This window comes from Rhodococcus sp. NPDC060176 (assembly GCF_042728675.1).
In the GTDB taxonomy this organism is placed as follows: Bacteria; Actinomycetota; Actinomycetes; order Mycobacteriales; family Mycobacteriaceae; genus Rhodococcus_F.
The window spans coordinates 1-920,466 of record NZ_JBHWYS010000001.1 but is presented as its reverse complement, the minus strand read 5'-3'; the positions used below and the strand labels follow the sequence as shown (position 1 = coordinate 920,466).

The 920,466-nt window shown below is 62.2% G+C and carries 868 protein-coding genes, 1 tRNA gene and 11 pseudogenes (1 of these 880 only partly in view); 434 read left to right on the top strand and 446 right to left on the bottom strand.

Annotated elements, in window-relative coordinates; all coding sequences use genetic code 11:
• The 6 genes from ACFWEM_RS04400 to hutG form a co-directional block, all read left to right on the top strand.
• Window positions 1-816, top strand: the 3' portion of a protein-coding gene (locus ACFWEM_RS04400) for a histidinol-phosphate transaminase (protein ID WP_378531472.1). The gene continues 258 nt to the left of window position 1, outside the view; 816 of the gene's 1,074 nt are visible here — the last part of the coding sequence; its start codon lies off the left edge, out of view; the stop codon is at window positions 814-816.
• A 16-nt stretch (window positions 817-832) separates the two neighbouring features.
• Window positions 833-2,197: an FAD-binding oxidoreductase gene (locus ACFWEM_RS04395; protein ID WP_378531470.1), complete on the top strand. Its 1,365-nt coding sequence runs from the start codon at window positions 833-835 to the stop codon at window positions 2,195-2,197.
• A 202-nt stretch (window positions 2,198-2,399) separates the two neighbouring features.
• On the top strand, window positions 2,400-3,836 hold the full coding sequence (locus ACFWEM_RS04390) for a purine-cytosine permease family protein (RefSeq protein ID WP_378446819.1): 1,437 nt from the start codon (window positions 2,400-2,402) through the stop codon (window positions 3,834-3,836).
• Window positions 3,837-3,887: 51 nt separating this feature from the next.
• A complete protein-coding gene (gene hutU / locus ACFWEM_RS04385) occupies window positions 3,888-5,561 on the top strand; it encodes a urocanate hydratase (RefSeq protein WP_317552059.1) in 1,674 nt (557 codons plus the stop codon).
• 37 nt (window positions 5,562-5,598) lie between these two features.
• Window positions 5,599-6,789 carry an imidazolonepropionase gene (hutI, locus tag ACFWEM_RS04380; RefSeq protein WP_378531468.1) on the top strand — a complete coding sequence of 397 codons (1,191 nt, stop codon included), beginning with the start codon at window positions 5,599-5,601 and terminating at the stop codon, window positions 6,787-6,789.
• A gap of 23 nt (window positions 6,790-6,812) precedes the next feature.
• Window positions 6,813-7,781, top strand: coding sequence for a formimidoylglutamase (hutG, locus tag ACFWEM_RS04375; RefSeq protein ID WP_378531466.1), 969 nt, complete (start codon window positions 6,813-6,815; stop codon window positions 7,779-7,781).
• 667 nt (window positions 7,782-8,448) lie between these two features.
• Here the strand turns inward: hutG and ACFWEM_RS04370 are convergent.
• The 6 genes from ACFWEM_RS04370 to ACFWEM_RS04345 all read right to left on the bottom strand — a co-directional run bounded on the left by ACFWEM_RS04370 (window position 8,449) and on the right by ACFWEM_RS04345 (window position 14,310).
• On the bottom strand, window positions 8,449-9,357 hold the full coding sequence (locus tag ACFWEM_RS04370) for an ABC transporter substrate-binding protein (protein ID WP_378531464.1): 909 nt from the start codon (window positions 9,355-9,357) through the stop codon (window positions 8,449-8,451).
• Between the two features lie 11 nt (window positions 9,358-9,368).
• Window positions 9,369-10,109 carry an ABC transporter permease gene (locus ACFWEM_RS04365; RefSeq protein WP_378531462.1) on the bottom strand — a complete coding sequence of 247 codons (741 nt, stop codon included), beginning with the start codon at window positions 10,107-10,109 and terminating at the stop codon, window positions 9,369-9,371.
• The gene (locus tag ACFWEM_RS04360) at window positions 10,106-10,756 is read right to left on the bottom strand and encodes an ABC transporter permease (RefSeq protein ID WP_378446824.1); all 651 of its coding nucleotides are present in this window, start codon (window positions 10,754-10,756) and stop codon (window positions 10,106-10,108) included. The genes ACFWEM_RS04365 and ACFWEM_RS04360 overlap by 4 nt, the downstream gene beginning before the upstream one ends.
• Window positions 10,753-11,868, bottom strand: a complete 1,116-nt coding sequence (locus tag ACFWEM_RS04355) for an ABC transporter ATP-binding protein (protein WP_378531460.1) — start codon at window positions 11,866-11,868, stop codon at window positions 10,753-10,755. Before ACFWEM_RS04355 ends, ACFWEM_RS04360 begins: the two co-directional genes overlap by 4 nt.
• Before the next feature lie 99 nt (window positions 11,869-11,967).
• Window positions 11,968-13,440: an aromatic amino acid ammonia-lyase gene (locus tag ACFWEM_RS04350; RefSeq protein WP_378531458.1), complete on the bottom strand. Its 1,473-nt coding sequence runs from the start codon at window positions 13,438-13,440 to the stop codon at window positions 11,968-11,970.
• Window positions 13,441-13,635: 195 nt separating this feature from the next.
• Window positions 13,636-14,310, bottom strand: coding sequence for a TetR/AcrR family transcriptional regulator (locus ACFWEM_RS04345; protein WP_378531455.1), 675 nt, complete (start codon window positions 14,308-14,310; stop codon window positions 13,636-13,638).
• Window positions 14,311-14,419: 109 nt separating this feature from the next.
• Here ACFWEM_RS04345 and ACFWEM_RS04340 point away from each other — a divergent pair, with 109 nt between their 5' ends.
• Entirely contained in the window at window positions 14,420-14,794 is a 375-nt protein-coding gene (locus tag ACFWEM_RS04340; RefSeq protein WP_378531452.1) for a nitroreductase family deazaflavin-dependent oxidoreductase, read from the top strand.
• A 5-nt stretch (window positions 14,795-14,799) separates the two neighbouring features.
• Here ACFWEM_RS04340 and ACFWEM_RS04335 read toward each other — a convergent pair.
• From ACFWEM_RS04335 to ACFWEM_RS04320, 4 genes and pseudogenes are all read right to left on the bottom strand, one after another.
• Window positions 14,800-15,350: pseudogene (locus ACFWEM_RS04335) on the bottom strand (TetR/AcrR family transcriptional regulator).
• 27 nt (window positions 15,351-15,377) lie between these two features.
• Window positions 15,378-16,064, bottom strand: a complete 687-nt coding sequence (locus ACFWEM_RS04330; RefSeq protein ID WP_230815256.1) for an ABC transporter ATP-binding protein — start codon at window positions 16,062-16,064, stop codon at window positions 15,378-15,380.
• On the bottom strand, window positions 16,061-17,191 hold the full coding sequence (locus ACFWEM_RS04325; protein ID WP_378532730.1) for an ABC transporter permease: 1,131 nt from the start codon (window positions 17,189-17,191) through the stop codon (window positions 16,061-16,063). The genes ACFWEM_RS04330 and ACFWEM_RS04325 overlap by 4 nt, the downstream gene beginning before the upstream one ends.
• 130 nt (window positions 17,192-17,321) lie before the next feature.
• Entirely contained in the window at window positions 17,322-18,272 is a 951-nt protein-coding gene (locus ACFWEM_RS04320; RefSeq protein WP_378531447.1) for a TauD/TfdA dioxygenase family protein, read from the bottom strand.
• A 174-nt stretch (window positions 18,273-18,446) separates the two neighbouring features.
• Between ACFWEM_RS04320 and ACFWEM_RS04315 the strand changes: the two genes are divergently transcribed.
• Both ACFWEM_RS04315 and ACFWEM_RS04310 read left to right on the top strand, forming a co-directional pair.
• The gene (locus ACFWEM_RS04315; RefSeq protein WP_378446830.1) at window positions 18,447-19,214 is read left to right on the top strand and encodes a MerR family transcriptional regulator; all 768 of its coding nucleotides are present in this window, start codon (window positions 18,447-18,449) and stop codon (window positions 19,212-19,214) included.
• Window positions 19,215-19,290: 76 nt separating this feature from the next.
• Complete coding sequence (locus ACFWEM_RS04310; protein ID WP_378531445.1) at window positions 19,291-20,847, top strand: alpha/beta hydrolase; 1,557 nt, start codon at window positions 19,291-19,293, stop codon at window positions 20,845-20,847.
• Window positions 20,848-20,849: 2 nt separating this feature from the next.
• On the opposite strand, the gene ACFWEM_RS04305 is transcribed toward ACFWEM_RS04310, so the two are convergent.
• From ACFWEM_RS04305 to ACFWEM_RS04295, 3 genes are all read right to left on the bottom strand, one after another.
• Window positions 20,850-22,370 (bottom strand): AMP-binding protein, encoded by a 1,521-nt coding sequence (locus ACFWEM_RS04305; RefSeq protein WP_378531442.1) that lies wholly within the window; start codon window positions 22,368-22,370, stop codon window positions 20,850-20,852.
• 72 nt (window positions 22,371-22,442) lie between these two features.
• A complete protein-coding gene (locus ACFWEM_RS04300; RefSeq protein WP_378531440.1) occupies window positions 22,443-23,564 on the bottom strand; it encodes a DUF5938 domain-containing protein in 1,122 nt (373 codons plus the stop codon).
• Between the two features lie 70 nt (window positions 23,565-23,634).
• Window positions 23,635-24,438, bottom strand: coding sequence for an SDR family NAD(P)-dependent oxidoreductase (locus ACFWEM_RS04295; protein WP_019745372.1), 804 nt, complete (start codon window positions 24,436-24,438; stop codon window positions 23,635-23,637).
• 268 nt (window positions 24,439-24,706) lie between these two features.
• Between ACFWEM_RS04295 and ACFWEM_RS04290 the strand changes: the two genes are divergently transcribed.
• The gene (locus tag ACFWEM_RS04290) at window positions 24,707-25,366 is read left to right on the top strand and encodes a TetR/AcrR family transcriptional regulator (protein WP_378532728.1); all 660 of its coding nucleotides are present in this window, start codon (window positions 24,707-24,709) and stop codon (window positions 25,364-25,366) included.
• A 6-nt stretch (window positions 25,367-25,372) separates the two neighbouring features.
• Here ACFWEM_RS04290 and ACFWEM_RS04285 read toward each other — a convergent pair whose 3' ends face one another.
• Window positions 25,373-25,966 (bottom strand): TetR/AcrR family transcriptional regulator, encoded by a 594-nt coding sequence (locus ACFWEM_RS04285; RefSeq protein WP_378531438.1) that lies wholly within the window; start codon window positions 25,964-25,966, stop codon window positions 25,373-25,375.
• 117 nt (window positions 25,967-26,083) lie between these two features.
• Between ACFWEM_RS04285 and ACFWEM_RS04280 the strand changes: the two genes are divergently transcribed.
• The 3 genes from ACFWEM_RS04280 (at window position 26,084) to ACFWEM_RS04270 (ending at window position 28,954) form a co-directional block, all read left to right on the top strand.
• Window positions 26,084-26,845, top strand: a complete 762-nt coding sequence (locus tag ACFWEM_RS04280; protein WP_378531436.1) for an enoyl-CoA hydratase-related protein — start codon at window positions 26,084-26,086, stop codon at window positions 26,843-26,845.
• A gap of 241 nt (window positions 26,846-27,086) precedes the next feature.
• The gene (locus ACFWEM_RS04275) at window positions 27,087-27,602 is read left to right on the top strand and encodes an OsmC family protein (RefSeq protein ID WP_378531433.1); all 516 of its coding nucleotides are present in this window, start codon (window positions 27,087-27,089) and stop codon (window positions 27,600-27,602) included.
• A gap of 38 nt (window positions 27,603-27,640) precedes the next feature.
• On the top strand, window positions 27,641-28,954 hold the full coding sequence (locus tag ACFWEM_RS04270; RefSeq protein ID WP_378531431.1) for a bifunctional o-acetylhomoserine/o-acetylserine sulfhydrylase: 1,314 nt from the start codon (window positions 27,641-27,643) through the stop codon (window positions 28,952-28,954).
• 63 nt (window positions 28,955-29,017) lie between these two features.
• On the opposite strand, the gene bphC is transcribed toward ACFWEM_RS04270, so the two are convergent.
• The 4 genes from bphC to ACFWEM_RS04250 form a co-directional block, all read right to left on the bottom strand.
• The gene (gene bphC / locus ACFWEM_RS04265) at window positions 29,018-29,938 is read right to left on the bottom strand and encodes a biphenyl-2,3-diol 1,2-dioxygenase (protein WP_095968411.1); all 921 of its coding nucleotides are present in this window, start codon (window positions 29,936-29,938) and stop codon (window positions 29,018-29,020) included.
• A gap of 35 nt (window positions 29,939-29,973) precedes the next feature.
• On the bottom strand, window positions 29,974-31,152 hold the full coding sequence (locus tag ACFWEM_RS04260) for an acyl-CoA dehydrogenase family protein (protein WP_378531429.1): 1,179 nt from the start codon (window positions 31,150-31,152) through the stop codon (window positions 29,974-29,976).
• A gap of 137 nt (window positions 31,153-31,289) precedes the next feature.
• Entirely contained in the window at window positions 31,290-32,159 is an 870-nt protein-coding gene (locus tag ACFWEM_RS04255; RefSeq protein ID WP_019745379.1) for an alpha/beta fold hydrolase, read from the bottom strand.
• Between the two features lie 76 nt (window positions 32,160-32,235).
• Window positions 32,236-33,144, bottom strand: a complete 909-nt coding sequence (locus ACFWEM_RS04250; protein ID WP_378446850.1) for an IclR family transcriptional regulator — start codon at window positions 33,142-33,144, stop codon at window positions 32,236-32,238.
• A gap of 138 nt (window positions 33,145-33,282) precedes the next feature.
• On the opposite strand from ACFWEM_RS04250, the gene ACFWEM_RS04245 reads away from it, so the two are divergent.
• The 3 genes from ACFWEM_RS04245 (at window position 33,283) to ACFWEM_RS04235 (ending at window position 36,057) form a co-directional block, all read left to right on the top strand.
• Window positions 33,283-34,158, top strand: a complete 876-nt coding sequence (locus tag ACFWEM_RS04245) for a TIGR03619 family F420-dependent LLM class oxidoreductase (protein ID WP_378531427.1) — start codon at window positions 33,283-33,285, stop codon at window positions 34,156-34,158.
• A gap of 32 nt (window positions 34,159-34,190) precedes the next feature.
• On the top strand, window positions 34,191-34,682 hold the full coding sequence (locus ACFWEM_RS04240) for a nuclear transport factor 2 family protein (protein WP_378531425.1): 492 nt from the start codon (window positions 34,191-34,193) through the stop codon (window positions 34,680-34,682).
• 127 nt (window positions 34,683-34,809) lie between these two features.
• On the top strand, window positions 34,810-36,057 hold the full coding sequence (locus tag ACFWEM_RS04235) for an Nramp family divalent metal transporter (protein WP_378531423.1): 1,248 nt from the start codon (window positions 34,810-34,812) through the stop codon (window positions 36,055-36,057).
• A gap of 56 nt (window positions 36,058-36,113) precedes the next feature.
• Here the strand turns inward: ACFWEM_RS04235 and ACFWEM_RS04230 are convergent, their stop codons facing one another.
• Both ACFWEM_RS04230 and ACFWEM_RS04225 read right to left on the bottom strand, forming a co-directional pair.
• Complete coding sequence (locus ACFWEM_RS04230; protein WP_378531421.1) at window positions 36,114-37,709, bottom strand: acyl-CoA synthetase; 1,596 nt, start codon at window positions 37,707-37,709, stop codon at window positions 36,114-36,116.
• Between the two features lie 67 nt (window positions 37,710-37,776).
• Window positions 37,777-37,920, bottom strand: a complete 144-nt coding sequence (locus ACFWEM_RS04225) for a hypothetical protein (RefSeq protein WP_378531419.1) — start codon at window positions 37,918-37,920, stop codon at window positions 37,777-37,779.
• A 273-nt stretch (window positions 37,921-38,193) separates the two neighbouring features.
• On the opposite strand from ACFWEM_RS04225, the gene ACFWEM_RS04220 reads away from it, so the two are divergent.
• Complete coding sequence (locus tag ACFWEM_RS04220; RefSeq protein WP_378531417.1) at window positions 38,194-39,132, top strand: 3-oxoacyl-ACP reductase; 939 nt, start codon at window positions 38,194-38,196, stop codon at window positions 39,130-39,132.
• A gap of 27 nt (window positions 39,133-39,159) precedes the next feature.
• The gene (locus tag ACFWEM_RS04215; RefSeq protein ID WP_378531415.1) at window positions 39,160-39,903 is read left to right on the top strand and encodes an SDR family NAD(P)-dependent oxidoreductase; all 744 of its coding nucleotides are present in this window, start codon (window positions 39,160-39,162) and stop codon (window positions 39,901-39,903) included.
• 43 nt (window positions 39,904-39,946) lie between these two features.
• Here ACFWEM_RS04215 and ACFWEM_RS04210 read toward each other — a convergent pair whose 3' ends face one another.
• Window positions 39,947-40,852 (bottom strand): amidohydrolase family protein, encoded by a 906-nt coding sequence (locus ACFWEM_RS04210; RefSeq protein WP_378531412.1) that lies wholly within the window; start codon window positions 40,850-40,852, stop codon window positions 39,947-39,949.
• A gap of 125 nt (window positions 40,853-40,977) precedes the next feature.
• Here ACFWEM_RS04210 and ACFWEM_RS04205 point away from each other — a divergent pair, with 125 nt between their 5' ends.
• The 3 genes from ACFWEM_RS04205 to ACFWEM_RS04195 all read left to right on the top strand — a co-directional run bounded on the left by ACFWEM_RS04205 (window position 40,978) and on the right by ACFWEM_RS04195 (window position 43,720).
• Window positions 40,978-41,505: a nuclear transport factor 2 family protein gene (locus ACFWEM_RS04205; RefSeq protein ID WP_378446857.1), complete on the top strand. Its 528-nt coding sequence runs from the start codon at window positions 40,978-40,980 to the stop codon at window positions 41,503-41,505.
• A gap of 4 nt (window positions 41,506-41,509) precedes the next feature.
• Window positions 41,510-42,643 (top strand): 12-oxophytodienoate reductase, encoded by a 1,134-nt coding sequence (locus ACFWEM_RS04200; RefSeq protein ID WP_208690221.1) that lies wholly within the window; start codon window positions 41,510-41,512, stop codon window positions 42,641-42,643.
• Between the two features lie 78 nt (window positions 42,644-42,721).
• Complete coding sequence (locus ACFWEM_RS04195; protein WP_378531410.1) at window positions 42,722-43,720, top strand: acryloyl-CoA reductase; 999 nt, start codon at window positions 42,722-42,724, stop codon at window positions 43,718-43,720.
• A 5-nt stretch (window positions 43,721-43,725) separates the two neighbouring features.
• Here the strand turns inward: ACFWEM_RS04195 and ACFWEM_RS04190 are convergent, their stop codons facing one another.
• Complete coding sequence (locus ACFWEM_RS04190; protein WP_317552080.1) at window positions 43,726-44,277, bottom strand: ribonuclease H; 552 nt, start codon at window positions 44,275-44,277, stop codon at window positions 43,726-43,728.
• 45 nt (window positions 44,278-44,322) lie between these two features.
• Here ACFWEM_RS04190 and ACFWEM_RS04185 point away from each other — a divergent pair, with 45 nt between their 5' ends.
• The 3 genes from ACFWEM_RS04185 to ACFWEM_RS04175 all read left to right on the top strand — a co-directional run bounded on the left by ACFWEM_RS04185 (window position 44,323) and on the right by ACFWEM_RS04175 (window position 46,553).
• Entirely contained in the window at window positions 44,323-45,276 is a 954-nt protein-coding gene (locus ACFWEM_RS04185) for a DNA-3-methyladenine glycosylase family protein (protein ID WP_378531408.1), read from the top strand.
• A gap of 17 nt (window positions 45,277-45,293) precedes the next feature.
• The gene (locus tag ACFWEM_RS04180) at window positions 45,294-45,944 is read left to right on the top strand and encodes a pyridoxamine 5'-phosphate oxidase family protein (protein ID WP_378531406.1); all 651 of its coding nucleotides are present in this window, start codon (window positions 45,294-45,296) and stop codon (window positions 45,942-45,944) included.
• A gap of 111 nt (window positions 45,945-46,055) precedes the next feature.
• Complete coding sequence (locus ACFWEM_RS04175; protein ID WP_378531404.1) at window positions 46,056-46,553, top strand: hypothetical protein; 498 nt, start codon at window positions 46,056-46,058, stop codon at window positions 46,551-46,553.
• Between the two features lie 7 nt (window positions 46,554-46,560).
• Here the strand turns inward: ACFWEM_RS04175 and ACFWEM_RS04170 are convergent, their stop codons facing one another.
• From ACFWEM_RS04170 to ACFWEM_RS04150, 5 genes are all read right to left on the bottom strand, one after another.
• Window positions 46,561-46,950, bottom strand: a complete 390-nt coding sequence (locus tag ACFWEM_RS04170; protein ID WP_317552083.1) for a metalloregulator ArsR/SmtB family transcription factor — start codon at window positions 46,948-46,950, stop codon at window positions 46,561-46,563.
• A gap of 61 nt (window positions 46,951-47,011) precedes the next feature.
• Window positions 47,012-48,208 (bottom strand): acetyl-CoA C-acetyltransferase, encoded by a 1,197-nt coding sequence (locus ACFWEM_RS04165; RefSeq protein ID WP_378531401.1) that lies wholly within the window; start codon window positions 48,206-48,208, stop codon window positions 47,012-47,014.
• A 40-nt stretch (window positions 48,209-48,248) separates the two neighbouring features.
• Window positions 48,249-48,701, bottom strand: coding sequence for a MaoC family dehydratase (locus ACFWEM_RS04160; RefSeq protein WP_378531399.1), 453 nt, complete (start codon window positions 48,699-48,701; stop codon window positions 48,249-48,251).
• Window positions 48,702-48,781: 80 nt separating this feature from the next.
• Window positions 48,782-49,528 carry a GntR family transcriptional regulator gene (locus tag ACFWEM_RS04155; RefSeq protein WP_003940169.1) on the bottom strand — a complete coding sequence of 249 codons (747 nt, stop codon included), beginning with the start codon at window positions 49,526-49,528 and terminating at the stop codon, window positions 48,782-48,784.
• Window positions 49,529-49,559: 31 nt separating this feature from the next.
• The gene (locus ACFWEM_RS04150) at window positions 49,560-50,711 is read right to left on the bottom strand and encodes an acyl-CoA dehydrogenase family protein (protein WP_378531397.1); all 1,152 of its coding nucleotides are present in this window, start codon (window positions 50,709-50,711) and stop codon (window positions 49,560-49,562) included.
• Between the two features lie 199 nt (window positions 50,712-50,910).
• Here ACFWEM_RS04150 and ACFWEM_RS04145 point away from each other — a divergent pair, with 199 nt between their 5' ends.
• From ACFWEM_RS04145 to ACFWEM_RS04135, 3 genes are read left to right on the top strand one after another with little or no spacing between them, the layout of a single operon-like run.
• Entirely contained in the window at window positions 50,911-51,786 is an 876-nt protein-coding gene (locus ACFWEM_RS04145; RefSeq protein ID WP_378531394.1) for an HpcH/HpaI aldolase/citrate lyase family protein, read from the top strand.
• Window positions 51,783-52,781, top strand: a complete 999-nt coding sequence (locus ACFWEM_RS04140) for a MaoC family dehydratase (RefSeq protein WP_378531392.1) — start codon at window positions 51,783-51,785, stop codon at window positions 52,779-52,781. The genes ACFWEM_RS04145 and ACFWEM_RS04140 overlap by 4 nt, the downstream gene beginning before the upstream one ends.
• A 31-nt stretch (window positions 52,782-52,812) precedes the next feature.
• On the top strand, window positions 52,813-54,033 hold the full coding sequence (locus ACFWEM_RS04135) for a CoA transferase (protein ID WP_378446868.1): 1,221 nt from the start codon (window positions 52,813-52,815) through the stop codon (window positions 54,031-54,033).
• A 66-nt stretch (window positions 54,034-54,099) separates the two neighbouring features.
• Here the strand turns inward: ACFWEM_RS04135 and ACFWEM_RS04130 are convergent, their stop codons facing one another.
• Window positions 54,100-55,257 carry an acyl-CoA dehydrogenase family protein gene (locus ACFWEM_RS04130; protein WP_378531390.1) on the bottom strand — a complete coding sequence of 386 codons (1,158 nt, stop codon included), beginning with the start codon at window positions 55,255-55,257 and terminating at the stop codon, window positions 54,100-54,102.
• A 196-nt stretch (window positions 55,258-55,453) separates the two neighbouring features.
• On the opposite strand from ACFWEM_RS04130, the gene ACFWEM_RS04125 reads away from it, so the two are divergent.
• From ACFWEM_RS04125 to ACFWEM_RS04105, 5 genes are all read left to right on the top strand, one after another.
• Window positions 55,454-56,917 carry an MFS transporter gene (locus tag ACFWEM_RS04125; RefSeq protein WP_378531388.1) on the top strand — a complete coding sequence of 488 codons (1,464 nt, stop codon included), beginning with the start codon at window positions 55,454-55,456 and terminating at the stop codon, window positions 56,915-56,917.
• A 134-nt stretch (window positions 56,918-57,051) separates the two neighbouring features.
• Entirely contained in the window at window positions 57,052-58,182 is a 1,131-nt protein-coding gene (locus tag ACFWEM_RS04120; RefSeq protein WP_378531386.1) for a thiolase family protein, read from the top strand.
• Window positions 58,183-58,235: 53 nt separating this feature from the next.
• Window positions 58,236-59,000, top strand: a complete 765-nt coding sequence (locus ACFWEM_RS04115) for an SDR family NAD(P)-dependent oxidoreductase (protein WP_378531384.1) — start codon at window positions 58,236-58,238, stop codon at window positions 58,998-59,000.
• Window positions 58,997-60,694 (top strand): class I adenylate-forming enzyme family protein, encoded by a 1,698-nt coding sequence (locus ACFWEM_RS04110; RefSeq protein WP_378531382.1) that lies wholly within the window; start codon window positions 58,997-58,999, stop codon window positions 60,692-60,694. Before ACFWEM_RS04115 ends, ACFWEM_RS04110 begins: the two co-directional genes overlap by 4 nt.
• Window positions 60,691-61,653: an NAD(P)H-dependent flavin oxidoreductase gene (locus tag ACFWEM_RS04105; RefSeq protein ID WP_378531380.1), complete on the top strand. Its 963-nt coding sequence runs from the start codon at window positions 60,691-60,693 to the stop codon at window positions 61,651-61,653. The genes ACFWEM_RS04110 and ACFWEM_RS04105 overlap by 4 nt, the downstream gene beginning before the upstream one ends.
• On the opposite strand, the gene ACFWEM_RS04100 is transcribed toward ACFWEM_RS04105, so the two are convergent.
• From ACFWEM_RS04100 to ACFWEM_RS04075, 6 genes are read right to left on the bottom strand one after another with little or no spacing between them, the layout of a single operon-like run.
• Window positions 61,650-62,546: a LysR family transcriptional regulator gene (locus ACFWEM_RS04100; RefSeq protein WP_378531378.1), complete on the bottom strand. Its 897-nt coding sequence runs from the start codon at window positions 62,544-62,546 to the stop codon at window positions 61,650-61,652. The genes ACFWEM_RS04105 and ACFWEM_RS04100 overlap by 4 nt on opposite strands.
• A gap of 3 nt (window positions 62,547-62,549) precedes the next feature.
• Window positions 62,550-63,452 carry a LysR family transcriptional regulator gene (locus tag ACFWEM_RS04095; RefSeq protein ID WP_378531376.1) on the bottom strand — a complete coding sequence of 301 codons (903 nt, stop codon included), beginning with the start codon at window positions 63,450-63,452 and terminating at the stop codon, window positions 62,550-62,552.
• 30 nt (window positions 63,453-63,482) lie between these two features.
• Window positions 63,483-64,295, bottom strand: coding sequence for an enoyl-CoA hydratase/isomerase family protein (locus tag ACFWEM_RS04090; RefSeq protein WP_378531373.1), 813 nt, complete (start codon window positions 64,293-64,295; stop codon window positions 63,483-63,485).
• On the bottom strand, window positions 64,292-65,053 hold the full coding sequence (locus ACFWEM_RS04085) for a crotonase/enoyl-CoA hydratase family protein (RefSeq protein WP_283302961.1): 762 nt from the start codon (window positions 65,051-65,053) through the stop codon (window positions 64,292-64,294). Before ACFWEM_RS04085 ends, ACFWEM_RS04090 begins: the two co-directional genes overlap by 4 nt.
• Before the next feature lie 38 nt (window positions 65,054-65,091).
• Window positions 65,092-66,138: an MBL fold metallo-hydrolase gene (locus tag ACFWEM_RS04080; RefSeq protein WP_378531371.1), complete on the bottom strand. Its 1,047-nt coding sequence runs from the start codon at window positions 66,136-66,138 to the stop codon at window positions 65,092-65,094.
• On the bottom strand, window positions 66,135-67,694 hold the full coding sequence (locus tag ACFWEM_RS04075) for an AMP-binding protein (RefSeq protein WP_378531369.1): 1,560 nt from the start codon (window positions 67,692-67,694) through the stop codon (window positions 66,135-66,137). The genes ACFWEM_RS04080 and ACFWEM_RS04075 overlap by 4 nt, the downstream gene beginning before the upstream one ends.
• A gap of 187 nt (window positions 67,695-67,881) precedes the next feature.
• Here ACFWEM_RS04075 and ACFWEM_RS04070 point away from each other — a divergent pair, with 187 nt between their 5' ends.
• The gene (locus ACFWEM_RS04070) at window positions 67,882-68,826 is read left to right on the top strand and encodes a LysR family transcriptional regulator (protein ID WP_378531366.1); all 945 of its coding nucleotides are present in this window, start codon (window positions 67,882-67,884) and stop codon (window positions 68,824-68,826) included.
• Here ACFWEM_RS04070 and ACFWEM_RS04065 read toward each other — a convergent pair.
• Window positions 68,760-69,650 carry a LysR substrate-binding domain-containing protein gene (locus tag ACFWEM_RS04065; RefSeq protein WP_378531364.1) on the bottom strand — a complete coding sequence of 297 codons (891 nt, stop codon included), beginning with the start codon at window positions 69,648-69,650 and terminating at the stop codon, window positions 68,760-68,762. The genes ACFWEM_RS04070 and ACFWEM_RS04065 overlap by 67 nt on opposite strands.
• A gap of 182 nt (window positions 69,651-69,832) precedes the next feature.
• Between ACFWEM_RS04065 and ACFWEM_RS04060 the strand changes: the two genes are divergently transcribed.
• Complete coding sequence (locus ACFWEM_RS04060) at window positions 69,833-71,503, top strand: chitobiase/beta-hexosaminidase C-terminal domain-containing protein (RefSeq protein ID WP_378531362.1); 1,671 nt, start codon at window positions 69,833-69,835, stop codon at window positions 71,501-71,503.
• A gap of 77 nt (window positions 71,504-71,580) precedes the next feature.
• On the opposite strand, the gene ACFWEM_RS04055 is transcribed toward ACFWEM_RS04060, so the two are convergent.
• A complete protein-coding gene (locus tag ACFWEM_RS04055; protein WP_378531360.1) occupies window positions 71,581-72,771 on the bottom strand; it encodes an acyl-CoA dehydrogenase family protein in 1,191 nt (396 codons plus the stop codon).
• A 308-nt stretch (window positions 72,772-73,079) separates the two neighbouring features.
• Here ACFWEM_RS04055 and ACFWEM_RS04050 point away from each other — a divergent pair, with 308 nt between their 5' ends.
• Entirely contained in the window at window positions 73,080-74,300 is a 1,221-nt protein-coding gene (locus ACFWEM_RS04050) for an acetyl-CoA C-acetyltransferase (protein ID WP_378531358.1), read from the top strand.
• 6 nt (window positions 74,301-74,306) lie between these two features.
• On the opposite strand, the gene ACFWEM_RS04045 is transcribed toward ACFWEM_RS04050, so the two are convergent.
• The 5 genes from ACFWEM_RS04045 to ACFWEM_RS04025 all read right to left on the bottom strand — a co-directional run bounded on the left by ACFWEM_RS04045 (window position 74,307) and on the right by ACFWEM_RS04025 (window position 80,011).
• Window positions 74,307-75,503 carry a CaiB/BaiF CoA transferase family protein gene (locus ACFWEM_RS04045; RefSeq protein ID WP_378532726.1) on the bottom strand — a complete coding sequence of 399 codons (1,197 nt, stop codon included), beginning with the start codon at window positions 75,501-75,503 and terminating at the stop codon, window positions 74,307-74,309.
• 72 nt (window positions 75,504-75,575) lie between these two features.
• On the bottom strand, window positions 75,576-76,316 hold the full coding sequence (gene fabG, locus ACFWEM_RS04040) for a 3-oxoacyl-ACP reductase FabG (RefSeq protein WP_214880049.1): 741 nt from the start codon (window positions 76,314-76,316) through the stop codon (window positions 75,576-75,578).
• Between the two features lie 44 nt (window positions 76,317-76,360).
• Window positions 76,361-77,527 carry an acyl-CoA dehydrogenase family protein gene (locus ACFWEM_RS04035; RefSeq protein ID WP_007729538.1) on the bottom strand — a complete coding sequence of 389 codons (1,167 nt, stop codon included), beginning with the start codon at window positions 77,525-77,527 and terminating at the stop codon, window positions 76,361-76,363.
• A 120-nt stretch (window positions 77,528-77,647) separates the two neighbouring features.
• A complete protein-coding gene (locus tag ACFWEM_RS04030) occupies window positions 77,648-79,168 on the bottom strand; it encodes an acyl-CoA synthetase (RefSeq protein WP_378531356.1) in 1,521 nt (506 codons plus the stop codon).
• Window positions 79,169-79,213: 45 nt separating this feature from the next.
• Window positions 79,214-80,011, bottom strand: coding sequence for an enoyl-CoA hydratase (locus ACFWEM_RS04025; protein ID WP_378531354.1), 798 nt, complete (start codon window positions 80,009-80,011; stop codon window positions 79,214-79,216).
• Window positions 80,012-80,120: 109 nt separating this feature from the next.
• On the opposite strand from ACFWEM_RS04025, the gene ACFWEM_RS04020 reads away from it, so the two are divergent.
• A complete protein-coding gene (locus tag ACFWEM_RS04020; protein WP_378446886.1) occupies window positions 80,121-81,551 on the top strand; it encodes a coniferyl aldehyde dehydrogenase in 1,431 nt (476 codons plus the stop codon).
• 36 nt (window positions 81,552-81,587) lie between these two features.
• On the opposite strand, the gene ACFWEM_RS04015 is transcribed toward ACFWEM_RS04020, so the two are convergent.
• The 6 genes from ACFWEM_RS04015 to ACFWEM_RS03990 are packed head-to-tail and all read right to left on the bottom strand — an operon-like array spanning window position 81,588 to window position 89,432.
• The gene (locus ACFWEM_RS04015; protein ID WP_378531351.1) at window positions 81,588-83,510 is read right to left on the bottom strand and encodes an SEC-C metal-binding domain-containing protein; all 1,923 of its coding nucleotides are present in this window, start codon (window positions 83,508-83,510) and stop codon (window positions 81,588-81,590) included.
• A 35-nt stretch (window positions 83,511-83,545) separates the two neighbouring features.
• Entirely contained in the window at window positions 83,546-85,441 is a 1,896-nt protein-coding gene (locus tag ACFWEM_RS04010) for an SEC-C metal-binding domain-containing protein (RefSeq protein WP_378531348.1), read from the bottom strand.
• A gap of 18 nt (window positions 85,442-85,459) precedes the next feature.
• Window positions 85,460-86,137 carry a GAP family protein gene (locus ACFWEM_RS04005; RefSeq protein ID WP_378531346.1) on the bottom strand — a complete coding sequence of 226 codons (678 nt, stop codon included), beginning with the start codon at window positions 86,135-86,137 and terminating at the stop codon, window positions 85,460-85,462.
• 43 nt (window positions 86,138-86,180) lie between these two features.
• The gene (locus ACFWEM_RS04000) at window positions 86,181-87,743 is read right to left on the bottom strand and encodes an acetolactate synthase large subunit (RefSeq protein WP_378531344.1); all 1,563 of its coding nucleotides are present in this window, start codon (window positions 87,741-87,743) and stop codon (window positions 86,181-86,183) included.
• Window positions 87,740-88,480: an enoyl-CoA hydratase/isomerase family protein gene (locus ACFWEM_RS03995; RefSeq protein ID WP_378531342.1), complete on the bottom strand. Its 741-nt coding sequence runs from the start codon at window positions 88,478-88,480 to the stop codon at window positions 87,740-87,742. The genes ACFWEM_RS04000 and ACFWEM_RS03995 overlap by 4 nt, the downstream gene beginning before the upstream one ends.
• Before the next feature lie 49 nt (window positions 88,481-88,529).
• Window positions 88,530-89,432, bottom strand: coding sequence for an NADP-dependent oxidoreductase (locus tag ACFWEM_RS03990; RefSeq protein WP_378531340.1), 903 nt, complete (start codon window positions 89,430-89,432; stop codon window positions 88,530-88,532).
• Window positions 89,433-89,749: 317 nt separating this feature from the next.
• On the opposite strand from ACFWEM_RS03990, the gene ACFWEM_RS03985 reads away from it, so the two are divergent.
• Together ACFWEM_RS03985 and ACFWEM_RS03980 are read left to right on the top strand one after the other, a co-directional pair.
• Window positions 89,750-91,063, top strand: a complete 1,314-nt coding sequence (locus ACFWEM_RS03985; RefSeq protein ID WP_378531338.1) for a YhgE/Pip domain-containing protein — start codon at window positions 89,750-89,752, stop codon at window positions 91,061-91,063.
• 99 nt (window positions 91,064-91,162) lie between these two features.
• Complete coding sequence (locus tag ACFWEM_RS03980) at window positions 91,163-92,539, top strand: NAD-dependent succinate-semialdehyde dehydrogenase (protein ID WP_378531336.1); 1,377 nt, start codon at window positions 91,163-91,165, stop codon at window positions 92,537-92,539.
• A 118-nt stretch (window positions 92,540-92,657) separates the two neighbouring features.
• On the opposite strand, the gene ACFWEM_RS03975 is transcribed toward ACFWEM_RS03980, so the two are convergent.
• Entirely contained in the window at window positions 92,658-92,936 is a 279-nt protein-coding gene (locus tag ACFWEM_RS03975) for a hypothetical protein (protein WP_378531334.1), read from the bottom strand.
• 49 nt (window positions 92,937-92,985) lie between these two features.
• On the opposite strand from ACFWEM_RS03975, the gene ACFWEM_RS03970 reads away from it, so the two are divergent.
• Entirely contained in the window at window positions 92,986-93,429 is a 444-nt protein-coding gene (locus ACFWEM_RS03970) for a hypothetical protein (protein ID WP_378531332.1), read from the top strand.
• A gap of 11 nt (window positions 93,430-93,440) precedes the next feature.
• Here the strand turns inward: ACFWEM_RS03970 and ACFWEM_RS03965 are convergent, their stop codons facing one another.
• A complete protein-coding gene (locus ACFWEM_RS03965; protein ID WP_378531330.1) occupies window positions 93,441-94,274 on the bottom strand; it encodes an alpha/beta fold hydrolase in 834 nt (277 codons plus the stop codon).
• A 74-nt stretch (window positions 94,275-94,348) separates the two neighbouring features.
• On the opposite strand from ACFWEM_RS03965, the gene ACFWEM_RS03960 reads away from it, so the two are divergent.
• From ACFWEM_RS03960 to ACFWEM_RS03940, 5 genes are all read left to right on the top strand, one after another.
• Window positions 94,349-94,828: a MarR family winged helix-turn-helix transcriptional regulator gene (locus tag ACFWEM_RS03960; protein WP_378531328.1), complete on the top strand. Its 480-nt coding sequence runs from the start codon at window positions 94,349-94,351 to the stop codon at window positions 94,826-94,828.
• On the top strand, window positions 94,825-95,457 hold the full coding sequence (locus tag ACFWEM_RS03955; protein WP_378531326.1) for an allophanate hydrolase subunit 1: 633 nt from the start codon (window positions 94,825-94,827) through the stop codon (window positions 95,455-95,457). Before ACFWEM_RS03960 ends, ACFWEM_RS03955 begins: the two co-directional genes overlap by 4 nt.
• Window positions 95,454-96,317, top strand: coding sequence for a biotin-dependent carboxyltransferase family protein (locus ACFWEM_RS03950; RefSeq protein ID WP_378531324.1), 864 nt, complete (start codon window positions 95,454-95,456; stop codon window positions 96,315-96,317). The genes ACFWEM_RS03955 and ACFWEM_RS03950 overlap by 4 nt, the downstream gene beginning before the upstream one ends.
• A gap of 47 nt (window positions 96,318-96,364) precedes the next feature.
• Window positions 96,365-97,915 (top strand): bifunctional 3'-5' exonuclease/DNA polymerase, encoded by a 1,551-nt coding sequence (locus ACFWEM_RS03945; protein WP_378531322.1) that lies wholly within the window; start codon window positions 96,365-96,367, stop codon window positions 97,913-97,915.
• Window positions 97,916-98,016: 101 nt separating this feature from the next.
• Entirely contained in the window at window positions 98,017-100,242 is a 2,226-nt protein-coding gene (locus ACFWEM_RS03940) for an MMPL family transporter (protein ID WP_378531320.1), read from the top strand.
• A gap of 4 nt (window positions 100,243-100,246) precedes the next feature.
• Here ACFWEM_RS03940 and ACFWEM_RS03935 read toward each other — a convergent pair whose 3' ends face one another.
• The 4 genes from ACFWEM_RS03935 to ACFWEM_RS03920 are packed head-to-tail and all read right to left on the bottom strand — an operon-like array spanning window position 100,247 to window position 102,732.
• Complete coding sequence (locus ACFWEM_RS03935) at window positions 100,247-101,092, bottom strand: DNA-3-methyladenine glycosylase family protein (RefSeq protein ID WP_378531318.1); 846 nt, start codon at window positions 101,090-101,092, stop codon at window positions 100,247-100,249.
• A complete protein-coding gene (locus ACFWEM_RS03930; RefSeq protein ID WP_378531316.1) occupies window positions 101,089-101,694 on the bottom strand; it encodes a methylated-DNA--[protein]-cysteine S-methyltransferase in 606 nt (201 codons plus the stop codon). The genes ACFWEM_RS03935 and ACFWEM_RS03930 overlap by 4 nt, the downstream gene beginning before the upstream one ends.
• Window positions 101,691-102,245: an RNA polymerase sigma factor gene (locus tag ACFWEM_RS03925; RefSeq protein ID WP_378531314.1), complete on the bottom strand. Its 555-nt coding sequence runs from the start codon at window positions 102,243-102,245 to the stop codon at window positions 101,691-101,693. Before ACFWEM_RS03925 ends, ACFWEM_RS03930 begins: the two co-directional genes overlap by 4 nt.
• Window positions 102,232-102,732 (bottom strand): methylated-DNA--[protein]-cysteine S-methyltransferase, encoded by a 501-nt coding sequence (locus tag ACFWEM_RS03920; protein ID WP_378446906.1) that lies wholly within the window; start codon window positions 102,730-102,732, stop codon window positions 102,232-102,234. The genes ACFWEM_RS03925 and ACFWEM_RS03920 overlap by 14 nt, the downstream gene beginning before the upstream one ends.
• A 144-nt stretch (window positions 102,733-102,876) precedes the next feature.
• Between ACFWEM_RS03920 and ACFWEM_RS03915 the strand changes: the two genes are divergently transcribed.
• Window positions 102,877-103,422: a hypothetical protein gene (locus tag ACFWEM_RS03915; RefSeq protein WP_019745442.1), complete on the top strand. Its 546-nt coding sequence runs from the start codon at window positions 102,877-102,879 to the stop codon at window positions 103,420-103,422.
• Between the two features lie 34 nt (window positions 103,423-103,456).
• Here the strand turns inward: ACFWEM_RS03915 and ACFWEM_RS03910 are convergent, their stop codons facing one another.
• The 4 genes from ACFWEM_RS03910 to ACFWEM_RS03895 form a co-directional block, all read right to left on the bottom strand.
• The gene (locus tag ACFWEM_RS03910) at window positions 103,457-104,194 is read right to left on the bottom strand and encodes an SDR family NAD(P)-dependent oxidoreductase (RefSeq protein WP_378531312.1); all 738 of its coding nucleotides are present in this window, start codon (window positions 104,192-104,194) and stop codon (window positions 103,457-103,459) included.
• Window positions 104,191-105,216 carry a phosphotransferase family protein gene (locus tag ACFWEM_RS03905; protein ID WP_378531310.1) on the bottom strand — a complete coding sequence of 342 codons (1,026 nt, stop codon included), beginning with the start codon at window positions 105,214-105,216 and terminating at the stop codon, window positions 104,191-104,193. The genes ACFWEM_RS03910 and ACFWEM_RS03905 overlap by 4 nt, the downstream gene beginning before the upstream one ends.
• Complete coding sequence (locus ACFWEM_RS03900) at window positions 105,213-106,424, bottom strand: acyl-CoA dehydrogenase family protein (RefSeq protein WP_378531309.1); 1,212 nt, start codon at window positions 106,422-106,424, stop codon at window positions 105,213-105,215. The genes ACFWEM_RS03905 and ACFWEM_RS03900 overlap by 4 nt, the downstream gene beginning before the upstream one ends.
• A 75-nt stretch (window positions 106,425-106,499) precedes the next feature.
• Window positions 106,500-108,278, bottom strand: a complete 1,779-nt coding sequence (locus ACFWEM_RS03895; RefSeq protein WP_378531307.1) for an ABC transporter ATP-binding protein — start codon at window positions 108,276-108,278, stop codon at window positions 106,500-106,502.
• Between the two features lie 95 nt (window positions 108,279-108,373).
• Between ACFWEM_RS03895 and ACFWEM_RS03890 the strand changes: the two genes are divergently transcribed.
• Entirely contained in the window at window positions 108,374-108,961 is a 588-nt protein-coding gene (locus tag ACFWEM_RS03890) for a TetR/AcrR family transcriptional regulator (RefSeq protein WP_378446911.1), read from the top strand.
• Here the strand turns inward: ACFWEM_RS03890 and ACFWEM_RS03885 are convergent.
• On the bottom strand, window positions 108,896-110,431 hold the full coding sequence (locus ACFWEM_RS03885) for a LuxR C-terminal-related transcriptional regulator (protein WP_378531305.1): 1,536 nt from the start codon (window positions 110,429-110,431) through the stop codon (window positions 108,896-108,898). The genes ACFWEM_RS03890 and ACFWEM_RS03885 overlap by 66 nt on opposite strands.
• A 170-nt stretch (window positions 110,432-110,601) precedes the next feature.
• On the opposite strand from ACFWEM_RS03885, the gene ACFWEM_RS03880 reads away from it, so the two are divergent.
• The 6 genes from ACFWEM_RS03880 (at window position 110,602) to ACFWEM_RS03855 (ending at window position 114,066) form a co-directional block, all read left to right on the top strand.
• Window positions 110,602-110,976 (top strand): PLDc N-terminal domain-containing protein, encoded by a 375-nt coding sequence (locus ACFWEM_RS03880; protein ID WP_030537228.1) that lies wholly within the window; start codon window positions 110,602-110,604, stop codon window positions 110,974-110,976.
• Window positions 110,973-111,410: a DUF6325 family protein gene (locus ACFWEM_RS03875; RefSeq protein ID WP_378531303.1), complete on the top strand. Its 438-nt coding sequence runs from the start codon at window positions 110,973-110,975 to the stop codon at window positions 111,408-111,410. Before ACFWEM_RS03880 ends, ACFWEM_RS03875 begins: the two co-directional genes overlap by 4 nt.
• Before the next feature lies 1 nt (window position 111,411).
• Window positions 111,412-111,720: an SHOCT domain-containing protein gene (locus ACFWEM_RS03870; RefSeq protein WP_378531301.1), complete on the top strand. Its 309-nt coding sequence runs from the start codon at window positions 111,412-111,414 to the stop codon at window positions 111,718-111,720.
• A 66-nt stretch (window positions 111,721-111,786) separates the two neighbouring features.
• Entirely contained in the window at window positions 111,787-112,728 is a 942-nt protein-coding gene (locus ACFWEM_RS03865) for a DUF1214 domain-containing protein (protein ID WP_378531299.1), read from the top strand.
• A 67-nt stretch (window positions 112,729-112,795) separates the two neighbouring features.
• Window positions 112,796-113,209: a phage holin family protein gene (locus ACFWEM_RS03860; RefSeq protein WP_020970904.1), complete on the top strand. Its 414-nt coding sequence runs from the start codon at window positions 112,796-112,798 to the stop codon at window positions 113,207-113,209.
• Between the two features lie 35 nt (window positions 113,210-113,244).
• The gene (locus tag ACFWEM_RS03855; protein WP_378531297.1) at window positions 113,245-114,066 is read left to right on the top strand and encodes a tyrosine-protein phosphatase; all 822 of its coding nucleotides are present in this window, start codon (window positions 113,245-113,247) and stop codon (window positions 114,064-114,066) included.
• Here ACFWEM_RS03855 and ACFWEM_RS03850 read toward each other — a convergent pair.
• Complete coding sequence (locus ACFWEM_RS03850) at window positions 114,053-114,982, bottom strand: DMT family transporter (RefSeq protein WP_378531295.1); 930 nt, start codon at window positions 114,980-114,982, stop codon at window positions 114,053-114,055. The genes ACFWEM_RS03855 and ACFWEM_RS03850 overlap by 14 nt on opposite strands.
• Window positions 114,983-115,064: 82 nt before the next feature.
• Between ACFWEM_RS03850 and ACFWEM_RS03845 the strand changes: the two genes are divergently transcribed.
• Both ACFWEM_RS03845 and ACFWEM_RS03840 read left to right on the top strand, forming a co-directional pair.
• On the top strand, window positions 115,065-115,643 hold the full coding sequence (locus ACFWEM_RS03845; RefSeq protein ID WP_378531293.1) for a TetR/AcrR family transcriptional regulator: 579 nt from the start codon (window positions 115,065-115,067) through the stop codon (window positions 115,641-115,643).
• A 288-nt stretch (window positions 115,644-115,931) separates the two neighbouring features.
• Window positions 115,932-116,519: an HAD-IA family hydrolase gene (locus tag ACFWEM_RS03840; protein WP_378531291.1), complete on the top strand. Its 588-nt coding sequence runs from the start codon at window positions 115,932-115,934 to the stop codon at window positions 116,517-116,519.
• A gap of 85 nt (window positions 116,520-116,604) precedes the next feature.
• Here ACFWEM_RS03840 and ACFWEM_RS03835 read toward each other — a convergent pair whose 3' ends face one another.
• The 3 genes and pseudogenes from ACFWEM_RS03835 to ACFWEM_RS03825 form a co-directional block, all read right to left on the bottom strand.
• Window positions 116,605-116,868 (bottom strand): hypothetical protein, encoded by a 264-nt coding sequence (locus ACFWEM_RS03835; protein ID WP_378531289.1) that lies wholly within the window; start codon window positions 116,866-116,868, stop codon window positions 116,605-116,607.
• 118 nt (window positions 116,869-116,986) lie between these two features.
• Complete coding sequence (locus ACFWEM_RS03830; RefSeq protein ID WP_378531287.1) at window positions 116,987-117,745, bottom strand: DeoR/GlpR family DNA-binding transcription regulator; 759 nt, start codon at window positions 117,743-117,745, stop codon at window positions 116,987-116,989.
• A 100-nt stretch (window positions 117,746-117,845) separates the two neighbouring features.
• Window positions 117,846-118,010: pseudogene (locus ACFWEM_RS03825) on the bottom strand (LysR family transcriptional regulator); the annotation flags it as partial.
• A 162-nt stretch (window positions 118,011-118,172) separates the two neighbouring features.
• Between ACFWEM_RS03825 and ACFWEM_RS03820 the strand changes: the two are divergent.
• Window positions 118,173-119,216 (top strand): glycoside hydrolase family 3 N-terminal domain-containing protein, encoded by a 1,044-nt coding sequence (locus tag ACFWEM_RS03820; protein ID WP_378531285.1) that lies wholly within the window; start codon window positions 118,173-118,175, stop codon window positions 119,214-119,216.
• A 529-nt stretch (window positions 119,217-119,745) separates the two neighbouring features.
• Here the strand turns inward: ACFWEM_RS03820 and menC are convergent.
• The 5 genes from menC to ACFWEM_RS03795 form a co-directional block, all read right to left on the bottom strand.
• Window positions 119,746-120,852: an o-succinylbenzoate synthase gene (gene menC, locus ACFWEM_RS03815; RefSeq protein WP_378531283.1), complete on the bottom strand. Its 1,107-nt coding sequence runs from the start codon at window positions 120,850-120,852 to the stop codon at window positions 119,746-119,748.
• Window positions 120,849-121,733, bottom strand: coding sequence for a GNAT family N-acetyltransferase (locus tag ACFWEM_RS03810; RefSeq protein WP_378531281.1), 885 nt, complete (start codon window positions 121,731-121,733; stop codon window positions 120,849-120,851). Before ACFWEM_RS03810 ends, menC begins: the two co-directional genes overlap by 4 nt.
• Before the next feature lie 47 nt (window positions 121,734-121,780).
• Window positions 121,781-122,932, bottom strand: a complete 1,152-nt coding sequence (locus ACFWEM_RS03805; RefSeq protein ID WP_378531279.1) for a M20 family metallopeptidase — start codon at window positions 122,930-122,932, stop codon at window positions 121,781-121,783.
• A 110-nt stretch (window positions 122,933-123,042) separates the two neighbouring features.
• The gene (locus ACFWEM_RS03800; RefSeq protein WP_378531277.1) at window positions 123,043-124,755 is read right to left on the bottom strand and encodes a PucR family transcriptional regulator; all 1,713 of its coding nucleotides are present in this window, start codon (window positions 124,753-124,755) and stop codon (window positions 123,043-123,045) included.
• A gap of 104 nt (window positions 124,756-124,859) precedes the next feature.
• On the bottom strand, window positions 124,860-126,071 hold the full coding sequence (locus ACFWEM_RS03795; protein WP_378531275.1) for a serine hydrolase domain-containing protein: 1,212 nt from the start codon (window positions 126,069-126,071) through the stop codon (window positions 124,860-124,862).
• 493 nt (window positions 126,072-126,564) lie between these two features.
• Here ACFWEM_RS03795 and ACFWEM_RS03790 point away from each other — a divergent pair, with 493 nt between their 5' ends.
• Window positions 126,565-127,956 carry a serine hydrolase domain-containing protein gene (locus tag ACFWEM_RS03790; protein ID WP_378531273.1) on the top strand — a complete coding sequence of 464 codons (1,392 nt, stop codon included), beginning with the start codon at window positions 126,565-126,567 and terminating at the stop codon, window positions 127,954-127,956.
• 574 nt (window positions 127,957-128,530) lie between these two features.
• Window positions 128,531-128,668 (top strand): hypothetical protein, encoded by a 138-nt coding sequence (locus tag ACFWEM_RS03785; RefSeq protein WP_378531271.1) that lies wholly within the window; start codon window positions 128,531-128,533, stop codon window positions 128,666-128,668.
• A gap of 338 nt (window positions 128,669-129,006) precedes the next feature.
• Here the strand turns inward: ACFWEM_RS03785 and ACFWEM_RS03780 are convergent, their stop codons facing one another.
• From ACFWEM_RS03780 to ACFWEM_RS03755, 6 genes are all read right to left on the bottom strand, one after another.
• Entirely contained in the window at window positions 129,007-130,608 is a 1,602-nt protein-coding gene (locus ACFWEM_RS03780; protein ID WP_378531269.1) for an amidohydrolase family protein, read from the bottom strand.
• Window positions 130,609-130,710: 102 nt separating this feature from the next.
• Window positions 130,711-131,562: an ABC transporter permease gene (locus ACFWEM_RS03775; protein WP_378531267.1), complete on the bottom strand. Its 852-nt coding sequence runs from the start codon at window positions 131,560-131,562 to the stop codon at window positions 130,711-130,713.
• A gap of 53 nt (window positions 131,563-131,615) precedes the next feature.
• The gene (locus tag ACFWEM_RS03770; RefSeq protein ID WP_378531265.1) at window positions 131,616-132,566 is read right to left on the bottom strand and encodes an ABC transporter permease; all 951 of its coding nucleotides are present in this window, start codon (window positions 132,564-132,566) and stop codon (window positions 131,616-131,618) included.
• 51 nt (window positions 132,567-132,617) lie between these two features.
• On the bottom strand, window positions 132,618-134,498 hold the full coding sequence (locus ACFWEM_RS03765) for an ABC transporter substrate-binding protein (RefSeq protein ID WP_378531263.1): 1,881 nt from the start codon (window positions 134,496-134,498) through the stop codon (window positions 132,618-132,620).
• Window positions 134,499-134,676: 178 nt separating this feature from the next.
• Window positions 134,677-136,779: a dipeptide ABC transporter ATP-binding protein gene (locus tag ACFWEM_RS03760; protein WP_378531261.1), complete on the bottom strand. Its 2,103-nt coding sequence runs from the start codon at window positions 136,777-136,779 to the stop codon at window positions 134,677-134,679.
• A gap of 402 nt (window positions 136,780-137,181) precedes the next feature.
• Complete coding sequence (locus tag ACFWEM_RS03755) at window positions 137,182-137,808, bottom strand: TetR/AcrR family transcriptional regulator (RefSeq protein ID WP_019745479.1); 627 nt, start codon at window positions 137,806-137,808, stop codon at window positions 137,182-137,184.
• 89 nt (window positions 137,809-137,897) lie between these two features.
• Between ACFWEM_RS03755 and ACFWEM_RS03750 the strand changes: the two genes are divergently transcribed.
• Window positions 137,898-138,359, top strand: coding sequence for an SRPBCC family protein (locus ACFWEM_RS03750; protein ID WP_378531259.1), 462 nt, complete (start codon window positions 137,898-137,900; stop codon window positions 138,357-138,359).
• A 2-nt stretch (window positions 138,360-138,361) separates the two neighbouring features.
• On the opposite strand, the gene ACFWEM_RS03745 is transcribed toward ACFWEM_RS03750, so the two are convergent.
• From ACFWEM_RS03745 to ACFWEM_RS03735, 3 genes are all read right to left on the bottom strand, one after another.
• The gene (locus ACFWEM_RS03745; RefSeq protein ID WP_378532724.1) at window positions 138,362-139,009 is read right to left on the bottom strand and encodes a TetR/AcrR family transcriptional regulator; all 648 of its coding nucleotides are present in this window, start codon (window positions 139,007-139,009) and stop codon (window positions 138,362-138,364) included.
• Window positions 139,010-139,106: 97 nt separating this feature from the next.
• Complete coding sequence (locus ACFWEM_RS03740; protein WP_378531256.1) at window positions 139,107-139,868, bottom strand: SDR family NAD(P)-dependent oxidoreductase; 762 nt, start codon at window positions 139,866-139,868, stop codon at window positions 139,107-139,109.
• Between the two features lie 77 nt (window positions 139,869-139,945).
• Complete coding sequence (locus ACFWEM_RS03735) at window positions 139,946-141,091, bottom strand: acyl-CoA dehydrogenase family protein (RefSeq protein WP_007730036.1); 1,146 nt, start codon at window positions 141,089-141,091, stop codon at window positions 139,946-139,948.
• A gap of 140 nt (window positions 141,092-141,231) precedes the next feature.
• Here ACFWEM_RS03735 and ACFWEM_RS03730 point away from each other — a divergent pair, with 140 nt between their 5' ends.
• Both ACFWEM_RS03730 and ACFWEM_RS03725 read left to right on the top strand, forming a co-directional pair.
• Window positions 141,232-141,831, top strand: a complete 600-nt coding sequence (locus ACFWEM_RS03730; RefSeq protein ID WP_317552139.1) for a TetR/AcrR family transcriptional regulator — start codon at window positions 141,232-141,234, stop codon at window positions 141,829-141,831.
• Window positions 141,832-141,866: 35 nt separating this feature from the next.
• Window positions 141,867-142,445, top strand: coding sequence for a hypothetical protein (locus ACFWEM_RS03725; protein ID WP_378531253.1), 579 nt, complete (start codon window positions 141,867-141,869; stop codon window positions 142,443-142,445).
• A gap of 8 nt (window positions 142,446-142,453) precedes the next feature.
• Here ACFWEM_RS03725 and ACFWEM_RS03720 read toward each other — a convergent pair whose 3' ends face one another.
• Window positions 142,454-143,695 carry an RNA polymerase sigma factor gene (locus tag ACFWEM_RS03720; protein WP_378531251.1) on the bottom strand — a complete coding sequence of 414 codons (1,242 nt, stop codon included), beginning with the start codon at window positions 143,693-143,695 and terminating at the stop codon, window positions 142,454-142,456.
• 6 nt (window positions 143,696-143,701) lie between these two features.
• Window positions 143,702-144,046: a YciI family protein gene (locus tag ACFWEM_RS03715; protein WP_003939718.1), complete on the bottom strand. Its 345-nt coding sequence runs from the start codon at window positions 144,044-144,046 to the stop codon at window positions 143,702-143,704.
• Between the two features lie 140 nt (window positions 144,047-144,186).
• On the opposite strand from ACFWEM_RS03715, the gene ACFWEM_RS03710 reads away from it, so the two are divergent.
• On the top strand, window positions 144,187-144,663 hold the full coding sequence (locus ACFWEM_RS03710; protein ID WP_378446925.1) for a DUF309 domain-containing protein: 477 nt from the start codon (window positions 144,187-144,189) through the stop codon (window positions 144,661-144,663).
• Window positions 144,663-145,301 (top strand): LON peptidase substrate-binding domain-containing protein, encoded by a 639-nt coding sequence (locus ACFWEM_RS03705; RefSeq protein WP_020909266.1) that lies wholly within the window; start codon window positions 144,663-144,665, stop codon window positions 145,299-145,301. Before ACFWEM_RS03710 ends, ACFWEM_RS03705 begins: the two co-directional genes overlap by 1 nt.
• A 6-nt stretch (window positions 145,302-145,307) precedes the next feature.
• On the opposite strand, the gene ACFWEM_RS03700 is transcribed toward ACFWEM_RS03705, so the two are convergent.
• Genes ACFWEM_RS03700 through ACFWEM_RS03685 form a run of 4 tightly spaced genes read right to left on the bottom strand, consistent with a single transcriptional unit; the run spans window position 145,308 to window position 149,071 of the window.
• Window positions 145,308-146,123, bottom strand: a complete 816-nt coding sequence (locus tag ACFWEM_RS03700; protein ID WP_378531248.1) for a mycofactocin-coupled SDR family oxidoreductase — start codon at window positions 146,121-146,123, stop codon at window positions 145,308-145,310.
• Window positions 146,124-146,181: 58 nt separating this feature from the next.
• The gene (locus ACFWEM_RS03695) at window positions 146,182-146,808 is read right to left on the bottom strand and encodes a lactate utilization protein C (protein ID WP_378531246.1); all 627 of its coding nucleotides are present in this window, start codon (window positions 146,806-146,808) and stop codon (window positions 146,182-146,184) included.
• The gene (locus ACFWEM_RS03690; RefSeq protein WP_378531244.1) at window positions 146,805-148,325 is read right to left on the bottom strand and encodes a LutB/LldF family L-lactate oxidation iron-sulfur protein; all 1,521 of its coding nucleotides are present in this window, start codon (window positions 148,323-148,325) and stop codon (window positions 146,805-146,807) included. The genes ACFWEM_RS03695 and ACFWEM_RS03690 overlap by 4 nt, the downstream gene beginning before the upstream one ends.
• Window positions 148,322-149,071: a (Fe-S)-binding protein gene (locus ACFWEM_RS03685; protein ID WP_378531242.1), complete on the bottom strand. Its 750-nt coding sequence runs from the start codon at window positions 149,069-149,071 to the stop codon at window positions 148,322-148,324. The genes ACFWEM_RS03690 and ACFWEM_RS03685 overlap by 4 nt, the downstream gene beginning before the upstream one ends.
• 181 nt (window positions 149,072-149,252) lie before the next feature.
• Between ACFWEM_RS03685 and ACFWEM_RS03680 the strand changes: the two genes are divergently transcribed.
• The 3 genes from ACFWEM_RS03680 to ACFWEM_RS03670 all read left to right on the top strand — a co-directional run bounded on the left by ACFWEM_RS03680 (window position 149,253) and on the right by ACFWEM_RS03670 (window position 151,781).
• Window positions 149,253-150,920: an L-lactate permease gene (locus ACFWEM_RS03680; RefSeq protein WP_378531240.1), complete on the top strand. Its 1,668-nt coding sequence runs from the start codon at window positions 149,253-149,255 to the stop codon at window positions 150,918-150,920.
• Window positions 150,921-150,942: 22 nt separating this feature from the next.
• A complete protein-coding gene (locus ACFWEM_RS03675; protein WP_378531239.1) occupies window positions 150,943-151,653 on the top strand; it encodes a FadR/GntR family transcriptional regulator in 711 nt (236 codons plus the stop codon).
• Between the two features lie 54 nt (window positions 151,654-151,707).
• Window positions 151,708-151,781: transfer RNA gene (locus tag ACFWEM_RS03670), tRNA-Met, on the top strand.
• 97 nt (window positions 151,782-151,878) lie between these two features.
• Here ACFWEM_RS03670 and ACFWEM_RS03665 read toward each other — a convergent pair.
• The 8 genes from ACFWEM_RS03665 to ACFWEM_RS03630 are packed head-to-tail and all read right to left on the bottom strand — an operon-like array spanning window position 151,879 to window position 158,854.
• The gene (locus ACFWEM_RS03665) at window positions 151,879-152,505 is read right to left on the bottom strand and encodes a TenA family protein (protein WP_378531238.1); all 627 of its coding nucleotides are present in this window, start codon (window positions 152,503-152,505) and stop codon (window positions 151,879-151,881) included.
• Window positions 152,502-153,254 carry a glutamine amidotransferase gene (locus ACFWEM_RS03660; RefSeq protein WP_317825854.1) on the bottom strand — a complete coding sequence of 251 codons (753 nt, stop codon included), beginning with the start codon at window positions 153,252-153,254 and terminating at the stop codon, window positions 152,502-152,504. The genes ACFWEM_RS03665 and ACFWEM_RS03660 overlap by 4 nt, the downstream gene beginning before the upstream one ends.
• A complete protein-coding gene (locus ACFWEM_RS03655) occupies window positions 153,247-154,338 on the bottom strand; it encodes a phosphotriesterase (RefSeq protein ID WP_378531237.1) in 1,092 nt (363 codons plus the stop codon). The genes ACFWEM_RS03660 and ACFWEM_RS03655 overlap by 8 nt, the downstream gene beginning before the upstream one ends.
• Window positions 154,293-155,336, bottom strand: coding sequence for an ABC transporter permease (locus ACFWEM_RS03650; protein ID WP_372025252.1), 1,044 nt, complete (start codon window positions 155,334-155,336; stop codon window positions 154,293-154,295). The genes ACFWEM_RS03655 and ACFWEM_RS03650 overlap by 46 nt, the downstream gene beginning before the upstream one ends.
• Window positions 155,333-156,103 carry an ATP-binding cassette domain-containing protein gene (locus ACFWEM_RS03645; protein WP_372025254.1) on the bottom strand — a complete coding sequence of 257 codons (771 nt, stop codon included), beginning with the start codon at window positions 156,101-156,103 and terminating at the stop codon, window positions 155,333-155,335. The genes ACFWEM_RS03650 and ACFWEM_RS03645 overlap by 4 nt, the downstream gene beginning before the upstream one ends.
• Window positions 156,104-156,105: 2 nt before the next feature.
• Window positions 156,106-157,113 (bottom strand): substrate-binding domain-containing protein, encoded by a 1,008-nt coding sequence (locus ACFWEM_RS03640; RefSeq protein ID WP_019745494.1) that lies wholly within the window; start codon window positions 157,111-157,113, stop codon window positions 156,106-156,108.
• Window positions 157,110-158,009 (bottom strand): carbohydrate kinase family protein, encoded by a 900-nt coding sequence (locus ACFWEM_RS03635; RefSeq protein ID WP_378531236.1) that lies wholly within the window; start codon window positions 158,007-158,009, stop codon window positions 157,110-157,112. The genes ACFWEM_RS03640 and ACFWEM_RS03635 overlap by 4 nt, the downstream gene beginning before the upstream one ends.
• Window positions 158,010-158,011: 2 nt before the next feature.
• The gene (locus ACFWEM_RS03630; RefSeq protein WP_003940276.1) at window positions 158,012-158,854 is read right to left on the bottom strand and encodes a BtpA/SgcQ family protein; all 843 of its coding nucleotides are present in this window, start codon (window positions 158,852-158,854) and stop codon (window positions 158,012-158,014) included.
• Window positions 158,855-159,088: 234 nt separating this feature from the next.
• On the opposite strand from ACFWEM_RS03630, the gene ACFWEM_RS03625 reads away from it, so the two are divergent.
• Window positions 159,089-160,114 (top strand): LacI family DNA-binding transcriptional regulator, encoded by a 1,026-nt coding sequence (locus ACFWEM_RS03625; RefSeq protein WP_285182146.1) that lies wholly within the window; start codon window positions 159,089-159,091, stop codon window positions 160,112-160,114.
• 348 nt (window positions 160,115-160,462) lie between these two features.
• Here the strand turns inward: ACFWEM_RS03625 and ACFWEM_RS03620 are convergent.
• The 4 genes and pseudogenes from ACFWEM_RS03620 to ACFWEM_RS03605 all read right to left on the bottom strand — a co-directional run.
• Window positions 160,463-161,080: pseudogene (locus tag ACFWEM_RS03620) on the bottom strand (M20/M25/M40 family metallo-hydrolase); the annotation flags it as partial.
• Between the two features lie 104 nt (window positions 161,081-161,184).
• The gene (locus tag ACFWEM_RS03615; protein WP_378531235.1) at window positions 161,185-161,802 is read right to left on the bottom strand and encodes a sortase domain-bontaining protein; all 618 of its coding nucleotides are present in this window, start codon (window positions 161,800-161,802) and stop codon (window positions 161,185-161,187) included.
• Window positions 161,774-163,468, bottom strand: coding sequence for a hypothetical protein (locus tag ACFWEM_RS03610; RefSeq protein ID WP_378531234.1), 1,695 nt, complete (start codon window positions 163,466-163,468; stop codon window positions 161,774-161,776). Before ACFWEM_RS03610 ends, ACFWEM_RS03615 begins: the two co-directional genes overlap by 29 nt.
• Window positions 163,469-163,602: 134 nt before the next feature.
• Entirely contained in the window at window positions 163,603-164,175 is a 573-nt protein-coding gene (locus ACFWEM_RS03605; protein ID WP_378531233.1) for a peroxidase-related enzyme, read from the bottom strand.
• A 153-nt stretch (window positions 164,176-164,328) separates the two neighbouring features.
• Here ACFWEM_RS03605 and ACFWEM_RS03600 point away from each other — a divergent pair, with 153 nt between their 5' ends.
• Together ACFWEM_RS03600 and ACFWEM_RS03595 are read left to right on the top strand one after the other, a co-directional pair.
• Window positions 164,329-164,901 (top strand): helix-turn-helix domain-containing protein, encoded by a 573-nt coding sequence (locus tag ACFWEM_RS03600; protein WP_378531232.1) that lies wholly within the window; start codon window positions 164,329-164,331, stop codon window positions 164,899-164,901.
• Between the two features lie 18 nt (window positions 164,902-164,919).
• Window positions 164,920-165,207 (top strand): annotated as a pseudogene (locus tag ACFWEM_RS03595) (GyrI-like domain-containing protein); the annotation flags it as partial.
• Between the two features lie 62 nt (window positions 165,208-165,269).
• Here the strand turns inward: ACFWEM_RS03595 and ACFWEM_RS03590 are convergent.
• Entirely contained in the window at window positions 165,270-165,917 is a 648-nt protein-coding gene (locus tag ACFWEM_RS03590) for a CoA transferase subunit B (RefSeq protein WP_378531231.1), read from the bottom strand.
• Window positions 165,914-166,660: a CoA transferase subunit A gene (locus tag ACFWEM_RS03585; RefSeq protein WP_030536554.1), complete on the bottom strand. Its 747-nt coding sequence runs from the start codon at window positions 166,658-166,660 to the stop codon at window positions 165,914-165,916. Before ACFWEM_RS03585 ends, ACFWEM_RS03590 begins: the two co-directional genes overlap by 4 nt.
• Before the next feature lie 171 nt (window positions 166,661-166,831).
• Here ACFWEM_RS03585 and pcaH point away from each other — a divergent pair, with 171 nt between their 5' ends.
• The 6 genes from pcaH to ACFWEM_RS03555 are packed head-to-tail and all read left to right on the top strand — an operon-like array spanning window position 166,832 to window position 172,760.
• The gene (gene pcaH, locus ACFWEM_RS03580; RefSeq protein ID WP_095972088.1) at window positions 166,832-167,551 is read left to right on the top strand and encodes a protocatechuate 3,4-dioxygenase subunit beta; all 720 of its coding nucleotides are present in this window, start codon (window positions 166,832-166,834) and stop codon (window positions 167,549-167,551) included.
• Window positions 167,544-168,185 carry a protocatechuate 3,4-dioxygenase subunit alpha gene (pcaG, locus tag ACFWEM_RS03575; protein ID WP_378531228.1) on the top strand — a complete coding sequence of 214 codons (642 nt, stop codon included), beginning with the start codon at window positions 167,544-167,546 and terminating at the stop codon, window positions 168,183-168,185. The genes pcaH and pcaG overlap by 8 nt, the downstream gene beginning before the upstream one ends.
• An 11-nt stretch (window positions 168,186-168,196) precedes the next feature.
• A complete protein-coding gene (gene pcaB, locus ACFWEM_RS03570) occupies window positions 168,197-169,525 on the top strand; it encodes a 3-carboxy-cis,cis-muconate cycloisomerase (RefSeq protein ID WP_378531226.1) in 1,329 nt (442 codons plus the stop codon).
• The gene (gene pcaD, locus ACFWEM_RS03565) at window positions 169,522-170,703 is read left to right on the top strand and encodes a 3-oxoadipate enol-lactonase (protein ID WP_378531224.1); all 1,182 of its coding nucleotides are present in this window, start codon (window positions 169,522-169,524) and stop codon (window positions 170,701-170,703) included. The genes pcaB and pcaD overlap by 4 nt, the downstream gene beginning before the upstream one ends.
• Window positions 170,700-171,524 carry an IclR family transcriptional regulator C-terminal domain-containing protein gene (locus ACFWEM_RS03560; RefSeq protein ID WP_378531222.1) on the top strand — a complete coding sequence of 275 codons (825 nt, stop codon included), beginning with the start codon at window positions 170,700-170,702 and terminating at the stop codon, window positions 171,522-171,524. The genes pcaD and ACFWEM_RS03560 overlap by 4 nt, the downstream gene beginning before the upstream one ends.
• Window positions 171,525-171,548: 24 nt before the next feature.
• Window positions 171,549-172,760, top strand: coding sequence for an acetyl-CoA C-acetyltransferase (locus ACFWEM_RS03555; protein WP_378531220.1), 1,212 nt, complete (start codon window positions 171,549-171,551; stop codon window positions 172,758-172,760).
• Here ACFWEM_RS03555 and ACFWEM_RS03550 read toward each other — a convergent pair whose 3' ends face one another.
• Window positions 172,761-173,300: a MarR family winged helix-turn-helix transcriptional regulator gene (locus ACFWEM_RS03550; protein ID WP_378531218.1), complete on the bottom strand. Its 540-nt coding sequence runs from the start codon at window positions 173,298-173,300 to the stop codon at window positions 172,761-172,763.
• A gap of 72 nt (window positions 173,301-173,372) precedes the next feature.
• Here ACFWEM_RS03550 and ACFWEM_RS03545 point away from each other — a divergent pair, with 72 nt between their 5' ends.
• Complete coding sequence (locus tag ACFWEM_RS03545; protein ID WP_378531216.1) at window positions 173,373-174,098, top strand: SDR family NAD(P)-dependent oxidoreductase; 726 nt, start codon at window positions 173,373-173,375, stop codon at window positions 174,096-174,098.
• Here the strand turns inward: ACFWEM_RS03545 and ACFWEM_RS03540 are convergent, their stop codons facing one another.
• Window positions 174,099-174,827, bottom strand: a complete 729-nt coding sequence (locus ACFWEM_RS03540; RefSeq protein ID WP_378531214.1) for a dienelactone hydrolase family protein — start codon at window positions 174,825-174,827, stop codon at window positions 174,099-174,101. It lies immediately after the preceding gene.
• 46 nt (window positions 174,828-174,873) lie between these two features.
• On the bottom strand, window positions 174,874-175,881 hold the full coding sequence (locus ACFWEM_RS03535) for an ABC transporter substrate-binding protein (protein WP_378531212.1): 1,008 nt from the start codon (window positions 175,879-175,881) through the stop codon (window positions 174,874-174,876).
• 365 nt (window positions 175,882-176,246) lie between these two features.
• Here ACFWEM_RS03535 and ACFWEM_RS03530 point away from each other — a divergent pair, with 365 nt between their 5' ends.
• Window positions 176,247-176,450 carry a cold-shock protein gene (locus ACFWEM_RS03530; protein WP_003939930.1) on the top strand — a complete coding sequence of 68 codons (204 nt, stop codon included), beginning with the start codon at window positions 176,247-176,249 and terminating at the stop codon, window positions 176,448-176,450.
• A gap of 69 nt (window positions 176,451-176,519) precedes the next feature.
• On the opposite strand, the gene ACFWEM_RS03525 is transcribed toward ACFWEM_RS03530, so the two are convergent.
• The 4 genes from ACFWEM_RS03525 to ACFWEM_RS03510 form a co-directional block, all read right to left on the bottom strand.
• Entirely contained in the window at window positions 176,520-177,248 is a 729-nt protein-coding gene (locus ACFWEM_RS03525) for a Clp protease N-terminal domain-containing protein (RefSeq protein WP_378531210.1), read from the bottom strand.
• 74 nt (window positions 177,249-177,322) lie between these two features.
• Window positions 177,323-178,105, bottom strand: a complete 783-nt coding sequence (locus ACFWEM_RS03520; RefSeq protein ID WP_378531208.1) for an alpha/beta fold hydrolase — start codon at window positions 178,103-178,105, stop codon at window positions 177,323-177,325.
• An 83-nt stretch (window positions 178,106-178,188) separates the two neighbouring features.
• Window positions 178,189-179,181 (bottom strand): ABC transporter substrate-binding protein, encoded by a 993-nt coding sequence (locus tag ACFWEM_RS03515; protein ID WP_378531205.1) that lies wholly within the window; start codon window positions 179,179-179,181, stop codon window positions 178,189-178,191.
• 428 nt (window positions 179,182-179,609) lie between these two features.
• On the bottom strand, window positions 179,610-180,248 hold the full coding sequence (locus ACFWEM_RS03510; protein ID WP_378531203.1) for a DUF2461 domain-containing protein: 639 nt from the start codon (window positions 180,246-180,248) through the stop codon (window positions 179,610-179,612).
• A gap of 122 nt (window positions 180,249-180,370) precedes the next feature.
• Between ACFWEM_RS03510 and ACFWEM_RS03505 the strand changes: the two genes are divergently transcribed.
• Both ACFWEM_RS03505 and ACFWEM_RS03500 read left to right on the top strand, forming a co-directional pair.
• Window positions 180,371-180,643: a hypothetical protein gene (locus tag ACFWEM_RS03505; protein WP_378531201.1), complete on the top strand. Its 273-nt coding sequence runs from the start codon at window positions 180,371-180,373 to the stop codon at window positions 180,641-180,643.
• A 93-nt stretch (window positions 180,644-180,736) separates the two neighbouring features.
• Window positions 180,737-181,582 carry a mechanosensitive ion channel family protein gene (locus ACFWEM_RS03500; RefSeq protein WP_003939801.1) on the top strand — a complete coding sequence of 282 codons (846 nt, stop codon included), beginning with the start codon at window positions 180,737-180,739 and terminating at the stop codon, window positions 181,580-181,582.
• A gap of 94 nt (window positions 181,583-181,676) precedes the next feature.
• On the opposite strand, the gene codB is transcribed toward ACFWEM_RS03500, so the two are convergent.
• Both codB and ACFWEM_RS03490 read right to left on the bottom strand, forming a co-directional pair.
• Window positions 181,677-183,008, bottom strand: coding sequence for a cytosine permease (gene codB / locus ACFWEM_RS03495; RefSeq protein WP_378531199.1), 1,332 nt, complete (start codon window positions 183,006-183,008; stop codon window positions 181,677-181,679).
• Window positions 183,005-183,469, bottom strand: coding sequence for a nucleoside deaminase (locus tag ACFWEM_RS03490; protein ID WP_378531197.1), 465 nt, complete (start codon window positions 183,467-183,469; stop codon window positions 183,005-183,007). The genes codB and ACFWEM_RS03490 overlap by 4 nt, the downstream gene beginning before the upstream one ends.
• 175 nt (window positions 183,470-183,644) lie before the next feature.
• On the opposite strand from ACFWEM_RS03490, the gene ACFWEM_RS03485 reads away from it, so the two are divergent.
• Window positions 183,645-185,165, top strand: a complete 1,521-nt coding sequence (locus ACFWEM_RS03485; protein WP_378531195.1) for a PucR family transcriptional regulator — start codon at window positions 183,645-183,647, stop codon at window positions 185,163-185,165.
• A gap of 28 nt (window positions 185,166-185,193) precedes the next feature.
• A complete protein-coding gene (locus ACFWEM_RS03480) occupies window positions 185,194-185,838 on the top strand; it encodes a formylglycine-generating enzyme family protein (RefSeq protein ID WP_378531193.1) in 645 nt (214 codons plus the stop codon).
• Here ACFWEM_RS03480 and ACFWEM_RS03475 read toward each other — a convergent pair.
• Together ACFWEM_RS03475 and ACFWEM_RS03470 are read right to left on the bottom strand one after the other, a co-directional pair.
• Entirely contained in the window at window positions 185,821-186,396 is a 576-nt protein-coding gene (locus tag ACFWEM_RS03475) for an AAA family ATPase (protein WP_378531191.1), read from the bottom strand. The genes ACFWEM_RS03480 and ACFWEM_RS03475 overlap by 18 nt on opposite strands.
• 18 nt (window positions 186,397-186,414) lie before the next feature.
• Entirely contained in the window at window positions 186,415-187,524 is a 1,110-nt protein-coding gene (locus ACFWEM_RS03470) for a DUF6670 family protein (protein ID WP_378531189.1), read from the bottom strand.
• Between the two features lie 146 nt (window positions 187,525-187,670).
• On the opposite strand from ACFWEM_RS03470, the gene ACFWEM_RS03465 reads away from it, so the two are divergent.
• Genes ACFWEM_RS03465 through ACFWEM_RS03455 form a run of 3 tightly spaced genes read left to right on the top strand, consistent with a single transcriptional unit; the run spans window position 187,671 to window position 189,944 of the window.
• Window positions 187,671-188,513 (top strand): alpha/beta hydrolase, encoded by an 843-nt coding sequence (locus ACFWEM_RS03465; protein WP_019745522.1) that lies wholly within the window; start codon window positions 187,671-187,673, stop codon window positions 188,511-188,513.
• Window positions 188,514-188,515: 2 nt separating this feature from the next.
• Complete coding sequence (locus ACFWEM_RS03460) at window positions 188,516-189,082, top strand: NTP transferase domain-containing protein (RefSeq protein ID WP_378531187.1); 567 nt, start codon at window positions 188,516-188,518, stop codon at window positions 189,080-189,082.
• A gap of 58 nt (window positions 189,083-189,140) precedes the next feature.
• Window positions 189,141-189,944: a transglutaminase family protein gene (locus tag ACFWEM_RS03455; RefSeq protein ID WP_378531185.1), complete on the top strand. Its 804-nt coding sequence runs from the start codon at window positions 189,141-189,143 to the stop codon at window positions 189,942-189,944.
• A gap of 7 nt (window positions 189,945-189,951) precedes the next feature.
• Here the strand turns inward: ACFWEM_RS03455 and ACFWEM_RS03450 are convergent, their stop codons facing one another.
• From ACFWEM_RS03450 to ACFWEM_RS03430, 5 genes are all read right to left on the bottom strand, one after another.
• Window positions 189,952-190,923 (bottom strand): alpha/beta hydrolase, encoded by a 972-nt coding sequence (locus ACFWEM_RS03450; protein WP_378531183.1) that lies wholly within the window; start codon window positions 190,921-190,923, stop codon window positions 189,952-189,954.
• Between the two features lie 143 nt (window positions 190,924-191,066).
• Window positions 191,067-191,504: an SRPBCC family protein gene (locus tag ACFWEM_RS03445; RefSeq protein WP_378531181.1), complete on the bottom strand. Its 438-nt coding sequence runs from the start codon at window positions 191,502-191,504 to the stop codon at window positions 191,067-191,069.
• 10 nt (window positions 191,505-191,514) lie between these two features.
• Complete coding sequence (locus tag ACFWEM_RS03440) at window positions 191,515-192,054, bottom strand: LiaF domain-containing protein (RefSeq protein ID WP_378531179.1); 540 nt, start codon at window positions 192,052-192,054, stop codon at window positions 191,515-191,517.
• Between the two features lie 46 nt (window positions 192,055-192,100).
• Entirely contained in the window at window positions 192,101-192,631 is a 531-nt protein-coding gene (locus ACFWEM_RS03435) for a gluconokinase (protein ID WP_020909302.1), read from the bottom strand.
• A 12-nt stretch (window positions 192,632-192,643) separates the two neighbouring features.
• Entirely contained in the window at window positions 192,644-194,032 is a 1,389-nt protein-coding gene (locus ACFWEM_RS03430; protein ID WP_003939838.1) for a GntP family permease, read from the bottom strand.
• A 133-nt stretch (window positions 194,033-194,165) separates the two neighbouring features.
• Here ACFWEM_RS03430 and ACFWEM_RS03425 point away from each other — a divergent pair, with 133 nt between their 5' ends.
• Together ACFWEM_RS03425 and ACFWEM_RS03420 are read left to right on the top strand one after the other, a co-directional pair.
• Window positions 194,166-194,894, top strand: a complete 729-nt coding sequence (locus tag ACFWEM_RS03425; protein ID WP_378531177.1) for a FadR/GntR family transcriptional regulator — start codon at window positions 194,166-194,168, stop codon at window positions 194,892-194,894.
• 97 nt (window positions 194,895-194,991) lie between these two features.
• On the top strand, window positions 194,992-195,999 hold the full coding sequence (locus tag ACFWEM_RS03420) for an NAD(P)H-dependent glycerol-3-phosphate dehydrogenase (RefSeq protein ID WP_003940093.1): 1,008 nt from the start codon (window positions 194,992-194,994) through the stop codon (window positions 195,997-195,999).
• A gap of 54 nt (window positions 196,000-196,053) precedes the next feature.
• Here ACFWEM_RS03420 and ACFWEM_RS03415 read toward each other — a convergent pair whose 3' ends face one another.
• The 8 genes from ACFWEM_RS03415 to ACFWEM_RS03380 all read right to left on the bottom strand — a co-directional run bounded on the left by ACFWEM_RS03415 (window position 196,054) and on the right by ACFWEM_RS03380 (window position 202,227).
• Window positions 196,054-196,890, bottom strand: a complete 837-nt coding sequence (locus tag ACFWEM_RS03415) for an SDR family oxidoreductase (protein ID WP_378532722.1) — start codon at window positions 196,888-196,890, stop codon at window positions 196,054-196,056.
• Between the two features lie 173 nt (window positions 196,891-197,063).
• A complete protein-coding gene (locus ACFWEM_RS03410; RefSeq protein ID WP_378447295.1) occupies window positions 197,064-197,783 on the bottom strand; it encodes a M50 family metallopeptidase in 720 nt (239 codons plus the stop codon).
• On the bottom strand, window positions 197,780-198,967 hold the full coding sequence (locus ACFWEM_RS03405) for an ATP-binding protein (RefSeq protein WP_007729973.1): 1,188 nt from the start codon (window positions 198,965-198,967) through the stop codon (window positions 197,780-197,782). The genes ACFWEM_RS03410 and ACFWEM_RS03405 overlap by 4 nt, the downstream gene beginning before the upstream one ends.
• A gap of 120 nt (window positions 198,968-199,087) precedes the next feature.
• Window positions 199,088-200,149 carry an NAD(P)/FAD-dependent oxidoreductase gene (locus ACFWEM_RS03400; RefSeq protein WP_378531175.1) on the bottom strand — a complete coding sequence of 354 codons (1,062 nt, stop codon included), beginning with the start codon at window positions 200,147-200,149 and terminating at the stop codon, window positions 199,088-199,090.
• Between the two features lie 75 nt (window positions 200,150-200,224).
• Entirely contained in the window at window positions 200,225-200,524 is a 300-nt protein-coding gene (locus tag ACFWEM_RS03395) for a DUF4259 domain-containing protein (RefSeq protein ID WP_378531173.1), read from the bottom strand.
• A 162-nt stretch (window positions 200,525-200,686) separates the two neighbouring features.
• Window positions 200,687-201,127 carry a MaoC/PaaZ C-terminal domain-containing protein gene (locus tag ACFWEM_RS03390; RefSeq protein ID WP_378531171.1) on the bottom strand — a complete coding sequence of 147 codons (441 nt, stop codon included), beginning with the start codon at window positions 201,125-201,127 and terminating at the stop codon, window positions 200,687-200,689.
• Entirely contained in the window at window positions 201,124-201,573 is a 450-nt protein-coding gene (locus tag ACFWEM_RS03385; protein WP_378531169.1) for a MaoC family dehydratase N-terminal domain-containing protein, read from the bottom strand. The genes ACFWEM_RS03390 and ACFWEM_RS03385 overlap by 4 nt, the downstream gene beginning before the upstream one ends.
• Window positions 201,574-201,582: 9 nt before the next feature.
• A complete protein-coding gene (locus tag ACFWEM_RS03380) occupies window positions 201,583-202,227 on the bottom strand; it encodes a TetR/AcrR family transcriptional regulator (RefSeq protein WP_378531167.1) in 645 nt (214 codons plus the stop codon).
• A 113-nt stretch (window positions 202,228-202,340) separates the two neighbouring features.
• Between ACFWEM_RS03380 and ACFWEM_RS03375 the strand changes: the two genes are divergently transcribed.
• Together ACFWEM_RS03375 and ACFWEM_RS03370 are read left to right on the top strand one after the other, a co-directional pair.
• Entirely contained in the window at window positions 202,341-203,222 is an 882-nt protein-coding gene (locus ACFWEM_RS03375; protein WP_378531165.1) for an alpha/beta fold hydrolase, read from the top strand.
• Between the two features lie 161 nt (window positions 203,223-203,383).
• The gene (locus tag ACFWEM_RS03370) at window positions 203,384-204,358 is read left to right on the top strand and encodes a CehA/McbA family metallohydrolase (RefSeq protein ID WP_378531162.1); all 975 of its coding nucleotides are present in this window, start codon (window positions 203,384-203,386) and stop codon (window positions 204,356-204,358) included.
• 120 nt (window positions 204,359-204,478) lie between these two features.
• Here ACFWEM_RS03370 and ACFWEM_RS03365 read toward each other — a convergent pair whose 3' ends face one another.
• Together ACFWEM_RS03365 and ACFWEM_RS03360 are read right to left on the bottom strand one after the other, a co-directional pair.
• Complete coding sequence (locus ACFWEM_RS03365; protein ID WP_378531161.1) at window positions 204,479-205,504, bottom strand: hypothetical protein; 1,026 nt, start codon at window positions 205,502-205,504, stop codon at window positions 204,479-204,481.
• A 106-nt stretch (window positions 205,505-205,610) separates the two neighbouring features.
• Window positions 205,611-206,939, bottom strand: a complete 1,329-nt coding sequence (locus ACFWEM_RS03360) for a hypothetical protein (RefSeq protein ID WP_378531159.1) — start codon at window positions 206,937-206,939, stop codon at window positions 205,611-205,613.
• 351 nt (window positions 206,940-207,290) lie between these two features.
• On the opposite strand from ACFWEM_RS03360, the gene ACFWEM_RS03355 reads away from it, so the two are divergent.
• Window positions 207,291-209,246, top strand: a complete 1,956-nt coding sequence (locus ACFWEM_RS03355; protein ID WP_378531157.1) for an ABC1 kinase family protein — start codon at window positions 207,291-207,293, stop codon at window positions 209,244-209,246.
• A gap of 18 nt (window positions 209,247-209,264) precedes the next feature.
• Here the strand turns inward: ACFWEM_RS03355 and ACFWEM_RS03350 are convergent, their stop codons facing one another.
• The 4 genes from ACFWEM_RS03350 to ACFWEM_RS03335 form a co-directional block, all read right to left on the bottom strand.
• A complete protein-coding gene (locus ACFWEM_RS03350; protein WP_378531155.1) occupies window positions 209,265-209,996 on the bottom strand; it encodes a hypothetical protein in 732 nt (243 codons plus the stop codon).
• Window positions 209,997-210,033: 37 nt separating this feature from the next.
• A complete protein-coding gene (locus ACFWEM_RS03345; RefSeq protein WP_378531153.1) occupies window positions 210,034-210,318 on the bottom strand; it encodes a hypothetical protein in 285 nt (94 codons plus the stop codon).
• 127 nt (window positions 210,319-210,445) lie between these two features.
• Window positions 210,446-212,053, bottom strand: coding sequence for an AMP-binding protein (locus ACFWEM_RS03340; RefSeq protein WP_378531151.1), 1,608 nt, complete (start codon window positions 212,051-212,053; stop codon window positions 210,446-210,448).
• Window positions 212,054-212,156: 103 nt separating this feature from the next.
• A complete protein-coding gene (locus ACFWEM_RS03335; RefSeq protein ID WP_378531149.1) occupies window positions 212,157-212,348 on the bottom strand; it encodes a hypothetical protein in 192 nt (63 codons plus the stop codon).
• Between the two features lie 25 nt (window positions 212,349-212,373).
• On the opposite strand from ACFWEM_RS03335, the gene ACFWEM_RS03330 reads away from it, so the two are divergent.
• A complete protein-coding gene (locus ACFWEM_RS03330) occupies window positions 212,374-212,889 on the top strand; it encodes a CGNR zinc finger domain-containing protein (RefSeq protein WP_378531147.1) in 516 nt (171 codons plus the stop codon).
• 10 nt (window positions 212,890-212,899) lie between these two features.
• Here ACFWEM_RS03330 and ACFWEM_RS03325 read toward each other — a convergent pair whose 3' ends face one another.
• From ACFWEM_RS03325 to ACFWEM_RS03315, 3 genes are all read right to left on the bottom strand, one after another.
• Window positions 212,900-213,532, bottom strand: a complete 633-nt coding sequence (locus ACFWEM_RS03325; RefSeq protein WP_378531145.1) for a hypothetical protein — start codon at window positions 213,530-213,532, stop codon at window positions 212,900-212,902.
• 87 nt (window positions 213,533-213,619) lie between these two features.
• Entirely contained in the window at window positions 213,620-214,156 is a 537-nt protein-coding gene (locus tag ACFWEM_RS03320; RefSeq protein ID WP_378531143.1) for a hypothetical protein, read from the bottom strand.
• 150 nt (window positions 214,157-214,306) lie between these two features.
• A complete protein-coding gene (locus ACFWEM_RS03315; RefSeq protein ID WP_378531142.1) occupies window positions 214,307-215,470 on the bottom strand; it encodes an LLM class flavin-dependent oxidoreductase in 1,164 nt (387 codons plus the stop codon).
• A 157-nt stretch (window positions 215,471-215,627) separates the two neighbouring features.
• Between ACFWEM_RS03315 and ACFWEM_RS03310 the strand changes: the two genes are divergently transcribed.
• From ACFWEM_RS03310 to ACFWEM_RS03300, 3 genes are all read left to right on the top strand, one after another.
• Window positions 215,628-216,959: an MFS transporter gene (locus ACFWEM_RS03310; RefSeq protein ID WP_378531140.1), complete on the top strand. Its 1,332-nt coding sequence runs from the start codon at window positions 215,628-215,630 to the stop codon at window positions 216,957-216,959.
• 142 nt (window positions 216,960-217,101) lie between these two features.
• Entirely contained in the window at window positions 217,102-217,767 is a 666-nt protein-coding gene (locus ACFWEM_RS03305) for a TetR/AcrR family transcriptional regulator (RefSeq protein ID WP_378531138.1), read from the top strand.
• Window positions 217,764-219,419, top strand: coding sequence for an FAD-binding dehydrogenase (locus tag ACFWEM_RS03300; protein ID WP_378531136.1), 1,656 nt, complete (start codon window positions 217,764-217,766; stop codon window positions 219,417-219,419). The genes ACFWEM_RS03305 and ACFWEM_RS03300 overlap by 4 nt, the downstream gene beginning before the upstream one ends.
• Window positions 219,420-219,426: 7 nt before the next feature.
• Here ACFWEM_RS03300 and ACFWEM_RS03295 read toward each other — a convergent pair whose 3' ends face one another.
• Entirely contained in the window at window positions 219,427-219,564 is a 138-nt protein-coding gene (locus tag ACFWEM_RS03295; protein WP_153211511.1) for a hypothetical protein, read from the bottom strand.
• A gap of 47 nt (window positions 219,565-219,611) precedes the next feature.
• Window positions 219,612-221,978 (bottom strand): arylsulfatase, encoded by a 2,367-nt coding sequence (locus ACFWEM_RS03290; protein ID WP_378531134.1) that lies wholly within the window; start codon window positions 221,976-221,978, stop codon window positions 219,612-219,614.
• A 117-nt stretch (window positions 221,979-222,095) separates the two neighbouring features.
• On the opposite strand from ACFWEM_RS03290, the gene ACFWEM_RS03285 reads away from it, so the two are divergent.
• Together ACFWEM_RS03285 and ACFWEM_RS03280 are read left to right on the top strand one after the other, a co-directional pair.
• Window positions 222,096-223,307 carry a DUF2254 family protein gene (locus ACFWEM_RS03285; protein WP_378531132.1) on the top strand — a complete coding sequence of 404 codons (1,212 nt, stop codon included), beginning with the start codon at window positions 222,096-222,098 and terminating at the stop codon, window positions 223,305-223,307.
• Window positions 223,308-223,401: 94 nt separating this feature from the next.
• The gene (locus ACFWEM_RS03280; protein ID WP_378532720.1) at window positions 223,402-225,234 is read left to right on the top strand and encodes an APC family permease; all 1,833 of its coding nucleotides are present in this window, start codon (window positions 223,402-223,404) and stop codon (window positions 225,232-225,234) included.
• A gap of 8 nt (window positions 225,235-225,242) precedes the next feature.
• Here ACFWEM_RS03280 and ACFWEM_RS03275 read toward each other — a convergent pair whose 3' ends face one another.
• Both ACFWEM_RS03275 and ACFWEM_RS03270 read right to left on the bottom strand, forming a co-directional pair.
• Window positions 225,243-226,316, bottom strand: coding sequence for a VIT1/CCC1 family protein (locus ACFWEM_RS03275; RefSeq protein WP_378531130.1), 1,074 nt, complete (start codon window positions 226,314-226,316; stop codon window positions 225,243-225,245).
• A 25-nt stretch (window positions 226,317-226,341) separates the two neighbouring features.
• Complete coding sequence (locus ACFWEM_RS03270) at window positions 226,342-227,187, bottom strand: alpha/beta hydrolase (protein WP_378531128.1); 846 nt, start codon at window positions 227,185-227,187, stop codon at window positions 226,342-226,344.
• Window positions 227,188-227,377: 190 nt separating this feature from the next.
• Here ACFWEM_RS03270 and ACFWEM_RS03265 point away from each other — a divergent pair, with 190 nt between their 5' ends.
• Window positions 227,378-228,019, top strand: a complete 642-nt coding sequence (locus tag ACFWEM_RS03265) for a DUF4232 domain-containing protein (RefSeq protein WP_378531126.1) — start codon at window positions 227,378-227,380, stop codon at window positions 228,017-228,019.
• Between the two features lies 1 nt (window position 228,020).
• Here ACFWEM_RS03265 and ACFWEM_RS03260 read toward each other — a convergent pair whose 3' ends face one another.
• From ACFWEM_RS03260 to ACFWEM_RS03250, 3 genes are read right to left on the bottom strand one after another with little or no spacing between them, the layout of a single operon-like run.
• Window positions 228,021-229,037: an ABC transporter permease gene (locus ACFWEM_RS03260; RefSeq protein ID WP_378531124.1), complete on the bottom strand. Its 1,017-nt coding sequence runs from the start codon at window positions 229,035-229,037 to the stop codon at window positions 228,021-228,023.
• A 38-nt stretch (window positions 229,038-229,075) separates the two neighbouring features.
• On the bottom strand, window positions 229,076-229,945 hold the full coding sequence (locus ACFWEM_RS03255; RefSeq protein ID WP_378531122.1) for an ABC transporter ATP-binding protein: 870 nt from the start codon (window positions 229,943-229,945) through the stop codon (window positions 229,076-229,078).
• Window positions 229,942-230,358, bottom strand: a complete 417-nt coding sequence (locus tag ACFWEM_RS03250) for a GntR family transcriptional regulator (protein WP_007729675.1) — start codon at window positions 230,356-230,358, stop codon at window positions 229,942-229,944. Before ACFWEM_RS03250 ends, ACFWEM_RS03255 begins: the two co-directional genes overlap by 4 nt.
• 308 nt (window positions 230,359-230,666) lie before the next feature.
• Between ACFWEM_RS03250 and ACFWEM_RS03245 the strand changes: the two genes are divergently transcribed.
• Genes ACFWEM_RS03245 through cobU form a run of 4 tightly spaced genes read left to right on the top strand, consistent with a single transcriptional unit; the run spans window position 230,667 to window position 234,775 of the window.
• The gene (locus ACFWEM_RS03245) at window positions 230,667-231,626 is read left to right on the top strand and encodes an ABC transporter substrate-binding protein (protein ID WP_378531120.1); all 960 of its coding nucleotides are present in this window, start codon (window positions 230,667-230,669) and stop codon (window positions 231,624-231,626) included.
• A gap of 7 nt (window positions 231,627-231,633) precedes the next feature.
• Window positions 231,634-232,668 carry a FecCD family ABC transporter permease gene (locus ACFWEM_RS03240; protein WP_378531118.1) on the top strand — a complete coding sequence of 345 codons (1,035 nt, stop codon included), beginning with the start codon at window positions 231,634-231,636 and terminating at the stop codon, window positions 232,666-232,668.
• Entirely contained in the window at window positions 232,665-233,453 is a 789-nt protein-coding gene (locus ACFWEM_RS03235; protein ID WP_378531115.1) for an ABC transporter ATP-binding protein, read from the top strand. The genes ACFWEM_RS03240 and ACFWEM_RS03235 overlap by 4 nt, the downstream gene beginning before the upstream one ends.
• Window positions 233,453-234,775, top strand: coding sequence for a bifunctional adenosylcobinamide kinase/adenosylcobinamide-phosphate guanylyltransferase (gene cobU, locus ACFWEM_RS03230; protein ID WP_378531113.1), 1,323 nt, complete (start codon window positions 233,453-233,455; stop codon window positions 234,773-234,775). Before ACFWEM_RS03235 ends, cobU begins: the two co-directional genes overlap by 1 nt.
• Window positions 234,776-234,777: 2 nt before the next feature.
• Here cobU and ACFWEM_RS03225 read toward each other — a convergent pair whose 3' ends face one another.
• A complete protein-coding gene (locus tag ACFWEM_RS03225; RefSeq protein ID WP_378531111.1) occupies window positions 234,778-235,563 on the bottom strand; it encodes an IclR family transcriptional regulator in 786 nt (261 codons plus the stop codon).
• Window positions 235,560-237,098 carry an APC family permease gene (locus ACFWEM_RS03220; RefSeq protein WP_378531109.1) on the bottom strand — a complete coding sequence of 513 codons (1,539 nt, stop codon included), beginning with the start codon at window positions 237,096-237,098 and terminating at the stop codon, window positions 235,560-235,562. The genes ACFWEM_RS03225 and ACFWEM_RS03220 overlap by 4 nt, the downstream gene beginning before the upstream one ends.
• Window positions 237,099-237,446: 348 nt before the next feature.
• Here ACFWEM_RS03220 and ACFWEM_RS03215 point away from each other — a divergent pair, with 348 nt between their 5' ends.
• From ACFWEM_RS03215 to ACFWEM_RS03180, 8 genes are all read left to right on the top strand, one after another.
• Window positions 237,447-238,037, top strand: coding sequence for a MauE/DoxX family redox-associated membrane protein (locus ACFWEM_RS03215; protein WP_378531107.1), 591 nt, complete (start codon window positions 237,447-237,449; stop codon window positions 238,035-238,037).
• A gap of 43 nt (window positions 238,038-238,080) precedes the next feature.
• The gene (locus tag ACFWEM_RS03210; protein WP_378531105.1) at window positions 238,081-238,689 is read left to right on the top strand and encodes a redoxin domain-containing protein; all 609 of its coding nucleotides are present in this window, start codon (window positions 238,081-238,083) and stop codon (window positions 238,687-238,689) included.
• 75 nt (window positions 238,690-238,764) lie between these two features.
• Window positions 238,765-239,436, top strand: coding sequence for a methylamine dehydrogenase light chain (locus tag ACFWEM_RS03205; RefSeq protein WP_029256402.1), 672 nt, complete (start codon window positions 238,765-238,767; stop codon window positions 239,434-239,436).
• Window positions 239,433-240,752, top strand: a complete 1,320-nt coding sequence (locus tag ACFWEM_RS03200) for a hypothetical protein (RefSeq protein ID WP_378531103.1) — start codon at window positions 239,433-239,435, stop codon at window positions 240,750-240,752. Before ACFWEM_RS03205 ends, ACFWEM_RS03200 begins: the two co-directional genes overlap by 4 nt.
• Complete coding sequence (locus ACFWEM_RS03195; protein WP_378531101.1) at window positions 240,749-242,338, top strand: multicopper oxidase family protein; 1,590 nt, start codon at window positions 240,749-240,751, stop codon at window positions 242,336-242,338. The genes ACFWEM_RS03200 and ACFWEM_RS03195 overlap by 4 nt, the downstream gene beginning before the upstream one ends.
• Before the next feature lie 27 nt (window positions 242,339-242,365).
• Window positions 242,366-242,713 carry a plastocyanin/azurin family copper-binding protein gene (locus ACFWEM_RS03190; RefSeq protein WP_378531099.1) on the top strand — a complete coding sequence of 116 codons (348 nt, stop codon included), beginning with the start codon at window positions 242,366-242,368 and terminating at the stop codon, window positions 242,711-242,713.
• On the top strand, window positions 242,713-243,036 hold the full coding sequence (locus ACFWEM_RS03185) for a biphenyl 2,3-dioxygenase (RefSeq protein WP_378531097.1): 324 nt from the start codon (window positions 242,713-242,715) through the stop codon (window positions 243,034-243,036). Before ACFWEM_RS03190 ends, ACFWEM_RS03185 begins: the two co-directional genes overlap by 1 nt.
• A gap of 73 nt (window positions 243,037-243,109) precedes the next feature.
• Window positions 243,110-243,946, top strand: coding sequence for a methylamine utilization protein (locus tag ACFWEM_RS03180; protein WP_378531095.1), 837 nt, complete (start codon window positions 243,110-243,112; stop codon window positions 243,944-243,946).
• Window positions 243,947-244,041: 95 nt separating this feature from the next.
• Here ACFWEM_RS03180 and ACFWEM_RS03175 read toward each other — a convergent pair whose 3' ends face one another.
• The 6 genes from ACFWEM_RS03175 to ACFWEM_RS03150 form a co-directional block, all read right to left on the bottom strand.
• Complete coding sequence (locus tag ACFWEM_RS03175; RefSeq protein WP_378531093.1) at window positions 244,042-244,731, bottom strand: vancomycin high temperature exclusion protein; 690 nt, start codon at window positions 244,729-244,731, stop codon at window positions 244,042-244,044.
• 25 nt (window positions 244,732-244,756) lie between these two features.
• Window positions 244,757-246,490, bottom strand: coding sequence for an ABC transporter ATP-binding protein (locus tag ACFWEM_RS03170; protein WP_378531091.1), 1,734 nt, complete (start codon window positions 246,488-246,490; stop codon window positions 244,757-244,759).
• Window positions 246,487-248,208, bottom strand: coding sequence for an ABC transporter ATP-binding protein (locus ACFWEM_RS03165; RefSeq protein ID WP_378531088.1), 1,722 nt, complete (start codon window positions 248,206-248,208; stop codon window positions 246,487-246,489). Before ACFWEM_RS03165 ends, ACFWEM_RS03170 begins: the two co-directional genes overlap by 4 nt.
• A gap of 89 nt (window positions 248,209-248,297) precedes the next feature.
• On the bottom strand, window positions 248,298-248,645 hold the full coding sequence (locus tag ACFWEM_RS03160; RefSeq protein ID WP_378531085.1) for a plastocyanin/azurin family copper-binding protein: 348 nt from the start codon (window positions 248,643-248,645) through the stop codon (window positions 248,298-248,300).
• 10 nt (window positions 248,646-248,655) lie between these two features.
• Window positions 248,656-250,203: a multicopper oxidase family protein gene (locus tag ACFWEM_RS03155; protein WP_378531083.1), complete on the bottom strand. Its 1,548-nt coding sequence runs from the start codon at window positions 250,201-250,203 to the stop codon at window positions 248,656-248,658.
• Window positions 250,200-251,222, bottom strand: a complete 1,023-nt coding sequence (locus ACFWEM_RS03150; RefSeq protein ID WP_378531076.1) for an ABC transporter substrate-binding protein — start codon at window positions 251,220-251,222, stop codon at window positions 250,200-250,202. Before ACFWEM_RS03150 ends, ACFWEM_RS03155 begins: the two co-directional genes overlap by 4 nt.
• A 145-nt stretch (window positions 251,223-251,367) precedes the next feature.
• Between ACFWEM_RS03150 and ACFWEM_RS03145 the strand changes: the two genes are divergently transcribed.
• The gene (locus ACFWEM_RS03145; protein ID WP_378531074.1) at window positions 251,368-252,099 is read left to right on the top strand and encodes a TetR/AcrR family transcriptional regulator; all 732 of its coding nucleotides are present in this window, start codon (window positions 251,368-251,370) and stop codon (window positions 252,097-252,099) included.
• A 64-nt stretch (window positions 252,100-252,163) separates the two neighbouring features.
• Here the strand turns inward: ACFWEM_RS03145 and ACFWEM_RS03140 are convergent, their stop codons facing one another.
• Entirely contained in the window at window positions 252,164-253,327 is a 1,164-nt protein-coding gene (locus ACFWEM_RS03140) for an alpha/beta hydrolase family protein (RefSeq protein WP_378531072.1), read from the bottom strand.
• Between the two features lie 172 nt (window positions 253,328-253,499).
• On the opposite strand from ACFWEM_RS03140, the gene ACFWEM_RS03135 reads away from it, so the two are divergent.
• The gene (locus ACFWEM_RS03135) at window positions 253,500-253,940 is read left to right on the top strand and encodes a VOC family protein (RefSeq protein WP_378531070.1); all 441 of its coding nucleotides are present in this window, start codon (window positions 253,500-253,502) and stop codon (window positions 253,938-253,940) included.
• A gap of 21 nt (window positions 253,941-253,961) precedes the next feature.
• Here the strand turns inward: ACFWEM_RS03135 and ACFWEM_RS03130 are convergent, their stop codons facing one another.
• Both ACFWEM_RS03130 and ACFWEM_RS03125 read right to left on the bottom strand, forming a co-directional pair.
• On the bottom strand, window positions 253,962-254,561 hold the full coding sequence (locus ACFWEM_RS03130) for a TetR/AcrR family transcriptional regulator (protein ID WP_378531068.1): 600 nt from the start codon (window positions 254,559-254,561) through the stop codon (window positions 253,962-253,964).
• Window positions 254,562-254,619: 58 nt separating this feature from the next.
• Window positions 254,620-256,053: an FUSC family protein gene (locus ACFWEM_RS03125; RefSeq protein WP_378531066.1), complete on the bottom strand. Its 1,434-nt coding sequence runs from the start codon at window positions 256,051-256,053 to the stop codon at window positions 254,620-254,622.
• A gap of 58 nt (window positions 256,054-256,111) precedes the next feature.
• Between ACFWEM_RS03125 and ACFWEM_RS03120 the strand changes: the two genes are divergently transcribed.
• A complete protein-coding gene (locus ACFWEM_RS03120) occupies window positions 256,112-256,627 on the top strand; it encodes a MarR family winged helix-turn-helix transcriptional regulator (protein ID WP_230817536.1) in 516 nt (171 codons plus the stop codon).
• Window position 256,628: 1 nt separating this feature from the next.
• Here ACFWEM_RS03120 and ACFWEM_RS03115 read toward each other — a convergent pair whose 3' ends face one another.
• Window positions 256,629-257,033, bottom strand: a complete 405-nt coding sequence (locus ACFWEM_RS03115; RefSeq protein ID WP_069145498.1) for a PaaI family thioesterase — start codon at window positions 257,031-257,033, stop codon at window positions 256,629-256,631.
• Between the two features lie 120 nt (window positions 257,034-257,153).
• Between ACFWEM_RS03115 and ACFWEM_RS03110 the strand changes: the two genes are divergently transcribed.
• Window positions 257,154-257,594 (top strand): winged helix-turn-helix transcriptional regulator, encoded by a 441-nt coding sequence (locus tag ACFWEM_RS03110; protein ID WP_378531064.1) that lies wholly within the window; start codon window positions 257,154-257,156, stop codon window positions 257,592-257,594.
• Window positions 257,595-257,596: 2 nt separating this feature from the next.
• Here the strand turns inward: ACFWEM_RS03110 and ACFWEM_RS03105 are convergent, their stop codons facing one another.
• The 4 genes from ACFWEM_RS03105 to ACFWEM_RS03090 form a co-directional block, all read right to left on the bottom strand.
• On the bottom strand, window positions 257,597-258,052 hold the full coding sequence (locus tag ACFWEM_RS03105; protein WP_030536493.1) for a PPOX class F420-dependent oxidoreductase: 456 nt from the start codon (window positions 258,050-258,052) through the stop codon (window positions 257,597-257,599).
• Window positions 258,053-258,085: 33 nt separating this feature from the next.
• Entirely contained in the window at window positions 258,086-258,595 is a 510-nt protein-coding gene (locus ACFWEM_RS03100) for a hypothetical protein (RefSeq protein WP_378531062.1), read from the bottom strand.
• A gap of 70 nt (window positions 258,596-258,665) precedes the next feature.
• Window positions 258,666-259,481, bottom strand: a complete 816-nt coding sequence (locus ACFWEM_RS03095; protein ID WP_378531060.1) for a DUF72 domain-containing protein — start codon at window positions 259,479-259,481, stop codon at window positions 258,666-258,668.
• 44 nt (window positions 259,482-259,525) lie between these two features.
• Complete coding sequence (locus tag ACFWEM_RS03090; RefSeq protein ID WP_095972013.1) at window positions 259,526-259,708, bottom strand: hypothetical protein; 183 nt, start codon at window positions 259,706-259,708, stop codon at window positions 259,526-259,528.
• Window positions 259,709-259,789: 81 nt separating this feature from the next.
• On the opposite strand from ACFWEM_RS03090, the gene ACFWEM_RS03085 reads away from it, so the two are divergent.
• The 5 genes from ACFWEM_RS03085 to ACFWEM_RS03065 all read left to right on the top strand — a co-directional run bounded on the left by ACFWEM_RS03085 (window position 259,790) and on the right by ACFWEM_RS03065 (window position 263,630).
• Window positions 259,790-260,110: a GYD domain-containing protein gene (locus ACFWEM_RS03085; RefSeq protein WP_007729728.1), complete on the top strand. Its 321-nt coding sequence runs from the start codon at window positions 259,790-259,792 to the stop codon at window positions 260,108-260,110.
• Window positions 260,107-261,003, top strand: coding sequence for an LLM class F420-dependent oxidoreductase (locus ACFWEM_RS03080; protein ID WP_378531058.1), 897 nt, complete (start codon window positions 260,107-260,109; stop codon window positions 261,001-261,003). Before ACFWEM_RS03085 ends, ACFWEM_RS03080 begins: the two co-directional genes overlap by 4 nt.
• A 75-nt stretch (window positions 261,004-261,078) precedes the next feature.
• Window positions 261,079-261,843 carry an SDR family oxidoreductase gene (locus ACFWEM_RS03075; protein WP_378531056.1) on the top strand — a complete coding sequence of 255 codons (765 nt, stop codon included), beginning with the start codon at window positions 261,079-261,081 and terminating at the stop codon, window positions 261,841-261,843.
• A gap of 61 nt (window positions 261,844-261,904) precedes the next feature.
• Window positions 261,905-262,369 (top strand): RrF2 family transcriptional regulator, encoded by a 465-nt coding sequence (locus tag ACFWEM_RS03070; RefSeq protein ID WP_378447348.1) that lies wholly within the window; start codon window positions 261,905-261,907, stop codon window positions 262,367-262,369.
• 118 nt (window positions 262,370-262,487) lie between these two features.
• On the top strand, window positions 262,488-263,630 hold the full coding sequence (locus ACFWEM_RS03065; protein WP_378531053.1) for a diguanylate cyclase: 1,143 nt from the start codon (window positions 262,488-262,490) through the stop codon (window positions 263,628-263,630).
• A gap of 27 nt (window positions 263,631-263,657) precedes the next feature.
• Here the strand turns inward: ACFWEM_RS03065 and ACFWEM_RS03060 are convergent, their stop codons facing one another.
• Window positions 263,658-264,542 (bottom strand): helix-turn-helix transcriptional regulator, encoded by an 885-nt coding sequence (locus tag ACFWEM_RS03060; protein ID WP_378531051.1) that lies wholly within the window; start codon window positions 264,540-264,542, stop codon window positions 263,658-263,660.
• 167 nt (window positions 264,543-264,709) lie between these two features.
• On the opposite strand from ACFWEM_RS03060, the gene ACFWEM_RS03055 reads away from it, so the two are divergent.
• From ACFWEM_RS03055 to ACFWEM_RS03040, 4 genes are read left to right on the top strand one after another with little or no spacing between them, the layout of a single operon-like run.
• Window positions 264,710-265,747 carry a zinc-dependent alcohol dehydrogenase family protein gene (locus ACFWEM_RS03055; RefSeq protein WP_378531049.1) on the top strand — a complete coding sequence of 346 codons (1,038 nt, stop codon included), beginning with the start codon at window positions 264,710-264,712 and terminating at the stop codon, window positions 265,745-265,747.
• A 25-nt stretch (window positions 265,748-265,772) separates the two neighbouring features.
• On the top strand, window positions 265,773-267,245 hold the full coding sequence (locus ACFWEM_RS03050; RefSeq protein WP_378531047.1) for an MFS transporter: 1,473 nt from the start codon (window positions 265,773-265,775) through the stop codon (window positions 267,243-267,245).
• Window positions 267,220-267,606, top strand: a complete 387-nt coding sequence (locus ACFWEM_RS03045) for a DUF2255 family protein (protein ID WP_378531045.1) — start codon at window positions 267,220-267,222, stop codon at window positions 267,604-267,606. The genes ACFWEM_RS03050 and ACFWEM_RS03045 overlap by 26 nt, the downstream gene beginning before the upstream one ends.
• Before the next feature lie 29 nt (window positions 267,607-267,635).
• Window positions 267,636-268,049, top strand: a complete 414-nt coding sequence (locus tag ACFWEM_RS03040; RefSeq protein WP_378531043.1) for a cupin domain-containing protein — start codon at window positions 267,636-267,638, stop codon at window positions 268,047-268,049.
• Window positions 268,050-268,062: 13 nt separating this feature from the next.
• On the opposite strand, the gene lexA is transcribed toward ACFWEM_RS03040, so the two are convergent.
• Entirely contained in the window at window positions 268,063-268,752 is a 690-nt protein-coding gene (lexA, locus tag ACFWEM_RS03035) for a transcriptional repressor LexA (RefSeq protein ID WP_317552332.1), read from the bottom strand.
• A 77-nt stretch (window positions 268,753-268,829) separates the two neighbouring features.
• Here lexA and ACFWEM_RS03030 point away from each other — a divergent pair, with 77 nt between their 5' ends.
• Complete coding sequence (locus tag ACFWEM_RS03030; RefSeq protein WP_378531041.1) at window positions 268,830-269,300, top strand: hypothetical protein; 471 nt, start codon at window positions 268,830-268,832, stop codon at window positions 269,298-269,300.
• An 85-nt stretch (window positions 269,301-269,385) separates the two neighbouring features.
• Here ACFWEM_RS03030 and ACFWEM_RS03025 read toward each other — a convergent pair whose 3' ends face one another.
• Entirely contained in the window at window positions 269,386-270,885 is a 1,500-nt protein-coding gene (locus tag ACFWEM_RS03025) for a flavin-containing monooxygenase (RefSeq protein ID WP_378531039.1), read from the bottom strand.
• Between the two features lie 238 nt (window positions 270,886-271,123).
• Between ACFWEM_RS03025 and ACFWEM_RS03020 the strand changes: the two genes are divergently transcribed.
• Window positions 271,124-271,270, top strand: coding sequence for a hypothetical protein (locus ACFWEM_RS03020; protein ID WP_378531037.1), 147 nt, complete (start codon window positions 271,124-271,126; stop codon window positions 271,268-271,270).
• Window positions 271,271-271,275: 5 nt separating this feature from the next.
• On the opposite strand, the gene ACFWEM_RS03015 is transcribed toward ACFWEM_RS03020, so the two are convergent.
• Window positions 271,276-271,932: an alpha-ketoglutarate-dependent dioxygenase AlkB family protein gene (locus ACFWEM_RS03015; protein WP_378531035.1), complete on the bottom strand. Its 657-nt coding sequence runs from the start codon at window positions 271,930-271,932 to the stop codon at window positions 271,276-271,278.
• A gap of 94 nt (window positions 271,933-272,026) precedes the next feature.
• On the opposite strand from ACFWEM_RS03015, the gene ACFWEM_RS03010 reads away from it, so the two are divergent.
• From ACFWEM_RS03010 to ACFWEM_RS03000, 3 genes are read left to right on the top strand one after another with little or no spacing between them, the layout of a single operon-like run.
• Window positions 272,027-272,371, top strand: coding sequence for an ArsR/SmtB family transcription factor (locus ACFWEM_RS03010; protein WP_378531033.1), 345 nt, complete (start codon window positions 272,027-272,029; stop codon window positions 272,369-272,371).
• Window positions 272,372-272,373: 2 nt separating this feature from the next.
• On the top strand, window positions 272,374-272,856 hold the full coding sequence (locus tag ACFWEM_RS03005; RefSeq protein WP_378531031.1) for an SRPBCC family protein: 483 nt from the start codon (window positions 272,374-272,376) through the stop codon (window positions 272,854-272,856).
• Between the two features lie 40 nt (window positions 272,857-272,896).
• Window positions 272,897-273,325: a VOC family protein gene (locus ACFWEM_RS03000; protein WP_378531029.1), complete on the top strand. Its 429-nt coding sequence runs from the start codon at window positions 272,897-272,899 to the stop codon at window positions 273,323-273,325.
• Here the strand turns inward: ACFWEM_RS03000 and ACFWEM_RS02995 are convergent.
• The 5 genes from ACFWEM_RS02995 to ACFWEM_RS02975 are packed head-to-tail and all read right to left on the bottom strand — an operon-like array spanning window position 273,288 to window position 277,170.
• Window positions 273,288-273,581 carry an Ada metal-binding domain-containing protein gene (locus ACFWEM_RS02995; protein WP_378531027.1) on the bottom strand — a complete coding sequence of 98 codons (294 nt, stop codon included), beginning with the start codon at window positions 273,579-273,581 and terminating at the stop codon, window positions 273,288-273,290. The genes ACFWEM_RS03000 and ACFWEM_RS02995 overlap by 38 nt on opposite strands.
• Window positions 273,571-274,290 carry a 2OG-Fe(II) oxygenase gene (locus tag ACFWEM_RS02990; protein ID WP_378531024.1) on the bottom strand — a complete coding sequence of 240 codons (720 nt, stop codon included), beginning with the start codon at window positions 274,288-274,290 and terminating at the stop codon, window positions 273,571-273,573. Before ACFWEM_RS02990 ends, ACFWEM_RS02995 begins: the two co-directional genes overlap by 11 nt.
• Window positions 274,291-274,311: 21 nt before the next feature.
• Window positions 274,312-275,331: an ABC transporter substrate-binding protein gene (locus ACFWEM_RS02985; protein WP_378531022.1), complete on the bottom strand. Its 1,020-nt coding sequence runs from the start codon at window positions 275,329-275,331 to the stop codon at window positions 274,312-274,314.
• Window positions 275,328-276,704: an MFS transporter gene (locus tag ACFWEM_RS02980; RefSeq protein ID WP_378531020.1), complete on the bottom strand. Its 1,377-nt coding sequence runs from the start codon at window positions 276,702-276,704 to the stop codon at window positions 275,328-275,330. Before ACFWEM_RS02980 ends, ACFWEM_RS02985 begins: the two co-directional genes overlap by 4 nt.
• Before the next feature lie 46 nt (window positions 276,705-276,750).
• Window positions 276,751-277,170, bottom strand: coding sequence for a MerR family transcriptional regulator (locus tag ACFWEM_RS02975; RefSeq protein WP_378531018.1), 420 nt, complete (start codon window positions 277,168-277,170; stop codon window positions 276,751-276,753).
• A gap of 132 nt (window positions 277,171-277,302) precedes the next feature.
• Here ACFWEM_RS02975 and ACFWEM_RS02970 point away from each other — a divergent pair, with 132 nt between their 5' ends.
• The 3 genes from ACFWEM_RS02970 to ACFWEM_RS02960 all read left to right on the top strand — a co-directional run bounded on the left by ACFWEM_RS02970 (window position 277,303) and on the right by ACFWEM_RS02960 (window position 281,712).
• Window positions 277,303-278,712 carry an ABC1 kinase family protein gene (locus tag ACFWEM_RS02970; protein ID WP_378531016.1) on the top strand — a complete coding sequence of 470 codons (1,410 nt, stop codon included), beginning with the start codon at window positions 277,303-277,305 and terminating at the stop codon, window positions 278,710-278,712.
• Between the two features lie 77 nt (window positions 278,713-278,789).
• Window positions 278,790-280,517 carry a PucR family transcriptional regulator gene (locus tag ACFWEM_RS02965; protein WP_378531014.1) on the top strand — a complete coding sequence of 576 codons (1,728 nt, stop codon included), beginning with the start codon at window positions 278,790-278,792 and terminating at the stop codon, window positions 280,515-280,517.
• 79 nt (window positions 280,518-280,596) lie between these two features.
• Window positions 280,597-281,712, top strand: coding sequence for an NDMA-dependent alcohol dehydrogenase (locus tag ACFWEM_RS02960; protein WP_378531012.1), 1,116 nt, complete (start codon window positions 280,597-280,599; stop codon window positions 281,710-281,712).
• A gap of 58 nt (window positions 281,713-281,770) precedes the next feature.
• Here ACFWEM_RS02960 and ACFWEM_RS02955 read toward each other — a convergent pair whose 3' ends face one another.
• Both ACFWEM_RS02955 and ACFWEM_RS02950 read right to left on the bottom strand, forming a co-directional pair.
• Window positions 281,771-282,757: an alpha/beta hydrolase gene (locus ACFWEM_RS02955; protein ID WP_378532718.1), complete on the bottom strand. Its 987-nt coding sequence runs from the start codon at window positions 282,755-282,757 to the stop codon at window positions 281,771-281,773.
• Window positions 282,758-282,966: 209 nt separating this feature from the next.
• On the bottom strand, window positions 282,967-283,557 hold the full coding sequence (locus ACFWEM_RS02950) for a heme-binding protein (RefSeq protein WP_378531010.1): 591 nt from the start codon (window positions 283,555-283,557) through the stop codon (window positions 282,967-282,969).
• Window positions 283,558-283,726: 169 nt separating this feature from the next.
• Here ACFWEM_RS02950 and ACFWEM_RS02945 point away from each other — a divergent pair, with 169 nt between their 5' ends.
• Window positions 283,727-284,914: a sensor histidine kinase gene (locus ACFWEM_RS02945; RefSeq protein ID WP_378531008.1), complete on the top strand. Its 1,188-nt coding sequence runs from the start codon at window positions 283,727-283,729 to the stop codon at window positions 284,912-284,914.
• Complete coding sequence (locus ACFWEM_RS02940; RefSeq protein WP_378531006.1) at window positions 284,911-285,540, top strand: response regulator; 630 nt, start codon at window positions 284,911-284,913, stop codon at window positions 285,538-285,540. Before ACFWEM_RS02945 ends, ACFWEM_RS02940 begins: the two co-directional genes overlap by 4 nt.
• 19 nt (window positions 285,541-285,559) lie before the next feature.
• Here ACFWEM_RS02940 and ACFWEM_RS02935 read toward each other — a convergent pair whose 3' ends face one another.
• From ACFWEM_RS02935 to catA, 5 genes are all read right to left on the bottom strand, one after another.
• A complete protein-coding gene (locus tag ACFWEM_RS02935) occupies window positions 285,560-287,023 on the bottom strand; it encodes a benzaldehyde dehydrogenase (protein ID WP_378531004.1) in 1,464 nt (487 codons plus the stop codon).
• A 153-nt stretch (window positions 287,024-287,176) separates the two neighbouring features.
• Window positions 287,177-288,094 (bottom strand): helix-turn-helix domain-containing protein, encoded by a 918-nt coding sequence (locus tag ACFWEM_RS02930; protein WP_378531002.1) that lies wholly within the window; start codon window positions 288,092-288,094, stop codon window positions 287,177-287,179.
• A gap of 6 nt (window positions 288,095-288,100) precedes the next feature.
• Window positions 288,101-288,382 (bottom strand): muconolactone Delta-isomerase, encoded by a 282-nt coding sequence (catC, locus tag ACFWEM_RS02925; RefSeq protein WP_138870757.1) that lies wholly within the window; start codon window positions 288,380-288,382, stop codon window positions 288,101-288,103.
• Between the two features lie 13 nt (window positions 288,383-288,395).
• Window positions 288,396-289,517, bottom strand: coding sequence for a muconate/chloromuconate family cycloisomerase (locus ACFWEM_RS02920; protein WP_378531000.1), 1,122 nt, complete (start codon window positions 289,515-289,517; stop codon window positions 288,396-288,398).
• Between the two features lie 29 nt (window positions 289,518-289,546).
• Complete coding sequence (catA, locus tag ACFWEM_RS02915) at window positions 289,547-290,386, bottom strand: catechol 1,2-dioxygenase (protein ID WP_378530997.1); 840 nt, start codon at window positions 290,384-290,386, stop codon at window positions 289,547-289,549.
• A 199-nt stretch (window positions 290,387-290,585) separates the two neighbouring features.
• On the opposite strand from catA, the gene ACFWEM_RS02910 reads away from it, so the two are divergent.
• Entirely contained in the window at window positions 290,586-291,356 is a 771-nt protein-coding gene (locus ACFWEM_RS02910; RefSeq protein ID WP_378447374.1) for an IclR family transcriptional regulator, read from the top strand.
• Here the strand turns inward: ACFWEM_RS02910 and ACFWEM_RS02905 are convergent.
• Entirely contained in the window at window positions 291,353-292,291 is a 939-nt protein-coding gene (locus ACFWEM_RS02905) for an AraC family transcriptional regulator (RefSeq protein ID WP_378530995.1), read from the bottom strand. The genes ACFWEM_RS02910 and ACFWEM_RS02905 overlap by 4 nt on opposite strands.
• A gap of 273 nt (window positions 292,292-292,564) precedes the next feature.
• Between ACFWEM_RS02905 and ACFWEM_RS02900 the strand changes: the two genes are divergently transcribed.
• The 12 genes from ACFWEM_RS02900 to ACFWEM_RS02845 all read left to right on the top strand — a co-directional run bounded on the left by ACFWEM_RS02900 (window position 292,565) and on the right by ACFWEM_RS02845 (window position 307,436).
• Window positions 292,565-293,134, top strand: coding sequence for a flavin reductase family protein (locus ACFWEM_RS02900; RefSeq protein ID WP_007729773.1), 570 nt, complete (start codon window positions 292,565-292,567; stop codon window positions 293,132-293,134).
• An 11-nt stretch (window positions 293,135-293,145) separates the two neighbouring features.
• Window positions 293,146-294,774 carry a 4-hydroxyphenylacetate 3-hydroxylase family protein gene (locus ACFWEM_RS02895; protein ID WP_003939685.1) on the top strand — a complete coding sequence of 543 codons (1,629 nt, stop codon included), beginning with the start codon at window positions 293,146-293,148 and terminating at the stop codon, window positions 294,772-294,774.
• Window positions 294,775-295,033: 259 nt separating this feature from the next.
• Window positions 295,034-296,431: a benzoate 1,2-dioxygenase large subunit gene (gene benA, locus ACFWEM_RS02890; RefSeq protein WP_378530993.1), complete on the top strand. Its 1,398-nt coding sequence runs from the start codon at window positions 295,034-295,036 to the stop codon at window positions 296,429-296,431.
• A 14-nt stretch (window positions 296,432-296,445) separates the two neighbouring features.
• Window positions 296,446-296,955 (top strand): benzoate 1,2-dioxygenase small subunit, encoded by a 510-nt coding sequence (gene benB / locus ACFWEM_RS02885; protein ID WP_378530991.1) that lies wholly within the window; start codon window positions 296,446-296,448, stop codon window positions 296,953-296,955.
• A 31-nt stretch (window positions 296,956-296,986) separates the two neighbouring features.
• The gene (benC, locus tag ACFWEM_RS02880) at window positions 296,987-298,540 is read left to right on the top strand and encodes a benzoate 1,2-dioxygenase electron transfer component BenC (RefSeq protein WP_378530989.1); all 1,554 of its coding nucleotides are present in this window, start codon (window positions 296,987-296,989) and stop codon (window positions 298,538-298,540) included.
• On the top strand, window positions 298,537-299,319 hold the full coding sequence (locus ACFWEM_RS02875) for a 1,6-dihydroxycyclohexa-2,4-diene-1-carboxylate dehydrogenase (protein ID WP_378530987.1): 783 nt from the start codon (window positions 298,537-298,539) through the stop codon (window positions 299,317-299,319). Before benC ends, ACFWEM_RS02875 begins: the two co-directional genes overlap by 4 nt.
• Before the next feature lie 44 nt (window positions 299,320-299,363).
• A complete protein-coding gene (locus ACFWEM_RS02870) occupies window positions 299,364-300,749 on the top strand; it encodes an MFS transporter (RefSeq protein ID WP_378530985.1) in 1,386 nt (461 codons plus the stop codon).
• A complete protein-coding gene (locus ACFWEM_RS02865; RefSeq protein ID WP_378530983.1) occupies window positions 300,746-303,448 on the top strand; it encodes a LuxR C-terminal-related transcriptional regulator in 2,703 nt (900 codons plus the stop codon). Before ACFWEM_RS02870 ends, ACFWEM_RS02865 begins: the two co-directional genes overlap by 4 nt.
• A gap of 4 nt (window positions 303,449-303,452) precedes the next feature.
• A complete protein-coding gene (locus tag ACFWEM_RS02860) occupies window positions 303,453-304,697 on the top strand; it encodes a benzoate/H(+) symporter BenE family transporter (protein WP_378530981.1) in 1,245 nt (414 codons plus the stop codon).
• Window positions 304,698-304,759: 62 nt separating this feature from the next.
• Window positions 304,760-306,007: a zinc metallochaperone AztD gene (gene aztD / locus ACFWEM_RS02855; RefSeq protein WP_378530979.1), complete on the top strand. Its 1,248-nt coding sequence runs from the start codon at window positions 304,760-304,762 to the stop codon at window positions 306,005-306,007.
• 86 nt (window positions 306,008-306,093) lie between these two features.
• On the top strand, window positions 306,094-306,459 hold the full coding sequence (locus tag ACFWEM_RS02850) for a VOC family protein (RefSeq protein ID WP_378530977.1): 366 nt from the start codon (window positions 306,094-306,096) through the stop codon (window positions 306,457-306,459).
• 443 nt (window positions 306,460-306,902) lie between these two features.
• Window positions 306,903-307,436 (top strand): GNAT family N-acetyltransferase, encoded by a 534-nt coding sequence (locus tag ACFWEM_RS02845; protein WP_378530975.1) that lies wholly within the window; start codon window positions 306,903-306,905, stop codon window positions 307,434-307,436.
• A gap of 88 nt (window positions 307,437-307,524) precedes the next feature.
• Here the strand turns inward: ACFWEM_RS02845 and ACFWEM_RS02840 are convergent, their stop codons facing one another.
• On the bottom strand, window positions 307,525-307,992 hold the full coding sequence (locus ACFWEM_RS02840) for a VOC family protein (RefSeq protein ID WP_378530973.1): 468 nt from the start codon (window positions 307,990-307,992) through the stop codon (window positions 307,525-307,527).
• A 102-nt stretch (window positions 307,993-308,094) separates the two neighbouring features.
• On the opposite strand from ACFWEM_RS02840, the gene ACFWEM_RS02835 reads away from it, so the two are divergent.
• The 6 genes from ACFWEM_RS02835 to ACFWEM_RS02810 all read left to right on the top strand — a co-directional run bounded on the left by ACFWEM_RS02835 (window position 308,095) and on the right by ACFWEM_RS02810 (window position 313,799).
• Window positions 308,095-309,069, top strand: coding sequence for a helix-turn-helix transcriptional regulator (locus ACFWEM_RS02835; RefSeq protein WP_378530971.1), 975 nt, complete (start codon window positions 308,095-308,097; stop codon window positions 309,067-309,069).
• A gap of 110 nt (window positions 309,070-309,179) precedes the next feature.
• A complete protein-coding gene (locus ACFWEM_RS02830) occupies window positions 309,180-310,397 on the top strand; it encodes an MFS transporter (RefSeq protein ID WP_378530969.1) in 1,218 nt (405 codons plus the stop codon).
• A gap of 102 nt (window positions 310,398-310,499) precedes the next feature.
• Window positions 310,500-311,168, top strand: a complete 669-nt coding sequence (locus ACFWEM_RS02825; protein ID WP_020909393.1) for a FadR/GntR family transcriptional regulator — start codon at window positions 310,500-310,502, stop codon at window positions 311,166-311,168.
• A gap of 21 nt (window positions 311,169-311,189) precedes the next feature.
• Window positions 311,190-311,621 (top strand): hypothetical protein, encoded by a 432-nt coding sequence (locus ACFWEM_RS02820; RefSeq protein ID WP_378530966.1) that lies wholly within the window; start codon window positions 311,190-311,192, stop codon window positions 311,619-311,621.
• 115 nt (window positions 311,622-311,736) lie between these two features.
• Window positions 311,737-313,152: a DUF222 domain-containing protein gene (locus tag ACFWEM_RS02815; RefSeq protein WP_378530964.1), complete on the top strand. Its 1,416-nt coding sequence runs from the start codon at window positions 311,737-311,739 to the stop codon at window positions 313,150-313,152.
• Between the two features lie 170 nt (window positions 313,153-313,322).
• Window positions 313,323-313,799, top strand: coding sequence for a hypothetical protein (locus ACFWEM_RS02810; RefSeq protein WP_378530962.1), 477 nt, complete (start codon window positions 313,323-313,325; stop codon window positions 313,797-313,799).
• 13 nt (window positions 313,800-313,812) lie between these two features.
• Here ACFWEM_RS02810 and ACFWEM_RS02805 read toward each other — a convergent pair whose 3' ends face one another.
• Window positions 313,813-314,988, bottom strand: a complete 1,176-nt coding sequence (locus ACFWEM_RS02805; RefSeq protein ID WP_378530960.1) for a hypothetical protein — start codon at window positions 314,986-314,988, stop codon at window positions 313,813-313,815.
• A 747-nt stretch (window positions 314,989-315,735) separates the two neighbouring features.
• Between ACFWEM_RS02805 and ACFWEM_RS02800 the strand changes: the two genes are divergently transcribed.
• The 3 genes from ACFWEM_RS02800 to ACFWEM_RS02790 all read left to right on the top strand — a co-directional run bounded on the left by ACFWEM_RS02800 (window position 315,736) and on the right by ACFWEM_RS02790 (window position 318,564).
• Entirely contained in the window at window positions 315,736-316,440 is a 705-nt protein-coding gene (locus tag ACFWEM_RS02800) for a TetR/AcrR family transcriptional regulator (RefSeq protein ID WP_378530958.1), read from the top strand.
• Window positions 316,437-317,174 carry an SDR family oxidoreductase gene (locus tag ACFWEM_RS02795; RefSeq protein WP_378530956.1) on the top strand — a complete coding sequence of 246 codons (738 nt, stop codon included), beginning with the start codon at window positions 316,437-316,439 and terminating at the stop codon, window positions 317,172-317,174. Before ACFWEM_RS02800 ends, ACFWEM_RS02795 begins: the two co-directional genes overlap by 4 nt.
• An 82-nt stretch (window positions 317,175-317,256) precedes the next feature.
• Window positions 317,257-318,564 (top strand): serine hydrolase domain-containing protein, encoded by a 1,308-nt coding sequence (locus ACFWEM_RS02790; protein ID WP_378530954.1) that lies wholly within the window; start codon window positions 317,257-317,259, stop codon window positions 318,562-318,564.
• A gap of 19 nt (window positions 318,565-318,583) precedes the next feature.
• On the opposite strand, the gene ACFWEM_RS02785 is transcribed toward ACFWEM_RS02790, so the two are convergent.
• The 3 genes from ACFWEM_RS02785 to ACFWEM_RS02775 all read right to left on the bottom strand — a co-directional run bounded on the left by ACFWEM_RS02785 (window position 318,584) and on the right by ACFWEM_RS02775 (window position 320,927).
• Complete coding sequence (locus ACFWEM_RS02785) at window positions 318,584-319,420, bottom strand: DUF1206 domain-containing protein (RefSeq protein ID WP_378530952.1); 837 nt, start codon at window positions 319,418-319,420, stop codon at window positions 318,584-318,586.
• Window positions 319,421-319,481: 61 nt separating this feature from the next.
• The gene (locus ACFWEM_RS02780; protein ID WP_378447400.1) at window positions 319,482-319,898 is read right to left on the bottom strand and encodes a hypothetical protein; all 417 of its coding nucleotides are present in this window, start codon (window positions 319,896-319,898) and stop codon (window positions 319,482-319,484) included.
• Window positions 319,899-319,955: 57 nt separating this feature from the next.
• Window positions 319,956-320,927, bottom strand: coding sequence for a serine/threonine dehydratase (locus ACFWEM_RS02775; RefSeq protein ID WP_378530950.1), 972 nt, complete (start codon window positions 320,925-320,927; stop codon window positions 319,956-319,958).
• 167 nt (window positions 320,928-321,094) lie between these two features.
• Between ACFWEM_RS02775 and ACFWEM_RS02770 the strand changes: the two genes are divergently transcribed.
• From ACFWEM_RS02770 to ACFWEM_RS02760, 3 genes are all read left to right on the top strand, one after another.
• Complete coding sequence (locus ACFWEM_RS02770; protein ID WP_378530948.1) at window positions 321,095-321,733, top strand: NAD(P)-dependent oxidoreductase; 639 nt, start codon at window positions 321,095-321,097, stop codon at window positions 321,731-321,733.
• Between the two features lie 2 nt (window positions 321,734-321,735).
• Entirely contained in the window at window positions 321,736-322,683 is a 948-nt protein-coding gene (locus ACFWEM_RS02765) for a nuclear transport factor 2 family protein (RefSeq protein ID WP_378530946.1), read from the top strand.
• A gap of 100 nt (window positions 322,684-322,783) precedes the next feature.
• Window positions 322,784-323,710: a hypothetical protein gene (locus tag ACFWEM_RS02760; protein WP_378530944.1), complete on the top strand. Its 927-nt coding sequence runs from the start codon at window positions 322,784-322,786 to the stop codon at window positions 323,708-323,710.
• Window positions 323,711-323,727: 17 nt separating this feature from the next.
• Here ACFWEM_RS02760 and ACFWEM_RS02755 read toward each other — a convergent pair whose 3' ends face one another.
• The 4 genes from ACFWEM_RS02755 to ACFWEM_RS02740 all read right to left on the bottom strand — a co-directional run bounded on the left by ACFWEM_RS02755 (window position 323,728) and on the right by ACFWEM_RS02740 (window position 328,191).
• On the bottom strand, window positions 323,728-324,894 hold the full coding sequence (locus tag ACFWEM_RS02755) for an alkane 1-monooxygenase (RefSeq protein ID WP_378530942.1): 1,167 nt from the start codon (window positions 324,892-324,894) through the stop codon (window positions 323,728-323,730).
• 420 nt (window positions 324,895-325,314) lie between these two features.
• Window positions 325,315-326,298 carry an ABC transporter substrate-binding protein gene (locus ACFWEM_RS02750; RefSeq protein WP_378530940.1) on the bottom strand — a complete coding sequence of 328 codons (984 nt, stop codon included), beginning with the start codon at window positions 326,296-326,298 and terminating at the stop codon, window positions 325,315-325,317.
• Between the two features lie 94 nt (window positions 326,299-326,392).
• Window positions 326,393-327,250, bottom strand: coding sequence for an AraC family transcriptional regulator (locus tag ACFWEM_RS02745; RefSeq protein WP_378530938.1), 858 nt, complete (start codon window positions 327,248-327,250; stop codon window positions 326,393-326,395).
• On the bottom strand, window positions 327,247-328,191 hold the full coding sequence (locus tag ACFWEM_RS02740) for a D-cysteine desulfhydrase family protein (RefSeq protein ID WP_378530936.1): 945 nt from the start codon (window positions 328,189-328,191) through the stop codon (window positions 327,247-327,249). Before ACFWEM_RS02740 ends, ACFWEM_RS02745 begins: the two co-directional genes overlap by 4 nt.
• A 56-nt stretch (window positions 328,192-328,247) precedes the next feature.
• On the opposite strand from ACFWEM_RS02740, the gene ACFWEM_RS02735 reads away from it, so the two are divergent.
• A complete protein-coding gene (locus tag ACFWEM_RS02735; protein ID WP_378530934.1) occupies window positions 328,248-328,934 on the top strand; it encodes a dienelactone hydrolase family protein in 687 nt (228 codons plus the stop codon).
• A 12-nt stretch (window positions 328,935-328,946) separates the two neighbouring features.
• On the opposite strand, the gene ACFWEM_RS02730 is transcribed toward ACFWEM_RS02735, so the two are convergent.
• From ACFWEM_RS02730 to kynB, 3 genes are read right to left on the bottom strand one after another with little or no spacing between them, the layout of a single operon-like run.
• The gene (locus ACFWEM_RS02730) at window positions 328,947-330,380 is read right to left on the bottom strand and encodes an amino acid permease (protein ID WP_378530932.1); all 1,434 of its coding nucleotides are present in this window, start codon (window positions 330,378-330,380) and stop codon (window positions 328,947-328,949) included.
• 52 nt (window positions 330,381-330,432) lie between these two features.
• Window positions 330,433-331,698, bottom strand: a complete 1,266-nt coding sequence (gene kynU / locus ACFWEM_RS02725; RefSeq protein ID WP_378530930.1) for a kynureninase — start codon at window positions 331,696-331,698, stop codon at window positions 330,433-330,435.
• The gene (gene kynB, locus ACFWEM_RS02720; protein WP_378530927.1) at window positions 331,695-332,471 is read right to left on the bottom strand and encodes an arylformamidase; all 777 of its coding nucleotides are present in this window, start codon (window positions 332,469-332,471) and stop codon (window positions 331,695-331,697) included. Before kynB ends, kynU begins: the two co-directional genes overlap by 4 nt.
• Before the next feature lie 92 nt (window positions 332,472-332,563).
• Between kynB and ACFWEM_RS02715 the strand changes: the two genes are divergently transcribed.
• Window positions 332,564-333,055: an Lrp/AsnC family transcriptional regulator gene (locus ACFWEM_RS02715; protein ID WP_378530925.1), complete on the top strand. Its 492-nt coding sequence runs from the start codon at window positions 332,564-332,566 to the stop codon at window positions 333,053-333,055.
• A 79-nt stretch (window positions 333,056-333,134) separates the two neighbouring features.
• On the opposite strand, the gene ACFWEM_RS02710 is transcribed toward ACFWEM_RS02715, so the two are convergent.
• A complete protein-coding gene (locus tag ACFWEM_RS02710) occupies window positions 333,135-333,731 on the bottom strand; it encodes a TetR/AcrR family transcriptional regulator (protein ID WP_378530923.1) in 597 nt (198 codons plus the stop codon).
• Between the two features lie 145 nt (window positions 333,732-333,876).
• Here ACFWEM_RS02710 and ACFWEM_RS02705 point away from each other — a divergent pair, with 145 nt between their 5' ends.
• The 5 genes from ACFWEM_RS02705 to ACFWEM_RS02685 are packed head-to-tail and all read left to right on the top strand — an operon-like array spanning window position 333,877 to window position 338,745.
• Entirely contained in the window at window positions 333,877-334,830 is a 954-nt protein-coding gene (locus ACFWEM_RS02705) for an alpha/beta fold hydrolase (RefSeq protein WP_378530921.1), read from the top strand.
• Window positions 334,827-335,711 (top strand): metal-dependent hydrolase, encoded by an 885-nt coding sequence (locus tag ACFWEM_RS02700; protein ID WP_378530919.1) that lies wholly within the window; start codon window positions 334,827-334,829, stop codon window positions 335,709-335,711. Before ACFWEM_RS02705 ends, ACFWEM_RS02700 begins: the two co-directional genes overlap by 4 nt.
• Before the next feature lie 32 nt (window positions 335,712-335,743).
• Window positions 335,744-336,826 (top strand): PDR/VanB family oxidoreductase, encoded by a 1,083-nt coding sequence (locus tag ACFWEM_RS02695; protein ID WP_378530917.1) that lies wholly within the window; start codon window positions 335,744-335,746, stop codon window positions 336,824-336,826.
• A 44-nt stretch (window positions 336,827-336,870) separates the two neighbouring features.
• Window positions 336,871-337,725, top strand: coding sequence for a GNAT family N-acetyltransferase (locus ACFWEM_RS02690; RefSeq protein ID WP_378530915.1), 855 nt, complete (start codon window positions 336,871-336,873; stop codon window positions 337,723-337,725).
• 45 nt (window positions 337,726-337,770) lie between these two features.
• Complete coding sequence (locus ACFWEM_RS02685) at window positions 337,771-338,745, top strand: phosphotransferase enzyme family protein (RefSeq protein ID WP_378530913.1); 975 nt, start codon at window positions 337,771-337,773, stop codon at window positions 338,743-338,745.
• A 49-nt stretch (window positions 338,746-338,794) separates the two neighbouring features.
• On the opposite strand, the gene ACFWEM_RS02680 is transcribed toward ACFWEM_RS02685, so the two are convergent.
• The 5 genes from ACFWEM_RS02680 to ACFWEM_RS02660 all read right to left on the bottom strand — a co-directional run bounded on the left by ACFWEM_RS02680 (window position 338,795) and on the right by ACFWEM_RS02660 (window position 343,932).
• A complete protein-coding gene (locus ACFWEM_RS02680; protein WP_378530911.1) occupies window positions 338,795-339,421 on the bottom strand; it encodes an MBL fold metallo-hydrolase in 627 nt (208 codons plus the stop codon).
• Window positions 339,418-340,506 carry an S-(hydroxymethyl)mycothiol dehydrogenase gene (locus ACFWEM_RS02675; RefSeq protein ID WP_378530909.1) on the bottom strand — a complete coding sequence of 363 codons (1,089 nt, stop codon included), beginning with the start codon at window positions 340,504-340,506 and terminating at the stop codon, window positions 339,418-339,420. Before ACFWEM_RS02675 ends, ACFWEM_RS02680 begins: the two co-directional genes overlap by 4 nt.
• A 149-nt stretch (window positions 340,507-340,655) precedes the next feature.
• The gene (locus tag ACFWEM_RS02670; protein ID WP_378530907.1) at window positions 340,656-341,918 is read right to left on the bottom strand and encodes a LuxR C-terminal-related transcriptional regulator; all 1,263 of its coding nucleotides are present in this window, start codon (window positions 341,916-341,918) and stop codon (window positions 340,656-340,658) included.
• A 22-nt stretch (window positions 341,919-341,940) separates the two neighbouring features.
• Complete coding sequence (locus tag ACFWEM_RS02665) at window positions 341,941-343,110, bottom strand: DUF4185 domain-containing protein (protein ID WP_378447416.1); 1,170 nt, start codon at window positions 343,108-343,110, stop codon at window positions 341,941-341,943.
• 117 nt (window positions 343,111-343,227) lie between these two features.
• On the bottom strand, window positions 343,228-343,932 hold the full coding sequence (locus ACFWEM_RS02660; protein WP_378530905.1) for a type 1 glutamine amidotransferase: 705 nt from the start codon (window positions 343,930-343,932) through the stop codon (window positions 343,228-343,230).
• A 132-nt stretch (window positions 343,933-344,064) separates the two neighbouring features.
• Between ACFWEM_RS02660 and ACFWEM_RS02655 the strand changes: the two genes are divergently transcribed.
• The 6 genes from ACFWEM_RS02655 to ACFWEM_RS02630 all read left to right on the top strand — a co-directional run bounded on the left by ACFWEM_RS02655 (window position 344,065) and on the right by ACFWEM_RS02630 (window position 349,405).
• A complete protein-coding gene (locus tag ACFWEM_RS02655; RefSeq protein WP_378530903.1) occupies window positions 344,065-344,568 on the top strand; it encodes a PASTA domain-containing protein in 504 nt (167 codons plus the stop codon).
• A gap of 129 nt (window positions 344,569-344,697) precedes the next feature.
• Window positions 344,698-345,474 carry an aspartate/glutamate racemase family protein gene (locus ACFWEM_RS02650; protein ID WP_378530901.1) on the top strand — a complete coding sequence of 259 codons (777 nt, stop codon included), beginning with the start codon at window positions 344,698-344,700 and terminating at the stop codon, window positions 345,472-345,474.
• 36 nt (window positions 345,475-345,510) lie between these two features.
• Window positions 345,511-346,194, top strand: coding sequence for a GntR family transcriptional regulator (locus ACFWEM_RS02645; RefSeq protein WP_378530899.1), 684 nt, complete (start codon window positions 345,511-345,513; stop codon window positions 346,192-346,194).
• A 61-nt stretch (window positions 346,195-346,255) separates the two neighbouring features.
• On the top strand, window positions 346,256-346,633 hold the full coding sequence (locus tag ACFWEM_RS02640) for an ArsR/SmtB family transcription factor (RefSeq protein ID WP_378530897.1): 378 nt from the start codon (window positions 346,256-346,258) through the stop codon (window positions 346,631-346,633).
• On the top strand, window positions 346,630-347,226 hold the full coding sequence (locus tag ACFWEM_RS02635; protein ID WP_378530894.1) for an SRPBCC domain-containing protein: 597 nt from the start codon (window positions 346,630-346,632) through the stop codon (window positions 347,224-347,226). The genes ACFWEM_RS02640 and ACFWEM_RS02635 overlap by 4 nt, the downstream gene beginning before the upstream one ends.
• A 133-nt stretch (window positions 347,227-347,359) precedes the next feature.
• Window positions 347,360-349,405: a YhgE/Pip family protein gene (locus ACFWEM_RS02630; protein ID WP_378530892.1), complete on the top strand. Its 2,046-nt coding sequence runs from the start codon at window positions 347,360-347,362 to the stop codon at window positions 349,403-349,405.
• Window positions 349,406-349,427: 22 nt separating this feature from the next.
• Here the strand turns inward: ACFWEM_RS02630 and ACFWEM_RS02625 are convergent, their stop codons facing one another.
• The 12 genes from ACFWEM_RS02625 to ACFWEM_RS02570 form a co-directional block, all read right to left on the bottom strand.
• Window positions 349,428-350,627 carry a DUF4185 domain-containing protein gene (locus ACFWEM_RS02625; RefSeq protein ID WP_378530890.1) on the bottom strand — a complete coding sequence of 400 codons (1,200 nt, stop codon included), beginning with the start codon at window positions 350,625-350,627 and terminating at the stop codon, window positions 349,428-349,430.
• Between the two features lie 173 nt (window positions 350,628-350,800).
• Window positions 350,801-351,586: a RhlG family 3-oxoacyl-ACP reductase gene (locus ACFWEM_RS02620; RefSeq protein ID WP_378530888.1), complete on the bottom strand. Its 786-nt coding sequence runs from the start codon at window positions 351,584-351,586 to the stop codon at window positions 350,801-350,803.
• The gene (locus ACFWEM_RS02615; RefSeq protein WP_378530886.1) at window positions 351,583-352,782 is read right to left on the bottom strand and encodes an acetyl-CoA C-acyltransferase; all 1,200 of its coding nucleotides are present in this window, start codon (window positions 352,780-352,782) and stop codon (window positions 351,583-351,585) included. The genes ACFWEM_RS02620 and ACFWEM_RS02615 overlap by 4 nt, the downstream gene beginning before the upstream one ends.
• Before the next feature lie 80 nt (window positions 352,783-352,862).
• Window positions 352,863-353,846: an NADPH:quinone oxidoreductase family protein gene (locus ACFWEM_RS02610; RefSeq protein ID WP_003943088.1), complete on the bottom strand. Its 984-nt coding sequence runs from the start codon at window positions 353,844-353,846 to the stop codon at window positions 352,863-352,865.
• Window positions 353,847-353,877: 31 nt separating this feature from the next.
• Entirely contained in the window at window positions 353,878-354,975 is a 1,098-nt protein-coding gene (locus tag ACFWEM_RS02605) for an acyl-CoA dehydrogenase family protein (protein ID WP_378530884.1), read from the bottom strand.
• A complete protein-coding gene (locus tag ACFWEM_RS02600) occupies window positions 354,972-356,165 on the bottom strand; it encodes an acyl-CoA dehydrogenase family protein (protein WP_378530882.1) in 1,194 nt (397 codons plus the stop codon). Before ACFWEM_RS02600 ends, ACFWEM_RS02605 begins: the two co-directional genes overlap by 4 nt.
• A gap of 34 nt (window positions 356,166-356,199) precedes the next feature.
• Complete coding sequence (fabG, locus tag ACFWEM_RS02595; RefSeq protein WP_378530880.1) at window positions 356,200-356,958, bottom strand: 3-oxoacyl-ACP reductase FabG; 759 nt, start codon at window positions 356,956-356,958, stop codon at window positions 356,200-356,202.
• A gap of 45 nt (window positions 356,959-357,003) precedes the next feature.
• Entirely contained in the window at window positions 357,004-358,038 is a 1,035-nt protein-coding gene (locus tag ACFWEM_RS02590) for a phosphotransferase family protein (protein WP_378530878.1), read from the bottom strand.
• A complete protein-coding gene (locus tag ACFWEM_RS02585) occupies window positions 358,031-358,813 on the bottom strand; it encodes an SDR family oxidoreductase (protein ID WP_019745700.1) in 783 nt (260 codons plus the stop codon). Before ACFWEM_RS02585 ends, ACFWEM_RS02590 begins: the two co-directional genes overlap by 8 nt.
• A gap of 1 nt (window position 358,814) precedes the next feature.
• Complete coding sequence (locus ACFWEM_RS02580; protein WP_019745701.1) at window positions 358,815-360,035, bottom strand: acyl-CoA dehydrogenase family protein; 1,221 nt, start codon at window positions 360,033-360,035, stop codon at window positions 358,815-358,817.
• Complete coding sequence (locus ACFWEM_RS02575; protein ID WP_378530875.1) at window positions 360,022-360,825, bottom strand: enoyl-CoA hydratase-related protein; 804 nt, start codon at window positions 360,823-360,825, stop codon at window positions 360,022-360,024. The genes ACFWEM_RS02580 and ACFWEM_RS02575 overlap by 14 nt, the downstream gene beginning before the upstream one ends.
• A complete protein-coding gene (locus ACFWEM_RS02570) occupies window positions 360,822-361,643 on the bottom strand; it encodes an SDR family oxidoreductase (RefSeq protein WP_378530873.1) in 822 nt (273 codons plus the stop codon). Before ACFWEM_RS02570 ends, ACFWEM_RS02575 begins: the two co-directional genes overlap by 4 nt.
• Before the next feature lie 158 nt (window positions 361,644-361,801).
• Here ACFWEM_RS02570 and ACFWEM_RS02565 point away from each other — a divergent pair, with 158 nt between their 5' ends.
• Window positions 361,802-362,278 (top strand): MaoC family dehydratase, encoded by a 477-nt coding sequence (locus tag ACFWEM_RS02565; protein ID WP_003942878.1) that lies wholly within the window; start codon window positions 361,802-361,804, stop codon window positions 362,276-362,278.
• A 74-nt stretch (window positions 362,279-362,352) separates the two neighbouring features.
• On the opposite strand, the gene ACFWEM_RS02560 is transcribed toward ACFWEM_RS02565, so the two are convergent.
• Window positions 362,353-363,060 (bottom strand): TetR/AcrR family transcriptional regulator, encoded by a 708-nt coding sequence (locus tag ACFWEM_RS02560; protein ID WP_378530871.1) that lies wholly within the window; start codon window positions 363,058-363,060, stop codon window positions 362,353-362,355.
• A gap of 143 nt (window positions 363,061-363,203) precedes the next feature.
• Here ACFWEM_RS02560 and ACFWEM_RS02555 point away from each other — a divergent pair, with 143 nt between their 5' ends.
• Window positions 363,204-364,706 carry a class I adenylate-forming enzyme family protein gene (locus ACFWEM_RS02555; RefSeq protein ID WP_378530869.1) on the top strand — a complete coding sequence of 501 codons (1,503 nt, stop codon included), beginning with the start codon at window positions 363,204-363,206 and terminating at the stop codon, window positions 364,704-364,706.
• A 75-nt stretch (window positions 364,707-364,781) separates the two neighbouring features.
• On the opposite strand, the gene ACFWEM_RS02550 is transcribed toward ACFWEM_RS02555, so the two are convergent.
• From ACFWEM_RS02550 to ACFWEM_RS02525, 6 genes are all read right to left on the bottom strand, one after another.
• Window positions 364,782-365,069 carry a putative quinol monooxygenase gene (locus ACFWEM_RS02550; RefSeq protein ID WP_230817338.1) on the bottom strand — a complete coding sequence of 96 codons (288 nt, stop codon included), beginning with the start codon at window positions 365,067-365,069 and terminating at the stop codon, window positions 364,782-364,784.
• 56 nt (window positions 365,070-365,125) lie between these two features.
• Complete coding sequence (locus ACFWEM_RS02545; RefSeq protein WP_378530867.1) at window positions 365,126-365,758, bottom strand: HAD family hydrolase; 633 nt, start codon at window positions 365,756-365,758, stop codon at window positions 365,126-365,128.
• 38 nt (window positions 365,759-365,796) lie between these two features.
• Entirely contained in the window at window positions 365,797-366,471 is a 675-nt protein-coding gene (locus ACFWEM_RS02540; RefSeq protein WP_378530865.1) for a TetR/AcrR family transcriptional regulator, read from the bottom strand.
• Between the two features lie 68 nt (window positions 366,472-366,539).
• Complete coding sequence (locus tag ACFWEM_RS02535; RefSeq protein ID WP_378530863.1) at window positions 366,540-367,931, bottom strand: MFS transporter; 1,392 nt, start codon at window positions 367,929-367,931, stop codon at window positions 366,540-366,542.
• Window positions 367,932-368,182: 251 nt separating this feature from the next.
• Window positions 368,183-369,838, bottom strand: a complete 1,656-nt coding sequence (locus ACFWEM_RS02530) for an AMP-binding protein (RefSeq protein WP_378530861.1) — start codon at window positions 369,836-369,838, stop codon at window positions 368,183-368,185.
• A 3-nt stretch (window positions 369,839-369,841) separates the two neighbouring features.
• Window positions 369,842-370,813, bottom strand: coding sequence for a phosphotriesterase (locus ACFWEM_RS02525; RefSeq protein WP_378530859.1), 972 nt, complete (start codon window positions 370,811-370,813; stop codon window positions 369,842-369,844).
• Window positions 370,814-370,970: 157 nt separating this feature from the next.
• Here ACFWEM_RS02525 and ACFWEM_RS02520 point away from each other — a divergent pair, with 157 nt between their 5' ends.
• The 3 genes from ACFWEM_RS02520 to ACFWEM_RS02510 all read left to right on the top strand — a co-directional run bounded on the left by ACFWEM_RS02520 (window position 370,971) and on the right by ACFWEM_RS02510 (window position 373,160).
• Complete coding sequence (locus ACFWEM_RS02520) at window positions 370,971-371,531, top strand: QsdR family transcriptional regulator (RefSeq protein WP_003943195.1); 561 nt, start codon at window positions 370,971-370,973, stop codon at window positions 371,529-371,531.
• Between the two features lie 102 nt (window positions 371,532-371,633).
• On the top strand, window positions 371,634-372,338 hold the full coding sequence (locus ACFWEM_RS02515) for a FadR/GntR family transcriptional regulator (protein ID WP_003943086.1): 705 nt from the start codon (window positions 371,634-371,636) through the stop codon (window positions 372,336-372,338).
• Window positions 372,339-372,353: 15 nt separating this feature from the next.
• Window positions 372,354-373,160: an ABC transporter ATP-binding protein gene (locus tag ACFWEM_RS02510; protein WP_378530857.1), complete on the top strand. Its 807-nt coding sequence runs from the start codon at window positions 372,354-372,356 to the stop codon at window positions 373,158-373,160.
• A gap of 12 nt (window positions 373,161-373,172) precedes the next feature.
• Here ACFWEM_RS02510 and soxR read toward each other — a convergent pair whose 3' ends face one another.
• Window positions 373,173-373,613: a redox-sensitive transcriptional activator SoxR gene (gene soxR / locus ACFWEM_RS02505; RefSeq protein WP_378530855.1), complete on the bottom strand. Its 441-nt coding sequence runs from the start codon at window positions 373,611-373,613 to the stop codon at window positions 373,173-373,175.
• A gap of 63 nt (window positions 373,614-373,676) precedes the next feature.
• Here soxR and ACFWEM_RS02500 point away from each other — a divergent pair, with 63 nt between their 5' ends.
• Complete coding sequence (locus ACFWEM_RS02500; protein WP_378530853.1) at window positions 373,677-375,107, top strand: MFS transporter; 1,431 nt, start codon at window positions 373,677-373,679, stop codon at window positions 375,105-375,107.
• A 32-nt stretch (window positions 375,108-375,139) separates the two neighbouring features.
• Complete coding sequence (locus ACFWEM_RS02495) at window positions 375,140-375,352, top strand: DNA-binding protein (protein WP_378530851.1); 213 nt, start codon at window positions 375,140-375,142, stop codon at window positions 375,350-375,352.
• A gap of 23 nt (window positions 375,353-375,375) precedes the next feature.
• Here ACFWEM_RS02495 and ACFWEM_RS02490 read toward each other — a convergent pair whose 3' ends face one another.
• From ACFWEM_RS02490 to ACFWEM_RS02480, 3 genes are all read right to left on the bottom strand, one after another.
• A complete protein-coding gene (locus ACFWEM_RS02490) occupies window positions 375,376-376,470 on the bottom strand; it encodes a GGDEF domain-containing protein (RefSeq protein ID WP_378530849.1) in 1,095 nt (364 codons plus the stop codon).
• Between the two features lie 147 nt (window positions 376,471-376,617).
• Window positions 376,618-377,757, bottom strand: coding sequence for a serine hydrolase domain-containing protein (locus ACFWEM_RS02485; RefSeq protein ID WP_378530847.1), 1,140 nt, complete (start codon window positions 377,755-377,757; stop codon window positions 376,618-376,620).
• Between the two features lie 104 nt (window positions 377,758-377,861).
• Window positions 377,862-378,644 (bottom strand): oxygenase MpaB family protein, encoded by a 783-nt coding sequence (locus tag ACFWEM_RS02480; RefSeq protein ID WP_378532716.1) that lies wholly within the window; start codon window positions 378,642-378,644, stop codon window positions 377,862-377,864.
• Window positions 378,645-378,783: 139 nt separating this feature from the next.
• Here ACFWEM_RS02480 and ACFWEM_RS02475 point away from each other — a divergent pair, with 139 nt between their 5' ends.
• Window positions 378,784-379,473: a TetR/AcrR family transcriptional regulator gene (locus ACFWEM_RS02475; RefSeq protein ID WP_378530845.1), complete on the top strand. Its 690-nt coding sequence runs from the start codon at window positions 378,784-378,786 to the stop codon at window positions 379,471-379,473.
• Between the two features lie 27 nt (window positions 379,474-379,500).
• On the opposite strand, the gene ACFWEM_RS02470 is transcribed toward ACFWEM_RS02475, so the two are convergent.
• Together ACFWEM_RS02470 and ACFWEM_RS02465 are read right to left on the bottom strand one after the other, a co-directional pair.
• On the bottom strand, window positions 379,501-380,193 hold the full coding sequence (locus tag ACFWEM_RS02470) for a GntR family transcriptional regulator (RefSeq protein ID WP_378447447.1): 693 nt from the start codon (window positions 380,191-380,193) through the stop codon (window positions 379,501-379,503).
• 9 nt (window positions 380,194-380,202) lie between these two features.
• Window positions 380,203-381,345 (bottom strand): acyl-CoA dehydrogenase family protein, encoded by a 1,143-nt coding sequence (locus ACFWEM_RS02465; RefSeq protein ID WP_283305417.1) that lies wholly within the window; start codon window positions 381,343-381,345, stop codon window positions 380,203-380,205.
• Window positions 381,346-381,472: 127 nt separating this feature from the next.
• Here ACFWEM_RS02465 and ACFWEM_RS02460 point away from each other — a divergent pair, with 127 nt between their 5' ends.
• On the top strand, window positions 381,473-382,993 hold the full coding sequence (locus tag ACFWEM_RS02460) for an aldehyde dehydrogenase family protein (RefSeq protein WP_378530843.1): 1,521 nt from the start codon (window positions 381,473-381,475) through the stop codon (window positions 382,991-382,993).
• 12 nt (window positions 382,994-383,005) lie between these two features.
• Here the strand turns inward: ACFWEM_RS02460 and sfnG are convergent, their stop codons facing one another.
• On the bottom strand, window positions 383,006-384,130 hold the full coding sequence (gene sfnG / locus ACFWEM_RS02455; RefSeq protein ID WP_283305421.1) for a dimethylsulfone monooxygenase SfnG: 1,125 nt from the start codon (window positions 384,128-384,130) through the stop codon (window positions 383,006-383,008).
• A 98-nt stretch (window positions 384,131-384,228) separates the two neighbouring features.
• On the opposite strand from sfnG, the gene ACFWEM_RS02450 reads away from it, so the two are divergent.
• Window positions 384,229-385,449 (top strand): SfnB family sulfur acquisition oxidoreductase, encoded by a 1,221-nt coding sequence (locus ACFWEM_RS02450; RefSeq protein WP_378530841.1) that lies wholly within the window; start codon window positions 384,229-384,231, stop codon window positions 385,447-385,449.
• A 7-nt stretch (window positions 385,450-385,456) separates the two neighbouring features.
• Here ACFWEM_RS02450 and ACFWEM_RS02445 read toward each other — a convergent pair whose 3' ends face one another.
• Window positions 385,457-386,119, bottom strand: coding sequence for a TetR/AcrR family transcriptional regulator (locus tag ACFWEM_RS02445; protein ID WP_378530839.1), 663 nt, complete (start codon window positions 386,117-386,119; stop codon window positions 385,457-385,459).
• Between the two features lie 119 nt (window positions 386,120-386,238).
• Between ACFWEM_RS02445 and ACFWEM_RS02440 the strand changes: the two genes are divergently transcribed.
• Window positions 386,239-387,633 carry an MFS transporter gene (locus tag ACFWEM_RS02440; RefSeq protein WP_378530837.1) on the top strand — a complete coding sequence of 465 codons (1,395 nt, stop codon included), beginning with the start codon at window positions 386,239-386,241 and terminating at the stop codon, window positions 387,631-387,633.
• 6 nt (window positions 387,634-387,639) lie between these two features.
• A complete protein-coding gene (locus ACFWEM_RS02435) occupies window positions 387,640-388,635 on the top strand; it encodes an ABC transporter substrate-binding protein (protein WP_378530835.1) in 996 nt (331 codons plus the stop codon).
• Here ACFWEM_RS02435 and ACFWEM_RS02430 read toward each other — a convergent pair.
• Entirely contained in the window at window positions 388,622-389,497 is an 876-nt protein-coding gene (locus tag ACFWEM_RS02430) for a helix-turn-helix domain-containing protein (protein ID WP_378530833.1), read from the bottom strand. The genes ACFWEM_RS02435 and ACFWEM_RS02430 overlap by 14 nt on opposite strands.
• A 91-nt stretch (window positions 389,498-389,588) precedes the next feature.
• On the opposite strand from ACFWEM_RS02430, the gene ACFWEM_RS02425 reads away from it, so the two are divergent.
• Window positions 389,589-390,257 (top strand): DsbA family protein, encoded by a 669-nt coding sequence (locus tag ACFWEM_RS02425; RefSeq protein ID WP_378530831.1) that lies wholly within the window; start codon window positions 389,589-389,591, stop codon window positions 390,255-390,257.
• A 275-nt stretch (window positions 390,258-390,532) separates the two neighbouring features.
• Window positions 390,533-390,964, top strand: coding sequence for a MarR family winged helix-turn-helix transcriptional regulator (locus ACFWEM_RS02420; RefSeq protein ID WP_378530829.1), 432 nt, complete (start codon window positions 390,533-390,535; stop codon window positions 390,962-390,964).
• 55 nt (window positions 390,965-391,019) lie between these two features.
• Here ACFWEM_RS02420 and ACFWEM_RS02415 read toward each other — a convergent pair whose 3' ends face one another.
• Complete coding sequence (locus ACFWEM_RS02415) at window positions 391,020-391,712, bottom strand: alpha/beta hydrolase (protein ID WP_378530827.1); 693 nt, start codon at window positions 391,710-391,712, stop codon at window positions 391,020-391,022.
• Between the two features lie 175 nt (window positions 391,713-391,887).
• Here ACFWEM_RS02415 and ACFWEM_RS02410 point away from each other — a divergent pair, with 175 nt between their 5' ends.
• Window positions 391,888-392,796, top strand: a complete 909-nt coding sequence (locus ACFWEM_RS02410; RefSeq protein WP_378530825.1) for an AraC family transcriptional regulator — start codon at window positions 391,888-391,890, stop codon at window positions 392,794-392,796.
• 2 nt (window positions 392,797-392,798) lie between these two features.
• On the opposite strand, the gene ACFWEM_RS02405 is transcribed toward ACFWEM_RS02410, so the two are convergent.
• The 3 genes from ACFWEM_RS02405 to ACFWEM_RS02395 all read right to left on the bottom strand — a co-directional run bounded on the left by ACFWEM_RS02405 (window position 392,799) and on the right by ACFWEM_RS02395 (window position 396,292).
• Complete coding sequence (locus ACFWEM_RS02405) at window positions 392,799-393,437, bottom strand: YdcF family protein (RefSeq protein WP_378530823.1); 639 nt, start codon at window positions 393,435-393,437, stop codon at window positions 392,799-392,801.
• Between the two features lie 147 nt (window positions 393,438-393,584).
• Window positions 393,585-394,985 (bottom strand): serine hydrolase domain-containing protein, encoded by a 1,401-nt coding sequence (locus tag ACFWEM_RS02400; RefSeq protein ID WP_378530821.1) that lies wholly within the window; start codon window positions 394,983-394,985, stop codon window positions 393,585-393,587.
• A gap of 23 nt (window positions 394,986-395,008) precedes the next feature.
• Window positions 395,009-396,292, bottom strand: coding sequence for a PucR family transcriptional regulator (locus ACFWEM_RS02395; RefSeq protein WP_378530819.1), 1,284 nt, complete (start codon window positions 396,290-396,292; stop codon window positions 395,009-395,011).
• Between the two features lie 136 nt (window positions 396,293-396,428).
• On the opposite strand from ACFWEM_RS02395, the gene ACFWEM_RS02390 reads away from it, so the two are divergent.
• On the top strand, window positions 396,429-397,304 hold the full coding sequence (locus tag ACFWEM_RS02390; protein ID WP_378530816.1) for an SGNH/GDSL hydrolase family protein: 876 nt from the start codon (window positions 396,429-396,431) through the stop codon (window positions 397,302-397,304).
• Window positions 397,305-397,356: 52 nt separating this feature from the next.
• Complete coding sequence (locus tag ACFWEM_RS02385) at window positions 397,357-398,733, top strand: spinster family MFS transporter (RefSeq protein WP_378530813.1); 1,377 nt, start codon at window positions 397,357-397,359, stop codon at window positions 398,731-398,733.
• 51 nt (window positions 398,734-398,784) lie between these two features.
• Here ACFWEM_RS02385 and ACFWEM_RS02380 read toward each other — a convergent pair whose 3' ends face one another.
• Together ACFWEM_RS02380 and ACFWEM_RS02375 are read right to left on the bottom strand one after the other, a co-directional pair.
• On the bottom strand, window positions 398,785-400,041 hold the full coding sequence (locus tag ACFWEM_RS02380) for a Tat pathway signal protein (RefSeq protein WP_378530811.1): 1,257 nt from the start codon (window positions 400,039-400,041) through the stop codon (window positions 398,785-398,787).
• Window positions 400,038-401,366, bottom strand: coding sequence for a lipase family protein (locus ACFWEM_RS02375; protein ID WP_378530809.1), 1,329 nt, complete (start codon window positions 401,364-401,366; stop codon window positions 400,038-400,040). Before ACFWEM_RS02375 ends, ACFWEM_RS02380 begins: the two co-directional genes overlap by 4 nt.
• 156 nt (window positions 401,367-401,522) lie before the next feature.
• Between ACFWEM_RS02375 and ACFWEM_RS02370 the strand changes: the two genes are divergently transcribed.
• The 3 genes from ACFWEM_RS02370 to ACFWEM_RS02360 are packed head-to-tail and all read left to right on the top strand — an operon-like array spanning window position 401,523 to window position 404,971.
• Window positions 401,523-402,272: a succinate dehydrogenase cytochrome b subunit gene (locus tag ACFWEM_RS02370; RefSeq protein ID WP_378530807.1), complete on the top strand. Its 750-nt coding sequence runs from the start codon at window positions 401,523-401,525 to the stop codon at window positions 402,270-402,272.
• Window positions 402,273-404,225: a fumarate reductase/succinate dehydrogenase flavoprotein subunit gene (locus tag ACFWEM_RS02365; RefSeq protein ID WP_378530805.1), complete on the top strand. Its 1,953-nt coding sequence runs from the start codon at window positions 402,273-402,275 to the stop codon at window positions 404,223-404,225. It abuts the gene before it with no gap.
• Window positions 404,222-404,971: a succinate dehydrogenase/fumarate reductase iron-sulfur subunit gene (locus ACFWEM_RS02360; RefSeq protein WP_378530803.1), complete on the top strand. Its 750-nt coding sequence runs from the start codon at window positions 404,222-404,224 to the stop codon at window positions 404,969-404,971. Before ACFWEM_RS02365 ends, ACFWEM_RS02360 begins: the two co-directional genes overlap by 4 nt.
• A gap of 3 nt (window positions 404,972-404,974) precedes the next feature.
• Here ACFWEM_RS02360 and ACFWEM_RS02355 read toward each other — a convergent pair whose 3' ends face one another.
• Window positions 404,975-406,471 (bottom strand): anion permease, encoded by a 1,497-nt coding sequence (locus ACFWEM_RS02355; protein ID WP_378530801.1) that lies wholly within the window; start codon window positions 406,469-406,471, stop codon window positions 404,975-404,977.
• A gap of 588 nt (window positions 406,472-407,059) precedes the next feature.
• On the opposite strand from ACFWEM_RS02355, the gene ACFWEM_RS02350 reads away from it, so the two are divergent.
• From ACFWEM_RS02350 to ACFWEM_RS02305, 10 genes are all read left to right on the top strand, one after another.
• On the top strand, window positions 407,060-407,611 hold the full coding sequence (locus ACFWEM_RS02350) for a transglycosylase family protein (RefSeq protein WP_378530799.1): 552 nt from the start codon (window positions 407,060-407,062) through the stop codon (window positions 407,609-407,611).
• Between the two features lie 84 nt (window positions 407,612-407,695).
• Entirely contained in the window at window positions 407,696-408,439 is a 744-nt protein-coding gene (gene lepB / locus ACFWEM_RS02345; protein ID WP_378530797.1) for a signal peptidase I, read from the top strand.
• 106 nt (window positions 408,440-408,545) lie between these two features.
• Window positions 408,546-408,899, top strand: a complete 354-nt coding sequence (locus ACFWEM_RS02340; RefSeq protein ID WP_378530795.1) for a VOC family protein — start codon at window positions 408,546-408,548, stop codon at window positions 408,897-408,899.
• Window positions 408,900-408,987: 88 nt separating this feature from the next.
• Window positions 408,988-410,037 carry a saccharopine dehydrogenase gene (locus tag ACFWEM_RS02335; protein WP_378530793.1) on the top strand — a complete coding sequence of 350 codons (1,050 nt, stop codon included), beginning with the start codon at window positions 408,988-408,990 and terminating at the stop codon, window positions 410,035-410,037.
• The gene (locus tag ACFWEM_RS02330; protein ID WP_378530791.1) at window positions 410,034-410,618 is read left to right on the top strand and encodes a TetR family transcriptional regulator; all 585 of its coding nucleotides are present in this window, start codon (window positions 410,034-410,036) and stop codon (window positions 410,616-410,618) included. The genes ACFWEM_RS02335 and ACFWEM_RS02330 overlap by 4 nt, the downstream gene beginning before the upstream one ends.
• A 21-nt stretch (window positions 410,619-410,639) precedes the next feature.
• A complete protein-coding gene (locus ACFWEM_RS02325; protein ID WP_378530789.1) occupies window positions 410,640-411,266 on the top strand; it encodes an SMI1/KNR4 family protein in 627 nt (208 codons plus the stop codon).
• Window positions 411,263-412,363: a galactose-1-phosphate uridylyltransferase gene (gene galT / locus ACFWEM_RS02320; protein WP_378530787.1), complete on the top strand. Its 1,101-nt coding sequence runs from the start codon at window positions 411,263-411,265 to the stop codon at window positions 412,361-412,363. The genes ACFWEM_RS02325 and galT overlap by 4 nt, the downstream gene beginning before the upstream one ends.
• Window positions 412,363-413,493 carry a galactokinase gene (gene galK / locus ACFWEM_RS02315; RefSeq protein WP_378530785.1) on the top strand — a complete coding sequence of 377 codons (1,131 nt, stop codon included), beginning with the start codon at window positions 412,363-412,365 and terminating at the stop codon, window positions 413,491-413,493. Before galT ends, galK begins: the two co-directional genes overlap by 1 nt.
• Window positions 413,494-413,612: 119 nt before the next feature.
• Window positions 413,613-414,062: an Rrf2 family transcriptional regulator gene (locus ACFWEM_RS02310; RefSeq protein WP_042446409.1), complete on the top strand. Its 450-nt coding sequence runs from the start codon at window positions 413,613-413,615 to the stop codon at window positions 414,060-414,062.
• Between the two features lie 31 nt (window positions 414,063-414,093).
• Window positions 414,094-415,287, top strand: coding sequence for a globin domain-containing protein (locus ACFWEM_RS02305; protein WP_378530783.1), 1,194 nt, complete (start codon window positions 414,094-414,096; stop codon window positions 415,285-415,287).
• A 29-nt stretch (window positions 415,288-415,316) separates the two neighbouring features.
• Here the strand turns inward: ACFWEM_RS02305 and ACFWEM_RS02300 are convergent, their stop codons facing one another.
• On the bottom strand, window positions 415,317-416,849 hold the full coding sequence (locus tag ACFWEM_RS02300; RefSeq protein WP_378530780.1) for an amidohydrolase family protein: 1,533 nt from the start codon (window positions 416,847-416,849) through the stop codon (window positions 415,317-415,319).
• A gap of 286 nt (window positions 416,850-417,135) precedes the next feature.
• Here ACFWEM_RS02300 and ACFWEM_RS02295 point away from each other — a divergent pair, with 286 nt between their 5' ends.
• From ACFWEM_RS02295 to ACFWEM_RS02285, 3 genes are all read left to right on the top strand, one after another.
• The gene (locus ACFWEM_RS02295; protein WP_378530778.1) at window positions 417,136-417,441 is read left to right on the top strand and encodes a putative quinol monooxygenase; all 306 of its coding nucleotides are present in this window, start codon (window positions 417,136-417,138) and stop codon (window positions 417,439-417,441) included.
• A gap of 37 nt (window positions 417,442-417,478) precedes the next feature.
• Entirely contained in the window at window positions 417,479-418,312 is an 834-nt protein-coding gene (locus tag ACFWEM_RS02290; protein ID WP_378530776.1) for a MurR/RpiR family transcriptional regulator, read from the top strand.
• Window positions 418,313-418,532: 220 nt separating this feature from the next.
• On the top strand, window positions 418,533-419,156 hold the full coding sequence (locus ACFWEM_RS02285) for a LysE family translocator (protein ID WP_378530774.1): 624 nt from the start codon (window positions 418,533-418,535) through the stop codon (window positions 419,154-419,156).
• Between the two features lie 3 nt (window positions 419,157-419,159).
• Here the strand turns inward: ACFWEM_RS02285 and paaK are convergent, their stop codons facing one another.
• From paaK to ACFWEM_RS02240, 9 genes are all read right to left on the bottom strand, one after another.
• A complete protein-coding gene (gene paaK, locus ACFWEM_RS02280; RefSeq protein WP_378530771.1) occupies window positions 419,160-420,461 on the bottom strand; it encodes a phenylacetate--CoA ligase PaaK in 1,302 nt (433 codons plus the stop codon).
• A gap of 41 nt (window positions 420,462-420,502) precedes the next feature.
• On the bottom strand, window positions 420,503-421,582 hold the full coding sequence (gene paaE / locus ACFWEM_RS02275) for a 1,2-phenylacetyl-CoA epoxidase subunit PaaE (RefSeq protein ID WP_378530769.1): 1,080 nt from the start codon (window positions 421,580-421,582) through the stop codon (window positions 420,503-420,505).
• Window positions 421,583-421,586: 4 nt separating this feature from the next.
• A complete protein-coding gene (gene paaD / locus ACFWEM_RS02270; protein WP_378532715.1) occupies window positions 421,587-422,045 on the bottom strand; it encodes a 1,2-phenylacetyl-CoA epoxidase subunit PaaD in 459 nt (152 codons plus the stop codon).
• 65 nt (window positions 422,046-422,110) lie between these two features.
• Window positions 422,111-423,028, bottom strand: coding sequence for a 1,2-phenylacetyl-CoA epoxidase subunit PaaC (paaC, locus tag ACFWEM_RS02265; protein WP_378530767.1), 918 nt, complete (start codon window positions 423,026-423,028; stop codon window positions 422,111-422,113).
• A gap of 30 nt (window positions 423,029-423,058) precedes the next feature.
• On the bottom strand, window positions 423,059-423,361 hold the full coding sequence (paaB, locus tag ACFWEM_RS02260) for a 1,2-phenylacetyl-CoA epoxidase subunit PaaB (protein ID WP_378530765.1): 303 nt from the start codon (window positions 423,359-423,361) through the stop codon (window positions 423,059-423,061).
• Window positions 423,358-424,326, bottom strand: coding sequence for a 1,2-phenylacetyl-CoA epoxidase subunit PaaA (gene paaA / locus ACFWEM_RS02255; RefSeq protein WP_378530763.1), 969 nt, complete (start codon window positions 424,324-424,326; stop codon window positions 423,358-423,360). The genes paaB and paaA overlap by 4 nt, the downstream gene beginning before the upstream one ends.
• Window positions 424,327-424,417: 91 nt before the next feature.
• The gene (locus ACFWEM_RS02250) at window positions 424,418-425,203 is read right to left on the bottom strand and encodes an enoyl-CoA hydratase/isomerase family protein (RefSeq protein WP_378530761.1); all 786 of its coding nucleotides are present in this window, start codon (window positions 425,201-425,203) and stop codon (window positions 424,418-424,420) included.
• Between the two features lie 27 nt (window positions 425,204-425,230).
• Window positions 425,231-426,088, bottom strand: coding sequence for a 3-hydroxyacyl-CoA dehydrogenase family protein (locus ACFWEM_RS02245; protein ID WP_378530759.1), 858 nt, complete (start codon window positions 426,086-426,088; stop codon window positions 425,231-425,233).
• Entirely contained in the window at window positions 426,085-426,813 is a 729-nt protein-coding gene (locus ACFWEM_RS02240) for an enoyl-CoA hydratase/isomerase family protein (protein ID WP_378530757.1), read from the bottom strand. Before ACFWEM_RS02240 ends, ACFWEM_RS02245 begins: the two co-directional genes overlap by 4 nt.
• Before the next feature lie 107 nt (window positions 426,814-426,920).
• On the opposite strand from ACFWEM_RS02240, the gene ACFWEM_RS02235 reads away from it, so the two are divergent.
• The 4 genes from ACFWEM_RS02235 to paaI all read left to right on the top strand — a co-directional run bounded on the left by ACFWEM_RS02235 (window position 426,921) and on the right by paaI (window position 430,416).
• Window positions 426,921-427,532, top strand: coding sequence for a TetR/AcrR family transcriptional regulator (locus ACFWEM_RS02235; protein WP_007730612.1), 612 nt, complete (start codon window positions 426,921-426,923; stop codon window positions 427,530-427,532).
• 88 nt (window positions 427,533-427,620) lie between these two features.
• Window positions 427,621-429,663, top strand: coding sequence for a phenylacetic acid degradation bifunctional protein PaaZ (gene paaZ / locus ACFWEM_RS02230; RefSeq protein ID WP_378530755.1), 2,043 nt, complete (start codon window positions 427,621-427,623; stop codon window positions 429,661-429,663).
• A 6-nt stretch (window positions 429,664-429,669) separates the two neighbouring features.
• A complete protein-coding gene (locus tag ACFWEM_RS02225) occupies window positions 429,670-429,981 on the top strand; it encodes an EthD family reductase (RefSeq protein WP_378530753.1) in 312 nt (103 codons plus the stop codon).
• Window positions 429,982-430,047: 66 nt separating this feature from the next.
• Window positions 430,048-430,416 (top strand): hydroxyphenylacetyl-CoA thioesterase PaaI, encoded by a 369-nt coding sequence (gene paaI / locus ACFWEM_RS02220; RefSeq protein WP_378532713.1) that lies wholly within the window; start codon window positions 430,048-430,050, stop codon window positions 430,414-430,416.
• 33 nt (window positions 430,417-430,449) lie between these two features.
• Here paaI and ACFWEM_RS02215 read toward each other — a convergent pair whose 3' ends face one another.
• Window positions 430,450-432,240: a CocE/NonD family hydrolase gene (locus ACFWEM_RS02215; protein ID WP_378530750.1), complete on the bottom strand. Its 1,791-nt coding sequence runs from the start codon at window positions 432,238-432,240 to the stop codon at window positions 430,450-430,452.
• Window positions 432,241-432,322: 82 nt separating this feature from the next.
• Window positions 432,323-432,769, bottom strand: coding sequence for a cupredoxin domain-containing protein (locus ACFWEM_RS02210; protein ID WP_378530748.1), 447 nt, complete (start codon window positions 432,767-432,769; stop codon window positions 432,323-432,325).
• Window positions 432,770-432,918: 149 nt separating this feature from the next.
• Here ACFWEM_RS02210 and ACFWEM_RS02205 point away from each other — a divergent pair, with 149 nt between their 5' ends.
• Together ACFWEM_RS02205 and ACFWEM_RS02200 are read left to right on the top strand one after the other, a co-directional pair.
• Entirely contained in the window at window positions 432,919-433,377 is a 459-nt protein-coding gene (locus tag ACFWEM_RS02205; protein ID WP_378530746.1) for a hypothetical protein, read from the top strand.
• Window positions 433,378-433,384: 7 nt separating this feature from the next.
• On the top strand, window positions 433,385-434,524 hold the full coding sequence (locus tag ACFWEM_RS02200; RefSeq protein ID WP_378530744.1) for a cation:proton antiporter: 1,140 nt from the start codon (window positions 433,385-433,387) through the stop codon (window positions 434,522-434,524).
• Here the strand turns inward: ACFWEM_RS02200 and ACFWEM_RS02195 are convergent.
• The gene (locus tag ACFWEM_RS02195) at window positions 434,508-435,269 is read right to left on the bottom strand and encodes a DUF2127 domain-containing protein (protein ID WP_378530742.1); all 762 of its coding nucleotides are present in this window, start codon (window positions 435,267-435,269) and stop codon (window positions 434,508-434,510) included. The two genes, ACFWEM_RS02200 and ACFWEM_RS02195, sit on opposite strands and share 17 nt — an antisense overlap.
• Before the next feature lie 75 nt (window positions 435,270-435,344).
• On the opposite strand from ACFWEM_RS02195, the gene ACFWEM_RS02190 reads away from it, so the two are divergent.
• From ACFWEM_RS02190 to ACFWEM_RS02180, 3 genes are all read left to right on the top strand, one after another.
• A complete protein-coding gene (locus ACFWEM_RS02190; RefSeq protein WP_378530740.1) occupies window positions 435,345-436,151 on the top strand; it encodes an alpha/beta fold hydrolase in 807 nt (268 codons plus the stop codon).
• A 106-nt stretch (window positions 436,152-436,257) separates the two neighbouring features.
• Window positions 436,258-437,631, top strand: coding sequence for a 4-aminobutyrate--2-oxoglutarate transaminase (gabT, locus tag ACFWEM_RS02185; protein ID WP_378530738.1), 1,374 nt, complete (start codon window positions 436,258-436,260; stop codon window positions 437,629-437,631).
• Window positions 437,628-439,064 (top strand): aldehyde dehydrogenase family protein, encoded by a 1,437-nt coding sequence (locus ACFWEM_RS02180; RefSeq protein WP_378530736.1) that lies wholly within the window; start codon window positions 437,628-437,630, stop codon window positions 439,062-439,064. Before gabT ends, ACFWEM_RS02180 begins: the two co-directional genes overlap by 4 nt.
• Here the strand turns inward: ACFWEM_RS02180 and ACFWEM_RS02175 are convergent.
• Window positions 439,040-440,578, bottom strand: coding sequence for a PucR family transcriptional regulator (locus ACFWEM_RS02175; RefSeq protein ID WP_378530734.1), 1,539 nt, complete (start codon window positions 440,576-440,578; stop codon window positions 439,040-439,042). The two genes, ACFWEM_RS02180 and ACFWEM_RS02175, sit on opposite strands and share 25 nt — an antisense overlap.
• Before the next feature lie 157 nt (window positions 440,579-440,735).
• Here ACFWEM_RS02175 and ACFWEM_RS02170 point away from each other — a divergent pair, with 157 nt between their 5' ends.
• Together ACFWEM_RS02170 and ACFWEM_RS02165 are read left to right on the top strand one after the other, a co-directional pair.
• Window positions 440,736-442,175, top strand: a complete 1,440-nt coding sequence (locus ACFWEM_RS02170; protein ID WP_378530732.1) for an amino acid permease — start codon at window positions 440,736-440,738, stop codon at window positions 442,173-442,175.
• 121 nt (window positions 442,176-442,296) lie between these two features.
• Complete coding sequence (locus tag ACFWEM_RS02165) at window positions 442,297-443,421, top strand: GGDEF domain-containing protein (protein WP_378530730.1); 1,125 nt, start codon at window positions 442,297-442,299, stop codon at window positions 443,419-443,421.
• Window position 443,422: 1 nt separating this feature from the next.
• Here the strand turns inward: ACFWEM_RS02165 and ACFWEM_RS02160 are convergent, their stop codons facing one another.
• From ACFWEM_RS02160 to ACFWEM_RS02130, 7 genes are all read right to left on the bottom strand, one after another.
• Entirely contained in the window at window positions 443,423-445,750 is a 2,328-nt protein-coding gene (locus ACFWEM_RS02160; RefSeq protein WP_378530728.1) for a putative bifunctional diguanylate cyclase/phosphodiesterase, read from the bottom strand.
• A 181-nt stretch (window positions 445,751-445,931) separates the two neighbouring features.
• Window positions 445,932-446,153 carry a hypothetical protein gene (locus ACFWEM_RS02155; protein ID WP_378530726.1) on the bottom strand — a complete coding sequence of 74 codons (222 nt, stop codon included), beginning with the start codon at window positions 446,151-446,153 and terminating at the stop codon, window positions 445,932-445,934.
• 105 nt (window positions 446,154-446,258) lie between these two features.
• On the bottom strand, window positions 446,259-447,422 hold the full coding sequence (locus ACFWEM_RS02150; RefSeq protein WP_378530724.1) for a VWA domain-containing protein: 1,164 nt from the start codon (window positions 447,420-447,422) through the stop codon (window positions 446,259-446,261).
• Window positions 447,419-449,623, bottom strand: a complete 2,205-nt coding sequence (locus ACFWEM_RS02145) for a DUF5682 family protein (protein WP_378530722.1) — start codon at window positions 449,621-449,623, stop codon at window positions 447,419-447,421. Before ACFWEM_RS02145 ends, ACFWEM_RS02150 begins: the two co-directional genes overlap by 4 nt.
• The gene (locus ACFWEM_RS02140; RefSeq protein WP_378532711.1) at window positions 449,602-450,672 is read right to left on the bottom strand and encodes an AAA family ATPase; all 1,071 of its coding nucleotides are present in this window, start codon (window positions 450,670-450,672) and stop codon (window positions 449,602-449,604) included. Before ACFWEM_RS02140 ends, ACFWEM_RS02145 begins: the two co-directional genes overlap by 22 nt.
• A 59-nt stretch (window positions 450,673-450,731) precedes the next feature.
• The gene (locus ACFWEM_RS02135) at window positions 450,732-452,216 is read right to left on the bottom strand and encodes a DUF5691 domain-containing protein (RefSeq protein WP_378530720.1); all 1,485 of its coding nucleotides are present in this window, start codon (window positions 452,214-452,216) and stop codon (window positions 450,732-450,734) included.
• Entirely contained in the window at window positions 452,213-453,529 is a 1,317-nt protein-coding gene (locus ACFWEM_RS02130; protein WP_378530718.1) for an SWIM zinc finger family protein, read from the bottom strand. Before ACFWEM_RS02130 ends, ACFWEM_RS02135 begins: the two co-directional genes overlap by 4 nt.
• A 116-nt stretch (window positions 453,530-453,645) precedes the next feature.
• On the opposite strand from ACFWEM_RS02130, the gene ACFWEM_RS02125 reads away from it, so the two are divergent.
• Window positions 453,646-454,944 carry a DUF222 domain-containing protein gene (locus ACFWEM_RS02125; protein WP_378530716.1) on the top strand — a complete coding sequence of 433 codons (1,299 nt, stop codon included), beginning with the start codon at window positions 453,646-453,648 and terminating at the stop codon, window positions 454,942-454,944.
• 100 nt (window positions 454,945-455,044) lie between these two features.
• Here ACFWEM_RS02125 and ACFWEM_RS02120 read toward each other — a convergent pair whose 3' ends face one another.
• Complete coding sequence (locus tag ACFWEM_RS02120; RefSeq protein ID WP_378530714.1) at window positions 455,045-455,560, bottom strand: MarR family winged helix-turn-helix transcriptional regulator; 516 nt, start codon at window positions 455,558-455,560, stop codon at window positions 455,045-455,047.
• A 116-nt stretch (window positions 455,561-455,676) separates the two neighbouring features.
• On the opposite strand from ACFWEM_RS02120, the gene ACFWEM_RS02115 reads away from it, so the two are divergent.
• The gene (locus ACFWEM_RS02115) at window positions 455,677-456,057 is read left to right on the top strand and encodes a DoxX family protein (protein ID WP_378530712.1); all 381 of its coding nucleotides are present in this window, start codon (window positions 455,677-455,679) and stop codon (window positions 456,055-456,057) included.
• A 25-nt stretch (window positions 456,058-456,082) separates the two neighbouring features.
• Here ACFWEM_RS02115 and ACFWEM_RS02110 read toward each other — a convergent pair whose 3' ends face one another.
• From ACFWEM_RS02110 to ACFWEM_RS02090, 5 genes are all read right to left on the bottom strand, one after another.
• Window positions 456,083-457,366, bottom strand: coding sequence for a PucR family transcriptional regulator (locus tag ACFWEM_RS02110; protein WP_378532709.1), 1,284 nt, complete (start codon window positions 457,364-457,366; stop codon window positions 456,083-456,085).
• A gap of 35 nt (window positions 457,367-457,401) precedes the next feature.
• A complete protein-coding gene (locus ACFWEM_RS02105) occupies window positions 457,402-458,835 on the bottom strand; it encodes a phytoene desaturase family protein (RefSeq protein ID WP_378530710.1) in 1,434 nt (477 codons plus the stop codon).
• The gene (locus tag ACFWEM_RS02100) at window positions 458,832-460,679 is read right to left on the bottom strand and encodes a DUF3556 domain-containing protein (RefSeq protein WP_378530708.1); all 1,848 of its coding nucleotides are present in this window, start codon (window positions 460,677-460,679) and stop codon (window positions 458,832-458,834) included. Before ACFWEM_RS02100 ends, ACFWEM_RS02105 begins: the two co-directional genes overlap by 4 nt.
• An 85-nt stretch (window positions 460,680-460,764) precedes the next feature.
• Entirely contained in the window at window positions 460,765-462,237 is a 1,473-nt protein-coding gene (locus ACFWEM_RS02095) for a class I adenylate-forming enzyme family protein (RefSeq protein ID WP_378532707.1), read from the bottom strand.
• A 132-nt stretch (window positions 462,238-462,369) separates the two neighbouring features.
• The gene (locus tag ACFWEM_RS02090; protein ID WP_378530706.1) at window positions 462,370-463,263 is read right to left on the bottom strand and encodes a LysR family transcriptional regulator ArgP; all 894 of its coding nucleotides are present in this window, start codon (window positions 463,261-463,263) and stop codon (window positions 462,370-462,372) included.
• A 75-nt stretch (window positions 463,264-463,338) separates the two neighbouring features.
• Between ACFWEM_RS02090 and ACFWEM_RS02085 the strand changes: the two genes are divergently transcribed.
• The 3 genes from ACFWEM_RS02085 to ACFWEM_RS02075 all read left to right on the top strand — a co-directional run bounded on the left by ACFWEM_RS02085 (window position 463,339) and on the right by ACFWEM_RS02075 (window position 465,790).
• Window positions 463,339-463,959, top strand: coding sequence for a LysE/ArgO family amino acid transporter (locus tag ACFWEM_RS02085; RefSeq protein ID WP_378530704.1), 621 nt, complete (start codon window positions 463,339-463,341; stop codon window positions 463,957-463,959).
• A gap of 106 nt (window positions 463,960-464,065) precedes the next feature.
• On the top strand, window positions 464,066-465,385 hold the full coding sequence (locus ACFWEM_RS02080) for a ClC family H(+)/Cl(-) exchange transporter (protein WP_378530702.1): 1,320 nt from the start codon (window positions 464,066-464,068) through the stop codon (window positions 465,383-465,385).
• A 48-nt stretch (window positions 465,386-465,433) separates the two neighbouring features.
• On the top strand, window positions 465,434-465,790 hold the full coding sequence (locus ACFWEM_RS02075; RefSeq protein WP_378530699.1) for a DUF4440 domain-containing protein: 357 nt from the start codon (window positions 465,434-465,436) through the stop codon (window positions 465,788-465,790).
• Between the two features lie 30 nt (window positions 465,791-465,820).
• Here ACFWEM_RS02075 and ACFWEM_RS02070 read toward each other — a convergent pair whose 3' ends face one another.
• The 3 genes from ACFWEM_RS02070 to ACFWEM_RS02060 form a co-directional block, all read right to left on the bottom strand.
• On the bottom strand, window positions 465,821-467,008 hold the full coding sequence (locus ACFWEM_RS02070) for a 4-hydroxybenzoate 3-monooxygenase (protein ID WP_378530697.1): 1,188 nt from the start codon (window positions 467,006-467,008) through the stop codon (window positions 465,821-465,823).
• 99 nt (window positions 467,009-467,107) lie between these two features.
• Entirely contained in the window at window positions 467,108-467,860 is a 753-nt protein-coding gene (locus tag ACFWEM_RS02065) for an IclR family transcriptional regulator (RefSeq protein WP_378530695.1), read from the bottom strand.
• A 66-nt stretch (window positions 467,861-467,926) separates the two neighbouring features.
• Window positions 467,927-469,294, bottom strand: coding sequence for an NAD(P)/FAD-dependent oxidoreductase (locus ACFWEM_RS02060; protein ID WP_317826081.1), 1,368 nt, complete (start codon window positions 469,292-469,294; stop codon window positions 467,927-467,929).
• A 124-nt stretch (window positions 469,295-469,418) separates the two neighbouring features.
• Here ACFWEM_RS02060 and ACFWEM_RS02055 point away from each other — a divergent pair, with 124 nt between their 5' ends.
• The 5 genes from ACFWEM_RS02055 (at window position 469,419) to ACFWEM_RS02035 (ending at window position 474,582) form a co-directional block, all read left to right on the top strand.
• Complete coding sequence (locus ACFWEM_RS02055) at window positions 469,419-470,309, top strand: LysR substrate-binding domain-containing protein (RefSeq protein WP_378447514.1); 891 nt, start codon at window positions 469,419-469,421, stop codon at window positions 470,307-470,309.
• Window positions 470,310-470,401: 92 nt separating this feature from the next.
• On the top strand, window positions 470,402-471,865 hold the full coding sequence (locus tag ACFWEM_RS02050) for a benzaldehyde dehydrogenase (protein WP_378530693.1): 1,464 nt from the start codon (window positions 470,402-470,404) through the stop codon (window positions 471,863-471,865).
• 154 nt (window positions 471,866-472,019) lie between these two features.
• A complete protein-coding gene (locus tag ACFWEM_RS02045; RefSeq protein ID WP_378447516.1) occupies window positions 472,020-473,510 on the top strand; it encodes an MFS transporter in 1,491 nt (496 codons plus the stop codon).
• A 60-nt stretch (window positions 473,511-473,570) separates the two neighbouring features.
• A complete protein-coding gene (locus tag ACFWEM_RS02040; RefSeq protein WP_378530691.1) occupies window positions 473,571-473,918 on the top strand; it encodes a hypothetical protein in 348 nt (115 codons plus the stop codon).
• 10 nt (window positions 473,919-473,928) lie between these two features.
• Window positions 473,929-474,582: a Dabb family protein gene (locus ACFWEM_RS02035; RefSeq protein WP_378530689.1), complete on the top strand. Its 654-nt coding sequence runs from the start codon at window positions 473,929-473,931 to the stop codon at window positions 474,580-474,582.
• On the opposite strand, the gene ACFWEM_RS02030 is transcribed toward ACFWEM_RS02035, so the two are convergent.
• Window positions 474,565-475,494: an alpha/beta hydrolase gene (locus tag ACFWEM_RS02030; RefSeq protein WP_378530687.1), complete on the bottom strand. Its 930-nt coding sequence runs from the start codon at window positions 475,492-475,494 to the stop codon at window positions 474,565-474,567. The genes ACFWEM_RS02035 and ACFWEM_RS02030 overlap by 18 nt on opposite strands.
• A 175-nt stretch (window positions 475,495-475,669) precedes the next feature.
• Window positions 475,670-476,755: a TerC family protein gene (locus ACFWEM_RS02025; RefSeq protein ID WP_378530685.1), complete on the bottom strand. Its 1,086-nt coding sequence runs from the start codon at window positions 476,753-476,755 to the stop codon at window positions 475,670-475,672.
• A gap of 225 nt (window positions 476,756-476,980) precedes the next feature.
• Here ACFWEM_RS02025 and ACFWEM_RS02020 point away from each other — a divergent pair, with 225 nt between their 5' ends.
• Window positions 476,981-477,328, top strand: a complete 348-nt coding sequence (locus ACFWEM_RS02020) for a hypothetical protein (RefSeq protein WP_182261544.1) — start codon at window positions 476,981-476,983, stop codon at window positions 477,326-477,328.
• A 4-nt stretch (window positions 477,329-477,332) separates the two neighbouring features.
• Here the strand turns inward: ACFWEM_RS02020 and ACFWEM_RS02015 are convergent, their stop codons facing one another.
• Entirely contained in the window at window positions 477,333-477,992 is a 660-nt protein-coding gene (locus ACFWEM_RS02015; RefSeq protein WP_378530683.1) for a PucR family transcriptional regulator, read from the bottom strand.
• 755 nt (window positions 477,993-478,747) lie between these two features.
• Here ACFWEM_RS02015 and ACFWEM_RS02010 point away from each other — a divergent pair.
• Window positions 478,748-479,575, top strand: a complete 828-nt coding sequence (locus tag ACFWEM_RS02010; RefSeq protein WP_378530681.1) for an SDR family oxidoreductase — start codon at window positions 478,748-478,750, stop codon at window positions 479,573-479,575.
• Here ACFWEM_RS02010 and ACFWEM_RS02005 read toward each other — a convergent pair whose 3' ends face one another.
• The 5 genes from ACFWEM_RS02005 to ACFWEM_RS01985 form a co-directional block, all read right to left on the bottom strand.
• Window positions 479,576-480,799 (bottom strand): PucR family transcriptional regulator, encoded by a 1,224-nt coding sequence (locus ACFWEM_RS02005; protein ID WP_378530679.1) that lies wholly within the window; start codon window positions 480,797-480,799, stop codon window positions 479,576-479,578.
• A 37-nt stretch (window positions 480,800-480,836) separates the two neighbouring features.
• Window positions 480,837-482,390, bottom strand: coding sequence for an acetyl-CoA hydrolase/transferase family protein (locus ACFWEM_RS02000; protein WP_378530677.1), 1,554 nt, complete (start codon window positions 482,388-482,390; stop codon window positions 480,837-480,839).
• A gap of 99 nt (window positions 482,391-482,489) precedes the next feature.
• Window positions 482,490-484,133 (bottom strand): AMP-binding protein, encoded by a 1,644-nt coding sequence (locus tag ACFWEM_RS01995; RefSeq protein WP_378530675.1) that lies wholly within the window; start codon window positions 484,131-484,133, stop codon window positions 482,490-482,492.
• A gap of 14 nt (window positions 484,134-484,147) precedes the next feature.
• A complete protein-coding gene (locus ACFWEM_RS01990) occupies window positions 484,148-485,026 on the bottom strand; it encodes a crotonase/enoyl-CoA hydratase family protein (RefSeq protein ID WP_378530673.1) in 879 nt (292 codons plus the stop codon).
• 45 nt (window positions 485,027-485,071) lie between these two features.
• Window positions 485,072-485,665 carry a TetR/AcrR family transcriptional regulator gene (locus ACFWEM_RS01985; protein WP_378530671.1) on the bottom strand — a complete coding sequence of 198 codons (594 nt, stop codon included), beginning with the start codon at window positions 485,663-485,665 and terminating at the stop codon, window positions 485,072-485,074.
• A 124-nt stretch (window positions 485,666-485,789) separates the two neighbouring features.
• Here ACFWEM_RS01985 and ACFWEM_RS01980 point away from each other — a divergent pair, with 124 nt between their 5' ends.
• On the top strand, window positions 485,790-486,476 hold the full coding sequence (locus ACFWEM_RS01980; protein WP_378530669.1) for a nucleoside/nucleotide kinase family protein: 687 nt from the start codon (window positions 485,790-485,792) through the stop codon (window positions 486,474-486,476).
• An 87-nt stretch (window positions 486,477-486,563) separates the two neighbouring features.
• Here ACFWEM_RS01980 and ACFWEM_RS01975 read toward each other — a convergent pair whose 3' ends face one another.
• The 5 genes from ACFWEM_RS01975 to ACFWEM_RS01955 all read right to left on the bottom strand — a co-directional run bounded on the left by ACFWEM_RS01975 (window position 486,564) and on the right by ACFWEM_RS01955 (window position 493,560).
• On the bottom strand, window positions 486,564-488,165 hold the full coding sequence (locus ACFWEM_RS01975) for a N,N-dimethylformamidase beta subunit family domain-containing protein (RefSeq protein ID WP_378530667.1): 1,602 nt from the start codon (window positions 488,163-488,165) through the stop codon (window positions 486,564-486,566).
• A gap of 533 nt (window positions 488,166-488,698) precedes the next feature.
• Window positions 488,699-490,126 carry an aminobutyraldehyde dehydrogenase gene (locus ACFWEM_RS01970; protein WP_378532706.1) on the bottom strand — a complete coding sequence of 476 codons (1,428 nt, stop codon included), beginning with the start codon at window positions 490,124-490,126 and terminating at the stop codon, window positions 488,699-488,701.
• Window positions 490,127-490,140: 14 nt separating this feature from the next.
• Window positions 490,141-490,545 carry a cupin domain-containing protein gene (locus ACFWEM_RS01965; protein WP_378530665.1) on the bottom strand — a complete coding sequence of 135 codons (405 nt, stop codon included), beginning with the start codon at window positions 490,543-490,545 and terminating at the stop codon, window positions 490,141-490,143.
• Window positions 490,505-492,109: a N,N-dimethylformamidase beta subunit family domain-containing protein gene (locus ACFWEM_RS01960; protein WP_378530662.1), complete on the bottom strand. Its 1,605-nt coding sequence runs from the start codon at window positions 492,107-492,109 to the stop codon at window positions 490,505-490,507. Before ACFWEM_RS01960 ends, ACFWEM_RS01965 begins: the two co-directional genes overlap by 41 nt.
• Window positions 492,106-493,560, bottom strand: a complete 1,455-nt coding sequence (locus tag ACFWEM_RS01955) for an APC family permease (protein WP_378530660.1) — start codon at window positions 493,558-493,560, stop codon at window positions 492,106-492,108. The genes ACFWEM_RS01960 and ACFWEM_RS01955 overlap by 4 nt, the downstream gene beginning before the upstream one ends.
• Window positions 493,561-493,809: 249 nt before the next feature.
• Here ACFWEM_RS01955 and ACFWEM_RS01950 point away from each other — a divergent pair, with 249 nt between their 5' ends.
• The 3 genes from ACFWEM_RS01950 to ACFWEM_RS01940 all read left to right on the top strand — a co-directional run bounded on the left by ACFWEM_RS01950 (window position 493,810) and on the right by ACFWEM_RS01940 (window position 496,514).
• Window positions 493,810-494,856 (top strand): LacI family DNA-binding transcriptional regulator, encoded by a 1,047-nt coding sequence (locus ACFWEM_RS01950; RefSeq protein WP_378530658.1) that lies wholly within the window; start codon window positions 493,810-493,812, stop codon window positions 494,854-494,856.
• 90 nt (window positions 494,857-494,946) lie between these two features.
• Window positions 494,947-495,813: an alpha/beta hydrolase family protein gene (locus ACFWEM_RS01945; RefSeq protein WP_378530656.1), complete on the top strand. Its 867-nt coding sequence runs from the start codon at window positions 494,947-494,949 to the stop codon at window positions 495,811-495,813.
• A 62-nt stretch (window positions 495,814-495,875) separates the two neighbouring features.
• On the top strand, window positions 495,876-496,514 hold the full coding sequence (locus ACFWEM_RS01940; protein ID WP_378530654.1) for a hypothetical protein: 639 nt from the start codon (window positions 495,876-495,878) through the stop codon (window positions 496,512-496,514).
• Between the two features lie 126 nt (window positions 496,515-496,640).
• Here ACFWEM_RS01940 and ACFWEM_RS01935 read toward each other — a convergent pair whose 3' ends face one another.
• Together ACFWEM_RS01935 and ACFWEM_RS01930 are read right to left on the bottom strand one after the other, a co-directional pair.
• Window positions 496,641-497,975 (bottom strand): MFS transporter, encoded by a 1,335-nt coding sequence (locus tag ACFWEM_RS01935; protein ID WP_378530652.1) that lies wholly within the window; start codon window positions 497,973-497,975, stop codon window positions 496,641-496,643.
• Window positions 497,975-499,690 (bottom strand): amidohydrolase, encoded by a 1,716-nt coding sequence (locus ACFWEM_RS01930; protein WP_378530651.1) that lies wholly within the window; start codon window positions 499,688-499,690, stop codon window positions 497,975-497,977. Before ACFWEM_RS01930 ends, ACFWEM_RS01935 begins: the two co-directional genes overlap by 1 nt.
• A 224-nt stretch (window positions 499,691-499,914) precedes the next feature.
• Between ACFWEM_RS01930 and ACFWEM_RS01925 the strand changes: the two genes are divergently transcribed.
• The 7 genes from ACFWEM_RS01925 to ACFWEM_RS01895 all read left to right on the top strand — a co-directional run bounded on the left by ACFWEM_RS01925 (window position 499,915) and on the right by ACFWEM_RS01895 (window position 506,186).
• A complete protein-coding gene (locus ACFWEM_RS01925) occupies window positions 499,915-500,817 on the top strand; it encodes an Lrp/AsnC family transcriptional regulator (RefSeq protein WP_378530649.1) in 903 nt (300 codons plus the stop codon).
• A gap of 78 nt (window positions 500,818-500,895) precedes the next feature.
• Window positions 500,896-501,555 carry a FadR/GntR family transcriptional regulator gene (locus tag ACFWEM_RS01920; protein ID WP_378530647.1) on the top strand — a complete coding sequence of 220 codons (660 nt, stop codon included), beginning with the start codon at window positions 500,896-500,898 and terminating at the stop codon, window positions 501,553-501,555.
• Window positions 501,552-502,355 (top strand): class I SAM-dependent methyltransferase, encoded by an 804-nt coding sequence (locus ACFWEM_RS01915; RefSeq protein ID WP_378530645.1) that lies wholly within the window; start codon window positions 501,552-501,554, stop codon window positions 502,353-502,355. The genes ACFWEM_RS01920 and ACFWEM_RS01915 overlap by 4 nt, the downstream gene beginning before the upstream one ends.
• Window positions 502,356-502,480: 125 nt before the next feature.
• Window positions 502,481-502,963 (top strand): acyl-CoA thioesterase, encoded by a 483-nt coding sequence (locus ACFWEM_RS01910; protein ID WP_378532704.1) that lies wholly within the window; start codon window positions 502,481-502,483, stop codon window positions 502,961-502,963.
• Window positions 502,964-503,010: 47 nt separating this feature from the next.
• Entirely contained in the window at window positions 503,011-504,291 is a 1,281-nt protein-coding gene (locus ACFWEM_RS01905) for an NAD(P)/FAD-dependent oxidoreductase (protein WP_378530643.1), read from the top strand.
• Between the two features lie 69 nt (window positions 504,292-504,360).
• A complete protein-coding gene (locus ACFWEM_RS01900) occupies window positions 504,361-504,684 on the top strand; it encodes a DUF6292 family protein (protein ID WP_283306201.1) in 324 nt (107 codons plus the stop codon).
• A gap of 80 nt (window positions 504,685-504,764) precedes the next feature.
• Window positions 504,765-506,186 carry a DUF2252 domain-containing protein gene (locus tag ACFWEM_RS01895; RefSeq protein ID WP_378530642.1) on the top strand — a complete coding sequence of 474 codons (1,422 nt, stop codon included), beginning with the start codon at window positions 504,765-504,767 and terminating at the stop codon, window positions 506,184-506,186.
• A gap of 4 nt (window positions 506,187-506,190) precedes the next feature.
• Here ACFWEM_RS01895 and ACFWEM_RS01890 read toward each other — a convergent pair whose 3' ends face one another.
• Entirely contained in the window at window positions 506,191-506,448 is a 258-nt protein-coding gene (locus ACFWEM_RS01890) for a WhiB family transcriptional regulator (protein ID WP_378530640.1), read from the bottom strand.
• A 19-nt stretch (window positions 506,449-506,467) separates the two neighbouring features.
• The gene (locus ACFWEM_RS01885; RefSeq protein WP_378530638.1) at window positions 506,468-507,007 is read right to left on the bottom strand and encodes an HNH endonuclease; all 540 of its coding nucleotides are present in this window, start codon (window positions 507,005-507,007) and stop codon (window positions 506,468-506,470) included.
• 335 nt (window positions 507,008-507,342) lie between these two features.
• Here ACFWEM_RS01885 and ACFWEM_RS01880 point away from each other — a divergent pair, with 335 nt between their 5' ends.
• Window positions 507,343-508,353 (top strand): threonine aldolase family protein, encoded by a 1,011-nt coding sequence (locus tag ACFWEM_RS01880; RefSeq protein ID WP_378530636.1) that lies wholly within the window; start codon window positions 507,343-507,345, stop codon window positions 508,351-508,353.
• Between the two features lies 1 nt (window position 508,354).
• Here ACFWEM_RS01880 and ACFWEM_RS01875 read toward each other — a convergent pair whose 3' ends face one another.
• Entirely contained in the window at window positions 508,355-509,209 is an 855-nt protein-coding gene (locus ACFWEM_RS01875) for an LLM class flavin-dependent oxidoreductase (protein ID WP_378530634.1), read from the bottom strand.
• Entirely contained in the window at window positions 509,206-510,069 is an 864-nt protein-coding gene (locus tag ACFWEM_RS01870; protein WP_378530632.1) for a patatin-like phospholipase family protein, read from the bottom strand. The genes ACFWEM_RS01875 and ACFWEM_RS01870 overlap by 4 nt, the downstream gene beginning before the upstream one ends.
• 54 nt (window positions 510,070-510,123) lie before the next feature.
• Here ACFWEM_RS01870 and ACFWEM_RS01865 point away from each other — a divergent pair.
• Together ACFWEM_RS01865 and ACFWEM_RS01860 are read left to right on the top strand one after the other, a co-directional pair.
• A pseudogene (locus ACFWEM_RS01865) lies at window positions 510,124-511,808 on the top strand (dihydroxyacetone kinase family protein).
• A gap of 101 nt (window positions 511,809-511,909) precedes the next feature.
• Window positions 511,910-513,532 carry a long-chain fatty acid--CoA ligase gene (locus tag ACFWEM_RS01860; RefSeq protein WP_378530630.1) on the top strand — a complete coding sequence of 541 codons (1,623 nt, stop codon included), beginning with the start codon at window positions 511,910-511,912 and terminating at the stop codon, window positions 513,530-513,532.
• A gap of 72 nt (window positions 513,533-513,604) precedes the next feature.
• Here the strand turns inward: ACFWEM_RS01860 and ACFWEM_RS01855 are convergent, their stop codons facing one another.
• From ACFWEM_RS01855 to ACFWEM_RS01845, 3 genes are read right to left on the bottom strand one after another with little or no spacing between them, the layout of a single operon-like run.
• Window positions 513,605-514,231 carry a TetR/AcrR family transcriptional regulator gene (locus ACFWEM_RS01855; RefSeq protein ID WP_378530628.1) on the bottom strand — a complete coding sequence of 209 codons (627 nt, stop codon included), beginning with the start codon at window positions 514,229-514,231 and terminating at the stop codon, window positions 513,605-513,607.
• Window positions 514,232-514,244: 13 nt separating this feature from the next.
• Complete coding sequence (locus ACFWEM_RS01850; protein WP_378530626.1) at window positions 514,245-515,006, bottom strand: 3-hydroxyacyl-CoA dehydrogenase; 762 nt, start codon at window positions 515,004-515,006, stop codon at window positions 514,245-514,247.
• Window positions 515,007-515,034: 28 nt separating this feature from the next.
• Window positions 515,035-516,228, bottom strand: coding sequence for a thiolase family protein (locus ACFWEM_RS01845; protein WP_378530624.1), 1,194 nt, complete (start codon window positions 516,226-516,228; stop codon window positions 515,035-515,037).
• 371 nt (window positions 516,229-516,599) lie between these two features.
• On the opposite strand from ACFWEM_RS01845, the gene lanKC reads away from it, so the two are divergent.
• From lanKC to ACFWEM_RS01830, 3 genes are all read left to right on the top strand, one after another.
• The gene (gene lanKC, locus ACFWEM_RS01840; protein WP_378530622.1) at window positions 516,600-519,182 is read left to right on the top strand and encodes a class III lanthionine synthetase LanKC; all 2,583 of its coding nucleotides are present in this window, start codon (window positions 516,600-516,602) and stop codon (window positions 519,180-519,182) included.
• Window positions 519,183-519,603: 421 nt separating this feature from the next.
• The gene (locus ACFWEM_RS01835; RefSeq protein ID WP_378530620.1) at window positions 519,604-520,596 is read left to right on the top strand and encodes a hypothetical protein; all 993 of its coding nucleotides are present in this window, start codon (window positions 519,604-519,606) and stop codon (window positions 520,594-520,596) included.
• 62 nt (window positions 520,597-520,658) lie between these two features.
• The gene (locus tag ACFWEM_RS01830) at window positions 520,659-521,897 is read left to right on the top strand and encodes a DUF222 domain-containing protein (protein WP_378530618.1); all 1,239 of its coding nucleotides are present in this window, start codon (window positions 520,659-520,661) and stop codon (window positions 521,895-521,897) included.
• Window positions 521,898-521,963: 66 nt separating this feature from the next.
• On the opposite strand, the gene ACFWEM_RS01825 is transcribed toward ACFWEM_RS01830, so the two are convergent.
• Window positions 521,964-522,806: an SDR family oxidoreductase gene (locus ACFWEM_RS01825; RefSeq protein ID WP_378447553.1), complete on the bottom strand. Its 843-nt coding sequence runs from the start codon at window positions 522,804-522,806 to the stop codon at window positions 521,964-521,966.
• Window positions 522,807-523,083: 277 nt separating this feature from the next.
• On the opposite strand from ACFWEM_RS01825, the gene ACFWEM_RS01820 reads away from it, so the two are divergent.
• From ACFWEM_RS01820 to ACFWEM_RS01805, 4 genes are all read left to right on the top strand, one after another.
• Window positions 523,084-524,091: a diiron oxygenase gene (locus ACFWEM_RS01820; RefSeq protein ID WP_214880718.1), complete on the top strand. Its 1,008-nt coding sequence runs from the start codon at window positions 523,084-523,086 to the stop codon at window positions 524,089-524,091.
• A gap of 33 nt (window positions 524,092-524,124) precedes the next feature.
• On the top strand, window positions 524,125-525,852 hold the full coding sequence (locus ACFWEM_RS01815) for an FAD-dependent oxidoreductase (RefSeq protein ID WP_378530616.1): 1,728 nt from the start codon (window positions 524,125-524,127) through the stop codon (window positions 525,850-525,852).
• A gap of 211 nt (window positions 525,853-526,063) precedes the next feature.
• Window positions 526,064-526,537: a Zn-ribbon domain-containing OB-fold protein gene (locus tag ACFWEM_RS01810; RefSeq protein WP_378530614.1), complete on the top strand. Its 474-nt coding sequence runs from the start codon at window positions 526,064-526,066 to the stop codon at window positions 526,535-526,537.
• Window positions 526,534-527,724 (top strand): lipid-transfer protein, encoded by a 1,191-nt coding sequence (locus tag ACFWEM_RS01805; protein ID WP_378530612.1) that lies wholly within the window; start codon window positions 526,534-526,536, stop codon window positions 527,722-527,724. Before ACFWEM_RS01810 ends, ACFWEM_RS01805 begins: the two co-directional genes overlap by 4 nt.
• A gap of 30 nt (window positions 527,725-527,754) precedes the next feature.
• Here the strand turns inward: ACFWEM_RS01805 and ACFWEM_RS01800 are convergent, their stop codons facing one another.
• Window positions 527,755-528,561, bottom strand: a complete 807-nt coding sequence (locus ACFWEM_RS01800) for an alpha/beta fold hydrolase (protein ID WP_378530610.1) — start codon at window positions 528,559-528,561, stop codon at window positions 527,755-527,757.
• 99 nt (window positions 528,562-528,660) lie between these two features.
• Between ACFWEM_RS01800 and ACFWEM_RS01795 the strand changes: the two genes are divergently transcribed.
• The gene (locus tag ACFWEM_RS01795) at window positions 528,661-529,677 is read left to right on the top strand and encodes a helix-turn-helix domain-containing protein (RefSeq protein WP_378530608.1); all 1,017 of its coding nucleotides are present in this window, start codon (window positions 528,661-528,663) and stop codon (window positions 529,675-529,677) included.
• Here ACFWEM_RS01795 and ACFWEM_RS01790 read toward each other — a convergent pair.
• The 4 genes from ACFWEM_RS01790 to ACFWEM_RS01775 are packed head-to-tail and all read right to left on the bottom strand — an operon-like array spanning window position 529,662 to window position 533,281.
• A complete protein-coding gene (locus ACFWEM_RS01790) occupies window positions 529,662-530,411 on the bottom strand; it encodes an ankyrin repeat domain-containing protein (protein WP_378530606.1) in 750 nt (249 codons plus the stop codon). The two genes, ACFWEM_RS01795 and ACFWEM_RS01790, sit on opposite strands and share 16 nt — an antisense overlap.
• A 38-nt stretch (window positions 530,412-530,449) precedes the next feature.
• Window positions 530,450-531,385: an NAD-dependent epimerase/dehydratase family protein gene (locus ACFWEM_RS01785; RefSeq protein ID WP_378530604.1), complete on the bottom strand. Its 936-nt coding sequence runs from the start codon at window positions 531,383-531,385 to the stop codon at window positions 530,450-530,452.
• Window positions 531,382-532,449 (bottom strand): dihydrodipicolinate reductase, encoded by a 1,068-nt coding sequence (locus ACFWEM_RS01780; protein ID WP_378530602.1) that lies wholly within the window; start codon window positions 532,447-532,449, stop codon window positions 531,382-531,384. Before ACFWEM_RS01780 ends, ACFWEM_RS01785 begins: the two co-directional genes overlap by 4 nt.
• A gap of 49 nt (window positions 532,450-532,498) precedes the next feature.
• Window positions 532,499-533,281: an SDR family oxidoreductase gene (locus tag ACFWEM_RS01775; protein ID WP_378530600.1), complete on the bottom strand. Its 783-nt coding sequence runs from the start codon at window positions 533,279-533,281 to the stop codon at window positions 532,499-532,501.
• An 88-nt stretch (window positions 533,282-533,369) separates the two neighbouring features.
• Here ACFWEM_RS01775 and ACFWEM_RS01770 point away from each other — a divergent pair, with 88 nt between their 5' ends.
• From ACFWEM_RS01770 to ACFWEM_RS01760, 3 genes are all read left to right on the top strand, one after another.
• Window positions 533,370-534,008, top strand: a complete 639-nt coding sequence (locus ACFWEM_RS01770; protein ID WP_378530598.1) for a TetR/AcrR family transcriptional regulator — start codon at window positions 533,370-533,372, stop codon at window positions 534,006-534,008.
• Window positions 534,009-534,195: 187 nt separating this feature from the next.
• Window positions 534,196-536,895, top strand: coding sequence for a LuxR C-terminal-related transcriptional regulator (locus ACFWEM_RS01765; RefSeq protein ID WP_378530596.1), 2,700 nt, complete (start codon window positions 534,196-534,198; stop codon window positions 536,893-536,895).
• 14 nt (window positions 536,896-536,909) lie between these two features.
• Entirely contained in the window at window positions 536,910-537,731 is an 822-nt protein-coding gene (locus ACFWEM_RS01760; protein WP_378530594.1) for a hypothetical protein, read from the top strand.
• Here ACFWEM_RS01760 and ACFWEM_RS01755 read toward each other — a convergent pair.
• The 3 genes from ACFWEM_RS01755 to ACFWEM_RS01745 are packed head-to-tail and all read right to left on the bottom strand — an operon-like array spanning window position 537,723 to window position 540,808.
• Window positions 537,723-539,423: a SulP family inorganic anion transporter gene (locus ACFWEM_RS01755; RefSeq protein ID WP_378530592.1), complete on the bottom strand. Its 1,701-nt coding sequence runs from the start codon at window positions 539,421-539,423 to the stop codon at window positions 537,723-537,725. The genes ACFWEM_RS01760 and ACFWEM_RS01755 overlap by 9 nt on opposite strands.
• Window positions 539,420-540,133 (bottom strand): GAP family protein, encoded by a 714-nt coding sequence (locus ACFWEM_RS01750; protein ID WP_378530590.1) that lies wholly within the window; start codon window positions 540,131-540,133, stop codon window positions 539,420-539,422. Before ACFWEM_RS01750 ends, ACFWEM_RS01755 begins: the two co-directional genes overlap by 4 nt.
• 15 nt (window positions 540,134-540,148) lie before the next feature.
• Window positions 540,149-540,808: a GAP family protein gene (locus tag ACFWEM_RS01745; RefSeq protein ID WP_378530588.1), complete on the bottom strand. Its 660-nt coding sequence runs from the start codon at window positions 540,806-540,808 to the stop codon at window positions 540,149-540,151.
• Window positions 540,809-541,066: 258 nt separating this feature from the next.
• Between ACFWEM_RS01745 and ACFWEM_RS01740 the strand changes: the two genes are divergently transcribed.
• Complete coding sequence (locus ACFWEM_RS01740) at window positions 541,067-541,279, top strand: hypothetical protein (RefSeq protein ID WP_003943015.1); 213 nt, start codon at window positions 541,067-541,069, stop codon at window positions 541,277-541,279.
• A gap of 94 nt (window positions 541,280-541,373) precedes the next feature.
• Here the strand turns inward: ACFWEM_RS01740 and ACFWEM_RS01735 are convergent, their stop codons facing one another.
• From ACFWEM_RS01735 to ACFWEM_RS01725, 3 genes are all read right to left on the bottom strand, one after another.
• Entirely contained in the window at window positions 541,374-541,790 is a 417-nt protein-coding gene (locus ACFWEM_RS01735; RefSeq protein ID WP_378530586.1) for a hypothetical protein, read from the bottom strand.
• A gap of 373 nt (window positions 541,791-542,163) precedes the next feature.
• Window positions 542,164-542,835: a cation transporter gene (locus tag ACFWEM_RS01730; RefSeq protein WP_378530584.1), complete on the bottom strand. Its 672-nt coding sequence runs from the start codon at window positions 542,833-542,835 to the stop codon at window positions 542,164-542,166.
• A complete protein-coding gene (locus ACFWEM_RS01725; protein WP_378530582.1) occupies window positions 542,835-543,179 on the bottom strand; it encodes an ArsR/SmtB family transcription factor in 345 nt (114 codons plus the stop codon). The genes ACFWEM_RS01730 and ACFWEM_RS01725 overlap by 1 nt, the downstream gene beginning before the upstream one ends.
• A gap of 126 nt (window positions 543,180-543,305) precedes the next feature.
• Here ACFWEM_RS01725 and ACFWEM_RS01720 point away from each other — a divergent pair, with 126 nt between their 5' ends.
• Complete coding sequence (locus ACFWEM_RS01720) at window positions 543,306-544,076, top strand: acyl-[acyl-carrier-protein] thioesterase (protein ID WP_378530580.1); 771 nt, start codon at window positions 543,306-543,308, stop codon at window positions 544,074-544,076.
• On the opposite strand, the gene ACFWEM_RS01715 is transcribed toward ACFWEM_RS01720, so the two are convergent.
• Window positions 544,067-544,663, bottom strand: a complete 597-nt coding sequence (locus ACFWEM_RS01715) for a CHAP domain-containing protein (RefSeq protein WP_378530578.1) — start codon at window positions 544,661-544,663, stop codon at window positions 544,067-544,069. The two genes, ACFWEM_RS01720 and ACFWEM_RS01715, sit on opposite strands and share 10 nt — an antisense overlap.
• A gap of 131 nt (window positions 544,664-544,794) precedes the next feature.
• Here ACFWEM_RS01715 and ACFWEM_RS01710 point away from each other — a divergent pair, with 131 nt between their 5' ends.
• The 4 genes from ACFWEM_RS01710 (at window position 544,795) to ACFWEM_RS01695 (ending at window position 547,995) form a co-directional block, all read left to right on the top strand.
• Entirely contained in the window at window positions 544,795-545,310 is a 516-nt protein-coding gene (locus tag ACFWEM_RS01710) for a toxin-antitoxin system HicB family antitoxin (protein WP_378530576.1), read from the top strand.
• Between the two features lie 65 nt (window positions 545,311-545,375).
• Window positions 545,376-546,251: a DUF4097 domain-containing protein gene (locus ACFWEM_RS01705; RefSeq protein WP_378530574.1), complete on the top strand. Its 876-nt coding sequence runs from the start codon at window positions 545,376-545,378 to the stop codon at window positions 546,249-546,251.
• Between the two features lie 14 nt (window positions 546,252-546,265).
• Window positions 546,266-547,207, top strand: a complete 942-nt coding sequence (locus tag ACFWEM_RS01700) for an ATP-binding cassette domain-containing protein (RefSeq protein ID WP_378447577.1) — start codon at window positions 546,266-546,268, stop codon at window positions 547,205-547,207.
• Entirely contained in the window at window positions 547,204-547,995 is a 792-nt protein-coding gene (locus tag ACFWEM_RS01695) for an ABC transporter permease (protein WP_378530572.1), read from the top strand. Before ACFWEM_RS01700 ends, ACFWEM_RS01695 begins: the two co-directional genes overlap by 4 nt.
• Here ACFWEM_RS01695 and ACFWEM_RS01690 read toward each other — a convergent pair.
• Window positions 547,950-548,744 (bottom strand): 2-phosphosulfolactate phosphatase, encoded by a 795-nt coding sequence (locus ACFWEM_RS01690; protein WP_378530570.1) that lies wholly within the window; start codon window positions 548,742-548,744, stop codon window positions 547,950-547,952. The two genes, ACFWEM_RS01695 and ACFWEM_RS01690, sit on opposite strands and share 46 nt — an antisense overlap.
• 13 nt (window positions 548,745-548,757) lie before the next feature.
• Window positions 548,758-549,585: a transglutaminase domain-containing protein gene (locus tag ACFWEM_RS01685; RefSeq protein ID WP_378530568.1), complete on the bottom strand. Its 828-nt coding sequence runs from the start codon at window positions 549,583-549,585 to the stop codon at window positions 548,758-548,760.
• A gap of 88 nt (window positions 549,586-549,673) precedes the next feature.
• On the opposite strand from ACFWEM_RS01685, the gene ACFWEM_RS01680 reads away from it, so the two are divergent.
• On the top strand, window positions 549,674-550,687 hold the full coding sequence (locus ACFWEM_RS01680; protein ID WP_232508959.1) for an ABC transporter substrate-binding protein: 1,014 nt from the start codon (window positions 549,674-549,676) through the stop codon (window positions 550,685-550,687).
• On the opposite strand, the gene ACFWEM_RS01675 is transcribed toward ACFWEM_RS01680, so the two are convergent.
• Window positions 550,662-551,954: an MFS transporter gene (locus tag ACFWEM_RS01675; RefSeq protein WP_378530566.1), complete on the bottom strand. Its 1,293-nt coding sequence runs from the start codon at window positions 551,952-551,954 to the stop codon at window positions 550,662-550,664. The two genes, ACFWEM_RS01680 and ACFWEM_RS01675, sit on opposite strands and share 26 nt — an antisense overlap.
• 132 nt (window positions 551,955-552,086) lie before the next feature.
• Between ACFWEM_RS01675 and ACFWEM_RS01670 the strand changes: the two genes are divergently transcribed.
• The gene (locus ACFWEM_RS01670) at window positions 552,087-553,208 is read left to right on the top strand and encodes an endonuclease/exonuclease/phosphatase family protein (protein WP_378530564.1); all 1,122 of its coding nucleotides are present in this window, start codon (window positions 552,087-552,089) and stop codon (window positions 553,206-553,208) included.
• On the opposite strand, the gene ACFWEM_RS01665 is transcribed toward ACFWEM_RS01670, so the two are convergent.
• On the bottom strand, window positions 553,179-554,258 hold the full coding sequence (locus tag ACFWEM_RS01665; RefSeq protein ID WP_378530562.1) for an alpha/beta fold hydrolase: 1,080 nt from the start codon (window positions 554,256-554,258) through the stop codon (window positions 553,179-553,181). The two genes, ACFWEM_RS01670 and ACFWEM_RS01665, sit on opposite strands and share 30 nt — an antisense overlap.
• A 106-nt stretch (window positions 554,259-554,364) precedes the next feature.
• On the opposite strand from ACFWEM_RS01665, the gene ACFWEM_RS01660 reads away from it, so the two are divergent.
• Entirely contained in the window at window positions 554,365-554,967 is a 603-nt protein-coding gene (locus ACFWEM_RS01660; protein WP_378530560.1) for a TetR/AcrR family transcriptional regulator, read from the top strand.
• Here ACFWEM_RS01660 and pip read toward each other — a convergent pair.
• Window positions 554,955-555,914 carry a prolyl aminopeptidase gene (pip, locus tag ACFWEM_RS01655; protein ID WP_378530558.1) on the bottom strand — a complete coding sequence of 320 codons (960 nt, stop codon included), beginning with the start codon at window positions 555,912-555,914 and terminating at the stop codon, window positions 554,955-554,957. The genes ACFWEM_RS01660 and pip overlap by 13 nt on opposite strands.
• Window positions 555,915-556,015: 101 nt before the next feature.
• Here pip and ACFWEM_RS01650 point away from each other — a divergent pair, with 101 nt between their 5' ends.
• The 10 genes from ACFWEM_RS01650 to ACFWEM_RS01605 all read left to right on the top strand — a co-directional run bounded on the left by ACFWEM_RS01650 (window position 556,016) and on the right by ACFWEM_RS01605 (window position 571,568).
• Entirely contained in the window at window positions 556,016-556,474 is a 459-nt protein-coding gene (locus ACFWEM_RS01650; RefSeq protein WP_058038394.1) for a hypothetical protein, read from the top strand.
• 4 nt (window positions 556,475-556,478) lie between these two features.
• The gene (locus ACFWEM_RS01645) at window positions 556,479-557,075 is read left to right on the top strand and encodes a hypothetical protein (RefSeq protein ID WP_378530556.1); all 597 of its coding nucleotides are present in this window, start codon (window positions 556,479-556,481) and stop codon (window positions 557,073-557,075) included.
• Window positions 557,076-557,159: 84 nt separating this feature from the next.
• Window positions 557,160-557,771, top strand: coding sequence for a TetR/AcrR family transcriptional regulator (locus ACFWEM_RS01640; protein WP_378530554.1), 612 nt, complete (start codon window positions 557,160-557,162; stop codon window positions 557,769-557,771).
• Window positions 557,772-557,789: 18 nt separating this feature from the next.
• A complete protein-coding gene (locus tag ACFWEM_RS01635) occupies window positions 557,790-558,650 on the top strand; it encodes a 3-hydroxyacyl-CoA dehydrogenase (RefSeq protein ID WP_378530552.1) in 861 nt (286 codons plus the stop codon).
• Window positions 558,651-558,818: 168 nt separating this feature from the next.
• Window positions 558,819-559,862, top strand: coding sequence for a ParB/Srx family N-terminal domain-containing protein (locus tag ACFWEM_RS01630; protein WP_378530550.1), 1,044 nt, complete (start codon window positions 558,819-558,821; stop codon window positions 559,860-559,862).
• Between the two features lie 182 nt (window positions 559,863-560,044).
• The gene (locus tag ACFWEM_RS01625) at window positions 560,045-565,513 is read left to right on the top strand and encodes a glutamate synthase-related protein (protein WP_378530548.1); all 5,469 of its coding nucleotides are present in this window, start codon (window positions 560,045-560,047) and stop codon (window positions 565,511-565,513) included.
• A gap of 34 nt (window positions 565,514-565,547) precedes the next feature.
• On the top strand, window positions 565,548-567,320 hold the full coding sequence (locus ACFWEM_RS01620; protein ID WP_378530546.1) for a sulfite reductase subunit alpha: 1,773 nt from the start codon (window positions 565,548-565,550) through the stop codon (window positions 567,318-567,320).
• 46 nt (window positions 567,321-567,366) lie between these two features.
• Window positions 567,367-568,260 (top strand): hypothetical protein, encoded by an 894-nt coding sequence (locus tag ACFWEM_RS01615; RefSeq protein WP_378530544.1) that lies wholly within the window; start codon window positions 567,367-567,369, stop codon window positions 568,258-568,260.
• Window positions 568,261-568,389: 129 nt separating this feature from the next.
• Window positions 568,390-570,021, top strand: a complete 1,632-nt coding sequence (locus tag ACFWEM_RS01610) for an ATP-binding cassette domain-containing protein (RefSeq protein ID WP_378530542.1) — start codon at window positions 568,390-568,392, stop codon at window positions 570,019-570,021.
• Window positions 570,021-571,568, top strand: a complete 1,548-nt coding sequence (locus ACFWEM_RS01605) for an ATP-binding cassette domain-containing protein (protein ID WP_378530539.1) — start codon at window positions 570,021-570,023, stop codon at window positions 571,566-571,568. The genes ACFWEM_RS01610 and ACFWEM_RS01605 overlap by 1 nt, the downstream gene beginning before the upstream one ends.
• 11 nt (window positions 571,569-571,579) lie before the next feature.
• Here ACFWEM_RS01605 and ACFWEM_RS01600 read toward each other — a convergent pair whose 3' ends face one another.
• The 3 genes from ACFWEM_RS01600 to ACFWEM_RS01590 form a co-directional block, all read right to left on the bottom strand.
• Window positions 571,580-572,167 carry a sugar O-acetyltransferase gene (locus ACFWEM_RS01600; RefSeq protein ID WP_378530537.1) on the bottom strand — a complete coding sequence of 196 codons (588 nt, stop codon included), beginning with the start codon at window positions 572,165-572,167 and terminating at the stop codon, window positions 571,580-571,582.
• Window positions 572,168-572,269: 102 nt separating this feature from the next.
• Window positions 572,270-573,427 (bottom strand): acetyl-CoA C-acetyltransferase, encoded by a 1,158-nt coding sequence (locus ACFWEM_RS01595; protein WP_378530535.1) that lies wholly within the window; start codon window positions 573,425-573,427, stop codon window positions 572,270-572,272.
• A 55-nt stretch (window positions 573,428-573,482) separates the two neighbouring features.
• The gene (locus ACFWEM_RS01590) at window positions 573,483-573,713 is read right to left on the bottom strand and encodes a hypothetical protein (protein ID WP_378530533.1); all 231 of its coding nucleotides are present in this window, start codon (window positions 573,711-573,713) and stop codon (window positions 573,483-573,485) included.
• A 326-nt stretch (window positions 573,714-574,039) separates the two neighbouring features.
• On the opposite strand from ACFWEM_RS01590, the gene ACFWEM_RS01585 reads away from it, so the two are divergent.
• The gene (locus tag ACFWEM_RS01585; protein ID WP_378532702.1) at window positions 574,040-574,420 is read left to right on the top strand and encodes a hypothetical protein; all 381 of its coding nucleotides are present in this window, start codon (window positions 574,040-574,042) and stop codon (window positions 574,418-574,420) included.
• A gap of 98 nt (window positions 574,421-574,518) precedes the next feature.
• Here the strand turns inward: ACFWEM_RS01585 and ACFWEM_RS01580 are convergent, their stop codons facing one another.
• Window positions 574,519-575,604: an ABC transporter substrate-binding protein gene (locus ACFWEM_RS01580; RefSeq protein WP_378530531.1), complete on the bottom strand. Its 1,086-nt coding sequence runs from the start codon at window positions 575,602-575,604 to the stop codon at window positions 574,519-574,521.
• 74 nt (window positions 575,605-575,678) lie between these two features.
• Window positions 575,679-576,509, bottom strand: a complete 831-nt coding sequence (locus ACFWEM_RS01575) for a siderophore-interacting protein (protein ID WP_378530529.1) — start codon at window positions 576,507-576,509, stop codon at window positions 575,679-575,681.
• A 171-nt stretch (window positions 576,510-576,680) separates the two neighbouring features.
• On the opposite strand from ACFWEM_RS01575, the gene ACFWEM_RS01570 reads away from it, so the two are divergent.
• Window positions 576,681-578,267: a helix-turn-helix domain-containing protein gene (locus tag ACFWEM_RS01570; protein WP_378530527.1), complete on the top strand. Its 1,587-nt coding sequence runs from the start codon at window positions 576,681-576,683 to the stop codon at window positions 578,265-578,267.
• A gap of 30 nt (window positions 578,268-578,297) precedes the next feature.
• Here ACFWEM_RS01570 and ACFWEM_RS01565 read toward each other — a convergent pair whose 3' ends face one another.
• Complete coding sequence (locus ACFWEM_RS01565; protein ID WP_378448288.1) at window positions 578,298-578,612, bottom strand: hypothetical protein; 315 nt, start codon at window positions 578,610-578,612, stop codon at window positions 578,298-578,300.
• Between the two features lie 174 nt (window positions 578,613-578,786).
• Between ACFWEM_RS01565 and ACFWEM_RS01560 the strand changes: the two genes are divergently transcribed.
• Together ACFWEM_RS01560 and ACFWEM_RS01555 are read left to right on the top strand one after the other, a co-directional pair.
• Complete coding sequence (locus ACFWEM_RS01560) at window positions 578,787-579,902, top strand: agmatine/peptidylarginine deiminase (RefSeq protein WP_378530525.1); 1,116 nt, start codon at window positions 578,787-578,789, stop codon at window positions 579,900-579,902.
• 36 nt (window positions 579,903-579,938) lie between these two features.
• Window positions 579,939-580,511, top strand: coding sequence for a TetR/AcrR family transcriptional regulator (locus ACFWEM_RS01555; RefSeq protein ID WP_378530523.1), 573 nt, complete (start codon window positions 579,939-579,941; stop codon window positions 580,509-580,511).
• A 3-nt stretch (window positions 580,512-580,514) separates the two neighbouring features.
• Here ACFWEM_RS01555 and ACFWEM_RS01550 read toward each other — a convergent pair whose 3' ends face one another.
• On the bottom strand, window positions 580,515-581,171 hold the full coding sequence (locus ACFWEM_RS01550) for a TetR/AcrR family transcriptional regulator (protein ID WP_378530521.1): 657 nt from the start codon (window positions 581,169-581,171) through the stop codon (window positions 580,515-580,517).
• Between the two features lie 167 nt (window positions 581,172-581,338).
• On the opposite strand from ACFWEM_RS01550, the gene ACFWEM_RS01545 reads away from it, so the two are divergent.
• The 6 genes from ACFWEM_RS01545 to ACFWEM_RS01520 are packed head-to-tail and all read left to right on the top strand — an operon-like array spanning window position 581,339 to window position 589,116.
• Complete coding sequence (locus ACFWEM_RS01545) at window positions 581,339-582,727, top strand: flavin-containing monooxygenase (RefSeq protein WP_378530519.1); 1,389 nt, start codon at window positions 581,339-581,341, stop codon at window positions 582,725-582,727.
• Window positions 582,724-583,878 (top strand): serine hydrolase domain-containing protein, encoded by a 1,155-nt coding sequence (locus tag ACFWEM_RS01540; RefSeq protein ID WP_378530517.1) that lies wholly within the window; start codon window positions 582,724-582,726, stop codon window positions 583,876-583,878. The genes ACFWEM_RS01545 and ACFWEM_RS01540 overlap by 4 nt, the downstream gene beginning before the upstream one ends.
• Window positions 583,875-584,915, top strand: a complete 1,041-nt coding sequence (locus tag ACFWEM_RS01535) for an NAD(P)-dependent alcohol dehydrogenase (protein WP_378530515.1) — start codon at window positions 583,875-583,877, stop codon at window positions 584,913-584,915. The genes ACFWEM_RS01540 and ACFWEM_RS01535 overlap by 4 nt, the downstream gene beginning before the upstream one ends.
• Window positions 584,916-584,934: 19 nt before the next feature.
• The gene (locus tag ACFWEM_RS01530; RefSeq protein WP_378530513.1) at window positions 584,935-586,596 is read left to right on the top strand and encodes a class I adenylate-forming enzyme family protein; all 1,662 of its coding nucleotides are present in this window, start codon (window positions 584,935-584,937) and stop codon (window positions 586,594-586,596) included.
• The gene (locus tag ACFWEM_RS01525; RefSeq protein WP_378530511.1) at window positions 586,593-588,338 is read left to right on the top strand and encodes an amidohydrolase family protein; all 1,746 of its coding nucleotides are present in this window, start codon (window positions 586,593-586,595) and stop codon (window positions 588,336-588,338) included. The genes ACFWEM_RS01530 and ACFWEM_RS01525 overlap by 4 nt, the downstream gene beginning before the upstream one ends.
• A complete protein-coding gene (locus tag ACFWEM_RS01520) occupies window positions 588,328-589,116 on the top strand; it encodes an SDR family NAD(P)-dependent oxidoreductase (protein WP_378530509.1) in 789 nt (262 codons plus the stop codon). Before ACFWEM_RS01525 ends, ACFWEM_RS01520 begins: the two co-directional genes overlap by 11 nt.
• Before the next feature lie 2 nt (window positions 589,117-589,118).
• Here ACFWEM_RS01520 and ACFWEM_RS01515 read toward each other — a convergent pair whose 3' ends face one another.
• The 3 genes from ACFWEM_RS01515 to ACFWEM_RS01505 all read right to left on the bottom strand — a co-directional run bounded on the left by ACFWEM_RS01515 (window position 589,119) and on the right by ACFWEM_RS01505 (window position 591,461).
• On the bottom strand, window positions 589,119-589,598 hold the full coding sequence (locus ACFWEM_RS01515) for a carboxymuconolactone decarboxylase family protein (protein WP_378530507.1): 480 nt from the start codon (window positions 589,596-589,598) through the stop codon (window positions 589,119-589,121).
• The gene (locus ACFWEM_RS01510) at window positions 589,595-590,719 is read right to left on the bottom strand and encodes a dihydrodipicolinate reductase (RefSeq protein WP_378530505.1); all 1,125 of its coding nucleotides are present in this window, start codon (window positions 590,717-590,719) and stop codon (window positions 589,595-589,597) included. Before ACFWEM_RS01510 ends, ACFWEM_RS01515 begins: the two co-directional genes overlap by 4 nt.
• A gap of 61 nt (window positions 590,720-590,780) precedes the next feature.
• On the bottom strand, window positions 590,781-591,461 hold the full coding sequence (locus tag ACFWEM_RS01505) for an NUDIX hydrolase (RefSeq protein WP_378530503.1): 681 nt from the start codon (window positions 591,459-591,461) through the stop codon (window positions 590,781-590,783).
• A gap of 27 nt (window positions 591,462-591,488) precedes the next feature.
• On the opposite strand from ACFWEM_RS01505, the pseudogene ACFWEM_RS01500 reads away from it, so the two are divergent.
• The 7 genes and pseudogenes from ACFWEM_RS01500 to ACFWEM_RS01470 form a co-directional block, all read left to right on the top strand.
• Window positions 591,489-592,382 (top strand): annotated as a pseudogene (locus ACFWEM_RS01500) (ADP-ribosylglycohydrolase family protein); the annotation flags it as partial.
• A gap of 585 nt (window positions 592,383-592,967) precedes the next feature.
• Complete coding sequence (locus tag ACFWEM_RS01495) at window positions 592,968-593,477, top strand: O-acetyl-ADP-ribose deacetylase (protein WP_378532700.1); 510 nt, start codon at window positions 592,968-592,970, stop codon at window positions 593,475-593,477.
• Window positions 593,478-593,780: 303 nt separating this feature from the next.
• The gene (locus ACFWEM_RS01490; protein WP_378530501.1) at window positions 593,781-594,890 is read left to right on the top strand and encodes an Ig-like domain-containing protein; all 1,110 of its coding nucleotides are present in this window, start codon (window positions 593,781-593,783) and stop codon (window positions 594,888-594,890) included.
• A gap of 29 nt (window positions 594,891-594,919) precedes the next feature.
• Window positions 594,920-596,665, top strand: coding sequence for an Ig-like domain-containing protein (locus ACFWEM_RS01485; protein WP_378530499.1), 1,746 nt, complete (start codon window positions 594,920-594,922; stop codon window positions 596,663-596,665).
• Window positions 596,666-596,769: 104 nt separating this feature from the next.
• Window positions 596,770-598,893: a phosphocholine-specific phospholipase C gene (locus ACFWEM_RS01480; protein ID WP_378530497.1), complete on the top strand. Its 2,124-nt coding sequence runs from the start codon at window positions 596,770-596,772 to the stop codon at window positions 598,891-598,893.
• An 80-nt stretch (window positions 598,894-598,973) separates the two neighbouring features.
• On the top strand, window positions 598,974-600,443 hold the full coding sequence (locus ACFWEM_RS01475; protein ID WP_378530495.1) for a cellulase family glycosylhydrolase: 1,470 nt from the start codon (window positions 598,974-598,976) through the stop codon (window positions 600,441-600,443).
• Between the two features lie 83 nt (window positions 600,444-600,526).
• Window positions 600,527-601,588 carry an alpha/beta hydrolase gene (locus ACFWEM_RS01470; protein ID WP_378530493.1) on the top strand — a complete coding sequence of 354 codons (1,062 nt, stop codon included), beginning with the start codon at window positions 600,527-600,529 and terminating at the stop codon, window positions 601,586-601,588.
• Window positions 601,589-602,728: 1,140 nt separating this feature from the next.
• On the opposite strand, the gene ACFWEM_RS01465 is transcribed toward ACFWEM_RS01470, so the two are convergent.
• Complete coding sequence (locus ACFWEM_RS01465) at window positions 602,729-603,055, bottom strand: helix-turn-helix domain-containing protein (RefSeq protein ID WP_019745900.1); 327 nt, start codon at window positions 603,053-603,055, stop codon at window positions 602,729-602,731.
• A 56-nt stretch (window positions 603,056-603,111) separates the two neighbouring features.
• Between ACFWEM_RS01465 and ACFWEM_RS01460 the strand changes: the two genes are divergently transcribed.
• The gene (locus ACFWEM_RS01460) at window positions 603,112-603,996 is read left to right on the top strand and encodes an NAD(P)H-binding protein (RefSeq protein WP_378530491.1); all 885 of its coding nucleotides are present in this window, start codon (window positions 603,112-603,114) and stop codon (window positions 603,994-603,996) included.
• 60 nt (window positions 603,997-604,056) lie between these two features.
• Here the strand turns inward: ACFWEM_RS01460 and ACFWEM_RS01455 are convergent, their stop codons facing one another.
• Both ACFWEM_RS01455 and ACFWEM_RS01450 read right to left on the bottom strand, forming a co-directional pair.
• Window positions 604,057-604,185 (bottom strand): hypothetical protein, encoded by a 129-nt coding sequence (locus ACFWEM_RS01455; RefSeq protein WP_003943237.1) that lies wholly within the window; start codon window positions 604,183-604,185, stop codon window positions 604,057-604,059.
• A 179-nt stretch (window positions 604,186-604,364) separates the two neighbouring features.
• Window positions 604,365-604,937 (bottom strand): TetR/AcrR family transcriptional regulator, encoded by a 573-nt coding sequence (locus ACFWEM_RS01450; protein WP_378530489.1) that lies wholly within the window; start codon window positions 604,935-604,937, stop codon window positions 604,365-604,367.
• 53 nt (window positions 604,938-604,990) lie between these two features.
• Here ACFWEM_RS01450 and ACFWEM_RS01445 point away from each other — a divergent pair, with 53 nt between their 5' ends.
• Window positions 604,991-605,428: a DUF2867 domain-containing protein gene (locus ACFWEM_RS01445; protein ID WP_378530487.1), complete on the top strand. Its 438-nt coding sequence runs from the start codon at window positions 604,991-604,993 to the stop codon at window positions 605,426-605,428.
• Here ACFWEM_RS01445 and ACFWEM_RS01440 read toward each other — a convergent pair whose 3' ends face one another.
• The 3 genes from ACFWEM_RS01440 to ACFWEM_RS01430 are packed head-to-tail and all read right to left on the bottom strand — an operon-like array spanning window position 605,429 to window position 609,331.
• Complete coding sequence (locus ACFWEM_RS01440; protein WP_378530485.1) at window positions 605,429-607,057, bottom strand: cation:proton antiporter; 1,629 nt, start codon at window positions 607,055-607,057, stop codon at window positions 605,429-605,431.
• 40 nt (window positions 607,058-607,097) lie between these two features.
• A complete protein-coding gene (locus ACFWEM_RS01435; RefSeq protein ID WP_378530483.1) occupies window positions 607,098-607,763 on the bottom strand; it encodes a YoaK family protein in 666 nt (221 codons plus the stop codon).
• 14 nt (window positions 607,764-607,777) lie between these two features.
• The gene (locus tag ACFWEM_RS01430) at window positions 607,778-609,331 is read right to left on the bottom strand and encodes a Rieske 2Fe-2S domain-containing protein (RefSeq protein ID WP_378530481.1); all 1,554 of its coding nucleotides are present in this window, start codon (window positions 609,329-609,331) and stop codon (window positions 607,778-607,780) included.
• Window positions 609,332-609,575: 244 nt separating this feature from the next.
• On the opposite strand from ACFWEM_RS01430, the gene ACFWEM_RS01425 reads away from it, so the two are divergent.
• Entirely contained in the window at window positions 609,576-610,553 is a 978-nt protein-coding gene (locus ACFWEM_RS01425; protein ID WP_378530478.1) for an ABC transporter substrate-binding protein, read from the top strand.
• 3 nt (window positions 610,554-610,556) lie between these two features.
• Here ACFWEM_RS01425 and ACFWEM_RS01420 read toward each other — a convergent pair whose 3' ends face one another.
• A complete protein-coding gene (locus ACFWEM_RS01420) occupies window positions 610,557-611,435 on the bottom strand; it encodes an alpha/beta fold hydrolase (RefSeq protein WP_378530476.1) in 879 nt (292 codons plus the stop codon).
• Window positions 611,436-611,533: 98 nt separating this feature from the next.
• Between ACFWEM_RS01420 and ACFWEM_RS01415 the strand changes: the two genes are divergently transcribed.
• On the top strand, window positions 611,534-613,504 hold the full coding sequence (locus tag ACFWEM_RS01415; RefSeq protein ID WP_378530474.1) for a BTAD domain-containing putative transcriptional regulator: 1,971 nt from the start codon (window positions 611,534-611,536) through the stop codon (window positions 613,502-613,504).
• Here the strand turns inward: ACFWEM_RS01415 and ACFWEM_RS01410 are convergent.
• The 4 genes from ACFWEM_RS01410 to ACFWEM_RS01395 all read right to left on the bottom strand — a co-directional run bounded on the left by ACFWEM_RS01410 (window position 613,497) and on the right by ACFWEM_RS01395 (window position 618,217).
• Window positions 613,497-615,071 carry a carboxylesterase/lipase family protein gene (locus tag ACFWEM_RS01410; RefSeq protein WP_378530472.1) on the bottom strand — a complete coding sequence of 525 codons (1,575 nt, stop codon included), beginning with the start codon at window positions 615,069-615,071 and terminating at the stop codon, window positions 613,497-613,499. The two genes, ACFWEM_RS01415 and ACFWEM_RS01410, sit on opposite strands and share 8 nt — an antisense overlap.
• A gap of 25 nt (window positions 615,072-615,096) precedes the next feature.
• Window positions 615,097-615,774, bottom strand: coding sequence for a GAP family protein (locus ACFWEM_RS01405; protein WP_378530470.1), 678 nt, complete (start codon window positions 615,772-615,774; stop codon window positions 615,097-615,099).
• A gap of 74 nt (window positions 615,775-615,848) precedes the next feature.
• Window positions 615,849-617,543 (bottom strand): two-component system, sensor protein, encoded by a 1,695-nt coding sequence (locus ACFWEM_RS01400; protein ID WP_378530468.1) that lies wholly within the window; start codon window positions 617,541-617,543, stop codon window positions 615,849-615,851.
• Entirely contained in the window at window positions 617,540-618,217 is a 678-nt protein-coding gene (locus ACFWEM_RS01395) for a response regulator (protein ID WP_378530466.1), read from the bottom strand. Before ACFWEM_RS01395 ends, ACFWEM_RS01400 begins: the two co-directional genes overlap by 4 nt.
• A gap of 174 nt (window positions 618,218-618,391) precedes the next feature.
• Between ACFWEM_RS01395 and ACFWEM_RS01390 the strand changes: the two genes are divergently transcribed.
• The 3 genes from ACFWEM_RS01390 (at window position 618,392) to ACFWEM_RS01380 (ending at window position 624,813) form a co-directional block, all read left to right on the top strand.
• Window positions 618,392-619,837: an MFS transporter gene (locus ACFWEM_RS01390; protein WP_378530463.1), complete on the top strand. Its 1,446-nt coding sequence runs from the start codon at window positions 618,392-618,394 to the stop codon at window positions 619,835-619,837.
• A 76-nt stretch (window positions 619,838-619,913) separates the two neighbouring features.
• A complete protein-coding gene (locus ACFWEM_RS01385) occupies window positions 619,914-623,309 on the top strand; it encodes a BTAD domain-containing putative transcriptional regulator (RefSeq protein ID WP_378530461.1) in 3,396 nt (1,131 codons plus the stop codon).
• Between the two features lie 118 nt (window positions 623,310-623,427).
• On the top strand, window positions 623,428-624,813 hold the full coding sequence (locus tag ACFWEM_RS01380) for an FAD-binding oxidoreductase (protein WP_378530459.1): 1,386 nt from the start codon (window positions 623,428-623,430) through the stop codon (window positions 624,811-624,813).
• On the opposite strand, the gene ACFWEM_RS01375 is transcribed toward ACFWEM_RS01380, so the two are convergent.
• Entirely contained in the window at window positions 624,794-626,122 is a 1,329-nt protein-coding gene (locus ACFWEM_RS01375; protein ID WP_378530457.1) for a diacylglycerol/lipid kinase family protein, read from the bottom strand. The two genes, ACFWEM_RS01380 and ACFWEM_RS01375, sit on opposite strands and share 20 nt — an antisense overlap.
• A gap of 154 nt (window positions 626,123-626,276) precedes the next feature.
• On the opposite strand from ACFWEM_RS01375, the gene ACFWEM_RS01370 reads away from it, so the two are divergent.
• From ACFWEM_RS01370 to ACFWEM_RS01355, 4 genes are read left to right on the top strand one after another with little or no spacing between them, the layout of a single operon-like run.
• Entirely contained in the window at window positions 626,277-626,711 is a 435-nt protein-coding gene (locus ACFWEM_RS01370) for a hypothetical protein (protein ID WP_378530455.1), read from the top strand.
• Window positions 626,708-626,971: a hypothetical protein gene (locus ACFWEM_RS01365; RefSeq protein ID WP_378530453.1), complete on the top strand. Its 264-nt coding sequence runs from the start codon at window positions 626,708-626,710 to the stop codon at window positions 626,969-626,971. Before ACFWEM_RS01370 ends, ACFWEM_RS01365 begins: the two co-directional genes overlap by 4 nt.
• Window positions 626,959-627,603, top strand: coding sequence for a TetR/AcrR family transcriptional regulator (locus ACFWEM_RS01360; protein ID WP_378530451.1), 645 nt, complete (start codon window positions 626,959-626,961; stop codon window positions 627,601-627,603). The genes ACFWEM_RS01365 and ACFWEM_RS01360 overlap by 13 nt, the downstream gene beginning before the upstream one ends.
• A 10-nt stretch (window positions 627,604-627,613) precedes the next feature.
• Window positions 627,614-628,252: a DUF5701 family protein gene (locus ACFWEM_RS01355; protein ID WP_378530449.1), complete on the top strand. Its 639-nt coding sequence runs from the start codon at window positions 627,614-627,616 to the stop codon at window positions 628,250-628,252.
• On the opposite strand, the gene ACFWEM_RS01350 is transcribed toward ACFWEM_RS01355, so the two are convergent.
• Window positions 628,249-629,682 (bottom strand): amidase, encoded by a 1,434-nt coding sequence (locus tag ACFWEM_RS01350; protein WP_378530447.1) that lies wholly within the window; start codon window positions 629,680-629,682, stop codon window positions 628,249-628,251. The genes ACFWEM_RS01355 and ACFWEM_RS01350 overlap by 4 nt on opposite strands.
• A 68-nt stretch (window positions 629,683-629,750) precedes the next feature.
• On the opposite strand from ACFWEM_RS01350, the gene ACFWEM_RS01345 reads away from it, so the two are divergent.
• Genes ACFWEM_RS01345 through ACFWEM_RS01335 form a run of 3 tightly spaced genes read left to right on the top strand, consistent with a single transcriptional unit; the run spans window position 629,751 to window position 632,592 of the window.
• Window positions 629,751-630,383 (top strand): TetR/AcrR family transcriptional regulator, encoded by a 633-nt coding sequence (locus ACFWEM_RS01345; protein WP_378530445.1) that lies wholly within the window; start codon window positions 629,751-629,753, stop codon window positions 630,381-630,383.
• Window positions 630,380-631,234, top strand: coding sequence for an alpha/beta fold hydrolase (locus tag ACFWEM_RS01340; protein ID WP_378530443.1), 855 nt, complete (start codon window positions 630,380-630,382; stop codon window positions 631,232-631,234). The genes ACFWEM_RS01345 and ACFWEM_RS01340 overlap by 4 nt, the downstream gene beginning before the upstream one ends.
• Before the next feature lie 59 nt (window positions 631,235-631,293).
• Entirely contained in the window at window positions 631,294-632,592 is a 1,299-nt protein-coding gene (locus ACFWEM_RS01335) for a DUF222 domain-containing protein (RefSeq protein ID WP_378530441.1), read from the top strand.
• Between the two features lie 77 nt (window positions 632,593-632,669).
• On the opposite strand, the gene ACFWEM_RS01330 is transcribed toward ACFWEM_RS01335, so the two are convergent.
• Together ACFWEM_RS01330 and ACFWEM_RS01325 are read right to left on the bottom strand one after the other, a co-directional pair.
• Window positions 632,670-633,368, bottom strand: a complete 699-nt coding sequence (locus ACFWEM_RS01330) for a type 1 glutamine amidotransferase domain-containing protein (RefSeq protein ID WP_378530439.1) — start codon at window positions 633,366-633,368, stop codon at window positions 632,670-632,672.
• A 215-nt stretch (window positions 633,369-633,583) separates the two neighbouring features.
• Window positions 633,584-633,754 carry a hypothetical protein gene (locus ACFWEM_RS01325; RefSeq protein ID WP_378530437.1) on the bottom strand — a complete coding sequence of 57 codons (171 nt, stop codon included), beginning with the start codon at window positions 633,752-633,754 and terminating at the stop codon, window positions 633,584-633,586.
• A gap of 154 nt (window positions 633,755-633,908) precedes the next feature.
• Between ACFWEM_RS01325 and ACFWEM_RS01320 the strand changes: the two genes are divergently transcribed.
• Entirely contained in the window at window positions 633,909-634,322 is a 414-nt protein-coding gene (locus ACFWEM_RS01320; RefSeq protein WP_378530435.1) for a hypothetical protein, read from the top strand.
• Between the two features lie 15 nt (window positions 634,323-634,337).
• Here the strand turns inward: ACFWEM_RS01320 and ACFWEM_RS01315 are convergent, their stop codons facing one another.
• The 3 genes from ACFWEM_RS01315 to ACFWEM_RS01305 all read right to left on the bottom strand — a co-directional run bounded on the left by ACFWEM_RS01315 (window position 634,338) and on the right by ACFWEM_RS01305 (window position 636,799).
• Complete coding sequence (locus ACFWEM_RS01315; protein ID WP_378530433.1) at window positions 634,338-635,612, bottom strand: RNA polymerase sigma factor; 1,275 nt, start codon at window positions 635,610-635,612, stop codon at window positions 634,338-634,340.
• 3 nt (window positions 635,613-635,615) lie between these two features.
• Complete coding sequence (locus ACFWEM_RS01310; RefSeq protein WP_007735729.1) at window positions 635,616-636,044, bottom strand: YciI family protein; 429 nt, start codon at window positions 636,042-636,044, stop codon at window positions 635,616-635,618.
• A 161-nt stretch (window positions 636,045-636,205) separates the two neighbouring features.
• Window positions 636,206-636,799, bottom strand: a complete 594-nt coding sequence (locus ACFWEM_RS01305; protein WP_378530431.1) for a hypothetical protein — start codon at window positions 636,797-636,799, stop codon at window positions 636,206-636,208.
• A 93-nt stretch (window positions 636,800-636,892) separates the two neighbouring features.
• Here ACFWEM_RS01305 and ACFWEM_RS01300 point away from each other — a divergent pair, with 93 nt between their 5' ends.
• Both ACFWEM_RS01300 and ACFWEM_RS01295 read left to right on the top strand, forming a co-directional pair.
• Window positions 636,893-637,864 carry an alpha/beta hydrolase gene (locus ACFWEM_RS01300; RefSeq protein ID WP_378530429.1) on the top strand — a complete coding sequence of 324 codons (972 nt, stop codon included), beginning with the start codon at window positions 636,893-636,895 and terminating at the stop codon, window positions 637,862-637,864.
• 9 nt (window positions 637,865-637,873) lie between these two features.
• The gene (locus ACFWEM_RS01295; RefSeq protein WP_378530427.1) at window positions 637,874-638,950 is read left to right on the top strand and encodes a helix-turn-helix domain-containing protein; all 1,077 of its coding nucleotides are present in this window, start codon (window positions 637,874-637,876) and stop codon (window positions 638,948-638,950) included.
• Between the two features lie 17 nt (window positions 638,951-638,967).
• Here the strand turns inward: ACFWEM_RS01295 and ACFWEM_RS01290 are convergent, their stop codons facing one another.
• A complete protein-coding gene (locus ACFWEM_RS01290) occupies window positions 638,968-639,870 on the bottom strand; it encodes a LysR family transcriptional regulator (protein WP_378530425.1) in 903 nt (300 codons plus the stop codon).
• Window positions 639,871-640,011: 141 nt separating this feature from the next.
• Between ACFWEM_RS01290 and ACFWEM_RS01285 the strand changes: the two genes are divergently transcribed.
• The 3 genes from ACFWEM_RS01285 to ACFWEM_RS01275 are packed head-to-tail and all read left to right on the top strand — an operon-like array spanning window position 640,012 to window position 643,308.
• Window positions 640,012-641,427, top strand: coding sequence for an FAD-binding oxidoreductase (locus tag ACFWEM_RS01285; protein ID WP_378530423.1), 1,416 nt, complete (start codon window positions 640,012-640,014; stop codon window positions 641,425-641,427).
• A gap of 16 nt (window positions 641,428-641,443) precedes the next feature.
• Entirely contained in the window at window positions 641,444-642,085 is a 642-nt protein-coding gene (locus tag ACFWEM_RS01280) for a histidine phosphatase family protein (RefSeq protein ID WP_378530421.1), read from the top strand.
• Window positions 642,085-643,308 carry a winged helix DNA-binding domain-containing protein gene (locus ACFWEM_RS01275; RefSeq protein WP_378530419.1) on the top strand — a complete coding sequence of 408 codons (1,224 nt, stop codon included), beginning with the start codon at window positions 642,085-642,087 and terminating at the stop codon, window positions 643,306-643,308. The genes ACFWEM_RS01280 and ACFWEM_RS01275 overlap by 1 nt, the downstream gene beginning before the upstream one ends.
• Before the next feature lie 5 nt (window positions 643,309-643,313).
• Here ACFWEM_RS01275 and ACFWEM_RS01270 read toward each other — a convergent pair whose 3' ends face one another.
• Genes ACFWEM_RS01270 through fepB form a run of 5 tightly spaced genes read right to left on the bottom strand, consistent with a single transcriptional unit; the run spans window position 643,314 to window position 648,153 of the window.
• Window positions 643,314-644,171: a siderophore-interacting protein gene (locus ACFWEM_RS01270; RefSeq protein WP_378530417.1), complete on the bottom strand. Its 858-nt coding sequence runs from the start codon at window positions 644,169-644,171 to the stop codon at window positions 643,314-643,316.
• A gap of 21 nt (window positions 644,172-644,192) precedes the next feature.
• The gene (locus ACFWEM_RS01265; RefSeq protein WP_378530415.1) at window positions 644,193-645,011 is read right to left on the bottom strand and encodes an ABC transporter ATP-binding protein; all 819 of its coding nucleotides are present in this window, start codon (window positions 645,009-645,011) and stop codon (window positions 644,193-644,195) included.
• 25 nt (window positions 645,012-645,036) lie between these two features.
• Window positions 645,037-646,086, bottom strand: coding sequence for a FecCD family ABC transporter permease (locus ACFWEM_RS01260; protein WP_378532698.1), 1,050 nt, complete (start codon window positions 646,084-646,086; stop codon window positions 645,037-645,039).
• Between the two features lie 2 nt (window positions 646,087-646,088).
• Window positions 646,089-647,147, bottom strand: a complete 1,059-nt coding sequence (locus ACFWEM_RS01255; RefSeq protein ID WP_378530413.1) for a FecCD family ABC transporter permease — start codon at window positions 647,145-647,147, stop codon at window positions 646,089-646,091.
• On the bottom strand, window positions 647,140-648,153 hold the full coding sequence (gene fepB / locus ACFWEM_RS01250) for a Fe2+-enterobactin ABC transporter substrate-binding protein (RefSeq protein ID WP_378530411.1): 1,014 nt from the start codon (window positions 648,151-648,153) through the stop codon (window positions 647,140-647,142). Before fepB ends, ACFWEM_RS01255 begins: the two co-directional genes overlap by 8 nt.
• A gap of 107 nt (window positions 648,154-648,260) precedes the next feature.
• Here fepB and ACFWEM_RS01245 point away from each other — a divergent pair, with 107 nt between their 5' ends.
• Window positions 648,261-649,874, top strand: coding sequence for a helix-turn-helix domain-containing protein (locus tag ACFWEM_RS01245; protein ID WP_378530409.1), 1,614 nt, complete (start codon window positions 648,261-648,263; stop codon window positions 649,872-649,874).
• Here the strand turns inward: ACFWEM_RS01245 and ACFWEM_RS01240 are convergent.
• Window positions 649,862-650,239: a VOC family protein gene (locus ACFWEM_RS01240; RefSeq protein WP_378530407.1), complete on the bottom strand. Its 378-nt coding sequence runs from the start codon at window positions 650,237-650,239 to the stop codon at window positions 649,862-649,864. The genes ACFWEM_RS01245 and ACFWEM_RS01240 overlap by 13 nt on opposite strands.
• A 97-nt stretch (window positions 650,240-650,336) precedes the next feature.
• Here ACFWEM_RS01240 and ACFWEM_RS01235 point away from each other — a divergent pair, with 97 nt between their 5' ends.
• The 3 genes from ACFWEM_RS01235 to ACFWEM_RS01225 all read left to right on the top strand — a co-directional run bounded on the left by ACFWEM_RS01235 (window position 650,337) and on the right by ACFWEM_RS01225 (window position 651,960).
• Window positions 650,337-651,062: a TetR/AcrR family transcriptional regulator gene (locus ACFWEM_RS01235; protein WP_378530405.1), complete on the top strand. Its 726-nt coding sequence runs from the start codon at window positions 650,337-650,339 to the stop codon at window positions 651,060-651,062.
• The gene (locus ACFWEM_RS01230; protein WP_378530402.1) at window positions 651,059-651,496 is read left to right on the top strand and encodes a hypothetical protein; all 438 of its coding nucleotides are present in this window, start codon (window positions 651,059-651,061) and stop codon (window positions 651,494-651,496) included. Before ACFWEM_RS01235 ends, ACFWEM_RS01230 begins: the two co-directional genes overlap by 4 nt.
• Before the next feature lie 101 nt (window positions 651,497-651,597).
• Window positions 651,598-651,960 (top strand): hypothetical protein, encoded by a 363-nt coding sequence (locus tag ACFWEM_RS01225; RefSeq protein WP_378530401.1) that lies wholly within the window; start codon window positions 651,598-651,600, stop codon window positions 651,958-651,960.
• Between the two features lie 7 nt (window positions 651,961-651,967).
• On the opposite strand, the gene ACFWEM_RS01220 is transcribed toward ACFWEM_RS01225, so the two are convergent.
• The 3 genes from ACFWEM_RS01220 to ACFWEM_RS01210 are packed head-to-tail and all read right to left on the bottom strand — an operon-like array spanning window position 651,968 to window position 655,469.
• A complete protein-coding gene (locus ACFWEM_RS01220; protein ID WP_378532697.1) occupies window positions 651,968-653,605 on the bottom strand; it encodes an AMP-binding protein in 1,638 nt (545 codons plus the stop codon).
• A 14-nt stretch (window positions 653,606-653,619) separates the two neighbouring features.
• The gene (locus tag ACFWEM_RS01215; RefSeq protein ID WP_378530399.1) at window positions 653,620-654,084 is read right to left on the bottom strand and encodes a MaoC family dehydratase; all 465 of its coding nucleotides are present in this window, start codon (window positions 654,082-654,084) and stop codon (window positions 653,620-653,622) included.
• Window positions 654,085-654,098: 14 nt separating this feature from the next.
• Window positions 654,099-655,469 carry an MFS transporter gene (locus ACFWEM_RS01210; protein ID WP_378530395.1) on the bottom strand — a complete coding sequence of 457 codons (1,371 nt, stop codon included), beginning with the start codon at window positions 655,467-655,469 and terminating at the stop codon, window positions 654,099-654,101.
• A 219-nt stretch (window positions 655,470-655,688) separates the two neighbouring features.
• Between ACFWEM_RS01210 and ACFWEM_RS01205 the strand changes: the two genes are divergently transcribed.
• Together ACFWEM_RS01205 and ACFWEM_RS01200 are read left to right on the top strand one after the other, a co-directional pair.
• Entirely contained in the window at window positions 655,689-656,387 is a 699-nt protein-coding gene (locus ACFWEM_RS01205; protein ID WP_378530393.1) for a TetR/AcrR family transcriptional regulator, read from the top strand.
• Window positions 656,388-656,424: 37 nt separating this feature from the next.
• The gene (locus ACFWEM_RS01200) at window positions 656,425-657,276 is read left to right on the top strand and encodes a PHP domain-containing protein (RefSeq protein WP_378530391.1); all 852 of its coding nucleotides are present in this window, start codon (window positions 656,425-656,427) and stop codon (window positions 657,274-657,276) included.
• A 299-nt stretch (window positions 657,277-657,575) separates the two neighbouring features.
• On the opposite strand, the gene ACFWEM_RS01195 is transcribed toward ACFWEM_RS01200, so the two are convergent.
• The 3 genes from ACFWEM_RS01195 to ACFWEM_RS01185 all read right to left on the bottom strand — a co-directional run bounded on the left by ACFWEM_RS01195 (window position 657,576) and on the right by ACFWEM_RS01185 (window position 659,871).
• Complete coding sequence (locus ACFWEM_RS01195) at window positions 657,576-658,103, bottom strand: CinA family protein (protein ID WP_378530389.1); 528 nt, start codon at window positions 658,101-658,103, stop codon at window positions 657,576-657,578.
• On the bottom strand, window positions 658,100-658,477 hold the full coding sequence (locus tag ACFWEM_RS01190) for a hypothetical protein (protein ID WP_378530387.1): 378 nt from the start codon (window positions 658,475-658,477) through the stop codon (window positions 658,100-658,102). Before ACFWEM_RS01190 ends, ACFWEM_RS01195 begins: the two co-directional genes overlap by 4 nt.
• A gap of 245 nt (window positions 658,478-658,722) precedes the next feature.
• Window positions 658,723-659,871, bottom strand: coding sequence for a glutamate--cysteine ligase (locus ACFWEM_RS01185; RefSeq protein ID WP_378530385.1), 1,149 nt, complete (start codon window positions 659,869-659,871; stop codon window positions 658,723-658,725).
• A 171-nt stretch (window positions 659,872-660,042) separates the two neighbouring features.
• Between ACFWEM_RS01185 and ACFWEM_RS01180 the strand changes: the two genes are divergently transcribed.
• The gene (locus tag ACFWEM_RS01180) at window positions 660,043-660,336 is read left to right on the top strand and encodes a hypothetical protein (RefSeq protein ID WP_378530383.1); all 294 of its coding nucleotides are present in this window, start codon (window positions 660,043-660,045) and stop codon (window positions 660,334-660,336) included.
• Between the two features lie 57 nt (window positions 660,337-660,393).
• Here ACFWEM_RS01180 and ACFWEM_RS01175 read toward each other — a convergent pair whose 3' ends face one another.
• From ACFWEM_RS01175 to ACFWEM_RS01165, 3 genes are all read right to left on the bottom strand, one after another.
• Window positions 660,394-660,663 (bottom strand): Rho termination factor N-terminal domain-containing protein, encoded by a 270-nt coding sequence (locus tag ACFWEM_RS01175; protein ID WP_378530381.1) that lies wholly within the window; start codon window positions 660,661-660,663, stop codon window positions 660,394-660,396.
• Window positions 660,664-660,750: 87 nt separating this feature from the next.
• Entirely contained in the window at window positions 660,751-662,919 is a 2,169-nt protein-coding gene (locus ACFWEM_RS01170; RefSeq protein ID WP_378530379.1) for a catalase, read from the bottom strand.
• Between the two features lie 141 nt (window positions 662,920-663,060).
• A complete protein-coding gene (locus tag ACFWEM_RS01165; RefSeq protein ID WP_378530377.1) occupies window positions 663,061-663,297 on the bottom strand; it encodes a CsbD family protein in 237 nt (78 codons plus the stop codon).
• A 177-nt stretch (window positions 663,298-663,474) separates the two neighbouring features.
• Between ACFWEM_RS01165 and ACFWEM_RS01160 the strand changes: the two genes are divergently transcribed.
• From ACFWEM_RS01160 to ACFWEM_RS01130, 7 genes are all read left to right on the top strand, one after another.
• Window positions 663,475-664,353 carry a MurR/RpiR family transcriptional regulator gene (locus ACFWEM_RS01160; protein ID WP_378530375.1) on the top strand — a complete coding sequence of 293 codons (879 nt, stop codon included), beginning with the start codon at window positions 663,475-663,477 and terminating at the stop codon, window positions 664,351-664,353.
• A 163-nt stretch (window positions 664,354-664,516) separates the two neighbouring features.
• Window positions 664,517-665,647, top strand: coding sequence for an ABC transporter ATP-binding protein (locus ACFWEM_RS01155; protein ID WP_378530373.1), 1,131 nt, complete (start codon window positions 664,517-664,519; stop codon window positions 665,645-665,647).
• Between the two features lie 50 nt (window positions 665,648-665,697).
• Window positions 665,698-667,056, top strand: coding sequence for an extracellular solute-binding protein (locus ACFWEM_RS01150; protein ID WP_378530371.1), 1,359 nt, complete (start codon window positions 665,698-665,700; stop codon window positions 667,054-667,056).
• Window positions 667,057-667,106: 50 nt separating this feature from the next.
• Entirely contained in the window at window positions 667,107-667,859 is a 753-nt protein-coding gene (locus tag ACFWEM_RS01145) for a tyrosine-protein phosphatase (protein WP_378530369.1), read from the top strand.
• 25 nt (window positions 667,860-667,884) lie between these two features.
• Window positions 667,885-668,778, top strand: coding sequence for a phosphodiesterase (locus tag ACFWEM_RS01140; RefSeq protein ID WP_378530366.1), 894 nt, complete (start codon window positions 667,885-667,887; stop codon window positions 668,776-668,778).
• A gap of 9 nt (window positions 668,779-668,787) precedes the next feature.
• Window positions 668,788-669,738 carry a carbohydrate ABC transporter permease gene (locus tag ACFWEM_RS01135; protein WP_378530362.1) on the top strand — a complete coding sequence of 317 codons (951 nt, stop codon included), beginning with the start codon at window positions 668,788-668,790 and terminating at the stop codon, window positions 669,736-669,738.
• Between the two features lie 8 nt (window positions 669,739-669,746).
• Window positions 669,747-670,664 (top strand): carbohydrate ABC transporter permease, encoded by a 918-nt coding sequence (locus ACFWEM_RS01130; RefSeq protein WP_378530360.1) that lies wholly within the window; start codon window positions 669,747-669,749, stop codon window positions 670,662-670,664.
• 12 nt (window positions 670,665-670,676) lie between these two features.
• On the opposite strand, the gene ACFWEM_RS01125 is transcribed toward ACFWEM_RS01130, so the two are convergent.
• Window positions 670,677-671,126, bottom strand: a complete 450-nt coding sequence (locus tag ACFWEM_RS01125; protein ID WP_378530358.1) for a hypothetical protein — start codon at window positions 671,124-671,126, stop codon at window positions 670,677-670,679.
• Between the two features lie 293 nt (window positions 671,127-671,419).
• Here ACFWEM_RS01125 and helR point away from each other — a divergent pair, with 293 nt between their 5' ends.
• On the top strand, window positions 671,420-673,642 hold the full coding sequence (gene helR, locus ACFWEM_RS01120) for an RNA polymerase recycling motor ATPase HelR (RefSeq protein ID WP_378530356.1): 2,223 nt from the start codon (window positions 671,420-671,422) through the stop codon (window positions 673,640-673,642).
• On the opposite strand, the gene ACFWEM_RS01115 is transcribed toward helR, so the two are convergent.
• Window positions 673,604-674,365, bottom strand: coding sequence for an IclR family transcriptional regulator (locus ACFWEM_RS01115; RefSeq protein WP_378530354.1), 762 nt, complete (start codon window positions 674,363-674,365; stop codon window positions 673,604-673,606). The genes helR and ACFWEM_RS01115 overlap by 39 nt on opposite strands.
• A 69-nt stretch (window positions 674,366-674,434) precedes the next feature.
• Between ACFWEM_RS01115 and ACFWEM_RS01110 the strand changes: the two genes are divergently transcribed.
• The 5 genes from ACFWEM_RS01110 (at window position 674,435) to ACFWEM_RS01090 (ending at window position 678,587) form a co-directional block, all read left to right on the top strand.
• The gene (locus ACFWEM_RS01110) at window positions 674,435-675,262 is read left to right on the top strand and encodes a 2-keto-4-pentenoate hydratase (protein WP_378448370.1); all 828 of its coding nucleotides are present in this window, start codon (window positions 674,435-674,437) and stop codon (window positions 675,260-675,262) included.
• Complete coding sequence (locus ACFWEM_RS01105; RefSeq protein WP_003943168.1) at window positions 675,259-676,203, top strand: acetaldehyde dehydrogenase (acetylating); 945 nt, start codon at window positions 675,259-675,261, stop codon at window positions 676,201-676,203. Before ACFWEM_RS01110 ends, ACFWEM_RS01105 begins: the two co-directional genes overlap by 4 nt.
• Window positions 676,200-677,228 (top strand): 4-hydroxy-2-oxovalerate aldolase, encoded by a 1,029-nt coding sequence (gene dmpG, locus ACFWEM_RS01100; protein WP_378530352.1) that lies wholly within the window; start codon window positions 676,200-676,202, stop codon window positions 677,226-677,228. The genes ACFWEM_RS01105 and dmpG overlap by 4 nt, the downstream gene beginning before the upstream one ends.
• A 161-nt stretch (window positions 677,229-677,389) precedes the next feature.
• Complete coding sequence (locus tag ACFWEM_RS01095) at window positions 677,390-678,106, top strand: NUDIX domain-containing protein (RefSeq protein WP_378530350.1); 717 nt, start codon at window positions 677,390-677,392, stop codon at window positions 678,104-678,106.
• Between the two features lie 19 nt (window positions 678,107-678,125).
• Window positions 678,126-678,587, top strand: a complete 462-nt coding sequence (locus tag ACFWEM_RS01090; RefSeq protein WP_378530349.1) for a DUF6389 family protein — start codon at window positions 678,126-678,128, stop codon at window positions 678,585-678,587.
• A gap of 62 nt (window positions 678,588-678,649) precedes the next feature.
• On the opposite strand, the pseudogene ACFWEM_RS01085 reads toward ACFWEM_RS01090, so the two are convergent.
• The 3 genes and pseudogenes from ACFWEM_RS01085 to ACFWEM_RS01075 form a co-directional block, all read right to left on the bottom strand.
• Window positions 678,650-678,697, bottom strand: a pseudogene (locus tag ACFWEM_RS01085) (hypothetical protein); the annotation flags it as partial.
• Window positions 678,690-678,980, bottom strand: a complete 291-nt coding sequence (locus ACFWEM_RS01080) for a DUF664 domain-containing protein (RefSeq protein WP_378530347.1) — start codon at window positions 678,978-678,980, stop codon at window positions 678,690-678,692. The pseudogene ACFWEM_RS01085 and the gene ACFWEM_RS01080, both read right to left, overlap by 8 nt.
• Before the next feature lie 133 nt (window positions 678,981-679,113).
• Entirely contained in the window at window positions 679,114-679,590 is a 477-nt protein-coding gene (locus ACFWEM_RS01075; RefSeq protein WP_378530345.1) for a hypothetical protein, read from the bottom strand.
• A 124-nt stretch (window positions 679,591-679,714) separates the two neighbouring features.
• Between ACFWEM_RS01075 and ACFWEM_RS01070 the strand changes: the two genes are divergently transcribed.
• Both ACFWEM_RS01070 and ACFWEM_RS01065 read left to right on the top strand, forming a co-directional pair.
• Complete coding sequence (locus tag ACFWEM_RS01070) at window positions 679,715-680,071, top strand: VOC family protein (RefSeq protein WP_378530343.1); 357 nt, start codon at window positions 679,715-679,717, stop codon at window positions 680,069-680,071.
• Between the two features lie 173 nt (window positions 680,072-680,244).
• Window positions 680,245-680,616: an SdpI family protein gene (locus ACFWEM_RS01065; protein WP_378530341.1), complete on the top strand. Its 372-nt coding sequence runs from the start codon at window positions 680,245-680,247 to the stop codon at window positions 680,614-680,616.
• A 43-nt stretch (window positions 680,617-680,659) separates the two neighbouring features.
• On the opposite strand, the gene ACFWEM_RS01060 is transcribed toward ACFWEM_RS01065, so the two are convergent.
• From ACFWEM_RS01060 to panD, 10 genes are all read right to left on the bottom strand, one after another.
• Complete coding sequence (locus ACFWEM_RS01060) at window positions 680,660-681,694, bottom strand: MerR family transcriptional regulator (protein WP_378530339.1); 1,035 nt, start codon at window positions 681,692-681,694, stop codon at window positions 680,660-680,662.
• Between the two features lie 13 nt (window positions 681,695-681,707).
• Complete coding sequence (locus tag ACFWEM_RS01055; protein ID WP_378530337.1) at window positions 681,708-682,373, bottom strand: HEAT repeat domain-containing protein; 666 nt, start codon at window positions 682,371-682,373, stop codon at window positions 681,708-681,710.
• Window positions 682,374-682,441: 68 nt separating this feature from the next.
• Window positions 682,442-684,307 (bottom strand): SIP domain-containing protein, encoded by a 1,866-nt coding sequence (locus tag ACFWEM_RS01050; protein WP_378530335.1) that lies wholly within the window; start codon window positions 684,305-684,307, stop codon window positions 682,442-682,444.
• A 9-nt stretch (window positions 684,308-684,316) separates the two neighbouring features.
• Window positions 684,317-685,759: a salicylate synthase gene (locus ACFWEM_RS01045; RefSeq protein WP_378530333.1), complete on the bottom strand. Its 1,443-nt coding sequence runs from the start codon at window positions 685,757-685,759 to the stop codon at window positions 684,317-684,319.
• Complete coding sequence (locus ACFWEM_RS01040) at window positions 685,756-687,375, bottom strand: (2,3-dihydroxybenzoyl)adenylate synthase (RefSeq protein WP_378530331.1); 1,620 nt, start codon at window positions 687,373-687,375, stop codon at window positions 685,756-685,758. The genes ACFWEM_RS01045 and ACFWEM_RS01040 overlap by 4 nt, the downstream gene beginning before the upstream one ends.
• Window positions 687,372-688,709, bottom strand: coding sequence for an enterobactin transporter EntS (entS, locus tag ACFWEM_RS01035; RefSeq protein WP_378530329.1), 1,338 nt, complete (start codon window positions 688,707-688,709; stop codon window positions 687,372-687,374). The genes ACFWEM_RS01040 and entS overlap by 4 nt, the downstream gene beginning before the upstream one ends.
• A 41-nt stretch (window positions 688,710-688,750) precedes the next feature.
• Window positions 688,751-689,746 carry an iron-siderophore ABC transporter substrate-binding protein gene (locus ACFWEM_RS01030; protein WP_378530326.1) on the bottom strand — a complete coding sequence of 332 codons (996 nt, stop codon included), beginning with the start codon at window positions 689,744-689,746 and terminating at the stop codon, window positions 688,751-688,753.
• A gap of 200 nt (window positions 689,747-689,946) precedes the next feature.
• A complete protein-coding gene (locus ACFWEM_RS01025; protein ID WP_378530324.1) occupies window positions 689,947-697,725 on the bottom strand; it encodes an amino acid adenylation domain-containing protein in 7,779 nt (2,592 codons plus the stop codon).
• The gene (locus ACFWEM_RS01020; RefSeq protein ID WP_378530321.1) at window positions 697,722-704,357 is read right to left on the bottom strand and encodes an amino acid adenylation domain-containing protein; all 6,636 of its coding nucleotides are present in this window, start codon (window positions 704,355-704,357) and stop codon (window positions 697,722-697,724) included. The genes ACFWEM_RS01025 and ACFWEM_RS01020 overlap by 4 nt, the downstream gene beginning before the upstream one ends.
• Window positions 704,358-704,471: 114 nt before the next feature.
• Window positions 704,472-704,867 carry an aspartate 1-decarboxylase gene (panD, locus tag ACFWEM_RS01015; RefSeq protein ID WP_378532694.1) on the bottom strand — a complete coding sequence of 132 codons (396 nt, stop codon included), beginning with the start codon at window positions 704,865-704,867 and terminating at the stop codon, window positions 704,472-704,474.
• 312 nt (window positions 704,868-705,179) lie between these two features.
• Between panD and ACFWEM_RS01010 the strand changes: the two genes are divergently transcribed.
• Complete coding sequence (locus ACFWEM_RS01010; protein ID WP_378530319.1) at window positions 705,180-706,550, top strand: lysine N(6)-hydroxylase/L-ornithine N(5)-oxygenase family protein; 1,371 nt, start codon at window positions 705,180-705,182, stop codon at window positions 706,548-706,550.
• Between the two features lie 69 nt (window positions 706,551-706,619).
• On the opposite strand, the gene ACFWEM_RS01005 is transcribed toward ACFWEM_RS01010, so the two are convergent.
• Window positions 706,620-707,291: a DNA alkylation repair protein gene (locus tag ACFWEM_RS01005; protein ID WP_378530317.1), complete on the bottom strand. Its 672-nt coding sequence runs from the start codon at window positions 707,289-707,291 to the stop codon at window positions 706,620-706,622.
• A 147-nt stretch (window positions 707,292-707,438) separates the two neighbouring features.
• Here ACFWEM_RS01005 and ACFWEM_RS01000 point away from each other — a divergent pair, with 147 nt between their 5' ends.
• Both ACFWEM_RS01000 and ACFWEM_RS00995 read left to right on the top strand, forming a co-directional pair.
• Window positions 707,439-708,785: an APC family permease gene (locus ACFWEM_RS01000; protein WP_378530315.1), complete on the top strand. Its 1,347-nt coding sequence runs from the start codon at window positions 707,439-707,441 to the stop codon at window positions 708,783-708,785.
• A gap of 25 nt (window positions 708,786-708,810) precedes the next feature.
• Window positions 708,811-709,179, top strand: coding sequence for a hypothetical protein (locus ACFWEM_RS00995; protein WP_378530313.1), 369 nt, complete (start codon window positions 708,811-708,813; stop codon window positions 709,177-709,179).
• Between the two features lie 58 nt (window positions 709,180-709,237).
• Here ACFWEM_RS00995 and ACFWEM_RS00990 read toward each other — a convergent pair whose 3' ends face one another.
• Entirely contained in the window at window positions 709,238-709,942 is a 705-nt protein-coding gene (locus tag ACFWEM_RS00990; RefSeq protein WP_378530311.1) for an SDR family NAD(P)-dependent oxidoreductase, read from the bottom strand.
• A gap of 318 nt (window positions 709,943-710,260) precedes the next feature.
• On the opposite strand from ACFWEM_RS00990, the pseudogene ACFWEM_RS00985 reads away from it, so the two are divergent.
• The 3 genes and pseudogenes from ACFWEM_RS00985 to ACFWEM_RS00975 all read left to right on the top strand — a co-directional run.
• A pseudogene (locus tag ACFWEM_RS00985) lies at window positions 710,261-710,515 on the top strand (DUF1214 domain-containing protein); the annotation flags it as partial.
• Between the two features lie 193 nt (window positions 710,516-710,708).
• The gene (locus tag ACFWEM_RS00980; RefSeq protein WP_378530309.1) at window positions 710,709-711,365 is read left to right on the top strand and encodes a TetR/AcrR family transcriptional regulator; all 657 of its coding nucleotides are present in this window, start codon (window positions 710,709-710,711) and stop codon (window positions 711,363-711,365) included.
• 319 nt (window positions 711,366-711,684) lie between these two features.
• The gene (locus ACFWEM_RS00975; protein WP_378530307.1) at window positions 711,685-712,908 is read left to right on the top strand and encodes a lipase family protein; all 1,224 of its coding nucleotides are present in this window, start codon (window positions 711,685-711,687) and stop codon (window positions 712,906-712,908) included.
• A gap of 80 nt (window positions 712,909-712,988) precedes the next feature.
• On the opposite strand, the gene ACFWEM_RS00970 is transcribed toward ACFWEM_RS00975, so the two are convergent.
• On the bottom strand, window positions 712,989-714,218 hold the full coding sequence (locus tag ACFWEM_RS00970; RefSeq protein ID WP_378530305.1) for a TetR/AcrR family transcriptional regulator: 1,230 nt from the start codon (window positions 714,216-714,218) through the stop codon (window positions 712,989-712,991).
• Between the two features lie 148 nt (window positions 714,219-714,366).
• Window positions 714,367-715,719 (bottom strand): MFS transporter, encoded by a 1,353-nt coding sequence (locus ACFWEM_RS00965; RefSeq protein ID WP_378530303.1) that lies wholly within the window; start codon window positions 715,717-715,719, stop codon window positions 714,367-714,369.
• A gap of 747 nt (window positions 715,720-716,466) precedes the next feature.
• On the opposite strand from ACFWEM_RS00965, the gene ACFWEM_RS00960 reads away from it, so the two are divergent.
• The 11 genes from ACFWEM_RS00960 (at window position 716,467) to ACFWEM_RS00910 (ending at window position 728,090) form a co-directional block, all read left to right on the top strand.
• Complete coding sequence (locus tag ACFWEM_RS00960) at window positions 716,467-717,270, top strand: SDR family NAD(P)-dependent oxidoreductase (RefSeq protein WP_378530301.1); 804 nt, start codon at window positions 716,467-716,469, stop codon at window positions 717,268-717,270.
• 40 nt (window positions 717,271-717,310) lie between these two features.
• Window positions 717,311-718,468, top strand: coding sequence for an acyl-CoA dehydrogenase family protein (locus ACFWEM_RS00955; protein ID WP_378530298.1), 1,158 nt, complete (start codon window positions 717,311-717,313; stop codon window positions 718,466-718,468).
• A gap of 30 nt (window positions 718,469-718,498) precedes the next feature.
• A complete protein-coding gene (locus ACFWEM_RS00950; protein ID WP_378530296.1) occupies window positions 718,499-719,662 on the top strand; it encodes an acetyl-CoA C-acyltransferase in 1,164 nt (387 codons plus the stop codon).
• A gap of 65 nt (window positions 719,663-719,727) precedes the next feature.
• Entirely contained in the window at window positions 719,728-720,918 is a 1,191-nt protein-coding gene (locus tag ACFWEM_RS00945) for a lipid-transfer protein (RefSeq protein WP_378530294.1), read from the top strand.
• Between the two features lie 64 nt (window positions 720,919-720,982).
• Window positions 720,983-721,885, top strand: coding sequence for an SDR family NAD(P)-dependent oxidoreductase (locus ACFWEM_RS00940; RefSeq protein WP_378530292.1), 903 nt, complete (start codon window positions 720,983-720,985; stop codon window positions 721,883-721,885).
• Complete coding sequence (locus tag ACFWEM_RS00935) at window positions 721,882-722,304, top strand: MaoC family dehydratase N-terminal domain-containing protein (protein WP_007735631.1); 423 nt, start codon at window positions 721,882-721,884, stop codon at window positions 722,302-722,304. Before ACFWEM_RS00940 ends, ACFWEM_RS00935 begins: the two co-directional genes overlap by 4 nt.
• Complete coding sequence (locus ACFWEM_RS00930; RefSeq protein WP_378530285.1) at window positions 722,301-722,717, top strand: MaoC/PaaZ C-terminal domain-containing protein; 417 nt, start codon at window positions 722,301-722,303, stop codon at window positions 722,715-722,717. The genes ACFWEM_RS00935 and ACFWEM_RS00930 overlap by 4 nt, the downstream gene beginning before the upstream one ends.
• A gap of 79 nt (window positions 722,718-722,796) precedes the next feature.
• The gene (locus tag ACFWEM_RS00925; protein ID WP_378530283.1) at window positions 722,797-724,308 is read left to right on the top strand and encodes a long-chain-fatty-acid--CoA ligase; all 1,512 of its coding nucleotides are present in this window, start codon (window positions 722,797-722,799) and stop codon (window positions 724,306-724,308) included.
• A 37-nt stretch (window positions 724,309-724,345) separates the two neighbouring features.
• On the top strand, window positions 724,346-725,500 hold the full coding sequence (locus tag ACFWEM_RS00920; RefSeq protein WP_378530281.1) for an acyl-CoA dehydrogenase family protein: 1,155 nt from the start codon (window positions 724,346-724,348) through the stop codon (window positions 725,498-725,500).
• An 8-nt stretch (window positions 725,501-725,508) separates the two neighbouring features.
• Window positions 725,509-726,420, top strand: a complete 912-nt coding sequence (locus tag ACFWEM_RS00915; RefSeq protein ID WP_378530279.1) for an acyl-CoA thioesterase — start codon at window positions 725,509-725,511, stop codon at window positions 726,418-726,420.
• A gap of 35 nt (window positions 726,421-726,455) precedes the next feature.
• Window positions 726,456-728,090: a class I adenylate-forming enzyme family protein gene (locus ACFWEM_RS00910; RefSeq protein ID WP_378530277.1), complete on the top strand. Its 1,635-nt coding sequence runs from the start codon at window positions 726,456-726,458 to the stop codon at window positions 728,088-728,090.
• A gap of 24 nt (window positions 728,091-728,114) precedes the next feature.
• Here ACFWEM_RS00910 and ACFWEM_RS00905 read toward each other — a convergent pair whose 3' ends face one another.
• Window positions 728,115-729,011: an SDR family oxidoreductase gene (locus ACFWEM_RS00905; RefSeq protein ID WP_378532692.1), complete on the bottom strand. Its 897-nt coding sequence runs from the start codon at window positions 729,009-729,011 to the stop codon at window positions 728,115-728,117.
• A gap of 269 nt (window positions 729,012-729,280) precedes the next feature.
• On the opposite strand from ACFWEM_RS00905, the gene ACFWEM_RS00900 reads away from it, so the two are divergent.
• Both ACFWEM_RS00900 and ACFWEM_RS00895 read left to right on the top strand, forming a co-directional pair.
• Window positions 729,281-730,246 (top strand): ferritin-like domain-containing protein, encoded by a 966-nt coding sequence (locus ACFWEM_RS00900; protein ID WP_378530275.1) that lies wholly within the window; start codon window positions 729,281-729,283, stop codon window positions 730,244-730,246.
• Between the two features lie 88 nt (window positions 730,247-730,334).
• On the top strand, window positions 730,335-730,772 hold the full coding sequence (locus ACFWEM_RS00895; protein WP_378530273.1) for an SRPBCC family protein: 438 nt from the start codon (window positions 730,335-730,337) through the stop codon (window positions 730,770-730,772).
• Here the strand turns inward: ACFWEM_RS00895 and ACFWEM_RS00890 are convergent.
• Complete coding sequence (locus tag ACFWEM_RS00890) at window positions 730,738-731,343, bottom strand: TetR/AcrR family transcriptional regulator (RefSeq protein ID WP_378530271.1); 606 nt, start codon at window positions 731,341-731,343, stop codon at window positions 730,738-730,740. The two genes, ACFWEM_RS00895 and ACFWEM_RS00890, sit on opposite strands and share 35 nt — an antisense overlap.
• Window positions 731,344-731,456: 113 nt before the next feature.
• Here ACFWEM_RS00890 and ACFWEM_RS00885 point away from each other — a divergent pair, with 113 nt between their 5' ends.
• Window positions 731,457-732,140: an SDR family oxidoreductase gene (locus ACFWEM_RS00885; RefSeq protein ID WP_378530269.1), complete on the top strand. Its 684-nt coding sequence runs from the start codon at window positions 731,457-731,459 to the stop codon at window positions 732,138-732,140.
• A gap of 25 nt (window positions 732,141-732,165) precedes the next feature.
• Here ACFWEM_RS00885 and ACFWEM_RS00880 read toward each other — a convergent pair whose 3' ends face one another.
• Entirely contained in the window at window positions 732,166-732,570 is a 405-nt protein-coding gene (locus ACFWEM_RS00880; RefSeq protein WP_378530267.1) for a DUF4259 domain-containing protein, read from the bottom strand.
• 107 nt (window positions 732,571-732,677) lie between these two features.
• A complete protein-coding gene (locus ACFWEM_RS00875) occupies window positions 732,678-733,763 on the bottom strand; it encodes a PQQ-dependent sugar dehydrogenase (protein ID WP_378530265.1) in 1,086 nt (361 codons plus the stop codon).
• 462 nt (window positions 733,764-734,225) lie between these two features.
• On the opposite strand from ACFWEM_RS00875, the gene ACFWEM_RS00870 reads away from it, so the two are divergent.
• Both ACFWEM_RS00870 and ACFWEM_RS00865 read left to right on the top strand, forming a co-directional pair.
• Window positions 734,226-736,061 carry an acyl-CoA dehydrogenase gene (locus tag ACFWEM_RS00870; RefSeq protein ID WP_378530263.1) on the top strand — a complete coding sequence of 612 codons (1,836 nt, stop codon included), beginning with the start codon at window positions 734,226-734,228 and terminating at the stop codon, window positions 736,059-736,061.
• A gap of 26 nt (window positions 736,062-736,087) precedes the next feature.
• On the top strand, window positions 736,088-736,567 hold the full coding sequence (locus ACFWEM_RS00865; protein ID WP_378530261.1) for a hypothetical protein: 480 nt from the start codon (window positions 736,088-736,090) through the stop codon (window positions 736,565-736,567).
• A gap of 18 nt (window positions 736,568-736,585) precedes the next feature.
• Here the strand turns inward: ACFWEM_RS00865 and ACFWEM_RS00860 are convergent, their stop codons facing one another.
• The 3 genes from ACFWEM_RS00860 to ACFWEM_RS00850 are packed head-to-tail and all read right to left on the bottom strand — an operon-like array spanning window position 736,586 to window position 739,578.
• Complete coding sequence (locus tag ACFWEM_RS00860; protein WP_378530259.1) at window positions 736,586-737,296, bottom strand: hypothetical protein; 711 nt, start codon at window positions 737,294-737,296, stop codon at window positions 736,586-736,588.
• Window positions 737,293-738,321 (bottom strand): NAD(P)H-dependent flavin oxidoreductase, encoded by a 1,029-nt coding sequence (locus tag ACFWEM_RS00855; protein WP_378530257.1) that lies wholly within the window; start codon window positions 738,319-738,321, stop codon window positions 737,293-737,295. Before ACFWEM_RS00855 ends, ACFWEM_RS00860 begins: the two co-directional genes overlap by 4 nt.
• 45 nt (window positions 738,322-738,366) lie before the next feature.
• Window positions 738,367-739,578: a YbfB/YjiJ family MFS transporter gene (locus tag ACFWEM_RS00850; RefSeq protein ID WP_378530255.1), complete on the bottom strand. Its 1,212-nt coding sequence runs from the start codon at window positions 739,576-739,578 to the stop codon at window positions 738,367-738,369.
• Between the two features lie 94 nt (window positions 739,579-739,672).
• Between ACFWEM_RS00850 and ACFWEM_RS00845 the strand changes: the two genes are divergently transcribed.
• On the top strand, window positions 739,673-740,584 hold the full coding sequence (locus ACFWEM_RS00845) for a LysR family transcriptional regulator (protein ID WP_378530253.1): 912 nt from the start codon (window positions 739,673-739,675) through the stop codon (window positions 740,582-740,584).
• 37 nt (window positions 740,585-740,621) lie between these two features.
• Here the strand turns inward: ACFWEM_RS00845 and ACFWEM_RS00840 are convergent, their stop codons facing one another.
• The 4 genes from ACFWEM_RS00840 to ACFWEM_RS00825 all read right to left on the bottom strand — a co-directional run bounded on the left by ACFWEM_RS00840 (window position 740,622) and on the right by ACFWEM_RS00825 (window position 744,635).
• Window positions 740,622-741,578, bottom strand: a complete 957-nt coding sequence (locus ACFWEM_RS00840) for an ABC transporter substrate-binding protein (protein ID WP_378530251.1) — start codon at window positions 741,576-741,578, stop codon at window positions 740,622-740,624.
• Window positions 741,579-741,644: 66 nt separating this feature from the next.
• Window positions 741,645-742,403: an ABC transporter ATP-binding protein gene (locus tag ACFWEM_RS00835; protein ID WP_378530249.1), complete on the bottom strand. Its 759-nt coding sequence runs from the start codon at window positions 742,401-742,403 to the stop codon at window positions 741,645-741,647.
• Window position 742,404: 1 nt separating this feature from the next.
• Window positions 742,405-743,271: an ABC transporter permease gene (locus ACFWEM_RS00830; RefSeq protein ID WP_378530247.1), complete on the bottom strand. Its 867-nt coding sequence runs from the start codon at window positions 743,269-743,271 to the stop codon at window positions 742,405-742,407.
• Between the two features lie 44 nt (window positions 743,272-743,315).
• Entirely contained in the window at window positions 743,316-744,635 is a 1,320-nt protein-coding gene (locus ACFWEM_RS00825; protein ID WP_378530245.1) for an aryl-sulfate sulfotransferase, read from the bottom strand.
• Between the two features lie 186 nt (window positions 744,636-744,821).
• Here ACFWEM_RS00825 and ACFWEM_RS00820 point away from each other — a divergent pair, with 186 nt between their 5' ends.
• Window positions 744,822-745,847, top strand: coding sequence for a LacI family DNA-binding transcriptional regulator (locus ACFWEM_RS00820; RefSeq protein WP_378530243.1), 1,026 nt, complete (start codon window positions 744,822-744,824; stop codon window positions 745,845-745,847).
• Between the two features lie 104 nt (window positions 745,848-745,951).
• Here the strand turns inward: ACFWEM_RS00820 and ACFWEM_RS00815 are convergent, their stop codons facing one another.
• Window positions 745,952-746,422: a hypothetical protein gene (locus ACFWEM_RS00815; RefSeq protein WP_378530241.1), complete on the bottom strand. Its 471-nt coding sequence runs from the start codon at window positions 746,420-746,422 to the stop codon at window positions 745,952-745,954.
• Between the two features lie 113 nt (window positions 746,423-746,535).
• Entirely contained in the window at window positions 746,536-747,162 is a 627-nt protein-coding gene (locus tag ACFWEM_RS00810) for a class I SAM-dependent methyltransferase (protein ID WP_378530239.1), read from the bottom strand.
• A 103-nt stretch (window positions 747,163-747,265) separates the two neighbouring features.
• Between ACFWEM_RS00810 and ACFWEM_RS00805 the strand changes: the two genes are divergently transcribed.
• Window positions 747,266-747,514, top strand: coding sequence for a DUF3253 domain-containing protein (locus ACFWEM_RS00805; RefSeq protein WP_378530237.1), 249 nt, complete (start codon window positions 747,266-747,268; stop codon window positions 747,512-747,514).
• A gap of 44 nt (window positions 747,515-747,558) precedes the next feature.
• Here the strand turns inward: ACFWEM_RS00805 and ACFWEM_RS00800 are convergent, their stop codons facing one another.
• The 5 genes from ACFWEM_RS00800 to ACFWEM_RS00780 form a co-directional block, all read right to left on the bottom strand.
• Window positions 747,559-748,425: an NmrA family NAD(P)-binding protein gene (locus ACFWEM_RS00800; RefSeq protein WP_378530235.1), complete on the bottom strand. Its 867-nt coding sequence runs from the start codon at window positions 748,423-748,425 to the stop codon at window positions 747,559-747,561.
• A 56-nt stretch (window positions 748,426-748,481) separates the two neighbouring features.
• Complete coding sequence (locus ACFWEM_RS00795; RefSeq protein ID WP_378530233.1) at window positions 748,482-748,982, bottom strand: hypothetical protein; 501 nt, start codon at window positions 748,980-748,982, stop codon at window positions 748,482-748,484.
• Between the two features lie 120 nt (window positions 748,983-749,102).
• On the bottom strand, window positions 749,103-749,621 hold the full coding sequence (locus tag ACFWEM_RS00790; RefSeq protein ID WP_378530230.1) for a MarR family winged helix-turn-helix transcriptional regulator: 519 nt from the start codon (window positions 749,619-749,621) through the stop codon (window positions 749,103-749,105).
• 20 nt (window positions 749,622-749,641) lie between these two features.
• Window positions 749,642-751,135 carry an amidase gene (locus tag ACFWEM_RS00785; RefSeq protein ID WP_378530228.1) on the bottom strand — a complete coding sequence of 498 codons (1,494 nt, stop codon included), beginning with the start codon at window positions 751,133-751,135 and terminating at the stop codon, window positions 749,642-749,644.
• Window positions 751,136-751,182: 47 nt separating this feature from the next.
• Complete coding sequence (locus ACFWEM_RS00780) at window positions 751,183-752,400, bottom strand: MFS transporter (RefSeq protein ID WP_378530226.1); 1,218 nt, start codon at window positions 752,398-752,400, stop codon at window positions 751,183-751,185.
• A gap of 120 nt (window positions 752,401-752,520) precedes the next feature.
• Between ACFWEM_RS00780 and ACFWEM_RS00775 the strand changes: the two genes are divergently transcribed.
• Both ACFWEM_RS00775 and ACFWEM_RS00770 read left to right on the top strand, forming a co-directional pair.
• Window positions 752,521-753,420, top strand: coding sequence for a LysR family transcriptional regulator (locus ACFWEM_RS00775; protein WP_378530224.1), 900 nt, complete (start codon window positions 752,521-752,523; stop codon window positions 753,418-753,420).
• Window positions 753,421-753,488: 68 nt separating this feature from the next.
• Window positions 753,489-754,004, top strand: a complete 516-nt coding sequence (locus ACFWEM_RS00770; protein ID WP_378530222.1) for a hypothetical protein — start codon at window positions 753,489-753,491, stop codon at window positions 754,002-754,004.
• A 45-nt stretch (window positions 754,005-754,049) separates the two neighbouring features.
• Here the strand turns inward: ACFWEM_RS00770 and ACFWEM_RS00765 are convergent, their stop codons facing one another.
• From ACFWEM_RS00765 to ACFWEM_RS00745, 5 genes are all read right to left on the bottom strand, one after another.
• Window positions 754,050-755,594 (bottom strand): AMP-binding protein, encoded by a 1,545-nt coding sequence (locus tag ACFWEM_RS00765; RefSeq protein ID WP_378530220.1) that lies wholly within the window; start codon window positions 755,592-755,594, stop codon window positions 754,050-754,052.
• A gap of 191 nt (window positions 755,595-755,785) precedes the next feature.
• Complete coding sequence (locus ACFWEM_RS00760; protein WP_378530218.1) at window positions 755,786-756,616, bottom strand: LuxR C-terminal-related transcriptional regulator; 831 nt, start codon at window positions 756,614-756,616, stop codon at window positions 755,786-755,788.
• A 95-nt stretch (window positions 756,617-756,711) separates the two neighbouring features.
• The gene (locus ACFWEM_RS00755; protein ID WP_378530216.1) at window positions 756,712-757,572 is read right to left on the bottom strand and encodes an alpha/beta hydrolase family protein; all 861 of its coding nucleotides are present in this window, start codon (window positions 757,570-757,572) and stop codon (window positions 756,712-756,714) included.
• Window positions 757,573-757,920: 348 nt separating this feature from the next.
• The gene (locus tag ACFWEM_RS00750; RefSeq protein ID WP_378530214.1) at window positions 757,921-758,841 is read right to left on the bottom strand and encodes a LysR family transcriptional regulator; all 921 of its coding nucleotides are present in this window, start codon (window positions 758,839-758,841) and stop codon (window positions 757,921-757,923) included.
• On the bottom strand, window positions 758,838-759,728 hold the full coding sequence (locus tag ACFWEM_RS00745; protein ID WP_378530212.1) for a LysR family transcriptional regulator: 891 nt from the start codon (window positions 759,726-759,728) through the stop codon (window positions 758,838-758,840). Before ACFWEM_RS00745 ends, ACFWEM_RS00750 begins: the two co-directional genes overlap by 4 nt.
• Before the next feature lie 235 nt (window positions 759,729-759,963).
• Between ACFWEM_RS00745 and ACFWEM_RS00740 the strand changes: the two genes are divergently transcribed.
• From ACFWEM_RS00740 to ACFWEM_RS00710, 7 genes are all read left to right on the top strand, one after another.
• On the top strand, window positions 759,964-760,836 hold the full coding sequence (locus ACFWEM_RS00740) for an ABC transporter permease (RefSeq protein ID WP_378530210.1): 873 nt from the start codon (window positions 759,964-759,966) through the stop codon (window positions 760,834-760,836).
• 11 nt (window positions 760,837-760,847) lie between these two features.
• Window positions 760,848-761,621 carry an ABC transporter ATP-binding protein gene (locus ACFWEM_RS00735; RefSeq protein ID WP_378530208.1) on the top strand — a complete coding sequence of 258 codons (774 nt, stop codon included), beginning with the start codon at window positions 760,848-760,850 and terminating at the stop codon, window positions 761,619-761,621.
• Window positions 761,622-761,711: 90 nt separating this feature from the next.
• Complete coding sequence (locus tag ACFWEM_RS00730) at window positions 761,712-762,668, top strand: ABC transporter substrate-binding protein (protein ID WP_378530206.1); 957 nt, start codon at window positions 761,712-761,714, stop codon at window positions 762,666-762,668.
• A gap of 48 nt (window positions 762,669-762,716) precedes the next feature.
• Window positions 762,717-763,814: a hypothetical protein gene (locus ACFWEM_RS00725; RefSeq protein ID WP_378530204.1), complete on the top strand. Its 1,098-nt coding sequence runs from the start codon at window positions 762,717-762,719 to the stop codon at window positions 763,812-763,814.
• Window positions 763,811-764,947 carry a CaiB/BaiF CoA transferase family protein gene (locus ACFWEM_RS00720; protein ID WP_378530202.1) on the top strand — a complete coding sequence of 379 codons (1,137 nt, stop codon included), beginning with the start codon at window positions 763,811-763,813 and terminating at the stop codon, window positions 764,945-764,947. The genes ACFWEM_RS00725 and ACFWEM_RS00720 overlap by 4 nt, the downstream gene beginning before the upstream one ends.
• Window positions 764,948-765,027: 80 nt before the next feature.
• Window positions 765,028-766,011 carry an NAD(P)H-dependent flavin oxidoreductase gene (locus tag ACFWEM_RS00715; RefSeq protein WP_378530200.1) on the top strand — a complete coding sequence of 328 codons (984 nt, stop codon included), beginning with the start codon at window positions 765,028-765,030 and terminating at the stop codon, window positions 766,009-766,011.
• A gap of 853 nt (window positions 766,012-766,864) precedes the next feature.
• Window positions 766,865-767,302, top strand: coding sequence for a hypothetical protein (locus ACFWEM_RS00710; RefSeq protein ID WP_378530198.1), 438 nt, complete (start codon window positions 766,865-766,867; stop codon window positions 767,300-767,302).
• A gap of 320 nt (window positions 767,303-767,622) precedes the next feature.
• Here ACFWEM_RS00710 and ACFWEM_RS00705 read toward each other — a convergent pair whose 3' ends face one another.
• Window positions 767,623-768,483, bottom strand: a complete 861-nt coding sequence (locus ACFWEM_RS00705; RefSeq protein WP_378530196.1) for a haloalkane dehalogenase — start codon at window positions 768,481-768,483, stop codon at window positions 767,623-767,625.
• 134 nt (window positions 768,484-768,617) lie between these two features.
• Here ACFWEM_RS00705 and ACFWEM_RS00700 point away from each other — a divergent pair, with 134 nt between their 5' ends.
• On the top strand, window positions 768,618-769,238 hold the full coding sequence (locus ACFWEM_RS00700; RefSeq protein ID WP_378530194.1) for a TetR/AcrR family transcriptional regulator: 621 nt from the start codon (window positions 768,618-768,620) through the stop codon (window positions 769,236-769,238).
• A gap of 496 nt (window positions 769,239-769,734) precedes the next feature.
• Here ACFWEM_RS00700 and ACFWEM_RS00695 read toward each other — a convergent pair whose 3' ends face one another.
• The 4 genes from ACFWEM_RS00695 to ACFWEM_RS00680 form a co-directional block, all read right to left on the bottom strand.
• Window positions 769,735-770,145, bottom strand: a complete 411-nt coding sequence (locus tag ACFWEM_RS00695) for a low molecular weight phosphatase family protein (protein ID WP_378530193.1) — start codon at window positions 770,143-770,145, stop codon at window positions 769,735-769,737.
• 69 nt (window positions 770,146-770,214) lie between these two features.
• Window positions 770,215-771,312 carry an ACR3 family arsenite efflux transporter gene (gene arsB, locus ACFWEM_RS00690; protein ID WP_378530191.1) on the bottom strand — a complete coding sequence of 366 codons (1,098 nt, stop codon included), beginning with the start codon at window positions 771,310-771,312 and terminating at the stop codon, window positions 770,215-770,217.
• Window positions 771,309-771,695 (bottom strand): ArsR/SmtB family transcription factor, encoded by a 387-nt coding sequence (locus tag ACFWEM_RS00685; protein ID WP_378530189.1) that lies wholly within the window; start codon window positions 771,693-771,695, stop codon window positions 771,309-771,311. The genes arsB and ACFWEM_RS00685 overlap by 4 nt, the downstream gene beginning before the upstream one ends.
• Window positions 771,696-771,805: 110 nt before the next feature.
• Entirely contained in the window at window positions 771,806-772,690 is an 885-nt protein-coding gene (locus ACFWEM_RS00680; protein WP_378530187.1) for a helix-turn-helix domain-containing GNAT family N-acetyltransferase, read from the bottom strand.
• Between the two features lie 97 nt (window positions 772,691-772,787).
• On the opposite strand from ACFWEM_RS00680, the gene ACFWEM_RS00675 reads away from it, so the two are divergent.
• Both ACFWEM_RS00675 and ACFWEM_RS00670 read left to right on the top strand, forming a co-directional pair.
• The gene (locus ACFWEM_RS00675) at window positions 772,788-774,137 is read left to right on the top strand and encodes an NAD(P)-binding domain-containing protein (protein WP_378530185.1); all 1,350 of its coding nucleotides are present in this window, start codon (window positions 772,788-772,790) and stop codon (window positions 774,135-774,137) included.
• A gap of 12 nt (window positions 774,138-774,149) precedes the next feature.
• Entirely contained in the window at window positions 774,150-775,400 is a 1,251-nt protein-coding gene (locus tag ACFWEM_RS00670; RefSeq protein ID WP_378530183.1) for an MFS transporter, read from the top strand.
• A gap of 200 nt (window positions 775,401-775,600) precedes the next feature.
• Here ACFWEM_RS00670 and ACFWEM_RS00665 read toward each other — a convergent pair whose 3' ends face one another.
• Window positions 775,601-775,744: a hypothetical protein gene (locus tag ACFWEM_RS00665; RefSeq protein WP_378530181.1), complete on the bottom strand. Its 144-nt coding sequence runs from the start codon at window positions 775,742-775,744 to the stop codon at window positions 775,601-775,603.
• A gap of 209 nt (window positions 775,745-775,953) precedes the next feature.
• On the opposite strand from ACFWEM_RS00665, the gene ACFWEM_RS00660 reads away from it, so the two are divergent.
• A complete protein-coding gene (locus ACFWEM_RS00660) occupies window positions 775,954-777,072 on the top strand; it encodes a lipase family protein (protein ID WP_378530179.1) in 1,119 nt (372 codons plus the stop codon).
• A gap of 807 nt (window positions 777,073-777,879) precedes the next feature.
• Window positions 777,880-778,032 (top strand): hypothetical protein, encoded by a 153-nt coding sequence (locus tag ACFWEM_RS00655; RefSeq protein WP_378530177.1) that lies wholly within the window; start codon window positions 777,880-777,882, stop codon window positions 778,030-778,032.
• A 164-nt stretch (window positions 778,033-778,196) separates the two neighbouring features.
• Here the strand turns inward: ACFWEM_RS00655 and ACFWEM_RS00650 are convergent, their stop codons facing one another.
• The gene (locus ACFWEM_RS00650) at window positions 778,197-778,493 is read right to left on the bottom strand and encodes a putative quinol monooxygenase (RefSeq protein ID WP_020971354.1); all 297 of its coding nucleotides are present in this window, start codon (window positions 778,491-778,493) and stop codon (window positions 778,197-778,199) included.
• Window positions 778,494-778,843: 350 nt separating this feature from the next.
• Between ACFWEM_RS00650 and ACFWEM_RS00645 the strand changes: the two genes are divergently transcribed.
• The 15 genes from ACFWEM_RS00645 (at window position 778,844) to ACFWEM_RS00575 (ending at window position 792,874) form a co-directional block, all read left to right on the top strand.
• Window positions 778,844-779,983 (top strand): glutathione-independent formaldehyde dehydrogenase, encoded by a 1,140-nt coding sequence (locus tag ACFWEM_RS00645; RefSeq protein ID WP_378530175.1) that lies wholly within the window; start codon window positions 778,844-778,846, stop codon window positions 779,981-779,983.
• A gap of 28 nt (window positions 779,984-780,011) precedes the next feature.
• The gene (locus ACFWEM_RS00640; protein WP_378530173.1) at window positions 780,012-780,200 is read left to right on the top strand and encodes a DJ-1/PfpI family protein; all 189 of its coding nucleotides are present in this window, start codon (window positions 780,012-780,014) and stop codon (window positions 780,198-780,200) included.
• Window positions 780,197-780,610 (top strand): heme-binding protein, encoded by a 414-nt coding sequence (locus ACFWEM_RS00635; protein WP_378530171.1) that lies wholly within the window; start codon window positions 780,197-780,199, stop codon window positions 780,608-780,610. The genes ACFWEM_RS00640 and ACFWEM_RS00635 overlap by 4 nt, the downstream gene beginning before the upstream one ends.
• A gap of 824 nt (window positions 780,611-781,434) precedes the next feature.
• Window positions 781,435-781,662 carry a hypothetical protein gene (locus tag ACFWEM_RS00630; RefSeq protein WP_378530169.1) on the top strand — a complete coding sequence of 76 codons (228 nt, stop codon included), beginning with the start codon at window positions 781,435-781,437 and terminating at the stop codon, window positions 781,660-781,662.
• Between the two features lie 3 nt (window positions 781,663-781,665).
• On the top strand, window positions 781,666-783,540 hold the full coding sequence (gene dnaK, locus ACFWEM_RS00625) for a molecular chaperone DnaK (RefSeq protein ID WP_378530167.1): 1,875 nt from the start codon (window positions 781,666-781,668) through the stop codon (window positions 783,538-783,540).
• A gap of 8 nt (window positions 783,541-783,548) precedes the next feature.
• The gene (locus ACFWEM_RS00620; RefSeq protein ID WP_378530165.1) at window positions 783,549-784,073 is read left to right on the top strand and encodes a nucleotide exchange factor GrpE; all 525 of its coding nucleotides are present in this window, start codon (window positions 783,549-783,551) and stop codon (window positions 784,071-784,073) included.
• Between the two features lie 6 nt (window positions 784,074-784,079).
• A complete protein-coding gene (locus ACFWEM_RS00615) occupies window positions 784,080-785,000 on the top strand; it encodes a DnaJ C-terminal domain-containing protein (protein ID WP_378530163.1) in 921 nt (306 codons plus the stop codon).
• The gene (locus tag ACFWEM_RS00610) at window positions 784,997-785,326 is read left to right on the top strand and encodes a chaperone modulator CbpM (protein WP_378530161.1); all 330 of its coding nucleotides are present in this window, start codon (window positions 784,997-784,999) and stop codon (window positions 785,324-785,326) included. Before ACFWEM_RS00615 ends, ACFWEM_RS00610 begins: the two co-directional genes overlap by 4 nt.
• On the top strand, window positions 785,308-787,941 hold the full coding sequence (clpB, locus tag ACFWEM_RS00605; protein ID WP_378530159.1) for an ATP-dependent chaperone ClpB: 2,634 nt from the start codon (window positions 785,308-785,310) through the stop codon (window positions 787,939-787,941). The genes ACFWEM_RS00610 and clpB overlap by 19 nt, the downstream gene beginning before the upstream one ends.
• A gap of 16 nt (window positions 787,942-787,957) precedes the next feature.
• Window positions 787,958-788,410, top strand: coding sequence for a thioredoxin (gene trxA / locus ACFWEM_RS00600; RefSeq protein ID WP_378530157.1), 453 nt, complete (start codon window positions 787,958-787,960; stop codon window positions 788,408-788,410).
• A complete protein-coding gene (locus ACFWEM_RS00595) occupies window positions 788,407-788,673 on the top strand; it encodes a UBP-type zinc finger domain-containing protein (RefSeq protein WP_378530155.1) in 267 nt (88 codons plus the stop codon). Before trxA ends, ACFWEM_RS00595 begins: the two co-directional genes overlap by 4 nt.
• The gene (locus tag ACFWEM_RS00590) at window positions 788,651-790,378 is read left to right on the top strand and encodes an FAD-dependent oxidoreductase (RefSeq protein ID WP_378530153.1); all 1,728 of its coding nucleotides are present in this window, start codon (window positions 788,651-788,653) and stop codon (window positions 790,376-790,378) included. The genes ACFWEM_RS00595 and ACFWEM_RS00590 overlap by 23 nt, the downstream gene beginning before the upstream one ends.
• A 13-nt stretch (window positions 790,379-790,391) precedes the next feature.
• Complete coding sequence (locus ACFWEM_RS00585) at window positions 790,392-790,832, top strand: DUF1931 family protein (protein WP_024487875.1); 441 nt, start codon at window positions 790,392-790,394, stop codon at window positions 790,830-790,832.
• Window positions 790,833-791,898: 1,066 nt separating this feature from the next.
• Window positions 791,899-792,360, top strand: a complete 462-nt coding sequence (locus tag ACFWEM_RS00580) for an Hsp20/alpha crystallin family protein (RefSeq protein ID WP_378530151.1) — start codon at window positions 791,899-791,901, stop codon at window positions 792,358-792,360.
• Window positions 792,361-792,523: 163 nt separating this feature from the next.
• On the top strand, window positions 792,524-792,874 hold the full coding sequence (locus ACFWEM_RS00575; protein WP_378530149.1) for a hypothetical protein: 351 nt from the start codon (window positions 792,524-792,526) through the stop codon (window positions 792,872-792,874).
• Between the two features lie 251 nt (window positions 792,875-793,125).
• Here ACFWEM_RS00575 and ACFWEM_RS00570 read toward each other — a convergent pair whose 3' ends face one another.
• Window positions 793,126-794,226, bottom strand: coding sequence for a hypothetical protein (locus ACFWEM_RS00570; protein ID WP_378530147.1), 1,101 nt, complete (start codon window positions 794,224-794,226; stop codon window positions 793,126-793,128).
• Between the two features lie 146 nt (window positions 794,227-794,372).
• On the opposite strand from ACFWEM_RS00570, the gene ACFWEM_RS00565 reads away from it, so the two are divergent.
• On the top strand, window positions 794,373-795,020 hold the full coding sequence (locus ACFWEM_RS00565) for a nitroreductase family deazaflavin-dependent oxidoreductase (RefSeq protein WP_378530145.1): 648 nt from the start codon (window positions 794,373-794,375) through the stop codon (window positions 795,018-795,020).
• Window positions 795,021-795,135: 115 nt separating this feature from the next.
• On the opposite strand, the gene ACFWEM_RS00560 is transcribed toward ACFWEM_RS00565, so the two are convergent.
• The 3 genes and pseudogenes from ACFWEM_RS00560 to ACFWEM_RS00550 form a co-directional block, all read right to left on the bottom strand.
• The gene (locus tag ACFWEM_RS00560; protein ID WP_378530143.1) at window positions 795,136-795,294 is read right to left on the bottom strand and encodes an IS3 family transposase; all 159 of its coding nucleotides are present in this window, start codon (window positions 795,292-795,294) and stop codon (window positions 795,136-795,138) included.
• A 1,241-nt stretch (window positions 795,295-796,535) separates the two neighbouring features.
• A pseudogene (locus ACFWEM_RS00555) lies at window positions 796,536-796,746 on the bottom strand (toxin).
• Window positions 796,747-796,778: 32 nt separating this feature from the next.
• Window positions 796,779-796,905: pseudogene (locus tag ACFWEM_RS00550) on the bottom strand (ribbon-helix-helix protein, CopG family); the annotation flags it as partial.
• Window positions 796,906-797,042: 137 nt separating this feature from the next.
• On the opposite strand from ACFWEM_RS00550, the gene ACFWEM_RS00545 reads away from it, so the two are divergent.
• Entirely contained in the window at window positions 797,043-797,669 is a 627-nt protein-coding gene (locus tag ACFWEM_RS00545; RefSeq protein ID WP_378530141.1) for an AAA family ATPase, read from the top strand.
• Between the two features lie 516 nt (window positions 797,670-798,185).
• Here ACFWEM_RS00545 and dnaB read toward each other — a convergent pair.
• From dnaB to rpsF, 5 genes are all read right to left on the bottom strand, one after another.
• Window positions 798,186-800,843 carry a replicative DNA helicase gene (gene dnaB / locus ACFWEM_RS00540; protein WP_378530139.1) on the bottom strand — a complete coding sequence of 886 codons (2,658 nt, stop codon included), beginning with the start codon at window positions 800,841-800,843 and terminating at the stop codon, window positions 798,186-798,188.
• 518 nt (window positions 800,844-801,361) lie between these two features.
• Window positions 801,362-801,817, bottom strand: a complete 456-nt coding sequence (rplI, locus tag ACFWEM_RS00535; protein WP_007735531.1) for a 50S ribosomal protein L9 — start codon at window positions 801,815-801,817, stop codon at window positions 801,362-801,364.
• Between the two features lie 18 nt (window positions 801,818-801,835).
• Entirely contained in the window at window positions 801,836-802,078 is a 243-nt protein-coding gene (rpsR, locus tag ACFWEM_RS00530) for a 30S ribosomal protein S18 (RefSeq protein ID WP_003941245.1), read from the bottom strand.
• A 39-nt stretch (window positions 802,079-802,117) separates the two neighbouring features.
• On the bottom strand, window positions 802,118-802,642 hold the full coding sequence (locus ACFWEM_RS00525; RefSeq protein WP_003941248.1) for a single-stranded DNA-binding protein: 525 nt from the start codon (window positions 802,640-802,642) through the stop codon (window positions 802,118-802,120).
• Between the two features lie 64 nt (window positions 802,643-802,706).
• Complete coding sequence (rpsF, locus tag ACFWEM_RS00520; RefSeq protein WP_003941237.1) at window positions 802,707-802,994, bottom strand: 30S ribosomal protein S6; 288 nt, start codon at window positions 802,992-802,994, stop codon at window positions 802,707-802,709.
• Between the two features lie 210 nt (window positions 802,995-803,204).
• On the opposite strand from rpsF, the gene ACFWEM_RS00515 reads away from it, so the two are divergent.
• Genes ACFWEM_RS00515 through ACFWEM_RS00505 form a run of 3 tightly spaced genes read left to right on the top strand, consistent with a single transcriptional unit; the run spans window position 803,205 to window position 805,969 of the window.
• A complete protein-coding gene (locus ACFWEM_RS00515; protein WP_378530137.1) occupies window positions 803,205-804,560 on the top strand; it encodes a glycosyltransferase family 87 protein in 1,356 nt (451 codons plus the stop codon).
• The gene (locus ACFWEM_RS00510; protein WP_378530134.1) at window positions 804,560-805,144 is read left to right on the top strand and encodes a GNAT family N-acetyltransferase; all 585 of its coding nucleotides are present in this window, start codon (window positions 804,560-804,562) and stop codon (window positions 805,142-805,144) included. Before ACFWEM_RS00515 ends, ACFWEM_RS00510 begins: the two co-directional genes overlap by 1 nt.
• Before the next feature lie 45 nt (window positions 805,145-805,189).
• Window positions 805,190-805,969: a DUF4190 domain-containing protein gene (locus ACFWEM_RS00505; RefSeq protein ID WP_378530132.1), complete on the top strand. Its 780-nt coding sequence runs from the start codon at window positions 805,190-805,192 to the stop codon at window positions 805,967-805,969.
• A gap of 6 nt (window positions 805,970-805,975) precedes the next feature.
• Here ACFWEM_RS00505 and ACFWEM_RS00500 read toward each other — a convergent pair whose 3' ends face one another.
• Window positions 805,976-809,815, bottom strand: coding sequence for a helix-turn-helix domain-containing protein (locus ACFWEM_RS00500; protein WP_378530129.1), 3,840 nt, complete (start codon window positions 809,813-809,815; stop codon window positions 805,976-805,978).
• A 187-nt stretch (window positions 809,816-810,002) separates the two neighbouring features.
• Between ACFWEM_RS00500 and ACFWEM_RS00495 the strand changes: the two genes are divergently transcribed.
• Window positions 810,003-810,302 (top strand): helix-turn-helix transcriptional regulator, encoded by a 300-nt coding sequence (locus ACFWEM_RS00495; protein WP_378448469.1) that lies wholly within the window; start codon window positions 810,003-810,005, stop codon window positions 810,300-810,302.
• A gap of 2 nt (window positions 810,303-810,304) precedes the next feature.
• Here ACFWEM_RS00495 and ACFWEM_RS00490 read toward each other — a convergent pair whose 3' ends face one another.
• The 3 genes from ACFWEM_RS00490 to ACFWEM_RS00480 all read right to left on the bottom strand — a co-directional run bounded on the left by ACFWEM_RS00490 (window position 810,305) and on the right by ACFWEM_RS00480 (window position 815,081).
• Entirely contained in the window at window positions 810,305-811,882 is a 1,578-nt protein-coding gene (locus tag ACFWEM_RS00490; protein ID WP_378530127.1) for a glycosyltransferase family 87 protein, read from the bottom strand.
• A gap of 39 nt (window positions 811,883-811,921) precedes the next feature.
• Window positions 811,922-814,069, bottom strand: coding sequence for a transglycosylase domain-containing protein (locus ACFWEM_RS00485; protein WP_378532690.1), 2,148 nt, complete (start codon window positions 814,067-814,069; stop codon window positions 811,922-811,924).
• A 592-nt stretch (window positions 814,070-814,661) separates the two neighbouring features.
• The gene (locus tag ACFWEM_RS00480; RefSeq protein WP_042448217.1) at window positions 814,662-815,081 is read right to left on the bottom strand and encodes a DUF5318 family protein; all 420 of its coding nucleotides are present in this window, start codon (window positions 815,079-815,081) and stop codon (window positions 814,662-814,664) included.
• A 128-nt stretch (window positions 815,082-815,209) separates the two neighbouring features.
• On the opposite strand from ACFWEM_RS00480, the gene ACFWEM_RS00475 reads away from it, so the two are divergent.
• From ACFWEM_RS00475 to ACFWEM_RS00450, 6 genes are all read left to right on the top strand, one after another.
• On the top strand, window positions 815,210-816,049 hold the full coding sequence (locus ACFWEM_RS00475; protein WP_378530125.1) for a DUF1707 domain-containing protein: 840 nt from the start codon (window positions 815,210-815,212) through the stop codon (window positions 816,047-816,049).
• A 9-nt stretch (window positions 816,050-816,058) separates the two neighbouring features.
• Window positions 816,059-816,880: a DUF1707 domain-containing protein gene (locus ACFWEM_RS00470; protein ID WP_378530123.1), complete on the top strand. Its 822-nt coding sequence runs from the start codon at window positions 816,059-816,061 to the stop codon at window positions 816,878-816,880.
• 9 nt (window positions 816,881-816,889) lie between these two features.
• A complete protein-coding gene (locus ACFWEM_RS00465; protein ID WP_378530121.1) occupies window positions 816,890-817,660 on the top strand; it encodes a DUF1707 domain-containing protein in 771 nt (256 codons plus the stop codon).
• Between the two features lie 116 nt (window positions 817,661-817,776).
• A complete protein-coding gene (locus ACFWEM_RS00460; RefSeq protein ID WP_003946014.1) occupies window positions 817,777-818,340 on the top strand; it encodes a PadR family transcriptional regulator in 564 nt (187 codons plus the stop codon).
• Window positions 818,333-819,436 (top strand): inositol-3-phosphate synthase, encoded by a 1,104-nt coding sequence (locus ACFWEM_RS00455; protein ID WP_003945979.1) that lies wholly within the window; start codon window positions 818,333-818,335, stop codon window positions 819,434-819,436. Before ACFWEM_RS00460 ends, ACFWEM_RS00455 begins: the two co-directional genes overlap by 8 nt.
• Window positions 819,437-819,605: 169 nt before the next feature.
• A complete protein-coding gene (locus ACFWEM_RS00450) occupies window positions 819,606-820,664 on the top strand; it encodes an isopenicillin N synthase family dioxygenase (protein ID WP_378530119.1) in 1,059 nt (352 codons plus the stop codon).
• 7 nt (window positions 820,665-820,671) lie between these two features.
• Here the strand turns inward: ACFWEM_RS00450 and ACFWEM_RS00445 are convergent, their stop codons facing one another.
• Together ACFWEM_RS00445 and ACFWEM_RS00440 are read right to left on the bottom strand one after the other, a co-directional pair.
• Window positions 820,672-822,789 carry an FAD-dependent oxidoreductase gene (locus ACFWEM_RS00445; RefSeq protein WP_378530118.1) on the bottom strand — a complete coding sequence of 706 codons (2,118 nt, stop codon included), beginning with the start codon at window positions 822,787-822,789 and terminating at the stop codon, window positions 820,672-820,674.
• 59 nt (window positions 822,790-822,848) lie between these two features.
• Window positions 822,849-824,234 (bottom strand): PLP-dependent aminotransferase family protein, encoded by a 1,386-nt coding sequence (locus ACFWEM_RS00440; protein WP_378530116.1) that lies wholly within the window; start codon window positions 824,232-824,234, stop codon window positions 822,849-822,851.
• A gap of 82 nt (window positions 824,235-824,316) precedes the next feature.
• On the opposite strand from ACFWEM_RS00440, the gene ACFWEM_RS00435 reads away from it, so the two are divergent.
• Window positions 824,317-825,012: a pyridoxamine 5'-phosphate oxidase family protein gene (locus ACFWEM_RS00435; RefSeq protein WP_378530114.1), complete on the top strand. Its 696-nt coding sequence runs from the start codon at window positions 824,317-824,319 to the stop codon at window positions 825,010-825,012.
• An 82-nt stretch (window positions 825,013-825,094) separates the two neighbouring features.
• Here the strand turns inward: ACFWEM_RS00435 and ACFWEM_RS00430 are convergent, their stop codons facing one another.
• The 4 genes from ACFWEM_RS00430 to ACFWEM_RS00415 all read right to left on the bottom strand — a co-directional run bounded on the left by ACFWEM_RS00430 (window position 825,095) and on the right by ACFWEM_RS00415 (window position 828,543).
• Window positions 825,095-826,333 carry a DUF222 domain-containing protein gene (locus ACFWEM_RS00430; RefSeq protein WP_378530112.1) on the bottom strand — a complete coding sequence of 413 codons (1,239 nt, stop codon included), beginning with the start codon at window positions 826,331-826,333 and terminating at the stop codon, window positions 825,095-825,097.
• 59 nt (window positions 826,334-826,392) lie between these two features.
• On the bottom strand, window positions 826,393-827,208 hold the full coding sequence (locus tag ACFWEM_RS00425; RefSeq protein ID WP_378530110.1) for a slipin family protein: 816 nt from the start codon (window positions 827,206-827,208) through the stop codon (window positions 826,393-826,395).
• On the bottom strand, window positions 827,205-827,675 hold the full coding sequence (locus ACFWEM_RS00420; protein ID WP_378532689.1) for an NfeD family protein: 471 nt from the start codon (window positions 827,673-827,675) through the stop codon (window positions 827,205-827,207). Before ACFWEM_RS00420 ends, ACFWEM_RS00425 begins: the two co-directional genes overlap by 4 nt.
• 118 nt (window positions 827,676-827,793) lie before the next feature.
• The gene (locus tag ACFWEM_RS00415; RefSeq protein ID WP_378448482.1) at window positions 827,794-828,543 is read right to left on the bottom strand and encodes an IclR family transcriptional regulator; all 750 of its coding nucleotides are present in this window, start codon (window positions 828,541-828,543) and stop codon (window positions 827,794-827,796) included.
• A gap of 247 nt (window positions 828,544-828,790) precedes the next feature.
• Here ACFWEM_RS00415 and ACFWEM_RS00410 point away from each other — a divergent pair, with 247 nt between their 5' ends.
• From ACFWEM_RS00410 to ACFWEM_RS00370, 9 genes are all read left to right on the top strand, one after another.
• On the top strand, window positions 828,791-829,843 hold the full coding sequence (locus tag ACFWEM_RS00410; RefSeq protein ID WP_378530108.1) for an NrtA/SsuA/CpmA family ABC transporter substrate-binding protein: 1,053 nt from the start codon (window positions 828,791-828,793) through the stop codon (window positions 829,841-829,843).
• A 4-nt stretch (window positions 829,844-829,847) separates the two neighbouring features.
• On the top strand, window positions 829,848-830,705 hold the full coding sequence (locus ACFWEM_RS00405; RefSeq protein ID WP_378530106.1) for an ABC transporter permease: 858 nt from the start codon (window positions 829,848-829,850) through the stop codon (window positions 830,703-830,705).
• Window positions 830,702-831,544 carry an ABC transporter ATP-binding protein gene (locus ACFWEM_RS00400; RefSeq protein ID WP_378530104.1) on the top strand — a complete coding sequence of 281 codons (843 nt, stop codon included), beginning with the start codon at window positions 830,702-830,704 and terminating at the stop codon, window positions 831,542-831,544. The genes ACFWEM_RS00405 and ACFWEM_RS00400 overlap by 4 nt, the downstream gene beginning before the upstream one ends.
• Complete coding sequence (locus ACFWEM_RS00395; RefSeq protein ID WP_378530102.1) at window positions 831,528-832,568, top strand: ABC transporter substrate-binding protein; 1,041 nt, start codon at window positions 831,528-831,530, stop codon at window positions 832,566-832,568. The genes ACFWEM_RS00400 and ACFWEM_RS00395 overlap by 17 nt, the downstream gene beginning before the upstream one ends.
• On the top strand, window positions 832,565-833,674 hold the full coding sequence (locus ACFWEM_RS00390) for an LLM class flavin-dependent oxidoreductase (RefSeq protein ID WP_378530100.1): 1,110 nt from the start codon (window positions 832,565-832,567) through the stop codon (window positions 833,672-833,674). Before ACFWEM_RS00395 ends, ACFWEM_RS00390 begins: the two co-directional genes overlap by 4 nt.
• A complete protein-coding gene (locus tag ACFWEM_RS00385) occupies window positions 833,671-834,825 on the top strand; it encodes an LLM class flavin-dependent oxidoreductase (protein ID WP_378530098.1) in 1,155 nt (384 codons plus the stop codon). The genes ACFWEM_RS00390 and ACFWEM_RS00385 overlap by 4 nt, the downstream gene beginning before the upstream one ends.
• Complete coding sequence (locus ACFWEM_RS00380; protein WP_378530096.1) at window positions 834,822-835,529, top strand: class II aldolase/adducin family protein; 708 nt, start codon at window positions 834,822-834,824, stop codon at window positions 835,527-835,529. The genes ACFWEM_RS00385 and ACFWEM_RS00380 overlap by 4 nt, the downstream gene beginning before the upstream one ends.
• 41 nt (window positions 835,530-835,570) lie before the next feature.
• On the top strand, window positions 835,571-836,512 hold the full coding sequence (locus ACFWEM_RS00375; RefSeq protein WP_378530094.1) for an ABC transporter substrate-binding protein: 942 nt from the start codon (window positions 835,571-835,573) through the stop codon (window positions 836,510-836,512).
• A 227-nt stretch (window positions 836,513-836,739) separates the two neighbouring features.
• Window positions 836,740-837,990 (top strand): reverse transcriptase family protein, encoded by a 1,251-nt coding sequence (locus ACFWEM_RS00370; RefSeq protein WP_378530092.1) that lies wholly within the window; start codon window positions 836,740-836,742, stop codon window positions 837,988-837,990.
• A 13-nt stretch (window positions 837,991-838,003) separates the two neighbouring features.
• Here the strand turns inward: ACFWEM_RS00370 and ACFWEM_RS00365 are convergent, their stop codons facing one another.
• Genes ACFWEM_RS00365 through ACFWEM_RS00355 form a run of 3 tightly spaced genes read right to left on the bottom strand, consistent with a single transcriptional unit; the run spans window position 838,004 to window position 840,025 of the window.
• Window positions 838,004-838,390, bottom strand: a complete 387-nt coding sequence (locus ACFWEM_RS00365; protein ID WP_003946047.1) for a RidA family protein — start codon at window positions 838,388-838,390, stop codon at window positions 838,004-838,006.
• Between the two features lie 43 nt (window positions 838,391-838,433).
• The gene (locus ACFWEM_RS00360) at window positions 838,434-839,246 is read right to left on the bottom strand and encodes an alpha/beta fold hydrolase (protein WP_378530090.1); all 813 of its coding nucleotides are present in this window, start codon (window positions 839,244-839,246) and stop codon (window positions 838,434-838,436) included.
• Complete coding sequence (locus ACFWEM_RS00355; protein ID WP_283306427.1) at window positions 839,243-840,025, bottom strand: IclR family transcriptional regulator; 783 nt, start codon at window positions 840,023-840,025, stop codon at window positions 839,243-839,245. Before ACFWEM_RS00355 ends, ACFWEM_RS00360 begins: the two co-directional genes overlap by 4 nt.
• A 195-nt stretch (window positions 840,026-840,220) precedes the next feature.
• Here ACFWEM_RS00355 and ACFWEM_RS00350 point away from each other — a divergent pair, with 195 nt between their 5' ends.
• Genes ACFWEM_RS00350 through ACFWEM_RS00330 form a run of 5 tightly spaced genes read left to right on the top strand, consistent with a single transcriptional unit; the run spans window position 840,221 to window position 844,645 of the window.
• The gene (locus ACFWEM_RS00350) at window positions 840,221-841,225 is read left to right on the top strand and encodes an ABC transporter substrate-binding protein (protein WP_378530088.1); all 1,005 of its coding nucleotides are present in this window, start codon (window positions 840,221-840,223) and stop codon (window positions 841,223-841,225) included.
• 10 nt (window positions 841,226-841,235) lie between these two features.
• On the top strand, window positions 841,236-842,018 hold the full coding sequence (locus ACFWEM_RS00345) for an ABC transporter permease (RefSeq protein ID WP_378530086.1): 783 nt from the start codon (window positions 841,236-841,238) through the stop codon (window positions 842,016-842,018).
• Window positions 842,019-842,020: 2 nt separating this feature from the next.
• Complete coding sequence (locus ACFWEM_RS00340) at window positions 842,021-842,803, top strand: ABC transporter permease (RefSeq protein ID WP_378532687.1); 783 nt, start codon at window positions 842,021-842,023, stop codon at window positions 842,801-842,803.
• Complete coding sequence (locus tag ACFWEM_RS00335; protein WP_378530084.1) at window positions 842,803-843,609, top strand: ABC transporter ATP-binding protein; 807 nt, start codon at window positions 842,803-842,805, stop codon at window positions 843,607-843,609. The genes ACFWEM_RS00340 and ACFWEM_RS00335 overlap by 1 nt, the downstream gene beginning before the upstream one ends.
• A gap of 25 nt (window positions 843,610-843,634) precedes the next feature.
• Entirely contained in the window at window positions 843,635-844,645 is a 1,011-nt protein-coding gene (locus ACFWEM_RS00330) for a YdcF family protein (RefSeq protein ID WP_378530082.1), read from the top strand.
• A gap of 6 nt (window positions 844,646-844,651) precedes the next feature.
• Here the strand turns inward: ACFWEM_RS00330 and ACFWEM_RS00325 are convergent, their stop codons facing one another.
• The 11 genes and pseudogenes from ACFWEM_RS00325 to ACFWEM_RS00275 all read right to left on the bottom strand — a co-directional run bounded on the left by ACFWEM_RS00325 (window position 844,652) and on the right by ACFWEM_RS00275 (window position 860,376).
• Window positions 844,652-845,485 carry an NmrA family NAD(P)-binding protein gene (locus ACFWEM_RS00325; RefSeq protein WP_378530080.1) on the bottom strand — a complete coding sequence of 278 codons (834 nt, stop codon included), beginning with the start codon at window positions 845,483-845,485 and terminating at the stop codon, window positions 844,652-844,654.
• A 14-nt stretch (window positions 845,486-845,499) separates the two neighbouring features.
• The gene (locus ACFWEM_RS00320) at window positions 845,500-847,440 is read right to left on the bottom strand and encodes a hydantoinase B/oxoprolinase family protein (protein WP_378530078.1); all 1,941 of its coding nucleotides are present in this window, start codon (window positions 847,438-847,440) and stop codon (window positions 845,500-845,502) included.
• Window positions 847,440-849,539, bottom strand: coding sequence for a hydantoinase/oxoprolinase family protein (locus ACFWEM_RS00315; protein WP_378530076.1), 2,100 nt, complete (start codon window positions 849,537-849,539; stop codon window positions 847,440-847,442). Before ACFWEM_RS00315 ends, ACFWEM_RS00320 begins: the two co-directional genes overlap by 1 nt.
• Window positions 849,540-849,830: 291 nt before the next feature.
• Window positions 849,831-850,502, bottom strand: coding sequence for a carbon monoxide dehydrogenase subunit G (locus tag ACFWEM_RS00310; RefSeq protein ID WP_113682843.1), 672 nt, complete (start codon window positions 850,500-850,502; stop codon window positions 849,831-849,833).
• A complete protein-coding gene (cutA, locus tag ACFWEM_RS00305) occupies window positions 850,499-853,021 on the bottom strand; it encodes an aerobic carbon-monoxide dehydrogenase large subunit (protein ID WP_378530074.1) in 2,523 nt (840 codons plus the stop codon). Before cutA ends, ACFWEM_RS00310 begins: the two co-directional genes overlap by 4 nt.
• Window positions 853,018-853,662, bottom strand: coding sequence for a (2Fe-2S)-binding protein (locus ACFWEM_RS00300; RefSeq protein ID WP_029256750.1), 645 nt, complete (start codon window positions 853,660-853,662; stop codon window positions 853,018-853,020). Before ACFWEM_RS00300 ends, cutA begins: the two co-directional genes overlap by 4 nt.
• 2 nt (window positions 853,663-853,664) lie before the next feature.
• Complete coding sequence (locus tag ACFWEM_RS00295; RefSeq protein WP_378530072.1) at window positions 853,665-854,567, bottom strand: FAD binding domain-containing protein; 903 nt, start codon at window positions 854,565-854,567, stop codon at window positions 853,665-853,667.
• An 89-nt stretch (window positions 854,568-854,656) separates the two neighbouring features.
• A pseudogene (locus ACFWEM_RS00290) lies at window positions 854,657-856,095 on the bottom strand (uracil-xanthine permease family protein).
• Window positions 856,096-856,387: 292 nt separating this feature from the next.
• The gene (locus tag ACFWEM_RS00285) at window positions 856,388-857,611 is read right to left on the bottom strand and encodes an aspartate aminotransferase family protein (RefSeq protein ID WP_378530070.1); all 1,224 of its coding nucleotides are present in this window, start codon (window positions 857,609-857,611) and stop codon (window positions 856,388-856,390) included.
• Between the two features lie 40 nt (window positions 857,612-857,651).
• Window positions 857,652-859,130 carry an amidase gene (locus tag ACFWEM_RS00280; RefSeq protein ID WP_378530068.1) on the bottom strand — a complete coding sequence of 493 codons (1,479 nt, stop codon included), beginning with the start codon at window positions 859,128-859,130 and terminating at the stop codon, window positions 857,652-857,654.
• A gap of 136 nt (window positions 859,131-859,266) precedes the next feature.
• Entirely contained in the window at window positions 859,267-860,376 is a 1,110-nt protein-coding gene (locus ACFWEM_RS00275) for a ring-opening amidohydrolase (RefSeq protein ID WP_378530066.1), read from the bottom strand.
• A 223-nt stretch (window positions 860,377-860,599) separates the two neighbouring features.
• Here ACFWEM_RS00275 and upp point away from each other — a divergent pair, with 223 nt between their 5' ends.
• The 4 genes from upp to ACFWEM_RS00255 all read left to right on the top strand — a co-directional run bounded on the left by upp (window position 860,600) and on the right by ACFWEM_RS00255 (window position 866,036).
• The gene (upp, locus tag ACFWEM_RS00270) at window positions 860,600-861,223 is read left to right on the top strand and encodes a uracil phosphoribosyltransferase (protein WP_378530064.1); all 624 of its coding nucleotides are present in this window, start codon (window positions 860,600-860,602) and stop codon (window positions 861,221-861,223) included.
• A gap of 91 nt (window positions 861,224-861,314) precedes the next feature.
• Window positions 861,315-863,012, top strand: a complete 1,698-nt coding sequence (locus tag ACFWEM_RS00265; RefSeq protein WP_378448506.1) for a PucR family transcriptional regulator — start codon at window positions 861,315-861,317, stop codon at window positions 863,010-863,012.
• A gap of 289 nt (window positions 863,013-863,301) precedes the next feature.
• On the top strand, window positions 863,302-864,528 hold the full coding sequence (locus tag ACFWEM_RS00260) for a CaiB/BaiF CoA transferase family protein (protein WP_378530062.1): 1,227 nt from the start codon (window positions 863,302-863,304) through the stop codon (window positions 864,526-864,528).
• A complete protein-coding gene (locus ACFWEM_RS00255) occupies window positions 864,525-866,036 on the top strand; it encodes a carboxyl transferase domain-containing protein (RefSeq protein ID WP_378530060.1) in 1,512 nt (503 codons plus the stop codon). The genes ACFWEM_RS00260 and ACFWEM_RS00255 overlap by 4 nt, the downstream gene beginning before the upstream one ends.
• 87 nt (window positions 866,037-866,123) lie before the next feature.
• Here the strand turns inward: ACFWEM_RS00255 and ACFWEM_RS00250 are convergent, their stop codons facing one another.
• The 3 genes from ACFWEM_RS00250 to ACFWEM_RS00240 all read right to left on the bottom strand — a co-directional run bounded on the left by ACFWEM_RS00250 (window position 866,124) and on the right by ACFWEM_RS00240 (window position 870,567).
• A complete protein-coding gene (locus ACFWEM_RS00250) occupies window positions 866,124-867,557 on the bottom strand; it encodes a uracil-xanthine permease family protein (protein ID WP_003946008.1) in 1,434 nt (477 codons plus the stop codon).
• A 148-nt stretch (window positions 867,558-867,705) separates the two neighbouring features.
• A complete protein-coding gene (locus ACFWEM_RS00245; RefSeq protein WP_378530058.1) occupies window positions 867,706-869,349 on the bottom strand; it encodes a PucR family transcriptional regulator in 1,644 nt (547 codons plus the stop codon).
• 102 nt (window positions 869,350-869,451) lie between these two features.
• Complete coding sequence (locus ACFWEM_RS00240; RefSeq protein ID WP_378530056.1) at window positions 869,452-870,567, bottom strand: XdhC family protein; 1,116 nt, start codon at window positions 870,565-870,567, stop codon at window positions 869,452-869,454.
• Window positions 870,568-870,866: 299 nt separating this feature from the next.
• Between ACFWEM_RS00240 and ACFWEM_RS00235 the strand changes: the two genes are divergently transcribed.
• The 3 genes from ACFWEM_RS00235 to ACFWEM_RS00225 are packed head-to-tail and all read left to right on the top strand — an operon-like array spanning window position 870,867 to window position 873,413.
• A complete protein-coding gene (locus ACFWEM_RS00235; protein ID WP_378530055.1) occupies window positions 870,867-872,054 on the top strand; it encodes a CaiB/BaiF CoA transferase family protein in 1,188 nt (395 codons plus the stop codon).
• Between the two features lie 43 nt (window positions 872,055-872,097).
• Window positions 872,098-872,757, top strand: coding sequence for a TetR/AcrR family transcriptional regulator (locus ACFWEM_RS00230; protein ID WP_378530053.1), 660 nt, complete (start codon window positions 872,098-872,100; stop codon window positions 872,755-872,757).
• Entirely contained in the window at window positions 872,754-873,413 is a 660-nt protein-coding gene (locus ACFWEM_RS00225) for an enoyl-CoA hydratase-related protein (protein WP_378530051.1), read from the top strand. Before ACFWEM_RS00230 ends, ACFWEM_RS00225 begins: the two co-directional genes overlap by 4 nt.
• Here ACFWEM_RS00225 and ACFWEM_RS00220 read toward each other — a convergent pair.
• Complete coding sequence (locus ACFWEM_RS00220) at window positions 873,381-873,926, bottom strand: hypothetical protein (protein WP_378530049.1); 546 nt, start codon at window positions 873,924-873,926, stop codon at window positions 873,381-873,383. The two genes, ACFWEM_RS00225 and ACFWEM_RS00220, sit on opposite strands and share 33 nt — an antisense overlap.
• Window positions 873,927-874,041: 115 nt before the next feature.
• Between ACFWEM_RS00220 and ACFWEM_RS00215 the strand changes: the two genes are divergently transcribed.
• A complete protein-coding gene (locus ACFWEM_RS00215) occupies window positions 874,042-874,773 on the top strand; it encodes an MBL fold metallo-hydrolase (RefSeq protein WP_378530047.1) in 732 nt (243 codons plus the stop codon).
• Here the strand turns inward: ACFWEM_RS00215 and ACFWEM_RS00210 are convergent.
• Window positions 874,765-876,156, bottom strand: coding sequence for an amidase (locus ACFWEM_RS00210; protein ID WP_378530045.1), 1,392 nt, complete (start codon window positions 876,154-876,156; stop codon window positions 874,765-874,767). The two genes, ACFWEM_RS00215 and ACFWEM_RS00210, sit on opposite strands and share 9 nt — an antisense overlap.
• Window positions 876,157-876,306: 150 nt before the next feature.
• Window positions 876,307-876,618: a helix-turn-helix transcriptional regulator gene (locus ACFWEM_RS00205; RefSeq protein ID WP_007735219.1), complete on the bottom strand. Its 312-nt coding sequence runs from the start codon at window positions 876,616-876,618 to the stop codon at window positions 876,307-876,309.
• Window positions 876,619-876,709: 91 nt separating this feature from the next.
• On the opposite strand from ACFWEM_RS00205, the gene ACFWEM_RS00200 reads away from it, so the two are divergent.
• Both ACFWEM_RS00200 and ACFWEM_RS00195 read left to right on the top strand, forming a co-directional pair.
• Window positions 876,710-877,768, top strand: coding sequence for an SDR family oxidoreductase (locus ACFWEM_RS00200; protein ID WP_378530042.1), 1,059 nt, complete (start codon window positions 876,710-876,712; stop codon window positions 877,766-877,768).
• A 141-nt stretch (window positions 877,769-877,909) separates the two neighbouring features.
• The gene (locus ACFWEM_RS00195) at window positions 877,910-879,208 is read left to right on the top strand and encodes a hypothetical protein (protein WP_317553928.1); all 1,299 of its coding nucleotides are present in this window, start codon (window positions 877,910-877,912) and stop codon (window positions 879,206-879,208) included.
• A 25-nt stretch (window positions 879,209-879,233) separates the two neighbouring features.
• Here the strand turns inward: ACFWEM_RS00195 and ACFWEM_RS00190 are convergent, their stop codons facing one another.
• The 6 genes from ACFWEM_RS00190 to ACFWEM_RS00165 form a co-directional block, all read right to left on the bottom strand.
• On the bottom strand, window positions 879,234-881,423 hold the full coding sequence (locus tag ACFWEM_RS00190; RefSeq protein ID WP_378530041.1) for a transglycosylase domain-containing protein: 2,190 nt from the start codon (window positions 881,421-881,423) through the stop codon (window positions 879,234-879,236).
• Between the two features lie 112 nt (window positions 881,424-881,535).
• The gene (locus tag ACFWEM_RS00185; protein ID WP_378530039.1) at window positions 881,536-881,745 is read right to left on the bottom strand and encodes a hypothetical protein; all 210 of its coding nucleotides are present in this window, start codon (window positions 881,743-881,745) and stop codon (window positions 881,536-881,538) included.
• 22 nt (window positions 881,746-881,767) lie between these two features.
• Window positions 881,768-882,604, bottom strand: a complete 837-nt coding sequence (locus ACFWEM_RS00180; RefSeq protein ID WP_378374740.1) for a carbohydrate ABC transporter permease — start codon at window positions 882,602-882,604, stop codon at window positions 881,768-881,770.
• On the bottom strand, window positions 882,601-883,776 hold the full coding sequence (locus ACFWEM_RS00175) for a carbohydrate ABC transporter permease (protein WP_378530037.1): 1,176 nt from the start codon (window positions 883,774-883,776) through the stop codon (window positions 882,601-882,603). Before ACFWEM_RS00175 ends, ACFWEM_RS00180 begins: the two co-directional genes overlap by 4 nt.
• A 20-nt stretch (window positions 883,777-883,796) precedes the next feature.
• Window positions 883,797-885,086: an ABC transporter substrate-binding protein gene (locus tag ACFWEM_RS00170; RefSeq protein ID WP_003946022.1), complete on the bottom strand. Its 1,290-nt coding sequence runs from the start codon at window positions 885,084-885,086 to the stop codon at window positions 883,797-883,799.
• A 170-nt stretch (window positions 885,087-885,256) separates the two neighbouring features.
• On the bottom strand, window positions 885,257-886,330 hold the full coding sequence (locus ACFWEM_RS00165) for an ABC transporter ATP-binding protein (protein WP_003946073.1): 1,074 nt from the start codon (window positions 886,328-886,330) through the stop codon (window positions 885,257-885,259).
• Window positions 886,331-886,444: 114 nt separating this feature from the next.
• Here ACFWEM_RS00165 and ACFWEM_RS00160 point away from each other — a divergent pair, with 114 nt between their 5' ends.
• From ACFWEM_RS00160 to ACFWEM_RS00150, 3 genes are read left to right on the top strand one after another with little or no spacing between them, the layout of a single operon-like run.
• Window positions 886,445-887,269 carry a DUF2786 domain-containing protein gene (locus tag ACFWEM_RS00160; protein ID WP_378530035.1) on the top strand — a complete coding sequence of 275 codons (825 nt, stop codon included), beginning with the start codon at window positions 886,445-886,447 and terminating at the stop codon, window positions 887,267-887,269.
• Entirely contained in the window at window positions 887,266-887,763 is a 498-nt protein-coding gene (locus ACFWEM_RS00155; RefSeq protein WP_378530033.1) for a TIGR04338 family metallohydrolase, read from the top strand. The genes ACFWEM_RS00160 and ACFWEM_RS00155 overlap by 4 nt, the downstream gene beginning before the upstream one ends.
• 58 nt (window positions 887,764-887,821) lie before the next feature.
• Window positions 887,822-888,190 (top strand): helix-turn-helix domain-containing protein, encoded by a 369-nt coding sequence (locus tag ACFWEM_RS00150; RefSeq protein WP_378530031.1) that lies wholly within the window; start codon window positions 887,822-887,824, stop codon window positions 888,188-888,190.
• A gap of 17 nt (window positions 888,191-888,207) precedes the next feature.
• On the opposite strand, the gene ACFWEM_RS00145 is transcribed toward ACFWEM_RS00150, so the two are convergent.
• Both ACFWEM_RS00145 and ACFWEM_RS00140 read right to left on the bottom strand, forming a co-directional pair.
• Window positions 888,208-888,795, bottom strand: a complete 588-nt coding sequence (locus ACFWEM_RS00145; RefSeq protein WP_003945993.1) for an ATP-dependent Clp protease proteolytic subunit — start codon at window positions 888,793-888,795, stop codon at window positions 888,208-888,210.
• A gap of 4 nt (window positions 888,796-888,799) precedes the next feature.
• On the bottom strand, window positions 888,800-889,408 hold the full coding sequence (locus tag ACFWEM_RS00140) for a ClpP family protease (RefSeq protein ID WP_020909763.1): 609 nt from the start codon (window positions 889,406-889,408) through the stop codon (window positions 888,800-888,802).
• A 293-nt stretch (window positions 889,409-889,701) separates the two neighbouring features.
• Here ACFWEM_RS00140 and ACFWEM_RS00135 point away from each other — a divergent pair, with 293 nt between their 5' ends.
• A complete protein-coding gene (locus ACFWEM_RS00135) occupies window positions 889,702-890,496 on the top strand; it encodes an LLM class F420-dependent oxidoreductase (RefSeq protein WP_378530029.1) in 795 nt (264 codons plus the stop codon).
• On the opposite strand, the gene ACFWEM_RS00130 is transcribed toward ACFWEM_RS00135, so the two are convergent.
• The 3 genes from ACFWEM_RS00130 to ACFWEM_RS00120 are packed head-to-tail and all read right to left on the bottom strand — an operon-like array spanning window position 890,418 to window position 894,735.
• Entirely contained in the window at window positions 890,418-891,647 is a 1,230-nt protein-coding gene (locus ACFWEM_RS00130) for a CaiB/BaiF CoA transferase family protein (RefSeq protein WP_378530027.1), read from the bottom strand. The genes ACFWEM_RS00135 and ACFWEM_RS00130 overlap by 79 nt on opposite strands.
• Window positions 891,644-893,359, bottom strand: coding sequence for an acyl-CoA dehydrogenase family protein (locus ACFWEM_RS00125; RefSeq protein WP_378530024.1), 1,716 nt, complete (start codon window positions 893,357-893,359; stop codon window positions 891,644-891,646). Before ACFWEM_RS00125 ends, ACFWEM_RS00130 begins: the two co-directional genes overlap by 4 nt.
• Window positions 893,359-894,735, bottom strand: coding sequence for an MFS transporter (locus ACFWEM_RS00120; protein ID WP_378530022.1), 1,377 nt, complete (start codon window positions 894,733-894,735; stop codon window positions 893,359-893,361). The genes ACFWEM_RS00125 and ACFWEM_RS00120 overlap by 1 nt, the downstream gene beginning before the upstream one ends.
• A 146-nt stretch (window positions 894,736-894,881) precedes the next feature.
• Between ACFWEM_RS00120 and ACFWEM_RS00115 the strand changes: the two genes are divergently transcribed.
• Window positions 894,882-895,760, top strand: a complete 879-nt coding sequence (locus ACFWEM_RS00115; RefSeq protein ID WP_378530020.1) for a LysR family transcriptional regulator — start codon at window positions 894,882-894,884, stop codon at window positions 895,758-895,760.
• Here the strand turns inward: ACFWEM_RS00115 and ACFWEM_RS00110 are convergent.
• From ACFWEM_RS00110 to ACFWEM_RS00100, 3 genes are read right to left on the bottom strand one after another with little or no spacing between them, the layout of a single operon-like run.
• Window positions 895,757-897,448 (bottom strand): acyl-CoA dehydrogenase family protein, encoded by a 1,692-nt coding sequence (locus ACFWEM_RS00110; RefSeq protein ID WP_378530017.1) that lies wholly within the window; start codon window positions 897,446-897,448, stop codon window positions 895,757-895,759. The genes ACFWEM_RS00115 and ACFWEM_RS00110 overlap by 4 nt on opposite strands.
• Before the next feature lie 10 nt (window positions 897,449-897,458).
• A complete protein-coding gene (locus ACFWEM_RS00105; RefSeq protein WP_378530015.1) occupies window positions 897,459-898,964 on the bottom strand; it encodes a class I adenylate-forming enzyme family protein in 1,506 nt (501 codons plus the stop codon).
• A 36-nt stretch (window positions 898,965-899,000) separates the two neighbouring features.
• On the bottom strand, window positions 899,001-899,636 hold the full coding sequence (locus ACFWEM_RS00100) for a TetR/AcrR family transcriptional regulator C-terminal domain-containing protein (RefSeq protein ID WP_161120451.1): 636 nt from the start codon (window positions 899,634-899,636) through the stop codon (window positions 899,001-899,003).
• 176 nt (window positions 899,637-899,812) lie between these two features.
• Between ACFWEM_RS00100 and ACFWEM_RS00095 the strand changes: the two genes are divergently transcribed.
• The 10 genes from ACFWEM_RS00095 to ACFWEM_RS00050 all read left to right on the top strand — a co-directional run bounded on the left by ACFWEM_RS00095 (window position 899,813) and on the right by ACFWEM_RS00050 (window position 911,054).
• The gene (locus tag ACFWEM_RS00095) at window positions 899,813-900,793 is read left to right on the top strand and encodes a helix-turn-helix domain-containing protein (protein ID WP_378530012.1); all 981 of its coding nucleotides are present in this window, start codon (window positions 899,813-899,815) and stop codon (window positions 900,791-900,793) included.
• A 204-nt stretch (window positions 900,794-900,997) separates the two neighbouring features.
• Window positions 900,998-902,059 (top strand): phenylacetaldoxime dehydratase family protein, encoded by a 1,062-nt coding sequence (locus ACFWEM_RS00090; RefSeq protein ID WP_378530010.1) that lies wholly within the window; start codon window positions 900,998-901,000, stop codon window positions 902,057-902,059.
• Window positions 902,060-902,174: 115 nt separating this feature from the next.
• Window positions 902,175-902,543 carry a helix-turn-helix transcriptional regulator gene (locus ACFWEM_RS00085; RefSeq protein ID WP_020909773.1) on the top strand — a complete coding sequence of 123 codons (369 nt, stop codon included), beginning with the start codon at window positions 902,175-902,177 and terminating at the stop codon, window positions 902,541-902,543.
• A 44-nt stretch (window positions 902,544-902,587) separates the two neighbouring features.
• A complete protein-coding gene (locus ACFWEM_RS00080) occupies window positions 902,588-903,994 on the top strand; it encodes a substrate-binding protein (protein WP_378530008.1) in 1,407 nt (468 codons plus the stop codon).
• Between the two features lie 114 nt (window positions 903,995-904,108).
• Complete coding sequence (locus tag ACFWEM_RS00075) at window positions 904,109-905,674, top strand: amidase (protein ID WP_378530006.1); 1,566 nt, start codon at window positions 904,109-904,111, stop codon at window positions 905,672-905,674.
• Between the two features lie 73 nt (window positions 905,675-905,747).
• Window positions 905,748-906,371, top strand: a complete 624-nt coding sequence (gene nthA / locus ACFWEM_RS00070) for a nitrile hydratase subunit alpha (protein WP_042450854.1) — start codon at window positions 905,748-905,750, stop codon at window positions 906,369-906,371.
• Between the two features lie 26 nt (window positions 906,372-906,397).
• Window positions 906,398-907,036, top strand: coding sequence for a nitrile hydratase subunit beta (gene nthB / locus ACFWEM_RS00065; protein ID WP_378530003.1), 639 nt, complete (start codon window positions 906,398-906,400; stop codon window positions 907,034-907,036).
• A gap of 98 nt (window positions 907,037-907,134) precedes the next feature.
• Window positions 907,135-908,334, top strand: a complete 1,200-nt coding sequence (gene zigA, locus ACFWEM_RS00060) for a zinc metallochaperone GTPase ZigA (protein WP_378530000.1) — start codon at window positions 907,135-907,137, stop codon at window positions 908,332-908,334.
• A gap of 151 nt (window positions 908,335-908,485) precedes the next feature.
• A complete protein-coding gene (locus ACFWEM_RS00055; protein WP_378529998.1) occupies window positions 908,486-910,303 on the top strand; it encodes an ABC transporter substrate-binding protein/permease in 1,818 nt (605 codons plus the stop codon).
• 4 nt (window positions 910,304-910,307) lie between these two features.
• Window positions 910,308-911,054: an amino acid ABC transporter ATP-binding protein gene (locus ACFWEM_RS00050; protein ID WP_020909781.1), complete on the top strand. Its 747-nt coding sequence runs from the start codon at window positions 910,308-910,310 to the stop codon at window positions 911,052-911,054.
• Here the strand turns inward: ACFWEM_RS00050 and ACFWEM_RS00045 are convergent.
• The 7 genes from ACFWEM_RS00045 to ACFWEM_RS00015 form a co-directional block, all read right to left on the bottom strand.
• A complete protein-coding gene (locus ACFWEM_RS00045) occupies window positions 911,040-912,224 on the bottom strand; it encodes an RNA polymerase sigma factor (protein WP_378529996.1) in 1,185 nt (394 codons plus the stop codon). The two genes, ACFWEM_RS00050 and ACFWEM_RS00045, sit on opposite strands and share 15 nt — an antisense overlap.
• Before the next feature lie 8 nt (window positions 912,225-912,232).
• A complete protein-coding gene (locus tag ACFWEM_RS00040; protein ID WP_378529994.1) occupies window positions 912,233-912,640 on the bottom strand; it encodes a YciI family protein in 408 nt (135 codons plus the stop codon).
• 118 nt (window positions 912,641-912,758) lie between these two features.
• Complete coding sequence (locus tag ACFWEM_RS00035; protein ID WP_308371631.1) at window positions 912,759-913,373, bottom strand: response regulator transcription factor; 615 nt, start codon at window positions 913,371-913,373, stop codon at window positions 912,759-912,761.
• The gene (locus ACFWEM_RS00030; protein ID WP_378529991.1) at window positions 913,370-914,512 is read right to left on the bottom strand and encodes a sensor histidine kinase; all 1,143 of its coding nucleotides are present in this window, start codon (window positions 914,510-914,512) and stop codon (window positions 913,370-913,372) included. The genes ACFWEM_RS00035 and ACFWEM_RS00030 overlap by 4 nt, the downstream gene beginning before the upstream one ends.
• A 21-nt stretch (window positions 914,513-914,533) precedes the next feature.
• Complete coding sequence (locus tag ACFWEM_RS00025) at window positions 914,534-915,325, bottom strand: ABC transporter permease (RefSeq protein WP_378529989.1); 792 nt, start codon at window positions 915,323-915,325, stop codon at window positions 914,534-914,536.
• A complete protein-coding gene (locus ACFWEM_RS00020; RefSeq protein WP_378529987.1) occupies window positions 915,322-916,260 on the bottom strand; it encodes an ABC transporter ATP-binding protein in 939 nt (312 codons plus the stop codon). Before ACFWEM_RS00020 ends, ACFWEM_RS00025 begins: the two co-directional genes overlap by 4 nt.
• Window positions 916,257-916,493 carry a hypothetical protein gene (locus ACFWEM_RS00015; RefSeq protein ID WP_283305558.1) on the bottom strand — a complete coding sequence of 79 codons (237 nt, stop codon included), beginning with the start codon at window positions 916,491-916,493 and terminating at the stop codon, window positions 916,257-916,259. The genes ACFWEM_RS00020 and ACFWEM_RS00015 overlap by 4 nt, the downstream gene beginning before the upstream one ends.
• 234 nt (window positions 916,494-916,727) lie before the next feature.
• Here ACFWEM_RS00015 and ACFWEM_RS00010 point away from each other — a divergent pair, with 234 nt between their 5' ends.
• Window positions 916,728-918,809, top strand: coding sequence for a PhoX family protein (locus ACFWEM_RS00010; RefSeq protein ID WP_378529985.1), 2,082 nt, complete (start codon window positions 916,728-916,730; stop codon window positions 918,807-918,809).
• Between the two features lie 79 nt (window positions 918,810-918,888).
• Here the strand turns inward: ACFWEM_RS00010 and ACFWEM_RS00005 are convergent.
• On the bottom strand, window positions 918,889-920,466 hold a 1,578-nt coding region (locus ACFWEM_RS00005; protein ID WP_378529982.1), incomplete at its 5' end, for an isopeptide-forming domain-containing fimbrial protein.

The window sequence follows — 920,466 nt, the reverse complement described above, 5'->3', positions numbered from 1 at the left end:
GGCGCCGGGTCGTTGGCACTGCTCCAGCAGGTATTGACTGCGTACACGGGTCCGGGCACCGAGGTCGTCTACCCGTGGCGCAGCTACGAGGCGTACCCGATACTGATCGGAATCGCCGGGGCGAGCGGTGTACCCGTCGCACTCGATTCCGAACATCGGCACGATCTGAGTGCAATGGCGGCAGCCGTGACCTCGCAGACCCGCGCGGTACTCGTCTGCAACCCCAATAATCCGACCGGTAGCGAGTTCTCGACCGCCGAGTTCGTTGCGTTCGCCCGCGCAATCCCGAGCGATGTCCTCATCCTCCTGGACGAGGCCTACCGGGAGTTCGCGACCAGCGACGTCGACGGCGTCGACCTGCTTCGAACCTTTCCCAACATCGTCGTCTTCCGAACCTTCTCCAAGGCTTACGGATTGGCCGGACTCCGTGCCGGCTATGCCGTCACCAAATCGGCGATCGCAGCCGATCTTCGCAGCGCTGCACCGCCCTTCGGACTCAGCGCAGTTGCCGAGGCCGCGGCCTGCGCGGCCTTGACCGATCCGGCGCACACCGATTCGATAGTCGAAACGGTGACTGCGGGTCGCGCTCACCTACGTGAGCAATTGACTCTGCGCGGCGTCGAGACCGTCCCGAGCGGCGCCAACTTCGTGTGGATCCCCCTCGGCGAGAGAGCGTCTGCACTCGAAGCGGCCTGCGTCGCGCAAGGTGTCTCGGTCCGGATGTTCCCCGGCGAGGGAGTGCGGGTCACCGTCGGCGAGCGGGCAGCAGAAGACGCCGTGATCGCCGCTGTGGACACACTCGCACACACCCTTTGACCGACTGGAGAAAAGAATGTCCGTCCACGAACTCGCTCGGTCGATCGGTTCGAGTCGCCTGATCACCGACCCGTCGGTAATGGACTCGTACCGTCGCGACGAGGCCCATCTCGCCGAACCCGGCCAGCCGGCGGCCGTCATGCTCGCCGAAACTGCGGCCGACATCTCCGAGGCTCTGAAATGGGCTACTGCTCAACGGGTCCCGGTGGTAACCCGCGGCGCGGGAACCGGTTTGGCGGGCGGTTCGACAGCCGTCGAGGGCTGTCTGGTCATCTCGACCACTCGCATGCGCTCGATTCTCGAGATCAATCCGGACGATCAGCTCGCGGTCGTGGAAGCCGGGGTGATCAACGCCGACATCAGTCGAGCGGTAGACGAGTACGGGCTGATGTACGCCCCCGATCCGAGCAGTTTCGAGATCTCCACGATCGGTGGAAACATCGCCACCAACGCCGGCGGACTTCGATGTGTGAAGTACGGCGTCACCCGCGATTCTGTCTTGGGTCTCGAGGTGGTGTTAGCCGACGGTCGGATCGTACGGACGGGCCGAAGGACTGTCAAAGGTGTTGCGGGATACGACTTGACCAGTCTTCTCGTCGGCTCGGAAGGAACTCTCGGAGTCGTCACGAGCGCCACCCTCAAGTTGCAGCCCAAGCCCAAGAGAGCACCGGTCACCGTCGTCGGCAGTTTCGATTCTCTCCGCTCCGCAGCGGACGCCGTTGCCGCTGTCGTTCGTGACGGGATCGGGCCGAGTCTGCTGGAGCTGATCGATCGCGCGACTCTGCGCGCAGTCGACGACTGGAAACGAATCGGATTGGAAGACAACACTGCCGCGATGCTGATCGCACAGGCCGACGGGGTCGACGCCGACGCAGCAGCGGCAGCGATGGAGAACCACTTCGAGCAGGCCGGCGCAGATTTTGTCGCCGTCTCCCAGGACGCAGCGGAAGCCGCGCAGCTACTCGAGATCCGCCGGCTCGCCTACCCCGCGTCCGAACGACTCGGGCAATGCCTCGTGGAAGACGTCGGGGTTCCGCGGTCGAAACTGCCCGACATGCTCGAAAGTATCGACCGGGCGGCGGCCGAGCACTCGGTGAAGATCATGACGGTCGCGCACGCCGGTGACGGCAACGTCCATCCGACCTTCGTCTTCGACCGCACTGCCGACGGCTCGGTCCCCGACGCCGTGTGGACCGCCGCGGACGAGGTCTTCCGGCGCGCTCTCGAACTCGGCGGAACCCTGACGGGCGAGCACGGCGTCGGCGTTCTGAAGCGCCGGTGGCTCTCTCTCGAGATCGGCGAGGACAGCATGCAACTGCACCGATCGATCAAGGCCGCGTTCGATCCGCTCGGAATCCTCAACCCGGGTAAGGGTTTCTGATTCCCGAGTGGTGTTACACAGCATTTACGTGAAAACGGGCCGCGGGTATTGACGCCTGTATATACAGGCATATACATTTATCCGCAGTGACAGTGACCCAGCGCACAGAGCGCCGAGCAACAGGCACAAAGCACGAAGAAGGTGGGCAATACCCCGACGTCGATTCCGTCGCTCGACGGGCTCGCAGCAGAAAGACAGGCCTATGACCCACGATGGACCGGCCGAGGTCATCCTCACTCCGGAACGACGCACTATCGACGTCGTCCCGGATGCAGAACGACACGGCACCCCGCGCAGCCAGTTCACTCTCTGGTTCGGCGCCAACATGCAGATCACTGCAATAGTCGACGGTGCCCTCGCCGTCGTATTCGGCGCCGACGCCATCTGGGCGATCGTCGGACTTCTGATCGGCAATATCTTCGGTGGCGCTGTCATGGCGCTGCACTCGGCACAGGGTCCACGCATGGGCCTCCCCCAGATGATCTCGAGTCGCGCACAGTTCGGTGTCAAGGGAGCCGTCGTCCCGCTCGTTCTCGTCATTTTGATGTACCTCGGCTTCGCTGCCACGGGCACCGTGTTGGCCGGACAAGCCGTCAACAAGATCCTGCACATCGACAGCCCCACCGTCGGCATCGTCGTCTTCGGTCTCCTCACCGCATTCGTCGCGGTCACCGGCTACAAGCTCATCCACATCGTCGGCAAGGTCGCGACCGTCGTCGGCATCGTCGGATTCTCCTACCTGGCCGTTCGACTGTTCCTCGAGTACGACGTCGCCTCGTACGTCGGCATCAAGGGCTTCGACATCGTCACCTTCCTGCTCGCGATCTCGTTGGGTGCCGGTTGGCAGCTCACCTTCGGCCCGTACGTCGCCGATTACTCGCGTTACCTGCCGCGCAGCACCTCCGAGAGCACTACCTTCTGGTCGACGTTCCTCGGCAGCGTCATCGGATCGCAGTGGTCCATGACCTTCGGCGTCCTCGTCGCGGCCTGCGCCGGCGATGCGTTCCTGGGTAACCAGGTCGGCTTCATGGGAGACCTGGCAGGGCCGGCCGCCATCGCCTTCCTGATCTACTTCGTCATCCTGGTCGGCAAGCTGACGGTGAACGTGCTCAACGCCTACGGCGGATTCATGTCGATTCTGACCACCGTCACAGCCTTCAACGGACAGTCACGAATCTCGAGCACCGCGCGCACCCTCTACATCCTCGGTTTCACCGCGATCTCGGTACTGATCGCGATCGCCGCCAGCGCCGACTTCCTGGACAACTTCAAGAACTTCGTCCTGGTGCTGCTCATGGTGTTCACGCCGTGGAGTGCGATCAACCTGATCGACTACTACCTGATCTCCAAGGAGCGCATCGACATTCCGGCGCTGTACGACGTCAACGGTCGATACGGCGCATGGAACTTCACCGCGCTGGCCTGCTACGCCGCCGGCGTTCTCGCCCAGATCCCGTTCCTCGCACAGAAGCTGTACACCGGCCCCGTCACGGACATGCTCGGCGGCGCCGACATCTCCTGGATCGTCGGAATCGTATTCACCGGCCTGATCTACTACCCACTCGCCAAGCGCACGAGCAATCCGCCTGCGTCGATGATCTACCCCGATCACACCGCGATGACCGACTCTCGCGTCTGATCCCCCACCACTTTTCGAACAGCTCGAACTTCAGCAAGCTAGGAGAACACAATGGAAATCAGCACCCCCGGCCACGAGCCGCGCCCCGTCCGTGCTCCCCGCGGCCCCGAGCTCACGACGCTCGGTTGGCAGCAAGAGGGCGCCCTGCGCATGCTCATGAACAACCTCGACCCCGATGTTGCCGAGCACCCGGACAGCCTCGTCGTCTACGGCGGAACCGGTCGCGCAGCACGTAGTTGGGCTGCCTTCGACGCCATGGTCGCCACGCTGAAGACGCTGAAGAACGACGAGACCATGCTGGTGCAGTCCGGCAAGCCGGTCGGTGTTTTCCGCACCAACGAGTGGGCACCGCGAGTGCTGATCGCCAACTCCAACCTGGTCGGCGACTGGGCGAACTGGGAAGAGTTCCGCCGTCTCGAAGACCTCGGCCTGACCATGTACGGCCAGATGACCGCAGGCTCTTGGATTTACATCGGCACCCAGGGAATCCTGCAGGGTACGTACGAGACCTTCGGCGCCATCGCGAAGAAGCGCTACAACGGATCGCTCGCCGGAACGATCACCCTCACTGCGGGTCTCGGCGGCATGGGCGGCGCTCAGCCTCTCGCCGTCACGATGAACGACGGCGTCGCGATCTGCGTCGACTGCGACATCACCCGCATCGACCGTCGTATCGCCCACAAGTATCTCGACACCAAGGCCGACAGCATCGAGCACGCGCTCGAATTGGCGACCGCGGCACGCGATGCGAAGAAGCCACTCTCCATCGGCCTCGAAGGCAATGCGGCAGAGATCTTCCCGGCGCTGCTGGAGATGAAGGCCCCCATCGACATCGTGACCGACCAGACCTCGGCGCACGATCCCCTCGCCTACCTGCCGATCGGCATCGACTTCTCCGACATGAAGACCATGTCGGAGAAGGATCCGCAGAAGTTCACCGAAGATTCCCGCAACGCGATGGCCGCACACGTCAAGGCCATGGTCGGATTCATGGATGCGGGCGCCGAGGTGTTCGACTACGGCAACTCCATCCGCGACGAGGCTCGCAAGGCCGGCTACGACCGCGCTTTCGACTTCCCCGGATTCGTTCCCGCCTACATCCGCCCGCTCTTCGAAGAAGGCCTCGGCCCCTTCCGCTGGGCAGCACTCTCCGGTGATCCCAAGGACATCGAGGCCACCGACAAGGCCATCCTCGAACTCTTCCCCGAGAACGAGCACCTGCGCCGCTGGATCACCATGGCAGGCGAAAAGGTTGCCTTCGAGGGCCTTCCGGCTCGCATCTGCTGGCTCGGATACGGTGAGCGTCACCTCGCCGGTCTCAAGTTCAACGAGATGGTCGCCTCGGGCGAGCTGTCCGCACCGATCGCCATCGGCCGTGATCACCTCGACTCCGGATCGGTCGCCTCGCCGTACCGCGAAACCGAATCGATGATCGACGGGTCCGACGCGATCGCCGACTGGCCGCTGCTCAACGCCCTGGTCAACACCGCATCCGGCGCTTCATGGGTTTCACTTCACCAGGGTGGCGGCGTCGGTATGGGACGCTCCATCCATGCAGGACAGGTGTGCATCGCCGACGGCACCGAACTCGCAGCCAAGAAGCTCGAAGCAGTTCTCACCAACGACCCCGGTATGGGCGTCATCCGGCATGCCGATGCAGGATACGACCACGCCATCGACACCGCAGCCACCCGCGGCGTCCGTATCCCGATGACCGAGAACTGAACCAGCTCCACCACCTCACCCTGAGTTAGGAATTACATTGACCACGAATGGTTCTCGAACCACAGTTCTGACCAACATCGGAACCCTCGTCACCAATGACCCGACTCTGGGTGAGGGCAAGCTCGGTGTACGACACGACGCGGCAATCGTCTTCGACGACGGCGTTGTTGCTTGGGTCGGCGATTCCGCCGACGCCCCGGCTGCCGATATCGGTCAGGATATCGGCGGCCGGGCACTCCTGCCCGGCTTCGTGGAGAGCCACTCGCACTTGGTGTTCGGTGGCGAGAGGGCCGAGGAATTCGCAGCTCGGATGGCGGGCGAAAAGTACGCTGCCGGTGGCATCCGCAACACCATCGAAGCGACACGCTCGGCCACCGACGAACAATTACAGGCCAATGTTCGACGCCTACTCGACGAATCCCTGCGCTCGGGCAGCACAACCGTCGAATGCAAGACCGGGTACGGGCAGAACACCGAGAGCGAACTACGCAGCGCGATGATCGCCGGGCAGTTCACCGACGAGGTCACACTGCTGGCGGCCCACGTTCCACCACCCGAATATGCCGGCCGCGCCGATGATTACGTTGCCATGGCGTGCGACGAGATGATCCCTGCCTGTGCGCCACACGCGAAATGGATCGACGTCTTCTGCGAGCGCGGTGCGTTCAATCGCGAACAGGCACACGCAGTTCTGAGCGCAGGCGTCGCCGCCGGACTGGTCCCCCGCGTCCACGGAAACCAACTCGGCGAAGGACCAGGAGTCCAGCTCGCCGTCGAAATGGGTGCCGCATCCGTCGATCACGTCACGTACGTCACCGCCGAGGACATCGACGCCCTGGCTCAGAGCTCCACCGTCGCAACACTGTTGCCAGGTGCCGACTTCTCCACCCGCAACAAGTACCCCGACGCCCGCGCACTGCTGGACGCCGGAGTCACCGTAGCTCTCGGCGCCGACTGCAACCCCGGCACCTGCTACACCACCAGCCTCCCGTTCTGCATCGCAATTGCGGTGCGAGACATGCACATGACGCCCGCTGAAGCAGTCTGGGCCGCCACTGCAGGCGGCGCCCGGGCGTTGCAGCGCTCCGACGTCGGAACCCTTTCTCTCGGAACACGTGCCGACGCCATCGCGCTCGATGCACCGTCGTACCTCCACCTCGCCTACCGCCCGGGCGTGCCACTGGTGCGCGAGGTCTGGAGAAACGGCGCACTCGCCACCAGCTACTGAAATACACTCACCGGGAGGCCGTCGTGGCACATCAGATCGCAGTCGACATCGAACCCACGCCGTGGACAGGGCGCTCCGACGGCACCACCGCCGAGCATTTGCGTTGGCACCATGCCGTGCAACCGTATTCGGTAGACCAGACGCCCGGCGACTGCGTCCTGATCGGTTTCTCCAGCGACGAAGGCGTCCGGCGCAACAAGGGACGGCGCGGTGCTGCTGACGGCCCGGACGCTTTGCGAGCGGGGTTGGCCTCCATGGCGCTGGCCGAACCGCTGCAGATTCAGGACGCCGGAACCGTTGCCGTGTCGGGTGAAGAACTCGAGGCCGGTCAAGCCGCACTCGGGAACGCCGTCAGCGCTGCGCTTGATTCGGGACACTTCCCCGTCGTTCTCGGGGGAGGACACGAAATCGCCTACGGCACGTATCTCGGCGTCGCGGGCTCCGAGTTGCGGATCGCCGGAGCCAAACTCGGAATTCTCAATCTGGACGCGCACTTCGACCTGCGGGGCGACCCGATACCCAGCTCCGGCACACCCTTTCGTCAGATCGCCGAGGACGAAGCCGCGGCAGGCACCTCGCATCAGTACAGCGTGATCGGAATCAGCCAGCCGAGCAACACCACTGCCCTGTTCGACACGGCTCACCGCCTTGGCGTTCGCTATCTGCTCGACGAAGAATGCGGAGCGATCGGCCGAGCCGTCGTGGATCAGTTCCTCGCAGACTTCCTCGACGACGTCGATCTGGTCTACCTGACCATCGACCTCGACGTCCTGCCTGCAGCTGTGGCGCCGGGCGTCAGCGCACCTGCGGCCTACGGAGTCAGCCTCGAAACCATCCAATACGTCTGTGACCGAGTCACGTCCAGTGGCAAGCTCGCGGTTCTCGATGTCGCCGAACTGAACCCGAGCCTCGACGTCGACAATCGCACTGCCCGAACGGCTGCTCGCCTGATCCACCGGATAGTCACGAAGCACGTGCCGGTTCAGCGCTGAACTTGCCGGTTCAGCGCTGAACTCGGCGGGCCCCAGCAGATCTACGGGACCGCCTGAAAACTGGTTCCACGAGTTCTGTCCGAGCACTTCAAACTGAGCCCTTCGACCTCGCTGGCGGTTGCAGTCAAGACACTGCACAGCCAACCGTCGAACTCCGCTGACCAGGTGTTTTCGCCATGGCTGAGCGACGTGACATTCAGGTACCTTTGGGCGACATCCATTGCCCCCTCACAAGTGATACCGCCTTCCAGATTGTCGATGGAGGCGATGACGCCTGTCTGGGGGTACGTGATCGTTCCGCACCCCTCGGATGTGGACGCCGTCGGCAATTGTGAAGGGGACCACGGTGCAACTCGAGAATTGAGCAACCGTTCCGGCTTGACTTCCCAAGGACGACAAAGCTTCTGCTTGTTTCATACCGAGCGTGAGCGGACCGAAATGAGCGAAAACACCAGACACACGCCGGCTACTACAACCCTGGTTGCAGTGGCTGCGTCGTTCCGAACTCGTCCAACGGGTGTGCGCGGTCGGCTTCTCGGCATGTGGAAATCCTTGGTCTGAACGGGTCCCCGTGAGGCCGAGGCACGCCTGACTTCGCGACGTTACCCCGGCCCGCGTCCTATCGATATCGTCGGTTCGACCGACAAGAACAGCACCGGGCCTTCGATCATGGCACCAGGGAGTTCTTCTGCAACCAGTCCTGAGCGATGTCACTCATGTCGTCGAGATCAGCGACGCGCTGGTTCATCTCGATGAGGTCCTCGGTAGTCAGCGCCGCCGAAACGCCCGCGAGCACTGAGCGGACGTCATCGCGAGCCTTCAATTCGTTGATGATCGGCGTGATGTTCTCGGCGAGAAAGAGGTGCTTCGTGTCCTCGAGCGCGACCAAGTTCTCCGAGCGCATCGCAGGATCGGTGCTGAAGACATCGGCTACCTGTATCTGCCCGCTCAGAAGCGCGTTGAGCGTCAGGGGCCCACCTGCATCGAGGGCCAGGAACTCCCGGAAAGTCAGGCCGTATTTGGTCTTCAGCCCCGCAACGCCGTTCTCACGCGTCTTCCATTCCGGGGGTCCGCCGAGCGTCAACTCGTCGGCATACTGCACCAAATCCTCGATGGTCTCCAGCGAATATTTTTCCGCTGTCTCCTGTTTGACGGCAAGTACGTCCTTGTCCTCTGCGGGTGATGGCTCGAGAGCCACCAGGCCCTTGGGCAGTTTCGCATCGATTTCAGCGGACACTTCATCTGACGCCGTCGCCGTTGTCTTACTGTCCAGATATTGCAACAAGGCGCCGGAATACTCGGGAATCAGATCGATGGAACCGTCGCGCAATGCCGGTACGTAGAGTTCTCGACTACCGATGTTCAACTTCTCGGTAACGTCGATACCGTTGGCACGAAGCGCTTCGGCGTAAATGGTCGCAATCAGTTGACTCTCGGGAAAGTCGGCGGATCCGATCACTATGGCGCCCTCGGCACTACCACCACCATCGGTAGCCAAGGGGTCCTTGCCGATTCCGCAACTGGACAACGCAACAGCTGTCACACCGACCAACGCGGCGATCAATACCTTTTTCATCTCGAATGTCCTCAGATCGGTGCGGGCGCAGGCACAGCAGTGCGCGGTAATGGGGCGGCGGTCTTCTCTGTCTTCTTCTTCCGATCGCGCCTGGTGATACCGGGCGAAACGACCCGCGCGGTCAGTGCGCCGATTCCGAGATCGAAGACCAGGGCGATCAGCGATACCAGCACGGCTCCAGCCGCCATCTGGCCGTAGTCGCTCTGGGCCTTTCCGTCGATCAGCAACCGGCCGAGTCCACCCAACGAAATGTACGCGGCGACAGTCGCCGTGGAGACGATCTGAAGAACAGCACTTCTGATGCCGGACAACATGAGTGGCAGGGCGCACGGAATTTCGACCTCGGTCAAGATCCGCATCGACCGAAATCCCATTCCCCGCGCGGCGTCGACCGCAGCCTGATCGACCGCTCGGACGCCGGCATACGTATTGGTGAGGATGGGAGGGATCGCGAGAAGTACCAGGACGATGAGACTGGGAATCAGGTACGCGAGTTTGTTCGGAAAAGAGGGCGCGATGATGAGAACCAGCAGGATCAGCAGACCGATGGTCGGCAGCGCTCGCAGCGAGTTCGCCAGTCCAGCAACCACAACGGATCCCCGTCCGGTGTGTCCGATGTAGAGACCGAGCGGGATCGCGATGACCGCAGCCACCGCCAGCGCAGCGAATGTATACATCAGATGTTGCACGAGAAGGGTGGGGATGCCGTCCGGCCCGGTCCAGTGGGATCCGTCGAGAAGGTAGTTGATCATGATGTAGTCACTTTCGGGGTCCACGGTGTCAGCAACCGATTCGCCAACATGATGAGGAGATCAAGGATCAACGCCAGCACCAGGCACAGAGCGATACCCGCGATGATGGGAGTGTAGAAGCGCAACTGAAATCCCTGAGTGAACAACGAACCAATCTGCGGGATCCCCAGAAGTGCGCCGAGTGAGACAAGACTTACGTTCGAGACGACTGCTACGCGCAAACCCGCGCAGATCACCGGAACTCCAACCGGCAACTGCACTTTCAACAGCGTCTGGTATGGCCGGTAGCCCATCGCCGTTGCCGCCAGAACCGTTTCCGGCGGAACCGAATCGAGCGCATCGGCCACTACCCGTACGAGCAGGGCAACGGTGTACACAGTGAGCGCCACGATGATGTTCATCGGATCGAGAATCTTGGTACCGAGAATCGGAGGCAGGAGGACGAACAGCGCGAGCGAGGGGATCGTGTAGAGCAATCCGGCCGTGCCCACCACGTAGGGATGCAATCGGCGACTGCGATAGGCGACCCAGCCGATCGGCAACGCGACCACCAAGCCGATCACCAAGGGAATCAACGACAGAAGAATGTGCCAACCCACCAGGTCCATGATCCGATCGGACTGGCGTCCGAGCCATTCGAAGTTCATCGGAGTGCTCTCCCTGCGTCGGCCAGGTCGGCGGCCTCGATGGCTTCCACCGCAGCGTGGGCGGTGACGGTTCCCACCAGGTGTCCGGCATCATCGACGACAACGCCACGCTTACTCGGCGCTGACAGCGCCGCATCCAACAGAGCTCGCATCGTGCCTTTGGAATCAGCAAGTGTTCCACTGAGATTCAAGTCGTCCGGGCGAATACGATCCATAAGTGCGTCCGGCTTCACCCACCCGAGCGGCTTGTTCGCGGGGTCCACTACCAAGAGCCACGTATCGCCTGTGAGTGCGCGGGCCGCCGCAGCGGAATCGCCCAGATGTGCGACGGGTTCTGAAACTGTCGGCAGCTCGCCGTCCAAAGTCGTGAATCCCAACGATCGGTACCCACGGTCACGCCCGACAAAATCGGCAACAAATTCGTCGGCGGGTTGAGTGAGCAACTCGAGGGGCGTCGCCGCCTGCGCAAGAATGCCTCCGGTACGCAGAACCACCACTTGATCCCCGAGTTTCAGTGCTTCGTCGATGTCGTGGGTGACGATGATGATCGTTTTTCCGATTTCCTTTTGCAGGCGGAGAAACTCGTCTTGCAGTTGGCCACGGACGACCGGATCCACGGCGCTGAACGGTTCGTCCATCAGCATGAATGACGGATCCGCGGCCAACGCTCGCGCGACACCGACTCGCTGTTGTTGTCCACCGGAGAGCTGCCACGGATAGCGGTCGGCAAAGTTAGTTGTCAGACCAACCGTTTCGAGCAGTTCCATAGCGCGAGTTCGTGATTCCTTCTTGCTCGCCCCGAGCAAGCGGGGCATCGTCGCAATGTTGTCGACGATGGTGCGATGGGGAAAGAGACCGGCGTGCTGGATCACGTACCCGATGCGTCGACGCAGAAGTGCCGGATCCATTCCCGCCGTGGACTCACCGTCGAGCGAAATCGCGCCTGACGTAGGTTCGATCAACCTGTTGATCATGCGAAGTGAGGTTGTCTTGCCGCAGCCGGAAGGACCCACCAACGCGGTGATCTTTCCCGTCGGGCACTCCAGATCGAGAGCATCGACGGCAATCGTTCCGTCTGGATACGCCTTGGTGACTTTGTCGAATTTGATCATCTACGAACTACTTTCGTGTCGACCTGAGTCCGGACGCACCCAGGAGAATTGGTCGAGTTCTGTTCGAGCACACACCTACTTGTGATTCAGTCCACCTGCTTACGGGCCGATCGGCTGAGAAAGAAAGTTCACACCGGCACTCAGATCGGCACTGAGCGAACGATCTTCGGTCCTCGCATCCAGCACCATGCGCGCACGCGCAAGGTACGCGCCGAGCTCGGTCGCCGGATCCAACTCACGTTGCTGTTGCGAAAGTGCGCGAACGGCGGAGATCAGTTCGCACGCCAGCACCAATCGAGATTGGCCGAGGATGTCCGCCAATTGAGTTGCAGCTTGGGATGCGAAACTTGCATGGTCCTCGGTACCGCGCGAAATTACCGTGTGGCCCAACGACCCCGGAGCTGCCGACGAGCGGATCTCGGCGATGGCAGCAGAAGTCGTGTATTCGAGAAGCATGGTGCCGCTGCTGCCGTCCGGACCGTCCGCGAGGAACGCACGAAGGCCGGTGACTGCAGGATCGGAGAGGTTGGCGAGCCGACATTGCGAGAGCAGGGCAGCACTGGCGATCGCCAACTTCGCCTCGTCGACTGCAAGCGCGATCGGCATCGCATGGAAATTCCCATTGTGGAACACCATGTCGTCTTCGACCGACACCAGCGGATTCTCCGAAGACGAATTCATCTCGATACTCAGCGTGTTCTGCAGTCGATGCACCGCTTGCCAGGTGGCACCCAAGATTTGAGGTAGGGCGCGAAACCCGAACGAGTCCTGAACCCTCACTGGTGCGATGTCGTGTGGTGCCAGCAGATCGCGAACCCTCTCTGCGACTTCCGCTTGACCGAAGTGCATTCTTGCCGATTGCACCTGTGCAGCAAACGGTTCGACAGAACTTCGCGACGCGAGCACGGAAAGGACGCTGACAACCAAGCAGTGCTGAAGCCACCCCGCAACTTCGATGCTGGTGTCGCCGGCGATCGCCACCGTCATCGCGTTGGTGGAGATGAAGGGAAGTGCATCACCGTGGTGTGGAGTCCAACTGACCCCTGTGCGTCCGTCACGAAGCGGGCTCTCGCCGATCAGCCCCAAGGCAATTTCGGAGAACGCACTCAGGTCACCCGTTCCGATCGCGCCGCGTGCGTGCACTGTCGGCAGGTTCTGTGAAGCAACAGCAGCAACCAGACCGTCGATGATGTCGGGATGCATACCGGAGCCGCCGTTGAGGATCTGGTTGGTGCGGATGACGATCGCGGCGCGCACCAACCGGTCAGGGAGCCTGGGGCCCGATCCCGTTGCGTGACTTCTCAGAAGCCTCAGATCCTGCTGCACACCGTCGGAGACGGATGTTTCGCGATTCCCGCCTACCCCGGTAGTGCGCCCGTACACCGCCTGACGGGAGGAAACCCGAACCGCGGTCTCCCATGACCGCCGAGTCAGGTCGAGCGCCGCATCGGCAGGTCGAATCAACGCCGGCTCTCGAGCAACTTCGTTCACTCGGTGAACCGAGAGCCCCCTCCCGTCGAGCAGGACACTGTTGTCTTCCGTCTGGTCTTCCGCAGGAAGACGTTCAGTCATCAGAACTCCATCGATCGAAGGACTCGGCCACCGCGGGCGTGCATCACATCATCTACGCAATGTGCCTTGGGTCACTTTTGATGAATGTATAGTCCTGTATATACAGCCACCTGTCAATAGGGACACTGCAGCTCATCCGCGTGCACACACCTTGCGTCACCCCAGTAAGAGTGAGCAACTGGACACGAATCGTCGCTATTCGAGGGCCGGTGTCGCCGATGCCCGACGCGCCTCCAGCGCATCGAGGATGAGATCGAGACCGTAGGCGAACTCACTCGTGTGATCGTAAGCCGGACTCAGACCGTGATCGACGATCATCTCGTGAAGGAAGGGCAACTCTTCAGCCGGAAGGCGCTCGAGGATGTCACTCGCAACTTCTTCGACGCCGCCGGGCCCGCTGATCGGTAGATTCGCCTCCTGGAGAACATATCCGCCGATGTAACTGTCGATCAGCGAGACCCCGTGAGCGGCCATCGGCACCGTGAACCCGGCCTTCCGGAGAACTCCGAGCACAGCGTCGAGGTGACGCAGCGTCGCCGGGCCAGGGTTGCGCCGCGAATCCAGCAGACCGAGAGCCCAACGGTGCTGCGACAGGACTCTGCGAGCGGAAGACGCGCGTCCACGAATTGCATCTCGCCAATCCGCACACTCGCTGTCGGGTAGGTCGATCGCCTCGAACACTGCGTCGACGACGCCGTCCAGAATCGCGTCCTTGTTCGGCACGTGGTGATAGAGCGACATCGCCTCGATGCCCAATTCCTGGGCCACCCGTCGCATCGTGATGGCCTCGACGCCACCCGCGTCGGCAACGCGGATCGCACCCTCGAGCACGCGAGCTCTGTTCAGCGGCTGCCGCTGCTGTCGTGACACACAGACCCCCTCCGAGGAACGAATACGTTGACAACCTTACAGGTGTAAGTCATCCTTACAGCTGTAAGCCTGCCTTACACCCGTAAGGCTCTCGCGAAGGGAGATCACAATGCCGATGCCGAGATGGTGGGGACACGTCAACAAGCGAGTGTTCAATCCTCGTGCAATCTCGAGCGGGAAGTGGCCGGTGCTGACGCACGTCGGGCGCACGTCCGGTGCAACGTATCGGACGCCTCTCGACGCCTATCCGGTCGACGGTGGCTACGTCTTCATTCTGGTGTACGGATCAGGCTCGGACTGGGTGCAGAACGTCTTGAAAGCGGGAAGCGCTCGACTGTCGGTCGACGAGACGGAGGTGAGCCTTGGCGCCCCGCGTCTCGTCGCGAAAGACGAAGCATTTCAGGCACTTTCCTCAGACGTATCCCAACCCCCGAGACTGCTCCGCATCACCGAGTATCTTCGGATGGATCTCATTGCTGCCTGAGCCCGTCACGCGAGGACCTCACGCACTGCGGACCTGACTTCCTCCATGCTGCAACCGGATTCGATCAGTTCAGTACCCGTATGCACCAGCGAGTTGATCAGCTTGGCGGTGAGCTTCGGGTCCGAGACACCACGGAGACGGAGGGCCTCGACCAGAGGAAGCACAGACTGTCGTGCATTTCCATGATCCGCGAATCTCGAAATGTTTGCGGGGTCAGCGTCGCCAACGCTCCGACTATCGCGTGCTCCCCGTCGGCAACCAATTGGAGGTTTGCTTCGACGTACGCCCATACCGGATCGTCGGCGCCTGCCATCGCCTCGACGATTTTGTCGTTCCAGCGCGGGAACATGTCTTCGACGACGGCGCTGAGGAGATCTTCCCGGGACCGGAAGTAGTGGTAGGCACTCGACCTGGCGAGCCCGGCCTTCGCCGCCACCTCACCGAGCCCCGGCGGGCGGTCCGGGGTCTCGGACAGAAGAGCGTGTGCAGCGTCGAGGAGGGCTCGGCGCTGAGCAGCACGATGCTCGACCACAGTGGGCGCATCGATCCTCGGCACCGAATCTCCTCCAGTCCCCTTGTGGGCTTACTCGCTCTGACGCAATCGGCCGTCAACCATTTCGAGGATGCGGTCGCAGTGCCCGAGCACGTCGTGATCGTGGGTCACCATGATCGTAGCGACGCCGGCCTCGTGGGTTTCGCGCGAGAGCAGTTCGACCACCTCATGGCTGCGCTTGCGGTCGAGAGCAGCCGTCGGCTCGTCGACGAGCAGTAGCGAGGGATTGCTCATCAAAGCCCGAGCGATACCGACGCGCTGGCGTTCACCGCCGGAGAGTTGACCAGGTCGACGATCTGCACGGTGACTCATACCGACCGAGTCGAGCAATTCCTCGGGATCGCGACCCGGCCTCCCCGTGAGCTTGGGAATGAGCCGAAGCTGATCGCGCGCCGTCAGTGCTGGAATCAGATTGCCGGATTGAAAGACGAAGCCGACCTTGTCTCGTCGAAGTTTGGCCAGGGCACGGGCAGGCATCGCCGACACGTCGACGCCGTCGATGACAATCGTTCCACTCGACGGCCGACCGAGTCCGCCGGCCACAGCGAGCAAGCTCGACTTTCCAGCGCCTGACGGTCCGACGATCGCGACAAGTTCGCCGCCCGAGACCTCGAGGTTCACGTTGTCGAGGGCGAGCACGGTGGAGTCACCGTCACCGAATCGAAGACTGACAGCGGTCAATACCAATCCGGTTGTGGTCTTTTCGACTGTGGTCATCGGTTTTCTCCCAAAGCGGTGAGCGGGTTGACACGGGTAACGCGGACGATGGCAACGGCTGCGCCGACCAGCCCGAGTACCGCCAAGAGCACTGCGCCGTTGACGACAGGGCCGGACTCGAGGGCGAACGGCATCCCCCCGCCTTCGAGTCCCGAACCGAGCCCCAAGCCCAGCAACACACCGATGCCGATGGAACCAAGCAGCACTACCAGTGCCTGCGCCATGCCGTCACGAAGCAGGAAGCCGGTGGAGGCTCCCATTGCGCGCAACACTGCGAGTTCACGACCACGCTGAACCGTCCAGATACTGAAGAATGCACCGACCACCAGCGCCGAGATCGCGTACAGAAACGCCTTGATCATCGACATTGTCATCATTTCCGCGGAGAAGCCTGGTGAGGAGTCGAAAGATTCCTCGAGCGTCTTTGCGGACGTTCCCGCCGCCGCATCGCCCGACACGAGGTCCGGCAACGCGCCACCAATACCCCGAATCGCAACAACACTTGCTTCGGAATAGGCACTGGCATTGGCGGTTTCGCCGATCTTGGCACCGGCGTGAACCTCCTGCCAAGTACGCAGTGGCAGGTAGGCGACGTCGACGTGACCGAAAGTGCGCTTGTCTTCGGTGAATCCGACAACTGTCAGCTCCGTACCGAGTCGATCGAGTATCACGGTGTCACCGATCGCAACACCGTCATCGCGGAAGGTAGAGCTGACGATGATGTCCGTGTCGGCTTGCAGTCCCCTCCCGTCGGCGGAGACCGGCTCGAGGAAGGAGCCAGGTTCGATGCCGAAGAGCGTGAGGTCGACAGGAGTGCCACTGCGAGTTTTTGCATTGACGATCATGTTGCCGAAGAGCTCGGCGTCTTGGACATCAGGTTGCGTGCGCCATGCTTGCGCCTGCTCCTCGGTGACGACCGAGCGTGAGAACGCCGAGTCGGCTTTGGTGTCCGGCGCGAAGGCAAACGCCTGAATCGGCGTCCGCTGCAAAGCGGAGACACCGTCATTGACCAGGCCGGACGAGAGTCCGGACAGGATCACCATCAGGATCGAGATGAGGGCAACCACGGCACCCATCAAGAGGAAACGGTTTCGCGCAAACCACAGTTCACGCAGGGCGAGGAACATTCGGGAAGCTCCAAAGTCGTCGGTCCGAGTCACGCCGACTTTTATCGACGCCTTGTCGAAATCATATCGACAAGGCGTCGAAAAACTATGTGAGCTGCATTACTACTACCCGTAGTAGAGGTTGGGCTCGTCAGTCCGCAACACCCATCGGTCGATCTCCGACTATCGAGATTCGGTCCATCACGCGTCGCGCCGGGAAATAGTCACTGGCGGCATAGTGCTGACACGTCCGATTGTCCCAGAAGGCAACGGTATTCGGCTCCCACTTGAGACGGACCTGAAACTCCGGACGGTTGACGTGTCGATACAACATCGTGAGGAGTTCGTTCGACTCTTCTTCTGACACACCGAGGATCCGTTGCGTGAAGGTCATGTTGACGAACAACACCCGCCTGCCGCTTTCGGGAATGACCCGAACCACCGGATGTTGCACAGCGGGGAACTTCGGACGCAACATCTCGACCGCATCCGCCGGCATCGACCTACCGAAAGAATTGATCCAATCATGTTCTGCAACAAGCGGGTCGATACGCTTCTTGATGTCTTCCGGAAGTAGGTCGTAGGCGGCTGCGGTATCCGCCCACAACGTGTCACCACCTACCTCTGGCACCTCGACTGCACGAAGCACCGCTGCGAACGACGGAAACTCGTGCCACGTGACGTCGTTGTGCCAGTTGTTCTCGACTCCGCCGACCATTGCATCCTTGGCAAGTGTCGTGACATCGACGTCCGTCTGCCCGGGTTGCGTGTACTTGAAGAACGGATGCTGCTCGAGATCGCCCCAACGCTCGGCAAAAGCTCGATGATCCGCTCGGCCGAGGTCCTGATCCCGAAAGAAGAGGACTTTCCATTCGAGGAGGGCTCGGCGGAGTTCCGCAATCACGGAATCCGACAGGTCCCCACGGAGTCGAATACCGGAGATTTCCGCTCCGATCGTCGGAGTGACCGCCTTGACCACAAAGTGTTCGTACGGCGCCGGGGTAACCGACTCGGGATTCCGGCGAGCAACGAGTGGACCGTAGGCCGCAAGCGGATCGGTGGGAATCGGAAAGATCGTTGCCGCAGGAAAAAGGGTAGCCATCAGGGCACTTCCTCGAAATCGACGATGTCGTAACGGACAGAATCCAGGTTAAGGTCACGTCCTTAACGTGTCAACGGTCACGTTCTTCATTCGAACCTTGACCCTGACGCCGCGTCAGGGTTGGAGAATGGTTTCCAGAGACGGAATCCGCTTCGATCACGGGAGGGCAGAACGATGATGACCATCGGCGAGCTGGCCAATTTGGCCGGCACCACAGTCAGATCCGTGCGCTACTACCACTCGAACGGGCTTCTCGAGGAACCACAACGCCAACCCAACGGCTACCGCATGTACCGGGCGGTGGACCTGGCACGACTGAGCCGGATCCGTCGTCTGCGCGATCTGGGGATCCCCGTCGCCAAGATCGCCGAACTCCTGGACGGCGATGCTCACGACACTCGGTCCGCGCTGGACGCCCTCGACAAGGAATTGGCAACCAAGGCCGAACAGATCGCTGTTCAACGTGCCCACATCGAGTCACTACGCCGCAACGCCGATCCCGAACTACCCGATGCATTTTCCGAAGTGCTCGCACAGTACGTCGTGGCCGGTGCGCCGACAGCATGGATCGACAACGAGCGCGAACTTCTGATCCTCGCGCTCACGGTCTCCGGGGGCGATCCCGAGGTCTGCGATTCACTCCTGAGCGCACATCACCGAGCGTTGGCCGAGCCGAACCGCGAGCAGGCAATCGAATTGATCACTCGCATGGACGCCCTCGCCGACGCCCCGGCGGACGCGGACACGATTGCGGCCCTTGCCATTCAGTTCTGCGACTTCACCGAGAGCGTGCTACCTGAACAGGCTGCACCGGAGAGTGCTTCACCCACTCGTCTGGTAGCGGTACTGCGCGAACACCAAGCGGATCGACGAACCGCCACCCAGGAAAGATTCGCGAAGGCAGTGGCGGCCGAGTTCGCCGCCCGCCAATCTCGACCCTGAACCCCCTCATAAGCCCCCACATTCGAAGTGGGGTGATCAACGCTGCCCGAATCGGGCTCGACACAAGGACACGACAATGACTGGATCCATCATGCCCAGATCACGCATGCCTCGACCGCGAAAATGGCTGGCTTTCACAGTCGCCGCTGCCGCACTCGCCGTACCCGCCTTGGCTGCATGTTCGGAACCTACTGCCCCGCAGACAGATCCACAACCAAATCTCAGCGCGTTCTACGACCAGGATGTCGAATGGGGACCATGCGCCACAGACACCGGAACGTCAACGGCAAGCGACTGCGCCATGGTCACAGTGCCTTTGGACTATTCTGCCCCTGACGGGAAGACAATCGAAGTGGCGATCTCGCGGGTCGCGTCCACCGACCCAGCGCAGCGACGTGGAATCCTGCTCACCAACCCCGGCGGCCCGGGTGGCCGTGGTCTGGGCTTGCCCGAGATCTTGAATGCGGGCATGACACCGGAAGTCGCTGCGGCATACGACGTCATCGGCATGGACACTCGGGGACTCGGCAAGAGCACGCCGATCGACTGCGGCGTCGAGCAGATGTCATGGATGCGTTCACCGGGTACCACGGACGAAGGGTGGAACGAGAGTGTCGCGCTCTCACGTGAGGCCGCTGACAAATGCTGGGACAAGTATCCGGACTATCTGCCGCACATCAATACTCAGAATATCGCCCGCGATCTCGACGTGATTCGCGGCGCCCTCGACCAGGAGAAGGCGTCGTACTTCGGGTGGTCGTACGGCACCTATCTTGGTGCGACCTACGCTCAAATGTTCCCCGACAGGATCGATCGTGTGGTTCTCGACAGTGCACCGGACCCGAAGAAGTACGGATACGAGATGTTCCAGGACATGGGCCCGGCCAACGAGAAGGCGATCGACGGATTCTCACAGTGGGCAGCGGAACGCAACTCCACCTATGCGCTCGGATCGACGCCCGCCGAAGTTCGCGCCCTCATCGAGAAGCTGATCTCGGACGCAGCCACCACTCCGATTCGGATCGGCGACTACGCCGTCGACGATCACGTCCTTCCATTCCTGATGTACGTCAACGGAACCGGGGACACCGAGAAGGAAAGTGAGGCATTCGCACAGGTATTGGTCCAGTTGCGCGATCTCGCGTCCGGCAAGACCGTCGAGAACATCCACCCCCAGCTGACGGGTCTGATGCAGGCGTGGTTCCAGACCGAACTGGGTACCGGCCCCGACTATGCCGGAACAATCGCCATCGTCTGCGGCGACGTATCGATGCCGAGTGATCCCCAGTGGTATCGCAACAAGTTGGAAGAGCACCGGGATGATCAGCCGATCTTTGCCGGCACCCACAACACGATCATGCCGTGCGCGTTCTGGCGCAGCGAGGCCCCGACGCGGATCGAGATCGACAACACCGTTCCGACATTGCAGATCCAGGCAACCGGAGACACCCGCACGACGTACGAGGAAGGACTTGGTATGCATGAAGCCATGAAAGGCTCACGGCTGGTGACAGTTCCGGGTCGTACCCATGCGGTGTTCCCCAGCTACGCGAATACTTGTGCTAACGCCGCCGTCAACTCGTATCTGCTCGACGGCTCACTGCCGGCAGAAGACGTGGTCTGCGAGTCGTGATCTCAGCCAGCCAGCTCGCTCTTGATCTCGTTCTTGAGAACTTTGCCGACCTTGGAGCGAGGTAGATCGTCCCAGACGATGACTTGCTTCGGAGTCTTCACACTTCCGATGCGAGCCTTCACGAAAGCCATTACCTCGGCGCCGTCGATTTCGGCGCCGAGGTGTGGCTGCACCACTGCCACAACACGTTCGCCCCACTTGTCGTCCGGCAACCCGATCACTCCGCAGTCCTGAATCCCCGGGTACGCCATGAGCGCCTGCTCGACCTCGACCGAGTAGACGTTGAAACCGCCCGTGATGATCATGTCCTTGGCGCGATCGACGATGAACAGGAAATTGTCCTCGTCCAGGTACCCGATGTCGCCGGTGTGATGCCAGCCGTGGGCTGACGCTTCCGCGGTTGCGTCAGGGTTCTTGTAATAGCCCGCCATCACCAACGAACTGCGAATCACCACCTCGCCACGCTCGCCACGTCCGAGCAGCGCGCCTTTGTCATCCATGATCCCCACGGTCACCAGCGGCGACGGTCGACCCGCCGACGAAAGTCGTGACGTTGCGACAGTGCCGTCCGAGCCGAAGTGCTCCTTCGGTGACATCGTCGAGATCATCATCGGAGCTTCACTTTGCCCGAACAGCTGAGCCATGACCGGGCCGATCTTGTCGATCGCCTCCTCTAGCCGGGTCGGGGAGATCGGCGCCGCTCCGTACCAGAAGCATTGCAGCGAGCTGAGATCCGTGGCCGACAGGGCCTCGTGCTCGAGCAGCATGTAGATGAGCGTCGGCGGCAGGAAGGTGTGAGTTACCTTGTGCTTCTGAACGTTCGCGAGGAAGTATCCGAGATCGGGCTTCGGCATGATCACCACTTCGCCGCCGAGGGCCATGATCGGGAAGCACAGAACACCGGCGGCATGAGTCAACGGCGCGAGCGCCAGATACACCGGTCGTCCTTCGAACGGATAGCTCATCAACGTGATGGCCGTCATCGTCTCGATGTTGTGCCCAGTCAGCATCACTCCCTTTGGCCTTCCAGTTGTACCACCGGTGCCGACCAGCATGGTGACGTCGTCGGGCGCCGCGGCGTCGAGTTCTTCTTCCCCGAGCCAGCTTTCGAGGGACTGTGCCGAATCCCATTCGCCGTCGATACAGACGAGCGTCACCAACTGGGGAAGCGCATCCTTGATCTGGTCGACCAGCGGGGCGTACGACTTCTGGAAGAAGAGAGCGCGACAATCGAACAGATCCAACAGATCTCGGTTTTCCGCAGCTTCATTGCGAGGATTGATCGGACACCAGACACCGCCGGCCCGGCTTATTCCGAATACGCACGAGAACGAGATCGGATCATTGCCGGACAGAATCGCGACCTTCTCGCCCGGCGCGATGCCCGATGCCGCGAGCGAAGCTGCGAAGCGACGGCTGAACTGTTGCACCTCGCCGTAGGAGAGCGTGCGCTCCCCCATCGTCAAACACGGTGCGGTGGAACCAAGAGAGGCTCCCTTGTCGAGATAGTCGGTCAAACGCATGGGGAGCCTCCAGGGCGGGGCTCCCGGCGCGATGTACGCCGGGAGCCGTGAACGTGATGACGAGGGCGTGGACTAGGTGTTGATGGTTACTTCCGGTTCCAGTGCCAGCCCGAAACTGCGTAGCGCGCCGAGCAGTTCGCGATGCCCGAATGCCTGGCAGGCCGAGGCGAGTCCGGTGCGCTTGGGTGCCTGCTGAATTAGAGAATGCGCTGCGTATGCGTGCAGGAGTCCGGTCTGCTTGTAGTTGCAGTTGCCGTGGATCACGACGTGTGAGCGACCGAGCGGGCCCGACGCGTAGACGGAGTCCATCGAGGTGTTGATACGTGGGTTCTCACGCGGTGGCATGCCGGCCTGCACCGAACCTGCGATCTCGGCCAAGGCGGCTTCCTGCTCGTCGGCGGGCAGGGTCTTGATCTGCTCCTCCACGATCTTCTGTGTCGCGACAACACCTTCCATCACGGTGCGGTCGAACACTCCGCCCGCAGCCTTGACGTTGGAAACTCGCGGATCGTTCTTGAACCACACCGGGTGGCATGTTCCGCCCCACGGCAATGCAAGCGCAGTTTCGTGCTGGCCGGGAACGACGACGTCGAAAGTCTGGCCGGGCGCCCACTGCACGTACTTGTTCTGCTCGAGGTAGTACCAGTTCGCCTTGAGGATGGTGAAGATCGTCTGAGTGGACGCGTAAGTGGGAAATCCCTTCCACAGCACCAGAATGTCGAGTGTGTCGAGGCCCGGCGTTTCCAATGCGATGTTGGCCGCGATCTCACCGGTGGTGTACATCTGAGCGATGCCGGGCGAGAGGAGCAGGCCCTTCTCCTGGTACTTGTCGCTGAACTTCTCCTGGACGTCGAGTACCCAGTCCTGCTCACCGGTGGTGTCCATGTAGTGGCAACCGGCATTCAAGGCGGCCTCGACGACGGTGCCGCCGAGCTTGATGAACGGGCCGACCATGTTGCTGACAACCTGAGCTCCGGTGAACAGTTCGGTGAGCGCCTCGACCGTGTGCTCGACCTCGACGACCTCGTGATCGACGGTGTCCAAACCGGGGATCTTGTCGAGAACCTCTTGAATGCGAGCGGCGTCGCGGCCGGCCGCGATGAACGGGATGTTGAACTCGCGCAGGTATTCACACACCAGACGGCCGGTATACCCGGAGACGCCGTAGACGATGACTGGCTTCTTTTCGGACATGTTCGTGGAACCTTTCGGAGACGTGAGAAGGGGGACGAGAGAAGGGCGTACGTGCGAATTGGGGGGCGAGTTACATGCCCATGCCACCGTCGACGGGAAGGCCGATACCGGTGATGAATCGTGCGGCGTCGGAGGACAAGAACACCACGGCGTCCGCCATGTCGTTCACTTCGCCGAGACGGCCGAGCGGGGTGAGACCGATGACGTCGCCGACGGCTGCTTCGGCACTGGGCCAGAGGCCGAGCTTCTCCATGTCCGCTGCGAGTCCGAGACCCATCTCCGTGGCAACAAGACCCGGGTAGATGCAGTTGACGCGGACTCCGTAGCCGAGCTTGCCCGACTCGGCTGCAGCAACCCTGGTGAAGCGGTCGACCGCGGACTTGGTCGCGGAGTAACCACTGATGCCGGGAAATGGAATGGTTGCGGCGACCGACGAAATGTTGATGATGGATCCGCCGGTTCCGGCGACGCCACCCGGACGCATGCTGCGCAGTCCGTGTTTGGTTCCGAGCGCCGTTCCGAGGATGTTGACCTCACACATGCGGCGGATGTCGCCCGGATCGAGGTCCACCACCAGCGAGGAAATCTCGATGCCGGCGTTGTTGACGAGGATGTCGAAGCCGCCGAGAGTCTCCGCGGTCGCAGCAACTGCTTCTTCCCAGTTGGCGTCGTCGGTGACGTCCAGCTTCACGAAGCCGGTCTTGACTCCGCCCGAACCGACGGCTTCCGCGGTGGCGCGACCCTCGTCTTCGAGAACGTCGCCGATCATCACCGACGCTCCCGCCTTCGCCAACGCCTCAGCCATTCCGGCTCCGAGCCCCTTGGCACCACCTGTGACCAGTGCTTTTCGTCCCTCGAGATCAAACACGCTCATTTTCGACTGCCTCCATGACTGAAACGACTCTCGCGATGCCACCGTTCACAGCGACGCTGCCAAGTGGTGTGAGTCACAGAGTATTCAAATTTGGACGAGTGTCAAGAGAAATCTTGACGACTGTCAAGATTTTGTTACACGCTCGTCAAAGACCAGGGGTTACACTGATTCGGACGCGGCGATCGTGCCGCTGTGGAAATCGCAGGGAACAGGACGTGCCATCGTGACCACGACAGTCGAGAAGTCAAGTGGGGCAGTGAAAAATGCTGTGCCCACCTCGTCGGATAAGCGGTCCAACACAGACAAGCGCACCAACGCCGACAAGGTGTCACGTCGTCAGGTCGACAAATTCTCCGAGCGGCGCGATCAACTGGCCGAGGCCGCGCTGCAAACGCTGGCCGAACTGGGCTACGCACGCACCAGTCTGCGCGAAATCGCCCAGAATTCGGAGTTCTCACACGGCGTCCTGCACTACTATTTCAGCGACAAGGTCGACCTGATCACCCACTGCGTCCGCCACTACAAGGCGCGCTGCGTCACCCGCTACGACGGCATCGTCGCCACCGCTCAGACGCCGGAGGAACTGAAAACCGGTTTCGGGGCACTGCTGGCCGAGACCATGATCGACGAACCGACGATGCACCGTCTCTGGTACGACCTGCGCGCGCAGTCGATGTTCGAGGAGTCCTTCCGAGCCGACGTCGCCGCGATCGACGAGAGTCTCGAAAACATGATCTGGCGCATCGTTTCTCGTTATGCCGGGCTTCTCGACGTGGAACCCTCGGTCACCTCGCCGGCGATGTACGCGATTTTCGACGGCCTGTTCCAGCAGAGTCTGCTGCGTCATCTGTCCGGCGATCAGACTGCTGCGAACTATCTTTCGGAGAGCGTCCAGCAGATGCTGCCCCTGGTAGTGCCCACTCCCTGAGTCAGTTCAGCGAGCGGCAATGCCCTCGGCCACGTACTTCGCTCCGCGATCGAATTCGCCGACCACGTCGTAGTCGGCGTCTTGCCGCCAGAAGCGAACCAACGCGCCGTACGTACCGCCGATCATCTGCGCGAGAAACAGCGGCGGATAGTCCGATCGCACTTCGCCGGCTTCGATCCCGGCAGTGACGATCCGTAGAAGTTCCACGTGGAACCGATGATCGTGGGCCGCCCCCGCTCCGGAGGAGGCGAAGTCACGCTCGAGTTCCGCAGTCACCATGCGCAGATAGCGCGGATGCATGATCGCTTGCTGCGCAAAGTCCTGAAAAATCCGGGAGATCCGATCAGAAGTCGACATCGGCGATTCCATGAGCTGATCCACCAGTGTCGCAAGCTGATCGAGATGATCACTGTGCAGCGCCTCGAGAACCGAGTCCTTGCCCTGGAAGTAATTGAAGAAGGTGGCTCGCGACACCTCGGCTCGCTCGGCGATGTCGTCGACGGTCGTGCTGGCGAAACCCTGCGCCGAGAACAGAATTCGTGCAGCCGAGAGCAACCTGTCGTTGGTGTCGCGCTTGTTCTGTTCTCGTTTGGAAATCACGTCGACCTGCCCTTCTCCGCCTCAGAACACAGTCTTCGCCACCGTCCGGAATGTGTCCAATGTCCGTCCCGTGAGGTGACGCACCTCCGCCTCCGATAGGTGGACTACAGTCCAATTATGTCGACTGTTTCCACCGAACGCCATGACCGCGTTCTCATCGTCAGGATCGAACGCGAAGAACGCCGTAACGCGATCAACCGTGAGACTGCCGAGGGAATCGAAGCCGCGCTGAATCTTCTCGACGACGACCCTGATCTGTGGGTCGGCATCATCACCGGAACCCCCAACATCTTTTGCGCCGGAACCGATATCCGAGAGCGGGCCGACCTTCGCATGCCTCGCGGCGGTGAGTACGGCGTCATTCGGCGCCGGCGGAACAAGCCCCTGATCGCTGCAGTCGAGGGATACGCACTGGGTGGAGGTTTCGAAATCGCTTTGGCCTGTGATCTCATCGTCGCCTCTGCCACAGCACAATTCGGCCTTCCCGAAACCAAGCGTGGTTTGGTTGCGACGTCCGGTGCACTCTTTCGGGCACCTCGGGCACTTCCGATCAACATCGCCCGCGAACTGCTGATCACCGGCCGCACACTCGATCCCGAACGGGCCAGGGACCTGGGCGTCGTCAACGTGGTCACTGCGCCAGGCAAGGCACTCGACGAGGCGTTGGTGATGGCGGCCGAGATCTGCGAGTCCTCCCCCACCTCGGTGAGCTTGAGCTTGAAGGCGATCGACGCTCTCTACGCCGAAGCCGATGCCGTCGGATGGAACGTCACCGACGATGCCAAGGAAGCAGTGCTGCGTTCCCCGGACATCGCCGAAGGACTCGACGCTTTTGCGGGTCGTCGGACACCCCGGTGGAGCGGACTGTCGCCTACATGACGGACCACGATCCGAGACAGATTTCCTATACATCTGGTCGGAAAGGGTGTGAACCGGTTACAGTCTCTCCTGTGACGGGAACTGGCGCATACGAGACGGGCACGCTGCTGACGCGGCGACGCCACGTCGACTTTGCGCATGTCTGTACCTCCGGGTGTCCGATCTTCTGATCGGACCTACGACGTGAGCGCCGCTCGCGTCGATACTCGTATGTACGCCCAGATCAGGGGACATTTCTGTCATGACCACCGCTTCCATCTCCCACCTGAGTTCCGTCGTAGCAGCCAACGCCGACGCCATCGACAAGGACGCGAGCAAAGCGCACGTCGTCTTCAAGGCTTCCGCCCGGGCGCACGACGCCGTTGCCAGCACCATTTCTCTCGGTAAGTACAGCGTCGAGGTCGACGAGCCACCGGCCCTCGGCGGCGAGAACACCGCAGCCAATCCAGTCGAGTACTACCTCGCTTCTCTTCTGTCCTGCCAGGTGGTCACCTACCGCGTCTGGGCCGACAAACTCGGTATCGCGCTCGACGACATCTCGGCCAGAGCCGAAGGCGATCTCGACGTCCGTGGATTCTTCGGCTTCGACGACGCGGTCCGTCCGGGATTCTCCGAGGTCCGCGTGGTCGTCACCCTGACCGGTCCGGAAACTCGCGAGCGCTACCTGGAGCTGCAGGAGACCGTCGACGCCCACTGCCCCGTACTCGATCTCACCCGCAATCCCGTCCCAGTGCATACAGTCGTCGAAACCGCCTGACCCGCATCAACCCACCCTTCACCACGGAGTATGAATTCATGAGCGAGAACACCCCCGTCGAAGCCGATCCGACTGCCGATTGGTCGTTCGAAACCAAGCAGGTCCACGCCGGGCAGGGCCCGGACAGCGCCACCAACGCTCGGGCACTGCCGATCTACCAGACCACCAGCTACGTCTTCGACAACACCGACCACGCTGCCGCGCTCTTCGGCCTCGCCGAGCCGGGCAACATCTACACCCGCATCATGAACCCGACGCAGGATGCCGTCGAGCAGCGCATCGCCGCCCTCGAAGGTGGAGTCGCAGCTCTGCTGGTTGCGTCCGGTCAGGCCGCCGAGACCTTCGCGATCCTCAACATTGCCGAGGCCGGCGACCACATCGTCTCCAGCCCCCGTCTGTACGGCGGCACGTACAACCTCTTCCACTACACGCTGCCCAAGCTGGGTATCACCGTCGACTTCGTCGAAGACCCGGACAATCTCGAGCACTGGCGTGCGGCCATCCGTCCGAACACCAAGGCGTTCTACGGTGAAACCATCTCCAACCCCAAGAACGACGTGTTCGACATTCCCGGTATCAGTGCGGTCGCCCACGAGAACGGCATCCCGCTGATCGTGGACAACACCGTCGCAACGCCCTACCTCATTCAACCGCTGAAGCACGGCGCCGACATCGTCGTCCACTCCGCCACCAAATACCTTGGCGGACACGGCACCGCGATCGCCGGCGTCATCATCGACGGTGGCACCTTCGACTGGACCCAGGGACGCCACACCAACTTCACCACCCCGGATCCCAGCTACCACGGCGTCACCTTCGCCGACCTGGGCGCGCCCGCCTACGCACTCAAGGCACGCGTTCAGCTTCTGCGCGACCTCGGCTCGGCCATCGCGCCGTTCAACGCCTTCCTCATCTCGCAGGGCATCGAAACCTTGAGCCTGCGCATCGAGCGCCACGTATCCAACGCACAGAAGGTCGCCGAATTCCTCGACGGCCGCGCCGAGGTCACCTCGGTCGCCTACGCCGGACTGCCCTCCTCACCGTGGCACGAGCGCGGAAAGCAGCTGGCACCCAAGGGCACCGGCGCAATCGTCGCATTCGAGCTTGCCGGTGGTGTCGACGCGGGCAAGAAGTTCGTCAACGCCCTGACACTGCACAGCCACGTCGCCAACATCGGTGACGTTCGCTCACTCGTCATCCACCCCGCGTCGACGACGCACTCGCAGCTCACCCCCGAAGAGCAGCTCGCTTCGGGCGTCACCCCGGGGCTCGTCCGCCTCGCGGTTGGCATCGAAGGGATCGACGACATTCTCGCCGACCTCGAAACCGGTTTGGCAGCAGCAGCTTCCTGATCGAACACACGAAAAAGCTCGGCCCCGACATGCATTGGGGCCGAGCTTTTTCGTTGCGAAGAGCTAGCTCTTGGGAGTGAACGCAGCCAGCGGTTCACTGTCGGACCAGTCGTGGCCCCAGTAGCTGTCCGCTGTGATTTCCTCAGCGGTGTAGAAGGTTTCGTCGACGAGCATGCCCTCGCACCCGAACTCCAGATCCCAGCCACCCGGTGCACGCACGTAGAACGACACCATCTTGTCGTTCGTATGGCGACCCAACGTCGAGGAGATCGAGAAGCCCAGCTTGGCAACACGATCGAGAGCTTGACCCACAGCGTCGAGAGTCTCGGCTTCCATCATCAAGTGCACGAGACCGGGCTCGTCCACGGGCGGCGCCGGGCACAGCGCGAGGCTGTGGTGACGCTGATTGACACCCATGAAACGGACTCGGCGGGCCGGCGGCGGCGCGTCGATTCCGCCGAGACGGATGGAACCGCGCGGGAGGAATCCGAGCACCTCGGTGTAGAACGTGTACGCCTCGTCGAAACGCGTAACCGGAAGCACCACATGGCCGAGGCCCTGATCGCCGGTGACAAAACGGCCGCCGTGCGGGGTGACCAACGGGCTGTGGTCGAGCACCGGCCCGAAGAACACCTCGACGCGATTGCCGTTGGGATCGTCGAAGGCGATGACCTGCTCGGCATCGCGGTAGCTGGCGTCGACCTCGGAAAGAACCTCGACCTCGACTCCGGCTTTCTCGACCGCTTCACGAACACGCTGGAGCGCGAACTGATCTCGCACTTCCCAGCCCACTGCGAGAGCCTTGTCCGTCTCGCCGGGCAGGACGATCAGTCGCGCACGACGCTCGTCCAGGCGCAAGTAGAGGCCGTCGGCTTCCGGGCCACTACCGACCGCGAGGCCGAGTCCGTCGACCACGAGCTCGCGCCAGCGAGCCACGTCCTGCGTTTGGATCCTGAGATATCCCAGACCCCGAATTTCAGTCATGCCTAACCGTCCTTGCTTCGAGAATGTTTGTGGGACTAGATCATCGAGCGGTGGATGCCCTGCGGCTCGCCACCGAGCTGCGAGAGCGTCGACGCATGGAAAATGGAACCGGGCACGTGAATCGCATGCGCCAGACCGGCATGAGCATCACGCCAGAACCGCTGCATCGGCGTGTTCAACTGCAAAGCCCCACCACCGGAACGAGCAAAGATCTCGTCCACCGCCCGCACCGCACGCCACGCCGCAGCAGTCTGCGTACGCCGACCGATCGCACGAAGCTCGAACGAAACCTCCTGCCCCTTCTCGGTCATGTCCCAGAAACGATCCACCGTCTCCAAAATCGCAGCCCGAGAAGCAGCGATCTCGGCAGCCGCCTCACCGATCGCGAAGAGCACATACGGATCTTCCTTGATCGGAACACCACTGACCGTCACCCGCTCACGCTGCGCAGCCATGTTGCACGCCAACGCACCCTCGGCGATACCGATCAACGACGAGGTGATACCGAGCGGGAAGATGCACGAGAACGGGAACTTGTACAACGTCTCCGTACGACCCGCTTCCTTCCATGCCGTTCCGTCGTACACCTTTCCGGCGTCGATCGTGCGGTAGGTGGGCAGGAACGCGTCCTTGACGATCAGATCCTTCGAACCGGTTCCGCGCAGCCCCACGACGTTCCAGCTGTCCTGGTCGATGTCGTAATCGGAGCGCGGCAACAGCACGTGCAGGTGCTTCGGCGGCATCAGCGGCTTACCGGTCTCGTCACCGACCATCGCACCGATCATGATCCAGTCACAGTGATCGGTTCCCGAGGAGAACGACCAGCGGCCGTTGAGGATGTACCCACCCTCGACCGGCCTCGCGACACCCATCGGCGCATACGGCGACGCCATCCACGTATCGGGATCGGTTCCCCAGACCTCTTCCTGAGCCTTCTTGTCGAAGAACGCGAGCTCCCACGGGTGGACGCCGACGATGCCGCTGACCCAGCCGGTGGCACCGTCCATCGCGCCGATAGCCATTGCGGTCTCGGCGAATTCACGCGGATGTGCCTCGAGGCCGCCGAACTCCTTCGGCTGGAACATCCGGATGACACCGGAGTCGCGCAGTCGCTTCGCGCTGCCGTCCGTCAAGCGCATCAGCTTGTCGCCCTCGACTCCGTCGGCGCGGATCTCGTCGGCGAACTGTGAAATGTTGTCTAGAACCTGACCCATGATCTTCCGGCTTTCTGGTTTCGGTACCCGGCGAGCGCCTAGGCAGAATGAAAATCTGTTGATGAAACGGTGGCAGGGAGCCTGCCGAAGTGCAGAAACGCTTCCCGGTGAGTGGGAGCACCCCCTGTGCGCCGCCCCTACTTGCCTTCGGGCCGGGTAAGGAATGCCAAAACGGACGCAACCCAAGCGTCGCGGGCCTCGATCATCGTCCAGTGTCCGCAGTTGGGGAAGATGTGAACTTCGCCGTTGGGGATGTCGCGCATCGGCAGAATCGCCATGTCCACGGGGCTGACGCGGTCGTCGCGTCCCCAGGTCAACAGCGTCGGCGCCTTGATCTTGTTCAACTGCGCCCAGTACGGCACGGCGGTCGACGCAGCAGCAGCCGCGCCCATAGCCGCCATGGCCTTGCTGCTGTACATACGGCGGGCGATCTCGAGCGTCGTCGGCTCGGTGGCGAGGGCCCAACGCTCTTCGATGAGCTGCTCGGTGACAACGGCACGGTCGAAGACCATCGAATGCAACCAACGGACCAGAGCTTCGCGGGTGGGATTGTCGGTGAACTCCATGAGGAGTTTGATGCCTTCACCGGGGCCGGGAGAGAAGGTGTTCTTGCCCATGCCGCCGATGGTGACGAGCTTGCTGACCCGATGTGGCTCGTCGATCGCAACCTTGGTGGCGACGATGCCGCCCATGGAGTTACCGATCATGTGGACCGGTCCGAGGCCCAGGCCGTCGAGGAACATGCCGACCGATGCCTGCGCCATCATCATCGGATGGTCGGGGCCGGGATCGCTGACGCCGAATCCGGGAAACTCGAGAACGTAGCAGTGGAAGTGCTCCGCGAAGTCCGCGAGAACGCCGCGGTAGTTACGCCAACCGGTGACTCCGGGGCCCGATCCGTGCAGCAGCAGTAGCGGCGGGCCGTCGCCGGCTTCGTGGTACCGGAGCACACCGAGATCGGTCTGCAGTTCCTTCAGGGTTCCCTCGTAGCTCAGTTCAGTCGTCATGGTCCGAACGGTGCCATCAGTACCGCTGAGCTGCTATGACTCGTCCCGATCAGCGAGACAAGTCGATCAAAATACGTCAGATCCAGTGGTCGGACGACGCTGCCAGCAGGCGATCCATCGTCTCCGCGGAGAACGTATTGGTCGGAACAGGAGGGGTTTTGCGGCCACGGCGGGGAGCGCCCAGTTCGGGGTACAGCGTGCGCGAGACCTCGCGAGCCGCGTCGACGACCAGCGGAGCAACTCGCTCGAGCTGAGCGGTCCGCATGTCCCCACACAACGCGATGCTGCCGACAGGACCCTCGTGTCCGCGAATTGCCGACGCCACACAAGCGACCCCACGCGCCGACTCACCGCGCTCGAAGGCCAGTCCCCGACGCTGACGGATCCGGTTCAGTTCCTGATGGAGCACCGCGACGTCGGTGATCGTGTTCTCGGTGCAGCGGGGAAGCGCCGACCCGAACAGAGCGTCGACACGCTCAGGGTCGATCCACGCCAGCATCGCCTTGCCTCCGGCCGTCGAATGGGCGAGTACTCGGCCGCCGACGCGGGACGGCAGCGCCGCGGCGAACCGCCCGCCGACCTTGTCGAGGTAGACACTCTCGCGCCCGTCGAGCACCGACAGATGAACAACCATGCCGGTCTGCAGGTGCAACTCGTGCAGAAGCGGCGCCGCGGCTTCGCGGATCTGGCTGTGGCCGCCGTCGCCACCACCGAGGCCGAGTGCACGGCGCCCGAGACAGTAGCCGAACGATGCGTGATCAACCCAGTCCAGTTTGACGAGCTGATCGAGAATGCGGTGGACGGTGGACCGCGGCAACTGAGTGCGGCACGCGACCTCTTCCAGCGTCAGCCGTGCGGCGCGGCCGTCGAAGGCGTCGAGAATCAGTGTCATCCGCTCGACCATCGACGGCGGCAGATCCTTCTTGGGTAGCCCGGCGGCGGTCTGGACGGTGGACAGTGTGTCGTTCATGTCAACGATGGTCATGGACGCCTCCCGAAAACTGGAATTGATTCTACCGACTATAACCCAGGTCACAGTTTCTGGAAAGTGAATCAACCTTTTCGATCCCGATCAGCGGTAATTCACCTGCCGCCGCGCGTGCGGGAGGGCTATAAACGCCCGATGCACCTGGGAATCGTCACGCCGGTCCTGATTCAGCACCCGAGCACACGTTCGGAGTGGGAGGCGAGTGCTGACATCGGTGAGATTGCCACAATTGCTGCCGCGGCGGATCAACTCGGTTTCCACCATCTGACCTGCAGTGAACACGTCGCGGTTCCAGAAGAGATCGCCACCGAACGTGGCGGAACCTACTGGGATCCGCTCGCCACCCTCGGTTTTCTCGCCGCACGTACGTCACGAATCCTGCTGGCGACGCAGGTGCTGGTGCTGGGCTATCACCATCCCCTCGAGATCGCCAAGCGCTACGGAACGCTGGATCGTGTCAGCAACGGACGCCTGATACTCGGACTCGGAGTGGGAACTCTGAAACAAGAATTCGATCTCGTAAATGCTCCGTTCACCGATCGAGGAGCGCGTGCCGACGACGCTTTGGCCGCCCTTCGGGTTTCGCTGTCGACGCCGACTCCGGAGTATCACGGCGAGTTCTACGACTACTCCGGATTTGTCGTCGAACCTCATGCCGTCCAGAAACGTGTGCCACTGTGGATCGGCGGCCGGACCAAGAGATCGTTGCGCCGAGCCACCACACACGGCGACGGGTGGGTCCCGTTCGGGCTGAGATTCTCCGAACTGAAGGAAATGCTGGGCGCCACGACGCTCCCCGACGGATTCGACGTCGTCCTCCCCGCCGGCGCTCCGCTCGATCCCCTCGGCGATCCCGAGTCCACGCTTCGCGCCTTGACTCGCGTCCGCGACGCCGGGGCGACCATAGTCAGTTGCTCGGTCGGCGCTCGAAGCGCCGAACACTACTGCGAACAACTCGAAGAACTTCACCGAATCGCCCTCGCCGAGGGCTTCTCTTTCACCACTTCCTGATTCGCCGATAATCCAATGCAAAGGACGTACCGATGACTGACTCGACCGCCCTGATCGAATCCCTGCTCGCCCGAGTGGAATTGCTCGAGGACAAGCTCGCGATCACCGAACTGCTGACCACGTACAGCCCCGCCGTCGACAGCGGATCGGCCGACGAAGTCGCGAACCTGTGGCTCGAGGACGGTGTCTACGACGTCGACACCGGCGCGATGCACGGCCGCGCCGAACTGCGGGCCATGGTTCACAGCGCCTCTCACCAGAACTGGATCATGAACGGCGCGGCGCACATGATGACGCCCGCGCACATCCGCATCGACGGCAACAAGGCCGTCGCTACCTGCCATTCACAGTTGGTCATCAAGGATCCCGAGAACCCGACGGGATTCAAGGTCCTCCGCATCACCGCAAACCGTTGGGAGCTGATCAAGACAGACGGCGAGTGGAAGGTCGAGTTGCGCACCAACGCTCTCCTCGACGGCCGACCCGAGGCCCGCGCCCTGCTGGCAGCCGGGGTGACGGCCTAACCCCTGTGCGCGGTTAGAGAGTCTCTGCGGTCACTAACCGCGCACAGCGGTTGAAAGTTCGGCCCCCCGAACTCTATAGTTCACATATTCGAACCGGCAGGTCCGAGTACGTGCGACCAGGAGACCGATGAGCACCAGTACGCAAGAGCCGACGACTCCGCGCCGACGACCTACGGGGAGATCCATCGCCCTGCTCGGTCCGGCGTTCGTCGCGGCCATCGCGTACGTCGATCCGGGCAACGTCGCCGCCAACCTGACTGCCGGCGCGAAGTACGGCTACCTGCTCATCTGGGTGCTGGTACTCGCCAACGCGATGGCCGTCCTGGTGCAGTATCTGTCCGCGAAACTCGGGCTGGTCTCCGGCAGATCCCTGCCCGAAATGCTGGGTCAGCGCCTGCGTAAGAACAACCGTCGCGCGTTCTGGCTCCAGGCCGAGATGATGGCGATCGCAACCGACGTGGCCGAGGTCATCGGCGGCGCCATCGCACTCAACCTGCTCTTCAACGTCCCGCTCTTCGTCGGTGGGTTGATCACCGGTTGCGTGTCGATGGTGATCCTGACGATCCAAAGTCGGCGCGGGCAGCGCACTTTCGAGTTCGTGGTCATGGGATTGCTGGCAATCATCACGATCGGCTTCCTGACCGGACTCGCCTTCACCGACGTCTCCGGAAGCGAAGCCGTCGCCGGACTGGTCCCCCGCTTCGAAGGAACCGAGACCGTACTGCTCGCCGCCAGCATGCTCGGCGCCACGGTCATGCCGCACGCGATCTACCTGCACTCCGCATTGGCCCGAGATCGCCACGGCCACATCAAACCTGGGCCACGATTGCAGCGACTACTCAAGGTCACGCGTTGGGATGTCGTCGTCGCGTTGATCATCGCCGGCGGCGTGAACATCGGCATGCTGCTCCTGGCCGCGTCGGCACTGCGCGGAGTACCCGGCACCGACACCATCGACGGCGCGCATGCCGCGATCGAGAATTCACTCGGCCCTGGCGTGGCCGTAGTATTCGCGATCGGACTCCTCGCCTCCGGACTCGCGTCGACCTCCGTGGGGTGCGCGGCCGGCGCCGAGATCATGCATGGCCTTCTGGCCATTCGCATTCCGGTGATCACACGCCGAATCGTCACTCTCATCCCGGCGCTGATCGTGCTCGGACTCGGCGTCGACCCGACTCTCGCACTCGTACTCAGCCAGGTGGTCTTGAGCCTGTGCATCCCCTTCGCGATCATCCCACTGGTGCGTATGACCTCGGACCCCGAACTCATGGGCGACGCGCGCAATGCCCCGCTCACGACCGTCGCGGCATGGGTTGCAGCGGGCTTGATCGTTGCGCTCAACGTCGCGCTGCTGGTTCTGACGGTGACAGGCTAGAGCACCGGAGCCACCCAACGCGTCCCTCACAAACGCGCTGGATGACTCCGGCCGGATCAGGAGGCTTGCTCGGCGAGAGTGGCCTTGGCCCAGCGATAGTCGGCCTTTCCGCTGGGAGAGCGCCTGATCGACGGCACACTGACAACAGTGCGCGGCACCTTGTACCGAGCAACGTGCGACGCGCAATGCTCACCGATCTCGGCAGCGTCCGGGACGTCGAAGCCCTCGCGGGTCGTGATGACCGCAGCGACGCGCTCACCGAACTTCGCATCCGGAATTCCCGCGACCAGAGCGTCGAGCACTGCCGGGTGACTCTTGAGTGCCTGTTCGACCTCTTCCGGGTACACCTTCTCCCCGCCGGTGTTGATGCACTGAGAACCACGTCCCAGCAGGACGATCGAGCCGTCGGCTTCCACGCGTCCGACGTCGCCGAGTACCGACATCCGCACTCCGTCGATCACCGGGAACGTAGCCGCGGTCTTGACCGGATCATTGAAGTAACCGACCGGCACGTGACCACTGCGAGCGATGTATCCGGTCTCGGGGGATCCCGGCTCCAGCGGCCGCATCCTTTCGTCCACGACGCGGGTCTCGTCGCGAGCGGCAATGCGCATCAGGCCGTCTTCGCCGATTTCGAGATTGCCGTCGACTCCCGACTCGGAGGAGCCGAATCCGTCGCGAATCACCAGGTTCGGAAGCATCGACTTGAGCTGCTCGCGCAGTGAGAGCGAGAACAACGCTCCGCCCGACGAAATCATTCCGACTGTACTGAGGTCGTAATCTGCTGCGTTCGACGCCAATTCGTCTGCGAGCGGACGAGCCATCGCATCTCCGACGACGGTGATGGAGACGGCCTTCTCACTCCCGGCGAGCTGCAGCGTCGACTTCGCGTCGAACCGCGCCATGAGGATTGCGTTGGCACCCATGAAGAATCCGGTGAACAGCGAGTAGGACGCCGCGCCGTGCATCAGGGGTGCGGTGCTGAGCATGTTCATCGCGGGAACGTTCGGCACCGCGGCATACAGAGCTTCGGCAGTGGTATGCGGCGGACCGAACGGGTTTCCGCCGGTGAGCGCCGCGAAGTAGAAGTCTTCATGACGCCACATGACGCCCTTGGGCATTCCCGTCGTGCCGCCGGTGTAGATGACAAACAGGTCGTCGTTGCTGCGAGGCGCGAAGTCACGAGTAGCGGGTTGCTCCGCTGCAGCGTCGGCATATCGAACGACGTCGACACCTTCGATGTCGCGGACCGCCGACTCGCCGACAACGACGACGTGTTGGATGCCCGGCACGGCCGGGAGAACCGTCTCCACGACGGGAACGAACTCCTCGTCCACGATCAGCGCTACCGACTGCGAATCGTTGTACAGGTAGGTCAGTTCGGCGTCGACGTAGCGATAGTTGACGTTGATCGGGACCGCGCGGATTTTGAGGCACCCGAGCAAACTTTCGACGAACTCGATGCTGTTGCGCATGTGCAGAGCAACGTGGTCGCCCGGCCCGACACCGACACTCGCCAGGTGGCGGGCGATGCGATTCGAGCCCTCGTCCAGCTCGACGTAGGTACGACGACGCCCATCGCACACGAGTGCCGTGCGGTCCGGAATCAAATCCGAAATACCCTCGTACAGATCTGCCAAATTCAATGACACTGCTGGTGCCTTCCTTGATGTCCGGCCCGGCGATTCGGGGCCGACCGTACTGCGTTTGCGGTGAGAACTATCCGATCCTGGCGCCGACGAATGCGGCCAGGAACTGAGCGGATTCACCCGTCGCACCACCAGAGGTCGCGAAAGCCGATCCCGCCGTGAGGATTTCCGACGGAGGTGTGGGGTGGGGACGTTTCGGGGTGTCGACAACCATGATGGCTCCGGGACAGGATCGGTGGTGACGCAAGCGCGTACGCGGTGGGATCGCCGCGTCGCCCCAAGGTGGCATGCACGGCTCGTGACCCAGATCACCGCTCCCGCTGAGTGGGACTGCCCCTCAGATGGCCAGACTTGTGTTCAAAACTAGAACTAATTCTGATTTTGTTCGAATGGTTTTTTCGGAACGGCAACCGAACTCTCGACTTCAAATTAGAATGAATACTAATTTCACCGAACTTACCGCCAGACCGGATCGAAGGAGCACGACATGACGCAAACACTGAGCTTGGAAGGCAAAGTTGCCGCCGTCACCGGCGCCGGCGCCGGCCTGGGTCGCGCCGAGGCACTCGGACTCGCCGCTGCCGGCGCAGCCGTCATCGTCAACGACATGGGTGCAGCGGCCAACGACGTGGTCGACGAGATCAAGGCCGCAGGTGGACAGGCACTCGCCATCACCGGCGACGTCTCCGACTGGTCGCTCGGCGGGCGCATCATCGAAGAAGCTGTCAAGAACTTCGGATCCTTCGACATCCTCGTCAACAACGCAGGCATCCTGCGCGACAAGATGATCTTCAACCTGACCGAATCCGATTGGGACGACGTCATCCGCGTCCACCTCAAGGGTCACGCCGCCACCTCGCACGCAGCCGCAGTCCACTGGCGCGCAGCCAGCAAGGCAGCCGACGCACCGGTATACGGCCGCATCATCAACACCTCTTCCGAGGCCTTCCTCTTCGGCAGCGCCGGACAGCCCAACTACTCGGCAGCCAAGGCCGGTATCACCGCTCTGACGCTCTCGAGCGCATCAGGTCTCTCCCGCTACGGCGTCCGCACCAACGCGATCTGCCCCCGCGCCCGCACCGCCATGACAGCAGAAGCCTTCGGCGAGAACAACACCGGCGTAAGCGGTCTCGATCCGCTGGCACCCGAGCGCGTCGCGACCCTTGTCAGCTACCTCGCATCCCCCGATTCCGACGAGATCAACGGACAGGTCTTTGTCGTCTACGGCAAGATGGTGGCGTTGATGGAAGCACCCAAGGTCGAAAATCGTTTCGACGCAGCCGGATCCGCGTTCACGGTCGAAGAGCTCGGTGGCCAGCTCTCGTCCTACTTCTCAGGCCGCGGACCGTACGAGACCTACGCTGCCTACAGCATCGCCGGCCTCGAAAAGATTGCCCTTGCAGTCGACGAGACCGCAACAGTTTAAGAAGCACCTACGAAGAGGAGCGTTTTCATGAGGTTGAACGGCAAGGTAGCGATCGTCACCGGCGGCGCCGGCGGAATCGGTCGTGCCATCACCCGAGTCTTCGCTCGTGAAGGCGCGAAGGTCCTGTTCGTCGACATCAACGACGAGCAGGGCCAGGCACTCGAGGAGGAACTGGCCGGGGCCGGCAAATTCCTGAACGTCGACCTCGCTGCCACAGGTTCTGCCGAGCAGATCCGTGACGCCGCGCTCGAGGCTTTCGGCAAGCTCGACATCCTGGTGAACAACGCTCACGCGTCCCGTCAGGCTCCGTTGCTCGAAACCACGCAGGACATGTTCGACCTGTCCTTCAACACCGGCTTCTACCCTGTCGTCCACCTGATGCAGGCATGCCACGACGAACTCGCGAAGACCAAGGGTTCGGTCGTCAACTTCGCGTCGGGCTCCGGCCTGGACGGCATGCCCACCCAGACGTCCTACGCGGCAGCCAAGGAAGCTGTGCGAGGCCTGACTCGCGTAGTCGCCAACGAGTGGGCGCCAGAGGGCATTCGGGTCAACGTTGTCTGCCCGTTCGCCGCCACCGAAGGCGTCGTCAAGTGGCAGGAAGCCTTCCCCGAGCGCGCAGCCGCATCCGTCGCCAAGGTACCTCTCGGACGCATCGGTGATCCCGAAACCGACATCGCTCCCGTCGTGGTGTTCCTGGCGAGCGAGGACTCCAAGTACATGACAGGTCAGACGCTGATGGCCGACGGCGGCAGCATCAAACTGCGCTGAGCGAAGCTCCTCACCGGCTGAGTCGAAGGTCTTCTCGGTGGGCTCAGCTCACCGAGAAGAGCTTGGCAGCGTTGTCGTGCACAACGGCTCGCAGCCACTCGTCACCGAGATCGAAGCGCGTAACCGCCTGCAAGGCGGTGAGATACGGGTACGGAATGTTCGGGAAGTCGCTACCGAACAGAATCCGGTCCTGCATGTCGACGAGCCGAGAGACATCGGCCTTCGGGAAGGCGCACTGCTCTTCCGTGAAGTCGGTGAACGCCATGGTCGTATCCAGGCGGACGTTGCCGTAAGCCTCTGCAAGATCGAGGAATTCGCTGTACTCGGGCATCCCCATGTGCGCGACGATCAACGGCAGGCGCGGGTACCGTGCCAGCAGCGAAGCGATGCGATCGGGCCCCGTGTACTCCCCCGGAGCCGGTCCCGAACCACAGTGAATCACGATGGGCGTCTGGGAGTCCTCGAGCTGACCCCAGACCTTGTCGAGCAGAGGATCGTTCGGATCGTAGTTGCCGACCTGGATGTGGGACTTGAAGATTCGCGCCCCGGACTCCAACGCCTTCCCTACGTACGACGCCGCCGACTCCTCGGGATAGAACGTGGCCGTGTGCAGGCAATCAGGTGTTTGCGCGGCAAATTCGACGGCCCACTGGTTGAGCCATTCGGCCATCGCGTGCTTGTGGGGGTAGATCATCGACGTGAAAGCCCGGACGCCGAACTCGCGGAGACGGTGTACCCGTTCTTCCTCGGCAAGTCGGTAGGCGATGGGCCACGGTCGACCGATCATCGGTCCCGCGGAATCGAAGTAGCCCCACACCTTGTCCATGACGCTCTTCGGCATGAAATGGGTATGGACGTCGATCACACCCGGAACACCCAAATCGCGCCAGAAAGCCCGAACCTCGGCAATCTCTTCCGGTCCGGTCGATGGGACCTCTTCGGTACACACGTCTGACACCCCTTTCGTTCGCTCGACCATACCGAGTGCCGTCGCGCTCACCGGGACAGGTCGTTGACGGCCTGACCCGAGCACCCGAATGTGAACCCATATTGCCGATCACTGTTGGAGGTTGAATGTCTCAGACCGAGTCCGAAGTGGAGTCGATCAGTGCCGTCGAGGAACTGCTCGCCATCGAGGAAATCAAGCGTGTCTTCGCCGCGCGCCTACGCTGTATGGACACCAAGCAGTGGCACGTCTACCCAACCCTGCACACCTCAGACGTCGTCAGCGAGACGTGGGGCGGACTCCCGACAGACAAGCAACCCAAGACCGGTGACACCTCGAACCAGGTAGTGGGAATCGACAAGCTCACCGCAGCAATTCGGAACATGCTCGACGGCGACATCCCCCTCACCACAGCGCACCACGCACACACCCCCGAAATCGTGCTCACCTCGCCCACCACCGCAACCGGTATCTGGGCAATGGAGGACATGTTGTGGTGGAACGACGGCGAGAAAGAGCTGCATCTGCACGGCTACGGCCACTACCACGAGGAATACCGCAAAGAAGACGGTAAGTGGCTGATCAGCTACCGAACTCTGACGCGACTCCGAGTCGACCAGGACCCCGGATTCTTCCGATTCATGAAAGCGCTGTGACGAAGTGACCAACCCGCTGTTCCAACCGCTCCGCATCCGTTCGCTCGAACTGTCCAATCGAATAGTCATGTCGCCGATGACGCGCACGTACTCCATCGAGGGTGTGCCCGGCCGCGACGTTGCCGACTACTACCGCCGACGCGCTGAGGGCGGCACCGGGTTGATCGTCACCGAAGGCGTCGCGATCGATCACGAGACTGCTGTCGATCACGCCAACGTCCCCAACCTCCACACCCCCGCTGCGCAGGCTGGATGGCGCAAGGTCGTCGACGACGTGCACGCTGCGGGCGGCAAGATCGTGCCTCAGCTCTGGCACGTCGGACCGCTGTGGGGCGCGATGACGCAGATGGACCCGTCACTCAAGCCGATGCGCCCCTCCGGTGAATGGGGCCCGCTCGGCGTCACCTCGTACTCCGCTGCCTACGTCGAGCGCGCGCAGGCTAGCACCGAGGCGATGACCGAGCAGGACATCCAGGACGTCATCGACGCCTATGTCCGCAGCGCGAAGCACGCTGTCGAACTCGGCTTCGACGGTATCGCGATCCACGGCGGTCACGGCTACCTCCTCGATTCCTTCTTCTGGGAGGGCACCAACCAGCGCGACGACGCGTGGGGCGGCGACCTGGAGCGTCGTACCAAGTTCCCGGCCGCCGTCGTCGCTGCAATCCGCGCGGCAATCGGCCCGGATCTGCCGATCATCTACCGTTTCTCGCAGCACAAGCAGCAGGATTTCACCGCGAAGATCGCGGAAACTCCCGAGGAGTTGGGTGTCATCCTGGGTGCGCTGGTCGACGCCGGAGTGGACGTCCTCGACGCCAGCATCAGGCGTTTCGACGTCCCGGCCTTCGAAGGCAGCGACCTCTCACTGGCCGGTTGGGCAAAGAAGCTGACCGGTGCCGTCACGATGGCCGTCGGTAGCGTCGGGATCGGAAAGTCACTGCGCGACAGTCGCATCGAAGGCGTCGCACCTGTCGTGGACAACATCCCGCAACTCGAGGAGCGCATCGGCAGTGGTGAGTTCGATCTGATCGCGATCGGCCGTCTCCATCTCGCCGATCCTGCGTTGGCGACGACCCTGCGCGCGGGCGGTCCGCTGCCGGCTTTCGATCGAGCGGTGCATGAGGGCAGCTTGATCTAGGGGCTCCGCCCCTGTGCGCCTTTTGGTAGTGCGGACTACCAAAAGGCGCACAGGGCCGAAGGCCTTTATGTTCGACTTATGACTACTTTCAACGCCTGGGTCGCCCGCGACAGCGACGGCTCCATCGACTTCGCCCCCGAAACCGTCGACGAATCCTTCCTCCCTGCAGGTGAGGTCACCATTCGTGTCGAATATTCGAGCGTCAACTACAAAGACGCCCTCGCGGTCACCCCGAAGGGCGGGGTGGTTCGCGACTACCCGATCGTCCCCGGTATCGACGTTGCCGGCGAGGTCATTGCCTCCGAGTCCGACGCGTTCGCCCCCGGCGACAAGGTGATGGCCCACGGATACGAGATCGGGACCGCCCGCAACGGCGGCTACGCGGAGATCGCCAGGCTGCCTGCCGAGTGGGTGGTGAAGCTCGACGGCATCTCCACTGCCGACGCTGCTGCAATCGGCACGGCTGGATTCACCGCCGCCATGAGTGTCCAAGCGATTCTGGCCAGCGGAGTGAAGCCCGCCGACGGTCCCGTCCTGGTGACGGGCGCGAGCGGCGGCGTCGGCACCGTCAGCGTCGACCTTCTGGCAAGCGCAGGCTTCGACGTGGTCGCCTCCAGTGGCAAGCCCGGTGCGGCAGACCTTCTAACGTCTCTCGGTGCGTCTTCGGTGATCGGCCGGCTCCCCGAGGATCCCGACGTCAAGCCCCGTCCGCTCGGAAAATCCCAGTGGGCTGCGGCCGTCGACTGCGTCGGCGGAAAGACCCTCGCCCACGTGCTGAGCACGATCAACTACGGCGGTGTTGTCGCTGCCAGCGGATTGACCGGTGGCGCCGCGCTGCCTACGACCGTGCTGCCGTTCATTCTCCGCGGAGTCTCACTGCTGGGCATGGACTCGGTACTGATGCCGATCGAACCCCGTCGTGCACTGTGGGCACGTCTGGGCTCCGACCTTGCGCCACGTCATCTGAAGGAAATCACGAACCTCGTTGCCGTCCGCGACGTCGTCTCGGTGATCGATCAGGTACGCGAGGGCAAGTACACGGGCCGGGCGCTGGTTCAGGTTGCCGACGGTTTCTGAACCGCTCAGAACAGTGTGAACAAATCTGCCGGTTCTTCGGCCGTCGTGGACTTCTCTTTGTACGAGGAGTTCACGACGGTCGGTTCCTTCTTCACCGGCGCCGCAAGCGGGACCGACGCGATGTCCCCCGAGACGATGGCGCGTGCGGCTTCGCCGGCCAACTTGTCGGCCATCTCGTTGTAGTGGTTGCCGACGTGCCCGCGCACCCAGCGAAAGCGCACCGGTCCGACACGGTCGGTGATGGCTCGGTCGATGCTCTGCACCAGTTCCAGATTCTTGACCGCCCCGCCGCTCGCGGTCTTCCATCCCTTGCGCTTCCAACTCGGCAGCCATTCCGACGCGCACTTGATGGCGTACTGCGAGTCGGATTCGATGAGCAGTGGATCCCCACCCGGATGCGCGACGACAGCCTCGAAGAGGGCACGCAACTCGGCAATCTGGTTGGTGCCGGACGCTTCTCCGCCGGACATGCTCGGACCCTCGTGATTGACCCACGCCCAGCCGATAGCCCCACCGGGGTTTCGCAGACAGGATCCGTCGGTGCTCACGATGATCATGGCTCGGACAATACGTTGCGCCACCGACACACGCCTTAACGGAGGATGGACGGTGGCGATACGCTGACCTCGATGACGCCGCTATCTCCGGCCGACGAAGTCACGGTGACTTCTCAGCGACCACTCGATGCCGCGCTGACGCTCAGCCCGCATCAGCGCGGACCCGGCGACCCCGCACATCGGCGGTCCGCCGACGGAGCGATCTGGCGAGTTTCCCGCCAACTTTCGGGTCCTGTGACATACCGCATCACGCAGTCGGATCGGCACACGGTCCGCGTGCAGGCGTGGGGTCCCGGTGCCACGGAATTACTGGAAGGCGCCGACGCGCTGCTCGGCCTCGACGACGAAGCCGAAGATTTTGCTCCCGAACATCCCAAGCTCGCCGAAGCCCATCGACGCTTCCCTCATCTGCGCATCGGCCGCACCGGACGCGTCATGGAGGCTCTCGTACCAGCGATCCTCGAGCAACGAGTTCACGGCATCGACGCGTTTGCCGCGTGGCGCCGCCTGTTGACCAAGTTCGGTGAGCGCCCACCCGGCCCCGCGCCCGACGGAATGCGAGTTCCACTCACCACGGACCAATGGCGTCGAATGCCGTCGTGGGAGTTCCATCGTGCGAACGTCGATCCCGCGAGGTCCAAGACGATCGTTCAGTGCGCTCGCGTCGCCGACCGCCTCGAGCAGGCATCCACGTTCTCCAGGGCGGAAGCGACCAAACGATTGCGAGCGGTCCCCGGCGTCGGGATCTGGACTGCCGCCGAAGTGGCGCAGCGTGCCTTCGGCGATTCCGACGCACTCTCGGTCGGTGACTATCACCTCGCCGCGGTCGTCGGGTGGTCGCTGCTGGGTGAACCGATCGACGACGCCCAGATGGTGCAGTACCTCGCGCCCCTCCAACCGCATCGATACCGCGCTGTGCGACTGCTGCAGGTCAGCGGTCAAGCAGTCAAACCCAAGTTCGGTCCGCGAACAGCCGTTGCCGACCACCGCTGGCACTGAGCACCAGGAGATAAAAAATGTCGACCCGATACGCACACATCGCCTTCTCACCCGCTGCGGTGGAGCGTCAGCGGTCGACCGGTAGCTTCACCGTCTACGGTTCGAAACTCGATCAGCCCGACGAAGGCCCGATGGAATTCGATTTCCGCGCTCAGGGATTCGTGAAATCCGTGGATTCCTTCTTCATGTCCACGGTGACGCCCGACGGTTGGCCGTACGTCCAACATCGCGGCGGCCCGCGCGGATTCCTGCATGTGTTGGGTCCGAATCGAATCGGATTCGCCGATCTGCCCGGCAATCAGCAATTCGTGACACTCGGCAATCTGGAAGAGAACAATCGCATCTCGCTGTTCGTCATCGACTACCCGACGCGGACCAGATTGAAGATCTACGGGCGCGCGCAGGTGATCGAAGCGGATCAGGACCCCGAACTGCTGCAACAACTCTTGCAGGTTCCCGGCGGCTCGATGACGGCAAAAGCTCAGCGCTCCATCGTCATCGACGTCGAAGCGTTCGACTGGAACTGCAGTCGAAACATCACGCCTCGCTTCGACAAGGAACGTATGGACGAATCACTCGCTCTGGCACGCCAACCCTTGCAAGCCGAGGTCGATCGCCTTACTGCCGAGGTCGAAGAACTGCGCGCTCGCTTGTCGAAAAACGAATGAGACTAGGCGGTTTCAGGGCACCCGGAGTCGGGTAGCCACCAAACACGGCCCGTCGCGCGAAGACGACGGGTCCCGTTGTGCCCGAGGAGGTCCGCACGATCGATCCTGACGGTGGAGTTCAGGCTGACGAACTGCACCGCCACCATTCACGACCGGTTCCACACAGACAGATTGGCCGTCCCCATGAAACTGTCCCGAACTCTCACGATGTCCGTTCTCGTTGTCGCCGCTGTCGGCGCCGGAGCCGGCACTGCCGTCGCAGCGCCCCCGAATGCGGGCTTCGATCCGTCCCAACCCCTGTTCACCCCGACCGCCGAGTCGAACAGCCAGGCGGCGTTGATGCTCTTCCCCGGAAACGATCCGAAGCAGGCCGCGTTCGACACCATGGCCAACGAGGTCAATACCGGCTGGAACAACGGTGGCCTGCAGTCGACGCTGATCGGGGCCAACCTAGGCGTCGGAATCGGCTGCCTGTCGATCTTCCCGAACTTCATCGCCGGCTGCATTGTCGGTGGAGTCATCGGCACGGTTGCCGGAGTCGGCGCAGGAATCACCAACGGAAACCCGAACGCTGCACCGGCCGTCGAGAAGTTCTTCGCGACTCCTTGAGAGCCGCTCAGCTGTGCGTGTGCCCGGGGGTGTGTGACTCCTCGTGAAAATGCGTGGCGCCGATCGAATGCAGTAACTGGTGAACGGTGTCGTCTGCCAGTTGGTATCGCATCGATCGGCCGTCGCGCGTCGCGCTCACCCATCCCTGGCTACGCAGCAGTCGCAGCGCATGTGAGACGGCTGTGCCGCTCATCCCCAGCGCCACGGACAGATCCGTGACGCAGATACCCGGTGCGTGGTGAAGGCAGAGCAGCAGACGCAGACGGTTGGCGTCGGAGAGCAGTTCGAAGCGACCGGACCAACTGGTGACGTCCAAACCCTCGAGTGCAGCCCTGGCGCGACGAACATCCTCGATGCTCAGCGCGCCGCTGGTGTCTGCTGCACCTGCATTCGTCAACCGACTGCCTCCGTAGAACTTCCGATCCCCCGCCGCAAGTGTACCCAGAAGCGCGACCTGGTCAGGCAGACTCCACCACGGCCGCCATGCCCTGGCCACCGCCGATGCACATGGTCAACAGCGCTTTTCCGCCGCCGCGACGGCTGAGTTCGTGAAGGGCCGTCGTCGCCATGCGCGCACCCGTCGCTCCCACGGGGTGCCCGAGCGAGATGCCGGAACCGTTGACGTTCAGGCGATCGACGTCCTCGAAACCCCATTCCTTCACGACACCGAGAACCTGGCACGCAAACGCTTCGTTGAGTTCGACCAGCTCGAAGTCGGCGAAGCCTGCACCCGTCCTGGCAAACAGTTTCGAGACGGCGGCGACCGGCCCGAGACCCATCAGCGCCGGTTCACAACCGGCTGCGGCCCAGCTGTCGAGGAACCCGATGGGCTCCAGCCCCAGCTCGTCCAGACGATCCTCGGCGACCACCAACATCGCTGCGGCAGCGTCATTCTGTTGGCTGGCGTTACCGGCGGTCACGACGCCACCCTCGGTTACCGTACGCAGCCGTGCCAGAGTTTCGAGTGAGGTGTCCGAACGGATCCCTTCGTCAGCACGGAACTGTGTGACGTTCCCTTTTCGATCCTTCAGTTCGACGGTGACGATTTCGGCGTCGAACCGGCCGGAATCTCTTGCCAGTGTTGCTTTTCGGTGACTGTCGACGGCAAACGCGTCCGACTCTTCCCGACTGATCCCGCAGCGTGTCGCGACGTTCTCGGCCGTTTCGATCATTCCGCTGATCCGGCCGAAACGCCACTCGGGTTGCGAGCGCTCGCGACCACGATCGAGGCGGTCGAACAGTTGCAGCCCACCGGCTTTGGTGCCCCACCGCGCTCCGGTGGTGTAGTGCTCGATCCCGCTCATCGATTCGACACCGCCCGCCAGAACCACGTCGGCAGCACCCGTCTGGACCATCATGGCCGCAGTGACGATGGCTTGCAGGCCCGTTCCGCATCGGCGATCCGTTTGGAAGCCGGCCACCGAAATGGGCAACCCGGCCTCGAGCGCCGCCCACCTACCGATGCACGGCGCCTCCGAATTGGCATACGACTGCCCCATCGCGACGTCGTCGATGCGAGACGGATCGATTCCGCTACGACGCACAGTCTCCTTGACCACGGTGGCAGCCAAACTTTCCGCCGGCACGTCTCGAAGTGCCCCTCCGAAGCGGCCCACCGCGGTTCGGACCGGCGCGACCAATGCTGCTCGTTTCACAACTGACCTCGAATCTCGTTCTGGAATAATGGAAAAGGGCTCAGGCAACCAGCAGGCGCACGGTGTCTGCCACCAGCGCAGGTTTGCCCGCTCCTTCGATGTCGATCGTGTACCGCACGACAATCGTCGCGCCCTTCGCCGTGCGCTCGAAGGAAAGAATCTCCGCGCCCGCTCGCACCGACGAACCGACCTTGACCGGTTCGGGGAATCGCACCTTGTTGCTGCCGTAGTTCACGGTCATGGAAATTCCGTCGACGCGCATCACCTGAGCGCCCAGCACCGGCAATAACGACAGGGTCAGATAGCCGTGGGCAATGGTGCCGCCGTAAGGGCCCTGCGCTGCGCGCTCGGGATCCACGTGAATCCACTGATGATCCTCGGTGGCGTCGGCGAACTTGTCGATCCGATCCTGTGTGACCGGGAACCACGCGCTGTAGCCCAAGTGCTCACCGACAGCCGTCTCTACTTCGTCGATTCCGTTGAAAATTCGCATAGTTCTCTCCTGAAAAGTGTTGAACAGCAAAGGAAAGCAACAGCGCCCGGCGCAGCTCTAATGTGCGCCCCGGCGCAGCGTTAATGTGCGCCCCGGCGCAGTGTCACCCGATACGTGTACTGCTCCGGCAAGAAGTAACTCACCGACAGCTCGTTGGCGACGCCCTGCGCGTTGGAGTACAACCGATCCACTCGCAACATGGCGTGCCCGATCTCGCAATCGACGTCCCTGGCCACGTCTGCCGTCGCCGGGGACACCGTGATCGATTGTGCTGCTTCGACAATCGGACTGTCGATCAGCGGTTCCAGCAAGCCGATCACGGTATTTGCGCTCACCGCACCGGCGGCCATTGCGGGTAGGTCGATGATCTGACGAGCTATCGCCTCCGGCAGATGCGCCGTCGTCTGAACGAACGGAACCCCTTCGTGTATCCGCCGAAAGACCACGGTGTACACGACGTCGGTGTCGAGCCGAAGCCGACTGGCAGCCTCGATGTCCACGCGCCGTTGCAGCGGTGAGACTACTTCCATCGTCGTGTCCCGCGAAAGGTTCATGAGATCTTCGATGGACCCGAGATGACGGAGATAGCGGCCACTGTTCTCGGTCACGAACGTTCCGCGCCCGGGTACCCGGTACACGATGCCCTCGGCAACGAGGTCGTGAAAGGCTCGGCGGACCGTCTGCCGGCTCACGCCATGATGCTGCGCCAGTTCGGATTCGGTGGGCAGTTGAATGCCGTCGCGGTAGGTACCGGCAGAGATCTGCTGACGAAGCTCACGAGAGAGGCGTTGGTACGCCGGCTCCGTCTCTCTTTCCTTACCGCTCATAGCGACATGATCCTACTTGCTCACCGGGCCGTCACAGACCGCCGCGGGCAACCAACTGCGAAACGATCACGTTGCGCTGAATTTCGTTGGTTCCCTCACCGACGATCATCAGCGGCGCATCACGGAAATACCGTTCGACGTCGTACTCCGTCGAGTAGCCGTAACCACCGTGGATGCGGACGGCGGACAACGCGATTTCCATTGCCACCTCGGAGGCGTACAGCTTGGCCATGCCTGCCTCCATGTCGCACCGCTCGCCGCTGTCGTACATTTGCGCCGCGTGCCAGGTCAGCTGCCGTGCCGCAGTCAACTTGGTTGCCATGTCGGCGAGATAGTTCCCGATCGACTGGTGCTTCCAGATCGGCTGCCCGAAGCTCTCGCGCTGCTGCGCGTAGGCAAGAGAATCCTCGAGTGCAGCCGTGGCGACGCCCAGCGCACGGCATGCCACCTGGATACGGCCGGTCTCGAGCCCCTTCATCATCTGCCCGAATCCCTTGCCAGGAGTGCCACCGAGAATGGCCGACTCGGAGATTCGGTAGTTGTCGAAGGACAATTCACAACTCTCGACGCCCTTGTACCCGAGCTTCGGGAGATCGCGGGAGACCGTCAGTCCTTCGCCGTGCTCGACGAGAACGATCGAGATGCCCGCATGCCGAGGGCTTGCACTCGGATCGGTCTTGCACAGCAAGGCGATCACGCCGGACCGGCGGGCATTGGTGATCCACGTCTTGGCCCCGTTGACGACCAGATCTGTGCCGTCGCTCTTGGCGTTGGTCGTCATGGCCTGCAGATCGGAGCCACCGCCAGGCTCGGTGAGTGCCATGGTTGCCCGGATCTCACCGGTTGCCATTTGCGGCAGGTATTTCACCTTCTGCTCTTCGGTACCGAACAGTGCGATGAGCTTCGCGACCACCGTATGACCGCCCATCGCTCCCGCCAGGGACATCCACCCTCGCGACAGTTCCTGCGTCACCTGCGCATAACAGGGCATGGACACCGGCGATCCGCCGTACTCCTCGGGAATCGCGAGACCGTAGATCCCGATCTGCTTCATCTGATCGATCCACTTCTCGGGATACTCGTTCGCGTGCTCCACCTCCTGAACTGTGGGCTTGACCTCTCGGTCGACGAACCGGCGCACGGTTTCGATCAGAAATGTCTCTTCGTCGTTGAGCTTGAGCATGAATCCGCCTCGACTTGAAAAAAGTTTGTACGGCCATATTTCGATATTGTTCGCGCAATGTCAATACCGCTCCTTGACATGGATACGCAGCAACTGCCAGCATCGAGGCAGTTCGGTGCACATCAACGCCGTTCACGGCAGCTCATCACTTTCACAACTGGCCGTACATTTGAACCCCAGATCGAGGTAATCGACACACATGGACGAGAACCACTACCGCTCGACCAGACGCCGCGCGTCTCTGGTCGCACCGGGTTCGGACGAGCGCAAGGCGCGCAAAGCCATCGCATCGAGCGCAGACGAGGTGATTCTCGACCTCGAGGATGCCGTCACTTCGGCAAACAAGGACCTGGCGCGAGCCCTCGTCACCGCGCTGGTGCAGGAGTTCGGTGCGACGCGCACCATTTCGGTGAGGATCAACGGCCTGGCAACGCCGTGGGCCCGCGACGACCTGATCGCCTGCGGCGCCCTCGGAGAATCGCTGACCAGCGTGATCGTCCCGAAGGTCGAGTCGTCCGACGAACTGCTCGAGGCCGAACAGATCCTCGCGACTGCAGGCGGGCACCACACCACCTTGCAAGCGCTGATCGAAACTCCGCTAGGCGTCCAGAATGCCGACTCCATCGCCCGCGCGACTCCTCGCCTCCAGGGCGCGATCATCGGATACGCCGATCTCGGTGCAGCACTGGGTCGCTCGCGCTCGGCGCTGCCGGAACACTGGCTTGCCGTCCAGGACAGAATCCTGATCGCCTGCCGTGCGGCCGGCATCGCCGCAATCGACGGGCCCTTTCTCGGCATCGCCGACGACGACGCCTTCCGGCGCGCTGCGCACTGGACCAGCGCTCTCGGATTCGACGGCAAATGGGTCATCCATCCGGCGCAGATCGACTCGGCCACTGGCGCATTCACCCCTTCGGAGGACACAGTCAGTGAGGCCCGGCGGGTATTGACCGCACTCGAAGAAGCCGAGACCCTGGGTTCGGGCGCCGCCCAACTCGACGGTCAGATGCTCGACGAAGCTGTGGCCGTGGCAGCGCGTCGTACGCTTGCCCGAGCTGAAGGAGTCTCCGTATGAGCGAGCACTACGTAGGAGGACCGTACTTCGACGAGCTGACCCACGGACAGATCTTCGACGAAGCCCCCGCGGTGACGTTGACCAGTGGACTCGCCGCCGCACATCAGGCAATTCTCGGCGACCGCATGCGCCTGCCCCTCGACGCACACTTGTCGTCGAGCGTCACGGGTTCTGCTGCACCAGTGGCCAATCCAGGACTGGTCACCGACATTGCCATCGGTCAGTCCACCGTGGTCACTCACCACGTCAAGGCGAACCTCTTCTACCGTGGACTGCGATTCCATCGCTTCCCCGTGCTCGGCGACACCCTGTACACACGGACCGAAGTGGTCGGTCTACGAGAGAACTCGGCCAAGCCGGGACGCGCCGCCACCGGACTTGCGGCGCTACGGATGACGTCCGCTGACCAGAACGGCAACACGGTCCTCGACTTCTACCGCTGCGCCATGCTCCCGCTGAGCCCCGACCCGATCGAGACGAGAACCCGCCACGCCGACGACCTCGGTGCGATCGGTCCGCTCGAACCGGCTCCGTACGTCTCACCAAGTGGCTGGGACCTCGACACATATCGAGAGCGGGTGCCCGGCAAGCACTTCGAATCAGGTTTGGTGGGCTCCGTGTTCCGTAGCAGCGGCGACGTCGTCTCGAGCGCCCCCGAACTTGCCCGCCTGAGCTTGAACATCGCAGCAACGCACCACGACGAGCGCGTCGGCACTCACGGTCGCCTCGTCTACGGCGGCCACACCATCGGGATTGCTCTCGCCCAGGCAACTCGCGCACTGCCGAACGTGGTGACAGTGCTGGGGTGGCACTCGTGCGATCACGCCGGACCCGTTCACGAGGGCGATACCCTCTCGAGCGAACTGCACGTCGAAGGTTCGTCGCCCCTCGAACACGGAACCGCAGTGCAGCTGCGTTCACTCGTGTTCTCCCACAATGCTTCTGCAACACAAACTCCGGTCCTCGACTGGCGTTTCACCGTGTTGATGGCATGACCGCACACTCTTCTACCCCGGAGGAACACAGATGACTCAGACCCCCGGCCCGCTGTCCGGGCTTCGCATCGTCGAGGTCTCGAGCTTTGTCGCCGCACCCCTGTGCGGGCTGACTCTCTCACAACTCGGTGCCGACGTGATCCGGATCGATCCGATCGGAGGAGCCTCCGACTACAACCGATGGCCGGTGACGGCCGAGGGTGAAAGCATCTACTGGACCGGGCTCAACAAGGGCAAACGCTCACTCTCGGTGGACATGCGTGCCGAGCGCGGCCAGGAACTGATTCGCCAACTGGTCACGGCTCCGGGACCTGGCGGCGGAATCCTGGTCACCAATGCCGGCGGCCGCAACTGGATGAGCCACGACTCCCTGGCCCAGTTGCGCAGCGACGTCATCACTCTCGAGATCCTCGGGCGCCGCGACGGCAGCCCCGGAGTCGACTACACGGTCAACGCCGCGTTGGGATTTCCACAGATCACCGGCCCCGCGGACTACGCCGGTGTTGTCAATCACGCCTTACCCGCTTGGGACGTCGCATGCGGGCTCTACGCCGCCCTGTCGATCACTGCCGCAGTGCGCCAACGTGACTCGACCGGACATGGATCTCGGATCACGCTCCCGCTCGAAGACGTCGCGTTGGCCACCGCAGGAACTCTCGGCTACCTCACCGAAGTGCAGGTGAACGGCCGCAGTCGTGAGTCCGGTGGCAACGCCGTCTACGGCACGTACGGAATCGATTTCGTCTCCAGTGACGACGAACGGTTCATGATCGTCGCCCTCACTACTCGCCATTTCCGCGACCTTGCGTCGGTCACCGGCACCACGGCGGCTGTCGACGCCGTCGAAACCGCACTCGGAGCGGACTTCTCCACCGAAGCGGACCGCTACCGTCATCGAGAGGTGCTGACTGCCCTGTTCTCACACTGGTTCCGGGAACACAGCGGCGCCGAGATCGCTGCAGCGCTGGACACATCGTCAGTTCTGTTCGAGAGGTACCGCAGTTTCGAAGAGGTTGTGAAATCGGGTGAACTCGAGAACAACCCGATGTTCTCCGCACTCGATCAACCTCGAATCGGACGCTATCTGGCTGCCGCCAACCCCGCCTCGTTCGACGGCGCGCACCTGGGCACCGGACCCGCCTCCGAGGTCGGCGGCGACTCGATCGCGGTTCTCGCCGACATCCTCGGAACCAACGCCGATCACGCCTCGACGCTGATCGCGGACGGCGTCGTCGGGGTTCCGGCGAACTGACCCACCCACGAAAATACTTTCGGCCTCGGAACATCGTTCCGAGGCCGAAAGTTTGTAGCTTGCAATTCAGAGACCAAGATCTTTCGCGATGATGGTCTTCATGACTTCGCTTGTGCCACCGTAGATTCGCGTGACACGTGTGTCTGCGTACAGACGTGCGATGGGGTACTCGGTGATGTAGCCGTATCCGCCGTGCAACTGGAGGCACTTGTCGATCACTCGACCTGCTGCCTCGGTGCAGAACAGTTTCGCCTTCGCTGCGTCGGGAATCGTCAGCGTGCCGCGGTCATGGCATTCGAGTGCGTTGTCGGACACCAGCTGGATGGCATCGACCTCGGTAGCACATTCGGCCAGAACGAATTTGGTGTTCTGGAATGCCGCGACGGGTTTACCGAACACCTTGCGGTCCTTGACGTAGTCGATCGCAAAGCGAAGCGCGGCGCTCGCGGTGGCGGCCGCGCCGAACGCGATGGTCAACCGCTCCTGAGCCAGGTTGTGAGTCAGATAGCTGAACCCGTCACCTTCTTCTCCGAGTCGGTCCTCGACGGGCACCTGTACGTCGACAAACGAAAGCTCCGCAGTGTCGGAGGTCTTGAGACCGATCTTGTTGATCTTGCGCCCCACCGAGTATCCGGGTGACGACGTATCGATCACCAGAATCGACAAACCAGTGCGTCGGTTCTCCGCAGTGCTGGGCGCGGTGCGGCACACAACCAGGACGCGATCGGCAAGTACCCCGCCGGTGATGAACGTCTTCGAACCATTGACAACGTAATGCGTACCGTCCTCGGACAGCTTGGCCGTCGTCGCGATGTTCGCCAGATCCGAACCCGTCCCCGGTTCGGTCATCGCAATCGCGAACATCAGATCTCCCGAAGCGAAGCCCGGCAACCAGCGGCTCTTCTGCTCGTCGTTCGCGTACTCGAGCAGGTAGGGCAGGATCAGGTTGGTATGCACCGACTGCGAGCCGAAGGACGCCCCGGCGGCAGAAACTTCCTCGGCGACGACGACGTTGAACTTGAGCGACTTCTCGCCGCCTCCGCCGTATTCCTCCGGCACCTGAATTCCGAGTACGCCCAGCTCTCCCAGCCGCCGGTAGAAGTCACGGGGCGGGTAACCGTCCTCTTCCCACTTCTCGTGGACGGGGGTGACTTCCTTCGCGATGAAATCGCGGACGGTAGCCCGGAATGCCTCGTGATCCTCGTTGAACACGGTGCGCTGCATGTATGAACTCCAGTCGGTCAAGGGAACAGGGTGATCCTTTTTCTCACCTTGCCTCACTGTTCCGCATCCGATCCAACACTCATCGGCTATGGCTCCGATAGGGCGTACCAATATGGCCTGACCTGCGATACATAGGCAACCGCTATCGTTCCGATCATCGACGCGACATTGCTCAAAGTGATCCAGAACACGTTGAATGGGTCAGCCGGCAAATACAACACCATCGATCGCTTCGAGGCTGCGCTTCGAGCACGATCGCATCCGCCCACCAGTCTCGAAGGGACGCCACGTGACCCCCATCGCGCCACAGCGTAACGACGTCCAACCCGAAGCAACAGCAACGCCAGATTCGTCAGCAGTCCCCGTCTTCGGTACCCGCAAGCGTGCGTGGACGATGACCGGGCTCGTCGTCTTCCTCTACATCGTCAACTACGCGGACAAGGCAGTCCTCGGAATCATCGCTCAGCCCCTCGCTCGTGAGCTCGGACTGAAGTCGTCGCAAATCGGCATGGTCGGCTCGCTCTTCTTCCTGATGTTCTGCATCGGTGGATTCCTTGCCGGACCGCTCAACAAGTATCTGACCCTGCGTTGGGCGCTGTTGATCCTGGCCGCCATCTGGTCCGTGGTCATGCTTCCCCTCGTTCTCGGCGCCAGCCTCGCGATGTTGATCGTCTCGCGCATGCTCCTCGGATTCGCCGAGGGTCCCAGCTCGGCACTGATGCACACCGCCGCGTACTCGTGGCACCCGCCGGCCAAGCGCGGCCTTCCCGGCGCAATGCTCGCCGGATCCGCCTCTGTCGCAAAGATCGCCCTCGCACCGGTACTGACCTTCATCGCCGTTCATTACGGCTGGCGTGCAGCGGTTCTCTCGCTCTCCGTCCTCGGACTCGTGTGGATGGGTTGCTGGCTGGCCGGTTGGTCCGAGGGCCCGTACACGAGCAAGGCCGTCAAGGCGACCAAGAATGCAGATACAGAAGCAAGCGAGGCAGCCGGGACAGCAACGAAGGCAGTCACCGAGCCCAATGTTCCTTGGCGCAAGATCCTGCTCTCCCGCACCTTCGTCAGCTGCTGCTTCCTCATCGCCACCATCTACGCGCTGACCACCGTCGTTCTCACCTGGCTGCCGTCGTACTTCGAGGTCGGCCTCGGATACAGTGCGATGCAAGCCGGTTCGATGTTCGCGCTGCCCTCGATCGTCGGTCTGGTTCTCATGATCACCTCCGGTTCGGTCACGGACAAGTTGATCGGCCGCGGTTACACCTCTCGCACGGTTCGTGTCATCGTCCCCTGTGTCGGCGTTCTGATCTGCGGATCGATCCTCCTGTTCCTGCCTCAGATCTCCACTCCCATCGTCGCCGTCGCCATGGTCTCGATCGGCTACGGATTCTCGGCAATCACCTTCCCGCTCATCAACGCTGCGATCTCCGAACTGTGCCCGCCGCAGCAGACTGCCGGAACGATGGGATTCTTCCTCGCCATCATGTCGATCGGCGGCCTGATTGCTCCCTACGCAACAGGAGTCATCGTGGACAACGCGGCAACACCGGCCGACGGCTACGCCCAGTCCTTCCAGGCAATCGGCATCATCGGAGTCGTCGCCGCGGCTCTGGTCCTCGTCTTCGCCAACCCCGAACGCGACCGCAAGCTCATCCGCGGCTGAGTACTCCACGTATAGCCGTTCGCTAACACAGCCATTCACCGAAAGACATTGCCGGGTCGTCCCACTCGTGATCGACTCGAGTAACGCCCCAACCGCACCGTCGCAACACCGGGCACGAACAGCAGGAGAGATACATGCGAGATGCCGTCATCGTCGACGCAGTACGTACACCGATCGGCCGTCGCGGCCGCGCCCTCTCGGAGATCCATCCGGCCGAGCTGTCCGCACATGTACTGCGTGCGCTCGCTGAACGGACCGGACTCGACGCGGCGACGGTCGACGACGTGATCTGGGGATGCGTCAGTCAGGTCGGCGAGCAGGCCGGAAGCATCGCCCGCACAGCGGCACTCGCCGCCGGCTGGCCCGACAGCGTTCCCGGTGTCACGCTGACCCGAGCCTGTGGATCGAGCCAGCAGGCAGTGTCCTTCGCTGCGGCCACCGTCATATCCGGCCAGAACGACGTGGTCGTAGCGGGAGGCGTCGAATCGATGTCGCGAGTACCGATGGGGACCGCCAGCAAAAACGGTGAGCACTTCCCCGCTTCGGTACTCGAACGCTTCGGGGTGGACAGTTTCAGCCAGGGAACCGGCGCCGAGATGATGGCCCGGAAATGGGCGCTCACACGAACGGCTCTGGACGAATACGCACTTCGCTCACACGAACTCGCGGCCACCGCCACCGATGCAGGTGCGTTCACCGGGCAGATCGCTCCGATCGCCGGCTTGTCCCAAGACGAGGGCATTCGGCGAGGCGGAAGTCTGGAGTCGCTCGCGAAGCTGCCCCCGGCCTTCGACGCCGACGGAGTCATCCACGCCGGCAACTCTTCTCAGATTTCCGACGGAGCGGGCGCCACACTCGTCACGACCAGTGAGTACGCCCGGGCACGCGGGTGGAAGCCTCTCGTCCGTATCCACACCGCAGTGGTCGCGGCCGATGACCCGGTCATCATGCTCACCGGTCCGATTGCCGCCACCGCAAAGGCATTGGATCGCTCCGGCTTGTCTATCGACGACATCGGCGCCTTCGAAATCAACGAGGCATTCGCGCCCGTCCCGCTTGCCTGGCAGGCCGAAACCGGCGCGGCCGTAGATCGTGTGAATCCGCTCGGCGGCGCGATCGCGGTCGGGCACCCACTCGGCGGATCGGGCGCGATCTTGATGACTCGCCTGGCACATCACATGCGCGATCAGGGAATTCGCTACGGACTCCAGTCGATGTGTGAGGCCGGCGGCATGGCCAATGCGACCATTCTCGAATTGATCTGACCCGACAACGCTTTCGGGCCACACGTCATCCAGCAGGAAAGAAGAATTGATTCATGAAACTCAAGGGACTTTCCACCGCGATCACCGGCGGCGCTTCAGGTCTCGGCCTGGCCACCGCTCGACGACTGCTCGACGCCGGGGCGCAGGTCACGTTGATCGATCTGCCTTCTTCCGACGGTAAGCAGGTGGCGGCCGATCTCGGAGCTGCCGCACAATTCGCCCCGGCCGACGTCACTGACAGCGAACAATTCGCGGAAGCACTCGACGCGGCGCACGAGCGCGGCGGACTGCGTGGCGTCGTCCACTGCGCGGGCGCCGGGCGTCGCATGCGCATTCTCGACAAGGACGGAAAAGCCGGATCGGTCGAGGATTTCGAGTTCGTCGTCAAACTGAATCTGGTCGGTTCGTTCAACGCACTCCGACTCGGCGCCGAGCGGATGGCCGAACTCGACGCCGTGGACGGTGAGCGAGGTGCCATCGTCATGACGGCGTCGGTCGCGGCATTCGAAGGTCAGATCGGTCAGATCAACTACACGGCATCCAAGGCCGGCATCGTCGGTATGACGGTCACCGCTGCTCGCGATCTCGCCAGCCGCGGAATCCGGGTCAACACCATTGCTCCTGGCATCATGGACACTCCCTTGCTGGCGCGCCTGCGCGAAGACGTGCGCACCGCCCTCGAAGCCTCGGTTCCCAACCCTTCACGGTTGGGTCGCCCCGACGAGTTCGGTCAGCTGGCCGTCTCCATGCTCGAGAACGGCTATCTCAACGGCGAAACCATCAGGCTCGACGGCGCTATCCGGATGGCTCCCCGGTGACGGGCGCCAGCGTGATCGCCAATCCACAACTGCGCCACAACATGCACTACCCGGATACCACAATGGCGTACTGGGCACCCAGCATGGCGTCACTGTACGGTGATCGCCTCGCCGTCGTGGACGGAGAGCGCGCGTGCACCTTCCGCGAACTCGGCCAGCGCAGTGCACAATTCGCCGGTGCATTGCGGCAAGCCGGAGTGGGCGTCGGTGACGTGGTGTTGATGCACCTCGGGAACTGCGTCGAGTTCCTCCAGGCCTACTACGGCTGCCTGCAGGCCGGAGCGACCGTTACGTTGGTCAATCCGCTGCAGCCAGAACTCGGCCTACGCAAGCAGATCGAAGAGACGTCCGCCGTTGCTGCGGTCACTCAAAGTTCGCAGCTGCACGTCCTTCTGGCGGCTTCTGCGGGAACCACCATACGTACGATCGTGATGGTCCAGGACACCGAGGGCGCGCTCGACGCTCCGGAGTCGGTCGTCGCGTTCGACGCCTTCATCGCGGACCTACCCACCGAATTCACCCCTGCCACCGTCCGTAGCGACGACATCGCGCACATCGCGTTCACGGGCGGAACCACCGGGGTGTCAAAAGGTGTTCGCGTTCTTCACCGCAACGTCGTCGGCAACATCACGCAGATGTGTGGTTGGCGGACCGGGCACGAATTGGAGGCAGGTGCCGACGGTCTGGTCACGCCACGACGCATCGACGGCCTCGACGTGCTCGGTCCGACGCCGGGAACCGGTGCGACCATCGTGGTCTCACCTCTCTTCCACGCACATTCGTTGCTCAACACGTCGTTCCTGTTGATTTCCGGGCTCACTCAGGTATTTGCCGGCCGGTTCGAACCCGGCCGGATGCTCGAGCTGATCGAAAAGCACGGCGCCACCTACCTCACCGGGTCTCCCGCCATGTGGCACGCACTGTCGGTTCATCCCGACGCTACGGTGCGTAACACCGACAGCGTGTGTGTCGTGTCCTCCGGCGCTGCCCCGATCGACAGCGTCACGCTCGCTGCGCTCCGCCGCGCATTTCCCAAAGCGCTGGTCGTCGAGGGATACGGACTGACGGAGGCCACTTGTGTGGTCACGGCCGCACCGCTGATCAACGGCTCGCAATACCGTCAGAGCAGCGTCGGCCTCCCGATCTTCGACACCGAGATACAGATTCGCGATCAACTCGACCGGAAGACTGTTCTGGGCGAGAACGAACGCGGCGAACTGTGGGTACGTGGACCTCAGGTCACCGACGGCTATCTCGGACATCCGGAAACCACCGCAGAACAGTTCGTCGACGGCTGGTTGGACACGGGCGACATCGCGTACGTGGACTCGGACGGATACCTCTTCATCTGTGACCGGGCCAAGGACATGCTCATCTACAAGGGGTACAACGTCTATCCGCGTGAACTCGAAGAGATTCTGGTCTCGCATCCGGCAATCTCGACTGCCGCGGTCGTCGGCCGCGAAGTGGGGAGCAACGGTCAAGAACCCGTCGCCTTCGTGGTGATGATTCCGGGCGCCGAGTTCGACGCCGAGCAGATCAAGGCGTTTGTCGCCGAGCAAGTGCTGCCGTACAAGAAGATTCGCGATGTCGTCGAGGTAGAGCTACTCCCGACGTCCGCCGCCGGCAAGGTGCTCAAAACCGATCTCCGGTCGAGGCTTCTCGAGTCGGTCGACAAGGCAGGTTCCAAATGACAACCTTCGCAGATCTGACGTCGCAACTGCGGGTACCAGTTCTCGCGTCACCGATGTTCATCATCTCGACGCCTGACCTCGTCATCGCGCAGTGCACGTCCGGGATTATCGGGTCTTTCCCGGCCCTGAATGCCCGTCCGCAGTCAGCACTTCGGGATTGGCTCAAGCTGATCACGGTGGCGCGCGAGGAGCATGATCGTGAACACCCGGAGAAGCCCTCCGCACCATTTGCGGTCAACCTCATCGTCCATCGGTCCAACAACCGCCTGGAAGAGGACCTTGCCACCATCGCCGAGTTCGAGGTCCCGATCGTCATCACCTCGCTCGGTGCACGCACGGACATCAACGATGCGGTACATGCGTACGGCGGAATCGTTCTCCATGACGTCATCGACAACCGCTTTGCACGCAAGGCGATCGAGAAGGGCGCGGACGGGCTGATCGCGGTCGCCGCCGGGGCAGGCGGACATGCCGGTAGACAGTCGCCGTTCGCCCTGATTCGGGAGATTCGTGAGTGGTTCGCCGGTCCGCTACTGCTGTCGGGTGCCATCGCTCACGGTGATTCGATTCTTGCTGCACTCGCGGCCGGTGCCGACCTGGCTTATGTCGGTTCGGCTTTCATCGCTACGGAAGAGGCCAACGCCGATCCGGCGTACAAGGAGATGATCGTCGACTCCGGCGCTTCGGACATCGTGTACTCCAATCTGTTCACCGGCGTACACGGGAACTACCTGCGTGGCAGCATCGTTGCCGCCGGTTTGGACCCGGAAAACTTGGCCGAATCCGATCCTTCCGCAATGAGTTTCGCGACCACCGATACCGACACCAAGGCCTGGCGCGACATCTGGGGCGCGGGCCAGGGAATCGGTTCGGTCGACGCAGTTCTTCCGACGCATGCAGTGGTCGAGCGTCTCGCATCCGAGTACGAGGCGGCCCGCGAGCGTATCTGCCGACGCTAGGGCTGCGACAGATAGTCGTCGGACAGGTATTCGTGGACCAAGCTCACGAATGCCTGTCCCACCGGCGACAAAGTCGAGGGGTCGAAGGCGAGACCGTACGCACGAAGGAATCTCGGCTCGCAGGCTCGCTCCACCACCTGACCTGGCATCGATTTCGCCACCGAGCGCTCGACCAACGAACCGCCGAGCCCAGCGATGACCATCGGTAGCCGCGACTCCCGCTGCTCCGTGACCACTGCGAGTTCCGTTCTCGTACCGGCCTTTCGGATCGAATCTTCGATCGCGTCACCCATCGCCGCCCCGCGAGGAACGAACACCATGGGAATGTCCGGCATTTCCGAAAGGCGTACCGGCCCCTCGGGTAGGTCAGTTCCCGCCGGATAGACCAGGCGGTACTCCTGCTCCCCCAATTCTACGATCTCGAGCCCTTCGCCGGCCTCGAGCGGCAGATGTGCCACCGCGAATTCGCAGTGACCGTCCCGGATGAGACTTTCCAGATTGTCCTCCCGCTCGAGTTCCGAAAATCTGACTCGCGCTTGCGGATACCGTCGACAGAACTCCGCGATCAGATCGACGATCGTCCCGGAGGTCAGAGCAGGAAAAGCCATGATGTCGAGTCGACCGACAATCGCACCGTCGGATGCCGTCAATTGTTCCGCCGCGGCTGCAACGTCTCGCAGAACCTGTCGACTCGGGCCGACCAAGCTGCGACCGGCTGCACTGAGCACCATTCCGCGCCCGATCCGGTGGAAAAGCCTCACTCCCAGTTCACGTTCCAACCCGCGCAACGCCTGGGACACCGTCGGCTGAGCAACACCCAAAGCCGCTGCAGCGCCGTTGATTCCCTTGTTCTCGACGACCGCGAGGAAGTACTCCATCTGTCGAAATTCCACCGCTCAGTCCTTCCCAGAGGATGAAGAGTACGTCGCGGCCATCTCGGCAGCCGTCGCGATGAGCGCTGCAGCGGCCGGCGATTGCTCGCCCGAGCGGTAGACGATGCCGACGTCGCGCCGAAGCGGCGGATCGAACGAGAAGGCACACACATCGGACATCTGCTGTTGTGCAACCTTTCTCGGAACAACGGTGGCGCCGATTCCGCGACGGACCAGGTCCCACGTCGTGACCGGATGGACACAATCCACGACGACGTTCTCGGCGCCTTCGCTGAGCAAACCACGAAACTGGTTCGATTGGTCACCGAGGTCGACGACGAGAGGCAAAGTGTGCAGTAGCGCTCGAGGAACCGGATCGATCAACGGCGCCACCAAGCGGCCGGACAACGACGCGTGCGTGGCGAGCACCAACTCCTGAGTGACGATCGGAGCCGTGACCAATCCTTCGTACCCGATACTCAGATCGGTGACACCGACCTCGGCCGATCCGCGCCGCAACGCGTTGTCCACCCCGGCCGGGCCGTACGTGTCGAGAACGCGCACGACGATCTTCGGGAAGTTGGCCCGGAATCGACGGACCAACTCGACCATCGGATCGATCGAGAACGCCGAGTACGAGACGACGTCCACACGGCCGAACTCGAGTTCGCGAACGGCGGTCACCTTGGCCTTCGCGCGCTCGACGTCGGCAAGTATTCGCCTGGCCGCGAGATCGAAAGTTCGTCCGGCATCGGTGAGAACCAACCGTCTACCCGTCCGGTCGAACAGCGTGGCGCCGAGTCGACGCTCGAGCGTACGAATTGCCTGTGAAAGTGACGGCTGCGAAATGTAGAGAGCCTGAGCGGCCTTCGTTATCCCACCGTGGTCGACAACAGCGACGAAGTAGGTGACAAAGTGCAGGTCCACTCACTCATCATACGACCAGCGATCTGTCGCTCACTCCACGCGAGTTACCCCTGGTACCGCCCACTCTCCGGTGAAGATCGGATCCCGCTTTTCCACGAAGGCACGAACCGCGTCGGTAGCGTCCGTCGCGAAATTGACGGCTTGTGCCCTTGCCTCGTTGTCGAGTGCTTCCCGCAACGAGAGCGAAGTGTGATGTTCGAGCATGGCCGCAGACTGACTCAATGCAGCGGGCGGACCGTCGGCGAGCCGTAGCGCCAGCGTCGACGTGTGTTCGTCCAGTTCGGCCGGTTCGACCAGATAGGTCACCAAGCCGAGTTCGTAGGCTTCCTGAGCGTCAATCGTCTCGGCGAGCATCACCAGTCGCTTGGCTTGCTGGAGTCCGACCAGTCTCGGCAGGATCCACGAACCCCCGAAGTCGACCGACAACCCGCGTTTGGCAAAGATCTGGCTGAACTTCGCGCCTTTGGCTGCCACGACGAAGTCGCAGAGTAACGCCATGTTCCATCCGGCTCCGACGGCAAACCCGTCGACCTTTGCCACCAGGGGCTTGGGAAACTCACCCAGGGCGGCTGCCGTTGCGTTGATGACGCGCATCCGATCGAGCGGATGCGACGAGCCGCGTTTGTCCAGATCGGAACCCGCGCAGAAGGTGCCACCCGCGCCGGTCAGGATCACCGAGCGAATCTGCGAGTCCTCCTGAAGTTCGAGGACCGCTTCACGGAGCGCGATCCAGGCGTCAAGATCGAGCGCGTTGCGGCGATGCGGTCGATCGAGAACGATCGTTGCGACAGCGCCCGTGCGTTCGATGCTTACGGCCGCGCGCTCGACGGTTTCGGCACTCATGAACCACTCCACACGGGAGAGCGCTTCTCGGCGAATGCGGTGGCACCTTCCTTGGCATCCCGAGATGCGAAGACCGGATCGATGAATTCGCGTTGCGCGACAAAGGCATCCGGATCGGTGTACTTGGCGGACATTGCCAGCACCTGCTTCGTCGCGCGCACAGCCAGCGGACCGTTTGCCGCTACTCGTGCCGCCAGCTCGCGTGCGACAGCCAGAGCCTGTCCCGGTTCGGCGAGTCGATTGACCAGGCCGTGATGATGTGCCACGGCGGCACTGAGTGGGTCACCCGTGATAGCGATCTCCATGGCGAGCTGATACGGGAGAATCTTGGGCAGACGCAGAAGGCCACCGGCGGCCGCGGCAAGCCCCCGCTTCACTTCGGGTAAGCCGAATTTCGCGTCGGAGGATGCCACGATCAGATCCGCTGCCAACGCCAGTTCACAACCGCCGGCGAGTGCCCAACCCTCGACGGCTGCGATCAGCGGCTTCGACGGCGGAGCTTCGGTCAAACCGGCGAACCCACGACCGGGCAGCGATGGTCGTTCGCCGCGTGCGAATCCCTTGAGATCCATACCTGCGCAGAAGGTTCCACCAGCCCCGGTCAGAATTCCGATGGTGAGATCGGACCGTTCCTCGAACTCGTCGATCGCGGCCGCCAAGGCCTTCGCGAGTTCCAGGTTGACCGCGTTCTTGGCCTCGGGACGATTGAGTGTGATGACGGCAATGCCGTCGGCGAAGTCGGTGAGCACGACGCTCATGTTCGGTTCCTACTTCCGTGATGAGATTCTTTGAAAGGTCACTGAGCGCGGAGGCTCCATCGCACGGGCGTGCCGCCGGACGGTGTCACGATCTCCCGCTTGGCCAAAACAACAAGATGAGCATGTGTTTCGCGGACTGCCAGGCGAAGTAGCCGCGGCGACATCTGATCGAACGGGCGAGACCAGGAAATCGTGCGCGAGAGGTCCCAGGCCGTGGACTCGGGCTCGGCCTGCACCGCCTCCACAATTTCCGCCAATCTTTCCTCGTGGTGCCCCATCAATTGACGTGCACGATCAGCGATCCCCCGGAATCGATATTCGTGTGCCGGAAGGACTTCGCATTCACCCAGGGTTGTCGTCGCCTCGAGCGAGAGCAGATAACGATGGAGCGGGTTCTCGAGTTCACCGGGAATCGTGGAGATGTTCGGGCTGATCCTCGGCAACATGTGATCGCCGCTGAACAACAACCCCCGGTCCTCTTCCACGAAGCAGAGATGTCCGGGGGTGTGCCCGGGCGTCCACTGGGCGCGAAGATTCCATCCGGGTAGGTCGAGTAAATCCCCATCGCCCAGAACAACGTCGATGGATTCGTGCTCAGCGAACCGCACCAGGTCGACCCGAGAGGCGTCGAGCACTTCCGCCGGCGCGCCGAGTTCGGACAACTGCAAGTTCCAACCACTGATGTCGTTGCGAGTCTGCTCGGGGCCGTGGTATCCGAGAAGCGTCGCGTCGGCCACGTGCATCGCCAGCGTTGCACCGCTGACCTGCCGAAGGCGCGGCGCCAGGCCGAAGTGATCGGGATGCAGGTGTGTGATTGCCGCATACCGCACTTCGGAAACGTGGTATCCGATCGACGCTATGCCGTCGACCAGAGCCTGCCACGACTGTTCGTGATCCCAACCGACGTCGATGAGGGCTAGTCCGTCGTCGAGGGCGAGTGCGTAGACGAGCACGTAGCGCAAAGGGTTGTCCGGCATGGGAACAGGGATCGACCACAATCCGTCCCGTACCTGCTCCACCGGTGGAAGGACTTTGTTCGCCCACGCCTCACGTTGTGCGACGCCGACGTCTTCGGTCACGATCATGATGCTTCTCCGCTCGCGTTCAGCATGGTCCGCAGGCTCGACTTGAGCAGTTTTCCGCTCGCATTGCGAGGTAGAGAGTCCACGAAATGGATCTGGCGAGGCTTCTTGTACGACGCCAACTTCGCTGTGCTGAAAGCAATCAACTCCTCGACGCTGGGCACCGCGGCACCGTCGACGAGTTTGACGACTGCGGTCACGGATTCACCCCAGCGCGTGTCGGGAACCCCGACCACCGCGACCTCGGCAACCGAAGGGTGCTCGGCCAGAATGGATTCCACCTCGATCGGATAAACGTTCTCGCCGCCGGTGATGATCATGTCCTTGAGACGATCGGTGACGAACAGATAGCCCTCGTCGTCCAGATGACCGGCATCGCCCGTTCGGAGAAAACCGTCGTGGGTGAACAATTCGGCGGTCTCACGTTCACGTCGCCAGTACCCGCGAGTGTTGTTTCTACTGCGCGCGACGATCTCACCGGACTCGTTGGGCGGCAATTCTGCACCAGTCGTGACGTCTCGAATGGAGATCTCGACGCCGATCATCGGTTTTCCTGCAGAGCGGAGCAAGTCCGATCGCGGCCCACTCACATGATGGTCGTAGGCGCGAAGGACGGATACCGAACCCGTTGTCTCGGTCATCCCGTATCGCTGAACGAATTTGCAGTTCAACACGTTCATCGCGTGGGCGAGGAGTGCCGGCGTGATCGGCGACGCCCCGTACGCGACCACCTGCAAGCTGGAGAGATCGAAACTGTCGAGGGTGGGCAGATCTACCAGCGTCTGAATGACCGCAGGTACCAGAAATGCGTGGGTGACGTGGTGAGTCGCGATGGCATCAGCGACCCGAGCCGGCGCCATGTCTCCGAGCAGCACCAAAGGCACTCCGGCGGACAGGCACGTACTCATCCAGCCTGCACCGGCGATGTGAAAGAGAGGCAGCGCGTCGAGTGCCACTGCATTCGAACCGAATTCGTACACGTCGAACCCAGCGGGTTCGTTGTACAGATTCCGATGCGTGGCCACGACTCCCTTGGGCCGGCCGGTGGTCCCGGACGTGTACAGCTGCAGAACCGCTGCGTCTGGCTCGTGCCCAAGTCCGGGGTCGACGCCCGTCCCGGACGCCGCGAACGCCGCCCAGGTTCGCGAATTCGGCAGACTTCCTGGGGCTCCCACGGCTATGACCGCGATGTCCGGCAACGCTGTGGAAATCGCTGCCGCGCCCACTGCGAACTCGTCGTCGACGATCAAGACGTCGAGTTCTGCGTCCTCGGCGATGTCGACGAGTTCGCGTGGGTTGAGTCGCCAGTTCAACGGAATGAACACAGCGCCTGCCTTCGCACACGCGATGAAGGTTTCCGCACCTTCGAGACCCATCCGCAGTAGCGCGCCGACACGAGCACCCGTCGCGGTTACTTCTGCCAACGCACTCGCCAAGGCATTGGTCTCGCCGTCCAGCTCGGCCCACGTCAAAGCTCGGTCGCCGCACGTGATCGCCGGATCGAACGGCCGAGTAGACGCCGAGTGGCGTATCCGGTTGGGCAGGTGAAGCTCGCTCACATCACGCTCCTGTGTTCCAGGTACTCACCGAGCGCGAACCGCGGTCAGTGGTACTGGAACAGTCGACCATCGCTATGGCCTGCGCCACAAAGACGAGAAGGCGCACAGAGCCATAGCTCAGACCTATGTCTGCAGGTCGCAGCAAGTCACCGCAGCCAGGGCACCGTCATCTGGGAGAATTCGTCAGATGCAGGCACCCGGGATGGACATACGCAGCGCGCAGTATCTCGTCGCCGTCGTCGACCACGGCAGCGTCACTGCGGCCGCGGACGTCCTGCATATCTCGCAACCGTCACTGTCGCAGGCCGTGCGCAACCTCGAACGAGCACTCGGAGCCACACTCTTCGAGCGCACCACTCGCGGTTTGACTCCCACCACAGTCGGACTGGCGGTCGCCGAGTCTGCCCGTACGTTGCTTTCCGACGTTGCGCGGGCCGAAGCCGCGGTGGCTGCGGTAATCGCTTTGCGTGCCGGGGAACTCGCCCTAGCTGTCCAGTCCGATCTGGCCATCGACCCGGTAGCCGAGGTCGCCGGACGCCTCCATCTGACGGCACCCGGAATTCGGTTCTCCACGAACGCCGCCGCGAACGCACTGGAGGTGCGAGCACTGGTCAGAGCGGGCGCGTGTGAACTTGGGTTTCTCGAGACTCATCCGGGTACCGGTGTCTCCGACGGGCTTCGAGAAATCTCCGTGAGTACCCAGGAAACGGTCTTGTCTGTCCCCGTTCACCTGGCCACAGAACTACCCGACCCGGTTCCACGCGCTGTGGTTGCGGGCCTGCCGATGGTGGTCGAGGCCTCTGCGGCCAGGCGCGGGCATTCGGTCGACGACGACCTGGAACTCACCAACGTCGTGGTGGAAGTACCTGATCGCCTTGCCGTCCGGGAGATGGTCGGCCAAGGCGTAGGCGCCGCACTGCTTCCCAGATCGATCGCCGAACAAGACTCCCCGGCAGCTGAGGTTCGCTCGCTGTTCCCACCGATCACCCGGCAGACGATCTTGGTCTACCGCGACGGCCCGCTCTCGCCGGCCGGATCCGCGTACATCGAAAAACTCTCGACATTTCACAAGCCGTCGACGAACAACTTGCCCAACGGGGAGAGCGTCTCCGGATCGAATTCGACGCCGTAGCTCAGCGAGATCGCCGGCTCCACCGGAAATATCTCCGCGCCGGACGCGACCGATCTCTCGGCCAGCGAACGCTCCATGAACGCCATACCCAAACCCGCGAAGACGAACGCGCCGACGGTCTCCCGCTGCGCCAGCTCCGTCGACATTCGAGTCCTGGCACCGGCAGCCTGCAGGGACGACTCTATGGCGAGCCGCGCCCGCGAGTGTTTGAGCACGCCCACCACCGGAAGATCGGGCAGTTCCGTCAATGACACCGGCTCTCCTGCATCGGGTTTCACGCCGTCGGGCCACACATCCGGGTGTACCCCCGACGGCACTGCCAGCCAGTACTCGTTCACCCCGATCACTTTTGTCGACAGCGCCGACATGTCCGGCGGCCAATAGCTGAAGACCACCTCGCACGCGCCGTCTGCCAGGACCTGTTCGGTCGTCGCACCCTGCGGTAGTTCACCGACCCGTACGGTGACACCAGGCCACTGCTCACGAAAGTTCGCCACGATGCGTGCGATCGGGCCTTCGAGACCATGTGCCGCGGAAAAGATGTCGAGGCGCCCACGAGGCTCGTCGGCCGTACCGATCGCGACATTGAACGCGGCCGCACTACTGCGCATCATCTGCCTGGCCGGTCCTACCAACGCCCGACCTGCTGCCGTCAGAACCAAACCGCGACCGACACGGTGGAACAGTTCGACTCCGAGTTCGCGCTCGAGACCACGAATCCCCTGCGACAGCGACGGCTTGGTGACCGACAGATTCTGCGCTGCCGTCGACAGAGACTCCCCACCGGCAACGGCGAGGAAGTACTCGATCTGACGTAGGTCCACGCCGTCGACTTTGCCATAAACGCAGCCAGGTATACCGGTAGCAAGCACTGCAGGGTGTTCATGCACCCTTCACTAATCGGACATTCAGGACACACCTTCTTCTACCCGGCGCCACCTACCGTAATTGGTCCAGACCAATTACGGATAGGTCTGAACCACCGCGTCGAAGACAAGGAATCCTCGTGAGACGTACGACCATCGCGATAGCAGCCGTGACCGCGGCTCTCGCCGTTCCCGGCATCGCCCCCGCCGAACCCCATGCCGAACCCGGCTGGGGCAGTTCGTCCTTCGAATGGGGCAGCTCTTCGGGTGAGAACAACACGCCGCCCGCAGCGCCCGGCGTCAGTGTCCCCGGCGGACGGTACGAGCACCCCGTCGACCTGACCTTCACCGCCGAGCGCGGCACCACCGTCCGCTACACCTTGGACGGAACGACACCCACCACCGACAGCCAAGCTGCCACGCCGGGACATCCGTTGCAGATCGCACAGGACACCAACGTCACTGTCGCCGCTTTCCGCGGCGATCACGCGAGCGCGGCGGTCTCGTTCGGCTACCTGATCAAGACCTCGGAAAAGCCGCTGGCTCAGGTCGTCGTGATGTCCGACGTCCACGTCGGCGATCACGCGAACAACGACAAGAAGTACGAAAGCTTCTTCGACACAATCGGTTCCATCTTCCCGAAACCAGACGCAATCCTGTCCAACGGCGACATGATCAACGACAACGGAGACGGCAAGGGCCCCGATCACAAGATCGTCGCAGAGATCTTCCAGGCAAACCTCGCCAGGAAGGGAATGAACGACACCCAACTGCTGATCTCCAACGGCAACCACGATGCAAGTCTCGAGGCGATCAGAGCGGGATACCCGACAGAGTGGTTCCCGGATTCCGGTGGCGGATACTACGAATCAGATGTCAGCGGTGTCCATCTCTTCACAGTGAACACCGAGACATACAACAATGATTCAGCACAACGCAATTGGCTGAAGTCCCGCCTGACCGAAATCACCTCGGACTCGGCGAACCTGACCAAACCGATTCTCGTACAGGGCCACCGACCTGCCAGCAACACGGCCATGGACGGCCAGCAAGCGTCGAATCCACGACTGACAGAGGACTTGAGCGCCTTCCCACAGGCAATCTTCTTCTCCGGACACTCGCATCTGAACAACAACGACGATCGGTCGATCCATCAGCGTGACTTCACGTCGGTCAACGACGGTTCGATGTCGTACATCGAAATCGACCACGGCTATCAGATGGTGACCGAATCCGGTCTCGCCAACCGATTCGAATCACCCACGGCACAAGCACTCTTCGTCGAGGTCTACCAGGACCGCACGGAGATCAACCGCATCAACATGGCGGCAGACAAGCACGACATCTACGCCGGCGGCGCGTGGTCGGCGAGTTGGCAGCCGCCGTACTCGAGCGCCGGCACTCTGAGCGGTTCGGGGTGGACGGTCGAGCTCGACGGTTCGACCAACCAGCAGATCAAGGACAACTTCCGCTACATCCAGGGTGCACGGAACACGCACGCGCCGGAATTCACCACGACCACCCCGCTCTCGGTGACGACCGGCGAAAACGGTGCGACCGCATTGAGGATCGCGCAGGCCAAGGACGATCAGATGGTGCACCACTACGCCGTCGAGGTCACGGACACGGCCACCGGAGCGAAGGTTGTCTCGTCGAAGGTGCTCTCCGACTTCTACTTCATGCCGCGGCCGAACAGCCTCGACATTCCGATTCCCGATGCAGCAGCGGGCACCGCGTACGAAGCTCGTGTCGAAGCCGTTGACGCATACGGCAATCGGTCACCAGTGACAACCTTGGCGTTCAAGCGCTGACGTTACCCGTTGACTTCACCCGCTGATCCGACACGACGAAGCGGCACCGCAAAAGTTTCGCGGTGCCGCTTCTCGGTTCAGTTGTAGGTACGCAGCAGGCCCTTGCTGATGATCTGCTTCTGGATGTCGCTGGTGCCTTCACCGATCAGAAGGAACGGCGCCTCGCGCATCAACCGCTCGATCTCGTATTCCTTGGAGTAGCCGTACCCACCGTGGATACGGAAGCTGTCCTGCGTGACCTCCGAGCAGAATTCACTCGCCAGGTACTTCGCCATGCCTGCGGCGACGTCGTTGCGCTCACCCGAGTCCTTGAGCCTGGCAGCGTTGACCATCATCAGATGGGCCGCTTCGACTTTGGTGCCCATCTCGGCGATCCGGAACGCGATGGCCTGATGCTCGGCGATCGGCTTGCCGAAAGTCTCGCGTTGCTTGGCGTAAGTGACAGCCAGTTCGAAAGCGCGGTGGGCGATTCCGCAAGCGCGAGCGGCGACGTTGACCCGGCCGATCTCGACGCCGTCCATCATGTGCCGAAATCCCAAACCGGGGGTGCCACCGAGAACCTCTTCGGCTGCGATCTCGAAACCGTCGAAGATCATCTCCGTGGTGTCGATTCCCTTGTAGCCCATCTTCTCGAGCTTGCCCGGAATGGTCAGGCCCGGGAGTACCTCACCGAAACCTGCGGGCTTCTCGATCAATATCGTCGTCAGATTGTTGTGCGGCTTCTCCGCGCCCTCGTCCGTCTTGACCAGGACTGCAACCAGCGTCGACGAACCACCGTTGGTCAGCCACATCTTCTGGCCGTTGACGACGTAGTCGCCCGATTCGGTGCGCCGCGCCCTGGTGGTGATCGCGGCAACGTCCGAACCCAATGCAGGTTCGGACATGGAGAATGCGCCGGTGAGCTCTCCGGACGCCAGACGCGGCAGGTACTTCGCCTTCTGTTCCGGCGTCCCGTGCGCGGAAATCATGTGAGCCACGATGAAATGCGTGTTGATGACACCGGACACGCTCATCCATCCGCGGGCCAACTCTTCGACGCACAGCGCATAGGTAAGCAGTGATTCGCCGATTCCCCCGTACTCGGGGTCGATGGTCAGTCCGAACAGACCCATGTCCTTCATCTGCTTGACGATGTCGGTCGGATACGTATCCGAGTGTTCGAGTTCCTGCGCCGCGGGGATGACGACGCGATCGACGAACTCTCGTACCGCCCCGACGATGTCGGTCTGGGTTTCGGTCAATCCCGCCGTCTGCGCCAAACGAGTCACTGTTCCACCTGTCAGTCGGTACTTCGCACTCTCCTGTCGACGAAACAGATTCGACTACAGGAACTTTCAACCAGCGGCGAGCCGTGCTCAGCAGAGGTCGTGCGTCCATTCAATCCTTGAACGGTATATGTGTCAAAGTCGATTTCACATACGAACCGTATGGCGGAAACTATGTCCGAACAGGTCGTTCCCACTGTTGACAATCCCGCCGCGCGTGCTGGATATTCGAGTGGCCAGGTCGCGGTGGCCCTTCGATCGGTCCCTTCACGCGACGCATTCCCCACCTCTCCTCGAGACAGGCGCATTCCATGCACGACGCAGTCATCTGTGAACCCGTTCGCACCCCGGTAGGCGGATTCGGCGGAGTATTCAAGGACGTTCCCGTCACCACTCTCGCCGGCACTGTTGTGCGTGGCCTCGTCGAACGAACCGGCATTGCGTCCACAGATGTCGACGACGTCATCTTCGGTCAGGGTTACGCCAACGGAGAGGCTGCGGCCATCGGGCGAATCGCGGCACTCGACGCCGGTCTCGACGTGTCCGTTCCCGGAATACAACTCGATCGCCGTTGCGGCTCAGGTTTGCAAGCGATCATCTACGCCGCGATGCAAGTACAGACCGGGATGAGCGACCTGGTCATCGCCGGCGGCGCCGAGAGCATGAGCGGAACCGAGTTCTACTCCACCGACATGCGTTGGGGCACAAAGCGCCCTTCCGTCGAGTTCCACGACCGACTGGCCAAACCGCGCACGAACTCCGGCGGAGTCAACTTCCCGGTCGAGGGCGGAATGATCGAGACCGCCGAGAACTTGCGTCGGGAGTACTCGATCACTCGCGACGCGCAGGACCGTTACGCGGTCCGATCACACGAGCGGGCAGTTCATGCCCAGGACAGCGGGTATTTCGACGACGAGACCATTCCCGTTTCGGTGCCCGGACGCCGTGGTGAGCAGACGGTGGTCACTCGCGACGAGCATCCGCGCCGAGGGATTCAGTTGGCCGATCTCGCTGCACTGCGCCCCATTCGAGGTCGCGTCGATCCCGAAGCCACTGTCACCGCCGGTAATGCGTGCGGCCAGAACGACGCCGGCGCAGCCGCGATCGTCACTACAGTTGCCAACGCCGAACGGCTGGGCCTGCGACCATTCGCGAAACTGGTCAGCTGGGGTGTGGCCGGTGTGGAGCCGAACCGGATGGGCATCGGCCCGGTTCCTGCCGTGGCGAAGGCACTCTCCCGTGTCGACCTGTCACTCGACGACATCGACCTCATCGAAGTCAACGAGGCCTTCGCGGCCCAGGTTCTCGCGTGCGCCAAGGCCTGGGGATTGAGCGCCCAGGACATCGAGGAACGGTTCAACGTCAACGGTTCCGGCATCTCGCTCGGACATCCTGTCGGCGCTACCGGTGGGCGGATCCTTGCAAATCTGCTGCGCGAACTCGACCGGCGCCAGGGACGGTACGGGATCGAGACCATGTGCATCGGCGGCGGACAAGGGATTGCAGCGGTGTTCGAGAACCTTCGACGCTAGGGAGCGTCAACCGATCGATCCGTCTTTTCGGAGATTCGTGATCTGATCGTCGGTACGCCCCAACTCGGCCAGCAGAGAATCCGTCTGCTGGCCGAGAGCTGGAACATCACCCATGCGCATTTCGACATCCGAGTACGTCATCGGAGGCAACACGGCATCGATCGGACCATGTTCGGTGCCCACGGACCGCCACCTGGCACGCTTCTCCAGCTGCGGATGTTCCAGCAGACCGGCCATGTCGTTGAGTGCCGCAGCCGGAACACCAGCGGCGGCCAGGCGCTGATCCAGATCTGCCGTCGAGTACAGACGAGTCAGAGAACCCACCAATTCGTCTACCTCACCGCGGTTTTCGACGCGCACGATATTGGTGCGGTACCGCGGATGGTCGACCAGATCCTCGCGCTCGAACACGTCCACCATCAGTGCCCGCCATCCACGATCGTTCTGGACGCCGATCAGGATCTCGCCGTCGGCAGTCGGATACGAATCGTAGGGAACGATGGCCGCGTGGCCGAGACCGACGCGCGGAATCTGCTTGTCCGCATACATTTTCATGTACATTGGATGACCCAGCCACTCGACGGTGGAATCGAACATCGAGACCTCGACGAGCGCTCCCTTGCCCGTTCGCTCTCTACGGAACAGGGCGCTCAGAATCGAAGTCAGCGCGTACATTCCTGCCGCGATGTCCGAGACCGGGATGCCGGTCTTGGTGGCCGTTTCCGGTGTGCCTGTCACGGAGATCATTCCGGTCTCGGCTTGAACCAACATGTCGTAGGCCTTGCGCTCGCGCCGTGGGCCCGCGCTGCCGTAGCCGGACATGTCGATCACGATGAGCCGTGGGAATTTCTCGCGCAGTTCCTCCGCGCCGAACCCCAGTCTCGCGGCAGCGTCAGGAGCCAGGTTCTGCAGGAACACATCGGCTCGCGCGACAAGGTCGAGAACGATCTGCCGGCCGGATTCCGATTTCACGTCGACGGCAATGGATTCCTTGGAACGGTTGAGCCACACGAAGTGTGATGCCTGACCGTGAACCGCCTGGTCGTAGTGACGCGCAAAGTCACCCTCACCGACGCGTTCTATCTTGATCACCCGCGCACCCATGTCCGCGAGATGTCGGGTGGCGAGCGGTGCCGCCACCGCCTGTTCGAGTGCAACTACGGTGATTCCGTCGAGCGGAAGGTCCGAGTTCGGCTGTCCCATGTCAGTAGTCACCCCAGAAGTTTTACACCCAGAATTCTTGCACTCTGAATTCTTGCACTCGAACAGGACGGATCAGATGTGGCGGCCGCCGGTGATCTCGAGGACCGTACCCGTCATATAGCTCGAGAGGTCGCTCGCGAGGAACAGTACAACCGAAGCAACTTCCGAAGGCTCGGCTGCGCGCCCCATCGGAATCTCGGCCAGCTTCTCGTTCCAGATTCGTTCGGGCATCGCCTCGGTCATTGCCGTGCGGACCAGTCCGGGCTGAACGGCGTTGACGCGAACGTTCTTGAATGCGACCTCTTTTGCCGCGGCCTTCGTCAGACCGACGATGCCGGCCTTGGCGGCGGAGTAGTTGGTCTGCCCGAGCATGCCGACCTTGCCGGAGATCGACGAGATGTTCACGATTGCGCCGGTTTCGCGCTCACGCATGCGGGCGGCGGCAGCGCGTGTCCCGTTCCACGCTCCCTTGAGGTGAACGGCGATCACGTCGTCGAAGTCCTGCTCGGTCATCTTCCGCATCGTGGCATCGCGAGTCATGCCGGCGTTGTTGACCATGACATCGACTGGGCCGAAAGCGCTTTCAGCCAGATCGAGCATTGCCTCGACCTGTCCCGAGTCCCGAACGTCGCAGGAAGCGAAACGAGCGACCGACTCTCCGCCGAGTTCGGCGACCGCAGCCGTTCCCACGCCTTCGTTGATGTCGCCGATGACGACGGTCGCGCCTTCCTTGATGAAGGTGCGCGCAATTTCGAGCCCGATCCCCTGTGCTCCGCCCGTCACCACTGCGACCTTGCCGTCCAACAATCCCATGTCCACTCCGTTCGTGAGGTTAAAGCTCGTCAGGTAAAAAGGTGTCAGCGCTGGTTTTGCTTTTTCGCTTGCGCCACGAGCCCACCGCCGAGAATCAGTCGCTGGATCTCGCTGGTTCCCTCGTACAGGCGCAACAGGCGAACTTCACGGTAGATGCGTTCGACCGGCACACCGCGCATGTACCCGTTGCCACCGTGGATCTGCACGGCGAGATCCGCGACCTTGCCCACCATCTCGGTGCAGAAAAGCTTTGCCGCCGAGGGGCCGAGACGTCGATCCTCACCGCTGACGTACCGCGCGGCTACCTCACGCACCATCGCACGCCCGGCCATGACACCTGCCTGCTGGTCGGCCAGCATCGCTTGAACCAGTTGGAAGTCGCCGATAGCGGTACCGCCCTGTTCCGTGACCACGGAGAATGCGACAGATTCGTCGAGCGCTCGCTGTGCTGCTCCCACCGAGAGCGCCGCGATATGGACTCGTCCGCGTGCGAGAGACGTCATCGCAGCGCGGTATCCGGTGTCCTGGTCGCCACCGACGAGGGCCGACTCGGGAACCCGGACGTTGTCGAAGGTGACCTCGGAGGTCCAAGCACCTTCCTGACCCATCTTCTTGTCCTTGGGACCGACCGTGACGCCCGGCGTGTCGGCCGGAACCAGGAACACTGCGATTCCCGGACCATCGGAATCCGCCGGGCGGGTGCGTGCGAACACCACGAACAGCTGCGCCAGTGGAGCATTGGTGATGAACCGCTTGTTGCCGTCGATGACCCAGTCGGATCCGTCCAGAACTGCCTTGGTCCGAAGGCCGGCCGGGTTGGAGCCCGCGCCCGGTTCGGTCAGAGCGAACGAAGCCACGACGTCACCGGAGGCGATGCGCTCGAGCCACTGAGCCTTCTGCTCGTCGGTACCGAAGCCGACCAATACCTGCCCGGCAATTCCGTTGTTGGTACCGAACATCGAGCGCAGCGCCAGGGACGTGTAGCCGAATTCCATTGCCAATTCGACGTCTTGGGTGAGGTCGAGTCCGAGCCCACCCCATTCCTGAGGGATCGCGTAGCCGAAGAGCCCGATGGCTGCGGCTTTCTTGCGTATGTCCTCAGGAATGGCGTCGGTGTCGGCTATCTCCTGCTCACGCGGAACGACTTCCTTTCGGATGAACTCCCGCGCAGTCGCCAAGATATCTGCGAAGTCATCTGCATCGACCTGCATTCCCACCACTCACCTTGCTGTTTCCGAAGTCCATGCCGTCCTCCGAAGTCAATACCGTGAGGCAATCGGAGTCAAAGACCTGAAAACGAACCGAAGGTAAGGCAGAACCTATAGCAAGTCTCAGACGGTGCGCAGTTCCCGCTTCAGTAGCTTGCCGCTCTGATTGCGCGGGAGTTCGGCCACGAAACGGACGTGCTTGGGCACCTTGAACGGAGCGATCCGTTCCTTGACGTGGGCAATCAACGCCTCGGGCGTCAACTCGTCGTTGCCGGCCTTGAGCACGACGATCGCGGTGACGGCCTCGATCCACTTCTCGTCGGGCGTACCGATCACGGCAACTTCTGCCACTGCGGGGTGCGTGTACACCGCATCTTCGACCTCGCGCGACGCCACCAGGATGCCGCCGGTGTTGATGACGTCCTTGATCCGGTCGACGACCGTGATGAAACCTTCGTCGTCCCGCACGACCAGATCGCCCGAATGGAACCAGCCGTCACGGAAGGCCTCGGCGGTGGCTTCCGGGTTCTCCCAGTAGCCGTTGCACAGCTGCGGCGAGCGGTAGAGAACCTCACCGGACTCACCGTCGGCGACGTCATTTCCGTCGGCGTCGACCACGCGGGTTTCGACGAAGAACACCGCGCGACCGCAGGAAGACGGACGATCGGCATGCTCGCTGGGCTGGAGAACTGTTGCCAGTGGACCGATTTCGGACTGGCCGAAGCAGTTGTAGAAGCCGATGTCCGGGTAACGCTCACGCAGGCGATTGAGCACGGTGACCGGCATGATCGAGGCGCCGTACTGCGCCTTCTTCAGCGAGGACAGATCGCGGGTCTCGAGGTCAGGATGGTTGGCCAGCGGTACCCACACGGTCGGAGCCAGGAACAGCGATCCGATCTTTTCGGCTTCGACACGGCGCAGGATTTCCGGGATGTCCGGCGCCTGCATCAGACTGACCGTTGCGCCCACGGACAGGTACGGCAGCATGAAGACGTGCATGCCCGCGGAGTGGTACATCGGCATGCAGATCAACGGGTTGTCACTCTTGTCGAGCCCCAGCGCGATCACCGAGGACACGTACTCGTGAACCAGCGCACCGTGAGACATCATGGCGCCCTTGGGCTTCGAGGTGGTACCCGAGGTATAGAGCAGCTGCGCCAGATCCGTCGACGTCGCACGCGGTTCGAAGACCGGTACCTCGCCTGCCTCACCGATCGTGACGACCGACAGTTCTGCATCCCGCAGCGCGATCACGTGGTCGAGATCAAGGTCGGAGCGGACCGAGTCGAGCGTCGACGCCAATGCCGGATCCACCAACACCGCGCGGGCGCCCGACTGCGCCACGAGGTACCGGAGTTCGTCCCCCTTGAGTGCGTAATTGACCGGAACATGCACCAAACCTGCTCGCGCACAAGCAAGGAATCCGATTGCATAGGCGTCGGAATTGGTTCCGTATGCCGCGACGCGGTCGCCGTGTTCGAGACCCAGACCGAGCAGATAGGCCGCGACCCGGGTGACCGCGTCGTCGAGTTCGCGGTACGTGCGGGTGCGATCCTCGAAGACGACGGCTACGCGGTCGGGGTACTTGGCTGCCGAGCGCCGAAGCACTCCGTCGACGGTGTTGGTGCGTGGATCCAGGCTCATGCGCCTCAGGTTATAGGACGTCCAACTAAACCGGAAGAGCGATCGTTACTTATTGCGCCATTCGGGCTTTCGCTTGTCCACGAAGGCTTGCATACCTTCCTGAGCGTCGCAGGTCACGGCGTTGGTTGCCATCGTTTCCGCCATCGCCTCGTACGCCTGCGCTTGCGGCAGATCGATCTGGTGATAGAACGCCTGCTTGCCGATCTTCACCGTCAAGGGGCTGGCCGTCGTGATCTTGGCGGCCAGTTCGCGTACCTCCCGGTCCAGGTCTTCGGGCGGGACGACAAAGTTCACCAGACCCCAGTCCGCAGCGGTCTCGGCGTCGATCGTCTGACCGGTCAGCAACATCTGCATCGACCGCTTGCGCCCTACCGCCCTGCTCAGAGCAACCATCGGCGTCGAACAGAACAGTCCGATCTTGACGCCGGGAGTACCGAAAACAGCGTTCGACGCTGCAACGACCAGATCACACGACGCGGCCAACTGGCAGCCCGCCGCGATAGCCGGGCCCTGGACTGCGGCAATCACCGGCTGCGGAATCCGCTGCACGGTCTCCATCATCTCGGTACAGCCGTCGAAGATCGCCCGCTCGTCCTCGAGGGTTCTCCCGATCATCTCCGTCAGATCGTGGCCCGCGGAGAACACCGGGCCTTCGGCGCGCACGACGACAACCCGTACGCGCTCGTCCGCAGCCAACTCGAGAAGGGCAGCCGTCACCTCGCGCATGGTCTCCGCCGAGAGCGGATTGCGGCGCGCCGGCCGATCGAGCGTCAGGAAACCGAGTCCCACCGATTCCTCGACGGAAATCTTCACTGCAGTGTTTTCTACCTGTGTCTGCGACATGTGTTCTCTCTACCAATCGAATCCGTCCCGGTCAACGAGACGAAAAGGGCATCCGCTCGCGCCGCGTCGATACGGTCCGGTCAATACTTCGCCACTACGAGGAGTGCCCATGAGCACCGATGTCGCCGTCACCACCGATCTCGAACAGATACTGCGCGCCCAGCAGGAAGCGACTCGCGCCGCCGGGCTTCCGTCCGCGCAGACACGACGCGAGCGCATCCAGCGCGTCGTCGATCTCCTGGTCGCAAACCACAAGGATTTGACCGAAGCGATCAACGAAGACTTCGGCGGTCGAATTCCGGCCTACTCGGTCATGAATGACGTTCTGGGATCGATGGTTTCACTCAAGCATGTTCGTGATTCTCTCGAAGAGTGGATGATTCGCTCACCGAGAGCGACCGGAGCGATGCAGGACCAACTCGGTGCCACGGCGTACGTGTCGTACCAACCCAAGGGTTCGATCGGCATCATCGGAACCTGGAACGCACCACTCTTCACTCTCCTGAGCCCCCTCGCCTGCGCTCTGGGAGCGGGAAATCGCGCGGTTCTCAAACCGTCGGAGATCGTGCCCAACACTGCGGCCGTCCTGGCCGAGGCGGCGCGTCGAACGCTCGACCCCGTGGAGGTCGCGGTGGTGACCGGCGGGCCGGAAGTCGCTGATCTGCTGACGTCCCTGCCTTTCGACCACCTCGTCTTCACCGGCAGCACGACCGTCGGCAAGCTGGTCATGGCCAATGCTGCGAAGAACCTGGTTCCGGTCACCCTCGAACTCGGCGGCAAGTCACCGAGCGTCTTGAGCCGCAGTGCCGATATCACCTCTGCTGCTTCGCGTTTGGCTATCGCGAAGTCGACCAACGCCGGTCAACTCTGCGTCTCTCCCGATCTGATCTACGTCCCACGCGAGAACACGGAAGCGTTCATCGGCGCATTCACCGATCAGTTCACGGGACTGTTCCCCACCATCGCCGACAACAAGGACATGGTCTCGATAGTCAGCGATCGTCACCTCGCACGCATCGAGGGGTACATCGAGGACGCTGAAGAACGTGGAGCACGAATCATCACCGTTCCCGACGAAGAACTCTCCGCTGACACTCGTCGTCGCCCACTGCGAATTGTGGTCGACCCTCCGACCGACGCACAGATCATGAAGGAGGAGATCTTCGGGCCGGCCGTCGTGATCCTGCCGTACGACGAACTCGACAGCGTTGTCGCGGACATCAATTCACGTCCGAAGCCGCTGGCGCTGTACTACTTCGGAACCGATCTGGACGAGAAGGAGTCCGTACTCGAACGCACCGTCTCGGGTGGCGTCACCATCAACGACGCGATGTCTCACCCCGGACTGAGCGACGCACCCTTCGGCGGCGTCGGGGCTTCGGGCATCGGGCACTACCACGGGCGCGAGGGTTTCCTCGAGTTCAGTCACGCGCGAACGGTATTCGAAGCAGCGCAGCATGATCCGCGCGGCGAGTGGGGAATGCTCCCGCCTTACGGTGAGGGTTTCGAGCAGATGATGTTGGCTCAGGTGACGCCCTAGGGCCTCCGGCCCCGTGCGCCTTTTTGGTAGTTCGCGCTACCGGAAAGGCGCACCGGCAAGGCCGCGGCTGAGGAACTCCACCAACTGACCCGGCTCGGTGTCGTCCGACTCGATCAGTTGGATCAGCTCTTTCTTGTCTTCTACCGCAAGCGGTTCGATGCCACCGAAGGTGCGCATCGTGGACCCGGCCGGAAGAACACGAGCACACACGAGTGTGCCTGGCTCGAGGTTCAACGAGCCCCACTCGTCCGTGACCTTCACCAGATGCCCGTTGCGGACGTCGCTGAGGGTCACCAACTGTCCCGGCTCCGTCGAGGCAACCTTGTACACCGAGCGCGCAATCTTCAACCACTCGTCGGCCAGTTCCCGCTCGTCGGAGGGCAGCAGTTCTCCGCGGCGCTCGACAAACGCCTCGAAGATGCCGACGTCGAACAAGGCAGCATCGACGGCCAAACCACCTTCGACGGCCAGCGTCAGCGCCTCTTCGCTGTTGAACTGCTCGGCACGAATGAGCGCGAGATCGAATACGGCGTCGAAGTACTCCGGCGTGCGCGAGAACAACTGAGCCTTGACGTAGAGCCAGCTGGCCCGGTCATCGAAAGTCACCTCGGACTTACCGAGATGGCAAACCTTGAACTTTCGACCGGAACCACACCAGCACTTGTCATTTCGACCGAGCTCAGGATGCTCGGCCGGTGCATAGCGCTGAAGAACCTCATGCAGAACTTCGGACTCGCCACCCTCGATCCGGCCCAGCAAAGCCAGCGCTCGCGTCACATCGCTGCGATCGGCCGCCAGTAGCGCCAGATCGAAGATCGCCGGAGTCCAGTCGGGATCAAGATCGTGCGCTGATTCGTACGACGCCTCAGCGGCCAGGATCTTGCCGAGACGGTCCGAAGCCTTGCCCGCCAGCCAGTGCGCTGCCGGCTTGACTCGGCGCGGCCCCTTCTCCGCGAGAGCAGTTGCAACAGAATGCAATGCGGAATCATGGTCATCGAGTTCGGACAACAGTTCCAATGCTGCCGCAGCCGCGGGCGGCTCGGCGATGCCGACGAATGTCTGCGGATCCTCCTTGATCTGCTTGCGCGCCCAGTCCGAGACATCCTCAACGCCTTCGGCTTTCGCGGCCATGACCACATCGACGAAGGCGATCACCGACGCGGCTTCTTCGGAGTGCAGGTTCTCTCGAATCTCGAGCATCCTGGCCCGATTCGCCAGGTGGTATGCCTCGAAATCGAAACCGTCCACCGCAACGTAGTCACCGTCGCGAACGTAACCTGCCGCGTCGAGCATCTCGCCCAGCGGGGCGGTCGGCTGACGGAACAGCGACGGCTCGTCGAGCATCAACTGCCAGACAATGGCATCGAGGGTGTCCGCATCGATGTCGGCAAGGACCGTCGCCAGGTTCTCGCCGAATCCGGGTGCGGGATCCAGTACCTCGGGGATGGTGCAGAGCGTCAACTCACGGTCAGCGACGAACAATCCGATCAAGTCACCTGCCGAGCACTCGGCGAGGGTGTCGGTGTCGAGCAAGAAACCTTCGTCATGCGGGAACTCCGGGTCTTCGATCCCACGATCAGCCAACAGATCGTCGTCGATCCCGCGGTGCACGACGCTGATGCCGTGGATCTCGTCGTCGTCACGATCGAGGAAAACTCGCAGCATCATGAGATCGGGATTGGCGTCGAGAACGCCGGACTTGATCTCCGCTTCGGTGAGGCGATGGGTCAACACTCGATGCTCGAACAACGTGTCGAGTGCGGCGTACCGCTCCTCACTCAAGTATCCGAGCAGTGGGTCCTCGACGTACTCGACGAATTCGGCCATGTCCTCGGCTGTACCGTGCCCGGCATCAGCCAACAGGGTGCCCCAGTCCGCCGCTGTCTGCGGGCCGTGCTCACGCAACAACTCCATCGCGGCTTCGGCGATCAAGTCATTGGCATCCATCGGTTCGTTCACCTATCCAACTTTAACGGGGTCGACTCGATACATCGTCACCGGTCATCGGTCGAGTGATCGGCGCCTCCACGCGACTCACGCACCAGTTCGTCGGCGTCGATATCCTCGGAAGCAAGAACCTCGAGAACCCTCGCGGCCTGCGATTGCGAAGCCATGACCACCACGCCCACCGCAAGCGCGCCAGTGGGGGCCGTCAGGACCCGAGCACTGATCGCATCACCGGGCTTGCCTTCGACCGAGTGAGCAACCGTGACGGTCTCCTTGGACCCACGATCGAGCAGCACGACACCGGTGTCCGAAGATTCGACCACCTCGTACACCGACCTGCTGGTTCCGAGCCACTGCGCGGCTGTCACTACTTCCGCCTCCGGGAGGAGTTCACTGCGTCTGGCCAGGAAGTCGGCAAAAATCCCCCCCTCGAACAGAGCCACATCCAGTGCCGAGCCGTCGAAGATCGTGGTGGCGAGCAGTTCGTCCTCGGAGAGATTCTCGTTTTCGAGATCGTCGAGCCCGGTCACGATGTCGACGAACTCGGAGGCAAAGGCAAACAGACATGCCTTCTTGTACAACCACCGACCGTCCGCCTTGACGGATTCATCCGCCTTTCCGAGGTGGCAAACCTTGTACTTGCGGCCGGAACCACACCAGCACTTGTCGTTTCGACCGAGTTCCGGGTGATCGGCCGGGACGAAGTCCTGCAGTACGGCGTAGAGATTCTCTTCACTTCCGCCGTCGATCCGCCCGAGCAGTGACAGTGCCCGGATCGCGTCGCCGCGGTCCGACGCGAACTGCGCCAATTCGAACAAAGCCGGACCCCAACCAGATTCGACAAGTAGCGCCTTCTCGTAGTGCGCTTCCGCTTCGAGGACGCGTCCCAGCCGATCGACGGCCTTACCGGCCAGCCAATGAGCCGCCGCCCGCACCGACCTCGGCCCTCGCTCGGCCAGTTCGGCTGCAAGCGCTTCGAGAATCGCATCGGTCACCGGATCCTGATTCCGAAATCCGAGATCGAACACTGCTACCGCTGCACCCGGATCTGCGAGTGAGACAAAAGAATCCGGGGCAGCGCTCACATGACGGTGGGCCCAGTCCGCGATATCGAAGTCGGCGATGACCGCGTCGGTGTATCCGCGGTCCGCCAGATCGACAAACGCGACGGCAGAGACAGCCTCGTCGTGGGTCAGGTCGTAGGCGCTGGCGACCAAGGCTGTCCGAATCTGCAGGTCGTAGGCATCGAAGTCGAATCCCCGACGCGCCAGCAATTCTCGCTCATGTTCGTAGCCTGCCGCCTCGAAGAACTCACCAAGCGGCGCAATGGGAACCGTGAAGAGTGACGGATCCGCGAGGAGGAGTTGCCAGCACACGGAATCGAGTGCCTCGACTCCGTCGTCCTCGAAAAGCTCGTCCAGGGCGGGAGCAAGATCGGGCTCGTCCTCGATCTCCACCAGGCGAAAAGCAAGTCTTCCGTCTTCGACGGCAAGACCGACGAGATCGCCGTCGGCACACTCGCCCAGGGTTCCGACCGGAAGAACCACAACTCGTCGACTCCGGAAGGGAGCATCTCCGCGTTCCAGGGCTGCTTCTTCCGCCAGGGCCACCCGGATCGCTCCGTCTTCGCCGCCGCCGAACGCCAAGATCGGTTCCAGGTCGGGGCTCGCGTCAAGGATGTCGGACGCAATCTCGAGCTCACTGAGCCGGTGAGTGAACACGAGCCCTTCGAGGGCCGCGTCGAGAGCGACGTACTTTCCGTTGGGCAGGTACCCGAGCATCGGTTCGGACAGGTACTCGAGTACATCGGCCAACTCGGTCGCAGTTCCGTACTCCTCGAGATGGGTCGCCCACTCTTCGAGACTCAGCGGGCCTTGCTCGCGCAGAACAGCCACAGCAGCGGAGGCAATGGAACCAGCAGCGTCGTCGTCGAAATCAGTCACCCGCCAATGGTAGGCGACTTATTGCAGCCCACTGAGCCCCTCGCCCAGCACGGTCGCACCGAGGATCGCCAGGATGACTGCCATCATCACTGCGTTGTTGGCGGTCATCCATGCCTTCGCGGATGCGAGGATCTCGTCGGCTCGCTTGCCGGAGAACACCTTCACCAGGATCGGCGACGCGATGCCGACGCTGGCGATCACCGTGAAGACGACCGCCGCAACAATCTGTTGAGCAACAACATTCGTGGCGACCGCGATAGTGGCCGCACCGGATACCGCCAGCGCAGCGTTCTTGGGATTGACCGCCGCGGACAAGAACGCCAACCCGAAAGCCTTGCGCGGCGTCAATCCGTCGATGCTCTTCATCCACTTCGGAACTGTCGGATCACTTCCGTCTCTCGGTCGCGCTCGCCACTGCTTGTACGCCAATCCGAACAGAACAAGGCCCAACACGATTCGTACGACGCTCGACCACGCCGAAGTCTGCGACGACTCCGATTCCGCGAACGAGTAGTCCGCGATCACGATGGTCGCTGCAACGACCGCCGATATACCGAGCACCCACCCGAGGAGAAAAGATGCCGCCCCGCGATGTGCTCCGGCGGTAACCATCACGAGCACGATCACCGCCATGGGCATCGAGACGAAAAGCAGACCGAGGGCAAGAGGCAGAGACAGACCGATCGCGGCTAGCACCGAAAACCTCCAGTTGAATGCACGATCGATGACCGACGCGAAATCATGACGGGGGTGGCAGCATGACCTCGATGAGATGCGGACCGGGCTCCGCCAGCGCTGCAGCAAACTGCTCCGCCAACTCCTCCGCCGTGCTCGCCCGTGACGCCGGCACACCCAGGCCCTCGGAGATCTTGACGTAATCCATGTGCGGAGACGACAGATCCAACATCGACTGTGCGACGACGCCGGCGCCTTCTGCGCCGACGCGTTGCAACTCGCCACGCAGAATGGCGTAAGCGCGATTGTTGAGCAGAATCGTCGTGACGTTCAACTGCTCTCGCGCCTGCGTCCACAACGCCGTGATCGTGTACATCGCGCTTCCGTCGGCTTCGAGATTGATCACCGGCCGCTCCGGCGCGGCCACCGCGGCGCCCGTCGCAACCGGAATTCCCTGGCCGATGGCACCTCCGGTGAGCGTGAGCACGTCGTGGCGCGGCGCGCCGGCAAGGGCGATCGGAATCGCCCAACCGGAAGTGGCAGCCTCGTCGGAGATGATGGCATCGCCTGGCAGCAGGGCACCGATAACGTCGGCCCAATTTCGAACGTCCAGAGGCCCGCTCGGCAGTGCTGGCCGATTCACTTCCTGCAGAACAGGTTCGACTCCCGGTGCCACGAGTTCTGCCACTGCTTCCAGAGCACCGGCAACATCGTCGCCGACGCTCGCCAGCGTTGTCACCGCAGCGCCCTCCGGTGCCAGATCGCTCGGCTTTCCGGGATACGCAAAGAACGAGACCGGCGAAACCGCGCCGGCCAGAACCAGCTGAGTTGTTCCGCGAAGTTGTTCGGTGGCGTGCTCGGCGAAGTACCCCAAGCGCTCGAATGACGGTAGCCCGGCGCCCCGTTGAAGCCTCGCTGGGAAGGTCTCGACCAGAATCTGCGCACCCGTCGCGACGGCGATCCGGGAAGCGGCGCGCAGTCCGGCTTCGGAACACGCTGCGCCGCCCAGCAGTAGCGTCGCGCGGCCCTCGGCATTGAGCGCGCCTACCACCGAGTCGATCTGTGCTGCAGAAGCTTCCGCTCGCGCCGGTATGTCCCGAGGCTCCGCAAGCGCTCCACCTTCGCCCCACGAGACGTCAGCAGGTAGGACCAGTGTCGCGATCCTTCCGGGCGAATCCATTGACGCGGCAACGGCGTCAGCTGCATCGCTACCGACGGTCGCAGTGGATTCGGAACGTCGACTCCACCCCTCCAGCCATTCGGTCAGCGCGTCGATGTTCGATTCGAGAGGAGCGTCGAAACCGTGATGATATGTCGCGTGGTCCCCGACGATGTTCACGATCGGTGTGTGGGCGCGGCGCGCGTTGTGAAGGTTCGCCAGTCCGTTCGCCATACCGGGACCGAGATGGAGCAGCGTCGCGGCAGGCTTTCCGGCGATCCGTGCGTAGCCGTCCGCGGCACCGGTCACGGCGCCCTCGAACAAGCCGAGTACCGCACGCATCTGCGGAACGGAATCGAGTGCGGCGACAAAATGCATCTCGGACGTTCCTGGATTGCCGAAGCACACCTCGACGCCCGAGTCGACCAGACTCTGGATAAGTGACTGTGCACCATTCATATCGGTCACCTCTTCTTCATGAAAGCTGCGAATGCTTCTTGCGCTTCATCGGATCGTCGCCGTCTCGCGAAATGATCCGACTCCACGTCGATGGTTTCCAGCAGGGAATCGAGATGCGGTCGACGGAGCAGCATCTTCGTGAGCGCTACCGATTCAGCCGGGGAGTCTGCAATGCGAACTGCACGGTCCAGCGCCACGTCGAGTGCGGTGCCGGCCTCCACGACGCGATTGACCAGACCGGCTTCGGCAGCCTCGTCGGCGTCGAACATATCTCCGAGCATCAACAGCTCGGTCGCGCGTTTGAGGCCCGCGATCTGTGGCAACAAATAGCTCGATCCACCCTCGGGCGAGAGCCCGAGCGGAACGAACGGCAAGCGGAATCGTGTACCTCGTCCGGCAAACGCCAGGTCGCAGTGCAACAACATCGTGGTGCCGATCCCGACTGCAAATCCTTCGACCGCTGCGACAATCGGTTTACGTGCGGTGACAAGTGCGATCAACAGATCCTTGGCCTCACCGCCGTCCTCGCCGGCAGTGTCCTGAAAACTTCCGATGTCGTTACCACTGGTGAACACACCACCGGAACCCGTCAGCACCGAAACCCGCACTGCGTCATCGTCGTCAGACTCCCGGATCGCGTTCGTCAGTTCGCGGTAAGTCTTGGGGTCGAGCGCGTTGCGCCTCTCCTGGCGATCCATCGTGAGCAACCGAACTCCCGCTGTGTGCTCCTCGATCCGAACAGTCATCCGTACCTCCGTCGTAGCCGAGAGTCTCGATTCAAGCTACTCGGTCGATTCAGCCGACTTCCAAGACGAGCTTTCCCTGCACATGTCCTTTCTCTCCGACTCGGTGTGCCTCCGCGATCTCGTCGAGCGGAAAGGCTCTCGTCGGGGGGAGGCTGAAGCGCCCGGATTCGATCAGCGCGCCGATATCACCGAGAGCGTGGATCGCCCGCCCGCTGTCGCCGCGGCTGAACCTCACGCCGTACGTCTGTGCGCCGTCGAAATCGGCGATCGTAACCACATGATCTGTGTCGCCTGCCAACTCGATGAGCACCGGCAGCGCACCGGTTCCGGCCACGTCGAGCGCCAGATCGACGCCGTCTGGCACGAGTGCACGAACTCGCTCGCTGAGGCCCTCTCCATATGTGACCGGCTCGGCGCCGAGCGACCGTAGGTACTCGTGATTGGATGGACTTGCGGTACCGATCACCCGGGCGCCGCGAATCACAGCCAATTGGACTGCAGCGCTACCGACGTTGCCGGAGGCACCGTTCACGAGCAGAGTGCTGCCATTTTGCACCCCGAGTTGGTCGAGCGCGCGTGTCGCCGTCTCGACCGCCGCGGGCAGCGCGGCGACGTCGATAAAGTTGTGAAACAACGGGATAGGCGCAAAATACGCAAGCACTGCAAGTTCAGCCTGCGCCGCACCGTCAGTGCAGAAGCCGAAAACACGATCACCGAGGTTCACATCTGTGACGCCCTCACCGATCTCGTCGACGACGCCCGCCGCTTCGTACCCCAGGGTTTGCGGCAGCTCCTGATCCATCAGCCCCTGGCGCTTCTTCCAGTCACTGGCATTCACACCTGCCGCTCGGACGGCGATCCGAATCTGGCCTGGCCCCGCGTGCGGGTCGGGTAGGTCGACAAGCTCGAGGACTTCGGGCCCTCCGAACCTGCTGAAACGGGCTGCTTTCATATTGTGCTCCGATCTTGATTTCGGGACGGACCTCCGCGCCCGTTTGAAATGTAGGCGAAGTCTCTTCCCCGAAGCGAGGAACGTCACGTTCAGCGTTTCTTCAGAAACAGGTCCGTACCGTCGTCACCGGTTCGTCGAACTACTGAGGATGAACCGGCTGGCGATGCCCCCAATTCCAGAGGGTTGGGGGCGTCCTCCATTGGGGCGATCTCTGTTGGCGCAACATCTGTCGGCGTCCGAAAGATCTGCCCCGGCGCACCTTTGCGTTTACGCTCAGCCCGAGGAACTCCGCGCGAAAGAAAGCCGGTCGACTGACGATGAGCAAGAACACGGAGCCGTCTGCCCGCACCGTCATGCACACACCACGATTCTGGCTGACACCATTGATAGTGGTCACCCTCTTGATGTCCGCGCTGGCAGCGCTGTACATGGGCGGGATACTCGACCCCAAGAAGCATCTGGACCAGTTCCCGATCGCCCTGGTCAACCAAGACGAAGGTGACACCCTCCCGGGCGGTGATCCCACCGATCGCAAGAATTTCGGAAACGACATAGTCGCCGGCCTCGAAAGCGGAATCGACCACCAGAAGATCGACCTGCAGCAGATCGGCATCGCCGAAGCACAATCACGGCTGAACTCCGGCACGCTGTACGGGGCGATCGTGATTCCCAGTGATTTCACGAAAAGGACGATCATCCTGGCGGAGGCGAGCGTCGTCGCCGGTGATGTAGAACAACCGATCATCACGATCTACACCAATCCTCGAGCCGGTTCCGTCTCCGCATCTCTGGTCCAATCGATCGGTACTACAGCGCTCGCGTCGGTCAACAAGAACATGGGCGAGCAGCTCACCACCCTTGTCACCGCGCAGTTGGAGGCGGGAGGCACCGGAACCCAGATCTCCGGAGCGAGCCGCCTGCTGCTCGAGAATCCGGTGAATGTACTCACCGTGGCTCACGATCCGCTTCCCGACGGCACCGGATTCGGTTTGGTTGCATTCTATTTCGCGCTGCTGTTGGTACTTGCCGGGTTCACCGGAGCAACCGTCGTCAATTCCTTGGTGGACGGCATGCTCGGTTATGCGCCCACGGAATTCGGTCCACTCTTCGTTCAGAACGATGTGGTGGGTATCAACAGGTTTCGGACACTGCTAGTGAAATGGGCGTTCATGATCGTGCTGTCCGGGATAGTCTCCGCGTTGTTCCAATGGATCAGTCGTGCCCTCGGTATGCCGGTCACTCACGGGCTTGCGTTGTGGGAGTACGGGGCGTTGGTCATCACAGCAGTCGGCATCACGGCAATGTCGGTGATGGCCGCGTTCGGCTCGTTGGGCATGTTGATCAACCTGTTCGTCTTCGTCATTCTCGCGCTGCCCTCGTCCGGCGGCACCATCCCCCTCGAAGCCAGCCCCAGGTTGTATGCCTGGCTGGCCCAGTTCGAGCCGATGCACCAGATTTACATGGGCACACGGTCGATCCTGTTCTTCGGTGCGCGCGGTGAGGCCGGCCTGCTGCATGCCATCTGGATGACGTTGGTGGGTCTCCTGATCGGCGTCGTACTCGGCATCGTGACCACCCGTTTCTACGACCGCAAGGGCTACGAACGCACCCATCGCCCCAAGGTGGCGTGACATGGTACCCAGCAGGTATTTGATCGAAACCTGTTGAGCCGATTCATTTCGATTGCGCGTTTCGGGAATCTTCGAGCCCCCTCCGCACGTTGTACAACTATGGCTAATTACAAAACAGTCAATCCCGCGACAGGTGAAACCGTCAGGGAATTCGATACTTTGGATGACGCCGGAGTTGAAGCCGCACTTGCGAACACGCATCGCGGCTACTTGACCTGGCGCAACAGTGCGCCTCAGCAGCGTGCGGCAGTCCTGAGCAAGACCGCCGAACTGTACACAGAGCGCGCAGACGAACTGGCTCGAATGATCTCGTTGGAGATGGGTAAGCCGGTCCGCGAGGCCAAGGGCGAAGTACAGCTCTCGGCCGCGATCTATCAGTGGTACGCAGATCACGGTCCCGCACTGCTCGAGGAAGAACGACTCGACGTTCCCGGGGCCGAGGAGTCGGTTGTGTACCGGCGACCGATCGGCGCTCTCATCGGCGTCATGCCGTGGAACTTCCCGTACTACCAGGTCGCCCGGTTCGCGGCACCGAATCTGATGCTCGGCAACACGATCATTCTCAAGCACGCATCGAACTGTCCGCAGTCGGCGTTGCTGATGGAAGAGATTCTGCGACAAGCCGGATTGCCGGACGACGCCTATGTCAACGTCTTCGCGACCAACGAGCAGATCGCGGACATGATCGCCGATCCGCGCGTTCAAGGTGTGTCACTGACTGGCAGCGAACGCGCAGGCACCAGCGTCGCGGAAACTGCCGGACGCAATCTCAAGAAGGTAGTTCTCGAACTCGGCGGATCCGACGTGTTCATCGTCCTCGATTCCGACGACTTGGATGCCACAGTCAAGTCAGCAACCAAGGCGCGGCTGTCCAATGCCGGCCAGGCGTGCAATGCGGCCAAGCGTTTCATCGTCACCGAAGATTTCTACGACGACTTCACCCGCAAGTTGGCGACTTCCTTCGAATCCGTCGCTGCCGGTGACCCGTTGGACGAATCCACAGTCTTGGGTCCGCTCTCTTCGCAGAGCGCGGCAGACACTTTGATCGAGCAGATCGACGACGCGGTGTCCAAGGGCGCCACGCTGCTGACCGGTGGAAAGAAGATCGACGGCCCGGGCGCCTACGTTCAACCGACATTGCTCACAGACGTGACGCCGGACATGCGGGCGTACAGCGAAGAACTGTTCGGACCTGCCGGCGTCGTCTACAAGGTCACGTCGGCCGCCGAGGCTGTGGAACTTGCCAATTCGTCGGTCTACGGACTGAGCGGATCCGTCTGGAGCAGCGATCTTGATTCCGCGCGGTCGGTGGCTGCCGATCTCGACGTGGGGATGGCGTTTGTCAACGAGCACGGTACGACGTTGCCCGGCCTGCCCTTCGGTGGAGTCAAGCGCTCCGGAGTTGGCCGCGAGCTCGGCCCGTGGGGAATGGACGAGTTCGTCAACAAGAAGCTGATCCGCGTCTCGAAGAAGTAACTCGGCGCAGAAGTAACTCGACGCAGAAGTAGCTCGAGACGAAGGAAGGCCCTGACCTCGATGGAGGTCGGGGCCTTTCCTCATAACCCACGAACCAGCGTGAGGGTCCGCTGCCTGATCACTTGCTTGCTGGAGTTGCGGTCTGACGAGAGAGACTCCAACCGAACCGAGACGCAAGGAGAGCCACGAGCCAGCCCAACAAGGCACCCGCGAACGGAGTGGCGACGGCGGTGTAGATCGCCTCGTAGGAAACACCGACCGACACGGTGGAGCCTCCGACAAAGGCGAAATCGGTCCGGTAGGCGAGGGTCGCCCACTCGACCAGAACGGAGACAACAACAATCAGGAACCCCGATACGAAACCGAAGCCGGCCAGAAGAACATGAAGTGCACGCATCCGATCAGTGTGCCTGTAACGCCCACCCAGATGAAACCGACCTGCTGGTATGACACTTTCACGAATTGCTCGCACTACCGCGATCGCCGCCGCCCTCTGCGCGAGCGCCGCTGTCTGTTCCGCGACGTCAGCGTCCGCGGAGGTCGTCGACGTCACGATCATTCCCGGCCTCAGCAGCGGCCCGACAACGCCGTACGGAGCCGGCTGCACGTATCTGGTGGTAGCCAGGGCAGCGGAGTTGGTGGAGCCGAACGTTTCGATAGTCGACATGAACCGGGCGTCGACCATGTTCCCGCAGGAATTGATCTGGGACACCGTCAATCCCTACTTCACCTTGCCGGTTGTACTCGGCCACGCCGTCACGCTGTGGACTCCGACGGCGCCCGGCGAGCACTCTCTGATGGCCTACCAGACATCCGCGGGCGGGCCGGTCGCAACGGTCAACGTCAATCCGGCCACCCCGATCGGGCCGGGGTGCATCGTCGCGCCCTGAACCACCGTCCGTCAGCTCTCCAAGAAGTCGACGAGCACCCGGTTCAGTTCATCGGCGGGAACCATCGGAATGCTGTGGTGTGAAGCATCTTCCAACACCTCGACGCGCGCTGCGGGAACACGCTCACGTACTACCTTGGCCACTGTTGCCGCATCATGCACGCGCCCGTCCCGCGCGAGGACCACCAACAACTCGACATCCAGAGCGCTCGTGTCCTGCTCCGAAGGACGTTGAGGCACTACCAGATTGGGTCGTGGTAGATCCGAAGTGCCCAATTCCGCAAGTGAGAGCCAGTCGGAGTCGATGCTCAGCTCGCCCGTCTCCCACTCCAACAGTCGCCGTCGGCGTGCTCGCGACGGCTTGAGCAACAACGGAAGTGCACGCAGAAGGTAGCCCGCCTTCATGCCGGAGAAACTCGAATTGGGATCGAGCAGAACAAGTTTCCCGACACGATTCGGTCGATGCAGCGCAAAGGCCAACGCAATCATCGCGCCGTAGGAATGTCCGATCACATCGACGGTGTCAGCGCCGGTGCAATCGACTATCGAGTCCATCCACTCGATCAGATCGTCGACGGACTTCATTCGATCACCATTCGGAATGCTGAGTCCGGCATCACCCAGGGTGTCGACGGCAAGAACACGCCGGGATTTCGACAGCGCCCCAACGTTGTCGAACCACACCGTCGAGGTGGCGCCTCCCCCGGACAGAAGGATCAACGGCCGCGAGTCTTCACGTCCACAGACGTTCACATGTGTGCTGCCGAACCGCCCCGCGAGATCGACACCCAGCGGTTTCTGCGGCCATTTGGTCAGTACGGCGTCGTATGCGTGATTGAAGTTCATCCCCACCCCTATTTCTCTCGATTATCGAGATAGTAGACAATCGAGAGACGACACACCAGGGCTGGGAGATATCCATGAGCGTCGGCGACACAGAAGACGAAGCGATGGCGATCGTGCACTCGCTTCGCGCGCTGACCGTCGACTTGAACGTGGCGGTTTCCGGATTTGCGTCCAAAAACACGATGCACTCCACCGACGTGCGCGCGCTGATCTGCCTTCTCGACGCCGAGCGCTCGAACACACCGGCGACGCCAGGCTGGCTCGGCGCGCAACTGGGCATCAACTCGGCGTCGGTGACCGCGCTCGTCGACCGGATGGTCAAAGCGGGCCACGTAGCTCGGGAACGCGATTCGGCGGACCGCCGGCGAGTGATCTTGCAGGTCACACCAGCGGCGGTCACACTCGGCGAGAGCTTCTTCGGCCCACTCATTTCACGGGCAGTGAGCACCATCGGCAATTACACGGCCACCGAGCGAGCCACCATCGCGAGTTTCATCGTGGCGATGCGAGCGGACGTGGAGCGGGCTCGCATCGATAGGGAGCCCTCCCGGTGACTTGCATACTTCCTGCCGGAGAACGTGCGTTTCTCGTCGACCTCGATTCCGAAGCCGACGTGCTCACATTCACCGAAGCTCTGACGCGAAGCACCCCGGTCGGGGTCGAAGACTTCCTCCCCGCAGCGCGCACCGTTCTGGTCACCTGTAGCCCGACGGCAGATCTCACATACGTCCGGCAGTGCTTGAACTATCTGGAGCAGTCCAAGTCCGCTGCGATCGCGGACGCGCATTCCGAGACCGACCTTCTCACCATCTCCGTCAGGTACGACGGGCCCGACCTCGACGACGTCGCACAGTCACTCGGAATGACCCGATCCGAGGTGGTTGCGGCCCATACCGGGGCGATGTGGCGTTGCGCCTTCATCGGATTCGCACCCGGCTTCGCCTACCTGACTTCAGGCGACACTCGGCTCGACGTACCGCGTCGAACTCAATCACGAACCGCTGTGCCTGCCGGTTCCGTCGCCCTGGCCGCTGGATACAGCGCGGTCTACCCGCGGGCATCACCGGGCGGTTGGCAGATCATCGGAAGCACCGACGCCGTGATGTGGGACCTGAACGCCACACCACCGGCCACCGTTCAACCCGGCAGACGCGTGCGCTTCGTGGACGAGAATCAACGATGAATGGTCTGGAGATGCTCGAAACCGGGCCGCTGAGCCTGATCCAGGACCTCGGACGGATCGGGCACCTTCGCTCGGGTGTCGGGGTTTCCGGAGCGGCAGACAGGCGATCGCTCAAACTCGGCAATCGACTCGTCGGCAACGACGAGGGCGCGGCCGGTATCGAGGTCCTCCTGGGTGGGCTGAGCATGCGGGCGCGCCAAGCGACAACGATCGCGTTCACCGGAGCGCCGGCACAGGCCTACCGCGACGGCATTCCGGTCGGGCATTCGAGCGTGATCTCTCTGCGGGCTGGTCAGACCGTCCGCCTGGACTACGCACCGAGCGGGCTGCGGACGTATCTGACCGTCCGAGGCGGCATTGTGGTTCCCGAGATCCTGGGATCGCGCAGCACCGACACGATGTCCGGGATCGGTCCGGCTCCTCTCGAGCCTGGCGTTGTTCTCCCGATCGGGCCTTCGCCGACCGCGTTCTCACTCGTCGACCTCGCACCGGTGCCGCCGATGACAAACGAGACTCTCGACATTCGAGTCTTGTTCGGTCCGCGTGCAGATCGATTCACCAACCCCGAAACACTCGTCCAGGGCCGATGGGCGGTTTCGACCGACTCTGACCGAATCGGGGCACGCCTCGATCGCGTCGGCGCCGACGAACTGCTTCGACGCACCGATGACACCGAACTGCCCACCGAAGGCGTGGCACTCGGATCGATCCAGGTCCCACCCAGCGGCCAACCTGTCGTGTTCCTCGCCGACCACCCCATCACCGGCGGTTATCCGGTGGTCGGAGTGGTCGCGGACGCAGATATCGACCGGCTCGGCCAAGCCCGCCCGGGTCAGCACATCCGGTTCGTCGGCGCCTGAGCAGCGCCGAGCGTTCTCGTGTCGGACCTTGCCGTCACACTGATGCTGTGCGAGTTGTCCTGGTCCCCGGTAGTACGACGTCCACGGGAGCTGTGACGGCGACTGTCCTACGGACCGATCCCGGTGGAACGCCGCTCGCCGATCCCGTCGAATACCCCGACCTGATCGCAGCGGTGCGCACCATCGAGGAAGCCGAGCACCCGCGGTGGGTGTGGCCGAGTACGGCGACCGTGTACCCACCGCTACTGCGGGCAGGCGTACGGGTTCAGCGGTGCCACGACATCTCCCTGACTCGCGCGATCCTCGGAATGCGCGTCGGCAAACCGTCACCACCTGCCGACGAGTTCGACGACGACCGCCTCGGTCTCTTCGACACCGCCCCCGTTCTCGATCCCCTCGCCGTCGCCACCGAATTCGCCGAGCAGCGCGCAACCGTCGGCGCGGACGCTCGACTGGACTTGTTGATCGCAGCAGAATCGGCCGGCGCTCTCAGCGCCGCCGAAATGACGCACACGGGCCTTCCGTTCTCGACGCAGAAGCATCGCGAACTCCTCGAAGAACGGCTGGGGCCGCGGCCGACGGGATACGACCTCCCCGCTCGTATGCAGGAACTTGCCGCACAGATCAGTGAGGTATTCGGGCGCACCGTCAATCCTTCGTCGTCGGTGGAGATCACCGAGGCGTTCGGGCGTCAGGGCATCGAACTGCCGTCGACGCGCAAGTGGTTTCTGCAGGAAATCGATCATCCGGCTGTGCCGCTACTCCTTCGTCACCGCGAACTCGCCAAGCTGTACAGCACCAACGGTTGGCAGTGGATGGACAGTTGGGTGCGGGGAGATCGATTCCGTCCGATCTACGTTCCCGGTGGTGTCGTGTCCGGCAGGTGGGCGAGCCGAGGCGGCGGGGCCCTCCAGATTCCGAAGACCATGCGCTCGAGCGTCGTCGCCGATCCGGGCCACCTGTTCGTCGTCGCCGACGCCGGTCAGCTCGAGCCCCGAATTCTGGCTGCCATGTCCGGCGACCGCCGCATGATGGCCGCCGCCGGGGACGACGACCTGTACGCACTTGTCGGTGCCGAAGCCTTCGGCGGTGATCGCGCAAAAGCCAAGGTCGCAATCCTCGGAGTCCTGTACGGGGCGACGGCGGGTGAAGCCAAAGCACTACTCATCTTGTTGCGGAAGCGATTCCCGGTCGCCGTCGAGTACGTCGAGCAAGCTGCGAAGGCAGGCGAGCGCGGCGAGGTGGTTCGGTCACTGCTCGGCCGGGCCTGTCCCCCACCGTCTCCCGACTTCTACTCCCACGGCGACGCTCATGCCCGCGGTCGTTTCACGCGGAACTTCGTCGTGCAGGCCACCGCGTCCGAGTGGGCGCTGTGCCTCCTGGCCGACCTCAGGCGACGCCTCGCCGAAGATCCGGACGGCGAGTTGGTCTTCTTCCAGCACGACGAAGTGGTCGTGCATACCCGCAACCCCGAAACCGGTACCGCGCACGTGTTGGCCGCAGCGGCTTCGGCAACTCGATTGCTGTTCGGCGACACAGTGGTCCGTTTTCCCATGGACGTCGCAGCCCGCGAGACATACGGCAAAGGCACTTCGTAGCGTCGTCAATTCCACTCCAAGTGGTTCCACCGCGCCCGTATTGCGTGTTCTACTGAAAACGTTGCTTTGTTGGTGCTGGTCGACTGCGTTCGAGGAGAACCATGACCAAGCTGGATACAACTGACGCAGAACGGAACGAGCACGGAGCGGTCAAACGCCGTCGCCTGCCGATCTTCACCGTGATCGCCCTTGCGATCTTCGCCTTCGTCGCAGGCGGTTTCGGTGGTTCGTTCCAAGGCAAACTCGCCGAGGTACAAAAGAACGACAACGCCTCCTACCTCCCGAGTTCCGCCGAATCGACGATCGTCAGCAACCAATCCGCGAACTTCCTGGCAGTCGAGACCATCCCTGGTTTTGTTCTGTTCCATCGAGATTCGGCCCTCACCGAGGCAGACAAGTCTGCAATCAACTCGGCGTACGACGCCATTTCCGTCGTCTCCGGAGTAGATGCCGACGGTATGCAGCCCACCCAGTACTCCGCCGACGGCACAACTGCGTCGATCTTCGTGCCACTCGTCGCCAAGGAAGGCGACACCGCCGTGGCAGGAGATGTTCTGGCGACCACCGAACAGAACGTCATCGACGCCGCGAAGCAGGCTGCCGGGGATGTCGAGGTACTGCCCGCCGGACCAGGTGGGCTACTCGTTGCCTTCATCGACGCCTTCGCCGGTCTGGACGGAGCGCTGCTGGGTGCGGCACTTCTGGTCGTGATCCTCATCCTGCTTGTCGTGTACCGGTCGCCTGTCCTGTGGTTCTTTCCGCTGTTCTCCGCACTTCTCGCAATCGGCTTGTCCTCGATGGTGATCTACTTCCTCGCGAAGGCCGAAGTACTCACGTTGACCGGCCAATCCCAAGGCATCCTCTTTGTCCTGGTGATCGGTGCCGGTACCGACTACGCCCTACTCTTGATTTCTCGCTATCGCGAAGAACTGCACACGTATCCCAACCGCTTCGACGCGATGATCAAGGCCTGGCGCGAGTCTGCGCCGGCCATCACCGCTTCGGCTGTCACCGTAATTCTCGGTCTGCTGTGTCTGACATTCTCTCAACTCAACTCCAACAAGAGCCTCGGACCCGTCGCCGCCATCGGCATCGCCTGCACCTACCTGGTGATGATGACGTTCATGCCGGTCGCTCTGGCCGCCACCGGACGGTGGGTCTTCTGGCCGCGCAAGCCCAAGGTCGATCACGCCGCAGACCTTACGACGCACGGGATGTGGGGCAAGATCGCCGAGGCCGTCGGCAGCAAGGACCGTCCACTGTGGATCGGCGCCACTGTCTTGTTGATCATCCTGTTCGCAGCCGGGATCGGCAGTCTCAAAACCGACGGCCTGACATCCACCGAAAGCTTCACCAACCGCCCCGACGCCGTTGTCGGACAAGAACTCTACGACTCGAAGTTCGATCCCGGAGCCGGCGCACCGGCCGTGATCACCACAAACGCCGATCAGGCTGATGCCGTCATCAAGGCTGCCAGCGGTGTCGAAGGTATCTCGCAGGATCCGGGCGCCGTCTGCACGCAGGTGGACGTCGCGAAGGTCAGCGATCTGATCAAGACCAACCCCGCTGCCGTCGCACAAGCCGCTGCTGCGGGTTGCGCCCCTGCAGCTTTCACCGTTGCACCGATCGACGGCCGAAGCATGATCAACGCAACCCTCGCCGACTCCTACGATTCACCGCAGGCACTCGACACCGTCAAGCGACTGCGGACGGCGGTGCACGACGTGCCCGGTGCCGACGCACTTGTCGGCGGCAGCACGGCCACCACCCTCGACGTCCAGGCCGCCTCGGTCCGCGACAGAAACCTGATCATCCCGATCGTGCTGGTGGTGATCTTCCTGGTCCTGGCCGCTTTGCTTCGCGCTCTGCTGATCCCGGTGATTCTCATTGTCACCGTGGTGCTTTCCTTCGCGGCGACACTCGGCGTGAGCGGATTCTTCTTCACCCACGTATTCGGGTTCGCCGGGGCTGATCAATCGTTCCCGCTGTTCGCCTTCGTGTTCCTGGTCGCTTTGGGTATCGACTACAACATCTTCCTGATGACCCGAGTGCGGGAGGAGACGGGAGAATTCGGCACCCGCTCAGGTGTTCTGCGCGGCCTTGCCGTGACGGGCGGTGTGATCACCTCAGCCGGAATCGTCTTGGCCGCAACATTTGCCGTGCTGGGCATCCTGCCACTGGTCTTCCTCGCCGAGATCGGATTTGCCGTGGCCTTCGGCGTGCTGCTCGATACGATCATCGTGCGCAGCGTCCTGGTTCCGGCGCTCTCGCACGACATCGGGAAACGCATCTGGTGGCCGTCCGAACTGGCCCGCGCAAAAGACTGATCGACTACAGAAACGCTTCTTTTGTCCACAGGTGAAAGAGTGCGTAGGCACGCCAGGGCCGCCAGCGCTCCGACAACGCTGCTGCCTCTTTGCCTGACGAAACCCCCAGCGCACGTTTCAACACCAGATCATCGGGTACAAATGCGTCGCGATCACCAAGAATTCGAACGGTGAGATAGTCAGCGGTCCACGGTCCGATTCCCGGTAGCGCCAACAACTCTTGTCGAAATTGGACGGGATCCGCATCCCAGGTGAGTTCGAGGCCGTCCGCTGCGGCAGTTGCCAACGTATGCACCGTTCTTGCGCGCGCCGTGGTCAATCCGACGGCTTTCTGAATGTTCTCCGGCGATTGCGCTGCAACCGCGCCCGGATCAGGGAAGGCAAGAAACTCCCCGTCCACCGACTCCCCGAATGCGCCGACAAAGCGTCCACCGAACGTCCTCGCCGCGCCGAGCGAAACTTGTTGTCCCAGAACGGTAAGCACCGCCGTCTCGAACCCGTCCACGGAGCCGAGTACCCGCAATCCCGGACGGGCCGCCACGAGTGGGGCCAACAACCGGTCGCCTCCGAACGCTGCCTCGACAGCGGTGTGATCGGCGTCGAGGTCGAGCCAGCGACGCACGGTCGCCTCGAGTACCTCGGAATCCGATTCCGGTGCAGCAGCATCCACCACCACGTAGTCATCACTCCACGACACCGACACGACTGCCGGGCCGGAAGGCAACGGTATGACCCTGGTGTGAACACCGTCGTCGTGACGCTCCAAGCCGGCGATACAGTGAGCCCGCAATGCGCCAGTGAGCGGTTCGACCGCATACGGTTTCTGAAAGTACAGCTTCACCTCGCTCACCGGCTCGATTCCAGATCCAGCAGAATCGCTTTCAATTCGGGGCCACCCGCGTACTGCCCGAGGCTGCCGTCGCTGCGCACCACCCGGTGGCACGGGACCACCAACGGCAACGGATTCTTGGCACACGCCGTCCCTACGGCACGTACGGCACGTGGACTACCCGACGCTGCTGCGACCACCGAATAGCTTGCGGTGTGGCCATATTCGATTTCGGGGAGATGGCGCAACACTTCGCGTCGGAACCCCTTCGCGAGTTGAAAATCCAAGTTCAGATCGAATTCCCTACGCGCACCGGCAAAGTACTCGTCCAGCTCCCGAGCGACGTTGTCGAGCCTCCGCGGATAATGGAGCACTCGGGGGCTGACAGTGTCGGACAATCGTTCCAAAACCAGATCGTGCCCTTCGACGGCAAAAGCAACCCGCACCAAACCCACATCAGTGGCCGCCAGCAGTAGCTTTCCAACAGGTGAATCGACGGTTCGGTACGCCACGTCGATCAATTCGGCTTCGGAGGCCTCCGTGGCCAGGCGCGCGCGAAGCCGGGTCAGAGCGTCGGCGTCAACGGCTGGAAGTGCCTCGAACACTTCGGCGTCGGTATTCATGAGTGACTCCCTTCCGCAGCGGTGGCGGACAAGTAATTTCTTCGTAAGGTGGCGATACCGTCGGCGCCCGCACGTCTGGCGGCTGCCGGAGTATTACCGAGGATGTCCGCGATCTCGGCGTACGGCAGCCCACCCAGAAAGTGATAGGCAACTGCCGCACGTTGTTTGAGTGGTAGTTGTTCGAGTGCGTCCCACAGTTCGTGATCCCATGTGCCCGGTACGCCGATTCGCGTCGGCAATTCCGGAACGTCGTCTGTCGGAACGGCCACGCGGGCACGCACTCGGGTGATGTCGATAGCCTTGCGGTGCGCGATGGTCACCAGCCAGGCTTCGATGTTCGCGTCCGGGTTCAGATCCGGATAGGCCCGCATCGCTGCGATGAACGTCTCGGACCACGCGTCCTCGGCGTCGACGGGACCGACCACCGCACGGCAGACCCGAAGGACCACAGCACCGTATTCGGTCACGACGTCTTCGAACGGTTTCAGTGTCACGATCGGTAGACGTTCCCGATCACCGAATTGTGAGTCGAGCGCATCAGAAGAGGACATCCGATTCGCCGCCGTGCTCTCGATCGAGGAGGAAGCGCTTGCGTTCGAGGCCGCCGGCAAAACCGGTCAGGCTTCCGTCGCTTCCGACCACGCGATGGCAGGGAACGATGATGCTGATCGGATTCTTACCGTTCGCCGCAGCGGCCGCGCGGATCGCAAGTGGGTTACCCAAAGTTTGCGCGAGCTCCATGTAGGTCCAGGTTTCGCCGTACGGGATCGTTCGCAAGACGTCCCACACTCGCTTCTGGAACTCTGTACCCACGGGCGCCAGCGGCACGGAGAACTCCGTGCGATCACCCTCGAAGTACTCCGTGAGCTGCGATTCGACTTCACCGAAGACCGCCGGGGAACGATCACCGAATGTGGACTCGTCCGGCTTGTGACGATGCTCCGCCATGTACAGCCCGCAGAGGTTCTCACCTGCCGCTACCAGCGTCAACGCCCCGATCGGCGAGTCGATCACGGTATGCGTCCGGATTGCCGTCATGTCTCGATCCTTCCAGGTTGCGCGGTGCAGCAGGCAGCGGGTGAATTGATTGTCCGCGCTGGCACCGACACCTCGAAGACGCCGCGCGCCTCGTGAATGTGAGATTTACCTGTACTTTGACGTCACATCAGGCAGTATCGAGGGATGGCTCTAGTTTTGCCCGGAAGCTCCACCGTCGTCCGCTCCGTCGGCGACGTGGTGCACTGGTCCCTGTCCACGGTCGCTTTTGCGGTCACCCTGCCCACTCGACTCGAGGCGCTCCTCTTCTCCGTCGAGAGGTTGGTGGCACGCATCAACCAGATCGCCGACAACGCCGACCGCGTCGTCATCGGGGCCGCCGCCGTGACCGTTCGAGCGGAGACGTTGGTCGAAGCAGTCGAGCAGACCTCGGACATCGCGGGACAGCTCCTCGAGATCTACGAGCCCATTGCCCTGCAGCTCGCGCCGCTGGCCGCAAGGTTCGCCGACGACCTTTCCGAGGCGGAGGTCAGCGCCGCGATCAAACTGATCGACCAACTGCCGGAGCTTACCGACCGGGTGACCGCGGTGCTGCCCATCCTCGGAACCCTGGACTCCGTCTCGCCCGAGATCCATGAACTCCTGGGAGTGGTCAAGGACCTGCGGCAGGCGATCGTCGGAGTTCCCGGCTTTCACTTTTTCCGCAAGCGAGGCGAAGCCAAGCTCGATTGATACCGTCGAGGCGAAGCCAAGCTCGATTGATTTTTCAGGCCGAGTAGCCGTTGGTTCCGGCCCGCGTCATGACGACCTTCGGAACTACTGCTCGAGACGAGAGTTTGAGCAGACCGTCCACCAACTCGACGATGTCGTCGACCTTGATCATTTTGTCGGGTGTGATCCGATCGTGCGTCCACGCCGACATGTCCGTGTCGACGTAGCCGGGAGCGATGGCCGTCGCACTGACGCCGTTTCCGGATTCCTCGGCGTTGAGAGCCTCCACCATCGAAATCAGTGCAGCTTTGGTGGCTCCGTACACCGCCAGACCGCTCTCGGCATACACGCCGGCCATCGAGGCGAGGGCGATCACCTTTGCTCCGCCGGCGAGGTCGGCGTCTGCCGCATTGCGCAGGAGCGGCAGCGATGCTTGCAGGAGCGCGAACGGCGTCCGGAGATTGACGGCGACGGTCTTGTCGAAACGTCGCATGGGGTAGTCGGCTACTCGCCCACTGGTTCCCACTCCGGCGTTGAGGATGAGGGCCCGCATGGAGCCGAATCGCTCGCCGTGTGTGGCGACGAGCGCTGCGGCGAAGTCCTCGTCCGCCATGTCGCCGGCCGAGACTACGACGTCCGGCGACCCGGCGCGCGTAAGTTCTTCGGCGACGACGGCGAGTCGTTCGGCGTCGCGCGCGGTAATGGTCAGCCCGTACCCTTGCGCAGCCAAGCGTGTTGCGATGCCAAGCCCGATTCCCTTGGAGGCGCCGGTGACCAGTGCTGATCGACTCATTCGAACTTCCCTTGCAGTGCGTTGAGTCCGGCCGAGATCAGTTCCGGCACAGAAGATCCAGCCTTGTCGAATCCCCCGCCGACGGTGGCACCGGCCCGGAATCGGTGATCGATACCTTGCGCCACGACGGCGAGCTTGAAGAACCCGAGCGCCATGTAGAAGTTCCAGTGCGCCAACTCTCGACCCGATACGGTCGAATATCGTTGCGCCAGATCGACAACCGAGGGTAGCGAGGGACTGGTCCACGCGGCGGGCTCACCCAGAACCAGATCCAACGCGGGGTGCCGGTAGACGCACATCATCGCGATGTCCGCCAGCGGATCTCCCAGCGTCGACAGTTCCCAGTCCACCACTGCGGCAACCTTGGTGACGTCGTTGGCTTCGAGAATCGTGTTGTCGATCCGGTAGTCGCCGTGCACGATCGACGAAGCGGATTCGGCCGGAATCATGTCCGCGAGGCTTGACGCCAACCTGTCCACGTCTGCCGAGTCCTCGGTCTTGACGCGTGACCATTGACCGGCCCACAACTTCACCTGTCGGGCTACGTAACCGTCGGGTCGGCCGAGTTTACCAAGACCCACTGCGTTGTAGTCGACGTCGTGCAGGGCGGCCAGGACGCGCACCAACTCGTCGGTACACTGCGTGACCTGTTCTGCCGGAACCGCTTCCAGTTCGGTTTTGGTCCGGATCACTTGGCCGGTGACGAACTCGACCACCGTGAACGAGGCGCCCATCACCGCGGCGTCCTCGCACAGCACGACAGTCGGAGCGACGGGTACTGCAGTGTTCTGCAACGCCGAGGTGATTCGGAACTCGCGCGCGACGTCATGCGCCGACGGTGTGAGACCGGCAGTGGGCGGACGACGCAGAATCCACTTCGAGTTGTCGTCGAAGATTCCGTAGGTGAGGTTGGATTTACCGCCCGAGATCAGTTCGGCTCGCAACTCACCGCTGACAGTGACGTCGGAGGCCTGCAGATACTTGTGCAGCGCCGCCAGATCGAGTCCTGGAAAGTCCGTCACTTCGACGCCTCCTGCGCAGCCCGCTTCGCAGCTCCGACAACACGTTTCGCAATGGCCCAACGATGAACCTCGGACGGGCCGTCGTAGACGCGGAAGGGACGCACTTCGCGGGACAACCGTGCCAGCGGTAGATCGCCGGACACGCCCATTCCGCCACACATCTGAATGGAGCGGTCGACGATCCGGAAGATCGCCTCAGCCGCGTAGGTCTTGGCGATGGACGTCGCGTTGCTTGCGTGCCCGCCCTGATCGAGTTCGAAGCAGGCCTGCACCAGGAGTGCGCGGCTGGCTGCGATGTCGATCTCGTTGTCGGCGACCATCTTCTGGATCATGCCGAGATCACCGAGTTTCGAGCCGAAGCCTTCTCGTTCGGCAACTCTGGCCACGGCAACGTCGTGGCCGCGGCGCGCCGCACCGAGCCAGCGCATCACGTGGGTCATCCGGGCGGGACCGAGACGAACCTGCGCGTAGGCGAAACCCTGATCGACCTCGCCGAGAACTGCCTCGTCGGGAACGAACAGGTCCTCGAACGAGACCTCGCAGTGCCCGCCGATCATGGCCTTGTCGAGGGTGTCGATGTGTCGACCCACGTGAAGGCCTGCTGTGTCCGTCGGCGCCAGGAACATGGTCGCGCCGCCGCGCTGCCCCGGCTCGCCGGAGGTGCGCGCCATGATGATGAAGAATCCGGCACCGTCGGCGCCGGTGATGAACCACTTCTTACCGTTGATCTTCCAGCCGCCGGGAACCTTCTCCGCGCGGGTGTTCAAGGCCGAGGGATCGGATCCGGCTCCGGGCGCGGGTTCGGTCATGGCGAATGCCGACCGCATGTCCCCGCTTGCGAGCGGCGCGAGGAACTGCTGCTTCTGCGCTTCGTTCGCGACGTGGGCAAGCATGTGAACATTGCCCTCGTCCGGCGCAGCGATGTTGAGCGCCGTCGGCCCGAAGAGCGAGTAGCCGGCTTCTTCGAAGACCGGCGCGCGATCACTCATGTTGAGCCCGTGACCGCCGTACTCGATCGGCGCATGGGGAGCGAAGACACCGGCTTCTTTTGCCGCAGCCTGCATCTCGATGCGAATGGCATCGCCACCCGCGACCGCGATGTCACCGGCATGTTCGTCTTCGATGGGGAGCACTACGTTGCGAGTGAAGTCGCGCGTCTTCTCGATCAGCGCCACCACCTCGGGCGCGTACGTCAGATCGATTGCCACCAGCCACCTCCGAAAGAACATCCCGACCGAGCGATCGCTCGGTACGAGCACTCTCGCACACGCCGACGCGTCGGGTCAACAATCTTCGAGCATTGCCTCACCCTGATCCAGCCGGCCGGCAACCACCATGTCGCGGTACAGATCGTCCTTGTCCATGAGCTCGTCATGGTTGCCGATGTTCCGGATCCGACCGTCCTCCATCACGACGATCCAGTCAGCGTCGCGCACGGTCGAGAGCCGGTGAGCGATGGTCACCACGGCCCCGGTGCGTGCACGTTCGTTGATCGCGTCGACTATGGCGGCTTCGGTGAGCGTGTCGACCTGGGCAGTGGCTTCGTCGAGCAGAAGCAAAGCACTCGGCCGCAGAACTGCGCGCGCCATCGCGATCCGCTGACGTTGGCCACCGGACAGCGAGGTGGCCGTCAGAGCGGTGTCGAGTCCGTTGGGCAGGGCCTCGATCGCGTCGTCGAGCCGGAGCAAGCGCAAAACAGCCTGAACTTCTTCGTCCGTTGCGTCGGGATGACTGAAGACGACGTTCTCCCGAATCGTTCCGGGTACCACCGGTGTCTCCTGCTCCACGTACGCGAGACTCTCGCGCACAGCGCGGTGATCTAGCGCGTCGTAACCGACTCCGTGCAGGAGAACCTCACCCGATCTCGGTTCGACGAATCGCAACACCGTCGAGAGCAAGGTCGTCTTACCCGCACCCGACGGACCGACGATGGCCATGTGCCCGCGCTCCGGAATGACGAGCGAGACATCACGCAACGCCGGCCGGTGCGAGCCGTGGTAGCTCACAGTGACATCGCGCAACTCGATGAGCGGCGCGGCAGCATTCGTGTTCTCGACGACGTTCACGACCTCGTCGTACTTCTCGGTGGGCAACGACTGCATCTCGCGGATTCGGATAGCCGCCGCGATTCCCGACTGAACGGAGGTCACGTTCTGCGCAAGCTCCGACACCGGCCCCATCAGGGTGAAGGCGTAAAGCAGAAACGCGATGAGCGTCGAGACGGCCATTTCGCCGTCGGCGACTCGCCAGGCACCAAAGCCCAAGATGGCAATGATCGAGCCTTGAATGGCGGTCCACGCGACAGTCCAGGCAGTTGCCGACACTCGCACCGCGGTGATCGCATGCTTTTTCGCATCGGACGCATTGTTCGTCACCAGAGCGCCGACGCGATCCTCGGCGAGGGAAACCTTGACCGTCCGGATCGCACGCAAGCCACCCTCGAGAACGCCGCCGAGCTGACCGAGCGATTCCTGGGTCCGCGCTTCGGCCGCGGAAATCCGAGGCATCAGAACGGCAAAGAGTATGGAGGCGAACACGATTGCCACCATGGTCACGCCCAACAACGGCAGATCCAGAACGCCCATCAGAACAATCGTTCCGATGGTCAACGCGGCTGCGTTCAGAATATTCACTGCGGCCGACGACGCCGCCTCCCTCAGCAGCAAGGTGTCCGACGTGACTCGGGTGACCAATTCACCGACCGATCGCGATTGCAGCGAAGGCACGGTCGCGGCGAGGAATCGCCTGACCAGCGAAGACCTGGCGTCGAAGACAACCTTCTCGGCGGCGGTTCCGAGAACGATCCACTGAGCACAGCCGAGCACCGCACCGACGACCAGAAGGACGACGAGCGTGAGGATCGGCCCCTTCAGTGACGCACCGGTATCGAGGGTGTCGAGAACCCACTTGGTGACCATCGGCGTTGCCAGCGTTGCCGCGGAGCCGCACAGCGCCAAGACCAATCCGAGGAGGAGCGACGGCAGGTGCGGGCGAGCGAACTCCGAGAGGACGCGGAGATTGCTCCATTTCGGCGCGGGCTGAGGAGCATCGGATTCAAGCATGAATTTATGGAACACGAATGTTCCATAAAGGGCAAGAGGAATTCCGATACGGAAACACTGGATACCGAAACCGGACACGGCTACGCTTCGAATTCGTGACAACGATCCACAGCGCACCAGAACAAAGCGCGACCCGCGAGCGCACACGAAAGGCCATCCTCGATGCCGCCGTTTCGGTGTTCGCATCCAAGCCTGCCGCGACGCTCAGCGAGATCGCTGCAGCCGCGAAAGTCGGCCGGACCACCTTGCACCGTTACTTTCCCGAACGGTCAGACCTGGTCGACGCCGTCGCGGCCGAGGCCACCCGCGCCGTCGGAGAGGCCGCAGCAGCGGCGCGTCTCGGTGAGGGCTCCGGAGCAGAGGCACTGGTGCGCCTGTGCCACGAATACTTCGAACTGGCCGATCTTTTGACGGTCCTGTTCTTCACTCCCGGCGTGTATCAAGAAGATTCGTTTGCCGAGTCCGCGTCGAACGACGACGGAGTCAGCGACGCCATCGAGCGCGGACACTCCGACGGTTCCATCGACCCCGACATGGGTTCGGACTGGGTGCAGAACCTGCTGTGGTCACTGCTCTACACGTCGATGGACTACGTGAACCGCGGTTCCGGGACGCGACTACAGGCCTTGGACCTGACGGTTCGCAGCCTCCGCCGCGGAATCGCGCCCGATCCCGCGGTCTAGGTTGTCGGCTGCTTGAACAGCGGCACGCCGTTTGGTCACGCCTAGTTTGCGGTAGATCGAGCGAATGTGAGTCTTCACAGTGGGATAGGCGATGCCGAGGTGCGCAGCGATCTCGTCTGCAGTCATCGTGGTGCGCAGAAAAGTGAGGATCTCTTTCTCACGTTCCGTCAGGACTCCGGCGAGTTGGGCAGAGAGCCTGCCCCGTTTTTCCAGAATCGTGCGCAGGAGCTCCTGGTGTCTCGACCCCTGTGTTGCGTGCGCGTTCAACAGATCGACGATTACCGGATCGCCGCTGAGAAATGGGGCGAGAATCCGCTCGGGGATTGCTTCCGCCAGCGCACGATCCAACTGCTCGTGCGCCTGCGGTCCACGCCCGGCGACGGAGCTCAGGGCGGCAGACGTGACCAGGGTGCTCACCAGCGCATATCGCGGCAGCGCGGCCGAGGTTGCCAAGCGAAGCGCTTGAGCCGACGGTTCCGGATCCCCCATGACTCGGTAGAGCTCCGCGAGAAGCGCGTGAGCGACCGCAGCACCTGTTCTGGTCAGCGTGGGCATTGCGATGCGGCGAGCTTGCTCGTCCTGTCCTTGAGCGTGGGCGAGCCAGGCCGTGGTGACGCGCCGCAGCGTATCCCAAGGAATGCCGTGCTTGTCCGCAGTGCTCACGCCTCTCAGCAGACGAGCGGCGTTGTGGTACCGATCTTCCCGGTTCAGAGCGATCAGGCTCATCACCAAGTACAGACGGGCGAGCGCCTCGAAATTGGTTCCGGGACTGCCCTCTACGATGATCGAGTCGAACTGAGCGATCGCCTCCTCGAAGTCGCCACGCCAGTAAGCGATGCACCCTCGATTCGACTGTGGGAGACCGCCTTCGAAGCGTTCCCAATCGGACGCCACCTCTCGCGCAGGAAGGCCGTCGAGGATCCGTTCGGCTTCGGTGAATACTCCTGCGTGGGTGAGCGCAAAAGCCAAATTGGATTGTGCGAGACGCAACGTCTCCGTACGCGACTGCAACTGCGCCTCGTCGCTCGCGGAGCGAAGTAGCGCGATTGCACGAGGAAGGTCACGACGAAGCCTGATCTCGGTCCACCCGAGGAGGAAAAGCGCGGACGGGTAATCGTCCTCGGGCTCACACTGGGCGAGCGCGTGGCGAGCACGATCGGCGATGACGGCCTTGGTCGAGGTGTCCGGAGCGAGCAGCAGGTCGGTGAAGCAGACGACAAAATCGTCGGACGCCACCCGCAGACCCTGCCCGCGGAGAAACTCCGCGCCGTACGGATCGCCGCTGAGATCGCGGCAGCACGCCCGTATCAGCAGGATGTGCGGATCGTGCGGATCGGGATGCGCAAGGCAGAGTTGCTCGAGTTCCCTGGTGTGAGATTCGAGAATCAAACGAAGCCAGTTTTTCCGCAGGACGCGTCGAGCCTGCTCCGCCTCACCAGATGCGAGTGCGTCGCGCACGGCTTCGATCATGTGTCGAAGATACTCGAGACGTTCGATGTCCGTGGAGATCCGGTCTCATCCGCTTCGGATGAGACCGCGATCGAAGCCTGCGGAAACCAGTGAGAATTGCCGGAATCAACCGAAATGCGCTAGTCGGCGGAATCCCGGTGCGCAGGCCTGACACGAAACGGATAAAACACATGAGCTTCTGGGAAAGCCTCGGCTGGATGCTGTGGGCAACCGTCTTCATCGGATATCTCTTCGCGCTGTTCGCGATCATCGCCGACCTGTTCCGCGATCACAAGCTCAGCGGTTGGTTGAAGGCCGTCTGGGTGTTCTTCCTACTCTTCCTGCCCATCCTCACCGCGCTCGTCTATCTCGTCGCCCGCGGCGAAGGGATGACGGAACGCAGCAACAAGGCCGCACGCGACGCCGAGAAGGCCGCCGAATCGTATATCCGCGAGGTCGCGGGGAAGAGCCCCAGCGAGGAGATCGCCGCAGCCGCAGCACTGCTCGAAGCCGGAGCGATCAGCGAGGACGAGTTCGCCGCACTGAAGCTGAAGGTCCTCTCGTGAGTGCCGCGCGTTTCGGCCCTGTCGATTTCTATCTTCTCGGTCTGCCTGGGCAGAACCTCGACCCGGCCGCGCTCTCCGCGCTCACCGACCTTACGGATACGGGCCTGGTGCGGCTGCTCGATCTGATCGTCATCTCCAAGTCCGAGGACGGTGAACTCACCCTCATCGAGGTCGAGGAGTTGCCGAACGGCTTCGAGATCAACGTCGAGATGCTCGGCGCGTCCGGTCTGCTCGGGCATGAGGACATCACCGAACTCGCGGCAGCCATTCCCACCGGCGCTGCAGCGCTGCTGGTAGCGATCGAGCTGGTCTATCAGCGCGAGCTCGCCGCCCGGACCGCGGCGTCCGGCGCGGTGTTACTGGGCTACGAGCGGATACCCGCACCCGTCGTCAACGCCCTCATGGACACGATCATCCCGAAACTGGAGGTCTGACATGCCGTACATCCCGAGAAGGGGTCGCCCCGGACTGCTGGGCCTCGCCGCACGCACCGCGGTCGTGACCGGTACTGCGACCGCCGTCAACGACGGTATGGCCACCCGCCGGCAAAGGAGAGCCCAAGCCGAATACGAGCAGGCGCAGTACGAATTTGCCCAGCAGCAGGCCGTACTCCCGATGCCCACACCCGCACCCGCCTCCCCGGTCGATTTCGTCGCTGAATTGCAGAAACTCGGCGACCTCAAATCACAAGGCCTGCTGAGCGAGGCCGAGTTCCAAGCCGCGAAAGCGCGACTGCTCGGCTGATTCACCCCGACAGGGGCGAGGGATTCCCGCTCTCGCTTCCGTACCCGACACCGAATGGAACCCGCTATGTCCGCGACCGCAGTCAACGTCCTGAACTTCAATCGGGCAGAATCCGATCTCATGTTCGCTCGCCTGGCCGCGGGCGTCGGCCTGGGCACGTGGAACCACACTCGTGATCTCGGGTCGCTCGACGACCAGCCGATCATCCGCCAGAACCGCGACACCCTGTACAGCAGCGCGATCGTCGATGTGCGCGAAGACGTCACGATCACGGTGCCCGATACCGGCAAGCGCTACATCTCCGTGTGGGTGGTCAGTCAAGATCATTACGGTCCCGTCATCCTGCGCGATCCGGGAGAGCACCTGCTCACGCGCGAATTGGTCGGAACCGATTACGCCGCACTGATCGTCCGTATCCTCGTCGATCCGAACAGCCCCGAAGACGTCACCGAGGTGAACCGGTTGCAGGACGCCCTCACCATCGACGGCGGCGGAACAGGTGAGTTCCCGTTGCCCGACTACGACGAGCAGGCGCAGACCGAGACCCGCGACGCACTCCTCGCCCTCGCTCGTGGCATCACCACGTACGACCGTTCATTCGGCACCGCTGCGGAAGTCGACCCGATCAGGCACCTGCTCGGTACCGCCTCCGGCTGGGGCGGCCTCCCCGAGTACGAGGCCACCTACGTCAACTTCGACGAACGTCTCCCCGTCGGGGAATACCGCCTGCGCCTGAACGACGTTCCCGTGGATGCGTTCTGGTCGGTCTCGCTGTACAACGCGGCGGGGTACTTCGAAGAAAACGCTTTGGGCGTCAACAGCATCAACAGCCTCACAGCCACCCCCGACTCCGACGGCAGCACCACCATCCGCTTCGGTGTCCATCTCAACGGCGTCGCGAACGCACTGCCCATCATGCCCGGCTGGAACTACGTGCTGCGCCTGTACCGCCCCCAGCCCACCGTGCTCGACGGCACCTGGACGGCGCCACGTCCCGAAGCGCTCTAGAGAAGCGTCTATCTCCCACGCACACCCAACTCTCGGGTGACTCGACCTGATCACGGAGGTACAAGCCATGCGCCTGTTATTTCAGCTCATTTCGCAATGCGTACTCGGTGCGATCGCGCTGATCGTCGTACACTTTGCTCTTCCCGGGGTCAGCCTGAGCGTGAACGGCTTCTTGGCCGCTATCGGGGTATTCACCCTCGCACACATGATTCTCGGCCCATTCGTGCTCAGCGTGGCACTGCACTACGCGGCTCCGCTCGCGGGTGGTGTCGGCTTGGTCGCCACGCTGCTCGCGCTCTGGGTTGCCACCCTGGTCCCCGACGGCATTGAGATCAGCGGCGTCGGGTCCTGGATCCTCGCACCGATCATCGTGTGGGTGATCACCGCACTGGGAGGGTGGATCTTCATGGCTCTTGTCATCGACAAGTGGATCAAGAGACGCAATGCCGAAAAGCTCGTGCGCAGTGTGCAAAAGGCATGAATGATCAGTGAAACGGAACCCACAAGGAGTCAGCCATGCCAACTCACCCGCTCGATCGTCGCGTTCTCCTGAAAACCGCCCCGAACTTCCGGGACCTCGGCGGCATTCCCGTAACTGACGGCACCGTCCGCGCAGGCGCGCTCTACCGTTCGGCGACGCTCGCGAAACTCGACGGCGACGACGTTGCCGCGGTCGCAGACTTGGACGTCCGGACCGTCTACGACCTGAGGACCGCCGCCGAGCGCGACGGCGCACTCGACAATCTCCCCGACTCGACACGCACGGTCTGGCTAGACGTCCTCGCCGACAATGCCCAAAATGCAGCGGCCACCGGACTACTCATGACCGACCCGCTCGCGTACGCCGAGACCATCAGCGGCGGCCGTGGGATCGCGCAGATGGAGGAAGCCAACCGCAACTTCGTCAGCCTGCCGTCCGCTCTCGACGCCTATCGCACGTTCTACCTCGACCTCATCGACGAAAACCGCGCCGGGGCAGCACTTTTCCACTGCACCACCGGCAAGGATCGAACCGGGTGGGCCGCGACGTCTTTCCTACTCCTCCTCGGGGCCGACGAAGCCGACGTACGCGCCGATTATCTGGAGACGAATACCGATCTGGCTCCCATGACGGAACCGATCCTCGACTTCGCCGCCAGCAAAGGCGTTGACGCAGAACTACTCCGGCCCCTCCTCGGGGTCCGTGACAGCTACTTCGACGCCGCTCTCGACGAAATGCGCACGCACTTCGGCACCGTCGAGGACTACGCAATCAACGGACTGAAGCTCACCGCAGAGCAACTCACCGCGCTCCGCGAGCGGTTCACATCCAGGTCGGGAGTCATCAGCGCGAAGTGATCGGAGCCCTTACCGGACAGTCATTTTCGCCCTCGCCCCGCTTTTTCTGGTGATTGTCCACCCGGGTGACCACGACGACGGCGAGGATCCCCACCGCCAAGCCGAGCGCGGTGAACGGAGTGAAGGATTCTCCGAACATCAACGCGCCCCAGACCGCGGTGACGGGGGCGATCAAGAACATCAAGGTGTTGACGGAAGTGATGCCGATGCGACGGAGCAATAACCAGTACAGCCCGTAACCACCGAACGTGGACAGCACGACTAACCAGAGCAATGCGATCCAGAATGTGTTGACGCTTGGCGGTACGGCGACTCCTGAGGCCACCGCCAGTGTCGTGAAAACTATTGCGCTGGTCGAGCAGTGGATGGCCAGGGCCTGCAGAGGTGGCGTGGTCGTGAGAGCGCGTTGTTGGACGAAGGTGGATGCAACCAGGCTGAGCATCCCCAGGAACGGGATCGCGTATGCCCACCACGGAGCGGATGTACCGGCCCCGGCATCGGCTGCCGTGACCATCGCGACGCCGCCCAGTCCGATCGCCAGCCCGACCCACTGCATACGCGGGACTGCGACACCGAGGACCGGACCGAGCAGAGCCGCCGCGACCAGCGGCTGAATACCGTCGATCAGTGCGGTGGTTCCGGTGTTCACGCCGAGATCGACTGCCCAGTACACAGACAACAGGTAGCCGCTCTGAGAGAGCATCCCGATCACCACCTGCCTGCCGAGAGCCCGCGGAGTCGGCACCATGTTCCGGCGCCGGGCGGACAGCCAGACAATCGGGACGAGCACCGCCGCGAGCGGAAGGAACCGCCACATCAGCAACGTGGGGATCTCGGCACTGCCGGCCCCGAGTTTGGCTCCGATGAAACCCGAACTCCAGCACGCGACGAACAGGACCGACAAGGTAGCCGTCACGACAGATCTCGGGATTACGATCCGAGGTATACCGATCTGTTTACTCACACGTTCGACTATACAGATCGGTATACTCTTGTCCATGGCAGCGGAATCCGTACCCGAGTTGACTCCGAAAGCGCGTCGCATCCTGGAGTCGGCGTCGAAGTTGTTCTACGAAAAGGGTATTCATGCCGTAGGTGTGGATACCGTCGCACTGGACGCCGGGGTCACGAAGAAAACTCTGTACGAGCGGTTCGGCTCGAAAGACGGTCTCGTCGTGGAATACCTGAAGGACCGAGATCGGCGGTGGCGCGCCTTTCGCGACAAGAAGCTCGCATCCGCCGGCGAGAGCCGCGCCGAACAGTTGAGTGCGGTGTTCGATGCTTCCGCCTCCTGGTCCGGGGCGAGCGGAGGAAAGGGGTGCAGCATGATCAACGCCCACGCTGAGTTCAGTGATCGCTCACATCAGGTCTTCGCTGTTGTCGCCGAACAGAAGCGGGAGATGTTGGACCTTTTTCGGCGCATTCTGGCGACGGACGGGCAAGCCGACGAACGCCTCGCCGAGGCAATCATGCTGCTTCACGAAGGTGCCCTCGTCGCAGACGGGATCGGTATCGGCACCGACCCCTTCGGCGGCGGTCGGGACGCGGCGCTCGATTTGCTGAAGAACTCCGGGTGATCCACCCCGCTGCGCACATTCCGGGCGACCCCTACGACAGAGTCCGTACCTGACAGCAAAATCATCCACACCGGCGCCACAGAGTTTGCTTCAGCCCGAAAACGATCGGAACGGAAGATCGCAAACTCCTACTTGATCATCGAATGTTTTCGATTGATCATTTTTGTTGTACGATTGAGATGCGCCCGGACAGGTGCGCCAGCAATAACCCGGTTCCGTAACTTTCCTGTTCCGTCGCCCGCGCGACGAACATCGCACAGCTACGAGCAAAACGTGAAGGAGTCTTTGATGCCCACATACTTGATCGACTACGGCGAGGTCATCTCTCAACCCCAGGATCCGCAATCCATCGACGAACTGATCGCCGTGACGGGGATGGATCGAATCGACTTCACTACCAACTACTGGGCCTTTCGACCGGCATATGACGCCGGCCAGTCCGCACACGACTACTGGAAAAATGTTCTAGCGCAACCAGTTCCAATCGATCCGAACATATTGAAGGCCCTTGTGGAGATCGATATCGCAGGGTGGATGCACTTCGATCGCGATAGCGTCGCATGGATCGAGAATCAACACCGCCGCGGCTCGAAACTGCATCTACTGTCGAACGCACCGAACGAATTAGCCTCAGCAATTACAGGTTCCGAACTGGCCCGATACTTCGATAAACTCATCTTCAGTGCGAGCCTGAAGATGGTCAAACCCAACCGGGAAATTTTTTCACAGGCACATAGTGCAATCGGCGGCAGCGCAGAAGACATCATTTTCGTCGATGATCGACCTGAAAATATCTCCGCTGCAAAGCAATACGGAATGCAGGCCCACCTGTACGTCGGCAAATCCACCCTCTCAAACCTTGCCGACCGCGATTGAGGCTAGACCCCAGGCGGCATCAACTAGGGGGTGCGGACACCGATCACCATGACTCGGAAGCAGTGACCGTCTGCACGGGAGGTCGTCAGCGGCTCTGACAGCGCATTATGGCCGCCAAACGCAACCCGGCAAGAATGGCCCGCTCGTCCGTGTACACACTCGAGCCTTCGAGATCGAGCACAGCATCGATATCCGCGCCCCCACCTATGTCGACGAACTCACCGAACTCACGCAGCAGAGTTCGCGTACGTTCCCGGTCGGCACGCCACAAAACTACGCGAATGCGGAGAATCAGAAAACGCTCACTGAACCGACCCATGATCACCACGCCGTCACCTCGATCGAACAATCATTGAATTTGTTTCACTGCAACGCAACTCAACATCTGATCGAATTGCAGGTTGGGCCCGCCAACTCCGTCGTTGGGCTCGGTCCGTCAGCCTTCACCGTCAGAAACAGTCTGATACTCAGACACAGAGCACCTGTATCCCCTCGTCCCTCAACTCCGCCACCACGTCCTGAGGGGCCCCGACATCGGTGACCAACACGTCGATCCGATCGAGCGCACAAACGACTGCAAGTGCTGTCCGAGTGAATTTGCTCGAATCGGCCATGGCGATCACACGCGTAGACGACCCCAGAGCAGCACGTTTGACCGCCGCATCCTGCATGTCGTAGGCGGTAACCCCGCTCGTTCGACTGAGTCCGCAGCAGGTCAGCAAAACTGTGTCGAATCTCAGCGCAGCGAGGTTCTGCTCCACCATCGGACCCACCATGGAGGTCTCCCCGCTACGGACCGTTCCTCCAGGCAGTAACAATCTCACCGTTGCAGCCTCCATGAGAACGGGAATCGCGTGCGCCGCCAACGGCATCACGGTGACATTGCGAGACGACAACTCGTGTGCTGCTGCCAGCCCCGTCGTACCGCTGTCGAGCAACACTGCTTCGCCATCGGCAATCAAATTGACTGCGGCGGAAGCGATTCGAGCCTTCTCCATCACCCCCTCCATCTCGCGCAGGACGAACGGAAGCTCATCACCACGCAACATGGCACTCACGGCCCCGCCCCGCACCCTTCTGAGCACCCCGGCAGTTTCCAGTTCGGCGAGGTCCCGACGGATTGTCACCTCGGAAGTGTTCAGATCGCGTGCGAGGTCCGTCACGGATACCGACTCGGAGTTCTTCAATGCTCGCACTATCGCGACCTGTCTACCATCAATCACCATGACTAAAATCATACATCTTTTCTGATCATTCGAAAGAATTTGACGATCACTTACCTGCGATGATCAACGTCCGCACATAACTGCCATCACCTTTTGGACAACGAACCACCGGCAGGAGGTCATCGTCGGTCGCGCCGATGTACGTCAGTAAGGGCGCGGTCCCAACACCGTGTTTGACCGCCTCGTAGTGGCCGGCGATGTTGTTGGTCTGGATCTGCGCTCACCCGGTGGGCAGTATCCGGTCGAGGATACGTAGAGATTCGACAATTCCAGAAACAGCCACGGCTGAAAGGTCAACGCGCGTAACACCGCTGATGACGTCGCTCCAGGTCACGCCGAAGTCCAATGCACAAGTACTACGAATCCCTCGAGCACTACCTGAACAAATACCGACAAGCGCACCTGTGTGCGAGAAACAGGACCCTCGATGTCAAACTATTCAACTCTCGAGCGCGACGCACACACAGTGATGTTCCCAGCGTTCGATTCGGATCACGTCGAAACCTGGCTCGCTGATCTTCTCCGCGCCGGAACCGTTGCGGTCATCCTCGGCGAATCCCGCGAGGAGTACGTATCCCGCAGAATGACATCTGCTCGCCGCGAGAATGAAACCGGTCAATCACTCCGCAAACTGACCAGCGCCCTGGACTCGAGCACTGACACGCCGTTGCTCGTCGCAGTCGATCAGGAACCCTGGGGCATCCAGCGCCTCCATACGCTCGTTCCCCAGTTCCCCTCAACCGACGCGCTAACGAAAATGACCGATACGAACATCGAAAATGTTGCCCGATCAGTGGCGTTCGCCGCCCGTGAGATGGGCGTGAATGCATTCTTGTCGCCCGTACTCGATCGCCTGGAAGGCAACAATCCCTGGTTGTTCGAACGCACACTCGACCTACCGCATTCGGAAATCGCTCGCATCGCAGTGGCCTTCGTTCACGGCGTCCAGACCTCTGGAGTCGCGGCAATCGCAAAACACTTCCCGGGGTTCCCTGTACTCGAACACGACCCCGCACTAAAGGACACAGCCGTCGCCGCAAAGGACTGGAGCGCAGAAACTCTCACACCATTCAAGGCTGTCGTCCACGCCGGCGTTTCCGGCATGATGGTCGGACCGGCCATCGTCGAAGCTGTCGATCCAACCGCTCCGGCGACGACCTCGAGCATCACGATCCGAGCACTGCGAGAGGATCTGGGCTTCCGCGGCGTCGTCGTGAGTGACGATCTGGATTCCCCCGCAACGATGCTTGGGCGGTCACCCGAAGAGACCGCACTCGCAAGTCTCCTGGCCGGCGCCGACCTCCTACTGATCCCCGGCGGCGATGAAGTCGCCACTGTTGCAAAGTCATTGGCCGCCGCGGCCCTCCGGAATCCGAAAGCAGCAGAACGACTTCGCGGCGCGGCAAACCGTGTTCGCGAATTAGTGAGTTCGATCGTCCCACGCTCCACCCATGGCGAACAGATCGGTTGACAAAGGCGGTGTTGTTGGCGTCGGCCGATCGGCTTCGGAACCAAGGCTCGGGATTCGGCACAACAGCTCAAGGCCTCAAACCGATTTGGTCAGCCTTCCGGTCTGGGAACCGGCAAGACTCGCGGCGCCGCTCAAGGCGGATCCTCTGCTCGTCGGGACCCGCCACTGGTGCAGACATCTGCAGTTTCTGTGTGAACGGGTGTGCCGGATTGTCGGAAACCGGTTCGGTAGAATCCACTTCGACTATCTTGCCGTCGAGCATCATCGCGACACGGATGTGCGCAGCCGGAGCACTTGCCGGGTCGAGAATCGAGACAATCGCCGTCGGCGGCGGCGGCTCACAGAATTCTCTGCTGTGCCGGCTCACTGCCAACCGCGCTGCGCGATGTAGCTCGCCCGACTGTCGGGCTCCGTAGCTCATCACGGCAGCACAACTCACCACGCCCCAGACCGCAAAATGACTCGGTTCCGCTTCAGCCGTTTTCAATGCGAAATGGTCGGAGAGCGACGATTCGAGAGTTCTGCGATCTCAGCGTTGGACTTCCGCCGCACGAACCGTGAATTCCTTCAGCCGATCCGCCAGTGGGTCCACGCCGAGCCCTGGTCCATCGGGGACACGGAGCCCACCGCCTTCAAGCACGAACGGCTCCGTCAGATCGACTTGATAGAACCTGTCGGAGGCGGAAACGTCACCAGGCAAGGTGAAACCGGGGAGTGCAGCCAACGCAACGTTCGCCGCCCTTCCGAGACCCGTTTCCAGCATTCCCCCGCACCACACCGGCACGTTGTGTGCGGCGCACACATCATGGATGCGTCGAGCCTCGAGGTAGCCGCCGACACGACCGGGCTTGATGTTGACGATCGAGCACGCGCCGAGCCTGATGGCATCGGCGGCAGACCTGGCCGACACTATCGACTCGTCGAGACAGATCGGGGTCTTGATGCGAGCCGCGAGGTCCGCGTGCCCCAGGACATCCTCCTCGTCAAGCGGTTGTTCGATCAGGAGCAACCCGAAAGGGTCCAGCTTCGCCAGCTGAGGGGCATCGCCGAGGGTATAGGCGGTGTTGGCGTCAACCTGAAGCATTACCTCGTCGCCGAAGCGCTCACGCACGGCACGGACGGGATCGACATCCCATCCCGGCTCGATCTTGAGCTTGATCCGGACGTATCCCTCATCGATATAGGAACCGACAGCATCAAGTAGTTCTGGAATGCAGTCCATGATTCCGACCGAGACTCCACTCGGGACGTGATCGACCACCGCGCCCAGACTTTGCGCGAACGAAATGCCCTGGCTCCGCAACTCCGCATCCATGATCGCCATCTCGAGGGCGGCTTTTGCCATGCGATGCCCCTTGTACTTGGCGAGGCGAGGTGCCACGAGGTGCGCCGAGACCGAATCCATCGACAACAGATCTGGGATGAGAAACCTTTTGAGTACGTCGTCGATGCCATCGACGTACTCCGAGGAGTAGAGCGGGTCTGACATGCCGACGCATTCACCCCAGCCGTCGCCGTCTGGAGTGCGAACCCGCACCACCAACATTTCCCGTTCGGTCTCGATGCCGAACGAGGTACGGAAAGGCGACACGAGCGGCATCTGAACCCGCCTGATTTCGAAGCTCTCGATCTTCATACTGCCGTCCCTTTCGACACGATGTACGCGTTGGCACGCCGGTCGAAATCCTCGACCTGCCCACCTTCGGCGAGCAGGGTTCCCAGGACGTCGCGCATCACAAGGCGCCATTCGGAGGCGAGCCCAGGATCCGAGTGACGAAGCGCCTCGATGTCGGTGGGCACCGCCACGGATACATGGGCCGCGGACGTGTCCTCCAGTGATGGCCGGCCAAGGGAGTCTCTCGACAGCATTGGCTCTGTATGCACCTGGGCGCTGTTTCGTTGTTCGAGCGCTGCGCAGCGCGAGGCCCGAGAACTCGCGAGGTCCCATTCGAGTTTGAGGCGGTCAGTCTCGTCTTCGCCATTGAGATCATCGAGCAGCGTCCCGTAATGATTGACGTGATAGACGCGAGCAGTGCCGCCGAGCTTGGAGAGGTTGAAGTGCGCATTCCTGCTGACCAGGGGGTCGAACGTCCATGTGATGGTCTTGATGCGCCGCGCCATGGCCCAGGCTCTCTGGTGGAGTTTGAGAGCGAACCCGATGTTTCGGCCGCGCGCACTGTCCGCCACCCCGGCGATATGGCTGTGCAGTGACAAAGTCGACGGCACGCCCCACATCCCGACGGATATGCCGAGAATCAGGTCGCCCGCGAAAACCCCACAGACATAGCTTTCGGTACCGGCAAGCGCTTGAAGAACCTCGACGTTCATGATCGACATTCCGTCAGTTGGCCGCCAGATCTGATCGATCAGTTCGACACCCCTCTGCATGTCGTCGATCGAGATCAGCGCACGGATCGCCACTCCTGATCGGTCTGCCGCCTGAGCGGCGGCGATCGCGGCAATCCGCGACGTCTCAGTTCGCGCGACGTCTCGCGCTTGTTCAGCAAAAGTGGTCATAAGTCGAGGATTGCCCATTCGGGCGAGCGGAACACTGTCCAGCTCCACTATTTCTTCGGCACTCGTTCGTCTGACGGCACTGGTTCGGTCAGACGATTCACCAGCATTGTCACGAACGCAGTTCGCACGGGAATCTCCTCGACGAGCGCGTGTTCATGATCCGCGTGGGCCCCGCCGCCGACTGCTCCGAGACCATCGAGGGTCGGCACTCCCAGACCTGCCGTCAGATTTCCGTCGGACCCTCCACCCACGTGGGACTCACCAAGGCGACCAAGTCCGGCCTCGTCTGCGACTCGCGCAGCAATCGCGAACAATTCAGCGGACATCTCCCGCTCCAACGGAGGTCGGTTCGGACCTCCGGTGACAACAAGCCTGGCACCTGGAAGAACCGGACGCAGTGCTCTGATCTCGCGATCGACGCGCTGCTGCTCCTCCCGGCTCCATGCACGTGAATCGACCGTGACCTCGGCTGATGCCGGCACTGTATTGGTCGTGGTGCCACCAGAGACGACTGTCGGCACCACGGTGGTTCCGAGTTCTGTCGAGCCGATTGCAGCGATCCTGATGATCTGATGCGCCAATTCCAGAGCGGCATTGATGCCGGCCTCCGGCTCGAGCCCTGCGTGCGACGCGCGTCCCGACACCACCACTCGATAGTCGGAGATTCCCTTCCGCGCCGTCTTCAAGGCGCCTCCATCGGCCGATGCTTCGAGAACCAGTACAGCTGCGACGTCTCGACAAGACTGTTCGATCAGCGCGCGGGAAGTGTCAGAACCCGTCTCTTCGTCGCCGGTGACGAGCACGGTTATCGGTGCTCCCCTATCGACGTGTGCGGCTGCGTAGAGCGCCATGACAACGCCAATCTTCATGTCGAACGATCCAGGTCCGCGCATGACTCCATCCTCGACAGACCATGGATGAGTTTCGAGCGAGCCGAGTGGCCACACGGTGTCGTGGTGACCCAGCAGCAATACTCTGCGAGGCCCTTCGCCGAGACGCCATCGCAGATGAGTGCATCCGTCGACGATGACGCGTTCCGGCTCAACGCCCAACAGTGCGGTTCCAACCAGAGCAACAGCGTCGGCGCTGGCAGCCACGGCTTCCAGGTCCGACGACGGGGACTCACACCTGACCAGAGTGCCGATATCGATCAGCATCTGCTTCGACAGTTGTTCGAATGTCGCTAGCACGGGGGTCACACAGGTCTCCTTCGATCGACTGGTTCACCCCAGCCTTTCGCAGTCCTGCCGCGATTGAATCGTCCATCCGCGCATATCGGAGGGTCAGGGATGGTTCGCCCAGACGAACATCACTGACCGAGTTCGACAGTGTTGTCGCAGGCGTCAGGAATCTCCTGGGTATTGCCGGGAAGCTGCCGCACTTCCAGCAGGCGCAGCTGCAGCATGGCTGCGAATCGTTGCTGCGGGTCGTTGAGATCGAGACCGCTGACCGCTGAGACACGACGGATCCGATAGCGGAACGTGCTCGGGTGGACGTAGGCCTGTCGGGCGGCGATGCTGACATCACCGAATGCATTGAGCCAGTAGCGCAAGGTTTTCACCAGGTGTGCCTGGTGCTTGGCGTCGTAGGCGAGCAGCCGCGCGATGGGCAGTGAAACTGCGTTGCCTCGCGCAGCGACCAGATCCGAAAAATCGAGCATCAATGAATCGATGTAAGCGTCTTCCGCGGCAATCACGCGGCGTTTCCCTCCCTCGTGCCGCAGTACTCGCAGCGCTTGGTCGGCACCGCGTCGGGCATTCGGAAGGCTCCCACCGTCCATGGCGAGTGGGCCGATTCCGATCAACGCCGAAAGGTTTTGACCGGTTCGGTCGAGAAACCCCTGAGCCATGAGGTGTGTCCGCTTGGCGTGGTCAGGAGCGTTACCGAGTAGCGGCACGATCGCGTAGGCCCGGTCTCCGAGCACTGCAACGGCCGAGCCAGGTTGCAGAGCCGTCAGGTGAAGAGCCAAGGCGTCGGCGGCGCGCTGCAGACTGGCGGCGTGCATCGGTGCGCTGTCGGCGGCCCCGGCACCTTCCGCTGTCCAGTTCAGGCCGAGTGCCAGTACCGCCACCGGTCGACCGATGAGGCCGAGTCGCCCGGCCGCCTCAGGTGCCGACGGGCCGCCTTCGAGCGCAGTGTTCACCAGGTCTGCGCGTAGCCGTCGCTCGACATCACTTCCGGCGCGAAAGCGCAGCATGTGCAGCGCGACCAGCTTCGCGGAATCAGCGAAAGCCTGGTTGCGTTCGTCGCTCAGAGGCTCCCGGACGGCGGCCCACATCGAGCCGAGCACCTCCTCACCCGCGCGCACGGCGATGGCGACGCGCGCCATGGCGTGCTCGTCGTCATCGAGAGTCCAGCCAGGGAGGAAGACCGGATCCTCGCTGCGATGGAGCTGTTCGAACTCGCTTCGAGACTCAGGTGAACGGAGGTAACGCTCTGGGACCCGGCGGCCGAGAATCGTTTCGACACGGGAGAGGTCGGCCTCGTCCTGGCGTCCTGAAAACGCCAGGACATTGGAGCTTCTGTCCTCGATCGTGAGTGGCGCGTCCAGCAAGGCTGCAATCGCGTTGGCGAGCGAGAACAGATCACCGGAGGGCATCCCGCCGATGAACTCGGTCATGGAGCCGCCGATATCATCTTCTGCGAGCAACGTGCGCAACATCGCGACCAACTGTGTCCAGGATGCTCCTTCCACCAGGCCGAGCAGCGTCACACCCGATCGCTGGACTGCGAGCGTCATCGAAGCATCAACAGTGATCGGTGCGCGCACGACCAGCGCCGCAGCGTTGCGATTTCCGAGTTCGCGCAGCAGTCGGCAGATCCCGTCATGATCGTGGACCCCGACACCGAGCACGATCGAGCGTTCAGCTATCACCAGATCGTCGGCGGAATCGTAGATGACCACGCCTCCGAGCGCGTGGTGGTCCATGATCGATCCGGCCAACTTCTCGAGGAGCGTCGCGCCGAGATGGTCCAAAATCCGGCCAAGACTGCGGCGGTTTGTCGCGATTGAGCTGAGCATTCACGAATACTATGGCGTGTGATAGATCACTAGTATCGTCGCAGCGGACATAAATCGACGCGCCTTTTCCTCCGATCGAATCAAGTTCGGCGAATCCTCCGAAGCTAACGCCCCGACTCGAAATAGTCTGCGCAGACCGCGGCAAGCGCATTCCACACTGTTCCGGCAGGAGTTTCCACTATCCCAGCGGACGGAGTAGCACTGACAGCAGGGAGGCCGTTTGTGACTGCGACCAGCGTGACGCCGGCTGACATCTCACTCGCACCCATTGCGGTGTACCCACCGTACGTACCGCTATGGCCCTGCCAGACGGTGCTACCCACCTGTGTGCGGAACGTTCCCATCCCGTAACTGTTGATCCGGACTGGTTCCGCCGGTCCGGCAATGGCCTGCGGCGTCGCCGAAATCATCTGCTCCAGGGTCGCTGAACCGAGCAGCGTCTTGCGAACGAACAAGCTGTCGAGAAACTGTGCTGCTCCGATCGCGGTGCCCGCGAACAGGCCGTCGCCGAACGGAAGACCGAAAAGGTCAGACGGTATGCCGGACGGCTGCCATGCTGCATAAGTGTCGTGGAACAAGCCGTCCGACAACCGCTGGTAGCCGCGGGCCAACGACTCGGCCAAGCGTGGGGACCGTCGCAGGGTCAGTAAGTCGTCGTTCATCGAATAGTGGCCGCCGGCTGAGTGAATGAGGTCCGAACAGGCACGTTCCATCTGCTCCTCGCCGCCGAGCGCCTGCACCAGTACCCGGGCCAGCACGATGTATCCGGTATTGGAATAGTCCCAACGGCGTCCCGAATCGACGGGGGGACCAAGAGCCTCGGCCAGCATCGTCCAGGTGAACGGCCGGTTCGGATCGTAGACATTGCGCACAGCCGGGTCCGAACCGGCAGTGTCACAAAGGGTTTCCTCCAACTCGGGAGGAAACAGCACCTCCATCCCCGGCGATGCATAGATATCCGGAAAGCCTGACGTATGTGTGAGCAACATACGAACCGTCACTGTGTCAGCGCCGGGCACATCGGGGCCCAGATACATCGAGATCGGCCGGTCGAGTCCGATGACGCCGCGCTCGACCTGATGCAACGTGCATGCTGCGAGTATCAGTTTGCCGAAGCTGGCCAAGCAAAACGGCGTTTCGTCGGAGACAAGGACGGTTTGGTCGACCCTCGCCAAACCATGAGTGCCTGTCCAGATCAGCTCACCGTGGCGCATCAACGCAGCCTGCGAGCCCGGTGCCGTCGCCAGGCTCGCAGCACGGGCCATCGCGGCATCCAACTGATCCTCGATGGGGATGACAAGCATTTCTCTCGACATGGTGTTCGTCCTTCGGCTCGGGTGGGGCGACTGATTCCATGATTGTTGCTAGCCGAGTGTCGACAGTCGTGGTCTGGCGGCACGACACTCGCGCGGTCTGTTCGTGCAGCGGAACGGACAATCAGTGCAAGAATTACAGGCGCCATCGCCTTCCTGCCTCATGACCGGCAGGCCGTGGATTGGCCGATGACTTTGTCCGATCAGATGGATCTTGACTATCGGCCTCGTCGCGGCCGACGAATACTTTGCATCGACACACGCTTACCGTTGCACCATGATCAGCCGGTACCAAGTCGCAGCGATGGTTGTCGTAACGCCTCCCGAGCGCAGGGCTGCCATTCTACGAAACCGATTCAACGAGTGCACCGACAAATTCTCCGTTCAGATGTCTTTCCAGATCCGGCTGTGAACGATCTGCGAAACCAGCTGACTCGGTAGCGGTCGCAGAAGAACCTGAACCAAATCAACTCCGAAACCGAACAAGGAAATCGATATGCCTACGAAATTGGCTGCAGACCTGCTGAACTCGCCGCATTGGCAGCAACGACTCGACGAATTGGCTGTCAAGCACTCGGTGCCGGGTGCCCAGGTTGGTGTTATTGCACTGGCCGATGACGACACCGCGGACGTGCGTGTGCTGACCACCGGTCTGACGAGCCTCAAGACGAAGGTGGAGGTCGACGCCGACACATTGTTTCAGATCGGATCGATCACGAAGATATGGACGACGACTCTCGTCATGCAGTTGGTGGACGAGGGCTTGCTGACCCTCGACACCCCCGTCGTCGAGGTGCTTCCGGAATTCACGATCGCCGATGCCGACAATACGAAGAATGTCACGGTCCGCCAATTGCTCACGCACACTTCTGGTATCGACGGGGACGTTTTCACCGACACCGGCGACGGCGACGACTGCCTCGAAAAATACGTCGCGGGGTTGGCGAGCGCAATCAGTGTCACCTCGGCCGGAGGGCACCTCAGCTACAGCAATACCGGATTTGTCGTCGCCGGCCGAATCGTCGAGGTACTACGAGGGCAGACCTGGGACCAGGCACTCTCTGAAAGAATCTACGGTCCACTGGGTTTGACCCAAACGGTCACCAGATCTGATGATGCCATCCTGTTCCGTGCGGCCGTCGGCCATCTTGCCAACCCAGACCAGGAGTCAGCAGAGAAGGTGCTGCCGACTACACGCTGGGCACTTCCACGTTCGGTGGGACCGGCCGGCACCATCACCGCATCCATGGGCGATCTCCTGGCGTTCGCGGCGGCACACCTGCGCGACGGGCTGGGGTTGACGGGCGAACGAATCCTCTCGGAAAAGTCGGTGGCCGCGATGCGGGTACCGCAGTTCGACCTCACCGGCCTGTCCACCGTTGATCAGGGATGGGGATTGGGATGGATCATCTCCGACTGGAATGGCGCGGCATGCGTACATCACTCCGGTGGCGTGATCGGGCAGATCGCTCAGTTACATACATTCCCGGAGTTGGGCATCGCAATCGGAGTGCTGACAAATTCGCACCGCGGTGCCGCACTGGCTCACGACATCGAGACCGAGATCGCACACGCTCTCGGTCTGACCTACCCGGAACCGGAAGCGGAGCCCGGCGAGACTGATTTGTCGGAGCTGGTCGGCGCCTACGAGACGACAACGGATCGAATCGAACTGAGCTGCAAGGACGATGGAGGGTACCAGGTCCGGATGGTTGCGAAAGTAGAGATCACCGGCGAGCCGCCGATGCCTCCGCTGCCAGTCCAGCCTTTATCTCGATCTCGGTTCCTCATCGAGCTTGCGGGTGCGTCTTTCGAAGCTGCGCGCGTCACGGTCGAAGGAGACGAACATCTTTACATGACACGGCTTTTCAAGAAAGTTGATGCGTAGTCCCAGCCGGAGCGAGTCACTGCAATCGACCGGCACAGTGCGCCAACTCCTCGAAGACCGAACGCTTCACCATCAGTCAGCCCATCCCTGAGTTCTTCTCGTCCAAAATGGATGCAAATCCGAATGTGTAACAGCAACACCTACGGAAACGAAGATCTGAACTTCGCACAGAGATCTGAGCATGTTGCCGGGCGTCTCAACCCGGGCGACATGCTCAGATCTTTGTGACCCTCACTGCCCCATCAATGTTGAAGAACCCACTCACCAAGGGCCCGTTTCGCAAGTTCAGAAGGAACGGGCATCCCGAGGTCTCTCTTACCCCAACTCCGGCCTGGAGACACGCAGATCAGGTTTCAGGCCCGAGACGAACTCCGCACATCCTTCATACTTGGGTCATGTCGATGTCAGACAAAACGTTAAGATGTTTTGTATCAACAGATTTCGGGATCGATCTATTGACTGGAACCGCGTTCACACCTACTGTGATGTGCGCAACGAATTCCCCGCGATTCGCGGAATCTGATCCGTCTTCGTATTCCGCCTTCGCAAATCCCTTACAAGCAAGGAGCTTTCAATGGGTTCATCTGAATCTGACCTGACCGCAATCGACAATGCCGTCACGGTTCTCGGCGGTATCGCTGGAGTGATCGGCGGCATTACCGCCGCCCTTGGTCTCGTCTCGTTCTTCGGAGGCGGAGCAAGCCTGTCGTAACGCCGTAGCAGAGAGCAGATGGGTCGACCGAATTTCGGTCGACCCATCTGTTTTCAATTATATTGCAAGGCAATTAGTTACATGAATCTGTCAGCTTTCCAAGGAATTTCGTCACTGTCACAATCAACGGCTGCCACATTCAGCAACTGCCACAAACACGAGCACCCCACGGCACCAGATACAGCCTCGAACAGATCTGTAACCGTGACAGGCAAATGGCTGTCACGGTTACAGATCCAGCTGGGCGCAGACCTTCGGCGAAGGGGTTTAGGGTGACCGCTACCTACCTGATCTGGAAGTACCGTCAGGGATGCCGTCAGTCGCCCACATTTGTCCCGTCATCCCTCGTATGATCCGCCCCGACGCAGCGCGCGGCCGGCGAGCCGGCCGGTCGGTAGGCCATCTTGGAAAGCAATTGCGCCGTTGATCAACACATGCCGCATACCCGTTGCGTAGCGATGTGGTTCTCGATAGGTGGCAAGGTCCTTAACCGCTTCCGGCTCGAATACGGCGAGATCCGCGAAGGCGCCCACCCGAACCTGACCCCGATCGAGCAGTCGGAGATTCTCCGCGGGCAGGCTGGTCATGCGCCGGACGGCGCCTTCGAGAGGGAGAACACCCGCACGGACGTACGGGCCCAGGACCCGAGCGAATGCACCATACGCGCGAGGATGGGTGGGCGCCTCGTTGAACGGCGCCTCTGCGGGCGAAGCTTCCGAGTCAGAACAAATAGAGACCCACGGACTTTGCAGTGCGAGATGAATGTTCTCTTCTGTCATCTCGAAATAAGTTGCCAGTAGATCCGGGTCGGCCGTCACGAGGTCGAGCAACGTGTCGATCGGATCGAAGTCTCCACGGTCGGTAGAGATCTCAGCCAAGGTGCGTCCCCCGACATCTGACTCGATTCCTTTCAGCATCAAGATCCCGGTGGCCCCTCCCGAACCCAGGTAGAGGTTCTCCCAGTCCGCAGCCGGCATAGCAATCGCGTCTTTGATGGCGACACGAGTCCCGGGTTCTGCCAGTCGGGTCAACAGCGCAACGCGGCCGCCCTCGTGAAACTGCGGCGGAATGCACGCACTCAGAAGTGTCCCACCAGCCTCGTAGGGATAGATGTCGGCACTGACGCTCAGACCCGAAAGGCGTGCGGCCTCGATCTTGTCGATCGCTTTGCTCATCGCCGGCCAGTTCTGCCGACCGGAGGCCTTGATATGGTAAACCTCTGCGCGCGTAGATGTTACACGAGCGATGTCAATCAGTTCGTCGATGGCGTCGAGCAGCCGATCCGCCTCGTTACGAATGTGCGAGATATAGAGCGCATCGTGCTGGGCGAGCACTTTCGCGTATGCGGTGAGCTCGGCAGTGCTTGCGTAGCTGCCCGGCGAGTAGATCAACGCCGAGGCGACGCCGAGGGCGCCCGCGGTGAGCTCGTCGTCGAGTATTCGGCACGCCGAGCTGAGTTCTTCTTCGGTAAGGGACCGATTGTCCGCGCCGGCATGGATCATGCGAAGGTTGTGGGCACCAACGAAACTGGCGATGTTCGGGCCAACGCCGGTCGTCGCCAGGTGATCGAGGAAGTCGTTGAGTCGCGGCCAGTTCCTCCGTACGCCTGAGGGAAGCGGTTCGGCGTCGATGATCTCACCCATCTCGCCGCTGACCGGTCCCATGGAGAAGCCTTCCCCGAAGACCTCCGTGGTGACGCCTTGATAGAGATCTGACAGCCCGCGCGGATCTAGTTGAAGCGTGTCGTAGGCGTGGCTGAGCACGTTGATGAACCCAGGTGCCACGACTGCGCCTTCAGCCGACAGTTCCTGGCAACTTGTGGGGGGAACCTCGCCGACCGCTACGATCCGATCAGCGCTGATCGCGACGTCGGCGCGGCGAAGGGGCCCCCCTGTTCCGTCAGCAACCATGCCACCACGCACCACGAGATCGATGGACATCGTCTGTTCCTCCGGGTTGAAAATCGACAACTTTTGCTCCTCTGTGACTGGTTATGTGTAGGCACTCGGCATCTGGCGATCCGATCGCGCCGAGTGCCGCTGTCAATTGGTCTGGCGCGCAAACATCTCGCGAAGAGCCTCTCCGAGCAGGTTCAGGGCCAGCACGGTGAGGATGATGCATGCGCCGACTGGATAGACGAGCCACCAGTAACCGTCGGCGATGTAGGTGGCACCGTCCGATAGTTGGCCACCCCAGTCCGTCGAGGGGTAGGACAGCCCGAAGCCGAGGAACCCGAGGGTGGCGACGATCAGGATGGCGTCGGCAACCTGAAAGGTGATGTTGACGATGATCACGCCCAGGGCGTTCGGGACCAGATGCGTCAGGATCAGTCTCGGACGCGATGCGCCCATCACCCGAGCTGCCAGCACGAACTCTCGGACGCGCAGCGACAAGACCTCGCCTCGAACCAATCTGGCGGGCACAAGCCATGAAAACGCACCGATGATCAGACCCAGCGATACGGCGCTGGCGGTGAATCGTGCAGACAAAATGAGAACGACGAGCAGGAACGGCACCGACAGCAAGATGTCGACCAGGCGCATCATGGCTCCGTCGAGGAAGCCTTTGGCGAGGCCGGCGATGGTGCCGTACAGGGTGCCGATCACGGTTGCCGTAACCGCGGCGAGCAGTCCGATCTGCAGGGAGACCTGGCCGCCTTTCATCAAGCGCCCGAGAGCATCGAAACCGTTTGCATCGGTGCCGAGTGGATGTTCGCTGGTCGGCGGCAGCGCGGCATCTGCGAGGCTCACATAGGTCTGGTCGGTGTGATAGATGTACGGCCCGAGAAAGCAGAAACCAGTAAGCAACAAGAGCAGCAGCAGGCCGACGAGGCCGAGCGGATGTGCTCGCAGTCGACGAAGCATGGTCCTCAACGCCGCCGATTTCGCGGGCACTTCCGTGCATGTACTTTTCTCAGCCGATTTTGTGGGCACTTGTGTTGGTGTACTCATGCGGACAGCTCGATCCGGGGGTCGGTGATGGCTAGCGCGACGTCGGCGATGAGGTTTCCGAATACCGTCAATGTGCCACCGATCAGGGTGTAGGCCAGTAGTACCGGGTAGTCCTCACGTTGGAGGCTGTTGAGGAACAGCAGACCGAGGCCCGAGTAGTTGAATACAGTCTCGGCAATCAGGTTTCCGGCCAGTAGTGCGGGAATCGACAGACCCACCACTGTGATGAGCGGTTGGCAGGAATTACGCAACAGATGTCGGGTCAGGACCAACCGCTCGGGCAGTCCCTTGGCTCGCGCCACCTTGATGTAGTCCTGTCCGAGTTGATCCAGAGTGGCAGTTCGCTGGTAGCGGGAGAAGACTGCGACGCTGGTGAGGGCGATCGTGATGACCGGCAGCGCCATGGCTTTGGGGTCTGTGAAGATCACCCACGGCGAAGGTGACTGGGACGCTTGGGAAGGGAAGATCGGGATGGCCTGACTGAAGAGCGCGATGAGGATCAGGCCGAGTAGGAACTGCGGCGTCGCATACAGCGTGTACGACGCGGCAGTGGCTGTGTGGTCGACGATGCTGTTGCGTTTGACTGCCTGCCAGATCCCCAGGGGTATCGCGACGATGAGCGCCAGTACCAGAGCCGCCAACGAGAGCATGGCGCTACGGCCGGCGTTCTGCTGCAGGAGTGTCGCGACACTTTGATTCAACTTGTAGGAGTAGCCGAGGTCTCCGTGAACCAGCTCGTTGAGGTAGCTGAGGTACTGCTCGATGATCGGGCGATCGAAGCCGTGCTCGCTGTTGAACGCGGCCACTGCTTCGGGAGATGCCCTCTGGCCCAACACAGCACGCCCAGGGCTGCCTTGCACAAAGTGCAGCAGAAAGTACACCACCGCGGAGATCCCAATCAATACCAGGAGCGAAATCGCCAGGCGCCGAAGCACGTACCATGCCATGTTGTCGTCTTTCTATTCTACGAAGTCTGCTGACGGCCTTCTTGTGGTGCTCTAGGAGTGGAAGTACCAGAGCTGTGGGTCCAGGACGCCCAGTCCGTAGCGCGTGATGTTCGCAAACGCGGCCGGCGGACCGGAGATGTCGGACTTCCAAATAGCGATGGTGGAGGGGTTCGGCATGAACAAGTAGGGCAAGTTCTCTCCGACGAAGGTGGTCTCGGTCACCATCGCGTTCGGGTCGGTCGAGTTCTTCGAGGCATCCATCAGGGCATCAGCCTTGGGATCGCTGTAGTGGCCGAGGTTGTACGAGGCTCCGGTCGCCAGATAGCGAATTGCGGAGGGGTAGGCGGCCGCGTTGAAGCTCCCTTCGTCTGCCAGGGCCCACTGGTCCTGATATGCCGGCGCGGCATTGTTGTCGGCGTTCTCGTAGAGGAAGTTGAGGGACTTGGCCTCCCCGCTGATCGTGATACCGACTTGCTTTGCCGCGGAGATGAACGCGATGTTGCGGTTGGCGATGCTGGCCGGCGAGTTCGCGTACAGCAGGTTGAAGCTGAGCGTCTGTCCGGCAGGGATGTCTGCACCACAGTTGCCGGGACCGGTTCCAGGACTGACGCATGTCCTTGTCCCATCGTCGCCGACCTCCCAACCATGTTCGGTGAGAAGCTTTTCGGCCGCGGCAGGGTCATAGGGGTACGGTGCGTCCTCGCCGAATGACGGGGCGAAGCGAGTGCCGGCTTGACCGAGCGTGTACGACGGCGCACCGGCACCGCCGTAGATCCCCCGGCTCTTGATGTAGCCGGGCTGATCGATGAGGTGTTGCAACGCCTGCCGTATGTACAGCTGGGCGATAACCTTGTCGAAGTTGTTCGTGGTGTTCTTGAAGTTGATCACCACCGGATTGAACTGTGTCGGGCCGGGTCGGCCGTACACGTGATACCCCTGTTCCTCCAGATCGGAGGCCTGCGACGCGAAACTTGCATCCAGAGCAGCGACTGTCAGCTCGCCTGCCTTGAGCTGATTGAGCATCGCTGATGTGGAGGTGAACGGCAGGAACTTCACCGCCTCGACCGTCGAGGGGCTCGGTCCGGTGTAATTCGAGTTGGGAACGAGTGTGTATGCACCAGTAGCAGATTCGAAACTCTGCAGCCGAAAGGGGCCATTGACGACTTGCCACAACGGATTGCTGGCGAAGGTCGACTGCGCACGTCCCTGTTCCGACAGGTAGTTGTAGATCGCCTTGGCGTTTTCGGGCACCGTGTAGTCAAGGTGTTGCCCGCCCGTGGACGCGATGTTCCACGCCGTCGACGGAAGCGGAATCAGCAGCGGCGCCGCCACATTGTTCAGAAAGAAGTCCGGATTCATCGCCTGATTCAGCTGCAGCTCAACGGTGTACGGGTCGGTCGCCGTGGCGCTGACCAAGTTCTCCGGGAAACTGCCCGCGACATAACCGCTCCAGTTGGCGGGACTCTCGGCGATCGCGCCCTTGATCAACTCGATCGAGAAGATCAAGTCATCGGCATTGACCGGTTTCCCGTCAGACCACTGGTACGAATCCTTCATCTTGATCGTGAAGGTCTTGCCGTCGTCGCTGACCGTGGGCAGCTCGGCCAGACTCAGTGCAGAGTTGACCGAATCCTTCGAGCCGACGTCGGCTGCGGCGTACAGGTACTTGAACATCACCTGCTGGGTAGCGAACTGAACATCTGAACTGGCGAAGTTCGGGTAGATGACGTTGGGTGCGAGCCCCACAGGCGATGCGACGGTGATCGTGCCGCCTGCCGTGGGTTGCCCGACGGCTTCGGGCAAGGATCCGAAAGCATCTCCGCCGGAACCTGTTCCGGCGGGCTCGACGCTCGTACATCCGGCGATCAGCAACGAGGCTGCTGCTACAGCGAACACCCCACGCAGCGCTCTGTGGGTAGTGAGAGTGGTCATTCTTTGCTCCTGTCAGTCATACACGTGGGGGCTCGATCCCGCCCACTTCAAGAAGATCGCTGAGACGTACCAGCGTGTAGTAGCTATTGCCCATCCAGTCGGCGGACGAGCACAAATTCGCATGGCTCCGCTCTCGTTGCCGTGCAACCGATTTCATACCGGTATGAGACTGACGAGCCTATGTCGTGGCGAGATCGGCATGCTGCTCGAACCGTTTGGGCTGCAGCGGAAAGTGGCAGGCAACCTGATGGGTATCACTGATCGACTCCAGCGGCGGCTCCGCCGCGGCGCACAGGTCGGTCGCCTGCGAGCAACGCGTCCGGAAGCGGCATCCGCTCGGCGGAGCGATGACGCTGGGCAACTCGCCGCGGATTGGCGTGCCACCGTCACGGCCCGCGGCCAGCGGATCGGTATCCGCGACTGCTGCGAGAAGCCCAGCGGTATAGGGATGGGCAGCCGTCGCGTAAACCTCTTCGCACGTGCCGATTTCGACGAGCCTGCCGAGGTACATCACTCCGACACGGTCGGCGAGATAGCGCACCACCGCAAGATCATGAGAGATCACGACGCTGCTGAGTCCGAACTCGCGCTGGGTGCGTCGCATCAGGTTGAGAACCTGTGAGCGCACAGAAACATCCAGCGCACTCACCGGCTCATCGGCGACGAGCACCAACGGATCGAGCGCAAGTGCGCGCGCCAGCCCCACCCTTTGACGCTGTCCCCCGGACAGCTCATGTGGATAGCGCTCCATCACGCTCGCCGGGAGACCCACCTGATCCAACAGTTGCCGGGCACGGGTCGCCCGCTGCGCTCCGGTGCCGATGTTCTGGATGGCCAGTGGTTCACGCAGAATGGTGTCGATCCGCATCCGGGGGTCGAGAGAAGCGTGGGGATCTTGAAACATCATCTGCAATTCAGCCCGACGGCGCCCGAGTTCGCGCGAACCCATCTTGGTAATCGAGTCGCCCTCGAGTAACACTTCGCCCTGGGTCGGTTGGTCCAACGCGACGATCATCCTGCCGAGCGTCGATTTGCCGCATCCAGATTCTCCGACAAGCCCGAAGGTCTCACCGGCAGCGACATCGAAGCTGACTCCGGAAACTGCCTTGACGGTGCGTCGCTCACCGAACAGTCCTGATCTACCGGTTGGATACTCGCGCACCAGATTACGAACGCGCAGCCGCGGAACCGACTCCGATCCACCGAGCCCGGCAGTTGCGGGCGCAATCCGGGACCGCACACGGGTGATCGGCCCGGCGGCCGGATGCCAGCAGGCGTAGGCATGCCCGGCTGGCTCGATCGTCAGCTGCGGATCGTCCTCGTGGCAACGATCGGTGGCTGAGGCACACCGGGGTGCGAACGGGCAGCCAAGCATTGGCAGCGCCATGTCTGGAGGGAACCCGGGAATGCTGTACAGCTCGTCCTGCTTGTCGTGAGTGATCGTGGGAATCGAAGCGAGCAGCGACTGTGTGTAACGGTGCCGCATGTCGCCGAACAGAGTGGTTGTCGGGCCGGTCTCGGCAACGCGCCCCGCATACATCACCGCGACGCGGTCCGCGTGCCCCGCGATCACCCCGATATCGTGGGAGACCAGGATCATCGCCATACCGAGCTGTGACTTCAAGTCGTCGAGCAGATCGAGGATCTGCGCCTGGATCGTGGCATCGAGAGCGGTGGTCGGCTCGTCGGCGATAATGATGCGAGGCTCGCACGCCAGCGCCATGGCGATCATCACCCGTTGGCGCATACCTCCGGAGAGTTGGTGCGGGTAGTCGTTCATCCGCTCGGACGGCCTGGGTATCCCGACCAGAGCCAGCACCTCTTCAGCTCGTCGGCGCGCAGCGCGATTGGTCCCACCACAATGAAGATGCACCGGTTCTGCAACTTGATCACCGATCCGACGGGTGGGGTTCAACGCGGACATCGAGTCCTGGAAAACCATCGCGATGTCATTGCCTCGGACCTGCCTGTACTCGGACTGCGGCAGGCCGACGAGTTCTCTGCCGTCAACCATGATCGAGCCGCCGGTCACGGCACCGCCGGCCGGCAACATGCCCATGATCGCCAGTCCGGTCATCGACTTCCCAGAGCCGGATTCGCCTACAACGCCAAGAGTTTCGCCACGGCGCAGCCGCAAACTCACGCGAGACACCGGTCGTACGATTCGATCGCCGCGTCGAATTTCGATCGAGAGATCGCGGATCGCTAGCAAGTCGGGGCCGTCACCAGAAGCACTACCCAAGGTGTCAGCCATCTGCGTGGCCTCGCTGTCCAGAACCATGGACTGATCGTAGTGGCGCACACCCGGGGGGTAGGTTGGTCGACGCGAATGAAATCAGGCAAAAAACTTCGTCTCGGAGGACAAATTCGTGCGTTGGCAGTTCGCCGCACCGAAGACCTTCCAGCTATGAACGCCCGTGGTCAGCGACATATTTCCACAGGCTTCGCTAGCCGACGAGTGGCGTTTCGAGACAGCAGCGACGTGACCGAGCCTGCCGAGAGGCACAAGAAGAGTACCGGCACATAAGGGAGAGAACGGCATTCGGCTGGTCGGACGCATGCAGCGAAACCGCTCATCCCGAATTTAGCTCTACGACATCGCTTTTCAATTGCATGCCCCCACACTCACTGCCCCACCCGCTTCGCCCCCACAGTCACTGCCCCACCCGCTTCGCCCCCACAGTCACTCCCCCACCCGCTTCGCCCCCACCATGCGCCTCGCTATCTCCAAATACCTCTCCACCAACTCGTCCGGGGACAATTCACCGTCCGGGCGGTACCAGACCGCCACGGCGACGCACATCGTGACGACGGCACGGCTGGCGTCCTCGGGATGGTCGGCCTCGAACACTCCCGAAGCGACGCCGTCGAGGACGATCCGATCCACCTGCTTCTGCTGTTCGTCGCGCTGCGCGATGTAGCTCGCTCGGCTGTCGGGCTCCATGCTGCGGATCTCGGAGGAAGCGACGAACGACTGCTCGCGTCGAAACATGTGGAACCGCAACAGAGATTCGATCACCGCGTCGAAGCGGTCAGAGGGATCGTCCCCGGCGTCGAGTTCGGCGGCTCGGCTTCGCTCCAACAACTCCGTCATCACGACCGTCGCCAAACCGATCAGCAGAGCCTGCTTGGACGGGTAGTGGTGGTAGAGCCCCGGCACCGACAAGCCGGACCGCGAGGCGACGTCGCGGATCGAAGTCCCGTGATAGCCCTGCTCGACGAACGCCTCCAGTGCCGCAGCGAGCGGTTTCGGCAGTCCCAGGTCTTCGTAATCGCGCCAGGATCCGCGTACCGGAAGCTCGTTCGTCATACCGATACCGTAGATCGCTCTTGCTCCGCCGCCGAACACGTCGGTGCCATTGGTTACAGTCGATGTTCACCGAAAGACAGGGACCAGTCATGATCCATGTTCGCCACACCGCGGTTGCTGCCGTGCCGGTTGATGTCGCCTTCGACTACATCGACAACTACCGCAACGTCCCGACGTGGATGTTCGGTGTTTCCGAGTTCACCCCGTTCGGAGAGTTCGATCAGGGGCTCGGCGCCACATTCGACGCTGCCATGCAGGTCGGGCCAAGCACGTTGCGATCCAAGCTCGAGGTCACCGAGTGGGAGAAGAATCGGATCATCAAGCTGTCTTCGCTCGGCGGTGTATCCAACTCGTCCACCTGGGAGTTCGCCGCGATCGACGATTCCAAGACCCAACTCTCCGTCGACTTCGCCTACAAACTCCCCGGCGGCATTGCCGGCAAGGCACTCGGCCGCTTGATCGGGCCGTTCGTCGAGAACGCTGTCAAGAACAGCGAGGAGACGTTGCGCCGCAGCCTCGAGGAGCAGTTCGCGGCCCGCGGCGAAGGCTGAAACTACCCGCGGTCGCCTTCGAGGCCCAGGGCGTTGGCCCACACCTGAGTAGCTGTCTTGACGACGTCCTCGAACGAGACAGGGTTGCCGTCGGCGCCAGGTTCCTCCGAGACGAACGAACTGTAGGCAAGACGGCTCACCATCGCCGACAACGCTCGCGATGCCAGCAGCGGATCCAGTGAACGGTCCGCTTTGCCTGCAGCCTGCAAACGTTCGATGGCCCGCGCATTACGCGAAATGAAGGTCTCGGCTCGGTCCCGACGCAGTTTCGCGAACGCCGGATCGATGTGCGACACCTGCTCGAGCAGCCCCATCAGTTTGGCGTTGCGACGAAACGCTGTCAGGTAGGCACGGTTGCTCGATTCGAGGACCGCATACGGATTATCGACGTCACGGACCCGACCCATGCCGGGGTGCAGCATGTCTTCCTGCGCAACGTCGAGAACTGCGGCGAAAATCTGCTCTTTGTTGTCGAAGTAGGTGTAGAACGTGCCGGTGGAGCAGTTCGCTTCCTTGGTGATGTCCGTCAGCCGGGCATCGAGATACCCCGCGCGTTCGAACACAGTCCGAGCCGCTGCAACCAGAGAAGCCCTGGTACGGACGCCGCGAGCGGTCACCGGGAGGTCACGCAGAAGCTCCGTCGCTGCCATCGATGGTGGCGGACGGTCTTCCCAGTTCTCCTGAGGTTCGGCGCGAGAGGTCACCAGCTACTTATACGGCAAAGCCGGCGACATCTCGGCATCGGCGTCAGGTGATGGTGATTCCTCCGTCGACGGCGATGGTCTGGCCTGTGACGTATCCGCCTGCCTCGGATGCGAGCCACACCATCGTGGCTGCGAGCTCTTCCGGATCGCCCATCCGGCCGAGGATCAGGCGCGGAGCCATCGCGTCCAAGTAGCCTTCGTTGTATTGGTCGGTCATTTCCGACTTGAAGAAGCCGGGCGCGATCGCGTTGACACGAATGCCCTTGCGCGTTCCCCACTGCTGTGCGAGGTCGCGGGTCAATCCGACGACGCCTGCCTTGCTCGCCGCGTAGGCGGCCTGCGGCAGTCCGGCCGTCGTCAGTCCGAGAATGCTCGAGATGTTGACGATGGAACTGCCCGGGAGCATGACGCGGCCGCACGCCTGCGCTGCCCAGTACGACCCGTTGAGGTTGATGTCGATGACGGCGCGGAACTGATCCGGGGTCTCGCGGGTCGCTGGAACGGCAGTTCCGACGCCGGCGTTGTTGACCAAGACGTCCACGCGGCCGAACTTCTCCATCGCGGCGTCCACCATGTTCTGAGCCTGTGCCGGATCGACGATGTCGGTGGCCACGCACAACGCTTCGCGACCGGCGTCACGCACGAGCTTGGCGGTGTCTTCGAGCTTGTCGACGCGGCGAGCCGCCAGGACGACGTCCGCGCCGGCCTCTGCTGCGGCTTTCGCAAACGCCACCCCGAGGCCCGACGACGCACCGGTCACGATGACCACTCGATCGGTCAGAGAGAACTTGTCGAGAACAGACATGCGCGGTGATGCTCCTGTGTCGTCGGGTTCGGAAGTGACGTATGGACTTCAGTGACGTATCGACTGCAGTTACGAAATTACAGGCCGAGATCGCGGCCGATGAGTTCCTTCATGATCTCGTTCGATCCGGCCCAAATCTTGGTGACGCGAGCATCCATCCACGCGCGAGCGGCGCGGTACTCGGTCATGAAGCCGTAGCCGCCGTGCAGCTGGACGCAGTGATCGAGGACCTCGTTCTGCACCTGCGCGGTCCACCACTTCGCCTTGGCGGCGTCGATGGCGGTCAGCTCACCGGCGGCGTGTGCCGCGACGCAGTTGTCGACGTAGGCCTGCGTGACCTCGATGCGGGTGACGAGATCCGCGAGAAGGAATTTGTTCCACTGCAGCGAGCCGATCGGCTGACCGAAAGCCTTGCGATCCTTGGCATATTGCAGCGTTTCTTCGAGGATCGGAGCGGCGTGCGCGATGTTGGACACTGCAGCGCCGACGCGCTCCTGCGGCAGCATTTCCATCATGTGGATGAAGCCGCGGTCGATCTCACCGATGATGTTGGTGGACGGCACGCGAACGTTCTCGAAGAACAGTTCGGCGGTATCGGACTCGTGCTGGCCGACCTTGTCGAGCTTGCGTCCGCGCTCGAAACCTTCCATGCCGGTTTCGACGGCAAAGAGGGTGATGCCCTTGGACTTCTTCTCGGGACTGGTCCGCGCCGCCACGATCACGAGGTCGGCGTTGTAGCCGTTGGTGATGAAGGTCTTTGAGCCGTTGATGATCCAGTCGTCGCCGTCCTTGACCGCAGTGGTCTTGAGCGAGGCGAGGTCGGATCCACCGGAAGGCTCGGTCATGCCGATGGCTGTCAGCATCTCGCCGGTGCAGAACTTGGGCAGCCAACGCTGCTTCTGCTCTTCGGTGGTGAGCTGAACGAGGTAGGGAGCAACGACGTCGGCGTGGATGCCGAAGCTCGAGGCAACAGCTGCACTGGCACGCGAGAGTTCTTCGGCCAGAACCGCGTTGAAGCGGTAGTCGCCGGCTTCGCTTCCGCCGTACGCTTCCGGAACCTCGAGCCCGAGGAAGCCGTTACGTCCCGCTTCGAGCCAGATTTCACGATCGATGAAGCGCTGGTCGATCAGCTTCTCTGCGACCGGAAGGATGTTCCGGTTGACGAATTCGCGGGCAGATTCGCGAAATGCCTCGTGATCGGGTCCGTACAGAGTGCGACGCATGACGAGTTGCTTCCTTTCGGCGTGGCAAAGCCACACGTAACGATGTTCCTAAGCATTCGCTTAGAATCTAAGCATCTGCTTATAGTGAATCGAGAGCGGGATATTGTCAACATCGAAATCCGTCACACCTGGAGGAAACCGTGAGCGATTCACCTGACGTGGTGATCAGCCCCTCCAAAGCCGCGGCCCGTATCCGCGCGGCAGCCGTGGACGCTTTTGCCTCTGCCGGCTACGGCGGCACCACCACCCGTGACATCGCCGCGCGACTCGACATGAGTCCCGCCGCCATGTACCCGCACTACCGCTCGAAAGAAGAGCTGCTTTTCGCGATCAGCTTCGAAGGCCACACCGAAGCGTTGAAGGTGGTCGAGGGCGCCGACCGACCTGGTGAAGAACCGTCCGTTCGTTTGCAGGAACTGATCAGCACCTTCGCCAGTTGGCAGGCCGGGCACCACTCACTCGCTCGCGTCGTCCAGTACGAACTCACTGCCCTCACACCAGAGCACTACCGAACCGTCGTCGCTCTTCGCCGCAGCACGACGCGGGTGGTCCGGGAGGTTGTCGACGCCGGCGTCCAGTCGGGTGATTTCACGATCCCCGACGCCGAAGGCGTCACCCTCGCCTTGATGTCCCTGTGCGTCGACGTGTGCCGCTGGTTCCCGGCCGGCAACTACACGGATCCGGAAGACATCGGAAAACTGTACGGAGACCTGGCACTGAGGATGGTGGGCGCCGCCTGAATCAGGTGACGCCGACCGCAAAAAGGAATCAGCCAGTGGCCAACCGCACCTATCTCTACACGACCCCTGTTGCCCCGCAAGAGAATCCGGCTGCCGCTCGCGCCCGGGGCCTCGAGGGAATCTCGGAGTGGTCGTACGCGATACCGCTGGTCCCCAGGATCCTTGTGTCCGTGAATCCCTTCGCTCGCCAGTCGATCATCTGGGACGACGTTCCCGACCTGATCGCGGTCACCGCGCCCTGTGGCCCCGGCATTGCCCGGCTCGAAGACTTCCTCGGCCGCATCGACCACCCCGAACTCGGCGCGATGGCCGGTGAAGCGCTTAGCTTCCTGCGCAGCCACACCGAACCCGACCACTACTTCGTTCTCGAATGCGGCGAGATCTTCGACATGGACGACGAACCGTTCGCCGAACAAGGCCAGGCACTGATGGCCGGTCTGGCGACCATCGACGCCGAGATGGAGGCGGCTTTGACCACGTTCGCACCCACCAAGCCAAAGTTCTGGGAGAGACTGTTCACGCCGACTCAGGAGAGCATCGAGGAACCGCTCCGCGAGCTCGGCCTAGGCTATTGGTCCGAGACCCTGTACTTCGATCTCGACGTCCCTCGATAAAGCACCGCTCAGTCAGAGATCTCGTCGAGCCGACGCTCCAAGTAGGCCCGCTCCGGATCGGTACCAACCAGTTTCAGGGCTTGCCGATACGCAGCCGCTGCCGCGTCGGTGCGCCCCAACCGAGCGAGCAGTTCGGCGCGCGCGAGGTGATACGGGTGGTAGTCGGCAAGTTTGGGCTCGGCTGCCAGTTCCTCCAACGCTGCCAGCCCGACCTCCTCGCCGTCGCGCATCGCAAGCGCAACTGCCCGATTGAGGGCAACGACCGGCGACGGAGTCAGTGTGAGCAGCACTCCGTAGAGCGCGCAGATCTGTGGCCAGTCGGTGCTCTCCACATCAGTGGCCTCGTCGTGCAGTGCGGCGATAGCGGCCTGCACCCCGTAGGGCCCCGGCGCTCCCCCCGTCAACGCGACGACGACGAGATCGCTGCCTTCCTCGATCATCGGCTGGTCCCAGCACCCGCGATCCTGGTCTTCGAGGAGCACGATCTCACCACCGGCGTCGGTACGGGCATCCCGACGCGCGTGGACGAGAAGCATCAATGCAAGCAACCCGGCGATCTCGCGCTCATCGGGAAGCAATGCGCGCAAGATCCTCGCCAGCCTGATCGCCTCTACCGCCAGGTCGACGCGTTGCAGATCCGGACCCGAACTCGCTGCATACCCCTCGGTGAACACCGAATAGATCACCTGCAGAACACCGGGCAAGCGTTCCGGGAGTTCTTCGGCGCTGGGAGTCCGGAAAGGAATCCGAGCCTGACGGATTTTCTTCTTCGCGCGCACGATCCGCTGCGCCATCGTCGCCGAAGGAACGAGGAAGGCCCGAGCAACCTCGGGCGTCGTCAATCCGCCGAGGCAACGCAAGGTGAGCGCAATTCGGTCGTCCTCGGCAAGCGCTGGGTGCGAGCAGGTGAAGAACAGCTGCAACCGCTCGTCGGGAAGTTCCCCGTCGACGGTGGACGGCGCAGGGTCGGCACGATCGGCGTCTACCTGCATCACCGCCAAGCGCGCCGCATAGGCCTGATCACGACGAAGCCTGTCGACGGCTTTGCGACGCGCCGTGGTCAGCAGCCAGGCGCCGGGTTTAGCCGGCACTCCGTCCGCGGGCCAGTGCACCAACGCGGCCTCGACGGCTTCGGAGGTGACTTCCTCGGCCAGATCCAGATCACCGAAGCGGCGGACGAGCGAGGCCAAGAGTCGTCCGCGTTCCTCCCGGAACACTGACTCGATGGAGTTCTCGGCCTGCTCGTCCACGGCGAATCAGTCCCCGAACCCGGCCAGTGGACGCACCTCGACGCTGCCGCCGTCGCGCGCGCCGGGGCACCGCGCGGCCCATGAAAGCGCCGCGTCCAGATCGGGAACGTCGATGACGTCGTAGCCGCCGAGGATTTCACGGGTTTCTGCGAAGGGTCCGTCGGTGACGGTCTTTTCTCCGGACTGCGAGACCCGAACCGTCGTCGTAGTCGTCAGGTCGGCGAGGGCATCGCCGGACACCCAGATCCCGGCATCCTTCATTTCCTTGTCGTATTGCTGCCAGTCCTCGAACGTGCACTGGGGTTCGGTGTCTCCGCCGGGTGCGGTGTAGATGAGCAACATGTACTTCATGACTGACTCCTTGGTCTGTTGTTTTTCTTCCGGCTCTCTTGCCTTACAACATGACGACGAACGGTTCTCCCCGGAATCGACAGGCGACTCGAAAAAACTTTTGGCGAGTTCGGCCGAGGCGCTGCCGTTAGGCTGAGTGTATGACCGAACGCGACCGGGACGCCGCTGGGAAGCCCCTCAATTCGCGGCCCCGCGACGGGCTCGGCCGTCCACTGCCACGCGACGCAGCGGGTGGTGTCCCGCGCATTCCGGACGATGTGCGTCTGCCGCCGGACGAGTCGATCACCGAGGCTCAGCGCCTCCTCGACCACGGCATGCCCTTTCACGCGCACGAGATTCTCGAAGGAACGTGGAAAAGTGCGCCGCCCGAGGAGCGCGACCTGTGGCAGGGACTGGCTCAACTGGCCGTCGGGCTCACTCATCTCCTGCGGGGCAACACCACCGGCGCCGTCTCGCTCCTCGGTCAGGGTCACGATCGCATCAGGCACTACGAGGTCGAGAGTCCACACGGCCTCGACATCCCCGGTCTGCTGACGTGGTCCGAACACCTGCTCGCCGAAATCGATCGCCCCGGCGATTTCCCCGCCCCTCCGATTCCGAGGTTGAGAATCCCCTGATGCCCATCTTCCCCATGTTTCCGCTCGGCTCCGCTTTGCTACCGGGTGAGGTGTTGCCGCTGAACATCTTCGAACCTCGGTACCGCGCACTGGTCGAGAACGTTCTCGAAGCTGCCGACGGCCCACTGTTCGGAGTAGTGCTCATCGCCCGTGGCCACGAGGTCGGTGGCGGCGAATCACGCCACGACGTCGGCACTCTGGCTCGGATCGAATCCCATGTCGCAATGGGTGCCGGACGGTATCAGCTGTACTGCCGGACCGAAGGCCGCATCCGGGTCAATCGCTGGCTGCCGGACGATCCCTACCCGCTTGCCGAGGTCGAACTGTGGCCGGACGAGAACAACGGAACACCCGTCACCGCCTACGAATACGACTCACTCCTCGAGCGCATTGAGTTCATGTACGGAATGTTGGGAAAGCTCGCACTACGAGCCGGTGAACAGACTCCACGAATGCCCGTCCCACCTGATCCCTTGGATCCGTTGGGTTCTCGGCTGTATGCCCTCGCTCGAAGCATTCCGATGGGCGACGCCGATCGCCTGGCGATTTTGACCGCGCCAGGCGCCGACGAGCGTATACGCACACTCTCGGAGGCAGTCGAGAACACCATCGAGGTGGCGCAGTTCAATCTGCTTTGAGGTGAGCTAGGCCATCGTCTGGCCCATGTCGATGACGATCTTCGTCCCGGTGACCGCGCGGGAGAGATCTGTCGCGAGGTAGACCACGGCATTGGAGATGTCCTCGACCGTCGTGCGCGGGACCGAGGTGAGCGGCCACTTGTAAGAATTCATGTACTCCGGGTGCGCCGTGAGTACCTTGCCGACGTTGGGATCGTTGCCCATCTCGGTCTCCACTGCCCCAGGGTGGATGCTGTTGACTCGAATGTCGAAGCCTCCCAACTCCGTTGCCGCAGTGCGTGCCAAACCGACGAGACCGTGCTTGGCAGCCGAGTAGTGCGCGCAACCGGGCGCTTCGGCGACGCCGGCAGCACTGCTGACGATCACGATGGAGCCACCGTTGCCCGCCTCGATCATTGCGGGAACCGAAGCCGCCATCGTGCGCCACACACCGTTGAGATTGATGTCCACCAGCGTCGACCACTGCTCTTCCGGCATCTCCCAGAAACGATTCCACGTTGCAATGCCCGCGTTGGCGATCACCACGTCCAGGCGACCGAACTTGTCGACGCCCGACGCAACTGCCGCACGCAGTGCCTCGAGGTCACGGACGTCCGCTACAGCAGTGACGATCTCGCGTCCCACGGCTCGAACCAGGCGCGCCGTTTCATCGAGGTCGGCTTCAGTTGCGGCCGCGTAGCCCACGTCCTCGGACACCGACGCGCACACATCGACAGCGATGACGTCGGCACCTTCCTGCGCGAGTCGAATCGCATGATTGCGTCCCTGACCCCGCGCTGCACCGGTGATGAAAACGACCTTGCCTGCCAACAGTTGTGTCATGGCCGGGACCTTAGACGCTGATGTGGCCCGCTGCCTCCGAGTTCCCGCTCGACGGGAATCAACCGTCGACGATGACGACGTGAAGATTCCTCGGACCATGGACACCTTCGACGCGCTCGAGTTCGATGTCGGAGGTCGCCGACGGGCCGCTGATCATGGTGGTGGGGCGTTCCGGCGTCAGTTTCGCAATCGCCTCCGGCACTCCCACTTCCACACTGCTGCGATGCACGACGCAGATGTGTGTGTCCGGCACCAGTGTCAACGCACGACGCCCTTGCGATGGACCGGCGTCGAGGAAGATGGTGCCGGTTTCGGCGCAGGAGACCTTCGAGCCGGTGACTACAGCGTCGAGCTTCTCGAGTTCGGGAGCCGGCACTTCCGAGCTGTCCACCACCAGCGTTCCGTCGAACCCGGTTACCCATGATCGGTCGAGTCCTGTGGGGATGCCCAGCGTCCGCAGCTCGTGTTCGCTCAGTATTCCGCTGACGACCTCGGCGATTTCTGTTGCAGCACATCGGTAGACGTGAGCCTTGTAGTCCTCGAGTCGATCGACGAACAGTTCGATGCGCTTCTCGTCAGACATGGTTCTGCCAGTCCGGTAGTTACGCGGTATCTCGTTCTCACGGGCCGGTGCCAAGGTGATCGCATCACGAATGCGACCGAGTACCACCTCACGTGAATTCATCTGTCTGCCTTCCCGTCACGACGAGCCGCGTCCAATGCATCGCGTCCTTCGTCTGAGTCCCACCAGGATCGGAAGGTCTGCTTGGGTGGTGCGGGGATGTCTCTGGCGGCGGTCCAACCGTTCAATGGCGGTGGCAGCGTCGAGATCTTCCCCTTCTTGCCCGCCACGACGCGTCCGAGCCCGGCGGCTTTCTGAGCGAGCGTCCACCGGCCCTCGGTCGACATCGCCAGAGAGGCTGCTTTCATCGCCAAAGACTTTGCCGTGACACCGGATTGCTCGACCTTCTGGTGCCGCAATTCGACCAGCAGCGAGGGTATGTCGATTTTGACCGGGCAGGCGTCGAAGCACGCACCGCAAAGACTCGAGGCAAAGGGAAGCGTCGAGTTGGGATCATCTTTGCCATGCATGCCCGCAAGCTGCGGAGTCAGAACCGCGCCGATCGGTCCTGGGTAGGTAGATCCGTACGCGTGACCACCGGTGCGCTCGTAGACGGGACACACGTTCAGGCACGCCGAGCACCGTATGCAGCTCAGGGCTTCCCGTCCGATCTTGTCGGCAAGCGCGGCGGTCCGGCCGTTGTCGAGGAGGACCAGGTGAAATTCCTGTGGACCGTCGTCGGGCGTGACGCCGGTCCACAGGGAGGTGTACGGGTTCATCCGCTCCCCCGTCGACGACCGCGGCAGCAGTTGAAGGAAGACCTCCAGATCCTGATACGTCGGCAGAATCTTTTCGATGCCCATGACGGTGATCAGTGTTTTCGGGAGCGTCAGGCACATTCGCCCGTTGCCCTCCGACTCCACGACGGTCAGTGTTCCCGTGTCCGCGATGCCGAAGTTGGCACCGGAGACGGCGACCGGCGTCGTCATGAACTTGTGGCGCAGGAACTTTCGTGCCGCGGCGGCAAGCTCGGCCGGGTTCTCCCCGAGGCTCGGATCGACATCTGGCATCTCTCGAAGGAATATCTCTCGAATCTCGGACCTGTTGCGATGGATCGCGGGAACCAGGATGTGCGACGGTTTGTCGTGGCCGAGCTGGACGATCAATTCCGCGAGATCGGTCTCGTAGGCGGTGATTCCCTGGGTTTCGAGATGCTCGTTGAGACCGATCTCCTGCGTGGCCATCGACTTGACCTTGATGACCTCTTCGGAGCCGGTGGCTTTGACAAGTTCGGTCACAATGGCGTTGGCCTCGTTGGCATCCGCTGCCCAATGCACCTGCCCGCCGCGTGCGATGACTGCGGCTTCGAACTGTTCGAGCAGTTCCGGCAACCGGGCCATGACGTCGGCTTTGATCGCGGATCCGGCATCACGCAGTTCTTCCCAATCGGGAAGCTCTCCAGTCACGTTGATGCGCTTGGCACGAATGGTGTGTGTCGCCTTGCCGATATTGCGTCGGAGTTGCGCGTTGGCCAGTTCGTGATGCGCTGCGACGGGGAACTTTTCGGTTCCGCGTAGGAACCCCGCCCCTTCGGGGGATCTAGGCGGGAAGCTGGGCAGACCCAGCGTGACGGCGCTCATGCTGTCACCCGGCTTTCCACCGACGCCAGAATCTCGGCGAGATGAATGGTCTTGGCGCCCATCTGCAGTCGTGACATTCCGCCGCCGATGTGCATGAGGCAGGAGGAGTCTCCGGCGCTGCAGAATTCGGCGCCGGTATCCGCAACGTGGCGAATCTTGTCCGCCAGCATGGCCGTCGAGGTTTCCGCGTTCTTGATGGCGAAAGTGCCGCCGAATCCGCAGCAAGAATCTGCTTCGGGGAGTTCGACCAGATCGATGTCGCGTACGTTGCGCAGCAATTGAAGTGGCTTGTCTCCCACTCTCAACATGCGCAGTGAGTGACAGGTCGGGTGATAGGTGACCCGGTGCGGGAAGTACGCGCCCACATCGGTGACACCGAGAACGTCCACGAGGAATTCCGAAAGCTCGTACGTCTTCGCCTTCACGGTCTGCACCTGCCCACACAGCGACGCGGTGCCGTAGCGCTCGGCAACGATCTCGTGCTGATGACGGACCGAACCGACGCACGACCCCGATGGTGCGACAACCGCGTCGATGGACGTGTCACCGAACGTCTCGGCATAGTTCGCAACCAGCGGCAGTGCGCCCGGCTGATAGCCGGTATTGACGTGCATCTGCCCGCAACAGGTCTGCCCGGACGGAAACACGACGTGGTGCCCGAGACGGGTGAGCAGGAGGGCGGTGGCCTTGACGGCGTCGGGAAACATCGTGTCCCCGATACAGGTGGCGAACAGCGCTACTCGCATGTGGTTCCCCGCAATCTGTCGGTGTGGTCTGACCACAGTAAAGCACGGTCAGCGCCACCAAGAACTGAAATACCCGAAAAATGCCGAAATCGAATCAATGCTCGATTGTGACCGGGGTCATGGTGTACGTTCCTGTGGTCCGACCACACATCGTCATTCGACAGCCTGTCAGGAGATACCAGTGGCTACCGAGCTGCTTGCGGTGAGCTTCACACCGTCCACTACCGCGATCGGCGGGTCGTTGACCGCGTCGGCGCTCGTCGGGCTACTTCCCCTGGCGACGTTCTTCGTCCTGTTGACCGGCTTCAAACTCAAAGCGTGGTACTCGGGACTCGGCGCCTTGACAGTCGCAGCGACGGTGGCGGTAATCGGATTCGACATGCCGGCTTCGCTGACAGCGCTCTCGGCGCTCCAAGGCATCACCTTTGGCCTCTTCCCGGTCATGTGGATCGTGGTCACGGCAATCTGGTTCTACGAATTGACCGTCGCGAGTGGACGTTTCGAAGATCTCCGACGTGTTTTCAACACAGTCGGGCGTGGCGACATGCGCGTACAGGCCATGCTCATCGCATTCTGCTTCGGCGGGATGCTCGAAGCCCTCGCGGGCTTCGGCGCACCCGTGGCCATCACCGGCGCCATGCTCATCGCACTCGGCATGCCGCCCATCCGGGCAGCCGTCACCGTCCTGGTTGCCAACACGGCGCCAGTTGCCTTCGGCGCCATGGCTATTCCGATCACGACGGCGGGGAACCTGACTGGGATTCCCGCCACCGAAATCGCAGCCGTCGTCGGTCGGCAAACTCCGATCCTGGCACTGTTCGTGCCGCTTCTTCTCCTGTTCCTGGTCGATGGCAAACGAGGATTGAGGCAGGTCTGGCCCATCGCATTGGTCACCGGCGCCGTCTTCGCGCTCGCGCAGTTCTGGTGCTCGAGCCACTTCTCGTACGAACTGACGGACGTCGTTGCGTCTCTTGCCGGCCTCGCCGCTGCGGTCGCGATGCTGCGCTTCTGGCGTCCCACAACCCCGGACGATCAGCGCTCCAAGGTTGATCCCGAAAAGCTCAGTCCGTCAAGAACTTTCCTGGCCCTTTTCCCTTACCTGCTCGTAGTTGTGGTCTTCGGTGTCGCCAAGCTGTGGACCGTCGGATTCGATCTTCCCGCTTGGCTGAGCAAAACCGATCGCAAGGTCGAATGGCCTGGTCTGTACGGAAATCTGCTGACCGACACGGGAACCCCCTCGTCGAGCGCGATCTACACGTTCTCCTGGCTGTCCAATCCCGGCACACTTCTCTTGATCTGCGGCATGATCGTCACAGCCGTCTACGGTTTCTGGACTCACGGAAAACGATTCCCCCTGAGCGCGCGGCAATCCATGTCGACCTTCGGCACGACAGTGGTCAAGATGCGGCTGGCAATTGCAACTGTCGCCACGGTGCTCGGCTTGAGTTACGTCATGAACCAGTCAGGACAAACCGTGTCGATCGGCACCTGGCTGGCCGGCACCGGCGCTGCATTTGCCTTCTTCTCCCCCATGCTCGGCTGGCTCGGTACAGCCGTAACCGGTTCCGACACCTCCGCAAATGCACTGTTCGCCAAGTTGCAGCAGGTGGCGGGACAAACTGCGGGCATCGATCCGACCTTGTTGGTCGCGGCCAATACGTCCGGAGGAGTCGTAGGAAAGCTGGTCAGCCCTCAGAACCTCACAATTGCGGCAACTGCAGTCGGGCAGGTAGGTAGCGAGCCGATCCTGTTGCGCAAGGTCATCGGTTACAGCCTCGGTATGTTACTCATCCTGTGCACGCTCGTTTATCTGCAATCCACACCGGTCCTGTCGTGGATGCTCCCGTAGGAAGCACCTAGGCTCTTGGCTCATGCCCTCCGATTCGAGTCCACGCGCGTGGGAACAAGTACTGACGCACCTGGAGAAGCGGCTGACATCGGGAGAAGTCGTCCCGGGTCAGCGGCTTCCGGGTGAGCGCATCCTGGCGGCCGAACTCGGCGTCGGTCGTTCGTCGGTTCGCGAAGCTCTGCGCGTCATGGAAGCACTCGGCCTACTGAAAGCGCAGACGGGATCCGGCCCCACTTCCGGCGCGATGATCGTCGCCCGTCCCACCGGCGGCATGACCATGCTGATGCGAATGCAGGTTGCAGCACAAGGTTTTCCGGTGACAGATGTAGTTAAAACGCGCCTCGTGCTCGAGGCCGAGGTAATGCAAGAGCTCGCACGAACGCAACCAACTCCCAACTTGGAAACGGCAGTCGAGTTACTCGACTCGATGGACAATCTCGAACTCAGCGCGCACGAGTTCCTGATCCTCGACGCCCAATTTCACGTTGCACTCGCGGACGCTGCCGGCAATCGGGTTGTCGCGGCGATGATGACGGGGCTACGCGAATCGATCGAGGCGTACGTCCTCTCGGGAGTGAATCTCGATTCCTGGCCGAGCACGTGCTGCCGACTCCGCGAGGAACATCGCGGAATCGTCGAAGCCGTGCAGGCGGGAGATCCCGAATCGGCGCGCGAACGCATCACCGGTCACATTCGTGGCTATTACGCCGAAAGCACCCACTCCGCCCAGTGACAGGGGGGTGGTAATTGCACCTCCAGAAGTCGTGTACTGTTGGTTTCACACCGACGCGGGGTGGAGCAGCTCGGTAGCTCGCTGGGCTCATAACCCAGAGGTCGCAGGTTCAAATCCTGTCCCCGCTACAAAGAAAAGGCCCGTAGGTTGCGAAAGCGACCTACGGGCCTTTTGCTGTGCGCCTTTGTTAACCGCCGGGGGTTAACAAAGGCGCACAGCAGGGGTTCACACCGCCACTTTGTGAAAATCGATCTCCGCGGCCAGCATGCCGGAGAACCACCGATCCAGGTCCTCGTCGCTCACGGACTCGGGCATGGCGTCCACCTCGCACGCCAGCACCGCCACCTGAGACACGAATGGCGGAGCGACATGCATGTCCACCCAGTCCTGCAACGCTGGTTCGCGCTCGACCTTCAGGGCCGCAGCCTCCCGGCACCACGACAGATACAGGGTTTCCGCGGCGTACATGCCCACCAGGGCCGCCGCCCGGCCCTCGTCGCGGGCGAGGGCCAAGGCGTGCGTGGACAGAACGGCCGACTCCTCGACCAGAGCCGCTGCGTCACCCTCGTACGGGAAGCGGGACCGCAACTGCGCGAAATACTCGCGCTGTTCGCCCACCAGGTTCGACATCGACGTCACGTGGTCGAGCGCGTCGTCGAGCGTCGGGGATTCGGCGACCACCAACCCCAACACCTTGACGGCAGTCAGTACAAATGCCTCTTCGATCACGAGGTACCGGCGAAATCCCTCATCAGTCAACGTCCCGCCGATGGTGTCCTCGATGAATGGAACCGCCCGCGCGGCAGCGAGGTTACTCTGCTGCCGCGCGAGCAGGTCTGAGGACCGACTCATTCGCCGGCGACCCAACTGATCAAGCCGTCGAACAGGTCGGTGTATCCGGGCCACTGCTCACAGAACTCCGGTGGAGCCCAGTGCGGCGAGCAGTCCGAGGTGAAGACGATCGACCGTCCGGCGCCGTATTCACCTGCAGCGACAAGCGGATCGCCGTTGATGGTGGCGGGAACCGCAGCACCGTCTTTCGCGACGACGCGGTTGTATCCCAAGAGCGCCGGCCAGGAATCCCCGGCACCACCGAGAGCCGGGTGAGCGGCATCGACGACGGTGGGAACGATCCCGGCCGGTGTCTCGACGCGATCGTCCTCGGCCAGCATCGTCACTGGCAGCACCTCGGCAATCGCAGTCTGACGGAAGGCTGCTCGCGCCTGGAACCCCGAGAACGAGAGATAGCCACCGATCATCATCAGTGAGCCACCGGCGTTCACCCAGTCACGAAGCGCAACAAGGCGATCCTCGCCGGCGCGGAACTGGTCGAATACACCGGGAGCCAACTGCAGAGAATTCGCACCGATGTCGGAGAGAACGACGACGTCGAACTGCGACAGCGCTTCTGCGGTACCGGGAAACTGCGTCGGCACCAGGTGTGCGGGCATGTGTGTCACGTCGTGGCCACGTGAGGTGAGCGCATCCCTCAGCGGACCGACACCCTCGACGTAGGAATGGACACTGAACTCGTCGACGCCCTTGACGTGCGTCGACGTCGTCATCCAGCTCTCGCCGGCGATCAGTACTCGTTTACCCATGACTGCTTCTGTTTCCTTTCGCGGCCTGCTCGAAGAGCGACCTCGGGTTGTCTCGCATCAGTGCGGACACTTGCTGGGGATCTACGCCTGCGCGCATCAACCGTGCGGCGAAGGCGAGTGGTACGTAGGAGAATCCGTTACCGCCGTGCTTTCTGAGCATTGATTTGAGGAAGAGATCGTGACTGAGCAACAGTTGTGAGGCGTGGCCGGAAGTCACCAATCCGGCTACCGCAGTGGCTGTTTCCGCCGGATGTGGAGAAAGGCCCTCCCCGGGGAAGTCGAAAGGCATTCCGATCATGTCGAACTCGAGGAAAACTCCGCGGTCGGCGAGCGATCGTTGGTATTCGGTGTCGTGTCCCGACGGGTCCATGTGGCACAGGACCACTGCTTGCGGATCGACGCCCATCTCGTTGACCACGATGTCGACAACGTGATGTCCGACGCGCTGCCATCCCGGAAGGTGGACGAACAGGGGCACGTCCACCTCACGCTGAGCGATGCACGCCGCCCGCAACGCTTTCGACTCGTTCTGAGTGAAGAGCGGGGAGACACCGATCTCCCCGATCACTCCCGGAGCCAATTCCTTTGCCGGATCGAACTCCTCGACAAGCGAACCCGCCAGATCGTCGACACCGAGTTCGTGGACCTCCACCGGATGAGTCGTCTCGAGGTACCACCCCGAACCCATGATCACTCGCACGTCGGACTTTCGCGAGAACTCAGCCAACTTCTCCGGCGCCCGGCCCAGCCCCGGCGGCGTCAGATCGACGATCGTCCGACCACCGAGGCGAGCGAAGTCCGCAAGGTCCTCCACCACTGCCGCTGCGTCGTCGACTCGACAATTGTCGAGGCTGTAGTAAGGATTGTCGTGAAGAAGCCAAGCATCGTCGGCACGTACCGGACCGGCCAACCGCTGCGCCACAACCGGATCCGGGGCCTCGGTGTATGCACCGGTGACGTCGTTGTGCAGATGTTCGTGTGGGAGCACCAGTCCGAGTTCCGAACTGTCGACAGTACCCGTGACGGTACGAACCTTGCTCATGAGCGTGCAGGCCCCGAGGGTGCGGACTGCAGGTGTCGCCACAGCGCGCTCAGTGTGTGTCCGCGCATGTTGATCCAGATGGCCAGTAGCAGAACGACACCGGTGATGATCGGCGTGAGGAACGGGCTCACGCCGAGCAGGGTCAATCCGTTGGCGATGATTCCGGTCAGGACAGCGCCGATGACGGTACCGATCACGGTGCCGCGACCGCCAAAAAGGTTGGTGCCACCGAGAACCACCGCGGTGATCACGGTGAGCTCGAATCCCGTTGCGGAGTTGGCCGAACCCGAGCCCAGTCGAGCCGCGATCAGCAGTCCCGCGATGCCGGCGGCCAGGCCGGTGAAGACGAGCGTCATCATGAGCACACGACGCGTGTTGACGCCGGACCGTCGTACGGATTCGACGTTGGAACCGATACCGGTGACGTAGCGTCCGAAGCGCATGCGGTTGAGCGCAATTGCTCCGATGACCACGACGACGAGAGCGATCCAGGCGCTGGCGGAGAACCCGAGGAACTCTGCAGTTCCGAGCTTCGCGAAGTAGGTGTCTGCCGGGACCGGAACGGAGAACCCTTCGGTCCGGTACAGCGCGATGCCGCGGATGACGGACATCGTCGCCAGAGTCACGATGAACGGCGGAATACCCTGATAGGCGGCCAGCCAACCGTTGACCAGACCCCAGGCTGCACCCATCACCGGGGCGGCGACGAAGACCAGGGACGAATCGACGCCCGCCTGGATCAGTTCGGCACTCATCGCCGCGACGAACGCGACGATCGCACCGACGGACAGGTCGATCTGACCGGCCGTGATCACGAAAGTCATTGCTACCGCGATGATCAGAACCGGAGCGATCTGGGTTGCCAGGTTCGACAGGTTCGTGAATGTCAGGAACGACGACGTGGTCGCCGAGAAGACAGCTGCGACAGCAATTGTCACCGCGAGCATCGCAAGCGTCGGCTTGTTGACGCTGTCCCACAACGACGGCTTGGCGGCAAGCTTTCGCTCGACCGGTGCCTGGGTCTTCTCGAGAGTGGTCATGCCGTGACTCCCTGTGCTGCTGCCGGTGTCCGTTGCGGAACCGGAGTTCGAGTGATGAGTCCGACGAGAGACTCGATGTTGAGGTCGCCGATCGGAACGTCGTCGACGCTCTGCCCCTCGTACATGACCGTGATTCGGTCACACACGCGGAACAGATCCTGCAGGCGGTGCGTCACGAGAATGACGCCCACCCCGGCCGCTGCCACGTCCGTGATCAGCTTGAGCACCGACTCGACCTCTGCGACGGCAAGCGCTGCGGTGGGCTCGTCGAGGATCAGCACGTCGGGCCGGAAGGAGACCGCGCGGGCGATCGCGACGGTTTGCCGCTGTCCGCCGGACAGCTGCCCGATCTCCTGGTAGGTCGACTTCACCTTGACATGCAGGTCAGCAAGAATGTGAGCCGCCTTCTCGTGCATGGCATGCCGGTCGAGGAAGGGACCCTTTCGCGGTTCTCGGCCGAGGAACAGGTTGCTGGCGACGTCGAGCGTGTCGCACAGAGCCAGGTCCTGGTAGACGATTCCGATCTTCTTCTGCTGCGCGTCGAGCGGCGTCGAAAAGCGTACTGGTTCACCGTTGACGCGCATTTCACCGCCGTCGTGCTGAACTGCGCCGGCGAGAATCTTCATCAGAGTGGACTTACCGGCGCCGTTGTCGCCGACCACTCCGAGTACTTCACCCTTCGCCAGCCGAAGGTCCACTCCTTGAAGGGACTTCACCGGTCCGTACGACTTGGTGATGCCCGAGAGTTCGATCAGTGGAGGTGCCATGATTACTTCTCCAAGTAGTACATGTAGTCGGCGACGTTCTCCGGAGTCACGATCTGGGTGGGAACGGGGATGTTTGCCGGAGCGCCGCGGCCACAAGCCAGGTCGATTGCCGAATTCATTGCCTCGTGGCCGAATTCGAAGGTGTTCTGCTGGACCACGCCTTTAAGCCAACCGGCTTTGAGTCCGCCTACCGCCTGATCCGAAAGATCCCAACCGACTGCTTCGATGCGATCCTGCGCCTTCTGACTGTTGACCGCCGCGACGAGTCCGATCAAGGCCGGCTCACCGGTTGCGTAGACGTACTTCATGTCGCCGCCGCCGGTCAGCAGGTTCTCCGCTGCGGTCTGTGCGTTCTCCTGAATGTTACGTCCGTCCACGACGGTGCCGACGGTCATTCCTCGGCCGGTCACGGTCTCGGTGAAGCCCTTCTGCCGCTCCAGCTGGACTGTGCTGTTGAGCGCGCCGACGATACCGACCGTTCCGGTGTTGTTCGCGACATCGGCCAAGGTGTTTCCGATCTTGGCACCGCCCTCGGCGTTGGCCGTACCGACCTGAGTCGACAGCGCCGGATCGTCGATGGTCGCATCGACAGCGACAACCGGGATGCCCGCGTTCTTGGCCTTGACCACCGACGGCTTGATTCCGTCCGTGTCGATCGCGTCGACGATGATCGCGTCGACACCGGCGGCGATCAGATTGTCGAAAGCATTGGCCTGTGCGACGGAATCGTCGTTGCCGCTGATGATCTGCAGGTCGACGCCTGCCTTGTCCGCGACGTTCTTCGCGGCATTGTTGATCTGGTTGAAGTACAGCGCCTGGAGATTGATGGTCACCAGGCCGACCTTGAGCTTGCCGTTCGTCCCGTCACAGCTTTCGGCGACCCGGGTCGGCTGCGGGATGGACGAGCCACCCGATGCGTCCTTCGAGTCACTCGACGACGCCGAGTCACAAGCGGTGAGCGTGAGCGCGACTGCAGCTCCCAGAGCCAGAGGCAAAGCACGTTTCATCATCGAGTCTCCAAAAGGGTGTGAGGGGTCAATATTGCTGTGAAGCTGTCCAATTCATCTCGGGTGGGGCATCCGCGGGGTCCTGCGGTGGCGCAAGCCAAGGCAGCCGAGGCTCCCGCGAGTCGTGCGGCGTCCACCGGCGAGCGCCCGGCGTCGACAAAAGCGATGTACGTACCGCCGAAGCAATCGCCGGCCCCGACTGCATCGACGACGTCGACCACTACTGCCGGTTCGCTCGTCACCTCGCCGTCCGGTGTGGCCAGCGTCCAACCTCGCGAGCCGTCGGTCACCAGCAGGTGAGTATTGTGCTCGGCGGCCAGTGCCTGCCACTGATCGAGATCGATCCCGAACTCGCCTTCCCACAGGGCACGCCCTACGACGACGTGGTCAGCGAGCGCGAACGCGCGCAGTGCCGCGGCTTTGTTTTCACAACCGTCCAGATCGATTACCAGACTTACGCTTCCCGGCAATTCATCCGGGAGGAAGACCGCACGGTATCCGTCGAGGAACAGTCGTCCACCGCCGGCAGCGGCCAATCGGGTAACGACAACTCCGATGCGTTCGGCATCGTTCGGGTCATCCTGGCTGATGATGGAGCGATCGCCGTCCTGCGCGATGAGAACAACTGCCGTCGACAGGAACGCATCTCGCGGCGACCAACTGGTGTCGACGCCATCTGCCTCGAGGGCTTCGAGAAACTCGGTGGACCGCGCGTCCGGGCCCACGGCACCGGCAAAGATCACCTGCGCGCCCATTCGGGCCGCGGATACCGCAGCATTTGCATTCATTCCACCGTCGATCTGACTGATGGCCGTTGCCTGAACGCGCTCCCCGAGGACCGGTACGTGTGGGACATGCACCGTCACATCGTTGTTGGCGTATCCACAAAAGACAATCATGGTTACTTTCCTGCAGCCCGGGACAGTTCGCGGACCTTCTCGCCTGCGACCCGTCCCCACCAGCGTCCATTGTCCTTCACCGAAGATGCAACTATGGCGCCGTCGCATTCCTTCATCAGCGCTGCGACATTGGCAGCCGTGATGCCGGATCCGATGATCACCGGAAGAACGGTGTTGTCTCGGATCACGGAAACCTCGTCGACCGAAGCGGCGTCACCGGTGCGCGAACCCGTCGCGATCAGAACGTCTGCGTCGAAGAACTCGGCGTCTTCGGTCTGTTCCGCGACAGTGCGGTCCGCGACAATGGCATGCGCACCGTGCTTGACGTGCACGTCAGCGAAGATCCTGACCGGGTCGGCGCCGATGCGATGGCGGAAGCGCGTCGTCTTGGCAGCCTGACCCTCGATGAAGCCCTCATTGGCAATGTAGGCATTGGCCCACTGATTGACGCGCACAAAACTCGCGCCCGCCGCCCACGCCGCGGCCACTCCGCACTCGCCGGCGTTGGACAGGATGCTGACGCCGACGGCCTTGCCGAACTCGCCGACCACCGCTGCCGTGATGACGCCCATGCTGGCGGCCGTCTCGTATCCGTGTTCACCGGGCTTGAGGAACGGTATGTCCCAATGATTTTCGACGATCACACCGTCGAAACCGTTGTCGACGTACGCGTGTGCTTCCTCCACAGCGAAGCGAGCAATTTCCGAAACCGGCTGCCCGGTGTAGTGCGGGCTGCCCGGCAGAGCAGGGAGGTGGATGGCCCCGATGAGAGAAGGCGTGCCGGTGAACATCTCTGCCAACGCCGAGGGCTTGGGCGGAAAGACTCCGAGCGGTGATGCGGTCACTTCAGCTACCCCATTCCATGCGCAAGATTTGCGCTGTATGTCCATGCACAAGATCTGCACACGATGTAATCGATTGCCTTGATGAATTAGCAGGTTATGCGATCAACACCGGGTTGTGTCAAGGATTTCACAATTCGAATTTGTAAACGATTGCCTCAATCGCGTTACATGCGGGACACTGGACCGTGCGGTTCGATAACCTCGGACCCGAATCGAGCAGAAAACGGGGGACGCATGCGCAAGGCGACCATTCGCGATGTCGCGGAACTGGCCGGGGTGTCGACTGCCACCGTGTCGCGGGCACTGTCCGGATCCCGCCCTGTCTCGGACGAGCTTGCGGCGACGATCAAACGAGCCGCGGATTCTCTCGGATACTCGGGAAACATCATCGCCAGCTCACTGCGTCGTAATCGGACGGACACTGTTGGAATGGTGGTTCCGAGCATCGCGAACCCCTTCTTCACTTCGCTGGTAGTCAACGTCGAACACGTCCTCGCTCAGCGCGGACTACAACTGTTCCTGTGCGATTCTCGTTCCGACCCCGACGTGGAAGCGCAGCGACTGAAGTCGCTCGTCTCGCGACAGGTGGACGGAATCATCATCAGCCCGTGCCACGGCGAACTGAGTGCCGAGGCCGTCCGAGCCAGCGCGGCAACGCTTCCGGTCGTTCAACTGGACCGGTTTGCAATGGATACCCAGACGGACTGGGTCGGCGTCGACGACGACGCCGCTCAATCCCTGGTGATGGAGCATCTATCGGAGCGTGGCGCGCAATCAGCCGCCTTCATCAGTTCCGAGCTGACCAATTCGTCAACAGAACTTCGCCGGGCCGGCTTCTTCCGCCACGCGGATCGAATGGGCATCGAAACTCGTGACGAGTGGACACAACTCGGCGAGTACTCGATCGAATGGGGGCGCACGGCATCCAACATCATCCTGACCGGCAAAACTCGCCCCGACGCTCTGGTCTGCGCCGACGACTTGATCGCACTCGGCGTGTTGCAAACCTGCCACACACTGGGCATCGACGTCCCCGGCGACGTCCTGGTCACCGGTTTCGACAACATCCCGTTCTCCGAACTATGCAATCCGCCGTTGACCACCGTCGGACAGCCACAGGAGAGAATCGCGGAAGAAGCTGTGCGACTTCTGGATCAAGCGATGAACAACTCTTCCGAGTCGACAGCCCACATTGCGCTTGCTCCTGAACTGATTGTCCGTCAGTCCACCGTCGGCCAAGCAGCAGCCACCGCACCGTAAGCAGCAATTGCATCGTCCAGTTCCGAGACCTTGACGCTTTCGTTGGCCGCATGCATCAGCGAGGGAGTACCAGGCCCCCAGATCACGACGGGAGCTCCTGGGGCGGCCGCTGCCAGCACCGAAGCGTCGGTGAAGTACGAAACCGGTTCGGTTGCAACAGGGATCGGCAAGGTGGCCAACCACGGATCCGACGCGTCGGTGCGCACGCCCCCCCAGATGAATCGACGTCTCTACCGAGTCGACTTCTGGTTGGGCTCGCCACCACGCGAGCAGGTCGGCGCCGTCTCCCACCGTGCGGTGATCGATCACCGCACGTGCACTGTCCGGCACGATGTTCGGAGCCGAACCCCCGCCGACCAAGCCGAGGTTCCAGGTTTCGGCACCCAGAAACGCGTCGGACGACAGCGGAAGCTCACGCCGGGCTCGGTCGACGACGTCAAGCAGTTTGAGGACGGCGTTGGTTCCTCGCTGCGGTGTACTCCCGTGCGCGGCTTTTCCTTTGACGGACACTTCGAGCCACAGTGCGCCGCGGTGCCCCAGGTTGATGCGATTGCCGGTCGCCTCGGGAACGATGACGGCCCCGACCTCGAGATTCGCCACGGCGTCAGCCGAACGAACAGCCCCGAGCGATCCGATTTCCTCGTCGCTCGTCAGCAACAGCGCGACCGGGACTCCACGTTCGAAAGCGTCGACAACCGCGGCAGTAGCGGCAACAAGGCCGGCCTTCATATCCGATGTCCCTCTGCCGAGGAACAATTCGCCGTCGACCTGTGCGGCGTACGGGTCGAACTCCCAGTCGGAGACAGTGCCCACCGGCACCGTGTCCACGTGGCAGGCGAACAGGAGTCTGGCTGCCGAGGGTGCAGCTTCGTTGGTGATCAAGGCCCAGGGATGATTGCCGGTCAGGTCTGACTCCACCTTCGCCTGTGGCGCACGTGAGAGAACCAACGAGACAATCGAATCCATCGCCCGCCGTTGAGGAGCGGACTCCCCCGAGACCGTGTCGAGGGCTACCAGTTCCGAGAGAAGACCGAGAGAATCCATGTACCCATTGTTGCACTGTCGCGGATTCAGTGCGTTGCCAGCTGAGCGACGACGATGTAGTTGTCCGGCGTCGACTCCCCCTCGACGACATCACAATTGGCGAGGATCAGCCGTCCCGGGACGGATTCGCGCAACTCGTGTGCGCCCAACAGTGAACCTTTGTGCAACGGCCCGACGGTTTCGACGTCGTACTCGAGCACTCCGTTCGGAGTACCCAGTAGAACGTGATCACCTGGCTCGACTACCCGTAGCGCTCGGAACGGTGCTTCGCGACTGGTGTAGTTGTGCCCGACCACAACAACTGTCTGCGTGGTCGATGTTCCCGGCAGTCCGCTCTCGCCCCACCACACCGGCAGCTCGTCGACCGGATTCAGCTGCTGCCCACTCTCGCCGCCGCGCATCAGTTTTTCCGAGTGCAATGGACTGCTCAGGTACGTAACCCCGGACGCAGACCTCAACTCGATCCGCTCGGGTTCGGCCGGATCGACGGGCGCCGAAGCCGGTGCAGCCGCGATGTGCGACTGCACCGGCGAGCGGTCAGGTGGCGATCCCGGGTCCTCGTCCGAACATCCGGATACGAGGAGTGCGAGGATTGCCACCACCGAGAGGCCGACGCTACGCAGACGTGTTGCCCGTACCGTCATGACGCTTGCGACGAACGACCACCGTCGTAGCTGCTGCGGCTGCGGCGCCCACGACTCCGACGCCGATCAGTACAGCCGGAAGATTCGAACTGCTGCTACCGCTGCTGCTGCTTGCAGTGTCACCGAGAGCAAGATCGACCGGGGGCAGGGTTCCGGCAAGTGCCGGATCACCATCGGAGTCAGTGATGTAGTAGTCGACGACGTCGAAGGCGCCCTTGTTGTTGTAGTAGCCGACCAGCTTGACGCCGGTCTTGTTCACCACAGCGGTGGTCTCGTCGACCTTCGTGACTCCGGAACCGTCGTCAGTGTGCTCACCGATGATCACTTCACCGCCGACGCCTGTTCCGTTGTCGATCTCCTTCTCGCCCTTTGCCTTGAGCTCGTCGACGATCTTCTGCGCTGCATCCGCTTCGGCTTTCGCGGCGGCTGCGGCGGCCTGAGCTTCCTTGGCCTTTGCTGCTGCGGCGTCGGCCGCGGCCTTCGCGTCTTCGGCCGCCAGGTAGAGATCCTGCGCCTTCTTGCTCGCCGCTTCGGCAGCTTCGGCCTTCTTGGCGGCTTCGGCAGCCTTTTCGGCGGCGATTGCTCGCTTGTCGGTGGCCTCCTCCCCTGCAGCATCGGCCTCGGCCTGGGCCGTCTCTGCGGCCTTCTGTGCAGCGTCGGCGTCCTTCTGTGCAGAAGCTGCTGTAGCAGCCGCTTCGTCTGCGGCCTTACGGGCGGCGGTGGCAGCTTCTACTTCGGTGGCCGCCGCGGACTCAGCTGCCTTGGCGGTGGTTTCGGCGGCAGTGGCCACCTTCTGAGTTTCCTTGACGGTGATCGCGAGCTGCTTGGCATTCCAAGCGGCGGCCAACGCCTGAGCCTTTGCGGCGAGTCCCTTCGCGAAATCCCAGTTCTTGAAGGCTTCGTCGGCTTCCTTGTTCTTGTCCGCAACCAGCTTGGCGTTTGCATCCGCGGCAGCCTTCGCCTCATCGGCCTTGGCCTGCAGAGCATTGGCCTCGGCGCGAGCCTGTGCCGCCTCCTCGGTCTTGGTGCCCGAACCGGCGGCCTTCGCAGCTTCCTCGAGTTCCGTTGCCTTGGCTGCGGCCGCATCTGCTTCTGCCTGAGCTGTTTTTGCTACCTCTTTGGCGTCGGCCGCAGCGGACTCCGCAACCTTGGCCGCCTCTTCTGCGTCCTTGGCAGACTGTTCCGCTGCCCCGGCCTCCGCCTTGGCCTTGGTCGACTCGACCGCAGCCTTGGTTGCCTCGACGCTCGCCTGAGTCATTGCCTCGGTCGCCTTCACCGAAGTGTCTGTCGCTGCGGACGAGTCGACCCCTGCCGTCGCGGCTGCTTCGGCCGCCTTCGCTGCGGCGTCGGCTGCGGCTTTGGCTTTTGCTTCGGCTTCCGCCAGTGCCGCGGCGTCCGTTGCCGCGGTTCCGGCAGTACCTGCTTCTGCGGCGCCGGCCTCGACCTTCTCGGGTACGGTCTCGGTGCTTGTCGCCGCGTCGGCGTCGGTAGTGGGAACTGCCTCTTCCTCAGCGCAGGTCACAAGCGGATCTGTGCTCGGGGTACACACGGTTTCCGGCTCTGCCGATGCAATTCCCGTGCCGCCCACCGCCAATCCGAGAGCTAGTACGGCACCGGCGGCCGCAGAGCGGACCCTCCGAGAATGGGCGATGGACTTCTCCGACATAGCGCTCAACCTTTCGGCCTTCTTTTACGAAGACGGCAATTCCGGCGTGGACAGCCTTTACTTCGTCGGCTGAGTTCCAGACGTTACGACCGGTCGGTCCGAAAAATTGAAAGCTTGTGTTCAGCGAGCGGGAATCAGGTCCGCGGAACTCGCCCCATCAGGTAAAACTCCGGGTTGGGCAGCATGCCGGAAAAACTCGCCATTCGGTTACTGAGGCCGAAAAAGGCAGTGATCGCCGCAATGTCCCACGCATCCTCGTCACCGAAGCCGTGCTTATGGAGTGCATCGAAATCGGCGTCGGCGATTTCGTGAGAGGCGGAGTTCACCTTGGTGGCGAAGTCGAGCATCACGCGCTGACGATCGGAGATCTCTGCGGTGCGATAGTTGACCGCAACCTGATCGGCAACCAGTGGCTTCTTTTCGTAGATACGCAGAATCGCGCCGTGCGCGACAACGCAGTACGTACATTTGTTGGCCGCGGAGATCGTGGTGACGATCATTTCTCGATCGCCCTTGGTGAGCGCGGAATCTTCCTTGAGCATGATCGCGTCGTGGTACGCGAAGAATGCCCGGAACTCGGCTGGGCGACGAGCGAACATCAGGAAGACGTTGGGCACGAACCCCGACTTCTCCTGGATCTCGAGAATCTTGGTGGCGATGTCCTCGGGCACCTCGGTCAATTCAGCCTGCGGAAAACGGGTGCTCACTGTGCCTCCTGGTCAACCATCGATGTTCGATTCAAGATAATGATGATTAACTGAGTTGTCCAGATGCATTCCTGCCCTACTTTTTCGGGCACGGATAGTCGGGTACGACCGAGGCGATCTGCGTAGCGTGAAACCCGTGAACAGGAAGACACGATGATCGACGGACTGAACCGCGCGCTCGAGTACATCGAAGACAATCTGAGCGGCGAGATCGACACAGTCGAGATGGCAAGGCTGGCAACCACCTCGGAATATCACTTCCGAAGGATGTTCTCGGCCCTCGCCGGCATTCCTGTGTCGGAGTACATCCGTCGTCGTCGACTCACCCTGGCTGGTGCCGAGTTGTCGGTCAGCAGATCAGGAGTGTTGGAGACAGCCGTGAAGTACGGGTACTCGTCCGCGGAAGCCTTCACACGAGCGTTCACCACATTTCACGGCGTGAGTCCCGGCGCAGTCAAACGCGCTCCCGCCGTTCTCAAATCACAACCGAAGCTTGTCATTCACGTGACGTTGGAAGGAGCCACACCGATGGACTACATGCTTGTAGACAAACCCGCCTTGACGGTAGTCGGATTCAAAACCCGGGTACCACTGGTTCACGAAGGTCCCAATTCTGCCATCGAAGATTTCACCCGCACCGTGGACAAGGTCGCGCTACGAGGACTGCGCGAGCTGTCCGATCAAGAACCGGAGGGAATCGTCAGTGTTGTCGACAATTTGGCGTAGCCCAGAACCGAAGGCACAGAACTGGATTACTACCTGGGAGTGGTCACCGGCGAAACCGCGCCCTCAGGCTTCGACGCGCTTTCGGTCGACGCTCACACGTGGGCCGTGTTCACCGCCGACGGATCGGCAATCGAGTCTGTGCAGTATCTGTGGCGAGACATCTACACGGAATGGTTCCCGGCCAACCCTTTTCGCTCCGTGCCTGGTCCCGAGATAATGCGTACCGAGTACAACGACGATTACACCGTCGCACGCTTTGAACTCTGGATTCCGGTCGAGAGCGAACTGAAGGACAACGGCGCGTAAAGCAGCCGCCGGGTCGGCGGAAGTCACGACCCGGCGGCTGAGTACCCAGATGAAACAAACTGTCAGAGAATCAGTTTCGCTCCGGTCGCAGCAACCACGTCGTCGACGCTGATGCCCGGCGCCGTCTCCACCAGGCGGAGACCGTCGGCAGTCACGTCGATCACGGCCATGTCGGTGATGATTCGCTGGACGCAGCCCTTACCGGTCAACGGAAGTGAGCACTCCTCGACGATCTTGTGCTCGCCCTTCTTCGAGACGTGCTCCATCATCACGATGACGCGCTTTGCGCCGTGGACCAGATCCATCGCGCCGCCCATGCCTTTGACCATGTGGCCGGGGATCATCCAGTTCGCGAGGTCTCCGGTGGCACTGACCTGCATGGCACCGAGAACGGCAACGTCGACCTGACCGCCACGGATCATGCCGAACGAAGCGGAGGAGTCGAAGAACGACGCACCGGGGAGAACGGTGATGGTCTCCTTACCTGCATTGATCAGCTCGGGATCGAGTTCGCCCTCGGTGGGGTACGGCCCCACGCCCAGAACGCCGTTCTCCGAGTGCAATACCACGGTGATGTCGGTCGGGAGGTAGTTCGGAACCAGCGTCGGCATGCCGATGCCGAGGTTCACGTACTGCCCGTCCTCGAGTTCGCGCGCGACGCGGGCCGCCATCTCTTCGCGGGTGAGTTTGGTGGGTAGTACAGAAGTCATGCTCGTACCGTCCGATTCTCGATGCCGACCGTCACGGGGCCGACGTGGACAACACGCTGAACGTGAATGCCCGGCGTGTGGATCTCGGCGGGGTCGAGCTCACCCGGCTCTACGAGGTGCTCGACCTGCGCAATGGTGATGCGCCCCGACGTTGCTGCAGCCGGATTGAAGTTCTGGGTACTCGCGCGGTAGACGAGGTTGCCGTGCCGGTCACCTTTCCAGGCATGGACCAGTGCATAGTCGGCGACGATGCCGCGCTCCATCACGTAGGTGACGCCGTCGAAGTCACGAGTTTCCTTGGGCGGACTGGCAACTGCGATGCCGCCGCTGCCGTCGTAACGCAGTGGCAGTCCGCCGTCGGCGACCTGGGTGCCGACGCCGGCCGGGGTGAAGAACGCGGGGATGCCCGCTCCCCCGGCGCGCATGCGCTCGGCGAGCGTGCCCTGCGGCGTGAGTTCTACTTCCAGCTCACCGGAAAGGTACTGACGCGCGAACTCCTTGTTGGAGCCGACGTACGAGCTGACAGTACGACGGATACGCCCCTTCTCCAGAAGCACTCCGAGCCCGAACCCGTCGGTGCCGCAGTTGTTGCTCACCGTTTCGAGTGATGTCGCGCCCTGCTCGAGGAGCGCATCGATGAGGATTTCCGGCACTCCGACGAGCCCGAAACCTCCGACAGCGATCGTGACGCCGTCCGGCACGTCGGCGACGGCCTCGGCAGCAGTGGGAATGACTTTGTCCATCATGTCGATCACAGTAGCGCGACCCGTACGTATTGTGAACCCCCGTGCGCAGCACGAACATTTTTCGCCCCCGGCATTGCCTGGGTCACATTCACGAACTATTCTGTTCGCAGAGCGCAACACATGTACACATTGCGAACACCTTCACGTAACCGAACGACGAGGTTCCCTATGCTGCATCTACCGCCGAGGTACCAGCGGCCGACAGGCGTCAACGCCCCGGCCGATTTCGCGGACTACAAGACCACTTCTCTTCGCCACCCGAAGCAACCGCTGAAGCTGCTCCCCCAGCGCCTCACGGAGCTCACCGGGCCGGTATTCGGCGAGGACCGCGTCGGAGCCGGCGAAAACGACCTGACCATCGCCAACGGCGGCGAAGCACAGGGACAGCGCATAGTCGTCCACGGGCGCGTACTCGACGGCGACGGAAAGCCGGTCCCCCACACACTGCTCGAGGTGTGGCAGGCCAACGCCGGTGGACGCTACCGCCACACCGGCGACAACTGGCCCGCGCCGCTGGACCCGTTCTTCAACGGGCTCGGTCGCTGCGTGACCGACGCGAACGGCCACTACAGCTTCACCACGATCAAGCCCGGCGCCTACCCGTGGATGAACCACGACAACGCCTGGCGACCGGCCCACATCCATTTCTCGCTGTTCGGCACGGCATTCACGCAGCGCCTCGTGACGCAGATGTACTTCCCCGACGATCCGATGTTCTTCCAGGACCCGATCTACAACGCGGTGCCCGAAGAGGCCCGTCATCGCATGGTCAGCGTCTTCGACTACGACGCCACAGTCCCCAACTGGGCTCTCGGGTTCCGCTTCGACATCGTCCTGCGCGGCCGTAATGCCTCCGTATTCGAGAACGAGGAAGACCACGATGACTGATCACACCGCGAAGCCCGCACCCACTTATCCGGTCGTCCCCGGCGACTTCACCACTGCCCCCTTCGGTGTCACGCCCTCTCAGACCGTCGGGCCGTACTGGCACATCGGCCTCCCCTGGACGGACGGCCCCGACGCTGCCCCGAGCGATACCCCCGGACGAATCACGCTGGCCATCACGGTGATCGACGGCGCCCGTACACCCGTCGCGGACGCGATGATCGAAACATGGCAGGCCGATACGCTCGGACGCTTCAACCATCCGGACGATCCCCGTGGCGCAGTGGAGCTCACTCCGGCTGGTTTTCGCGGATTCGCCCGCAGCGCAGCGGATCCCACGGGCACTGCACTGGTTCACACCGTCAAGCCCGGTGCGCTGCCCACCGAAGCTGACGTGAGCGAAGCCCCACACGTCAACGTGTCGGTCTTTGCGCGCGGCATGCTCGACCGCCTGGTCACCCGCTTGTATTTCCCCGAGGATGCCGACGCACACGCAGCAGATCCGGTGCTGTCGTCACTGAGCGAAACCGAACGCGCGAAGTTGGTTGCAACCAAGGTCGACGGTGGGTACTCCTGGACGGTCTATGTTCAGGACGAGGACGCGAACGGCGTCGAGACGCCCTTCTTCGAACTGTAAGAGGAGTACACATGCCCACTCGCGGCGCACTGTTCGATCCGGTGTTCGGGGCCACCCGAGTAGCGGAACACCTGTCCGACCAGGCGTGGGTCACCGCGTTGCTCGACGTGGAAGCCGCGCTGAGCTGCGCGATGGCCACCGTCGGATTGGCGGACGGGGAACATTGCGCCGCGGTGGCTGCTGCAGCGGCCGAACTCTCTCAACCGGGTGGTCTGGACATCGTGGCGCTCGGCCGGGCGTCGGCAGCCGGTGGAAACCCTGTCATCCCGCTGGTGAAGATGCTTCGCGAAAGGGTGGGACAGGAAGGTGTACCTGCCTCGGTGGTGCATCCGGGAGCCACCAGCCAGGACATCATGGACTGTGCACTGATGCTGTTGACGCGACGCGCGGGCGCGGTGGTTCTTGCCGACCTGACGCGCGCCGCCGATTCCGCCGCCCACCTCGCCCGCCTCCATCGCTCCACTCCGATGGTCGCGAGAACTCTGGGCCAGCAGGCACTTCCGACCACTTTCGGCCTCCTGGCCTCGAGTTGGTTCACGGCACTCGACGCCGCCGCGATCCGCCTCGAGATCGTGCTGTCCACGTTGCCGGTTCAGTTCGGCGGCGCCGCAGGCACACTCGCTGCGTCGTATCCCGACGGGCTCAGGATCGCCGACGCGCTGGCAGACGAACTCGGCCTGGCCAGGCAGGTTGCTCCCTGGCACACCGACCGCGTGACCATCGCAGAACTCGCGACGACGCTCGGTATCGTCGCCGGCGCTGTTTCCAAGCCCGCCACCGACATCACCGTCATGGCGTCCACCGAACTCTCCGAGGTCGCCGAAAGCGCTCCGGGCGGCTCATCGGCCATGCCGCACAAGCAGAATCCCGTCGCGGCCATCACCGCCCGCGCAGCAGCGCGACGTGCTCCCGCACTGGTCGCCACAGCCCTGTCGAACATGGATCACGAATTCGCCCGCGCTGCAGGCCCCTGGCACGCCGAGTGGGAAACCGTCACCGAACTCCTGCGTCTGGCAGGCGGAGCAGCGCACCAGCTTTCCGTCAGCCTCACCGGCCTGCAAGTGCACACCGAGTCGATGGCACGCAATCTCGACATCACCGGTGGCCTGATTCTCGCCGAGCGGGTCACCCAGGCACTGTCCGCGCACACCGATCGAGCACGCGACATCGTCACAGCGGCAGCCACTTCCGGAATCAGGTTGGATCGTGATCCCGCCATCGCCGAGCACCTGAGCGAAGCGGAGATCGCCGAACTACTCGACCCCGCACACTATCTGGGCCACGCCACCGATCTGGTCGACCGTGCCCTCGCCGAACGCCCTACAGGAGGATCTCGATGAGCGTCGCGCTCAACTTTCAACAGACCGGCAATCCTGATGCTCCCGCAGTAGTTCTCCTGGGTTCACTCGGGTCCGATCTGTCCATGTGGCAGCCGCAGATTCACGCGCTGTCGAATCGGTACCGCGTCATCGCCGTCGACCATCGCGGCCATGGCAAGTCGCCGGTCCCCGCGGGCCCCTATTCCATCGCCGATCTTGCCGGCGATGTCATCGCTCTCCTCGATACGCTCGAACTCGAGTCCGTACATCTCGTTGGGCTCTCCCTCGGCGGCGCCGTCAGCCAGTGGATCGCCGCGCACCACCCCACTCGCGTCGAGACGTTGACCTTGATGTGCACGTCCGCGCAGTTCGCCCCGGCTCAGCCGTGGATCGATCGCGCCCAGGCAGTCCGAGCGGACGGAATTGCATCCATCGCGGCCGCCGTGGTCGGACGCTGGTTCACGCCGGGACTGGCCGACAACGATCCGGAACTAGTTGCCCGCCACGTCGCAATGGTCGAAGCCACACCTGACGAGGGCTATGCCGCTTGCTGCGAGGCACTTTCGGTGTGGGACGGCCGCGCCGACCTGGCCCGCATCGTCGCTCCGACGCTCCTCATCGCGGGCGAGCAGGATCCAGCGACGCCTCCGGCGACGTTGAGCGCGATCGCCGACGGTATCGCCGACGCGGTGCTGCACGTCGTTGATCCCGGCGCACACCTCACCAGCGTCGAGCAGGCCGGGCGCGTCACCAAACTACTTGCCACGCATATCGCCTCGCACACATCTGCGCTCGCCCAACGTAGCGCCGCGGTGTCGGCAGGCATGACCGTACGACGCCAGGTGCTCGGCGACGCCCACGTCGACCGTTCCATTGCTGGTGCCACCGAATTCACGGCCCCGTTCCAGGACTTCATCACTCGCACGGCGTGGGGCGACATCTGGTCACGCCCCGGCCTCGATCACCACACCCGCAGGCTCCTCACTCTCGCGATCCTCACCGCCGTCGGCAACGAACACGAACTCGACATGCACATTCGCGCTGCGCTGCGTGCCGGGATCGATCCCGACGAACTCGTGGAAGTATTTCTCCATACCGCGGTCTACGCGGGTGTGCCGAACAGCAACTTGGCTTTTGCGCTGGGAAAGCAAGCACTCGCGGACCTCTCGGCCGAACCTGAGGAGAACGAGACAACATGAGTGAGAACAGCAGCGAGCAGGCGCCGGGACCGTCCCCGGACTACGTGCAGTCGCTGGCCCGTGGGCTTTCCGTCATCAAGGCTTTCGACGGTGAGCACCCGCGTCGCACCCTCAGCGAGGTTGCCAGGCACACCGATCTCACGCGTGCGACCGCTCGCCGCTTCCTGCTCACACTCGTCGAACTCGAATACGTACGTACTGACGGTTCGGTGTTCTGGTTGACGCCTCGCGTCCTCGAACTCGGCTACAGCTACCTGTCCAGTCTGTCTCTCCCCGAGATTGCCGGGCCGCATCTGGAAGCTTTGTCCGCCAAGGTCCGTGAATCCACGTCCGTGTCGATCCTCGACGGTGACGACGTCGTCTACGTGGCTCGTGTTCCGGTCAGCCGCATCATGACGGTGTCCATCACCATCGGCACGCGCTTTCCCGCCTATGCGACGTCCATGGGCAGGGTCCTGCTCGCCGGCTTGCCGGACGACGCATTGGACGCCTACCTCGCCCGAGTGTCCTTCGCCCGGCTGACCGGCAAGACCATCTCGACCGCCGACGGACTGCGCGCCGAACTCGAGAAGATTCGCGCCGACGGATTCGCGATAGTCGATCAAGAACTCGAAGAGGGTCTGCGCTCTCTCGCCGCACCCATCCGGGACGCAACCGGTGACGTGGTCGCGGCCGTCAACATCTCCACCCAGGCTGCCCGCTACAGCGCCGAAGCTGTTCGCGATGAACTGGTTCCGGCCGCAGTCGCCACCGCAGACGCCATCTCCATCGATCTCGGACGTACTCAGTCGTCCAACAATCACTCGGCAGCTACTCGCTGATCGGGCAGACCCAAGGAAGAACCAATGTCTGACGTTGTCATCTGTGAACCGCTCCGCACCCCTGTCGGCCGCTTCGGCGGTGTATTCCGCGACGTTGCCCCGGAAGATCTCGCCTCGACGCTGATCACCGAACTCGTCACGCGTACCGGCATTTCCGGCGCGGAGATCGACGACGTCATCCTCGGCCAGGCTTCACCGAACGGCGAGGCCCCTGCGATCGGACGCATCGCGGCGCTGAACGCCGGTCTAGGTGTGGACGTTCCTGGCATGCAGGTCGATCGCCGGTGCGGATCGGGATTGCAGGCAATCATCCAGGCTGTCATGCAGGTTCAGTCCGGTGGCAGTGATCTGGTCCTCGCCGGCGGTGCCGAGTCGATGAGCCAGGCCGAGTTTTACGCGACCGGAATGCGTTGGGGCGTCAAGGGTGAGGGTGTCGCACTCAGCGATCGGCTCGCTCGTGCCCGCGTCACAGCCGGTGGACGCGACTTCCCGGTCCCCGGCGGAATGATCGAAACAGCGGAGAACCTGCGCGCCGAGTTCTCCATCAGCCGCGAAGATCAGGACGCACTCGCGGTGCAGTCCCATCAGCGTGCCGTCGCCGCACAGAAGAACGGCGTCTTCGCCGAGGAAATCGTTCCGGTATCCGTTCCGCAGCGCAAGGGTGAGGCCCTCCTCGTCGACACCGACGAGCATCCGCGCGCCGACACCTCGATGGAATCGCTTGCGCGCCTTCGACCCATGCGCGGAAAGATCGACCCCGACTCCACTGTCACGGCAGGTAATGCCAGCGGTCAGAACGACGGCGCAGCACTGGCGATCGTCACCACCGTCGATAAGGCCCGTGCTCTCGGACTGCGACCGCTCGCACGCCTGGCGAGTTGGAGCGTTGCGGGCGTTCCGCCGCGCACCATGGGCATCGGCCCCGTGCCGGCGTCGGAGAAGGCACTCGGCCGACTCGGGCTGACCCTGGAGGACATGGATGTCATCGAACTCAACGAAGCCTTTGCGGCACAGGCACTTGCAGTCCTGCGGACCTGGAAGCTCGAAGCCGACGACCCGCGCATCAACCCCAACGGCTCCGGCATCTCCCTCGGACATCCGGTCGGTGCCACGGGTGGACGAATCCTGGCCACCCTGTTGCGCGAGATGGACCGTCGCGAAGCGCGTTACGGCCTCGAGACGATGTGCATCGGCGGCGGGCAGGGCCTGGCTGCGGTGTTCGAGCGCCTGTCCTGATCAAGCCCCGACGTGTGCAACGCCGGGGTCTCCGAGTTCGCCTCGTAGACCGTCGAGAAAGACACGCAACAGGTCGGTGAGTTGGGCCTGCTGCTGCTCGGAAAGCATCGACGTCAGTTCGGCTTCACGGCCGAGAACTCGGTCCACCAATTGCTCCACCAACTCGTGGCCGGCGGCAGTGAGTGTCACGAGCACAATTCGTGACCCCTCCGCGGCGGGAGATCTCTCCACCAGACCCGCGTTTTCCGCGCGCGCGAGTCGCTGCGAGATCGCACCGGCCGTGACTCCGGTCTGCTCGGTGATCTGGCGAGTCGTCAACTGATACGGCTCGCCGGATCGCCGCAGGACGCTGAGTAGATCCAGTGTCGCCGTGTCCGCACCTGCCGAGGCAAGTACCCGTCGGCGATCTTCCCCCAGCAGCTTGGCGCACATCCACAGCCTGGTCACGATGCCGATACCTTCTACGGGCGTGCCCGGCCTCTCGCGAAGCCAGGCCAACGCAACCGCGTCCACCGCGTCGTCCGGGTTGTAGTCGCCCACCACTGCACACCTCGTTTAGCTCTAAATGATACGTTCTTCGTATAGGTCTAAACGTAGCTCACGGAGGTAGGCATGACACGCACAGTTCTGGTAACCGGCGGCGGAACAGGGATCGGGCGCGCAGTAGCGGGCGCGTTCGCCCGAGACGGAGACACAGTTTTTGTCACCGGCCGACGCACGGAACCACTCGAAAAGACCGCACGGGAGTTGGGGGCCGATGTTCACGCCGTGACGTGTGACAACTCCGACCCGAAAGGCCTGAAACGGCTGCAGGATTCGCTTCCCGGAACCATCGACGTCGTCGTTCACTGCGCCGGTGGCAACACGGACTTCGACCGCGAGGCACCGTCAGATCTGGAATCCCTGGCCACCGCGTGGCGTGCCAATCTGGACTCCAATCTGATCTCGGCAGTGTTGACCACGGCCGCAGTTCGCGATCGAATTCCCAGCGGCGGTGCCGTCATCACCATCGGATCGATCGCCGCCGACAAGGGTGCGGGTGCGTACGGCGCCGCCAAAGCCGCAGTTGCGACGTGGAATATCGACCTGGCCGCCGAACTGGGCCCCGAAGGCATCACGGCGAACATCGTCTCCCCCGGTTACATCGCTGACACCGAGTTCTTCCGAGACTTTCTGACGGACGATCGTCGCGCGATGTTGATCGAATCCACCAGCACCAAGCGCGCCGGAACTCCGGACGACATCGCGTCGGCCGTCCACTTCCTTGCCTCACCGGGTGCGCGGCAGATCACCGGTCAGGTATTGGCAGTCAACGGGGGCGAGAGAACCAGTCGCTGATCAGGCCAGGTGACGCTCGAAGAACGAGTCGATGCGTTTCCAGGCATCCTGCGCTGCAACAGGATCGGGACCGATTCCGAGGATTCGCTCCAGCGGACGAAGGACCTTGGGTCCGGCCTCCGCGTCGTTGAGGAACGCGTGGCCGGCTGTGGGGTACTCCTTGACGTCGTTCTCGATACCGGCATTGCTGAGCGCCGTCTCCAGCTTCGCTGCCGCACCCCGGAGCGAGAAGTCCTTGCCTCCGAAACTCCCGACGATCGGGCACGCATCCACCACGGCCTCATCGAGTTTGCGTGGAAGCTGACCGTAGTTGACCGAGGCAGCATCGAAATCTCCGGCGCTGACCATCGCGAAGCCACCACCCATACAGAATCCGATGACACCGATCTTTCCGGTGCAGTCCGGGGATTCCACCAGCCAACTGCGAGCGACTTCGATGTCGGTGAACGCCTTACCGTGCCCTCGAAGCATCGACGTCATGGTGGGCACGAGGCACCGCTTCGCTCCACCCGCGCTGTACAGGTCGACAGCGAGCGTCAAGAACCCCGCTGCGGCCAGTCGCTTGGCTTGCCGCTGCATTACCTCTTCGAGCCCGAAGGCCTCGTGAATCATCACTACCCCCGGCCACGGGCCGGGGGTAGTGGGGGTAGTGGGGGTTTCGAGTATCGCTCGCAGCGGTTGTGATCCGCCGACTACTGCGGCGCGGCCCGTCAGATCTATGTCCACCATGTCTCGATGCTAGGCCGAGGTAGCGTCCGCAGGCTCGGAAGCGAGGTCAGGCGAGCTGTTTCCCCTGGCCTGCCGCGAGTCCGGTCAAGACCTCCGCGAGTTGAGGCAAAGCGTAGGGCGCGCTCAGTGGACCGAAATTGTCGACGAAGGCATTCGAGAGCAGAAGTTCGACAGGCGCGTAGGCTCGCGCCTTCACGGCGGGGAGGTTCTGGAAGACTGCGAAGTTCTCCAACCTCGCCGTCGCCTCCGGATCAGAAGCGAGGCTGAGCAGAATGTCTGCGGGCGCGAGTACTTCGGCCTGCTCAATCGACAGCGCAGCCATCTGCTCGGCGTTGTATCCGCGATAGTTGAGTCCGAGTTCGCGCAGCAGAACCCCGGGCGCACTGGCATCACCTTGCACGTACAACTGGTCGCCGTACATCGAGCCGATCATGATCGCCTTGCCACCCAAACCGTTCAGCGAAGCAGCGGTATCGGCGATGAGAGCGTCGGTCCGGGCGATCGCCGCCGTAGCAGCCTCGTCGACAAAAGCGGCCTGCCCGACCGTGGCGACGCCGTCCCGCCACGACGTGGTCCAGTCCAACGCCACGACCGGCGCGATCTGACTGAGCTTCTCAGCCGCCGGTTCGAGATAAGTCTTCATTCCGATGATGAGGTCCGGCGAGTAGCGCGCGATGATTTCCGGGTTGATTTCGCCTGTGGTGTCGAAGCTTTCGAGATCAGCTATTCCCGCGGTGCTCTGCCACGGCAGAGCGCCGCGGTCCCACGCTCCAGTATTGCCGTAGGCGACGGGGTGCACGCCGAGGGACAGGAGAAATTCGAGATCCGTGAAGTCGCTGGCGACAACGATCCTTTCCGGCTTTCCCGAGATCGTCGTGGTCCCGAGCGCGTTGATCACCTGGCGTTGCTCGCCGGCGTCAGCGGAATCTGACGACGTCGAACAACCCGCAAGGATGGCCGCCGCTGCCGCTGCGCCTACACCGAAGAACCCGCGGCGGTTGAGCTGATCCACAAGGTCAGCAGTCGTGGGTGATTCGCGAATCGTTCCGTACATGTGCGCACTCTCCTACTCGGCGTCTGCTGCGCGCGCCGAGGGCACAGCGAATGAGAGGTTAGCCCACCCTCAGCTCCCATGGGGTCCCTACGTTGTCGACTTCGAACGATCCGAGCGCGAGAACCGCGCTGGGCAGCTTTCTCGCTGGTCTAGCCCCGCAGGCTGGCATGCGAGCCACGAGTCCAGGCCTTCGACGGATTGATCAGACAAGTGCCGAAGATCGGTATCCCTCCTCCTTGTCGGCCCCTGACAAACTCGCTTCTGCACGTCGCCCACCGTTCGACTTGCGCGGCATGGGAGGATAGACACATCGAGATCGGGACTTCGATGTGAGGGCCCGGATCGAGTTTGTAGGGAGTATCGGTATGGCACAGGGCATCGTGAAGTGGTTCAACGGCGAAAAGGGCTTTGGTTTCATCGCTCCCGACGACGGAACACCGGACGTGTTCGTTCATTACTCTGAAATCTCGGGCAACGGCTACAAGTCGCTCGACGAGAACCAGCGTGTGGAGTTCGAGGTTGGCCAGGGCCAGAAGGGTCCTCAGGCCACCAATGTGCGCGCTGTCTAATCAGTGACACAAGAAGAGGGCTGCACCCGCAAGGGTGCGGCCCTCTTCTGCATCAGGCTCACACATGAATCACTGATCCTGAATGACGGCCAAAGCTCCCACGATGTTCGACTCCGCAACCGATTTCGAGATTCCGAGGTCAGCCAGAACACCTGATCCGTCTTCGAGTTCGAGTAGTGCGAGCAGGATGTGCTCGGTGCCGATGTAGTTGTGGCCCAGGCGAAGAGCCTCACGGAACGTCAGTTCCAGAACCTTGCGCGCACGAGCGTCGTACGGAATGAGTTCTGGTAGTTCGGAAGTCGGAGCCGGTAGTACACAGGCCACCGCGTCCCGAACGGAGCCAAGCTCCACCCCCTGCGCGACTATCGCCTTCGCAGCCAACCCGGCAGGCTCCTCGACAAGCCCCAGGAGCAGGTGCTCAGGCTGGATCTCTGCGTTGCCGGCAGCGCGGGCTTCGTTCTGCGAGGCCATGACGACGTTCTTCGCCCGCGGGGTGAACCGGTTGAACCCTTCGTTCGGATCCATCGGCTTCTGATCACTCGGCGCCTTGGGAACAAACCGCTTCTGCGCAGCCTGCTTCGAGACACCCATGCTCGCGCCGATCTCCGTCCACGACGCTCCCGACCTGCGCGCCTGGTCGACGAAGTGGCCGATCAGATGGTCTGCAACTTCACCGAGATGATCAGCGGCGATCACGGCGTCGGACAGTTGGTCGAGCGCGTCGGTGTGCACCTTTTTGATCGCGTCGATGAGGTCGTCGAGCCGGACCTTGTTGGTCATTTCCACTGGTTTGCTCATGCGTCAACCTTAGGTTGACGCACTCGAAAACGTCAACCCCGAGTTGACGATGATTTCTTGTTGCCGCCAAACGACTAACCGGAAAAGAACTCGCGCAAAGCCGGAAGAATGGCGCCATCAGCGACGCCGTGACCCTGGCCGGGGATCTCCAAAGTATTTGTTCCCGAGACTTTTGCGGCGATTCGCATTGCCGAAGCAGGCGCCCATCGACCACTGTCACCGCCGTACATAACCAACGTGGGGACGGTAATCGAGGCCAGCCAGTCGAGCGACTCGCAGCCGTGGTCACACACAGCGACGTCATAGGGCAAGGTGTGCGCGATGGCGCACATGTCGGGCCAATCGGCACTCCGCTTGATCTCGTCGACCATCTCCGGAGACGCGCCGGTCAGGTCCAGAAAACGGGTCACAGCACCCTCCCTGTCGCCGGCCGCAATCAACCGCTCCAGATCACTTTGGACGGTTTCGTCCTGCTGGTCGTCCATGTACGGCGCCTCGTAGACGGCGAGCTTACGCATCGGAACGGCCTGCGCAGCGGCTTCCAACGCCAGCGCCGCACCCGACGACAATCCGTAGACCAGCGGTGTTTCACCGGTGGCCGCGACGACTGCTCGCAAATCCTCCACCTCGTCGTCGATCGAGAACGCGTGGCTGTCACTGCTGTCCCCGCGCCCGCGCCTGTCGTACGAATACACCGTGAAGTCCGCCGCCAACTCCGCAGCGAGAGAATCGAACCATCCTCGATCGCAGAACGCTCCGGCGACCAGGACTACTGCTGGTCCGGCACCGGAGCGTTCGTACGCGATGGTCGTACCGTCGCGGGATTGCACCACCTCTGGGGATTGCTCTGTTTTCACGTCGATCTCCTCAGGTCTGGTCAACGCCTACCTGATTAGACCGCCCGCGCTACCGAAACTCATCGCTCCAGTCGGCAGGGGCTTCAGCCGATTTTGTTGTAGAGGGCATCCCAGCCCTGCGCCACGTAGGAAATCGTGTAGATCGAACCGTAGAACGTGGAGCCACCCAGACTGGTGACGTTGCCCGCCTGCACTGCCGGGAGTCGCTGCCACAGCTTGCTCGCCACCAATGCCTGGTACGCCGCACTGTCCTCGTTTTCGGTGATCATGAAGCCGTCGACGCCGGCCAGCACGTCGAGGCCCTCGAGGCTGACCCCGCCCTCGGGATCAAGCCCCTCCGAGGTGGCAGTTTTGCCACCGATGTCGCCGAGCGTCATGTCGCTGGGCTTGTCGCCCTTCTCAGAGGTACGGATGCTCGTGACGTACAGCGTGTTCGTGTCGGGCATGAACGAGACACTGGCGACGGTCTTGGACGCAATCTTCTCGGCATGACGACTGCGGATGTCGGAAATCAGATTGTCGTAGTCGAGCGTCAATCGATCGAGTGTGGCCGTTCGACCGAGCCAGCCCGACAGCCGCGAGAGGTTGGTGCGCCAGTCGTCGGTGAACTCTGTCGTCAGAACCGGTGCGATGGTGGACATCTCGGCCACCGGCCACCACTCGCTCTCGTAGTTCAGGCACACGATCAGGTCGGGCTCGAGCGCCAAGATCTGCTCGCGGTTGGGGATCTCCGACAGGAACGGTACCGACGAATCGATAGGCACCCACGGCGTCGCCTGGGCGTACGTGTAGCCGACGAGCGGAAGTTCCAGAGCTACAGCAGGTTCGAGGTCGAGCCGAGAGTCGATCGCGACAACTCTCTTCGGATTGACAGGAATGTCGTATGTTCCGAGAGGTGTCGTCACGGAACGCATTTCGGTTTCGCCCGAACTGCTTCCGCTGTCACCGCACGCCGCCAGGAACGCGCCCAGTCCGGCGATTCCGGCGCCGAAGCCGAATTGCCGACGAGTGAGATCCGAGACGAGGCGGTTGTCGGAGTAACCCTCGGGAAGCAAGAGCGTGGATTGAGCGGGCATGCGTGTCGAACCTCCAGAAGAAATGATTCATCCACTGTTGGGAGCGGATAAGGATGCCCTAACAGCGTACGCAGAGAGGGTCGTCGCGATCGGCCCAGAAATAGTCGAATCAGGCCAAATCGAGCCGCCCTACTTGTCGAGCTTGCGCATCTCGACGAAGTAGACCGCGCTGAACGCGAGGTAGGTGCCGACGATTCCGAGAACCGAGATGATCAGGACGAGAGCAAAAAACATAGCCATGATGGTCTCCACTGACACGGGTTGTTCACGATGTCGATCGAGAGAAAATGGCTTCGAACTGCGGCGTTGCGACTCGAAGCGGTGCCGAAACTTTGGGTTACACACACCACGGTAGCCCCAGGCGTCTCGAGTTTCGATGAACTCGAGGTGAACTCTCCTACGGCTGCGTCACACTTTTTGTCGGACGGTCAGTTCGGTCCGAGCACCTGCCCGGACCACTCGACCAAAGGCGTCAGTGCGCGCCACGCCTTGCGAACTTCCTTCAATGTCCTGGCGCTGTCCAGCCACGGCGGACTTGGGTAAGTACGACCAGCAGTCAGCGACTTGTGACGCAGCAACTCGATTCGCGGGTGGTCCACCGTGTACCCGCGAGGCGCAGTCTTGAGCTTGTCGCCGCCGATCGTGAATCCGGCCTTCTCGACGGAGGCCAGGATCTTCTCGAGCTCCGGTCCCCGAACGTCGTCGTCGACAGCCGCACGATAACGCGCGATGGTCTCCGAGCTGCTGGCGTAGAACCCGCCGGCCACCATCAACCCTGCTGCGTCGATCTGCACGTAGTAGCCACAGCTCTCGGCGAGACCGACGAACGCGCCCTGATGCGTCTTGTACGGAATCTTGTCCTTCGAGAATCGAACGTCACGATACGGCCGAAAGAGCTTGGCTGAGCCGAATTCGTCTTCCAACGCTGCGGTCAACGACGCCATCGGACGACGAACTACCTCGTCGTACGTCTCCTTGTGCGCTGCCCACCACGTCTTGCTGTTGTCGGCCTCTAGGTCTTCGTAGAAATCGAGTGCAGCAACGGGTATGCCAGTGAACGCAGCCATGTCGTAAGCCTAGTCCGAGCTGACACGCACAACCGACTTGTCATCCGAATGGACTCTTGCCGCGCCCGCGAATTGACCGAAACATGGCCAGGTGGAACAACAATTACTCACGGAGGGAACACATGACACCGAGACTGTCGGTATTCACGGATCTACTGGCCCAAGAAGTCTTCCAACCAACCCCGGTGGTAGTGGAAGCCCCAGTCAACATTCCCGTTCTTGTCATCGCCGTCATCGCGTTGGTGACTGCGATAGCAGCACTTGCTGTGGCACTTTCGGCTCGCATGCGTGCCGCTGCCGCACCGCGATCCGCCGCGGCTCAACAATACGGATCAGTGCAAGCTTCGCAGAGCCCTCCACCGGCACCGCCCACCGGTTGGCACCCACACCAATAGAACCCAACCAAGTCAACCGCGTATCCCTGGCATCAAAGAGGTGTTGCCCTGCAACGATGCCCGGATCGCCCGGAATCCGTAGACTGCATGGGGATGATTTCCGAAATACAAGCATGGGAACTGACCGACACCAACCGAGACTGGCTGATTCACCGACCTGTCGAGATCGCAATCTACGTGGCGCTCGCAGTAGTGCTGCGCTTCGCACTGCACCGCGGGATCGACCGAATGTCGAAGCCCCGCAAGTCTCCGAACGCCAAGGTGAACGAACGCAGATCGCAGCGGGCGCGGACCATCGGTTCGGTACTCAAATCGACGGTGTCCATCGTGATCCTCGTCTGGTGTGTGCTACAGATTCTCGGCATCCTCGGGATCAACGTCGCGCCGTTCATCGCATCAGCCGGCGTCATCGGTCTTGCCATCGGTTTCGGTGCACAGAACCTGGTGCGTGACTTCCTCTCCGGCATCTTCATGCTGCTCGAGGATCAGTACGGCGTCGGCGACGTCGTCGATCTCGGCGACGCGGTCGGGACCGTCGAAACAGTGGGCCTGCGTGTCACCACGATTCGAGATGTCAACGGCACCTTGTGGTACTGCCGCAACGGCGAAATCCTGCGAGTCGGCAACATGAGTCAGGGTTACGCCACTGCCGTTCTCGATCTCCCGATCGCCCACAACGCGAACGTGCACAAAGCGTGCGAGGTGGCGACGCGAGCTGTCCTCGAGGCGGCGGAGTCCGAACCGATCAGGGCGGACATGATCGACAAGCCTGAGATGCTGGGAGTCAATTCGGTTACTGCCGAGGCGATTACCATCCGAGTGACGGCGCAGGTCAAGCCTGGCCGCCAATGGGCGGTCCAGCGCGCGTTTGCGCGCTCGGCACTGACTGCATTCGAAGAGCAGGGTATCGAGGCACCCTACCTGCCTGTGTTGCGATGATTGTTGGGACGGAGTCAGCAGCCCTTCCCATTAACTACGCGAGCCCCCGGCGCGGTGGATACCGCCGGGGGCTCGCTTGTGTCTAAAGCGTAATTCAGACGGTGGAGGTCGAGACCTCCCGGTTTGCCGATGTGTTACCAAAAACCCTGTGCAGGAACATCGTCAGAGCAATGGCTGCCACGATCCCGATCAGCGGCGGGATTCCCACCTCGAACTCACCGGAAAGCCAGGCGAGGAACGCTGCGACGGCATAACCGGCGAGGTTGCGCCAGTGCACCGGTCGCGGGATGTAATCCTCGGGAATGCCGCGCCGCCACCGGCACAGGAAATCCGCGATGATCACGCCGCCCAACGGCGGGATGAATGTTCCGAGCAGGCTCAGATAGTCGACGAGATGGTTATGCACACCGGTCAGAGCGAGTGCCGTGCCGATCACACATCCACCGATGACGAACGGAGTCTTGCGGGGCTTTCTGAACAATTCGGCGCCGGCCACCCCGAAGGCGTATGCGGTGTCGGCGTTGCTCTTCCAGAGATTCCCGAACAGTAAGACCAGGCCCCAGCCGACAAGCCCGAGGTTGTAGAGAATCAGCACGAAGTCACCCTCGTGGAACGTGATAGCTCCGATGGCGCCGAACAGGATCATCAACCCGTTTCCGAGGAGGAACCCGATAACGCAGGCCCACACCGCTTGTGATCCGGAACGGGCAAATCTGGTCCAGTTGGGCGCCTGCGTTCCCGCCGATACAAACGTGCCGACCACCGTGGTGATTGCGAGCGCGATCGTCATGGTCGTCGCGGATTGAACCGATACCAGGCCGGAGAATCCACCGACTTCTTCGAGGGACCGGAATACGACCCAGCAGGCCAACGCGAGGATCAAGGGCGTCGAGACTAGCGAGACCCAATACATTCCGCGGTAGCCATAGCAGGCGGTGATGCACATCAAGATGCTCGCCGCGATCATCACCGACGCCCTGGCGAGATAGGAATCCCAGCCCAATGCCTGCGCGGTGAGATCGCCGATCGTTCCGATGATCACTCCGTACCAGCCGATCTGGGTACCTCCGAGCAGGATCGAAGCGAGCTTGGACCCGCGAGTGCCGAAACTGTAGCGCGCCATCACAACTGTTGTCAGTCCGGTTCGGGCTCCGACGAACCCCATCATGGCGACGTACACCCCCAAGATGGCAGATCCGGCGGCGATCACCACCATCAGTTTCCAGAACGAGAACGCGGTACCGAGCGCCGCTCCGGCCAACATCGTCGGCGTGAAGATGGTGAACCCCAACAACACCACCGCGAGCGAGAAGAACGGCTTCCGTGCATGAAGTGGAACCGGAGTAACGGGATAGTCCGGATCGACCGGAGGGCCGGCACTCTCCGAATCACCTGCGACCGTGGCGGGTTCGACGGCGCTGCTCATACAACTTCGCCGATGTCTTCGAGCCACAGGCCCGGGCGCTCGGCCAGCATGCGGTCCATCAATGCCACGCACTCTGCGTCGTCGACGACGTCGATCTGAATTCCGCTGCTACGCAACCATTCTTCCGACGACTCGAAGGATCGATTCTCGCCGACGACGATTCGAGGGATCTCGTAGAGACGAGCAGTTCCAGCGCACATGAAGCACGGCGACAAAGTCGTGTAGAGGACGCACTCGCGATACACCGAGGCCGGGAGCCGACCGGCTCGCTCGATGCAGTCGGTCTCGCCGTGACGGATGGCGCTGTTCATCTGGACCCGACGGTTGCGTCCAACTGCAAGCACCTCGCCGCGATGAATCAGTGCCGCGCCGATCGGCACGCCGCCCTCCTCCCAACCCATCTTCGCCTGTTCGATCGCTAGCCCGAGGAAATACTCATCGGTGTCTGCCGGGTGGTTCATGTGCGCTCCTGGAGTCTGACCAAAATCATTGAATGTGGCTCGTGTCACAATCCGACCACGGTCGTAATACCCCGACAAGGGACAACCTGTCAGTTCGGCAGAACTAGCTCTATGACGGAGTGCCCCCTCGGCGGACGATGAAGAAATGCTGCCTACTCTGCGACAAGTTCTTGCGATGCCCTCGTTCAAGGCCGCGGCAATCGAAGTGCTCGCGGGCGACGTCGACACCGCGGTGGTCCGCTGGGTCCATTCGTCCGAGGTCTACGAGATGGGCGGGCTGTTGTCCGGAGGCGAGGTCCTTCTGACAACGGGTCTCGGCCTGCACGGACGATCCCCCGAGCAACTCACCGCCTACATCGATCAATTGGCGGACGCGGGATGCGTCGCTCTCGCGATGGAAGTCGGCCGCTCGTTCCTCACTGCCCCTCCCGAGCTCGTCGAGGCTTCGCACCGACGCGGGCTCGCGTTCCTGGCACTGCACGCAGTAGTGCCCTTCGAGCGGATGGTCGAAGACTTTCACGACCTCATGCTCCGCCGCACGCTCGGTTCGGCACGAGCCGGCGAGCCTGTCTGGCAAGAACTTCTGGGGATCGTGGTGGCGGGCCAAGGCATGACTGCACTGCTCAACAAGGTGTCACGTCTCGCAGGGTGCAGTGTCGATCTCCTCGACGCTGAAGGCAGAACCGTCGAGCGCAGCACAACCGACGCAGAACGGTCCGAGACCGAACGGACGATCCACGACGTACGCGGGCCGACGAACTCGCTCGGTCGACTGGTCCTGAATGGCCGGGCAACCACACGCCGAACTGCCGTCGCCAACTGCGCCGCCGTGGCTGTGGCTCTGGAACTCGGTCGCCACGGCGATGTCGGCCCCAGTCAGTCACTCGCACAGTCGGTGATCACAGACGTGGTAGGCGGAGTGCTCACATCGCACGGCGACTTGTCCGAGCGACTGACAGCGGCCGGGTGGAAGCCGTTGTCGGAGGGCCAACATGTCCTCGTCGCCGCTGTCGACGTCGATCGACAAACGCCGGTTCGAGAGCTCGCGGACCCGGTGCGCAACGCTGTGCGAGCCGTGCTCGGCTCCTGTGTGGTCGGGACTGCGGCGAATCACGTCATCGTGCTCGCCCATGGCTGGTCGGCCGCGTCCCCCGCACGAGTTCGGACGGCATTCACCGAAGCCGACGAGCTGCTACGCCGCGGACCCGGCGGTTCCGCGGTACGCGCGCTCGGAGTCGCGACACCGGTCGAGGATCTGTCCGGCGTCGGGGCCGCCGTCGCGCAAGCTCGCGAGGTCGTTCAGATCGCACGGCGTTTCGGCACCCGAACCGGCGTGATCCTCGCGAGAGACGTCGGAGTCCAACGACTGCTCGCCGCCGGCACGACACCCGCTTCCCTGTCCTCGTTCGTCACGGAGCAACTCGGTTCGCTGATCGCTTACGACACAGCACATTCCGCAGATCTCGTCCGAACCCTCGATGCATACCTCGCACATCGGGGCGGCAAGGCGAGAACCGCGGATCTGCTCGGGATCAGGCGCCAGTCGCTCTATGCGCGATTGACTCGTATCGAAAAGCTGATGGGAGTTTCTCTCGACGATCCGGCACAGGTGGTGTGTCTCGGACTTGCACTGACCGCATGGCGAATGCGCACCGGCCTTGATCCGCAGGCCGCGTTCGAGCGTCTCCCCGGGTGAGCAACTACCGTTCTGCGATGATGGACGTATGACCGGAGCAGCGGAGTTGATGATCGAGATCCCTGCCGGGGAGGTGCATCTTCGGGACGACCGCAAGGGTACTGCGTGGACCTCGAGAGTCGAATCCTTCCGCCTCGCGCGCCATCTCACGACCCTGGCACTGCTTCACGGAGATTCGTCGGCCGATTCGAGCAAGCCCGCAGTCGATCTTTCCTGGCAAGACGTCATCGCAACCTGCAACACACTGTCCGTCGAGGACGGTCTGACGCCCGCATATCAAGACGTCGACACCGATTCTCCGCAGTGGGACCGGGCTGCAACCGGCTACCGACTCGCCACCGAGGCCGAGTGGCAGTACGCGTGCAAGGCCGGCACCTCCGGCTACCGCTACGGCGAGATCGACGAGATTGCCTGGTACAGCGACAATTCAGAGGGTAGGGCGCATCCCGTCGGAACGAAGGCACCCAACAACTGGGGCCTGTACGACATGATCGGCAATGTCTGGGAATGGTGCTGGGATCTCTACGACCCCGAGGCCTACGGCACGTACCGGATCTTTCGCGGCGGCAGTTGGGCCGAAAGCGAGCGCGGTTGCGGCGCTACCGTGAGGCGGCGGAGCCACCCGACGTTTGCCATCGACGACCTGGGATTTCGCCTAGCTCAAACGATCTGAGGGCAGACGGCCGAGGACTTCGAGCACAGCCTCGATCTCTTCTCGACTGCGCAGCCGAACTATCGGTAACGACGGCACATCGACAAGAACAGTGGCCATTCGCTCCGCGTTGTGTCCGTCGGTTCGCCAGGCCCACCGAACCACGTGTTCCGGATCGAAGAGAATGGTGTGCAGGGGCGGCTCCATGTTGCGGTTCCACAACACCTCTCGCTGCAGACGCCGACGTACGGTTCGTGTGATCACCTGGCGCATCACCTTCCGCCGAGGCAGATCCAACCACAGCATCAGGTCCGCACGCTCGGCCAGAAGCCGACGCACCGCACCGTACTGCCACTCGGTCACCCAGGCCGGCTCACTGGAAAAGCGTCGTACTTCGGTTTCGAAACTCTCGAGCGGAATCCAATCGGGCCCGTGGAAGAGACAGTCCAGCTCAGTGTGTTCGATCTCCAGAAGCCGCCCGATTCGACCGGCGAGAGTCGTCTTTCCGGCGCCCGAGGTCCCCGCGACAAGGATCTTCTGCGGACGAATCGTCAGCGCGGTGGGGTCTACGAAAGGCACCGATACACACTAGGGGCCTTACACTTCGCAGTCCACCCATTCGATGTAACCGGTGCCGTTGATCGACGCACCGTCGAAGCTTCCCCGGTAGGTGTACGCGCCGACGTATCCCTTGCCGTGACCGTAGCGCCACTCCGAGTCGATCTCGGCCTCGAACTCCACGACCGTCCTGCCGTGATCGCGTACCTGCCAACGCAGTACGCGCGGCACACGCATCTCGCGACCCTGCGGGTCGACATGCAATGCGTCGGCGTACTCGAGCACGTCGAACACGACGTCGTCGAAAACCCTTGCGCTACCGTCCACAGTTCGAACGTAGGCGAGCTTGCACGCCGTCACCCCTGACGCTCGAACATCGGTGAGCAACAGTTGATGCCGGTCGTCGAGTTGAACGATCTGATAGGTGAAGAAGTCGGCCGGGAGCTTCCACGACTCGGGAAGGGCGCGGCGAGTCAAAGATTGTGGCGTCATGCACCGCGCGTATTCAACGGTGCACGGAGCCGAAATGCTCACCGGTCCATCCGGACTCGAGATCGTCCCCGAACACTGCGCCAGGAGACTGACGTGGTCGTAGACCGGATTGCGCACGAACCACGACGCTTGATCCGTTGCCACTACCTCCAGATCGACATCGAAAGAGTCGTAGCGCCCGGTGACACGGAAATTCGGGTAGTTGTTCTCGATGATCAGGTTGTCACCGAAGGAAATTCGCGAACCGCCTTCTTCGAAAGCGCACTCGTCGTCGGCGTCGTACGCCCGATAGAAGTGGTGGCCGGGCGCAGCGGTGGAACTCAGCACGGTTGCGGTATTTCGCGCGTCGGGTGCAGCGAGATAGTCGTTGTCGAAGACCACCGTCCCGGTGGCACCGATCAACGTCATGGTGTTGAGATAGCGAAACGGCCCTGGCAACTCGGGAACGAAGATCCCGTAGTGCGTCCAGGCAAATTTCCGCGAAGCAAGATGCGGGCGCATCATCGCCGGTCGATCGAACGGGCGTACCGACTCGGCCATCCGCTTGTCGATCAGCGGAAGCGCACCGTCCAGCAAGGCCCGTACCGCCGGTCGCCACAACCGACGCGAGCGGGTGGCGGAGGCAGTGTGGGAACGATCAACAGTTTGTCCGGTCACGCCCCCAAGTTAATGTAACCAGACGTAACAAACAAGTGTCGAAGTTTTCCTCGACGACCTCACCCCTGAACACCCGCGCCCTGCGCAAGGGGCGAATAGCATGTGAGAATCCGCGTACCGGAACCGGTCGCAGAGAGGGCGCAACAATGCAGCACGAAGAGTCGTCGTTCACCGGGGTAGCCGGCACCAAGATCGTCTACGACGTCTGGACTCCGGACCGCGAACCCACCGGGGTTCTTGTCCTCTGCCACGGCCTCGGCGAACATGCGAGGCGCTACGACCACGTAGCCGCGCGACTCGGCGAACTCGGTCTCATCGTGTACGCACCCGACCACCGCGGGCACGGTCGGTCCGGCGGCAAGCGCGTTCACCTGAAGGAATTCTCCGACTTCACCGACGACGTCCACACCTTGTTCTCGATCGTGACAGCAGCACACCCCGGCAAGGACAAGTTCCTGCTCGGACACAGCATGGGCGGCGCGATCGCGCTTTCCTACGCCCTCGATCATCAGGCCGATCTGAAGGCGCTCGCACTTTCCGGACCTGCTGTGATCATTGCAACCGGCACTCCGAAGATCGTGATGCAGTTGGGCAAGATCGTCGGCAAATATCTCCCCGACGTGCCCGTCGAGAATCTGGAAGCTGCTGCGGTTTCGCGTGATCAGAAGGTTGTCGACAAGTACAACGCCGACCCTCTGGTGCACCACGGCAAGGTTCCCGCCGGAATCGCGCGCGGCATGATCACCGCCGCGGAAGGCTTCCCGGCGCGCCTGCCTTCGCTCACCATTCCCGTACTGCTTCAACACGGTTCGGACGACCGTTTGACGGACCCCGCCGGCAGTAAGCTCGTCGCAGATCTGGCCGGCTCTTCGGATGTCACCTTGAAGGTGTACGACGGTCTGTACCACGAGATCTTCAACGAGCCTGAGCAGGAAGAAGTTCTGAACGATCTGATCGAGTGGCTGCGTCCGCGGGTCACCGGAGCATAGTCGTGTCGACGTGCGGGATCCTGCTGGCTGCCGGGGCCGGATCCCGCATGGGCAAACCCAAAGCGCTCGTCACAAACGCGGACGGTCAGTCGTGGCTTCGCCACGGGGTGACGACACTGCAGTCCGCAGGCCTCTCACCGGTCATCGTGGTCCTCGGCGCTCAGGCAGAGGACGCCCTCGAACTACTGCCCACCACCGATGTCGTTGTAGTGATATCGGATTGGCAGCACGGAATGAGCGCCTCGCTGCGGTGCGGACTCGAGGCCGCCATGAGAATCGACGACGCAGACGCGGCAGCGATCTCCCTGGTCGACGTTCCGGATCTCGATGCCGACACCGTTACGCGGATCGTGGGTGTGAGCGCCCCTGCGCGAAACATGCTGCGAAGAGCCGTTTTTCACGGTAGGCCCGGCCATCCCGTCCTGATCGGACGTGACCATTGGCCGATGCTTGCAGAGTCTCTCACCGGGGACGGGGGCGCCAATACCTACCTACGCGAACACGGGGTCGAATTGGTGGAGTGCAGCGACCTCAGCAGCGGCGTCGACGTCGACTATCCCGAAGCCTGATCGCACGCCGCAATCCTCCCAGGTGGTGGGTGTCCGTATTCGGTGTAAAGATGATCCGATGAAACGTACCGTCGCCGCCCTGCTCGACATCGAGATCGACGAGGCGACCAACCTGGAGTTCAAGATCGCGGTGACGCGCGCGCCGGGTGTCGAACTGCTGGAAACGATGTCGTTCGTCCATGACGGCAATCCACTCGAACCCCGCGAGATCACCGCCGAACACGGTACCCGCATCCACCTACTCGACTGTGCCCCAGGCAAACTGATCGTCAGCTACGACGCGACCGTGATCGGCCGCGCCGAACCGGCGTCGGTCAGCGACTACGACGTGTCGAAGTATCTGCGCCCCAGTCGGTATGCCGAGGCGGACAAGTTCTTCGGTTTTGTCGCCGGGCAATTCGATCTCGCCACTCCCCCGGCCGATCTCCTTCTCGAAGTCACTCGCTGGGTGAGTACACATTTGAGTTATGTTCCCGGCACCAGTCGCGGTACCGACAGTGCGGTCGACACCTTGCTCGCCGGCGCCGGAGTGTGCCGCGACTACTCGCACCTGACCATCTCACTGCTGCGCGCCGTGGGGATTCCCGCTCGACTGGTGGCCGTCTACGCGCCGGGTTGCGATCCGATGGATTTTCACGCTGTCGTCGAAGCCAACATCGACAACGTGTGGCGCGTGGTCGATGCAACGCAATTGGCGCCGCGGAGCAATCTTGGGCGCATCTCGACCGGCCGAGACGCCGCGGACACAGCGTTCCTCGACAACCACGGCGGTTCGATCACGTTGCATGCCTCGGAAGTTCGCGCAGTCGTCGACGGCGTTCTCGACAACGACGACTACGCGACCCTCACGTCGATCGGCTGAGAAAGCGTCAGGCGCTGATCTGGTTCTGCGAGGCCATCGTTCGCTCGAGGAACTTGACTGTGAGATCGACGATCGCCTTGCCCTCCCGAAGAGCTTTGCCGATCACCGGGAAAGCATGGATCTGCCCACTCCAGATGTGCGTTTCGACGGCTTGTCCCGCCTTGATCAGGTTCTCGGTCATGATCTCGACGTCCGGACGCATCAATTCGTATTCGGCGGACACCAGGAACGACGGCGGAATCAGACTGGCATCGGCGTTGATCGGAGACTCTGCACCGACTATTTCGTCCGGACCTTCGAGCCACCGGTCCTTGAGCTTTTCCACCTGTGACATCGGTAGGTAGGCATCGCGTTTCATGAAATCGGGATCGTGGTCCTCGAGGTTCACATTGAGAAGAGGCGAGTAGCCGATCACGGCTGCGGGCCGCGTGATTCCGCGCAGCGCGGCAATTTCGGCGACTTTCATGGCCAGGTATCCACCCGCCGAGTCACCGGCAACCACAATCTTGTTCGGGTCTTCCGCTGTCTCGAGCAACGCGGTGTACGCGGCCATTGCGTCCTTGACGGAGGTGCCGATGGAACCTTCCGGCAGCTGGCGGTAGCGCACGGAGATCACCGGTACGCCGGCCTTCGCCGACAGCAGGCCGCACAGTGCCCGGTGCGTTGCCAGACCGCAGAAGACGAAACCACCGCCGTGGAAGTACAGGATCGTGGCACCGGCCAACTCGCCCTGCGCTTTGCGCGGATGCTTCACCTTCTCGCTGGGCACACCGCCCAGTGTGAAGGGCTCGATGTCGAGGTTCTTCGGCTTCGGCAGCTTGTCCGCCATAGCGTCGAGTCGCTCGAGTTGGCGGATACCGCGTTCGGTGGTCGGCCAGAGGGTGAACATCGGCTTCACGAACGTCCTGGTCAGGCAGAAGATAACCCGCGCTCGCGGACTCACGTTCCAATGCCATACCGTCGAATATCGCGTCCGCATAGCGTCCTCCCAGGTCAAGCCGTTTTGTGCATTTGAGTTACACATACTTGTCGGCTGCTGTTGTGAACGATAACTGACGCTGCGTCAAAATGACACGACGGGTGGGGCTCAATTGCTCGCGCGTGTGCAAGTTCTACCCGCGATCACGGCCGGGAAAGATACGCGGACAGTCCGCGGTGCCCGCCACGCATCATCGCGTCGTGATTCCACTCGAACACCGGCTTCGCAATCCGCGAGGCCAGGCCAAGTGCTCCGGACACCGCTACTTGTTGCTGAAAGTCGGCGATACAACCAGATCCAGCAGGGCGCACCTCCCAACTACTCCAGCCGATCATTGCTCCGGTGAGATGCACTTTCAGGTAGCGCGCAATGGGGTCTTCGACCTCGCGTCGCCCGAAAACCAGCAACGTCAGAGGGACGGCGCTGCGGATGGCCATGGAGCCCGAGTGCTCGTCGGTCGTCCGGACTCGACGTATCTGAGGCCACCACTGCGAATACCTCTCGGCGTCCGCGAGAACCTCGTAGACACGGTCGGCAGAGGCCGGGAGCGTCCAGACGCTGTGGAAGTCGAAGTCGGTCACGGCGCCCGAGCTAGCCGGTGCGCACTGTGAGATCACCGAACAACGAATACGAGACGACACGAATAACCGGTGCACCTGGGCCGGGATCCTGTCGACCCCCGTCGAATTCCCGATCTCCGAAAAGGTCGAAGCCACCCAACTCGACTGAAACACCCTCCGGAACCCGCAACCTCGTGTCCCCGAAGATCGAAACGATGGTGATCGTCGAGGAGGACGCGGTGATGGTTGCCGATCGCAGATCGAACTTGACGTCCCCGAACAACAGCAGAGCGAGTGTCTTTTTCGCCAAAGACCAACGGCCGGAGCGCTTCGTGTCACCGAAGACACCGACGATCGTTGCTTGCGGCGACGACACCACGGCGGGTGGTGCCGCACTGAACGGCACGATCCGCTCGAGTTGCCCTCGATCCGCGGTGGGCGACCACACCACTGCCGCTTTGTCCGAGTACTCCTCGAGGGTCAAACGCCCCTCACCCACCGCGACTTCCAGACGCGCTTGGGCATCGACACGCAGTTGATCGACGTCGTGGCCTTCTTCAGCAGCAGTCACCCAAGCACCGTAACCCGAACCGCGGGTGCCTACACGCCTGGCCCGGTCAGTACTCGAAGGTCTCCACCCGACGCAGGATCTCCTCCGCGATCTTCGCGGGACTTCCACCCACGTCGACGACGATGGCCTGCTCATCCGGGTCGACGGCCTCGAGCGTCGAGATCTGGGAGTCGAGGAGCGAGGCGGGCATGTAGTGATCGAGGCGAGCGGTCAACCGCTGACCGATCTGATCCCGCGAACCTGCGAGGTGCACGAACACGACGTGCTCACCGCGAAGGACGTCGCGGTAACTCCGCTTGAGTGCCGAACACGTGACGATTCCCGGCTGACCGGCGTCGGTGTGACTCTTGATCCAGACGGCGATCTTGTCGAGCCAGGGCCAGCGATCGTCGTCGTTCAACGGGTGCCCGGTCGCCATCTTGTCGATGTTCGCCTGCGGGTGGAGATCGTCGCCCTCTTGAAGGTCCCAGCCCATCGCTCCGGCGAGCATGCCGCCGACCGTAGACTTTCCCGAACCCGAGACACCCATCAGGACGAGCACGGGATACTGCTTCTGCTGTGCCGCTTCGCTGTTCATGTGCTCGCCTACCTAGATGAATGCGCTCAACACGAGCACTCCGGCCAGGCCCGATACCGAGATGATGCATTCCATCACGGTCCAGGTCTTGAGGTTCTGTACCACGCTGACGCCCAGATACTCCTTCACCAACCAGAATCCGGCGTCGTTGACGTGCGAAAGGAAAAGCGATCCTGCGCCGATCGCCAAGACCATCAGTGAGACGTGTGCGGACGACAAGTCGGCCGCGACCGGAGCGAGGATGCCCGACGCCGTCACCGTTGCCACCGTTGCCGAACCTGTTGCGACGCGGATCAATACCGCAACCAGCCAGGCCAGGAACAACACGGGAAGGCTGCTGCCTTTGATCGCGTCGGCGATCACTCCGGCGATACCGGTATCGATGAGGACCTGCTTGAAACCGCCACCGGCGCCGACGATCAGCAGAATGCCTGCGATGGGAGGCAGGGAGCTTTCGAGTGACTTCGAGATGGCCTTGCGGTCCATACCGCCGCCGCGACCCAGAAGCACCATTCCGACCAGAACCGCGAGGCCCAGAGCGACGACGGGTGTTCCGAGGAAGTCGAGGACAGACTTGGGGAGGGCCTCGGAATCGGGAGCGATCACGTCGGCAAATGCCTTGCCCAACATGAGAACAACCGGGAGGAGGATCGCTGCGAGAGTAGCCGCGAACGAGGGACGCTGCTTCTTCTCTTCCTCGCCTCGATCTTCGCCTGTGACAAAAAGATCCGGGACCTTCACGTCGACCCACCGTGCTGCGTACTTACTGAAAACCGGTCCAGCGAGAACAACCGTGGGGATCGCGACGAGAACACCGAGCGCGAGGGTGAGGCCGAGGTTTGCGTTCAAGGCCGAGACTGCAACCAGCGGTCCGGGGTGCGGCGGAACCAACCCGTGCATGGCCGAGAGGCCGGCGAGGGTGGGGATCGCAATGCGCATCAGGGACAAGCCGGAACGCCGCGCGACCAGGATGATGACCGGCATCAACAGGACGAGACCGATCTCGAAGAACATCGGCAGACCGATCACGGCGCCGACCAGAGCCATGGTCCACGGAAGCGCCTTGGTACTGGAACGGCCCACCAGCGTGTCGACCACTCGGTCGGCACCGCCGGAATCGGCGAGGAGTTTGCCGAACATCGCGCCGAAACCGATCAGGATTCCGACGCTTCCCATGGTCGACCCGAAGCCGGTGGCGAACGCCGCGACCGACTCGGCCGATCCGAGGCCGGCCGCCAGACCGACGCCCACCGCGCCGATGGACAGCGCGAGGAAGGGGTGCAGGTCCAGCCAGGTGATCAGCGCGATGATGACCGCGACGCCGGCGACTGCAGCGATGATCAATCGTGCGTCGCTACCAGCGGGGACGACCTCGGCCGCCAGCAATGCTGTGGTGTTCATAGGGACTCCCAGTCCGATGAGTGATTGAGGTCACTGTTCCTTAATTAACCTACAATTTCAAGAGCAGACACTAATTTGTAGTATTTATCCGGCTTCCACCGGGCTTACTCCATACGCATGGGACGATCTACGTATGCCTTCTGTCCCGTTTCAGCAGTTACACGACTCGATGCTGGAACAGCTCGGCCAAGACATAGTCGGTGGCGTGCTCACCCCGGGAACCACGATCTCCGCCGACGAGGTGGCAACGCGCTACGACGTGTCGCGAACCGTCATCCGTGAAGTTGTCCGCGTTCTCGAATCCCTCGGACTCGCCTCGGTTCGTCGACGCGTCGGAATCACCATCCTCGGCTCCGAGCACTGGAACTCGCTCGACCCCAACGTCATCCGCTGGCAACTGGCCGGTCCTGATCGGTTCGAGCAGCTTTCGATCCTCAGCGAACTCCGTTCCGGCATCGAACCTCTGGCTGCGCGACTGGCCGCAACTCGCGCCACACCCGAGCAGTGCGGCGCACTCACTGCAGCCGTAATAGGCATGTCAGCTACCTCGCGCGCTGCCGATACCGACGCATATCTCGGCCATGATTCCGACTTTCACCGCACACTGCTCGCCGCTTCCGGCAACCCGATGCTGCGGGCGATGTCGCAGATCGTCGTCGAGATACTCGAAGGCCGCACCCGCCACTCGTTGATGCCCCACGAGGCCGACCCCGAAGCGATCCACCTGCACGGAGTGGTCGCATCTGCCATTCAGGCCGGGGACGCCGAAGCCGCGGAAGTCGCCATGCGCTCGATCGTCGCGGAATCCGCAGAAGCGGTCGAAACAATGCGCGAAAGCCCCGAACCGCCGCCTCATCTGTAAGTCGAGCCACAGACTCGGCGGAATTGGCCCGCAACCGCTCCGCAAGTGGAACGCTTGGCGCCATGACAGCACTCGCTACCCAGAACAGCGCACTCTGATGGCCCGCCCGGTACGCGTCGTCGTCCTCGGTGCCGGATCGTGGGGAACCACGGTGGCCGGCCTCGCTGCCCGCAACACCCCAACCCTGTTGTGGGCACGCAATTCCGAAGCGGCCGACGAGATCAATTCGCAACGGACCAACTCCAAATACCTTGGTGAGCGCAAACTTCCCAAGGGCCTCAAGGCAACCTCGGATCTGGTCGAAGCCGCCCGCGAAGCGGACGTACTCGTATGCGGGGTGCCGTCGCACGCCGTTCGCTCCACGCTCGCCGAGATCGCCAACGAAGTTCGGGCGTGGGTCCCGGTGCTGTCACTGTCCAAGGGCCTCGAGCCCGGCACCCGGCAGCGTCCAACCGAAGTGATCGCCGAGTGCCTGCCCGGCCATCCCGTCGGACTGCTCGCCGGCCCCAACATCGCCAAGGAGATCGTCGACGGCATGGCGGCGGCATCGGTCGTGGCGACCCAGGACGACCGCGTCGCCGCCGCGCTGCAACCGCTGTTCGCGTCGTCGGTCTTCCGGGTTTACCGCAACACCGACGTGCTCGGCTGCGAACTCGGCGGCATCCTCAAGAACATCGTTGCCATCGCCTCGGGCATGGCCGACGGTTTGGGAGTCGGTGACAACACCCGCGCGATGGTGCTCGCTCGCGGCCTCGCCGAAATGACCCGACTCGGCGAGGCGATGGGCGCCAACCCGCGCACCTTTGCCGGCCTGACGGGCGTCGGCGATCTGATTGCCACCTGCATGGCTCCGACTTCTCGTAACCGTCGCGTCGGTGAGGCTCTGGCACAGGGCCTCACCGTCGAGGAGGCTGTCGCCAAGCTCGGCCAGGTCGCCGAGGGCGTCAAGACCGCTCCCACCGTCATGGATCTGGCCCGCGAGTACGGCGTCGACATGCCGATTGCCGCGGAGGTCGAGGCCGTCATCGGTGGCCGACAGAGTGCCAGCGACGCATATCGCGGACTTCAGAAAGTTGCCCCCGGCGGTGAGCACGAGGTGGCGTGAGGAAGATCTACAGGTATCTAGCAATTTGGCTAGATACCTGCAGATGGTCCGAGATCAGAGGGTTGGAGTATCGACGAAGATGTCGATCGTCAACGGGGTCTGACCGCCGTACTGCGAGAAATCCGACATCCCCGCCTCGCGCAAGATCTCGACGTCGAGCACTGTGCGACCGGTATCCGTGCCGGCAGGACGCCCGAGAATCTCCATCGCCGCATCGGCCATGATCTCGGGCGAACGCGAGTGATCGATACTGTCGTCTCCCCCGAGTAGATTTCCGACAGCGGCAGTGGCGATCATGGTCTCCGGCCACAAGCAATTGCTCGAAATCGGTGTACCTGAATACTCCGCGGCGATGCCCAAGGCCGCCAATGTCATTCCGTACTTGGCCAGCATGTAGCCCGGATGAGCACCCAGCCAGTGCGGCGAAAAGTCGAGCGGCGGCGACAGCGTCAATACGTGCGCGTTGGCCGAAACCCGAAGGTGCGGAAGGCACGCTCGGGTGAGCGCGAAAGTGCCACGGACGTTGACCTGCTGCATCAGATCGAATCGCTTCATCGTGAGGTCTTCGCTTTTCGAGATGTCGAGGACGCTCGCGTTGTTGACCACGATGTCGATGCCACCGAAGTGCTCTACCGCTGCCGCCACGGCCCGCGCGATATCGTCGTCATTCCTCACGTCACCGACTACAGGAACGGCATGACCCTCGAGCTCGTTCAACTCGTCGACAGCGGTGTGGATTGTCCCGGCCAGCCGGGGATCCGGCGTATCGGTCTTGGCGAGCAACACGATGTTTCCGCCGCGGCGCGCTATCGCACGGGCGATGGCAAGTCCGATACCACGGCTTCCCCCGGACATGATCGCGGTTCGTCCGCGGAAGTTCTTGTCGTCCAAAACGAATCCTTGGAATCGTCGACGGTCTTCGTCGTTGCGGATGTGGCTGCGGGAAGTTCCGACACGACCACTCGTCGACTTCCACGATATGAGCGCCTTACCGCGATGACTACGTCCGCGGAGCATCAAGAATCATTGATCCGTTGTCCTGACGGAACAACGGATCAAAGCGATCAGCCACCCACCGGACGCAGGATCCACCATCCGCCGAGCACGAGCACCGCGACGTTCACGAGCATAAACAAACCGACCCAGACGATCGCGGGTATCGGTGAGAGCCTGGCCAATTGGTCTGCGTCCGAGTCCGGTGCCCCACCTCGTCGCATTCGCTGCCGTTGAAGTTCCACGACGGGGCGCGGTCCTGCAAAAAGCAGGAAGAGCGTCAGGAAGTACGCTGCGGCGACTTGCTGCTCCTGGGTCCCCCACCAGACGAGCCCGAACAACACGGCTCCCACCACCGCAAGTGAGAAGATGCCGTAGAGGTTTCGGATCAGGACCATCATGACCGCGATCACGAACACACCGATCCACAGCACCGAGACCGCACGCTGTGCCCCCAACAGACCGGCCGCACCGAGGCCGAGAATCGACGGTCCCACGTACCCCGCGAACGTCATGAGAATGACGCCGAAGCCGGTCGGCTTGCCGGACGAAATCGCGACACCCGAGGTATCCGAATGCAGGCGAAGACCTTTCAACCGTCGACCGACCAGGACGGCGACAATCAGATGAGCACCCTCGTGTGCGATGGTGACGACGTTGCGTGCGATCCTCCACAGGTGCGGCTCGAGAACGATGATCACGGCAATCAACGCGGCCAGCTGAACTACCCACGCCGGCGGATTGGGGCTGACAGCCGCCACCCGATCCCACGCGGTTTCGAGGGCGTTCACTCCGCTTGTCCGCGCAGGTATCGGCCGAAGTGCGGGACCGTGAATCCGATGGACCCACGTTCGGCCGAGTAGATGAGGCCCTTCTTGATCAGCCCGTCCCGTGCCGGCGACAGGGAAGCCGGCTTTCGACCGAGCTCGACGGCGATCTTTGCGGTCGCGACAGGTCCGTCGTCACCGGCGAGGTCGGCCATGGCGCGCATGTACTCACGCTCCGCCGGCGTTGCTCTCTCGTACCGTGATCCGAAGAATCCGACAGCGAGTTCTTCCTCCGCCGTCGGCGCGCCGACGCGCACGTCTTCTGCCGTGATCGGGCTCGACGCCGCCACATCCCACGTGGCTTTCCCGTAGGCCTGAACGAAGTACGGGTACCCGTCGGCCGCTTCGTATAGTGCGTCGAGCGCGGATTCGGTGAACTCGACGTCCTCACGCTCGGCAGGTGCAATCAGAGCCTGATCTGCAGCTTCACGCTCGAGGCGGTCGATCCGGTGGTAGCTGAACAGGCGCTCCGAGTAGCTTTTCGACGCCGACAGCACAGCGGGTAGATGCGGAAGTCCCGCCCCGACGACGATCAGCGGTGCCGCGTCCTGACTCAACTCGTGGCAGGCCCCGCAGATCGCCGAGACGTCCGCGGCACCGAGGTCCTGCATCTCGTCGATGAAGATGGCGATCCCGACGCCGACATCCCGGGCCAACGACGACGCGTCGAGCAGCAACTCGACGAGGTCGATCTCGATGTCGCCGCTGTCCGCGCGACCTTTGATCGCAGGTGCGTCGATGCCTGGTTGCCAGCGCTCGCGCATGCCTTTGTCCGCGGTGGCGCGTAGGGCAAACGATTTGAGGACTCCGAGGAACTGTTCGACCCGCTCCGGATCGCGATGGGAGACCGCGATCTCGCGGACCGCCATGTGGAGCGCTGACGAGAGTGGGCGTCGTAAATCCTGGTCGGGCCGCGCTTCGATCTTCCCCGTCCCCCAGCTTCGGGAGATCGCTGCCGAACGCAACTGATTGAGCAGGACGGTCTTACCGACGCCACGCAATCCGGTGAGGACAACACTTCGTTCCGGGCGGCCACGCGCAATTCGCTCGAGCACGACGTCGAAGGCATCGATCTGCTTGTCGCGCCCGGCGAGTTCCGGCGGGCGTTGACCGGCACCGGGGGCATACGGATTGCGCACGGGGTCCATGCCCACCGACGGTACAAGCCGAGTAGACGAATATCTCGCTCTCTAGCGCGTGTCCTAGAGAGAACTAGGAACCGCAATATCTGGCCCGACCTCGTCGAACCAAGCTCCGTGCATCGTCGTCTAGCAGTCCCGGCTTGACGCTCGGGCGAAGTCCCCGGCCACGTGGGCCCCAATTGCTCCGGCCAGAATGATCGCAGGATGCGCCGCGGCCAGATAGAGCCCAGGCACGCCTTCGTCGAAGCCCAGTAGCGGGCGGCCACCACGCGGAATGGGACGGTCAGCGATTACCGCCTCGATCAGTTCCACGTGGTCACCGCCCACGAGCTGACTGCGGATAGCCTGCAGCGTCGGCTCGGCAAGCTCACGAGCATCTCCTGAGAACCCGACCGGAACATCTTCAGCCGCAATCAGTGTCGTGTCGTTCAATTGTCTGATCTCGAAGTCCGGAGTGGAGAGGATTCCGTTCACCAATGGTTGCGGCGTCGAGAATCTGATGAGGCAACATGGGGAGGCGTCGACCTCGACGTCGACTCCCGCCGAAGCCGCGAGTCCGGGGATTGCAGTACCCGTGGCGAGGATTGTGGTCGATCCGTAAACGAGGCCGTCAGTGGTCAATACACCGCGAACCCTCCGACCTTCCGTGAGCAGAGAGAGCACCGAAACCTTGGAATACACTGTGGCGCCGTATTCTTCGGCACCGCGTAAAAGAGAACCAGCGAAAGCAACCGGGTCGATTCCACCGTCGTCAGGCGCATATGCCGCTACGGCGGGTGCTGTGCGCAATCCCGGCTCACGAGCAAAGACCTCATCTTCACCTATGAGTTCGACGGGATGACCGAGTGCTCTATGCTCATCGACGAATTTTCGAGTCTCCGCTTCCGTCCTCTCCCACGTGATCGCGCCTCTGCGGCGCAGACCGAATGACTCGACGAGTTCGCGCTCCAGGCAGTCGAACTCGACTGCGGCGCCATGTCGGAACGGATCGGAGTAGGTTTCTGCGGCACTCTTCGAGAGGCCGACCCAAGCAAAGGAGTTGCCGGTCACCCCACCTGCCACCGAGCCCCGCTCGAGCACGGTGACTCGGAGACCAACGCGCGCCAGGTGATATGCAATCGACGCACCGACGACACCGGCACCAATCACCAGGATCGGACTGTCGTTTCGACCATTCGGATGCGTCACCAGTGGACCATATCTGCGAGCCGCAACCTGGATCCACTCAATTTTGAAGCGAGGACTTCGGCGGTTAACGGAGGACTAGGCCTGTTCCCGCTCGGCGGCGAGGGCCACCGCCTGTTCGAAGGTATGGACGAGCACTGCACGTCGAGCGACCTTGTGATCCTCGTCCGGATCGAGTTCGTCGATGTAGCCATCCCACACGCGCAGATATCGATCGCGCCAGTCGATCAGCACTTGTGTCGATGGAAAGGTCACACCGACTCGTTTCGTATGGGCAATATTGGTGAGGATCTCGAGCCACGCCGGCACCATCTCCCCGCCCCATTCATCCGGCTCCAGACTCGAATCGTCTTCGAACTCGGCAGTGATGTCGTCCACGATTCGACCGGTCAGGGCCCCCAACCCATCCGCGACGGTGTCACTGTCAAAGTTTCCCGGACCCCAGACTCCCACAAGCCCTCCCGCTGTCGCTCGTATCGATAGTGGATAACCCGACCAATTAGACCAGCTCTGAGCCTGAGGCTGGCGCTACAGATCCTGTCAGATTCCCGGGAACTGAAGGTGCGCTTGGGTCTTTCCCAGAACCGTCTGACCCTTGTGCGTGACTGTGACATCGATCCGCGTTGTCCGCATTGTGGCGTCGATCCGCGCGATCTTCGCAGTGATGGAGAGATCAGCACCATCGACGGCATCGACTACGACGGGCCGAGTAAAGCGAGTTTCATACGAGATCACACCGCTCGGGTCACCAACCCAGTCGACGATGGCCTGCAAAGCGATTCCGGCAGTGAGCATTCCGTGCGCCAGAACTCCCGGTAGCCCAGCCGCAGTAGCGATTGCGTCGTTGAAATGGATCGGGTTCATGTCGCCGGAGGCACCGGCGTAGCGAACTAGGTCATCACGAGTGAGGACCAGATCAACCTTCGCGACGATGTCACCAAGGACGAGGTTTTCGAAAACCGGCACGGCGGGTACGGTCATGCGCCTTCTCCTCGCGCCAGCAGGGTCGAGGTGACCGTTGCGACCAAAGCGTCGGTCACGTCGTGGATCTCGGAAACTGTCGAGAGGATCGCACTGCCTGCTCGCACTGTCACCCCTGTAATCGTCAGTGTCGTAGACAGGTCATCGCCGGCGACTATCGGACGCTGATGCTCGATCTTCTCGGAAGTATGGACCACACGAGTCGGATCGAGCCCAGTATCCGGCGTGCGCAGCAGTGCCATGATCGCTCGCTGCTGGACAACGGTTGTGAATGTTGTCGGCGCGATGACATCGACGAACCCGGCCTCCCTGGCGACATCGACATCATGGTGCAAGGGATTGCTCGAATGCACCGCCAGAGCGAACTCGCGAATCTTCTCGCGCCCGACAAGGTACGAAGACGAGGGAAACACCCGGCCGGCGAGCGCTGGGTTCACAGGAGACATCCCGGAATACTAACGGCGGCCGACTTCGGGTTGATTCATGGCCTGAGGTCTCGTCGGCCCGAGAATGCGATCGAGGAGACGCTCAACCAACTGGACCGCCAATTCTGCTGTGGCGTAGCCGGGAAGCATCCCCTGGGCGAGCCCGGCGACAGCCGCCAGAATGAGCTCGGCGTCGAGGTCGGGATCCATTGACGGCGCAACCGCGTCCCGATTGGTCACTCGTTGAAGCTGGCCGGAAATGAGCGCTGTCAACTCTCTTGGGGCAGTTAGAGTCTCCTCAGCGGCGATTCCCTGTCCGGTCAGTGCGGCAGCGTGAAAGGCGCCGAGAACAATTGCTTCCTCTCGACGTTGCTGATCGAGCGGGAGCATGCCGACAAGGAACGCTGAAATAACCTCGCGGGGTGTCGCTTCCGCACCCAGAACAGACAACTCCTGCATGAGGCGAGCGCCCGCATCCTGACGAACGGCTTGATGCGTCGCGAGGAGGAACTCCCGCTTCGTACCGAAGTAGTACTGCACGAGACGCACCGAAATTTCAGCCTCGGCAGCAACGGACTGAAAGGTCACCGCCGCGAGCCCACCGTCGACAATCACTCGCCGCACCGCATCAGTGATCTCCCGTTGCCTCACTTCGTGGTCGACCCGTCGCGGCATGAGGCTGTCCTTTCCCTTTCGATATGGATGGAACTGACTCGTTAATGATACGCACGTACCGCATTAATGATACGTTCATACCATCAAATCGAAACGCAGTGAGAGGGGCACTCATGCCGAAGATCGGACGATTCAAGAACGAGGCATCGAAGCAGGCGTACGACCGCATCTACCGAGAACTGGAAGACACCTGGCCGGTTCCGTCGACACAACTCGAAGTGCCGACATCGTTCGGAACCACCCATGTCCGTAGGTCGGGGACCGGCACGGAGACGCCTATCGTCCTGGTGCACTCTCTCGGGGCCAACTGTCTGCAATGGCACATCGTCATCGAGGACCTGTGCCGAGACCGAGTCGTGTATGCACTGGACACGATCGGCACACCAGGCCGCAGTGTCCAGACTTCTCCATTGACCGGGGAGTCCGACTTCGCCACCTGGATCAGCGAGGTATTGAACGAACTCGAGGTCGATCGCGTCCACCTGGTCGGCTACTCACAGGGCGCGTGGCATGCCGTTCTCGTAGCACTGCACACCCCTGAACGACTGGCGAGTGTGACGCTCATCGAACCGGGTGGAGTCTTCGACAAGCCCTCGTGGCGTGTGCTGCTGAAGATGGTCCGCGCCGGGATGCGCCGCACCGACAAAAGTATTCGCAAGCTTAACGATTGGCTGTCCCCCGGGTACGTTCTCGGCGACCTCGAGTTCGCCCTCGCCAAGGAAGCGCTGAACTACCGGCCTGGTATCGGGTGGGCGCGAATACTCGAAGATGCAGAAGTGCAGTCGATCTCGGTTCCAATGCTCGTAATCTCTGGCGCTGAGACGGTGGTCTCCAGCCCCGAGCAGGTGGCCGCGAGGTTAGCTGATCTCGTACCTGAAGCCGAAGTGGAGATTTATGCCGGAACCGGCCACGGAATCCTGGGACACATACCTGATCAAGTAATTCCCCGACTCATGAAGTTCGTCCGCAATCACGACGACGCGAAGCGAACGTGATCTCGCCGATCAGGCGCCGGTAGGGCGGTAGCGAATCCGGTCTGCCTCTTCCAGATGCTGCACAAGCAATCGAAGGTGCAGTTCCCGGTCGACTAGGACGATCATCACCAGACGAGTCCACTCCTGGGTAGGGCACGTCCTGCTGCAACACTGTGATTGTGATGGAAGTGGCTGAACGAGATCGACCTGCAGGTCGATGGTTCCGAGGGGACTGTCACGTGCACTCCGTCTATTCTGATGGAGCACTGACCCCGCCGGAATTGGCTGCGGTCGCTCGCTCACTGGGGTTGGACTTCCTGGCCACTACCGACCACAACACAACCGCGGCTCACGAGGCGTGGCGGCACGAGGGCATTGCGCGTGAGTTGGTGATAATCCTCGGTGAAGAAGTCACCACCGGGGACGGACATTGGCTTGCCCTCGGCGTCCCATCCGGGCAACTGGTCGACTGGCGATACACCGCAGACGACACCATCGCCGCCCAACTTGACGTTGTCCATGAAGTCGGGGGCATCTGCGTCGTGGCACATCCGTACGCGCCTTACCCGTCGGGAACATTCATGTATCCGTACGACGGGTTCGACGCCATCGAAGTATGGAACGGCGCGTGGGATTCGAATCTGCCGTGGCAGGCGAACAACGAGAAGGCCCTTGCACATTGGGCAAGTCGACTGGTCATCGATGTTCCAGCCGGTTGCTGGATGCCGGCGATCGGTAATAGCGATACACATTTGAGTGGCCAAATGGGTGTACCGCACAATGTTGTCGCGGCCGATCGGTTGTGCGCAGACGAACTTGTGACTTCCATCAAGGCAGGCCGAAGTTGGATCTCTTCGGCACCCACAATTGAACTGTCACTGACGGCAACCGCTGACAATCAGTGCGTGCAGATTGGCGGCGAGCTGACCACCAATGGTGAACCGGCAATGGTTCGGGCAGCGATCAAGGGTATACCGTTCGGCACCATCACAATTCACACTGAATCAGGGCCGATCCACACCGAATCGTTGTCGAACACCGGGATCGGCGAATTATCACGTCTACTTCCCGTGGCCTCGACATTCGTCCGTATGGAGGCCCGCGCGCGTTCCGGACACATGGCTGCGCTGAGCAACCCCATCATCTTGAGGGGATAGAAAACAAGACCCAAGGAAGTTTGTTCGTCGCCGCGGTGGGCAGTGCAGCAGGTTTCCGGCCATGTTCAATGACGCTGCCAGATGCCCGTTCTCCTGGAAGAGTGCGTTTCGCGCTAGTTCTCAGTACCCGTCCGAACCGCCGAATACGAGTTCAGGCGCGCCCACCACCGGCCGCCCGGGATGCAACTGGTGCTGCAGCGACTCGATTCCTGCTGCGTCGAGTGTTCCTCGGTGAATCTGGCAGACCCAGTCGAAATCTTCTGTAGACCAAGCGATCTGATATCCGTGAGTCTTGGTTTTCCACGGCTCGTTCGATCGTGGTCGCCGGGCGATCCATCCCGCTTTATCACCGAGTTCGGCGGCGAATGCGCCGGATTCGGGTTCGATCGAGTGAACGAAGCGTGGAGTCAGGTCCGTCAGCAGGGGCACCCTGATGGGTTCGGCGGTGATCTCCTCATGAAACCAGCGTATCGATTCCTGCTGCGGTGTAGTTGGCGGTCCGCCGCGACCGGCGAGGCTCCTCGATTCGGCGTCGGTGACGACCGGACCGTCCCAGGTGAACAGGGAGGGGTCGAGGTGCTCCCCCACGGTGAGGTCGGTGTATGCGGCGCCGTCGATACCGTCGCCGGAGTGTTGGGCAAGTACTGCACCGGTTTCGGCGTCGACGACAAGCCGCAGCGACGGCTTCGGCAGATTCCGGCTCTCGCGTGGGGCGAGATCCACCGACCAGCATCGACGGCCGAGGAACTCGACGTCTGTCACCGGCCCTGTCGGGCGTGAATGATGGTTGCCGACCCAATGCTCAACGCGCGGGGTGATCGCGAGGTGTCGGCCCGCGCCGGGCGAGTGCACCTGGTGGAGTTCGGTGCAGCGCGGATGGTCTGGGTCGGCGGTGAAGTCCCAAGCGGTGGTGCCGTCGCTGACGAACATCACCTGCCCGTCGAGTGACTCGATCCTCGATCGGCGCCCCCACCGATACAGATGGACGCCGGGGAGGCGAACGGGAAGAAACACAGGTTCTTCACCGTAGCTGCCGTAGTAGTAGTGAAACGGTTCGTCGGAGTTGCGGTACGGGACCACGACCCCGTAGACCGGTTGCCTCGGGCCGTCGGCCATGGTCACCAACATCTGGACCCATTCGGTCATCACTGCCTCCGTTATGCATTCGGGTATCGGTCGTCTGCGGCCTAGGTCAACGCGCCTCCCACTGGTTTCGGTGAGCTTTCCGGCCCGATCGCCTGCGCCGCTCAGCTCAGACATGTAGGACTCCCGCGATCGCTTCGGAAGCCGCGGGGTAGGCGCAGGTGTCGGCTTGTTCCCGCAACTCTGCCGAGGCGTAGGACAGGAGATTGTCGAGACGAACACCTTGCTCGTCGTACAGATTCAGCCGAGCTGTCAACATCAGTCCGGGGTAGTCACGATGGCGGAATCGGACATGGATCCGGCCGCTCGGCCAGTGGCCGACGTACGTGGCGCTCACCTGGTCGACTTTGTCCGAGAACCGCATTCGGTCGAGACCGCGCAGGCAGTACTGCACGTACCCGTGATGGTCGAGTGGCTCGGGACCGACAGGCCAGCACCGATCGGTGATGTCGATGCCACCGGTGATCAGCGAATGGATCCCGCCATCGACCCCGGTGGAAAGTACCGACCGACCGACGGCAGGACGGGTAGCGGTCCTCGCAACCAACCACAGCCTCCCGCCCCCTGCGACCCCGTGCGCGACATCCATCCCGGGCAGCAGCAAGGTCGTCGCCGGCGACGAAGCCTCACCACGGTAGGCCCGTACAGTTGTGGCGCCACGCGTAATGGGGTCTTTGCCCCAGTACCAGCGCACGTTGCCATCGAATGCGCGCTTGCGGCGATGGTTTTCGTTGTAGTACTTATCCGCATACTCGCTGGTGTGCCCGACCTGCCGATCTTCCGCGCACAGGTAGGTGTCGCGGTCGATGCGCAGCGGGGCCGGATCATGCAGAGGTATCTGCAATACCGATGAGCTGTAACGCAACTCGAACCCTGCCCGCTTTCCTCCCGTGCCGTCCACACGCGGCACCCGTTCCCACGGATCGTGTTCGACACCGAGATAGAGCGACGATTCGTCGAACTCGGCCGACACGATCGCCGCGGCATCCACTTCGACCCGACGCATCCCACCACCCGGCTTGCTCACCAGCAGCGCCGGTTTGCGCCGCCGCGTCCGTGGCGGAATATCCGGCGAGGGTGAGATGTCATTGTGCCGACGTGTAGTCGTCATACACCAGGCGCCGGCGCGTCCCGCGCCGATCAGATGGTGCCCTTCGGTGTATTCGGACCGGTCGATGCCGTCGGTACCGACGTGAACCAAAGGGCCGTCGCGGTGATTCTGTATCCACAAACCGGACTCGTCGGCAGAGATCTGTGCTGGGCCGAATCCCGGAGGGGTCGGAGGAAGATCGGTCCACGCCACCAACCCCGCCAACGATTCTGTGTGCGGATCAATCAGTGCCGCAACGGGTTGATGCTCGTCGACCACCCACAGGTGAGCAGCGGCGAAGAAGACATATCGAGGGCGCAGGAACCTACGCCGGAGGTGGGCGCTCATGCGCCTTTCTGCAGAGTCATGACATCGACGGTACCAGCGAAACCGCATCGTGTACCGCAACGGTCGCCCGACTGGTTCGATTTCAGGGCTGCCGATCGCGCAACTCCTCGACGATAATCCACTGCGATCGAGGGTTGAGCGCACCGTGCGCTGTGATTGTTTCTTTGCTGCGGTGTCACTATCTTCTTTTTGGACGTTCGATCAGGACGATTCGACGTCAAGGCGAATGAACTCCGAAGTGCCCGAGCATGTTCGACGTTTGGTCATTGTCGAACTTGTTACCCGTCAGTCGGGGTAGGGTTCAGGGTTTTCCTGGATGAATCGCGAATTGCAAACCCGTACGCTATCGCAATGGACTTGATGGTCTGGATCGTCACGACGCCATTTCTTGCAGCAGCGCTTGCGGGCGTCATGCGACGAACGCTGGGGACGAGGGTCGGTTGGCCGCGAACACTGGTGGTCGCGGTGATAGCGCTCTCGGTGGGTGTCCCCTTGTCGGGCTACGCCGCGACATTCGCAGGAATTGCCAGCCAGGACGATCAACTTCTGGTGAGCGTGGGAGTAGCGCTCACGTTCTTCGGAGTTGTCGCACTCTGGGTGTTCGCGGCCTGCCTGGCAGTACTGGTCTTCCTCGAAGTTGTCGTTCCTACGGGGTCCTTACCGGGCCCGTCAGAAGCATTGCGGCGCAGCCGCAAATCCTGGCGACGGACGAAACGGTACGTCCAGATCACGGGCATCGTCGTGCGAGCGGGAGGCGGGCCGGCTCTCCGTGCCGGGCCGTCCGCGCCTCAGTTCGGGGACGCGCTTGTGGAAGTGATCAACCGGTGCGGCGTCACTTTCGTCAAGCTGGGACAGATCCTCGGCACGCGAGACGACCTCATACCACCTGAGCTGGCTCGCACTCTCTCGTCTCTGCAAAGTTCGGCACGCCCGGCTGATCCAGGCCGCATTGCGGAGCTACTGGCATCGGAACTCGGCGACACCCCCGAGTCGGTGTTCGCACGGTTCGATGCAGAGCCGTTTGCCGCCGCCTCTGTCGCACAAGTACATTCCGCGCGCACCACCGACGGCGTCGATGTGGTTGTGAAGGTTCAACGACCCGAGGCGAGCGCACAGGTGAGCGTGGATTGCGATATCTTCCTCCGCGTTTCATCCCTTGCGGAAACCCGTTTTCCCTGGGCACGCGATATCGGCGTTCATCGACTCGCCGGCGGGCTCGTCACGTCGCTGCTCGAAGAGCTCGACTACCGTACCGAGGCCGCGAACACCGCCACGATTGCCGCCACCATGGCGAGCCGACCAGATATTGTCGTTCCGCACATCTACCCCGAACTCAGCAGCGGGCGAGTGGTTGTGATGGAACGTCTTGACGGAATACCGCTTTCCGACGGCGAGGCAGCGCTCACCGACGTCGACGTCTACTCCCGCAGCAGAATTGCGAACGAGCTACTTGCGTCGCTGCTCGACGGGATCTTCGTCCACGGGGTGTTCCACGCCGATCTGCACCCCGGCAACATCATGATCCTTGACGACGGACGCGTCGGCCTACTCGACTTCGGCGCAGTCGGTGTTCTGGACGGGGAGACACGGATCCTGTTCGCAGTACTCCTGAATGCTGCACTGGCAGGTGACCCGGTGGCAACAGTCGACGCGATGCTGATGGCATTCGACGTGCCTGACGACGTGGATCGTGGAGCGCTGCGTCACCAAGTAGGCCGCGAGATCACCCTTCTCGGTCTTGCGCCCAATGTTTCCATGGGATCGTTCGCGCGAATGTTCACCGTGCTTCGAGAGCACCGAATAGGTGTGCCTGGAGACGTCGCAGCAGCTTTCCGTTCACTCGCGTCGGTGGAACGCGCCCTCCGGCTTCTGGATCCGAACATCGACCTCGTCTCCGCGGTGCGCGCCGAAGTACCCCGACTGTTGACCCAGGTCGCCAGCCCCACCGCAGCGGCGCAGGCGATGCTGTCGACGATTGCGGTCACAACGGCCGTGGTCAGGCGGCTGCCTGGTCAGCTCGACCAGATCACGACCTCACTGGCGTCGGGAAGCTTCACACTCCGTACCCGCTCCATCGCACACCCCGACGACAGGCGGTGGCTCCGACGGTCGGCGAACAACGCCCTGGGAATGGCGGCTGGCGTTGCTGCGCTGATAGTCGCGGCGATCCTGCTGTTCGTTCCCGGTGGACCACAGCTCACACCTCAGTTGTCCAGCTATGCGCTCGTGAGTGCGGTACTGGGCTTCGTAGGGGTCGTCCTGTGCATGCGGACCGTGTTCCGCTTGTTCACCCTCGACAACAGGTAACGAATAGCTCAGAAGTGTTCATCGCTTGATCTCGATATCGTCGAAGTCGAGCGCCAAAAGCGTCGGCCGCGAGAGGACACGGCCACCTGGGCCCCGCGGAAGCACGCGGCGCCGAGTGGGGAATGTGAGGCCGTCGAACTGGCGATGCTGGTCGCAGTAAAGGGCGGCTTTGGCCCACTTTCCTACAGGTTCAGCGACGAAGTCGTGGCGGCGGATGAGGCCACCGCTGTCGACGTAGAAGGTCTGTTGCCGGCAATGGGTATCGATCGCCGGCGCGAACGTTGCTTGTAGTCGTCGCCATTGCTGCCCGGATTCCTGCCAAGGTTCGGCTTCGGTGACAGTGATGTCGTCGCGGGCGAGCAGCAGCGGTGCGTTCAGATAGTTCCAAAAGGCGTAGCCGGCAAAGTAAGCGGTGTCGAGCGCGTCCCAGTGAAGATTGCGCCGGATTCCACTCAACCCGAAGAACTCTGGACGTGGGTCGGTTCGACTCCCGAGTTCTTCGCCGTCACGAGTTTCGATCCGCACGACGCCCTTGTCGAACACAGCGTACTCGCCGACACACGGAAAGTCTTGGAGGACAGTGCGTTGCTCGGCGACTTCAACCTCGACCGTGAACTTCGCCAGCTTGTTGCCGGGGAAGCGCTGAGGCAGCAGACCGCCCAAACGTCCCCGTGCCGTGATCGCTGAAACTGACTGCCAACGTTCGACTCCGCCATGTGCGGTGAGAACTTCATCGAGCAGTTCGTTCATGTCTCGTCGCTTTCCGTCCCCTGACGGAACTGAGGAATCAGTGATCAGACGGACGGGTAGCTGTAGTTGCGTTCTTCCGGCGGTACCACTGCCAGCCCGCGGTGATGATGACAGCGCCGGCGAGGGACCCGAGGATGCCGCTCGGGCGCAATGATAATCCGTCGCCTGCAATCAGACTCACGAGCAATCCGCCGACCAAAGAACCACCGATTCCCGCGATGAACGCGAAGGTCCAATCCACCCGTGCGGCCCTTTGTCCCAGAATCAACTGGGCTCCCGCTCCGATGACGATTCCGAACAGAAGTATTCCGATGATGAGCATGTGAAAAGACCCTTTCGTGGAGTGACGACGCAAGGCGCGAACGACTTACTCTGCGCCATCTTTCCGGTACGTCCCTTATGTCGTGGTGAAATCCATGTGAAAGGTCGTCACCGATCACTCCACACTGCTAGGACGACGCCAGTGTCGTCGCCCAGCGGTAGTCCGCCTTGCCGGCCGGAGTCCTCTTGACTTCGTCGACCAGCACGATCGTGCGCGGCACCTTGTAGCCGGCCAACGTCTTACGGCAATGTTCCTGAACCGCTTCGAGAGTCAGCTCGTCAGACTCGGGATAGGTCGCGATCACCGCGGCAACCTGCTGCCCCATGCGCGCGTCGGGTGCGGGGACAACAAGCGCGTCGGAGATCGCCGGATGCGCGTGAAGGGCGGCCTCGACCTCTTCGGCGAATACTTTCTCGCCGCCGGTGTTGATGCACTGTGAGCCACGGCCGAGGAAGACAATGGTGCCGTCCGCTTCCACCTTGCCCATGTCTCCGAGCACCGAAAGACGGGTGCCATCGGCGCGGGTCGGGAACGTCCGGGCGGTCTTCTCCTCGTCCTTGTAGTACCCGAGCGGGACGTTTCCGATGCGAGCGATGTATCCCACATCGTCGGAGCCGGCTGGGATCTCTTCGAGACGCTCGTCGACCAGAATCATGTTCGGCGAGGGCGGCATTCGCAGATTTCCTGCCTCGTCGATGGCGAAGGCGCCGTCGTTACCTGACTCCGAGGCTCCGAAGTTGTCCCGCAACAGCAGGTCCGGCTTCACCGCCAGCATGCGGTCCCGGACGCTGGTGGACCAGATCGCGCCACCCGAGGTGATCGAGAACAGGGTGCTGAAATCAACCTCGTCTTTGCGTCGTTCCATCTCGTCGACCAACGGCAGTCCCATACCGTCGCCGACGATCAAGATCACCTGTACCGAATCCTTCTCGATCGCTTCGACGACCTTCGCCGGGTCGAATTCTCGTCGTAGAACAACCCGCGCACCGAGGGTGAGGAAGGTGAACAGCGAGTACAACGCGGCGCCATGCATCAGCGGGGCGGCAATGAGGAACGATAGCTCCGGAAATTCCTTTGCAGCACTGGCAATCTCGGCGAGGTCCTGCCGCGCTCCCTCTCCGTACGGATTTCCGCCGGAGAGCGGCTTACGGAAGAAGTCGTCGTGACGCCACATGACGCCCTTCGGGTATCCGGTTGTCCCGCCGGTGTAGAGCAGGTACACGTCGTCGCCCGAACGAGAGTCGAACTCCCCCACTGGCGACTGTTCACGCGCGTCGTCGAAGGAAACCACGGAAACTTCGTGCTCATTCGCGGCAGCGACCAGTTCGGCCTCGATCTCGCCGATCACGATCACCGTCTTCACCTTCGGGCATGCACCGAAAAGGGAAGCAAGGACACGCTGATGTTCGGGAAGTTCCACGACCACCGCGACCGAGTCGGAGTTGGTGAAGATGTACTCCAGTTCGGCGGGTGTGTACCGGTAGTTCACGTTGATCGGGACCGCGCGGATCTTGATCAACCCGAGGATCGACGTGACATGTTCAACGCTGTTCTTCAGGAACAGAGCCACGTGGTCACCACGCGAGATACCGGCTTGCGCGAGCAGGTTGGCGGTTCGATTGGCCTCCGCGTCCAACTCAGCGTAGGAGAAGTTCTCTCCCTCGTAAGTCAAGGCGACGCGATCAGGTACCGAGCTGGCGACGGTTTCGAATACATCAGCGAGGTTGAACTGCATCGTCTTCCCTTTCAGAGTCTGCGCCGCGATATCGAGGCATACAACCCTGAATCTAGAACACGTTCCATGCAGTCCGAGGCAAAACGGAACGATTAGCTGACCATTACCTGGACCTGACCTTGATCGGCGCGGCGACGGCCGAGCCCGCACCGCCCGACACCCATTCGGCGAGCAAGGTCTGCCACGACCCGCAATGGCAGCGCAGGTAGGTGACCGTCCCCTCGCTGGTCCGATGCCGGGATTCGACCTCCCAGCGATGGATGCAACCGATCGGCGTGATCTCTGTTTTCTTCATGCAACGAGCATGATGTAATGGCATTGTGCATCTCAACCCTTACGGCGAATATGCGGTGACGTTGGCAGCCGACCTGGCCAATCGAAATCCCGCGTCCTTGGCCGAGTTGGTCGAACGCTGCGTCGACGCGGGCATCATTCTCGATTTCCCCATCGCCGAGAAAGATCTCGACGAGACCCTCGATCTCCTGATCGAGTGGTCGAAGATCGTCGACGTCACGGACGAGGCTGCCCGCGCCGAGTTGGTGAACGTCATGCTCGAGCAAGCGTCGGCGTATCCGCGCATGACCAACCACGCCAACGACGGGTGGCATCTGCACTACCGCGATCCGCAACAGTCGCTCGCCGAGGTCCTCAAGGCACTCTTCTCGGTAGGCACGGCGCTGCACCTCGTCGGCCGCGGTATGCACCGATTAGGTCGATGCACCCTGGACGAGTGCACCAACATCTACGCGGACACCTCACGCAACGGCAATCAGCGGTACTGCTCCCCCACGTGTGCGAATCGCGACGCGGTGCGACGCCACCGCGCGCGCAAGTGAGCCGTACCGACTACGACGCGGGACCGACCACCTCGAAGTCCGAGCCACCTTGGTAGTCGAACTGGAAACTGCCGCTACTGCTACCCGAGCTGATTCGATTCCACGCGTCGATCAAGTCCTGGACCGTGTTGTATCCCAGATCCTCCAAAGAACCTGAGAGACTTCCGGTTCCGGCGCCCTCGAACCAACCGCCGACCACGACGGCCTGCGGAATGGCAATAGTCGGATTGGTGGGATCGAGGAGTCGAACGCACGCTCCCGCGACGGCGTAGACCCCAGCGGGCAGATTACCGACGGTCCGAGTGATCGTCTGGCCAGGCGAGACGGCAAACAAATCGCGGATGTTGCTGACAGTCGGGTACACCAGCACGCCAGGCTGGAGCAGTTTTGCCGGGTCACGAATCACGTCGGGGACATCCCTGGCATTGAGGATCGCCACCGTGCAGTTGATGAAGCTGAACCGCGGATTCGGATTGGTGATGGTGAAGGTGATCGCATTGTCCGCTGCGCTCACCGACACCGGCGGCGGGAGAATCGCCGGTGCTGCCGACGCCGTCGCCGGAGACATCACAACCATTCCCACAACGGCGGCCGACGCCGCAGCGATGCTTCCGCAAGCTCGTATGAATCCACGACTGCGCATTTCCGAACCTCCAGGCAAGTCGGTCAGATCACCAGATGCCTGAAGAATAGACCGCTCAGTCGGAAATTTGGGGAGACAGACGCTGAGCTACCCGAAAAGTCCTTCGAGGCTGCCGCTGCCGAACAGGTCGCTCAGGCTTCCGGTATTGATGCCGCTGAACGGTCCACCGATGACAACGAGGCTCGGCACGCCAGGAACGGGCTTACCCAACGTCTCGAGATCGAGAAGATCGGAGCAGGCACCGAGCACCGCGTAAGTCCCGTCCGGAACATCGGTCACGGTATTGGTGACCGTCTGCCCCTTGCCCACGGCGAACAGAGACTTCGGATCGGTGATCTTGGGGTACACCACAAGGTTCGGATCGAGCAGCTTCAACGGATCGTCAAGCACGGCAGCAGAATCCGCGGCATTGACGACAAACGCCTGGCACAACGGGGCAATGCCCGTGTTGTTGTTCGTGATCGTCAGTGCCAGATCGTTTCCGGTCACCTTGTACGAGACGACCGGCGGGAGCACCTCGGCCGACGCAGTTGCAGGATTGACCATCGCTACGCCGGCCGCAGTGGCAGCGGCAACCGCCACGGTCCCCACTACGCGACGTACTCCACTCGTGCCCAGCTTCATCGAGGATCCTTTCGTACTGCGCCTTGAGTTCGGCAACAGTGCGCAGCCTAGATCGGATCTAGCGCCCGAAATGGCCCAATGGTCCCGCCTGGAGGTCATGCTCGAAAAATCGGGACAAACGTCCCCTTCTCGAAGAGCTCGCGCTTCGACTCAATTCCCGCTGGAGACGAAGGGCGTACGCACCGGTCCGCCTGCCGATCCGAGCGGTGCGACCAATCCACGCTTTTCGAGGATCGGACGCACGCCCTCACCGAACTGATACGCCTCTTCGAGATGCGGATAACCCGACAGTACGAAGTGATCCAGGCCGATCGCCGCGTACTCGGCAATCCGATCGGCCACTTCTTGGTGCGAACCGACCAATGCGGTACCCGCTCCCCCTCGGACCAATCCGACGCCGGTCCACAGGTTCGGCGCAATTTCCAGCGACCTCGCTCCGACACCCTCCTTGTAAGCCGAACCGCCGCCGTGCAATTCGAGCATCCGACGCTGACCTTCGGAGCCGGATCGCGCAAGACTCGCCTGAGCCTGCTCGACGGTCGCCGGGTCGAGCGCACTGAGCAGCCGATCCGCTTCTGCCCACGCCTGTTCCGAGGTGTCCCGGCTGATGACGTGCAGACGGATTCCGTAATCGAGGTGGCGTCCTTGAACTTCCGCGAGGTCGCGGATCCAGGCGATCTTGGCTGCGACGGCGGACGGCGTCTCACCCCAGGTGAGGTAGGTGTCCGCGTAACGCGAAGCGACGGTTCCGGCTGCCGGCGAGGATCCGCCGAAGAAGATGGGCGGTACCGGATCCGGAATACGCTGCAGCGTAGCTTTTTCCACGTTGACGTACTCGCCGGAAAAATCAACGGGCCCCTTACCGGACCACAGCTGGCGGATCACGTCGAGGAACTCGCCGCAACGTGCGTACCGCTGGTTCTTGTCGAGGAAGTCACCGAACGTGCGCTGCTCGTGGTCCTCTCCACCGGTCACGACGTTGAGCAGCAGGCGACCGCCCGACTGCCACTGGAAGGTCGCGGCCATCTGGGCAGCCAACGTGGGGCTGAGCAATCCCGGGCGCAGAGCAACCAGAAACTTGAGCGTCTCGGTGGTCTCGACCATCATCGCCGTCGTCAGCCATGCGTCTTCGCACCACGCGCCCGTGGGCGTGAGGACTGCTTCGAAGCCGTTCGTCTCTGCGGCCGCACCGATCTGATTGAGGTACTTCAGCGTCGCCGGACGATCACCGGACATCGAGCTACCGTGCCCACCCGCCATCAGATTCCGAGAATCACCATAAGTAGGCAAGAACCAGTGGAAGCGCAGTGACACGGGGATTCCTTTCGTCGACGAACAGGCAGAACTCTTCTGTCATTACATCCACACTCCACCTCGAAGAACAGGGTTGAAATCACCCTGATCTCTATGGGTGCCCACTTTCAGTCCCGGCGATACGTTCGTGAATTTGCACCGCTACCCGGGGGCTCCGATGACTACGTTTGCCGAAGTCGAGCACAATTCACCGTTCTCGAACGAAACCGACGATGAGCGACGTTCCAGGCTGAGAACCGTCGTCGCCGCAAGCCTGCTCGGCACGACGGTCGAGTGGTACGACTTCTTCCTCTACGCGACCGCCGCGAGCCTCGTCTTCAACCAACTGTTCTTCCCGAACCAGAGTTCCTTTGTCGGGACCATGCTCTCTTTTGCGACCTTCGCGGTCGGCTTTCTCGTTCGCCCGATCGGCGGAGTGGTGTTCGGTCACATCGGCGATCGCATCGGGCGCAAGAAAACGCTTGCTCTCACGATGTTCATCATGGGTATCGCGACGGCGCTCATGGGTGTTCTTCCAACGGCCGCTCAAATCGGCGTCGTGGCACCGATTCTGCTTCTGCTGCTTCGAATCCTGCAGGGATTTGCACTCGGTGGTGAGTGGGCCGGAGCTGTTCTTCTGGCGGTGGAACACAGTCCGGAGAAGAAGCGCGGCTTGTTCGGCAGCATCCCGCAGATCGGGCTGGCTCTCGGGTTGGCCTTGGGCACAAAAATGTTCGCGCTACTTCAAACGGTCTTCGACGACGAACAGTTTCTCCGTTTCGGCTGGCGCATAGCCTTCGTTCTGAGCTTGGTGCTCGTGATCGTTGGGTTGGTGGTCCGATTGAAGGTCGACGAGACGCCGGCATTTCAGGCGGTTCGCGACCTCGAACAACGCTCCTCCGCACCGCTCAAGGAAGTCTTCCACGGAAGGGTTGCACGAAACACCGTACTGGGCATGCTGTCTCGCTGGGGCGAGGGCGCCGCCTTCAACACCTGGGGCGTCTTTGCAATCACCTATGCAACCAAGACTCTGCATTTCGAAAAGGTCCCCGTACTCCTCGTGGTCACTGTCGCAGCAGTTGTCATGGCGATCTTGCTGCCGTTCTCCGGCCTGTTCACTGATCGGTTCGGTCCGCAACGGGTCTACATCGTGGGCATCGCCGCGTACGGACTCGCGATCTTCCCCGCTTTCGCACTGTTCGGGACCGAAAACCTTCTGCTCTTCGGACTCGCGATGATCGTGGTCTTCGGAGTGATTCACGCCTTGTTCTACGGAGCCCAGGGAACGCTCTACGCGAGCCTGTACCCCACCGAAATCCGATACACCGGGTTGTCGGTCGTCTACCAGTTCTCGGGTATCTACGCCTCCGGCGTCACTCCCCTGATCCTTACTGCACTGATCGGCGCCACCGGCGGTTCGCCGTGGCTGGCCTGTGGATATCTGGTGGCCACCTCGGCGATCAGCGTCGTCGCCACTGCGGCGATCAGGAAGCGTGATCTGTACCTGTAGTGGATGACATCTAAATATCTCTATCTCTTGCATATTTGCTAGATATCCATAGAAATACCGGACAAGTAGATACGGATCGAGATACGCCCACGCATCGGATACATCGGTGTATCGTTTGGGTTCCATCCCGACGGAGGCACCGATGACGACTGGAACGGACAACTCGCCGACCAAGCGTGTCACCAAACGCCGTGGTCAGACCCGGCAGCGCCTCCTGGATGCGGCCGCGGACGTCTTCTCCGCAGCCGGGTTCGGACACGCCACCGTCGAGCAGATCTGCGAACGCGGCGGATACTCCCGAGGCGCGTTCTACTCCAACTTCGACTCACTCGACGAATTGTTCTTCGCGATGTGGGAGCAGCGATCTGCAGCGATGCTCGCCGACCTGAGGGTGGCGACGGAATCGATCACCGCCGGGAACACCGTCGACATCCATGCCGCCGTGGCCCGGATCGTGGCGGTGGTTCCGGTCGACCCGCAGTGGTACCGAATCAACGCCGAGTTCACTGCCCACGCACTCCGCAACCCGGCACTTCGCAAAGCCCTCGCCGATCGCGAAGACGCAATCCTTCGAACGCTGCTTCCCATCGTGGAGGCCGCACTCAGCGATGTCGGGCGAAAAATCGTCGGTGACCCGACGTCGTTGGGACGGGCGCTGGTCGCCGTACACGACGGCACCAGCGTGCAGTGCCTCGTCGATACCGACACCAACGCGGCCTTCGCGTTGCGCCGCGATATCTTCACTCGAATTCTGCTGTCCTACAGCGAAATAATCCAGAACAACCAATCGGAAGAGGAGCTGTCGTGAGCGAACAAGCTGACGTCATCGTTGTCGGGGCAGGGCTGGCGGGACTGGTCGCCACCTACGAACTGACCCGCGCCGGCCGCAAAGTCCTTGTCGTGGAACAGGAGAACGCTGCCAACCTCGGTGCGCAGGCATTCTGGTCTCTCGGCGGACTCTTCCTGGTGAACAGCCCCGAACAACGCCGGCTCGGCATCAAGGACTCCCTCGAGTTAGCCATGCAGGACTGGATGGGCACTGCCGCATTCGACCGCGACCGCGAAGATCACTGGCCGCGTCAGTGGGCCAAGGCATACGTCGAGTTCGCAGCCGGAGACAAGCGTCAGTACCTGCACGATCTGGGCCTTCGCCTGATGCCCAACGTCGGCTGGGCCGAACGCGGACGCGGAATGGCTCTCGGACACGGTAATTCGGTGCCGCGCTTCCACCTCACCTGGGGAACGGGACCAGGTGTCGTCGACGTTTTTCTGACCAAGGTCATCGCTGCCCAGAAACGTGGGCTGGTCACGTTCAAGCACCGCCACCAGGTGGATCAGTTGGTGGTCACCGACGGCGCGGTCACCGGTGTACGAGGAACCGTCCTCGAACCTTCCAGTGATCTGCGCGGTGTGAAGAGCTCACGCACCCCCGTCGGCGAGTTCGAGTTCGCCGCACAGGCCGTCGTGGTGACCTCCGGCGGTATCGGCGGCAACTACGAACTGGTGAAGAAGAATTGGCCGGAGCGACTCGGCACGGCTCCGAAGCACATGCTGACGGGAGTACCGGCGCACGTCGACGGGCGCATGCTCGAAATCACCGAATCCGCTGGCGGAAACATCGTCAACCGCGACCGCATGTGGCACTACACCGAAGGCATCCAGAACTGGAATCCGATCTGGCCGAACCACGGAATCCGCATCATCCCAGGACCGTCCTCGATGTGGTTCGACGCCACCGGCAAGCGTCTGCCGGCCCCCAACTTCCCGGGCTTCGACACGATGGGGACCTTCAAGTACATCCTGGACAGCGGTCACGAGTACACGTGGTTCATCCTCGACCAGAAGATCATCGAGAAGGAGTTCGCACTCTCGGGATCGGAACAGAACCCTGACTTCACCAATCGCGACTTCAAGCTCCTCCTCGAACGAATCAAGAAGGGCGCGCCGGGACCGGTCGAAGCATTCAAGCAGAAGGGCGCCGACTTCGTTGTGCGTAACAACCTTCGCGATCTGGTCGACGGCATGAACGCCCTCACCGACGAACCGCTCCTGGACTACGAGGACATCGAGCGCGAGATGATCGCCCGCGACCGCGAAGTCGACAACAAGTACAGCAAGGACTTCCAAGTCACCGCCATCCACGGTGCACGTAATCTGTTGGCAGACAAAATCGTGCGCGTCGTTGCGCCGCACAAGATCCTGGATCCCAAGAACGGACCACTGATCGCGGTCCGGTTGCACCTGCTCACCCGCAAGACACTCGGCGGCTTGGAGACCAATCTGGATTCGCAGGTCATCAAGGCCGACGGCAGTGTCTTCGACGGCCTCTACGCGGCCGGTGAGGTCGCAGGCTTCGGCGGCGGCGGAGTCCACGGCTACAGCGCGCTCGAAGGGACCTTCCTCGGTGGCTGTATCTTCTCGGGCCGCGCAGCCGGACGAGCATTGGCGCGCGACCTGTAGCCCGAAATCAGGCGAGCGAATGCGTGACCAGAATGTGGTGGGCACGCATTCGCCGCGCCTCGTGCACGGATTGATGGTGGTGATGGTGCGTCGGTCCGCGCGCGTGGCGAACCAGATCGTGAACAGTTCGGATGACGGTCGGCATTGCGATCCTCCCTCAGGAGATGGCGACTGCTGTTCTTGTCGGTGGAATCACTGTCTGGACACCGCCACTCGCGCCACCTCCTCCGGATCGATCAGGTGGGTATGGTCGTCGTCACCGACATCTATCTGCACGACGTCGATGCGGCCGTTAAATGTGGTTGCGCCGCTGTAATCAACACTGACAGGCATGCCGTAATCGTCACCGATGTCGGTAGTCTCGTCGGCGGAGAAGACCATCGGTTGCGTCTGATCGACGCGACCCGAGCCCACTTCGCGACCGTCGTGATAGATCGTGACCCCGCCGCCTCTCGCGAGACCACCTCCGTCGTAGGCGAACTCAGCCCTGATCTGATGTGATCCTGCCGGAATGTCAATGTCGGATCCGATGACGAACTCGGTCATGCCGAGCAGGTTGTAGACGAATTTGGCGCGACCTTCCCGCGCGTAGAGTGCCCAGCCCCCGAACCTGCCTCCCTGCGCGATCATCACACCGTTTGCTGGGATGCCATCCGCGACGTCGACAGCTGCAGTGACACTGAACGATCGGTTTTTGATGCTCAGCACGCTGTGCTCGCTCAATCGCTTCATTCCGGGAAACAGAACCTGTCTGTTCCCCGACACCAACTGCGGGCGCCCCGCGATGTGAGGGTTGAACCTCTCGAATCTTCGGTCGTCGATGGGGAGCACGTTGTACTTGACCGCTTCGATCAACCACAAACGTTGCAGTGCAGCGAGTTTCTCCGGCATCTGGGCCGCCAAATCTTTGGACTGCGTCCAATCCTGTGACCCGTCGTAGAGTTCCCAGACGTCGTCGTCGAGAGCGGGGAGTACCTCCGCGAACAGCCACGGAGTGCTGTGCCTGGTGACCGCACTCCAACCCTTGTAATAGATACCGCGATTGCCGGCCATCTCGAAGTACTGCAGATCGTGGCGTTCCGGGGCTTCGGCGTCGTCGAAGGTGTAGACCATGCTGGTCCCCTCGACGGGCGATTGCTGGACGCCGTTGACAAAAGTCGGTTCCGGTAGTTTCGCGGCTTCGAGGATCGTCGGTGCGACGTCGATGACGTGGGTGAACTGCGACCGCGTCTCACCCTTGGTCCGAATCCCTGCCGGCCAGTGCACGATCGTCCCGTTGCGAGTGCCACCCCAATGCGACGCAACCTGTTTCGTCCACTGATACGGCGTACACATTGCCCACGCCCACCCCACGGAATAGTGGTTGTACGCGTCCTTGCTGCCGAACTTGTCTTTCACTTCCGCCATGAACTCCGGCGTCTCGATGGCGGCGAGTCCGTTGAAGTTGGCCATCTCGTTGAAGGCTCCGTTGATCGTCCCCTCTGCGGACGCTCCGTTGTCGCCGATGATGTAGTACACGAGGGTGTTGTCGAGAGCCCCGAGTTCTTCGATCGCATCGACAAGTCGGCCGACATGGAAATCGGTATGTTCGAGAAATCCTGCATAGACTTCCATTTGGCGTTCGAGGACGGGCTTCATCGCCTCACTCATGTCCTCCCACGCCGGAATGGCCTCGGGTCGCGGGGTGAGGACCGCATCCGCGGGAACGACTCCCCGCTGCTTCTGCTGCTCGAGGATCGATTCGCGTTGAGCGTCCCAACCTCCTGCGAACCGGCCCTCGTACTTGTCGGCCCACTCCTTCGGAACATGGTGCGGCGCATGGGTAGCGCCGGGTGCAAAGTAGACGAAGAACGGCTTGTCCGGAGCCAAGGACTTCTGCATGCGAACCCAGTCGATCGCGTGATCGGCAAGGTCTTCGGTGAGGTGGTAACCCTCCTCCGGTGTCTTGTCCGGCTCGACAGGCGCGACGCCCTCATACAGCGCCGGGTAATACTGGTTGTTCTCCCCGCCGATGAATCCGTAGAAGTGCTCGAATCCGCCTTCTCCCGTCGGCCACGACGTGAACGGTCCCACCGGGGAGGTCTGCCACGGCGGCACCTCGTGACACTTGCCGAACTGCGCCGTCGAGTATCCGTTGAGTTTCAACGTCATCGGCAGCGCGGCTTTGGTATTCGGGCGCAGACCGGAAAGACCAGGAGCCGAGGTCGCGGTTTCGGTGACCGAGCCCATTCCGACCGAATGGTGGTTGCGCCCACTCAGGAGAGCGGCGCGGGTCGGTGCGCACAGCGCAGTCGTGTGAAACCGCGTGTACGTGAGCCCATTACTTTGCAATCGCTCAGCGGTCGGTGTGTCCGCTGGTCCGCCGAAAGCACTGCTCGCCCCGTACCCCACGTCGTCCAACAGCACCACCAGAACATTGGGTGCCCCGGCCGGCGGCAGTAGCGGAGTGATCGGCGGAAACTCCGTGTCCGGATCCTTCGCGTCGTACGTCACCAGACCAAGATGTTGTCGATCCGGGATCGGTAGTACAGCGCGGCTCTGGCCTGTCGGATCCGTCATGACGTCTCGCCTTCTGTCTCTCACATGGCTCCTTCAAGCGTTTCAGGACCACGACGACGTCGACATCATCCGTTTCGGGTGAAGGCGCACCATCGCCGCAGCGTGGAGGCTTGAAGTGTGGATCAGCCCGGACGTTTCGCTCCCACCCCGATCGGGCATGCCTTCCTCGTCCCCCGGCGCCGTGTGCGTGCGGGCCTGACCCAGATCCTGTGCGTCGTCATAGGACTGGCTGCCGGACTGGCAATGCCGTATATCCGGAGCGGCCCGACGATTCCAGCCCGTCAGGTCAGCGAAATGCTCGTTGCCCTCGGACTGGGGTTATTGGGTGTAGTGGCAGTGATCTTCTCGCTGCTGTTTCTTGTCGTCCAATGGGCCGCGACTACCTTCACTCCTCGCCTGTTGCTATTCCGCGACGACCCCATCGTGTGGCGGACGTTTGCTTTTGCAATAGGCCAGTCGGTTTTCGACATCACGGCGGCGCTCGCCATCAGCAACGAAACGGACGTGTCCGTGATCGTGCCAAGTCTCGCAGTGCTGGCACTCTTGGCCACGCTGACGCTGATCAGACTGCTCCAGCTGCGCGCATTCTCGGCCATCCAGTTGGCTCCTGTACTGACCACGATCTCGAGTCGTGGCCGAGCAGTCTTCGCCGCCGTGTACCCCACCACCGATCTGGAGTTGCCTCCTCTACCAACACTTCCGGTGATCACGACAATCGAGTGGCATCGACCGCCGGCCGTTCTGCAGCAGATCCTCGTCGAAGATCTGCTGCAGAACGCTCGGAACTGCCGATCCATGGTGGTCCTCCGAGTGTCGCCGGGTAGCACGCTGCGAGACGGATTGCCGCTCGCCGACGTCTACGGCGGACCCATGCCCGCCAACACGATCCTTGACGCCTTGGTCAGTGGGAGTGAGCGGACCTTCACCCAGGACCCCCTACTCGCGATTCGGTTGTTGGCTGACATCGCGCTCAGAGCGCTCTCACCCGCTATCAACGATCCTGCGACGGCCGTGCAGGCTCTGGACGAGATCGAGGACCTCCTCTCTCTAGTGGCCTCCGTACGCGCAGATTCGATCCGGGCCGTCGACGAGCGTGGTGATCTGCGTGTGGTGATTCCACTGCCCGACTTCACGAGCTTCGTCAGAACCGGACTGGACGACGTCATAGCCTCGGCATCGAACTCGCCACTCGTTCTGGGCCGACTTCGCGACCTACTTTCGCACGTCGCCGCCCAATCGGAGTCTCGGAACCGCGATATTCTCGCCAAGCGCGCTCGCTGGATTGATCAGCTGTCACAAGGCTTCCCGCGACTCGAACCCCCGTTGTGAACCCGTACAGATTTGCGGGCCATCGCGTCAAAGCATCGTCAAGATCAGTCTCAGAGCTACGGGAAATGACGATACTGACTCGGTGAGACATGCAGTGATACTCGGACACCGTGGAGTCATATCGTCGACGACCCGCCCGGCCCGTGGGCCAGAGAATCAGAAGCTCTCCGTCGCAACCGGACTGGCAGGGCTTTCGCTCGACGCGATGGCCTCGGTGTCGTACGGGCCAGAAGCCATCGTGTTGGTGTTGGCCCTCGCCGGCGGCGCAGGGATCGGGTTCACCGTGCCGGTGACAATCGCCATCGCAGTGCTGCTTGTGGTCCTGGTGGCGTCGTACCGCCAAGTGATCGCCGCATTTCCCGAAGGCGGTGGCGCCTACGCCGTCGCAAAGAAGCATCTGAGCCCGCGGGCAAGTTTGACCGCCGCCGCGTCGTTGATCGTCGACTACACCCTCAACGTCGCGGTATCGATCGCAGTCGGTGTCGCGGCTCTGACCTCCGCCTTCCCCGCACTTCTCCCCTATACGGTCTGGATCGCACTGGCCATACTCGGCGGCATCACGGCACTGAATCTGCGGGGCATCGCAGATTCCGCGCGGGTATTCATGTTGCCCACCGTGGTTTTTGTCGTCAGCATCTTCACGGTGATCGGTGCCGGACTGCTTCGGGAAAACCCTGCCGCCGCAACGGCTCCCTTTGTCGTCGACAACGCACACACGATCGGCATTCTCCTTCTGCTCAAAGCCTTTTCGAGTGGTTGCGCCGCATTGACCGGAGTCGAAGCCATCGCCAACGCGGTACCCAGCTTCAAGAAGCCTCGCGTGCGTAGCGCTCAGCGTGCCGAAGTAGCTCTGGGAATCCTTTTGGGCACCATGCTGATCGGCCTTGCCGTGTTGATCGAGAAGTTCTCACTCGCACCGGTCCCTGGAACAACGGTCCTGTCGCAACTCACTTCCGCTGCCCTCGGAAATGGTGTGGGCTACTACGTCGTCCAATTCTCCACCGTGATTCTGTTGGCGTTGGCCGCGAACACCTCGTACGGCGGACTTCCCAACCTGATGCGGATCCTCGCCGACGACAACGTGCTCCCGCACCGCTTCAGCCGGAAGTCGACGCGCGACGTCTTCACGTACGGCGTCTTGTCGCTCGGTGGCGTCGGTGCTCTCCTGCTCATCGGATCCGGCGGAAACATGAACACCTTGGTGCCGCTGTTCGCCATCGGTGTGTTCATCGGATTCACGCTCGCGCAGTTCGGCATGGTGCGCCACTGGCTCGCCGAACAGACGCCGGGCTGGAAGTGGCGCCTAGCGCTCAACGGTTTCGGGGCTGCGTTGACTTCGATCGCAGCAGTGGTGACAACCGCCATGAAGTTCACCGAGGGCGCCTGGTTGATCGCTCTCGCGCTCCCTGCGCTCGTCCTCGGCATGGAACGCATCCGCGGTGCGTACACACATATCGGTACTCGGTTAACCGTTCAGGGTGAGAACGATTCTCTGTCTATCGGATACAAACCAGCGGTTCTAGTACCCGTGTCCGAAATTACGTCGCTCTCCACCCGCGCGATGGCCGCGGCAACAGCGATGTCTTCGCAGCCCATCGCAATTCGAGTCTGCCTGGCCCACGAATCTACGACGGACTTCACCCGCCGATGGCAAGCCCGACACCCGAATTCGCGTTTGATCGTCATCGAGGACACCGAGAATTCCGTGGGGAATACCCTCGCTCGATACATCCGCACACACTTCCCCCACCGAGAGACCTTTGTTGTCGTCGCCACCATCGACCCGGCGACCAGATGGCACCGGTTCCTCCCGAGCCAACGGACCGATGAGATCGCTCATGCACTGCGCAAACACACCGAGGCCGTGGTGTGCCAGATTCCGGTTCGGATCGATCCGGCTCACCGCGATCCCGCCCTACGCGCGTAAGCAGACGCTCAGAGCGAAGTCCCGAACAACATGCCGAGCAGATACGTCGCGCCGGCAGCGCCGTAGCCGATCGCAAGTTGGCGTAGGGCCCGCTTGAACGGCGGCCCGCCCGACAGCAACCCGACCACAACGCCCGTCGTCAGCAACGCGATCCCCACGAGCACGGACGCGACGATCAGGGCTGTCATGCCTTCCAGGCCGAACAGATACGGCAACACCGGAATGATTGCGCCCGAGGCGAAGAAGCAGAAACTTGCCGCCGCTGCGCCCAACCCGGTTCCGACGGCTTCATGGTCGTCGACAACGTCCGCGGAGCCGAAGGTGCTGTTCGCGAGGACCTCGGCGGCGCGCTGGTCCGCTTCCTCGGCGGACATGCCGCGGGCCCGGTAGACCAGGGACAATTCGTTGGCGTCGACGTCGAGCAGGCCGACAGCTTCGCTGGCAGCGGGACCAGGATTGGACGCTTCCAGCAACTCTCGCTGCGAGCGGACGGAAACGTACTCGCCGGCGCCCATCGACAGGGCGCCGGCCAGAAGCCCGGCCATGCCGGTGATCAGAACGATCTGGTTGGAGACGCCGCTACCGCTGATGCCGAGTACGAGAGCGAGATTACTGACCAGGCCGTCGTTGGCCCCGAAAACGGCGGCACGAAACGTCCCCGAAAGTCTGTTCCGACCCCGAGTGGCCAAGGCCCGCACCACTTCTTCGTGGATCTTCTCGTCCGCGCCCATCGATGCAGTCGCGTCGGCGTCGTTGGGATACGGGGATCGCGTCTCCGCGCGCTGCGCAAGAGCGAGCACGAAGACGGAGCCGAAGCGCCTGGCCAGAAAGCCCAGTATCCGAGTGCGGATATCGCCGCGAAGTGGTTTGCCGACGTGATCGCCGAGTAGCGCTCGCCAGTGCGCCTCGTGTCGCCCCTCCGCGTCGGCCAGTGCGAGAAGGATTTCGCGCTCCTCGCCGCTGCGCCTACTCGCGAGGTCTCGGTAGACGGCGGCCTCGGCTTGTTCGTCGGCGAGGTATCGTCTCCAGCGCTTGACATCTCGCGGGTCTGGATCGGGTCGTGCGGCCGGAACTGTGGACATCGTGTTCCCCTTTCCGGTGAGGCGGTCACGCTTCGAGTACGCGGTCCATCCACGTCGTCAGATCGTTGATGACGTCGTCGCGGTTGGTCTCGTTGAAGATCTCGTGTCTGGCACCCGGATAGGTGTAGTAGGTGACGTCTTCGATCCCCGCCGAGTTGTACCGTTCGACTGCGACGTCGGTACGGCTCAGTGCGGCGTTGAGAGGATCCGAGGTGCCGACGAAGACCAGGATCGGAAGGTCTTGTCGCACGCCCTCGACGTCGACGAACCTCGGTCCCGCTGCGATAAGTCCACCCATGCCGGCGTCGTCCAGGCTGAAACCGCACAGCGGATCGTTGATGTACAAATCCACCTGCGCTTCGTCACGGCTGAGCCAGTCGTGCGGAGTACGGGCCGGTTCGAATTCCGCATTGAACTGGGCGAGGACGTCCGGGCCGTCGTTGACGAGGCTCTCGATCAGTTGATCGACCGCGGTGGTCCCCGACAGTGCGACGGCGTCGATCAGGTGCGAATGATCGAGGATGTACTGCTGCGAAGCGAACGAACCGAGGCTGTGGCTGAGCAGTACGACGGGCAGGCCGGGGTGTTTGTCGCGGATGATGCCCGTGAGGGTCACCATGTCTGTAACCAAGCGGTTCCAGCCGTCGTCGCCGATGTTGCCTGGGCCGGCGTGCATGCTCTCACCGTGGCCGCGGTGGTCCGCCGCGTAGACGTGGAAACCGCGAGCATTCAGGGCTTCGGCAACGTGTGCGTAGCGTTTTGCGTGCTCACCCATACCGTGCGCGAGTTGAACAACCCCTCGAGGTTCCTGCTCGGTGGGCCATTCGTGGACATGAATGACCACTCCGTCGTCGCTGGTGAAGGTGAACATGCGCTACTCCCGGTGGTCGCGATCCGGACAGGTCATTTCTCATGCTAGATCCGCAGCGGCAATCCATCCGGGAAGTAGGTCCTGATCACCGGCGAGCCTGATTCGTTTCTGCACATCCGGCTTCAAACTCGGATATACCGGACACGGATGTTCGGAAACAGTTGTCGACCAGCCTGAGGAGTACAGAGCGATGAATCCCAACCGCATGCGCAACGTCGGCTTGTTGGCGGCTCCACTTGCTGCTCTCGCCCTTCTCAGCGGTTGCGGCTCGGATGAAACGGGAACGGCCGAGAGTTCACCGGCACCCGCCTCAACCACGACCGCCTCTGCGCCGACGACCCAGACCGGCACCGCTTCACCTTCGACGACCCATACCGATCACACCCAAACCACAACCTCGACGGCACCCAATCCCGAAGGCTGCGCGATCGGGGAACTGAACGTCACCCTCGGCGAGTCGAGTGGCGCCGCCGGTTCTGTGGAGCTTCCGGTGGTCTTCACCAACACGGGCGGCCGCACGTGCACGCTCGACGGTTTCCCCGGCGTCTCGTATGTCACGGGAGCATCTGGAAACGAAGTGGGTGCTGCCGCCGGCCGCTCCGGATCCGGATCACTCGTCTCCCTTGCCCCTGGCTCTGCCGCAACGTCTTTGGTGCGCGCCACGAACGTCGAAAACTACCCCGCAGATCAGTGCGGCGTGACCGACGTTGCGGGACTGAGGGTTTACCCACCCAACAGCTACGACTCCGTCTTCCTTGCCTACCCCACCAAAGGTTGCTCGATGACCGGCGCGAACATCAATCAGCTGACGGTCGCACCGGTCGCCCGCTGAGTCACGGCTTGAGGCGTCGTAGACCCCAGAGCGCCGGCAGGAGGAACAGGCCTGAAAGGATCAGGACGAGTGCAGCTTCCGTGAATTGGAATCGTCTGACCTGGTCGACCGAGTGGTACCAGGTTTCGTAGTGGTCCACTCCCTGGGCGAGCACACACGCACGATACTCGGCTTCGAGTTGGGCCAAGAATGCCTTCTGGCGAACGTAGAAATCCACGTCACTTTCGTCGGATCGCTGATCGTATTCACTTCCAGCTGTATCTGTAGTGCACGCCTGATAGTCGATCTCGACCGGCTTCCCGTTGGCATCGGTGTATCCACTCCGTATTACCCACGCCATCGAGGAATCCATGACGTATGTTGCGTAGAATGTGTCGTGGTCGATACCTTGTGTCAGCACAGTCGGCTCGGCATAGTGCGGCCGTGCCAGGTTCTGAAATCCCACCATCAAACCTGCTACAGCGACCAAGGTGACGGCCACCGCGGCGATGGGTGATCGCACCAGCAGTGATACCGCAGCTCCGGCGACCAATGCCATGAAAGTGTATGCACCCAAGACAATTCCGCTGGAATTGAACAGAGGGAAGAGCATCGAACTCATTCCGTACGACTGAACGGGTCCGACGTTGACCACATAGCTCCAACTCTCGAATCCAACCCGCGCGGCCTCGAGAATGAAGCCGAGGATTGCGGTCGCAACAGTGAGCGGAAGAAAGACAACAAGAACTCGCATCCAGAACCAGCGCGCTCGACTGACCGATTGCGTCAGACCGAGAACATGCGTTTGCTGGTCGATGTCACGGGAGAAGACGGTCGCACCCACCAGCGCCCCGAGTAGTACCGGCAGGGCAGCGGCGATCGTGTTCACACCGGTAACGGCGGTATCCGCCCAACAGTCCCATCCGACCCCGACACACCCGAAGTACGTTCCTCGGCCCTCTGCCCCCAAGCTACTTCGAGTTCCGATTCCCCCGACTATCGCTGCTATAGCCAAAGCTGCGATGAATCCCAATGACACGATAAGCGATGTCCGGTGGTGCCGCCACGTAACCCAGATCATGCCGCCACCATCGTTTCCGCGCTCAGGTGCCCGAGCACCACGTCATCGAGTGTTGCGTCGTCGATCACCCAGCCTGCCCGAGGGCTCGGACGGACTCCCTCCACCACATGAGAATTCGACCGCATCCCCTTGTCGGTATGAATGACCGCACCGGCACCGACCACGTCCGAAGGATCGCCGTCGCCGATCAATACGTAATGGGCAGCGATCAATTCATCCAACGGTCCGGACAACCTCGCGTTTCCACCGCCCAGCAGAAGAAGTCGATCCGAGACGTCTGCCAATTCGGAAACGATGTGTGAAGACAACAGAACCGTGGTGCCGTACTCGGCAACGTCTTCGAGCAGAGTGGTCGCGACGGACCGCCGCGCCACGGGGTCAAGATCTGCCAAGGGTTCGTCGAGTAGAAGCAACTGCGGTCTGCGCCCGAGCGCCAAAGCCAGTGCAACCCTGGTTCGTTGACCTGGTGACAGAGTCTTCGCCTTTGCATCGAGAGCAATCCCAGCGCGCTCCACCAGATCCAGAGCGTACTTCGCATCCCACTCGTCGTTGGTGTATGCGCCGAATCGAAGAAGTTCTGCAACAGTGAATTTGGGATACAGCGGCTTGTGCTGAGCGAGGTAGGACAGGCCTGGGCAGACGCCGTCCTGATCCGGCGTGCTACCCAGGACCGAGATCGAACCGTGGTCAGGCATCGTCAACCCGACAGCCAAGGACATCAGTGTGGACTTACCAGCGCCGTTCACCCCGACCAAGGCAGTGACGCTTCCTGTCGCGACCTCGAATGTGCAGGCGTCGAGCACCTTCTTCTTACCGAAGCGCTTGTCCACGTCCTGCATCGTCAGTGCCGATTCTTGCGCAGTCATGATGTCTCCCCCTGCTTTCCGGACGGATCCGATTCGATGAACGTCTTCTCGAGTTCCAAACTCACCAGTGCTTCGATGTCCGTGCGCTCGAGTCCAGCGGCCACGGCATCTGCCACCCAGCGGGCCAACTCGCGCCGTAGCGCAGAGCTTTCCGCCATACCGGGCTTGGCCAGGGACTTGACGACGAACGTGCCCAATCCAGGCCGCGGAGCAACAAGTCCGTCGCGCTCGAGTTCCTTGTAGGCCTTCAGGACTGTGTTCGGGTTGATCGCGAGCGCTCCCACGACGTCCTTGGCTGTGGGCAGTCGATCCCCGACTTGAAGATCACCGAGCCTGAGCGCCTGCTTCACCTGAAGGACCAATTGCACGTATGTGGGAATGCCGGATCGGCGGTCGATACGGAAGTCGATCATCCGAACCCTTTCACTAGTTCATTAGTGGAATAGATATTTACCCTGCCTTGACCTCCCGGGTCAAGCCCGACGACCCCTGTAAAGTGCAGATGCCCCGGTTCACCGGGGTGCCACGCTGCTCGTGTGAAGTTCGGTGAAACCCCGGCACTGTCGACGCAACTGTGAATTCGCCCGTCACTACTCGAGGCGAACGAGTCAGGTCACCGGCCTCGTGGCGACACGATGGTTCTCGGACGAAGGACCGCTCGTGGCGCTTCCCCTCGCGGCCGCGCTGCTCGCGACCCTCGTCCACTAGCGGAGGGGTGGCTGTGAGTAGTCGGCCGACACGTAGATTCAGATCCGTACTTGCAGCGCTGACGGTGAGTACCGCACTGCTTGTCGGTGCCTGCAGTAGCTCGACATCCGACGCACCCACAACGACAGCCACCTCGGACGGTTCGTTCCCGGTGACTGTTGTTTCCGGTCCCACGGATTCCGGCACGGACATCACCATCGAGTCACGTCCGCAGTCGATCGTGTCACTCAGTCCCAGCGCCACCGAGACCCTGTGGGCCGTCGGCGCGGGCGACCAGGTGAAGGCCGTCGACAATCAGTCCGACTACCCGGCCGGTATCCCGGTCACCGATCTCTCGGGCTTTCAACCGAACGTCGAAGCCATCCTCGGCTACGCACCGGATCTGGTGATCGCATCGGATGACATGAACGATCTTGTCTCCGGACTGCAAAAGGCGAAGGTGCCGACACTCCTGCTACCGGCAGCCACAAGCATCGACGACGTCTACGCCCAGATCGAGCGCGTCGCGAAGGCCACCGGCCACGAGGACAAGGGCACCGAAGTTGTCGATACCATGCGCTCGGACATCGACGCCGCTGTCGCCAGTGTTCCTGCGCGCCAAAAGCCGCTGACGTACTTCCACGAACTCGACTCCTCGCTCTACACCGTCACGAGTTCGAGCTTCGTCGGGCAGATCTACTCGCTGTTCGGAATGAAGAGCATCGCCGACGCCGCGGGGCAGGGCGACTATCCGCAGCTGTCCGCCGAATTCGTGGTGCAGGCCAATCCCGATCTCATCTTTCTCGCAGACTCCCAATGCTGCGGAGTGACTGCAGAATCTGTCGCCGCTCGGCCCGGGTGGAGCGGCATGAAAGCGGTTACCGGCAACCAGATTCATGTGCTCGATGAAGACCTCTCCAGCCGCTGGGGACCTCGTGTCGCCGATCAGGTGAAGGCCGTCGCGGCCATCGTTGCCCAAGTTCCCGCGGCCTGAGCACTCGATGATCAAAGCCGGTATCTCCCATCATCGGACCGTCGTTCTGCTCGGCGCCGCGCTGATTCTGTGCGCTGCCTTGCTGATCGGTGTTCTGGTGGGGCCGGCCGGTTTGACGCCTGATCGGACCATTCTCGAACTTCTGGACGGAATACCCGGCATCAACATCGATTCCGGTCTCACCGCGACACAGCAGGCGATTCTCTGGCAGATTCGGCTTCCGCGAGTAGTCCTGGGCGCGTTGGTCGGAGCAATGTTGGCCGTGGCCGGCGCCGCCTACCAGGGCGTGTTCCGAAATCCCTTGGCGGATCCGTATCTCCTCGGCGTTTCCAGCGGAGCCGGACTGGGCGCAACCCTCGCCATCGTTTCGGGTGGAGCGCTGGGCATGTTCGGAATCCCCATGGCCGCCTTCGTCGGTGGCGTGCTGGCAGTGTTCGCCACCTATACGCTCGGCCGAAGCATTGGCGGGCCGCAGAACGCGGTAGTCATCATCCTCGCCGGTGTCGCTGTCGCAGCGTTCACGAATGCAGCGCAGACTTTTGTTCAGCAGCGGTTCGACGATTCACTGCGCGAGGTCTACTCCTGGCTACTCGGCGGACTGTCCACCGACGGTTGGTCGGAAGTTCTGGTTGTCCTGCCGTACGTCGCGCTGGCATCAGCCGTCATCCTGGTACACCGACGCGTACTCGACGTGATGGCAGTCGGTGACGTCGAAGCCGCCAGCCTCGGCGTCGATCCCGCCAGATCACGCCTGGTGCTGGTGCTCGCCGCAACACTGGGAACAGCCGCAGTAGTGAGCGCAAGTGGGCTCATCGGCTTTGTCGGAATCGTTGTTCCCCATGCGGTTCGACTGGTCGTCGGCCCGTCGCATCGGCTGCTGCTCCCTCTGTCACTCATGCTGGGTGCGGCGTTTCTCGTCCTCACCGACGTCGCCGCCCGCACGGTCATGGCGCCGGCCGAACTCCCCATCGGGGTTGTGACCGCGATGATCGGCGCTCCGTTCTTCCTTCTGGTTCTGCGCCGCAGTCGGGTTTCGGCATGACCGACAGCGCAGTCCGGTGCCGCGGCCTCCGAGTCAACCTCGGCGGCAAGGACGTCGTCGACGGCATCGATCTCGATGTGACACCCGGTGATTGGGTTGCCGTGGTCGGGCCGAACGGCGCAGGCAAAACGACCTTGATGCACGCCCTCGCCGGATTGATTCCGTCCACCGGTGAACTCTCGGTCGGGGGACTCAGCCCACGCAATTCCAGCCGCAAGGCCACGTCAGCCGTAGTCGCGCTGATGCCGCAACGCCCGGTGGTACCCGAGGGCGCGACGGTTGCCGAACTGGTTGCGCTCGGCCGCACTCCCTATCTACGGCGCTTCGGAACCGAAACCGCCACAGACCGTTCGGTGATCTCTTCGGTGATCGAAAGACTCGACCTCACCGAGTTCGCAGATCGACGAGCCACCGAACTTTCCGGCGGCGAATTGCAGCGCGTGGTCCTCGCTCGGGCATTGGCTCAAGAACCTCAGGTACTGCTCCTGGACGAACCCACCAGCGCCCTCGACATCGGTCACCAGCAGCAGGTTCTCGACTTGGTGGACGAACTGCGTGAAGCCGACAACATCACGGTCATCGCCGCGATGCACGACCTCACTCTCGCGGGTCAGTACGGTCGGCGAATCGTGCTGCTGGACAAAGGCAGCGTCGTCGCCGACGGCACTCCCTCAGCGGTGCTGCAAGCAGACCTCCTCGGCCGTGTGTACGGCGCTCGGGTCGAAATCCTGGACCGGCCCAGCGGTCCCATAGTTGTCCCGATTCGGCAGGAAGGCACCCGCTGATGGAACTGGTGATGCTCGGCACCGGCGCTGCCGACGGTTGGCCGAACCCATTCTGTACCTGCCCTTCCTGCCTGGCGGCAATGTCGAATGGCACCATCCGCGGGCACACTGCCGCCCTTGTGGACAACAGAATCCTGTTGGACTGTGGACCCGAAGTACCGCGTGCCGCGTCGCGAATCGGTCGCACGCTGGCACACGTGGAACACATCCTGTTGACGCATTCTCATCCCGATCACCTCGGCCCGATGGCATTGCTGTTCCGGTCCTGGGCCTCGCGCACCGAACCACTACAGGTTCTCGGACCACCCGACGCGCTCGATCTCTGCCGAGACTGGGTGGGTCCAGGCGATCCGGTGACCTTCATGCCGCTCGAGGCCGGTCAGTCGATCATGTTGGGCACCTATCGGGTTCGCACACTCGAAGCCGCGCACGAAGTACCCACTCTTCTCTACGACATCACCGACGCATCCGGATCCCGAATCTTCTGGGCCACCGACACCGGGCCTCTGCCCGAATCTACTGTCGACGCCCTTGCCGATGCGCGTTTCGATGCCGTCTTCCTCGAAGAGACCTTCGGCTACAAGACCGACCACGGCACCGGGCACCACGATCTGCCGAGTTTCGCGGAGACGGTGTCGCGACTACGCAACTGCGACGCGATCACCGATCGAACCGATGTGGTCGCCGTACACCTCGGGCACCACAACCCAGTCGAAAACGAACTCGCAGAGGCACTTCGCGTGTCCGGGGCGCGAGCGGTTCCCGATGGAACTGCGCTCGAGATCGGGGTAGGACAGAGCCATCGAACTCTCGTGACCGGTGGCGCCCGCTCGGGCAAGTCCACCTACGCAGAGGGCTTGCTTGCCGGCTACCGGCACGTCACGTACATCGCCACCGGGGATCCGCAGGACGACGATCCCGACTGGATCGAACGAATTGCGTCGCATCGCGCGCGGAGGCCGTCGACGTGGACGACGGTAGAGACCTCCGAAGTGACCGAGATTCTCGCAACCGCAACAACACCGGTCCTGCTCGATTGCCTCGGCACGTGGTTGACCGCATGTCTGGATCGACATCGGGCGTGGGCGACAGAAGATCTCAGCGCCGTCCACGCAGATATCGACCGGTTGGCCGACGCCTGGACCGCTTGTCCGGTTCCGATTGTCGCCGTCACGAACGAAGTGGGAAGCGGCGTCGTCCCGGACACGAAGTCCGGGAGACTGTTCCGCGATCTACTCGGTCTGGTGAACAGCCGCATCGCCAGTGAATCGGAGTCCGTGGTCCTGATGACCGCCGGACTCCCCCTGAGCCTGCGCGTGTGACGTCAGAGCAATCCGGTGAGTTGGCGTGCACAATCGAATAGAAAGCCGACCAACTCTCGATCGCCTTCAGTCACTCGTCCGCTCGCTCCCTGGACGCACAACCCGCCAGCCACCTCGTCCGCGTGATCCCGAACGGGCACCGCCAGTGCGGATCGACCCAGGCGACACTCCTGGTTCTCGAACGCAAATCCTTGCCGGCGAACAGACCTCAGCTGTTCAGACAAAACATCGAAGTCACCGATCGTGAACTCCGTGACCCGGCGCAGTTCCAAGCCCGGCAGCAACCGCTCGTCATTCGCCAACAGCACTTTCCCCAGCGCATTCGCGTGAAGGTTCTTCGGCAGTGCGGCAATTCCGATGATCTCGTGGTCGGGATCCTTGTCGACAAAACGCAAGCGCCCACCGGTAAACGAGGCTACGTGCAGTCCGAACCTCGTGTGTGTCCGCATGTCTTCGACGCGCTCGTGCAGGGTCGGCGCCGGACCGCTCGCCGACGCTGCATGTGAGAGCTCGGCAGTTCGACGCCCCAACGCGAACCCTGACAGGTCCGGCACCCGCACGAGAAAGCCCTCCGCCACCAGCAGATTCAGCATCCGGTACGCCGTGGCCGATGGAACGCCTGCAAAAGTGGCGATCTCCTTCGCAGTCGTTCCCGGTCCCAGATGAGCCACCGCCTCGAGCATCCCCAGCGCCTTCTGGACCGCACGCGGTTGTTGTCCACTGAAGTGGGTCTCTTCGCCGATCCTTTTGCCTGATCGCGGACCAGCGGTTGCACGGTCCGCGGTCACCACCCATGCTCCGGCGAGTTACCTTCAGCGGTATCGCGATCCGGGACAAGTCGTCTTCGCCCGTCACCGTCGATCAGCAGTGTGCCGGCACCGGGCAACAGGTCTGCCGTTTCGACGCTGTCGAAGGCGCCCAACATCAGAAGGCTTTCAGGTCTGGCTCTACGGAGCAAGGCGCTCCACACGGTTCCCGACGCAGCGACAACAAGAGCTGCGATCGGCAGGGCCCACATCCCGTGTACCGCACCGTCGAGCACGATGTAGACCAGTAGACCGGCGCCGGCAGCGCTCACGGACACGGTGCATATCCGGGTCAGTGACGTGTGTTCGCCGATTCGGCGCAAGAACTTCCACGAAGCAAAGGCCACCAGGGTGTAAGCGCAGACCAACGCTGTCTCGACTACGCCGTCGAAGGATCCGGAATCGTCGCGAACCGTATCGGAGTAGACGAAGACTCCCACCGCGCTTGCCGCGACGAACGCAAGTACCGCGACGTACGGGGTACGAAATCGTCGGTGCACGCGGGCAAGCGGCGACGGCAGAACCCGTTCGATCCCCATCGAATACAGCAACCGCGAGCCCGCCTGCGCACAACCGAGGGTCGATGCAAACCAGGAACACGTCATTCCGATCTTGACTGCCAGAACCACTTCCGCGCTGGCTCCGGATGCCGTTCCTTCGAAGTACGCTCCGACGATCGTTGCGCCGTGACCGGTCATCGCCGCCCAGGCCGCGAAAACGAAGAGAACCCCGCAGATGATCGGTGAAATGAGGACCGTGCGCGTGACGCTGATGAGTGGTCGTTTTGCTTCCGGACCGAAGAAGGCCGAACTCTCGAAGCCCGCCATGCTCAGTACGGTCAGCATGGCGAGAAACGGCACAGCGCTCAGCGACGGATTCGGCAGGGCAACAGCGGTTGTCGCGCTGGTGTGCGTCGCCAGCATGACCACGACTATCAGAATCAGAGAGCAAGCCTCGACAACGAGGATCGCTCGGGTGGCGAACCGAACGCCTCGCACTGCAATCCACGCGACGGCAAGGGCAATCGCCACCGTCGTGATGACCGTCGCGGCAGTCCCTCGCACGTCGAGTCCGATAAGGGCGACGGTATCCAGCAGACTCGGAACCGCCTGGGAGAAAACCGATACCGAGATTCCGAGGTAGCCGAGTACCAGTGCGGCGCCCGCCGTCAGTGTCGCCTGGATACCGGAGCCCTGGAAGACGAAGCTGTACAACGATCCTGCTGCGGCCAGTCTCCGCGTGAACTGAGTGATGCAGAAGGCAACGAGAAACACCGCCGAAGTGGTCGCAGCAATCGCAGCCAACCCGACGTAGCCGGGACTGTAAGTGATCATCCACAGGGCGATGAACACCATTCCCGTTGCCGGCGCGATCGTGGAGAGTGATTGCCCCAACAGGTCGATCGGGGTCAGACGTCCTCGCCCGAGACCACGGAGCGGGGAGAACACGGGCTCACTGTGTTGATCCGCATTCTGCGCTCGCGCGATCGCTGCACGCAGTGCCGCACTCACGGCCATGTGTCACCGTCCGTCGCGTCCAGGCCCGAACCTACGAGCGAATTGTCAGAATTCGGTCAAGTTAGTCCGCTTATGTTTCGGCGCAGTTTCCACGATGGCGCGCACAGAACTTTCAAGTGAGAATCCGACTTTGTTTGCCACCCAGCATCGTGCGGGATCAATAGTGGCCCGTGGTGTCCCAAGCCTACGAGCGGCGCTTCCACCTGCTAGTTCTCCACTTCTCACACGAGAACTGCTCTCTCAGTTGCACCTCGTCCAGGCGTATCGCGGTCGACGCGGGTTCGCAGCACTGCCCGTACAGGATGTGTCCCACACACCACCGGCCCTGCCGAACAGAACGGAGGAAGCATGGACTTCGTCAGCGCCACCACTGCGGCGACCATCGGATTTGTACTACTGCTCGCCGGCATTCCCAAGCTGAACGACCACGACGGGGTACTCAGTTCCGTGCGCGGATACAAAGTGCTGCCGGCGCGACTCGAAGTTCCGATCGCTCGCGCCCTTCCCGTCGCCGAGTCCGTCGTGGGTGCCCTGCTGGTTCTCGGCGTTGTCCATCGACTCGCAGCCGTGGCCGCTGCTGTGATGTTCGCATCGTTCTTCACGGGGCTCACGATCAATCTCCTACGCGGTCGACGCGATCTGGACTGCGGTTGTTTTGCATTCGGAGTCGGCAAGATTCCGCATATCGGGTGGTTCCACGCCGTTCGCGCCGGGACACTCGCGGTGATATCCGTGGCCGTGTCGGTCGCCCCCAATCAGGCCGAGATCGGCGTCCAGATCGTGGCGGCAACCATCGGATTTCTCCTCGTTCTGGCTGGAGTTGCTCTCGCACAAATTCGTTCGGTCGTCCATCTAGGGCGACGCCCGGTCGACGACTACCTGTCGAGTGCCTCCATCCGACTCCGCACTGCCGAAACCGCATCCCGGTACGGCTCGTGAACCACACCCACAGCCCCGAAAACTCGAAGGCAGGACTACTACGATGACCACTTTCCTACTCGTCGCGACCGTGATCCTGGTGATCGCCGTAGCCATACTGTTCTTGATGGTTCTTGCCCTGGCTCGTGAAATCGGCCGCGTACAAGTACGTCTCGGACCGCTCGGCGCCCGCATGATGGATACCGGGCCCAAGGTCGAACAAGTCGGCCCGTCGTTTGCCGGTCTGATCGACCAGGAGGGACGAACCGTCGGAGTCGGCGGTCACCGCGACAAGCCGCAACTCCTGCTGTTCACCGCACCGAGCTGCTCGACGTGCAAGAGTCTACTTCCCGGCGTAAGGGCAATGGCCCGAGCTGAATCCGATCTCGATGTGGTGATCATCTCCGACGGAACACCCGAAGAGCACCGTGAGTTTCTGGCCGGCAGCGGGATCGGTTCCGAGCTCAGCTACATCGACGCCCGAGACGTCGGCATCGCGTACCAGGTGGGTACAACTCCCTACGGAGTGATTCTCGACGAGCACGGCAAGATCCGAGGAAAGGGCCTGTGCAATCACATGGCTCAAGTGGAGAGCCTGCTCAATGCGCTCGAATCCGGTACCCCCTCACTCCAGCACCTTCATGCCCAGGCGAAATCCGGCAGCGCGGCCTGATCTTCCTGCACAGTTCGATCCTCTTCACGAATCAGGAGAAAATCGTTGGACGACAATGAATTCCCACAGCACAACATGACGGAGAATCGATATCCCGTCGACGAGGCGACAGTTCAGGCCCAGGCCGAATGGATGGCGGGCCAGGGCGGCTCGCTCACCAGCCGAACGGGGCGCAAACTCTCCGAACGAGTTTCGCGGCGCTCGATGATCAGTCGGATCGGCAAGTGGACCATGGGTGTGTCAGGGGTGGCACTGATCAGCACGCTTCCCGTGACTCGCAGCGCCTTCGCCCAGGAGCCCGAAGTTCCTGCGCCGGCGCCCGGGCCGGAGCCTCTTGTCCCCGTCTACGACGGCAAGGATCCAGCCGAGTGCGAGTACTGGCGCTGGTGCAACATGGACGGAACGTCCTGTGCCGCATGCAACGGCGGCGGTGTCACCACCTGCGCCCCCGGCAGCAAGCCCGGCGCAGAGTTCTGGGTCGGATGCTGCACCAACCCTGATACCGGCAAAACCTATCTGATCGCCTACTACGACTGCTGCGGTGCGCCTTCGTGTTCCAACGCATTCTGCGGCGAACCGGACATGCAGGCCGTGATGTACAATCCGGTCTCCGGAAGCTACGACCAGGAAATCATCTGGTGTGTCTCCGACGAGTCTCAGGCATACACCTGCACGATGGCGCCCATCATCGGTGAGGACTGCCAGACTCGACCGGCCGAGCGCCCCAAGGTCGGTGCCGGATCATGAGCAGTCCGCGAACCCGAAAACTGGCGCGACCCGCCGTTGCCGTCATCCCACTCACCGTCGTACTCGCGCTGGCGGGATGCAGTTCGTCCGACGACGACAAACCCTCCAACGCAGGCGATGTCACCTATCCGACAGTTCCGTTCACCGCCCCGGGCGAGGGGATCTCACTCGGGCACGACGACCAGGAAATCGGCGATACCATTCCCGAACCACTGCACGTCGGTTCGATCACGCCGATCGCAGCTGACCGCCTACTGGGCGTCGAGGGTGGATTCGGCCAGCTCGAGCTCAGTGTCAATGTGATCGATCCGAAAACCGGTGTGGCCGAAAGTCGAATTACCGTCGGTCCGGGAATCTGGGATCCGGTCATTCACGGATTTATCGGGGATTCCGCCGAAGACCCTGCGGTTCTCGCGGCGGAGGTGTGGCGTCCCAGAGGTTCCCGCGGCGCAGCAGATTTCACGGTCAGCACCTACTCGGGCAATCTGCTGGAACCCGCCGAGGTCATGCTTCCGGACGTCGCACGCGTACATTCCCGTCCCGGCTCCAATGCCGTGACCTCCGACGGCAAGTTCTTTGTCACCTGGGATGACGGGTTGTACGGCATCCGGGTGGTCGACCTCGAGAAGAAGGAAGCGACCGGTGCACTCCAGATAGTCGGCTGCGGTCCGTTCACGTGGATGGTCGATCACGAGCTGTACAGCGTATGTGAGGACACCCGGGAACTGCTGCACGTCACGATCGGTGACGACGGCGTCCCGAAGGAAACCGCCCGAAGCAAGGTCCTACCCGAAGATTTCGTCTCCACACGCAAGGTCACCTGGGCATCGGAAGCACAAAAAGCATTGCTGGTCAGCGAGAACGGAGATGTCTACGTTTTCGACTTCTCCAACGGACTGCCTCAGGAAGTTGTCAAGCCGATCGGGAACGCCGGGCAGGATTCCGGTCGATTCTCGGAGAACATCATCACCGCCGACGCAACCCGACTCGCAATCGCGTACACGGACACGGCCATTCATCCGGACTCCGCTCGCGGAGGCTCACTGGTCAAGATCGACTTGTCCGACGCGGCGAACTACGCACCGGTGAAAAGTCTGACGCTGGCAGACCTCGGCCTGACGGACATCAAGAGCATGACCTTCTCCGTCGACGGCGCCACGTTCTACGTGCTGGGCACGGGGCCGGAAATCGAAGGTTCTGCACCGCAGAAGATCGTGGGCTACAACGCGAGCACCGGCGAGCAGGTCAGTTCTGTCGATGTCTCGGGCAACGTCGGCGATGTCAGTGGGTTGATCACACCAGAAGTGCTCCGATGAGTCGTCCCGGATCCGGTGTGGTGATGGGCCGGCGCCGTTTCCTGAGTTTGGGAGCACTCGGCGCCGGAGCACTCGGGCTCGGCGCAATGGGGACGATTGCCGGATGCAGTTCCACTGCAGCAACTCCGACGCCCACAGCCGATCTCGACTACATCCTGCCCACCGACCCCGAAGTTGCTGCAGCCGAATCGGCGCGAGCCTGGAACGGAACCACCGCTGCGTTTGCCCTTGCCGCCGGATTCTCGACGGTAGATCTTGGCGGACGCCTCGTGGACACGTGGACGTACGGAGGCGCTGCGGTGGCGCCGGAACTTCGACTGAAGTCCGGAGACCGTGTCAGTGCGACCGTCCAGAACGGTCTCGACGCCGAAACAACACTGCACTGGCACGGAATTCGGATCCGCAACGACATGGACGGCGCTGCACCCACCACGCAGGCCCCCATCGGCGTCGGGTCGAGTTTCGACTACAACTTCATCGCACCGGATCCGGGAACGTACTGGTACCACTCGCACAGCGGATTACAAGCCGATCGGGGGCTATTCGGCGCCATGATCGTCGAGGACCCGAACGACATCACCGGAGCCGACGCCGATGCCGTCCTGGTGCTCGACGACTGGCTCGACGGATTGGGTACCACCCCGGATTCCGTCCTGATGGCCCTGAACCCGGCAATTTCGGGCGGGCATGGCGGACACGGCGGTGGGGCAACAACTCCGGCAGAACACTCTGAAGCCGACATGTCCGTCGCGCAACAGTTGGTGAGCGGCGGACACGGTTCTTCCGAGGCACTCGGCGGAATGACTCAACACATCGCGTATCCACTGCACTTGATCAATGGGCGACCACCCAATGATCCTGCTGTCATCACTGCAGCGCCTGGTTCGACCCTTCGACTACGAATCATCAACGCGGCAGCCGAAACTCCGTACCGGTTCGCCGTGGCCGGACACGAGATGACGATTGTCGCCACCGATGGCTACGACGTGGTGCCAACTCCTGCCGACACCATCATCGTCGGCATGGCCCAACGCTACGACGTACTGGTGACGGTGAAGTCGGGAACGTGGCCGGTGGTCGCGAAGGTCGAGGGTCGAGACGGTTACGCATCGACCGTCCTGCGGAGCACTGACGCCTTGGCTCTCGCGAATCCGGATGTGGGCGGCAACCTCTCGGAACTGGCCGGCAGGCTGGTACCCGAAAGCGCGCTACGACCAGCGGAATCCGTACGTCTCCAGACGAGGTCACCCGACCGCGATTACCACATCGAATTGATCCAAGCCGGAGATCGTTACGTCTGGGGCATGGCGGGTGCCGATGCGGGCAAACTCGTCATGAAACAGGGCGAACGGGTTCGCATCACGATGAAGAACACCTCCACGATGTGGCACCCCATGCATACCCACGGCCACACGTTTGCGGTACCGGACTACGGCGGACTTCGCCGCGACACCGTCAACGTCCTACCAGGTGCCGAGCTTGCCATCGAGTTCGACGCCGACAATCCCGGCGAGTGGATGTTCCACTGCCACAACGCCTACCACTTCGAAGCCGGCATGACGGCAAATCTGCGTTACGTCCGCTGACAAGTTGAAGAATGGAGAGAACCCCTCATGAAGAAACTCGTTCCCGCTTTCCTCGCCGCGTGCGCTGCCTTGAGCCTCACCGCCTGCAGTAGCGATGCAGGTGCGTCGTCGGACGAACCTGCCGTCGTGATCGAGGTGAAGAACATGGCGTACACACCGGCATCGGTCACCATCGAGAAGGGACAGACCGTCGAATGGAAGTTCGACGACAGCGGACTCCCCCACGATGTGGTCGGCAACGGTGAACTCGACGGGAAACTGAAGAGCGACTTGCTCACCGAGGGGACCTTCTCCTACACGTTCGACGACGCCGGAACTTTCACCTACCACTGCACGCCCCACCCGATGATGGTGGGCACCGTGATCGTTCAATAGTGAGGAGGTGGATCGCTGGCTTCGGCCTCGCCGTCGCCGCAACGTGTGTTCCAGCATGCGGCACAAAAGATCCCGTCCCCGACGTGGTGGTCGAGATCAGCAATGTTCAGTTCAGTCCGATGGACGTCACAGTAGAGCGTGGTGCCACCGTCGAGTGGCGCTTCGACGACGGTGGACTCCTGCATCACGTCGAGTCGCCCGGCCTGTTCGACAGCGGCATCACCGGGGACGGCGCATACCGGCACACGTTCGAGAGCGCCGGCGTCTACGAATACTCGTGCTCCGTACACCCGTACATGATCGGAGTCATCACAGTGCTGTGACTCTGGCTCAACCTTTTTCGCTGTGAGATTGGCTCACTACTTTCATTGAACCACAAACATTTTGGAGGATCTGATGACTACCGTTCTCTCACACGGCCCGCTCCAGACCGATGTCCCCGACATCCGGCCGACCCTTCAAGGCTCGGTAGGGACCGCAACTCGTGCCAGCCTCATCGCGGCGGGTGCTGCCGCGGGTGCCGGTATTGCACTCGTTGCTGCGCCCTCTGCGACAACAGCTTTGACCACTGCCGTTGTCGGAGCCGGACTGGTCACTTCGCTGGCCGCCAACTGGTCGACCTGCGGCATGTCCGTTGCCGGAGTTGTTGCCGCTCCGAAGCAAGCTGACCGAAAGGGATCCTCGACTCCGGTACGCCGACTCGGCTGGCACGCACTGGGTTCCGTCACGACAGGAGCCGTCACCGGCGCACTGATCGGCGCGATCGGAGCGGCGGTGTCCGGCTACGTCCCGGCCGGCTGGGCGCTAGGCGTCTGGGCCGTCGTCGCGGTTGCGTACGGGCTGCACGAGTTGGGTGCGGTGAGGATGCCGACTCCGATGCGGCGCCAACAGCTTCCGCGTCACCTGCGCCGCAGCATGGCGCCGTGGAAGGTCTCGCTGATCTTCGGTGCGATCATCGGTCCGGGATTTCTGATCTTCATCCGGTCGAGTGCGTACTACCTCCTCGCGCTCGGCGTCATTGCCTCGGGTTCGCCGGCACTTGGTGCGGCGCTGTTCACGGTCGTTTCCCTTGGCCGCTGTATGCCCAGCCTCGCGGCAATCGTGCACACCAAGCGCGGTGGTTCGATGCCGGGATTCCTCTCGATCATGTGCGTCGTGGACCGGCGAGTGCAGAGCGTCACCGGCGCTGCGCTGATAGCGCTGGGAGCATTTGCCGCAGCAACACTGATCTGACTGTCGACCTAGCACCCCGTGCATCGAGCGAACACACGCTCCAACTCCCCGGAGCGTGTGTTCGCTCGACACAAACTGTGCGCACTCTCAGCGCGTCAGGACACCGAGAGCGCCGTCTGGACCGAGTCCTCCGACGGCGACGTCACCTTTGCATCCCGCCCCCACAGCATGTCGAGCGCCGCCTTGGGTTTGGCGAGTGCCCACTCGCGAGCGGCGTTCTTGATCAGCGTCGCACTAGCGCACCCGCAATCGCTGTTCACCCCGTCTGCGTCGATGCCGACGTCTCGGCACAATGCCACAGCGCGGGGCACGTGATACCCCTGAGTGACGATCAACGCCTTGGTCACCCCATACGTATGTATGGCACGGAAGCAGGTGTCATAGGTATCGAGGCCGTACGGATCCCCGACGATGCGACGCTCATCTATTCCCTGCTCCACCAGGTAGTTCGTCATCGCCGCGATCTCGTCACCCGAGCCGCCGTTCGCGTCGCCGGAGACCAGGACCGCTCTTGCCTTCCCCACCTCCACCAGCTCGACGGCTGCGTCCAGCCGTCCCTTCAGGAACGCCATCGGCTTGCCGTCCTTGATCTGCGCGCCCAGCACGATCACCACCGGAGCCTCCGGAGCTTCCGCTGCGTCCGACGTGTGGCCGGCCGACGCCACGGAAATCCACACGATCGACCCCGCGTAGACAACCGCTCCGAGCACGGCGATACCCGCGACCCAACGAGGCCACCTGCGCTTCCGCGGCGGTTTCACTGGATCTGCAGCGGCTTCGTCCATTCGTCGATCAAACCACACGGTTTCTTCACCGGTTAGGTGCTCGGTCGATCCTCCATCCCTCCGCGCCACTGCGCTCGGCCCACAGATCCGAGTACTTTCCACCACGCGCGATCAGGTCTTCGTGGGTACCAACCTCCTCGACGCCACCGTCTTCGAGGTAGACGATGTGATCTGCTCCCCGAATAGTCGACAGGCGATGAGCGATCACCACGACGGTCCGACCACGAGCCAAGCGGTGAATCGCCTCGGTGATCGCGACTTCGTTCTCTCCGTCGAGGGCAGAAGTTGCTTCGTCGAGGAGAACGATCGGAGTGTCTTTGAGGAATGCCCGCGCAATCGAGACCCGCTGACGTTCACCACCGGACAGCAGTGATCCCCCTTCACCCACCCTTGTCTCTTCACCGCTCGGCAGACGATCGATCACTTCGCCGAGTCGGGAATCGCTCACCGCTTGGCGGACCTCCGACTCCGTGGCATCCGCTCTCGCCAACCGAACGTTTTCCAGAATGGTTCCGTCGAACAGGTAAACCTGCTGCGAGACAGTCGATATCCGCGTCATCAGCGCACGCGTTCCGATCTCGCGAACATCCGCTCCCCCGATCGATACCGTTCCTTCGTCGACATCCCAGAATCTCGAGATCAGCCGAACCAGCGTGGTCTTTCCGGAACCGGAAGGGCCGACCAAAGCGGTGACCGAACTTTCCGGGAACTCGAGGCTCAGGTCGCGGATCACGGAGACGGACCCGTAGCCGAAGGAGACCGAATCGAACCGAATATCGTACGACGTGGGCTCTTTCGATACCTCGGGCTCCGCCAGCACCGGTACGCCGATCATCTCTCGGACGGATCCGAGCGACACCCGAGCCAGTGAGATCCCTTCGCCAAACCCTGCGAGCATCTGCATCGGCTCCACGAACCTCACGGCCAACACGAGAACAACTATCACGCTTGCGGTGTCGATGGACCCGGTGGTGACCAGCAGTGCCGCCAGCGCCAGCACGGTGAGAAAGGCAACCTGAACGACGATCATGAACCGCAGCAGATACTTGTCGACCGAACCGATTTCCTGCAGGTGCGCGTCCCGATTGGACACAAGAGCATCGTCCAGCCGATTCCAGCCTTCGTCGCTCTTTCCGGCCGAGCGTAAAACTTGCTGTGCCTGTGCATATTCGACGACGCGCGATGCCAACTCGGATTCGCTCTTGCCAATCGTCTCGTATTCGGGCACAACCGCCCGCTGCACATTGCGGTAAGCCCGAATTCCCAGTGGAACAAACACGACCATCGCGAGGGACAGTCGCCAGTCCACGAACAAGACAGCGATCGCCACGGTCGCGGGAGTCACGGTGACAGTGACGAGTTGCGCGATGATCATCCCCGGGATGCTCATCAAGATCGCCGTGCCCTCGGTGACCAGGCGAGTGAACGCTCCACGGTTTGCCTTACTGAACCACCCGAGCGGAATCTGCACCAGGTGTTCGCCCAGTCGGTGCATGATTCCACCGGCAAAACGCTCGATTCCGATGCGGTACGCCCGATTCTCGGCGATCCACCGGACAGCGCCACAGGCCGCCGCCACGAGAGCCGCCGTGACAACCCACGGAACTGCAGCGTCGTAGTCGCCGCGAACAACTGCTTTCAGTATCGGAATCATCAGAGCGAAGACGATGCCTTCAAGTATCCCCGCGAGCGTGAAACCTGCTATCTGGCCACGGATCCCATTGTCTCGCCCGAGGATCTCGTCCAGGTCTCGAATCATTGCAGCACCTCTCGCGGAGATATGTCCTCGCTGAGGGGGTTCTGCAGCGCCCACATCCGCGCGTAGGTTCCCCCGAGCTCCGACAACTGGTCGTGCGTACCCTTTTCCACGATTTGTCCGTCGTCGAGAACGAGTATCTGGTCTGCGTATCGGATGGTGTGCAGTCGATGAGCAATCACCATCATGGTGCCGCCGTCTGCACTGATCTCACCCAATGCTCGTTGAACGTCCGATTCGCTGTGGGGATCGGCCTGCGAGGTCGCCTCGTCCAGGATGACGATCGGCGGGTTCTGAAGAATGGCGCGGGCGATGGTCAGGCGTTGCTTCTCCCCACCTGAGAGCTCCCCACCCGAACTCCCACCGATCTCGGTGTCGTACCCGTCTGGCAGTCGCACGATCACGTCATGAATTTGCGCCCGCTTCGCCGCTGTCTCCACTTCCAAATCCGTTGCATCTGGTCTGCCGAGCCGAATGTTCTCGCGCACGGTGTCCCGCAAGAGCACAACATCCTGGAAGACGATAGCCATCGATTTCAAGACTTCACGACTGGACTGATCTCGTAAATCGCTTCCACCGAGGCGAATAGATCCATCCGTCACGTCCCAGAACCGCGGAAGTAGACGCGCCAACGTGGTCTTTCCGGAGCCGGACGGTCCGACTATCGCGGTGACGGTGCCCGGTTGCATCTCGAAGGAGATGTTCTCGAGGACGCGCTGTCCAGTGGTGTATTCGAATCCGACGCAATCGAATTCAACCAAGGTACCGCGAGCCGAGACCGGCTCCCGGGGTTCAGCCAGCTCTTCTTCGCCGAGAATGCTCTCGACGTGGGTCGCTCCGAGTTGGCCTTCGCGGTAGAGGTTGGCCATCGTTCCCAGGTGGAGAACCGAAGATGGAACGCCTATTCCGACGACGAGAAAAGCCACCAGAGCTACCGGAGTAACCCAACCCCCGGAAAGCAGCGCGATCCCCGACCCCGTGATAACCACGATGAGTACCGCCGGCGAGAGAAGGATCGACATCGCGACCACCGGTCTTCCCATCCCCGACATCCAGCGCACGCACACCGCGACCATCGAATCGACTGCGCTCGAGTAGCGCGCGAACGCTCGACTCCCATTCCCGTACGTCTTGACGACCTCGATACCGTCACCCAGTTCGACTGTTGCAGAGGTCAATGTCGACATAGCGCGATTCCACGAGTCGACGTTCGTTCGATACGCTCTGCGCATCGACGGCGCGGCAAGAGCGAGACACACTCCGATGTAGCCCACCAGGACCAGGCTGAACTTCCAGTCGATCGCCACCAGATAGACCAGAGCCACTAGCGGCGACAGGATGGCAGGCACCACGTCGGCGGGAAGATGGGCGACGAGAAGATGCATCCGTTTGACGTCGTCGGTCATCGCTTGTTTCACTTCGCCGGTTCCACCGTTTGCGAACCATCCCAGAGGAACTCGAGACAGATGCCGAGCAATACGCGAGCGGATCGAGTACTTGAAATGCGCGTCGGCAGTGTGACACACCGTCAGGGCCGCGTTGTAGACGACAAAACCGAGAATTGTGCCCGCTGCGCCGATCGCGGCCCACCACCAGACCAGATTCAACGACGCGTCGGTCAGAAGCACTCGCGCGATCTCGACCACCGCTACGTAGGGCAGGAAACGCAGCGGCACCGACAGCGCCGACAAACCAGCCCCCAGGAGGAGTCGATTTCTCACGGGCGCGATCATCCTGCCCAAAGCGTCTCGGTCGACGAGACCAGTCGAATCTTTCGAGGCTGCAGCCTCATTCACTTTCATTGCGCCACTCACTCTTCGACGATGATCGTGCCGGTCATGTTCGGATGTGGTGTGCACGTGTACGTGAAGGTTCCCACTTTGTCGAAGGTCTGACTGTAGGTTCCACTTCCTTGCAGCTCACTCTTGGTCCCCAGTTCTGCGAACACCACATCGTGTGGCATACCCTGGTCCTCGAAAATCCACGTGACGGTCTGTCCTTTGCGTACCGTGACGGAGTCCGGTGTGTACGCAAGGTTCTTCACCGAGATCTCGACCGGCGCTTGCTCGGTAGATCCCGTCGAATCGTCACCGCACGACGTCAGTGTGAACACCGCTGCAACAGCGAACAATGTGGTCAACCCGGTGCGAACTGACATTGCACTCTCCTCATCGAACATAGTGGAGGTCGGCAGTCATCCCGGCCTCGAAGTGGTACGCGTTGTGACAGTGGAACATCCACCGTCCTGGATTGTCGGCGTCGAAGTCGATCGCCAATTGTGTACGCGGAAGCGAGATCACGGTGTCTCGGCGAAGCCCACCGTACGAGGGAATCGAGAAGGTGTGCCCGTGGGTGTGCATCGGGTGCCACATATCGGTGTTGTTGTTCATGACGATTCGTATCCGCTCGCCCTGCTTCATGATCAACCGACCTGCATCGGCGCCCGCCATGCCCCAGACATATCGATCGCCGGCCTGAATGAGATCCACCGAATACTCACGATCCGGCACCCGCTGTTCCCGTGCGCCTGACGGACGAAGCTCCGATTCCAGAACGAGTCGACCGCCGGAACCTGACAGCACTGCAGGAGAAGTCAGATCGACGCTCGTTACCGAATCCGGTGTCCGGAGCAGGCACGCGACTCCACCTGGCTTCCCTTCCACCTTCGCGGCAATAGGCCACGAACCGGGCTGCACCGTCACCAACACGTCGTATCGCTGCGCGGGTGCGATCAGAATCTCGTCTCCGGCTGTGTAGGCAACGTCCTGCCCGTCAGCACTGACAACGGTCATCTCGTGCCCGGCGACCGAGAAACGGTACGGAGTCTCCGCCCCGGCATTGATCACCCGTAGTCGAAGCCGAGTTCCGGCCGTCCCACTGATGACAAAGGGATCTTCCACAGGCCGTCCGTTGATCAGGTGCAGTGGATACGTGATGTGCGTTGCCATTCCACCGAGCGCCTCGGAATTTCCGTGACCACTGGCGAGAAGTTCTGCGGCAGAATCAATCTCTGCACCATCGACTTCCGATGGAGTGCCGCCGTGCCCGTGGTGTCCTCCCTGCACGTCCGGTGACAATGCGCGAAGCACTGCCTCCGGGGTTGTTCCCAGCCCGTCGAGCCAGTCGTCGATCACGATGACAACGTCCTCGTCTGCGCCGGTCAGATCGTTCGGGTCCTCGACCACGAGCGCACCGAAGAGCCCTCGATCAGCCTGCAACCCTGAATGAGAGTGGTACCAGTAGGTTCCGTGGTCCGGGGCCACGAAGTCATAGGTGAATTCCTCGCCTGGTTGGATTCGTTCCTGGGTGATCGGCGGGACACCGTCCATGTCGTTGCGGATCGCAATGCCGTGCCAGTGAACCGAGGTCTCCGCCGGAAGATTGTTCTGCAACCGGACTTTGAGCCGGTCTCCCTTGGAGATTCGGATTTCCGGACCCACCGCTTCTGCGCCGTACGACCACGTGTCGACCTCTCTATCGCCCAGGCTCACCCGAGCCGGCGTAGATGTCAGGTTTCGTTCGACTGTATGTCCGCTACGAAAACGCAATTGCTCGGCAGCACGAACCTCGTCGTCGAACGGCGAAATCTCGGAACTGGTTTCGTTCGCCGAATCACGGCTGCACGCACTCAACGCCGCCGAACTCAGTGCCGCAGAGCCGAGCGTCAACGCTCCCCATTTCAGAGCCAGACGCCGACTCAACGCACTCGAACTCATGCTGTCAGCGCCGTGAAATCCTGATAGCGCTTCGCGGCAAGAGATTCGGTACCCGCACCAGCCAGATTGCCCGTAGCCATGGCGTCCATGTCCTCGATCATCCAGAAGGTGGCGAAAGGATGAGTGGCGAGCCACATGTCTCCGTTGACTTTGGCCACTCGGTTCTCCTGCACCGCTGGAAGACTCGAGAATCCGGGAACACCGGCAACCTTGCCGAACTCGTACACGCCCTCGTCGAACACTGCCACGATCCGAGCGTCCTGCGCCGGGATTGCTTCGTCGGACAGGGGTGCATACGGCAGACCTCCAGCGGCGTTGGCTCGCTGGGATTCCGGACGCCCGAAGCCGCTCTCCGCCAACAACAACGACGGCGGCGCCTGTTCGGTGGTGGTGGCGAGAATCCCTGAGCTGCTCATCAACACCGATACTGTGTTCGTTTCACCACCGGAGTGAGCAGAGACGTCAGCGATCTTGCTCTCCAAAGCGCCAGTCAACTTGTCGGCGACCGCCTGACGATCGAAAGCACGCCCGAAGAAGGCAAGATTCTCACGCCACGGAGTGGTGACGGCCGGGACCGGCACTGTGGGGACGGTCGATGCGAGGGAGTCGTAGTAGCTCCGATCACCCATCGACGTGAAGATGACCAGTCCCGGATCCTGGGCGAGGACCTGCTCGATCGGGGGTGCACCGAGCGGCGGCACTGTGACCACCTCGGTACCAGCTGACGCCAGGATGTCCTGGCCGATCTCCGATCCCCACGACGTGAAGACCACGTCGGGCGTAATACCGACGGCAAGGAGACCGAGTGCGGCGTATTCGTCGAGGGAAACAATTCGCCCGAGGTCGCCCGGAACCGACGTCTCACCGAATTCATGGGACACAACACGCGTTCCCTCGACAGGTTCCGTCGTCGGTCCCGCCTCACTCGAGCTACAGGCGGCCGCAGTCAGGGCAACGACACTGACCAGCAGCGAAGCACCCAGCCTTGATAGATAACCGGGTCGCGTTTTCAACTTCATGGTGTCCTTCAGCTTCGAAAAATCGGGGATTCGCACAAATCCGAGCACTGCTCGGATTTGGCAAGTAAACCTCACCTAAGTTCATCCGTCAATCGCTTGCGCCGACTACGCGACCCGATCCGACGCCGCTAAGCTCGGTCGGACCATGACTGCGCCATCACCTGACAAAAAGCCCGCCGCGAAATCACAGCGCCGCCGGAGTTACAACACCGGGATCACTGCGGACGCAGTGCTGTCCGTTGCGTTCGGGCTCAGTCGCGAGCACGGAGTCGAGGGCTGGTCGCTGCGGCAGCTTCTCGGCGAACTCGATACGTCGTTTTCCGTCGTCTATCGGCTCGTCGGAGATCGCGAAGCACTCTCGGCGGCGGTGGTCGACGGTGCGATGTCGGCCGTGAACGTGCCGTCCGCAGAAGAAGATTGGCGTCAATGGTTGACACATCTACTCTTGCAGATGCGAGAAGCGTTGATCGGGTGTCCGGGCGCGGCGCAGTGGCTGCTGATGAACGGAGTTGCCACCGAGCGCAGCCGGGTACTCATGGAGGCCGGATTGGCATCGCTGACAGACGCCGGGTTCGGAGCGGAAGCCGCCCAGGCCTATACCGTCGCCTTCACCTCGACAACCACGCTGATCGCCATGAACGACGCCAGGCGCATTCCCAGCGGTCAGCCTTCACCCGATCACGGCGCGATGCTGGAACGACTGAGCAACGACGGGCCCGCCGATCCCCGTTCATCGATGGAGACACTGATCGGGAAGTTCGCGGGGCCACCGGATACTGCGGAAGCGACACGGGCAGAACACTATCGCTACACACTCGACCGTGTCCTCGACGGTCTCGAAGCGCGACTGGACGCAATCAAAGAGTCACAGAAATGACCGAGGGGTCGCTGTCGCACTTACGCGACAGCGACCCCTCGGACGGTCCGGATTCTCGGTAGGCCTAACGGAACAGGTTCGCGACAAACGGAATCGTGTCGGCCTGCGATTCGACCAAAGCACCGCTGTGATCGGTGTTGTAGGTCTTGAAGGTGACCGGTTCACCGTTGGCGACCAACGCTGCCACCAGCGAAAGCGCCGACGGTGCAGGAACATCCACGTCAAGTAGACCCTGGCCGATGAAGATGGGGCGGTCGTATCCGCTCGTCGGCACACCCATGTAATCGTTCAACAGACCCTGGAAGTTCGGGATCTGACTGAGCGGGCGGGAGAAGATGTCACCGAGCACCAGATCCTTGGATGCCTCGTCCAAGTCTGCGGCGCAGAGCTTTTCGGCCGAGTCGACCTTTTCCCTGCCCAGTTCGTTGAGGTACGAGTTCAGGTCGATCTCGGGGTGCGCTTCGCGCAGGCCCGCGAGGATGTAGAGCGCGTACGAGGTCAAGCCGCCGCCGAGGGCGATGGGCGGGAAGCCCGGACCTGCAGGCAGGAGCGTCAACTCGATGTTGGCCGGCACGCCGGTACCCACACCGCCGCGATAGTCGAGAGAATCCCCACCGTATTCGGTGGCGTAGCGCGCCGTCGTGATGGCCGCACCGCCGCCCTGCGACTGCCCGACCACTGCCCACCGATTCGAGATGGTGGGGTCGATCACCCGAGCCGCCTTGACCGAGTCGACGACGCTGTGCGCCTCCACCTTTCCGTCGAGATACGGCATCAGTCCCGGTGTTCCCAGACCGACGTAGTCGGTGGCGACTACGGCGTAGCCCTCGGAGAGCCAACGCCCCAGGTAGGGGTAGTCACGCTCGGGCAGGCCTGGACCGACCAGCGAAGGGGCACAGGAATCGTCGAGTCCCGTGGTGCCGTGCGCCCACGCGATGACGGGCCACCCACCTTCCGGTGCCGGACCGGCCGGGACGTAGTAGGCGCCACTGCTCAGCGCAGGCCCGCCGTTGGAACCGATGGTCCAGTAGGTGAATCGCTTGGCGTCGGCGGTACCCGGAATCCACAGATCTTTCGGTAGCGGCTCACTCGACACCAGAGTGCCCGTGGCTTGCGACGCGCTCGGTGCCTGTGCGGACGCGATGGGCGCAGCAACGGCGGAGCCGATCGTTGCAGCACAGAGGGCTGCGATGGATATGCGTGCGAACGACTTCGACTGGAATTTCACGTCTGACGACTCCGGTTCGTGCGATGGGCGACCTCGTTGGACGCTATCGTAGATTTTGTTTAACCGATCGGTCAAGCAAAATTTTGCAGTTTGACAATAAAGACATGTCGAAATCCCGACCGTGACTCCGACCTAGCATCGAACCGGCACCAGAAAGTAGGAGGATGGATCCATGGCCCACGTACAGCGCTTCGACCACATCGGCATCACCGTCGCGGACCTCGAATCAGCGACGGCGTTCTTCGTCGGACTTGGCCTCGAACTGGAGGGCACCGGATCCGTGGAGGGTGAGTTCGTCGAAACCGTCTGCGGTATCCCTGGAGCCAAGTGTGAAATTGCAATGCTGCGCCCGCCGGGCGAAGGGTCACGGCTGGAACTCTCGTCCTTCGTCACGCCCGACCACATACCCGGATCGCCTGCTCCGATGGCCAACGAGATCGGGCTGCGCAACGTGTCTTTCGAGGTGGGCGACCTCCAGGCGGCGGTCGACGCGGTGGCTGCAGACGGGTACGGGCTCATCGGCGGGATCGGTGAGTACGAGAACAGCGTGCGCATGGCTTACGTCCGGGGGCCTGAAGGGATCATCGTGTCCCTGTTCGAGCAGATCGCCTGAAGAGTCACGGCAATCGGACCGTCAGATCGCCTTCCACGAGCTGGCCAGAGCGCCCATCGCAGCCGCGAATTCGGCGAACGCCGCGTCGATTCTGACGCGGTCACCGGTGGTCACCAGATCGAGTGTCAACCCGCGAATCTGCGCCAACACGATCGTCGCGTAGCGATCAGCGCGATCGGGCGGACATCCATGCGCGAGCGCAGCATCTGCCAAACCACCCAACCAGTCCCCCACTACGTGTTCGAGAAACTCGCGATACCGCTCCGGATGCAACAACGCCTGTCCGTAGATCTCGAACATCAAGCGAAAGTTCGGCAACGATTCCGCTGATGTGCGCCCATTCCAGTAACTCGTCAACATTTCGACGATGTCGGTCCCGGACGAGATGTCGAGAGAGGAGCTGTCTCGCAGGGTGGCGACTACTTCGGTGAGCAGTTGTTCCTTCGAACCGAAATGATGGATGAGTGTCGCATGACTGATCCCCAGATCCTTGGCCAACGGCCTCATGGACAGTTCACCGACGCCGTTCGCCGTGACATACGCGGTCACCTGCTCGAGCAATTCGGCACGGCGATGCTGGTAACGCAGTTTCCGGCCGTCGATCGGCGTGCTGTCCTCCACCCGCAGGAGCCTACGCAGTATCGGAAACACAGCAGTACCGGAAACACAGCAGTACCGGTTACACGGTGACGTGTTGGCGATCCGATCGACTGATCGTCACTGCGGCGACGACAACACCGATCACCACACCGATGAGAGTGTCCGCGACGCGAGCCACTGCCGCTTCGGTCCCGATCGGAGCGCTGAAACCGATGAGGAGCAGTGCCATCGGGGTGACGGCCAGTGAAGTCAGTGCATAGTTCTTGATCACGAGCAGCTCGGCAGCGGTTTGCAGAATCACGACCACGGCTACCGCTTGCCAGTAGCCGAGCGTCAACGCGATGAGAGCAGCAGCGACGACGGCGCCACCGACATTTCCCACCAACCGCTGAATCCCACGCTGGACGGTCTGCTTGTAGTTCAGCCCCTGCATCGCTGCGATGGCACCCATCGACGCCCAGAGTGGATGCTCCAACCCGGCTCCCGCCGCGAGCCAACCGGCCAGAGCCGACGCTGCCACGATGCGGAGAGCGTTCATCCGCACCGGGCGCGAATACAGCCGATTCAATCCTTCGAGAAAATAGCCTTCGGGTGTGGCCAGGGTCTGTGCCGGTACGAGGTCGTGTTCGATCATGCTGGAACGCTTGAGCTTCCGAAGCTCCTTCTCGTGCCGAGCGATGCTGCGAATCAGGGTGGCGTCGGCGTGCAACTGCCACTCCTGAACTGCCGCTTCTGCTTCGTCGAGCACTGCGACCAGTTCGCGGCCGTGATCGACGGTCGACTTGATCCGGCCACTCGACGCGATGACCAAGCGCGCGTTGGCAATTGATGCGAGTGCTGGGTCCACTCCGTCTTTGCCGGACTGTTCGAGGCGCCCGACGGCAGAGACGGCACGAGCCACTGCCAGGCGAGCAGGTCCCATCGGCAACACGAGTGCCGGAAGCATCGCGGCTATCCACCCGACCAGAACTCCGAGCGCACCGACAGTCACCAACCTCGCCAAATCATCGAAGCTGGAGGCATATCCGGCTGCACCGGTCGCTGCGAAGACGAGGATGACGGGCCCCGGCCCGGTGATCCGGAAGCCCGACATGAAGCAATACGACGCACCGGCCAGCAACGACAGGATGCCGATCTGCACCCATATCGGAACGCCCGCGACACCCATGGCGCCGCCGAAGGCAATCGAAACCACCAGTGCAGCGCCCACCATTGCCAGCTTGCCGGCCAACCGTGGATACGGCTCGTACCTGCCGAAAGCGGCACACAGCGCACCCAAGGCCGCGAAGCCGGCCAATTCCCGATGCCCGAGCAGTCCGCCGACCACGAGGACTACGGCGGTGGCGAGTCCGACCCTGATCGCTGGGGCGATGGTCGCGTCCGCGGATCCGATACGAAAAGCCCCTCGCCACGTCGCCCCGGAGACGGTATGTGCAATGGCCTCACTCGAATGAGTGAGACGGCTGGGCGTCCTGGCTGCGGTTTCGGTTCGGGTCACCCACCCAGCATACATTTATTTCACTAGTAAATTACTTGTGAAGTAATGTGAAATCTGTCGCTAAGATGGGGCCATGGGCGCGGCGAACAGATCCGAAGACGACTTCATCGACAAAGTCCGTCGCGAATGGAAGCGCGCCTACCCCGAGTTCGACACTGCTCCCGTCGAGGTGATGGGCCGGATCGCCCGCATCAACGCGCAGTCTCTCCACCAGCTCGACCGGGCGCTGGCATCGAGCGGAGTCTCTCGAGCCGAATTCGACGTGATGAGCGCACTCGCTCGCAGCGACCGTCCTCTGCGAGCGAGCGAGGTCACCGCCGTCACGATGGTCAGCGGCGCCGCCACCACAAAACACGCCGACCGCCTGGCCAAACTGGGCTTTGTCGAGCGCCAGCGTTTCGAACACGACGGGCGGGTGGTTCTGCTTCAACTCACCGATGCCGGTCGCGAATTGGTCGAGGCAGAGTTTCCCCGACGAGTCGAGCGAGACCGTCAGGTTCTGACCGGACTCGACGAGAGCGAACGAGCCCAACTGACGGCACTGCTCAAACGAATCTCACTCAACATCGACTCAGGCATCTGGGACTGATCTACTTCGGCAGCGGTACGTTCTGCAAACGCACCTGACCGCGTGCCACCTCTTTGCCCGATTCCGGATCGGTGATGACCACCGACCACAACTGCTGAACCCGTCCTTGCTGAATCGGGAGAGCTACGACGTCCACGCGCCCACCCGTGCGGGCGCGCAAGAAATCCGTTCCGTTGTGCACTCCGACGGCAAATTCGCCACGGTCCGCCACTGCGGTACTCGCCCCGATGCTCGCGGCCGACTCGACGGCAGTCGTGTAAACGCCGCCGTGGACAACGCCCCACGGAGTGTGGTGTGCCTCGGACAGATCGATGTGCCCGACAACCTTGGTGCCGGAGACCTCGTCCAGTTGCAATCCGGCGGCACTGACAAATCCGCTTGCTGCCTCGAGATTCAATTCCGTCATGTCGACCCCTCATCTGCTCGGTTGGATTTCTCGACTCACCTTCCGCCCCGAAATACGTGCCGTCAAGTGCTAAGTTGGATTTCCCAACTAACGTCTTCAACCAATAAGGACACCGACACGATGGCGACAAAAGGACGCAACTGCTCCATCGCCAACGCCTTGGAGGTCGTCGGCGAGAAGTGGTCACTTCTGGTGCTCAGAGAAATCGTTCTCGGGCAACGACGGTTCGACGAGATCGCCGCGGGCACGGGAGCCAGCCGCGACATCCTCGCCGCGCGTCTGCGCACCCTTCTCGACGCCGACGTCCTCGCAAAGCGTCGGTACGAAGAACATCCGCCGCGCTACGAATACGTCGCCACCGAATCAGGGAAGGCGCTCTACCCGATCCTGATGGCACTCATGGAATGGGGAGACACCTTTGCGACGCCGGGTCCGCCGCCAACCGTCGTCGAGCATCGTTGCGGTGAAATCATGCACGCCCAAGTTGTGTGCGCACACTGCAAAGAGCCGCTGGCCGCCAGAGACGCGCGCGTAGTCGAACTCTCGCCGCCTGCTCGATAGCGTCAACGTCCGGGCGGAAACCCGCCGGTTGCGATCGGACCCCACGAGTCGACGGTGACACGGATCAGGCTCTTGCCCTGCTTGCGCATGGCTTCGCGGTACTCGTCCCAGTCAGGATGATCACCGGCGATGGATCGGTAGTAGTCGACCAACGGTTCCACCGAATCCGGGAGATCGATCAACTCCGCGGTTCCGTTGACCTGGACGTACGGACCATTCCACTCGTCAGAGTGGATACACAGAGACACCGCCGGCGTCCGTCGAACATTCGCCGCTTTGGCCCGTTCCGGGTACGTAGAGATGACGATCCGACCCTCGTCGTCGACACCACACGTCACCGGAGAGATCTGCAACTCGCCGGATTTCTTCACCGTGACGAACGTGGCCCGATGGCGCGGCCTGACGAATTCGAGGAGCTCGGCAAACGACACACGATCTGCGCTGGCGATCTTGGACATGGCCTCAGCCTAATTCGATTTACCAACTGACGCTCAGGGCATCTCGATGGTCTGAGCACGTGCGATTTCGCCGATTGCACGAATGATGTAGGCGCTCTGAGCTTTCTTCACTCCTGTGGACAAGCTCCCGATGACCAGGACCGCCGAACGCAGGTACGCGCCGTGCCCGATGCGGAACGAATCGTCTTCCAGATCCGAGATCCCGAGCGCCCCGGTGTAGACCGCGGCCAGTGCCTGCACGTCCAGATCCGGCAGCCACACGATCGTGGACTTAGCGCAAGTAGTCAGCGCATCCTGCACGTCCCCACTGGACAAGCCGTCCGGATGCGTGTCCTCGAGCAATTCGCGCACGATCGCCGCGTGAACGGAGCTGACCTGCTCGAAGGAGAGCCCGCGCAGTTCTTCGACGGCGGCGAGCAATCCGTCACGATTTGCCGCCCGGACCGCGACCAGTGCGTCGGCCGTGGCATCGGCGATGTCACGGGCCACGTTCGGCCAAGCCGTCGGCCAGCCCTGTTCGGGCGTCCACTGTTCGGGCATCATCGTGGTGTCTCCTCGGTCTTCGCGTTCACGCGGAAGCCTGCCACAGCCCACCGACAGGCCAGGCGATCCGTCAGTGCAGCCGCCCCAACAAGGACATTGCGTTGTGCGGCGCAAAGCCTTTCATGTCGTTGTCGAAGTAGACGTACACGTCGAGGTCCTCGTCCATCCAGTCCCGAAACCGCTTGGTCCACTTGTCCAGAGCTTCCTCGGTGTACCCACTCGCATACAACTCCTTGTCTCCGTGCATCCGCACGTAGACGAAGTCGGTAGTCGGAGTGGTGATGCGGGGGTACCTACCGGCGGTGTCTGCAACGACAAAACCGATGGAGTGCTCGCGCATCAGGTCCACGGCTTCGTCGGTCTCGAAGCTGGCGTGCCGCGCCTCCACCGCGTAACGGATCGGTACATCCTTCTCCGTCTGCGCGAATACTCTCTCGTCGGTCAGCTTGTCGTCGTGCTGCGCTGCCAGATCGGCAGCAGCCTGCGTGGTACGGGGAAGACCGTCGAAGAAATCCGCCAACCGCCGCGGTTCGAACTGCAGCGTCGGAGGTAGTTGCCACAGAATCGGCCCGAGCTTGGGACCGAGAGCGAGCGTCCCGGCGGCGAAGAAGTTCGCAAGTCCGTCGCGGGCGTCGAGCAGCCGTTTCATGTGCGTGATGTACCGGCCACCCTTGATCGCGAACACAAAATCTTCGGGAGTTTCACTGCGCCATTTGGTGTAGCTTTCCGGCTTCTGCAGCGCATAGAACGAGCCGTTGATCTCGATCGACGTCAATCTCTCTGCGGCGTAAGACAATTCTTTGCGGTGAGCAAGACCTTTCGGATAGAAATCTCCGCGCCACGCGGGATACGTCCACCCGGAGATACCTACCCGAATATCTGCCATCGCTTCAGACTAAGCGGCACTCCAGTGTTTTACACTCCGTGTTTTCAAACTCCGGCACTGAGCGCGACGGATACCGGTACGACGGTCAGGCACACCACCGCGGCGACGAACAACGCGATCACGAGGCGACGGTCCCATTTTCCGCGTGCACCGCTGGCAGCCAGCATGAAGATCACAAAACCTACACACACGGACACGATAGTCACGATCACCGGAGTTCCAACCATGCCGTGATTGTCCCCTACCCATTGCCACCGAGCGCCCTACGGGTACACGATCGAAGTACCCATCCCGAGCAAGGAGTGGAAATGCCGAAATACCTCTGGCAAGTGACCTACTCGCCCTCCGGCGCCGCCGGCCTACAACAGGAGGGAGGCACTGCGCGACGCGACGCGATAACCCGAATGGTCGAAAGCATCGGCGGCACAGTCGAATCCTGCCACTTCGCACTGGGCGGTCACGACATGTTCGTGATCGGCAACCTGCCGGACGACGTCGCGGCCGCCGCATTGAGCATTCGTACAGCTGCGGCAGGTGCAGCCCGCTCGGAGTCGATCACACTGCTCACGCCGGAGCAGATCGACGAGGCAGTCAAGCGACCGACCGACTACCGCGCGCCGGGCAAATGATGTCGGAAGGAATAGATCCCGTCAGCGCCCGAGTTGCACCCGCTGTGACGGAGACTACGCAAACACCCGACCTTGGCACCTACGGAATCTGGCGAGGAGCGGCTGGTTTGCCGCCCGAACTGGGAACAGCGATCGAGAAACTCGGTTTCGGCACCATCTGGATCGGCGGCTCACCGCGGTCCGATCTACGGATCGCCGAGAAACTCCTCGATGCGACCGAGCACATCACCGTGGCAACCGGAATCGTCAACATCTGGTCCTCACCTGCGGCTGAGGTGGCGGAGTCCTATCACCGACTCGAAGCCGCACATCCGGGGCGATTCCTCCTCGGTGTAGGCGTCGGACATCCGGAGGCGACCGGTGACTACACCAAGCCGTACGCCTCGCTGGTGTCTTACCTCGACGAACTCGATGCAGCCCAGGTCCCGGAATCTCGCCGTGTCCTCGCCGCGCTGGGACCGAAGGTGTTGAAACTGTCCGCCGATCGCGCCGCCGGCGCGCATCCCTACCTGACCACCCCAGAACACACGGCCGAAGCTCGTGAAATCCTCGGACCCTCGAAGATTCTTGCTCCTGAGCACAAGGTTGTTCTGGAAACCGATCCGGAGAAGGCCAGAGCAATCGGACGTCCCGCCGTCGCCAACCCCTATCTGTATTTGCGCAACTACACGAGCAATCTCGAGCGCCTCGGTTTTGCACCCGAAGAGTTGGCCAACGAGGGAAACGATCGCGTGATCGATGCCCTCGTTGCACGCGGTACCGCGAAGTCCATCGCCGATCGACTTCGCGAGCATGTCGCGGCGGGCGCCGATCACGTTGCGATCCAAGCACTTCCTGCCGAGGGTGATCCGCTCGCGACCTACGAAGCACTGGCCGCCGAACTCTTCGGCTGACCGGACAACCCTTGACTTGGATAAGTTGTGTCCGAGTATACTTGGACATGACTTATCCGAGTAAAGGAGAAAATCATGAAGATCGTCATTTTCGGGAGCGGGCTCATCGGAAGCCAGGTCGCCGCCAAGCTCACTGACGCCGGGCACGACGTGAAGGCACTCGGTCGTGCCGACGGGATCGACATCACCACCGGCACAGGTATCGCCGAAGCCGTCGAGGGCGCCGACGTCGTCGTGGACCTGACCAATTCCCCGTCCTGGTCGGACGAAGACGTCTTGGCCTTCTTCCGTGACGGAACCGGCCACATCCTCGCCGCCGAAGAGAAGGCAGGCGTCGGGCACCACGTCATTCTGTCCATCGTGGGTGCCGATCGACTGCCCGATTCGGGGTACATGCGAGCCAAGGTCGCCCAGGAAGACCTGGTCAAAGCGGGCCCGATCCCCTACACGATCGTCCGCTCGACCCAGTTCTTCGAGTTCGTCGCCGGAATCGCCGACGCGGGAACCACCGATTCTGGAACCACCGACGGCGCTGTCCACGCAACGCCGGGACATCTGCAACCCATCGCGTCTCGAGACGTCGTTTCTCACGTCGCCGAGGTAGTGACCGCCGCGCCGCAAAACGGCACGGTCGAGATTGCCGGGCCCGAACCGCTGGGCATCGACGAACTGGTCCGGCGCCTGTTCCTCGTCACCGGCGACAAGCGTTCGGTGATCTCCGATCCCGAGGCCGGCTACTTCGGCGCGAAACTCGACAACTCGGCACTCACCCCGACACCCGGTGCAGATGCATGGATTGCGCCGACAACATACGACGCGTGGCTTGCCGAGAAGGCCTGACGTACACCCTCGACCGATGTCCGACCCGCACCGCTTTCCGCGGCGTCGATAGAGTCCAATCATGAAGCTTTCCGGAGGCGTGGAGTGGTCACTCCACTGCTGTGTGGTTCTCAGCCAGGCCGAGGGGCCGGTACCCACAGCCAGACTCGCCGAACTTCACGGGGTGTCGAAGACATACCTGGCGAAGCATCTGCGAGCGCTCGCGCACGCCGGTCTGGTCAATCCGACCGAGGGCCGAGACGGTGGGTACGTTCTCACCCGGGCTCCCGAGAGCATCACGGTTCTCGACGTCGTACAGGCGGTTGACGGCACCGAACCTGCGTTCCGGTGCACGGAGATTCGGCAGCAAGGAATCCTCGCCGCTCCGCCCGAGCAGTGCCGTTCCGCCTGCGGAATAGCCAAAGTCATGGCTGACGCCGAAAAAGCCTGGCGCGCATCACTGTCGGGGGTCACGATTGCCGATCTAGCTGCAACCCTGGACCTTCCGGCCCTCAGAAAGATCCTGACGGAACCGATCTCGCCCTAGAGTCGTCTACGCCTCACGATGCATTAATGCGTCTTTCAACTATCGGGTACCTTGTTCGGGGATCAAATCTTGACGAAGAAACCTCCGGGAATTTTCGCAAGATCTCGGAGGGGGTTTCATGGGAGTCAGTGGCGCTGCGGGGTTGGGGCAGAATATCCGTCAGACAACGGGACTGTTGCGTCGCTGGTGGTCCCTTGCGTACGACGGCGAGTGGTTCCCCAGGTTTCTGGCTGCTCGATCGATGCTGGGGACAGCCAGGGTCGTCGTCACCTTCTGGTGTGCGGTGTTCGTCGCACTCGCCGTACTGGCTCAATTCGTGAAGGGCGGCGCAACCGAAGTCCCTGAACGGCTCGCTGCTGGGACAGCATGTGTGATCGCGCTGTACTGCATGATTCGTTGGTCGTTCGGACGATCCTGGCCGAGCCACCGACAATCCGTTCGATTCATTGCGCTCACCAACATCTGTTTGTCCTTGATCCTGCTCGCCGGAATCCATGCGAGCTTCCTGGCACTGACCGGTGCGGTGCTCTTCGTAGTCGTCGCGAACTATTCGTCGGTGTTTCACAGCCCCCGGATAGTGACTGCGCAGATCGCCGGTGCACTGCTGGTCGTAGCCCTACTGACAATTCGAGCGGTCACCGATCCGGATACCGATTCCTCGCTGTCGGTGTCTACTGGATTGGTCATCGGGTGTGTTATCGCCTCAGCCGCGATGACCGTGCATTTTCTCGTCCTGTATTTGACCGACGATGCACGACACGCTTGGCGAGATCCGCTCACCGCTGCCCTGAATCGGCGTGGGCTGCACAATGTCTGGCACCAGCTGTTCGATGTCGAAGAACTCCGGGGACACGTAGTCCTTGCGATAGTGATCGACGTCGATTCGTTCAAGAGCGTCAACGACAAACTCGGTCACGCCGAAGGCGATCGGATGCTGGTGACCGTGGGTCGACGATTGAACTCGGCCGTCGGAGAGATCGGGTTGGTGGCGCGGACGGGCGGCGACGAGTTCGTGATTCTCATGCCGGTCGAGCCACGTCGTATCGAAAAAACCGTGGTGGACATTCACAACTCGATATCGAAGCCTGCCGGCCGACAGTCGATCTCGGTGAGCGTCGGCGCCAGCGTGTGGCTGTCCTCGACAATCCCGGACGCTTCGGGAACCATCGATCGGATTCTTGCCGATGCCGACAACGCGATGTATCGGGCGAAGCGACGAGGTGGAGACCAGGTAGCCTGGGCGGTAACGCATCTGAGCTGAATCAGCACGTCACATACCGATCAACTTCTAGAGCGACGCTTCGCTGTCGTTCGCCGGATCCAACTGATCCTGGGTAGCCGCCCAACTCGCCAAGAGTTTGAGTGCATCAGCCGTCGGCGTCCCAGGCGCTGCGGTGTAGACCAGCAGTGTCAGCCCGGGATTGGACGGCAATTCCATCGCCTCGAAGTTCAGTTCCAGGTCGCCGACGACGGGGTGGCGAACCTTCTTGAAACCCGTCCGATGAAAGCGCACATTGTGTTTCGCCCAACGGGTGCGGAATACCTCACTGCGGGTGGCAAGTTCACCGATGAGCTCGGTCAGCGCCTTGTCGTGGGGATTGCGCCCCGCTTCCGAGCGGAGCATCGCGGCAATGTCGTCCGCCGCGCGCTCCCAATCCACGAAGAAGTCTTGCGACGCCGGGTCCAGGTACACGAAGCGGGCGTTGTTCGCCGGCCTACGCGGATCAGCCAGGACCGGCGAATACAACGCGCGCGCCATGCGATTGGCCGCCAGCATGTCGTGCCTGGCATTACGTACCCACGCCGGGGCGTCGGTGATGGCGTCGAGTATCTGCTGAATCGCCGGGCTCACGCCCTTGGGCGCCGGCCGCTTTCTACTCGGTGCGCCTGCACCGGCAGCCTTCGCCAGGTCGTACAAATGGGCAGTTTCGGCCTCGTCGAGTTGTAGTGCTCGGGAGAGGCTTTCGAGTACCGAGTCCGACGCTCCAGCCAGATTTCCGCGCTCCATGCGTACGTAGTAGTCGATGCTCACACCGGCGAGCAGAGCGACTTCCTCACGGCGCAATCCCTTGACTCTACGGTTTCCGCCGTAGGCCGGCAGTCCTGCCTGCTCGGGTGTGATGCGAGCACGACGGGAGCTGAGGAATTCGCGAATCTCGGCTCGGTTGTCCATGCAGTTCACGTTACTCAAGCGGCGATGACAGAGGGAGGTACTGCCGTTACCTGGAACAACAGACACTCCCGCGCCCGCGATGCGCGGCGTTGACTCATTGCAGTCGACCGGTTCACGCAGAAACGTCGACCCAGAAGCACGCAACACCATAAGCAAGAGGGGACATCATGCGCGCAACCATCATGTACGGCGCCGGAGACGTTCGAGTCGAGACCGTGCCGGATCCAGTACTTCAGCAGCCGACGGACGCGATCGTACGGGTCGTCAGGGCCTGCGTCTGCGGCTCTGACCTGCACCCTTACCACAACATGCCGGCCACGCCAGGCGGTTCCCCGATGGGCCACGAGTTCGTCGGAGTGGTCGAAGAGATAGGTCGGGAGGTGTCCACGTTGAAGAAGGGCGACTTCGTCATCGCTCCCTTCGCCTGGTCGGACGGGACGTGCGACTTCTGCCGCGAAGGCTTGCAGACTTCCTGCCGACACGGCGGATTCTGGGCCGGAAACGGGATCGGAGGCGGGCAGGCGGAGGCCATCCGCGTGCCGTTGGCAGACGGCACCCTGGTCAAGGCACCGGTGGGCGAGGATTCCGAACTCCTGCCGTCACTGCTGACGCTTTCCGACGTCTTCGGCACCGGCTATCACGCGGCGGTCAAGGGCGGCGTCAACCAACGCACGACGGTCACGGTCATCGGAGACGGAGCAGTGGGCCTGATGGCAGTGCTCTCCGCCAAACGCCTCGGTGCCGAGCGCATCATCCTCATGGGGCGCCACAAGATCCGCACGGACCTCGGCCTCGAGTTCGGAGCAACCGATGTGGTTGCCGAACGTGGCAACGAAGGCATCGAGAAAGTCCGTGAACTGACCGGCGGGGACGGTACTCACGTCGTTCTCGAAGCGGTAGGTCATATGCCTGCCTACGAGCAGGCACTCGGAGTTGTCCGACCGGGCGGCGTCATCAGCCGAGTCGGAGTACCCCAATACGAAGAAGCTCCAATCGGATTCGGGACACTCTTCGGGCCCAACATCACTCTCACCGGCGGACCGGCTCCCGTTCGCGCGTACATCGAAGAACTGATGCCCGACGTTCTTGACGGAAAGATCCAGCCGGGCAAGGTCTTCGACCGCACCGTCGGACTGGACGACGTTGCGGAAGGCTACCGAGCCATGGATTCCCGTGAATCGCTGAAGGTCCTCGTCCGCCCGTAATCCACCACCTGTGAAGAAGAAGCGCGTGACTCACACTGCCGACAACCCGGCCGCCGGTCGAATCAATTCCACCGCGATCCTGGCGATCATTCTGATCAGCTATTTCATGATCCTGCTCGACAATTCGATCATCTTCACCGGTCTACCCAGCATCGACATCAGCATGGGTTTCTCGGCGACCGGTCTTTCCTGGGTCCAGGACGCCTACACCCTGGTGTTCGGCGGCCTTCTCCTGCTGGGCGCTCGTCTCGGGGACATCTTCGGCCGTCGTCGCGTATTCGTCTCCGGGCTCGCGATTTTCGCGATTGCGTCGTTTCTCGTCGGCGTCGCACCGAACGGGTGGTGGCTCATCGCGGCACGCGCTCTCCAAGGCGTCGGAGCTGCGGTGGTGGCCCCGGCGTCGCTGTCACTGTTGACCGCCAGTTTCCCACCTGGTCGGGAGCGAACGCGCGCTGTTGCCTGGTACGGCGCTGCAGCGGGGATAGGCGCCAGCCTCGGACTCGTGATCGGTGGCGCCCTGGCCGACTGGGTGTCATGGCGCGCAGGCTTTTTCATCAACGTTCCGATCGGTATCGCGATGATCGCGCTCGCTCCCCGGTTCATTCCGGAAACCGAGCCGAACACCGGACGTTTCGATGTGACCGGCGCCGTTCTCGCCACACTCGGCATGACCGCACTCGTCTTCGGCACCGTCAACTCGGCCGAAGCGGGGTGGACCTCACCGATCACTGTTACGACCCTGGCGACTGGGGCGACACTTCTGATCCTGCTCTTCCTCAACGAAGCGCGTGCGGAACAGCCGATCATGCCGCTGAGATTGTTCCGTAGCCGAGAGCGATCCGGTGCCTACGCCGCCCGAATGCTCTATCTGGGTGCCATGATCGGATTTTTCTACTTCACTACTCAGCTACTCCAAGGTGTTTTGGGCTTCAGCGCGTTCCAAGCCGGCGTCGCCTTCTTCCCGATGACGATCGTCAATTTTGCTGTGGCGATGCTTATTCCGCGACTGACGCCGCGATTCGGCAACTCCGCGCTTCTTTCGGTTGGCATTGCCGTTACTCTCGCCGGCATGGGCTGGCTCAGCCTGGTCCATCCCAACAGCTCGTATCTCACTGCGATTGCGCTTCCGATGTTCTTGATCGGCGCCGGGCAGGGGTTGGCATTCGCGCCACTGACCTCCGCCGGTATCTCCGGAGTACAGGCCGAGGATGCAGGTGCCGCATCAGGATTGGTCAACACTGCCCACCAACTGGGCAGCGCTCTCGGGCTCGGCATCATCGTCGCGGTCTCGGCAGGAGCCGGATCCACTGCCGACGACGCTGCAACCGCACTCACCGATCACGTGTCAACGGCTCTCACCACAGGAACCGTCCTGCTCGCCGCTTGTCTCGTCATAGTTCTCGCACTGATCGTCCCGGCTACGAGAACGCGAAGTACCACACAGCAATTCGAACCGGAGAAAGGAACCAGAGATGTCGCACTCGTGGACCGAGGCTGAACTGACCAAGATCGGCAGTGCCGAGGAATTGCAGATCTCCTCGTTCCGCCGCGACGGCACCGCGAGGCCGTACGTCACCATATGGGTTGTTCGGGCCGGCAACGAGTTGTACGTGCGCTCGGCATACGGAACCGACAACCCTTGGTTCGTCCGAGCAACGGCAAGCGGAACGGGCCGAATCCGAGCAGGAGGAATTGAACGGGACGTCTCTTTCGAGGCCGCCACAGCGGATGCCCACTCCGTGATCGACTCCGCCTATCACACCAAATACGACCGCTACGGCCCACAGATTGTCGGCTCCGTGACCGGGCCGGAGGCCGCGCCCAACACAATTCGACTTGTTCCGCTGACGCAGAACTGAACTCACCCTTTCGATCCCGAGGAGAACTCATGGAAATCTTGACGCCCCAGCCCACCAGCAAGGCACCCGGCGACTGGTTCACCGGCGACGTCTGGTGGGACGTCATCTACGCCGGCCAGGAGCCGTCGAGGATGCGCGCCAACATGGTTCGCTTTGCACCGTGTGCGCGAACCGACTGGCATTCACATGCCCTCGGGCAGACCCTCCACATTGTCTCCGGCACCGCGCTGATTCAAGCTCGCGGCGGCGAGATCATCGAAGCGCACCCGGGCGAGACCGTCTATACCCCGGCGGGAGAAGAACACTGGCACGGCGCGGCACCAGATCGTTTCATGAGCCACCTCGCACTGTGGGAAGGACCCGGCGACGGTAGCGCCGAAACCACGTGGGGCGACAAAGTCACCGACGAGGAATACAACGGCCTCCGCGCCAACCGTCGCTGAGACCGGATAAGTCTCAGATACGTCGCATCACGGAAACAACCTTGCCCAAGATGGCCGCTCGGTCGCCGTCGATGACGCTGTACGCGGGATTGCGAGGCTCGAGATACACGTGACCGTCGCGGCGCCGGAGCACCTTCACGGTGGCCTCACCGTCGATCATCGCGGCAACGATCTCACCGGAATGGGCCTCGTCCTGGCGCCGCACCACGACGACGTCACCGTCGCAGATTGCTGCGTCGACCATCGACTCACCACGCACCCGAAGACCGAACACCGTGCCGGAACCGACGAGCTCGCGAGGAAGCGCGAGTACCTCGTCGGTGTGCTCTTCCGCGAGGATCGGCGCGCCGGCGGCAATGTCGCCGACCACTGGAACCGTCACGGTATTCGACGACGACTGTTCCTTCGCGCCCACGAGGAAAGGCCGCACGTCCAACTGCCGAGCCATGGCCGCTCCCCGGCGGAGGAAGCCCTTCTCCTCGAGGCTCTTGAGGTGCTTGGACACCGTCGATGTCGAGCGCAAGCCAACCGCGTCTCCGATCTGCCGCGTGCTCGGCGTGCACCCGTTGGCAGCAACGAGATCCCGGATGGTCATCAGAATCTGCTGCTGGCGGAGCGGCAGGGAGGAGGCGTCGAGGCCACCGAACATGTCGAGATCGTCGTAATCGGTCACGACGAGAATCGTAGTGAGAGGTCCCGACATCTCGGCCAGGCAGGGAGGCCGGGAAAGAAACAGCGGTCACAGTTTGTTTCCCGAGCAGCACATGGCACGCTGGGCTGATGGAGCCCCTCGAACCGATGCGTCCAGTGAGCGTCCCCGCAGATACCCATACTTCGACGCCGATCTGGAAGACAGCGCCACTTGCGATGGGAGCGACATGCTTTGTGGCTTATGCCATGTTGTCGACGCGGTCGGGGGCCGGCTCGATAGCAATCGGAGTCGCCATGGCCGTCGTGGGCGTTGCACTTTACTTCGCATCGGTCGGACGGACGCTCAGAGAAAACTCGGGCAGGCGTGTACCGGTACTGGGAACCCCACCCGTGTCGCCCCGTGACGTCGATCTGCTCGCCGGGGCCGGGACGCCGTTGATCATGGGCGGATCGTTGCTGGCCATACGAGCAGCGGGATGGACCTGGGCCTACCTCTACCTCGGACTGCTTGCCGTAACCATGGTCGCTGCCTATGTTCTTCCCGTCGTGGTGCACAACCGACGATTGCGGAAGCGAACTCACCGATCACAGACCCCGTGACGCGATCGGGTACGTCGACGCAACATCTCCAGCACATTCGCCGACGTCCCCAGTGGTGCGACCGGTTCGCCTCAGGTGGAGTCGACTATGCGCTGGCGACCTTGTTGCCAGGTACGACGGAAGTGTCGACCTTACTGAACTGCAGCACACCGTCTTCGATCTCGGCGTCGTGCATCAGCTTGCGGTCGCGGTAGTAGTTGTTGACCACTTTCCACGCGCCACGGGCACCCTGGCGCGGCATTTCTCCGTCGCCACGCTGAATGTAGCCCGAGGTCAGCGCTCCGCCCATGAGAGATTCTTCGGCGAAGTCCTCGGGTTCGGCGTGAACCTCGAAAGTCGTGTAGCTGCGCTTACGCATGATCTTGAGTACGCGACACAGATAGGACGCGGCGAGGTCGGCCTTGAGCGTCCAGGATGCGTTGGTGTAGCCGAGAATCATCAGGAAGTTCGGAATGTCGGAGTAGAGAACACTCTTGTAGGCGACTGTCTCGTTGAGCTTGACCGGCTCGCCGTCGATGCTCATGGCCGCCCCGCCCAGGATCTGCACGTTCAAGCCGGTCGCCGTGACGATGATGTCGGCCTCGAGTTCGAGACCCGACTCGGTCACGATGCCATTCTCGGTGAACTTGGCGATACGGTCTGTGACGATGTCGGCCTTGCCGCTCTTGAGCACCTTGAACAGGTCTCCGTTGGGAACCACGCACAGACGCTGATCCCACGGGTTGTAGCTGGGGGTGAAGTGACGCAGGTCCACGTTCTTGCCGAGTTGCAAGCGGATCTGGGTGAGGAACAGCTCCTTCGCCAGCTTCGGGTTGGTACGTGAGAGCTGAAAGCTGGCGCGTTGCAGTGCGATATTGCGGGCTCGACCGATCTTGTACGCGATCTGGTCGGGAACGCGTGCGAGCTTGAGACCTTTGGCAACCGGGTCCTCGGACGGCAGTGCCTGGATCCACGTGGGCGAGCGCTGCAGCATGGTGACGTGACCGGCAGTGGGGGCCATCGACGGGATCAGGGTGATCGCGGTGGCACCGGACCCGATGACCACGACCTTCTTTCCGGTGTAATCGAGATCCTCGGGCCAGTGCTGTGGGTGCACGATCTGACCGCGGAAGTCGTCCTCACCGGGGAAGGCGGGGCGGTAGCCCTTGTCGTAGTTGTAGTAACCGCAGGCGCCGACGAGGACATTCGCGGTCCACGTCTCGGTCTCTCCGGTGGCCTCGATCAGGACGGTCACGGTCCACTGAGCAGTCGCACGATCGAAGTCCATTGCCACGACCTTGCGGCCGAAGTTGATGTGGTCGGTGACGCCGTATTCCTTGGCAGTTTCCTCGACGTAGTCCCGGATGCTGGAGCCGTCGGCGAGCACTTTGGTGCCGATCCACGGACGGAACCCGAATCCGAAAGTGAGCATGTCGGAGTCCGAACGGATGCCTGGGTACTTGAACAGGTCCCAGGTGCCACCGATATTTTCCCGGCGCTCGAGGATCGCGTAAGTGCTTCCCGTCTGCTCCCGAATGAGGTGACAAGCCGCGCCGATTCCGGACAAGCCAGCGCCGATGATCAGTACGTCAACATGCTGCGGCATGGAGGAAACTCGTTTCGTAGGTCGTCGCGAAGCTACATCTGGCGTCGGCGGTGGCCGAGAACGATCGGTCGTTTCAGGCCGGGTTCCCTACGGTCAGCGCCAGTAACCAGAGTATGTGCGACTTACGGTAACAGTCAATATCTCGACCCGACTCGATATCGACGTCGGACACGAGGCCTAGCAGAATGTCCACCCACAAATAGCCGACGGAGTGAAGTAGGAAGTCGATAATTAGGGCATGAACGAGATACAACCCCACAACCTCGAACGAGAGCGCTGGCGCACTCTGCCAACTCCGCCGTCGACCGAGTTGATCGAGATGGTCGGGGACGGACCTTCCAGCGCAGACTTCGACCCTGTTGAACCAGTGGCACAACAGGGGTGAGACTGTCAGGACATTCCGGTATCTCGCAGCGTGATGTTCAGCCTTCCTGATTGCAGACCGATGCCCGGAAGAGAACTTCCTGCAATAACTTTCGGCACACCGTGATACGCGAACCTCGACTCTCCGCCGAACACGAAGAGATCACCCGAGTGCAATTCGACGTCGGTGTACGGCTTGTTCCGGTTCGCGGAATTCCCGAACCGAAAGACACAACTCTGCCCGACGCTCAGTGAGACGACGGGAGCGTCGCAGCGTTCGTCCTTGTCCTGGTGCATGCCCATGCGAGCGCCCTCGTCGTAGAAGTTGATCAGCGCGGTGTCGGGTGCGTAGCTCTCCCCCGCACGCGGGTCACCGTAGGCAGCGGCAACTGCGGTGCGGCCGAGGTCGGCGAGCCAGTCGGGTACCGCTGCGACAGGCGCACCGTTCACGTCGTCGGCCGTGCGGGTGTACTTGTACGGCTGCCAATGCCAACCGAGACAGACTGTCTGCACCGACATCTTGTGCCCACCTGGGACAACAGCGGACCGCATCGGTACGGGTGCGGTTGCCCACCGTCTGCACTCGGCCACCAAGGTGCGTTGCTGTTCAACGCTGAGCCAATCCGGAACGAGGATCGCCCCTGGCGCCACTTCCAGTCGTGGCCGAGGAATCAGAGCGTTCATGGTTTCCACGCTAATCGGTCCCGAGGCATTGACACCCTCCACATCGGCTCGTATCGTAATCAACAGATTGGTTGATAAAGGAGATGGTTGACAAGTGATCGTGGATCCAGGGGCAGACGAGCGTCTCGACAAAGCGTTCATGGCGCTCGCCGACCCGGTACGACGGCGGATCATCGCCCGCCTGAGTAGCGGCCCCCAAACGGTCAACGAGTTGGCCGAGCCGTTCGAGATCACCAAACAGGCTGTCTCCAAACATATTCAGGTACTCGAAGCCGCTGGTTTGGTCACTCGCAGCCGCGACGCCCAGAGGCGGCCGGTACATCTCAACGCCGCAACTCTCGAGGCGTTGACGGCCTGGATCGACCGCTATCGACTGATCCACGAACAACAGTTCCGCAAGCTCGATCACCTACTCAGCACCACACAGAAGGAGACTTAGCCATGGCTACCACCAATCCCGTCACCATCACGGCTCCTGAGGGCGTGCCGTTCATCGACATCACCCGCGAGTTCGACGCACCCGTCAGTGCCGTCTTCGCGGCTCATTCGAATCCCGAACTGGTCAAGCAGTGGCTCGGCCCCAACGGATACGAGATGGAGATCGACGAATACGAGTTCGTCAGCGGCGGCCGGTACAAGTACGTTCATCGCAACCCCGAGGGAGAAGAGTTCCGGTTCAACGGCGTGTTTCACGTCGTTCGCGAGAACGACTTCGTCATCCAGACGTTCGAATACGAGGGATTCGCCGACGTGGTGAGCATCGAATCGATCACGTTCGAGGACCTGGGCAACGGGCGCACCCGACTCTCCGGCCATTCCGTGTATCCGAGCCTCGAAGCGCGGGACGGAATGATCGAGAGCAATATGGAGCTCGGCGTCACCGAAGGTTACGAACGCCTGGACAAGATCGTCGCGCAACTCTGACCACCTGTTTGCCCGAACCTCCGCAGTGAAAGGCAGTTTCATGGACTGGACCCTCGAAGTAGTCATCGTTCCCGTCAGCGATCTCGACCGTTCCATCGAGTTCTACCGCGACAAGGTCGGTTTCGACCTCGACCACCACACCGTGAACGAACACATGACGGTTGCCCAGCTCACGCCGCGAGGTTCGGGCTGCTCCATCGTCATCGGCAACCTGCCGTCGCAAACCGAGATGGCCCCTGGTTCGTTGAAGGGATTGCAGTTGGTCGCAGCCGACGCGGCAGCGGCTCGGCAGGAGCTCATCGACCGCGGCGTCGATGCCAGTGAGGTCACCGTCTTCGACGAGCGTGACGGTGGCACCTTCTTCGGATTCGCCGACCCGGACGGTAATACCTGGGCTGTCCAGCAGCTGAAGGTCCGCGGCGAGAAGCCGCTCATTCCGAAGGAGTACCGCGACCGCTTCGGCGCGTAGAAGCCGCCTTCCACGCTGCGTAGTCTTCGGGCATGCAGACAGCGCAGGGGCGATAGCCGGCCGCAATCGCGGTCGGCTCGTCCGAGAAGAACACCCGACTGGCGACATACCCACCACGCGCGATTGCCTGCGCCGCCCCTCGACAGTCGAGCCGGCCGTAGACCTTCGTTTTCCGGTGCCCGCCAAGCGCACCGGGCATCGAATTCTCGTAGGGTTTGTTGCGGGCGTCGCGGAGAATGTATGTCCTATTCGGCATCATGGAGCACCAATCCCAATGTTCGACGGGTACCCGCGTGCACCACGCTGACACCATGTCGCACAGGGGCTCTGGACCACCCACGCGAACTCTGGACCGGCCGATCTCGCGTGGTGAAGATCAACGCGTGACCTTGTTCGAGCACCGTGACAGTCCCTTTCGACTGGGCGCGCGGCCGCTGTTCGACGAGCAAGAACTCTCCCCCGGCGTGATCGATTCGAGGTCTGTCGAGCCCGATCACCACCTGTAAGGGAAACACCAACTCTCCGTACAGGTCCCGATGCAGTGCATTCCAGTCACCAGGGCCGTAGGACAGGAGAATCGGGGTGGGCCGATTCTGGCCGGCGTTGCGGCATTGGTCGATCCATTCTTCGAAAGTGTCCGGCCACGGTGCGCTGTCCCCCAGCTTGAACGCCCACTCTCGCGCGATCGGGAGAAGCTGCCGGTAGAAAGCCGCTCGCATAGCGGTGATCGGCTCGGGTACAGGATCACCGAAGTATCGATACTCCCCTTGACCGAAGCGGTACCGAGCCATGTCGATCGTGCTTCGAAATCGGTCGACGTCCGAGTACCAGGAAGCGATCTCGCGACACTCCGATTCGTCGAGTAGCGGTGTCGTCTGAGCGCACCCACTGGAGTTGATTCCCTCGATCAGCGCAGGCCAATCGAGGGAATCAACTCGAGCAGACAGATCGGTGAACAGGTCCATACGTCGTAGACGACGCGGCGGTCAGGAATGTGAGAATGCCAGCAGTTGGTCAGCCAAAGTGTTGTACGTACGGGCGATCCCGGCATAACTGAGCACTGGTTCCGGATTCCAGGTGCCGATCTTCCCCGCCTTCACCGCAGGCAAGTTGGACCACGCAGGATTGGTGCCGAGCGTATCCAGTTGCAAACTCGACGGACGATCGTCGAGGAAGATCATGTCGGACGGATAGTGGTCCGCCATCTCCCAGGCCAGCTTCTCGACGTAGACCGACGATCCCTCTGCTGGATCGACGACGGCAAGACCCAAACCCGCCAGGTCTGCGAGGATCGGAAATCCGGAACGACTGACTCGAATCGTGTCCGGATCTGCGGAGGCGAATAGTACGGGTGAATTGTTCAGTGAAGAAGCAACTTCGGAGATCCGCTGGCGCGCAGCGTCGTAGTCCTTTCGCTGCACGTCCATATCCGGGTCTGCTCCGAGTTCCACGGCCAGTTCCACGATCTCTCGCACGGTTCGGTCGATGGTTCCTGCTGCCGTTTCCACGAACAGTACTGTCGACAAGCCCTTCACCGCATCCAAGTTCGCCTCGTCGAGTAGAGCCGAACCACGCAACTGAGGGACTATGACGACGTCCGGCTCAAGCGCAGCGATATTTTCGAGTTCCACTTGCCCCCAGAGTTGCCCGACCATGTCGGTCTTCGAGAAATCCAAGTTGCCGGAGATGCTGGTGTCCGTCGATCCCGGCGATCGTGTGAGCGCTCCGAAAACACCGACAGGCACCAGTCCGTAATCCCACAGCGCACCCGCGATTCCGGTGTAGGTGACAAATGTTCTCGGCGGTGAATCCAACTCGATCAGGGTTCCGCGATCGTCGGTGAAGGACCAACCAGCATCGCGTGTGCCGCCGGCATCTGCGCCGGAGCGTGAGCACCCGGCCGCTGCCAGCGCAGCAGCCAATCCTGCTGCTGCGCCGAGGAACCTGCGACGATTCCAGTCCATCTCGAGACGCCTGTGCGGTCGTGGAGTGAGCAGCGTGGTCATGTGTGTGCCCTTTCGGCGATTGGTTGAACTGTTGCAGGAGTTGACGAGCGAGAAAAGAGAAGGATCGATCCAAAACCCGTGAGCATTCCGACGCCGGCGCAGAAGACCAACGGCCACAGCAGAGCAAACTCGTCCGATCCGGCGAAGAGCGAGCCGCACAAAGCAATTCCGACTGCGAGCCCAAATTGGCGCGACGAGTTGGCTGTGGCCGAAGCCGTCCCGGAGCGCTCTGCCGGAGCATCCGACATCGCGGCACCTGGCAACACCGGCGACACCATGGCTGAACCGACACCCGTCAGAATCAGTCCGGCGATAAGCGCCGGCCAGATCGGTGCGATGAGAACGTACAACATGGCGAGGCAACCGATTCCGCAGAGGACCGTCCCGAATCCAAGCGAAAATCGAAGATCGACTCGCTGAAGCCGCGATCCACCCAGTGCTGATACGAAGACAAAAGCGAGCGGTTGAATCGAGAGCACAATTGCGGCCGTCGACGCCGACAGTTCCAACCCGTTTTGCAGCCACAGTGAAAGAACGACGAGCGGGCCGTAAGCCGCAAGGTAGTAACCGAAAGCCGCGACGAGAACTCCGTCGAATTTCAGGGATCGGAACAAGGCCGGATCGAGCATCGGACTGCTGCTTCGACGCTGCCAGGACACAAATGCCGTCAACGCAACGATTGCGATGAGGAAGGCGAGAGCTGTCGAAGACGAAGTCCACCCGGCGTCGCCGCCCCACGTCACGCCGAGAACCGCGGCAACGGCAGCGAGAGTGAACAAAACCATTCCGGCCCAGTCGATATTGTCGTCGCCGCGCCTACTTTCGGCGAAACAGAAAACAGCCATTGCGAGCGCTACTGCGGCCACGGGGATTCCGAAATAGAAGACCGCACGCCAGTCGAAGAACTGCGTCAGCAGCCCTCCTGCAACATTCCCGATTCCGGCCGCCAATCCGGCGACGGCGCCCCACGCGGCAAAGGCGAAGTGACGATCACGGCCCGAGTATGCGTCGCCGAGCAGAGGCAGGAGCGTCGCGAACATCGCTGCACCGGCAATTCCTTGCGCGCCGCGAGCTGTGACCAGAACCGTGACGTCCGGAGCAACAGCACACACGGCCGTCGCAACCAGGAACACGACCAGGCCGCAGATGTAGAGGCGTTTGCGTCCCCATACATCGCCGAGCGCGCCCATGCCCACCAGAAGCGCAGCAAGGGCCAGTGTGTACGCGTCGACGACCCAGGACATCGCGCCCGTACTGCCGTTCAAACCGTCTGCGATGGCCGGCACCGCGATCGTCGTGATCGTGGCGTACGTCAGCAACAGGAAAGTTCCGATGCATGCGGCGATGAGCGGCAGCCATCGTCGTGTCGACATGGTCAACCTCCGAGTAGGGCGGTAAGTGCGCCCTAACTATGGAGGTTCAAGTCAACTTGAAGTCAAGCGCCGCTTCTACGCGAATGTCGAGTTGCTCGAGCAACCACGGACACTGCATCGGACGCTCTTGCCGACACGTCAGGTGATGCTCGAGAATCAGTTTCGCTCGCGTAGCGGCGGCGATCTGTGCCTCGAGTGCCGAAACTTGATCCGCGAGAACCGCGGAGAACTGCTCGGACGTGGTGTCGGTTTCGATGAAGGAGCGCACCTGTTCCAAGGACATTCCCGTCTCGGTGTACATCCGGATCAATGCCAGCCGTCGCAGCTCACACTGCCCGTACCAGCGTTTGCCGCCGGTTCGCGACCGCGCGGACAGCAAGCCTTCATCCTCGTAGTACCGCAAGGTCGACGCCGCGATTCCGAACGATTTTGCAACCTCGCCGATCGGGATCAAGTGCTCACGCATTCACCGATCGTAGGCTGAATGCGTAGGCGGTTCCGGCAGTTATGTGTGACTTGGCATACTGACTAACGGAAGGGGTCACGTAGGTGATCTCACGGCAAAATGCTGGATGCGCTCGTTGAACGAGGGAGAGCTGTGCTGGATCCAACGCGACCTGTCGGGCCGTACTCGTCGGGAGTGCCCGCCACTGCCCTCGAGGTCCGCATGCCGGACCTGGAACGCTTCGGCCTCGCCCAGTTGTGGCGCTCCGCGATCATCGCCGTCGTGCTGTCCACGTCGATCATGCTGGCGCTGATCGTGTGGCCTTTCCGCAAGCGTGGACGCACCTGGGCGGACGCTGCCTCCGACGGAATGGTCGACGGCTTCATCGCTCTGGGGCCCACCTTCGTCAAGCTCGGTCAACTGGTCGCGTCGTCGTCCGGCCTGTTCCCGGCCCCGGTCGCCAATGCGTGCCTGCGTTGCCTCGACGACGTTCCGTCCTTCCCTGCCGAGCAGGCCCGAAGAGTCGTGCAGGAGGACCTCGGTTACTCCGTGGACGAACTGTTCGCGAAATTCGACGACGCGCCTCTAGCAGCGGCATCGGTTGCGCAGGTACACGCGTGCGTTCTGCACGACGGCCGAGAGGCAGTCATCAAGATCCAGCGCCCGGACATCTATGCGCGCATGCTGATCGATCTGCGGGCGGCATATTGGGGTGCGAACATCCTCGAGAAGTTTGTCGAGTTCCTTCGAATTGCCAATGCCACCGCCATCATTCGCGATCTGCACAATGCCACGATGACGGAATTGAACAGTGCAGTCGAGGCCGACCGGCAAACCACTTTCCGGAACAACATCAGTGCGTTCGGCGACAACAAGGGAGTCACGACGCCGGAGGTCTACTGGGATTACTGCGGCCCCCGAGTCATCTGTATGGAACGCATGCGGGGCGTTCCGCTCGATCGATTCGTCGCCGGTCCGGACGGAATCGACGAAGCCCGCATGTTGATCCGGCGCGGTGTGAAGGTCTGGCTCGAATCAGTCATCGTTCACGGTCCTTTCCACGGCGACGTACACGCCGGGAATCTGTGGGTCCTCGATGACGGCCGGATAGCAATGCTCGACTTCGGCATTGTCGGTGTTCTTCCGGAAACGTGGCGATCGATACTCTCCGATATGTTCCGCGCAACGATTGTCGACGGAGATTTCGCCCGCGTTGCCCGGGGAATTCGATCCTTGGGTTATGCAACCGACTACGAAGTCGACGACGCCCAACTGGGTATGCAGGTCGCCACTGCTCTAGCTCCGATCCTCGGCCGCGATCTGGGTGAACTCAAGCTCAGCGAGCTGATCATGGCGCTGATTCAATTGGGTAAACAGTGGGGTGTTGCGAGTCCCGAGGAATTGGTTCTTTTCGGAAAGCAACTCGGATACTTCGAGCGATATGCGACGGCGTTGGCACCTGGTTGGGTGATCGGACAAGACCTTTATCTGTTCAAGAACGTATTTCCCGAGGCAGTCGCCGAAAAGGCCCGAGAACTCGGCATCATCATGCCTGACGAATAAATTTGTCCCCTATTTCCTTATTCTGCATTTCGTCTGTCGGGGTTAGCCTGTAATGACCCACCGGCCGAGGAGCAAATGTGCAGCCACTTTCTGTAGCCCTCCCGCAAGCGACGACAGGTCCGAGGAGTAACGGGCCGCGTGTCGGCACCACCCTCGGCGCCCTCATGCATTCCACGGACAAGTCCGTGATCGAGCTACTGGAAAGCCCGGACGGGCTTGATGTCGAAATCCGTTCGATCGCCCTCGTCGAGTCCTCCGACATAGACGGCACCGACAGCCGAGGTGCGATCTCCGACATCTATCTTCCCGTCGGGGTTCCCGAATCGACGCTCACGCAATGGCTGCGAAAGTTCGAGGGCAGGCCGCCACGGCGTCGGCCGAAGCTCCTGCTCGTCAAAAATGCACGCGAGGCGACGGCGGTACTGACCGCCGCACGTAGCATCGGTATCGCCGTGGCCGCGGTCCATCCGCAGGCCAGTTCCGGCCACGTCTATTCGCTTGTACAACGTCTTCTGACGCAGAGCTTGTATCGTTCGCGAGCCGCCGCCGGCGCTGTATCCGGCGGTGATTCCGATTTGTTCGCGCTCTCGGAAACGATCGCCGAATTGACCGGTGGACTCGTCACGATCGACGACACCGCACTGCACGTCATTGCATATTCTGCTGCTCACGAGGGCGAAGACGAGCTTCGTCAGCTCTCCATACTCGGCCGGGAATGGCCGATCGAATACACCGAATGGATCGAGAAAAGGGGCGTGTTCGAGCATCTCAGGCGCTCGGACGAGGTCATCAGTCTGCCATCCGAGCTGAGCATCGGCGCCGCACACCGTCTGGCTGTGAGCATTACCCGGCCCAGCCAGCCAGGGCCGACGGGTTCCGTTGCGCACCAACATAATCTCGGAAGCATCTGGATACAGCAGGCATCCGGACCTCTTTCCGACGACGCACGAGCGGTATTGCGCGGCGCCGCCGCTGTCGCCGCGCGCATTCTCATGCGGTCGTTGGACGCCTCCAGCCGCGAGAACGCCCAAGTGGAAAGGCTGTTCGGCGTTCGCTCGGGCGGGGTCGACATGCACTCACTCGCCGGCTCGTTCGGCATCAGCACCGACGGACCGGCTGCGGTCATCGGATTTGCGACATCACTTGCACCCGGATCGAATCTCGATCGAATCACCAACGCCTTGCGCCTGCGTGCCAGCGCATTTCGCCACGATGCCGTCACGACGATCATCGACAACCGGATCTACGTGCTGTTCCCGCAGGCCGAGCACGAGGTCGCGATCAGCGACTGGGCTTACGACACCGTGCGAGTGCTCGAAAGACGTGCGGGTATCAGCGTCCGCGCGGCCGTCGCAGTGCCGATCGCGCGGTTGCACGGCGTACCCGAGGCGCGTCGAGAAGTGGACCGCGTGCTCGATACCACCGATGATCATGGAACTTCGAAGGTCACCACACTCGCGGCGTCACGCACCGCGGTATTGCTGGGCGAAATACTCGACCTCGTCGCTGATCACGAGCGATTGCGCGACCCTCGTATCGACAGACTCATCTCCTACGACGACAAGAACACCTCTGACATGCAGTTCACGCTCACTGCCTACCTGACGGCGTTCGGGGACGTGAAGAAGGCCGCATCCTCTTTGAAAGTGCATCCGAACACGCTGCGCTACCGCATCCGGCGCGCTGAACAGATCATGGGCATTTCGCTGGACGAGCCGGACACGCGACTTCTCACCGAACTGCAACTCGCCATTTTGGGACGCACCCCGGACGAGTCTGAACGGTACGAAACGTCCGATCAGTGAGACGGATCTCGGACCCGTCTCGAACTCTCGAGTAGACAACTGAGGAAGCCGAAGAACAACTCTCACCTCAGGAGATACCTTGCGCACTCGTGGAGCCGTCATTCGCCAAGCACCAGGCACATACGAGGTGGTCGATCTCGAACTCGATTCACCCCGCAGTGGCGAACTCACCGTCAAGATGGTCGCCTCCGGACTGTGCCACTCGGACGACCACATCGCCAGCGGCGACCACGGCGTAGGCCGCTACCCCATCTGCGGCGGGCACGAAGGCGCCGGAATCGTCGTCGAGGTCGGGCCGAACACCGAAGGGTGGTCCGAGGGTGATCATGTCGTGTTCTCTTTCCTCGCCGCCTGTGGCCGTTGTCGTTGGTGTGCAAGCGGAATCCAGAACCTCTGCGACAACGGCGCCGCCATCATGACCGGCAGCAGACCAGGCGAAACCTCGAGCTACAGAATGTCTCTCGACGGTCAACCCGTCGCACAAACCTGCGGCCTGTCCACCTTCAGCGAATACACCACGGTCAGCACTCTCTCGGCTGTGAAGGTCGACAAGCATCTGCCCCTCGACGCTCTGTGCCTGCTCGGCTGCGGCGTCGGAACCGGTTGGGGCGCCGCCGTCAACTCCGCTCAGGTGTATCCCGGGCAGACCGTCATCGTCATGGGGGTCGGCGGAATCGGAATCAACGCGGTACAGGGCGCCTCGCACGCCGGCGCCGCCCACGTGATCGCGGTGGACCCGGTCGCTTTCAAGCGCGAGAGTGCATTGAAGTTGGGCGCCACCCATGCCGTGGCCACCATGGAGGAAGCCACCGACATAGCGCGCTCGTTCACCAACGGCCAGGGCGCCGATTCCGCCATCGTTACCGTCGGTGTCACCACCGGAGAACATGTCGCGCAGGCATTCTCGTCGATCCGAAAGGCCGGAACATGCGTCGTCACCGGCCTCGGGAAGATGGCGGACGTCGGAATTCCCGTGAGCCTGATGGAACTCACGCTGTACCAGAAGAGAATTCAAGGATCCTTGTTCGGCGCGTCGAATCCCACCGCCGACATCCCCTGGATGATCGATCTCTACACCAGCGGCAAACTCGAACTCGACGGACTGATCACCAACCGGTACACCCTCGACCAGATCAACGACGGCTTCGCCGACATGCATGCCGGTCGCAATCTTCGCGGGATCATCACCTTCTGAGCGAGTTCTCTCCGGACTTTCGAACGAAAGCAAGTCCGGAGAGATCCTCACTACGGCTTCACCAAGCGTTCATGGTGTCGAGGATTTGTCCTCTGGCCATCCACAATTCAGCAGACCAGTACGGCCACGAATGAATTCCGGCGGGCGGAAAGCTGTACGTCGCTGGGATTCCCAAGGATTTCAGGCGAATTTCGAATGCACGCGCATGAACCCACGAGAGCGCCTCGAGACCCATACCCGTCGCCGTGTGGAAGTAGTCGATCGGCGCAGATGGGTGATCGTACGGTCCCGGGATGCCGTTGGACGACGAAATGTACATCGACAGTCCGCGAAGCGATTCCGCGTTGACAAACGGGTCGTTGCGAAGCCAGCCCGACGACCACGGCGGGCCCCACATCGAGTCGACGTTGTACCGCCCGGCATCGAACATCGCTACCCTGATCGCTTCACGCATGCCCGGCCCCGAGATGTTGATGTACCCGGACAGTGAGCCTGCGAACTTGAACTGATCACGATGGTGCCCAGCCAGGTTCAATGCCGCGCTACCACCCATCGACAACCCGATGATCGCGTTGTTGGTAGGCGAAACACCGTACCCCGCAAGAAAGTCTGGAAGCTCACGAGTGAGAAATGTTTCCCACCTGTACGTTATCGGCTGGGCGTTGAAGTTCGACGGCGCGTACCAGTCCGTGTAGAAACTCGACTCTCCACCCACCGGCATCACCAAAGTGATGTTGTCGTTGCGGTACTGATCGAATGCGTTCGTTTCGAAACTCCAGGCATTCCTGTCGTTTTGCGCGCGAAGACCGTCGAGCAGGTACAGCGCGGCGTTGCCACCGCGCGCGGCCCACTGCACCTGAACCTTGATGTTTCCCATCGAAGACGGGACCCACAACTCGTCGTAACCACCCCATGGCGCCGAGCGCGCCGGAGCAGCACTCGCGGCGGTCGGACCGAACATACCGCCGAGCAGGAATATCGACAACAACGCCGCTAGGAGCACCCGCACCCGCCGTGTATTGCGTTCGGGCAACGTGAATCTGATTCTCTGCAAGGTTGTGTCTTTCCCCGAAACTGCGCATGAAGAAACTGCTCCGGTAAGTGCATCGTCGGTTCCACTGTCGACGTGTTTGTCCCTTTGTGGGGTCTTCGGTGTTACAAAGCCGAGGTCATCGCAGCAAACGGACAACTGTCATGCCGAGCGAATCCGGGTGGCGAAAAGCACAATTCACGAAGCACGCTCTCTGCGCTCACTCAGCCGAGCAACGAAGCGATCGCGTCTCGCCCAGCAGCGGCACAAGCTTGGTCCTGCATTCCGTCTGGAGCGCCACCGACGCCGATACCGGCGATCGACCCGGCTCCCGCCTTCAATGTGACTCCACCTGCAAGGAAGAGAGTGCCGGGAAGGTCGGCGATGGTCGATCCTTCGCCTTTGGTACGCTGCAAGAGGTCACTGGTGTCGGCTCCGAAAGCCGCAGAGGTGTATGCCTTCTCGCGTGAGGCTTCCACCGTGTGCTGGGCTGCGTTGTCGCCGCGCACCATGGCGATGACATTGCCGGCACGGTCGACGACGGAGACGGTGACGAAGCCGAGACCGTCGGCGCGGCATTTCGCCAGCGCTGCACCGGCAGCCGTCACTGCTGCGTCGGCGCTGAGTCGATTCTGAGTGACAACTGCCGAATCGCCGCTCGCAGCAGGCTGCTGCGTGGCAGTAATCGACGTCGTGCTCGATGCGTTCGCCACCGGTGTGTCGGTGCTCGAGCAGGCGGCGCTCGCAAGGATCGCGACAACCGGAATGGCGACAGCAAGCGTCCGGGGCAGTCGTGTGTAAATGCGGTGGTTCATGATGGGCACACTTTCAGTCGAGTGGTTCGAAACCGTCCAATACAGCGTCGCGTTCCGGTGAGGGTCCGCACATCGGGCGCTCGGGTGGCGAACAGTGCCCACAACGGCTACCGAGATGTCATCCGAATGGTTGATACGAGGGCCAGGCGCACTCCGTAACATTCGAGGGATGAGCAGTGGAGCCACGACGGATGCCGACGCCGACCTCGGCCTACGCGGTCCGTTGGCGTACGCGATCCACGCGTCGTTCTTCGTGCTGCTGTCCACGTCCGGCGTTCGGTACGTCGCAGTCCACGGCACCAGCGGTCGGTTCGGGGTGGTGCTCGTCCTGGCCGTGGTCCTCGCCCTGCTCTACGCCGTCATGGCTACGGTGTCCTCGCGAGAGGTGGTTCGCCAACGGCTGTGGATGTGGCCGGTACTGAGCACGTGGGCAGCGTTGGTCTGGCTTGCACCGAGTTTCGCGTGGTGCGCCTTCCCGGTTCTCTTCCTCTGCATTCGTCTGTATCCGAGCAAGATCGCCTACCCCCTCGTCGGGATCCTGGGGGTCCTCGCCGGTATCGCGTTTTACCGGGTCACCGGTCGCGCCGAATTGGTGACCCTGCTCGGGCCTCTGTGCACCGCTGCACTGGTCGCGGCAGCGTACGGTCAGATGGAACGCGATGCCCGAGAACGTCTTCGGCTTCTGCGCCAGGTGGCGGAAGCGCAGTCGGCACTGGCAGATACCGAACGGGCTGCCGGCGTTGCCGCTGAACGAGAGCGCCTCGCTCGCGAGATCCACGACACCGTTACCCAGGGGCTGGCAAGCGCCCTACTTCGGCTCGAGGCAGCCGAACAAACCTGGAATACAACGGGTTCGCCGTCTCGAACCGATGTCGATGCCGCGACAGAGAACATCCGCACGAGCCTGATGCAGAGCCGCGACCTCGTCCATGACCTCGCACCGGCCAAAGGTGGCCCCGCTGATTTCGACGCCCTGGTCGTTGCCGCCGCCCGCCAGTTCACCCCTGATGTTCGGGTTCGCACTGTGGGCGAACCGGTCGCCGTGCCGCCGGACGTGGCTCACGCCATCGTGCGAGTGGTCTCGAGCGCGTCGTCCAACATCGCCCGCCACGCTCGCGCCGAAACAGCGGGCGTGACGATCACGTATCTCGACGACTCCGTCTCCGTAGACATCTTCGACGACGGCGTCGGCTTCGATCCGGGAAAACTCACCGACCATTCTCGGTACGGTGGATACGGCCTACGCGCGATGCGGAGCCGCGTGGCTCAGCTCGGCGGATCGTTCACCGTGGAAAGCGCACCGGGAGACGGCACCGTCGTCGCAGCCCAGTTCCCACTCGAACGGAGGATCCGATGACCACCGCTATTCGAGTGTTCCTCGTCGACGACCATCTGGTCGTGCGCGCCGGGCTGAGAGCGCTGCTGGACACTCAGCCGGACGTCGAGGTGGTCGGCGAAGCATCGTCCGGCGAGGAAGCGGCCACGGCGATACCTTCCGCCTCGCCTGATCTGGTGATGATGGATCTGGACATGGGCTCCGGCATGCACGGTGCGGAAGCGATCAAACGGCTTCGCAACGACGGGGTCGATGTTCCCGTACTCGTTTTCACGACCTATGACACCGACGCCGACGTCGTACGGGCCGTCGACGCCGGTGCCATCGGCTATCTACTCAAGGACTCGACTCCCGACGAGATCTTCGGAGCGGCGCGCGGCGCGGTTGCCGGGCGCAGCGTTCTCTCCCCTACCGTGGCCTCCCGTCTAGTTCAGCAGATGCAGCGCCCGCAGGAAGCCCTCACCGCGCGTGAGTCCGAACTGCTCAGTCTGCTCGCCGAGGGGATGACCAACCGCGAGCTGGGCAAGGCGCTTTTCATCAGCGAGGCGACTGTGAAGACACACCTCGGGCACATCTACGCCAAGCTCGGCGTCGATACCCGCTCTGCCGCAGTGTCCGTGGCACTACGTCGTGACGGAATACGCTGACCTTGTTATCCTTTCGACTTCAGAACGGGAAGGTCTGAGCGGCAGCCCGGCTGGTTCGCCACTGCCAGGTGGTGAATTCATCCCAGCTGCTTTGAGTTCCGAATCTCGCGCCGTTTCCGGAGGCACCCGCACCGCCGAATGGTGCATAGGCATCGTTGTTCAACGTCTGATCGTTGATGTGCACTATGCCGGTCCGCAGGCGGTCCGCGATCCGCTCGCCGCGTTCCACCGATCCTGTTTGAATGGCCGCTACCAGACCGTATTCGCTGTCATTGGCAAGTCTGACGGCCTCGTCTTCGTCCTTGACGACCACGACGGGCGCCACGGGTCCGAAAATCTCTTCGCGGAACGCGGGCATGTCCGAGGTGACACCGGCCAGGACGGTCGGCTGATAGAACAGCCCTTCGTAGGTTCCACCGGCGCGGATTTCGGCGCCGGCTGCCTTGGTGCCCTGGACGATTCGATCGACGTTGGCGATCTGCCTCGCGTTGATGAGCGGACCGAGAGCGACGTTACCTGTGTTTGGGTCCCCGACAGGCAGGACCGAGGCGCGCTTGGCCAGCAGGTCCAGGTACTGATCGGCGACCGACTCCAGCACGATGTGTCGGCCCGCGGTCATGCAGACCTGGCCCTGATGCAGGAACGATCCCCACGCACCCGCCGAACTCGCGGCATCGAGGTCTGCGTCGTCGAGGACGATCAGAGCATTGTTCCCACCCAGCTCGAGCGAGACGCGCTTAAGCGTGCGGCCTGCTGTTGCCCCGACCTGACGGCCGACTGCGGTCGAACCCGTGAAGGACACCATCGCGATGCTGGGGCTCTCGCACAATGCCTGACCAGGCTCCGCGTCACCGGCGAGCACATGCAGAAGACCTTCCGGAAGACCTGCTGCCGTGAATAATTCCGCGATGACTGCGCCGCCGCTGATCGCGGTTTGAACGTCCGGCTTGAGAACGACACCATTTCCGAGCGCCAAGGCGGGCGCGACAGCGCGCATGGCGAGGAGAAGCGGGAAGTTCCACGGGCTGATTACGCCGACCACGCCCAGGGGCACCCGGCGACCGATGCTAGTGCGCCCCTCCTGGCTGGCAGGCAGGAGGTGTCCGAACGGCTGTGTCGGCAGTGCCGACGCCTCCCACAGTTCGGAGATGACAAGATCAACTTCGAACGCGGCTTTCCCTGGTACGGAACCACCTTCACGAATCAACCAGCGCTCCACCTCGGCTCGCTCGGCTTCCAATATCTGCGCCGCCTTACGGATCACCGAAGCGCGGGCCTGCCCGATCGTGGCCGCCCACGCCGGCTGCGCGGCCGACGCGATGTGTGCCGCTCGATCGATATCCGCAGCAGTCGCCGTCCCGATCACACCGAGCACCTCGCCGGTAGCCGGTTCGACGGACTCGACGGTGTCACCGCCCCCATCGATCCATTGGCCGTCGAAAATCTTTCCGTGCCATTGCTGATGAGCGAGCAGATTCGTCATGAGTTCCTCGATTCGTAGCTTTCGCTGCGGCCCTCGCTGTTCGCGGGCCTGAGCTCTTCGCGAGCTTGAAAAGCGATCTGGAACACACTCTGCCCCGGTATTCGGGCTCCGAGTTGTCGTGATCGGACACGTTCGTTGTTCGGATGCGACAGATCAGTGACGTACTTCCGACGGCGCCGTACCGAATTCCGCTTTGAACGCACGCGAAAACGCCGGTGCGTCATGGAAACACCATCGCGCGGCCAGGACGGAGATCGAGTGATCGCGCAGTGAGACGTCGGTGAGATCGCGGCGTACACGGATCAACCGTTCTCGACGGATCAGCGCGTTGAGGGTCAGACCCCCGTCGCCGAAATGACGCTGAATTGTTCTCGGTGACATGTGCAGCGCACCGGCGATCGACGCGACCGAGAGATCCGGTGCATCGAGATTCCGAAGCACATATCGCAAGATCGCCTCACGCGAGGAACTTCCGGGTGTCGCGGGCGCAAAGTCTTGCACCAGGACTGCCGCAGCGAGATTGACTCCGGCATCTCCGAGAAGCCCTGCGGCGCTGCCGTCTACCTGCGATGCAACAGCGCCCGAGATGAAGGTCTGCAGCAATGCACCGGATCCGCGCCGGCCGTCGTGGATGCGCGCGAGCGCGCAATTCAGTTCTCGTTCGGTCAGACTCATTGCGCCGCGCGGTACGGTCATGACGGTGCACGACCAGTGGCCGTCGAAACGCAACGCGTACGGACGCTCTACGTCGTAGAGAATCGTCGCGCCGGGCGGGACCGTCAACTCGCGGTCGGATTGGCGCAGGATCGCTCGCCCGGTTCGGACCGTGCAGATCTTGAGCAGATCGCTACCGTGTCGCTTTGCTGCGCGTGTGCTCCGCCGCAATATCTGAGGTGAACCGGAGATGTCGAAAGCGCCTACGTCCCCGAGACTTACGCCGCTGACCGTGCCTACCGGCGCGGTATCGACGGAACTCTCGGGGCACAGGCCACCGAAGGTATCCGACATCTCGCAGTGCCACTGCTGCACAGATTCCAGCAGGCCCGGAGGCGTGGCAGACATGGCAGACATGGCGGGCTACTTGATCGAAGATCCGTGCTGCGTCAACGGCATGACCTCGATGCTCATGTACGGGAACAAGGGGAGATTCCAGAGAATCTCGTGCAGTTCGTCAGCCGACTCGACGTCGAAAATGCTGATGTTGCTGAACTGTCCCACAATTCGCCACAAATGAACCCACTTGCCCTGGCGCTGAAGGTCTTGTGAGTACGCCTTCTCCGTCGCGACGGTATCGGCGCGAACTTCCGGATCCAGGTCGCGCGGAATATCGACGTCCATCCGAACGTGAAAGAGTGCCATGTTCCTTTTTCCTCTAGTTCCTGGTCCAGGTCTTGACGGCGTCCATGTTCAGTTCGACTCCCAAGCCAGGCCCGGCGGGGAGGTGCAACTGACCCTCGGAATACTTCAGGGGTTCCTGGAGCAATTCCTCACTGAAGAGCAGAGGGCCGAAAAGTTCTGTTCCGAAGTTGATTCCCGGCTCGGCGCACGCGAAGTGCAACGAAGCTGCTGTGCCGATCGGACCTTCGATGGACGTCGCACCGTGGCACGCGATACCCGCGGCCTTGGCAATCGCGACGATGTCACGGCTGCGCTGCAGGCCACCGCACTTGGTGGTCTTGAGGGCGATGACATCGGCGGCGCTCCGGCGAGCGATTTCCAGAGCGTCGTGTGGGGTCTGCACACTCTCGTCGGCCATGATCGGAATTGGTAGAAGCCTGCTGAGTTCGGCGAGGACCTCGATTTGGTCTGCCGGAGTGGGCTGTTCGATCAGTTCGACTCCGCCCTCGGCGAGTTGTGGCAGGTACCGCAGTGCGGTGAAGCGATCCCATCGCGCGTTGACGTCGACGCGGACGCCGGCATGACCGTCGAGCGCCTGAGCGATCTCGACGATGCGCGCAACATCGACGGCAGGATCGAGTGCGCCCATCTTCAGTTTGAAGCTGAAATTGAGTCGGGCTTCGAGCTTTTCGTGAGCTTCCTCGATGATCTCCGCCGCCGGCGCCGCGCCCAGTGCCCACGTGACGTCGACGCTCTCACGGAAGGCCCCGCCGAGCAGCGTGTGCACGGGAACTCCCAGGCTACGAGCCCAGGCGTCGTGCAACGCGACATCGACGGCGGCCTTCGCGAATCGTGCATTGGCAACAACTTTTTCGATGTCGGCCATGATCGCGGTGATCTGATCCACGCGCCTGCCGACCACCACCGGCGCGATGTACTTCTCGATGATGACCTGCATCGTCTCCACCGATTCGCCGCCCCACCACGGCCCGCCCGGAACGACACCTTCGCCGTATCCGATCACTCCGTCGGAGGTGCGAATCGCGACCAGCAACAACGGCTGCGCCGTCATCGACGTGGTGGCGAATTTGTGGGGGCGAACCAGAGGAACGTCGAGGATGGTCGTCTCGATGGAGACGATCGACAGGTCTGTCATCAAATCACTTTCTATTGAGCAGTTGTGGATCAGGCCGGATCGAGCACGAAGTCGTATGTGACCCGGTTGGTTCCGTCAGCACCCGGCTTCGGATCGAGAATCAGTTCGGGCTTCGTCGCCGTTGCCACGTCGTTCTCGATCCACTCTCCATCCTTGAAATAGAGCTGGGTGGTGATCGTGCGCTTACCGGGAGCCTTCACCATGAGGTGCAGGTGAGCCGGACGCCACGGGTGCCAGCCGGCCTTCTCGATGAACCAGCCAGTGGGGCCGTCGGTCGGGATCTGGTACGGCGCAGGCTGAATCGTGGTGATCTCGAAGCGTCCCTCGTCGTCGGCGACGATCGTTCCGCGGAGGTTGCCGTCGGGGATGTGCGGCGCGAAATGAGAGTAGTAGCCTTCGTCGTCCGCGTGCCAGAGTTCGACGGTAGCACCGCTCAACCCCTTGCCGTCGAGATCGCGAACCTGGCCCTCGAAGACCAGCTTCGATCCAACCTCGTTCTCACGCATCGGAAGTTCACACTTGGCAGGCAACGTCTTGGCGTCGGCGACGTAGTACGGGCCCTCGATGCTTCCCTTGGTGCCGTGCTGGCCGCGGTACGCAACCTCCTCGACGTTGTGCTCGAGGAAGACGTCCAGCCACAGGGGCCACTCGCCGAACTGGCCGATGTCGATGAGCCACTGCTTGAGGACGCGGTACTCGGGGTAGGTGATGCCGTGCTTGTCGATGACGCCGGCGAGTGCCTCGAGAACGTCCTTGGCGATGGCCGAGACGCGCTCGGGCGGGGTGTCCGCGCTGACTCGTTCCTGGAGGAACTTGTCGGTGGCGGCAGTGCCCGAACCTACTGCGGTGGGGCTCTCGGAAGTTGTCATGTGGTCCTCCTCGGGGCCGTATGTGGCTGTTACCGGGTGGGTGCCGTACTGCTGGGCTGAGTCGGCTCCCCAAGTTTGGGTTGTACGCTATGCGTACATCTGTTACGCTCTGCGTACGCTTGTACTGTGCGCCCAGTCACAAGGTTTGTCAACCTTCGAAGGCGTCGAACAGGCATACCCGCAGATGAAAGGCCATTCCGTGAGCGAGAACGATCGCGATTACATCCAGAGCATCGAGCGTGGATTTGCTGTGCTGACGGCCTTCGACGAGAAGAACCCCAACCCGTCGCTCGCCGATCTTGCCGCCGAAACGGGTCTCTCCCGCCCAGCCGTCCGGCGCATCCTCCTCACGCTGCAGAAGCTCGGATACGTCACCGGTAACAACAGTCGGTGGTCGCTCACCCCACGCGTTCTGAGCATCGGGCAGCACTTCTCGGCATCACATGCCTTGACGGAGGCGGCGCTCCCTCGTCTGCTGGAGATCGCAGAACACACCCACGAGTCGGCGTCGCTCGGGGTGCTCGACGGCGTCGACGTGGTCTACGCCGCGCGTGTACCCGTCCGGCGGATCATGAGCATCAACGTCAGCGTCGGCACCAGAGTGCCTGCATATGCCACCTCCATGGGTCGGGCCCTGCTAGCTTGGGCGCCAACCGAAATCGTCGACAACGTCATCGCGAACTCCACGTTCGACGCCCTCACGCCCACCACGATCACCGACGAAGGCGCATTCCATACCGCCCTTCGGGTGGTGCGCGAGCAGGGATACGCGCTCACGTCCGAGGAACTGGAAGACGGCCTGATTTCCCTCGCCGCCCCCGTCCGCGACGCCGGCGGAAGCGTCGTCGGAGTAACAGCGTGCTCGACCTCGGCCGGACGAACAACCCCGGAAGCCTTCCGCGCCGACGTCGCGCCTTTCCTCGTCGAGAAGGCAAACCAACTCAGCGCGGACATGGGTTACCGAAGCTAGCGCCTCAACACCTCGGAAGGCAGCAATCCGTACTTACGCCGAAAGGAAGACGCGAACCGTCCGGTGTGCGTAAAACCCCATCTCACAGCGACATCGGTGACCGTCGTCGAGTCGTCGGCATCCACCAGATCTGCATGGACCCGCTCGAGACGGATGTCGAGCAGGCACTCCGACGGACTCCGGCCCACGTACTGCCGAAACCCCTCCTGCAATCTCCGTACGCTGACGCCCGCCACCTCGGCCATCTCCGCTGCGGTCCACACGCGGGCCGGGTCGTCGTGCATCTCGTCCAGCACACGCTTGACGATGCGTGGCCTGGCGTTGCTCACCGCGTCCTCGCTTTCAGGCATTGCAGCAAGGACGAATGCCGTGACCACGGCGCCGGAGAGCTGACCTGCCACCAGTTCGTTGTGCAGCACGCCGGCCGGGCCGAGTATCTGATCCGACAGTGAGCGAACAAATTTCAGCCATCTGGCCCCGTCGTCTCCCCGAAGATCCACCTGATCAGGCAAGTGCATTCCGGGTCGACCGAGGACCTTTTCCATCTCGCGGTCGAGGTACTGACGGTCCATCCGGACTCCGACGATCTCGCAGTCCGCACTCCACCGCGTGATTCTTGTGGTGATGTCGGGCGGACATACCGTCGCAACCCCCTGCGTCGAGAGCACGTGGGAGCCCGCGAACACCGACTCGAGCTCACCCGAGAGCGGGATGTTCACCCCATAGGCGCCGGGATGATCGGATTCGACGGCGACGTCTGCTCCCCACCGAATATGAGCGATCCGCAGCGGACCCAACTCGGTGGTGCACACCCCGACTCCACTGGCCGCATGCCGCGACAACGGCGTCAGCGTGTGCGGAAAATAGGCGTCCGAAACCGCATGACACGCCTCGTCCCAGTCGCGGGGAGCTGTACCGATCATGGAGTCGACCATCGTCCTTCTTCACCTTCCAAACCCGTGACCAGCCACATTGCCGAGCAAGGGCGCTGAACATCATTGAACACTGTGTCCCCGGTCACTTCCAAGAGAAAACGGGTACGGGCCGCGATCGGGTGCGCAATCCGGATAGCCACCGCGCTGTACGGATCGACCGAAGGCTGCGCCCGCCGTACGTTCGTCTTCACTCCCGGCGCGAGTCGCCCACTACTTCCCTCCCGCACTTCGCGGCACTCTCACTCAACCGCCATCCGACAAGGAGGTCCGGTCATGGAACAAAATCAGCTTCGAGGAATCTTCGGTCAATTCGCGAGCGGCGTCACCGTCATCACCTGTACCAATGCCGACGGTCAACCGCACGGAGCCACCGTCACCGCATTCACGGCCATTTCCCTGGAACCACGGCTGTGCCAGATCACGATGACTCGCAAGTCCAAGGCGTGCGGCTACCTCGGCAACGCGCCGTTTGCCGTCAACATCCTTGCCTCCGACCAAGTGGACACGGCCATGCATTTTGCCGGCCGACCGCAGCGCACCGAACCGAGGTGGATCGACGGACCGACCGCTCCCCTGCTCGACGGCGCCGCAGCAACCATCTCGTGCGTCCCGTGGAGGGAGTACGACGGCGGTGACCACATCATCTTCATCGGCGAGATCGTCGACGCTCAGTCGAGTGGCAAGGATCCGCTTCTGTTCTACCGAAGCACTTTTCACGATCTAGGCGCTACCTCGTCGACCACAGTCTGGAACGGAAGTCAGGACGACCCCCACAGCGGCTGGTTCGACGCCACCACTTCGTTCACCCCGATTCATCTTCAGCCCGCACCCCAAACGATCTGAAAGGCTTTGCCATGACGACCACCGAAATCCCTCCCACCGGCGTCGACCCCGCAGATTCCGGAGCGCCACAGGTCAATCCGGCCGCCGACTGTGAAGCCAACCGCACGAAGAACTTCGCCACTCGACCGATGACCGGTGACGAGTACATCTCGAGCCTGCAGGACGGTCGCGAGATCTGGCTTCACGGTGATCGCGTCAAGGACGTCACGACGCACCCCGCGTTCCGGAATCCGATCCGCATGACCGCAAGGCTGTACGACGCTCTGCACACGGGCGAGCACGTGGACGCCTTGACCGTTCCGACGGACACGGGCAACGGCGGTGTCACCATGCCGTTCTTCCGCACTCCGACGTCCTCGGCTGATCTGCTCAAGGAACGCGACGCCATCGCGACGTGGGCACGTATGACCTACGGCTGGATGGGCCGCTCCCCCGACTACAAGGCAAGTTTCCTGGGAACCCTCCACGCCAACAAGGAGTTGTACGCACCGTTCCAGGACAACGCCGAGCGCTGGTACCGCGAATCGCAGGAGAAGGTTCTGTACTGGAACCACGCGATCATCAATCCCCCGGTGGATCGCCAACTTCCACCGGACGAAGTCGGCGACGTCTTCATGAAGGTGGAGAAGGAAACCGACGCCGGTTTGATCGTCAGCGGCGCCAAGGTGGTCGCCACCGGCTCGGCGATCACGAACTACAACTTCATCGCTCACTACGGTCTGCCGATCAAGAAGAAGCAGTTCGCCCTGATCTGCACGGTACCGATGGACGCACCGGGTGTGAAGCTGATCTGCCGCACCTCGTACACCGAACATGCTGCGGTGATGGGCAGTCCGTTCGACTACCCGTTGTCGAGCCGCATGGACGAGAACGACACCATCTTCGTCTTCGACAAGGTGCTGGTTCCGTGGGAGAACGTCTTCATGTACGGCGACGTCGACCGGATCAACGCGTTCTTCCCTCAATCGGGCTTCTTGCCGCGCTTCACCTTTCAGGGCTGCACTCGCCTGGCCGTCAAGCTCGACTTCATCGCCGGACTGTTGATGAAGGCACTCGAAGCCACCGGCGCCGGCGGCTTCCGCGGAGTCCAGACCCGAGTCGGCGAGGTGATCGGTTGGCGAAACCTCTTCTGGTCGTTGACCGAATCGATGGCACGCGATCCCGAACAGTGGGTCGGCGATTCGGTGATCCCGAAGCTCGAATACGGCCTCACCTATCGAATGTTCATGATCCAGGGGTACCCGCGGATCAAGGAAATCATCGAACAGGACGTCGCGTCGGGCCTGATCTACCTGCCTTCGAGTTCACTCGACTTCAAGAGCCCGGACGTGCGTCCCTACCTCGACAAGTACGTTCGCGGTTCCGACGGCATCACCGCCGTAGACCGCGTGAAAGTCATGAAGGCTCTGTGGGATTCGATCGGAACGGAGTTCGGCGGCCGACACGAACTCTACGAGCGCAACTACTCCGGCAATCACGAGAACGTCAAAGCGGAACTGCTGTTCGCAGCCCAGAATCGTGGACACGCAAGTTCCATGAAGGGACTGGCCGAGCAGTGCCTGAGTGAATACGACCTCGACGGCTGGACGGTCCCTGACCTCATCGGCAACGACGACGTCTCGTTCTTCAAGAACCGGTAACCCACTCGGCGACCAGGGCGGACTCGCGATGTCGAGTCCGCCCTGGTCGTCGTCTTCAGCAGGCATGGCCATCAGCAGAATTCGACGAACACTGCACCCTTGGTCAGGACTAGGCAATTGCCTAGTGTGACCCGAGACACACGATGTCAAGGTGAATTCAGTACCGGACGCAGCCCCGTCCGGAAAGCGGGTCCCACCGACTTTGTCCGACAGCCCTCGGATTTCTCGGTCGGCGCCCACTCTTATCTGGAGGACACCCATGACGGATATGTTGGACGCTGCCCCCGGCACCGACCAGTTCGCGAACATCCGCGCTGCCCTCGACGACGCGCTCGTCGAGGACCCGGAGACCGGCCGCTACCAGGTACGGCGCAGCGTCTTCACGGACAAGAAACTGTTCGAACTCGAGATGACGCACATCTTCGAGGGCAATTGGATTTACCTCGCGCACGAGAGCCAGATCCCGAACGTCGGCGACTACTTCACCACCTACATGGGCCGTCAGCCCATCGTGATCACGCGCAACAAGGACGGCGAATTAGGTGCGCTGATCAACGCATGCAGCCACCGCGGTGCGATGCTCTGTCGCCGTAAGACCGACAACCGAACCACCTTCACCTGCCCGTTCCACGGCTGGACCTTCAACAACAGTGGAAAGCTCCTCAAGGCCAAGGACGCTCGCACCGGTGGCTATCCGGAACAGTTCAACAAAGACGGCTCACACGACCTGACCAAGGTGGCTCGGTTCGAGAACTATCGCGGCTTCCTCTTCGGTAGCCTCAACCCCGACGTACTGCCGCTCGAAGAGCACCTCGGTGACACCACGAAGGTCATCGACATGATCGTCGATCAATCACCCGACGGACTCGAAGTCCTGCGCGGCGCTTCCACTTACACCTACGACGGCAACTGGAAGCTGCAGACCGAGAACGGCGCTGACGGCTATCACGTGTCCTCGACGCATTGGAACTACGCTGCTACCACCGCTCGCCGCACCGCCGGTGAATCGTCCAACGAGACCAAAGCAATGGATGCCGGCACCTGGGGCAAGCAGGGCGGTGGATACTTCTCCTACGACTACGGCCACCTCCTGCTCTGGATGTGGTGGGGCAATCCCGAGGACCGTCCACTGTTCGAACGCAAAGCGGAGCTGGAAGCTCAATTCGGTTCCAAGAAAGCCGAATTCATGGTCGGTGCGTCGAGGAACCTCTGCCTGTACCCGAACGTCTACCTCATGGATCAGTTCAGCAGCCAGATCCGGCACTTCCGTCCGATCTCCGTGGACCAGACCGAAGTCACCATCTACTGCATCGCTCCCAAGGGAGAGAGCACCGAAGCACGCAGTAACCGCATCCGTCAGTACGAGGACTTCTTCAATGCCAGCGGTATGGCCACCCCGGACGATCTCGAAGAGTTCCGTTCCTGCCAGAAGACCTACCAGGCGGCCGGCGCCCCGTGGAATGACCTCAGCCGTGGTGTCACACACCAGATTCCCGGTCCGAACGACGTCGCGAAGGATCTCGGCATGAATCGCGTGCTCTCGAGCGGAGCCAAGACCGAGGACGAAGGCTTGTATCCCATTCAGCACGGATACTGGCGCGACGCCATGCTTGCGGCCGTAGATGCCGAGCACGCCGCTTCTGCCCGGACCATCTGAGGATGTCGATCACCATGACACTAGCAACAGCCAACACCGTCACCCTCGAATCCGTGCAGCAGTTCCTCTACCGCGAAGCCCGCTATCTGGACGATCGTGAATTCGAGAAGTGGATCGAGTGCTACCACCCCGATTCCGAGTACTGGATGCCCGCCTGGGCCGACGACGGCGAGCTGACCACGGACCCGCACGCGGAGATCTCGCTCATCTACTACCCGAATCGAGGCGGAATCGAGGACCGCGTGTTCCGAATCAGGACTGACCGTTCCAGCGCGACAAGCCTTCCCGAGCCCCGCACCGGCCACAACATCACCAACGTGGAAGTGATCGACGAACGCGGCTTCGTCGTCGACGTCCGCTTCAATTGGTTCACGCTGTACTTCCGCTACAACACCGTCGACACCTACTTCGGCACCTCGCACTACACGATCGACTTCTCGGGCGAGCAGCCGTTGATCATGAAGAAGAAGGTAGTCCTAAAGAACGACTACATCCATCACGTGGTCGACATCTACCACTTCTGACACGACTTCTCTTCGAATCGAGCTGTTTCCCATGAGTATTCAAGCTGCGCCGACCTTTCAAGTAGCCCTGAGTTTCGAAGACGGCATCACCCGCTTCGTCGAATGCAACACCGACGAGACCGTCGCGGACGCGTCATACCGCGCGCGAATCAACATTCCACTCGACTGCCGTGACGGAGCTTGCGGAACCTGCAAATCACTCTGTGAGTCAGGCACTTTCGATGCGGGCGACTACATCGAGGAGGCCCTCACGGACGACGAGGCCGAGCAGGGCTACTGCCTTCCGTGCCAGATGGTGCCGGAATCTGATCTCGTGCTGCAGATTCCCACCACGTCGGCGGTCGCCAAGACCACTGCCGGTTCGTACACGTCCACGATCACCGAAATCATTCGCCATTCGGATTCGACTGTGGGTTTCACCGTCGAAGTCGACAACCGCGCAGATCTGGTCTTCCTCCCCGGTCAGTACGTGAACATCCTCGTTCCCGGAACCGAAGCGACGCGGTCGTACTCGTTCAGCACCGGCCCCGAGGTCGAGTCGGCGTCGTTCCTGGTCAAGATCACCCCGGGTGGTGTGATGTCCGAGTATCTCAGTCAGCGTGCGCAGATAGGTGACACTCTCGAACTGACCGGACCGATGGGTAGCTTCTTCCTCCGGTCAGGTCAACGGAGAGCCCTACTGCTTGCCGGCGGAACCGGCTTGGCCCCGCTGCTCTCCATACTGGAGAAGATGCGTACCGAAAGCTCCACTCGGCCCGTTCATCTGGTCTACGGCGTCAGCTCCGACACAGATCTCGTCGAACTCGACAAACTGCACGACTACGCGGAGTCTCTACCCCAGTTCACCTTCGACTACTGCGTATCCGATCCCGACAGCACAGCACCGAACAAGGGCTATGTCACGGGCTTGATCGAGCCCGATCACCTCGACGACGGCAACGTAGACGTCTACCTGTGCGGCCCGCCGCCGATGGTCGAAGCCGTACGTCTGCACTTCAAGGACGTATCGATCACACCCACGAACTTCTACTTCGAAAAGTTCAACAACGCGGCAGCACCCGCTGATTCATCGGCAGCCTCGGCCGAAGAATCAGCGGCCGACACGTACGAGATCGGTGAAGAACATCTGCCGGTCGCGGAGTCGGACGCACAGTTCGACGCGCGGATGGCACTCGAACTCGGAGCAATGGAACTCACGATCGGCCGCCTCACTCCGGCACAGTTGACGGAGTACCGCATTCTGGCGGAGAACTCGGCTACTTCCATCGACCGCGATCACTTCACGGACGCAGCGGCATTCACCGAAACCAATGCCTTGTTCCACGACTTCCTCTTCCGCTGCACCGGAAACGAAGTGCTGCTGCAGGCATACCACCGTCTCGAGGTCACACAACTGATGAACCGAGTGCTCCGCACCGCCGATTGGGTGGACGAACATGTCGCGGAGGATCACTCACGTATCGTGCGTGCATTCGAGCAGAATGATCGCGCCGCGGCCCGTGATCTGATCGTCCAGCACAGCGAACACGCCAAGTCGACGATGCACCGCGCCATCACTGACGCTCGGGAAAGTGTGGCGTCGTGAGCACGAGATTCTTCGCCGGCCGGTTCGACGACCGGGTCGTGGTCGTCACCGGAGCGGCTCAGGGGATCGGACGCAGCGTTGCCGAAAGAGTTTCCGCAGAAGGTGGTTCCGTCGCGCTTGTGGATCGAGCCGAACTGGTTCACGACATCGCGACACCGTTGGAACGTTCCCATTCGGTGACCGCGGATCTCGAGACATTCGAAGGTGCCCAGCATGCAATAGATTCCGCATTGGAGCACTTCGGACGCATCGACGCCCTGGTCAACAACGTCGGCGGCACCATCTGGGCCAAACCCTACGAGCACTACACGCCGCAGCAGGTACAAGCCGAGATCACACGATCGCTGTTCCCCACGCTCTGGACGTGCCGTGCGGTACTGCCCCATCTGATCGAGCAGGCGAGCGGCACCATCGTCAACGTCTCCTCGGTCGCCACCCGCGGCGTCAACCGTGTTCCTTACGCGGCGGCCAAGGGCGGGGTCAGCGCGATCACCGCTGCACTGGCGATGGAAGTCGCGCAGTACGGAATACGCGTCGTGGCAACCGCTCCCGGCGGAACCGAGGCGCCACCACGCGTCGTGGCACGCGGACCGGGCGCCGAGACCGACGAGGAGAAGGCCTGGTACCAGCAGATCGTCGACCAGACCGTCGACTCGTCGCTGCTCAAGCGTTACGGCACCCTGGACGAACAGGCTGCTGCTATCACTTTCCTTGCCTCCGAAGAGGCTTCGTATGTCACCGGAACGGTTCTGCCCGTCGCCGGTGGCGACCTCGGCTGAATCCAGCCTCCCCCGATTCCTGATCTCTCGAACGGAGATTCGCCATGTCCTCGATCGAACGTGGTTCCTGGGCCAGTGCCCGCCATCGCTCGTCAGTGTTGTGGGTGGTCACCATCGCCGCCATTGCCATTCTGTTCGACGGATACGACCTGGTCGTCTACGGCACGATCCTGCCGGTGCTCATGGACGACCCCAGCCACATCGGCACCTTGACCGCGTCTCAGGCCGGTGCGTTGGGTTCGTATGCACTTGTCGGAGTGATGGTCGGCGCACTGACATGTGGAGCGATCGGCGATCACTTCGGTCGCCGAAAGATGATGCTGATCAACATCATCTGGTTCTCGGTCGGAATGGCACTGGCAGCGTTCGCCACCAGCATCACCACCTTCGGTCTGCTGCGGTTCTTCACCGGCATCGGCGTCGGTGGGCTCGTCGCCACCGCCGGAGCCATGATTGCCGAGTTCGCGCCGCCGGGACGCCGCAATCTGTTCAACGCCATCGTCTACAGCGGTGTCCCGGCCGGTGGCGTCATGGCTTCCGTCCTGGCGATCGTTCTCCGCGATTCCATCGGATGGCGCGGACTGTTTCTCATCGGCGCGCTGCCGTTGGTGTTCCTATTCCCACTCGCCTGGTTCAAACTGCCGGAGTCTCCTGCGTGGCTCATTGCTCGCGGACGTGTCGAGGAAGCTCGCGCCATTTCCTCGAAGACTGGAATTCCGTTGCCTGTCGGTGCAGATCGACCCAACGATGCCGTGGCCGAGAAGGTCGGCTTCCGAGCGTTGGCGAGCAGACAATACGTCTGGGGCACCGCGCTTCTCGGCCTCATGAGCTTCGCCGGCCTCCTCCTGACCTACGGACTCAACACCTGGCTGCCCAAGATCATGGAAAACGCGGGATACAACGCGAAGGGTTCGCTCTCGTTCCTGTTGGTACTCAACGGCGGTGCCATCATCGGTGGGCTTCTCGCCTCCAAGATCGCGGATGTCACCGGTCCGCAACGGGTTGTCGCCACCACCTTCGGCCTGGCTGCACTCGCCCTGCTCCTGTTCACATTCGGGTTCCCCCTTCCCGTACTCCTCGCCTCCGTTGCCATCGCGGGTGTCGGCACCATCGGTACTCAGGTCCTGATCTACGGATTCGTGTCCAACTACTATTCGACGGCCGCTCGGGCCGCAGGTGTTGCGTGGTGCGCCGGATTCGGACGTCTGGGCGGGATATTCGGGCCACTGATCGGAGGCAGTCTGATCAGCGCAGGAATCAGTTCCGAATCGGCGTTCTACGTCTTCGCCGGCATCGCGGTGCTTGGCGCGATCGTCACCTTCTTCGTGCCGAAGCAAGCACCCGACCTGGGCGCCACTGCACTTCGATCCCATGAAGACCGTGCCGAAAAGGAAACCCGTGGTGAGCCCGGCGTTACGGTAGTCGGGTGACACTTCGCGACCTGCTGCTCGGCCGAGAACGCGAGCTTGCCGTTCTCGGCCGAGCCTTGGCCGCGGCGGAGTCAGGAGTGCCGACTCTCGTGCTGGTCGAGGGCGATGCCGGTAGCGGTAAGTCCACTCTCGTCGACCGGTTCGCCGAAATCTCCTCCGCTCATACGCTCCGTCGTGCCCGTGGGTTGGAATGGGAATCGAACACTGCCTTCGGAGTGATCGGACAACTACTCGAACGTCCGGTATCCATCTCGGACCCGGTAGCCGTTGCACACGAGATCATCGACGCAGCGAAGCAACTGACCATGATCGTCGTCGACGATGCCCATCACAGTGATGTCAGCTCGCTTCAAGCAATCACCTCCGCCCTCCATCGAGGAGGAACAGCCCCACTGCTGTTCGTCCTCGTCGCCGAGGAAACGCCGTTCCTGCGCGAGGATGTCAGGCAGATTCTCGACCTGCACTGGTCGACGCGTTTGCACATCAGCCCGCTCGACGCACCCGTCATCATCGACATCGCGCGGATGCGAAGCGGAATCGACCTCAGTTCCGGCGTCGCGCTTCAACTTCAGGACTTCACAACAGGCAACACACTCGACATCGTCTCGCTCCTCGACGAGCTGCCACCCGCCTATTGGTCCCAGTGGCACCGAACCTTGCCCGTCCCTCGTCATCGTGCGGTGGCGATCGCCGCCGCCCTCGAGGCGTGTTCGGCGGGAGCTCGAACGTTGATCGAAGCCGCAGCAGTTCTCGGACGCAGCACGACGTTGTCCCACCTTGCTCAGTTGGCCGACGTCGACGACGTGGTCGGCGCCTTGGACAGCGCCTTCGCCAGCGGCCTCCTCTCCGTCCACGAGCAGCGCGGCAGCACCGAGGTGTCACTGAGCGGTCCGATGGTGACAGCCGCCGTACACGCGGCGTTGGGACCTGCACACTTGCATCTGCTGCACACTCGAGCAGCCGAGATCGCTTGGGGAGAAGGTGAACGGCTTTTCCACCTTGCCGCTGCCAGCACCACCCACGACGAGGACCTTGCCGCCGAACTCGTTGCGTACGCATCACTACGAGCATCCGACGGCGCGTGGTCGGAAGTCGCCGACGCCATGGTCACGGCAAGCCGTCTCACCACGGCCCGAACCGAACACGAGGACCGACTACTCCGCGGAGTCGACGCGCTGACCGGATCGGGTGACATCCCCCGCGCCATGGTCTTCGTGCCGGAGATCGAGAGTATTTCGCGCGGGCCTCTCCGCGACGCCGTCCTCGGCTACCTCGCCATTCATCGAGGGCGACCGACCGAGGCTGCTGATCTGCTGACCAGAGCGTGGGACAGCTGCAGTGCGAATCGTGAGCCAGGCACCGCTGCGATGATCGCCCAACGAATGGTCCTGCATTCTCTGGCTCGGCTCGATGGCACAGCCCTCGTCGAGTGGGTGGACCGCGCAGTCGAATTGGTAGGTCCTTCTGATCCCGCAGCAGTGGAGTCAGAAGCGATCAAGGGTCTCGGGCTCGGCGCTACCGGAAGAACCGAGAATGCGCTCGCGGCATACGACGAACTGTCCGATCGCGTCCGCCCCGGAGCCCAAGCACAGCGCTTCCAGATGGGACGCGGATGGCTCGAGCTTGCGTTGGATCACCCGGAGTCCGCCAGACGCGACCTCGAAAGCGCGGTGTCCACAGAGTTTTCCAGTGGTTCGGCAAGAATCTCGCTGTGGGCACAGGCCTGGCTCGCCCGCACTCAATTCGCCCTCGGTGCCTGGGACGAAGCGCTCTCAACCGTCGAGGGCGCCGGGGCCGAGGTAGATCGGTTCGAGATCGAGATCATCCGGCCGTTGGTCCACTGGTCGGGAGCACAGATTCACGCTCTGCGCGGCAACTGGGAACTGGCTCGTGACCACGTACGACGCGCATACGCCGGCGTTCACGCCTACGAAATCATGTACGTTCCTGCACTTCTCGCCAGAGCGCAGGTTGCCGAGGCCGCCGCCGACTACGCCGAAGTCCTGGTGGCGCTGGCTCCGCTCACCTCGAGCAAGGCGCAACAATGGCTCGACGAGCCGGGCTTCTGGCCGTGGGTCGATCTCTACGCCAATGCATTGGTCATGGTCGGGCGAGTCGATGATGCCGACGCCTTTCTACAACCACACGAGCAGACCGCACGACGTCGTGAGCACCGCTCAGCTGCGGCACGTCTCGGCTACGTTCGCGGCCGGATCCACGGCGCACGGGGCGAACTCGACTCGGCAAGAAAAAGTTTCGATGCTGCATTACTCGGCATCGAGACGCTGCCGCTCCCCTACGACCGAGCCCGAATCAATTTTGCCTACGGCCAAACTCTCCGCCGGGCGGGGAAACGCGCAGAGGCCGACGTCGTCCTCCGGGCCGCCCGCGAGCTGTACCACTCGTTGGGCGCCGCTACCTACGTCGAGCGCTGCGAGCGCGAACTCCGCGCGGGCGGGTTGAACCTCTCGCGGACGGAGAAGGGAATCACCGACCTGACCCCACAAGAGCGAGCAGTCGCCGACCTTGTCGCAGCGGGCAAGTCCAACAAGGAAGCTGCCGGCGAATTGTTCCTCTCCGTCAAGACCATTCAATATCACCTCACGCGCGCGTACGCGAAACTCGGACTGCGATCACGGAGCGAACTCGCGGCTTTGTTCCGCGACCGGGGGCTTTCGGGTCCGCATCAGGAGCACTGAGAACATGTCGGACACTGCGACGACCACGCCCGTTCGCGTCGTCACCGAGCCACTCCCCCAACCGCTCTACGGCCCGAAGCGGGTCTTACGCGACTTCAGCGGAACGTCCATTGCCAACGGAATCATCGGCATCGTCTTCTCTGCCACCGGACCGGTAGCTGTCATTCTCGCTGCAGGGTTGGCGGGTGGACTGAGTCAAGCTCAATTAGCCTCTTGGCTTTTCGGTGCCTTCTTCGTCAACGGCATTCTCACCATCACGGCGTCCTGGCTGTACCGGCAGCCGCTGGCCTTCTTCTGGACGATTCCCGGAACCGTTGTCGTCGGAGCGTCGTTGGAGCATTTGCCGTGGGAGCAAGTGCTCGGAGCGTTCTTCGCGACCGGCGCCCTGATCTTGCTGTTGGGATTGACAGGGTGGGTCACACCGATCATGGCCGCATTACCCATGCCCATCGTAATGGCAATGGTGGCAGGAGTTTTCCTTCATTTCGGAACCGATTTGGTCGAAGCGCCCGCCCACGACGCGGTGATCGCACTGCCGATGATCGCCACCTTTGTCGCCCTGAGCGTGTTCGCCAAGTTGGGAAGATTCGTTCCGCCCGTTCTCGGCGCGTTGATGGTCGGTGTAGTCGTGATACTCGCGACCGGAAGATTCAACTCCGCCGGCGACGCTCATGAGTGGCTGGCGCATCCGATGCTGACCACGCCCACCTGGTCTTGGCAGGCGATGATCGAACTGGTTGTACCGCTGACGATCACAGTCGTCGTCGTGCAGAACGGCCAAGGAATCGCAGTCCTCCGAGCAGCGGGTCATCAACCGCCGATCGGGACAGCAACGGTTGCCTGCGGCGTGTTCTCTCTCGTGAACGCGGCGGTGGGTTGTGTGTCGACGTGCCTGACCGGGCCGACGAACGCATTGCTCACGGCGTCGGGAGAGCGGACACGCCAGTACACCGCCGGAATCTTCTGCGGCTTACTCGCCGTCGTCTTCGGACTGTTCGCCCCGACGTTCGTCGCGATGATGTTGGGAACTCCGATTGCGTTCATCGTCACTCTTGGTGGTCTGGCCATGCTCAAGGCCTTACAGGGAGCCTTCGTCACCGCATTCGGCGGGAAATTCACCTTCGGCGCTTTGATCGCGTTTCTCGTGACGATCTCCGACATCGAACTACTCAATATCGGCGCCGCTTTCTGGGGACTCGTGTTCGGGGTCATCGTCTCGCGCTTGCTCGAGCGTGGTGACTACACCTGACATGCGAACATTCGCATACACGACTTTGACAATCATTTACATTAAGCAGTAGATCTATACCCATGCACCTCAACACCCGCATGTCGCGGCGCCTCACCCTTGCCACATCAGTAGGCCTCTCGCTCGCCCTCGTTACGGGCTGCTCGTCCGACAACAAGGACTCCGCCCAGTCCGAAACCACGACCACGACGTCGGCCGCACCCACCGAACAGGCCTCGGCAACACCACGTCTCGCCGTGTCGTACGACGGCGGCGTCCTGGTGCTGGATGCAACTTCCCTCGACGTGGTCGGCGAGACCGAGATCGACGGCTTCACCCGACTCAACCCGGCCGGCGACGGTCGCCATGTCATGATCTCTGCCGGCGAAGCGTTCAAGGTGCTCGACACCGGCACGTGGTCTTCGGCCCACGGTGACCATTCTCATTACTACACAGCCGATCCCGCGATGTCCGAGGTCGAGTTCGCAGCCAACGAGCCCGGACACGTCGTGCGCCATGCCGGAAAGACCGTCCTCTTCAACGACGGCTCGGGACTGGTCGAGATCTTCGACCCGATTCAGCTGGCAAAACGTCAACCTCGCGTCGAGACGTACACCACCCCGGAACCCCATCACGGTGTTGCCGTCGCACTTGCCGACGGAAGCCTGTTGACGACAATCGGAAATTCGGAGTCCCGCAACGGCATAGCTGTCCTCGATGCCGACCGCAAGGAAATCCTGCGCAACGAACAGTGCCCCGGTGTCCACGGCGAAGCAGTCGCTGCCGGCGAAGCCATCGTGCTGGGCTGCCAGGACGGGTTGCTCGTGTACAAGAACGGAGCGATCACCAAGGTGCAGAGCCCCGATGCTTACGGCCGCATCGGCAACCAGGCCGGCTCCGAGGAGTCGGACATCGTGCTGGGTGATTACAAGACTGACAAGGATGCCGAACTCGAACGTCCGCAACGGGTCTCGCTGACCAACACGACGACGTCCGAACTCAAGCTCGTCGACCTCGGCACCAGCTACACCTTCCGCTCACTCGGCCGCGGACCGCATGGCGAGGCACTGGTGCTCGGCACCGACGGCGCCATCCATGTCATCGACCCGAACACCGGCGTCGTCACCAAGAAGATCGCCGTTATCGACGCATGGACCGAGCCCACCAAGTGGCAGGAGCCCAGGCCGGCACTCTTCGTGGAAGACCACACTGCATACGTCACCGATCCCACGTCGAAGAAGCTGATCGCAGTCGACCTCGAGGACGGCAGCATCCTGACCGAGACCACCCTCGATCACGCCCCGAACGAATTGACCGGCGTAACCGGCTGATTCCCACCCTCGCTTCGGTTCGCACTCGTCGCGACTCGCGAGACCGGTCCGGCGCAGCCGAAAGTTTCCGCCACTATGGTGGACCGATGTCGTCGATCAAACAGTTCCAAGTCACCTTCGACTGCGCAGAACCTGAGCGCGTTGCTCGTTTCTGGTGTGAGGTGCTGGGATACGAGCATCAAGGTTCTGGATGCGTTGACCCCTCAGGCATAGGTCCACGCCTGTTCTTCCAACGGGTTCCCGAAGGCAAGGTTGTCAAGAATCGGCTGCATCTCGACGTCCGAGTCGGCATCGGACTTGTAGGTGAGGAGCGTGTAGCCGCACTCGAGGCCGAATGCACACGGTTAGTCGCGTTCGGCGCTGTACGTGTGCGGCTACTGCGTGCCGATGGGTACAACGAGTCGTGCCTTGTCATGCAGGACGTCGAAGGCAACGAGTTCTGTCTCGATTGAGTGGCTGTGAGCATGGGACGTCGGCGAGTCGACCGACGAGTCCTACCGCGGGGCACGACTGACGACGACGCAGTTCAATGCGTGGAATAACTTTCCATGGACGTTCGTTGTAGATGCTGTCGGTGTTCGATTCTCTGCCCCGGGTACCACCCCAGATATGCCGCTTCGAGCGGCCACTTGCCGAGAGGCGCAAGACGGGCACCGACGCGCTGGAGTCGCCGGCCACCTATCAGGTGCCGGCGGCTTCGTCGTGTTCAGGGCTGGAACTCGGTTCCGTGACACTCGAGGTCCAACACCTCGACCGTCGAATGTGCAGTAGCCGAAGACGTGGATGGGAGGTCCTCGCATACTGCTCTGCAGCAACCTGTTTATCATCGCGATTTGGTACGTCGTGGCTCGCCGGTGTCCGCACCGATAGAGTCCATGCCATTAGAGTCCATGCCATGGACGCCCTTTCACAGTCCGAACGGGAGATTTCGCTAGAGACCGATCGACTGCTTCTGCGGCCGCTCCGTGTGCCTGATGCCGCTGTCTTACGTGAGCTCTGGGTTGAGCGCGATCCTCGTGTCCCACCGCATCGTCGGATCGATTCCGATGGTCGACCCACCGTCGGAGACATCGAGGACCAGATCCGCTGTCGCTCAAACCAACCCGGTCTATTGGCGATGGAGCGTAAAGGATCCCATGACGTCATTGGCTACTGCGGCCTGATCGAGACTGACCACGGATCTGACGGAGAGCCTGAACTGGCATTCGAATTGCTCCGTAGGGCATGGCGTCAGGGATATGCGACTGAGGCCTCGTGGGCGGTAATCCAATGGGCGCAGGCATCAGGCTATCGACGTCTGTGGGCCACAGTCCGTGACTGGAACGGCGCTTCTCGCCATGTGCTGGCAAAACTCGAATTCGTCGAGACCGACCGTGCAGAGCCTCACGAAATCCACGGGGACCTACTGTTCACGACAAAGGCACTGTGACTGCCTCGGCTACACACAACTCGATGCCGCAATGACGAAGGTGCCGCGACGCGGTGACACGGCACGCGCGCCGCAGCACGGGGAGTAGCTAGGCCGGGTTTTCACCGGCGGCGACGTCGAGGATCCACGTCACCCCGAACGCGTCGGTGAGCATGCCGAAACCGGGGCTCCACGCCGCCGCGGCAAGACCCTCGACGATGGAGCCACCGACAGAGAGTTTGGCCCAGTAACTCTGCACCTCTTCGAGGGTTGCACCGCGAACGGAGACGAAGAACGGTCGGTCGGTGATCGTCGTGCCGTTCTCGCGGTGTGTCGAGCCTGCGTTGCCGGCAGAGCCGCCCGACTGTCCGGGGATGTCGTATGCCATCACGCAGAAGCCGTCCGCGGTCTCGACCTGGCCGAACACGACCTTCTCAGCGCCGGGCACCTCCTTGGGCATGCCGAAGTCGCCGTAGGTCGCGATCGTGACCTGGCCACCGAAGACGGACTGGTAGAACTCCAGAGCCGCGCGGGCGTCTCCGCGGAAGTTGAGGTGGGTCGTTGTCTTGATGCTCATGTCTGCTCCTGGTACGAACGTCGCCCGGGTTTTCCCTGACAACGTCGACTCTCACAGCCGTATAGGACTGTTTTCGTCCTAGACTCGTCGTAGTCTCACGACATGGCGACCACCACTCGGCTCCTGAATCTGCTCTCCCTCTTGCAGACCAGACGCGACTGGCCGGGCGCCCTACTCGCCGAGCGGCTCGACATCAGCCACCGCACGGTCCGCCGCGACATCGACCGGCTCCGGGAGATGGGTTACAGCATTGCGGCGACCATGGGCCCGGACGGCGGATACCGACTCGACGCCGGCAGCGAGCTACCACCCCTGCTGTTCGACGACGATCAGGTCATCGCCTTGGCAGTCGCTCTGCAGGCGGCGACGCTGACCGGCGTCGGCATCGAAGAGGACGCAGTGCGTGCGCTGACCACCGTGCGGCAAGTGATGCCGTCGCGTCTGCGTCATCGCCTCGACGCACTCACGTTCACCACGATTTCGACCGATTCCAGCGACGCAGACTCGGTGTCCCCGGAGGTGCTCGTAGCGATTTCCGCAGCGGTGCGCGCTCGCGAGGTGCTCCGCTTCGACTACTCGAACGGCCGCTCAACCGACAACATCGAAATAACGCCCCCACGCCGCGTTCAGCCACATCATCTGGTGACCTCCAAGCATCGCTGGTACCTCGTCGCGTGGGATCTCGAGCGAGACGACTGGCGAATCTTTCGTGCCGATCGCATCACCCCACGCACCCCGAACGGCCCGCGGTTCACACCGAAGGAAATCCCCGGCGGCGACGTCAGCGAATACGTGTCCGCGCGCTTCAAAGGATCGGAACATATCAATAGATGGCCGTGCCACGGCAAGGTCGTTCTCCATCGACCAGCCAGTTATGTTCTTCCCTTTGTCGGGGACGGCATCGTCGAAGATCTTGGCCCCGAGCAGTGCGGTCTCGAAGCCGGATCATGGTCTTGGACGGCGCTGGCAGCCTCCTTCAACCGATTCGACACCGACATCGATGTCGTCGGCCCGGCAGAACTTACCCACGCTTTCGCGCAACTCGCCGCCCGCAACGCCGCGACTGCTGCGAGTTAGTCAGGCGTCTCGAATGAGATCCAGGTCTCCAACACAACCGTGCGCCCGCGGGTTCGTGATAGCTTTCAAGTCCTCAGAGGACCTGAGGACTTGAAGACCTGAACGAAGGGATGCCCAAGGAGATGAAGAAGGGGCAAGTTGCATTTCTCACCGGCACACACGTCGTGAACGATCTGTACCAGGGGGCTGTGCCTGCACTACTGCCATTCATGATGCTCGAACGCGGATATTCCTACTCCGCCGTCGCCGGAATCACGCTCGCAGCGACCGGCCTGTCCAGTGTCGTGCAACCCGCATTCGGCATGCTTGTCGATCGAAAGAGCCGAAATTGGCTGGTACCCACGGGATTTGTGACGGCCGCAGCAGGAATTGTCGTGGCAGCGATGAGCACCACATACATCGTCACTTGGCTGGCAATTGCCGTGGCAGGCATCGGCATCGCCGCATACCATCCGCCCGCCACAAATTTGGCACGCGCGGCTGGAGGTCATTCGCAGAAAGCCATGAGCGTGTTCTCCGTGGGCGGCACGTTGGGCGCCTCGCTGGCACCACCGTTTGTCACGCTCGTCGTTGGTTCACTCGGATTGTCCGGCGGCTACCTACTCGCAGTTCCTGCAGTGGTGGCGGCTATTTGGTGGATGGTCGCCCAGTCGCGATCGGTCAACACGGGTGAGGCCGAGTCAGCCCAGTCACTGAGTGCGCAACTGGCAGCGAACGGTCCCGTGTCAGACGATTGGCGCTCGTTCACCCGACTCGTGCTGGTAACGGTCTGTTGGTCGATTCCGTACGTGACCACACTGTCGTTGGTCTCACCGTACGTGCTCAACGGACTGAACGGCTCGTCCTCGAGTGCAGCAATCGTGTTGTCCTCCTTCACATTGGCAGGAGCGGCCGGAACGCTACTGGGTGGAGTCCTCGCGGACCGTCGTGGTCGACGCGCATCCATCCGACTCGGCTACCTGCTTGCGGTACCTTCACTGGCACTGCTCGCTGCCGCCCCGCACGTTGCGATTGCCGAACTGGGAATCGTCTGCCTCGGATTCGCGATGTTCCTGCCCTTCGCGCCACAGGTGACGTTGGCTCAGGACTACCTACCGAATCGCCCCGGTACAGCAAGTGGGGTGACGCTCGGACTCGCGATGTCCGTGGGAGGCATCGCATCTCCGCTGTTCGGCTACCTGGCAGATCACTTCGGACCGCGCATGGCGATCGGGGCGACAACTGCAGTGCTGTTCGTCGGCGCCGTCATCGCATTCACCTTGCGCGATCGACGCCTCGACCCGGAAGACGAGACGGAGCGCGAACTGGACGTCATCGCCCTTCGATAAACCAAAAGACGGCCCCGTAGTCTGAAGATTCATCGGAGGACATGAAGTATTACTCGGTGAGCCGCTCCATTGCGGTTCACCGAGTCAGTCAGGAGCAGTCACATGGCAGTGCGCCAGGTCAAGCAGCAGTCGCTGGTACAGAAAGCCGCAGACGAACTTGCGCGCCTCATCGGCGACGGCGAGTGGCCGGTCGGGACGAAAATCCCGAACGAGCAGGATCTGAGCACACTCCTCGGAGTCGGGCGTTCGACCGGCAGGGAAGCCGTGCGTGCACTGATCGCGTCGGGACAGCTCTACTCTCATCAAGGATCCGGCACCTACGTCATGTCCTCGACTCCGGTCACAGAACTCGAGCGAGAACTCAAACGCTCGGACCGCCGCGAAGTCTACGAAGTACGCAGACTTCTGGAGGTGGAAGCGGGCCGTCTGGCTGCCATGCGTCGGACCTCTGCCGACGTCGACCTGTTACGAGCAGCACTCGAAGCCCGTGAAAATGCTTCGACACCAACAGAATTCGTCGATGCTGACATGGAACTACATCGCGCCGTGGTGAATGCTGCGCACAACAGCGTGTTGTCGATGGTGTTCGATTCATTCATCGAAACGCTCCGAAACTCGGCCCTGGACGTGATCACCGACGTCACGGCACGAAACCCCCAATCCATCGACGACGAAGCCGCTGCCCACCGAGATCTGGTGGAAGCAATCGTCGCGGGTGATGCCGACGCTGCCAGCGCGGCAACGCGCAGGAACATGGACGGGCTCGACTGACCCTCTCTATCGTTGTCAGGCATGACGTCCACATCGCTCCCTCCACGGGGTCTTCGGATCGGTCTGTCCGCCATCGCGTGGCTAAACCTGCTCTTTGCGCTCGTAGGAATGGCGGGCTTGACGATCGGCGGCGGGATGGGCCTGCCTCCGGAGTGGATCGAGGGAACCGTCTTTCCTTCATATTTCTGGCCCGGAATCCTCCTCGGCGTTGTCGTCGGAGGCATCCAGGCCGCCGCGCTCTTCGCTCAGCACAACAGGTTCCGCCTGGCATGGGGCCTGCACGCCGCCGCCGGCCTGACGATGATGATTTGGATCTTCGTCGAGATCGCCATCGTTCTCGCCTGGTCGCCGCTGCAAGGCATCTTCTTCACCACCGGACTCGTACAGACGATCCTCGCCGTCCTTGCACTCGGCGCCTGGCCCCGCCCCTTCCTTCAACGAACCGAAAATTGACGGAATCTGCTCGCGAACAACAGAATCGCTACGGCCGGGCCCACCTCACCTTCCCGAAAAGCTCTTGACTCGAAAGTTTGTTCGAGTAAGATGGAAGGTGGAACGGGGGGTTCTCATGACGATCAACATCACCGACGACGCTGTCACCGGCGAAGATGCTGTCGCCGACGTGGTCAACAGCTCCGCAGTGGGTGTGCGCGCACGATTGTGGCGGCTACACCCCACCGACGTCCGCGAGATCGCCATCGCTGCATCAGCGGAAATCCTTCGCCTGGAAGCCATTCGAGTAGCCGCCCTCGACACCTTGACGTTGAACCCCGACGAACAAGTGCTCTGCTACCGCGGCACCGGAGAATGGCTCGCACACCACACCATGCTGCAAATCCCCGCCGGCAGAAGAATCGCAGCCCTGGGAAAAGCCCTACGATCATTTCCCGAGATCGAGAACCAATTCGACACCGGTGACCTCACTTTCGAACACGCAGCACTGATCGTGGCATTCTGCGAATCCCCACCCAAGGCAATGCCCGACGCCGCACTACCGTACTGCCGCGACACACTCCTCGCCGCAGCATCCGGAACCGAAGCAACCACCGTCAAACTGCGCTACGCCATCAGCGTCCTCGAGCACATGTTCGAATCCGACGACCCACCACCAAGCGAAGACACCGACCGCAACGAACTCCGCATCTCCCCGACCCTCAACGGAAGAGTCGCCGTCCGAGGCGATTTCGACGGTGTAACCGGCGAAATGCTTCTCTCCGCCCTCTCCAACCTCTCCATGCCCACCCCCGCCACAGACGGCACACCCGACAAACGATCCGCCGCCACACGCAACGCCGACGCCATGGCAGAACTGATCCGGCGCTACCTCGACAACGCGGCCACCGGCATCGACGGCGGCCAACGCCCGCACCTGAACGTGCACATCAACGCCAAAGACTTAGCGCTCCATCGTGAATGCGCCTCCACCGCAGGCCACTCAACAGGCGATGCCTCGACGTCCGACGGTGACGACCTCGACACCCTAGACCTTGGCATGCCGGATCTCGACATGCAAGATCTCGACAGGCAAGATCTCGACAGGCAAGATCTCGATGTCGGCCACATGCCCTGGATGGGGCCACTGAGCGTCGGCCGCACCCGCATGATCGCCTGCGACTGCATGCTCTCTACCGTCCTCCTCGACGAGAACGGCGCCCCACTCGACGCCAGCCCACTGAAAAGGCTTGTCACCGCGGCACAACGAACCGCCCTGATCGCCCGAGACAAAGGGTGCGCCTTCCCCGGCTGCGACTGCGTCCCAGCCTGGACCGACGCACACCACATCAAACACTGGGCCAAAGGAGGACCGACAGTCATGGACAACCTGGTCCTACTCTGCCGATCCCACCACACCCTGATGCACCGAAAACCCGGATACACCGGGCAATGGGAAATCCGAATGGGCACCGATCACCTTCCCTGGTTCATCCCACCACCGGGCATCGACCCGGACCAGAAACCCCGCCGCTCCACCACACGACTCTGAACCCGGAGGTCACCGAGCAAACGCCTCGGTGACCCATTCCGGCGTGCTTCGATAGCCGAAAAGACGGCGCGGCGTTCGCTATTGCTAGCGTTGAGGATGTGTTTACACAGGGACCCAACGCGCTGACGGTAAAAGGCCAGCCGGCGCTTCAACACATAGATTTCGCTGTTTTGGATTCTTTTCGATTTCCCGACCGGCAGGGCTTCCCCGATTCTTATCGCGCATTCATCCGGCACGCAGGTTGGGCGCGGACCTTCGGACTCTGGCTCATCTATCCGCCCGTCCTTCCCGGATTTGCCGACGGCTGGCAAGGGCGCGCCCGCAACCTCACCGCTCATCTTCGGTCCGTCTACCGAGAAGGACGGGATGACGAGTTCGATTGGATGATCGAACCCGACGGCGATTGGTCACTCCCTGAATCGCTGCAAGTTTTCGGATGGAGCGAAAACGGTGACGCACTGCTGTGGGACACAGCATCACGCGGCACCGACGGAGAGTTTCCGGTTTGGGAATCGCGCTCGTTCAACTCTCTCCACCGTCTCGGCGGGAGCCTCCACGAAGTACTACCGTCCATTCGCACCCGGACTCTGGGTCTGTTCGAACCTCGCACCTTCGACATCGAGCCACTCCAGCCCACCTCGCTCTGATCTACGCGTCCGGTCATTGATCGACGGTGAAGTCCCGAGCGATGCTCAGAGGTGCACCGCGCTCAGTTTCGACGTCGACAGTGACGGTGTAAGTGCCAGGATCGTAGATAAGGGTGTTGGTACCGAAGGCTCCGCCCCCTTGGCAGATGTTGAATCCGGTGTCGTCGTAACGCGCGATTTCTGTTCCCTCACTGTTGGTAATTCGCGCGTGACCTCTGCAGTATCCGAGGTCACTGCCTTCTGGTCGGTTCAGCTTCCAGTGGTAATTGATGTCCACGTAGAAACGACCGTTGTTCTTGTGAACGTCCGAGATCTCGTAATGATCTGGCCCACGGGTGAATCCGAATCCGTTTGGGGTGATCTTCGTGATCAGTTCGAGAGTGGCGCCAGTATTGTTCGGCGACGGCGCAGTCGAGGTCGCGCGGACAGGTCCCCTACTTTCCAGGGTGTATTCGAGGTGATTGTCACCATTGAATTCGCCGGCGATTCCCGTGATATTGGCCATCAACTGACTCGGGAGCGCGGTGAACAGGGACGTGACGACACTCATCTTGTGCAGAATCCGACCTTGACTGTCGCCTACTGCGCCTGTCGCCCCGGCAAGTCCACATTGAGCGAGATCGCCGAGCGCCTTGGTGAATTCGCCGACGTTGGCCTTACTCGGGTCAGTCAAACTCTCGTATACCGTCACCAAACAGTCGTAGGCAGATTTGGTCGTCTGAAATGCATCGACCAGTTCGTCTCCTTGGATCCCGTACATGTCGAGACCGGTAAGAATCGTCTCCAATTGTAGTGCGGCGGCATCGACATCGAGGCGGACGACCCCTGTGGTCGTGCCGGCAGGTAACACTAGTGTGCCATTGCCTTTCGGGGTCAACAGTCCCGAGTTCCCGCCACTTAAACTGGATCGAAGCAATACCGCAAGTTGATCAGTCCCTTGCAACGGTCCTTGATTCACGAATTGGCCGGGCGGTTGGGATTTGACTTCGTAATATTGTGCGGAATTCGTGGCAAGGTCGACGGCGATCCCTTCCTCGGCAGCGCGGAGGCAAGCAGCAACTACCCCCGATTTAGAGGCAGTGAGCGTGTATTGCCTGCCTGTAAGGTCGAGTTCGCTTTTCTCAGAGCATAATTCATCGGATCCTCCTTCGCTCGCCGCCCATACCTGGGTGAAAGAGTCGGTGAGCACTTGCCCGACGTCGGTAAGGAGGACTTGGAAACTGCTGAGGTGAGTGGTTGTAGTCGTCACGGATTTCGACACCGCGTTCCATTCGGCAGGAAGCAGGTCACTACTGACAGGATCATCGGAGTTGACCGCGACGATCGGTCGAACGGAATCGCTGATCTGTCGGACGATCTCGGGTTGTCCAGACAAGTCGAAGGTCAACGTGATCGGCTTCTCGGGCTGTAGTCCATCTCCGAGAGTGAGCTGCGCCGGGGTTGTCGAGACCAACTCTGCCGGAAAGACTTTACGGTTCGTCCCGACGCCACTCGAGAGCGTGAGCGTGGTCCCGATATCCGCGACTCCCGCGGGCGCTGTTGCAGTGACACCGAGCTGACCGATCTTCCCACTGACCGATACACCGTCCTCGCCAACTTCAGCCTCGACGGGTCCATCACTTACCGAGGCCTCGACAGTTGTAGTCACGGGCGCCCCTGTTGTCACGGGAGTGTCGGACGAACTACACGAGAGCAGAGGGAAGCACAGCATCGCCAACACGATGACCATGACTGACCGAACCGAAGGGATTTTCACCGGCAGAACCTCCTGAATTTTCGCTCCTGAGCAGGGACAGGCCACCGACAGGGCGAACTCAGAGAGTTTTAACACGACTTGGGACTAGGTATCTGTAGTCCATCCAACGGACACCGACACAACAAAGAGCCTCTTCGATTCCGGTAGCGATGATCACATAATTCTGTTAGCGTTGTTTACATGAGCTCGAAAGCAAAGATTCTGGCCGCAGCGACCGAGCTGCTCAACACCTCCCCCAACGGCGACATATCCACCCGCGCCGTGTGCGAGATGGCCGGCGTCGGCGCCCCCGCGCTCTACCGTCAGTTCGGCGACAAGGACGGACTGCTCGCAGCCGTCGTCGAGGCAGGTTTCTTCGAATATCTCGAAGGCAAACGCGCTGCGACACCTTCCGATGACCCCGTTGCCGATCTACGGGCCGGCTGGGATGCACATACAGCCTTCGCGCTCGCGCATCCCGCTCACTACCGGCTGATGCACTCACCCTCCGCCCAGAGCGCAGACACTGCCTTGCAGGCTCAGGCGTTACTTCGATCGGTTCTCGAACGATGTGCTGCCGCAGGTGTTCTGACCGTATCGGTCGACGTGGCTACGCAGATGGTGCTGTCCGCCAATGCGGGCGTCGCGCTGATGCTCGTCGTAAGGCCGGAACAGTACCCCGATCCGACGCTGTCACAGCGAGTTCGCGACGGAATCTTCGCGTCCATCATCGACGAATCCGGCGCCCACCCGGAAACCTCACTCAACAGAGTTGCATCCACTCTCGACGCCCAACTGGCCGCCGCGGATTCAACTTCCCTCTCCACCAACGAAGTCGGTCTGATGCGAGAGTGGCTCCGCAAGCTGTCCGATGCACCCGAAACCACTTCAGGAGTTACATCATGACTGACACCACTACCCGCGTCGCAATCGTCACCGGAGCTTCCGGCGGCATCGGGCGAGCGACTGCAGAGAAGCTCGCCGCCGACGGAATGGCTGTCGCCGTGCACTATTCAGGAAACCGTCAACGCGCCCAGGAAACAGTCGACACCATCGTCGCAGCGGGCGGTCGCGCCATCGCGGTGCATGCCGACGTCGCCGACGAAGGTGAAGTCGCCACACTGTTCGATACGGTAGAGAAGGAGTTCGGAGGCATCGACGTCGTCGTTCACGCAGCCGGAATCATGATCCTCTCCACCGTCGCAGAACTGAACTTCGACGATTTCGATCGGATGCATCGGACCAACGTCCGAGGAACCTTCGTGGTCGACCAGCAGGCAGCCAGACGTGTCCGGCGCGGCGGTGCGATCATCAATTTCTCTACTTCGGTGAAAAAGCTGGCCTTCCCGACCTATGCCGCGTACGCCGCGACCAAAGGCGCTGTCGACGCGATCACCCTGGTTCTCGCGAAAGAGCTACGCGGACGCGACATCACGGTCAACGCGGTAGCCCCTGGCCCCACAGCCACCGACCTGTTCTTGGACGGGAAAGACGAAGCTACAGTGGAGAATCTGTCCAAGCTGGCTCCCCTGGAGCGGCTCGGCACCCCGGTGGACATCGCGGAGGCTGTCGCGTTCCTCGCCGGCCCAGCTCGCTGGGTCAACGGCCAGGTCGTCTACGTCAACGGCGGCGTGATCTAGCGACACTGTCCTCTAAGGACCACACCTTGCTAATTCCGACAAAACAGTCAAACCAGTCGACTTTGGTTGTAATGTGCAAACAATGGAAAACCAGGATCGAGGGTCCGCCCGGACGTCACGGCGACAGTTCATCAGCGTTGCGGGGCTGGCGGCAACCGCCGTCATAACCTTCGCGACCTCGTCGACCGCCGGCGCCGCCGGCCCCGTCGCGCCCAATCCAGGTTCACGGGTCGGCGATCCTGCAGAAGCCCAAGCGGTACAGCGCGTCGCAGAGACACTGCTGAACGGTGGAGTTCCCGGTCTTGCCTTCGCCATCGTCAAACCGGATGAGAAGAACCGCAAGGCGAGTGTCACCACTACGTACCACTACGGTCATGCCGACGTCGAAAACGGCGTGAGAGTCACTCCGCGAACGCAATTCGAGATCGCCTCGGAGACCAAGACCTTCACCGCTGCACTACTGGCGAAACTGATCGCTCGGGGAGAAGTCGGATTGGACGACCTGGCGAGCAAGTATTCGGATGGCAACCCGCTGCCGAAAGGCAGCGGTGGCGAGGAGATCACGCTTCGCCAACTGGTCACCCACCGTTCGGGTCTCAGCGACGACCCGCCCAATCTTTCGGCAGGATGTGCCGATCCCACACAATCGTGCACGGACGAGAAGGCGAAGTACACCAGAAATATGCTCTGGGAAGGACTCCAAGACCCCCGCGCCTTGGCGTTCTCCCCCGGTAGCCACTGGCTGTATTCGGACTTCGGGTTCGGTCTGCTCGGCACACTCATGGCAGACAAGATCATTCCGGGACAGGAGAAGCCGCCTTTCGCGGCAGCGGTCGCCCGCGAAATCACCGACCCGCTCGGGATGATGGGTACCGTGATCGAGTCCAAAGCAACCGATCTGGCCGTTCCGTACTACCTCGACGGCGCAAGAGCGCCTCTGTGGAACAACACGGGTGCGATCGCCGGCGGGGGTGGCCTGGTCAGCACCGCTGAGGACATGTCGATCTGGGCCGCAACAACTCTCGGCTACGGCAATAACCCGCTCAAACCGGTACTCACCTCGATGCTCGATCAGATCGCCACCCAGGCTCCGGAGAATCCGGCCTTCGGAATGGGAATGGCGTGGCAGCTCCAACCCCCGACGCCGAACTTCCCACAATGGTTCGCCAAGAAGAACGGTGGCAGCACGGGTTCCAACTGCATCACCCTGTTGGTCCCCGACAGTGGCTGGTCGATCACGATTCTGGCGAACGGTGGAAACGCGGCGATGATCGACCCTGCAGCAGAGAACCTGATGCATGATCTGGTTCCGAGACGACCGCTATTCGGTAGCTCGACCGGAAGTTCGTCGGGCAGCGACGTCGGCTTCCAGACCGGGTCATTCGGATAGACCCACTTACCTACGGGCGCTACATCTTCGTCGAGCGCGCCATCACGAAGCAGTAGAGCCCGTATGTGATGATGCCCAATCCGGCAAGGATCAGCAGGGCGACTCCGTACGGTTGCGCACCCAGCGTCTTGAACGCTCCGTCGAGGCCGGAGGCCTTTCCTGGTTCGGAGTTGTTGACCGCGAGCAGAACCAGAATGCCGACCGCGGCGATGGCCAAGCCCTTGGCAACGTACCCGACGGTTCCGAGTCGGCGCACGAAGGTGCTGGGTGTGCCTTTCAGATCATCCAGGAAGTTCTGACTCGCGCCCTTGTACACGTGGTAAAGACCAACAGCGATGATGACGATCCCGCCGAGCACCAATGCGATAGTTCCAAGCGTGTTCTCCATCAGACGTGCCGTGATTCCCGCACTCTGACCACTGCTCGACTTACCGCTACCGCGCGCGAATCCAAATGCAGTGAACGCAAAACCGAAATAGACGAGCGAGATGCCCAAAGCTTTGGCGCGATCGAAGAACTCCTTCTTCTTGTCGTCCGAGGACGGCGACGACGAGCTTCCCAGCGCCGCCTCGGCCAATCTCCACAACGCCATGGCAAGGAAGGCGACGACGCCGAACCACAGGGCGAAGACGCCCCCTGGCTTTCCTGCCAACTCGGCCATCGCACCCGATTGGTCCGCAGACCCGGATCCACCGAGAGCTACGCGGATCGCGATATATCCGATCAGCAGGTGAACGACACCGCTGACGATGAATCCGGCACGGGCAAAGCGCTCGAAGACGTTGTTCTGTGCGACGTCAGCGGCCGTCGACGCGACGCTTTTCTGGTCCTGCGGTGACGATTCTTTGTTCATCATGATCGACGAACCATATACGGACCGACGCTTCCCTCGAACGCGTGCATGAAGGGTTTCGAGGTCAAGGGTTGCGAGGGTTCTGATCCGGCGCCGATCGCGGTTCTTCGGGGTTGGGGACCTTCGGGTTGGGAACCTTCGGGTCGATCGTGTCTGCGTGATCTCTTTGCTGGTTCAGTTCCTCGCGAGAACTCGTCGCCTCTTTCCGGTGTTGCGCTGCATGGTGTTGCAGCGCAGACGCTTCCGCCGCTTTGGCGTCCGCCTCCGCTTTCACCATGCGCGCCTTGGCTGCCGTCTCTTCTGCCCGCGCCTCGCGCTCGCCGACTTGCAGCGACTTGTCTGCGACGTCTTCGCGGATCTGTTCTGCCTCGATGTGTCGACGCTCGTCACGTCTGTTTCGCGCCACCCACAGGAGTGCGGCCACGATCGCTATCACCACGACCACGGCAACAATTATCCAGATAATGCTGCTGGTACTCATACTGCGAGAGGTACCCACCTGCGACTTTCTCACACGCAGGCAAACAAATACGCCGAATTACAGGTCGGTCGGATGTGTGTTGGCTCCGCATAAAACCACGCACAGTTCACCGCCGGACGGCTGCGTAACCGTTCCGTTCAGAACCGGAACCAATGCTGCTGCGGTTCCCAACTCCACCAGAATCCGGAACTCTCGCCACAGGAATGCCCGAGCCTGCCGGATCGAATCATCCTCGACCACAACACTGTCTACCGAACTCTCATGCAGTGTCTCCCAGGCGATGGCGCCAATGCGTGTGGCCCCCAATGAATCCCCCGCGATGCTGTTCACTTCGATGTCGACCGGGCGACCCGCATCGAGCGAGGTATGCAAGGTGGCGGCTCCGGTCGGCTCGACGGCTACTACTTGGTCTTCGGGACGTGCCGCCGCGGCGATTCCAGAGACCAGACCACCACCGCCGACTGCAATGCAATAGGTGATCGGTCCGGACGCCTCGTCTTCGATCTCGAGAGCGATGGTGCCGGCCCCACTGACGATGTCGGGCAGGTCGTAGGCGTGCAGTTCGAGCGCGCCGCTCGCGCGTGCGATCTCCGCCGCAGCGGCAGCAGCGAGTGCGTAGCGATCGCCTACCTTGTGAACGGTGGCGCCCAACTCCCCGAGCGCCTTCACCTTTGCGTCGGGCGCGGTCTCCGGCACCACCACTGTGCATGTGAGTCCTCGTCGCCGCGCCGCCCACGCGGCTCCGATCGCAGCATTGCCACCGGACGCGATCACCACGCCGGCATCGGGCATGGTGCCGTTGGCTACAGCTCGTTCCACTGCATTGAGACTGCCGCGCACTTTGAAGGAACCGCCGTGCTGGAGGTACTCGAGCTTGAACAGAACCGGTACCTCGCCGTGTGGCGTCGGCAGTGCAGTTCGAAAGATCGGGGTACGCCGCGCCAACCCTGCGATACGAGTCCGTGCGGCTTCGACGTCCGAGCGCTCGATTGCCAGCGGACCTGCGTTGTTGTCGGCGGTGAGAGTCATGCACCAACCCTACGGTTCGCAACGTCGACACGAAGCAGTCGGTCCACTGTGATCAAGATGTCTGTTTTTCACCAAATACTGCCCGCATCTGACCGAGACATCGGCCTTCCAGGTGAATAAATTTACTACTACAAGCACAACGACGACATCAAGGAAAGGCACACGCCATGTCGAAGATCGCAGTATTCGGTGGAAACGGTTTTGCAGGAAGTGCAATCGCGAAGGAAGCCACTTCACGCGGCCACGAGGTGACCGTCGTCGCCCGCAGTGCGCAGTCCGGAACCGAGGCGAATGTCGTACAGGGTTCCGTTCACGACAACGCGATCGTGGAGCAGGTCACGGCGGACAACGACGTCGTTGTCGTAGCCATCCCCGCCCGCGAGATCGACGGCAAGCGCCTGCTCGACGCCGTCACTCCCCTCGCAGATGCCGCCGCACGCAACGATGCTCGCATTGCCGTAGTCGGTGGCGCCGGCAGCTTGTTGGTCGCCGAGGGCGGGCCACGCGTCGTCGACACCCCCGACTTCCCGGACGCATACAAGGGTGAGGCGCTCGCTCACGCCGAGGTCCTCGATGCGCTCCGCGCGACTGACAGCAATGTCGACTGGTTCTACGTGAGCCCGGCCGCAGCATTCGGCGCCCACGCCGGCGTCGCTCCGAAGGGATCATTCCAGGTGGGTGGCGACGTTCTCCTGACGGACGCCGAGGGCAATTCCGCTATCGCAGGCGAAGATTACGCACACGCTTTTGTCGACGAGATCGAGACTCCGGCTCACCGTCGCCAGCGTTTCACCGTCGCACACTGAGCATGGGCAACCTCCGCAGGCGCGCAGCCTGGATGACTGTCCCCGCTGCCGCCGCCCTCCTGCTCACCGCTTGCTCCAACGACACGGAATCCGCAACCCCCAGCAGTTCTACGACGGCCGCAAATGTTGTTGCCGGACAAGGCGATCAACTCGAATCCAACAAGACCATCGTCACGGATTTCTACGAACTGGCGTTCAACGGCCGTCAGGTTCAGCAGGCCGCCGACCGGTACATCGGCGACGTCTACATCCAGCACAACACCACCGCCGCCGACGGGGCAGCCGGATTTGTCAGCGGCATAGGCGGTTACGTCGAGGCCACACCCGGATTGCATGCCGAGATCACTCGCGTTTTCGCCGAGGGCGATCTTGTTGCCCTCCAGTCCCACACCACTTCTGCGCCCGGCGACCGCGGCCAGGCCGTGTTCGACATCTTCCGCGTCGACAACGGCAAGATCGTCGAACACTGGGATGCCATTCAAGACGTGCCCGAAACGTCCGCGAATCCGAACACGATGTTCGACGGGCCAACCTCTTCGCCGTCCAAGACGTCAGAAGTATTGGAACGCAATACTGCCAACGCCCTGACCTTCCTACAGCTCGCCTTCAACGAGGGCAAAGCCGCCGAGGCTGCCGACCAGCTGGTCGGCCCGAGCTACACGCAGCACAACCCCTCGTTCGCAGACGGTAAGGATGCGTTTGTCACGGCACTGGCCGGGGTCGAACCTGTTACCGGAGACAAGGCCACCAAGTTTCCGCGAACGGTAGCCGAGGGAGACTTCGTCTTCGTCCAGACCTTCGCTTCGTCCGGTGAAGGAACGGCTGGCAGCGGCTCGATGGATATCTTCCGCTTCGACGAGAACGGCAAGATCGTCGAGCATTGGGACGCCGTCCAGGACTACCCGTCGACGACTGCCAGCGGCAACACCGTGTGGGACGACGGTCGCTGAGGCCTCGCAACACAAGCCAATGGAGCATAGGCGCAATGGCGGGAGCTGGTTCCCGCCATCGTGCCGTCTGCGCAGCCACATTCGACGGTACCGTTCACCCATGCCCCTGCGACGTTCGATCGCAATCGCGCTCCTGCTGTGCGTTTCCAGCGGATGCGCACATTCCCGCGAGCCGGCGATCGCACGACCTCATGCCGAAATAGGCGAATCCGCAGTCTGCAATCTCCCTGACGAAGGTCGGTTTCTGGGTATCGAACCGCCGCCTGAGATCGCACAAGCGCATTGGTTTCGCAGCGGAACGGTGCCACCGGATTTCGAGCCCGCAGCGGCAGTCACCTGCGACGAATCGTTCGGCCCCTCGATCACCGCGAATCTCACGACCAACTTCTACGAGCACCGGTGGGAGGGAGATTTCACCGCTGCTGTCGCGAAGCTCAATGCACCGTCAGAGGGTCGACGTCGGGATCAGGGCAGTTGCCCGGTAGCGAGCACGGTACCGCTCGCGGATTTGTGGTTGATCGACGCACGGGGACGTATCGTCCGCCCGTCGTATCCGGTCGACGAATGTGGCTTCCAACAGCTGGGAGGACTGGTCGAGATCGAGAAGCTCGACGAAGTCAGGCGGACCGAGCACATCGTTTCGCTTACCCCAGATGCGGTCCTCCAACGGATCGGGTGCGGCACGATTCGGTTGACGCCCACGATCGGTGAACAACATCTGGTCGCCGAGCGCTACTGGGTGAGCGACGGCATCTGTCGGTACACCGCGGCCGCAGGCGGCGAAGTCGTCTTCGCGGGCGCGACACAACTGAGTGAGAGCTTCGGCGAATCGTTCGAGCACCTACGCCGGGCGGACGCATGCTCGGAAGTCGCTCGAACCACTGTCGGCACCACCCTGACGCGTGCAGAGCCGGGCTATACCGAACCGATTCCGGTACTCATCGAAGTAGACGGTTGCCAACGAATCTTGATCCAGGGACACGTGCCATTGCAGGCGTCGCCCCAGATCATTGCGCGCGTGGCCTAGCCGACTGCAATTGCGAATCAGCCGACGTTGATCCGTTCTGTATCGCCGTCGTAGTAGTCCAACAATCTCTGGTCCATCACCCGACGCCACAGCGGCGGTATCCATGCGATCACGATCATCACCGCATAACCGGCCGGAAGTTGCGGGGCTTCGGCTGCGCTGCGCAAGCTTTGGTACCGCAGCTTCGGGTTGGCGTGATGGTCGCTGTGTCGCTGCAACTGATAGAGGAACAGATTGCTCACCACGTGATCGCTGTTCCAACTGTCAGCCGGGCTGCAGCGCACATACGAGCCGTCGGCACGCTTGCCACGCAGCAGACCGTAATGCTCGAGGTAGTTCGCGGCTTCGAGGAAGGTGAATCCGGCGACTGCCTGCAGCAGCAGCCAGGGTGCTACCTCCCAACCGAAGATGCCGATCAGCGTCGCGAAGAGGACAACACTCATCGCCCAGGCGTTGAGGACGTTGTTTTCGAAACTCCAGGTTCGCTTGCCTTTCCGCTGGAGTCGAGCGCTCTCGATACGCCAGGCAGAACGCAGGCCGCCGACCACACTTCGTGGCAAGAACCTCCAAAAGCTCTCACCGAACCGCGAGCTGGCCGGGTCCTGCGGAGTAGCTACACGCACATGGTGGCCGAAGTTGTGTTCGACGTAGAAGTGCCCGTACAGAGACTGTGCAAGCGCCACTTTCGCGAGCCACTGCTCGACCTTCTCGCTCTTGTGGCCAAGTTCGTGTGCTGCGTTGATACCCACACCGGCGACGACGCCCACCGTGAACGACATCGCGATCTTCTCCGCGATTCCCATCGGAGCGTTGATCCAGCACCAGCAGGCAAAGACCAGACCGGCATATTGCAAGGGGAGGAACGCGTAAGTGCACCAGCGGTAGTAGCGGTCCTTCTGCAGTCCGGGGATCGCACCGTCCGGCGGACTCTCGCCGTCTTCACCGGCCAGCATGTCGATGATCGGGATGACGATGACCAGCAACCACGCGCCGGTCGCCCAGAACAATCCGAGACGCAGGTTGTCGACGAGAAACCAGGAGATGAACGGGCTGAGCGGGATGAGCAATCCGAGCGGCCACAGGTACCTCTTGCGATCGCGCCAGCGCGGCTTTTCGGCGGACGACGAGTCTGTGTTCTGGACAGCGTTCGGTTCGGTGCGCCGTGCGTCGGAAGTCGCTGTCATTCGCCGATCTCGCCTTTCGTCCCCTCGAACGGTTCGCCCCACGCACCGTTCACGCTCAGCAAACCAGAACTATTGTCCGGACGGGTATGGTCCCGAAATCCAGAGCGCCCTGCTCGAAAGACGGCACGAGCGCTTGTACTCACCAAAAACTCCCCCGCGCATCACTGCTCACCCCGACAGTGGATACGGACAAAATACCCCACCGATCTGCGGGGATGGCGACCACCTCCGCACGACGCCGAGGATCGGAGATCCCTGCCAAGGCAAGGTCGAACCGCGTTGCCCTCGTCGAAGTAACGGTAACCGGCAGTGACAGAAATCATAAGCAGAGGACAGGATTTCCGCTCGTAGTGGCAACCAAAAAGACTGCGCGCCCTCAACTGGTCAGTTGCGGGCGCGCAGTCAAAAGGTGAGCAAGCGTCAGAGCCTTGCGAACACCTTCGTTGTCACTTCGTTCAGCCAACCGTTCGCGGTCACGAAATCGGTGACGCTCGACTGCAATCCGAAAACATGCCCGGCCTGCGCCGCCGGCAGCCTTGTGAAGAGGTTGTCGTCGAGGACCGCCTGAACCGCCGCACTGGTCGATCCGTCCGCATTCAGCGGATACAGCACGACCGTCACGCCATTCATGATGTCGGCCAACTGCTCCATCGGATAGGACTCGTATCCGGCGTCGGTGTAATTGGTCGGTACACCAGGCCCGTACGCCAACCCGAGTTCGTTGACGACCAAATTGCCGATCGCACCGGTGGGTTGCTGGACCGAGAATGTGCCGGGGGCGTCTCCGAGTGAGATGTGAATCCACTTGTTGTTCGCGATCACGTCAGCGTACTCGCCACGGACACGTTCGAGATTCTCTTCGTAGGCAGTCCGCGTCGACTCGAGCACGTCGGTCTTACCAATTGCCTCAGCGAGCTCGGCGGTGATCGTTTTCCAGTCGCCTCGGCTCTCTCCCTTGACGATGACGGTGGGTGCAATGCCGGACAGACGGTCGAACGCCGCTTGGTCCACCTCGTCGGCGTCGCCGACAATGACGTCGGGATCTGCCGCAGCGATCGCTTCGAAGTTCATTTCCCCGAAAGGCCCGATGGTCGGGAGCCCGTCGACGAAAGCCTGTTGCTCCGGCGTGAATTCACTGATCCACTTGCCGTAGTCCTGCACAGCAGCTGGTTTCACTCCGAGGGACATGAGCTGCCAGGGAGTGTCGTACGACGCGGCGACGACGCGCTCGGGTGAAACCGGAACCTCGATGTCCCCGTACGCCGACGCGACGGTCCGGACGTCCGTCTGCTCGGAATCGGCCGACGACGAGGAACAGCCGGTCATCACCATCGCACCGACGACGGCCGCTGCCGCCGCTGCGATGACTCTGGAACCGACAGAAAATGATCGAATTGCGCGCACGCAGAACTCCTACAGGGTGATTGTTTAGCCAACCCTAAGTTGATTCTGCGGTGCTACACAAGTCCGATCGAGGCCGCTTGAGTCGCTGTTCGGACTAGTCCTGTAGCCAATCGGTCATTGGTGCGCGCGGATGATCGATCAGGCTTGCGAACTCGCCCGGAGTCACACCCATCGTTCGACGAAATGCCGCGCCGAACGCGCTTTCGGAACGAAAACCCGTCCTCCTCGATACAAACGAGATGCTTCGACCGAGCGCCAGAAGTTGCATCGCGTGATGAGCCCGCAGCCGCATACGCCATTCCGAGAAGGTCAATCCGGTCTCGGCCGGAAACCTTCGGGTGAGAGTCCTCGTACTGACCCTCGCGTCGGTGGCCCACTCCTCGACCGATCGGGTGTCGGCCGGGCTGGCAACCAATTGATCTGCGATCTTCCGAAGCCACGGCGTCGTCGGCAGCGGTACATCGAAAATCAGTCGCGGAACAGGTTCGACGAGGTCGACGGCAAACGCCTCGGCTCGCCGACGCTCCGCATCCGTCAAGTCGTCTCGGGTGAGGTGATCGAGTACCTGTTCGAGCAGCGGCGGGGTGGACAAGGCCACCACACGATCCAACCCCGTCACGTCGGATGCCACCAACCACGTGCACGACAATTCGGTACCGCTGCGCGCTGTCACCTCGTGGGGAACAAAAGACGGGATCCACAGACTGACCCCGCTGGGCACCGTGTACACAGTCTCCGGAGTACGGACCTCGAGAACACCGTCGATCGCCCACAGCAATTCGTGATCGCTGTGGCGGTGCATCTCCCAGGTGTAGTCGGAGTCGACGGCCAGCCGATTGGTCGCCAACCGCAGGTACCCGTCGGCACTGACGCGCAGCGGGCGCACGACGCGTTGCCACTCGGACAGTTCGTCGAGCGGGCTGCTGAGCGGGTAGTCGATCTGCTCGCTCACCGCAGCGTCGACAGTTCGGGATGGCCGAACAGGCCAGGTAGCCCACCGGTGTGCAGGAAGACCGTTTTCGATCCCGTCGTGATGGCTTTGTCCTCCGCGAGTTGGATCAATCCCGCAAAGGCTCGGCCGGTGTACGTCGGGTCGAGGAAGATGCCCTCCGTACGCGCCAAGTATCGGATCGCGCCGGCTGACGCTTCCGTGAGCGTCGAATAGCCTTGGCCAACTTGGTTTCGCAGGATCTGAAGTTCCTCGGCGCGCACGGTCGGACCAGGCATCTCGTCCAATAACCCAGCGACAGTCGACACCGGGTCGGCAACGGCCCCGACATCGACACCGACAACTCTGTCGACGCCGAGATGCGCGACAAGGCCGGCCATCGTTCCGCCCGATCCGAGTGCAACCACGACGTGTTCCACTCCGGCGAGTTGCTGCTCGATCTCGCGTGCGCAGTCGACGTAACCCTGCGCAGCCACCGCGCTGGTACCACCGAAGGGAATGACAAAAGGTACACCGCCCGAGTCAGCGACAGCCTCCGCCGCGGCGTCGACCGCGGATGCCGTGTCCCCACCTGCCCAGACGATCTCAGCGCCTGCGAGTGCATCCAGAATGAGATTGCCCTGCACGGATTCCGGCTCGGCACCACCGAGTACCAGGACACAACGCAATCCCAACCGAGCTGCTGCCGAAGCAGTCAACCGAGCGTGATTGCTTTGCGGTGCACCGGTAGTGATCAGTGTCGTCGCGCCGACGGCCAAAGCCTGAGCGCAGGTGTACTGCAATTTTCTGATCTTGTTGCCGCCGCCGCCCAGGCCGGTGACGTCGTCACGTTTGATCCACAGATCTTCCGGCCCCAATCCGAGTGCCTGCGCGCAACGCGCCAAAGGTTCGACGGGCGTCGGCCAACTGCCCAAGCTGATCGGTTGTACGGCGGAACTGAACATTTGACGAGTCTAGTTCGACGGTCCATCTACAGTCTGGTCTCGCTTACAGTCTGGATATGGGAACTTTCACGACGACCACACACGACGTGCCGCTGACCGTCAGCCGACCGGATTCGCCAGGTGAGCCGAAGCATGCGGTGGTGGTTCTCCAAGAGGCGTGGGGCGTGAACAAGCACATCGAGAGCATCCTCGAGCGTCTCGCCGATGCCGGCTACCTTGCCGTGGCTCCGCACCTCTACCACCGCGGCGCGCAGACGTCCTTCACCGACTTTCCGTCCGCCAAGGACGCGCTCATGGCACTCGACAGCACAACCATCGGCCACGACGTACGTGCCGCTGTCGACTACAGCCGATCCGAGGGAGCAGACAAGGTCGGCTCCCTCGGATTCTGCATGGGCGGCACCGCGTCACTGTGGTGCGCCGCGGTGCCCCTCGTCGATTCTGCCGTTACCTACTACGGTGGCGGCGTTGCAGAAGCCCGATGGAATGGGATTGCGGCAGGCACCGAACTCGCTACGCAACTGCAGGTCCCATGGCTCGGCCACTACGGCGACCTGGATCCGAGCATCCCACCCGAGAGCGTCGAGCAATTGCGCGCAACTGCCTCCGACCTCGCCCAGGTGTACCGCTATGCCGATGCCGGCCACGCGTTCAACAACGACACTTCGGCCAGCCACTATGCCCCAGATTCTGCTGCCCTCGCGTGGACCCGCACTATGGAGTTCTTCGCCGAAACCCTGTGATTCCAAGATGAGTCAGGGAACTCGCTTGACGACGGTCCCCGTGACCTCGTCCTGAATCTGGTCGGCATCTATTGCTCGACTCTGCGCCCGACGCGATCGAGTGAAGTAGTAGATGCCGATCACGGCCAGGACAAACGGAACTCCGAACACCAGCGTCATCTTGAAATCGTCGACCCACAACGTGGTGATCAGAATCGCGACCATGAGGGCACCGCCGAGGAGTGTCCCCACGGGAAAGAACGGGATCGTAAAGGAGAGCTTTGTTCCGTCCTCTTTCATCCGCTTGCGAAAGAACCAGTGCGTCACGAAGATCAGTAGCCACGTCGCCATAGCCCCGAACATCGACAACGAAATCATCAAGGTGAATGCCTGCTCGGGAAAGAGCACGTAGACAATTGTCGCGACGGCGATACCCGACGTCGACAGCAACAAGGCGTTGACCGGTGAGCCGTTGGCTCGGACTTTGCCGAGAATTGCCGGTGCGTCACCGGCGCGTGAGAGCGAGAACATCATGCGCGAAGACACGTACAACTGACTGTTCATCGCGGACAGTGCGGCAATGATCACCACGAAGTTCAGCACGCTGTCTGCGCCCGGAATCTTCACGACCTGCATCACCGTGACGAAAGGGCTTCCGCCGCTCAAGATCTTGTCCATCGGAGCGATTGCCAGTATCAAGGCAAGCGTTGCAATGTAAAAGACGAACAGCCGAACGATCGTCACACGGAATGCTTTCTTCACCGCCACTGCCGGGTTTTCCGCCTCACCGGCTGCAATGGCGATCATCTCGATGCTCAAGTAGCTGAAGATCGATACGATCACGGCAAACCACATGCCGGACAAACCATTCGGGAAGAATCCGCCACCCGACGTGTAATTGTGGAATCCATAGTCAGGATTTCCACTACCGAACACGACATACGCTGCCATCACGATGAACGCCACGATCGCGAAGACCTTGATCGTCGAGAACCAGTACTCCATCGTTCCGAAAGCCTTGACGTTGAACATGTTCACCCCAATCAGCACTCCGGAGAACAACACGATCCACAGCCACGACGGTACGTCGGCGAACCAGAACTGCATGTATTCACCGATAGCGGTGACCTCGGTACCGACAGCGAGGACGATGCACGACCAGTAGAGATAGCGAACGAGGAAGCCGATCAACGGTCCGACGTAGAACTCTGCGTACGCACCGAACGAACCCGATGTCGCATGTGCGACGGTCATTTCGGCGAGAGCACCCATCAGCAGCAGGGCGATCAACCCACCGATCGCGTAACTGATGATGACGCTCGGGCCGGCAAATCCGATGGCGAACTTACTGCCGAGGAAGAGTCCGGTGCCGATTGCACCGCCGAGCGCGATCATGCTCATCTGCTTGGGGCCGAGTTCGCGTTTGAGACCTGATTCTCGCTGCTGAATGTTTTTGAAATCACTCATGAAAGCTCCTTGCGAAAGGCGGTACCTCCCGGTCCGCGGAAACTTGGAAGAATCAGGTGACTGCGTCGCGCTCGCGGAATTCGGGGCGATCCCAGGACTTGTTCTCGAGGATGTCTCGCAACACGTCGACGGCGTTCCACACGTCGGCGTAGCCGAGATAGAGCGGAGTGATACCGAACCTCAACACTCCTGGTTCGCGGTAGTCGCCGATGACGCCCCGCGCGATGAGAGCCTTCATGATCGAATAACCCTCGGGATGAACAAAACTCACGTGCGATCCACGACGCTCATGTTCACGTGGCGTGATCAACTCCAAACCGTAGGCAGCGCAACGCTCCTCGACGAGGTCGATGAAGAGATCGGCCAGCGCGAGCGACTTGCTCCGGATGTCGGCCATGTCAGCTTTGAGCGCGACGTCGAGACCACATTCGACAAGCGACAACGACGTGATGGGTTGAGTACCACTCAGAAAGCGCCGTATTCCTGCGCCGGGTTCGTAGGCCGACTCCATCGCAAACGGTCGCGCGTGCCCCCACCACCCGGACAGTGGCTGGATTCCGGTGTTCTGATGACGACGGTTGACCCAGATGAATGCAGGCGAACCTGGACCACCGTTGAGATACTTGTACGTGCACCCGACTGCGAAGTCGGCGTCGGCGCCGCCCAGGTCGACAGCGACGGCGCCAGCCGAGTGTGCGAGATCCCAGATCATGAGCGCGCCACGCTCCTGCACTGCTGCAGTGACTTCCGTCATCGCATACAGGTTTCCGGTGCGGTAGTTGACGTGCGACAACATCACTACGGCGGTGTCCGGTCCTACTGCTTCGGTGAGATCGCCCGGTTGGTCGATCAGGCGTAGTTCGTATCCCTGATCGAGCAGCGAGATGATGCCCTCCGCAATGTAGAGGTCGGTGGGGAAATTGTCTCGCTCGGAGACGATCACCTTCCGGCTGGGATCCTGCGCAGCCGCGATGGACAGTGCGGAGGCCAATGCCTTGAACAGGTTGATCGACGTCGAATCCGTCACTACCACTTCGCCTTCACCTGCTCCCAGCAACGGGGCAAGTTTGTCACCGAGGCGAACAGGGAGGTCGAACCATCCAGCCTCGTTCCAACTGCGAACCAAGCCGTTGCCCCACTCGTCGCCGATCACTCTCGCGGCGTATTCCTGTGCAGCAATGGGACGCGCGCCGAGCGAGTTTCCGTCGAAGTAGAGGACGCCCTCTGGAATCGCGAACTCGCGGCGGAACTCCCTCAGGGGATCCACTGCGTCCACCTTGACGCAGTCTTCCAACGAAAGGGTGGTTGTCGATGTCATGACGATTCTTCTCCTGCATGTGTCGGCGTTGAAAGTGATGAAGGCAGAGTCCGGAGCACGGCGCGTACCGGGCTGGCATCGAGGTCGAGGAACTTCAGCGGCAGGGCGATCAACTCGTAGTAGCCTTCGTCGACGTCGTCGAGGCAAAGTCCTTCGAGGATCGCGACGCCACGATCGCTTGCCGCGTGGTGCCCGTCCATGGTCTTGCTGTCCATCGGATCGAACGAGGCGCCGTCGATTCCGATCAGAACTCCACCGCGGTCGGCGAACCAGTGGGTCAGCTCCGGAGAAACACCGGCGAAGTCGTTGTCCCACTCGCGCGGGTACTTCGGGTACGTCCTCAGAATCAGCCGTTGCGGCAGATGGCCGCCGAGTCGCTCCACCGTCTCTTCGACGGGCCTGATGCGGGCGGCACCGTCGACCCCCGTCATGTCGACCACCAGTGCTTCGCCGAGATAGGGCTCGAGGGGGACAGAACCGATGGTCGCGCCGTCGATGCGAGTGTGCGCCGGGGCATCGGCGTGAGCACCGATATGCGGAGTGGTGGTGATTCGGTTGATCGTGACGGCGTCGCTGCCGCCGAGGTCTGACGTGACAGCGCGGGTGAAGGCAGTATCGCCTGGCCACACGGGCGTCGATTCGGAGATCGGCGGGCTGATGTCGATCACCCGTGCCACCCAGTCGCCCGCGTGTCCGTCGCCCGTGTGTCGGCCGATCCTCGGAAGCATCCAGACCCCTTCGTCGCAACAGTCGACTGTGCTGATCTCGACCATTTGATAATTCGATGTGTTTGGCAAAAGCTAGAATCATCAACGGGCGCGGTCAATAGTTGCTGAATATTTTCGCGACGACAGGGAGAAATCGGATGATAAATGCGATCGAACGGGCAGCTGCCGCGGCGCGGCCGAATCATGTTCGGCTCGACGACGTCGATACGGCGATTCTCCGCGAACTCGTCCGGGATGCACGCATCCCCAACAATGCACTCGCCGAGAAGGTCGGGATAGCGCCGTCGACCGCCCTGGCGCGGATGCGCGCTCTACGCGAATCGGGCGTCATCAAGGGGTTTCACGCAGACATAGACCTCGAGCTACTCGGCCTCGAGATCTCGGCGATGGTGTCGATTCTGATTCACTCCCACGCCAGGAGTCGGATGACGGAAATTGCCGAGCACCTGAGCGGACTGGATTCCGTTCAGCGAGTGTTCCTGATGAGTGGGGACCGTGATCTTCTGGTGCACGTGTCGTGCGAATCCCCTACTCGGCTTCGCGATTTCGTCAGCGCGCACCTCAACGATCCGGCCATCGCCAACACACAGACCAACCTGATCTTCAGCGAACTACAACAGGGCGATTGAACAACAGGGGCGATTGAACGACAGCAAGATTGAAACAAGGGTGGCCGAGGAACACCCCGTCTAACGATTCTCGAACACTCTACGAGCGAAGCTCGCCCAGATGTAGAGATACGAGCTCGGCGAGATGCACGGCAACCTGATCCAACGGACGCACCGATCGCGACGAGATGGCGAGGACCGCGGCGCCCTCTATCGCGCACACCGTCGTCGCGGCAAGTGATCGGGCCACGGACTCACCTACCCCCGCGCGCTCGAGCTGCGCGGCAAGCAGGTTCATCCAATCGTCGAATACCTCCGCGGCAACTGCCGGCGCCAAGGGAGCCTCGGTGCCACCCAGTGCCGCAGCGACGATCGGGCATCCGGCGGTGAAATCACTGGCTTCCAGTGTGTCCTTCCACATCTGAACGAAGGCGACAAGACTCTCGACAGGACCGTCCGTCGCGGTGAATTCCGCGATGATCGAACTCATCAGCTGCCCGGCCACCCGCGTGGACTCCTCGACGAGCTGTGCCTTCCCCCTCGGGAAGTTCTGATAAACCGAGCGCCGAGCGGTATCGCTCCGAGCCAGCAAGTCGGTGATTCCCGTACCGGCAACGCCGCGTTCCCGCACGAGGGCGATCGTGCCTGCGATGAGCCGTTCTCGCGGACTCGGTGTTTCTCGCGGACTCGGTGTCATGAGTATCCATCCTCGGGTTCAGCGACCGACCCTTGCGGTAGCACGATCAGTCTACTATCTTATCCAGAATACGTTACTGCCATTCACATATACATGGCCGAGGCGCTCGGGTACACCCCGCCGTCACATCCACGAAGGACTTCACATGACAGCCTTGAACCAACCTTTTCCTCGCGTGGCGACACGGTTCGTCGAAGCCTCGGACGGGGTACGACTGGCAGTGTTCGAGCGGGGGAACCCGAGTGGGCCGACAGTTCTGTGCGTGCACGGATTTCCCGATGACCACGAGGTCTGGGACGGAGTGACCAGCGAACTCGCGTCGACGATGCGTGTGGTGACTTTCGACGTGCGAGGTTCGGGAGCGTCCGGGCACCCGAACCGGATCAGGGACTATCGACTCGACCAGTTGGCAGACGACATCGGTCGGGTACTCGACGAGGTCTCGCCCGGGCGTCCGGTGCATCTGGTCGGGCACGATTGGGGTTCTGTGCAGGCCTGGCATGCCGCCACCGCTTCAGCACAGAGGCACCACTTCGCGTCGCTGACCTCGATCTCCGGACCTTGCCTCGATCACGTTCCCTATTGGATACGGTCACGCCTCGCAGCGGGACCCGCCGGCTGGAAAGACATTCTGGGACAGTGGAAGTCGCCGATATACATGGGCTTCTTCCAGCTCCCGTGGATTGCTCCGCTGGCGTGCCGGCTAGGCCTGGTCGACCGCACGATCACTCTGGCCTCGCGTCTCGAAACTTCGAGCTCCGACAAGGCAACGCCTTCCGCCGCCGTCTCGGCGCACCGCGCACGCGAGAATCGCAACGCCCTCCGGATCTACACCGCAAACTTGCTTCCGCGCCTGCTTCGCCCGCAACAGCGCACCACTGATCTACCCGTACAGGTTCTTGCTCCCCGTCGGGACATCTTCATCACTCCCGCAAGCCAAGTCGACATCGGTCGCTGGGCAGCCGATTCACGGGTTCACTCCGTCGACGGCGGTCACTGGATACCTCTGTTCAACCCGACAGTCGTTGCCGATCTCGTGCGGTCCTTCGCCCGGGAGCACGCAGAAGAAACCACCGAATCGAACGGAGAACCACGATGAGCGCACACACCGACGTCGACACAGACGCAGACAAGGTCGCCCTCGCAGCCCGAAACGTGTCCTGGGACTGGACCGGGCTGCCGATGCACTACTTCGACGCCAATCCGTTCGCTACGCACCTGGCAAACGGGATGAACATGCTCCTGCCCGAGGGCGAAGTGTTCTTCGTCGACGTCTTCCAACAAGCACTGCCCCTGATCAAGGACGACGCCGTTCGCGCGGACGTGATCGGGTTCATCGGCCAGGAAGCGACACATTCCTCGGCACACCAATCGCTGCTCGAGTATCTCAATGGCGAGGGACTCGACACCGAACCGTTCGTCGAGCAGATCCGGTGGATGTTCCGCAGCCTTCTAGGCGACCGTGATCTCACCGGACGCAAAGCCCAGTCTTGGCTCCTCGAACGTGTCGCTCTCGTCGCCGCCCTCGAACACTTCACTTCCTACCTCGGGGATTGGGGGCTCAACGCCCGAGGCTGGGACAAAACCCTCGACCCGAAAGTCCTCGATCTGTTCCGCTGGCACCTGGCCGAGGAAGTCGAACACCGCCATGTGGCGTTCGACCTCTTCACCCACCTCGACGGCGGCTACCTGCGAAGAGTACGTACTTGGATAATCGCTGCACCGATGCTCGTCATTCTCTGGGTGCGGGGCATTCGCTACATGATGTCAGTGGATCCTGCGCTCGGCGGAAACACCCGGCGGATCAAGCTCCGCGATGTTCGCCTGGCGATGAAGAAGGGCCTGATGCCAAGTCCGTGGAGCCTGACACGGATGTTCTTCGAGTACTTCCGCCCCGGCTACCACCCGTCGCGGTACGGCTCGACCAGCCAAGCAGTTGCCTACCTCGCCTCGTCACCGGCAGCTCGCGCCGCCGCCTGAGTAACGCACACCGCCCGATCTGGAGTACGCGAATGACCCGATTCAGTCCCCCACCCGTACCTGCGTCCCTGCGCCGACCACACAAACCTGACCGACTGATGTCCGGCCTGCAGTCCCTGATCCGCGGATACTCCGCCGTGACCAGCCGGGTACGGATCATCGAACCCACCCCCGTCGACCGAAAACTGAACCTCGTAGTGACAGAGACGAACCTCGAGGCCGACGGAGTGCGGAGCCTGCGTCTGGAATCCGCAGACGAGAGCGTCCTGCCGCGGTGGTACCCGGGCGCACACATCGATCTGACGCTCCCTTCGGGAACGATCAGGCAGTACTCGCTCTGCGGCGATCACACCGATACGCGTAGTTACCGGATCGCGGTCCGCCGGATCCCTGACGGCGGAGGAGGATCGACCGAGATTCACGATCGAGTGACTACGGGTACCGCACTCACCGGAGGCGGCCCTCGAAACGCGTTTCCCTTCGCGTACCCGCACCTGGCACGAGCAGACATCTCCCGCGTCACCTTCATCGCCGCAGGCATCGGTATCACCGCGATTCTGCCCATGGTGCGTGCCGCGGCGTCGTCGTATGTCGATTGGCATCTGACCTACCTCGGCCGGGACACCCGGTCCATGCCGTTTCTGGGCGAGATCAGCGAATTGGACTCCAACCGGGTCCGGATCCTCACCGGCCCGCGCCGCCCGGCCGCAGAACTGCTTACACACGCCGGCCCAGCTACGTCCGTCTATTTCTGTGGCCCGCCGGCCCTCCTGACCGACATTCGAGCCGAATTCGACCGAACAGGCTCCGCCGGGCTGCATTTCGAGAGATTCATCCCCGAACCTGTTGTCGGGGGAAAGCCCTTCGAGATCCGATTTGCCCACAGCACGGATTCGATCGACGTCGCCGCGGACCAGTCAGCGCTCGCTGCAATAAGAACCGCAAGGGCCGATGTGAGGTACTCGTGTCAGCAGGGATTCTGCGGCACGTGCCGAGTACGGGTCATCAGCGGAGAGGTCGACCGCCGAGGACGATCAGCGTTCCTCGACGAACCAGACACCATGCTCATCTGCACCGATCGAGCCAACTCCGCCCAACTCACCATCGAACTGTAACCGTGATTGATCAATCCAAGCCCAGCGTGAGAGGCTGACCAACCATGTCGACGTCCGATTCCGTCACACCACTTTGCCCGCCGGAATTAGCCTCCGGCGCCAAGAGATTCGCAGTTCGCCCCGGCTTCACCGGCCTGCATTGGACAAACGTGGCCAAACAATTGTCGCCCGGCGGCCGGGAAATCCTTCGCAGAGACTTCGTCCCGGTTGCGGTCGAAACATTCACCGGAACAGCCCCGGAGTTCTGGAGCGACTGGCTCTCCGATGCCAAACTTGATGACCTCAAGGGTCTGGTCGTCGTGCTCGATGCGAGTGGTACTCCCGCAGCCTGGGTCGCAAGCAATCAACGAGAATTCGGCGGACGGTCATGCTTCTATGCCAACTCGGCGGGAGTGCACCCGAACTACCAAGGGTCAGGTCTCTCGAGCGCAATTTGGCGAGAACTGTTGCGTAGCGCAATCGTTGAATCGGCGCCGCGCAGACTGTATGCGGTCATGCGTACAGCCAACCCCATCGTCTACGGCGCGTGGTCGGCAGGCGCAGGTGGACTCGACAAGGCATATCCGTCGCCGATCTCCACCGAAATTCCCGATCGCGTCCAGCGAATCGCGAAGGACGCAGCAGCGTACCTGGGTCAGCTCGACCGACTCGACCCGAACACTTTGATCATCGAAAATGCCTACGAACACACCGAGAACGGCCTTTGGACCGAACGGCCCACGTCAGATCAAGACTCCGTCGACAGCTGGATGCAGGCCACCCTCGGCCCGAAAGACGCGATCATGCTCGTCGTGGCATTCGACCCGATCCCCTTGCTGTTCGACGAGATCGTGCGAACCGTGCGCATACGTTCGGGAATCGGCACAGCCGGGTCGTCGAGGAGCTCCCGCAAGGCGTGAGGAGATCGTCCACAATCAGCGGAGATCACCAACTAAGGTCGAAGTATGTTGCCGCTGGGGTTGTCCATGCTCTGGGAAACGGTGGAGCCGGAAGCTGCGCTGGAAGAGCGATTCGGATTCAACAGCTTTGGCGCAGCCACCCGTTGGGTCTCGGCGGTACTCGAGCAGACTTGGGGATTGACGGCCCTCGAGTGCTCGCGAATGGCGATCAGTGACCAGAACGCGATTGTGTGGGTTGCAAGCGACCGAGGTGGGCTGGTGGTGAAGTGGTCGCGAGCCACAGAGCACTTCGCGAACCTGGAGGCGTCGACGCGCCTGCTGAGCGCACTCGCCGCGCAGGGCGTGCCCGTTCCGTCGCCGATCACGTCCCTGAACGGATTGGACCGGGAAACACTGCTGGTCCGGGAAAAACTGGAAGGCCCATCATGCGCAGTGTCATTCGCCGTACTGCCGGAGTTGGCGGGAGATTGGTTGGACGTGCAGGACCACTCGGCGGTCCGGTCGGCCGGAGCCTGTCTGGCAGAGATACACCGAACGCTCGGCGCCACCCATGTCGACGGATCGGTGTTCTCGTCGCGCAGCACCGGACTGAAGGAGCGCATCGGTGGCTGGCTGGAGAATTTCGACCGCGGGTTTGCGCCTGAGGCAACGCGTAGGCTCGTGGGCCTCCTGGCGCGTGCGACCGAGCTCGATGACCAAACTCAACTGGTACACAACGACTTCCGTGCAGCCAACATCTTGACTCGAAACTCTCGGACCACCGGATTACTCGACTTCGACGACGTGGTGATCGACCACCGGGTGAGCGACCTGGCCAAGGCAAGCGTCTATCTGGGCACCCTGTTCACCGATTGGCGACCGACACCGATGGCGGTACGGCAGAGCCTGCGCGCCGGCTACGAATCCGTCCGTCCCCTCAGCCGATCCGAGTCGGAATGGTTCGAGATCCTCGAGCTGTGGCACGGCCTGATGGCGATCCCCGATGAGAACGACACCGCCGGTTGGGCCTCCGCGTTGTGACGAAAGTGGGGACGCCGGTACCGGCGTCCCCACTTTCGATCTGATCACATCAGGATCCGGCGCGGATCCATTCTTCGAGGTGCGGTGCCTCGACACCGATCGTCGTGCCGTCGCCGTGACCGGTGTGAACCTTGGTCTCGGCGGGGAGCGCGAACAGCTTGTCGCGAATGGACCCGATGATGGTCGGGAAGTCTGAGTACGACCGCCCCGTTGCGCCGGGTCCACCGGAGAACAAGGTGTCGCCGCTGAACAGTTCCCCCGCCTCGGGCAGGTAGAGGCACGTCGACCCCGGCGAATGGCCGGGTGTGTGGATGGCCAGAATATCCGTGCCCGCCACAGCAATACGCTGATCATCTTCCAAGCTCAGATGCTTCACCCCGGGGTGAGTCATCTCCCAGAGGACATCGTCGGCCGGGTTCAGGTAGATCGGAGCGTCGAGCTTCTCGGCCAGCTCCGGCGCAACCGTGACGTGATCGTTGTGACCGTGGGTGCAGACGATTCCGATCACCTTGCGTCCGCCGACAGCGTCGATGATCGGCTGCGCGGTGTGAGCTGCGTCGACGATCACCACTTCGTTGTCGTCACCGATCAGCCAGATGTTGTTGTCGACGTCCCACGTTCCGCCGTCGAGACTGAACGTGCCCGAAGTGACTACACGATCCACACGCAATGTCACAGGACTACCACCGAACGGAGGACCTCGCCGCGGTGCATCGTCTCGAATGCCTTCTCCACCTCGTCGAGCTTGATGCGCTCGCTGACGAACTTCTCGAGCGGCAGACGCCCCTGCTGGTACAGGTCGACCAGAACGGGGAAGTCACGCTCGGGCAGGCAATCGCCGTACCACGACGACTTGAGGGCTCCGCCGCGCGAGAAGAAGTCCACCAGTGGCATTTCCAGCTTCATGTCCGGCGTCGGAACTCCCACCAGCACTACGGTTCCCGCGAGGTCACGGGCGTAGAACGCCTGCTTCCACGTCTCCGGGCGGCCGACTGCGTCGACAACCACGTCGGCACCGAAACCTCCGGTCAGCTCCTGGACCGCCTCGACGACGTCGTCGACCTCGGTGGCATTGATCGTGTGCGTGGCACCAAGTTCATTGGCCCACTCCAGCTTTCGGGGATCGCGGTCGATCGCGATGATGGTGTTGGCACCGGCCAGCCGTGAACCCATGATCGCTGCGTCGCCGACGCCGCCGCAACCGATCACGGCCACCGAATCACCGCGTCCGACGTTGCCGGTGTTCATCGCGGCGCCCATGCCGGCCATGACGCCGCAACCGAGCAGTCCGACAACAGCCGGATCGGCCGAGGCGTCGACCTTGGTGCACTGGCCTTCGTGAACCAGCGTCTTGTCTGCGAATGCGCCGATGCCGAGTGCCGGCGTCAGTTCGGTGCCGTCTTCGAGCGTCATCTTCTGCTCGGCGTTGAACGTGTCGAAGCAGTACTGCGGGCGGCCACGCTTACATGCACGACACTGCCCGCATACGGCACGCCAGTTGAGGACGACGAAGTCGCCCACCTCGACGTGAGTGACACCGGGGCCGACGCTCTCGACGATGCCCGACGCCTCGTGCCCGAGCAGGAACGGGTACTCGTCGTTGATTCCGCCGTCGCGGTAGGTCAGGTCGGTGTGGCACACACCGCACGCTGCAATGGCGACCACTACCTCGTTGGCGCCGGGATCGGGAATCGTGATGGGGACGATTTCGACGGGGGCACCCTTGGATCGGGCGATGACGCCGCGTACCTGCTGTGGCATGGCTTTGCTCCTGGCTTCGTGCGATTTGAGGACGTGTCGTCACATGACGCCGTGTTTTCACATTGCGATATGTGCACTCGTTGAAAGGTTAGCCCGAAGCAGGTGCCCGCAACCCTGGTCGAACTGACTGACCGACCTAGCCGAAAGGACTAGGGCGCGGGCTTCACGCCGGCCTCGGCGCCCGCGGCGGCGGCCGCGCCCCGACTCTCGACGCCCAATTTCCGCAGGACCCCGGCAACATGAAACTTGACTGTGCTCTCACTGACACCGAGTCGCTCCGAGATCGCCTTGTTGCGCCGTCCGGCCACCAGATGCTCGAGTACCTCGAACTCCCGCGGTGCCAGTTCTGTGAGGACGTCGCGATTCGGTAGGGCGACGGGGGCGTCGAGCGGGATGGTTGCGCTGATCCGATTCCCCCACCCAGGCGTCGACTCGGATTCGACGGTTCCACCCAAAGTCTCTACCCGAGAACGTAATTGACGTTCCACATCGACCACGTCGGCTTCACCGCCGCCGTCGTCGCGAATGTCGATCGAGAGTGAGGCCGCGTCGAGGGTCCAGGCCACCCGGATACGCGAGAGCGTCTGCTGATCCGACAAGGCCAAGACCGCGCCGCGAACCACTGCTCGGGCGCCGTGCGCCACTTCGCCGGGCAGACCGCGACCGTCGACGGGTGGCTCCACCAACTCCAACGCGATTTCCCGATGCTTGAGCAGCGAACGCAATTCCCCACGCATCCGTGCAAAAGCCGTGGTGGTCGACTCTTCGGCCAACTCGCGGTGCACGTCGACGGCTGAACGCAGGCCGATCAGAGCCGAGGCCGCAGTCTCCCTTGCCGAGGTTCGCGCTCGTGTGTCGTCGAGATCAGCCGAGCGCAGCGTCGCCAGCATCGTCTCGAGGGTGGCCGCATGCACCTCGGTCATCTCTGCGACGGTGCGTGCCCGCTCGGACGACGCTGCCCGCGACTCGGCGAGATACGCAGGGCTCGCGTTCCGGACCTGGAGCTGAATTCCGGTTGCAGTCACCGCGAACAGTGCCTGGATCAATTCGAGGGATGCCGCCTTCACCGGTCCGGGGTGCGGCGTCAGCAAGAGGAGGGTGTCTGTTCGATCGAGCATCGCGAGCACTTCACGGTCACGGCCGGCGATAGCGCACTTTCCCCGAAAGATCTGTCCGACAGTGAGATCTGTACGGATACGGTCGAGTTCGGCGATGGTCACACGATCGACGACAGTTGGATCCCCGGCAACCTTGCGCGGCCTACCGGTGCACTCTCGGGTGAAGATCACCAGAGAGGTGTGCGGCACCATATCCGCGATCAGCGTCGAAAATCGTCGGCCGATTTCGGGAAGTGGTCCCACCAACACGTCTCGAAGGGCGGTGATCAGTAGCGCATTGTCGGTGGTGCTCACCGTTCAACGATAACCATCCGGTTCACTGGTGCAGCGTGGTCTTCATGAGCATCACGTTGTAGTCGGACCACGTGGTAGCGAGAAAGTAGAGGTCCTGCCCCTGCGACCAGGGGTGCATGTACGCACCGTAGAGTCCCGGAACCGCGTCGGTGCCGATCACGACGTCCGGTGCGCTCCACGGTCCGGTCAGGTCCGAGGCCGTCCGCAGCACCAGCGCTCCCCACTCGTTGGAGTACATCGCGACGAACTTGCCGAGATAGTTGTTGTACTGCACCGACAGTTCGCTGACATCCCCGTCGAGAACTACCGCCGCGGCAGCGGGATTGTTGGGGACCCACGCCTTTCCGTCCCAGTATTCGTACGCCGCGACGTCCGCGATGGAGGCTTCCTTCACCCGCGAGAGTCGTCCCTCGCCGAAACGTCCAGCTGGGGTACCGAAGTTGTAGACATAACCACCGTCTTTGACAAAGGAGCCCATCTGGAAGTTGTCGTTACCCGTCAACGGCAGATTCGGCCGGGACGAGGCCGGTTCGATCTGCCAGGTCTCACCGTTGTCGTGCGAGGACGCGATCTGCGAGAAGTTGGTGACCCACTCGCCCGACCCTCCCCACGAACGAATCGACATGTAGTTGACGTACTGAACGCCGCCAACCGAGATACCCGTCGTCGGAATGCTGCTGGTTTCGACGCCGGTGACTTTCAGACTTCCGATGATCTCGCGTGAGTGATTCGGCCGGTCGGTCGGTGAGGAGTCGATGTTCATGCCGTCGGACAAATTTCCGTCCGAGCTACGGAACAGAACGTTGCTGCGCCAGTCGCCGACCACCCCGGAGCACAGGGGATCAGATCCGATACCGACGGTGTCACCGAAAGCTGTCAGGACCTGACCTGCACCGTTGTCCCACATGATGCCGAGATCCGTGCCGAGAACGTTGAACCGCTCGACGGTTTGGTTGGGGCTGAGCGCGCCCGTGATGTACTCGACCGCCGAGGTGCGGCCCTGCAATTCCGGCAGTTTGCCATCCGTGCCGTTGAGCCAGGGAATCGGATTGGTCGGCCCGCCTGTTTGATCCAAGCTGCCGGTGACGTTGCAATCCCACGGGGATGCATGCGCTTGGGTTGCCCCCAAGACCGCGGTCGACGCGAGTACACACGTCACTGCTGCTGTCGATATCTTCCGTATCCGGCGCATCGCTCCCCTTTCGCGGGGGAGATCCGGACTCTACGAGGTGTTGCTCGACCGGATCGGTTCATCCACCCACGGGAACACAAGGTAACAGGTAAATCGGCCAATCTAGACAAAACGGGCTTATTTGGTGGAGATGGATTTCAACCATTTTTCCATGACTGTCGTCGCTGTCTCCAACCCCTGAGCTTCGGCAGCTCCCAGCTGCGCCATGAAGATGCGCGGACCATCTGCTCCCAGCGAAGCATGCAGCGAGTCGCGATACTCGGCCAGTTCCATCCACTCGCGCGCCACCGCGGAGGACGCTTCGAGGTGAAACTGAACGGCGTAACTCTGCTTGTATCGGAAGAGTTGATTCGGATACTTGGCAGAACCAGCGAGCCGTACTGCGCCGTCCGGAATATCGAAGGTATCCGAATGCCATTGCATCGCAGGAAAAGTGGAGGGCAGACCTCCCCACACCGGATCTTGCCGCCCCTCGGCAGTCAAGGTGATGTCCTCAACTCCGACTTCGGGTACCGCTCCCGTGTAGACGGGAGCACCCAGCGCCGCGGCGAGCAACTGCGAACCCAAACACACTCCCCACACCGGGACGTCGTTCTCGACCAGATCGCGAATGTACTCGATCTCGGATGCCAGCCACTCGACCTCAGCTTGATCGCCGACGCCCATCGGCCCACCCATCACGATCACGGCGTCGAACCGTCGATGCGCCGGAAGTGGGTCGGTGCCCAGAAGAACAGTCTGCACGTCTCCGTAGCTCTCCAGGACAGGCGAATACGCCGCTGGGGGTTCACACTGCGCGTGTCGTAGTTCCAGAAAATGCATGTAGGCAATTCCTCTCGAATCCGGTGCCGAAAGCCTATGGTTCTATTCGATATAAGGCACATCGGCGGCGTGTGATGTGCTCTGCGCTCGAATCTCCCCCTTTCCTCAACCATTTACCGACAAGGAACGTCTGTGCGCGCACCACACCTCTTTTCGACATCGATTCGCCCGTCCTCAGTTGCCGTTCGCATCGCACTCAGCGCATTCGCCTTGGCGTCACTTGCCGCATGCTCGGGAACAAGCACCGACAGCAAGGCTGAATCAACATCCATCGCGACCACCACCGCGACCTCGACAACTCAACCCACGACGACTCAGGCACCATCGACCACCTCGGCGGCCGTTACGACGAATTCTCCGCTGGTCACGACCCCAGTCGCCGCGGAAGTGACGCCCGCTGCAGCTCCCGCGATCATGCCCAACGTCGTGTGCATGAATCTTCAAGATGCGCAGGACACCATTCAGTCGGCCGGAGTCTTCTTCTCGAGAAGTGCTGACGCAACTGGCGCGGGTCGACGCCAGCTGGTCGATTCCAACTGGATTGTCGTCGATCAGACACCCCCTGCCGGAAGTCCTTTCGGGGAAATCGAAGCCGTGCTCTCGGCCGTCAAGATCGGCGAACCGAACCCCTGCTGATCGACTGAGTTTTCGAACTTCGCCATTCCGGGAACACTGCGCCCTACTTGACAACTACCTCCAACCTCCTTCACTGTAGTCAACATTACTAGTATCCAATATATTGGATGCGAAAGGTTGGTTTGCAACATGAAGGTGCAACGAAGACGACAGAGCGGCCACTCGCCGGCGGCCATGAGCGAACACGTCATCGGCATACTCGGAGGCATGGGGCCCGCCGCTACTGCCGACTTCTACTCCAAACTCGTTGCCTTGACGCCAGGTTCGACGGATCAGGAGCACCCCAAAGTTGTCATCTGGGCCGATCCCACCGTTCCCGACCGGACTTTGGCGCTCACCGAGAACGGCCCGGACCCCACCCCCTGGCTGATCCGCGGTGCACACGTCCTCCGAGAGTCGGGCGCAACGACGCTCGCCATCCCGTGCAATACCGCCCACGCCTTCCTGCCCGGCATCTCGTCCCAACTGGGACTTCCCGTGGTCCACATGATCGACGAAGTTGCGCGGCACATCCGGACACTCTCACCGGCCGTGACGTCCATCGGACTATTGGCCACCACAGGAACGGTCCGCACCGGGTTGTATCAACAGTGGCTGTCCGAATACTCGATCGACGTCCTGCTGCCCGAACCGGCGATCCAGGATGAATTGGTCATGCCGGCGATCCGAGCCATCAAGAGCGGCAACGTCGGACTCGAGACCACCGACAAACTCGTCAGGGCCGCCGATCTTCTCGCCGAATCGGGCGCGCAGGTAGTCGTGGCCGGCTGCACCGAGATTCCACTCGGACTCCCTGCCGGTGCCACAACCTGTCAGATCATCGATCCGGCAACAATTCTCGCCCGCGCTCTGCTCCTGCGCGTTGCGGAGGCTCGGAAAGACGCTTCAACGGCGCACTCGGGCTGACCAGCGGCGGGCGGCCTGCAGAGTACGATATCCAGTATGTTGCGTGACGGTAAACCGGTTGAGCGAACACGAATGAGCGACATCGCTCTCGAACGCATTCGCGAAGCGATCGTCACCGGTGAACTGGCCCCGGGATCGAAGATCAAGGACAGCGAGCTCGCCGAGTATCTGGGCCTGAGCAGAACTCCGGTCCGCGAAGCACTGGCAAGGCTTGTCGACACCGGACTCGTGGAAGCGAAACCCGGTGCGTACACACGCATCACAAGCCTCGACCGCGGCGACGTCGAAGCAACACTCGCAGTCATCGAAGCTCTCGACCAACTGGCCGTCGTCACCGCAGTACCGAACCTCACCGACGAGATGATCGGGGCAATGCGTTCCGCCAACAAGGACTTCGCTGCCGCCGTCAAGCGAAACGACATAGGCCGAGCCCTGACCGCAGACGATCGCCTACACAGCGTCATCATCGATGCTGCGGCAAATCCGCTGTTGAAGAAGCTGATCCACCAAGTTCACCCACAAATTCACCGCATCTACTACCGCAAGTTCTCGAGCCTTCTCGGCAGCCAGGACTCCGTCGACCATCACAACAAGCTGATCGACCTGTGCGCAGACCACGACGCCGAGGCGGCAGCGACATTGTCGGCCGAACATCGACGCCACCTCGGCGGGCTGATCGGTGAACTCTTCGACGCCGACGAGTTCACTCTCGCGGACTGACCGACGCTCCAAAGTAAGTTCGGCGCTTGCCTATATTGGCCATCACCGATATAAATGACTGATGCATGCGTTCGACGTTCTCGGAGACCCCGTTCGGCGGCGAATCCTGGAACTCCTGTCCAACGGAGAACGCTCGGCGGGTCAGATCGCAGAAGCCGTGGCAGCGGAGTTCGGAATCTCCCAACCGACCGCGTCCGGACACTTGCGAGTGCTCCGTGAAAACGGATTCGCCACCGTACGCAGCGAAGGCACCAGGCGTCTCTATGCCGTCGAGCCCGCGCCACTGCAAGAAGTGGACCACTGGCTCGACGGATTCCGGCAGTACTGGAGCGGACCTCTCGACGCATTGGCCACAGAACTCGCACGCGGGAAACGACGCGGTTCCGGACGGAGCAAATCTTCACAATCGAATTCTTCCGAAGAAGGGGACTCACAATGACCGAGATCGCGAGCCAGGACACCAGCCTCACCGCGGTAGAGCGGCGCATGGGCAACCGCGAGATAGCCGAAGGTTCGGCTCTAACAGCCGTACTCAAGCGCCGCTACAACGCGTCGGTCGACGACGTCTGGGACGCCATCACAACCCCTGACCGCATCAACCGCTTCTTCCTCCCGGTGAGCGGAGACTTCCAGGTGGGCGGCTCTTACGCTTTCGAAGGCCAGGCGAGTGGCGAGATCCTGGCCTGCGACGCTCCGCACCTACTGCGACTGCAATGGACCCCACCCGGCGATCGCGGATACAGCGACCAGGTCGAGATCCGTTTGACGGCAGACGGACCCGACGCCACCTGGCTCGAGTTGGAGCACGCCTCCGTAGCCGATGTCTTCCGCAACGACCCGGACACCGGCTGCTACGGCGTCGGAACCGGATGGGAAGGCCCGCTTCACTACCTGGGCGAATACCTGCGCGGCGCTCTTCCTGATGCGCCGAGCACCGAGTGGTACACCTTCGACGAAGCAGAGGAGCTTCGTCTGGCCAACTTCCGCGGGTGGGAGTGGGCAAAGATCGAGGAAGAGCACGGCGGCCGGTAACGCCCAATTCTTCGAAAACGGTCACAGGATGGCCGTTTGCTTTGTATCGTGACCGAGCTGGACGTATGTCCAGCAGTTTTGGTGGCTTTCTTTCGTGCCACAACTGCTTCGGTCCACGAGAAGAGAGCTCCACATGGCGCCACAACCCGTCGTCGACAACCCGACCACGACGCGACGCACGCACATCATCCGGACAGTTCTCGCTGTCCTCGTGATCGCGCCACTGTCGATTGCGGCGTTCTACATGTGGGCACTGTGGGATCCGGGCGACACGGTCAACCGCTTGCCCGTCGCCATCGTCAACGCGGATGCGGGCACAGAACTCGACGGCACCAGTCTCCAAGCCGGAGACGAGGTTGTTGCCGCGCTCGTCAAGAGCGGTGACGTTGCATGGAAGGTCGTCTCGGAACAGGAAGCCGCCGACGGCGTCAACGACGGCACCTACTACTTCTCCGTGGTCATTCCGAAGACTTTCAGCGCGGATGTGGCGAGTGCCGCATCGGGTTCGGGCCGGAAAGCCGAGCTCGACGTCTTATACAACGACTACAACAGTCTGGTCGCCGGCCCGGTCGGTGAAAGCATCATCGCTCAGGTGCGCTCGGCGGTCTCCGAGTCGATCGGTGAGCAGTCCATCGACCAGGTGCTGGTCGGGTTGGGTGAACTCGGAACAGGATTCGGCGAAGCCGCCGCAGGCGCGCAACAGCTTTCCGACGGGTCCTCCGAAGCGCTTGCCGGAACCAACGAGCTCTACGCTGGAAGCAAGGAACTCGCCACCGGTATGGGTGAAGCAAATCAGGGCGGCAAGGAGTTGGCCGCCGGAGCCGGCGAGCTGGCCGCTGGGGCAAACGAAGCTGCTGCGGGCTCGGGCGAGCTGAGCGCCGGACTCAACCAGTTGGTCGGGGGAACAGACGAACTCGGCGCTGGAGCTCGTCAGATCAGCGAAGTGGTCGACATGGTCACCACCCCGGTACTCGACCTTGCCGGGTCCTCCGACGCCGTCGTCGGTCAGATCGATGCCCTCACATCGATGCTTCGGAACTCGACCGATCCGGTCTCCGCCGGACTCGTCGACGCGCTCGGCGGACTGCGAGCCTCCCTGACCGCGCAACCGTCGGACGACGACGTGATCGGTCAGCTCGGCCAGCTTCGCGACGGTGCGCGGGAAATCTCGCGGCAACTCACTGATCCGAGCAGTGACTACCGCGGTGGCCTGCTCGCAGCGGCGGCAGGCGCAGGTGAACTCAACACCGGCCTGGGCCAACTGTCCGACGGCGCAGGCCAACTCGCTACCGGCGCGCAGGAACTCTCCACAGGCCTCGGCCAGCTGGACACCGGAAGTATTGCGCTCCGTGACGGTCTCGGTCAGCTCGCGGCCGGCGTCGGCGAGCTCGACGCGGGTAGCGCGGAACTGGCCACCGGTTTGTCCGACGGTGCCGCCCAGGTACCGCAATTCACGGACGACGAGCGCGCCACCACGGCCAATCTGCTCTCTTCCCCCGTTGCCGTCGATGCGCGGAACAACTATCCCGCAGCCGGATTCGGACCGGGAGCGGTCCCAGCCGTGATTTCGGTGGCATTGTTCCTGTGCGGAATTCTCACCTGGTTCGTCGTCCGCCCCCGACGCGGACGTTCGCTGAACTCGCACACGAGCGTGGTGCGTGAGGGGCTGCGCCGCTACCGCATTCCCGCCCTGGTCACCTTGGTCGCGGCGCTCGTGTTGTCGGTGGTGTCATTGACCGTGGCAAACGTCGAACCACCGAGTGTCCTCGCGATGATCGCGGTGATGATCCTGGTAGGTGCCGCCGCGGTCAGCTCGGGCAGGCTCTTCACTGTTGTGTTCGGAGCCGTCAACGGAACCTTCATCGCTTTGGGTGCCTTGATGATTCAGATCTTCGCGTTCGGTGCGGTATACCCCATCGAACAGATGCCGACGGTCCTGCAGTGGCTGCACGCTCTGATGCCACTGACGTGGGCGCGCAACGCCATGCGCATGGTCCTTGTCGGATACTACGGCCCGAAATTCTGGCTGGCAGTACTCGCTCTGGCCGCCTTGGTGATCGGAGCCGTGCTGTTCACCATCTGGTGGCGCCGCCGACAAGAACCGCCCACCGACGCCGACGCCGACGACGACGCGCCGATCACCGAGGAGATCGTGTACCTCCAGCCGACGAAATCGTGAGACGGCGCAAACGTAAGTCGGATCAGCGAACGAGCGTCGTACGCATCAACATGACGTTGTAGTCGGCCCACGTGGTGGCAAGGAAGTACAGATCCGAGCCGCTGGACCACGGGTGGATGTATGCGGCGTAGATACCGGGAACCTCGACCAGATTGACCAATGTTTCCGGTGCCGTCCACGGACCGACCGGACTGGGAGCGGTTCGCATCACGATCGAACTGAACGCGTCGGCGTACATCGCGACGAACTTGCCGAGAAACTCGTTGTACTGAACGGAGACCTCACCGATGCGGCCGTCCATGACGGGTACGGCCGCAGCGGGATCGGCGCGGATCCAGCCACTTCCGTTCCAGTATTCGTAGGCGGAAAGATCGAGTATCGATCCCTCGGAGACGCGAGAAAGTCGAACCTCACCGGATCGTCCCGCGGGCGTTCCGTAGTTGTAGACGAACCCGCCGTCCTTCACCATCGAGCTCATCTGGAAGTTCTCACTACCGGCAACAGGACCGACACCAGCGGGAAGAACTCCACCGATGTTGGGGCGCAGCGTTTCCGGACGCGTGGTCCAGGTTTCGCCGTTGTCGGACGACGTGGCCATCTGTGAGTAATTGGTGCTCCACTGCCCAGCTTCGCCCCAGTTTCGCACCGACATGTAGCTCAGATACTGCACACCGTTCACGGCGATGCCGCTGGTGGGGATACTGGAAGCCTCGACGCCCGGAATCTTCAGACCGGAGATTATCTCGCGAGCCTGACCGGTGCCGTCCATCGGCGCACTGTCGATGCGCATCCCGTCAGCCAGTACCCAGTCCGAACTGCGGAAAAGCACATTGCTACGCCACTCGCCCACCAAACCGTCACAGGCGGGGTTGCGGCTGAGCCCGGTGGTGTCACCGAAAGCGGTCAGAATCTGACCGGCACCGTTGTCCCACATGATGCCGAGGTCGGTGCCCAGGACGTTGAAGCGATCAACCGTCTTGTTGGGACTATATGTCCCGGTGACCTTTTCGATGGCGGCAGTACGACCGGACAGTCCGGGCAACCCTCCGGTGTTGCCGTTGAGCCACGGCGCCGCATTGGCCGGCCCTCCGGTACTACCGACACCACTCACACCGACGCATCCCGGCGCCGCAGCGGCCGGCGATGCCACCGCCGTGACGGCAGCAACTGCAAGCGCAGCGACCACCCCGAACACCCCCAACGATCTCCCCGCGCGAAACATGACTCCCCCAAGGCCGGGATTGTTGGTGTTGTTGTCGTAGTTCCCCCCGAACCTCGGACAATCTAGCAACTGCAGTCACAGATAACCCAATCAGACAAAAACGTGAAAAGGCCTGAAAGTCATAGCAGTTCAGACTTTCAGACCTTTTCGGACAGCGGAGATCAGTCAGTGGGTCAGCGCGTTCCGCTCGCGCCGCCGTCGAGTGGGATCACCGTCCCGGTCACATAAGCCCCGGCACGCGAAGACAGGAAGATAGCAAGACCTGCGGCATCCTGCGGAGTTCCGACCCGGCCCAACGGGACCGAGTCCGCCACAGCCTTTGCACTCTGCTCGTCTTCGAGAAGGAAGGCCATCATTTTCGACGGGAACGGACCCGGTGCAATGGCGTTGACCGTGATCTGCTCCCCCGCAAGCGTTGCCGCCAACTTGCGCGTCAACATGTGCACCGCAGCCTTGCTGGCTCCGTACGAGAAGTTCTCCGAACCCGAAACCACGAGCCCGTCGATCGATCCGATATTGATCACGCGTGCTGGATCTTCCGCAGTGGCCGCAGAACGCAACTGTGGCAACAGCTTCTGAGTCAAGAGGAAGATCGCTTTGACGTTGATGTCGAAAATCTTGTCGAAGCCGGCAGCCGGAAAATCGTCGACGGGAGCACCCCACGTGGCACCGGCGTTGTTGACCAGCACATCGAGCGTCGGCGAAATCTCGGCGACCTTCGCAGCGAGGCTCTCGATCCCCTCGTCCGTGGACAGATCCGCCGGATGCGAAATGCAGGTCCCGAACTCGGAAAGTTCCCGCGCGGCTTCGTCACATGCTTGCGCCTTGCGGGCCGAAATGACTACCGTCGCTCCGCCTTCGACAAATCCACGAGCGATCATGTATCCGATACCGCGTGATCCACCGGTGACCACGACAGTCTTTCCACTGACGTCGAACAGTCCCTCGATCAAGCTCATGCGACCTCGAAAAGCCCGGCAGCACCCATGCCGCCGCCGATGCACATGGTCACGACCACGAGCTTGGCTCCGCGCCGTTTGCCTTCCAGGAGTGCGTGGCCGACGAGACGAGCACCTGTCATTCCGTACGGATGGCCCACGGAGATACCGCCGCCGTCGACGTTGTACTTCTCGGGATCGATGCCGAGCTTGTCGCGGCAGTACAGAGCTTGAGAAGCAAATGCCTCGTTCAGTTCCCAGAGATCGATGTCGTCGATCTTCAGCCCGTGCAGGTCGAGCAGACGTGGAATCGCGAATACCGGGCCAATTCCCATCTCGTCCGGAGCGCAACCCGCGACAGCCATGCCGCGGTAGATGCCGAGAGGAGCCAGGCCGCGACGTTCTGCCTCACCGGCCTCCATCAGCACCGATGCGGACGCGCCATCTGATAGCTGAGACGAGTTGCCCGCAGTGATGGAGGAATGAGCACTGACGGTCCCGTCGGCAAGCACCGGGCGCAGGCTCGCGAGGCCCTCCAACGTGGTGGACGCGCGGTTACCTTCGTCGCGAGTCAGCGTGACCGACTCGGTGCCGATCTCACCGGTTTCCTTGTTCTGCACCTGCTTGATCGAAGTCAGTGGCACGATCTCGAGATCGAAGCGGCCGGCTTCCTGAGCTGCTGCGGTCCGCTGCTGCGAGACGAGCGCGAACTCGTCCTGCTGCTCACGGGTGACGCCGTAGCGTTCAGCGACGATCTCGGCAGTGTGCAGCATCGGCATGTAGATCGACGGTTTGTTTTCCTTCAGCCACGGATCGGCCGCGCGGAAGTTGTTCATGTGATCGTTCTGGACCAACGAGATCGATTCGACGCCCCCGCCGACCGCGATCTGCATTCCGTCGTCCACGATCTGCTTGGCTGCGGTTGCGATCGCCATGAGCCCGGATGAGCACTGACGGTCGATCGTCATTCCGGAAACCGAGTCCGGAAGCCCGGCCCGCAGTACAGCTTGCCGCGCGACGTTGCCGCCGGAGGATCCCTGCTGCAACGCGGCGCCGAGGATGACGTCCTCGACCTCGCCACCCTCGAGGCCAGCGCGCTGCACTGCATTCGAAATGGCATGTGCAGCAAGCTCTTGAGCCTGAGTGTTGTTGAACGCGCCGCGGTAAGCCTTACCGATCGGGGTACGGGCGGTGGAAACGATGACAGCTTGCCTCATCGGGGAAACCTTTCGTCGAACACGAAGTGCTGTGCGCCTTTATTAACCGCCGGGGGTTAATAAAGGCGCACAGCAAAGAGTCAGGGCTGGAACACGACGCGACCGACAGTGGTGCCGTCGCCGAGGCGACCGATACCGTCGGCAACGTCCGTCAACGACAACCGCTCGCTGATCAGTGGTTTGACCAAGCCGGCGTCGGCGAGCCTGGTGAGCTCGACGTGGCAATCGTCGATGGCCTGCTGGTTGTAGGCCTTGTACAGCCCCCAGTGCAGACCGATGATCGAATAGTTCTTGATGAGAGCATGATTGAGAGCCGGCTGCGGGATCGTGCCACCGGCGAAGCCGATGATGACGATCCGTCCCTCGAAGGCGATGCACTTGGTGGACTTCGCGTAGGCGTCGCCGCCGACCGGATCGAAGACCACGTCGGCGCCCTTGCCGCCGGTGAACTCCTTGACCGCTGCCACGAAGTCCTCACTGTGACGGTCGACGACGAGGTCAGCACCTAGCTTGCGTGCGTACTCCGCCTTGTCCGGGCCGCCGACAACACCGATCACCTTGGCGCCTGCCGCCTTGCCGAGTTGCACTGCAGCGCTACCCACTCCACCCGCTGCGGCGTGCACCAACAAGGTTTCGCCCTCGAGCAGTTGAGTACGACGATGCAGAGCGAACCACGCTGTCTGATAGCCGATACTCAGAGCGGAGGCTTCTGCGTCGTCGAGAGCCGACGGCGCCGGGAACGTGTTGTTCTGATCCAGCACCGAGTACTCGGCGAATCCGCCGGACGGCAGACTCGGGTTACCGATCACACGGTCACCCACTGCGAACTTGGTCACCGATTCACCGACCGAGACCACTTCACCGCACAGTTCGACGCCGGGGGTGAAGGGCAGCGGCGGCTTGATCTGGTACTCACCCCGGCACATGAGGACGTCGGGGAAGTTGGCCGGAGCCGCCAGCACCTTGACCAACATCTCCGTCGCATTCGGGGTGGGATCCGCGGTCTCCTCCAACGCGAGCACATCGCGGGGTTGACCGAGTTCGTTGACGCGCCAAGCCTTCACAGCAATTCTCCAGACAGATAGTGGGTGAGTTTCAGGACGAGATCGGGAGGTCGACCAACTCGGCGAGACGTGCCCGATGCTGATACGCGGTTCCCAGCGACAGCTGATCGCTCTTCGCCCGTTTGAGGTACAGGTGCGCCGGATACTCCCACGTCATTCCGATTCCACCGTGGAGTTGGACGCATTCCTCGGCAGCATGAACCGCGACGCCGCTGCAGAATGCCTGGGCCACCGTCGCTGCGATCGCCGCATCTTCGTCGCCGCGTGCATAGGTGTCCGCCGCATATCGTGCTGCCGCTCCCGAAGAGCTGACTTCGAGCCAGAGATCGGCGAGGCGGTGCTTGATCGCCTGGTACGAACCGATCGCCCGGCCGAACTGCTTGCGCTCCTTCACATACGCGAGAGTCGTTTCGAGGCACCACTGAGCTACAGCGAACTGTTCGGACGCCAGCAGTGCGCTTCCGCAGAGCAACGCTTCCTCAATCGCCTGAGCCGCATTGCCGTTGTCGGCCCGCACCGACGGCGCCCCCGAGAACTCGACGTCCGCCAAGCGGCGCGTCATGTCCAGGGACAGAACCGGCGTGACGGTGGCGTCGGCGATCCGAACGGTGTGCAGTTCCACACCGCTGTCACCGGCAACCGGAACCACAAGAACATCGGACTCGGCGACGCCGGCGACCGTCGTGACGCTGCCGACGAGTCCATCCGCCGTTGCCTTGACAGTGGGGGTGAAAGTTCCTGGTGCAGTGGACAATGGGACGACCAGAGCAGCTGTCGAATCCCCCGCGGCCAATTGACCGAGCACCTCGGTCTCGCCCGCTTTCAACAACGCCGTGGTCGCCAGCACAGCGCTGGTGAAGAACGGAACGGGGGCGACCGCACGTCCGATCTCCTCCATCACGACTGCCGCCTCACGCGTGGACGCACCTGCCCCGCCCAACTCCTCGGGTACCAGCAGTCCCGCCAAACCGAGTTCGGACGCCAGTGACTTCCACAGTCCGGTGAAGTCGGCGGACACGTCGTCGTAGGCCGTGACCACGGTGTCGGCGCCAGCCCGCTCGCTCAGCAGTCGTCTGACGCTGGCACGCAGATCTTGTTCGGTCTCGGAGTACAGCAGATCGGCACTCATCGGGGTAGGTCCTTCCAGGCGATGTCCTTGTCGACGCGATGCTCGGGCGGCAACCCGAGTACGCGTTCTGCGATGACGTTGCGCAGGATCTCCGACGTTCCGCCCTCGATCGAATTGCCCTTGGCTCGCAGGTACCGGTATCCGGGTTCACGCCCGGTGAAGTCGACGGAATCCGGTCGACGCAGTGTCCAGTCGTCGTAGCGCAGACCGGCTTCGCCGTGCAGTTCGAGGTCGAAACCCGAAATCTGCTGGGCCAAACCGGCAAACGCGAGCTTCATTCCCGAGCCTTCGGGGCCGGGCTGGCCGGCGGCGAGCTGCTGGCGCAGTCGCTCCCCGGTCAGACGCGCAACTTCGGATTCGGTCCAGAGCCGCATCAACTCGTCGTGCATCGCCGGGTTACGCAGTTCGGGCTCGCCGCGCCAGGCCTGCGCGACCTTTCCGATCATGCCGCCCTCACGCGGTGCGCCCGAACCGATGGCAACACGCTCGTTGTTCAGGGTGGTGGTCGCAACCTTCCACCCCTGACCTTCGGCTCCGAGGCGATTGGCGTCCGGAATCCTGACGTCCGTGAGGAATACCTCGTTGAATTCGGCCTCGCCGGTGATCTGGCGCAGCGGACGGACGTCGACGCCCGGGTCGGTCATGTCGCAGATGAAGTAGCTCAGACCCGCATGCTTGGAGCGCGACGGATCAGTCCTGGCCACCAGAATCGCCAGCTGCGCGTTCTGCGCACCCGACGTCCATACCTTCTGTCCGTTGACTATCCAGTCGTCGCCGTCGCGGACAGCGCGGGTAGCGACGGCCGCGAGGTCCGAACCTGCGCCGGGTTCACTGAACAGCTGGCAGTAGACCGTCTCCGCAGTCCACAACGGGCGCAGGAACTTCTGTTTCTGCTCCTCGGTACCGAAGGCAGCGATGGTCGGTGCCGCCATGCCCAGGCCGATCCCGTTCTTGCCGGTGGCCGGGCCGGGTGCACCGGCGGCCTCCAGCTGGGCGTTCACCTGACGCTGAAAGCTCTGCGGTACACCGAGTCCCCCATGACCTTCGGGGAAGTGAACCCACGCCAGCCCGGCGTCGAATCGTGCGCCGAGAAAATCCGATACCGACACACTGCTCGGATCGTTCTCCGCGAGAAGCGCGTTCACCTTGTCGGTGAGGTCACGCGATACTGCCTCTTCGTCGAAAGCCATGCCCATTCCTTCGGTTCGAGCGGTGAGCGGACGGTCAGTCCTTGGGTCCACCGGCAACGTAGACGACCTGACCGGAAACAAATCCTGCCCCTTCGCTGACGAAGAACGACGCGGTGTGCGCGATGTCCTCGGGCTGTCCGACGCGGTTGACCGGAATCTGCGAAGCGGCAGCGGTCTTGAAGTCCTCGAAGCCGACTCCCATGCGTTCGGCCGTTGCGGCGGTCATCTCGGTTTCGATGAATCCGGGGGCAATGGCGTTCGCGGTGACGCCGAACTTGCCCAGCTCGAAGGCCAATGTCTTGGTGAAGCCCTGCATGCCGGCCTTGGCTGCGGAGTAGTTGACCTGTCCGCGGTTGCCGAGAGCCGACGTGCTCGAGAGGTTGACGATGCGGCCGAACTTCGCTTCCACCATGTACTTCTGCACCGCACGCGACATGAGGAACGCTCCGCGCAGGTGGACGTTCATCACCGAATCCCACTCGGCAACGCTCATCTTGAACAGAAGGTTGTCGCGAGTGATGCCGGCGTTGTTGATCAGTACGGTGGGTGCACCCAGTTCTGCTGCAACACGATCCACCGCTGCGGCGACCGAAGCCTCGTCGGAGACGTCAGCGCCGACGGCCAGCGCCTGGCCGCCTGCAGCCTTGATTGCGTCGACGGTTCCGGCACACGCCTCTTCGTCGAGGTCGAGCACGGCGACGGCAAAGCCGTCTTCCGACAGTCGCTTCGCCACTGCCGCGCCGATTCCGCGTGCTGCACCCGTGACAATTGCGGTTCTACGTTCCTGGCTCACTGGCCCTCCATACTTTCGTGATTCGACGGACACCGGACGATCTCGTCAGATCCCGGCCTGATCTGCAATTTCCCTGGCTTTGGCGACCAAGGCGTCAATACGTTCCACGGTGGGAGTTCCGCTCTCGGCGGCATTCTGCGGTTCGTCGCGGGCACGACGCATCACGCCTTCGGCGATCACCGCAATCTTCCACAGTCCCAGGGTGTGCCAGAACTTCAGCGCAGCTGGATCCCGTCCGGTGGCCTCGAGATAGATCCGGGAGATCTCCTCTCGCGAGGGGAATCCGGGGAGTGCCGACGCCGGGAAGTCGCCGCCCGTGTTCTCCCCCGCTGCCGGCCAGTACGCCAACAAGCTTCCGACATCCGCCAACGGATCACCGAGAGTGCAGAGTTCCCAGTCGAGGGCCGCGACAACTTCGCCGTTCTGAGCGGAGGTGATCACATTGCGCAGGTGAAAGTCGCCGTGCACCAACGTGGTTTCGGTATGAGCCGGCTGAGCTGAAATCAAACGTCGCGTGAGATCGTCCAGATCGGGGCATTCCCGCGTCTTCGACTGTTCCCACTGCCCACCCCATCGCTTCAGTTGCCGTGCAGCGTAGGGCTTGTGGCTTGCCAAGTCGTCGAGGCCCGCCTGCTTCAGATCCACGGCGTGAATCTTCGCCAGCGTCTGAGCGAGCGAGATTCCGATTGCCCGGCGACGCTCTTGCGACAAGGCCTCCGCAAGAGGCATTCGGTCCACCACTTCGCCGTCCACGAATTCCATGAGTAGCAGGGGAACTTCGGTGACTGCCGGATCCTCGGTCAACCCGAATACTCGCGGTGAAGGTACCTCGGTGGATTCGAGAGCGCTCAGGATTCGAGCTTCGCGCGCCACGTCGTGTGCCGAGGCCAGAAGGTGGCCGAGCGGTGGGCGTCGTAGAACCCAGCGATTGCCGTCCTGATCGCGAACCAGGTACGTGAGGTTGGACTGCCCCAAGCCGATTCGATCGAAGGACAGCGGCCCGCTGAAGTCGATCCCCAGGCCTGCGATCCACCCCGTGACCGCTTCGGTGTCGAGTCCCACGACTCCGACGCTAGCCACCTACCGACGCTCCTTGCCGAAACGGGAGTGCGTCGCCCAACAACTGGCCACCGTCGATGGTCATGATCTCACCGGTGATCCACTGGGCCGCATCGGAAACCAGGAAGGCGATGGCCGCAGCGACGTCCTCGGGTTCACCGATGCGTCCGAGAGCGGTAGACGCGGACACCGCTTCTTCGTGTTCTTTCCACAGTGCTTCGGCGAGTTTGGTTCTCACCACTCCCGGAGCAACGGCGTTGACACGAATCTTCGGTGACAACTCGAGCGCCAACTGCTTGGTGATGTGGATCAGAGCAGCCTTCGACGCGTTGTACGTACCGATCCCGGCCTCGAACGCCATGCCGCCGATCGAGGCGGTGTTGACCACGGAACCGCCGTGCTCGCCCATCCAGGCTCGCGCTGCGAGGCCGGTCCACAGGACTGGAGCCCACACGTTGACGTCGAAGGTCTTGGCGAAGCGCGAGTGATCCTGGTTGATGATCGGCCCGAACGACGGGTTGGTGCCCGCGTTGTTCACCAAGATGTCGAGGCTGCCGAAACGCTCGATGGTCTGCTCGACGCACTTGCTGGCTGCATCCTCGTCCGTCGCGTGAGCGCCGACGCCGATCGCGTTGCCGTTCACCTGTGCGGCAGCCGCATCTGCGGATTCCTGTGAGCGCGAAGTCAGTACGACGTTTCCGCCCGCCGCCGCAATCGCCTGCGCGGTGGCGAGGCCGATGCCCCGCGATGCGCCGGTGACGATTGCCGTCTTACCGGTGAGATCCAGTCCTGCCATGTCAGTTCGCCTTGACTTCGCGGTACTTGCGCAGTTCCTGCTTGGCGATGGCGCGCTTGTGCACCTCGTCCGGGCCGTCAGCCAGGCGAAGGGTGCGCATGTGGGCGTAAGCCATCGCGAGCGGGAAGTCGTCCGTGACACCGCCGCCGCCGTGAACCTGGATTGCGCGGTCGATGATCTTGAGCGCGATGTTCGGCGCCGCGACCTTGATGGCCGCAATCTCGGTGCGCGCTTCCTTGTTGCCCACCGTGTCCATCATGTGTGCGGCCTTGAGCGTGAGGAGTCGAACCATCTCGATGTCGATACGAGCCTCGGCGATCCAGTCCTGGATGTTGGCGTTGTCACTGACGGGCTTTCCGAAGGTGATGCGGGTGGATGCGCGCTTGCACATCAGTTCCAGTGCGCGCTCGGCCATTCCGATTGCACGCATGCAGTGGTGGATGCGGCCGGGGCCGAGGCGGGCCTGGCTGATCGCGAATCCTTCACCCTCACCGGCGAGAATGTCCTTGGCCGGGACGCGCACGTCCTCGAAAGTGATCTCGCCGTGTCCTTCGCGGTCCTGGTAGCCGAAAACCGGCAGGTTGCGCAGGATCGTGACGCCGGGAGCATCGATCGGCACGACCATCATCGACTGCTGACGGTGGGTGGCGGCATTGAAGTCGGTCTTGCCCATGACGATCAGAACCTTGCAGTTCTGGTGCAAGGCGTTGGAAGCGAACCACTTACGGCCGTTCAGCACGTACTCGTCGCCGTCACGGTCCATACGGAGTTGGATGTTGGTGGCGTCGGAGCTGGCAACCTCGGGCTCGGTCATCGCGAAGGCGGAACGGATTTCGCCTTCGAGAAGCGGCTTGAGGTACTTCTCCTTGTGCTCGTCGGTGCCGAAGAGCGTGAGCACCTCCATGTTTCCCGTGTCCGGAGCGGCGCAGTTGGTGGCCTCGGAGGCCAGGTGGCTGCGGCCCATGATCTCTGCGAGCGGTGCGTATTCCAGGTTGGTCAGGCCGGGGCCCCATTCGGGATGGGGATGGAAGAGGTTCCACAGCCCGCGGGCCTTGGCTTCCTTCTTCAAGTCGTCGATGATCGGCGGCTGGAAGTGCGGGTTACCGGACTCACGCATCTGCTCTTCGTAGACCGCTTCGGCCGGGTAAACGTGCTTGTCCATGAAATCGAGCAGTTCGGCCTGGTACTTCTTGGTGCGATCCGAGAACTCAAACACTGACATGTGAACTCCTGACAGAGAGGGAAGGAAAATTGGGGGCTCGATGTTCGAGATGGCTGTTGACGCCCTCGACGACATCCGGGCCGTGAAATGCGTTCAGCATCAGCGATTCCGCACGCCTGGCGGAATCGGTGAAGGTCGAGTGCGCGTCGGCACTCATCTGAGATTTGATGACGGAGAGAGATGTCGGTGAGCAGTTGGCCGCGATGTCCTCGGCATAAGCAATCGCTGCATCCAGAACGTCACCGCCGCTGACCAGGTGGTCGATCAAACCGATGCGGTACGCCTCGTCGGCATCGACCATTCGGCTGGAAAGCAGAAGATCGACTGCGCGGCTGTGACCGACCAAGCGGGGCAACATCCACGAGATGCCATACTCCGCAATCAGGCCTCGACGCGCGAACGCGGTAGTGAATCGTGTTGCGCTCGAGCCGAAACGAACGTCGCAGTATAGGGCTTCGACCATACCGAGGCCGGCAGCGACGCCGTTGACGGCAGCGATCAGCGGCTTACGGATGGTGGTCGGAAAATCACGGTCTCGCGGTCGGACCAGATCACTTTCGGAGACTTCGCCGACGTTCTTCAGATTGCCGAGGTCGGCCCCCGAGCAGAATCCGCGGCCGGAGCCGGTGACGACAATTGCTCGGACACCGGGATCTTCGTCTGCTGCGGCCAACAGTCCGTAGTACTGGTCTTCGAGTTCGTTGGTCCACGCGTTGAGGACACGGGGCCGATTGAATGTCAGGATCAGCACCGCTCCTCTCTGCTCGGAGAGGACAAGTTCCTCGGTCATCGCGTTCCCGCGAGCAGTGAAGCCTGGTACCGGCGCATCCCGCGCAGCCAACGGTCGTAGTCGGCGCCCTTCTGCCGGTACATGTCCAGCACGTTCTTGTGCGGAAGGATGAGGAATTCCTCGGCATCTACTGCAGCCAGCACGATTTCGGCGCACTCAGCAGGCTCGAGGACGTTGCCTGCCGCCAGCACGGCTCCGGTTGCGGCCTTTCCGACCGGATCTCCGGAGTTCTCGCCCTCGTAGAGAAGCTTGGTATTGACGCCCATCGGACACAGGCAACTGACACGAACGCCCTGATCTCCGTAGGTGATCGAGAGCCACTCGGCAAAGGCGACCGCAGCATGCTTGGTCACCGAGTACGCGGCGGATCCGACCTGACTGAGCAAGCCGGCTGCAGAGGCCGTGCTGATGAAGTAGCCCTCTCCTCGCTCGGTCCACCCGGGGACGAGGAGCCTGGCAGCGCGAATGTGGGCGCGGACGTTGACGTCGATCGTCGTGTCCCAGACGTCCTCGCTGATGTCGAGACCCATGCCTCCGGTGACGCCGGCATTGGCAAAGTAGAGGTCGACCGGGCCGAATTCCTTTTCAGCCTGCGCGATCAGGCCCGCAATGACCGCCTCGTCGGAGACGTCGCCACCAGCAGACACGGCTGCTCCGGGATGCTCCGCGTTGATCGCCTCGGCCACCGCTGACGCTGCCGCTCCGTCGAGGTCGGCTACTACGACGCGAGCGCCCTCGGCAGCCAGTCGCTCGGCCAGTGCACCGCCGATTCCCCCGCCGCCACCGGTGACAATTGCTACCTTCTGGGCAACCTTCATGAGCGATTCCTCTCGCTTGCGTCATACCTACGCGCTGACAGTGATCCACGTCTCCCCTCATGTATAGTTGAATCCGGCGTCAGTTTCAACCGTCGAATCGCGACAGCTACCCGAACGGCCCGTTCCGTCCTCCTGAACTGCGAGTAAAGGGATCAACGATGACTGAAAATCAATTGCCCGTCCGCCCGTCCACCTTCGCCGAGCTCGAGAAGCTCATCGGCCAGGAGCTGGGCCCGACGGAGTGGTACGACATCACCCAGGAGCGCATCAACGCGTTCGCCGAAGCCACGAACGATCATCAGTGGATCCACGTCGACCCGGAACGCGCCGCATCGAGCCCGCTCGGCAGCACCATCGCGCACGGACTCTTCAGTCTCTCGCTCGGCCCACAGTTCTCCTACCAACTCATCCACTTCGACGGCTTCGCCCACAGCCTCAATTACGGCTACGACAAGGTGCGCTTCCCCGCTCCGGTCCCGGTGGGATCGCGGGTCCGCATGCGCGCAACCGTCGTGTCCGCGGAGCAGTTGCCCGGCGGAATCCAGGTGAAGATGAGCCAGGTGGTCGAGCGCGAAGGTTCCGACAAGCCCGTCGTCGTCGCAGAATCCGTCGCCCGCGTCGTCGAAAAGAGCTGAACCGAAAGAGCTGAACCGAGACCCGGTACGCCCCGGCCGCTCGAACATCGATGCGGCCGGGACGACCTGTCATGTCAGGATCGGTCAGGGAACTTGAGAGCGTTCGCCCACAGGTCGGTCACCGTGGCGACAATCTGATCGAACTCCGGCGAACGCCCGTCCACCTCACCCTCACGGAGAGTGAACAGACTGTAGGCGAGCCGACTCACCATGCCGGACAGAGCAATTGACGACGTCATCGGATCCAGCGTCGTGTCCGCGATGCCGCGGGACTGCAGATCGGCGATTCCGCGGGCGTTACGGCGAATGAACGCATTGGCGCGCTCGCTGCGGAACTTCCGGAACTCCGGGTCGATGTGGGCAACCTGCTCCATGAGACCCATCAATTTTGCATTGCGTTGATATGCGGCCAGATACGCCCGATTGCTCGCCTCGAGCACGGCGTAGGGATCGTCTGCGCCGGCAACTCGCCCCATGCCCGGGTGCATCATGTCGTCTCGCGCGACCTCGAGGACGGCGGCGAACACCTCTTCCTTGTTCGCGAAGTACGTGTAAAACGATCCCGTCGCACAACCGGCTTCTTTGGCGATGTCGATGAGGCGGGCGTCGAGATAGCCACTGCGCTCGAAAACCGTACGGGCAGCGGCCACTAATGCTGCGCGTGTGCGAGTCCCCCGCTCGGTAGTGGGGCGATCTCGGAGCAGCGCGGGCGGAGCCACCGGTAAGGCGGCAATTCGCGATTCGTCGTCGAGCACAGTGCGCTCCTCATCTTTCCGAGTCATCGTTCGGGGCCGGCATCATTTCCGGGACAACCCCACATTTTCGGGACAATCCCACCAGACTCGATGTTGACGCCGGATTCAAGTGTACGCTCTGGTGAGACCCAGGACACACAATCGGTCGATTCCTCCCGAAAGGCAGAACCATGGTTAGCGTTCTCGACCCGGTGACCCGTCACGCGGAAGCCACTCCGGACAATATTGCGATTCGCGGCACGGACTATCACTGGACTTACCGACAGCTCCACGACGCGTCGCTGGCGTTCGCCGGCCGCATTCGCGACGAAGGGTTGAGCGTCGGCGACCGCGTTCTGCTCGCGGCGCCGTCGGTGCCGGAATTCATCGTGGCGTACATGGGGATTCAGGCCGCAGGTTGTGTCGTGGTACCGATCAACACGATGTCGGCGCAACCCGAAGTCGAGTACGTTCTGGACGACGCGGAGATTTCCCTGGCCATCGCCTGGCATCAGCTCGGCCCCGCAGTCCAGGACGCAGGGAGTGCGCGTGGCGTCCCGGTGTGGACGCTCACCGAAGAATCGGCGAAGGCCGACCATGCACCGGCAACCGTGGTCGACCGCGACGCAGCAGACACCACGGCCATTCTCTACACCTCCGGCACCACCGGACGCCCGAAGGGCGCTCAGCTGACAGTCGGGAATTTGTTGTCCGCCGGTGAGATCGGCGCCGAGAGCAGCCACGGAAACCCCGCGGACCGCACCGGAACCGGACTGCCGCTCTTCCACATCTTCGGCCAGGGTTCGGTCATGATGGCAACCTTCACCGGCGGCGGATCACTGTCCCTGCTCGCCCGGTTCGATCCCGCCGCCATGCTCGATCTGGTGCGTCGAGACAAGCTCACCATCATGGCCGGCGTCCCCACCATGTGGAATGCCATGCTGCACGCCGCCGCGGACGTGGACAGCTCCGACTTCGAACAACTGCGGATCGCGATCTCCGGCGGCGCATCACTTCCCGGTGAAGTGGCACGCGCCTTCGAAGCACGTTTCAACTGCACGATCCTCGAGGGCTACGGCCTGACCGAGACGAGCGCGTTCGGAACTTTCAACAGTATCGACCGCATTGCAAAGATCGGTTACACCGGCCGCGCCGTTCCGCGCACCGAGGTCGAGGTCCGTGATCACGACGGAAATGTCTGCGAGGCAGGCACAGTGGGCGAGGTGTTCATCAAGGGACCGACAGTCATGAAGGGATACTGGAAGCGTCCCGACGACACTGCCGACGTTCTGTCCGCCGACGGATGGTTCCGCACCGGAGACCTCGGTGAGACCGATACCGACGGTGACCTTCGCATCGTCGACCGCGTCAAGGACCTCATTATCCGTGGTGGGTACAACGTCTATCCGGGCGAGGTCGAAGAGGTGCTCTACCAGCATCCCGACATCATCGAAGCCGCGGTGATCGGCATCCCTGACGACTACTACGGCGAGGAGGTTGCGGCAGTGGTGGCCGTGCGCCCAGGCTCCGACCTCGAAGCCGATTCCGTCACCTCGTGGGCTCGGGAACGTCTGTCCGCCTACAAGATTCCCAGGGTCGTCCAGTTCATCGACGCACTCCCCAAGGGTTCCACGGGAAAGATCCTCAAGCGATCGATCGACCGGTCCGAACTCCTCGCCCAGAAGCAGAACTGAAAAACACAGGTGAGCCCCGGCGAGATTTCGCCGGGGCTCACCTGTCCATGCGCTCAGATAGCCCTGTCCATGCGCTCAGAGAGCGTCGAAGTACTCGATCTGCGGGGCACCAGCCAGGAAGGGTGCCATCGCCTTTCCGGCAGCCTGGAAATGCTCGGACGTTCCGTGCGCCTTGATGGCAGCGCCGTCCTGATACAGCTCCATGAACTTGTAGGAGTTCGTGTCCGTCTTCGAGCGGATCAGTTGATACAGAACCGTTCCGGGCTCTTCCGTGCGCACCTTTTCGGCGAGTTCGGCGACCACGGCTTCGAACTGCTCGCCGCTTCCGTCCTTGACGGTGATATCCGCGATGACAGCAATCATTCATTCCTCCAAAAGTGTTCCAGCAGTATTCGAGTATTACCGAGCAACCTACAGTTTCACTGCGTGGGCAGTAGTCCGAACGTCGATTCCAATTGCCTGCGAGTTCTTTCCGCGTCGGTGTGGAGAATGCCCGCAATCCCCAACCGGGCCGCTCCGTCGAGGTTCTGTTGCAGATCGTCGATCATCACGGCATCTTCGGGGGCGACACCCAGGCGCTCGCACGCAATGGTGTAGATCTGACGAGAGGGCTTGCGAATCCCGACTTCCGAAGAAATCACCACTTCGTCGGCCAGGTCTTCGAGGACAAATCCCGCATAACAATCACGCCCGAAAGCGTTGGACACGAGCGCAACAGGGTGGCCCGCCTCCCGCACGTCTGCGAGCAGACGCACCATCTCCTCGTCTCGAATCAGCCCGGCCTGCATCCGGTCGACCAACCCCACGCTGTCGACGACGGCGCCGTGCGCACGTAGACGTTCCCCGAATCCGGCCTCGAATGCTTCCTGGTCGATCTTTCCGGATTCATGATCGGCGAGCAGCCTCTTCGAGACGTCGTCACGAGAGAGCAGGGTCAACGGAAGTCGCGGGTCACCACCAAGCGAAGCTCCGAAGTCCGCGAAGGCCTGCAGAACACTGGAGGTGAGAACTCCGCCGAAATCGACGAGCACTGCCGTACGCGTGGGTGTCATTCCTCCATCAGACACCAAACATGAACCCGGCGTCAACATCAATTTTTGTGTAGCGAGAATTGTAAAGTGTTGATCCACAACCGATTGACCGTATCGAGCAGACCGTCGAAGGTCACTCCGGCGGCGCCGTCCTCGCCGCCGCGGGATACGAAGTACCCGAACGCAAGTCGACTGATCATCCCGGAGAGTGCCCGAGACGTCAGTAGCGGATCCAGATTGGCGTCCGCCAGACCGCCTTTCTGCAGCTTCTCGATACTGCGCGCGTTGCGTCGAACAAACGCGTCAGCACGCTCGAGGCGGAGAACCCGGAACTCCGGATCGATGCTCGCGACCTGCTCGAGCAGTCCCATCAGCTTCGCGTTCCGTCGATACGCCTCGAGGTATGCGCGATTACTCGCCGCGATGACCTCAGCGGGATCCGCGCCTTTCGGAGTGTGCGGCATGCCCGGATGCATCATGTCTTCGCGCGCAAGCTCCATCACTGCCGCAAAAATCTCTTCCTTGCTTGCGAAGTAGGTGTAGAAGGTGCCGGCCGAGCACTGCGCTTCCACCGTGATATCGATCAGCCGCGAGTCCAGATAGCCGGACCGTTCGAAAACGGTGCGAGCCGCATCGATCAACGCTCGACGCGTACGCAAACCACGCTGAGTGGAGGGGAGTTCCCGTGACACTGTCGACGAAGCATCTTCGGAGCCTGTGCGCGCTGCAGCCATGCTCCAGTTATACGTCAGACGCCCGCTACCGGTGACCGGTAACGGGCGTCTGCTCAAAACCGAAAGAGTTACTTGACGTAGAGGTGCGCGCCGGGAATTGCGTTCGGATCGTCCCGAACTTCTTTCGGGTTGGTCTCTTTCAGCACCCAGGCACTGAAGAAGGTCACCAAGCCCATGAGTGCTACGAACACGGCAACCCACGTCGTGGTTCCGGTCTTCGCGATAAGTGCTGTCATGATGAACGGAGTGCCGCCGCTGACCGTGATCGCAGCCAACTGGTACGCCAACGATGCGGCCGAGTAACGCACGTTGGGCGCGAACAGCTCACCCATGTAGGCCGCGATCGGCCCGTAGGTCATCGACTGGAACACGCTGCCGACCGTGACTGCGATGAAGAACAGCGGCAGGGATTTGGTGTTGATCAACCAGAAGTACGGGAACGCCCACACCACGATCGCCGCAGCGCCGATCAAGATCATCGGACGACGCCCGATCTTGTCGGACATCTTTCCGGACCACAGCACCACTCCGACGGTCAGCAACGCACTCAGGAGCGAGATGATGAGCAGCGAGTTCCGCTTCAACCCCAGTTCGGTTGTGCCGTAGCTGAGCACGCCGGCGATGCTGATGTAGAACAGCGCATTGGTGGCAGCGAGCAGTCCGCAGCCGAGCAGGATCTTGCGCCAGTGATCCTTGAGTGCCTGGGCCAACGGAGCCTGAACGACGACGTCCTTTTGATTCTTCTTGGCGTCTTCCTGCAGCTCGAGGAATTCCGGCGTGTCCTCGACCTTCGTCTGGATGTACAGAACAACAGGGAAGAGCAGCGCGCTGGCGAAGAACGGAACCCGCCAACCCCAACTCAGGAACGCGTCGTTGGAAATGGTCGCGGTCGCGACGAGGAAGACCAGGTTGCCCAGGACAACACCGAAGGAGACGCCCATCTGACCGAAAGTGCCTGAGAAACCACGCTTCTTGGGACTCGCGGATTCGGTGAGAAGAAGGACGATTCCGCCCCACTGTCCACCGCAGGCAAGTCCCTGAATGAATCGCAACGTCACAAGAAGGATCGGAGCGACGACGCCGATCGCCGACGCACTCGGAATCGCGCCGATCAAGAATGTCGCGACAGCCATCAGCAGCAGGCAGGTGACCACTGCGGGCTTGCGTCCGTACTTGTCACCGTAATGCCCAGCGACCAACCCGCCGATGGGACGAGCTACGAACCCGGCCCAGAACGTACTGAACGAGAGCAGTGTGCCCATCAGCGCGGATGAATCGGGAAAGAACACATGCGGAAAGACCAGTGCTGCAGCCGTTCCGTACAAGAAGAAGTCGTACCACTCGATGGAACTGCCGAGCAGTCCCGCACCTAGAAGTTTGCGGTGCGCTCGCTTCTTCTTTCGGTCCTGATCGGACAGGCCCCCTGCCTGCGTGCTCGAATCCACTGCCGATCTCGTCATGGGTTACTCCTCGATGGGTCGGACGCTCGTCGAGCCGGGAGTTGAGAAGTCGAATCGGAGCCAGAAGTAGAAACTGACACCAACTTCAACTCTGTGGCGTTGCGATCAGTCTGCGATACAAAAAGAGTGATGTCAATCACTGAAATACATTGCCGCATAGGGGACTTAATCCCCTATTGATTTCCGACAGCCAACACGACGAATGGCCGACTCACCTTGACGGCGGCCGGCAATTCGTTTGTCAGGTAGATCTAGTTCGGAACCCTCAGCTCGCGACGAAGAATCTTGCCGCTGACCGTTTTCGGTAGGTCATTCATGATCTCGACGATGCGCGGATACTTGTATGCTGCAAGCCTTTCCTTGCAGAATTCGACCAGATCCTCGGTGGTCGCCTCGGACCCGTCTTTGAAGGACACGAAGGCCTTCACAGTTTCGCCGCGATACGGATCCATGACACCGACGACGGCAGCTTCCCGCACGGCAGGGTGTTCGTAGAGAACATCTTCCACTTCGCGCGGCCATACTTTGAAACCCGAGGCATTGATCTGATCCTTCATCCGGTCGACGATGTAGAACCAGCCGTCGCCGTCCATGAATCCGATGTCTCCGGTGTGAAAACGCCCGCCCGGCATGGCATGTGCGGTTTCCTCCGGCTTGTTCCAGTACCCGAGTGCGACCTGTGGACCGGAGACCACGATCTCGCCGTACTCACCGATCTGTACCGGCTTGTCGTTTTCGTCCACGACCTCCGCGTACGTATTCGATACCGGCACACCGACGGCGACCGCTCCCGACGCCGTATCCACCGGCGCTTCACGAGAATTCGGTACCACGATTGCCGGGCTGTTCGTCTCGGTCAGCCCGTAACCGTTGTGAATGTAGTGACCGAACTTCGACCGGAACGCGTCCAACGCCGCGTGCGGAATCGGCGCGCCACCCGAGTACACCGACTCGAGAGTGCTCAGCGATTCCTTCGAGACTGCGGCGCTGTCCGTCCACGCGATGAACACGGTGATCGCACCGATGATTGCGGTGGCCCGATGCTCCGAAATCGATTCCGCTGCAACGATGGGATGGAATCGGCAGGTCAGAATCGTGGGCGCGCCGGCCAGGAGTGGAGCCGCGACGTGCCCGATCAATCCGGTGATATGGAACAGTGGCGCCACCGCGAACATCGCGCCGCCTGGCCGCAGTCCCAACCAGTCCCGATAGATCTGTGCCGCGAACACGACATTCGCGTGCGTGTTCATCGAACCTTTCGGCGGGCCGGTTGTTCCCGACGTATAGGGAAGGTAGGCGAGGTCTTCCGGGCCGAGCTCGACCCGCCCGGGCGTCTGTCCTCGATGAGCCTCGATCAATTCCAGTAGGTCCGGAAATCCCTCGTGGCGAATCCTGGATGCCGAACTGAAGATCCGCTCGTCGTCGCGCGACTGAAAATCCAGTTCGGACGTAGTGATGACCCGTCGTACTTCGGTGCCCGCAGACGCAGTCGCAACCGTCTGGGCCGAAGACTCCAGGCAGATGACCGCTACCGCGCCGCTGTCGATGAGAACGGTGGACAGTTCACGGTCCCGGTACATCGGATTGACCGGAACGACGACGGCGCCGAGTTTCCACACCGCGACCGTGGCGATCACGAACTGCGGAACATTCTGCAGGACAAAGGAAACTCTGTCTGCGAACCCGATTCCGTCCTCAGCTAGGGCTACTGCAAGTGCGTCCGACATCTCGTCGAGTTCGGCAAAGCTGACAGACCTGTCGAAGTATCGGATGATCGGGGCGTTGCGATCGCGTTCCAGCGCTGCACGAAACATCTCGAGGGCGTTGACGTGCTCGATGTCTACGTTCGGCGCAGTGTCAGCGTCGTAGTTGGCGAGCCAGGGCTTGCTCTCGTACACGTTGGTCATAGCTCAGGCCTCGAAGTACCGACGAGGATTGTCCACCAGCATCGTCTTGACCTGGTCTTCGGTGACACCGCGTTCGAGCAGCGCGGGAATGACGTCATCACTGATGTGGGTATAGTTCCAGTTCGGAAGTGCCACTTCTCTTGCAGCGCTGGGGAAGTAGTCGATGAAACACGACGCGTCATGTGCCAGAACCATCTTCTCCGAGTAGCCGCGACGGGCCATCTCCACCACGGTGTTGACACGATCCTCGAACGACAGGAACGGTTCGAGCCCGAAACGGTCCATCCCCAGTAGCGAACCGGCATCGGCGAGAGCGCACAGGTAGTCGAGATCGGTGGTGTCGCCGGAGTGACCGATGACCACCTTGGTCAGATCCGCGCCCTCTTCGGCCAGAACCTTCTGCGCGACCAACCCGGATTCTGTGTGCGGATTGGTGTGCACGGTGATCGGCACTCCCGTTTCCACCTGCGACTGTCCGACCGCGCGCATGACCCGCTCGACGCCGGGGGTGAGGCCCGGCTCTTCGATGGCGCACTTCAGGAAGGAGGCTCGGACACCGGTTCCGGCGATTCCTTCCCTGATGTCCTTGACGAACAGTTCGACCATCGGCTCGGGTCCGTCGAACAGCAAACCTGGTCCGGTGTAATGGAATTGGAAGGGAATGTCGTTGTAGGTGTAGATGCCGGTAGCAACGATGATGTTGAGATCGACCTGCGCGTTGATCCGGGCGATACGCGGGATGTACCGACCGAGGCCGATCACTGTGGGATCGACGATCGTGCTGATTCCGCGGGACTTCACCTCGGTCAGCTTTGCTACTGCGTCCGCTACCCGTACTTCCTCGTCCCAGGGTTCGGGATAGTCGGGGTAGTTCTGGCGCAACTCCTCACCCAGAACGAAGACATGCTCGTGCATCAACACCTTTCCCAGATCGGCTGTATCCACCGGCCCACGAACGGTTTGTACTGAACTCATCGATCGAACCCCTGACTGTGATCGCCATCACTAACATGAGACAATGAGCTAGTGTGTCTCACGCGACCAGGTTCGTCAATAGGCTCGATCGCCCGAGGCTCACCAATTTTCAACGGCCGAAATTGTGCTGTACCGGACAACCGGAGAGAATGTCCCGATGCCTACCGACCTCGAACGCCGACGCGCGATCGACACCGCCGCGAGCATGTACCTCGCGGAGGAACCACTCGACATGTCACTGCTCGCCGAACGTCTCGGTGTAGGCCGCGCGACGCTCTACCGCTGGGTCGGCAACCGCGACGAACTGCTCGGAACAGTGCTGGCCGAGGCCACCGAACGGACATACCGCAAAGCGATGTCACAGGCGTCGGGGCAAGGTCCGGAGTACATCCTCGACGTCTTCGGCCGCGTCATGCGCTCGGTGGAATCATCGACCGAACTGCGCGCGCTGACCAAACGTGAACCCATGGTGTTCATCAAGCTCGCGATGATGCCCGGCTCGATCGAGTCGATCTCCGCCTCCATCACCGCCGAGATACTGCAGTCCCAGGTCGACGCGGGCCAGTTAACCATCACCCTTTCGCCACAGGTGCTGGGCGAAGCCCTCGTTCGTATCTGCGACGTGCACCTCTACGCCCCCCTGCTCGGCCGAGAAAAGGCCGAGATCGAGACGGCCCTCGACCTGATCGCACTGCTCCTCGGCGTCACCCGCAACTGACGCGCTTCGACCGCGTGAACACTGCGGCGACACACCGGCCACCCGAGTCCTCAGACGTCTGATGAGTTGTTACTCTTTCGGTACCCACCCGAGAGGCAAGCCGTGTCCGACGACCACACAGGATTCACACTTCGCAGTGGTCCGCTGGTACCGCAACTCGAACAGTTGCTGCGCGGGCGAATCATGCATGGAACGTGGGCGCCGTCCGAGCGCATACCGAGCGAGGCGGCCCTCGCCGTCGAACTCGGCGTCGGACGCTCCTCGATTCGCGAGGCCATCCGTCTCCTCGCTCGCGACGGACTTCTCGAGGTTCGGCACGGCGTCGGTACCTTCGTGGCGGCCGCGTCCGAACTCGAGCACGTCGACGAATTCACCAAACTTCTTCGACGGTCCCGCATCCTGGAGGTCTTCGAAGTGCGTCGCGCACTCGAAATCGAGGCCGCCAGGCTGGCTGCGGAGCGGGTACAACCCGAGGACCTCGACGGCCTGAGGCGACGACTGACCATGCGACACAGCCATTTCGAAGGCGATGTCGAGAAGTTCGTCGACGTCGACCTCGACTTTCACACGGAAGTTGTCCGCCTCTCCGGAAATGCGGTCCTGCTCTCACTGTTCACGTCGGTGCGTCCACTCCTTCGTGAATCCCTCGTCGAGATGATGGCCCACGAGGCCGGCGTACCCGACACCTCACATGCCCATGATCAATTGGTCGAGGCACTTCAAGACGCCGACCCCGAAGCCGCGGTAGCGGCAACCCGAGCGAACATCGACACCGTCCTACGACGTCTACGTGTGCTCGACGCCTGAGAGAGGTTAGTTCTCGTGCAACACCCCACCGGCACAGTACTGTCGACCGAACACGTGGATCTCGTCCGCGACGGCCGATACTTGTTGAAAGACATCAACATTTCGATCGAACCCGGACAACACTGGGTCCTCCTCGGCGCGAACGGCGCGGGCAAGAGCACGCTTCTGAGCCTGCTCGGAGCAACCGCCCACCCGACTCGCGGTTCCGTTTACGTCCTCGGCCACAAGTTGGGCCGCGTCGACATGCGGGAATTGCGAATGGACATCGGGCACGTGAACCCTCGTCACACGATCGGGGTTCCGATCACGGTTCGCAACGTCGTGATCACCGGTCTCACCAACACCACCGAGGTGATGCCGCGGTGGTCACCGACTCCGGAGCAAGAAGCTCATGCCGACGCGCTGATCGATCTCCTCGGCATGCGCCCGCGTTCGGACGCACTGTGGCCCAACCTGTCCCAAGGTGAACGGGGACGAGCCCTGATCGCCCGAGCACTCATGGTCGAACCACGCCTGCTACTGCTCGACGAGCCGGCGACCGGGCTGGATCTGGCTGCACGCGAACAACTCTTGACGGCCCTGGACGACCTCCGCAATCAGAACCCGTCACTTGCCAGCATCCTCGTGACGCATCACATCGAAGAGATTCCGAGCACCACGACGCACGCTCTCCTGATCAAGGACGGCGTCGTGACCGCCGGCGGGCTCGCCGACAAAGTGATCACCACCCAGAACATCAGCGAGTGCTTCTCGCACCCCATCGAGATCGAGCGTCGCGGTGGTCGGTGGAATGCGCAGTCCCGGCCACGCGAAAGGGTCTGACCGGCAGAAGTTTCAGAGACGTCTGGCGCCGGGACCCTCCCGGCCCAGTTCGTCTCCAGGGTTGAGCAGGTTGCACGTCTTGAGTGACAGACACCCGCAGCCGATGCAGCCCGTCAGTTCGTCCTGCATTCGCGCGATGGCCTGCTTGCGATCCTCGAGGCGCTGATTCCACTCCGTCGAAATCTTGCGCCAGTCCTTCTTCGTCGGAGTTCGCCCCTGCGGCAACGACTCGAAGACCTCGGCAACTTCGGCAAGCGGTATCCCGAACCTGACTGCCAACTGGACCAGTGACACCCGCCGGATCGAGTGACGCGGGAACTTCCTCATGTTTCCCGCCGTCCGCTCCGCAGGAACCAGACCGAGTGTTTCGTAGTAGCGCACCGCCGACACGGCGACGCCGGTTCGCGCCGATACCTCACCGATCGAGAGAAGTTCGTCACTCTTGCGGATCATTTTGCCTCCCAATGGCTGCGCAACATTGACCTGAAGCGCACTTGAGATTCTACCTTCGACAACATGCACTCCCCTACCGATGCTCCCGCCGGAACCTGGCGACAGCTCCTGAGCGGTCGATACCTCGGCACCGCTACCGTCCTCGCAGGCGGAGTCGCACTGTATGCGACCAACGTCTACCTGACGACCAGCCTGCTTCCGACTGCCATCGACGACATCGGTGGTCAGCAGTACTACGCCTGGACCGCAACGGTCTTTCTCATCGCTTCCGTCATCTCCTCGATGCTGGTCACCAACGTCCTCGCAGCCAGGGGACCGCGCGGGGCCTACCTGATCGGCCTCGCGATCTTCGCGCTCGGCACCGTCGTATGTGCGGTCAGCCCGACCATGGAATTGCTGTTGGTCGGCCGCACAATCCAGGGGTCGGGAGGTGGCCTGCTGGCCGGCCTCGGTTACGCCGTCATCAATTCCGCGCTTCCCAAACATCTGTGGACGCGCGGGGCTGCGCTGGTTTCGGCGATGTGGGGAGTCGGCACCTTCGCCGGGCCCGCGATCGGCGGTGTCTTTGCTCAATTCGGTGCTTGGCGATGGGCTTTCGGCGTTCTGGTCGTCGCGACGATTGCAGTTGCCGCTCTCGTTCCCGGCGCCCTACCAGCGCATGAACCGGGCAGCACCGCCAGTAGCCCGGTACCGGTCCTCTCACTGGCGCTGCTGACCGCGGCAGCATTGTTGGTCAGCGTCGCCGGAATTCTGTCCAACCTCGCAGTGACCGCCGGGATGGTCCTCGCCGCTGTGCTGCTACTGATCGCTTTTGTCGCCGCAGATCGCCGCTCGGGCCAGGGCGTACTGCCACCGTCGACGTTCAAAGCGTCGTCTCTCAAATGGGTGTACCTGACCATCGTCGTCCTCGCTGTCGCGTCGACCGTCGAGACGTTCATTCCACTCTTCGGTCAACGACTTGCCGGACTGGCACCGCTCGCCGCGGGATTCCTCGGCGCCGCACTCGCTCTGGGCTGGACTCTCGGCGAAATCCCGAGCGCCTCGGCCACCACCCCTCGTATCGTGCGACGAATCGTTGTCAGCGGCCCTATCCTCGTCGCGATCGGGTTGGGCATCATGGCAGCATTTCTCACCGAGCACGCCGGCGCGGGTGCGATGGTCGCGTGGGTGATCGGACTGCTGGTCGCCGGCGTCGGAATCGGCATCGCCTGGCCTCATCTCGCAGTCGGTGCGATGACCTCGGTCGCCGATCCCGGGGAAGGTGCTCGGGCCTCGGCTGCCATCAACACCGTGCAGTTGATCGCCAACGCTTTCGGCGCAGCTCTGGCCGGAGTGCTGGTGAACATCGGCGAACCGTCGACGCTGCGTTCTGCACAATTGCTCCTCTTCACCTTCGCCGCTGTCGCGATCATCGGCATTGCCGTGGCAGTTCGCGCACTTCCGCGAACGCTCGACAAAGTCGACAGACCCGAAATCGTTCACGACGCTCGCTAAACTGTGGAAAACCCACACGGAGGAGTTGGCCAGTGACAGAACCGGATCCGGACACAGTGGAAACCGACTTCCCGAAGACGGGCGCTCCGGCACTGCGCGCGCTGATCGGAGCGGGTTACACCCACCTCGCACAACTGACGTCCGTGTCCGAGAAAGAACTCGGCACCTTGCACGGGATGGGGCCCAAGGCCCTGAGGATTCTGCGCGAAGCACTCGCCGAACGTGGTCTGAGTTTCACCGACTGAGCTTCGCCGACTGAACTCTCACATCAGACCAGGCTCGCGCGAACCTGGTTGCCACCTTCCCGCTTCGCTTCGTACATTGCCGAATCTGCAACGCGGAACAGTTCGGCGAAGGCTTCGTCGACCGACTCGTCCGAATTCCGTGGCGCGGTGCGGACCGCCATTCCGACGCTGGCACTCGTCGGCGGATCATCGGCCGCCCCGTCCATCGCGGAGCGGATCTGTCCTTCCAGCCTGGAAATCATGCTGACCGGTACCCGCTCCACCACGACGAACTCGTCACCGCCCATACGAGCTGTCAAGGCGGACTGGGTTGTCCACAAACGGATGCGCAGTGCAGTTCGCATGATCGTGCTGTCTCCTACGTCATGGCCGTGAACGTCGTTGATCGTCTTGAAGCGGTCGAGGTCGATCACCACTACAAGCAGTGCGTCCGCTTCGGTGACCGGGGCGCCCATCAAGTCGTTCACCCGACGCGCCAGTCCGCGACGGTTGAGCAGTCCTGTCAACGGGTCGATGTCGGAGGTAGTGGCGTCCGAACCCAGGACCGCCAGAACAATTTGTGACACAACGGGAATCACGATGATCGTAGCCAGCACAACCGAGATCTTCGCCAGTCCCAACCCGACGTCGGCTGTTGGGCCGAACAGCAGGGTCCACCCGGAAAGCACCGTGACGATCGAGGCGAAGATCAGGTGACCGACTTGCAGTTTCGGGTTGTGGAAGAACGCAATGTAGCCACCGATCGACGCAAAAACGACACACGCGATGAGCCGCCCCAGCGGTTCCGAGTCGGTTGCCGATGCTGCCGCAATCGCCACGTCGGACCCCACGACAAAGGTGTACGACCACAACGGCGTCGGCGGAAACAACCACCAAATCAGGGCCGCACCGACGCACATCGCAATGACAGCCAGATTTACTGCTCGCCAGAACGTACCTTGCGGACCGACGCCGCTGAAGCGCGCCGACAGCAATACCAAGCCCATCCAGAACGCGGTTCCGCCGACCAGTGCCCGGCAGGAAGTCAAGAACCCACGGTCATCGAGGTAGCGACTGAAACTGTGAAACTGGTCCGGCAACCGCCACCAGCGCATGACAACTTCGACGAGACCGTTCATCACAGTTCAACCGGCGCAGGTCTGGAACTTTCGGGCACACTTCGACGTAGCGGACATGCTGATTTCCCCCCGGAGCACACTGGCATATCCGGCAGCATAGTCAGCGATGGACAAACAAACCGTTCTGCCGGATTCGGGAATGGCCGATCAGGTCAGCGCGTCGTAGGCGGCCGATACGTACTGCGCCGATCGCTCCGAACCGAGCAGACCCGGCCCCATCTTGTTCATCACGTACGAAAACGTCATGCGCTTGTCGGTGTCGATGATGATCTGCGAGCCTCCCCAACCACCCCAGAAACAAATTCGCCCCTCCGGAATGAACGGGACGGACTCGGGTGTCGGCAAGCCGAATCCGACGCCGAAGCGAACCGGCACACCGAGGACGAGGTCGACCCCGTACGACTGCTCCTCGAAGATCTTGTCGATGGTCTCCTCCGACAGCAGACGGACGTCACCGACCTTGCCACCGCACGCGATCACCGACTGGATGCGTGCGAGCGCCCTCGCATTCGAATGACCGTTGGCCGCGCCGATCTCGGCGGCGCGCCACCCGTCGGTCCACGAACCTGTAGCGTCGGCCGGCGGTGCGGTGAAGGTCTTCACCATGATGCTGTCCATCCCGAGTGCCGCGATGTCGATCGGCAACGGCGGTGGTGCAATGACATTCGAGACTCGCCCGTACTCGGACTTCGGCAAGCCCAGGCGGAAATCAGCATCGAGCGGACCGGCAATTTCCTCGTCGATGAAGCGGCCGAGGGTTCGTCCGTCGATGCGCCTGACGACCTCACCGATCAGGTGACCGTAGTTGAGGGCGTGATATCCGGATGCCGTACCCGGCTCCCACCAGGGGGCCTGGGTCGCCAACCGGGCGGTGGCGTACTCGTCGTCGCAGATGTTCTCCAAGGTGAAGGGTTGATCCCACCCCGACACACCCGAGGTGTGCGAGAGCAGTTGCCGCACCTGAATACGATCCTTGCCTGCTGCGGCGAACTCGGGCCAGTACTGCGCGACCGGGGCGTCGAGATCCAGCAAGCCGCGGTCGACGAGCATGAGCGCGGCCAGCGCGGTCACGGTCTTGCTGCAGGACCAGACGTTGGTGACGGTGTCGCGGCCCCAAGGAGCAGTGTGCTCGACGTCGACCCAACCGCCCCACATGTCGACGACGGATTCGCCGTCGATCGTCAGTGCTATCGCTGCCCCGACATCCTCGCCGGTATCGAGATTGCGTGCCAGTGCCTCCTTCAAACCAGAGAATCGCTGGTCACATACGCCTTCGATGTTCGCCACTGACAGCCTCCACAGGAATGATGAAACTTGACGTCAACTTCAACTATCTTGAGTATGTGTCCAATTTGCCTGTGGTGTCAATCACTTCAGGTCCGAGAGTTTGTTCAGACCAACGGAATTCCCTTGGCGATGCGCCGACGCAGATCCCAAAGATAGAAGTTGTAGGGGAACATCCGCAGAATCTTCGGACTGAACCGATTGACCAGCGCGGCGACGCGCATGGATCGGTCGAAATTACGCTGCCGACGCACTGACCACGGGAGCCGCATCTCGTCGCGAAAGACCTGGGGAAGGAACCCGGTGGTGACAAATCGATTGAACGGGCCGACCACGGGATGCAACAACTTCGGCGTGAATGTCGCCGACGCGATCCCGTACAGATGCTCACGAATCGTCTCGTCGATGGCCACCTTGCCGAGGTTCTCGTTCCAGTAGACCTCGAACGCATCCCGGTCCGCCGGCCACATGTCGCGGCGCATTTGAAGAGTCGTACCGAAGGTCGCGCTGCGCTGATAGAACGCGTCCTGGGTCACCGGATCGAGATCGCCGTACAGAATTTTGTACACGTCCTCGAAGCCTCGATACAGGCAGGCGGCCACCCACAATTGCAGTTGGGGATCGAACGCGTTGTACTCGACTGCGCTGTTCTCGTCGGAGCGAACGTACTTGTGCGAGCCGTTGACTGCGCGTCGGTACAGCTTCTTTTCTTCGTCCGTCGCCAGGCTCGCAACCGCGAGATACGTCAGCGTCGTCCGGGTTCGCTTGACCGGGTGTCGGTCCAACCGACCCGTCTCGACCTTGCTCTCGTACACGCCGTACCCCACCGCCGGACGCGCCAACTGCATGATGACGTTCGCGCCGGCGGCCAACAACCCGAGTCCGGACATCGCCTTTTCGACTTCCGCGTCGATGTCGATCGCTTTGGCGTCAACACTTGTCGACGTTTTCCCGCGCCCGTCGATCGAATCCCTACTCACCGTCATGGCAGACCCCTTCGAAGTCGCATCTGCGAACGCACGTTCTCAGATGAGTGAAACGCTGAAATGCCGAGATGTCAAGCAACGCCGAGATTTCAATCAACACCGAGATGCCAAGATGGTCTTCATGAATGACCAACCGCGTTCGTACGGTGGCGTCGACGGCGCGCTGCGCGTAGCCCAACGACGGGAGACGCTGATCGAGGCCGGCTTGGAACTCATGGGGTCGACCGATCCCGAACTGACGGTCCGAGGAGTGTGCAAGCAGGCCGGTGTCGCGGCGAGGTACTTCTACGAGAGCTTCACCGATCGTGATGCATTGATGTCGGCCGTCTACGACACAGTCATCACGGATATCGCCGTTTCAACCCAGGCTGCGGTGGACGCCGCCGAGACCGAACGCGGCAAGGCGCTCGCCGGGATCGCGAACATCGTCCGCACTATCGCGAACGATCCCCGCCGCGGACGTCTTCTGTTCTCCAGCGCCCTGACGAGCCCTGTCCTGGCCGAGAAACGCCAAGCGTCGACGACGATATTCGTCGGTCTCCTGGCTGCCAACGCCAAGACCTTCTACCGATTGAACGACAGCGGTCATCTGACCCTGACGGCAACGTTCCTGGTCGGCGGTCTGGCGCAAACCCTCAGTGCATGGCTCGACGGGTACATCGACGTGACGGAAGAAGAACTGGTCGCCGAGTGTGCGGCGATCCTGCTCGCTCCCGCCCTACCTCCGTCTTGAGTTCCTGCTCCGTCGTGAGTTCCTGATTCAGTCCCAGATACCGATGTTGTCGAGGTGCGCCAGCAGTCGGGCAGCGCCGTCGGAGAACTGCAGACCCATCTGCGCGTCGACCTGCTCACGGTCACCTTTTTCGAACGCCTCGATCAGGCTGTCGTGACTCGATACCGCAAGCTCACCCCATCCGGGATCGGTCGCGTAGAGACGAGCAGGGGTGTACCGAATCGCGCCGAACAGGAACCACGCCAGTTTCGCTCCGCCTGCAGCGCGATTGATCAGGCGATGGAACTCGAATTCGCACTGCTCGATCGCAGCTGCATCCGAGGCGTCGACCGCCGCTCGCAAATCGGCATTGAGCTCCGTGAGTTCCACCAGTTGATCAGCGGTGATGCTGTCCATCGCCCGCAAGGCCAGCTTGACCGCGATCTGCCCCTGCAACCAGAAGATATCTTCGATGTCCTGGCGGCTGAGGGGTGAAACGAGATAGCCGCGATGCGGAACCAACTCGACCATCCCCTCGCCGCGTAATGCGACGAGGGCTTCTCGCACCGGCGTGACGCTGACCCCGAGGTCGGCTGCGGTTTCGTCCAGCCTGACGAACTCGCCCGGACGAACCGAGCCGGACATGATCAGGTTGCGAACGTGGTTGGCCACGTCCTCCGACAACTGTGGCCGTCTCCTCAGCTCAGATGTCGCTCTCCGAGTGCGTGCAGACGTTGCCACAACCGATCCTCACAGTCCGTACGTTTTGCCGATGATGTCTCGCTGAATCTCGTTGGTACCACCATAAATGGAGGACACAAGAGTCTTTCGCACATGATGCTCCATGTCGAACTCAGTCGCGTAACCGTACCCACCCATCATCTGCATCCCCTCGAGCGCGACCTTCTTGGCGGTCTCGGTCAGCTTGAGCTTGGCCATCGACGCTTCCCGCGGGAACATCTTGGTCGGGTTTGCGTCGACCATCCTGGCCACGCTGTAGACCAACAGACGGCCGCATTCGATCTCCGTGGCGAGATCCGCGATCCGGTGGCGAAGCGCCTGAAACGAACCGACCGGACGGCCGAACTGCTTACGCGTGGTGACGAATTCGAGGGTGTCGTCGAAAGCGCGCTGCGCGGTCCCGAGCATCATCGCCGCGAGGATGAGGCGTTCGATGTTGAGCCCGGCCATGAGTTGACGCCATCCGTTGCCGACTTCCCCGACCACCGCGTCCTCGGGCAGCAACGTGTCGGTGAAGTACAGATCGTTGACCTCCTTGCCGCCCATGGTGTCGATTCCACTGATCTTCAGTCCGGAGATGTCCGCCGGGACATGGAACATCGTCAGGCCCTCATGCTTGCCTTCGCCTCTGGACGTACGAGCCACCAGGAGGATGTTCTCGGCGAAGTGCGCGTTGGAACACCACGTCTTCTGGCCGTTGATCAGCCACCCACCGTCGACCTTCTCGGCGCGGCAACTCAAATTGCCCACGTCGGAACCTGCTTCGGGTTCGGACATCGAGATCGACTGGGACGCGCCGCGGACGATCCCGCCGAGCACTGCCTCCTTCTGCTCCGGACTTCCGAACTTCTCGTACGCGGCCCCGGTGATGACGGTCGGGCCGAGTCCACCGATCGGCGCCATCCCTTTGGCGGCTTCCTCCAGGAAGATGCACAGGTCAACCGTGCTTCCGGCCGATCCGCCGTACTCCTCCGGCACGGTCAGTCCGAGCCATCCCAATTCGGCCATCTTCTCGTAGAACGCCTGGTTGTGATTGTGGGCGCCATGATCGGTCAGCAGATCTCGCTGCTCACGGGTCCCACTTTCCTTCTTGCAGAACGCCGCTACCGACTTGGCGAAATCAGACTGCTCCTGCGTGAAATCCATGTACATCGAAAACTCCCGAGTGAGATGAGGCTGGAGGCTTGTCGGAGCACCGTCCGACGCATACTGTGACTACCAGCACAGTAAATCACATCACATATATGTGATGCACCGACATGTGGAGGATCTGAAGAACATGACAGAACAGCTCGGCCGCCAGAGCACGTCTACAGATCCGAAATCGGACGACCACACCTTCGCGAGCCTCGACCCTCGCAACGACTCCGTGGTCGCGCAGCACCCCATCGCCGATCAGCAGGCGATCGAGAAGGCAGTCTCCGCAGCTCGCACCGCATCGAAGTGGTGGGATCAACTCGGATTCCAAGGCCGCCGGAAGGTGCTCGGAAATTTCCGCGCCGCAATCGCCACTCACGCCGAATCGATGGCGGCGATCATTTCCGCCGAGACGGGAAAGCCCAGCGACGACGCACTACTCGAAGTCATGCTGGCCGTCGAACATCTCGACTGGGCGGCACGCAACGCACAGAAAGTGTTGCGCCGCAGACGCGTCGGCGCAGGACTGATCAGCGCCAACCAGTCTGCCTCAGTCGGCTACCGGCCTATGGGCGTCGTCGGCGTGATCGGTCCCTGGAACTATCCGCTGTACACACCGATGGGGTCGATCGGCTACGCACTGGCCGCCGGTAACGCCGTCGTGTTCAAACCGAGCGAACTCTCACCGGGCGTCGGCGTCGAATTGGCCCGCTTGTGGAACATCGCTGCACCCGGACACCCTGTCCTGCAGACCATTACCGGTGACGGCAAAACCGGCGCACTTCTGTGTTCGTCCGGTGTCGACAAGATCGCATTCACCGGTTCGACCGCTACGGCGAAGCGTGTGATGGCCGCCTGCGCGGACACCCTCACTCCCCTGGTCGCCGAATGTGGCGGCAAGGACGCCATGCTGGTGGACTCCGACGCCAACCTCGATGCAGCCGTCAGCTTCGCCGCGTTCGGGGCAGTGGGCAACGGAGGACAGACCTGCGCCGGCGTCGAGCGAATCTACGTCGTAGCACCCGTGTACGACGCTTTCCTGTCCAAACTCACAGCCGCACTACGGGACGCCCACGCCGGCGCCACCGACAGCTCGACCTACGGGCCGATGACGCTGGGAAAGCAGACTGCGATAGTCCGGGGTCAGATCGAAGACGCTCTCGGACGCGGTGCGAAAGCTGTACTCGGCGGACTTGATTCGTTCAACGGTCCGTTCATCGATCCGATCATCCTGACGGATGTTCCGGAGGATTCCACTGCGATCACCGAGGAAACGTTCGGCCCGAGCGTGGTGGTGAACAAGGTGGCCGACATGAACGAGGGGATCGAGCGCGCCAACGCGTCGAAGTACGGCTTGGGCGCCTCGGTGTTCACCAAGAGTTCGTCGAAGGGCAGAGCGATTGCCGAGAAGCTCGAATGCGGTGTCGTCACGGTCAATTCGGTTCTCGGATTCGCCGGAATCGCCGCCCTGCCGTTCGGCGGGGTCGGCGATTCCGGATTCGGCCGTATCCACGGAGCTGACGGTCTGCGTGAGTTCAGCAGCGTAAAATCACTTGCCGTTCAGAAGTTCAGCGCTCCGCTGGACCTGCTGACCATCGAGAGAAAAGCTCGAGACATGAAGATCTCTCGTTGGATGCTGGCGAAGCGCCACTCAAAGTCCTGAGAGGTCGGGCGATCAGCCGGCAGTGACGAGCACCTGTTCGGCACTGTCGGCTGCTTCGAGTTCACGAACCAGCGGAAGCACCTTGGCCCCGAAGTACTCGATCTCCTCCTGGAAGTGGAGGAACCCACCGAGAATCAGATCGACACCGCGACGGCGATATTCGACGATCCGATGAGCGATCTGCTCCGGCGTGCCGATCAGTTGCGAGCGAAAGCCGTCGTTGTACTGAACCAGGTCCTCGAACTTGGAATCCGCCCACATGCCGTCCTTGGACGCGGTCGACGCGCCTGCCTGCTGAACTGCATTCTTGAATCCCTCGACCGCAGGGCGGTTGGCCTTGGCGATGATTTCCCGCAGCGTGTCTTTTGCTTCGGCCTCGGTGTCGCGGGCGATGATGAACCCGTTGAGCCCGAACTTCACCTCCCGATCGTTCTCGCGAGCAACCCGGCGAACGTCGACCAACTGTTCGGTGACTCCGTCGTAGTCCTTGCCGTTGCTGAAGTACCAATCCGAATAGCGGCCGGCGTTCTCGCGGGCTGCCGCCGAGTTACCACCTTGGAACAGTTCGGGATTGGGACGCTCCGGAGTGTTGAGCGGCTTCGGCTTCAACGTGAAGTCGTGAATGCGGTAGAAGTCTCCGCGGAAATCGACGTCGTCCTCGGTCCAGATCTTGCGAAGAACCTGAAGGAATTCGGCGCTACGCCGATAGCGCTCGTCGTGCTCGAGCCATGGCTCACCGAGGTGAGTGAACTCGTCCTTGAACCAACCGCTGACGACGTTGACGGCAAATCGACCGTTCGACAGATGGTCAGCGGTAGCACCCAGTTTCGCCAACACTGCCGGCTGCCAGAGTCCGGGGTGTACCGCGGCGATCACCTTGAGCTTCTCCGTTGCCAGGAGTAGCGCGAGGCTGAAGCTCGTGGATTCGTGCTGGAACTCGGCCCCGTAACTCGCCTCGTAGCGAACCTGACTCAGGGCGTACTCGAAGCCGTTGTTCTCGGCAGTTTGCGCCAGCTTCTTGTTGTACTCGTAGTCCCAGCTGGTCCGCTGCTCGATGTCGGAGGTGACCAGACCACCACTGACATTGGGCACCCAGTAGGCGAACTTGATCTCGTCGGCGATACGTTCAGTAGACATAATGTCCAGCAAACATGCAGTTCCCGGCTATTTCCAGGGTAGCGATCACACAGGTTGTAAGTGTTGGGTGGGTGCTACGACCGTGAAACGGTGGCAGCATGACTGCTGTGGACATTCAGGAGATCGCGCACCGCATCACCAGCGAAGACGAGGCTCTCTCGGTGGCGTCGCAGCTGTCCGCCGAGTTCGCGGCAGGTGCCGGCGTCCGCGATGCGCAGCGCCTTCTTCCCCACGACGAGGTCCGCGCCCTGGCGAAGTCCGGCCTGCTCGGACTCTCGGTGCCGAGGGAGTTCGGTGGTATCGACGCGAGCACCGAGACGTTGGCCGAGGTCTTCCGTCTACTCGCCGAAGGTGATCCCAGCATCGCGCAGATTCCCCACAGCCACTTCACCTTCCTGGAAGCGCTTCGGTATCAGGGGTCGAACGAGCAGAAGCAGTTCTTCTACGCCGAGGCATTGTCGGGTAAGCAGTTCGCCAACGCCCAGAGCGAGCGCGGCAACAAGACCATCGACATCGACGGCACCACTCTCACTCCCGACGGCGAAGACTTTCTGCTCGAAGGTCGCAAGTTCTATTGCACGGGAGCGCTCTTCGCAGACTGGATCGTGGTGCGGGCGGCCAATGCGGATCAGTTCACCGAGACCGGTGCGCAAGTGAAATCCGTGGTCTACCTACCTCGGAATACACCCGGACTGTCGATCGTCGACGACTGGGACGGCATGGGGCAGAAGACAACTGCGAGCGGAACCGTGACCCTGGAATCCGTGTCGGTGCCGCGGTTCAACGTCGTCCCCTTCACGTCGCTGTTCGCTCATCCGACCACCTACGGGGCACAGGCCCAGATTCTGCACGCCGCGATCGACACCGGCATCGCGTCGGCCGCACTGCGCGAATCCGTGGAACTCGCCGCGAAAGCGCGTCCCTTCTTCGAGGCGAAAGTCGATACGGCGGTGGAGGATCCACTGCTCGTTCAACTCGCAGGCGAAGCGGCTATCGAGGTTCGCGCTGCCCGATCCCTCTTGGCGGAGGCAGCGCGATCGATCGACGTGGCGCGTCGTGATCCCACCGAGGACTCCACAGCCCGAGCGTCCATCGACGCCGCAACTGCCAAGGTGGTCGGCGCCAGGGCGTCATTGGCGGCTACGAGCACGTTGTTCGAAATCGGCGGTACCCGAAGCGCAGGCGAGTCTGCGAACCTCTCGCGGTTCTGGCGTGACGCACGCACCCACACCCTCCACGATCCGACCCGATGGAAGGTCCAACACATCGGGCGCTGGACGCTGTCCGGGACAATCCCACCGAGGCACGGCCTGCTGTAATCGCCGACTAGCCGGAATTCACGTAACCGCTGATCAAGACGTCGAGACCTTCCAAGTAACTCTCAGTCGTCGTCCCTGCAGGCCAGTCTTCGAGCACCTCACTGAGTACCGGCAGTTTCTCGGGCCCGATTTCCCGGATCTTGACCGCGAGAGGTGACACACTGCCTTCCGGCCGCGTCGTGGTGTCGTAGATGTTGAGCAGCGCACCGAGCGTGTAGTTCCACAGTGCTCGATAGACCAACAGTGCGCGACGCGGCGACATACCGAGTTCGACACACGCGGCCATGGCCCGGTCCACCAAGACCACAGCGCCGCTCCCGCCGCGCCCTCCGCGCTGAAGCAACTCGATGATCCAGCGCTCCGACGCCAGCTTTTCGAAGATCGCGGAAAAGATCATGCGAAGGCGCTCGACCTGATCCTGTGGCAGGACCAGTGAACCGAGGTCTTGTGAGTACACATCGAGAACCGCACTGATCAGCTGTTCCTTGTCGCCCACGTGCCGGTACAGCGCCATCGGTGTGGTGCCGAGCGACTTCGCCAACGCTCGCATGCTCAATGCGTCGGCGCCACCGGACTGAAGTTGCCGTTTCGCTTCGTCGACGATCTGCTCCGACGTGATCGTCGGGGGACGTCCGAGCCGCGGTGATCGCGGTTCCATCTTTTCGGCCATCCGTCGATTGTGCGCGCCCCGGCTACGACGCTCTCGCCCGGGGAACCCCTTGCATCTCAGTCTCCAGCAAGGTAAACCTAACTACTTATGAGAACGCGTATACAAATTGGATACCTGCAATGACAACAACAACCCGGGCGATAGCCGCCCCCGCTCTGGTCCTCACAGCCGCCGCGGCAGCACAGTTCCTGGCGGCCTTCGACATGTCGGTCATCAACGTCGCACTGCCCGACATCCAGAAATCACTGAACTTCTCCGACGCCGGGTTGTCCTGGGTCGTCAACGCGTACGCCCTCGCCTTCGGCGGACTGCTGCTTCTCGGCGGCCGTCTGTGCGACGTAATGGGCACTCGTCGGGTTCTGGTTTCCGGGCTTCTGCTGTTCGCCTTCGTCAGCATCGTCGGCACCTTCTCCGTGTCCGCCGAGATGCTTGTCGGAGCTCGGGCGCTTCAAGGCGTCGGCGCTGCGATGATCGCGCCGGCCGGGCTCGCCGCCCTCAGCCAAGCCTTTCCCACCGGACGCGCCAGGGCGAAGGCATTCGGCATCGGGGCAATGTCATCAGCGCTCGGCGGCGCACTCGGTGTCGTACTGAGTGGCATCTTGACCGAAGGGCTCAGTTGGCGATGGGTGATGTTCGCCGGCGCACCGGTGGCCCTGCTCGCCGCAGTTGCCGGCGCCCGTGGCCTGCCGGCCGGCCAAGCCGCCAGAGGCGGCTCCCTCGATCTCCCCGGGGCCATCTTGGCGACGACAAGCATCACCGCCCTGGTCGGCACCGTCATCGCCACCGAATCACATTCCTGGACTTCAGGTTACGTGCTGGGTGGATTCGCGCTCACGATCGCCCTGCTGACCGCCTTCGTTGTGGTCGAAAGCCGCTGTGCCACCCCACTGGTACGACTGTCCACCCTGCTTCGACCCCGAATCGGGCTGGCCAACGCCATCATGTGCCTGGTGTGCGCGGCACAGTTCAGCGCGTTCTTCTTCGTCTCACTCTTCCTGCAACGCGGACTGGGCTATTCGCCGACCACCACCGGTCTGGCTTTCTTGCCCTTCTGCTTCGGCTTGGTCATCGGCATCCTTGCGTCCACCAAACTCCTTCCGCGCTACGGAGTTCGGCCGCTGCTCGTAGTCGGAACAGCAGTCGCAGCGATCGGAACTTTCATCTTCTCGACCATGAACGTCGACAGCCCCTTCTGGGCCGTCATCCTGGTGCCTTCGCTTCTGGCGAGCATCGGCATCGGGCTGTCGTTCATGCCGCTCAGCAACGTCGCCACCGCCGACGCTCCTCCCGAGGAAGTCGGCATGGCATCCGGACTGCTCAGCACGTCGCGTCAGATCGGCGGTTCACTCGGACTGGCCGTCCTCGTGAGCGTCGCCGCTTCCTCGACGGCGCGCTCGGACAGCGCACCGACCGAAGCACTGGTTTCCGGATACTCCCAAGCCCTCTTCGTCTGCTCCGGCCTGCTACTGGCCGGAACCCTCCTGTCCTTCTTCTTCCCACGAATGGATCGTTGACCTCAGATGTTCACCACCCGAACCGCATTCGGCATCGTCTCGGCGCTTCTCCTCACCGTTGCCGGTGCAAGCGCGTGCAGCAGCTCCGCCGAGTCCGACACCGCTTCTGCAACTCGCTCCGTCACACACGAACTCGGCACCGTCGAAGTTCCGGCATCACCGCAGCGCATTCTCGCGCTCGACGAGTATGCGGGCCTGAGTGCACTCGCGCTCGGTGTGAAGCCCACCGTCGTCTACAGCACCCTGCGATCGGACGTCGCCAAAACAATTCTGCGCGAGCAGGGCGTCGAAGTTCTCGACAAACCGACCTTCTTTGCCAACCCCGCCGTCGAGGAGATCGCGTCGGTCGAACCCGACGAGATCTTGATGAGTAATGCCGGCCCACTACCGAGTCTGTTCACTCAGATCAACGCCGTGGCGCCGACCTTGGTCCTCCCCTACTCGGCACCGTGGCGTGACGTGCTGGAACAGGCTGGGGCACAGCTTGATCGAGACAGCGAAGCAACCGCGATGATCGAAAAGCTGGAATCCGGTCTCGAAGACGTTAAGATCGCGGCGGCCGGCCAGAGCCTTGCAATACTTCTCGGCTACAGCGGAAACCTGTTCACCGTGCCACCGACCACTCCCATCTCCACATTGGTCACCGAGGCAGGTTTCACCAGGCCGGTCGCGGAAGTCAACGCGACCAACAATCAAGACACCGGCACGATTTCACCCGTCTCCCCGGAGCTCCTGCCCGAGCATGCTGCGCAAACCGTCGCCGTGCTGTCCGGCCAGCAGTACGACGCATCCATCGTGCGAAACACTCCGCTGTTCGACAACCTGGCGCCCGATCCGGCACACGCTCTGGACGTCAGCGGCGATCTCTGGTTCGGCAGCCATCCGTTTGCGATCTACTGGATCATCCAAGACCTGGACGGCATCGCACATGGCAAGGGGCAGAGCAGCATCGGTACCCTCGACAGTGCCGACGCGCGATGGGCGGCATTCAGCGCGCTCTGACGTCCTGACGGAAAGTCAGCGGAGAAACACCCACCCGGGTGGCGAAGAACTTCGTGAAGTTCGCAGAATCGTCGAACCCCAACTTCGACGCCACCTGGGTGACCGTGTCCGTACCGAACGACAGTAGACGTTTCGCTTCGAGCACCACGCGCTGATCGATATACTGCTTTGCCGTCATTCCGGCCGCGGCTCGGGTAGCCCGCAATACAGTCTTCTCGGAGTACCCGATCTTGTTGGCGTACTCCGAAACCGAACGGACCGTGGCGAAGTCACGTTCGACAACGGAATGGAACCTTTCGAATACGTCATTGTGCGCCAGCACCGAGCTCTGTTCCTGCCCACCGAGATGGGTCAGCTTCAACAGAATTGCGGTCAGCGTGTGCCGCAGAATCGCCGCGCGAACGACCGGCGCAGAAGTATCCGGGCAGCCGTAGTTGAGATTCAGGTGTTTCATACCCGCGCTGATGGTCTCGAGGTTCTCGCCGGACAACTGCCACGCGGCCTGCCGACTGTGAGCGTTCCCGTCCAACAGTTGCTGGCTGACGGCATCAAGCGACGAGGGCGTGAAGAGAACAACCGTCGCCTCGAAATCCTGGATTCGACCCCACTGTTGCACTTGCCCCGGTCTGACCCAGAACACAGTCCCCGGGCTGACCGCGTAGTTCACGAAGTCGATGGTGTGTAGCGCCGAGCCCTCGGTCACCAGCGCGAGTAGGTGAAACTGCGGACGTTGAGGGCCGACGAACTCGGCACTACCCCCGTTGATGCGAATGGTGTCCAGACTGAGAACCTCGATCTCGGTCGCATCAGCAACCGAAGATGCGTACCCGACGTCCCGGACGGGTACTTGTCTGTTTTTCACTAGTTCGGGACTCATCTTCACCGTGACCGAATACCCGAATGCGACATACCGTCACAGTATCAATCAGTTCGCGCTCGGATAGGAATCCACAGTGAAATCAGCAGGCCCGACAACAGCAGGCAAGACACAACTCACCTACGTCTTCGACGCCTATTGCGGATGGTGTTTCGGCTTCGGCCCTGCATTGACGGAGTTCGTCCGTCGAAATGCCGATTCCATCGACTTGTCCGTAGTCAGCGGCGGACTGTTCACCGGCGAGCGCGTCGCACCCATGTCTTCGGCTCCGTACCTCAAATCAGCCAACGCCACCATCGCAGCTCAGACCGGAGCCGTCTTCGGTGACGGATATTCACAACTGGTGGCTGACGGACGGTTCGTCATGGATTCGACGGATGCCGCGATCGGACTCGCCGCGCTGCGCGCGCAGGACCCGACACTCGCGCTCGACATCGCGGAGGCCATGCAGATCGCGTTCTACCGAGACGGTCGCAGCCTCTCCGATCCCGAGACGTACCGAACTGTTGCAACATCGCTCGGACTCGACCCCTCTGCCGCGGTGTCTTCCCTGTTCGCCGCCGCTTCGAAGGATGCCGCCCGCGCCGATTTCGTGCGAGCACGCAGGCTCGGCGCCACTTCGTTTCCGACGCTGCTGTTCCACGGGAGTGACGGGTCCGTCGTGAAATTCGGTTCACCGACCAGTACCGCGGGCGATCTCACCCGCGATCTGAACACGTGCGTGCGGGCGTATGCGGTGGCTTGACCCACCCCCGTCCTCGCCACCCCCTTCCTCGCCACCCCCTTCCCGAGCCACCCCCTTCCCGAGCCACCCCCTTCCCGAGCCACCCCCTTCCCGAGCGAAAGGTACGTTCAGCGCCTTCGGTGCGCCGAACGTACCTTTCGCTCAGCCGTACCTTCACACAGCTGCACCTTGCGCTCAGCCGTACCTTCACACAGCAGCGGTTCACCGAATTCACACACCTCCCCGTTCTGGTTTGATGAACATCGGAACAAATTGCACCAAGGGGAGGAAAACCTGTGGTTTCAGATCCGATCACCGGCCTGGAGATGGAACTTACCGACATGTGGCAGAAGGGACGGGCACGCTCGCGCGACGACGCACGCGCGATTCATCCCAAACTCGACCCCGCTCTGTACCACGTTCTCGTGATCCTGAGCCGGTCCGACGCCGTTCGGATGGCAGACCTGATCTCGATACTCAACATCGAGAAGTCGACACTGACCCGGCAGATCGATGCAGCGGCCAGGCTTGGTCTGGTCGAACGCATTCCCGATCCCGACGATGCCCGCGCAAAGTTGGTCGCGCTGACGCCCGAAGCCCGAACGAAGCTCACGACTTACCGCACCCAGCAGCTCGAACGCTGGCGTGCTCGTTTGGCGCAGTGGGACAGCGATGACATCACCACTTTGACAGCCCTCTTACGTCGGCTCGCTCAGGCCAAGGACTGACACGAGAACAGTTGTGGGTTAGAGCCAACTCGAACAGTCGGACGAACTTACCGGGTCACGAGACTTCGGCTGCAGCACGCAGAATCAACTGGGTGACCTCGTGTGGGTGAGACGCCAACGATGCATGGCCTGCGTCGAGTTCCTCGATCTCGCGGGCACCGATACGCTCTGCCATCCATCGCTCGGTCTCCGGCGGAATCATTCGATCCTGCCCTGAGACCTGGTACCAACTGGGCTTCCCGCGCCATGCCGGCGGTCCTGACGGGTCCGAGAAGCACTGACCCGCAATGGGTTTCTGCGTCAATGCCATGACCAATGCTTCGGTGTCGTCGAGATCCTGGCTGAAGCTCTCCTGAAACTTGTCCGGGGCGATCCACAAGAAGCCCTCGGCATCCGGCGCGATGTTCGCCGCTCCCGCCGGCTGATCCGTGCGGGCGAAGATACTTCCCAGGCTGTCACCCTCGTCCGGCGCGAAGGCAGCGATATACACCAGTCCCACAACGTTTTCCGCATGGCCCGCGCCGGTGATCACCGCGCCGCCGTACGAGTGTCCGACCAGCAGGGTCGGGCCGTCCATCGATTCGGCCAGCTTCCTGGTGCGGTCCACGTCGTCGGCGAGCGAAGTAAGTGGATTCTGAACCGCAACCACTCGATGCCCGGCGTTGTGCAGGGTGGGTATGACGTGACGCCAATGAGAACCGTCTCCCCAGGCTCCATGCACCAGAACGATGTTTACCTTCTCTGCCATGACCAACTCCTCCAGATACGCAGTGCGACGAATACTCCGACGATCGGCAAGCCTTCGAAATCAGGGTCTTGCCTGTTACCCACGTTAAGGGGATCCTGGATCAATAACCATGACCAGATTGCCAAGTTTTTGTGCAGAAACGCCGAATGCCCGAGATCATCGGAGTGATCGATCCATGACGAGCCCATCATCACAGCGGTACGTACCCACCACCGACGAGACTCGAACCCGGGATACCCTCTCGCACGTTCTCGAAGTCGTTCACCTACGCGGCGACCAGATTCATCGCTGCGTCCATGACGAGAACTTCACCGTGGAGGTCCCCGCTGGGGTGCGTGCACTTCACATTGCCGAGCATGGTGACATCGTGATCAAAACGCAGGGCAAGGCCCCGATCGAACTCAGCCCCGGGGAACTCGTACTGTTGCCTCACGGACTTGCCCACACGATCGAGAATGCGATTCCGATAGTTCCGATCACCGAGACTCGTTGGCTTTTCGGGACTTTCACACTCGACGACGTCGCAGCGCAGCGACTGCTCTCAGTTCTGCCGGACTTCGTCGAGTTGCGTGCGACGCCGGGGACCCCGGTCGAGTGGCTCGAGGTGAGCAGCCGACTGTTGGGCGCTGAGGTGGACGATCCGAAACCTGGTTCCTCCGTGATGGTTTCCCGGATTCTCGACCTTCTCTTCGTCCAGATTCTCAGAGCGTGGGCTCGAGCCGACGGATCGAACGGCGGATGGCTGACCGCAGCCATGGATCCACGAATCGGGCAGGCTCTCGAGGCCGTACACAACGACCCGTCACGCAACTGGACCATCGACGAACTGGCAACGCTCTCCACGCTGTCGAGATCGTCTTTTGCAGAGCGCTTCTCGCGACTGGTCGGCCAGACACCCGGCGCTTACATTACCGAGCGCCGACTCGACCGCGCCGCCGAACTACTCGTGCAAACCACCGAGTCGGTCGGAACCATTGCAATAACTGTCGGCTACGAATCCGATGCCGCGTTCAGCCGCGCCTTCCGTCGACGATTCGACGCCTCACCGTTGAACTGGCGGAAATCCAACTCCCACAATCGCTGACGTCAGGTCGCCGCGATCACACCGGCGACCGGGATCCGGCCCAGAACTGCAACCCGGAAGTCCACCATCGCGCGCTCCACGTGATTGGCGCTCGAGACCACAACCACGCCGGTCGCGCCTCGATCGGCGAGAATCCGCGCAGAGTTGAGCGCGTTCTCCACCGTGGACCACGACGTGCCTTCTTCGGTGATCCGGCCCGGGTGAACGCCGTTGGCAACGAGCCACTCCCGCATCGCCCGGGCTTCCGTTACCCCGGCCTTCGGAGCCCCACCGCTCGTGATGATCGGAGACTGCGGGTACTGACGAGCTAGCTGCAGTGCCGCCTGAAGTCGGTCGACCAGCATCGGACGCATCGTGCCGTCATCGAAGAGTCCTGCACCGAGAACGACGATGTTGGTGCCCACCGGATTGAGGTCCAGCAACACGGGCGACTGACGCGTCAGCGTCTCAGCACTCGTGCACGCAAGGATGAGGGATCGCACCGGCGTCTGGCACCCACCCACCGTCGACAGGATGCCGTTGACGACCGTCGTCGGAGTGATGTCGGCGCTCGCTGTCGCCGGCGACAATCCCACACCGGCTGCGGCGATTACCGAAGCAGCAATCAATCCCTTCGTCAGAGACCTACGAACATTTGCCATGTAGCCGAACCCCCAAAAATTGTCGGTTGTCCAGCACACGGTAACGAACGTTTTGTCGCGATTGCATCATTTGACCTAAATTTACTGTTCACTGACCGTCACACAGACTAAACATGAAGGTTTCACAACGATTTGGTTTCGAAACCGTCATCTACCAGCGTCTCGATTCGACGCGCCCGCCGCATTTCCGATCTGAGCTGCAGCATCCCCGAGCAGGTGGGCGACACTGGACGGCAACAATTCGTTGTTGCAGATCACAATGTTGCATCCAGGTGTTCCGGCTCGCCCCGTCCCGACAATGGTGTCGAAGATCAGTTCGGGATTCGCGAAGCCGACAAGCTGTGACGGATCGTCGATCAGGGGACCGCCTGAACCGTGTGGAGAAGGCCCGACGTACGGAGGCGGCGGAACGTCGACGATCGAAGCGACGACAAGCCGCAAGAACTCCTGAAGATCAGGATTCGATTCACCGGTCAATCCCGCCGACGGGTCTGCAGGGTCGAAGTAGCTCGTCAATCCGTCCCTTACGATGACCAGGTCACGGCTGGGAACCACGACGATCAACTGCCCGAGCATTCCGACGAAACCGTAGAGGTCCCGAGGCGCGTTCTGCCACACCGGATGCGAAACATACTTGCTCACCGGCGCATTCACGGAATAGAAGTTCTCGCCCGCATTCACCCAGGTCAAGAAGCCGTACCCGCCATTGGACGGAGAGGGCGCGGACAACTCGTCGATGTAGGCGGAGTCGATCAACGTCTGATCGCGCCACGCGCCTCGTTGCACCATAAGCTGACCCAGTCTGGCCATGTCTCCCGGCCGGATCGCCAACCCACCGGCTCCGATGGTGTCACCGGAACGATCCCGCACCCATACCCAGTGGTCACGCGGAATCCCCAAGGGGCCGAACAACTCTTGTTGTACGAAATCCTGAAAGTCCCGTCCCGCCGCATTCTGGACGATCCGAGTCAGCACCGTGACAGTGGTCTGTCCGTACGCGAACTTGGTTCCTGGTTCGGCCACGAACGGAAGGTGCAGCGTCTGTTGCACCGCGTCTGTGTAGTAGCCCGCAATGTCAGCACCCCACGAGAAGTCGAGCCCGGACGACTGAGTCAGCAACTGCCGAACTGTGATGTCAGCGTGTTCCTGGTCAAGTCCCCCGATGTACTGACCGACTCGATCGTCGAGTCCCAACAATCCGAGTGTGTTCGCCCTGCCGACGGCGAGCGCAACTACGCCTTTCGACGACGAAGCCAACGGGAACGGAATCGCATCGGCGACGCCGTCGACGTTGGACGCCGCGAGACATCCATGCCGCAACACACGTATGGACGTCGACGCTTTGGCTGTGCCGAAGTCGACTGCTTGCTGCAGCGCCGCAGCGTCGAACCCCAGTTCCGATGCGGGACGCTGTGTGAATTCCCCAGCCGTACCGGGGTTCTCACAAGAGGCGGGGGAAGCTCCCACAGGTGCCGCGACTGAACCGGCAATCAACGCACCGAACAGGGGAATCAAAAGAGCGCGGCGAAAACCGCGAGAATCAGACACGTTCACAGAGAACCACAGCCGCATCACGTTTGGGAAGTGTCCGCCTCCAATCCGATTGCGCGACGCGCTCCCAGCGCCATCGTGACCTGCACAAGATCTTTCGGCGCCGACAGGTCAAGTCCTGTCAGGGAACTCGCTTTACGCAGGCGGTACACCACAGTATTCGGATGCACGTGCAACTGCTGGGCGGTGGCAGCTCGATCGAATCCGGAGTCGATGAAAGATTCGAGCGTCTCGAGCACGGCAAGATCGGACTCCAACGGCGACAACACATCTGCGAGGATCGGCAGCGCGGCGCTTGGCCGGGTCAGTTGATACTCGACTGCAAGATCCTCGAGACGGACGACCCCACTGGCACGTCCGTACTTTCGGGCAACGTTCAGCACCTCGCGCACCTGCGTCACCGCTGCGGGAACTGCTGTTGGTGCCGCGACGTCGACGGCGGCAACCGTCGATGCACCGATGACCTTCTCGAGATCACCAAGTCGGCGACACAGAGCGAAATACTGCGGACTCGATGTCCAGTTTCCCTCTGCGGGTTCCGATTCCACAATGGGAATCAGGACGGCTCCGCCGCTGCTGCCGAGCACCCCGAGGGCTTTGTCCCGCCCCACCTGATCCAGCGCTCGTTGCAGGTGGCGCACCTTTCTCCGCTCGGCAACGGCAGTGTCTACCTCGGTCGAGGACTCGTCGTCGTTGCGCTCGACGTGCAGCGCCACCACCCAGTACAGGCGCGCCAACCTGATGCCCACGTCGTCGGAGACCCGATCAACATCGACACCCGTCGAAAGTGCTACGAACAATGACCTTCGCGCAGAATCCTCGTCCGTCTGGGTGGCATGGTCGGAGCCGTAGCCGGCAAGAACAGCCGACGCGGAGGCCGCGGTGTATGCATTCAAGAGTCGTCCGGTGCGGGCAAGTGCAACACCGTCTTCCGGGACCGCCCATTCGCTGATGGTCTCCCACCACAGCCCGGCTGCCAGGTGATATGCACGCAGCACCTCACCGAGCGGAACCAATTCCTGAGCCCGTTGACGAGCCGATTCGCTGATGTCGGCGAGCAACGCGGGTGCCAGATCGGCACCTGTCCGCAGCATCGAAATGAACAGTTCCAGATTGCGCCTCACGATGGTGGTGACGTCGTTACGCAATGCCTCGTCAGGGAGCAACCGGTAGAAGGTGACGTCGCGGTGGACCAGATCGACCGTCGCGATGACCAGCGGGTGGGTGCGTTGCGCCAACCGGTCGGCCAGAGATCTGCCACCAACCACGATCGGCTCGAACGGCAAATCTTTGTTTCCAGACACAAAACCCTCCACAGAATTGAATTGCCACCACAAGGCCGACCTGCCATTTTCCTATCACTATGTAACCCACGCCACTCACGAATTCACAATCAGTGGCATGACTGGAAGTCTCACCTTCGACCAATAGGAGCCCCGAGTGACGTGGAAGACGCGCAGCGCAGCCATTCTGGCAGGCGTCGTGACTGCCGGTTCGATCGCGGCTCTCGGGACCGGTGTGTCAAGCGCCGAGACACCTGTCAGCACTATTCAGTACGTCGCACTCGGCGATTCCGCGGCGGCCGGCCCACTGGTCACCGCGCAGGACTCGTCGTCACCGGGCTGTCTACGATCACTCGACAACTACCCGTCCGTGGTGGCGCGAGAACTCGGCGCTCAACTCACGGATATGACCTGCTCGTCGGCGCGATCCGCCAACGTCACGGACACCGCACAATCGACGTTCTCCGGTCAAGTATCACCGCAGGCAACAGCATTGGGGCCTGATACCGACCTCGTCACCATCACCATCGGCGCCAACGACATCTCGTTGTTCCCGACAGTTCTGAGCTGCGTCAATCCACTCCCCGAACCCACCGGAACGTCCTGCCGTGACAAGTTCACCACCGGTGGCGTCGATCAACAGCGACAGATGATCGAAAATGCCTCCGCAGGTTGGAGTTCCATGATCGAGGCAGTTCGCGACCGGGCACCCTCGGCACGCATCGTCGTGATCGGATACGGGACGTACATCGCCAACGGTGGATGCCCCGGCGCCCAGCCGTTCTGGCCGCGCAACGCGGACTATCTCCAGAGTGTCATCGACTACGGCAACACGGTGATGGCAGCCACCGCGGCGAGTCACGGTATCGAGTACATCGACATCACCGAAGCCACTGCCGGACATGACATCTGTACAGACCCTGCCACTGCGTACTACACCGGTATCGTCCCCACCCAGCCGGCGGTTCCCCTGCATCCCACTGCGGCCGGCATGCAGGCGATCGGCAACGCCGTCGCCGACGCTCTGTCCTGAGCTTCTCCCCCAGCACAATTCATTCAGCACTCGCGAAAAGGGTGGAACAACCATGTCAATTCAACGAGACGCTCCGCCGCTACCGTCCGTCGACGGCGCCCCGGTCGGAACGCGTGACAAACTTCTCGGCGGCACACTCGTCGCACTGTTTCTCGCGAACATGCTCAACTTCTTCGACCGGGCAATCCCCTCGGTCGTCGCCGAGCCGATCAAGAACGAGTTTTCGCTCAGCGACTTGCAATTGGGGCTGATCACCTCTGCCTTCACCCTCGTCTACGCAATCGCCGGGCTGCCGCTCGGCCGGTTGGCCGACACGAAGAATCGCCCCAAGATCATCGGCATCGGCCTGCTGGTGTGGAGCGGGCTGACAGCGGCAACCGGTGCTGCCGGCAGCTACGTGCTGTTCATCCTCGCGCGCTTGGGTGTCGGTGTGGGCGAAGCGACCTTCACACCCGCCGCCAACTCGATGATCGGTGATATCTACCCGGCGGAACGACGCTCACGTGCTCTGGGTGTCTTCATGCTCGGCTTGCCGATCGGCCTCATGCTCGCCTACTTCACGGTCGGCAAGATCGCCGAGGCCTTCGACAGCTGGCGCGCACCGTTCTTCCTCGCCGCGATTCCCGGTGTCCTTCTGGCAGTTGTCCTCTACCGCATGGCCGATCCGGTTCGCGGTGGTTCCGAAAGTCCGGAGGCTCGCGCAGCCGCTGTTTCACAGGCCCCGATCACCCGGCCGATTCGTCGTCTGCTCGCAATTCCGACGCTTCGCTGGCTCATCCTTGCCGGACTGACATTCAACTTCGCTGCCTACGCGGTCAATTCGTTTGTCGTCCCGCTTCTGATGCGTCAGTACCACCTGAAACTGACTGCTGCGGCTTCGGTCACCGGAATCATCGTCGGAATCACGGGCCTGATCGGATTGCTTCTCGGTGCGCGCTACGCCGACAAGGCCAGCGCACGCTCGCCGCGGGCACGTCTGATGATCGGCGTCGGAACCTCGGCATTGGCAGCGCCTTTGACGGCGCTGGCGCTGCTGCAGCACGGCGGGAGCGTCGTGATGTTCACTCTCTTGTTCTCCGCCGGCTGGTTGTTGGCCTACGGCTTCTACATCAGCGTTTACCCCGCTATTCACGACGTCGTGGTTCCCAGGCTCCGCGGCACTGCGACGGCCTTGTTCTTCGCTGCCATGTACCTTCTCGGCGGATTCTCGGGACCGGTTGCCGTGGGTGCGATCTCGGACTGGTTTGCCAAACGCGCTCTTGCCGACGCCGGTACCGGGAAGTTGGCTCAGTACGCCGGCGACGGGTTGAATTCGGCCATGTATCTCGTGCCGATCATGTTGGCACTCACCGCGGTATTCATCTACCTGGCTACCCGCACTGTCGGCAAGGACTCCGCGCGTATGCAAGCGGAACTGAGCCAGGTCTGACCGACAAGTTCACGGACGATGGCGGGGCTCCCCAGAGACCCGCCATCGAGGTCAGCTCACCGTGATCGCCAGAGTCGACAGCATGGACCGCAACATGTCCGGCAAGCGAGCGATCATTCGCTGCTCGGTTATCCGAACGGAGACTGGCGCCGCCAGCGTCGCTCGCCACAGTTCCGGCTGATTCTTCATCAGGTTGTTGTAGACCGGGAGCAGCTGATCGTTGATATAGGTCCACCGACCGTCACGGTCTGCCCAGTTGAAGTCCGGAAGCGGTGTTTTCACAACGGCATTGCCCACCGCGAACGAAAGCGGGTTCGACTCGCGTGGCGGCACAACGCCCGGCATGGACGGTGATGCGGCGAAGGTGGTCAGGTAGGTCAACGAGCGACCGACGCTGCCGCGGTACGCCTTCGCCTCGTCCCACTGATCACCCACCGACTGGTACTGCTCGCGTCGCAGCAGACGCACATTGCCGTCGAAGACCGATTCCGGTGTCCCCGAAGCAATGTTGTTCCACGCGATGCGGGCGTTCTCGTCGAGCAGCCCCGCGCGATCGAGTTCGGCGATGCCGTCGACACCGTTGTGAACCCACGCCATGTGCATGGGAATCAGATCCGAGAAGATGTGTTTGCTCATCGCAATCACCTTGCCCTGGAACCACATCACGTCCTCGGGGCGAATTTCGTGACCGACCTGGAGCAGCGCCGCAATGTCCTCGGGAGCTCCCATCGACGTTGTGACCGGCGATCCGACGCGGTCGATCTCTCGCCACACCAGCGCCATCGCTTCGCTGATCGCCTGGACTTCCAGCACAACCCGCCCGTAGTCCAAGTCGAGGAGCCCACCGGCGAAGGCGGGCCCCACCATTCCGCCCATACCTGCCCACTGCAGTTCTTGATGCTCGAGTTGGAGTCGCTCGTAGAACTGGAAGGTGTTGGTGAGGTTTCCGAGATTCGCGTGCACTCCGTCGAACGGTGTCCACGAAGCGAGATCGATTCCTGCGGATTCGGTCCCGACCGCGAGCCAGTACTGCTCGAGCAGTGTTTGATAGCGACGCGGATCCACTCCCGAGGCTCGGGCGGTATCCACCAAAGACCGAAGAGTTGCGGAATCCGACGGGAGTGACGGATGCAGACCGCCTGCGGCTTCGGCGTTTGCGTTCACCGCTTCCAGGTCGAGGTAGCTGTCGAGGACACCGTTGTTCGCGGACGCCCGGCCGCCGAGTACGACGGCTCCACCGACACCTGCCGAAGCGGCGAGAACCGTGCGCGCAAAATCCCTGCGCGTCAGAGACTTCCGCATGCTCATCGTCCCTCTGCTTCGTCGAACGTCTTTGCCAGCCAGGCGATGTCCTGCATGCCCAACTGATCGGTCACGGTCTTGTACAGATTCGTCACGTAGTCGAGCGGTCCGCACTGCGACGGGATCAGGTCCACGTCACCGCCGTCTTCTCGATACGTCTGTGCCAACTGTTCTGCCTCACTGAAGGGGACGAGGAAATCGTCCTCACAGGAAGAAATCAGAAGCTTGGAGGACGGCGCTTGCTTTCCCAACGTGTTGTCCGCGTACGCCTCGGCCAGTGCCGGGATCGTTCGGGGCGCCGGGTTGGTGAGCAGGACGTCGAAGGGAACAAACGGAAGTCCGAGGTACAGCGCCTGACACGACGCGCGGAAGGCTGCGGCCACGTTGTGACCGATCGGAGTGAGGTGATCGTCGAGCCGGATGTCGGGGTAGCCCGCGTCGAATCCGAGAATGCTCGAGAAGACGAATCCCGAACCGATCCCACCGGCGGCCGTCTCCTCGAACGTTGCCGGGTCGATCATCATCGCTTGGATGGCGCTGGCCTGGACGTTCAATTCCGGCGCGTAGTCATGCGCCTGTTCCGCGGCAAACCCCGCCGCGACACCGCCTCCGGCGACCCCGTAGATACCCACAGGTGTATTTGATTCGAGGCCGGCTTCAGGAAGCGCAAGTGCTGCCCGCACACCGTCGAGCGTTGCCTTGCCCGAGAACTGTCCGATCGAGAACGGATGAGGTGAAGTGTCTCCGTCGTTGCCGACGTCGCTCATCATCACTGCCCAGCCGTGACCGAACATCTCTGCCACCGGGCCGAGCGCCGAGAACATCGCAGGGTCGCTCTGGTTGCCACCGGTCCACTGATGACTGGGCGCGCAGTTCGCGCCCAGGCTGTCGTTCGCCTCGGCGTATCCGATGACCTTGCGATCACCTGGCGCGGTTCCGTCCTCGGGAATCATCAGAATTCCGGTGCTGATCACCTGCCGACCGAAGTGATCGGTGGTTGTGTACATGAGCTGGTGAGCCGAGACCACGTCCGGACGGACCTGGTAGACCTGCACACTGACCGGACGCGCTTTGAGAAGAGTGCCAGGGGCGGTACCCGGCTCGATTTCGGGCTCGTCGAACCACGGATCGTCGGACGCGAGCCCGAGTGGAGTCAATTCGGTGGAAATATCAGCGCCTTGGAGTGCCTTCACGACCAACGGGTTGAACACGTCGGCCAGGTCGACGGTCTCCTGCGCACCAGCCGGCGACCCCACCGCAAACAAGGCCACTGCCAGGGCCGATGCCGTTCCGGCGCGCCATGACCACCGTCGCCACGTCGAGTCAAACATCGTTCACGAGTTCCTTACTTTCGGGTAATGAGCACCCCTACACTCCCATCCACCTGCAATAACAGACAAGTCGGGCACCGATCCGTTGGCCGAAAACCTCGATCGGGCTTAGGCTGACGGCACCTGTCCGGCAAGTCTGGCGTGGGAGGTTTGTCTGTGAGTGCACCGACCCGTGTATCGCGAGCTACCGGCGATTCACTCCGAGCTCGACCGCGGCCGTCCAACATCACGTGCAAAATTCTGATGGCCGTGACGGGACTGATCTTCTCCGCTTTCGTGCTCGTCCACATGATCGGAAACCTGAAGGTCTACACCGGTGCCGATCACTTCGACGACTACGCACACTGGCTTCGAACGGTGTTCGAACCCTTCCTGCCCTACGAGGGACTTCTGTGGATTCTTCGTATCGTCTTGCTAGCGTCATTGGTCGCACACGTCTGGTGCGCCTGGCTGCTGACCGTTCGCGGACGCCGAGCGCGAGGGAAATTTCGACGTAAAGGCTTGGGAATCAAGTCTTTTACAGCGCGCACGATGCCCGTCACCGGAGCAGTGCTGCTGCTTTTCGTCATCTTCCACATACTCGACCTCACGACCGGAACCCGACCCATCGGCAGCAGCGAGTACGAAGCGGCCACGCGCACACAGAGTTACGCATACGACAATCTGATCGCCAGCTTCGAGCGTCCACTGGTGGCGGTGTTCTACATCGTCGCGATGGCCCTGCTGGCAATGCACCTCGCGCACGGACTTTGGAGTGCGGTCAACGATCTCGGCGTGACCGGTCAACGGCTGCGACAGATTGCCGTTGCACTCTCCGGAATCTTTGCGCTCGTCGTGATGGTCGGAAATATGTCGATCCCCATCGCAGTGATGACCGGCGTCATCTCGAAGACAGGAGCGTCATAAGTGAACAGCTTCGAACTCGACGATCTGCGCACCATCGGGGCGCCGGTGGACGGTAAGGTCCCGGCCGGCGATCCACAGACCGCCTGGCCCACTCGCAAGCTCGACTACAAGCTCGTCAGCCCACTCAACCGGCGCAAGTTCACGGTCATCGTCGTCGGTACCGGACTCGCGGGCGCGGCCTGCGCCGCCTCCCTCGGCGAACTGGGTTATCACGTCGAGTCCTTCACCTTCCACGATGCGCCACGCCGTGCACACAGCGTCGCCGCGCAGGGCGGCATCAACGCCGCTCGCGCTCGAAAGGTGGACAATGACAGCCTTGCCCGCTTCGTGAAGGACACGGTGAAGGGCGGCGATTTCCGGGGTCGCGAGGCCGACTGTTTCCGTCTCGCCGAAGAATCCGTACGCGTCATCGATCACATGAATGCCATCGGGGCACCGTTTGCTCGCGAGTACGGCGGCACTCTGGCCACCCGATCCTTCGGCGGCGTTCAGGTTTCGCGCACGTACTACACGCGCGGGCAAACGGGCCAGCAGTTGCAGATAGCGTCGTCGCAGGCACTGCAGCGTCAGATCGCAGCCGGAACGGTCAACCTCCACACCCGAACCGAGATGCTCGATCTCATCGTTTCGGACGGCCGAGCACAAGGGATAGTCACACGCGATCTCGTGACCGGCGAGATCGGTGCCACCACAGGCCATGCCGTCGTACTGGCCTCCGGTGGCTACGGCACCGTGTTCCACAAGTCCACTCTTGCCAAGAACTCCAACGCCACGGCCGCGTGGCGGGCGCACCGACGCGGTGCCCTGATGGCTTCGCCCTCGTTCATCCAATTCCATCCGACGGCACTTCCCGTCAACTCCGAGTGGCAGTCGAAAACCATTCTGATGAGCGAATCCCTACGCAACGACGGTCGGATCTGGGTACCGGCCAAGCCCGGAGACGATCGTGAGCCCGGCGACATTCCCGAAAATGAACGCGACTACTACCTCGAGCGCAAGTATCCGGCATTCGGGAACCTCTCTCCCCGCGACGTCTCTTCACGGGCCGCCCGCGAGCAAATCGACTCCGGTCACGGCGTCGGCCCGCTGAAAAACAGTGTGTACCTGGATTTTCGCGACGCGTTGGCACGGCTCGGCCGCAAGACCATCGAGGAGCGGTACGGAAATCTGTTCTCGATGTATCGCGACGCCACCAGCGAGGACCCGTACACCGTGCCGATGCGTATCGCCCCTGGAGCCCACTTCACCATGGGCGGACTCTGGAACGACTACGACCAGATGACCTCCATCCCTGGCCTGTTCGTCGGCGGCGAGGCCGGGTGGGGATATCACGGTGCCAACCGCCTCGGCGCCAATTCGCTGCTCTCGGCCTGCGTCGACGGATGGTTCACCCTTCCGTACGCGATTCCGAATTATCTTGCGCCGCTGCTCGGATCAGCACCTCTCGAACTTTCCGATCCCGCAGTGACGTCGACGCTCAGTGACGTGAGCAGTCGGGTAGACCTGCTGCTCTCGGTCGGCGGAACACACGGCCCCGACAGGTTCCATCGTCAACTGGGCGAGATCCTCTACGCGGGTTGCGGCGTCACCCGAACGGCCGAGGGCTTGACGAAGGCGATCGCCGAAATCCGCGCGCTACGAGCCGATTTCTGGTCGAACCTGCGAGTTGCCGGCAGCGGAAACCAGTTCAACCAGGAGTTGGAAAGGGCCGGCAGGGTAGCCGATTTCCTCGAGCTCGCCGAACTGATGTGCGTCGACGCACTCGATCGTGACGAGTCCTGTGGAGCGCATTTTCGTGCCGAACATCAGACTCCCGACGGCGAAGCACAACGCAACGATCAGGACTGGTGCTTCGTTTCGGCGTGGGAAACCGCCAAGGACGGCAGACACATTCGACACGACGAGCCGTTGTCCTTCACCGCTGTTCCACTGCAGACGAGGAACTACGTATGAAAATCACCGTGGACGTATGGCGCCAGTCCGGACCCGAATCGCCCGGAACGTTCGACACCTACCAGGTGGACGACGCGACAGTGGAGATGTCGCTACTCGAGCTCCTCGACCGACTCAACGACCAACTAGTGGAGAGCGGCAACGAACCCATCGCCTTCGATTCCGACTGCCGTGAAGGGATCTGCGGGTCCTGCGGCATCACGGTCGACGACGTTCCCCACGGGCCGGTTGCGAACACTCCCACCTGCCGTCAGCACCTCCGAAGCTTCTCCGACGGTGACCGAATCAAACTGGAGCCATTCCGCTCCACAGCTTTTCCGGTGGTCCGAGACCTCGTCGTCGATCGTTCGGCGCTCGACCGGGTGCTCGAAGCCGGTGGATACGTTTCGGTCAATGCAGGAACCGCGCCGGACGCGGACAGTCAGCCGCTCTCGCATCAAAGTGCCGAAGCGGCGCTGGACTTCGCCGCGTGCATCGGCTGCGGCGCCTGCGTGGCAGCCTGCCCCAACGGTGCCGCGCACCTCTTCACCGGTTCCAAACTGACCCATCTGTCCCTCGTCACGCAGGGACGCAACGAACGTGGCAAGCGGGCCCGAGCGATGTCGCACCAGATGGAGGCCGATTTCGGGCCGTGCTCGACCTACGGTGAGTGTGCCGATGTATGTCCCGCGGAGATACCTTTGACCGCGATTGCCGCTGTCAACAAGGAATCGATGCGATTCGGATTGCGGCGCAAGGACAACTGACAATCACCACGCGCCGATCAGCTTCATCCACGCCCCGCCGATGATCGTCCAGATCAGGATGATCACGACGCTCATCACGAACCCGATTCGGAACCATTCCGAAGTCTTGATGTATCCGGATCCGTAGATCACTCCGGCCGGGCCGGAAGCGTAGTGCGAGATTCCGCCGAACAAGCTGCCGATGAAGCCGAACACCAAGGCCGAGAACAGTGGCGGTGCACCGGTTGCCACTGCTGCGCCCAGGAATACCGCGTACATCGCAACGATCTGCGCGGTATTCGATGCGAACAGATAGTGCGCGTAGAAGTAGACCAGCGTCAGGATCGCAAAGGCCCAGATCCACGGCAATCCGTCGACGCTCGAAGAGACCTGCGTTCCGATCCACGAGATCACGCCGAGTTCTTCGAGATGGCTCGCCATGCCGACCAGAACGGCGAAGAACACGAGCGTCTGCCACGCCCCGGTATCGTGGACGAGGTTGTTCCACGTCAGCACCTTGGTCACCAACAGGATGCCGATCCCGACGAAGGCTGTTGTAGTGGCATTGACGTTGAGTTGCGATCCGAGGCACCAGAGCACCAGCAGCAGAACGAAGGTGGCAGCCATGATCTTCTCATTGCGACTGATCGGGCCTGCCTTGCGGAGTTCCTCCCGCGCTTGCTCGGGCGCCTTCGGTGTCTTCAACATCGTGGGCGGGAAGATCTTCGACATCACCCACGGAATCGCGATGAGACTCGCAATCCCCGGAACCGAGGCTGCCAGCGCCCATTTGCCCCACGAGATGTCGATGCCGATCTTGGCCGCCGCATCGACGGCCACGGGATTACCCGCCATGGCGGTGATGAACATCGCCGAGGTGACGACGTTGACTTGCAACGAGGTGAGCAGCAGATACGCTCCGAGTTTCTTGCGAGAGTCCTCGGGCTCGGGATTGGAGTCCTCCAACTTGCTCAGCGAGACGATGATCGGATAGACGACGCCACCAGCTCGGGCGGTGTTCGACGGCGTAGCCGGAGCAAGTATCAAGTCCGTCAACGCCATTCCGTACGACAAACCGAGGCTCGACTTGCCGAGCTTGGTCACGAACATGAGCGCGACACGTTTGCCGAGTCCGGTGACCAGAAAGCCTTCGGCGATGAAGAACGACGCGACGATCAGCCAGATCGTCGTGTTGCTGAACCCGGACAGCGCTTCGCTCGGCGTCTCGGTCTGGGTGATCATGGCGATCGACAGACCGACCAGCGCCACCGAACCCGTCGGCAGGGGCTGCAAGATCAACGCCACGATGGTGCCGACGAAGATTCCGAGCATGTGCATGCCCTTGGGATCCACACCGTCCGGAACAGGCATGAAATAGATGATCAAGCCGAGGATGACGGGCACAGCAGCCGGGTAGTACCGCCTGAGCACCGATTGTTTCGACGGCTCCGTCGGCGGTGTCTTTGCCGGCGGTGTCGTTTCAGCGAGAGACTCGGTGCTTTCGGATTTGGCCTCGGACATGTATATCTCCTCGACTTCTCGCCCCAGGTGATCGCCCCAGATGATTGTCCCCCAAACGTCCGGTTTTCGTGCGGTCAATCGAAGTTCGAGAGAATGCCCTCCTGCGGTATCCACTGCTCTGGATTCCACAGGAGGGCTCATCCCCGGGCGCAGACTGCGGCCCTGGGGTGCGACACATCTCCCTCAAAAGGGTGCGCCTATAGATCAACAGGAGGCGCCGGCGTGCCGCAAGCTTGAATCTCGAAGAGATCCTGTTTCGGCGTTGCTTCAGCATGCCGGTCGGTGCTCGTCAGCACATGGGTCGAATGGCCTGTTCGTCTACCTGTTTTCCGCTCAGCACCGAGTACACCGACGTTTTTCCTCGGCCTACAAACAGGTACGCCACCGGGTAATTGAGCCGTTGTCGGCAAGCGTGCCGCGCCGCCAATCTGGTCATACCTCGGAACCACGATCTGGCGACGAGCGCCCGGCCCACCTCAATCACATTTCAGCACTGACGATTTCGAGTGCCGCGATATGCCGCAAACCACTGCCGCGCCACGCCGAGCCGAGATCGCTGTCCCTTCAGACCGATCAAAGGAAAGAATCATGGGAATTCACCGGAAGAACAATCGTTCTCGCGCCAAACGATCCGTCACGACAGCCGCAGGAGCAGGCGCTCTCGCGCTTGCCTGCACCATCGTTACCACGGGCGTTGCCAGTGCGCACGATTGGTCGCAAGTTGCCATGTGCGAGAGTTCCGGAGACTGGAACATCAACACCGGCAACGGCTTCTACGGAGGGCTCCAGTTCACGCAGTCGACGTGGGACGCATATAAACCGGCAGGCGCGCCGGCCCGGGCCGACCTGGCGTCGAAATCCGATCAAGTCGCGGCTGCGGAGGCAACCCTCTCAGCTCAGGGCATCGGTGCGTGGCCGGTCTGCGGCGCCTACCTCGGCTGGGGCGGCACCACCCCTGATTCGACCACCTCGGCTCCCTCGTCGGCAGGTTCAGCGGGCGACACGGTGACAGTTTCCGCGGGCGATACGTTGTTCAACCTTGCTTCTGCGAAAGGGATTCGTTGGCAGGATGTTTGGGCCAGGAATACCTGGATCGCCGATCCCCACCTGATCTTCGCGGGTGATGTGATCCAATTCTGAAGCAAGACCGCCGAGAGGTAGACCCACGAATCGAGAACATTCGTATCGGGCCGACGACCGGTTGCGCCATCTATTGTCGGGAGTGTGACGGAATCCGACGCCCACGAAGACTCGACTGAATCAACTGAATCGACTGTGGCCGATCGCCCGAGAAAACGCCCACTGTGGCGTGAGATTCTGATCCTCGTTGTGGTCGCACTCGTGCTGAGTGTTGTCATTCAGAACTTCGTCGGACGTATTTTTCTGATCCCGTCGGAGTCCATGGAACCGACGCTTCACGGATGTACCGGCTGCACCGGAGACAAGATCCTCGTCGACCGGATCAGTTATCGATTCGGGGATCCACAACCTGGGGACGTGGTCGTGTTCAAGGGACCCGAATCCTGGAACGACGAGTATCGATCCATTCGCTCCGACAACTCGGTGATTCGCGCGCTTCAGGGACTTGGGTCCATCGTCGGATTGGTCCCACCGGACGAAAACGACCTCGTCAAGCGGGTAGTCGCGGTTGGAGGCCAAACCGTACAGTGCCTGTCCGAGGACGAGGGGCTCAGAGTGAACGGCAAACCGCTGACGGAGCCGTACATCGACGATCGCATTCCCGGCAACGGCATCCCCTGCCAAGGAAAGTATTTCGGTCCGGTCACCGTTCCCGACGGGAACCTGTGGGTGATGGGCGACAACCGCGCCCATTCGAAGGATTCACGATTCCATCTCGAAGACGAACACAGTGGAACAGTGCCGATCGACAATGTGATCGGCAAGGTTCAACTGATCGTCCTTCCCTTCTCACGGTGGGGAACTGTGAGTTCGTTCGATCCGCAGTGACCAACCGAATCAGCCAGTAGGAAAGCATCTTCGGACTACACGGTCGACACAACTCCGCATTCGGACGATCATCGAGCACATCTGTTGCCGAAGGTAGGAGAACCGCATGCGTGCACGACGCATCACCGCCAATCTCAAGGTCGCCGATGTCGGAACCGCCAGGAGTTTCTACTCCGACTATCTCGGTCTGAGTACCGAAGAGTTCAACATGGGGTGGGTCGCTCGCTACACCTCACCCGACACCGGTGCGCACGTACAACTCGTCACGCACGACGCGACGGCGGCCGAGGACTCGGTCATCTCCGTCCACGCTGACGACGTCGACGGCGCCTACGAAGAGGCCCGCAGACTCGGCTACGAAATCGTGCACCCCATTACGACCGAAGAGTGGGGTGTTCGCCGATTCCTCGTCAGGGCGCCGGACGGCAACGTCGTCAACATCGTGCAACACGGTGACTGAACGAACACCGGGACTGAACGAACACCGGGACTGAGCACTTGAAAGACGTCGCTCGACGTTTTAGGTCATTTGACCTAGAGTTGAGAGCATGAAAGATTCCTTGCAGTATTCAGCCGACGGCCCGATCCTCGTGGCCGGCGGATACGGAACCGTGGGCAGCGCCCTGACCGCGCTGCTCGCCCCCGACTTCCCACTGCTCCTCACCGGGCGTACCCCCGAGCGCGGCAACGAACTGGCGCGCCGTCACGGTGCCACCGTCCGCCGCTGGGACCTCCTCGACCCGACGCCTTTCGACGCGTCGGTACGCACGGTCGTATCGACGGTCAACGATCCCCACGATCGTGTGCTGTCCGCTGCCGTCGAGGCCGGGATCCCCTACGTCGACATCACTCGCTGGACAACCCGCGTCGCCCGCGCCGCAACTCTGGCGGGTCAGATGTCGCCGAGCGCACCGGTGTACCTCTCGTCCGGCTGGATGGGCGGAGTCACCAACGTCGTCGCCGCAGCGTTGGCCGAGGAACTGGGCGGCGCAACCGCGATCGACGTCTCGATTCGCTACGACGTCAACGACATTGCCGGGCTCGACTCCGTCGACTTCATCGATCGTCTCGGCCAGGATTTCGAGGTGATGCAGCAAGGCAACCCGATCACCGTCAGCCCGTTGACGGATACACGCTGGATCGACTTTCCCGGATCGCGCACCAAGGTCGGAAGAATCGACACTCCGGAACAATTCACGTTTCCCATGACCCTCGGCGCCGAAACTGCCAGTACTCGAATCGGTTTCAGTTCGAATGCATCCACAACTGCCCTGCTCGCCGCCAAGAAGGTGGGCCTGTTCCGTTGGGGTCGCGGTGACCGCTTCACGCCGCTACGACGCGGACTCCTGTACTCGTCCGGCAAGGGCGGGAGCGCGCAAGTACGCATCGATGTCACCGGCCCGGACGCCGCGGCAAGCGCAACGATCGTCGATCCTCGAGGTCAAGCCCACCTCACTGCGGTGGGCGGCGCGATGGCCGTCAGACATGCTTTGGCCGACGATGCTCAGCCGGGAGTTGCTTTCCCCGAGTCGCTTCCGAATCCGTGCAGCACCGTCTCCGAGTTGGAGAACTTCGGGGTGGCAGTATTGCGGGCATGACCCCTTCCAAGGGTGCCGCCCGCGCGGCAGCACTTCTCGACGCAGCAGAACAGGTCCTCACCACGCAGGGCAATGCCAACTCGGCAATGCGCGATTTCGCGGCCGCTGCCGGAGTGCGGGTGGGGCATCTGCAGCACTACTACCCCACCCGTGCAGACCTGATCCGCGCGGTGATGTCACGTGCATTGACTCGCTCACTGGATCGCCTCGCTGCCATCACAGACACGGATCAGAGCCTTTCTCGCGAAGAGTCCGAGCACTTCATCGCAGTCCTGCTCGGAGAACAGGATGACCAGGCCACCGTGCGTCTGTACGTCGAAGTGTGGGCGATTGCTGCGGCAGACGAGGAAGTGGCGGTGGTGGTTCGAGACTTCTACGCGCAGTACATCGCACACGTCGAGCGCGCTGTTGCGTGTGCACAACCGGATCTGGATGCTGCGGGCCTTGGTGCAACGGCGCAAACCATCGTGAGTCTGCTCGAGGGTTCCGCCGTTCTTCGTTCAGGCATTGCCGGTCGAAAGTCGGAGGCTTCGGACCGAAAGCTGGTGAACACGCTGCAGTACCTGATTCACGGGTCCTGACTCGGACGTATCGTAAGGCCCATGAGCGTTGCAAACGAATGGAGCCGAATCGAAGCGTGGTGCCGTACACACGCGCCGGTGACGGCTGCAGCGTTTCAACCAGGACTCGGTGACACCGTCATCGAGGAATTCGAAGCGTCGACCGGCGTCACGTGGCCCGAGGAACTTCGCGACCTGTATCGGGTGCACAACGGCAGCCTGACTCACGACGACCGGACGGGGCTCTTTCTCGGCAGTGTGCTCCCCGACAAGTTCTTCTACCCCATCGACGTCGCAACCGAAGTTCGCCTCACACTCCTCGAAACGTGGGACGAGACGATCTACGAGAATCCGGACCTCTACGCCGAGGACGAGATGGATCGACACGATCAACGCGACGCAGGCACTGCCGCAACCATGTTCATCCCCTCGTTCGTTCCCTTTGCCGGACTGGACGAGTACCACTACTTCGTGGACACACGCAGTGGTGCACTTCATCATTGTGTGACCGAATATGCGTCGGACGCCACCGACAACGGGGGTCCGATCTGGGCGTCCATCTCGGTCATGTTGGCCGCCCACGCCACTGCGCTGGAAACAGGATCCACGATAGGAGTGTGGAAACCCGTTGTCAGCAAGGGTGTTCTGGAATGGGAAGTCGACGCATGACGTCAGATCGCAACCCGACCCGCCGCATCCTCGCCGACGGTCGCCAGATCTTCTACTTCGACGACGCCGGCCGTTTCCGCGCCCGCACTGCGCGAGATTCACGCGAATTGCCGGCGCTCGACCACTCTTCTCGGATGAGGTTCGACGTCCTCACCGGCGAGTGGATCACCATGGCCTCACATCGTATGACGCGGACCCACCTCCCCTCGGCCGCCGATTGCCCGCTGTGCCCGACCAACGAAACACGCACGCCCACAGAGATACCCGAATCGGACTACGACGTCGCGGTGTTCGAGAATCGGTTTCCGAGTTTTGCGTCGGCGCCCGGCGATGCCGCCCACAGTCCAGGAGACGACCCGAGCGATCGCCCAGCTGTCGGCCACTGCGAGGTGATGTGTTTCTCGAGCGATCACACGGCGTCCGTCGCCGAACTTCCGCTCGAACGCATGCGCAAGATTGTCGGTGCCTGGATTTCTCGGACCGAAGAGTTGTCGGCGGATCCAGATGTGGAACAGGTGTTCTGCTTCGAGAATCGGGGCGAAGAGATCGGGGTGACACTCACCCATCCGCACGGACAGATCTACGCATACCCCTTTCTCACGCCACGCACCCGATCGATGCTGACGCAAGCGGGCAAGCACTTCCAGCGCACCGGTCGCTCACTACTCGCCGACGTTCTGGCATTCGAGCGCAAAGACGAGTCACGGTTGATCTACGACGGCGACCACTGGAGCGCCTACGTTCCGACTGCTGCACGATGGCCCATCGAGATTCACCTTGCGCCGCACCGCGACATCCCGGACCTTCCGTCACTGAACGACGAAGAGCGCGAGGAGCTTGCGGTGGTCTACCAAGATCTCCTACGCCGTGTCGACCGCTTCTATCCGGGCGTCGACCGAGTGCCGTACATCGCGGCCTGGCACCAAGCCCCGGTGCGCGTGGACCGCGCGCTGGGTCGCCTGCATCTTCAACTGTTCTCGATCTTGCGTGCACCCGGCAAACTCAAATACCTCGCCGGGTCCGAGTCCGCAATGGGCGCCTGGGTGAACGACACACTTCCCGAGGCAGTCGCGGCCCGCCTGCGGGAGTTGAAATAGTGGATCCTGTCTCGAAAGAATCTGTACTCCAACAGTTCCACGACACCTACGGATATCCGGCAACCGGGGTCTGGGCGGCGCCCGGTCGAGTCAATCTCATCGGCGAGCACACCGACTACAACAACGGCTTGTGCTTGCCCGTCGCTCTCGAGCAGCGAACACTGGTAGCCGCCGCGCTGCGCAGCGACAGGACTGTGCGCGTTCACAGTCGGCAATCCGACGAGACATACTCCGGGTCCGTCGGCGACATCGCAGCAGGATGGGCCGCCTACCCCACGGCCGTGATGTGGTCGCTGGCGCGCGAAGGTCTTCCCCTCGAGGGTATCGATCTGGCGGTCGACTCGTCGGTACCGGTCGGGGCCGGGCTGTCGAGCTCCGCTGCCCTCACCTGCTCTGTGTCGTTGGCCGTCAACGATCTTCACGGTTCGCCGTTCAGCCGAGATCAGCTGGTGAAGATGTGCATCCGAGCGGAGAACGAGGGCGTCGGCGCACCGACCGGCGGGATGGACCAAACGATCGCCCTCTTTGCCAGACCCTCGACTGCGTTGCTGCTGGACTGCCAGGACGGATCAACCGAACCCATTCCATTCGATCTCCACAATGCCGGCTTCGAACTGATCGTCGTCGACACCCGGGTCAAACACTCACTCGCGGACGGACAGTACGGGTTGCGCCGATCCCAATGTGTCGACGCCGCAAAGGCTCTCGGCGTCGACAGTTTGCGAGAAGCAACTGCAGAACAGGCCGAATCGTTGTCAGATCCGATTCTCCGGACACGGGCGCGGCACGTCGTGGCCGAGATCACCCGAACACGGCAAGCAGCAGAACTCCTACGCAACAGCAGATTCAGTGATGTCGGAACGCTGTTCGACAAATCCCACGCGTCGTTGCGCGACGACTTCGAGGTCTCGTGTGAAGAACTCGACGTCGCCGTTGCCGCAGCACGACGCGGCGGCGCGATCGGTGCGCGGATGACCGGTGGCGGCTTCGGAGGTTCGGCCATCGCATTGGTTCCGGTAGGTAGGGGAGCGGAGGTCACTGCGTCGGTGGGCCGCGAATTTGCAGCGCGAGGCTGGCGAGCGCCCCACTTTCTCACCGCCGTCGCCGGGGGTTCGGCCACCCGGCTGTGAGCGAACGGCACTTTCAGCGCACTGACGGCGCCAAACGTACCGTTCGCTCCGGTTGGGACACCTCGAGATCCCCCTCACATAAATAGTCATCTCAGATGCGAATTATGTAGGTTCAAGTCATGCAACTGACGCAGTTCACCGATCTGGGATTGCGCGTCGTCATGCGGTTGGCCGTACTCGACGCGGACGCCTCCCCCAGTACCCGGGATGTTGCGCAGCAGCTCAACGTGTCGTACTCCCATGCCACCAAGGTGGTTACACGGCTCGGCGAGTTGGGCATCGTCACAACCAGGCGCGGCCGCGGCGGTGGACTTTCCATCACCGAACTCGGCCGCACCGCCACCATCGGCTGGCTGGCCCGACGCCTCGAAGGGCCCGGCGAGGTCGTCGACTGCGAGGGCGACAAGCCGTGCCCACTGCGCGGCGGTTGCCTCCTTCGAAGTGCGTTGCGCGACGCTCAGGAAGCGTTTTTCGTTTCGCTCGACGCGGTCACGATCGAAGACGTCATCCGTCAGCCGTCCAAAACTGTTCTGCTTCGCCTCACCACCCGGAGCGACGAAGCAGGCTGATCAACCGAATTTCGACCGAACGGAGCAGCTCATGCTTTCCCCACAGTCAACCGAGGTCATTCGCGCCACCCTTCCCGTGGTCGGCGCTGCCATCGGCGATATCACAACCCTGTTCTACCGCAAGATGTTCGACGCACATCCCGAACTCGAACGCGATCTCTTCAATCGAGGCAATCAGAAGCAGGGTGAACAGCAGAAAGCACTTGCCGGCGCTATCGCGGCATTCGCAACACTGCAACTCGAACCCGACAGTGCCAAGGTTGATCTCATCCTTTCACGTATCGCTCACAAGCACGCGTCGTTGGGCATCACCCCTGACCAGTATGCGATCGTCCACGAACACCTCTTCGCCGCAATCGTCGAAATACTCGGCGATGCAGTCACTCCCGAGGTCGCGGCAGCATGGGACGAGGTCTACTGGCTGATGGCCGAAACTCTCATCACGATGGAACGGGGCCTCTACCAGCTCGCCGGAGTCGAGACCGGTGACGTGTGGCGAACTGTCAGAATCAGTGAGCGCGTCCTGCAATCTGCCGACACCGTCTCACTGACACTCACCTCGCTCGACGACAGCGCACTGCCCACCTTCGCTCCCGGACAGTACCTTTCGGTCGGCGTGGTGCTTCCAGACGGCGCTCGCCAGATTCGTCAGTACAGCTTGTGCTCGGTGCCGAGCAGCGCTGACTGGCGGATCAGTGTGAAGCGAATCTCGGGAACTCCCGACGGCGAGGTGTCGAACTTCCTCTACAACAATGTATTCGAAGGACAAGAGCTCTCCGTCACCACACCGTTCGGTGATCTCACCATGCCCGACGACGACTCACCACTGCTCCTCGCGTCGGCCGGAATCGGTTGCACACCGATGATCGGCATGCTCAATCATCTTGCGGACACCGGTGCACAGCGTTCCGTCTCCGTTATTCATGCTGACCGATCCATCGCCGATCATGCTCACCGAGCAGAACTCAGCACGCTCGTCGAAAAGATTCCCGCCGCAACCTTGCACCGCTGGTACGAAGATCTCGGCACGCACGTTGCGTTCGGATCGGTTCACGAAGGACGAGCGAATCTGGAAGACATCGCAGTGGAGCCGGATACCCAGGCCTTCCTGTGCGGGCCGATGCCGTTCATGTTGGCGATGCGCGCATCGTTGCTCGAACGGGATGTGCCGGCACAGAATATCCACTACGAGGTCTTCGGACCGGACAGCTGGGCCAATACCTGAGCGGCGATTCCCTACACTCGAGACTTGCGTCAGGGGGTGTAGGGCGCATCGACTCCCAGGCGTTCGCGCTCAGTGGCCACCATGTCGCGGACGTTGGCCCGCAAGCTTGCAGCGTCGAAGACGATGCCGTCCTTGATCGTGTAGCGAACCCCGCCGACGCGAGCCATGGTGCCGTCGGGTTGACGGCGCAGGTGACCGTGACCGTAGAGAGTCTTGAGGTTGGCAAGAGGATTTTCGGCGGTGACGAGCAGGTCGGCGCGCTTCCCCGGCTCGACGATCCCGAGATCATTTCGTCCCAAAAGGGTTGCGGCGTTGGAGGTGACGCACTGGAGCACTTCGAGGGCCGTCAGTCCCGCCTCTCGCAGTAGCTCCAGTTCCTCGATGAGACCGAACCCGTACAGGTTGTAGATGAAGCCTGCGTCAGAACCGGCGGTGAGTAGACCACCACGGTGGTAGAAGTCTCGGACGAAGGTCATCCACAGGCGGTAGTTCTCTTTCCAAGCGACTTCCTCCTCGGTGCCCCAGTCGGTGAAGTACGAGCCGTGAGTCTCAGGATGCGGCTGGAAGAATTGCCAGGCTTGTGGGGCGGTGTAGTCGCGGTGGTACTCACGACCGCGGGCCCGCGCAGCGTCGCGGGAGGCGACGTAAACGACCAGAGTGGGATCCATCGCGGTTCCGAGAGCGACAAGCTCGTCGATGGTTTCATCCCAGACGCGGCTGCCCGGTTCGGCTGCTTCGTGCCAGAGCCGTCCGAGTTGTTCGAAACGATCGTGCTCGTTGTTGTAGTTGTAGGAGGCGGGGAAGCGCTGAACCCGACGGTCTGCGAACATTGATTCCGGTAGCCCGTAGCCGTGTTCGATGCTGGTGAGACCCCAGCGTGCAGTGGTCAGAGCGTTGACGCGGGCGACGTCACTGACGGCGTGGTGACACGCGGTGGCCAGACCCAGACGCGTTGCCTCCTCGATGGCTGCCTTGAAGATTTCCGGTGGAGCGCCGAAGAACTTGATTCCGGCCGCGCCGGCATCGGCTTGCGCAGAGACCCACTCCTCGGCGTCTTTCGGGGTGCGAAACGGTTCGCCGCGCCCAGCCCCGAAGGCGGCGTAGGTGACGATGCGAGGTGCGGTGATCTCGTTGGCATCACTGCGGGCAGCTTCGTCGAGTGTGAACGGAACGCCATTGACTATCGCGCCGGGCTCACGGACCGTGGTAATTCCGTGCCCGAGCCAGAGTTGGTAGATGTAGTCGGCTCCCGGCCCCTGATGCGAGAAGCCTATGTGGGCGTGTGAGTCGATGAGACCCGGAAGCACGTAGTGACCACTGAGATCCAGCACCTCGGCGGAGGAATCGGTAATTCGACCGTGCTGAGTCATGTCGGTGTTTCGGCCGGCGGAGTTGATCGAACGGATCTGGTCCTTCTCGATGACGACGTCGGCGGGTCCGTAGGGCGGTGCTCCGGATCCGTCGATGACAGTGACGTTCTGGAGCAACAGTCGCTTGTACGGCCCGCGGCCGAGACTCCCTTCGGTTCCGGACGCGATGATCGGGGAGGACGTGTTCGACATGTGTTGCCTCTCTCGAGATATGCGGAAGAAGAACGCTGGGCGGCAACTCCGCGTGTGTTGAAGTCTGTTGCAACCCACGCACACTCAACGGCAAGAGCCCACTCTGAACTCCGCGACCACCGAACATCGATTTGCATTGTGTGCGAACAGGTTCAGCCGGACGGCGCGGCCGAAATCAGTTGGGTCGGACTGCGTGGAAACCAACACCCCGAGGTGTCACGACACCATCCCAATGAAGCGATTCCAAACACTAGATGCAAATCAAATGATATGCAACAATTGATGCATGATTCTTTCAGTGCTGACCTTGCAACCCACCGCAGGCCGGATCGAGGACTTGATCACGTTCTACCGAGAGGCAGGTGTCCTCGAAGCCTCGGGCGCTCTGTCGACGCAAGTCATGGTCGCCGAGGACAACCCGACCACTTTGGTGGTCACTGCACTGTGGCCCGACGATTCGGCTTACACGGTGTGGCAGAATTCGCCGGTACACCTGGAATTCGGTCGCAGCATGGCGTCGTTCTTCGACTCCGGAGACAGCACACGCTCACACCGGTTCCACATCGTGCACCACACCGACCGGGAATCATGACTCCACTCGGTTGGCCACTCCAACGGGAAGAGACGACGTGGCAATCGAGGAATGGCTGGCGGACAGGGACGGGCGCGATACGCTCAGCCTCGGTGGGAAGAAAGTTGTCAACGTCCTGGTTCGAGCGCCCCAATTCGCCACGTACTCTTCTGCCCGCGAGGTCGCCGAACGCGCCGACGTCAACGTATCCACCGTGGTACGCACCGCACAACAACTCGGCTTTGCTGGATGGCAAGAGCTGCGCGAGGAGTTGCGCGCCGTTTACCTCGGCAAAGTCGCCGCGGGAAACGCCACCACCACCACCGAGCCGACCGAGGCCACACAGCTGTTCCGCCAGGACAGCGCGAACATCGCCGCACTCGCCACCGAGTCGAACCTAGCAGCTATCCGGGCCATCGCGGGGGCCATAAAACGATCCCGCCGGACACTCGTCATCACTTCCGGAGTCGGCGCCGCACCCGCACAAGTTCTCGGCACGCTCGGCACGATCTACGGCCACGACATCCAGCTCTCATTCGGCCACCCGACGACCCAGGCGATCGAAGTCAACAGCCTCGGTGAGACCGACTGTCTGGTCGTCATCAACGTCTGGAGACTGACCCGGACCTTGCGCGGACTGACTCGCATGGGCCGCGAACGCGGCGCCACCGTCTGCGTCCTCACCGACCTGCGCTCATCTCGCCTGGCCGATGACGCCACACACCTGATCGTCTCTCCCATCGAGGGCATCGACGGTTCGGTCTCGGTCACCGCAATGGTGGCTGCGGTGCAGGCCGTGCTTGGCGAGCTCCGCGACGCCGACAGTAATCACGCTGCCGGCCTGGTCCAAAAGGTATGGAACGACCTTGATCTCATGGATGACCGAGACTGAGTCGAGATGTCTGACGTCAACCCCGAAGACACTCCCGAACAGAATGCAGTAGAGATTCTTTCGCGATGGTCGGGTTCGGGAGAAAGGTAGGGGTTCTGCACAGAGCCCCTACACCGGACCACTGTCTGCGAACTGGACCTTGGCGCGCGACCGCAACCCCTTGTGTACTCGTCTGGGCAACTGCCGAGAAAGCAACCAGACCGAGTAGTGGGAGACCGACATGATCACGTCAGCGTCGATGACGGGAGTCGCGCTGATCGCCCTCGCGATGGTCTTGACACCGGGCCCCAACATGATCTACCTGGTGTCCCGCAGCATCAGTCAGGGCCGACGAGCAGGATTGATCTCACTCGGCGGCGTCGCGACCGGGTTTCTGGTCTACCTCGCCGCGACGTGTGCCGGGTTGACGGCGGTTCTCTTCGCCGTACCCACGGTGTTCACCGCCGTGAAGATCGGCGGCGCCCTGTATCTCGCCTATCTCGCCTGGTCGACGCTACGACCGGGTGGCAAGTCCGCTTTCGAGGTGGGCGAAGTCGATCGCCACGGCAGCGGTCGTCTGTTCGGGATGGGGTTGACCACCAACCTGCTCAATCCCAAGATCGCGCTGATGTACGCGGCGCTCATCCCCCAGTTCGTCGATCCCTCTGCCGGCCCCGTCTGGCAGCAAGCGCTGATACTCGGCGGAGTACAGATCCTGGTGGCAGTCACCGTCAACGCGTTGATCGTCTGCAGTGCGGCAGCCGTGTCGACCTTCCTCATGGCACGTCCGGTGTGGATGCGCGCTCAGAAGTGGCTTGCGGGTGGCATTCTCGGAATCTTCGCCACCCGCATGGCGCTCGAGTAGTCTTCAGCCCTTCGGACGCTGGTCGATCAGGCGACGCGCTTTGCCGATCGAACGTTCGAGTCCGCCGGGTTCGAGGACGTTCACCTCGACCGTGACTCCTATCTTGTTCTTCACCAGCTTCTGCAACGCGGAAGACGCTGCCGCGTGATCCGAGACCGCTGCATCAGGGCGGGCCTCGACGCGAACCGTCAGGGTGTCCATTCGGCCCGGACGGTCCAGTACACACTGGAATTGGGGCGCCAGGGCAGGGACGGTCAGGATCAGTTCTTCGATCTGCGTGGGGAACAGATTGACTCCGCGCAGGATGATCATGTCGTCGGTCCTGCCGGTGACTTTCTGCATCCTTCGCATCGAGCGCGCCGTGCCGGGCAACAGTCGGGTCAGATCCCTGGTGCGGTAACGAATGATGGGCAGCGCTTCCTTGGTAAGCGAGGTGAAAACCAGCTCACCTTCCTCGCCGTCCGGCAGCACCTCGCCCGTGATCGGATCGATGATCTCCGGGTAGAAGTGATCCTCCCAGATATGAAGCCCGTCTTTGGTTTCCACACATTCCATTGCCACGCCCGGGCCCATGATCTCGGAGAGACCGTAGATGTCGACGGCATGCATGTCGAGTTGCTGCTCCAGCTCGGTCCGCATCTGTTCGGTCCACGGTTCCGCTCCGAAAACACCGACCCGCAGTGAGGTTTTGGAGGGATCGATACCCTTCTTGATCATCGCATCCACGATGGTCAGCATGTACGACGGAGTCACCATGATGGCGTCGGGTTCGAAATCCTCGATCAGCTGGATCTGCCGCTCGGTCATACCACCGGACATGGGAATGACCGTGCAGCCCAATCGCTCCGCGCCGTAGTGGACTCCCAGCCCGCCGGTGAACAGGCCGTATCCGTAAGCCACGTGCACCTTGTCCGAAGATCGCACGCCGCCGGCCGAGAGACTGCGGGCGATGAGATCGGCCCAGTTGTTCAGGTCGTTGCTCGTGTATCCCACCACCGTCGGGCGCCCGGTGGTTCCCGACGACGCATGAATCCGCGAAACCTGGTCCTGGGGCACCGCAAACATCTTGAACGGATAGTTCTCGCGCAGATCCGCTTTCGTGGTGAAGGGGAATTTCGCGAGATCGCTCAGGTCCTTCAAGTCACTCGGGTGAACGCCGGCGTCGTCGAACGCTTTGCGGTAGTGCGGAACATTTGTGTACGCGTGCATCAGGGACCACTGCATCCGCTCGAGTTGGAGCGTCGAAATGCGGTCCCGACTGGCAAATTCGATGTCTTGCGATGTAGCAGTGACGAGTTCGGTCATGATTGTCTCCGGTGGGCTCAGTGAGGGCGCTGTGCGGGCGGTCAGGCGTCGAAATCGACTGTTATCTGTTCACCGACAGGAAAGGTCTGGCAGGTCAGCACGAAACCCGCGTCGACTTCGTAGTCTTCGAGTGCGTAGTTCCTTCGCATCTCGACGTCACCGCAGGTGACCTTGGCACGGCAGGTGCCACAGACTCCGCCCTTGCACGCGAAGGGCAGATCCGATCGGTACTGTTCCGCTGCATCGAGAATCGACTGATCTCGCGGCAGTGTCGCGGTGGTCGATCGACCGTCGAGCGTGATGGTGACTTCACTGCCTGGCCCGGCTATTCCGGGCTCCCGATGCACGGCGACCGGCGGCGCGACATCGTCGACATAGAACAGCTCGTGATGAATGCGGTCCTTTGCAATTCCCAAGCCGGCCAGCACTTCCTGGGCGTCGTTGACCATCCCGAACGGGCCACATAACCAGAAGCCGTCGACCTGGTCGCAGGGAACCAGAGAGGTGAAGATCTCAAGCAACCGGTCGGCGTCGAGACGGCCCGAGAACAACTCGACCTCCCGTGGCTCGCGCGAGAGAACGTGAATGACGTCCAGACGCGCACCGTACCGGTCCTTCAGGTCGGCGATCTCTTCGGCGAACATCACCGAGCGCGTACGTCTGTTTCCGTACAGCAGGGTGACATCGGCCTCGGGGTTCGCCAAAAGTGTTGCCGCGATGGACAGCATGGGCGTGATGCCGGAACCTGCTGCGATAAGAACGTGTCGTCCTCCCAATGCGGGATCGGCGACAAAATTGCCCGAGGGGCCCTGCACGTCGATTTGATCCCCGGCCTTCACGTCGTGCACCAGCCAGGTGGAGAAGAGTCCGTCCGCTACTTCGCGGACCCCCACCCGGGGAGACGCCCCTACCGGTGCACAGATCGAGTACGAACGACGGTGCTCGACGCCGTCGATCATCCGCCGCAGTGTCAGCGACTGCCCGGCGCCGAAGTCGAATTGATCGGCGATGTCGGCGGGTACGTCGAAGGTGACGGCAACTGCGTCGTCGCACAGTGATTCGACATCTGTCACCGTCAACGGGTGAAAGGGTTTGTTCCGGTTCGTCGTTGCGGTACTCATCTGTTCAGATCTCCTTCACGTGATCGAACGGCTCGAGGCAGTCAAGGCAGCGATAGAGCGCTTTGCACAGGGTCGCACCGAATTCCGAACTCAGTCTGGTGTTTGCCGAACCGCACTGGGGGCACAGGATGTCGCGCGGCTTGGCCGTCAAGGTCAAGGCGATCGGGCCGGAGGTGCGACGCGGCGCGGCCCCCGGCACCGAGTACCCGGCCGTCCGCAGTTTCGCCAGTCCCTCTTCGCTGATCCAATCCGAACTCCAGGGTGGCGACAGTTGAGTCTTGATCTGGACGCTGCCGTACCCCGCGTCGGTCAGTTTGTGCTCGATGTCGTCTCGCATCGTTGCCATGGCGGGGCACCCGGAATAAGTGGGAGTGATTGTCACACAGACGAAGTTCGCGTCGACGTCGACCGATCGGATGACGCCGAGATCGGCCAAGGTCAACAGTGGCATCTCCGGATCCATCACCGAGGCGACGATCTCCTGCGCGGAAGAGACAGTAGCGGATGAGACGGTAGTGGCAGTCACGGTCACCACACCCCTTCCGGATGCCCCCGAGCAACGCTCTGCATTTCGGCGAGAAGCAGCCCCAGCGCCCCGGTGTGCAGTCCGGCACGCCCGCCGCGGCCGCCGACGAAACCGGAGAAACGTGCAGGGGGCTCTTCCATTTCGGCAGCGTGCAGGACCTGGGCAAGTACGGCGTCGAACTCCGGCCTGACAGTGCGCGGATCCACTCCGACACCAACTTCGGCCAAGACGAGTTCGTCCGGTGTGGGAACAAAGAGCTCGTCCACGAAAGGGAAGATCTCGAGCAGGGCGGCGGCGGACCGACGCTTGGATTCTGCTGTGCCGGCACCCAAGGTGACGACCCATCTTGCCGCGTAGTCGCGGTGGTAGGTCAGTTCTTTGACGCCCTTGTTCGCCACGGCCGCGAGGACCGGGTCCCGCGACGTGCGGAGCCGATCGAACAGCGCCAGCCGCCAGGTCGAGAACACGAGGAGCCGAACGACCGTGTGCGCGAAGTCACCGTTGGCGAGCTCCACCAGTCTCACGTTTCGGAAGCCGAACTGATCACGAAAGAACGCAAGCGCATCTTCAGCCGGCACGGGCGAGGTGGCCGAGATGAACGGAACCACAGTGGAATCGGCTGCTGCCGCGCGAGCCAGCAGCAGCCTGGCCTGTCCGATCAGATCCAGACCGACATTCGCGAGAGCTACCTCTTCTTCGAGTTCCGGTGCCCGCGTCGACCATTCGGCGAGGCGCTGCGAACTGACGAGCGCGTCGTCGCCGAGCATGAGGCAGTAGCGCGCCAGAGCACCGAGATCGACGTCATCCGGCACCGTGGTGTCGACTCCGGCGAGGGGGTCGTCGAAGCTGGTTCCGAACGCCCACTGACCGTGGCCGTCGCCGTCGACCAGGCCGTCGTAGGCACTGTCGTGATCGTTCATCTGGTTGGTCCTCGAAGTCGAAGTGGAGTCTCACATGTGGGGAACGGAGTCCGGGATGTCGTAGAAGGTCGGGTGCCGGTAGACCTTGTCCCCACTCGGTGCGAAGAACGGATCCTTCTCCGCCGGACTCGAAGCAACGATGTTCGAGGAAGGCACGACCCAGATGCTCACGCCTTCGTTACGTCTGGTGTAGACGTCGCGCGCGTGGCGTAGGGCCATCTGATCGTCCGCCGCACGCAGGGACCCGACATGCACGTGGTTCAGTCCGCGCTTCCCCCGCAGAAACACCTCGTACAAAGGCCATTCGCCCCGTACCTGATCGTTTTCGCTCATGATGTTTCCCCAGTCGTGAGATCGTGCGCGACTCTCTCGCGCTGTGCAAAGGCGTAGGCGGCGTCACGGACCCAGGCCCCGTTGTCGTGGGCAGCTTTCCGATTGGCGATCCGCTCGACGCTGGCCGCACCGTTACCGCGGACCACGTCCATGAATTCATTCCAGTCCGGCTCACCGAAATCGTGTGCACCACGTTCGGGGTTCCAGCGCAGATCGGGATCGGGGAAGCTCACACCGAGCACCTCGGCCTGCGGTATCGACATGTCGACAAATCGCTGTCGCAGTTCGTCGTTCGTGTGTCGCTTGATGCGCCACTTCATCGACTGTTCGGTGTTCGGCGACTCGTCGTCCGGGGGTCCGAACATCATCAGGGCGGGCCACCACCAGCGGTCGACGGCTTCCTGCACCATCGCGCGTTGAGCGTCCGTGCCTCGCATCATCGTCGCCAACAACTCGAAGCCTTGCCGCTGATGGAACGATTCCTCCTTGCACACACGGATCATCGCGCGTGCATACGGCCCGAAGGAGCTGCGGCACAGCGGAACCTGATTGCAGATGGCGGCTCCGTCGACCAGCCAGCCGATCACTCCCACGTCGGCGTAGGTAAGTGTCGGATAGTTGAAGATCGAGGAGTACTTCTGCTTTCCCTCGATCAGTTTGGTGGTCAGATCACCGCGATCGGCACCGAGCGTCTCGGCCGCGGAGTAGAGATACAAACCGTGCCCGGCTTCGTCCTGCACCTTCGCCATCAGGATCGCCTTGCGTCGCAGCGACGGCGCCCGGGTGAGCCAGTTTCCTTCGGGCTGCATCCCGATGATCTCGGAGTGCGCGTGCTGAGCAACCTGACGGATCAGCGTCTTGCGGTAGCCGTCCGGCATCCAGTCGCGAGGCTCGATGCGCTGGTCTGCCGCGATCGTCTCGTCGAACAAGTTCTGCAGGTCTTGTGGAGCTTCCACGTTGGTCATCGTACCTACCTTTTATTACCGAATGATCGGTTGGTAACTAGTATGCACCGAGGTGTCCAAGCGCACAAGAGAATCTTTCGGCGCAAGCGAATCAGCGGCCCCCGAAAACCGGCTTCTGCTTCGACAGGAACGCGGCGACGGCGCCTTGATGATCTGCCGTGGCACCCAACTCCACCTGCGCACTCGCCTCGGCCTCCAGCGCCTGGGGAAGCCCGGGAGCGCCAGCCCTGATCAGTGATTTCACGTGCGCGAAGGCGGCGGTGGGTCCGTCGGCAAGTCGACGGGCAACCGAGCGAGCCTCGGCCGCAACATCCTCATCGGCCACTACCCGATGGACCAATCCCCACTCCAACGCACTCTGCGCGTCGAACTTGTCGCCGAGCAACATCAGGCCACTGGCGCGGCTCGGTCCGAGCGCGTGCACGAGCGCATGACTGAGCCCGGAGTCACTCGCCAAACCGATGCCGGTGAATGCAGTCGCAAAGCTCGCGTGAGCCCCGACCACCCGGATGTCACCGGCCAACGCAATTCCCAACCCGGCCCCGACGCAAGCGCCGCCGATGCCCACCACCACCGGGACGGAGAGCGTCGACAGCGCAGTGACCATCGGGTTGTAGTGCGCCTCGACGGTGTCCATCGCGTGCACGGGATCAGCGTTCAGAGCTGCCGCGTGCTCGCCGAGATCCTGGCCGACGCAGAAGTTCTTACCTTCGGCGAGAATCAACAAGGCTCGCACGTCCGCGTCAGCGTGGACCTGCAGCAACGCTTCGAGTAGCTGAGCCTTCATCTCGCCGTTCACGGCATTGGCGGCCTTCGGCCGGTCGAGAGTGATTGTCGCCAGACCTTGCTCGATCTCCGTGCGGATCACGTCAGTCATCGATGTTCCCTTCGCAGGCGGTTCGGTTCAGTTCCACGTGTGAAAACCCTGTCCGCTCTTGCGCCCCAACTCGCCGCGCGCGACCTTCTCTCGCAACAGTGCGGGGGGTGCAAATCGATCACCGAGCGTGCTCGCAAGATGCTCGGCGATTGCCAGGCGCACGTCCAACCCGACCAGATCTGTCGAACGCAGCGGACCCATCGGATGCCGGTACCCCAATTCCATTGCGCGGTCGATGGATTCCGCGTCCGCTACACCTTCCTCGAGCATCCGAATGGCTTCGAGCCCAAGGCCGACACCAAGCCGGCTGGTCGCAAAGCCAGGTGAGTCGTTGACGAGCACCTCGGCTTTGCCGAGCATCGACACCCATGCTCTTACCGAGTCGACCACCTCGGGGCGGGTGTGCGGTGCCCGAACGATCTCGACCAACTGCGATGCCGGGACTGGATTGAAAAAGTGCATACCGATGAACCGTCCCGAGTCCGTCAGTGCTGCGCCGAGTTCGGCGATCGACATGGAACTGGTGTTGCTGGCGATCACGGTGTGTTCTCCGGCAACGGTTTCGGCAGCGGCGAGAACCTCGACTTTGAGCGCCGCGATTTCCGGGACCGCCTCGACGATCAGGTCGAGCGACGCCGGCAAGGAGGTCACTGCGTTCACGACGCTCACGCGCGCCAGCACCGTCGCGGTGTCCTGGCCGCCGAGCTTCCCTCGCTCATGGGCTCGATCGAGGCCGGTGGACACACGCTGCAACGCGGCCTCGGCGTCTCCACTCTCCGCGATGGTGACCACCCCGCCGAGCGCGGCGAACACCTGGGCGATACCCGCACCCATGCGTCCACCGCCGATGACGCCGACGGTCTTCGGTGCAACTGCTTCAGTCATGATTTCTTCTCCAGAAAGGCCGTCATGCGATCGCGCTTGTCCGAACTCTCGAACAGGACGGCCTGGGCGATGTCGTCGGCAAACGGATGCGATCCCGGCGCATCGACGATGATCTTGGTCAATTGCAGTGCCAGCGGGGACAGTCGGCCAATGCGGTCGAGCAGCCGATGCGCTGCGTCGACGTGGCTGTTCGGTTCGGTTACCTCGACGACCAGACCCGCTCGTAGCGCCTGCTCGGCGTCGAGGTTCCTGGCACCGAGGAGCACCTGCTTCGCGATCGAGACGCCGACGAGCTTCGGCAGCCGATAGCTGGCGCCGGCGGCCGCCATTATCCCGAGATTGGGCTCGGGATTACCGAAGACCGCCGTCGTCGTCGCGATGCGAATGTCGCAGGCGTAGGTCAACTCTGCCCCACCGCCGAGCGCGAAGCCGCTCACGGCGGCCACGGTGGGAAGCGGGAGCTTTCCGATGCGGTCGAACAGCGTGCGGTTGATACCCGCGAACGCTTCCTCTCGTCCGCGCTCGCGGAGCTCCGCGATGTCAGCGCCGCCCGCGAAGTGGTCCCCGCGCCCAGCAAGCAGGAGCAGCTTCGGATCCCGTTCGAGGCGTCCACAAACCTGATGCAGTTCGTCGATCATTTCCGCGTTGATCGCATTGCGTTGCGCGGGTCTGTCGAGGGTGACCACGACGCGATCCTCGCGCTCGTCCACGTGCAGGGTGTTCACATTCACTCCTTCTCGCTCTTCTACATTAGTAACCGAACATTCGGTCGTTTGGCAAGGGTGGGAACGAGGATGGTGCACAGCTTTGCCCGAACTGAGAAGATGGGGACATGACTACGGCACGCCCCACTCGACGCACCGGCCTCCCTGGACGTCCCGGCTACGACCTCGATTCACTCCTCGCCGTGGCCGTGAAGGTGTTCAACGACAAGGGCTACGACGGCGCCAGCATGGAGGTGCTCGCCAAGAAACTCGGCATCACGAAGTCCTCGATCTACCACCACGTGTCTGGAAAGTCAGAACTTCTCGAACTCGCCCTTTCGCGTGCACTCAACGCCCTGTTTGCGGTCACGACCGAAGAGGGCGCCACCACCGGTCCGTACATCGACCGGCTCGAGTACCTGGTCCGGCGCAGCGTAGAGGTGCTGGTCGCAGAGCTTCCGTACGTCACCCTGCTCCTACGCGTCCGTGGCAACACGACGGTCGAGCGCGCCGCACTCGCTCGTCGACGCGAATTCGACAACTTCGTCGGAGGCCTCGTCGCGTCCGCCGCAGCGGAGGGCGACCTGCGTCCGGACATCGAACCCGCCCTCGCCAGCAAGCTGATGTTCGGCACCGTCAACTCACTGATCGAGTGGTACAAACCCCGAGCAGGTGAGTCCGTCTCCGACATCGCCGACGCGGTCGTCGCTGTCACTTTCGACGGACTTCGCAAGGCCTGACTCCAGGCAGTTCTGCCGAATCCTTGACAACGCGGCGTTGCCGGGCGATCGTAATTACCGACCGAACGTACGGTGAGATGGAGTTGTCGTGAGCAGACTGTTGGAAAGCTATGTAGCCGGTCGCTGGTACGCCGCACCGGACGCAGGTACCGCGTTGCCGAGTGCAGTGGACGGATCCGAGGTGGCCCGGATCTCCGCCACCGGCGTCGACCTCGCCGAGATGGTTGCGTACGCACGCGACGTCGGCGGGCCTGCACTGTCAGCGATGACCTTCCACGAACGAGCCGGCGCACTCAAGGCTCTGGCCCTCACGTTGATGGCAGGGAAGGCCGAGTTCTACACACTCTCCACCGCCACCGGGGCGACGACGCGAGACTCCGGGGTGGACATCGACGGCGGGTTCGGAACATTGCTGAGCTACGCGAGCAAGGCTAGGCGCGAATTGCCCGACAGCACAGTGTTTCTGGACGGCAACGTCGAAACTCTGGGCAAGGGCGGAACTTTCCTCGGGCAACACATCTACACATCACGTCGCGGTGTCGCCGTGCAGATCAACGCCTTCAATTTCCCCGTGTGGGGATTCCTGGAGAAGCTGGCGCCGGCATTCATCGCGGGTGTGCCGTCCATCGTCAAGCCTGCCAGTTCCACGGCGTATCTCACCGAACTCGTCTTCCGGCGCATCATCGAATCAGGCTTGCTCCCCGAGGGTTCCGTCCAACTGCTCTCCGGTAGCGCACGCGGACTCCTCGATCACCTCGGCGGGCAGGATTCGGTTGCCTTCACCGGATCCGCCGATACCGCAGCAACACTGCGCGCTCACCCGAACGTCGTCGGCAAGGGTGTCCACTTCAATGCCGAGGCCGATTCACTCAACGCGTCGATCCTCGGTGAGGACGCCGTACCCGGAACTCCCGAATTCGATTTGTACGTCAAACAACTTGTCACCGAGATGACGGTCAAGGCGGGCCAGAAGTGCACAGCGATCAGGCGCGCGCTGGTCCCGGATTCCCTGGTCGACGCCGTCGTCGATGCCGTATCCGAGCGACTGAGCAAGGTGGTCGTCGGACACCCCGACACCGACGGTGTCACGATGGGTGCGCTCGCCAGCATCGAACAGCGCGACGAAGTCCTGAAATCCATTTGCGGCCTGACGAAGTCGGCGTCCATCGTGTTCGGAGACCCGGAGAACCTCGACGTGGTCGGTGCCGACGCCCGGTCCGGAGCCTTCCTTTCACCGATCCTCCTGCGTGCCGAGGACAATGCCCTCGAGGTGCACGAAGTGGAGGCATTCGGGCCTGTCAGCACCGTCATCGGTTACAACGGCATCGATCATGCGATCGAGCTCGCAGCCCGCGGTGAGGGCAGCCTCGTCGCCTCGGTGGTAACTGCCGACACGGACGTCGCACGTCGACTGGTACTGGGCCTGGCAGCTTTTCACGGCCGAGTTCTCGTCCTGAACCGCGACGACGCCAAGGAATCAACCGGTCACGGCTCTCCCCTCCCGGTGCTCGTACACGGCGGGCCCGGCCGCGCCGGTGGAGGTGAGGAGTTGGGTGGCATCCGCGGAGTTCTACACCACATGCAGCGCACCGCAGTTCAAGGCACGCCCGACGTACTCACCGCGGTCGGCGAGCGCTGGTTCACCGGTTCACAGCGCACCGTCGGATCCGAGCATCCTTTCCGAAAGAGTCTTGCCGAGTTGAAGATCGGCGACACGATTGTCGGCGGTCCGCGCCAGGTCACGCTCGCGGACATCGATCATTTTGCAGAGTTCACCGGTGACACCTTCTACGCGCACACCGATCCGGTTGCCGCCGCCGCGAATCCACTTTTCGGTGGCATCGTCGCGCACGGATACCTGGTTGTCTCGCTCGCTGCCGGCCTGTTCGTCGACCCCGCTCCCGGCCCGGTTCTCGCGAACTTCGGCGTGGACAACCTCAGGTTCCTGACCCCGGTCAAAGCCGAAGACAGCCTGACCGTCACCCTCACAGCCAAGACCATCACACCCCGCAGCAGCGCCGACTACGGTGAAGTTCGTTGGGATGCCGTCGTGACGAACCAGGACAGCGATCCAGTCGCAACGTACGACGTCCTGACGCTGGTAGCCAAGACTCTCCCCGAAGGGAATTGAAAGCACATGACCTATCGCGTAGCAGTGTGTTACGGACGCCCCACCGATCCGGAGGCTTTCGACAAGTACTACAACGACATCCACATTCCGCTCGCCCGCGCGGTTCCAGGGTTGTCGGACTTCACCTTCAGCAAGTGCTCGACACTCGATGGCTCCGACCCCGTTTTCTACGCCGTCGCCAACCTCGTGTTTCCCGATCTCGAGACGATGCAGAGCGGCCTGAAGTCCCCGGAGATGGGCGCCGCTGGAAGAGATGTCGCAAACTTTGCCACCGGCACGGTCGACATGTACGTCCAGGAAGTTGTCTCGGTCCTCTAGACCCCTGCAGTTCTCCGATCCCACAGGAGTTGTCTCGTGAGCACAGGAAGCATCACCGCCAGAGAGATGTTCGACGCGGACCAGGCGTCTCGGGCGCTCGGTATCGAGATTTTCGAACTGGCGCCAGGTAGCGCAACCGTGACCGTCACGGTGGGCGAGACCATGGTGAACGGTCACGGAATCACACATGGCGGTTATGTTTTCCTGCTCGCGGACACCGCGTTTGCGCTCGCCTGCAACGGCTACGAGGATTCAGCCGTTGCAGCGCGCGCGGACATCCGATTTCTCCGTCCAACACGCCTGGGCGACACCTTGACCGCGGTCGCCACCGAGAAGGCACGAGGGGGCCGAAGTGGGATCTACGACGTGACCGTTCGCAATGGCGACACCGTCGTGGCCGAGTTCCGCGGCGACAGTCGCACCATCACCCGCTGAAATTCAGCCCACGGTGTATCAGCCCACGGTGTATCAGCCCACGACGGGAAGTTCGAGGGGGCCGGACCCGTCGGCGAAGATCGTCACCGGCATCCCCTGCAGTCCTCCACGGAAACTGATGTCGCCACCCGTAATTGCCAGGCGAACGGAATGCCCCGGCTCGAATCTGTGCACTATCGCCGGCATCGTCACCGGTACGGGCTGCGACGCATCACTGATGCGAACAGGTGCGATGAGCCCGTTGATCAGCGACGACGTCCCGTCCGGTGCCACGTCGTAGAGCTTCGCGAACACCACCGGCTGTCCGGGCGCCGCAACACGCAGCGTCACAGTGGGGGCTCCCACCACGTCCATCGCCTCGGCCATCGGCGCAGTGGTCCAGAGCGCCTCGGTTCCCGGAATCTGTGCACTCGGAATGTTTCCGGCCGGATTGATATTGAGCGGCTCGACGCCTGTCGGGAGCCCACCCGGTGCAGTGACAATCGTCTTCGAACCAGGTACCGCCGGCGCGCCGTCCGGCAGCAGCCCCCCGTCAGCGGACAGATGGAAGGAGCGGGCGGTCCCGACGTCGACGGTGTCGGACGTCGCGTAGGCCGGCGCCGCGTTCCCCTCGTAGTCGATCCAGTTACGGAAGTATGCGAATTCCGGTCCGGTCTCCGTGTTCTCGTCCTTGAGGTAGTGATCGAACCAGTCCATGAAGCGACCGGTTTCGTACTGGGCGTCTTCGTCGGGTGCGGAGAAGCTGAATTCGCCCGGCGCAGCAGCCAAGTGACTGTGTCCCCACGAATGCCAGATCATCTTGGCGTCCACACCACGGGCTTTCAATGCGCCGTAGGTCGCGGTTGCCTCGTTCAGATCGAACAGGGTGTCTTGTTGTCCCTGTGCAAGCAGTACCGGGATATTGATCCGGTCGACAAACGACGATACCGACGACGCTCGGAGCTCACTTACTACTTGGGGTCCGATGTCACCAGTCACCACTGCCTCGGCGATCGCGTTGCACATGTACGGCACGTAGTTCGGGCAGCCGGGAAGTCGTGCGGGGTCGGCGATGTAACCGTCCACACCGGGGTTTGCAATGCCGGCACCGAAGAGCAGTGACGCAAAGAGCACTTTCGCGGCTCCCGGTTCAGCAGTCGACACACCGGAGATGATGCCGGTGCTGTTGGGCGCCAAGGAATAGGAGAGGTCGTTCCAGGTGATCATGGGGATGATCGTGTCGATACGGGGATCCACACTCGCGGCGGCGAATTGAATGCCACCGCCGTAAGAGCCACCCGTCATGCCGACCCGCGGATCGTTCGTCGACGGTGCACCGTTGTGGTCGACGGAGTCCTGCACCACCGCATTGAGCGCCGGATAGGGCTGTGTCAGAGCCTGGTCCGTGTACGCAATCCCCTCTTTGCCGCCGAGGAAACTGACCAACTGCGAAGCGGCGACGCCGTCGTATGCGGGAGAGTCGAGTGTGATCTTGCAACTCGAGCCGCCGAAGCCCAACCCCGAATACGTCAGTCCGACATACCCGTTCTCGGCGAAGTTCTGCAGAGCGGGAATCTGATCCTTGTACGAACCGCCGAACCCGTTGGTGGTCAGGATCGCGGGAGCCGGATTGTCCGCGTCGACGCCGTCGGGAACAAAAAGTTCACCGACGACGGTGCACGGCGTCGAGAGTTCAGGCCCGACATCGACCGAGAAGTACAGTAGCTGTGACGAATACGAGCCGTTCGGTGAATCCGCGAGCGCCGGCGGCGAAAAGCCGAGGGCACAAACCACGAGCGTGACGACACTGATCGCTATTCTCCGGCGCACCTGAAAACCGTACACCCGGATCTGTTCTCCACCAGTCGAATCGGGCGCGTGGCGCCTATCTTTTCCCAGCGAGCGCTACGTCGGGCGGGGTGGACCTCTACTTGACCGTCAAGGTGCCATGCATACTCGGATGGTAGGTGCAGTGGAACGTGTACGTCCCAGGCTCGTTCGGCACCGTGATGGTTTCCGACTCGCCAGCTTCGATGTCCTCGTTGAACAGTCCCGCGGTATCGGACGTCACCGAGTGCTCGACGGTGTCGTTGTTCTGAATGGTCAGTACCTGTCCAGGCATCACCGACTCCGGCGTCGAGTACTCGAAGCCGCTGATCACGATTCCCATCGACGACGCTCCCGGCGTCGACATACCCAGAGGCATGCTCGGCATCGACATGCTGGTCGGCTTGCTCGTCATCGTCATGCTGGTCATCGCCATGCCATTGTGATCTGCCGAATCGTTGCCCGACGAATCACCGTTGTCACTGCACGCGGTCAGTGCGAACACCGCCAGGATCAGCGCTGCGAGCACCGCGAGAATCCGCTTCATTGCTTCGCCTCCTGCTCGTTCCCCCGCAGTCTGCTGATTACCCGCCGCCTAGAGGGCCAAACAGCTCCGATGTGGTGCCTGCGACGCTGATAGTGCACGATTTCTGCACCACCTCCACTCGCGGACCGAAACTGAAGGACACAGCACAGATGGCCAAGATCAAACCGTCGAAGGCAGACAAGACGAAGGCGGCGGTAGCTTCAAAAGCGCCCGTGGCGAAGGCGCCCGCAGTGCTCTGGAAGGACCTACCGGACGAGCACGACTACCCCGCGGCCCGCGATTACCTCCAGTTGGGCGCCACACCGGTCCAGGTCCAAGCTCTCGTGTACGCCCTCAAGACGGCGACGCTGGTCTCGAAGAAGGCCAAGGACATCCTGCGGGCTGCCGGGCTACCCCTGCTTCCGGTCGACAACCCACACGTGGCTGCCGACCTGTTGAAGATCCGCAAGGGGATCGCGTTGTCACCGATCCTGCTGGTGCAGGGAGACTTCCGCGCCGGAGTACCGGCGCAGATCGCCGACGGCTACCACCGTGTCTGTGCGAGTTACCACGTGGACGAGAACACCGCCATCCCCGCGAAGATCGCACCCTCGACAGTTAACTCGTAGGTCGTCGATGACCTTCGGCATCCTTGCCCTCGTCGCCCTGGCCGGCATTCTCGGCCCACTGCTCGGCGCCCGCGTCAGCTGGCATGTCCCCGTGGTGGTCGGCGAACTCGCCGCCGGTGTCATCTTCGGTGTCACCGGTTTCGGGCTGCTCGACTCCTCCGACCGGACGTTCACATTCCTGGCCGATATCGGGTTCGCGCTCACGATGATGGTGGCCGGCTCGCACGTCCCGGTCCGCGATCCGGCAGTTCGGGCGGCAATAGGCAAGGGTGCCGCTCGCTCGGTCGTCGTCGGACTCCTGTCGGTTGTTGCCGGCTACGGTGCGGCGACGGCATTCGGCACCGGTCACGCCGCGCTGTATGCGGTCCTGATCGCGTCGTCGTCCGCGGCGTTGATTCTCCCCATCGTCGATTCGCTGGCGCTCGGAGGAACCTCGGTTCTGCAGATGACGGCCCAGGTCGCGATCGCGGATACTGTCTGCATTGTCGCGCTGCCGTTGGTGATCGATCCCGACAATGCCCCTCGCGCCGGCCTCGGCGCATTGGCGGTGGCGGCGTGTGCAATTGCCTTGTTCTTCGTACTGCGAGCTTTTCATCGTTCCGGCCATTGGCGAAAGCTCCACAAGTTCTCAGAGAAACGAAAGTTTGCACTCGAACTCCGGATCAATCTCGTGATCCTCTTCTCTCTTGCAGCGCTGGCGTCGAGTACCCACGTGTCGATCATGCTCGCGGGCTTCGCCTTCGGGCTCGTTCTTGCCGCGATCGGTGAACCCCGCCGCCTCGCCAAACAACTCTTCGCGATCACCGACGGCTTCTTCGCTCCCCTCTTCTTCGTCTGGCTGGGAGCGGCGATCAATCTGCGCGACCTCGTGACCCATCCGTCCGCCGTCTGGCTCGGATTGGCCTTGGGCGGCGCAACTCTCGTAGTTCACGCAGCGATACGAATCCTCGGCCTACCTCTCCCCTTGGGAGTGCTGTCCGCCGCACAACTGGGGGTACCCGTTGCCGCCGTAACGGTGGGCACCCAACTGGGAGTGATGGGCGAGGGTGAACCCGCTGCCATCCTCCTCGCCGCCATGATCACGATCGGTGCTGCAACACTGGCGGGTGCCGCCGCGTCGAAAGCTGGTCTCACGAAGCCTGCTTGACCGCGGCACGCTCCACCGTCAGCAAACTCTCCTCCGAATGTTCGGCGTGATACGCCGCGCCGCCGCCGCGGACACCGAAGAGTCGCTTGCTCCAGATCAGCCACACGACGGCAGCGATGTTCACCAATAGCAACCCGGCCCTCAACCACGTGATCTTCTCGGTCAATTCGTAGATTTCGAGGGGCAGGAACATGCTGGTCGCCACCACCGCGAAGTACTCGCCCCAGCGTTTGACCATCCACAGACCGACTGCCTCGATCACTTGAAGGCCCGCGTACACCAACAGACCGATCGCGATCCAGGTGAGCGTCGTCGACGACAACGAAAATGCCTGCTCGATGTGATGGACCAGTTTCGAATCGTCGATGTTCCAGCCCAGCTGACGGGCCAATGGTCTGACCAACGGTAACTCGTTCTCGAAGGCGTCCTCGACGCGTCCCTTCGACGATCTGAGTTTGAACACACCGATCGCCAGAAGAACCAAACCCAGGGCGCGGAACATTCTCTCGGTGGCGAGAAGTCGCATGATCAACCTGTCGCGAAGCAGGCGACCCCGCGGAACCTCGGGGGCGGCGTCAGCCGGTCCGGATGCCCGGGGCGCTCCCGGGACGAAGTTGCCGCAACGTAGGCACCGCCACGCCTGACCCACCGCAGTATCCACATGTAGTCGATCCCGCAGTTCCGGTTCGTCCGGAGCGTAGGTCTCGTGACCGTGCCAACTGCACGAGCGCAATGCGAAGTCCACGGGTGAACTCTATGCCGCATATGCCCGGTAGCGTGGATACCCGCTGACCGTGCACTTCGAACGACGAGGATTCCGATGACTACCACCAAGATCGAAACCCGGCATGGCGTCATGGCCGTCGACGACAGTGCCACCGACGGTTTCCCGGTTGTCTTCATCCACGGAAACTCGGCCAGTCGCTCCATCTTCCGCAACCAGGTCGACGCCGACTGGGCCGCCGGCTACCGCATGATCACGCTGGACCTACTCGGTCACGGTGATTCCGAGGACGCGAGCGACCCCGAAGCCGCGTACACGCAGAACGGCTACGCCGACGCCATCGTCGATGTTCTGACCGAACTCGCCGTCGAACGGGCTGTGGTTGTCGGTTGGTCGCTGGGCGGACACATCGCCCTCGAGTTGATCGCGAAGTTCCCCGGGCTCGCTGGAATCGTCATCACCGGTACGCCGCCGGCCAATCCCGAGACGCTCGGCGACGCGTTCAATGCCGGCGACGGATTGTCCATCGGCGGTACCGAGGTCATCACCGAACGGGAAGCCGAACTCTACGCTCGGATGACCGCAGTTCCCTTCGAACAGGCGGCCCTCGACGCCGCGATACGCACGGACGGTCGCGCTCGCAAGATCATGTTCGACGCGTTCGGAGCTGGCCGCGAATCGGATCAGAAGGCTCTGGTTGCAACGGCGTCTGTGCCACTTGCGGTGATCGACGGCGCCAGGGACCCGTTCGTGAACACGTCGTATGTCGCGTCGTTGACCTTCGCGAATCTCTGGGAGGGCACGTATCACGTGATTCCCGGTGTTGGTCATGCAGCGTTCTGGGAAGCCCCTGAGGTGTACAACCCACTGTTGCAACGATTCCTCGGCAGTTTCGCCCAGTAACCTGCTGGACGCGGCGTCCTATGAGATAGAAGCCACTCGACAATCCGGCCATGTCCGGATTGTTTATCGCCGCCCTACAGTTCGGAAAACGACTGGAGGCACTGCGATGACCATTCTCGAGCACGGCACGGAAACGTGCATCGGTGGACCGACCCTTCCCCAGATACGACGCCTCGTCACCGAAGTGCCTGGCCCCAACTCGCGCGCTTTGGCCGAGCGCCGGAGCGCCGCACTGCCGGCCGGACTGACCAGCGGATCCAGCATTTACGTTGCTGCAGCGGGCGGAGGAGTTGTCGTCGACGTCGACGACAACTCGTTCATCGACTTCGGCAGCGGCATCGCCGTGACCACCGTCGGAAACAGCGCGCCGCGCGTGGTCGAACGCACCACGCGCCAGCTCGGTCAGTTCACCCACACGTGTTTCCTCGCAAACCCCTACGAGGGGTATGTCGAGGTCTGCGAAGCGCTCAACCGCCTGACCCCGGGAGATCACGAGAAGCGAACAGCGCTGTTCAACACCGGCAGCGAGGCGCTCGAGAACGCCGTGAAATACGCACGTGCCGCCACCGGTCGCCCGGCAGTTGTCGTCTTCGACCATGCATTCCACGGTCGCACGTTGATGACGATGACGATGACAGCCAAGAACCAGCCGTACAAGGCCACATTCGGCCCGTTCGCGCCAGAGGTCTACCGCGTTCCGATGGCCTACCCCTACCGTTGGCCGAGCGGCCCCGAAAATGCGGCCGACGAAGCATTCGCCCAGTTCCGTCTTGCGATCGACACTCAGATCGGTGCCGAAGCGGTAGCCGCTGTGGTCGTGGAACCGATTCAGGGTGAGGGCGGTTTCATCGTTCCCGCTCCGGGATTCCTGAAGCGCATCTCGGAATTCTGCCGTGAGCGCGGCATTCTCGTCGTCGCGGACGAGGTCCAGACCGGTATCGCACGAACCGGAGCCTGGTTCGCCAGCGAGAGTGAGGACTTCGTCCCCGACATCATCACAACCGCAAAAGGTCTCGCCGGCGGAATGCCACTCGCCGCCGTGACCGGCCGAGCCGACGTCATGGACGCCGCGCATCCCGGTGGTATCGGCGGTACCTACAGCGGCAATCCTGTTGCCTGCGAGGCCGCCCTGGCAGTTTTCGAGACGATCGAGACGGAAGGGCTCCTCGACCGCGCCAAGAACATCGGTGACATTCTGACCACAGGGCTGTCCGAAATCGCCTCGGACACAAACATAATCGGCGACATTCGTGGACGCGGCGCCATGGTTGCAATTGAACTCGTCCACGACGAGGACAAGACTCCGAATCGCGAGGCCGTCGTCCAGATCGTCAACTACGCCCACGCGCACGGTCTCCTTCTCCTCACCGCCGGCACCTACGGAAACGTCGTCCGATTCCTCCCGCCGCTGAGCATCTCCGACGAGTTGCTGACCGAAGGACTCGGTATCCTTCGCGACGCTGTGGCCGCAGTCCGATGAGCGTCACCGTGCGCAGCTTGATCGGCGGAGCTTGGGTCACGGGCAGCGAAGGCACACTGACGGACACCAACCCGGCGCGTCCCGACGAGGTTGTCGCCACCGGCGGCCGCGCCGGTGCCTCCGAAATGGCGACCGGCGTTCGCGTCGCCCGCATCGCCGCGAACGACTGGGCTCGCCTGCCGATGTCCGCACGCGGCGCATACCTCACTCGCGCAGCGGAAATCATCGAATCCAACGCCGAGGCCTGGGGCGAAGAACTCACCCGCGAAGAAGGGAAAACGCTGGCCGAGGGTATCGGAGAAGTGCGCCGGGCAGCGCAGATTCTGCGTTACTACGGCAACGCCGCCCACCGCGAGAGCGGAACGGTGTATTCCTCCCCACGTAGCAGCGAGCAGATTCTCGTCACTCGCAAACCTCTCGGCGTGGTGGGCGTCGTCACGCCGTTCAACTTCCCGATCGCGATCCCGGCATGGAAGATTGCGCCTGCCTTGGTGTACGGAAACACCGTCGTCTGGAAACCCGCTGCCGCGGTGCCCCTTCTGGCCTTCCGTCTCGCGCAGGCAATGACCGAAGCCGGCCTACCCGACGGAGTCCTGAACATGATCCTCGGCGACAGCGCAGCCGGTGAAGCGCTGGTCGATCACCCGGACCTCGACGCCGTCACCTTCACCGGTTCCACCGGCGTCGGCCGAAAGATCGCGGGATCTGCTGCGGCGCGCGGAGTTCCGGTACAGGCGGAAATGGGTGGAAAGAACGCAGCAGTCGTACTTGCCGACGCAGATCTGGAGCTTGCGGTCGAGCAGGTCATGCTGGGCGCATTCCGGTCAACCGGCCAGAAATGCACGGCCACTTCACGTCTGGTGCTCCATGAATCCATCGCCGAGGAATTCCTGGCGAGGCTGACCGTCGAAGTCAAGGAACTGAGAGTCGGAGATCCACTCGATCCCGACGTCACGACAGGTCCCGTGATCAGCGCATACGCGCAGCAGTCGATCAGCGAGGGGATCAATCGAGCCATCGGCGGCGGCGCCAGAGTTGTGGCCACCGCCGAAGCGCCGCAGTCGGGCTACTACGTCGAGCCGACAGTGCTGGAACTACCGGCGAGCACCGAACTGTGGTTCGAGGAACTCTTCGGCCCGGTTCTGGCGGTGCAGCAGGCAGCAACAACTGCAGACGCATTCCGCCTGGCGAACGAGGGCGAATTCGGTTTGTCCGCAGCGTTGTTCACGCAAGACCTGACCAGTGCGCTTGCCGGTATCGACGACCTGGACGTGGGGATCCTGCACGTCAATTCGGAATCGGCGGGCGCTGATCCCCACGTGCCCTTCGGCGGCGCGAAGAGGAGTGGATACGGGCCCAAGGAACAAGGCGACGCAGCGCGAGAGTTCTTCACTCACACCACCACCGTCTATCTCAGGGGCGGCCGAGCGTGATCTGAATTCGATTCCGCCTGCAGCAGTTCACGAGCTTTGAGTGCAATCCACAACTCGGACCGCGTGTGGGCGGAATCGAGATCTCGGCCGATCAACTCGGCAACCTTGTCCATGCGGTTACGCAGCGTGTGCCGGTGAACACCCAACTGCGCTGCAGCGGACTCCCATTGACCATTGTGGTGCAGGAACGCTTCGATCGAGTCCACCAAACGAGAACCGTTCTCGGCGTCGTAGCCTTCCAGCACACCGAGGCCGCCGGCCGCGATCGACTGCAGAACATCGTTCGACTGCACACTCAACAAGAGACTGAAAGTCCCGAGTTCCGAGAACGGAACGAGCGTGTGTCCTTCGACCTGCCCCACTTTGGCAGCAGAGACGGCCTCGCGCAGACTGGCTGCTACACCGCTCATCTTCCGGACGCCACCGATTCCACCGTTGATACCCCGGCGCGAATTCTCCCGCACTCTCGCATAGACACTACGCGTGACCTTTTCCGCAACTTCACTTTTCACGACGAACCACACACCGGCTCCGTCACTCAGCGGAGCCAAAAGGTACGGCACCGACTCTTCTTTCAAGGCCGCTGAAGTGATGTCGGTTGCCGCCAGCAACGGTCCGACATCGGTCAAGGCAGTTGCCACCACCGTGGTTTCGGATTCGAATCCGAAGTACCGCAACAGACTTTCGTCGACGTCACCGCCGGCCTGGCGCACCATCGTCGTAACTGCCAACCTCAGCCGCTGTTCGGCATCGACAACCCGCAACGGCTTGGCAAGCTCGATGGTCAACAGCGACACCGTGTGGCCGACCAACAATCGCTCGGACTGATCCAAGGCGGCGTCGGACGCCACGGCCAGCGTGCCGCTCACGGCAAGACGGTGAATGGCCAGGTGACCGTCGTCGTCCACCACGACCCGGCTGCGCTCCTTACCTGATCGCTCCCTGATACGTTCGGGCAGAGACGAACTCGCACCTTCCGTCAGAGCCAGCACCGCTCCGTCCCGATCGAGAACACACACTGCTGCATGTACCGCTCGACCCAGGGCAGTGATCAGAGCCGGCACCCCGTCGAGCAGGGCACGCGCCAACTTCTCCTGCGCGTCGACCACCGCCTGCACCGTTCGTATCTGGTCGGCGGTCAGTTCGTCGATCACGGCCCGCGAGATGGCGATGAACGGCGTCTCCTTGGCGACGGAAAGCACGGCAAAACCCAGTTCGTCGCCGGCCCTGATGATCGCGTCCGGCACCCTCTCGTGCACGGTGCCGGTGTCGAACGCCAGTGCCACCGCACCGGTCTGCGCAATGCGCTCGACGTACTCGTATTGCTTTGTCGCCGAACGCGGAAGGTGCAGCCCCGTCGTCATGACAAGCTCTCCACCAGCGAGCCACTGGGTCGGATCCTGCAATTCGATTGCGTGCGCCCAACTGATCGACAGATCTACGTCGTCGTGACCTGCAACGATCGTGAGGCCGAGCGAGGGGGTGGCTGCCAGCCGCCGGACCGTCATCGGCATTACCGCAACCTCCGAAGACAGTGGACCGAAAGGCAGTGGACAGAACTGACAGTTTCCAGTTCAGATTTGTACATCAAGTCCATGTTCTGGATCACACGATGAGCTTAGCGTCTCTCCGACAGAACTGATCGCGTCATGCAATAGGAGCTGAGCCCAGATGCCCGACAGCAGCACCGAAACAGCCGAAGCCGCCACCGTTCATTCGACACTCAAAACAGGCTTGAAGAAGCGCCACCTGACCATGCTTTCCATGGGCGGCGTCATCGGCGCCGGTTTCTTCGTCGGGCTGAGCGGAATCATCAACCAGGCCGGCCCCGGCGCAGTCATCACGTGCGCGATCTGCGGCATCATCGTGTTCCTGGTGATGCGCATGCTCGGTGAAATGGCCGTGGCCAAGCCGTGCACGGGATCGTTCACCGAGTACGCACGCATGGCGTTGGGCGACTGGGCGGGTTTCACCACAGGCTGGCTCTACTGGTATTTCTGGGTGATCGTCGTCGGCATCGAATCCGTCGTCGGAGCAACCTTGCTCTCCCGGTGGATCCATGGTGTCCCGCTCTGGCTCATGTCAGCGGTACTCCTGTTGGTGATGACCGGGGTCAATCTTCTCTCCGTCAGCAACTTCGGCGAGGCTGAATACTGGTTTGCGGGTATCAAGGTCGCCGTCATCATCGGCTTCATCGTGCTCGGCAGTCTGTTCGTCTTCGGCATCTGGCCCGGCAGTGAAGTCGATTTCCGCAATCTGACCGGCCACGGAGGATTTCTGCCGAACGGCTTCACCCCCGTACTGGTGGGCGTTGTCGCCGTGATCTTCTCCATGACCGGAGCCGAGCTGGTCACGATCGCCGCAGCGGAATCCGCCGAACCGGCCGGAGCGATCAGGCGAGCCACGAACACCGTCGTCTTCCGCATTCTCGCCTTCTTCGTTGTCGCCACCTTCCTCCTCGTGACGATGCTGCCGTGGGATTCGTTCGTCGTCGGCGATTCTCCGTTCATCTCCGCACTCGATCTGCTCGGAATTCCCGGCGCCGCCGACATTCTCAATCTCGTGGTTCTGGTCGCGGTGCTGTCCTGCCTCAACTCCGGCCTGTACACGGCGTCACGGATGCTCTTCGCCCTATCCGTCTACAACGACGCGCCGGCCTGGATGACACGGACCAACAGCCGCGGCGTGCCGGTGAAGGGCGTACTCGCATGCACCGTGGCCGGGTACTTCTGTATCGCGGCCGGCTACATCTGGCCGGACACGATTTTCTTGTTCCTCGTGAATTCGTCCGGCGCAATCTGCTTGTTCGTTTACATCCTGATCTGTGTATCCGAACTACGCCTCCGACGCCGATGGGAACGCGAAAGCCCCGAGATTCTGAAATTCCGCGTCTGGCTGTATCCCGGCTTGCCGATAGTGGTCACTGGTCTGATTCTCGTGATCCTGGTGGGAATGGGTCTCAACGAACCCACGCGCGCGGAATTCGTCCAAAGCCTGGTCGCTCTGGGAGTTATCCTCGTCGCTTACGTCGTGAGAAAGTCTCGTACGCGAAAAGACGTATCGTTCGCGACCGACTCGAACAACGCACACCGCAGTTCGAAGAAGGCTTGAAACAAGCATCGAGTAAGCGCTCGACTCGATAATTAAACCACTTCCCCGAAAAAATCGGACCGGCGAAACCGCTCGAACACAAGATTTTTTCTTTGTCCAAATTCAAGGCAAAATGGACAGCATGCCGAGCCCTGTCATCGCCTCCGAAGGGCACAGTTCTTGGCAAACACTTCACGAATGGTTCAACGAACCACACGACTACGAGTGGATAAAACACCAGAGATCCGGCCGAGCAATCATTCCGATCTTCCGAACCTTGCTCGGAATGATGACGATCATCTTCGGGCTTTCCGCTTTCTACAAATTGATCGGACCGGATACACCGCCGACCACACCCGGCAAAGCACTGTCGGTTTTCATGATCTGCACATGTGTGGCGATCGCGGCGTGCTGGTTCACTCAACCGTTTCCAGGTCGCCGCGGCCTACTCGCATTCGGGATATTCGCAGATCTCGGGATCGCGGCCGCGGTACTTCTGGTGCCGGAACGCTCGTCCGGGACGTTCGGTTGCATCGTCTTTGCGGTCACCGGAACCTTTGCGACGCTTTTTGTCAGCGCAAGATGGCTTGTCGCTCATGTCCTCTGGTCGACGACTGTCACGACTACAGTATTCGTTCTTGCATACCTACAAGGCGAAGTCGATATCACGACGCTTCTCGCCCGCGGCACCGTTCTTTTCGGAGCTGTCACACTTGTTCCAATTTTTGCACACCTGACCTGGCGCACTCTGTACCGCGATGCCCAATATTCGGATCGTGATCCGCTTACCGGACTGTTCAACCGTCGCGGCCTCGAGGGGGCGGCCAGCGATCTCTTCGAGAGGGCTCGCGACGATTCTTCTTGTCTCGCTTTCATCGTCGTCGATATCGACAAATTCAAGACGGTGAATGATCTTCACGGTCACGCCGAGGGAGACCATGTCATCAGAAGAACAGCGAACCGCCTGAGTACGCATCTCGGAGAACGCGGGGTCATTGCTCGGACCGGTGGGGAAGAGTATCTGGCCGTCATCGCCGGGGATCCCGAATCAACGACTCTGTCGATCGAGGGGATAAACGCCGCGCTGTCGGACTGCTCCGATTCGATCGCCACTACGGTAAGCGTCGGAGCGGTGATCATGACCGCCGAATCGAAGGCGTGGAGCGGCGGTGCTTCCGCGATCCTGGCCGCGACAAATGTCGCGGATTCGATGATGTACCAAGCGAAAGCGGCAGGCGGCAATACCATCCGCTCGGCTCAGATCTGATTCACAGCCACGTCAACGGGTGAACGCTCCGACCGGATTCGGTGTCGGTTGCCGCCAGATACACGTCGACGCGCTCGGCCGTCAGAGCCTTGCTGATGTGGTAGCCCTGGACCAGGTCGCAGCCGACCCACTGAACGCGGCGGAACTGCTCAATCGTCTCGACGCCCTCGGCCAACGACCGCATGCCGAGAGCCGCGGCCAATTCGACAATGGATTTCACCACGGACATCTTCGGATCGTCCGAGTCCGTGACCAGCATGCGATCGATCTTGAGAACGTCGATCGGAAGTCTCTGAAGCGTGGCGAAAGACGAATAGCCGGTGCCGAAATCATCGAGTGCGACGGTGACACCGAGTTCACGCAGCTTGTAGAGATCCCGGATTGCCCGATCGTCCACAACACCCGTCTCGGTGATTTCGAGTTGCAGCAGATGCGGAGGCAAACCCGAATCCGTCAGAGCCTTCTTCACCATCGCGCCGAACTCTCGCGACACCAACTGCACTGGTGAAACGTTGACCGAGACGCCGATTCCGCTCGGCCACCCCGCAGCGGCCGCGGTCGCCATCGCCATTGCCTGTGCGCCGAGGGGGATGATCATTCCGGTTTCCTCCGCCACCGAGATGAACTGGCTGGGCCCGATGAGGCCGCGACTGGGATGGTTCCACCGAAGAAGAGCCTCGAACGCGACCACTTCACCGGTCTGAGTGTCGACCTGAGGTTGGTAGTGGAGATCGAACTGACCTTCCTCGATCCCCCTGTCCAGCTCGTGCAGCGCTGTTGCGCGTGCCGATGCCCGCGCTCGCAGTAACGGCGAGAACCTGCCGACTCGATTCCGTCCCGTCGACTTTGCTTCGTACAGAGCCAGATCCGCCAGCATCACCAGTCCGTCGGCGTCGGTGGAATCCTCGGGTGCGCTGGAGTAACCGATCGTGGCCCGCACCTCGATTCGATTGCCTTCTACGAAGAAGGGCTCATGGAGCACTGCCAGGTACCGATCGAAAATCTCACCGGGATCGTCGCCGGCCGAGGTACAGACGATGAGCCCGAATTCGTCGCCGCCCATCCTCGAGCACATGTCCGAACCGATGACGTCGCGCAGGCGTTTGGTGACTTCGAGAAGTAAGTGGTCCCCGATCGGATGGCCGAGGGTGTCGTTCACCGATTTGAAGTTGTCGAGGTCGAGAATCCCGACGAGGACCTGCTTCTCCGGCACCCGAGATTTGATGGCCGCCTCGAGCGCCACACCAAAGGCACGACGGTTGGGCAACCCCGTCAGCGAGTCGGTGGCAGCAAGACGAAGAATCTCCTGCTCGTGGACATACCTCTCCGTGATGTCAGATCCGACACCGCGCCAGCCCAGAATCACCCCGGACTCGAGGACCCGGGGATTACCGGAAAGTGACCACCAGCGTCGTTTGCCGTCGACATGCACTGGAACGACGGTGTCCCGGAACGAGGTACTCGATTCGAGTTTGTCGATCATTTCGGCCGCGGCCGCACGCCCCTCCGGACTCGATGCGATCTGGAGTCTGGTGAGGAGTTGCCCGAAGGTGAGTTGTTGCAACTCGTCCACCGTCATACCGGCGACCTCGGCGAGCCGGGCCGAGGTGTGGGAGAACCGGCCGTTGGTGTCACACTCCCAGAGCCAGTCGCGGGAACCGCCCTCGAAACCGTCGAGCAACAGTGCCACAGTTTGACGCTCGGATTCCGCCTGAAACTCTGCAAGACAACGTCGCTGGAACGAGGCCGAGAGATACACCGCACCCACCGTGAGCGCAAACATGTAGATGCACAACTGAATCGCAAGTACGCGAAAGTGGGGTTCGGCGTGGACGACGAGAACGGTGAATACGCCGAGGCCGTGAATGTAGATCCAAGTCAGGCTCACCGACCTCAGACTCGAAAACGTGACGGTTCCGGCGCCCATGATTCCGGCCATCGTCGCGATCAGCACCAAGTCACGGAAGACGTCCATGTCGTGGAAAAGCAAGGCGAAAAGTGTGACGTCGAGGCTCGCGATGACGATCACTTCGAGGAGCAGACCCGCGTAGTCGTAGCGCGGTGTGTGCTTCGACGGTCGCCAGCGAAGCGGTATCCATACTCGAATCGAATTCGCGAGGACAAGAAAGATGAGCGCGCCACCCAGCCATCTGAGCGTCTGACGTCCGGGCGGAACGGTGTACGCCAGAATCACGACCAAGCTCGCCATGTACGCAAGATTGGCGAACGGTGCGACGGCAGCAGCTTCGTCGATCTGACGGCGAAACAGGCTGTTACAGTCGGCCTCCGAAGCGGGATCCTGCCGACCAGGTCTACTCAGACGGTTCATCGACGGGGCATCCTGACATGTGCGCAGGCGCCAGCAGCGGGCGTCAAAACCGCTCGCCTGCCCATCCGAACCTCCCCTGGCTCCCCACCGAACCCTTTTCCGGCGAAACGTCAGTGTTTCAGACTCGCTGCTTGTTTCTCTACAACGGTAGCCATCTGACGAATCGATTGTGCGCAGATCACTATATCCAGAGGTCGGTCATTCGATCTTCCAGGTCGGTAAACGATTGCTGATTCTTAGCTCGACGCGCGTTTGCCGCCGACCGCGACACGTAAGGCTTGGCGCCTTCCTTCACATCCACGATCGCGTCCGCCGCGGATTCGGCGACACCGGCATCACCGAGAGCTGATCGGAGTTGCATTGTCGTCAAGAAGGGCAAACCCGAGGCCAGGTCAGTGCTCACTTGCTGCTGCACCGAGGTCGGAACCGATGGGTTGTCTTCGATGCCGGCAATCGCAGATGTCGTGAGGTTGTCGTACCTGGCGCTCAGGTCTCCGAAGCAGACCGGTCAGTGCTGTTCGAGAGTGAGCTGATCTGCCCAGGCCGATACGTCCCCTCGTTCCAGAGCCACCGCCAACAGCTCCGGAAATTTGTCCGGCGTGCACGCAAACGCGGGAATGCCGAGAGCACCCAGCGCCGCCGCATTGTCGTGATCGAACGACGGTGCCCCGTCGTCCGAGAGCGCCAGTAGAACCACGACTTGAACGCCGGAGGTCTTCATGGCGGCCATGCGTCGCAACATCTCGTTGCGGATACCGCCCTCGTAGAGGTCGGAGATGAGAACGAACATCGACTCGGCGGGACGCGAAATCAACGACTGGCTGTAGGCGATCGCGCGGTTGATGTCCGTGCCCCCACCGAGTTGCGTCCCGAACAAGACGTCGACCGGATCGGACAGTTTCTCTGTCAGATCAACGACGGCGGTGTCGAAAACGACGAGCGAAGTCTTCAGCGCCTGCATCGATGCCAACACCGCACCGAACACTGATGCGTAGACGACACTGGACGCCATCGAACCCGATTGATCGATCGCGAGCACCACGTCGCGCTGAACTGATTTCGACTTTCGGCCGTATCCGACGAGCCGCTCCGGAACGACGGTTCGATACTCAGGCAGATAGTGCGACAGATTTGCTCGGATGGTTCGATCCCAGTCGATGTCACGCAACTTCGGATTCGAAGTTCTGGCCGCGCGATTGAGTGCGCCGGTCACCGCGGCCTTCGTTTTCTGCGTGATTCGCTCCTCGACTTCGCGAACCACCTTGCCGACGACCATCCGAGCAGTTGCCTTGCTGGCCTCCGGCATGACCTGATTGAGGCTCAGAAGCGTCCCGACCAGATGCACATCCGGTTCGACCGCGTCGAGCAGTTCCGGTTCGAGCAGCAGTTGCGCCAAACCCAGCCGATCTATCGCGTCCTTCTGCATCACCTGCACCACCGTGCTGGGAAAGTACGTCCGGATGTCACCGAGCCATCTGGCGACGGACGGCGCCGACGCCCCCAATCCGGCTGAGCGACGTCGGCCCTTGCTGGGGCCGGACGAGTCGTAGAGCGCTGCAAGAGCCGCATCCATTCGACGCTCGCCCGGTTGGCCCAGTCCACCCGTCGACTCTTCGGCGGATTCCCCGAGCATCAATCTCCAGCGTCGAAGGCGCTGATCATCGTCGCTCATGCGCCCACCCCCAAGATGTCCGCAACGACCGCCATTGCCGCTCTGCCGCGTCGAGCATCGGTCTCCACTGTCGTTTCGACGCGTCGACCACCCCTGACCGCCTGACCGATCGCCCGACGTTCCCCGGCCTCGAAGGATCCGAACGTGCGTCGAAGCAACGGAAGCGTGTCGATGAAATCCTGCTCACGAAGGTGACGGACCCACGTGTCGATCAGCGCGAGCAACGCTCGATCGTGAATGAGCACAAGCCCTCCTCCGCCGAGAAACCCGTCGACCCACCCTGCCTTGGCGGTGGGCGCGCTTCCTACCGAAAGGGCCCGAGACAGACGCTGAACTGCAGCAGTTTCCGTGACGGAACCGCTGTCGCGAAGGAGCCGCACCATCCGGCCGACGAGAAGTCCGTTGACATCGTCACGGTCGATCACTCCGGCCATCGCCTGCAACCACCGTGCGCTCGCATCGCTGTCGTCACGGACCATGACTGCCGAGTGCACCTTGTCGAGGTGATCGCGAAACTCCTCGGCGCTGGGATCGTCCAACCCGGTGACGGCGACTGCGAGGCCGGTACAGATGCGGATCAGCAAGCTGTCGGCGACGTCGATCAACGCCGACACGTCGGTACCGCGCACGTCGCCGTATCTCAGTGTTCGGGTCAGTGTGGGTAGAGCGGCCATCAGATGTGACACGTCATGATCAAGCGCTGCAACCGTTTTCACGCTCTGCAGCACTGCGGACAGTGCTGCGGGAAGGTTTGCCAGCAGCGAGTTCTCCAGCAGTTCGACGAGTGAAGCAAGCGTGATTTCCGGTTCGTGAATCTTCGAGACGACCCGCGAGGCTGCCGCTTGGGCCACCGTCGTACCCCACAGCGACGCCTCGATCACCGACACCGAGAATTCGGGTTTCCATTGCAGCGCCCAGGTTTCCCGGAAAGTTCCGGTGGAACGGATCTCACTGTCGGCCGGAGTCCCCCAATCGATCTCGAGAATTCCCAGTCGGTGCAGGAACTGGGAACGTTCGACGTCGATGTCGCGTCGCAGGTCCAGATCCAGATTCTTTGCCCCTGCTTGTTGTTTGAGCCGCAACGTCTTCGAACGTGCGCGCAGGTCTGCTTCGAGTGGGACTGTCGGCGTCTCCTCGGGTACCGCGCCCAGTGCTTCGCCCACAACGAGTCTTCGTGTGATCAGATCCAGGAGAACATCGTTGCCGTCGCACATCACCGACCTCGTGGCCTCGGTAACTTCCGACAACCCCGCCAAGGGGCGAGAACGCAGTGCCGCCAACGTGTCTGCCAGCCGGACAGCCTCGATGACGTGGGCACTCGAGATCGGGAGGTCCTCGTCTCTGAGCACCCGGGCAACTTTGGTGAGCCACCGGGTGATCGTCTTGTCGTTCGCGGTGAACAGATGGTGATACCAACCCGGCGAAGTGATTCCGGCGCCGTAACCCGATGCCGATGCAAGGCGTGAATGTGTCCAGGGAACCCAAGTCAGCGAGGTCTTGATCTTGGACATTCCTTTGAGAATGCGAGCATCGGGGGCCGCAGGACCCAAGGCTCCGACCAACGCCGGCGCATGCCAGGCGCCGCAGACGACGGCAACCCTCTCGGCTCCTTCTTTCAACGTCTTTCGCACCACCTGGCGCATGTACGCTTCGCGATGCGCGGTCTCCTCGTCGATCGGCACTGTCTCACGCAGTGCCTCCATCGCCTCGGTGATCGCATCGAAAGAGTCTGCGCCCGAACTCGATTCGATCACCGAATCCCACCAGCGTTCAGTATCGTCGAAACCAGCGGCCGCGGCCAGTTCCGCCAGAGGATCACCCTCGCGTGTAGTACGAATCCCCTGATCCGCCAACACGTTGAACGCGGGCAGGTCGCAGAACCGTGCCTGCACACCGTTCTTCGCAGCCCACTGCAGCGCTTGCCATTCGGGTGAGAACACCGCAAATGGCCAGAAAGCCGCCTTCGACGGTTCACCAGTGGCATACGCGAGCAACGCAATCGGCGGTTCCATCGACTCCGATGCCGCCAGCATCACCAACGGATCTGCATCCGAAGGCCCTTCGATCAGGACGACGTCGGGTGAAAACTCTTCCAGGCCTTGCCGAACCGAACGGGCCGATCCGGGGCCGTGGTGACGGATACCGAAGACCCGGACTCGCAGATCCGGAATGGCGATGGTCACCCGGTTACCTCGCGGCATGCCCGGTAGAAGTCGGACCACTCTCCGCGCTCACGCACTACGGCCTCGAGGTACTCGTTCCACACCACCTTGTCTGCGACTGGATCCTTGATCACCGAACCCAGGATTCCGGCAGCGACGTCGGACGCCCGCAATACGCCGTCCCCGAAATGCGCGGACAGCGCCAAACCATTGGTGACCACCGAGATAGCCTCCGCCGTCGAGAGGGTTCCCGACGGGGACTTCAGCTTGGTTCGGCCGTCGGCGGTCGTTCCCGATCGTAGTTCCCGGAACACTGTGACGACCCGGCGGATTTCCTCGGCCGCTGCGGGGGTCGTCGGCAATTCCAATGCTGCGCCCAGCTGTTCGACTCGGCGCGCCACGATAGCCACCTCGTCCTCCTCACTGGCCGGCAACGGCAGGACGACGGTATTGAACCGTCGACGCAATGCCGACGACAGATCGTTGACACCGCGATCACGATCGTTGGCGGTTGCGATCAGGTTGAAGCCCTTGGCTGCCTGCACCTCGATGCCCAGTTCCGGCACCGGCAACGTCTTCTCGGAGAGAATGGTGATGAGCGCGTCCTGCACGTCAGCCGGAATACGCGTCAACTCTTCGACGCGAGCGATCTTCCCGGTTTCCATCGCGGTCATCACCGGAGAATGCACCAACGCCCCTGCCGTCGGTCCTTCCGCTAGGAGGCGGGCGTAATTCCAGCCGTAGCGAATAGCTTCCTCGGGAGTACCGGACGTACCTTGAACCAGGAGCGTCGACGCGCCCGAGATTGCCGCCGAAAGATGTTCGGAGACCCAGGTCTTGGCTGTTCCCGGCACACCCAACAGCAGTAAAGCCCGATCGGTGGCAAGAGTTGCGACGGCCACTTCCATCAACCGCCGTGGACCGACGTACTTCGGCGAAATGACTGTTCCGTCATCGAGAGTGCCACCCAACAGATACGTCACCACAGCCCACGGCGACAAGTTCCACGACGGCGGGCGCGGGCGGGTGTCCTGCGCGGCAAGCGCCTCGAGTTCGAGCGCGTACTCCTGCTCTGCGTGGGGCCGCATCAGCTTTGCCGGTTCCGCGAGCTTTGCTGGTTCCGTGGCAGGCACGGTTACGCTGTCAGTCACTTGAGCTCCTCGAGCAGAGTCTTGCGGTGGGTGATGGCACTGGCCGTTCTGGCGAAGGTTTGCCGCCAGTCCGGGTCACGAGCACGCTCCGCCGCCCGGTCCAGCAAAGTTACTGCACTGTAGGGAAATCGACTCTCGGCCAGGCGTAGCGATGCGCTGTATTTGTAGCGCGAGAATTCGCCGGCCTTGGCGCCCCCATCGGCACGTCTGGCCGCAACTCGTTCCCACTGGGCCACGACTGCCCGGGTGATGTCATCTGGCCATGGACCTCGCAGAGCGTCGTAGATCGCTGCCCGGCCCGGATGCAGAACATTGGCGTCGCCGTTTCCGGACCTCAACAGATCCGCCAGCGCCTCGGCGGGCACCAACGGGAGAAGTCGACGATCGGTGGCTACGCCTCGCGTGCGAAAGAGTTCCAAAGCCCATTCCACATTGTTCTGCGCCACTGCAGCATTGGACCAAGCGTCGTGAAGGATCGGCTCCCAATCTTCGTCGACGCTCATCCCCAAAACCTTGTCGGGTCCACCGATCATGTTGTTCCACAAGAACAAAGGCGCAGAACTGATCGCTTGACGGACGTACTCGGCGCGATAGTCAGTGTGTGGGTTCGGCCGGTCTTCGATACCGTCTCGCTTCGCCGCTGCATCGACTTCCTCAGGCGGCACGACGACAATGGTGGACCGAAGGAGTTTCCGTTCCACCCGCACCCATTTCTGAACCCGAGCAACCATTCTCTGCCCGAACTCCGATTCGGGTAGTCGTCCGAGCACCTCCACTGCTGCGCGCCGCACGTCCTTGCGACGGTCGTCGAGGGCTTCCTCCAACAACGGTTGATCATCCGCGCTCAATCCGTTTGCCAGCGCCGAGACGAACGCAGCCTTCTGTTCTCCTCGCTCGGCGCCCCAGGACTTTCGGAGTTCGGCCAGCGCCATCGCAGGATCTGTTCGGCGAGTGTCTATCAACCACTGCGTGCGCTGGGACGAACTTCCGTGACGCCATACGTCCGGGTTTGCATCCCTGGTTCGGACGAGCTTGCTCCACTCGGGGTTTTGCGCGGCGAGCCAGCGACCTCGCTCGCCGACCAGCTGCAGAATACTCTCGCGGTGAGTTTCGCTCGTCCGAGCGTAGGAAAGCAGTTCGGCAACAAGATGATCAGGCGCACGGTAGTTGTGCGCCAATGCGACGGTGAACCATTCGTCGAGCAAGGTCGCCTTGGCAGCGAGCATCGACATCAGATGTGCGGATGACGATTCCGGCAGGGTGAATCGCACATCGTCTGGAGCAGGCGTCGGCACAGTCGCCGTGGTGGAGCCCGCACCACCACGGCGGTACGCCCGCTCCAGCGCGACTGCGGCGAGAAGCAACTCGGCAGGATCTCCGTCGAGTTCGCGCGCGTAGGCACGCACGTCAGCCGGAAGTTCCTCGAATGTTGTTGCTGTTCTGGCCGTCCCGAGAAGCGCAGCCGAGATCAATGTGCTCACAGCACGATCACCTGTCCTCCCGTGAAAACCGAGATCGGGGTAAGAGCCTGCGCATTCCACGTTCCACAGACCGTGACCGGATAGCCACCGGAAATGCCCAGCAATTTCCACAGTGGGTCCGAATCGCCCTCTGCCCGAATCGCTGTCCCCGATTCATCGACGAGAAACCAGGCACCGTCGACGAATGAGGGAACCATCGAACTGATCACTGCCGGCCAAGACCGCAACCATGGATCTGCCGCGAGCGCATCGGTAAACTGCTGCAACGCAGCGTCGATGCTTCCGGACGGCATGGTTGTGAAGGGCTCCGGTTCTCCGTGCGTTGCCCCCATCCGCGCCCGCAATGCCGCGGCACCGGGATAGAAATGCACATCGGCGTTGAGCAGAAACCCGACTGGCGGCGTTTCGGTGGCAAAATTCGGTGACCCGTGGGAGAAGTCGAGCAGCATGGCCCACCGTTGCGAATTCCTGCCGAGCATCCACACCGTTCGGGTGAACAGTCGCTTCTCCTCGGTGATCCCGGAACCGAGAATCATCCAGTTCTCTTGCATTGGAGTCGATTCCATAACACTCTCGGTTGAGACCGGATAACCGACGTGTGCCTTCACGGAATGGGCAAGATCTTCCGGCAACTCGGACAGCTTCTGATGCGCAGCGACCAGCAGGTGCAACCGAGCCAACTCGTCGAGGACTTTCTCGGGCCAGTTTTCGTTAGACGCAACGGTTCCCGCCAATGCTCGAAGCGTACCTGCGACACCGGGCGCCTGAGCATCCACCATTCGAGCGGCTACTGCGTCTAAGCCCGCCCAGGACGTGTCCATCGCCGCCAGACCACTCCGGATCTGATCGGTGATCCACAGATCCAATTCGACGAGACCGCTCGCAACGCGGTCGGCGCGCTTCTGCGCAGTTGCCGGGTCGGGAGACTTCCTAGGCGCCTCGTCCGCCGTGGTCTCGGCGCTGATGGTCTCGGCGCTGGTCTTGGCCTTCTCCTCGCGGCGCAACAGCCACTCGGCAGCGAAGTCGGCTGGCTCGTCCGCCGAAGGCACTCGCCCTTCCGACCATTCCACCAGCAGCCCCAGGGCATGTTTGCACGGAAACTTCCGACTGGGGCACGAGCACTTGTACGCAGGGCCGCGCAGGTCAACCACAGCTTGATACGGCTTCGAGCCGCTTCCCTGGCACAGCCCCCAGAGCGCGAGACCCTTGTTACCGGTGTGGCTCCACGATCCAACCAACTTGCGCGCAGCAGCCAGCGATGCGGCGTCGGGAGCTACCGATGCCACCTGCCCAGCTGTCCACGGCGAAGTCACTCGACCACAGTATGACAACCCGCTGACATCGCAGAGTCAGGCCGATCCTTTAATGAAGTAACTCTTGACTCGAACGTGTGTTCGAGTATTGTTGGGGGTGGGGATCGGGGGATTCTATGAGTGTCTTGTTGTCGGACGTGGTGTCTGGCTCGGCGGTGGGGTTACGCGGACGTCTGTGGCAATTGACTGCCGCGGAGTTACGCGCTGCTGCTATCGAGGCGAGTGCGGAAATTCTGCGCCTGGAAGCCGTTCGTGTGGCGGTGGTGGACGAACTCTCGATGCGCCCGGACGATCAGGTGATCGCCAACCGCGGAGTCGGGCCGTGGTTGGCGGCCAACACGATGCTGCAGGTTCGGGACGGGAAGAAGATCGCCGCCCTGGGCGCCGCGTTGCGGCCGTTCCCGGCTGTGGCGGCTCGGTTCGATGTTGGGGATTGCTCGTTCGATCACGCCGTCTTGATCGTGACGTTCTGTGAATCCCCGCCGAAGGGGATGCCGGAGGAAGCACTCCCTCGCTGCATCGACTTGTTGCTCGCAGCTGCGTCGGGTGTGGAAGCGACGACGACGAAGGTGCGGCACGTCATCGCGACCTTGGAGCGCGTGTTCGAATCGGATGAGATTCCGCCAGCCGAAGACGTGGATCGGAACGAGCTCCGGATCGCCTCGACCTTGAACGGTCGGGTGGTGGTGCGGGGTGATTTCGACGCTCTCACCGGCGAAATGCTGCTCTCGGCGTTGTCGAATCTGACGATGCCGACCCCGGCGCCGGACGGAACCCCCGATGCCCGGTCGGCGGCGAAGCGGACGGCGGACGGGTTCACCGAACTGATCCGCCGGTACCTCGACTGCGCGAAAGCCGGAACCGATGGTGGTCAGCGACCGCACGTGAACGTGCACATCAACGCGCGCGATCTCGCTGAGCATCGGGACTGCGCCGCAACACCAACTGATGGCGAAGAGTCCCCGTCGGATCTCGACGTCGGGCACATGCCATGGCTCGGACCACTCTCGGTGTCGCAGACGAGGCTTCTCGGCTGTGATTGTTTCCTGTCGACTGTCCTACTCGACGATCACGGCGCGCCCTTGGATGCGAAACCCGGAAAACGTCTGGTCAACGCCGAACAGAGAGTGGCGTTGATTGCCCGAGACAAGGGCTGCGCGTTCCCGGGGTGTTCATGCGTACCGGCGTGGACGGACGCGCACCATATCCGGCACTGGGCTAACGGCGGTCCGACGGTGATGAACAACCTGGTCCTGCTGTGCCGCTCGCACCACCGGTTGATGCACCGCAAATCCGGGTTCGTCGGAAAATGGGACATCCGAATAGGCGTCGACAACAAACCGTGGTTCATCCCGCCGCCCTCGATCGACCCCGGGCAGCAACCCAGGCCGGCGAACACCACCTTCAAAACCTGAGAACAGTTTCTCAGGCACAACAGAATACGGCCAGGCTCCGCATCGGACATCAACACCCGATACGGAGCCCACCGGCGGTGCTCAATGCAGATCACTGATTTTACGAATCACTCCGGCGGTGTGTCGGCCACGCTTCCATCGCCACGGTTCCCTCGGGATCCACAGCTCTCATGATGCGTCGTCCGATGCTGGACATCTGACGAATCTGCGCTTTTGTCAACGGATCGAGAACGTAAGTGCGCACAGCTTCCACATGCCCTGGTGCAGTCGCAACCACCTTGTCCCAGCCTTCATCCGTAAGGATCGCAAGGGTGAATCGACCGTCACTCGGATCGGGCATCCTTCGCACCCAGTTCTGCTTCTCCAAACGTCCGACCACTTGAGACAGTCGAGGGAGGGAGCCTTCGGCAACGGCCGCGAGCGTGCTCATCCGCATTCGTCGGCCGACTGCTTCAGATAGTGCCGCGAGCACTTGATACTCGAAGTGGCTCATGCCGGCATCGCGCTGCAACTGTCCGTCGAGTACGACAGGAAGTCGCATCATTGTTCCTGCGAGCGCCATCCAAGCTTGCCACTCCTCGTCGTCGAGCCAACGCGGCTCCTGCTCGGTACCCATATCGCCGAGTATAGCGGCGAAGCAGGGCGAGACTCCTCCCGAATGACTTGCATCTTGAAGTCATATCCTTTAGTTTCAACTTCAACCATTAAGTCAATCGAAGGGCGTGACCAGCAATGAACACCATCTTGTGGATACTCGCAGGAGTCCTCGCACTCGTCTTCCTCATGGCAGGACTGATGAAGATCGCTCAGCCGAAGGCCAAGCTGGCGGAATCCGGAATGGGCTGGGTTGAGAACTACAGTGCCGGCGCCGTCAAAGCCATCGGCGGAGTGGAAATTCTCGCCGCGATCGGACTGATCCTCCCTGCGTTACTCGGCATCGCACCGGTATTGGTGCCACTCGCAGCCCTCGGCCTGGTACTGGTGATGCTCGGCGCTGTCGTTGTCCACGGAAAACGCAAGGAAACTCCGATGATCGGGGTCAACATCGTGTTGTTGGTGCTCGCAGCGGTGGTTGCCTGGGGGCGATTCGGCCCCTACTCGCTCAGCGCCTGATCCGTCATCCCCATTGGCGCCACGCTCAGCGAACCGGTCGTAGCACCGATCTGCCCAACAACTCACAAACCTGCAAGGCCAGAGCGAGATCCAACTTGTCGCGGCCGGCAGCGACCGGATCGCCGAGCGCCTTGTTGATGCGATATTTCACCGTATTACGGTGCAAGTTCATGTAATTGGCCGTGTGCAGATGACTTTCCCCGTGGGCGAAATACACGCTCAGCGTCGTCCGCAAGGATGCGGCAGAAGGTGTATCGTCCGCCAACGGACCAAGTACCTCCCAGACCCATGACTTCGTAGAATCGATGTTCTCCGACAGGAGTGATACCACGGCTACGCCTCGGTCCCCGAAACTCACCACGGGGCGCTGCGGCGTATCTGGCACGGCAGCAACGGAATAGGCTGCCGTGGCCTGTTCGTGGGACCGCTTGAATCCTTCGACCCCCGACCCCGGCAGTCCGATTGCCACCCGCGCTCCGCCGTCCAACGGCACTGCCGCCGCGAGAACTTCCGGATCCACCGCAGGCACCCGGCGACCGAACGGCAGCCACGCCCACACCGTGCGTCGATCGATGGCGGTGATGATCGGCGGCTTGTCTGCTCCTGCCGCTGCACCGAGGTCCCGTACGAGTCGGTCCAGGGTGTTGATGCCCATGACGTCCGCATCCCACGTCGACCAGACCACCAGGGCGACGTGGTTCTGACCAAGGCGGTATCCGGTCTCCGCTTCGAATGCAGCGGTATCTGCGTTGGTGCCGGACAGGAGGGCGTGGATCGCGGCCGAATGGAGGTTTCCCTGCGCTGCCATCCATCGACTGCGTTCCCGCTCGTACGCGTCGAAGACGTAGAGCGTGATCCAGTCGATGTAGCTGTAGACCACATCCGAAGTGTGTTTCAGGACAGCCAAAGTGAGTCGTGCCGGAATGTCCAGTGTGCTGATCTCGTCGTGACAGATCCGCATCAGATCGCCTTGGCCCATGTGGTAGGCGCGAACGAGAGAGTTGGACGGAACGTCCCGCTGCGCCAGCCGCAGAGCGTATTCCACTGCAGCAGTAGTGGGTTGGAGATGATCGATCGGTATGTCGTTGGCCAAGACGTGGATGATCGTCGTGATGTTTCCCTGCACGCTCGCTTCGAGCATTTCGAGCAAATTGGCATCGGCGTCCAACTGGTCGATTTCGTGAGCCATCATGAAAGCCATCTCACGCGCGATATCGGCGCTGCGCGCGTCGAGTCGCCGGGCCAATTCGGCAACCACGGCAAGCACTTCCGGCTCCGCGGCTGCAGGCACCCGGGCGAGGCGCCGCATCGCACCGGCGCCTCGCTCCTTGTGCGATGGACTACTCACAGAACTTCCGCACCCTTTCGTCGTAGGTACTTCAGAGCCGATTCGGCTGCGTTGTACCCGCACATTCCATGTGCTCCGGCACCCGGCGGGGTCGAGGCCGAGCACAGGTAGGTGCCCGCGATCCCCGTGCTGTACGGATCGACTGCGACGCGCGGACGCAAGACAACCTGCAGTTCGGTGTTGGCACCTCCGATGATGTCGCCGCCTACCTGATTCGGATTGTCCTCTGCCAGGGCAGCTGTACCACTGCTCGACGTAGCGACGATCTGCTCCCGGAATCCTGGCGCAAACCTCTCGATCTGACGAGTTATCGCCTCCGTAGCATCGCCGGCGTAACCGTGAGGCACATGGGCATAGGCGTACAACGGATGAATGTTCCCGGCAGAGCGGGTGGGATCAGCCAGGTATTGCTGACCGAGAAGCACAAACGGCCGGTCCGGCATACGGCCCGAATTCGTGTCACGCTCAGCTGCCACGATTTCGTCGAAACCACCTGCCAGATGGACTGTTCCGGCCCGAGCGCAATCCGGATTGGTCCACGGCACGTGACCTTCTATCGCGAAATCAACCTTGAAGGCCCCAGGAGCCTGTTTGAACTTTCGATAGGCCTTCGCCACTCGGGCGGGGAGACGATCACCCAGGATTTCGAGCGCACCACCCGGATTGACGTCCAGCAGAACAACATCGGCGTCAGGAATCTCGGAGGCGGTGCGAATCCGAACGCCGGTGTCGACCTTGCCGCCGTGATCGAGGAGCATCGCTGCCATGGCGTCGGTGATCGAACGCGACCCTCCCTCGGCGACCGGCCACCCGTAGCGGTGACCAGCAGCCGTGATCATCAACCCCACCGCCGACGTCGCCGGACGGTTGAGCGGATAGAACGCGTGCGCGGCGACTCCGCCGAACAATGCTCTGCCCTTCTCCGTCTTCCACAGTTTCGCGGTCACGGTTGCCGGAAGCAGTGCTCGCGGGCCGAAAGCCGCAAGCCGCAGCGGATGGCGCGGAACGTTGACGATCGGGCGCATCAGATCGGACGCCAGAGCGTCGAATCCCGTCGACAAGTCACCGAACATCCGTTGCCATCGCTGCCCGTCCGCACCCAACCCCGCCGCGGTCTGCTCCAGCGAGCGGTACAGAACACCCGCGTCGCCGTTGTCGAGCGGATGCGCGCAGTCCACCTCTGCCCATCTCCAGATCAGCCCGTAGCGCTCGAGGTCCAGCTTGGACAGGTACGGCGAGCCGATACCCATCGGGTGAAACGCCGAGCAGTGATCATGGATCAACCCCGGCACGTCGATCGGACCGGAGCGGGTGCCTCCGCCGATCTGGTCGGCGGCCTCGAGTACCTGCACGTCCACACCGCTACGTGCAAGGTGTACCGCGGCAGCGAGCCCATTGGGCCCGCTGCCGACGACTACGGCCTTTGTCACTTACTCACCTCTTGCTCGCTACCGCTGACCCTCGTACGCATCTTCGGTTCGGAGACAACCTGCGGATCCGTTGCCGCGCGGTCGGCCCGTACGTCCAGTGTCCACTGAACGTCGAACGGAATGGGCCCGTTCGGCAACCACGGCTGTTCGGCGACTGCGTCGGCGACCTTGAAAGTACCCCGTTCGATGACACCGAGAGCAGCATCGATCACCTGATACTCCTGCGTTCCCTTGTGGATGGGCTGCGATTCGATCCAGGTCACCAGGAACTCACCCGGCGCGAAGTTGCAGCGACGCTGAATCGCGGCGATCAGTTTCGCGTCGTGCAGGTGGCCGTCACCGAAGTTGAAGGCGACGATGGAGTTGCACATGAACTCTGCTTCCCGCAGCGAGTACGTGTTGATGTCGTCGCCGAGGTGCCTGATCATCAGAGAGAACAGCGCACGCCCCTGGCTGTGCATGGAACGCCAGCCCAACAGCTGATGCAGAACGACGTCGGACACGTCCTCGGGGTACATCGTCATCAACTGATTGCGGGTATCCGGCGACGGACGCTTGATGAACTGGTCGATCTTGGCTTCGGCGCCCGGCGCGAAGGCCCACGTCGCCGATGCCCAGTTGCCGGCGTACTGACGCATCGACGGCAGGAACGACACCAGATCGGGTCGAAGGTTTCCGAGAATCGGGAAGAAGGCAAGGGCTGCAACAATTCCCGCGGTAATCCACGGCGAGGACATGGCGCCGAGTCCGTAGCCGTCCCACGCCGGGAATCCCAGGAACAGGAAGACCGATGCGTAAGCGAACAGGAGATTCCATTCGAGTGGGACGGCAAGCGGGAAGGTCGACGCGATGAACAAGTGGAATCCAACCATGAGGATCACGGCAAGGATCGTGAGGGTCTTGTTCGTCGAGAACAGCAGGATCAACGGGGTGACGATTTCGACCATCGTTCCGGCCACGTGAGCGACGCCGCCGCCCAGGTGCGAAGGCCGCAGATCCTCGGGGAAGTTCCGGTAGTGCGCACGCTTGATCTTCTTCGACGGGATCCACGGCGTGTTGCTGAGCATCGGGGGGACCACCAGCGAAAAGTGGCGACCGAACTTCGAGACACCGGCACCGATCCACACCATGACGATCAGCAGTTTGAGCGCCAGGATCATGTCGACGAAGGGCAGGAACGTGAAGAAGAAGATCGCCGGCAAATACTGCTCACTACGGGCAGCGATGAAGGGCACCTTGTCCCGCAACCCGAGAATCACCATGAGTACCAGGAAGGAGTACAAGACCGTCGGGCGCACCAGTCCGGCATTGTCAGCGATTGCCGAATCGATTCCTGTGGTGTGAACACCGGGAAGAACAGCGGCAACAAGGAGATTGGCGACTGCGGCGGCATAGATGACAACGTCGAACATCGTGCGGGTGTCACCCGAGGTGAGCGGCACCTTGCCCGGCCACGGTGGCAGGCGAATGGTGCCGGGGCGGATCCAGTACAGAACTCCACCGGTCATCGGCTTGAAGTGGCCGGCGAGCGGGCCCCAGGATCCTGCCAGGCCCAGCATCTCGAGCATCATCGTCCAGATGATGAGTTTCTGGTAGATGATCGGCTGGTTCCACCACGATCCGATGTCGAACCACGAGAGGCCGGAAGTCAAAGTGGCAACGGCTGTTCCAGCTGCCAGGTAGAGGAACAACAATTTCATGATGTAGACGGTGTGGACCATCTTCGGCGTACCGAAGCCGTAATCCACCCAGTGCGTGGACATGTCACGCAGACGCTCGAGAAACGGCTTGTCCATGAACGTTGCCGGATCGACGGGAGGGAAGTTTCCTTCTTTGAATCCCATGATGTGCTCCTGAAATACGGAATGTGGGCATGACGGATCGACTCGACGGACGTCGTCGAGTTGTGCTGGTACTACTGGGAAGGGACTAGTGAGCGGGAGTTGCGCTCAAAGCTCGTCTCATTCCAGGTTTGTCGATCTTGCCCACCGGGTTTCGGGGAAGCGTATCGACGACGTAGATCGCCACTGGCACCTTCACTCGGGTGAGCAAGGCCGTGACATGTTCGAGCAGTTCGTCTTCGGTGACGGGCGCGTCGGGGTAGGCCACAACATAGGCAACTGGCACCTCTCCGTAGACCTGGTGCGGAGCCCCGATGACGGCGGCCTCCAGCACGGAAGGATGTGTGGCGAGCGAGTTTTCGATCTCCTTGGGGTAGATGTTCTCGCCCCCGCGGATGATCATGTCCTTGATGCGGTCCACCAGCGTCAGGTAGCCGTCCTCGTCCAGTACTCCGACGTCACCGGTGTGCAACCAGCCGTCCTTGACGGTCTTCGCGGTCTCCTCCGGCTTGCCCAGGTAACCGCGCATCACGTTGTCGCCCTTGATGACCACCTCTCCGGCGGTGCCGACGGACGCAAAGGTTCCGTCCTCGGCGAGAATCGCAATCTGCTGGCCGGGCAGCGCCGGTCCGACCGTGCCGAGTTTGCGCACCCCCTCGACAGGATTGCAGGCCGACGCACAGGTCCCCTCGGTAAGTCCGTACCCCTCGACGATCACGAAACCGAAACGCTGCTCAGCGCGTTCGAGGAGCTCCTTGCTGATCGGTGCCGCACCACACACGGCGAACCTCAGAGAGGACGTGTCGATCGACGCATCTTCCGGCTGAGAGGTCAGCATCGCGTAGATTGCCGGCACCGCCGAGAAATACGTGGGACGAAGCCGCGCAACGTCGTCGAAGAATCTCGACACCGAGAACTTCCCGGTGACACTCACCTGCCCGCCGACGAGCAAGGGCGTCAAGACGCTGACGCAGATCGCGTTGACATGGAACAGCGGCAAGATCAGCAGGCAGTGATCTGCGCCGGTGACACCGATGTTCTTGCCCATCGACGAAGCCATGAACTGCAGGTTGGCATGCGAGAGCATCACTCCCTTGGGTCGTCCGGTGGAACCGCTGGTGTAGATGAGCAACGCCAGATCGTCTGCTGCAACATCGGTTCCGGGCCGGAGATCCGTCGGCGGCACTGTCGCCAAATCGTCGACGACCAATACCGCACGGCCACCCGAGGGCGCGTCGGCGGTGGCGGTGATGACCAACTCGGCACCGGAGTCCGCGATCTGGTAATCCGCTTCGTTCGCAGTGAACATCGGGTTGATGGGTGTAGCCGCAGCACCTACTCGCCAAGCAGCCATGATCGCGATCAGCAACTCGACGCGATTGGGCAGCATGATCGCCACCACGTCACCGAGTCCGATCCCGAGTCCGGCCAATTGCGCGGCAACGGCTTCCGTGCGATCTGCGAACTCCTCATAGGTGAGTTCGACGTGGTCGTCCCGCAGGCACGGCTTCTTCCCGTACTTCTCTGCAAGATCCCAAGCCAGATATCCGATGTCCGCCACGAGAGTCAGCACCTTTCATTCGTGTGTGACTCAAAACACTATCGGCGTCCCGTGGTCGAAGAAACGGTCCCAGGAGATCAACTTATCCAGGTTCTTTGTTCCCGGAGCACAACGCCGCATGTGCAGCGCACGTCAGATCAAGGGCTGATGCAACACCTCGTGGGCCCGCTGCGTCACCACTTCGGAGATCCGGCGCAAGACTGGCGACGACAGTTTCCACTGCTGCCAATACAGCGGAACGTCGTCGACGAAGTCCGGGTCGAATTCGATCAGCGCCCCGGAATGCTCGTCGTCGCCACGCTGCAGGTCCGGTATCAGCCCCCAGCCGTATCCCCGCCGAACCGCGTCCGCAAAATCTGCCGACGAAGGAACAAGATGGCGGGGCGGATCGACGGGATGGCCGACTTTTTGATCGAGATACCGATCCTGCAAGAGATCTTTCCGATTGAACACCACCAACGGCGCGGCGGAAAGAGATTCTGCCGTAACACCATCCGCAAACCAACGACGACAGAACTCCGCGCTCGCCATCGGCCGATACCGCATTATGCCGAGCCGACTCGAAGAACACCCTTGAATCGGCGACGCGACCGACGTGACAGCGGCCATGACCGAACCGTCGCGCAGCAGTTCGGTGGTGTGGTCTTGATCGTCGAGATGGAAGTCGAAACTGACCTCGTGCGTGAACTCCGCGAGAGCACCCAGAACCCAGGTGGACAGCGAATCGGCGTTGACCGCGACAGCGACGCGGGCGAATGTTCCCGAACCGTTTTCAAGGCCGAGTTCTCGCACCGTATCGCGCGAAAGGGCATCTATCTGACGGGCAAGACGCAGGACTTCCCGCCCGGAATCGGTAACCCTGATGGGTTTGGTGCGCTGCACCAGGATCCGGCCTACCGAGGTCTCGAGAGCTTTGATCCGTTGACTGACCGCCGACGGCGTGATGTGCAACTTCCGCGCCGCCGCGTCAAAGGTTCCCTCGTCGACCGCAGCGTGCAATGCCCTCAGTTGCTCGAAGTCCAACATGATCTGAAGCTACTCTGATGCATCCTAAGAATCATTAGCTGGACTGATTACAATCTGCGGGGCAGGCTCGACAACATGCTCAGCACCACCGACCCAGCGTCGGCCCTCGTCGGTTTCGGAGTCGGACTCTCTCTGATCGTCGCAATCGGCGCACAGAATGCATTCGTTCTTCGCCAAGGCCTGACGCGCTCGCACGTACTCCCGATCGTCGCAGTCTGCGCCGTCTCAGACGCAGTTCTGATCCTTGCAGGCATCAGCGGAATCGGCGCCCTCCTCGAACACGCACCGTCACTGATCACTGCCGTTCGCATCGCCGGTGCCCTTTTCCTGCTCAGCTATGCACTCTTCGCCGCCAAACGAGCACTTCGACCGCAAACATTGGCACCGGACCAACATGGCAACGGGTCGAGGCTTACCGCCGTCACGATGGCATTGGCACTCACCTGGCTGAATCCACATGTCTATCTCGACACCGTCGTGCTGATGGGTTCAATTGCCAACGGTCGCGGCGAGATCGGACGGTGGTGGTTTGCAATCGGCGCCGTCACCGCAAGTGCAGTCTGGTTCAGCGCCCTCGGTTACGGCGCGCGTCTGCTGACACCGCTTTTTGCAGAACCCGCCGCCTGGCGGGTTCTCGACGCTCTGATCGCCGTGATGATGACAGTCCTCGGAATCAGTCTGCTCACCGAATTGTGACCCAGCGATACAAGCACTTTCCGGTATCGGGATGGGTTACCGTCCAAGGTGAGTAAGGCTCAATTCACCTGTCGAGAGTTGTGACCATCAGGTAAGGCTGATCACGATGACCGAGGATGTCGACTCCGAACCGCGTGACTCCAACCGCGGACTGGGCTTGCTGTGTCTACTCTCGGCCGTCGCCGGCGTCCTGGTCGGATTTGTCGGCGGCGCGTTCCGATGGTGTCTGATCAGGGCCGACGAACTTCGTCAGACGATCGTGAATTGGGCACATCACGTTCCGTACGTCGGGTGGCTCGTGCCGGTCGTCCTGGTTGCGCTGTGCACCGCCCTTGCTGTTCTGATCGTCAGACGAGTACCCCTCGCACAGGGAAGCGGTATCCAGCACGTAGAGGCAGTGTCCCGCGGTGAAGCGAAGCCGCCGGGAATCAATCTCGTGCCCGCCAGATTCATCGGCGGCCTCTTGGCGATCGGCTCGGGTCTGGTCCTCGGCCGCGAAGGCCCCACCGTCCACATGGGCGCGGCAATCGGAGCGGAAACGGGACGACGGGCCCACCTTACCGAACCGGACGTCGCCATGCTGCAAACGTCCACGGCCGGAGCAGGACTCGCCGTTGCGTTCAACGCGCCGATCGCCGGCGCACTGTTCGTCTGCGAGGAGGTGACGCACTCGTTCCGGCTACGCACTGTTCTGCCAACGCTTTTCGGTGTTTCGATCGCGGTGGGCTGTGCACGACTTGTCATCGGCGATCAACCAGATTTCGAGGTCGGCACCGTCCCGACACCTCAACTCGCACTGTTGCCACTGTTTGTCGTCTTCGGAATCCTCACGGGGCTACTGGGTATCGCGTACAACCGCTTGATTCTGGGACTACTCGATATCGTTGCACGACTCGACAGGATTCCACCGACAGTCATCGGCGCAACGATCGGCGCCGTCATCGGCCTGACGCTCTTCCTCGACCCACTGGCAAGTGGGGGCGGTGACGTTCTTGCACAGATGATCGTCGGTGGCAGGACCTTCGTTCTGCCGATTCTGCTGCTGTACTTGGTGGTTCGGTTCTTCACGGGCCCGCTGTCGTACGCTGCTGGAACTCCCGGCGGGCTTTTTGCGCCCCTACTCGCACTCGGCGCACTGTGGGGGTCGATCTTCACCGGACTGTCGAGCTTCGTGCCCGGAGTCGGCGCCGGACTCACGATCACCATGGCCACCGTAGGCATGGCCGCGTTTTTCGGCGCCGTGGTACGCGCACCGTTCACCGGCATCGTGATCGTGGTCGAGATGACAGCGGTGACGTCGACGCTGGTCCCGATGCTTGCGGCCACGGCCGCAGCGGTATTCGTCGCTACCGTGGCAGGGTCGGCCCCCATCTACGACAGTCTCCGAGAACGGATGCTGGAAGCTCGACGCCCTCCTCTGGGATGATCATGATCAACATCGTCACCGCCATGATGTGTACGCAGAGGAGCATCCATGACCCCACGCACCGACGTCGGGGAAGTCCTCGCCCTGGAGCGGGAATTGCAAACTGTCGAATGCAGGCGCAACAGCGCACGTGTGCTCGCATTGCTTGCCGAAGACTTCATCGAGATAGGCGCATCGGGTAGCGTCTGGGACCTCCCGTCGACCGTAGAATCACTGCGGAACGAGTCGAGCGACGGCGGCCGCATCGAAGTTCACGATATGACCGGTCGAATCATCGACGACGGATACGTCCTCACGCAGTGGGATTCAGTTCGTGGGACGCGTCGCGCGCGGCGCACATCCTTGTGGCGTCGAACACCGAGCGGATGGCAATTGGTACACCATCAAGGCACCCCGCTCCTGTGACCGCACAATGTTCAACCTGCGAACAGCCCTCTAGGTCAATGGCGTTCCGACGTAGTTCTCGGCGATCAACGTTCGTCCGGCCACCGAGCGCGTGACCATGTCCAACTCAGCCAACTGACGACGATGGCCGAAACCGCTGTCGTCTGGCAAGCGATGAAGCATCGATGACATCCACCACGAAAAGTGCTGCGTCCGCCACACACGCGGCAGCACCGTTTCGGTATACCCGTCCAACATCTTTCGGTCGGACGAGGTGAAGAAACTGTCCATTGCCTTTGCCAAGGCGTAGACGTCAGCAATCGCGAGATTCATTCCCTTTGCGCCGGTCGGCGGCACAGTGTGCGCCGCATCTCCAGCAAGAAAGAGGTTGCCGTGCTGCATCGGCTCGCACACGAAACTGCGGAACTGAAGGATCGACTTCTGAAAGATCCTGCCGTCCTTGATCTCCGCACCCTCACCGTCGACCCGCATGTGCAGCTCGTCCCAGATTCGATCGTCGGACCAGTTGTCCACGGAGTCGTCCGGATCGACCTGAAGATAATGACGCTGCACCTCGGGCGTCCGTGTGCTGATCAGCGCAAACCCACGCTCGTGGTTGGCGTAGATCAATTCTTCCGATGACGGCGGCGCCTCGGCCAGGATGCCGAACCACGCGAAGGGATACTGCCGGAAATGATCAGTGCGGATCGACGGTTCGGGAATCAGCTTTCGCGTTTCGGTTCGTGACCCGTCGCAACCGGCCACCAGGACGCACTCGAGCTTCTGGTCGCTTCCGTCCGAGTCGACGAAAGTAATACTCGGGCTATCTGATTCGTGATCGTGCACTCGCGCGTCGGTCACTCCGAATCGAATGTCCCCGCCGTCGGCGAGGCGTCGCGCAATCAGGTCTACGAGCACCTCGTGCTGCGGGTACACCGTGACGGCGCGCCCGTCGGTCAGTTCGTCGAATGCGATGCGGTGCCCTCGCCCACCGAATCGCAACTCGATTCCGTGATGTTCGAGGCCTTCTCGCTTCAGTCGGTCACCGAGTCCGGTCTCGACCATGAGATCAACGGTGTTCTGTTCGAGCACACCCGCACGAATGGTGCCTTCCACCTCTTCGCGGGTGCGGCATTCCAGGACGATCGAATCGATTCCCCTCAGATGCAAGAGATGCGAGAGCATCAACCCGGCGGGACCGCCACCGACGATTCCGACCTGGGTGCGCAACGAAGACATACAGAGAACTCCTGAGGTGAGTGGCGATTAAGACCACCCTCAACCACTACCGCTCCCCTGAACAGCTGAAATTTCACTCAGTGAAAGATCGAAACTGAGCTATCGAAGCCCGCCGCCACCAAGCCCGCGTGATATTCCGCGAGCAGCCGCGGCCAAGGCCGGCAGTAAGGGAGCCGGATCCTGCTCCACCGGAACAACTGTCGACACCGCTGCGACAACGTCGCCGCCGGCTTCGCGGACCGGAGCGGCAACGGCAAGAGTTCCGACATTCAGATACTCACGACACACCACGAATCCGGTGCGTCTGATCTCATCGAGAGTTGCTCTCAAGATCCGCTCGGACGTAATGGTTTTGGGTGTGAACGCCTCGAGGCCGGCTCGGAGGACGTCGTCGAGAAGCTCGGTTCCGCCGTGCGCCAGGAGAATCAATCCACCGCTGGACGCGTGCAACGGCAACCTACCGCCGGCGCGGCCGACCACGGTGACGGCGCTACGCGAGGACAAGCGCTCGAGGTACAGCGCCTCGGTCCCCTCACGGACAACCAACTGCACGTTCTCCCGAGTGACCTCGTACAGGTCCTCGAGGAACGGCAACGCCACCTGTCTCAGACCGTGCGCCCCGGGAGCGAGAGCGCCGATTTCCCACAACCGGACTCCGACCTGGTATTTGCCGTCGCTCCGACGCTCGAGGGCGCCGGCAGTCACCAGCTGCCCGCACAGTCGATGGACGGTGGGCAGAGGTAGATCGGTGCGGCGACTGATCTCCGATTGAGTCAACCGAGGAGACGTCGCATCGAAGGCACCGAGCACGATGAATGCCCGGCCGATCAACGAACGGTCGCCTGATGCCATTCACACAGTGTGACTCACAAAGCCGTGTGACTGACATCAGGCGAAACGTGTTCGAGCGGTGCAGAGCTACGCGGAGTGCGCCAATTCCGGTTCGCGTTCGGTCACCGGCGGCGCGGCCTCGATCTTCATCGGCTCCTGCGCGTAATGGAAGTGCGGACGACGGTGACCGATGAACGATCCGAACCACGACATCACGGCGACATACCGGTTGCGGAAGCCCACCAGGTACATCACGTGCACGGCCAACCACATGAACCAGGCGATCGTGCCCTTGAACTCGACCTTGCGGACGCGACACACAGCACTGAATCGGCTGATGATCGACATGCTGCCCTTGTCGAAGTACTTGAAAGGCGTTCCGGCCTTGACCTTTCCGTTCACAGTCTTCGCGGCATGACGGCCACCCTGCATTGCAACGGGCGACTGACCCGGCAGACCGTTCAGCGAAGTCATGTCGCCGATGGCAAAGACGTTGGCAAACCCGCCGACGGTCAAGTCCGGATTGATGAGCAGACGACCTGCACGGTCACTCTCACAACCGGTTGCCTCTCCGAGCACTGCGGCGAAGTCGTTGGCGCGTACACCGGCCGACCAGATGACGGTCTCGGCGTCGATGCGCTTCTCTTCCTTGGTCTTTGCCGAAGAGACGGTGACACCGTGCTCGTCGATGGCGGTGACCATGGTGTTGAGGACTACCTCGACACCCGACTTCTCGAGCGAGGCCTGCGTGTACTCACTGAGCTTGCCGCCGAAGGCCGGAAGCGCAACGCCGGCGCCTTCGACCATGGTGACCGTGACCTCGTCGGCACTGATGTTGTTGATGGCCTTCGCAAAGTAGCGACGCGCCAGTTCCTTGATCTGTCCGGCGAGCTCGACGCCGGTCGCGCCTGCACCCACGACAACGAAGCTGAGTAGGTTGCGGCGAACCAGCGCGTCGTTGGTGGTGTGGGCTTCTTCGAAGCAGCGCAGGATCTGCTTGCGCAGCACCTCGGCGTCCTCGACGGTCTTGAGCTTGTAGGTGACCTTCTCGAACTCGTCATGACCGAAGTACGCCTGCGTGGCACCGGTGGCTGCGATGAGCGAGCGGTATCCGAGCGTATGGCGGGTGCCCGAGGCTTCGTAGACGACCGTGTTCTCTTCGGCGTTGACCTCGACGACGCGGCCGAGGCGCACGTCGGCGTTGGGGTACTTCTGCAGGATCGTGCGGATGGGCGGAGCAACCTCGCCGGCCGACAGAACACCCGTTGCCACCTGGTAGAGCAGCGGCTGGAAGAGGTGCTCGGTGGTGGCGGAGATGAGGACGAACGGCGTCTTGGACTTCGCGAGGGTCTTGGCCGCGGCGAGGGCTCCGAATCCCGAACCGACGATCACTACCTGAGTCTGCTCGTGTCCAGTCGCGTCGATGTCTGCGCGACCCGCAGCTGTTCTATCCACAACAAATCTCCTCAACCAAATTGAAAGTATGACTATTACGGTATGGACTGATCATGGGTCCGGTCCAGCTAGCTGGAGTATTCGCAAGACTGTTATCTCGATTGCTCATAAGTAAGCTGTCCTCATGGACTTCCGCCAACTCAAGTACTTCCTCGTCGTGAGCGAGGAACTGAGCTTCAGTCGCGCTGCCGAGCGCTGCTTCATCTCGCAGTCGGCGATCAGCCATCAGGTCGCGCGACTGGAGAAGGAGCTTGGCGCGACACTCTTCGAACGCTCGACCCGAGCCGTTCGCCTTGCCCCGGCAGGATCGCGACTCGTGCCCATCGCGCAGCAAGTCCTCAGCCTCGAAACGATGGCGTACTCCGTCGCACGCGACCCACGAGCCCGGATCCGGATCACCGGAAACATGAGCTTTGCCGCTCAGACGCTGGACGCCATCGCACACGTGCGCGAACTTCACCCCGACCTGGACGTCGAGTTCGTCATCAAGAGTTTCGCCCACCGCATGGACGCCGTGGCCTCCGGTGACGCCGACATCGCGCTGATTCGCGGCGGCGTCGACCGCCCCGGACTCGAGCCCCTGGACCTCGGCGTCGAGGACCTCTTGGTCGTCATGTCGAGTCGGCACCCCCTGGCCGGTCAGCAAAGCGTCGACCTCAACGACCTGGCCGCATATCCCCTGCTCTTGCCGCCACGCCAAAGCCAGGTGCTCATCCACAAGGTGGTCGAGGACGCGTTTCGCGAAATAGATCGACGCGTACAACTTGGCCCCGCAATTCCCAGCGATCACACCGCCACGCTGGACGTGATCACCAACCCTCGCGCCTGGACGCTGCTGTATTCGATCACCGCAGGCGAATCTCCACGTGCTGGAATCAGCTTCATGCGAGAATCGCACGGCCGCTTGCGAATTCCGGTGTCCGGGGTGACCCGTAGCGGCATCACCTTCTCCACCGAGTTCGCCGATCTGATCCAAGCACTCAAGGACGCAATGAACCCGTCTTTCACTGAATGAAAGTGCGATGGCGATCGACCTCCTCACAGAGCAACGTGGTGGGTAACCATGTGATGCGGCGCGCAGTCGCATCCCTTTCTCGAGGAGCGGCCATGTCGAGTTTGTTGAGCGAACCTGTGTGGGAATCGAAGATCTTCGACGGTGAATGGGTCCGCGGTAACGCCGAAGATCGCATCGTCGTCGAACCGGCCACGGGCAAGCAGTTGACGACGGTGGGCATGGCAACACCCGACGACGTGGCAGCCGCTGCAACAAAAGCTACTGCAGCTCAGAAGGATTGGGCAGCACGCCCCTACACCGAACGCGCCGCTGTTCTGCGCCGCGCCGGTCAATTGTTCGAGCAGTACGCCGACGAAATCGGCGAATGGGTGATCCGGGAGGCAGGCAGCATCCCGGCCAAGGCCGGACTGGAAACCCATACCGCTGCCGAGGAGTGCTACAACGCCGCAGCCCTGGCCGCACACCCCGTAGGTGAAGTGCTGCGCTCGGAGCAACCTCGACTGAGCTTCTCTCGTCGCGTACCCGTCGGAACCGTCGGCGTCATCGCACCTTTCAACTTTCCGATCATCCTGTCGATCCGGGCAGTCGCTCCCGCACTGGCACTGGGTAATTCGGTGATCCTCAAGCCTGACCCGCGCACGGCGATCTGTGGCGGTGTGGTTCTCGCTCGCATCTTCGAAGAAGCCGGCTTGCCCGCCGGAGTGTTCAGCATGCTGCCGGGCGGGGCTGACGCCGGTGAGGCAATCGTGGTTCATCCGAGCGTTCGCGTCATCGCATTCACCGGGTCGACCCGCGCCGGACGGGCTGTCGGCGAACTGGCAGGCCGCCACCTCAAACGAGCGCATCTCGAACTCGGCGGCAACAACGCGCTGATCGTCATGGACGACGTCGACCTCGAAAAGGCCGCATCTGTCGGCGCTTTCGGCTCGTTCATGCACCAGGGGCAGATCTGCATGACCACCGGCCGTCAACTGGTCCACGAAAGTATCGCTGCCGACTACACCGCACTCCTTGCCGAACGCGCCGACAAGCTTCCGGTAGGCGACCCGTTCACCGGTCAGGTCGCACTCGGCCCCATTATCGACGCCAAACAACGCGACCACATCCACTCCCTGGTCACCGGAAGCATCGCGGCCGGAGCAAAACTGGCTGCCGGTGGCACCTACGAAGATCTCTTCTACCGGCCCACCGTGCTGGCCGACACCCCACTGACCGCCCCGGCCTTCGCCGACGAGGTCTTCGGGCCGGTCGCACCGGTGACCTCCTTTGCCACCGTCGAACAAGCCGTCGCCATAGCCAACGATTCCGAATACGGATTGTCGCTGGGCATTCTGACCTCCGACGCCATGCGCGGACTCGAACTCGCTCAACAGATCCCCACCGGCCTCGTACACATCAACGATCAGACGGTCGGCGACGAAGCCGTCATCCCGTTCGGCGGCATGGCATCTTCGGGTAACGGCGGCCGCGTCGGCGGTATCGGCGCAAACCTCGACGCCTTCACCGAAACGCAGTGGGTGACGGCCCAGAGCACACTCCCGGTCTACCCCTTCTAGTTCGACAAACACCGAGCTGATTTGACAAATACCAGGCGTGTCCCGGTGGCTCACTGACCAGCATTGACGGGATCGATCTCGCGGACTTACCATCCAGAGAAAATTACTTCGCCACATTAAGCATTTTCTCTTGTAATTCCCGAGAAGGACCCACTTGACGAATTCAGTGACGACCGACAGTGCTGCGCAACCAACGGTCTGCGACACCCCGGATATATCCGTCGTAACATCCCCGCGCCGCGAGGCCGTCATCATCGGGGCCCTCAGCCTGGCCGCGATGATCGTCTCGATGATGCAGACGCTGCCCGTTCCGATTTTGGGACGCATTCAGTCCGATCTGGGCGCATCCGCGGCCGGCATCAGTTGGGTGACGACGGCGACATTGCTCTCGGCCGCCGTCTTCACTCCCCTGTTGGGCCGCTACGGCGATCAGCACGGAAAGAAGCGCACGCTGGTCGGCGTTCTGATCGTGATGGTCATCGGTTCGATCGTCGCCGCGCTGGCACACAATCTGCCACTTCTCATTCTCGGACGCGTCCTCCAGGGAACTGCCACCGCCATCTTCCCGCTGGCTCTTTCGGTTCTGCGCGAAGAGGTTCGCCCGCACAAGCTCCCCGGTGCGATGGCATTGGTCAGCGGAACTCTTGCATTCGGCAGTGGACTCGCCCTCGTGGCCACCGGACTTCTCACATCGGCTCCGGATGCCGACTACCGCAACGCCTTCTGGATGGCCACCGGGTTCGCGTTGCTTGCCCTCGTCGCCGTCATCACGCTGGTTCCGGCGACCAAGCACAAGAGCGGTGGGCGCGTCGACGTCATCGGTGCGCTGAGCCTGGGCGCTGCACTCCTTCTGCTCCTGTTGTCGATTTCGCAAGGCCACCAATGGGGTTGGATCTCGCCCTTGACCATCGGTGTTTTCCTGGGCTCGATCGTGATGTTCGCAGTCTGGGTCTGGATCGAGAAGATCGTCGACGAACCGCTGGTCGACATGCGGATGTTCGTCCACCGGCCCGTGATGATGGCGAACCTGGCAGGGGTCATGCTGGGCTTCGGAATGTTCGCCAACTTCCTGGGCATCTCCTATCTCGTGCAACTTCCCCACGCCCTCACGGGATACGGATTCGACGCCAGCATTCTGCGTGCGTCGGTGGAATTCCTATTGCCGGGAGCGATTGCCTCGCTGATCGCAGCACCGATCGGCGGGCGCCTCATCAGAGTGCGCGGGCCACGCTTCGTCCTGGGACTCACCGCGATCTGTGGTGCGGTGCCATTCGCCTGGCTCGCGTACGACCACACGCACACCGCATCGGTCATCGGTGCCGGCATCGTGATCGGCACCGCCGTCAGCCTGGGTTACGCGGCCATGCCCGCGATCATCATGTCGAGTGTTCCGCATCGCCAGAGTGGAATAGCCAACGGCATCAACTCGATCTCCCGTTCCACCGGCAGCGCCATGGGCAGTGCAGTGGTGACCACGATTCTCGCCTCGATGACCATCGCGAACCTTCCCGAGGGCGTAGCCGCTCTGCCCAGCGAATCCGCCTTCACCGTCACGTTCGTCACCGCCGCCGTGGCCTTCGCCCTCGTCGGTTTGGTCGGGTGGCTTGGTCTGCGCCCGGCGCGTTCCCCAGCCTCCACGGAATAACCTCCCGCTGCGTGAGATCGGAAGTACCGCAGGGGGTTAAGCGCACCGTAGCCTGCGCAGATGCCAGGTGAGACGCTCTACGTGATCGACCGGATAGTCACGAATCCCGGATGTGGGAAGAAGTTCGTCGACGAGTTTCGCGCCGGCTACCTGCCGAATGCCAGTCGCCGCAACCTGACTCTCGACAACATGCTTGTCAGTCCGCCGCTGTGGGCCGAGGACGAGTCCAACATCGTCACGATCACGTGGACCGTCGAGGGGACCGCCGGTTGGTGGGCGATGACTCGTTCGAGCCGCGGTGACGCCACTCTCCGGCAATGGTGGGACGCAATGGCTCCGCTCATTGCCGAACGAAGCCGCACCATGGCTGCCGCTGCCGACGACGTCGACGGACTGGCCGATGTATAACGTCACAAGGGTGGTTTTTGCAGCCGACACCGCGGACTCGGCCAGCTGGGTCAATGCGATGAACACCATTGCAGCAGTGGCAGAATCGTCTGGATCAGTTCGCCATCTCGTCACCGCCACACTGCCCGGCGTCATCAACGGCGGAGAGCTGATCATGCATCTCCAGTTCGAGGACGAAGCGTCGTGGCAGGCCGCTCGAGGTGCCGTTGACGCCGGACTTCACCACGACGCCGTCGAGCGCTTTCACGGCGCCGAGTACGCTTCCGGAACCGAGGGTCGCTCGCGCGCCACCGGCCCGAACGGGGTGTACCGAGCGCTGCTGATTCGCGTTGCACCCCATACCCCCGAGGACGCAATCGAACGCTTCGAAAGCGACTTGCTGAAGATGCCCGCGCATATCTCCTCGATCGCTGCCTGGCGGCTCAGTCGAGTGAGCGCAGCGACCGGCGCACCATCTGCATGTGACGAAGCACCGTGGACCCATGTGTGGGAGCAGGAGTTCACCGATCTCGCGTCACTGCAGACCCAATACCTCGACCATCCGATCCATTGGGGCGTCGTTGATCGATGGTTCGACCCCGAATGCACCGAAGTCATTGTTCGGGACAGAATCTGTCATACCTTCGGCGAATTGAGCGAAGAACTCCTATCGAGTGACGGCTGACGCCTCGCGAATCATCGCCCAAACTTTCTGTCGTGCAGGTTCCGTGAGCGACAACGACGGAATAGTGAGGAACCCGTGAAATAGCCCGTCGAAGCGATGATGCTGCACCGGGACGCCGGCCGAGGCAAGTAGTTTCGCGTACTCGTCGCCGGCCGAGCACGGCGGATCCAGCTCAGCTGTCACGATGACGGCCGCTGGAAGATCGGCGAACGACTCTGCCCGAGTAGGTATCACCCGCACGTCATCTCGGCGTTCGGGCGCATATTGGTCCCAGTACCACTTCATGGCCGTGGTCGTGTTGTAGTGGTCGGTGCCGTAGAGACGGTAGGACTCGGTGTCGAAATCGTCGTCGATCACGGGATAGATGAGAACTTGCGCCGCAACCTCCGGACCTCCACGATCGCGGGCGGCAATGGCAACTGTCGCAGCGAGATTGCCACCCGCGCTGTCACCGGCCAGCACGATCCTGCTCGGGTCAGCGCCGTACTCTGCCGCGTGCTTCGCTGCCCACTCCACTGCTGCATACACGTCGTCGTGTGCTGCCGGGGCGGGATGTTCAGGGGCCAGACGATAATCGACGGAGACCACAACGGCGCCGACACCTTCCGCCATGGACCGGCAGAATTCATCATGGCTGTCCAGGTCGCAGAACACGAAGCCTCCGCCGTGAGCGAAGACGACCAGCGGAATGGCGTCGGACGAAGTGCGCGGGCGGTAGACGCGGATCGACAGATCTCCCCCGGGGCCGTCGATTGCGAGATCTTCGACCGCACGCATGTCGGGAAGCCGCTCCAGCGGAGCTCGTCGATTCCGAAGCAAAGCGCGTAACTCCGACGGGTCGAAGCTGGTGACGTCCGGAAATGCTGCGTTGAGCGTGGCCAGCATTGTGACGACTTCCGCGTGAATTGTCATGGGCACTCCTGATCTCGGACGTCGGGCATTCGCCAAGGTAAATCGCCCACGGCCGAGTGAGAACACACCCTCCCGATCAGTGGTCTGTTTTGTAGCGAGAGTCGTGAGAAACGAGAAGGGAGACCACACCTCGTTGTGTGGTCTCCCTTTTCGATTCGGTTCAGCCGATCAGGTTTCAGCTCCTACTGCGAGCATCTACCTTGTCGTCGTCGTCATCACGATCGCCGGCCGCGAGCTCGATGCCCGAAGCCTCTGTCTCGGCTTCACTGCCTGCCTTCCCGAGCTCGACCGGAGTGTCACCGGGCGCAACCTCTTCTGCCTCAGGCTCTTGCGGTAGCGGTTTCTTGAGGCTCAGGATGATCGAGCCTGCCAACACCACGATGATCACCGCGAGGCTGACCAGTGAGGGAATCTCGGGGATCGACGTGCTGATCACCTTGTGGCTGGCCTGCATGATCAGCTTCACGCCGATGAAGGCGAGGATGATCGACAGACCCTTGGAAAGGTAGTGGAACTTCTCAAGCAGACCCGAGAGCAGGAAGTACAGGGCACGCAGTCCCAAGATCGCAAACGCGTTGCTGGAGTACACGATGAACGGATCGTCACTCACTGCCAGCACTGCCGGGACACTGTCGACTGCGAACACGAGGTCGGCAGCTTCGATGGCGACGACGACGGCGAACAGCGGTGTTGCGACGCGCTTTCCGGCTTCCTTGACGAAGAACTTGGTTCCGGCGTATTCCTCACGGACCGGCATGATCTTGCGCAGCAGGCGAACTGCCAGCGAGGTTCCCGGATCGAAGCTCTCGTCGTCATCCTTGAGCAGCTTGTACGCGCTGTAGAGCAGGATGGCGGCGAAGACGAACAGCACGGCCGTGAACTTGCTGACCACGGCAACGCCGGCGGCGAGGAAAATACCGCGGAAGATCAGCGCGCCGATGACACCGAAGAACAGCACACGGTGCTGGTACTCACGGGGCACCTTGAAGTAACCGAAGATCAGGGCGAACACAAAGAGGTTGTCGACGGAGAGGCTCTTCTCCAACAGCCAGGCCGTGGTGAATTCGACGCCCGAGTTCACCCCCAAGGTCAGGGTGACAACCACCGCGAACACGAGAGACAAACCGACCCAGAGTGCACTCCACCAGGCCGCTTCCTTGAAGCCGATGACGTGCGCGCCGCGGTGGGCGAGCAGGTCGATGAGCAACATGACGACGATGACTGCGGCGAACGCGGCCCACGCCCACATGGGAACGTTCATCGCTGACCACCTACCCGAATGGCACTGATGACTGCGGTCACGGGGAGCTCCTTCACTGGGTTCGGACGGCCGTCTCGCCGTCTTCTCCAGTGTTCCTTGCCGACTTCTATCCATCCCTGTCGAAATATCGACGACTTTTAGACCTGAAGTTGCCGATACCCTGCAATCTGAGGGTGTTGCGGCCGAAACCGCCGTTGGAAGGCATCTTGTTCTAGCCTGGCAAGCATGAGCACCTCGTTGTACTACTCCGCCGTCCGCACTACACCGCTGACCGACGACGAGAAGGCCGAAGTCGACCGACTCATCGCCGTCCACAACGACGAATTTCCGTTCGACTACGAGGTCCTGGACCTCTACCCGTCGGATATCCCCAACACTCTGCTCAACGGTTCGACCAAGATCTCGAGCGATCCGACCGAGGTAATTCCTTCGCTCGTCTACTGGTTCAACGCTCTGACCGAGCTTCGCAGAGCAGTGCCGGACGCAGACTGGGACGTTTCACTCGACGACACCCCTGCCGATTGGGATGACAACTCCGGCTACTCGCTCCCCGGCCTCGACGACATGCAATAACGAATCACCCGGCGGGCAAGACGCTGACCCCGTAGCTCTCCAGCGCGATGAGCGCCAACTCCGTCGGCAGGCGCCGATCGTCCACGCTGCGACCTAGTAGCTTTTCGGCCTGATCGAGTCGATACCGCACAGTGTTCTTGTGCAGGCCGAGCGCCGCGGCCGTAGCCGCTGCAGTGCAATTGTTCTCGTAATAGACCCGGACGGTGTCACGGATACGCGTCGTGACGCTGTCCGTGCCGGCCAGGCCTTTCAGTTCCCGAGCCACCAACGCACGCAGTTCGCCCAGATCTTCGGTAAGCAGACAGGGAACCTGAACGTCCTCGTAGACGGTGACGGGCGAAGAACCCGTCGAGCGGACTGCGACGCGCTGCGCGGCGAGCGCCTCGCGATGACTGCGAGCGAATCCCTCCATTCCGTAACCGCTGGCCCCCACTGCGACACGAAGATCCGCATTCCGAGCATGATCGAGCGACGCCCACTCCAGGTGGCCGAAATGCGCGACCCACGACCACACCTCGCGCGCACCCGAAGGTAGCGTCAGCACACGCTCGCCGTTCGACTCGCCCACCAAGGAACGTGCATACGAGTCCAATCGCGCCAATACGTCTGCAGCCGGGTCGGTGTCGTCCGTCCAGAGAACAAATGCAGTGTGGTGGCGCCGCATCGGGTAATCGAGAATCTGCGAAACCTCTTCGGAGTGAAGAGCTCGCCGGCGACGATCGCGTGAACGGTCTCGGATCGACGCGCAAAAGCGCCGCGCGCCAGGCTCTCCCGCTCCTTCGCATATGTGGCCACCAACAATTCGGTGGTCACCTCCAGCCATCGCATCGCCGAACCCCACACCCGAACGAGAAGTGCGCGTTTGAGTTCCGGACCGATCGGGAGTGCCTCGATCGACTCGTCGACGAAACCCAGCATCGCGAGGCGTCCGGCGCCGTAGATCTTGAGCAGGACTCGAAGATCCATTCCGCGCCTGGCAACGGTGAGCGCAAGCGCAACCGACTCCGCCGGCGGCGTGACCTCCTGGGAACCACCCGCGATCGCGGCCACGATGACGCGGAGCTGCGCCGCGGTGCTTGCATCCACATCGCGTCGCAGCTCCCTGTCCGCTGCGACTTCCGGATTGGCCATGGCAATGGCGTCGTCGATGCGTTGGACGAAACCGTCGATCACCTCCGGCTGGAGATAGATGGGGGCGAGATTTGCAATCCAGCCGTCCAACTCCGATGTGTCCATATCCGTCTCCCCGATTCGTGGCCCCAATTGTGACTTTGTCACAAACCTAGCGTTCGAGTTCGGGCATCAAGCCCTAGTAACCCGGCTTCGGCTGGTCCACAATCACATCTCACTGCAGTTTCACGGCGCTGCAGATTTACCTCACTGCAACCCCATCCCCTATCTTTGGAGACGCTGGAGCAAATGAACAAGCCTTTCGACGGTCAGGTAGTGGTCATCACCGGCGGCGCCCGAGGCATCGGATACGCCACCGCGAAGCGGCTCATCAGCCTCGGTGCGACGGTCGCGATCGTCGACATCGACGAAGGCACTTTGATGCAGGCGGCGCAGGATTTGGGCATCCGCACGTTCGGCCGCCTCGACGTCACCGATCCCGCATCGTTCTTCGACTTCCTCGACACCGTCGAAGGTGAACTCGGCCCGATCGACGTACTGGTCAACAATGCGGGCATCATGCCGGTCGGCCGGATCGTCGACGAGGACGACACCGTGACCAGGCGCATCATCGAGATCGACGTCCTCGGGGTGATCACGGGAACCAAGCTCGCATTGCGACGGATGCTGCCGCGGGGGCGCGGACACGTCATCAACATCGCTTCGCTTGCCGGCGAACTCCCCTGCCCGGGTTTGTCGACCTACTGCGGCGCCAAGCATGCAGTCTTGGGATTCACCGATTCGGTCCGCAAGGAAGTTCGTGGCACCGGAGTGCACGTCTCGGCCGTATTGCCGACGCTCACCAACACCCAACTCACCTCGGGCACTTCGGGAATGAAGGGATTCCGCGAGGTTCAGCCGGAAGAAATCGCCGAAGCCATCGTCGGACTGATCACCAAACCTCGACCACGCGTGCGCATTACGCGAGCATCCGGACTACTCGTCCAGGCGCAAGGGTTCTTCCCCCGGCGACCGTACGAGGCATTGAGCCGCCTGTTCGGCGTCGAGACGCAGTTTCTCGGCGACGTCGACACCGCGGCACGTGCCGCCTACGAGGAGCGTGCCCGCGCAAGCTGATCAGGTCAGCTCGGTGGCAGGCCAATCGAGCAGCTTCGCGCCCAGCACAGCTGCGTGCAGCGCGAAGCTGTCGTTGGGGTCGTTGACGTTCTGGCCGGTAAGTTCGCGGATGCGGTCCAAGCGGTACGTCACCGCACGGACGGACAGATGCAGGTCTCGGGCGGTCTTCGCCGTGTTGCCGCCGGCGGAGAAGTACGCAAGCAAGGTGTCGATCATCGGCCCAGCGCCGCCGCGTGCCTCGAGCAGCGGCGTGAGAAGCGTCTGGATCAGGTCGGTGACCGCTGGTCTGTCGTTGACCAGAACCCGGTAGACCAGCAGATCGCGAGCGTCGATGATCGGTGCGTTCAACGACAGTCGCTGCGCCAGGTCGAGTGCGTCGAGTGCCTCCCGGTACGACGCCACCACGCCCGAAGCGGTGGCGCGCGGGCGCCCGACCGCGATCTGCCAAGTGCCGTCCAATACGCGTCGCTGCAACTGCACTCGCCCGTCGTTATCGGTTACGGCGCCTGTCCCCGGTCCGAGAGCCGACCGAATCCCGGCCAGCACGTGGTCGACGGCATCGCGATCCGGCGCGGCGAAAACGACGACCAGTTTGCCGCTCTTGCTGGCAACCAGCGCGTCGGCGTCACCTTTGCTGCCCAGAACGGCACGTTCGACAGCTCGCACCAAAGGGTTGTCGTCGGTGAACTCGCGGGCTGCGGTCACTACTGCGACGGCATGCGGACCACTGAGGTGGAGACCGAATCCTGAAGCGCGACCCAACAATCCGACGACGTCGGCGCCGCCGGTCAACAAGTCATCGACGAACTCACGGCGTGCCGATACCTGCGAACGGACCAGAGATCGCCTGGCCAGCTGAAATCCTTCGGCCAGTTCGGCCACGGCATCGTCGACGGCGCGGAGCATGACTTCGCCGGCCGCCACGACGGCATTCGGATCCGATTGCGCCGCAACAACAGCGGGAAGCTCACGCCACAGACGCCAGGCCGACGAGAGGTACAGATCGAGCAGCGCTCTCAGGGCCACACCCTGCTGCGCTGCTTCTTCACCGCGGGCACGGAAACGGTGCAACTGACGACGCTGCAGCGGTTTCCCGTCACAGACAGCGTCGCTGAGCACGTCGAGGAAGTCGCCCAGCAGATCGACGGGTAGGCCACCGGCGTCGTCGGCCCCTGCCGCCGCGACCCGGCGTATGGCGTCGTCAGGTACCCCGGTTCGGCTCACCCTCGCATTCTCTCACTGTGCGCGGCCTTGCTTGGCGTCAGGAAAGCCGCATCGAGCCCGTGTCGATGTAGCGCTGATGGAACGAGAATGCCTCGCCCAGGAGGTGCGGAGTCTGCCCGGCACCCGGTTGAGCGTCGGCGCGAGCGATGTAATCGTGAAGGAGTGGCCGGAACTCCGGGTGAGCACACTTGTCGACGATCAGGCGTGCGCGGCGCCGCGGCGACAAACCGCGCAGATCAGCCAACCCCTGCTCGGTGACCAAGACCTGAGTGTCGTGCTCGGTGTGGTCGACGTGCGGAACCATCGGCACGATCGCCGAGATCTCGCCGCCGCGGGCCGTCGACGGACTCAGGAACATGGACACGTAGCCGTTGCGGGCGAAGTCCCCCGAACCGCCGATTCCGTTCATGATCTTCGTCCCCATGACGTGCGTCGAGTTCACGTTGCCGTAGATGTCGGCCTCGAGCATCCCGTTCATGGCGATGATTCCAAGTCTGCGCACCACCTCGGGGTGGTTGCTGATCTCCTGCGGACGGAGCGTGATGTGGTTGCGGTAGAAGTCGATGTTCGCAGTCAGTTCCTCGATGCCTTCGTCGGTGAGCGCCAAAGCCGTCGACGACGCATGCGCGACGGTGCCGTCCTTGATCAGCTTCAGCATCCCGTCCTGGATGACCTCGGAGTAGCAGGTCAACCCGCGATACGGCCCGCGATCGAGACCTCCGAGCACCGCGTTGGCGACATTGCCGATGCCCGCCTGCAGCGGAAGCAACGTATCGGCCGGCATCCGTCCGGCGCGCACCTCGAAGTCGAAGAATTCCAGTACGTGCCCGGCGATCGCCTCGCTGACGGCGTCGGGCGCAGAGAGCGGACTCGCGCTGTCTCGGCAGTTGGTCTCGACAACGGCCACCACCTTGGCCGGGTCCACCCGGAACGTGGTCTGGCCGATCCGGTCCTCGACGCGGATGATCTGGAGCGGCTTGCGATGCGGCGGCAACGCCGTGCCGTAATAGACGTCGTGAATACCCTCCATCGCCTCGGGCACCCAGGAGTTGACCTCGAGGATGACCTTGTCGGCGACGTCGAGCCACGTCTTGTTGTTGCCGATCGACGCGGAGGGAATCAGTTCACCCGATTCGGTGATACCGGCGACCTCGACCACCGCGACGTCGACATTGCCGTAGTAGCCCTCCCACACCTGCTGAGCCACGTGGGAGAGATGGATGTCGACGTAGTCCATGCGACCGTCATTGATCCGGCGACGTGCGGTGGCCTCGGACTGATACGGCATACGCAGTGCGATTCCGTCGACTTCGGCGAGCAGCCTTTCGGTCTCGGTGGACACCGAAGCACCGGTCAGGAGATTGATCGTGAAGTTCGATCCGTTGCCGCGGGTCTGGTGAATACGCTCGGCCAGGGCCGGGATGACGACCTTGGGCGTACCGGCGCTTGCGAAACCGCTGATCGCGACAGTGTCATCCGGATTGATGAACTTCACGGCGTCGGATGCGGACATCACCTTCGACGCAAAGGCTGTGGCGCGGATGCGGTTGGAGATAGCTTTGTGTCCGGTCTCACCGAGGGTTGAACTCACGCCATCAGGATAAACACGGCACGTCGAAGCGATTTACGGGGATAACCCAGACAGAATCGCCCCGACGTGCTATGTGCTCCGACGTGCTGTGTGCTCCGATCAGCTGACGACGCCGTACACGCCTTCGCCGACCAAGCTCGCGATCCGATACTTCTGGATCTTGCCCGAGCCTGTCAGTGGGAATGCTTCCGCGCTGAACCATTCCTTGGGTGCCTTGTGGCGCGCTAGTCGTTCGTTGCAGAACTCGATCAGTTCGGCGGCAGTCGGTTGATCGGACTCGTCCTTCCAGCGGATGACGGCAACCACGCGCTCACCCCACACCTCGTCGGGAACACCGACGACCGCCACATCGAGGATCTTCGGATGCGTAAAAATTACGGACTCGACCTCACGCGGATAGATATTCTCCCCGCCGCGGATGATCATGTCCTTGAGGCGTCCGGTGACCCGGACGTATCCACGTTGATCCATCGTCCCCAAGTCGCCGGTATGCAACCACCCGTCCTTGTCCACGGTCGCGGTCGAGGCCTCTGGATTGCGGAAGTACTCGGTCATGACGAGGTACCCGCGAGCGCAGATCTCACCTTGTTCGCCGAGCGGAACGCTGTCCCCGGTCACGACGTCGGAGATCTTCACCTCGACCTGTGGCAACGCGAGGCCGACCGTCTCCGACTTGTCTTCGGGGGTGTCGGCCGGACTGGTCTGCGTGATCACGGGACTGGCTTCGGTTTGTCCGTAGACGATGCTGAATCCCGCACCGAATGCCGACTCCACCGTGCTGACGAGTTCGGGCGGTACCGACGATCCACCGGATACGACCACTGAGCACGCCGAGAAATCGCGGCTGGCGAAGGTCGCGTCGTTAATCATGGCGATCAGCATCGTCGGTACTCCACTGACGACGTCGGCGTGAAAGCGTTCTGCCGCATCGAGAACCGCAACCGGATCGAAGTACTGGATCAGGCCTATGGACATTCTTCGCTGTGCGGCACCGAGAACCAGGATGCCGCATCCGGCCGTGTGGAACAGTGGCATGGCCGAGACGACCGAACCCCGTTCGGGGAATTGACCTCTCCGGCTGACGAAATCGGCGTTATTGACCAAACCTCGGTGATGCAGCAATGCACCCTTGGGCACACCGGTGGTTCCCGACGTGTACTGAATCTGCGCATTGTCATCGGGAGAGACTTCCGGCAGAGCGCCCCGCTCGCCGGTCCAACCTCGAACCTGACGATCCCAGTCTTCGAAGTTGACTGCCAGAACCTCCTCTCCCGCAATCGAAATTGCCTCGGACGCCACCGCCGCCATGTCACCGCCGCGGAACTTTCCGGTGTGGAAGAGCCCGCGGGACTGGGACTGCGACAAGACGTACGCCAGTTCCTCCGCACCCAACGCCGGATTGGCAGTCACCAGAACCATTCCGGCGAGCGCGGCGCCGTATTGCAGGATCATCCACTCCGGAACGTTCGGAGCCCAGACGGTGATCCGGTCTCCGCGATCGAACTGGGACAAGAGGTAGTGAGCACACCCCTCCGCTTCGTCCAGCAGTTGCGCGAAGGTCCACGTACGATCGGTTTGGGCGGCCCCGGACAACGAATATGATTGCGCCGGAACTACTTCTCTGATTGCAACCAGATTCGGTGAGTCCGCGGCGCACTCTCGCAGCAGCCCGCCCACGGTTTGTTCCGCAATCGGGTCCGACACGTCAGCGGGGAAGTACGACGTTTCGAGAACACTGCTCATCTCACATCCACTTTCTATCGAGGAGGGGTGTCGGACGCGGGGAGCGGCCCGCCTCCGTCTGGAATCTTGCGCCCGGAATCGCGATATTGCACCGCGGCATGAAATCCGTCGCGCTCGGCAAAATCCTTGAACCAGCGCCCTTCCGGTGAGTGACGCGTGATTCCGTCGAACAGGGTTGCCAGCACCTGAGTGCCCTGCAGCCCCATATTGTCGTACGCCTGATTGATCATCATCTTCTGCATAGCCAACTGATTGAGCGGGACACCGGCAATGCGATCCGCCAACGCTTCCACTGCTGAGTCCAATTCATCGGCCGGCACCGCTTCGAGTGCCAACCCCCAATCGGCTGCGGTGACACCGTCAATAGTGTCGCCAGTCAACAACATTCGCTTGGCCCGCTGGGCTCCCAGTCGATACACCCACATCGCCGTCGTCGGGCAACCCCAGACGCGCGCAGGCGGGTACCCGATGTGGGCGTCGTCGGCCATGATCAGCATGTCGCAGGACAGCGCGATGTCGCTCCCGCCGGCGATTGCGTAACCCTGAACCTTGCAGATCGTCGGCTTGAGTGATCGCCAGAGCGTGAAGAAGTCGTCGGTATTCTGCTTCATCCCCCGAAAGTCCTTGATGGGGTCCCATACCGGGCCCTGGTTCCACTTTCCGTCGAGGTCTCCTTCAGCGAACTTCTTGAGGTCGTACCCGGCGCAAAACGCCTTGCCGGCACCTTGCAAGATGATCACGCGAACATCGTCGTCGTCGTTGGCTGCTGCCACCGCATTTCGAATGTCCGACGGCATCACGTCATCGATCGCGTTGAGCCGATCGGGTCGGTTGAGCGTGATATACGCCTTACCGTCCGAGGTCTCGTACTTCAGGGTCGCAAAATCCGTCATCATCGGTCCTGTCGACAGAGCACACCTCGATCGGAACGAGTTGCGCTAGTTCTGGGTGAGGAGCAGGCGAACGACGCCTGCCCATTGACTGATCGAACGACGCGCAGAGGCGTCGCTCTTCTGCACTGCGCGGGACAGCGCCAAACCACGGAGCATCAGCACCGTCAGATCTGCAATCTGCGAATAGTTCTCGGAAGCAACAATTTCGGGACCGAAAGCGTCGTGGACAACACGCTGCAGATCCCGCCCGGCGACGCGCTCCGATTCTCGAAGTACCTCTGCCAGAACCGGATCCGTCCGAGCTGCGGACCACAGTTCGAGTTCCGCTTGAAACGGCGGCCGAGTCAACGCCGAATACAAAGCGGAGATCGAGTTCTCGATCGTGTCCACCGACGGATCCTGCCGAGACATCGCCGCTCTTACCGCCGCCTCGTTCCGCACGACGATGTTCGACACCAACGCCGCAGTCAACTCCTGCATGTTCGGAAAGTGGTGCAGCAGAGCGCCACGACTGACTCCGGCAGCGGTTTGCACCGACTGCGTCGTCAACGACGAATACCCGTCCGCGATCAATAAATCCGTTGCCGCGTCAAGAATTCGGTGGCGTGTCGCTTCGCGCTGCACATCACGCAGAGTCACGCTCACACCTCCAGCTTCTCGAGTGGCATGGCTCACAGTTTCACAGTCCATTTAGACTGTCAATAGGTCTCGGCTCCGCGCGTACGCTCGAGGAACCCGACCCGCATACAGGATGGAGCTTCGCGTGGAGACCACTCCGCCGACCGTCTCACTGACGCTCGATGAACTTGCCTCACGCGCCAATTCCCTGATCACCGACAACCGCCGGCACATCCTCGGCATCACGGGAGCGCCGGGAGCCGGAAAATCGACGGCGTCACAGGCTATTGCACGGAAACTGGGTTCTCGTTGCGCCGTCGTCGAGATGGACGGTTTTCATCTTGCCAATCAGGAACTCGACAAGCTGGGCAGGCGTGCACGCAAAGGCGCTCCGGACACCTTCGACGCCGGCGGATACGCGGCTCTACTGCGCCGGCTCCAAACCTCGGATGCCACCGTTTACGTCCCCGTCTTCGATCGCGAGATCGACGAATCAATCGGCAGTGCAACCTCCGTCGATCCACATACACCGTTGATCGTCACCGAAGGGAACTATCTTCTCCTACCGACCGGTGGGTGGCCTGAAGTGCGTGCGACACTCGACGAGGTCTGGTATCTGGACGTTCCGGAGGCGACTCGCACGGAACGCTTGGTGACACGCCACAGCCGCTTCGGAAAGAGTTCCGAAGCGGCTGCCGAGTGGGTGGAACGGGTGGATCAACCGAACGCCGACCTGATCAGGGCAGTCAGGTCACGCGCGGATCTGATCGTCGAGATCGTGCCTGCACCTTCTCGTCAACCAACTAAGCAACCTGCGTCACCCCGAAAATGACCGTCCGCGGGGATGAAGACCCAGTTCATGCAGGCTTGTCACCGACAATACATACGTTCGTATTTAATTTCATGGTTGAGGATCATGTCAATTGTTCTCCACGTTGAACCTCGACAGTTGCGCAGCAAATAGATTCAGCACGTTGGCGGTGATCCGCTCGGTAAAAGGATCGCGATTGATCAGTCCGTTCACCCATTCGGCAGAACCAGCGTTGAACACCGTCCCGCGACCTCGCCTGTGACAGGTGACCATTCCCGATCCGTACTCGAGATCACGAAGATGCTCAGGTGGATCACTCCCGTAAAAGCATTCGACGATTCCCCGCGCGGCCGCCAAGGGTGCACCGATCGGACTCGTTCCGTTCCATCTGTCCCGTGAACCGGCTACCGCCGGTGCCATCGCAATGATCTCCAAATCTTCGGGTGCACCGTCGACTCCGGTGGCGTACGGCTGACCCTTCCTGAACGTGTAGTCCACGCCGTCCATGGCAAAACCGGCAATACATTGAGAGTTTCCGAAGTTGTCGCCGTAATACAGATCGGTTCCGTTCAACGCCCAATGGTCAGGGCGATACACCGTGAAACCGCCGGAAGACCTGGGAGTTGTTGCGCCGTAACGGCTGTAGACGCCGGCCATACCGGTCGAACCCATAGTCCACGCACCTGGCCGGCTGATTTCGGGCGAATCCCACGCAGTCGTCACCCGCGTCGGGTCGACCTCACGAATCGGATCTTCGAAAGGGTCCCTGTAGCAGACCTGCGCCTCACCTTCGATGCGTATCTGCCACAGGAAGTTCCCGCCGAATCGCGCCAAACCACCTCCGCCTTCGACGAACGCGTCGATACGGTCACGCATTTCCCATGACCAGCACTCGTCGTGGCCGACGATGACGGCGCATGAATACCCTTGCAGTACTGAAGGATCCTCGTGCAGGTCATGCTGAGTGACGTGGTGTACAAGAAAGGCTTGCTCTTCCGCCCACACCGTGAAGGGGCGCTCGTACGTGGCCCAGAACGCGTCAGCGTGGTGGCGCGAGTAGCCGTTCACCCAGGCCCACTCGTACGGCGGGTGGCGCGGAATCCATCTAACTCCCGGCGTATCGGTATGGGTATTACGCGCTGCGCCTTCGGGTTTGCGCAACATACCTCGCGCAATGGGACGTTGCGTCGAGGAGATCGGTGTCGCCACGTCTCCGGAACCGTCCGGAACACCCCGGTATTGGTTTGCCCCACCCCAGTCGTTGTAGGCCAACATCGTGCTCGTCGTGTGAATGAGAACAAAGTCGGCGTGGTCGGCTTCACGCGCCTTGACTATGAAGAAACCCTCCCGTTCCACGACCACACCTTCATGGCGCATTCGGACCACGATCAAGTACATTCCCGACGCCCAGTTCGGGGCGACTGTGAAGGCAACGGATTCCGACCAATCGCAACCAACCGCATAGGCGTTGTCGGGCGTCGACTGTTGTTTTCCCGGGAGACCGAGGTACTTGACGATGCTCTGCGGACGCGCGCCGTCTCGCACCACCTCGAGGTCGTATTCGTCAGCGGTGGTGTGCACCCGAATGGAGACGGTGTCGCCGGCGAAATACGAGAACTTGTCTGCGTACACCCAGATCTCCGGCCCTCCCGGACTGATCCCCGGCCGTTCGACCAAACCACCGGGGACCGACCACGCGTATTCGCTCACGCCACAGGCCGCTCGATCGACGGGTCCAAGCCCGAGGGCGTGAAGCAGCCGTAGCGCGCCGTACCTGCAGGCATAGGTCCGCGGGCCGCAAACCGGACCGGGACGGCCGGCTGCGGCGGCGCGACAGTGACGCCATGGAAGACCGTATGCCCGCTGTCGACCGTTCCAGTCCAAATCCTCTGGATGGGCGAATACAAGGTGGGATCTTTGCCCACCTGCCGCGGGACGGTTCCGTCGATCATGAAGTGACTCCGTGAGTTCTCGCAAGCATGCGCTTTGGACTGAAACGAGGGTGCCAGGTTCATCCGAGATTCATTCGAGGTTCATCCGATGTTGCCCAACGAACTACGAGAGTGCCGAATCGTTTCAGCGCTGTCAATATATTGCAGTGAAACGATTCGGCAATTTACTCTCGCGCAACAACCGTCCGTCAGGTTTGTCTTCCAGTGACGATTGGACCTCATGAAGTGCCGTCATGTCGTGTGACGCTTGGGGACGATCGACCCCAGGCAGCGCAATCGAATTCGAGTGAACTATGGCTTCGTGACGTGCATGACGTGCTTGACCCGCGTGTACTCCGCGAGCGCGAACTCCGACAGGTCCTTCCCGTAACCCGAACCACCGAAGCCGCCGTGCGGCATTTCCGCGGTGAGAGCCCCGTGCACGCCGACCCAGACGCAGCCGAAGTCCAGTTCGGCAGTCATCCTCATCGCAGTGCCGTGATCGGACGTCCACACACTCGACGCGAGAGCGTACTTGGTCCCATTCGCAAGTTCGATCGCCTCGACTTCAGTGGAGAACGACTGCACCGTGACAACGGGCCCGAATATCTCTTCCTGAACCAACTCGTCGTCCTGCCGCACCCCGGAAATGACAGTCGGCAGATAGAAAAAACCAGATCCGGCAGGCTTCCCTCCACCAACACGTACGTTCGCATTTGTGGAACGTCTTTCTACCAACTCTGCCACCCGATCACGATGAGCGCGGCTGACCAGAGGGCCGAGACAATCGCCCGAGTCCGGGCCTCCCAACCTCAAGTCCGCGGCCGCAGCCGTCAACTTTTCGGTGAACTCTTCCGCTACCTCTTGTTGTACGAGAATCCTCGTTGCAGCGGTGCAATCTTGACCGCTGTTGTAAAAGGCGCCGGCAACGATCCCCGCGACTGCTCCGTCCAGGTCCGCATCCGCAAACACGACAGCTGGAGCCTTACCTCCGAGCTCGAGGTGTAAAAGCTTGACGTCTTCGGATGCCGCCTTGGCGACCGAAATACCCGCTCTCGTCGACCCCGTCAGCGCGATCATGCGAGGCGCCGGATGAGCGACAAGCGCGGCTCCGGTATCGCGATCGCCACACACCACATTGAGCACTCCAGGCGGATAGATCTGCGCAGCAAGAACTCCCAGCATTACTGCAGTTTCCGGAGTCTCTTCAGCCGGTTTGAGCACGAGGGTGTTTCCCGTCGCGAGTGCCGGCGCGATCTTCCAGACCGCCATCATCAGCGGATAATTCCACGGTGCGATTGCACCGACTACACCGATCGGCTCACGCCTGACATACGAGGTGGCGCCCTCGGTGTATTCCATTGCGGCAGTACCCGGCAATGAGCGAGCGATACCAGCGAAGTACCGCAGAAAATCGACACACTGCGGGATCTCGTCGTCTCGCACCTGCCTGAGAGGCTTTCCGGTACTGCGGCATTCAACCTCGAGGAAGTACTTCGCATTCGATTCCAGAGCGTCCGCCAGTGCCAGTAGCAACTCTTGACGCCGCGCAGGCGTTGATCGACGCCACTTCCTCGAAGCGATCTCCGAAGACAGACATGCTCGATCAACGTCTTCCGCAGAACCAACGGCCGCACGCGCATAGACTTCGCCGTTCGCAGGATTGACCAGTTGGGACAGATTTCCAAGTGATGTCTCACAGACACCGTCGATGACGTGGCCGAAGACTTCGACGCCCATGGTCGAGGCAACACTCACGAGCATGATCCCGGCAATGCGATGAAGTACTTCTTGGATGGTTCCACGGTTTCCCAGATCCCACGAAATGATTTCGGAACGAAAAATGCATCACCGGAGGTGAATTCGCGACGGTTTCCATCGAGGTCGATCAGCGCCACCCGGCCGCTGATCATGACACAGACCTCGTCGTACGGGTAGGGATCACACACGAGCGTCCCCGGTTCGCCTTCCCAACCACCGCCGAAGTATTCACCGTTCGGAGCTCCGAACGACCTCCATTCGGATTCCGACCAGGTTGGGCTCGCATCGTCACCCCACTCCGGGACAAAACGCGTCCCCTGTCCTGGCCCGAATGTTCGAATGTCGTTGACACTTATGTCATTTTTCCTTCGTGTCGGAGCTCGAAATTTGCGCAGCAAAGAGATTCAGTACGTTCGCAGTTATTCGTTCGGTAAAGGGATCGTGATGGATGAGTCCGTTCACCCACTCGGTGGAGCCGGCGTTGAACACGGTCCCAAGACCTCGCTTGTGACAGGCGACCATTCCCGATCCGTATTCGAGATCACGAAGATGCTCGGGGGGATCACTGCCGTAAAAGCATTCGAGGATTCCCTGCACCTCGGCAAAGGGCGCACCGATCGGAACCGTCCCGTTCCACTTGTCCCGTGAACCCGACACCGCCGGTGCCATCGCGATGATCTCCAGATCCTCGGGAGCACCATCGACTCCGGTCGCATACGGCTGGCCCTTCCGGAACGTGAAATCCACGCCGTCCATCTCGAAGCCGGCGACGCAGATCGGCGCGCTTCCGAAATTGTCTCCGTAGTACAGATCGGTCCCGTTCAACGCCCAATGATCAGGCCGATACACCGTGAACCCGCCCGAAGACCTGGGAGTTGTTGCACCGTAACGGTTGTACACTCCCGCCATTCCGGTCAAACCCATCGTCCACGCACCCGGCCGTCCAACCTCGGGTGAATCCCACGCCGTGGTCACCCGTGTCGGATCAACGTCACGCATCGGATCTTCGAACGGATTCTTGTAGCAGATTTGCGCATCACCTTCGATGCGCACCTGCCAGAGGAAGTTTCCGCCGAAGCGCGCCAAACTGCCTCCACCGTCGACGAACTCGTCGATACGGTCGCGCATTTCCCAGGACCAGTACTCGTCGTGCCCGACAAGCACCGCGCACGAATACCCCTCCAGCGCTCGAGGATCCTCATGCAGATCGTGCTGAGTGATGTGATGCACGTGGTAGCCCCGCTCTTCGGCCCACACCGTGAACGGTCGCTCGTACGTGGCCCAGAATGCGTCTGCGTGGTGGCGTGAATAGCCGTTGTCCCACGCCCACTCGTACGGCGGATGACGCGGAATCCATCCGATTCCCGGTGTATCAGTGTGAATGTTGCGGGCGGCGCCTGTGGGTTTGCGCAACATTCCTCGCGCGATGGGCCGCTGCGTCGAAGAAAACGGTGTCGGCACGTCGCCGGAACCGTCCGGGACTCCACGATAGTGGTTGGCTCCGCCCCAGTCGTTGTAGGCGAGCATCGTGCTCGTCGTGTGAATGAGAACCATGTCGGCCGGCGCAGCGGTACGCGATCGCACTATGAAAAAGCCTTCACGCTCGACGACGACGCCTTCGTGGCGCATCCGTACGAGAATCAAATACATCCCCGAGGACCAATTCGAGGCAACCGTGAGTGCCAGGGACTCCGACCATCCACACCCGACCGCGTAGGCGTCGTCGGGCGTCGGCTGTTGCTTTCCCGGGAGACCGAGGTACTTGACGATGCTCTGTGGGCGGGCTCCGTCTCGCACGATCTCGAGGTCGTATTCGTCTGCGGTGGTGTGTACTCGAAGAGAGACGGTGTCGCCGGCGAAATACGAGAACTTGTCTGCGTACACCCAGATCTCCGGCTCTCCCGGATTCAATCCCGGCCGTTCGACCAATCCGCCGGGGACCGACCATGCGTATTCACTCATGCCGAAACCACTTCGATCGAGTGGCTGCGAAGCCACAGGCTCCGAAGGACCCCCACTACGAATGCAATAACCAGCGGTACCACGAACAACAGATTTTGAGCAGTGGTCAGGCCCGTCATGGTGCCCATGTTGACTTGCAGAAATCCGAGTGCTACGACGAGTGCAACGGTCGCGAGCGAAGGTGCAATCAGCCTCTGCCACAATCCTTCTCCTCTAGCTCCTTGCGAAAAGAATCGGACCACTGCAACCGAGGTAAGAATCTGCAGAGCAAGCACCGCAATGATGGTCGGGGTGTTCGTCCACAAGACAACCTGCGTGTACGGATCTGCTGGGGTCAACGCAAATCCTGCGATCGCGAGAAAGGTCAACGCGCCCTGCGTAATTCCGGCGACGCTGGGGGTACCGGTCGATGCCGACACCTTCGCCAACACCGTCGGCAAGATCCTGGTTCGCCCCATCGCAAGTAGATAGCGACTACACGCGTTGTGCAGAGCCAGGCACCCCGCGAAGAAACTCGTGACGATGAGCAGGTGCATGACGTCGGTCATCATCTCGCCCGCAAATTCACTGTTGAGGTCGAAGATGAGCTCGGACGGATCGCCGCCGAGGAAGTCGACCATGCGACTCGGTCCGACGGCTTGCACGATCACCCAGGCACAGAAGGAATAGACGACCGCCAGGACGGTGACTGCCGTGTACGTCGCCCGAGAAACGGTGCGCCGGGGGTCGACCACCTCTTCGCTGTAAATCGCCGTTTGCTCGAAGCCGACAAAGGACGTGAAGGTCAACACGAAGACGCTGGCCAAGCTGGCCGTCAGGAAGGTCGAGGGCGAAAAACTGTCCAGCGACAGTCCTTCATGCCCGCCTTTGACCAGGACCGCGACACAGAAAACTGCGAGCACGCCGAGTTCTAGAGCCATCAACACCGCGAGCACCTTGGCACCGATGTCCACCCGGTTGTATCCCACGACCGTAACCAGAACGGCAACTGTCAGCGCGCATGCATAAATCGGAACCGAGATACCGAAAAGACTGTCGAGAGTGGACGACGTGAAGATGCCGCACGCGACGACAAATCCGATCTGACCGCCGAGATAGCCGACGTAGGCCACCACCGAAGATCCGGCGCCGACGATGGTGCCGAGCCCCTCCGTGATGTAGGCGTAGAAGGCGCCCGCACCTCGGATATGCCTGCTCATCGCCGTGAATCCGACCGCAAACAGCAGATAGACGATTCCCGGAACGATGTAACCGACAGGAAGTGCAGCGCCCGCGGTCATCAGTCCGAGGGGCGCAAATCCCACCAGAATGGTCAGCGGTGCCGCGGCGGCGATGACAAAGAAGACCAGATGTCTGCTGTTGATCGTCCCCCTACGAAGCCCCGGAGTAGGTCCGGGCGGATGCGGGTCGGGAGCTGTGCCCACCCTTCGCGGGTCGGTGTTGTCGGTCATGGAGTGACTCCGTGCGTTATCGCAATTATGCGCTTGGACTGGAACGAGTACGACATGTGTCTCCAGGAAATTCATTCGGCGTTCGACTGGCGTTCCATGAGCGTGCCGAATCGTTTCAGCACTGTCAATAGCTGCGATGAAACGATTCGGCACTAGTCCTTTTTTAGACAACCGTCCACCAATTGCAGCAGCGCCCGATGCTCGGGCGTTACTCTTGAGTAGAAACCGACCAGCAAAGGAAGCGACCCGATGATCACGCCGAACGCCCCGACGCTTCGTGACGTCGCGACTGCCGCCGGTGTCGCCGTGTCGACCGTTTCCTACGCACTCAACGGCAAGGGCAGAGTCGACTCCGCAACTCGCGCACGCGTCCAAGAAGTCGCCGACCGCTTGGGGTACCGGGCCAATCGCTCGGCACAGAATCTTCGGACAGGCAGAACTGCCACCCTCGGACTGATGCTCCCGGCCCCGGAAGAGATGTCATCGGCTGAGTACCTCAACTTCGACTGGTACGGACGTGTGGCAACCGCCGCCACCCAGGCCGCATTCCAGGCTGATCATTCACTCCTACTGCTTCCGTCGATGAAAGATCCGAACGGACTACGTCGCATCGAGATGGACGGAGTTATCGTTGTCGACCCCGCCGCCCACGACCCTCGTGTCGATGTCCTGCGGAGGATCGGAATCCCCTCTGCTGCAGTGGGTCCGGGACGAGCCGAACAATTCGGATGCTTCATCTCGCCGGATCTCGTCTCGACTACCGAAACGCTCCTGAATCACCTCGCCGACCAGGGCGCGACAGACATCCTCATCCTCACCCCCGGACTGCATTCGGAGTGGACGCGCGCCACGACCAAGGCGTACATCGAGTGGTGCCGCGCCCGCGGGGTGACGCCTCGAATCAGCGACGATCTGGCGCCGTCCTCTGGCGCTGATACCGTCGACCTGCTCGTTGCCGCAGCCTATACATCGACCCACAAGGCACTCACGTCCGAGAATCCTCCCGACGCGATACTGTCGTTGATCCTCGGTTGCGCTCCCGCCGCCGTTCGGGCAGCGCGCGATCTCGGCTTGTCAATTCCAGAAGACGTCTTGATCGCACAGGACAGCGACGAACCTGCTCTGTTGATTTCAGATCCCCCGATCACTGCAATCGATTTCTTCCCCGAGGAACAAGCGAGATTGGCAGTGGATGCACTACTCGCCTTGATCGACGGAGACGGACGCCCAGCTCAGATACATACTCGGAGCGAACTACGTGTGCGGGCAAGCACGGCACTTACGCTCACACCATAAATTCACTCGGCACCGATAGACTGATTTCCGAATTATCGTCCGTCACACGCCGAGAGGAATCAGGTCATCGCGCACCGCTCCCGCGACCGCTTGGCCGGGTACCTCGCCGTAGCGCTCGTCTGTGTTCTCACTCTCCTCCTGTCTGTCAGCAGTGCAGCGGGTCTCGATCGTGAAGTGGCTCCCGTACGCATCGCATACGCCGCGGCCGCAGACACGTTCGGCGATCTGTATCTTCCAACCGGATCCGACGGCGACCTGCCGGTCGTTGTCCTCATCCACGGCGGCGGCTGGGCTCAGAAAAGCAATCTCGAGTACGCGGGTGCGTGGGCAAAAACCTTGACCCCGTACGGAATTGCGGTCTGGAACCTCGAATACAGGCGTGTAGGTGGTCAGGGCGGTTGGCCGACCACGCTCTCCGATACGGTTGCGGCTACCAACGCCCTGGCCGGCGTCGTTCAGGAAAGAGCTTCCGGGCGACTGGATTTGAGCCGTGTACACATCGCCGGCTACTCCGCGGGTGGACAGCTAGCCGCCTGGGTCGCGTCGCGATCACAGCAGAGTGCAGACGCTCCGGAACCGGACCTCACCGTGCCCGTTCGCTCGGCAACGATCATGGCCGGCGTCTTCGACATGACGCTCGCCGCAACCGCTGGCAAAGATCGATTTGTTCGAAATCTTCTGGGCGGCATGCCCGTCGACCATCCGGACCGTTACCGCATCGCATCACCGATCGAACACCTCCCCACCGGCATCCCTGTCACGGCGATCCACGGACTCGGCGACAAGGTCGTCTCGATCGAACAGAGCCGACGCTATACCCGTGCCGCCCGAGCAGCAGGCGATGCGGTCGACCTGATCGAACTACCCGGAGTTGGCCACGGCGAATTCGGGAACCCGACCACCAACGCCTGGGCTATCACCAAGCAAGCAATACTCGACCACGTAAATGCCTCTTGAGCAGGTAAAAGCACCCGCTGTGATCACGATCGCCCGATAAAGAATTAGCTGAAACCGCATCGATGACGTACGGTGGGGTTATCAGAGGGCAGCCGTCAGTCAGGCAGCCGGTCGCTTCGCCCGGAACTAAGGTTCCAGTATTCGTTCCAGGGCAGACTTCCAGTTCGGTGCAAATCCGCGCCTTTGATCACTACGCACTTTCATCAGTCCCGCAGATTGTTGACCAGGCCGAAGGCTCCGACGGAGTCCGCCGCCAATCGCGTACCGACTGCACCAGTATCAACATGCGCTACACACTGCACGGGCCTAAAACCCTTGCAGTTCAAAGGAATACCTTGATCAACACCATGATTCACCCCGACAACACGAACAACCAGACGAACAGCAACTCGACAAACGGTCTACGGATCCCGACAACTTCGGGCCGGATCCGCGAGCGCGGGATCGAAATCGTCTGCACCCTCTACCGTTGCAGCTCCGACGAAGCTGCCGACCTGCTGGTCCGACATTCTCAGACCAACAACCTCAAGGTCACCAGCCTGATCAAGGCGCTTGTCGCCCTGATCGACGAGGACACGTCCGGCACCGGCTATGGAAGCGATAACGCACTGGCGTCTCACTTCTGGCTGCGTGAGATCAGGAATCTCAGTCAGGCACACCGACGCAGCGATCACTTTCATCGCCATCTCGTCGGCGCGTAACCGGCCCTGAAGGACAGCTGAACGACAGCTGGGGCAGTACACGGAAATCGTGTACTGCCCCAGCTTTGTGTTTTCAGTTGACAGGAAGCCGACCCTCGGCAGTCAGGCGGAGCCGACCCTCGGCAGTCAGGCGGAAGCCGATTCCTTGTTCAGGCCCTGCGGTGCACCGTCGGTATCGGTCGCCTCGTCCACATGCTGCGGAGCGAAGAGCAGGCAGACGATGCTCAGGATGCACATGCCGATCAGCAGTGCGATGACCGGCCAGATGCTGCCGGTTGCCTTGTACATCAGCGTCGAGACCAGCGGAGACAATCCGCCGAAGATCGCGCCGGCGCCCTGGTACGCCAACGAGATGCTCGTGTAGCGAGCCTGCGGCTTGAACATCTGCGACAGAACAGCGGCGATCGGACCGTACGTGGCAGCCAGCACCAGTCGCATGACGGCGAAGGTCAGGAAGATCAGGAACACGGATCCGGACTTCAGCACCAGGAACTGCGGTGCTGCGAGTATTGCGACCGCGGCAAGACCCCAGATGACGACGCGGACGCGTCCCACCTTGTCGCCGAGCCACGCCACTCCGAGAGTCGCGATCAACTCGACCACTGCCGCGACACTGAGCGCGTTGAGAATCAACGTCTCGGACAACCCGACATCGGGGTCGGTTGCGTACGCCGTGATGAAGGTCGTCACGAGGTAGTAGCCGCCGACTGCGACGGGCAGAATGCCGATGCCCAGGATGATCGGGCGCCAGTTGGTCACCAACGCGTACTTGAGCGGCAGCATTTCCGGTACGTCCGCGGACTTCACCTCGGACTCGAAAACCGGGGACTCTTCGACCTTCAGGCGAACGACCAAGCCGACGAGAATCAACAGCGCCGAGCAGAGGAACGGCAGACGCCACGCCCACTCGCGCAGAGCGTCGTCGCCGAAGGTGGAGAGAATGCTGAAGAAACCGGTGGCTAGAAGCGCGCCGGCGGGGTTGCCCAGCTGGGCGAATCCGCCGTAGAAGGTCTTCTTGTCCTCGGGAGCATGCTCGACGGCCATCAGGACGGCACCGCCCCATTCGCCGCCGACGGCAAAGCCCTGGACGAAGCGAAGAACAACCAGAAGCAACGGCGCCCAGAACCCGATCGACGCGTAGGTGGGCAACATGCCGATGAGGAATGTTCCTGCGCCCATCAGCGTCAAAGTCACGACAAGGGCGGTGCGCCTGCCCATCTTGTCACCGACATGGCCGAACACGATTCCGCCGAGCGGGCGAGCGAAGAAGCCGACGGCGTACGTCGCGAACGCCGCAGCAACACCGGTCAGGCGGTCGGTTCCGGGCGGGAAGAAGATGTCACCGAATACCAGCGCGGCTGCCGTGGCATAGACGTAGAAGTCGTACCACTCGATAGTTGTACCGACGAAGGCTGCAAATCCCGCCTTGCGGGCCTTCACGATCTGTTGCTCTCGGTTCATTACTTTTCCTCGGTGGTCGAAGTGCTCGACAATAGGTGGTTATGACCTGAATGTGCGAGTTCGCCGTCGATCCAGGTCTCCCGGACATCGATCTGCGCAATCGCGTCGGCCGGAACCTCGAGAGGATCCGCGCCCAGAATGACGAAGTCGGCCCGCTTGCCCACCGAGATGCTGCCCAGTTCTGCTTCACGGCCCAGCGCACGCGCACCGTTGAGCGTGTGAGCCTGCAGTGCCTGGTCGGCGGTGATGCGGAGTGCATCCGAGCCGAGCTGATGGCCCTGACGCGTCACACGGGTGACCGCAGCCTGAATCGCTTCGAGCGGCTTGGGCTCGGCGACCGGTGCGTCGGAGCTGATGGTCACGGGAACCTCGGCAGCGATGAACTCGCCGAGCGGGTTGAACCGCTCACCCGGAGTCCCGATCGCAGCGGTGACGCCCTCGCCCCAGTTGTAGTAATGCTGCGGCTGGTTCACCGGGTAGACACCGGCCAGGTTCATCCGGGCGATCTGCTCGGCCGTCGGGAGTCCGCAATGCTCGATGCGGTGACGCGCGTCGGCGTCAGGGTGAGCCTTCTGCGCAGCTTCGATGGCATCGAGCACCATGTCGATGGCCGTCGGCGACTGAGCGTGCGTGGCGGTCTGCAGACCCACCGAGTGTGCCTTGGCAATCAGCTCCGAGTAGTCCGCCGGCTCGTGGTAGAGCTGCCCGGTGCGGCACGGGTCGCCCACGTATCCGTCGGGGAAGTACGCGGTCCAGCCACCGAGAGTGCCGTCGGCGTAGAACTTGATGCCGCCGAACGCGAGCTTGGAATTTCCGAAGGCGCCGTGCATTCCCGTGTCGATGACGTGATCGAGGAGGTGGCTGAGCATGTACATGGAGACGCGGGTCTTGAGCTGATCCTGCTCGGCCAGACGCAGGTACATGTCGAATTCACGACGGGTCACCTGGCAGTCACCGATGGTGGTGACGCCGCCGGCCAGGAACTTGACCTGAGCGACGGACAGCTGGCGAAGGTGCTCTTCGGGCTCGTCCTCGAGATGGAAGTTGGGTCCGTGATGACCGACCTTCACTCCGTTGACGCCGGTGAGAATGTTGCACGCGGCGTCGGACAGCTCGCCCGTGAGCTCGCCGTCCGAATCTCGGAAGAACTCGCCACCGGCCGGGTTCTCGGTGCTCGCATCGATGCCGTGCTTGTCGAAGGTGAAGGAGTTGACGACGCCACCGTGACCGCTCGCGTTCATGAGGTAGACCTCGCGATCGGTGGCGACCTGATCGAGCTCTTCCTTGAGCGGATGACGCCCTTCGATCAGGTTGCGGTGCTCGTAGCCGTATCCGCGAATCGGGACACCCGCAGGTGCTGTGAGTGCCGCTTCCTGAAGCAGCGCAATGATTCCGGGGATCGAGTGAGCCTTCTCCGGACCGCAGTCCACCCAGCTGAGCATCTGCCCGTACATGAGCGGGTGTGCGTGCGGATCGACGAAGCCGGGGACGACGGTGGCACCGTCGAGTTCGACCACCGCGATTGTGCGAGTGCTCAGGCGACGCGCCTCGGTGCGGCATTCCTCGAGTGTTCCCACCGCTGCAAAGCGGTTTCCGAACACCAGGAACGCTTCGGCTCCCGCCGTGCTGTCGTCAACGGTGTGAATCTTGGCGCCGGTGAAGATCGTGGCGGTGGCGTCGAGCGGCGAGGCTTCGTGCGTGTGCAACTTGCGCATGGTGGTCCTTCGTCGAGATGGTGGTGCAGGTCACTGCGTGTTGAGCGAAAACTACGCCCTGACCTGGAGCTATGCAATGCATCAAAGTTTCAGACCAGGCGGTATACAACTTTTTTGTAGTGGTTTTCGAGCATTTCTGCACTTATCCGCATCATTCATGGCCACATGCGACTGTTCTAATAGGAAGCGGGTACAGAAAAATCTCTGGAAAAGTTGGGACATCCATGACCGTCGATCTCGATTCCAAGCTCATTGCCGCACTTCAGCGCAATGGGCGAGCGACATACCGCGAACTGTCCGCGGCGGTCGACGCACCACGCGCAGCGGTGTCCACCAGAGTGCAGGCACTGCTCGACTCGGGAACTGTGTCCGTGGTTGCGGTCGCGCATCCCGAACTTCTCGGATTGAAGGCACTCGCACACGTCTCGATCGCCGTGTCCGGACCGATGACCCCCGTGCTGAACGCGTTGATCGAGTCCGAGGCCGCCGTCTACATCTCGGCAGTCAGCGGGCAGTACAACGTGATTGCGGAACTTCGGGTGCCCGGTCACGACGATCTGTATCGCGCCATCGCCGAACTCCGCTCACAGCGGGGCGTTCGATCCGTGAGCACGCTGGTCTACGTCGACGTCATCAAGGGAATCTTCATGCCCGAGAGCGCTTTACAAGCCGACATCCGACTCGACTCGACGGATGTCGCGTTGATCGAACTACTCGAACACAACGGGCGCATGCCATTTCTCGAGCTCGCCGAACACACCGGTCTGTCGCCGAGTGCCGTACGCAACCGCGTCAATCACCTGATCGCGAGCACGGCACTTCGCGTCGGAGCCGTCGTCAAGCGGCGAGGCGGTGGCCGGACATTGGCGATGGGCATCGGCGTCAACCTGGGCTCACGGGACGACAACGCGGTGTCGGAGATCGAGTCGCTGCCCGGAATCGAATTCCTCGCCCGAACCCTGGGGCGGTACGACGTGATCGCGACCGTTGCCGCCAACTCCTCCAACGACCTTCATGCCCTGTCCGAGCGAATCCGCGGGATCGACGGTGTCAGCGGCTTGGAATCCTGGGCACATCTCGAGGTGTTCAAAGAGCACTACGCCCGCAGCCTGGACGTACGGGGATAGTTCGCAAGTCATTGACCCACTTATGGAAGCACGCTAGCCTCGGACAAGTCATTGACCCACTTACCCAAGGTTGCATACATGTCCGATTCCGGACGCAAGGTAGACACTGTCGCCGCGACGATCGAGGAGGCCATCGCCTCCGGACTATGGCCCGTCGGATCAAAACTCCCACCGGAGACCGCGCTGGTTCAGCAATTGGGAGTCGCCCGAAACACCATGCGCGAGGCGGTACGGGCGCTTGCACATGCCGGAGTTCTGTCCGTTCGCCACGGCGGCGGCGTGTACGTGACGGCAGCGTCGCCGGTCGAAGGACTACTCGGGCGCAGACTCGCCAGAGGCGACGTTCTCGACGTACTGAGCTTGCGACGCGGACTCGAGGTCGAAGCCGCACGGCTCGCAGCGCAGCGCCGCACCCCCGAAGACCTCGCACGGATCCACGCGGCGTGGAACGCACACCCCGATCACGCCGGCAGCTCCGGCACGACCGAAGCCGGTATGGCCCTGCACCTTTCGATCGTTGAGGCGTCACACAATTCCGCCCTCATCGACGTCTATCGGGGAGTCCTCGCCGCCGTATCGGATTCACTGTCCGCTGTGAGCATCGGTCCGGGATTCCACGTCGGCGAGCATCGACCTTTGATCGCAGCTATCGAGGAACGGAACCCCGACGAAGCAGCACGCGCGGCAGGCGCAGCACTCGATACGGTCATCGACGCAATCGAGAGGAGCTTGTCGTGAATCGGGAAAACTGGAACGGTGCAACGTATTCGACTCTTGCCGAACAACTCTCACCTGCATCACTGGAAGCACTGCGCTCGATCGGACACGTGAGCACGGTGTACGACGTCTGCGCCGGAACCGGGAACTTTGCGCTCCCGGCGGCCCAGGGCGGCATGACGGTCCACGCACTCGACCTCTCCGCCAGCCAGCTCGAGGCCGCGCGCGAACGCTGGATTCCTCGCCCCGGCATCACTGAACCCACCTTCACGATCGGCGATGCACAGTCCTTGCCGTGGCCGGATTCGAGCGCCGACGCCTGCGTCAGCATCTTCGGGATCATCTTCTGTCCCGATCCCGCGATCGCTCTCGCAGAAATGATGCGGGTGACCAGGCCAGGCGGAAAGATCTGCGTCGCAACGTGGTCGGAGAACGGGTGGGCAGCAGCACTCCGCAGAGAAGCAGCCTCAGCATGGAAAGGCATCACACCGCTACCGACGACGTGGGCGCGCTCGAGCGAATTCGAGAAGGCAGCAGCTGGATTGGAGTCGGTGAGCTCGTCCTGTCATGTGCTCGAGTGGCAACTACCAGCCGGGTCGGATCCCATAGAGGAACTGTGCGACCAGGCACCGGCATTGAAGAATTTTCGCGAGGCAGTCAGAGAAACAGGAAGCTGGGCTTCGATGTCCGCTCACCTGCGCTCGACGCTTGCGCCCTATCTCAGGTCGAGCGCAACCGGACCCGTCGCCACCAGTGAATACGTCCTGCACGTCGGGACTGTCCCGAACCCTAGGACCGCGCCCCTTCGAACGCGCGGGTAACCCGTGGGGCCGGATACGGTCTCTTCACCGTCCACCGACCCGAAGAGGCCCGCTCGATGTCCGAATCGAACTCCCTGCCCGAACTGAAGCAAGCGTCGCAGCAAGCATCGAAACAAACCTTGTCCATGACCGTCCTCATGACGCCGGACATGTCCAATTTCTCGGGCAACGTTCACGGCGGAACGATTCTGAAGTTCCTCGACCAGGTTGCCTACGCGTGCGCGAGTCGATACGCCCAGACGTACGTCGTGACACTGTCCGTGGATCGTGTGGTGTTTCGCGAGCCGGTGCACGTCGGTGAACTTGTCACCTTCACCGCTTCCGTCAATTACACCGGGCGCACGTCGATGGAAATCGGAATACGCGTCGAAACCGAAGACATTCTTCTCGAAAAATCTCGACATACCAACAGTTGTTACTTCACGATGGTGGCAATGGGCAGCGACGGAAAACCCGCTGAGGTACCCCAACTCCGACCGACCGGAACAATCGCGCGGCAACGGTTCGAGGCCGGGCGTCGGCGCCGTGAGCTGCGAAGGGAGAACGAACTGCGGGAACAGTCCATCCGGGCCGCAGTTCGGGACCTAACGCCCGAACACGATGACTGAATATTGCAAGTATTTAAGTTATAATCTTATGCATTAAACTGACCGGTGTGACTTCGAAAGCGCAAGACAAATATGACGTCGTGATTGTCGGCGCAAGCATTGCTGGATGCGCCGCCGCAATCATGTACGCCCAGCAAGGTCTGCGAATAGCGCTTCTCGACGCCCGCTCCGACGCCCGAGCCCACAAGGTCCTGTGCACTCACCATCTACAACCGTGCGGCGCCCCGATCCTGCAAAGGCTCGGCGCCACGGAAAAACTGCTCGCCCTGGGAATGGTGCAAACCGTTCCGAAGTTCTGGACTCCGTGGGGATGGATCACCCCTGACGCCACCGACGCCTCGTCGCCACCGGGATTCAATGTCCGAAGGGAGACGCTCGACCCGCTCCTGCGGCAACTCGCGAACGACTACCCGAACGTCGACCTTCTTCTCGGACATCGCGTTTCCGGGCTGCTGACCAAGAACGGCACCACGGCCGGCGTGTACGGAACCGCACAGGGCTCGGCCTTCACTCTCGAAGCGAACTTGACCGTCGGAGCGGACGGCAAGGATTCGACAGTCGCACGATCCGCGCGATGCGACTCGGAGACCGTGACAAACGGTCGCTTCAGCTACTTCGCCCAACTCTCCGGACTCGAACGACTCGACGGAGAATCTTCACTGTCGTGGTTCATGGATCCCGACGTCGCCTATCTGCTCCCCAACGACGGCGGGATCAGCGTGCTGGTCGTCTTCCCCGCCCTCGACAAACTCGATTCGTTCACTGACGACCTGTCTACCGCTTTCCTCGAATACGCCAACGCTTTACCCGGCGCTCCGCCGATTCGCCGCGAGCACATCGTCGGGAAGATCGTTGGTACCAAACACTTCTCCACAACCCTCACCGAACCGGTAGGTAACGGGTTCGCACTCATCGGCGACGCCGCGGCGACAAACGACCCGTTGTGGGGCATCGGATGCTCGTGGGCACTCGAGACCGCGCAGATGCTGGTCGACGCCACCGCGCAAGTACTGGTGGAGACGACGGCACACACACTCGATTCACATCGCAACATGAATGCTGCACTGACCGAATACCGCAGTGCCAGAGCGAGTATGACGAGTCACATCGACTATATGAGTGGTTACGCCGGTGGGCGAAAGTTCACCGTATTCGAACGTCTGCTCATCTCCGCGGCCACCCATGACCAAGGCGAAGCCCAAAGGTTCTACTTGTTCGGTTCCCGGTTGATACCTGCCGAGCAGTATCTCTCGGCTCGCTCGGTCGTTCGGGCAGCACAAAAACATCTCAGGCACCGTCTGCGTCGTGGATCTGTGGCCGGGACGTAATCTGCCAAGCGTTTTTTCGGCACCGGCAATGGGGAACCCTCCGATCGCAACCGAGCCGGAGGAGCGACCATGCGTGCACACATCGCCATTCCGAGTGAATCGACTTGTCACAGGTACGTAGTCGCTGTCGCCAGCTCCACCTTCGCCGAATCGGTGATCTGGTGCGACGGTCCCGCGTTCGACGCGGTGATCGTGCTGGGTAGCGAAATTCCGCAACACAGCGGCCACCGAGCGGTGCTCGCCTGGAATCACTACTTCGGGTGGGCTCTCGGTGTGGAAACCACACCGGATACGTCGTTCGCCGTTGTCGAATGCCTCGGTATCGGGAGAATGCCGGATCCGGAACTGTGCGCCGACCGCGCCGTCGAGTTGATTGCACAGGCGGGTAGTTAAGGAACTCGTCGCGCGGCGCTCAGTCCAGCGGGCATAAGATCGAGCGCGAGTTTCGCACGCCCGACGAAAGAGAGCCCGACATGGACCCGCTGAGCAGGCCTGCCGGTCAGTTGGCTCTCGAGAACGAACCGGACGGCAGGGCGACTTTGCGGGCGCGTCAGACACCCCGCAGCGAGCGTCGCAAGATCGGGAAAGGCCTGCGCAAGCGAGTGGCACGATCGTCGCTCGGCGATTGGGCGCCACCACTCAACCGACGTGACCCGGTCGATCAGGTCAACACAGCACACGAGGGAAGACTCGACTGGTTGGTTCCGATCCGTGTGGGACGCATGGTCGCTTCGCCCTACGGATTCCTGCGTGGTACTGCCGGATTGATGGCCGAGGACATGGCGCACCTCCCGTCCACCGGCATCACACCCGTCATCTGCGGAGATGCACACGTCGGAAACTTCGGGTTCTACGGATCCCCGGAACGCGAACTTGTCATAGACCTCAACGATTTCGACGAAGCACATCCAGGCCCATGGGAATGGGATTTGAGAAGGCTGGCCGCGAGCATCTGGGTGGCCGGTCGGCAGAACGGCCTCACCGAAGCTCAGTGCGAGACAGCAACAACCTCGTGTGTGTCCGCGTATCGCCTCCACCTGGCAAAGCTGTCCGAGCGTCCACTGTTCGATCGTTCATTCGACCGGGTCGATCTAGACGGACTCACCGATCACGTCACCGATCCCGGATTGCTGGCCGAGATCCGCCGCGCCGCGGAGCGGGCACGACGGCGCACGAGCGATCACGCGGTTCCCCGGTTCACCGTCGAGGACCACGGCCGACGCCAGCTACTCGAGAACCCGCCGCTCACAACACGACTCACCCCACAGGACACCGACTTCCTCCTGGAGGGTCTCGACGAGTATCTCGAAACCCTTGCACCACACTGGCGTCGAGTGGTCTCGGGTTACAACGTCATCGACGTGGCGCACCGAGTCGTCGGAGTCGGAAGCGTCGCCCTGCGAGCCTATGTCGCTCTGTGCGAAGGGAGCATCCCGGACGACGTCATCTTCTTGCAGCTCAAACAGGCTCGCAGATCCGTAGTTGCACCCTTCGTCCACGGCGACTCGGCCTGGCACGACCACCAAGGACGACGCGTCGCGGAATACCAGCAAGCACTCCAGACGGTCAGCGATCCACTGCTCGGTTGGTGCACCGTCGACGACCGCCAGTACTACGTCCGTCAGTTCCGGAACATGAAAGGTTCTGTGGACCTGAACAATATCGACGCAGCAGCGTTGACCGACTATGTCGCGATCTGCGGTCGCCTCCTGGCGAAGGGACACGCCCGAACCAGTGGCGCGTCACTGATTTCCGGTTACCTGGGAACCTCGGACGCGGTCGATACCGCCCTCACCCGGTTTGCTCGGCTTTACGCCGATCAGACCGAACGTGACCACGACGCCCTGTGTCGGGCGGTATCAGCGGGCACGATCGCCGCGGAGCCGGGAATCTGATCCCTCACGCCGCGACGATCCTGCCCTGCTCGAATTTCACTCCACCCCAGATTCCGGTCTGGCCAGTGGCAGAGGCGAATTCACGACATGAATCCGCAATCGGGCACCTGCTGCACACGTCGGTCGCGTAGGAATACCCCTCGGACGGAAAAGGGAACCAGCGGTCCGGCTCGGGGTCCCCTCTGCATTCCGCCTGCCACCAAACCCGGTCGTCCGAAATCGGCAGAAGCTCAGCCAGATTCGAGATCTCGTCTGCGTACATCACTTGCTCCCTTCGGCCGTCACGTCCGACTCAATTCACGCCAGATCTTCTGCTGCACTTTCTCGATGCGCCGAGGTGCCTTTGGTTCCCACAGCAGCCGCATACCGGCCTCAGCCGGTGTGCGATCCGCCTTGCGCTGATTACAGGAACTGCAGCACGCCACCAGATTTCCCCACGTGTTCGGGCCGTTACGGCTTCGAGGCTGGACGTGGTCGATGGTTGTCGCCCGGGCGGCGCAGTACGCACATTGACGACCGTCCCGGTCGAAAACACCGGCAAAAGTGGCCCGACTGGAATCGGTGACCGTCACCCGGTGAGCAACGTACACGTACTCGGCGAGCAGAATCGTCCGAGGCAGTGGGATCTCGATGTGCTTGGAGCGCACCGGAAATACCGGGATCACGTCTTCGGTGGACTGCGCGGAGCCGGTGGCGATCAGGACGACCGCCCGATCGGCGCTCACTTCACCGAGGTACTCGTACGTGGCGTTGAGTACGTGGACGGACCGGTTCATCCAACTGTGAGAGGCGGCGGCGGGTGCGCGGTTCGGGTTCCGCATGAGAGTTCTCAGTTCGTGTCGAGGAGTGAAACTCCTGGACACGAAGGCGGGTCAGGAGCAAGTGCAAGAATTGGGGAACGGCATGTATTCAGCGCCACTCTGTTCCCCGAATGCGGGATGGGAAATGCCGCGGGGTGAGTGCCCGCGCAGGTGCAACGCTTGCTTCCAGTCGCGCATGCCTGTCCCCTTCCACTTCTTGTTCTCTTCACCGGCGATTGCCGGCGCCCATCATCACACGGAAGGCATCCTCAGCGATATCGATTTATCAGTCCGAAAGAGCCGTCCTGGAAATACCGCGGTTTGACGCCGGAACACGCGGCTTGATCGAATGAGCCATGACTTCGTCGTACATCGACCTTCGCTCGGACACCGTCACCAAGCCTGACGCGGAGATGCGCAAGGCAATGGCCGACGCAGAGGTCGGTGACGACGTCCTCGATCACGACCCGACCATGGCGGCGCTCGAGGAAGAAGTGGCGCACACTCTGGGGTTCACAGCCGCACTGTGGGTGCCGAGCGGATCGATGGGCAACCTGATCGCGCTGATGCTGCACCTTCGCCGCGGCGATCAGTTCCTGGCACCGGAGCACTCTCACGTCCTGGGTTCCGAATTGGGCACCGCCGCCTGGCTCGCCCAGGGAATGCCGATGGCCTTGCCGCACGACGGCGGACCCGGGCGTCCCAGCCCCGAGACCGTCGTGAAGGCGGCAGGCTCCCCCGGCCCGTATTTCACGTTGAACACCACGCTGCTCTGTCTCGAAAACACTCACAACTTCGCCGGCGGTGCCGTCATGAATCCGACCGAGTGGACGACACTGGTCGACGCCGCGCGATCACGTGGCTTGAAGATTCACCTCGACGGCGCCCGTCTCTGGAATGCCGCTGCTGCACTAGCTGTTTCGCCCACCGAACTGACTTCCGGCGCTGATACCGTTCAGGTATGCCTGAGCAAGGGACTCGGTGCGCCGGTCGGCTCGATACTCGCCGCATCACCCGAATTGATCACAGAAGCCCGAAGGATCCGCAAGATGCTCGGCGGCGGTGTTCGCCAGGGCGGAGTGCTGGCCGCAGCCGGCATCGTCGCGCTGCGCTCACAAGCTCGCCTCTCCGACGATCACGACAACGCGCAGCGCCTCGCATCGGGGCTTCGTGAACGCGGTTGGGCTGTCGACGAACCCGCCACCAACATCGTTCTCGCCGCAACACCCGATCCGTCGGCCACCGTTGCACAGCTCGCCGCTGTCGACGTCGGCGCGGTCACTGTTGCCGGGAAGGTTCGGTTCGTGACACATCGCGACGTGAGCACTGCCGACATCGACGCGGTTTTGTCCAGAGTAACCTTCTGAGCTACGTCACCAGGGGTTGAACCTCCTGCGCGACAAAGCGAATGAACTCGCGGACATCCGGCTCGTCAACAGTCGGTTGGAGTACCACGGTGGTAGCACCTGCTGCCGCCCATCGCCGTGCTGCTGCCGCGACTTCGGACGCGGTGCCCGCGGCAATCGCATCCTCCGGCGACTCGCTACCGGTCGCTGCGGCCTCGGCAAGGGCGCGCTCACGACCGCCGGAACCGAAAGCACAGATGACATAAACGACAACCTCGTGATCCGACGCCCCGATGTGAGCGATCGCCCGACGCACGCCGTCCGGGGTCGTCCCACCCGAGAGCACAGTGCCCTGCGCCAACTCGCCACTGAGCGCCAAAGTCTTTGGCCCCGTCGCACCGACGAGCAACTGCGGCACCTTCTCCGGTGGCCACGCCAGCGTGACGTCCGTGAGATTCACGTATCGACCGGACACCGTCACCGACTCACCGCGCAGTAGCCGCTCGACTGCTCCGAACTGCTCCCGCAGGAGAGTCAACGGCGATTCGGCCTTGGCCCCGATCTGCCGCATCCAACTCTGAACGCCGTGACCGAAGCCAACCCGCAGTCGATCCGGATGAACTCTTGCGAGCGCCGAAATCTCCATCGCCGTGATCGCGGTGTTGCGCATCGGGGTCGGCAGCACGCCGATCGCCACTCCCAGGCGCTCACTTGCAGCCAATACAGCTGCAGCAGTGGCTATTCCTCCGCCGAAGAAGCAGTCCTCCCACAGCCAGACCTCACCGATACCACTCTCGTCGGCATACCTCGCATGGCTGACAAGGTCCTCCGGGGGCTGTTCCGGGCGCAGGACGACAGCAATCCGTGCGGTACTCATGCCGTCACCAGAAAAGCGGCGATCTCGTCGGCTGTTCGCCGGCCCTGTTCACGGCCGAGTTCAGCTGCCGGGCGCCTGGTTGTCGGCGAGAGCGAGTTCGTTCCGATCGCTTCCACGACGGCGTCGTCGGCGAAGATCGGCAGTACGCGCGCGGGCGCCAACACATCGATTTCCTCTCGTAGACTGCCGCCCAGCAGATTCGGGGCAGGGTCTGCCGCGGGTGAAAGAACCACGACTACATCGCAGTCCGCAGCCAGAAGAACATTCGAGCCACTGGCCATTCCGCCGTCCATGTACCGGTGACCGTCGATCGTGACTACCGGCCACACCCCGGGGACAGCGCAACTCGCTCCGACTGCGTCGATCAGGTCGACGCCGGAGGCATTGCCGAACACCCTCAACTCACCGGTCTCCGCGTTGATCGCCGGGATGCGCAACTCCCGGTCGGGCCACAACCGATTCGGCAGCCGCGCCTCGATGACCGCACGACGCACGGCGGGTTCGACGGTGTCGGCTCCCATCGCTGCCTCGCCGAGCAAACGGAGCTGCTCGGCCCGGTCCTGCGATCCTGCGATCGCGTCCACGAACATCTGACCGAGTACCTCGACATCGACCTTCGGATCGATTTCGCCGGTCGCGTCCGCTGTCTGTGCGTCGAAAAGTTCTTGCAGTGTTGCACCGCCCGCAATCTGAGCGCTCACCGTGGAACCTGCGGACGTGCCGATCAACACGTCCGCAGTCAGCAGCGATGCTGCAGTGTCAGGCGATTTGTCCTGAACGCCCAACAGAAAACCGGTTTCCCAGGCGATTCCCGCAACGCCGCCGCCGGCAAGTACCAACCCCAATTTCACGCCGTCCACCTCTCGTCGATCGTGATCCGTGCCCGATGTCGACGTTAGACCTACTCTGAAGTGATGTTCATGCGCAGCGCAAAGACATTTGTTCCCGACGCACTCCGCGGGTTGATCGCATCCACCGACGACATCGCCTGGAATCCCGACCCTGGATATCTCACACGCGCGAGGCCGCTTCCTCGCGGACGGGTCGCACTCGTCTCCGGCGGCGGCTCCGGTCACGAACCCTGCACGCCGGATTCATCGGCGAAGGAATGCTCACGGCCGTCTGCCCGGGATTGGTCTTCAGCTCACCCAATGCACTTCAGATCCACGAGGGATCCAAGGCTGCCGACGCCGGCGGCGGCGTCCTTCACATCGTGAAGAACTACACCGGCGACGTGATGAACTTCGGTATCGCCCGAGAGTTGCTACGCGAGGACAAGATCGATACGGACGTCGTCCTGGTCGACGACGACGTCGCGACCGAACGCGCAGACGGCAGCGGCCCGGGTCGACGTGGTACTGCGGCAACCATCGTGGTGGAGAAGGTCTGCGGCGCATCCGCCGCCCGCGGCGACGACCTGGCCGAGGTGACCCGGATCGGACAACACGTCGCGCACTCCGCTCGGAGCATGGCCGTCGCTCTTCGCCCGTGCACTTTGCCGGGGGCTGACGAGCCGTCGTTCGACTTGCCGGCGGGTCAGATGGAACTCGGTATCGGCATCCACGGCGAACGCGGCACAGAACGCGTGGACGCCCTGCCCGCACCGGAATTGGTGCGGCGGCTGACGGGCCCGATCATCAAGTCCCTGAGTCTCGCCGAAGGTGACCGCGTCATCGCCGTCGTCAACGGTCTCGGCGCCACCCACCCGCTGGAGTTGCAACTACTGTTCGCCGAACTCGGAGATTATCTGGACGAACAGGGAATTCACATCGATCGGATATTGATCGGAACTTTTGTCACTGCATTGAACATGGCAGGCGCGTCCATCACTCTTGTTCGCACAGACAAAGAAATCCTCGAATTATGGGATGCACCAACAAAAGCGCCCACCTGGCCGAATGCTATGGCGCGTGAGTACACCGGCATGGGCAAGCGCGAATCTTTCGGTCCCACATTCACACCCGACATCTCACGCACTGCCGAAAGCAGCTTCGTCGGCGGCTGGATTGCGGACTGGGCCGAGAAGGTACTGGAGCAGGAACCGGCCCTCACCGATCTCGACAGACGAGCGGGTGACGGTGATTTCGGGACCAACATGGTGGCCGCGCTGGATCAGCTCGACATCTCGTCGATCCGTGACACCTATTCCACTGCAACGATATTCGACGCGGTCTCGCAGGCCTACCTCGGCCACGCCGGCGGTACCTCCGGCGCTTTGTTCGGCATCTGGTTCAGGCATTTCTTCCGCGTTGCCGCAGACTCGGCGGACTCCGAACTCGACCTCGGGGCGATCGCGGCTGCAGCGCGGGCGGGGCTCGACAACATCACCTCGCTCGGCGGCGCACGCGTCGGCGACAAGACGATGGTCGACGCGATAGTTCCGGCGGTCGAGTCGTTGGAGCAATCCGTGATCTCGGACGCCGATCGGGAGGCTGCGCTGGCGAGCGCAGCGGAAGCCGCAGCGGCCGGGGCGGAGTCGACCGAAACCATGCTCGCAAACCGCGGACGTGCAAGTTATGTGGGAGAAGCCGCTCGCGGAGTGGTCGATCCGGGAGCGCAACTCATAGCGTGGTTCTTCGCTTGTGCAGTGGGGCACTAGCGAGCACTTCTGTGCTGTGACTAATCTGGCAGCCACAGCACATCGTTTGTGACGGCCCGTGGGCAAAAGCACCGGTCTCACACACCACACAGGAGCAGCCCATGCTGAGCACCATGCAAGACGCCCCCCTCTCCATTGCGCAACTTCTCCGCCACGGCGCCTCCGTTCACGGCGCCTCCGAGGTTGTCACGTGGACTGAGTCCGGCCCGCGCCGTGTGTCCTACGCTGACGTCGGCAAGCGTTGTGCACAGCTTGCGCACGCCCTGCGCGGGCTCGGCGTCGAGGGCGACGAGCGAGTCGCCACGTTCATGTGGAACAACTCCGAGCATCTCGAGGCGTACCTGGCGATCCCCTCGATGGGCGCTGTGCTCCACACGCTGAACATTCGTCTGTTCCCCGAGCAGTTGATCCACGTCGCCAATCACGCCGAGGACCGCGTGATCATCGTCGACCCGTCCCTGATTCCGCTTCTCTCTCCGCAGCTTCCGTCGCTGACGACCGTCAAGCACATCATCGTCACCGGCACCTCCACTGCGGGACTCGAAGCTCCCGAGGGCGTGCAGGTTCACACCTACGAGGGCTTGATCGCCGATCAGCCCACCGAATTCGACTGGCCCGAGGTCGACGAACTCAGCGCTGCCGCAATGTGTTACACATCCGGCACCACGGGTGATCCCAAGGGCGTCGTCTACTCCCACCGTTCGATCTACCTGCACTCCATGCAGGTCTGCATGAGCGACGGCCCCAACCTCGCCCAGGGCGATCGTGCGCTTGCCGTGGTGCCTCAGTTCCACGCCATGTCGTGGGGACTTCCCTACGCCGCGTTCATGATCGGCGCCTCGCTGATCATGCCCGACCGCTTCCTCCAGCCTGCCCCGTTGGCTGCGATCATCGCCAGCGAGCAGCCGACGTTCGCCGCAGCCGTACCCACCATCTGGCAGGGCCTGCACCTCTACCTCGAGCAGAACCCTCAGGACATCTCCTCGATGCGTGAGGTTCTGATCGGCGGCTCCGCGGTACCGCCCGCCCTCATGCACGCATTCGAGGCCGATCACAACGTCTCCGTCCTGCACGCCTGGGGCATGACCGAAACCTCCCCGCTCGGATCCGTTGCCCGCCCGCCGGCCGGTGTCACCGGCGACGCGATGTGGAAGTACCGCTACTCGCAGGGTCGATTCCCGGCATCTGTCGAGGCGCGTCTCATCGACGACGACGGCAAAGTTGTTGCACACGACGGAGTTTCCGTAGGCGAACTCGAAGTGCGCGGCCCTTGGATCACCGGGTCGTACTACGGCGTCGACGCGGAAGACAAGTTCAACGACGGCTGGCTCAAGACCGGCGACGTCGGATCCATCACGTCCGACGGCTTCCTGAGCCTGTCCGACCGCTCCAAGGACATCATCAAGTCCGGCGGCGAATGGATCTCCTCGGTCGACCTCGAGAACGCCGTCATGGGCCACCCCGACGTCACCGAAGCTGCCGTCATCGGCGTGCCGGACGAGAAGTGGGACGAGCGCCCGTTGGTTGCGGTTGTTCTTCGCGCTGGTTCCGAAACCACCATGTCCGAACTGCAACAGTATCTTTCGGACAAGGTTGCCAAGTGGCAGCTGCCCGAGAACTGGGCTGTGGTCCAGGAAGTCCCGAAGACGAGCGTCGGCAAGTTCGACAAGAAGCGCTTGCGGGCCGACTACCACGAGGGTGGACTCGAAGTCACGCGACTCTGACACGTATCAAATTCTGAAGGCGGGCAACAGGTTTTCGACCTGTTGCCCGCCTTCGTTTACGGACGAGACACCTTACGGTCGATACCCGACCGTATGAAAAGCGATGTCGACGTACTTCTGCGCCAATTGCGACGGTGACATCGGACCGCCGGTCTGGAACCAACGCGGCAGTGACTGTGCCATTCCGAGTATTGCCCGGACGGTCTCCTCGGTATCGGTGACCGCGAAATCTCCTGATGCCACACCGTCGTCGACGATCCTGCGCATCAGCAACTCGAGCCGTTTACGGCTGGCGGCGTATCGGCTTCGGCTTTCCGGTGAGACATGCCGGATCTCGGTGTCCAACGCTGCATGCCGCGACCGGTGGGTCATGTAGAGAACAATCGCCTCCACCACCAAGGCAAAGCGTCGTACCGGATTCTCACCGGCCTCCGCTTCTGCCGCTTCGGTTCTGGTATTCAGTTCGCTCATCGAGATCTCGAACAAAGCGACCAGGACCGCCTCTTTGTTCGCGTGGTGATAGTAGAGCGCGGGAACGGTTACCCCGACGCGGTTGGCGATCTGTCGCACCGTCGTACCGTGGTAACCGTTCTCGTCGAACAGCTCGAGCGAAGCCGTCAGGATGTCGGTCATCACCAGCGGCGGGAAGGACCTCCAGTCCACTGCCACCGAATTCACCGACTCCACCTCACCAGTCATGTGATGCCCGAAATTAACGCGGTGCCATACGGATTGCACCGTCGAGGCGGATCGTCTCACCGTTGAGCATGGGGTTGGAAACGATGTGTGCAGCAAGCGCGCCGTACTCGCTGGGATCGCCCAGGCGTGAGGGGTGGGGCACCTGCTGACCCAACGATGCCTGGGCTGCTTCGGGCAGTCCGGCCAGCAACGGGGTCTTGAACAGACCGGGCGCAATGGTGTTGACGCGGATCAGCAGCGACACGAGGTCGCGGGCGATGGGGAGCGTCATACCGACGACGCCGCCCTTCGACGCGGAGTACGCAGCCTGCCCGATCTGGCCGTCGTAGGCTGCAACCGAGGCGGTGTTGATGATGACGCCACGTTCACCGTCGATGGGTTCGGTCTTCGAAATACGTTCCGCAGCAAGACGAAGGACGTTGAAGGTGCCGATCAGGTTGACGTCGATGACCTTCTTGAAAGCGTCGAGCGGGAAGGCCCCCTTCTTGCTGACCGTCTTGACTGCGTTGCCGATTCCGGCGCAGTTGACTGCCACGCGCAGGGGTCCGAGGGACTCGGCCACGTCGAGTGCAGCGGTGACCGCGGCCTCGTCGGTGACATCTGCGGCCGCGAAGCGGACCCGGTCGCCGAGTTCCTTGGCGATGGCTTCACCGTTCGACGACGGCAGGTCGATGATGACGACGCTGGCGCCGTCGGCAAGAAGGGCTTTGGTGGTGGCCAGGCCGAGGCCGGATGCTCCACCGGTGACGACGGCGACGCTGTCGTTGACGATCATGAGAGTTCCTTTCGAAAGGTTATGTGTTTCAGATGCGTTCGATGATGGTGGCGTTGGCCATGCCGGCGCCCTCGCACATGGTCTGCAGACCGTAGCGTCCCCCGGTGGCCTCGAGGTGGTTGACCATCGTGGTCAGCAGGCGTGTACCCGAGGACCCCAAGGCGTGGCCGAGAGCAATGGCGCCGCCCCACGGATTGAGCTTTGCCGGGTCGGCACCGAACTCGTGAGCCCAGGCGAGCGGCACGGGAGCAAACGCCTCGTTGACCTCGTACGTGTCGATGTCGTCGATGCTCAGGCCGGCGCGAGCGAGCACCTTGTGGGTCGCCGGGATGGGCGCGGTGAGCATGAAGATCGGGTCGTCGCCCGCGACGGAGAAGGAATGGAAGCGTGCTCGCGGGGTCAGCCCCAACTTCGACGCCATTTCTTCGCTCATGATCAGTGCCGCGGATGCACCGTCGGTGAGCGGCGACGAGTTACCGGGAGTGATCGACCACTGTGCCTCAGGGAAACGCTGCGCGTACTTCTCCGAGTAGAACGACGGCTTCAAGCCGGCAAGACCCTCGGCGGTAGTGGACGCGCGAACCGTCTCGTCGACGGTGTGCGAGACGGTCTCACCGGCGGCATCGATCACCGAGATCGGCAGGATCTCCTTGTCGAAGAGCCCCTTCGCCGCTGCCTCCGCTGCCCGCTGGTGGGACTGCGCAGCGAATGCGTCGAGAGCCTCGCGGTCGAACTTCCACTTCGCGGCGATCAACTCCGCGGAGATGCCCTGATTGACCAGGCCTTCGGGGTAGCGAGCCGCGACGCCCGGACCGGAAGCGTCCTTCCCCATCGTCGTAGTGCCCATCGGGACACGACTCATCGACTCGACACCTGCCGCGATCACGATGTCGTATGCACCGGCGATCACGCCCTGCGCGGCAAAGTGCGCAGCCTGCTGACTTGATCCGCACTGGCGATCGATCGTGGTGGCGGGTACCGACTCGGGGAATCCGGCCGAGAGGACCGCGCTGCGGGTGATGTTGAGAGCCTGCTCACCGGCCTGTCCGACGCAACCGCCGATAACGTCGTCCACCAGGGCGGGGTCCAGGCCGTTTCGATCGACGATGGAACGTAGAACATGGGCCATCAGTTCGACAGGGTGCGTCCCGGACAGTGCTCCGCCCGGCTTGCCCTTGCCTGATGCGATCCGGACTACATCGACGATCACTGCCTTGGTCATCTTCGTTCCCTTCGAGGACGTGTACTGCTGGGGCGGTCCGGCACCCGAGTTTCGTGGCGCCGAGCGCCGGACCGAGATCGAGGGAGCACCCTGACTTAGCGCTCGCTAAAGGATTACCATCGACGCAACCCGCGCGTCAAGAGGAGCTGCCGGGCTTCGAATCAGATGCTCACCAACGACCGTTCACACGATCAGTAACCTCGTCGGGCCTCAGCCAACCGTTAGTACTTTCGAATGATAGGTTTTCAATCTTCGCCCGAAATGTCCGGAATCGGATAACCTTCCGCCACAAGCAATCCAAGCCACATGGGGATTCGGGACGTGGCACCAATCGATGACAAACCGCAGGGGGACTGACCGGGAGGTTGAGCGTGGACCTGCGATACGTTGCCTTCACTCGTGCCGACTCGCATTTCTACGACCGAATCAGAACGGTGATTCGACCTGACACACCGACTGACCAGCACTTTGTCCCCGCAAAGTCGGTGGAGTGGTCACTCTGGCGGCGCGGTCCCCAAAGCGGACCGTGGAACTACTTCCAACCGCCTGGAAATCCGCTGCCCGAACAGGGATGGAAGATCCACTGCTCCGCTACCCAGGCGAACGCACAGGAGTTGCTCGATACCGTTTCCGCGTATTGCGGCCACAATCTGGTGCCGTTCAAATTTCTTCGGACGGCGACAGACCTCATGTTGTCCAACAGCAAGCAGGCCAATCGAACTTCCAGCGGAAAATTCATCACGATCTATCCGCCGGATGGTGTTGCCACACAACGTGTCATCACCGAACTGGACGGGCTTGTCGCGGGTGCCGACGGACCCTACATCCTCAGCGATGTGCGCTGGAACCGTGGACCGCTCTACCTACGATACGGCGCGTACCTGCCCATGCAGACCTACGATTCGTTCGGCGATCGTGTCCCGGCAATTCGGCGTCCTGACGGATCGCTCGAACCAGATCTGCGCGGCACTTCCTTCAGGACTCCCGACTGGGTACAAATCCCGGACTTTGTTCGTGCACAACAAGACAAACTCAAATCACCAGGTGAGTTCCCCTTCTCGATTCGAGAAGCCCTGCACTTCAGCAACAGTGGAGGAATCTACTCTGCGTTCGACAGCAACGGCGTCAATCTGGTCATCAAAGAAGGCCGTCCCTTTACCGCCCCGGACGCCAACGGCCGGTACGCAATCGACCGGATCCGTAACGAGTACGACAAATTGACTCACCTGGCCGACAACCCGTACCCACCTTCTGCGATCAGCTTGTTCGAGCGCGAGGGACATCACTTCCTTGTCACCGAGCGCGCTCCCGGCACTCCCCTGAATCAGGAAATTGCGCTCCGCTACCCACTGATACGCGCGGACCAGACACTCGGTTCCCGAACGGAATACAGAACCTGGGCACTCGAAATTGCACAACAGTTGACCACCGCGGTCGAGAGCTTCCACAACGCCGGAATCGTTCACGCCGATCTACACCCTGGCAACGTCATGTGCTCACCGTCCGGTATTCGGATCATCGACTTCGAGATGGCCCACAACATCGACGAGCATCCGCCCCGGTCCACCGGAGCTCCCGGATACACCGCACCTCGACAGTTGACAGGAATCGAGGCGGATCGATACTCCTTGGGATGCATCGAGCTGGGACTCTTTGTCCCACTTACTACATTGTTCCCTCTCGATTGCAACAAGATCCCCGAACTCATCGACTATGCGGTGTCTCGATTCGATCTTCCTCGTGCCTTCCGTGCCTCGCTCTACTCGATGCTCGACGTACTCCCGCCGGAACCGGAGAATCGCCCGCATCGTTGGGACACGTCGTCGAACGAAACCTTGCAACGCACGGCCGCTCTATTGCGCTGCGGCATCCTCGCCTCGCTTGATCTCGCCCGCGCTGATCGACTCTTTCCCGGCGACATCGCCCAGTTCGAGGTGAACGGCTACGGCATTGCGCACGGCTCGTGCGGAAACCTGCTCGCCGATGATCTTCCCACCGACACCTTGGAGTCAGTCCTGGAATGGACTGAACATCAGGTTGATTCGGATACGCAACCACAGTTCGGTTTCTTCGACGGGCTCGCGGGTGCGGTGCACACCTTTCGGCATCACGGGCGACATTCGACTGCCGACAGATGGGTCGAGACTTTGTGTCGAGCCCCACTCGACGAGCTCGACTCCAGCCTCTTCAGCGGCCTTTCCGGAATCGGTTGCCTACTACTCGAGGAATCGGTTTCACGACCGATCGTGTCACCCACTCTCGCCGTCGTGACTGAAACTCTGAGCGAACGAATTTCAGCTGCTCGCGCGCATGTCCGCGTCGCCGACGGGCCGCCTTGGGCAGTGGCCGGCCGAGGTGGGTTGATGCGGGGACCGAGCGGACAAGCGCTGTTCTGGACTCGCCACTACGAACTGAGCGGTGATCCTCGATCGCTGGAACACGCACGCCAGCTCGTCGACATCGATCTGTCGGTGATGTCGATGTGCCCTGACGGGTCGATGCAGCTGCGAGAGGAGCGCCGGACAATGCCGTATCTCGGATCGGGATCGGTCGGTGTGGGCCTGGTACTTCTACAACTTCTGCGCCATGTCGACGAACCGCGCTACGCAGCTGCGGTGCGTGCGATATCCCGCGCCGCCACAGTCGAATTCACTGCCCAAGCGGGGCTGGTCAACGGTCGAGCTGGATTGATTCTCTTTCTGGTCGAGCTCTCCAAGACCCCCTATGCCGACTCCGATTACGAAAGCGCATTGGTCCAACAGTTGGGACTTCTAGGCCTTCACTCCGTCAATCACCAAGGAAGCCTGCACTTTCCAGGCGAGCAAAACCTGAGACTGTCGACAGATTGGGCAACCGGATCTGCAGGAATACTGGCATTGCTCCGACATGCCGGATCGTCAACTGCCCGGCAGTCGTTTCCACTGATGTGCGCGTCGAACTGCCACATCTCCTAATTGTTCGGAAGAAATCACCCCCGGAAGATTGGAGCACAGAAGTATCAGGCCAAAAACCTGAAATGAAATCAGCACCGCAAGAAAATTCGATCGATCAAATCCATCGGTAAACATGCCGATCAACAAAGGAAATGACAATGGACGCTATTCTCTCCCTTCAGGATCTGTCAGTCGCCGCCGGCAACGTCGGAGATGCCGGCCAACTCGAGCAGAACGCGGCAATCAGTTCGCTCAGTTTCTTCTGCCTCTGACCTCAGGCCGATACCTCGGAGCAGGCCCGGGGTATCGGCTTTAGGAATCAGTGCATATCACCAAACGAACAGTATTGTTTGATCATGAGACGGATCCACACTTCACCGAGCCGCATACGCCGATGATTTACGCGACCTGGCGGCAATGCCGAGGGCAGATCGTATGGTCAATGGCGGTAATATTTCTCCTGATCCTGACCGTCGCAATTTCAGGGTGGTTCGTTCAGCGTTCAGGCGAGAGTTGGGTTTTCGGAGAAATCTGCTCACGCTGGTACGACGGAGGTGGCGGTTGCCGCGCCGACACCGCTCTCACCTTGACGACGCTTGTCGCACTCCTGCTTCCCTTCGCCTCAGGAATGCTGGTCGGCGTCACCACATTCGCCCGAGACTTCGAGCAAGGCCCCGAAAACCTCGATTCTCTCGAGTCCACCAGCCTTGTTCGATGGTATTTCTTGCGGGTCCTGGTGGTCTTCGTTCCCATCACCCTGGGGCTGGCAGTCCTGGGCCTGGTGCTCGGCTGGACCCATTCGCTGGGCCGGGGAGCAACCGCAACAGATGAAATGACCTCGTTCTCGTTGATGGAGTTCCCCAATTTTCACACGACGGGAATCGTCCTCGGCGCCTACACCTTTGTCGCCATGGTCACCGGCAGCGCGGCCGCATTGCTCGTACGCAACACCGTCGTCGCGATGGTCACGACTCTTCTCGTGTTCTTGATCGTGCCCGTCGCGTTGAGCGCAATGGTCCGCGAGCACTACACGGCTCCCGACATCGAAGTCCAACCCATCGACGGACGGGCACGTGCCGCAGAATACGCACCGTCTCCGTACCAAAATCTCGACTCGAGGTGGGTCATCGGTGCCGGCTTCGCCGATATGGACAGCAACATGATCGACGCCGACTACTCAGTGTGCAGGGCCTCGGATACTTCCGATCAAAAGCAGCAAGACCGCGAGATCGACGACTGCCTTCGAGAACAGGGAATCGATCACTATGCCGTGGTCTATCACCCGCAGAGCCGGTACTGGCAATTTCAGTTCATCGAGACTGCCGTGATGCTGTTGTGCTCCGGGTTGATGGTGGCGCTCGCACTCGTCGGCGCACGTGGACTACGTCGGCGACCCGCCCATAAGCGAATGTCTGAAATATCGAAATCGATTTGATAGCAGCAAGTTTCGATCCACATTCCCTTGTGTTCGAAACTTTGTTCGATTAAACTTTCGGCATGGACAGTCGAGAAGCGTGGCAACTGGATGGCGAGGGCCTCAAGAGTGAGGTTCTCGATCTGGTGCGTGTCCGGCACGAGTTGCAATCGCGGATGGTGCTGTTGATCGTGGAGATGTTTTCCCGGGAGACTGTGGTCGGGAAGGGTTTTCGGGCGATCGCGCAGTGGTTGCATGGTTCGACGAATCTGGAGATCGGTGAGTGCAGTCTGCTGGTCAGTCTGGCGCGGTTGTTGTTGCTCGAACCTGTTGTCGCGGATGCGTTTCACCGGGGTGACGTGGATGCGTTGAAGGCTCGTCAGGTGGCGTCGTTTTGTCAGCATCCGCCGAAGAACATGACGCCGGCGGATGTGGACAAGGCCCGCCGGATTCTGCTTGACCTGGCGTCGAAGAACATTGCGGATTGTGATGCGGTGCGGGCGGCGATCCGGCGGATCGAGAAGCAGTTCGGCAAACGTGAGGACGGTGTTCCTGTGGGTGAGGATTCGGAGCGTAATGAGTTCTATGCCTCGAAAGGTTTGTACGGGCGGGTCAGCGTGAAAGGCGATTTGGATGCGGTCAACGGGGCGCGTTTGATCACGTTGTTGTCGAGTTTGTCGGCGCCGACGCCGGAGAAGGACGGCGTGAAGGACACGCGTACTCCGGCGTTACGACGGGCGGATGGGTTCTGTGAACTGCTGCGGCGGTACGAGCGGGCGGGGTTGGGTCCGATCGAGGGTGGGGTGAAACCGCACATCACGCTGACTGCGTCGGCGAAGGACATGACGGACCTCAAAGCCTTGAAGGATCTACTGCCGTCGACTCAGGAACTGGGGTTCGCGTGGACGGATTGGGTAGGTCCGATCAGCATCGACACCGCCCGGATGTTGGCCTGCGACTGCACGGTCACCCGGATTCTGTTGGATGAGAATGGTGTTCCGCTCGACTGCGGTAAGGAAGTGCGAACCGCGACGGTACCCCAGCGGCGGGCGTTGGCCGTCCGTGATGGTGGGTGCGCGTTTCCGGGGTGCGGGACTCCGTCGGGGTGGTGCGATGCTCATCATATTGTTCACTGGAACGATGGTGGCCCAACAGATCTCGACAATCTGATCTTGTTGTGCGGTCATCATCATCGGACGATGCACCACACCGAATGGCGGGTCGAGATCGGCCCCGACCGAAAAACAGTGTTCTATCCACCGATGTCGATCGATCCGCATCAACAGCCGATCGGCGGGAACAGCCCACCGACAGCGGCGTGAATCGCGACAATCGAACACATCAGCACCGGGGCATCACCATGCCCCGGTGCTCGACGTACGTTCAGGTCAGATCCCGGCCCTGCGCACGAGAGCGTCAGTAGCAGAAGGGGATACAACATCGATCGCCCGGAGAAGCCCCGCATATCGCGGATACATCTCGGCGGGGCGAGTATTGATCGCCCGCAAGATCCACGACGCAGCTTGATCGGCTGTCAGCGCCGGCTGGCTCACGTAATCTGCCGTCGGCGCGATCATCGGTGTTCGTATCAGCGGGAATTGCACTGTGGTGACATCGACGCCGGTGCCGTGACACTCCGCTCCGAGGCTTCGGCCGAAGGCACTGAGCGCAGACTTCGACGCATGATAGGCGCTGAACCTGGGCATCACCCCGGCAGTAACTCCCCAGGTTCCGACGTTGATGATGTGTCCGGATTTCGCCTCGAGCATCGCGGGCAGCAGACGCAGCGTCAGTCGTGTAGGTCCGAAATAGTTCAGTGCCATGGTGCGCTCGTAGTCGTGGAATCGGTCGACCGAATCCAACGCGGTACGCCGGATCGAGCGACCCGCATTGTTGACGAGTATGTCGACCGACCCGAATCGATCGGCGATGGTCTCCGCGAGTTCGTCCACAGCTTCCCCTCGCGAGAGGTCCGCTGGCACGATGTGCGCCCACCCTCCCTGGCGGTGGATATCGTCCCGCACGTGTTCGAGGTTTTCCTCACCACGCGCGACCAGGATCATCTCGGCTCCTCGGCGGGCCAGGAGGTGGGCAGTCGCCTCACCGATCCCCGAGGAGGCTCCCGTCAGAACGATTGTCTTGTCGGAGAGCGTGACGCCACGCGACGGAACAAGTGAGCGCAGACGCGTCGGCGGACTCAATGCAAGATTGCTGAGAATCGATCTGATCACGTCGGCCTCGGTTCGATCTTCGCGTGCGATTCGGTGCGAACCCGTCCCTGAACAGCCCACTTCGGACGCACCGCGGAAATTACTCAAAAGTAAGTTATGGCGCCGTTTCGGCCGTGTCAAGAATTCGTCGAGATCCAGGAGTATCTGCCACTAGCTTTTCCTGATACCTCGGGTTACATTAAATCCAGACCGAGTGCCAGCGATCACACAACCGGCCCTCGATTCCACCGAATACCGCGAGAAACACCAGCGGTGACCGAAACGAAGAGGAGACGCCATGACGCTCACATCGCCGCTCGACAAGCGCGCAGAAGCATCCGACGACTCGTACAACGAGACGCTTCGACTCCTGTCCGAGGGCTCGGTGCACAAGCACTTCGACCCGTACCTCGACATCGACTGGGATTCCCCCGAGTTCGCCGTCGTCCCGAACGATCGCCGCTGGATCCTCCCGGCCGAGACAGACCCGCTGGGTGCACACCCCTGGTACCAGGCGCAGTCCGAGGCCAAGCAGATCGAAATCGGCATGTGGCGCCAGGCCAACGTCGCGAAGGTCGGTCTCCAGTTCGAGAACATCCTGATCCGCGGCATGATGCAGTACGTCTTCTCGCTGCCCAACGATTCGGCCGAGGCACGCTACTGCACGCACGAGTCCGTCGAAGAGTGCAACCACACGATGATGTTCCAGGAGATGGTCAACCGCATCGGTGCCGACGCTCCGGGCATGAGCCGTCCGATGAAGATGCTTGCACCCTTCATCCCCCTCGCCGCGGGTCCGTTCCCCGAACTGTTCTTCGTCGGTGTCCTCGCCGGTGAAGAGCCGATCGACCACATCCAGAAGAGCATCCTGCGCGCCGGCGGCCAGATCCACCCGATCATGCAGTCGGTCATGGCCATCCACGTGGCCGAGGAAGCGCGCCACATCTCGTTCGCGCACAAGCTTCTGAGCCGTCGCATCCCGCTGATGTCACGCCCGAACCGGTTTGTCCTCTCGCTGCTGTTCCCGATCGTCATGCGCATTCTCTGTGACGCCATCGTCATCCCGCCGAAGTCCTTCTGGAAGCAGTTCGACATCCCCAAGTCCGTGAAGAAGGACCTGTTCTGGGATCTGCCCGAATCGCGTCAGACCCTGCGCAACTACTTCGGTGACGTCCGCATGCTGGCCACCGACACCGGACTGATGAACCGTGCCTCGCGCTTGGTGTGGAAGGCCTGCAAGATGGACGGCCGCGCATCACGCTTCCGTAGCGAACCTCACCGCAGCTCGCACAACGCCGCCGCGTAGCTCCCGGACAGTCGAGATCGGACTCATAGCGCCATGCCACACGTAGTCACGCAGTCCTGTTGCAGCGACGCCTCGTGCGTCTACGCCTGCCCGGTCAACTGCATCCATCCGACGCCGGACGAGCCGGACTTCCTCACCGCCGAGATGCTGCACATCGATCCGCAGGCCTGCGTCGACTGCGGGGCATGCGTCTCTGCCTGCCCGGTCGACGCCATCGTCCCCGAGTCGAAGCTGACCGACCCGCAGCGGGTCTTCCTGTCCATCAACGCGGACTTCTACAAGGAAGAGCGGCCTCGGCCACTTCTCGCCAAGGTCATCCCGGCAGCCCATGTCGACAAGGGCCGCCCGCCGTTGCGAGTAGCGATCGTCGGTTCCGGTCCGTCCGCGATGTACGCCGCGGACGAGTTGCTGACGCAGCCCGATGTGCAGGTCAACGTCTTCGATCGCCTTCCGGTCCCGTACGGCTTGGTCAGAGCCGGCGTTGCTCCGGATCATCAGAAGACCAAGCAGGTCACCCGCCTGTTCGACAAGATCGCCGCGCAAAAGGGTTTCGAGTTCTACCTCAACGTCGAGATCGGCAAGCACATCTCGCACAGCGAACTGCTCGAAAATCACCATGCGGTGCTCTACGCAGTCGGCGCATCGTCCGACCGTGGTCTCGGCATTCCGGGTGCTGATCTGCCTGGCACGGCCTCGGCCACCGACTTCGTGGCCTGGTACAACGGCCACCCCGATCACGCAGACGACGTCTTCGACCTCTCGCATCGCCGCGCGGTCATCATCGGAAACGGAAATGTCGCCCTCGACGTCGCTCGCATCCTGACGGCCGATCCCGAGAAGTTGGCGGGTACCGACATCTCCGCTCACGCACTCGCCGCTCTGCGGAAGAGTCGTGTCGAAGAAGTTGTCATCGTGGGTCGCCGCGGAATCGCGCAGTCAGCGTTCACAGTTCCCGAGTTCACCGGTCTGATGGCACTGCCGGACATCGAACTGTCCGTCGGACCCGACGACATGGTTCTCGACTCGGCAACCGAAGAACTGGCAAAACGCGGCGAGCTTCCACACGCCGTCGAGCAGAAGTTGCGTCTACTCGAAGCCCTGAAAAACCGCGATCACGTCGACGTCGGCAACAAGCGCATCACGTTGCGCTACCTGCTCACGCCGACGTCTATCACCGGCGACGACCAGGTCAGTGGAATCGAATTCGCTCGCAACGCCCTGGTTGACGTCAACGGAACCGTACAGATCGAGGCGACCGGCGATACCGAGACCATCGACGCCGGGCTCGTTCTCACCTCGATCGGCTACCGCGGAGTGCCCATCGCCGGCGTCCCGTTCGACGAGCGTGGTTCGGTCATTCCGAACGAGCGCGGCCGCGTCCTCGAGGCTCCGAACGGTGATCCCGCCACCGGCGTCTACGCAACCGGATGGATCAAGCGTGGACCGAGTGGGTTCATCGGCACCAACAAGTCCTGTGCGCAGGAAACCATCAGGATGCTCGTCGACGACTTCAACGACGGCCGCTTGACCAACCCTGTCGCCGACGACTCCGCCGTCGATCGTCTGGTCCGAGCTCGGCAGTCCGACGTTGTCGACCGCGAGGGTTGGCACTCCATCGACAAGGCAGAGTTGGAACGCGGCGCTGCCCACGATCGCGTCCGCGAGAAGATTCTCGATCAAGGCGAGGTCACGTCGATCCTCCAAGCCGCAGCTCGGGTGAAGCCGGCCCGTCGATTCGGTCGACCCGTTCGCGCTCGCTGATCCACCACAGGTAAACAGCTACTTTCACGCACACGGCCCCGCCTGCAGACTCGTCTGCCCGGCGGGGCTGTCTGCGTTGAGCCGGGCGTCCCACTCAGCGAAAATTTTTGCCCGTCAGCGGCGGAAATCGTGTAATACTGCAACCTGTTCCAGTAAGCGGCACAGCGGGCCACGATCTCAGGATCAGGCGCGCCAACCAGATGAGGATTGCATGAGCGAGACTGCAACGCCGGCGCCGAACGGGAGTGTGACACCTGCAGTAGAGGGTTGGTTCACCACCGGCGACGAACCTGCTCTGATCGGCACGAAGTGCCAATCCTGCGGCACCATTTCCTTCCCTCGTGAGGCGACGTTCTGCAAGAACCCGAGCTGCTTCAGCGAGGAGTTCGACGACGTGGAACTCTCCCGCCGCGGCACCGTCTGGTCGTACACCGACGCGCAGTACCAGCCGCCACCGCCGTACATCCCGCGCTCGGATCCGTACGAGCCCTTCGCTCTGGCCGCAGTCGAGCTGCCTGAGGGCATCGTCATCCTCGGCCAGGTGGCCGACGGTTACGGCGTCGACGATCTCAAGGTCGGCAATACCGTCGAATTGGTTGTCGAGCCGCTGTACAAGGACGAAACCGGAGTCCGTACGACGTGGCGCTGGAAGCCTGTCGCCGCCGATCAGGAGTCGCAGTCATGAGCAAGGATGTCGCAGTACTCGGCGTGGGCATGCACCCCTGGGGCAAGTGGGGCCAGTCGTTCGTGAAGTACGGCGTTGCCGCCGCTCGCGCCGCCCTCGCGGATTCGGGTGTCGACTGGCAGGACGTCGACTTCATCGTCGGCGGCGAGACCGTCCGCAACGGGTACGGCGGATACGTCGCCGGAGCCACCTTCGCCCAGGCACTCGGCTGGAACGGCGCTCGCGTCGCCACGTCGTACGCCGCGTGTGCGACGGGTGCCCAGGCACTCGATACCGCCCGCGCTCGGATCCTGGCCGGCCTCAGCGAAGTTGCCTTGGTCGTCGGCGCCGACACCACGCCCAAGGGCTTCCTCGCACCCGTCGCCGGTGAGCGTTGGGACGACCCGGACTGGCTGCGCTTCCGACTCATGGGCATGACCAACCCGGCGTACTTCGCGCTCAACGCGCGTCGTCGCATCGACCTCTACGGCGCGACCGCTGAGGACTTCGCCAACGTGAAGGTCAAGAACGCCAAGCACGGGCTGGCCAATCCGAATGCGCGCTACCGCAAGGAAGTCACCGTCGAAAACGTGTTGGCCTCCCCCGTCGTGTCCAATCCCCTGCACCTGCTCGACATCTGCGCAACTTCGGACGGCGGCGCCGCAATCTTGCTGACGTCGATGGAATACGCCCGCAAGATGGGTATCGCGGAACCTGTTCGAATCAAGGCTATTTCGACAGTCACGCCGACGTTCCCGCAGACGATCATGGACATGCCGAACTTCTCCACCGATTCCAGCTCCGCCGTCCCCGCTCCGGAGCGCACGTTCAAGGAGTCCATCGGCTACGCCGCGTACGAAGAAGCCGGGATCTCTCCCGAGGACGTCGACGTCGCCGAGGTTTACGACCTCGCCACCTCGGTGGAACTGGACTGGATCGAAGACCTCGCCCTGTGTAAGCGCGGCGAGGCCGAGCACCTACTGCGTGCGGGTGACACCAGCATCGGGGGCCGCATCCCGGTCAATCCGTCCGGCGGTCTCGCGTGCTTCGGCGAAGCCGTTCCCGCACAGGCACTTGCGCAGGTGTGCGAGCTCACCTGGCAGCTGCGCGGACAGGCTGAGGGCCGCCAGGTCGACGGTGCTCGCATCGGCATCACCGCCAACCAGGGCCTGTTCGGCCACGGCTCCTCGGTGATCGTTTCCGCCTGACCCTGTTCTGCTTTCGTGGCGGTCGCTCACTCAACCGTGAGCGGCCGCCACGATCACGTCTGCCACTGCCCCTGGCTGTGAAACCAGCGATGCGTGCGACGTCGGGAGTTCGCTGGTGCTCGCGCCCATGCGATTTGCCATGAACCGCTGCGCTGTCGGCGGAATCACGCGATCGTCACCGGCGACCAAATACCAACTCGGTGTGTTCGCCCACGATGGCGCACCACCCGGTTCCAGATTTGCCCACAGCGCGATCGACTTCTGATGCGCCAACATCGTTGCCGCTGTTTCGTCCGAAACATCTTGAGCGAAGACCGAATGGAAATACTCGTCGGTGACGTAGCCGTCGACGTTCTTGCCGCCGATGGCTTGTGTGTCGTCAACGATCTTCACTCCCAGAGCCGGAGGCAGCAATTGACTGCCCGGGAACCTGATGGGATCGATCGTGATCTGTACCGGCTCACCCTGAACCGGAGCAAACGCCGCGATGTACACCAACGACTGCACCTTCGGGTCATGGACGTTGGTGATCACCGCGCCGCCGTACGAGTGGCCTACGAGCACGACAGGTCCGTCGATGTCCGCAACCGTCTTCTCGATCACGGACGCGTCGTAAGCGGGCCCGCGTAGAGGATTGTCCGGCACCACGACGCGATAGCCACGCGAGCGCAGGTCGGCGGCAACGCCGTCCCAACTGGTCGCGTCGGCAAAGGCGCCGTGAACGAGAACGACAGTGGGCATGGGACTTGCCACCGCGGCACCAGAGCCGAAGATCAGTCCGGCCGCAACTGTCATGAGCAACGCCAGAACTGCTGTGAATACACGTGAGATCTTCATGCGTTTCCTTCACTCTCGTCGAAAAGCGAGAAACTGCGGTAAGCCGGGACATGCCCGTTTCGATCCTAGAAATACCTGGTGCGACGGACGTGACTGTCCGTGCAGACTTCTGGGCTCACACTGCACAACTTCTGGTTGAGCGTCCGCATCGCGGGGTATCAGGGCTGCATGGCTTTGCTCCTGGATACATCCGTGCTGGAGCCTGACCAACGCACGGACGCCTTTGTCGACGCGATGGGTCGTGCCTCGGTTCCGTGCGCAATCCACTTGGAGACCCCGGAACGGGTGAGCGCAAGAATGAACGTGTGGAACCTCGGTGCAGCATCACTGTTCCGCTCCGAGTCGACTGGTATGCGGTTGACCCGAACACCACGCCACGTCCGGTCCGCGTCGATGCCCGTCCTTGCGATTGCCCTGCAGGAGAGCGGGATCGGCCATCTCGACCAACACGACGAACAACGCAGAGTGCCCGCCGGTGAACTGCTGATGACGGACCTGACGTCGACCTACGATTTCTCCTGGTCGGGAACGGGCGCTTCCCAGTGCCTCTACGTTCCGATGGATCGGCTGGGATTGCCGATCGAGACCGTCCGCGACGCAGCGACCCGGCCTCATCACAGCAATCTGTACCCCTTGATGATCGCGCACGTTCGCGAATTGTTCCGCAGCGCCGACCTGTTGGAGACCGATCCCGCGGCTGAACAACTGGGCGAGGCTTCGATCGAACTCGCGCGCGCGTTGGTCACCTCCATCGCGCATTCCAATCCCGACGCTTCGGCCCCGAGATCGACACGCGCCGCGGCTTCGATCCGTCGATACATCCGCGAACACCTTCACGATCCAGCACTGCATCCCGCACGAATTGCTCACGCCCACAACATCTCACTGCGACAGCTGTACAAGATCTGCTCGGACAACGGATTTCGGATCGAGCAGTGGATCATCACCCAGCGTCTGCAAAAAGCTCGCGAAGAACTTCGTGGACCGGCCACCGCCGACCTGCCGATCGCGACCATCGCGCACCGGGCGGGTTTTGTCGACGCCGGCCACTTCAGCCGACGCTTTCGGCTGGCCTACGGAATCAGCCCGACTCGTTGGCGTCAGCTCCGCGATTGAAGCAGCGCCACAACGTCTGACTGACCACGACTTTCGGCATTGTCCAACGCGGTCTTTCCTGACGCATCCCGGATCGAGGGATCTGCCCCAGCGTCGAGGAGCTGAGTGATCACATCGATATAGCGCGCGGAACCGTCGCCGTACACAACGGCTTCGAGTAGCGCCGTCCACCCCGGATCATTGACGTGATTGACCGGGACCCCGGCAGCGATCAGCATCCGGACGGTCTCGACATGAGCGTGTTCACTCGCGGGAATCAGAGCCGTACCGCCGTAACGGTTCACGCTGTCGACGTCCGCGCCGTGGGCGAGCGTGAGCGCCAGAATCTCATTCAATCCCTCGGCTCCGGAATACAGGAAGGCCGAATCCTGCATGGAATCCTTCGCGTTCACGTCTGCACCGGCAAGAATCAACGTGGACGCCGCAGCGACGGCGTTGTTCTTGGTGGCCTCGACGAGCGGAGTGCGATCGTCCTGATCGCGGGCTTCGATGTTCGCACCGGAAGCCAGGGCAGCGGTGATCGCTGCCGGATCATTGCGGTCCACCGCATCGAAGAGTGCCCGTTCGGATTCCGGCGTCGACGGCGGCTTGGCATCTGCAGGCGGTGCCATCGCTGACGACGACGCGGTGGTCGGCGCCACCGAGGTGTCGGAAGAACTGCAACCCACCAAGGCTCCGGTTACCGACGCTGCGATTATTCCGCCTGCGAGGACAGCTCTCGACATCCGCTTCATGGAACCAGTCTTCCACAGCCGGCCGAATGGCCCGAGAATCACAGATAGGGCGACATCTTCAACATCGATCGTCTCACCACCGGTTTGATCGCCGGAATGATCCACCGTTTCCAGCCGAGCGTGGCTGCGATGTCCGCGGTGATGTCGTCGAAGCTACGGCTCTGATACCGCAACAGCCGCTGACTCTCTTCGGTATCCACCCAGTCCGTCACATATTCGTTGCCGCTGAAAGCTCTCTCGGGCAACGGTTCCAACCCCATGGCGCCAAGCATCCTCGCCAGATAGTCACGGTAGGTCACCTGACAGGACTCACCACCACCGACAAACAGCACCCGGCCCCACACCTGTGGCGTCTCCAGTGCGTTGGCGAGAGCGACGGCCGCATCATCTGGGTGCAGCACCTCGATCCTGTTGTCCAAGCCGATCTCGAACATGATGGGATCGGCCCCACGTGCGGCGATGATCGGAACGTCGGCGAACCGCGGGATGAACCACGTCAGACCGGACTCTCGCACTATGCGTTCGGCTTCGATCTTCTGGGCTGTGTAGCCATCCGTCGCCTCGAGTGGATCATCCACTCTACGAGGCGGTTTCCGATGCATCGTTCGGCCGTGAACATCGAATGTCGACGCAAAGAGAACTTTCGGTGGACCGCTCTGCGCCAGCGCTGCCGTGACGACGTTACGGGTTCCCTCGACATTGACCTTCGCCGCACCAGCAACGTCGAGTTCACTGGCAGGCGGAATGACTGCGGCCAAGTGAACTACGACATCTACCCCTGCCACCGCGGCCTCGACGGTCTGGTAGTCACGAATGTCGCCCCAGATCGTCTCGATCCCGTGAAAGGCGTTCGCCCGCTTGCGATCATCGGGAGTTGCCAGCGCAAGACAACGAACGTCGTGACCTCTGCGCACGAGTTCCGTCAGGACGTGCGAACCGATGTTCCCGAAGGCTCCCGTCAAGAGCACCTTCATGATCGGATGGTGCCTCGCCCGGCGATGAGGGGAAGATCCAGCGCTGAAACGAGCCCGGCTTCGATGTCGTCGAGCATCGGAATGGCGTTGATCGCTCGCATTCCCGTCGCCAGGCAACCTCCGGTGATCGGATCTCCGTCGAGCGCCCCACGGAACGCGGTCTCCTGCGTGATGTCCGGACTGCCTTTGATGATCACGCGGTAGACGTCGTTCTCCACGGAAGTTGCTCTGGGCCAGTGTGTTGCGGCATCGTTGGTGATGCGGTTGACGTGCTCGATCACGATCTTCGCCTCGTCACCCACCCAACCGCGGATCTCGAATCGCACTGCGGCACATTGACCGGGTTCGATGACACCGAACGGATACGTGATCGGCTCGGTGGCGGCCCACTTCTCGTACACGGTGTCGATACGGTCCAACTTGACTCCGACGGCGTCGGCGATCATCGGAATGGTGTGACCCCAGGCGAAGATCAACACCTCGGGAATCTCGAGTACCGCCGGAGTATCGACCGACACGCCGATTCCCATCGTGGAGCTGTAGTCGCCTGCATAGTTCGCGTAGTCCAACAGTTCCTGCACGCGGACGCTGTCCACCCGGCCACAGACGCCCATGAGCGTCAACGGGAAGAGATCGTTGGCAAATCCCGGATCGATTCCCGTGGTGAAGCACGACTTTCCGCTTTCACGACAAGCCTTTTCGAGGTCCTCCAGCATTTCTTTCGGGCACACCTGCGGGTAGACCAACGGCGTCATCGACGTCGACACCACATGCTTACCCGACAGCAGAGAGCGAGACATGTTCGCGATGTTCTCGACGGCGAATTCAGCAGTCGGACCGAAGTATGCAACCGCGTCAGCATCGACGGCGAGTGCTGCCTCGCTGTCGATCGTGGCGGCCAACCCCACCGGCTCGACTCCGATGAGTGTGCCGACGTCGACGCCGTCCTTCTCCGGGTTGTGCACGATCACGCCGCCCAGTTCGAATTCGGGATGATCGAGCAGTTCGCGGATGACCAACTTCCCCACGACGCCCGTTCCCCAGACGATGACCTTGTGTTTCATTGCAGTGCAGTCCTTTCCAGAGCAGAGTCAGCAGATGGTGTATCGACGATCAGCGGAAGAACTCGCCGCCGTTGACGAACAGCGTCTGCCCGGTCAACATCCGAGCACGATTGGACGCGAAGAAGACCACGGCGTCCGCTACGTCGTCGTCTGCCGGGATTTCACCGAGCGGCATGTTCTTGCTGATCTCGGCGATGATGTCTTCTTCGGGGACCCGACGGTCGGCCGCCGCGAGGCCGACGTAAAGCTGTACCGGTGGTCCCCACATCCACGTGGGAACTACGGTGTTAACACGGATTCGATACTGTCCCAGTTCTTTTGCCAGCGACCACATCGCTGCGTACAGCGCACCCTTGGACGTCGCGTATGCCGATTGGGGCAACTGCGGATGAAACATGGCCTGCGAGCCGATCATGACGACAGCGCCACCGCGCTTCTTCAATTCGGGTAGCGCCGCCTGCGTCAAAGTGAGAGTTCCGATGACGTTGACATCCAACATGGCCTTCCAGGCACTCAGATCGGCACCTTCGAGCCCACCGAACACGTCTTCCTTGGCCGCGACGTTGACCAGCGCATCCACCCGGCCGAAACGTTCGGTGGCAGTATCGATCAAGCGCGAGCACGACTCCGGATCGGCGATGTCCGTCACCGAATAGGCGACGCGAGCGCCGGTCGGATCGATCTCCTCGCAGACGGACTTCAAATTCTCTTCGGTTCTTGCGCCGAGCACCACGTTGGCCCCGTCACGGACTGCAGCCAAAGCGATTTCACGCCCCAGACCAGTTCCGACGCCGGAAATTACCACGGTCGAATCTTCGAGCAATTGAGTCATGACGCGCACCTCCACAGGGCACCCGAGGGATAACGTAACGCTGTGTTACGAATATGGAGAAACGTAACACTGCGTTACGCTATTCACAATGGATTTCGAAGAAGTCACCCCGGACAACGTCACCCCAGACGAAGACACCGAACGGCTACGCGGGAGGCCCCGCGATCCCGCCATCGGTGATTCAGCCCTGGCCGCGGCACGCGAGTTGCTGGCCGAGGTCGGCTGGGACAAGACGACGATGGTGGCGATCTCCGAGCGCGCCGGCGTCGGCAAGCCCGCTCTGTACCGTCGGTGGCCGTCCAAGACCCACCTGGTTTTCGAAGCAGTCTTCGGTTGGGTCGACGAGCCTCCGCCCGTCGCCGACGCCACCGACCCCGAAGAATGGGTACGGGCTTCGTGCAACTACACCCTGGAACTCTTTGCAAAGCCGGAGGTGAAGGCCGCATTGCCGGGCCTACTTTCGGCATTCGCCGAGCGCGGCGACCTGCCGTCGACATTGTGGTCGGAGTTCGGCGGCCCCGGCATCGCCATGCTCGCGCAGATGCTGAACCGCGGCGACGGTGATGCCGACGCGATGCGGGACGCTCAGGCAACGATGCTGTTCATCGTCGGCGGCACGATGGTCCTGAGAATGCTGATGCCCGAGGACGAATCCGCGCCCCTGGTCGAACGAATGCCGGACATATTGCTCCATGGCGTCACGCCGAAGGACCAGGACATCACCTGAGCGCGGTAGAGCCGAACGGACGATTCGTGGAGTTCGAAATCGGGACTCGCTAAATCAGGGACTTTGGTCCGAATTTTTGATTTGGACGCTTAACAGGTGTCCGAATTGGGTAGTTTCACATCATCTAACTCGTTCAAAATTTCGATCCAGCGGTCACGTCCAGTGCAGCCAGTCGAACAGGAGTCGGATGAGCAGCCCATTTCGTGATGCCGCTGCAGTAATGCTCGACGCGTCCCACCGCGTCGGGCAAGCTCACGTGCCAGGTGCCGTACTCAACGGTCGTTTTCACCCGCCATCTGCCGTCAAAGGACTGGTCCCGCGTCCGCGCCTGCATCGCAAACTCACCGCCTCCACTGCCACCAAAGGCTCAGGACCCGGGCCCGTCGGACTGCTCTCGGCTCCGGCCGGGGCGGGGAAGACCTTGCTGCTGGCCGATTGGGCTCGCGAATATTCGCGAGCCTCCCCTGATGTTGCGCTGGCCTGGCTGACACTGGCCGAGCGCGACAACAACGTGTCGATACTGTGTGAATCCCTCGCCGAGGCGATCGCGACATCCGTCGACACGTCAGGCCAGAGGCTTCCCGCGCAGACGGGATCCAGGCCACCTGTCGATCAATGGCTCGCGCATTTCGCGGAAACCCTCGAAACGCATGAGCGCCGAACAACGTTGATCCTCGACGACGTTCACACCCTCCACGATCCGATGTCGATCAGTCTGCTCGATCGAATACTCATCCAGACGCCTGGCAACCTGTCGATCGTCGTCGCCGCCCGCTACGAACCACCGCTCACGTGGCATCGCCTGGCTCTCGACGGCCGACTCACCCGCTTCGCATCCACCGATCTTGCTTTCGATCGCTCCGAGATCACCGCGATATTCGGTGAGTACAACATCACGCTGCGCGACGACGAGCTTGCAATCGTCGAGAACTTCACCAAGGGGTGGGGCGCCGTCGTTCGCCTCACCGCAGCGTTTCTGGCGGGCCGCAGCGACATCGGCGATGCGCTCGACGAGTTCACGCACACACCCCGCCCGATCGCAGACTTTCTCGTCGACGAGGTACTGACGTCCTTGCCCGAACATGTCACCTCGTTCATGTTGCGGACATCGGTAGTCGATTCTTTCTCCGCCCAACTGGCGGAAACTCTGACCGACTCGAACGCGCGATCCGAGATCGACTCGCTGATTCAGTTCAATTTCCCTGTGACCCGCACCGATTCGGCCGATCACACAACGTGGTTCAGTTATCACCCGCTGTTGCGCGAACATCTTCGGGCAGAGTTCCGTCGCGTCGATCACGACGAGAGAAACCGCGCACACCTGCGAGCCGCGTCCTGGTTCGAAAGCAATCACCTCGAACTCGAAGCGCTCGAACTCGAGGTGTCGATCGGCGAACCAGTCCGCATTATCGCGTTTCTCGAACGCTGCGGGCTGGGCCTCGTACTCGACGGGCACTGTGGAGACGTCGTGCGAGTCCTCGAATCCGTGTCGACGCAGGTCTCGGAATCCCCGATCACCCGGCTGGTGCTGGCGGCGGCCGCCCTCCATTCCGGTGACGTGACCTCGGCGACGACGTGCCTCGATCTTCTCGAAGCCACTCATCCACCGATTGCAGACGACCCACTGTTTCAGGCGATGAGCCTGGAAATCTCCTGCGTTACGGCAACTTCCGACAGCGCGCCGCTGGCGTCACGTCTGGAGCGGCGTCAGAACAGCACCCACTCCGACGTCGAAGCCTACGCACACATGGAGTTGGCGACTGCGCACTTACTGCGACGTGAGTTCGACAGGGCGACTGTCGAATACACTCAAGCCGTCGCTCTCGGGACGCTGCGGGGCAGGGCGCGATTCGTCTTGAAGTCGCTGACCGGACTGGGCTACGTCGCTTCCCTCAGCGGAGACATCGGGGCCATGAGGGCTCACTCCATCTACGCTCTGGACTACGCGGTCGAACATCACATCACGACGACTGCGGAGTACGAGTTGTCCGCGTCGGTGGCCGCCTTTGCTGCATATCTCTGCGCTTCGAGTGAGCTTCCGTACCGCATCCCGACGATCGGAAACTACCGGAGCACAGACGTTCTCGGCGCCAGCGCGCCGGCATTCGGGTGGCACTCCGTCGTAACCTTCGGCCTTCACAGTCTCGACGGCTCGACCGACCGACGCTCGACCGCCGCCGATGTCCGCGACGCGATGCTCAGCGCGATCGAATTACGTACCTTCGCGTTCGCGACCTTGGCTCTTCTACCGCCCGTCGTCAACGCGTGCCTTTCCGTCGGCGAAGTGGAATGGGCGGCCAGACTCGTACGGGATGCGGCCGACCGGTTCGGCGAGACCGCGGAGATACATCTCGCGCGGGGTGCCGTCGCCTTCTCGTCCAACAAGTTCGCGGAAGCACTCGCCGAAGTTTCCGAAGCTCTCGGGTCCTCCGAAATCCCGCTGCTCGCACATCACGTCTACGCCTGGACACTCGAAGCAGGGATCCACGCTGCAACAGGTCACGACCGCAAGTCGTTTCGTTCCCTTCACAAAGCGCTACGCGCCGCGGAAGCCGGTAACTTGCTGCGCCCCTTCCTCGACTACGGCCCATCCCTGCGGCCGGTGTTCGACGAGTTCAGTGGGCATTTCGGCGATCAGGAAGCATTCGCCGAACAGGTACGCAACCGCATTCGTCCCCAACAATTGGTGAGTGCACCGATCCTCACCCCGGGTGAATACACCGTGCTGCGTGAACTCGCTTCGGGAGACACCACCGAGTCGATTGCCGACACGCTGTTCCTGTCCGTCAACACCATCAAGACGCATCTTCGTGGGATCTATCGCAAGTTGGAAGTGAGCAACCGACGCGACGCACTCAAGGCTGCGCGACGCGGCGGACTCATCTGAGCAAGACTGCTTCCATGCCCTCGAAGCTGTATTCCGATACGCGCGATCGACTGACCGTGTGGGCTAGAGGCACACCGAGTCGACGGTTGGCGACCGATGCAACCATCGGGGTCTTCGAAGTCGGACTCGTGGACAGCGCCATGACGTTGGCGGCCCAGGCCTTCACGTCCTTGCTGCCGGTCATGATCGCGGCGTCCACTCTGGAGCAGCTCAAGCCGTTGGCCGATGCCGCCAAGGATGACCTCGGCGTCCAACTCCCCAACGCCGAAATCACCAGCACCTCCACTGCTGCGGCTTTCGGGATCGTCGGCTTGCTCATGCTGCTGATCAGTTCCACGTCCTACGCGCGCGCTCTCGGCCGCATGTACGGGCGTATCTGGAGCGTGCCGACCGCGACGCTTCGTCAGGCGTGGCGATGGATCGCTGTCGTCTTCGTCGTGGCCGGGTCGGTGGTCGGCGCGGCCCTGTGCCGAGAACTGAACAGCGTTCCGGGAGTGGGCAATCTCCTGGAATTTTTTGCGGTCTATGTGGTGTGGGCACTCGTCTGGACCGCCGTGCCCATGCTACTGACGGCCAATCGCATGACCACTCGCATGTGCGTCGGGTCCGGACTGCTCACCGCGACGGGTCTGACCGGCCTGCACGTGGCCGGCACTCTTTTCCTGCCGCGGATGACCAAGACGTCTCAGGACGAGTTCGGTCTCCTGGGCGTGATGTTCACCGTCATCGGTTGGTTGTTCATCTTCTCGGCCATCGTGGTTGTCGCGTCGTCGATCGTCGGATCAGTGGCCAAAGATTCCGGTCCGCTGGGAATCTGGCTGCGAACCTCACGCTGAGGTGTTGTCCCGACCTGCAAGCGCTTGCGAGACAGTCGGGTAGACGTCGACCTTCAGCGCGCCCTGGTCGGCGCCGGACAGAACGTCGCGGAATTGTCCGATGTCGCGTGCCACACGGAAACTCACATTCTTGCGAGCCAACGAATCTCGAAGCTGAGCCAGCATCTGGGCCGCGCTGACATCGATGAACGGTGACGTCTCGGCGTCGAGGACGACCATGGTGGTGCCGGCAGTCACCAAATCGGTGATCTGATCACGCACGTGGTCGGCATTGGCGAAGAACATCCCCGCTTCAACCCTGACCACTACGACGCCGTCGAGTGTCTTCAGATCAGGATGACTGCTGGTGTCGACCCAGCGCGTGCCGTCCTTGGCCAGAGCGGCCACATGCGGTTTGGAGACTCGATACAGGAGCAGCAACATCGAGACGGCGATTCCGATGATCAATCCGGGCAAGGTGTCGAACAGCAGGACTCCGAACATCGCCGCGATCGCCGCGGCGAAATCGGCCCGCGCGGCGTGCCCGTAGATGCTGCCCAACCGCTTCGTCCACACCCGGTACAGCGCTGCGAGAGAAGAGAAATCGACCAGTTCGATCACCGCTGCGATGACCACCGCCGAGAGCGTCGCCTCTGGCAACTTCTCGAACAAGCCGGTGAGAAACAGCAGTGTGACCAGAGTCAGTGCTGCAACCACCAATCCACTGACCTGAGATTTGGCCCCCGCTCCCCCGTTGACAGCAGTCTTCGAAAGGCTGCCGTTGACCACCATTCCCGAGCAGAGTCCCGATCCCAGGTTTGCCGCACCCAGTCCAGCCAGTTCACGATTGGCGTCGATTGTGTAACCGGCCTTGGCCGCGTATGACTTTGCAGCGCCCAGACCTTCCGCAAATCCGATGAGAAGAACGCCCACAGCCGGTCCGACCAGATCGAGGTAGTCCTCAGCTCCCACACCGCTCGGCAGACCCATCGACGGCAGGCCCGAGTCTATGTGTCCGACAATGTCGATGCCACGATCGTCGAGGCCGAACAACGCTACTGCGGTAATGCCCAGCAGCACGACGAGGAGCGAACCCGGTACGAGCGGAAGCCATCTCTTGACGCCCAGGACCATTGCCAGGCTGAGCAATCCGATGATCACGGTCGGTCCGTCGACCTCGCCCAGTTCCTTCACCACTGTCCACGCCTGGACGAAGAAGTTTCCCTCACCTTTGTCCACGCCCAGAAGTTTGGGCACCTGACCGATGATGATCGTGAGCGCCAGACCGACGATGAACCCCTTCAGAACCGGTTCGGAGATGAAGGAGGCGATGAATCCGAGACGCATGAATCCCGCCAAAAGCCCGACGAGCCCGGTCACTATCGCCAAAGCCGCAGACAGCGCAATGAATCGTCCGTCGTTTCCTGAAGCCAATGGTGCGATCATCGTCGCGGACAACGCTGCGGTCGCCGACATCGGCCCGACGATCAGATGGCGCGAACTGCCGGCCGCTGCATACAGAATCAGCGACGGCACCGCAGCATAAAGTCCGACCACCGGTGGAACTCCGGCGATGGTGGCGTAGGCGAGCGCTTCCGGGACAAGGACAGCCCACACCGTAAGGCCCGCAATGATGTCGGGGCGAAGCCAAGCGCGTTGGTAGTCGGACAGCGATCCGAAAACCCACCACGTCCGTGTATGCGGAGCACTCATAGTCCTTGCACCCCTTTACTGATCTGCATCGCCGCGATCAGGACGAGGAGCCCGACGTTCAGCAAGTGCGTGTTGGTGGCTATCCAGCTGCGGATCTTCTGCAACGGTTCGGTTGCCTCCTCTTTCTTGATCAGTAGGAGGGCGACGGGCACCGCAACCGAGGTCACGGACACCAGCGAGAAGATCACGGCCGAGACGATCTGCGACGTGGGCGCCACGGTGCTGAGCCGAAAGTTCATGGCGGCGGCGACGGCACACGACATGTCGATGGGGTTGAGAACGAAAAGAGCGAAACCGAGCACACCTGACCGCGCCGGTCGGAAATGCTCCACCGACTGGAGCATCTTCGGCAGCTGAGGGGCCGCAGCCACGACGTCGCCGGGCGCCACTGCAGCCGCCATCGCCTGGACGCCGCGGCGGCTGCGCGAGTAGACGAACCAAGCTCCCGCCAGCAGCGTCGCCCCGAGAACGAGATGGAGGATGGGGACCCACAGCGGCGGGTGTGTGCGCTGGTGAACTTGCAGTGCGGTCAAGATGATGTACGAACCGGCCAGCGCGACAACTATTCCGAGATACCACCCGATCAGGTACGCAATGCTGTTGACACGCGCTCGTTCGGAAAAGAGCACGGCGACAACGGCGACAACCGCCAGCGGGCTCATGATGATCCCGAGTGCCAGCGGGATCTGTTGCAGTAGCAGCGATCCCATAACCACCTCCAGTTATCAGAGACCGCCGATGCCCTTGCCGATGAGAACGACGCCGATGACCAGGATCAGCACGCTCATCACGGTGGCATTGTTGTCCTGCAACCACACCTTCAGCTTCGCCAACGGACTGCGCAGCCGCTCCGCGGCAACGAGATAGCCGATCACGGGTACGCATACCGTGGAGGCGGCGATGATCGTGAAGACCACAACAGCGACAATCACTTCTCCGGATCCAAGCGAGGCGGATCCGATCGAGATTCCGGCCGCGATACACATCATGAGATTCTTCGGATTGATCGCGGCCAGAGCGAAGCCCAAGCCCAGGCCCTTGGCAGCAGTCATGTCGTCGATGGCTTGCATCCACTTCGGGGTTTCGTGCTCACCTCCGCGGCCGCGCCATTGCTTGGCTCCGAACGCAAGTAGCAGCACACCCAACGCCAGCTTGATCCACGACACCGTCGCTGACGGATCGCCCTCGGCGTCGCCGAGCTTGCTGGACAGGAGCACGAAGATCACAGTGGCGACGATGATTCCGAGTATCCAGCCCAAGGCGAATCCGACGCTGGTACTGCCGGCACGCTTGGACAACAACATCAAGATTGCCGCGATGATCGGGATCGGTGATACCGCAACGCCGACCGCGAGGGGTAACAGATCCCCGATGACAGATCCCATGCCGACCTCTTCTCTCTCCCGGTCGACACTAGGGGTGACGGCTCTGCGGAGCCTCACACAAAAGGGATGAACGGAACCGCGACGACTTTCACCCGTTGGGGATGACGCCGCGGAAGCGTGCGGGAGTAAGACTGGATCTCACGGATGCGGAGTCCTGGATCGGGCAGCGACGCCGATTACATTTGACGACATGTGATTTCGAGGCTCGGAGCGGTGCCGTCCCGGACCTCATGGCCCTACGAAATGGAGCGGACACTGATGAATGCTCCCACTCGGTATCAATTCCTCATCGACGGCGAAGTGTCGGACCGTGTCAAGGCTGCGTTTCCCGAACTCAGCGTTGCCAGTGCGGCCGGTGGATTCACCAGTTTGTACGGACCCGTCGCGGACCACACTGCTATGCGAAGCATCATGGCCCGTCTCGATTCCCTCGGCTTGACCGTCGCCGAAATGCGTCGGCTCCCAGACTGATCCGAGCCGCCATCCGACGGATTGCCCGCGCACGAGCAATGGTCCCGACCGAGTCGATTCGGTCGGGACCAACTGCTCTCGAGTTGTTCGGCGCCTAGACTCTGTCTCCATCCCAGGTCGCGACGGCCCAGATCACCACGACATCGAGCGCGATGACCAGGATCGACCACAGTGGGTAATACGGCATCCACAAGAAGTTGGCGATGATCGAGAGCGACGCAATGACGATTGCCGCCGCCCTGGCCCACACTGCACCGGTGAAGAGGCCGAGGGCCACCAAGATTCCGATGATGCCCAAGATGATGTGGATCCAACCCCACGTCGTGATGTCGAACTTGTACGTGTAGTTGATACCCACGACAAACAGATTGTTGTCGGCGACGGCCGCGATGCCCTGAAGCAGAGCGACAATGCCTGCGGTGAGCAGCAGAATTGCTGCTGCAAACGTCGTACCGACCGCGAAACCCTGCCGGACAGGGTGATTCGCGGGTTCCCGCGGTGGAGCAGTCATCAGCGTTCCTTTCGACAGAATGCACTTCCCTTACTCAGTCTCGAGGGGCTGGAACGCGAAAACATCACCCGTCGCGGATGAACCGCAGGTCACCGACCCGTACCCGCTTGTCGGCAACGCAAACCAGACCTGACACCCTTTTCCTCGACTGAACACAGGCTGTGGCGTACTTGTAAGGGTGTTCACTCAACTGAATCTGTGCTCGCTCAGCAGCAGTTTCACTGGTCATCGCTCTCCGACACGTCTCCGACATTCAGCCGAGCAACGGGCCGCACACATCAAGAGCCGTGCAGAAGCCGGCACCCCTTTCACCGAGTGAGCACCCTCTCTGACACGCCGCAGAGAGTACTCACTCGACAAAACCTGTGTTCACTCAGCAGCAGTCGCACTCATGCCCGCCCTCGGGCACAGCCACAACCGGGCAGCACGGATCGCCCTTCCACGCGTTGACGCCTTCTTTCACCGCGATGACGGCGATGACCAGTGCGGCAATCGGATCCGCCCACGACCAGCCGAGCAGCGAGTTGAGCAGCAAACCGACAAGCAACACCGCCGAGAGGTAAGTGCAAAGCAGCGTCTGCTTCGAGTCCGCGACCGCCGAGAGCGAACCCAACTCCCGACCTGCTCGGCGCTGCGCATAGGACAGGGCCGGCATGATCGCCAAACTCACTGCAGCCAAGACTATTCCGACAGTTGTGTGCTGCGCTTCGCCCAGACCGAACAGTGACCGGATCGCGTCGAACGACACATACGCAGCGAGCCCGAAGAACGAGAAGGCAATCACTCGCAGTGCCGTCTTCTCACGACTCGCCGGATCCGGAGCCGAAAACTGCCAGGCGACCGCTGCCGCCGAGGACACTTCGATCACCGAATCAAGACCGAACCCGAACAGGGCCGCGGAAGACACTCGCGTCCCCTCCGTCAACGCGATGATCGCCTCGACGACGTTGTAGCTGATCGTGATCGCCACGAAGATGCGAATTCTTCTCGACAAGAGCGCTCGTCGGGCAGCCGACTGACCGACGTGATCGAGCGGCGCAACCATCAGCAGCACCCCTCTGACTCGCTGTCCGGGCAGTACGACGGATCCACCGCGAGAACGACCCCGAGCAGGTCGTCGAGAGCCTGACCGATATGTGCGTCGGCGAGTTCGTATCTGGTCCGGCGTCCTTCGGGGACGGCAACGACCAAGCCGCAGCCACGCAGACAGGCCAGATGGTTGGACAGCTTTTGCCTGGTCACAGCCAATGTTTCGGCGAGGTCGGACGGATACCGGGGCGAGGTCTTCAGCTCGAGCAGTATCCGTGTTCGAGTCTCATCGGAGAGAGCATGCCCAAACCTCGCAAGCACCGCCACGTTGGTCACCACATTCATGCCCTCGACATCCATGCGAACGACAGTACATCGAAATCTGTATTCAGAAAACAGTGAACTCCAATGGTTCAAGATTTAGCCATCGGGTACCGCAAGCCTGGAACGCTCGACCAGACTTCGACCAGCGGGAGCCCGCATCAGATGAACCGCACAAAAATCGACGATCACATAGCGATGCCAGAACTTCCGACCACCGGCAGCATCTTTCATGCCTCCTGGCCGGTGCGAACAGGGGACATTCACACCGACAAATGCCTGCGCCTCGACGCGATCGCGCGATACCTCCAAGACGCGGGCTTCGACAATCTTGTCGACCGCGGCGCCATGGAGACCCATCCACTGTGGATGGTGCGGAGGACGGTGATCGACGTACTCGAACCCGTCGTCTGGCCGGATCGAGTTCACCTGCAGCGCTGGTGTTCCGGACTGTCGAGCAAATGGTGTTCGATGCGGGTTCGCATCAGGTCTGATGCCGGCGGGTTGATCGAAACGGAGGCATTCTGGATCAACATCGACCCGAAGACGGGAATGCCCGCAACCATCAGTGAAAAGTTCACTGCCGCGCTGGCGTCGACCGCAATCGACCAGCATCTCCATTGGCGTCGGTGGATCGACCCGGCCCCTGACACGACGCCGTCAACGGATACGCCGTTCCCATTGCGCTCGAGCGATTTCGACCCCTTCGATCACGTGAACAACGCGATCTACTGGCAGCCTGTGGAAGACGCGCTGACCGACGGCCTGAGACGCGGACCCTTTCGCGCGATCCTCGAGTACACGCAGCCCATCAAAAGAGGCGAGCAGGTGACTGCGCGAGGGGGCACGAACACCCTGCACATCGACGCCGGCGGCGAGGCACGTGCGTCGGCGCGCTGGTTCGCCTTGACTCCGAAGAGCAGCGATCAGGGGTGAAGTTTTCCGAATCCCACAACGGCAGAGTCGGATTGCCAGTCCAGATCGTGCACCCTCACCTTGCCGAACTCGTTGCCGCCAACCGTGATCGCTGTATCGCCGTCCACTGCCACCACGATGTTGGTGTGCTGACCGACCCATCTCGAACTGTCGTAGATCACCACATCACCCACGTTCGGGGTGTATCCGCTGCCGTTCTCGGCGTATGCGCCGATCCCCTGGTAGTACTCCTGCAAGGTGTACACCCCCGGGATGCGCCAGCTGCCGGAGTTCGGGTTCGACAACTGCCGACCCGCTTCCCTCATGATCCAGCTGACAAAATCGGCGCACCACTCTTCGTCGATACCGTCGGAATAGAAGGTGCCCGGGCGATCCTGCTCGTGCTCGGATCGGAGTAGTTCGAGCACACGAGCCTGGTCCGAAGTCACCGAACTGGCGTCGACCGTCGGGAACTCGGCGGTATCCCAGGGCAGATATCGCGATGGCGCGACCACGACGGCCACCGCACCAACCACGATGACGACGCCGAGCACTCCGGCAATCCAGAGCAAGATACGGCGGCGACGATTGGGTTCGGCAGGACTCACCCTTACGAGTGTGCCAGTCAGCCGAGAATCAAAGCGCCAACCATCTCCATGACCTGGCACTTCTCACCAAACCCACACGAATGTGCCATCAAACTATTGCTATGGCACCAAAGTGATGCCATAGTGATGCCATGGACTTGACACCGTACGTCGACAACCTTCGCCACGAACTCGCGGTGGCAGCCGAAGCAGGAGGAGACGACGCAAAGGCACTCGCCGATCGTTTGACCGCACCGCTGGAATCAGCAGTGCGACTCACCCTTCTCGACGCATTGTCTGCGGCAGCTGCCGAGATCACGCGTGACCTCGCCCCGGGTTCGGTGGACCTGCGCCTGCGGGGACGCGAACCCGAATTCGTGGTGGCACCGGCCATCAGTGAACCGGCTCCAGCCCCCATCGAAGAGGAACCGACTCCGGCACCGCGTCCCGTCACGGAGTCCGACGACGCCTCGATGACTCGAATCAACCTGCGTCTGGGGCAAGACCTCAAAGACCGGATCGAGGCGGCGGCCCGGGAAGCCGGGATCTCCGTCAACGCGTGGCTGGTTCGCTCGGCTGCAACGGCTCTGGAAGGCGGCATGAACAGAAGCATTCCGAGACAACGCACGTCCCAAGGTTCCGAAAGCTTCACCGGCTGGGTGCACTGACACCGGCCTACTTTTTCGCACCACCCTCTTTCACCAACCGAGACAACCTCATCGGGAGTATCACCATGCCTACATTCAGCACACCTGACCCCATCACCTTGAGCTTCGACGTGGCAGTCGGGCACATCCGGATCACGGCGAGCGACCGCAACGACACTGTCGTGGAAGTGCTGCCCAGCAACTCGTCTCGCGAGGTCGACGTTCGAATCGCTGAACAAACGCGCGTCGAATTCGCGGGTGGCCGGCTGCAGATCAAGACTCCGAAACAGCGCGGCCTCGGCATTTTCGGGAAGACAGGATCTGTCGACATCTCCGTGCAACTTCCGTCCGCCTCGGAACTCGAAGGCACTGCCGCAGTTGCCAGCCTCCGCGCCGACGGCACTCTCGGACGATCCCGCGTGAAGGTCTCGGCCGGCGATTGCACACTGGACACCACGGGACCGCTCAACGTCAGCACCGGGGCCGGCGCGATCACCGTCGAGCATGTAGCCGGTGACATCGACACGAGCACCGGGTCCGGAAGCATCCGCATCGGCCGCGTCGACGGCAACGCGGAGGTCAAGAATTCCAACGGCGACATCAACATCGGCACGATCACAGGCGCGCTGAAGGCAAAGACCGCCAACGGCAGTGTCGCCGTGGAGCACGCCGAGTCCGACGCAACGGCCGCAACCGCCAACGGCGACATACGTTTCGAGACCATCGAGAGCGGAGTCGTATCTGCAAAGACGGCTGCCGGGCGAATCCATATCGGCGTTCGATCCGGAACCGCCGCGCGATTCGACGCTCATACGTCCTTCGGTCGCGTCGACAACCAGATGAATGCCACGCACGGACCGGCTTCGACCGAACGCCGAGTAGACGTCCGGGCGCACACCAGCTACGGCGACATCGTCATTCGACGTTCGGAGCCTCGAGAAGAATCCAACAAGAAGATCTAGCGAAAGGAACGCTGATGTCCCGTAAACCAGCCATCACCGCGACGGGCCTGAAGAAGGCCTACGACGACAAGACGGTACTGGACGGAATCGACATCTCCGTCGACCGCGGAACCGTCTTTGCGCTCCTCGGTCCCAACGGCGCCGGCAAGACCACCATCGTGGAAATTCTCTCGACCCTCGTTCCGGCAGACGGCGGCGACATCCGCATCGCCGGGTACAACCCTTCCGACGATCCCGACGCGGTGCGTTCACGCATCGGCGTCACCGGGCAGTTCTCGGCGGTCGACGACTATCTGTCCGGTGAGGAAAACCTTCTCCTCATGGCCGACCTACATCATCTCGGTAAAGACGAACGCCGAACTCGCACTGACGAACTCCTGAAGAAGTTCGATCTGGTCGACTCCGCAGACAAGCTGGCCTCGACCTACTCGGGCGGCATGCGCCGACGGCTCGACCTGGCAATGACGTTGATCGGGCGGCCGGAGATCATCTTCCTGGACGAACCCACCACCGGTCTCGACCCCCGGAGTCGACGCACAATGTGGCAGATCATCCGGGAGTTGGTCAAGGGCGGTGTCACCATCTTCCTCACGACGCAGTACCTCGAGGAAGCTGATCAGCTGGCCGACCACATCGCCGTCCTCGACCAGGGACGGATAGTCGCCCAAGGTACGGCGGCGGAACTCAAGCGGCACATCCCCGGCGGCCACATTCGACTCCATTTCTTCGACCGAGATCAACTCGATACTGCTGCAGCTGTTTTCGACGAATCATCGCGTGATGACGCCGCCTATGTCCTCCAGGTCCCCAGCGACGGGGGTGTCCGCTCGCTGCGTTCTCTTCTCGACCAACTCGACGCCCACTCGATCGACGTCAAGGAACTCTCCGTACACACACCGGACCTGGACGACGTGTTCCTGACTCTGACCGCCACCGAAAGGACCGACGCGCGATGACCACCATGACGCTTGCCTATCAGGACTCGAAAACCATGCTGCGTCGCAGTATTCGACACATCCTTCGATATCCGTCGATGACCGTGATGCTTGTCGGGATGCCAGTCGTCTTCCTGCTACTGTTCGTCTACGTGCTCGGTGGGACGCTCGGGAACGGCCTCGGCCCCGACGGCGGTGGCCGAGCCGAGTACGTCAATTACGTTGCACCGGCGATCATTCTGATGACCGTGGCATCTGCGGCACAAGGTACTGCCATCTCCGTCGCAACCGATATGACCGCGGGGATCATTGCACGATTCCGCACGATGGCGATCACGCGCACGTCCGTCCTGACCGGTCACGTTCTCGGCAGTCTCCTTCAGACGATTGTGAGCCTCGTTGTTGTCATCGCCGTGGCGATAGCCGTCGGCTTCCGGCCGACTGCAGGCTTCGCGGAGTGGGTCGCGGCGTTTGCACTTCTCATCCTGGTCTCCATCGCCATGATCTGGTTGTCCGTTGCCTTCGGCCTCGTCAGCAAGAGCGTCGAGACGGCCAGCAATCTCCCGATGGTGTTGATCCTCTTACCTTTCCTGGGAAGCGGATTTGTCCCCACCGACTCGATGCCGACCGTGTTGCGATGGTTCGCCGAGTATCAGCCGTTCACTCCGATCATCGAGACTCTTCGAGGACTTCTTCTCGGCGAAGCTATCGGGAACAACGCGATACTCGCGATCGGATGGTGCGTCGCCATCACCATCCTCTCCTACCTCTGGGCGCGGAGTTTGTTCAACCGACGCCCGGTGCGCTGACCTCGAAACACATGTTCTTCGAGAACGGGTACGGTGTCGCTGTCGTCGAGTTCCGAGGCGATGGCGACGTCGTGTGGAAACCCCATGGCGATCAACTCGCGTCCTGAGGCACAGTCCCGCAGGCGGTCCTCGTACGAATCCGCCACCGCCGCCCACGCATCCGCCGCCATCAGCGCCTCGGGCGATCTGTGGCCCTTCCAACCAGCAGCGGTCAGCGCCGTCACAACCGCACCGGCACCCCACAGATCCTCCACCGCCGGGCGCAACTCTCCACCGGGCCACTTCTCCCCGGATGCGACTATCGCGACCCGCGATCCCGGACCATGTTCGTGCACAATCCAATCCGCGACGGCGGAACCGTTCCTCAATGAAGCGCCGACACACACCGCAACCTCGGACGCCAACGCAAACGCGATAGTCGACCCGTTCGGCGACGGCAGTACCAGCCGACTTGGCGCCTCGGTCTCGCGAATCGTCCTGGGAGACAGACTGATCTGCCCCTCTCTGGCCACACTTCGTCGTACAGCCAGAACCGCATCGGCATCGCGTGCGTAGTCGACCGCGCTCTCGTCGTTCCAGGAAAAGGGAAGTACGTCGATTCCCGCGTCGGCGGCGACGCTCAGCGTGGTCGTGAACGAGAGGACGTCGACCACGACCGCTATATCGACGCCCGCCGCGATCGCCTCGGCGCCGCGCAGGCCCCAGTCGAATCGAAGTCCGTACTCGAGTTGGCGGTGCTCCTGATTCATGTGGGCAAGTCTCTCAGAAAGTAAGCAGCTTCTCCGGCACGCGTAAATCCTCGTGCTCGTACATTGCTCGCACGGCAGCGGGATCGTCGGCGGCGCACACGGCGGCGATGTCGTCGAGCAGTGCGTCGTACTCCTCTCCGGTCTTTCCGTCGTAGGCATCGGTCATGCGGCCCCACTCGTCCCACGGCAGAGTTTCGACTTTGTTCACCGCGGCAAGATCTTTCACAGCGTTGCCGCGGATCTCGGCTGCTCCCCAGTTCTGGGTTCCGTACACCCCGAACTGGGACGCGTCGATCTCGCCGCGTCGATACGCCAGCCACGCCTCACCACCACTGAGGAATTCTCCCGGCTGCAGATCATGGGCGTGAGGAAGGACGTTCTGTCCGAGGATCTCGGAATCGATGCGGATCCACCGCTTGCCGGCGTCGTCCCAGTACTCGGTGATCCAGTGGTCGACGCCCTGTCCCGGTTGAAAGTAGGTGGCAAAACCACAGCGGACCCGCGCGGCGAAACCGCGGTAGCGCAGAAACGCACAACTCAAGACAGCAAAGTGCCGACAGGTTCCGACAACCCGCTTGTCGGGTTCTCGGGCGGTGGTGACCGATGCCGGATCGAGCGCAAGCAACCGTTCGAGCAGAACGCTTGCCGGCCGGATCCGGTTTTCGTCGAATCGGTCGGCGGGCAGATTCAGCGACTGAGCATCGGCGGGTTGGACCACCAGGTACGGCACTACCCGGCATATTTTCACGGGGTCGGTGGAGAGCGACTCGAGGGCGAGCATGTCCACCCCGTCGATGCGGGTGAACGGTCCTGCTGATGTGTAGTCGAGAACCGCCGTCATGGGCGGAGGTTAACAAACACTGCCGACACAGCAACTCCACTATGGTTAGGGTCCCATAACCATGAAACCCGAGGTTGCCGTGAACCCTATGTTGAGCCGCCGTGCCATGCTGTCCGTCACCTTCGCAACAGCAGCAGGTTTCGCCCTTGCTGCCTGCGGCGACAGCGCGAAGGACGAATCCACTCCCGGCACCGAAGGTGCTCACGCCGAGGCCAACGCCTTCCCGGTGACGATCGACCACAAGTTCGGCTCCACCACCATCGAGCAGGCACCCAGCCGCATCGCAGCGGTCGGTATCGGCGACGCGGACGTTTTGCTTTCCCTCGGGCTGACGCCCGTCCTGGTCCCGGTGTGGAAGGGATCGACCGACGACGGAATCGGCGTCTGGGCCGACTCTGCAGTCCAGGGCGCCGAGCCGACGCCATTGGCCAACGCCACCACCGATTTCGACATCGAAACGATCGTCGCCGCAGCGCCTGATTTGATCATCGCCGTCAACAATGCGATCGACGAGGATCTGTACAAGCAGCTCAGCGCCATCGCGCCGACGGTGCTGCACGCCGCCGATCAGACGGATTGGGTTCTGCCCTGGCAGGAAGTCACGACCCGCATCGGCACCGCTGTGGGCGTTCCCGCGCAGGCAAAGCAGGAGGTCCAGGAAGTCGAAGACCTCATCGTTCGCACCCGCGCGGAGAACCCCCAGTTCGAAGGCAAGACAGCAGCTCTCGTCATTCGCTGGAGCGATGGAAATCTTCGAGCGTTCAGCCCCGAGGCGGCCCGCGCTCAGCTGCTCACGCAACTCGGGTTCACGGCGCCTGCCGCACTGAAGGATCGGTTCGCGGGCAAGCTGAACTACGAGATCTCCGCCGAGAACTACGACCTTCTCGAGTGCGACTACCTGCTCTTCGACAACTACGAGAAGGCTCGCGCCGAGATGGAGTCGCAGCCGGCGTTCACCAATCTGAACGTGGTCGAGACCGGAGGCCTGATCAGCTTGGACCCCATCGTCAGTGACGCGGTGTCCATGCCGAACCCGCTCACCATTCCGTTTGTGCTGGAAGATTTCGTCGCAAAGATCAATCAGACGATCGCGGGTCGATAACTTTCGTTCGGCCTGACCACACCCACAACACCACAGCCGACACGGCCACGCAGAGCGCAACCATCACCCACGGTGACGACGGCGCTGCGTGGCCGTTGTCGACGAGGTCGTACACGAATCCGACTCCCACCGTTCCCAGGAGCGCGAGCAGACCACCGATCGTGTTGAGCATGCCGAAGTGCGCTCCGAGGTTGCTTTCACGACCGAGAATCGCGATGGTGTCTCGCATCGGCGGCACCATCAACATCTGTCCCAGGTGCAGCAGGCCGATCCACACCGCCAGACCAACTATCTGCGTCGACGCCGAAGCTGCGGCGCTGACGCCGGTGACCAGCGGAACCAGAAACGACACCGAAATGAGTGCAAGCCCGAAGCTGATCGCGCGCCGATGCCCGATGCGGTGGGCCACCGCGACCGTCGGTCCCTGCCCGACGATCACCAATACCGCCGCGCCCACGTAGAACCATCCCAGCGCCGCCTGCGAACCGACTCCGCGCTCGAGCTGTTCCGGAAGCATCAGGTACAGCTGGCTGTACGCAACCAGCTGAAAACTGCAGAGCGTCGCGAAGAGCAGAAAGTTGTTGTTGGTCAGGACGCTTCGCCAGACGTCGCGCAGCGTATAGGTCGACACCGGGCCGTCGTGTGCATCGCCCGGTCGGGGGAACCAGATGAAGAACCCGACCCACATGATCGCGAAGAGCAACGCGGCGCTCGACGCCGTCCACGAGAACGGAAACATCAGGAGAGCAGCTCCCAGCGCGGGACCGATCACGGTTCCCAGTCGACTGCACATCTGTTCCACTGCAAACAAATCGGTACGGCGCATCACTCCGGCGGACTCGAGTTCGCGTCCGTATTCCGCGTTGGCCGACTCCACGGCGGGTGCGAAGAGCGCGGCAGCGAAGCCGACCAGGAGCACGCCGACGATCACGGCGGTCATGCTTTCGGCCAGACCGAGCATCAGGAAACCGACCACACGAACGGCTATGCCCAGGAGGATGATCGGACGCTTGCCGAACCTGTCGGCGAGGCTTCCACCGATGAAGAACATGCCCTGCTGACTGAACATCCGCAATCCGAGGACCAGGCCGACAATCCAGGCCGCAAATCCGAGGTCCTCCGAAAGGTGCACCGCCAGAAAGGGGACAACCAGATAGAACCCGATGTTGAACAGCACCATCGAGAGGAGGAGCAACTTCACCACCGGCGGCAGGACACGAACCTTCGCGAAGGTCTTGTTACCGGGGAAACGCTCACTGAGTACCACGATCAGAAGACTATTGCCCGCACGGCGTTCTGCGGAAATTTGCCATTTTGCAATTGGTTAACTGTCCGTTTAGGTAGCGATGGTAATCATCTTCCGGGGGTTCGAGCACACGACAACGAGAGCCGGGATTTGATGAATGGATTGACGCGCCGCCAGATGGTCAAGGCGATGGCGGTAGCCGCGGGCACAGTCACCGCGAGCGCATTTACATTGGGTGCCAATACCTCCGTCGCGGGGGCGAACCCCGCACAGGAGATCAAAGTGCTCTCCCTCAATACCTGGCACGGCGGAACCAAGATCAACGGTGGCCTGCAGCTGATCGCCGACATGATCATCTCGACACAGGCGTCGATAGTTCTCCTGTCGGAAGCCGGCACTGCGACAACTGTATTGGCCGACATGCTGACCAAATCAGGGACCACCTTCTACGGAGCAGCGTCCTCCGACGTGGGGATTCTCTCCAAGTTTCCGATCGAGGAAACAGCCGACCTGAACTCGATGATCAAGGCAGTCGTGACGGTCGACGGCAAACAAATCGCTGCTTACTCGGCACATCTGGCCTACACGTCCTACGCGACGTATCTACCGCGCGGATACGGCGCGGGCGTTCCCAAGCCTGGAGAGTTCTCCGAGTTCGGCTGGAACAAGATGCCGTCCGGTCCGGTCACGGACCCCGAGACGGTTCAGCGTGTGAACGTCAATTCGGGACGACCCAAGGCAATTTCGACGTTCATCGACGATGCGGCCAAAGAACGGGCCCAGGGAAGATCCGTCATCCTCGGTGGCGATTTCAACGAACCGTCGGCCCTGGATTGGACCGACGGCACGCGAAATCTGTTCGACCACAACGGTGTCGTCATTCCTTGGGAATCCACCCGCCTGCTCGACCAAGCCGGATTCGTCGACGCTTACCGCAGTAAGTATCCGAACCCGGCCACACACCCGGGCTTCACCTGGCCGTCCGACAATCCCGACGTCGACACCTCACAGCTCACCTGGGCACCCGAGGCGGACGAACGCGATCGGATCGACTACATCTTCGCCGACCGCGCTTCCGACCTGAAGCTGGGATCTGTCGGAATCATCGGTCCGCGAAAGACGATCGTGCACAACAAAAGAGTGGAAGAGAACTCCCAAGACAACTTCATCGCTTCGCCGACGCCGTGGCCGACCGATCACAAGGCCGTTCTTGCGACGTATCGTTTTGCCAGCTTCGGCGGCGGATCATCGACCGGTTCGTGGAGCGGTTCCTGACAGGGCATCTCGTAGCCAGTCGATCATCATCGGCGTCAACTCGGGCAGCTTGGTCACTGCGCAGTGCCCCGCATCCGGGATGACGTGTACCTGCGTGTTCGGACGCTCCTCGAAGAGAGTGGTGTCCGAGAGCGGAATGTGAACGTCATCGGCCCCGTTGACCACAAGCATCGGGGTCCGGCCGTCGTCTGCGGCCATCAAGGCACTGCGATCGAAGGCGCGAAGACCCTGTACCAGTGCCTCTTTGGTTGCCGGTGCATCGAAACCCAGTACGTTTCCGACGATGTCGCCCATGCCGTAGACCAGGCGCTCCGCGTTCGCGGTCTCGAATGCACCCTTGACCGGGGCGCCGATGTTGATCACCGCATCGACGGCGCCGGTCAGCCCCGACCGCACGGCGAAGTTGCCACCGAAAGAGACACCCAGGTGCGCCACCTGGCCATTGCCGAGAGTGCGAGCCGTCGCCACCAATCCGTCGATCACCTCGTCACCGAAAGCATCGAGAGGAACCGGTGATTCACCAGTTCCGGGCTGATCGAAGGCAACAACAGTCACGCCGGCGTTCTTCGCGAACGCACTGACCAACGGATGCATGTCCATCTTCCAGCCGTCGACGCCACCGCTGAACAACAGGACGGGTGCGTCTTCGTACCTTCCGTCCGCAGAGAGAATGTGTACCGGTAGCTCGATCTCGCCGGATCGGTAAGGCAGGGACAGGATTCGACGCTCGAACTCGAGCCCGAATCCTGGTGCTGCCTTGACGTATTCGTCCACCTGATTCTGCAGGGCCCGGCGCCGCGAATCGTTGGCCAACACTGGGAACTTGGCAATTCCGTAGATCATCGCCGCGAGTGAATGATTGCCCTCGGCGGAATACTTTGCCGCCAGCACAGACCACTCGTACGACCAACCACCCGGCGCGTCGGCCCAGGTCGAGTCGATGGATGCGCGCAATTCCTCGAGATCCGAGACGGGGAGCCCGAAGCTCAGGAACTGACCTGTTCGCTCTTCGAAGAGGCCTCGGTGATCGACAGGAAATTCGTATGACATGGGAAAACACCCCTCAATTCATCTCTAATGCAACGATCAGTTGCATTAGCTCAGTGAACCACGTGACTGGAACTAACACAACGCCTTGTTGCGATAAGGTTGGCCCATGACCTCGACACCACAGCGGCCCGGAGGGCGTAGCGCCAGGGTGCGCGAGGCCGTCCTGGCAGCCACCGCGGCCGAATTGTCCGAACGCGGATTCGCTGCGATGACCATCGAGGACATAGCCACCCGTTCCGGAGTCCACAAGACCACGATCTACCGGCGGTGGAGCACGCTCGCCCAATTGGTGGCCGACACTGCCGTCGAGGTGTCGGCAACCACCGTTCCCATCCCGGATACCGGTTCCATCGAATCCGACCTACGCGCGATGGCCAGATCGATAGTCGCACTGGTGACCAGCGAGTCGGGCGGCGCATTGGTGGCTGCACTGTTCTCGGACGCCGTCCGCACGCCCGAGGTGGCGACACTCAAGCGCGAGTTCTATTCCGCACGTTACGAACTGGCAGACATCGTAGTCCGCAGGGCGGTCGAACGCGGGGAGATCTCCGAGAAGGTCTCAGCTGCTGATCTTCTGGCGGCCGTCGCCGCCCCCATCTACTATCGCCTGCTGGTCGCCGACCTACCCGTCGACCAGTCGGTTGCCGATCGTGCTGCTGCCGGCGCGCTCGCCGCGGCCCGCGCCGGGGCACTCGATCAGACCGAATGAGCCAGTGTATTCAGAGCTTCCACGATTGCCTCGTTGAATCCGCCACCGCCATGCCCGGCGTCGTCGATCACCACCAACTGACTACCCGGCCACCGCTGGTGGATCGCCCAGGCAGTGTCCAGTGGCCCGGAAACGTCATACCGTCCGTGCACGAGAATCGCGGGAATCTCAGCGAGACGGTCCATTCCGTCCAATATCTGATTCGGCGCCAGGAAGCAGTCGTTACCCCAGTAATGCGTGACCAGCCTGGTCATCACGCGGCGGAAGTCCGGATTCTGGTATCGAACACTCGGAGTCCACCCCGGCATCAGCGACACGTGCACGTCTTCCCAACGGCACCACTGCAACGCAGCATTCTCCCGCACAGCAGGATCCGGATCAGCGAGCAGTCGCGCGTATGCCGCGGGAAGGTTTCCGTCACGCTCGTCCACCGGCAGCGGCGCGACGAACTCTTCCCACTCGCGCGGAAACACTCTGCCCATGGCGCGGGTGATCCACTCGATTTCGACCCTCGTCCCGCCGGTGATCGCGCCCAAGGCCATCGCGATCACCCGCTCGGGAAACGCCTGGGCGTACACCAGTCCCAAACTGACGCCCCAGGAAAGTCCCGTGACGATCCATCGCTCGATACCGAGATGCTCACGAAGACGCTCGATATCGTCGAGGATGTGCGCCGTGGTGTTCACGGTCAGATCGACGTCCGGACTGCTCGCAAGCGGAAGACTGCGCCCACAGCCCCGCTGATCGAACAGAACTGCGCGAAAGGCTTCGGGATCGAAGAAGCGCCTGGCACCGACGGTGCATCCCGAACCTGGACCGCCGTGGAGATAGAGAACAGGAATACCCGTCGGATTCCCGACGGTCTCCCAGTAGAGGCTCTGACCATCCGCCACTTCCAACAGACCGGACTCGTACGGTTCGACAGGCGGGTACAGGACAGCACTCATAGGCGGTGATTCTTCCATCAAGCCCCCTACTCGAGTAGGCAGCACGCAGCCGGGCAATGGCCTAGCGTGGACAGGACACCTCTGCGACGGGAGTACACCAGATGCGTGACGGGTTCAGGTTGCCGGGGTACGGCGGCGCCGCGGTCTTCCTTCGCAGTCATGCGGTTCCCGCCACTGTCTTCGAATCCGACGTGCCCACACTTGTTTTCGACGTCGGACTGCTCAGCCCCGATCGGTTCAATCAGTACCTCAGCCGGCACACGGACGAGGGGTTTGTCGAACGACTGGCGGCGTTCTTCTTTCACGCGGCCGCAGACTTCCATCCCGAGAATTCGCTCCCGTCGTTCACCGACGAACGACTCGGGCTGATGATCTCGGTCTGTTCCAGCACTGATCGAGAGGTGGAACTCGACTTCTCACTGGCCGAGGATCCCGAATCGGAGGACACCGAACGCGACGAGATGACTTTCGAGACAAGCCGAGTCGTCCTCGCGACCTCGGCGCAGACGGTTTCTCGATTGACCGGTGGAGTAACCACCCACTTCGACGGGGAGTTGTAGAGACATGGGTTTTCTCTTCGAGGTACTCGATTTTCCCGAAGGCAGTCGGATGACCGATCTGTGGAACAACACATGGGCCGAGCCGGCAATGGGCGAGGAGATTGCGTCCGGTCACTTCATTCATCTGGGCGACGATCAGCACGTCGACGTGGAGACCGATTTTCTCAGTAGCCACCTACCGTTCAACGTGGCAGGCTTCGGCGGAGTCTTTCCCGACGGCAAACCCTGGATGTTCGTCATGCAGAAGGCGCCGGCCGATCTCGCGACCAGGCTTCGCGGCGAGGACGATCCACACTCACTTTTGCGCGGATCACTCGACCGCGCCATGTCTTTCAACCCTGATGCACTGGTAGCCGAGGAATTGTCCTGGAGACACGCCGATCTGGTGAAGGTCTACGAGGAAGAGGGGATCCCTGCGGTATCCGTTGCCGGTTGGTCGGCTGCAGATCTCCTGCGTGGCCTCTTGGCACAGTGTTGCAACGTCGAACTTGCCACCGTCGTCGCCGGATACCCGGAGTGCGCCTACCCCCAATCGGCGCATGCGTGCGAAGCGGACGTCTTCTCCGACGTGTTCGCCGGTTGGGTCAGCGGACTGCGGTGATGTGACGGAGGAGACTCCACCCCACCCACATTTCGGAGTAGACTCATTTATGAGCGTGATCCGAAATGAAGCGAGGTGAGCGGGATGACGAAGCAGGACCAGGAGTTGGGCCGTCGCGAACGCAACAAGCTCGAGAAGCAGACACGCATCTTCGACGCCGCGGCCGAACTGTTCGCGGAAAAGGGCTACAGCGCGGTCACAACTCAAGAAATCGCCGACCGCGCCGATGTAGCCGGCGGCACACTCTTTCGTTACGCCGCAAGCAAAGCCGAGTTACTTCTCATGGTGTACAACGCGGAGTACCGCAAGCAGATCGAACTGGGAGAAGAGCGTGAGGCCAAGTCGACGGGCACAGAAGACCGTGTGCTCGAGCTTGTTTCACCCCTGCTGATCGCAAGTCGCCGAAACGACGAGAACACCGGCATCTACCAACGCGAAGTGCTGTTCGGCGAGCCCAGCGAATGTTTCCGGGCCGAAGGCCTCGAACTCTCGCAACGCCTGCAAACGCGGATTGCACAAATCCTGCACGAGGGTCACCCCCACCACCCCACCCGAACCACCACTGCAGCGCGAACGATTTCCAACGTGCTGCACTTCGAAATAGCCCGCGCGGCATTGGACCGGATCACGGCAGACGAGCTCACGAACATCGTTGCCGCACAGGTCCGATTGACCCTTGCCGGACTACCCACCTAAAAGGATTGAGGATCGAAAATGACTGAACTGAAGCAGATCACCGTTCTGGGTACCGGAGTTCTCGGCTCGCAGATCGCCTATCAGACCGCCTACCACGGCTTCGACGTCGTCGCGTACGACATCAATGCGGAGGTCATCGAGAAGGCCAAGACTCGGTTCGATTCGTTGGCCGCGGCCTACAAGGCCGAGAACGTCGAGGGCGCCAAGGACGGCAAGGCCGACGAAGCGCTGCAACGGATTACGTACTCGTACGATCTCGCCGAAGCCGTCGCCAAGGCCGATCTGATCATCGAGGCAATTCCCGAGGACATCGCCATCAAGCGCGACACCTACGAGAAGCTCGCCACAGTAGCCCCTGAGCACACCGTGTTCGCAACGAACTCCTCGACGCTTCTGCCGAGCGACCTCAAGGAGTTCACCGGCCGCCCCGAGAAGTTCCTCGCACTGCACTTCGCAAATCACGTGTGGGTCAACAACACTGCCGAGGTCATGGGCACCGAGTCCACCGACCCCGCCGTGTACCGCGAGGTCGTCGAGTTCGCGAAGAACATCGGCATGGTGCCGATCGAACTCAAGAAGGAGAAGGCGGGCTACGTACTCAACTCGCTCCTGGTCCCGCTCCTCAACGCGGCCTCCGACTTGCTGATCGACGGCATCGCTGATCCCGACATGGTCGACAAGACTTGGCGCATCGGCACCGGAGCCCCGTTCGGCCCCTTCCAGATCATGGATGTCGTCGGGTTGACCACCGTCTACAACATCTCCTCCCAGGGCGGCGAGAAGCAGCGCGAATTCGCCGACTACATCAAGAAGAACTACATCGACGAAGGCAAGCTCGGCGTTGCTGTCGGCGAGGGCTTCTACAACTACAAGGGCTGACCGACTGCAGGGCTGACCGACTTACCGGCTCACCGCGCGGTGGCTACGACGTGAATTCACGTGGTAGCCACCGCGCGGACGTCTGTTGTCAGTAAGTCCGAAACCACCCTGAGCGATTGTGACGCAAGCTTCTTCACGTGCGAACCCATTCTCAGGAGAGATCCCCACATGCGTCGTTCCGTCATCTCGGCACTCACAACACTGGCACTGCTCGGTGCCGGAACACTGGCCGGCACACCCGCCGTCGCCGCTCCCCTCGCGTGTGGCGGCATCTCCACCGGTTCGTTCTCAGGTTCCGCCGGTGGCTCGGAGTACCTGTGCGCCAAGGAAGGTGATCTCCTGGACGTGCGCATCGGCGACGTTCACGCGACGCAACCTTCCCTCGGCTACGACGAGGTGTACTACAAGCTCGGGCGATACACGCTCGGAAAAGACACGATCAACAAGAAGTTCGACGACTGGTGTGAGGCGAACGGCCAGATCCAGGCCGCGACCGCCACTGCGGCGTCGACGCTGAAGGACCCGTCGTCCTTCACCTGCCAGCTCCCGGTCGGTCAGGAAACCGCCGAGAGCATCGCACCCATGAAGACCGTGGTCGTCGGCCCCCGCGGCGATCTCTACCTGACCGACGGCCACCACACCCTCACGTCCTTCATCGAGACGGCAGACGGGGGTCCCGACCTTCACGTGCGACTTCGAGTTCTCGGCAACCTCAGCGGCCTGAGTGAAGGTGCCTTCTGGACCGAGATGGAGAAGAACAAGTGGGTCTGGTCGCGTGACGTCGACGGAAACCAGGTGCCGGTCCAGTCCCTGCCGAAGAGCGTCGGCCTGGCGAACTTCGCCGACGACAAGTACCGCAGCTTGATGTACTTCTCCCGCGACATCGGATTTGCCGCAGGCCCGATCCCCTTCCAGGAGTTCTACTGGGGTGCGTGGGTCCGCGACACCGCGCCCGTCGACCTCACCAACTGGAATCGCGACGATCTCTCCAGCTACCTGAGCACCGTGAAGTCGGTGACCAAAGCACAGACTGCGTTGACGGGCGATGCCGTCGTCGACAGCGGGTTCACGTCCACCGATCTTGGCGTCCTGTCGGCCTGGAACGACGGCAAAGCCGAGTCCAAGGGAGAGTTCGCAAAGCTGTCGAAGCCGTACACCGACGACAAGCCGGGCAAGATCGCTTACGCACTTGCCTACAAAGCAACCCTCTGACCTGCTCGGATCCAAGTCACACCCAACAGACTTGACTAAGGTAAGCCTCTACTCAGTAGTCTGATCCCATTCGGGTGCCGCTTCATCGAAGCAGCGACGCCCTGCCCTGACGGAATACATACCGTCGTATCTGCCCGGTCGAACAATCTCCGGGCAACCAGGACAGGGAGAAGGTTGCTGCAGTGAGCACGTCCATCGTCGGTTTGTACGACCCCGCAAATGACAAGAGCAGTTGCGGGGTCGGGTTCATCACGCGCAAGGACGGCGTGCAGACCCACGATGTCCTGATCAAGGGCAGCGAAGCTCTCTGCTCGGTTCCGCACCGCGGCGGTATGTCCTCCGAGGGCGTCGGCGACGGCGGCGGCGTCTCGGTGGACCTCTCCCTCCGGTTCTTCCGCAAGGTCACCGGGCGCTCCGACCTACGCGCCGGACGCTTCTGCGTCGGCAACTTCTTCCTTCCCGACGACGACGCTCAGCATGCTCGCGCAGCCGCACTGGTGGAACGCGAACTACTCGACCGAGGATTCACCACTCTCGCAGTGCGCGACGTTCCGGTCGACAACTCGGCGATTCGGCCGGCCGCCATCGTGCATCAGCTTCCGATCCGGCAGTGGATCTTCGAGGTCCCCACTCCGCGTCCCGAACCTGCCGTAGTCGATCGCCTCGTTCACGAAGCTCTACTCGCTATAGAAGCCATCGCGTACAACACGCCTGCGCTGCGCGGGTTGTACCCACTCTCACTCAGCGCGAGAACTCAGGTTCTCAAGGGCCGCTTGAACTCCGACGAAGTGATCCCGTACTTCCGCGACCTGGTCGACCCCGATCACGCGGTGCACACGATGTACTTCCACACGCGATTTTCGACCAACACGGACCCGCATCCCACGATGGCGCAGCCGTTCCGCTTCATGGCTCACAACGGAGAACTGAACACCGACAAGAAGAATCGGCTCTCCGAAGCTGCAGTCGCCAGCGCAAAACGACGTGCGATCGTCCGTCCGCCCGGCCAGTCCGACAGTTGCAGACTCGATCAGACTCTGGAAGCTCGCGTCATCGAGGACAGCGTCGACCTGGTGACGGCTGTGGTCTCGATGATGCCGCCGGCCTGGGAGAACGACACCACCCTCTCCCCCGCAGTGCGGGCGATGTTCGAGTACTTCTCGCTGTACGAGGAGAAGAACGACGGACCGGCAGCGCTGGTGTTCGGCGACGGCACCATCATCGGTGCGCGCCTGGATCGCCTCGGTCTGCGTCCACTGCGCACGATCGAGACACACGACTACGTATGCGCATTCTCCGAAGCCGGTCAGATCGCATTCCCACCCGAGACGGTGATCCACCGTGGCCGCGTCGAAGCCGGCGGAATGCTCTACTTCGATCATCGAGATCGCCATACCTACACCGCACGTGAAGCTCTGGAGAAGATTGCCGCGCAGCGTGACTACCAGTCGCTGCTCGCGCACTCGCGAATCCTGATCGAAGACATTCCCGCCGTACCTGCGGAGAAGGTGAGCTCTCCGACGCGCTACAACGGCACTTTCGAGGTTCATCAGCGTTACATGGCGTACTCCCTGGATCAGGAGAGTTTCAAATTCCTGATGGATCCGATGCTCACGCACGGAGCCGAGAAGGTATCGGCCATGGGGTACGGCAACGCCATCAACGCGTTCAGCGACCGTGAAGGCGGTGTGGCACGGTACTTCTCGCAACGATTCGCCCAGGTCACCAACCCTCCGCTGGACAGCATCCGTGAGGCGGACGGCATGACTCTCCGGGTCGCATTGGGAGCGAAGATGACGGCCGGACAAGGCAAGCAGATCGTCATCTCGTCACCGATCCTCGGGCATCTGGACATGCTCAAGATCCGCGAGCAGAACCACACGCCGCACCGCCGTTTCGAAATGCTCTACCCCGCCGAGGGTGACGCGCAGGTGATGGTCGACGCGATGACCGCACTCGGCGACGCCGTTGTGGCTTTCGCGGCCGAGCAGGGCGGAATCGCAGTCCTGACCGACCGCCACGTATCTCACGAGCGTGCAGCACTTCCCGCGATCATGGTCGTCGGAGCACTGAACCAGCGCCTCATCGACGCAGGCCTGCGATTGCGTGTCTCGCTCATCGTGGAGAGCGGCCAGATCGAGTCCTCACACCACATTGCGGCTGCGCTCGGATTCGGCGCTTCCGCCGTCTACCCGCTGTCCGTTCAGCTGCGAGCCGAGGAGAAGTTCGCGGCCGACCCGGATGCCGCGTTCCGGCGCTTCGCGAAGGCCGCCGAAAAATCCCTCATGAAGACGATGGGACGCGTCGGCTTGTGCACCGTCGAGAGCTACATCGGCGGCGAATTCTTCGAACCCAACTTCCTCGATACGTCCGACCCTGTTCTGCGCCAGTGGTTCCCCAACATGAAGTCACCGGTGGGCGGCGTCGGATTCGAGACGGTTGCGGTGACCTCGAAGCAGTGGCACGAGCGTGCGAGCGAAGTCGGGGGTGAGAAGGACCTGCCACTGCTCGGCCTGTTCAAGGAGCGTGCAGACGGCGCAGGGCATTCGTTCGGTACCACCGCGGTCCGCAAGTACGTCGAGCTCACCGAGGAGAAGATCGCGTTCGACAGCCCCTCGGGAACAGAACAATTCGAGGCTCTGCGTCTCCTTCCCCTCGGACGGCTCGACGACGCCTTCCGCCTCGACGCCGGGGCATACCGGGCGACGAGCTTCGACCGACTGACCACCGAGCAGATCGACGACTTCGACATCACCGCCGGGTACCGAGACTTTTCCACTGTGATGGCTGCGGAACGATCGCGTCGTCCCGCCGCGTTGCGCGACGTCATCTCCGTTCCCGCCGATGTCACGTTTGCAGTGACGACAGCCGAGTTCACCGAGCAGATAAGCCGATTCTCGGTGCGCGGCAATAAGACGATCGTGATGCGCGGTATCCAGTGCGAATCCGACGCAGACGACCGGTACACGCTTGGCCTGGACGGTCCCCTGGCCGACGACGCCGCTCGGGTGGTAGCACTCGGCGATGCTCTCTCCGCCGCCTTTGCCGACGACGTCACCATCGAAGCCACCGCGCCGGATCTGGTGCTGAAGGCAACCGGGGTTGCGGCAGAGTTCCTGTCCAAGCTGAGGGTCGCACCGGCAGGCGTGCCACTCTCCGAAGTACAGAGTGCCAGCGACATCACCCCGAAGTTGGCGTCGGGAGCCATGAGTCACGGCGCTCTCAATGCTCCGGCACACGAAGCCGTCGCACATGGCACGAACATGGTCGGCGCGATGTCCAACAGCGGCGAGGGTGGTGAACACCTGTCTCGTTACAACACAATTCGAGCTTCGCGTATCAAGCAGTTTGCATCGGGCCGCTTCGGAATCTGGGCGGGATACCTCGCCGACCCCATGCTCGAAGAGATCGAGATCAAACTCGGCCAGGGCGCAAAACCCGGTGAGGGCGGACAGCTTCCGGCCGCCAAGGTCACCGTCGACATCGCTGCGGCCCGCGGCGGAACGCCCGGCGTCGAACTGGTTTCTCCACCGCCGCACCATGACACGTACTCCATCGAGGACCTCGCTCAGCTCATCCACGACTGCAAAGCAGCGCGGATCCGAGTGATCGTGAAGTTGGTGTCCTCGGAAGGAATCGGCACCATCGCCGTCGGCGTTGCCAAGGCCGGCGCGGACGTCATCAATGTCGCCGGAAACACCGGTGGCACCGGTGCTGCCTCGGTCACGAGCCTCAAGTACGCGGGCCGTGCGGCGGAGGTCGGTATCGCCGAGGTCCATCAAGCTCTGTGCGCCAACGGCCTTCGCCAGAAGGTTGTTCTGCGATGCTCGGGCGCGCATCAGACCGGTAGCGACATCATCACCTCTGCACTACTCGGCGCGGACAGCTTCGAGTTCGGTACGTCGGCGCTGATGATGATGGGCTGCGTCATGGCCAAGAACTGCAACATCAAGTGCCCGGCAGGACTGACCACCAACCCGGAACTGTTCGACGGCGATCCCCGCGCCATGGCGCAGTACCTTCTCAACATCGCCCACGAAACTCGGGAACTGTTGGCAAATCTGGGAATGCGATCCCTTCAGGAGGCGCGAGGCCGAACCGATCTCCTGCATCTGATCGATCACCCGTCCATCGTCGGAAATCTGAACCTGGACGCGATGTTCGCGTCGGCGCCGGACATCACTATCGCCAATCCCGTGTACCTCGAGCGCGAGTACGCGCTCGACGAGAAGATCATGGACGAGGTTCGCGCGGCGCTCTTCGACCGCGGCGAGGCCTCGGTCACCGTGTCCGGACCCGAATTCGCCGAAGGTGCACTGCGCCTGGGTAACCGGAACAAGAGTGTCGGCGGGCAGTTGGCGGTCGACCTCGAACGTGAACTCAACTACGGAGCGGCCGGACTTCTCGCTCCGGGAGTACTGACCGACGAGCGCGGGCGACGGTATCTGGCTCCAGGCAGCGTGCGCGTCCTGACGACTGGATCTGCTGGCCTCTCGTTCGGCGCATTCTGCAATGACGGCATGCACCTGGAGCACACCGGGACGTGCAACGACGGTGTGGGAAAGAGCATGAGCGGCGGAGTGATTGCCGTGCGCAGCCCAGGCGGCGGCTCCAGTGACGCCGGCGGCAACGTGTTGATCGGCAACTTCGCGCTCTTCGGCGCCACCGGTGGACGAGTGTTCGTCGAAGGTGAAGCAGGCGATCGCTTTGCGGTCCGCAACTCCGGCGCCAGTGCTGTCGTCGAAGGTGTCGGCGACTTCGCCGGCGAATACATGACAAACGGTGCTGTCGTGAATCTCGGCGAGTTCGGCAAAGGCGTCGGCAACGGCATGAGTGGCGGGTTCTTCTATCAGTACGACCCTCGCGGCGAACTGGCACTGCGAGCAAGTACCGATTCCGTGCTACTGGGTTCGATCACCGCTGCGACCGACCCTCTTGCCGCCGTCCACAACCACGCAGTGCAACTCTTGCTCGAACTGCATGTGGAGGCAACGGGATCCGCGCTCGGAACCCGGCTGCTCGAGAACTGGGAAGTCGAACAGCACTCGTTTGTCTACGCGATGCCCAAGGCGCTGATGCTCTACCAGGACAGCGACGCCATCCTGGCTGCCAAAACGCACAAGGAACTTCTCGAAGAATTGGCGTCCGCCATCGCAGCACGTCAGGTTCGCACGTTCAAACTCGCTGTGCGCGACGGGCGCCCTGCACTGGGCGGTGCGGTCCCCGGCTACGGCGAGACCGATACTGCGACGATGTATGCGCTGCTCAGTGAGTACACCGTGCTTCACTTTGCGCAACAACTCGCCGCCGCCCGCACGCCGGGCGCGTCCGGACTCGACGATCCGACGCTGCAGAAAGCTGCCCGCAACCTGGTGCTGACCGAGGACTTTGCACTCGTCCAGCACCTGGTCAAGTACTCGAAAGAGATTCTGGCCGGCTACGACGACGAACAATTGGCAGCGCTGATTGCAGCCAAGCGGGTCGACGACTACAAGCAGGCGTTGAGTCTGCGCAACGTGCTGGCGATGGACAGCCCAGCGACGTACGGGTGGATTCTGTTTCAAGACAACAAGAACCGGGACAAGCTCGGATCGCTGCCGAACTTCGACGAGTTGTTCGCCTCGCGTGCGATCCCCGACCTGGTCTCCTGACCTCCTCCCCCCGAACGTAGGTGAGCTTCATATCATGGAAATTCCGTACATCCCCGAATACGCACCCTTCACCGGCGACCAGCGCGCGTGGCTTTCCGGATTCCTGGCCGGCCTACACTCACGAACCGTCATGCCCGGTCAAACCGGTACTGCAACAGCAACAGTGGAGAGAACTGCTGGCGCAGCCGTGCACATCCTCTTCGGAAGCCAGACCGGTAATGCGGAGTCCGTCGCCGAGGACGTGGCCGCTTCTGCCCGTGCCCACGGTTTGGAACCGCTCGTCGCCGGCCTCGATACCGTGGACATAGGCGACCTCTCGGCGATGCGCCGGCTACTGGTGATCACCTCGACGTACGGCGAGGGCGAAATGCCTGACAACGCGCAACTGTTCTGGGAAGCAGTCGAATCCGAGAGTGCACCCAGATTGGACGGTCTCTACTTCGGCGTGCTCGCGCTCGGTGACACCAGCTACGACGGCTACTGCCAGTCGGGCAAGAACATCGACGCCCGCTTCGAAGCGCTCGGCGGGACCAGGGTTGTCGACCGCACCGATTGCGACGTCGACTACGAGGATGCCGCTGCCGAGTGGATCGTTCGTGCAGTCGCTGCGGTGGCTGGCGTCGACGGTGATGCGGGGGCGGCTGTCTCGCCGGTTGCGCCTGCTCCGACGAAGACCAAGTCCCAATGGACACGCAAGAACCCGTATCCTGCAACAGTCCTCGACAACCGACTGTTGTCCGGCGAGGACTCCGCCAAGGAAGTCCGCCACGTCACCTTTGCACTCGGCGAGGACGGTCTGGATTACGAGGCCGGAGATGGATTGGGCATCCGCCCGATCAACGACCCCGCTCTCGTCGAGGCGATCATCCATCAGCTCGGTGTCAGCAGTGACTACGTCGTCACCGCGAAAGACGGCTCTTCCGCAGCGTTGGACCAGGCGTTGACCAGCGATTACGAGATCTCGATTCCCTCGCGCGATTTGATCGACGACATCGCCCGACGCAGCGGAGACGCCGAACTGCAACAAATTCTCGACACCGAAGATCGGGAAGCGCTCGACGCGTGGCTGTGGGGCAAGGACGTTCTCGATCTCCTGCGGTTGGACAGCAGCGTTCGGATGAATCCCGAAGAGTTTCTTGCTCTCCTGCGTCCGCTTCAGCATCGGGTCTACTCGATCTCGTCCAGTCCGCTGGCCCACGACGGCACCGTGCATCTGACGGTAGCGAGTGTGCGCTACCGCTCCGGCGAGCGGGATCGCGGTGGCGTCTGCTCGACCTATTTGGCAGATCGTGTCTCCGAGGGCGATCGGGTCGGAGTTTTTGTCTCCAAGAATAATTCGTTCCGCCTACCCGCGGATGATACTGCTCCCGTCGTGATGATCGGCCCGGGAACCGGAATCGCTCCCTTCCGTGCTTTCCTGCACGAGCGTCGCGCACGCAAAGCGTCGGGGCAGAATTGGCTCTTCTTCGGTGATCAGCATCAGTCGAGCGACTTCATCTACGAGGACGAGTTGACCGGGCTGACCCGTGACGGCGTCCTGACGCGTCTCGATCTGGCCTTCTCGCGCGATCAATCCGAGAAGATCTATGTCCAGACCCGCATGCGCGAGCAGGGCCGGGAGTTGTTCGCCTGGCTCGAAAAGGGCGCGCACGTGTACGTGTGCGGCGACGCCACGCGGATGGCGAAGGACGTCGACGACGCGTTGCACGAGGTGGTCGCCGAGCACGGCGGATTGGATGCGAATGCCGCTGAGGACTACGTCAACAACCTCAAACGATCGAAGCGGTACCTACGGGATGTCTACTGAGATGTGCCCGCACCGTGGCGAATGTCGTTGTGCAGCTTTGGCGCGCATGTCGGACCTGGACGTGCTGCTTGCGCGTCCAGGATTCCGCGGTGGTCTGATCGACACTGCACCCGCGATAGTCGGCGAATTGCTGCCACTCTTAGGCGACGTCGTCGCCATCACCGTTGCGGGGCCGGTGGCTGTCAACAACTCGGGCAAGTACGCCGGTCCCACGTTTCCCGGTGATCCACTGGTCTGCACGCCCGGACTTGTCTCTCTGCGTTTGAACACTTCCGCCCTCGGTTCGGTGGTGACCACTGACGCAGAGCAGTACCTCCCGCCAACACTTCGGATGTTCGATACCCACGGATCCAGTTCACACACCACCTATTTGACCCCGACGTCAGATCGTCTCGCCTTCGAGGCGATGCGAGCCGCACCGGAGACTGCAAGGGAGACAAGCCCTCCCGTCCAGTCAGTGAATACACCCGCTTTCTGGGCCGAAGCCGATCAACTGACACAGCTCGACTTCATCCTCGTGGACGGCGGCAGCGAACGCCGCAGCGGATTGGTCGCTCTGGGCGCCCTCGGTTACCGGCGAATCGATCCACACCTCATGGCTGCCGGGATGGAGCACCTGTCCTACCACCAACTGCCCGTCACGACCGTCGTCGCAGGCAACGGTTGCCTGCAGATCCACCGTGGCGATCTCGACGCCGCAGCGATGTTCGGGGGGACGTTGACTTTGGCGTCGGACACCTGCCGGACGATGATCGATCTGAACGGCGTCTCGGAGTGCTGGCTGACCCGTGCCCACGGCGTTCACGGACTGACCAGTTCGATCGAGGTGTACGACTTCCGCCGCAAGTGCGTAGCCGTGTTCACTCAGACTGGCCCAACCGAATCCGCGGTCATGGGTGTGTGGGAAGACGTCATGAGTTCGATTTCGGCCGCGTCCTGACACCGACAGCTGCTGATCGAGTGTAAGAAATCGGCGTACCGCGATAACCAAACAGGATGGCCGAAGCCTAGCCTTGGGTTTCGGTCACTTGTCGTGCCTGCATCCTGACGCTGATTCAAGGAGTTATCCATGCCCCGCCCTCTCGTCGAACCGTCGCTGGTCCCGGCCTTGCGCCCGGCGCTGCCTGCATTGGCAGCCGGGGTGGTCTCGGCGGCGGCGTCGGGAATCGCGATGCTCGGTGCGCTCTGGTTCGTCGTGCAGCTCATCGGTGAACCGTCGATGAGCTGGGCTGGATGGGCATGTGCGCTCTGGTTCGTCGGCGTAACGCTCGCGGCCACGTCGTCGTGGCTCTCGCACCACGCCGAGTCGCTCTTCGAGGCCAGGCTCCGACGCCAGCTCGCAGCCCACCTCGTTCGTCTGCCGGCAAGTGTGCTGTCCCGCTACAGCGGCGACGCACTGAGAAGGCTCGTCTCGGACGACATCTCGGCGCTGCACCATATGACTGCGCACCTACCGGCCGAGTTCGCGACGCTGATCGTGGTCCCCGCGGTCACGATCACGGTGCTGGTCATCTCAGCCGGCCCCGTGGCGCTTCTCGCTCTGGTCCCCGGCATCGTTGCCGCACTGTTCTACCTGATCGTGATCCCCCGAATGGCCGCGCGCCACAGCGCTGAAAGCGCGGATGTCATGGGCGACATCGTGACCTCCGTGGATGACTATGCTCGCGGCATCCGCGTCTGCCGGATCTACGGCGCGCAGACCGGCGCTGCCGCCGACTATGCAGCATCGACGGCACGGTTCACTCGCGGAATGCAGGAGCGCGTTCGACTCGTGGCTACCCCCGCGGCCGTCGCAGTTTCCCTCATGCAGGCGACGGCGACGTTCGCGATCGCCTATGCCGTCGGATTTCGCTGGGATGCACCGACGTTAGCCGCAACCATCCTCTTCAGCCTCGCAATCGTGACACCGGCCCTGCGGCTCGGGCACGGCCTCGACTACGTCACGGCGGGACGCTCTGCTGCAGTCCGACTCGCAGCAGCTCTGGACGAACCCACCCTCCCTGCTGGTGAAGCGCCAACCGTTCCGGCCTCGAGTCCCTCCGATCGACTGGAGATCGTCGACCTGACTGTCACGATCGCGGACCGCAGAGTCATCGACGACGTTACGCATGCATTCCGCCCAGCCACGATCACTGCGATCACGGGACCGAGTGGAGCGGGCAAGTCGACGCTCCTGAAAGCATTGGCCGGCTTCGAAGTCCCGGAGCTGGGTACCGTCCGCTACGCAGGTCGTAGCATCACCGCGATCGACGAGAACCTGCGGCCACAGTCCATTCTGCTCACACCCCAGGGCGCAGACGTGTTGCCTGCCACGGTGCGCGAGAACATCGCATTGGCCGCACCCGATGCAACGGACGCGGAATACACCGCCGCACTACGCCGGGCGCAGATCGACGTCAGCCTCGATGCCGACGCCACTTCACTCTCCGGAGGAGAACGCCAGCGCGTCGGGCTTGCTCGGGTATTCCTCTCGCCCGCAACAGTACTGCTGCTCGACGAGCCGACCAGTGCACTCGATGATCGCACGGCCGCCGAACTGCTGAAGGAATTGCGACACCTCGCATATGACGAAGGAAAGACGATTGTGATCGTCACCCACGACCCCGCTCTCGCAGACGATGCCGACGATCGACTCGACCTCGGCGGTCGAAATGTGCACGATGCCACCTCGCACAATGCAGCCCTGACTGGAGCCGAATAATGAACAGCACCAATGCGGCCCGCCGACGCTTGATCACCATCGGATTCGGCTGGGTGTCCGTTGCCGTCCTCGAAGCGATCGCGTACACCACCCTCGCGCTCTCGATCGCCGATCACCGGTCACCGGTTCTTGTCCTGGCCACGGCGGCGATCGCGCTCTTCGTGACCGTGCTCGTCTCGCGGGCAGGGTACTTCACCGGGGCTCGACTCGTCGGCGATCTCTACGACGCCCTCGGTGGCGCGTTCGCCCGCGCGAAGCTGTCCTGGTTCACCGACGACAACCGGGCACTGCTCGCCACCGTCGCCGGCCGCGGGATCCCGTCACTGATGAGCGTTCCCGCGCACCAACTTCAGACGTTCCTCGTTGCACCACTGATCCCGCTGCTCCTGCTTCCCGGAATCGCGGTCGTCGCGGGGCCAGGCGTCATGCTGCTCGTCGGCGGACTGCTCGCCGTGTCGCTCGCCGCTCAGACGCTGGCCCAACGCGCGCTCAGCCGAGCGGACGAGCGCCGACACGAGGCCGAGTTCGCAGCAACGCAGTCGACACTCGAGCTCACCGACCATCTCGAATTACTGCGTACGGCAGCCGGTCCCACGCGTGCCGTCGATCGCATCGAGCGAAGCTGGCGGGATCAGGAAGCTGCGCTCGCACGGACAAATCTCGCCGCGGCACCAGCGACATTCATCTCGGCGATCGCCACCATTGTGCCGCTGGCAGGCGCAGTGATTTTCCTCGCCGCCACCGGATTCGACGATCCCGCAGCCGCTCTCGCCCTCGTCACCCTCACCGCTCGCGCCGCTGCGCCGCTCGACGAACTCGCCCTCGCCGGAATCGGAGTCAACGAACTGCGCGCAACGGTTCACGACTACCGCGCCGCGACCTCGGCTCCAGCACTGCCTGAGCCCGCACCCCAGGACGCCGCGCGCCCTGTGGGGACGGACATCAAGGTCGTCGTGGTGGACCACGCTCCGGTTCTGCATGGTATCAACGCGGAGATCCCCGCTGGTGAGCGTGTTCTCGTCGCAGGGCGCTCCGGTACGGGCAAGAGCACACTTCTCGGGCTACTCATGCGCTTCGACGACCCGGACCAAGGCAGCGTCACTCTCGGCGGAGTTTCATTGCGCGACTTGCCCTACGACGACCTGGCGGCGCACATCGGCTACGTCCCCCAGGATCCACTCGTGTTCTCGGGCACTCTCGGTGAGAACATCGGACTCGGAAGACCGGGCGCCTCCGAAACCGAGATCGAGGACGCCGCCAGGCGTGCTGCCCTCGGTGCCGTTCTCGATCGCTCGACGCTAGGAATCCATCAGGACATCGGACACCAGGGTGCCGCTCTCTCCGGCGGCGAACGTCAGCGGGTGGCGATCGCTCGCGCCTTCCTCAAAGACGCTCCCGTCCTGGTGCTCGACGAGGCGACCTCGGCTCTCGACGAGGGCACCGAACGCCGCATCGCCTACGCCGTGCGGGAATTGGCGGCAACCGTCTTCGTCGTCACCCACCGCGACCCTGCCATCTGGGGGCCCACCCGCATGATCACTCTCTGACATCGCATACCCTAGTGCTCGCGTTGCAGTCCCTCGACTTCGGCAGGTGTACGACAGATAACCCTTGCAGGTGTTCCAGCAGCCACGACGTGATCCGGAATGTCTTGCAGCACCACACTTCCGGCACCGATGACAGCGTTCTGACCGATCGAGACTCCCGCACCGACGGTGACGGAGGCACCAAGCCACGTGTTCTCACCGATGACGATCGGAGCGGCTCGCTCCCACCCCTCGCGACGCCGGCGATGATCATCGACAGGGTGCAACGCTGTCATCAGTTGGGCTCCAGGCCCGATCCTCACGTCCGCGCCGATTGTGATCAGCGCGTCATCCATGAAGAACCCGTTCGCGTTGACGAATGCGTTGGCTCCAAGCCGAATGTTGTATCCGTAGCTGCATTGGAACCGCGGCACCACCGATGCTCCCACGCCTACCTCACCAAAAAGGCTGGCGAGAGCCTGCGAGCGGACAGCATCGTCGTCCGCCGAAGCCCCATTGAACGAGTCGAGTCGACGCCAACACTCCAGTCGCCGCTGCCTCAGCTCGTCATCATCGAGATACCACTCACCACGAGCAAGACGATCCGCCTGTTCTCCCACACTCGGATCGTCGCACATCGCGCAACGGCACCCCTGTTGGGCGCGTTGCACTCGACAAAGCGCTACAACAGAGCGGCTTCCATCCCGCCCAATTTCTCGAGCTCAGCTAAGCCGCTCGATGATAGTGACGTTCGCGGTCCCGCCACCCTCACACATGGTTTGGAGTCCATACCGTCCATCAATGCGGTCCAACTCGTGCAACATCGTGGCGAACAATTTGGTGCCAGTCGCCCCAAGCGGGTGACCCAATGCGATTCCACCACCGTTGGGATTGACCCTGGAGGGATCTGCACCTGTCTCGATCAACCAGCTCAGAACCACCGAAGCGAATGCCTCGTTCATTTCCACGGTATCCATCTGGCCGATCGCCATGCCGGATTTCGCCAGTGCATACTTCGTCGCGGGTATCGGCGCCGAGAGCTGCAGCATCGGATCGTCGCCGCGCACGGTCATATGATGAATACGCGCTCGCGGCTTCAATCCATGAACATCGAGCGCCTTCTCGGAGACGATCAGGGCCGCTGATGCGCCGTCACAGATCTGCGAGGCCACGGCAGCCGTCAGCAACGAGCCTTCCCTCAGCGCGGGCAATGCAGCCATCTGCTCCATAGATGTCTCTCTTGGGCATTCGTCAACGACGCAACGCCCCAATGGCACTGTCTCACGATCGAATCGACCCGCTGCGATGGCAGCACGGGCACGCTGATGCGATTGCAGTGCCCATTCCTCCATGTCTTCACGGCTGATGCCCCATTTCTTGGCAATGAGGTCGGCGCCGACGAACTGTGAGATTTCAGCCTCGCCGAATCGTGCAGCCCACCCCCGGGACTTACTGAAGGGCGTGTCGAATCCGTATTCGTTGCCGGCACGCATCGCCGCAGAGATAGGAATCGCGGACATGTTCTGCACGCCGCCGACAAGCACCACGTCTTGGGTCCCGCTCATGACCGCCTGCGCTGCGAAATGGATGGCTTGCTGTGAAGATCCGCATTGTCTGTCGACTGTCGTTCCTGGGATGTCCAGCGGTAGGCCTGCTGAAAGCCAGGCAGTGCGGGCGATGTTGCCCGATTGCGGCCCGATCGCGTCGACACAACCGAAGATCACATCGTCGACGGCCATCGGGTCCAGTTGGGTGCGGTCGAGAATCGATGTGATCACGTGGGCCCCCATGTCCGCTGGGTGCTCTCCTGCGAGCGCGCCGTGCCGTTTACCCACGGGAGTGCGGAGCGCATCGACGACATATGCCTGGGGTGCAACCATACGAACTCCTCCGAATCGAGCTTTGGTCGGGCTTTCGATGTCCACACTCTAGCGATCAAGCGTTTGCTTGGTTTGTGAAACAATATTCAATCTCGAACATCTCATCCAATGAAATCCATTGCTGTCGCAAATATTCGACAGTTCGATGATCGATCACCCCACCTGACATGGCGGCCGAAGTCGCATCCACACCTATAAATGCGCATTGACAGGATTGTGAAAATAGCTGCGCTCGTTGAACTTCGAGCAGAACGAGTACAAGATTCATATCAATTGTCGTGCCCACAGAAATCCTTCGTCTACCTCGCAAACCGGGCTTTGCTCCGCCACAAGTCGGTTGGACGATGGATGAAAAGTTAGTACTTTCGGTGGAGCCAACTGCGATATGGCCTTTCATCGCCGAACGCAGAGTTCACATGCCGATACACGTTGCAGGACAACGCTTCTGTAAATTGCGACCAATTCAGCGATTCACGAACCCCCGCTGACTCGAAAACTGGATCCCCTTGCGGTAATGGCACTCCGGGTAGAGCATGGGCACCACACCGTCTTCGATTACCGGAGGTTACCGTGACGAATCTCGTACGCCGACTATCTGCCTGCGTATCCATAGTGGCCGTTTCGGTTCTCGCGCCCGCAGCCATTGCCTCCGCTTCTGTCACCGTTCCGTTCCAAATCAACCCGGCACCGTTCGGGAACCCAAACGGCAGCTTCGACGCACCCCCCGTCCACTGTGTGGCGGTAGTCGGCGAACAACCTGGCACGGTGACGATCACCGGCGCAAAAGACGAGCGTTGGGGTTGCATGCTTTCGACCGAAGTGCGCTGGATGAACCTCTCGACAGGAACGTCCGGCGCCGGTCGGCTTTCGGGCGACAACCAAGGAACCCCGGGGGAGGCAACCCTGCAGACTGCAGCCGGGCAAGTCGCCGTCGCCATATTGCCTGCCGCCGGACCGATCACCCCGGGCTTCGCGACCTTCTTCGTCCCATAGGCAACCCCCAAAAACCGGGACATCTGCTGCACGAACAGACCCGTCGCCACATGATCATGTGGCGACGGGTGAGTGCTTTCCGATCTGCAGTTGTGTACCTACAGCTTCGCGCTGATGAGCGGCACGATATGTTCAGCCGCCCACATCGTTCCGATCGGGCCTCCGCTCGTGATTGCCCACAGAACATCCCCGCCGTCGGCGGTGCGAGGAGGCAGGCCAACCCAGTGCCCGGAGGACACCGCTCCAAGTGCTTGGAACAGCTTCCCGCCGGTCAGCTTGTCGAAATCTTCCTCGCTGCCGGCGGCGCTGCGGCCGATCAGCAGGAAGTCCGCATCGATGTTCTCGAGAAGTTCCTCGCCGACAGTGCTTTTGGTGACGAACTCTTGTGCGCGCGGGTTCTCGGCAAAACCGAGCTCACCCAGGAATGTTGCCGGCGCCGAACCTGGCGCTGAAAGATACTGCAGCCCATTGCCGGTGCCGTAGAAGATCGCCCAAGTCGAAGTCAGACCCGCGAGTTGCGGGTTCTCCTCACGCACTTTGGCGAAGTACTGATCATGCTCTGCCACAACCTTTTCAGCCGCATTCGAGAGATCGAGGGTCTCGCCCAGAACACGGATCGACTCCTTCCACGGCACGAGCATCCGCGACTTCGTGTCGGGACTCGTCACCACCGGTGCGATGGAGGATAAACGCTCGTAGTAGTCGCCCATGGACAAACCACCCAGGCCGTCAGCCCAGCCGACGGCGACGATGAGGTCCGGTTCGCTCGCGGCGATCGCTTCGACGGGAAGTGTTCCACCCATCGCGAACTCGAAGGTGTCGAGATCCTCTGCGTCGTAAGGCAACAAGTACGACTGGGAAGCCGATTCCTTCACCATCGACGAGGAGAGGACGGGTTTGACGCCGAGCGCGAGGAGCATTTCCGTGTCGACGGCATTGGGCACGATCGCGGCGATCCGCTCCGGTCGCTTCTCGAGAATACTTGTACCGTATGGCGATTCCAGGGTCAGCGGGTAAGTGGTCGTTCCTTCCGCAGCGGGAAGGGCGTTCCCCTCCGAACCGGGAGAGGACGCCGTTTTCGAGTCTTCGGCCGAGGCCGAGCACCCGGTTACGAGGAGCGCTGCGGCGAGCGCGGCCCCGATCAGTCCGGTGATCTGTGATCGTCTGGTGCGCAGGACTGTCATTTCTGCCTTTCGGTGTTATCGAACACTTTCGGTGTTATTGAGCGCCTTGGGTGTTACCGAGTGATGGATCCAGGTCAGGAATCTGCGCGCACGGTGTCCCCGCGCTTCCAATAGCCGGTGAAGTCGATGTCGGTCTTCGCGATCCCCCGATCACGGATGAGGTATCGACGGAGCGATCGAACCGTCGCCTGCTCTCCTGCAAGCCAAGCGAATACGCGTCCGTCAGACCATTCGGCAGCACGGACCGCATCGAGCAACAAAGAAGTAGTGCCGGGCTCGGCCTCCTCGCGTGGCAACCACGTGATGCTCACCCCGGGCAACTCGCGCACCGATTGAATGTGAACCGAGTCCGCAATTTCGACGAACACCTGCCCCCTGGCGTCGGCGGGCAATTCCTCGAGCAGACGTGCGATCGCAGGCAGCGCCGTCTCGTCACCGACGACCAACAGTTGCTCGCAATCATTCGGAAGTCCTTGTGATACCGAGGGACCCGCGATATTCATTCGGTCGCCCGGGTTGGCGTCGCGCGCCCAAGTGGTAGCCACTCCACCGCCGTGAACGACAAAATCGACGTCGAGTTCCCTTGTTCGCGGGTCGTAGCGCCGCACGGTGTACGCGCGGGCGAGTGGACGGCGTCCCGCTGCAAAAGTCACACTGCCGTCGACTATCACCGGCAGGACCGGCTCGGTTTCGCCGGGGTAGGCGAACAACAACCGGATGTCGTCGTCGAAGCCCGTGCTGGCGAAGGCAGGCTCGAGGTGACCGTCCGCGTTGGTGAAGGCGTCGAGCTGCGCTCCGGTGAGCGTCACTCTTCGCATTCCCGGCGTCACGTTTGTCACGCGACGTACCTCGAGTTCGCGCAAGGTAACGGGATACGCCGTTGTCGGACGGGTGTTTCGGGGCACGGAAAGACTCCTCGGAAGCGCACAGACGGGGGTTCGGCCCACGTTCGATCACGGCGGGAGGGCCAATAAATAAAGCTAGCCTGCCCTAATCGGCTACGGTTATCCGTGCGTGCCGACTTCTTACACTCATCGGCCGCCTACGCGAGAAGGCATCTACATCAGGAGGGCATCGTGGGACCACGGTTGGTGTTCTCCGCGGGTGAAGTACCCAAGATCCCTGCTGCTCGGCTCGCCTCGATCGCGAATGAACGTGAACCGCTGCTGTTCTGGGTGCACACCGGACGCGCGGAACTGCAGATCGGCGACCGCGTCCGCAGCCTGACCGTGGGGGCGGCAGTGTGGGTACCAGCGGGAATCGCATACAGCATCCAGGTCGACCCGGGAGCGGTCGCGTTTCCCATTCCGATGCCCGCTGCCGACCTGCCGCCGACGTTGAACCGGATCATCGACTTCGAGATCCCGGCAGCCTGGCAGGACTGGCTCGTCCACCAGTTCGCGCACAACTTGGGATTTCTGCGCGGTGGGACGGCTGTGGGAGCCGGACTACTCGAGCTTGTCGCGGGAGCCCATTCCCACGACGCCGACGCTTCGGTGTCGTACGCCCCACCGAAGTTGCCACGCTCGGCCGAGGCCCTCGAGATCGCTCGCACGCTTCTACGAACGCCTGCCGACGACACCGACCTTGCCCAGTTCGCCCGGCAACTCAAGATCGGGGTCCGCACTCTGCAGCGCAGGTTCACCGAGGAAACGGGGTTGCCGTTCGTGCGCTGGCGCACCACAGCACGGATCGCGGCGGCGACCGTTTACCTGGACGCCGGACGCGAAATCGGTTGGACGGGTATGCAGGTGGGATTCGCGACGCCCGCGGGCTTCACCCGAGCGTTCCGTGAACACACTGGCATGACACCCAGCGACTACGCGCGGGCCCACCGTCGCTCGACGCCGATCCAGGAGAACGAGACTCTGGCACAGGGCGTCGCACTGTTGTCGGAGGAAGGCGCCCAGTCGGACTCTGCACCGGCACCCCCGACGATCCCCGCAACCGGAACGTGGGCAAGGGTCAACGACTTTCACGTCGTCATCTGGATCTACCGAGGTTCCGCCCGGGTCACTTTCGGCGACCGAACCTGGAACCTGCGGCGGGGCGACGCGATGTGGCTTCCCGCGGGAGTACGCAACAGCGTCGAGATCGGGGAGGGCTCACTGTTACTTCCGCTCGGATCCCAGCCGGGCGCCTCTCCCGTCAACGCACCGCCGCCACGAGTGCTGCACTTCGCTCGCGAAGCGGAGGCGTATCTGTTGCACACGGTGGTCGCGAATTACACCCACCTACGCCCCGAGATCCACGATCCGGCGCAGATCGCGAGGCAGGTCCGAAGTATCGCGGCGGTGCGTCCATCCGCCGGCCGTCAGACCGATCCAATCGAGCGGATGCTTGCCGCGCTCCGAGGGGACCCCAAAGATTCGCGCACGCTGTCGGACTGGAGCGCTCGACTCGGCGTCGACAAGAACATGCTCCACAAACGCTTCGTAGCGGCCACCGGCCAGAGCTACCCGCACTGGCGTGCTCAGTTGCGCATGACCCTTGCCCGCGCGCATCTCGAGGAGGGCCTTTCGGCCGGAGAGACTGCCCGCCGGCTCGGCTACGCGCACGCCTCCGGCTTCACCAAGGTCTTCGTCGCTACCCACGGTATGTCGCCGCGGGACTACCAGCGCCGTGGGTGGCGAGGCGCGACCGAAGGACTCATCGACTCGTGACCTTCGTCGGAGTAATTCCGACAGGCGCCACTACACGAACAACGCGGCGGCCATTCCGGCAAAAACGAGCGAGATGGCAAACAAGTAGAGACGCAGAATGCCGCGATACCTCTCGCGAGCCTGCTCCACTTCGTACGAACTACTCAGAGTCCGGAAGAGAACTACGAGCATCAGAGCGACGGCTGTGAACAGTGTGACCACGATGACCCAGTCCGTCGTGGTTTCCACCGGCGCTTTGCCGTCGTCGCGAATTGCCCACTGAGCCAGAAAGTTCAGCAAGAACCCCAAGATGATGCCGAGCGAAGTCACCATCGGCTGACGGGTATCCCGAATGTCGTCGTTCATGATCACTACTTTCTTGACTAAATTTTCAGTCAGGAGCTATTCTCTGTGCAAGTAAGTCGGCGCCGGAGAAATCTGGTGCGATCGAACAGTAGCTGGATGTTGCCCCGCTCGCGCGCGATGAACAGATTCCTCGAAGACCAAGCGAGCACGCGAAGAGCAGAAGGAGTCACCGCAATGCAAAGACGTCGGTTCATTCAGGCAGGCGCAGCTGCGCTCAGTGGCCTCTTTTTGGCAGCTTGCAGCGATTCCGATTCCGCCTCGAGCGGGAGCAATGGCGAAGACGATCCACGCGAGTGGGTAATGCCGGAAGAGGGGGATCCGCACAAGCGCACCTGGATGGCATTCGGCGCCAGTGAAGCGATCTGGGGAGCGGCTCTCCTGCCCGAGGTCCAGCGCAATCTCGCGACGATCGCGCAGACTATCGCGCAGTTCGAGCCCGTCTCGATGCTTGTTCGTTCCGAGGAACTGGACTTGGCTCGCACCCTCGTCGGCCCATCCGTCGAACTGATCACCGCGCCTCTCGACGACCTCTGGATGCGCGACACCGGCCCCGTATTCGTGAAAGGCAACGGGACCAAAGCGGGTATCGATTTCAACTTCAACGGCTGGGGCGAAAAGCAGGATTTTGATCAGGACGGCCAGGTCGCAGCCTTCGTTGCCGCCCGTGCGGGAGTCGAATCATTGCCTACCGACCTAATCCTCGAAGGCGGCGGCATCGAGGTCGACGGCGAAGGCACAGCCATCATCACCGAAAGCTGTGTACTCAACAACAACCGCAACCCGGGATGGTCGAAGTCGGACGTCGAAGCCGAACTCGGCCCTCTGCTCGGTCTCGACAAGATCATCTGGCTACCGGGAATCGCCGGCAAGGACATCACGGACGGCCACACGGACTTCTATGCCCGTTTCGCACGCCCAGGTGTCGTGGTCGCAGGCCTCGACACAGACCCGGAGTCGTTCGACCACGACGTGACCGCACGTCACCTCGAGATTCTCCAGAACGCGACCGACGCACAGGGGCGGAAGCTGGAAGTGGTTGTCCTCGAGGCGCCGGTCGCGATCAGACCCGACTTCGAATCGGATGATTTCGCAGCCGGATACATCAACTTCTACGTCTGCAACGGGGCGGTCATCGCACCCGAGTTCGGTGATCCCGAGGCCGACCAGGCCGCCAGAAGTGAATTGGAGCGCCTCTTCCCCGAACGCCGCGTCGTGCAGATCAACATCGACGCCATCGCCGCCGGTGGTGGCGGCATTCACTGCACCACCCAGCAGGAACCCGCGGACTAGAAACCCGTCCCGACCACCCTCGTAGAATTCGGACTCGTGTCGAACCGTCAAACGCAAATCTTGGAAGCAGCAGTCCGCGTCATTGCCCAACACGGCGTACGCGGGCTGAGGGTGGAGACGCTCGCTGCCGAGGCCGGAGTGTCGACGGCACTCATCTACTACCACTTCCAGAATCGCGCAGGTGTGCTGCGCCGGGCCCTCGATCACATCAACGATCGCGCCGCGCTGTACACCGAAAGCGCCTTCACGGAGACAGACCCTCGTGCGCAGCTCGAGCAGATGCTCCTGCTGGAGTTTCAGAATTCCCCGAAGATTCGGGAGAACAGCATCGCCTGGGGTGAACTCCGAGCAAGCGCAGTCTTCGCCGACGAACTGCGCGAACCGCTACGCACCACGACGCAAGAGTGGGCCGACGACATCGAATCTTTGATCCGCCAAGCGCAGGACGCCGGGCTCGCTGACCCGAAGGCAAGCCCGGCCGACGCCGCCGAACGACTCACCGCCCTGGTCGAGGGTCTGAGTGAACGCTGGCTGAGCGGCTCGATCCCCATCGAACGAGCCCGAGAACTGCTCACCGGCGCGATCAGTGTGGAGATCGATCCGAGCTAGCCTCTACCGCTCGTCGACGCCCTTCGATTCCGGCGACAGAGCCGGGAACCAAATGTCGGTCAGAACCTCGGCGGCCTGAACCCGTGTCACGTCGATCGTCCCCTGCACGGCCCAGCGTGTGAAGAATCGCTCCAACTGACTCACGAGCAGTTCGACGCGCAACCTCGCCTCGTCGTGCTGTTCCGAGGGCCACCGACCCAGGTACTTGGGCATGGCATTCGGTAGTTGGGTCATACCGTCTCGCGCTGTCTCGCGGAACTCCGGTTCGAGTGCCACGGCCTCGTCCCACGCCGGCAGCAGGCGCTTGTTCTCGTCGAACCAGTCGAAGGCACGCTGCAGCCAAGCCGTGAATTCCACGCGAGAGTTCGTGTCGAGGACCCGATCGAGATCGATGTAGAAAGCGAACGCACTCGCCGCCATCCCCGCCGCGCCGATCGTTTTGAGCATCTCCACCTTGCTGGCGAAATGCACGTAAAACGTGGCTCGACTGCATCCGACGACCGAGGCGATGTCATCGACCGTCACCGCCGCGTATCCCCGTTCCTCGAACAACGTGCGTGCGGCGTCCACGAGCTTGGCCCGCGTCGCGCGTTTCTGCTCGTCGCGAAGTGTTCCCCGCCTGTTCTTCGGGCCGTCCGTAGTCGTGCTCACGTCGCCCACCTTGCTCGCATTTCGACCTCCTGGCAAATCACCGACTCGCCGTCATCAAAAAACATTGCGTCATTCATTGACACAACGTCAGCGAATGGCGCACTATGACTCAAGTCACTTCTCGGGCTTCGATTCCTCTTCTCGCACGCCCGAGACAGAACAGAAAGCGATGGCGAATGAGCCCCTCCCCCTTGCCGAGCGTGTGCATCATCGGCGCCGGGCCCACCGGAATCACGACAGCCAAGCGAATGAAGGAATTCGGAATACCCTTCGACTGCTACGAAGCGTCCGACGAGGTCGGCGGAAACTGGTACTACAAGAATCCCAACGGGATGTCGGCCTGCTACCAGAGCCTGCACATCGACACGTCGAAGTGGCGCTTGGCATTCGAGGACTTCCCGGTCTCTGCCGACCTTCCCGACTTCCCCCACCATTCCGAACTCTTCCAGTACTTCAAGGACTACGTCGAGCACTTCGGCCTGCGTGAGTCGATCATCTTCAACACCAGTGTTGTTGCGGCAGAACGTGATGCAGACGGACTGTGGACCATCACGCGCTCCGACGGTGAAGTCCGCACCTACGACGTCCTGATGGTCTGTAACGGCCATCATTGGGATCCCAACATCCCGGACTATCCCGGTGAGTTCGACGGGGTCCTCATGCACAGCCACAGTTACAACGACCCGTTCGACCCGGTCGACATGCGCGGCAAGAAGGTAGTCGTGGTCGGAATGGGCAACTCCGGCTTGGATATTGCCTCCGAATTGGGCCAGAGATACCTCGCCGACAAGCTCATCGTGTCGGCTCGCCGTGGAGTCTGGGTACTGCCGAAATATCTGGGCGGAGTGCCCGGCGACAAACTGATCACCCCGCCCTGGATGCCGCGTGGTCTACGACTGTTCCTGAGCCGTCGATTCCTCGGCAAGAATCTGGGAACGATGGAAGGCTACGGTCTACCCAAGCCCGACCACCGCCCCTTCGAGGCCCACCCGTCGGCCAGCGGCGAGTTCCTCGGACGCGCCGGGTCCGGCGACATAACCTTCAAGCCTGCCATCACCAAACTCGACGGAAAGCAGGTGCACTTCGCGGACGGCACCGCCGAGGACGTCGACGTGGTCATCTGCGCCACCGGCTACAACATCAGCTTCCCCTTCTTCAGTGATCCGAATCTGCTGCCGGACAAGGACAACCGATTCCCACTGTTCAAGCGAATGATGAAGCCCGGCATCGACAACCTCTTCTTCATGGGACTGGCGCAGCCCATGCCGACACTCGTCAACTTCGCCGAGCAGCAGAGCAAGCTCGTCGCGGCCTACCTGACCGGTAAATACCAACTGCCGTCTGCGAACGAGATGCAGGAGATCACCAAGGCCGACGAGGCATACTTCCTCGCCCCCTATTACAAGTCGCCGCGGCACACCATCCAGCTCGAGTTCGATCCCTACGTTCGCAACATGAACAAGGAAATCGCCAAGGGCACCAAGCGTGCCGACGGCTCGGGAAACAAGCTACCTGTTGCGGCGCGTGCAGCCGCACACGAACTCGAGAAGGCGGATCGCGCATGAGTCTGGTGAACGGTCACTGCAACAACGAGTTCGAAGCCGTCCGCACGGCCTTCGAGGCTCAACTCGAATCCGGCGAGGAACTCGGCGGCTCCATCGCCATCACCGTCGACGGAGAACCCGTCGTGGACCTCTGGGGTGGATACGCCGACGAATCTCGCACCACTCCTTGGGGCAGCGACACCATCGTCAACACCTTCTCCATCACCAAAACGATGACGGCACTGTGCGCACTACTCCTGGTCGAACGTGGCCAACTGAACGTGTACCAGAAGGTTGCTCACTACTGGCCCGAATTTGCGGCAAACGGCAAGGAAGACATCGAAGTTCGCCACCTGCTGTCACACACGTCCGGGGTCTCCGGTTGGGAGCGCCCGATCGAACTGACGGACATCTACGACCTCGAGGCGTCCACCGCCCGCCTCGCCACCCAGCCACCGTGGTGGACCCCTGGTACGGCGTCGGGCTATCACGCGATCAACTACGGCCATCTCGTCGGCGAGGTCATTCGTCGCATCGACGGGCGGACTCTCGGCAGGTTCTTTGCCGAAGAGCTTGCCGGTCCACTGGGCGCTGACTTCCACATCGGCACGTCCGCAGAGCATTTCGGTCGAATCGCGACTCTGGTTCCGCCGCCCGCATTGGAATTCGACCTGTCCACGCTCGATCAGGACAGCATCTTCATCAAGACCCTGACCTGCCCACTACTCGACTACCCCGAGGTCAACACCGCGCCCTGGCGGGAAGCCGAGATCGGCGCAGTCAACGGCCACGGCAACGCACGTTCTATCGCCAGGGTCCAATCCTTGATCTCGTGCGGCGGTGTGCTCGACGGCCAGAAGCTGCTCTCGCAGAGCACTATCGACCTGATCTTCGAGATCCAAGCCGACGGTATCGATCTCGGGATCATGACACCACTCAAGTTCGGCATCGGCTACGGACTGCCGCACCCGGTTACCGCGCCACTGATTCCCGACGGACGCGCCTGCTGGTGGGCAGGTATCGGCGGTTCGATGCTGGTCAACGATCTGGACCGACGGATGACCTTCGCCTACGTCATGAACAAGATGGCACCGGGTCTGATCGGATCCGACCGCAGCAACGCTTACCTGAGCGCCGCATACAACTCCGAGGTCAGCGAGGTCAGTTCATGAAGGCAGCTCAGCTCATGGGGCCCGGGCTCCTGGAAATCAACGACGTGCCGGTCCCGGAGATCGGTCCGTCGGAACTACTGATTCGGGTTGGCGCAGCGGGAATCTGTCACTCCGATCTCCATCTCCTGCACTTTCCGTACAAGATGCGCGAAGAACCACTGACCATCGGCCACGAGATCGCGGGCACAATCGAAGCCGTCGGCAGTGCCGTCGACGGCCGTTCCACCGGGGAACGCGGCGTTGTCTACCTGTGTTGGTCGTGCGGACAGTGCCGAGAATGTATGAGCGGCAACGAGAACATGTGCCTCGCCGCCGGACGCACTGCAATGCCGCCCTGCCCCGGGCTCGGCCCTGAGGGCGGCATGGCCGAGTACGTCAAGATTCCGGCTCGCTCCTTCGTGCCCATCGGAGACCTCGACTTCCTGCAGGCCGCACCACTCGCCGATGCGGCGCTGACGAGCTACCACGCCATTCGCGGCGCCCGCGAACATCTTCAGCCCGGTGCCACCGCCGTGGTAATCGGCATCGGCGGGCTCGGTCACGTTGCAGTACAGATACTTCGGGCAATCAGTGCCGTGCGCATCATCGCTGTCGACGTCGGACCGGATCAACTCGATCTTGCCAAACGCTGCGGCGCAGACATCACGCTCGAATCGGGACCGGACACCGCGCGCCAGATCCTCGACCTCACATCGGCCAGAGGCGCAGAAGTCATCTTCGACTTCGTCGGTGTCGATGCAACTGCACAGATGTCGGTTCAAGCGGTTGCACCGAACGGCGCGTATCGCATGGTGGGCCTCGGAGGCGGAAACCCCGGAATCACCGCCGAAGCTGCCGGCGGACCAGGTTGGCCGTGGGGAGCATCGATCCGGAAGTCCTATGGCGGCACCAGAAACGACCTCGTCGATTCCATCGCCCTGGCACAGGCCGGTCTGGTAACCGTAGAAGTAGCCCGCTTCGACCTCGCTGATGCCCGAGACGCACTCGACCGTCTCGAACACGGCAAGGTCACCGGACGCGCAGTGCTCGTACCCTGATCTTCGAAAGGCGCTTCACGTGACCACTTCCGCTGATACTCAAGCATTCATCGCGTCCGTCATGGCCGGATTGACCGGCCCCGGTGGTCCTTTCGAAATGCAAGTCGAGGATGTACTCGGCAGTTCGATGCCCGTCATGAAGAACCGTGACAAGGCACTCGGCGACGTGCTCGCCGCGTCCTTCGACTACGGCTCACGCGACTACTTGGTGACCAAGGACCGACGTTTCAGCTACCTCGAGCACGGTGAGGCCGTAGCAGCGTTGGCCACAGCGCTGCGCGAGCGGTACGGCGTCCGCAAAGGCGATCGGGTGGGCATACTTGCCGCCAATACGCCGGAATGGGTGATGACCTTCTGGGCGGCTCAGTCCCTCGGTGCCATCGCCGTCGGATTCAACTCGTGGTGGGTGGCCCGCGAGGTGGCGTACGGCATCGATCACACCACCCCCATAGTGGTGATCGCCGACGCCAAACGCGCACAAATTCTTTCCGAACTGAACACCGATGTTCCCGTACTCACGATGGAAGGAGATCTACCTGCCTTGATGGCGAAGTATTCGGGATCGGCACTGCCCCGTACTTCCGTCGACGAGGACGATCCGGCCGTCGTCCTGTACACGAGCGGAACCAGCGGCCGCCCCAAGGGGGCTGTTCACACTCACCGAAACGTGTTGGCCGTCATCGACTACCACCGCTACAGCGATCGCCTCGCTGCGGCGTTCACCGGCAAACCCAGCGACGGCCGACCGAGTGACTTGCGGTATCTGCTGACCGCTCCGCTGTTTCACATTGCAAGCCTGCATAACCTCGCGATCCCACGTCTCGCGACGGGCGGAGCAGTGGTCATCCACCAGGGCGCCTTCGACATCGACGAAGTCCTTTCGCTCGTCGAACGCGAGAAGGTCACCAACTGGGCGGTCGTACCCACCATGGCAACCCGTCTCCTCGAACACGGCGACATCGAGAAATATGACCTGACCTCACTGAGCGCCTTTGCGCTCGCATCTGCGCCGTCATCTCCCGCCTTGCAGGACCGCCTGCGCGCACGACTCCCTTTTGCGCAACACACCTTGGTCGACAGCTACGGGCTCACCGAATCCTCCACTGGCATTTCGGTTGCCACACCACCAGAACTTGCCGCGTTCCCCGGAACCCTCGGCCGGCCGATCATCGGGGTGAGCGTGGAGGTGCGCGATCCCTTCGGGGTTGCAGTCCCCGACGGCGAGGAAGGTGAGATCTGCGCGCGCAGTCCCTATGTGATGTTGGGGTACTGGAACGACGAGACAGCGACTGCAGCCGCTATCGGGCCTGATCGATGGCTCCGAACCGGCGACTTCGGAGTGTTCGAAGACGGCCGACTCCGCCTGACCGGCCGCCGATCCGACCTGATCCTGCGCGGCGGCGAGAACGTCTACCCCCTCGAAATCGAGAAGTGCATCGACGAACATCCCGCTGTACTCGAATGCGCTGTGATCGGAATTGATTCGGCAGACCTCGGCCAGGAAGTTGCGGCGGTCGTCGTTTTGCGGAGTGAGGGAGCCGCCGGCGAAGAAGAACTACGCGACTACGTCGCCGAACGACTCGCCTACTTCAAGGTACCGGTCAAGTGGAAACTGAGCACAACTCCTCTGCCCCGCAACGCAACCGGAAAAACGATACGCGCAAAGGTGGTTCTCTCATGACCTACGACGCCGTGATCAACAACGGTCTGTGGTTCGACGGCACCGGGGCCAAACCAGCTGTCCGCAATCTGGGTATCCGCGATGGGGTGGTTACTGCCATCTCCCTCGATCCTCTCGACGAAACCGACTGTCCCCGTATCATCGACGCGCGACGAAAGTGGGTGATCCCGGGCATCGTGGACATTCACACGCACTACGACGTCGAGATCCTGGAAGGGCCTGCGCTCAGCGAATCCCTTCGGCACGGGGTCACATCGATCTTTGTCGGATCGTGTTCCCTGTCCACCATTCACGCCAGTCCGTCCGACGCCGGGGATCTCTTCGGCCGCGTCGAAGCAATCCCTCGTCAACACGTCGTCGAAGCACTCACGCGTGCCAAGACCTGGAGCTCCGCGAGAGAGTACGTCGCTGCACTCGAGGCGCTTCCGTTAGGCCCCAACGTGGCAGCCTTCATCGGGCACTCGGACATGCGTGCTGCAGAAATGGGACTGGACCGTGCAACGCGGAAGGACGTGCATCCCACAGACACCGAACTCGCATCGATGGAAGCACAATTGACCGAGGCGCTCGACGCCGGCTTCGTCGGAATGTCCGGGCAGCAACTACTGTTCGACAAACTCGACGGCGAAACCTGTCGCTCACGAACCCTACCGTCGACGTATGCAACGACGAAGGAACGCCGCCGACTCAACGCGATACTGCGCAACCGGGGACGGGTGTTTCAGGCCGGACCAGACCCCACCAATCCAGTGAGCACCGGTGCCATGGCATTCACCAGCGTGGGCCTCTGGCGTAAGCGACTCAAAACGAGCATGCTCTCTGCAGCAGACATCAAGTCGAACAAGTTTGCCGTGGCAATTCTCGGCCCGCTGGCGCATCTGGTCAATCGACTCGGCGGCGACTTGCGCTGGCAGCACCTGCCGGTCCCCTTCGAGGTGTACGCCGACGGAATCGATCTGGTCGTCTTCGAGGAGTTCGGATCCGGCGCTGCGGCACTGCATCTGACCGATGAGATGGAACGCAACGTTCTGATGCAGAGCGAGGAGTACCGTCGGCAATTCCGCAAGGACTACGATCAGAAGTTCGGCGTCAAAGTCTGGCACCGCGACTTCTTCGACGCCGAAATCGTATCCTGCCCAGATGAATCCCTGGTCGGCAAGAGCTTCGGGCAGGTCGGCGTCGAACGTGGTGGCCTCCACCCTGTCGATGCCTTCCTGGATCTGGTCCTCGAACACGGCACGAAGGTTCGGTGGCGCACAACCATCTCGAACCACCGGCCGGAAATTCTGGACAAGTTCGCCCGGGACAACGGCGTCCAACTCGGATTTTCCGACGCCGGAGCACATTTGCGCAACATGGCGTTCTACAACTTCGGCCTACGATTGTTGCGCCGAGTCTACGACGCCCAGAAGATCGGCCAGCCCTTCATGACGGTCGAGGCAGCCGTGCATCGTCTCACCGGTGAACTGGCCGAGTGGTACGACGTGGATGCAGGACACCTGCGATTGGGTGACCGCGCCGACCTCGTCGTCATCGATCCCGCCCATCTCGACGATTCACTCGAGACCTACGCGGAGAGCCCGGTTGTGGAGTACGACAACCTCTCACGCATGGTCAATCGCAACGATCAGACCGTCACCGCAGTGTTCGTCGGCGGCGAGTACGTCTTCGGCGACGGAGAAGCAGCACCGGTTCTCGGCAACCGCCGAACCGGAAAGTTCTTGAAGGCAGGTGCCCATTAACACGTCCAGATTTGCCGGCAAAACCGCGGTTGTCACCGGCGCGGCATCAGGTATCGGTGCGGCCATCTCCCTACGGCTACTCAGCGAAGGTGCGCAGGTAGCCGGAATCGACATCGCTGCAGATGCTTTGAAGGCGATTGCGGCTCAACACGACGGTTCATATCTCGCCGCACCGGCCGACGTCACCCAGGAATCCGATGTTGCCGAAGCAATTGCCGCGGCGGCAGCGGAATTCGGTGGGATCGACATTGCCTTCAACGTTGCCGGCGCATCGCGGGTGGGGCAGATAGTCGACCTCGACGAGGCCGACTGGGATTTCACCATCGATTTGGTTCAGAAGGGCGTCTTCCTCTGCACCAAACATGAAGCGCGACATATTCGAGAGCACGGTCGCGGCGGCGCGATAGTCAACGTGTCCTCCCTCAACGCGCACGTGCCGAGCCCCTATGGAAGCGCATACGCGACGGGTAAAGCCGGGGTCGAGATGTTCAGCAAGAATGCCGCGATCGAACTCGCTGCGTCGCGAATCCGGGTCAATGCCGTTCTACCTGGCCTGGTCGACACACCCTTGGTTGCGCCGGTCATGAACTACGAACCCGCCCGCGACATGTTCCTCAGCCGAATCCCCATGTCCCGAGCAGCAACTCCCGACGAGATCGCCGGCCCCTGCCTCTATCTCGCCAGCGACGACGCCTCGTACATCACCGGAACCAGTCTGGTAGTCGACGGTGGCTGGGAAGTCTCGAACTACCCGGATCTGACAACGCTGGGTAACTAGGTTCAGTTGCCGGGCAACACACATTGAGTGTCGAGACCGAGGACGTGGTTGAGCCTGCCGAAGGCCAACCACGACCCGAGGCACATGCTCAACTCGACGATTTCCCGCTGGGAATAGTTCGCGGTCATGCGTTCCCAGAACTCGTCGTCGAGCCCATGGTGGTCGAGAGCGTATCTCTCGGCATATTCGGCAGCGAGGCGTGTTCTGTCGTCGAAGGCATCGGTGTTGCGCCAGTCGGTGACAGCCTGATCGAACGTCGACTCCACCGTTTCGCCGTCGCGCTCGGTGCGCCAGTCCTGACAGAAGATGCATCCGTTGATCTGAGCGATCCTTAGCCGGGCCGCTTCGAACTCTCGGAGGCCGAGAGTGCCGTCCGTGTAGACTTTTTGGGAGAATCCAGCCGCCGCAGGTCCGATGCCGGGGACCATCTCACCCCACACGTAGCCAATCGGGTTCTTGCCTTCGGGAATGTCGATATTCATGTGAGTACCTCCGAGTCTCGGGCACCGAGCTTGCCGACGCCTGGTGTGAGCGGAACGTCCAGCGCGTCGTAAAGGCCGGGTTCGGCCTGACGCAACCACGGAATTGCATTGACGAGACGTCCTACGGCCGTGGCATTTCCGCCGGCCGCGCGATTTCCACCCTCATCAGTGGCCTCGACGTTGATCTCGATTCGTGGTCGTCCTTCGACGATCACCTTGTGCGCACCATCGCCACCGTCGGGTGGAAGCGGCCAATCGCGGGCACAGGACGGATGAATACGCGTGACGTGTTCGATCACGATCAAGGGTTCCCCGCCGACGATTCCCTGAACCTCGAATCGCAATGCACCCTGAGTGCCGGCTGCGAACTCCCCCATGTGTTCGGTCGACACGGTTTCCTCGAGCGGGCGGCGTAGCAGGGTCTCGCGGATCTCGTCGAGTTCCACTCCGAGTGCCCGCGCGATGAGCCGAATCTGCCCGCCCCAGACCATGGTGGGTACCGTCGGCGCGACCATGGGAGGTTCGTAGTCCATCGGCTGACCCATCCCGATCAGGTAGCGCACCGAATCCGGTTGTTCGTAGGTCGTGTAGTCGAAGATTTCCTGACACCGAATCTGATCGATTGTCCCCGCGAGCCCGCTGACGAGAATCGGCAGGATGTCGTTACCCCAACCCGGATCGATACCGGAGACGAACAAGACGCCGCCGCCTGCCTTGGCAGCAGCTTCGACGGGATCACGAAGTTCCGGAGGTGCCGATTTCGGGTCGTACAGCGCATACACGGATGGTGTGACCACCACAGCTCCGGCCGCCAGTGCCCGCGTGATGTCGGCAACGGCGTCATCGGGCCGAATGTCACCGGACGCCGCGTAGACCACCGCGCCTGGGGACGCGGCGAGCACGGCCTCGGCGTCGTCGGTAGCAGCGACGCCCAGGTGCACTCCCAGATCGGCAAGATCACCTGCGTCTCGCCCGACCTTCGCCGGGTTGGCAACGATGACGCCGACAAGTTCGAGGGCAGGATTGGCTGTCACAGCGCGAATCGAAGCACGCCCGACGTTGCCTGTACCCCACACGACGGTCGGAATCTTGGACTCGGCTTCATTCGAAACTGCACCCATCAATCGGACATTACCCAGCTCAGCGCGTCAGGTCAGCAGAATTGCAAGAATTCGTTTCACTTCATCCGGTCAAAAATGCCATTGCCTGCGCAGTCAGTGCGCCGTCACCCCGCCTCCGGTACGTCTCGGCCGGCCGGCCGTTACCTGGCCTACTCATCTCGCCGGTGCTTTCGAGCGCGTCGATCACCTGCCGGCGGAAGCTGTCTTTCTGGAACGGCCGATCGAAGATCACCTCGTAGAGGCCTCTGAGTTCGGCAACAGTGAACGATCCACCCGACAATCCGTCCGGATCCACGTACGACGCATACCTCGTGCGCAGGTCCGTGACCGCAAGTCGCACCATTTCGGCATGATCGAACGCAAGCCCACTTACCGCCGCATCGTCGTACACATCGACAAGAAGCGCTGAATCGGGCAAAGCCGATTCCACTAGGCCGGCGGTGTGCGCGACCGACAGAACCCAACCGCGGTCGTCGCGATCCGGTCGGTCGAAGATCGCCAACTGGTGAAAGTTCGTCTCGGCCAATTCGGCTTTGACCGACAAGGCGCGATCGGCTGCGGCCGTGAGCAATTCGCGCTCGTGCAGAAATGTTCCCGGTAGTGCCAGCGAGCCGAGACGATGCCGGACAACCAGTACTTTCAGGGATCCACCGCTGTACGTCAGCACCGCGACGTCCACCGCCACGGACGGACGTGGATAGTCCGTCAATGCCTTACCGCTCGCGTCTGTCCATTTATTCACCCTTGCATGTTATCTCAAATATGATCTATGGTTAGCGCAAAATTGATCAAACGATCATCGCGAACCGAAGAGGTGGCTATGAAACTCACCGCACAGCAGTCCGATCGAGCGGCCGGCGTTCTGCTCGGCACCGCAGCAGGAGATTCACTCGGCGCCGGCTACGAATTCAGCTACCCGAAGGCCGAGGTCGCCATCGACATGATCGGCGGCGGCCCGTTCAACTGGGCGCCGGGAGAATGGACTGACGACACCTCGATGGCAGTTGCGATTGCCGAGGTGGCCGCGACCGGAATCGACATCGGAGACTCTGACGGTCTCGATGCCATTGCAGCACAGTTCATCCGGTGGTACGACTCGAAGCCCGAGGACATCGGCAACCAGACGCGAGCGGTACTGTCGGCACGATCCGAAACCGCAGCCGCGATGACAAATCGCGCGCAGGTAATCAGCGGCCGCAAGGCCGGCAACGGCTCACTCATGCGCACCGCTCCCGTCGCCCTCGCCTACTTGGACCATGCAGACGGTGCCATGGCGGCCGCGCACCGGATCAGTTCACTCACGCACGATGATCTGCGTGCCGGACAGGCGTGCGAGTTGTGGACCTACGCCATCCGCCATGCCGTTGTCGCCGGCAACTTCGACGGTGTTCGCGGCTTCCTCTCCGTTGCCGATCAGGAGGTCGCCGAATACTGGGGCCCGCTGCTCGATCAAGCCGAAACCGGAAACCCGCAGGACTTCTCCAAGAACGGTTGGGTGGTGCATGCACTTCAGACTGTTTGGTGGGCCATCACTTCTACGGACAATGCCGATGCTCGCCACCTCCAGTACGCATTGGAAGCAGCCGTACGAGCCGGCGGGGACACCGACACGACTGCGGCCATCGCGGGTGGCCTTCTCGGCGCCCGTTGGGGAGCGTCGGCGGTTCCCGCGCGCTGGCGCCGAATCATGCACGGCTGGCCGGGATATCGTTCCTCCGATCTGGTTCGCCTGGCGATCAAGACTGCGCGCGGCGGTACCGACGACAAGAACGGTTGGCCGTCGACGGCAGAACTCGACTACTCGAGGTTTCGCGGAACCCACCACCTGACGACGCACCCGCACGACGACGGCGTCATGCTCGGCGGCGTCGATGCGGTGTCCACTGCGGACTACGACGCCGTGGTCAGCCTGTGCCGCATGGGGAACCGACAGGTCAGCTCCGAACACGTCGAGTTCTGGTTGGTCGACGACGGCCATGATTCCAACGCGAACCTCGAGTTCGTTCTCGACGACGCAGCGCGCACTGTCCAGGTGTTGCGAGCTGAGGGAAAGCGGGTACTTCTGCATTGCGTTCAGGCGCACAGCCGCACACCGTCGGTTGCGGCGCGATACTCGATGTTGATCGGACGTGATCCCTACGACGTACGCTCGGCCATGCCGTGGGCTCGCCCCAAGCGTGAACTCTGGAACACAGCCGTCGGAAACACAGCCGTCGGAAACACAGCCGTCGAACACACAGGAGGATCCATGCCCGCTATTACAGTCGTCGAAGGTGACATCACGACGCTGACCGTCGACGCCATCGTCAATGCGGCCAACTCCAGGCTCCTCGGCGGCGGCGGTGTCGACGGCGCGATCCACCGAGCCGGAGGACCGGAGATCCTGAAGGCTTGCGAGGTATTGCGCGACACCAGCCTTCCCGACGGCCTGCCGGTGGGTGCGGCCGTAGCCACCACTGCGGGAAAGCTGCACGCCAAGGCCGTGATTCACACCGTCGGCCCGAGGTATTCGCGATCCGAGGACCGATCCGGATTGCTTCGATCGGCGTACACCCGCAGCCTCGCCGTAGCCGACTCGATCGGCGCCCGAACCGTCGCCTTTCCGTTGATCTCGGCAGGGGTCTACGGCTGGCCGAAGGAAGACGCGGTCCGGCAGGCCGTTTCAGCGATTCGCGCGGCGAAGACCGAGGTCGAGACTGTCACACTGGTCGCATTCAACAAGGAGACGGCAGACCTGATGCGCCGCGCCCTCGCCTGACCGTTTACCGGGCCCACATCACTCCACCTTGAAGCGCTGCAGAGCGATCAATCGAGTGGAGAAATTTCACCGATTGGACGTTTGTCCAACAATTTATCCGAATCGCAGATTTTGCGGCCGGCTCTGTGTTCTACTCCTCTCCAGGGTTTGAGCTGGTGGTAAGCAGACGACAAGACGCATTCGCTTCTCTGTCAGCTCGAGGCCGGTTCCCGGACCCGGCTTTCAGCCGAGAGCTCGATATTTTTCGGGCGCTACTCAAGGAGAATGTGAATGGTGTCGACGTTGATGCGCCGAGGAGTAGGGGTGGCCGCGTCCTTGACCGGATGCGTTGCCCTGGTCGTCGGCGGAGCGGGAGTCTCGTCCGCAGCTGATGTGAACCTTCCGTTCACGGCATCGTGCCATGGGTGGCAGTTCCCCGGGCCGATCACACACAACGAGACGCGTGATTCCGGCGTCACGATCAGTGCCCCGACCGTGGTCCCGCCGAACTCCACCTTCACTTACCGTCTTGCCCCCAAGCCGATGACGGTCCCCAAAGACGGTTACGACCTCAGGTCTGTCGTGAACTGGACCCGCCTGAAGTTCGATTTCGACATCCCCGCAGGCACCACCTATGTGGGGGCGCAGATCGTGGCGGGCACCAGCTCGAATCTGGGTGGGGTCGCCCCGACGATCACGCGGGTGAACGATGCCGGTTCACCCGATCCGAGTGGGACGCATCTTCGTATCTCCGGCAACAACATCACCGCGGGCAACGGACCCAACACCGACGACAACGGCGGCGGTGGAATCGAGGTCGGTGGAGGAAAGACGTTCCAGCTCCCGGCAGTTGACGTCACCGTCACGTCCGGGGCTGTCGGCACCCAGATCAAGCCCATGCTGCGCGTGTCCGACACCAACTCGGGTTCCTACGACAGTGCCGCCAACTACCTGACCTTCCTGCAGCAGGAGACGCTGCTCGGTGGAGTCAAGTACTGGCTGACCACCAATTGCTCACCGCGCGATAATCGTTCGGCCGGATTGAACGCGGGCGGCCAGCCACTCGCCGTGATCAATGTCGACTCCAGCCTCGCTCAGACACAGACGCGAATCGAAGCGCCCGGTAAGGCCGTCGTCGGCGACTCCGTCGAGTTGACGGCAACGGTCACTCCGTGGCCGTCGGGTGGAACAGTGCAGTTCCGTGACGGTGGGGTAGACCTCGGCGCTCCGGTGGCTGTCGTCAACGGTGTCGCAAAGGCCAACCGCACGATGACAACAGCGGGCGACCACAACATCACGGCGTACTACACGGGATCTGCAGGCTTCATGGAGTCGATGTCGGGCGCCGTGACGATCAACGTCGTCGAACCGTCCGAGCCCGAGCCTGGCACCGGAAGCCTCGGCAGCCTCGGCACCCCCGGATTCGGGTCGTGAAAACTGTGAACAGAAACAAGGATTCGTCGATGAACTCGAAACTGCTACGCGGCTCTGCGATTGCAACCGTCTCGGTACTTGCCGGCGGCTTGTTCTCGATCGCCGGCGGTGGGATCGCCTCTGCGGCCCCCGAGACCAAGAGCGTGCCCTTCACGACTGCATGCCACGTGCGCGAGATGGACGGTGTGGCAAGCCCGATCACGTTCAACGAGACGCTCGGATCGGGAGTCACCATCACCGCACCAACCACCGCGGCACCGGGTGAGACCGTCACCTACCGCGTGCAGCCGAACGAGATGAAGGCAAACAACAGCGGGCATGCCAGCCGCGGAGTCGTGCACTGGGCCCGAATCAAGTACGACTTCGACATCCCGTCCGGCGTCGAATTCGTGAGCTCCCAGCTTGTGGCGAACAGTGCATACGGCCTCGGATCCGACAGTGCCACTCCAACAGTCACACAGATCGACGACGGTGGAAATCCCTCTGCATCCGGAACGCACCTGCGCATCTCCGGATCGAATCGCACCACCGGAAACGGTCCGTCCTCCGCAGTTCGATCCAGTGACGGAATCATCGTCGGCGCCAATACCAAGTTCCGACTCCCCGCGGTCGACGTCACGGTCAAAGCTGGTGCGGCCGGTACCGAAATCAAGCCTTCGTTGAGGGTTTCCGATCCCGGCTCCGCCAACTACGACGACGACCGAAATGCGCTCACATTCGTCCAGCGCGAAAAGGATGTCTTCACGGTCAACTACTGGGAGCGCTACAACTGCTCCCCGCGAGACAACAGGAACTCCGGCCTCAACGCCGGCGGCCAGGCTCTGACCACCATCTACGTCAGCCAACCGACAACGACCACAGTCCAGATGCCCGGCTCGATCCAAGCCAGTACACCGACAGAGCTCGTCGCGAAGGTGGATCCGGCTCCGGTCACTGGAAACGTGCAGTTCCGGGTGGACGGCGCCGACGTCGGCGCACCGGTCACGCCGGGTGCCGACGGCATTGCCCGGCTACCGCATACGTTCTACACCGCCGGAACCGCACGGGTCTCCGCAACATTCCAGGGAATCAACGGATTCCAAAGTTCCAACTCGACCGAGGCGATGCTCACGGTAACTGCGGCACCTGTCGTCAAGCAGACCGACACTGCCGTGAACGTTCCTACCGATGCAAAGACCGGCGTATCGGTGTCGCTGAGGGCGCAGGTCACGCCGACACCGACCGGTGGCACTCTCCAGTTCAAGGATGGCGCTGCAGATATCGGCGCTCCGATCCCGGTGGGCGCTGACGGCAAAGTTACCCTGGAACATGCCTTCACCTCGGCTGGAGCTCATGCCGTGTCGGCCTATTACTCCGGCGCAACAGGATTCATGCCGTCGATGGCATCCGCTCAGACGGTCACCGTGTCTGATCCCGCACCGTCCGATGTCACCACCTCGACCTCACTGGCAGCACCCTCGACGGCCAAGCAGAATGTCGCGGCAGAACTGTCCGCGACGGTCACCCCCAACCCCGGCGGGGGCTCGGTTCAGTTCTACGACGGTGACCAACCCATCGGACAACCCGTTGTCGTCGGAGCCGATGGTGTGGCACGACTGACGCACACTTTCGCGTCAACCGGCGATCATCGAATCAAGGCGGCATACGCCGGGCGAAGTGGATTCACACAGTCCGCGTCGGACGAATCCGTCGTCAAGGTTTCTGCTGCCCCTGACGACGGCGGGACCGGTGGCTCGGGCAGCCTAGGTTCGCTGGGCGGTCTCTTCGGTTCCTGATCGCAATTCGCTCGACACTGTTGCCGCTGCACCGATTCGGAGCAGCGGCAACAGCATGTCGCGGCCGTAGTCATTGCACCGATTGATTTGTCGATGGAGCACAAGTGTCCAGGAACCCTCTCTCCCGACGGTCGTTTCTCGCTGCCGGGGTCGGCGCGACAGCACTCGCCGCCACTTCCCTTCTCCCGCCGTCGCTTCAGCGAGCACTCGCGACACCCGTCAACTCCGGCGGGCTCGATTCGATCGAGCATGTTGTCCTCGTCATGCAGGAGAACAGATCCTTCGATCATTACTACGGCGCGCTGAGGGGGGTTCGCGGATTCGGGGATCCGAATGCGCTGCGTCTGCGCGGCGGCCACAGCGTCTTCGAACAACCCGGGCCTACCGGTCCTGTGCTCCCCTTCCCCATCCGCGATTCGGCTGCGGCGCAACGCATGGACACCCAGAACGTCACTGGACTCGACCACAGCTGGGCGGGCGGACATGCCGCACTCGCCGACGGCTGGCACGACGGTTGGATCGCGGCAAAAACCGGTACGACGATGGCGTACTACGACCGGCAAGACATCCCGTTCCATTACGAACTGGCGGACGCGTTCACGATCTGCGACGCCTACCACTGCTCCGTACCGACATCGACGAGCCCCAACCGGAACTATTGGGTCTCTGGATACACCGGATACGAGCCACTCTCGCCGAATCCAACCGAGTCGGTACTTCCTTCGGATCCACCGGGCCCGGAGGGGCGAGCCGTAACCAATGCGGCCTACAACCCCTGGCACGCCGGTTACGGATGGACGACGGTCCCCGAGCGACTGCAGTCCGCCGGCATTTCCTGGAAGACCTACCAGGAGTGGGACAACTTCGGAGACAACAACCTCGAGTACTTCACTGCCTTCAAGAAAGTGGCGGCAGGGCTGCTCGGCCGGCCAAGCCTGCTCCCCTACGAACTTCAGACCTTGGCCGGGTTCTATCTCGCCCTGCCGTCGATGCCGACGCCGGTCCAGGACGCAGCGGTACTGGCCCTCGCGAATGCCGCAGACCAACTGTCACCCGCTGATCGCCAACTCTACGATCGCGCGTTGTACCGATCCCGGCCCGGCACACTGGCTGCCGATTTCAGGAAAGACGTCGAGTCCGGCACTCTGCCTCGAGTCAGCTATCTCGTTCCATCCGAAGCGGATTCGGAGCACCCATCGGGATCGTCACCAGCGGCGAGCGCAACACTGCTCTATCAAGTGCTCGACGCCATAGCCTCCGATCCCGAACTGTGGGCGAAGACGGCCGTGATCGTCAACTTCGACGAGAACGACGGCTACTTCGACCACGTACCGCCGCCCAGACCACCGCGCTCGATCGAAACCGAATGGGTCGGCGGTCAGCCGCTCGGTCTCGGCCCGAGGGTGCCGATGACGATCATCTCGCCGTGGACCGTCGGAGGTTTCGTTTGTTCGCAGGTATTCGACCACACGTCTGTCACACAGTTTCTGGAGAAGCGGTTCGGAATCACGCAACCGGAAATCGACCCGTGGCGACGCACGGTGAGTGGCGACCTCACGTCGGCGTTCGACTTCGCCAACCCGCGTAGCCGGCCGACGTTGGCGCGCCCGCAACCCACACCGCCGCTGGAACCGCGATGGACGCCAACACCTCCCACCGAGCAGAGGATGCCCGTGCAGGAAAGGGGAACTCGACCTGCGCGAGCACTTCCCTATCAGCCCGACGCTTACGCGACGGCGGATCCGGGCGCCGGCTCGTTGACGGTCCATCTGGCCAATACTGGTGCCGCGTCCGCACACTTGGCCTTGTACCCGTACGCGGGAGAGTTCGAAGAGCCGCGACACTACGACGTCGTCGGTGAAGTCGACGACGTCGTTGCGCTCGGTGACCGGGTCTACAGCCTGACCCTGTTGGGTCCCAATGGTTTCAGGCGCGAGTTCAGCGGAGCTACAGACAGTGCGGCAGCTTCGCTCGACGTCTCGACAACTATCGACGCAGGGACGCGCATGCTTGTACTGACGGCGACCAATTCCGGAAGTCGTGCGCTCTCCGTCAATGTGGACGGGGATCGACGCAGGCTCGGAGCGGGTGCACGCGGTCGGTGGACGGTGCCGTCGGTGGACGGTTGGTATCAGGCCACCGTGACGGTCGACGAAGATCCTGAATTCAAGCGCGTACTCGTCGGACACATCGAAGACGGGCGGACCAGCGTAAGCCAACCCGCGTGAATCGACACCGAGTGATCAAATCCAGATCTGAAACCCCAGTCTGACAATTCAATCCACCCAAACATCCAGTAGGAGGCTCCGTGCGTCGCATCCCGCTCTCAGCACTGATCATCGCAGGCTCGCTGGTCTTGGGCGGCGGCATCGCCGCTGCCGAAGGTAGCCTGCCCATGCCAGGGAGTGCCGGCGGCACCGATGTGCCACCGTCGTATCTGACCGACGACGCCGGCCGCTCGCTGATCCTGAGAGGGTTCAACACGGCGTCGAGCGCAAAAAGCTCACCGGACGGCATGCCGGAGTTCACCGAAGCGGATCTCGAACGCGAACATGCCGACATGGGAACAAATTTCGTGCGTTTCCTGATCTCCTGGCGTTCGGTGGAACCCGAGCCTGGACAGTACGACCAGGAGTATCTGGACCGTGTCGAGGACCGAGTCGGCTGGTACGCCGAGCGCGGCTACAAGGTCATGCTCGACATGCATCAGGACGTGTACTCCGGCGCGATCACTCCAGAAGGCAACAGTGGCAACGGCGCCGGCAACATCGGCAACGGCGCACCGGCCTGGGCGACCTACATGGACGGCCTTCCGGTCAGCCCTCAAGACCGATGGGAGTTGTACTACATCCAACCCGGCGTAATGCGCGCCTTCGACAACTTCTGGAACACCACCGGTCAACACCCCGAACTGGTCGAGCACTACGCGAACGCCTGGCAGGCAGTGGCCGAACGTTTTGCCGGCAATGACACCGTCGTGGCATACGACCTGATGAACGAGCCGTGGGGCGGTTCCCTGCAGGGTCCCGCCTTCGAAGGTGGACCCCTCGCCGCCCTGTATCAGCGAACCACTGACGCCATCAGGGAAGTGGATCAGGACAGTTGGGTATGTGTGGCCCCGCAAGCGGTCGGCGTCAACCAAGGTGTCCCCAGCGGGCTCACGAAGATCAACGACCCACGAGCAGGCGAACAGCGAATCGCGTACTGCCCGCACCTGTATCCGTTGCCCCTCGACCTCGGTGACGGATACTCGGGCCTCTCGCGCACTCTCACCGACGCGACCATCGACACCTGGCGCGACAGCGTCGAACACATTGCCGGCAACGTACTCGGCGGCGCTCCGATCATCCTCGGCGAATTCGGGCTCGACACAACACTGCCCGGCGCAGGCGACTACATCGACCGCGTCTACACGACTGCTCGGGAACTCGGCGCGGGTGTCTCGTACTGGTCGAGCGATCCCGGACCGTGGGGCCCGTACCTGCCGGACGGAACGCAGACACTCCTCGTCGACACCCTGAACAAGCCCTATCCGCGTGCCGTCGCGGGCACACCCACCGAATGGTCCTCGACCGTCGACCGCCTTCAGGTGACGTTCAACCCGGACCCCGCGGTGACGGCACCGACCGAGATCTATTTACCCGAGAGCGGTTTCCCCGGCGGCGTCGACGTCGCGGGAGCCGATATAGTGAACTGGAATCCCCAAAGCCGTCTTCTCACAGTGGAAACCGCGGATGACACGGGTCCGGTCACAGTCACGGTCACTCCGGCAGCCTGATCTCGGGTGTCAGAGTTCCTGGATATTTGTCCAGTTCTTTCGTAACGTACAAGCGACGGGTGATCGGCCGACGGAAGGCGAGTATGTCCACGGAGAAGATGTCTGTCCAAGATCGTGTTGCGCGAGTGGTTCTCGACATCGTTGGTGCCCTGCCAACCGGCGCGCAGCGCATTCTCGGCGGCAAACCGAAGGAAATCGACGGGCAGACTCTGCACCCCGAGATCCAACTTGCACTGCGATTGCTCTCGGCAGTCGAGGGCACGAGCTTCGAGCATCTTCCGGTCGAAGAGGGGCGAGCCCAGATCGACGCCGAATCGCGACTGTTCGGCGGTGCTCCTATCGACATCGAGACGGTTCGTGACATCGAGATCCCGGCCGCGGACCACTCCATTCCCGCACGGCTGTATCGACCGGCCGGGGTGCCAACGCCCGCTCCACTTTTGGTGTACTTCCACGGCGGCGGGTTCGTCCTCGGCAGCCTCGAAAGCGGCGACAGTGTTTGCCGCTTCCTGGCCCGTCACGGCGAAGTCAGTGTGTTGTCGGTGGATTACCGGTTAGCGCCGGAGTTCCCCTTCCCCGCCGGGGTCGATGACGCCGTCACCGCATTCCGGTACTGCGTCGAACATGCCACAGATCTAGGTGCAGATCCGAAATCCATTGCGGTAGGCGGAGACAGCGCGGGTGGGAACTTGGCTGCCGTCGTCGCGCAGTCCACGACCGAAGACGCCGTCAAGCCGGCATTCCAGCTGCTCTTCTTTCCCTGGGTGGACCTTTCGTCGAAGCGCCCTTCGCACAAGATGTTCGGCACCGACTTCTTTCTCACCGACGCCCAACTCGATTGGTATGCGGCCCATTACCTGTCGGGCGGCGCTTCGGCTCTCGACCCGCGAGTCTCCCCGCTGCTCACCCCGGATCTGGCCGGCCTGCCGCCGGCCTACCTTGCCGTCGCCGGTTTCGACCCACTGCGCGACGAAGGCGAGGAATACGCGAACCGGCTGCGAGAGGCTGGAGTTCCGGTCGCGCTGAGGCGTCACAGTGGATTGATCCATGCCTTCGTCAACACCACCGGTGTCGGCCATACCGGTCAAGATGCGATGTTCGAGGCCTGCGGCGCTCTGCGGGTGGGACTTTCGGGCATTGGCTGAGAGCAGTCAGGAGTCGCGTGCTCTCGTAATACATCGTTCACAGATGACATTGACGTGACAGCACACTTCCGCCGGACTCCAACCAATGCCCCAAGGTCCGACTGGGGGACCACTCAAGACGTCCGATCGGCCTAACTTCCGGTAGATGCACTGACACCCGAGCACTGCGAAGAGCCCATGAACTGAAGCAGACTCGCAAGACCAGCCAAGCAAGGTTCCGGTTCGCCCGGATAGGCGGCTTCATACGTTGGGTATTCGTAACCGATTATGTCTTGGTCGTAGCAGTAGGTAGAGGTCTTCGCCAAACCTTTGATAGGAGGGGACGTGTAGGTTCCGTTTCCCTGATCGTCAAGCCAGATGCGACCGATTTCCGTCGTGCCTAATGACGACACCGTCCGAATGTCGCAACCGATCGGCCTAGCCGTTGCCTGGACTCCCTCGAAGGCAACGGTGACGGTGCTGGCGGTTGACGACCATGTGACGTTTCCGGGGTCGGAAATATAGGCTCCAGCTGTCCCACCACCGAGGGTGAGGCCCAGCGCTGCAAAAAGAATGGACAAGGCGGTGCCGACAACTATCCGCGATATTGGACGCATAATTCGTACCTCGTGATCTGCTCGTATTGGGACCGCTCACCGGCAAGATTTGCACAGATCTATACGGAATCCGCCGCTCGAGTCGAAAGTTCATATGAACAGATGACATGAGACTTGAGGCCTGAGATGAAGCGATCGGGCGGGCCTATCGAGTTGTGGCGGACCCAGGAGCAGGAGGCACGACAACCAACGAATCGTCAGGGTCTACTGCACATTACCGATCCACGGAAATCGTCGACAACCAGTGCACATAGAGCCACACACTATGACCACCCACGGAAACGGGCGTCTGCGAATTCAAAGATATTGGCCGCCTGATGAACCTTGCACCATGAAACTTTCCGGCCAGATGCTACCCACTGGATCAAGGCATGCAGAATGTTATCCCTCAACAAGTTGCCTCCCCACCGGCATCCACACCGCCGCACTCAACCTTCCGGAGCCAGCCTTCGAGCATCACGCAATTCCGGAGTTGACCAAGACGCGATGTTCGAGAGCTGCAGTGCTCTGCGGATGGGACTTTCGGGCCCACGTTGAGGGCAGGTCACGAAACGGGGAGTGCCAGATCCGCCCACTCGACCATCGCTTCGAGCACTGAGCGCAGTTCCATCCCCGTCGCGGTGAGTTCGTACTCCACCCGCGGCGGTACCTCGGCGTAGGCGGTCCGGGTCACCAGGTCGAACTCCTCGAAACGCTTGAGCCTGGCTGAGAGTGTCCTGGGACTGATGCCAGGCAGAGCGCGTCGTAGTTCGGTGAAGCGCATCGGGCCGTGCGTGAGCTCACGAACGATCAGTGTTGCCCACGGTCCGTCCAAGACCAGCAGGAAGCGCGCAACGCCACACTCCGGAAGTACATGACCTGATTCACTCATCGATTCCCCATTAGTTCACTTGAAGTAACTGGTTCCCGATGTGAACTATAGGCGTCATGACTTACACAGTGCATGGCGCCACCGGCGCTCAAGGTTCTCCCGTTCTCGCAGGGTTGGTCGCGGCTCTCGAAGGATCCGCCGACGCCGAGGTCCGAGCAATCACCCGTAACCCTGACCAGACGTTCGAGGGCGCGAACACCGTCGTCGCGGACAATTCGTCCGTCAACTCTCTCACCGACGCGTATCGCGCGGCAGACGGAGTGTTCTTCCATCTGCCACTCGCCGGCGACCCCGAGACGCTCGCGGGTTACGCCCGAAACGTTCTGGCAGCAGCGAAAGCGGCACGTCCTTCGCGGTTCGTGATCTCGACCAGCGGCACGGTGATCGGCGACGCTACTTCGCCGCTTACCGGCCCCAACACACCCGTTCTCTCCGAGCTCGTCGACGGGCTTCGCGCCGAAGGAATCGCGGTGACCGTCCTCACCCCGCGGCTGTTCCTCGAAAATTTGCTTCTGCCTACCGTGCTGTCGGGAGTGAAAGACGAAGGCGTCCTGCGGTACCCATTGCGTGCCGATCTCGCGGTCGCATGGGGTTCGCACCTCGATGTCGCTGATGCAGCCGTTGCGGCCCTGACTCTCGACGTAGCACCGGACGCAGTCGACATCGGACAGATTCCGGCGATCACCGGCAACGAATTGGCCGAGGCTTTCGCCGAACACTTTTCGCGCGCGGTAACTTTCGAAGCCGTGACACCCGAGAAGTTCGGCGCGTCGATTGCGCCGATCATCGGAGCGGGCGCGGCGACCGGGGTTGCTCAGCTCTACGCAGGACTCGCAACTGCCGACAACGTCGCGTTCGACTCGGCGACGGGTTCTGCCGCTGTCCTGGGCATCAATGCACGCAACACCCAGGCCTGGCTGACAGATCTCGGGGTGTTCTGACCGGACAGCGCAAACGGCCGGCTCCGCGAAGGATCGCGTGGAGCCGGCCGTTTTCCGGGGTTACCGGTGCGTGCGGGTCTTCAACTGGCGGTTCAGCTGCCGACTCCCGAAGTCCAGACCGGCACCGTCACTGGTGGCCAGCACGGTGAGTCCAGCGGCGACCAGCAACGAAATAAGCACAACGCTCATGGTGAGTCACCTTTCTTCCTGTCGTGAAACGGTTTTGCGCCTCCGGGAAATGCCGACATATCCGGCACCCCACTTCAGCTGACCTCAAAGTATCTGTAACTATGGGTTACGCGCAATGTGTGGTCCCTCACCTGAAAGCGCAGGGTGATGCGCAGATCACGCCGATTTCGACGGCGGACTTACCTGGCTAGAACCATGTTCACGAACTCGTCAGCGAGTGCGTGACGGCCCGCACCGCTGCGAGGAACCGCATCGGGTGCACTGTGCACCAGCTGCATCTGCCCCAGGTACATCGAATATGCAAGTACGCCACGATGTTCCGCCTTGTGCCTGTCCATACCCAGATCGGCCAACAACGTCACGATGTACGCAACGCGACGCTCGGTGACACGTCGAACCGCCGCCGAAACCAATGGATGGTCGATCCCGGCAAGTAGTTCCAACTCCGCACGGCGATCGGCCAATCCGGTCGTGACCGAATCCACCAGACGACGCAATCGCGCCTCCGCCGGTTCACCAGAGGACTCGACGGACGAGATCAGTCTCTCGGTTGCCACAACTTCCCACCGATCGAGCGCAGCCTGCAGCAACTCGTCGCGGTTGGCGAAATGCCAATAGAAGGAACCCTTGGTCGATCCGAGCGTGCGCGCCACCTTTTCCACGGCAACTGCATCAGGCCCATGGCTGGCCAGAGCCTGGAAAGCTGCATCGATCCACTGGTCGCGAGAAAGTCGGGCGCGGGCATTCGTCACCTCCGTACGGTACCGTATGGGTAGGTTCCATACGGCACCGTACGGAGGACGAAATGACACTCGCTTTCAAGGCCATGCCTGCGCCGGACTGGGCAGAGGCCACCACGATCACCATCCCGCCTGTTCCGACCCATACTTCCGAGGAGTGGGCACAGGCAGTCTTCGACGTCAGAAATGTCCCCGCTCCAGTTCTCGCGATGTTCTGGCTGAGGGAGCGGGTAGTCGGATTGCTCGGTATCGCCCAGGGACGCCCCGACACCTTTGCCGTCGACAAAATCGCCGACGGCGAGGCCCTCATCGAAGCGGACGAGAAACACCTACGATTTGTCGCCTCGGTTCAGGCCGACAACGACGCCGGCCTCTTGCACGTCGTCACTGCCGTGGAGCTGAAGAATAGAGCGGGCCGAATCTACTTCGCACCCGTTCAGATACTGCACGGCGTCATCACGCGGGCGATGATGACGTCGGCGCGAAAGAGGCTGTGCACGTGATCAACCGTCCGGACCGCCCTTGAGTTCGAGACTGATCTGATCGGCATCCAGCGCGGCAAGTGCCGATCCGAGCATCCGTGCGTCGAACAGGCCGTCGTCCCGCGCGTCGAGTAACGCTTGACGCTGCGCGTCGATCACGTCGAGACGGATCCTCTTCTTCGACCGACCCTCTGGCGGAACGACACTCGCCGACGCATCTTCGAGAAGCTCGAGCAACCTGCGATGCTCGTCTAGTTCGGAATCGGTGAGGTCCTGTGCTGCCGGACCGACCGCCACTACGACGCGCTTCAACGTCCCGCCCTGAAGGATCAACGAGCCTGCTGCCACCAGGAACGCAACCAAGATCAGGAGCGATCGACTCGGGGTGTCTTCCGGCAGAGTCTGCGCGGCAGCCAAAGTGACCGCCCCGCGCATGCCGGCCCAGATGACGATCGTGCCTTCACGCCATCCCAACGGCGCAGCGAGGTAGTAGTCGATATCGGCAACCGTGCGCCGCACCCGAACCTTGAACCGTTCCATCTGGCTCGCCGAAGGCTCCCGACGCCTACTGCGGCGTCGTTCGTCTGGCGGGTAGTCCTCCGGATTGTCGAGTCGATTCGCGATGTCGGAGAGTCTGGGCTTCATACGTTCACGAAATCTCGCCCGCGCTTGGAGCGCTCGCAGGAGCGGGGCTACGTACAGAGCCCGCACCAAGATCGTGAGGAACAGAGCCCCCGCCGCCACGAAGACCGCCGTGGATATGCCCTCGTGGTCGACCCGGACATCGTCGACTATCGACGAGAGTTCGAGGCCCATCACCAGGAAGATCGCGCCTTCGAGGACCAATTCGACTGTGCGCCAGTTCTGGGAGTCCGACAACCGATGTCGCGGTGACAGCTTCCGAGGAGCGTCGTAGCCGGTGACGAGCCCAGCCACGACGGCAGCAACCAACCCTGACGCACCCAACTCTTCGGCGGGGATCGCCGCCAGAAACGGCACCGTGAACGAGATGACCGTGTTGACCGTCGAATCGGTGACACGTGCACGAACCATCAGGTTGACCTTGCCGACGACAACACCGATGACCGCGGCCACGACCACGGCAAAAGCGAACTTGCCCAACACACTCCACAGTGACACCGACGCGGCGGCGCCGGCGATGGCAGTACGCAACAGAACCAGAGCGGTGGCGTCGTTGAGCAGGCTTTCGCCTTCGAGGATCGACACCACCCGCGGCGAGACCGGGAGCTTCTTGACGATAGATGTCGCGACGGCATCCGTCGGACTCACGATCGCACCGAGTGCAATGCCCCACCAGATGCCCAGTCCTGGTATCGCCCAAGAGAAGAACACACCGAGAACAAGCGCACTCACGACAACGAGCAGAACGGAAAGCCCACCGATGGCACCGAACTCACGCCGAAACTCCATCGACGGCATCGAGACCGAGGCGGAGTACAGCAGTGGCGGAAGCACGCCTGCCAGAATCCATTCCGGGTCGATGTCCACCGCTGGGACAAAGGGTAGGAGGCTGACAACGATCCCGGCCATCACCAGAATCAGCGGTGCTGCGACTCCGATACGCGCTCCGAGCGTCGAGGCCGCGACGATTCCGAGCAGACCGAGCACCACGATGATCAGAGCATCCACTGCTTCCCCCTGTACCCCCGGCTTGTGTGTCTGGCTCTTTCTACACCTGTGCCGGCGCCGGGGGCGAGACCCGCCAGGCAACGGCGACCAGAACAACCGTGAATGCCGACGCAGGCCACAGAGCGTGAAGGCCGATCCACCGATGAACCAACGCACCGATTACCGCGCCGGCGATCAAACCCGCGCACATCCCGAAGTGCTGCAGCCACGCCCACTTCGGGCCGCCCAGAAAGGCTCCGGTCAGACGCTGGCCCATCTTGACCAGCGCACCGGTCATGTACGTGACGCCGATCGTCACCTCGCCGTCGCGCTGGAACACCGAGTTGACGGCTCCCATCGCCAAGGCCATCGACGAGATCGCGCCGGGGGTGATGTCGAGGCTGCTCATCACCGAACCGATGGCCAGCAGCCCAGCCACAACCGCGAGCACGGTGACCTTGCGGGCCCGGACGGAGTACCGCTCCGTGAAGTGGGTGACGACGGTTCCCAACGCGATTCCCAGGAGGAAGAGCACGATGATCCCGCCGGCCACCCGCGCGGCCGCCCACACTCCGTCGGCAAATGCGACGCTCGCCTGCGTCATGTTGCCGCTCATGAACGAAACGAAAGGCCCACCGAGCGTGATGAATCCGAGCGCGTCGACGTAACCGGCCAGCCCGGCGAGCGCTGTCGCCAGGCCGATCAGCGACCTGCTGTATCCCGTCACCCGACGAGCTCGGTTCAGCTCAGCTTGGTGGTGCGCAGCTCGTGACCCTTGGACGTCTTGCAGCGGCCGGTTTCGAGATCCCACTGCCAGCCGTGCAGATCGCAAGTGAGGTTGGTGCCGTCGACGACACCGAACTTCGACAGGTCAGCCTTGAGGTGGGGGCAACGACGCTGAATCTCGTACCCGCCCAGCTCGATAGACGCGCTGTCGTCGTGGGCCTCGGCGAACCAGCCGTCGGCGTAGGCGATGCGTTCGTCGGTGAGGCACTTGAAGAACGTGTAGAGGAATTCGTTGTAGCCGCCGATGCGCCACGCCGTGAAGCGCGTCGACAGGAAGATGGTGTTGACCCAGTCGGGCTCGTCGTCACGCAGAACAGTGCGAACCAGTTCGGGAGCGATGCGGAAGCCGTAGCGGTACTTACCTTCTCCGTCGATGGGTTCACGAACGATCCGCTTCGGGAAGTCGAGGACAACGGTCTCCTCCCCCATCACCAGTCCGACGGGGTAGCCGATTCCGTCGCAGATGAGATCGGACTGAGCCATGATCGGCTCGAACTTGGCCTTGAGACCGTCGAGCAGCGGCTCGCCTTCGGCCGGAGCCCACGTGGCCTTCTGCGCGGCGATGACCGGGGCCATCTTCTGCGCCATCTTCTCGATGTACTCGGCCTTGTTGGAGAAGATCTTGTCGACGTCTGCGTCCGGGATGGGATGCGTCAGAGCGACCTTCTCGCTACCGCGAAGTTCGACGGCCGAGCCGGGGATCATCAGCAGACCACGATCGTTGCCGTTGATGCGCATCTGCTCGAGGAACGTGATCTGGTCGGGAAAGATGTTTCCCTCGTCGCCGTGATCGTCGTTGAGGTAGCGCAGGTCGTCGTCGAGGAAGACCGGCGGGCCGGCCGACGGAACAACCCAGGCAGCGTCGACCTGAGAGATGTAGTTACGGCAGCGGTCCATGCCACGCTGACGCTTCTGCTTGCCGAAGTTGCGCTTGGTGCCCTTCGGGATGTCGTAGACCATCGGGTACCAGATCGCGCCCGAGTACTGCAGCAGATGGATGTCGACCTTCCCGAAGGCGTCGGTCAGTGGGTCCAGGTCGACGGGCCTGGCGTCGTTCATGTTGAAACAGGTGGTTTCCCCGTCCGAGACGACGAGGCCCGAGTCACCGATCGGACCGTCTGCGGGAGCGCGCAAAGCGATGATCATGATGTCGAGGTCGCCCTTGGGACCGCTGACGGTGTGCTTGACGGAGTCTTCGGTCTCGAAGAACTTGTGGAAGCCGAGCTTCTCGAGCTCACGCTTGAGGTCCGGCACCGGGTAATCGGGGAGCAGGACGGTGGCGTCCTTGTTGACGTGCGCGATCAGATTCTTCGGATCGAAGTGGTCCTTGTGCAGGTGCGAGACGTAGAGGTAATCGCAGTCGCCGAGAGCGTCCCAGTCCAACTCGGTGTTGTCGGGGAACGGCACCCAGGACGCAAAATACGTCGGGGTCACCCATGGATCACACAGGATGGATCCGGCCTCGGTCTGGATGTGAAATCCTGCGTGGCCGACGCTGGTGATCTGCATTGCAACCTCCGAAATCGTACTGCTGGTCAACTCAGCATAGTCGGCGCGATCAGGGCCAAATCGCGATCGAGGAGGCCACCGGTTGTGACGTCATGCACGTCAGAGGTCGAAAGTGGGTTGTGAATCAGACAGGTAGGTGACGCCGACAACACTCTCCACGCTGGCGTGTTCGCCGTATTTCTTGGCGCTCGCGGGAGCTGTTTCAGCATTCCCGAGGCCAGCTCCTAAGGCTAACCTAACAAGCATGACTCGACTCCTTTCTCCCTCCACGACCGATCACGACTACTGGGCGATCGTGGACAACCTGACGCGACGCGGCTTCTTCGGCGTCGGCGCGGGCGTCGCTGCGACCGCGTTTCTCGCCGCCTGCGCCAGCACGGAAAGTTCGACGCCCGAGAACGCGGAGACCTTCGAGTTCACTCGCGGCGACGAGAAGCTGATCATTCCGACGGACCCGCAGAACGTGGTTGCCCTCGATCCGCGGGACGGCCTCGAATTGTCGATTCTCGCCGGATACCCGCTGACCGCTTACCCGTCGGGCGCCGCCGAACACCTGCGCCGCGAGGTTCCGAATGCCACGGGTGTCGAGATTTTCGCCGAAGGTGCTTCGGATCCCAACTTCGAATACATCTCGACCCTCGGCGCCGACCTTCTTGTCCTCAGCGCTGGCTGGTGGGACACCGGGTCGTACGGCAACGACCGGATGCAGCAGATCGCTCCGGTCCTGCCTGTCGGAAAGGACTTCACCCCGGAGTGGCGGAAGGTCATGGTGGACTTCCTCACTGGCATCGGGCGCAGTGATCGTGCCGAAGAAGTGCTGGCCGACTACGACGCTCACGTGGCTCAGGTCCGCCCGACTGTCGAACCACTGATGACCGGCAAGAAGGTCGCGTTTGTCGCCGCCGCGGAGGATCAGATCGCGTGGTTCCAGAACGATTTCCGCACTGCCGTCGCCGAGGACTTGGGGTTCGAGGTGTTGCGTGACGGCCCCGACCTTCGCGTGATGCTCGGACCGGAGCAGTTCAACCGTCTGGAAGATGCCGACGTCATCTTCGCCTTGGATCGCAGCGCCACCGGCAGCGTGTACACCTCGCCGACGTGGCTGCGACTGCCCGCCGCACAGGCCGGCCGAGTGATTCCTTTCGACTACTACAAGGCCGCGGGATACGCCCTGACCGCCAAGGTTCTGGTCGACGACTTGGCGGCCGGGGTCAAGCGCTAGAAACTACCTTTTCAGCAGGGTGCGGATCGCGTCGACCACTTCGGTGGGCGCCTCTTCCGCCATGAAGTGACCTGCGGACAGCGTGCGGTGCTCGAGATCGGGTGCCCACGCTGTCCACAGGGCCTCGGCGTCGTACCCGAGCATGGAACCCCAGTCCTGCTGGATGACCGTGACTGGCATGCGCAGCTGGTTGCCCGAATCCCGATCGGCCTGATCGTGTTCGATGTCGATGCCGGCCGACGCGCGGTAATCGGCAACGATCGACGGCACCGCCTCCCGAGAGGCGCGCAAGTATTCCGCCCGCACGTCAGCCGGAATTGCTTCGCGGTTTTGCGTCCACACGTCGAGAAAGTACTCGAAGAACGCGTCGGCGCTGGCGCTGATCATCTGCTCGGGGAGACCGGGTGGCTGTGCCATGAGGTAGAGATGGAATGCAACAGCTGCATTCGATCCGTGCAGGATGTCCCACATATCCAAGGTGGGGAGCACGTCCAACGAACCGAGCTGAGTGATCACATCCGGATGGTCCAGCCCCGCTCTGACGGCCACCAATGCGCCGCGATCATGGCCGACGAGGGCGAACTTCTCGTGTCCCAGTTTCTTCGCCACCTCGACGACGTCGGCAGCCATTGTTTTTTTGGAATAGGTGTCGGGGTTTTCCTCCACCGGCTTGTCGCTGGCCCCGTATCCGCGGAGATCCGGGCAGATGACGGTGTGATCCGACGCCAATGCGGTGGCGACGTGACGCCACATGAGGTGAGTCTGGGGGAAGCCGTGAAGAAGCACGAGTGGTGTCCCGCTTCCGCCGACCGCGACGTTGAGTCGCACCCCGTCTGTTGTGGAAATCTGGTGGTACTCGAAGCCTGGAATGGTGATCGTCATCGGTCGCTCTCGTTTGTAGGGGTGACGGCAAGTCGGGGTGACGGCAATCAGCCTCGCCGGAGTCGATGAGCGTTCGATGAGCGCGATAGCGTGGGGAAATGCGAGACCACACTTTTGAGGGCCCGGCTTTCGGCGTTCTTGGACCCGTGGTCGCGTGGAACCAGTCTTCACACCAGATTGATCTGAAGGGCCCACGACACCGAGCCGTCCTCGCTCGTCTGATCGTCGCCCGCGGACGTGTCGTTCCGGTGGACGTGATCGTCGACGACCTCTGGGTCGATCCTCCGGCCGGGGCGACCAGCGCAATACGTACGTTCGTTTCCGCACTGAGACGCGCGCTCGAACCGGATCGTGCGCCGCGAACGAAGTCGAAAGTCATTGTCACCGAGGGGCCTGGCTACGCCTTCCATGCTGCACCCGACGCGGTCGACGCTTGGGAATTCGAAAGGCTGGTGCGTGAGGCCGCCGATTCGACGTCGGCGCAAGCACTCGAACTGCTCCGAACCGCGCTGCAGCTGTGGAGAGGGCCGGCCTACGCGGAGTTCGCCGACGAGCCTTGGGTCCGAACGGAGCGATCGCGCTTGGAGGAACTGCGTCTGACTGCCGTCGAACGCTTGGCATCCGCGCAACTCGATCTCGGGCGAGCAGCCGAAGCGATTCCCGATCTGGATGCCCATGTGACGGAACACCCTTGGCGAGAAGAGGGTTGGCGACTACTCGCCCTCGCACTGTACCGCTCCGACCGTCAGGGCGATGCTCTGGCAGTCCTACGTCGCGCACGAAGGTTACTCGCCGAAGAGTTGGGCATCGACCCTGGTCCACGACTGAACGACCTCGAGTCCGACATTCTCCGCCGGGAGACGCACCTGGATCTTGTAGGGGCAGAACAGATCTTCACTCAGGTTTCGGCAGCGTACGACAGGACCGTAGAGGCCGGATCGAAATCGAGATTGGAGTCAACCGTCGGCCTCCTCCGAAGTTTGGCAGTTGCCGGCGGAAGCGGACTCGAGACTGCCCGAAACCAGCGACTGACAGTCATCGGCGCCGCTGAACAATTGGACGATGTCGAACTCACCGCACGGATCATCGGCAACTACGACGTGCCCGGAATCTGGACGCGATCCGACGATCCTCGGCAGGCTGCGCGGATCGTCGAGGCCGCACAGCGCACCCTCGATCGCCTTCCTGACGGCAACGAACCCGCTCGGGCCAGACTGTTGGCGACGATCGCACTCGAATCGCGCGGAGTGTCCGATCATCGCGGGCTCGAATGTGCCCGTGCTGCAGTACAGATCGGTCGTGCTCTCGACGATCCAGGACTCTTGGCGTTTGCTCTGAACGGGTTGTTCATGCAGACGTTCTGGACTACCGGTCTGGCCTCCGAGCGCGACGGCATCGGCCGTGAACTGGTAGACCTCTCCGTTCGACACGGCCTGGCCACCTTCGAGATCCTCGGCCATCTGATCCGCATGCAAGCCCTCGGTGCACTGGGGCAATTCGCTGCAGCCGAGCTACATGCCGAGACAGTTGACCGATTGGCTGGACGTCACGAACGGCCGTTGGCAGCGGTGTTCACCACCTGGTTCCGCGCAATGCGAACGGCCGCTACCGGAGCGGATGCGGCTCACTGCGAGAAGCTGTACGAAGCTGCGGCGGCGAACCTTTACGATTCCGGCATGCCCGGACTCGAGGACGGAATACTCCCTCTCGCAATTCTGTCACTCCGAGTGTGGCGCGGTTTGCCGGCAAGGTTCGACGCCACGACGCAGTGGGGCCCGTACGAACCCTGGGCCCGGCCACACCTCTTTCTCGCACACGGAGAGGTGAACGAGGCCGCCCAGGCAGTCGACGCATTGCCAGACCCGCCTAAAGATTTACTCTCCGAGGCACTGTGGTGCCTGACTGCTGCTGCGGCGACTGCGGTCGGCGACAGCCGAGTCAAGGAGCGAGCCCGAGCGGCACTCCTGTCTGCCGCATCCGAAATTGCCGGCGCTGGAAGCGGAATGCTCACTGCGGGACCCGTCTCGCACTATCTGGCGAACCTAGGGCAGACCGAAACCATCAGGTGAATGCGATCACCGTGTCACCCCACGCCTCCCGGATCTCGCGGTCGAGGTCAGCGACGACTGCATCGTGCTTGTCGATCAACAACGTCGCACGTCGGTCAGTGTCGTACGCTGGCCACCCTGGATCTGTACCCAGTTCACGATCAGTCCCGGCGGCGTAATCGCCTGCAGCTCTGGCGAAGTCCAACCACCTCGCTTGCATACGCTCCGATACATGACGCGCCGCGCTCAGCCCACCCAACTTGTAGGTGATGTCCCGCGCTCCGTGATTGATGTTGCCGAAGACGTAGGCAAGTTCGGTGCCGTGGGTCGCACCGATCTTCAACGCCTTGAGCATCGGCGGCGCGTAGTCGAAGCGATACAACCATGTCGGTGCAATCTTGCTGTGCGCCTCGGCAATCCACAGTGTCGGCAGACGGAATCCGAAGTCACGGGTCAGACCGAGGCCGGCGCCCAGCTTCGACAGCCCCGAGTATGCCCCTTCGATCTGGGAATGATCGGGTAGTTCGAGTCCTGGATGCTCGTCGGCGATCTCGGCGAACATCGACGTGATCACGACGGGATCGATCGGCATCAACGGCGACTTCATCATCCGGAATAGCGAAGACTCGTCCCTGTTAGTCCCGATGATGAGCGGAATCGGGTGTGCGTTGCCGTGTCGGAACGCTCGCACCGGGTAGTCGGGGAGCAGATCACCGTCGACGATAGGCGCGAACGCAAGAGTTCCCGGCGTCTCCTGCGGGACGCGAGCAAACAACTCGTCCGAAGGCCCAACCAAGTCTTCGGCGGACGTAGACCGCAACAGGCCCAGATCGCCGCCGCCGCTGAAGATCTCGAGAAACAGCTTCGCGACGATCTCGCCGCGTTCACTCCCGTACACCGAAGTGGCGGGCGAACTTTCGGCGATGGCGCGATGAAACAGGCCGCGCGCGGACGGGACGGTCATCAGCGTCGTCACGGCGCCGCCGCCTGCCGACTCACCGAACAGCGTCACTCGATTCGGATCGCCACCGAAAGCCGCGATGTTGTCCTGTACCCACTGCAGTGCTGCAATCATGTCGCGGAGCGCGACATTGGGTTCGAAGGTATGTTCACTCGAGTTGAAGGACGAGAAATCGACGAAGCCGAATACACCGATCCGGTAGTTGATCGAGACTACGACAACGTCACCGTTTTCTACCAATGTGGTTGCGTCGAAAAGTGGTTGGCTGGATGCGCCGCGGAAGTACGCGCCGCCGTGAATCCAGACCATGACCGGTTTACCCGGAGCCTCAGAACCGACGGGACCCGGCGCCCACACGTTGAGGAACAGGCAGTCTTCGTCCATCGGAACATTCTCGCCGAGCCGGATCATCGCGAGTCGACTTTGCGGCTCGCACGGTCCGAATTCTGTTGCGTCCTGGATCTCGGTCCACGGCTGCGGCGGAACCGGTGCACGAAATCGCAGTGGACCGACCGGAGGCGCCGCGTAGCGGATACCCTTCCAACTCGATACCGCGCCTTTCGTCGATCCTCGAACCGGCCCGAACGTTGTCTCGACTACCGGCGCTTCGCTGGGGGTGATCGTCATTCGATTTCTCCTCGAAAACAAGTTGCTACTTCGACAGGGCTTCGACAACGTGCGAGAGTTCCAATGCTGCCAGCATCAGGAACAAAACGGTCATGATTGCCGCATTGTGGCGGATCAGAGTGCTTTTGGTGGCGCTCAGTGCATCGGTCACCTTCGCCGAGGGCACGGCAGCCAAGGCTGACAGAACGATCAAGGCGATGGACGCCCCGACCGCGAACAGAACGGAGTACGCGACCACGGATACCCAGCCGAGGTGCGCGCCACCAATGATCGAACCTGCCTTGAGTTCGAGTGGCAGGTTCTTCGCGTTGGGTACGGTCAACAACAGTCCCAGGACCGCAGCTTTGGCCGGTTGCATCGAGTCGATCTGCGCCAGCCACGACGGCATCGCCGGCTCGGCATCGTCTTTCGGACGGCTACGCCAACTCGAGTAGGCGAGCGCCAGAAAACCGACAGTGAACACACCGGCGAACACCGTCTGGACGGTATACGCGCTGCCGCTGGACTTCGATTCCACTCCGGTGGTCGAGAGTGCCGTGGCTGCTGTAATCGCAGCCGCCGCCAGAACGATGCTCGCGGTGTACGCAAAAGCGTTTGCCTTCGCCCGAGTGGACAGCAGGATCGCGATTATCGCAACCAGAGGAATCGGGCTGATGACGACGCCGGTGGCGAGTGGGATGAGCTGCGCAGTAATCGATTCCATTTCTGCGACCGTACAAGCGGCCAATCCGGCCACTGGCGAAATGTTCGGCCTCCACGACATTGCCACTCACGGTGTCACAGAAGCACAGCCGTGAGGACTACCCGGTCTTCCTCCTCGACAAGCTCGAGGGACGATACCGTACAGGCGAGCGATTCAAGCCCGATCCCTGAGTCCCGTGCCACCGGCAACCGACCCGGCGAACTGATCCGCACTACTACCGCCCGAGCATCCGAGAGTGCCACCTCGAGGAAGACGGGCCCTCCTGCACCGTGTTTCACGGCGTTGGTCAGTCCCTCCGACAGAATCTCCACCACACTGTCGAGCCGAGTAGAGCCTGATCCAATCACCGTCCAGACTTCGTCGTCGACGTGACTGACGATCGGAATTGCGTAGCGCCACACCGTGACAAGATCATCGATATGCTTTCGGGCATCGGAGTCAGCCGGCTGATCAGATGACGCAGACAGGTCGCTTTCCAAGCCGTCGAGAATGTGGGCAATGGTTGCCGCAACATCGACTCGACGACCGGCAACGGTGCCCGAAGACCATGCGGCCGCTACGAGTTCACCCTGCACCGACGAGTGCAACAGCCTGGCCAGTCCACGTCGGGTGTGCATGAGCTCAGCATGGATACGAGCTGCATCGTGCGCTTGCCGGCTCAGGGCACTGCGGAGTTGACGCTCCTCGTCCTGACGCTGCGTATCCGCAGCCTTGATCAGACAGACGGACAGCGCAACCAGCGGGTAGACGGCCATCGACGAGAGATAGAAAGTCGGGGTACGGCCGAAGACTGTCAGGAGCAGACATGTCGCGGTACTGCTGATCAGCGCACTCGAGCAGTACACCGCAAAAAGAGTCGCGATCCGTCTCAGAGGGCCGCCTCCGTTGCGAACGGCTCGGCGAGCGCACACATTGCCACCGACGAAGATCCAGAAACCGACGGCAATCTGGACCGCCGTGAACGTCACGCCGTACGTTCCGAGCAGGTAGACGGTCACCAGTGCCGTGTATGCGAACACCGGTCCGTACAGTGGCGCCGGTTCAACGCTACGTACGACGCCGATCAATCGATCCCTCGCCGTCAGCCGCACAATCGGCGTCGGTGATTCGATCTGGGGAATCTCCCGGAACAGCCGATGACTCATCGGGCGAACCACGTCGTCGGATATTCGCTTCAAGAGCGCTGCCCCGCGCGCTCCCTCGAGTTCCGTTTCAGCAACCGTGTGCATGACTGTTTCGATGCTGCGCTCGAGCTCTCGCCGACACTGCGCACGGGTCTGGTCGAGACGGAATCGATCCCGGGCCTGTTGGAGTTGGACGGCGGCCCCGGCAACCTTCAAACTCCGTTGCAGCGCGACGCGGTCACGGAGAGCACCTACCAATACGGCGATCAACGACAAGAAAACAACGCTGCACACGACGTTGAGCGCAACCCGGACGAGCATCGGTCTGGGGTCGACGGGGAGTTCGAGCGCGCGGGTGATCGCGTCGAGGACGAACGGGCGGATCGCACCGATCACTGTGAACAGGGCCAGGGCTGCGAACTGCGATCGGTGCGTTGCAAGGACGGCCCTCGCAATGAGCAGCATCACCCCGACAACGCAGTGGGTCGCAAAGGCGCCGACCGCCATCGCACCGACCTCGCGGACCCCGGTGCACAGGTAGTAATTGGCCATCACGGTCACCGCGAACGGCAGCGTCAGAATCCACGACCACTTGGTGACTATGTTCCGATCACCGAGCCGAAGCCACCACTCGCGCAGGTTCACGCGGAGTCGGTCACTTCGGGAACACCTATCTCTTCGGGTACACCGAAATGACGGATGAAGATGCTCGCGGCAAGCACTCGCGGATTGGTGGACGAATCGTGCGCCAACCCCAGGCTCTCCAGGGTGCGCGCGATGAGCTTCTCCACCCCGCGGATCGAGGACCCACGATGGGCTGCGATTGCACTGTTCGACCAGCCGAGCGAGATGTAACGCAGAAGATCGAGCTGTGATCTGGTGAGGCTCGACAGGGCGGAGTCCCGATCACTCCCGAGCGTCGGTGGCTCGGTTTCCGTCAACGCGGCCTCCACTACGCCGATCAACTGATCCGCCGACTGGACAGCCGCCTTGTCCACGAACAGCGATTTCGGCGGCACACCCGCAGAACCTGGCGCCGTCGATGCGTTGGGGTAGTTGGTCAGGAACACGATCGCGCAATGCGGAGCCTTCACGGTGACGATGTTCGCGAGATCGACGCCGTTCGGCCGCACACCCAGGTCGATGTCCGTGACCAAGAGGTCCGGATCGAATCCGTCGAACTCCGTGAGCGCTTCGACCGCCGATCCGGCGGTATGAACCACGAACCCGGCGTGTGTGAGCGCGTCACCGACGAGTGCACGCATCAGTGGTTGGTCTTCCACCACCAACACCCGTCGCACCCACTGGCTGGTCTCCATGACCAGAGATTAACTGTTGGGACAGTGCGCATTCGACCGAGCGGGTGGTGACGGTTTCCGAGTAACACGGCAGTTATCGACCATGCGGGCTCCAAGCATTTCGCCCGGTATGTCCCAAGCGCCGGAGCGCAGGGTGTTCCGAGTACACACCCCTTCGACACATCAGGACGGGCCATGACCGCACCGACCACACCGAAGAACACCGCAGTACGACGAGCCACTCTGCTGGCAGTATGCGTGAGCACCGCGATGCTCATGCTTGACATCGCCGTCGTCAACACCGCCTTGCCGTCTATCGCATCCGACCTCGATACCGGTGTCAGCGCCCTGCAATGGGTAATCGACGCATACACGCTGGCATTGGCGACAGTGGTTCTCAGTGCCGGGTCGTGGGCGGACAGACGGGGTCGACGCCACGTTTTCGTCGTCGGCATTCTGTGGTTCACCACGGCATCTCTGATCTGCGCATTGGCACCGAACATCTGGGTCCTCGACATCGCGCGGGCGGCTCAGGGCATCGGTGGCGCAGTGCTCTTCGCCTGCTCACTTGCCTTGCTGGCGGACGTGTTCGAGAAGGGACCCCAGCGCGCAACTGCCTTGGCTGCCTACGGCGCCACGATCGGCGGCGCGTTTGCGGTCGGCCCACTAGTCGGCGGGCTGCTTACCGAGTTGTCGGATTGGCGCGCAATCTTTTTGATCAACGTTCCGATCGGGCTGATCACCCTGGCATTGACTGTCCGGTGGGTTCCCGAATCATGCGATCCTCGACCTCGCGGAGCGGACGTACTCGGGCAGATTCTGGTGTCCACGGGTCTGGCAGCTCTGGTATTCGGATTGTTGCGCGGCAACGAGGCCGGATGGTTCGAACCCGAGCCGATGATCGCCGCGGTGATCGCCGGAGCCGCCCTGATCGGTTTCTACCTGCACGAACGTCGAGCCGCCGAGCCCATGCTGCCCCCGCATCTGCTCGCCAATCGCGCCTTCGCCGGAGCGCAGATTGCAGCGCTCTCGATCTCCGCCTCCCTGTTCGCCGTCTTCGTCTACACGACGATCTACCTGCAGAACGTGCTGCATCTGTCCCCCGTAGACGCAGGCCTCGTTTATCTGCCGGCGACGGTCGCGATGTTCGTCGTCGCTGGCGCCACCGCAAAATTGGACGGACGCATCCCCGTCTCGATCTCGTTGACGTGTTCGCTTCTACTCGTCTCGGTGGGGCTGGTCATGATGACCGTCGTCGACGTGACAAGTTCGCCGTACGCGATACTTCCCGGATTTGTTGTCGCGTGCGTGGGAGCCGGGGTGTTCAACCCCGTCATGAGTGGGTTGGTTCTGGGCGAAAGTACTTCGAACCATTCAGGATTGGCTGCAGGAATCAACGACGCGTTCCGACAGACCGGCATCGCAGTTGGTGTTGCTGCGCTCGGGGCCTTCCTTCCGGCGCAGTCGATGCTGCCCGGCGGATCACCGAACGACTTTGTCAGTGGACTTCGGCTGGCACTGTTTGTCGCAGCCTTCGTCGCCGCGCTCGGTGCGTTGGTCTGTGCGGCGACGTTGCGCACAACCGGCGTCAACCAGACGCTTTCCGAGGAATCCGAGCAGGTGCTGTCGACAACTAGTTGACCGTTTTGTCCTGCATGTATGAATTTCACTCCTTAGAATCGAACCGTCCTGCATCCGCAGGTACGAGGGGATACGGATGATCTATCGACTGCTCGGGCCGTTGGAGGTCGTGCGGGGGCCAGCGGCGAGCGACGTGATCGATCTGGGCCCTCGAAAACAACGAACGGTCCTCGCCGTCCTACTGCTCAACCGTGGACGCGTCGTCTCCACCGACCGGTTGATCGACGCTCTCTGGCACGACAACGCGCCGGCCAGCGCGATGGCAAGTATCCAGGCGTACATCTCCAACCTGCGCCGAGCACTGCGCGTCGAAACTGGCGCGGCGTCACCGATAGTGCGCCAACCACCCGGCTACGTTCTCGACGTCGCTCCCGCAGAGGTCGATCTGTCGGTGTTTCTCGAAGACGCCGAAGCCGCACGGCGAAACGTGGAGGACGGCCAGTGGCAGGAGGCACTGACAACCGCTGACCGAGCCCTCGACTCGGTCCGCGGGCAACTCCTCGACGATCTGAACGACGCACACTGGGTGGAGATGGAGGCCGCGGCATTCGAGGAAGTGCGGACCGAATGTCGCGAGACTCGGATCACGGCACTTCTTGCTCTCGGCCGCCTGGCACCCGCGCTGGTCGACGCCGCTCAACTATGTAGCGAATACCCGTTCCGCGACCGGACCTGCTGGCTGAGAATGGTTGCCCTGCACCGGGCCGGCCGATCACCGGAAGCCTTGGAACAGTTTCAATTACACGCGTCTCGGCTCGACGCCGAGCTGGGACTGGAGCCCGGCGGAGAGCTGACAGCACTGCAAGGCGCGATCTTGCGCCACGAACCGGGTCTGGTCGCCTGGCCGCGCACCCCGGGATGGACAGGGGCCGAGCACGTTCCGGTCCCGACTTCTCCCCTTGCCGTAACAGCCATGCCCGAGACGGATTCCTCACGGTTGTTCGTCGGGCGCGCGGCACAGACGGGTGTCGCCGACAAGATGCTCGACGACGTCCGCCGGGGCTCGCCCCGCTGGTTGATCCTGACCGGTCCCGCCGGCATCGGCAAGACCCGATTCGCCGAAGAGTGTTCGTCGAGAACAACGTCCATCCAAGGAGCCGCCGTCTGGGCACGTTGCCCGGAAGACGACGGAACGCCGCCATGGTGGCCGATTCGCAGACTGATTCGCGAACTCGGCGCCGACGCAGACGCCGTACTGACGCCGCCGACCGACATCGATCCGGACGAAGCGAGATTTGCTGTCTACGAACGGGTTCGCACCACCATAGAAGCTGCGGCGACCGATGCACCGTTGACCGTCGTCATCGACGACATTCAATGGGCAGATCCCACGTCCCTTCGTTGCCTGACCTACCTGGTCGGCGCAATGTCCAGTGCCACAGTCTGGTTCGTCTCGACGCTCCGTGACTCGGAAGTCGTTCCGGCGGTGCGCAAGTTCGAAGACGCCGTACTCCACGGCGAAGGAAATCGAACCATGGTTATGCCCGCGCTCGTCCAGGCCGAGGTGGCAACCCTTGCCAGTTGCGTCTCCGGGGACACACTCGACGAGGCGGAGGCAAGAACCCTGGCGGAACGAACCGGCGGCAACCCGCTGTTCGTCTCGGAGTACTCCAGGCTTCCGAGGAACGAGCGACTCGGCGACAGCATCCCCGTCGCGGTTCGATCCGTCCTCGGCCGACGTCTATCCGCCGTCGAACCGGTAGTGTTGCAGTGCCTTCGGGTGGCCGCAGTTATCGGCGACGCCATCGAGATGGACACGCTGGCCGCGGCCGCCCGTCTCGATGTCGACACTCTCGCCGACTATCTCGATGCGGCAGCCGATGAACGAATCATCGTCGCGGACCCGGCAATCGGTGGTTACGTCTTTGCTCACGGACTTCTCCGAGACGAAGTACTCGAAGCGATACCCACGCTTCGGCGCCAGCGGATACACGCCCGAGTTGCCGAAGTGCTTGAAAACTCTTCCGATCCGGACCGACTGAGCCGTCGCGCACAACATCTGATGTCGGCCCTTCCCCTGGTCGATCCACTCGCCGTTCTGGAGGCGTGCACGGCTGCAGCGCAGGACGCGACCGATCGATGGAGCTCCGAAACCGCGGCCGAGTGGTGGGAGGCCGCTGTCCACGCGTTCGACTTGCTTCCGACGTCCCGGCAATCCGCTGACGATCGGGACGACCTGTTGGTGGCCAGAGTCGAGGCCCTCGCCCGGGCCGGTCGAGGGCAGACAGTTCTCGACGTCGTCAATGCCGGTCTCCTCGAGGCTGTTCGGGAAGGGCGGACCTCCGCCGTCGGACGATTGGCAGGCGCATTGCTTCGGGCAGCCGGTGCCTGGCCGTGGGTTTCCTACGGTACCGATCCAGGACCATTGCTCGAACGGCTCGCGGCGGTGGAACCACTGGTCGAGAACGACAGAGCCGCTCACGCAAGGGTTCTTGCCGCCTTGGCGGTGGGCAGTTGTTACCACCCCGATGCCGAGATCCCGAATCGATGGAGCGCCCGAGCTCTCGACAGCGCTCGCGCTCTGGACGATCCGGATGTGATCGCCGACGCCCTACTAGGACGGATTCTGCTTTTCTCCGGTGTCGCGGTGCACAGCGCCGAGTCGATGCGTCTGCTGCACGAGCTTTTCGAACTGCCGCACCAACAATCGCGTGTCGACAGCGTCGTCGCACACGCCGTCGCGAGCATGACGGAGATGAATCTGGCAAATGTCGATGCCGCCGTCAAACACGTCAGGCAGGGGATCATCGGCTGCGAACTACTGAGGCTCCCGGTTGTCCGGGTCCAATTACGCTGGATGGAAGCAACTCTCGCCGAGTGGCACGGAGACTTCACGCAAGCTCGGCGACAGTACGAGACGGCCAGGCAGATCCATCTGCAAACGGAGTTGTACACGGCTGGCAGCGCCGACCTGGCGTTCAACACTTTGGAATGGGAGCGAGGTGCGTTGGCCGAATCTGATCCCGGTGTCGTGGAACCCGATTCGTGGGTCATTGCCATCGATGCAGCCCGAGGTGAGCGCGAGGCCGCTTCCGAAGGCATCAAGAAGTGGCTGATCAATCGAGGGCCGCAGACGTGGACCACGCTGGGGCACCAGACACTACTTGCGCGCGTCGTGGCAGATCTGGAACTGATCGAATATGCCGATACGTTCATCGACCTTCTCGCTCCACACATCGGTTGCATCGCAACGGTAGGCCACGTCGGTGAGCTGGGCTCGGTCGCCGAAGCCTCCGCGCGACTCCATGCACTTCTGGATCGCGTCGAAGAGGCATCGACTCTCTTGGGACAGGCAGAAATGATCGCCACCGATTCCGGCGGAGCACCAACACTGCTGCGCTGCCGACTGCTTCGGGCCCAACTTCGAGAGCCGTCGACCGAACGTGAACGGGAGCTGGCGGAAGTGGCGACCGAATCGGAGGCACTCGGCATGCTCGGCGTAGCTGCACGGGCTCGATCGATATCGCTCTGAGCTGCGCATCTGCACTTGGATAAAACTTGGATCCGTTCGAATACGCACGTCAAGAACCAGCCAAGCCTGTTCGGGCAGTCTTCCTCTACAACCGAAACACGGATGAGGAAGGAAGACCATGAACCTTCAAACCCCCATGCTCGACGCAGCTGTCGAATCACTGCGCGCAGAGGTGGCTGGCTCTGTTGCCCTGCCGGGTGGGACGGGATACGAGTTGGCGACTCCGTGGAATGTTGCGGTTCCGGTCGCTCCCGGCGCTGTGGTGGCAGTCGAGAGCGCGCAAGACATTGCCGCCACTGTGCGATTCGCGGCGAAGCTGGGCCTGCGCGTCGGTGTTCAGCGCACCGGCCACGGCGCTGTCCCTCTCGGCAATGACGTTCTGCTCGTCCACACCGGCAAGCTCACGGAGTGTGTCATCGACCCCGAAAACCGCACTGCCCGAATCGGCGCGGGCTTGATCTGGCAGGACGTCATCGACGCTGCCGCTCCCCACGGCTTGGCGCCACTGGCGGGTTCTTCACCCACCGTCGGAGTCGCCGGCTTCCTCACCGGCGCCGGCATCGGCCCGATGGTGCGCACGTACGGCCTGTCCTCCGATCACGTCCGGTCATTCGACATCGTCACCGGCAGTGGCGAACTCATTCATGTCACCCCTGATGAACACGCCGAATTGTTCTGGGGGCTGCGCGGCGGAAAAGCCACTCTGGGCATCGTCACAGCCGTCGAGATCGACCTGATACCCCTCACCCACTTCTACGGTGGCGCGCTCTATTTCGACGGCGCAGACGCAAGCGCGGTTGCGCACGCCTGGCTGGACTGGTGCGCCGACCTGCCTGAGCACAGCTCGACCTCGATCGCCTTTCTGCAACTTCCGCCGCTTCCACAGGTTCCGCCGCCGCTGGCCGGCAGACTCACCTTCGCGGTCAGATTCGCAAGTCTTGCCGAGGAATCCGATGCAAAGGCACTGCTCGACCGAATCCGGTCAGTCGCAACACCACTGATCGACGCAGCCGGCGTACTGCCGTATGCCGCCATCGGGGCAGTGCACGCCGATCCTGTCGACCCGATGCCGACGCACGAATCCACGGCATTGACGACCGAGCTGTCACACGAGGCCGTCGACGCACTACTGTCCGCTGCCGGCTCCGGATCCGGTTCACCTCAAACCGTCGTCGAACTGCGCCTTCTCGGTGGCGCCCTCGCTCGGGAACCGAAGCACCGCAGCGCTTTCTGCCATCGTGATGCCGCCTTCACGTTGTTCACCGTCGGAGTTCTTGCCCCGCCGATGATCGACGCTGTAGTCCCGCACGCCGAGGCTCTCGGTCGAGCGATGGCACCATGGACGAACGGGCATGCTCTGCCCAACTTCGCGCCCAGCGTCGACCCGGAGAAGATCGCCCGCACCTACGACGAGGACACCGCCCACTGGCTCAGCGCTTTGGCGAACACGCATGATCCACAGGGGGTGCTGGCCGTCGGCCAGGTCATGCGCCGGATTTCGTGAACTTCGCCAACTCTCGCAACCGGACCAGATCCCAGGCATGCCTGGGTCGACGGACGCCCGGACGATCTCGGGGGACTCTGACCCGCAGTGCCTGTGGGCTGACTGTGCACCTGACGGGAGTTGGCATCACGAGAGCCTCGCCGTCGACGCCGACCGGAATCTCATCGGTGTCGGCGTCGATGATCACCTCGAATCCGGTGCCCTGAGCCAGCCCGTGCTGATGCGCCCGATGGAGCAACCCGACGGCCTGACGGGCGCTGACAACCGAGATCGCGACGATCCCGAGAGTGCCCCGGTCCAAACGCGGGCGATGGCCGAGCCCCGCCAAGTCGTTCATCTCGTACGGTCCGTTGCTGATCAACACCGCCTGTGGCCCGATCGCGGACACGCTCGGGGAGCGGGCAGTCAGTACCGCTCCGGCGCGTCCGGCGAGGAGATCCGGGAGCATCTGCAGGAAGGTGCTGGTCTTGGCGTCGCGGTACTCCGGACTCTGGACTACCTCGGCGTACGCCCCGAACGATGCGTTGTTGACGAAAGTTCGACCGCCGACGTTTCCCAGATCGACCGTGACCTCGACGCCGTCGACGAGCGCGTCGAGGCACCGAGACGGATCCTCGAGATCGAGCCCCAGATCCGCGGCGAAGTGGTTGCGCGTTCCCGCGCTGACGACGAGGAAGGGCAGGTCGTGTTCGGCCGCGACAGCAGCAACCAGTGCCTGCGTTCCGTCGCCACCGGCAACGCCGAGCAGGTCGGCGCCATCCGCGACCGCCTGCCTGGCCAAGGCCGTCACATCGATCTTCTCGGGCCCCTCGAGCAGTACGACCGTGGCCCCCCGTTCCTCGGCCTTGCGTTTCAAGTCGAACTTCTCGACCTTGCCACCGCCAGAGTTCGGGTTCATCACGAAGAACGGTTTGACGGGCGGCGGTGCCGGTCGCTCGACAACCGGCAATTCCTTCTCCTCCCCCTCCAAGGCGGTGCGAGCGAAGATACCGGCTACGACGAACAATCCGATCGCGAGGAGCACCACCCACAGGAGGCGTTCTCGGACCAGGAAGGTGAGCACCACGATCGGCGTCAGTACCGCCACGGCCAACGAGAGCCAGCGGAGGAATCCGCGGGTCGTCAGAAACCAGTACACCGCCACGACGCACACAATCACGCCGCCGATCCCCAGGAGCAGCATCGTCAGGGTCTTCAAGCCGGCGAAGACCAGAAGCACCGCAACCGCCAGGACCAACGCCGCAAATGCCGCGCGCGCCAACCAACGCTGTTTTGACGAAGGCCGATCCGTGCGGACAGGGGTCGTCATCGAGCCACCTCCCGCAGTCCGACTGGCCGGCTATTCAAGTGTTGATACTTCCGTGTCTGCTCCCTCAGGACTAGCCAATAACCAGCCCTCGGAAACCCACCATTCATGCGCTGATACGTTATGACGACACCTCGTCATAAAAAGGAGCAGGCCCGTGACAACACCGACAACCGCAGCGTGGGGATCTCCGGAAGCTCCCCTGACCGGGACTCGGAAAGCCGGTCTCCACGGCCTGCGGTGGACGGCCTGGTTGGCCGGCGCGACAGGTCTTGCGCAATTGGTGACGATCGGGCTGACCTTCACCGACACTGTCCGCGGAATCGTTCCGGCAACGTACCCGCCTGCAGATGTGGCCTGCGGCGTCGTCGCGCTCGTTCTCCTGGTTACCCTGCTTGTCGGCCGACCCGACGGTCCCGCGATGTTGTCGGGTCTCGCCCTCCTCATGGCCATGCTGATGGCGCCGACACTCCACAAACATGCACCCGAGTCGCTCTGGCTGGCGGCGGCACACGCCGTCTCGGTCGTAGCCGTCATCACGCTGTCAGTGATGACTTCGCGGTTCTCCAGTGCTGAGTTGGATCGGTCGTGACACCGGATTCACCCCTCTCGCTTGCGGCCGAAGAATGGATCACTGATCTGACTGCGGCGGAGATGGAGCGATTGCGCAAACGCACGACGCTCACCCCCGCCGAAGAGCAGGAGGTCAGCCGATCCGTACGCTCGATCGCGCAGCAGATGATGCTCGTACCAGTCTCGATGTGGCAAGGTGATCCACGCCTTGTTGCGGATCTGTTCGACCTCCCCGTGACCGTGAATCAGACACAGGAGGATCGATCATGCCGAAGTTGACCGGTGGCGCGACAACCGCGGAGCACAAGGTCGCCACCCGAGAAGCCATGCTGGACGCCTTCATTCGCGAACTTCACGAGCAGGGCTGGCAGAACGTGAAGCTGCAGACTGTGGCCCAGGCAGCCGGCGTCTCGCGGACAGCGGTGTACAACTACTTCCCCGACAAATCTGCGTTACTGCTCGCCTGGTCCACCCGCGAGATGGATAGATTCCTACTCCTGGCCGAGCGCGAACTCGCAGATCGCGAGAATCCTGTCGACCGACTCGAAATCCTCGTCAAACTGACGCTCGTCGAGTTCTCGCTGCAGCGATTCACGGGAATCGCGTTGGTCGAATTGTTGTCCGCGCAGGATCGCGATCGATTTCTCGAACGTATTGTCCCGCTGTCGGTTCTGGTCGAACAGCTCGTCCAGGAAGGTGTTGACGCCGGTGTCTTTGTCGATTCCGATGCAGCCGCCTCCGCGCAACTCATCCTCGCCTGCGTGGAAAGCCGGCGCCCGATGCTCATGGCCGGCGACCGCGTGGACACCGTCGTAGCGACCACCGTCCCGTTCATCATGCGCGCGTTGGGCGTTGCGTGGCCGACTTCCCTCGCCGCCGAACCCACTGATCGGCCTGCCCACGATCGGTAGGATCGCAGGTATGCACTTCGACCTCCCACCCATCGATCAGCAGGCCGAGCGATTGATCGAACTCGGAGTGCACGAGATGGCCGGACTTTCCGCCAACGACGTCAGGGCGGCCGCCGCGGCCGGACACGGTGACGCGGGATTGCTTACCGTCCACGAAAAACTGGCTCCAGCTTCAGTTCTGACTCCACTGCTCAGGCACAAGAGCAAAAGCGGATTCGTTGTCGTCGACATGGCGGATGTTGATTTGTTCGCACCCACCGAGCAGGCAATGCTGCCCGAAAGCGCATTGCATCTGCTCAGTGAAGTCGACCGTGGGGACCACCTGGCAAATTGGAGCCCGGACGAAGCGCTGCCCGCAATCGTCGACGCAGACCGTACGCCGCTGACGCTTACGGAAGGCATCCACTGGTTGTTGCAGCGTCCCGACATTCTCGAACGCGGAAAGTGCTTCATGACCATCGGTTCCCGATTGCGTAAGCCTGACGGATCTTTCGACACCAGAACTCCCGCCGTGTGGATCAGCAACGGAACCGGTCGGGATGGCAAAGACAACCGCAACGCCCCGAAAGTCGGGTGGTGTTGGTGGGGCAACCGCCACACGTGGTTGGGCTTTGCATCGGCGAGCGACCGGGTACCGCTCCCGAACTAGAGCACGGTTGCGCGGTCGAATCGGTACCGATCCTTCCACGGCATCGCGGCCTCGAGCAGTGCAGCGGCAGAGAGCAATTCCGCGTCACACCCCCACTTCGCGGAGATCATCACGCCGAGCGGAACACCGTCTTCCGTCCAACCCAGCGGCAAGCTGATCGACGGGAATCCAGTTGCGTTGGCGACGATGGTGTTTCCGGTGAATGCGACCATGTCGATCAATTCGGTCGCGGGGTCTTCGTCGTTGCGTAGCTCCCCGATCGCCAATGGCGGCTTGGTCACAGTCGGGGTGACGACAAGATCGGCGTCGGCGTAGTCGAGGCTCCATCGCCGCGCCCATGCTTGCACCACACCGATGGCCGCTGCCAGATCGCCGGACGGCACCTCGCTTGCTTGAACTCGCAAGTGCTGCACAATCGGACGGAGAAGGTGTTCGTACTCTTCCGGGATCGGCTTGGTTCCGGCCAAGGATGAGAACATTTTGGTGAAGGCATCAACAAAGACGTCATCGCGGGCTTGCGGTCGCTCGAACACGTTGTGTCCCAGCCCCTCCAGTACAGTACCAACCTTCGATACAGCATCCGAGAGCTGCGGATCCACGGCTCCGCCGGAGACCGATCCATGAGCAAGAGCGACGGTCAAGGGGCGAGCTTGCACTCCCCCAGCCTGTACGACGAACTCTTCGAACGACTTCGGCCGAGGCGGGTGGATAGTGCCTGCGCCAGGTCGTGTTGCCAGAACGTCCAGCAGCGCAGCGGTATCGCGAACTGTCCGGGCGATCGGCCCCTTGCTCGCAAATCCGAAGTTATCGTGCCCTGCCACTCCCATCGTGATCAAACCGCGGCTCGGCTTGAGGCCCACCACACCGCACGCACTCGCCGGAGAACGCAACGACCCTGCCGTGTCACTTCCCTGGGCAAACGGCACCAGACCAGCGCCGACGGCGGCCGCCGCACCACCACTGCTGCCGGCGGCGCTTCGTGTGCGATCGAACGGACTGCGAGCGGGCGGAGCAACTTCCGGCTCGGTATAACACGCCGCCCCGAACTCGGGCACTGTGGTCTTTCCGATGTCGATCAACCCACCTTCGCGGATCGCCTCGACGATCTCGTCGTCGGCATCGGGCACGAAGTCCCGAAACAGCGCCGATCCGAAGGTAGTGCGGATGCCGCGAGTAGCGTCGAGATCCTTGATGGCCGTCGGAACGCCGAACAGGCGCGGAAGCGGTCCGTTGTCCCGCTCGTCCAGCCTGAGCTGGGCTTGTTCGGCCAGTGCAACTGCATGCTCCCCGGCAATCGTCGTGAACGCGCCCACGTCGTCGGAAGTGGTCGCACGGTCGACGAAGTACCTGGTTACCTCGGGAATGGACACCTCCTTGGCGGCGATCACACCGGCAAGTTCGACGGCGGACAGTTGATGGAGATCAGTCATCTGGCAACACTCCTTGTAGGTCGATAGACACTTGTAATTTCGATACGCGTATCGCTATTGTTGTCAGCATGGTATCCGAATCCGCCGGCTCCGCAAGGGCCGGCCGACCAAAAGCATTGAGTCACAGACAGATTCTCGATGCCGCGGCAGAGATTGCCGATACGGACGGCCTGGATGCGGTGTCATTTCGGGTACTCGCCGAGCGACTCGGCATATCGCCGATGTCCGTCCACCGCACAACCGGCGGCATCGACGCCTTGAGGCGAGACCTGATCTCCACCCTCGTAGGCGAAGCGGTCTCGTCGATCGACTGGCCGACCGACTGGCGCGAGGTTGCCCGCACGTTCGCCTACGGACTCCACGATCTCCTGATGCGCCATCCCCTGGTCTTGGAAGCCCATCGACAGGCATCACTGGAAGCACCCGGCGCCGACGACACTGCCCACCGAGTCGTCAGCGCCCTTTCCCTGGCCGGCCTCGAGGACGAACAGGCCACGTACGCGTACGGCGCCCTGCATGATTTTGTAACCGGACACGTCGCAATTCAATTGGGACGCGGAGCTTTCGACAGTGCACCCGCTGATCGACGCGATGCATCGGTCTTCGCACTTCATCACGATCCCGCCCGAAGATTCGAATTCGGAGTCGCTCTCATCCTGGACGGTGTGGCGTCGATCGCGCAGCAAGGAAGCACAACATGACAAGCAGCGTGACGACAACCGAAATTCGTGACGCCTCCGGGCGCCGTATCGCGTTCTGCGAGTATGGCGATCCGACTGGCCACCCGGTAGTCGTGGCCCACGGATCACCTGGCAGCCGATACGAAGGGCTCTCACTCCACAACGCGTCTTCGACGGCAAGCATACGGCTGATAGTCCCCGATCGACCCGGCTTCGGACGCACGGATCCATACACGGACAAGGGATTTCATTCCTGGGACGACGACTACGTCGCCCTGGTCGATCACCTCGAGTTGGACTCGGCCACACTGATGGGTTTCTCCGGAGGCGGCGGTTACGCGCTCGCAGTCGCTGCAGCCGTTCCCGAACGAGTCTCGAAACTGGTGCTGGCGTGCGCCATGATCCCCGGGGCACCGCGAGATACTTTGCGACGCAGAATAAAACTGGTATCCGCGTTGTACTTTGCCGCCAACTGGGCTCCCCGTGTGGCCGGCGCAATGCTCGCAGGAACCGGGGTGTTCTCCAAGCTACGCAGCGACTCCGTCTCGATCTGGCCGGCCGCCGATCAGGCCGTCATGACCGACGAGTCGCATCACCCCGCCCTCCAATTGGATTCATCCGAAGGGATCGCGCAGGGCGGATCGGCAGCGGTTGTCGACTTGGCTCGGTATCGCCATGAGGTGCCAGGGCTCTTCCAATCCATCTCGGTACCAACAGTTTTCCTACACGGATCCGAAGACGGAAACGTACCCATCGAAGTTGCCCGCTGGGCACACTCGTTGATCCCACACTCTCGCTTCGAAGAGATCAGCGGGGGCGGCCATCTGTTCGTCGTCGCGGACCCCACTCCACTCATTCGCGCCCTCGCTTAATTCCCACTTGACCCGAACGGGTGTTCGAGTACCCTGTGTGTAGGGGATCGGGGGATTCAATGAGTGTCTTGTTGTCGGATGTGGTGTCTGGTTCTGCGGTGGGATTACGCGGACGCCTGTGGCAGTTGACTGCCGCCGAGTTACGGGCTGCTGCTGTCGAGGCGAGTGCGGAGATTCTTCGCCTGGAAGCGGTGCGGGTAGCGGTGGTGGACGAACTGTCGATGCGCCCGGACGATCAGGTGATCGCGTCCCGCGGGGTGGGTGCGTGGTTGGCGGCGAACACGATGTTGCAGGTTCGGGACGGGAAGAAGATCGCCGCCCTGGGTGCGGCGCTGCGGCCGTTTCCCGCGGTGGCAGCGAGATTCGATGTTGGGGATTGCTCGTTCGATCACGCCGTGTTGATCGTGGCGTTCTGTGAATCTCCGCCGAAGGGGATGCCGGAGGAAGCGCTACCGAAGTGCATCGACCTGCTGCTCGCAGCAGCCTCGGGCGTGGAAGCGACAACGACGAAGGTGCGGCACGTCATCGCGACTTTGGAGCGGTTGTTCGAATCCGATGAGATTCCACCCGCCGAAGACGTCGACCGGAACGAGCTCCGCATCGCCTCGACATTGAATGGTCGGGTGGTGGTGCGCGGCGATTTCGACGCTCTCACCGGCGAAATGCTGCTCTCGGCCCTGTCGAATTTGACGATGCCCACCCCCGCGCCGGACGGAACTCCCGACGCACGGTCGGCGGCGAAGCGGACCGCGGACGGGTTCACCGAACTGATCCGCCGGTACCTCGACTGCGCCAAGACCGGAACCGATGGTGGTCAGCGTCCGCATGTGAACGTGCACATCAATGCTCGCGATTTGGCTGAGCATCGGGATTGTGCCGCCGCGCCTTCTGATGGTGAAGAGTCCCCGTCGGATCTTGATGTCGGGCACATGCCATGGTTGGGACCGCTGTCGGTGTCTCAGACGAGGTTGTTGGGGTGTGATTGTTTCCTGTCCACCGTCCTACTGGACGATCACGGCGCGCCGCTCGATGCGAGACCCGGAAAACGGTTGGTCAACGCCGAACAGCGCGTGGCGCTGATCGCCCGCGACAAGGGCTGCGCCTTCCCCGGCTGCACATGCGTACCGGCGTGGACCGATGCGCACCACATCCGGCACTGGGCCAACGGTGGTCCGACGGTGATGAACAACCTTGTCCTACTCTGCCGTTCACACCACCGACTGATGCACCGCAAAACGGGGTTCGTCGGAAAATGGGAAATCCGCATCGGCGTCGACAACAAACCGTGGTTCATCCCGCCGCCCTCGATCGACCCCGGGCAGCACCCCAGGCCGGCGAACACAACATTCAAAACCTGAGAAGAGCTTCTCGGGGACAACAGAACACGGCCCAGCACCGCATCGAGGAGATCTCGATGCGGTGCCAGAAGCCATGCTCAGCCCAAGTCGGCGACGATCCGCTCGGCGAGTGGCTTCGACGACGCCGGGTTCTGACCGGTGTAGAGCTTCCGGTCCACCACGACGTAAGGCGACCAGGCATCAGCCTTCGAGAATTTGCCACCCAACTCGCGTAGTCGAGTTTCGAGCAGCCACGGAGCCTTGTCCGCCAGACCAGCCTGCGTCTCCTCTTCGTTGGTGAACGAGGTCAGCTGATAGCCGTCGAACAGCCAGCTCCCATCGGACCTCTTCGCCGGCAGGAGTGCCGCCGGTGCGTGACAGACCGCCGAGACCACCTTGTCTGCATCCAAGAAGTTCACGAGAAGCTCGCCGAAGGATGCCGACACCGCAAGATCTTCCATCGGTCCATGTCCACCTGGTACGAAAACCACGTCGTAGTCGGCGGCGTTTGCGTTCTCGAGAATCTCCGGCGAATCGAGCACAGGCTTCAGATCGGCGATGTACTTGCGCATACGGTCAGCGCCTTCTTGCCCGCCGTTGACCTCGGGCGCCAGGCTCCCCTCGTCCACAACGGGGGCTTTACCGCCCGGCGTCGCGATCACGATGTCGTAGCCGGCGTCGACGAAAACGCGATGCGCCTCGACCAGTTCTTCCGCCCAGTACCCGGTCGGGTGGGCAGTTCCGTCGTTCAGCGTCCAGTGATCTGCAGAAGTGACTGCAAACAACAGCTTTGTCATCGCGCAACCTTTCGTCGTAGTCAGGAACCGTCGTAGTCAGGAACCGTCGTATTCAGGAACCCGGGACACGAAACCCCGGAGAACGCTCCACTGGATGAAACGCACTCACCGGAAGGGAATTCCGCATCGCCGGTTCCAGTGCGACTTCTCACTAATGGACATGCAACCCGTCATACCCACTTTCCCAACTCGGGCATCTGGGTCGAGCAGCGCGATCAGGCCAAAACGAAAGCCACGGCAAAAAGTGTCCAGGCGGCTGCGAGAACCGTCGACGCAGCAGTAACTATCCCGGTCACGGCTGGCCGAGTACTGCGGTTGCGTGCCGCGATGATCCCGACCGTCATCAAGGTCAGCGCCAACAGGAATGACAGAACCACGATTTTCACCAGCAACCCCTTCGACGTCGGCCAACAGGGCCGGAGACCATTTAGATAGTACACAAATAGATCGTGCATTAATTAAACTGCGAGGCCGTCAGGTAAATCTTGACAACATCCGATTAGAACTGTCAGGCTATTCCTGACGAAAGGCGAATTTCTCATGGAAGACCTGATCGAGCACGCTCTGACCGCAGAAATCGATGCTGCCGCCATTACGACGGCCAACGCCGCGATCACCGAGGCCGGCGCTCAGGCGGACAAAATTGTCGGTACGGACCCCTTACCTGGCAGCGCCGAGTGGGAGGCGGAACAAGACACCGATATCCCGGCGCAGCGCCAGATGGCGTGGCAGTTGGCAAGTTTCCGGATTCAACTTGCCGCGGGCATCGATTCGACGGCAAGCGTCATGAGCCTGCGCAGATTCGGCGCAACGTGGGCAACCATCGGCCGCGCGGCCGGAATGACCCGACAGTCCGCGCACGAACGATGGGGTCGTCGTGTCTCGGACATGCTCGACCCATACGGAGTCGGAATGCCGCCCATGGTGCCGAATGACGATCCAACTGAGCCCTGACTACAAATCGCGTGACTACTGATCCGGCAGCAGCGCATCAGCTTTCGCGACCAGCACTGCACGCTCACGCTCATTCCCAGCCAGCCGGGCCGCTTCGAGGAGTTCGGTTCGAGCTTCCCTGGATCGGCCGAGCTGACTGAGCAACTCACCCCGAACGCTCGGAAGCAGGTGGTAGCCGGCCAGTTCACCTGAAGCGACAAGCTTGTCGACGAATTCGAGTGCTGGGGCCGGACCGTATGCCATGGATACCGCCGCCGCATGATTGAGGTCGACCACGGGCGAGGGCGCCAGTTGCGCCAAAGCCTCGTAGAGTATGACGATCTTCTTCCAATCGGTGTCATCGAAAGTTGCTGCTCGAGCATGACATTCGGCTATCGCGGCCTGCAAACCGTAGGGTCCGCGTCCACGCCCGACGGCGTCAGCCCGCTCTAGCGCGGCAAACCCTCGTGAGATATGAAGGCGATCCCACCGAGTCCGGTCTTGGTCCGCAAGCAGGATGGGATCACCCGTCGAAGTTGTCCTGGCACCGAATCGCGAGGCTGTCAGTTCCATCAACGCGACGAGGCCGTGCACCTCGGATTCCCCCGGGACCAGTTCGGCCAGTATCCGAGCCAGCCGCAGCGCTTCAGCACTCAGATCCGCGCGCATCCACTCGTCCCCGGAGCTGGCCGCATACCCTTCGTTGAACACCAGATACAGCACACCGAGTACAGCGCCCAGTCTTTTCGAAAATTCCTCTCGACCTGGAACTTCGAATACCGCTTTCGAGGCGGTCAACGCCTTCTTCGCGCGGACTATCCGCTGCTGCACTGTTGCCGTCGGCGTCAGGAATGCTTTGGCAATTTCTTCCGTGGTCAACCCGCCCACTACCCGAAGAGTCAAGGCTACCTGCGCTTTTCGATTCAACACAGGATGACAGGCAATGAACATCAGGCGAAGGACGTCGTCGTCGATCCGATCCGGATCCCAGCTGACGTCATCGAAGTGCGAAGCGTCGTTCTCGAGTTCACGCGCGAAGTGGGCGTAGCGTTCGTCCAACTTCTCGCGTCGTCGCCATCCGTCAATTGCCCGTCGTGTCGCAACAGATGTCAGCCAGGCAGCTGGATTTCGCGGAACCCCGGCGGCAGGCCATTGCTCGACGGCTTCGAGCAGGGCCTGCGCGGCCAGGTCCTCGGCAAGATCAAGATCCCCGACGGTGCGAGTCAACGTGGCGACGATCTTCGCGGATTCGATACGCCAGACCGCGTCGACAGCCGTTCTCGTTGCTTCTCGCACCGCCTCGTCGGTCATGGTTCAGCCTGCGACCGGACGATCGGTGCCGAGCTCTTCGCGCCAGCCGGCTTCTTTCTGGATGTACTCGTTGTCCTGATCGAAGTCCGACATCTCACTCACGCGGCGCACCTCGAGCTTGCTGCCCGGCCCCAACGGGCAGCGCTTTGCCCATTCCAGGGCTTCATCCTTGGTCGACGTCTGGATGATCCAGAAGCCGGAGAACAACTCCTTCGTCTCTCCGTACGGGCCGTCGGAAACCAGCGGAGGATCGGACTCGAAATCGACGATGAACCCCTCCTCCATGGCCAACCCCTCACCGGCCAACAAGACACCGGCCTTGATCAGGGACTCGTTGTACTGACCCATCGCGGCGATGATCTCGTCGAAATCCATGTCCTTGGATGCTTCGATGGCCTCGTCGGTGGAACGCATGATCAGCATGTACTTCATGAGAATCTCCTTCGTTTGTGGACCGCTTTGTTCGGTCCCTCTGCCTACACGTCGAACGGCACACTCACCGATCGACAAACTTCCGAAAGTTTTTTCCCGAGGACAAAACCGCCGGTCTGGATGCGCTGCTCACGCTATCGGCAGACGGGTCGCCGGGCAGGTCAGAAGTCGAGAAATCCCGGCACAACTTCACGAACGAGGCCGTTCGCGTCAGTGCTCCCGTAGAAATACACCGACCCGTAACCGAATAGGTACTCCTCTACGAACTCGGGTTGCGACTGCGAACCCACCGGCCACCCCTCCTCATTGATCTGGAACAGGAAATTGTGTCCGTCTGACTCGACGGCGTTGGCATAGGACGGTTCGTTCTGGATGAGCACGGGTTGCGGAGCGATCAACACCAACGGCATCGCCTCGTCATCCGTTGGAGTCTTGATCAACGCCGCGCTCCCCAAGCCCCCATGCCTCCCGACCGATTCCGCATTTCGCGATGACGGCGCATGCACGACTGCGCGAACCCCGATGTTCGGGTATTCGAGGTCGTCGTCGCCGATAGAGAAGCCGCGACGGATGAAGACGGAAAGCTCTCGCTCACCGAGCCACGTGGCCGTGTGGGCCGCAAGCGTCAGAAGGTATTCGTGTGTCTGCAGAATCGGCTGTCCCGCGAAAACCTGCGGCGGATGTCCACCGATCCGAGCCCTGATCGCCGAATCGCTCGAGTCCACCCCGAGATGTACTGTGTCCACCGGCGTCATCCTAGAGAGATCCGACGGGCGTCGGATGGCGACTCCCCAATTCCCTACACGCCGCTGGTGACGCAGGCCACATTCAAGCTGGATGATGAATGCATGACAACATTCCCCACTCTCGACCCCGAACTCGCCGCAGCACTCACCATGCTCCCGAAGGTCGACTTCTCGGACCTTCCCAACGCGCGGGCCACCTATGACGCACTGGTCGGCACAATGTTGGTCGACCTGTCATTCGACGGAGTCACGCTTCGCGAGCTGTCCGCCCCTGGCCTGAACGCCGATCCGGCGGTCACGATTCGCTTCTTCACTCCGGATAACACCGCCGGACCTATCCCTGTTCTGCTCTGGATTCACGGCGGCGAATTCGCAATCGGCACAGCAGAATCCAGCGATCCATTCTGTGTCCAGGTAGCGCGCGAACTAGGATTCGCCGTCGCCAACGTGGAGTACCGCCTCGCTCCCGAGACACCCTTCCCCGGGCCCGTCAACGACTGCTACGCCGCGCTCATGTACATCCACGAACACGCCGAGGAACTCGGTGTGGATCCCAGCCGCATCGCAGTCGGCGGGCAGAGCGCAGGCGGTGGACTGGCCGCGGGCACCGTGCTCAAGGCCCGCGACGAGGGCGTTGTGCCCATCGCATTCCAATTCCTCGAAATCCCCGAACTCGACGACCGTCTGGCAACGGTCTCGATGACGAACTTCGTCGACACACCCTTGTGGCACCGCCCCAACGCCATCCTGTCGTGGAAGTACTATCTCGGCGAGTCGTACTCAGGTCCCGCAGATCGGGACGTCTCCATTTACGCTGCCCCGTCCCGGGCTACCGATCTCACAGGTCTACCGCCGACCTACCTTTCCACCATGGAACTCGACCCGCTCCGCGACGAAGGAATCGAATACGCCCTTCGACTGCTGCAAGCGGGCGTCAGCGTCGAATTGCACTCGTTCCCCGGGACCTTTCACGGGTCGGCACTTGTCGCTACCGCAGCGGTCAGCGAAAGAGGTGCCGCCGAAGCCCTCACGGCGCTCCGGAGAGGGTTGCGTTCGCTGTCGCCAGTCTCGTAGCGTTGCGAGATGCAAGGACTGATGTACCGGCTTGCCGAGCTCGACGCAGACTCGGCGGGCTTGGTACGCGTCATCGACTACTTCGACACCCTCGTGCGGCACGGCGCCGACACAGCATCATTGCTGCGCGCGAGCGCACAGTTGGCGGACTGCGTTGTGGGCATCGAGATCGTCGAACACGGTAACAAGAAGAATTCACGTCGTTGCGACCCGCGCGGCCGATGGTCTCCCGAATCCTGTCTCGCCCCCAGCATTACCAGGGAGATTGCCGTCGACGATGATGTTCTCGGGAGAGTATGGATCGAGCGTCCTGGTGCGAACTTGCCACTCGACGAGATGCTCGTCGACCGAATGGCTCTGACTGCCTCGATAATCCTGCAGCCCCGCCGCTTACCTACCGAAGCCGAGCACACCCGCAATCTGCTCTTTCCGATGGACGAGTTGACCGTACTCACTTCGTGCGCCGGTCTCGGGATTGAACCCGGCACCCCAGTCCGTGTTGTCGTATCCACGGTTTCCTCGGGTGCGGCGAACAGCACTGCACGTCTTACCATTTCGAAGGATTGCATCCCCGGCAAAGCCATCAGGGTAGAGGCTGACGGAGAATATCTGGATATTGTGAAGGATTCGTTCACACCGACAACCGGACTGTTCGAGGCAGCGTTGGCGTCATCCATCCGCGCCGGAATATCCTTGGCTGCAGCCGCTTCCGAGATGCACACGATAATCAGCACAGCACGATTCGCTCACACTCAGACCTCGGTAACAACACCGATCGTGAACGCCGACAGCTTCGGCGCGCTCAACCTCCTGGCGCCCGGATCGCACATCGATCACACGAAAATCCCGGATTTGGTTCTTGCCAGACGGATTGGCGACACCAAGCAGGGATCGGAGCTGCTGGAAACCTTGAGGACATATCTGCGATCCGGAACATTGAGGGCCACGGCGGATACCATGCATCTCCATCACAGCAGCGTCGCGCACCGGTTGTCAAAGCTGTCTCAGCACGTCGGCTTTCACGTTGACACCGTCGAGAACCGAGCACGCGCAACCGCAATGATGCTGGTTCTCGACGCCGAATAGATCCGGCCCAGGATCAGTCACGGCGAAGCAGTTGACGATCTTTCGCGTTCGGCGAGCGCAACGAACGGCGCAAGCGCTGGATTCGGATTGTCCTGTCGATAGGTGACAGCAACATCGAGAGTTGGTTGTTCACCGACGATTTCGCACAGATGGATACCCGGAATGCGGAGCATCCTTGCCCGCCCCTGAGGGATCGGCGCAATTCCCACTCCGTCCGATACGGCATGGAGGACCTGCTCGTCGTCAGCTTCGAATCGAACGATATTGGGAGTGCCGTCCGGCCAAAGCTGTTCGAGAGTACGCGAATACATGCCCGGAGCGTTTGCCTCGGGCCAGAACACGACGGGAATGCCGACCAGGTCCCCGAGTTCGAGGGTCGTTCGACTCCCGAACGGATGATCCGCGGGCACCGCCACCAGGATTGGTTCGGTGTCGAGGACGATCAGGGGAAGTTCGCGATCACCGTCTTCGAGTGGCGGCCGGACGACCGCGACGTCGACTGCTCCGTTTCGGACGAGATCAACTGTCTGCGCCGACGTGCCACGATGAACGACGACCTCCACGCCCGGGTAGAGCTTTCGATAGGTGCTGACCAGATCCGCTACTGCGCCGCCGGCCCACGAGCGGGTGTAAGCGATGCGCAGTTCTCCGTCCACGCCGCGCGCAGCCAATCGGATTCGTTCGACCGCCCGGTCGGCACACCCGAGCAAGAAGCGCGCCTCTCGTACCGCTACTCGGCCGGCGTCGGTGAAGGTGAACTGCGGACCTCGACGATCCACCAAAGGCACTCCGAGTTCGCGCTCGAGAACCTTGATCTGCTGACTGAGCGCCGACTGCGCGACGTAGACGTTCGCGGCGGCGCGAGTGAAGCTGCCATGATCCGCGAGAGCGATCAGATAACGGGCGCGCTGCAGGTTCATACGGCGATTATAAGAAGAACAGATGGTGGTGTCACTACTTGGTCTTGGACATGGCATCACCTGAGGTCGGAGGATCGAGGTCACGCTGCTCTACCGCTTGTCTCCCGAAATATTGTCTCCCGAACGATCACAAGGTTGAACATGAATCCCCGTACACTCGCCGAACCGCGCGAATCTGGAACGGACGCGAGACTCCTCGACGCCGTCGCGGAGATCGTCGGTAAAGCGCATGTCCTCACCGATCCCGAACTGATCGAGGGCTACACGCGCGACTGGACGGGACGTTGGATCGGCGACGCGATCGCGGTCATCCGTCCTGGTAACACTGCCGAAGTGTCTGCGGTCCTTCGAGCATGCTTCGACGCGGGGGTACCTGTGACGCCCCAAGGCGGCAACACCGGACTGGTCGGTGGCGGAATCGCCTCGGCCGGGTCCGTGGTGCTGAGTACCAGACGGTTGGAGACGATCGAGTCCGTCGATCCCATCGGCCGGACAATCGCAGCCGGCGCCGGCGTGACCGTTGCCCGCGCCGACCTGGCCGCATCTGCACACGGTCTCCGGTTCGGAATCGATTTGGCATCAAAGGAATCCGCGACACTCGGCGGCATCGTCGCTACCAACGCCGGTGGTACGCGCATGGTCCGATACGGAAACACGCGGGCACAGATCCTCGGTATCGAGGCAGTGCTCGCCGACGGTTCCGTCTTGAGCAGATGGACGCCACTCGTCAAAGACAATGTCGGATACGACATTCCAGGCCTTCTTGCCGGCAGCGAGGGAACTCTTGCCGTCATCACCAAAGTATTGATGAAGCTGGTCACCCCGGCGACCGACACCCAGGTTGTACTCGCCGGCGTAAGCGACATCGAGCAAGCGTTGCATCTATGTAATCGCGTGCGGCAGAGCGGATTGACCGTCGAAGCCGCCGAGATCATGACTGACGACGGCATCGACCTCGTCTGCGCACACACCGACGCCCGTCGTCCGTTCGGCGCCCCTTCGCCGATGTACACACTCATCGAGGTGTCGTCGCCGCGCGAGACGGAAGAGTCACTCCTCGAAGTTCTCTCCGACTCTGCCGATCTCATCGAGGACGCGACGGTCGAACCTGGACCCGCTCGAAAACTGTGGACCCTGCGGGAGAGTCACACCGAAAGCATCAGCGCTTCGTCGACGACACCGGTTGTAAAGCTGGACATCTCCGTGCCCTTGTCCGTGATGGGCATGTTCATCGGGAACCTTCGAGAGACGTTGGACGAGCGATTCCCCCTCGTGCGGCCAATCTTGTTCGGGCACTTCGCCGACGGAAACATTCATGTGAACCTCCTGGATGCCGCCCCTGGGGTCGCACACGAACTGACCGATACGGTCTTCCAACTCGTTGCCGCCCACCATGGAAGCATCAGCGCCGAGCACGGGATAGGTCGCGCGAAGTCTCCGTGGGTAACGCTGGGGCGCACGAACACCGACATCACCGCGATGCAGTTGATCAAATCGTCCTGGGACCCGCGTGGAATCCTCAATCCTGGAATACTGTTGCCGGAAAAGGTCGGGTAAGCAAAAAGGCGGTCGCGTGCAGGATCTTTACGTCGTCACTCATCCTCATGCCGAACACACAGCGCAGGACGTCGTCGGCGGTTGGCACAATTCGGTTCTCACCCCGTCCGGTCGGCGCGATGCAGAATTGATCGCGGCAGCCCTGAAGCGACGACGCACAGGAAATTCGCGCCCGATCCGCATCACCTCGTCGGACCTCCGTCGTTGCGCCGAGACATCTACGATTATTGCCCGGACACTCGGCACTCCGGTGACAACGGATTCACGATTGCGCGAAATCAGCTTCGGAGAAGCCGAAGGACGCCCGAACTCGTGGCTCGCCCAGCGCCAGGTGCCGGCTCCCGACACCAACCGCCTCGATCACCGTGGCCCCGTTGCCGGTGCCGAGACTCGCCGCGACATCGCATCGAGGGTCGGCGAATGCACCCGCGAACTGATGACCGATCTCGACCATGATCATATTGTCGTAACACACGGCTTTGCACACACATTCGTAGTCTCCGCCTGGCTGCAGATCCCCATCGAAGCCGCAGGGTTTGCGACTTTCGCGACCACACCGGGTGCAATCACTCATCTCCAGCACGACGACTACTGGCGCAATCGAACTCTCGCACAGCTAGCCGATACCTCGCACCTGGACTGTGGCACGATGCCTTGATGCGCCATGTCTCCGACGACGAACGCCGTGCACGCATGGGCGTACGTCATGCGCTTGCTCCCTCGTTCCGTGTCGATTCTCCGGAAGCTGCGACTCGGGCGATGACGGTGCTTCACGCCACCGAATCAGCGACGGTCTATCTGTCTTGCTGGGCGAGGGTTCGATCCTTAGATGCCGCCGATGTCGACCGCGCCTTGTACGACCGACGCAGTGTCGTCAAGCAATTGGCCATGCGCCGCACGCTCTTCACCTTTCCCCGAGACTTGCTGCCGGCCGCGTGGTCGAGTGCGTCCGCCCGCGTCGCCAACACCGAGCGCGCCAGAATGTCCAAGGATGTGGTCAAAGCCGGACTCGCCCTCGACGGCAACGAGTGGCTCGATCGAGCACGCTCCGAGGTATTGACACTGCTCACCGGTACACCTGAGGGGCTTTCAGCGCTCGAGGTTCGCCAAGCAGTGCCAATGATCGATGTGAAGGTCGAGGGCTCGGCAGGTGAATTCTGGTCGGCGCCCAGGGTTCTCACGCACCTCGGGGCGACCGCAGACATCATGCGGGGCACCAACACTGCCCGCTTCCCCGTCTCACGCCCACTGTGGACCCTCACTCGACACTGGCTCGACGACGCCCCCGCCGACCTCGAATCTGCCGACCTCAAACCCGTCGACCTCAAACCCGGGGACGGATACCGAGAAATAGTCCGGCGCTGGCTCTACACCTTCGGACCGGGAACGGAAGACGACATCGTCTGGTGGCTGGGCTCGACGAAGACGGTCGTCCGGGCCGCCCTCGCCGAACTCGACGCCGTTGCAGTCTCACTCGACGGAGGCGACACCGGCTGGTTGCTACCCGATGACGTCGCCACGGTGCCTGATCCAGGTCCTTGGGTGGCACTCCTACCGGTGCTCGACCCGACGGTCATGGGGTGGAAGAACCGTGACTTCTACCTCGGCCCGCACCGCAACCAACTCTTCGACACCCGCGGTAATGCCGGCGCCACCGCTTGGGTCGACGGTCGCGTCGTGGGGTGCTGGATCCAAGACGAAACCGGTGTTGTGCACGTTCAATTGCTCGAGAGCGTGCCGGCGTCTACGCGACGCTCTCTCGATGCCGAGGCGGCGCGCCTCACCGAGTGGCTGGGCGGCGTCAGAATCGGCACCGGTTACGTCTCACAGGCGATGAGGCACGACGTTCCCGAACCTCCCGCCGGCACTAGTGCCCGGTGATGGCGTCAGATCCCGATTGCCAGATCGTCGATATCTGCAAGCGTGCCGCCGCTTTCGAGGATGCTCGTGTAGTTCCGAAGTCGGTTCTGATCGATCTCGGTGGTGCTGACCCCGCGCTTCCAGTAGCCGAAGACAACCACGTCATCCTTCGCCAGGCCGACTATCTTTCGGAAATGCGCTCGGATAGCACGCATCTCGTCGCGCTCCCCGGCTCCCCACACCGCGTAGTCCCCTGGATTCTCGAGCTCGAGAGCATACTCGGCGAGGCGTTCCTCGACGTGGTGCAATTCGAGACCGGGGATCACGGGCAGTTCCGCGAACGCCTCGGCGTCACCGGTGGCGACCCAGCCGACGCCGGTCAGGCCCTCGGGCCACTGAAGCAGAATCGAATAGAGAGCGGGTATTGCGGTGTCGTCGGCGAACAGCGCGACGCGGCGACCAGCGATCTCGGGAACGAGGAAGTGCGGGCGAGGACCGGTGAGCGAGAACGAGTCACCCACACGGCGCTCGTCGGCCCACCTCATCATCGGGCTGGTGTGCCCGTGCAGCACGACGTCGAAGGTCATCGAACCACTCGACGCGTCGAAAGTGCGCACCGTGTAGACACGAGAGATGTCGCCGTACTGCGGACCTAGCTGAATGCGGAATGCGACGTTGGGACGCAACCAATTCGGATCATCCGCCGACGAGGTCAAGTGGACCGTGATGCGCAGGATACTCTCGGTCGGGCGTTCGACGCGTTCGACGACGGCGACCACATCGTTGAGGCCACGGTCATGGTCTTCGCCGCGTGGCGCTTTTGCCGACGCAGTGGTTTCAGTTTCTTCGGGTCGGGATTCTTCAGGTCTAGGTGAGGTGGTCATCGTTTTCTCCTGATCGTGGTTTCAGCTTTGGGCGGGTAGCGGGGTGACAGGTCGGCGATCTCGCGGAACAACCAGTGGCCGTCCGGTTTCCGGATCTTCGAGAACCAGAGCCTCGAGGTCGAACACTTCGCGCAACAACTCGGGGGTGAAGACCTCCGAGGCACCGCCCTGCATGACGATTTTTCCGGACCGCATCGCGACCACATGCGTGGCATATCTGGCCGCGAGGTTCAGGTCGTGCAGGACCGCGACCAATGTTCGACCGGACTGGTGAAGTTGGGAACAGAGGTCGAGAACTTCGATCTGATGGGCGATGTCGAGAAAGGTGGTCGGTTCGTCGAGCAACAACACCGGGGTGCGCTGCGCGAGTGTCATCGCTATCCACACACGTTGTCGTTGCCCACCGCTCAACTCGTCTACCAATTGATCTGCTGCGTCACGCATTCCAACCTCGGTCAGCGCCTCGGAGACAACGCGCTCGTCTTCGGGTGACCATTGGCGCATCATGCTCTGGTACGGATATCTGCCGCGGGAGACGAGGTCGGCGACACTGATCGCTCCGGGGGAAAGCGGGGACTGCGGCAACAGAGCGATCCGCCGGGCCACTTCTTTGGTGCGGTAGGACCGAATATCGTTACCGCCTAGCACAACCCGACCCGATCGGGGTGTGAGCATTCTGCCGAGCGCTCGGAGCAATGTCGACTTGCCGCACCCGTTCGGTCCGACGACCACGGTAAACCCGCCGTCGGGGATCTCGAGACTCAACTCGTCCACGATGGTTCGATCGGCGTACCGAAGCTCGATCTTCTCAGCGCGCAGCCTTGATGTCGAAGTGGTCATGAATCTCTTTCGTAACGAGGTTTTTTCAGGCCTGACGCGCGAGCAGCCAGATCAGATAGGCACCGCCGAGCAGACTGGTGACAAGACCGACCGGAGTGCGGAGACCGACCTCGACCGCTTGCGCGATCAAGTCGGCGCCCGCCAACAGAACTGCGCCGAGCAGGAAGGAGGTTGCGACAAGAACACCGCTGCGCCGTGCCAACCGGCGTGCGATCTGGGGAGCGGCGAGCGCAACAAATGCGATGGGACCGGTGGCGGCTGTCGCTGCTCCGGTGAGCGCGACCGCAAGCAGGATGCTGGCGAATCGGTATCGCTCCACGGAGATTCCGAGCGAAGACGCTGCGTCGTCGCCCATCTCCATCATGGTGACGCGCCTGGACACCACGACGAGAGCGGGAACGAGAACACCAACGGCGATCGCAACACTGACCGCGTGCGGCCAACCGCGCCCGGTCAGCGAACCGGCCGTCCATTGCTGCACCACGGTGGCGTCGTCGATATCCGCGCGCACCACCAGGAAAGACATCACGGCGCTCAGCATCGCGCCCACTCCGATGCCGACCAGGACAAGGCGAAGGCCGCCGCTGACCCCTTCTTTACGTGCCAGGGCGTACACGAGCAAGGCGGTCAGCATGCCGCCGAGAACAGCGGCGCCCGCGGTCTGCAGTACCCCGCCGCCGAAGAACACGATCTGGACCACCGCCGCTGTCGCAGCGCCGGTGGTAAAACCGATGATGTCCGGCGAGCCGAGAACGTTGCGCGAAAGCGTCTGAAAAACTGCGCCCGCCACACCGAGGCTGCCGCCCACCCCGATCGCCGTGATCAGCCGTGGCAGACGGCGGTTCTGGACGGACCGAACCGCCGCCGCGCTGCCTTCGCCGTGCAGGGCGCGCCACACCTCACCCAACGACAGGTCCAGGGTCCCGTACATCAGCGTGGCAAACGAGAGTGCCGCCAGTGCCGCACTGATTGTCATGGCTACGAACAGCACTCGCGGGACGATTCGCCACGACCCCGACCCGATTCGAACTACCCAGCCGCGAAACAGCGGTGGGACCGGCTGCGCTGCAATCATGTTCACAGCGACGCCACCCTCCGCGAGCGAACGAGCGCGACAAACAACGGGCCGCCGAGCACAGCCACTGCTATCCCCGTCTGGAGGTCTCCCGGTGCGGCGGCAACGCGGCCGAGAACGTCGGCCAAGAGCAGGAACGCCGGCGCGACGACGAGCACGCACGGCAGAAGTAACCGCAGATCCGGTCCGACAACGCCACGCACGATGTGCGGCGCAGCGAGGCCCACGAAGCCGAGCGGGCCTACGGCCGCAGTAGCGGCTCCCGCCAGCAGGATGACTGCAACAGCGGACCCGATCCGGGCGGGTCCGGTGCGGGCGCCGAGCCCTTTGGCGACGTCCTCGCCTAGCGCGATCGCATTGAGTGGTCGAATCAGCAACAACGACAACGTGATACCGACAATGACGAAGGGCAGGATGGTGACGACGACGTCGCCGCCGCGGCCCTGCAACGAGCCGACCGCCCAAAAACGGAACTGATTGAATGCGGCCTCGTTGCTGATGAGAACCATGCTGGTGAGCGCCGTGATCGCCGTCGCCACAGCGGCACCGGCGAGCGCCATGCGCGCTGGGGTCGCGGCGCTGCGATGCGCCGACCCCAACATGTACACACCTACCGAGGCAATGGCCGCGCCGGCGAGCGCGAACCACAGATAACCGCCGACCGAGGTCACCCCCAGATAGGCAATCGCAATCACAACTGCCGCTGACGCTCCGGCGTTCACCCCCAGCAACCCCGGATCAGCCAGAGGGTTGCGGGTGATCGACTGCATCAGCGCACCGGCCAGTCCGAGCGCGGCCCCGACGACAAGCCCGAGAATTGTTCGAGGCAACCGCGATTCGATCACGATGAGGTGCTCGTTGTTGCCGGCGTCGTAGGAAAGCACTGCGTCGATCACAGTGGAGGCCGGGATGTTACGAGAGCCGAGGACGAGTCCACCGATGGATGCCAGCACGATCACGACGACGGAGGCGGCGACCAACAACCCCGCACGCGCGGCTGTCCCAGACCGCAGCGGTGCTTCAATCTGGGACTGCGCAGAAGTGGTCACGCGATCATCCACCGAACGTGGACACCAGTAGCTCGACTGTCTGCTTCGCACTGAAGTAGTCGAGACGGAAAGCTGCAGTTCCCATCGTGTAGACCCGATCACCCTTGACCGCAGGTTGATTCGCAAGGAGCGGGTCGGCCGCGAGTTGCTTCTCCACGTCCTTGGGGCCCATCGAGACGGCAAACAGCGTCTGCGAACCGTCAAGTGCGGCAGACATGTTCTCGGAGCTGACGATCGCGACGCCGGAGGCACCCCGCTTGTCCGGGGCGACAAACTGTTCGGAGGGCTCGGCATAGGTGAAGCCGAGCGAGGTCAGCAGATTGCCCTGCGGGCTGTCGGCTCGGAATGTCCAGACCCCGTCGGCTCCCATGTAGACCAGTGCCGTCACCGGCTGCTCGGGAAGTTTGATCTTCCCGGCCTGCGTGGTCACCCAGCTGTCGTACTCGTCGACGGTCTTGTCGGCCTCGGTCTCGAGTCCGGTCGCCGCCCCGAGCTGAGCCGCAAGCTCCTCCCAGGAGCTGGCGCCGTAGTCGAGAAGAACGGTGGGCGCGATATCGCTCAGCTGTGCGTAGGCGTCGAGCGTCGAGTCGCCGCCGTTGGCGGACCCGATGATCAGATCGGGCTCGAAGGTCTCGATCGCGTCGAGGTCCAGCTCGAGATTTCGGTAGAGCACCTCGACGCCACGATCAGCCGCCACGTCCGACCACTGAGAGAAGAATCCCTGACTGTCGGTCATTCCCGACGGCGTTGTTGCCGCACTCGCGACCACCGGTGCACCGATCGCGAGCAGCGTGCCGGTCAAGGACGGCGAGGTGGACACGATCCGAGTCGGCTTTGCGGTGATCTCGGTGCTGCGACCACCGTGCTCGACGGTGCGCGGCCATCCCTCGGTGGACCCGGAGGTTTTCTGGGTGCCCTCGGTTCCGGTGTCACTAACTGACGAATTCGAGCAGCCGGCTAGAGCGAGGGCGACGACCGCGGCGAGTATTGCCGCCGCCGGGCGTAGAGATCTGCGCATGAGTATGTGGCTTTCTGACGGTACGAGAGTTGCCGCTGCGAACGCAGACCGACCGAGAGGTAAAGTTAGCCATACTTAAGTAGCAAGGGTTGTCCAGGAGCGCCAACGTGTTACCACTATCGGGAGGGTCGGACAAGGTCGACTTGGGGCCGATCCGCGCCGGCAGCACCGAACTCAGCACCGGCCGCTCACCACTCTTGTTCTGGGTTCTTGCAGGCAGCGGACGCGTCAGAGCCGGATCGGCCGTCCACGAGATACCGGCAGGCGAATTGCTGTGGATCCCGGCCGGCGTGCGATACGCGATGGAGACGGATTCGAATTCCGTCGCGTTCCCCATCCTGCTTCCACCCTCGGACGGCGTCACCGACGGACCAACGGCCGTGACTCGCCTGCGCGTGCCGCCGGGGTGGGAAGACAGACTGATCCACGAGTTCGTTCACAACCTGGGCTATCTGCGCGGAGACGCGGAAAGGCCGACGTCTCTGTTCGAAATGATCGCCCGGGCGGACGACGGATGCACGTCGCTGCCGCGACTGCCGCAGTCACGGGAAGCGTTCGAGATCGCGCACGCCCTGTTGCGAACACCTGGCGCCGACGACACCGAGGGACAGTTCGCGAAGCGCGCCGGGATCAGCACTCGAACGCTCCAGCGGTATTTCGTGGAGGAGACCGGCCTCACCTTCACTCGCTGGCGGCTTCGAGCGCGGATCGCCGCCTCGTTGGAGTATCTGAAGCAGGACCGCGAGATCGGTTGGATAGCAAACGAAGTCGGCTTCGAAACGGGCAGCGGATTCACTCGCGCGTTCCGAGCCCAGTTAGGAGAGAGCCCGAGCGACTATCGTCGACGGACCCGCTCCCGCCCAACCGATCGAAGTGCGCGCACAGACAATGACCAGGCATTGGTCCGCATGCTCGCACAGCCCGGACAATCCGGGGACACCGCGCCGCCGATCCCGGCCAACGCGACGTGGCCGCGCGTCAACGGCGCCCACGTCGCAGTGTGGGTCTACCGAGGCGAAGCTCGGGTGGATGTCGCCGATTGCAGCTGGGAACTGCGCACCGGCGAGGCAATGATCCTGCCTGCAGGCGTCCGCAATACCGTCACAGTTCCGATGGGTTCACTGCTGCTACCGCTCGGCTTCCGCGCCTCGAACGGGTCGACCGTTACTGCCGACGCCCTCGAGACAGTCCAGTTCTCCCGCGAACACGAATTGGCCCTGTTGCACACATTCGTCGCCGCGTACACGCCCTTGCGGCCACGTGGCCACGACGGCAACGCGGTGTTCGACATCATCGCCACCGGCCCTCTCGCGCAATCGGTTTCGAACGAATCCGTCGCCGATTCGATTGCCACGCGACTGGCAGCGACAATCGCCGCCCGGCCGGCCGACCCTCGCACACTGGACGAGTGGGCGCAGGAGTTCGGCACGGACGCGGCCCGTCTGCGCCGGGAGTTCCGGACCGAGACCGGCTCCACGTATCCGCAATGGCGCTCCCTTTCCCGGATGACCCAGGCGCGCACCCAACTGCAACTCGGGATTGCACCCGGCACGGTGTCGAGAAACCTGGGTTACGCGCACCTGTCCGCATTCAGCCGCGCGTTTCGCACTGCGCATGGGATCTCACCGCAGCGTTTCCAAGCTCAGTCCGTCGAACGCGCCCTCTGGTTGCGTTCGGAGCCGCGCGCCGCCGAGCCGAACACTCGGGTTCACACCCACTGAACGAGTTGCCACACGATTCCGTTGGGGTCGACGAACTGGCAGTAGCGCTCGCCCCACGGTTCGGTCTCCGGCTCGGTGACGACGGAGGCACCTTCGGCGGCGATTCGGGAGAACTCGGCGTCGAGGTCATCGACCACGAATGCGACGAGCATGCCCCGACCGGCCGGACCTGCGACGAAGTCGGGCTTGAACGTCCCGAGGCCGGTGCGCAGGAAGACCACGTTGACCCCTGCATCCGGATGATTCAGGGAAATGAAGCCGTCGTCGGCCATGGCCTCGGTGAAACCGAAATGGGTTTTCGCAAAGCCCGCCGACGCGTCGGTGTCGGCAACGTTCAAGGACAGAGCAGTGCTGGTGATTTTCATCGTGGCCTCCATGATCATAAACCTTGTGCAGTGCATACAGTATGCACCGTATAAGGTATACCACGGTTGAGGTATTCCCGATTCTTGGAGACGACTGATGGCACGCGAACTGATCGACCTACTCTGGCGCGATCACCCCCTCGCGCCGAAGGGTGGCGCCCGCGGCCCGCGGGCGAAGGTCACGACCTCACAGGCAGTCGACGCTGCGCTCGCCCTCGCAGATACCGAGGGGCTCGATGCCGTGACCGTGCGTCGCCTCGCCACCGACCTCGGCATCTCGGGGATGGCGCTGTACACCCACATCGGATCCCGCGACGATCTGCTGGTGCTGATGGTCGACGCCGTGCACGGAACCAGCCCCCGCCTGCCGTACGGAAGCATGACCTGGCGCCAACGGGTGCGCCGGGTCGCCGAGGAAGAACTTGCCCTCTATTCGGAGCATTGGTGGCTCCTCGACATCGCCGACCAGCGCGCCGCGTTAGGACCGGGCACGATCGCGAAATACGACCACGAACTTCATGCCTTCGACGACACGGGACTGACCGACATCGACCGGGACTCCGCCCTGACATTCGTGGCCGACTTCGCCCGATCCTCGGCGCAAGCGCGTCGCCCCGACCCTCGAGCAGCCGACATGGCCGAGGTGTGGTCGTCCTGGAACCAGCGTCTGGCCGCTTACCTCGACGACGACTTCCCGTTGGCGCAGCGAGTCGGCGGCGCGGCCGGCGAGGCCAAGAACACCCCGTACAGCCCCGAGGCGGCGTGGGAGTTCGGACTGGACCGGGTCCTGGACGCCCTGGAGGGCCTTGTTCACATCGAATGACATTCCTGCAATTCGTGGGAGACAATACGTCCGTGCTGCGCTTCGGTTGGTCTCGACGGCCCGGTGGCAACCCCTCGTTGTACGAGCCGCGAGAGCTGTTGCACGCCTACAAGAATCGGTCGACCCGAGAGGTACGAGATTCCGGTGAGCTTCTGATCGAGATTCCGTTGAGCGACGCGAGCATCTTGGAGATCACCGTCCCCGACCCCTCTGCAGACTGGATCGATTCCCGAGTCCGAGGGCTCTGCAGTTCGCTGGACAACATCGACCGGCGGGCTCAACGCGTCCTCCGTGGGGGATTCAGCATCGGCTGGATCGAACTCGAATCGGAGCGCCACGGCGTCATCTACTACTGGGAAAACGGCGTCAACAACGAATACCCCATCTCCATCGTGTGGAACGGAAACTCCTGGGAAGAAGCGCCAACCACCTAGCCCTAAATTCAGCGGCATACATCCGCCAAGACGGGGTAGACGAGTAGATACCAACGGCTCATCGACCGAGCTCATCAACTCAACTCCTGCGGTGGTGAAGAATGTTTCTCAGCGACCAGTCGATCCGTCGCCGCACCCGCCGTTTCGGAGCAGCGCTGACGCCTTCTCACAAGTGGCCTCCCCCGACCGAAACACAGCGCGTCGCGCGCTGGAGTGAAAGATCGGAGATGCTCGGCGCACTGTCGGTGCTCCTGTTCTGGGCTTTCGGCTTCGGCATCCTGCTGGGCGTCGGCGCGATTACAACAGGAATCTTCGCGCTCCGCCGTCACCCGAAGAAGTCTGGCGGGCATCTGCTCTCGAATGCCCGCCAGCTGCCGTGGGATGCGATAGTCGGCCTCTTCACCGGATTCATCGGTCTTGCGCTGAGCGGTTGGTTCTTCGTAGTTGTCCTACCCAACATGTAGCCCTCTGCTAGCCAAGTCCGTTCGCGGCAGTGGCCAACACTCGGAGTTCACGTCGGAGGATCTTGCCGGTAGTCGTGAGCGGCAAGCTGTCGATGAAGGTGATCTCCCTGGGGTACTGGTAGAAAGCAAGGCGACTTTTCACGTGGGTCTGCAACTCCTGACGGAGCTCCTCCGAGGAGTTCGATCCCTCGGACAGTACGACAAAAGCGTGAACCGCCTCGCCGCGCAACGGATCCGGAACACCGATGACGCCTGCCATGGCTACCTCGTCGTGCGAGAGCAGGCACTCTTCGATCTCTCCGGGGCCGATTCGGTACCCCGCGGACGAAATGACGTCATCGGCACGTCCCTGGTACCAGAAGTTCCCGGCGTCATCAGTCCGACCCAGATCGCCGGTGTGAATCCAACCGTCGTACACCTTTTCATCGGTCTTCGACGGCTGATTCCAATATCCGAGGAACTGTCCGGGATTGCCGGCCTTCACACAGATCTCGCCTACCTCACCAATCTCGACCAGCTCGCCGAGCGGATCGAGGAGGGTGACTTCGAAGCCGGGGAAGGCGCGGCCCATCGAGCCGCTGGCGGGACTCCACTTCGACCGCGACGTGCGGATGGTCAGATTCATTTCCGTCTGCCCGTAGAACTCGTTGACAGCTACGCCGAGAGTGCTTGCAACCCAGGCTTGCAGGGCGTCACCGAGTGCCTCACCACCAGTTCCCAATGCCCGCAGCTGAATACCACGCGCAGCAGTCTTGTCGACGCCGATGCTTCGCATCTGCTTGAGCGCAGTGGGCGGAATGAAGGCGCCCGTCACCTTGTGACGGCTCAGAATCTCGACCGCACGCGCCGGCGTGAATTTGTCGGGTGTCGCAACGACGGGACACCCCAACGCAAGTGCGGGGAACAGCACGTCGAACAGACCACCGATCCAGGCCCAGTCTGCAGGCGTCCAGAAGACGTCTCCCCGCTGCGGCGCATTGTCGAATGCCGTCCGCATACCAGGCATGTGCGCCAAAAGTATTCGGTGCCCGTGGAGCGCGCCTTTCGGATTCCCGGTCGTTCCCGAGGTGTAGATGATGATGGCATGTGAATCGGGGCCCGTGGCTACCAGTTCACTACTTTCTGCGGCATCGTCGACGATGCTGTGGAAATCGAGGATTTGCACGGGCATCGAATCGGAGAGCTGATCGAGCCTTCCGACCACGATGACGGCTTCGAGACCCGGGATCTCACCGATTCCGTCGGCAACTCTTTCATAGCAGTCCTTCTCGACCACAAGAACTTTCGCACCGGAGTCACGCATTCGATGCACCAATGCGTCGGACCCGAACTTGACCGAGAGCGGAACGGTAACCATTCCGGATCGGAAGGCGCCCAGATGTGTCGCGAGAACCTCGATACCCTGTGGGACCATCACACCGACGCGATCGCCTGAGACCAGGCCGAGATCCGCGAGCACGGTTGCGAACTTTCGGCTCATCGTAGCGACTTCACCGAATGTGTACCGTGCCCAGTGTCCACCGGTGTCTACGATGAGGGCCAGGTCATCGGGATTCTGTACATCGACACATGCGTGCGCGATGTTGAAGTGCTCTGGCACAGACCATTCGAAGTGTTCTGCCTCGAGGTCCTGCCACCAGGACAAGTTCGGCCGAGAGCTCACCGAGCACCCACTTCGAGGTCGAGCGAATGCGTTGCGCCTACCAGAAAGGAGAAGTCGCCCGAGAACACAAGGTCTCCATCTTGGTTGACGAGTGAGCCCTTGGACGTCACGATCGCGGTCTCACCGTCCGAGCGAGGGCGGACCGACAGCACTTCCGACACTGCGTGCACCGAGTCACCCAGGTACGTCGGCCGGTGGAACCTGACTTGGTCAAGTCCGTAGAAGCACTGGAGGTAACGAGGATCCAACTCCACGAGACCGAGCAAAGTGGACAGCATGAGAGCGCCGTGGGCGATCTGGCGACCGAAGCGTGTTTGCTGTGCATAGTCGGGGTCGAGATGAAGGGGATGACGGTCCCAAGTGAGGTCGGCGAAGCTTCGCACATAGTCTTCGGTGACGACCCGCGGGTCCGTTACCGCAATGTCTCCGACAGAGATCTCTTCGAAACTCTTTGTGATCATTGAAGTTTCCTCTATTAGTTGACGACCGTGGAGCGTTGATCGACTGGCGGCAGATAGGCCCCGTTGTCATCGATGTACATGTCGCGGCTTCCTTCGTCGAGGTCCGAGTCACGGACGAAGTAGACGCTGATAAGCGAAATGACCGACAAGGCAGCGATATACACAGCGACCGCAAACGATCCCCCGGTTGCGCGGACCAACATGGCGGCAACCATCGGCGCGATTGCACCACCCAAGAGCACACCGATTTGAAAAGCGATGGACGCCGCGCTGTACCGCACCCGAGCGTCGAACAATTCGGCGATGAACGTCGCCTGCGGCCCGTAGGAGATGCTGAGCATGAAGGCGCCGACGGCCAGTGCCCCGGTGGTGATCCAGAAGTTGCCGGTATCTATTGCGGCAAAGGCAACAAAGACCCACACACCCATGCCGGTGATGCCGACCATCAGGATCCGGCGTCGGCCGAATTTCTCGGACAGCTGGCCGAAGATCGGAATGAAGATGACCGCCACGAGTGCGGACACCATGACCGCGCCGAGCATGAGGTTTCCGGACAGCAGATCGAACTGGTCGGCGTACGTCAGGCTGTACGTGTTGAGGATGTAGAAGTAAGCGCCTGTGCTGATCATCGAACCTGCGGCAAGAATGATCTGACGAGGATAGTTCTTGAACGCGTCGACCATCGGAATCTTGACCGCAGTGTTCTGTTGCTTCACGCGAGCGAATGCGGGAGTCTCTTCCAACGCGGTGCGAATGTAAAGTCCCACGGCGACCAACGCGATACTGAGCAGGAAGGGAATTCTCCACCCCCACACCAGGAATTGGTCTCCGGTGAGCGCCTTGGTGCCGAACATGACGGCCGTTGCCAGCAGCAGACCGGCCGGCACACCGACCTGCGGCATGCTGCCGTAGAAGCCTCGGCGATTCTTCGGCGCGTATTCCACAGCAGTCAGAACTGCGCCGCCCCACTCACCGCCGACACCGAAGCCTTGGATCAGCCTCAGCAATACGAGAAGAATCGGGGCCCACACACCGATCTGGTTGGACGTCGGAAGGACACCGACCAGGAACGTCGCGGCTCCCATCAGAAGAAGTGCAAGAACCAAGACCTTCTTGCGTCCGATTCGGTCCCCGAAGTGGCCCATCACAACGCCACCGAGCGGCCGCGCCAGGAAGCCGACCGCGAAGGTGGCGAAGGAGAGAATCGTCGCGAGCGCAGGATCTGCGCCCGAAAAGAACAGCGGCGCAAAGACCAAAGCGGCGGAGGCACCGTAGATCTGAAAGTCGTACCACTCGATCGTGGTACCGACCAGAACTGATCCGGCCACCCGCCGCAGGGCAGGCCTGTCGACAGTTGCGGGAGATGGAGGATTCGCGTCGTTCATGTCATTGCTCCTTGTATGGAGTGCCCTGTTAGCTCGCGCACCGAGAGCGAGGCTCGACTAGGACACTATGCAGTGACCCAGGGCACAGTCAAGCTTTTTTCAATCGATCGATTGATGAATTTAATTGCAATTTGCCAGTACACAGGTAGCTATCAATCAATTGATTGACGACCAGTCGATTTCGGCGGCGATGCTAGCATGATTGGGCAACCAATCGAAATGAGGATCATGGACCTGGGGCGCGTACAACGGGCGGCAGTCACGCTGTTCGCGACGAAAGGGTTCGCCGCCACCGGCATTCGTGAACTCGGAGCCGAAGCCGGCATCAACTCGGCAACGCTGTACCACTACGTCGGCAGCAAAGAGTCGCTGTTGGCTTCGATCATTCGCTCGTGCCTCGACGAGTTGACGCAGTCGGGAGAGCGGGCAATGCGCCGCAGCGCCGACCCCGTAGTCCAGCTCGCCGGCCTGGTGTCGTCACACGTCGGCATTACCGCCGTCAACCAACTGACCGCCCGCGTCGCCGAGTACGAGATGCGCGGGTTGACCGGAGACAACCGCATCGAGTTGCAGACGCTGCGCGACGAGTACGAGCAACTATTCGGACAGATCCTCGAACGCGGCCAACGCGTGGGTGCCTTCGACATAGAAGATCTTGCATTGAGCCGACTCGCGATACTCGAGATGTGCACCGGGGTCGCGCACTGGTACCGGCCCGGTGGGCGTCTCGAGTTGGAAGATGTCCAGCGATTCTTCGTCAGCACCACGTGCAAGCTTCTGTCGGTTCCGTCCGACGAACTGCGCGGTGCGGAGTTCATTCACGACGTTCGAAAGCTGGACAGCGAACCCGAGACTCAGTCCTCCGAAATTTGGGGCACCCACGCACAGAGCGACTTCGTACGCCAGTCCGAACTGTAATCACACCAGAACTCCCGGGCTCTGGTACGAACTGAACATGCATCTACCCGCGGACAGTCATGTTCACAGCGAGTGGTCGTGGGACACCGGCGGCCCACAGTCCGACGCGGCCGGGCGAATGCAACAGACTTGCGCGCGTGCCGAAGCAATCGGATTGCCGGCGTTGGTGTTCACCGAGCATCTCGACTTCGACGACCGCTGGCGTACAAACGCCGCTGACCTGATGCCCCACCAACGTCACCTCCTCACCGCTGACGGCTACGTTCACGCACGGGTCCTCGACGTCGACGGCTATCTCGACAGCATCGAACGATGCCGACACCGTTTTCCTGAATTGCGGATACTCACCGGAGTCGAGTTCGGACAACCCCACCTGCACGAAGCGCACGCGTCGCAATTTCTCGATCTCGACGGGATCGACCGAGTAGTGGGTTCCTTGCACACGCTAGAAATCGGCGAAGATCGGAGTGAACCGAACACTCTGTTCCGAATTTGGGGCGCTGACGAGGTCATGTGGGCGTACCTGGAAGAGATTCCGCGCATGGTCGCTGATTCCCGCGTCTTCGAAGTGTTCACCCACATCGACTACGCGGTGCGCGCATGGCCGACCGAAAGCGCCGGACCTTTCGATCCCCGCCGATTCGAGGACGGATTCCGAAATGCCATGCGCGCCATCGCCGACAGCGGCCGAGCTCTCGAGATGAATACCCGTCGGCTGTGGCCTTGGATACCCCAGTGGTGGAGCGAGGAGGGAGGCAAAGCGGTGACATTCGGAAGCGATGCCCATGTGCCCGAAGCTCTGGCAGCCAACTTCCCAGAAGCGACAGCAATGCTCGAGCACTACGGATTCCGTTCAGGTAAAAGGCCCGAAGACTATTGGACTCGCTGATCCGCAGGATCCGCCAGACCGGCATTTCCGTGAGCTCGGGTTGTCGGAGGCGAATCAACCCGCAATAGTCGATGTATGGATCGGTACAAGATCACGATGCCCGACGGCTCTTCGACCGAGGAACCTTTCAACTCCGACACGGAAGCAATCACTTGCGCAGTGGATGCCAACCGAGGAGTCAGCAAGAACCTCGTAGTCGAAAAATACACAGCCGACGGTCACCTGGTTCCAACCGCGCAGGCACCTGCGAAACACACGGGTCGTCACAAGAAGAACCGTTCGAAGAGTTGAACACTCGACTAGTTCACAACTCTCGTACTCGGCGTGTGACGACCGGATGCGTGACGCAGAAGTAGTTGGATCGCGTGCTCGACAGTTGCTCCCAGGATGGCTTCGGGGGCACCTGAGAATACCTGCTTCTCCGTTTCAGCGGTCCCGTGGTCCACGACCCCGAACCACACAGTTCCGGGTGGATCGTTCTCCTGTGTATCCGGTCCGGCTTCGCCGGTGACGGCCAGCGTCAAAGTCGCGCCCATCAGCGTGGCAGTGCTGTGTGCCATGACCCGGGCAGCCTCCTCACAGACCACTGGCCCGTCCGGAACATGAAGTAGGGAATGCTTGACCGCTCTGGTGTACGCGACGATCCCACCACAAAACCAAGACCCGGCGTTCGGCGCCTTCCCCAGGTGCGCGGCGATATTCCCGGCAGTCAGCGATTCCGCCGTAGCGACTGTCAGGCCGCGCTCTTCGACCAAGGTAGCCAGCCGACTGCACAGCGCGTCGAGGTTGTTGTCCGACGGAAGCTCCGTGCGTGGATCGTCACTCATATATTGTCCCTCTTGTCTTCGCTCCTCCCTACGCCGGTTTGATGTGCCGGCCCCACTCCGCTTTCGCTGGAAGCCGATTCAGTCGTCTCCGCGGCGGGTTGCTCGTCTGCAGGGGATGCAGTTCGTCCACCAGGAGTCTCTTCCGCCGGTCGTGCCTTGAGCCCCGAATCGACGACGGGTTTGCCGGCCCCTCCCGTATTCGGTCCACCAGAACTCTCCGCCTCCTTGAAGGCCGACTTCTTTGCGGCCTCCTGACGTCCCTCGTACGGCGGCACGGCCGGTTCGGATGCGGTGGGCTCGGCGGGAGTTGTCTCGGTTCCTTCTACCCCCGAGATCGTCTCCTCGTCGCCGAACGCGCCGGAAGGGCGATCCACCGGACCGCCTCCGGGTTCATTCGAGCCTGTGCCTCGGGAGCCCGGGGCTCCACGCGCAGACTGAGGTTCTTCGGACGCCCGTTCGCCAGATTCGTTTTTCATGACTAACCCTTCGCCATCATGCAACTCGCGACGCGGCCTACAGACGGGATGATTTCTGCACAGGGGAGTCGACAAGTTCTCATTTCCAGTGAACTCGGCACAAAATTGGAAGTCAACGCCTCCCCGTTGCCTGTCCCTGTTGCCTACAGCTCACTCCCCCCTTGCGAACTGCATCCTTCGAAAGTGCGTCGGGCACACTCGTCGATCACATCAGCCACACGTGACCGACGCGCGAGTTGTCGGCGCTGCACGATCGCTCCGTTTCCATTGCTGAAGACCTTGTCCAAGGAAGCCGTGACCTGCTCGAACTCGCCGAATGCGGTCAGAGCAGGTTCGACATGATCCACCAATCGCCGAACCGCCTGGTGAGCGGTCAGTAAACGCACGGATTCCACGTCCAGCGACCTCCCGTCGAGTCCGTCGCGTGCCGCCCGCCAGCAAGCCGCCCGGAGTAACTCATGATCCACAGCGGGCGCCACCTCACCTTTGGTGATCGCGGCGGATGCGGTGCCGACAAGAGCCTGGACCAACGTGGCCAGAGTCAGCGTCTCCTCAACGGTGGCAGGCACGTCGCTGATCCGAATCTCCACGGTGGGAAGGTGATCCGACATCCGCACGTCCCAATAAACCATGTGTGGATCGAGAATGACCCCTGTCTCCAGCATCGCGGCTACAGCATCTTCGTAGTGCCCCACGGACTCGAAGTAAGGCGGCGGGCCGGAACTGGGCCATCTGCCGAACAGAACGTAACGCCAACTCGCATAGCCGGTATCGCGCCCACTGCTGATCGGGGAGTTCGCCGTCAACGCCAGCAAGGTCGGTAACCACGGGCGCAGATGATTGACGATCTGGACCGATCGTTCTCGATCTTCCACACCCACATGAATGTGACAGCCACACATCACACCTTCGGTGATCGCACCGAACTGTCCGGCCATCCGCTGATATCGCGACTTCTGAGTGATCTCGTCGACCGGCGGATCGAAGAACGGCGTCCCGACTGCAATGAGCTGACAACCCACGCGAGCAGCGGCATCGGCGGTGACGGCACGAGATTCACAGAGTTGATCACGAAGATCACGAATATGGTTTCCGATCGACGTGGACGTCTCCACCTGACAGCGCGTGAGTTCGAGTTGCAGCGAGATACCGAGTTCTCGCCCGGCGGCCGCAACTTCGACGTTGCGCAGACTCGGATGCCCGGTCTGCGGATCGCAGAGCAAGAACTCTTCCTCCACACCGAGAGTCGGCGTACCTACGGAGAACAGGTCGGGAGTCGGCTTCGCATTCATAGCACTTCCTTGCACCGGTGTTCCTCCACATCCGGTACTTCGAGCCTACGACCTTCTTCGCCTTTCGGCACTACGCCATCGGTTTCACCCACTCACCGATCGGGTAGTGCCCTGTGAGCCGACGACAAGCGGCAAATCGCAAGTCTTCACGAACTCAGGACGGAGTGTGCCGTGACAAACGCGAGCGGAAGTTCACCGGTAGATGACGAACACACCAATCGATCGCATGTCGGGGAGGCAATCAGCGACGGCCGCAACTATCCCGGATACCTGCTGATCGGGCTGGGCCTGGCAACACTCGGATTGACCTTGGTGGCAGCAGGTTACGGATTTCGTGGATGGGCAGTCATTGCCGGCGCCGTGTGCGTGGTGTCCTTCATCGTCGGAACACTGGCCATCTTGATGGAACACCGTCGGGTCAAGCGACTGGAAGGTCAGGAACTCTTCGATCAAGAAGGGCACTGAACCGAACGCTCGAGTCGTATTCTGCACCAGCAGAGTACGACTCGAGCAGAATACAGCTCAGTGATTGCGGAGTTTCTCGATCAGCTCGCCCTTGTTCAGCTTCGAATAGCCGTGCAGATCGAGTTCCTTCGCACGTTTCCTCAGATCATCTACCGTCCACTCCTCGAACGGTGAGGATTGTCCGCCGGACTTGGCGACATTCGACCGCCCTCGATTGGCGGCTGCATTGGAGATTCGGGCCGCCTTTTCCTTGGAATCGCCCTTCTCGCGTAACTCTTCGTAGAGTTCTTGATCCTTGAGTTGAGGTTGTGAGTCCTTGCGAGCCACTGTTTCGTCCCTTCACTCGTCTTCACTCCGACGGTGTGGCCGAACTGGCAATTCGGCCACACCGCAAGTTCGAACGTACGTCGGCACTCAGGATGTGGGCGGCACCTCGAAACGCCCCCACACGCGGTGCGTCTTCAGAAGCTGAGCCAGTGAGGCGAGGGCTCCTTCCGCGTCGGCATCGACGACGACTCCCAATGCAGACTCGTCGATACCGGCCGCGGCCAGCGCACTCATGCTCTCACCCCAACCACCAATCGCCTTGCTGTGCCGATACATTTCGTTCAGCAGAGTCTCCACCCGTGGATCCAACTTGCCCTCGCCGATCCGAGAAACGTCGCCGCTCAGCAGGATTGCATCGAATTCGATCGAACGAGCTGTGAGGTAAGTCCGCTGCACCGTCACCGCGTCGTCACCGTCCCCGATGGTTCCGCCGTGCGGGCCGAGGATCAGCGGCACCATACCGGCGTCGAAGATCTTGTCTCGAACGGCGACAACCGTGTCGAGATCGGAGTTCTCGTCGACCAGTAGTGCAATGATCCTTCCGTCAACAGGCCATTCCGCACCCACCTGAGACAGTGCAGGACTGGGCTCCGGATCACTCAACGGCTCAGTCGGTTCGGGTACCGGAAGGCCAAGCCCGCCTGCGACGATCGATACGAGAGCCGCATCGATGTTGGCCAAAATGCCCAGATTCCGGGTCTTGATGTTCTCCTCGTAGCACTTCCCCAATTCGAAGGTGTACGCCTGTGCGACGTGCTCCTGTTCGACAGGGGACAGACTGCGATAGAAGAGTCGAGCTTGCGAGAAGTGATCGTCGAACGATGCCGGCGCCTGCCTCACCTTGCGCCCTGAAACTTCCTCGGGCACCTCGATATAGGCGGCACTGTCTGCCGAGGCCAAGAAGGGGCAGCCACCGTCCAACGAATTGGGATGGTACGGCGCGATCCCGGTATGCACACCGTCCTGGTGGAAGCCGTCGCGAAGCATGTCGTTGACGGGCGAGTGAGGACGGTTGATCGGGATCTGATCGAAATTGGGACCGCCGAGTCGCGTGATCTGGGTGTCGAGGTAGGAGAACAATCGTGCCTGCAGGAGCCGATCATTGGTGATGTCGACGCCCGGAACCAAGTGGCCTGGATGGAATGCCACCTGTTCGGTCTCGGCGAAGAAGTTGGTCGGATTGGCATCGAGCGTCATCGTTCCGATGACCTGAACCGGCGCGAGCTCTTCGGGCACAATTTTGGTGGGATCCAAAAGATCTATGCCTTCGAACATTTCGTCTTCGGTATCGGGGAATACCTGCACGCCCAGATCCCAGGACGGATATGCACCTGCCTCGATGGCGTCGGCAAGATCGCGTCGGTGGAAGTCTGGATCCACACCGCCTGCGATCTGAGCTTCCTCCCACACTAGTGAATGCACTCCGGCTGCCGGCTTCCAGTGGAATTTAACAAGATTCGTCTCGCCGTCGGCGTTGACGAGCCTGAATGTGTGAATGCCGAAGCCCTCCATCATGCGATAGGAGCGCGGGATGCCTCGATCAGACATGTTCCACAATGTGTGCGCGGTGGCCTCGGTGTGTAGCGACACGAAGTCCCAGAAGGTGTCGTGAGCGCTCTGCGCCTGTGGAATCTCGCGGTCCGGGTGGGGTTTCGCGGCATGGATGATGTCCGGGAATTTAATTCCGTCCTGGATGAAGAACACCGGGATGTTGTTGCCGACCAGATCGAAGACACCTTCGTCGGTGTAGAACTTGGTGGCGAACCCGCGTGTGTCACGGACGGTGTCCGCCGAACCGCGTGAACCCAGAACCGTCGAGAATCGCACGAATACCGGGGTTCGGGCTCCTGAAGCGAAAAGCGAAGCTTTACAGATGTTTTCGGCTGCGCCGTTTGCCAGGAACGTACCGTGTGCGGCCGCCCCGCGGGCGTGGACGACGCGCTCCGGAATTCGCTCGTGATCGAAGTGTGTGATCTTCTCACGAAGGTGGTGGTCTTGAAGAAGAGTCGGTCCCCGCTCACCCGCAGTGAGCGAGTGGTCGGTCTCGTAGAGTCGTGTACCGGTTGCGGTAGTGAGGTACTCACCCCGCTGGCCGCGACCGTTTCCCTTCACCTTCCCCTCGGCACCCGCTACGGTACGCACTTCCGGTTGCCTCTGGTCGTCCTTGGGAGGCAACGGCTGTCGAGGCTTGACCGGCTCTGTCAGGTCCGGCGTTTTCGGGGCCGGTACACCTGGGACGGACTGGGATGAAGGCATCGAACAGCTCCTCTTGATCGTGATGCTGGGCGCACGAATTCTGTTACGCCGTAGGAAAGTAGAGACTTCAGTCTGAACGCGGAGCCACGACTCACCCCCGGGCTGGGATCAATCCCAGGCCGAGGGTGACGAGCGCCCCGACTATTGCTCGGACTTCTGCCGTGCTTCGTCCGCGGCAGCTTCCGCGCGAGCCTTCTCGGCTTCTGCCTCTTTCTTCGCTAATTCTCGCTGGCTCTCGGCCTTGTCCTGCTGGGCGCGGCCCTCTCGGGTCAAACTGTCGTTCCCGGAGACCGCACCAACGGCTTCCTTGGCCTTACCCTTGACGTCCTCTACGACGCCCTTGATGCCCTCGCTGGGGCCGCTCTTGTCGTCTGTCACGTTGTTCCTCCAGGTCGTTTCGATTCGCGCTCGAGATTCCTGCCGCGCAGGATTCCCACACAGAAGCCCTACCCGGTCGAAATTCGCATAAACATCCGCGCACCGACGATGCGTGGCGCATACATCCACCAACTGCCGAGGGGAGTGTCGTTCACTCTCGTGTGTTATTCAGTGCAGATGAGCCAGTTACAGACCGATCCCCCCGTGGGCGGAACCCTGTCCACGATTCGCGCACTTGCGCCCACCCTGGCCCCGAGCGAGCGACGCGTCGCCGACATCTGCATCGCCCGGCCCAAGGAGTTTGCCTGGTGGTCGGCGGCAGATGTGGCCGAGCACGCGTCCACGTCGACGGCAACTGTCATTCGGGCCTGTCAGAATCTCGGTTTCAAAGGCTTTCAGCATCTGCGCATGCTGCTGCTCAGAGATCTCGGCGCAGCAGAATCACGGGTGCAGGACGCGGCACATACCAAGGACAGCAACGGACTGCTGCAGGCAGTAATCGGCGAGGTGGCGGCCGATCTCGGCGGCGCACTCACACCTCTGGATCGCGAAGCTTTCGACCGGGCTGTTGAGGCAATCGCCGACGCCGAACGCGTGCTCGTTGTGGGAAACGGGGTGTCCGGGCCGTCGGCATCTGCAGTGGCTGTTCGGTTCATTCTGAACGGCCGCACAGCTGAAGCGCCCACTGATGCAGTGATGCAGCAACTCACAGCCCGGCACCTCACCTCACGTGACGTTTGTCTGGCTATCAGCGACAGTGGGCTCAACTCACTCACTCTCCAGCCTGCCCAAGCCGCGAAAGACGCCGGCGCAACCGTCATCGGCGTGACCGGCTACGCGCGTTCCCCACTGGTGGAACTGGCCGACATGGGCCTGGTTCTCGGTGGCGGAACCGGGCCGTGGGGCGCACACGGCGCCTCCGCGACCGTCATTCAACTGACCTTTCTGATCGGTCTCCAGATCGCGGTCAGTGAACGCCGTGGCGGGTCAGCCGAAGCTGCAGCTCAGACCCTCGAACACGTCATCGGAATCCTCAATCACGGTTCCACCAACTGAAATTCGGGTTCGTCGCACGGTTCGGTTCAAATAGTTGCCCTGAGAATTACGGACAATTACGACGGCGTTCGGTCACCGTTCATCTTCGACTGGCTAACTTCTGATGTAACGAAAATCCCCAATCCGACGCGATTGGGTAACGTCATTTCATCGGGAGAAGCCAATGGGCAGGATTCGAATAGAGAATCTGAGTCGGAAATTCGCAGATGTCACCGCAGTCGACAACATCGACATCGATGTTCGTGACGGGGATTTTCTGGTCCTCCTCGGACCGAGCGGCTGCGGGAAAACTATGTTGCTCAGGATGCTCGCCGGCCTCCTCGAGCCGACAAGTGGCCGAATACTGCTCGACGACGAAGACATCACTACGGCTCCCGCCCGTCGGCGAGACGTCGCCATGGTGTTTCAGAACTATGCCCTCTACCCGCACCTCTCCGTCGCGAAGAACCTCGGCTTCCCTTTGAAGGTCAAAAAGATCGACAAGGCGACGGCAGTAGCACGTGTCGAGGAAGTAGCACAGCAACTGGAGATCGCACATCTGCTGGAGCGCAAGCCCAAGGAGCTGTCGGGTGGTCAGCGTCAGCGCGTGGCGGTGGGCCGAGCGATCGTCCGAAATCCGAAGGCGTTCTTGATGGACGAGCCACTCTCCAACCTCGATGCGAAGCTCCGAACAGCAACCCGTCGTGAACTCACCCAGCTACACCGACGGCTGGGCGCCACCTTCGTCTACGTCACCCACGACCAGGTCGAGGCAATGACAATGGCGACGCGTATCGCGCTGCTCAACAACGGCAGACTCGAGCAACTCGGCACCCCCGAGGATGTCTACGATCGCCCGGCATCGGTATTCGTTGCAGGATTCCTGGGCAGCCCTGCAATGAATCTTGTTGATGCAAAGGTATTTTCGTCCGGATGGAGCGTGAGGGTTACGGCCGAAGGTATCGAAGCCTCACTCTGGCCAGGAGAGTCCGATTCCCGCGACGTCGTACTCGGCATTCGTCCCGAACATCTCACACCGATCCATCCAGGCACGGATTCCGGCCCCGGCGCGCGTATCACGGTCGATGTCACGTCGGTCGAGAATCTCGGAAGCGAGCAGGTGGCCTACTGCCTGGTCGGTTCGACCACGATCTGCGTGCGCGCTCCGCGACCGATCGCCCTCCACGAAGGACAGCCCGCGGTACTGTCCGCCGAGCTGCGCCACCTTCACCTCTTCGACCGAGCCAGCGGGCGTCGCCTCGAATGGCTGGACATACCAGCAACATTGAATCTCGATTCATCAGTTCTCAGCTGAACCTTCAGTTCGCCCTCTCACACGAAAATTTCATCACGAGGAGCTTTGTCATGCGCAAAACACGATGGAAGATCGCCATAGCGTTAGCGGCATCCCTCGCCCTTGCCGGCTGTGCCACTGGCGGCGCCACCACCGGCGGCTCGGATTCCGCGGAACAGGTGCCGGAACTCGACCCGAACCAGCAGGTCGACATCGTCTTCGAGTCCTACAACCTTGCCCAGGCCGGTTTGTGGACAGACACCATCACCGGTCTCATCTCCGACTTCGAGGCCGCCCACCCGAACATTCACGTAAAAGCACAGCCGCCGCAAAGCGGTGGCGCGGCCGGTTCCGGCACCGCAAGCAGTGTGCAGACACAAATGCTCGCCGGGTCACCACCCGATGTCGCTCAATTGACCTTCGACACTCTCGATTTCGCAGTCACAGCACTGAAAGCCAGAAATCTCGACGAACTGGTCGGCAAGGACGCAGTCCAGGCCAACTTCGGCGGAGACCATCCCTTCCACCCCAGAGCTGCCACACTCGGCGATTGGAATGGCGACACCTACGGCGTTCCGTATGTGTTCTCCACTCCCACATTGTTCTACAACTCCACTGCACTGATCGAAGCCGGCCTCCCGGCAGACACCGACCTCTCGACCTGGAGCAAGGTGGCCGCTGCCGCGAAGGCAGTGACCGCCAAGACCGGAAAGCCGTCGCTCGGCGTCAGCTGTTCGGTCAAGGGCGGCAGCTGGTGCATGCAGGCGCTCTTCAAATCGGCCGGCGGTGGTGTGCTGTCCGAAGATCGCAAGACCATCGAATTCGGCGAGCCTGACTCGGTTTCGGCTGTCACCATGCTCCGCGGACTCTACGAAGACGGGGTCCTGGTCAACGCAGATGCGGCGACGCAGTACGAGAGCTTCGCGAAGGGTGACATCGCCATCGATCTCAACACGTCTGCACTGCAGGGAATGTTTGTCAGTTCCGCGACAAAGGCCGGTTGGGACTTGAGAGCAACCGCGATGCCTGCCTTCGACGGACGTGCAGCGGTTCCCACGAACTCAGGTTCCGTCCTGTCCGTCTTCTCGCAGGACCCGGCGAAGGCGCGCGCTGCTTGGGAATTGATCAAATTCATGACAAGTGATCATGCGTACACGCAGATCTCCACAAAGATCGGATACCTACCCCTTCGTTCGTCGCTGACGCAGGATCCCGCTGCACTCAAGCCTTGGGCGGACGGCAACCCACTGCTGGTACCCAATCTCAAGCAACTCGACTCACTCCAGCCCTGGCAGTCCTACCCCGGCAACAGCTACGTCCAGGTCGACGACATTCTCGCGCAAGCCATCGAAGAATCCGTGTTCTACGGCAAGGACCCGAAGTCGACGATGCAGGCCGCACAGCAACGGGCTCAGGACTTGATCGGCTGACACGGTCCAATCCAATTCCAGCGAACACAACTTCCGGATCGGGAACAACTATGAGTACAGCTCTTCCGGATCAGCGAGCCAACCGCCGGCTCGACCTGAACGGTACCTACAACTTTCGCGACGTCGGCGGATACGCCACTCGTGACGGTCTTACCACCAAGTGGAACAAGCTTTTTCGGTCAGACGCTCTTCACCGTCTCAACCAGGTGGATCGCGAGGTTCTCCGCGGTCGAGGACTGGCATTCGTCATCGACTTGCGCGAGCAGGAGGAGTTGGACACGGCACCGAACGCGCTCGAAGGTCTTGACCTGACGCAGTTTCATCTGCCCATCTTCGAGAGTGAAATAAACACCCGCGAAACAAGTTTGGACCTTGCAGCAATCTACGCCAAGGTCATCGATCAATGCGGAGTCCGGCTGGTTCGTGCAGTACGCGCAATCGCAGAATCCGACGACAGCGCAGTGCTGGTGCACTGCACGGCAGGCAAAGACCGTACCGGTCTCGTCATTGCGCTTGCATTGGCGGCAGTCGGTGTGGATTACCGCGACATCGTCGCAGACTATTCGCTCTCCGAGGTCATGTTGGCCGGCGAATGGGCATCGGCGATGGCCGTCAAGTTGCGCGAATACGGCATAGGCGACGGAGCCGACGTTGCCCAACTGGTCGGGGCAAGCCCGGCCGCACTCATGCGGACAAGTCTGCAGTCCGTCGACAACTCGTACGGCAGCGCCTCCGAATACCTTCTTGCCCACGGATTGAGCTCCGCGGAACTCGATCGCCTACACCTTGCACTGGTCAACTAACCCACACTTCACAGGAGAATTATTCATGTCCCAGTACGGCGAACCCGATCACTACATCCTGCACCTCAGCGACACTCACTTTGTCACCGACGGAGATCTTCTCCACGATTCCGTGGACAGTGATGCCAATCTGGCACGCATCTTCGAGCGACTGGAAAGGACTGGCCAGCGTCCTGAGGCTATTGTCTTCACCGGCGATCTGGCCGACGTGGGAGAACCCGAGGCATACGTCCGACTGCGCAGGATCGTCGAGCCTGCAGCCGAACGGCTCGGCGCAAAGGTGATTTGGGTCATGGGCAATCACGACGCGCGCCCGGCATTCCGCAGCGGCCTGCTGGACGCCGCTCCGACCCAGGAATCCGTCGACTCGGTGGTCGACGTGAACGGCCTCCGTATCATCGTGTTGGACAGCACTGTTCCCGGCAGCCATCACGGGTTGATCACCGACGAACAACTCGCTTGGCTCGAAAAGATTCTTGCCGTACCGGCACCACACGGCACCCTTCTTGCACTGCATCATCCGCCAGTCCCGTCAGTTCTGGATGTGCTCTCGTTGGTAGAACTCAAGGAACAGAACAAACTTGCCACTGTGCTCGAAGGAACCGATGTCCGCGGCATCCTCGGTGGCCACCTGCACTACTCGACCACCTGCATGTTCGCCGGAATTCCTGTCTCGGTTGCCTCGGCGACCTGCTACACGCAGGATCTTCTTGCGAGTAGGGGCAGCATGCGCGGCCAAAACGGCGCACAGGCATTCAACATGGTCCACGTCTTCCGAGATCGAGTTCTGCACACGGTAGTTCCTGTGGAGGAGTCGGCAACTGTGTACGAAATGAGCGCCGAGTACCTGCAAGAGGCCATATCCAAGCTGGTCTCCGCGAGTGATCCGTCCAGTTCTGCTACTGCACTGGCGAATTGAGCCACGAACATGTTTGTCGAAGTTCCAAGTACCGGCGGGTCGGAGCGTGCCATAGCGGCGCGCCCGGCCCGTTCCGGGTGGGCACCCCGTGTCTGGGTGCCATACCTGTACCTGTTGCCGGCAGTGGTGCTGTTGATCGTGTGGATCTACAAACCGCTCGGCGAGACTGTCAACCTGTCGTTCTACAAGTGGAACATGGTACCTACCACTCCCAAAGTGTCGGTAGGACTGGATAATTACACGCGAGTTCTCTCGTTGCCCGAGTTGCATCAGGCGCTGCGGAACACCGTGGTCTACACACTCGCCTTCATGCTGTTCTCGCTGTTGCTGCCGATCCTCATCGCGTTGGTGTCCAAACGGATATCCGGACGGTCGAAGACGATCTATCAGGCTCTGATCTTCGTCCCGTTCCTGGTGACACCGATCGCGGGCAGTGCCGTGTGGCGTTGGCTCTTCAATCCCGACGGCGGCGCTGTCCCGAGGGTGGCCGCAACGTGGGGAACCGAGATGGGCAACATCTTTCGTGATCCGAAGTTCGCTCTACTCGGTGTGGTCGTGATCGTCGGATGGCAAATGCTCGGCTTCGGGGTGCTGGTCATTTCAGCTGGGCTGGCGGGCATCAACCCGGACTATGCTTCTGCGGCATCACTCGACGGGGCGTCCGAGGCGACGATCACCCGAAAGATCACACTGCCGCTACTCTCCCCGACGCTGGTGTTCCTGGCCCTCATGACGATCCTGTTGGGTGCGCAGTGGGCGTATCCCGTGATCGACATTCTCACCCAGGGTGGACCGAGCGGCGCGTCCACGAACATCTATTACCTGTTGTATCAGTTCGGTTTCCAGAACTTCGACGCCGGACTGTCAGCTGCCGCAGGCACTCTCTTCTTCCTCGGCTTCGGAATCATCGCAGTCATCTTCGTCCGCCTGTCGGACCGGCTGAGCTTCTACGACAATTAGGAACTGACATGGCATTTGTTCTGGTCGACGCACCCGGCCATCCACGTGGTTCCGATGCGATCCCGGTGGTGGAGCACCTCAACGCCCGGAGTGAGAGCAACGACGGACCGGTACGGTCCCGGTCTCGAACGCGACGGGTGGTCGGGCACGTTGTCCTCGCGGCCGTGACCGTGTTCAGCATTTTTCCGATCTACTGGCTGTTTGCCACGGCCTTTCGTCGCCCTGACGATTCGCTGTCGGCGAGCCCGCTCCCCTCGCCCTTCAGCCTCGAGAACTTCCGATACGTGTGGAACACGATCCCGATGGCGTCGATGATGGTGAATACCTTCACCATGGCGTTGGCCATGTCGGTCAGCCAGCTGTTCGTCGCAATCCTCGCCGCCTATGGGTTTGCCCGGTGGAACTTCTTCGGCAAGCAAGCGCTGTTCCTACTCTTCGTCGGGTCGTGGTTGGTTCCGTTTCAGGTCACGATGATCCCCAACTACCTGCTGATCTCCCAGATGGGCTTGCTCAACACCGTTGCAGGCATCGTGATCCCGAACTTGTGCTCGGCCTTCGGAGTCCTGCTGATGCGACAGCATATGGAGGCGTTTCCGCGGGAGCTACTGGACGCCAGTCAGATCGACGGACAGAACTCGTGGGCAACGCTGTGGAAGGTTGTGCTGCCCAACATGAAGCCTGCTCTCGCGGCGCTGGGAATCATGCTGTTCATCTCTGCTTGGAACGAATATCTCTGGCCCGCGCTCATCATGCGCCAGTCGAATTCGGTGCTACAGATCGGTATTCGCAGCTTCCTCGGTGCCGAAGGGAACAATTGGGGTGCCATCATGGCGGCGTCCGGACTGGCGTGTCTGCCGATCTTCCTGATCTATCTGTTCCTTCAGCGCTACGTGCGCGACGCGTTCGTCCAGTCCGGTCTCAAGTAGCAAACAACAGTCTCAGAAACTGTTTACCGGGCACAAGAATTGGCGTGACTCGTTCCAGAAGGGAAAGAGGTCGGTGGTGGTGGCCGTGGGGTGGTCGATCCCCGCAAGATTGTAGAAATCGAGGATCGTCCTACCCGCGGTAGCGCTGACCTCGCATGCCTGCAAGCTCAGCTTCGCCTCCGCCACGAAGCCGATGCTGCGGGCGAAAGGTCCGAGAGTCCCGGCATTGACAAAACTCTCGAGGTTTTGTCCCCACTGGTTGTAGTCGGACTGCAAAGTAAAGCTGCATGTTTCACCGAACAATTCGGTACAGGTTGTCGGTTGCCTGCCGATCGTGTGAACCGTGTCGGCGAGTTCGTGCGAAGTACCTTCGCGCGGTGATCCGGAAAGGAGAAGCAAGACGGCGACGGCCAAGGCAACCACCAGAAGGATGCTCGCGGCCGTTGCCAGTATCGCCTTCACAATCCCTCGATCCACGTAAGTTCATGAGGGGAACCGATTTTGGAACACCGGTCACTGGATTTGTACCCGTGGCACTCGGGGTCCAAACATCGACCAGGCTGGGAGCCGTGCATCAGTCTGGGGGGTCGCGAGAGGATGTGTGGGAAAGCGGGGGAGGATCGACACTCCCTTCCACTACCAATATATAGCCCACCGGGGGGCTTGCGGCAAGGCCCGGGCAGTGCCGCAGAATGGCTCTTCCGATCCCGTACGACCGACTACCGGATCGGAACAGCCAGCGGAAGTGAGGGCATGTGCCAATCCAGGGATACGAAGACGAACTGCAATCCGAGCGGAACTATGTGGAGGCGCTCTACGCGCGACTCGACGCCGAACGGGCCCGAGTCAAGGGTCGGTACAGCACCGCTCTGCGCGGAGACGGCCAAGCACTCATGGAACGCGATGCAGAGGTACGCGCGCTTGCCAAAGAGGTGAAAAGGCTGGATGTAGCCGACAACGGACTGTGTTTCGGCCGGTTGGATTCACTGTCGGGGGAGACTTCGTACATCGGGCGAATCGGCCTTCTGGACGCGGACAACGACTACGAACCGGTTCTGCTCGATTGGCGGGCGCCGGCATCTCGCCCGTTCTACGTCGCCACCGCTGCGAACCCGGAGAACATGCGTCGACGCCGTCAGTTCCACACACGGAGTCGACGCGTGGTCGATTTCACCGACGAGGTACTCGGGCGCCCCGAGGGTGGTGAACGCGACGCACGCGGGGACTCCGCTCTGCTCGCGGCGGTCAACGCACCGCGAGGTGAGGGCATGCGGGACATCGTGGCCACGATCCAGGCCGAGCAGGACGACATCGTCCGTCTCGAGCACCCTGGAGTGTTGGTGATCGAAGGTGGCCCGGGCACCGGGAAGACCGTCGTCGCCTTGCACCGCGTCGCCTACCTTCTCTACACGCAGCGAGCACGTATGGAACGTCACGGAGTTCTCGTGGTCGGGCCCAACCCGGCGTTCTTGAACCACATCGGCCGCGTACTGCCCTCATTGGGAGAGTCCGACGTGGTCTTCATGACCACCGGTGATCTTGTCCCCGGCCTACGCGTCACCGCCGAGGACATCCCGGGCGCCTCTGAGCTCAAGGGTTCACTGAAGATCCTGGATGTGCTCAGCGCGGCGATCGCCGATCAGCAGCGACTGCCCGAGAGCCCGCTGTCGATCGAACTGGCGGACGTCACAGTGCGGATCGATGCCCAAACCGCGGAGTGGGCCCGAGAAGAAGCCCGCGCCAGCAAGCTCCCCCACAACGACGCTCGCACGGTGTTCACCGAAATCCTCACGTGGGCACTGACCGAACGGGCGATAGCGCGCATCGGAAAGGGATGGTTGACCCGCAGTGACCGTGAAGCGTGGGAGCAAGTGCGCGCAGATCTGACCGCAGAGTTGGCGGAGAATGACGCGTTTGCCGCAGCGCTCGACGCACTCTGGCCGATCCTGACACCGAAAGAGCTACTGACACAGCTGTTTACTTCTCCGGAACGCCTACGGGCAGCAGGTGCGGACGAGACACTGTTGCGCCGAGATGGCGATGCCTGGACGGTGTCCGACGTTCCGCTTCTCGACGAATTGGTGGACATGCTCGGCCGGGACAAGCCTGTGGATCAGAGCGCCGAACGCGAACGCCAGGACGAGGCCGCGTATGCGGCGGGTGTGCTGGACATGATGATCAGTCGCGAAGACCTGATGGACGACGAGGACCATCTTCTCGCCCAGGACATGCTGTACGCCGAGGACCTGGCAGACCGTTTCGTCGAACGTGACACCCGAGAACTCGCCGAACGCGCTGCTGCAGACAGAGACTGGACGTACCGGCATATCGTCGTCGACGAGGCACAAGAACTGTCCGAGATGGACTGGCGGGTCCTGATGCGTCGTTGCCCGGACCGGTCATTCACGGTGGTAGGCGATCTCGCGCAACGTCGTTCACCCGCAGGTGCCCGCTCGTGGGCGACGATGATGGAGCCGTATGTCCCCGGTCGCTGGATCTACCGATCACTGTCGGTGAACTACCGCACTCCGGCCGAGATCATGAGCGTCGCCGCCGCCTTGCTCGCCGAGTTCGCGCCGGGAGTCCAACCACCCGAGTCCGTCCGCGCTTGCGGGGTGCAACCGTGGTCCAAGCGAATCTCCGCTGACGAACTGGCGTCCGCCGTCGACGAATTCAATCAGGGCGAGGACGAACGCGAAGGTACGAGCATCGTCATCGGGCCTGCGGATGTGCCAGGTGCTGTGCCGGTTTCGGAAACGAAGGGTTTGGAGTTCGATGCCGTGCTTGTCGTGGAACCGGAGCGGATCATTGCCGACGGCCCGCGCGGTGCGTCGGAACTCTATGTCGCCCTCACCCGCGCCACTCAACGTCTGGGCGTCTTGCACGAGGGTCCGTTGCCGCAGGCCCTGACCGGACTCGTCGAGGTCGGGACGGCGAGGTCACCGCAATCGTTCGCGACGAGCGATCGTGCTGTGTAGGCCTTCGGCAGCAGCGCGCACGTAGGACACCTGGCTCTCGGGGACGAAGCGACTGGTGGGACCGGTGACACTGATGGCCGCGACGGGTTTGTCATTGGTTCCGAAGACCGGTGCCGCGACACACGCAAGACCCGGCGCCGATTCCTCGCGCTCGAACGCAATGCCGGTCTCGACCACTCTGTTCAGTTGGGTGTTGAGAATGCCGGGCGCGACAATCGTGTGCGGGGTTCGGCGCGTCATCGGTTCCGACAACACTTCGCGGCGAAGTTCGTTGTCGGAGAAAGCAAGGAGCGCCTTTCCGATTGCGGTGCAGTACAGCGGTATCCGGCCGCCGGTCCGAGAAGGGGAGTTGGCTTGTCGATGGCCGCCGATCTTCGCGACGTAGACGACGTCGTGGCCGTCACGGACCCCCAGGTGGACTGTCTCGTGGGTCCGCTCGTACAAGTCCTGGAGGAACGGCATCGCCATCTCCAGAAGGCTCCGTTCGAGAGAGGCGAGCATGCCGAGTTCGAAGAGGCCACCGCTGAGTCGGTAACCACCGTCGAGTCGGTCGAGTAACCGGTTCGCAACCAGTTCGTTGGCCAGGCGGTGCACGGTTGCCTTGTGCAGGCCCGTCCGCTGGACCAGGGCGGCCAGAGGCAACACGTGGTCGTCGGCCCGGAAGGCGCGCAGGATCGTCACCGCCTTGCCGAGCACGGTCTCGAGGTTTGCGCTGCCAGTCACCTCCCCAGCGTATCGCTGAGTGAGACAGTTCCCTGGCGCAATCTCGGTGCCGCGGCGAAAGTAGTGGCCATGAGCCAGCCCACGAATACCAGTACAGCTAGCGAGACCGACATCGCAGCTGCTGCGGACCGCCTCGCAGCCGCCATCGCGAGCGGTACTCCCTGCGCGCCAGTGCGCGATCTGATCGGCGCCGACGACCTCGTCGCCGCCTACGCCGTCCAGCGTCGCGTCGACGAAATCCGTCGGCAGGGCGGGGCCGTGGTCGTAGGCCGCAAGATCGGCCTGACCTCGGTGGCAGTCCAGCAGCAGCTCGGCGTCGACCAGCCCGACCTCGGCGTGCTGTACGCCGACATGGAGTTTCCGGCCGGCGGCGTCATCCCCATGAGCCGTTTGATCCAGCCCAAGGTCGAAGCCGAAGTGGCCTTCGTGCTCGGCGCCGACCTTGTGGACGGGCCACTGGACAGCGCCCAGGTCCGCGGCGCGATCGACTACGCCGTCGCGGCGATCGAGATCTGCGACAGCCGCATCGAGTCGTGGGACATCAAGTTCGGTGACACGGTCGCCGACAATGCATCCTCGGGCGTCTACGTCCTCGGAACCGAACGCCGCACCCTCGACGAGGTGGAACCCGCGGGCGTCGTCATGTCGATGTCCGTCGACGGCACCGAGGTCTCCACCGGCGTCGGAACCGCCTGCCTGGGCGATCCGATCGAAGCCGTCGTCTGGCTCGCCCGCACGGCGCGCGAGTTGGGGCAGCCGCTGACCGCAGGCCAGGTGATCCTGTCCGGCGCACTCGGCCCCATGGCGCCGGTCACCGCAGGCAACGAAGTCACCGTGACCGTCTCCGGGCTCGGTTCCGTCACCACCAGTTTTTCCAGCGAAGAGGACAACGCATGAGCAAGGTCAAGGTCGCGATCATCGGATCGGGCAACATCGGCACGGATCTGATGATCAAGGTGCTGCGTAACTCCGACTACCTGGAGATGGGCGCGATGGTCGGTATCGACCCCGCGTCGGACGGCCTCGCTCGCGCGGCGCGTCTGAACGTGCCGATCACGGCAGAAGGCGTCGAAGGCCTGGTCGGTCTGCCGAACTTCGACGAGATCGAGATCGTCTTCGACGCCACCTCGGCAAAGGCTCACGTGGCCAACAACGCGCGGCTGGCTCCCCTCGGCAAGCGCATGATCGACCTGACGCCTGCCGCGATCGGACCGTACGTCGTACCGGCTGTCAACGCGGACGAGCACTTGGACGCACCCAACGTCAACATGGTGACGTGTGGCGGCCAGGCCACCATCCCGATGGTTGCCGCTGTTTCTCGGGTGGTTCCGGTGGCGTACGCGGAGATCGTCGCGTCCATCGCCTCCAAGTCGGCCGGTCCCGGAACGCGCGCCAACATCGACGAGTTCACCGAAACCACGTCCGAGGCGATCGTGGCAGTCGGCGGCGCTCGTCGCGGCAAGGCCATCATCATCCTCAACCCCGCTGAGCCGCCGCTCATCATGCGCGACACGGTCTTCTGCCTCGTCGACGCGCCGGATCCGGCTGTCCACGACGAGATCCGTCAGTCGATCGAGAAAATGGTCGGCGACGTCTCGGCATACGTCCCGGGCTACCGCCTCAAGCAGGAAGTCCAGATCACCGAGATCCCGGCCGACCAGCCGGTCGAGACGTTGCTCGTCGACGGCAATCGCCCTACCCACCAGGTGTCGGTATTCCTCGAGGTCGAGGGTGCTGCGCACTACCTGCCCGCGTACGCCGGCAATCTCGACATCATGACGTCCGCCGGAATGCAGATCGCGGAGCGCATCGCCCAGCAGAAGGAAGCAACCAAGTGAGCAACCGCAAGATCTTCGTCCAGGACGTCACCCTTCGCGACGGCATGCACGCTGTTCGCCACCGCATCTCGCCGACCGACGTCAAGCGGATCGTCACAGCTCTCGACGCTGCCGGCGTCGACGCGATCGAAGTTGCGCACGGTGACGGCCTCGCTGGTGGCTCGCTCAACTACGGTCCCGGCTCGAACACCGACTGGGAATGGATCGAAGCTGCAGCCGAGGTACTCCAGCACGCTCGCCTCACCACGCTGCTACTGCCCGGCGTCGGCACGATCAGTGAACTCAAGCACGCCTACGACCTGGGCGTCCGCTCCGTTCGCGTTGCCACCCACTGCACCGAGGCCGACGTCTCCGCGCAGCACATCGAGACCGCCCGCGAGATCGGCATGGACGTCTCGGGCTTCCTGATGATGAGCCACATGGCACCGGCCGAGGAGTTGGCGAAGCAGGCCAAGTTGATGGAATCGTATGGCGCGCACTGCGTCTACGTCACCGACTCGGGTGGACGCCTGGTGATGAACGACGTCGCGGATCGTGTTCGCGCATACCGCGATATTCTCGACGAGGGCACCGAAATCGGTATCCACGCCCACGAGAACCTTTCACTCTCGGTCGCCAATTCTGTTGTGGCCGTGCAGAACGGCGTCACTCGCGTCGACGCGTCCCTGGCCGGGCACGGTGCCGGTGCCGGTAACTGCCCCCTCGAAGCGTTCATCGCTGTTGCGAACATCGAGGAGTGGGAGCACGGCTGCGACCTGTTCGCGCTGCAGGATGCTGCCGACGACATCGTCCGTCCGCTGCAGGACCGACCGGTCCGCGTCGATCGAGAGACCCTCACACTGGGCTACGCAGGCGTGTACTCGAGCTTCCTGCGCCACGCCGAGGCTGCGTCGGAGCGCTACGGAATCGACGTTCGCACACTGCTGCTCGAAGCCGGACGCCGCCGTCTGGTGGGTGGCCAGGAGGACATGATCGTCGACATCGCGCTCACCCTTGCGGCGCAGGCGAGCAAGGAAGCTGTCTGACGAGCTGCCGAATTCGCTGATACCCGAGTCCCGCTCCCGTCTCCGGACGGGGGCGGGACTTCTCAGTTGGGCTGAGAAGGTTCTGTCATTACAGCGCTCAACCTCTGAAACTGTTGTTGCCCAATAACGGCGAGGTGCCGATCTTCGCTACGGTGGATGACATGACCGAACCTGACAGCGACCGTCTGATACACCCAACTGCAACGGCGGGTTGCGCCGGCGTCGACATTCCGGACAGCCGGGGTCGCACCGGCCTCGACCGAACAGGCTTCGGGCTGCACGGTAATCCTGATGTCGAAGTCGAACGAGTCGAGGTCACCTCAGACGGTTGGCATGTGTTGCGTCGCAGCACCTTCACGTACCGGCGACGGGACGGGACTCTCGAGACGCAGCAACGTGAAACCTACGACCGCGGGAACGGCGCGACGATCTTGCTGTACGACCCCGAACGGCGCACCGTCCTGTTGACGAAGCAATTCCGCTTTCCCGCTTACGTCAACGCACACCCCGACGGAATGTTGATCGAGACCGCAGCCGGTTTGCTCGACGACGACACGCCGGAAGTAGCCATTCGGCGAGAGACGAGCGAAGAGCTTGGCGTCGCGATCGGTGAGGTGCAGCATCTGTTCGATCTGTACATGAGCCCCGGATCCGTCACCGAGAGAGTGCATTTCTACGCCGCTCGATACAGTCCGGCGGACAGAACCGGCAGCGGCGGCGGGGTGCCAGACGAAGGCGAGGATATCGAAGTCCTAGAGTTGCCGTTCGACACGGCACTCGGCATGGTCGCCGGCGGCGAGATCGTCGACGGTAAGACGGTCATTCTTCTTCAATGGGCTGCCATGTCGGGGGCACTGACTTCGAAGTCGATTGCCTGAAATTCTATATCCTGTGCCGATGGAACCTGCCGAGTACCGTGACGCGCTGAGGTCCGTCCTCGACACCGCATCGTCGGTAGTCGAAAGCCGGCTGGCGGCGATGCGCGCCGCGGCGACAGCACAAACCGAAGGCATTGTCATCGACGTCTCCGTGGACCAGGACGGCGAGGGCACTTTCGGCGTCTGGGCGCGATTCGACGACCCTGATGCGTTCAGTTTGAATCAGCAGATCGGCGACGAGCGGGAGCTTTTCGGCGTGATCTGGGGTGAGGAAGGCTGGGAGCCACCGGTTCCCGCTCGTCCGCGAGAGTGGTCACGCACGGAACTCGAGGAAGTTATCGTCGGTGTCGTCGCCGAGTGGATCGGCGCGCTCGTTCCCCCGACTGCATCCGAACTGCACTGGGAAGTAACAACTCCCGACGGAGCGACCGACCCGATACCTGTGGGCCCCGATTTCAGTCGTGGACATTCGCCTCGATGAAGCGCGGAAGCTGTCGGCGAGATGCACGACTTCGAACCACTGTTGTGATCGATGTTGCGATGTCACCGACCGGTCGAACCGTCGATCAGCTCGCGGAGGATGTCAGCGTGCCCGGCATGGCGTCCGGTCTCTTCGCTGAAACGTCACTTTCCAATCCGTCACGTTTTCGGCGAGAAACATCGATCGTTCGACAAAGGTCAAATGATTGACCAGCCCGAGCAAGGTTGTTCCCGACCGAACAATTGTGGTGCGCACCTGAGGTTCCGGAGCACCTTCAACCTTGACAGCGATCGAATCACGCAGGTAGTCGAGAAACGCGCGCAGCGTATCGGTCTCGCTATTCCCTGTCCGGGGTGGTGGGACATCACGGCGGCTCCGACGCGACGTTGCCATGGTGGGTCTCCTTCCTCGGTGAGGAACGACGAAGAGGCTTCATTCCTGGATGGGTAGTACCGATCCTTCCGAACTCACGTCGATCCCGCATCAATTTTTGCCGTTGCGGCAAAGGCCGGCTCTATTGCCGGTATCACCGCGCGGAATGCAGGTCGCGCACAAGTTGAGGTGTCCGCCACTTGCCGACCTCGAACGGCCACCGCCGCAGCGGATAAGCGAGACGGGCCACGAAGTAATTGACGTATTCGACGACGCCGAAAGCCCACACCACCATGATGGCCGCCGCAGTGACGAAATGATCTGGTAGCCAAATGAGCACGCCGAGGAGACCGACTGCCAAGACGACAATGTCGAGGACCCGAAACGCACGGTAGAGCGCCGCGAGGCGGGCCGGCATCGGCGCCTGCTCGACCCAGCCTCGGGCAAGCAACCAATAGACACCTGCTTGTACGAGAACCACGAGCAGTGGGGCCAGCGCCGACCACAGCGCCGCGGAGTCGTGCGGACCTTCGAGCCGAGGCACCACGACGCCGACAGCCACAGCAGCAAACACTCCCGCGGCGGCCAGTTCGCCAAGACCGAGGCTCAGGTACCTGCGTCGCAAACTCATTCGCCGTTGATCCACCACGTGAGAAACCATATCCGTTGATCACTGCGCAGCGGGTGCGCATCAGTTGCAGGGCATTGCCTAAGATCGATCGAAAGGCAGTCACGTGTAAAGAGGTTGGTGTGCGATGGTGCGATTGGCCATGGTTACGTTCGATGCAACGGATGCCCGATCACTTGCCACCTGGTGGTCGGAGCGATTCAGCGAGGCGAGTATCGATGGTGACGAAGATTTCCTGACGGTGACGGCCCCGGACCTCCCACTCACTCTCGGTTTCCAACGGATCGATCAGGCTCGCAGCCAAAGGAATACGGTTCACCTCGACTTCGACCTCGAACCGCAGGATCCTCCGCGGGACCAGGTCGTCGCGACCTTCGTCGCGGCAGGAGCAGCCCACGTCGAGCGCCATGAGTCGGGCGAATCAATTTGGGACGTGTTGGCGGATCCGGCGGGAAACCTTTTCTGCGTAGGTGATCCGCATTAGGTCTTGTCTGAAAACTAGTCAGAGATCGAGTCCGCTGCTCATCCGGCAAAGCCTGAAAGTGCGTCACCCACACAGCCGTACATGTATTCGTTCGCATACAGTCGGGTATGTCCCAGCGGCAACCCAGACTGGAATGTCCGCTGTGTCAAAATCTGCCGATAGGGGCTGGACGGATGGGATCGCCTGATTTGCTGGGTCTGACGGCCTCACTGTCGTCGTCGACGCCTATCCTCGCCTTCGTTGCTGGGCTCATGCCGCGACTGGTCGGTGATGAACCGAATCCCGTTGTCGGCATACGAACGAAGGCAACGATCTCGAGCCCCGAGGCGTGGCAATTGGCCCATCGGATTGCGCGGCCGCTTCTGCGCCGGACGGTGTGGACAGCCGTAGCGGGACTGTGCCTGCAGGTCGTGATCGGTGTCGTGACGGGTTTCGGATCTGTGGGCTCGGCTGTCGCTTCAACGGTCGTGTTTACAGCAGTGCTCGTCGTCCTGCTCTGTGCGGCGTTGAAGGGCAACGCCGCAGCAAAATCGTTGCGGCATTGACAGCCTGGGCCGCAGTTGTCAGACGTGCCCTCGTTCTCCGATTTCAGTTCCCGATACGCGGTCGTTCGCGTCGGCGGGGTCCACGGTCCCGCATCTCGAGGATCGCGGCTGCCGTTGACGCGACCGTCTTGTCGTCGTCGTGGGTGAGCTGGGCGAGCGCTTCGTGTGCTGCCGCGCCGGGAATCTCGGCGAGCGCCTGAGTGATTCGCAACCGCGTCGGCGCGTCGGCGGTGTTGTCGAGCCTGTCCTGCACTGCTGCGACGACTTCGCCGCTCGCGGGCGAGCACTCCGCCAGAAGGCCCAGCACCTCGCCGGCCTCGACGTCGCGTCGCCCGTCCGCGACCATCTCGAGAAGAGCGGGCATCGAGATGGCCTCTCCGCGAGTTCCGAGGGTGAGAGCGGAGTCGGCGCGGACTATCCCGTCCGAATCATCGAGAGCTCGCTTCAAACACCGAGTTGCCTCCTCGGTGTGGATCCCGGAGATGGCGGACATCGCGCGACGCCGAACCTGGACGTCCTCCGATTCGAGACCCTTCGCGAGAGCTGCAAGACCCGCACCTTCAGTCCTCGCCAACGCCCATTGCAACGCTCCGGCCACGTTGGCATCCTTCTCCGACAGGATGGCCTCGACGAGTGCGTCGACGGGCAACGCTGCATTCAGCTCCTGCGACAGGATCGCTTGCTGACGGTGGGCAGCGAACTCGGATTCGAGTGCACGCAACAGCGAGACCATGCGCAGGACGTCATCCCACTCCGAAGGGACGGAGGCGTCGACCCTTTCGAGTTTGGTCAGCAATTCTTCCTCCGCCGCGATCCGTTGCCGAGTGTGTTGCATGAGTTCACCCACCAAATCGGCCGGGGCGAAGTCGGGCTCGTCCAGTGCACGCTTGGCCTCGTTCAGCGAAAGCCCCAACGTCCTCAGGCTCTCGACGTGGAAGAGTCGACGGATGTCGTCGGCGGAGTACTCGCGGTAACCGCCGGACGTGCGGCCCGTCGGCTTCACCAGTCCCAACGTGTCGTAGTGCCGCAACATCCGTGTGCTGACACCACAACGCCGCGACACCTCGCCGATCAACATCCGTCTCCCCTTCCTACGCGTCCGGGCCGATTGCCGCGACGCGCTTCGCCAACTCGTGTGAGAGAGCGAACCCACCGTCGGGGTCGTGCCAGAGTTGCTTTGTAGCATCAGCATGCGCCCGAACACGCGGATTCAGGCTTGCACCGGCCGCGTCGAGCACCGGGAGTACAGCCTCGCCGAGTCCTGTCAGAGCTCGACTGAGACTGAGCTGCATCTGGAGTTCGCCTCGCCCGAGTTCGGTGGCCAACTCGGCCGCGAGCGCGCCCTCGTCTCCTGACGGCACGAGGGCTACAGCCGCACGCCACGCACTGCGCACGACCTCGTCGTCCTGGTCGTGAACCAGCGCAGAGACCTCGGGCCAAGCGATCGGATCGCCGATCTTGGACAAGGTGTGGAGCGCCTGACTGCGGGCTTGCGAACCATCGGACCCGAGCTCACGGATCAGCTTAGGCACCGTGATTTCGCCCGGCAGGCGGCACAACGCCCAGGTCAACATGTCGCGGACGAAGAAATCCGGCTCGACGGCACACCGATCGACCAGGGCAACCGTCAGCTCAGGGTCCGGGCGTGTGCCGGCGGCCAGCGCGGCGCGCAGCCGAACCGAGGGATCAGCTGCGGCCAATGCGTCGACGAGGTGAGCATTCTGCCCACCGTGGTTGGTTGTGTTCACGACAACCACCTCCTTCGTCGACCATTGGAGTCCTTGTCACTGTGTCAAGGTCAAGCCGGCGAAGGTCGCAGCCAAGTTCAGAGCTGGCGGCGCAGGTCCAGAACTGCGATTCCCCAGCCGACGAGTCGTGATGCAGACACGACCAGACCTGCATCTTCCGCGACGGCTGCGAACTCGGATTCGGTACGTATTCCGGTGCCGTGCATACAGAGCATCAGCAGATCGAATTCGGCAGCGTCCTCACTGATCGAGGTTCCGGCGGCACCTTCGTCGAGCAACCGCTCGACAACGATGATCTTGCCACCGGGCACAACAGCATCACTGGCTGTACGGAGCAGCAGGCTCAGGTCGTTGTCCGGAAGACGCCCAGTCGCTTCGAGGAGGAGGTACGCGTCGAACGGGTGGGCAGTCACCGGCGCGAGAACACTCTGCGTCAGATGGCTGATCCGGTCCGACACCGCGGGGTCGACGTCCTTGTCGATCCGTTCGAGTTCACTGGGCAAACCGAGGACCGTTGCCGCGAGGTGCTGTTCGGCACCGAGCACAGCGTTCATCACGACCCCGGAACCGCTGCCCGCGACCAGGATGCGCGTGACGTCGCTGAGGGGATATTCGGCTGCGAGGGCCGATCCCAGAAATGCTGCCTCGTCGGCGATGTGATGGTGATGCTTGTCGGCCAGCAGTGGATGGGCGTCCAAGTCTTCGTCGAGAGTGCGGCCGGTAACGGCACTGATCGCGGCCGTTCCGGATCGAACCGCGCCGACCAACCCGGTGATGGACAACTCGACCCGTGCCTCGATTCCCTCGAGGTCGAGCCAGTTCGAGACCCACTCGTCGCCCAGCATCGCCTCACCCACTTCGCCGAGGGTCAGCGTCTCCCCTGCTCCCCGGGCGAGAACCTCGGTGGCGATCAGGTAGCGGACGAACTTCGCCAAGGCTCGAGAGTCGGTTCCGGTGCGAGAGGCCAACTCGCCCAGATTGTCGGCACCTTCGGCAACGTGGTGAGGAATACGCAGAGTGTTTGCCGCCCTGATCGCGAACGGGGAGACGATCTCTGCCCGCTCGGCGAGCTTGTCGAACGGTTCGGTCGTCGCGGCCGCGAGATCGGGCACGGCGGGATCGTCGGCGAGAGTGACGACCTCGGCACGCCGCCAATAGCCGGTGATGTCCACCATCTCCGCCGGCAACTGACGCTCTTCACGCAGATACCGACGAATCCCCTTGAGCGAGGTGGATTCTCCGGCTACCCAGGCGAACACGGCGCCGTCACGCCACGGTACGGAGCGCACGGCCTGCTCGAGCGCTGACAGTTCACCGGCCGGACTGTCGTCTCGGCCTACCCGAGTGAGCGAGACCGAAGCCGCGCTGGGCAGATCGAGTGTGTGCTCGGCTGAAGTGACCTCGACAACGACGCGAGCGTCCAGACCGGCGGGCATCTCTTCGAGCCAACGCGCGATTGCCGGTATCGCAGTTTCGTCTCCGACGACGAGTACCCAGTCCACATCTTCCGGCGCACGCCCCGAACGAACCGGACCAAGGAGGTCGATGGAGTCGCCCGGCAGGCACCGTCGTCCCCAGGTGGACGCGATTCCGGTCTCGTGGGTGACAAAATCGAGAGTCAACTCGGCGGCAGTGGGATCGAACTTGCGCACGGTGTAGTTGCGGGTGACGGGCTTGGGGTCGCGTGGCCACTCGACCGTGCGTGCGCGCTGCTGCGGAAGCACCACTTCGCCGGACTCGGTGGGAAAGAACAGTCTCACGAAGTCGTCGAATCCGGAACTGCACAGCGCCGGGAACTCGAACCCGTCCTTCTCGAACGCGACAAGTTCCGGGCCGCGCAGGACGATGCGTCGCATCCCGGCGTCGATGTCGGACGTCTCGACGACCGTGGCACGCCGGATCACCTCGGGATGCACCAACTGTTGCCGGTGGGATCTGGCCATGTGTCGCTATTACCCTTCTACGTCGAATGCGCTTACATCGAATGCGTCGGCGCCGCTCACTTCGGTGCCGCTCACTTCGACAGCACTGGGATGCTGCCGCCGAATCAGATACGGTGCAACGCTCGTGAGCTTCTCACAGGTCTCGTCGAACTCTCGGTCCGGAGTGGACTGCGCGACGATCCCTGCCCCGGCACGCAACCACGTGCGTCCTTGCTGCTGGTAGACGGCCCGGAGAACGAGGGCGGCTTCAAGCGTCCCGGTCGACGAGGCCCGAACCACCGCCCCCGAGTACAGGCCGCGTTCGCCGTTGTCGAGACGTGCGATCGCGTCGATCGACTCGCGTTTAGGGATTCCCGACGCGGTGACGGCGGGAAAGACGGCCGCGAACGCATCCCAGGGTGAGAGGTCGTCGCGCAACAGGCCGCGCACGGTCGAGGCGAGGTGCTGCACACTGCCACGTTCACGAACACTCATGAAGTCGGTGACCGTGGTCGAGTCGCCGGTAGAGACGGAGGCGACCTCCCGGAACGCGGTGCGGACCGATACTGCATGTTCGGCAATCTCTTTCGGGTCCTCCTCCAGATCATTGCGTGCTGCCGCGTCCGCCTCCGGTCCCACACCGAGGGCACGGGTCCCGGCGAGCGGTTCGGCCGAGACGCGTCTCCGGCCGTCGACGGCGACGACGAGTTCGGGGCTGAATCCTGCCGCTGCGATGTCTCCGAGGTTCAACAGAAAGGAGCGGGCCGGCGTGTTGGCGAGTCGCCCGACACGGTAGGTATTGGGCAGGTCGACGTCGAAAGTGACCGGAACAGTCCGGGAGAGAATGACTTTCGTGTAGTCGCCACGACGCACTTCGTCGATCGCCGCGGCGGCGCGTTCTCGGTAGCTATCGGTGTCGGTGAAGACGTCGACGGCACCTGACGAAGGTGGTACCACGGCGGTGACACGCCGGAGGACGTCGGTGAGCGCGGCCGCGTCGGCGGGCGTACCGCCGGTCACGACGATGTCGTCGCCCAGGGATCGACCGAAGGTGATTTCGACGCGCGGGATGATCAGGTGCGCCAGGGTGGACTCGCCCAGCGGCCGGCCGGCCGGCACACAATGGGTGTACGCCGAGAACTCGAAACTCACCCAGCCGTAGGCATTCCAGTGCTGAACCGGGAGCGCCGCGAGGGAGTCCTGCAGCGCGAGCGCCGGGTCGTCCGACCACTCGGACACGCTGTCGACGCCGTCCCAGGTGGTGGTCACGGTCCGGCCTGTCATCACCACGGAGCCGAGAATGCCTGCCGCGATCTCCCAGTCCCCGTGGTTCTCGTAGACCACGTATTCCTCGAACAGGCCGGATTCGGCAAAGGCGACGACCTTGGCGAGGTCTCGGTCGAGTAGGTTCCCTGCCGGGAGACGGGAAGGATCGAGATCGGTATCGAGATCGTCGACGGTCGATGGTGTCACGAACGGCTCCCGACGGCAGCGACCAACGCGTTCTTGTCGATCTTCCCGACTGCGGTCATCGGCAGCGACGGGCGAGTCACCACACGATCGGGAAGGGTGTTTGCGGCGCATCCGAGACCGACGAGGAAGGATCGCAACTCCCCCAGTGTGGGTTCGGTTGTGCGGGTGACGATCACCGCGCACACGCTCTCTCCGAGATCACGGTCCGGGATGCCGACCACCGCGACCCTGGACACCGCCGGGTGGGTGAGCAACAGGTCTTCGAGAGCGTCTGCGGCGACATTTTCGCCACCCCGGGTGATGACGTCTTTGATCCGGCCGGTGACGATCAGGTGGCCGGTCGCGAGCATGCGGACCTGGTCGCCACTTCGGTAGAACCCGTCGGCGGTGATCGCGGTCCGATTATGTTCGGCGGCACGGTAATAGCCGTTGATGGTGTAAGGCCCACGGGTGAGGAGTTCCCCCACCTCGCCCGGTAGGACATCGTCACCGGCCTCGTCGACGATCCGGATCTCGTCGAGTTCGGAGAGAGGACGGCCCTGCGTGGTCAGCACCAGATCGTCGGTGTCGTCGAGGCGCGTGTAGTTCAGCAATCCTTCGGCCATGCCGAACACCTGCTGCAGGGTGCATCCGAGGGCGGGCCGGACGAGTTTGGCGACCTCCGGGGTGAGCTTGGCTCCCCCGACCTGCAGCAACCGAAGGCTGGAGAGATCTGCACTCTCCCATTCGGTTGCTTCACACCACAAATGGGTCAGACTCGGTACGAGAGCGGTCACGGTGACGCCGTGCTGTTCGATCAGTCCGAACGTATGGTCCGGGCTGGGATCGCGCGTCAGGACCACGGCGGCGCCGACACCGAACGCACCGAGAATGCCGGGGCAGGCAAGGGGGAAATTGTGAGCCGCGGGAAGGACCGCGAGATACACGTCGTCTGCGGTGAGTTCACATATCTGCGCGCTGGCTCGGGCGTTGTACGCGTAGTCGTCGTGGGTGCGGGGAATCAGCTTCGGCAATCCGGTGGTTCCGCCGGACACCAGCAGCACCGCGACGTCCCGTGAATCGGCCCGATCGAAGGCGCGGCGCTCGGCGTGAACATCTGCGAGTGAGGTGAATTCCGCTGCGTCACCGTCGACGAATACCGTTGTCACACTGGGAACTGACCCGACGACCTCACGGGCGAGGTCGCGGTAGTCGAAACCCCCGTCGCTGTCGGCGATCACGTATGCCGTCGCCTCGGACAAGCCGGCGAGGTGCACGATCTCTCGGGCACGATGGGCGGGCAGGGTCAACACCGGAACGGCGCCGCATTCGAGCAAGGCGAAGAGCACCACGACGAACGAGGGTGTGTTGGGCAGTTGAACAATCACCCGATCCCCAGCACCGACGCCGCGTTCGGCGAAGCCGGCAGCGGTGGCACTTACCCGGATTCCCAACTCGGAGTACGACAATGCTCCATCGCTACCGACGACGGCTCGGCGACGTGAATGGTCGGCAACCCAAGTGTCGAATTCCGTGGGTATGGCACGTCCACGCCATAGGCCGGCGTCGGCGTACCGTTGGGCCCGCTCGACGGAAAACGGTACGACGTCGATGTTCGTGGAGAGCTCTGCGGTCATCGTAGTTCCTCGCGTTCGAGTGATTCTGTGCCGGAATGCTCGGGTGTGACGCCCGGTGAGCTGCCGTCGACAATGTGGTCGACAATGTTGCCGACAGCGTGGTCGACCGTGTGGTCTACGTAGTCACGTAGTGACGCCAACGAGATCAGTGCGAGTACGGACAGAGACACCATGATGACGCCGTACACGATCAAGGCGGTGGAGGCGACGAACACGGTGCCGATCAGACCTGCGACCGCCGATCCCACGGACAGTCCGAATACGTTCTGTGCGCTCCACAAACTGTTCGCGCGGCCGAGCAGCCGGTCCGGCGTGTTGGTCTGGATCACGGTGTACGCCACGATCTCCTGAACGGCACCGAATGCCCCGGCGACGGCCAACAGGACGAGCGCTACCCAGACCATCGGTGCCAGTCCGACTCCGGCGAGCGCCAGGAAACTGGCCGCGAGCGCGAGTACGAGGACGTAGCCCTTGCGCCGCACCCTGCTGATCCATCCGCTGGCCACCGATCCCAGGGCCGCCCCGACTGCGGTCGCGGAATACAGCAGGCCGGCGGTGCGCGGATCTCCGTCGAAGCGTTGCTCCACGAAGGCCGGGATCAGTACCCCGACGCCGCCGCCGAGCAAAGCGATGGTTCCGACGATGAGAACCGACCGAACGATGTTCCGGCTCAACGCGAACCGGAACCCTCCGGTGAGGGACGCCCACGGCGACTCCTCGTCCGTCTCGTCCGGCCGCAATTCCGGCAGAGTCGCCAGAAGTGGAACAGTGAGCAGGGTGCCTGCTGCGGCAGCCCAGTAGTTCCAGGTCACCCCACCGGTGGCGATTACCACGCCACCGAGCGCGGGGGCCGCCATCATGCCGAGCTGGACGGTGAGTGCGTTGATGGCTCCGGCCGCGGCGAACGAGTTCTCCGGGATCAGAGCCGGAGTCACGGCGAGGAGCGCGGTGATGCTGATCGCGCCGATCGCGCCGTCGACGGCGCCGAGTGCGTAGATAGCCCATACACTCGGGTCCGCCGACGCCGCGTTGAGCGCCAGCCCGACAAACGCCAAGCCGCACAATGTTCGGGTCCATACGATCAGTCGTCGTCTGTCGTACCGGTCGGCGAGTACGCCCCCGGTGAGCAGACCGACCAGGGTGGCGACGCCCGTGACCGTCGACGCGAATCCGACGTGTGCCGTCGATCCGGTCAACGCGAAGATCTGCACGGGCACTGCGACGATCAGCATGCCGATTCCGAACACCGCGATGGTGCGTGCGATGACGATGCTCCGGAACGGTGGGCTCTCGCGCAGTGGCGACAGGTCCAGCAGTAGAGCCTTGCCGCTCATGGTGTTTCCTCCCTGGCCGTTGTCCGGCCCTTGTCCCTCGACTATCCCTTGACGTTGCCTGCGGCGGTGTTCAGCACCGTGGCGACGTCGTCGAGGATGTACGGGATGGTCAGGACCGTCAGTCCTCCGAAGGCGAAGTTCTTGTCGACGCTGAAGTCCTTGGTGGATGCAGTGCGGCCGTCGACGATCACCGGCTGTGCGGCAACCAAAGGCTCGGCGAGGAACGCGTTGAGAGAGTCCTTGTCGTAAGCGACCACGAACAGCACGTCGGCCGCGATCAGGGGCGCCTGCTCGGTGCTCAGCTCGAAGTACACGGCCTCCGGGTCCTTGGTCGGATCTGCCTGCTGGATCGTCGGCTCGTTCTTCAGTCCAAGCTGTTCGAGGAACTCGACGCGCACGTCGGCGTCCTTGCTCACCGCGAACGTGCTCGGGCTGTTCGGGAGTGCGATGGTCACGGTCTTACCCTGCAGCGCAGGGTTCTTCGCAGCTGTCGCGCTGATCGCGGCATTGGTCTTGTCGATGAGTGCGGTGGCCTCGGCCTGCTTGCCCAACGCCTGACCGGCGATGGTCACCTGGTCCTGCCACGACGCGGTCCACGGCTCGTCCGGGAAGGACACCACAGGCGCGATCTTCGACAGCGCGTCGAATTCCTGCTGAGTGATACCGGAGTACGGGGCGAAGATGAGATCCGGTTCTGCCTTGGCGAACTGCTCGACGGGCGCCTCACCGGTTCCGTCACCCGACAACAAGGTCGGCTGCTCGCCACCGAGCTTGTCGAGCGCCTCGGCGTCCCACTTCAGAATGCCCTTGTCGTCGGCCCCGTACTGAGGTCCGGCGAAGGTGGGCATCGCAACCGGGACGACGCCGAGCGCCAGGAGGGCGTCCTGGTTGGACCATCCCCAGGTTGCGACCCGCTTGGGCTCCTCCTTGATCTCGGCCGTGCCGAGAGCAGACTTGATCGTCACCGGGAACGCGGCATTCGCTGCCGACGAAGTCTCGGTGCTACCGCTGTCGTCGTTGCTGCTGCAGGCTGCCATTCCAACCACGAGGCCGCATGCCGCCAGTACAGCTACCATTCCGCGGACGCGCTTGCCACCGCTCCGGTTGCGCCGCTCTGACGGCCCTCTTCCCATAATCCTTTTCACTCCAACACCTCTCGACCGATCGATCTGCTCATACACCCCCAGCGGGTGACGGCGCCTAACGTAGCACGAAGGTTACCCTTGCCTCAGATTCATTAGCCCCCGTCACCACCGGAAACGATCGCGGCGACGGATCGCAACGCCGCTGCCCACGCGTCGACCAACCGTGGCACCTCGGCCACCACCGCAGGCGGCCAGGACACGGTGGCGCCCAGCGTGGAGGTGGTCAGGCCGCCGACGCCACGGCGATCGTGCACGAAACCGTCCACGACCACGGGATGAGAACTCGGCACGGCGTCACCGAGTCCGGAATCCATACTGTCGCGCAGCGGGCTTGCCCTGAACCTGCCGCCGCAGTCCTCACCATCGTCGTCACCGCCGAGGTCGAATCGACCCAGATAGTTGAATTCCACTGCTGCCGAGTCATATTCACCGAGTACCGTCCGCCCTTGCGGATTCAGGTAACGCAACGCCCCGTAGGACATCCCCTCCCCTGGCACCGACGACCGTGCGCGCTGGGCCCCGGCGACGAGTTCACGCGCCGCGGCAACCGAACCGGCGAGCACCGCGTCGAATCGATCGGTGCGTGCGGTGATCCTGATCGGATGGACGTCGGTGAGCCAACCCACGACCCCCGATCCGTCGACAGAGCTCTTGCCGACGTCTCCGCGGCCGTGCCCCTCGACGTCGACGACGAATTCGGCGTCCGCACCTTCTGTTCCGGCCTCGGACCAGGCCGCGAGCGCGGCGGTGAACGTGCCGAGCAGAACGTCGTCCACCGACCCCCCGAGCACGGTGGACACACCGGCAAGGAGCGCGGCCGTCTCGTCCTCGGTCAACGTGAACGACACCCGGTCCAACGTGGCGCCGACGTCGGCAGTGGGATCGAGGGGGCGGATCAGCGGTATCCGAGCGCCGGGTGCGGCGATGGCTGCCCACCGGTCGAGATCATCGAGGATCGACGCCGAATGCGCGTAATCCTGCACCGCATGCGCCCACCGCCGGAACGAGTCGGGGGCTGGTTCCGCCACGGGCGTCGTGGAAGAGCCGTAACCGTCGACGTGGAGGTCGGGCAACAGCACCCGCCACGACACTCCGTCCACCACCAGGTGGTGCAAGGTGATGAGCAGTTCGCCGGGCTCTTCGTCACGCCGGAACCACACCAGGTCGATCATGCGCCCGTCAGTCGGACGCAGTCGTGCCTTTGCTGCCCGCGACGCGGCGCGAACCGCCTTCCGGGCGGAATCGTCGCGCTCACCGGTGATGTCCAGTACCGAAAGCCATTCGGAGGGAGCACCATCGGGTTCAGGAATATCCAACTGGGTACCGTCGAATCGTGCCCGCAATATCGGGTGCCGCCGCGCGAGCGCGTCGATCATCGCGACGATCTTCTGCTCGGTGAACTCGGCCGGGATCCGAAGCAGCACCGCTTGAGAGATCTGGTCGATCGGCCCGTCTACGCCGGCTAGCCAGGCCACGATGGGAGTGAGCGGCACTTCGCCGTACGGCGAAAGTGAGGAGTAGCGCGAATCAACCTGTGCACCAACAGATGCCTCGGCAGATACAGCAAGAGCGCGTACGGTGCGCCCCGTCGAGACGTCTCGGGGCGAGACCGTCAGTCCGCGCGCACGCAGACGGGCGGACAGTTCCATCGACATGATGCTGTCGCCGCCGAGGTTGAAGAAGTCGTCGTCGACTCCGATGTCGGGGATGCCGAGCAGGTCGGAGATCTCGGCGCACAGCCGGTGTTCCAGGTCGGTCTCCGGCGGGCTGGGCACTCGGTCGGGAACCTTGCCCTCGGGGAGCGCAGCGAGGTCCAGTTTGCCGTTGGACAGCAACGGAAACCGGTCGAGGACCGTGTAGCTGGCAGGCACCATGTACGACGGCAACCGGCCGGCGACGCCGGCACGCAGCTCTCCGATGTCCAGGGTGCGCCGCGGTTCCGGCACGACGTGCGCCGACAACCGTTCTGTGCCAGTGCCATCGGTGCGGGCTACGACGCGGGCATCGGCCACGCCGTCGAGCGCGCGCAGGCAGTGTTCGATCTCGCCCAGTTCCACCCGGTGCCCGCGGATCTTGACTTGGTGATCGGCGCGACCGGTGTAGTCGAGCAATCCGTGGTCCGTCCACGACACCAGGTCGCCGGTGCGGTACATCCTGGTCCCGTCGGCGGCGAACGGATCCGGCAGGAAATGCTGGGCTGTCAGCGCCGGGGCAGCACGGTAGCCGCGCACAACGCCGGGGCCACCGAGATACAACTCGCCCACCACCCCGACGGGCACCGGACGCAGGCCGGCATCCAGGACGTAGGCACGCAGACCAGCGACGGGCCGTCCGATGAGAGGCTCTCCGGAGCATTCCGTCGAGGTGTGGACGGCGTCGACGGTTACCTCGGTCGGGCCGTAGAAGTTGTGCAGCACAACCGAATCCAGTGACCGCATCCTGTCCCAGAGCTCGCGGGTCACGGCTTCTCCGCCCACACCGAGCGCACTGATCTCGGAGCCGAGCCCGGCGCGAATCAGGTGTTCGAGAACCGATGGCACCACTTCGACGAAATCGGCGGACACTCGGCGCAGTTCACGGAGCAGCGCGGACGGATCCGCCGCGGCATCACGGTCGAACACGTGGACCGCGTGGCCGCCGAACATCCACAGCTGCGGCTGCCAGGAGGCGTCGAACGCCAGCGACCAGGCGTGACCGACGTTGAGATGAGAGCGTCCGGTGCGTGCGACCGTTGGATCATGCACCCGATCCCGATGACTGAAGTACAGGTTCGCCAACCCCCGATGCGGAACGACGACACCTTTCGGGACGCCGGTGGTGCCGGAGGTGTAGATCAGGTACGCCGGCGAGTCAGCGTGCAGCGGGGTGCGTCGTTCGGCGTCGGTGACGACGCGGTGGTCGTCTTCGGATTCGGCGAGCGTCGAAGTGTCGACGATCGTGCACGCCCCCAGTGTCACCGATCCGTCGAGCAAGGCATTGTCGACGGCGCGGTCGTCCGGTGTCGTCACGATCGCGGCGGGTCGGGCACTGTCGACAATGCGTTGGGTGCGTGAGGCGGGCCCATCCGGTTCGATCGGCAGGTACGCAGCCCCCGACCGCATCACCGCGACGATGGAGGCAAGAGTGAGCGCAGACCGCGTCGCGGGTACGACGACGACGTCCTCGGCTCCCACTCCGAGACGCAGCAGTGCTCGGGCGATACGGTTCGCGAGGGTGTCGAGCGCGGAGAACGTGAGAGTGGTCCGGGCATCGGTGACTGCGACAAGCTCGGGCGTTCGGACGCACTGCGCGTCGAAAACTTCCACCAACGTGCCACCCGGATAGGGCGATTCGGCTCCGGCGAACTCACCAAGGATGCGTCGGCGCTCTGCGGCGTCGACGAGCGCCAGGTCGGATACACAGTGGGCTTCGGGGGTGTTCATCGACGCCAAGACCGCATGCAGGGCGTCACTCATCATTGCGGCGCTGCGGGTGTCCACCAGATCGGGCCGGAACTCCACGACGATCCGCAAGCGGTCTCCGGGAAAGACGGTCACGGTGATCGGATAGTGCGTCATCGTGTGAAAATCTCCGACGCGGACCGTGAAGTCGGCGGAATCGATACCGGCAGTGTCTGCTTCGGCGAAGTTCTCGAACACGACGAGGGTGTCGAACAACCGGCCGACGCCACCGATCCGCTGGATGTCGGCGAGTCCCACGTGGTGGTGATCCAGGACGGACACGGTCTGCTCGCGCAGGCGACCGAGGACGTCGGACACTGTCGCGGCAGCAGGAACGTCCACGCGCACCGGAACAGTGTTGACGAAGAGTCCGACCATGTCGGCCGAGCGGTCGAGGTCGGCAGGTCGACCCGAGACCGTCGATCCGAACACGACGTCGTTCTGCCCGGTGACGGCCGCGAGTACCACGGCCCAGGCCGCGTGCACCAGTTCGCTGAGCGTCGACCCGGACTGAGCAGCAAAGGATTTGAGATTCCCGGTCCTTGCTTCGGACAGATCGACGATGATCTCCTCGGCAGCGACTCGTGAGGCACGGCCGTCGGAGTCGGACACCAGGCAGGGGCGGACAGGGCTTCCAGGTGACTCGGGATCGCGACCGAGCACCTTCCGCCACGCGGTTGTCGCCGCAGCGCTCTCGCGAGAGGTCAACCACCGCAGGTAGTCGTCGAACGAAGCCGGGGCAGTGAGGGTTCGACCCTGGTACAGGCGGAACAGGTCCGTGCCGACGGTCCCCATCGACCATCCGTCGACGAGCAGATGATGCATCGTCAGGACCACCCGGTGGCGGACCGGTGATTCGTCGAGCACGGTGACGCGGATCAAGACAGAATCCTCGACGTCGAAGGTTCGACGGTCTGCTGCGATCAGGGACTCTGCCTTCGGACCGTCGAGGGAGCCGACGGTGTATCGGCGCACCTCGATGTCGCGATGTGGTCGGAGTACGGCGACCGTGCGACCCGATTGCAGGGTCGTGAACGTCGATCGCAGACTCGGATGTCGATCGAGGAGTGCGTGCAACGCCTCCTCGAGTCGGACGCTCTCGAGCGCACCGTTGATCTCGAATTGTGTTGCAATTATGTATATTTCGTCCGAGCCCTCGGCCGCGGTCAGCGATTGGAAGACAATACCCTGCTGCAAAGCGGTCGCTGGACGAACGTCGTCGATATCGGTTCCCGAGGCTGCGAGTTCCGCACGTTCGGTGTCGTCGAGCTCGGTCAGGGGAGCGGCTCCCCTGCCCACGGGCTGAGCGCTACGGGGAACTGCGGCGTCCGCGCACGAAGCGATTGCCGCGACAGTGCGCCTGGCAAATACGTCCGCCGTGCTCAGCACGATCCCCTCACGGGCAGCATGGTGCACGAACGTGATGGCCGCGATGCTGTCGCCCCCCAGAGCGAAGAAGTCGTCGGCAGCGGCGATCTCGGCCACGTCGATCCCCACGAGGTCGGCAATGATTACCGCCAACGCCAGTTCGGTCGCAGACTGCGGCGCGGCGCCGCCCGTAGAGGTCGTGGGGATCTCGATGCGAGCCAAAGCGAGCCGGTCCAGCTTTCCGTTGGGAGTGACCGGCAGCGCAGCCAGTACGATCCACGAGGCGGGAATCATGTACTCCGGCAAAGTCTGACGCAGTCGCACGCTGATCTCGTCGCCGATCGTGTCGGCGACGTGTGACTTCTCGGCGCCCCGCTCGGCTTCACTGCTACTCGGAACGACGAACCCGGCCAGTCGCGGTCGTCCGGCAGCGTCGGATACGGCAATTACGGCCACGTCGTCGACGAGTCCACTTGCGGCGGTCGCAGCTTCGATCTCCCCGAGCTCGATTCGATGTCCCCGGATCTTGACCTGCCGGTCAGTGCGTCCCACGATGTCGAGGGTGCCGTCCGGCAGCTGTCGCCCGCGGTCCCCGGTGCGGTACATCCGCTCCCCCGCGGCGCCGTCCGGGTAGGCAACGAATCGAGTGGCTGTCGCCGCCGGCGCCCGGTGATAGCCGCGAGCGAGTTGAATTCCCGCGACGTAGATCTCGCCCACCACACCGCGAGGAACGGGAAGGAGAAACTCGTCGAGGACCCGGATTGTCGTGTTCGGCACTGCCGAACCGACGACGCTGGCCGCCGGGGAATCGTTCCCCGGAATCGACACGTCATGAGTGGCGACGTCGCCGACCACTTCAGAAGACCCGTAGGAATTTGTCAGATGTGTTGCAGGGCAGGCGTTTGCGATCGACTCGATCACACCCGACGTCAGCGTTTCACCGCTGACGATCCAGTGGGTAACCGTCGCGACGTCGGCTGCAGCTGCATCACAGAGCGCGGCGGCGAGGGAACCGACCGCCGTCATCTGTTCCGCTCGATGAGTGGTGGCCAACCGGGCCAGCGCGTAGGCGTCGGTGAACTCGTCGTCGAGGGCCAGGATCACACGTTGCCCAGCCAGTAGACCGGTCAAGAGTTCGGTGGTTCCGTCGATGAAGCTCAGGGAACTCTTGGCCAGACGGCTACGTGGCTGACCCCATCGATTCACGGCCCAGTGCAAACGATTCGCAAGCCCGTCTCGGGTACCGAGAACACCTTTCGGCGCGCCGGTCGAGCCGGATGTGTAGACGAGGTACGCGGGCAGATCTCCGGTCCACTCGGAGACGAAAGGCGCCGGCCCACAATCCTGAGGGATCTCGGAGGTCGTGATGCGCGTGGTCGCGGGTACCAGTGCGCTGAGCAGGGTGCTGGTGTCCGGGTCGACGATCATCGTGTGGGGATTCGCGTCGGCCAAAAGGTACTCGATGCGATCCCGCGGGTACCGGATGTCGATCGGTACCACCGCCGCACCGACGTCGAGGAGGGCAAGGAGTGCAGCGACCATGTCGGGTCCGCGTGGGACAGCGACTGCAACAGTGGATTCCGGCCCTGTCCCGGCATCGCGCAGTGCCGCCGACAAGTCAGCGACCCGGGTTGCCAACTCGGCGTAGGTCACGGTGTCGGCACCGGACACGATCGCCACCTCGGCCGCGGACTCCGCGAACCTGTGCGCCAGTTGCTGTTCCAATCTCGGTACGGCGACGATCTGGCCTGTGTCGTGGACCTCTGTGCTCGTCCGCGCGTTCGCAAGCGCCAGCGACACGGGTACGTCCGAATCGGCAGTCAGCTCGTCGAGCAGGTCCGTGAACAGCGTTGCCACGGTGGATGCGACGTCGGCCGGGATCGATTCGGGTCGGTAGACGACAAACGCCCACAGAGAGGGATCGGGGCCCGCGACCAGAGCGAGGGGGAAACTCATCGGTGCACCGAGCACGGTGACCTCGTCGACACTGGCACCGTCGTCCGGGACTGCGCTGGGATAGTTCTGGTAGACCACTGTCGTGTCGAACAGCGTCGAATGACCGGCGGTGCGGGCGATGTCGGACAGGCCGAGATGTCGGTGGTCGTCGAGGTCGAGGTGTCCGGACTGGATGTGGGCGAGTAGATCACGGGTAGTGACGGTCCGATCGACCCGCACGCGCACCGGGACGGTGTTGAGTAACAGACCGACGATCGAGGCGGCACCGGGCAGGTCGTACGGACGGATGGATGCGGCCATCCCGAACACGACGTCGCGCCTGCCGGTCAAGGAGGAGAGGACAAGTGCCCAGGCGAGCTGGACCACCACATTGACCGTCACCCCGGCGTCCTTGGCGCACAACGTGACCCGCTCGCCCAGATCGGGTGGGAGAACGACGTCGAGCCGAACCGGGGTACTCTCCACCACCTCGGTGCCGGATGCGACGAGGGTGGGCGCGTCCAGACCGTCGAGGTAGCCGGCCCAGCCCGTACGGGCAGCGTCGGCGTCCCGCTTCGCCATCCACCCGAGGAAGGTTCCGAATTCGGCCGCAGGCTCGAGCCGATCGGCCGTGCCGCCCGCTTCGTAAACGCTCAGCAGTTCGCGAACGAACAGCGCTTCCGACCATCCGTCCATCAGACTGTGGTGGTAGGTGATCACCAGTGCACGATCGACGACCGTGAACCGGATCAGCGGGCTCCGCAGGAATTCGAATCCGGCGGCGCGATCGACCGCTCTGGCTTCCTCGAGGTCTGCTCCCGCCGCCGACAGCGAGATCTGTGGCACCGTCGCCCGTGGCACGACCCATACGAGGGTTCCGTTGCTCCGCTGTCGGAGAACAGCTTTCAGGTGCGGGTAGCGGTCGAGCATCGCGGTGATACTCGCTGTGACGATCCGGGCGTCGACCGCCGACCGGAATGTCACCACCGTCTGGGAGAGGTAGGGATCGTTCTCCGCCGCCGCCAGGCTGGACTGCAGATACATTCCGGTCTGCAGCGCCGTCAGCGGCAGGACTTCGAGGATCTTCGATCGGCCTGCTGTGGCTTCGGCCCGGGCTTGTGCGTTCACAGGCTGTTCTCGAACTCGTCGAGTTCGTCGGCACTGAGGTCCGTCACCTCGACGCTCGTCACGGCTGCACGTTCCTCAGCCGCCGTGTTCTCTTCGACGGTCAACTCGGTCCCGAACAGTCGCACCGTGCGCTTCTGCATGATCGCGCGAGGGGTGAGGCCGATGCCGGCGCTTCGAGCCGCAGATGCCACGGCGAGGGAAGTGATGCTGTCCCCACCCAGCCCGAAGAAGTCGTCGTCGATACCGACCCGGTCGACGCCGAGGATGCGGGCGACGATCTCGCACAGGACGGTTTCGACCGGACTGCGCGGCGGCTGATGGTTGCTGCCGCTGGAGTCGGGTTCCGGCAGGGCACGGACGTCGAGTTTCCCGTTGACGGTCATCGGAATTCGATCGAGTAGCGCGAACGACGTCGGCACCATGTAGTCCGGCAACCGTGACGCGAGACGGTCTCGGACGGAAGCAAACAGCCCTTCCGCTTCGACGCTCCCGTCAGGGACGAGGTACGCGGTCAGTTGGCGGGTCCCGGTTGCCGGTGCGGTGATCGCTCGGACCACTGCGGACCCCACGCCCGGGCAGGACGTGACCGCCGCCTCGACTTCGCCGAGTTCGACGCGGTAGCCGCGGATCTTGACCTGGTCGTCGGCGCGGCCACAGTAGTCGAATAGACCGTCCGGACGCACCTGTACCAGGTCGCCGGTCCGATACATCCGGCCACCGTCCGCCAGCGGGTTCGACACGAAATGAGCTGCGGTGGTGCCGAACCGGCCGAGGTATCCGCGTGCGAGACCAGCTCCGGCCAGATACAGCTCTCCGATCGTGCCTTCCGGAACCGGGCGCAGCCAGGGGTCGAGGACGTAGGCGTGGGTTTCGGTGACCGGCGAACCGATGGTCGCCGTCTCGCTGTCGCTCGTCCCTCCGCCGAGCGCGTTGATCGTGTACTCGGTTGGCCCGTACAGGTTGTAGCCCTCTACACCCGGTTCGTGAAGAAGCCTGGACCACAACGAGTCCGGGACGGCTTCGCCGCCGAGCAGCACGAGCGGCATCCTGCGGTCACCGTCGAGGATGCCTTCGTCGAGGAGGAGCTGCGCGTAGGTCGGGGTGACGTTGACGACGTCGATCTTCCGTTGCGCACAGTACGCCGCCAAACGTGGTGCGTCGCGGCGTAGTTCCTCGTCGCAGATGTGTACCTCGTGGCCTTCGACGAGCCAGAGCAGTTCCTCCCACGACATGTCGAAGGAGAACGAGACGGTGTGGGCGATACGCAATGTCCGACCACCACCAGCGGCGATCGTGGGTTCGAAGATCTTGCTGCGGTGGTTGAGTTGCATGTTGGTCAGGCCCCGATAGGGCGTCAGGACACCCTTCGGCGCCCCCGTCGACCCGGAGGTGTAGATGACGTACGCGGGATGCTCGAGCCTGCCCGGGACGCCGGGGGCGAATGCCACCTGGTCGGCGGCCGTCAGCACCCGATCGGCGCGTAGTTCTGCCACGGTTTCTGCGTCGTCGATCACCATTACATCGGCGTCGGTGACAAACGGCCGCGACACGACGGCACTGGTGCTCACCAGGATGCTCGGCTGTGCGTCGGCGAGTATCACGTTCAGCCGGTCCGTGGGGTGATCGAGTTCGAGCGGCAGATAGGCCGCCCCGGTACGCAGCACTGCGAACAAGGCCACCACGGTCTCCACGGTGCGAGGCAGAGCGAGCGCCACGATACGTTCGGGCCCGGCTCCCCGGCGGATGAGTGCAGCAGCGAACGAGTCGATACGCGAGGAGAGTTCGGCGAAGGTCACCGACTCCTCGCCCAGAACTACCGCGGTCCGGTCCGGATCGAGTTCGGCCCGCTCGGAAAGTAGTTCGGCAATCGTGATGTCGGGGGTGCCGGTCAGGCTCGGGTAACCGGGAATTCGACGGGTTGCCCACCGGGCGAGCGGCCGATCAGGTTCGTCGGCGATCGTCTCGAGGGCGTCGTGGAATCGGTCGAGCAGATCGCGGGCGGTGGACTCGTCGACCAGATCCGGCAGGTAGGTGACGCTGAGATTGAGTCGGTCACCGGGGTCGACGGCGATGGAGATCGGGAATTCCGAGCCGTCGACGGTCGACAGATGCCGCAGGCGCGGCGTCGTACCCGAATCTTGCGCGGCCGCATTCCGCAGAACCAGCAGCGTGTCGAACAACTCTCCGAGTCCGATCGCCTTCTGGACGGCGCCGAGCCCGAGGTGATCGTGAGGCATCAGATCGAGGCGCTGATCCTGGATCCGTCTCGCCAGCGTCGCCGCAGTGTCGGATCCACGACCGAACGCGCGCACCGGAACAGTGTCGATGAAGGCGCCGATCGTCCGGTCACTGCCGGCGACCTCGATCGGGCGTCCGGACAGCGCGGTGCCGAATACGACGTCCGTGCGTCCGGTGACCGCTGTCAGGACCGCTCCCCATGCAGCGGCGAGAAGGGTGAACGGAGTGACCTGGGCGGTCCGAGCGATGTTGGCCAGACGAGCCGAGGTGGCGCCGGGCAGGAGCCGTTCGAGGCGCTGCGGCAACGCTGCCCCTGCGCGATCAGCGGTGCGGTTGGTAAGGAGTGTCGGAGAATCGAAGTCTGCGAACATATCTCGCCACGCCGCCGACGATGCGGCGCGGTCTTGACGTGTCAGCCACGCGAGATGATCTCGGTAGCTCGTTTCGGGTGCCAGCGCGGCGCGGTTGTCGTGGAGATCGAGAATACGGTCTGCCAGCAGCCACGACGAGGTGCCGTCGAAGGCCCCGAACCAGTAGTTGACGACCAGCCGGTCTTCGTTGCCGGGCAAATGCAGGAGGGTCACCCGGAACAGTGGCGGTGCGTCGACGTCGTAGCCTGCCGCCCGGTCCTCAGCGAGCTCGCGGATCACCTGTCGATCGGCGTCGGTGTGTGTGGTCAGGTCGACCACGCGGACGGTGGCGTCGACTCGGCGTCGGATCACCTGCACCGGTTCGCCGAGGGCGGTGACCGTGAATGCCGCTCGCAAGGTGGGGTTTTCGGAGATCACGGTGGACACTGCCGCGTTGATGCGTGCGTCGTCGAGGTGCCGGTCGAGGGCGGCGACGTTCTGCACCGTGTACAGCAGGGCCGCGGCCGGGTCGAGGCTGATCTGGTAGTACAGCCCACGTTGGAGCGGTGAGAGTGGCCAGATGTCCTCGACGTCGCCGAACCGGTCGGCGATCGCAGCGTGATCGTCGTCGGTCAGGCTGAGCAGCGGCGCATCCGACGCGACTGTCGCTGCCCGTTCCGCGAGCCCGCCCGATGCGTCGATCCGAGCGGCGAGGCCGGCCACGGTGGGCGCCGCGAACACCATCCGCACGGTTATCGCGTCCGTGTTCAGACGATCGCGCAGTCGCGCGACGATCGTGGTGGCGAGGACCGAGTCTCCACCGAGCGCGAAGAGGGTGTCGGTGACACCGACACGGTCGACACCGAGCACCGATCGCCACACGTCGGCGATGTTCTCCTCCAACGGAGTACGGGGAGCTACGTGAGCGGCGCGGCGCTGTGTGTCGGACAAGGTGCGGGCGGCGGCGACGATTGCGTCGCGGTCTATCTTGCCGTTGATCGTGACCGGCAGTGCAGTGGTGACCACGATCCGGTCGGGCACCATGTGTGCCGGAAGTGCAGTGGACAGACGCTCCAGAATCATGTCGACGGATGCCGTAGCGTCCGATGCTGTAGCGCCGTCCTCGAGTACGACGGCAGCAACCAGACTCGGCGAACCGGAGACGTCGAGAGCAGCAGCACCGGAGACGATATCGGGATCCTGGTTCATCACGGACTCGACCTCGCCGAGTTCGATCCGGAAACCGTTGATCTTCACCTGGTTGTCGATACGGCCGATGAATTCGACCATGCCGTCCTCGACGTAGCGAACGAGGTCGCCCGTGCGGTACCAGCGACGATTGAATGCTTGGACGAACCGTTCTGCCGTGCGTTGCGGGTCGTCCAGATAGCCGGTGGCCAGGCCGATGCCGGACACCCACAGTTCGCCGCCGACCCACTGGGGAACGTCACGACCGTGCCTGTCGACCACGCGGAACTCCATGTTCCGCAGTGGCGTTCCGAAAGGGACCGTACGCCATCGCGGATCGACAGTCCGCACCTCGCAGATGCTGTTGTGAATCGCAGTCTCGGTAGCGCCTCCGAGTCCGGCGAACCGGCATCCAGGTATCGCTGCAGTCAGCCGACGGTACAGATCGGTTGTCACCTTGTCCCCACCGAGCATCACCACTCGCAACGTGGCTCCGAGATCGATGCCGGTGGACAGGATCATGTCGAGAAGCGGAGGTACGCAACTGAGGACGCTGACCCGGTGCTCGACGATCATCCGGGCCCAGCGCTGCGGATCGCGCCGTTCGTGTTCCTCGATCAGCACGGCGGTGCCTCCGACGGACAGGCACGAGAACAAGTCGAAGGTGCACAGGTCGAAGTCCAACTCGGACAAGCACAGTGGACGGTAAGACTCGTCCAAGCGGTACCGGTCGACGATGTCACCGATCGTGTTCATCGCCGCGACATGAGGAACCACGACGCCCTTGGGGCGACCGGTCGATCCCGAGGTGAAGATCATGTACGCCGGGTCGTCGGGGGATCCGAGATGCGGCTGGGCGATCGGATCGTGTGCAAGGGCCGCAGCTACGGACAAGTCCCGCCCGATTACCGTGCGGAATCCTGCGGCGTTGGCGATGAGATCTGCGCGCGAGTGTGGCTGATCCACGCCCACCGGTACGTACACGGCCCCAGCCGCGAGGACGCCCAGGACCGCGACGACCTGGTCAGAACCCTTGGGCAGGGTGATTCCGACGGTGTCACCAACCGCGATTCCGGCCCCGACGAGTGCTGCCGCCATCCGCAGCGCGCTGTCGGCGAGCGCGCCGTATGTCATCGTGGTGCCCGACGCCCACGTCAGCGCGATCGCATCCGGGGTGGCTGCGGCCCTCTCGAAGAATGCGGCATGCAGCAGCGACGAGGCCGTGTTCGGGACCTCCGGTACCGGCGCCTCTATGACGTCAGAGTTCATGACGTCAGAGTTCCAGGCGCCGACAGGCGCAGTCAGTGCGGGAACTGCGTTGTCCCAGAATGATTTCCCTCCGTCGACGATCGAGGACACCAGATGTTCGAAGGCGCCGAACATCGCCTTGGGCACTCCAGGAAGGAACTCGTTGGCGCGGATGTCCCAGTTGACGAGGAGTCCGCCGTCGAGTTCGGTGATCTGCGCGTCCAGAACCACTTGAGGGCCTTGGGAGATGATCCACACCGGATCGCCGAACGTCTCGCGGACCCGGCGATGGAAGAGTTCCCCCAGACTCAGTGCACTGGTGAACACCACCGGCGCCAGAACCTGCTCTCCCCGTGAACGACTCAGATCCCGCAGGACCTCGACACCGGAGTAGTCGGCATGGGCGGCGTCCGCATGGAGGGTCGCCTGAACGGCCTTGGCCCGTTCGAGGAAGGACACGGTCTCGGTGAGATCGACGTCGAGCATCACCGAACTGGAGAAGTCGCCGACCAGTGCTGCGACGTCCGGGTGGGTGTCGGCGCGGTCGAACATCGGAACGTTCAACAGGAAACGCGATTCACGAGACCACGCGCCGACTACCTCGGCGAACGCCGTGGCCACCGCGACTGCCGGCGTCACTCCGTTGGCTCGAGCAGCAATGCGAAGCCGGTCGTATCCGTCGGCGTCGAGGTGGAACGACAGCCGGGTCGCAGCGGCGGAACCGGAATCCCCGTCCACCAGCGGCAGAGTCGGCGCACCCGGCAGATCGTCGAGGCGTGCCCGCCAGTAGGACTGTGCTGCAGAACGGGATTCGCGGCGCTCCGTCGGGCGGTCGGCGAGGTAGTTGCCGTAGTCGTAGCCGAGGGGCGGCAGCGTCTCTCCGCCGTACACCCGGGCGATGTCGTCGAGAAGGATGCGGTAGCTCACGGCATCTCCGGCGATCATGTCGACGTCGAGATGCAATCTCGACCGGCCACCAGGCAGGACGGTCAACTCGGCCGAAAAGACCTGCCCAGCTTCGATGTCGAGCATCTGATGGGAAAGTCGATGACGAGTGGCGTCGAGGTGGGCGTCGATCTCGGACTCAGCAGCTGCCGTGAGATCGGCGACGGTGAGCAGGGTGCGATCGAGGCTCGGCAGGATTACCTGCTGCCCGTTATCGGTAATCCGGGCGCGAAGCATTCCATGCCTCGCGGTGACCGTCGCCAAGGCGCTTCGAAGCCGTTCTGGATCGACGATCGGACCGTCGAATTCGGTATAAAGGTGAGGGGCGACGCCGCCGAGAAACTGGTCGTGACCGCGGCCCACCCAGTAGGCGTGCTGTAGGACTGCGAGATCGAAGGCAGCGTCGCTGCCCGCGCGGACGTCCGATGCCGCCGAGGCTGTCTCGACTTCGTTCGTCTCGGTCAGGATCGTCGACCAGTGTGCAACAGTCGGAACCTCAGCCAGATCGGCAAACGTCACGGTCAGCCCGCTGCGGCGCCAGCGCCCCACCAACCGCATGACGACCAGCGATTCGAGGCCGAGCTCGAAGAGATTGACATGGTCACCGACTGTGGACGGCGCGACACCGATCACTTCCGCCACGACTGCTCGAACGTCGTCCATCCCTGTCGCCTGTCGCTGCACAGCCCAACCCTTCGATCCCTCGTAATCCCCATGAAAATGTAAAGAAAAAGACTTGATTCCGAACCCCGCGTGAAAGATTCAGCGACCCGGCTGTCAGCGACTGGCGTACTGGTCCTGTGCGCCGGGAACCGGCTCGGCTGGGTCCGATCCCAGCTCGACGATCGTGTTCGCCGAGTCGACGTGCACTACTCGGGGCACGAAATCGGCCAACTCGCGATCGTCGAGGTGTCGGTAGGACATGATGATCACCAAGTCACCTGGTGAAATAAGGTGCGCAGCAGCGCCATTGATGCCGATTACGCCAGAACCGCGTGCGCCGGCGATCGCATAGGTCTCCAGCCGCGCGCCGTTGTCGATGTCGACTATGTGGACCTGTTCCCCCTCGAGTAGATCGGCTGCCTCCATGAGATCTACGTCGATCGTGACCGATCCGACGTAGTGCAGATCGGCCTGTGTGACGGTTGCACGGTGGATCTTCCCTGAGAGCATGATTCGATTCACGTTCAGAAGGGTAGCCTATCCCAAGCAATCGGTGGGTTGTAGCAATTCCACCAAATGGGACCGGTGCGGTGCGATCTGCCGAGCCCGCCGGCGAACCCCCAGGACCAGAGACAATCCGTGCTGCACAGGGCCTTTCGTGAAACCGTCATGGACAAACGTCCGAGACTCCGGAACGCGGACCGGACGAAGCACGCGGACCCCACCGCAACGCAGAATCAGGTTAGGCTGCACTACTACTTGGCCGAGACCGGGCCGACGACATATTCGTACCGCCGCCAACGGCGAGGATGGACTGATACCATGACTTCGACTCGGGCGAAAGAAGATTCGACACCCGGCGCACTCGACATCGTCGGGGTGGGCTTCGGACCTTCGAACCTGGCTCTGGCGATTGCGATCGAGGAGCACAACGCGACGTGTATCCCCGCCGATCGCATCAGCGCCCGCTTCGTCGAACGACAACTCGCCTTTGCCTGGCATCCAGGCATGCTCCTCGACGGAGCAACGATGCAGATCGCGTTCCCGAAGGATCTGGTGACATTTCGGAACCCCAGGAGTTCCTACAGTTTCTTCACCTACCTGTTCGACAAGGGTCGACTTGTGGACTTCGTCAATCACCAAACCTTTTTCCCCACTCGCCACGAGTTCGACGACTACCTCCGGTGGGCGGCCGATCGAGTCGACGCCGACGTCAAATACGGCGCCACTGTGACTGGGATCACCGGATCCAGATCCTCCAGCGGCACTGTCGACGAGTTCAGCGTCGAGACGTCCGCGGGTGAGATCCTGCGGACACGCAACGTCGTGGTCGGTGCGGGTCTGCGTGCGCGGCTGCCTGAATGGGCAGCCCCGTCACCCCGGTGCTTCCACAATCACCAGTTCCTGTTCCACCTCCAGAACCTCCCCGAACTGCGCCATCAGCGTTTCGTCGTACTCGGAGCCGGACAGAGCGCCGCAGAGGTAGTGCAGTACCTGCACCGGCACTATCCGAATGCCGAGGTGCACAGCGTCTTCGCCCGCTACGGCTACAGCCCCGCCGACGACAGCCCGTACGCCAACCGGATTTTCGACCCCTCGACCGTCGACGAATTGCATGCCACGACACCGGAACAACGGGAGCGCCTCCTCTCCCTTCACAAGGGAACCAACTACTCCGTCGTCGACATCGAGCTGATCAACGAGCTCTACACGACCGAATACCAGGAGATTGTCCGCGGCAAGCGGCGCTTGTTCATGCGCAAGGCGTCGTACATCACGAACGTGATCGAAGGCCAGGACGGTATCGACGTCAGCGTCCGCAGCACTCTCGACGGCGTCACCGACACGCTTTCCTGCGACGCTGTCGTGCTCGCAACCGGGTTCACGCCGATGCCGCTGCGAGAGATCCTCGGTGACCTCGCACCCGTAAGTGATTCGGCGACGGAAGTGGCGCGGGATTACCGCCTCACCACGAAACCGGAAGTCCGGGCGGGCATTTACCTGCAAGGCGGCACCGAAAAGACACACGGGCTGACTGCGTCACTTCTGTCGAACGTGGCCGTCCGTGCAGGGGAGATTCTCGGCTCGGTAGTTGCACATCGCTTTCCGCGAAACGATCCTCGAAATGAAGGCTTCACGGTCGAGGCAGCCACAGGAAGGGACAACACGCCGAACAGTCTTGCGACCCGATAGCTCCGAACACCGATAGTCGCGTAACTGACGCTTGCCGTCACCGGGCCGCCGCGGGAAGAGCTGGCCTCTCTACTCGGCGGCCTGTCGCCGCACCATCTCCGAGATCCAGATGGGCGCAAACGGCGAGGTGCAGTTCGGGGGCGTCGGGTAATCCTCGAGCACTCGCAGCCGCTCACCGATGTCGATTGCCCTGGCGCGATACTCGGCATGTTCGATCCCGATCTGAGCCAGGCAGTGATTCATCGCCCATTGCAGGCGATCAGGCGCATCCTTCATCTCCGCCTCGATGAGGTCGAGTAACCCTGAAAGGTCAAGTCCCTCAGGCTTCTTCGCGACACGTTCGGTGGTCAGAGCCCACCCGGCGCTCGCGACCACAGGATCAGGGTCAGCGGTCCAGGCCACCCGCAACTCGTCGGCGTGCGGATTCTTCTTCACCACGTAGTTGACGAGCCAGTCCTGCACCTTGGGAGTGCGGGCCTCACGCAACATGACGTCCAACTGGTCACGCTCGAACGCCTTCGGGCGACAGATCAAAATGGCCAACAATCGCGCCGCGGTATCACCCGTCGCCCAAAGCTGTTGTGCGAGTTCCTGCTGAGTCTTCAATCGCTTCGCAACAGTGCGCAGCTTTGTGAGGTTCACGCCGTGATCGTCACCGTGCTTCTCGTTCACCGCACGCGCCTTCGGATCTTCGAGAGCAGCCAACTCGTCCATCACCGCGGCAACCGTCGTTTCGGCCACTTCGTCCTCCAGTCAGTACTTCTGTGATTCCCCTAACAAGCAAAGCACGGAAAGGCGGGCGACCTACGTTTGAAACTTCGGTCACTGGGTACATGACTGCTCCTGAGGTGGCGGCACGTCACCATGAAGACAGGATGAACCTTGCACATGCGACGCGCCGCGAGGGCCGAGAACGTGGACGAAACCGCACGCCGCGACGAAGGCGGCGGTACGAACACTCTCACCCGGGCGATAACCGGCCCACTCCTTTTCGTGTTCATCCTCGGAGATGTTCTGGGTGCCGGTATCTACGCATTGGTGGGCGTCATCGCCGGTGAGGTGGGTGGAGCCGTCTGGGTCCCGCTGCTCGTAGCGCTGGTCATGGCGTTGTTGACAGCGACGTCGTATGCCGAACTAGTCACCAAATATCCGCGCGCGGGCGGTGCTGCCGTGTTCGCCCAGCGGGCGTATGGGAAACCACTGATCTCGTTCCTCGTCGGCTTCTCGATGCTGGCGGCCGGTGTCACGAGTGCAGCGGGACTCGCTCTCGCATTCTCGGGCGACTATCTCAAAGCGTTCATCGACGTCCCGACCGTTCCGGCAGCGCTCGTCTTCCTTCTACTGGTGGGACTTCTCAATGCGAGAGGCATCAAGGAATCGATGCGCGCCAACGTCGTCATGACAGTCGTCGAGGTCACCGGCCTTGTCCTGGTTGTGGTCCTTGCCTGCATAGTTCTCGGGCACGGCGGCGGAACCCTGAGCCGCGTCGTCGAATTCGACGACAGCCGATCACCCGCACTCGCAGTGTTGGCAGCTGCGTTGCTTGCCTACTACTCGTTCGTCGGCTTCGAAACGTCCGCGAACGTCGCCGAAGAAGTGAAGAACGTGAGCAAGGTCTACCCACGCGCACTGTTCGGAGCCTTGCTGACAGCGGGTGCCGCCTATGTCCTCGTCGGCCTCGCTGTCTCGGTGGTTCTGCCCGCCGACGAACTCGCCGCATCCTCCGGCCCCTTGCTGGCAGTGGTGTCTGCCGCCGATGTCGGTGTTCCGCCGCGCCTGTTCAGCCTGATCGCACTGGTCGCCGTCGCCAACGGAGCACTGCTGACGATGATCATGGCGAGCAGGCTTACATACGGAATGGCGTCGGAAGGCCTGCTCCCGAGCACATTTGCACGGGTGCTGCCGCGTCGCCGGACCCCCTGGGTGGCGATTGTCGCGACCACAGCCGTTGCCATGGCTCTGTGCGTCACCGGCTCGTTGTCCGCCCTGGCGGAGACGGTGGTGCTGCTGCTGCTTTTCGTATTCATCAGCACCAACATCGCAGTCCTGGTCTTACGTCGTGACGCAGTGCAACACAAACACTTCCGAACGCCGATCATCTTTCCGATCCTCGCTCTCGGTACGTGCGTTGCATTGCTCACCCAGCAGAGCGCAGCGACATGGTTGCGGGCATCATTGCTCCTGGCCGTAGGAGTGGTGCTGTATGCCCTCTCCCACCGTCGATCCACGAAGTGAGGTGCGATGTTCAGGAGGGGGTGTGATGACCGACAGTTCTGACGCGTCAGATGTCATTCAGCGTCGGGAGCGAAAGATCAACAGGCGAACCCTGACATACGGGCTGTCCGTCGTTCTGGCTACCGCGTTGCTGGTTGTCGCGATCGTGTGGTTGGGCTCCCGACGAGGCGAATGCTTCGGCACCGACACCTTGCTGTGCTCACAGAAAGATCGCCGACTGGCAGTCTTCGTCCCCAGTCTGATGTTGCTGCTCGGGACCGTCGGCGCGTTCTTGCGAGCCTCCCTGCGATTACACCGGCTGCGGCGCCTCTACATCCGTCCTTACCTGGCGTGGGCCTTGGCGGGACTCACCCTGACGTATCTGATCGGAGCTTACTTCTTGATCGGGGTTTAAATTCTCTGAATACGTCTTCTCGGCAACCAGATTCACCGACAGAGTCGACAGCCGTGAATCAGAATCGCGGATCGTCGATCGCAGTGAGGACTATTTCCCGCACTGACGCCGAGGACGACAAACTCGAGATCGAGCGCACCGTGTCCACAACGTCATGCACCGGGACCAGTGAACCCTCTCCCCTGGCCGCAGCGATGTCTCGGGGTACCTCGAGTCCATCTTCTGTATTGAGATATCCGAGGTGCAGAACCGTCACTGCGAGTCGGTCCTTCCGGTAGCCCTCTCTCACCGCGTCGGCCATGCCGTTGATCGCGGACTTCGATGCACCGAACGCAACCTCCGGCCTACCACTTCGTGGGAGACCCGAGGTAGAACCGGTCAGGATGATCCGAGGTCGAGGACGGCTGATCATGCGGGGGATCAGGCGCTTGAGCAAGAGAATCGTGCCCGTAACATTGGCATTGATCATTTCCAGCATTTCGACGTCGGATTGATCTGTGAACGCATAATCGGAAGTAAAGGCATCCCCTTCCCAAATTCCGACGTTGCAGATCAGGGTATCTACACCACCGACAAGCTCCTGATCGATCGAATTCGCTGCCGTAACAGGGTCGGTCAGGTCGGCTTCGATCCACTCGGAGACGTCGAACCCGTCAGGACGCCGACGCGATATGCCGAGAACATCGTGGCCATCGCTCCTCAGACCCTCGATCAACGCACGACCAAGACCTCGGCTCGCACCGACAACAACCGCCCTCGCCACAATTTCACCCTTCGTCGCTTGCTCATTCCCATCCTATCGATCCGGTCGTGGCCGGTAGTTCGAACCGAATTGTCCCTACCGGCACATCACCCGTTTCGAGTGAGTCGCGATGCGCCGGGAGCAGCCAGGCAGCCGCCCTCGACTCAGGATTGGAGTACTGCAGCAAGATTGGCATCTATCCGCTCGCCGAGGCGGACAATCCGCGGTCGACGACGAGGAGAGACCTGCGCGGCCGGGCGCGATTTCATCGAAGGACAGAATGGCAACTTCGCGAACGGCGAGGTCTACCCGTACACCGACTGCGCCGTCGTCTATCACATGGCCTTCATCGGTCTCAAACGGTTGGGCGTCGGGCAGTTTTGCCCTGTGAACATTCGCCATCGCGCAGGCAATCTGTTCCTCTCCGATCGCACGTACCGGATGCGCGTACCTGTCTCCCAATACTGTTCTGTGACAATGTATGACGGCAACGACGACGGATCCCTCGACGTGTACTTCGGACCGAAGGAAATTCCCGGACTGGAGTCGAACTTCATCGCAACCGGAGCCTCGGTCACGTTCGAGCTGATGTTCCGCTTCTACGGCGTCGGAGCCGAAGTGATGTCGAAAGAACGGGAGTTGGACGATGTCGGCCTGATCGACGTCGACGAACCCGGTACTTCTCAGGCTCGGCATTTCACAGGAGGACCGAGCAGGTCATACGCTTCCGATGTGGAGCGATCTACGCCTGCGGTCTCTGCGTCGCCCACCGGGCGAGGGGACTATCATGTACGACGTGCAGGAGGTCAGCGACGAGACTCGAAACTACGGTGGTCGACCGGTGTCGGCTCGGCGCGCCGAAAGACGGTTGCAGTTCATTTGGGCTGCGCTGGAAGTCTTCTCGGACAAGGGATACGCCTCGAGTTCGGTAGCGGATATCTGCACCGCCGCGAGCCTTGCAAGACGACAGTTCTACGACGAGTTCGACAGCCGCGAGGATCTGCTGATCGCACTGTACGACCAGATTCAAAGCGACGCCCGGGACGCGATGCTGACTGCGATCGCCACCGAAAACCCTGTGACACTTGCTGATCTCGCGGAAGCAGCAATGACGGCTTTCGTCGAGTCGATCGGCCTTGATCCTCGGCGAGCCCAGATCTCGTACGTAGACATCGTCGGGGTCAGCCCGCGAGTGGAAGCACACCGCGTAGAACGACGCACAGAATGGGCCGCGTTCTTCAAAACGACAGTTCAAAATGCCGTGGGTGAGGATTTTGTTCCCCCCGGCGGATACGAAATGGCATCGACAGCGTTCATCGGCGCACTCATGGCCCTCGTACATCAGTGGAGCACTGCGCCCACCCGTCCGCCCGTCGGCAGCCTGGTCAAGGTCATGTCCACGATTCTCAGCGCACTGATCGGCACTGACGCCTCGACCAGCTGATTCGATCGCTGCCCGCCACCGCTCGCAGCCCCTGATCGACTCCGATACCCGGCCCCTCTCGTCGGAACCCTTCGGCGTTTCGGCACTTCTGGCAAGCCAAGAACCTTCCTGGGCCGCAGCTCACCACACGAGCACCTTCATACGCGCCAACTGTGGCGAACCCCGATGAGCATTGACCATTGCGAGCCCCGTCACAAGTGCGCTACGTTGAAAGAAAGTTAGACAATGATGTCTTACACGGAAGATCTGAGAAGAAATGCACAAAGTTGCACTACTCCGTCTCGCAACAGTGGGCTTCCTCGCTGCAGGAGCCGTTTCCATGACCCCTGTTCTCGCACAAGCGGAATCGCAGGACTTTTACCAACCACCGACTTCGCTGCCGGCGGGGGAGGGAGTGATGATCAAGTCCGAGACAACCCCCTTACTCGGCCAGATACCGGGCATAGCCGGCACGTGGCCGGGCAACGGGGAAAGAATCATGTACACCTCGACGCTCGTGGACGGCACTCCCGTGGCTACTACGGGCGCAGCCATCACACCGGCGTTTCCCTGGCGCGGCCCCGGTGAACGGCCCACCGTCGTCGTTGCTCCGGGTACGTTCGGCCAAGGCGATCAATGCGCTGGTTCGAAGAACCTCGCGTGGGCCTTCAACATTCAGATCAGTCCTCAACTGAGCCTGCCCGTCAACTACAACGTCGCAGACGCCGGCTTGCTGCTCACCGCAGGGTTTCGTGTAGTGATGCCCGACTACATCGGACTCGGCACTCCCGGAATACACACCTACGTCAACAGAGTCGAGCAGGGCAACGCCGTCGTCGATGCCGCTCGCGCCTCGAATCAATTGTGGCATCTGCCCGACTCCACACCGATCGCGTTCTGGGGTTACTCCCAAGGCGGAGGGGCGAGCGCGTCCGCGGCAGAGATCGTCGGCACACGGGCACCCGAGTTGAACGTGCTCGGAACCTATGCGGGGGCAGCCGATCCCGACCTGCGTGAGGTTCTCCGAAAGGCTGACGGGTCACTGCTCACCGGAGCGGTCGGATACACCCTCAACAGCCTGATGGCGAGGTACCCCGAGCTAGGGCCGATCTTCGACAAGCGGCTCAACGACAAGGGAAAGCAATGGCTGACGACCAGCGCGACACAGTGCGTGCCGGATACCGGGCTGACATCGTTGGGCACTCGTAGTACCGACTACACGGCCGACGGAAAATCTTTCTCTCAGATCCTGTCCGAAGAACCGGAACTCGCGGCGGTCGTCGACGAGCAACAGATCGGACGCACGGCCCCCTCTGACCCGGTATACCTCCACACCTCCACCAACGACGACATCGTTCCCGCGGATTCCGTTGCGGCACTGAGAGACAGATGGTGCGCGTTGGGAGCCGCAGTGGAATACACGCAAGACGACATCACTCCCCCGCTGCTGCCGGGATCAACTCTCGGCCACGATTTCGGAACAGTGACCGGCATGCCGCTTGCGGCAAAGTTCTTGTGGGACCGAATCAACAAGGCACCCGTCAACTCCGCGTGCGGAGCTTGAAGGGACTGACTGCGAGCACCATTGGCCTGTTGTTGCCGAAGACAAAGATCGCCAACCGAAGTGACCGGCATCAGTGACACCTATTGCTCTGGTGCAGAATTTCGGGCGAGACACGGAGCTGCACCGACGGCGCCCACCAATGACGCAGCGGGATCAGAAGACTGCGTCAGCAAAGCAGTGCATATCTCCGCCAGCCGGTCCGCGAGGTCAACACGGCGCCGAACGCTTCCGATACGGATAGCGTTGCCGATCAACGTCATTGCTGCACTCACGGTGAACTTCGCCTCGGCGGCATCCAAGCCGGGGCGAAGTTCCCTGAGCGCTCGAACCCACAACTCCAGGTAGTCCCGCTGAGCTTGGACACATGCCTTTCGGGTGTTGTCGGGAAGCTCGGCGAGCTCCGTCGCCATCAGACCGATGAGGTGTCCGTCTTCCAGGGCGAACGCGATATGAACACCCAAGAGAATGCCGAGCGTCTCGCTCGAATCGCCGACTTGCGACAGTGCCTGCCTGACTGCAAGGTCACGTCGGTCGAAACCACGGGTGATTGCCGTGGACAGAATGTCGAGCTTTGTGTCGAAGTGGTTGTACACGTTCTGGCCTGTCGTGCCGCAGGCCGCGCCGATGTCCTCGTTGCTGACCGTTCGATACCCGCGTTCGTCGAACAGTTGAATCGCCGCAGTCAGTAGTTGTTCGCGTCGCGAAACGGGTATGGAGATGACCTCTGTGCGCGCAGCGGGAACGTCGGGGTCTGCAGACCCGATGGGGGACAGGGCAACACGCGCCGAAAGGTCGAACAGCAGTGCCTCCATCTGGCGGGGAGGCATCGAGATTCGGTGACTCGACGAACTGCTGAACACCGCAAGGATCGAGTACGCCAGCAGCCGACTGTCGGAGTCGGAAAGGCCAGACCTGTGCACCTGCACCAGCTCCGAGATGCGAGTGGTACTGACCCGCAACTTCTTACGCAGCATCTCTCGTTGGTCGTCGTCCAGATACCTGGCTTCGCGCTGCCACAACAGCGGCAGCCCGCGGCGCTCGACCGACGTTGCCGACAGCGTTGTCAGCAACGTGTACAGATCCGTTGCACCGCCGACAGATTCATTGAGAGACTCGATCCCGGCCAGAACCGCGTGATAAAGCAGGCTGTTCTTGTTTCGATAATGGCGATAGAGCGCGGACGTCGTGATGTCCACACGAGCGGTGACATCCGAAACAGAAATGTTGTGATACCCGTGCTCCCGGAACAGCTCGCTTGCTGCTGCCAGTATCTGTTGCTTACGGTCGCGGGGTCGACGGACGGCAGTCATCGGTTCCCTTTCACGTGGCACGCCGCCATCCTATCGTCGATTCGGTCATTGCATCAGATTCACAAAGTGAGTGCACTCGCATGAAGACGACTCATAACCAGAAAAGTCCAGTTACCTACAATTCTGCACACTCGGGAACCTCACGTAGCTACGTTCGACTCGTAGCTTTCCAGACGATCTCCTTGTCACGCTCGGGGTTGGCGAAAATCAAGGTTCCGAAAGCGAACAGGACCGCAACCAATCCGAAGGCCTGGAACGCAGTGGCATACCCGGCGGCCGGAGTATCGGCAGCGTCGACGATCCGTCCGGTCACGTAGGGACCGATCAAACCCCCGATTCCCATCATTGCCATGAAAACTCCGAGTGTTCCGGCAGTCTGCCGGGGCGGACATATTTCAGAGATCGTGGCGATGATCAGCGGATAGCCGGACGCCAGGAACCCGTATCCGACCGAGACGATCGCGACTGCCAGCGCAGGGGTCGACACGTAGGGCAAGAACACCATGATCATTCCGCTAACGAGCACACCCACCGAGGGAACGATTATTCGAATCAGGCGGGAGGTGGCGCCGCGTGAAGTCAGACGATCTCCGGAAGAGGAAAGGATCAACATCAAGATCAGGCCCGCAATGCTGGGGAATGCGAACATCGAACCAGCTTGCAGTCGGCTGTATCCCAGGCCCACTTCGAAGTAGGACGGAAGCCAGGTCAGCACAACCGCGACGATGGCGTAAATCGCCATCACCAGCATTGTGCAGCTGATGAACGTCCGCGTTCGGAAGATACGCATCCACGGCACCGCCGGCTCGTCAGTCTCGGCTGCACTGCCTCCCGCCTCTTCTCGACGCTTTCCACTACGGATGTAGGGGCCCTGCGACCACAGGGGCAACCAGAGCACGCACCACAACACGCCGAGCACCGCCATGCAGACCACGGCCGCACGCCACCCCCACGTGACCGTCACGAAGGCAAGCGCCGGAGCCACGGCAATTTTCGCCAGCGAGGCCGATCCCGCGAGAAGCGCACCCGGAAGTCCGCGCTTCGCCGGTGGATGCCAGGAGAACGCGGCGGTGTGTGTCAAAGGTCCGCTCGGCCCCTCAGCCAAACCCAACAGCATCCGACTGACCACCAACACAGCAAAACTCGCCGTGATGACCATCGGAAGCATTGCCGCCGACCAGAGCAGGGCCAACATCGCCAGCGCCCATCTCAGTGTCGTTATTCGGGCGATCGCCCCGGAAAAGAAGCCGCCGATCGTGAAGGTGAGGAAGAACAGGCTACCTACGAGTCCGATCTGGGATGCTGTCAATCCCAGCTCTTTGGACAGCGGCTGGGCAATGATGCCCAACACCGCTTTGTCCCCCCAGTTGATGACGGTCAAGAAAACCAGCAGCGAGGTCAAACCCCAAGCACGGCGGCGTGATTCGAGAGGTTCAGGCGCTGCTGTGCCCGCAGACGTTTGTTGATGTGTTGCCTGTGGTGTTGTCCGGGGTGTTGTCACTGTCGGATCCTTCGGGGAGACGGTTTGGTCAACGGGCGCTGCCAACGCAGTGCAGGGCAGACTTGCCGCTGGGATTGGTGACACTTCGAGTTCACATCTATGTTCGGAATCGAGATCCATCACGCTCCGCTTTCACAGAGAAGACGCGTCAGTTAGCCATTCTTCGAGAGCGAAACACCGAATAGCACTGCCAGATAAGAAGAATTACGCAGGTGGATGCCCGCCTCCCTCAAGTGAACGCCTTCAGTTCAGCTATCCGTACGCGGGCATTCTCACGCGACGTCGCTTCAGAGAATTACTTGAGATTCACTTTGAGCTATTTTCCTCACTGTGTCAAGGGTCACTTAGAACTATCGACGACACTGGCGACCTTGCCGAAAAGCCAGTTCCTCCGAAACCCACCCACACAATGCCCCAATTCGTGCGGTGACAATCGGCAGCTTCCGGCGTTCGAGAGTGTCCGTCACTCGTCACCGGCGCTCCATCCCGCCAAGTTCGCACGCAACTGTGAATGCATTGGAACAGTATCTGACCAGCAGCAACCTCGAAGATGCTTGACATACAAACTTTTAAGGCCTAAAAGTGAATCATCAGTAATTGCCAATGAAGCTCCCGAAGCTACGGCGCCTCGAGGCATCGCAGCACCGGAGCAACCGCCGGTCTGGAATGCCGCCAATTACGTTTCGCTACAACACTCTTCACTCGAAAGGGGACACCGTGGGAAATGGGATCGCGGGAACTGGGACCGTGGGTAACCTGGAGGGAAAGGTCGCTCTCGTATCCGGGTCAGGTCGTGGGATCGGTCGAGAAATCGCACTCAAATTCGCCCGCGAGGGTGCAGCGGTGACAATCAACGACTTGGATCCCGAAGCTGCTGCACAGACCGAGCACGACATCAAGGCGGCCGGCGGACAAGCAGTCAGCGTGGTGGGTTCAGTATCCGAGGACGGTTTCGCGGAGCGGTTCGTCAGCACTGCGGTCGAGACCTTCGGTGGTCTGGACATCATCGTCAACAACGCCGGATATACGTGGGACTCGGTGATTCAGAAGATGACCGACGAGCAGTGGGACACCATCGTGGACGTGAATCTCAAAGCGCCGTTCCGCATCCTGCGTGCGGCGCAGCCGTTCATCAAAGCCAATCCGACCGAGTACCACCGCAAGGTGGTGAACGTGTCGTCGGTGTCGGGGTACTACGGGAACGCCGGCCAGTCCAACTACGGCGCCGCCAAGGCCGGCCTGATCGGACTGACCAAGACCCTTGCCAAGGAGTGGGGCCGGTACAGGGTCAACGTCAACGCAGTGGCCTTCGGACTGATCATCACGAGAATGACCGAGGTGTCCGCGGACGCGAACGCGACGTTGACGATCGACGGCCGCGAGATTCGCGTCGGCGTCAACCCTGACCGCTTGGCCGTCGCTTCGAAGATGATCCCGTTCGGCCGAGGCGGCACTCCGGTGGAAGCCGCGGGGGCGGTGTACCTGCTGTGCACTCCCGAATCGGACTACATCAACAGCCAGTGCCTCGTCGTCGACGCCGGACGCGTCTGACCCAAGCACGTCATCTCACCACAATTTTCAGGAGCGCATCATGAAACGTACCGTCTATGCCCCCGAGCACGAGGCATTCCGCGAGACCATCCGGACCTTCATCGCCAAGCAGGTCACGCCGAACTACCCGGAGTGGGAGAACGCGAATCAGGTACCGCGTGAGTTGTTCAACCAACTTGCAGAACTCGGCGCAACTAGCTTCGACATCCCCGAGGAGTTCGGCGGCGCCGGACCTACCAGCTTCAAATTCCAAGCTGTCATGCAAGAGGAAACAGCCCGTGCAGCAGTAAGTTTCGGACACTACGGCGTGAGCATCGGCATCGTGCTGCCGTACCTGCTGCGCCTTGCCGACGACGAGCAGAAGCAACGGTGGCTTCCAGGCGTGGCGAGCGGCGAGACCATGCTCTGCATCGCCATGACCGAGCCCGGAACCGGATCGGATCTGGCAGGCATCAAGACCACAGCGTGCCTGTCCGAAGACGGCACCCACTACATCCTCAACGGTGCCAAGACCTTCATCACCGGTGCCCGCAACTCGGAACTCTGCGTCGTAGCAGCTCGAACCTCCGCACCGTCCGCGGAGGACCGGCGCTTCGGACTCAGCCTGCTGGTGGTTCCGACCGACAGTGTCGGCTTCAACTTCGGACGCAAGCTCGACAAGATCGGCATGAAGTCTTCCGACACCAACGAACTGTCGTTCACCGATGTTCGAGTTCCGGTCGAGAATCTCCTCGGCGAGCAGGACAAGGGCTTCTCCTACCTCGGCCAAAACCTCCCTCGGGAAAGACTCTCCATCGGTGTCGGCCAAACCGCCTGTGCGGCCTCGGCGATCGAGTTCGCGTCGGAGTACGTCCGCCAGCGCCAAGTTTTCGGTAAGCCTGTTGCATCCTTCCAGAACACCAAATTCGTTCTTGCCGAATGCGCTACCGAAGTCGCTGCCGCGCAGGCGCTGGTGGACAAGGGACTCGATCTCGACGACTCCGGAGAGCTCACCGCCGCCGATGCTGCACGCATCAAGCTGTTCTGCACCGAGATGGCAGGCCGCGTGATCGACAAGTGCCTACAACTGCACGGTGGCTACGGGTACATCCTCGAATATCCCATCGCTCGCCTGTACGCCGACACGAGAGTCTCGCGCATTTTCGGCGGTACCAGCGAAGTCATGAAGACCATCATCGCCAAAGACATCGGTCTCTGATCTCCAACCGACTCGGACACAGGAGTTTTCATGCGTGATGCAGTCATCGTCGACGCGGTACGGACACCGGTCGGCAAACGTGGTGGTGGGTTGTCCACCACGCATGCAGTCAATCTGTCAGCGCACGTTCTGCGCACGCTCGCAGAGCGAACCGGGCTGGACCCCGCGATCGTCGACGACGTGATCTGGGGCTGCGTCGGAACCCTCGGCATGCAGGCCGGCTGTATCGCCCGGTCGGCAGTACTCGGTGCAGGATGGCCCGAACATGTCCCTGGCGTGACCGTCGACCGTCAATGCGGCTCTTCGCAGCAGGCCGTACATCAGGCGGCAGCGGGCGTGATTTCGGGCCAGTACGACGTCGCGGTCGCGGGCGGAGTCGAGATGATGAGCGTCATCCCGCTCGGCGCGGCTGCCCGTGCCGGTGACTACGGGCCGATGCACGGCCCACTCGTACTGGGGCGCTACAACATCGAACGATTCAACCAGGGTCTCGGCGCTCAGATGATCGCCGACGAGTACGGCATCAGTCGCACCGACATGGACCGACACGGCCTCGACTCGCATGCCCGCGCGGCTGCCGCTGTCGACGCCGGTCGTTTCGCCGGCCAGATCGCACCGGTCACGGTCACCGAGGCCGAAGGCGGTACCCGGATCATCGAGGCGGATGAAGGTATCCGTCGCGGCGGGACCATGGAACGCCTCGCCGAGCTGCCGGTGGCGTTCGAGGGAACCGAGATCACCGCAGGAAACGCCTCCCAGGTTTCCGACGGGTCCGCCGCTCTCCTCGTGACGACCAGTGACGTTGCGCGTGAACACGGTTGGACACCGATCGCCCGCATTCATACAGCCGTGGTGACCGGTACCGATCCGGTGAGCATCCTCAAGGGCCCGATCCCGGCAACGGCGTTGGCGCTGAAGAAGTCCGGGTTGACGCTCTCCGACATCGGCACGTTCGAGATCAACGAAGCATTCGCCGCCGTGTCCCTGGCCTGGTTGCGCGAGACCGGAGCCGACTATTCACTGATGAACCCCAACGGCGGCGCCATGGCCATCGGGCATCCCGTGGGAGGCTCCGGCGCGCGGTTGATGACCACGATGGTGCACCACATGCGTGACGAGGGAATCCGTTACGGCTTGCAGTCGATGTGTGAGGGCGGCGGCATGGCCAACGCCACCATCCTCGAGTTGCTCTGAATACGCCTCACACACAACGAATCAACCACCAAAGCACGAAGACCAGTAATCACAAGGGAGCACCGATGAGTCGCAAAGTACTAGTCGCCGGGGTCGGAATGATCCCGTTCACGAAGCCAGGGCGCAGCGAGCACTACTACGAGATGGGTGCGAAGGCCATTGCCAACGCGCTCGCGGACGCAGGAATCGGATTCGAGAAGATCGGGCAGGCCTACGCCGGCTACGTGTACGGGGATTCGACGAGTGGCCAACGCGCCATCTACGGCGCGGGTATGACCGGAATTCCGGTTGTCAACGTCAACAACAACTGCGCCAGCGGCTCGTCTGCGCTGTGGTTGGCCAGGCAGGCCGTCGAGTCCGGCGTCGTCGAATGCGCACTCGCCGTTGGCTTCGAGCAGATGCAGCCCGGGGCTTTGGTCAACCATTGGGGCGATCGCCCGGCCCCGATGGAGCGGCACGCCGAAGTCCTCGACCGCACCTACGGCGTCGACCCCGCCAACCCGTCCATGGCGATGCAGTACTTCGGTGCCGCCGCGCAGGAGTACTCCAAGCGGTACGGGGTCTCGCCGGATCTGTTCGCGAAGATCTCGGTCAAATCCCGCAAGCACGCTGCCAACAACCCGTACGCGGTTTTCCGTGAGCCGGTCACCGAGCAGGAAGTGCTCGAATCAAAGGCACTGTACGGCGGGCTGACTCGTTTGCAGGCCTGCCCGCCCACCTGCGGAGCCGGCGCTGCCATCATCTGCAGCGAAGATTTCGCGCGAGCCCACGGCCTCACGCCCGGAGTGGCGATCGCAGCCCAGGAACTGGTCACGGACTTCCCCAGCGTCTTCACCGACGACGACGTATTCAAAGTCGTCGGCGCGGACATCACTCGAGTTGCTTCGCAACGGATTTACGAAAAGGCCGGAGTGGATCCGCGCGACATCCAGGTCGTCGAACTGCACGACTGCTTCTCGGTCAACGAGGTGCTCTCGTACGAGGCCCTCGGATTGGTAGAAGAAGGGTGCTCCGAGAAGTTCATCCTCGACGGCGACAACACCTACGGCGGCCGCGTTGTGGTCAATCCCAGCGGCGGTCTGCTGTCCAAGGGGCATCCGCTCGGCGCCACCGGCTTGGCTCAGTGCGCCGAACTGGTGTGGCAGTTGCGCGGCACCGCCGACGCACGACAGGTCGACGGCGCAAAGCTCGCACTGCAGCACAACCTCGGGCTCGGTGGCGCCGGCGTCATCACGCTCTACGAAAAGGTTGCATAGCAGCTTCTTTCACCACTACTAGTCCATGCGCCGCAGCTCGGTGCGAAGAACGAAAGGAAACATCATGGGACAACTCGACGGACGCGTTGCCATCGTCACCGGGGCCGGCGCAGGTCTCGGTCGCGAACACGCACTACTCATGGCAGCCGAAGGCGCCGGCATCGTGGTCAACGACCTGCGCGGAGCGCAGCAGGTGGCAGACGAAATCGTCGCTGCCGGCGGCTCGGCCATCGCGGTTGAGGGCTCGATCGCGGAGATGGCCGTCGGTGAGAAGCTCACCGAGGCAGCAGTATCCACCTTCGGCAACTTGCACTCGGTGGTCAACAACGCCGGCATCATCCGCGACGCGATGCTGTGGAACATGACCGAGGAAGAGTTCGACTCGGTTATCGCTGTGCACCTCAAGGGCACCTTCTCGGCTACCCGCGCCGCCGTGAGATACTGGCGTGACCAGTCGAAGGCAGGCGTGCAAGAGACACGCAACCTCGTCAACACCAGTTCCGGATCCGGACTGCACGGCAACTACGGACAGTGGAATTACTCCGCAGCCAAGGCCGGTCTGGCCATCCAGGCAGTCAATGCCGCTCGCGAATTCGAGAGATTCGGCGTCAAGGCCAATGCCATCGCTCCCGTCGCGCGCACCGAACCAGTCAAAGCCACGCCCGGCATCAAGGATTTGGTCGGTGAGCCCGTCGACGAGGCTGTCTTCGACCGCTACAACCCCGCCAACTGCTCGTCGCTCGTGGCATATCTGTCGAGCGCCGAATGCGCTTTCAACGGACAGGTTTTTGCCGTTTACGGCGGCTACGTGGGTCTCTACGGCGGCTACTCGATCGCCGACGAAATTCGCGAGGACCGACAGCTGGACATCGGTGAACTGACAAAGCTTCTCGGCGACAACGCCTTCCTCAAGTCGGTCGAGACCCGGCGCGCCGGCATCCCGAAGATCGAAGGAGAAACCAAGTGAGCTACACGTTCCCGCTCGACTACAGCAAGGTCCAGGAATTCGTCCGGGCAGTGAAGGCAAACCCCGAACAGCATGCCGGTGAGGATGCGGTGATCCCGCCGACCATGCTCACCAGCGGCCGGATGATCTGGGAGCCCGCAGACCAATCCGGTTTCGCCAAGCTCGGATTCGACCGCCGTCGCATCCTCCATGGAGAGGAGGAGTACATCTTCCACGGGCCACTTCCACGAGCCGGTCAGAAGCTGACCGCCGAGACCACCGTCGGTGACCGCTTCGAAAAGCCCGGAAAACGCGGTGGCGTGATGACCTTCGCGAAGATGATCACCGAGTTCCGTGACGAGTCCGGAGAATTGATCGCGACGCAGAACAGCACGATCATCGAGACCGCCACAACGGGCGGCAAGGAGGAGGGGAAATGACCACCACGACCGAAACCGTCGTAACCGGACAGCAGGCCGAGAGCAGGACCTTCCCTCCACTGACTCGCACCGACTTCGTCAAGTATCAGGGTGCCTCGGGTGATTTCCATCCGTTGCACCACGACGACACGTTCGCCCGTGAGACAGGCTTCCCGTCCGTGTTCTCCGTCGGCATGCTTCAGGCAGGCATGCTGGCCGGCTACGTCACCGACTGGCTGGGTGTCGAGAACCTGCGTCGGTTCAAGATTCGATTCGCCGACAAGGTCTGGCCCGGTGACGAACTCACCTGCTCTGCTGTCGTCGTCGACATCTACGAGGCCGAGGACGGTCGACGTGCCCGTGTCGAACTTGTCTGCGCTCGTCAGAACGGTGTCAACGCCCTCGTCGGAGACGCGGAATTCCTGATCGATTAACTCGTCGTCGGGGTGTCGATTCGTCGGCACCCCGACCATCCGCCGTCTGCACCACCCGACTCGAGGAGCACGCGAGCCCATGCATCTGACCCACCTTCTGCACAGGGCGGTTCAACAACAGCCACACCGACCCTTGACCGTCTGCGAGCATCGCGAGCGCACCGCCCCACAGATCGCGAAGCGAGTCGCCAGACTCGCGGGAGCCCTGCGAGAGCGAGGCGTCGGTCCGGGCGACCGGGTCAGCATCCTGGCGTTCAACTCCGACCGTTACTTCGAGTCGTTGATGGCGACGTGGTGGATCGGCGCTGTCGTCAATCTGGTCAACCGTCACGGTTCCGTCCGTGAAGTCACCGACGCGGTCACCGGAGTCGGCAGCGCATTTGTACTCGTCGACGAGGAATGCCGGCTACTGGTGACCGGGCTCGACGCGACGGTCACGCTCGTCTACATGGGCGACGAGCCGGCACCCGCAGGCATGGCGGGTTTCGAGGACCTGATCATCGAAGGCCCCGGGGTCGACGACGTGCGTGCCGGCGGCGACACCTTGGCCGCGCTGATCTACACCGGCGGAACCACCGGCACTCCCAAGGCCGTCATGCACTCTCATCGCAGTCTCTCGACCGCCCTGCTCGGCGGTACCGGCTTTGCCCGGTCCTGCGAGATCGGTGGCATCACTCTGGTGATGGCTCCTCTGTTCCACATTGCCGCATTGCTCGGCATGCTGGCCCAGACCGTGGTCGGCGGCACAGTGGTGTTCGCCAACCGCTTCGATGCCGGCGATGTGCTCGAGCTCATCTCGGGCCGACGTGTCACCACCATGACCTCGATCCCGAGCATGTTGCAGATGCTCTACAACCATCCAGCCTTCCCGGACACGGACGTCACCAGCGTCAGATCGATCGTCTACGGAGCCGCCCCGATGCCCGCGGCCGTCCTGGAACGCGCGATGTCGCACTTCCCCAACGCAAACTTCGTCCAGGGATACGGCATGACGGAGACCGCGGTCATCGTCTCCCTGCTCGGTTCGGACCACCGTGCCGGCGGTCCTCGCCTGCGCTCTGCGGGCCGCGCGAGCCTTCACGCCGAAATCATCATCGTCGACCGGGAAGGCAACGAGGTGCCGCGGGGCACCGTCGGAGAGATCGTCACCCGCGGCGAGCACATCATGCTCGGTTACTGGAACCGCCCGGAAGAGACCGCCGAAGCGCTACGCGGAGGCTGGCTGCACACCGGAGATCTCGCGTACATGGACGACGAGGGGTACATCTTCATCGTCGATCGCGCCAAGGACATGATCATCACCGGCGGTGAGAACGTCTATTCGGCCGAGGTGGAGGACGCCGTCACCAACCACCCCGCAGTGTTGCGCTGCGCCGTCATCGGTCTGCCCGACGATCAGTGGGGCGAGCGCGTGCATGCCGTCGTGGTCCTCAACCCCCGATTGACTGCCACCGCAGAAGAGATTCGAGAGCACGTCAAAACCCAAATCGCAGGGTACAAAGCGCCGCGCACAGTCGCCTTCGTCGAAGCACTGACGACCACGGCCACCGGTAAGACCGACAAACGGTCACTGCGCGGCCTCTACACCTAGCCAACCCCGCGTCGTCCGCGGAACAAGGAGACTTCCCATGAAGCGCACAATCTTCGACGATCAGCACGATGCCTTTCGCGAGGTGTTCCGGGCCTTTCTACACAAGGAGGTCGTCCCGGAATTCGCGAAGTGGGAGGAGCAGGGATACGCCCCACGCGAGTTCTACCGCAAGCTCGGCGAATTGGGAGTCATGGGCTTCGACATCCCGGAGGAGTACGGCGGCGCGGGGCCGACGAGCTATCGCTATCTGATGATCATCGGAGAGGAAGCTGCGCTGGCCGGTGTCTCATTGGGTAACTACCACGCGAGCGCCGGAATCGTTCTGCCCTACTTGCTCACTCTCGCAAACGAGGAGCAGAAGAAGCGCTGGCTGCCCGCCTGCGCGAGTGGGCAGGCCGTGCTTGCCGTGGCGATGACCGAACCGGGGACGGGTTCGGATCTGGCTGCCATTCGCACCACCGCGAAGCTCTCGGACGACGGAGAAAGCTACATCCTCAACGGTGCAAAAACCTTTATCACCAACGCTTCTCAGGCAACACACATGGTCGTGGTTGCCCGTACCGGCGACCCAGGTGAGAATCGCCGGGGAGGGCTCTCGCTGTTTGTCGTCGACACCGAATCCGCAGGCTTCGACGTTGGCCGCCGATTGGACAAGATCGGTTTGAAGTTCAGCGATACCTGCGAGGTCTCCTTCACCAATGTTCGAGTGCCGGTCACCGACGTACTCGGCGAGGAAGGAGCGGCCTTCAGTTACCTCGGACAGAACCTGCCGCGCGAACGCCTCGCCATGGCGGCCGGAGGGTGCGCCACCGCGGCCGCTGCCATCGCCCACGCGGTTTCCTACACCAGCGACCGACGCGTCTTCGGTAAACCGGTCGCGGACTTCCAGAACACCAAATTCGTTCTTGCCGAATGCGCTACGGATCTCGCCGCAGGTCAGACAATGGTCGATCACGCCGTCACACTCGAAGACACCGGCGAGTTGAGCGCCGTCGATGCTGCAATCTGCAAGCTCTTCTGCACCGAGATGGCAGGCCGCGTGATCGACAAGTGTCTACAACTGCACGGCGGCTACGGGTACATCCTCGAATATCCGATCGCACGGTTGTACGCAGACACGAGAGTGTCGCGAATCTACGGCGGCACCAGCGAAGTCATGAAAACGATCATCGCGAAATCCCTGAGCCGGTAGGAGCCCCGATGGACGAATTGTTGCAGCTCACTGACGCCGGCACTGCATACGACGGAGCACCTGAATTTCGCGGAACATGCTGTGCCGGTGGCCCAGATCGCGCCTACGGCGGCCATGTCGTCGCGCAGGCCCTGCTCGCTGCGCACCGCACCGTCGACCCTGTACGGTACGTGAACTCGCTTCACGCGTACTTCCTGTCCATGGGTCGACCGGGCGCCGAGGTGCAGTACCGAGTGCGAATCCTCCGAGACGGTGGCACCTATGCACTACGAGAGGTGACCGCCTTCCAGGGCGGCAATGCGCTGCTCTCACTGACCGCATCCTTCAAGAAGGAGGAGTTCGGACCCGATCGCCACATTGCGATGCCCCACGTTCCCACACCGGAATCAATTCCGGCACAGAGCGAATCCGTTGATCGATTCTGGTCGGGCATCACATCCTCGGCCATTCGCAAGGCAGTGCAGGTGCGCCCGATCAGCGGAGATTCAGCCGACGACGCCGCTGCCGACCACGGCGGTGGCAGGGACCGCCGCATGTGGATTCGCATCGCAGGCGATGTATCGAGCGATCACGGGATGCACTCCGCCGCACTCGCGTTCTGCTCGGACCTCACGCTGGCGCGAACCGCCGCCCTCGGCCATCTCGACCTGCTCGGCGGTGGAAGTCCGTCCCAGAAGCTTTTTCTCACTTCACTCGATCACGCCGTGTGGTTCCACCGCCCTTGCCGAACCGACGAATGGTTGCTGTTCGTTCAACGCAGCCCCACGTCGGGAGACGGACGGGGTCTGGCCAGTGGCGAATTCTGGACTCGCAACGGAATTTTGGTTGCCACGGTCACTCAGGAAGTTCTTCTTCGCGAAAAGTACGCACCAACTATCGACGCGCGGCCGAAGCTCGCCGCGACCATTCAGGCAGGTTAACTACGTCAGGAGTAGATGTGCACGGAATGCCCTTCATGCCAGTATCTCTCGATTACCCGGATGTTGCGTTCGACGCTATTCTCGCCGGCTCGGCACGCGCCTACGGAGACCGTGTTGCTCTACGTGACGGCGACGAGGCTCTCACGTTCACCGAACTCTACGATCACGCACTCCGAATAGCGCAAGGGTTGTCTGACAGGGGCATTCGTCCTGGCGATCGCGTAGTTCTCCTGATGCCCAATTCCCTGTGGTACCCGGTCGTCTACTTCGGAATTCTGTGTGCGGGAGCCGTGGCGTGCCCGATCAACCACACTCAGCCGACGAATTCACTGCGAGAATTATTGGCAGAGTTCGCACCTCGAGCCGCAGTGGTTCACCCGACCAGTGTGGCAACACTCCATGAGGCACAGAACTCGGCCCTCGAATTCACCGTCGTCACTCCCCCGACCGCGGCCGCCCCGGAGAACTGCCCGTCGCAAGACCGCGCAACCGGGGACGTCGATCTCGCTCAACTTCTCGAGTCGCCCGCCCTCACCCGGAGACTGGCAAGTTCACAAGGCGTCGCGCATCTTCAGCTCACCGGCGGCACCACCGGTCGCTCGAAGGGCGTTCAGGTTCTGCACCGCAATCTGGTGGCCAGCACGATTCAGACCACAGCGTGGCGTAGCTCGTCTCTTCCGGAAAGCGACGAAGACGGTGGGATTCGGATGGTTCCGGTACCCGCTGCTGTACACGAGAATTCGGAGCGAATGGGCGAAGGGGTAATTGCCGTCGTCGCACCGTACTTTCACGGACTTGCCCTTGTCGGACAGTGCAATCACGTGCTTGCCGGTACCACTACCCTCGTACTGGGCAGGTTCGATCCACACGAGTACCTCGCGACCATCGAGCACCTCGAGATCGACAGACTGATCGGCGCACCGGCGTTCTACCACCTACTCCTCGAGGCCTCGACCACATCGACTCACGATTTGAGTTCGGTGCGTTCGGTGTTCTCAGGTGCCGCACCCATCGACACGACCACGTTGCGTCGCATGGGCGAGACATTCCCGAACGCGAAGGTCATCGAGGGTTACGGGCTCAGCGAGGCGACAACCATTCTCACCAATCAACTCAACAACCCAGATGCGCGATCACCGATCGGCAGTGTAGGCCTACCGGTCTTCGACACACGAATCTCACTGCGAGACATGGAGACCGAAGAAGAAGTCGCTACCGGCGAAGTGGGCGAGATCTGGGCGAGTGGACCGCAGGTCACCGCCGGGTACTTTGCCGCACCCGAACTGACCGCGCTCCAATTTCGTGACGATTGGCTCAAGACCGGAGACTTGGGCAGATTCGACAGCGAAGGCAATCTGTTTGTCGTCGGCCGGAGCAAGGACATGATCATCTACAAGGGGTACAACGTATATCCGGTTCAACTCGAGGAGGTGCTGTGCTCCCACCCCGGCGTCGCGCAGAGTGCGGTGATCGGCAGGGCCAAGCCCGAAGTCGGACAGATCCCGGTGGCTTTTGTCGTCAGATCAGCTGACACGAAGGAGGTTTCGGAATCTGAACTCGTGAAATACGTGAGCGGGAAGGTGGCTCCCTATCAGCGCATTCATGCAGTCGAGTTCATCGACGCACTACCTTTGACTGCAACGGGAAAAGTGCAGAAGTCGAGGTTGTAACTCAGCACGGTTAGGCCAGGGCAATCAGGTGAGTGGTTTCCCGCCCGTCACGCCGATGACTTCCCCAGTGGTGTAGCTGGATTCGCCGGATGCGAGAAATACATAGGCGGGTGCAAGCTCAGCCGGCTGACCTGCCCGCCCCAGCGGAACGTCGTCCCCGAATGTCTCGAACTTCTCCTTGGGCATCGTCGCCGGAATCAGTGGCGTCCAAATCGGTCCAGGTGCAACGGCATTGACCCTGATCCCCTTTCGTGCGACATCGGCGGCCAGCCCCTTGGTGAAGTCGATGATTCCGGCCTTCGTCGTGGCGTAATCGAGCAACTCGGGAGAAGGAGACGCACCTTGGATGGACGAGGTGTTCACGATCGTCGATCCGGGCTTCATCTTCGCAATCGCAGCCTTGGAGAGCCAGAAGAGTGCGTAGAGGTTGGTTTTCATCACACGGTCGAATTGTTCGGTGGTGATATCGGCGATACCACCCATCTGCACCATCTGAAACGCTGCGTTGTTCACCAAGATGTCGAGTCCACCTAGTTCACTCACGGCGGTTTCGACCAATGCAGAACAATGTTCCTCACTTCGGAGATCTCCCGGCACCGAGACGGCTTTCCGACCTGCCTCTTCGACCCAGCGAACGGTTTCCCGAGCGTCTTGTTCTTCGTCGTCGAGATAACTCAGGACAACGTCAGCGCCTTCCCTCGCAAATGCAATCGCGACCGCTCGTCCGATTCCCGAATCTGCTCCGGTGACGATCGCACGCCTACCTTCGAGTCGACTACTCCCCCGATAGGTCTTTTCACCGTGGTCTGGAGGAGAGATCATGTCTGCGGTGAGACCGGGATGGGCGATCTCGGACTGCCGCTCACGTTTGGGGACAGGAAAACGCGTCGTCGGGTCCTGCATTTCGTACTGGTCCGGCATGTCGGTGCTCCTCGGTTGACGCAGTTTCTGGATGTACTTCTGGCTGGACGCACTGCACATGCCACCTTCCCGCCGAATAAGATTCGAAACCTCGGAGTGCTCGGCATCTCACTCGTCCAGGCAATGACAATCCCTTCATCTTTCGTGGTTACTACGCGGTAGGTCGGGGTAGCCCGCGTAGCGGCGGTGGATCCGCGGCCCGCGGAGCACTCGTCGAGCAGAAGCTGAACATCACGTAAAGCACGCACCGACGAAGGGACGACCCCGTTATGAGTAACTCCGAAACCACGGCTGACTTGATCACGCAGCTGCGAATCCTGCTGGGTTTGACGAACGCCGAAATTCAGGTCGCCGAAACACGCGTCGCGCAGGCTAGAACCGAAGCTGTTCGACGCGAACTCACGGAAAATGCAGAGAACGGTCGCGAAAGGGCCGGTTCGATCGAGGCCACCATTCGCGATCTGGGCGGAGTACCCGAACTGATCGGTCCGTTCATCGGACGGGCGACAGCCGGAATGAAAGCAATGGTGGAACAGGCTCAGCCCTTCGACGAGGCGATCCTCGGCGACCTCGGGCTCGAACATCAGCTCCTCGACCGTTCCCGCTACCTCAAGGCCCTGGCCACCGCGGGCGGCGATCAGACCGTCGCGACATTGGCCGACCGACTCATCACTGCACATTCGGCGACTGTGGACTGGCTGACGACCGTCCTGGCTGAGGAGGCACTCGGCGGACCGGCAGCTTTGCGGCGCACTCCGATGCAAGCTGCCACCGGCGCGGCGATACGGCTGGTCAACGTTCCGGTCTCCTGGTCCACTCGCGGTCTCGACCGTGCCATCGACGCTGTCCGCACCTCGCCGCCGGTATTGGGTGAGCTGATCAGCTGGGGCGCATATGCCGGCGATGTGACTGTGAAGACGCTGTCGGCCAGTAGGGATGCGGCTATTGCCACTGCAGAGAAGGTCACTCGTCGAGAGGGTGCCGACGGTGCCGCAGATGTCTTCCGTTCGGTACGGAAGTCGAGTGGGCTCCTCGAGCCCACGGAACTTCCCATCGAAGACTTCGACGAACTCAACGTCGCCCAAGCCGTCTCCGCGGTGAAAGAACTGACCGAAGCCGCACAGGTGCAAGATATCGTCGCCTACGAGGAAGCGCACAAGAACCGACACGGCGTCGTCTCCGCTGCTCAGGCAAGACTCGCGGCGATCGCCCAGGAAGTCGTCGGAATCAACTAGAGCACTCGATCGAGAAGCTCTGTGTCTGACTCTTGGAACCGGATGCGCGAGAGTTAGACCTACGAGACCGAACTGAAAGGCACGAAACATGGTCGAAGTCACCCGAAAGTTCACCGCCGAAGTACCGATCGAGAAGGCGGCCGCGTTTCTCCGCGACTTCGCCAACGCCCCACTGTGGGATCCGGGCACCGAGAGTTGCACCCAGACCTCGGACGGTCCGATCGCAATCGGAACCCAGTGGCACAACGTGTCCAAGCTGTTCGGCATCGGCACCGAACTGACGTACACCTTGGTGACCGACGAACCGACTCACGTCGTCCTCGAAGGCAAGAACAAGACCGCTACCAGTACCGACGACATCACCTTGACCGCGATCGGCGCAAGCTCCACCGAAATCAACTATCGAGCGAACGTCGAATTCAACGGCGCGGCCAAGATCGCCTCCCCACTCCTGAAAGCGGGATTCGAGGCCAAGGTGGCACCCGAAACAGTCAAGAAGATGACGAAGGCTCTCGAAGCCCTCTGATCAGTGCAGCGCGCGCGGAATCGAGAATTTTCTCGGAGAGATGAGAGCCCTTGGTAGCTCGCGAAAGAACTAGTGCACCGAGCATGGTGGAGAGCCGGACAAGACCGTCCGCGTCGTTATCGGCTTCTTCGTCGGCTCGTTGGTCGGCAAGGGCTGCGGCAAAATCCCCCACTCCCTCCGTGTAAACCCGACGGGCCTCGCTGTCTGCAGGCTCGCGCGCCATGTCGGCCGCGAGTGCGGCAGCGGGGCATCCGTCTGCCGGGTTGTCGCGATGCTCCACGGAGAGGTAGTTGTCGATCAGGGCTTGCCGAGCCTCGTCACGTTGCCCGGCATGCCTTTCCAGTCCCGCAGCGTGCAGCTGAGTCAGTTCCGCAAAGGCATGGGCGGTCGCTTCGTCGATGAGCGCGTCCTTGGACGCGAACTGCTTGTAGAAACCACCGTGGGTCAGCCCCGACGCCTTCATCAAGTCGGCAACGCTCAGATGAGTGCCCTTCTCCCGGAACAGGCGAGCTGCGGTTTCCACGACGCGCCGACGGTTCTCTTCCGCTTGTTGCTGCGATACGCGGCCCATCAAAACGCCTCCCTGTTTGGATTTCACTTGACATCTATCTTAGCTCGAACTTAGATTTGATTCATAATCTAATTGTCGGGGCCGCCGACGCTAGCCACAACACTGGGAGAATCATGGATCTGAACAAGACGGTTGCCATCGTGACCGGAGCCAATCGCGGGCTCGGACGCCATCTGGCCGCGGGACTCGTCGAACGCGGCGCAAAGGTGTACGCGGCCGCCCGCAATCCGGAAACTGTCGATCTGCCCGGCGTGATCCCCCTGAAATTGGATGTGACGGACGCCGAATCGATCGCGGCTGCGGCACGCATCGCCTCTGATGCGACGTTACTGGTGAACAACGCAGGTATCTCTACCTCGGCACCGTTGATCGTCGGCGACATAGATGACGTTCGCCGCGAGCTGAACGTCAATTTCTTCGGCCCACTCACCGTGACCCGAGCATTTGCTCCCGTCATCGAAAACAACGGCGGCGGAACAGTACTCAATGTTCTTTCGGTACTGTCCTGGTTCCATCCGGCCGCACTGGGGTCTTACGCGGCATCGAAAGCCGCGGCATGGGCGATGACCGACGCCGTTCGTGAAGAACTGGCGCCGCGTGGAATCTCCGTCTCGGCACTACATGTCGCATACATGGACACCGACATGGCCGCGGGCGTACCCGCCGAACAGAAAATCGATCCTGCCGATGTCGCCACTCAGGCACTGGACGGCATCGAAAGCGGGTTGGCCGAGATCCTCGCTGACGACACCACCCGATACGTCAAGCAAAGCCTGTCCTCGTCGAACTCCGCATGACCAAGATCTTGTTGGCGGGTGACACTCATCCCAGCGCTTTGAGACTGGCCAATCTGCTCAAAATCGGTGCCCGCCAAGCCTCGAGGTCTTCCGGACCGTTCTCTTCCCACAACTCGTGCAACTCGGACGTGTCACTGTCGGAGACTGCGCGCTCGAGAGCGGCGAGGACCCACGCCTTCTGCTCCGGACTCAAGGTTTCGACATAACCGGCGGCATCAATTTCGCTTAGCTGCACAGGCTTCGGCGCAACCCCGTGCGCAACCGCAAGGATCTCGGCGACAGCGATCGCTGTTTGAGCATCATCGGCATCGAGGTAACCGTCGTCGGGGTGGCGTGCGTAATCGTCGATGTCGTAGTCACCCGCTTGTACTGCGCTGAGCAGGTCGCCCGCTACGTCGTTGTCGAAAGGTCCTGAACCCCAAGTCCCCATGCCGTCACTCCGATCCGTGCCCTCGTTATCCGTCGCACCGATAGTAGTGAATCACTGGCCACAGCGAGGATCCTCGGGATGGAGGGCGCGTTCACCGGATATCGACGTCAGCGCAACGGGACGCGAATGATGCGGTCGTCGCCAGTTTTCGGATCGCCACGACCGTCCGTGTTGTTTGTCAGTATCCACAGCGCCCCATCGGGAGCGATGGCAACGTCGCGAAGGCGTCCGTACGTGTCGACAAACTGCTCGTCAGCCGTTGCGGGGTCGGTCAACGGCACAGCCCGGAGTCGCTCACCGCGGAGATTGGCGATGTAGATCGTGCCGTCGTGGATGACGATTCCGCTAGGGCTGGCATCATCAGGTGACCATTGTTGGAGCGGGTCGATGAATCCGTCTTCGCCCGCAATCCCTTCGACCTCGGGCCACCCGTAGTTTCCGCCTGCTTCGATTTTGTTGAGCTCGTCCCAGGTGTCTTGCCCGAACTCGCTGGCATACATCGTGCCGTCCTCGGTCCAGGCAATGCCCTGCGAGTTGCGGTGACCGTAGCTGTAGACAAGCGAGTTCGGAAACGGGTTATCTTGCGGCACATCACCATCCGGGGTCATGCGAAGGATCTTCCCGGACAACGAATCGAGATCCTGAGCCCGGTCGCGACTACCGGCATCACCGACGGTGGCGTACAGCATCCCGTCCGGGCCGAACGCGATGCGACCTCCGTTGTGGTAGTTGGCCGAAGCGAGGCCGTCGAGAATCGTCTCAGCCGGCCCGAGGGCAAGCGCTCCGGGATCGCCGGTGATTCCATAACGCTCGATCCGGTTTTCCCCGTCGGCGGTGAAGTACACATACAGGTCGTTTTCATGTACAGCGATCCCGAGGAGACCACCCTCGTTCCTAGGGCTGACGCCGTCAATAACTCCCACCTCACGGGCGCTTCCGCTGCCGTCGACTTCGAGGATTCGCGCGGTGTCGCGCTCACTGACAAGTGGCGTCTGGCCATGGAAAGCGATCGACCAGGGCGCGTCCAAGCCGTCGGCGAAGCTCTCGGGTTCACCGAACGCCGCGGCGGGTGCCGATCTTGTTGCAGTGCTTACCCCCGGACCAGGCCCTTCAGTGTCCTCGGTACTGCAAGCAGTCATCAAGGCTGATACGAGCACCGCGGCGCCAAGTCCTCGGATCTGTCGTCGTGTCATGGGCGCCTCTCCCCGGTTCAAACAGTATCTACCCCGACGGTAGCGCGAATTGGTCCATGAAACGGGAACGGCTCGGCGTTCGGCACCGCCGCGACCGATCAAGGAACACCTCCGCTACCGTCGGGGGAAACTCCTGGTTCACCGAGTTGCGTACGCACTGATCACGGTGACTGCGCACAATCCCTGAGGTGAGGATCATTACTTCGTCTGGTGTGCAACCTCTTTGAACCGACCTGGGCGTCGCACAGGCATACCTCGGCCGACTCGCGCCCACATTCGGCAACCGATTGTAAGAGTGCATGTTTCGACACGAACCGCAACCGTGTTACTTCACAGCAACGACACCTGTCTCAACCTACGGTTGCGTACTGAATTCCTTGTGGGGCAGGCTTTCTTGTGTACCGCTGACGAGCCGTATTGCTGACAACACCGTATTGCTGACAACACCAGGGTCGGAGAACAATGGGTCACTACAAAAGCAACGTGCGCGATATCGAGTTCAACCTGTTCGAGGTACTCGGGATCGGCGAACTGTTGGATGCCGGTACTTACGGGGACCTCGACACCGACACTGTGCGCAACATTCTTGCCGAAGTAGCGAGGCTGGCGGAGGGCCCGGTCGCCGCATCCTTTGCCGACGCGGATCGGAACCCTGTCGAATTCGACGCACCCAACCACGCCGTCGTGGTCCCGGAACCTCTACGCAAGACCGTCGAGGCGGTGAACGAGGCTGGTTGGTCGCGGCTCGGACTACCGGAGGGCATGGGCGGCGTTCCTGCTCCGGCGCCGTTGGTCTGGGCGATCGGCGAAATGTTGGTCGCGGCAAACGGATCGGCGAGCTTTTTCAACATGGGTCCGCTGATGGCGAGCGTGCTCTACAGCATCGGCAACGAACAGCAAAAGCACTGGGCCAAAGAAGGATTCGAGCGTGGCTGGGCCGGAACGATGGTACTGACCGAACCCGACGCCGGATCCGATGTTGGCGCAGGCCGAACGAAAGCAATCGAGCAGAATGACGGCACGTGGCACATCGAGGGTGTCAAGCGGTTCATCTCCGGCGGCGACGTCGGAGACACTGCCGAGAACCTCTTCCACTTGGTGCTTGCCCGCCCCGAGGGAGCCGGCCCCGGCACCAAGGGGTTGAGCCTATTCTACGTTCCGAAGTTCCACTTCGATTCGAAGACACTCGAATTGGGCGAGCGAAACGGCGTCTACGTCACAGGCGTCGAACACAAGATGGGCCTCAAGTCTTCCCCGACCTGCGAACTCACATTCGGGGCGACTGACGTCCCCGCCGTCGGCTGGCTCGTGGGTGATGTTCACAACGGTATCGCCCAGATGTTCCAGGTGATCGAGAATGCCCGGATGATGGTGGGTACCAAAGCTACCGGAACGTTGTCCACCGGCTATCTCAACGCCTTGGAGTACGCAAAAGAACGAATTCAAGGCGCGGACCTCACAGAACTGACAAACAAGACCGCACCCCGCGTGGCCATCACCCACCACCCCGACGTCCGACGCAGTCTGGCGATGCAGAAGGCGTACGCCGAAGGCCTCAGAGCGGTTTACCTCTACACCGCCGCACATCAGAACGCCGATGTCGCCGAATTGGTTTCGGGCGCCGACGCCGAATTGGCGGCACGAGTGAACGACCTGCTGCTGCCCATCGTCAAAGGCGTCGGATCCGAGAAAGCCTACGAACTGCTCACCGAGAGCCTGCAGACTTTGGGCGGCTCCGGTTATCTACAGGACTACCCCATCGAGCAGTACATCCGCGATGCCAAGATCGACACCCTGTACGAGGGCACGACGGCAATCCAGGCGCAGGACTTCTTCTTTCGGAAGATCGCCCGTGACCGTGGCGTTGCGCTCGCTCACGTGGCCGGTCGCATACGAGAGTTCATCGACAGCGAGGCCGGCAACGGTCGTCTCAAGGCCGAGCGAGTCTTGCTCGAAACCGCATTGACCGACGTGCAAGAGATGGCAGGGACGCTCACCGGCTATCTGATGGGTTCCCAAGACCAGCCTTCCGAGTTGTACAAAATAGGCCTCGGCTCGGTGCGCTTTCTGTACGCGGTGGGTGACCTGCTCATCGGATGGCGACTACTCGTACAGGCCGAAATCGCGCTGGCAGCCTTGGATCGCGACGCGTCGGAAAAAGACCGGTCCTTCTATCGCGGCAAGGTGGTCATCGCGTCGTACTTCGCGAAGAACATATTGCCCATCCTGGCGTCGACGAAAGAAATCCTGGGTTCCCTCGACAACGAGATCATGGAACTGGAGGAAGAAGCGTTCTGACAACGTGCCACAGTGAAGGCATGCACATGCCCGAAATCGACTACGCCGAAGTCTGGAGATTCCCGATCATTGGACCAGACGCAGCAGACGACGTCCCTGCGAAATTCGTTGATGCCTGTCAGGCCGTGGGCCGAGATCTGCAGTGCCGCTGGCACGGCCCTTCTACCTACATGCAGAACTGCGTGTGGACGGTGTCGATGCTCGATGACGGCTACTGTCACCTCGCGCTCGACGCTGGTCCGCGACCGAAGTACAAGAGTGCAGGAACCAGCCCACTGAGGGGCTTCGGGTTCGGCGGGCCACACATCGAACAGCCTGCGCAGGAGCTGAGGGCTCTGATCGCCGGAGAAGTCCAAGATGAGCTGGCCCGCGGATTTCCCTTTGTGCACTGGCCCATTGAGAAAGATCGATTTTTGATGCCGACACTACGAGACGGACGCGCGGTGTGGGTGGTTCGCAGCTCGGATCGCATAGTCGCCGAGATCGGCAAACTCTGCTCGAGATGAGAATGCTTGCTGCGTGATTCAAGCCTGATCGAAAAACGGTGACGGAATCTTGTTGGAACGGTAAGAGTCTCTGCTCCGGTTCGGCCGCCAGAGACGCCAGTGTTTTGTGGACAGCCGGAACGGGAGATGGTCTTGTAGGTGACGCGCACCGGGCGACAACCGTTCGTCTGCAGGTAGGTTGAGCCACAGGGACAGTGAAGACGCGGCGTTGCCGAATGTTGCGCGAATTCCAGAATCCCCCAACAGCCGACCATACCCGTCAACAGCGAAGTGGCCGAACGCGTCCGGAGTGACATCGGGGTACGGCGCGCTGGTGCTCGGGTCGATTAGACGCACGCGCGCACTGTAGGTCAATGCCGCGAGCGAACGCCCGTAGGCCGTCACGGCCTCGGGGCCGACCGCAACGAGGGCATCGAGCGCTTCGTTGACGGATCCGGCCGCCACGTTCCATTCGGTATGGGTTTGCGCTTTGTGGCGGGGCCCACCGAAGAGTTCGGCGGCAAGCGATGACACCTGGTCGGTCGGCACTTGCGGTGCACCCTTGTAGATTTCGAACGTCAACGACGGCAAAGACACTGGTTCGGTGCAGGCCTGCGAGAACGTGTGCAGGCACTGAAATGCCTTGTCAGGACTCTTGACTCGAAACGAGTGCGCACCACCCGCAGACGCCGGCAAACCGTCGTACGTCACTACTTCCGGCAACGTGATGCCCTGCGTCCGCGCCATCACAAGTTGGTCAATCGCGCGAGCACTATCTCTGCTGATTCCGCAGTGGCATGGCGATACCCGGTGCCGGCCCACAGGTGCATGCGCTCGGGATCGCTCTGCGCAACAGCAGCTTTGCGCATCGGGTTGGTCAGATGATGGATCGCCGGATATCCGATGGGTGCCAATGCGTCGTAGCGGTCGATGAACTCGTTCCGAAGTGCCCGTGCGGGACGTCCCGTGAAAGCTCGTGTGACGACAGTGCTTCCGCGTAATGTGTCGGCCAAAGCTGCCTTGTGTGGAGCCGAGGCACCACTCTCGTCGGTGCGAAGCAGCACAGTACCGACTACCGCGGCCTCCGCTCCGGCGCGTACTACCGCTGCGACGTCGGCGGAGGTCGCCAGTCCACCGGCCGCCAAGAGCGGAACCGACGTGCGGTGACGGATCTGCGCGATAAGTTCGACGATCGGTGTTTCTGCCGGAACCTGCAGGGGAGTAATGGTTCCGGAGTGACCACCGGCAGCCGAGGATTGAACGACCAGAAGGTCAGCTCCCGCGTCGACCGCAAGAACTGCCTCTGCCTCCGAAGTCACGGTCAGCACGACAACTGAACCGGCCGCGCGCAGCGCCTTGACGACGGCGGGCCGAGGAAAGCCGAAAGTGAAGCTGACCACCGGAACCGGGGTTGCCAGGAGCAGATCGATCTTGTCCTCGAAATAGTCGTCGTCCTCGACCGGTTCGCCCTGGGCAAGTGTGACGCCGTAACGATCCGCCTCGACCTGGATCGCCTGGGCGTAGGTTCGGAAAGCGTCGGCGTCGACTGGTACCGGGTTGGGCGCAAAGATATTGACGCCGAACGAAACCCCCGCGGCACGAACGATGTCGATCTGGTCGGCCAGAGCCTGTGGCGTCTTGTACCCGGCGGCAAGGAAGCCGAGACCGCCAGCCCGAGAAGCAACTGCGACGAGAGCCGGCGTTGACGCACCGCCGGCCATGGGAGCCGCGATGACAGGGACCTTCAGGTCGAGATCGGTTGTGAGTGCGCTCATTCGAACATCTCCAGTCCTTCGACGGATAGTGCTCCGGCGGTTTCATCATCTGACATCAAAAACTACCTCCTTGTTCGAAGTGGCCGTCCGAGGGCCCGCCTCGAGATCGGCAGGGAATCGGAACCGTAACGCTGTGGCGGCCACAGCCGCCGCAAGGACGACGGCACTGCCGAGCAGCAGAGCATCGCGATACCCGTCTCGCAGTAACGGAGTGACTACGAGTGGACCGAGAATCTGGCCGACGCTGTATCCGGCGGTCAGCAGCGCCACGGCGCGTGGGAACTGCAGGTGTGCGCCGATCGCCAACACGACGGACCCGACACCGAGGAAGGTCACGCCGAACAGGAAAGCGGAAATCAGCGCGGGGCCGACGCCACCGATCACGGCAGGCAGCGCAATGCCGATTGCCTGTATCAAGAGTGCGACGAGCAGCAAGGTCGGTCGCGACCAACGCCGGCTGAGCCAGGCCCATAGGGCGCAGGACGGAAATGCGGCCAACCCGACCACGATCCAGGCGGCGCTGCCTACCCATTCGGGTGCGGCGAGATCGATGGCGGCAACGAGGAACGTGCCCGCGATGATGTAGCCGATTCCTTCCAGAAAATAACTGATGAACAAGGCCATGAACCAGCGATGGGCGCGTCGGGGACCGGTAGTTCCCGGGGCGTCCGGTGTGATGATCGGACGCGGTTCCGGTGTCAGCCCCCAGGCTACGACGGCGCACACCACTGCAAGGGCCGCGGACGCCAACCAGGCAGTGGTCCAGGTGCCGATGAAGCGGATACCGAACACGAGGACACCGGACAAGGCGATACCCAGCCCGACTCCGCCGAACCCCCATCCGGCGAGGTGTTGGAACCTTCCCCGAAGGTGCGCGTGCAAAGCGCTGACAGCGATCATGAATACGAGCGCACTGGCGATGCCTGCGACGAGCCTCAGGGCGAACCAGATCGATCCGTCGTGCGTGGTGGGCATGAGCGCCAACGTCGCGATGAGGACCACCAACGAAGTACGCATCACCGCTGCCGAACGCACAACCCCGGGAATGAGGATTCCGGCGAGCGCGCCGATGAGATACCCGATGTAGTTGGCGGTGGCCAGAGTGGCGCCGAGCGAGGCGGACAGACCGGCCTGCGTGTGCATCAACGGCAGTATCGGTGTGTAGACGAATCGCCCGATTCCCATGCTCGCGGCCAGCGCAGCGGCAGCTTGGACAGCGTGCGTTCGCGGGGAGACTCCGTTCAGGGCTGAGGTCATGGACTTATCGTGTGCCTCGTCCGCGCCGGCCGCCACGACCGCTTTGCTCCTGACTGATAGGCGCAGCCTCCCACCGCACGTAGCATCTGTGATTGTGGAGCTTCGTCAGCTGAGATACTTCGAGGTCGTCGCCGAGGAACTGCACTTCGGCCGGGCAGCGGCACGGCTGCTGATAGCCGGGCCCTCCTTGTCGCAGCAGATCATGGCACTCGAACGCGACCTCGGCGTCAAGCTGTTCGTCCGCGACCGCCGTTCCGTCGCGCTTACCCCTGCCGGCGCGGCGCTGCTCCCCGATGTCCGCGCACTACTCGAGCGGGCCGAGAATCTGCGTCGCCGCGCGGAACGTTTGTCCGGAGCGGAGCCCGTCCGGATCGGCTACGTCAATTGGCTTCCGACGGATCTGATCGCGCGCACCTCAGGGGTCGCGCAACTACACGTCGACCCGTGGGTGGTGCCCTCGCACGCGCAGGCCGCGCGCGTGGCAGACGGCAGCCTCGACCTTGCCATAGCCTGGGTGCGGAAAACCGATGTCGCCCAACATGGCCTGAAGGCCCGACTACTCGGCGCGGATCGGATTTACGCGGTCTCCACCGGTGCGGACACCACACCGGTGCAGGCGCACGACGTCGTCCTACTGGTCGACGACGACACCACCTCCTGGTTGTCGTGGAACGTCTTCGCCGAAGAATTCGCCCGCGATACCGGCGCGCAGATCCTGCGCATCAACGACGGCGGTATCACCGGCCCCGCATTCTTCGATCACGTCCGTGCCATCGGCCGCCCCGTGGTCAACTCACCGAAGGGCCAGACCACAACTCTGCCAACCGATCTCACTGCACGCTCGATGGTCGATCCGGCAGCAATCTGGACGTGGTCGCTTCTGTGTCGCGAGAGTGAAACGCGCCCTGCTGTTCTCGCGGCCGTCGACGCTCTCACTCGCGAGGTTGCCGATCTCGGAATCCACGAAGACGGAATATGGCTACCGGCCGACGACCCCCACCGGTAATGGCGGAGGGCGACCCTATTGCGGCGTCCTCATCCAATCAAGATGTGATGAAACGAGTTTCGAGAAATGTGGCGTAGTCGGGCAGGCCGACGCCAGCCACGATATTCCCTTCAGCTTGCGCCCATTCCGCGAGTTCGTGCAAGTTGGTCGCAAGGTCCGGCGTGAGTTGGAGGGTGAAGTCGAATTCACCCAGGATCGATCGCAACAGGTTGGCGTCGAGCTGAGTGGACTTGGCTACGGCATCAACGGCTTCGTCGTTCTTACTGGTCAGGCTGGCGCCGGCTTCACGGATCGCGGAGAAGAATTTGGTAATTGCGTCACTCTTGGCTGAGATCGCCGTCTCGGTGGAGAGGTACAGGCTGTGCTGACTGTATGTGCCGCCGGTCAATTCGACAGCGTCTTTGCCCAACGCCTCGATAGCCTGTGCCTGATAGGGCTGAAAGATGGAGACGGCGTCGACATTGCGCTGACTGACGGCAGTAACGACAGCTGCGGGCGAGACCTGGACAAGATCGGCCTCGAGGTTTCCGGCAGTCAGTGCATTTGAAATGTAGTAAGCGGCACTGGTGCCCAGCGGAGTTCCGATGGATTTGCCGGCGAGGTCGGCGGTGGTGTTGATTCCTGCGTCACGTCGGGCGACGATCTTGGATCCCTGCCAACGTGAACCATCACCGACAATGCGCAACGCCGGGTTTCGGACGATCGCAGCCGAAGTGGGTACGTCAGCGGCGGTGGTGATGTCGACCTGGCCGGCGGCCAAAGCCTGCAGCGCTTCCACACCGGAGGAAAAGTTCACGACGTTGACTTTTACGTCCTGATCGTCGAACAATCCGGTCTCGGCGGCGACGGGGATCTGCGCCCACGACGGGTCGACGACGAATCCGACTGTAAGCGTGTCGGAATCGGAATCCGTACCGGCGCATGCGGTGGCCGATACGGCGATTGCCAAGACAGCGATCGCGCTCAGAAATACACGGCGTAGAGATGTGGTCACGATAGATCGTCCTTTGCAAATGAGTAGAAGAACGGCGGGAACGCCGCCCATCGCAGGCAGAGTTCGTTACTGCGCTGCGTGGTCGATGCCGAGCTGGTGATGCAGGGTTTTGCGAATTTCGCTGTAACCGGGCAGGTCTGCGAGGCTGTCGGCAGGGCGTGGGCGGTCGAGCGGATTGACGATGCGCTCGGCGATACCACCGCCGCTCAGCACGTTGATGGTGTCACCGAGCCGAATCGCCTCATCAACATCGTGGGTGACAAACACAACTGTGCGGTTGAGGCGCGTCCACAAATCGATGAGCAGGTCCTGCATACGCAATCGGGTGAGAGCGTCGAGGGCAGCGAACGGTTCGTCCATCAGCATGACCTCGGGCTCGCCGGCGAGAACACGCGCGATGCTCACGCGCTGACGCATACCCCCGGACAACTCGGCAGGTCGTTGCCTGCTGACCTGCGGCGCGAGCCCGACCAACTCGAGTAGTTCACCGATACGCGCCTGGCGAATCTTGTGCGGCAGTCCGCGGGCGACGAGCGCGAAATCGATGTTGTCGGCCACCGTCATCCACGGGAACAACACGTCGCGTTGAAAAGCGACGCCGCGCCGAGGGGCGGGGGCGGTAACGATCTCACCGTTGTCGGTGACACTGCCACTAGTTGGGGTAGTCAATCCCGCAAGACAATGCAGCAGTGTGGATTTGCCGCTTCCAGATGCCCCGACGAGCACCGTGAACGAACCTTCGGGGATGGTCATCGAGATGCGGTCGAGAGTGGGTCGTGGGGTACCCGGGAATTGGACAACCAGGTTGTGGGTCTCTATGGCCATGTCAGTGTTGTTCTTTCGCCCAGCTGATGAGTGGTGCCGTGGTTGCGTTGACAGCGAAGTCACACAGCGCGCCGATCACGCCCAGGACGACTAGGCAAAAGATCAACCGGTCGGCCTGGGAGAACAGCTGTGCCTGATAGATGCGATAGCCGATTCCGACTGTGGTGCCGGTCATTTCAGCCACAACGATCAGCACAAATGACATTGCCGCTCCAACCCGCAGACCTGAGACAATGTCGGGCGCGGCCTCAGGCACGATGACCTTTCGCAACGTTTGCCACCTGCCCGCACCGAGACAGCGGGAGGCTTCGAGGTAATCAATTGGAGTGCTGGATAATCCGGCGTGACTGTTGATCCAGACAGGCACGAATACACCGAGCGCGATCACAAGGACCTTGCTGTCTTCACCCAGCCCGAACCACAAGATGGCCAGCGGAACGAGCCCGATGGTGGGAATGGGTGAGAACACCCGCAGCACTGGCTGGAGCAGTTTGCGTCCCGCTGTAGTTGTTGCGGTGACGACGGCGACGAGTAACCCGATCGCCGCACCCAACACGAAACCGCTTGCAGCCCTCGACAAACTTGCAAGGATGTCATCCGTGAGCAGGCCGTCCCGCCACAATGTTTGCCCGGCCGAGAGGATTTCTGGGACACTGGGCAACAGCTGTCGAGGAAAGCGGCCGGTGGCCACGATCACCGACCACAGCGTCGCGGCGATCATCAGGCCGAGAAGGGTCCAGCCGGCCGAACCGAGTCGCACACCGATCTGTTGGATCGCGTCGGCAGGCAACCACGCCTTGCGCGGCGAAGGCGCTACGACACGGTTCGGCGCCGATTCGTCGGCACGGGGTGGCAGACCGGTCGTCATCGGTTACCTCTCATGAGTTGATTGGGCGGAAGCGCTTTTCGCTTTCAGTTCCGGCGACGCAGATCGATGTGTGGCAGTGAAATAGTCGATGGGCGAAGCGGGGTCCATTCGAACGGGACGGCCTGCGACCGATACACCAGCGGAGTCAGACTGAGGCGGTCGACGCCAGGTACCCGAATCTGTGTGACTTCGGGCTCGCCGGCAACGCCGTACCCCTCGTACGGACTGTGGTACTCCCACACCACAGCACCGCCGGGTGTCACCTGGAACAGGCGACCTTGCATCCCCTCGGTGATCAAGGTATTTCCGTTCGGCAATCGTTGCGCGTTGCTGACGAACGAACTGAAGAAGGCCCAGGGAGGTTGCCCTGAGTCCTCAGCGGTGTACTGCCAGACGATCTCCGAAGTGACCGGATCGATCTCGAGCACCCGCGAGCCGGCATAGATTCCGATCGCCGCCGACGGGTAACCCGCTCCACCCTGATTGTCGAAAATCAGAATGTTGCCCGCCCCCGGCAGTCCCGGGGCAATCATGTGCGGATTGTGTTGTCCCGAGGTTTGATCGAGCGGACGGGGCACTTTGTGCACACTGATCCGCTGATGTTGGGCACCAGCTTGCGCGGTGTAGTAGGGGCCGCACTGCCACACGGGCGATCCGGTGGATCTGTCGATGAGAGCAACGATGTTGGCCTTACGGAAGCTGATCATGATGTTGTCCGGCGCAAAAACACCGTCAGGGTCGACATCGTGCCAGCGGTTGGGTCCCAGCGACTTGGCGCTGTTCATCTCCAGGTATCCCCAAGGGTCTTCCGGGTCCCGGGCGACGGTCTCGCGCAGCGCGGCCCAGCCTTCATCGGAAAATCCGAACTCTTCCAGGTGATCACCGGCCAGCCACGACCACACAATGGCGCCGTCCGGAGCGACTTCGTAGAGACCTTGGTCGCCGACTACAGAATCACCGAGAGTCGGCACCACCCGTGGAACAGTCACCAGGATCAGCCGGTTGCCGTTGGGCAGTAACTCCCAGTCGTGGTTCTGGCGCGCGACTCCGTCGGGGGCCTCGGCACCCCACTCCCAGCGTCGCTCGCCTGCCCAATCAAGCTGACCGATGGTGCCATTGGCATAAATGCCACCGCGAGGATCGCCGCTCGCGGACAACTGCACACCCACGTCGCCTACCAACCCGTTGTTGAGTGCAGGGTCGAGAATGCGGGGTGGGACTCCCGCATATGGCCACTCGTGCAGAACCGCCCCTGCAAGGTCGATCAGGCGGGTCACCGAGTCCGCACCCGTGAACAGCACATAACTGTCGTGGACAAGTTCGGGGTCCAAATAAGTGACGCCAGTGAGCCTTACGAATGCCATGCCGACTACTCCACCAATCCTCTGTTACGTCCGCGAGTCGATGCCGTAACTCTTCTAATCGATTAGATTAGGGACGGCCCCAGGACTGTGGAACTGTCACGATCATGGTGATTCAATCTCTTTTCCCATGAGCGATTATGGGCTGCGGTGATGGCTGGGCAGATGATGAGGCAGAGGAGGGTTGCAGTGGATGCTAAACGTCCGACCGTCGCCGATGTGGCGCGACGTGCAGGTACATCGACGGCGGTGGTGAGCTACGTACTCAACGACGGCCCCCGCCAAGTTTCAGATGTCCTGCGCGCCCGCGTTTCTCAGGCAATGGCCGAGTTGAACTATCGGCCTGACCGACGCGCGCAGGCATTGCGCAAACAGCGGCGGTGGCGACAGATCGGTTTGCTGGTACCCGATTTGACGATGCCGTTGTTCGGGGAGTTCGTCGGCACCATCGAAAGGGCGGCACGCGCCCGTGACCACCTCACCATTGTCGCCAACACCGGCTACGACCCCGTGCGAGAAGCGGAATTTGTGTCCGCATTCGTCGAGGCAGGTATCGACGGACTCATCGTGGTAGGCGCTTCCAACGCAACAGAAACCGCGGCGATGTGCGCGCAAGCTCGAATTCCGGTGGTCTGGATGCACAATGTTCGCGGTGACGTTGACGCGCCCATCGTCGGAGTCGACCACGTACAAGCCGGGGAGATCGCGACCCGTCATCTCGTCGAAATGCACGGCTGTCGAGACATCGCCTTCGTCGGCGGGTTCACCGAGGCTGACGTGAACCACGGTGACCGCGAAACTGTCGAGCAACGCTATCGAGGTGCAATTGCCGTGGACGAAACCGAAATCATGCACATTCACACAGACCTCACCGCCGACGGAGCCTACGACGCAACACGAAAGTTCCTGGACACGCGCACTGCGCCCCCAGCCGGCATCATTGTCGGCACCTACGGCCAAACCTCTGCAACAACACGAGCCGTAATCGACCACGGATTGCGGATCCCCGAGGACGTCAAGATCGTGGCATTCGACGGAAGCCAGGCGAAGTACGGACAGTTCGACATGACCAGCGCCCAACAGCCGGTTGAGAGCATCACCCAACATGCTCTCGAAAGATTGTTGACTGCCAAAGCCGTCTCGCCTGAGACGACCGGAGCACACTCAGCACCCTGGGAACCATCCCTACATGTCGGTAACACCTGCGGTTGCTGACTGCGTGCACACCGACCGGTCGCACAGCAGGCTCGGAATTCACCACTATTTTGGTGCCCACCGCCATCCGGAAGCCGGAGCCGCCGACTGCCGAATTGGTAATTTCAGCCCTCTCCCGCCTGCTTCTTCGCTCCGCCGTTGCGAGCTTCGATGGCCTCGATGGACTTCGTGAACGACTTACCCAGCACCTGTGTGCCGAAGAGCCCGAGTACCGATGCCAGGAGCTTTCCCTTGAGATTCTTGCCATCGCGGACCACGACGGCGTCGACATCGGTCAGCCCCGTCGGTTGCTGCGTAAGTGTGTAGGTGTGGCTCGACGCCCCGCCCCACAAGTTGGAGTCGGTGGTTGTCATCACGACGCGATGAGGGTCGGTCCAGTCGTAGTGCAGGCGTTCCCAAATACCGCTGGAGCCCTCCGTGACATCCGCGTCGTGGGGCCCTTGTTGGTGCACTTTCAGGTAGCTGTCCGCGCTGCGGCCGAAGATTTCCTCGCGGCCCGGCCCGAAGTCGGTCAGGCCGGCGAGGACCTGTTCGGGCGTCGCGGTGGTTGTCTGGTGAAGATGAATCGTGGTCATGGCGCCTTCCTTCAACTGTGGATAATCCGGTGCTGAAAACAGGGGAGTGACTCATCCAGCACACCACTCACACGAAATGAATGAAAGAGGACCGCTCGCTCTGGCTCGATCCCCTATTCGCCGCTGCGCCGCCTGGCAGTGATTGCGCCATGCGGCCGATAACCACTCCCCGTCCGGGTATGGGTTTCGATCACATCGAAACCCGCTGTGACCAGTATCTGGGCAAGTTCGGTCACCGGCCATCGATAACCAGTCGTCGCGGCGTGATCAAAAGGCTCCACGGTTGCGCCTTCGAAGAAGCCCACCAGCAACCCGCCGCCGGGGCGGATCACCCGCGCGAATTCAGCGAGCGGTGCCTCGATATCTTGCGGGTGGTGGTGAATGAGCGAGTACCAGGACAGCACGCCGCCCAGCGAACTTGTTTTCGCGTCCAATGCCTCGAAGCCCCCGACCTCGAAGGAAAGATCTGGGTATTGGGTGCGGGCTCGTTCGACGAACTCGGGAACCAGATCGATCCCGCTCACAGCCAGACCGCTCTGGGCCAAAAAGTCTGTCCACTGCCCCGGCCCGCACCCGGCATCGAGCACTGGGCCGGTCAGAGCAGCAGCCCAACTGGTCACCAGGGCCCGATCGGATGTGTGCGTCGAATCCATGGAACCGAAGAGATCTGTGTACTCCTGGGATCGGGTCGAATATGACTCTCGGACTACATCACGGCGTCTTGCACTCGAATTCTCCACGCCGTCAATAATTGTCGATGTGCACATCCCTTCGCTACAACTCGCCGGACCGAAGGTTCATTCGCTGTTGACTGCGAGCGGTCACGACCGGAAGGTGTTTCATATGGTGGAAGAAATAGATCTGTCGGCGAAGATCCGGGAACTACTCAGCACGCGATCAGCCGAGTCGAGCATCTGCCCCTCAGACGTGGCTCGCGCGACGGCACCCGACAATTGGCGTCCGCTGATGGAACCCGTCCGAGAGGCTGCCCGCCGAATGGTCGCTGATGGCGAAGTCCAGATCACCCAGGGCGGCGAAGTCGTCGACCCTGAATCCGCACGAGGTCCGATAAGGATTCGCTGGGCTCGTTGACCAACCGAGCGACTTCTGCCGGGCACTGCTCTCGCAGCGTGACGTCAGCGAAAACGGTCCAGATGCTCACGCAGGAACGCATCGAGGCTGCGGGGCTCGCGCCCCAGGACACGGACCACCGTGTCGGTGGGTGATTCCGGGCGCGAGATGGCAAGGTGCTGGATCTCCAGAATGTGCTCGGCGAGCCATGGAGGCATGTGGGCGTGATCGACGAGGTTTTGTCGCAGTTCGTCCGGTTGCAGGTCTAGGTAGCGGACGGGGCGACCAAGCATGCTGGCCAGAGAATCGGCGATTCCGCCATAGCCGACTGCCTCACTGCCTGTCAGGACATAGGTGCCGCCGGCGAGGTCGGCGCGTGTGAGCACGGCGGCTGCAACGTCACCGATGTCTCGGCAGTCGATCCAATTGCACGGTGCGTCCTTCATCGCGCCCAGAATGACCCCCTGCGCCGCCACCGCCGGAGCAAGGAGCAACAGATTCTGCATGAACGCATAAGGGCGGAGCAGAGTGTGGCGGAGCCCAGAGGCGCGCAGGTGTTCTCCGACGGCATGGTGGCCGCGGGAGAGAGTGATAGGCGAGTCGGCTGCGGCAGCGGGATCGGAGATCTTGACGATGTGTTCGATGCCGCTCTCGGCTGCTATGTCGATGACGCGCGTTTCGAGCTCCACCTGTTCCGGACCGTTGGCCATGGCGAGGAAAAGCTGTTCGGCCCCTTTGAAAGCCGTGCGTAGCGAAGTGAGGTCCGCGGCATCGGCCGGCACCACTTCGACCAAACCGTCGGCCAAGTCGCCGAGCTTGGCGCGCAGCCCGTCCGGGTCGCGTGACAGCGCTCTGCTCGGCACACCCGAGGAGGCAAGACTGCGTAGCAACGCGCCGCCTGTGGTTCCGGACGCTCCCATGATGACGATCATCGTGTTCCTTTCGGTTGTTCCCCGGAAAACCGGGATCTTTTGATATGTGTTGCCTGTCAAGGTTTCTGACGGCGCCATCGCCAGGTCACGATGACGGCAGCGACGGCGGCAGATATCGGCAGATCGAACTGCAGGCGAGCAAGCCAAGCGGTGTCGACCACGCTCGTGTGATCTGGTAGCCAACGGGAGGCGAACCACCCGACAAGTCCGGCGATTACAGCCGCTCCGACGGCAAGAATTGCTGCCACCAAGATGCGAGGCAGGGCCGTGGTCCACGGTCGCGACCTTGCGCGGCGCTGCAGCCAGGAACCGATCAGCAACGCCACCACTGCCGAGGTGCCCGCAATGGACGTAAATGCCGCCAGCGTCAGACCCGCCTTCCCAGACGCGACTCCGCCGGCCCCCGCCATCAGTGCGGGGGCCAGGTAGGCGACCAGCACCTCGCGCCACAGGGTGAAGGGTCGTGCGGCGCGACGGTCGGCAACTGAGGCTCTTCGTTTGGAATTGGCTATCTTCCTTTTGTTTTCGCGCGAGGTCGGTGGGGTGAGACCGGACATGAAGGAGACCAACTTTCCGATTATGATTAGGTGGCTAACTATTTGGGTATGGAAAGAGAAGTCTCTGTCGAAATTGACGACGATTCGGATCGTTACACGAACACCTGGGACTACGGTCGACTACTCCGCAGTCAGCGCACCGATACCGCGAACGACCCGCGAGAGCAGATCCAAAAACACCGCACGCTCGTCGACGGTGAGCTCATCGACCATTTCCTCGAGACGAGCAAAGTGCTCGGGCGCCATGTCACGCAAACGCTGAGCGCCGCGAGCAGTCAGGACGACCACGGCACCGCGCCCATCCTCCGCGGAGGGCCGCCGAGCGACCAACCCCTCCTGTTCGAGCCCGTCGACCAGGCCGGTGACCGTGGCCCGCGATACGCCGAGATCGGCCGCCAGACGCGAGGGGGACTTCTCCCCGTCGTGGTCTTCCAGATCCGCAAGAAGTCGATACCGGCCAGTCGACAGGCCATACCTCGCAAAGTGAACCTCGGTCGCTCGGCCGAGCCGCGCACCCGCCGAGATCAGCCGCACCGCAACGAGTACCGCCTGCGGGTCGGCCCCGAGACCGTAGTGCTCCAACTGCCGCCGCGCCTGATCCAACGTGGGTGAGTCGTCATCGGTTCCGTCCACTGCCATGCAACTAATATGGCACCTAACTACATTCTGGTCAACCAGGCACCCGACTTTGTTTCGAACCCCGAGCAATTCCCGCGTGTTGCGAAACCGTCTGGATGCGCATTCGGATAGGGCAGAACCTTCTCGAGGGCGAGACCAATCGCGAAGGCCGTGCGGTCGTCGTACGGCCGCGCGACGATCTGTGTGCCCGTTGGGATTCCGTTCCGAGCGAAACCGGTGGGGATTGTCAGCACCGGGCAGCTGCTCAGGATGTTGAATGTGATGGCCGGTACGGCCTCGAGGTAGAACTCCAATTCGGTTCCAGCCACTTCGATTCCGTGCCCGACGTAGTCGTCACCGGCAAGAAAGCCGTCCGTCGCCACTGCCGGAGTGATCAATGCGTCATAGGTGTCGAACAGGGATCCGATCGATGAATACAGTTCGGCTTCGATCGCGAGTCCGTCCAGGAAAGTCGCGTCGCCACGGGTGCGGCGTGCCCATCGCGCGAATTCCTTCGCGTACTCCGTGACCTTGTCGGGGTGCGCGGATGCCTCGGCGGCGATCGAGGCACCGAACACGTGGTCGTAGTGAATGGCGGCAGCACGCATGACGGCGGTGCGGGACAGGTCGACTTCGACGATCTCGGCGCGTGCGCCCAGCGCAGTGAGGGTATCCACCAAATTGGCGGTGTTGGCGGCGACGTCCGAATCGACCGGCCAGTCACCTAATGCGGGTATCACCGCGATACGCATTCCCGCGCATGAATGCGTTGCAGGGTCGGGCAGTTGCGATGCCTGCACGTGCGAGGCAATGTCAGTGGAGGTCGGTCCCGCGATGACGGACTGCATTGTGAGGCAATCGCTTACGGTGCGGGCCATCGGGCCGCAGTGACAGTAGCGATCGAGGTTGAAGGGCGGGTCGACCGGGACACGGCCGTGTGGCGGCTTGAACCCGACGACTCCGTTGAACGACGACGGAGTCCGGATCGATCCCGCAACGTCGGAACCGCTGGCCAAGTGCGTCATACCGGCGGCAAGTGCGACTGCTGATCCGCCGGAAGACCCGCCGGCGGAGTAGTTCGTGTTCCACGGATTGCGAGTTACTCCCCACAGTTCGGACTGTGTGAACGCGGCCGAGGAGAATTCCGGGGCTGTCGATCGCGCATGAACGATCGCACCGGCGTCGATGATTCGCTGCACGAAAGTCGAAGTGTGGGTGGCAATCACGTCTTCATAGACCTTGGAACCCTGAGTCCACGGTTGTCCTTGAATCGGTTCGTCCTCTTTCACGACAACGGGAACGCCGGCGAGCGGAAGCCCCGCATCCGAGCCCCGGGCGTAGTGACGTTCCGCTGACTTGGCTTGTGCTCGTGCAGCATCGAAGAAAGTGTGCCCCACCGCATTCAAGGTTGGGTTGTGTGTCTCGATTCGTTCGATAGTGGATTCGAGCACTTCCACCGGCGACAGCGATTTGTCGCGGTAGCGCCGGAGCATCTCGGCCACGTCCATGAAGGTTGAATCGGGTGTCTCGCGCATATCTGTTGTCCTGCCTGTCCGAAAGTTTTGCGTGGTCGACTAGGTTGTCAGTTCATGTCCGCTACGACCGGTTTTCGGACCGTCGCGAGAAAGACTGCGAGAGCAGCGATTCCAGCTGCAAACCAGAAGACCGACTGGGAACCGGCGTAGTCGTGAATGCGTCCGCCGGCGAACGCGCCGAGGGCGATGCTTGCATTGAAGACTGCAACCCACAGCGCCGAAGCAGCCTCTCGGTGGGCGGGAGCTGCATGCGCGATCCATGTCTGAGTACTCACGGACACACCACCGTAGAAGAGGCCCCAAGCCGCCATGAGCAAAGCGGCGGCGATCAAGGTAGCAGCCGAGATCGGAAACAGGGCGAGTGTCAACGCTATTCCCACGCTGAGGATGACGACCACCATCTTCGGGGACTTGGCGGCGGACGGCCCGGCGATGAAGTTGCCGACGACACCGAATGCACCGTAGATCAGGAGCATCGTGCCGACCTGCGAAGCGTTCAACCCTGCGAAGAACTCCAGCCCCGGACGCACATAGGTGTAGGCCGCGAAATGAGCGGTGATGAGGAGAGCGGTAATCGCGATTCCGACCCGGACTCCCGGGTTCCGAAAAGCCTCCACGAGACTGCCGAGCGACAGGGCTTGATCAGCAGGCATCGTGGGCAGGACAGCGAACATGGCGAGCGCGATCAGCGTCGCTGCGCAGCTGAGAGTCCAGAATGCCACGCTCCACCCGGCCGCTGCCCCGATGTACGTCCCGGCCGGAACACCGAGAACTGAGGCAACAGCGATTCCGCTGAAGATGATCGTGGTCGCCAGCCCGACAGATCTGTTCTCCACCAACCTCGGAGCCAGGCTCGCGGCGAGTGCCCAGACTCCACCCATACTCACTCCGAGAAGGACGCGAGCCACAGCGAGGACAGCGAAGCTGGGCGCAAGGGCCGTGAGGGCGTTCGCCACTGCGACCAACAGCATCAAGACGACGAGCGTCGACCGACGATCGAAGCGGCGGGTCACTACGGGCACGAACGGCGCGGTGGCCGCTGCCACCAATCCGGTGATGGCCAGCGAGAGCCCGATGGTGCCTTCGCTCTCCACCAGGCTGGCACCGATAGGGGTAAGAAGTCCGACGGGCATCATCTCCGCCGCGACAACGATGAATGTGGACGCTGCGATCAGGGCGACGGCAGCCCAGTGGTTCTCGACGCTGTGTGCGCGGGTGGAGGAAGTGGGCGCAGCGCTGTTCTGTGCGGATGCAGAGTGGGGCATGTAACCAGAGAAGCCCTCGCAGGTCACCGGATCAACGGCGAATCGCTCATCCAACCATTAGCTCAATTCATCGATGAGCCATGATGGAGTGGTCGAATGAGTCCAGGATCGGGGTGAAGCATGTCGGAGCCTCCGATGCGTGAGATCGAGTGCTTCCTCGTTCTCGCTGAAGAACTGCACTTCGGTCGCACCGGAGAACGGCTGTTCATCTCCCAGAGTCGGGTCAGTCAACTGATCAGCGCATTGGAACGTCGTATCGGCACAAGCCTCGTAGCGCGGACCAGTCGCCGCGTGCAGCTGACTGAATTCGGCACCGAATTTCTCGAGTCGTTGGCTCCCGCCCACAGAGCACTCCTCGGAGTTATCGAGGACGCTCAAACGAAGGCGCGCAACATACCGACACCGCTTCGGGTGGGTTTCCAAGGAGCAATTTACGATTCGATCGCGACGGCCGTCTCTCGTTTCGAGAAACAGCATCCGCAAACATGCGTGACCATCAAGGAACTACCGCTGGGTGATCCGTTCAGTGACGTACTCGCCGGGCGAATCGATGCCGCGGTGGCCCTTCTCCCCGTGGAAGAACCCGAGCTGACAACCGGGCTCGTCTTTTCTCGACAGGCCCAGACGCTGGCCGTCTCAGTCCATCACCCGTTCAGCGAACTGGACGTGATCGACGCCGAGCAGTTAGCGCAGATATGCCTGGTGCCCATCACCGGACCCGCCCCTGGCTATTGGCAGCGCGTGAATTCCCCGAACACGACGCCGAGCGGAGCCAAGGTTCCCACGCAGGGTGGCGCGAGCACCGTTCAGGAAGGCCTGTCTCAGGTTGCATTCGGTCAAGTCGGCCTCATCCTGTGCGCCGCGACGGCCGCCTACAGTCAGCGCTCGGACATCAGATTCGTACCGATCAATGGATTACCCGAATCCGCCTTGGGTCTCGTGTGGCGTACCGATCTCGAATGCCCCCGCCTTCGCCATTTCGCGAAGGCCATCGAGGAAGCACACAAAAGCCCTGCCTGACGGCGATCAATCCAGTCGCGGAAGGACTCCGGGACATTGGTGCACATCGTGTGTGGAATGATCGCGCCATGTCCGCCATCACCGACTACTTCACGGCACCCTCGGATGAGCACGCCGCTGCTGCACTCGAAGGACTCGTCGACCTGGATCCGGCAGTGATCGAGGCCAACGAAGCCCTCTATCGAACCTCTCCGGACGTCGCCACCCGACCGCGGATTCAGTTGGCCGCGAGCGGGACTCCCATTCTGCAGGCGAAGGGCGTCGATCCGGCCGTCTCGCTCGGCCGGCTCGAGGCCTCTCTCACCGGTCGCCCCTACGACGAGGTTGCAAAAGGCCCACGCCGCGGGACACTCGTCGCAATGAGCGAGGACGGCGACACCCTCGTGCTCGCTGTTTCCGACGAATTACGTGATGCACTAGCCGAATTGAACGCCGACGGTGTCGCCACTGCTGCTGCGGCCTGGGCGATCGACGAGACGAGTGAACCGTCGGAGGAATCGGTGCCGTTCCTGACCGCCTTCGCCGAATTGGCTGCCAGAGCTGTGACTCAGGGCGAACGAATGTACGGCTACGTCGTCATCTGATCGTCAGATATCCACCAGACATCTACCGCCGCAACGTCCGTCGAGTCAGTTGACCTGACGATCCCGACCTTGCCAGAACTCCTGGCGAAGCTTGAACTTCTGGATCTTTCCGGTGGCAGTGCGCGCCAATTCCGAGCGGAACTCGACCCGCTTCGGGCACTTGTAGCCGGCAAGCCGCGTGCGGCAGTGGGCGATGAGTGCTGATTCGTCGACGGGTTCCGCACTCTCGTCGAGCACGACAAGCGCCGTCACCAATTCGCCCCACTTCTCGTCCGGGATGCCGATGACCGCGACCTCCCTGACCGACGGATGCGACATGAGCGCGTCCTCGACCTCGATCGAAGTCACGTTCTCGCCGCCGGTGATGATGACGTCCTTCTTCCGGTCGGCGATCGTGACGTAGCCGTCGTCGAAGGTTCCGCCGTCGCCGGTGTGGAACCAGTCGTCCTCCAGCGCACTCGCTGTTGCCTCGGGATTCTCCCAGTACGACGCGAGGATGTGGTTGGACCGTGCGAGCACTTCACCGGTGTCGTCGACCTTGATCTGCACACCGATGGCCGGGGCGCCCGCGCGTCCGAGCAGTCGAGCTTGCTCGGGCACCGGCAGGTCGTCCCACTCGGCACGCATGCGCGACATCGTGAGAAGTGGCGATGTCTCGGTGAGACCGTAGATTTGAATGAACTCCCAGCCCAGATCAACCCTGATCCGCTCGATCGTGCGGGTAGGCGGTGGGGCACCCGCAACGATGATGCGCACGCGGTCGCGCCCTGGAATCTCGCCGTCCCACGACTTGGCAGCGTCCAGGATTGCCGAGACAACGGCGGGCGCAGCACACAGATACGTGACACCGTGCTCCTCGATGCGGCGCAGGATCTCCCCACCGTCCACCTTGCGCAGGACGATGCTCTTGGCGCCGATCGCCGTCGTGACGAAGGGGTGTCCCCAGCCGTTGGCATGGAAGGTGGGCAGCGTGTGAAGGTACACGTCTCGATCGGTAACAGTTGCCTGCCAACCGAACACGACCGCGTTGATCCAGTTACTGCGGTGCGTCAACTGCACACCTTTGGGACGGGCGGTGGTTCCGGAGGTGTAGTTGATCGTTGCGGTCGCGTTCTCTTTCGTACCCGCGTCTGCGACCCACGGCTTCGGATCGGCGTTCGGCCCCCAGATCCGAGTGTCGTCTCGGCCGAGGACGAACGTGCGCTTGCACGGAACCTCGGCGACCAGGTGTTCGAGTTCGGGGTCGACCAACAGGACCTCGGCCCCCGAGTGCTCCACGATGTACTGGATCTCCGGAACACTGAGCCTGAAGTTGATCGGCACCAGTACTCGACCCCACCCGGCGACACCGTAGAACGAGGCGAGGAATCGGGCCGCGTTGTGCGACACGATGGCAACCCGACCACCGACCGGTACGCCCAACTCGTCGAGTGTCGCCGCTTGCCGTCGAGCGAGGTCTCCGAGCTCGGCGAACGTGATCTCGCCCCACGACTGCGCCGGCTGATCCGGCTCGTCGACGATGGCAACCCGATCGGGGTAGACAGTGACCGCTCGGTCCAGGAAATCACTGATGGTCAGCGGGATGATCATGCGCACTCCAGGTCTTGGGCCGGCGATGCGGCCTGGGAGATCCGACAAAGACGGATAGCTTTGCCCGTGTTCGGCACTGTCACCACCCTCCGAAGAGGGTATCGATTCCAGGTTCCCTCGGCCCCTTCTTCGGAGGGTACGAATCGTGGCAGCTACCCGCCACCCTGTCGCCTCTTGTCTGTTCCCAACAGTCAGGCAATCATCCCGTCGCGACGAGCAAGGACAACAGCCTCCAGCCGAGTGCTCGCGCCGAGCTTGTGCATAGCGGACTTCATGTAACTCTTGACCGTGAACAGAGCCAGACCCAACACACCAGCTATCTGAATGTTCGTCATACCCGCGCCGGCCACCGTCAGGACGTCGACTTCACGTTTGGTCAGCGAAGCTCTGCGGACGCTTTCCTCGGAGCGTTCCCCCTCGTCGACCAGTCGCGCGGTGGCCTTGACGAGTGCCTCACGCACATCAGCATCACCAACACTGCCGGCAAGCAGCCGCAATTCCGCGTAGACCGATCGCACCTGTTCGCGCAAACGCGCATTCGCTTCCGCCACTTCGGTCAACATGCCGTTCGTAGAAGTCACGGCGCTGACAGCCAATTCTTGCTCGAGCGCCCGCGCTTCCTGCACAACAACATCTTCGATGCGACCGCCCACGGCCTCGGAAGTGCGGAACGCACCATAAATGACGCCCACCGTCTGACGGCCGACGACGATCGGTGTGGCGACGAGCGCTTTGAGGCGCTCCGCTCGGATGACCTTGTCGTATCGGTGCGTGATCTCCTGGGTCTCGAAATAGTCGTTCACGGCGATGGGCCGACACATAACGGCCACCTTGCCGCCCAGTCCCTCACTCGGGTCCAGCGTCAATCCGGGAAGCGCTCCGAAGCTCGGACCGTCGAAGCGCTCGATAAGTAGATTTCCGGCCCTGTTGACGGGTCCACCGAAAGCAAGGGAGGCACCTGTTGAGACCCGGACACGCTTGAGGGCGCGTTCCATACGCGCGCCCAGATCCTGCGCAGTCATGCTCGTTCGATCCCCTATCAGGAGGGTGTAACTCGGCGCCCAGTTCCATCCCCCTGTGACGGCTATCATAGCGACGCAGTACGGCGCCGTTACGGTCAGCCCGGAATCTGTAGGGCCAGATCGTTGCGGTCGAAGTCCGAGAACTGCTGGGTGTCGGTGCAGTATCCGCAGCTCGCTCCGAAGAATTCGGTGCGGGCGTTCGGATCGTCGAGTAGCCAGTACCGCAGCCACGCCGTACTCGGTCCGCGCATATCGCCACCGGTGATCGCGGTACCGAAGTGCGTGGCGCCCCGTAGTTCCAGATACTCGGCGGGCACGTGGTCGGCATCCTCGTACATCGCCCGCACGATCGCCGGCCAAACGATTGCGTCGGCCTGACCGGCGAGATAGAGAACCGGCTCGTCGATGAGGTCGACATCATTGAGCGGGCCCGGCTGGATCGCGACGGCGGTGTCGATGCGTTCGTCGATCGCGGCATTGATCGCTGCAGACCCGCCTTGCGAGTGCCCCACCGCACCAATGTGTTCCAGGTCGACTTTGCCGAAGAAGACGCTCGACGGGGTGGCAGCTTTGTCTGCGATGAGGTCGATTCCCGACCGCATGGTGATGGCGAAGTTGCTCGCCGGGGTGTTGGCAGCGACCACGATGAATCCGTGGCTCGCGTAGTGGCGCAACAAGGAGGTATACGCACCGGGAAGCACACCGGTTCCGTTCCCCCAGATCACAACCGGGTGCTTCTCACCGCGCGCGCCGAGCTGACGGGGGTAGTACAGAGTGTGCACCAGCCCGATCGAGACACTCGGCGTGTACGGCCCTGCGCTCGCCCAGTTGTGCCCGACGCTCGGAATACCGGGCGTATCCGCCGCCGCCGTTCCGGTCGCGCCAGTCAGTCCGAGTGTCGCGCACAGCGCAACCGTCGCTGCAGCATTCGCGAACAGTTTCAAAGATTTTCGCACGAAGGTCCACCTTTCGAAGTTGCGTCAAATCCTCGGAGTATGAACGTCGCGGCAGTTCATGGAAATGTCCCCGAACCAGGGCCGGACGCCCCGTAACAGGTTGCCGTGCAGAGGGTTCGATCAGAAATCGCTCGAGACACCTCCTGCGATCGGCGGGCGGACTCCGCGCGGTCGAATTGTCGACCGCGAAGTGACGCGTATTACATATTCACCGGAAGGCGAACCGTCTGCTTTGTTCGGAGAAACCAATAATCCGAGAAGTGTTGTATGTGTTGACAAATCATCGTTCTCGACGGGACCCACCGGTCGCCGCGAATGCCCGGAGTCCCAGGTCGAGATCGCCTCAGCCTAGGGCTTGGATTGCTCGGCGCACAGCCGCAAGAAATGTTCGACGATCTGGGTGTTCTGGCCTTCCCTTGCTACGGCTGCGATCTTGCGCGGTGGCAGTTCGAATATCTCACCCACAGTGCAACCGCGTTCGGATGCGCGCTCAGCACTGGCGAGTTCGAGGATGACAGCACCGATCCCTTCGAACGCGAAATCCGCGAACGCATCGCGGTGCTGTGACCTCATCACGAAGGCGTGGTCGATCCGCGGTTCGATCGAACGCAAGTGGCGATAGACGTCGGATGTCTCGAACCGCGGTGCGACGACCAGACCGATACGCATGAGGTCTTCGCCGATGAATACCCCGTCAGCCGGGGCTCGAGTGCCAGGCGGGCAGACGAGCCGCAAGTGGTGGTCCGGCAGGCGCACCATTCGCGTCCCCGGGACACCGGCAGGCGGCGACTCCATTATTGCCACGTCAGCTGTGCCGGCCATGACCGGGTGAATCGCATCGGCCACCGATGACCCAGGCGGATCTGAGATGGTGATTCTCAGGTTCGGCACCTTTGTACGCAGCGCTCCGAGCAGTACCGCGGTGGGATCGTCCGCAAGGCTCGCTGTCGTGGCGACACCGAGGTGGGGGAATGCCGACAGCGCAAACTCGCTCTCAACCACCAGTCTGTCGAGCGCGGCCAGCGCATCGCGTGCTGGATCGATGAAATTCCGTCCGCGCGCAGTCAGCGTCGCCCCTGCCCGACCGCGGTTGAAAAGCTTTCCCCCGACGCGCCTTTCGAGTCGCGCAATTGATTGAGAGACGCTCGATGTTCCTGCGAATCGGTACGCCGCTGCCGCCGTGATACTGCCGTGTTCGACGACCGCAAGGAAGTCCTGAAGTTGCCGCGGATCGATTCGTGGCGCCGGAGACTCTCCGAAGTTGCTCATTCGGCATTCCCCAGTCCGCCCTCGTCACGTAAGCGAGTAGTCGTCTCGATAAACGCTTGTGCCGCAGGCGATGGCGTCGAACCGTGAAGCATCCACACATCTCGACTGAGCGGGGGCCGAGTACGACACAGCACCACGCCTTCGCCGACTGTATCGGCGACGGATTCGGGAAGGAATGCGACTCCGACTCCCGCGCGTACTAGTGGGATCATCGAGGCCGCAGAGATTGTCTCCGCAACCACCGCTTCGTCCACGGTGCCCTCGCCGAGGCGTTCTGCCAGTAGTCGCCGAGTCACATCACCACGCGGACTGGTGATCAAGCCGACGCGCAACAGATCCGTCAACTCAGCTACTCCCTCGCCTGTACTTCGGGCAGCCGGCACCAGCGCCACGATTCGTTGCCGGCCGAGAAGGATACGTTCAACACCTTCGTCGAACACCTCGTCCACCCCGATGCCTACGTCAGCCTGACCCGAGGCGACCACCATTCCGATTCCGTCGGTGTCGTTGCTGAGCATCGTCACCGCAACATTCGGAAACTTACTTTTGAACGCGCCCAGGGCTGTGGCCGCTGGATCACGCGCCAATGTCCGCGGGCACACGACCGTCAGCCGCCCACGCTCCACCACGTTCGATGGATGTAAAGCGTGATCCAGATCCCGATACGCCCGAAGCACTTGGGCCGCCGGACCAGTGAGGGCACGTCCGGCGTCGGTCAAAGTGACTCCCCGCGAGCCGCGCCGGACGAGCGTCAGCCCGCAATCGTTCTCCATTCTGACCAAAGCCTCCGAGATGGTCGGCTGGCTCACTCCAAGTCCGCGAGCAGCAGCCGAAATGCTGCCGCGATCAGCAAGGGCGAGAAAGTATTCCAGGTGACGTCGGTCCATTGGGGGCTCCCGTCTCTGTAGAAGTCTGCGTGCTCGCTCGGTTCCGCGCCGGCAAGCCATAGGGAAACCCTATGGCATACCTCTCAAATGTGGCGTAGACGGGAAGAATAATCGCGTGATCTGCTTCACATATGAACGCAGTGAGCAACAACCCGGGGAGATTCGACGAGACGCATACGTCTGCTTTTGTCGAGCACCCATCGCCGCCTGTGAGCACTCGGGAGGTGGCACGGAAATGACCGAAACCATCTCCACGAGTGCGTCATCCGGCACTATGTCACCCAACGCTGCGGGGCGGGAACGCTCTGAGCCGAAGCCCGCTCGACAGCGTCGCACGGGCACTCGACTCACCATCGTGGTGCGACTGGCCCAGTTCGCGTTGCTTTTGGTCTTACTCGGAGCGTGGCAGCTGGTCGCATCACGAGGTTGGATCGAGCCGGTTCTGGCCAAAACGCCAGGAGAAGCGTGGAGCTACTTCACCGCAGCGGTGAATTCGGGTGAGATCTCGTCCAACTTGCGCGCCACGATGACTGCAGTCGTGATCGCCTGGATCCTTGCGAGTGCCGTCGGCGTGGCGGTAGGACTCTCGCTCGGCCTGCTCCCGACCCTCGAACGCATCATGAGTCCGTTCTTGGATGCTGCGAATGCCATGCCACGTCTTGCGCTGGCGCCTCTGCTTATCGTCATTTTCGGGATCACGATGACGGCGAAGGTCGCTCTCGCATTCACACTTGTCTTCTTCATCGTGTGTTCGAGCGCACGAGCCGGTGTGAAGTCGGTCGACGACGAGTGGCTCCGACTTTCCACTGTCCTGAATGCCAGTAAGACGCAGGTGTTTTGGCACATTCTTCTCCCCGTCGCGACCCCCGGCATTTTTGCCGGTCTTCGATTGGGGCTGATCTACTCGCTACTCGGCGTGGTGGGTTCGGAACTGATCTCTTCGCGGGACGGGCTGGGCCAGCTTGTGTCGATCTACTCGGCCCAGTTCCGAATGGAAGCCGTTTACGCGATCCTGATCCTTCTCGCAATCGTCGCAGTCGTCCTCAACCAGGTCATGAATTTCGCTGAGCGCTACCTCCTTCGGTGGCAGCCCCCGACTCGACGATGACAGGAATCATCATGGATACCAACGTGATTACACCCGCCGTCCAACTCGACGGACTGACGATATCCTTCCCCTCGCCCGACGGGTCGGCGAAGACAGTGGTCGACAATCTCGACCTCACCATCCCTCGCGGACAGTTCGTGAGCTTGGTCGGCAGGAGCGGTTGCGGAAAGACCACTCTGCTCAACGCGCTCGCTGGATTGGTGGACGCGACGGAAGGCAAGACCGAGGTCCTCGGCACAACACCATTCGAGGCTCGCTCCCGGATGGGCTTCATGATGGCCCGCGATGCCCTGTTCCCGTGGCGAACAGCGCGGAAGAACGTGGAGTACGGTCTCGAATTGAGGGGAGTGCCCAAGGCGGAGAGACGAACTCAATCAGCGCGCTGGCTTGCTGCCGTTCAAATGTCCGAGGCCTCACAGCTGTGGACTTGGCAGCTGTCCCAAGGGATGCGCCAGCGTGTCGCGTTGGCCCGGACGTGGGCTCTGGATCCGGACATCTTGTTGATGGACGAGCCGTTTGCCGCCCTCGATGCGCAAACCCGCGTCGAAGTACAGCGCGAATTCCTCGAGCTTTGGCAGTCAGAGGTCGGCCGGACGGTCATCTTCGTAACCCACGACCTCGGTGAGGCCATCTGCCTGTCCGACCGCGTTCTCCTGCTCGGGGCCGGCCGAGTGATCGACGACGTCTCCATTGACATCGAACGTCCCCGCGAACTCGAAACCCTCACCGCCGAACCTCGATACATCGAAATCTTCAACCGGCTGCGCGGTCAGCTCGACCACTGATATGCCCGGCCAACTCAGCTCGACTACTGATGCGCCCAGCCAACTCAGCTCGACTATTGATGCGCCCAGCCATCAAGGAGCAGGAAATCCATGAAACTTCGACCTTTCGTCGGCACAGTCATAGCAGCGGCCCTACTGCTCTCCGCATGCGGAGGGGGAGGTCGCGCGAACGACGGTAGCGTCGCCATCGGGGTCTACCCCGCGAGCGCACTGTCCCTGCCTGTCTACGTCGCCGCCCAACAAGGAATGTTCGACAAGGAAGGCCTCAACGTCGAACTCATCGACGGAAAGAACGGGCCCGAGCTCATCAGCGGTCTCATCGGCGGTACGACCGACCTCGCAGTCGGTGCACCCGGCACCGTCGTGCCGGCCATAGAGCAAGGGCAGAGACTGCGTCCGCTGTCCCCCTTCGGGTCGATCGATCTTGCCATCGCCGTAACGAAAGACAGCGGCATCACCACCGTCGACGACTTACCCGGTAAGCGGATCGCCATACCGTCACGTGGCGGTGCGGCCGAGCAATTCGTCAATCAGCTTCTCGCAGAGAGAAACATCGATGCCTCCACGGTGCAATTCATCGCAGCGGCACCGACAGCGAGTCAGATACCACTCGCACGAAAGGGCGACATCGATGCCGCCGTTCTCACCGCTGCCAGTCAAGCCGTATTCGATGCTCAAGGAATACCGATGACACCGATTACAGAAGTAGACCCAGTGGACTCTGACGGCGTGAGCTCATACGGCTTGGGCACCGTGCTCGTCACGACCGCCACATTCGCTGAATCCGGTGCCGCCGCCCCCGTGTGTGCTGCGCTCAAAGCCGCCGCAGGGTGGATTGCCGACCCCGCGAACGAGCAAGCAGGAGCTGAACTTCTCACCGAGCGAATGAATGTTCCTGCCGACAAAGCCACCGGGGTGTGGGCTTCTCAGAAGAACCTCTGGCCGGTCGAAATTTCACCCCACCGATGGACACAGAACGTCACATGGGTGAACAACCAGACCTCGGGCAAGACCGACGCAGACGTACCTTTCGACCCCCTCTGCTGACCGAACGCCATACACACCAGTTCGACAACTACCGAAAGAGAAGAAACGATGACAGAACTCGCCGACCAGGCAACCCAATCCGAGTCTCAGCACGATCGCCGGCAGCTCACAGAGGCTTGGTCCACGGTCACCGACAGCCTTGCCACATTTGGTTCGACAGCTGCCGCCACCGGATCGCCGCTGGACAGCGCCGAAGGTGTGCGGCACGCACTTCGCCTGTTCGGCTACCTCGCCGAGATGAATATCGAACGCCAAGACGTGCTCCGACCTGAACTCTTCACTCTGATGTCACCGATGCGAAAGTTCTGGGGAGACGGCATCGACGTCGACTACTGGACTGCGATGATCGACCCCAAAGAGACGTATCGAATTCACGGTAACCGTGGCACAGTGCCCTACGTCGCCGTCCTTGCCAATCGTGTGGGCGCGTCTGGGACCGACAGGGTCGCCGACAACATCGTCATCGACGACAAGGTGTGCGACGCGGACGGCAACTTCGAGATCTTCGTCGCACAAGAGCTGGAGGGGCGCAACGGCATTCGGCTGGACGAGCGCTGCTTCGACGTAGTGGTTCGTGTGTACCACAAGACGCGGAGCGCGGAGATCGATCCCGTGCTCCACATCGAGCGCCTCGGCCCGCCGCCTGGTGCACGCCCCGATCTCGATACGGCATGGCTGGTCCAACGTCTCACGAAACTTGCCCGGGGTATGGACGTCAGCCTCCGACGCAGTCTTCAGCTCATCGAAACACTCAGTCAGTCGCCCAACGAGATTCGCGTGACCTCGGAGCAACGAGGTTGGGGAGACTTCTACGGCACCAGCTCCAACCAGTACGTTGCCGGCTGGTGGTCACTGAAAGACGCTACTGCCGTCGACATTACATTCACCATCCCGGACTGCACCTACTTCGGAGTGATGCTGTACAACCACTGGTTCGAGTCCTTCGAGTACCGCGACCATACCGTCAACCTCAACGACGCACACTTCGAGCGCAATGACGACGGAACCGTGACGATCCGAATCGGGGGAGCAGAAGGCGACAGAAACCGACTGAACCCCTGCAACCACACCGAAGGAATTCTGTTGGCGCGCTGCCTGGAGCCTGCTGAGGATGTCACTTCGCCTCATGTGGAGATCATTCGATGACCGACGAAATAGACCTGCCGTTGGCAGGTGTCCGGGTAGTGGAGATCGGTCAGCTGATCGCAATACCCAGCGCCGGGCAGCAGTTGTCCGACCTCGGCGCCGAGGTCATCAAGCTCGAGCCTCCAGGCGGTGAACCAGCCCGACAAATCGACGCCGCCTACGCGCGTGGCATCTTCTACGGGTACAACCGAGGAAAGCGTTCAATCTGCCTCGATCTCAAGGACTCCGCCGATCTGCAGCGAGCTCGGGACCTGATCGCGTCGAGCGACATCTTGCTGCACAATCTGCGCCCGGGAACCCTTGATCGATTGGGATTCTCCTCAGCCGAACTCCAACGCCTGCGACCAGAAATCATCAGCGTCTCGGTGAGCGGGTACGGGGCGGAAGGCCCGTCCGCGACCCGCGCCGGGCTCGACATCGCCGCGCAAGCGGAGAGTGGACTGATGTCGGTGACGGGCGAGGCTGACGGCCCACCGCAACGCGTGGGCGCACCGGTCATAGATCATGCAACGAGCTACGTCGTCGCTCAAGCGGTGCTGGCAGCGCTACTGCGACGTGAGCGCACCGGCAAGGGATCCTCCGTCAGAGTTTCGCTGCTCGACGTCGCAATCCACTTGCAGACCGCCAACTGGATCGAGTGGCAGGTATCGGGAAAGCCTATGAGTCGCAAAGGGAACGGACAACCAAGTGTCGCACCCGCGGCAGACGTCTTTCGTGCCGTCGACGGCGATCTGGTGATCAGCGGATACCAACCGCGCGCATGGATCGAACTGTGCAAGACGATCGACCTACCCGAGTTGGCCGACGACCCGAGGTTTACCACCAACGCGCTGCGCGTGGAAAACCGTGTTGACCTCGTCGCCACGATCGAGAAGCAGCTGTGCCACCGTAGCGCCGCGGAAGCAGTAGAGCATCTTACTGCGGCCGGAGTGGTTGCCGCACTTGTGCGTGACTACGACCAGGTGATCTGCGCCGACGATGTGGTTGCCAACCGTACCTTCATCCCCGGCACCAACGAACGTGGCGAGCAATACTTGACGCCTGCCACGCCCTATCGCGCCGAACCTCCGATGGCACGAACTGAACTTTCGCAGGTTCCGGCCTTGAACGAGTGGGCATCGTCGACGCCTTGAATGCGGCGTGTGGGCCGAAATTGATTTGGCACCAACGTAACTGACAAACCGATATCCATGCACCATCGAGGAGATGTCCTGTGCTGACCACCGCATTTACCGAGACGTTCGGAGTTCGCCATCCCATCGTGCAGGGCGGCATGCAATGGGTGGGGAGAGCAGAACTCGTAGCGGCAGTTGCAAACGCCGGCGCGCTTGGCATGCTCACTGCTCTGACACAGCCAACACCTGACGATCTTGCCCGCGAAATATCCCGAACGCGCGAGCTCACCGACCAACCGTTCGGAGTCAATCTCACAATCCTCCCCACGATCACGCCCCCGCCCTACGACGAGTACCGGAACGTGATCATCGACTGCGGAGTGACAGTCGTCGAGACGGCCGGCTCGTCTCCCGCACCCCATCTGCCACACTTTCACGGTGCAGGCATCAAGGTTCTCCATAAGTGCACCAGCGTCCGACACGCGGTTAAAGCCCAGACCCTCGGCGTCGACGGCATCAGCATCGACGGGTTCGAATGCGCCGGACATCCAGGAGAAGACGACGTACCGGGTCTCGTACTCATCGCTGCAGCAGCTGAGCGCATCAGCATTCCCATGATCGCGTCCGGTGGATTTGCCGATGCGCGAGGATTGGTGGCTGCCCTCGCGCTCGGCGCCGACGGCATCAACATGGGCACTCGGTTCATGTGTACCGAGGAGTCTCCGATTCACCGCAACATCAAGGATGCGATAGTCGCCGCCTCCGAGGTCGACACCGAATTGATTTTCAGGTCGCTGCGCAATACCGCTCGCGTAGCGCGCAACAGCATCAGCGGGGAAGTTGTCGAAATTCTCTCCAACGGTGGCAAATTCGAAGACGTTCGACATCTTGTGGCCGGTGCGCGAGGCCGAGAGGTGTTTGACAGCGGCGACCCGGAGGTGGGCATCTGGACGGCTGGGACCGTACAAGGATTGATTCACGACATCCCCACCGTGGGTGCATTAGTGGAGCGGATTGTCACAGAGTCCGAAGCTCTTATCGCAGGTCGGCTTGGCAGTCTCCTGGATCCTGTCAGCGCCTGACTACGTCCGAACCCGCTGAGCGCGACAGCCGGCCAGTTCTTCGCGCATGCTCCCTGCCGTTTCGCTCGTCGACCCGCATGTCGCCGATACCTCGTCCTCGATGCGTCGTGCGATTACGGTGAGCTCTTCCGGATCGCCTCGCGGCTTGTCAGCGCCGCTCGCTCGTTTCGGGTGTATCCGGACGATCATTGACACCAATACGAGGAAAGCACGGGAAGGAGTCGTTCAATCAGCTCAAAAACGCGAACACCAGGCACGTTAGTATACTTTTTGACAATCAAACGTAGTCAACTTTGCCGGCAGTGGACGAAAGCCCGAAACCGCACTACTGACGGAAGCAACAGGCGCCATCTCCCACTCGCCGGCGAAAAGATTGCAGCACTACGACTCTGCGAATTCGCCGGCAGCGCCCACTACAAGTTCGATCGCGACACTGCCGCGATGTTCGGGTCCGATCCAACCGAATTCACCTACCTTGCCAAAGAGCTCTGAACCGATGCCTTCACACGAGATATCAGCCGCGGGCCGCGCGAACTCACACCTCCTGGCACGTCGCTGCACCACCACGTGCTGGCGAATATCGATCGCCTCCGTAAGATCGCCAGCTACGAACCACCCCGACCGAACCAGACCCCTCAACTATGCCGATGTCTTGCGGTCGTATTCGATCGCAAGACATCAGCGTGGGCAGGACAGCCTTTTGGCACGCAGCTCCAACCTTCAGAAGTTGAGGGTGGCTCACCCTGCATTTGTACTGTCGAGATGCAGCGAAGATTATCGAAATGTTAGGGGTACCGGCGCCCGTGATCTAGGCTGATTATCGTTTTCTATCTGCTCGTGACGGGAGAAATACGTGTTCGGCTTCTATGTGACGGCGCTGTTCGTCAGCGGAATCGGCGTGATCGTCTTGGCGCTGGTGACCTCCGAACTGCACCCCGGCCGCCGCGTTGTCAACGGTCTCATCGGCACCGCGTTCCTGAGCTACGGCATCTACCTGGCTGTGTTCCTCCACAGTGGCGAGTACCGAATCTTCCTCTGGGTCTTCATCCTCCCGTTCATCTTGCTGGGCCAAGCGATGCGCACCGTCGAGGTCCCCGCGCCTCCCGGGGCGTCCTCTCCCGACATCGACGCCCACCTCGTCGACCCCGCCCCGACACCGGCTCCTGCTCGTACCGCCGCCACCCGCGAACGCATGGCCGCGGCCAAGTCTGCCAAACTCGAGGCCCTTCGCGCCAAGCATGCCGTCAAGAGCGATGAGTTCGACGATCACGCGCCGTCTACGCCTGCCTGACGAGGGGCATAGCGGCGGCAACGAAACCATCAATGGCTTTCTCCGCCAATATCTTCCGCCACCTCGACCGACCGCGCGGTCGCGTTCACTCCGATCTCGATTGGTGGCGGCCGTCCGCCCCGCTCACCGAATGGAACGGACTTCCAGTGCGGCGCGATGTCCACCCTGCCTGAACATGACACTCACCCCAGCCCGCTCATGCCACCGGCCGAATCGGTTCCTCGCCGTTGTGCAGCTCGATCGTAGCCAACGTAGTGGTCATATGTTCGGTGGCCGAGAGCTGAACTCTGAGTTCAGCGGCAGCCTGCAACCGTCACAACTCACGGGAATCGATTCGCGATGGCCGAGATGATTTCACCGGGTGCGTGTTCCTGGATGAAATGCCGTGCATGAGGTAACTCGACGACGGCAAGGTCGGTGAACGCCTCGTGTATCCGCGGGATGCACGCTTTCGGACGGAACACCATGTCCCGCATCCCCCACACTGCAAGAGCCGGTTTTTTCCCCAATAGCGCGGGCACGTCCTGGGCGAGTTGGACCAACTGTGTTCGTGCGGCACGGATTTCCTTAGGCATGACCGCGAGTCCACGCCGCGCTTCCACTGTAGGTTGCACCATGCGGTAGTGGTTTGCCTCCGTCTCGGTGAGCGTGCGGCCAAGCTCTCCGAGCAGAAAACGCTCCACAAGGAGATTCTGCTCGAGTATGCGACGTTGCATGTGTCGGCTACCCATGATCAGGCTGAATGCTCGATTTGCCAGTGGTTCTATCGGCCAGAACGCCGTGTTCCCCAACACGAGTCCTCTGATTCGATCTGCTCGCTCGGTTGCCGCGCCCAGTCCGATAGGTCCACCCCAGTCCTGTCCCATCAAGACAAAGCCGTCCAACTGAAGATGGTCGATCAGTTCGCCTAGGACCGTCGTGTGCCCGGCAATTCTGTATCCGAAATTCTCCGGCCGCTCGGACAACCCGAAACCCAGGTAGTCCACCGCAATGCACCGGTACCGGACTCGCAGTCCAGCGACGATCTTGCGGTAGAGGAAACTCCACGTGGGGGATCCGTGGCAGAACAGAATCGGCGGGCCCACCCCCTCGTCGATGTAGTGAACTCGACCGCCAGACGAGTCGAACCAGCGTGACTCGAACGGGTACACAGTCTTGTCAGGAACGAAATCGACCATCATGCGGTGCCTCCTTATCCGACCTATATCTTCACGTCGCGCGATATACCCAACGCGTGTTCGAATTCCTCGCCCACCATCTTCGCTACACCTGTAGCAGAGCTGTGTTTGATACGCTACACCTGTAGCATCGAGTTGTGTCTACACAAGCAACCGGAAGTCATGAACGCCGAGAGCTGATCGCCAACAGCGCCATTCGCGTCATTGCCCGAGACGGAGTTCGCGCACTCACTCACCGGGTGGTCGACAAAGAAGCCGGAATCCCACAAGGTGCGACCTCACACCATGCAAGAACCCGGCTCGCCCTACTCGAACTCATCGTCAAAACGCTCGCAGAACGCGCGATAGCCGATGCCAAGCAAGCTGCAGCCTTTCTAAATGCATCGGTACACGGTGAGCGCAAACTGAGCGTCGCCGATCTAGGTGGCGTAATCGCCGAACTTGTCGAGACACTCTCGGCCCGCCGCGATGACATGAAAGCGCGTTACGCCCTCGTTCTCGAACTCGAGGACGAACCTCTTCTTCGAGGAAAGCTGACGACACAATCCGAGGTCCACGCCATAACCCGAGAAGTGACGGCGACGCTTCTCGACAGAGCAGGTCTTCCCAATTCCAACAAACGGATCGAAGAATTGATCTCCCTCGCGGACATCCTGGTATTTCAGCGAACGATCATCCAGGACAACACATCCCCAGAATCCATCCTTACCGCCTATCTGCGGGGTGTAGCCTCTTCACAGGCGAGTCGTGAGATCTGACCGACTCAGTCGAGCTGCTCAAAAACCAACCCGCCGTCGATTTTCGACCATGGACTAGTACCCGACCGCCGGAGCTCAGCGATCCGAATTCGTACGAGGACGATATCAGGACCCACGAACTTGGAGTTATGTTTCCTCACTTAGCATTACGCCGACAGCAGAGGGTTGTAGGTTCTGGACTTGCTTGTCCGATTGGCCTGCGGTTTTTGCGGGTCACCGCACCATTCGTCACCGAATCTCCCGACGAAGATGGCCTTTTCGCAACCAACCACCAAAGTGGCGGCAGAAAACCACAGCCCTTGATCCCTTGAACTCCGAGCGTCTTCAATCCGCGGTGCAGGGCGATCGCGTCGCCGTTGCTCGCTAGCCGGTCGAGGTCGGCTCTGAAGGTGTTCAATGCCTGGTCGACATCGTCGCCGCAGACGCCGGCGTTGCAGCACTATGCGGGTTCGAATACTTCGACGATGCTTATGGTGCCGGTTCTGTCGATCCGGCGTCAGCGGGTCGCCAGACGCTCGGCGAGAGCGTCGACGCGGGCAGCAATGTCGTCGCGGACCAGGCGCATTCGTTCGATTCCGTCGATGCCGCGTTCGGACGGCTCGTCCGTGTCCCAGTTCTCGAAGTCGGTGCCGGGGATGGGTTCGACCTTTGCTTCGTTGCCCAGTGTGACGACGAGGTCGACATCGCGCACGAGTTGCGGGTCAACCAATGTCGGAGTCTGACCGGTGATGTCCACCCCGACTTCGAGGAGTGTTTCGGCGGACAGCGCGTTGACCGCGTCGCCGGGTTTGGTGCCGGCGGAATAGACGTCCACGTTGTCGCCGGCGGCTTTGCGCATGAGACCGGCAGCCATCTGGGATTTGCCGCCGTTCTTGACGCACACGAACAGCACTGAAGGTTTGCTCATCGAGGTTCCTTTCGTCGAGTCTGGGAAGTCAGGGTGCGCCGACTGGGCTTGCCGATCGTGGCCGTGGACTTACGTAGCGGTGGGCGCGGGTGAAATCTCTTTGACTGCAAAGCGTTTGCGTAGAGCAAGGGAGACGTACACCAGGCCGACGAGCACCGGTACCTCGATCAGCGGGCCGACAACACCCGCCAACGCTTGCCCCGAGGTGGCTCCGTAGGTGGCGATGGCGACGGCGATCGCGAGTTCGAAGTTGTTGCCCGCAGCCGTGAATGCGAGGGTCGTGGTGCGTTCGTAGCCCAATCCGATTGTGGCGCCGAGGATGTAGCCACCACCCCACATGAGTGCAAAGTACGCCAGCAGCGGCAACGCGATCCGAACGACATCCCAGGGCTGGGAGGTGATCTGTTCGCCCTGCATCGAGAAGAGCACGACGATGGTGAACAGCAGACCGTAGAGCGCCCACGGGCTGATCCTGGGGATGAACTTGTTGTCGTACCAGTCGCGGCCCTTTGCGCGTTCGCCGAAGAAGCGGGACAGGAAACCTGCCAGCAGCGGGATACCGAGGAAGATCAGGACCGATTTCGCAATCTGCCAGGGCGAGGTATCGATAGTGGTCTGTTCGAGGCCGAGCCACCCCGGCAGGACCGAGAGGTAAAACCAACCGAGCGCGGCGAACATGATCACCTGGAACACCGAGTTGATGGCGACCAGAACGGCGGCGGCTTCGCGGTCTCCGCAGGCCAGGTCATTCCAGATGATCACCATCGCGATGCAGCGAGCGAGACCGACGATGATCAAACCGGTTCGGTATTCCGGCAGGTCGGGCAGGAACAGCCAGGCGAGGGCGAACATCAGCGCCGGGCCGAGAACCCAGTTCAGGAACAGGGAGCCCGCGAGGAGTTTCTTGTCCCCGGTGACCGTGTCGAGGCGGTCGTAGCGAACTTTCGCCAGGACCGGGTACATCATGATGAGCAGGCCGAGGGCGATCGGTAACGAGATGCCGTCGATCTGCACCTTGTCCAGGGCAGTGTTCACGCCGGGGATCCAGCGTCCAACCAGCAGGCCGGCGACCATGGCCACGCCGATCCAGACCGCCAGATAGCGGTCGAGGGTGGAGAGTTTTCCGACGACTGCGGGGTGTTCGGTGGCGGCAGCGGTGTTGCTCATGCGGTGACCTCCGCGCACGCGTCCGCTGCGGTCACGGTGGAGCCTTCGACCAGGAGCACGGCCGAGAGCTGCTGCAGTGCAGCAGGAATCACCCAGTAATACACCCAGGTGCCGCGACGTTCACAGTCGAGAAGTCCGGCCTGTCGCAGCACCTTGAGATGATGCGAGATCGTCGGCTGGGACAGGTCGAACGTATCCGAGATGTCGCAGACGCAGGCTTCACCGCCCTCGTGACTTGCCACCAAGCTGAGCAGGCGGAGGCGAACCGGATCGCCGAGGGCTTTGAACATCCGAGACAGGTCGCCGGCCCAATCCTCGGTCAACGGCTCACGTACGAGCGGGGAGCAGCAGGCACCGGAATCCGATAAGTCTTGATTCGACATGCTTCGATATTGACAGTTTTCGAATCAACCCGCAACAGTAAGATGCGTACTTCCAGCACACGTTGACCGCACTCGGATGCCGTAGTGAGCACTACCGCCGTCAGGGAAACTCAGGTGGGGCCAGCCGCTGATCGCCGTTCGAGCAGGACCGTGTCGCGCCAGATCCCGTCGAGTTGGGCGATCTTTTCCCGGATCCCGATGGTGCGGAAACCTGCCGAGTGATGCAGTGAGACCGAGGCACGATTTTCGGGGAAGATCGATGTCTGCAGCGTCCAGAGTCCGTCTGCGTCGGCTGCCATGACTTGCTTGCGTAGCAACGCTTTTCCGATCCCTCGCCCGCGCATCCCGTCGGCGACGTAGACGGAGTTTTCGGCGACTCCGCGGTAGCAGTCCCGCCCGGACACCGGACTCAGGGCCGCCCAGCCGACGACGACATCGTCGATGGTGGCGACCCAGCGATGGTTCGGCAGCCATAGCGCATCGAGGTACTCCCGGCTGGGGACTTCGGTCGTGAAAGTGGCGTTGCGCGTGGCGATTCCTTCGCCGTAGATCCGCAGAACGGCGTCCCAGTCGTCATCGGACATGACCCGGACGGCGACGTCGCCGGGAAGATCGCTCGGGCAGCACGGCCGCGGCGCGAGAACTCCCATCACGATATCGGCGGCCTGCGGCAAAGCGACGCAGCACGTCGGATTCATCGCGACAACGGTGCTGGTCCTCTCTTTGCGCAGGCTGACGAATCCCACGTCGGCGAGCTTGCGCACATGGTGGGAGACCGTGGGCTGCCCGATCCCCAACGCCTCGGCGAGAGCCCCGATCGTGATCCCGCCGGCAGCGCTCGCGACGCGGTGCAGCAGCCGCACCCGCATCGGTTCGGCCAGGCACGCGAACCACTGTGCGTAAGTGTCGGCGTCAGCTTGCTCGAGCACGTTCGAGTCGATCCAGCCTTGATCCGAATCGCCGACGCGCACTGTCGGGGTCTGCAGCGATGTCATGCACACACTATATCGATCTTCGTCGATGGTTGCCTTCATCGATCGATATCGATACAGTCGATTAAAGATCGATTGTTGTCGATGAAAGGAAATAGTGATGACCGAACTACCCGTTGTCGTGATCGGAGCCGGACCGATCGGTCTCGCCGCCGCCGCGCAACTGCGCGAACGAGGACTCACGCCGCTGGTGTTCGAGCGAGGTGCCGTCGCCGGTGCGGCGATCGCCGAATGGAATCATGTCCGGCTCTTCTCCCGCTGGTCAGAGCTGGTCGATCCAGCTGCCCGCCTCCTCCTTGAGCAGACCGAGTGGAGCGCTCCCGACGGAGATGCATATCCGACCGGACAGCAGTGGCGACAGCTCTACCTCGAACCCCTCGCCGCAGCCCTCGGTGATGCCGTGCAATTCGACACCGAGGTGGTCGGTGTCGCCCGACGTGGCCGCGACCTGGTCGTCGACGCCGGCCGCGATGCCGAACCTCTCTCCATCCACCTGCGCCGCGGCGACGGCAGCGAGGACCGCGTCTTCGCTCAGGCCGTCGTCGATGCCTCCGGCACCTGGGGCACCCCGAACCCGCTCGGCGGGGAAGGACTGCCCGCTCTCGGCGAGAGGGCTGCCGCAGCCACGATCGCCTACCGTGTGCCTGATCTCGACGACGCGGCAGTGCGTGCCCAGTTCGCCGGCAAGCACACTGTCATCGCAGGCAGCGGCCATTCCGCATTGACCGCGATCGTCGCGTTGGCCGGTCTCGAGGAAGATGCCCCCGGTACCCGGATCACGTGGGCTGTTCGCCGCGGGAGCGTCGGTTCCGCGTTCGGCGGCGGCGAATCCGACGAGCTACCCGCTCGCGGCGCCCTCGGACTGCGTGCGAAGAAGGCCGTCGACGACGGGCTTCTCACCGTCGTCACCGGTTTCCGCACCGCGGCCGTGGAGCCAGCCTCAACCGGACAGATTGCACTTGTCTCCGACGCCGATGCCCGGATCGAGAACATCGACAACGTCGTCGCGCTGACCGGCTTCCGTCCCAACCTGTCCTGGCTCTCGGAAATCCGCCTCGACCTCGACCCGGTACTGCAGGCGCCGGCGCAACTCGCTCCGTTAATCGACCCGAACATCCACTCCTGCGGCACGGTGTATCCGCACGGCGCAAAAGAACTTCGTCACCCCGAGCCCGGCGTGTACCTCGCCGGGATGAAGAGCTACGGCCGCGCGCCGACGTTCCTGGCCATGACCGGCTACGAGCAGGTTCGCAGCATCGCCGCCGAACTGGCCGGTGACCACGAAGCCGCTGCGCGGGTGGAGTTGATCCTCCCCGAGACCGGAGTCTGCGGTGGTGCAGGCGTTTTCGACGAATCCGAGACCGCGGAAGCCGAAGGCGGTTGCTGCGCCGCTCCCACTCCGCAGCTGATCTCTCTGTCCGGTGCCGCCAGTTCCAACTCCTGCGGATAAAGCGCTGAGCTGATGACGACCATCGAGGATCCGCCGCAGCGCCCTGTCAGCGTCGATCCGTCGGGGCTGCGGCGGGTCCTGGTGGCGTTGTGCCTGACCGAGATCACCAGCTGGGGAATCCTGTACTACGCGTTTCCTGTTCTGTCGGTAGCGATTTCCCGTGACACCGGGTGGTCGAGCACCGTAATTGTGGCGGCGTTCTCCGTCAGTCAGCTCGTCGCCGCGGTGGTCGGCATTCCGGTCGGGCGGATCCTCGATCGCCGCGGCCCGAGATGGGTGATGACAGCAGGTTCCGTGCTCGCGGTACCCGCACTGGTGGTTATCGCAACAGCTCATACCCTCCCGATCTTCTTCGCAGGGTGGATGATTGCCGGTATCGCGATGGGCGCGGTGCTGTATCCGCCGGCGTTCGCGGCCCTGACCCGCTGGTACGGCGACAACTACGTCAAAGCGTTGATGATTCTCACTCTTGCCGCGGGGCTGGCCAGTACCGTCTTCGCACCACTGTCTGTCGCTCTGGCCGATCGTTTCGATTGGCGCACAACCTACCTGGTCCTCGCGGCCATACTGGCTGTGATCACCATCCCCGGACACCTCTGGGGTTTGCGTGGCGGGTGGCCCGACCCGATCCGACTACCCCACGCGCAGCCCGGCGACTACCACCGCACCTCCTGCAGCCTTGCATTTCTTGCTCTGATCGTCGCCCTCGCTGCAGCCGCCTTCGCCGCATCCGCCGGCGTCTTCAACCTCGTACCCTTGTTGATCGAACGCGGTTTCAGTCCCAGCCTCGCCGCACTCACTCTCGGATTGGGCGGCGCCGGCCAGGTCATCGGTCGCGTCTTCTACCTACCACTCGCAGCGAAAACCAGTGTCCGCGTGCGCACGGTATCGGTCATCGTCATTGCCGCCCTGAGCACCGCGTGGTTAGGTCTGGCGAACTCGGCGGCGGCGTTGATCAGCATCGCCATCGGCGCCGGATTGGTCCGCGGCATCTTCACCCTGATTCAAGCCACCGCCGTCACCGACCGCTGGGGCTTCGAACACTACGGGCGCCTCAACGGGCTCATGTCCGCACCGATCGTCATCGTCATGGCCCTGGCTCCGTGGGCCGGCACCGTGCTCTCCACCTGGACCGGGAGCTACGCCCACGCCTACCTCGTCCTCGGAACAATCGCTCTCGTCGGCGCCGTGATCAGCGCAGCAACCATTCCCACCCTCCGAAGTGCTGGGACTATCGTCTCGGTTCGGCGACAACGGATGTAGTCGCGAAGGCGGCAAATATGCCGAGCGGCCGAAGGGCGGGCCACCCTGCCTCACATTTCACCAGCCTGGCATCGCTTACGTCACGCCCTACTTCAGCCGTCGTTGAAGCAACGAAACATTGATCGCCTCTCCTAGCACGTTGGCGCAGGCTCCGTGCCTGCTCGCGGCAACAGCGTGTGATCGGCAACCCGCCAAACTGCTCAGCGATCAGAAAGTTCAACATTTTCAAAAGCGCCGTCGATGAACGACTGAATGAGCTGTCTCGGTAGTGCCAGCATCGTCAGCAGGGCCAGTAGGATCGGGATCATCGCGACAACCACCAGCCACGTCGGCGCTGCGACCACTCCCCCGGCTACTCTCTCAAGCCCACGGATCCACCCCCACTACCATGGCAATGAAGCGCGAACTCCGCTGCGCCCGTGAGCGTCTCGAATAATCAACTGTCCCCTCGAACGAGGAACGGCAACCGAAGATGGTCGAACCGATATACCTGCACCTCCGGTTCGCGCAGAATGGAAGTGCGTACACGCGGACGAACCCCGGGAGCGGTGCAATGATCCGACGACGACTCAGCCAAGCCTTGATGGTGATCGCACTCGCCTCCGCGGCCGTCTCGACCGCACCCGCCCAGGCGCAGGTGCCGTCGCCGGGTACAGTGACCGCGGCAGATCCCCTGCCACAACCCTTCTGGATCCCCGGCGCCGCCAACGCATCAAAACTCACCTATTGGTCTACGGGACCGCTGGGCCGGCCCGCGTTGAGTACAGGCGCGCTCTTCCTGCCCCCCGGCCATCCACCCGACGGCGGTTGGCCGGTCATCTCGTGGGCTCACGGCACTGTAGGTATTTCCGACCAGTGCGCTCCCACCGTGACCGGGACCGTCGGCAGTCCATACCTCACGAACTGGCTCTCGCAGGGCTACGCGATCGTCGCGACGGACTACGTGGGGCTCGGCACGGCGGGAATCCACGCATACCTGGACGGACCCTCGGCGGCGCACAGCGTGATCGACATGGTGCGCGCCGCGCGTGCGGTGGAACCGTCGCTCTCACCGCGGTGGGTGGCACTCGGACAGTCTCAGGGCGGTCAGGCCGCGATGGTCACGGCAGCGATCGCGACACGGTACGCACCCGAACTGGACTACCGGGGCGCGGTCGCGACCGGGGCGCCGTCCAACCTGGAGAACCTTGCACCACTCGTGGGGCCGGACTTTCCCCGCTTGCCATTGACCGGCAGTACCGTGTTCGTCTCGTACCTCTTGGCCGGACTCCGGGCGGCGCGACCCGATCTCGACATCGATCGTTACCTGACACCGCGCGGCACGGATGCCCTGGCCAGAGCCGAAACCAACTGCTACCAGGACATGGCATCGGACCTCGGCGACACAGCGATCGGCGATCTGGTGAACCGCCCGCTCGACGATCCCGCGGTGCTGGCTGCTGCTCGCGGCATGCTGGAGATCCCGACGACCGGGTATGACCGGCCCGTCTTCCTCGGGCAGGGGCTGACGGACGAGATGGTGCCGGCGCCGCTGGCACTGAAACTCGCGGCCGAACTCGCCGCCAACCGCCAGCCAGTTACATTCCGCACATTTCCGACGGGGCATATCGAGACGATGCGGGCAGCGCTCCCCGAAAGCCTCGCCTTCGCCCGGAACCTATTCGAGCCGTAGACAGGACCATCGAAATTCGGCTGCGGCGCGAAGCGCTCGTAGGGCAACTCCGCTGTGCGTCGCCGCGACAAGGCGATGCGCAGGGCGTAGGTCCGGAATCTGTCATTTGAATCCGGAGTCTCCAGGCACATGTAGATTCCGGATCTATTTGTCAGATCAACCTGCGACTTTCGAAAAATTACGCGACAGTCGGCGCTGAAATTCCGGGCAAAGATGGCCTTTTTCGACAGCTGAGAACAATCCACCAGCAGTCGGTCAACACTGCCCCTCTCCCTGGACTCGACGGGATGAAACCGTTAGCAACGGAGCTACGAACGAGGCATGGGGTGTCAAGATTCCCAGGGCGTCGACGACAGGGAGTGACTGCCGATGGAAACTGTTGACTAGGTTCGAACCTTTCCAACACCAGGCACCGACCCGACAGGTGACCTATCGCCATGGTTCTGCGGCAACAGGTGTGGCCGCGACTTCCCACGAGCATTCCGAGCGCTCTTAGGGGCACCAACCACCCCTACATACTTTGCCAGCGGAGATCGTCCATGTCGTTTCCAACCTCAGCCGCCGTTGATGCCACGAAACACCTACTGGCGCTTTGCAACAACGGCAACATGACATGGTCGGCAACCGACCAAACGGCACACAACGAGATCGCATCAAACGACGAACAAGTAACGACTGCAACAATATTCAGCCCACGGAAATCGGGGCTCACACCGCTCCGACGCCAACCACACGGGGACGCGGCATCACCGCTTTTCAAACCTGAAACAGCCACCCGAAAACCACCCCTTCACTTAGCGGGTCGAGTTGTCCAACAAGAACACGGACAAACCGCGGCAGGTCGAACTCATCGGTTTCGCCGCCGGGATGATGACGTACTCGATCGCAAGTGGTCTCATCCTGGCCGGACCGATCGCCGGGTGGATCGTCAGTTCACGTGTAGCGAGTTGGCTCGACTGAGTGCCCTGCTCGCGATCTACCGATACCTGGGTGGAAGCGAGCGACGGACAGTACGCCACAGCCGCGCTCGACGGCAAAGCTCCCGTGATTCGGGTATTGCTGTGGCACAACTGTATTCACAACCGAAAGCGACCGCATCGACAAGACATTTTCCAGTCGGTGGTTCAGACTTTTTCAGCGAGAACGTCGAGGTAGCTGATTTCGGGCGGCGCAGCGAAGAGTTCGTCGGCGCGTTCGCCGAGGGCCTTGCCGACCGGACCATTGAGATGTGTCTCGCGGGCAGCTTGGTCCGGGAATGCGTCGATGATGCCGAACGACGAGGGCCCGAACCGCACCGCGAACCAGGGTTTCGTGCCGGGCTCCTGCTCGACGAGCGGCAGTGCCGATCGGAGAAATTCCTCGACCGCTTCTTCCTTGCCGGGCTTCGCTTCAAGTCGGACCAGCAGCGCCTTGGTGGCCATATCGGATCTCCTCTTCGAGGTGGTGAACACTGTCAAGCATCACACCATCCATCGGTTAATGGAAGGTACCCAAACCCACCGTTCGAGGAAACCGATCCCAACCCCCTAGCGATCGTGGAGCCGAAGGAGGAGACTCCATGGTGAGGGAATGCGATGCCTGGATGCAGCCGCAGTTGCGTCGATGGCAGGAAAAATGTTGGTGCGCCGACATTTTGGTGCGGTCTTCACTTCCGCGCGCCGTGGACCTTCCCCGAACAGCACGATTCATTCGGTCGGTCGCTCACGCGTGGACGCCTGCGGCCGACGAGATCAACCGGAAAGCCGCAGCTACAAGACAAGGGAGTGCCGCGATGAAAGCGCTTGTATACGACGGGCCTCGAGAGGTCCACGTCAAGGACGTGCCCGATGCGCGGATCGAGAATCCGACAGATGTGCTGGTGAAGATCACGAGCACCAACATCTGCGGGTCGGATCTACACATGTACGAAGGCCGCACCGATCTGGAGCCCGGAATGGTCCTCGGTCACGAAAACTTGGGCATCGTCGCCGAAGTCGGCAATGCAGTGGTCAAAGTATCGCCAGGGGATCGAGTGTGCTTGCCGTTCAACATCGGCTGCGGCTTCTGCCGAAACTGCGAGGAAGGGTTGACCGCATTCTGCCTGACGGTGCACCCAGATCCGAAGATGGCCGGCGCTGCATTCGGTTTCGCGGGGATGGGTCCGTTCTGGGGCGGACAGGCGGAATATCTGCGAGTGCCGTTCGGCGACTTCAACTGTCTGCGACTGCCCGAGGATGCCCAGGACAAGGAAACCGACTACGTGATGCTGTCGGACATCTTCCCGACCGGATGGCATTGCACCCGCCTGGCCGACATGCAACCCGGCGATTCGATGGTGGTCTACGGCGCTGGCCCAGTCGGTTTGATGGCCGCGTATTCAGCGATGATCCAGGGAGCGAGCAAGGTGATGATCGTCGACCGTCACCCCGACCGGCTACGCCTGGCCGAAGAGATCGGCGTCGTCCCCATCGACGACTCGAAGGGCGACCCCGTCGAGCAGGTCCTCGAGCAGACCAACGGGAAAGGCGCAGACAAGGGGTGCGAGTGCGTCGGCTATCAGGCACACGACCCGCAAGGCCACGAGGACGCCGCCATGACGATGAACCGGCTCGTGGATTCGGTGCGCTTCACCGGCCACATCGGGGTGGTCGGCATCTTCCTTCCCCAGGACCAGAACGGCCCCGACGAACTCGAGCGCAACGGCAAGATCGCCTTCGACATGGGCAAATTCTGGTTCAAGGGCCAGAAGATCGGCACCGGACAAGCGAACGTCAAACACTACAACCGGCAACTGCGCGACCTCATCCACGAAGACCGGGCAAAGCCCTCCTGGATCATCTCCCACGAACTCCCGCTCGCCGAAGCCGCATCCGGCTACCAGCACTTCGACGCCCGCGACGACGGCTGGACCAAAGTCGTCCTGCATCCCTGACACGGCCAGAACCGAAAGGAGTACAACGATGCCAATGACACTGCAGGACAAGCAAATAGCGATACTGACTGCCGACGGGGCCGGAGGAGTAGAAGTCACAGACGAACAGGTCGCGATCGACGGGAACCTGATCTCGAGCCGCTCGCCCGACGACCTTCCTGCGTTCCGTCAGGCCATCGTCGAGCAGTTCGCGAAGCTCGGGGCAGGTGCGTCATGACCGTGAACCAGACCTCAGTGTCCCTCGACGATGCGCAGCGGGTCATCGCCGCAGGACAGGCCAAAGCCACCGAGATCGAGTCGCCGTCGAACATTGCGGTGGTCGATGCCGGCGGCAACCTCGTGGCTCACGTGCGAATGGACGGTGCCTGGATCGCCAGCATCAACATCTCGATCAACAAGGCGTTCACCGCGCGGGCGCTGGATATCTCGACCGAGGACCTCGCGGCCAACGCGGGCCCGGGCGAGCAGTTCTACGGGATACACGCCTCCAACGGCGGGCGCATCATGATCTTCACCGGCGGTGTGCCTCTGCGGCACAACGGCCAGGTCGTGGGCGCTGTCGGCGTCAGCGGCGGCACCGGGGAGCAGGACAAGACCGTCGCCGAGGCGGCCGTGGCGGCGCTGTGAGCGGTGGACTGCGTCGTCAGGTCGGAGAACGCATCGACAGGGCAACGTCGAACATTCCGACGTTGCTTTAAAGCTAGTCGCGGCCCCGCGACTGCGGCTGGACCGAAGTCGTCCTGCATCCTTGACGCGGCCAGGACCGAGACAAACATAACCACGGCCAGACGTGGCACATCCGCGCCGCGACAGGGGCAAACCGAGCCCTCGGCCGAATGGTGCCGCAAGGAATAGACGAGAATCACCTAAGTCCCGCGATTCTGGTGCCCGAAACATGTTGATTTGCAATAATTCTCGCTTGAGCGGTCTGTTGACCAGCCACAGAACGGGACGCCGAACTGTGCAGCACGCGGGTGCAGGCCCCCCCACTCGCAACCAATTGAAACCGTCGAGCGGTGGTTCATTACCATTCTCTAACAAGACGATTCGATAGAATCACGATGAATTTCGTCTCGGTTCAACAGAGCTGCTGTTCGCCGACTGGGAAGTTCTTTCGCAAAGGGAGTTCTCCTTATGCATGCGCCGCGGTAGTGTGGACGTACCGCAGTAGCGGCCGACACTCGAGTTTTCGTGTCGAAGCCGATACTCGGAGTTTCTTGCGATGGCCGCTTCGATCGGGTTCCGGCGGGCATCTTCGATCAAGGGCAGGTGTGGTCGCCACTGCCCCGTTGCGCCCCGCCCATCAGGCGAATGTTGTTGACGCCCTTTAGGTGGACGAAAAGACTCATCATGGCTGGGTGGTTCGTGAGCTCAACCAGTTGACCGGCGGTCGGACCCTGTCAGTACACACAGGCCCGGCGAACCCCACAACATCAACGCTGAGGGGCGTGATGTCAAAGCTCAGTGGCGGAAACCCTTACCCTCGGCCGCTCTCGAGCCTCACGTCCGCCGTCCACGGATTGGTGTCGGGCGCCGTTATCGGTGCCCTGCTCGGTCTCCGTGACTTCACCCAATCCACTCGTCAAAACCAGGGAACTACGAAGTCCTTGCCGACATCGAGCGAAGTTGCGGGCGGAATCGTCCACTTGCTCAACGGCCGGGCCGATCGAAAGGAATGAGTCATGACAACTGCTGTAGGCATCGACTTGGGCACAACCAACTCGGTCATCGCAAGCTGGCAAGGCGGCGAGCCGGTGGTGATCTCCAATGTGGAGGGAGCACGGACGACGCCTTCGGTGGTGGCGTTCACCGAGAACGGTGAGCGTCTGGTGGGCCAGCTTGCCCGACGACAGGCGATCTTGAATCCGAAGGGCACGATCTACTCGGCGAAACGCTTCATCGGACGTCACTACGACGAGATCTCCGAGGAAGCCAAAGCGGTCAGCTTCGACGTCGTACCGGGTGACAACGGTGAGGCCCGATTTGACGTGCGTGGCAAGAAATACGCACCAGAGGAGATCAGCGCTCTCGTGCTGCGCAAGCTCGTCGACGACGCGAGCAAGTTCCTCGGTGAGAAGGTGAAGGAAGCGGTCATCACCGTTCCTGCCTACTTCAACGACGCGCAACGAAACGCCACCAAGGACGCCGGCCGTATCGCAGGCCTCGAGGTTTTGCGGATTATCAACGAACCGACCGCTGCGGCACTCGCGTACGGCATGGACAAACAGACCCACGAAACCGTATTGGTCTTCGACCTCGGCGGCGGAACCTTCGATGTGAGCCTGCTAGACGTCGGAGAGGGGGTAGTCGAGGTTCGTTCCACGGCCGGCGACTCCCACTTGGGCGGCGACGACTTCGACCGACGCATAGTGGACTACCTCGCCGACGAATTCCAGCGCGCGGAGAACATCGATCTGCGTAAGGATGCGCAGGCGTTGCAACGACTGTTCGAAGCCGCGGAGAAGGCAAAGGTTGAGCTGTCCTCGGTGACCCAGGCCCAGGTAAACCTGCCTTTCGTCACCGCTGACGCGAATGGTCCCAAACATCTCACCACTACGATCATGCGATCGAAGTTCGATGATTTGACTGCCGATCTGGTGGAACGGTGCCTCGGCCCGGTGAAGCAGGCCATGAGTGACGCCAAGGTCGCCGCCAACGACATCGACGAAGTGATACTGGTCGGCGGTTCGACACGTATTCCGGCTGTACAGGCGCTGGTTCGCCGGCTGACCGGCGGCAAGGACCCCCACATGGGCGTCAACCCGGACGAGGTCGTTGCCCTCGGAGCCGCAGTCCAGGCAGGCGTGCTCAAAGGCGAGGTTTCCGATGTGTTGTTACTCGATGTCACCCCACTGTCCCTCGGAGTCGAGACGCAGGGCGGGGTGATGACGAAGATCATCGAGCGGAACACGACGATCCCGGCACGGCGCAGCGAAGTGTTCTCCACGGCGGAAGACAATCAGTCCGCCGTGGACGTCGTGGTGTTGCAGGGCGAACGCGAACGTGCGGCCGACAACCGGGTGCTGGGCCGGTTCCGGCTGGAAGACATCCGCCCCGCGCCACGTGGCGAGGCCCAGGTGGAAGTCATTTTCGACATCGACGCCAACGGCATCCTGAACGTCACCGCTCGCGACAAGGATACCGGCAAGGAACAGAGCATCACGATCAGTGAACAGGGCAATCTGGATCAGGGTGAGGTCGAGCGCATGTTGGCGGAGGCCGAACGGAACCGGGGTGAGGACGAGGCGCTGCGCAAGGCGGTCGATGCGCGCAACGGGCTCGATTCGGTTGCGTATCAAGTGGAGCGGCGACTCGCCGAACTCGGTGACAGTGCCCCGCCGCATGAGAAGGCGCGGGCCGAGATGCTGATTGCCGACGCCCGAAAGGCCGTGCAGGACGGCGCTTCACCCGCGGAGGTTCAGCCACTCACCTCGGAGCTGCAACAGCTGCTCTACGGACTTGTGCCGGACCAGTCGGACGACGGCCAAGCAGGTGGCGCTGATGCTGCGTCGTCGGATGACGGCGACGTGATCGACGCCGAATTCGATCGAAGCTGAGGCGCACGATGGAAATGTCTGCAGATCATTCGACGACTGAGCCGACTACCAACAGCGCCGACACGGATCAGAGCAAGACCGCGTCCGATCGCGCCGAGACGGCAGACGAGCTGTCTCAACTCGAGGACCGTTGGCGCAGGGCCGTCGCAGATCTGGACAACCTGCGCAAGCGATACGCCAAAGATCTGGACCGTGAACGCGCCGCGGAAGTAGCGAAGGTTTCGGCGGCGTGGCTGCCGATACTGGACAACTTGGAGCTTGCGCTTGCACACGCAGGCAGCGATCCGCAGGCCGTCGTCGAAGGTGTGAAGGCGATCCGGGACCAGGCGGTACAGGTGCTCTCACGACTCGGCTTCGAGCGCCACGACGAGGTCGGTGTGCCGTTCTCCCCGGAACTCCACGAAGTGGTCAGTGTGGTAACCCGACCCGACCTTCCGTCCGGGACCGTGGTCGAGGTTTTGCGCCCGGGTTATGGAGAGGACGGGCGACAGTTGCGGCCCGCCGCGGTGGTCGTCAGCCGCCCAGAGGGGTGAGCACCGATGGCCCGTGACTACTACGAAGTACTCGGCGTACCGAAGGGCGCCGGCACCGACGAAATTCAGCAGGCGTACCGCAAGCTGGCCCGCAAGTACCACCCCGATGTGAACAAGGATCCCACTGCGGAGGACAGGTTCAAGGAGGTCAACGAGGCCTATCAGGTGTTGTCCGACCCGGATACCCGGAAACGCTATGACCGATTCGGTGACGACTTCCGGCATGTACCCGAGGACTACGACGAACGGGTGCGGGCAAACGCCGCCGGGTACGGCGGTGGCGGGTACGGCGGTGGCGGGAGAAGGGTGCACTTCGGCCACGGTGTCGGTGGTGAGGGTGCCGTCGACTTCGAAGACCTCTTCGGGCAGATGTTCGGCGGAGGCGGTGGGTTCGGACCGATTCCCGGCGCCGATCAGGAAGCCGAACTGCAACTGGCTCTGGAAGAGGCCTACCAGGGCGGAAAACGCACTCTCAGACTGGACGGACGGCAGTATGACGTCGACATTCCAGCCGGCGTCCTGGACGGCCAGCGAATCCGGTTGGCCGGGCAAGGCGGCCGAGGCAACGGTGACGCGCCGCCCGGGGACCTGTACCTCGTGGTGCGGATCAAATCGCATTCACGGTTCCGCGTGCAGGGTCGGGACATCTACGTCGATCTGCCCGTATCGCCATGGGAGGCGGTTCTCGGGTCGACAGTCGTCGTTCCCACACCGGGTGGAGAGGCGAAAGTCAAAGTGGTGCCTGGCTCTTCGACTGGTAGGAAGCTGCGCCTGCGCGGAGAGGGAATGCCCAATCCGCGCGGTGCCAACGGCAACCTCTACGCCGAAATCAAGGTGATGGTTCCGTCGAAACCGACAGCACGTGAACGCGAACTGTTCGAGCAGTTGGGCGCCGAATCGAACTTCAATCCGAGGAAAGAGACATGAGCACCTCAACGCCGATCACTCAGTACGTATTGGTTCGCCGTACCGGATTGTCGCCGGACGCCTTCGCCGAACGTACTGGCCTGCACCCGGATCTGGCACGAAAACTCGTGGCTCTCGGACTGCTCGACGCCCACCGCTACGCCGGCGGAGAGATGTCGTTCGACCCATCCGAAGTGACCCACGCCGCACGCATCCAACGACTGCGGACGGGTCTGGGTCTCAACTACTCGGCAATCGGGCTCGTGCTCGATCTGCTGGATCGAATCGAAGGACTCGAAACAGCGGCCCGCAGAAGGAGGACATCCTCATGGACACCGGCAGCTTGACCGAAAAGTCACGAGAAGCCTTGCAGGAAGCCCAGAATGTTGCGACCAGAATGGGCCACACCGAAGTCGACGGAGAGCACCTGCTGCTCGCATTGGTCGATCAGCAGGATGGGTTGGTGCCCCGACTGCTCGAACAGACCGGCGCGAATGTCGAAGCACTTCGATCCGATCTGGATCGTGAACTGTCGCGTAGGCCGAAGGTCAGCGGCCCCGGCGCGACTCCCGGTCAGGTGATGATCACCCAGCGTCTGGCCAAGCTGCTCGATGCCGCAGAGCGGGAGGCGAAGAGACTCAAGGATTCCTACGTGTCGGTGGAGCATCTTGTGATGGCCCTCTCCGAAGAAGGATCGGCCAGCGCTGCCGGGCGGGTCCTCGCCAGTCATGGGGTCACACGGGACGCCTTCCTCACAGCGCTGACGAAGGTGCGCGGCAATCAGCGTGTCACGTCGGCAACCCCGGAGGGGGCGTACGAGGCATTGGAGAAGTACGGGCGCGACCTCGTCTCCGAGGGGCGGGCAGGCAAACTCGATCCGGTCATCGGCCGGGATGCCGAGATACGCAGGGTAACTCAGATCTTGAGCCGGAAAACGAAGAACAACCCGGTGCTGATCGGCGACCCCGGTGTAGGTAAGACTGCGATTGTCGAGGGTCTCGCCCAGCGGATCGTCCGCGGCGACGTGCCCGAGGGCCTGCGCGACAAGACGATCTTCTCGCTCGACATGGGTTCTCTGGTGGCCGGTGCGAAGTACCGCGGCGAGTTCGAGGAGCGACTGCAGGCCGTGCTGTCCGAGGTGAAGGCTGCCGAGGGGCGCATCCTGTTGTTCGTCGACGAGTTGCATACCGTGGTCGGAGCGGGCTCGGTCGGCGGCGAGGGGTCTCTCGACGCCGGCAACATGCTCAAACCGATGCTCGCACGCGGCGAACTGCACATGATCGGTGCCACCACTCTCGACGAGTATCGCAAGCACATCGAATCCGATGCGGCACTGGAGCGTCGATTCCAGACCGTTCTCGTCGACGAGCCCAGTGCCGAGGATGCGATCTCGATTCTGCGCGGACTTCGAGAACGCCTCGAGGTGTTCCATGGCGTGAAAATTCAAGACGGTGCATTGGTGGCCGCCGTGACCCTCTCGCACCGGTACATCACCGACCGCTTCCTTCCGGACAAGGCGATCGATCTCGTAGACGAGGCATGCGCTCGGCTCCGCACCGAAATCGATTCGATGCCTGCCGAACTCGACGAGCTCACCCGGAAAGTGACCCGTCTGGAGATCGAAGAGGCCGCACTGTCCAAGGAAACGGACGCGGCCAGCAAGGCGCGCCTCGAAGAATTGCGCAAGGAGCTGGCCGACCTGCGGGCCGAGGCAGACGCCCGACACGCTCAATGGGAGGCGGAGCGGCAGGCGATCCGGCGGGTGCAAGAACTGCGAGGAGATTTGGAACGGTTGCGCGTCGAGGCTGAGGCCGCCGAACGCAACTACGACCTCAATCGGGCAGCCGAGTTGCGATACGGCGAGATCACCGAGCTCGAACGCCGGCTCGAGGCGGCGGAGGAGCAACTGGCCACCAGACAAGGCCGAAATCCGTTGCTGCGTGAAGTGGTCACCGAAGACGAGATCGCAGAGATCGTGGCCGCATGGACGGGTATCCCGGTCGCCCGGCTGCAAGAAGGTGAGCGGGAGAAGTTGTTGAAGCTCGACGAGATCCTGCACGAGCGGGTCGTCGGTCAGGACGAGGCGGTGCAACTGGTCGCGGACGCTGTGATCCGGGCGAGGTCCGGTATCCGTGATCCTCGTCGACCGATCGGTTCGTTCATTTTCCTGGGCCCGACGGGCGTCGGAAAGACCGAGCTCGCAAAGACATTGGCCAGCGCCCTATTCGACAGTGAAGACAACATGGTGCGCCTCGATATGAGCGAGTACCAGGAACGGCACACGGTGAGTCGGCTCATCGGTGCACCTCCCGGATACGTCGGGTACGACGAAGGTGGCCAGCTCACCGAGGCGGTGCGGCGTAAGCCGTACTCCGTGGTGCTCTTCGACGAGATCGAGAAGGCCCACGCCGACGTCTTCAATACCCTGCTGCAGGTGCTCGACGACGGCCGGATCACCGATTCTCAAGGGAGGCAAGTCGATTTCCGGAACACGGTGATCATCATGACCTCCAACATCGGATCCCAGCATCTCCTCGACGGGGTCACAGCCGACGGCGAAATCAAGCCGGACGCCAGGGAACGGGTGATGGCAGAACTGCGCGGGCATTTCCGCCCCGAATTCCTCAACCGGGTCGACGACATCGTGCTGTTCTCCCCACTCACCCTGCCCCAGATCGAGTACATAGTGGAACTGCAACTCACCGACCTTCGAAACAGGTTGTCGGAGAGACAGATACACCTGGAAATCACGCCGGAGGCACGCCGACTGATCGCCGAACACGGGTTCGACCCTGTCTACGGTGCGCGGCCGCTGCGCCGATACATCGCACACGAGGTCGAAACCAAGATCGGCCGTGCACTGTTGCGCGGCGAGATCAAACCGGACGGCACCATCAGCGTCACGGTGGACGGCGGCGAGCTTGCCGTCGCGTATGCCGAACCCGCCTTCGCGGCGGCCTGAGAAGAGGTAACTGGTCATGGGATCCGAAAAGGTGAAGTGCCCGAACTGCGGCAAGACCAACAACATCCCGGCGACAGGGGAAGGAAGACCTCGCTGCGGCAACTGCCACGAGCCGCTGCCCTGGATCGCCGCGGCGGGAGACGGTGACTTCGCGGAGATCGTCGAAAAATCCTCGGTGCCTGTGCTCGTGGATCTGTGGGCGACGTGGTGCGGCCCGTGTCGCATGGTCAGCCCCGCGCTCGAGCAGCTCGCCAGAGAACACGCCGGCCAGATCAAGCTGGTCAAGGTCGACGTCGATGCTGCACCCCGGACGGCTGAACGATTCACCGTCCGCGCCGTGCCGACTCTGCTGGTGATGGACCGGGGTGAGGTTCTCGCTCGCCAGTCGGGCGCAGCTCCGGTCCCCCAGCTGCGCACGTGGCTCGATCAGGCGCTCTCGGAAAATGCCGGCGAGGAGGCGAAGTCATGAGTCCTGTCCATGCGGACTCACATGTAACCGCGATCCGGGCCGTGGTGCCCCGTACCCCGCAGGGCTGCGAGGAATGTCTTCGCCTCGGCACCCCGTGGGTGCATCTGAGGCTGTGCCTGACGTGCGGACACGTCGGTTGCTGCGACTCTTCGCCGGGCAGGCACGCGAGTGCTCACGCTCACGCCATCGGGCATCCGATCGTCCAGTCGATGGAGCCCGGTGAAGATTGGCGGTGGTGTTATGTCGACCAGAACTTCGTCTGAGGGCACCTCACCCATCGGGTACAGCCCGCCGGTCGACGACGAGACCCCGGACGAGGAGGGCGCCTTCCCGCGGCTGACGGACGACCAGGTCGCGAAGCTCGAGGTCGGTGGCTCGCGTCGACCGGTTCACGCCGGCGAGGTGCTGATCCGAGAAGGCGCGCCTGACAACGATTTCGTCGTCGTCCTTTCCGGAAAGATCGCAGTCGTCGACGAAGGCGACGCGGACGGCGAGCGCCGGATACTGCGCGTGCACGGTCCTGGGCGTTTCCTGGGCGAGCTCGGACTCCTGGAAGGTCAGGTGGCGTTCTTCACAGCCGAAGCGATCGAGGACGGCGAGATACTCGTCGTCCCGGCCGAGCAGGTACGCGAGCTGATTGCCCACGATCCCGTGCTCAGCGATTTGATCCTGCGCGCCTACCTTGTGCGTCGGCACTTGCTGATCGGGCTCGGCTCCGGATTCCGGATCATCGGCTCCTGCTTCTCCCCGGATACGTTGCGACTTCGTGAGTTCGCGATGCGAAACCGTCTGCCCCACAAGTGGTTCGACTTGGAACAGGACGAACGAGTGGAGCAGCTGCTACGCAGCCTGAACGTCGCACCCGAGGACACACCCGTCGTGATCTGGCACGGCGAGAAGGTGCTGCGCAATCCGACGAATGCGGAACTCGCACGCGTCGTCGGGCTTCCTGTCCCGGCACCCGTCGCGGACGCAGCCAAGGACGTCTACAACCTCGTCGTCGTGGGTGCCGGACCGGCTGGCCTGGCCGCATCGGTGTACGGCGCCTCGGACGGGTTGAACACGGTGACGTTGGAGCGGATCGCTGCGGGCGGCCAAGCCAGTACCTCATCCCGGATCGAGAATTATCTGGGATTCCCCGCCGGGGTCTCCGGCTCCGAATTGGCCGAGCGAGCCGTGCTCCAGGCCGGGAAGTTCGGCGCCCGCATCCTGGTGTCGGCAGAAGTGACCGGTTTGGGATCCGAGGCCGGGAACCATGTGCTCCGACTGGCGGACGGCGGGTCGGTGCACGCCCGGGCCGTTGTGCTCGCCGCCGGGGCGCGGTACCGCAAGTTGGCCGTTCAGGGGATCGAGGCGCTGGAAGGAACAAGCGTGTACTACGCCGCAACGCATCAGGAAGCACGGATATGCGGCACCGACCCGATAGCCATCGTCGGTGGCGGCAACTCCGCGGGCCAGGCCGCCGTCTTCCTCGCCGAGCATGTCTCACAGGTGCACCTGCTCATCCGCGGCGATGACCTCGGGAAGAGCATGTCCCGATACCTGGTCGACCAGATCGAACACCATCCGCGGGTCACCGTGCACCGGCACACCGAGATTCGTGCAGTCCACGGCGAGAAATACCTCGAAGCAATTGCGGTCGAGGACAATCGCACCGGCGACCAGGACACGATTCGGGTGCGCGCCCTGTTCGTCTTCATCGGGGCGGTACCGCACACCGGGTGGCTTGCCGACGCGATCGCACTCGACGACCACGGCTTCGTCCTCACCGGTGTGGACGCGATCCACGCACGAGCGGACGGCAGCCTGCCAATCAACGGCGGCCTGTCCAGGACGCTCGAAACCAGCCTGCCCGGGCTGTTCGCGGCGGGCGACATCCGCCGCGGTTCGGTGAAACGAGTCGCATCCGCCGTCGGCGAAGGAGCGATGGCCGTACGCCAAATCCATGAATACTTCGAAAGGAGCTGACGACATGCCAGTAATGGGCACCGTGAAATTCCAGCGGTTCTTCAGGGCAGCGGCCGGACTGCAGGTCGACCGGAACGATCTCAAGCGCTATACCGATTTCATCGACGACAAGATCTACGACGTGATCCTGATCGGGAAAGCCTCCGCGAAAGCAAACTTGCGCGACGTGATCGAACCGTGGGACCTGCCGATCACCAAGGGATTACAGGAGAGCATCCACCGGTTCGAAAAACTCGACGAGGAGATCGAACTTCAACCGCTGCTCGATCAGCTCACGGCCCGCCCGCCCTTGGACGTGGCCCTCTCCGAGGAGACAGAGCAACGACTGCCGCTGATCGCAGGAGGGTTGAGCGTAGCGCTGGCGCAAACTTTCGCCACGGTCGAACCGGACCGCAAGAACCCCGGCACAGCCCAATGGACAGTCGCCTTCGACATCTTCCACCTACTTCTGTGATTACCACCCGTCCCGGCTGACAGCGCGTCCGAGTTCGAATATGCTGTCCGGCTGCGAAAATGCCGGTGCGATTCAGAACTGCCTGTCAGTTGGCGTCGACGACGGAGGATTTCCGGCGAGAGGTGCGGTTTCCGCGCTCGATTCTCGAGCAACGAGAACTCCAGTGAGGGACTCGATTACAGCCCTCAGATCTTCTGCCGTGAGCGAGTTCGGCTTACACGCCGAACCTCTGACACCGGTAGTCCGCGTGGCCAGGCGGCGAGCAGAACTTGTCGATCGCCGATCGCTCCTTCGGCTCATCTGAGAACCTTTCGTCTTCGCTTTCTCGATCCCCGCATCGGGCGGGCCCTGAGCACTTCTGGGCGCGCACAGCTCAAGGCCCGGCAAGGAGACCAGTGAGGGTGATATGGCCTTGCCTTGACGAACACCCGCCCGATTGTTTGCCCCCTCGAAAGGAACGGGTGCCCCCGACCCGACGAAGGTTATTGCGCACTGTTTGTGGACGACAGGGTCGAAAGTCCCAGTTCCATTGTGATGAGCAAGCTTTGACGGTGGCCGAAGTGTTCTCCCTTACAGCTGGTTCGGTGTGTGCACGAACACCGACATCGGTCGCAGCGACTCCGACGAACCAGCACCCGCGATGTTCGATGCCCGATCCACCCGCAAACATCGGGAAAGAACCTATTGTGCAAAAGCATTCGGAACAGCCATCTGCAAACCAAATACCAGGCACGGCCACCTTTCCAGCCGCCACGGCTACTGTGCGGCTAGCGTGACCACTTCTTGGCATCGAAGGCGACAGAGCCAGCGGCTCCATTACCGCACCGCCGCTACTGACGAAGTGCCGTACCGCGCCGCCCGCTTCGAATCGAGGCCGAAGGCGGCCGCTTTTGTCGGGACCAGGCAAAGCAGCGATCTTCAGGGACCGGAACACTTCCCAAAAGCTTCTGGCACTCTCGGTTGCAGAGTGCTAATTCGTGTGGTTATCATGTTCTCGCACAGTGAGTTCGGTCAACCGCCACGGTGGCGGAGACCTTTCTTTTCACGACATGGGAGGTGTGTTGCTGTGCTTCGTTTCGATCCTTTTACCGACATCGACGCGATCAGCAAGTCCGTACTCGCCGCGGGAACCGGCAACGGACGCAGTCCACGGTTCATGCCGATGGACCTCTACAAGGTCGAAGACCAGTACGTCCTGCACGCCGATCTTCCGGGCGTCGACCCGGGATCAGTGGACGTGCACATCGACGGCTCGACCCTGACGTTGACCGCGCATCGCACCGCCCTCTCCGAAGAGGGCGTGAGCTGGCTGGCGAGTGAGCGTTTCGCCGGAACATACAGACGGCAACTCTCGATCAGCGACGACATCGACGCCGAACAGATCGTCGCCTCGTACGACAACGGCGTGTTGACTGTGACGTTGCCGATCGCAGAGAAGGCGAAACCGCGGCGGATCGAGGTCTCCTCCGGACCGCCCTCCCGAACCGGAACCATCGAAGCGACAAAGCAGGTGCAGGTCGAAGCCTGATCCGCTTGGCCCGACCACATGATGGTGGGGTGACTCCCGAGGACACACGCGATGGGTTCTCGGGCCTCGCCCCGCCACCGTTTCGATCTCCCACTGCACACTCGTGGCGCACACCGGCACGTCCACCTCACGAAAGAATCAGCACGAGAACCCTTTAGCTGTCATGACTGCATCCACCATCCCCCCGCACGAACAATCCGACAACACCGGCAACGCCGAATCCCGAGCGCACACCCCACCCGATTGGTGGGATCAGCACCGTCCTGTCACCAGCGACGAATACAGCGACATGGCGTTGATGTTCGGTGCCCTCTCGATACTGACGTTCTGGATGTTCGGCCTCGGCATCCTCCTCGGTGCCGCCGCCATCGGAACCGCCCTGGCAGCGCGTCGACCCGACACCCCCGGACGCGATCTGGGCGACAACACCGCCGGCGTGGTCGGGATCCTCACCGGCATTGCCGGAATCGCCTTCGGCGCCGTCTTCCTCACTGCAGCACTACCCCACCTGTAGACAAACCGAATTCGGCACTCGCGAAATCGGATTCGCTTGTGCTGTAACGTGATCACGGTGCGCGCTGGCCGGTGTCGCGGTCGGAGCCCGATCGCTGTGATCCTCCACTTCGTGCTGCGTTCGATCCTCACGAGAGAATAGGACTGCGCTGGTCAGCTGCACATTCCCATCACGAACCGTCGGCAGGGATCACGACCTCGCCCGCGGTCGCGAACGCCACCGGCAGTAGCGCCGACGATGCGCTCTCGCGATCATTCATCCGCCTCGTTCGACCGCGTTCGGGTCTCCTCGATGCGTTGCCGCTGCCGGACCCCGTACGTCGCTTCCGTGACGGCGTCGTCGTCCTCGAGACCCGACCCGAGAGCCCCACCTATCGTGGCGATCGACGCCAGCAGCCAGGCGAGCGTGAGGTAGTCGGAGAAGTTCACCCCGTGTCCGAGAGTGCGGGCCAGCAGTTCCGGGGGAAGTGTGAGACACGCAGTGAACAACAGTAGACAGAACAGGGCCACGTGGAGGACGGTCACGCCGATGAACAGGGTGACCACGGTCGAAATGTTGTACAGCACGGATCGATCGCGCTCTTCCGACGACTTCGGCCGCTCCCACAGTTCGTGATCGACAATCAGCCAGAGAATCATCGCCACGATCGACAGGACCGTAGCCGCGCTCATACGCCAAGGGCCCATCGTGTCGGCGAACAACCAAATCGTGCTCGTAGCCAGCGCGATCGCACCCGTGGCGAAGGCACCGACGAGCACCTTCGACAGTCCGGCGACCAGCCGCCACGGACGGTTCGCCCGCACCATCCCCGACAACAGTCGTAACCGCCGCAGTCCTGATGGCGCGAAGTAACGGCTGCCATTCTCCGTCTGCACACACGGGAACCGTCGCGCCGCGCCCTGCGGCATGAGTTCCGGTTCACCAAGGATGCGGGCTATCGCGAGTTCGGTAACAGCGCGGACGCGGCGCTCGATGTGGATCGCACCCACCCCGGCGACAGAGACAAGCGCGAAGCAATGGTCGGGGCTGACGTCGGCCACCACCGGCAGCGTATCTTCGCGGCGCGGTAGATCAGTGAGGTATACGACGATGTCCTCCCCTTCGGAGGACGGATCGACCGCCTCGATGACCTCTGCGAAGTCTGTTTGCTCGTCCGAGAGGTAGGGCTTGCTACGTACACACGTCGTCCACCGGCGCTCGAGGCGGTCACGGCTTCGCAGCCGTTGCGGCAGATACTTCGCTATGCGTTCCGCGAGAGCCGCAGCTTTGCCCGGTTCCGCGATCAACAGCACCGAGGCCTGCTCACCTACGGCACCAGATCGCTCTCCCTGAATGTGCTCATTTGTCTTCACCACCTTCACCTACCCGCCCGGACTTCCCCCAAACTCCTCGAATCCGTTGTCACTCCGAATCAATGACGGCGTGAGGTCGACCACCGGATGCACCAGGGACGCGCCATCGGCCGCGGCAACGAGACACGCCGCGCACCAAGACACACATGATCATTTCGAGTAGACACCAACCCGCCAATCAGCTCCAGCGCCGAACCACAACACTCCGCAGCAGTTCGCCGACTGAGTGCACTGCAGGAGGCGGTGTACACAGAGAAGCGCTGGAGAGACAATCAACTATGGACACCAACGCTTTCCCTGATATTCGGTGGGGTCACGATCGGCGGTTGCTCAAGAAGCCACTCAATGCCTTCGTATCATCGCGGATCGGGTCCTGGTATCTCCGGAAATTGACGCCGGTCGACCGAAAACTGCTCCTGCACAGCAAAGGTCGACGAACAATCTTCGGGCCGATGGGGGTGCCGTTGCTGTTGTTGACCACGACCGGAAGGAAAACAGGACAGCCCCGGACGACGCCTCTCACCTACATGCGCGAAGGGGACCGCTTATTTCTGGTCGGTAGTAATTTCGGGCGACCCCATCACCCCGCGTGGTCCGAGAACCTGTTGGCCAATCGGGAGGCGACGGTGACAATCGGAGGAGCCGAGATCCCTGTGAACACGACCTTGTTGACAGGGCAGGAGGCGGAGAACGTCTTCGAACAGTTCGTCGAATACAACCCTACGTACTCGGTGTACAAGACTCGCACGGCACGCAATCTTCGAGTGTTCGCTCTCGAACGGCGCCAAACCTGATTCCCCGCAACAAGAACAACCCCTTACTCCCGATCGGCCGGTATCGACTGAATCGCCCCGGCGAGTCCGGGGACTTCGATGTACCCCGAGTTTCGTGGAGTCGTCATCATTTACTTCAGGCTACGGGTTGACGTGTGACGTGTACTTTCTCGAACTCGATCGGTGTCAGCATCCCGAGGGCACTGTGCCGGCGTTGGCGATTGCGGAAGATCTCGAAATACTCGAACCGGGAGTCGACCAATTCGGTCCTCGTTTTCCGTCGTTCTCGATTCATGCGTTCGATTGCATTCTGCCCCAGAAAGATTCGATCACACCGTTGGCATAGCAATCGCCGATCGATCCCATAGACGGGATCAGCCCCTGAGTCGTGCGGGGTACATCAGTCCCCGGAAACTACGGTGCGATTCAGTGACACGGGTGCCGACGGTGATGGAGGCGGCGGCGGAGCGGTGTGTGGCTCATCGGTTGGACGTGTGCGTGCTCCCCGATGAGCCGTGCGCCCGTGGCCGGCAAGGAGTGAGCACCCGAACGGTATGAAGGACCGGCCGTCCGTATTGTGCGGGCTGTCAAGGGCTAGCTAGAAGTGTTGTGCAGCCGGCGAAGCGAACGCATCGATGTCGACGGGGGACCGAGTGGGTTGAGCAGCGGATCATCCGGCACGCGCTATTCGACTCTCGTCGTCCTTGTGTTCGGATCGGATTCCGGCGAGCCTCGATAGCTGGAATAGTCCCAGGTAGTGCGATTCGGCGTCTCCATGTCGTACAACTTCACATGCTTCACGTTTCCAACGAACGTGATCTGGGTAACAAACCGAGGTCGATGAGGAGACAGTGATGGATGTAATTGTGTGGGCTGAATCCGAGGAACGTGAGCGATGGTGGCGACAGGTCATGGGCGTCAGGCCCGTAGGCGAGCGTGACTTGGGGATGGAGGCCAGAAAGCTGACCACAAGTGGTTTTTCGGCGATACCGAGGACGCGCGAATCAGTAGTGCGATCAATTCGTGCCGTGGCCGCTGCCTGAGCACAACCACCTGGTGCGCATGCTCGGCGCGCTTCTGAGAATTGAATCTTTTGCTGTGCTGTCTTGTGCGAGTGAGTGATTCAGTTCCGGAAGGAGTAGTGAGACGTTGGTGAACGTGGTTCTGTTGCTCGTTATGCTGGGAGTGAGTCTGATCGTCGTGATGTACCTGGACTTCCAGTGGCTCCGAATGTCCTCGCGTGGCGAGCGTCGGCGACATGCTCGGCATACGCGGGTGGGATTGTCGAGCTGTAGACCTTCCCGCGGAACCTTGCGCCGATAGTCGGTCGTCTCGTGGTTGCTGGCGTCTTTCCTGCTGCAGTAGCGTTCTCGGGCGTGCCCAAATGAATCCTGGGTCCGGTGAGCGATTTTTTGTGAGAGTGCGGGTTTGAAGTTCGTTCGCGGACCGGCGGTTATTGGGACGCGGCGAATACAGTCCGAGCCTGCATTTGGCGTTGCGAATTGCCGCGTACTTGGAGGTAGAGAACGAGGTCGATTACAGGAGATCAACGTATTGAGATCGGGCCTTCATGGCATGTATGAGTAGCTCGTTTCCGCTGTCGAAGCGCAGCACAACCAGCTACGAGCTCCAGGAGACGCCCGTTCGGGTCGACGCCCAGCCGGAACTGGCGGGCAGGATTGTCGTGGTCCAGGTCGGCGACATAGACGTGGTGCTCTGCGGCGTAGATGCCGGCGTCTTCGCTGATTCAGTGTTTGAGTGCGGACTTATGTGCTTACAAGCGGCCTGGGTCCAGGCACGCGCTGCTTCTCGGATCGCTTCGGACCGGGAGACGTTCTTGTTCTGCGCGCGCGTTCAACGCCGCGAGTAACGCGGCGTCCATTCGTACGGGCACTTCGGCGCCGGGTTCGCCATCTACGAGCACCACTGATCTTCCCTCATGGTGAACTGTCGGGTGTCGTCACATGGTGAACTGTCGGGTATCGTCCGCAACCTCGGCGGCCCCACTTATGACTGTCGACGCTCCAGGTGCAAGGAGAATTGGTGGCGGGCCGGGGCATCCAGGGGTCGGTATCGAGCCGGCGGTCGACGGGTGCTCAACTGACGGGTAGTTCCGTAACTTTTTTCGAGAGGGCCCCACTAATGCGTATTGGAGTATCAGGCCCGCACGGGACCGGCAAGAGCACGCTGGTCGACGAGTTGTGTGGCCGCCTCGCGGGGCATATTCGGGTCGATGAACCGTATTTCGTGCTGGAAGAGGAGGGGCGCGAGTTCGAGTTTCCACCCTCGGCTGATGATTACCGTGCGCAGCTTCGTCGTTCACTGCGATTGCTGACTACACCTTCTTCTGGTGTTGTATTCGATCGCACGCCGCTCGACTTCCTGGCGTACTTGTCGGCGTGTGGTGTCGATCCGGAGGCAGAAGTTGAGGCGGCGATTGTGAGGTCCGCGCTGTGTACTCTCGACGTGCTGGTTGTGGTGCCGATTACCGTCGAAACAGTGCAGAAGTTGCCTGCGGTGGGGATGCCGGAGCTGCAGCGGGTGGTGAACGACGCGTTGCTGGATTTGGTGTACGCCGATCCGATGCAGGTGTGTGACTCCCTGGTAGTTGTCGAGCTTGATGGCCCACTCCGTGGGCGGGTCGACACGGTTCTCTCGGCTTTGCGGTGACACCGGAATCGTCGAGCTGGGTGCGTTCGAAAGATGCTGGCACTGAGTGTTACTCGTGATGATCGACCTGATGAAACTTCGATCTATGGCTGGCCGGTCTCTAGGATTGCAAGGGATCTGCGTCTTCTCGGGTGAGCTGGTGCTGCCGCCCCTTCAGTTTGCCGCCCCGCAGTGCGCTGCTCACCAACGCGCGTTCCCGGGCTTACTCTCTGGCGGAGGGTATCGAAAACAGGCATCTCGTGGCTCAGAGGAATCCTGAGAGCCGGTTGTCCTGGTAAGTTTCGTGAAACTGAGGAAACGGAGTCCAGCGTGACAGTCGCCGCGTACCCATCCTTTCTGTTGCGATTCTCGCTACGGTCGCACTTGTCGTGGCCGGATGTTCGTCGGGCTCCGAGACTGATTCGACGAACACCGTAACCGCCCGGCAGCCGCCCAACATCGACATAATCGCTGGTGCTCACCCCGAATCCCACGATGACCGATTCTTGTCCCACCTTCAGGCGATGGCGGCAGCCACTATCCCCGGGCCATGTCGACAAACTTGGACAGGTGAAGTTGGTGCGCCACAGTGATTGTCGCGGTCGGACCGTTACGGTGCTTACCCAGAATCAGGTCGGCTTCACCGCCACGGGGGTCGTCTCGCTCGGTCGCGTCGGGGCGGTACAGCAGGATCACCATGTCGGCGTCCTGCTCGAGGGAACCGGACTCACGAAGGTCGGCGACCTGGGGACGCTTGTCGGTTCGCTGCTCGGGACCACGGTTGAGCTGACAGATCGCGACAACCGGAACTTCGAGCTCCTTCGCCAAAAGCTTTAGGCTACGGGAGAATTCGGAGACTTCCTGCTGACGGGACTCGACCTTTTTACCCGAGCTCATCAGCTGGAGGTAGTCGATGACGATCAGGCGAATGTCGTGTTTCTGCTTGAGCCGCCGCGCTTTTGCGCGAATTTCCATCATAGTGAGGTTGGGGGAGTCGTCGATGAATAGCGGCGCCTCACTGATCTCACTCATACGACGCGCGAGCTTGGTCCAGTCGTCGTCGGTCATCTTTCCGGAGCGCATGTCACCGAGCTTGATCTTTGCCTCCGCCGACAGCAGACGCATGACGATCTCGGTTTTGCTCATTTCCAGGGAGAACATGACGCTGGCCATGCCGTGCGTGATGGAGCAGGAACGCAGGAAATCCATTCCGAGCGTGGAATTGTGCGTCGGGACCATCGAATGACCGGCCAGGTACATGTGGTCGGCGTTGTCGACCTCGACGCAGCGAACCGGAACACTCGCAATTGGCCGAACATCGACAATGTAGCGCGATCCGCTGCGCGCAGTGCTCTTACTCGCTCGACGCTCCTTGTGCAGCATCGCTTTCCGCGTAAGACCGAACACTTCGTCATCAGTCGAGAAGGTCAAGGTGAATGCAGTCGACGAAGCCTCGGTGCGACCGGGGACTCGCTTTGTGCTCATTTGGCAGCGATAGCCAAGACTGACCACTAATTCCTGGGCGTCGCGGACGAGGCGCCCGTTGGTTACCGAAAACTGAACGGAGCCACCGGCAGTCACAGTTCCATCAGTGTCGAGAAGTCCCGCAAGAACCGCACGACGCTGCGCCTCGGACCCGCGGAGATACTGGACAGGGATGTGCTTGTTGCCTAGAACACCGACCGTACGTAGGCGTCCTTGAACCGTGCCGTACTCGTTGCGGCACTTCTGGCACAATCGCAGCCCGATAGAAGGTCCACCACAGTGCGAACAGGTTGGCGCAGGTACAGGGTCAGACATGAAACGTGCTTTGCCGCCGCATGATTGACCACACGTACGCACCTGACTGGTGAACGGCACGAAACTCTTTCCGCACACAACACAATCGCGCGGAGCGACGGGATCTTCCGGTGCCAATTTAAGGCTGTACCGCAAATGCGCCGACTTGGACGGAACTGCAACCAGGCCTTCGGCCTCGATCAACATAATGATCTCGGGATCAGCAGTGGTGAATTGTGCGCAGGCAGTAGAACCGTCACCTAGCCAAGCGCCAAGTGTGTAGGGCGGGACAAGGAGATCCTGCGTTGGTAGGTCGAGCGGCTTGGCATTCACGACAGAGTGATTAACGCGGCCATCCGCCGTTGCGCATCGCACCGTAGATGCGATCTCCGCCGTGGTTCGGACCTCGGCGAATGTCTTTTGATTCTTGTAGCGGTTGTACCCCGTCGCCGCTTGCTGCGCCGAACGGCGCGAAGCACGCGTCTCCGTCAACCACTGATGCTGCTCGTCGGCCACCAACACAGTTCCGTCGGAAAACTCGACCTCATAGCAAGGGCGGTCGACCATCACGTCGGTAGCGGCAACAACCCGCGTCGGCTTGCCTTGGTTGTCGATCAACAGATCGCCGACAGCAACGTCACCCATCGTGGTCCAGCCACTGGGGGTCGCGAGGGGAGTGTCGAGGGCAAGAGCCTTGCCCACACCAGGACGGGCCGCGACGATGATCATCTGACCAGCGTGAAGGCCGTTGGTGATCTCGTCGAGATCCTTGAATCCGGTAGGCACACCGAGGGAGATTCCGCCTCGGCTGGCGATGGAGTCGATCTCGTCCATCGTGGGCTGAAGGAGCTCGGTGAGGGGTACGAAGTCTTCGGTGGTGCGGCGCTCGGTGACCTCGAAGATCTCGGCCTGAGCGCGGTCGACAACCTCGGCCACGTCCTGGCCCTCGGTGCCGGCGTAGCCGTACTGGACGATGCGAGTACCGGCGTCGACCAGACGACGCAGCACGGACTTCTCGGCCACGATCTCGGCATAGAAGGCAGCGTTGGCGGCAGTGGGCACTGTCTGGGTCAGCGTCACCAGGTAGGCGGCACCGCCGATACGGCGGAGCTCACCTCGACGGTCGAGCTCGGCGGAGACCGTCACCGGGTCGGCGGGCTCACCTCGGCTGTAGAGGTCCAGGATCACGTCGTAGACGGACTGGTGGGCGGGCCGGTAGAAGTCACCGGGACGCAGTACCTCGAGGACATCCGCGATGGCGTCCTTGCTCAGCAGCATGCCGCCGAGCACCGACTGCTCGGCAGTCATGTCCTGAGGTGGCTGGCGTCCGAACTCCTGATCGGGCTCGGCCTCGGGAGGGCCCGGGTAGTCCGGCCCTGAGAAGTCGGAAGGTCCTCGATCATCTACAACAGCCACAAGCGAGACCTTCCCGTAAAACACTCGACGACACTGCCAGAAACCGCAGCGCCCTCATCATTTGTACCTGCCCCCACCGACATCCCCTAGCCGCATTCGGCCGGACTGTAGATAGACGCCGAGATGACGTTAGGGACTAGTAGGTCTGCATACAAACCGGACTGTGGATAAACCTGTGGATGCTTTGTGGAAACTCCCGCCCCACGGTGTGCACCGCCTGTGGAGCATTTGGGGACTACTTTGCCTAGCAACCACAAAAGACCAGGTAGATGGCTATCCACAATTTCACAGGCCTGTTGATGAAAATAGTTTTTCCACAGTCGGCGCGTCGGCGTGTCGGGCGTGTTGCCTCGCCCGATTCGTCACCGATCACCGAAGTCGAACATCACAGTGTGAGAGTTATCCCCAGGTCCGATTCGGGACCCTCGCGCGCGGCTAAGCAGTCACGCGCAACCTCGAAACAAAACGTCGGGCCCCACACACCGAAGTGTGCGGGGCCCGACGAGACGAACAGTCGACTATGCGCCGACGACGTTCAGGTTGAACTTGGCAACCACATCGGGGTGCAGGTTCACGACCACGGCGTGCTTGCCCGTGTTCTTGATGTGAGCCTTCGGCAACACGATGGAGCGCTTGTCGACAACCGGTCCACCGGCAGCCTTGATCGCAGCAGCGACGTCAGCGACGGTAACCGAACCGAAGAGCTTGCCCGAGCCACCGGCGGTCTTGACCGTCAGCGTTACGGACTCGAGGCCCTCGATAGCTGCCTTGAGCTCCTTGGCGTGATCCAGGCCGCGCACAGCGCGCGCTTCCTGTGCACGACGGATGCCCTCGACCTGCTTCTCGGCGCCACGGGTGGCGACGATTGCCAGTCCGCGGGGGAGCAGGTAGTTACGGCCGTAGCCGTCCTTGACCTCCACGGTGTCGCCAGGCGCACCGAGGTTGTCCACGTCAGCGGTGAGGATGAGCTTCATGTTCTTTCCTCCCTTTCCTTAGCGAGCCACGGTGGCGTAAGGCAGCAGTGCTACCTCACGTGAGTTCTTGACGGCAATGGCAACGTCGCGCTGGTGCTGGACGCAATTGCCGGTGACACGGCGAGCACGGATCTTTCCGCGATCGCTGACGTACTTACGCAGCAACGTCGTGTCCTTGTAGTTGATCTGCGTGTTCTTCTCTTTACAGAAGGTGCAGACCTTCTTCTTCATAACCTTGTCGCGCAAGGGCGGCTTCGGCATGTCTTTGCTCTTTTCTGGATGTTCCTGATCAGGTACGGATCAGAAGGGCGGTTCGTCGCTGCCCGCACCACCGAAGGAGCCCGAAGCCTGAGGCGCACTGCCCCAAGGATCGTCTCCACCCGAAGGTGCAGCGCTCGGACGTCCGCCACCCGATCCGCCGGAGGAACCGCCGAAGTTGCCGCCTCCACCGCCGCCACCACGGTTGGCCTTGTTGACCTTTGCCGTGGCGTACTTCAGTGAAGGACCGATTTCATCGACTTCGAGCTCGACGACAGTTCGCTTTTCGCCCTCGCGAGTTTCGTACGAACGCTGCTTGAGCCGGCCGCTCACGATTACTCGTGAGCCACGGGTCAAGCTCTCCGCGACGTTCTCGGCTGCTTCGCGCCAGATGTTGCAACGCATGAACAGTGCATCGCCGTCTTTCCATTCATTGGAATTCCGGTCGAAGGTGCGGGGCGTGGAAGCAACCGTGAAGTTTGCAACCGCGGCACCCGCCGGGGTGAAACGAAGTTCAGGATCAGCCGTCAGGTTTCCGATGACGGTGATGATGGTGTCGCCAGCCATGTGGTTCCTCCTGCATTGATGTAAGACCGTTGGGCGCGAGAGTAGAGCTCGCTACCGACAGTAATTACTTGTTGTGGCGCAGAACCTTCGTGCGCAGAACCGACTCGTTCAGACCGAGCTGACGATCGAGCTCAGCGACGGTGGCGGGAGTGGCGTTGATGTCGATCACCGCGTAGATACCTTCAGCATGCTTCAGGATCTCGTAGGCGAGACGACGCTTACCCCAGACATCGACCTTGTCGATCGTGCCGCCGTGCTGGCGCACAACATTGAGGAACGTATCCAGTGAAGGAGCGACAGTGCGCTCGTCCAGGCTGGGGTCAAGGATGACCATCAATTCGTAATGACGCATAAGACCTCATCACCTCCTGTGGACTAAGTGAAAACGGCCACGGACTATCCGTGGCAGGAGGGTCGTTGCGTCAGCAACCCTCGTAGGTTACACGAGGGGCCTTGACCAGGGAAATCGTCCCGGCTCTCCGGGAAGATCACCAGGTCGATACGCGACGCGTGGTGCAGACACGTCGCCCCGCGAGCCACTCCGCCCCCTAGGGTGAGAATCATGCGAACAGACCGCAAGACCCCGGCGTCGATCCTGGCGTTGGTCGTCGGATTGTGCGGCCTGACGCTGGCACTGGGCTATTTCAACAAGGCCAGATGCGGCGGCGCACCGTTCGCTCCCGACGGCCGAAGCCTGAACTTCGACGTCAACAAGAACATCGACGTCTGCTACTCCGACATTCAGTTGCTCTGGCTCGGACGAGGTATCGATCAGCATCTGTTCCCCTTCGTCACCGGAGGGATAACGCCCGAAGGATTCCTGACCGGCGGAACCGTCGAATACCCGGTACTCAGCGGAATTCTGATGTGGCTGGGCGGTATCGGCTCACACACCGACACGGACTTCCTTCTGCACTCGGCACTGATCCTGGCTCCTTTCGGACTGCTCACCGCGTGGATGCTCGGCAAGATGAGCGGCGCGTACGCGCTGGTCTGGTCGGCAACACCGCCGCTGGTCCTGTACGCATTCCACAACTGGGAGCTCCCGGTAGTAGCCACCAGCGTCGGCGCGATCTTCCTGATGACGTTCGAGCGGATCCCGCTACGAACTCGCGCGATTCTGGCGGCGGTCATCCTGGCGATCGGCTTCTGCTTGAAGCTGTACCCGGGAATGTTCGTACTGCCGCTCATGGCCTACGTGCTCCTACGCGGCACCGAAAGCAAGCGTTACGACGTTCGTGGAGCGCTGATGACGGCGGGTGCGGCGATCGCCACCGTCGTCCTCGTCAACCTGCCGTTCGCCCTCATCTCGTACGAAGGCTGGCGCGCGTCGTTCAGCTTCCAGGAGAAGCGAAGCGCCGACATCACCACCAACTCGCTGTGGTTCTGGGGGTTGCGACCCTTCTACGGTTTCGGAGTTCGCGAACTCAACGCCGATTACGACGCACTGGTGAGCATCCTGTCCCCGGTCATGATCCTGTTGTCGTTCGCGCTCGCGATGTATCTGGGTTGGCGTCGCTACGTCCGCGACGGCTACTTTCCGTGGATTGCAGTCAGTGCCGCGATGCTGTGCGGATTCGTGTTGCTGCACAAGGTCAATTCACCGCAGTACACCCTGTGGATCCTGCCGTTCCTCGTTCTGTTCAAGATCCGGTGGTTCTGGATCGTCGCCTATCTGATCGTCGATGCAGCGTTGGGCGTCGGCGTCTTCCGGTACTTCTACCAACTGGACATGAATCTCGATCCGAGCAAGTACGAGGCCGTCGTCCAGGCGAGCGTCTGGGGTCACGTCATCCTGCTCGCCGTATTCTTCTTCCTGTTCTTGCGAGTCCCACTGCGTTATCCACTTGCCGGCGGGACCGATCAGATTGCCAACTCCGACAACAACCTTCCGACTCACTTACGGGAGCACGCCTGATGACTGCATCGTGGTTCGAATCACCGACGTTGACCGGTGATCGAGTACGACTCGAACCCCTGAGCGTCGCGCACACCGACGCACTGCTCGCGGCCGCCGACGACCCGGCGATCTTTCTCTGGACCGCGGCGCCGATCACCGATCGGGAACAGGCACAGAAGTACATCGCTGCAGCCACCGACGACCCGAATCGGATCGCCTTCGCGCAGGTGAGCATCGCGACGAACGCCGTGGTCGGCACGACGTCCATGTACCAGATCGACCCGGTAAACCGCAGTCTTGCAATCGGATACACGTGGTTGTCGCGATCGGTTCAGGGAACCGGGATCAATCCCGAATCGAAACTGCTCCTGCTTCGCCATGCCTTCGACCAGCTCGAAGCCGTACGCGTCGAATGGCACACGGACGAGTTCAACGAACAGTCCAGGGCGGCGATCGCAAAGCTCGGCGCTCAGTTCGAGGGCCTGCTGCGCAAGCACCGACGCCGCGCCGACGGCAGTTGGCGTACAACAGCACTGTTCGCGATGACCGACGACGATTGGCCGACCATCGCGCCTCAACTGGAGACACGTACCCGAAACTAGCCATCACCTGCACTCTTCGGCGAAGTCCATGCCAAGATTCACCTCATGAGCGATCAGGGTGGGTACGGGTACCAGGGCAATCAGAATTGGCAGCCGGCTCCGTACGGGCAGCCTGATCCGTACGGCAGGCGGCCGACGAACACGCTCGCAGTACTCGCTCTCGTCTTCGCGTTCCTCATCGCGCCGTTGGGGATCGTCTTCGGGCACATCGCACGCGGCCAGATCAAACGAACCGGCGAAGAAGGCGACGGACTTGCTCTTGCCGGACTGATCATCGGCTACATCTTCACCGCACTGGGCATCCTGGCCGTGGTGGTGTGGATCGCGTTCTTCGGGTTGCTCGCTGCCGCTTTCGGCAACGCCGCGAACGAGGCGAGTTCGCGGAGTTTCACCTACACGACGCCGTACTCGTACTCCACGACCACGACTCGGGCGCCGAGTGCACCCACCACAGCGCCGAGAACGACGACGCCCCCACGCGTCACGACCTCTGTCGGTCCAGCGCCTACCGTCTCCGGCACCGACCGTCAGGGCTTCATCTCCGGCGGTCCCAGTTGCAACTCCACCAATCCTGCCGTCGCCATTGCCGTCACGACCGGATCACGAATCGTCATCTGCGAAACCGGAGTCGGCCGTTACTACTACAAGGGTCAGCGGCTGAGCGACGGCGCCACCATCGAACTCGACGATCCGACCCCCACCGGCAACGGATTCACCGTCACCAACAAGGACGTCACATACAAGCTCACCTCCGGCGGACTGGTGATCACCGGCAGCGGAGGCGAGCTGGGTAGGGAAGCCGCCATCGAGTTCTGGATGAACTGACCCACGTCAGCCGGCGCACGGGTCCTGGTAGGGAACACCGGGCAGGTAACGCTCCCATTCGGCTTCCGTGATGGGAGATCCTGCGGTGCGGCACAATCGATCAACGACGCTGTCGGGGTCGATTCCCCACAAGCGAACGGTCTTGTCCGACCCACTGCCCGCGATCATGTCACTCTCGCCGGCGAACTGAGCGTCGTTGACGCGACCTGGATAGGCGGACAGTGTCGCAAATCGTGTTGACCGCGAGGGGGTCTCGATGTCCCAGAGCCACACGGTTCCGTCGCCGACACCGGCAGCGAGCCGATCACCGGCGCGGTTGAACGAGATCGAATAGATTGCGCCCTCGGGGCCGACAAGACGAGCGAGTTCCTCGGGTGCCGACGGAGTGCGTACGTCCCACACGGCGACACCGTGATCCGCGCTTCCGGCGGCCAACAGAGTTCCGTCGGCACTGAAAGACACTGCTAGTGCGTAACTTTGGAACCCGCCCACCGTTGCCGCCACCCTGGGCGACGCTGGGTTCGACACATCCCACAGATCAACGTCATTCTTGGCGTTCGCGATCGCCAGTATGTCGGCACCCGGTTGAAATGCCATCATCTGCGGGTAAGAGCCGACATCGGTCAACGACAACAGTTTCGGGGCCGACGGATCGGCGACATCGACCAAGGCCACACTGTTGTCGTCCTGCGAGGACACTGCCAGCAGATCTCCGCCCGGATTCAGGGCGACAACCGCCACGATGCCCTTCACGTACACAGCGGGTTCGCTGTAGATCCGTGGCGACGCCGGATCACTCAGGTCCCAAAGATAGGCACCGCCACCGCCGGTGCCGCTCACAGCCAGGTTCCCGTCTGCCGATACCGCCGATGCTCCGCTGAAAGTGTCGGCCCCTTGCGGTTTCAACTCCGGCATCATCGCGGGGCGATCGAGATCCTCGGTGTTCCACGCCAACATCGCGCCACCCCTGGCGCCGACGCCGGCCACCAGACGCGAGCCGTCCGCGGCAAAGGGACTGGTGAAGATCGTGTCCCGAGCTCCCGCCCAGACCGGACCCGGTAGAGCCCACACGCGAGTCACACCGTTGAGTCCCCCGGTGACCAGGTTGCGGCCGTCGTCGCTGAAGTCGACGGTGGTCACCGCCCCACTGTCCGGAAGTGTTTCGATCAACGCCCCGGTTCGCGGGTCCCACACGCGTACGGAGTTGTCGGAACTTCCTGCAGCAAGTCGTGTTCCGTCTTTGCCGTAGTTGAGTTCGTTGACGTAACTGGAGAATCCCGTCAGTGCCGGCAGGGGAGCCGGGCGCGCCGGATCGCTCATGTCCCACCGAACCACCTCCCTGCCAGTGGTTCCCGCCGCAAGCTCACGTCCGTCCGGACTGAAGGCGACGCCGAGGTAGTGAACGGTAGTGCCGTTGGGCTCGGTCGCGAAGATCGGCGCCGATTCCTCACCCCACTTCGCGACATCCCACACACGCAGTGTCGCTTGACGCCCGCCCGCCACGAGGAACCGTCCGTCGGGGCTGAACGTCGCGGTGACGATGCCGTCAGCTGGGTGCGGAAGAGCTGGCAAAGCAACGGCATTCGTGGAGCTGTCGATGTTCCATCGCAGGACGTCGGGCGTCGAGGTACCGGCGACCAATTTGGTTCCGTCGGGGCTGAACTCCATGTCCTGCACTACGCGTTCACCGTCGACGGGCAGTGTTCCACGTACCGGATTTTTCGGATCCGACACGTCCCAGAGTGCAGCGCCGCCGGCACCACCAGCGGCAAGCAGCCGGCCGTCCGGACTGTAGGCGACAGCAAAGAGAGCCGTGCCCTCCGCGACTCCGAGGAACTCCGCCTGCGGAACGGCTGAGGCCACTCCGTCCACCATCGGATACAGTCTGACCTTTCCGTCCGAACTGCCTACCGCCACAACAGTTCCGGCTGGGTTGATCCGGGCCTTCATCGCGCCGGGTGGTCCGATGATGCGGGTAGCCGAATGAACGCCGGACGCATCCAGCAATGCCGAGCGGGCTTCGGTCGTCTCGTTGACCGCAAATGCCGCCAGAGCAAGCTGCGACGCCAGCGACGGATCCCGCTCACGCATCCTGATCGACTCGGTGGCTACCTGACGCGACATCGCCTCGTCGCGCGCGGTATCTGCTTGGACGCGTTGACGATTCGCGCCGATACCGGCGACGGTGGCGACCACCGCCAACACGAGAGCGATCACCGACGCAGCTGCCAACGCGGTCACGAGTCGTCTCAGCACGCGCGTGCGTCGGCGATCGGCAAATTCCTGCTGATCACGATGCTCGATACTCGCGGCGAGGTACGCGCGCTCGGTGGCGTTGAGGTCGGCGGAGCGGGTCTGGCTCGGTTCGAGTGGGAGCCCGAGTTCGCCCGAACGCAGCCATTCTTCCGTCAGGTGAAGACGGGCGGGTCCGAGCAGTGCGCCCGGGTCGCGTCCACTGTCCTCCCACACCTGCGCCGCGTACGTGAACCGGCGATGCACCGCCAGACCGGCACGGTCCGAGTCGATCCAATCGCGGAGCCGACTCCACGCGGACAGCAACACCTCGTGCGAAACCTCGACGGTCTCCTCGTCGACGGTGAGAAGTCGCCGCAAGGCGAACCGGTCGATGACGGTGTTCACGTCGTCGACGTCGTCCCCGAGGAAGAGTTCGGTGCGCGGTGCGCGCCGACGCGTCTGCGTCACTTCGTCGACGTTGACCAAGCGCAGGAAGATCCTGCGCGCCAACTGCTGCTGCCGCTCCGTCAGCTCGCCGTACACTTCCTCGGCGCTCTGCTGGACGGCTCCGGCGATCCCGTCGGTGGCGTAATAGTCCGAGACGGTCAGCGTTTTACGCGTCGACCGTTGCCAGGTCCCCAACAGTGCGTGTGACAGCAAGGGCAAAGCGCCGGGGTCGCTGGCCGTGCGCGAGCCGCGTGGTGTCAGCTCGCCGACCAGAACCTGAACCAATTCGCTCTGCACGGTCATCCCGGCCTTGACCGCCGGCTCGACGATCACCTCGCGCAACTGCTCTTCGGTCAGCGGCCCGACCACCATCGGCGAGTCGTCGAGCAGTGGCACCAAAAGCGGTTCCTTCGCCGCGAGCCCGTAGAAGTCGGCACGCATGCCGATGACGACAATGGTGTTCTCACCGAGTTCCGCGAGAGTCTGCAGTATTTCCTCGCGACGATCACCGTCGCATTGCGTCCACAGTTCCTCGAACTGGTCGAGGATCAAGACTGTTGGTTCGCCTGAAATCGACGGGATTCCTCCCGTACCCGGCTGCAGGATTTCCACGCGCCAGCCGTCGAACCGTGGATCGTCCCCGGCGATCTTGGGGGCGAGCCCGGCCCGCAGCAACGACGACTTACCCGAGCCGGAAGCACCGATCACCATGAACTGACGGCGCCCGTCACCCTGTATCGCCGACGCCACCCGTTCCGCCAAGTTGGCAGTGAGTTCGTCTCGACCGAAGAACCACTCGGCGTCCTCCTGCCGGAACGATTCGAGACCTCGATACGGAACGGTGGCGTCGCCGCGTCGTCTGGCCGTCAGTTGTCTCACTCGTTGCACCGCACTGATCCAGAGCTGCCGCTCATCCTCTGAATCGACACCACAAGCCTCGAGGAGCGCGAAAAACATCGGTGTACTCGCCGGCGTCGGCAGGTGTTGGCCGGCAAACCATCCGCTGACGGTTCCGTGCAAACCGCCCGACCGCTCGACGGCGTCACGGACCGTCAGTCCGGCTGCATTCCGCAGCGCAGTGAGCGCCTCAGCAAACTGCCCACGCGACTCGATTTGGGCGGGATCGACCTGATTGTGCGTACCGGCTTCCGCCTTCGAGTTCATAGCGACGCACTCTATCGGAGCAGGTAGGGGATTTGTCTGGTGTATGGACTCTGTATCGAGAGAGTTGCGACGGTTCCGCTGAGACACCTCCGTCGAAATACTCGATCTCAGTCGCGCCCGAAGTCAGCAGCCCTTCTGCAAATACGGCAGTCGACGCCCATTCCCTCCGTCGAAAGGCGCTACTCGCATGTCTGCAATCGGCATTTCTTCGAAGATCGAGGCAAACGTGTCCCGAGTCGGCAACCCCAAGCACGGCAAGCACAAGCCGAAGCTGAGCGTCCGCGAGATCGAAGTCCTTCTTGCCTGGCTTCGTTCGGATTCCAAGTCCGAGGTCGCCGAGACACTCGGCCTACGCGTCAGCACCGTGAACACACACATCACTCGGATCCGCACGAAGTACAGCGACGTCGGGCGGCCCGCACCCACGAAGGCAGCGTTGTTCGCCCGCGCGGTCCAGGACGGGTACACCACCCTCGACGAGTGGTGAACTCAGACCGTGACGGGTTCCGGTTCCTTCGCCTTGGACGGCTTCAGCCAACCGGGTAGCCAGGCAGGCTGTTTGTCCGGCGCCTGATCGAGAACGCCGCCCGCCGGATCGTCGATGAACCCGTATCGCACGAGGTCTTCCGACGGCCGGTAAATCTGCCGCAGCACCAGCGCGCACAGAACCAGCACCGCGATGTCCCGGATCACGACGGTTCCGGTGAACCACTGCTCCGGCAGACCCTTGTTGGACACCCCGAGGTAATACATCATTCGTGGAACCCAGACCAGGGCGTCGATGGTCATCCACGCAAGCAACAGCCTGCGGTGCGGCAACGCCAACACGGCCAGCGGCACCAGCCACAGCGAATACTGCGGGCTCCACACCTTGTTGGTGATCAGGAAGCCCGCGACGAGCAGGAAGCACAATTGCGCTACGCGCGGACGACGCTGCGCCGTCAGGGCGACGTAGCCGACACCGATGCAGACGGCGACAAACAGTAGCAGAGAGACGGCGTTGAGATTCGACGGCGACTCACCTTGCGCGAGGGGACCGTCGAGGCCCTTCCACGACGTGAACGACGCGATCACGTTGTAGAGGGAATCCGGATCAGCCCCGCGCTCGGAGTTGAGACGGAAGAACTCGTACCAACCGTGGGGGTACAGCGCGGCGATCGGCAGGTTCACCGCAAGCCAGGCCGCGACGGCGCTGAGCGCGGTCACCAGCCAGTCCCGCGTCTTGCCCGCACGCAGACACAAGACGAAAAGCGGTCCGAGTAGGAGCAGCGGGTAGAGCTTCGCGGCGCCGCCGAGGCCGAGCAGAATTCCCGCGAGTACCGGACGCTTGCGTGCCCACGCCAACAACCCGCCGGCCGCGAACGCCGTCGCCAGCGGATCGAAGTTCGTGAACACGTGCACGATCACCAACGGGGAACAGGCGATCAGCGCGCCGTCCCACACTCGTCGTCCGGCCAGCAGGGTGCTCGCCCACACAGTGACCAGCCACGCCAACGCCAACCCGAATGCGACGACGTTGAAATAGAGCGCCACCTGAATCGCGCCCGGCAGCCAGGTGATCGAATCCCACGCCTTGGCGACTTTCATTGCGCCGTACTGATAGAGCCCCGAGATGACCGGATACTCCATGTACCGCATCTGGATCGAACCGTCGCCGCGCACTTCTTCCCACGACGTCTTGTACGGGAATGCTCCCTGATCGAGGCGTTCGGCTCCGTACAGCGGAACGGTGTCGGAGTAACACATCGCCACGTACTGACGGCTGCCGCTCCAGTCGAGGCCGACCTGCCCGCTCTCGCCGACCGGCGACTGCTGAATACAACCGGCCTTCGCGAACCAGCCGAAAGCCAAGAACACCACGGCGAGCAGGAGGATCACTCGCATCGGTGTGAAGAAGCGGGTGCGTCCGATCAGTGCGTGACGACCTACCGGACCGCCGACGGTTCCCGACAGCGCAGACACCAACGCGTCGTTGCGACTGGGAACGTCCCGCCAATCCGCCGAACGAAGATCTTCGGCCAGCGGAGCGGGGGAGGTCGGTTCGGCATCATCAGCATTCGCGGCCACTCCGCGAGGTTACCGTCTTTCGAACCGACCACCCTCCAACTACTGGCCGGGGCTCACACCTGCCGGTTCTTCCTCGGTGGTCTCGCCTGCCCCTGGTACCTGCGGCGTGGTTGTCGTCGGCCGGGAGATGCCAGGAATCGGGATGGTGATGCCCGGCAGAACCTCGACCTGCGTCGTCGTCACCACAGGCGGCGGAGTGGTTTCCGTCGTCGTCGGTGTGGTGGTCGGCGGCGCCGACGTCTTGGGCGGTGCGGGAGCCGTGTACTCCGGAACACCACCGGCTTGGCCGTTGATCTTGCCCGGCGTCGGGAACTTCTCGTTGTCGGTGCCGTCGAGGGCGCCGTCCATCGTGTCCTTCCAGATGTCCGAAGGCAGACCCGAGCCGTAGATCATCGCGCCACCGGAATTGGTGATCGCTTCACCGTCGGGCGTTCCGACCCAGACCGCGGTCGAGAGTGACGGCGTGTAGCCGACCATCCACGCGTCCTTGTTGGCTCCGGTGTCACCGAGCTGCGCGGTGCCTGTCTTCGACGCCGACAGACGTCCGCCGGCCAGGTTGTGACCGCGTGAGTACGCCGCGATCGGCTGCATCGCAGCCGTCACGTTGTCCGCCACGGCAGCGTCGATGCGGTCCTCACCCGCGGGTGCGCCGCGGTCCAGCAGCACGGTGCCGTCGGCCGCGACGACCTTCTGCACGAAGTGCGGTGCGTGATACGTGCCGGACGCGGCGAGCGTCGCGTACGACGACGCCATGTCGAGCACGCGGGCCTGGTACTGGCCGAGCACGATGCCGTTGTTGGGACCGGAACCGTCAGCCTCGGTGAGCGACGGGCCGACGCCCGGGATGTCCTTCGGAATGCCTGCCTTGTGAGCGATGTCCGCGATTTCCTGCGGGCCGTTGCCATCGAGGCTGAGCATCTGGCGGTAGAAGCTGGTGTTCAGCGAACGCTTGAGTGCTTCGGCGATGGTGCAGGTGCCGCAGCTTTCACCTTCGACGTTGCCGATGGAGATGCCGTTGACGGTCAGCGGCGAGCTGTCGTACATCTGCGAGAGCGGAATTCCCTGATCCAGGGCGGCTGCGAGACCGAACACCTTGAACGAGGAACCGGTCTGCAGTCCGGCATTCGCGAAGTCGTATCCCGCGCCGTCCTCACCGCCGTAGTACGCCTTGACCGCTCCGGTCTTCGGATCGACCGAGACCACTGCGGTGCGCAGGTTCTCCGGCTCACCCTTCATGTTGGAACGCGCTGCCTCGACCGCTGCGGCCTGCGCCTGCGGGTCGATGGTCGTGGTGATCTGCAGACCCTCGGTGTTGAGCAACTGCTCGCTGATTCCGGCGTCGCCGATCTCCTTGAGCACCTGACGCTTGATCAGGCCCTCGGGTCCGGTCGAGCCCTGGCTGCTGTTGTCGACCTGGGCGAGCGGGATGTAACCGGGGTACTGCATCGGCGTGCGCGCAGCCTGATCCAGCGTGCCTGCAGACACCATGCCGTCGAGCACGTAGTCCCAACGAGACTTCGCACCGGTGGGGTTGGTTTCGGGATCGAGGAGCGACGGAAGCTGAATCGACGACGCCAGGACGGCGCCTTCCTCGATGGACAGCTGGTCGACGGGCTTGCCGAAGTAAGCCTTGGAAGCTGCGCCGATGCCGTAGGCACCACGACCGAAGTAGATGGTGTTGAGGTACGCGGCGAGGATGTCGTCCTTGGACCATTCGTTTGCCATCTTCGAGGAAAGAACGAGTTCCTTCATCTTTCGCGTCAGCGAACGCTCCGAGCCGACCAGCGCCTTCTTCACGTACTGCTGCGTGATGGTCGAGCCACCACCCGCGCTGTCGCGACCGAGAACGTTGTCTCGGGCTGCGCGTGCGAAACCGGAGATCGAGAAGCCGGGGTTCGAGTAGAAGTCGCGGTCTTCCGCGGCCAGAACGGCGTTACGAACGTGCATCGGCACCTGATCGAGCGAGACCTCGACGCGGTTACCGTCGGGCGGGACGACGGTGCTGATCACCGTGGTCCCGTCGGCGGCAAAGACCGTCGCCACCTGGTTGGTCTTGAGGTCACCGGGCTTGGGGACGTCCTGCACGATGTACGCGGCCATGAAGGCAAGAACGGGCAGAACAAGACCGAGCGCCACCAAGACGTAGGCCGAGCGGCGAACTGTGCGCCACTTGGACTTCTTCTTCACGGTGCTCTTTCTTCCCTTCGGGGGTTGTCCGTCATTGCCACCGCCACCGGAGCCACCTGTCGGCGGCTTCGTCGGAGGAGGTCCGACCGGCGGGCGGGTGCCCGCGTTGGTACGAGTGGTCGCTGCTGCTGCTGCGACGCGCTGGGTCGGTTCGTTTCCCTGAGCGCCAGCGGCGCGATCCCGTCCCGCGCGATCCTGTGGCGGCGGGCCGGAAGGTCGCCCCTGCGACGGACGACCCTGCGGCGGGGGTCCGGCGGGACGGCCCTGAGGAGGCGGGCCGGAAGGTCGGCCTTGCGGCGGACGACCCTGCGGCGGGGGTCCCATCGGGCGACCTTGCGGCGGACGACCCTGAGGGGGTGGGCCCATCGGAGGCCGACCCTGGGGCGGCGGACCCTGCGGTGGTGGACCCATGGGACGTCCCTGCGGCGGACGACCCTGAGGAGGTCCGGCGGGGCGGTTGGGACCGACGGGACGGCCACCCGGGTTGTTGCCTCCCGGGTTGTTGTTGCTGGGGGAACTCACGAATCAAATCTCCAGTGGTCACGGACCGATCACGTGCAGACTTCGATCGGGCCCTTCTTCGGGTGTGGCGTTACTCGCTGGCGGTGCGCCGGCTTGGTGGGCGTGCTCGCCGCGGTCGCGGCGGCGCAGGTACTGCGCCGAGCACATAGGACTGCACCAAGTGGTTCCAACTGCAGGTACGGCACACCTCTACAACGTGCACCGTGAACTCCTCTGCTGTTTCCGCAAGCCGAGCGAGCTCGTCCGAGGTTCGAGCGGATCCCGAAACTTGGCCGAGCTTGTCGCCGAACACCCAGGACACGAGCGTCAACTGTTCCTTGCGGCAGATGGGGCAGACGACGTCGCTGCCCCGGCCGTGGAACTTCGCGGCTCTGAGTAGGTACGGATCGGCGTCACACACTTGCTTGACGTCGGTCCTACCCGCAGACACTTCGGCCAGCACAGACCGACGCGCGAGCGCGTAGTCCACAACTTGCCGCTGTATCCGCACCTGACCAGCGTACGTGCGTCCGCGCCGCGACGGACGGTTCGGGAGGGTCACGATGAACACATTTCGGGGGCCGGGGGCATGTCGACCAGCCATTACGATCACTTCCTGTGAAGTCTTCCCGTTCTCCGATGACGCGTGCTCGTGATCTCGATCGCGTCGAAACGTGCAATGTATTGGAAGCTGCATACGCCGAAGGGCAGTTGAGCGCGGAGGACTACTTCGAACGGACCGAGAAGGCGAAGTCCGCGAAGACCCTGCTCGAGCTCGCGCGCCTGGTCAACGATCTGCAGGTGCCGAAGATCGAGACCAGAACGGCGCCTCGCACGTCGACGACACGCAAGGCCGGGTACCTCGGCGCTGCTGCTCTGATCGTCGTCGGGGCGATCGCCGCAGTGGCGTGGAGTCGGTCACCGTTGACACCCTCGGAAGACATCACAGCCAGTTATGCCAGCACTACTTCCCTCGCTCCGCCCTTGCCGACCACCACCCCGGTGCCGGAGCCCACCGTCGAACCGATCCTGATCGCACACATCGACACGTTGACGCCGGAAGGAATCGGATCATTCATCGAGAGGTATCGAGAAGAGTTCGGCGACATGTTCGTCGACAGCGCGAGCTTCCACGAGAAGCATTCTTCGGTCCAACGCGCAGCACCCGGTGCACCGGCTCAGACCCAGCGCATCAGCTTCTGGGGTGGATTCCAGATCGAGCCGAACAACACCCCTCGCAGAAGCGATCAGCCGACGTTCGACCTCGGCTCCATCGAGATCGACAAACTCACGCCGTTCATGGAAAACATCGGCGAATTCATCAAAGTGCCGGACGCGACGATCACCGCCGTGATCCTCAACGCGAACTACGGTGTCCCGGAGATCGCGATCTATGCGGAGAACGGACTCGGTCACCAAGGACGCATCGAAGTCACCCCGTGGGGCGAGATCTCTCGTTCCTACCCGTACGGGAGCTAGGGTGAGCCGGTGAGTGGGTCCCCGACTACTACCTCTACGCGCACCCGCGCGCGCGACGTCGACCGTTCCGACACCTGCGCCGTTCTCGACTCCGCCCTGTCCGACGGACAGATCACGGTCGACGAGCATGCGAACCGAACGGCATCGGCCATGACCGCGACCACCCTCGGCCAGCTCGATCTGCTGGTCCGCGATCTGCAGAAAGCGACGCTGCGTAACGCCGTCGCCAAAGTTCGTCGTATCGACAAGATCTGGTACCTCGCGGCCGCTTCGGTTGTCTTCGCGGGCATGATCGGGTTCCTCACCTTGTCCGCCGACGATTCACCCCCACCGCCTCCACCGGCTGCAGCCGAACCGGTCGGACCGCTTGCCCCCATTGTGAGTTCGACGCTGAACACGGTCACTGCAAGCGGGATCGGGGAATTCATCACCAGATACAGCGCCAAGTACGGCACGACGATGATCGATTCCGCCAACTTCTACGACGGCCATGCAAGCGTCACTCGCGCCGCCGCTGTCTCGCCGAATCTGGAGGAGGACATCGACTTTCGTGGAGGCTTCACACCAGGCGACAGCACGTCGACCCGGGCGGCCAGCACGACTACCTTCGACCTCGCCTCGGTCGACATCGACAAACTCGCCGGATACCTGGCCGGAGCGTCCGCCAATCTCAACGTCCCCGACGCCAAGGTCTCACACATCAGCATGAGTTCGTCGGGCCAAGATCCACGTATTTCCATCTACGTGGACAACGAACTCGGCGCGAGCGGCTCGATGGAGCTGACCCCGGATGGCCGCCCGATCCGCTTGTCTCCCTTCACTCCTCGATAGGCCTCGGACATGCCGAACGATCTGACCCGGACCACCCGTGCTCGCGACGCCGACCGCGAGGCCACCTGCGCAGTGCTGGACTCCGCCTTCGCCGACGGGCAACTCACCGCGGCCGAGCATGACGAATTGACCGAACTCGCCGCGGTTGCAGTCACTCTCGGCGATCTCGAAGAATTGACGTTCGATCTGCAGACCGAGGCGTCCCTACCCGTCCTTCGGAAAGAACCTTCGCTGGACACGCGTTGGATCGCCGTTGTGATCATCGCTCTGTCACTGGTCTCGGCTATCGGTTTCGGAATCAAATACGCCGCGTCCGACGTCACGATCTTCTCCAGCCCCGAGCCACAGTTGCACACCGTCGACGGCCTGGGGGCGATGTTCCGTGCCATCGAAACGGAGTACGGCAGCGGACTGGTAGACGAGATGACCATCTACCCCACTTATGCACGGGTTACGCGCGCCGATCCTGCCGCGCCGCGCAAGAGCCTGGACAGCTACTACCGAGGCGACCTCGAGGACACGACTTCAGGTGGATCGCGCGAACCCGGCGTGGCACAGATCGATGTCACACAGCTCGATCCTCGCATCGTGATCGCCCTGCTCGACGGCGCCGGAACAACGACGTCGGTGCAAAATCCGACCACTCGATACGTCTCGGTCGACAGCACCGAAAATGTTCCGACCATCCAGATTCACGTCGGCAACGACCTCGACGAGAGCGGGCACCTGACCGCTGCCCTCGACGGCGAAATCATGTCGATTTACCCGTTCAAGCCCTGATCTAGCCGTGACACCTTGGTACACGTATCGGGCCGCAGTGTGGTTTTATATATCGGCGCGATATAGTTGGTTATCGCATCAAGCGGTTAGGTTCAACGACTCGGGAGGTTTGTCAGTTGCTCGAACTCGCAATCCTCGGGCTGCTCCTCGAGTCACCGATGCACGGATACGAGCTGCGTAAGCGGCTCACTGGTCTGCTCGGCGCATTCCGCGCGTTCTCGTACGGATCGCTGTACCCGGCACTGCGGCGCATGCAAGCCGACGGATTGATCTCGGAAGACGTCGACACTGCCACCGGCACTCTCAAGCGTCGGGCGCGTCGCGTCTACCAGCTCACTCCGGAAGGTCGGCAACGGTTCACCGAACTGGTCGCCGACACCGGGCCGCAGAACTACACCGACGACGGTTTCGGCGTTCACCTCGCCTTCTTCAGCCGCACCCCCGCAGAAGCGCGGATGCGGATTCTCGAAGGCAGGCGACGTCAGGTCGAGGAGCGCCGCGAGGGGCTCCGCGAGGCCGTCGGTCGGGCCAGCGGATCGCTGGACCGCTATACCCGTCAGCTCCATCAGCTCGGACTCGAATCGAGTGAACGCGAAGTGCGTTGGCTCAACGAATTGATCGCAGCCGAGCAATCGACAACAGGAACATCCCGGAAAGAAGGAGAACCCGACCATGGGTGAGAACAGCACCGCGGTGCGCGTAGCCATTGTGGGCGTGGGTAACTGCGCCTCGTCCCTGGTTCAGGGCGTCCACTACTACAAGGATGCCGACGAGACCCAGACGGTCCCCGGCCTCATGCACGTCAAGTTCGGTAAGTACCACGTCCGCGACGTGCAGTTCGTCGCTGCGTTCGACGTCGACGCCAAGAAGGTCGGCTTCGACCTCTCCGAGGCGATCCTCGCGAGCGAGAACAACACCATCAAGATCGCCGACGTTCCGCCCCTGGACGTTCCCGTTCAGCGTGGCCCGACCCTCGACGGCATCGGCAAGTACTACGCCGAGACCATCGAGCTGTCCGACGCCGAGCCCGTCGACGTCGTCAAGGCACTCAAGGACGCTCAGGTCGACGTCCTCGTCTCCTACCTGCCCGTCGGTTCCGACGACGCTGACAAGTTCTACGCACAGTGCGCGATCGACGCAGGCGTGGCATTCGTCAACGCTCTGCCCGTCTTCATCGCTTCCGACCCGGAGTGGGCTGCCAAGTTCAAGGACGCCGGCGTCCCGATCGTCGGTGACGACATCAAGAGCCAGGTCGGCGCCACCATCACCCACCGCGTGATGGCGAAGCTGTTCGAAGACCGCGGCGTCGTGCTGGATCGCACCTACCAGCTCAACGTCGGTGGAAACATGGACTTCAAGAACATGCTCGAGCGTGATCGCCTGGAGTCGAAGAAGGTTTCCAAGACCCAGGCCGTGACGTCCAACCTGACCGGCGCACTTGCCGGCAAGGTTCACGACCGCAACGTCCACATCGGTCCCTCGGACTACGTGGAGTGGCTCGACGACCGCAAGTGGGCATACGTCCGCCTCGAAGGCCGCGCCTTCGGTGACGCTCCCCTGAACCTGGAGTACAAGCTCGAGGTCTGGGATTCGCCCAACTCTGCCGGCATCATCATCGACGCCGTCCGCGCAGCCAAGATCGCCAAGGACCGCGGCATCGGTGGACCGGTTTACCCGGCTTCCGCTTACCTGATGAAGTCCCCGCCGGTCCAGATGGCCGACGACAAGGCTCGCATCGAGCTCGAGGCTTTCATCATCGGCGCTGACGAAGCGTAGGTCTACGCCGGGCCGACGAAGCTTATTTAGGCTCACGCTGATTCGGGGTCTTGCGCCAACGGCGCAAGGCCCCGATTCTGTTATCCGCAGGGTGTTTCCGCATCCGCGCGGGTAATCACGCCTGCGGCTGCTGAATCGCCGCGCGGGTCCGTGTGCCGATCAGCGTGGAATGATGGACATCAGAACCATCACACGGATCGAGGACCCCATGTCGATTACGTCGCTACCAGTGCTCGATCTGTCGCTGGCGCAGAATCCCGACACCGCCGAGCAGTTCCGCACGCAACTCCGCGAGGCCACCCACGAGGTCGGATTCTTCTATCTTGTCGGCCACGGAATTCCCGACGACCTGCAGCGACGCCTCCTCGACGTCGCCCGCGAGTTCTTCGCGCTTCCGACTGCCGAGAAGCTCGCGATCGAGAACGTCCGCAGCCCGCACTTCCGTGGATACACCAGGCTCGGCGGTGAACTGACCGAAGGCAAGCAGGACTGGCGCGAGCAGATCGACATCGGCGCCGAACAGCCCGCCGCCGAGCGCACCGACACCTCACCGGCCTGGGAGATCCTTCAGGGGCCGAACCAGTGGCCCGACGCACTTCCCGAACTCCGCGACGTCATCACCGAGTGGAACGACACGCTCACCTCGATCGCATTGAGCCTCTTGCGCGAATGGGCGGTAGCGCTGGGGCAGGACGCAAACATCTTCGACGACGCGTTCGCTCACGATCCGTCGATACTCATCAAAGTGGTTCGTTACCCCGGACGCCCGGAAGGTGCCGGCTCCCAGGGCGTCGGCGGGCACAAGGACGCGGGCGTGCTGACTCTGCTCTATGTCGAACCAGGCAAGGGTGGTCTGCAGGTCGAGCACGACGGCGACTGGATCGACGCACCGCCGATCGACGGGGCGCTGGTGGTCAACATCGGCGAACTGCTCGAGGTGGCAACCGGTGGCTACCTGAAAGCGACTGTGCACCGCGTAGTTTCACCCGAAGGCGACGGTGAACGTATCTCGGTGCCGTTCTTCTTCAACCCGAACTATGCGGCACAGATCCCGGAGTTCGACCTACCGCCCGAACTCGCGGCGCGCGCCACCGGCGTCACCGTGGACGCGAACAATCCGATCCACGATTCCTACGGGGCGAACGCCCTCAAGAGTCGACTGCGCGCGCACCCCGATGTCGCGGCCCGCTGGTGGCCGGACATCGTTGCGGCACAAAGCGCTACCTGAAGCTGACCTACAGGTCCATCGCAACTTTCCACGCCGTGTGCATCGCACCTTCGATGTAGTCGACGTTCACCGCGTCACCAACCACATGCACGTCCGAGACGACGCCGATCAGAGCGTCGGCCAGTGGCGCCTGCGCCGACACACCCGACGCGACGACAACCATGTCGGCCGGAGCTGTCAATGTCTGCTCACCGGAACGGAATTCGACGTGCTCCTTGGTGATTCGCTGCACCGTTGAATTGCGGTGAATGTTCACACCGACGTGCTTGGCGTGACGCACAGCCGTCCAGCGGCGCGGCATCGCCATCGGAATGCCCAACTGCTGGCCTTCTTCGATCAGCGTCACAGTGCGACCGCGCTCGGCCAGGAACTCCGCAAGCTCGAGTCCGACAAGCGAACCACCGATCACCACGACGTCCTTGCCCATGGGCAGGAACTTGCGGGTCACAGCTCGGATCGCCGCGGGGCTCTTGGTGATACCGGACAGCTTGCCCAACTTGGCCATCGTCCGCAGGAACGGCGGTACCTGTGAGACGTCGCCGGCGCCGGTCATCAAGGCGCGCAACGAGTCACCGGTGTGTACGTGCGGGAGTTCGCCGCCCGGAACACTCGGCCGCTCACGGACTGCACCCGTAGCCACGACTACGGTGTCGGGGTTCAGTGCCCGGATCGAGGCGACCGAGGCTTCGGTCTTCAGTCGAACATCGACACCGAGACGCTCGATTTCCACTTTCAACCAGCTGAGCAGACGCCCGTTGTCCGGGGTAGTGAGGCTCGAGAACCACAGGGTGCCGCCGAGTCGATCGGACTTGTCCAACACCGTGACTCGGTGCCCACGTTCAGCTGCCACGCGGGCCGTCTCGAGACCGCCGGGGCCCGCGCCGACCACAACAACGTGCTTCGGAGTGCTGGTGCGAACGAAGGGGAGCAGTGCCTCGTTGCCCAGGGCGGGGTTGACAGCGCACAGCGGGGTCTCGTCCCAGAAGTTCTCCTGCACGCACACGTAGCAATTGATGCAAGGCCGAACGCGCTCGGGTGCACCGTCTTTGAGTTTGTTCACCAACTGTGGGTCTGCCAGCAGCTGACGGCCCATTGCGGCAAAGTCAGTGCGACCTTCCGCGATCATCTTCTCGCCGACCTCGGGGAGCATACGTCCGACGGTGATCACGGGAATCGAGATCGCCTTCTTGATTCGAGTTGCATTGTCGGTGTAGTAGCCGACCTTGTCGGGCAGGGGGCCGTCGGTGAAGTTGGCAAAAGCATTCAGCGCGGTACCGGTGACATGGATGGCGTCGGCGCCGGCCTGTTCGAACATCTTCGCGGCCGCAGCGGCCTCGCCGACCGTCAGCCCGTCGGTTTCCCCATACTCTTGACCGGCCAGACGCACGATGACGGCAAGCGAACCGCCGACCTCCTCCTTGACCGCCCGAATGACCTCGCAAGCCAGGCGAGCACGGTTCTCCATGGAACCTCCGTACTCGTCGCTGCGCTGATTCGTGTACCGACTCAGGAACGCTCCGAGGACGTAGTTGTGGGCACAGTGAATCTCGACGGCGTCGCCGCCCGCGGCCTTCACCCGTCCGGCAGCCTCGGCGAACATGCGGACCAGCCAATCAAGATCTTCCTTGGTGGCCTCGTGGTAGGTCGCCCTCTTGCCCTCGTTGATGGCAGCCATCTTGCCCAGTTCTTCGGGCGTGCAATCGGCCATCGCGCTCATGTCACCCGGCGGCTTCGGCGTGGACGGGACCAACTGCGGTCGGCCGTCGAGGGTATCGATGCGCGCCACCTTGCCGTGGTGTGTCATCTGCACGCAGAGCTTGCTGCCCGCGTCGTGCACCGCGTCGGCCAATGCTTTGAGTCCGGGGATGAACCGGTCTTCCGATAGCCCCGGTTCCTTGCGACTGGTGCAACCCAGCGGATACGCAACAGCGCAGCAACCGGTGATGATCAGACCCGTTCCACCTGCCGCGCGCGCCACGAAATGGTCGATATCGCCCTTTTCGATTTCCCCGTCTTCACACAGATTCATGTCCATGGCAGGGAGAACGACGCGATTGGGCACCGTCATCGGGCCGATAGTGCCTGGTGCGAGCAGGTGCGGAAAGGTCTGGCTTCGGATCGTCACGAGTGGACGCTAGAACTCGACGACACCCGTCCGTTGTCGCACTCCCGATCAACGAGACTTCACGCGCTGTGACGTGCGAGGCACTCGGCTATCACCGCGAGCGCATATTCGAGGTCCGCGGATTCCACTCGCCCGTACCCGATGACCAATCCGCCGGGGTCTACGTGCGTTCGGGTGGACTCGACCAGAGTTGGCACTTCGACGCCGTGTTCGAGTGCCTCGCGAGCAACGACCTCTGCCAAATCTGCGTCGAGCATGAGCGTCGTATGCATGCCGGCGCCGAGTCCGCGCAGTTCACCGAACGATGACAGTGCTTCCTCGACCGCCCGATCACGCTCCCGGTACCTGCGCCGGGCGGTACGTACCGCTCGATCCCATTCGCCGTCACGGAGTAGGGACAGGAGTGCATGCTGCAGCGGTATCGAGGGGAAGTCGCCGATTCGTTTGCGGTATGTCGCAATGCGCTCGACCAACTCGAGGGGAGCGACCAACCAGCCCAGTCGAATTCCCGCGCCGAGCGTCTTGGCAACCGTGCCGAGATACACCACCCGGTCCGGAGCCAACTGCGCAAGCGCAGGCAAAGGTGCTACGTCGTAGCGGAATTCGGAGTCGTAGTCGTCTTCGAACAGGACAACATCGCGGGTTCGAGCGAAGTCGATCAACTGATTGCGACGACGGACGGGAAGCAACCCTCCGGTCGGATACTGGTGGGACGGTGTCACATACACGCCACGAACGTCCTCCGGTGCCGATTCGAGTTGGTCCACACAGAGACCGTGCGCATCAACCGGCACGTCCAGTAACGACCATCCGCATGCCGTTGCGGCCGAGGATGCGTAACGATATCCAGGATCTTCCATCGCCAGGACTGCACCACTGGTGCGTAACGCCGACAGGGCCAGGCCGAGGCCGTGGGTGGCACCCGAGGTGATCAGGATTCGCTCGGGTTCGACCGACATACCTCGGGCCCTCGCCAGCAATTGCGATAGTGCCGAGCGTAATTCGTAGTCACCCGCGGGATCGGGATCCTCGAATGGTGGTGGCGTGGCCCCGACGTCTCGCCACGCTCGACGCCAGGCTGCCGACGCGCGCGGCGGCGTCCACGGCACACCGGGTCGAAGCCGCACCCTGGGCAACACTTTCTCGGCGGGCTTCGCGGTCGTAGTCGTGGGAGTGACCACGGGGGAGGGTGCCTCGGCAACGAAGGTGCCCGAACCGTGGACAGCGACCAGCCATCCCTCTGCGATCAACTGCTCATACGCCCGTTCCACGATGCCCCGCGCCACTGCGAGCTCTGACGCCAGCTTCCGGGAGCTGGGTAACCGCAGACCGACCGCCGCCTGACCACTGCGGATGTCAGCTCTGAGGTGGTCGGCGACCTGGACCGGAAGCGCCCGCCGATCCGTCCGGTCGAGGACTACGGCTACCGCCGAGGGAAGAAGCATCAGAACCTTTCTGAAGTGGCCTATCGAAGTCTCCACTGATTGGATCATGACTTGAAGCCACTTTGCCAGCAGCATTGTCTGCATGACAGATTCCGTTGTTCTCGCCGTCCCAGCAGTTATTGCACCGCTGTCCCCGACAGCACGTACGACGCACAAGCGAGCCCGCCACCACGGTGTCGCGGAACGAGCAGCCCTCGTCGACGTATTGCAGTCCGCGAAGCTGTGCCATATGGGCGTGACCGTCGGCGGAGTTCCCATGGTGTTTCCCACCGCCTACGGGTTCGACCTCGACGGCCCCGACCGCGGTGGGTCTATCTATGTTCACGGTTCAGTGGCTTCACGGAGCTTGGCTCCCGACAGCGAAATCTGCATCACCATCACGATCCTCGACGGACTCGTGTTGGCTCGGTCGGGCTTTCATCATTCGATGAACTACCGCAGCGGAATCATCGTCGGATCACCTCGAGTCGTGACCGACGGCGACGAGCGAGTGAAGGCGCTAAATCTGATCGTCGACCAGGTGGTTCCCGGTCGTTCCCAGCATCTTCGGGATCACACGCGCAAGGAAATGGCGGCTACTGTGGTTCTTGCACTGCCGTTGTACGAGGCTTCCGTCAAGGCCCGCGCCGGCGGGCCCGGTGACGATGCCGCCGACATCGGTGTCGAAACCGTTTGGGCTGGAGTAGTTCCTGCATCCACGCTCTTCGGTGAACCAATTCCGTCTGACGATCTCGAATCCAACGTCGAGCTACCGGAACATATCTCGACGATGGTCTGATCCCACTCGCGAGTCCGACAACACACGTCGAGCACCGGGGCATGGTGATGCCCCGGTGCTCGCGTCTGCAGTTTGTGCCCGTTCAGGCGGCTGTAGGTGGACTGTTCCCGCCGATCGGCTGTTGATACGGATCGATCGACATCGGTGGATAGAACACTGTTTTTCGGTCGGGGCCGATCTCGACCCGCCATTCGGTGTGGTGCATCGTCCGATGATGATGACCGCACAACAAGATCAGATTGTCGAGATCTGTTGGGCCACCATCGTTCCAGTGAACAATATGATGAGCATCGCACCACCCCGACGGAGTCCCGCACCCCGGAAACGCGCACCCACCATCACGGACGGCCAACGCCCGCCGCTGGGGTACCGTCGCGGTTCGCACTTCCTTACCGCAGTCGAGCGGAACACCATTCTCATCCAACAGAATCCGGGTGACCGTGCAGTCGCAGGCCAACATCCGGGCGGTGTCGATGCTGATCGGACCTACCCAATCCGCCCACGCGAACCCCAGTTCCTGAGTCGACGGCAGTAGATCCTTCAAAGCCTGCATATCGGTCATGTCTTTCGCCGACGCAGTCACCGTGATGTGCGGTTTCACCCCACCCTCGATCGGACCCAACCCCGCCCGCTCATACCGCCGCAACAACTCGCAAAACCCGTCCGCCCGCCGCAACGCCGGAGTACGCGTGTCCTTCACGCCATCCTTCTCCGGCGTCGGCGCCGACAAACTCGACAACAACGTGATCAAACGGGCCCCGTTGACCGCATCCAAATCACCCTTTACCGACACCCGCCCGTACAAACCTTTCGAGGCATAGAACTCGTTACGCTCCGAATCCTCACCCACAGGGACGCCGTCCTCACGCTTGCCGTACTGCTTCTCGATCCGCCGGATCGCCGCCCGCACCGCATCACAATCAGCGATGTTCTTCGACGCCAGGTCGAGCAGGATCCCGCGGGCCTCGTCGACATCGGCCGGGGTCATGTTCTTGGGTGGATGCTGACAAAACGACGCCACCTGACGGGCCTTCAACGCATCCACATCCCCGCGATGGAATGCATCGGCGACAACAGGTTCGAGCAGAAGCAACCGAGCCAAGCTGACCAGAAGACTGCACTCACCGATCTCCAGATTCGTCGAACCATGCAACCACTGCGCGATCGCCCGAAAACCCTTCCCGACCAAAGTCTCCCGGGAAAACATCTCCACGATCAACAACACCATCCGCGACTGCAACTCGTGCCGGACACGCACCAGATCCAGAACCTCACCCTTGAGGTCCTCACCATCCAGCTGCCATGCTTCCCGACTGTCCATGCAGCAATCGTATTCGAACACAGTTTCGAATACAAGAGGTGGAGAAACGAAACTAGCTGCTAATCAACAACTTTCGCATTCCAGGCGAAACGGGCAGGTTCTTGGGTCGCGGGAGTAGCCTCGACTCGGCCGCCCATGAAGGGCCGGACAAGATCCAAGGGCAAGGGGAAGACAACGGTGGAGTTGTTCTCACTACCGATCTCGTGAAGCGTCTGCAGGTAACGCAGTTGCAGGGTGGTCGGATTGCGGCTGATCACTTCTGCCGCTTCGGCCAGCTTGGCCGAAGCCTGAAACTCCGCGTCGGCGTTGATGATCTTGGCTCGCCGTTCGCGTTCGGCCTCTGCTTGCCGGGCGATGGCGCGCTGCATGTTGGCTGGAATCTCGACGTCCTTGATCTCCACGGTGGTGACTTTGACTCCCCACGGTTCGGTTTGCTGGTCGATGACCTTCTGCAAGTCCTCGTTGAGGCGTTCACGTTCGGAGAGCAGCGAGTCCAGCTCTGCCTTGCCGAGAATCGAGCGCAGTGTGGTCTGGGCGATCTGTGAGGTGGCGGCCAGAAAGTCCTCGACCTCGACTATCGAACGGTCCGCGTCGACAACCCGGAAGTACGTGACGGCGGTGACCTTCACCGGTACGTTGTCGCGGGTGATCACTTCTTGGACCGGGATTTTCAGCGTTACCGTTCGCAGACTGACCCGCTCCATGCGATCAATGGCCGGAACCAGAATCACCAGGCCCGGGCCTTTCAAAGTGATCAGTCGACCGAGGCGGAACACCACCGCGCGCTCGTACTCACGCAGGACCCTCACCGACATGCCCGCGAGCACTGCGGCCAACACGACAAGTACGGACAACACAACAAGCACGGTGGTCATAGCGGCAACTCCCACGGTTCACGACGACGCACTTTCAGAGTCAGGCCTCGAACCTGCTCCACGACGACGGATTCGCCTACGGCAGGTGCAGAATCGTCGAACCCGAATTCCATTCGAGCACTCCATAATCCGCCGTCCAGCTCGACCTGACCCTGCGCGCCGGTCCAACTGCGGACCGTCGCATCGGAGCCGACAAGCGACTCGGTCCCGGTACGCACGGGCGCGCGGCGCGCGGTTAGTGCTTTTCGGCTCGCTACCGCCACTACGCCCAGGCCGACCACCGCAACCCCCGCCGTCACCGGGATCGCGATCGATTGGCCGATACCGTCGGACGTGAAGAGCATCCAGACGCCCGCACCGATCAGAAGAGCTCCCAGCGCACCGAGCACCCCCGCGGTTGGGGCATGCGCCTCGACCACGATCAACAGGACACCCACCAGCAGGGCAACGACACCGATCGTCGTCATCACTCGTCTCCATGCTCGCGAGGACGCGGTCACGTCGCGTAGCCATTGTGCGATCGCGCCCTCGACTCCAACGGTAATCACGTTCGGCCGGATCTGCCACAAGCGCTTTCACATCAATTCAGAGAAGGACCTCACCGATCTGTCTCGCGGTCACCTTGGCAAGATCCGCGAGGAACGGAATCCGCTCGTCGATCATCAACTCCACAGGGCCTCGGAGCCCGAGAGCGTAACGCACAGTGCCTGATCCATCGACGATCGGAATTCCGATCGTCCGGAAATCCGGGGTCAACTCTTCGTCGTTGAATCCGTAACCGCGCTCGCGGGTCAATTCCAACTCCCGACGGATACCGGCAACATCGGTGATCGCACGCTGGGTGGTCGCTTCACGTGGCAGGGCAGCGAGTTCCGAGTCGTCGACATCGGACCAGGCCAGAAAGGCTTTCCCCAGTGCGCTCGCATGCAAGGGAAGGCGAACACCCTGCAGCACGTGTCCGTCGGCCTCGCGCCACCGGCTGAAACCGAGTAACACCACCTCACTTCCGCTTCGCACTGCCAGCGAGGCTGATGCTCCTGTCGTCGCGGCCAATTGCTCCAAGTAAGGCTCGGACAGATAGATTCGATGCTGCCGGTAGGAGACCTGCCCGTAGGCCGCCAGCGCCGCGCCGATGCGATACCGACTGGTTGCATCGTCTTTCTCGAGGAACCCTGCGTCGACGAGCGACTGCAGTAATCGATGCGTGGTGCTGACCGCAAGCTCTTGTCGCCGCGCAACTTCCGAGACTCCCAGTTCTTCGCCACTGCGAAAACATGTGAGCATGGTCAGGGCACGGGTTACCGTCTGAACTCCCGCGCCGCGTGCGTCCGTCACGAACGATCCTTTCGCTGTGGCCTGATCGACCTGAGAATCGGACGCTAACACGGACCCAGCAGTCCGGCCATCCTTTCCATCAGATGGAAAGGATGCAGATGGAGACCTGCAAAAGCCCAGATAAACAGACTTCCGATGTTGTCAAGATTTCCAATCTCCAGAAAACAAACGGGGGTAAAACGGACTGGCACCCAATAGCGTCATCGTCGTCAGTTCTGACGATTCAACGCCTGAAGGAGCCACATACATGTCCCGCTTCCGCCGACTGCCACGAGCTGCCGCTGCGCTCGCCATGATCCCGCTGGCCGGGTTGGCGGTGGCGTGTGGGTCTTCCGATTCCGACAGCGCCGCAGGCAATTCCAGCGCAGACTTCACACTCAAGGTCTTCGATCCCGGAAACTCCGGTGCCATCGCCGTCGGCAAGCGCGACGGAACCTACGACGAGGCGCTTGCACCGCTGGGCGCAAAGATCGAATGGGTCAAGACCACGCCGGGATTCAGCTCCAACCTCAAACTTTTCAACAGCGGCGAACTCGATATCCAAACCGGCGCATACAGTCCCGTCGTCGGCGCACTGTCCAAGGACGTGGGTGTCCGCATCTTTGCGACGTCGGACCCGTACAACAAGGACCAGGCCGGCATCATCGCCACTCCGGAATCCGGCATCAAGACCGTGGCCGATCTGGCCGGCAAGCGCATTGCCGTCAACCCGGCAGGCAAGGGCGAGTACATCACGCTCAAGGCCCTGACACAGGCCGGAGTGCCGATCGATTCCGTCGAACGTGTTCCGCTGCAACAGGCAGACGCCGCGTCGGCATTCTCCACCGGGCAGGTCGACGCCTGGGCTTCGTTCCTGATTCCTTACCAGGAGGCCAAGGCCAAGGGCGCGGTCGAGATCGCAACCGAAGCCAGCATCGACTCCGTGGACAGCACCATCATCGCCGGCCGCACCGCGATTCTCGAAGAACATCCCGAGGTGGTCCAGAAGTTCCTCGAGGTCACGCAGGAACTCACCGCGAAGCAGCAGGCCGACCCGGCAGCATTCGAGAACGTCTTCGAACAGACCGGTCCGCGTGCTCTCTCCGGACAGCGACTCGACGACGCGATCACCCTGGGCGGCCAGATCACCAACTTCCGCTACCCGACCGCAGCGGATGCCACCGACCTCGAATCCATCTCCACGCTGTTCGCCGAGAACAAGGTGATCCAGCAGCCGATCAAGGGCAGTGACGTGATCTTCGACCTCCAGGGTGCTGTGGCAGGTTCGGCAGCGGCAGCGCCCACCACCGAGGGGAAGTGACCCGATGGTGACGCTGACCCGGCCCGCACGAACTGCGTCGCCGTCAGTGGAGCATCCGCAACTCGAGACGCCGCGCTACCGGCGCAATCGCAGCAGGCCCAAGTGGGTCTCGATCCCCCTCCGCTTCCTCGTGCCCGCGCTGCTGGTTGCCGGATGGTGGATCGGGTCGGCTACCGGGCTGATCCGAGAAGAGATCCTGGCCGGACCTCCGGCGGTGTGGACGGCTTTTGCCGAGCTGTACGAGTCGGGCCAGTTGGTCGACTTCGGTCTCGCGTCGCTTCAACGTGCTGCGCTCGGTGTTTCGGTCGGTGTCATCGTGGGATTGGTGCTCGGGGTTCTGTCCGGTCTCTCCTCGCTCGGTGAAGAGCTGATCGACTCCACCATGCAGATCAACCGCGCGGTGCCGTTCCTCGCGCTCGTTCCGTTGTTCATCGCCTGGTTCGGTATCGACGAAACTTTCAAGGTGGTACTGATCGCCGTCGCGACCGTCGCCCCGATGTACGCGTACACCTACCTGGGAGTGCGCGGAGTCGATCGCAAGATGGTGGAAGCGGCACAGGGTTTCGGCCTGACCGGTTGGCGACTGGTCTTCGGGGCAATTCTTCCGACCGCCCTCCCCGGCGTTCTGATGGGGATTCGAATCTGCCTGTCGCTCAGCATCACCGGATTGATCGCGGCCGAGCAGGTCGGCACTCGTGAGGGCATCGGATATCTGGTCACCCTGGCGCAGGAATACAACCGCACCGACTACATGGTTCTGTGCATCGTCATGTACGCGGCACTGGGTCTGATATTCGATGCAATCGTCAGACTGATCGAGCGGTACTCCATGCCGTGGCGGAGATTGTCGGTGGCACGATGACGAATACAACCATCGGCTCGTTGCCATCCACCGAAGCACCTCTGCCGCCGTTGGCAACCCGTGAGCGGACCGGTACCACCGCGGCCGAGCGACGGGCCGGATCACCAGTGGCAGTCTCACTCACCGGAGTGCGGAAGTCGTTCGGTGACAAGACGGTTCTGGGTGGTATCGACCTCGAGATCACACGTGGAGAGTTCGTTGTCCTGCTCGGTCCCAGCGGCACCGGCAAGACGACACTTCTGCGAGTGCTCTCCGGACTGGAAGCACCGGACAGCGGTGAGGTGCTGGTCCCGCGCGACCGCACGGTCGTCTACCAGGAACCGCGATTGATACCGTCGAAGCGAGTTCTGGCCAATGTCACAGTGGGACAGAAGCGATCGCGCCAGGTCGCCGACAACGCCCGCAACGCACTCTCCGAGGTCAACCTCGCGGACAAGCACCGAGCCTGGCCTGCCACCCTCTCCGGCGGTGAGGCCCAACGCGTCGCATTGGCTCGTGCCCTCGTCCGCGAACCTGAACTGCTGCTACTCGACGAACCCTTTGCCGCTCTCGACGCTCTGACGCGGCTCCAAATGCAAGACCTGGTAGGCGATCTGGTCGCGCGTCACCGTCCCGCGGTATTGCTCGTCACTCACGACGTCGACGAAGCCGTACGACTCGCCGACCGCGTACTCATTCTCGACAAGGGCGGGTTTGCCGTGGATGTCGACATCGACCTGCCACGCCCCCGCGATCGGAACGATCCCGAATCTTTGCGCTACCGAGCGAGTTTCCTGAAGGAGCTCGGCGTCGGCCGCACCTTCCCCGACGGACAGGACAGTCATGACATTGATCGCTGATTCCGCAATCGACACACTCTGGTACACACGCTGCCCCGTCCCCACCGCAAGCGGTCTCGCCAACAGCCTCGGTTGGCTCGACCGGACGGCAAACGAAGCCGGAGTGCGTTTCGGCGTACTGCAAGATGCGGGACCGGAGTTGGCAGTGCGCCATTTCGACCACCAACTCTCCGGACTCATTCGCGAAGGCGGCAACGTCCCCGCGCTGGCCGCGCGTGCCGGTGGTTCACCGACGAGGCTGATCGGACTCACCTGGATCGACGAGGCCCAGGCGATCCTGGTGCGCGGTGACTCCGACATCCGAGAAGCAGGCCTGCTGGCCGGCGCTCGGATCGGAATCCCGGCCTGGGCGGCGGACCAGGCCAGGAGCTTTCCTCGCGCCATGGCTCTGCACGGCTTCGCCTCGGCACTTCGGCTGGGCGGGTTGAGTTTTGCCGATGTCACGCTCGTCGAGGTAGCAACGACGGCAGCCCCCGAGGTCCGCACTGCCTCCTCCAGTCGCAACACGACGTGGGGCGTCGAATCCCTGCTACGCGGCGACGTCGACGCCATCTACGTCAAGGGAGCCCGCGCCCAGGAAGTTGCCCGCGAACACGGCCTCGCGGTGGTCGTCGATCTCGATTCCACTGCATCCCTGCGTGATCGCGTCAACAACGGCACTCCACGCCCGATCACGGTTCACGCCGATCTACTCGAACAGCGTCCGGACATCGTTGTCGGTTTCCTCGCCGAGAGCCTGAGGGCGGCGGACTGGGCCGCAGCCAACCTCGACGAGGTCCGGGCTGTGCTGCAGACCGAAACACAATCGGGGCCCGAAGGTGTGGTGGCAGCGTACGGCGAGAACTTCCACACCGGACTGCACTTGAGCCTGTCGGACGAACGTGTGGACCTGCTCGGCGTGCAGAAGCAATTCCTGTACGCGCACGGCTTCCTCGCCGCCGACTTCGACCTGCAGTCGTGGGTGGCGCACGAACCCCTGGAACAGGCACGCAACCTTGTTGCGCAGAAGGGCACGGCAGAATGACGGACGTCTACTGGGAGCTACCCTCGCGCGGTGACGGACGCCGAGCAGTGGCCGCGCTGAACAGTCGCGGCGGCTTCGGGCCACAGCGACCGACTACCGTCGCGACCGATGTTCGCCCCGGAAACTTCGGGCCCTTCGACGAACTGGCGCAGATCGTTCTCGCAGCCGAACTGTCGGGCGTCGACGGGGTAGTCGCACCGTACGATCCGAGCGGAGAAGAATCCTGGATCGTTGCTGCCGCAGCACTGCGTCAGACGCGTCATTCGCGAGTGGTCGTGGAGTTTCACCCTACTTTCGGCACTCCAGTCTATGCCGCCAAAATGTCTGCGACACTTCAGCGTCTGTCGGCAGGTCGTCTCGAGTGGCGCGTGAAGGTCGACACAGACGCCGACGATGCCACCGCTCGCGGTGATGTGGTTCGAGGAGCCGACCGCTACGCTCGCGCCGCGGAGTTTCTGACCGTCGCACGCGGTGTGTGGAACGAGGAACAGATTCTGCCAGGTGGATTCGGCGGCACCGGCTACGACTTCGACGGCGAGTACTACGACGTACTCGGCGGCGGATTCCGAGGCATCTTGTCCGGACTCCCTTTTCCCCGAGTGCATCTGACCGGCGACTCTCCGGAAGCTCTGGAACTGTCCGCCCACCATGGCGACGTCCATCAGTTCACCCTCGCCGGTGACGAGTTGTCGACGCGGATCACCGCCCTCGACGACCGAGCGTCCGAACTCGGCAGGACAGTCGACAAGGTCCTGCGCATCCCGATCATCGCGCGGGAGACAGCCGACGAAGCCTGGGCTCGCGTCGAACGGCAACTGAGAGAATCCGATTCCGCGGCACTCGAGATCGAGCGCGGCGGAATCCTCTGGTCCGGATTCGACCGCATCGGCTACGAGCACAGCATCGGTCTCGTCGGAAGCTACGAGGAAGTGGCACAGCGACTGTCGTCGTATCGCGATCTCGGCGTGGACGGCTTCGTCTTGACAGGTCGGCCACACATCGAAGAGCTGCACCGGGCGGGCGAGCATCTCCTGCACCTGGTCGATCCCGAGGGTCGGATCCGTAAAGAAGAGAAGGCCACCACAGAAGAGAAGGCCACCGCATGAGTATCGATTTCTATTGGCGGATCGGGATGGAGGGCGACCATGCGTCGCTGCGCACCCCGCGCCGCTACAACCGCGGCGACGCCGGCGGATACGGACCGGGCAACATCGCTCCCGCGATCCGCGGCGGCGAGTTGGACGGATACAGCTACATCGACCACATGGCCGCGGTGGCAAAGGCTTCCGAGTCCGCCGGCTTTCTCGGTGGACTGCTGCCGTCCTTCCCGATGACCGAGGATCCGTGGGCGACCGCAGCAGCGCTGGCCGCCGAGACCACCACGTACCGATTCATGGTCGCGTTCCAACCGGGGTTCCTTCACCCGGTGCAGGCCGCGCGAATGTCGGCCAGTCTGCAGCGCGCAACCGGCGGACGTCTGGTCTACAACATCATCAGTGGCGGAGGCGGAGCGCCTCAGCTGTGGTGGGGCGACAAGGTCGACCACGACGACCGCTACACCAGGACGTCCGAGTTCCTCGATGTCCTCAAAGGTGTTTGGGACGGCGAACCTTTCGACTTCGACGGTCGCTTCTTCCAAACCCAGGGCGCCGCACTGCCACCCGGACTTGCCGGCCAGCCGTTTCCCGAGGTGTACTTCTCCGGATCGTCGGCTGCAGCCGTCGCCGCCGCCGGACTGCACTCCGACTACTACCTTTCCTGGCTGGAGCCGTACGCCGACTTGAGATACAAGATCGACGGTGTGCGGGAGAACTCGGCCAAACTCGGACGCACCCCGAAGTTCGCCGTACGCATCGACGTCGTCGCCCGGCACACCGAAGAAGCCGCGTGGGCCGAGATCGAGAAGGGTTGGGCCTTCGTCGACAAGGGCGCTGCCGATCGTGCAGCGCAGGGTGATTCGGTTGGCGCTGCCCGCATCAAAGGCTGGGTGCCCGAACACATCACCGGCTACCGGGATCTGGAAGTGCAGCCCAACGTGTGGTGCGGTTTCAGCCTGATCCGCGGCGGACCGGCGTTCGGTCTGGTCGGTAGCTACGAGCAGGTCGCCGAAAGACTTGACGAGTTGCGCGAACTGGGCGTCGACGCCTTCATTCTCGCCGGTAACCCGCACCTCGAAGAGGCCTACCGCGTCGGCGAAGAAGTTCTACCTCTTCTGCAGCGCACCCCGATCACACCTTCTGGACTGGAGACCCGATGACCACCACCGAAACCCGTCTCGATGCCGACACCGCAGCATTTGTCGAGGAAGCACGTAGAGCAGCCGACAAGGCTTTCGACGTCTTCCGCAAGACCGGAACGGTTGCGGCCAACGGGACCGTCAACTTCGTCGAACGCGTGCCGGACACCGAAATCGCGGTCGCCCTGAACGATCCGGGACCGTGGGCGGATGACCCATCGGTGTCACCAGTGGTCGCCACCTTCGATGGAGAGGTGCTGTCCGGCAACGGATCGGCCGGATTTGTCACCGGCTACGCGTCAGTCTTCCGTCAGCATCCGGAAATCACCAGCGTTGTCCACATCCACACACCGTGGCTCGGCGGTTGGGCACAGACACACCGGACACTGCCGATCCGCTACGCGGCTTCGCAGAGGTTGACTCTCTCCCGAGAGATTCCGCCGCACATCGATCGGTCTCGATCTGCCGGCGAGTTCATCCTCGAGCGCCTCGAACACGACCCCGATCTCGTCGCGATCTTCGAAGCCAACGGCGGGGTCAACGTCATCGGCCGCAGCGGGTTGCTCGACCTCGCGAAGTTCGTCGTCCTCCTAGAGGAAGGCGCACAGTTCCAGGCGATCGCCGAATCCCTCGGCGGCTCGGTCGAATTCGATCCGTCCAACCTCACCGTCCAGTGGGGGCGTAGCGGACTCGCCGACGAGGCGCGTCGACGCGGCCTCATCTAACCACCCCCATCACAGATTCAGAACAGGAAACCGTAGATCTCATGACCGTTCGCGTCGGATACTTCCCACACAACAATTCGCTGTTCGTTCTGCGCCACACCGGAATCCTCGAACGCCGTCTCCCCGACGTCGAGTGGGTGGACCTGCGTGAGCTTCCCGCCAAGCCCGCGGTGAACCCGGGGAACGCGTTGCCGACCCTGCACTCGGACTGGCTGTTCGAGGAGGGCGGATACGACGTCATCGGAACCGGCTTCACGCCGCCCGTCACCGGGTTGGCCCAGGGCCGCGACCTCGTCTACATCGGAATCTCCGGTCCCCGAGTGGAGAATGGGCGCCTGGTGGTCAAGGCCGATTCCGAGATCAAGTCGGTAGAGGACCTGCGCGGCAAGCGAGTCGGCATCGCGCACGGATCGTGGCAGACCACACTTCTGTTGTTCGCCCTGGATCAGGCGGGACTGACGTGGTCCGACATCGTCCCCGTCGACACCGACGTCCGTGGCGGTGGAGCGGACCTCGTCGACGGCACCATCGACGCCTGGGTGGGTGCATACCCGGGGTTGACGGACATCGAAGCGAACCACGAACTGCGCACGCTGATCGCCACCGACGGACTCTTCAGCCACCCGTCACTGTGGTTCACCCGGCGCGACTTCGCCGACACCAACCCGGAGGCGCTTCAGGCGGTCATCGAGGCTCTGCAGGAATCCGACGCCTGGATCGAAGCCAACCCCCGCGAGGCCGCACAGATCTTCGTCGACGACGTCGAGAAGCGTGGCGGGTCCGCAAGCCTCGACGCCTGGGAAGCCGCACTGCGCGGACGTCCTTTCGGTGTCAACGCCGTCACCGAAGAATTCCTCGACGAGCAGCAGCGCGCGGCCGATCTCCTGCTGAACAACGGACTACTGCCGCAAGCGGTCACCGTTCGCGAAGCAGTAGTGCCGTGGATCAGCGAGTTCGTCGGTTCGGATCGTTCGTCGGTCTGAGAGTCTGCACCTGGCAGGTGACAGATACCGAACGGTCTGCCATTGTGAAGGAATGCGGCGGCGTGTGGGTGAGAGTTGGTCCACGCGACCAGTCTCAGGGGTAACCCCTGGGTCGGCCAGAAGAATTGGATACTGCGTCCACCGGCGCTCGGCACGCTCCGCGTGCTTGCCGCCGCTCCGGACAAAGGATTTGGTCACCTCATGCCGCCGCATCCCGGGCTCGAATCATGCGTGACTTCGAACTCGATCCCGAGTTGGCGCGACTCCTGGCAGTTGCTGCTGCCGACGCTCCATGGACTCTCGGTGGGCTCGAAGAGGCATTCGGAACGGTCCACGGTGTGTCAGCGACTTCGCTGGCCGTCCGAGTGCTCGACCTCATGCCGGCCCCACCGTTCGAACCACAGACCCTGTACCGATTGCTACGCGAACTGCCGCGGCTTCGACCAGTCCCGGTCTCACTCGACACCAACGAATCCTCGGTGTGGCGGTTCGACGTCCCCCGCTACAACACCAGTGCAGATCTGGCGCGTTCACTGGATCTGACGATCACCGAACTCGAGTGGTTTGCCGACCGCAGGGAGTGGCTGCGTACGAAACCCCTACCGCTACGCCACTACCGGCCGATGCAGATCAGCAAGAAGGCAGGCGCTCGCCTCCTCGAGGTACCGAAACCCCGGTTGCGCGAAATCCAACGGAAGATACTGCGCCGCATACTCGATCAGGTGCCCGCACACGACGCGGCCCACGGGTTTGTCCGTGGTCGAAGTCCGCTGACTTTTGCAGCGCCGCACGCACAGTCGGAAATCGTGATCGGTGTGGACCTCGCACAGTTCTTCCCGTCGATCACCGGTGAGCGAGTCCACGCGATCTTCGCCGCCCTCGGGTATCCACCCGCAGTGGCAGGAGCTCTCACCGGATTGTGCACCGTCGCAACACCTGCCGATACCCTGCGCGGTCTGCCGTACGCACAGGCGTCGCAGCTACGAACCGCGCATCTGCCTCAGGGTGCGCCCACTTCGCCTGCACTGGCGAATCTCGTCGCGCGCAAACTCGACATCCGGTTGAGCGGGCTCGCACAAGCGAACTGGCTCACCTACACCCGATATGCCGACGACCTCGCCTTCTCCGGCATCGAAGTGGCAGACGTCGGCACCCTCCTGTGGACGGTTGAGCAGATCGCCAGGGACGAAGGGTTTGCCGTCCATCCGCGAAAGACCAAGGTGATGCGCCCTCATCGACGCCAACACCTCACCGGACTGGTGATCAACGACCAACCGTCGTATCCGCGTGACGATTACGATCGTCTGCGCGCCCTGCTTCACAACGCCGCTAGTACGTCTGCGCAGGAACAGAATCGGGACGGAATCGAGAACTTTCGGGCTCACGTCTACGGCCGGATCGCGCACATCGGCGAAACCAGCACTACACGCCGACGCACATTGCTGCGCCTGGCTGAACGTGTGGATTGGGACGACTAGTGCGCGCGAGCAGTCAGACCCGCGGGGTGTACGCCATGCATTCGACTTCCATGTGCGCACCCAGTGCCAGTCCGTCTGTTCCGAACGCGCTACGTGCCGGCAGTCTCGATGCCGGGAAGTACTCGAGGTAGACCTTGTTGAACTCCTGCCAGCGAGACATGTCGTCAAGCATGACAGTGCATTTGAAGATCGCTTCGACACCGGATCCGTAGGCGATCAACGAAGCGACGATGTTCTCCATGGTCTGGCGGGCCTGCGCTTCGAAGCCGTCGGCCAAGGTCCCGTCTGGGAGCATGCCGATCTGACCCGACAGATACAGAACGTCTCCGACGCGCACTCCGGTGGAGAACGGTGTGTCGAAAGCGGGTGGGATGAACTCGACGGTCTGAGATGAATCCATTAGGTCTCCTCGGAAGTGGAATATGTTTGGCGAGTAGCCGATTTCAGCGCACTGGACGGGCACGAACATCGGCCAGGAAGTGCGCCACCAACTCGTTCCACGCGTGTGGGTCCTCAAAATAAGGGGAGTGGCCGCGGTCGGCAAGCTCGACCACTTCTGCGTGAGGCAGGAACTCGGCAGCGCTGCGAATCCGCTCGGGTGTCATCAAATCGTCCAGCTCACCTGCGATCAGGAGAACCGGTGCAGCCACCGCCGCAAGTTCGGCCGGCGAATAGTTGTGGGCCTTGAGAATTCGGAAAAACTCGGTGTCAGGTGGGCGATGGCCGAACGTGCCGAGAGCTTGGTACAGATATGCCCTGGCCATGTCCAAGCTCGGCAGCCGTCCGCCCACAGCGGGATGTTCCCCCAGAGGCCGCGCGGTGACGGGCGCTGCGGTGAGGGGCGGTGCGCTGTCCGGACCGAAGCCGACGGGAATGCCGCCGGTCGTGCAGGCCAGCACTACCGACTCCACCCGGTCCGGAACAGCGATCGCGGTCCCCAATGCGGCCCAACCGCCCATCGACTGGCCGACCACGTGCGCACGATCAACCGCCAACAGGTCCATGATTTCGATCAGATCAGAGACTGCCGCTACCGGGCCGTGGTTGCCGTTCTCGTTGGTAGAGCGGCCGAATCCTCGCTGATCCCAGCTGATCACCCGATAGTGCTGAGCGAAGTAGGGCACCTGCTGGTACCAGACGGCCGCATTTCCGCCGAGACCGTGCGTGAGAATCAGATCCGGGCCCTCGCCGGCAGTCTCGTACCAGACCCGTTCGCCGTCTGCGACGGTGATGAAGCCCTCGGTCCGTGAAATCATCCTTCTTCTCCTGTGTCGGACGGGCGCTTGCCCGAAGTGTGGTCAGTGAGGAGTTGCTGCACTTCATCGGTGGCCCGCAGCAGGTGTTCTTCGACCATTCGCGTCGTTTTCGCATCGAAGTCGGTATCGAAACCGATCACCGTCAACGCACAGAGCGGAGACCCCTTGCGGGAAGACACTGCACGCGAGACCGAACCGATGATGTCCTGAGATCGTTTGTGGACAACGGCGAATCCGGTTTTCTGCGTCTCGGCGATGTCGGCGAGGAACCCGGTGGGGCCTTCGAGTGGATAGCCACTCTTTTCCACCATTGCCAGGTAAGGCGCCCGAGTGTTGTCCTCGAGTGCCGCCACCAACGCGAGCGGACCCGCGAACCGGTGCGGCGGAAGCAGATCCCCGAGCATCCGAGTGATCATCTTGAGCCGCTCGGGACGCAGCGCCGCGATGATCCGAGTCCCGCCGCTCTCGAGGACCTGCAGATTCACCATCATGTCCGTGCTCTCGGACAGCGCCTGCATGGTCGGATCGCACAAGGCCGCCAAGGAATGCGCGGCTGCTTCGTGGGAAACCTGCAGCGCAGCCGGTCCGGGGAGATAGCGACCGTCGTAGCGGAAGACCCACCCACGGTTCGCGAGTTCTCCGAGCACTCGGTGCGCAGTCGGGCGGAGCATCCCGACTTCTTCTGCCAGTTCACTGAGCTTCATCGGCGTGGTCGAGCGCGCGATGGCCTCGAGCAGATCCAGCGCTTTGTCGACGGCGGACGCAGAACCCTTCGTCATCCGATCCCCTCCCGGTGCCGTGTGAGTACCCGGCGATCCGAAATCTCGTGTTCTTGGAAAACCCTTGGCATTCGCCTAGGAAATTACTATAGTCACAACAATCGTTCCGGCGTACGGAATTCTTTGAGCGTCTTCACCTTCCCACCGGACTCCCGGCAAGGAAGTCCTATCTTTCCCAGCGAGAGGCTTTCGGACATGACGGTTGGACATACCCTTCGGTCGACACCACGGTTCAGAGTTGTTGCCCTGGCGGCGGTCGCGACGGCTGCTTTGGCACTGACAGGCTGTTCGAGCGACGCCACGGCCTCCGACGACGGGGGCACCCAGACGACCACGATTCGTATCGCGCCTCAACCGATCGCGGACTTCGCACCGATCTGGCTGGGTATGGAGCAGGGATTCTTCACCGACGAGGGACTCGACATTCAACTGGTCGAGGGTGGGGCGAGCTCCTCGGCTCAGATTCCGTTGCTGCTCAGCGGAAATGCAGATATGGCAGCCACGACTGCCGCTGCCGCAATTCAGGCACGCAGCCAGAACATGCCCGTCACCATTGTCGGCGGGCTCACGAATTTTGCCGCGAATGACAGCGTCGACCAGTCCGGTCTCGTGGTCGCCAAGGACAGTTCCATCAGCGGCTTCCGTGACCTCGAAGGCAAGACCGTCGCGATCAGCGGTTTGAAGTCCGTCAGCGAAGCAGTCATCTCTGCCGCGGTGGAGAAATCCGGCGGAGCAGCGAACAAGGTCTCGTTCATTCAGGCGCCCATGCCCAACCTCGGCGACCTGGTTTCCACCGGCGGGGCCGACGCGGCATTCCTCATCGATCCGTTCCTGAGTAAAGCAACCGACTCGGGGCTGAAGATCCTCGGCCACCCCTTCCCCTTGGCCGCACCCGGTGTTCCGGGGACCTCGCTGGTCGCTTCGGAATCGTTTGTCAATGCGAACCCGGACTCACTCGCGAAATTCCGTACGGCGCTTGCCAAATCAGTTGACTACGCCAATCAGAACCCGGGCGCGGTCAAGGCTGCACTCTCGACACAAGCCAAGATTCCGCTCGAAATGCTGGCCAACAGCAAGAATCCTCAGTTCGTCGCAGTAGTAGAACCGGGCGCACTCGGCACGGAGATCGAACTGCTGGTCAAGTACGGGGTTCTGACGGAGTCGGTTGACAGCGATTCCTTGCTGACTCCGGCCAACTGAGTTGCCTGCCTTGACAACCCCGAAAACACGCCGCAGGCAGGTACTGCTCGGACGGCTGCTGACGCTCTTCGCGTTGGCAGCCGCCTGGCAGGTCTTCGGAATGCTGGGCGACGAGAACGTCAAGGGTGTTCCGAAGTTCAGTGCCGTGGCAGTGGCGTTCGTGGACGAGCTCGGCACCTCGTCGCTGTGGACGTCATTGGGACAGACCTTGACCACAACCGCCATCGGATTGGCTCTGTGCCTGGTGATCGGTATCCCGGCAGGACTGCTGCTTGCCGCGCACCCGTTTCTGACAGTCTCTTCCCGCTTCGTCATCGACTTCTGCCGGACCGTGCCTCCGCTCGCGATCATCCCGCTCTTTCTGTTGATCATGGGCCCGACACAACGTATGGCGGTGGCGCTGATCGTGGCGGTGAGCGTGTGGCCGATCCTGCTCCAGACAATCCACGGTGTCCGCAACGTCGATCCGGAACTACTTGCCACCGCACGATCCTTCCGGCTTCCCCTGTGGCGCAGACTTGCTCTCGTAGTTGCACCCGCGTCGATGCCGTACATCTTCACGGGAATTCGTATCTCGGCAACACTGAGTTTGCTACTGACCATCGGCGCCGAACTGATTGCCGGCGTTCCCGGACTCGGCAAGGAAATCCTGCTGAGCCAATCCGTTCCCGATCGAATGTTCGCACTGATCATCGTCGCCGGAGTACTCGGCATGCTGCTCGCCTTCGCTGTGATGGCAATCGAGAATCGTTTACTTGCTTGGCATTACATCCCGAGGAGGATGACGACGTGAGAATGATGTCCGGGATTCGACTCCTCGCGTGGGAGCTGTGGTTGCCGATCTTGATCGTCGTCGTGTGGTACTTCGGATCCGCGTCGAGTAAGTCTCCGTACTTTCCGCCGCTGTCACGGATCTGGAAAGCATTTGTGGACAACTGGTTCGGGGCAGGATTTGCACGCGATGTAGTGCCCAGCCTGACCAATCTCGGCTTCGGTCTCGCCGTAGCACTGGTGCTCGGCATCGGGGCCGGCCTTCTTCTTGCACTGTTTCCACTGGCTGCAGACATCGCCGATCCGTTTCTCCAATTCTTCCGTGCCATACCCGCACTGGCCGTACTGCCGGCCCTGTTCATCGTCTTCGGCACAGGTTCTTCGGGCAACGTCGCCGCCATCGCTTTCGGCGCGGTCTGGCCGATACTCCTCAACACCCTCGACGGCATTCGCTCCATCGACCCGAGTATTCGATTGGTGGCGCGCAGCTATCGCATCCGAACACCCCTGCTGGTCACGCAGGTACTCCTCCCCGGAGCGATGCCTCAGATAACGGTCGGTATCCGTACCAGTCTCGCGATCGGCGTCGTCATCATGGTCGGCAGCGAAATGTATGTCTCCACTGCGGGTATCGGCCACTTCGTGATCGTCGCGCAACAGACCTTTGCCATCGCAGACATGTGGTCCGGAATCCTCCTGCTCGGAATCATCGGGTACGTGCTCAACGTCGGCTACGGCGTGATCGAACGATGGTTGCTCAGATGGCAGCCTCGGACCCACGGCGCACTCGCAGTGAAAGGAAACTGATGTCATCCACAGAATCTGCGGCATCCACCCCCGCAGTCGAACTGAACGGCCTCGGAGTGACCTACGGCGGACCTACCGGCCGCGAAGTGCTTCGCGGGATCGATCTTTCGGTTGCACCGGGAGAAATCGTCTGCATCGTCGGACATTCCGGAATCGGCAAGAGCACGTTGATTCGTTGCATCGCCGGTCTGCAGAAGCCGACTACGGGTGAGGTCCGCATCGCCGGGATCGCAATCGACGCTCCGCCCGCCACTCTTGCGCTCGTGTCGCAAGATTACGGACGCACACTGATGCCCTGGCTCCGAGTGGGCGAGAACGTTCGCCTGCCGCTGCGGGGCAACGGCCTGGCACGCAAGGTTCAGAACGAGAGGGTGACCGAGGCACTCACCGTCGTCGGCCTGGAAGGTGCTGCGCGTTCGTACCCTTGGCAGTTGTCCGGCGGAATGCAGCAGAGAGTGGCGATAGCTCGCGCTCTCGCCTATCGACCGCAGGTACTTCTCATGGACGAACCCTTTGCGTCGGTCGATGCGCAGACCCGCGCGGAACTCGAGGACCTGCTGCTCACCCTTCAACGTGATCTTGGCATCACTGTCCTCCTGGTCACCCACGACGTCGACGAATCGGTTTACCTGTCGGACCGGGTGGTCGTCCTCGGCGGAACCCCGGCGTTGATGCAGGACATCGTCGACGTTCCGTTGACCGGTGCGCGAGATCAACTGACCACCAAAGCGGACCCACTGTTCATCGAGGCCCGCACCAGAGTGCTGACGTCGATCCAGCAGTCGAAGGTGGTGGCGCCCGTGTAGTAGGCGCCTCGCCTAGGCTGGCTCCGTGATCCTTCTCCTCATCGGCCTCGCGCTGCTCGGCTTCTGCGGCTACCGGTTCAGACAGGACAGGCGGAGGCTGAGCAACGGTGTCTATCTACTTCTGGGACTGATCTTCACCGGCCTCTGGATGTTGCAGTCGGGTGCGCCGGGAACCGAGGTCCCGTCGTTCGTGATCGCGACGATCGCTCTGCTCTCGCCGTTGCTGGTGCTCCTGCTCGCCGGGTTCCTGATCGTCAACGGGGTCACGATGCTGCGGCGCGAGGGATTCAGCGTCGCAAATCTGCTCTCCCTCGTCGCCGGCCTCGGACTGCTCGTTCCCTATGTGCTGCTCGCATCCGCGTTGCTGACGCAGAGGTATTGGCTCGCAGTCGTTCTCGGATCATTCAGTCTTGTCGCGTCGTACCTGGGGTTCTTGTTCACGAGTTTTCTGCTCTACTCCTACGTCTACGGACGCCAGAAGTACCAGCCCGGGATGGACGCGATAGTGGTGCACGGCGCCGGGCTTTCGGGCACCGACGTGACGCCCCTGCTTGCCAGTCGTCTGGACAAGGCTGCGGACGTCTTTCGTGCCGAGGTCCGCGAAGGACGTTCACCGCTGTTGGTCGTCAGCGGTGGGAAGGGTTCGGACGAGATCGTCAGCGAGGCGGAGGCAATGTGCGCCTACCTCGTCGATCACGGAATCCCGCGCGAGAACGTGATGCTCGAGGACCGCTCGACCACCACGCTCGAGAACCTCGAGTACACGCGGGACCTCCTCCGCGCCGACACCACGGACCCTCGAATGGTTCTGGTCACCAGCAACTTCCACATCCTTCGAACCGCGACGTTTGCCCGAAGCCTCGGGTTGGATGCGGAAGTCATCGGTTCCCACACCGCCCGTTACTACCTACCGAGCGCCATTCTGCGCGAGTTCGCCGCCGTCACGGTGGAGCACAAGTGGCTCAACGGAACGGTCTGCCTGATCCTGGCCGCCCTACCTCCGCTGGTGGTCTGGGCGGCAGGAGGCATTTCGTAGCAAGGTTCACCGAATCAGGCTCTCGATTCCCGTCGGTCGGCGACCCAACAACAGTTCGACGGCCGCACTGCCGGCGAGGAAGTCATGGTGGTTGTAGAAGTCGAACATCGCGGCCAGACGCGAGCTGGCGTTGACGTCGAGGTCGTTGCCGATCCGTTCGCGCCATTGATCCACGCTGATCTGATCTATCGCGACGGTCCGTGACGTCTGCTTCTCCACCATCTGTGCCACCTCCATGACGCTCAGAGCTTCAGGGCCGCCCACTTCGTACGTCGCTCCGTGATGCTCACCCGGGCCCTCGCTCAGAACCACAGCGGCAACGGCCGCCACGTCCGCCAAACCCACGAACGAGAATTTCGTGTCCGCGCTGTACGGCAAGACGATGGTCTCGGATCGACCAGTGAGTACCGCCTCGAAGTTCTCGGCATACGCACACGGCTGCAACACAGTCCACTTCAGCGGGGAGCGATGCAGTTCGTCCTCACACCTGGCTTTGTCCAGGTGATGCGGCATGGACGGGCTGAACGGCCACGCGACGGAGTGATAGACAAAGTGCTCCACTCCCGCCGAAGCCGCTGCCGTCAGCGCATTGCGAAGAAGTGCCGGCTCGTCGGGATGGACGTTGGGGGCGATGAAATACACGCCTCGGCACCCGGCGAGCGCCTTGCGCAGTCCGCTTCCGGTTTCCAGTTCTACCTCGAAGTCGCCGTCGACACGGGCCTTCCGCACCAGTCGCCGAACTGTCACGCTCGGCGGAAGTGCTGCGACAACTGCCTCACCGGTCTTACCCGCGGCGCCGATCACCGCGATGTCGGCGCCACGAGCAATTCCGTTCTCCATGAGAGTTTTCCGTCCTAGACGTAGTCGTAGACCGCTGAGGTGGCGCCACCCGAAAGCTGCGCGTAGCCCGGACCCCGATCGAAGAAGGGTTCGTTCTCACCGCGCTCCGAGCGCAACTGATCCCGGAGCTCCGTGGTAGCAGCCTCGTCGACAGACGGCTCGTCACCGTCGATCACGACAACTCCGTAGTCGTCGCGTGCGCCCTCGACGGAAACCTTGCGCCACTGAATGTCTCGCAAGACCTCTTCGGTCGGGCGCTCCAGGGGATCTCCCCAACCACCACCACCGGTGGTGCGAATCCGTACGACCTCGCCGGCCTTGATCGGCTCGGCATCGGTCAGCGCGTCGAACTCACGCTCGTTCGGTCCACCCGGATCCAGGACGACGGAGAACGGCCGACCGGCCTTGCCACCCTTGACTCCCCAGCAGGCGAGAATCGAACGGTCCGCGATGGACATGAAGTGAGCATCCTTGAGCATGCGGATGTGCTTCTCGTATCCAAGGCCGCCGCGGTAACGTCCGGCTCCGCCCGAATCCATGGCCAGACCGAGCTTTTCGACGATGAAGGGGAACCGGCTCTCGGTGAATTCGGTCGGCAGGTTCCGTGAATCGGGAACGACGTGAATCGTGTCCTCGCCGTCGGCGTAGTAGCGTCCGCCGGAACCTCCGCCGAGCACCTCACGCATGAGATACGAGTGACCTTCGAAGTCCTCACCGTAAACACCGGTGTACCTGATGGTCTCCTGATCGGCGGGCATGTTGCCGTCCACAGCCTTGGCCACGACGCCGGCCAGCACTCCGAGCAGACGGAGGATGACAAACGTGCGAGCGTTGGTGGGAGCGGGGAAGATCGGGGTGATCAGTGTTCCCTTCTCGGGGAACTTCATCTCGATCAGCGGTACGACGCCCTCGTTGACATCCAGTTCGGCCATGCGCTCCGGGGTGTCCGCGAGGTTACGCAGAATCGGGGCCAACCACTTGATGAGGAAGTTTCCGTCCGCGTAGTCACCACAGTGGTTGATCGGGCCCTTTGCCTGCGGTCCGGTTCCGTTGAAGTCCAGGATGAGTCGCTCGCCGCCCTCGTCCTCCGGCCGCGTCTTCGTGAGCGTGATGCGCTGGATGTGGAGCATCGGCTCGTCGACGCCGTCGTGCTCGGCGTAGTCCTCCCACGTGTACTCACCAACTGGGATCTTGCCGAGGATCTCGCGACGGTACGTCTCGGTGGTCGCGTCCATCATCGCGTCGAAGCACGACTCGACGGTGTCGACGCCGTAGCGCTCGAACAATTCGGTGAGTCGACGCGCACCCATCAGGCACGCCGAGCACTCGGCGTCGAGGTCAGCTGCCAACGCATCCGGCATACGGGAGTTACGCGTCATGATGCGCAGTGCCGCCTCGTTGGGAACTCCCTGGTCCCACAGTTTGATCGGCGGAACCATCAGTCCCTCTTCGTACACCGTGGTCGCACCGGACGGCATGGAGCCGGGGCAGCAACCGCCGATGTCGTCGTGGTGACCGAACGCCTGAACGAACGCAACAACTTTCGGCTCCGCATCAGGAGTGACGCGGGCGAAGACAGGCACGGTGACGCAGAGGTCGGGGAGATGGCCGATGCCACCTTCGGACAGGTAGACGTCGTTGTGGAAGTACACGTCTCCCGGCTTCATCGTCTCGAGTGGGAAGTCCCGGGCGATCGGATGAACCAGGGCGGAATACGAACGGCCCGTGAGCTTACGGAGGTTCCGGTCGTGAATACCTGCGCGGAAGTCGTGAGCGTCACGGATCATCGGTGAGCGCGAGGTGCGCGAGATGGAGGTCTCCACCTCCATCTCCACGCTGGCCAGGTAACCGGCGACGATCTCGACCAGAATCGGATCAGGTGACGCGCCGTCGGTAGCGGTGAGTCGGTACGGCTTGGCCGCGGTGGCAGCAGCAGCATCGAGAATGGCGGTCATCACTTCACTCCGTTCGAGTCGGAAGACTTCGAGATACGAATGTTCCCGAAGGTGTCGATACGTGCCGAGAATCCGGGATGGATCGGGACAGTCGAGCTGAACTCCTCGATCACGGCCGGTCCTTCGATGACGTCACCCGCACCGAGCAGTGTGCGATCGTAGGTGGCCGTCTCGACCCAGCTGTCGAAATAGGATTGGCGCGAACCGGTTCGGGCGGTCTCGGCACCGTTTCCGGCGGGAATTTCCTTGAGTGTCGGACGCTTGATCGGGCCGATGCCACTCACGCGCAGGTTGACCCACTCGACGTGCTGCGACGGGTCTCCCCGAAAGTCGTAGCCGTACAGTTCACGGTGTGCCTGGTGGAATGCCTCGGCCGCGTCATCCATGATCTGGGCCGTGACGGTGCCTTCCGCCACGGGGACACGTACCTCGAAGGCCTGACCGAGGTAGCGAAGGTCCGCAGTCCGGGAGTACTTGCGCTGCGTCTCGTCGAAACCTTCTTCGGCGAGCGCGATCTCGGCTTCGCCGGCCAACGCGTCGAACTGGCTCTGCAGGTCTTCCGCCTTCAACCGGTCGTGGCGGCTGACATGAGTCTGAACGTAGTCGTTGCGCACGTCGACCGTCAGTAGACCGAACGCAGAGACGTTACCCGGATTGAGTGGGACGAGAACATCTTTCAGGCCGAGGATGTCAACGAGGCGGCAGGCGAGCAGGGAGCCGGAGCCACCGAAGGTCACGAGGGTGAAGTCGCGAACGTCGAGACCGCGCTTGACGGTGATCTGGCGCAGGGCGTTGGCCTGGTTCCATGCCGAGACCTCGAGGACGCCGACCGCGCACTCCTCGTAACCCAGACTGAGCTGTGTTGCAAGCTCTTCGAGGCCCTTGCGTGCCAGTTCGGTGTCGAGGGGGATCTCGCCACCGAGCAGGTGGGGTGGGATGCGACCGAGCAGGACGTGCGCGTCGGTGATGGTCGGTTCGCTGCCGCCCTTGCCGTAACACAACGGTCCGGGATCGGCGCCGGCCGACTGAGGGCCGACTCGGAGGGTGTGTTCCGGCGTCATCCACGCGATCGACCCACCACCGGCGCCGACGGTCACGACGTCGATCATCGGGATCTTCGACGGGTAGTTGCCCACTCGCCCTTCGGTGGTCAGCGCGGGCTCGCCGCGAACCACGACGGTGACGTCCGTCGACGTTCCGCCGCCGTCACAGGTCAACACCTGCTCGACGCCGGCTGCGTCGGCGATCAGCGCGGCGCCGAGAGCGCCAGCAGCCGGTCCGGAGAGCACTGTCGTAATAGGCTGGTGAACCACCTCTTTGGCCGAGAGGACACCGCCGTTGGACTTCATGACGTAGAACGGGATGTCGCGAGGTTCGCCGTCGGTGGTCGAGAACTCACGCAGACGATTCGCGATGTTGTTCACGTAGTTGCGGATGTTCGGCTTGACCGCGGCGTCCACGAGTGTGGTGATGGACCGCTCGTACTCGCGATACTCACGAAGCACCTGGCTCGAGATGCTCACCGTCGCGTCGGGGAAAACTTCGAAGAGGATGTCGCGTACGCGCTCCTCGTGCGTCGGATCGGCGTACGAGTGCATGAGGCAGACACCGATGGTGCGAATGCCGCGGTCCTCGAAGAACTGCGCTGCGCTGCGGACGCTCTCCTCGTCGAGCGGGCGAATCTCGCTGCCGTCGAAGGAAAGCCGTCCGCCGACGGTGCGTACCCGATCGGCAGGAACGATGCGTTCGGGCTTGACCCAGAAGTACGAGTTGCCGTACCCGTCAGGCACCGACTGACGAGCGATTTCGAGAACGTGCTCGTAACCCTCGGTGGTGATGAAGCCGAGGTTCTCCACCTTGCCTTCGAGCAGTTTGTTGGTCGCGACGGTCGTGCCGTGGCTGACCGCACCGATGGAGTCGCCGCTCTCGCCGAGCTTGGCGAGCACTTTCTCGATACCGGCGAGAAAGCCCTCGGCGGGGTCCGCCGGGGTGGACGGGGTCTTGGTGGTGACGATGGCGCCGGTTTCGTCGTCCACTGCCACGATGTCGGTGAACGTTCCGCCGGTATCGATACCGACCCGAATCTTCCTGGGTTCCACGCTTCCTCCTGAGATCTTTGGCTCGTCTCGTCTGGTACCGATCGACGGTGTGGCCTAGCCGGTGACTGGCTCGTACCTGACGTGTAGTGCTATTCCACAGGTTCGGAAGAGCGGATTCTTTGTCACAATTCGCCGAATCGGGGGACCAAGGTTCGGCGCACGATCACGAGCGGATCTTCGCCCGCGCCCCAGCGGGTTACGCGGACGTGAAAAACGCCCCGAACCTGGTCGGTTCGGGGCGTTTCCCTCATCGCAAAACAGCTGTGGAAGCCCTGTCGATACGCTGCTGAACTACTCGCGACAACCAGAACGCGCCAGGAATCCGCCTATAGCAACACCTGACAAAGCAATGGCCGCTCCGACGACGGCGCTGACCATCACGGTGCGAGCATCGGCGCCACCCGCGGTCGGTGCAGCGGCCGGAAGAATCGCCGGTGCCGCGACGGCTCCGGAAACTACCGGCACCGCCTCGACCGACGCTGCCGGTATTGCCGCCGCCACGGCGGCCGTGACCTTCTCGGGAATGCCGTTGGCGATGACGCCGTCGATGCTCTTGAAGAACACCCCGGCCATCTTCTTGGCGACACCGGTGATCATCCGCTGTCCGACGCCGCCGACCATCCCGCCGACTACCGCGTCGGCGTCGTACGAAAGCAGCGTGCCACCCTCGTTCTCCGTCAACGTGACCGTGACGTCCGCCTTCACGGTGCCGGGAGCACCAGCGCCCGAAGCCGTCATGACAAACGAATTGGGCCGATTCTGTTGCGAAAGAACAACTTCGCCGTCGTAGACACCCTTGATCGACGCGACTCCCGCCATGATGGAGAGCTTGTAGTGATTGTCCGTGAGCTGCTCGAGCGACTGCACACCGGGAATGGTCGCGGCCAGTACACGACCGTCCTGGAGCTTGTCGTAGACCTCTTCTCGAGGTGCCGTCAGCTGCGCGGTGCCGGCGATTCTCATGCATTCTCCTCTGATGACGAACCCGCATGTGCGAGTCGAAGTTCGAACAGTTCGGACGGTGAAATAGGCATGGACGTGATCGAGATTCCTTCGGCGTCCTCGATGGCAGCCGCGATGACGGCGCTGGTGGGGATCACACCGGCCTCACCGGCGCCCTTCATACCGAGTGGGTTGAGCCCCGACGGCGTGACGGTGTGATCCATCTCGAGTGAATCCGGCATCTCGGTGACAAACGGCATCAAGAAGTCCATGTACGACGCGTTGAGCATCTGGCCATGCTCGTCGTAGACGATCCGCTCGTAGAGTGCGCCGCCGATACCTTGCGCAACGGCGCCCATGACCTGGCCTTCGACGATGCGCGGATTGATCACGTTTCCGCAGTCGTGGATGACGACGTAACGACGGACCGTGATCTCGGCTGTGACGGGATCGGTTTCGACGATCGCCGCGTGCACTCCCGAAGCGAAAGTCGAACTGGGCGGCGAGTAGTAGCCGGTGGCTTCCAGACCCGGCTGCTCGCCCTCGGGAATCGGCGGCTTCGACATGTCCGTGTCGGTCGTGGCAAAACCGGTAGCCAACTTCGACTCACGGTCGAACGCATATCGCAGCGGGTTCGACAGCACGGCAACAACACTCAGTGGAACAGAAGTACCTTCCACTCCGGGCTCGGTGCCTAGTTTGCATACGTGGCCACCCTGGAGTTCCAGTTCGGCTTCCGGCAGATTCAAGATTCCGGACGCGATCTTCTTCGCCTTCTCCGCGACCATCTGCGCCGCGACATGGAAAGCCGAACCCGACATGACCGCGCCACGTGAGGCGAAAGTGCCGACGGCATAACCGAACCGGCGTGTGTCACCGGTGACGATCTCGACGTCGGAGACCTTGACTCCGAGATCGTCTGCAACGATCTGGGCGAACGCTGTCTGGTGGCCCTGCCCCTGCGTCGTCAAGCCTGTTGCCGCCTTGACCTTTCCGGACGTCTCGACCACTACGTGTGCGCCCTCGTATGGTCCGGGACCGGTTCCCTCGACGTACGCGCCGATGCCGATGCCGACCGACCGACCTTCGGCGCGAGCCTTCTTCTGGTACTCGGGAAATCCGTCCCAGTCGATGAGCTTCTTGAGCTTGTCGATACCGGCCTGGTAGTCACCCGTGTCGTAGATCAACGGGCGCCCGTCCTGGAACATGAGGCCGAAGTCGTACGGCATGTCCTCGGGGCGAATGAAGTTCGCCTCCCGGACCGCGATCTTGTCCTTGTTCAGGTACTTGGCGATGGCGTCCATGGATCGCTCCATCGCGAACACGGCCTGCGGGCGTCCGGCGCCTCGGTACGGGGTCACGATGACCGTGTTGGTGTACAGCGAATAGGCGTTGACCCGGAACGACTTCGGCTTGTACGGCCCGAGAACCTGCGTCGCGGTGTTGATCATGACGATGATCCCGTACGGCAGGTACGCGCCGTTGTCGTGCCAGAACGTGAAGTCGAAAGCCAACAGACGACCCTCGTCGTCGAATCCGATGTCGATCTTCTGGATCTGTCCACGCTCGTGCGCGCTCGAGATGAAGTGCTCACGGCGATCCTCGACCCACTTCACCTCGCAGGAGATGCCGGCCTGGCCGAGGCGTCGCGCGGCCCACGTGATCATCACTTCTTCGGGCCACGGATGGACGATCTTGACACCGAATCCACCGCCGACGTCGGGAGCGATGCAGTGAACCTTGTTCAGTGCCATACCCAATCGCGCGGCAACGGCGGCGCGGGCGGAGGTAGACGTCTGGGTGGAGGTCCAGAACGTGAGGGTGTTCTCGTCGCCGTCCCAGCGTGCGTAGACACCCTTGCCCTCCATCGGCATGGATGCCGAACGCTCGATTTCGAGATCCAGCGTCAGTCGGTGCGGCGCGGACGCAAGTTCGGCGTCCGGATCGCCGAACCCGTGCTGCAGATGAGCGGCGATGTTGTCCGGGACATCGGCATGGACGGCGTTGTCGGCGGTGCGGGCGACGTCGATTCCCACTACCGGCTTCAGTGTCTCGTACGTGACATCGATCTTCGCGCACGCATCCTCGGCGATGTACCGATTGTCGGCGACCACCATGGCGATGGCTTCTCCGACGTGGTTCACCTCGTCCTTCGCAAGGGGATACCCGTTGCGCGGAGCGATGATTCCCGGATGCGGAATGAGCAGTGGCAGGTTCTCCGCCATTTCCGGGGTGTCGGCCAAGAGATCTTCGTAGGTGTAGATGGCATGTACGCCAGGCACTTCCAGTGCCTGATCGATGTCGATGTCGACGATTCGCGCATGTGCATGCGGCGACCTGACGAATGCCGCGATCAGCGCGTTGTGGCCCAGATCGTCGAGATACCGCCCCTGACCGCTGAGCAGACGCGTATCTTCCTCGCGCGGAATCGGTTTGCCGAAGAACTTGCCGTCGTCGGCAACCGAATGATCGGCCGTCGAATGATCGGAGGCGGGGTGCTTCGCCCCGTTGCGCTTTGCTGGTTTGACCGGAGTACTCATGCCTTACCCGCCCGTCCTCCGACGGGATTCGTTGTGCCCCGCACCTTGCGATCCAACGCCTCCCGAGTGGATGCGTCGTCGATTCCGAGCGGGAACTGCCCGGCTCGTTCACGCTTGATCTCCGCTGCGCGCAGAACCGACGCTCTGATGTTCTGGTATCCCGTACAACGGCAGAGGTTTCCCGCTATAGCGTCCGTTGCTTCCTCACGCGTGGGATTGGGGTTCTCCTCGAGAAATGCCGCGATGGTCGTCACGAATCCCGGAGTGCAGAATCCGCACTGCAGGCCGTGACAATCCTTGAACGCCTGCTGAACCGGATGCAAGGTGCCGTCCGGCTCGACGAGTCCTTCGACGGTGGTGATCGATCGACCTTCGAGACTGGCGGCGAGGACGAGGCAGGATCGCACCGGCTTTCCGTCGAGCAGCACGGTGCACGCACCACACACGCCGTGTTCACAACCGACGTGCGTGCCCGTCTTACGGAGGTGGTGACGAATGGCGTCCGAGGCCAGAGTGCGGGAGGGGAGAACGACGGTGCTCGTCACCTCGTTGAGCGTGAACGTCACGGCCACATGGTGTTCACCGGTATCTGCTGCCAGCTCGGCAAGTTGATCATCGATGGAGCGATCGTTTTTGGACATGGTCACCACTTTCCTGCCAGTACTGCGTTCTCACTGAGAGCATCTGTTGCCGCTGCAAACCCGACCCGCGCCGTGAGCGCAGACACCAGTTGCGAGCGGTACGCCGCCGTCCCGTGAATGTCTGCCTCGGTATCTATCTGCGCGCGGGCACATTCCCCGAGGGTGCGCCAGCGCGGATCTCGCTGATCCGTCGCGGATGCCCCCGCCAGCACGTCCGTGTAGTCCACGACCTGCCCCAGCTCGCCGGCGGACACGTACGTCATGTGTGCTTCGGCCACCAGACCGTCGACCACGCGAATACGCGCAACGACACCGACCAGTGCGTAGTCACCGTGACGACGAGCAATCTCGTCGATGGCGGTTCCCACACCGGGCTCGGCGGCCGGCACCGACACCGACACCGCGATCTCGTCAGATTCCAGGCTCGATTCGAGGGGACCGACAAAGAGATCCGTCGACGCGATCTCGCGGGTGCCACGCACCGACTGCACGCTCACGCTGCCCCCGAGCAGTGTCAGGACTGCCGGCATCTCCGCCGACGGGTCGGCATGGACGATGGAGCCGACGCTCGTCCCGCGGTTACGGATCGTGGGGTGCGCTACCAACTGCAGAGCGCGGTTCAGCAGAGGCTGAACTCGGCGAGCACCTTCGTCGGCCGCCAGCACCGAGTGCGTGGCCAGGGCCTGGAACCGCACTCCTTCGTCCTCGGACGAGGTCACCGAAGCGAGGTCAGTGATCGATCCGATGTCGACGATGTGGGCGGGGGCGGCGAGGCGCATGGACAGCAGCGGCACAAGCGATTGCCCACCGGCGAGCACCTTCCCCTCGTGAGATACCTCGGAGAGGATTCGGCACGCGTCCTCGACCGAGGACGGTCGGTGATAAGTCAGCGGCGACGGTTTCATTACTCAATCCTGCCTCTATGAGTCACTTCACGTTTTGTGCAGATGTGACAACGGTCACGGGTCATACCTGGCATACATTCAACTTGGCATCACGTGAGCTGCACCACGGGCTCTTCCCTTTCGTCATCTGACGCATTCGCCCCCGGCGTTGCGCCCGGTCGTCGCCCGGACTTCGGCCTGTTCAGCTCGGGGTTCCGGGACCCGACGAACTGGCAGAGGTGGTACATCACGATCACGACGATGGTGCCGAGCGCGATACCTCCGAGCGAGAACGTGTCACTGAATTTCAGAGCCGTGTCACCGATACCGATGATCAGGCCGGCGGCGATCGGCATCAGATTCAGTGGATTCCCGAAGTCGACACCGTTTTCTTTCCAGATCTTGGCGCCGAGCAGACCGATCATGCCGAACAGACCACCAGGATTCCGCCGAGAACGCCCCCGGGAGTCGCCGCCATGACTGCTCCGAACTTGGGCGAGAAGCCGAGCAGGATCGCGATGAAACCCGCGATCACGTACGCGGCGGTCGAGTACACCCGAGTGGCTGCCATGACACCGATGTTCTCGGCGTGCGTCGTCGTGGGGGAGCCGCCTACCGCGCTGGCGATGGCGGTGGCAAAACCGTCACCGGCAATTGCGCGTCCGATGTAGGGGTCGAGATCGTCGCCCGTGATCTCGGCGACCGCCTTGACGTGTCCGGCGTTTTCCGCGACCAGTGCGATGACACCGGGAAGGACGAGAACGATGAACGTGAGGCTGAACGAGGGAGCGTGAATACCGACGATTCCGTTGGCTTCGTCCGAGAACGGGGGCAGCCCGAACCACGACGCCGAGTGCACCGAATCCCAGTTGACACGAAAGTGCTCGGTGGGTGTTCCGCTACCCCCGGCGGATGTGACCGGGCCGGAGACCCGGTCGAGGACCCAGGAGAAGATGTAGCCGAAAACCAGCGCGACGAGAATGGCGATACGTCCCAAGAAGCCGCGTAGCGCAACACTCATCACGATCAACGCAACCATCACGATCAGTGCCACCCACTGGTCCTGCGGCCAGTACGATCCCGCGACAACTGGAGCCAGGTTGAATCCGATCAACATCACCACTGCGCCGGTGACCACCGGGGGTAGCGCCTTACTGATGACGCCACCGCCGAGGAAGTGGATGGCGACGCCGACAAATCCCAGAACCAGCCCCGACACCAGAATCGCGCCGGTCACTTCCGCCGTCGTTCCGCCCTGGGCGCGAATGGCTGCGACACCACCGACAAACGCCGCCGACGTACCGAGGTAGCTGGGGACGCGTCCTTTAACCACCAGCAGGAAGAAGAGGGTACAGAAACCCGACATCATCACGGCAAGTTGAGGATTGAGACCCATGATGATCGGGAAGACGAACGTCGCGCCGAACATCGACACGACATGTTGGCCGCCCAACCCGATGGTCCTCATCCAACTGAGTCGCTCGCCGGGAGCTACCACTTCACCGGGTCCGATGTTCTTGCCATCTCCGTGCAACGTCCAGATCGGCATGACGAGACCTTTCGCGAAGGAGGAAGGTGTTCGAAATGCTCTGTGCCCCAGCTCACAAACACCGTGTCTGGAGTGAAACGCTAATACAGCACCAAGTTTTGGACGTGATGACAATCTGCCAGAACCCGCTCGCCGAGATTGGCAACAATGGTGACAGATGAGGAGGACAGGGGTCATCGTCAGTGCTGGAGACAGTTTCGACCGAAATGGGGGCGCAGTCACGAAGGGCCCCAACATTTTCTTCGGCTTAACGGCTCCGTAACACGATGTCTGTCAAAGGAAAACGAGTCTCCTAGCCGAGGGCTGCGAGGATCCCCGCTGCCATCTCCGCGACCTGATCATCGGTCATCACAAACGTCGGCGAAATCTGCATCGCACCCTGCCCCGCAGCGCGACCCGAAATACCATGCTCACGAAGCGTCTTCACGAACGGCAACGCCTCCGCCGGATCAGCCAACTGCACAGCCGCGACCGCACCGAGCCCACTACGAACCTCCGCCACCCGCGGATGCTCCGCCAGCGGCTGCAGATGCGTATGCAACGACGCCTCCAAACGCTTCGACTCCGCGAGCAGATTCTCACGCTCGAGAATATCGAGGTTCGCCATCGCCGCCGCAGCGGCACCGGCATGCCCGCCGTAGGTGTACCCATGGCGCCACCACGAACCGGCATAGAACGGCTCCGCCACCCGCGGCGCGATGAACACCGCACCCATCGGAACGTAACCCGACGTCAAACCCTTTGCCGTGGTCATCATGTCGGGCTGCAAATCGAAACGAGTGGACGCGAACCACTCACCACCGATCCGGCCGAAACCGGTCACGACCTCGTCGACGACAAACAGAATGTCGTGCTCACGGCAGATGTCACGCACCTCGGCCAGATACCCCTCCGGCGGAAGATACACCCCACCCGCACCGATGATCGGCTCCGCGAAGAACGCCGCGATCTTGTTCGCACCGATCTTCTCGATCAACTCGAGCAGGCTCTTCGCATCGTCCCAGCCGACGGTCGCCGCATCCGCCATCAGCTCGCCGTAACCCTCACGGTTCACCGGAATACCAGCCAAAGCCGTTCCCGCAACATGCATTCCGTGATACGCCTTCTGACGTCCGACGATGATCGTCTTCTCCGGCTGCCCCACCTCGTGCCAGTACCGGCGAGCCAGCTTCGCCGCAGTGTCCACCGAATCCGAACCACCCGAGGTGAAGAAGATCTTGCTCCCGGCAACCGGCGCGATGGCCGCCAGACGCTCGGCCAACACCTGCGTGGTCTCGGGAACAAAATCACCGAAGTTGGAGAAATGAGCGATCTTCGACAACTGAGCCGCCACCGCATCCGCGATCTCGGTGCGCCCGTGCCCGACATTGGTGAACCACAGGCCCGCCGTCGCATCCAGATACCGCGTGCCCTCGGAATCCCAGATGTACGCGCCCTCACCGCGTGAGACGACAAACGCGCCGTTCTTCTCCACAGCGCCCATGTCCGCGAACCCGTGCCACAATGCCGAAGCCATCGTCGTTCTCTCCCAACTGGATACGTCCGAAATAGATAAGTCAGTTCACGCGGAGTGCTGGCGGAAGTACCCGCTCGACCCACTTGGTTGCCTGCTCGAACGCGTAGGCGAGTTGGAGAACGTCCAAGTCGGCGCCGTGCCGACCGATGATCTGGATACCCATGGGAAGCGAACGATCATCGAAGCCGACCGGCATCCCCGCAACCGGAACCCCGGCCATCGTCCAGGGAACAACCGTCTCCATCCACCGGTGATACGTGTCCATCGACCGGCCGTCGACGACCTCGGGCCAGTGAGTGTTCTTGTCGAAAGCAAACACCTGGGCACTGGGAGCGAGAATGTAATCGTAGGTTTCGAACATCTTGGTAATGGCCGACAGCCAGCCGTTGCGAGCCTCCGCCGCCTTGGTCACGTCGAGAGCCGAGAGTGTGACCGCGTGCTCGAGCTCCCACAACAGTTCGGGCTTCATCAACTCGCGCATGCTCGGATCGTTGTACTGATCGATCAAGCCGAGCTGTGCCCACCAACGCCATCGCAAGAACAGTTGCCAGATGTCCTCGGGTTTGAAGTCGGGAAGTGCTGCCTCGACGTGGCACCCCAACTGTTCGAAGACCTCGAACGAGGATTCGCACAACTCGAGGACTCCAGGTTCGGTTGCCAGGTAACCGTTCCAGTCACCGACCCATGCAATCCGAGAGCCCTTCAGATCACGGGCGAGGCTCTCGGTGAATACAGCGGGATCCTCGCGAATCCCCAACGGTGCATAGGCATCCGGCCCCGCCATCGTGGAGAGCAGGTGAGCCACGTCGGTGACGGTTCGGCCCATCGGGCCCACAACAGCGCCCTGCGCAATGAATCCCGTCTCCGGTACGCGGCCCCAAGAAGGTCGAAATCCCACAACGTTGTTGAACGCCGACGGGTTTCGGAGCGAGCCCATGTAATCGCTTCCGTCCGCCAACGGAAGCATTCGGAGCGCCAGCGACGCTGCGGCGCCTCCGCTGCTACCGCCGGCGGTGCGCGAAGTGTCGTACGGCGACACCGTCGTACCCCACACCGGGTTGTACGTCTGGGAGCCGAGCCCGAACTCCGGCGTATTGGTCTTGCCGATCACGATGGCGCCGGCAGACTTGATCCGCCTGACGAACAGTTCATCTTCTTCGGCGATTCGGTCCGCGAACATCGGCGACCCGGACGTGAACGGCAGACCCTTGGCTGCCGACAGATCCTTCACCGCATGCGGAAACCCGTGCATCCAACCGAGATACTCCCCACTCGCCAACTGCGAATCACGCTCGCGTGCCTCCGCCGTCAACGCTTCCCGATCCCGCAATGCGACGATCGCGTTCACCGCCGGGTTATGTAATTCGATCTGATCGAGGAAGCTGTCCATCACCTCGACACACGACACTTCACGCCTGCGTATCAGACCACTGAGCGTGACCGCATCGGCCATGACGAGATCGCCACTCTCAGCCACACCGGAATCGCTCTCGTCGACAGGGTCAGCAGCATGAACCATCGTGAATCCTTTCAAGCAGTGAAGTGGGGTGCGCCGGGAGATACACCGGACGGACTCGCCGCCACCGGCAACTGATTCGAGGACGAATTGCCGGTGGCGGCGCGACTGTCGAGGTTTCCAGCGAGGTTCTTGCCTACTACTGACCGAGGTCGACGATGGCAGCGACTGGGCCGCCGCCCTCGGGACCCTGATGCGCTGCCGATACCGAGACGAACACTGCCGGATCGCCGGTGACAGCTGCCGTGACTCCGCCGACACACGACTTGATCTGGCGGTGCCAGTGCACGTCGGAGTCGTCGAGCATCGCATTACGACGGCCACGGACCGTTCCGTCCTGACTGGCCTCGCACTTCAAGAACACGTTGACGAGTTGACCGTCCAGGTCGCTCGAGTGCGGCCGCTCCGGAAGTTCGAGTCCGGCGTCACGGATCGCCGCCCAGATGCCGTCCTGGTCGAGCGGATCCTTCATCACGCTGTGGCCGATCCGGTAGCGTCCGCCGACGCCACGTGCGTTACCGACGACGACGATCTGCGCGCGGTCCAACTCGACGCCGGACGAGCAGGATGCGACAGAGGAGAAGAGTTCGCGGCTGTGCATGACATCCTCGTCGGTCGGCATGTCGATTTCGCCGAGCGCAACCGCGATTCCCAGAGCCGTTCCGCCGTTGGACAGGTCCATCGACTCATGAGTCTGTTCGGTCCACACCGTCTTGCCGCGACTTTTGGCGTCACGGATGGTGTGGATGGTCAGCAACGGAGTCTTGGTCTGTACGTAGTGCACGTCGGCGGGATCGGTGATGCCGGCATTGGCCATCGCATCTTTCACTGCCGCAGCTACTTTGGTGATCATGGCCGTACGGCCGATGTCCTCGGGCAGCAGTTGCTCACTCATGGCGACACCCACGGTCAGTCGCGGCTCGTCGGTCTTGGTGACCTTGTCTGCCGGTACCGTCGCGAAGATCGTCGCGTGCGGGCTGATCACGCCGTCCGTACCACCGGACCAGACGATCGGGACCTGCGCCACCTCGTCGAGGCTGCGATTGCCCTTGGCGGAGAGAACCTCTCGAAACGCTCGGTCCGCGATGATGCGCGTGTAGTCGTTGACGCCGCCGTTACCCTCGGTTTTGCCGATGACTGCAATGACGCGGTCGGCCTCGAGGACACCGTCGTCGATCAGCTTGGCGAGCTCGCTGGCGTCGGAGACGCTGTGGAGCGGAACCTTACGGACCTCGATTGCTTCGGGCATTGGCATCTCCTTGTATAGGGAATCGTGGAGGCAAAATTGGGCCTTGACAGTTCCCGGCGCCCAGTCCAGCCGAGCGGTTCGGAACTGCCATGCCGACCACGCTATGACGACTCGAACCCTTCGGCATCGTCAATACTTGCCCAAACGAAAACCGTGATTGGTTATTTCGACTCCGATTCACCGGTTGTGCGCCGCCCCATCGGTTCTCACTTACGATTCGACCATGGACACCACTGTTGTCGACCATCCGCTGGCGGCATCTCTGCTCACGACCATGCGCGACGCTCGCAGCGACAACGCAACATTTCGGTCCGCCCTGCGCAGACTGACGCACATGTTGGTCTACGAGGCCACGCGCGGCGCAGAAGTGGAACGATTCGACTTCGAGACGCCAGTTGCTCCGACGCAGGGAGTGCGACTGGCGAATCCGCCGCTCCTGGTACCGGTCTTGCGTGCCGGCCTCGGCATGGTCGAACAAGCGAGCGCCCTCATTCCGCAGGCAGGAGTCGGTTTCGTGGGAATGGCGCGAGACGAGAAGACACACCAGCCGGTTCCGTATCTGGAGTCCCTGCCCGCTGATTTGTCGGGCACCCCCGTCTACGTCCTCGATCCGATGTTGGCAACTGGTGGATCCATCGTCCGCACAATCGATCTGCTCGTTGCGCGCGGGGCAACCGACGTGACTGCAATTTGCGTCGTCGTGGCTCCGGAAGGGATCGAAGCGTTGAAGAACTCCGGACATCCGGTCCGGCTCCTCACCGCGAGCATCGACGACGGCCTGAACGAAAATGCGTTCCTGGTACCTGGACTCGGAGACGCCGGCGATCGCCAATTCGGACCAAGATAGTCGCCAGACATACGGAGACCACTCATTCCGAGAGAGTATTTTCGTCAACTGTTGACAATGTTCACTGTGCGATCGAGCGTAGTCTCGCGACATGGATAGATCTGCCAAATATTCGAGCGAAGAGCTTCAACATTTGCCAGAAGGTGGCGACTACAGACTGACGGTTCGGGATGTCCTCGAGCTGCCCAGTCTGCGTGGAGCCGAAGTCCTTGCCGGGCACGGGGGCTTGCGGCACCTCGTCCAGTCGGTGAACGTGATGGAAGTTCCAGACATCCTGGCTTGGGTGAAGCCCAACGAGTTGTTGGTGACAACCGGGTTCCCGCTGCGCTACGGGCGGACCGGAGAGCTTCTCGACGACACAGATCTCAGTGACCTCGTCGACGGCCTTGCACGCCGAGGAGTCGCGGCACTTGCCGTGAAAACGGGCCGTTATCTCGACGAACTGCCCGAGGCGATGCTGCACATGGCAGAGCAGCGAGGCCTGCCGCTGTTGGTTCTTCCCGTCACCGCAGGATTCGACGAGGTGATTTCGGAGGTCTTCACCAAGTTGGTGGCGAAGCAGTCCGCGGCACTCGACATTGCCGATCGACTACACCGCTCGTTGACGTCGATCGTCCTGGAAGGTGGCGATCTACCTCAGATTGCCGCAGAATTCGCCGCGCTTTTCGACGTCAGCGTTCTGATCTGCTCGCCGGACGGAAGGGTATTGACCGAGGCCGGGGATTCAGCCGCGCTGAACGCGCTTCCGTTGTTCGAAAGCACCGGCCGGTTCCTGACCGAGCGGGTCGCTGTCGGTTTACAGAACGCGCCCAAGGGATTTCCCGGTCAGTTGGCGCTCACCCGAGTGGTGGCCGGCGGCACCGACCACGGCCGAATGGTGGCGTACGCCGGTACCCACGAACTCGGCGCCGTAGTCGTACAAGCGTTGGAGCGAGCGGCCACCGTTGCTGCTCTGGCCGTCACCAAGCAGTTGGCAGTTGCGGCAGTGGAATCCAAGTTCCGCGGCGACTTTCTCCGCGACGCACTGATAGGCGAAGCCGGCTCGCCGGCGGAAGTAAGCGCGCACTTCACCCAGTTGGGGTGGGACGTTACTCGCCCCCTTGCCGTTGTGGTTGCAGAACTCGACGTCGACCACCCGGAATCCCAGCACGCGAATTCCACTCGCACGGACCAGGATCGACTTAGTGACGGCTGGCAACAAGTGGTGCGTACCCACGAGCGGACGGCACCGTCCGTCGGGTTCCGACACGAGGTGGTCACGCTTTTCCCGACCAGCACCGACCGTGCGGTTCGGGACATCGAAGGGTTGGTTCGCAAGGTTGCCGGAGATCGCACCAGCGGCCGCCGCTCCTTCAGCACGGGAGTGAGCCGGGTGATCTACTCCCTGGCCGACCTTCCTGCTGCCTACGACCAAGCCTGCACAGCCGTAGTCGTCGGCCGACGCATCAACGGGCCGGGGCGGATAGCGCACTTCGACGAACTCGGCGTACACCGACTCCTCTCGCTTCAGACAGACAAGAGCGAACTGCGCTCGTTCACCGATGACGTTCTGAAGTCGCTGGCGGCGGACAACGCCGAAGCCGCGGACTTGCGTCTTACACTCCAGACTCTGCTCGACTGCAATTGTAATGTCGCCGAAGCGTCCCGGGCACTGCATATGCATTACAACACTTTGCGATACAGAATCGGAAAGCTGGAGAGCGTCGTCGGATCGTTCACCGACGACCCCGTCCTTCGATTGAACGTCTCACTCGCCCTGCAGGTCATGAAGATGCACGAAATGTCATGACTTCGCACGATATGAGCTGACAGAACGTCCCGATAACGGTTCGACACAACCGCAATCGCGCCGCCCGGTGAGCGTTCGTCACTTCTTACCCACCACTGACACCCGTCGTCGGCAAGGTTACCCATGTGCCGTTCACCGGCGCCCGCTTACGGTTCGAAAGACGGGCCGCACATACCTCCTTCAGTGGCCCTGGCCGGTTTCTCGGTCCAGCGGACCGGAGTCGACCGAACTACGGAGGCCTCAACCACCAACTGGCTCAGCCAATTACACCAGAACACGGCGGTGCGACATGAACTCGACTTCGAAGCCTCACAACACAAGTGCTCGTAGTGGTCCGTTACACGACGTGATAGTCGTCGACCTCACGCGCGCACTCGCGGGTCCTCACGCGGCAATGATGCTCGGCGATCTGGGTGCCGACGTGATCAAGATCGAATCACCTCACGGCGGCGACGACACCCGTGGGTGGGGGCCGCCTTTTGTCGACCCCCCGTTGGAACCACCGAACACACAACGGGAATCGACGTATTTTCTGTCCACGAACCGGAACAAGAAGTCGATCACGCTCGATCTCAAATCCGACAGTGGGCGTGCGACCCTCGAAGATCTCGTCTGCCGCGCCGACGTTCTCATGGAGAACTTCCGCACCGGAGTTCTCGATCGACTCGGATTCTCCACCGAGCGGCTGGCCGAACTCAATCCTCGACTGATCGTCCTGTCCATCAGCGGTTTCGGCCACGACGGTCCGGAAGGCGGTCGCGCCGGCTACGACCAGATCGCCCAGGGGGAAGCCGGACTCATGTCGCTCACCGGATCGAATCCGGACGACGTCCAAAGGGTCGGAGTTCCGATCGCCGATCTTCTCGCCGGGATGTACGGGGCCTTCGGCGTCGTCGCAGCCTTGAAGGAACGCGAGCAGACGGGGAGAGGCCGCGTTGTCCGAACGTCGCTCTTGGCCAGCGTGGTCGGTGTTCACGCGTTTCAAGGAACGAAGTGGACCGTCGCCGGCGAGGTAGGCACAGCGCAAGGCAACCACCATCCCTCCATCGCACCGTACGGACTCTTTCGTACCGGCGATGGCGCAGTGCAGATCTCGGTCGGCAGCGAGAGCCTGTGGAGAAGATTCTGCGAAGGGTTCGACCTAGATCCTGACGCCCCAGGTATGGCAACAAACGCCGAACGCGTCGAAAATCATTTCCAGGTAGTCGAATTGATCGAACGTACCTTCAAACCGTACTCACGTGACGAGCTTCTGACCGAACTCGACCGCATCGGAATACCGGCAGGACGGGTTCGGACGATCTCCGAGGTGTACGAATGGGAGCAGACCCGATCACAGGGATTGCTCGTCGATGTCGACCACAGCACGCTCGGCAAGATCACTCTGCCCGGCCCGCCGCTGCGATTCTTCGAACCGGACGGAACCGAAGTGACGGAGACCCGCCACACGGCACCGCCGGTACTCGGTGAAGACACTGACGAAGTCATGTCGTGGCTACAAGGATTCACCCGATGAACCGCCTGACGGCTCGCGACTTGCTCGACCTGGTAATCGATGCCGGCACCTGGGAATCGTGGGATACCCCTCCGATTCCCGTCGCGACCGACTCCGATTACGCCGAAGCACTTCTGCGGGCCCAGGAGAAGACCGGACTCGACGAGTCCGTCCTGACCGGAAGCACCTCCGTCAGAGGCCGCCGTGTGGCAATCATCTTATGCGAGTTCGGCTTTCTCGGCGGATCGATCGGCGTGGCGGCGGGCGAACGCCTCGTCGTCGCCATCCGTCGAGCCACGCAAGAGCAGCTGCCCCTTCTTGCGCTTCCCACGTCCGGGGGAACGCGTATGCAGGAGGGGACGACGGCGTTTTTGCAGATGGTCAAGATCACCGCGGCGCTCATCAAGCACAAAGAAGCGCACCTGCCCTACATCGTCTATCTCCGAAACCCCACCACCGGAGGCGTATTCGCGTCCTGGGGTTCACTCGGTCACGTGACGATCGCGGAACCGGGAGCCCTCGTCGGATTCCTCGGTCCCCGAGTGTTCGAGGCCTTGTACAACTCACCTTTCCCGGCCGGTGTCCAGACAGCGGAAAACCTTCACGAGCACGGACTCATCGATGCAGTGAGGCCGCCAGACCAACTCGCCGAGATCGTCGAACGCGCATTGCGCATCATCACCGGGGCGCGTCGTGGGTACTCACTGCCCAGTGACCCGTGCTCGTACGACTGCCCACCTGATACGTCGGCGTGGGAATCCGTCGTCGCATCCCGACGCGAAGACCGACCTGGGATTCGTGAAGTGCTGCTCAATTCCGCTTCGGACATGCTCCCGCTCAACGGAACCGGCCAAGGCGAGAACGACCCCGGCATCATGCTCGCACTCGTCCGCTTCGGCGACATGCCCTGTGTCCTTCTCGGACAGGACCGTCGCGGGCAGACTCCTCACTCCCCACTCGGCCCCGGCGCTCTGCGGGAGGCTCGGCGAGGTATGCGGCTGGCCGCAGAACTCGACCTGCCGCTGGTGACGATCATCGACACAGCGGGCGCGGCACTGTCGAAGGAGGCCGAAGAAGGCGGACTGGCGGGCGAGATCGCTCGGTGCATAGCCGACATGATTTCACTCGAGGTCCCCACCATTTCCCTCCTGCTCGGGCAGGGCACGGGCGGCGGCGCCCTGGCACTGATTCCGGCCGATCGAGTGCTGGCGGCCCGCCACGGTTGGCTCTCGCCCTTACCTCCCGAAGGTGCGAGCGCGATCATGTTCCACGACGTCACGCACGCGCCGGACATGGCAGCCAGTCAAGGGATCAGGTCCTTCGATCTGCTCGCGGGCGGCATCGTCGATCGGGTCATCCCCGAATTTCCCGATGCCGCGGACGAATCCGCCGCCTTCTGCACTCGCGTCGGAGCGGTACTGCACTACGAGCTGAGCCTGCTCAGTGCTACCGATGCGACTGAACGGCTCAACACCCGCACCGAACGCATCGACCGTATCGGCCTGGTCGAAGCCAGTACCTCCGTCTGATCGATCAGTACCCAGAACACCGGAAAGGCCGGACATCCTCCGCGGAGGATGTCCGGCCTTCGTCGATCGAGCACACTCAGCCAAGCGTCACGTGAGCTGCTTGGCGGGTTCCTCCCGATCGCCGCCGGGAGTCTTCGAATCCGGCTTGTTCGGTTCCGGATTCTTCGCATTCAGTTCCGGGTTCTTCGAACCGATGAACTGGCACAGGTGGTACATCCCGATCACGACGATGGTGCCGAGCGCGATCCCGCTGAGCGAGAACGTGTCACTGAACTTCAGAGCCGTGTCGCCGATACCGATGATGAGGCCGGCCGCGATCGGCATGAGGTTGAGCGGATTGCCGAAGTCGACGCCGTTCTCCTTCCAGATCTTGGCGCCGAGCAGACCGATCATGCCGTAGAGCACCACGGTGATTCCGCCGAGAACACCGCCGGGCGTCGCCGAGATGACGGCACCGAACTTGGGGGAGAAGCCGAGCATCATGGCGACGATGCCGGCAACCGCGTAGGCGGCGGTGGAGTACACACGGGTCGCTGCCATGACACCGATGTTCTCGGCGTACGTCGTCGTGGGCGAACCGCCGACGCTGCTGGCGATAGCGGTGGCGAAACCGTCACCGGCGAGCGCACGTCCCATGTACGGGTCGAGGTCGTCCCCGGTCATCTCGGCCACGGCCTTGACGTGGCCCGCGTTCTCCGCGATCAACGCGATGACACCCGGAAGGACCAGGATGATGAACGTGAGGCTGAACGACGGAGCGTGGATGCCGACGATTCCGTTGGCCTCGTCCGAGAACGGGGGAAGGCCGAACCACGACGCCGACTGCACCGAATCCCAGTTGACGCGGAAGTGCTCGGTGATCTGACCGGTGCCTGCGTCGTAGGAGGTGATCGTCCCCGAGACCCGGTCGAGGATCCAGGAGAGGACGTAGCCGAAGATCAGCGCCAGGAAGATGGCGATGCGCGCCATGAAGCCTCGTAGCGCGATACTCATGACGATCAGGGCCACCATGACGATCAGGGCCACCCACTGGTCCTGCGGCCAGTACAGCCCCGCGACGACGGGTGCCAAGTTGAATCCGATCAGCATCACCACCGCGCCGGTCACCACTGGCGGAAGAACCTTGAACACGACCCGGCCGCCGAGGAAGTGGATCGCGATACCGATGGCCGCCAGGACGAGTCCGGACACCAGGATCGCGCCGGTCACCTCTGCGGACGTTCCGCCCTGGGCTCGAATGGCGGCGATACCACCGACAAAGGCCGCCGACGTTCCGAGGTAGCTGGGAATGCGTCCCTTGACCACCAGCAGGAAGAAGAGCGTACAGAAACCCGACATCATCACGGCTAGTTGAGGATTGAGGCCCATGATGATCGGGAACACGAACGTCGCGCCGAACATCGACACCACGTGCTGGCTGCCCAGCCCGATGGTTCTTCCCCAGCTGAGCCGCTCGCCGGGAGCGACCACTTCACCCGGTTTGATGTTCTTTCCATCTCCGTGCAACGTCCAAATCGGCATGATGGGACCTTTCGTGCAGAGGAAGGTGTCCGAACGCTGAGTGTGCTCCAGCTCACAAAACACCGTGACTGGAGTGAAACGCTATTACAGCGCGGGGGTATCGACGTGATGACAATCTGCCAGAACCCACCGACCCGGATTGGCAATATTAGTGATTGATGCCGCGCATCGCGGTTATCTTCAGTGCTAGAGACAGATCCAGCCGGAGTTCGGGTTGCGCCGTGAAGGGTCCCAGCATTTTCTCCAGCTTAACAACCCTGTAACGCAGTGTGTTGTAATGGAAGTGGAGCTTGCGCGCCGTCTCGGCAATGTTGATGTTGGTCGCGAGCAAGACTTCCAATGTCTTGCGCATGTCCTGCGCTTCGGCAGTTTCCTCCGTCAGTTCCCGCAGCGTCTCGCGGGCGAACGTCTCGAGCTCGTTTTCGTCCTCGACCAGACTGAGCAGTCTGTACACGCCCAGATCGTCGAACTGAGTCACCGTCCACGGACCGGAAATCCGCCGGCCGACGGTCAGTGCGGTGCGCGCCTGGCTGTAGAGCGCAGGGACGGCTTCGATCGCAGCCGTCGGCCGGGACACCCCGACACTGAACGGCCTTCTCCCGCCGCCACCTTCGCCGCGAACGACCGTGACGAGGTCCCGCACCAATGCCATCGTGTCGGTGCCGACACCCATCACGATCACCGTCTCGCCCGTCAGCGCGGTCACCGCCGCACCGGGATCGCGGTGGGCGATCGCCCCGGAGAACGCCATCGCCTGGCGATCGACGACGGGCAGCCGAGCGGGTGCCGCAGAGGCCGGTTCGTCGATCGGGTCCGGCTCGATCGAGACGATCACCAGCGGGCGGTCGAAGTCCCAACCGAATGTCTTGGCATGGGAGACAACGTGATCGTGGTCCCCGGCACGGCCGAGGAGCAGGTCGTGAACGAAGTTGGCACGATGGCGTTCTTCCACCGACGCCACGGCTTGTTCGCGGGTGATGACCAACGCACACACCGACGCGGCCCGCTCGACCAGGTACTGGTCGTAACTGGTCATCACACGCTCACCGGTGAACAACGCGAGACGCCCGTGGTCGATGTGATTGGCGGAAATCGCGGACACCGCGATGAATTGGCCGTCGAACTCGTGCAGACCCAACCCGCCCTCGACGGTGTCGGTCCGCAGACGACCGGTGGAATCGACGGCCGGGCAGGCTGACAGATGCTTGCGCTCCGCGGCGTCCCCGGCGCGGCAGATCTCGCGTCCGTCCGAGGTGGTGACCAGAGCCGCGCCCTTCATCTCGCGCGCGATGACTTCGGTCAACTGTGGGAGTCCGCCGCCGCCCATCACGACGTCGACCAGGAGCCGCCGCAACCGCTCGGCCCCGAACATGGCGTCGATCTGCGCCGACTCCGTCTGCTCACGATCCCGCGCCGCGGGGTGATCGCATGGGCCGTGAAAAACCAGAAGCGGAAAGTCGGCACTGTCGGCTGCGTCGACCAGTTCCGGTGCGAGAGTGTCCCCGTCGGCACTGAATTGGACGGCAAGGGCTGCAACTCCGCGCGTCGACAAACGTCCGACGAATGCTTTGAAGGGTTCGGTGACCCGGGCGAGGGTTTCCGGGGTGGTGATCAGCAACTGCCCGCGTCGTAGCCACGGCCCGATGTCCGGAACCGCCATGAATCCCACCCGCGCAACCGTCGGGTCTTCGGAACCGCCGGAAACCTTTCGAGCACCAGGAAGGAGCGGGGTTCGAAGAAGTTCGGAGAGAACAGCATTCACCTCGGATGCCGGTACGGCCGGGTTTGCCACTTGGCAGGCACCTCGATTTCATTCGGATCACGGAAGATGGTTCACGAAAGAAACGATCCTATCCCCACCGAACACAAGATGTCCGAATTCAGCGCGGTCGACTCAGGCCGTTCGATGCAGGGCGGTCGGATTCTCCTGAGGTGGCGGGTGGATCGGCCCCTGCAGATCCCGCAGTTCCAAACCGGAGGCATTGCGAAGGGTCTTGGTCATCTCGGCCAGGATCGACACTGCAGTCTCCTCTGGAGTCCTGGCGCCGAGGTCCAACCCGATCGGTGAGTGCAGACGCCCCAACTCGGCGTCGGTGACACCTCGCTCCTTCAACAGCGCCACCCGACGCTCATGCGTCGCACGACTTCCCATCGCGCCGACGTACGCAGCCGGCGAACGCAGCGCGATCTCGAGCAGGGGGATGTCGAACTTCTCGTCGTGCGTGAGCACGGCCAGGACGGTTTTGTTGTCGATCGGTGCGGTTTCGAGGAACTTGTGTGGCCACATGACGACCAGATCGTGGGCGTCGGGGAAGCGCGCCCGTGTCGCGAAGACCGGCCGTGCGTCCACGACGGTCACGCGATAACCCGCAAAGGCGCCCAACGTACACATCGAGGCCGCGAAGTCGATGGCCCCGAACACGTACATCCGCGGTAGTGGCGCGAAGATCTCGACCAGCAGGTCGTGCTGTGAATCGATGAGAGTTCCCGCCGGCGAGACAAAAGCTACGGACTCACCGGTCTCCATCGTGCGCAGCAGGACGGAGACTTCTTCCTCCGTGGCATCCAGATCCCCGCTGCGTCGGCCCTGCTCGACGACCAGGTGCCGCGCCGGTGCACCCGGACGCACTTCGGTGACCATGACGACGGGCGTATCCGCCTCGATCCGTTCACAGACCTGACCGAACTCGGCGAAACCTGCTCCGACCGCCTGGACGAACACTTCGATGGTTCCGCCGCAGGTCAGACCCACTCCGATGGCGTCGTCGTCGGAGACGCTGAAGACCTCGACGCGGCTGGTGCCGTCGGCGAGAACCTCCTGGGCGATCTCGTACAGGGCACTCTCGATGCACCCGCCAGAGACGCTGCCGACCACCTCACCGGAGCGTGAGACAGCCATCGAAGCACCGGGCATGCGCGGTGAGGATCGCCAGGTACGGACAACCGTCGCCAGTGCAAAATCCTCGCCGCGGGCGCGCCACTGCGCCAGCTGAGTGGAAATGTCGCGCATCGCCTCGCCTCCCGCTTGCATTGCCGTCAGTAGAGATTGCCGTCTGTAGAGAGTTCACGGTATCGGCCCACCGCAATCCTTCCTGTCACACAATGCGCCTAAATCCGAGCCCTGCAGTTGTGCAATGTCGCCGTCGCATCACATTGCGCTCTCGACCAGTGTTGTCACCGAGCCCAGCCGAAAGCAGGCCTGACCTTCATTCTTCCCCTCTCCGACGATCACTGCAGCCGTAACTCACGCAGATGGTGCCGACGGATCGAGTGGGCGACGTTGCACACCACAGAACCGAGGTTTCTCCCATGGACCAATTGCTCAGCGGTATCAAAGTTCTCGACCTCACCCGTGCTCTCGCGGGGCCTCTGTGCACGTCACTACTCTCCGACTTCGGCGCCGACGTGGTCAAGGTCGAAACCCGTGGCTCCGGCGACAGTTCGCGTCAGTGGCCGCCGTTCGACGGCGATCGGAGCCTCTACTTCGCGTCCGTGAACCGCGGCAAACGGTCGATCGCCATCGACATGCGCAGTGACCGCGGGCGGAAACTGCTTCGCAGCCTGGCCCTCGACGCAGACGTGCTGGTCGAGAACTTCCGTCCGGGAGTGCTGGCCGACATGGGGCTCGATCCCGATTCGCTCGAGCAGGAGAATCCGGGGCTCGTCGTGATGAGCATCAGTGGTTTCGGCCCGGTGGGCCCGGACCAGTTCGCGCCCGGACTCGATCAGGTGGCCCAGGGGATGTCCGGGCTGATGTCGGTCACCGGCGCCGGGGATCAGACTCCGATGAGAGTCGGTATCCCCATCATCGACACTGTCTCGGGCATCTATGCAGCGTTGGGGATCACGGCGGCGCTGGCCTCTCGCGGTCGCGACGGTCGAGGGCACCGCGTGCAGACCTCGCTGCTGGAATCCGCGATCTCGATCATGACCTTCCAGGCGCAGGACTACCTGAGCACCGGACGCGTTGCGACGCCGAACGGCAATACGCACCCGACGATCACGCCGTACGGCGCTTTCGACACCGCAGACTTCCCGATCAACATCGCCACCGGCTCGGACAAGCACTGGATCGCACTGTGCTCGGTACTCGGCGACCCCGACCTCGCCTTCCGTGCCGAATATGCCACGGGTAAAGAACGTTTGGCGCACCGAGACCAACTGACCAAAGAACTCGAGGACCTACTGACCACCAAGGGTGCGGCGCAGTGGATCACCGAGATACGCGGTGCCGGAATTCCCTGCGGCCCGATCCATTCGATCGATCAGGTGTTCTCCGACCCGCAGGTCGAGGCATTGCAGATGGTCGCGCAGACACACAGCGCCGACGGGACGTCGATTCCCGTTGTCCGCGGGCCGTTCTGGGTGGACGGCAAGACTCTTCCCGTCAGGAATGCACCACCCATGGCTCTCGGCGGTGACGCCGACGACGTACTCACCGACTTCGGCCTGCGCCCGGAGGAGATCGAAGACCTTCGCGCGCATTCGGTGATCTGACCGCACACTAGTAACAGAGCAGACGCTCTGTTACTGTGCGTTCATGCCTCGGCCACGCGTCCACGACCTCGACACGCTGCTCGACGCTGCCGAAAAACTTGCCGCCACTGCCGGGCCGAGTGCTGTCACGGTCCGGGCAGTCTCCGACGCCACCGGCGTGTCCAACGGGGCGATCTACCACGCATTCGGCTCTCGCAGTGGACTGGTCGGTAGCGCGTGGCTGCGTGCTGCGCGACGATTTCTCGCGCTTCAACAATCGAGAGTGGACGACGCTCTCGCGGACCCGTCGCCGACTTCGGCGGTTTCCGCCGTCGTCGCAGCCGCCGAAGTTCCGGCCGTCTTCGCGCTCGACTACCCACAATCCGCGCTGCTGCTGTTGACGATCCAGCGCGACGAACTGCTCGGCACCGACGTCCCTGCCGACATCGCCGAGCAACTCACACAACTCGACCGGTCTCTGGTCGAGTTGTTCATCCGGTTGTCGACCGCGCTCTGGGGCCGCAAGGACGGCCGAGCCGTCGAGGCAATCGAGGCCTGTGTTGTCGGCCTGCCTACCGGATTACTCATTCACCCGGCCAAACGTGCCGACGGTTGGCGAGTCCCCGACGCAGCAGCACGCGCGCGGCTGGATGCCGCCGTTCGAGCGGTTCTGCGTCTCGACCCACCACTCCCAAAGTCCCGCAACAGGAAAGGCCAATCATGACCGCAACTCTTCGCTTCGAAGACAAGATCGCAGTTCTCGATCTCGGCGAGGACGAAAATCGTTTCTCCCCGGATTGGCTCGATTCCGTCGACAAGCTACTCGACCAGGCTCTGAGCGAAGGTGCACATGCCCTGGTCACCACGGCGACAGGCAAGTTCTACTCCAACGGACTCGACCTCGACTGGCTGGGTGCGAACAGCGACAAGGCGAATTGGTATGTGCAGCAAGTGCAGTCACTGTTCTCTCGGACACTGACATTCCCCATGCCCACCGTCGCTGCGATCAACGGCCATGCCTTCGGAGCGGGCGCAATGCTCGGCATCGCGCACGATTACCGCGTCATGCGCGACGATCGCGGCTACTACTGTTTCCCAGAGGTTGACATCAACATCCCCTTCACCGAAGGAATGGCAGCACTCATCCAGGCCAAACTCAGCCCGGCGTCGGCAATCGTCGCCATGACCACGGGGCGGCGATACGGCGGAAGTGACGCATTCGCAGCCGGTTTGGTGGACTTCACCGCATCCGTCGACGCTTTGACCGCCAAGGCCATCGAAATGGTTGCACCGATCGGCCCGAAGAATGCGGGCACACTGGGGGCAATCAAGTCGACGATGTTCGCTTCAGTGGTCACCGCTCTGAACACCGACGGCTAGAAGCGACGGACTGTGTTCTCGCAGAGCCGCTTCCAGATCGTCGGCAACACTCTCGGGATCGCGGCCTTCGGTGCTCAGAACCACGTCGACCCCACTGAGCGTCGGCATCGAACCGGCCAGCAGTTGTGACGCCTCCACCAACTCGTCCAACCCGGCCCAGCCGGCCGGTTCACGCTCGATGATTCTGGTACGCAATGTATCCGGATCGGCCTCGAGGCGCGCCAGCAGGTGCCCCTCGGCGCCGGTCGCGGCCAGCAGGGCGCGCCCGTAGTCGTCGTCTTCGACGGTAGCCGTGAGGAACAGGAGTTCGTACCCCGCTTCCCGGTACGACGCGCACAGCATCCCGACGTGTGCGATTGCCCGTTCGGTCCCCAGCGGCGGACAGCACCGCTCGAGTTCGTCCACCTCGATCATCGCGTTGCTCACCCCGGCCTCGCCGAGTCGATCGTGAAGCGCGGTCAGCACGGAACTCTTCCCCGCGCCCGGCGGGCCTGTCAGCAGTAGTACGAACACGTCCTCCACTATTCCAGAGCCGTAAGCACGTCCAGAACCTTGTGCAGGCGCGGGGCGGCGAGAAGGCTGGAGAAGACAGATTGACGTGCACAACAGCCCTGATCGGAGCACAGCGATGACCACCACGATCACCGAAATCGCGCCGGACATCTACCGACTGTCGACGTTTGTGGACGAAGCGAACCTCACGATGAACCAGTTTCTCGTCGACGGCGAGGAACCCCTGCTCTTCCACACCGGGCAGCGAGCGTTGTTCACCTCGGCTTCCGACGCACTCTCCACGCTGATCGACATCGACCGCCTGAAATGGATCACGTTCGGTCACGTCGAGGCAGACGAGTGCGGATCCATGAACTCCTGGCTTGCGGCGGCCCCCGAAGCGCAAGTTGCACACGGTGCGATGGGGTGCTTCGTTCAGGTCAACGACCTCGCTGATCGGGCACCACTTCCTTTGCAGGACGGCGATGTACTCGAAACCGGGAGCCGCCGAGTTCGGCACATCGACACCCCACACGTCCCGCACGGCTGGGATGCGGGCCTGATATTCGAGGAGACGACGTCCACGCTGTTCTGCGGAGATCTCTTCACCGCATTCGGGCACCACCCTGCGACCACCGAGCACGAAATCGTCGGTCCCGCTTTGGAAGCCGAGGACTTGGGCCACGCCACCTGCCTCACCCCGGATCTCGAACCCACGATCCGCGCCCTGGCCGACCTCGAGCCGCGGATTCTGGCCACCATGCACGCACCGACGTACTACGGCGACTGCGTCACCACGCTTCACGATCTGGCCGACTCGTACGCTGCACGTTTCGCGGCCGAAACCGAAAGATGGAAATCAGACTAGAGCCTGCACGTCCGACGTGATTCGCGCCGCGACGGACAGCGCGACATGCTCGCGGAACGGTCTCGCCACCACCTGCACCCCGATCGGTAACCCGTTGGGGGAGAGCCCTACCGGAACCACGACCGACGGGAGGCCGAGCACACTGATCGCCCGGCAACTCGCGAGCGCGTCCATCCATGTGAGTTCGCGACCGCCCACCTCGAAGCTCTCCACACCGAGCGGCGGAGCGAGCACCGACGCAACCGGCAGAAGCAGAACGTCGCCCATTTCGCCGAGGAATTCGCTGATCAACACCGCGCGATCCGCCCACAGCGCTTCCACCTCGGCGGAGCTCCGATCATGGCCTGCCGCAAGCATGGCGGTGATGTCCGCGTCGAAAGAGTGCGCTGAACCTTCGGTGAGAGCGTGGATGTCCGCGTGAGTCTCGACCGATCGCAACGCACCGAAAAGCGCGTTGGCCCGCGGCAGAGCCAGACCGTCGTACTCGCTCGCGTCCAGACTGATCGCAACCGACCGAACCGCCGCCAGGATGTCTTCGTCGACGGGCATCGTTCCCTCGCCGGGGGCCCAGCGGATGTCGAGGTCGTCGACGTCGACCGAATCAGGCTCGATCCACGCGAGATGCGGCATCGACAGAACGCGCAGCGCAAGCGTCGCATCACCGAGGTTGCGGGCCAGTGGGCCGACGGTCTGGATCGTGCCGTGCATCGCCACAGGGTTGGCGAGCAACCGTCCACCCGAAAGCACGCCTGGATACTGACCTTCCGGATCGACACGTCCGAGCGTCGGGCGAACGGAAGTGAGCCCGGTGCAGTGGGCGGGCCAACGCACCGAACCACCAAAATCCGTACCGAGTCCGAGCACGCTCATTCCGGCAGCAACCGACGCGGACTCGCCGCCACTCGATCCACCGGGCGAGCGGACGACGCCGTCCGGTCGCACCGGGCTGGCCGTGGTTCCGAACAATTCGTTTCGAGTCAGGCCGCACGCGCCGAATTCCGGGGTGTTGGTCTTGCCGATCAGAATTGCACCGGCAGCCTTGAACGCTGCAACGGCCGGGGCGTCGACGGCCGGGACGTTGTCCGCCAGAGTGCGAGAACCCGCGGTGGTGCGCACGCCGGCAGTGGCGATCAGGTCCTTGACCGTGAACGGAACCCCGGCAAGGGGGCCGAGTGTCTCACCGAGAAGGCGTCGTTCGTCCAGGGCATCCGCGGCCGTGCGAGCCTCCTCGGCGCACACGGTGACCAGTGCGTTGAGTTCGACATTGCATTCGTCGACCCGTGCGAGATGTTCTTCGACGACGGTCCGCGCCGACACCTGACCCGACCGCACGGCCTCGGCGATGGATCGGGCATCACGGCCCACCCAGCTCTCACGACTCATCGCACGCCTCTCCTTGCCAGTACCCTCTGCCGAGCGTAAGGACAACGAGCAACCCGAGAAACGACCACAATGCACATACCGACGGCGCCGGCGATGTGAGGTTTTGCCACAACGTTGGCGGCCCCGGAGGGATCGGTCAGGTGCTGGTACCTACAAACCCTGCCTGATGAATGCAGCAAGCTTCTCGATCTGTTGCTCGTTTCGTTTGTAATGCCGCCACTGACCGATTCGTGTGGTGGTCACCAGATCCGCGGCCTGGAGTGCGGCCATGTACTGAGACGCCGTCGATTGCGACACCTTCGCCCTCGCTTGAATGTGCTTGAGGCACACTCCGACCTCCTCAGCAGGCTCGAGCTGAGGGGGAAAGCTCCCGGGGTCTTTCAACCACTGCAGGATTTGCACACGCATCGGGTTGGCCAGCGCCTTGAACGCCGTTTCCCACTCGGTTGTTGCGTCTTCCATGTTCGTGAGCATACCGCTAGATCGCGAAATGCCGATATGTGTGGTTCACTTCCTATATCGCAACATCGCGATATACCAATGGGAGGCTGAAATGGTGCAGCACGACAAAGTGGCACTCGTGGTCGGAGCCCGAGGCGTGATCGGTGGGAACTTGATCGATCACCTCGAGTCGACCGGAGAATGGAAGATCATCGGACTCTCGCGGCGAGGCGGTACGGATACCGACCGGGTCGAACACATCGCAGTCGACCTGCTCGATCCTTACCGGACTGCAGCGGCACTGAGCGGACTGGGCGACGTCACTCAAGTCTTCTACGCCGCCTATCAAGACCGCCCGACATGGGCCGAGCTGGTTCCGCCCAACTTGGCGATGCTGGTCAACACTCTCGATGCCATCGAACCCGTTGCGGGCGGACTCGAGCACGTCAGCCTGATGCAGGGCTACAAGGTTTACGGGGCACATCTCGGACCGTTCAAAACTCCGGCCCGCGAGAGCGATCCCCCGCACATGCCACCCGAGTTCAACGTCGACCAACAGCAGTTCCTCGAACGCAGGCAGCTCGGCAAGGCATGGACGTGGTCGGCGATCAGACCCTCCGTCGTCTCCGGATTCGCATTGGGTAACCCGATGAACCTCGCGATGGTCATCGCCGTCTACGCGACCATCTCGAAGAAACTGGGTGTCCCACTCCGATTCCCCGGTAAACCCGGCGCGTACACCAGCTTGATCGAGATGACCGACGCCGGACTCCTGGCCGAAGCGACGGTCTGGGCCGCGACCAATCCCGAGTGCGCAAATCAGGCGTTCAACATCAACAACGGCGACCTGTTCCGCTGGCAGGAGATGTGGCCGAAAATCGCCGCATTCTTCGACATGGACGTCGCACCTCCGCTCCCGATGTCGCTCGATGTCGCAATGGCAGACAAGGAATCGGTCTGGGATGAACTCGTCGAGGAGCATCAGCTTGCTCGGACCCCGTATTCCGATGTCTCGTCCTGGGGGTTCGGTGACTTCGTATTCGGATGGGACTACGACTTTTTCGCCGACGGATCCAAAGCTCGGCGGTTCGGATTCCATTGCCACGTCGACACCGAAGCGATGTTCCTGGACATCTTCGCCAATCTGCAAGCTCGGAAGATAATCCCCTGACTGAAAACACGGCCACTCGGATCCTACGAACACTGTCACTGTCGGACCCCACGACTAACGTCGTAGGCGGGGTTTGAAAAGCAGGGGTTTCGGCGAGTCGTCGGTAGGGCCCCATGCGCCCCCCGGACCAGAGGAGCGACGATGTCGGACAATACTTTCGATCTGGAAATCCTGAGTGCCTGGACTACTTTCGAAACTCATCTCGCTCGCTACATCTCCGTGATGGAGGACGACGACACCCTCGTGGTGGAATCGCATTACGACAGCATGGACGAACTGGCCGACGCACCCGCGTGCATCCAGTTCTTCGCATGGAACCAGACCTCCGTGCGCTGCGAAGTTCCTTCCAACAGGTTTCTGCATCCACTGCGGATGCTCGAACCGGAAGACCACTCCGCGTTGCTCGACATGGGGTTCAACGCTCCCGACCTGTGCGAGCACGAGCCCGAGGGCAATGGGTCCATGTCCTTCTACATCGACGTCGACCGCGCTCATCCCGAGGAATTGGTGACGAAGGTGCTGCGCGTCTTCCGCGAGATGTGGAGCATCGCTCACCCGTCGTTCCTACGTGCCAGCACCAGTGGACGCGAGTCGACGCCTGCCTTCGCCACGACGCCGTCGCACGCGCCCTCGGGTTCGGGCGACATGCTGCGGATCCTCGTCGACGGGGCCGTCGAACGCCTTCTCGGTCATCCGCCCAAGCGTGACGACGACGGCGACATCCCATTGGTCCGGGGTGAGCAGGTCACCTATGTGCGCGTCCTCGAAGACGACGAGTACGTGGAGGTGTTCTCGCGGGTCGTGCATTCGGTCGAGAACCTCGACAACGCTGCTGTTGTTCTTGCACAGCTCAATCGGCAGTGGCCGACCATCAAGCTCATTCTCGTCGAGCAGAGTGTGCTCGGCGTGGTCCGCGTGGACGGTGCACCCTTCGTCGCCGAGCACCTCCTCCGGGCTCTGCGCTCGTTCGCCGAATTGGCCGAAGCTTCGGACGAACTCGCCGAAGAACTGGGCGGGCAACCTATCCGCGCAACCGGAGACACTGCCTTCAACGACGGTATGGCCTCCGAGCACGAAGATCCCGGTGCCGAATACGAGTCACACGAGTGCCACGAATTTCCCCCGGCACTCATGGCGCTCCTCGAACTCGACGCGGACGGAACGGGCGAGCTCAGCGCCGAAGAAGTTGCCGTGATCTGTGAACACGACCGCGACACCATTCTCGACTACCTGCGGATCAGTCAGGAGCAGGAGACGGCGTGGCACGAGGCGTTGACCGAGTCCATCCGACGCAAGGACGACGACACCGACCTGTGTGCGGGCGAGAAGCGCGCGTGGACGCACGCGATCCGCAATCTCAGGCGCGGACTGCGCGTCGTCGTACTTCCCGCCAAGGATGCAGCGCCGACGCAACTCGGCCTCTTCGACGATCAGGCCTGAAAGCCGGAAAATCGAGCGCAGCTTGTCAGCCCGGTAGCGGAATGACGATGCCAGGCAGGATCTCGATCTGACGCGGCAACTGGGGGAGCGGCGGCACTTCGATCGGGGGTAAGCCCGGAATCTCGATGGGTGCCGGGGGAGCGGCCGCGCCCGTCGTGGGCGTACCCGTCCCGTCACCCGAGGTCACGCCGGAGTTGGCGGGAACACCAGCCTGACCACCGATGGGGTCCGGCCACGGGAAGCTCTCCCAGTCGGAACCCTTCAGCGCGCCGTCCATCGTGCTCTTCCAAATATCGGCAGGCACTCCGGAGCCGTAGATCAAACCACCGTAGGAGTTGGTGATGGCTTGCGCGTCGGAGGTTCCGATCCACACCGCGGTGGACAGCGACGGCGTGTACCCGACCATCCACGCATCCTTGTTCTGGCCCGTGTCACCGAGCTGCGCGGTACCGGTCTTGGCGGCAGACGGGCGTCCACCGGCAAGCGCGTGACCGTTCGAGTACGACGCGATCGGCATCATCGCCTGCGTGACGTTGTCGGCAACGGCAGCATCGAGACGACGCTCACCGGGAGACACCGGGCGATCGAGCAGGACTTCACCTTCAGCCGTCACGACCTTCTGGATGAAGTGCGGCTGCTGGTACACGCCTGAGTTGGCGAGCGTCGCATACGCGGACGCCATGTCGATGACGCGAGACTGATACTGGCCGAGCACGATTCCGTTCTCCGGCGGACCACCCTCTTGCGTGAGCGTCGGGTAGTCGAGTCCGGGAATGTGTTCGGGTAGTCCGGCCAGGTGAGCGGCGTCGGCGATCTTCTGGGGACCGTTCTCCATCGAGAGCATCAACCGGTAGAAGCTGGTGTTCAGCGAGCGCTTGAGTGCCTCGGCGATGGTGCATCGACCACAGGATTCGCCGCCGACGTTTCCGATCGTCACACCGTTGATCGTGAGCGGTGAACTGTCGAACCGTGCGGACAGCGGAATATCTTCCATCAACGCCGCGACCAGGCCGAAGACCTTGAACGCTGAACCGGTCTGCAACGGCGCCTGGGCGTAGTCGAAGCCGGCTCCGTCGTCACCGCCGTAATAGGCGTCGACGCCCCCGGTCTTGGGGTCGATCGACACAACAGCGGTCCGCAGGTCTTCCGGCTCGCCTTCGAGATTCCGCTTGACCGCGTTCAGCGCAGCTTCCTGCGCAACCGGGTCGATGGTCGTCGTGATCTGCAGGCCAGCGGTGTTCAACGTCTGATCGCTGATACCCGCCTCGGCCAGTTCCTTGAGTACCTGGGTCTTGATGTGGCCTTCGGGTCCTGGCGCCTGGTTCAGATCGGTCGGCCGATTGGCGGGGGCGACGGCCGGGAACTGCATCGCGTCGCGATCCGTCTTGGTCAGGCTGCCCAGTTCGACCATGCCGTTGAGAACGTAGTCCCAGCGTGCTTGCAGCGCGGACAGATTGGTCTCGGGGTCCAGGAACGACGGGCTCTGGATGACGGAGGCAAGAACAGCGCCTTCCTCGACGCTCAGCTCACTGACCGGCTTGTCGAAGTACGCGTTTGACGCGGCGGCGATGCCGTACGCACCGCGGCCGAAGTAGATGGTGTTGAGATACGCGGCAAGGATGTCGTCCTTGGACCACTCGCGCGCCATCTTCGCGGAGATGACGAGCTCACGCAGCTTTCGGTCGATACTGCGCTTGTCGCCCACCAACACGTTCTTCACGTATTGCTGTGTGATCGTCGAGCCACCGCCGGCGCTTTCCTTGCCCATCACGTTGTCGCGGGCAGCGCGAGCAAATCCGGAGATCGAGAAGCCGGGGTTGGTGTAGAAATTGCGATCCTCCGCCGAGAGCACCGAATCGCGGACGTGAATCGGGATGGCCGACAACGCGACCTCGGTCCGGTTTCCTTCCGCCGGCACCACTTTGCCCAGCACGGTCGTGCCGTCGGCCATGTAAATGGTGGACACCTGATTGGTCTGCATGTCAGAGGGGCGCGGGACGTCGGTCCGGCTGTACGCGACAGCAAAAACCGACGCGGGCACGATGACCATCAGGAGCACGAGAACGTAGATGGTCCGCCGGACGTACCGCCACTTCGAGCGCTGCTTCTTCGCGGGCTTGGCCGACTTGCTTGACCGGGGCGAATTAGCCGACTTGCCCGATCGAGCCGACGACTGATCGCCACCCGTCGCACTCGATCTGTTCGATGGACTCACTCAACACTCCCGGTCGTGGATCCGGACTTACCGGCACCATTCCACCAGGGTGATATCTCGATCAGATAACTCCCGGCAACTGCGATACCGAAATGTCACCCTACCGGGCTGGCTACTCGCGACGTTCTGCTCGGACCGCGTTCCGGTATCCGCGGAACGCCAGCCCGAGAGCGACGACGCAACCGAGCAGCACCAAAGACGGCATCACGCCGGGGTCACCCTTGGCGATCGCGACCACAGCGCCGATCAACGCCATGAGGGCGAAGACCGAGATGAAGCCGGCGATCAGCTCCATGCGCTGGGCGCGCGAAGCCCGCCTCATGTGAACCGCGCGCAGGCGCGCATCACGACTTGACGCCGCCTGCGGTCAGACCGGCGATGATGCGTCGCTGGAAGATGAGAACCATGATGACCAGCGGGACCATCACGAGGGTGCCGCCGGCCATGATCGAGGTGTACGGCGTGACGAATGGGTCCGTTCCGGAGAACTTGGCCATCGCCACCGTGACGGGCGCGGTCTTGTCACTCGAGAGTTGGAGCGAGAGCAGGTACTCGTTGACCGTTGCGATGAAGGCGAGGATCGCGGTGGTGAACAGTGCCGGCGCGGCGAGCGGCAGCATGATCAGGCGGAAGGCCTGGCCACGGGTTGCGCCGTCGATACGCGCCGCCTCTTCGAGTTCCCACGGGAGTTCGGAGAAGAACGACGTCAGCGTGTAGACCGTCAGCGGCAGCACGAACGAGATGTTCGGGATGATCAACGCTTTGTAGCTGCCGATCCAGCCGATGTCGGTGAACAACTGGAACAGCGGAGTCACAAGTGCGACGACCGGAAACATGGACGCGCCGAGGATGATTCCGGTGACGAAGTATTTGCCACGGAAATCGAAACGCGAGAGCGCGTACGCCGTGAACACGCCGATGACCAAGGCGATCAGCGTGGTCGCACCCGCGATGACGAGGCTGTTCATCAGTGCACGGGTGAAGTTCACCTTGGCGTCGGGATCGAGCGCCGCGGTGAAGTTGGAGAGCGTGAGATTGGTGGGCCACAGCGACGTCGAGAACGTGTCCGCCGGGTCGCGCAGCGCCGTCACGATCATCCAGTAGCAGGGAGCGAGTCCCCACACGATGATCAGTACGACGCCGATGTAGGTGCCGATCTTGCCGCGTAGTGCCTTGTTCATACCGGCTCCCCCTTCCGCTGCTTTTCCTGCGTGCTGACCGCATTGGCTCCGAGGAATCTGACCAGGATGAAGGCCACAGCGAAGATGATGAGGAACGTGATGGTGGACAGTGCCGACGCCGAATTGGCGCCGACGCGCATCTGATCGACCACCAGCACCGAGATGGTGGAGGTGGCCGGGTTGGATCCCATCATGATCGCGGGCAGGTCGTACATCCGCAGAGCGTCCATCGTGCGGAAGAGCACCGCCACCATGAGGGCGGGCTTGACCAGCGGGAGCGTGATCATGCGGAAACGCTGCCACGCCGTCGCGCCGTCGACCTTGGCGGCCTCGTAGACGTCGGCGGGAATCATCTGCAGACCCGCGAGGATCAGCAACGCCATGAAGGGCGCCGTCTTCCAGACGTCGGCGACGACGATCGCGAATCGTGCCGGCCAGGGATCGGCCGTCCACAGGATGTTGGTGCCGAGAATCTTGTTGGCGATGCCGTCGTTGGCGAAGATGAAGAACCAGAGCTTCGCGGTGACGGCGGTGGGGATGGCCCAGGGAATCAGCACGGAGGCGCGGAGCAAACCGCGTCCGCGGAACGTCTTGGCCATGATCAGCGCCATCGACAGACCGATCACCGTCTCGAGCAGGACGGTGACGACGGTGAAGCCGAACGTATTTCCGATCGACTGCCAGAACTGCGATCCGAGTGTGCCGGGCGGGCAGGGAATCGAGCCGTTGGCGGTGTTGCAGGACTGGGTGATCCAGTTCTTGTAGTTGTCGAACCACGTGAACTGACCGGTGACGAACATGCCGGTCTCGGGGTCGAGCTTCTTGCCGTCGCTGTGCATCGACATCCAGATCGCTCGTCCGAGCGGATACAGAATGATGACGGCGAGAACGATCAGCGACGGTGCGACGAACGCCCACACGGGAACTCGTCGACGCTTCTTCGGCTTGTCGGCCGACGCAGGCGGGGGCGAGGTCGGTGGAGGTGGAGTAGCTGCAAGGTCAGGCAGAACCTTGGTCAGGGATGTCCCTGCTGCCTCGGATGCCGACGGCTCTTCTAGCGGTTCCGGTGCACGGTGTCTCCCACCAACGCCCGAACGGTCGGGACCGGTTGAACCGGCCCCGACCGCGGGGTTGGTAGGCACAGCCGCGGAAGGATCCTGCGGTTCTGCCATTGCTTATTGCTCCTGGTAGATCAGTTACCGGCGGTTTCGATGCCGGCCTTGGTGTCCGCCAAAGCCTGCTCGACGGTCTTCTCGCCGCGAATAGCAGCGTAGGTGTTGTCGGAGATCGACTTCGACACCTGCGTGTAGTACGGCGTGACGGGACGCGGCTGAGCGGTAGCGAGTGCTTCCTTCAGGGTCGCGAAGTACGGGAACTGAGCGAGCACTGCCGGGTCGTCGTAGACAGCCGAGAGGACGGGTGCGCCGCCGACCTCGGTGAAGTACGTCTGCGACTTCTTGGTCTGCATGAACTCGAGGAAGTCACGAGCCGTTGCCGGTGCGTCCGAGTACGCGCTGATGCCGACGTTGTAGCCACCGACCGTCGAAGCACCCGGTCCGTCGACACCCGGAAGAACGGTGTAGCCGTACTTGCCGGCAACCGAGGTCTTCTCACCGTCGACCGAGAAGCCGGACCACGTGCGCATGAAGAGTGCCTTGCCGTCGCCGAATGCGGTCTGCGACTCGCCCTCGGAGTAGGTCAGTGCTTCCTGCGGGATGGTGTTGTCGGCGAAGTTGTCGACGATCGACTGAACGCCAGCCTTCGTCTTGTCGTCGATGGCCGGGGTGAGTCCGTCCGGGCCGACCCACGGGCCGTCGAAGGCGTTGGTGATCTCGGTGGTGTTCACCGTCAGGCCCTCGTAGTTCTTGAACTGACCGATGTAGCAGGAGATGCCGGCTTCGACAGCCTTCGGGCAGTTTTCCTTGAGCTCGGCCCACGTGGTGGGAGCCTTCTCGACGAGGTCCTTGCGGTAGTACAGGAACGCGGCGTTGGTGTTCTTCGGCGCTGCGTAGAGCTTGCCGTTGTAGGTGCCCGAAGCGACGGTCGACGGCAGGAGGCCGGACTCGTCGATCGCGAGGTCACCCTCGAGCGGCAGCAGCCAACCGTTTGCGGCGAACTGGGCGGTGTTGACGACGTCGACGCCGATGAGGTCGTACTCGTCGCTCTTGGCCTGCATGCGCTGGGTGATGTCGTCGACCTGCGCGTTGGCTTCCTTGGCCAGCGGCTTGAGCGTCACCTTCTCGTCCGGATGCTCGGCATTCCAGTCGGTGATGATGTTTTCGAGCGCCTCGTTCAGGGCATCCTGCCCCTCGACGATCGTGATGGGTCCGCGGCCTTCGCTCGAGGACGATCCCCCGGATGCGGCCGTCGTGCTGGTTCCGCTGTCCTTGTCCGAATCGGACGAGCAGCCCGCCAGTACCAGCATGGACGCTGCCGTGGCTGCAATTGCAGCGCGGCGCATCGCCTTCGAGTTCAGAACCATGGATTCGCTCCCCGTATGTGTATGACAAATAGACGGTCACCGAGAGCCTGCTCACGGCATGCGCCATGAGTGCCGGCTCCCGGCATCGGCCCCTACTGTGGCACGAGACACCCGTACTTGTGGGTATTACGCCGAACCTGAATCGGTCATGTGTCGTTTGACAGGTCGACCTAACCCAGGCGACGCCCGTCGGTGGTGGCAAAAATGTGCACCTTCTCGGGGTCGACGCGCAGGTTGACGCGCTCGCCCTTCTGCGGCGGATTGCGCCAGTCACCACGCGAGACGATCTGCTGCAACCGTCCGCCGATCGTGGTCCGGCCGTAGACGTAGGCGTCCGAGCCGAGTTCCTCGACGACGTCGACCTCCATCGGCAGACCTTCGGCGGCGATCTCGAGGTGCTCGGGGCGAATACCCAGGACAACCTCGGTTTCGACGACGCCGTTCATCGTCTCGCGCGGAACCGGAACGATCCCGTCACCGAATGCGACGCCGCCGTCGACGACCGGGAGGGTGAAGAGGTTCATCGCGGGCGAACCCATGAAGCCGGCGACGAAGACGTTCTTCGGCTTGTTGTAGAGCTCGCGCGGCGAGGCGCACTGCTGCAGGATTCCCTTTTCGAGGACGGCGACGCGGTCACCCATCGTCATGGCCTCGACCTGGTCGTGGGTCACGTAAACCATCGTCGTCGCGAGGCGTCGTTGCAGCTGAGCGATCTGCGTACGCGTCTGCACGCGGAGTTTCGCGTCGAGGTTCGAGAGCGGCTCGTCCATGAGGAAGACCTGCGGCTGGCGGACGATGGCGCGGCCCATCGCCACTCGCTGACGCTGACCGCCGGACAGCGCTTTGGGCTTGCGATCGAGGTACGGCTCGAGATCGAGCATCTTCGCGACCTCTTCGACGCGGGCGCGGATCTCCGTCTTGTTGGTTCCGGCGAGCTTGAGCGCAAAACCCATGTTCTCGGCCACCGACATGTGCGGGTACAGCGCGTAGTTCTGGAAAACCATCGCGATGTCGCGCTCTTTCGGCTCCTGACCGGTGACGTCTCGGTCGCCGATGAGGATGCGTCCGCTGTGGACGTCTTCGAGCCCGGCGAGCATGCGCAGGGTGGTCGACTTTCCGCAGCCGGAGGGTCCGACGAGGACGAGAAACTCGCCGTCCTCGATCTCGAGGTCGAGCTTGTCCACTGCCGGAGTGTTCGATCCGGGGAACAGGCAGGTGGTGCTCTCGAAAGTCACTGAAGCCATGACGGGGTTGATCCCTTCTACCGGCAGGAACGTGCCGGACGATCCAAGTTGAGGGTGAGCGTGTGCGCTAGCAGCATAAACGTCCGTGTCGGCGCGCGAGCGTAGTCTTTCACGGTGAGTTCGGAGAAGATGCTGACCCGCATCGGTGCGCTGCTTCGCCAAGCGGAGTCCACCGACAATCCACACGAAGGTGAAGCCTTCATGGCCGCCGCTCAGCGGTTGGCCACCGGTTCCGCGATCGACCTGGCGGTCGCGCGTGCGCACACCGCGTCTTCGGAAAAACGTGCGACGCCCACGCAACGGCTCATCACCATCGGCGAACCGGGCAAGCGCGGACTGCGAACGTACGCCCAGTTGTTCATCGCGATCGCCGCTGCCAACGACGTACAGTGCGACATCGCGCAGACGTCGGCCGTCATCTACGCCTACGGCTTCGCCGGTGACATCGACGTGTGCGAAGCGCTGTACTCGAGCCTGCTCTTCCAGATGGTCCGTGACTCCGACGCGTACGTGCGCTCCGGGGCGTACCGCGGCGAAACGTCCGTGCGGACCGTCGTCGAAACTCGTGGACGACGACGCGTCAACACGCAGGTCCGCAAGCCGGTGGCCGGAGTGACGGCGCGCCTGAACTTCCAGATGGCGTATGCGTCCCGCATCGGCGCTCGGTTGGCCGAGACGAAGCAGGAGACGGAGAAGGCCGCGATCGCCGAATCTGTCGCGTCGTCCTCGGAAACTGCACTCGTGCTGCGTAACAAGGAAGTCGAGCTCAAGGACTACTACACGTCCAACTCCAAAGCGCGTGGGACGTGGCGGGGCGGTGGCCGCGCGAGTGCCGGCCATTCCTCGCATGCTCGACGAGCGGGTGATCGGGCAGCGCGCTCCGCACGCCTGGGTAACCTTCCGGAAATCGGCGGGGTGCGCGGGCAACTCGACTCATGAGGGATACCCAGCGCAGTGCGGTTTACGAGGCAGAGACGTTGGTACGCACCATGTTCGATCGCGCCGACGAGCGCGGACTCCGGAGCGTCGAGGTCATGGGTTCCACCATCACGCTGCCGGTCGAGCGCAAATTCGGCTCCGTGGAGTCGGTACAGACGTACTGCGATCAGCTACTCGGATTGAACTGGGTACGGGAGACCTGGCCTCGCGCAACCGTTTCGGTGTCCGTGCGATCCCGAGCCGGCAACGCTGCCGCCCACTACTCGAACGACGTCATCGCCGTTCCGGACGACCGTGACGGCCGGTGGGCACTGCGCGAATTCGTTGTCCTGCACGAACTCGCGCACCACCTCGGCGACCCCGCCTCCGACGAGGCCTCCCACGGGCCCGAGTTCGTCGACCGCTACACGAGCCTTGTCGGCGAGATCATCGGACCCGAGGCGGCCTTCGTTCTTCGAGCGATGTTTCTTGCCGGTGGTGTTCGAACGGACTAGATGTCAGCCCTCGGCGAACCCGGTGGTGTGCGAACCGGTCGGCTGGAATACTCGGCCTATGGATGCGCCGCGCAGATTAGTCCTGGTCAAGGATGGGTCCGAACATCCCGATCCAGCTGTTGCCGTGCGCAAACCCCCACTGATTCGTGAAGCCTACGGACGAGTGCTGCGGGAGGTTCGACGCGATCAGGACCGAACTCTCGACGACGTCGCCGCAGAGGTCGGGATGTCGAAGCAGTACCTGTCCGAGATCGAACGGGGCAAGAAGGAACCGTCGTCGGAAATTCTGCGCGCAATTTGCGAAGCGCTCGGGATGCCGCTCGAGCATCTGCTGTTCCGAGCGGGCAACCGGATCGTTGCGCTCAACTCCCTCACCTTCGGGCACTCTCCCGCACCGATCTCGGGTCCCGTCCTGATGGCGGCCTAATCAGTAGGGCGACCCAGTCAGTTCCCTTCGATGAGGGTGTCGGCCAGTCCGTAGGAGATTGCGTCGTCGGCGGTGAAGATCCTGTCGCGATCGGTGTCCTTACGCAATCGCTCGACGCTCTGACCGGTGTGCTTACTCAAAATCGCCTCGGTCTGCTCCCGGATTCGCAAGATCTCCGCAGCTTGAAGCGCGAGATCCGAGATGGTGCCACTACCTTGCGTCGACGGCTGGTGCAGCAGCACCCGCGAATGGGCGAGAACATGCCGATGGCCGGGAGTACCAGCGGCCAGAAGCACTGCAGCAGCCGACGCCGCTTGCCCCATGCAGTACGTGGAAATCGTCGGTTTCAAGAACTGCATGGTGTCGTAGATCGCGAGCATCGCCGTGGTGGAACCGCCGGGGGAGTTGATGTACAAACCGATTTCGCGATCCGGGTTGTCGGCCTGCAGGTGCAGCATCTGAGCCATCACGACATTGGCGACGCCGTCGTCGATCTCCGTGCCCAGAAAGACGATGCGCTCGTTGAGCAGCCTGCTGAAGATGTCGAAAGACCGCTCACCCGTTGGTGTTCGCTCGATGACACTGGGAATCGTGTACTGGGACATGATGTCACAATCCGATCTTGGGGAAGGTGGCTTGCGGGGCGATCTCGGCGAAGGACGTCACGACGCGGTCGACAATTCCGTATTCGCGCGCCTGCTCGGCGGTGAACCAACGGTCTCGATCGCTGTCGGTCTCGATCTCTTCGACGGTCCGGCCCGTTTCGGCGGCAAGGATTTCCTGCGATTGACGCTTCATCAGCTCGAGGCTCTCGGCCTGAATCGCGATGTCCACCGCAGTCCCACCAATACCTGCGGAAGGTTGATGCATCATGATGCGGCTGTGCGCCAGGCTGATTCGCTTGCCGTGGGTGCCGGAGCAGAGGAGCACCTGGCCCATGCTCGCCGCGAAGCCCATCGCGACCGTCACGACGTCATTGGGGATGAGCTTCATGGTGTCGTAGATGGCCAGACCGGCAAACACCGATCCGCCGGGTGAATTGATGTAGAGCACGATGTCGCGCTTGGGGTCGGTGGTGGCGAGGAGTACCAGTTCCGAACACACGCGTTCGGCCATGGCGTCGTTGACCTCGCCGGTGAGCAGGATGGTTCGCTGTCGGAAGAGCCTGTCTGTCAACAGGTCACGGTAGCCGGTATCGGTGGGCGCTTCGGTAGTCATGAATCCATTCCTACCGGCGCGGCGGTGCCGGACCCACGCCTGTCTGCTGTGGGCAGACCACCCCTGTCTGCACCCCCAGTTTGTGCCCCCATGTTTGCGCCCCCCTGCTTGGGTCCCACCCCGTTTCTGAGCGAACGGCATGTTCAGTCGATCTAAGGCGCCGAAAGTGCCGTTCGCTCGAAACGGGGTGGGAAGAATGCAGGCATACCGGTCACCAACTGCGGCGGTAGCGGTACCGCGCACACCCGGCCATGATGGGAGAAGACAACCATTCCTCTCGTCAGGAGCGTGGCATGACTCGTCCGGTACGCATCGGTGTTCAACTCCAACCCCAGCACGCACCCGACTACGGGTTGATACGCGACGCCGTCTTGCGGTCCGAGGACGCTGGAGTGGACATCGTCTTCAACTGGGACCACTTCTACCCGTTGACCGGCGATCCCGACGGAGCCCACTTCGAATGCTGGACCATGCTCGGCGCCTGGGCCGAGCAGACCGAACGCGTCGAGATCGGCGCCCTGGTCACCGGTGGTGGCTACCGCAATCCGGATCTGCTGGCCGACATGGCGCGAACCGTCGACCACATCAGCGGTGGGCGCCTGATCCTCGGTATCGGTGCCGGTTGGTTCGAGAAGGACTACGACCAGTTCGGATACGACTTCGGCACTCCCGGTTCACGGCTGAAACTGCTTGGCGAATACCTCCCCCGCATCACGGGCCGCCTGGCGAAGGGCAACCCGCCGCCGACGCGCAACATCCCGGTCCTCATCGGCGGTGGCGGTGAGAAGAAGACCCTGCGCCTGGTCGCCGAGTACGCCGACGTCTGGCACAGCTTCGGCGACCGTGAGACACACCTGCGCAAGTCGGACATCCTCTCCGACCATTGCGCCGACGTGGGCCGGAACCCGCTGGAAGTAGAGCACTCGGTTCCGTGGCCTGGGCTCGAAAATGCAGCCGACCTGGTCGCCGACGGTGTCTCGCTCTTCACCGTCGGCGTCAGCGGACCTGACTACGACCTGACGACGCTTGTCGAGGCCATCGGCTGGCGCGACGACAACACGGCACCTGCATTGAGCGGGCTGGCCTGAGCGGTACCGAGGACTTCGTCGTTGTCGGCGCCGAGAACGGGCGGCGCCGACGTCAGACGTGGCCTCTGGCCGGAGAAGTTGACCGGGAAGGCCACTTGCTTCAACGGTCCGAGCGTCGGATGGTCGACGGTTCCGACCATTCCGAGCGCGGCAGTGTGGGGATCGGAGTAGATCTCGTCGAGATGCCGGATCGGTGAGACCGGTACAGCGCGTTCGGCGAGAAGAGCGCACCAGTGTTCGACGGTCTCCGATGCGAAGGCGCTGGTGAGTTCTCGTTCCAGACTCTCGCGGTTCTCCACTCTGTCGCGGTTGTGGGCAAAACGCGGATCGGTGACCAGTTCACTCCTTCCGATGGCCTCGCACAGCGACGCCCACATCCCGTCGTTGCCGACAGCGATGACGAAGTACCCGTCGCTGGCAGGAAATGCTTGATACGGAGCAAGATTCGGATGACCGGAGCCCAACGCAGTCGGGCGCTCACCGGTGGCGAAGTAACTGGTCGCCCAGTTCACGTGCATCGCGAGTTGGCACTCGTACAGCGACGTGGTCACGTACTGTCCGCGCCCGGTCCGGCCCCGCTCGACCAATGCAGCCAGCACCCCGACTAGTCCGAACAGCGCTGCACCCAAGTCCCCCAACGCAAATCCGGACTTCATCGGAGCACCACCTGGTTCACCGGTGAGCGACATGAGCCCACCCGCGGCTTGCGCGATCATGTCGTACCCCGGTTCGTCGCGCAACGGCCCTTCTTCACCGAAGGCAGAGATGTGCAGGGTGATCAGATGTGGGTATTGCTCGGACAGTGCCTGGTAGTCGAAGATCTTCTGTAATCCGCTGCCCGGCTTGAAGTTCTCCACGACCACGTCGGTCTCTTCGAGCATGCGGTGGATGATCGCCTGTCCTTCGGCAGACTTGAGGTCGATCGTCACCGACTTCTTGCCGCGGTTGATCGCGAGATAGTAGGCGGCATCGACCCCGACGAAGGGAGGTCCCCACGAACGTGTGGGGTCGCCGCCCTCGGGGTGCTCGATTTTGGTGACGTCCGCTCCGAGATCGGCAAGCGACATAGTTGCGTACGGTCCGGCAAGGATCTTCGACAGATCGAGAACGCGGACACCGGCGAGAGGTGCGGGTCCTTGGGGAGAATTCACCGGTGAACCCCTGCCACAGAGAGGAACTCGGCGACAACCTCGCGTGCGTCATCCAACTTGACGTCGCCGCCATCGGTAATCACGTCGAGATTGCCGAGCGCAGCCGACGGCACCTTCCCGGCAAGACCGGCCAGGTAGGAGTTCGCCACCAACAGCGACCGGTACCCGCCACCTTCTCGGATGCCGTGGTCCGCAAGATCGAAGAGCAGGGTCACCATGACGGTACGAGCCAACTCGTCGGCATATTTTGCGCTGGCGGCCTGGGCGGCATCGTCAGATCCGGCGATCAGACGATCTCCCTCCTCGACCAGTTCCTCCCAGCGCTGCAACAGAACTCCGGCGCCGGCGTCACAGTCAGGTCCGACAGTGGACAGGATGTCCGTCATCGCTGCCGCGACCGTGCGGTGCGAGCCGAACTTGCGAAGGCACCGAAGTACGTCCAGCGCAATGACATTGCTCGAGCCCTCCCAGATCGAGCCGAGGTGGGCGTCTCTCACGAGTCGCGCGTTCACCCATTCCTCGATGTAACCGTTGCCGCCGCGGACCTCCATTGCCTCGCCGGTGACCACCCGCGCGCGTTTGCAGACAAAGTGTTTGGCGATCGGCGTCAGTACCCTGATCAGCGCGCGCGCCTGTTCGTCCCCTCCGTCTGCAGCCTGAAGACACTGTGCGCTGTAGGCGACGAGAGCCAGCGAAGCCTCGGCATCGAGCGCAAGGGGAAGAAGTGTCGCACGCATCAGCGGCTGGTCGAAGAGCCTCTTACCGAACACGACTCGGCTCTTCGAATGTTCGACGGCTTCACGAACTGCTCGGCGCATGAGAGCGCTCGAACGCATCGCATTGGACAGGCGAGACGTGTTGACCATCTCCGCCATCTGGCGGAATCCTCGATCGAGTTCGCCGACCTGGAGTGCGTGCGCGCGGTTCAGCGTCACCTCGCCGCTCGGCATGGAACGCGTACCCAGCTTGTCCTTGAGACGATCGATCGTGAGGTTGTTGCGCTCGCCGGATCCCAAGGTCTTGGGCACCATGAACATTCCGACTCCACGCGTCGAACCATCCTGTCCGCCCGGGAACCTTGCGAGGGTGATGATCACATCGGCATCCGGGTTGGAGGCGAACCACTTCTTGCCCGTCAGAACCCATCCGTCACCGTCGCGCTCGGCGCGTGTTTCGGTGCAGGCGATGTCGGTGCCTGCCTGAATCTCGGTCATGAACATCGCACCCGTCTTCGCCTGCTCGGGGTCCGTCGACGTCAACGCGTCGATCCAGGGCGAGAACACGGCCGGATCACCGAACATACGCAGGGTCCGCGCAGCCGCATCGGTCATCGACACCGGGCAAGCAAGCCCGAACTCTGCCTGCACGAAGATGTACGACGCCAGGTACTTCGCGAGTGGAGCGGGCACGGAGTCCCATCCGTGCAAGCCTTTTCGATGCGACATCGCGGAAAGGCCGTACTCGTTGTACGCCGCCCGGCACAGTTCCAGGTAGGCCGGGTGATAAGAAATCCGGTCGACGCGATCACCGGCCTTGTCGAACTGCTGCAGCACAGGTGGGTTCTTGTCTGCGATGTCGGCAAGCTCGGACAACCGGCCGGCGGCATCTCGGCCCAGTCGGTCGAGCAAGGCGTTCAACGTCTCCCGGTTCGCCCCGACGGTCCATCTGTCCACAATCGCTTTCAGAGCAGGGTCGGTGTGTGCAAAGTTCATCAGTGGTCAACGCCTTTCAGGGTGGATGCGTCGGTCATGTTCGAGGAGTCCATCGCCTCGGGTCCAACAGCGTGCGAGTGCAGCGCACTCCTGCGCAACAAAGCAGTCATACAGACAAGGGAGAGAACGACATACACGAGCCCGAGAGCCACGACCGGCCAGATCGTGTTGGTTCGCGTCAGCAGATACTGGCTGACCATCGGGGCCGTTCCGGCAAATACGGCGGTCGACAATTGGTACGACAGAGAGATGCCGGTATACCGAACATTGGTGGGGAAAACCTGCGCCAGGATGCCGGCCAACGCGGCGTAATACATTGCGTGAGGCGCCGTCGCGAGGACCATACCCAGAATCGCCAAGGGCACGGAGCCCGTCTGAACCAGCACGAACATCAGTGGTAGGAGCACGATCTCCGGAAGCAGCATCCAACGGACCGCTTTCGACGGATCGATCCGCGTGGCCAGCACAGCACCGAAAGGCTGTACGAGCGCCTGGGCTACCAGTGCCACGGTGATCACGAGGAGGAAGTCACTACGCTCGAAGCCGAGATCCGTTGTCGCCCAGGAGAGCGCAAAGGTTGTCTTGACGTACGTGATGGCAACACCGGCAACCACAGCGCCGACGCCGAGAGCAAGTTCGACGGGATGCGAACGAAGGACCTCTACCAGCGGCATCCGTGTACGTTCTTGTGCCGCAACGGCCTTCTTCATCTCGGGTGTCTCAGAGATGTGCAGACGGATGTAGAGAGCGACGATCACCAAAGCTGCGGATCCGAGGAACGGCAGGCGCCAACCCCACGATTCGAACACCGAATCCGACATCAGAGTCAGGCCTAGGAATGCGAGCGTCGCGAGCAGATTACCGACCGGTGAACCCTGCTGCGCGAACGCGCCGTAGAGCACCTTCTTCTTCGGGGGAGCGAACTCGGTGGCGATCAGCACGGCGCCACCCCATTCGCCGCCCATGGCAATGCCCTGGAGAACACGCAGTGCCACAAGCAGTATCGGTGCCCAGATCCCGATCTGGGAGTACGTAGGGAGGAGACCGACACCGACAGTTCCCAACCCCATGAGCGCGAGGGTGATGATCACGGCGTTCTTGCGACCGAACTTGTCTCCGAAATGACCGAACACCACTCCGCCGACCGGACGAGCCACGAATCCCACGGCAAAAGTTGCGAAGGCTGCGAGTGTCCCCACCGCCGGCGACGCATCCGGGAAGAACAGCGGGCCGAGCACCAAGGCGGATGCGGTTCCGTAGATGTAGAAGTCGAACCATTCGATGGTCGTTCCGACAAACGCCGTGATTCCGGCCTTGCGTGCCTGTTTGGTGTTGTATTCAGGCGGATTGGTGTCTTGACCTGGGTTTTGATCCACGGTTCTCCCTGATTCTCGCGTCGGGCATCACCAAGGGATGCAATGTGAGGCGTGAATCACTATCGTCCGAAATCCATGTAGAGTCCAAGACTTAGTTCGACTCATTTATGTGGGAGAACCACATAATGAAGACCGGGAGGAGCGACATGGAATTGCGTCAGCTGCGCGCGTTTCTCGCAGTCGCCGACGAACTTCATTTCGGCCGGGCCGCCGAGCGACTCCACATCGGGCAGTCCCCGCTCAGCCAGACCATTCGCGCGCTCGAGCGCGAACTGGGCGCCGACCTGTTCGTCCGTACAACCAGATCAGTGCAACTGACAGCCGCCGGCGAAGCCTTGGTCACGCCAGCCAGGATCATCGAAGCGCAGATCGCCGTGGTACGAGAAATCGCATCGGCCGCTTCGACCGGCGAGACGGGCCGTGTCACAGTGGGTTTCGGCGGAACAGGCGGCTACACCGTCCTGTCGGCCCTGACACGGTCCTTGGCCGACTCCCATCCGGGAATCGAACTGGACCTACGGCCGCAGATGTACTCGGGTGAGGTGCTCGACGCTCTCCGACGCGGAGCACTGGACATGGGTATAGTCGGCCTGCCCATTCCGCGCGGATTCGAGACACACACGGTGCGGGAGGAAACCTTGATGGTCGCGGTTCCGGCCAGGCATCGCCTCGGTACGCATGACTCGGTGTCACCGGAAGACCTGGCAACCGAGCGATTCGTGATGTATCCCGCCGAGCACGGCTCGGTGGTGCGCGATGCAACATTGTCCGTCTGCGCCACAGCAGGTTTCACACCCACCGTCGCGCACGAAGCCCCCGATCCGTACAGCCTGTTGGCCATGGTCGGAGCGGGGGTCGGGATCGCCGTCGTCGTGGAGTCGACGGCGCATCTGTCCATGGACGGGGTCGTGTACCTGCCGATCGCCGGGGCCACGCCCACGCTGAAAATCGCGATGGCATGGCGACCGAACAATCCGACGCCGGCAGTACACACCGTCACGAGGGTACTGAGGGAGCAGCCTTAGGCTCTCGCGAGAATTCCGGCGAAATCTGTTCCCACAGGCAGAGTTCCGTACTCGTGACCACGGTCGGCGCCGAGGCGAGCGGCAATGAACGCATCGGACGAGGCGGCCGGGGAGTGGCGCACCATGAGCGAAGCCTGCAGTGCCAACGCCATAGCCTCGACGACGGTCCGAGCGCGGAACTGCGCGTCGGCGGGTGCCATCGTGGCGAGCTCACCGAGTTGGCGTCGTACCCGATCGAGGTGCTGATCGAGGACCGGGTTGTTGCCGCGAGCGAGGTTGACCTCGTGGTCGAAGGCGGCAACGGAATCGGGTTCACGGGTCATGGCGCGCAGGACATCGAGTGCGATGACGTTGCCCGACCCCTCCCACACGGCCATGACGGGCTGCTCACGGTAACGACGGGCGAGCGGGAAGTCCTCCGTGTAGCCGTTGCCGCCCAGGCATTCGAGCGCTTCGTAGGAGTGGTGCGGACCGCGCTTGCAGATCCAGTACTTCGCAACCGCCGTCGCGAGTCGGCGGAAAGCCTTCTCCTGCTCGTCCGCGTCCTCGTCCTGCGCACGGGCCAATCGCAGAGCGGTGATGGTCGCGGCCTCGGATTCGAGAGCCAGGTCGGCAAGCACCGACGTCATGGCCGGCTGATCTGCCAGGACGGCACCGAAAGCGCTGCGGTGCCGTGCATGCCACACTGCTTCGGCCACCGACTGACGCATACCTGCCGTGCTGCCAAGGATGCAGTCGAGTCGCGTCTGGGACACCATTTCGATGATGGTCCGCACACCGCGTCCCGGTTCACCGATCATGGTGCCGACGGTGCCGTCGAGTTCGATCTCGGACGACGCGTTGGACTTGTTGCCCAGCTTGTTCTTCAGACGCTGGATACGGAAGACGTTGCGTGTGCCGTCGGGCAGGATGCGGGGGAGAAGGAAGCAGGAAAGTCCCTCGCCGGCAGCACCTTCGGCCTGAGCGAGAACCAGGAAGGCGTCGGACATCGGCGCGGAGCAGAACCACTTGTGTCCGGTGAGGAGGTAGTCCGCACCCGGGCCGCCACGTCCGGCCGGCTTGGCGATGGTCGTGTTGGCTCGCACGTCGGAGCCACCCTGCTTTTCCGTCATCGACATTCCGAAGATCGCGGATGCCTTTCCGGGAGCATCTAACTCGGGGGTGTAACTCCGAGAAAGGGCACGCGGGGTCCAGATGGCGGCTACATCGGGTTGCAGCTCGAGCGAGGGGATCACAGCGTGCGTCATGGAGATCGGGCACGCGTGGCCCGGTTCGACCTGGGAGAAGAGCATGAATGCCGCGGCCCGAGCCACGTTGGCACCCGGCTTGGGGTCAGCCCAGGCAGATGTGTGAGCACCGTGCGCAACGGCGGCAGAGATGATCCGGTGATACGACGGATGGTATTCGACCTCGTCGATGCGGTTTCCCCAGCGATCGAAGGTCTTCAATTCGGGGATTACCGTGTTGGCCAGCTCGGCGTCGTGCTGGAACCCGGCACTGCCGACCAGTTCACCGATGTCGGTGAGTTCGCCGGTGGCCCAATCGGCGTCGTGACGTGCGACGCCTTCGGCCAGGACCGTATCGAGCAGGAACTCGTTGACGTCCGTGCGCGGCACCGACTGGTTGAGCACTGCATGGGTGCGATGCGGAGCCGGGTGGGTGACGGTCTTCTCGGAAATATCAGTCATGACAGGCCTTTCAGCTCGCTGCGCGGATGAGGTGCTTCTGGATCTTGCCGGTCGGTGTGCGCGGAAGGATGGTCGCGAACACCACCTCACGCGGAATCTTGTAGCGCGCCAATTTGTCCGAGAGGTAGTCCTTGATGTCGTCGGCGCTGATGACATCCGGTTCACGCCAGACGACGTGTGCGACGACGGTCTCGCCCCATTCTTCGTTGGGTTTTCCGACAACGGCGACGTCGACGACGTCCGGGTGGCCGGAGATCACGTCCTCGACCTCCTTGGAGTAGACGTTCTCGCCGCCCGTGATGATCATGTCCTTCGCGCGGTCGACGATGAAGAGGTAGCCGTCCACATCCTTGCGCGCCAGATCGCCGGTGCGATACCAACCGCCGTCGGCAAATGCAGCCTTCGTGGCAGCGGGGTCGTCGAGGTACCCCTGCATGACGGTGTCGGCGCGCAGCCAGATCTCACCGATCTGATCGGGCTCCGCGTCGGCACCGTCATCGGCAACCAGGCGCAGGTCGACGCCGGCCAGCGCGACGCGGCCGATCGAGCCCGCCTTGCTCAACTGCTCTTCGGGGTACAGCACAGTGCCCACTGGCCCGGTCTCGGTCATGCCGTAGACCTGCCGGAATTCGGTGGTGCCGTACGACTCCACCAGTCGCCGAGCGACATCTGCGCCGATCGGTCCCCCGCCGTACAACCACGCACGAACGCTTCCGAGGTTGTAGTCGGCAAAGTTCGGCACGAGGTTGAGTGCAGTAGTGTAGATGACCGGCGGGCCGAAGCAGAGGGTAATACGTTGTTCCTGAACAGTTTCCAGGAATTTGACGGGGTGGTACTCGCGCAGCAGCACGACGGTTCCGCCCATGTAGAGCGTGGACATGAACCAGTTGTTGAGCGGGGAAGCGTGCCAGATCGGGACGGCCATGAGCAGTCGCTCGTCCCGAGTCGTCGACACGGCGAGGGCCGCGGTGACGGCAACACCGACGACGTTGCGGTGGCTGTGGACGCAGCCCTTGGGCGAGCCGGTAGTCCCCGAGGTGTAGAGGATTTCAGCCGGATCGTTCTCGTCGATGTCGATACCGTCAACACCCTCCTGGCGGGTGATGGCGTCGTCGAAGAAGTCGAAACCGTCTGCGACAGAGTCCGTGCTGATCAGCTTGGCCGTTGTCTCCAGTCGACCGACAACCGGCGCCAACTCACCGTCGAAGACGCACACAGACACCTTCGCGTGTCCCAGCACGTAGGCAACTTCGGGCGTCTGCATCTTGTGATTGATGGGGACCACGACGGCGCCCAAGCGCCAGGCACCGAGCATCGCGTACACGAATCCCGGAGTGTTGTAACACATCAGCGCGACGCGGTCACCCGGCTGCACGCCCAGCGTCTGCAAATAGCCCGCGGCACGGCGACTTCCATCCTGAACCTGGGAGTACGTGTGATCGTGACCGCCTGCGATCAGGAAGGGTTTGTCCGGGGTCTTGGTGACGTTGCTGTCGAATACGCGAACGATATTCATCGAAGTCCTTGTCGGAGAATCACGCTCGAAGAGAGTTCATTCCATCGAGCTGTTGAGTACGGCGTCGGGTATCTGGAGGGTGGCGAAGATGACGGCAACCGCCTCCTCGAGGGAGTAGCCGAAGCTTTCGCCGGTGGCAGTCTTCTGGATGACGAGGCCGAAGATCGCAGACCAGAAGGCCTTGGACTCGACGTCGATGCCCGCGCGCAGCTGCCAGCCGGTGCGGATCAAGGTACGGAGGAGGGCGGTTTCGCCCGAGGAGTGCAGAGTGCGAAGCGTTTCGGAGATCAGGTCGCGAAGTTCACCACGACGACCCGTCATCATCATCGCTTCCACGAAGAGTTCGACGCTGGGAGCGCCCGAGCCCAGGAGGGATCCGACCAGCTTCTCGGTGTAATCGCCGACCGTGTCGGCGTCGGCGGCATCGACCTCGGCCCGCTTGCCTGCGCGCAGAACGGCCGCGCACGCCACCTCGACGAAGAGCTTTTCTTTGGAGCCGTAGTAGTAGGTCACCTGGTTGGGATGGGCGCCGGCGGCCGTGCAGATCTGCGCGATGGAGACGCTGTCGCCGTGCTCGAGGAACAGCTCGGTTGCGGCGTTGAACAGCGCCATGCGCGTCTGCTTGCCCGACTCACGCGTTGCACGCGCGGCGGGAACTGCCTCGGTGACCATTGCGAACTCCTACTTGTTTGTATGACAAACAATAACTCGGCGTTGTTTGTATGGCAAACAATTTCTTCCCGCCGCGATGACATGTCGACTTCTATCGACATGTCTGATGTGCGGGATTACTCTCTGAACATCGAGCACCCGAGAACTTCGGCTTTTCTGCGAGGAGGCGCCCTGCAATGCTCGCGCGATCCGGCTTCTCCCTGCCCACACGCACGACTCTCACGGGCGACTGGGCAGATTTGTTGCGTGAGCATTTTGTCGCGCTCGACGTATCCGATATCGAAGACGGCGATCGATTCAGCGGGGCCGTCCACTCGGCCCAACTCGCACACGTTCGGGTATCCGCAGTTCAATCGATGGAACAACGAATAGTCCGTAGCAACAGCCTCATCAAAAGCGACGGCGCGGACTATCTGCAGATCGGGATGATCCGCCGAGGTAGCGCGGTAGTGCGCCAAGACGACCGCGAATGCGTCCTGCGACGTGGCGACTACGTCCTGTACGACACCACGCGCCCCTTCGATTGGCAGATCGAGGGACACGCACACGACGGCATCTGGGGACTCGAGGTGTTCACCTGGCCACGGTCGTACCTGTCGCTCAGCGACGCGGAGGTCACGAGCCTGACCGCCATTGCCTTCGACGGACACGCGGGCCTGAGTGGCCTGCTTGGTCGCTTTCTTCACGATCTTGCCTCCGTCCGCATGACGTCCGACGCAAGCGGAGACGAAGAGGAAGTCGTCAACGAGATCGGCAACCTGGTCAAGTCCGTTCTTCACACAACTGCGCGACCGATCACCTCGCGGCGAACCAGCCTCTACGAATCCGCCCTGTCGGTCATAGACGCCCACATCGCAGACCCGGCCCTGTCTCCGGTGGACATCGCGGGATCGGTCAAAGTCTCCATTCGCCAGTTGCACCGAGCCTTCGCCGAACACGGCACGACGGTGTCACGGTCGATTCGCAGCCGTCGACTCGACGGTTGCCGTCGTGAGATCGTGCAACGACACGGAGTAGAGCGGTCGCTGACCCAGATTTCTCACCGCTGGGGATTCACCGACCTGGCCGCCTTCAGTCGAGCCTTCAAGGCGGAATTCGGGATCAGCCCGCGGCGATACCGGTCGCAAGCAGCGGCCCCCACAAGTACTACCCGCTGATCTGTAACATCTTCGGACACTTACCCATTGAACATGGTGTTCAAAATTCTCTGTCGCCGAAGCGTATCCACAATTCTTGGCACGGTAGGCCAAGCATCGGGCGCTGACGGCCAAGTTTGCTCGGCTGAGCGGGCGTAGATTTTCGGCACGGCGTTGCCAAGTGCCAGGCACCCGATTCGACCACCTACATCACAGGGAGCACTCATGGAATCTGCAATCGGCGAACACCTTCAATGCCCGCGCACTCTGACCAGGCGGGTTCCGGATACCTATACGCCACCGTTTCCCATGTGGGTCGGGCGCGCAGACGACACATTGCAACAGGTCGTGATGGGCTATCTCGGCGTGCAGTTCCGCGGCGAGAATCAGCGCCCGGCAGCGCTGCAGGCGATGCGGGATATCGTCGCCGGCTTCGACTTGCCGGACGGACCGGCACACCACGATCTCACCCATCACATCGACAACCAGGGCTACGAGAACCTGATCGTGGTCGGTTACTGGAAAGATGTTTCTTCCCAACATCGTTGGAGCACATCACCTCCAGTGTCCTCCTGGTGGGAGTCCGAAGACCGCCTGTCGGACGGATTGGGGTTCTTCCGCGAGATCGTGGCACCGAGAGCCGAACAATTCGAAACGCTCTACGCGTTCCAAGACGACCTCCCCGGGGTGGGAGCTGTCATGGACGGTGTCAGCGGCGAAATCAACGAGCACGGCTACTGGGGTTCGATGCGCGAGCGGTTTCCGATCTCCCAGACCGACTGGATGCAGGCCTCGGGCGAACTGCGGGTCGTCGCCGGTGACCCCGCCGTAGGTGGACGCGTAGTAGTGCGGGGACACGACAACATCGCACTGATCAGGTCCGGGCAGGACTGGGCCGACGCGGAAGCAGACGAGCGCAGCCTCTACCTGGACGAAATCCTGCCCACTCTTCAATCGGGCATGGACTTCCTCCGCGACAACGGCCCGGCCGTCGGGTGCTACAGCAACCGATTCGTACGCAATATCGACATCGACGGAAACTTCCTCGACCTGAGCTACAACATCGGCCACTGGGCCTCCCTCGACCAACTCGAACGGTGGTCGGAATCCCACCCGACCCATCTACGGATCTTCACGACGTTCTTCCGGGTGGCCGAGGGCCTGTCGAAATTACGCCTCTACCATGAGGTCTCGGTATTCGATGGCGCCGATCAGCTGTACGAGTACGTCAATTGTCATCCCGCGACCGGAATGCTGCGCGACGCGGTGACCACCACCGAGCACTGACCGAAGTCGCCGGAAATCTTCGGCCACGTTCTTTCCCTCGGAGGCAACTCGAGATATGTTGACGAGTGTCGACATATCTCAGTAGCGGCCATCGAGGAAGCGCGGACAGCAGACAGTGACTACTCAACGAAACGAAGAGTTGGCGTTTGCTGTGCTGGCCGACCAAGTGCGTCGACAGATTCTCGACACGCTGGCTACCCACGGCGAGTGCAATGCGGGCTTCATCAGCGATCAAATTTCGACGGTCGGTCGCACCACGGTATCCACACATCTCAAGGCGCTGCGGTTGTCCGGAGTGATCGTCGAACGGCGTCAAGGACGTCATCGCCTGTTCTCGATAGATCCGTCGGGGCCCGCCAACGATGCACTCCAGTTCCTGCGCGACGTCCTCGGGCGAGCGCTGGAAGCAGGTTCGAACGCCTCCGAGTTGCCGACCACGGCGACTGAGGATTCCGACGCGGCTTCGGTGCGTCGCCGGGCGTGAGGCCCTGTTGAGCCCCAGCACCTATTTCAGGCAGGAAGTAGAACGTGCCAGGTCTCTCCGTAACGGCACAGATCGTGACGACCGACCCACCAGGGTCAGCCTTCGAGCGCCTCGAAACGGGGCAACTGCTCGAACTCGAATGTGAGCAACTTACGGTCGGGGCCGCTGCCGCCATCTCCCTTCCCGTCGGCGACGGCGCACGCGCAGATCTAGCCGGAATGCCGATCACGCTGTTGGGATACGTCGCCGGCGTGAAGCGGGGCCGATCGGTCGTAATCGTGCACCACCAACCGTGGCGCGGCCGCCTGACGATCCGGTTCTTTCCCGACGGCACCGGGACCAGGATCGTTCTCGAGTCCAGCCTCGATCAGGACGGCATTTCCTGGCTTGCCAACAAGCGCGGATTCGCTCCACCCGAACCTCCGCGTTCCGACCGACATCGGATCGGGCTGCTGGTCAGCAAATCCGGCCCGGCAGCTGTATTCGCCCAGGCAACAGAACAACTCGCAGCCCTGGCCGTGGAAGAAATCAATGCCGACGGCGGCGTCGGCGGCGTTCTCGTCGACTTGGTGATCGGCGATGACGCTTCCGACTCGGCGGCCGGAGCGGCGACCGCACTGCGACTGGTGAAAAGCGGATGTCGCGCCGTTTTCGCGTGCGTGACATCGTCGACCTTCAATGCCGCTGCATCTGCCTTGCAGAACACCGGTGTGCTGTTGGTGCACACAGTTCTCAACGAGGGAGGTCGATCGCGTCCGGGAGTCCTTCGATTGGGTGAGCGACCACTCGACCAGACGCGAGCGGGTATACCCGCAATGATGTCCGAGACCGGTTCTCGCACTTGGTTCCTGGTCGGCCAGCAGTATTCGTGGTCGTTCGGAGCACATTGGGCGGCCCGGCGTGTGATCGCCGAATCCACAGGTTCGGTGGCCGGCGAAATCTACGTACCGTTGGGGACAACCGACTTCTCACGCATCATCGAGTCGATAGCCGACTCCGGGGCCGAACTGATTCTTTCCACCCTGGTCGGCCATGACGAGGTCTTCTTCGAACGACAATGCGCCCAGCACGGACTGCGGGCCACCACGCGGACGTTTGCATTGGTCCTCGACGAGGCCACTCAGCAGCTCATCGGCAATTCCGATGCCGACGGAGTCTGGGCGGCATTCGGCTACTTTCAATCCGCAGCCGGCGATCACGACCTCGAAAAGCGATACAGCGCGAGCTCGAACGAACTCCTGCCTCCGCTCAGTTCCCTGTCGGAGACAACGTACGAAGCGATCATCGCTTACGCACGCGCAGCCGAAGGAACGTCGGCAGGCGATCCGGAAACAGTACTTCGGCAGCTTGTCACGACGTCGAAAAGCTCTACGAACACCGGTGTTCCACTGCATCGACCGATTTTGCTCGCTGAATCACGCCGTGGGCGCCTGCACCCCCGCTCTCTCTGAGCGCGCGTAACCCGAACTTAACGAGTCAATATGTCGATACCTATTGACGCAATTATGGATCCGGCCCTAGTCTGAAAGACAAGTGAAGCCGATCACATCAGGAGCACACTTCTCATGGCGACAATCCGACCTGACGACAATGCAATAGACACCGCCGCAAAGCATTACGGCATCACTCTCGACCAATCAGCCCGGCTCGAGTGGCCGGCACTGATCGACGGAGCACTGGGCTCCTACGACGTCGTCGACCAGTTGTACGCCGACGAGGCAACCCCGCCGACCACGTCACGCGAGCACAAGGTGCCAACTGCGAGCGAAAATCCTTTGAGCGCTTGGTATGTGACCACAAGCATCCCGCCGACGTCGGACGGCGTCCTGACCGGCCGAAGCGTGGCGATCAAGGACAACGTGACCGTGGCCGGAGTTCCGATGATGAACGGGTCCCGGACAGTAGAAGGGTTCACCCCGTCTCGCGATGCAACTGTCGTCAGTCGGCTACTGGCGGCCGGGGCGACCGTCGCAGGCAAAGCCGTGTGTGAGGACCTGTGTTTCTCCGGCTCGAGCTTCACGCCGGCAAGCGGGCCGGTTCACAACCCATGGGACTCGCAGCGCGAAGCAGGGGGATCATCCGGTGGCAGTGCGGCTCTCGTCGCAAACGGTGACGTCGATTTTGCCATCGGTGGGGATCAGGGCGGATCGATCCGGATCCCGGCGGCATTCTGCGGCGTCGTCGGACACAAGCCGACGTTCGGGCTCGTCCCGTATACCGGGGCATTTCCCATCGAGCGAACAATCGACCACCTCGGCCCCATCACACGCACGGTCCACGATGCCGCACTGATGCTTTCGGTCATCGCCGGCCGCGACGGCAACGACCCACGTCAGCCGGACAGTGTCGAAGCAGGTGACTATTTGTCCACCCTCGACTCCGACGTGGACGGCCTGCGAATCGGAATCGTTCGAGAAGGTTTCGGGCACGCGGTCTCACAACCCGAGGTCGACGACGCAGTCCGCGCAGCGGCACACAGTTTGAGCGAAATCGGCTGCACGGTAGAGGAAGTAAGCATCCCGTGGCACCTGCATGCTTTCCATATCTGGAACGTGATCGCCACGGATGGTGGTGCCTACCAGATGTTGGACGGCAACGGATACGGCATGAACGCCGAAGGTTTGTACGATCCGGAACTGATGGCACACTTTGCTTCTCGACGCATTCAGCACGCCGACGCTCTGTCCGAAACCGTCAAACTAGTGGCGCTGACCGGCCACCACGGCATCACCACCCTCGGCGGCGCGAGCTACGGCAAAGCTCGCAACCTCGTACCGCTCGCCCGCGCCGCCTACGACACTGCCTTGAGACAGTTCGACGTCCTGGTGATGCCCACACTGCCCTACGTCGCATCCGAATTGCCGGCGAAGGACGTGGACCGCACCACCTTCATCACGAAGGCCCTCGGGATGATCGCCAACACTGCACCATTCGACGTGACAGGACATCCGTCCCTGTCCGTTCCGGCCGGCCTGGTGAACGGACTTCCGGTCGGAATGATGATCACCGGCAAAACCTTCGACGATGCGACGGTCCTCCGGGTCGGGCGCGCATTCGAAAAGCTCCGCGGCGTGTTTCCGACACCTGCCGACCGCACCTCCGATTCTGCACCACAACTCAGCCTCGCCTAGTTCTGTATCCGCACTTGCACAACAAATTCCACCGATTCACACATGATCAGCCCGCATAGAAAAGGTGAACCAGATGTCAGTAACGATCGACCACACAACGGAGAACGCCGCACCGGCCCAGGCGCCGGTCTCCGACCGGGCGTGGGCACTGTTCCGCGCACTCGACGGTAAGGGATTGGTACCCGACGGTTACGTCGAAGGATGGAAGAAGACCTTCGAGGAGGACTTCAGTCCAAGGCGCGGAGCGGAATTGGTCGCGCGGGCGTGGACCGACCCCGAGTTCCGGCAGTTGCTTCTCACCGACGGTACCGCCGCGGTTGCCCAGTACGGATATCTGGGCCCCCAGGGCGAATACATCGTGGCAGTCGAAGACACCCCGACCCTCAAGAACGTGATCGTGTGCTCGCTGTGTTCATGCACCGCGTGGCCCATTCTCGGCCTGCCCCCTACCTGGTACAAGAGTTTCGAATACCGTGCGCGAGTGGTGCGTGAGCCACGGAAGGTTCTCTCCGAGATGGGAACCGAGATCGCGTCGGACGTCGAGATCCGCGTCTACGACACCACCGCCGAAACTCGCTACATGGTTCTTCCGCAACGTCCCGCAGGCACCGAAGGCTGGAGCCAGGAACAGCTTCAAGAGATCGTCACCAAGGACTGCCTGATCGGCGTCGCAGTCCCGCAGGTCCCCACCGTCTGATCACCCCGACAAGAAAGAAGCACACCATGGATGGAGTACACGATCTTGCCGGAGTTCAAGGCTTCGGCAAAGTCCCGCATACCGTCAACGCCGACATCGGCCCCACCTTCCACGCCGAGTGGGAACACCTGCCGTACAGCCTGATGTTCGCCGGTGTCGCCGAACTCGGAGCATTCAGCGTCGACGAAGTTCGATACGTCGTCGAGCGGATGGAGCCCCGCCACTACATGATGACCCCGTACTACGAGAGATACGTCATCGGCGTCGCAGCACTGATGGTCGAAAAGGGAATCTTGACGCAGGACGAGCTCGAAAACCTTGCGGGAGGCCCCTTCCCACTCTCACGCCCCAGCGAATCCGAAGGCCGACCGGCTCGCACCGACACAACAACCTTCGAGGTCGGTCAGCGAGTACGCGTGCGAGACGAATACGTTCCCGGGCATATTCGAATGCCTGCGTACTGCCGAGGACGCGTGGGGACCATCGCTCACCGGACGACGGAGAAGTGGCCTTTTCCCGACGCAATCGGTCACGGCCGCAACGACGCCGGTGAAGAACCCACGTACCACGTGACGTTCGCTGCGGAGGAACTGTTCGGCAGCGACACAGATGGCGGGAGCGTCGTGGTCGACCTCTTCGAGGGTTACCTCGAGCCGGCGGCCTGATCTTCCAGCATTCCGGGCGGCGGTCATGCGATCACAGCGTTTTGCGTGACCGCCGCCTGATCACAGCGATTCTCTCATTCGGAAGGACACTCGAAATCATGGTCGACACACGACTTCCGGTCACGGTGCTGTCAGGTTTCCTGGGCGCCGGGAAGACGACACTACTCAACGAGATCCTGCGCAATCGGGAGGGTCGTCGGGTCGCGGTGATCGTCAACGACATGAGCGAAATCAACATCGACAGTGCAGAAGTCGAGCGTGAGATTTCGCTCAGTCGCTCCGAGGAGAAACTGGTCGAGATGACCAACGGCTGCATCTGCTGCACTCTGCGAGAGGATCTTCTCTCCGAGATCAGTGCCTTGGCCGCCGATGGCCGATTCGACTACCTACTCATCGAATCTTCGGGCATCTCCGAACCGCTGCCCGTCGCAGAGACGTTCACATTCATCGATACCGACGGCCACGCCCTCGCCGACGTCGCCCGACTCGACACCATGGTCACCGTCGTCGACGGCCACAGTTTTCTGCGCGACTACACGGCTGGGGGCCGCGTCGAAGCCGATGCCCCGGAAGACGAACGAGACATCGCGGATCTGCTTGTCGATCAGATCGAATTCGCCGATGTGATCCTGGTGAGCAAGGCCGATCTGGTCTCACGGGAGCATCTGATCGAGCTGACCGCGGTCCTACGATCTTTGAATGCAACTGCCTCGATAGTGCCGATGACGCTCGGACGCATCCCACTCGACACGATTCTCGATACCGGTTTGTTCTCGCTCGAGAAAGCGGCGCAGGCCCCCGGATGGCTACAAGAACTCCAGGGTGAACACATCCCCGAAACCGAAGAGTACGGAATCAGTTCGGTGGTGTACCGCGAGCGCGCACCCTTCCACCCCCAACGGCTGCATGATTTCCTGAGCAGCGAGTGGACCAACGGAAAGTTACTTCGCGCCAAGGGCTACTACTGGAATGCCGGCCGGTTCACCGAGATCGGGAGTATTTCTCAGGCCGGTCATCTCATTCGCCACGGATACGTCGGCCGTTGGTGGAAGTTTCTACCCCGCGACGAGTGGCCGGCCGACGATTACCGTCGCGACGGAATCCTCGACAAGTGGGAAGAACCCGTCGGAGACTGCCGACAAGAACTCGTCTTCATCGGCCAAGCCGTCGACCCGTCTCGACTGCACCGAGAACTCGACGCGTGTCTACTCACCACAGCCGAGATCGAACTCGGGCCAGACGTGTGGACCACCTGGAGCGACCCCTTGGGCGTCGGCTATACCGACCAGACCGTCTGATTTCGATCACTTCGGAATGAGTTTCCCCGACCTGGCGATACTTAAAATCACGCTGATTTGAAGGCAAGCCCGCAGCACAGCGGCCGCTTGTCCGAAAACTGTCAACAGTTCTACACGGAGAAATGGCTACCCTTAGGTTTACGCTGCACGCATGTTTTCTTCCGTCGCAGCGAAGATCCGCCTGGTGGTGGCACTGCTCCTCACTGCCCTCCTGGCGCTGACTCTGTCATCGTGCTCGAGTGGCTCGGATTCGTCGGCAGCCCCCACAGACCTGTGTGCACCTCCAGGAGTGGGAGCCGCAACCGCAGCGCCCACCAATCTGGACGCGGCAGCGGGTGCGGGCGCCGAAGACCGCTACACCACGGCCACCGTCACACCGGTCAATCAGATCGACACCTCGAAGCTGAATCTGATCAAACCCGGGGTCATCACGGTCGGCACGCTCGGTGACGCGCCCCCGAGCATCTGCGTCAACTCCGAGAACCAGTACACCGGATACGACAACGAGCTGCTGAAGGCCGTCGCGGACAAGCTGGGCTTGAAGGTCGAGTTCGTCGGCACCGAGTTCGCCGGTCTACTCGCCCAGGTTGCCGGTCGACGCTTCGACGTCGGCTCGTCGTCCATCACCACCACCGACGACCGTCGCAACACCGTCGGCTTCACCAACGGTTACGACTTCGGTTACTTCTCCCTCGTCGTACCTAACGGCAGCCCGATCACCGGCTTCGGCGACCTGGACTCTTCCAAGCGCATCGGCGTCGTGCAGGGAACCGTTCAGGACGACTACGTCGTGAACACGCTCAAGCTCGATCCCGTGAAGTTCCCCGACTACGCCACGGCGTACGCGAACCTCAAGTCCGGACAGATCGACGCTTGGGTAGCTCCGTCTCAGCAGGCCGAAGGCGCGATCGCTCCCGGTGATCCGACCTCGATCATCCAGAACACCTTCTCGGTCAACAACTTCGTCGGCTGGGCGGTGAACAAGGAGAACCAGCCGCTGATCGACGCCCTCAACTCGGGCCTCGACGCAGTCATCGACGACGGAACCTGGTCTCAGCTGTACGCCGACTGGGTGCCGCGCCAACTCCCCGAAGGCTGGAAGCCCGGATCCAAGGCCGCGGCCACTCCGGAACTGCCCGACTTCGCAGCCATCGCAGCAGAAAACGCAGCCAACGGCGACGGTGGGGATACCGCGTCGTACCAACCGAAGTCGACGCTCGAACAGCTCAAGGACACGTTCTTCGACTGGGATCTGTACAAGAAGGCATTCCCCGATCTCCTCAAGACCGGTCTGCCCAACACCCTGATCCTCGCGCTCGCGTCGGGCATCATCGGCACGATCCTCGGCATGCTGCTCGCTGTCGCCGGTATCTCGCGCACCCGTTGGCTGCGCTGGCCGGCCCGCGTCTACACCGACATTTTCCGTGGCCTGCCCGCCGTCGTCATCATCTTGATCATCGGGCTCGGCGTCGGACCGATCGTCAAGGGAATCACCGGCAGCAATCCGTACTGGCTCGGTGTCGCAGCGCTGTCACTGCTCGCGTCGGCATACATCGGTGAGATCTTCAGATCCGGTATCCAGAGTGTCGAGTCCGGGCAGCTCGAAGCCTCCCGTGCCCTCGGCTTCAGCTACCGAAAGTCCATGTCGCTGGTCGTCATCCCACAGGGTGTACGACGCGTTCTGCCGGCGTTGATGAACCAGTTCATCTCGCTGATCAAGGACTCGTCGCTGATCTACTTCCTCGGCCTCCTCGTCACCCAGCGGGAGCTCTTCGCCGTCGGACGCGATCTCAACGCCCAGACCGGCAGCCTGTCCCCGCTCGTCGCGGCAGGCTTGTTCTACCTTGCTCTGACCATCCCGCTGACGCACCTCGTCAACTACATCGACAACCGACTCCGGACTGGACGCGCCGACACCTCAGGCACGTTGGATCCGCTCGAGCAGGCCATCGTCGTGGAAAGGGGCTGAGGACATGACCACCAGCTCTGAACTGAAGTCCGTATCGCTCACCGGCAAGGACCTGCATCTGTCCTTCGGTACCAACAAGGTGCTTCGCGGCGTCAACCTGCACGTCGACGCCGGAAACACCGTCACCGTCATCGGGCCCTCCGGTTCGGGCAAGTCGACGCTCCTGCGCGTGCTGAACCGTCTGCACGAGCCCGAGCAGGGTGACGTGCTGCTCGACGGTAAGTCCGTCCTGAAGGACAACCCCGACGAGCTACGCCAGCGAATCGGCATGGTGTTCCAGCACTTCAACCTGTTCCCGCACAAGACCGTCGCCGAGAACATCGCACTGGGGCCGAACAAGCTCAAGGGGTTGTCCAAGGAACAGGCTCGGGCGCTCGCACTCGAGCAGCTGGATCTGGTGGGACTCAAGGAGAAGGCCGACTCGCGGCCCGGCAACCTTTCGGGCGGTCAGCAGCAGCGCGTCGCCATTGCCCGCGCCCTGGCGATGAAGCCCGAGGTCATGTTCTTCGACGAGGCGACGTCGGCTCTGGACCCCGAACTGGTCAAGGGTGTTCTGGCATTGATGGCCGACCTGGCGAAGTCCGGCATGACCATGGTCGTCGTGACGCACGAAATGGGTTTCGCGCGTTCCGTTTCCGACAAGGTTCTGTTCATGGATCGCGGCGCCGTTGTCGAAACCGGTACTCCGGAACAGCTTTTCGACGATCCCGAAACAGATCGACTGCAGGCGTTCCTCTCACAGGTTCTCTGACTCAGGGGCGCTTGCGGGAGATCGACGGGCGTTGATCCTCGACGCCTGAAGCATCAGATGGTCACGTTCGGCGAGGTTGGATGCCTTGTGCGCTGCATCGGCATACAGCCTCGCCGCCGTCTCCAGGTCTCCGTCGCGTTCACGGAGATAGGCCTCGACTGCGGCATGGCGTGGAAGTGAATCGTCCAGCGCTGCAAGAGCTGCCAAGCCTGCGCGCGGTCCGTCCGCCTCGCCGACGGCCACCGCTCGGTTGAGCCGGACGATCGGGCTGTCGGTCAGGGCTGCGAGTTCGTCGTACCACTCCACTATCTGCACCCAGTCCGTCTCGTCTGCTGTGAGAGCGTCGGCGTGGAGCGCAGCAATGGCGGCCTGGGCCTGGAACTCACCGAGCCGGTCGCGAGCGAGAGCTGCCTGGAGGATCACGACTCCTTCGGCAATCGAATCGGTGTCCCACCGGCTGCGATCCTGCTCGGCGAGCGGAACCAAGCTGCCGTCCGCGGCAGTGCGCGCGACGCGGCGAGCGTGGTGAAGCAGCATGAGCGCGAGCAACCCCGCCACTTCGGGATGGTCGATCGCGGCCGCGAGCTGCCGGGTGAGCCGTATCGCCTCCGCGGCCAGGTCGACGTCACCGGAGTAGCCCTCGTTGAAGACCAGATAGAGGACGCGCAGAACGGTCGCGACATCGCCGGGTTGCTCGAACCGCACACCGGAGACCGTGCGCTTGGCCCGGCTGATGCGCTGAGCCATCGTCACCTCGGGCACCAGGTAGGCCTGCGCAATCTGGCGGGTGGTCAGCCCGCCGACAGCGCGCAGCGTGAGTGCGACGGCGGACGACGGCGTCAACGACGAGTGCGCGCACAGAAAGTAGAGCTGGAGTGTGTCGTCCACTGCCGGCGCGGGCCCGTTCACTTGCTGCTCGCCTGGCTGCTCGTCCGCCAGAAACTCCCGCTTGCGACGAGCCGCATCCGAACGGATCCCGTCGAGGAACCGCCGCCAGGCCACTGTGACCAGCCAGCCCTTCGGGTCCCGCGGCGGGTTGTCCGGCCAGACCCTGACCGCCTCGAGCAGAGCGTCCTGCACGGCGTCCTCGGCCGACGCGAAATCTGCTCCGCGGCGAACGAGGATGCCGAGCACGCTCGGAGTCAGACTCCGAAGCAAGGCGTCGTCCATGACAGCTCTCAGTCCGTGATGGTCGGCGGCTCGGTCAGGAACGGACGCAGTTCGAGCCATTCGTGAATCGGCTTCCCGCCGGCGCCGGGTGCGGCCGAAAGCTCACCGGCCAATTGGACGGCTCGGTCGTAGTTGTCGACGTCGATCACCATCCAGCCGGCAATGAGGTCCTTGGTCTCCGCGAACGGGCCGTCTGTGACCGGGGGACGACCCTCGCCGTCGTACCGGACAAAGGTGCCCTCAGGAGCGAGAGCCTGACCGTCGACGAACTCGCCCGCCTTCTCGAGCCGATCCGCGAAGTCCTGCATGTACTTCACGTGGGCCGTAATCTCTTCCGGTGTCCACTGGTCCATCGGCACGCCGTTGACTGCAGCCGGAGCGCCGCGGTAGTGCTTGAGCAGCAAGTACTTGGCCATCGTGAATCTCCTCTGTGTCGGTGCCACCCATTCTGGTCGCACGTCACTACAGGGACGAAGCAAGTTGGGGATTCTCGACATCGCGGGGCTATTCTCGACATCGCGGGGCTTCGGGGCCCTAAATCCACCCCTGCCGGCGGGCGATCACTGCAGCTTCGTGCCGATTGGCAGCACCGAGTTTGGTGACAGCTGACGACAGATAGTTCCGCGTGGTTCCTGCCGAGAGGTGTGCCCGGGAAGCGATCTGCTCGATGGATGCTCCGTCCGCCGCGTACTCGAGTACGTCCGCTTCACGCGGAGTAAGCGGTGAGTCGCCTGCGCCGATTGCCTCGGCTGCCAACGACGGATCGACGTACCGCCCGCCCGCATGGACGCTGCGGACCACCTCGGCGAGCGTCGCCGCAGGCGTCGTCTTCGGCAGAAATCCTCGGACGCCTGCTGACAGTGCCTTCTTCAGATACCCGGGACGCCCGTGGCTCGTCACAATGATCGAGACGCACCCCGAGACCGTCTGCGCAATCTGTTGCGCCGTCTCGATCCCGTCGATCCCGGCCATCTGAAGGTCGAGCACGGCTACGTCAGGTTGATGCTTCGCAGCAGCGATCACGGCGTCCTCGCCGGATTCGGCTTCTGCCACGACAACGATGTCGTCTTCGAGCGACAACATCATGGCCAGAGCCGAGCGGATCAGGTTCTCGTCGTCGGCCAGCAGTACCTTGATCGGCTCGGTCACCGAGACTCCTTCGTTCGGGACGGAAAGTGGGCGGTGAGGGTGAAGCGATCTTCGTCTTGGACGGTTTCGACAGTTCCTCCGACGGCGCCGACGCGCTCGCGCAATCCGTTCAGGCCGGTTCCGTTGTTCGGCTCTGCGATACGTGCGCCGTCGTTGGCAATCACGACGCCGTCCGCGAACACCTCGATGCTGCAATTCTCAGCACTCGAGTGCCGGAGAATGTTGGTCACTCCTTCACGGACGACCCAGGCAGCGGCTTCGGCCAGTTCCACCGGCAGTTGATCTGCCGATCCACGTATCGCGGTGGAGATTCCGGCGGCCTCGAGCAAAGACTGCGCACCGGCCAACTCGGACGCCAAGGCGATGGACCGGTATCCCCGAACCAACTCGCGCGCTTCGTCGAGTGAATCTTGCGCAAGTTCGCGTACTTCGTCCATCTGCGCGGCGGCACGATCGTCGCCGCGTCGTGAAAGCGTGGCTGCAAGTTCGCTTTTCACCGCAATTGCAGACAGTGCCCGCCCGACGACGTCATGCAGATCACGCGAAAATCGCAACCGCTCCTCGGCGACGGACAGAGCAGCGGCGGCTCCGCGTGCCTCGTCCAATTCGGTAACCATCCGCAGCAGCCAGACCGACATGTAGACGGTCAGCCCCATGAAGCCGGCAACGATTCCGACGGACACGCCGCTTTCCGGACCCGCAAGCAGTCCCAAGACAACCCCGGCGACCACCGAGCCCACGATCAGCCAGCGCAACGACGTCAACCCGGCAAGGGGAACCACAAGGATTGCCGCCAGCCAGAAGTACGGGCCGTTCTCGCCATTGCTTCCCAAGGCAATTCCCGCCGAGCAGAACGCCGACAACGTCATCACGGCAAGGGGAATCTGGACGGGCTTGACCACGATCCCGCCCAGATCAGGCATCCGAGACACGGCGATGACGCACGCAACGGCACTGATTCCGAGGAACACACCCGACAGATACCGATCCGCAACGACCTCGGTGACCGCACCGAAGCCACCGAAAACCACTGCGACCATGATGAACGATTGCCGCGTGTAGAGGCGAACCTTGTCGACGTTCGACGCGGTTCGCCACGTCCGTCTCGGGTTCCAGCGTCCGAAGTTCTGCGCGATCATGCCCACTACCTTCTCAGAGTTCTACGAACGCGGTTCCCAGCGGAAGTGGACGTTCGCGATCAGAACCGAACCGACGATCCACGCCAGCATGACCAACAGCGGTTGCGCAGCCGAACCGAAGGTGTCGACAAATCCCGCTGCCGCACCGGGCGCATCGCCCAGATCAGCCAGTTCGCCAGTGGTCCGCCCCAGCCATCCGAGATTGAGAAGGTCCACTACTGCGGCCAGCGGAGTGAAATCGAGAATGCGAGCAACGTTGTCCGGCACGACATTCCTGATCGAGGACATACCTGCCGTCGCCAGAATCAGAATCGGCATGCAGGTGATCTGCGCCGCCTCTGCATTTCGCGTGACAGCCGAAGTGATCAACGCCAGCGCCGTGAAGAGCGTGGCGCCGCCGATCACCGCGACCAGCACCAGGACCGGATTGACCGGAGCACTACCGCCCAGAACCATCACGGCGATTCCGATCACCACCGTCAACAGGCCGGTGAGAACCCACGACGGCACTGCCGGGCCCGCGAGGATCTCGGCGTCGCTGCATTCCCCTGTCCGTAGTCGCTTGAGAACCAACTCGTCACGACGCGTCGCGTACACCGACAGGAGGTTGTAGAAGACCACGAACACGAGCAGGAAGAGTGCAAACACCTCGAGGCCTGCCGACACCGACTTGTCGGACAACCCGCCATCGCGCGACAGGTACAGCATCCCCACGGGAAAGATCAACGGGAGGACGATTGCGTTGAAGAGCAACAGTCGATTTCGTCCCAGGAGCGTGAACTCCGAACGAGACAGGGTTGCTATGCGGTTCATGCCGACGCTCCTTCGAGAGTTGCGTGATGATCGAATTGGTCTGCAATGGAGAGGAATACGGTCTCCAGGGATGCCGCGCGGGCATCCAGGCCGGTCAGCAGGATGTTGTTGTGCTGTGCCCACAGCAGCAGTTCCGTCAGCGTCTCCTGCACTGTGCGAGTGGTGATCACCACCAGATCGTTTTCGACGCGTACCTCGGCGCCGGCCAGGGCCGGGAGCGGAAGACCGGGACGGTGCAGTTTGATCTGGGCAGGATGATCCGCGACGACGTCCGCCACGGTTCCGCTGCGCACCACCGATCCTCGGTGCATGATCGCCAACTGGTCGCACAGGGACTCGGCTTCGTCCAGGTAATGCGTCGTCAACATGATGGTGACGCCCGACGCTTTCAAGTCAGCGATCAATTGCCAAGTGTTACGTCGACTTTCGGGATCCAAACCAGTAGTCGGCTCGTCGAGAAACAGGACGAGTGGCCGGCCGATGATCGCGCACGCCAGATCCAGTCGCCGCGCCTCACCTCCCGAGAGGAACTTCACGCGGGTATCACCACGGTCACGCATGTCCACGCGCTCGAGGACCTCGTCGACGGGAAGTGGATTCGAGCAGGTTCCTGCCCACATCGCCAAACTCTCGCGGGCAGTGAGATCTTGGGGAAGACCGCCCTTCTGAAGCATGATGCCCAGTGACGGGCGAATCTGCTTGCGGTTGCGCACCGGATCCATCCCCAGAACGCGCACGGTACCCGCACTGGCCCGCGAAAGACCCTGAATCACTTCGAGAGTGGATGTCTTGCCGGCACCGTTAGTTCCGAGGAGGCCGAACAACTCGCCTTCCTGGACACTCAGATCAAGATTGCGGACAGCATCGAACGCATCCTTGCCCGAGCCGTAGCGCCGCGACATTCCGACAACGTCGATCACGGGATCGCCCTTCATCGCTGCGCCTCCTCTCGGTTCCAGCCGCGCAGCCCGATCACGAATCGGATACCCGCATAGACAGCGAGAGCGGCAACAAGAATCCAGAACACGGGATTGGAGCCGATGATCGCGAACAGCACTCCGATGATCGCGATATTCACGACGATCACTACAAGTTCGCGACCCATCGTGGGTGCGGGTCCGATGTCCATCAGGTCCGTCAGGAGGCTTCCCTCATGTGGTTCTCTCATGCATTCAAGCTTCGCGGGAAGTCGGAGCCGAAAACAGTGCACAGCGTCATCACCTGCGGTGACACCGTCATGGATCGGCGATGACAAATGTCATGCGACGTCCCCGCGGGGACGCGTCGTAAACCGCGGGTAAGGGTCACCTCGTTGTTTTGCCGTTCATTTTTACGTTCCTTTACCCTTGCTTAGAGCTTCTACGGTTCCCGAAGTCCGTACATCGAATCTCGGGAGTTCACGGTGGCTATCAAGCCTTTGGCCTTGTTCGTCAAACACGACGGCGTGTCTGCACGCGCGTCGATCACCTGCCAGTACAAGTGCGGAAACGCGTGCTCTCACGAGGTCCCCAACACCTCGGGCGGCGAGTACTTCCGCGACATCGCACGCACGGCACTGACTCGTCGCGGCATGCTCCGGGGCAGCGGCATGGCGGTCCTCGCGGTGGGGGCAGGCAGTGCCCTCGTCGCCTGTTCGGACGAATCTGCAAGCGCCGAACCGGGAACCGGTTCGGCGAGTGGCAGCAGCAGCGGATCGACACCGGCGGGAACGAACTTCAGCGCTGTCGCTCCCAACAAAGAAGACAAGGTCACCGTCCCTGACGGATACGATCAGGCCGTCGTGATTCGCTGGGGTGACGCCGTTCTCGCCGGTGCCCCGGCTTTCGACTTCGACAAGCAGACTGCGGCAGCGCAGGAACTGCAGTTCGGATTCAACAACGACTTCGCCGGATTGCTTCCGGTCGACGGACAGCCCAACACCTACCTACTCGTGGTCAACCACGAATACTCCACCGAGCCCGCGATGTTCCGCGGCTACGATGCGGAGAACCCGACCGAGGAGCAGTTCAAGATCGGCTTGGCCAGCCACGGACTGTCGGTCGTCCAGGTCAAGGGAGAATCCGACAACGGCAAGCTGGTGCCGGAGATCGGATCGAACAACCGCCGCATCACCGGAACCACGGAATTTATCGTGACCGGCCCCGCTGCCGGTAGCGACTTCCTCAAGACGAGCGCCGATCCCACCGGAACCAAAGTGCTCGGCACCCTCAACAACTGCGCGGGCGGCGTCACACCTTGGGGCACAGTGCTTTCCGGCGAAGAGAACTTCAACCAGTACTTCGCGAATGCCGAGGGCGTCACCGATCCCACAGTCGCCGCGCGGCTGAAGCGCTACGGTCTTGCCGGCGCCGCTTCCGAGCGCAAATGGGAACGCTTCGACAAGCGGTTCGATCTGGTCGCAGAACCCAACGAGGTCAACCGATTCGGATACGTCGTCGAGATTGATCCCTGGGATCCGTCGTCGACTCCGATCAAGCACACAGCGCTCGGACGTTTCAAGCACGAAGCCGCCACCATTTACATCACGTCGGACGGCACGGTCGTCGCCTACAGCGGCGACGACGAGCGCTTCGACTACATGTACAAGTTCGTCTCCAGCCGAAAGATGCAGGATGGCAAGAGTCAAGCAGCCATGCGTCACAACATGACTCTGCTCGACGCCGGAACGCTGTACGTCGCCAAGCTCAGCGGAAACTCTGCCGGCGAGATCGACGGCAGCGGCAAACTCCCCGCGGACGGCAAGTTCGACGGAACCGGCGAGTGGGTGGCCATCCTGCGCACCGGCGAAGACGGCAAGGGCGAATCGCTGGTCGACGGCATGAGTGCCGAAGAGGTAGCCGTCTTCACCCGCCAGGCCGGCGACAAGGTCGGGGCAACGAAGATGGACCGCCCCGAGGACTTCGAGGCAAACCCGAAGAGCGGCAAGGTTTACGTCGCGCTGACCAACAACACCAAGCGCGGCGTCGACGGCGGCGCAGCGGCCGACGAGGCGAACCCGCGCAACAACAACAAGAACGGCCAGGTCCTCGAAATCACCGACGACCACGCCGGCACCACCTTCGGCTGGAACCTCCTACTCGTCTGCGGAGATCCAGCCACAGCCGATACCTACTTCGGTGGATTCGACAAGAGCAAGGTCAGCCCGATCTCGTGCCCGGACAACCTTGCCTTCGACCCGCACGGAAACCTGTGGATCTCCACCGACGGCAACGCACTCAAGTCCAACGACGGACTGTTCAGTGTTGTCCTCGAAGGCGAAAAACGTGGTGAGACAAAGCAGTTCCTCACCGTCCCCGTCGGCGCCGAAACCTGCGGACCGATTGTGGACGAGAAGCGCGTCATCGTCTGCGTCCAGCACCCCGGCGAGACCGACGACGCCAGCATCGAAAGCCCCGCATCCCATTGGCCCGACGGTGGTTCCTCCCAGCCTCGCCCGTCGGTGGTTGCAGCCTGGAAGAAGGACGGATCTCGGCTCGGCTCGTAATACGCACGAAAACGACTGTGGGGCAGATCGCATACTCTGCGATCTGCCCCACGTCGTTTACCTCAGATTCTCAAGGGAATCAGTTGTCACCATCCTCGCGACGCTTACGCGTCAGGAGAACAACACCCGTTCCCAGCGCCAGCAGCAGAACCAATCCACCTGCTGCGAGCAACGTGGTGTTCACGCCACTCTCACCAGCGCCACCACCAGAGTTGATCGTTCCGCCCTGAGGAGTAGACGTCGGCGACTTCGGCTGACCGGGCTGACCCGGGTTTGCCGTCGGCGGCTTCGGCTGTCCCGGAACCGTGCTCGGAACCGGCTGACCCGGAACCGTCGGCGGTACGACGACCGGAGGCACAACGACGATCGGGGGAATGATGATCGTCGGTGTAACCGGCACCGTCGTGGTCGGAACCGTCGTGGTCGGCGGAACTGTCGTGACCGGCGTCGTTGTCGTCGGCGGCGTAGTTGTCGTCACGCCACACGGATCCACAATCTCTTCCGCGACAACTTCTTCTGTCGTGGTTTCCTCTGTGGTGGTCTCCTCCGTGGTGGTCTCCTCCGTGAGGGCGGATTCCTCCGTACCGGTCACATCAGCATCACCAGTTGTGATCGCGCTAGCCGTCGTCGTCGCAGCCGTTGTGGTCGGAACCATCCGCGTGGTCGTCGACGGAGGAACACAAGGCTCCGTCGTGACCGGCGGCGTCGTGGTGGTGGTCGGCGGCGGCACCGTAGTGGTGGTCTCCGGCGGGTCAATCGGGTGTTCGGTGCAGAGAGCGTCGCCCGGGACACAGTCCACCGGCGGGTTCTCGCCACCAACCACCAGGTAGTTGTTCAGGACACCCGGAGTGAATCCGGGACCCGACAACGTTCCGATCTCGGGATTGACCTTGACGGTGTACGTCACCGTCGCGCTCGCACCCTTGGCCAGCATTCCGGTGACCGTGAAGACGTTGTCGACGACACCCGAAACAACCAGCGTGGAAGTGGTAGCCGGATTCTTCGTCATTACTGCATCGTCGAGAACATCGGTCAGATCGTCGTAGAAGCTGACCTCACCATCCGCGGTGCCCACATTCTTGAACGTGAGCGTATACGTGATCTCCTGGCCGGCAACCACACGGTTCGTGGTGGACGGATCAGAGGACTTCAGTACCTCGATTGCGGGAGTGCCATCAACCGGGTGTTCGGTCGTGACCGGTGGAGGAGTGATCTCCGGACCCGTCGGCGGCTTCGCAGTACCGGTGACCTTGTTGTTGATCAGCGTGCCACCGGCAACACCGGCATTGATCTTCACCTGATAGGTCAGGACAACCGACTTACCAGCCTGAAGTGCACCCGACCACGAAAGCGTCGTACCCGACAGAGTCGGAGCAGTCGCGTCGACGCCGTCGACTACTGCCTTGAGCGAACCGTCCACCAGAGCGGCGTTGTCGAGAACCTTCGACAGATCATCGGTCAACACCACCGGATCGAGAATCGTGTTACCCGTATTGCTACCGGTCACCGTGTACGTGATCGTCTGGCCAGCAGCAACATTGGTACCCGATACCGGATCAGCGGTCTTCGCGACCGTGAACCCCGGAACCTGAACCGGATGCGTCGTGCACAGCTGCGTCGCCGGATCACACACCTCCGGAGGATCCACCGGCGGAGT

Coding starts and splice junctions, on each gene's coding strand:
- ACFWEM_RS04395 (WP_378531470.1), top strand. CDS start 833: ATGTCCGTCCACGAACTCGCTCGGTCGATCGGTTCGAGTCGCCTGATC.
- ACFWEM_RS04390 (WP_378446819.1), top strand. CDS start 2,400: ATGACCCACGATGGACCGGCCGAGGTCATCCTCACTCCGGAACGACGC.
- hutU (WP_317552059.1), top strand. CDS start 3,888: ATGGAAATCAGCACCCCCGGCCACGAGCCGCGCCCCGTCCGTGCTCCC.
- ACFWEM_RS04370 (WP_378531464.1), bottom strand. CDS start 9,357: ATGAAAAAGGTATTGATCGCCGCGTTGGTCGGTGTGACAGCTGTTGCG.
- ACFWEM_RS04365 (WP_378531462.1), bottom strand. CDS start 10,109: ATGATCAACTACCTTCTCGACGGATCCCACTGGACCGGGCCGGACGGC.
- ACFWEM_RS04360 (WP_378446824.1), bottom strand. CDS start 10,756: ATGAACTTCGAATGGCTCGGACGCCAGTCCGATCGGATCATGGACCTG.
- ACFWEM_RS04355 (WP_378531460.1), bottom strand. CDS start 11,868: ATGATCAAATTCGACAAAGTCACCAAGGCGTATCCAGACGGAACGATT.
- ACFWEM_RS04350 (WP_378531458.1), bottom strand. CDS start 13,440: ATGACTGAACGTCTTCCTGCGGAAGACCAGACGGAAGACAACAGTGTC.
- ACFWEM_RS04340 (WP_378531452.1), top strand. CDS start 14,420: ATGCCGATGCCGAGATGGTGGGGACACGTCAACAAGCGAGTGTTCAAT.
- ACFWEM_RS04330 (WP_230815256.1), bottom strand. CDS start 16,064: ATGACCACAGTCGAAAAGACCACAACCGGATTGGTATTGACCGCTGTC.
- ACFWEM_RS04325 (WP_378532730.1), bottom strand. CDS start 17,191: ATGTTCCTCGCCCTGCGTGAACTGTGGTTTGCGCGAAACCGTTTCCTC.
- ACFWEM_RS04320 (WP_378531447.1), bottom strand. CDS start 18,272: ATGGCTACCCTTTTTCCTGCGGCAACGATCTTTCCGATTCCCACCGAT.
- ACFWEM_RS04315 (WP_378446830.1), top strand. CDS start 18,447: ATGATGACCATCGGCGAGCTGGCCAATTTGGCCGGCACCACAGTCAGA.
- ACFWEM_RS04310 (WP_378531445.1), top strand. CDS start 19,291: ATGACTGGATCCATCATGCCCAGATCACGCATGCCTCGACCGCGAAAA.
- ACFWEM_RS04305 (WP_378531442.1), bottom strand. CDS start 22,370: ATGCGTTTGACCGACTATCTCGACAAGGGAGCCTCTCTTGGTTCCACC.
- ACFWEM_RS04300 (WP_378531440.1), bottom strand. CDS start 23,564: ATGTCCGAAAAGAAGCCAGTCATCGTCTACGGCGTCTCCGGGTATACC.
- ACFWEM_RS04295 (WP_019745372.1), bottom strand. CDS start 24,438: ATGAGCGTGTTTGATCTCGAGGGACGAAAAGCACTGGTCACAGGTGGT.
- ACFWEM_RS04280 (WP_378531436.1), top strand. CDS start 26,084: ATGTCGACTGTTTCCACCGAACGCCATGACCGCGTTCTCATCGTCAGG.
- ACFWEM_RS04275 (WP_378531433.1), top strand. CDS start 27,087: ATGACCACCGCTTCCATCTCCCACCTGAGTTCCGTCGTAGCAGCCAAC.
- ACFWEM_RS04270 (WP_378531431.1), top strand. CDS start 27,641: ATGAGCGAGAACACCCCCGTCGAAGCCGATCCGACTGCCGATTGGTCG.
- bphC (WP_095968411.1), bottom strand. CDS start 29,938: ATGACTGAAATTCGGGGTCTGGGATATCTCAGGATCCAAACGCAGGAC.
- ACFWEM_RS04260 (WP_378531429.1), bottom strand. CDS start 31,152: ATGGGTCAGGTTCTAGACAACATTTCACAGTTCGCCGACGAGATCCGC.
- ACFWEM_RS04255 (WP_019745379.1), bottom strand. CDS start 32,159: ATGACGACTGAACTGAGCTACGAGGGAACCCTGAAGGAACTGCAGACC.
- ACFWEM_RS04250 (WP_378446850.1), bottom strand. CDS start 33,144: ATGACCATCGTTGACATGAACGACACACTGTCCACCGTCCAGACCGCC.
- ACFWEM_RS04245 (WP_378531427.1), top strand. CDS start 33,283: ATGCACCTGGGAATCGTCACGCCGGTCCTGATTCAGCACCCGAGCACA.
- ACFWEM_RS04240 (WP_378531425.1), top strand. CDS start 34,191: ATGACTGACTCGACCGCCCTGATCGAATCCCTGCTCGCCCGAGTGGAA.
- ACFWEM_RS04235 (WP_378531423.1), top strand. CDS start 34,810: ATGAGCACCAGTACGCAAGAGCCGACGACTCCGCGCCGACGACCTACG.
- ACFWEM_RS04225 (WP_378531419.1), bottom strand. CDS start 37,920: ATGGTTGTCGACACCCCGAAACGTCCCCACCCCACACCTCCGTCGGAA.
- ACFWEM_RS04220 (WP_378531417.1), top strand. CDS start 38,194: ATGACGCAAACACTGAGCTTGGAAGGCAAAGTTGCCGCCGTCACCGGC.
- ACFWEM_RS04215 (WP_378531415.1), top strand. CDS start 39,160: ATGAGGTTGAACGGCAAGGTAGCGATCGTCACCGGCGGCGCCGGCGGA.
- ACFWEM_RS04205 (WP_378446857.1), top strand. CDS start 40,978: ATGTCTCAGACCGAGTCCGAAGTGGAGTCGATCAGTGCCGTCGAGGAA.
- ACFWEM_RS04195 (WP_378531410.1), top strand. CDS start 42,722: ATGACTACTTTCAACGCCTGGGTCGCCCGCGACAGCGACGGCTCCATC.
- ACFWEM_RS04190 (WP_317552080.1), bottom strand. CDS start 44,277: ATGATCATCGTGAGCACCGACGGATCCTGTCTGCGAAACCCCGGTGGG.
- ACFWEM_RS04185 (WP_378531408.1), top strand. CDS start 44,323: ATGGACGGTGGCGATACGCTGACCTCGATGACGCCGCTATCTCCGGCC.
- ACFWEM_RS04180 (WP_378531406.1), top strand. CDS start 45,294: ATGTCGACCCGATACGCACACATCGCCTTCTCACCCGCTGCGGTGGAG.
- ACFWEM_RS04160 (WP_378531399.1), bottom strand. CDS start 48,701: ATGCGAATTTTCAACGGAATCGACGAAGTAGAGACGGCTGTCGGTGAG.
- ACFWEM_RS04155 (WP_003940169.1), bottom strand. CDS start 49,528: ATGAGCGGTAAGGAAAGAGAGACGGAGCCGGCGTACCAACGCCTCTCT.
- ACFWEM_RS04150 (WP_378531397.1), bottom strand. CDS start 50,711: ATGCTCAAGCTCAACGACGAAGAGACATTTCTGATCGAAACCGTGCGC.
- ACFWEM_RS04145 (WP_378531394.1), top strand. CDS start 50,911: ATGGACGAGAACCACTACCGCTCGACCAGACGCCGCGCGTCTCTGGTC.
- ACFWEM_RS04140 (WP_378531392.1), top strand. CDS start 51,783: ATGAGCGAGCACTACGTAGGAGGACCGTACTTCGACGAGCTGACCCAC.
- ACFWEM_RS04135 (WP_378446868.1), top strand. CDS start 52,813: ATGACTCAGACCCCCGGCCCGCTGTCCGGGCTTCGCATCGTCGAGGTC.
- ACFWEM_RS04130 (WP_378531390.1), bottom strand. CDS start 55,257: ATGCAGCGCACCGTGTTCAACGAGGATCACGAGGCATTCCGGGCTACC.
- ACFWEM_RS04125 (WP_378531388.1), top strand. CDS start 55,454: ATGGGTCAGCCGGCAAATACAACACCATCGATCGCTTCGAGGCTGCGC.
- ACFWEM_RS04120 (WP_378531386.1), top strand. CDS start 57,052: ATGCGAGATGCCGTCATCGTCGACGCAGTACGTACACCGATCGGCCGT.
- ACFWEM_RS04115 (WP_378531384.1), top strand. CDS start 58,236: ATGAAACTCAAGGGACTTTCCACCGCGATCACCGGCGGCGCTTCAGGT.
- ACFWEM_RS04105 (WP_378531380.1), top strand. CDS start 60,691: ATGACAACCTTCGCAGATCTGACGTCGCAACTGCGGGTACCAGTTCTC.
- ACFWEM_RS04090 (WP_378531373.1), bottom strand. CDS start 64,295: ATGAGTGCCGAAACCGTCGAGCGCGCGGCCGTAAGCATCGAACGCACG.
- ACFWEM_RS04085 (WP_283302961.1), bottom strand. CDS start 65,053: ATGAGCGTCGTGCTCACCGACTTCGCCGACGGCATTGCCGTCATCACA.
- ACFWEM_RS04080 (WP_378531371.1), bottom strand. CDS start 66,138: ATGATCGTGACCGAAGACGTCGGCGTCGCACAACGTGAGGCGTGGGCG.
- ACFWEM_RS04070 (WP_378531366.1), top strand. CDS start 67,882: ATGCAGGCACCCGGGATGGACATACGCAGCGCGCAGTATCTCGTCGCC.
- ACFWEM_RS04050 (WP_378531358.1), top strand. CDS start 73,080: ATGCACGACGCAGTCATCTGTGAACCCGTTCGCACCCCGGTAGGCGGA.
- ACFWEM_RS04045 (WP_378532726.1), bottom strand. CDS start 75,503: ATGGGACAGCCGAACTCGGACCTTCCGCTCGACGGAATCACCGTAGTT.
- fabG (WP_214880049.1), bottom strand. CDS start 76,316: ATGGGATTGTTGGACGGCAAGGTCGCAGTGGTGACGGGCGGAGCACAG.
- ACFWEM_RS04035 (WP_007729538.1), bottom strand. CDS start 77,527: ATGCAGGTCGATGCAGATGACTTCGCAGATATCTTGGCGACTGCGCGG.
- ACFWEM_RS04030 (WP_378531356.1), bottom strand. CDS start 79,168: ATGAGCCTGGATCCACGCACCAACACCGTCGACGGAGTGCTTCGGCGC.
- ACFWEM_RS04025 (WP_378531354.1), bottom strand. CDS start 80,011: ATGTCGCAGACACAGGTAGAAAACACTGCAGTGAAGATTTCCGTCGAG.
- ACFWEM_RS04020 (WP_378446886.1), top strand. CDS start 80,121: ATGAGCACCGATGTCGCCGTCACCACCGATCTCGAACAGATACTGCGC.
- ACFWEM_RS03995 (WP_378531342.1), bottom strand. CDS start 88,480: ATGACTGTTCGGATCGAGGAGCACACAGCGGGAGTTCGGTTGCTCACG.
- ACFWEM_RS03990 (WP_378531340.1), bottom strand. CDS start 89,432: ATGAAAGCAGCCCGTTTCAGCAGGTTCGGAGGGCCCGAAGTCCTCGAG.
- ACFWEM_RS03985 (WP_378531338.1), top strand. CDS start 89,750: ATGAGCAAGAACACGGAGCCGTCTGCCCGCACCGTCATGCACACACCA.
- ACFWEM_RS03980 (WP_378531336.1), top strand. CDS start 91,163: ATGGCTAATTACAAAACAGTCAATCCCGCGACAGGTGAAACCGTCAGG.
- ACFWEM_RS03975 (WP_378531334.1), bottom strand. CDS start 92,936: ATGCGTGCACTTCATGTTCTTCTGGCCGGCTTCGGTTTCGTATCGGGG.
- ACFWEM_RS03970 (WP_378531332.1), top strand. CDS start 92,986: ATGACACTTTCACGAATTGCTCGCACTACCGCGATCGCCGCCGCCCTC.
- ACFWEM_RS03965 (WP_378531330.1), bottom strand. CDS start 94,274: ATGAACTTCAATCACGCATACGACGCCGTACTGACCAAATGGCCGCAG.
- ACFWEM_RS03960 (WP_378531328.1), top strand. CDS start 94,349: ATGAGCGTCGGCGACACAGAAGACGAAGCGATGGCGATCGTGCACTCG.
- ACFWEM_RS03950 (WP_378531324.1), top strand. CDS start 95,454: ATGAATGGTCTGGAGATGCTCGAAACCGGGCCGCTGAGCCTGATCCAG.
- ACFWEM_RS03940 (WP_378531320.1), top strand. CDS start 98,017: ATGACCAAGCTGGATACAACTGACGCAGAACGGAACGAGCACGGAGCG.
- ACFWEM_RS03930 (WP_378531316.1), bottom strand. CDS start 101,694: ATGAATACCGACGCCGAAGTGTTCGAGGCACTTCCAGCCGTTGACGCC.
- ACFWEM_RS03925 (WP_378531314.1), bottom strand. CDS start 102,245: ATGTCCTCTTCTGATGCGCTCGACTCACAATTCGGTGATCGGGAACGT.
- ACFWEM_RS03920 (WP_378446906.1), bottom strand. CDS start 102,732: ATGACGGCAATCCGGACGCATACCGTGATCGACTCGCCGATCGGGGCG.
- ACFWEM_RS03915 (WP_019745442.1), top strand. CDS start 102,877: ATGGCTCTAGTTTTGCCCGGAAGCTCCACCGTCGTCCGCTCCGTCGGC.
- ACFWEM_RS03910 (WP_378531312.1), bottom strand. CDS start 104,194: ATGAGTCGATCAGCACTGGTCACCGGCGCCTCCAAGGGAATCGGGCTT.
- ACFWEM_RS03895 (WP_378531307.1), bottom strand. CDS start 108,278: ATGCTTGAATCCGATGCTCCTCAGCCCGCGCCGAAATGGAGCAATCTC.
- ACFWEM_RS03885 (WP_378531305.1), bottom strand. CDS start 110,431: ATGATCGAAGCCGTGCGCGACGCACTCGCATCTGGTGAGGCGGAGCAG.
- ACFWEM_RS03880 (WP_030537228.1), top strand. CDS start 110,602: ATGAGCTTCTGGGAAAGCCTCGGCTGGATGCTGTGGGCAACCGTCTTC.
- ACFWEM_RS03870 (WP_378531301.1), top strand. CDS start 111,412: ATGCCGTACATCCCGAGAAGGGGTCGCCCCGGACTGCTGGGCCTCGCC.
- ACFWEM_RS03865 (WP_378531299.1), top strand. CDS start 111,787: ATGTCCGCGACCGCAGTCAACGTCCTGAACTTCAATCGGGCAGAATCC.
- ACFWEM_RS03860 (WP_020970904.1), top strand. CDS start 112,796: ATGCGCCTGTTATTTCAGCTCATTTCGCAATGCGTACTCGGTGCGATC.
- ACFWEM_RS03855 (WP_378531297.1), top strand. CDS start 113,245: ATGCCAACTCACCCGCTCGATCGTCGCGTTCTCCTGAAAACCGCCCCG.
- ACFWEM_RS03845 (WP_378531293.1), top strand. CDS start 115,065: ATGGCAGCGGAATCCGTACCCGAGTTGACTCCGAAAGCGCGTCGCATC.
- ACFWEM_RS03840 (WP_378531291.1), top strand. CDS start 115,932: ATGCCCACATACTTGATCGACTACGGCGAGGTCATCTCTCAACCCCAG.
- ACFWEM_RS03830 (WP_378531287.1), bottom strand. CDS start 117,745: ATGGTGATTGATGGTAGACAGGTCGCGATAGTGCGAGCATTGAAGAAC.
- ACFWEM_RS03820 (WP_378531285.1), top strand. CDS start 118,173: ATGTCAAACTATTCAACTCTCGAGCGCGACGCACACACAGTGATGTTC.
- menC (WP_378531283.1), bottom strand. CDS start 120,852: ATGAAGATCGAGAGCTTCGAAATCAGGCGGGTTCAGATGCCGCTCGTG.
- ACFWEM_RS03810 (WP_378531281.1), bottom strand. CDS start 121,733: ATGACCACTTTTGCTGAACAAGCGCGAGACGTCGCGCGAACTGAGACG.
- ACFWEM_RS03800 (WP_378531277.1), bottom strand. CDS start 124,755: ATGCTCAGCTCAATCGCGACAAACCGCCGCAGTCTTGGCCGGATTTTG.
- ACFWEM_RS03795 (WP_378531275.1), bottom strand. CDS start 126,071: ATGTCGAGAGAAATGCTTGTCATCCCCATCGAGGATCAGTTGGATGCC.
- ACFWEM_RS03790 (WP_378531273.1), top strand. CDS start 126,565: ATGCCTACGAAATTGGCTGCAGACCTGCTGAACTCGCCGCATTGGCAG.
- ACFWEM_RS03785 (WP_378531271.1), top strand. CDS start 128,531: ATGGGTTCATCTGAATCTGACCTGACCGCAATCGACAATGCCGTCACG.
- ACFWEM_RS03780 (WP_378531269.1), bottom strand. CDS start 130,608: ATGTCCATCGATCTCGTGGTGCGTGGTGGCATGGTTGCTGACGGAACA.
- ACFWEM_RS03770 (WP_378531265.1), bottom strand. CDS start 132,566: ATGGCATGGTACGTGCTTCGGCGCCTGGCGATTTCGCTCCTGGTATTG.
- ACFWEM_RS03765 (WP_378531263.1), bottom strand. CDS start 134,498: ATGACCACTCTCACTACCCACAGAGCGCTGCGTGGGGTGTTCGCTGTA.
- ACFWEM_RS03760 (WP_378531261.1), bottom strand. CDS start 136,779: ATGGTTCTGGACAGCGAGGCCACGCAGATGGCTGACACCTTGGGTAGT.
- ACFWEM_RS03755 (WP_019745479.1), bottom strand. CDS start 137,808: ATGACGAACGAGCTTCCGGTACGCGGATCCTGGCGCGATTACGAAGAC.
- ACFWEM_RS03750 (WP_378531259.1), top strand. CDS start 137,898: ATGATCCATGTTCGCCACACCGCGGTTGCTGCCGTGCCGGTTGATGTC.
- ACFWEM_RS03745 (WP_378532724.1), bottom strand. CDS start 139,009: ATGGCAGCGACGGAGCTTCTGCGTGACCTCCCGGTGACCGCTCGCGGC.
- ACFWEM_RS03740 (WP_378531256.1), bottom strand. CDS start 139,868: ATGTCTGTTCTCGACAAGTTCTCTCTGACCGATCGAGTGGTCATCGTG.
- ACFWEM_RS03735 (WP_007730036.1), bottom strand. CDS start 141,091: ATGCGTCGCACTCTGTACGGACCCGATCACGAGGCATTTCGCGAATCT.
- ACFWEM_RS03715 (WP_003939718.1), bottom strand. CDS start 144,046: ATGAAGTACATGTTGCTCATCTACACCGCACCCGGCGGAGACACCGAA.
- ACFWEM_RS03710 (WP_378446925.1), top strand. CDS start 144,187: ATGACCGAACGCGACCGGGACGCCGCTGGGAAGCCCCTCAATTCGCGG.
- ACFWEM_RS03705 (WP_020909266.1), top strand. CDS start 144,663: ATGCCCATCTTCCCCATGTTTCCGCTCGGCTCCGCTTTGCTACCGGGT.
- ACFWEM_RS03700 (WP_378531248.1), bottom strand. CDS start 146,123: ATGACACAACTGTTGGCAGGCAAGGTCGTTTTCATCACCGGTGCAGCG.
- ACFWEM_RS03695 (WP_378531246.1), bottom strand. CDS start 146,808: ATGAATTCACGTGAGGTGGTACTCGGTCGCATTCGTGATGCGATCACC.
- ACFWEM_RS03690 (WP_378531244.1), bottom strand. CDS start 148,325: ATGAGCGCCGTCACGCTGGGTCTGCCCAGCTTCCCGCCTAGATCCCCC.
- ACFWEM_RS03685 (WP_378531242.1), bottom strand. CDS start 149,071: ATGCGAGTAGCGCTGTTCGCCACCTGTATCGGGGACACGATGTTTCCC.
- ACFWEM_RS03675 (WP_378531239.1), top strand. CDS start 150,943: ATGCCCTCCGATTCGAGTCCACGCGCGTGGGAACAAGTACTGACGCAC.
- ACFWEM_RS03665 (WP_378531238.1), bottom strand. CDS start 152,505: ATGAGTCGGTCCTCAGACCTGCTCGCGCGGCAGCAGAGTAACCTCGCT.
- ACFWEM_RS03660 (WP_317825854.1), bottom strand. CDS start 153,254: ATGGGTAAACGAGTACTGATCGCCGGCGAGAGCTGGATGACGACGTCG.
- ACFWEM_RS03650 (WP_372025252.1), bottom strand. CDS start 155,336: ATGACCACTCTCGAGAAGACCCAGGCACCGGTCGAGCGAAAGCTTGCC.
- ACFWEM_RS03645 (WP_372025254.1), bottom strand. CDS start 156,103: ATGGCACCTCCACTGATCGAACTCTCGGGCATCACCAAGTCGTACGGA.
- ACFWEM_RS03640 (WP_019745494.1), bottom strand. CDS start 157,113: ATGATGAAACGTGCTTTGCCTCTGGCTCTGGGAGCTGCAGTCGCGCTC.
- ACFWEM_RS03635 (WP_378531236.1), bottom strand. CDS start 158,009: ATGATTGTCTTTTGTGGATACGCCAACAACGATGTGACGGTGCATGTC.
- ACFWEM_RS03625 (WP_285182146.1), top strand. CDS start 159,089: ATGCGCAAGGCGACCATTCGCGATGTCGCGGAACTGGCCGGGGTGTCG.
- ACFWEM_RS03615 (WP_378531235.1), bottom strand. CDS start 161,802: ATGACGGTACGGGCAACACGTCTGCGTAGCGTCGGCCTCTCGGTGGTG.
- ACFWEM_RS03610 (WP_378531234.1), bottom strand. CDS start 163,468: ATGTCGGAGAAGTCCATCGCCCATTCTCGGAGGGTCCGCTCTGCGGCC.
- ACFWEM_RS03600 (WP_378531232.1), top strand. CDS start 164,329: ATGATCGACGGACTGAACCGCGCGCTCGAGTACATCGAAGACAATCTG.
- ACFWEM_RS03590 (WP_378531231.1), bottom strand. CDS start 165,917: ATGACTTCTGTACTACCCACCAAACTCACCCGCGAAGAGATGGCGGCC.
- ACFWEM_RS03585 (WP_030536554.1), bottom strand. CDS start 166,660: ATGGACAAAGTCATTCCCACTGCTGCCGAGGCCGTCGCCGACGTGCCG.
- pcaH (WP_095972088.1), top strand. CDS start 166,832: ATGCTGCATCTACCGCCGAGGTACCAGCGGCCGACAGGCGTCAACGCC.
- pcaG (WP_378531228.1), top strand. CDS start 167,544: ATGACTGATCACACCGCGAAGCCCGCACCCACTTATCCGGTCGTCCCC.
- pcaB (WP_378531226.1), top strand. CDS start 168,197: ATGCCCACTCGCGGCGCACTGTTCGATCCGGTGTTCGGGGCCACCCGA.
- pcaD (WP_378531224.1), top strand. CDS start 169,522: ATGAGCGTCGCGCTCAACTTTCAACAGACCGGCAATCCTGATGCTCCC.
- ACFWEM_RS03560 (WP_378531222.1), top strand. CDS start 170,700: ATGAGTGAGAACAGCAGCGAGCAGGCGCCGGGACCGTCCCCGGACTAC.
- ACFWEM_RS03555 (WP_378531220.1), top strand. CDS start 171,549: ATGTCTGACGTTGTCATCTGTGAACCGCTCCGCACCCCTGTCGGCCGC.
- ACFWEM_RS03545 (WP_378531216.1), top strand. CDS start 173,373: ATGACACGCACAGTTCTGGTAACCGGCGGCGGAACAGGGATCGGGCGC.
- ACFWEM_RS03540 (WP_378531214.1), bottom strand. CDS start 174,827: ATGGTGGACATAGATCTGACGGGCCGCGCCGCAGTAGTCGGCGGATCA.
- ACFWEM_RS03535 (WP_378531212.1), bottom strand. CDS start 175,881: ATGTACGGAACGATTCGCGAATCACCCACGACTGCTGACCTTGTGGAT.
- ACFWEM_RS03530 (WP_003939930.1), top strand. CDS start 176,247: ATGGCACAGGGCATCGTGAAGTGGTTCAACGGCGAAAAGGGCTTTGGT.
- ACFWEM_RS03525 (WP_378531210.1), bottom strand. CDS start 177,248: ATGAGCAAACCAGTGGAAATGACCAACAAGGTCCGGCTCGACGACCTC.
- ACFWEM_RS03515 (WP_378531205.1), bottom strand. CDS start 179,181: ATGCCCGCTCAATCCACGCTCTTGCTTCCCGAGGGTTACTCCGACAAC.
- ACFWEM_RS03510 (WP_378531203.1), bottom strand. CDS start 180,248: ATGGCTGCGTTCACTGGCATACCCGTTGCTGCACTCGATTTCTACGAA.
- ACFWEM_RS03505 (WP_378531201.1), top strand. CDS start 180,371: ATGACACCGAGACTGTCGGTATTCACGGATCTACTGGCCCAAGAAGTC.
- ACFWEM_RS03500 (WP_003939801.1), top strand. CDS start 180,737: ATGATTTCCGAAATACAAGCATGGGAACTGACCGACACCAACCGAGAC.
- codB (WP_378531199.1), bottom strand. CDS start 183,008: ATGAGCAGCGCCGTCGAACCCGCCACGGTCGCAGGTGATTCGGAGAGT.
- ACFWEM_RS03490 (WP_378531197.1), bottom strand. CDS start 183,469: ATGAACCACCCGGCAGACACCGATGAGTATTTCCTCGGGCTAGCGATC.
- ACFWEM_RS03485 (WP_378531195.1), top strand. CDS start 183,645: ATGCCCTCGTTCAAGGCCGCGGCAATCGAAGTGCTCGCGGGCGACGTC.
- ACFWEM_RS03480 (WP_378531193.1), top strand. CDS start 185,194: ATGACCGGAGCAGCGGAGTTGATGATCGAGATCCCTGCCGGGGAGGTG.
- ACFWEM_RS03465 (WP_019745522.1), top strand. CDS start 187,671: ATGCAGCACGAAGAGTCGTCGTTCACCGGGGTAGCCGGCACCAAGATC.
- ACFWEM_RS03455 (WP_378531185.1), top strand. CDS start 189,141: ATGAAACGTACCGTCGCCGCCCTGCTCGACATCGAGATCGACGAGGCG.
- ACFWEM_RS03450 (WP_378531183.1), bottom strand. CDS start 190,923: ATGCGGACGCGATATTCGACGGTATGGCATTGGAACGTGAGTCCGCGA.
- ACFWEM_RS03435 (WP_020909302.1), bottom strand. CDS start 192,631: ATGAACAGCGAAGCGGCACAGCAGAAGCAGTATCCCGTGCTCGTCCTG.
- ACFWEM_RS03430 (WP_003939838.1), bottom strand. CDS start 194,032: ATGAACACCACAGCATTGCTGGCGGCCGAGGTCGTCCCCGCTGGTAGC.
- ACFWEM_RS03425 (WP_378531177.1), top strand. CDS start 194,166: ATGCCTTCTGTCCCGTTTCAGCAGTTACACGACTCGATGCTGGAACAG.
- ACFWEM_RS03420 (WP_003940093.1), top strand. CDS start 194,992: ATGGCCCGCCCGGTACGCGTCGTCGTCCTCGGTGCCGGATCGTGGGGA.
- ACFWEM_RS03405 (WP_007729973.1), bottom strand. CDS start 198,967: ATGGACCCCGTGCGCAATCCGTATGCCCCCGGTGCCGGTCAACGCCCG.
- ACFWEM_RS03390 (WP_378531171.1), bottom strand. CDS start 201,127: ATGACCGTACCCGCCGTGCCGGTTTTCGAAAACCTCGTCCTTGGTGAC.
- ACFWEM_RS03385 (WP_378531169.1), bottom strand. CDS start 201,573: ATGTCTCCTGTGAACCCAGCGCTCGCCGGCCGGGTGTTTCCCTCGTCT.
- ACFWEM_RS03380 (WP_378531167.1), bottom strand. CDS start 202,227: ATGCCGCGACGGGTCGACCACGAAGTGAGGCAACGGGAGATCACTGAT.
- ACFWEM_RS03375 (WP_378531165.1), top strand. CDS start 202,341: ATGCCGAAGATCGGACGATTCAAGAACGAGGCATCGAAGCAGGCGTAC.
- ACFWEM_RS03370 (WP_378531162.1), top strand. CDS start 203,384: ATGGAAGTGGCTGAACGAGATCGACCTGCAGGTCGATGGTTCCGAGGG.
- ACFWEM_RS03365 (WP_378531161.1), bottom strand. CDS start 205,504: ATGACCGAATGGGTCCAGATGTTGGTGACCATGGCCGACGGCCCGAGG.
- ACFWEM_RS03360 (WP_378531159.1), bottom strand. CDS start 206,939: ATGAGCGCCCACCTCCGGCGTAGGTTCCTGCGCCCTCGATATGTCTTC.
- ACFWEM_RS03355 (WP_378531157.1), top strand. CDS start 207,291: ATGGACTTGATGGTCTGGATCGTCACGACGCCATTTCTTGCAGCAGCG.
- ACFWEM_RS03350 (WP_378531155.1), bottom strand. CDS start 209,996: ATGAACGAACTGCTCGATGAAGTTCTCACCGCACATGGCGGAGTCGAA.
- ACFWEM_RS03345 (WP_378531153.1), bottom strand. CDS start 210,318: ATGCTCATCATCGGAATACTTCTGTTCGGAATCGTCATCGGAGCGGGA.
- ACFWEM_RS03340 (WP_378531151.1), bottom strand. CDS start 212,053: ATGCAGTTCAACCTCGCTGATGTATTCGAAACCGTCGCCAGCTCGGTA.
- ACFWEM_RS03335 (WP_378531149.1), bottom strand. CDS start 212,348: ATGAAGAAAACAGAGATCACGCCGATCGGTTGCATCCATCGCTGGGAG.
- ACFWEM_RS03325 (WP_378531145.1), bottom strand. CDS start 213,532: ATGCGCAGTCGTGGATTCATACGAGCTTGCGGAAGCATCGCTGCGGCG.
- ACFWEM_RS03320 (WP_378531143.1), bottom strand. CDS start 214,156: ATGAAGCTGGGCACGAGTGGAGTACGTCGCGTAGTGGGGACCGTGGCG.
- ACFWEM_RS03310 (WP_378531140.1), top strand. CDS start 215,628: ATGACTACGTTTGCCGAAGTCGAGCACAATTCACCGTTCTCGAACGAA.
- ACFWEM_RS03305 (WP_378531138.1), top strand. CDS start 217,102: ATGACGACTGGAACGGACAACTCGCCGACCAAGCGTGTCACCAAACGC.
- ACFWEM_RS03295 (WP_153211511.1), bottom strand. CDS start 219,564: ATGCCGACCGTCATCCGAACTGTTCACGATCTGGTTCGCCACGCGCGC.
- ACFWEM_RS03290 (WP_378531134.1), bottom strand. CDS start 221,978: ATGACGGATCCGACAGGCCAGAGCCGCGCTGTACTACCGATCCCGGAT.
- ACFWEM_RS03275 (WP_378531130.1), bottom strand. CDS start 226,316: ATGTCCACAGTTCCGGCCGCACGACCCGATCCAGACCCGCGAGATGTC.
- ACFWEM_RS03270 (WP_378531128.1), bottom strand. CDS start 227,187: ATGTTCACCTTCACCAGCGACGACGGAGTGGTCATTCATGTCCACGAA.
- ACFWEM_RS03265 (WP_378531126.1), top strand. CDS start 227,378: ATGAATCCCAACCGCATGCGCAACGTCGGCTTGTTGGCGGCTCCACTT.
- ACFWEM_RS03255 (WP_378531122.1), bottom strand. CDS start 229,945: ATGACTGCGCAAGAATCGGCACTGACGATGCAGGACGTGGACAAGCGC.
- ACFWEM_RS03250 (WP_007729675.1), bottom strand. CDS start 230,358: ATGATCGACTTCCGTATCGACCGCCGATCCGGCATTCCCACATACGTG.
- ACFWEM_RS03240 (WP_378531118.1), top strand. CDS start 231,634: ATGATCAAAGCCGGTATCTCCCATCATCGGACCGTCGTTCTGCTCGGC.
- ACFWEM_RS03235 (WP_378531115.1), top strand. CDS start 232,665: ATGACCGACAGCGCAGTCCGGTGCCGCGGCCTCCGAGTCAACCTCGGC.
- cobU (WP_378531113.1), top strand. CDS start 233,453: ATGGAACTGGTGATGCTCGGCACCGGCGCTGCCGACGGTTGGCCGAAC.
- ACFWEM_RS03220 (WP_378531109.1), bottom strand. CDS start 237,098: ATGGCCGTGAGTGCGGCACTGCGTGCAGCGATCGCGCGAGCGCAGAAT.
- ACFWEM_RS03215 (WP_378531107.1), top strand. CDS start 237,447: ATGGACTTCGTCAGCGCCACCACTGCGGCGACCATCGGATTTGTACTA.
- ACFWEM_RS03210 (WP_378531105.1), top strand. CDS start 238,081: ATGACCACTTTCCTACTCGTCGCGACCGTGATCCTGGTGATCGCCGTA.
- ACFWEM_RS03205 (WP_029256402.1), top strand. CDS start 238,765: ATGACGGAGAATCGATATCCCGTCGACGAGGCGACAGTTCAGGCCCAG.
- ACFWEM_RS03200 (WP_378531103.1), top strand. CDS start 239,433: ATGAGCAGTCCGCGAACCCGAAAACTGGCGCGACCCGCCGTTGCCGTC.
- ACFWEM_RS03195 (WP_378531101.1), top strand. CDS start 240,749: ATGAGTCGTCCCGGATCCGGTGTGGTGATGGGCCGGCGCCGTTTCCTG.
- ACFWEM_RS03190 (WP_378531099.1), top strand. CDS start 242,366: ATGAAGAAACTCGTTCCCGCTTTCCTCGCCGCGTGCGCTGCCTTGAGC.
- ACFWEM_RS03180 (WP_378531095.1), top strand. CDS start 243,110: ATGACTACCGTTCTCTCACACGGCCCGCTCCAGACCGATGTCCCCGAC.
- ACFWEM_RS03175 (WP_378531093.1), bottom strand. CDS start 244,731: ATGGACGAAGCCGCTGCAGATCCAGTGAAACCGCCGCGGAAGCGCAGG.
- ACFWEM_RS03170 (WP_378531091.1), bottom strand. CDS start 246,490: ATGATTCGAGACCTGGACGAGATCCTCGGGCGAGACAATGGGATCCGT.
- ACFWEM_RS03160 (WP_378531085.1), bottom strand. CDS start 248,645: ATGTCAGTTCGCACCGGGTTGACCACATTGTTCGCTGTTGCAGCGGTG.
- ACFWEM_RS03155 (WP_378531083.1), bottom strand. CDS start 250,203: ATGAGTTCGAGTGCGTTGAGTCGGCGTCTGGCTCTGAAATGGGGAGCG.
- ACFWEM_RS03150 (WP_378531076.1), bottom strand. CDS start 251,222: ATGAAGTTGAAAACGCGACCCGGTTATCTATCAAGGCTGGGTGCTTCG.
- ACFWEM_RS03145 (WP_378531074.1), top strand. CDS start 251,368: ATGACTGCGCCATCACCTGACAAAAAGCCCGCCGCGAAATCACAGCGC.
- ACFWEM_RS03135 (WP_378531070.1), top strand. CDS start 253,500: ATGGCCCACGTACAGCGCTTCGACCACATCGGCATCACCGTCGCGGAC.
- ACFWEM_RS03125 (WP_378531066.1), bottom strand. CDS start 256,053: ATGTATGCTGGGTGGGTGACCCGAACCGAAACCGCAGCCAGGACGCCC.
- ACFWEM_RS03120 (WP_230817536.1), top strand. CDS start 256,112: ATGGGCGCGGCGAACAGATCCGAAGACGACTTCATCGACAAAGTCCGT.
- ACFWEM_RS03115 (WP_069145498.1), bottom strand. CDS start 257,033: ATGACGGAATTGAATCTCGAGGCAGCAAGCGGATTTGTCAGTGCCGCC.
- ACFWEM_RS03110 (WP_378531064.1), top strand. CDS start 257,154: ATGGCGACAAAAGGACGCAACTGCTCCATCGCCAACGCCTTGGAGGTC.
- ACFWEM_RS03105 (WP_030536493.1), bottom strand. CDS start 258,052: ATGTCCAAGATCGCCAGCGCAGATCGTGTGTCGTTTGCCGAGCTCCTC.
- ACFWEM_RS03100 (WP_378531062.1), bottom strand. CDS start 258,595: ATGATGCCCGAACAGTGGACGCCCGAACAGGGCTGGCCGACGGCTTGG.
- ACFWEM_RS03095 (WP_378531060.1), bottom strand. CDS start 259,481: ATGGCAGATATTCGGGTAGGTATCTCCGGGTGGACGTATCCCGCGTGG.
- ACFWEM_RS03090 (WP_095972013.1), bottom strand. CDS start 259,708: ATGGTTGGAACTCCGGTGATCGTGACTATCGTGTCCGTGTGTGTAGGT.
- ACFWEM_RS03085 (WP_007729728.1), top strand. CDS start 259,790: ATGCCGAAATACCTCTGGCAAGTGACCTACTCGCCCTCCGGCGCCGCC.
- ACFWEM_RS03080 (WP_378531058.1), top strand. CDS start 260,107: ATGATGTCGGAAGGAATAGATCCCGTCAGCGCCCGAGTTGCACCCGCT.
- ACFWEM_RS03075 (WP_378531056.1), top strand. CDS start 261,079: ATGAAGATCGTCATTTTCGGGAGCGGGCTCATCGGAAGCCAGGTCGCC.
- ACFWEM_RS03070 (WP_378447348.1), top strand. CDS start 261,905: ATGAAGCTTTCCGGAGGCGTGGAGTGGTCACTCCACTGCTGTGTGGTT.
- ACFWEM_RS03065 (WP_378531053.1), top strand. CDS start 262,488: ATGGGAGTCAGTGGCGCTGCGGGGTTGGGGCAGAATATCCGTCAGACA.
- ACFWEM_RS03060 (WP_378531051.1), bottom strand. CDS start 264,542: ATGGACAACCGAGCCGAGATTCGCGAATTCCTCAGCTCCCGTCGTGCT.
- ACFWEM_RS03055 (WP_378531049.1), top strand. CDS start 264,710: ATGCGCGCAACCATCATGTACGGCGCCGGAGACGTTCGAGTCGAGACC.
- ACFWEM_RS03045 (WP_378531045.1), top strand. CDS start 267,220: ATGTCGCACTCGTGGACCGAGGCTGAACTGACCAAGATCGGCAGTGCC.
- ACFWEM_RS03040 (WP_378531043.1), top strand. CDS start 267,636: ATGGAAATCTTGACGCCCCAGCCCACCAGCAAGGCACCCGGCGACTGG.
- lexA (WP_317552332.1), bottom strand. CDS start 268,752: ATGTCGGGACCTCTCACTACGATTCTCGTCGTGACCGATTACGACGAT.
- ACFWEM_RS03030 (WP_378531041.1), top strand. CDS start 268,830: ATGGAGCCCCTCGAACCGATGCGTCCAGTGAGCGTCCCCGCAGATACC.
- ACFWEM_RS03025 (WP_378531039.1), bottom strand. CDS start 270,885: ATGCCGCAGCATGTTGACGTACTGATCATCGGCGCTGGCTTGTCCGGA.
- ACFWEM_RS03020 (WP_378531037.1), top strand. CDS start 271,124: ATGAACGAGATACAACCCCACAACCTCGAACGAGAGCGCTGGCGCACT.
- ACFWEM_RS03015 (WP_378531035.1), bottom strand. CDS start 271,932: ATGAACGCTCTGATTCCTCGGCCACGACTGGAAGTGGCGCCAGGGGCG.
- ACFWEM_RS03005 (WP_378531031.1), top strand. CDS start 272,374: ATGGCTACCACCAATCCCGTCACCATCACGGCTCCTGAGGGCGTGCCG.
- ACFWEM_RS03000 (WP_378531029.1), top strand. CDS start 272,897: ATGGACTGGACCCTCGAAGTAGTCATCGTTCCCGTCAGCGATCTCGAC.
- ACFWEM_RS02995 (WP_378531027.1), bottom strand. CDS start 273,581: ATGCCGAATAGGACATACATTCTCCGCGACGCCCGCAACAAACCCTAC.
- ACFWEM_RS02990 (WP_378531024.1), bottom strand. CDS start 274,290: ATGGACCTGTTCACCGATCTGTCTGCTCGAGTTGATTCCCTCGATTGG.
- ACFWEM_RS02985 (WP_378531022.1), bottom strand. CDS start 275,331: ATGACCACGCTGCTCACTCCACGACCGCACAGGCGTCTCGAGATGGAC.
- ACFWEM_RS02980 (WP_378531020.1), bottom strand. CDS start 276,704: ATGTCGACACGACGATGGCTGCCGCTCATCGCCGCATGCATCGGAACT.
- ACFWEM_RS02975 (WP_378531018.1), bottom strand. CDS start 277,170: ATGCGTGAGCACTTGATCCCGATCGGCGAGGTTGCAAAATCGTTCGGA.
- ACFWEM_RS02950 (WP_378531010.1), bottom strand. CDS start 283,557: ATGAACCACCGCATTTACACACGACTGCCCCGGACGCTTGCTGTCGCC.
- ACFWEM_RS02945 (WP_378531008.1), top strand. CDS start 283,727: ATGAGCAGTGGAGCCACGACGGATGCCGACGCCGACCTCGGCCTACGC.
- ACFWEM_RS02940 (WP_378531006.1), top strand. CDS start 284,911: ATGACCACCGCTATTCGAGTGTTCCTCGTCGACGACCATCTGGTCGTG.
- ACFWEM_RS02935 (WP_378531004.1), bottom strand. CDS start 287,023: ATGACGAATCTGCTCGCTCATCAGCAATGGCACGGAAAGATTTTCGAC.
- ACFWEM_RS02930 (WP_378531002.1), bottom strand. CDS start 288,094: ATGTCTGCCATGTCTGCCACGCCTCCGGGCCTGCTGGAATCTGTGCAG.
- catC (WP_138870757.1), bottom strand. CDS start 288,382: ATGGCACTCTTTCACGTTCGGATGGACGTCGATATTCCGCGCGACCTG.
- ACFWEM_RS02920 (WP_378531000.1), bottom strand. CDS start 289,517: ATGACAGACCTGTCGATCGTCTCCATCGAGACGACCATCCTCGACGTT.
- catA (WP_378530997.1), bottom strand. CDS start 290,386: ATGACAACTTCCGAGAGCCCCACCGCAGTAGGTTCGGGCACTGCCGCC.
- ACFWEM_RS02905 (WP_378530995.1), bottom strand. CDS start 292,291: ATGGTCGACTCCATGATCGGTACAGCTCCCCGCGACTGGGACGAGGCG.
- ACFWEM_RS02900 (WP_007729773.1), top strand. CDS start 292,565: ATGGAACAAAATCAGCTTCGAGGAATCTTCGGTCAATTCGCGAGCGGC.
- ACFWEM_RS02895 (WP_003939685.1), top strand. CDS start 293,146: ATGACGACCACCGAAATCCCTCCCACCGGCGTCGACCCCGCAGATTCC.
- benA (WP_378530993.1), top strand. CDS start 295,034: ATGACGGATATGTTGGACGCTGCCCCCGGCACCGACCAGTTCGCGAAC.
- benB (WP_378530991.1), top strand. CDS start 296,446: ATGACACTAGCAACAGCCAACACCGTCACCCTCGAATCCGTGCAGCAG.
- benC (WP_378530989.1), top strand. CDS start 296,987: ATGAGTATTCAAGCTGCGCCGACCTTTCAAGTAGCCCTGAGTTTCGAA.
- ACFWEM_RS02870 (WP_378530985.1), top strand. CDS start 299,364: ATGTCCTCGATCGAACGTGGTTCCTGGGCCAGTGCCCGCCATCGCTCG.
- ACFWEM_RS02860 (WP_378530981.1), top strand. CDS start 303,453: ATGTCGGACACTGCGACGACCACGCCCGTTCGCGTCGTCACCGAGCCA.
- aztD (WP_378530979.1), top strand. CDS start 304,760: ATGCACCTCAACACCCGCATGTCGCGGCGCCTCACCCTTGCCACATCA.
- ACFWEM_RS02850 (WP_378530977.1), top strand. CDS start 306,094: ATGTCGTCGATCAAACAGTTCCAAGTCACCTTCGACTGCGCAGAACCT.
- ACFWEM_RS02845 (WP_378530975.1), top strand. CDS start 306,903: ATGGACGCCCTTTCACAGTCCGAACGGGAGATTTCGCTAGAGACCGAT.
- ACFWEM_RS02840 (WP_378530973.1), bottom strand. CDS start 307,992: ATGAGCATCAAGACAACGACCCACCTCAACTTCCGCGGAGACGCCCGC.
- ACFWEM_RS02835 (WP_378530971.1), top strand. CDS start 308,095: ATGGCGACCACCACTCGGCTCCTGAATCTGCTCTCCCTCTTGCAGACC.
- ACFWEM_RS02830 (WP_378530969.1), top strand. CDS start 309,180: ATGCCCAAGGAGATGAAGAAGGGGCAAGTTGCATTTCTCACCGGCACA.
- ACFWEM_RS02825 (WP_020909393.1), top strand. CDS start 310,500: ATGGCAGTGCGCCAGGTCAAGCAGCAGTCGCTGGTACAGAAAGCCGCA.
- ACFWEM_RS02820 (WP_378530966.1), top strand. CDS start 311,190: ATGACGTCCACATCGCTCCCTCCACGGGGTCTTCGGATCGGTCTGTCC.
- ACFWEM_RS02815 (WP_378530964.1), top strand. CDS start 311,737: ATGACGATCAACATCACCGACGACGCTGTCACCGGCGAAGATGCTGTC.
- ACFWEM_RS02800 (WP_378530958.1), top strand. CDS start 315,736: ATGAGCTCGAAAGCAAAGATTCTGGCCGCAGCGACCGAGCTGCTCAAC.
- ACFWEM_RS02795 (WP_378530956.1), top strand. CDS start 316,437: ATGACTGACACCACTACCCGCGTCGCAATCGTCACCGGAGCTTCCGGC.
- ACFWEM_RS02790 (WP_378530954.1), top strand. CDS start 317,257: ATGGAAAACCAGGATCGAGGGTCCGCCCGGACGTCACGGCGACAGTTC.
- ACFWEM_RS02785 (WP_378530952.1), bottom strand. CDS start 319,420: ATGATGAACAAAGAATCGTCACCGCAGGACCAGAAAAGCGTCGCGTCG.
- ACFWEM_RS02780 (WP_378447400.1), bottom strand. CDS start 319,898: ATGAGTACCAGCAGCATTATCTGGATAATTGTTGCCGTGGTCGTGGTG.
- ACFWEM_RS02775 (WP_378530950.1), bottom strand. CDS start 320,927: ATGACTCTCACCGCCGACAACAACGCAGGTCCGCTGGCAATCGAGCGC.
- ACFWEM_RS02770 (WP_378530948.1), top strand. CDS start 321,095: ATGTCGAAGATCGCAGTATTCGGTGGAAACGGTTTTGCAGGAAGTGCA.
- ACFWEM_RS02765 (WP_378530946.1), top strand. CDS start 321,736: ATGGGCAACCTCCGCAGGCGCGCAGCCTGGATGACTGTCCCCGCTGCC.
- ACFWEM_RS02760 (WP_378530944.1), top strand. CDS start 322,784: ATGCCCCTGCGACGTTCGATCGCAATCGCGCTCCTGCTGTGCGTTTCC.
- ACFWEM_RS02755 (WP_378530942.1), bottom strand. CDS start 324,894: ATGACAGCGACTTCCGACGCACGGCGCACCGAACCGAACGCTGTCCAG.
- ACFWEM_RS02740 (WP_378530936.1), bottom strand. CDS start 328,191: ATGTTCAGTTCCGCCGTACAACCGATCAGCTTGGGCAGTTGGCCGACG.
- ACFWEM_RS02735 (WP_378530934.1), top strand. CDS start 328,248: ATGGGAACTTTCACGACGACCACACACGACGTGCCGCTGACCGTCAGC.
- ACFWEM_RS02730 (WP_378530932.1), bottom strand. CDS start 330,380: ATGAGTGATTTCAAAAACATTCAGCAGCGAGAATCAGGTCTCAAACGC.
- kynU (WP_378530930.1), bottom strand. CDS start 331,698: ATGACATCGACAACCACCCTTTCGTTGGAAGACTGCGTCAAGGTGGAC.
- kynB (WP_378530927.1), bottom strand. CDS start 332,471: ATGGTCGAGATCAGCACAGTCGACTGTTGCGACGAAGGGGTCTGGATG.
- ACFWEM_RS02715 (WP_378530925.1), top strand. CDS start 332,564: ATGATAAATGCGATCGAACGGGCAGCTGCCGCGGCGCGGCCGAATCAT.
- ACFWEM_RS02710 (WP_378530923.1), bottom strand. CDS start 333,731: ATGACACCGAGTCCGCGAGAAACACCGAGTCCGCGAGAACGGCTCATC.
- ACFWEM_RS02705 (WP_378530921.1), top strand. CDS start 333,877: ATGACAGCCTTGAACCAACCTTTTCCTCGCGTGGCGACACGGTTCGTC.
- ACFWEM_RS02700 (WP_378530919.1), top strand. CDS start 334,827: ATGAGCGCACACACCGACGTCGACACAGACGCAGACAAGGTCGCCCTC.
- ACFWEM_RS02695 (WP_378530917.1), top strand. CDS start 335,744: ATGACCCGATTCAGTCCCCCACCCGTACCTGCGTCCCTGCGCCGACCA.
- ACFWEM_RS02690 (WP_378530915.1), top strand. CDS start 336,871: ATGTCGACGTCCGATTCCGTCACACCACTTTGCCCGCCGGAATTAGCC.
- ACFWEM_RS02685 (WP_378530913.1), top strand. CDS start 337,771: ATGTTGCCGCTGGGGTTGTCCATGCTCTGGGAAACGGTGGAGCCGGAA.
- ACFWEM_RS02675 (WP_378530909.1), bottom strand. CDS start 340,506: ATGCCACAGCAGGTACGCGGCGTCATCGCCCGATCCAAGGGTGCCCCC.
- ACFWEM_RS02665 (WP_378447416.1), bottom strand. CDS start 343,110: ATGCGCCGGATACGGAAGATATCGACAGCAGCAGTGACGTGTGTACTC.
- ACFWEM_RS02660 (WP_378530905.1), bottom strand. CDS start 343,932: ATGCATTTTCTGGAACTACGACACGCGCAGTGTGAACCCCCAGCGGCG.
- ACFWEM_RS02650 (WP_378530901.1), top strand. CDS start 344,698: ATGAAGGTGCAACGAAGACGACAGAGCGGCCACTCGCCGGCGGCCATG.
- ACFWEM_RS02645 (WP_378530899.1), top strand. CDS start 345,511: ATGTTGCGTGACGGTAAACCGGTTGAGCGAACACGAATGAGCGACATC.
- ACFWEM_RS02640 (WP_378530897.1), top strand. CDS start 346,256: ATGCATGCGTTCGACGTTCTCGGAGACCCCGTTCGGCGGCGAATCCTG.
- ACFWEM_RS02635 (WP_378530894.1), top strand. CDS start 346,630: ATGACCGAGATCGCGAGCCAGGACACCAGCCTCACCGCGGTAGAGCGG.
- ACFWEM_RS02630 (WP_378530892.1), top strand. CDS start 347,360: ATGGCGCCACAACCCGTCGTCGACAACCCGACCACGACGCGACGCACG.
- ACFWEM_RS02625 (WP_378530890.1), bottom strand. CDS start 350,627: ATGTTTCGCGCGGGGAGATCGTTGGGGGTGTTCGGGGTGGTCGCTGCG.
- ACFWEM_RS02620 (WP_378530888.1), bottom strand. CDS start 351,586: ATGAGCTTGATCGAGGGACTGTTCGACGTCAGTGGAAAGACTGTCGTG.
- ACFWEM_RS02615 (WP_378530886.1), bottom strand. CDS start 352,782: ATGAGGCAAGCTGTCATCGTTTCCACCGCCCGTACCCCGATCGGTAAG.
- ACFWEM_RS02605 (WP_378530884.1), bottom strand. CDS start 354,975: ATGAGTGCCGATCTGCTGTACTCCGAGACCGAACAAGATCTGCGTGCC.
- ACFWEM_RS02600 (WP_378530882.1), bottom strand. CDS start 356,165: ATGGCTTTCGACGAAGAGGCAGTATCGCGTGACCTCACCGACAAGGTG.
- ACFWEM_RS02585 (WP_019745700.1), bottom strand. CDS start 358,813: ATGGCAGGACTGGATCTCACCGGTAAGACGGCAATCGTCACCGGCGCA.
- ACFWEM_RS02580 (WP_019745701.1), bottom strand. CDS start 360,035: ATGTCAGTGTTTGAGTTCTCGGATCGCACCAAGAAGTACCAGGCCGAA.
- ACFWEM_RS02575 (WP_378530875.1), bottom strand. CDS start 360,825: ATGACCGAGGAACTTGTCCTCTCCGAGCAGAGAGGAGCGGTGCTGATC.
- ACFWEM_RS02570 (WP_378530873.1), bottom strand. CDS start 361,643: ATGAAGGTTGCCCAGAAGGTAGCAATTGTCACCGGTGGCGGCGGGGGA.
- ACFWEM_RS02565 (WP_003942878.1), top strand. CDS start 361,802: ATGACTGAAAATCAATTGCCCGTCCGCCCGTCCACCTTCGCCGAGCTC.
- ACFWEM_RS02560 (WP_378530871.1), bottom strand. CDS start 363,060: ATGACTCGGAAAGATGAGGAGCGCACTGTGCTCGACGACGAATCGCGA.
- ACFWEM_RS02555 (WP_378530869.1), top strand. CDS start 363,204: ATGGTTAGCGTTCTCGACCCGGTGACCCGTCACGCGGAAGCCACTCCG.
- ACFWEM_RS02550 (WP_230817338.1), bottom strand. CDS start 365,069: ATGATTGCTGTCATCGCGGATATCACCGTCAAGGACGGAAGCGGCGAG.
- ACFWEM_RS02545 (WP_378530867.1), bottom strand. CDS start 365,758: ATGACACCCACGCGTACGGCAGTGCTCGTCGATTTCGGCGGAGTTCTC.
- ACFWEM_RS02540 (WP_378530865.1), bottom strand. CDS start 366,471: ATGGCTGCAGCGCGCACAGGCTCCGAAGATGCTTCGTCGACAGTGTCA.
- ACFWEM_RS02535 (WP_378530863.1), bottom strand. CDS start 367,931: ATGACGAGATCGGCAGTGGATTCGAGCACGCAGGCAGGGGGCCTGTCC.
- ACFWEM_RS02530 (WP_378530861.1), bottom strand. CDS start 369,838: ATGACCAACGTGTACGAGAGCAAGCCCTGGCTCGCCAACTACGACGCT.
- ACFWEM_RS02525 (WP_378530859.1), bottom strand. CDS start 370,813: ATGAGTTCAGTACAAACCGTTCGTGGGCCGGTGGATACAGCCGATCTG.
- ACFWEM_RS02520 (WP_003943195.1), top strand. CDS start 370,971: ATGCCTACCGACCTCGAACGCCGACGCGCGATCGACACCGCCGCGAGC.
- soxR (WP_378530855.1), bottom strand. CDS start 373,613: ATGATCCGCAAGAGTGACGAACTTCTCTCGATCGGTGAGGTATCGGCG.
- ACFWEM_RS02500 (WP_378530853.1), top strand. CDS start 373,677: ATGCACTCCCCTACCGATGCTCCCGCCGGAACCTGGCGACAGCTCCTG.
- ACFWEM_RS02490 (WP_378530849.1), bottom strand. CDS start 376,470: ATGAACGGTCTCGTCGAAGTTGTCATGCGCTGGTGGCGGTTGCCGGAC.
- ACFWEM_RS02480 (WP_378532716.1), bottom strand. CDS start 378,644: ATGTCCGGACTCGGGTTGTTGGCCGCCGGCGCGAACGTCATCATGCAG.
- ACFWEM_RS02475 (WP_378530845.1), top strand. CDS start 378,784: ATGAGTGAAACGCTGAAATGCCGAGATGTCAAGCAACGCCGAGATTTC.
- ACFWEM_RS02465 (WP_283305417.1), bottom strand. CDS start 381,345: ATGTACATGGATTTCACGCAGGAGCAGTCTGATTTCGCCAAGTCGGTA.
- ACFWEM_RS02460 (WP_378530843.1), top strand. CDS start 381,473: ATGACAGAACAGCTCGGCCGCCAGAGCACGTCTACAGATCCGAAATCG.
- sfnG (WP_283305421.1), bottom strand. CDS start 384,130: ATGTCTACTGAACGTATCGCCGACGAGATCAAGTTCGCCTACTGGGTG.
- ACFWEM_RS02450 (WP_378530841.1), top strand. CDS start 384,229: ATGACTGCTGTGGACATTCAGGAGATCGCGCACCGCATCACCAGCGAA.
- ACFWEM_RS02445 (WP_378530839.1), bottom strand. CDS start 386,119: ATGGCCGAAAAGATGGAACCGCGATCACCGCGGCTCGGACGTCCCCCG.
- ACFWEM_RS02440 (WP_378530837.1), top strand. CDS start 386,239: ATGACAACAACAACCCGGGCGATAGCCGCCCCCGCTCTGGTCCTCACA.
- ACFWEM_RS02435 (WP_378530835.1), top strand. CDS start 387,640: ATGTTCACCACCCGAACCGCATTCGGCATCGTCTCGGCGCTTCTCCTC.
- ACFWEM_RS02415 (WP_378530827.1), bottom strand. CDS start 391,712: ATGGCAGAGAAGGTAAACATCGTTCTGGTGCATGGAGCCTGGGGAGAC.
- ACFWEM_RS02410 (WP_378530825.1), top strand. CDS start 391,888: ATGACGAGCCCATCATCACAGCGGTACGTACCCACCACCGACGAGACT.
- ACFWEM_RS02405 (WP_378530823.1), bottom strand. CDS start 393,437: ATGGCAAATGTTCGTAGGTCTCTGACGAAGGGATTGATTGCTGCTTCG.
- ACFWEM_RS02385 (WP_378530813.1), top strand. CDS start 397,357: ATGTCAATTCAACGAGACGCTCCGCCGCTACCGTCCGTCGACGGCGCC.
- ACFWEM_RS02380 (WP_378530811.1), bottom strand. CDS start 400,041: ATGAGCATGCGGAAGTCTCTGACGCGCAGGGATTTTGCGCGCACGGTT.
- ACFWEM_RS02375 (WP_378530809.1), bottom strand. CDS start 401,366: ATGTTTGACTCGACGTGGCGACGGTGGTCATGGCGCGCCGGAACGGCA.
- ACFWEM_RS02360 (WP_378530803.1), top strand. CDS start 404,222: ATGAAAATCACCGTGGACGTATGGCGCCAGTCCGGACCCGAATCGCCC.
- ACFWEM_RS02355 (WP_378530801.1), bottom strand. CDS start 406,471: ATGTCCGAGGCCAAATCCGAAAGCACCGAGTCTCTCGCTGAAACGACA.
- ACFWEM_RS02350 (WP_378530799.1), top strand. CDS start 407,060: ATGGGAATTCACCGGAAGAACAATCGTTCTCGCGCCAAACGATCCGTC.
- ACFWEM_RS02340 (WP_378530795.1), top strand. CDS start 408,546: ATGCGTGCACGACGCATCACCGCCAATCTCAAGGTCGCCGATGTCGGA.
- ACFWEM_RS02335 (WP_378530793.1), top strand. CDS start 408,988: ATGAAAGATTCCTTGCAGTATTCAGCCGACGGCCCGATCCTCGTGGCC.
- ACFWEM_RS02330 (WP_378530791.1), top strand. CDS start 410,034: ATGACCCCTTCCAAGGGTGCCGCCCGCGCGGCAGCACTTCTCGACGCA.
- ACFWEM_RS02325 (WP_378530789.1), top strand. CDS start 410,640: ATGAGCGTTGCAAACGAATGGAGCCGAATCGAAGCGTGGTGCCGTACA.
- galT (WP_378530787.1), top strand. CDS start 411,263: ATGACGTCAGATCGCAACCCGACCCGCCGCATCCTCGCCGACGGTCGC.
- ACFWEM_RS02310 (WP_042446409.1), top strand. CDS start 413,613: ATGCAACTGACGCAGTTCACCGATCTGGGATTGCGCGTCGTCATGCGG.
- ACFWEM_RS02305 (WP_378530783.1), top strand. CDS start 414,094: ATGCTTTCCCCACAGTCAACCGAGGTCATTCGCGCCACCCTTCCCGTG.
- ACFWEM_RS02300 (WP_378530780.1), bottom strand. CDS start 416,849: ATGTCGAACACGTCCTCCCCGATCATCGCGTCCGGAACCGAAGGGAGT.
- ACFWEM_RS02295 (WP_378530778.1), top strand. CDS start 417,136: ATGATTCTTTCAGTGCTGACCTTGCAACCCACCGCAGGCCGGATCGAG.
- ACFWEM_RS02285 (WP_378530774.1), top strand. CDS start 418,533: ATGATCACGTCAGCGTCGATGACGGGAGTCGCGCTGATCGCCCTCGCG.
- paaK (WP_378530771.1), bottom strand. CDS start 420,461: ATGACCGAACTCGTCACTGCTACATCGCAAGACATCGAATTTGCCAGT.
- paaE (WP_378530769.1), bottom strand. CDS start 421,582: ATGAGTACCGCAACGACGAACCGGAACAAACCCTTTCACCCGTTGACG.
- paaD (WP_378532715.1), bottom strand. CDS start 422,045: ATGGATCCGGAGATGCCACTGTTGACCTTGGCCGATCTCGGCGTCATC.
- paaC (WP_378530767.1), bottom strand. CDS start 423,028: ATGAACGATCACGACAGTGCCTACGACGGCCTGGTCGACGGCGACGGC.
- paaB (WP_378530765.1), bottom strand. CDS start 423,361: ATGAGCGAAAACGATCAGGTACGGGGCGAATGGCCTTTGTACGAGGTG.
- paaA (WP_378530763.1), bottom strand. CDS start 424,326: ATGACCAACGTGGAAGCTCCACAAGACCTGCAGAACTTGTTCGACGAG.
- ACFWEM_RS02250 (WP_378530761.1), bottom strand. CDS start 425,203: ATGACTGACGTGATCCGCACGGAGATCGAGCAAGGTCTGGCGACAATC.
- ACFWEM_RS02245 (WP_378530759.1), bottom strand. CDS start 426,088: ATGACTGAAGCAGTTGCACCGAAGACCGTCGGCGTCATCGGCGGTGGA.
- ACFWEM_RS02235 (WP_007730612.1), top strand. CDS start 426,921: ATGACTACGGCACGCCCCACTCGACGCACCGGCCTCCCTGGACGTCCC.
- ACFWEM_RS02225 (WP_378530753.1), top strand. CDS start 429,670: ATGACCTATCGCGTAGCAGTGTGTTACGGACGCCCCACCGATCCGGAG.
- paaI (WP_378532713.1), top strand. CDS start 430,048: ATGTTCGACGCGGACCAGGCGTCTCGGGCGCTCGGTATCGAGATTTTC.
- ACFWEM_RS02210 (WP_378530748.1), bottom strand. CDS start 432,769: ATGAAGCGGATTCTCGCGGTGCTCGCAGCGCTGATCCTGGCGGTGTTC.
- ACFWEM_RS02205 (WP_378530746.1), top strand. CDS start 432,919: ATGGCCAAGATCAAACCGTCGAAGGCAGACAAGACGAAGGCGGCGGTA.
- ACFWEM_RS02200 (WP_378530744.1), top strand. CDS start 433,385: ATGACCTTCGGCATCCTTGCCCTCGTCGCCCTGGCCGGCATTCTCGGC.
- ACFWEM_RS02190 (WP_378530740.1), top strand. CDS start 435,345: ATGACTACCACCAAGATCGAAACCCGGCATGGCGTCATGGCCGTCGAC.
- gabT (WP_378530738.1), top strand. CDS start 436,258: ATGACCATTCTCGAGCACGGCACGGAAACGTGCATCGGTGGACCGACC.
- ACFWEM_RS02180 (WP_378530736.1), top strand. CDS start 437,628: ATGAGCGTCACCGTGCGCAGCTTGATCGGCGGAGCTTGGGTCACGGGC.
- ACFWEM_RS02175 (WP_378530734.1), bottom strand. CDS start 440,578: ATGCCGATGACGGTCCGGCGGCTGGCAGCCACCCCCTCGCTCGGCCTC.
- ACFWEM_RS02170 (WP_378530732.1), top strand. CDS start 440,736: ATGCCCGACAGCAGCACCGAAACAGCCGAAGCCGCCACCGTTCATTCG.
- ACFWEM_RS02165 (WP_378530730.1), top strand. CDS start 442,297: ATGCCGAGCCCTGTCATCGCCTCCGAAGGGCACAGTTCTTGGCAAACA.
- ACFWEM_RS02160 (WP_378530728.1), bottom strand. CDS start 445,750: ATGAACCGTCTGAGTAGACCTGGTCGGCAGGATCCCGCTTCGGAGGCC.
- ACFWEM_RS02150 (WP_378530724.1), bottom strand. CDS start 447,422: ATGAGCGACGATGATCAGCGCCTTCGACGCTGGAGATTGATGCTCGGG.
- ACFWEM_RS02145 (WP_378530722.1), bottom strand. CDS start 449,623: ATGCCGCGAGGTAACCGGGTGACCATCGCCATTCCGGATCTGCGAGTC.
- ACFWEM_RS02140 (WP_378532711.1), bottom strand. CDS start 450,672: ATGCGGCCCCACGCAGAGCAGGAGTACGCGCTCGAACTCGAGGCGCTT.
- ACFWEM_RS02125 (WP_378530716.1), top strand. CDS start 453,646: ATGAGTGTCTTGTTGTCGGACGTGGTGTCTGGCTCGGCGGTGGGGTTA.
- ACFWEM_RS02120 (WP_378530714.1), bottom strand. CDS start 455,560: ATGGGTACCGAGCAGGAGCCGCGTTGGCTCGACGACGAGGAGTGGCAA.
- ACFWEM_RS02115 (WP_378530712.1), top strand. CDS start 455,677: ATGAACACCATCTTGTGGATACTCGCAGGAGTCCTCGCACTCGTCTTC.
- ACFWEM_RS02110 (WP_378532709.1), bottom strand. CDS start 457,366: ATGCGGCGCCTCGCCCGGGTGCCTGCAGCCGCGGAGCCGGAAGTGCTT.
- ACFWEM_RS02100 (WP_378530708.1), bottom strand. CDS start 460,679: ATGGGATTCAAAGAAGGAAACTTCCCTCCCGTCGATCCGGCAACGTTC.
- ACFWEM_RS02090 (WP_378530706.1), bottom strand. CDS start 463,263: ATGTTGGACTTCGAGCAACTGAGGGCATTGCACGCTGCGGTCGACGAG.
- ACFWEM_RS02085 (WP_378530704.1), top strand. CDS start 463,339: ATGCTCAGCACCACCGACCCAGCGTCGGCCCTCGTCGGTTTCGGAGTC.
- ACFWEM_RS02080 (WP_378530702.1), top strand. CDS start 464,066: ATGACCGAGGATGTCGACTCCGAACCGCGTGACTCCAACCGCGGACTG.
- ACFWEM_RS02075 (WP_378530699.1), top strand. CDS start 465,434: ATGACCCCACGCACCGACGTCGGGGAAGTCCTCGCCCTGGAGCGGGAA.
- ACFWEM_RS02070 (WP_378530697.1), bottom strand. CDS start 467,008: ATGTCTTCGTTGCGCACCCAGGTCGGAATCGTCGGTGGCGGTCCCGCC.
- ACFWEM_RS02065 (WP_378530695.1), bottom strand. CDS start 467,860: ATGGCATCAGGCGACCGTTCGTTGATCGGCCGGGCATTCATCGTGCTC.
- ACFWEM_RS02055 (WP_378447514.1), top strand. CDS start 469,419: ATGGACTTCCGCCAACTCAAGTACTTCCTCGTCGTGAGCGAGGAACTG.
- ACFWEM_RS02050 (WP_378530693.1), top strand. CDS start 470,402: ATGTCGAGTTTGTTGAGCGAACCTGTGTGGGAATCGAAGATCTTCGAC.
- ACFWEM_RS02040 (WP_378530691.1), top strand. CDS start 473,571: ATGCCAGGTGAGACGCTCTACGTGATCGACCGGATAGTCACGAATCCC.
- ACFWEM_RS02030 (WP_378530687.1), bottom strand. CDS start 475,494: ATGACAATTCACGCGGAAGTCGTCACAATGCTGGCCACGCTCAACGCA.
- ACFWEM_RS02025 (WP_378530685.1), bottom strand. CDS start 476,755: ATGAACGTTCCCATGTGGGCGTGGGCCGCGTTCGCCGCAGTCATCGTC.
- ACFWEM_RS02020 (WP_182261544.1), top strand. CDS start 476,981: ATGAGCACCTCGTTGTACTACTCCGCCGTCCGCACTACACCGCTGACC.
- ACFWEM_RS02015 (WP_378530683.1), bottom strand. CDS start 477,992: ATGCGGCGCCACCACACTGCATTTGTTCTCTGGACGGACGACACCGAC.
- ACFWEM_RS02010 (WP_378530681.1), top strand. CDS start 478,748: ATGAACAAGCCTTTCGACGGTCAGGTAGTGGTCATCACCGGCGGCGCC.
- ACFWEM_RS01995 (WP_378530675.1), bottom strand. CDS start 484,133: ATGAGCAGTGTTCTCGAAACGTCGTACTTCCCCGCTGACGTGTCGGAC.
- ACFWEM_RS01990 (WP_378530673.1), bottom strand. CDS start 485,026: ATGACGGATTTTGCGACCCTGAAGTACGAGACCTCGGACGGTAAGGCG.
- ACFWEM_RS01970 (WP_378532706.1), bottom strand. CDS start 490,126: ATGGGCGTCGAAGTCTTCGGCCACGTCATCGACGGTGTCTGTGAGACA.
- ACFWEM_RS01960 (WP_378530662.1), bottom strand. CDS start 492,109: ATGAGTGAATACGCATGGTCGGTCCCCGGCGGATTGGTCGAACGGCCG.
- ACFWEM_RS01955 (WP_378530660.1), bottom strand. CDS start 493,560: ATGACCGACAACACCGACCCGCGAAGGGTGGGCACAGCTCCCGACCCG.
- ACFWEM_RS01950 (WP_378530658.1), top strand. CDS start 493,810: ATGATCACGCCGAACGCCCCGACGCTTCGTGACGTCGCGACTGCCGCC.
- ACFWEM_RS01940 (WP_378530654.1), top strand. CDS start 495,876: ATGACGTACGGTGGGGTTATCAGAGGGCAGCCGTCAGTCAGGCAGCCG.
- ACFWEM_RS01935 (WP_378530652.1), bottom strand. CDS start 497,975: ATGAACCGAGAGCAACAGATCGTGAAGGCCCGCAAGGCGGGATTTGCA.
- ACFWEM_RS01930 (WP_378530651.1), bottom strand. CDS start 499,690: ATGCGCAAGTTGCACACGCACGAAGCCTCGCCGCTCGACGCCACCGCC.
- ACFWEM_RS01925 (WP_378530649.1), top strand. CDS start 499,915: ATGACCGTCGATCTCGATTCCAAGCTCATTGCCGCACTTCAGCGCAAT.
- ACFWEM_RS01920 (WP_378530647.1), top strand. CDS start 500,896: ATGTCCGATTCCGGACGCAAGGTAGACACTGTCGCCGCGACGATCGAG.
- ACFWEM_RS01910 (WP_378532704.1), top strand. CDS start 502,481: ATGACCGTCCTCATGACGCCGGACATGTCCAATTTCTCGGGCAACGTT.
- ACFWEM_RS01900 (WP_283306201.1), top strand. CDS start 504,361: ATGCGTGCACACATCGCCATTCCGAGTGAATCGACTTGTCACAGGTAC.
- ACFWEM_RS01895 (WP_378530642.1), top strand. CDS start 504,765: ATGGACCCGCTGAGCAGGCCTGCCGGTCAGTTGGCTCTCGAGAACGAA.
- ACFWEM_RS01890 (WP_378530640.1), bottom strand. CDS start 506,448: ATGTACGCAGACGAGATCTCGAATCTGGCTGAGCTTCTGCCGATTTCG.
- ACFWEM_RS01885 (WP_378530638.1), bottom strand. CDS start 507,007: ATGCGGAACCCGAACCGCGCACCCGCCGCCGCCTCTCACAGTTGGATG.
- ACFWEM_RS01880 (WP_378530636.1), top strand. CDS start 507,343: ATGACTTCGTCGTACATCGACCTTCGCTCGGACACCGTCACCAAGCCT.
- ACFWEM_RS01875 (WP_378530634.1), bottom strand. CDS start 509,209: ATGAGTACCGCACGGATTGCTGTCGTCCTGCGCCCGGAACAGCCCCCG.
- ACFWEM_RS01860 (WP_378530630.1), top strand. CDS start 511,910: ATGCTGAGCACCATGCAAGACGCCCCCCTCTCCATTGCGCAACTTCTC.
- ACFWEM_RS01855 (WP_378530628.1), bottom strand. CDS start 514,231: ATGACTGGTGAGGTGGAGTCGGTGAATTCGGTGGCAGTGGACTGGAGG.
- ACFWEM_RS01850 (WP_378530626.1), bottom strand. CDS start 515,006: ATGATCGTCAACGACAGCGTCGCCGTCGTCACCGGTGGAGCATCCGGC.
- ACFWEM_RS01845 (WP_378530624.1), bottom strand. CDS start 516,228: ATGACCAAGGCAGTGATCGTCGATGTAGTCCGGATCGCATCAGGCAAG.
- ACFWEM_RS01835 (WP_378530620.1), top strand. CDS start 519,604: ATGGCGGTAATATTTCTCCTGATCCTGACCGTCGCAATTTCAGGGTGG.
- ACFWEM_RS01830 (WP_378530618.1), top strand. CDS start 520,659: ATGGACAGTCGAGAAGCGTGGCAACTGGATGGCGAGGGCCTCAAGAGT.
- ACFWEM_RS01820 (WP_214880718.1), top strand. CDS start 523,084: ATGACGCTCACATCGCCGCTCGACAAGCGCGCAGAAGCATCCGACGAC.
- ACFWEM_RS01815 (WP_378530616.1), top strand. CDS start 524,125: ATGCCACACGTAGTCACGCAGTCCTGTTGCAGCGACGCCTCGTGCGTC.
- ACFWEM_RS01810 (WP_378530614.1), top strand. CDS start 526,064: ATGAGCGAGACTGCAACGCCGGCGCCGAACGGGAGTGTGACACCTGCA.
- ACFWEM_RS01805 (WP_378530612.1), top strand. CDS start 526,534: ATGAGCAAGGATGTCGCAGTACTCGGCGTGGGCATGCACCCCTGGGGC.
- ACFWEM_RS01800 (WP_378530610.1), bottom strand. CDS start 528,561: ATGAAGATCTCACGTGTATTCACAGCAGTTCTGGCGTTGCTCATGACA.
- ACFWEM_RS01790 (WP_378530606.1), bottom strand. CDS start 530,411: ATGAAGCGGATGTCGAGAGCTGTCCTCGCAGGCGGAATAATCGCAGCG.
- ACFWEM_RS01785 (WP_378530604.1), bottom strand. CDS start 531,385: ATGAAGGTGCTCTTGACGGGAGCCTTCGGGAACATCGGTTCGCACGTC.
- ACFWEM_RS01780 (WP_378530602.1), bottom strand. CDS start 532,449: ATGAAACACAAGGTCATCGTCTGGGGAACGGGCGTCGTGGGGAAGTTG.
- ACFWEM_RS01775 (WP_378530600.1), bottom strand. CDS start 533,281: ATGACTCAATTGCTCGAAGATTCGACCGTGGTAATTTCCGGCGTCGGA.
- ACFWEM_RS01770 (WP_378530598.1), top strand. CDS start 533,370: ATGGATTTCGAAGAAGTCACCCCGGACAACGTCACCCCAGACGAAGAC.
- ACFWEM_RS01765 (WP_378530596.1), top strand. CDS start 534,196: ATGAGCAGCCCATTTCGTGATGCCGCTGCAGTAATGCTCGACGCGTCC.
- ACFWEM_RS01760 (WP_378530594.1), top strand. CDS start 536,910: ATGCCCTCGAAGCTGTATTCCGATACGCGCGATCGACTGACCGTGTGG.
- ACFWEM_RS01755 (WP_378530592.1), bottom strand. CDS start 539,423: ATGAGTGCTCCGCATACACGGACGTGGTGGGTTTTCGGATCGCTGTCC.
- ACFWEM_RS01750 (WP_378530590.1), bottom strand. CDS start 540,133: ATGGGATCGCTGCTACTGCAACAGATCCCGCTGGCACTCGGGATCATC.
- ACFWEM_RS01745 (WP_378530588.1), bottom strand. CDS start 540,808: ATGGGATCTGTCATCGGGGATCTGTTACCCCTCGCGGTCGGCGTTGCG.
- ACFWEM_RS01740 (WP_003943015.1), top strand. CDS start 541,067: ATGAATGCTCCCACTCGGTATCAATTCCTCATCGACGGCGAAGTGTCG.
- ACFWEM_RS01735 (WP_378530586.1), bottom strand. CDS start 541,790: ATGACTGCTCCACCGCGGGAACCCGCGAATCACCCTGTCCGGCAGGGT.
- ACFWEM_RS01730 (WP_378530584.1), bottom strand. CDS start 542,835: ATGGTTGCGCCGCTCGATCACGTCGGTCAGTCGGCTGCCCGACGAGCG.
- ACFWEM_RS01725 (WP_378530582.1), bottom strand. CDS start 543,179: ATGGATGTCGAGGGCATGAATGTGGTGACCAACGTGGCGGTGCTTGCG.
- ACFWEM_RS01720 (WP_378530580.1), top strand. CDS start 543,306: ATGAACCGCACAAAAATCGACGATCACATAGCGATGCCAGAACTTCCG.
- ACFWEM_RS01710 (WP_378530576.1), top strand. CDS start 544,795: ATGGACTTGACACCGTACGTCGACAACCTTCGCCACGAACTCGCGGTG.
- ACFWEM_RS01705 (WP_378530574.1), top strand. CDS start 545,376: ATGCCTACATTCAGCACACCTGACCCCATCACCTTGAGCTTCGACGTG.
- ACFWEM_RS01700 (WP_378447577.1), top strand. CDS start 546,266: ATGTCCCGTAAACCAGCCATCACCGCGACGGGCCTGAAGAAGGCCTAC.
- ACFWEM_RS01695 (WP_378530572.1), top strand. CDS start 547,204: ATGACCACCATGACGCTTGCCTATCAGGACTCGAAAACCATGCTGCGT.
- ACFWEM_RS01690 (WP_378530570.1), bottom strand. CDS start 548,744: ATGAATCAGGAGCACCGCCAACTCGAGTACGGACTTCGATTCGACTGG.
- ACFWEM_RS01685 (WP_378530568.1), bottom strand. CDS start 549,585: ATGACGGCGGTTCTCGACTACACATCAGCAGGACCGTTCACCCGCATC.
- ACFWEM_RS01680 (WP_232508959.1), top strand. CDS start 549,674: ATGTTGAGCCGCCGTGCCATGCTGTCCGTCACCTTCGCAACAGCAGCA.
- ACFWEM_RS01670 (WP_378530564.1), top strand. CDS start 552,087: ATGAATGGATTGACGCGCCGCCAGATGGTCAAGGCGATGGCGGTAGCC.
- ACFWEM_RS01665 (WP_378530562.1), bottom strand. CDS start 554,258: ATGTCATACGAATTTCCTGTCGATCACCGAGGCCTCTTCGAAGAGCGA.
- ACFWEM_RS01660 (WP_378530560.1), top strand. CDS start 554,365: ATGACCTCGACACCACAGCGGCCCGGAGGGCGTAGCGCCAGGGTGCGC.
- pip (WP_378530558.1), bottom strand. CDS start 555,914: ATGAGTGCTGTCCTGTACCCGCCTGTCGAACCGTACGAGTCCGGTCTG.
- ACFWEM_RS01650 (WP_058038394.1), top strand. CDS start 556,016: ATGCGTGACGGGTTCAGGTTGCCGGGGTACGGCGGCGCCGCGGTCTTC.
- ACFWEM_RS01645 (WP_378530556.1), top strand. CDS start 556,479: ATGGGTTTTCTCTTCGAGGTACTCGATTTTCCCGAAGGCAGTCGGATG.
- ACFWEM_RS01640 (WP_378530554.1), top strand. CDS start 557,160: ATGACGAAGCAGGACCAGGAGTTGGGCCGTCGCGAACGCAACAAGCTC.
- ACFWEM_RS01635 (WP_378530552.1), top strand. CDS start 557,790: ATGACTGAACTGAAGCAGATCACCGTTCTGGGTACCGGAGTTCTCGGC.
- ACFWEM_RS01630 (WP_378530550.1), top strand. CDS start 558,819: ATGCGTCGTTCCGTCATCTCGGCACTCACAACACTGGCACTGCTCGGT.
- ACFWEM_RS01620 (WP_378530546.1), top strand. CDS start 565,548: ATGGAAATTCCGTACATCCCCGAATACGCACCCTTCACCGGCGACCAG.
- ACFWEM_RS01615 (WP_378530544.1), top strand. CDS start 567,367: ATGTCGGACCTGGACGTGCTGCTTGCGCGTCCAGGATTCCGCGGTGGT.
- ACFWEM_RS01610 (WP_378530542.1), top strand. CDS start 568,390: ATGCCCCGCCCTCTCGTCGAACCGTCGCTGGTCCCGGCCTTGCGCCCG.
- ACFWEM_RS01605 (WP_378530539.1), top strand. CDS start 570,021: ATGAACAGCACCAATGCGGCCCGCCGACGCTTGATCACCATCGGATTC.
- ACFWEM_RS01595 (WP_378530535.1), bottom strand. CDS start 573,427: ATGGTTGCACCCCAGGCATATGTCGTCGATGCGCTCCGCACTCCCGTG.
- ACFWEM_RS01580 (WP_378530531.1), bottom strand. CDS start 575,604: ATGACAGTCCTGCGCACCAGACGATCACAGATCACCGGACTGATCGGG.
- ACFWEM_RS01565 (WP_378448288.1), bottom strand. CDS start 578,612: ATGAACGACGACATTCGGGATACCCGTCAGCCGATGGTGACTTCGCTC.
- ACFWEM_RS01560 (WP_378530525.1), top strand. CDS start 578,787: ATGCAAAGACGTCGGTTCATTCAGGCAGGCGCAGCTGCGCTCAGTGGC.
- ACFWEM_RS01545 (WP_378530519.1), top strand. CDS start 581,339: ATGAGCCCCTCCCCCTTGCCGAGCGTGTGCATCATCGGCGCCGGGCCC.
- ACFWEM_RS01540 (WP_378530517.1), top strand. CDS start 582,724: ATGAGTCTGGTGAACGGTCACTGCAACAACGAGTTCGAAGCCGTCCGC.
- ACFWEM_RS01535 (WP_378530515.1), top strand. CDS start 583,875: ATGAAGGCAGCTCAGCTCATGGGGCCCGGGCTCCTGGAAATCAACGAC.
- ACFWEM_RS01525 (WP_378530511.1), top strand. CDS start 586,593: ATGACCTACGACGCCGTGATCAACAACGGTCTGTGGTTCGACGGCACC.
- ACFWEM_RS01515 (WP_378530507.1), bottom strand. CDS start 589,598: ATGAATATCGACATTCCCGAAGGCAAGAACCCGATTGGCTACGTGTGG.
- ACFWEM_RS01510 (WP_378530505.1), bottom strand. CDS start 590,719: ATGGGTGCAGTTTCGAATGAAGCCGAGTCCAAGATTCCGACCGTCGTG.
- ACFWEM_RS01495 (WP_378532700.1), top strand. CDS start 592,968: ATGCCCGCTATTACAGTCGTCGAAGGTGACATCACGACGCTGACCGTC.
- ACFWEM_RS01485 (WP_378530499.1), top strand. CDS start 594,920: ATGAACTCGAAACTGCTACGCGGCTCTGCGATTGCAACCGTCTCGGTA.
- ACFWEM_RS01470 (WP_378530493.1), top strand. CDS start 600,527: ATGTCCACGGAGAAGATGTCTGTCCAAGATCGTGTTGCGCGAGTGGTT.
- ACFWEM_RS01465 (WP_019745900.1), bottom strand. CDS start 603,055: ATGAGTGAATCAGGTCATGTACTTCCGGAGTGTGGCGTTGCGCGCTTC.
- ACFWEM_RS01460 (WP_378530491.1), top strand. CDS start 603,112: ATGACTTACACAGTGCATGGCGCCACCGGCGCTCAAGGTTCTCCCGTT.
- ACFWEM_RS01455 (WP_003943237.1), bottom strand. CDS start 604,185: ATGAGCGTTGTGCTTATTTCGTTGCTGGTCGCCGCTGGACTCACCGTG.
- ACFWEM_RS01445 (WP_378530487.1), top strand. CDS start 604,991: ATGACACTCGCTTTCAAGGCCATGCCTGCGCCGGACTGGGCAGAGGCC.
- ACFWEM_RS01430 (WP_378530481.1), bottom strand. CDS start 609,331: ATGCAGATCACCAGCGTCGGCCACGCAGGATTTCACATCCAGACCGAG.
- ACFWEM_RS01425 (WP_378530478.1), top strand. CDS start 609,576: ATGACTCGACTCCTTTCTCCCTCCACGACCGATCACGACTACTGGGCG.
- ACFWEM_RS01420 (WP_378530476.1), bottom strand. CDS start 611,435: ATGACGATCACCATTCCAGGCTTCGAGTACCACCAGATTTCCACAACA.
- ACFWEM_RS01415 (WP_378530474.1), top strand. CDS start 611,534: ATGCGAGACCACACTTTTGAGGGCCCGGCTTTCGGCGTTCTTGGACCC.
- ACFWEM_RS01410 (WP_378530472.1), bottom strand. CDS start 615,071: ATGACGATCACCCCCAGCGAAGCGCCGGTAGTCGAGACAACGTTCGGG.
- ACFWEM_RS01405 (WP_378530470.1), bottom strand. CDS start 615,774: ATGGAATCGATTACTGCGCAGCTCATCCCACTCGCCACCGGCGTCGTC.
- ACFWEM_RS01395 (WP_378530466.1), bottom strand. CDS start 618,217: ATGGAGACCAGCCAGTGGGTGCGACGGGTGTTGGTGGTGGAAGACCAA.
- ACFWEM_RS01390 (WP_378530463.1), top strand. CDS start 618,392: ATGACCGCACCGACCACACCGAAGAACACCGCAGTACGACGAGCCACT.
- ACFWEM_RS01385 (WP_378530461.1), top strand. CDS start 619,914: ATGATCTATCGACTGCTCGGGCCGTTGGAGGTCGTGCGGGGGCCAGCG.
- ACFWEM_RS01380 (WP_378530459.1), top strand. CDS start 623,428: ATGAACCTTCAAACCCCCATGCTCGACGCAGCTGTCGAATCACTGCGC.
- ACFWEM_RS01375 (WP_378530457.1), bottom strand. CDS start 626,122: ATGACGACCCCTGTCCGCACGGATCGGCCTTCGTCAAAACAGCGTTGG.
- ACFWEM_RS01360 (WP_378530451.1), top strand. CDS start 626,959: ATGCCGAAGTTGACCGGTGGCGCGACAACCGCGGAGCACAAGGTCGCC.
- ACFWEM_RS01355 (WP_378530449.1), top strand. CDS start 627,614: ATGCACTTCGACCTCCCACCCATCGATCAGCAGGCCGAGCGATTGATC.
- ACFWEM_RS01350 (WP_378530447.1), bottom strand. CDS start 629,682: ATGACTGATCTCCATCAACTGTCCGCCGTCGAACTTGCCGGTGTGATC.
- ACFWEM_RS01345 (WP_378530445.1), top strand. CDS start 629,751: ATGGTATCCGAATCCGCCGGCTCCGCAAGGGCCGGCCGACCAAAAGCA.
- ACFWEM_RS01340 (WP_378530443.1), top strand. CDS start 630,380: ATGACAAGCAGCGTGACGACAACCGAAATTCGTGACGCCTCCGGGCGC.
- ACFWEM_RS01335 (WP_378530441.1), top strand. CDS start 631,294: ATGAGTGTCTTGTTGTCGGATGTGGTGTCTGGTTCTGCGGTGGGATTA.
- ACFWEM_RS01330 (WP_378530439.1), bottom strand. CDS start 633,368: ATGACAAAGCTGTTGTTTGCAGTCACTTCTGCAGATCACTGGACGCTG.
- ACFWEM_RS01320 (WP_378530435.1), top strand. CDS start 633,909: ATGGAAGACCTGATCGAGCACGCTCTGACCGCAGAAATCGATGCTGCC.
- ACFWEM_RS01315 (WP_378530433.1), bottom strand. CDS start 635,612: ATGACCGACGAGGCGGTGCGAGAAGCAACGAGAACGGCTGTCGACGCG.
- ACFWEM_RS01310 (WP_007735729.1), bottom strand. CDS start 636,044: ATGAAGTACATGCTGATCATGCGTTCCACCGACGAGGCCATCGAAGCA.
- ACFWEM_RS01305 (WP_378530431.1), bottom strand. CDS start 636,799: ATGACGCCGGTGGACACAGTACATCTCGGGGTGGACTCGAGCGATTCG.
- ACFWEM_RS01300 (WP_378530429.1), top strand. CDS start 636,893: ATGACAACATTCCCCACTCTCGACCCCGAACTCGCCGCAGCACTCACC.
- ACFWEM_RS01295 (WP_378530427.1), top strand. CDS start 637,874: ATGCAAGGACTGATGTACCGGCTTGCCGAGCTCGACGCAGACTCGGCG.
- ACFWEM_RS01290 (WP_378530425.1), bottom strand. CDS start 639,870: ATGAACCTGCAGCGCGCCCGTTATCTGATCGCTCTCGCGGATCATGGC.
- ACFWEM_RS01285 (WP_378530423.1), top strand. CDS start 640,012: ATGAATCCCCGTACACTCGCCGAACCGCGCGAATCTGGAACGGACGCG.
- ACFWEM_RS01275 (WP_378530419.1), top strand. CDS start 642,085: ATGCGCCATGTCTCCGACGACGAACGCCGTGCACGCATGGGCGTACGT.
- ACFWEM_RS01270 (WP_378530417.1), bottom strand. CDS start 644,171: ATGACCACCTCACCTAGACCTGAAGAATCCCGACCCGAAGAAACTGAA.
- ACFWEM_RS01265 (WP_378530415.1), bottom strand. CDS start 645,011: ATGACCACTTCGACATCAAGGCTGCGCGCTGAGAAGATCGAGCTTCGG.
- ACFWEM_RS01260 (WP_378532698.1), bottom strand. CDS start 646,086: ATGATTGCAGCGCAGCCGGTCCCACCGCTGTTTCGCGGCTGGGTAGTT.
- fepB (WP_378530411.1), bottom strand. CDS start 648,153: ATGCGCAGATCTCTACGCCCGGCGGCGGCAATACTCGCCGCGGTCGTC.
- ACFWEM_RS01240 (WP_378530407.1), bottom strand. CDS start 650,239: ATGAAAATCACCAGCACTGCTCTGTCCTTGAACGTTGCCGACACCGAC.
- ACFWEM_RS01235 (WP_378530405.1), top strand. CDS start 650,337: ATGGCACGCGAACTGATCGACCTACTCTGGCGCGATCACCCCCTCGCG.
- ACFWEM_RS01230 (WP_378530402.1), top strand. CDS start 651,059: ATGACATTCCTGCAATTCGTGGGAGACAATACGTCCGTGCTGCGCTTC.
- ACFWEM_RS01225 (WP_378530401.1), top strand. CDS start 651,598: ATGTTTCTCAGCGACCAGTCGATCCGTCGCCGCACCCGCCGTTTCGGA.
- ACFWEM_RS01215 (WP_378530399.1), bottom strand. CDS start 654,084: ATGATCACAAAGAGTTTCGAAGAGATCTCTGTCGGAGACATTGCGGTA.
- ACFWEM_RS01210 (WP_378530395.1), bottom strand. CDS start 655,469: ATGAACGACGCGAATCCTCCATCTCCCGCAACTGTCGACAGGCCTGCC.
- ACFWEM_RS01205 (WP_378530393.1), top strand. CDS start 655,689: ATGAGGATCATGGACCTGGGGCGCGTACAACGGGCGGCAGTCACGCTG.
- ACFWEM_RS01200 (WP_378530391.1), top strand. CDS start 656,425: ATGCATCTACCCGCGGACAGTCATGTTCACAGCGAGTGGTCGTGGGAC.
- ACFWEM_RS01195 (WP_378530389.1), bottom strand. CDS start 658,103: ATGAGTGACGATCCACGCACGGAGCTTCCGTCGGACAACAACCTCGAC.
- ACFWEM_RS01185 (WP_378530385.1), bottom strand. CDS start 659,871: ATGAATGCGAAGCCGACTCCCGACCTGTTCTCCGTAGGTACGCCGACT.
- ACFWEM_RS01170 (WP_378530379.1), bottom strand. CDS start 662,919: ATGCCTTCATCCCAGTCCGTCCCAGGTGTACCGGCCCCGAAAACGCCG.
- ACFWEM_RS01160 (WP_378530375.1), top strand. CDS start 663,475: ATGAGCCAGTTACAGACCGATCCCCCCGTGGGCGGAACCCTGTCCACG.
- ACFWEM_RS01155 (WP_378530373.1), top strand. CDS start 664,517: ATGGGCAGGATTCGAATAGAGAATCTGAGTCGGAAATTCGCAGATGTC.
- ACFWEM_RS01150 (WP_378530371.1), top strand. CDS start 665,698: ATGCGCAAAACACGATGGAAGATCGCCATAGCGTTAGCGGCATCCCTC.
- ACFWEM_RS01145 (WP_378530369.1), top strand. CDS start 667,107: ATGAGTACAGCTCTTCCGGATCAGCGAGCCAACCGCCGGCTCGACCTG.
- ACFWEM_RS01140 (WP_378530366.1), top strand. CDS start 667,885: ATGTCCCAGTACGGCGAACCCGATCACTACATCCTGCACCTCAGCGAC.
- ACFWEM_RS01135 (WP_378530362.1), top strand. CDS start 668,788: ATGTTTGTCGAAGTTCCAAGTACCGGCGGGTCGGAGCGTGCCATAGCG.
- ACFWEM_RS01130 (WP_378530360.1), top strand. CDS start 669,747: ATGGCATTTGTTCTGGTCGACGCACCCGGCCATCCACGTGGTTCCGAT.
- ACFWEM_RS01110 (WP_378448370.1), top strand. CDS start 674,435: ATGAGCCAGCCCACGAATACCAGTACAGCTAGCGAGACCGACATCGCA.
- ACFWEM_RS01105 (WP_003943168.1), top strand. CDS start 675,259: ATGAGCAAGGTCAAGGTCGCGATCATCGGATCGGGCAACATCGGCACG.
- ACFWEM_RS01095 (WP_378530350.1), top strand. CDS start 677,390: ATGACCGAACCTGACAGCGACCGTCTGATACACCCAACTGCAACGGCG.
- ACFWEM_RS01090 (WP_378530349.1), top strand. CDS start 678,126: ATGGAACCTGCCGAGTACCGTGACGCGCTGAGGTCCGTCCTCGACACC.
- ACFWEM_RS01080 (WP_378530347.1), bottom strand. CDS start 678,980: ATGGCAACGTCGCGTCGGAGCCGCCGTGATGTCCCACCACCCCGGACA.
- ACFWEM_RS01075 (WP_378530345.1), bottom strand. CDS start 679,590: ATGAGTTTGCGACGCAGGTACCTGAGCCTCGGTCTTGGCGAACTGGCC.
- ACFWEM_RS01070 (WP_378530343.1), top strand. CDS start 679,715: ATGGTGCGATTGGCCATGGTTACGTTCGATGCAACGGATGCCCGATCA.
- ACFWEM_RS01065 (WP_378530341.1), top strand. CDS start 680,245: ATGGGATCGCCTGATTTGCTGGGTCTGACGGCCTCACTGTCGTCGTCG.
- ACFWEM_RS01060 (WP_378530339.1), bottom strand. CDS start 681,694: ATGTTGATCGGCGAGGTGTCGCGGCGTTGTGGTGTCAGCACACGGATG.
- ACFWEM_RS01050 (WP_378530335.1), bottom strand. CDS start 684,307: ATGGCCAGATCCCACCGGCAACAGTTGGTGCATCCCGAGGTGATCCGG.
- ACFWEM_RS01040 (WP_378530331.1), bottom strand. CDS start 687,375: ATGACCGCAGAGCTCTCCACGAACATCGACGTCGTACCGTTTTCCGTC.
- entS (WP_378530329.1), bottom strand. CDS start 688,709: ATGAGCGGCAAGGCTCTACTGCTGGACCTGTCGCCACTGCGCGAGAGC.
- ACFWEM_RS01030 (WP_378530326.1), bottom strand. CDS start 689,746: ATGGCAGCCTGCAGCAGCAACGACGACAGCGGTAGCACCGAGACTTCG.
- ACFWEM_RS01020 (WP_378530321.1), bottom strand. CDS start 704,357: ATGGACGACGTTCGAGCAGTCGTGGCGGAAGTGATCGGTGTCGCGCCG.
- panD (WP_378532694.1), bottom strand. CDS start 704,867: ATGCTCTCAGGGAAGATCCACCGTGCAACCGTCACACAGGCCGATCTG.
- ACFWEM_RS01010 (WP_378530319.1), top strand. CDS start 705,180: ATGACTTCGACTCGGGCGAAAGAAGATTCGACACCCGGCGCACTCGAC.
- ACFWEM_RS01000 (WP_378530315.1), top strand. CDS start 707,439: ATGCGACGCGCCGCGAGGGCCGAGAACGTGGACGAAACCGCACGCCGC.
- ACFWEM_RS00995 (WP_378530313.1), top strand. CDS start 708,811: ATGACCGACAGTTCTGACGCGTCAGATGTCATTCAGCGTCGGGAGCGA.
- ACFWEM_RS00980 (WP_378530309.1), top strand. CDS start 710,709: ATGTACGACGTGCAGGAGGTCAGCGACGAGACTCGAAACTACGGTGGT.
- ACFWEM_RS00975 (WP_378530307.1), top strand. CDS start 711,685: ATGACCCCTGTTCTCGCACAAGCGGAATCGCAGGACTTTTACCAACCA.
- ACFWEM_RS00970 (WP_378530305.1), bottom strand. CDS start 714,218: ATGACTGCCGTCCGTCGACCCCGCGACCGTAAGCAACAGATACTGGCA.
- ACFWEM_RS00955 (WP_378530298.1), top strand. CDS start 717,311: ATGAAACGTACCGTCTATGCCCCCGAGCACGAGGCATTCCGCGAGACC.
- ACFWEM_RS00950 (WP_378530296.1), top strand. CDS start 718,499: ATGCGTGATGCAGTCATCGTCGACGCGGTACGGACACCGGTCGGCAAA.
- ACFWEM_RS00945 (WP_378530294.1), top strand. CDS start 719,728: ATGAGTCGCAAAGTACTAGTCGCCGGGGTCGGAATGATCCCGTTCACG.
- ACFWEM_RS00940 (WP_378530292.1), top strand. CDS start 720,983: ATGGGACAACTCGACGGACGCGTTGCCATCGTCACCGGGGCCGGCGCA.
- ACFWEM_RS00930 (WP_378530285.1), top strand. CDS start 722,301: ATGACCACCACGACCGAAACCGTCGTAACCGGACAGCAGGCCGAGAGC.
- ACFWEM_RS00925 (WP_378530283.1), top strand. CDS start 722,797: ATGCATCTGACCCACCTTCTGCACAGGGCGGTTCAACAACAGCCACAC.
- ACFWEM_RS00920 (WP_378530281.1), top strand. CDS start 724,346: ATGAAGCGCACAATCTTCGACGATCAGCACGATGCCTTTCGCGAGGTG.
- ACFWEM_RS00915 (WP_378530279.1), top strand. CDS start 725,509: ATGGACGAATTGTTGCAGCTCACTGACGCCGGCACTGCATACGACGGA.
- ACFWEM_RS00910 (WP_378530277.1), top strand. CDS start 726,456: ATGCCAGTATCTCTCGATTACCCGGATGTTGCGTTCGACGCTATTCTC.
- ACFWEM_RS00905 (WP_378532692.1), bottom strand. CDS start 729,011: ATGCCGGACCAGTACGAAATGCAGGACCCGACGACGCGTTTTCCTGTC.
- ACFWEM_RS00900 (WP_378530275.1), top strand. CDS start 729,281: ATGAGTAACTCCGAAACCACGGCTGACTTGATCACGCAGCTGCGAATC.
- ACFWEM_RS00895 (WP_378530273.1), top strand. CDS start 730,335: ATGGTCGAAGTCACCCGAAAGTTCACCGCCGAAGTACCGATCGAGAAG.
- ACFWEM_RS00890 (WP_378530271.1), bottom strand. CDS start 731,343: ATGGGCCGCGTATCGCAGCAACAAGCGGAAGAGAACCGTCGGCGCGTC.
- ACFWEM_RS00885 (WP_378530269.1), top strand. CDS start 731,457: ATGGATCTGAACAAGACGGTTGCCATCGTGACCGGAGCCAATCGCGGG.
- ACFWEM_RS00880 (WP_378530267.1), bottom strand. CDS start 732,570: ATGGGGACTTGGGGTTCAGGACCTTTCGACAACGACGTAGCGGGCGAC.
- ACFWEM_RS00875 (WP_378530265.1), bottom strand. CDS start 733,763: ATGACACGACGACAGATCCGAGGACTTGGCGCCGCGGTGCTCGTATCA.
- ACFWEM_RS00870 (WP_378530263.1), top strand. CDS start 734,226: ATGGGTCACTACAAAAGCAACGTGCGCGATATCGAGTTCAACCTGTTC.
- ACFWEM_RS00865 (WP_378530261.1), top strand. CDS start 736,088: ATGCCCGAAATCGACTACGCCGAAGTCTGGAGATTCCCGATCATTGGA.
- ACFWEM_RS00855 (WP_378530257.1), bottom strand. CDS start 738,321: ATGAGCGCACTCACAACCGATCTCGACCTGAAGGTCCCTGTCATCGCG.
- ACFWEM_RS00850 (WP_378530255.1), bottom strand. CDS start 739,578: ATGACCTCAGCCCTGAACGGAGTCTCCCCGCGAACGCACGCTGTCCAA.
- ACFWEM_RS00835 (WP_378530249.1), bottom strand. CDS start 742,403: ATGGCCATAGAGACCCACAACCTGGTTGTCCAATTCCCGGGTACCCCA.
- ACFWEM_RS00830 (WP_378530247.1), bottom strand. CDS start 743,271: ATGACGACCGGTCTGCCACCCCGTGCCGACGAATCGGCGCCGAACCGT.
- ACFWEM_RS00825 (WP_378530245.1), bottom strand. CDS start 744,635: ATGGCATTCGTAAGGCTCACTGGCGTCACTTATTTGGACCCCGAACTT.
- ACFWEM_RS00815 (WP_378530241.1), bottom strand. CDS start 746,422: ATGACCACGATTCATCTTCACCAGACAACCACCGCGACGCCCGAACAG.
- ACFWEM_RS00805 (WP_378530237.1), top strand. CDS start 747,266: ATGGTGGAAGAAATAGATCTGTCGGCGAAGATCCGGGAACTACTCAGC.
- ACFWEM_RS00800 (WP_378530235.1), bottom strand. CDS start 748,425: ATGATCGTCATCATGGGAGCGTCCGGAACCACAGGCGGCGCGTTGCTA.
- ACFWEM_RS00795 (WP_378530233.1), bottom strand. CDS start 748,982: ATGTCCGGTCTCACCCCACCGACCTCGCGCGAAAACAAAAGGAAGATA.
- ACFWEM_RS00790 (WP_378530230.1), bottom strand. CDS start 749,621: ATGGCAGTGGACGGAACCGATGACGACTCACCCACGTTGGATCAGGCG.
- ACFWEM_RS00785 (WP_378530228.1), bottom strand. CDS start 751,135: ATGCGCGAGACACCCGATTCAACCTTCATGGACGTGGCCGAGATGCTC.
- ACFWEM_RS00780 (WP_378530226.1), bottom strand. CDS start 752,400: ATGCCCCACTCTGCATCCGCACAGAACAGCGCTGCGCCCACTTCCTCC.
- ACFWEM_RS00775 (WP_378530224.1), top strand. CDS start 752,521: ATGTCGGAGCCTCCGATGCGTGAGATCGAGTGCTTCCTCGTTCTCGCT.
- ACFWEM_RS00770 (WP_378530222.1), top strand. CDS start 753,489: ATGTCCGCCATCACCGACTACTTCACGGCACCCTCGGATGAGCACGCC.
- ACFWEM_RS00765 (WP_378530220.1), bottom strand. CDS start 755,594: ATGATCATCCCGCTGACCATCAGTGATTTCCTGGACCGAGCGGTCACT.
- ACFWEM_RS00760 (WP_378530218.1), bottom strand. CDS start 756,616: ATGACTGCGCAGGATCTGGGCGCGCGTATGGAACGCGCCCTCAAGCGT.
- ACFWEM_RS00750 (WP_378530214.1), bottom strand. CDS start 758,841: ATGAGCAACTTCGGAGAGTCTCCGGCGCCACGAATCGATCCGCGGCAA.
- ACFWEM_RS00745 (WP_378530212.1), bottom strand. CDS start 759,728: ATGGACCGACGTCACCTGGAATACTTTCTCGCCCTTGCTGATCGCGGC.
- ACFWEM_RS00740 (WP_378530210.1), top strand. CDS start 759,964: ATGACCGAAACCATCTCCACGAGTGCGTCATCCGGCACTATGTCACCC.
- ACFWEM_RS00735 (WP_378530208.1), top strand. CDS start 760,848: ATGGATACCAACGTGATTACACCCGCCGTCCAACTCGACGGACTGACG.
- ACFWEM_RS00730 (WP_378530206.1), top strand. CDS start 761,712: ATGAAACTTCGACCTTTCGTCGGCACAGTCATAGCAGCGGCCCTACTG.
- ACFWEM_RS00725 (WP_378530204.1), top strand. CDS start 762,717: ATGACAGAACTCGCCGACCAGGCAACCCAATCCGAGTCTCAGCACGAT.
- ACFWEM_RS00720 (WP_378530202.1), top strand. CDS start 763,811: ATGACCGACGAAATAGACCTGCCGTTGGCAGGTGTCCGGGTAGTGGAG.
- ACFWEM_RS00705 (WP_378530196.1), bottom strand. CDS start 768,483: ATGATGGTCGATTTCGTTCCTGACAAGACTGTGTACCCGTTCGAGTCA.
- ACFWEM_RS00695 (WP_378530193.1), bottom strand. CDS start 770,145: ATGAGCAAACCTTCAGTGCTGTTCGTGTGCGTCAAGAACGGCGGCAAA.
- arsB (WP_378530191.1), bottom strand. CDS start 771,312: ATGAGCAACACCGCTGCCGCCACCGAACACCCCGCAGTCGTCGGAAAA.
- ACFWEM_RS00685 (WP_378530189.1), bottom strand. CDS start 771,695: ATGTCGAATCAAGACTTATCGGATTCCGGTGCCTGCTGCTCCCCGCTC.
- ACFWEM_RS00680 (WP_378530187.1), bottom strand. CDS start 772,690: ATGACATCGCTGCAGACCCCGACAGTGCGCGTCGGCGATTCGGATCAA.
- ACFWEM_RS00675 (WP_378530185.1), top strand. CDS start 772,788: ATGACCGAACTACCCGTTGTCGTGATCGGAGCCGGACCGATCGGTCTC.
- ACFWEM_RS00670 (WP_378530183.1), top strand. CDS start 774,150: ATGACGACCATCGAGGATCCGCCGCAGCGCCCTGTCAGCGTCGATCCG.
- ACFWEM_RS00660 (WP_378530179.1), top strand. CDS start 775,954: ATGATCCGACGACGACTCAGCCAAGCCTTGATGGTGATCGCACTCGCC.
- ACFWEM_RS00650 (WP_020971354.1), bottom strand. CDS start 778,493: ATGGCCACCAAGGCGCTGCTGGTCCGACTTGAAGCGAAGCCCGGCAAG.
- ACFWEM_RS00645 (WP_378530175.1), top strand. CDS start 778,844: ATGAAAGCGCTTGTATACGACGGGCCTCGAGAGGTCCACGTCAAGGAC.
- ACFWEM_RS00640 (WP_378530173.1), top strand. CDS start 780,012: ATGCCAATGACACTGCAGGACAAGCAAATAGCGATACTGACTGCCGAC.
- ACFWEM_RS00635 (WP_378530171.1), top strand. CDS start 780,197: ATGACCGTGAACCAGACCTCAGTGTCCCTCGACGATGCGCAGCGGGTC.
- ACFWEM_RS00630 (WP_378530169.1), top strand. CDS start 781,435: ATGTCAAAGCTCAGTGGCGGAAACCCTTACCCTCGGCCGCTCTCGAGC.
- dnaK (WP_378530167.1), top strand. CDS start 781,666: ATGACAACTGCTGTAGGCATCGACTTGGGCACAACCAACTCGGTCATC.
- ACFWEM_RS00620 (WP_378530165.1), top strand. CDS start 783,549: ATGGAAATGTCTGCAGATCATTCGACGACTGAGCCGACTACCAACAGC.
- ACFWEM_RS00615 (WP_378530163.1), top strand. CDS start 784,080: ATGGCCCGTGACTACTACGAAGTACTCGGCGTACCGAAGGGCGCCGGC.
- ACFWEM_RS00610 (WP_378530161.1), top strand. CDS start 784,997: ATGAGCACCTCAACGCCGATCACTCAGTACGTATTGGTTCGCCGTACC.
- clpB (WP_378530159.1), top strand. CDS start 785,308: ATGGACACCGGCAGCTTGACCGAAAAGTCACGAGAAGCCTTGCAGGAA.
- trxA (WP_378530157.1), top strand. CDS start 787,958: ATGGGATCCGAAAAGGTGAAGTGCCCGAACTGCGGCAAGACCAACAAC.
- ACFWEM_RS00595 (WP_378530155.1), top strand. CDS start 788,407: ATGAGTCCTGTCCATGCGGACTCACATGTAACCGCGATCCGGGCCGTG.
- ACFWEM_RS00590 (WP_378530153.1), top strand. CDS start 788,651: ATGTCGACCAGAACTTCGTCTGAGGGCACCTCACCCATCGGGTACAGC.
- ACFWEM_RS00585 (WP_024487875.1), top strand. CDS start 790,392: ATGGGCACCGTGAAATTCCAGCGGTTCTTCAGGGCAGCGGCCGGACTG.
- ACFWEM_RS00575 (WP_378530149.1), top strand. CDS start 792,524: ATGACTGCATCCACCATCCCCCCGCACGAACAATCCGACAACACCGGC.
- ACFWEM_RS00565 (WP_378530145.1), top strand. CDS start 794,373: ATGATCATTTCGAGTAGACACCAACCCGCCAATCAGCTCCAGCGCCGA.
- ACFWEM_RS00560 (WP_378530143.1), bottom strand. CDS start 795,294: ATGAATCGAGAACGACGGAAAACGAGGACCGAATTGGTCGACTCCCGG.
- rplI (WP_007735531.1), bottom strand. CDS start 801,817: ATGAAGCTCATCCTCACCGCTGACGTGGACAACCTCGGTGCGCCTGGC.
- rpsR (WP_003941245.1), bottom strand. CDS start 802,078: ATGCCGAAGCCGCCCTTGCGCGACAAGGTTATGAAGAAGAAGGTCTGC.
- ACFWEM_RS00525 (WP_003941248.1), bottom strand. CDS start 802,642: ATGGCTGGCGACACCATCATCACCGTCATCGGAAACCTGACGGCTGAT.
- rpsF (WP_003941237.1), bottom strand. CDS start 802,994: ATGCGTCATTACGAATTGATGGTCATCCTTGACCCCAGCCTGGACGAG.
- ACFWEM_RS00515 (WP_378530137.1), top strand. CDS start 803,205: ATGCGAACAGACCGCAAGACCCCGGCGTCGATCCTGGCGTTGGTCGTC.
- ACFWEM_RS00510 (WP_378530134.1), top strand. CDS start 804,560: ATGACTGCATCGTGGTTCGAATCACCGACGTTGACCGGTGATCGAGTA.
- ACFWEM_RS00505 (WP_378530132.1), top strand. CDS start 805,190: ATGAGCGATCAGGGTGGGTACGGGTACCAGGGCAATCAGAATTGGCAG.
- ACFWEM_RS00500 (WP_378530129.1), bottom strand. CDS start 809,815: ATGAACTCGAAGGCGGAAGCCGGTACGCACAATCAGGTCGATCCCGCC.
- ACFWEM_RS00495 (WP_378448469.1), top strand. CDS start 810,003: ATGTCTGCAATCGGCATTTCTTCGAAGATCGAGGCAAACGTGTCCCGA.
- ACFWEM_RS00475 (WP_378530125.1), top strand. CDS start 815,210: ATGACGCGTGCTCGTGATCTCGATCGCGTCGAAACGTGCAATGTATTG.
- ACFWEM_RS00465 (WP_378530121.1), top strand. CDS start 816,890: ATGCCGAACGATCTGACCCGGACCACCCGTGCTCGCGACGCCGACCGC.
- ACFWEM_RS00455 (WP_003945979.1), top strand. CDS start 818,333: ATGGGTGAGAACAGCACCGCGGTGCGCGTAGCCATTGTGGGCGTGGGT.
- ACFWEM_RS00450 (WP_378530119.1), top strand. CDS start 819,606: ATGATGGACATCAGAACCATCACACGGATCGAGGACCCCATGTCGATT.
- ACFWEM_RS00440 (WP_378530116.1), bottom strand. CDS start 824,234: ATGCTTCTTCCCTCGGCGGTAGCCGTAGTCCTCGACCGGACGGATCGG.
- ACFWEM_RS00435 (WP_378530114.1), top strand. CDS start 824,317: ATGACAGATTCCGTTGTTCTCGCCGTCCCAGCAGTTATTGCACCGCTG.
- ACFWEM_RS00430 (WP_378530112.1), bottom strand. CDS start 826,333: ATGGACAGTCGGGAAGCATGGCAGCTGGATGGTGAGGACCTCAAGGGT.
- ACFWEM_RS00425 (WP_378530110.1), bottom strand. CDS start 827,208: ATGACCACCGTGCTTGTTGTGTTGTCCGTACTTGTCGTGTTGGCCGCA.
- ACFWEM_RS00420 (WP_378532689.1), bottom strand. CDS start 827,675: ATGACGACGATCGGTGTCGTTGCCCTGCTGGTGGGTGTCCTGTTGATC.
- ACFWEM_RS00410 (WP_378530108.1), top strand. CDS start 828,791: ATGTCCCGCTTCCGCCGACTGCCACGAGCTGCCGCTGCGCTCGCCATG.
- ACFWEM_RS00405 (WP_378530106.1), top strand. CDS start 829,848: ATGGTGACGCTGACCCGGCCCGCACGAACTGCGTCGCCGTCAGTGGAG.
- ACFWEM_RS00400 (WP_378530104.1), top strand. CDS start 830,702: ATGACGAATACAACCATCGGCTCGTTGCCATCCACCGAAGCACCTCTG.
- ACFWEM_RS00395 (WP_378530102.1), top strand. CDS start 831,528: ATGACATTGATCGCTGATTCCGCAATCGACACACTCTGGTACACACGC.
- ACFWEM_RS00390 (WP_378530100.1), top strand. CDS start 832,565: ATGACGGACGTCTACTGGGAGCTACCCTCGCGCGGTGACGGACGCCGA.
- ACFWEM_RS00385 (WP_378530098.1), top strand. CDS start 833,671: ATGAGTATCGATTTCTATTGGCGGATCGGGATGGAGGGCGACCATGCG.
- ACFWEM_RS00380 (WP_378530096.1), top strand. CDS start 834,822: ATGACCACCACCGAAACCCGTCTCGATGCCGACACCGCAGCATTTGTC.
- ACFWEM_RS00375 (WP_378530094.1), top strand. CDS start 835,571: ATGACCGTTCGCGTCGGATACTTCCCACACAACAATTCGCTGTTCGTT.
- ACFWEM_RS00370 (WP_378530092.1), top strand. CDS start 836,740: ATGCGTGACTTCGAACTCGATCCCGAGTTGGCGCGACTCCTGGCAGTT.
- ACFWEM_RS00365 (WP_003946047.1), bottom strand. CDS start 838,390: ATGGATTCATCTCAGACCGTCGAGTTCATCCCACCCGCTTTCGACACA.
- ACFWEM_RS00360 (WP_378530090.1), bottom strand. CDS start 839,246: ATGATTTCACGGACCGAGGGCTTCATCACCGTCGCAGACGGCGAACGG.
- ACFWEM_RS00355 (WP_283306427.1), bottom strand. CDS start 840,025: ATGACGAAGGGTTCTGCGTCCGCCGTCGACAAAGCGCTGGATCTGCTC.
- ACFWEM_RS00350 (WP_378530088.1), top strand. CDS start 840,221: ATGACGGTTGGACATACCCTTCGGTCGACACCACGGTTCAGAGTTGTT.
- ACFWEM_RS00340 (WP_378532687.1), top strand. CDS start 842,021: ATGATGTCCGGGATTCGACTCCTCGCGTGGGAGCTGTGGTTGCCGATC.
- ACFWEM_RS00335 (WP_378530084.1), top strand. CDS start 842,803: ATGTCATCCACAGAATCTGCGGCATCCACCCCCGCAGTCGAACTGAAC.
- ACFWEM_RS00325 (WP_378530080.1), bottom strand. CDS start 845,485: ATGGAGAACGGAATTGCTCGTGGCGCCGACATCGCGGTGATCGGCGCC.
- ACFWEM_RS00320 (WP_378530078.1), bottom strand. CDS start 847,440: ATGACCGCCATTCTCGATGCTGCTGCTGCCACCGCGGCCAAGCCGTAC.
- ACFWEM_RS00310 (WP_113682843.1), bottom strand. CDS start 850,502: ATGAGAATCGCCGGCACCGCGCAGCTGACGGCACCTCGAGAAGAGGTC.
- cutA (WP_378530074.1), bottom strand. CDS start 853,021: ATGAGTACTCCGGTCAAACCAGCAAAGCGCAACGGGGCGAAGCACCCC.
- ACFWEM_RS00300 (WP_029256750.1), bottom strand. CDS start 853,662: ATGTCCAAAAACGATCGCTCCATCGATGATCAACTTGCCGAGCTGGCA.
- ACFWEM_RS00295 (WP_378530072.1), bottom strand. CDS start 854,567: ATGAAACCGTCGCCGCTGACTTATCACCGACCGTCCTCGGTCGAGGAC.
- ACFWEM_RS00285 (WP_378530070.1), bottom strand. CDS start 857,611: ATGGCTTCGGCATTGTGGCACGGGTTCGCGGACATGGGCGCTGTGGAG.
- ACFWEM_RS00280 (WP_378530068.1), bottom strand. CDS start 859,130: ATGGTTCATGCTGCTGACCCTGTCGACGAGAGCGATTCCGGTGTGGCT.
- ACFWEM_RS00275 (WP_378530066.1), bottom strand. CDS start 860,376: ATGCCCGAAGCAATCGAGGTCCGTAAGGTTCCGCTCCACAGCGTCTCC.
- upp (WP_378530064.1), top strand. CDS start 860,600: ATGGACACCACTGTTGTCGACCATCCGCTGGCGGCATCTCTGCTCACG.
- ACFWEM_RS00265 (WP_378448506.1), top strand. CDS start 861,315: ATGGATAGATCTGCCAAATATTCGAGCGAAGAGCTTCAACATTTGCCA.
- ACFWEM_RS00260 (WP_378530062.1), top strand. CDS start 863,302: ATGAACTCGACTTCGAAGCCTCACAACACAAGTGCTCGTAGTGGTCCG.
- ACFWEM_RS00255 (WP_378530060.1), top strand. CDS start 864,525: ATGAACCGCCTGACGGCTCGCGACTTGCTCGACCTGGTAATCGATGCC.
- ACFWEM_RS00250 (WP_003946008.1), bottom strand. CDS start 867,557: ATGCCGATTTGGACGTTGCACGGAGATGGAAAGAACATCAAACCGGGT.
- ACFWEM_RS00240 (WP_378530056.1), bottom strand. CDS start 870,567: ATGCGCGACATTTCCACTCAGCTGGCGCAGTGGCGCGCCCGCGGCGAG.
- ACFWEM_RS00235 (WP_378530055.1), top strand. CDS start 870,867: ATGGACCAATTGCTCAGCGGTATCAAAGTTCTCGACCTCACCCGTGCT.
- ACFWEM_RS00230 (WP_378530053.1), top strand. CDS start 872,098: ATGCCTCGGCCACGCGTCCACGACCTCGACACGCTGCTCGACGCTGCC.
- ACFWEM_RS00225 (WP_378530051.1), top strand. CDS start 872,754: ATGACCGCAACTCTTCGCTTCGAAGACAAGATCGCAGTTCTCGATCTC.
- ACFWEM_RS00215 (WP_378530047.1), top strand. CDS start 874,042: ATGACCACCACGATCACCGAAATCGCGCCGGACATCTACCGACTGTCG.
- ACFWEM_RS00210 (WP_378530045.1), bottom strand. CDS start 876,156: ATGAGTCGTGAGAGCTGGGTGGGCCGTGATGCCCGATCCATCGCCGAG.
- ACFWEM_RS00205 (WP_007735219.1), bottom strand. CDS start 876,618: ATGGAAGACGCAACAACCGAGTGGGAAACGGCGTTCAAGGCGCTGGCC.
- ACFWEM_RS00200 (WP_378530042.1), top strand. CDS start 876,710: ATGGTGCAGCACGACAAAGTGGCACTCGTGGTCGGAGCCCGAGGCGTG.
- ACFWEM_RS00195 (WP_317553928.1), top strand. CDS start 877,910: ATGTCGGACAATACTTTCGATCTGGAAATCCTGAGTGCCTGGACTACT.
- ACFWEM_RS00185 (WP_378530039.1), bottom strand. CDS start 881,745: ATGAGGCGGGCTTCGCGCGCCCAGCGCATGGAGCTGATCGCCGGCTTC.
- ACFWEM_RS00180 (WP_378374740.1), bottom strand. CDS start 882,604: ATGAACAAGGCACTACGCGGCAAGATCGGCACCTACATCGGCGTCGTA.
- ACFWEM_RS00175 (WP_378530037.1), bottom strand. CDS start 883,776: ATGGCAGAACCGCAGGATCCTTCCGCGGCTGTGCCTACCAACCCCGCG.
- ACFWEM_RS00170 (WP_003946022.1), bottom strand. CDS start 885,086: ATGGTTCTGAACTCGAAGGCGATGCGCCGCGCTGCAATTGCAGCCACG.
- ACFWEM_RS00165 (WP_003946073.1), bottom strand. CDS start 886,330: ATGGCTTCAGTGACTTTCGAGAGCACCACCTGCCTGTTCCCCGGATCG.
- ACFWEM_RS00155 (WP_378530033.1), top strand. CDS start 887,266: ATGAGGGATACCCAGCGCAGTGCGGTTTACGAGGCAGAGACGTTGGTA.
- ACFWEM_RS00150 (WP_378530031.1), top strand. CDS start 887,822: ATGGATGCGCCGCGCAGATTAGTCCTGGTCAAGGATGGGTCCGAACAT.
- ACFWEM_RS00145 (WP_003945993.1), bottom strand. CDS start 888,795: ATGTCCCAGTACACGATTCCCAGTGTCATCGAGCGAACACCAACGGGT.
- ACFWEM_RS00140 (WP_020909763.1), bottom strand. CDS start 889,408: ATGACTACCGAAGCGCCCACCGATACCGGCTACCGTGACCTGTTGACA.
- ACFWEM_RS00135 (WP_378530029.1), top strand. CDS start 889,702: ATGACTCGTCCGGTACGCATCGGTGTTCAACTCCAACCCCAGCACGCA.
- ACFWEM_RS00125 (WP_378530024.1), bottom strand. CDS start 893,359: ATGAACTTTGCACACACCGACCCTGCTCTGAAAGCGATTGTGGACAGA.
- ACFWEM_RS00115 (WP_378530020.1), top strand. CDS start 894,882: ATGGAATTGCGTCAGCTGCGCGCGTTTCTCGCAGTCGCCGACGAACTT.
- ACFWEM_RS00110 (WP_378530017.1), bottom strand. CDS start 897,448: ATGACTGATATTTCCGAGAAGACCGTCACCCACCCGGCTCCGCATCGC.
- ACFWEM_RS00105 (WP_378530015.1), bottom strand. CDS start 898,964: ATGAATATCGTTCGCGTATTCGACAGCAACGTCACCAAGACCCCGGAC.
- ACFWEM_RS00100 (WP_161120451.1), bottom strand. CDS start 899,636: ATGGTCACCGAGGCAGTTCCCGCCGCGCGTGCAACGCGTGAGTCGGGC.
- ACFWEM_RS00095 (WP_378530012.1), top strand. CDS start 899,813: ATGCTCGCGCGATCCGGCTTCTCCCTGCCCACACGCACGACTCTCACG.
- ACFWEM_RS00090 (WP_378530010.1), top strand. CDS start 900,998: ATGGAATCTGCAATCGGCGAACACCTTCAATGCCCGCGCACTCTGACC.
- ACFWEM_RS00075 (WP_378530006.1), top strand. CDS start 904,109: ATGGCGACAATCCGACCTGACGACAATGCAATAGACACCGCCGCAAAG.
- nthA (WP_042450854.1), top strand. CDS start 905,748: ATGTCAGTAACGATCGACCACACAACGGAGAACGCCGCACCGGCCCAG.
- nthB (WP_378530003.1), top strand. CDS start 906,398: ATGGATGGAGTACACGATCTTGCCGGAGTTCAAGGCTTCGGCAAAGTC.
- zigA (WP_378530000.1), top strand. CDS start 907,135: ATGGTCGACACACGACTTCCGGTCACGGTGCTGTCAGGTTTCCTGGGC.
- ACFWEM_RS00055 (WP_378529998.1), top strand. CDS start 908,486: ATGTTTTCTTCCGTCGCAGCGAAGATCCGCCTGGTGGTGGCACTGCTC.
- ACFWEM_RS00050 (WP_020909781.1), top strand. CDS start 910,308: ATGACCACCAGCTCTGAACTGAAGTCCGTATCGCTCACCGGCAAGGAC.
- ACFWEM_RS00045 (WP_378529996.1), bottom strand. CDS start 912,224: ATGGACGACGCCTTGCTTCGGAGTCTGACTCCGAGCGTGCTCGGCATC.
- ACFWEM_RS00040 (WP_378529994.1), bottom strand. CDS start 912,640: ATGGCCAAGTACTTGCTGCTCAAGCACTACCGCGGCGCTCCGGCTGCA.
- ACFWEM_RS00030 (WP_378529991.1), bottom strand. CDS start 914,512: ATGATCGCGCAGAACTTCGGACGCTGGAACCCGAGACGGACGTGGCGA.
- ACFWEM_RS00025 (WP_378529989.1), bottom strand. CDS start 915,325: ATGAACCGCATAGCAACCCTGTCTCGTTCGGAGTTCACGCTCCTGGGA.
- ACFWEM_RS00020 (WP_378529987.1), bottom strand. CDS start 916,260: ATGAAGGGCGATCCCGTGATCGACGTTGTCGGAATGTCGCGGCGCTAC.
- ACFWEM_RS00015 (WP_283305558.1), bottom strand. CDS start 916,493: ATGAGAGAACCACATGAGGGAAGCCTCCTGACGGACCTGATGGACATC.